This is a genomic window from Marinobacter sp. es.042 (assembly GCF_900188315.1).
GTDB lineage: Bacteria > Pseudomonadota > Gammaproteobacteria > Pseudomonadales > Oleiphilaceae > Marinobacter.
Genome location: NZ_LT897781.1, coordinates 506,342 through 1,429,087, shown reverse-complemented (window position 1 = coordinate 1,429,087; position 922,746 = coordinate 506,342). Strand labels below are relative to the sequence as shown.

Annotated in this window: 834 protein-coding genes, 18 tRNA genes, 1 other RNA gene, 2 pseudogenes and 2 riboswitches (2 of these 857 only partly in view); of the genes and pseudogenes, 354 read left to right on the top strand and 501 right to left on the bottom strand. The window is 56.3% G+C overall.

Going from position 1 to position 922,746, the window contains the following annotated elements; translation table 11 throughout:
* The 7 genes from lpdA to rluB form a co-directional block, all read left to right on the top strand.
* Nucleotides 1-58, top strand: partial view of a dihydrolipoyl dehydrogenase gene (gene lpdA, locus CFB02_RS06760; RefSeq protein WP_008174390.1) — the 3' portion only. It extends 1,385 nt beyond the left edge of the window; the window shows 58 of its 1,443 coding nt (coding positions 1,386-1,443); its start codon lies off the left edge, out of view; it ends in the stop codon at nucleotides 56-58.
* 36 nt (nucleotides 59-94) lie between these two features.
* Nucleotides 95-1,261 (top strand): ADP-forming succinate--CoA ligase subunit beta, encoded by a 1,167-nt coding sequence (gene sucC, locus CFB02_RS06755; protein WP_008174392.1) that lies wholly within the window; start codon nucleotides 95-97, stop codon nucleotides 1,259-1,261.
* The gene (sucD, locus tag CFB02_RS06750; protein ID WP_008174394.1) at nucleotides 1,261-2,133 is read left to right on the top strand and encodes a succinate--CoA ligase subunit alpha; all 873 of its coding nucleotides are present in this window, start codon (nucleotides 1,261-1,263) and stop codon (nucleotides 2,131-2,133) included. Before sucC ends, sucD begins: the two co-directional genes overlap by 1 nt.
* 120 nt (nucleotides 2,134-2,253) lie before the next feature.
* Nucleotides 2,254-3,468, top strand: a complete 1,215-nt coding sequence (locus CFB02_RS06745) for a tryptophan--tRNA ligase (protein WP_088557412.1) — start codon at nucleotides 2,254-2,256, stop codon at nucleotides 3,466-3,468.
* Nucleotides 3,469-3,527: 59 nt separating this feature from the next.
* Nucleotides 3,528-4,361 carry a segregation and condensation protein A gene (locus tag CFB02_RS06740; protein WP_088557411.1) on the top strand — a complete coding sequence of 278 codons (834 nt, stop codon included), beginning with the start codon at nucleotides 3,528-3,530 and terminating at the stop codon, nucleotides 4,359-4,361.
* Nucleotides 4,362-4,403: 42 nt separating this feature from the next.
* Complete coding sequence (scpB, locus tag CFB02_RS06735) at nucleotides 4,404-5,042, top strand: SMC-Scp complex subunit ScpB (RefSeq protein ID WP_008174401.1); 639 nt, start codon at nucleotides 4,404-4,406, stop codon at nucleotides 5,040-5,042.
* A 39-nt stretch (nucleotides 5,043-5,081) separates the two neighbouring features.
* Nucleotides 5,082-6,065 (top strand): 23S rRNA pseudouridine(2605) synthase RluB, encoded by a 984-nt coding sequence (gene rluB, locus CFB02_RS06730; protein ID WP_088557410.1) that lies wholly within the window; start codon nucleotides 5,082-5,084, stop codon nucleotides 6,063-6,065.
* Nucleotides 6,066-6,068: 3 nt separating this feature from the next.
* Here rluB and CFB02_RS06725 read toward each other — a convergent pair whose 3' ends face one another.
* Complete coding sequence (locus tag CFB02_RS06725; protein WP_088557409.1) at nucleotides 6,069-6,995, bottom strand: GGDEF domain-containing protein; 927 nt, start codon at nucleotides 6,993-6,995, stop codon at nucleotides 6,069-6,071.
* Nucleotides 6,996-7,279: 284 nt separating this feature from the next.
* Here CFB02_RS06725 and CFB02_RS06720 point away from each other — a divergent pair, with 284 nt between their 5' ends.
* The 5 genes from CFB02_RS06720 (at nucleotide 7,280) to CFB02_RS06700 (ending at nucleotide 17,600) form a co-directional block, all read left to right on the top strand.
* Nucleotides 7,280-7,963, top strand: a complete 684-nt coding sequence (locus CFB02_RS06720; protein WP_088557408.1) for a GntR family transcriptional regulator — start codon at nucleotides 7,280-7,282, stop codon at nucleotides 7,961-7,963.
* Between the two features lies 1 nt (nucleotide 7,964).
* Nucleotides 7,965-11,459: a chromosome segregation protein SMC gene (smc, locus tag CFB02_RS06715; protein ID WP_088557407.1), complete on the top strand. Its 3,495-nt coding sequence runs from the start codon at nucleotides 7,965-7,967 to the stop codon at nucleotides 11,457-11,459.
* A 122-nt stretch (nucleotides 11,460-11,581) separates the two neighbouring features.
* Nucleotides 11,582-12,595 (top strand): cell division protein ZipA, encoded by a 1,014-nt coding sequence (zipA, locus tag CFB02_RS06710; protein ID WP_088557406.1) that lies wholly within the window; start codon nucleotides 11,582-11,584, stop codon nucleotides 12,593-12,595.
* A 73-nt stretch (nucleotides 12,596-12,668) separates the two neighbouring features.
* The gene (ligA, locus tag CFB02_RS06705; protein ID WP_088557405.1) at nucleotides 12,669-14,705 is read left to right on the top strand and encodes an NAD-dependent DNA ligase LigA; all 2,037 of its coding nucleotides are present in this window, start codon (nucleotides 12,669-12,671) and stop codon (nucleotides 14,703-14,705) included.
* Between the two features lie 144 nt (nucleotides 14,706-14,849).
* Nucleotides 14,850-17,600 carry a hypothetical protein gene (locus CFB02_RS06700; protein ID WP_088557404.1) on the top strand — a complete coding sequence of 917 codons (2,751 nt, stop codon included), beginning with the start codon at nucleotides 14,850-14,852 and terminating at the stop codon, nucleotides 17,598-17,600.
* Nucleotides 17,601-17,612: 12 nt separating this feature from the next.
* On the opposite strand, the gene CFB02_RS06695 is transcribed toward CFB02_RS06700, so the two are convergent.
* From CFB02_RS06695 to CFB02_RS06685, 3 genes are all read right to left on the bottom strand, one after another.
* On the bottom strand, nucleotides 17,613-18,245 hold the full coding sequence (locus CFB02_RS06695; RefSeq protein ID WP_088557403.1) for a CBS domain-containing protein: 633 nt from the start codon (nucleotides 18,243-18,245) through the stop codon (nucleotides 17,613-17,615).
* Nucleotides 18,246-18,318: 73 nt separating this feature from the next.
* Entirely contained in the window at nucleotides 18,319-20,217 is a 1,899-nt protein-coding gene (gene mnmC, locus CFB02_RS06690; protein WP_088557402.1) for a bifunctional tRNA (5-methylaminomethyl-2-thiouridine)(34)-methyltransferase MnmD/FAD-dependent 5-carboxymethylaminomethyl-2-thiouridine(34) oxidoreductase MnmC, read from the bottom strand.
* A gap of 4 nt (nucleotides 20,218-20,221) precedes the next feature.
* Nucleotides 20,222-20,833, bottom strand: a complete 612-nt coding sequence (locus CFB02_RS06685; protein ID WP_413772092.1) for a peptidylprolyl isomerase — start codon at nucleotides 20,831-20,833, stop codon at nucleotides 20,222-20,224.
* 227 nt (nucleotides 20,834-21,060) lie between these two features.
* On the opposite strand from CFB02_RS06685, the gene CFB02_RS06680 reads away from it, so the two are divergent.
* Nucleotides 21,061-21,810, top strand: coding sequence for a pilus assembly protein PilB (locus CFB02_RS06680; RefSeq protein WP_088557400.1), 750 nt, complete (start codon nucleotides 21,061-21,063; stop codon nucleotides 21,808-21,810).
* Between the two features lie 38 nt (nucleotides 21,811-21,848).
* On the opposite strand, the gene CFB02_RS06675 is transcribed toward CFB02_RS06680, so the two are convergent.
* From CFB02_RS06675 to flgA, 3 genes are all read right to left on the bottom strand, one after another.
* Nucleotides 21,849-22,319: a flagella synthesis protein FlgN gene (locus tag CFB02_RS06675; protein WP_088557399.1), complete on the bottom strand. Its 471-nt coding sequence runs from the start codon at nucleotides 22,317-22,319 to the stop codon at nucleotides 21,849-21,851.
* 7 nt (nucleotides 22,320-22,326) lie between these two features.
* Nucleotides 22,327-22,653 (bottom strand): flagellar biosynthesis anti-sigma factor FlgM, encoded by a 327-nt coding sequence (gene flgM / locus CFB02_RS06670; protein WP_008174429.1) that lies wholly within the window; start codon nucleotides 22,651-22,653, stop codon nucleotides 22,327-22,329.
* A gap of 173 nt (nucleotides 22,654-22,826) precedes the next feature.
* Complete coding sequence (gene flgA / locus CFB02_RS06665; protein ID WP_088557398.1) at nucleotides 22,827-23,528, bottom strand: flagellar basal body P-ring formation chaperone FlgA; 702 nt, start codon at nucleotides 23,526-23,528, stop codon at nucleotides 22,827-22,829.
* Nucleotides 23,529-23,716: 188 nt separating this feature from the next.
* On the opposite strand from flgA, the gene CFB02_RS06660 reads away from it, so the two are divergent.
* From CFB02_RS06660 to CFB02_RS06635, 6 genes are all read left to right on the top strand, one after another.
* Nucleotides 23,717-24,646: a chemotaxis protein CheV gene (locus CFB02_RS06660; RefSeq protein WP_088557397.1), complete on the top strand. Its 930-nt coding sequence runs from the start codon at nucleotides 23,717-23,719 to the stop codon at nucleotides 24,644-24,646.
* A gap of 37 nt (nucleotides 24,647-24,683) precedes the next feature.
* Nucleotides 24,684-25,511: a CheR family methyltransferase gene (locus tag CFB02_RS06655; protein ID WP_088557396.1), complete on the top strand. Its 828-nt coding sequence runs from the start codon at nucleotides 24,684-24,686 to the stop codon at nucleotides 25,509-25,511.
* A gap of 3 nt (nucleotides 25,512-25,514) precedes the next feature.
* Nucleotides 25,515-26,711, top strand: a complete 1,197-nt coding sequence (locus CFB02_RS06650; RefSeq protein ID WP_088557395.1) for an MFS transporter — start codon at nucleotides 25,515-25,517, stop codon at nucleotides 26,709-26,711.
* The gene (locus tag CFB02_RS06645) at nucleotides 26,711-27,328 is read left to right on the top strand and encodes a flavin reductase family protein (RefSeq protein ID WP_088557394.1); all 618 of its coding nucleotides are present in this window, start codon (nucleotides 26,711-26,713) and stop codon (nucleotides 27,326-27,328) included. The genes CFB02_RS06650 and CFB02_RS06645 overlap by 1 nt, the downstream gene beginning before the upstream one ends.
* 20 nt (nucleotides 27,329-27,348) lie before the next feature.
* The gene (locus CFB02_RS06640) at nucleotides 27,349-28,248 is read left to right on the top strand and encodes a LysR family transcriptional regulator (RefSeq protein ID WP_088557393.1); all 900 of its coding nucleotides are present in this window, start codon (nucleotides 27,349-27,351) and stop codon (nucleotides 28,246-28,248) included.
* Between the two features lie 110 nt (nucleotides 28,249-28,358).
* Nucleotides 28,359-28,724 (top strand): hypothetical protein, encoded by a 366-nt coding sequence (locus CFB02_RS06635; RefSeq protein ID WP_014576948.1) that lies wholly within the window; start codon nucleotides 28,359-28,361, stop codon nucleotides 28,722-28,724.
* A 28-nt stretch (nucleotides 28,725-28,752) separates the two neighbouring features.
* On the opposite strand, the gene CFB02_RS06630 is transcribed toward CFB02_RS06635, so the two are convergent.
* Together CFB02_RS06630 and CFB02_RS06625 are read right to left on the bottom strand one after the other, a co-directional pair.
* A complete protein-coding gene (locus tag CFB02_RS06630) occupies nucleotides 28,753-29,412 on the bottom strand; it encodes a cupin domain-containing protein (protein WP_088557392.1) in 660 nt (219 codons plus the stop codon).
* Between the two features lie 66 nt (nucleotides 29,413-29,478).
* Nucleotides 29,479-30,009, bottom strand: coding sequence for an isochorismatase family protein (locus tag CFB02_RS06625; RefSeq protein WP_088557391.1), 531 nt, complete (start codon nucleotides 30,007-30,009; stop codon nucleotides 29,479-29,481).
* A gap of 205 nt (nucleotides 30,010-30,214) precedes the next feature.
* Here CFB02_RS06625 and CFB02_RS06620 point away from each other — a divergent pair.
* Nucleotides 30,215-30,305, top strand: a tRNA-Ser gene (locus tag CFB02_RS06620).
* Nucleotides 30,306-30,527: 222 nt separating this feature from the next.
* Nucleotides 30,528-31,958, top strand: coding sequence for a peroxidase family protein (locus CFB02_RS06615; protein WP_197694036.1), 1,431 nt, complete (start codon nucleotides 30,528-30,530; stop codon nucleotides 31,956-31,958).
* A gap of 89 nt (nucleotides 31,959-32,047) precedes the next feature.
* On the opposite strand, the gene CFB02_RS06610 is transcribed toward CFB02_RS06615, so the two are convergent.
* Together CFB02_RS06610 and CFB02_RS06605 are read right to left on the bottom strand one after the other, a co-directional pair.
* Nucleotides 32,048-32,650, bottom strand: a complete 603-nt coding sequence (locus CFB02_RS06610; RefSeq protein ID WP_088559187.1) for a DUF938 domain-containing protein — start codon at nucleotides 32,648-32,650, stop codon at nucleotides 32,048-32,050.
* A 26-nt stretch (nucleotides 32,651-32,676) separates the two neighbouring features.
* Nucleotides 32,677-32,952: an acylphosphatase gene (locus CFB02_RS06605; RefSeq protein ID WP_088557390.1), complete on the bottom strand. Its 276-nt coding sequence runs from the start codon at nucleotides 32,950-32,952 to the stop codon at nucleotides 32,677-32,679.
* 85 nt (nucleotides 32,953-33,037) lie between these two features.
* Between CFB02_RS06605 and CFB02_RS06600 the strand changes: the two genes are divergently transcribed.
* Nucleotides 33,038-33,811 (top strand): fructosamine kinase family protein, encoded by a 774-nt coding sequence (locus CFB02_RS06600; protein ID WP_088557389.1) that lies wholly within the window; start codon nucleotides 33,038-33,040, stop codon nucleotides 33,809-33,811.
* On the opposite strand, the gene CFB02_RS06595 is transcribed toward CFB02_RS06600, so the two are convergent.
* From CFB02_RS06595 to CFB02_RS06585, 3 genes are all read right to left on the bottom strand, one after another.
* Nucleotides 33,808-34,755, bottom strand: a complete 948-nt coding sequence (locus CFB02_RS06595) for an AEC family transporter (protein ID WP_088557388.1) — start codon at nucleotides 34,753-34,755, stop codon at nucleotides 33,808-33,810. The genes CFB02_RS06600 and CFB02_RS06595 overlap by 4 nt on opposite strands.
* 154 nt (nucleotides 34,756-34,909) lie before the next feature.
* On the bottom strand, nucleotides 34,910-37,243 hold the full coding sequence (locus CFB02_RS06590; protein WP_088557387.1) for a xanthine dehydrogenase family protein molybdopterin-binding subunit: 2,334 nt from the start codon (nucleotides 37,241-37,243) through the stop codon (nucleotides 34,910-34,912).
* Nucleotides 37,240-37,701, bottom strand: coding sequence for a (2Fe-2S)-binding protein (locus CFB02_RS06585; RefSeq protein WP_088557386.1), 462 nt, complete (start codon nucleotides 37,699-37,701; stop codon nucleotides 37,240-37,242). The genes CFB02_RS06590 and CFB02_RS06585 overlap by 4 nt, the downstream gene beginning before the upstream one ends.
* A 161-nt stretch (nucleotides 37,702-37,862) precedes the next feature.
* On the opposite strand from CFB02_RS06585, the gene CFB02_RS06580 reads away from it, so the two are divergent.
* Entirely contained in the window at nucleotides 37,863-38,267 is a 405-nt protein-coding gene (locus CFB02_RS06580; protein ID WP_088557385.1) for a DUF1330 domain-containing protein, read from the top strand.
* 11 nt (nucleotides 38,268-38,278) lie between these two features.
* Here the strand turns inward: CFB02_RS06580 and CFB02_RS06575 are convergent, their stop codons facing one another.
* Nucleotides 38,279-38,608, bottom strand: coding sequence for a branched-chain amino acid transporter permease (locus tag CFB02_RS06575; protein WP_088557384.1), 330 nt, complete (start codon nucleotides 38,606-38,608; stop codon nucleotides 38,279-38,281).
* Nucleotides 38,601-39,305: an AzlC family ABC transporter permease gene (locus CFB02_RS06570; protein ID WP_088557383.1), complete on the bottom strand. Its 705-nt coding sequence runs from the start codon at nucleotides 39,303-39,305 to the stop codon at nucleotides 38,601-38,603. Before CFB02_RS06570 ends, CFB02_RS06575 begins: the two co-directional genes overlap by 8 nt.
* A 147-nt stretch (nucleotides 39,306-39,452) precedes the next feature.
* Here CFB02_RS06570 and CFB02_RS06565 point away from each other — a divergent pair, with 147 nt between their 5' ends.
* From CFB02_RS06565 to pgsA, 4 genes are all read left to right on the top strand, one after another.
* Nucleotides 39,453-39,704 carry a hypothetical protein gene (locus CFB02_RS06565; protein ID WP_088557382.1) on the top strand — a complete coding sequence of 84 codons (252 nt, stop codon included), beginning with the start codon at nucleotides 39,453-39,455 and terminating at the stop codon, nucleotides 39,702-39,704.
* 99 nt (nucleotides 39,705-39,803) lie between these two features.
* The gene (gene uvrY / locus CFB02_RS06560) at nucleotides 39,804-40,466 is read left to right on the top strand and encodes a UvrY/SirA/GacA family response regulator transcription factor (RefSeq protein ID WP_088557381.1); all 663 of its coding nucleotides are present in this window, start codon (nucleotides 39,804-39,806) and stop codon (nucleotides 40,464-40,466) included.
* Entirely contained in the window at nucleotides 40,450-42,312 is a 1,863-nt protein-coding gene (gene uvrC / locus CFB02_RS06555; RefSeq protein WP_088557380.1) for an excinuclease ABC subunit UvrC, read from the top strand. The genes uvrY and uvrC overlap by 17 nt, the downstream gene beginning before the upstream one ends.
* 7 nt (nucleotides 42,313-42,319) lie before the next feature.
* Nucleotides 42,320-42,898 (top strand): CDP-diacylglycerol--glycerol-3-phosphate 3-phosphatidyltransferase, encoded by a 579-nt coding sequence (pgsA, locus tag CFB02_RS06550; protein ID WP_088557379.1) that lies wholly within the window; start codon nucleotides 42,320-42,322, stop codon nucleotides 42,896-42,898.
* Here the strand turns inward: pgsA and CFB02_RS06545 are convergent.
* From CFB02_RS06545 to thiB, 7 genes are read right to left on the bottom strand one after another with little or no spacing between them, the layout of a single operon-like run.
* A complete protein-coding gene (locus CFB02_RS06545) occupies nucleotides 42,831-43,460 on the bottom strand; it encodes an ABC-type transport auxiliary lipoprotein family protein (RefSeq protein ID WP_157677795.1) in 630 nt (209 codons plus the stop codon). The two genes, pgsA and CFB02_RS06545, sit on opposite strands and share 68 nt — an antisense overlap.
* Nucleotides 43,461-43,480: 20 nt before the next feature.
* Nucleotides 43,481-44,419: an MlaD family protein gene (locus tag CFB02_RS06540; RefSeq protein WP_088557377.1), complete on the bottom strand. Its 939-nt coding sequence runs from the start codon at nucleotides 44,417-44,419 to the stop codon at nucleotides 43,481-43,483.
* Nucleotides 44,420-44,421: 2 nt separating this feature from the next.
* The gene (locus CFB02_RS06535; RefSeq protein WP_172835807.1) at nucleotides 44,422-45,246 is read right to left on the bottom strand and encodes an ABC transporter ATP-binding protein; all 825 of its coding nucleotides are present in this window, start codon (nucleotides 45,244-45,246) and stop codon (nucleotides 44,422-44,424) included.
* An 11-nt stretch (nucleotides 45,247-45,257) separates the two neighbouring features.
* Nucleotides 45,258-46,421, bottom strand: coding sequence for an ABC transporter permease (locus CFB02_RS06530; protein ID WP_088557375.1), 1,164 nt, complete (start codon nucleotides 46,419-46,421; stop codon nucleotides 45,258-45,260).
* 53 nt (nucleotides 46,422-46,474) lie between these two features.
* Nucleotides 46,475-47,089: an ATP-binding cassette domain-containing protein gene (locus CFB02_RS06525; protein WP_088557374.1), complete on the bottom strand. Its 615-nt coding sequence runs from the start codon at nucleotides 47,087-47,089 to the stop codon at nucleotides 46,475-46,477.
* Nucleotides 47,082-48,761 (bottom strand): thiamine/thiamine pyrophosphate ABC transporter permease, encoded by a 1,680-nt coding sequence (gene thiP / locus CFB02_RS06520; protein WP_088557373.1) that lies wholly within the window; start codon nucleotides 48,759-48,761, stop codon nucleotides 47,082-47,084. The genes CFB02_RS06525 and thiP overlap by 8 nt, the downstream gene beginning before the upstream one ends.
* Nucleotides 48,761-49,765, bottom strand: a complete 1,005-nt coding sequence (gene thiB, locus CFB02_RS06515) for a thiamine ABC transporter substrate binding subunit (protein ID WP_088557372.1) — start codon at nucleotides 49,763-49,765, stop codon at nucleotides 48,761-48,763. Before thiB ends, thiP begins: the two co-directional genes overlap by 1 nt.
* 47 nt (nucleotides 49,766-49,812) lie before the next feature.
* A riboswitch (TPP riboswitch) is annotated at nucleotides 49,813-49,914 on the bottom strand.
* Between the two features lie 134 nt (nucleotides 49,915-50,048).
* Between thiB and CFB02_RS06510 the strand changes: the two genes are divergently transcribed.
* From CFB02_RS06510 to CFB02_RS06465, 10 genes are all read left to right on the top strand, one after another.
* Nucleotides 50,049-50,124: transfer RNA gene (locus tag CFB02_RS06510), tRNA-Gly, on the top strand.
* A gap of 60 nt (nucleotides 50,125-50,184) precedes the next feature.
* A tRNA-Cys gene (locus CFB02_RS06505) sits at nucleotides 50,185-50,258 on the top strand.
* Between the two features lie 242 nt (nucleotides 50,259-50,500).
* Nucleotides 50,501-52,774, top strand: a complete 2,274-nt coding sequence (locus tag CFB02_RS06500) for a putative bifunctional diguanylate cyclase/phosphodiesterase (RefSeq protein ID WP_088557371.1) — start codon at nucleotides 50,501-50,503, stop codon at nucleotides 52,772-52,774.
* Nucleotides 52,775-52,970: 196 nt separating this feature from the next.
* A complete protein-coding gene (locus tag CFB02_RS06495; protein ID WP_088557370.1) occupies nucleotides 52,971-54,686 on the top strand; it encodes an NAD(P)H-dependent oxidoreductase subunit E in 1,716 nt (571 codons plus the stop codon).
* A gap of 10 nt (nucleotides 54,687-54,696) precedes the next feature.
* Complete coding sequence (fdhF, locus tag CFB02_RS06490) at nucleotides 54,697-57,567, top strand: formate dehydrogenase subunit alpha (protein ID WP_088557369.1); 2,871 nt, start codon at nucleotides 54,697-54,699, stop codon at nucleotides 57,565-57,567.
* A 125-nt stretch (nucleotides 57,568-57,692) separates the two neighbouring features.
* A complete protein-coding gene (locus CFB02_RS06485; protein ID WP_088557368.1) occupies nucleotides 57,693-58,817 on the top strand; it encodes a metallophosphoesterase family protein in 1,125 nt (374 codons plus the stop codon).
* Nucleotides 58,814-61,462, top strand: coding sequence for an AAA family ATPase (locus CFB02_RS06480; RefSeq protein WP_088557367.1), 2,649 nt, complete (start codon nucleotides 58,814-58,816; stop codon nucleotides 61,460-61,462). The genes CFB02_RS06485 and CFB02_RS06480 overlap by 4 nt, the downstream gene beginning before the upstream one ends.
* Nucleotides 61,463-61,774: 312 nt before the next feature.
* Nucleotides 61,775-64,903, top strand: a complete 3,129-nt coding sequence (locus tag CFB02_RS06475) for a DEAD/DEAH box helicase (protein WP_088557366.1) — start codon at nucleotides 61,775-61,777, stop codon at nucleotides 64,901-64,903.
* On the top strand, nucleotides 64,870-66,582 hold the full coding sequence (locus CFB02_RS06470; RefSeq protein ID WP_227519345.1) for a class I SAM-dependent methyltransferase: 1,713 nt from the start codon (nucleotides 64,870-64,872) through the stop codon (nucleotides 66,580-66,582). The genes CFB02_RS06475 and CFB02_RS06470 overlap by 34 nt, the downstream gene beginning before the upstream one ends.
* A 46-nt stretch (nucleotides 66,583-66,628) precedes the next feature.
* Nucleotides 66,629-67,768: a flavin monoamine oxidase family protein gene (locus tag CFB02_RS06465; RefSeq protein WP_088557364.1), complete on the top strand. Its 1,140-nt coding sequence runs from the start codon at nucleotides 66,629-66,631 to the stop codon at nucleotides 67,766-67,768.
* On the opposite strand, the gene CFB02_RS06460 is transcribed toward CFB02_RS06465, so the two are convergent.
* Complete coding sequence (locus CFB02_RS06460; protein ID WP_088557363.1) at nucleotides 67,752-68,309, bottom strand: prepilin-type N-terminal cleavage/methylation domain-containing protein; 558 nt, start codon at nucleotides 68,307-68,309, stop codon at nucleotides 67,752-67,754. The genes CFB02_RS06465 and CFB02_RS06460 overlap by 17 nt on opposite strands.
* 245 nt (nucleotides 68,310-68,554) lie before the next feature.
* Here CFB02_RS06460 and CFB02_RS06455 point away from each other — a divergent pair, with 245 nt between their 5' ends.
* On the top strand, nucleotides 68,555-69,199 hold the full coding sequence (locus CFB02_RS06455) for an SOUL family heme-binding protein (RefSeq protein WP_227519344.1): 645 nt from the start codon (nucleotides 68,555-68,557) through the stop codon (nucleotides 69,197-69,199).
* Between the two features lie 53 nt (nucleotides 69,200-69,252).
* Nucleotides 69,253-70,581: an NADH:flavin oxidoreductase/NADH oxidase family protein gene (locus CFB02_RS06450; RefSeq protein ID WP_088557362.1), complete on the top strand. Its 1,329-nt coding sequence runs from the start codon at nucleotides 69,253-69,255 to the stop codon at nucleotides 70,579-70,581.
* Here the strand turns inward: CFB02_RS06450 and CFB02_RS06445 are convergent.
* From CFB02_RS06445 to CFB02_RS06430, 4 genes are all read right to left on the bottom strand, one after another.
* On the bottom strand, nucleotides 70,568-71,386 hold the full coding sequence (locus CFB02_RS06445; RefSeq protein ID WP_088557361.1) for an SDR family NAD(P)-dependent oxidoreductase: 819 nt from the start codon (nucleotides 71,384-71,386) through the stop codon (nucleotides 70,568-70,570). The genes CFB02_RS06450 and CFB02_RS06445 overlap by 14 nt on opposite strands.
* Nucleotides 71,383-71,979 (bottom strand): CIA30 family protein, encoded by a 597-nt coding sequence (locus CFB02_RS06440; protein WP_227519343.1) that lies wholly within the window; start codon nucleotides 71,977-71,979, stop codon nucleotides 71,383-71,385. Before CFB02_RS06440 ends, CFB02_RS06445 begins: the two co-directional genes overlap by 4 nt.
* Nucleotides 71,980-72,253: 274 nt before the next feature.
* Entirely contained in the window at nucleotides 72,254-72,637 is a 384-nt protein-coding gene (locus CFB02_RS06435) for a PAS domain-containing protein (RefSeq protein WP_088557359.1), read from the bottom strand.
* Nucleotides 72,638-72,750: 113 nt separating this feature from the next.
* Entirely contained in the window at nucleotides 72,751-72,969 is a 219-nt protein-coding gene (locus tag CFB02_RS06430; RefSeq protein WP_088557358.1) for a hypothetical protein, read from the bottom strand.
* Between the two features lie 88 nt (nucleotides 72,970-73,057).
* Between CFB02_RS06430 and CFB02_RS06425 the strand changes: the two genes are divergently transcribed.
* Genes CFB02_RS06425 through CFB02_RS06410 form a run of 4 tightly spaced genes read left to right on the top strand, consistent with a single transcriptional unit; the run spans nucleotide 73,058 to nucleotide 78,727 of the window.
* Nucleotides 73,058-73,840 (top strand): hypothetical protein, encoded by a 783-nt coding sequence (locus tag CFB02_RS06425; protein WP_088557357.1) that lies wholly within the window; start codon nucleotides 73,058-73,060, stop codon nucleotides 73,838-73,840.
* Complete coding sequence (locus CFB02_RS06420; protein ID WP_088557356.1) at nucleotides 73,833-76,772, top strand: hypothetical protein; 2,940 nt, start codon at nucleotides 73,833-73,835, stop codon at nucleotides 76,770-76,772. The genes CFB02_RS06425 and CFB02_RS06420 overlap by 8 nt, the downstream gene beginning before the upstream one ends.
* Nucleotides 76,765-78,165 carry a hypothetical protein gene (locus CFB02_RS06415; RefSeq protein ID WP_088557355.1) on the top strand — a complete coding sequence of 467 codons (1,401 nt, stop codon included), beginning with the start codon at nucleotides 76,765-76,767 and terminating at the stop codon, nucleotides 78,163-78,165. The genes CFB02_RS06420 and CFB02_RS06415 overlap by 8 nt, the downstream gene beginning before the upstream one ends.
* Nucleotides 78,158-78,727: a condensin complex protein MksE gene (locus CFB02_RS06410; protein WP_088557354.1), complete on the top strand. Its 570-nt coding sequence runs from the start codon at nucleotides 78,158-78,160 to the stop codon at nucleotides 78,725-78,727. The genes CFB02_RS06415 and CFB02_RS06410 overlap by 8 nt, the downstream gene beginning before the upstream one ends.
* 13 nt (nucleotides 78,728-78,740) lie before the next feature.
* On the opposite strand, the gene CFB02_RS06405 is transcribed toward CFB02_RS06410, so the two are convergent.
* Nucleotides 78,741-80,213, bottom strand: coding sequence for a DUF3336 domain-containing protein (locus tag CFB02_RS06405; RefSeq protein WP_088557353.1), 1,473 nt, complete (start codon nucleotides 80,211-80,213; stop codon nucleotides 78,741-78,743).
* Between the two features lie 105 nt (nucleotides 80,214-80,318).
* A riboswitch (glycine riboswitch) is annotated at nucleotides 80,319-80,411 on the top strand.
* A 163-nt stretch (nucleotides 80,412-80,574) separates the two neighbouring features.
* On the opposite strand from CFB02_RS06405, the gene CFB02_RS06400 reads away from it, so the two are divergent.
* Nucleotides 80,575-81,792 carry a D-amino acid dehydrogenase gene (locus CFB02_RS06400; protein WP_088557352.1) on the top strand — a complete coding sequence of 406 codons (1,218 nt, stop codon included), beginning with the start codon at nucleotides 80,575-80,577 and terminating at the stop codon, nucleotides 81,790-81,792.
* Between the two features lie 27 nt (nucleotides 81,793-81,819).
* Nucleotides 81,820-82,512 carry a cytochrome b/b6 domain-containing protein gene (locus CFB02_RS06395; RefSeq protein WP_088557351.1) on the top strand — a complete coding sequence of 231 codons (693 nt, stop codon included), beginning with the start codon at nucleotides 81,820-81,822 and terminating at the stop codon, nucleotides 82,510-82,512.
* Nucleotides 82,513-82,524: 12 nt separating this feature from the next.
* Here the strand turns inward: CFB02_RS06395 and CFB02_RS06390 are convergent, their stop codons facing one another.
* From CFB02_RS06390 to CFB02_RS06365, 6 genes are all read right to left on the bottom strand, one after another.
* Complete coding sequence (locus CFB02_RS06390) at nucleotides 82,525-82,989, bottom strand: c-type cytochrome (protein WP_088557350.1); 465 nt, start codon at nucleotides 82,987-82,989, stop codon at nucleotides 82,525-82,527.
* A 109-nt stretch (nucleotides 82,990-83,098) separates the two neighbouring features.
* Nucleotides 83,099-84,658, bottom strand: coding sequence for an FGGY-family carbohydrate kinase (locus tag CFB02_RS06385; protein ID WP_088557349.1), 1,560 nt, complete (start codon nucleotides 84,656-84,658; stop codon nucleotides 83,099-83,101).
* A complete protein-coding gene (locus tag CFB02_RS06380; protein WP_088559185.1) occupies nucleotides 84,648-86,246 on the bottom strand; it encodes a glycerol-3-phosphate dehydrogenase/oxidase in 1,599 nt (532 codons plus the stop codon). The genes CFB02_RS06385 and CFB02_RS06380 overlap by 11 nt, the downstream gene beginning before the upstream one ends.
* 26 nt (nucleotides 86,247-86,272) lie before the next feature.
* Nucleotides 86,273-87,877: an FAD-binding oxidoreductase gene (locus tag CFB02_RS06375; protein ID WP_088557348.1), complete on the bottom strand. Its 1,605-nt coding sequence runs from the start codon at nucleotides 87,875-87,877 to the stop codon at nucleotides 86,273-86,275.
* A 123-nt stretch (nucleotides 87,878-88,000) separates the two neighbouring features.
* Entirely contained in the window at nucleotides 88,001-88,663 is a 663-nt protein-coding gene (locus tag CFB02_RS06370) for a transglutaminase-like cysteine peptidase (RefSeq protein WP_088557347.1), read from the bottom strand.
* A gap of 8 nt (nucleotides 88,664-88,671) precedes the next feature.
* The gene (locus tag CFB02_RS06365) at nucleotides 88,672-89,322 is read right to left on the bottom strand and encodes a type II secretion system protein N (protein ID WP_088557346.1); all 651 of its coding nucleotides are present in this window, start codon (nucleotides 89,320-89,322) and stop codon (nucleotides 88,672-88,674) included.
* Nucleotides 89,323-89,488: 166 nt separating this feature from the next.
* Between CFB02_RS06365 and gspE the strand changes: the two genes are divergently transcribed.
* From gspE to gorA, 11 genes are all read left to right on the top strand, one after another.
* Complete coding sequence (gspE, locus tag CFB02_RS06360; RefSeq protein ID WP_088557345.1) at nucleotides 89,489-90,997, top strand: type II secretion system ATPase GspE; 1,509 nt, start codon at nucleotides 89,489-89,491, stop codon at nucleotides 90,995-90,997.
* Between the two features lie 3 nt (nucleotides 90,998-91,000).
* Nucleotides 91,001-92,212 (top strand): type II secretion system inner membrane protein GspF, encoded by a 1,212-nt coding sequence (gspF, locus tag CFB02_RS06355; protein WP_014576990.1) that lies wholly within the window; start codon nucleotides 91,001-91,003, stop codon nucleotides 92,210-92,212.
* A 68-nt stretch (nucleotides 92,213-92,280) separates the two neighbouring features.
* Nucleotides 92,281-92,733: a type II secretion system major pseudopilin GspG gene (gspG, locus tag CFB02_RS06350; RefSeq protein WP_088557344.1), complete on the top strand. Its 453-nt coding sequence runs from the start codon at nucleotides 92,281-92,283 to the stop codon at nucleotides 92,731-92,733.
* A gap of 6 nt (nucleotides 92,734-92,739) precedes the next feature.
* Entirely contained in the window at nucleotides 92,740-93,270 is a 531-nt protein-coding gene (gene gspH, locus CFB02_RS06345) for a type II secretion system minor pseudopilin GspH (RefSeq protein WP_088557343.1), read from the top strand.
* The gene (gspI, locus tag CFB02_RS06340) at nucleotides 93,267-93,641 is read left to right on the top strand and encodes a type II secretion system minor pseudopilin GspI (RefSeq protein WP_088557342.1); all 375 of its coding nucleotides are present in this window, start codon (nucleotides 93,267-93,269) and stop codon (nucleotides 93,639-93,641) included. The genes gspH and gspI overlap by 4 nt, the downstream gene beginning before the upstream one ends.
* Nucleotides 93,638-94,417: a type II secretion system minor pseudopilin GspJ gene (gspJ, locus tag CFB02_RS06335; RefSeq protein WP_088557341.1), complete on the top strand. Its 780-nt coding sequence runs from the start codon at nucleotides 93,638-93,640 to the stop codon at nucleotides 94,415-94,417. Before gspI ends, gspJ begins: the two co-directional genes overlap by 4 nt.
* 6 nt (nucleotides 94,418-94,423) lie before the next feature.
* Nucleotides 94,424-95,428, top strand: coding sequence for a type II secretion system minor pseudopilin GspK (gspK, locus tag CFB02_RS06330; protein WP_088557340.1), 1,005 nt, complete (start codon nucleotides 94,424-94,426; stop codon nucleotides 95,426-95,428).
* 2 nt (nucleotides 95,429-95,430) lie between these two features.
* The gene (gspL, locus tag CFB02_RS06325) at nucleotides 95,431-96,735 is read left to right on the top strand and encodes a type II secretion system protein GspL (RefSeq protein WP_088557339.1); all 1,305 of its coding nucleotides are present in this window, start codon (nucleotides 95,431-95,433) and stop codon (nucleotides 96,733-96,735) included.
* A 3-nt stretch (nucleotides 96,736-96,738) separates the two neighbouring features.
* The gene (gene gspM / locus CFB02_RS06320) at nucleotides 96,739-97,269 is read left to right on the top strand and encodes a type II secretion system protein GspM (RefSeq protein WP_088557338.1); all 531 of its coding nucleotides are present in this window, start codon (nucleotides 96,739-96,741) and stop codon (nucleotides 97,267-97,269) included.
* Between the two features lie 58 nt (nucleotides 97,270-97,327).
* Nucleotides 97,328-97,999: a GNAT family N-acetyltransferase gene (locus tag CFB02_RS06315; RefSeq protein ID WP_088557337.1), complete on the top strand. Its 672-nt coding sequence runs from the start codon at nucleotides 97,328-97,330 to the stop codon at nucleotides 97,997-97,999.
* 26 nt (nucleotides 98,000-98,025) lie between these two features.
* Nucleotides 98,026-99,387 (top strand): glutathione-disulfide reductase, encoded by a 1,362-nt coding sequence (gene gorA / locus CFB02_RS06310; RefSeq protein WP_088557336.1) that lies wholly within the window; start codon nucleotides 98,026-98,028, stop codon nucleotides 99,385-99,387.
* Between the two features lie 38 nt (nucleotides 99,388-99,425).
* On the opposite strand, the gene CFB02_RS06305 is transcribed toward gorA, so the two are convergent.
* The 3 genes from CFB02_RS06305 to CFB02_RS06295 all read right to left on the bottom strand — a co-directional run bounded on the left by CFB02_RS06305 (nucleotide 99,426) and on the right by CFB02_RS06295 (nucleotide 104,519).
* Nucleotides 99,426-101,369, bottom strand: a complete 1,944-nt coding sequence (locus CFB02_RS06305) for an ATP-binding protein (protein ID WP_088557335.1) — start codon at nucleotides 101,367-101,369, stop codon at nucleotides 99,426-99,428.
* On the bottom strand, nucleotides 101,362-102,114 hold the full coding sequence (locus CFB02_RS06300) for a hypothetical protein (RefSeq protein ID WP_227519342.1): 753 nt from the start codon (nucleotides 102,112-102,114) through the stop codon (nucleotides 101,362-101,364). The genes CFB02_RS06305 and CFB02_RS06300 overlap by 8 nt, the downstream gene beginning before the upstream one ends.
* 254 nt (nucleotides 102,115-102,368) lie before the next feature.
* Nucleotides 102,369-104,519 (bottom strand): TonB-dependent receptor plug domain-containing protein, encoded by a 2,151-nt coding sequence (locus tag CFB02_RS06295; RefSeq protein ID WP_088557334.1) that lies wholly within the window; start codon nucleotides 104,517-104,519, stop codon nucleotides 102,369-102,371.
* Between the two features lie 130 nt (nucleotides 104,520-104,649).
* On the opposite strand from CFB02_RS06295, the gene CFB02_RS06290 reads away from it, so the two are divergent.
* Nucleotides 104,650-105,294 carry a molecular chaperone DnaJ gene (locus tag CFB02_RS06290; RefSeq protein ID WP_088557333.1) on the top strand — a complete coding sequence of 215 codons (645 nt, stop codon included), beginning with the start codon at nucleotides 104,650-104,652 and terminating at the stop codon, nucleotides 105,292-105,294.
* Between the two features lie 14 nt (nucleotides 105,295-105,308).
* Here CFB02_RS06290 and CFB02_RS06285 read toward each other — a convergent pair whose 3' ends face one another.
* The 4 genes from CFB02_RS06285 to CFB02_RS06270 form a co-directional block, all read right to left on the bottom strand.
* Nucleotides 105,309-106,304 carry a bile acid:sodium symporter family protein gene (locus CFB02_RS06285; RefSeq protein ID WP_088557332.1) on the bottom strand — a complete coding sequence of 332 codons (996 nt, stop codon included), beginning with the start codon at nucleotides 106,302-106,304 and terminating at the stop codon, nucleotides 105,309-105,311.
* Nucleotides 106,305-106,307: 3 nt separating this feature from the next.
* Nucleotides 106,308-106,985, bottom strand: a complete 678-nt coding sequence (locus CFB02_RS06280; RefSeq protein ID WP_088557331.1) for a FadR/GntR family transcriptional regulator — start codon at nucleotides 106,983-106,985, stop codon at nucleotides 106,308-106,310.
* Nucleotides 106,986-107,066: 81 nt separating this feature from the next.
* Nucleotides 107,067-108,563 (bottom strand): flavin-containing monooxygenase, encoded by a 1,497-nt coding sequence (locus CFB02_RS06275; RefSeq protein ID WP_088559183.1) that lies wholly within the window; start codon nucleotides 108,561-108,563, stop codon nucleotides 107,067-107,069.
* 84 nt (nucleotides 108,564-108,647) lie between these two features.
* On the bottom strand, nucleotides 108,648-109,559 hold the full coding sequence (locus CFB02_RS06270) for a LysR family transcriptional regulator (RefSeq protein WP_014577006.1): 912 nt from the start codon (nucleotides 109,557-109,559) through the stop codon (nucleotides 108,648-108,650).
* 100 nt (nucleotides 109,560-109,659) lie between these two features.
* On the opposite strand from CFB02_RS06270, the gene CFB02_RS06265 reads away from it, so the two are divergent.
* Nucleotides 109,660-111,279, top strand: coding sequence for an NADH-quinone oxidoreductase subunit L (locus CFB02_RS06265; protein ID WP_088557330.1), 1,620 nt, complete (start codon nucleotides 109,660-109,662; stop codon nucleotides 111,277-111,279).
* Entirely contained in the window at nucleotides 111,276-113,732 is a 2,457-nt protein-coding gene (locus CFB02_RS06260; RefSeq protein ID WP_088557329.1) for a YbcC family protein, read from the top strand. Before CFB02_RS06265 ends, CFB02_RS06260 begins: the two co-directional genes overlap by 4 nt.
* 30 nt (nucleotides 113,733-113,762) lie before the next feature.
* Here CFB02_RS06260 and CFB02_RS06255 read toward each other — a convergent pair whose 3' ends face one another.
* Nucleotides 113,763-114,035: a YebG family protein gene (locus tag CFB02_RS06255; RefSeq protein WP_008171158.1), complete on the bottom strand. Its 273-nt coding sequence runs from the start codon at nucleotides 114,033-114,035 to the stop codon at nucleotides 113,763-113,765.
* Between the two features lie 148 nt (nucleotides 114,036-114,183).
* Nucleotides 114,184-115,152 carry a beta-ketoacyl-ACP synthase III gene (locus tag CFB02_RS06250; RefSeq protein ID WP_062784387.1) on the bottom strand — a complete coding sequence of 323 codons (969 nt, stop codon included), beginning with the start codon at nucleotides 115,150-115,152 and terminating at the stop codon, nucleotides 114,184-114,186.
* Between the two features lie 167 nt (nucleotides 115,153-115,319).
* Here CFB02_RS06250 and CFB02_RS06245 point away from each other — a divergent pair, with 167 nt between their 5' ends.
* From CFB02_RS06245 to CFB02_RS18085, 3 genes are all read left to right on the top strand, one after another.
* Nucleotides 115,320-115,571 (top strand): YdcH family protein, encoded by a 252-nt coding sequence (locus CFB02_RS06245; RefSeq protein ID WP_088557328.1) that lies wholly within the window; start codon nucleotides 115,320-115,322, stop codon nucleotides 115,569-115,571.
* Between the two features lie 170 nt (nucleotides 115,572-115,741).
* Complete coding sequence (locus tag CFB02_RS18180; RefSeq protein WP_008171150.1) at nucleotides 115,742-115,894, top strand: hypothetical protein; 153 nt, start codon at nucleotides 115,742-115,744, stop codon at nucleotides 115,892-115,894.
* Nucleotides 115,895-116,128: 234 nt separating this feature from the next.
* Nucleotides 116,129-116,380, top strand: coding sequence for a hypothetical protein (locus tag CFB02_RS18085; protein WP_157677794.1), 252 nt, complete (start codon nucleotides 116,129-116,131; stop codon nucleotides 116,378-116,380).
* Between the two features lie 73 nt (nucleotides 116,381-116,453).
* Here CFB02_RS18085 and CFB02_RS06235 read toward each other — a convergent pair whose 3' ends face one another.
* The 5 genes from CFB02_RS06235 to CFB02_RS06215 all read right to left on the bottom strand — a co-directional run bounded on the left by CFB02_RS06235 (nucleotide 116,454) and on the right by CFB02_RS06215 (nucleotide 124,184).
* Nucleotides 116,454-118,316 carry a methyl-accepting chemotaxis protein gene (locus tag CFB02_RS06235; RefSeq protein WP_227519341.1) on the bottom strand — a complete coding sequence of 621 codons (1,863 nt, stop codon included), beginning with the start codon at nucleotides 118,314-118,316 and terminating at the stop codon, nucleotides 116,454-116,456.
* 213 nt (nucleotides 118,317-118,529) lie between these two features.
* The gene (locus tag CFB02_RS06230) at nucleotides 118,530-120,374 is read right to left on the bottom strand and encodes a protein kinase domain-containing protein (protein ID WP_088557326.1); all 1,845 of its coding nucleotides are present in this window, start codon (nucleotides 120,372-120,374) and stop codon (nucleotides 118,530-118,532) included.
* A 9-nt stretch (nucleotides 120,375-120,383) separates the two neighbouring features.
* Nucleotides 120,384-121,994, bottom strand: a complete 1,611-nt coding sequence (locus CFB02_RS06225) for a dihydrolipoyllysine-residue acetyltransferase (protein ID WP_088557325.1) — start codon at nucleotides 121,992-121,994, stop codon at nucleotides 120,384-120,386.
* Nucleotides 121,995-122,020: 26 nt separating this feature from the next.
* Nucleotides 122,021-122,998, bottom strand: coding sequence for an alpha-ketoacid dehydrogenase subunit beta (locus tag CFB02_RS06220; protein ID WP_088557324.1), 978 nt, complete (start codon nucleotides 122,996-122,998; stop codon nucleotides 122,021-122,023).
* A gap of 1 nt (nucleotide 122,999) precedes the next feature.
* The gene (locus CFB02_RS06215; protein ID WP_088557323.1) at nucleotides 123,000-124,184 is read right to left on the bottom strand and encodes a thiamine pyrophosphate-dependent dehydrogenase E1 component subunit alpha; all 1,185 of its coding nucleotides are present in this window, start codon (nucleotides 124,182-124,184) and stop codon (nucleotides 123,000-123,002) included.
* 277 nt (nucleotides 124,185-124,461) lie between these two features.
* Between CFB02_RS06215 and CFB02_RS06210 the strand changes: the two genes are divergently transcribed.
* Entirely contained in the window at nucleotides 124,462-125,931 is a 1,470-nt protein-coding gene (locus tag CFB02_RS06210; RefSeq protein ID WP_088557322.1) for a malate:quinone oxidoreductase, read from the top strand.
* 29 nt (nucleotides 125,932-125,960) lie between these two features.
* The gene (locus CFB02_RS06205; RefSeq protein ID WP_088557321.1) at nucleotides 125,961-127,691 is read left to right on the top strand and encodes an isocitrate/isopropylmalate family dehydrogenase; all 1,731 of its coding nucleotides are present in this window, start codon (nucleotides 125,961-125,963) and stop codon (nucleotides 127,689-127,691) included.
* A 34-nt stretch (nucleotides 127,692-127,725) separates the two neighbouring features.
* Here CFB02_RS06205 and CFB02_RS06200 read toward each other — a convergent pair whose 3' ends face one another.
* Nucleotides 127,726-128,100 (bottom strand): hypothetical protein, encoded by a 375-nt coding sequence (locus CFB02_RS06200; protein ID WP_088557320.1) that lies wholly within the window; start codon nucleotides 128,098-128,100, stop codon nucleotides 127,726-127,728.
* A 200-nt stretch (nucleotides 128,101-128,300) separates the two neighbouring features.
* Between CFB02_RS06200 and CFB02_RS06195 the strand changes: the two genes are divergently transcribed.
* Both CFB02_RS06195 and CFB02_RS06190 read left to right on the top strand, forming a co-directional pair.
* Nucleotides 128,301-128,738 carry a PAS domain-containing protein gene (locus tag CFB02_RS06195; protein ID WP_088557319.1) on the top strand — a complete coding sequence of 146 codons (438 nt, stop codon included), beginning with the start codon at nucleotides 128,301-128,303 and terminating at the stop codon, nucleotides 128,736-128,738.
* 85 nt (nucleotides 128,739-128,823) lie between these two features.
* Complete coding sequence (locus tag CFB02_RS06190) at nucleotides 128,824-129,393, top strand: pyridoxamine 5'-phosphate oxidase family protein (RefSeq protein WP_088557318.1); 570 nt, start codon at nucleotides 128,824-128,826, stop codon at nucleotides 129,391-129,393.
* A gap of 5 nt (nucleotides 129,394-129,398) precedes the next feature.
* On the opposite strand, the gene CFB02_RS06185 is transcribed toward CFB02_RS06190, so the two are convergent.
* Nucleotides 129,399-129,893 carry a MarR family winged helix-turn-helix transcriptional regulator gene (locus CFB02_RS06185; RefSeq protein WP_227499729.1) on the bottom strand — a complete coding sequence of 165 codons (495 nt, stop codon included), beginning with the start codon at nucleotides 129,891-129,893 and terminating at the stop codon, nucleotides 129,399-129,401.
* Nucleotides 129,894-130,041: 148 nt separating this feature from the next.
* Here CFB02_RS06185 and CFB02_RS06180 point away from each other — a divergent pair, with 148 nt between their 5' ends.
* Nucleotides 130,042-131,022, top strand: a complete 981-nt coding sequence (locus CFB02_RS06180; RefSeq protein WP_014577023.1) for a LysR family transcriptional regulator — start codon at nucleotides 130,042-130,044, stop codon at nucleotides 131,020-131,022.
* Between the two features lie 77 nt (nucleotides 131,023-131,099).
* Complete coding sequence (locus CFB02_RS18175; protein ID WP_172835806.1) at nucleotides 131,100-131,270, top strand: hypothetical protein; 171 nt, start codon at nucleotides 131,100-131,102, stop codon at nucleotides 131,268-131,270.
* A gap of 68 nt (nucleotides 131,271-131,338) precedes the next feature.
* Here the strand turns inward: CFB02_RS18175 and CFB02_RS06175 are convergent, their stop codons facing one another.
* Nucleotides 131,339-132,208, bottom strand: coding sequence for an AraC family transcriptional regulator (locus tag CFB02_RS06175; RefSeq protein ID WP_088557317.1), 870 nt, complete (start codon nucleotides 132,206-132,208; stop codon nucleotides 131,339-131,341).
* 109 nt (nucleotides 132,209-132,317) lie between these two features.
* On the opposite strand from CFB02_RS06175, the gene CFB02_RS06170 reads away from it, so the two are divergent.
* The 8 genes from CFB02_RS06170 to ccoG (CFB02_RS06135) all read left to right on the top strand — a co-directional run bounded on the left by CFB02_RS06170 (nucleotide 132,318) and on the right by ccoG (CFB02_RS06135) (nucleotide 138,720).
* Nucleotides 132,318-132,788: a YHS domain-containing (seleno)protein gene (locus CFB02_RS06170; RefSeq protein WP_088557316.1), complete on the top strand. Its 471-nt coding sequence runs from the start codon at nucleotides 132,318-132,320 to the stop codon at nucleotides 132,786-132,788.
* An 84-nt stretch (nucleotides 132,789-132,872) separates the two neighbouring features.
* Nucleotides 132,873-133,157: a DUF2282 domain-containing protein gene (locus CFB02_RS06165; RefSeq protein ID WP_014421587.1), complete on the top strand. Its 285-nt coding sequence runs from the start codon at nucleotides 132,873-132,875 to the stop codon at nucleotides 133,155-133,157.
* A gap of 5 nt (nucleotides 133,158-133,162) precedes the next feature.
* Nucleotides 133,163-134,074, top strand: coding sequence for a DUF692 domain-containing protein (locus CFB02_RS06160; protein WP_088557315.1), 912 nt, complete (start codon nucleotides 133,163-133,165; stop codon nucleotides 134,072-134,074).
* Nucleotides 134,061-134,810, top strand: a complete 750-nt coding sequence (locus CFB02_RS06155) for a DNA-binding domain-containing protein (protein WP_088557314.1) — start codon at nucleotides 134,061-134,063, stop codon at nucleotides 134,808-134,810. The genes CFB02_RS06160 and CFB02_RS06155 overlap by 14 nt, the downstream gene beginning before the upstream one ends.
* 12 nt (nucleotides 134,811-134,822) lie before the next feature.
* Nucleotides 134,823-135,278, top strand: a complete 456-nt coding sequence (locus CFB02_RS06150) for a DoxX family protein (RefSeq protein ID WP_088557313.1) — start codon at nucleotides 134,823-134,825, stop codon at nucleotides 135,276-135,278.
* Nucleotides 135,279-135,386: 108 nt separating this feature from the next.
* Nucleotides 135,387-135,725 carry a thioredoxin family protein gene (locus tag CFB02_RS06145; RefSeq protein WP_227519340.1) on the top strand — a complete coding sequence of 113 codons (339 nt, stop codon included), beginning with the start codon at nucleotides 135,387-135,389 and terminating at the stop codon, nucleotides 135,723-135,725.
* A gap of 84 nt (nucleotides 135,726-135,809) precedes the next feature.
* On the top strand, nucleotides 135,810-137,210 hold the full coding sequence (locus CFB02_RS06140) for a PLP-dependent aminotransferase family protein (protein WP_088557312.1): 1,401 nt from the start codon (nucleotides 135,810-135,812) through the stop codon (nucleotides 137,208-137,210).
* 115 nt (nucleotides 137,211-137,325) lie between these two features.
* The gene (ccoG, locus tag CFB02_RS06135; RefSeq protein WP_088557311.1) at nucleotides 137,326-138,720 is read left to right on the top strand and encodes a cytochrome c oxidase accessory protein CcoG; all 1,395 of its coding nucleotides are present in this window, start codon (nucleotides 137,326-137,328) and stop codon (nucleotides 138,718-138,720) included.
* Between the two features lie 66 nt (nucleotides 138,721-138,786).
* On the opposite strand, the gene dsbG is transcribed toward ccoG (CFB02_RS06135), so the two are convergent.
* From dsbG to CFB02_RS06120, 3 genes are all read right to left on the bottom strand, one after another.
* Nucleotides 138,787-139,554, bottom strand: a complete 768-nt coding sequence (gene dsbG / locus CFB02_RS06130) for a thiol:disulfide interchange protein DsbG (protein ID WP_088557310.1) — start codon at nucleotides 139,552-139,554, stop codon at nucleotides 138,787-138,789.
* A gap of 232 nt (nucleotides 139,555-139,786) precedes the next feature.
* On the bottom strand, nucleotides 139,787-140,257 hold the full coding sequence (locus CFB02_RS06125) for a DUF1348 family protein (RefSeq protein ID WP_088557309.1): 471 nt from the start codon (nucleotides 140,255-140,257) through the stop codon (nucleotides 139,787-139,789).
* 46 nt (nucleotides 140,258-140,303) lie between these two features.
* Complete coding sequence (locus CFB02_RS06120) at nucleotides 140,304-140,900, bottom strand: RNA polymerase sigma factor (protein ID WP_049784467.1); 597 nt, start codon at nucleotides 140,898-140,900, stop codon at nucleotides 140,304-140,306.
* A 189-nt stretch (nucleotides 140,901-141,089) separates the two neighbouring features.
* Between CFB02_RS06120 and CFB02_RS06115 the strand changes: the two genes are divergently transcribed.
* Nucleotides 141,090-141,659: a TetR/AcrR family transcriptional regulator gene (locus CFB02_RS06115; RefSeq protein WP_088557308.1), complete on the top strand. Its 570-nt coding sequence runs from the start codon at nucleotides 141,090-141,092 to the stop codon at nucleotides 141,657-141,659.
* 26 nt (nucleotides 141,660-141,685) lie between these two features.
* On the opposite strand, the gene nrtS is transcribed toward CFB02_RS06115, so the two are convergent.
* Together nrtS and CFB02_RS06105 are read right to left on the bottom strand one after the other, a co-directional pair.
* The gene (gene nrtS / locus CFB02_RS06110; RefSeq protein ID WP_088557307.1) at nucleotides 141,686-141,931 is read right to left on the bottom strand and encodes a nitrate/nitrite transporter NrtS; all 246 of its coding nucleotides are present in this window, start codon (nucleotides 141,929-141,931) and stop codon (nucleotides 141,686-141,688) included.
* Nucleotides 141,918-143,339 (bottom strand): dihydrolipoyl dehydrogenase, encoded by a 1,422-nt coding sequence (locus tag CFB02_RS06105; RefSeq protein ID WP_088557306.1) that lies wholly within the window; start codon nucleotides 143,337-143,339, stop codon nucleotides 141,918-141,920. The genes nrtS and CFB02_RS06105 overlap by 14 nt, the downstream gene beginning before the upstream one ends.
* A 237-nt stretch (nucleotides 143,340-143,576) precedes the next feature.
* Between CFB02_RS06105 and CFB02_RS06100 the strand changes: the two genes are divergently transcribed.
* Nucleotides 143,577-144,407: an alpha/beta fold hydrolase gene (locus CFB02_RS06100; RefSeq protein ID WP_088557305.1), complete on the top strand. Its 831-nt coding sequence runs from the start codon at nucleotides 143,577-143,579 to the stop codon at nucleotides 144,405-144,407.
* 58 nt (nucleotides 144,408-144,465) lie between these two features.
* Here the strand turns inward: CFB02_RS06100 and CFB02_RS06095 are convergent, their stop codons facing one another.
* Complete coding sequence (locus tag CFB02_RS06095) at nucleotides 144,466-144,717, bottom strand: hypothetical protein (protein ID WP_088557304.1); 252 nt, start codon at nucleotides 144,715-144,717, stop codon at nucleotides 144,466-144,468.
* A 292-nt stretch (nucleotides 144,718-145,009) separates the two neighbouring features.
* Here CFB02_RS06095 and CFB02_RS06090 point away from each other — a divergent pair, with 292 nt between their 5' ends.
* From CFB02_RS06090 to CFB02_RS06075, 4 genes are all read left to right on the top strand, one after another.
* A complete protein-coding gene (locus CFB02_RS06090; RefSeq protein WP_227519339.1) occupies nucleotides 145,010-146,035 on the top strand; it encodes a lipid A deacylase LpxR family protein in 1,026 nt (341 codons plus the stop codon).
* Between the two features lie 117 nt (nucleotides 146,036-146,152).
* Complete coding sequence (gene trxA, locus CFB02_RS06085) at nucleotides 146,153-146,476, top strand: thioredoxin (RefSeq protein WP_014577047.1); 324 nt, start codon at nucleotides 146,153-146,155, stop codon at nucleotides 146,474-146,476.
* 103 nt (nucleotides 146,477-146,579) lie between these two features.
* A complete protein-coding gene (locus CFB02_RS06080; protein WP_088557303.1) occupies nucleotides 146,580-147,533 on the top strand; it encodes a LysR family transcriptional regulator in 954 nt (317 codons plus the stop codon).
* 191 nt (nucleotides 147,534-147,724) lie between these two features.
* Nucleotides 147,725-148,483, top strand: a complete 759-nt coding sequence (locus CFB02_RS06075; RefSeq protein ID WP_088557302.1) for a hypothetical protein — start codon at nucleotides 147,725-147,727, stop codon at nucleotides 148,481-148,483.
* Between the two features lie 110 nt (nucleotides 148,484-148,593).
* Here the strand turns inward: CFB02_RS06075 and CFB02_RS18170 are convergent, their stop codons facing one another.
* Nucleotides 148,594-148,737, bottom strand: coding sequence for a hypothetical protein (locus tag CFB02_RS18170; RefSeq protein ID WP_167450406.1), 144 nt, complete (start codon nucleotides 148,735-148,737; stop codon nucleotides 148,594-148,596).
* 366 nt (nucleotides 148,738-149,103) lie between these two features.
* On the opposite strand from CFB02_RS18170, the gene CFB02_RS06070 reads away from it, so the two are divergent.
* Nucleotides 149,104-149,514 carry an ACT domain-containing protein gene (locus tag CFB02_RS06070; protein WP_014577053.1) on the top strand — a complete coding sequence of 137 codons (411 nt, stop codon included), beginning with the start codon at nucleotides 149,104-149,106 and terminating at the stop codon, nucleotides 149,512-149,514.
* 471 nt (nucleotides 149,515-149,985) lie between these two features.
* Here CFB02_RS06070 and CFB02_RS06065 read toward each other — a convergent pair whose 3' ends face one another.
* Nucleotides 149,986-150,579 (bottom strand): Spy/CpxP family protein refolding chaperone, encoded by a 594-nt coding sequence (locus CFB02_RS06065; protein WP_088557301.1) that lies wholly within the window; start codon nucleotides 150,577-150,579, stop codon nucleotides 149,986-149,988.
* Nucleotides 150,580-150,738: 159 nt separating this feature from the next.
* On the opposite strand from CFB02_RS06065, the gene CFB02_RS06060 reads away from it, so the two are divergent.
* The 4 genes from CFB02_RS06060 to CFB02_RS06045 all read left to right on the top strand — a co-directional run bounded on the left by CFB02_RS06060 (nucleotide 150,739) and on the right by CFB02_RS06045 (nucleotide 153,618).
* Nucleotides 150,739-151,740 (top strand): AraC family transcriptional regulator, encoded by a 1,002-nt coding sequence (locus CFB02_RS06060; protein WP_088557300.1) that lies wholly within the window; start codon nucleotides 150,739-150,741, stop codon nucleotides 151,738-151,740.
* A 111-nt stretch (nucleotides 151,741-151,851) separates the two neighbouring features.
* Nucleotides 151,852-152,694, top strand: a complete 843-nt coding sequence (locus CFB02_RS06055) for an NAD(P)H-binding protein (protein ID WP_088557299.1) — start codon at nucleotides 151,852-151,854, stop codon at nucleotides 152,692-152,694.
* Between the two features lie 98 nt (nucleotides 152,695-152,792).
* Nucleotides 152,793-153,209, top strand: coding sequence for a hypothetical protein (locus tag CFB02_RS06050; protein ID WP_088557298.1), 417 nt, complete (start codon nucleotides 152,793-152,795; stop codon nucleotides 153,207-153,209).
* 106 nt (nucleotides 153,210-153,315) lie between these two features.
* The gene (locus CFB02_RS06045; RefSeq protein WP_227519338.1) at nucleotides 153,316-153,618 is read left to right on the top strand and encodes a hypothetical protein; all 303 of its coding nucleotides are present in this window, start codon (nucleotides 153,316-153,318) and stop codon (nucleotides 153,616-153,618) included.
* Nucleotides 153,619-153,659: 41 nt separating this feature from the next.
* Here the strand turns inward: CFB02_RS06045 and CFB02_RS06040 are convergent, their stop codons facing one another.
* Nucleotides 153,660-153,974, bottom strand: coding sequence for a hypothetical protein (locus CFB02_RS06040; RefSeq protein WP_197694035.1), 315 nt, complete (start codon nucleotides 153,972-153,974; stop codon nucleotides 153,660-153,662).
* A 19-nt stretch (nucleotides 153,975-153,993) separates the two neighbouring features.
* Here CFB02_RS06040 and CFB02_RS06035 point away from each other — a divergent pair, with 19 nt between their 5' ends.
* Nucleotides 153,994-155,808 carry a diguanylate cyclase gene (locus CFB02_RS06035; RefSeq protein ID WP_172835805.1) on the top strand — a complete coding sequence of 605 codons (1,815 nt, stop codon included), beginning with the start codon at nucleotides 153,994-153,996 and terminating at the stop codon, nucleotides 155,806-155,808.
* Nucleotides 155,809-156,055: 247 nt separating this feature from the next.
* On the opposite strand, the gene CFB02_RS06030 is transcribed toward CFB02_RS06035, so the two are convergent.
* From CFB02_RS06030 to CFB02_RS06020, 3 genes are read right to left on the bottom strand one after another with little or no spacing between them, the layout of a single operon-like run.
* Entirely contained in the window at nucleotides 156,056-156,685 is a 630-nt protein-coding gene (locus CFB02_RS06030) for an ATP-dependent zinc protease (protein ID WP_088557296.1), read from the bottom strand.
* The gene (locus tag CFB02_RS06025; RefSeq protein WP_088557295.1) at nucleotides 156,682-157,257 is read right to left on the bottom strand and encodes an ACP phosphodiesterase; all 576 of its coding nucleotides are present in this window, start codon (nucleotides 157,255-157,257) and stop codon (nucleotides 156,682-156,684) included. Before CFB02_RS06025 ends, CFB02_RS06030 begins: the two co-directional genes overlap by 4 nt.
* A gap of 23 nt (nucleotides 157,258-157,280) precedes the next feature.
* On the bottom strand, nucleotides 157,281-157,823 hold the full coding sequence (locus CFB02_RS06020) for a porin family protein (RefSeq protein ID WP_088557294.1): 543 nt from the start codon (nucleotides 157,821-157,823) through the stop codon (nucleotides 157,281-157,283).
* 250 nt (nucleotides 157,824-158,073) lie between these two features.
* On the opposite strand from CFB02_RS06020, the gene CFB02_RS06015 reads away from it, so the two are divergent.
* The gene (locus CFB02_RS06015) at nucleotides 158,074-159,486 is read left to right on the top strand and encodes a TrkH family potassium uptake protein (protein ID WP_172835858.1); all 1,413 of its coding nucleotides are present in this window, start codon (nucleotides 158,074-158,076) and stop codon (nucleotides 159,484-159,486) included.
* 3 nt (nucleotides 159,487-159,489) lie between these two features.
* Here the strand turns inward: CFB02_RS06015 and glgP (CFB02_RS06010) are convergent, their stop codons facing one another.
* The 6 genes from glgP (CFB02_RS06010) to glgC form a co-directional block, all read right to left on the bottom strand.
* Nucleotides 159,490-162,024 (bottom strand): alpha-glucan family phosphorylase, encoded by a 2,535-nt coding sequence (glgP, locus tag CFB02_RS06010; RefSeq protein ID WP_088557292.1) that lies wholly within the window; start codon nucleotides 162,022-162,024, stop codon nucleotides 159,490-159,492.
* A gap of 30 nt (nucleotides 162,025-162,054) precedes the next feature.
* Nucleotides 162,055-162,825: an SDR family NAD(P)-dependent oxidoreductase gene (locus CFB02_RS06005; protein WP_088557291.1), complete on the bottom strand. Its 771-nt coding sequence runs from the start codon at nucleotides 162,823-162,825 to the stop codon at nucleotides 162,055-162,057.
* A 27-nt stretch (nucleotides 162,826-162,852) separates the two neighbouring features.
* Nucleotides 162,853-163,209, bottom strand: a complete 357-nt coding sequence (locus tag CFB02_RS06000; protein WP_088557290.1) for a PilZ domain-containing protein — start codon at nucleotides 163,207-163,209, stop codon at nucleotides 162,853-162,855.
* Between the two features lie 100 nt (nucleotides 163,210-163,309).
* Complete coding sequence (gene malQ / locus CFB02_RS05995; protein WP_088557289.1) at nucleotides 163,310-164,803, bottom strand: 4-alpha-glucanotransferase; 1,494 nt, start codon at nucleotides 164,801-164,803, stop codon at nucleotides 163,310-163,312.
* Nucleotides 164,800-166,527, bottom strand: a complete 1,728-nt coding sequence (locus CFB02_RS05990; protein WP_088557288.1) for a glycoside hydrolase family 57 protein — start codon at nucleotides 166,525-166,527, stop codon at nucleotides 164,800-164,802. Before CFB02_RS05990 ends, malQ begins: the two co-directional genes overlap by 4 nt.
* The gene (gene glgC, locus CFB02_RS05985; protein WP_088557287.1) at nucleotides 166,517-167,782 is read right to left on the bottom strand and encodes a glucose-1-phosphate adenylyltransferase; all 1,266 of its coding nucleotides are present in this window, start codon (nucleotides 167,780-167,782) and stop codon (nucleotides 166,517-166,519) included. The genes CFB02_RS05990 and glgC overlap by 11 nt, the downstream gene beginning before the upstream one ends.
* Nucleotides 167,783-167,985: 203 nt before the next feature.
* Here glgC and glgB point away from each other — a divergent pair, with 203 nt between their 5' ends.
* Genes glgB through glgP (CFB02_RS05970) form a run of 3 tightly spaced genes read left to right on the top strand, consistent with a single transcriptional unit; the run spans nucleotide 167,986 to nucleotide 173,917 of the window.
* Nucleotides 167,986-169,872 carry a 1,4-alpha-glucan branching protein GlgB gene (gene glgB / locus CFB02_RS05980; RefSeq protein WP_088557286.1) on the top strand — a complete coding sequence of 629 codons (1,887 nt, stop codon included), beginning with the start codon at nucleotides 167,986-167,988 and terminating at the stop codon, nucleotides 169,870-169,872.
* Nucleotides 169,869-171,332: a glycogen synthase GlgA gene (glgA, locus tag CFB02_RS05975; protein WP_088557285.1), complete on the top strand. Its 1,464-nt coding sequence runs from the start codon at nucleotides 169,869-169,871 to the stop codon at nucleotides 171,330-171,332. Before glgB ends, glgA begins: the two co-directional genes overlap by 4 nt.
* A 32-nt stretch (nucleotides 171,333-171,364) precedes the next feature.
* Nucleotides 171,365-173,917: an alpha-glucan family phosphorylase gene (glgP, locus tag CFB02_RS05970; RefSeq protein WP_172835804.1), complete on the top strand. Its 2,553-nt coding sequence runs from the start codon at nucleotides 171,365-171,367 to the stop codon at nucleotides 173,915-173,917.
* Nucleotides 173,918-173,936: 19 nt separating this feature from the next.
* Here the strand turns inward: glgP (CFB02_RS05970) and CFB02_RS05965 are convergent, their stop codons facing one another.
* Both CFB02_RS05965 and CFB02_RS05960 read right to left on the bottom strand, forming a co-directional pair.
* The gene (locus CFB02_RS05965; RefSeq protein ID WP_088557283.1) at nucleotides 173,937-174,596 is read right to left on the bottom strand and encodes an alpha/beta hydrolase; all 660 of its coding nucleotides are present in this window, start codon (nucleotides 174,594-174,596) and stop codon (nucleotides 173,937-173,939) included.
* A gap of 33 nt (nucleotides 174,597-174,629) precedes the next feature.
* Nucleotides 174,630-175,826 carry a lysophospholipid acyltransferase family protein gene (locus CFB02_RS05960; RefSeq protein WP_088557282.1) on the bottom strand — a complete coding sequence of 399 codons (1,197 nt, stop codon included), beginning with the start codon at nucleotides 175,824-175,826 and terminating at the stop codon, nucleotides 174,630-174,632.
* Nucleotides 175,827-176,043: 217 nt separating this feature from the next.
* Between CFB02_RS05960 and recQ the strand changes: the two genes are divergently transcribed.
* Nucleotides 176,044-177,912: a DNA helicase RecQ gene (recQ, locus tag CFB02_RS05955; RefSeq protein WP_088557281.1), complete on the top strand. Its 1,869-nt coding sequence runs from the start codon at nucleotides 176,044-176,046 to the stop codon at nucleotides 177,910-177,912.
* A 5-nt stretch (nucleotides 177,913-177,917) separates the two neighbouring features.
* On the opposite strand, the gene CFB02_RS05950 is transcribed toward recQ, so the two are convergent.
* A complete protein-coding gene (locus CFB02_RS05950) occupies nucleotides 177,918-178,472 on the bottom strand; it encodes a YiiD C-terminal domain-containing protein (protein WP_041645218.1) in 555 nt (184 codons plus the stop codon).
* A 186-nt stretch (nucleotides 178,473-178,658) separates the two neighbouring features.
* Here CFB02_RS05950 and CFB02_RS05945 point away from each other — a divergent pair, with 186 nt between their 5' ends.
* Nucleotides 178,659-179,612, top strand: a complete 954-nt coding sequence (locus CFB02_RS05945) for a hypothetical protein (RefSeq protein WP_088557280.1) — start codon at nucleotides 178,659-178,661, stop codon at nucleotides 179,610-179,612.
* A 14-nt stretch (nucleotides 179,613-179,626) separates the two neighbouring features.
* Here the strand turns inward: CFB02_RS05945 and CFB02_RS05940 are convergent, their stop codons facing one another.
* Nucleotides 179,627-181,513, bottom strand: a complete 1,887-nt coding sequence (locus CFB02_RS05940; RefSeq protein WP_088557279.1) for a methyl-accepting chemotaxis protein — start codon at nucleotides 181,511-181,513, stop codon at nucleotides 179,627-179,629.
* A gap of 148 nt (nucleotides 181,514-181,661) precedes the next feature.
* Here CFB02_RS05940 and CFB02_RS05935 point away from each other — a divergent pair, with 148 nt between their 5' ends.
* From CFB02_RS05935 to selD, 4 genes are all read left to right on the top strand, one after another.
* A complete protein-coding gene (locus CFB02_RS05935) occupies nucleotides 181,662-183,182 on the top strand; it encodes a carbon-nitrogen hydrolase family protein (protein ID WP_008171577.1) in 1,521 nt (506 codons plus the stop codon).
* Between the two features lie 172 nt (nucleotides 183,183-183,354).
* Nucleotides 183,355-183,753, top strand: a complete 399-nt coding sequence (locus tag CFB02_RS05930; protein ID WP_008171578.1) for a hypothetical protein — start codon at nucleotides 183,355-183,357, stop codon at nucleotides 183,751-183,753.
* Nucleotides 183,754-183,793: 40 nt separating this feature from the next.
* On the top strand, nucleotides 183,794-184,462 hold the full coding sequence (locus CFB02_RS05925) for a helix-hairpin-helix domain-containing protein (RefSeq protein ID WP_088557278.1): 669 nt from the start codon (nucleotides 183,794-183,796) through the stop codon (nucleotides 184,460-184,462).
* Nucleotides 184,462-186,738 (top strand): selenide, water dikinase SelD, encoded by a 2,277-nt coding sequence (gene selD, locus CFB02_RS05920; protein ID WP_088557277.1) that lies wholly within the window; start codon nucleotides 184,462-184,464, stop codon nucleotides 186,736-186,738. The genes CFB02_RS05925 and selD overlap by 1 nt, the downstream gene beginning before the upstream one ends.
* Here selD and senB read toward each other — a convergent pair.
* Nucleotides 186,735-187,721, bottom strand: a complete 987-nt coding sequence (senB, locus tag CFB02_RS05915) for a selenoneine biosynthesis selenosugar synthase SenB (RefSeq protein WP_088557276.1) — start codon at nucleotides 187,719-187,721, stop codon at nucleotides 186,735-186,737. The genes selD and senB overlap by 4 nt on opposite strands.
* 171 nt (nucleotides 187,722-187,892) lie before the next feature.
* On the opposite strand from senB, the gene CFB02_RS05910 reads away from it, so the two are divergent.
* The 4 genes from CFB02_RS05910 (at nucleotide 187,893) to CFB02_RS05895 (ending at nucleotide 191,630) form a co-directional block, all read left to right on the top strand.
* Nucleotides 187,893-188,759, top strand: a complete 867-nt coding sequence (locus tag CFB02_RS05910; protein WP_088557275.1) for a putative selenate ABC transporter substrate-binding protein — start codon at nucleotides 187,893-187,895, stop codon at nucleotides 188,757-188,759.
* A complete protein-coding gene (locus CFB02_RS05905) occupies nucleotides 188,759-189,409 on the top strand; it encodes an ATP-binding cassette domain-containing protein (protein ID WP_088557274.1) in 651 nt (216 codons plus the stop codon). The genes CFB02_RS05910 and CFB02_RS05905 overlap by 1 nt, the downstream gene beginning before the upstream one ends.
* Before the next feature lie 13 nt (nucleotides 189,410-189,422).
* Nucleotides 189,423-190,889, top strand: coding sequence for a PhnE/PtxC family ABC transporter permease (locus CFB02_RS05900; RefSeq protein ID WP_088557273.1), 1,467 nt, complete (start codon nucleotides 189,423-189,425; stop codon nucleotides 190,887-190,889).
* Nucleotides 190,890-191,024: 135 nt separating this feature from the next.
* On the top strand, nucleotides 191,025-191,630 hold the full coding sequence (locus CFB02_RS05895) for a hypothetical protein (protein WP_088557272.1): 606 nt from the start codon (nucleotides 191,025-191,027) through the stop codon (nucleotides 191,628-191,630).
* Here the strand turns inward: CFB02_RS05895 and CFB02_RS05890 are convergent.
* Together CFB02_RS05890 and CFB02_RS05885 are read right to left on the bottom strand one after the other, a co-directional pair.
* Nucleotides 191,623-191,934: a hypothetical protein gene (locus tag CFB02_RS05890; RefSeq protein ID WP_088557271.1), complete on the bottom strand. Its 312-nt coding sequence runs from the start codon at nucleotides 191,932-191,934 to the stop codon at nucleotides 191,623-191,625. The genes CFB02_RS05895 and CFB02_RS05890 overlap by 8 nt on opposite strands.
* Nucleotides 191,935-192,023: 89 nt before the next feature.
* Nucleotides 192,024-192,485: a hypothetical protein gene (locus CFB02_RS05885; protein WP_227519335.1), complete on the bottom strand. Its 462-nt coding sequence runs from the start codon at nucleotides 192,483-192,485 to the stop codon at nucleotides 192,024-192,026.
* Nucleotides 192,486-192,617: 132 nt separating this feature from the next.
* Between CFB02_RS05885 and CFB02_RS05880 the strand changes: the two genes are divergently transcribed.
* From CFB02_RS05880 to CFB02_RS05870, 3 genes are read left to right on the top strand one after another with little or no spacing between them, the layout of a single operon-like run.
* Complete coding sequence (locus CFB02_RS05880) at nucleotides 192,618-193,538, top strand: ABC transporter ATP-binding protein (protein WP_008171591.1); 921 nt, start codon at nucleotides 192,618-192,620, stop codon at nucleotides 193,536-193,538.
* A 26-nt stretch (nucleotides 193,539-193,564) separates the two neighbouring features.
* Nucleotides 193,565-194,326, top strand: coding sequence for an ABC transporter permease (locus CFB02_RS05875; protein ID WP_008171593.1), 762 nt, complete (start codon nucleotides 193,565-193,567; stop codon nucleotides 194,324-194,326).
* Nucleotides 194,323-194,841, top strand: a complete 519-nt coding sequence (locus CFB02_RS05870) for a DUF192 domain-containing protein (RefSeq protein ID WP_227519334.1) — start codon at nucleotides 194,323-194,325, stop codon at nucleotides 194,839-194,841. The genes CFB02_RS05875 and CFB02_RS05870 overlap by 4 nt, the downstream gene beginning before the upstream one ends.
* Nucleotides 194,842-194,866: 25 nt before the next feature.
* Here the strand turns inward: CFB02_RS05870 and CFB02_RS05865 are convergent, their stop codons facing one another.
* Nucleotides 194,867-195,658, bottom strand: coding sequence for an enoyl-CoA hydratase (locus CFB02_RS05865; protein ID WP_088557269.1), 792 nt, complete (start codon nucleotides 195,656-195,658; stop codon nucleotides 194,867-194,869).
* Nucleotides 195,659-195,847: 189 nt separating this feature from the next.
* On the opposite strand from CFB02_RS05865, the gene CFB02_RS05860 reads away from it, so the two are divergent.
* Together CFB02_RS05860 and CFB02_RS05855 are read left to right on the top strand one after the other, a co-directional pair.
* The gene (locus CFB02_RS05860) at nucleotides 195,848-196,726 is read left to right on the top strand and encodes a DMT family transporter (protein ID WP_088557268.1); all 879 of its coding nucleotides are present in this window, start codon (nucleotides 195,848-195,850) and stop codon (nucleotides 196,724-196,726) included.
* Nucleotides 196,727-196,779: 53 nt separating this feature from the next.
* Nucleotides 196,780-197,583, top strand: a complete 804-nt coding sequence (locus CFB02_RS05855) for an enoyl-CoA hydratase-related protein (protein WP_088557267.1) — start codon at nucleotides 196,780-196,782, stop codon at nucleotides 197,581-197,583.
* Between the two features lie 38 nt (nucleotides 197,584-197,621).
* On the opposite strand, the gene CFB02_RS05850 is transcribed toward CFB02_RS05855, so the two are convergent.
* Nucleotides 197,622-197,984 (bottom strand): hypothetical protein, encoded by a 363-nt coding sequence (locus CFB02_RS05850; RefSeq protein ID WP_088557266.1) that lies wholly within the window; start codon nucleotides 197,982-197,984, stop codon nucleotides 197,622-197,624.
* A gap of 338 nt (nucleotides 197,985-198,322) precedes the next feature.
* Here CFB02_RS05850 and CFB02_RS05845 point away from each other — a divergent pair, with 338 nt between their 5' ends.
* A complete protein-coding gene (locus CFB02_RS05845; protein WP_088557265.1) occupies nucleotides 198,323-198,898 on the top strand; it encodes a PEP-CTERM sorting domain-containing protein in 576 nt (191 codons plus the stop codon).
* Nucleotides 198,899-199,023: 125 nt separating this feature from the next.
* On the opposite strand, the gene CFB02_RS05840 is transcribed toward CFB02_RS05845, so the two are convergent.
* Nucleotides 199,024-199,110 (bottom strand) — tRNA-Leu (locus CFB02_RS05840).
* A gap of 75 nt (nucleotides 199,111-199,185) precedes the next feature.
* The gene (locus tag CFB02_RS05835; protein WP_088557264.1) at nucleotides 199,186-199,827 is read right to left on the bottom strand and encodes a class I SAM-dependent methyltransferase; all 642 of its coding nucleotides are present in this window, start codon (nucleotides 199,825-199,827) and stop codon (nucleotides 199,186-199,188) included.
* 183 nt (nucleotides 199,828-200,010) lie between these two features.
* Between CFB02_RS05835 and CFB02_RS05830 the strand changes: the two genes are divergently transcribed.
* From CFB02_RS05830 to cydC, 4 genes are read left to right on the top strand one after another with little or no spacing between them, the layout of a single operon-like run.
* Nucleotides 200,011-201,441: a cytochrome ubiquinol oxidase subunit I gene (locus tag CFB02_RS05830; RefSeq protein WP_088557263.1), complete on the top strand. Its 1,431-nt coding sequence runs from the start codon at nucleotides 200,011-200,013 to the stop codon at nucleotides 201,439-201,441.
* 2 nt (nucleotides 201,442-201,443) lie between these two features.
* On the top strand, nucleotides 201,444-202,445 hold the full coding sequence (gene cydB / locus CFB02_RS05825) for a cytochrome d ubiquinol oxidase subunit II (RefSeq protein WP_088556576.1): 1,002 nt from the start codon (nucleotides 201,444-201,446) through the stop codon (nucleotides 202,443-202,445).
* A complete protein-coding gene (gene cydD, locus CFB02_RS05820; protein WP_088557262.1) occupies nucleotides 202,446-204,158 on the top strand; it encodes a thiol reductant ABC exporter subunit CydD in 1,713 nt (570 codons plus the stop codon). It abuts the gene before it with no gap.
* Complete coding sequence (cydC, locus tag CFB02_RS05815) at nucleotides 204,151-205,767, top strand: thiol reductant ABC exporter subunit CydC (RefSeq protein WP_088557261.1); 1,617 nt, start codon at nucleotides 204,151-204,153, stop codon at nucleotides 205,765-205,767. The genes cydD and cydC overlap by 8 nt, the downstream gene beginning before the upstream one ends.
* Here the strand turns inward: cydC and CFB02_RS05810 are convergent.
* Both CFB02_RS05810 and CFB02_RS05805 read right to left on the bottom strand, forming a co-directional pair.
* A complete protein-coding gene (locus tag CFB02_RS05810) occupies nucleotides 205,764-207,005 on the bottom strand; it encodes a saccharopine dehydrogenase family protein (RefSeq protein WP_088557260.1) in 1,242 nt (413 codons plus the stop codon). The two genes, cydC and CFB02_RS05810, sit on opposite strands and share 4 nt — an antisense overlap.
* 57 nt (nucleotides 207,006-207,062) lie before the next feature.
* Nucleotides 207,063-207,479 carry a hypothetical protein gene (locus CFB02_RS05805; protein WP_088557259.1) on the bottom strand — a complete coding sequence of 139 codons (417 nt, stop codon included), beginning with the start codon at nucleotides 207,477-207,479 and terminating at the stop codon, nucleotides 207,063-207,065.
* A 207-nt stretch (nucleotides 207,480-207,686) separates the two neighbouring features.
* Here CFB02_RS05805 and CFB02_RS05800 point away from each other — a divergent pair, with 207 nt between their 5' ends.
* Nucleotides 207,687-208,016: a hypothetical protein gene (locus CFB02_RS05800; RefSeq protein ID WP_041645222.1), complete on the top strand. Its 330-nt coding sequence runs from the start codon at nucleotides 207,687-207,689 to the stop codon at nucleotides 208,014-208,016.
* A gap of 28 nt (nucleotides 208,017-208,044) precedes the next feature.
* Nucleotides 208,045-208,518, top strand: a complete 474-nt coding sequence (locus tag CFB02_RS05795) for a hypothetical protein (RefSeq protein ID WP_088557258.1) — start codon at nucleotides 208,045-208,047, stop codon at nucleotides 208,516-208,518.
* Nucleotides 208,519-208,528: 10 nt separating this feature from the next.
* Here CFB02_RS05795 and CFB02_RS05790 read toward each other — a convergent pair whose 3' ends face one another.
* From CFB02_RS05790 to CFB02_RS05780, 3 genes are all read right to left on the bottom strand, one after another.
* Entirely contained in the window at nucleotides 208,529-209,368 is an 840-nt protein-coding gene (locus CFB02_RS05790) for a putative RNA methyltransferase (RefSeq protein WP_088557257.1), read from the bottom strand.
* A gap of 110 nt (nucleotides 209,369-209,478) precedes the next feature.
* Nucleotides 209,479-210,420 carry an electron transfer flavoprotein subunit alpha/FixB family protein gene (locus CFB02_RS05785; protein ID WP_088557256.1) on the bottom strand — a complete coding sequence of 314 codons (942 nt, stop codon included), beginning with the start codon at nucleotides 210,418-210,420 and terminating at the stop codon, nucleotides 209,479-209,481.
* Complete coding sequence (locus tag CFB02_RS05780) at nucleotides 210,421-211,170, bottom strand: electron transfer flavoprotein subunit beta/FixA family protein (protein WP_008171627.1); 750 nt, start codon at nucleotides 211,168-211,170, stop codon at nucleotides 210,421-210,423.
* Nucleotides 211,171-211,588: 418 nt separating this feature from the next.
* Between CFB02_RS05780 and CFB02_RS05775 the strand changes: the two genes are divergently transcribed.
* On the top strand, nucleotides 211,589-213,241 hold the full coding sequence (locus tag CFB02_RS05775; RefSeq protein ID WP_088559178.1) for an electron transfer flavoprotein-ubiquinone oxidoreductase: 1,653 nt from the start codon (nucleotides 211,589-211,591) through the stop codon (nucleotides 213,239-213,241).
* 151 nt (nucleotides 213,242-213,392) lie between these two features.
* On the opposite strand, the gene CFB02_RS05770 is transcribed toward CFB02_RS05775, so the two are convergent.
* The 7 genes from CFB02_RS05770 to CFB02_RS05740 all read right to left on the bottom strand — a co-directional run bounded on the left by CFB02_RS05770 (nucleotide 213,393) and on the right by CFB02_RS05740 (nucleotide 218,920).
* The gene (locus CFB02_RS05770) at nucleotides 213,393-213,854 is read right to left on the bottom strand and encodes an FKBP-type peptidyl-prolyl cis-trans isomerase (protein WP_088557255.1); all 462 of its coding nucleotides are present in this window, start codon (nucleotides 213,852-213,854) and stop codon (nucleotides 213,393-213,395) included.
* 198 nt (nucleotides 213,855-214,052) lie between these two features.
* The gene (locus CFB02_RS05765) at nucleotides 214,053-214,619 is read right to left on the bottom strand and encodes a DUF1285 domain-containing protein (protein ID WP_088557254.1); all 567 of its coding nucleotides are present in this window, start codon (nucleotides 214,617-214,619) and stop codon (nucleotides 214,053-214,055) included.
* A gap of 24 nt (nucleotides 214,620-214,643) precedes the next feature.
* Nucleotides 214,644-215,540, bottom strand: a complete 897-nt coding sequence (locus CFB02_RS05760) for a radical SAM protein (RefSeq protein WP_088557253.1) — start codon at nucleotides 215,538-215,540, stop codon at nucleotides 214,644-214,646.
* Between the two features lie 45 nt (nucleotides 215,541-215,585).
* The gene (locus CFB02_RS05755; RefSeq protein ID WP_053115346.1) at nucleotides 215,586-216,035 is read right to left on the bottom strand and encodes a SixA phosphatase family protein; all 450 of its coding nucleotides are present in this window, start codon (nucleotides 216,033-216,035) and stop codon (nucleotides 215,586-215,588) included.
* Nucleotides 216,036-216,077: 42 nt separating this feature from the next.
* Entirely contained in the window at nucleotides 216,078-217,145 is a 1,068-nt protein-coding gene (locus tag CFB02_RS05750) for an NAD(P)H-dependent glycerol-3-phosphate dehydrogenase (RefSeq protein WP_088557252.1), read from the bottom strand.
* Nucleotides 217,146-217,205: 60 nt separating this feature from the next.
* Nucleotides 217,206-217,697, bottom strand: a complete 492-nt coding sequence (locus CFB02_RS05745; protein ID WP_088557251.1) for an STAS domain-containing protein — start codon at nucleotides 217,695-217,697, stop codon at nucleotides 217,206-217,208.
* Between the two features lie 14 nt (nucleotides 217,698-217,711).
* Entirely contained in the window at nucleotides 217,712-218,920 is a 1,209-nt protein-coding gene (locus CFB02_RS05740) for a PP2C family protein-serine/threonine phosphatase (protein WP_088557250.1), read from the bottom strand.
* A gap of 114 nt (nucleotides 218,921-219,034) precedes the next feature.
* Between CFB02_RS05740 and CFB02_RS05735 the strand changes: the two genes are divergently transcribed.
* Nucleotides 219,035-220,519, top strand: coding sequence for an HD domain-containing protein (locus CFB02_RS05735; protein ID WP_088557249.1), 1,485 nt, complete (start codon nucleotides 219,035-219,037; stop codon nucleotides 220,517-220,519).
* On the opposite strand, the gene CFB02_RS05730 is transcribed toward CFB02_RS05735, so the two are convergent.
* A complete protein-coding gene (locus CFB02_RS05730) occupies nucleotides 220,509-221,537 on the bottom strand; it encodes an NAD(P)/FAD-dependent oxidoreductase (RefSeq protein ID WP_088557248.1) in 1,029 nt (342 codons plus the stop codon). The genes CFB02_RS05735 and CFB02_RS05730 overlap by 11 nt on opposite strands.
* Before the next feature lie 116 nt (nucleotides 221,538-221,653).
* On the opposite strand from CFB02_RS05730, the gene CFB02_RS05725 reads away from it, so the two are divergent.
* The 10 genes from CFB02_RS05725 to CFB02_RS05680 all read left to right on the top strand — a co-directional run bounded on the left by CFB02_RS05725 (nucleotide 221,654) and on the right by CFB02_RS05680 (nucleotide 230,079).
* A complete protein-coding gene (locus tag CFB02_RS05725) occupies nucleotides 221,654-222,610 on the top strand; it encodes an acyl-CoA desaturase (protein WP_088557247.1) in 957 nt (318 codons plus the stop codon).
* The gene (locus CFB02_RS05720; RefSeq protein ID WP_088557246.1) at nucleotides 222,607-223,074 is read left to right on the top strand and encodes a nuclear transport factor 2 family protein; all 468 of its coding nucleotides are present in this window, start codon (nucleotides 222,607-222,609) and stop codon (nucleotides 223,072-223,074) included. The genes CFB02_RS05725 and CFB02_RS05720 overlap by 4 nt, the downstream gene beginning before the upstream one ends.
* Entirely contained in the window at nucleotides 223,071-223,871 is an 801-nt protein-coding gene (locus CFB02_RS05715; protein ID WP_088557245.1) for an SDR family NAD(P)-dependent oxidoreductase, read from the top strand. Before CFB02_RS05720 ends, CFB02_RS05715 begins: the two co-directional genes overlap by 4 nt.
* Nucleotides 223,868-225,133: an NAD(P)/FAD-dependent oxidoreductase gene (locus tag CFB02_RS05710; RefSeq protein WP_088557244.1), complete on the top strand. Its 1,266-nt coding sequence runs from the start codon at nucleotides 223,868-223,870 to the stop codon at nucleotides 225,131-225,133. Before CFB02_RS05715 ends, CFB02_RS05710 begins: the two co-directional genes overlap by 4 nt.
* 2 nt (nucleotides 225,134-225,135) lie before the next feature.
* Nucleotides 225,136-226,020, top strand: a complete 885-nt coding sequence (locus CFB02_RS05705) for a DUF1365 domain-containing protein (protein ID WP_088557243.1) — start codon at nucleotides 225,136-225,138, stop codon at nucleotides 226,018-226,020.
* Nucleotides 226,008-227,282, top strand: a complete 1,275-nt coding sequence (locus CFB02_RS05700; protein WP_088557242.1) for an SAM-dependent methyltransferase — start codon at nucleotides 226,008-226,010, stop codon at nucleotides 227,280-227,282. Before CFB02_RS05705 ends, CFB02_RS05700 begins: the two co-directional genes overlap by 13 nt.
* On the top strand, nucleotides 227,279-227,800 hold the full coding sequence (locus CFB02_RS05695) for a DUF2878 domain-containing protein (protein WP_088557241.1): 522 nt from the start codon (nucleotides 227,279-227,281) through the stop codon (nucleotides 227,798-227,800). Before CFB02_RS05700 ends, CFB02_RS05695 begins: the two co-directional genes overlap by 4 nt.
* Nucleotides 227,797-228,537, top strand: coding sequence for a hypothetical protein (locus CFB02_RS05690; RefSeq protein WP_088557240.1), 741 nt, complete (start codon nucleotides 227,797-227,799; stop codon nucleotides 228,535-228,537). The genes CFB02_RS05695 and CFB02_RS05690 overlap by 4 nt, the downstream gene beginning before the upstream one ends.
* A gap of 81 nt (nucleotides 228,538-228,618) precedes the next feature.
* Complete coding sequence (xthA, locus tag CFB02_RS05685; RefSeq protein WP_088557239.1) at nucleotides 228,619-229,431, top strand: exodeoxyribonuclease III; 813 nt, start codon at nucleotides 228,619-228,621, stop codon at nucleotides 229,429-229,431.
* 18 nt (nucleotides 229,432-229,449) lie between these two features.
* Nucleotides 229,450-230,079 (top strand): TetR/AcrR family transcriptional regulator, encoded by a 630-nt coding sequence (locus tag CFB02_RS05680; RefSeq protein WP_088557238.1) that lies wholly within the window; start codon nucleotides 229,450-229,452, stop codon nucleotides 230,077-230,079.
* Nucleotides 230,080-230,088: 9 nt separating this feature from the next.
* Here CFB02_RS05680 and CFB02_RS05675 read toward each other — a convergent pair whose 3' ends face one another.
* The gene (locus tag CFB02_RS05675) at nucleotides 230,089-230,505 is read right to left on the bottom strand and encodes a phasin family protein (protein ID WP_088557237.1); all 417 of its coding nucleotides are present in this window, start codon (nucleotides 230,503-230,505) and stop codon (nucleotides 230,089-230,091) included.
* A 346-nt stretch (nucleotides 230,506-230,851) separates the two neighbouring features.
* On the opposite strand from CFB02_RS05675, the gene CFB02_RS05670 reads away from it, so the two are divergent.
* The 5 genes from CFB02_RS05670 (at nucleotide 230,852) to CFB02_RS05645 (ending at nucleotide 235,184) form a co-directional block, all read left to right on the top strand.
* On the top strand, nucleotides 230,852-231,289 hold the full coding sequence (locus CFB02_RS05670; protein WP_088557236.1) for a YeeE/YedE family protein: 438 nt from the start codon (nucleotides 230,852-230,854) through the stop codon (nucleotides 231,287-231,289).
* Between the two features lie 4 nt (nucleotides 231,290-231,293).
* Complete coding sequence (locus tag CFB02_RS05665) at nucleotides 231,294-231,719, top strand: YeeE/YedE family protein (protein ID WP_088557235.1); 426 nt, start codon at nucleotides 231,294-231,296, stop codon at nucleotides 231,717-231,719.
* Nucleotides 231,720-231,816: 97 nt separating this feature from the next.
* The gene (locus CFB02_RS05660) at nucleotides 231,817-232,248 is read left to right on the top strand and encodes a TIGR01244 family sulfur transferase (RefSeq protein WP_088557234.1); all 432 of its coding nucleotides are present in this window, start codon (nucleotides 231,817-231,819) and stop codon (nucleotides 232,246-232,248) included.
* Nucleotides 232,249-232,285: 37 nt separating this feature from the next.
* Nucleotides 232,286-233,395, top strand: a complete 1,110-nt coding sequence (hemH, locus tag CFB02_RS05655) for a ferrochelatase (RefSeq protein ID WP_088557233.1) — start codon at nucleotides 232,286-232,288, stop codon at nucleotides 233,393-233,395.
* Nucleotides 233,396-233,876: 481 nt separating this feature from the next.
* The gene (locus CFB02_RS05645; RefSeq protein WP_088557231.1) at nucleotides 233,877-235,184 is read left to right on the top strand and encodes an ATP-grasp domain-containing protein; all 1,308 of its coding nucleotides are present in this window, start codon (nucleotides 233,877-233,879) and stop codon (nucleotides 235,182-235,184) included.
* 9 nt (nucleotides 235,185-235,193) lie between these two features.
* On the opposite strand, the gene CFB02_RS05640 is transcribed toward CFB02_RS05645, so the two are convergent.
* Nucleotides 235,194-236,324, bottom strand: a complete 1,131-nt coding sequence (locus tag CFB02_RS05640) for a histone deacetylase (protein ID WP_088557230.1) — start codon at nucleotides 236,322-236,324, stop codon at nucleotides 235,194-235,196.
* A 213-nt stretch (nucleotides 236,325-236,537) separates the two neighbouring features.
* Nucleotides 236,538-236,628, bottom strand: a tRNA-Ser gene (locus CFB02_RS05635).
* 210 nt (nucleotides 236,629-236,838) lie between these two features.
* Between CFB02_RS05635 and CFB02_RS05630 the strand changes: the two genes are divergently transcribed.
* The 5 genes from CFB02_RS05630 to CFB02_RS05610 all read left to right on the top strand — a co-directional run bounded on the left by CFB02_RS05630 (nucleotide 236,839) and on the right by CFB02_RS05610 (nucleotide 239,018).
* Nucleotides 236,839-237,537, top strand: coding sequence for a Bax inhibitor-1/YccA family protein (locus CFB02_RS05630; RefSeq protein ID WP_014577154.1), 699 nt, complete (start codon nucleotides 236,839-236,841; stop codon nucleotides 237,535-237,537).
* Between the two features lie 103 nt (nucleotides 237,538-237,640).
* A complete protein-coding gene (tusD, locus tag CFB02_RS05625) occupies nucleotides 237,641-238,045 on the top strand; it encodes a sulfurtransferase complex subunit TusD (protein WP_088557229.1) in 405 nt (134 codons plus the stop codon).
* 2 nt (nucleotides 238,046-238,047) lie between these two features.
* Complete coding sequence (locus CFB02_RS05620; RefSeq protein ID WP_088557228.1) at nucleotides 238,048-238,398, top strand: DsrE family protein; 351 nt, start codon at nucleotides 238,048-238,050, stop codon at nucleotides 238,396-238,398.
* A 5-nt stretch (nucleotides 238,399-238,403) separates the two neighbouring features.
* Nucleotides 238,404-238,688 (top strand): sulfurtransferase complex subunit TusB, encoded by a 285-nt coding sequence (tusB, locus tag CFB02_RS05615; RefSeq protein WP_088557227.1) that lies wholly within the window; start codon nucleotides 238,404-238,406, stop codon nucleotides 238,686-238,688.
* Between the two features lie 3 nt (nucleotides 238,689-238,691).
* Nucleotides 238,692-239,018, top strand: a complete 327-nt coding sequence (locus CFB02_RS05610) for a TusE/DsrC/DsvC family sulfur relay protein (RefSeq protein WP_088557226.1) — start codon at nucleotides 238,692-238,694, stop codon at nucleotides 239,016-239,018.
* On the opposite strand, the gene CFB02_RS05605 is transcribed toward CFB02_RS05610, so the two are convergent.
* The 3 genes from CFB02_RS05605 to nfuA form a co-directional block, all read right to left on the bottom strand.
* Nucleotides 239,005-239,373 (bottom strand): hypothetical protein, encoded by a 369-nt coding sequence (locus CFB02_RS05605; protein ID WP_088557225.1) that lies wholly within the window; start codon nucleotides 239,371-239,373, stop codon nucleotides 239,005-239,007. The two genes, CFB02_RS05610 and CFB02_RS05605, sit on opposite strands and share 14 nt — an antisense overlap.
* Nucleotides 239,374-239,414: 41 nt before the next feature.
* Nucleotides 239,415-240,614, bottom strand: a complete 1,200-nt coding sequence (locus tag CFB02_RS05600) for a hypothetical protein (RefSeq protein ID WP_197694034.1) — start codon at nucleotides 240,612-240,614, stop codon at nucleotides 239,415-239,417.
* A gap of 220 nt (nucleotides 240,615-240,834) precedes the next feature.
* Complete coding sequence (gene nfuA, locus CFB02_RS05595) at nucleotides 240,835-241,422, bottom strand: Fe-S biogenesis protein NfuA (protein WP_008171684.1); 588 nt, start codon at nucleotides 241,420-241,422, stop codon at nucleotides 240,835-240,837.
* A gap of 232 nt (nucleotides 241,423-241,654) precedes the next feature.
* On the opposite strand from nfuA, the gene metH reads away from it, so the two are divergent.
* The 4 genes from metH (at nucleotide 241,655) to CFB02_RS05575 (ending at nucleotide 248,135) form a co-directional block, all read left to right on the top strand.
* Complete coding sequence (metH, locus tag CFB02_RS05590) at nucleotides 241,655-245,353, top strand: methionine synthase (RefSeq protein ID WP_088557224.1); 3,699 nt, start codon at nucleotides 241,655-241,657, stop codon at nucleotides 245,351-245,353.
* A 33-nt stretch (nucleotides 245,354-245,386) separates the two neighbouring features.
* Nucleotides 245,387-245,623 (top strand): DUF2970 domain-containing protein, encoded by a 237-nt coding sequence (locus CFB02_RS05585; protein WP_088557223.1) that lies wholly within the window; start codon nucleotides 245,387-245,389, stop codon nucleotides 245,621-245,623.
* Between the two features lie 360 nt (nucleotides 245,624-245,983).
* Complete coding sequence (locus tag CFB02_RS05580; protein WP_088557222.1) at nucleotides 245,984-247,636, top strand: nitrite/sulfite reductase; 1,653 nt, start codon at nucleotides 245,984-245,986, stop codon at nucleotides 247,634-247,636.
* The gene (locus tag CFB02_RS05575) at nucleotides 247,629-248,135 is read left to right on the top strand and encodes a DUF934 domain-containing protein (protein WP_088557221.1); all 507 of its coding nucleotides are present in this window, start codon (nucleotides 247,629-247,631) and stop codon (nucleotides 248,133-248,135) included. The genes CFB02_RS05580 and CFB02_RS05575 overlap by 8 nt, the downstream gene beginning before the upstream one ends.
* Before the next feature lie 44 nt (nucleotides 248,136-248,179).
* Here the strand turns inward: CFB02_RS05575 and CFB02_RS05570 are convergent, their stop codons facing one another.
* Nucleotides 248,180-249,208 carry a YhdH/YhfP family quinone oxidoreductase gene (locus CFB02_RS05570; protein WP_088557220.1) on the bottom strand — a complete coding sequence of 343 codons (1,029 nt, stop codon included), beginning with the start codon at nucleotides 249,206-249,208 and terminating at the stop codon, nucleotides 248,180-248,182.
* 23 nt (nucleotides 249,209-249,231) lie between these two features.
* Nucleotides 249,232-250,293, bottom strand: a complete 1,062-nt coding sequence (gene sohB / locus CFB02_RS05565) for a protease SohB (RefSeq protein ID WP_088557219.1) — start codon at nucleotides 250,291-250,293, stop codon at nucleotides 249,232-249,234.
* Between the two features lie 231 nt (nucleotides 250,294-250,524).
* Between sohB and CFB02_RS05560 the strand changes: the two genes are divergently transcribed.
* Entirely contained in the window at nucleotides 250,525-250,839 is a 315-nt protein-coding gene (locus CFB02_RS05560) for an SCP2 sterol-binding domain-containing protein (protein WP_088557218.1), read from the top strand.
* 63 nt (nucleotides 250,840-250,902) lie between these two features.
* On the opposite strand, the gene CFB02_RS05555 is transcribed toward CFB02_RS05560, so the two are convergent.
* The 5 genes from CFB02_RS05555 to CFB02_RS05535 all read right to left on the bottom strand — a co-directional run bounded on the left by CFB02_RS05555 (nucleotide 250,903) and on the right by CFB02_RS05535 (nucleotide 255,495).
* Complete coding sequence (locus CFB02_RS05555) at nucleotides 250,903-251,550, bottom strand: multidrug transporter (RefSeq protein WP_088557217.1); 648 nt, start codon at nucleotides 251,548-251,550, stop codon at nucleotides 250,903-250,905.
* A 4-nt stretch (nucleotides 251,551-251,554) separates the two neighbouring features.
* Nucleotides 251,555-253,261 carry a chemotaxis protein gene (locus tag CFB02_RS05550; protein WP_088557216.1) on the bottom strand — a complete coding sequence of 569 codons (1,707 nt, stop codon included), beginning with the start codon at nucleotides 253,259-253,261 and terminating at the stop codon, nucleotides 251,555-251,557.
* Between the two features lie 218 nt (nucleotides 253,262-253,479).
* Nucleotides 253,480-254,190, bottom strand: coding sequence for a DNA polymerase III subunit epsilon (gene dnaQ, locus CFB02_RS05545; protein ID WP_008171703.1), 711 nt, complete (start codon nucleotides 254,188-254,190; stop codon nucleotides 253,480-253,482).
* A gap of 38 nt (nucleotides 254,191-254,228) precedes the next feature.
* The gene (rnhA, locus tag CFB02_RS05540; RefSeq protein WP_088557215.1) at nucleotides 254,229-254,672 is read right to left on the bottom strand and encodes a ribonuclease HI; all 444 of its coding nucleotides are present in this window, start codon (nucleotides 254,670-254,672) and stop codon (nucleotides 254,229-254,231) included.
* Nucleotides 254,673-254,700: 28 nt separating this feature from the next.
* Nucleotides 254,701-255,495: a class I SAM-dependent methyltransferase gene (locus CFB02_RS05535; RefSeq protein WP_088559176.1), complete on the bottom strand. Its 795-nt coding sequence runs from the start codon at nucleotides 255,493-255,495 to the stop codon at nucleotides 254,701-254,703.
* Nucleotides 255,496-255,591: 96 nt separating this feature from the next.
* Here CFB02_RS05535 and gloB point away from each other — a divergent pair, with 96 nt between their 5' ends.
* From gloB to CFB02_RS05500, 7 genes are all read left to right on the top strand, one after another.
* On the top strand, nucleotides 255,592-256,386 hold the full coding sequence (gloB, locus tag CFB02_RS05530) for a hydroxyacylglutathione hydrolase (protein ID WP_088557214.1): 795 nt from the start codon (nucleotides 255,592-255,594) through the stop codon (nucleotides 256,384-256,386).
* 168 nt (nucleotides 256,387-256,554) lie between these two features.
* Entirely contained in the window at nucleotides 256,555-258,255 is a 1,701-nt protein-coding gene (locus tag CFB02_RS05525) for a LysM peptidoglycan-binding domain-containing protein (RefSeq protein ID WP_088557213.1), read from the top strand.
* A gap of 12 nt (nucleotides 258,256-258,267) precedes the next feature.
* Nucleotides 258,268-260,091: an extracellular solute-binding protein gene (locus CFB02_RS05520; protein WP_088557212.1), complete on the top strand. Its 1,824-nt coding sequence runs from the start codon at nucleotides 258,268-258,270 to the stop codon at nucleotides 260,089-260,091.
* Nucleotides 260,092-260,106: 15 nt separating this feature from the next.
* Nucleotides 260,107-261,192, top strand: a complete 1,086-nt coding sequence (locus tag CFB02_RS05515; RefSeq protein WP_088557211.1) for a microcin C ABC transporter permease YejB — start codon at nucleotides 260,107-260,109, stop codon at nucleotides 261,190-261,192.
* Entirely contained in the window at nucleotides 261,189-262,217 is a 1,029-nt protein-coding gene (locus tag CFB02_RS05510; RefSeq protein ID WP_088557210.1) for an ABC transporter permease, read from the top strand. Before CFB02_RS05515 ends, CFB02_RS05510 begins: the two co-directional genes overlap by 4 nt.
* Before the next feature lies 1 nt (nucleotide 262,218).
* The gene (locus tag CFB02_RS05505) at nucleotides 262,219-263,823 is read left to right on the top strand and encodes an ABC transporter ATP-binding protein (RefSeq protein WP_088557209.1); all 1,605 of its coding nucleotides are present in this window, start codon (nucleotides 262,219-262,221) and stop codon (nucleotides 263,821-263,823) included.
* A gap of 65 nt (nucleotides 263,824-263,888) precedes the next feature.
* A complete protein-coding gene (locus tag CFB02_RS05500; protein ID WP_008171720.1) occupies nucleotides 263,889-264,674 on the top strand; it encodes an enoyl-ACP reductase in 786 nt (261 codons plus the stop codon).
* A gap of 71 nt (nucleotides 264,675-264,745) precedes the next feature.
* On the opposite strand, the gene CFB02_RS05495 is transcribed toward CFB02_RS05500, so the two are convergent.
* Nucleotides 264,746-265,150: a PilZ domain-containing protein gene (locus CFB02_RS05495; protein ID WP_088557208.1), complete on the bottom strand. Its 405-nt coding sequence runs from the start codon at nucleotides 265,148-265,150 to the stop codon at nucleotides 264,746-264,748.
* Between the two features lie 25 nt (nucleotides 265,151-265,175).
* Nucleotides 265,176-266,999: a DUF1631 family protein gene (locus CFB02_RS05490; protein ID WP_088557207.1), complete on the bottom strand. Its 1,824-nt coding sequence runs from the start codon at nucleotides 266,997-266,999 to the stop codon at nucleotides 265,176-265,178.
* Between the two features lie 174 nt (nucleotides 267,000-267,173).
* Here CFB02_RS05490 and CFB02_RS05485 point away from each other — a divergent pair, with 174 nt between their 5' ends.
* The gene (locus CFB02_RS05485; RefSeq protein ID WP_088557206.1) at nucleotides 267,174-268,250 is read left to right on the top strand and encodes a 3-deoxy-7-phosphoheptulonate synthase; all 1,077 of its coding nucleotides are present in this window, start codon (nucleotides 267,174-267,176) and stop codon (nucleotides 268,248-268,250) included.
* 27 nt (nucleotides 268,251-268,277) lie between these two features.
* Here the strand turns inward: CFB02_RS05485 and cobA are convergent.
* The 20 genes and pseudogenes from cobA to leuC form a co-directional block, all read right to left on the bottom strand.
* Nucleotides 268,278-269,219: pseudogene (cobA, locus tag CFB02_RS05480) on the bottom strand (uroporphyrinogen-III C-methyltransferase); the annotation flags it as partial.
* Nucleotides 269,132-270,406: a serine--tRNA ligase gene (gene serS, locus CFB02_RS05475; RefSeq protein WP_088557204.1), complete on the bottom strand. Its 1,275-nt coding sequence runs from the start codon at nucleotides 270,404-270,406 to the stop codon at nucleotides 269,132-269,134. The gene serS and the pseudogene cobA, both read right to left, overlap by 88 nt.
* Before the next feature lie 87 nt (nucleotides 270,407-270,493).
* Nucleotides 270,494-271,831 carry a replication-associated recombination protein A gene (locus tag CFB02_RS05470; protein WP_088557203.1) on the bottom strand — a complete coding sequence of 446 codons (1,338 nt, stop codon included), beginning with the start codon at nucleotides 271,829-271,831 and terminating at the stop codon, nucleotides 270,494-270,496.
* The gene (gene lolA / locus CFB02_RS05465; protein WP_088557202.1) at nucleotides 271,831-272,478 is read right to left on the bottom strand and encodes an outer membrane lipoprotein chaperone LolA; all 648 of its coding nucleotides are present in this window, start codon (nucleotides 272,476-272,478) and stop codon (nucleotides 271,831-271,833) included. The genes CFB02_RS05470 and lolA overlap by 1 nt, the downstream gene beginning before the upstream one ends.
* Before the next feature lie 12 nt (nucleotides 272,479-272,490).
* A complete protein-coding gene (locus CFB02_RS18445; protein ID WP_088557201.1) occupies nucleotides 272,491-275,073 on the bottom strand; it encodes a DNA translocase FtsK in 2,583 nt (860 codons plus the stop codon).
* Between the two features lie 6 nt (nucleotides 275,074-275,079).
* The gene (locus CFB02_RS05455; RefSeq protein WP_088557200.1) at nucleotides 275,080-276,321 is read right to left on the bottom strand and encodes an O-succinylhomoserine sulfhydrylase; all 1,242 of its coding nucleotides are present in this window, start codon (nucleotides 276,319-276,321) and stop codon (nucleotides 275,080-275,082) included.
* 26 nt (nucleotides 276,322-276,347) lie between these two features.
* Nucleotides 276,348-277,874 carry an amidophosphoribosyltransferase gene (gene purF, locus CFB02_RS05450; protein WP_088557199.1) on the bottom strand — a complete coding sequence of 509 codons (1,527 nt, stop codon included), beginning with the start codon at nucleotides 277,872-277,874 and terminating at the stop codon, nucleotides 276,348-276,350.
* 34 nt (nucleotides 277,875-277,908) lie between these two features.
* Nucleotides 277,909-278,478, bottom strand: a complete 570-nt coding sequence (locus CFB02_RS05445) for a CvpA family protein (protein WP_088557198.1) — start codon at nucleotides 278,476-278,478, stop codon at nucleotides 277,909-277,911.
* Between the two features lie 91 nt (nucleotides 278,479-278,569).
* Complete coding sequence (locus CFB02_RS05440) at nucleotides 278,570-279,241, bottom strand: SPOR domain-containing protein (protein WP_088557197.1); 672 nt, start codon at nucleotides 279,239-279,241, stop codon at nucleotides 278,570-278,572.
* Between the two features lie 123 nt (nucleotides 279,242-279,364).
* Complete coding sequence (gene folC, locus CFB02_RS05435) at nucleotides 279,365-280,687, bottom strand: bifunctional tetrahydrofolate synthase/dihydrofolate synthase (RefSeq protein WP_088557196.1); 1,323 nt, start codon at nucleotides 280,685-280,687, stop codon at nucleotides 279,365-279,367.
* A complete protein-coding gene (gene accD / locus CFB02_RS05430) occupies nucleotides 280,671-281,597 on the bottom strand; it encodes an acetyl-CoA carboxylase, carboxyltransferase subunit beta (RefSeq protein ID WP_088557195.1) in 927 nt (308 codons plus the stop codon). The genes folC and accD overlap by 17 nt, the downstream gene beginning before the upstream one ends.
* A 46-nt stretch (nucleotides 281,598-281,643) precedes the next feature.
* Complete coding sequence (gene trpA / locus CFB02_RS05425; RefSeq protein WP_088557194.1) at nucleotides 281,644-282,456, bottom strand: tryptophan synthase subunit alpha; 813 nt, start codon at nucleotides 282,454-282,456, stop codon at nucleotides 281,644-281,646.
* A 19-nt stretch (nucleotides 282,457-282,475) separates the two neighbouring features.
* Nucleotides 282,476-283,684: a tryptophan synthase subunit beta gene (gene trpB / locus CFB02_RS05420; RefSeq protein ID WP_373274847.1), complete on the bottom strand. Its 1,209-nt coding sequence runs from the start codon at nucleotides 283,682-283,684 to the stop codon at nucleotides 282,476-282,478.
* Entirely contained in the window at nucleotides 283,677-284,306 is a 630-nt protein-coding gene (locus tag CFB02_RS05415) for a phosphoribosylanthranilate isomerase (protein ID WP_088557193.1), read from the bottom strand. Before CFB02_RS05415 ends, trpB begins: the two co-directional genes overlap by 8 nt.
* Entirely contained in the window at nucleotides 284,303-285,211 is a 909-nt protein-coding gene (truA, locus tag CFB02_RS05410; RefSeq protein ID WP_088557192.1) for a tRNA pseudouridine(38-40) synthase TruA, read from the bottom strand. Before truA ends, CFB02_RS05415 begins: the two co-directional genes overlap by 4 nt.
* A 107-nt stretch (nucleotides 285,212-285,318) precedes the next feature.
* Nucleotides 285,319-288,576 carry a FimV/HubP family polar landmark protein gene (locus CFB02_RS05405; protein ID WP_088557191.1) on the bottom strand — a complete coding sequence of 1,086 codons (3,258 nt, stop codon included), beginning with the start codon at nucleotides 288,574-288,576 and terminating at the stop codon, nucleotides 285,319-285,321.
* 314 nt (nucleotides 288,577-288,890) lie between these two features.
* On the bottom strand, nucleotides 288,891-290,006 hold the full coding sequence (gene asd, locus CFB02_RS05400) for an aspartate-semialdehyde dehydrogenase (protein WP_088557190.1): 1,116 nt from the start codon (nucleotides 290,004-290,006) through the stop codon (nucleotides 288,891-288,893).
* A 131-nt stretch (nucleotides 290,007-290,137) separates the two neighbouring features.
* Nucleotides 290,138-291,211, bottom strand: a complete 1,074-nt coding sequence (gene leuB, locus CFB02_RS05395) for a 3-isopropylmalate dehydrogenase (RefSeq protein ID WP_088557189.1) — start codon at nucleotides 291,209-291,211, stop codon at nucleotides 290,138-290,140.
* Nucleotides 291,212-291,270: 59 nt separating this feature from the next.
* Nucleotides 291,271-291,918, bottom strand: coding sequence for a 3-isopropylmalate dehydratase small subunit (gene leuD, locus CFB02_RS05390; RefSeq protein ID WP_088557188.1), 648 nt, complete (start codon nucleotides 291,916-291,918; stop codon nucleotides 291,271-291,273).
* 16 nt (nucleotides 291,919-291,934) lie between these two features.
* Nucleotides 291,935-293,353, bottom strand: coding sequence for a 3-isopropylmalate dehydratase large subunit (gene leuC / locus CFB02_RS05385; protein ID WP_088557187.1), 1,419 nt, complete (start codon nucleotides 293,351-293,353; stop codon nucleotides 291,935-291,937).
* Nucleotides 293,354-293,689: 336 nt separating this feature from the next.
* On the opposite strand from leuC, the gene CFB02_RS05380 reads away from it, so the two are divergent.
* A complete protein-coding gene (locus tag CFB02_RS05380; protein WP_088557186.1) occupies nucleotides 293,690-294,562 on the top strand; it encodes a LysR family transcriptional regulator in 873 nt (290 codons plus the stop codon).
* Nucleotides 294,563-294,565: 3 nt separating this feature from the next.
* On the opposite strand, the gene CFB02_RS05375 is transcribed toward CFB02_RS05380, so the two are convergent.
* The 10 genes from CFB02_RS05375 to CFB02_RS05330 form a co-directional block, all read right to left on the bottom strand.
* Nucleotides 294,566-295,750 carry an MFS transporter gene (locus CFB02_RS05375; protein WP_227519330.1) on the bottom strand — a complete coding sequence of 395 codons (1,185 nt, stop codon included), beginning with the start codon at nucleotides 295,748-295,750 and terminating at the stop codon, nucleotides 294,566-294,568.
* A gap of 18 nt (nucleotides 295,751-295,768) precedes the next feature.
* Nucleotides 295,769-296,863, bottom strand: a complete 1,095-nt coding sequence (gene aroC, locus CFB02_RS05370) for a chorismate synthase (protein WP_088557185.1) — start codon at nucleotides 296,861-296,863, stop codon at nucleotides 295,769-295,771.
* Nucleotides 296,864-296,900: 37 nt separating this feature from the next.
* Entirely contained in the window at nucleotides 296,901-297,803 is a 903-nt protein-coding gene (gene prmB, locus CFB02_RS05365) for a 50S ribosomal protein L3 N(5)-glutamine methyltransferase (protein ID WP_088557184.1), read from the bottom strand.
* A gap of 88 nt (nucleotides 297,804-297,891) precedes the next feature.
* On the bottom strand, nucleotides 297,892-299,106 hold the full coding sequence (locus tag CFB02_RS05360; protein ID WP_088559174.1) for a patatin-like phospholipase family protein: 1,215 nt from the start codon (nucleotides 299,104-299,106) through the stop codon (nucleotides 297,892-297,894).
* Between the two features lie 5 nt (nucleotides 299,107-299,111).
* Nucleotides 299,112-300,026: a DUF4892 domain-containing protein gene (locus CFB02_RS05355; RefSeq protein ID WP_088557183.1), complete on the bottom strand. Its 915-nt coding sequence runs from the start codon at nucleotides 300,024-300,026 to the stop codon at nucleotides 299,112-299,114.
* A complete protein-coding gene (locus CFB02_RS05350; protein ID WP_088557182.1) occupies nucleotides 300,019-300,969 on the bottom strand; it encodes an alpha/beta fold hydrolase in 951 nt (316 codons plus the stop codon). The genes CFB02_RS05355 and CFB02_RS05350 overlap by 8 nt, the downstream gene beginning before the upstream one ends.
* A gap of 13 nt (nucleotides 300,970-300,982) precedes the next feature.
* The gene (locus CFB02_RS05345) at nucleotides 300,983-301,333 is read right to left on the bottom strand and encodes a PilZ domain-containing protein (protein WP_008171779.1); all 351 of its coding nucleotides are present in this window, start codon (nucleotides 301,331-301,333) and stop codon (nucleotides 300,983-300,985) included.
* A 115-nt stretch (nucleotides 301,334-301,448) separates the two neighbouring features.
* Entirely contained in the window at nucleotides 301,449-302,480 is a 1,032-nt protein-coding gene (locus tag CFB02_RS05340; protein WP_088557181.1) for a DNA polymerase III subunit delta', read from the bottom strand.
* On the bottom strand, nucleotides 302,473-304,539 hold the full coding sequence (locus tag CFB02_RS05335) for a DUF3488 and DUF4129 domain-containing transglutaminase family protein (RefSeq protein WP_264753958.1): 2,067 nt from the start codon (nucleotides 304,537-304,539) through the stop codon (nucleotides 302,473-302,475). Before CFB02_RS05335 ends, CFB02_RS05340 begins: the two co-directional genes overlap by 8 nt.
* Nucleotides 304,540-304,544: 5 nt before the next feature.
* Entirely contained in the window at nucleotides 304,545-305,579 is a 1,035-nt protein-coding gene (locus CFB02_RS05330; RefSeq protein ID WP_088557179.1) for a DUF58 domain-containing protein, read from the bottom strand.
* Nucleotides 305,580-305,767: 188 nt separating this feature from the next.
* Between CFB02_RS05330 and CFB02_RS05325 the strand changes: the two genes are divergently transcribed.
* Complete coding sequence (locus tag CFB02_RS05325; protein WP_088557178.1) at nucleotides 305,768-306,385, top strand: hypothetical protein; 618 nt, start codon at nucleotides 305,768-305,770, stop codon at nucleotides 306,383-306,385.
* A 133-nt stretch (nucleotides 306,386-306,518) separates the two neighbouring features.
* On the opposite strand, the gene CFB02_RS05320 is transcribed toward CFB02_RS05325, so the two are convergent.
* A complete protein-coding gene (locus CFB02_RS05320; RefSeq protein ID WP_088557177.1) occupies nucleotides 306,519-307,337 on the bottom strand; it encodes a DUF6160 family protein in 819 nt (272 codons plus the stop codon).
* A 159-nt stretch (nucleotides 307,338-307,496) separates the two neighbouring features.
* Complete coding sequence (locus CFB02_RS05315) at nucleotides 307,497-308,060, bottom strand: hypothetical protein (RefSeq protein WP_227519328.1); 564 nt, start codon at nucleotides 308,058-308,060, stop codon at nucleotides 307,497-307,499.
* A 238-nt stretch (nucleotides 308,061-308,298) separates the two neighbouring features.
* On the opposite strand from CFB02_RS05315, the gene pabB reads away from it, so the two are divergent.
* A complete protein-coding gene (gene pabB / locus CFB02_RS05310) occupies nucleotides 308,299-309,639 on the top strand; it encodes an aminodeoxychorismate synthase component I (RefSeq protein ID WP_172835857.1) in 1,341 nt (446 codons plus the stop codon).
* A 65-nt stretch (nucleotides 309,640-309,704) separates the two neighbouring features.
* On the opposite strand, the gene thrH is transcribed toward pabB, so the two are convergent.
* Complete coding sequence (gene thrH / locus CFB02_RS05305) at nucleotides 309,705-310,319, bottom strand: bifunctional phosphoserine phosphatase/homoserine phosphotransferase ThrH (protein WP_088557175.1); 615 nt, start codon at nucleotides 310,317-310,319, stop codon at nucleotides 309,705-309,707.
* Between the two features lie 232 nt (nucleotides 310,320-310,551).
* On the opposite strand from thrH, the gene CFB02_RS05300 reads away from it, so the two are divergent.
* Nucleotides 310,552-311,274 (top strand): phosphoadenylyl-sulfate reductase, encoded by a 723-nt coding sequence (locus tag CFB02_RS05300; RefSeq protein WP_088557174.1) that lies wholly within the window; start codon nucleotides 310,552-310,554, stop codon nucleotides 311,272-311,274.
* A gap of 27 nt (nucleotides 311,275-311,301) precedes the next feature.
* Here CFB02_RS05300 and cysB read toward each other — a convergent pair whose 3' ends face one another.
* Nucleotides 311,302-312,279 (bottom strand): HTH-type transcriptional regulator CysB, encoded by a 978-nt coding sequence (gene cysB, locus CFB02_RS05295; protein ID WP_088557173.1) that lies wholly within the window; start codon nucleotides 312,277-312,279, stop codon nucleotides 311,302-311,304.
* A 246-nt stretch (nucleotides 312,280-312,525) separates the two neighbouring features.
* Here cysB and CFB02_RS05290 point away from each other — a divergent pair, with 246 nt between their 5' ends.
* Nucleotides 312,526-315,246 (top strand): LuxR C-terminal-related transcriptional regulator, encoded by a 2,721-nt coding sequence (locus CFB02_RS05290; protein WP_088557172.1) that lies wholly within the window; start codon nucleotides 312,526-312,528, stop codon nucleotides 315,244-315,246.
* Nucleotides 315,247-315,511: 265 nt separating this feature from the next.
* Here CFB02_RS05290 and dinG read toward each other — a convergent pair whose 3' ends face one another.
* From dinG to CFB02_RS05265, 5 genes are read right to left on the bottom strand one after another with little or no spacing between them, the layout of a single operon-like run.
* On the bottom strand, nucleotides 315,512-317,716 hold the full coding sequence (gene dinG / locus CFB02_RS05285) for an ATP-dependent DNA helicase DinG (protein ID WP_088557171.1): 2,205 nt from the start codon (nucleotides 317,714-317,716) through the stop codon (nucleotides 315,512-315,514).
* Nucleotides 317,716-318,441: a general secretion pathway protein GspB gene (locus tag CFB02_RS05280; RefSeq protein WP_088557170.1), complete on the bottom strand. Its 726-nt coding sequence runs from the start codon at nucleotides 318,439-318,441 to the stop codon at nucleotides 317,716-317,718. Before CFB02_RS05280 ends, dinG begins: the two co-directional genes overlap by 1 nt.
* A 2-nt stretch (nucleotides 318,442-318,443) precedes the next feature.
* Nucleotides 318,444-320,132 (bottom strand): ExeA family protein, encoded by a 1,689-nt coding sequence (locus tag CFB02_RS05275; protein WP_088557169.1) that lies wholly within the window; start codon nucleotides 320,130-320,132, stop codon nucleotides 318,444-318,446.
* Nucleotide 320,133: 1 nt separating this feature from the next.
* On the bottom strand, nucleotides 320,134-321,621 hold the full coding sequence (locus CFB02_RS05270) for a DUF3336 domain-containing protein (protein WP_088557168.1): 1,488 nt from the start codon (nucleotides 321,619-321,621) through the stop codon (nucleotides 320,134-320,136).
* 29 nt (nucleotides 321,622-321,650) lie between these two features.
* On the bottom strand, nucleotides 321,651-322,442 hold the full coding sequence (locus CFB02_RS05265) for a VacJ family lipoprotein (protein WP_227519327.1): 792 nt from the start codon (nucleotides 322,440-322,442) through the stop codon (nucleotides 321,651-321,653).
* A gap of 86 nt (nucleotides 322,443-322,528) precedes the next feature.
* Between CFB02_RS05265 and CFB02_RS05260 the strand changes: the two genes are divergently transcribed.
* Complete coding sequence (locus CFB02_RS05260) at nucleotides 322,529-322,936, top strand: acyl-CoA thioesterase (RefSeq protein WP_041645241.1); 408 nt, start codon at nucleotides 322,529-322,531, stop codon at nucleotides 322,934-322,936.
* Between the two features lie 12 nt (nucleotides 322,937-322,948).
* On the opposite strand, the gene CFB02_RS05255 is transcribed toward CFB02_RS05260, so the two are convergent.
* The 3 genes from CFB02_RS05255 to CFB02_RS05245 form a co-directional block, all read right to left on the bottom strand.
* Entirely contained in the window at nucleotides 322,949-324,070 is a 1,122-nt protein-coding gene (locus tag CFB02_RS05255) for a beta-ketoacyl-ACP synthase III (RefSeq protein ID WP_088557166.1), read from the bottom strand.
* A 150-nt stretch (nucleotides 324,071-324,220) separates the two neighbouring features.
* Nucleotides 324,221-328,156, bottom strand: a complete 3,936-nt coding sequence (hrpA, locus tag CFB02_RS05250) for an ATP-dependent RNA helicase HrpA (RefSeq protein WP_172835803.1) — start codon at nucleotides 328,154-328,156, stop codon at nucleotides 324,221-324,223.
* Between the two features lie 123 nt (nucleotides 328,157-328,279).
* Nucleotides 328,280-329,956: a long-chain fatty acid--CoA ligase gene (locus tag CFB02_RS05245; protein ID WP_088557165.1), complete on the bottom strand. Its 1,677-nt coding sequence runs from the start codon at nucleotides 329,954-329,956 to the stop codon at nucleotides 328,280-328,282.
* A gap of 200 nt (nucleotides 329,957-330,156) precedes the next feature.
* Between CFB02_RS05245 and CFB02_RS05240 the strand changes: the two genes are divergently transcribed.
* On the top strand, nucleotides 330,157-330,642 hold the full coding sequence (locus CFB02_RS05240; protein ID WP_014577221.1) for a MaoC/PaaZ C-terminal domain-containing protein: 486 nt from the start codon (nucleotides 330,157-330,159) through the stop codon (nucleotides 330,640-330,642).
* 47 nt (nucleotides 330,643-330,689) lie between these two features.
* Here CFB02_RS05240 and CFB02_RS05235 read toward each other — a convergent pair whose 3' ends face one another.
* From CFB02_RS05235 to CFB02_RS05130, 22 genes and pseudogenes are all read right to left on the bottom strand, one after another.
* Nucleotides 330,690-331,679, bottom strand: coding sequence for an AgmX/PglI C-terminal domain-containing protein (locus tag CFB02_RS05235; RefSeq protein WP_227519326.1), 990 nt, complete (start codon nucleotides 331,677-331,679; stop codon nucleotides 330,690-330,692).
* Nucleotides 331,672-332,160, bottom strand: coding sequence for an ExbD/TolR family protein (locus CFB02_RS05230; protein ID WP_088557163.1), 489 nt, complete (start codon nucleotides 332,158-332,160; stop codon nucleotides 331,672-331,674). Before CFB02_RS05230 ends, CFB02_RS05235 begins: the two co-directional genes overlap by 8 nt.
* Nucleotides 332,157-332,687 (bottom strand): ExbD/TolR family protein, encoded by a 531-nt coding sequence (locus CFB02_RS05225; RefSeq protein ID WP_088557162.1) that lies wholly within the window; start codon nucleotides 332,685-332,687, stop codon nucleotides 332,157-332,159. Before CFB02_RS05225 ends, CFB02_RS05230 begins: the two co-directional genes overlap by 4 nt.
* Nucleotides 332,684-333,310: a MotA/TolQ/ExbB proton channel family protein gene (locus CFB02_RS05220; RefSeq protein WP_088557161.1), complete on the bottom strand. Its 627-nt coding sequence runs from the start codon at nucleotides 333,308-333,310 to the stop codon at nucleotides 332,684-332,686. Before CFB02_RS05220 ends, CFB02_RS05225 begins: the two co-directional genes overlap by 4 nt.
* Nucleotides 333,311-333,323: 13 nt before the next feature.
* Nucleotides 333,324-333,671, bottom strand: coding sequence for a hypothetical protein (locus CFB02_RS05215; protein ID WP_088557160.1), 348 nt, complete (start codon nucleotides 333,669-333,671; stop codon nucleotides 333,324-333,326).
* Nucleotides 333,672-334,154, bottom strand: coding sequence for a hypothetical protein (locus tag CFB02_RS05210; RefSeq protein ID WP_088557159.1), 483 nt, complete (start codon nucleotides 334,152-334,154; stop codon nucleotides 333,672-333,674).
* Nucleotides 334,144-336,951, bottom strand: coding sequence for a tetratricopeptide repeat protein (locus CFB02_RS05205; RefSeq protein ID WP_172835802.1), 2,808 nt, complete (start codon nucleotides 336,949-336,951; stop codon nucleotides 334,144-334,146). The genes CFB02_RS05210 and CFB02_RS05205 overlap by 11 nt, the downstream gene beginning before the upstream one ends.
* Nucleotides 336,948-338,354 (bottom strand): tetratricopeptide repeat protein, encoded by a 1,407-nt coding sequence (locus CFB02_RS05200; RefSeq protein WP_088557158.1) that lies wholly within the window; start codon nucleotides 338,352-338,354, stop codon nucleotides 336,948-336,950. Before CFB02_RS05200 ends, CFB02_RS05205 begins: the two co-directional genes overlap by 4 nt.
* Nucleotides 338,355-338,360: 6 nt before the next feature.
* A complete protein-coding gene (locus tag CFB02_RS05195) occupies nucleotides 338,361-338,909 on the bottom strand; it encodes a hypothetical protein (protein WP_227519325.1) in 549 nt (182 codons plus the stop codon).
* A 436-nt stretch (nucleotides 338,910-339,345) separates the two neighbouring features.
* Nucleotides 339,346-339,438: pseudogene (locus CFB02_RS18525) on the bottom strand (PEP-CTERM sorting domain-containing protein); the annotation flags it as partial.
* Between the two features lie 657 nt (nucleotides 339,439-340,095).
* Nucleotides 340,096-341,274, bottom strand: coding sequence for a vWA domain-containing protein (locus tag CFB02_RS05185; protein ID WP_088557156.1), 1,179 nt, complete (start codon nucleotides 341,272-341,274; stop codon nucleotides 340,096-340,098).
* 34 nt (nucleotides 341,275-341,308) lie between these two features.
* Entirely contained in the window at nucleotides 341,309-342,151 is an 843-nt protein-coding gene (locus tag CFB02_RS05180) for an AAA family ATPase (protein WP_088557155.1), read from the bottom strand.
* 17 nt (nucleotides 342,152-342,168) lie between these two features.
* The gene (locus CFB02_RS05175) at nucleotides 342,169-344,280 is read right to left on the bottom strand and encodes a VWA domain-containing protein (RefSeq protein ID WP_227519372.1); all 2,112 of its coding nucleotides are present in this window, start codon (nucleotides 344,278-344,280) and stop codon (nucleotides 342,169-342,171) included.
* Between the two features lie 42 nt (nucleotides 344,281-344,322).
* The gene (locus CFB02_RS05170) at nucleotides 344,323-344,667 is read right to left on the bottom strand and encodes a hypothetical protein (protein ID WP_088557153.1); all 345 of its coding nucleotides are present in this window, start codon (nucleotides 344,665-344,667) and stop codon (nucleotides 344,323-344,325) included.
* The gene (locus CFB02_RS05165) at nucleotides 344,667-345,113 is read right to left on the bottom strand and encodes a YcgN family cysteine cluster protein (protein WP_088557152.1); all 447 of its coding nucleotides are present in this window, start codon (nucleotides 345,111-345,113) and stop codon (nucleotides 344,667-344,669) included. The genes CFB02_RS05170 and CFB02_RS05165 overlap by 1 nt, the downstream gene beginning before the upstream one ends.
* On the bottom strand, nucleotides 345,110-345,403 hold the full coding sequence (locus CFB02_RS05160) for a YcgL domain-containing protein (protein WP_088557151.1): 294 nt from the start codon (nucleotides 345,401-345,403) through the stop codon (nucleotides 345,110-345,112). The genes CFB02_RS05165 and CFB02_RS05160 overlap by 4 nt, the downstream gene beginning before the upstream one ends.
* Nucleotides 345,400-346,557 (bottom strand): ribonuclease D, encoded by a 1,158-nt coding sequence (locus CFB02_RS05155; protein ID WP_088557150.1) that lies wholly within the window; start codon nucleotides 346,555-346,557, stop codon nucleotides 345,400-345,402. The genes CFB02_RS05160 and CFB02_RS05155 overlap by 4 nt, the downstream gene beginning before the upstream one ends.
* Nucleotides 346,558-346,588: 31 nt before the next feature.
* Entirely contained in the window at nucleotides 346,589-347,191 is a 603-nt protein-coding gene (gene recR, locus CFB02_RS05150; RefSeq protein ID WP_088557149.1) for a recombination mediator RecR, read from the bottom strand.
* Between the two features lie 31 nt (nucleotides 347,192-347,222).
* Complete coding sequence (locus CFB02_RS05145; RefSeq protein WP_088557148.1) at nucleotides 347,223-347,546, bottom strand: YbaB/EbfC family nucleoid-associated protein; 324 nt, start codon at nucleotides 347,544-347,546, stop codon at nucleotides 347,223-347,225.
* Between the two features lie 3 nt (nucleotides 347,547-347,549).
* Complete coding sequence (gene dnaX, locus CFB02_RS05140) at nucleotides 347,550-349,412, bottom strand: DNA polymerase III subunit gamma/tau (RefSeq protein ID WP_088557147.1); 1,863 nt, start codon at nucleotides 349,410-349,412, stop codon at nucleotides 347,550-347,552.
* Between the two features lie 164 nt (nucleotides 349,413-349,576).
* Nucleotides 349,577-349,673: signal recognition particle sRNA small type (ffs, locus tag CFB02_RS05135), an RNA gene on the bottom strand.
* A 101-nt stretch (nucleotides 349,674-349,774) separates the two neighbouring features.
* Nucleotides 349,775-350,530 carry a 2OG-Fe(II) oxygenase gene (locus CFB02_RS05130; RefSeq protein ID WP_088557146.1) on the bottom strand — a complete coding sequence of 252 codons (756 nt, stop codon included), beginning with the start codon at nucleotides 350,528-350,530 and terminating at the stop codon, nucleotides 349,775-349,777.
* A gap of 118 nt (nucleotides 350,531-350,648) precedes the next feature.
* Between CFB02_RS05130 and CFB02_RS05125 the strand changes: the two genes are divergently transcribed.
* The 8 genes from CFB02_RS05125 (at nucleotide 350,649) to xrtA (ending at nucleotide 362,116) form a co-directional block, all read left to right on the top strand.
* The gene (locus tag CFB02_RS05125) at nucleotides 350,649-351,572 is read left to right on the top strand and encodes a D-hexose-6-phosphate mutarotase (protein WP_088557145.1); all 924 of its coding nucleotides are present in this window, start codon (nucleotides 350,649-350,651) and stop codon (nucleotides 351,570-351,572) included.
* Complete coding sequence (locus tag CFB02_RS05120) at nucleotides 351,569-352,384, top strand: lysophospholipid acyltransferase family protein (protein ID WP_008171856.1); 816 nt, start codon at nucleotides 351,569-351,571, stop codon at nucleotides 352,382-352,384. Before CFB02_RS05125 ends, CFB02_RS05120 begins: the two co-directional genes overlap by 4 nt.
* Nucleotides 352,384-353,331: an SDR family oxidoreductase gene (locus CFB02_RS05115; RefSeq protein ID WP_014577243.1), complete on the top strand. Its 948-nt coding sequence runs from the start codon at nucleotides 352,384-352,386 to the stop codon at nucleotides 353,329-353,331. The genes CFB02_RS05120 and CFB02_RS05115 overlap by 1 nt, the downstream gene beginning before the upstream one ends.
* A 167-nt stretch (nucleotides 353,332-353,498) precedes the next feature.
* Nucleotides 353,499-354,122 (top strand): DUF642 domain-containing protein, encoded by a 624-nt coding sequence (locus CFB02_RS05110; protein WP_088557144.1) that lies wholly within the window; start codon nucleotides 353,499-353,501, stop codon nucleotides 354,120-354,122.
* 124 nt (nucleotides 354,123-354,246) lie between these two features.
* A complete protein-coding gene (gene prsK, locus CFB02_RS05105; RefSeq protein WP_088557143.1) occupies nucleotides 354,247-356,382 on the top strand; it encodes an XrtA/PEP-CTERM system histidine kinase PrsK in 2,136 nt (711 codons plus the stop codon).
* A 104-nt stretch (nucleotides 356,383-356,486) separates the two neighbouring features.
* Nucleotides 356,487-357,860: a PEP-CTERM-box response regulator transcription factor gene (gene prsR, locus CFB02_RS05100; RefSeq protein ID WP_088557142.1), complete on the top strand. Its 1,374-nt coding sequence runs from the start codon at nucleotides 356,487-356,489 to the stop codon at nucleotides 357,858-357,860.
* 46 nt (nucleotides 357,861-357,906) lie between these two features.
* On the top strand, nucleotides 357,907-360,603 hold the full coding sequence (locus CFB02_RS05095; RefSeq protein ID WP_088557141.1) for a tetratricopeptide repeat protein: 2,697 nt from the start codon (nucleotides 357,907-357,909) through the stop codon (nucleotides 360,601-360,603).
* A 10-nt stretch (nucleotides 360,604-360,613) separates the two neighbouring features.
* Nucleotides 360,614-362,116 (top strand): exosortase A, encoded by a 1,503-nt coding sequence (xrtA, locus tag CFB02_RS05090; RefSeq protein ID WP_172835801.1) that lies wholly within the window; start codon nucleotides 360,614-360,616, stop codon nucleotides 362,114-362,116.
* Nucleotides 362,117-362,121: 5 nt separating this feature from the next.
* On the opposite strand, the gene CFB02_RS05085 is transcribed toward xrtA, so the two are convergent.
* From CFB02_RS05085 to CFB02_RS05070, 4 genes are all read right to left on the bottom strand, one after another.
* On the bottom strand, nucleotides 362,122-363,012 hold the full coding sequence (locus tag CFB02_RS05085; protein WP_088557139.1) for a formyl transferase: 891 nt from the start codon (nucleotides 363,010-363,012) through the stop codon (nucleotides 362,122-362,124).
* Nucleotides 363,013-363,030: 18 nt separating this feature from the next.
* Nucleotides 363,031-363,924, bottom strand: coding sequence for a GNAT family N-acetyltransferase (locus CFB02_RS05080; RefSeq protein ID WP_157677792.1), 894 nt, complete (start codon nucleotides 363,922-363,924; stop codon nucleotides 363,031-363,033).
* Nucleotides 363,925-364,192: 268 nt separating this feature from the next.
* A complete protein-coding gene (locus CFB02_RS05075) occupies nucleotides 364,193-365,047 on the bottom strand; it encodes a cupin-like domain-containing protein (RefSeq protein ID WP_088557137.1) in 855 nt (284 codons plus the stop codon).
* A 164-nt stretch (nucleotides 365,048-365,211) separates the two neighbouring features.
* The gene (locus CFB02_RS05070) at nucleotides 365,212-365,841 is read right to left on the bottom strand and encodes a GNAT family N-acetyltransferase (protein ID WP_157677791.1); all 630 of its coding nucleotides are present in this window, start codon (nucleotides 365,839-365,841) and stop codon (nucleotides 365,212-365,214) included.
* Between the two features lie 574 nt (nucleotides 365,842-366,415).
* On the opposite strand from CFB02_RS05070, the gene CFB02_RS05065 reads away from it, so the two are divergent.
* The 9 genes from CFB02_RS05065 to CFB02_RS05025 all read left to right on the top strand — a co-directional run bounded on the left by CFB02_RS05065 (nucleotide 366,416) and on the right by CFB02_RS05025 (nucleotide 387,650).
* Nucleotides 366,416-372,946, top strand: a complete 6,531-nt coding sequence (locus CFB02_RS05065) for a type I polyketide synthase (RefSeq protein WP_088557135.1) — start codon at nucleotides 366,416-366,418, stop codon at nucleotides 372,944-372,946.
* Between the two features lie 3 nt (nucleotides 372,947-372,949).
* On the top strand, nucleotides 372,950-379,402 hold the full coding sequence (locus tag CFB02_RS05060; protein WP_088557134.1) for a non-ribosomal peptide synthetase: 6,453 nt from the start codon (nucleotides 372,950-372,952) through the stop codon (nucleotides 379,400-379,402).
* An 80-nt stretch (nucleotides 379,403-379,482) separates the two neighbouring features.
* Nucleotides 379,483-380,271, top strand: coding sequence for an alpha/beta fold hydrolase (locus tag CFB02_RS05055; protein WP_088557133.1), 789 nt, complete (start codon nucleotides 379,483-379,485; stop codon nucleotides 380,269-380,271).
* 13 nt (nucleotides 380,272-380,284) lie between these two features.
* A complete protein-coding gene (locus CFB02_RS05050) occupies nucleotides 380,285-381,172 on the top strand; it encodes a serine aminopeptidase domain-containing protein (protein WP_088557132.1) in 888 nt (295 codons plus the stop codon).
* 5 nt (nucleotides 381,173-381,177) lie between these two features.
* Nucleotides 381,178-382,329, top strand: coding sequence for an acyltransferase family protein (locus CFB02_RS05045; protein WP_088557131.1), 1,152 nt, complete (start codon nucleotides 381,178-381,180; stop codon nucleotides 382,327-382,329).
* A 55-nt stretch (nucleotides 382,330-382,384) separates the two neighbouring features.
* Entirely contained in the window at nucleotides 382,385-383,251 is an 867-nt protein-coding gene (locus tag CFB02_RS05040; RefSeq protein WP_088557130.1) for a cupin-like domain-containing protein, read from the top strand.
* A gap of 144 nt (nucleotides 383,252-383,395) precedes the next feature.
* Nucleotides 383,396-384,064, top strand: coding sequence for a 4'-phosphopantetheinyl transferase family protein (locus CFB02_RS05035; protein WP_157677790.1), 669 nt, complete (start codon nucleotides 383,396-383,398; stop codon nucleotides 384,062-384,064).
* Between the two features lie 596 nt (nucleotides 384,065-384,660).
* The gene (locus CFB02_RS05030; RefSeq protein WP_088557128.1) at nucleotides 384,661-385,818 is read left to right on the top strand and encodes a glycosyltransferase family 4 protein; all 1,158 of its coding nucleotides are present in this window, start codon (nucleotides 384,661-384,663) and stop codon (nucleotides 385,816-385,818) included.
* Nucleotides 385,815-387,650: an ABC transporter ATP-binding protein gene (locus CFB02_RS05025; protein WP_088557127.1), complete on the top strand. Its 1,836-nt coding sequence runs from the start codon at nucleotides 385,815-385,817 to the stop codon at nucleotides 387,648-387,650. Before CFB02_RS05030 ends, CFB02_RS05025 begins: the two co-directional genes overlap by 4 nt.
* A gap of 246 nt (nucleotides 387,651-387,896) precedes the next feature.
* Here CFB02_RS05025 and CFB02_RS05020 read toward each other — a convergent pair whose 3' ends face one another.
* Complete coding sequence (locus tag CFB02_RS05020) at nucleotides 387,897-389,054, bottom strand: DegT/DnrJ/EryC1/StrS family aminotransferase (protein ID WP_088557126.1); 1,158 nt, start codon at nucleotides 389,052-389,054, stop codon at nucleotides 387,897-387,899.
* Between the two features lie 18 nt (nucleotides 389,055-389,072).
* On the bottom strand, nucleotides 389,073-390,209 hold the full coding sequence (locus CFB02_RS05015) for a glycosyltransferase family 2 protein (RefSeq protein WP_088557125.1): 1,137 nt from the start codon (nucleotides 390,207-390,209) through the stop codon (nucleotides 389,073-389,075).
* Between the two features lie 127 nt (nucleotides 390,210-390,336).
* Between CFB02_RS05015 and CFB02_RS05010 the strand changes: the two genes are divergently transcribed.
* Nucleotides 390,337-391,368 carry a polysaccharide deacetylase family protein gene (locus CFB02_RS05010; protein WP_227519322.1) on the top strand — a complete coding sequence of 344 codons (1,032 nt, stop codon included), beginning with the start codon at nucleotides 390,337-390,339 and terminating at the stop codon, nucleotides 391,366-391,368.
* On the top strand, nucleotides 391,365-392,480 hold the full coding sequence (locus tag CFB02_RS05005) for a glycosyltransferase (protein WP_088557124.1): 1,116 nt from the start codon (nucleotides 391,365-391,367) through the stop codon (nucleotides 392,478-392,480). Before CFB02_RS05010 ends, CFB02_RS05005 begins: the two co-directional genes overlap by 4 nt.
* A 376-nt stretch (nucleotides 392,481-392,856) precedes the next feature.
* Here CFB02_RS05005 and CFB02_RS05000 read toward each other — a convergent pair whose 3' ends face one another.
* The 7 genes from CFB02_RS05000 to CFB02_RS04970 form a co-directional block, all read right to left on the bottom strand.
* Nucleotides 392,857-393,684: a heparin lyase I family protein gene (locus tag CFB02_RS05000; RefSeq protein WP_157677789.1), complete on the bottom strand. Its 828-nt coding sequence runs from the start codon at nucleotides 393,682-393,684 to the stop codon at nucleotides 392,857-392,859.
* A gap of 292 nt (nucleotides 393,685-393,976) precedes the next feature.
* Nucleotides 393,977-394,948: a glycosyltransferase gene (locus CFB02_RS04995; RefSeq protein WP_157677788.1), complete on the bottom strand. Its 972-nt coding sequence runs from the start codon at nucleotides 394,946-394,948 to the stop codon at nucleotides 393,977-393,979.
* An 86-nt stretch (nucleotides 394,949-395,034) separates the two neighbouring features.
* Nucleotides 395,035-396,321: a phenylacetate--CoA ligase family protein gene (locus CFB02_RS04990; protein WP_088557121.1), complete on the bottom strand. Its 1,287-nt coding sequence runs from the start codon at nucleotides 396,319-396,321 to the stop codon at nucleotides 395,035-395,037.
* 216 nt (nucleotides 396,322-396,537) lie between these two features.
* Nucleotides 396,538-397,548 carry a CapA family protein gene (locus tag CFB02_RS04985; protein ID WP_088557120.1) on the bottom strand — a complete coding sequence of 337 codons (1,011 nt, stop codon included), beginning with the start codon at nucleotides 397,546-397,548 and terminating at the stop codon, nucleotides 396,538-396,540.
* An 81-nt stretch (nucleotides 397,549-397,629) separates the two neighbouring features.
* Nucleotides 397,630-398,910, bottom strand: a complete 1,281-nt coding sequence (locus CFB02_RS04980; protein WP_088557119.1) for an O-antigen ligase family protein — start codon at nucleotides 398,908-398,910, stop codon at nucleotides 397,630-397,632.
* Between the two features lie 3 nt (nucleotides 398,911-398,913).
* Nucleotides 398,914-399,465 (bottom strand): hypothetical protein, encoded by a 552-nt coding sequence (locus tag CFB02_RS04975; RefSeq protein WP_088557118.1) that lies wholly within the window; start codon nucleotides 399,463-399,465, stop codon nucleotides 398,914-398,916.
* Entirely contained in the window at nucleotides 399,462-400,556 is a 1,095-nt protein-coding gene (locus CFB02_RS04970) for a glycosyltransferase family 4 protein (RefSeq protein WP_088557117.1), read from the bottom strand. Before CFB02_RS04970 ends, CFB02_RS04975 begins: the two co-directional genes overlap by 4 nt.
* Nucleotides 400,557-400,690: 134 nt before the next feature.
* Between CFB02_RS04970 and CFB02_RS04965 the strand changes: the two genes are divergently transcribed.
* The gene (locus CFB02_RS04965) at nucleotides 400,691-401,869 is read left to right on the top strand and encodes an ATP-grasp domain-containing protein (protein ID WP_088557116.1); all 1,179 of its coding nucleotides are present in this window, start codon (nucleotides 400,691-400,693) and stop codon (nucleotides 401,867-401,869) included.
* A gap of 56 nt (nucleotides 401,870-401,925) precedes the next feature.
* Complete coding sequence (locus tag CFB02_RS04960) at nucleotides 401,926-402,945, top strand: polysaccharide deacetylase family protein (protein ID WP_157677787.1); 1,020 nt, start codon at nucleotides 401,926-401,928, stop codon at nucleotides 402,943-402,945.
* Nucleotides 402,946-402,998: 53 nt separating this feature from the next.
* On the opposite strand, the gene CFB02_RS04955 is transcribed toward CFB02_RS04960, so the two are convergent.
* The 9 genes from CFB02_RS04955 to CFB02_RS18305 all read right to left on the bottom strand — a co-directional run bounded on the left by CFB02_RS04955 (nucleotide 402,999) and on the right by CFB02_RS18305 (nucleotide 413,035).
* On the bottom strand, nucleotides 402,999-403,985 hold the full coding sequence (locus tag CFB02_RS04955; RefSeq protein WP_088557114.1) for a GNAT family N-acetyltransferase: 987 nt from the start codon (nucleotides 403,983-403,985) through the stop codon (nucleotides 402,999-403,001).
* On the bottom strand, nucleotides 403,985-405,298 hold the full coding sequence (locus tag CFB02_RS04950) for a FemAB family XrtA/PEP-CTERM system-associated protein (RefSeq protein ID WP_088557113.1): 1,314 nt from the start codon (nucleotides 405,296-405,298) through the stop codon (nucleotides 403,985-403,987). The genes CFB02_RS04955 and CFB02_RS04950 overlap by 1 nt, the downstream gene beginning before the upstream one ends.
* Before the next feature lie 46 nt (nucleotides 405,299-405,344).
* Nucleotides 405,345-406,232, bottom strand: a complete 888-nt coding sequence (locus tag CFB02_RS04945) for an XrtA system polysaccharide deacetylase (protein WP_088559168.1) — start codon at nucleotides 406,230-406,232, stop codon at nucleotides 405,345-405,347.
* A 22-nt stretch (nucleotides 406,233-406,254) separates the two neighbouring features.
* A complete protein-coding gene (locus tag CFB02_RS04940) occupies nucleotides 406,255-407,601 on the bottom strand; it encodes an outer membrane beta-barrel protein (RefSeq protein ID WP_227519320.1) in 1,347 nt (448 codons plus the stop codon).
* Nucleotides 407,534-408,466: a polysaccharide biosynthesis protein gene (locus CFB02_RS04935; RefSeq protein ID WP_088557112.1), complete on the bottom strand. Its 933-nt coding sequence runs from the start codon at nucleotides 408,464-408,466 to the stop codon at nucleotides 407,534-407,536. Before CFB02_RS04935 ends, CFB02_RS04940 begins: the two co-directional genes overlap by 68 nt.
* Nucleotides 408,466-409,992, bottom strand: a complete 1,527-nt coding sequence (locus CFB02_RS04930) for an XrtA system polysaccharide chain length determinant (protein ID WP_088557111.1) — start codon at nucleotides 409,990-409,992, stop codon at nucleotides 408,466-408,468. Before CFB02_RS04930 ends, CFB02_RS04935 begins: the two co-directional genes overlap by 1 nt.
* 51 nt (nucleotides 409,993-410,043) lie before the next feature.
* Nucleotides 410,044-410,688, bottom strand: a complete 645-nt coding sequence (locus tag CFB02_RS04925; protein WP_088557110.1) for an XrtA/PEP-CTERM system exopolysaccharide export protein — start codon at nucleotides 410,686-410,688, stop codon at nucleotides 410,044-410,046.
* A gap of 60 nt (nucleotides 410,689-410,748) precedes the next feature.
* A complete protein-coding gene (locus tag CFB02_RS04920; RefSeq protein ID WP_088557109.1) occupies nucleotides 410,749-412,161 on the bottom strand; it encodes a TIGR03013 family XrtA/PEP-CTERM system glycosyltransferase in 1,413 nt (470 codons plus the stop codon).
* Nucleotides 412,162-412,351: 190 nt separating this feature from the next.
* Nucleotides 412,352-413,035 carry a PEP-CTERM sorting domain-containing protein gene (locus tag CFB02_RS18305; protein WP_088557108.1) on the bottom strand — a complete coding sequence of 228 codons (684 nt, stop codon included), beginning with the start codon at nucleotides 413,033-413,035 and terminating at the stop codon, nucleotides 412,352-412,354.
* A 379-nt stretch (nucleotides 413,036-413,414) separates the two neighbouring features.
* Between CFB02_RS18305 and CFB02_RS04910 the strand changes: the two genes are divergently transcribed.
* Nucleotides 413,415-415,394: a PA14 domain-containing protein gene (locus CFB02_RS04910; protein WP_088557107.1), complete on the top strand. Its 1,980-nt coding sequence runs from the start codon at nucleotides 413,415-413,417 to the stop codon at nucleotides 415,392-415,394.
* A gap of 1 nt (nucleotide 415,395) precedes the next feature.
* Here the strand turns inward: CFB02_RS04910 and prpD are convergent, their stop codons facing one another.
* The 8 genes from prpD to CFB02_RS04870 form a co-directional block, all read right to left on the bottom strand.
* Nucleotides 415,396-416,880 (bottom strand): 2-methylcitrate dehydratase, encoded by a 1,485-nt coding sequence (gene prpD / locus CFB02_RS04905; protein ID WP_088557106.1) that lies wholly within the window; start codon nucleotides 416,878-416,880, stop codon nucleotides 415,396-415,398.
* A gap of 138 nt (nucleotides 416,881-417,018) precedes the next feature.
* Nucleotides 417,019-417,669, bottom strand: a complete 651-nt coding sequence (locus CFB02_RS04900) for a PEP-CTERM sorting domain-containing protein (protein ID WP_088557105.1) — start codon at nucleotides 417,667-417,669, stop codon at nucleotides 417,019-417,021.
* 187 nt (nucleotides 417,670-417,856) lie between these two features.
* Nucleotides 417,857-419,035 carry a 2-methylaconitate cis-trans isomerase PrpF gene (gene prpF / locus CFB02_RS04895; RefSeq protein ID WP_088557104.1) on the bottom strand — a complete coding sequence of 393 codons (1,179 nt, stop codon included), beginning with the start codon at nucleotides 419,033-419,035 and terminating at the stop codon, nucleotides 417,857-417,859.
* Between the two features lie 111 nt (nucleotides 419,036-419,146).
* Nucleotides 419,147-421,744 carry a Fe/S-dependent 2-methylisocitrate dehydratase AcnD gene (gene acnD / locus CFB02_RS04890; protein WP_088557103.1) on the bottom strand — a complete coding sequence of 866 codons (2,598 nt, stop codon included), beginning with the start codon at nucleotides 421,742-421,744 and terminating at the stop codon, nucleotides 419,147-419,149.
* A 70-nt stretch (nucleotides 421,745-421,814) separates the two neighbouring features.
* On the bottom strand, nucleotides 421,815-422,945 hold the full coding sequence (gene prpC / locus CFB02_RS04885; protein ID WP_088557102.1) for a 2-methylcitrate synthase: 1,131 nt from the start codon (nucleotides 422,943-422,945) through the stop codon (nucleotides 421,815-421,817).
* Nucleotides 422,946-423,079: 134 nt separating this feature from the next.
* Complete coding sequence (gene prpB / locus CFB02_RS04880) at nucleotides 423,080-423,967, bottom strand: methylisocitrate lyase (protein WP_088557101.1); 888 nt, start codon at nucleotides 423,965-423,967, stop codon at nucleotides 423,080-423,082.
* Between the two features lie 75 nt (nucleotides 423,968-424,042).
* Nucleotides 424,043-424,723, bottom strand: a complete 681-nt coding sequence (locus CFB02_RS04875; RefSeq protein ID WP_088557100.1) for a GntR family transcriptional regulator — start codon at nucleotides 424,721-424,723, stop codon at nucleotides 424,043-424,045.
* Between the two features lie 111 nt (nucleotides 424,724-424,834).
* Nucleotides 424,835-426,421 (bottom strand): glucan biosynthesis protein, encoded by a 1,587-nt coding sequence (locus CFB02_RS04870; protein ID WP_172835799.1) that lies wholly within the window; start codon nucleotides 426,419-426,421, stop codon nucleotides 424,835-424,837.
* Between the two features lie 383 nt (nucleotides 426,422-426,804).
* On the opposite strand from CFB02_RS04870, the gene galU reads away from it, so the two are divergent.
* Nucleotides 426,805-427,641 (top strand): UTP--glucose-1-phosphate uridylyltransferase GalU, encoded by an 837-nt coding sequence (galU, locus tag CFB02_RS04865; RefSeq protein WP_088557099.1) that lies wholly within the window; start codon nucleotides 426,805-426,807, stop codon nucleotides 427,639-427,641.
* A 16-nt stretch (nucleotides 427,642-427,657) separates the two neighbouring features.
* Here galU and CFB02_RS04860 read toward each other — a convergent pair whose 3' ends face one another.
* A complete protein-coding gene (locus tag CFB02_RS04860) occupies nucleotides 427,658-427,894 on the bottom strand; it encodes a hypothetical protein (protein ID WP_088557098.1) in 237 nt (78 codons plus the stop codon).
* Between the two features lie 141 nt (nucleotides 427,895-428,035).
* Here CFB02_RS04860 and CFB02_RS04855 point away from each other — a divergent pair, with 141 nt between their 5' ends.
* The gene (locus tag CFB02_RS04855) at nucleotides 428,036-428,908 is read left to right on the top strand and encodes a RibD family protein (protein WP_088557097.1); all 873 of its coding nucleotides are present in this window, start codon (nucleotides 428,036-428,038) and stop codon (nucleotides 428,906-428,908) included.
* Here CFB02_RS04855 and CFB02_RS04850 read toward each other — a convergent pair.
* The 4 genes from CFB02_RS04850 to CFB02_RS04835 are packed head-to-tail and all read right to left on the bottom strand — an operon-like array spanning nucleotide 428,892 to nucleotide 433,175.
* Nucleotides 428,892-429,815: a lysylphosphatidylglycerol synthase transmembrane domain-containing protein gene (locus tag CFB02_RS04850; RefSeq protein WP_088557096.1), complete on the bottom strand. Its 924-nt coding sequence runs from the start codon at nucleotides 429,813-429,815 to the stop codon at nucleotides 428,892-428,894. The genes CFB02_RS04855 and CFB02_RS04850 overlap by 17 nt on opposite strands.
* The gene (locus CFB02_RS04845; protein WP_088557095.1) at nucleotides 429,812-431,752 is read right to left on the bottom strand and encodes a glycosyltransferase; all 1,941 of its coding nucleotides are present in this window, start codon (nucleotides 431,750-431,752) and stop codon (nucleotides 429,812-429,814) included. Before CFB02_RS04845 ends, CFB02_RS04850 begins: the two co-directional genes overlap by 4 nt.
* Entirely contained in the window at nucleotides 431,739-432,137 is a 399-nt protein-coding gene (locus CFB02_RS04840; RefSeq protein ID WP_088557094.1) for a 6-pyruvoyl trahydropterin synthase family protein, read from the bottom strand. Before CFB02_RS04840 ends, CFB02_RS04845 begins: the two co-directional genes overlap by 14 nt.
* 30 nt (nucleotides 432,138-432,167) lie before the next feature.
* Nucleotides 432,168-433,175 (bottom strand): zinc-dependent alcohol dehydrogenase, encoded by a 1,008-nt coding sequence (locus CFB02_RS04835; RefSeq protein WP_088557093.1) that lies wholly within the window; start codon nucleotides 433,173-433,175, stop codon nucleotides 432,168-432,170.
* A gap of 177 nt (nucleotides 433,176-433,352) precedes the next feature.
* Between CFB02_RS04835 and CFB02_RS04830 the strand changes: the two genes are divergently transcribed.
* The 10 genes from CFB02_RS04830 (at nucleotide 433,353) to CFB02_RS04790 (ending at nucleotide 441,113) form a co-directional block, all read left to right on the top strand.
* Nucleotides 433,353-434,087, top strand: coding sequence for a CDP-alcohol phosphatidyltransferase family protein (locus CFB02_RS04830; protein ID WP_088557092.1), 735 nt, complete (start codon nucleotides 433,353-433,355; stop codon nucleotides 434,085-434,087).
* On the top strand, nucleotides 434,074-434,691 hold the full coding sequence (locus CFB02_RS04825; protein ID WP_053112157.1) for a YceI family protein: 618 nt from the start codon (nucleotides 434,074-434,076) through the stop codon (nucleotides 434,689-434,691). Before CFB02_RS04830 ends, CFB02_RS04825 begins: the two co-directional genes overlap by 14 nt.
* Before the next feature lie 132 nt (nucleotides 434,692-434,823).
* On the top strand, nucleotides 434,824-435,894 hold the full coding sequence (locus tag CFB02_RS04820; protein ID WP_157677786.1) for a hypothetical protein: 1,071 nt from the start codon (nucleotides 434,824-434,826) through the stop codon (nucleotides 435,892-435,894).
* A gap of 102 nt (nucleotides 435,895-435,996) precedes the next feature.
* A complete protein-coding gene (locus tag CFB02_RS04815) occupies nucleotides 435,997-437,085 on the top strand; it encodes a hypothetical protein (RefSeq protein ID WP_088557091.1) in 1,089 nt (362 codons plus the stop codon).
* Between the two features lie 148 nt (nucleotides 437,086-437,233).
* Nucleotides 437,234-438,184, top strand: a complete 951-nt coding sequence (locus tag CFB02_RS04810; protein WP_088557090.1) for a DMT family transporter — start codon at nucleotides 437,234-437,236, stop codon at nucleotides 438,182-438,184.
* Between the two features lie 55 nt (nucleotides 438,185-438,239).
* Nucleotides 438,240-438,316: transfer RNA gene (locus CFB02_RS04805), tRNA-Val, on the top strand.
* Between the two features lie 155 nt (nucleotides 438,317-438,471).
* On the top strand, nucleotides 438,472-439,149 hold the full coding sequence (locus CFB02_RS04800) for a response regulator transcription factor (RefSeq protein WP_088557089.1): 678 nt from the start codon (nucleotides 438,472-438,474) through the stop codon (nucleotides 439,147-439,149).
* Nucleotides 439,146-440,486: a sensor histidine kinase gene (locus tag CFB02_RS04795; protein ID WP_088557088.1), complete on the top strand. Its 1,341-nt coding sequence runs from the start codon at nucleotides 439,146-439,148 to the stop codon at nucleotides 440,484-440,486. The genes CFB02_RS04800 and CFB02_RS04795 overlap by 4 nt, the downstream gene beginning before the upstream one ends.
* 91 nt (nucleotides 440,487-440,577) lie before the next feature.
* The gene (locus CFB02_RS18075) at nucleotides 440,578-440,715 is read left to right on the top strand and encodes a hypothetical protein (protein WP_157677785.1); all 138 of its coding nucleotides are present in this window, start codon (nucleotides 440,578-440,580) and stop codon (nucleotides 440,713-440,715) included.
* Nucleotides 440,716-440,777: 62 nt separating this feature from the next.
* On the top strand, nucleotides 440,778-441,113 hold the full coding sequence (locus CFB02_RS04790) for a hypothetical protein (RefSeq protein ID WP_088557087.1): 336 nt from the start codon (nucleotides 440,778-440,780) through the stop codon (nucleotides 441,111-441,113).
* Between the two features lie 65 nt (nucleotides 441,114-441,178).
* On the opposite strand, the gene CFB02_RS04785 is transcribed toward CFB02_RS04790, so the two are convergent.
* The 6 genes from CFB02_RS04785 to dapA all read right to left on the bottom strand — a co-directional run bounded on the left by CFB02_RS04785 (nucleotide 441,179) and on the right by dapA (nucleotide 446,355).
* Nucleotides 441,179-441,724: a lipocalin family protein gene (locus CFB02_RS04785; protein WP_088557086.1), complete on the bottom strand. Its 546-nt coding sequence runs from the start codon at nucleotides 441,722-441,724 to the stop codon at nucleotides 441,179-441,181.
* 61 nt (nucleotides 441,725-441,785) lie between these two features.
* Nucleotides 441,786-442,793 carry an NAD-dependent epimerase gene (locus CFB02_RS04780; RefSeq protein ID WP_088557085.1) on the bottom strand — a complete coding sequence of 336 codons (1,008 nt, stop codon included), beginning with the start codon at nucleotides 442,791-442,793 and terminating at the stop codon, nucleotides 441,786-441,788.
* Nucleotides 442,794-442,821: 28 nt separating this feature from the next.
* The gene (locus tag CFB02_RS04775; protein WP_088557084.1) at nucleotides 442,822-443,553 is read right to left on the bottom strand and encodes a TIGR04219 family outer membrane beta-barrel protein; all 732 of its coding nucleotides are present in this window, start codon (nucleotides 443,551-443,553) and stop codon (nucleotides 442,822-442,824) included.
* A gap of 32 nt (nucleotides 443,554-443,585) precedes the next feature.
* Entirely contained in the window at nucleotides 443,586-444,299 is a 714-nt protein-coding gene (gene purC / locus CFB02_RS04770) for a phosphoribosylaminoimidazolesuccinocarboxamide synthase (RefSeq protein WP_088557083.1), read from the bottom strand.
* Nucleotides 444,300-444,343: 44 nt separating this feature from the next.
* Nucleotides 444,344-445,441 carry an outer membrane protein assembly factor BamC gene (gene bamC / locus CFB02_RS04765; RefSeq protein ID WP_088557082.1) on the bottom strand — a complete coding sequence of 366 codons (1,098 nt, stop codon included), beginning with the start codon at nucleotides 445,439-445,441 and terminating at the stop codon, nucleotides 444,344-444,346.
* 35 nt (nucleotides 445,442-445,476) lie between these two features.
* A complete protein-coding gene (gene dapA / locus CFB02_RS04760; protein ID WP_088557081.1) occupies nucleotides 445,477-446,355 on the bottom strand; it encodes a 4-hydroxy-tetrahydrodipicolinate synthase in 879 nt (292 codons plus the stop codon).
* Between the two features lie 74 nt (nucleotides 446,356-446,429).
* On the opposite strand from dapA, the gene CFB02_RS04755 reads away from it, so the two are divergent.
* A complete protein-coding gene (locus CFB02_RS04755) occupies nucleotides 446,430-446,897 on the top strand; it encodes a peroxiredoxin (RefSeq protein ID WP_088557080.1) in 468 nt (155 codons plus the stop codon).
* A gap of 7 nt (nucleotides 446,898-446,904) precedes the next feature.
* On the opposite strand, the gene CFB02_RS04750 is transcribed toward CFB02_RS04755, so the two are convergent.
* Both CFB02_RS04750 and CFB02_RS04745 read right to left on the bottom strand, forming a co-directional pair.
* The gene (locus tag CFB02_RS04750) at nucleotides 446,905-447,984 is read right to left on the bottom strand and encodes an AI-2E family transporter (protein WP_088557079.1); all 1,080 of its coding nucleotides are present in this window, start codon (nucleotides 447,982-447,984) and stop codon (nucleotides 446,905-446,907) included.
* Nucleotides 447,985-448,000: 16 nt separating this feature from the next.
* Nucleotides 448,001-448,228 carry a sulfurtransferase TusA family protein gene (locus CFB02_RS04745; RefSeq protein WP_088557078.1) on the bottom strand — a complete coding sequence of 76 codons (228 nt, stop codon included), beginning with the start codon at nucleotides 448,226-448,228 and terminating at the stop codon, nucleotides 448,001-448,003.
* 241 nt (nucleotides 448,229-448,469) lie between these two features.
* On the opposite strand from CFB02_RS04745, the gene CFB02_RS04740 reads away from it, so the two are divergent.
* Complete coding sequence (locus tag CFB02_RS04740) at nucleotides 448,470-449,864, top strand: M48 family metalloprotease (protein ID WP_264753976.1); 1,395 nt, start codon at nucleotides 448,470-448,472, stop codon at nucleotides 449,862-449,864.
* On the opposite strand, the gene nadA is transcribed toward CFB02_RS04740, so the two are convergent.
* The 15 genes from nadA to aspS all read right to left on the bottom strand — a co-directional run bounded on the left by nadA (nucleotide 449,865) and on the right by aspS (nucleotide 461,551).
* Complete coding sequence (nadA, locus tag CFB02_RS04735; RefSeq protein WP_088557077.1) at nucleotides 449,865-450,926, bottom strand: quinolinate synthase NadA; 1,062 nt, start codon at nucleotides 450,924-450,926, stop codon at nucleotides 449,865-449,867. It lies immediately after the preceding gene.
* A gap of 191 nt (nucleotides 450,927-451,117) precedes the next feature.
* Nucleotides 451,118-451,193: transfer RNA gene (locus tag CFB02_RS04730), tRNA-Lys, on the bottom strand.
* A gap of 68 nt (nucleotides 451,194-451,261) precedes the next feature.
* A tRNA-Lys gene (locus CFB02_RS04725) sits at nucleotides 451,262-451,337 on the bottom strand.
* A gap of 85 nt (nucleotides 451,338-451,422) precedes the next feature.
* Nucleotides 451,423-452,169, bottom strand: coding sequence for a tol-pal system protein YbgF (gene ybgF, locus CFB02_RS04720; protein ID WP_088557076.1), 747 nt, complete (start codon nucleotides 452,167-452,169; stop codon nucleotides 451,423-451,425).
* 16 nt (nucleotides 452,170-452,185) lie between these two features.
* Nucleotides 452,186-452,758 carry a peptidoglycan-associated lipoprotein Pal gene (pal, locus tag CFB02_RS04715; RefSeq protein ID WP_088557075.1) on the bottom strand — a complete coding sequence of 191 codons (573 nt, stop codon included), beginning with the start codon at nucleotides 452,756-452,758 and terminating at the stop codon, nucleotides 452,186-452,188.
* 67 nt (nucleotides 452,759-452,825) lie between these two features.
* Nucleotides 452,826-454,139: a Tol-Pal system beta propeller repeat protein TolB gene (gene tolB / locus CFB02_RS04710; RefSeq protein ID WP_088557074.1), complete on the bottom strand. Its 1,314-nt coding sequence runs from the start codon at nucleotides 454,137-454,139 to the stop codon at nucleotides 452,826-452,828.
* 16 nt (nucleotides 454,140-454,155) lie between these two features.
* Complete coding sequence (gene tolA, locus CFB02_RS04705) at nucleotides 454,156-455,136, bottom strand: cell envelope integrity protein TolA (RefSeq protein WP_088559164.1); 981 nt, start codon at nucleotides 455,134-455,136, stop codon at nucleotides 454,156-454,158.
* A 79-nt stretch (nucleotides 455,137-455,215) separates the two neighbouring features.
* Complete coding sequence (tolR, locus tag CFB02_RS04700; protein ID WP_088557073.1) at nucleotides 455,216-455,662, bottom strand: protein TolR; 447 nt, start codon at nucleotides 455,660-455,662, stop codon at nucleotides 455,216-455,218.
* A gap of 46 nt (nucleotides 455,663-455,708) precedes the next feature.
* A complete protein-coding gene (tolQ, locus tag CFB02_RS04695; RefSeq protein ID WP_088557072.1) occupies nucleotides 455,709-456,398 on the bottom strand; it encodes a protein TolQ in 690 nt (229 codons plus the stop codon).
* Between the two features lie 3 nt (nucleotides 456,399-456,401).
* Nucleotides 456,402-456,863: a YbgC/FadM family acyl-CoA thioesterase gene (locus CFB02_RS04690; RefSeq protein WP_088557071.1), complete on the bottom strand. Its 462-nt coding sequence runs from the start codon at nucleotides 456,861-456,863 to the stop codon at nucleotides 456,402-456,404.
* Nucleotides 456,856-457,887, bottom strand: a complete 1,032-nt coding sequence (ruvB, locus tag CFB02_RS04685; protein WP_008169131.1) for a Holliday junction branch migration DNA helicase RuvB — start codon at nucleotides 457,885-457,887, stop codon at nucleotides 456,856-456,858. The genes CFB02_RS04690 and ruvB overlap by 8 nt, the downstream gene beginning before the upstream one ends.
* Nucleotides 457,888-458,019: 132 nt before the next feature.
* Nucleotides 458,020-458,649 (bottom strand): Holliday junction branch migration protein RuvA, encoded by a 630-nt coding sequence (gene ruvA, locus CFB02_RS04680; protein ID WP_088557070.1) that lies wholly within the window; start codon nucleotides 458,647-458,649, stop codon nucleotides 458,020-458,022.
* 30 nt (nucleotides 458,650-458,679) lie between these two features.
* Nucleotides 458,680-459,207, bottom strand: a complete 528-nt coding sequence (gene ruvC, locus CFB02_RS04675; RefSeq protein ID WP_014577393.1) for a crossover junction endodeoxyribonuclease RuvC — start codon at nucleotides 459,205-459,207, stop codon at nucleotides 458,680-458,682.
* Nucleotides 459,208-459,225: 18 nt separating this feature from the next.
* Nucleotides 459,226-459,717: a YebC/PmpR family DNA-binding transcriptional regulator gene (locus CFB02_RS04670; protein ID WP_088557069.1), complete on the bottom strand. Its 492-nt coding sequence runs from the start codon at nucleotides 459,715-459,717 to the stop codon at nucleotides 459,226-459,228.
* 25 nt (nucleotides 459,718-459,742) lie between these two features.
* Nucleotides 459,743-461,551 (bottom strand): aspartate--tRNA ligase, encoded by a 1,809-nt coding sequence (gene aspS / locus CFB02_RS04665; RefSeq protein WP_088557068.1) that lies wholly within the window; start codon nucleotides 461,549-461,551, stop codon nucleotides 459,743-459,745.
* A gap of 333 nt (nucleotides 461,552-461,884) precedes the next feature.
* Here aspS and fabR point away from each other — a divergent pair, with 333 nt between their 5' ends.
* Nucleotides 461,885-462,502, top strand: a complete 618-nt coding sequence (fabR, locus tag CFB02_RS04660; protein WP_088557067.1) for an HTH-type transcriptional repressor FabR — start codon at nucleotides 461,885-461,887, stop codon at nucleotides 462,500-462,502.
* 13 nt (nucleotides 462,503-462,515) lie between these two features.
* On the opposite strand, the gene CFB02_RS04655 is transcribed toward fabR, so the two are convergent.
* The 6 genes from CFB02_RS04655 to guaB all read right to left on the bottom strand — a co-directional run bounded on the left by CFB02_RS04655 (nucleotide 462,516) and on the right by guaB (nucleotide 468,980).
* Nucleotides 462,516-462,950 carry an HIT domain-containing protein gene (locus tag CFB02_RS04655; protein WP_088557066.1) on the bottom strand — a complete coding sequence of 145 codons (435 nt, stop codon included), beginning with the start codon at nucleotides 462,948-462,950 and terminating at the stop codon, nucleotides 462,516-462,518.
* 23 nt (nucleotides 462,951-462,973) lie between these two features.
* Nucleotides 462,974-464,317: a UDP-glucose dehydrogenase family protein gene (locus tag CFB02_RS04650; RefSeq protein ID WP_088557065.1), complete on the bottom strand. Its 1,344-nt coding sequence runs from the start codon at nucleotides 464,315-464,317 to the stop codon at nucleotides 462,974-462,976.
* Nucleotides 464,318-464,347: 30 nt separating this feature from the next.
* Nucleotides 464,348-465,343, bottom strand: a complete 996-nt coding sequence (galE, locus tag CFB02_RS04645; protein ID WP_088557064.1) for a UDP-glucose 4-epimerase GalE — start codon at nucleotides 465,341-465,343, stop codon at nucleotides 464,348-464,350.
* Between the two features lie 9 nt (nucleotides 465,344-465,352).
* Nucleotides 465,353-465,856: a tRNA adenosine(34) deaminase TadA gene (gene tadA / locus CFB02_RS04640; RefSeq protein ID WP_088557063.1), complete on the bottom strand. Its 504-nt coding sequence runs from the start codon at nucleotides 465,854-465,856 to the stop codon at nucleotides 465,353-465,355.
* Nucleotides 465,857-465,876: 20 nt separating this feature from the next.
* Entirely contained in the window at nucleotides 465,877-467,454 is a 1,578-nt protein-coding gene (gene guaA / locus CFB02_RS04635) for a glutamine-hydrolyzing GMP synthase (RefSeq protein WP_008169149.1), read from the bottom strand.
* 62 nt (nucleotides 467,455-467,516) lie between these two features.
* On the bottom strand, nucleotides 467,517-468,980 hold the full coding sequence (gene guaB, locus CFB02_RS04630) for an IMP dehydrogenase (protein ID WP_008169151.1): 1,464 nt from the start codon (nucleotides 468,978-468,980) through the stop codon (nucleotides 467,517-467,519).
* Between the two features lie 192 nt (nucleotides 468,981-469,172).
* Between guaB and xseA the strand changes: the two genes are divergently transcribed.
* From xseA to CFB02_RS04615, 3 genes are all read left to right on the top strand, one after another.
* Nucleotides 469,173-470,561: an exodeoxyribonuclease VII large subunit gene (gene xseA, locus CFB02_RS04625; RefSeq protein ID WP_088557062.1), complete on the top strand. Its 1,389-nt coding sequence runs from the start codon at nucleotides 469,173-469,175 to the stop codon at nucleotides 470,559-470,561.
* A gap of 103 nt (nucleotides 470,562-470,664) precedes the next feature.
* A complete protein-coding gene (locus CFB02_RS04620) occupies nucleotides 470,665-472,539 on the top strand; it encodes a propionyl-CoA synthetase (protein WP_088557061.1) in 1,875 nt (624 codons plus the stop codon).
* A 316-nt stretch (nucleotides 472,540-472,855) separates the two neighbouring features.
* Nucleotides 472,856-473,065, top strand: a complete 210-nt coding sequence (locus CFB02_RS04615; RefSeq protein WP_008169155.1) for a cold-shock protein — start codon at nucleotides 472,856-472,858, stop codon at nucleotides 473,063-473,065.
* Nucleotides 473,066-473,157: 92 nt separating this feature from the next.
* Here the strand turns inward: CFB02_RS04615 and leuA are convergent, their stop codons facing one another.
* Nucleotides 473,158-474,852, bottom strand: coding sequence for a 2-isopropylmalate synthase (gene leuA, locus CFB02_RS04610; RefSeq protein WP_088557060.1), 1,695 nt, complete (start codon nucleotides 474,850-474,852; stop codon nucleotides 473,158-473,160).
* Between the two features lie 145 nt (nucleotides 474,853-474,997).
* Here leuA and CFB02_RS04605 point away from each other — a divergent pair, with 145 nt between their 5' ends.
* Entirely contained in the window at nucleotides 474,998-475,495 is a 498-nt protein-coding gene (locus tag CFB02_RS04605) for an Lrp/AsnC family transcriptional regulator (RefSeq protein ID WP_088557059.1), read from the top strand.
* 1 nt (nucleotide 475,496) lies between these two features.
* Here the strand turns inward: CFB02_RS04605 and CFB02_RS04600 are convergent, their stop codons facing one another.
* Complete coding sequence (locus CFB02_RS04600) at nucleotides 475,497-476,111, bottom strand: TetR/AcrR family transcriptional regulator (RefSeq protein WP_088559163.1); 615 nt, start codon at nucleotides 476,109-476,111, stop codon at nucleotides 475,497-475,499.
* Between the two features lie 127 nt (nucleotides 476,112-476,238).
* On the opposite strand from CFB02_RS04600, the gene CFB02_RS04595 reads away from it, so the two are divergent.
* Nucleotides 476,239-477,972: a proline--tRNA ligase gene (locus CFB02_RS04595; RefSeq protein WP_088557058.1), complete on the top strand. Its 1,734-nt coding sequence runs from the start codon at nucleotides 476,239-476,241 to the stop codon at nucleotides 477,970-477,972.
* A gap of 55 nt (nucleotides 477,973-478,027) precedes the next feature.
* On the opposite strand, the gene murB is transcribed toward CFB02_RS04595, so the two are convergent.
* The 9 genes from murB to CFB02_RS04550 form a co-directional block, all read right to left on the bottom strand.
* A complete protein-coding gene (gene murB / locus CFB02_RS04590) occupies nucleotides 478,028-479,074 on the bottom strand; it encodes a UDP-N-acetylmuramate dehydrogenase (protein ID WP_088557057.1) in 1,047 nt (348 codons plus the stop codon).
* Complete coding sequence (locus CFB02_RS04585) at nucleotides 479,071-479,550, bottom strand: low molecular weight protein-tyrosine-phosphatase (protein ID WP_088557056.1); 480 nt, start codon at nucleotides 479,548-479,550, stop codon at nucleotides 479,071-479,073. The genes murB and CFB02_RS04585 overlap by 4 nt, the downstream gene beginning before the upstream one ends.
* Nucleotides 479,543-480,337, bottom strand: a complete 795-nt coding sequence (gene kdsB, locus CFB02_RS04580; RefSeq protein ID WP_088557055.1) for a 3-deoxy-manno-octulosonate cytidylyltransferase — start codon at nucleotides 480,335-480,337, stop codon at nucleotides 479,543-479,545. The genes CFB02_RS04585 and kdsB overlap by 8 nt, the downstream gene beginning before the upstream one ends.
* A 26-nt stretch (nucleotides 480,338-480,363) precedes the next feature.
* The gene (locus CFB02_RS04575) at nucleotides 480,364-480,552 is read right to left on the bottom strand and encodes a Trm112 family protein (RefSeq protein WP_008169170.1); all 189 of its coding nucleotides are present in this window, start codon (nucleotides 480,550-480,552) and stop codon (nucleotides 480,364-480,366) included.
* A gap of 19 nt (nucleotides 480,553-480,571) precedes the next feature.
* Nucleotides 480,572-481,618 (bottom strand): tetraacyldisaccharide 4'-kinase, encoded by a 1,047-nt coding sequence (gene lpxK, locus CFB02_RS04570; RefSeq protein ID WP_088557054.1) that lies wholly within the window; start codon nucleotides 481,616-481,618, stop codon nucleotides 480,572-480,574.
* Complete coding sequence (gene msbA, locus CFB02_RS04565; protein WP_088557053.1) at nucleotides 481,615-483,393, bottom strand: lipid A export permease/ATP-binding protein MsbA; 1,779 nt, start codon at nucleotides 483,391-483,393, stop codon at nucleotides 481,615-481,617. Before msbA ends, lpxK begins: the two co-directional genes overlap by 4 nt.
* On the bottom strand, nucleotides 483,390-483,815 hold the full coding sequence (locus CFB02_RS04560) for an ExbD/TolR family protein (RefSeq protein WP_064230166.1): 426 nt from the start codon (nucleotides 483,813-483,815) through the stop codon (nucleotides 483,390-483,392). Before CFB02_RS04560 ends, msbA begins: the two co-directional genes overlap by 4 nt.
* 5 nt (nucleotides 483,816-483,820) lie before the next feature.
* Complete coding sequence (locus tag CFB02_RS04555; RefSeq protein WP_008169179.1) at nucleotides 483,821-484,447, bottom strand: MotA/TolQ/ExbB proton channel family protein; 627 nt, start codon at nucleotides 484,445-484,447, stop codon at nucleotides 483,821-483,823.
* Nucleotides 484,448-484,519: 72 nt separating this feature from the next.
* Nucleotides 484,520-486,928: a DNA internalization-related competence protein ComEC/Rec2 gene (locus CFB02_RS04550; protein WP_088559162.1), complete on the bottom strand. Its 2,409-nt coding sequence runs from the start codon at nucleotides 486,926-486,928 to the stop codon at nucleotides 484,520-484,522.
* Between the two features lie 105 nt (nucleotides 486,929-487,033).
* Between CFB02_RS04550 and CFB02_RS04545 the strand changes: the two genes are divergently transcribed.
* Nucleotides 487,034-487,579, top strand: coding sequence for a DUF2062 domain-containing protein (locus tag CFB02_RS04545; protein WP_008169186.1), 546 nt, complete (start codon nucleotides 487,034-487,036; stop codon nucleotides 487,577-487,579).
* Here CFB02_RS04545 and CFB02_RS04540 read toward each other — a convergent pair.
* Complete coding sequence (locus CFB02_RS04540) at nucleotides 487,567-488,256, bottom strand: ABC transporter ATP-binding protein (protein WP_014577413.1); 690 nt, start codon at nucleotides 488,254-488,256, stop codon at nucleotides 487,567-487,569. The two genes, CFB02_RS04545 and CFB02_RS04540, sit on opposite strands and share 13 nt — an antisense overlap.
* Before the next feature lie 13 nt (nucleotides 488,257-488,269).
* Entirely contained in the window at nucleotides 488,270-489,511 is a 1,242-nt protein-coding gene (locus CFB02_RS04535) for a lipoprotein-releasing ABC transporter permease subunit (protein ID WP_088557052.1), read from the bottom strand.
* Nucleotides 489,512-489,634: 123 nt separating this feature from the next.
* Between CFB02_RS04535 and CFB02_RS04530 the strand changes: the two genes are divergently transcribed.
* The 9 genes from CFB02_RS04530 to infA all read left to right on the top strand — a co-directional run bounded on the left by CFB02_RS04530 (nucleotide 489,635) and on the right by infA (nucleotide 496,639).
* A complete protein-coding gene (locus CFB02_RS04530) occupies nucleotides 489,635-490,222 on the top strand; it encodes a PilZ domain-containing protein (protein WP_088557051.1) in 588 nt (195 codons plus the stop codon).
* A 95-nt stretch (nucleotides 490,223-490,317) separates the two neighbouring features.
* A complete protein-coding gene (locus tag CFB02_RS04525) occupies nucleotides 490,318-490,620 on the top strand; it encodes a hypothetical protein (protein WP_088557050.1) in 303 nt (100 codons plus the stop codon).
* 101 nt (nucleotides 490,621-490,721) lie between these two features.
* Complete coding sequence (locus CFB02_RS04520) at nucleotides 490,722-491,771, top strand: agmatine/peptidylarginine deiminase (RefSeq protein ID WP_227519316.1); 1,050 nt, start codon at nucleotides 490,722-490,724, stop codon at nucleotides 491,769-491,771.
* Nucleotides 491,771-492,694, top strand: coding sequence for a carbon-nitrogen hydrolase (locus CFB02_RS04515; RefSeq protein ID WP_088557048.1), 924 nt, complete (start codon nucleotides 491,771-491,773; stop codon nucleotides 492,692-492,694). The genes CFB02_RS04520 and CFB02_RS04515 overlap by 1 nt, the downstream gene beginning before the upstream one ends.
* Before the next feature lie 7 nt (nucleotides 492,695-492,701).
* On the top strand, nucleotides 492,702-493,613 hold the full coding sequence (locus CFB02_RS04510) for an AAA family ATPase (RefSeq protein ID WP_014577419.1): 912 nt from the start codon (nucleotides 492,702-492,704) through the stop codon (nucleotides 493,611-493,613).
* 142 nt (nucleotides 493,614-493,755) lie between these two features.
* On the top strand, nucleotides 493,756-494,709 hold the full coding sequence (gene trxB, locus CFB02_RS04505) for a thioredoxin-disulfide reductase (RefSeq protein WP_088557047.1): 954 nt from the start codon (nucleotides 493,756-493,758) through the stop codon (nucleotides 494,707-494,709).
* Nucleotides 494,710-494,912: 203 nt separating this feature from the next.
* Nucleotides 494,913-495,626: a leucyl/phenylalanyl-tRNA--protein transferase gene (aat, locus tag CFB02_RS04500; protein ID WP_088557046.1), complete on the top strand. Its 714-nt coding sequence runs from the start codon at nucleotides 494,913-494,915 to the stop codon at nucleotides 495,624-495,626.
* A complete protein-coding gene (locus CFB02_RS04495; RefSeq protein WP_088557045.1) occupies nucleotides 495,627-496,340 on the top strand; it encodes an arginyltransferase in 714 nt (237 codons plus the stop codon).
* Between the two features lie 80 nt (nucleotides 496,341-496,420).
* Nucleotides 496,421-496,639 carry a translation initiation factor IF-1 gene (infA, locus tag CFB02_RS04490; protein WP_008169200.1) on the top strand — a complete coding sequence of 73 codons (219 nt, stop codon included), beginning with the start codon at nucleotides 496,421-496,423 and terminating at the stop codon, nucleotides 496,637-496,639.
* A 105-nt stretch (nucleotides 496,640-496,744) separates the two neighbouring features.
* Here the strand turns inward: infA and clpA are convergent, their stop codons facing one another.
* Both clpA and clpS read right to left on the bottom strand, forming a co-directional pair.
* On the bottom strand, nucleotides 496,745-499,015 hold the full coding sequence (clpA, locus tag CFB02_RS04485; RefSeq protein ID WP_088557044.1) for an ATP-dependent Clp protease ATP-binding subunit ClpA: 2,271 nt from the start codon (nucleotides 499,013-499,015) through the stop codon (nucleotides 496,745-496,747).
* Nucleotides 499,016-499,033: 18 nt separating this feature from the next.
* On the bottom strand, nucleotides 499,034-499,393 hold the full coding sequence (gene clpS / locus CFB02_RS04480; protein ID WP_008169202.1) for an ATP-dependent Clp protease adapter ClpS: 360 nt from the start codon (nucleotides 499,391-499,393) through the stop codon (nucleotides 499,034-499,036).
* Nucleotides 499,394-499,699: 306 nt separating this feature from the next.
* On the opposite strand from clpS, the gene CFB02_RS18475 reads away from it, so the two are divergent.
* The 8 genes from CFB02_RS18475 (at nucleotide 499,700) to CFB02_RS18440 (ending at nucleotide 506,749) form a co-directional block, all read left to right on the top strand.
* A complete protein-coding gene (locus CFB02_RS18475) occupies nucleotides 499,700-500,011 on the top strand; it encodes a cold shock domain-containing protein (protein ID WP_088557043.1) in 312 nt (103 codons plus the stop codon).
* Between the two features lie 184 nt (nucleotides 500,012-500,195).
* Nucleotides 500,196-500,828 carry a pseudouridine synthase gene (locus tag CFB02_RS04470; RefSeq protein ID WP_088557042.1) on the top strand — a complete coding sequence of 211 codons (633 nt, stop codon included), beginning with the start codon at nucleotides 500,196-500,198 and terminating at the stop codon, nucleotides 500,826-500,828.
* Nucleotides 500,825-501,289 (top strand): NUDIX hydrolase, encoded by a 465-nt coding sequence (locus tag CFB02_RS04465; RefSeq protein ID WP_088557041.1) that lies wholly within the window; start codon nucleotides 500,825-500,827, stop codon nucleotides 501,287-501,289. Before CFB02_RS04470 ends, CFB02_RS04465 begins: the two co-directional genes overlap by 4 nt.
* A gap of 36 nt (nucleotides 501,290-501,325) precedes the next feature.
* Complete coding sequence (gene mnmA, locus CFB02_RS04460; protein ID WP_088557040.1) at nucleotides 501,326-502,513, top strand: tRNA 2-thiouridine(34) synthase MnmA; 1,188 nt, start codon at nucleotides 501,326-501,328, stop codon at nucleotides 502,511-502,513.
* Nucleotides 502,510-503,154, top strand: a complete 645-nt coding sequence (hflD, locus tag CFB02_RS04455; RefSeq protein WP_088557039.1) for a high frequency lysogenization protein HflD — start codon at nucleotides 502,510-502,512, stop codon at nucleotides 503,152-503,154. The genes mnmA and hflD overlap by 4 nt, the downstream gene beginning before the upstream one ends.
* An 87-nt stretch (nucleotides 503,155-503,241) precedes the next feature.
* Nucleotides 503,242-504,609 (top strand): adenylosuccinate lyase, encoded by a 1,368-nt coding sequence (gene purB, locus CFB02_RS04450; RefSeq protein ID WP_088557038.1) that lies wholly within the window; start codon nucleotides 503,242-503,244, stop codon nucleotides 504,607-504,609.
* Between the two features lie 17 nt (nucleotides 504,610-504,626).
* The gene (locus CFB02_RS04445; RefSeq protein ID WP_088557037.1) at nucleotides 504,627-505,778 is read left to right on the top strand and encodes a cupin domain-containing protein; all 1,152 of its coding nucleotides are present in this window, start codon (nucleotides 504,627-504,629) and stop codon (nucleotides 505,776-505,778) included.
* 5 nt (nucleotides 505,779-505,783) lie between these two features.
* Nucleotides 505,784-506,749 (top strand): GNAT family N-acetyltransferase, encoded by a 966-nt coding sequence (locus CFB02_RS18440; RefSeq protein ID WP_062782559.1) that lies wholly within the window; start codon nucleotides 505,784-505,786, stop codon nucleotides 506,747-506,749.
* Here the strand turns inward: CFB02_RS18440 and CFB02_RS04435 are convergent.
* On the bottom strand, nucleotides 506,738-507,748 hold the full coding sequence (locus tag CFB02_RS04435; protein ID WP_088557036.1) for a LysR family transcriptional regulator: 1,011 nt from the start codon (nucleotides 507,746-507,748) through the stop codon (nucleotides 506,738-506,740). The genes CFB02_RS18440 and CFB02_RS04435 overlap by 12 nt on opposite strands.
* 235 nt (nucleotides 507,749-507,983) lie before the next feature.
* Between CFB02_RS04435 and CFB02_RS04430 the strand changes: the two genes are divergently transcribed.
* Nucleotides 507,984-508,751 (top strand): hypothetical protein, encoded by a 768-nt coding sequence (locus tag CFB02_RS04430; RefSeq protein WP_088557035.1) that lies wholly within the window; start codon nucleotides 507,984-507,986, stop codon nucleotides 508,749-508,751.
* Nucleotides 508,752-508,804: 53 nt separating this feature from the next.
* The gene (locus CFB02_RS04425; protein ID WP_088557034.1) at nucleotides 508,805-511,132 is read left to right on the top strand and encodes an ATP-binding protein; all 2,328 of its coding nucleotides are present in this window, start codon (nucleotides 508,805-508,807) and stop codon (nucleotides 511,130-511,132) included.
* A gap of 9 nt (nucleotides 511,133-511,141) precedes the next feature.
* Here the strand turns inward: CFB02_RS04425 and CFB02_RS04420 are convergent, their stop codons facing one another.
* Nucleotides 511,142-511,633, bottom strand: coding sequence for a glutathione peroxidase (locus tag CFB02_RS04420; RefSeq protein ID WP_088557033.1), 492 nt, complete (start codon nucleotides 511,631-511,633; stop codon nucleotides 511,142-511,144).
* 252 nt (nucleotides 511,634-511,885) lie between these two features.
* Between CFB02_RS04420 and CFB02_RS04415 the strand changes: the two genes are divergently transcribed.
* The 3 genes from CFB02_RS04415 to htpX all read left to right on the top strand — a co-directional run bounded on the left by CFB02_RS04415 (nucleotide 511,886) and on the right by htpX (nucleotide 514,559).
* On the top strand, nucleotides 511,886-513,100 hold the full coding sequence (locus CFB02_RS04415; RefSeq protein ID WP_014577437.1) for a pyridoxal phosphate-dependent aminotransferase: 1,215 nt from the start codon (nucleotides 511,886-511,888) through the stop codon (nucleotides 513,098-513,100).
* Nucleotides 513,101-513,111: 11 nt separating this feature from the next.
* Nucleotides 513,112-513,582, top strand: a complete 471-nt coding sequence (locus CFB02_RS04410) for a hypothetical protein (protein WP_088557032.1) — start codon at nucleotides 513,112-513,114, stop codon at nucleotides 513,580-513,582.
* A 95-nt stretch (nucleotides 513,583-513,677) separates the two neighbouring features.
* Entirely contained in the window at nucleotides 513,678-514,559 is an 882-nt protein-coding gene (gene htpX, locus CFB02_RS04405; RefSeq protein ID WP_088557031.1) for a protease HtpX, read from the top strand.
* A 50-nt stretch (nucleotides 514,560-514,609) separates the two neighbouring features.
* Here the strand turns inward: htpX and pdxB are convergent, their stop codons facing one another.
* Genes pdxB through CFB02_RS04390 form a run of 3 tightly spaced genes read right to left on the bottom strand, consistent with a single transcriptional unit; the run spans nucleotide 514,610 to nucleotide 517,623 of the window.
* Nucleotides 514,610-515,761 carry a 4-phosphoerythronate dehydrogenase PdxB gene (gene pdxB, locus CFB02_RS04400; RefSeq protein WP_088557030.1) on the bottom strand — a complete coding sequence of 384 codons (1,152 nt, stop codon included), beginning with the start codon at nucleotides 515,759-515,761 and terminating at the stop codon, nucleotides 514,610-514,612.
* 17 nt (nucleotides 515,762-515,778) lie between these two features.
* Nucleotides 515,779-517,062, bottom strand: a complete 1,284-nt coding sequence (locus CFB02_RS04395; RefSeq protein WP_088557029.1) for a DEAD/DEAH box helicase — start codon at nucleotides 517,060-517,062, stop codon at nucleotides 515,779-515,781.
* 6 nt (nucleotides 517,063-517,068) lie between these two features.
* Nucleotides 517,069-517,623, bottom strand: coding sequence for an elongation factor P hydroxylase (locus tag CFB02_RS04390; protein ID WP_088557028.1), 555 nt, complete (start codon nucleotides 517,621-517,623; stop codon nucleotides 517,069-517,071).
* 187 nt (nucleotides 517,624-517,810) lie between these two features.
* Between CFB02_RS04390 and dsbD the strand changes: the two genes are divergently transcribed.
* Entirely contained in the window at nucleotides 517,811-519,706 is a 1,896-nt protein-coding gene (dsbD, locus tag CFB02_RS04385; protein ID WP_088557027.1) for a protein-disulfide reductase DsbD, read from the top strand.
* A 12-nt stretch (nucleotides 519,707-519,718) separates the two neighbouring features.
* On the opposite strand, the gene tusA is transcribed toward dsbD, so the two are convergent.
* Nucleotides 519,719-519,958 (bottom strand): sulfurtransferase TusA, encoded by a 240-nt coding sequence (gene tusA, locus CFB02_RS04380; RefSeq protein ID WP_088557026.1) that lies wholly within the window; start codon nucleotides 519,956-519,958, stop codon nucleotides 519,719-519,721.
* An 86-nt stretch (nucleotides 519,959-520,044) separates the two neighbouring features.
* Here tusA and CFB02_RS04375 point away from each other — a divergent pair, with 86 nt between their 5' ends.
* Nucleotides 520,045-520,335, top strand: coding sequence for an antibiotic biosynthesis monooxygenase family protein (locus CFB02_RS04375; protein WP_088557025.1), 291 nt, complete (start codon nucleotides 520,045-520,047; stop codon nucleotides 520,333-520,335).
* Here CFB02_RS04375 and rlmM read toward each other — a convergent pair.
* Nucleotides 520,332-521,408 (bottom strand): 23S rRNA (cytidine(2498)-2'-O)-methyltransferase RlmM, encoded by a 1,077-nt coding sequence (rlmM, locus tag CFB02_RS04370; RefSeq protein WP_088557024.1) that lies wholly within the window; start codon nucleotides 521,406-521,408, stop codon nucleotides 520,332-520,334. The genes CFB02_RS04375 and rlmM overlap by 4 nt on opposite strands.
* Before the next feature lie 112 nt (nucleotides 521,409-521,520).
* Between rlmM and CFB02_RS04365 the strand changes: the two genes are divergently transcribed.
* Nucleotides 521,521-523,362 (top strand): diguanylate cyclase, encoded by a 1,842-nt coding sequence (locus CFB02_RS04365; protein ID WP_088557023.1) that lies wholly within the window; start codon nucleotides 521,521-521,523, stop codon nucleotides 523,360-523,362.
* A gap of 9 nt (nucleotides 523,363-523,371) precedes the next feature.
* Here CFB02_RS04365 and CFB02_RS04360 read toward each other — a convergent pair whose 3' ends face one another.
* A complete protein-coding gene (locus CFB02_RS04360; RefSeq protein WP_088559161.1) occupies nucleotides 523,372-524,013 on the bottom strand; it encodes an alpha/beta family hydrolase in 642 nt (213 codons plus the stop codon).
* Between the two features lie 220 nt (nucleotides 524,014-524,233).
* Here CFB02_RS04360 and ccoN point away from each other — a divergent pair, with 220 nt between their 5' ends.
* The 9 genes from ccoN to CFB02_RS04315 all read left to right on the top strand — a co-directional run bounded on the left by ccoN (nucleotide 524,234) and on the right by CFB02_RS04315 (nucleotide 532,908).
* Nucleotides 524,234-525,664 (top strand): cytochrome-c oxidase, cbb3-type subunit I, encoded by a 1,431-nt coding sequence (ccoN, locus tag CFB02_RS04355; RefSeq protein WP_088557022.1) that lies wholly within the window; start codon nucleotides 524,234-524,236, stop codon nucleotides 525,662-525,664.
* A 15-nt stretch (nucleotides 525,665-525,679) separates the two neighbouring features.
* Entirely contained in the window at nucleotides 525,680-526,288 is a 609-nt protein-coding gene (gene ccoO, locus CFB02_RS04350; protein ID WP_088557021.1) for a cytochrome-c oxidase, cbb3-type subunit II, read from the top strand.
* Nucleotides 526,289-526,292: 4 nt separating this feature from the next.
* Nucleotides 526,293-526,478 (top strand): cbb3-type cytochrome oxidase subunit 3, encoded by a 186-nt coding sequence (locus CFB02_RS04345; protein WP_088557020.1) that lies wholly within the window; start codon nucleotides 526,293-526,295, stop codon nucleotides 526,476-526,478.
* Entirely contained in the window at nucleotides 526,475-527,365 is an 891-nt protein-coding gene (gene ccoP, locus CFB02_RS04340) for a cytochrome-c oxidase, cbb3-type subunit III (RefSeq protein ID WP_088557019.1), read from the top strand. Before CFB02_RS04345 ends, ccoP begins: the two co-directional genes overlap by 4 nt.
* Nucleotides 527,366-527,494: 129 nt before the next feature.
* The gene (ccoG, locus tag CFB02_RS04335) at nucleotides 527,495-528,925 is read left to right on the top strand and encodes a cytochrome c oxidase accessory protein CcoG (RefSeq protein ID WP_088557018.1); all 1,431 of its coding nucleotides are present in this window, start codon (nucleotides 527,495-527,497) and stop codon (nucleotides 528,923-528,925) included.
* Nucleotides 528,926-528,971: 46 nt separating this feature from the next.
* Nucleotides 528,972-529,487 (top strand): FixH family protein, encoded by a 516-nt coding sequence (locus CFB02_RS04330; RefSeq protein ID WP_088557017.1) that lies wholly within the window; start codon nucleotides 528,972-528,974, stop codon nucleotides 529,485-529,487.
* Nucleotides 529,484-531,931: a heavy metal translocating P-type ATPase gene (locus CFB02_RS04325; RefSeq protein ID WP_088557016.1), complete on the top strand. Its 2,448-nt coding sequence runs from the start codon at nucleotides 529,484-529,486 to the stop codon at nucleotides 531,929-531,931. The genes CFB02_RS04330 and CFB02_RS04325 overlap by 4 nt, the downstream gene beginning before the upstream one ends.
* Nucleotides 531,932-531,967: 36 nt before the next feature.
* Complete coding sequence (gene ccoS / locus CFB02_RS04320) at nucleotides 531,968-532,228, top strand: cbb3-type cytochrome oxidase assembly protein CcoS (RefSeq protein ID WP_088557015.1); 261 nt, start codon at nucleotides 531,968-531,970, stop codon at nucleotides 532,226-532,228.
* The gene (locus tag CFB02_RS04315; protein ID WP_088557014.1) at nucleotides 532,225-532,908 is read left to right on the top strand and encodes a sulfite exporter TauE/SafE family protein; all 684 of its coding nucleotides are present in this window, start codon (nucleotides 532,225-532,227) and stop codon (nucleotides 532,906-532,908) included. The genes ccoS and CFB02_RS04315 overlap by 4 nt, the downstream gene beginning before the upstream one ends.
* A gap of 4 nt (nucleotides 532,909-532,912) precedes the next feature.
* Here CFB02_RS04315 and ttcA read toward each other — a convergent pair whose 3' ends face one another.
* Nucleotides 532,913-533,827 carry a tRNA 2-thiocytidine(32) synthetase TtcA gene (gene ttcA, locus CFB02_RS04310; protein WP_088557013.1) on the bottom strand — a complete coding sequence of 305 codons (915 nt, stop codon included), beginning with the start codon at nucleotides 533,825-533,827 and terminating at the stop codon, nucleotides 532,913-532,915.
* 72 nt (nucleotides 533,828-533,899) lie between these two features.
* On the opposite strand from ttcA, the gene CFB02_RS04305 reads away from it, so the two are divergent.
* The 3 genes from CFB02_RS04305 to CFB02_RS04295 are packed head-to-tail and all read left to right on the top strand — an operon-like array spanning nucleotide 533,900 to nucleotide 536,315.
* On the top strand, nucleotides 533,900-534,544 hold the full coding sequence (locus CFB02_RS04305) for a TetR/AcrR family transcriptional regulator (RefSeq protein WP_088557012.1): 645 nt from the start codon (nucleotides 533,900-533,902) through the stop codon (nucleotides 534,542-534,544).
* A gap of 28 nt (nucleotides 534,545-534,572) precedes the next feature.
* Nucleotides 534,573-535,238, top strand: coding sequence for a DNA-J related domain-containing protein (locus CFB02_RS04300; RefSeq protein WP_172835853.1), 666 nt, complete (start codon nucleotides 534,573-534,575; stop codon nucleotides 535,236-535,238).
* A 45-nt stretch (nucleotides 535,239-535,283) separates the two neighbouring features.
* Entirely contained in the window at nucleotides 535,284-536,315 is a 1,032-nt protein-coding gene (locus CFB02_RS04295) for a polysaccharide deacetylase family protein (protein ID WP_088557010.1), read from the top strand.
* Between the two features lie 4 nt (nucleotides 536,316-536,319).
* Here the strand turns inward: CFB02_RS04295 and CFB02_RS04290 are convergent, their stop codons facing one another.
* From CFB02_RS04290 to CFB02_RS04240, 11 genes are all read right to left on the bottom strand, one after another.
* Nucleotides 536,320-537,375: a MalM family protein gene (locus CFB02_RS04290; protein ID WP_088557009.1), complete on the bottom strand. Its 1,056-nt coding sequence runs from the start codon at nucleotides 537,373-537,375 to the stop codon at nucleotides 536,320-536,322.
* A gap of 36 nt (nucleotides 537,376-537,411) precedes the next feature.
* A complete protein-coding gene (locus CFB02_RS04285; protein WP_088557008.1) occupies nucleotides 537,412-539,037 on the bottom strand; it encodes an OmpP1/FadL family transporter in 1,626 nt (541 codons plus the stop codon).
* A gap of 38 nt (nucleotides 539,038-539,075) precedes the next feature.
* Entirely contained in the window at nucleotides 539,076-540,086 is a 1,011-nt protein-coding gene (locus CFB02_RS04280; protein WP_088557007.1) for a flagellar protein FilC, read from the bottom strand.
* 55 nt (nucleotides 540,087-540,141) lie between these two features.
* Entirely contained in the window at nucleotides 540,142-540,942 is an 801-nt protein-coding gene (locus CFB02_RS04275; protein WP_088557006.1) for a C39 family peptidase, read from the bottom strand.
* Nucleotides 540,943-541,148: 206 nt separating this feature from the next.
* Complete coding sequence (locus CFB02_RS04270) at nucleotides 541,149-542,615, bottom strand: SLC13 family permease (protein ID WP_088559160.1); 1,467 nt, start codon at nucleotides 542,613-542,615, stop codon at nucleotides 541,149-541,151.
* Between the two features lie 50 nt (nucleotides 542,616-542,665).
* Nucleotides 542,666-543,271 carry a DUF2238 domain-containing protein gene (locus tag CFB02_RS04265; RefSeq protein WP_088557005.1) on the bottom strand — a complete coding sequence of 202 codons (606 nt, stop codon included), beginning with the start codon at nucleotides 543,269-543,271 and terminating at the stop codon, nucleotides 542,666-542,668.
* Nucleotides 543,272-543,291: 20 nt separating this feature from the next.
* Nucleotides 543,292-545,040: an N-acyl-D-amino-acid deacylase family protein gene (locus CFB02_RS04260; RefSeq protein ID WP_088557004.1), complete on the bottom strand. Its 1,749-nt coding sequence runs from the start codon at nucleotides 545,038-545,040 to the stop codon at nucleotides 543,292-543,294.
* 98 nt (nucleotides 545,041-545,138) lie between these two features.
* Nucleotides 545,139-546,344, bottom strand: a complete 1,206-nt coding sequence (locus CFB02_RS04255; protein ID WP_088557003.1) for an efflux RND transporter periplasmic adaptor subunit — start codon at nucleotides 546,342-546,344, stop codon at nucleotides 545,139-545,141.
* Between the two features lie 32 nt (nucleotides 546,345-546,376).
* The gene (locus CFB02_RS04250; RefSeq protein WP_088557002.1) at nucleotides 546,377-548,758 is read right to left on the bottom strand and encodes an ABC transporter permease; all 2,382 of its coding nucleotides are present in this window, start codon (nucleotides 548,756-548,758) and stop codon (nucleotides 546,377-546,379) included.
* Nucleotides 548,759-548,779: 21 nt separating this feature from the next.
* Nucleotides 548,780-549,511 (bottom strand): ABC transporter ATP-binding protein, encoded by a 732-nt coding sequence (locus CFB02_RS04245; RefSeq protein WP_088557001.1) that lies wholly within the window; start codon nucleotides 549,509-549,511, stop codon nucleotides 548,780-548,782.
* An 8-nt stretch (nucleotides 549,512-549,519) separates the two neighbouring features.
* Entirely contained in the window at nucleotides 549,520-549,840 is a 321-nt protein-coding gene (locus CFB02_RS04240) for a TraR/DksA family transcriptional regulator (protein WP_008174687.1), read from the bottom strand.
* 143 nt (nucleotides 549,841-549,983) lie between these two features.
* Between CFB02_RS04240 and CFB02_RS04235 the strand changes: the two genes are divergently transcribed.
* The 3 genes from CFB02_RS04235 (at nucleotide 549,984) to CFB02_RS04225 (ending at nucleotide 553,592) form a co-directional block, all read left to right on the top strand.
* On the top strand, nucleotides 549,984-550,316 hold the full coding sequence (locus CFB02_RS04235; RefSeq protein WP_008174685.1) for a phasin family protein: 333 nt from the start codon (nucleotides 549,984-549,986) through the stop codon (nucleotides 550,314-550,316).
* A gap of 9 nt (nucleotides 550,317-550,325) precedes the next feature.
* On the top strand, nucleotides 550,326-552,128 hold the full coding sequence (locus CFB02_RS04230; protein ID WP_088557000.1) for a PHA/PHB synthase family protein: 1,803 nt from the start codon (nucleotides 550,326-550,328) through the stop codon (nucleotides 552,126-552,128).
* A 99-nt stretch (nucleotides 552,129-552,227) separates the two neighbouring features.
* Nucleotides 552,228-553,592 (top strand): sodium:solute symporter family transporter, encoded by a 1,365-nt coding sequence (locus CFB02_RS04225; protein ID WP_008174680.1) that lies wholly within the window; start codon nucleotides 552,228-552,230, stop codon nucleotides 553,590-553,592.
* A 24-nt stretch (nucleotides 553,593-553,616) separates the two neighbouring features.
* On the opposite strand, the gene CFB02_RS04220 is transcribed toward CFB02_RS04225, so the two are convergent.
* The 15 genes from CFB02_RS04220 to CFB02_RS04150 form a co-directional block, all read right to left on the bottom strand.
* On the bottom strand, nucleotides 553,617-554,618 hold the full coding sequence (locus CFB02_RS04220; RefSeq protein WP_088556999.1) for an AgmX/PglI C-terminal domain-containing protein: 1,002 nt from the start codon (nucleotides 554,616-554,618) through the stop codon (nucleotides 553,617-553,619).
* A gap of 2 nt (nucleotides 554,619-554,620) precedes the next feature.
* Nucleotides 554,621-555,121, bottom strand: a complete 501-nt coding sequence (locus tag CFB02_RS04215; RefSeq protein ID WP_008174676.1) for an ExbD/TolR family protein — start codon at nucleotides 555,119-555,121, stop codon at nucleotides 554,621-554,623.
* Nucleotides 555,118-555,630, bottom strand: a complete 513-nt coding sequence (locus CFB02_RS04210; protein WP_088556998.1) for an ExbD/TolR family protein — start codon at nucleotides 555,628-555,630, stop codon at nucleotides 555,118-555,120. The genes CFB02_RS04215 and CFB02_RS04210 overlap by 4 nt, the downstream gene beginning before the upstream one ends.
* A gap of 25 nt (nucleotides 555,631-555,655) precedes the next feature.
* The gene (locus CFB02_RS04205) at nucleotides 555,656-556,363 is read right to left on the bottom strand and encodes a MotA/TolQ/ExbB proton channel family protein (RefSeq protein WP_088556997.1); all 708 of its coding nucleotides are present in this window, start codon (nucleotides 556,361-556,363) and stop codon (nucleotides 555,656-555,658) included.
* Between the two features lie 139 nt (nucleotides 556,364-556,502).
* On the bottom strand, nucleotides 556,503-556,808 hold the full coding sequence (locus tag CFB02_RS04200) for a hypothetical protein (RefSeq protein WP_088556996.1): 306 nt from the start codon (nucleotides 556,806-556,808) through the stop codon (nucleotides 556,503-556,505).
* Nucleotides 556,809-556,823: 15 nt separating this feature from the next.
* Nucleotides 556,824-557,393 (bottom strand): tetratricopeptide repeat protein, encoded by a 570-nt coding sequence (locus CFB02_RS04195; protein ID WP_088556995.1) that lies wholly within the window; start codon nucleotides 557,391-557,393, stop codon nucleotides 556,824-556,826.
* Nucleotides 557,380-560,265 carry a tetratricopeptide repeat protein gene (locus CFB02_RS04190; protein WP_088559159.1) on the bottom strand — a complete coding sequence of 962 codons (2,886 nt, stop codon included), beginning with the start codon at nucleotides 560,263-560,265 and terminating at the stop codon, nucleotides 557,380-557,382. The genes CFB02_RS04195 and CFB02_RS04190 overlap by 14 nt, the downstream gene beginning before the upstream one ends.
* On the bottom strand, nucleotides 560,258-562,201 hold the full coding sequence (locus CFB02_RS04185; protein WP_227519315.1) for a hypothetical protein: 1,944 nt from the start codon (nucleotides 562,199-562,201) through the stop codon (nucleotides 560,258-560,260). Before CFB02_RS04185 ends, CFB02_RS04190 begins: the two co-directional genes overlap by 8 nt.
* Nucleotides 562,202-562,209: 8 nt before the next feature.
* Nucleotides 562,210-562,761 carry an AraC family transcriptional regulator gene (locus CFB02_RS04180; protein ID WP_088556993.1) on the bottom strand — a complete coding sequence of 184 codons (552 nt, stop codon included), beginning with the start codon at nucleotides 562,759-562,761 and terminating at the stop codon, nucleotides 562,210-562,212.
* A gap of 19 nt (nucleotides 562,762-562,780) precedes the next feature.
* Complete coding sequence (locus tag CFB02_RS04175; protein WP_172835852.1) at nucleotides 562,781-563,884, bottom strand: DUF3570 domain-containing protein; 1,104 nt, start codon at nucleotides 563,882-563,884, stop codon at nucleotides 562,781-562,783.
* Between the two features lie 43 nt (nucleotides 563,885-563,927).
* On the bottom strand, nucleotides 563,928-564,041 hold the full coding sequence (locus tag CFB02_RS18435) for a DUF4266 domain-containing protein (RefSeq protein WP_264753975.1): 114 nt from the start codon (nucleotides 564,039-564,041) through the stop codon (nucleotides 563,928-563,930).
* Between the two features lie 141 nt (nucleotides 564,042-564,182).
* Complete coding sequence (locus CFB02_RS04165) at nucleotides 564,183-564,686, bottom strand: TlpA family protein disulfide reductase (RefSeq protein WP_088556992.1); 504 nt, start codon at nucleotides 564,684-564,686, stop codon at nucleotides 564,183-564,185.
* Nucleotides 564,687-564,697: 11 nt separating this feature from the next.
* Nucleotides 564,698-565,342, bottom strand: coding sequence for an outer membrane beta-barrel domain-containing protein (locus CFB02_RS04160; protein WP_088556991.1), 645 nt, complete (start codon nucleotides 565,340-565,342; stop codon nucleotides 564,698-564,700).
* Nucleotides 565,312-566,064 (bottom strand): SH3 domain-containing protein, encoded by a 753-nt coding sequence (locus CFB02_RS04155; RefSeq protein WP_088556990.1) that lies wholly within the window; start codon nucleotides 566,062-566,064, stop codon nucleotides 565,312-565,314. Before CFB02_RS04155 ends, CFB02_RS04160 begins: the two co-directional genes overlap by 31 nt.
* 22 nt (nucleotides 566,065-566,086) lie before the next feature.
* Complete coding sequence (locus CFB02_RS04150; protein WP_088556989.1) at nucleotides 566,087-568,786, bottom strand: PD40 domain-containing protein; 2,700 nt, start codon at nucleotides 568,784-568,786, stop codon at nucleotides 566,087-566,089.
* Between the two features lie 170 nt (nucleotides 568,787-568,956).
* Between CFB02_RS04150 and CFB02_RS04145 the strand changes: the two genes are divergently transcribed.
* From CFB02_RS04145 to CFB02_RS04135, 3 genes are read left to right on the top strand one after another with little or no spacing between them, the layout of a single operon-like run.
* On the top strand, nucleotides 568,957-570,192 hold the full coding sequence (locus CFB02_RS04145; RefSeq protein ID WP_088556988.1) for a hypothetical protein: 1,236 nt from the start codon (nucleotides 568,957-568,959) through the stop codon (nucleotides 570,190-570,192).
* 31 nt (nucleotides 570,193-570,223) lie between these two features.
* On the top strand, nucleotides 570,224-572,689 hold the full coding sequence (locus CFB02_RS04140) for a LamG domain-containing protein (protein ID WP_172835797.1): 2,466 nt from the start codon (nucleotides 570,224-570,226) through the stop codon (nucleotides 572,687-572,689).
* A gap of 12 nt (nucleotides 572,690-572,701) precedes the next feature.
* On the top strand, nucleotides 572,702-574,261 hold the full coding sequence (locus tag CFB02_RS04135; protein WP_014577490.1) for a hypothetical protein: 1,560 nt from the start codon (nucleotides 572,702-572,704) through the stop codon (nucleotides 574,259-574,261).
* A 21-nt stretch (nucleotides 574,262-574,282) separates the two neighbouring features.
* Here CFB02_RS04135 and CFB02_RS04130 read toward each other — a convergent pair whose 3' ends face one another.
* Complete coding sequence (locus CFB02_RS04130) at nucleotides 574,283-575,176, bottom strand: FAD:protein FMN transferase (RefSeq protein WP_227519311.1); 894 nt, start codon at nucleotides 575,174-575,176, stop codon at nucleotides 574,283-574,285.
* A 401-nt stretch (nucleotides 575,177-575,577) separates the two neighbouring features.
* Between CFB02_RS04130 and CFB02_RS04125 the strand changes: the two genes are divergently transcribed.
* From CFB02_RS04125 to glpD, 3 genes are all read left to right on the top strand, one after another.
* Nucleotides 575,578-576,828, top strand: coding sequence for a substrate-binding protein (locus tag CFB02_RS04125; protein WP_088556986.1), 1,251 nt, complete (start codon nucleotides 575,578-575,580; stop codon nucleotides 576,826-576,828).
* 108 nt (nucleotides 576,829-576,936) lie between these two features.
* Nucleotides 576,937-577,698, top strand: coding sequence for a DeoR/GlpR family transcriptional regulator (locus CFB02_RS04120; RefSeq protein ID WP_088556985.1), 762 nt, complete (start codon nucleotides 576,937-576,939; stop codon nucleotides 577,696-577,698).
* Between the two features lie 94 nt (nucleotides 577,699-577,792).
* Complete coding sequence (gene glpD, locus CFB02_RS04115) at nucleotides 577,793-579,295, top strand: glycerol-3-phosphate dehydrogenase (protein WP_088556984.1); 1,503 nt, start codon at nucleotides 577,793-577,795, stop codon at nucleotides 579,293-579,295.
* Here glpD and CFB02_RS04110 read toward each other — a convergent pair whose 3' ends face one another.
* The gene (locus CFB02_RS04110; RefSeq protein ID WP_088556983.1) at nucleotides 579,296-579,919 is read right to left on the bottom strand and encodes a uracil-DNA glycosylase family protein; all 624 of its coding nucleotides are present in this window, start codon (nucleotides 579,917-579,919) and stop codon (nucleotides 579,296-579,298) included.
* Between the two features lie 92 nt (nucleotides 579,920-580,011).
* Here CFB02_RS04110 and CFB02_RS04105 point away from each other — a divergent pair, with 92 nt between their 5' ends.
* Nucleotides 580,012-580,752, top strand: coding sequence for a nitroreductase family protein (locus tag CFB02_RS04105; RefSeq protein ID WP_088556982.1), 741 nt, complete (start codon nucleotides 580,012-580,014; stop codon nucleotides 580,750-580,752).
* A gap of 21 nt (nucleotides 580,753-580,773) precedes the next feature.
* Here CFB02_RS04105 and CFB02_RS04100 read toward each other — a convergent pair whose 3' ends face one another.
* Together CFB02_RS04100 and edd are read right to left on the bottom strand one after the other, a co-directional pair.
* Nucleotides 580,774-581,739 carry a glucokinase gene (locus CFB02_RS04100; protein WP_088556981.1) on the bottom strand — a complete coding sequence of 322 codons (966 nt, stop codon included), beginning with the start codon at nucleotides 581,737-581,739 and terminating at the stop codon, nucleotides 580,774-580,776.
* The gene (edd, locus tag CFB02_RS04095) at nucleotides 581,736-583,556 is read right to left on the bottom strand and encodes a phosphogluconate dehydratase (protein ID WP_088556980.1); all 1,821 of its coding nucleotides are present in this window, start codon (nucleotides 583,554-583,556) and stop codon (nucleotides 581,736-581,738) included. The genes CFB02_RS04100 and edd overlap by 4 nt, the downstream gene beginning before the upstream one ends.
* A gap of 169 nt (nucleotides 583,557-583,725) precedes the next feature.
* On the opposite strand from edd, the gene gap reads away from it, so the two are divergent.
* Together gap and pyk are read left to right on the top strand one after the other, a co-directional pair.
* Nucleotides 583,726-584,730, top strand: a complete 1,005-nt coding sequence (gene gap, locus CFB02_RS04090) for a type I glyceraldehyde-3-phosphate dehydrogenase (RefSeq protein ID WP_088556979.1) — start codon at nucleotides 583,726-583,728, stop codon at nucleotides 584,728-584,730.
* Between the two features lie 68 nt (nucleotides 584,731-584,798).
* Complete coding sequence (pyk, locus tag CFB02_RS04085; protein WP_088556978.1) at nucleotides 584,799-586,247, top strand: pyruvate kinase; 1,449 nt, start codon at nucleotides 584,799-584,801, stop codon at nucleotides 586,245-586,247.
* A 413-nt stretch (nucleotides 586,248-586,660) separates the two neighbouring features.
* Here pyk and CFB02_RS04080 read toward each other — a convergent pair whose 3' ends face one another.
* The 3 genes from CFB02_RS04080 to zwf are packed head-to-tail and all read right to left on the bottom strand — an operon-like array spanning nucleotide 586,661 to nucleotide 589,519.
* Nucleotides 586,661-587,320: a bifunctional 4-hydroxy-2-oxoglutarate aldolase/2-dehydro-3-deoxy-phosphogluconate aldolase gene (locus tag CFB02_RS04080; RefSeq protein ID WP_172835796.1), complete on the bottom strand. Its 660-nt coding sequence runs from the start codon at nucleotides 587,318-587,320 to the stop codon at nucleotides 586,661-586,663.
* Between the two features lie 17 nt (nucleotides 587,321-587,337).
* On the bottom strand, nucleotides 587,338-588,051 hold the full coding sequence (gene pgl, locus CFB02_RS04075; protein WP_088559155.1) for a 6-phosphogluconolactonase: 714 nt from the start codon (nucleotides 588,049-588,051) through the stop codon (nucleotides 587,338-587,340).
* On the bottom strand, nucleotides 588,044-589,519 hold the full coding sequence (gene zwf / locus CFB02_RS04070) for a glucose-6-phosphate dehydrogenase (protein ID WP_088556977.1): 1,476 nt from the start codon (nucleotides 589,517-589,519) through the stop codon (nucleotides 588,044-588,046). The genes pgl and zwf overlap by 8 nt, the downstream gene beginning before the upstream one ends.
* A 211-nt stretch (nucleotides 589,520-589,730) precedes the next feature.
* Between zwf and CFB02_RS04065 the strand changes: the two genes are divergently transcribed.
* On the top strand, nucleotides 589,731-590,603 hold the full coding sequence (locus CFB02_RS04065; protein WP_008174607.1) for a MurR/RpiR family transcriptional regulator: 873 nt from the start codon (nucleotides 589,731-589,733) through the stop codon (nucleotides 590,601-590,603).
* Between the two features lie 112 nt (nucleotides 590,604-590,715).
* Here the strand turns inward: CFB02_RS04065 and CFB02_RS04060 are convergent, their stop codons facing one another.
* From CFB02_RS04060 to CFB02_RS04015, 10 genes are all read right to left on the bottom strand, one after another.
* Nucleotides 590,716-592,560 (bottom strand): SurA N-terminal domain-containing protein, encoded by a 1,845-nt coding sequence (locus tag CFB02_RS04060; protein WP_088556976.1) that lies wholly within the window; start codon nucleotides 592,558-592,560, stop codon nucleotides 590,716-590,718.
* 156 nt (nucleotides 592,561-592,716) lie between these two features.
* Nucleotides 592,717-592,989 (bottom strand): HU family DNA-binding protein, encoded by a 273-nt coding sequence (locus CFB02_RS04055; protein ID WP_008174603.1) that lies wholly within the window; start codon nucleotides 592,987-592,989, stop codon nucleotides 592,717-592,719.
* A 238-nt stretch (nucleotides 592,990-593,227) separates the two neighbouring features.
* Complete coding sequence (lon, locus tag CFB02_RS04050; RefSeq protein WP_088556975.1) at nucleotides 593,228-595,645, bottom strand: endopeptidase La; 2,418 nt, start codon at nucleotides 595,643-595,645, stop codon at nucleotides 593,228-593,230.
* Nucleotides 595,646-595,807: 162 nt separating this feature from the next.
* Nucleotides 595,808-597,091 carry an ATP-dependent Clp protease ATP-binding subunit ClpX gene (gene clpX, locus CFB02_RS04045; RefSeq protein WP_008174598.1) on the bottom strand — a complete coding sequence of 428 codons (1,284 nt, stop codon included), beginning with the start codon at nucleotides 597,089-597,091 and terminating at the stop codon, nucleotides 595,808-595,810.
* Nucleotides 597,092-597,167: 76 nt separating this feature from the next.
* Complete coding sequence (clpP, locus tag CFB02_RS04040; protein ID WP_039882061.1) at nucleotides 597,168-597,803, bottom strand: ATP-dependent Clp endopeptidase proteolytic subunit ClpP; 636 nt, start codon at nucleotides 597,801-597,803, stop codon at nucleotides 597,168-597,170.
* 174 nt (nucleotides 597,804-597,977) lie between these two features.
* Nucleotides 597,978-599,282: a trigger factor gene (gene tig / locus CFB02_RS04035; RefSeq protein ID WP_088556974.1), complete on the bottom strand. Its 1,305-nt coding sequence runs from the start codon at nucleotides 599,280-599,282 to the stop codon at nucleotides 597,978-597,980.
* A gap of 309 nt (nucleotides 599,283-599,591) precedes the next feature.
* Nucleotides 599,592-599,676: transfer RNA gene (locus CFB02_RS04030), tRNA-Leu, on the bottom strand.
* Between the two features lie 138 nt (nucleotides 599,677-599,814).
* Nucleotides 599,815-599,890, bottom strand: a tRNA-His gene (locus tag CFB02_RS04025).
* Between the two features lie 86 nt (nucleotides 599,891-599,976).
* A tRNA-Arg gene (locus CFB02_RS04020) sits at nucleotides 599,977-600,053 on the bottom strand.
* Between the two features lie 33 nt (nucleotides 600,054-600,086).
* Nucleotides 600,087-600,163 (bottom strand) — tRNA-Pro (locus tag CFB02_RS04015).
* Nucleotides 600,164-600,397: 234 nt separating this feature from the next.
* On the opposite strand from CFB02_RS04015, the gene folD reads away from it, so the two are divergent.
* Nucleotides 600,398-601,255 carry a bifunctional methylenetetrahydrofolate dehydrogenase/methenyltetrahydrofolate cyclohydrolase FolD gene (folD, locus tag CFB02_RS04010; protein WP_088556973.1) on the top strand — a complete coding sequence of 286 codons (858 nt, stop codon included), beginning with the start codon at nucleotides 600,398-600,400 and terminating at the stop codon, nucleotides 601,253-601,255.
* Nucleotides 601,256-601,338: 83 nt separating this feature from the next.
* On the opposite strand, the gene CFB02_RS04005 is transcribed toward folD, so the two are convergent.
* The 3 genes from CFB02_RS04005 to CFB02_RS03995 all read right to left on the bottom strand — a co-directional run bounded on the left by CFB02_RS04005 (nucleotide 601,339) and on the right by CFB02_RS03995 (nucleotide 606,733).
* Entirely contained in the window at nucleotides 601,339-603,519 is a 2,181-nt protein-coding gene (locus CFB02_RS04005) for a malate synthase G (RefSeq protein ID WP_088556972.1), read from the bottom strand.
* Nucleotides 603,520-603,668: 149 nt separating this feature from the next.
* On the bottom strand, nucleotides 603,669-605,057 hold the full coding sequence (gene cysS / locus CFB02_RS04000) for a cysteine--tRNA ligase (protein WP_088556971.1): 1,389 nt from the start codon (nucleotides 605,055-605,057) through the stop codon (nucleotides 603,669-603,671).
* Nucleotides 605,054-606,733 (bottom strand): glutamine--tRNA ligase/YqeY domain fusion protein, encoded by a 1,680-nt coding sequence (locus CFB02_RS03995; protein ID WP_088556970.1) that lies wholly within the window; start codon nucleotides 606,731-606,733, stop codon nucleotides 605,054-605,056. The genes cysS and CFB02_RS03995 overlap by 4 nt, the downstream gene beginning before the upstream one ends.
* A gap of 138 nt (nucleotides 606,734-606,871) precedes the next feature.
* Here CFB02_RS03995 and CFB02_RS03990 point away from each other — a divergent pair, with 138 nt between their 5' ends.
* Together CFB02_RS03990 and CFB02_RS03985 are read left to right on the top strand one after the other, a co-directional pair.
* The gene (locus tag CFB02_RS03990) at nucleotides 606,872-607,372 is read left to right on the top strand and encodes a peptidylprolyl isomerase (RefSeq protein WP_088556969.1); all 501 of its coding nucleotides are present in this window, start codon (nucleotides 606,872-606,874) and stop codon (nucleotides 607,370-607,372) included.
* The gene (locus tag CFB02_RS03985; protein WP_088556968.1) at nucleotides 607,369-608,094 is read left to right on the top strand and encodes a UDP-2,3-diacylglucosamine diphosphatase; all 726 of its coding nucleotides are present in this window, start codon (nucleotides 607,369-607,371) and stop codon (nucleotides 608,092-608,094) included. Before CFB02_RS03990 ends, CFB02_RS03985 begins: the two co-directional genes overlap by 4 nt.
* A 39-nt stretch (nucleotides 608,095-608,133) precedes the next feature.
* Here CFB02_RS03985 and CFB02_RS03980 read toward each other — a convergent pair whose 3' ends face one another.
* From CFB02_RS03980 to CFB02_RS03945, 8 genes are all read right to left on the bottom strand, one after another.
* Nucleotides 608,134-608,904, bottom strand: a complete 771-nt coding sequence (locus tag CFB02_RS03980; protein ID WP_172835851.1) for an amino acid ABC transporter ATP-binding protein — start codon at nucleotides 608,902-608,904, stop codon at nucleotides 608,134-608,136.
* 38 nt (nucleotides 608,905-608,942) lie between these two features.
* Complete coding sequence (locus CFB02_RS03975) at nucleotides 608,943-610,028, bottom strand: amino acid ABC transporter permease (RefSeq protein ID WP_088556967.1); 1,086 nt, start codon at nucleotides 610,026-610,028, stop codon at nucleotides 608,943-608,945.
* On the bottom strand, nucleotides 610,028-611,215 hold the full coding sequence (locus CFB02_RS03970; RefSeq protein WP_088556966.1) for an amino acid ABC transporter permease: 1,188 nt from the start codon (nucleotides 611,213-611,215) through the stop codon (nucleotides 610,028-610,030). The genes CFB02_RS03975 and CFB02_RS03970 overlap by 1 nt, the downstream gene beginning before the upstream one ends.
* 90 nt (nucleotides 611,216-611,305) lie before the next feature.
* Nucleotides 611,306-612,331 (bottom strand): amino acid ABC transporter substrate-binding protein, encoded by a 1,026-nt coding sequence (locus CFB02_RS03965; RefSeq protein ID WP_008175006.1) that lies wholly within the window; start codon nucleotides 612,329-612,331, stop codon nucleotides 611,306-611,308.
* A gap of 261 nt (nucleotides 612,332-612,592) precedes the next feature.
* Nucleotides 612,593-613,480, bottom strand: a complete 888-nt coding sequence (locus tag CFB02_RS03960; protein ID WP_088556965.1) for a hypothetical protein — start codon at nucleotides 613,478-613,480, stop codon at nucleotides 612,593-612,595.
* 33 nt (nucleotides 613,481-613,513) lie between these two features.
* Nucleotides 613,514-613,906: an acyl-CoA thioesterase gene (locus CFB02_RS03955; protein WP_088556964.1), complete on the bottom strand. Its 393-nt coding sequence runs from the start codon at nucleotides 613,904-613,906 to the stop codon at nucleotides 613,514-613,516.
* Between the two features lie 68 nt (nucleotides 613,907-613,974).
* A complete protein-coding gene (locus CFB02_RS03950) occupies nucleotides 613,975-615,555 on the bottom strand; it encodes a PQQ-dependent sugar dehydrogenase (protein WP_088556963.1) in 1,581 nt (526 codons plus the stop codon).
* 114 nt (nucleotides 615,556-615,669) lie between these two features.
* Nucleotides 615,670-616,440, bottom strand: a complete 771-nt coding sequence (locus CFB02_RS03945; RefSeq protein WP_008174999.1) for a ferredoxin--NADP reductase — start codon at nucleotides 616,438-616,440, stop codon at nucleotides 615,670-615,672.
* A gap of 145 nt (nucleotides 616,441-616,585) precedes the next feature.
* Between CFB02_RS03945 and CFB02_RS03940 the strand changes: the two genes are divergently transcribed.
* Entirely contained in the window at nucleotides 616,586-617,470 is an 885-nt protein-coding gene (locus CFB02_RS03940; protein WP_088556962.1) for a LysR family transcriptional regulator, read from the top strand.
* On the opposite strand, the gene CFB02_RS03935 is transcribed toward CFB02_RS03940, so the two are convergent.
* On the bottom strand, nucleotides 617,462-618,070 hold the full coding sequence (locus tag CFB02_RS03935; protein ID WP_088556961.1) for a tRNA-(ms[2]io[6]A)-hydroxylase: 609 nt from the start codon (nucleotides 618,068-618,070) through the stop codon (nucleotides 617,462-617,464). The two genes, CFB02_RS03940 and CFB02_RS03935, sit on opposite strands and share 9 nt — an antisense overlap.
* A gap of 256 nt (nucleotides 618,071-618,326) precedes the next feature.
* Between CFB02_RS03935 and CFB02_RS03930 the strand changes: the two genes are divergently transcribed.
* Nucleotides 618,327-620,921 carry a bifunctional aconitate hydratase 2/2-methylisocitrate dehydratase gene (locus CFB02_RS03930; protein WP_088559154.1) on the top strand — a complete coding sequence of 865 codons (2,595 nt, stop codon included), beginning with the start codon at nucleotides 618,327-618,329 and terminating at the stop codon, nucleotides 620,919-620,921.
* Nucleotides 620,922-621,013: 92 nt separating this feature from the next.
* Here CFB02_RS03930 and CFB02_RS03925 read toward each other — a convergent pair whose 3' ends face one another.
* The 13 genes from CFB02_RS03925 to CFB02_RS03865 all read right to left on the bottom strand — a co-directional run bounded on the left by CFB02_RS03925 (nucleotide 621,014) and on the right by CFB02_RS03865 (nucleotide 632,536).
* Entirely contained in the window at nucleotides 621,014-621,760 is a 747-nt protein-coding gene (locus CFB02_RS03925) for a sulfite exporter TauE/SafE family protein (protein ID WP_088556960.1), read from the bottom strand.
* Nucleotides 621,761-621,889: 129 nt separating this feature from the next.
* On the bottom strand, nucleotides 621,890-623,380 hold the full coding sequence (gene putP, locus CFB02_RS03920; RefSeq protein ID WP_088556959.1) for a sodium/proline symporter PutP: 1,491 nt from the start codon (nucleotides 623,378-623,380) through the stop codon (nucleotides 621,890-621,892).
* Between the two features lie 303 nt (nucleotides 623,381-623,683).
* Nucleotides 623,684-624,463, bottom strand: coding sequence for an AraC family transcriptional regulator (locus CFB02_RS03915; protein ID WP_088556958.1), 780 nt, complete (start codon nucleotides 624,461-624,463; stop codon nucleotides 623,684-623,686).
* 109 nt (nucleotides 624,464-624,572) lie between these two features.
* Nucleotides 624,573-625,205 (bottom strand): dTMP kinase, encoded by a 633-nt coding sequence (tmk, locus tag CFB02_RS03910; protein WP_088556957.1) that lies wholly within the window; start codon nucleotides 625,203-625,205, stop codon nucleotides 624,573-624,575.
* The gene (gene mltG, locus CFB02_RS03905) at nucleotides 625,202-626,266 is read right to left on the bottom strand and encodes an endolytic transglycosylase MltG (RefSeq protein WP_088556956.1); all 1,065 of its coding nucleotides are present in this window, start codon (nucleotides 626,264-626,266) and stop codon (nucleotides 625,202-625,204) included. Before mltG ends, tmk begins: the two co-directional genes overlap by 4 nt.
* A 5-nt stretch (nucleotides 626,267-626,271) precedes the next feature.
* Complete coding sequence (gene pabC / locus CFB02_RS03900; protein WP_088556955.1) at nucleotides 626,272-627,090, bottom strand: aminodeoxychorismate lyase; 819 nt, start codon at nucleotides 627,088-627,090, stop codon at nucleotides 626,272-626,274.
* Nucleotides 627,091-627,098: 8 nt separating this feature from the next.
* Nucleotides 627,099-628,346, bottom strand: coding sequence for a beta-ketoacyl-ACP synthase II (gene fabF / locus CFB02_RS03895; protein WP_088556954.1), 1,248 nt, complete (start codon nucleotides 628,344-628,346; stop codon nucleotides 627,099-627,101).
* A gap of 130 nt (nucleotides 628,347-628,476) precedes the next feature.
* A complete protein-coding gene (gene acpP, locus CFB02_RS03890) occupies nucleotides 628,477-628,710 on the bottom strand; it encodes an acyl carrier protein (RefSeq protein ID WP_008174976.1) in 234 nt (77 codons plus the stop codon).
* Nucleotides 628,711-628,843: 133 nt separating this feature from the next.
* A complete protein-coding gene (gene fabG / locus CFB02_RS03885; protein ID WP_008174974.1) occupies nucleotides 628,844-629,587 on the bottom strand; it encodes a 3-oxoacyl-ACP reductase FabG in 744 nt (247 codons plus the stop codon).
* An 18-nt stretch (nucleotides 629,588-629,605) separates the two neighbouring features.
* Nucleotides 629,606-630,544, bottom strand: a complete 939-nt coding sequence (fabD, locus tag CFB02_RS03880) for an ACP S-malonyltransferase (RefSeq protein WP_088556953.1) — start codon at nucleotides 630,542-630,544, stop codon at nucleotides 629,606-629,608.
* Between the two features lie 112 nt (nucleotides 630,545-630,656).
* Complete coding sequence (gene plsX / locus CFB02_RS03875; protein ID WP_088556952.1) at nucleotides 630,657-631,688, bottom strand: phosphate acyltransferase PlsX; 1,032 nt, start codon at nucleotides 631,686-631,688, stop codon at nucleotides 630,657-630,659.
* A 13-nt stretch (nucleotides 631,689-631,701) separates the two neighbouring features.
* Nucleotides 631,702-631,881 carry a 50S ribosomal protein L32 gene (gene rpmF, locus CFB02_RS03870; protein ID WP_008174968.1) on the bottom strand — a complete coding sequence of 60 codons (180 nt, stop codon included), beginning with the start codon at nucleotides 631,879-631,881 and terminating at the stop codon, nucleotides 631,702-631,704.
* Between the two features lie 100 nt (nucleotides 631,882-631,981).
* Nucleotides 631,982-632,536: a YceD family protein gene (locus CFB02_RS03865; RefSeq protein WP_008174965.1), complete on the bottom strand. Its 555-nt coding sequence runs from the start codon at nucleotides 632,534-632,536 to the stop codon at nucleotides 631,982-631,984.
* Between the two features lie 138 nt (nucleotides 632,537-632,674).
* Here CFB02_RS03865 and CFB02_RS03860 point away from each other — a divergent pair, with 138 nt between their 5' ends.
* Nucleotides 632,675-633,283 carry a Maf family protein gene (locus CFB02_RS03860; protein WP_088556951.1) on the top strand — a complete coding sequence of 203 codons (609 nt, stop codon included), beginning with the start codon at nucleotides 632,675-632,677 and terminating at the stop codon, nucleotides 633,281-633,283.
* Between the two features lie 4 nt (nucleotides 633,284-633,287).
* On the opposite strand, the gene CFB02_RS03855 is transcribed toward CFB02_RS03860, so the two are convergent.
* From CFB02_RS03855 to rluC, 3 genes are read right to left on the bottom strand one after another with little or no spacing between them, the layout of a single operon-like run.
* A complete protein-coding gene (locus tag CFB02_RS03855; protein ID WP_014577547.1) occupies nucleotides 633,288-634,331 on the bottom strand; it encodes a S49 family peptidase in 1,044 nt (347 codons plus the stop codon).
* Between the two features lie 39 nt (nucleotides 634,332-634,370).
* On the bottom strand, nucleotides 634,371-635,018 hold the full coding sequence (locus tag CFB02_RS03850; protein WP_088556950.1) for an HAD family hydrolase: 648 nt from the start codon (nucleotides 635,016-635,018) through the stop codon (nucleotides 634,371-634,373).
* Nucleotides 635,015-636,073: a 23S rRNA pseudouridine(955/2504/2580) synthase RluC gene (gene rluC / locus CFB02_RS03845; protein WP_088556949.1), complete on the bottom strand. Its 1,059-nt coding sequence runs from the start codon at nucleotides 636,071-636,073 to the stop codon at nucleotides 635,015-635,017. The genes CFB02_RS03850 and rluC overlap by 4 nt, the downstream gene beginning before the upstream one ends.
* 595 nt (nucleotides 636,074-636,668) lie before the next feature.
* Here rluC and rne point away from each other — a divergent pair.
* The gene (gene rne / locus CFB02_RS03840; protein ID WP_088556948.1) at nucleotides 636,669-639,908 is read left to right on the top strand and encodes a ribonuclease E; all 3,240 of its coding nucleotides are present in this window, start codon (nucleotides 636,669-636,671) and stop codon (nucleotides 639,906-639,908) included.
* Nucleotides 639,909-639,911: 3 nt separating this feature from the next.
* Entirely contained in the window at nucleotides 639,912-640,454 is a 543-nt protein-coding gene (locus CFB02_RS03835) for a YecA family protein (protein ID WP_088556947.1), read from the top strand.
* Here the strand turns inward: CFB02_RS03835 and CFB02_RS03830 are convergent.
* On the bottom strand, nucleotides 640,451-641,329 hold the full coding sequence (locus CFB02_RS03830; RefSeq protein ID WP_088556946.1) for a PHP domain-containing protein: 879 nt from the start codon (nucleotides 641,327-641,329) through the stop codon (nucleotides 640,451-640,453). The genes CFB02_RS03835 and CFB02_RS03830 overlap by 4 nt on opposite strands.
* Before the next feature lie 131 nt (nucleotides 641,330-641,460).
* On the opposite strand from CFB02_RS03830, the gene CFB02_RS03825 reads away from it, so the two are divergent.
* The 3 genes from CFB02_RS03825 (at nucleotide 641,461) to CFB02_RS03815 (ending at nucleotide 642,852) form a co-directional block, all read left to right on the top strand.
* A complete protein-coding gene (locus CFB02_RS03825; protein ID WP_088556945.1) occupies nucleotides 641,461-641,760 on the top strand; it encodes a YciI family protein in 300 nt (99 codons plus the stop codon).
* Between the two features lie 125 nt (nucleotides 641,761-641,885).
* Nucleotides 641,886-642,557 carry a TIGR04211 family SH3 domain-containing protein gene (locus CFB02_RS03820; protein ID WP_088556944.1) on the top strand — a complete coding sequence of 224 codons (672 nt, stop codon included), beginning with the start codon at nucleotides 641,886-641,888 and terminating at the stop codon, nucleotides 642,555-642,557.
* Between the two features lie 4 nt (nucleotides 642,558-642,561).
* On the top strand, nucleotides 642,562-642,852 hold the full coding sequence (locus tag CFB02_RS03815) for a PilZ domain-containing protein (protein WP_008174945.1): 291 nt from the start codon (nucleotides 642,562-642,564) through the stop codon (nucleotides 642,850-642,852).
* Nucleotides 642,853-642,903: 51 nt separating this feature from the next.
* Here CFB02_RS03815 and rraA read toward each other — a convergent pair whose 3' ends face one another.
* Nucleotides 642,904-643,383 (bottom strand): ribonuclease E activity regulator RraA, encoded by a 480-nt coding sequence (gene rraA, locus CFB02_RS03810; protein WP_008174943.1) that lies wholly within the window; start codon nucleotides 643,381-643,383, stop codon nucleotides 642,904-642,906.
* 30 nt (nucleotides 643,384-643,413) lie between these two features.
* On the bottom strand, nucleotides 643,414-645,750 hold the full coding sequence (gene ppsA / locus CFB02_RS03805; RefSeq protein WP_413772102.1) for a phosphoenolpyruvate synthase: 2,337 nt from the start codon (nucleotides 645,748-645,750) through the stop codon (nucleotides 643,414-643,416).
* 205 nt (nucleotides 645,751-645,955) lie between these two features.
* Here ppsA and CFB02_RS03800 point away from each other — a divergent pair, with 205 nt between their 5' ends.
* Complete coding sequence (locus CFB02_RS03800; RefSeq protein ID WP_008174940.1) at nucleotides 645,956-646,771, top strand: pyruvate, water dikinase regulatory protein; 816 nt, start codon at nucleotides 645,956-645,958, stop codon at nucleotides 646,769-646,771.
* A gap of 101 nt (nucleotides 646,772-646,872) precedes the next feature.
* Here CFB02_RS03800 and CFB02_RS03795 read toward each other — a convergent pair whose 3' ends face one another.
* Nucleotides 646,873-649,797, bottom strand: coding sequence for an insulinase family protein (locus CFB02_RS03795; protein ID WP_088556942.1), 2,925 nt, complete (start codon nucleotides 649,795-649,797; stop codon nucleotides 646,873-646,875).
* A gap of 99 nt (nucleotides 649,798-649,896) precedes the next feature.
* Between CFB02_RS03795 and CFB02_RS03790 the strand changes: the two genes are divergently transcribed.
* From CFB02_RS03790 to CFB02_RS03780, 3 genes are all read left to right on the top strand, one after another.
* Nucleotides 649,897-650,358: a hypothetical protein gene (locus CFB02_RS03790; RefSeq protein WP_008175027.1), complete on the top strand. Its 462-nt coding sequence runs from the start codon at nucleotides 649,897-649,899 to the stop codon at nucleotides 650,356-650,358.
* Between the two features lie 115 nt (nucleotides 650,359-650,473).
* On the top strand, nucleotides 650,474-651,787 hold the full coding sequence (locus tag CFB02_RS03785) for an MORN repeat-containing protein (protein ID WP_088556941.1): 1,314 nt from the start codon (nucleotides 650,474-650,476) through the stop codon (nucleotides 651,785-651,787).
* A 52-nt stretch (nucleotides 651,788-651,839) separates the two neighbouring features.
* Nucleotides 651,840-652,934 carry a response regulator gene (locus CFB02_RS03780; protein WP_088556940.1) on the top strand — a complete coding sequence of 365 codons (1,095 nt, stop codon included), beginning with the start codon at nucleotides 651,840-651,842 and terminating at the stop codon, nucleotides 652,932-652,934.
* Here the strand turns inward: CFB02_RS03780 and CFB02_RS03775 are convergent.
* Nucleotides 652,894-653,598, bottom strand: a complete 705-nt coding sequence (locus CFB02_RS03775; protein WP_088556939.1) for an NTP transferase domain-containing protein — start codon at nucleotides 653,596-653,598, stop codon at nucleotides 652,894-652,896. The genes CFB02_RS03780 and CFB02_RS03775 overlap by 41 nt on opposite strands.
* 73 nt (nucleotides 653,599-653,671) lie before the next feature.
* Here CFB02_RS03775 and CFB02_RS03770 point away from each other — a divergent pair, with 73 nt between their 5' ends.
* Nucleotides 653,672-654,523, top strand: coding sequence for a 6-carboxytetrahydropterin synthase (locus CFB02_RS03770; RefSeq protein ID WP_062782374.1), 852 nt, complete (start codon nucleotides 653,672-653,674; stop codon nucleotides 654,521-654,523).
* Between the two features lie 156 nt (nucleotides 654,524-654,679).
* On the opposite strand, the gene CFB02_RS03765 is transcribed toward CFB02_RS03770, so the two are convergent.
* The 3 genes from CFB02_RS03765 to gltX form a co-directional block, all read right to left on the bottom strand.
* Nucleotides 654,680-654,755, bottom strand: a tRNA-Glu gene (locus CFB02_RS03765).
* Between the two features lie 7 nt (nucleotides 654,756-654,762).
* Nucleotides 654,763-654,838 (bottom strand) — tRNA-Ala (locus CFB02_RS03760).
* A gap of 113 nt (nucleotides 654,839-654,951) precedes the next feature.
* Nucleotides 654,952-656,436, bottom strand: coding sequence for a glutamate--tRNA ligase (gene gltX, locus CFB02_RS03755; RefSeq protein WP_088556938.1), 1,485 nt, complete (start codon nucleotides 656,434-656,436; stop codon nucleotides 654,952-654,954).
* Nucleotides 656,437-656,623: 187 nt separating this feature from the next.
* On the opposite strand from gltX, the gene CFB02_RS03750 reads away from it, so the two are divergent.
* Complete coding sequence (locus CFB02_RS03750; protein ID WP_088556937.1) at nucleotides 656,624-657,622, top strand: zinc ABC transporter substrate-binding protein; 999 nt, start codon at nucleotides 656,624-656,626, stop codon at nucleotides 657,620-657,622.
* Here CFB02_RS03750 and CFB02_RS03745 read toward each other — a convergent pair.
* On the bottom strand, nucleotides 657,599-658,513 hold the full coding sequence (locus tag CFB02_RS03745; RefSeq protein ID WP_088559153.1) for an AEC family transporter: 915 nt from the start codon (nucleotides 658,511-658,513) through the stop codon (nucleotides 657,599-657,601). The two genes, CFB02_RS03750 and CFB02_RS03745, sit on opposite strands and share 24 nt — an antisense overlap.
* Nucleotides 658,514-658,564: 51 nt before the next feature.
* Here CFB02_RS03745 and CFB02_RS03740 point away from each other — a divergent pair, with 51 nt between their 5' ends.
* The 6 genes from CFB02_RS03740 (at nucleotide 658,565) to CFB02_RS03715 (ending at nucleotide 663,730) form a co-directional block, all read left to right on the top strand.
* The gene (locus CFB02_RS03740; RefSeq protein ID WP_227519308.1) at nucleotides 658,565-659,056 is read left to right on the top strand and encodes a BLUF domain-containing protein; all 492 of its coding nucleotides are present in this window, start codon (nucleotides 658,565-658,567) and stop codon (nucleotides 659,054-659,056) included.
* A gap of 122 nt (nucleotides 659,057-659,178) precedes the next feature.
* A complete protein-coding gene (gene dusA / locus CFB02_RS03735) occupies nucleotides 659,179-660,213 on the top strand; it encodes a tRNA dihydrouridine(20/20a) synthase DusA (RefSeq protein ID WP_088556935.1) in 1,035 nt (344 codons plus the stop codon).
* Nucleotides 660,214-660,340: 127 nt separating this feature from the next.
* Entirely contained in the window at nucleotides 660,341-661,306 is a 966-nt protein-coding gene (gene tal / locus CFB02_RS03730; RefSeq protein ID WP_088556934.1) for a transaldolase, read from the top strand.
* Nucleotides 661,307-661,350: 44 nt separating this feature from the next.
* Nucleotides 661,351-661,800 carry a TerB family tellurite resistance protein gene (locus CFB02_RS03725; RefSeq protein WP_008175048.1) on the top strand — a complete coding sequence of 150 codons (450 nt, stop codon included), beginning with the start codon at nucleotides 661,351-661,353 and terminating at the stop codon, nucleotides 661,798-661,800.
* A gap of 11 nt (nucleotides 661,801-661,811) precedes the next feature.
* Nucleotides 661,812-662,939, top strand: coding sequence for a 3-deoxy-7-phosphoheptulonate synthase (locus CFB02_RS03720; protein ID WP_088556933.1), 1,128 nt, complete (start codon nucleotides 661,812-661,814; stop codon nucleotides 662,937-662,939).
* The gene (locus tag CFB02_RS03715) at nucleotides 662,936-663,730 is read left to right on the top strand and encodes a glycerophosphodiester phosphodiesterase (protein ID WP_088556932.1); all 795 of its coding nucleotides are present in this window, start codon (nucleotides 662,936-662,938) and stop codon (nucleotides 663,728-663,730) included. Before CFB02_RS03720 ends, CFB02_RS03715 begins: the two co-directional genes overlap by 4 nt.
* Before the next feature lie 57 nt (nucleotides 663,731-663,787).
* On the opposite strand, the gene sthA is transcribed toward CFB02_RS03715, so the two are convergent.
* From sthA to CFB02_RS03665, 10 genes are all read right to left on the bottom strand, one after another.
* The gene (gene sthA, locus CFB02_RS03710) at nucleotides 663,788-665,179 is read right to left on the bottom strand and encodes a Si-specific NAD(P)(+) transhydrogenase (RefSeq protein WP_088556931.1); all 1,392 of its coding nucleotides are present in this window, start codon (nucleotides 665,177-665,179) and stop codon (nucleotides 663,788-663,790) included.
* A gap of 58 nt (nucleotides 665,180-665,237) precedes the next feature.
* Nucleotides 665,238-665,486, bottom strand: a complete 249-nt coding sequence (nqrM, locus tag CFB02_RS03705) for a (Na+)-NQR maturation NqrM (protein ID WP_008175057.1) — start codon at nucleotides 665,484-665,486, stop codon at nucleotides 665,238-665,240.
* 12 nt (nucleotides 665,487-665,498) lie between these two features.
* Complete coding sequence (locus CFB02_RS03700; protein WP_088556930.1) at nucleotides 665,499-666,548, bottom strand: FAD:protein FMN transferase; 1,050 nt, start codon at nucleotides 666,546-666,548, stop codon at nucleotides 665,499-665,501.
* Between the two features lie 9 nt (nucleotides 666,549-666,557).
* Nucleotides 666,558-667,784 (bottom strand): NADH:ubiquinone reductase (Na(+)-transporting) subunit F, encoded by a 1,227-nt coding sequence (gene nqrF / locus CFB02_RS03695; protein ID WP_014577567.1) that lies wholly within the window; start codon nucleotides 667,782-667,784, stop codon nucleotides 666,558-666,560.
* A gap of 37 nt (nucleotides 667,785-667,821) precedes the next feature.
* On the bottom strand, nucleotides 667,822-668,430 hold the full coding sequence (gene nqrE, locus CFB02_RS03690; protein WP_088556929.1) for an NADH:ubiquinone reductase (Na(+)-transporting) subunit E: 609 nt from the start codon (nucleotides 668,428-668,430) through the stop codon (nucleotides 667,822-667,824).
* Nucleotides 668,430-669,095: an NADH:ubiquinone reductase (Na(+)-transporting) subunit D gene (locus tag CFB02_RS03685; RefSeq protein WP_088556928.1), complete on the bottom strand. Its 666-nt coding sequence runs from the start codon at nucleotides 669,093-669,095 to the stop codon at nucleotides 668,430-668,432. The genes nqrE and CFB02_RS03685 overlap by 1 nt, the downstream gene beginning before the upstream one ends.
* Nucleotides 669,096-669,097: 2 nt before the next feature.
* Nucleotides 669,098-669,901: a Na(+)-translocating NADH-quinone reductase subunit C gene (locus CFB02_RS03680; protein ID WP_088556927.1), complete on the bottom strand. Its 804-nt coding sequence runs from the start codon at nucleotides 669,899-669,901 to the stop codon at nucleotides 669,098-669,100.
* Nucleotides 669,894-671,102 (bottom strand): NADH:ubiquinone reductase (Na(+)-transporting) subunit B, encoded by a 1,209-nt coding sequence (locus tag CFB02_RS03675; RefSeq protein WP_088556926.1) that lies wholly within the window; start codon nucleotides 671,100-671,102, stop codon nucleotides 669,894-669,896. The genes CFB02_RS03680 and CFB02_RS03675 overlap by 8 nt, the downstream gene beginning before the upstream one ends.
* Before the next feature lie 4 nt (nucleotides 671,103-671,106).
* The gene (locus tag CFB02_RS03670; protein WP_088556925.1) at nucleotides 671,107-672,453 is read right to left on the bottom strand and encodes a Na(+)-translocating NADH-quinone reductase subunit A; all 1,347 of its coding nucleotides are present in this window, start codon (nucleotides 672,451-672,453) and stop codon (nucleotides 671,107-671,109) included.
* A gap of 270 nt (nucleotides 672,454-672,723) precedes the next feature.
* Complete coding sequence (locus tag CFB02_RS03665; RefSeq protein WP_088556924.1) at nucleotides 672,724-674,193, bottom strand: glyceraldehyde-3-phosphate dehydrogenase; 1,470 nt, start codon at nucleotides 674,191-674,193, stop codon at nucleotides 672,724-672,726.
* A gap of 221 nt (nucleotides 674,194-674,414) precedes the next feature.
* On the opposite strand from CFB02_RS03665, the gene mfd reads away from it, so the two are divergent.
* Both mfd and CFB02_RS03655 read left to right on the top strand, forming a co-directional pair.
* Entirely contained in the window at nucleotides 674,415-677,948 is a 3,534-nt protein-coding gene (gene mfd, locus CFB02_RS03660; protein WP_088556923.1) for a transcription-repair coupling factor, read from the top strand.
* A gap of 29 nt (nucleotides 677,949-677,977) precedes the next feature.
* Nucleotides 677,978-678,805 (top strand): CsiV family protein, encoded by an 828-nt coding sequence (locus CFB02_RS03655; RefSeq protein ID WP_088556922.1) that lies wholly within the window; start codon nucleotides 677,978-677,980, stop codon nucleotides 678,803-678,805.
* Here CFB02_RS03655 and CFB02_RS03650 read toward each other — a convergent pair.
* The 5 genes from CFB02_RS03650 to CFB02_RS03630 are packed head-to-tail and all read right to left on the bottom strand — an operon-like array spanning nucleotide 678,780 to nucleotide 683,003.
* Nucleotides 678,780-679,568 carry an S-methyl-5'-thioinosine phosphorylase gene (locus tag CFB02_RS03650; protein WP_088556921.1) on the bottom strand — a complete coding sequence of 263 codons (789 nt, stop codon included), beginning with the start codon at nucleotides 679,566-679,568 and terminating at the stop codon, nucleotides 678,780-678,782. The two genes, CFB02_RS03655 and CFB02_RS03650, sit on opposite strands and share 26 nt — an antisense overlap.
* Complete coding sequence (locus tag CFB02_RS03645) at nucleotides 679,565-680,788, bottom strand: mechanosensitive ion channel family protein (RefSeq protein WP_088556920.1); 1,224 nt, start codon at nucleotides 680,786-680,788, stop codon at nucleotides 679,565-679,567. The genes CFB02_RS03650 and CFB02_RS03645 overlap by 4 nt, the downstream gene beginning before the upstream one ends.
* A 24-nt stretch (nucleotides 680,789-680,812) precedes the next feature.
* Nucleotides 680,813-681,307 (bottom strand): L,D-transpeptidase, encoded by a 495-nt coding sequence (locus CFB02_RS03640; RefSeq protein ID WP_014577579.1) that lies wholly within the window; start codon nucleotides 681,305-681,307, stop codon nucleotides 680,813-680,815.
* 55 nt (nucleotides 681,308-681,362) lie between these two features.
* Entirely contained in the window at nucleotides 681,363-682,040 is a 678-nt protein-coding gene (locus CFB02_RS03635; protein WP_008173132.1) for a TetR/AcrR family transcriptional regulator, read from the bottom strand.
* 60 nt (nucleotides 682,041-682,100) lie between these two features.
* Nucleotides 682,101-683,003, bottom strand: coding sequence for a hypothetical protein (locus tag CFB02_RS03630; RefSeq protein WP_088556919.1), 903 nt, complete (start codon nucleotides 683,001-683,003; stop codon nucleotides 682,101-682,103).
* 174 nt (nucleotides 683,004-683,177) lie between these two features.
* On the opposite strand from CFB02_RS03630, the gene CFB02_RS03625 reads away from it, so the two are divergent.
* The gene (locus tag CFB02_RS03625) at nucleotides 683,178-683,798 is read left to right on the top strand and encodes a riboflavin synthase subunit alpha (RefSeq protein WP_088556918.1); all 621 of its coding nucleotides are present in this window, start codon (nucleotides 683,178-683,180) and stop codon (nucleotides 683,796-683,798) included.
* Between the two features lie 13 nt (nucleotides 683,799-683,811).
* Here CFB02_RS03625 and CFB02_RS03620 read toward each other — a convergent pair whose 3' ends face one another.
* The 5 genes from CFB02_RS03620 to CFB02_RS03605 all read right to left on the bottom strand — a co-directional run bounded on the left by CFB02_RS03620 (nucleotide 683,812) and on the right by CFB02_RS03605 (nucleotide 692,226).
* Nucleotides 683,812-684,960, bottom strand: coding sequence for a class I SAM-dependent methyltransferase (locus CFB02_RS03620; RefSeq protein ID WP_088559152.1), 1,149 nt, complete (start codon nucleotides 684,958-684,960; stop codon nucleotides 683,812-683,814).
* A 165-nt stretch (nucleotides 684,961-685,125) separates the two neighbouring features.
* Nucleotides 685,126-686,172: a class I SAM-dependent methyltransferase gene (locus CFB02_RS03615; RefSeq protein WP_088556917.1), complete on the bottom strand. Its 1,047-nt coding sequence runs from the start codon at nucleotides 686,170-686,172 to the stop codon at nucleotides 685,126-685,128.
* Between the two features lie 124 nt (nucleotides 686,173-686,296).
* A complete protein-coding gene (locus CFB02_RS18165) occupies nucleotides 686,297-686,470 on the bottom strand; it encodes a hypothetical protein (RefSeq protein WP_172835795.1) in 174 nt (57 codons plus the stop codon).
* Between the two features lie 120 nt (nucleotides 686,471-686,590).
* Nucleotides 686,591-687,274, bottom strand: coding sequence for a carbonate dehydratase (gene can, locus CFB02_RS03610; RefSeq protein ID WP_008173125.1), 684 nt, complete (start codon nucleotides 687,272-687,274; stop codon nucleotides 686,591-686,593).
* A 65-nt stretch (nucleotides 687,275-687,339) separates the two neighbouring features.
* Entirely contained in the window at nucleotides 687,340-692,226 is a 4,887-nt protein-coding gene (locus tag CFB02_RS03605; RefSeq protein ID WP_088556916.1) for an NAD-glutamate dehydrogenase, read from the bottom strand.
* A 163-nt stretch (nucleotides 692,227-692,389) separates the two neighbouring features.
* Here CFB02_RS03605 and CFB02_RS03600 point away from each other — a divergent pair, with 163 nt between their 5' ends.
* Genes CFB02_RS03600 through CFB02_RS03575 form a run of 6 tightly spaced genes read left to right on the top strand, consistent with a single transcriptional unit; the run spans nucleotide 692,390 to nucleotide 699,354 of the window.
* Nucleotides 692,390-693,352: an AAA family ATPase gene (locus CFB02_RS03600; RefSeq protein WP_088556915.1), complete on the top strand. Its 963-nt coding sequence runs from the start codon at nucleotides 692,390-692,392 to the stop codon at nucleotides 693,350-693,352.
* Between the two features lie 37 nt (nucleotides 693,353-693,389).
* Entirely contained in the window at nucleotides 693,390-694,331 is a 942-nt protein-coding gene (locus CFB02_RS03595; protein WP_088556914.1) for a DUF58 domain-containing protein, read from the top strand.
* Nucleotides 694,328-694,798 (top strand): DUF4381 domain-containing protein, encoded by a 471-nt coding sequence (locus tag CFB02_RS03590; RefSeq protein ID WP_088556913.1) that lies wholly within the window; start codon nucleotides 694,328-694,330, stop codon nucleotides 694,796-694,798. The genes CFB02_RS03595 and CFB02_RS03590 overlap by 4 nt, the downstream gene beginning before the upstream one ends.
* Nucleotides 694,792-695,820, top strand: a complete 1,029-nt coding sequence (locus tag CFB02_RS03585; RefSeq protein ID WP_088556912.1) for a vWA domain-containing protein — start codon at nucleotides 694,792-694,794, stop codon at nucleotides 695,818-695,820. The genes CFB02_RS03590 and CFB02_RS03585 overlap by 7 nt, the downstream gene beginning before the upstream one ends.
* Complete coding sequence (locus CFB02_RS03580) at nucleotides 695,810-697,624, top strand: VWA domain-containing protein (RefSeq protein WP_088556911.1); 1,815 nt, start codon at nucleotides 695,810-695,812, stop codon at nucleotides 697,622-697,624. The genes CFB02_RS03585 and CFB02_RS03580 overlap by 11 nt, the downstream gene beginning before the upstream one ends.
* Nucleotides 697,618-699,354 (top strand): BatD family protein, encoded by a 1,737-nt coding sequence (locus CFB02_RS03575; RefSeq protein ID WP_088556910.1) that lies wholly within the window; start codon nucleotides 697,618-697,620, stop codon nucleotides 699,352-699,354. The genes CFB02_RS03580 and CFB02_RS03575 overlap by 7 nt, the downstream gene beginning before the upstream one ends.
* A gap of 3 nt (nucleotides 699,355-699,357) precedes the next feature.
* Here CFB02_RS03575 and ccmI read toward each other — a convergent pair whose 3' ends face one another.
* The 9 genes from ccmI to ccmA all read right to left on the bottom strand — a co-directional run bounded on the left by ccmI (nucleotide 699,358) and on the right by ccmA (nucleotide 706,600).
* Nucleotides 699,358-700,626: a c-type cytochrome biogenesis protein CcmI gene (gene ccmI / locus CFB02_RS03570; RefSeq protein ID WP_088556909.1), complete on the bottom strand. Its 1,269-nt coding sequence runs from the start codon at nucleotides 700,624-700,626 to the stop codon at nucleotides 699,358-699,360.
* Between the two features lie 68 nt (nucleotides 700,627-700,694).
* Nucleotides 700,695-701,168 (bottom strand): cytochrome c-type biogenesis protein, encoded by a 474-nt coding sequence (locus CFB02_RS03565; protein WP_088556908.1) that lies wholly within the window; start codon nucleotides 701,166-701,168, stop codon nucleotides 700,695-700,697.
* A complete protein-coding gene (locus CFB02_RS03560) occupies nucleotides 701,168-701,704 on the bottom strand; it encodes a DsbE family thiol:disulfide interchange protein (protein WP_088556907.1) in 537 nt (178 codons plus the stop codon). The genes CFB02_RS03565 and CFB02_RS03560 overlap by 1 nt, the downstream gene beginning before the upstream one ends.
* A complete protein-coding gene (locus tag CFB02_RS03555) occupies nucleotides 701,701-703,707 on the bottom strand; it encodes a heme lyase CcmF/NrfE family subunit (RefSeq protein WP_088556906.1) in 2,007 nt (668 codons plus the stop codon). Before CFB02_RS03555 ends, CFB02_RS03560 begins: the two co-directional genes overlap by 4 nt.
* Before the next feature lie 36 nt (nucleotides 703,708-703,743).
* Nucleotides 703,744-704,214, bottom strand: coding sequence for a cytochrome c maturation protein CcmE (gene ccmE / locus CFB02_RS03550; protein WP_088556905.1), 471 nt, complete (start codon nucleotides 704,212-704,214; stop codon nucleotides 703,744-703,746).
* A 14-nt stretch (nucleotides 704,215-704,228) separates the two neighbouring features.
* Entirely contained in the window at nucleotides 704,229-704,468 is a 240-nt protein-coding gene (ccmD, locus tag CFB02_RS03545) for a heme exporter protein CcmD (protein WP_088556904.1), read from the bottom strand.
* Between the two features lie 3 nt (nucleotides 704,469-704,471).
* Nucleotides 704,472-705,215, bottom strand: a complete 744-nt coding sequence (gene ccmC, locus CFB02_RS03540; protein WP_088556903.1) for a heme ABC transporter permease CcmC — start codon at nucleotides 705,213-705,215, stop codon at nucleotides 704,472-704,474.
* A 31-nt stretch (nucleotides 705,216-705,246) separates the two neighbouring features.
* Nucleotides 705,247-705,972: a heme exporter protein CcmB gene (ccmB, locus tag CFB02_RS03535; RefSeq protein WP_088556902.1), complete on the bottom strand. Its 726-nt coding sequence runs from the start codon at nucleotides 705,970-705,972 to the stop codon at nucleotides 705,247-705,249.
* Nucleotides 705,962-706,600, bottom strand: a complete 639-nt coding sequence (ccmA, locus tag CFB02_RS03530) for a cytochrome c biogenesis heme-transporting ATPase CcmA (RefSeq protein ID WP_088556901.1) — start codon at nucleotides 706,598-706,600, stop codon at nucleotides 705,962-705,964. Before ccmA ends, ccmB begins: the two co-directional genes overlap by 11 nt.
* A 156-nt stretch (nucleotides 706,601-706,756) precedes the next feature.
* Here ccmA and CFB02_RS03525 point away from each other — a divergent pair, with 156 nt between their 5' ends.
* Nucleotides 706,757-708,115 (top strand): flagellar hook-length control protein FliK, encoded by a 1,359-nt coding sequence (locus CFB02_RS03525; protein ID WP_088559151.1) that lies wholly within the window; start codon nucleotides 706,757-706,759, stop codon nucleotides 708,113-708,115.
* Entirely contained in the window at nucleotides 708,112-708,426 is a 315-nt protein-coding gene (locus tag CFB02_RS03520) for an EscU/YscU/HrcU family type III secretion system export apparatus switch protein (protein WP_088556900.1), read from the top strand. Before CFB02_RS03525 ends, CFB02_RS03520 begins: the two co-directional genes overlap by 4 nt.
* Here CFB02_RS03520 and CFB02_RS03515 read toward each other — a convergent pair.
* The 16 genes from CFB02_RS03515 to flhA form a co-directional block, all read right to left on the bottom strand.
* Nucleotides 708,412-709,515: an ATP-binding protein gene (locus CFB02_RS03515; RefSeq protein ID WP_088556899.1), complete on the bottom strand. Its 1,104-nt coding sequence runs from the start codon at nucleotides 709,513-709,515 to the stop codon at nucleotides 708,412-708,414. The genes CFB02_RS03520 and CFB02_RS03515 overlap by 15 nt on opposite strands.
* A complete protein-coding gene (locus CFB02_RS03510) occupies nucleotides 709,512-711,794 on the bottom strand; it encodes an ATPase, T2SS/T4P/T4SS family (RefSeq protein WP_088556898.1) in 2,283 nt (760 codons plus the stop codon). The genes CFB02_RS03515 and CFB02_RS03510 overlap by 4 nt, the downstream gene beginning before the upstream one ends.
* Before the next feature lie 26 nt (nucleotides 711,795-711,820).
* Complete coding sequence (locus tag CFB02_RS03505) at nucleotides 711,821-712,213, bottom strand: DUF2802 domain-containing protein (RefSeq protein ID WP_088556897.1); 393 nt, start codon at nucleotides 712,211-712,213, stop codon at nucleotides 711,821-711,823.
* 67 nt (nucleotides 712,214-712,280) lie between these two features.
* Complete coding sequence (locus tag CFB02_RS03500; RefSeq protein WP_008173094.1) at nucleotides 712,281-712,769, bottom strand: chemotaxis protein CheW; 489 nt, start codon at nucleotides 712,767-712,769, stop codon at nucleotides 712,281-712,283.
* 134 nt (nucleotides 712,770-712,903) lie between these two features.
* Nucleotides 712,904-713,713: a chemotaxis protein CheW gene (locus CFB02_RS03495; RefSeq protein ID WP_088556896.1), complete on the bottom strand. Its 810-nt coding sequence runs from the start codon at nucleotides 713,711-713,713 to the stop codon at nucleotides 712,904-712,906.
* Nucleotides 713,706-714,503 (bottom strand): ParA family protein, encoded by a 798-nt coding sequence (locus CFB02_RS03490; RefSeq protein ID WP_062782691.1) that lies wholly within the window; start codon nucleotides 714,501-714,503, stop codon nucleotides 713,706-713,708. Before CFB02_RS03490 ends, CFB02_RS03495 begins: the two co-directional genes overlap by 8 nt.
* Nucleotides 714,504-714,697: 194 nt before the next feature.
* On the bottom strand, nucleotides 714,698-715,480 hold the full coding sequence (motD, locus tag CFB02_RS03485) for a flagellar motor protein MotD (RefSeq protein WP_088556895.1): 783 nt from the start codon (nucleotides 715,478-715,480) through the stop codon (nucleotides 714,698-714,700).
* Between the two features lie 18 nt (nucleotides 715,481-715,498).
* Nucleotides 715,499-716,239: a flagellar motor protein gene (locus tag CFB02_RS03480; protein WP_008173090.1), complete on the bottom strand. Its 741-nt coding sequence runs from the start codon at nucleotides 716,237-716,239 to the stop codon at nucleotides 715,499-715,501.
* A complete protein-coding gene (cheB, locus tag CFB02_RS03475; protein ID WP_088556894.1) occupies nucleotides 716,239-717,402 on the bottom strand; it encodes a protein-glutamate methylesterase/protein-glutamine glutaminase in 1,164 nt (387 codons plus the stop codon). The genes CFB02_RS03480 and cheB overlap by 1 nt, the downstream gene beginning before the upstream one ends.
* 65 nt (nucleotides 717,403-717,467) lie before the next feature.
* Nucleotides 717,468-719,600 carry a chemotaxis protein CheA gene (locus tag CFB02_RS03470; protein WP_088556893.1) on the bottom strand — a complete coding sequence of 711 codons (2,133 nt, stop codon included), beginning with the start codon at nucleotides 719,598-719,600 and terminating at the stop codon, nucleotides 717,468-717,470.
* 16 nt (nucleotides 719,601-719,616) lie between these two features.
* Nucleotides 719,617-720,402, bottom strand: a complete 786-nt coding sequence (locus CFB02_RS03465; RefSeq protein WP_088559150.1) for a protein phosphatase CheZ — start codon at nucleotides 720,400-720,402, stop codon at nucleotides 719,617-719,619.
* 20 nt (nucleotides 720,403-720,422) lie between these two features.
* Nucleotides 720,423-720,806, bottom strand: a complete 384-nt coding sequence (gene cheY, locus CFB02_RS03460; protein WP_008173086.1) for a chemotaxis response regulator CheY — start codon at nucleotides 720,804-720,806, stop codon at nucleotides 720,423-720,425.
* A gap of 162 nt (nucleotides 720,807-720,968) precedes the next feature.
* Nucleotides 720,969-721,712, bottom strand: a complete 744-nt coding sequence (locus tag CFB02_RS03455) for an RNA polymerase sigma factor FliA (RefSeq protein WP_088556892.1) — start codon at nucleotides 721,710-721,712, stop codon at nucleotides 720,969-720,971.
* A 33-nt stretch (nucleotides 721,713-721,745) separates the two neighbouring features.
* Entirely contained in the window at nucleotides 721,746-722,558 is an 813-nt protein-coding gene (locus CFB02_RS03450) for a MinD/ParA family protein (RefSeq protein ID WP_088559149.1), read from the bottom strand.
* A 68-nt stretch (nucleotides 722,559-722,626) separates the two neighbouring features.
* On the bottom strand, nucleotides 722,627-723,934 hold the full coding sequence (flhF, locus tag CFB02_RS03445) for a flagellar biosynthesis protein FlhF (RefSeq protein WP_088556891.1): 1,308 nt from the start codon (nucleotides 723,932-723,934) through the stop codon (nucleotides 722,627-722,629).
* Between the two features lie 60 nt (nucleotides 723,935-723,994).
* Nucleotides 723,995-726,175 carry a flagellar biosynthesis protein FlhA gene (flhA, locus tag CFB02_RS03440; protein ID WP_088556890.1) on the bottom strand — a complete coding sequence of 727 codons (2,181 nt, stop codon included), beginning with the start codon at nucleotides 726,173-726,175 and terminating at the stop codon, nucleotides 723,995-723,997.
* A gap of 218 nt (nucleotides 726,176-726,393) precedes the next feature.
* On the opposite strand from flhA, the gene upp reads away from it, so the two are divergent.
* The 3 genes from upp to CFB02_RS03425 are packed head-to-tail and all read left to right on the top strand — an operon-like array spanning nucleotide 726,394 to nucleotide 729,126.
* Nucleotides 726,394-727,032 (top strand): uracil phosphoribosyltransferase, encoded by a 639-nt coding sequence (upp, locus tag CFB02_RS03435; protein ID WP_008173081.1) that lies wholly within the window; start codon nucleotides 726,394-726,396, stop codon nucleotides 727,030-727,032.
* Nucleotides 727,033-727,034: 2 nt separating this feature from the next.
* Nucleotides 727,035-728,291 (top strand): uracil-xanthine permease family protein, encoded by a 1,257-nt coding sequence (locus CFB02_RS03430; RefSeq protein ID WP_088556889.1) that lies wholly within the window; start codon nucleotides 727,035-727,037, stop codon nucleotides 728,289-728,291.
* Nucleotides 728,272-729,126 (top strand): class I SAM-dependent methyltransferase, encoded by an 855-nt coding sequence (locus CFB02_RS03425; protein WP_088556888.1) that lies wholly within the window; start codon nucleotides 728,272-728,274, stop codon nucleotides 729,124-729,126. The genes CFB02_RS03430 and CFB02_RS03425 overlap by 20 nt, the downstream gene beginning before the upstream one ends.
* A 407-nt stretch (nucleotides 729,127-729,533) precedes the next feature.
* Here CFB02_RS03425 and flhB read toward each other — a convergent pair whose 3' ends face one another.
* The 23 genes from flhB to CFB02_RS03310 all read right to left on the bottom strand — a co-directional run bounded on the left by flhB (nucleotide 729,534) and on the right by CFB02_RS03310 (nucleotide 751,328).
* Nucleotides 729,534-730,670 carry a flagellar biosynthesis protein FlhB gene (flhB, locus tag CFB02_RS03420; protein WP_088556887.1) on the bottom strand — a complete coding sequence of 379 codons (1,137 nt, stop codon included), beginning with the start codon at nucleotides 730,668-730,670 and terminating at the stop codon, nucleotides 729,534-729,536.
* Between the two features lie 6 nt (nucleotides 730,671-730,676).
* On the bottom strand, nucleotides 730,677-731,462 hold the full coding sequence (gene fliR / locus CFB02_RS03415; protein WP_088556886.1) for a flagellar biosynthetic protein FliR: 786 nt from the start codon (nucleotides 731,460-731,462) through the stop codon (nucleotides 730,677-730,679).
* A gap of 3 nt (nucleotides 731,463-731,465) precedes the next feature.
* On the bottom strand, nucleotides 731,466-731,735 hold the full coding sequence (gene fliQ / locus CFB02_RS03410; protein WP_088556885.1) for a flagellar biosynthesis protein FliQ: 270 nt from the start codon (nucleotides 731,733-731,735) through the stop codon (nucleotides 731,466-731,468).
* An 8-nt stretch (nucleotides 731,736-731,743) separates the two neighbouring features.
* Complete coding sequence (fliP, locus tag CFB02_RS03405; protein WP_014577624.1) at nucleotides 731,744-732,520, bottom strand: flagellar type III secretion system pore protein FliP; 777 nt, start codon at nucleotides 732,518-732,520, stop codon at nucleotides 731,744-731,746.
* A 4-nt stretch (nucleotides 732,521-732,524) separates the two neighbouring features.
* Nucleotides 732,525-732,974 (bottom strand): flagellar biosynthetic protein FliO, encoded by a 450-nt coding sequence (gene fliO, locus CFB02_RS03400; RefSeq protein WP_088556884.1) that lies wholly within the window; start codon nucleotides 732,972-732,974, stop codon nucleotides 732,525-732,527.
* A 1-nt stretch (nucleotide 732,975) separates the two neighbouring features.
* Nucleotides 732,976-733,467, bottom strand: a complete 492-nt coding sequence (gene fliN, locus CFB02_RS03395; protein WP_088556883.1) for a flagellar motor switch protein FliN — start codon at nucleotides 733,465-733,467, stop codon at nucleotides 732,976-732,978.
* Complete coding sequence (gene fliM, locus CFB02_RS03390) at nucleotides 733,460-734,458, bottom strand: flagellar motor switch protein FliM (RefSeq protein ID WP_088556882.1); 999 nt, start codon at nucleotides 734,456-734,458, stop codon at nucleotides 733,460-733,462. The genes fliN and fliM overlap by 8 nt, the downstream gene beginning before the upstream one ends.
* 36 nt (nucleotides 734,459-734,494) lie before the next feature.
* Nucleotides 734,495-735,004, bottom strand: a complete 510-nt coding sequence (gene fliL, locus CFB02_RS03385; protein WP_088556881.1) for a flagellar basal body-associated protein FliL — start codon at nucleotides 735,002-735,004, stop codon at nucleotides 734,495-734,497.
* 165 nt (nucleotides 735,005-735,169) lie between these two features.
* Nucleotides 735,170-736,360, bottom strand: a complete 1,191-nt coding sequence (locus CFB02_RS03380; RefSeq protein WP_088556880.1) for a flagellar hook-length control protein FliK — start codon at nucleotides 736,358-736,360, stop codon at nucleotides 735,170-735,172.
* 153 nt (nucleotides 736,361-736,513) lie between these two features.
* Nucleotides 736,514-736,861 (bottom strand): Hpt domain-containing protein, encoded by a 348-nt coding sequence (locus CFB02_RS03375; protein WP_088556879.1) that lies wholly within the window; start codon nucleotides 736,859-736,861, stop codon nucleotides 736,514-736,516.
* The gene (locus CFB02_RS03370; protein WP_088556878.1) at nucleotides 736,854-738,611 is read right to left on the bottom strand and encodes a PP2C family protein-serine/threonine phosphatase; all 1,758 of its coding nucleotides are present in this window, start codon (nucleotides 738,609-738,611) and stop codon (nucleotides 736,854-736,856) included. Before CFB02_RS03370 ends, CFB02_RS03375 begins: the two co-directional genes overlap by 8 nt.
* Before the next feature lie 24 nt (nucleotides 738,612-738,635).
* Nucleotides 738,636-738,941 (bottom strand): STAS domain-containing protein, encoded by a 306-nt coding sequence (locus CFB02_RS03365; RefSeq protein ID WP_053112487.1) that lies wholly within the window; start codon nucleotides 738,939-738,941, stop codon nucleotides 738,636-738,638.
* Between the two features lie 122 nt (nucleotides 738,942-739,063).
* Entirely contained in the window at nucleotides 739,064-739,507 is a 444-nt protein-coding gene (gene fliJ / locus CFB02_RS03360) for a flagellar export protein FliJ (RefSeq protein ID WP_014577633.1), read from the bottom strand.
* On the bottom strand, nucleotides 739,507-740,901 hold the full coding sequence (gene fliI, locus CFB02_RS03355) for a flagellar protein export ATPase FliI (RefSeq protein ID WP_088556877.1): 1,395 nt from the start codon (nucleotides 740,899-740,901) through the stop codon (nucleotides 739,507-739,509). Before fliI ends, fliJ begins: the two co-directional genes overlap by 1 nt.
* Entirely contained in the window at nucleotides 740,882-741,775 is an 894-nt protein-coding gene (locus CFB02_RS03350; RefSeq protein ID WP_088556876.1) for a flagellar assembly protein FliH, read from the bottom strand. Before CFB02_RS03350 ends, fliI begins: the two co-directional genes overlap by 20 nt.
* On the bottom strand, nucleotides 741,775-742,818 hold the full coding sequence (fliG, locus tag CFB02_RS03345; RefSeq protein WP_088556875.1) for a flagellar motor switch protein FliG: 1,044 nt from the start codon (nucleotides 742,816-742,818) through the stop codon (nucleotides 741,775-741,777). The genes CFB02_RS03350 and fliG overlap by 1 nt, the downstream gene beginning before the upstream one ends.
* Complete coding sequence (fliF, locus tag CFB02_RS03340) at nucleotides 742,811-744,520, bottom strand: flagellar basal-body MS-ring/collar protein FliF (protein ID WP_088556874.1); 1,710 nt, start codon at nucleotides 744,518-744,520, stop codon at nucleotides 742,811-742,813. The genes fliG and fliF overlap by 8 nt, the downstream gene beginning before the upstream one ends.
* 15 nt (nucleotides 744,521-744,535) lie before the next feature.
* Nucleotides 744,536-744,904, bottom strand: coding sequence for a flagellar hook-basal body complex protein FliE (gene fliE, locus CFB02_RS03335; RefSeq protein ID WP_088556873.1), 369 nt, complete (start codon nucleotides 744,902-744,904; stop codon nucleotides 744,536-744,538).
* Between the two features lie 251 nt (nucleotides 744,905-745,155).
* Nucleotides 745,156-746,619 (bottom strand): sigma-54-dependent transcriptional regulator, encoded by a 1,464-nt coding sequence (locus CFB02_RS03330; protein WP_088556872.1) that lies wholly within the window; start codon nucleotides 746,617-746,619, stop codon nucleotides 745,156-745,158.
* 12 nt (nucleotides 746,620-746,631) lie between these two features.
* The gene (locus CFB02_RS03325; RefSeq protein WP_088556871.1) at nucleotides 746,632-747,870 is read right to left on the bottom strand and encodes a sensor histidine kinase; all 1,239 of its coding nucleotides are present in this window, start codon (nucleotides 747,868-747,870) and stop codon (nucleotides 746,632-746,634) included.
* A gap of 230 nt (nucleotides 747,871-748,100) precedes the next feature.
* Nucleotides 748,101-749,552: a sigma-54 dependent transcriptional regulator gene (locus CFB02_RS03320; RefSeq protein WP_088556870.1), complete on the bottom strand. Its 1,452-nt coding sequence runs from the start codon at nucleotides 749,550-749,552 to the stop codon at nucleotides 748,101-748,103.
* Between the two features lie 70 nt (nucleotides 749,553-749,622).
* Complete coding sequence (locus CFB02_RS03315) at nucleotides 749,623-749,952, bottom strand: SOS cell division inhibitor (protein WP_088556869.1); 330 nt, start codon at nucleotides 749,950-749,952, stop codon at nucleotides 749,623-749,625.
* Between the two features lie 17 nt (nucleotides 749,953-749,969).
* Nucleotides 749,970-751,328, bottom strand: a complete 1,359-nt coding sequence (locus CFB02_RS03310) for a DUF1329 domain-containing protein (protein WP_088556868.1) — start codon at nucleotides 751,326-751,328, stop codon at nucleotides 749,970-749,972.
* 224 nt (nucleotides 751,329-751,552) lie between these two features.
* On the opposite strand from CFB02_RS03310, the gene CFB02_RS03305 reads away from it, so the two are divergent.
* Complete coding sequence (locus CFB02_RS03305; protein ID WP_088556867.1) at nucleotides 751,553-752,065, top strand: DUF6586 family protein; 513 nt, start codon at nucleotides 751,553-751,555, stop codon at nucleotides 752,063-752,065.
* Nucleotides 752,066-752,116: 51 nt separating this feature from the next.
* The gene (locus CFB02_RS03300) at nucleotides 752,117-752,377 is read left to right on the top strand and encodes a hypothetical protein (RefSeq protein WP_008177453.1); all 261 of its coding nucleotides are present in this window, start codon (nucleotides 752,117-752,119) and stop codon (nucleotides 752,375-752,377) included.
* 4 nt (nucleotides 752,378-752,381) lie between these two features.
* Here CFB02_RS03300 and CFB02_RS03295 read toward each other — a convergent pair whose 3' ends face one another.
* Both CFB02_RS03295 and lexA read right to left on the bottom strand, forming a co-directional pair.
* Nucleotides 752,382-752,873, bottom strand: a complete 492-nt coding sequence (locus tag CFB02_RS03295) for a cell division inhibitor SulA (RefSeq protein ID WP_008177450.1) — start codon at nucleotides 752,871-752,873, stop codon at nucleotides 752,382-752,384.
* Nucleotides 752,874-752,915: 42 nt separating this feature from the next.
* A complete protein-coding gene (lexA, locus tag CFB02_RS03290) occupies nucleotides 752,916-753,527 on the bottom strand; it encodes a transcriptional repressor LexA (protein ID WP_008177448.1) in 612 nt (203 codons plus the stop codon).
* Between the two features lie 215 nt (nucleotides 753,528-753,742).
* On the opposite strand from lexA, the gene CFB02_RS03285 reads away from it, so the two are divergent.
* The 3 genes from CFB02_RS03285 to CFB02_RS03275 are packed head-to-tail and all read left to right on the top strand — an operon-like array spanning nucleotide 753,743 to nucleotide 756,207.
* Nucleotides 753,743-754,744: an amidoligase family protein gene (locus CFB02_RS03285; protein WP_088556866.1), complete on the top strand. Its 1,002-nt coding sequence runs from the start codon at nucleotides 753,743-753,745 to the stop codon at nucleotides 754,742-754,744.
* The gene (locus tag CFB02_RS03280; protein WP_088556865.1) at nucleotides 754,737-755,471 is read left to right on the top strand and encodes a gamma-glutamyl-gamma-aminobutyrate hydrolase family protein; all 735 of its coding nucleotides are present in this window, start codon (nucleotides 754,737-754,739) and stop codon (nucleotides 755,469-755,471) included. Before CFB02_RS03285 ends, CFB02_RS03280 begins: the two co-directional genes overlap by 8 nt.
* Before the next feature lie 31 nt (nucleotides 755,472-755,502).
* On the top strand, nucleotides 755,503-756,207 hold the full coding sequence (locus CFB02_RS03275; RefSeq protein WP_088556864.1) for an SIMPL domain-containing protein: 705 nt from the start codon (nucleotides 755,503-755,505) through the stop codon (nucleotides 756,205-756,207).
* Nucleotides 756,208-756,209: 2 nt separating this feature from the next.
* Here CFB02_RS03275 and CFB02_RS03270 read toward each other — a convergent pair whose 3' ends face one another.
* The gene (locus tag CFB02_RS03270) at nucleotides 756,210-759,893 is read right to left on the bottom strand and encodes a translocation/assembly module TamB domain-containing protein (RefSeq protein ID WP_088556863.1); all 3,684 of its coding nucleotides are present in this window, start codon (nucleotides 759,891-759,893) and stop codon (nucleotides 756,210-756,212) included.
* Nucleotides 759,894-759,967: 74 nt separating this feature from the next.
* Nucleotides 759,968-761,617, bottom strand: a complete 1,650-nt coding sequence (locus CFB02_RS03265; RefSeq protein WP_088559148.1) for an autotransporter assembly complex protein TamA — start codon at nucleotides 761,615-761,617, stop codon at nucleotides 759,968-759,970.
* A gap of 291 nt (nucleotides 761,618-761,908) precedes the next feature.
* Between CFB02_RS03265 and CFB02_RS03260 the strand changes: the two genes are divergently transcribed.
* Nucleotides 761,909-762,916, top strand: a complete 1,008-nt coding sequence (locus tag CFB02_RS03260; RefSeq protein ID WP_088556862.1) for a hypothetical protein — start codon at nucleotides 761,909-761,911, stop codon at nucleotides 762,914-762,916.
* Between the two features lie 43 nt (nucleotides 762,917-762,959).
* On the top strand, nucleotides 762,960-764,447 hold the full coding sequence (locus CFB02_RS03255) for an amidase family protein (protein WP_088556861.1): 1,488 nt from the start codon (nucleotides 762,960-762,962) through the stop codon (nucleotides 764,445-764,447).
* Between the two features lie 53 nt (nucleotides 764,448-764,500).
* Here CFB02_RS03255 and CFB02_RS03250 read toward each other — a convergent pair.
* Together CFB02_RS03250 and CFB02_RS03245 are read right to left on the bottom strand one after the other, a co-directional pair.
* Nucleotides 764,501-764,577: transfer RNA gene (locus CFB02_RS03250), tRNA-Met, on the bottom strand.
* Between the two features lie 99 nt (nucleotides 764,578-764,676).
* Nucleotides 764,677-766,014 (bottom strand): acetyl-CoA C-acetyltransferase, encoded by a 1,338-nt coding sequence (locus CFB02_RS03245; RefSeq protein ID WP_088559147.1) that lies wholly within the window; start codon nucleotides 766,012-766,014, stop codon nucleotides 764,677-764,679.
* Nucleotides 766,015-766,336: 322 nt separating this feature from the next.
* Between CFB02_RS03245 and CFB02_RS03240 the strand changes: the two genes are divergently transcribed.
* Nucleotides 766,337-767,743 carry a 3-oxoacyl-ACP reductase gene (locus CFB02_RS03240; protein WP_088556860.1) on the top strand — a complete coding sequence of 469 codons (1,407 nt, stop codon included), beginning with the start codon at nucleotides 766,337-766,339 and terminating at the stop codon, nucleotides 767,741-767,743.
* 41 nt (nucleotides 767,744-767,784) lie between these two features.
* Here the strand turns inward: CFB02_RS03240 and CFB02_RS03235 are convergent.
* From CFB02_RS03235 to CFB02_RS03210, 6 genes are all read right to left on the bottom strand, one after another.
* Nucleotides 767,785-767,860, bottom strand: a tRNA-Val gene (locus CFB02_RS03235).
* Nucleotides 767,861-767,878: 18 nt separating this feature from the next.
* Nucleotides 767,879-767,955, bottom strand: a tRNA-Asp gene (locus tag CFB02_RS03230).
* A 67-nt stretch (nucleotides 767,956-768,022) separates the two neighbouring features.
* Nucleotides 768,023-768,098 (bottom strand) — tRNA-Val (locus tag CFB02_RS03225).
* A gap of 161 nt (nucleotides 768,099-768,259) precedes the next feature.
* On the bottom strand, nucleotides 768,260-768,517 hold the full coding sequence (locus tag CFB02_RS03220; RefSeq protein ID WP_041645336.1) for a hypothetical protein: 258 nt from the start codon (nucleotides 768,515-768,517) through the stop codon (nucleotides 768,260-768,262).
* Between the two features lie 50 nt (nucleotides 768,518-768,567).
* Complete coding sequence (locus tag CFB02_RS03215) at nucleotides 768,568-769,440, bottom strand: DUF2846 domain-containing protein (protein ID WP_088556858.1); 873 nt, start codon at nucleotides 769,438-769,440, stop codon at nucleotides 768,568-768,570.
* A 140-nt stretch (nucleotides 769,441-769,580) separates the two neighbouring features.
* Entirely contained in the window at nucleotides 769,581-770,561 is a 981-nt protein-coding gene (locus tag CFB02_RS03210; protein WP_088556857.1) for a hypothetical protein, read from the bottom strand.
* 297 nt (nucleotides 770,562-770,858) lie between these two features.
* Here CFB02_RS03210 and purE point away from each other — a divergent pair, with 297 nt between their 5' ends.
* The 6 genes from purE (at nucleotide 770,859) to CFB02_RS03180 (ending at nucleotide 778,105) form a co-directional block, all read left to right on the top strand.
* Nucleotides 770,859-771,350, top strand: a complete 492-nt coding sequence (purE, locus tag CFB02_RS03205; protein WP_008171382.1) for a 5-(carboxyamino)imidazole ribonucleotide mutase — start codon at nucleotides 770,859-770,861, stop codon at nucleotides 771,348-771,350.
* A gap of 17 nt (nucleotides 771,351-771,367) precedes the next feature.
* Nucleotides 771,368-772,486, top strand: a complete 1,119-nt coding sequence (locus CFB02_RS03200) for a 5-(carboxyamino)imidazole ribonucleotide synthase (protein WP_088556856.1) — start codon at nucleotides 771,368-771,370, stop codon at nucleotides 772,484-772,486.
* A 71-nt stretch (nucleotides 772,487-772,557) separates the two neighbouring features.
* Nucleotides 772,558-773,136, top strand: coding sequence for a superoxide dismutase [Fe] (gene sodB / locus CFB02_RS03195; protein WP_088556855.1), 579 nt, complete (start codon nucleotides 772,558-772,560; stop codon nucleotides 773,134-773,136).
* Between the two features lie 284 nt (nucleotides 773,137-773,420).
* Nucleotides 773,421-775,481: a putative bifunctional diguanylate cyclase/phosphodiesterase gene (locus tag CFB02_RS03190; RefSeq protein ID WP_088556854.1), complete on the top strand. Its 2,061-nt coding sequence runs from the start codon at nucleotides 773,421-773,423 to the stop codon at nucleotides 775,479-775,481.
* A gap of 27 nt (nucleotides 775,482-775,508) precedes the next feature.
* A complete protein-coding gene (locus tag CFB02_RS03185) occupies nucleotides 775,509-776,096 on the top strand; it encodes a LemA family protein (protein ID WP_014577658.1) in 588 nt (195 codons plus the stop codon).
* Nucleotides 776,097-776,107: 11 nt separating this feature from the next.
* Complete coding sequence (locus CFB02_RS03180; protein WP_088556853.1) at nucleotides 776,108-778,105, top strand: M48 family metallopeptidase; 1,998 nt, start codon at nucleotides 776,108-776,110, stop codon at nucleotides 778,103-778,105.
* Nucleotides 778,106-778,109: 4 nt separating this feature from the next.
* Here the strand turns inward: CFB02_RS03180 and gspD are convergent, their stop codons facing one another.
* The 6 genes from gspD to CFB02_RS03150 form a co-directional block, all read right to left on the bottom strand.
* Complete coding sequence (gene gspD / locus CFB02_RS03175; RefSeq protein WP_088559146.1) at nucleotides 778,110-780,059, bottom strand: type II secretion system secretin GspD; 1,950 nt, start codon at nucleotides 780,057-780,059, stop codon at nucleotides 778,110-778,112.
* A 32-nt stretch (nucleotides 780,060-780,091) separates the two neighbouring features.
* Nucleotides 780,092-780,943, bottom strand: a complete 852-nt coding sequence (locus tag CFB02_RS03170) for a type II secretion system protein N (protein ID WP_088556852.1) — start codon at nucleotides 780,941-780,943, stop codon at nucleotides 780,092-780,094.
* Between the two features lies 1 nt (nucleotide 780,944).
* Nucleotides 780,945-781,736: a type II secretion system protein N gene (gspN, locus tag CFB02_RS03165; protein ID WP_088556851.1), complete on the bottom strand. Its 792-nt coding sequence runs from the start codon at nucleotides 781,734-781,736 to the stop codon at nucleotides 780,945-780,947.
* Nucleotides 781,737-781,869: 133 nt separating this feature from the next.
* Nucleotides 781,870-783,522: a chaperonin GroEL gene (gene groL / locus CFB02_RS03160; protein ID WP_088556850.1), complete on the bottom strand. Its 1,653-nt coding sequence runs from the start codon at nucleotides 783,520-783,522 to the stop codon at nucleotides 781,870-781,872.
* A 78-nt stretch (nucleotides 783,523-783,600) separates the two neighbouring features.
* Nucleotides 783,601-783,888 (bottom strand): co-chaperone GroES, encoded by a 288-nt coding sequence (gene groES / locus CFB02_RS03155; RefSeq protein ID WP_088556849.1) that lies wholly within the window; start codon nucleotides 783,886-783,888, stop codon nucleotides 783,601-783,603.
* A gap of 194 nt (nucleotides 783,889-784,082) precedes the next feature.
* Nucleotides 784,083-784,631 carry an FxsA family protein gene (locus tag CFB02_RS03150; RefSeq protein WP_088556848.1) on the bottom strand — a complete coding sequence of 183 codons (549 nt, stop codon included), beginning with the start codon at nucleotides 784,629-784,631 and terminating at the stop codon, nucleotides 784,083-784,085.
* A 167-nt stretch (nucleotides 784,632-784,798) separates the two neighbouring features.
* Here CFB02_RS03150 and CFB02_RS03145 point away from each other — a divergent pair, with 167 nt between their 5' ends.
* From CFB02_RS03145 to CFB02_RS03135, 3 genes are all read left to right on the top strand, one after another.
* Nucleotides 784,799-785,560 carry an SDR family oxidoreductase gene (locus tag CFB02_RS03145; RefSeq protein ID WP_088556847.1) on the top strand — a complete coding sequence of 254 codons (762 nt, stop codon included), beginning with the start codon at nucleotides 784,799-784,801 and terminating at the stop codon, nucleotides 785,558-785,560.
* Nucleotides 785,561-785,682: 122 nt separating this feature from the next.
* Nucleotides 785,683-785,925 carry a helix-turn-helix transcriptional regulator gene (locus CFB02_RS03140; protein ID WP_088556846.1) on the top strand — a complete coding sequence of 81 codons (243 nt, stop codon included), beginning with the start codon at nucleotides 785,683-785,685 and terminating at the stop codon, nucleotides 785,923-785,925.
* Entirely contained in the window at nucleotides 785,915-787,099 is a 1,185-nt protein-coding gene (locus CFB02_RS03135) for a type II toxin-antitoxin system HipA family toxin (protein ID WP_088556845.1), read from the top strand. The genes CFB02_RS03140 and CFB02_RS03135 overlap by 11 nt, the downstream gene beginning before the upstream one ends.
* Here the strand turns inward: CFB02_RS03135 and CFB02_RS03130 are convergent.
* Genes CFB02_RS03130 through CFB02_RS03120 form a run of 3 tightly spaced genes read right to left on the bottom strand, consistent with a single transcriptional unit; the run spans nucleotide 787,056 to nucleotide 789,262 of the window.
* Nucleotides 787,056-787,364 (bottom strand): MGMT family protein, encoded by a 309-nt coding sequence (locus CFB02_RS03130; RefSeq protein ID WP_088556844.1) that lies wholly within the window; start codon nucleotides 787,362-787,364, stop codon nucleotides 787,056-787,058. The genes CFB02_RS03135 and CFB02_RS03130 overlap by 44 nt on opposite strands.
* Nucleotides 787,364-788,737, bottom strand: coding sequence for an AmpG family muropeptide MFS transporter (locus CFB02_RS03125; RefSeq protein ID WP_413772101.1), 1,374 nt, complete (start codon nucleotides 788,735-788,737; stop codon nucleotides 787,364-787,366). The genes CFB02_RS03130 and CFB02_RS03125 overlap by 1 nt, the downstream gene beginning before the upstream one ends.
* A 42-nt stretch (nucleotides 788,738-788,779) precedes the next feature.
* A complete protein-coding gene (locus tag CFB02_RS03120) occupies nucleotides 788,780-789,262 on the bottom strand; it encodes a YajQ family cyclic di-GMP-binding protein (RefSeq protein WP_088556842.1) in 483 nt (160 codons plus the stop codon).
* A gap of 170 nt (nucleotides 789,263-789,432) precedes the next feature.
* Between CFB02_RS03120 and CFB02_RS03115 the strand changes: the two genes are divergently transcribed.
* Both CFB02_RS03115 and CFB02_RS03110 read left to right on the top strand, forming a co-directional pair.
* Complete coding sequence (locus CFB02_RS03115; RefSeq protein WP_088556841.1) at nucleotides 789,433-790,404, top strand: response regulator; 972 nt, start codon at nucleotides 789,433-789,435, stop codon at nucleotides 790,402-790,404.
* A 364-nt stretch (nucleotides 790,405-790,768) separates the two neighbouring features.
* Nucleotides 790,769-791,794, top strand: a complete 1,026-nt coding sequence (locus CFB02_RS03110) for an AraC family transcriptional regulator (RefSeq protein ID WP_088556840.1) — start codon at nucleotides 790,769-790,771, stop codon at nucleotides 791,792-791,794.
* Here the strand turns inward: CFB02_RS03110 and CFB02_RS03105 are convergent.
* The 6 genes from CFB02_RS03105 to CFB02_RS18430 all read right to left on the bottom strand — a co-directional run bounded on the left by CFB02_RS03105 (nucleotide 791,791) and on the right by CFB02_RS18430 (nucleotide 800,191).
* Entirely contained in the window at nucleotides 791,791-793,002 is a 1,212-nt protein-coding gene (locus tag CFB02_RS03105; RefSeq protein WP_088556839.1) for an argininosuccinate synthase, read from the bottom strand. The genes CFB02_RS03110 and CFB02_RS03105 overlap by 4 nt on opposite strands.
* 169 nt (nucleotides 793,003-793,171) lie before the next feature.
* The gene (gene fliS, locus CFB02_RS03100) at nucleotides 793,172-793,570 is read right to left on the bottom strand and encodes a flagellar export chaperone FliS (RefSeq protein ID WP_088556838.1); all 399 of its coding nucleotides are present in this window, start codon (nucleotides 793,568-793,570) and stop codon (nucleotides 793,172-793,174) included.
* 36 nt (nucleotides 793,571-793,606) lie between these two features.
* Nucleotides 793,607-795,595 (bottom strand): flagellar filament capping protein FliD, encoded by a 1,989-nt coding sequence (gene fliD / locus CFB02_RS03095; protein ID WP_088556837.1) that lies wholly within the window; start codon nucleotides 795,593-795,595, stop codon nucleotides 793,607-793,609.
* Between the two features lie 291 nt (nucleotides 795,596-795,886).
* Entirely contained in the window at nucleotides 795,887-797,731 is a 1,845-nt protein-coding gene (locus CFB02_RS03090) for a flagellin (RefSeq protein WP_088556836.1), read from the bottom strand.
* Between the two features lie 110 nt (nucleotides 797,732-797,841).
* Nucleotides 797,842-798,276, bottom strand: a complete 435-nt coding sequence (locus CFB02_RS03085) for a flagellar protein FlaG (protein ID WP_088556835.1) — start codon at nucleotides 798,274-798,276, stop codon at nucleotides 797,842-797,844.
* 70 nt (nucleotides 798,277-798,346) lie between these two features.
* The gene (locus tag CFB02_RS18430) at nucleotides 798,347-800,191 is read right to left on the bottom strand and encodes a flagellin (RefSeq protein ID WP_088556834.1); all 1,845 of its coding nucleotides are present in this window, start codon (nucleotides 800,189-800,191) and stop codon (nucleotides 798,347-798,349) included.
* Nucleotides 800,192-800,578: 387 nt separating this feature from the next.
* Here CFB02_RS18430 and CFB02_RS18425 point away from each other — a divergent pair, with 387 nt between their 5' ends.
* Together CFB02_RS18425 and CFB02_RS03070 are read left to right on the top strand one after the other, a co-directional pair.
* Nucleotides 800,579-802,405, top strand: a complete 1,827-nt coding sequence (locus tag CFB02_RS18425; protein ID WP_088556833.1) for a flagellin — start codon at nucleotides 800,579-800,581, stop codon at nucleotides 802,403-802,405.
* Between the two features lie 193 nt (nucleotides 802,406-802,598).
* On the top strand, nucleotides 802,599-804,599 hold the full coding sequence (locus CFB02_RS03070; protein ID WP_088556832.1) for a hypothetical protein: 2,001 nt from the start codon (nucleotides 802,599-802,601) through the stop codon (nucleotides 804,597-804,599).
* Nucleotides 804,600-804,694: 95 nt separating this feature from the next.
* On the opposite strand, the gene CFB02_RS03065 is transcribed toward CFB02_RS03070, so the two are convergent.
* The 5 genes from CFB02_RS03065 to CFB02_RS03045 all read right to left on the bottom strand — a co-directional run bounded on the left by CFB02_RS03065 (nucleotide 804,695) and on the right by CFB02_RS03045 (nucleotide 808,100).
* Nucleotides 804,695-805,018, bottom strand: coding sequence for a nucleotidyltransferase family protein (locus CFB02_RS03065; RefSeq protein WP_088556831.1), 324 nt, complete (start codon nucleotides 805,016-805,018; stop codon nucleotides 804,695-804,697).
* Nucleotides 805,019-805,153: 135 nt separating this feature from the next.
* Nucleotides 805,154-806,599 (bottom strand): exodeoxyribonuclease I, encoded by a 1,446-nt coding sequence (gene sbcB, locus CFB02_RS03060; protein ID WP_088556830.1) that lies wholly within the window; start codon nucleotides 806,597-806,599, stop codon nucleotides 805,154-805,156.
* 92 nt (nucleotides 806,600-806,691) lie between these two features.
* A complete protein-coding gene (locus tag CFB02_RS03055; protein WP_088556829.1) occupies nucleotides 806,692-806,934 on the bottom strand; it encodes a DUF2442 domain-containing protein in 243 nt (80 codons plus the stop codon).
* Nucleotides 806,915-807,145, bottom strand: a complete 231-nt coding sequence (locus tag CFB02_RS03050; protein WP_088556828.1) for a DUF4160 domain-containing protein — start codon at nucleotides 807,143-807,145, stop codon at nucleotides 806,915-806,917. The genes CFB02_RS03055 and CFB02_RS03050 overlap by 20 nt, the downstream gene beginning before the upstream one ends.
* Nucleotides 807,146-807,206: 61 nt before the next feature.
* The gene (locus CFB02_RS03045) at nucleotides 807,207-808,100 is read right to left on the bottom strand and encodes a hypothetical protein (RefSeq protein WP_088556827.1); all 894 of its coding nucleotides are present in this window, start codon (nucleotides 808,098-808,100) and stop codon (nucleotides 807,207-807,209) included.
* 267 nt (nucleotides 808,101-808,367) lie between these two features.
* Between CFB02_RS03045 and CFB02_RS03040 the strand changes: the two genes are divergently transcribed.
* The 5 genes from CFB02_RS03040 (at nucleotide 808,368) to CFB02_RS03020 (ending at nucleotide 811,839) form a co-directional block, all read left to right on the top strand.
* Entirely contained in the window at nucleotides 808,368-809,396 is a 1,029-nt protein-coding gene (locus tag CFB02_RS03040) for a response regulator (protein ID WP_088556826.1), read from the top strand.
* Between the two features lie 3 nt (nucleotides 809,397-809,399).
* Nucleotides 809,400-810,353: a GGDEF domain-containing protein gene (locus CFB02_RS03035; RefSeq protein ID WP_088556825.1), complete on the top strand. Its 954-nt coding sequence runs from the start codon at nucleotides 809,400-809,402 to the stop codon at nucleotides 810,351-810,353.
* A 149-nt stretch (nucleotides 810,354-810,502) separates the two neighbouring features.
* Complete coding sequence (locus CFB02_RS03030) at nucleotides 810,503-811,156, top strand: transposase (RefSeq protein WP_088556824.1); 654 nt, start codon at nucleotides 810,503-810,505, stop codon at nucleotides 811,154-811,156.
* A 154-nt stretch (nucleotides 811,157-811,310) separates the two neighbouring features.
* Nucleotides 811,311-811,559, top strand: coding sequence for a type II toxin-antitoxin system Phd/YefM family antitoxin (locus CFB02_RS03025; protein WP_088556823.1), 249 nt, complete (start codon nucleotides 811,311-811,313; stop codon nucleotides 811,557-811,559).
* On the top strand, nucleotides 811,549-811,839 hold the full coding sequence (locus CFB02_RS03020) for a type II toxin-antitoxin system RelE family toxin (RefSeq protein ID WP_088556822.1): 291 nt from the start codon (nucleotides 811,549-811,551) through the stop codon (nucleotides 811,837-811,839). Before CFB02_RS03025 ends, CFB02_RS03020 begins: the two co-directional genes overlap by 11 nt.
* 194 nt (nucleotides 811,840-812,033) lie before the next feature.
* Here the strand turns inward: CFB02_RS03020 and CFB02_RS03015 are convergent, their stop codons facing one another.
* The 32 genes from CFB02_RS03015 to CFB02_RS18470 all read right to left on the bottom strand — a co-directional run bounded on the left by CFB02_RS03015 (nucleotide 812,034) and on the right by CFB02_RS18470 (nucleotide 843,779).
* Nucleotides 812,034-812,402: a histone-like nucleoid-structuring protein, MvaT/MvaU family gene (locus CFB02_RS03015; RefSeq protein WP_088556821.1), complete on the bottom strand. Its 369-nt coding sequence runs from the start codon at nucleotides 812,400-812,402 to the stop codon at nucleotides 812,034-812,036.
* A 177-nt stretch (nucleotides 812,403-812,579) separates the two neighbouring features.
* A complete protein-coding gene (tviB, locus tag CFB02_RS03010; RefSeq protein WP_088556820.1) occupies nucleotides 812,580-813,842 on the bottom strand; it encodes a Vi polysaccharide biosynthesis UDP-N-acetylglucosamine C-6 dehydrogenase TviB in 1,263 nt (420 codons plus the stop codon).
* A 43-nt stretch (nucleotides 813,843-813,885) separates the two neighbouring features.
* Entirely contained in the window at nucleotides 813,886-815,331 is a 1,446-nt protein-coding gene (locus CFB02_RS03005; RefSeq protein ID WP_088556819.1) for an MBL fold metallo-hydrolase RNA specificity domain-containing protein, read from the bottom strand.
* Between the two features lie 78 nt (nucleotides 815,332-815,409).
* Nucleotides 815,410-817,353 (bottom strand): polysaccharide biosynthesis protein, encoded by a 1,944-nt coding sequence (locus CFB02_RS03000; RefSeq protein ID WP_088556818.1) that lies wholly within the window; start codon nucleotides 817,351-817,353, stop codon nucleotides 815,410-815,412.
* 59 nt (nucleotides 817,354-817,412) lie between these two features.
* On the bottom strand, nucleotides 817,413-818,579 hold the full coding sequence (locus CFB02_RS02995; protein WP_088556817.1) for a nucleotide sugar dehydrogenase: 1,167 nt from the start codon (nucleotides 818,577-818,579) through the stop codon (nucleotides 817,413-817,415).
* Nucleotides 818,580-818,597: 18 nt separating this feature from the next.
* Complete coding sequence (locus CFB02_RS02990) at nucleotides 818,598-819,773, bottom strand: DegT/DnrJ/EryC1/StrS family aminotransferase (protein ID WP_088556816.1); 1,176 nt, start codon at nucleotides 819,771-819,773, stop codon at nucleotides 818,598-818,600.
* An 18-nt stretch (nucleotides 819,774-819,791) separates the two neighbouring features.
* Complete coding sequence (locus CFB02_RS02985; protein WP_319823079.1) at nucleotides 819,792-820,397, bottom strand: acetyltransferase; 606 nt, start codon at nucleotides 820,395-820,397, stop codon at nucleotides 819,792-819,794.
* A 14-nt stretch (nucleotides 820,398-820,411) separates the two neighbouring features.
* Complete coding sequence (locus CFB02_RS02980) at nucleotides 820,412-821,008, bottom strand: sugar transferase (RefSeq protein WP_088556814.1); 597 nt, start codon at nucleotides 821,006-821,008, stop codon at nucleotides 820,412-820,414.
* On the bottom strand, nucleotides 820,989-822,212 hold the full coding sequence (locus CFB02_RS02975; protein WP_088556813.1) for a glycosyltransferase family 4 protein: 1,224 nt from the start codon (nucleotides 822,210-822,212) through the stop codon (nucleotides 820,989-820,991). Before CFB02_RS02975 ends, CFB02_RS02980 begins: the two co-directional genes overlap by 20 nt.
* Before the next feature lie 15 nt (nucleotides 822,213-822,227).
* Complete coding sequence (locus CFB02_RS02970) at nucleotides 822,228-822,989, bottom strand: phytanoyl-CoA dioxygenase family protein (RefSeq protein ID WP_157677784.1); 762 nt, start codon at nucleotides 822,987-822,989, stop codon at nucleotides 822,228-822,230.
* Between the two features lie 4 nt (nucleotides 822,990-822,993).
* Complete coding sequence (locus CFB02_RS02965) at nucleotides 822,994-824,346, bottom strand: hypothetical protein (RefSeq protein WP_088556811.1); 1,353 nt, start codon at nucleotides 824,344-824,346, stop codon at nucleotides 822,994-822,996.
* Between the two features lie 11 nt (nucleotides 824,347-824,357).
* Nucleotides 824,358-825,101: a glycosyltransferase gene (locus CFB02_RS02960; RefSeq protein ID WP_157677783.1), complete on the bottom strand. Its 744-nt coding sequence runs from the start codon at nucleotides 825,099-825,101 to the stop codon at nucleotides 824,358-824,360.
* 364 nt (nucleotides 825,102-825,465) lie between these two features.
* Entirely contained in the window at nucleotides 825,466-826,584 is a 1,119-nt protein-coding gene (locus CFB02_RS02955; protein ID WP_088556809.1) for a hypothetical protein, read from the bottom strand.
* A 20-nt stretch (nucleotides 826,585-826,604) separates the two neighbouring features.
* On the bottom strand, nucleotides 826,605-827,807 hold the full coding sequence (locus CFB02_RS02950) for an O-antigen ligase family protein (protein ID WP_088556808.1): 1,203 nt from the start codon (nucleotides 827,805-827,807) through the stop codon (nucleotides 826,605-826,607).
* 13 nt (nucleotides 827,808-827,820) lie between these two features.
* Nucleotides 827,821-828,879, bottom strand: coding sequence for a pseudaminic acid synthase (gene pseI, locus CFB02_RS02945; RefSeq protein WP_088556807.1), 1,059 nt, complete (start codon nucleotides 828,877-828,879; stop codon nucleotides 827,821-827,823).
* Nucleotides 828,880-828,882: 3 nt separating this feature from the next.
* Complete coding sequence (gene pseH, locus CFB02_RS02940) at nucleotides 828,883-829,371, bottom strand: UDP-4-amino-4,6-dideoxy-N-acetyl-beta-L-altrosamine N-acetyltransferase (protein WP_088556806.1); 489 nt, start codon at nucleotides 829,369-829,371, stop codon at nucleotides 828,883-828,885.
* A gap of 20 nt (nucleotides 829,372-829,391) precedes the next feature.
* On the bottom strand, nucleotides 829,392-830,501 hold the full coding sequence (pseG, locus tag CFB02_RS02935; RefSeq protein ID WP_088559145.1) for a UDP-2,4-diacetamido-2,4,6-trideoxy-beta-L-altropyranose hydrolase: 1,110 nt from the start codon (nucleotides 830,499-830,501) through the stop codon (nucleotides 829,392-829,394).
* The gene (locus CFB02_RS02930; protein ID WP_197694033.1) at nucleotides 830,492-831,292 is read right to left on the bottom strand and encodes an SDR family NAD(P)-dependent oxidoreductase; all 801 of its coding nucleotides are present in this window, start codon (nucleotides 831,290-831,292) and stop codon (nucleotides 830,492-830,494) included. Before CFB02_RS02930 ends, pseG begins: the two co-directional genes overlap by 10 nt.
* Entirely contained in the window at nucleotides 831,285-832,916 is a 1,632-nt protein-coding gene (locus CFB02_RS02925) for an aldo/keto reductase (RefSeq protein WP_088556805.1), read from the bottom strand. The genes CFB02_RS02930 and CFB02_RS02925 overlap by 8 nt, the downstream gene beginning before the upstream one ends.
* A complete protein-coding gene (pseC, locus tag CFB02_RS02920; RefSeq protein ID WP_088556804.1) occupies nucleotides 832,913-834,070 on the bottom strand; it encodes a UDP-4-amino-4,6-dideoxy-N-acetyl-beta-L-altrosamine transaminase in 1,158 nt (385 codons plus the stop codon). The genes CFB02_RS02925 and pseC overlap by 4 nt, the downstream gene beginning before the upstream one ends.
* Before the next feature lie 2 nt (nucleotides 834,071-834,072).
* A complete protein-coding gene (pseB, locus tag CFB02_RS02915) occupies nucleotides 834,073-835,071 on the bottom strand; it encodes a UDP-N-acetylglucosamine 4,6-dehydratase (inverting) (protein ID WP_088556803.1) in 999 nt (332 codons plus the stop codon).
* A gap of 3 nt (nucleotides 835,072-835,074) precedes the next feature.
* Nucleotides 835,075-836,031, bottom strand: a complete 957-nt coding sequence (locus tag CFB02_RS02910) for a Wzz/FepE/Etk N-terminal domain-containing protein (protein WP_088556802.1) — start codon at nucleotides 836,029-836,031, stop codon at nucleotides 835,075-835,077.
* The gene (locus CFB02_RS18160; RefSeq protein ID WP_172835784.1) at nucleotides 836,031-836,225 is read right to left on the bottom strand and encodes a hypothetical protein; all 195 of its coding nucleotides are present in this window, start codon (nucleotides 836,223-836,225) and stop codon (nucleotides 836,031-836,033) included. The genes CFB02_RS02910 and CFB02_RS18160 overlap by 1 nt, the downstream gene beginning before the upstream one ends.
* On the bottom strand, nucleotides 836,222-836,635 hold the full coding sequence (locus tag CFB02_RS18155; protein WP_172835783.1) for a capsule biosynthesis GfcC family protein: 414 nt from the start codon (nucleotides 836,633-836,635) through the stop codon (nucleotides 836,222-836,224). The genes CFB02_RS18160 and CFB02_RS18155 overlap by 4 nt, the downstream gene beginning before the upstream one ends.
* Nucleotides 836,636-836,691: 56 nt before the next feature.
* A complete protein-coding gene (locus tag CFB02_RS18255) occupies nucleotides 836,692-837,417 on the bottom strand; it encodes an SLBB domain-containing protein (RefSeq protein WP_227519302.1) in 726 nt (241 codons plus the stop codon).
* 385 nt (nucleotides 837,418-837,802) lie between these two features.
* A complete protein-coding gene (locus CFB02_RS02900) occupies nucleotides 837,803-838,561 on the bottom strand; it encodes a Wzz/FepE/Etk N-terminal domain-containing protein (RefSeq protein ID WP_088556801.1) in 759 nt (252 codons plus the stop codon).
* Nucleotides 838,562-838,568: 7 nt separating this feature from the next.
* Nucleotides 838,569-839,048, bottom strand: a complete 480-nt coding sequence (rfaH, locus tag CFB02_RS02895; protein WP_088556800.1) for a transcription/translation regulatory transformer protein RfaH — start codon at nucleotides 839,046-839,048, stop codon at nucleotides 838,569-838,571.
* Complete coding sequence (gene cysQ, locus CFB02_RS02890) at nucleotides 839,045-839,821, bottom strand: 3'(2'),5'-bisphosphate nucleotidase CysQ (RefSeq protein ID WP_088556799.1); 777 nt, start codon at nucleotides 839,819-839,821, stop codon at nucleotides 839,045-839,047. The genes rfaH and cysQ overlap by 4 nt, the downstream gene beginning before the upstream one ends.
* A gap of 1 nt (nucleotide 839,822) precedes the next feature.
* Nucleotides 839,823-841,184 carry an MBL fold metallo-hydrolase gene (locus CFB02_RS02885; RefSeq protein ID WP_088556798.1) on the bottom strand — a complete coding sequence of 454 codons (1,362 nt, stop codon included), beginning with the start codon at nucleotides 841,182-841,184 and terminating at the stop codon, nucleotides 839,823-839,825.
* A 119-nt stretch (nucleotides 841,185-841,303) separates the two neighbouring features.
* Nucleotides 841,304-841,747, bottom strand: coding sequence for a pilin (locus CFB02_RS02880; protein ID WP_088556797.1), 444 nt, complete (start codon nucleotides 841,745-841,747; stop codon nucleotides 841,304-841,306).
* Nucleotides 841,748-841,820: 73 nt separating this feature from the next.
* Complete coding sequence (locus tag CFB02_RS02875) at nucleotides 841,821-843,317, bottom strand: O-antigen ligase family protein (RefSeq protein WP_088556796.1); 1,497 nt, start codon at nucleotides 843,315-843,317, stop codon at nucleotides 841,821-841,823.
* A 99-nt stretch (nucleotides 843,318-843,416) separates the two neighbouring features.
* The gene (locus tag CFB02_RS18470; RefSeq protein WP_157677824.1) at nucleotides 843,417-843,779 is read right to left on the bottom strand and encodes a type IV pilin protein; all 363 of its coding nucleotides are present in this window, start codon (nucleotides 843,777-843,779) and stop codon (nucleotides 843,417-843,419) included.
* A 401-nt stretch (nucleotides 843,780-844,180) separates the two neighbouring features.
* On the opposite strand from CFB02_RS18470, the gene pilB reads away from it, so the two are divergent.
* The 12 genes from pilB to CFB02_RS02810 all read left to right on the top strand — a co-directional run bounded on the left by pilB (nucleotide 844,181) and on the right by CFB02_RS02810 (nucleotide 858,231).
* Complete coding sequence (gene pilB / locus CFB02_RS02865; RefSeq protein WP_088556795.1) at nucleotides 844,181-845,899, top strand: type IV-A pilus assembly ATPase PilB; 1,719 nt, start codon at nucleotides 844,181-844,183, stop codon at nucleotides 845,897-845,899.
* Nucleotides 845,900-845,901: 2 nt separating this feature from the next.
* On the top strand, nucleotides 845,902-847,122 hold the full coding sequence (locus CFB02_RS02860) for a type II secretion system F family protein (protein WP_088556794.1): 1,221 nt from the start codon (nucleotides 845,902-845,904) through the stop codon (nucleotides 847,120-847,122).
* Between the two features lie 84 nt (nucleotides 847,123-847,206).
* The gene (locus CFB02_RS02855) at nucleotides 847,207-848,082 is read left to right on the top strand and encodes a prepilin peptidase (protein WP_088556793.1); all 876 of its coding nucleotides are present in this window, start codon (nucleotides 847,207-847,209) and stop codon (nucleotides 848,080-848,082) included.
* Nucleotides 848,079-848,738 (top strand): dephospho-CoA kinase, encoded by a 660-nt coding sequence (coaE, locus tag CFB02_RS02850; RefSeq protein ID WP_227519301.1) that lies wholly within the window; start codon nucleotides 848,079-848,081, stop codon nucleotides 848,736-848,738. The genes CFB02_RS02855 and coaE overlap by 4 nt, the downstream gene beginning before the upstream one ends.
* Entirely contained in the window at nucleotides 848,731-849,825 is a 1,095-nt protein-coding gene (locus CFB02_RS02845; RefSeq protein WP_088559142.1) for a hypothetical protein, read from the top strand. Before coaE ends, CFB02_RS02845 begins: the two co-directional genes overlap by 8 nt.
* Nucleotides 849,826-849,918: 93 nt before the next feature.
* Entirely contained in the window at nucleotides 849,919-850,662 is a 744-nt protein-coding gene (gene tsaA / locus CFB02_RS02840; RefSeq protein ID WP_088556792.1) for a tRNA (N6-threonylcarbamoyladenosine(37)-N6)-methyltransferase TrmO, read from the top strand.
* Between the two features lie 43 nt (nucleotides 850,663-850,705).
* Nucleotides 850,706-853,057, top strand: a complete 2,352-nt coding sequence (locus CFB02_RS02835; protein ID WP_088556791.1) for a response regulator — start codon at nucleotides 850,706-850,708, stop codon at nucleotides 853,055-853,057.
* A gap of 62 nt (nucleotides 853,058-853,119) precedes the next feature.
* Nucleotides 853,120-853,308 (top strand): DNA gyrase inhibitor YacG, encoded by a 189-nt coding sequence (gene yacG / locus CFB02_RS02830; RefSeq protein ID WP_088556790.1) that lies wholly within the window; start codon nucleotides 853,120-853,122, stop codon nucleotides 853,306-853,308.
* A 112-nt stretch (nucleotides 853,309-853,420) separates the two neighbouring features.
* Nucleotides 853,421-853,978, top strand: coding sequence for a YfaZ family outer membrane protein (locus CFB02_RS02825; RefSeq protein WP_088556789.1), 558 nt, complete (start codon nucleotides 853,421-853,423; stop codon nucleotides 853,976-853,978).
* A 141-nt stretch (nucleotides 853,979-854,119) separates the two neighbouring features.
* On the top strand, nucleotides 854,120-856,291 hold the full coding sequence (locus tag CFB02_RS02820; protein ID WP_088556788.1) for a hypothetical protein: 2,172 nt from the start codon (nucleotides 854,120-854,122) through the stop codon (nucleotides 856,289-856,291).
* Between the two features lie 89 nt (nucleotides 856,292-856,380).
* Nucleotides 856,381-857,316 (top strand): glucosaminidase domain-containing protein, encoded by a 936-nt coding sequence (locus CFB02_RS02815; RefSeq protein WP_088556787.1) that lies wholly within the window; start codon nucleotides 856,381-856,383, stop codon nucleotides 857,314-857,316.
* A gap of 12 nt (nucleotides 857,317-857,328) precedes the next feature.
* Entirely contained in the window at nucleotides 857,329-858,231 is a 903-nt protein-coding gene (locus CFB02_RS02810; protein WP_088556786.1) for an acyltransferase, read from the top strand.
* Nucleotides 858,232-858,253: 22 nt separating this feature from the next.
* On the opposite strand, the gene CFB02_RS02805 is transcribed toward CFB02_RS02810, so the two are convergent.
* From CFB02_RS02805 to zapE, 5 genes are all read right to left on the bottom strand, one after another.
* A complete protein-coding gene (locus CFB02_RS02805; RefSeq protein WP_088556785.1) occupies nucleotides 858,254-860,944 on the bottom strand; it encodes a LuxR C-terminal-related transcriptional regulator in 2,691 nt (896 codons plus the stop codon).
* Between the two features lie 225 nt (nucleotides 860,945-861,169).
* The gene (locus tag CFB02_RS02800) at nucleotides 861,170-862,531 is read right to left on the bottom strand and encodes a DUF1329 domain-containing protein (RefSeq protein WP_088556784.1); all 1,362 of its coding nucleotides are present in this window, start codon (nucleotides 862,529-862,531) and stop codon (nucleotides 861,170-861,172) included.
* Between the two features lie 34 nt (nucleotides 862,532-862,565).
* A complete protein-coding gene (locus tag CFB02_RS02795; RefSeq protein WP_088556783.1) occupies nucleotides 862,566-864,458 on the bottom strand; it encodes a DUF1302 domain-containing protein in 1,893 nt (630 codons plus the stop codon).
* A 628-nt stretch (nucleotides 864,459-865,086) separates the two neighbouring features.
* Entirely contained in the window at nucleotides 865,087-866,271 is a 1,185-nt protein-coding gene (locus tag CFB02_RS02790) for a thiolase family protein (RefSeq protein ID WP_088556782.1), read from the bottom strand.
* 93 nt (nucleotides 866,272-866,364) lie between these two features.
* Nucleotides 866,365-867,462: a cell division protein ZapE gene (zapE, locus tag CFB02_RS02785; protein WP_172835849.1), complete on the bottom strand. Its 1,098-nt coding sequence runs from the start codon at nucleotides 867,460-867,462 to the stop codon at nucleotides 866,365-866,367.
* Between the two features lie 231 nt (nucleotides 867,463-867,693).
* Here zapE and CFB02_RS02780 point away from each other — a divergent pair, with 231 nt between their 5' ends.
* Nucleotides 867,694-868,134, top strand: coding sequence for a YhcB family protein (locus CFB02_RS02780; RefSeq protein WP_008170195.1), 441 nt, complete (start codon nucleotides 867,694-867,696; stop codon nucleotides 868,132-868,134).
* Between the two features lie 251 nt (nucleotides 868,135-868,385).
* Here CFB02_RS02780 and CFB02_RS02775 read toward each other — a convergent pair whose 3' ends face one another.
* The 11 genes from CFB02_RS02775 to CFB02_RS02725 form a co-directional block, all read right to left on the bottom strand.
* Nucleotides 868,386-869,129, bottom strand: a complete 744-nt coding sequence (locus CFB02_RS02775; RefSeq protein WP_088556780.1) for a Nif3-like dinuclear metal center hexameric protein — start codon at nucleotides 869,127-869,129, stop codon at nucleotides 868,386-868,388.
* A 163-nt stretch (nucleotides 869,130-869,292) separates the two neighbouring features.
* Nucleotides 869,293-870,345 (bottom strand): histidinol-phosphate transaminase, encoded by a 1,053-nt coding sequence (gene hisC, locus CFB02_RS02770; RefSeq protein WP_088556779.1) that lies wholly within the window; start codon nucleotides 870,343-870,345, stop codon nucleotides 869,293-869,295.
* A gap of 235 nt (nucleotides 870,346-870,580) precedes the next feature.
* Nucleotides 870,581-871,885, bottom strand: coding sequence for a histidinol dehydrogenase (gene hisD / locus CFB02_RS02765; RefSeq protein ID WP_088556778.1), 1,305 nt, complete (start codon nucleotides 871,883-871,885; stop codon nucleotides 870,581-870,583).
* Between the two features lie 80 nt (nucleotides 871,886-871,965).
* Nucleotides 871,966-872,607 (bottom strand): ATP phosphoribosyltransferase, encoded by a 642-nt coding sequence (gene hisG / locus CFB02_RS02760; RefSeq protein ID WP_088556777.1) that lies wholly within the window; start codon nucleotides 872,605-872,607, stop codon nucleotides 871,966-871,968.
* Nucleotides 872,608-872,647: 40 nt separating this feature from the next.
* Nucleotides 872,648-873,910 carry a UDP-N-acetylglucosamine 1-carboxyvinyltransferase gene (murA, locus tag CFB02_RS02755; protein ID WP_014577731.1) on the bottom strand — a complete coding sequence of 421 codons (1,263 nt, stop codon included), beginning with the start codon at nucleotides 873,908-873,910 and terminating at the stop codon, nucleotides 872,648-872,650.
* Nucleotides 873,911-873,938: 28 nt separating this feature from the next.
* On the bottom strand, nucleotides 873,939-874,181 hold the full coding sequence (locus tag CFB02_RS02750) for a BolA family protein (protein ID WP_008170179.1): 243 nt from the start codon (nucleotides 874,179-874,181) through the stop codon (nucleotides 873,939-873,941).
* 104 nt (nucleotides 874,182-874,285) lie between these two features.
* A complete protein-coding gene (locus CFB02_RS02745) occupies nucleotides 874,286-874,618 on the bottom strand; it encodes a lipid asymmetry maintenance protein MlaB (RefSeq protein WP_088556776.1) in 333 nt (110 codons plus the stop codon).
* The gene (locus tag CFB02_RS02740; protein WP_088556775.1) at nucleotides 874,615-875,268 is read right to left on the bottom strand and encodes a phospholipid-binding protein MlaC; all 654 of its coding nucleotides are present in this window, start codon (nucleotides 875,266-875,268) and stop codon (nucleotides 874,615-874,617) included. The genes CFB02_RS02745 and CFB02_RS02740 overlap by 4 nt, the downstream gene beginning before the upstream one ends.
* A 32-nt stretch (nucleotides 875,269-875,300) precedes the next feature.
* The gene (mlaD, locus tag CFB02_RS02735) at nucleotides 875,301-875,750 is read right to left on the bottom strand and encodes an outer membrane lipid asymmetry maintenance protein MlaD (RefSeq protein ID WP_088556774.1); all 450 of its coding nucleotides are present in this window, start codon (nucleotides 875,748-875,750) and stop codon (nucleotides 875,301-875,303) included.
* A 34-nt stretch (nucleotides 875,751-875,784) separates the two neighbouring features.
* Entirely contained in the window at nucleotides 875,785-876,567 is a 783-nt protein-coding gene (gene mlaE / locus CFB02_RS02730; RefSeq protein ID WP_088556773.1) for a lipid asymmetry maintenance ABC transporter permease subunit MlaE, read from the bottom strand.
* Nucleotides 876,564-877,376 carry an ABC transporter ATP-binding protein gene (locus CFB02_RS02725; RefSeq protein ID WP_088556772.1) on the bottom strand — a complete coding sequence of 271 codons (813 nt, stop codon included), beginning with the start codon at nucleotides 877,374-877,376 and terminating at the stop codon, nucleotides 876,564-876,566. Before CFB02_RS02725 ends, mlaE begins: the two co-directional genes overlap by 4 nt.
* Nucleotides 877,377-877,564: 188 nt before the next feature.
* Here CFB02_RS02725 and CFB02_RS02720 point away from each other — a divergent pair, with 188 nt between their 5' ends.
* The 12 genes from CFB02_RS02720 (at nucleotide 877,565) to yjgA (ending at nucleotide 886,747) form a co-directional block, all read left to right on the top strand.
* Nucleotides 877,565-878,545, top strand: coding sequence for a KpsF/GutQ family sugar-phosphate isomerase (locus CFB02_RS02720; RefSeq protein ID WP_088556771.1), 981 nt, complete (start codon nucleotides 877,565-877,567; stop codon nucleotides 878,543-878,545).
* A gap of 23 nt (nucleotides 878,546-878,568) precedes the next feature.
* Nucleotides 878,569-879,117: a KdsC family phosphatase gene (locus CFB02_RS02715; RefSeq protein WP_227519300.1), complete on the top strand. Its 549-nt coding sequence runs from the start codon at nucleotides 878,569-878,571 to the stop codon at nucleotides 879,115-879,117.
* Complete coding sequence (gene lptC / locus CFB02_RS02710) at nucleotides 879,114-879,698, top strand: LPS export ABC transporter periplasmic protein LptC (protein WP_088556769.1); 585 nt, start codon at nucleotides 879,114-879,116, stop codon at nucleotides 879,696-879,698. Before CFB02_RS02715 ends, lptC begins: the two co-directional genes overlap by 4 nt.
* Nucleotides 879,682-880,248, top strand: a complete 567-nt coding sequence (gene lptA, locus CFB02_RS02705) for a lipopolysaccharide transport periplasmic protein LptA (protein WP_088556768.1) — start codon at nucleotides 879,682-879,684, stop codon at nucleotides 880,246-880,248. Before lptC ends, lptA begins: the two co-directional genes overlap by 17 nt.
* The gene (gene lptB, locus CFB02_RS02700; RefSeq protein WP_014577739.1) at nucleotides 880,226-880,951 is read left to right on the top strand and encodes an LPS export ABC transporter ATP-binding protein; all 726 of its coding nucleotides are present in this window, start codon (nucleotides 880,226-880,228) and stop codon (nucleotides 880,949-880,951) included. Before lptA ends, lptB begins: the two co-directional genes overlap by 23 nt.
* Nucleotides 880,952-881,102: 151 nt before the next feature.
* Entirely contained in the window at nucleotides 881,103-882,629 is a 1,527-nt protein-coding gene (locus CFB02_RS02695; RefSeq protein WP_172835794.1) for an RNA polymerase factor sigma-54, read from the top strand.
* Between the two features lie 100 nt (nucleotides 882,630-882,729).
* Nucleotides 882,730-883,038 carry a ribosome hibernation promoting factor gene (hpf, locus tag CFB02_RS02690; protein ID WP_014577741.1) on the top strand — a complete coding sequence of 103 codons (309 nt, stop codon included), beginning with the start codon at nucleotides 882,730-882,732 and terminating at the stop codon, nucleotides 883,036-883,038.
* A gap of 87 nt (nucleotides 883,039-883,125) precedes the next feature.
* Complete coding sequence (gene ptsN / locus CFB02_RS02685) at nucleotides 883,126-883,596, top strand: PTS IIA-like nitrogen regulatory protein PtsN (RefSeq protein WP_014577742.1); 471 nt, start codon at nucleotides 883,126-883,128, stop codon at nucleotides 883,594-883,596.
* Between the two features lie 28 nt (nucleotides 883,597-883,624).
* Nucleotides 883,625-884,509 (top strand): RNase adapter RapZ, encoded by an 885-nt coding sequence (gene rapZ, locus CFB02_RS02680; RefSeq protein WP_088556767.1) that lies wholly within the window; start codon nucleotides 883,625-883,627, stop codon nucleotides 884,507-884,509.
* A gap of 7 nt (nucleotides 884,510-884,516) precedes the next feature.
* The gene (locus CFB02_RS02675) at nucleotides 884,517-884,786 is read left to right on the top strand and encodes an HPr family phosphocarrier protein (RefSeq protein ID WP_008170151.1); all 270 of its coding nucleotides are present in this window, start codon (nucleotides 884,517-884,519) and stop codon (nucleotides 884,784-884,786) included.
* 9 nt (nucleotides 884,787-884,795) lie between these two features.
* Nucleotides 884,796-886,157, top strand: coding sequence for a magnesium transporter (gene mgtE / locus CFB02_RS02670; RefSeq protein WP_088556766.1), 1,362 nt, complete (start codon nucleotides 884,796-884,798; stop codon nucleotides 886,155-886,157).
* Between the two features lie 62 nt (nucleotides 886,158-886,219).
* Entirely contained in the window at nucleotides 886,220-886,747 is a 528-nt protein-coding gene (gene yjgA / locus CFB02_RS02665; protein WP_088556765.1) for a ribosome biogenesis factor YjgA, read from the top strand.
* A 69-nt stretch (nucleotides 886,748-886,816) separates the two neighbouring features.
* On the opposite strand, the gene CFB02_RS02660 is transcribed toward yjgA, so the two are convergent.
* The 7 genes from CFB02_RS02660 to CFB02_RS02630 are packed head-to-tail and all read right to left on the bottom strand — an operon-like array spanning nucleotide 886,817 to nucleotide 896,017.
* Nucleotides 886,817-887,662: a carbon-nitrogen hydrolase family protein gene (locus CFB02_RS02660; RefSeq protein ID WP_088556764.1), complete on the bottom strand. Its 846-nt coding sequence runs from the start codon at nucleotides 887,660-887,662 to the stop codon at nucleotides 886,817-886,819.
* Between the two features lie 30 nt (nucleotides 887,663-887,692).
* Nucleotides 887,693-891,448: a YhdP family protein gene (locus CFB02_RS02655; protein WP_088556763.1), complete on the bottom strand. Its 3,756-nt coding sequence runs from the start codon at nucleotides 891,446-891,448 to the stop codon at nucleotides 887,693-887,695.
* A 40-nt stretch (nucleotides 891,449-891,488) separates the two neighbouring features.
* Nucleotides 891,489-892,970, bottom strand: a complete 1,482-nt coding sequence (rng, locus tag CFB02_RS02650) for a ribonuclease G (protein ID WP_014577748.1) — start codon at nucleotides 892,968-892,970, stop codon at nucleotides 891,489-891,491.
* A complete protein-coding gene (locus CFB02_RS02645) occupies nucleotides 892,967-893,572 on the bottom strand; it encodes a Maf family protein (protein ID WP_088556762.1) in 606 nt (201 codons plus the stop codon). The genes rng and CFB02_RS02645 overlap by 4 nt, the downstream gene beginning before the upstream one ends.
* A 2-nt stretch (nucleotides 893,573-893,574) precedes the next feature.
* Complete coding sequence (mreD, locus tag CFB02_RS02640) at nucleotides 893,575-894,051, bottom strand: rod shape-determining protein MreD (RefSeq protein ID WP_088556761.1); 477 nt, start codon at nucleotides 894,049-894,051, stop codon at nucleotides 893,575-893,577.
* Nucleotides 894,051-894,947 (bottom strand): rod shape-determining protein MreC, encoded by an 897-nt coding sequence (mreC, locus tag CFB02_RS02635; protein ID WP_088556760.1) that lies wholly within the window; start codon nucleotides 894,945-894,947, stop codon nucleotides 894,051-894,053. Before mreC ends, mreD begins: the two co-directional genes overlap by 1 nt.
* A 29-nt stretch (nucleotides 894,948-894,976) precedes the next feature.
* On the bottom strand, nucleotides 894,977-896,017 hold the full coding sequence (locus CFB02_RS02630) for a rod shape-determining protein (protein ID WP_008170134.1): 1,041 nt from the start codon (nucleotides 896,015-896,017) through the stop codon (nucleotides 894,977-894,979).
* Between the two features lie 372 nt (nucleotides 896,018-896,389).
* Between CFB02_RS02630 and gatC the strand changes: the two genes are divergently transcribed.
* From gatC to gatB, 3 genes are read left to right on the top strand one after another with little or no spacing between them, the layout of a single operon-like run.
* Nucleotides 896,390-896,677, top strand: coding sequence for an Asp-tRNA(Asn)/Glu-tRNA(Gln) amidotransferase subunit GatC (gene gatC, locus CFB02_RS02625; protein ID WP_014577753.1), 288 nt, complete (start codon nucleotides 896,390-896,392; stop codon nucleotides 896,675-896,677).
* A gap of 11 nt (nucleotides 896,678-896,688) precedes the next feature.
* Nucleotides 896,689-898,146 carry an Asp-tRNA(Asn)/Glu-tRNA(Gln) amidotransferase subunit GatA gene (gene gatA / locus CFB02_RS02620; RefSeq protein WP_088556759.1) on the top strand — a complete coding sequence of 486 codons (1,458 nt, stop codon included), beginning with the start codon at nucleotides 896,689-896,691 and terminating at the stop codon, nucleotides 898,144-898,146.
* 21 nt (nucleotides 898,147-898,167) lie between these two features.
* The gene (gatB, locus tag CFB02_RS02615) at nucleotides 898,168-899,619 is read left to right on the top strand and encodes an Asp-tRNA(Asn)/Glu-tRNA(Gln) amidotransferase subunit GatB (RefSeq protein ID WP_088556758.1); all 1,452 of its coding nucleotides are present in this window, start codon (nucleotides 898,168-898,170) and stop codon (nucleotides 899,617-899,619) included.
* A 437-nt stretch (nucleotides 899,620-900,056) separates the two neighbouring features.
* Here the strand turns inward: gatB and rimO are convergent, their stop codons facing one another.
* Nucleotides 900,057-901,403, bottom strand: coding sequence for a 30S ribosomal protein S12 methylthiotransferase RimO (gene rimO / locus CFB02_RS02610; protein WP_088556757.1), 1,347 nt, complete (start codon nucleotides 901,401-901,403; stop codon nucleotides 900,057-900,059).
* A 315-nt stretch (nucleotides 901,404-901,718) separates the two neighbouring features.
* On the opposite strand from rimO, the gene CFB02_RS02605 reads away from it, so the two are divergent.
* From CFB02_RS02605 to CFB02_RS02590, 4 genes are all read left to right on the top strand, one after another.
* Nucleotides 901,719-902,129 carry a PilZ domain-containing protein gene (locus CFB02_RS02605; RefSeq protein ID WP_008170127.1) on the top strand — a complete coding sequence of 137 codons (411 nt, stop codon included), beginning with the start codon at nucleotides 901,719-901,721 and terminating at the stop codon, nucleotides 902,127-902,129.
* A 160-nt stretch (nucleotides 902,130-902,289) separates the two neighbouring features.
* Nucleotides 902,290-903,198 (top strand): sulfate adenylyltransferase subunit CysD, encoded by a 909-nt coding sequence (gene cysD / locus CFB02_RS02600; RefSeq protein WP_088556756.1) that lies wholly within the window; start codon nucleotides 902,290-902,292, stop codon nucleotides 903,196-903,198.
* Between the two features lies 1 nt (nucleotide 903,199).
* A complete protein-coding gene (gene cysN, locus CFB02_RS02595) occupies nucleotides 903,200-904,858 on the top strand; it encodes a sulfate adenylyltransferase subunit CysN (protein WP_088556755.1) in 1,659 nt (552 codons plus the stop codon).
* Nucleotides 904,859-905,271: 413 nt separating this feature from the next.
* Nucleotides 905,272-906,288, top strand: a complete 1,017-nt coding sequence (locus tag CFB02_RS02590) for a nucleoid-associated protein (protein WP_088556754.1) — start codon at nucleotides 905,272-905,274, stop codon at nucleotides 906,286-906,288.
* A 160-nt stretch (nucleotides 906,289-906,448) separates the two neighbouring features.
* Here CFB02_RS02590 and trmH read toward each other — a convergent pair whose 3' ends face one another.
* A complete protein-coding gene (gene trmH / locus CFB02_RS02585) occupies nucleotides 906,449-907,186 on the bottom strand; it encodes a tRNA (guanosine(18)-2'-O)-methyltransferase TrmH (RefSeq protein ID WP_088556753.1) in 738 nt (245 codons plus the stop codon).
* 208 nt (nucleotides 907,187-907,394) lie between these two features.
* Between trmH and miaB the strand changes: the two genes are divergently transcribed.
* From miaB to lnt, 5 genes are all read left to right on the top strand, one after another.
* Complete coding sequence (miaB, locus tag CFB02_RS02580; protein WP_088556752.1) at nucleotides 907,395-908,741, top strand: tRNA (N6-isopentenyl adenosine(37)-C2)-methylthiotransferase MiaB; 1,347 nt, start codon at nucleotides 907,395-907,397, stop codon at nucleotides 908,739-908,741.
* Between the two features lie 483 nt (nucleotides 908,742-909,224).
* Nucleotides 909,225-910,208, top strand: a complete 984-nt coding sequence (locus tag CFB02_RS02575) for a PhoH family protein (protein WP_008170111.1) — start codon at nucleotides 909,225-909,227, stop codon at nucleotides 910,206-910,208.
* On the top strand, nucleotides 910,205-910,678 hold the full coding sequence (ybeY, locus tag CFB02_RS02570; protein ID WP_088556751.1) for an rRNA maturation RNase YbeY: 474 nt from the start codon (nucleotides 910,205-910,207) through the stop codon (nucleotides 910,676-910,678). The genes CFB02_RS02575 and ybeY overlap by 4 nt, the downstream gene beginning before the upstream one ends.
* Nucleotides 910,675-911,520, top strand: a complete 846-nt coding sequence (locus CFB02_RS02565; RefSeq protein WP_088556750.1) for an HlyC/CorC family transporter — start codon at nucleotides 910,675-910,677, stop codon at nucleotides 911,518-911,520. The genes ybeY and CFB02_RS02565 overlap by 4 nt, the downstream gene beginning before the upstream one ends.
* Nucleotides 911,510-913,072, top strand: coding sequence for an apolipoprotein N-acyltransferase (lnt, locus tag CFB02_RS02560; protein ID WP_088556749.1), 1,563 nt, complete (start codon nucleotides 911,510-911,512; stop codon nucleotides 913,070-913,072). Before CFB02_RS02565 ends, lnt begins: the two co-directional genes overlap by 11 nt.
* On the opposite strand, the gene CFB02_RS02555 is transcribed toward lnt, so the two are convergent.
* Nucleotides 913,041-913,589: a zinc ribbon-containing protein gene (locus CFB02_RS02555; protein ID WP_088556748.1), complete on the bottom strand. Its 549-nt coding sequence runs from the start codon at nucleotides 913,587-913,589 to the stop codon at nucleotides 913,041-913,043. The genes lnt and CFB02_RS02555 overlap by 32 nt on opposite strands.
* Nucleotides 913,590-914,038: 449 nt before the next feature.
* Between CFB02_RS02555 and leuS the strand changes: the two genes are divergently transcribed.
* From leuS to CFB02_RS02530, 5 genes are all read left to right on the top strand, one after another.
* Nucleotides 914,039-916,624 carry a leucine--tRNA ligase gene (gene leuS, locus CFB02_RS02550; protein WP_088559139.1) on the top strand — a complete coding sequence of 862 codons (2,586 nt, stop codon included), beginning with the start codon at nucleotides 914,039-914,041 and terminating at the stop codon, nucleotides 916,622-916,624.
* A gap of 40 nt (nucleotides 916,625-916,664) precedes the next feature.
* Nucleotides 916,665-917,213 carry an LPS assembly lipoprotein LptE gene (gene lptE, locus CFB02_RS02545; RefSeq protein WP_227519299.1) on the top strand — a complete coding sequence of 183 codons (549 nt, stop codon included), beginning with the start codon at nucleotides 916,665-916,667 and terminating at the stop codon, nucleotides 917,211-917,213.
* A complete protein-coding gene (gene holA, locus CFB02_RS02540; protein WP_008170102.1) occupies nucleotides 917,210-918,217 on the top strand; it encodes a DNA polymerase III subunit delta in 1,008 nt (335 codons plus the stop codon). The genes lptE and holA overlap by 4 nt, the downstream gene beginning before the upstream one ends.
* A 111-nt stretch (nucleotides 918,218-918,328) precedes the next feature.
* A complete protein-coding gene (locus CFB02_RS02535) occupies nucleotides 918,329-918,592 on the top strand; it encodes a hypothetical protein (protein WP_053112693.1) in 264 nt (87 codons plus the stop codon).
* A 187-nt stretch (nucleotides 918,593-918,779) separates the two neighbouring features.
* Complete coding sequence (locus tag CFB02_RS02530; RefSeq protein WP_088556746.1) at nucleotides 918,780-919,415, top strand: endonuclease; 636 nt, start codon at nucleotides 918,780-918,782, stop codon at nucleotides 919,413-919,415.
* Nucleotides 919,416-919,504: 89 nt separating this feature from the next.
* On the opposite strand, the gene CFB02_RS02525 is transcribed toward CFB02_RS02530, so the two are convergent.
* Entirely contained in the window at nucleotides 919,505-921,295 is a 1,791-nt protein-coding gene (locus tag CFB02_RS02525; RefSeq protein ID WP_088556745.1) for an acyl-CoA dehydrogenase C-terminal domain-containing protein, read from the bottom strand.
* 211 nt (nucleotides 921,296-921,506) lie between these two features.
* Nucleotides 921,507-922,746, bottom strand: the 3' portion of a protein-coding gene (locus CFB02_RS02520; protein WP_088559138.1) for an acyl-CoA dehydrogenase C-terminal domain-containing protein. Its footprint extends 560 nt past the window's final position; 1,240 of the gene's 1,800 nt are visible here — the last part of the coding sequence; its start codon lies off the right edge, out of view — the gene reads right to left on this strand; the stop codon is at nucleotides 921,507-921,509.

The following is a 922,746-nucleotide window of genomic DNA, read 5'->3' as shown; positions in this document are numbered from 1 at the left end:
AGCTCTGGCCGTCGGTGGTGGCGCGATCCACATCGCCAACCGCCGCAAGAAGAAGTAACGCAAACCAGGAATTTTTTAATTCGGGACATTGACTATGAATTTGCATGAATATCAGGGCAAACAGCTTTTCGCTGAATATGGCCTGCCAGTATCCAAGGGCATTGCCTGTGATACTCCGAAGGAAGCTGTAGACGCAGCTGGTGAAATCGGCGGTGATGCATGGGTTGTGAAAGCCCAGGTTCACGCAGGTGGCCGTGGTAAGGCTGGCGGCGTAAAGCTGGTCAAGAGCAAAGAAGAGATCCGTGAGTTTGCCGAGAAGTGGCTGGGCCAGAACCTGGTAACCTACCAGACAGATGAAAACGGCCAGCCGGTGAGCAAGATCCTGGTTGAATCCCTCACCGACATCGACCAGGAGCTCTACCTGGGCGCGGTTGTTGACCGTGGCACTCGCCGCATCGTGTTCATGGCCTCCACCGAAGGTGGTGTTGAGATCGAGAAGGTTGCCGAAGAAACGCCCGAGAAGATCCTGAAAGCCGAAATCGACCCGCTGGTTGGCGCTCAGCCGTACCAGGGCCGCGAGCTTGCGTTCAAGCTGGGCCTGGAAGGCAAGCAGATCGGCCAGTTCACCAAGATCTTCGTTGGTCTGGCCAAGCTGTTCGAAGAGTGCGATCTGGCACTGGTAGAGATCAACCCGCTGGTTATTACCCCCGCTGGTGATCTGCACTGCCTGGACGCCAAAGTCGGCGTCGACGGCAACGCACTGTACCGTCAGAAGAAGATCCACGAGATGCACGATCCCTCCCAGGAAGATTCCCGGGAAGCGGAAGCGGCCAAGTGGGAGCTCAACTACGTAGCCCTGGAAGGCAACATCGGCTGCATGGTCAACGGTGCCGGCCTGGCCATGGGTACCATGGACATCATCAAGCTGTCCGGCGGCCAGCCTGCCAACTTCCTGGACGTTGGCGGCGGTGCAACCAAGGAGCGTGTTTCCGAGGCATTCAAGATCATCCTGTCTGACTCCAATGTGAAGGCGGTTCTGGTCAACATTTTCGGTGGTATCGTTCGCTGCGACATGATTGCAGAGGGCATCATAGGTGCCGTGAAGGAAGTCGGCGTCAAGGTTCCTGTTGTGGTTCGCCTTGAAGGCAACAACGCGGAGAAGGGTACTCAGGTACTCGCCGAGAGCGGTCTGAACATCATTGCCGCTACCAGTCTGTCGAATGCGGCAGAGCAAGTTGTTAAAGCCGCAGGGGGTAAATAATGAGCATCCTGATTAACAAAGACACCAAGGTTATCTGTCAGGGCTTTACCGGCGCACAGGGCACCTTCCACTCAGAGCAGGCGATTGCCTACGGCACCAAGATGGTTGGTGGCGTCAGCCCCGGCAAGGGCGGTACCGAGCATCTGGGTCTGCCGGTGTTCAACACCGTGCGTGACGCCGTTGAAGCAACCGGCGCTGAAGCGACCGTTATCTACGTGCCTGCGCCGTTCTGTAAGGACGCCATCATCGAAGCGGCGGATGCCGGCATTCAGCTGATCGTATGTATCACTGAAGGTATCCCGACTATCGATATGCTGTACGCCAAAGAATACGTGGATCGCAAAGGCGTTCGCATGATTGGTCCGAACTGCCCGGGTGTTATCACTCCGGACGAGTGCAAGATCGGCATCATGCCTGGCCACATCCACAAGAAGGGCAAGGTTGGCATCGTGTCCCGTTCAGGCACCCTGACTTACGAAGCGGTCAAGCAGACAACCGACTTCGGCTACGGTCAGTCCACCTGTATCGGTATCGGTGGTGACCCGATCCCGGGCTCCAACTTCATCGACATTCTGGCCCTGCTCGAGAAAGATCCCGAGACAGAAGCCATTGTGATGATTGGCGAGATCGGCGGTACCGCCGAGGAAGAAGCTGCGGCCTACATCAAGCAGAACGTCTCCAAGCCGGTGGTTTCCTACATCGCCGGTGTTACTGCGCCTCCGGGCAAGCGTATGGGCCATGCGGGCGCCATCATCTCCGGTGGCAAGGGTACTGCGGACGATAAGTTTGCTGCCCTGGAAGACGCTGGTGTTCGCACCGTACGCAGTCTGGCCGAGATCGGTCAGGCCCTGAAGGAAGTCACTGGCTGGTAAGCTGGCCTTCTTTCAGTAAAAACCCCCGTTTCTGCCCTGCAGAGCGGGGGTTTTTTATTTATAATGCCGGGTCGCCTGAACTATGATGGCGGTTCCAACACCAAATAAGGAGTTCGTGCTTTGAGTTCTGTAGATTCCCAGCAAAGGGTTTTGTCCGGCATGCGTCCGACCGGCAAGCTTCACCTTGGCCACTACCACGGTGTGCTGAAAAACTGGGTTAAACTCCAGCATGAATTCGAATGCTTTTTCTTTGTGGCGGACTGGCACGCGCTCACCACCAACTACGATGACCCCTCCGGCATTGAACAAAGCGTCTGGGATATGGTCATTGATTGGCTGGCGGCCGGCGTGAACCCGGGCTCGTCCACGATGTTTATCCAGTCGCAGGTGCCCGAGCACGCCGAACTGCATCTCCTGCTCTCGATGATCACGCCCCTCGGGTGGCTGGAACGCGTGCCGACGTTCAAGGATCAGCAGGAGAAGCTGCGGGAGAAGGATCTGGCGACCTACGGGTTCCTCGGTTACCCGCTGCTTCAGAGTGCAGATATTCTGGTTTACCGGGCAGGAAAAGTGCCTGTTGGTGCGGATCAGGTTTCCCATGTCGAAATCACCCGGGAAATCGCGCGCCGGTTCAACCACATCTATGGTCGCGAGCCAGGGTTTGAAGACCAGGCCGAAGGTGCCATCGTGAAGATGGGCAAGAAAAACGCCAAGCTCTATCGCAATCTCAAGAGGCGTTACCAGGAAGAGGGCGATATGGACGCCCTGGAAACGGCCCGTGCTCTGCTGAAAGAGCAACAGAATATCTCCCTGGGCGATCGTGAGCGTCTTTACGGTTACATTGAAGGCGGCGGCAAGGTGATTTTGCCGGAGCCCCAACCGCTGCTGACGCCGGAATCCAAGTTGCCAGGGCTGGATGGGCAGAAAATGTCCAAGTCCTACGACAACTATATCGGTCTCCGGGAAGAGCCGGACAGCGTTGCCCAGAAGGTTCGCACCATGCAGACCGATCCCCAGCGGGTCCGTCGAACCGACCCGGGAGAACCCGAGAAGTGCCCGGTGTGGGGAATGCACAAGATCTATTCCGATGCTGACACTCAGGAGTGGGTGCAGACCGGTTGTCGCAGTGCGGGCATTGGTTGCCTGGATTGCAAGAAGCCGTTGATTGACGCGATTGTCGAGGAGCAGCGTCCGCTCCACGAACGCGCGAGGGAGTATGAGGGCAATCCGGATCTGGTTCATTCCATTCTCCAGGAAGGTCGCGAGCACGCCCGCGATGCCGCCCGCGACACCCTGGAGGAAGTCCGGGCCGCCATGGGGCTTCATTACCGCTGAATCCGCAGGCGTCGGTGCCGCCTGCATACAGCCAGTGCGCCGACCCGGAGTGAAAGGTTATGACTGAAGAATCCACCGATCAGGCCTCCCCCGAAGCCCAGGACGCTGCACCGGAGCAGTCGCCCCTGGCGCGGGTGTCCGGCAAGCCGGTGGTGGATCTCCCCAAGGACCTGTACATCCCGCCGGACGCCCTTGCCGTCTTCCTTGAGGCGTTCGAAGGGCCGCTGGATCTTCTGCTGTATCTCATCCGTCGCCAGAACATGAACATTCTGGACATCGACGTCAGCGAAATTACCCGGCAATACATGGATTATATCGGTGCCGTGGAGGCCATGCGGTTCGAGCTGGCTGCGGAATACCTGGTGATGGCCGCCACATTGGCGGAGATCAAATCGAGGATGCTGTTGCCTCGACAGGAAAGCGACGATGAGGAAGAGGTTGATCCCCGGGCCGAACTGATTCGCCGGCTTCAGCAATACGAGCGGTTCAAGCAGGCTGCTGAGGACATTGATGAATTACCGCGCCTGGAGCGCGATACCTTTGCCGCCTCCGCCGCGCTGCCGAAGATGCCCTCCAGTCAGCCCCATCCGGATGTAGACTTGCGGGAAATGCTGTTGGCTCTGCAAGGCGTTCTTCAGCGGGCAGACCTGTTTACCAGTCACCATGTTGAACGGGAAAGGCTTTCGACCCGGGAGCGCATGTCCGCAATCCTGTCGGTGCTTCAGGATGATCATTTTGTGACATTCGAAAGCCTGTTTACGATTGAAGAGGGTCGGCTCGGCGTCGTGGTGACCTTCCTGGCCACACTTGAGCTGGTCAAAGAGCAGCTGATCGAGGTTGTCCAGGCCGAGGTCCTGGGCCCGATTCATGTTCGAGCCAGGGCAGCCAGCTAGGGCCTCCCAACGTTCAAAGCACGGAAATACGGATCAGACACCATGAACGAAGAACACCTGCTGAGAATACAGGCGATTGCCGAAGCGGCTCTGCTGGCTGCGGGCAAACCCTTGTCTCTCGACCAGCTCCGGGACCTGTTCAGTGAAGAGGAGCGCCCCGCACGCCAGGTGATGGAGCATGTCATGGTACTTCTGGAAGCGGCTTGCGAAGGGCGCGGTTTTGAATTGAAGAAGGTTGCCAGCGGCTACCGTATTCAGGTACGCGAAGAATTCGCCCCCTGGGTAGGGCGTTTGTTTGAGGAAAAGCCCCAGCGCTATTCCCGGGCGTTGCTTGAAACCCTGGCATTGATCGCCTATCGGCAGCCCATCACCCGGGGTGAAATCGAGGATATTCGGGGTGTTACGGTAAGCAGCAATATCATTCGCACCCTGCTTGAGCGAGAGTGGGTTCGCGTCGTTGGGCATCGGGATGTTCCCGGCCGTCCGGCCATGTATGCGACTACGAAACAGTTTCTGGACTACTTTAACCTCACGGGCCTGGATCAGATGCCGCCCCTGAATGAAGTCCGCGATCTAGAAGAGATCGGCCGGGAAATTGAAAAGAACATGCAGGCGGAGATCGAGTTTGAATCAACGACTGCCGAGAACGACGACGAATCTTCGAGCCAGACACTTCACTGACGCCATTCGGGTGTCAGTCAGATACTAAGGATTGATTTCATGGCGGCAGAACGCCCCAACAAACCAGCCAGACCAGCCAAGGACAACGCGAGCCAGGGTGGGCCAGAGCGTATTCAGAAATTGCTCGCCCGCGCGGGCATCGGTTCGCGCCGGGAAATTGAAGGCTGTATGGAAGCCGGCCGCCTGCTGGTCAACGGGCAACCTGTGGCGCCTGGGCAAAAAGCGACGGTTGAGGATCGCTTCGAACTCGACGGCAAGCGATTGGAAGTGTCCGGTGCGGCGGAAGTGATGCGCCGGGTACTGATCTATAACAAGCCGGAAGGTGAGGTTACCACTCGAAAGGATCCTGAGGGGCGGCCGACGGTGTTTGATCGTTTGCCACGTCTGAAGGAGCACCGGTGGATTTCCATTGGACGGCTGGATATTAATACCACGGGTCTGGTGCTTTTCACCACAGATGGAGAGTTGGCGAATCGCCTGATGCACCCGTCCAACCAGATTGATCGGGAATACGCGGTGCGGATCTTCGGGGAAGTCGATGACGCGATGATCGAACGCCTGCGTCAGGGCGTTCTCCTGGAAGATGGCATGGCCAAGTTCACCGATATCTCTCCGGCCGGCGGTAGCGGTATAAATCGGTGGTTCCATGTGACCTTGCTGGAAGGGCGCAATCGGGAAGTGCGTCGTCTTTGGGAATCCCAGGGTGTTCGCGTCAGTCGGCTGAAACGCGTGCGCTACGGGCCGATCTTCCTGCCGAGCAGGCTGACCGTGGGAAAATGGGAAGAGCTGGATCAGCGGGCAGTAGACACCCTGAGTCGCACGGTGGGTCTCGAAGCAGTTGAGATTCCGCAGAAAACGCCAAATGAGAAAGCGGCCCACGACCGCCAGAGGCGGAAAAGCCCTGGTCGCTCCGGCAAGAAAACCCCTGGCAACAAGTGGGCTGTCAGCGACACCAAGCCCGCCAAACCGGCCGGGCGTGCTCCCAGGCCAGAGAGAGCCCGAAGCAAGACGCCCCGGGGCTGATCGTTACGAAATGGTGGCAAACACCCGGGTGCAGTTACGGCCCTGGTGTTTGGCACGATAGAGTGCCTCGTCCGCCCTTGCCAGCCAGGCCTGGGGCGCCTCCTTGGGCAGAAAGGTGGCAACGCCACAACTCGTTGTGACCTTCAGTTCCTTCTCTCCGCCATCAACCCGGATAGCGGCGATCGCTTCGCGAACTCGCTCTGCTACATCCCTTGCATCATGCTCCGAGGTATGCGGGAGCAGGATAGCAAACTCCTCGCCGCCAAAGCGGTAGACAGAATCGGATGTGCGGATTGCCTTCTCGATTTCGGATGCTGCCATTTGCAGGAGATGGTCGCCAACCACATGGCCGTGAGTGTCGTTGACCGTCTTGAAGTGATCCAGATCGCAGAGGACGAGCGAGTAGGGCTCGCCGTGGCGCTCCGATAACAGGCTGGAGCGCTGCAGAGCGTCGTCCAGGGCGCGTTTGTTGGGTATGCCGGTCAAGGAATCTGTCAGGGATGCCTGTTCAATGGCCACGTACTGACAGGCGTTGCGAATCGGGCAGATCGCCGCACTCAGAACCATCTCGACGCCTTCCAGCTCCTGTTCCGAGAACCTCTGCCGACGTTGAAGTACCAGAGTCCCATAATTGACACCTTCAAGGCTCAGCCGGTACTCGCAGCGGTGTGGCCCCCCCATGCCTGTGGCATAGACGAAATCCTGTTTACCGATCCGGTGCCGGTAGTTGAGCGCACTGAAAGGAACAATGGCGACCAGCTCTTCGGCCAGGATCGCCAGCTGCTGTTCCAGCGACAGGGTGGTGGACAGCCGGCGTGTTAGCCTGGTGAGTACATCCGGCGTGTTGTTCCAGTCCTGATGTGCCTGACGCAGCGCAGCCAGTTTCTGGGGCTGGGAAGGAGACTGATGGATCGACGGTATGTTTTTCACTACGGTTCACTCTGTCGCAGAAGTTTACAGTGCTTTGCGTCTGCAAAGCAGAAACCGTGCCCAGTCATAAAAAACGAACAAAAACAGCGAGTAACGAGGCTAAAATCACTTGGTTTCTGATTTTTCGGCTGTCGTTTCTAATTTGCCGTCAAAAAACCGGCAGTGATTTGCCGCGATGTTCCTGAGCTGTGCAAAATGTCAGACAAGGGGTGGGGCTATAGATTCCCTGTGGTAAACTTCTGCGTTTGAAATCGTGCCGTCTTCAGGAATGAGTGACCAACTTTATGAGGTTTCAGGCCCCGGAAAGTCTGTCTGAACAAATTGCCCAGCATCTGGGGCAGCGAATCATCACGCGAGATCTCAAGCCCGGCGAACGCATTCAGGAATTGAAGGTGTCGGGAGAACTGAATGTCAGCCGTGGTTCCGTTCGGGAAGCCCTGCTCATTCTGGAACGCCGCCATCTGATCGAGATTTTCCCCCGGCGGGGTGCCGTGGTCTCCAGCCTGACGCCAGAAAGCGTTAACAGCCTTTACGACATTTATATCGACCTCCTCTGCATGCTGGGGCGCAAGGTACTTGAGCGCTGGTCCGGCAGGGAGCTTGGCGGTGTCATGGGCCAGGTCCGTGAATTGCAGGCAGTCATTGATGCCCTGAACGCCACCAGCGCCGACGCCGCCGAGCAGGTTATTGATGCGGGTTTCGGGGTTATGCGTTACGCCTACGGCCTGGTCGAGAACCCGTTTCTGGAAGAAACCCTCGAGAATTTCCGACCGGCCATCAGCCGCACCTATTTCGTGGCGCTGGAGCACTTCCGGGAAGAAGTCGGTGAAACTGCCACCTTCTTTCGGCAGCTGGCGGACGCCGCCGTCAACGACGACACTGAGCGGCTGCAAGCCGTTATCCAGGCCTTTGGGGAGCACCAGCGGCAGCAGGTGTTGACGATCCTCCGGCAGGAAGCGAGCGCCTGATATGCGGCTGAAGTCCATCAAACTGTCCGGCTTCAAATCGTTCGTAGATCCCACCACGGTTCCGTTCCCCTCCAACATGACGGCCGTGGTCGGCCCCAATGGGTGCGGCAAGTCCAACATCATCGATGCGGTGCGTTGGGTCATGGGGGAGAGCTCCGCCAAGTACCTGCGCGGCGAATCCATGACAGACGTTATCTTCAACGGTTCCAGTGCAAGAAAGCCTGTGGGACAGGCCTCCATCGAACTGGTGTTTGATAACAGCGATGGTTCCGCGCCTGGTGAATTCGTGAAATTCAACGAAATCTCCGTTCGCCGCCGCGTTTCCCGGGAAGGGCAGTCCGAGTATTTCCTGAATAGCTCCAAGTGCCGGCGTCGCGACATTACCGACCTGTTCCTCGGCACCGGTCTCGGCCCGCGGAGCTATGCCATTATCGAACAGGGCATGATTTCCCGGCTGATTGAGGCAAAACCGGAAGAGCTTCGAATCTATATTGAAGAAGCGGCCGGCATTTCAAAATACAAGGAGCGGCGCCGGGAAACGGAGAACCGTATCCGTCGGACCCAGGAAAACCTGGAGCGTCTGACCGATTTGAGGGAAGAGCTGGGCCGCCAACTGCAACACCTGGAGCGTCAGGCAGCCGCAGCCGAAAAGTACAAGGCCTACAAGCAGGAAGAGCGCCAGAAAAAAGCCGAACTGACTGTGCTTCGCTGGCAATCCCTCGACAATGACTTGCAAGCCTGGCGAGGCAAGATCCGGGATACCGAGCTCGAGCTCGAGAAATACCTCACCGAGCGAGTCAGCCTGGAGACCTCCCTGGAATCCCTGCGCGACAATCACCAGGAACGGACCGAGCATTTCAACCGGGCACAGGCACGCTACTACGAAGCCGGGGCCGATATCGCCCGCATTGAGCAGAGCCTCGAACACCAGCGTGAACGCAGCCGGCAAATGGCGGCGGAGCTGGACCAGGCCATGGCGAACCAGAGAGAACTGGCCCGCGAGCTGGAGCAGGATGAGGACAAGCTTGCGGGAATCCAGGAAGAACTCGACATGATCGAGCCGGAGCAGGAAGCGCTGGCAATACGCTCCGAGGAGTCTGGTGAGAAGTTGCAGCAGGCCGAAGACGCCATGAGCGACTGGCAGCACCAGTGGGAAGACTTCAGTGCCCGTTCGTCGGATGCGCGGCGTCAGGCAGAGCTGGCCCAGTCCAGAATCCGCTCGCTTGAGGATGCCATTGAGCAACTGCTGGCCCGCCAGCGTAAGCTTCAGGACGAACAGGAATTGCTGGAAGGTCAGATGGACCGCGCCGAGCTTGAAGAACTGCTGGAACAGCAGGAAACCCTGGAGCTGAAGCGCGAAGAGGCGGCCGAACGGATTGCATCCGTTCAGGACGAGCTCTACGAAGCCCGGCAGCAACAGCGTGATGCCGAGCAGGCGCTCTCTGAAGAACGCCAACGGGTCCAGAGCCTTCGTGCGTCCCTGGAGTCCCAGCAATCCCTTCTGGATGAGCAGATGGGGGCCGGGGATGATGTTCTGCAATCCTGGCTGTCACAGAACGCCCTCAGCGATATGCCCCGGGTGGCCAGTCAGCTTCAGATTACCGATGGCTGGGAGTTTGCTGTCGAACAGGTTATCGGGCGTTTTACCCAGGGCCTCTGCCTTCCCGATATTGGTCAGCTCTCATCCGCCATGAAAGAAGCGCCAAAGGGATTGGCGCTGGTGGAGGCAGAAGCCACAGACGGCAGTGAGCGTTCCGGGTTGGCGGCGAAGGTATCCGGCGTGCCGGGAATTGCCTCGCTGCTTCGCGGCATCGATACCGTAGAAACCGTCTCCGACGCCATGGGTATGCGATCGGGGCTTCGGGACGGTCAAAGCCTGATGACACCCCAGGGAGTCTGGATATCCCGGGAGTGGGTCCTGATGCCGGACTCTGACGCCGGCCAGGTCGGGGTGATTGAGCGGCAGAAGAAAGTGACCGAACTGACGGCGCAACTGGCCGAGGCGGAGGAGGCGCTGCAGGCGGCTACCGAACGTCTGGAAGAGCTTCAGGAGCGGGCAGAACGCTCGGAAGCAGCCCGGGATGAGGCCCAGACCCGTCTTAGCGAAGCAGACCGTGAACTGAGCGCCTTGGCGTCCAGGGTCAGCGGCCTGCGAGCACGTGCCGAGCAGATTGATGCCCGCCTGCAGCGAATCCGGGATGATATCCAGGACGTGTCCGAAAACCTCGAGGGCCAGAAAGAGAGTCTTCAGGATGCCCGGGAAGACTGGCAACTGGCGCTGGCTTCCACCGAAGACAGCGATGAAGAGAAAGAGCGGTTGCTGGAGCAGCGCGATACCTTGCGCGAAAGCCTGGACCGGCTTCGCCAGGAGGCCCGGCACGACCGTGACCACGCGCATCAGCTGCAGCTTCAGCTGCAGACCCTGCACAGTCAACGTGACGGCCTAAGGCAGACGATTGATCGGATGCAGTTGCAGAAAGAGCGTATCGACGAGCGCCTGGAGATTCTGAGGGAGTCCCGGGAAAGCGCCGAAGAGCCCATCGAAGACCTGCAGATGCAGCTCGAAGGGCTGCTGGACCGGCGATTGGCGGAAGAGGAAAAGCTGGGCGCTGCTCGCGACGCGCTGGAAGAGATTGATCGGGAAGTGCGGGAAAAGGAACAGGGCAGAAGCGGAACCGATCATCGCATTCAGGAAGTCCGGTCCCGACTCGAAAAACTGAAAATGGAGTCCCAGGCCCTGGAAATCCGTTCCGGGAACCATGTCGATCAGCTCAAGGAGCTGGACGTAAAGCTTCAGGATATCCTCGCCCAGTTGTCCGAGGGTGCGAATGAAAAAGACTGGGCAGACGAACTGGAGCGAATCGGCAACCGAATTCAGCGCCTGGGCGCGATTAACCTGGCGGCCATCGAGGAATATCAGGTTCAGAGTGAGCGCAAGACCTACCTGGATTCCCAGCATGAAGACCTGATGGAAGCCCTGGAAACACTGGACAACGCCATACGGAAAATAGACCGGGAAACCCGGCAGCGTTTCAAGGAAACCTTTGACCAGGTGAACGGTGGTCTGCAGGCTCTGTTTCCCAAAGTGTTCGGGGGCGGGAACGCCTACCTGGAGCTTACCGGTGAAGATCTTCTGGAAACCGGCGTTGCAATCATGGCGCGGCCGCCGGGCAAGAAGAACAGCACCATTCACCTGCTGTCAGGCGGCGAAAAGGCCCTCACGGCAATCGCACTGGTGTTTTCGATTTTCCAGCTCAACCCGGCACCCTTCTGTATGCTGGACGAGGTGGATGCGCCGCTGGATGATGCCAACGTGGGTCGCTATGCCAACATGGTCAAGGAAATGTCCAAGCAGGTTCAGTTCATCTACATTACCCACAACAAGATTGCCATGGAGATGGCGGATCAGTTGATGGGCGTAACCATGCATGAACCGGGGTGTTCGCGCCTGGTGTCGGTCGATGTCGACGAGGCAGCGGCTCTCGCAGAGGCTTGAGGCTGTTCAGAATTCAGGCGACCATGACAATAACGCCATCTGGCCCGGGTGTGCGTTGTATTCATTACGGGCTTTTCTTAGAGTAGCAACGTTACGGGATCTGCAAACAGGACAGCAGCACTATGTCACTTAGGGAATGGTTAATTGCCATCGGTACCCTGGTTATTATCGGCATTGTCATTGATGGCGTGCGCCGCATGCGGCGTGCCCGGAAGGAATCCATGGCAATCTCATCGGGCATGGGCGCCGATGAGCTCGAGGATTCGCCACTCGATGACGAGTACAACCCGGAGTTGCCGAACGGCGGCGCACGAACCATCTCCCGCGACACACTTGAAGAGCGTGGCTATGTAAAGCGTGAAAAGCCCAGCCGATTTGGTTCTCCGAAACCCAAACCGACCCGCCCGGTAACAGCTGCTGCCAGGGAAGAGCATCGGGAGTCACCAGAACCGGATCTGCATCCGGGGCCGGAAAGCGAACCGGCTGCCGGGTATCATGATGAACCTGTTGAGTCGGATCCCGATTTCGGGTTGTCCAGTCATGAGCCTGAAGAAAGCGAGCTCGAATCAGGTTGGGGGGCCATCGAAGATGAGGTGGAAGCAGTCCCGCCTACGGTGACAACCGAAGTAGAGGAAGATACGGCACGGCGTGAACCTTCCCGAGCGGTCAGTGGTCAGCCGCTGGCAGGTGCGAATCGCCCTGAGGCCCGGGAAGTGATTGTGATCAATGTTCTTGCCAAGAGCGGTGAAGATTTCAAGGGGGTTGCCCTGAAGAAGTTGTTCGAAGCCTGTGGTCTAGAGCATGGTGACATGGACATTTATCATCGACACGAGGAGTCCGATACCACCAGCCCGGTCCAGTTCAGTGTTGCCAATGCCGTGGAACCCGGCACGTTCAAGCCGGGCGATATGCCGACCCTGGCCACGCCCGGTATCAGTTTTTTCATGAGTATGCCCGGGCCCACCAATGCGCTGCAGGCGTTTGACTTCATGCTTGAGACAGCCCAGGCCGTGGTTCGTAACCTTGGTGGCGAGCTGAAGGATGAGCGCCGGAGTGTGATGACCCCTCAAACAATCGAGCACTGCCGTCAGAGGATTCGGGAGTTCGAGCGCAAGCAACGTTCCCAGCGAGTCTGAAACCAGGCGGTAAAAGACGGCCAGATGCCCGGTTTGTTCCGGGCATTTTTTTGAGAGACGAGAGTGCCAGTCCATGAGCAAAGCCACGCCCGACATCATTCAGCATGTTGAAGAACTCCGTTCGGCGATTGATGACCATAACTACCGCTATTACGTGCTGGATGACCCGCGTGTTCCAGATGCGGAATACGACCGGCTGTTCCGGGAATTGCAGGCCCTGGAAACCGATTATCCGGAGTTGGCTTCGGACACGTCGCCCACGCGGCGGGTTGGCAGCGCCGCGGAAACCAGCTTTGAGGAGGTAGTGCACAGGCTGCCCATGCTGTCGCTGGACAATGCTTTCAGCGAGGACGAACTTCGTGACTTTGACCGGCGGGTAAAAGATCGGCTCGGTATCACTGAGGACGTGGAGTATGTCTGTGAACCGAAGCTGGACGGGCTGGCGGTGAGCCTGCACTACGAGAATGGCGCCCTGACTACCGCCGCCACCCGGGGGGATGGCTATTCCGGGGAGGACATAACCGCCAATATCCGAACCATTCCCTCGGTGCCGCTCAAGCTCCGTGGCGACGACGTGCCCGATCTGGTGGAGGTCCGCGGCGAAGTCTACATGCCAAAGGACGGTTTCGAGCAGCTTAATCGGCGCCTGGCGGAGCGTGGCGAGAAGACCTTCGTTAATCCACGTAATGCGGCGGCCGGCAGCCTCCGGCAGAAAAAGTCGACGGTAACGGCCAGGCGCCCTCTCGAAATGTGTGCCTACAGCGTTGCGGTAACCGACGAAAGCCTCTTGCCGGATACCCAGTGGGAGGGGCTCAAGAGAGTCCAGAGCTGGGGTTTCCGTATTAATCCCGAGATGAGCAAGGCCAGGGGCGCGGAGGAATGCCTCGAAGCCTACAGCGAGCTGATGGGCAAACGGGACGGTCTCCCCTACGAAATCGACGGTATCGTCTTCAAGGTGAACCGGCTTGATCAGCAAAAGGCCCTTGGTTTTGTATCCCGGGCCCCTCGTTGGGCGATTGCCCAGAAGTTTCCGGCTCAGGAGGAACTCACGGTTATCGAGGACGTGGAATTCCAGGTCGGTCGTACTGGCGCGGTTACCCCGGTTGCCAGGTTAAAACCCGTGTTTGTGGGCGGTGTGACGGTAAGCAACGCCACCCTCCATAACATGGACGAAATTCGCCGCCTGGATGTCCATATCGGCGATACCGTTTTCATTCGCCGCGCCGGTGATGTGATACCACAGGTCGTCAAAGTGGTGGCCGAAAAACGCCCCTCAGGCGCCCGGGAAGTAGAATTGCCCCGACAGTGCCCGGTGTGTGATTCGGATGTTATCCAGATCGAAGGCGAAGCCGTTGCCCGCTGCTCCGGCGGCCTGTTCTGCCCCGCGCAGCGAAAGGAAGCCATTCGCCACTACGCCTCCCGCAAAGCCCTCGATATTGAAGGCCTGGGAGACAAGTGGATAGACATCATGGTGGATCAGGGCATGGTGGAAACCGTTGCCGATCTGTATCGCCTGACTACCGACGACCTGGTGAAGCTTGAGCGAATGGGAGAAAAGTCGGCGGCCAATCTGGTGGCTGCCATTGATCGGGCCAGAAACCCCGTGCTCTGGCGGTTCCTGTATGCCCTTGGTATCCGGGAGGTGGGGGAGGCCACCGCTAAAGCCCTGGCGGGCCACTTCGGAACTCTGGAGGCCATTGCTGCAGCGGATGAAGAGAGCCTTCAGACGGTTCCGGATGTCGGGCCGATCGTTGCGGGCCATATCCGTAGCTTTTTCGAGCAGACCCACAATCGCGAAACCCTGGATGCCCTGCGTGAAGCGGGTGTGACGTGGCAGGAAGAGGAAGTCCGTGAGGGAGAGAAGCCTCTGAAAGGCCAGACCTGGGTGCTGACCGGTACGCTTGCCGGAATGACACGGGACGAAGCCAAAGAGAAGCTGGAATCCCTCGGAGCCAAGGTGGCCGGCAGCGTTTCCAAAAAGACGGCCTGCGTTGTAGCTGGCGAGGCCGCCGGTTCCAAGTTGGCCAAGGCTGAACAGTTAGAGGTACCTGTTCTTGATGAAGCCGGGCTGGTGGCGTTGCTGGAAGAGCACGGCCTGGGCGCGGGCTAACCGAATCTGAGAACTCGCGCAGATCCCCTGTGTATCAAATTGGCTACCATGGCGTTGTTCTGTAACGGTGTGTAAACCGCCCGGTGTTCATGTTTCATCCGGGCGGTCGCTGCCATAACAACAACGATTGAAACGGATTTTTTCATGGGCGCCGATTTTCACTCCCGCATTCATCCTGTTCGCCAACTTGCCGTTCTGGCCCTGCTTTCACTGGGGCTTGCTGCGTGCAAGACGGAAAAGGATCCCGACCAGCCCACAATCCTTGGCGTACCCCCGGTGTTCGCCTATCTCGGTGTTGAATACTTCTACAACTTCGGGGCCTACGGTGGCGAAGATATCCTTGACTATTCCCTGACCAATGCGCCGTCCTGGCTGGCGCTCGAGGACACCAGTAACAAGGCCCGTCAGGGCATCATTATGCGCGGTGTCCCCGGTCTCACCGGCGGTAGTCGAGGAGAAGCGGATTTGGGCAAGACCGAAGGCATCAATCTGGTAACAACCGACGGCCGCATGGCCGGCGCCCAGCCGTTCGATATTGATGTGAAATACAATGTCATGTCTCTGGATGCAGAGCCGTTTACGGAAGGTGAAAGCCCGGAAATCCCTGCCAGTAACCGTGAACAATGTACCTTGCCCAATCTTGAAACCGAGGGTGAGCACAGCGTTACCATCAATCTCTACAGCGATGACGGCTCCGTATCCGGTACCAGGGAGCTGACACTTCCGACGCGCCGCGTCTTCGTCAAGGTTACCCTGGATCAACCGTCGGTAACCCGGGTAGCGGTAGCCTTTGAGCTTTTGTCTGACTATGACGCATCCAGCTGCGACGTCGGATTCTCGCCTCCACACCAGAACTGCGATCACAGTGCCTCCAATGCGGGGGATGCCATCCTCGGCACGGACATTGTCGGGTTGGGCAGCAACAGTTCATTGCCTCGCGATGAGACGGGGGAAAGCGAGCTGGACTATATCGACTATGAGCTTGATGAACAGGGCTTCTATACGCGCGGCGTGATCACACTTGAGCCGGGTATTACCGAGTGCTATCTGCCATTGGAGGTGGTCGAGGACAGTTTTGCCGAGCCCGTCGAATCCCTTCGCCTGGCCCTGACAGAGGTGCGATCCGGTCTGGCCGGTCTTGGCAGCGGTAACGGTGGTGTCGTTACCAATTTGTCCATTCAGGACAACGAGCCGGTTCTGTCGCTGGAAACTGTAAACGGTGGCGGCAGGGATACGCTGAACGTGGGTGCTGTGCGCGAATACGTCGCGAGACTCTCAGGAGACAGAGACCGGGATATTTTTGCGAAGCTCAGCCACACCGAAGACTCCACCGCACGTCTTGACTCCGAGTTCGTTATCGAGCGACTGGAAGACGGAAACTGGGTTGAGAATGACGAACTGATTTTTTCTGAAGGGACCGATGAAGTGCCTTTCCGGATTCGGGTACCGGAGGCCGGCTATACCAACCCGGCCTTCAGCGACCGGTTTATCCTGCTGGGCCTCAACGAGAACTTCCAGACCGGTCGCGAGGATTATGCCAGGGCGGAGGCTGAAAACCTGATCCGGGTCAGCCTCAACGAGCTGACGTCTCCGCTCGCTCTGAACCCTGGCGACGGCTTTATGGCCACAGACATCTCGATGGGCCATGACGGCAGGCTGTTCGTTGCCGGCTACGACACCCAGGATAACGACAGGGTGCTGGTGCGGATTTTTGACCAACGAGGCAACCAGTTGCAGCAGGTTGACATATCCTCTGCGAGTGACAGCCTGATCGCACCGGATCCGGTCATTAACGTGGTGCAGCGGAAGGTGACCCAGGGTGGGACCAAGGTGGACCGGTTCGAATTTGTCGTTGCCTACAGCACTGATCAGTCGGTGGCGGGAACGTCCGGTCTGGGCGGTCTGGATTCAGTGACATCGCTTTACTGGTTTGATTCCGCCACCAACGGTGGCGAATACGTTCCCACCTGGACCATCCGGACCGGAACGGGTGCTGATGATCAGGTCCGCTGGGCCGGAATCAACCGGGACACCGGCTATGTCATCCTGGCCGGGGAAACGGAAGGTGTGTTTGATCAGCAGCAGGGATCTGGCGGCAGGGACAGCTTCCTGCAGCGAATCGATACCGAACTGGACGGCAATACACAGCAGCCTGCGGTTGCCTGGACCCGTCAGGCCGGCTCAGCAGCCGATGACCGCGTTGCCGGCGGCAGCACAGAATCTGTGAACCCCGGGTTGTTCGGTTCGGCCGCGGGATCTGTGGAAGGCGCTTCAGTCATCGGCGGCATTGATGCCTTCTTCTTTAACGCCTCCAGTGCCACCAGCGAACTTGATGTCAAACAGGTTGGCACCACTGGCGATGAACCGGTTTCCAACGGACTGTATACCGGCAGCACGCTCTGGCTGATTGGTGCCAGCGATGGATCCTATTCTGTACTGGAGCAGGACGAGGACGAGCCCGTTCTGGAAAGGGAGGCACTTTCCAGTGCCGCCGGGTTCCTGCTGGGATATTCAGCCGCTGGGAGTATCAGTCGGGCCTTCACTCTGAATGACGGAGACGACCAGTCCAGTGAGGCATTTCATGGGTTGGCTGCTTTCGATGACGACATAGTTGTGGCTGGTACCACCAACGGCGACTTCGCCAGCGGCGGTGTGGTGTCCGGAATGGAGCAGGGCATCGCTGCCCGGGTATCGCTGGTTCCAGAACCGGAGACGGAAGATGAAGAATCGGAATTCAGAAACAACTGGCGCTACCAGCTTGCGTCCGATGACTCTGCAATACTGGACCTCGAAAACTACCGGGATGACGAAGTACCGGCATTAACCCGAGTCGGCAACAACTGGTATGTGCTTCTCTTCAGTCCAGAGGGAGAACTGTTGACGCCTCTGAATTAGATGCCGTTGGGACTACACCGTTCCCTGATGGCGGCCGGCGCTGGCGTAAAGTCGCAGGTAGTCCGTGCTGGTAACAATTGCGGAGGCGGCGCCTTTTGCATCTACCACCAGGGCTGCGTTGAGCTGGTGGGCCAGCATGAGCCTGGCGAGCTGGTGGGCATCGGTTTCGGGTGAGGCTGTCAGGAACGCGGGCAACTCGATGTGAACCAGGCTCTGGCTCATGGCATCGGCTTCATTCTCGTGAAGCCAGCCCAGGAGCCAACGCAAATCGACAAGGCCGGCAACGTTGTTTTCCGACATGATCACAAGGTGATGCACCTGGTGCTCGTCCATGACGGTTAAAGCCTCAGAAATGGTTGCAGACGCCGGAACGGAATACAGGGTTTGCGACGAGATGCTGGATACCGGCAGATACGGGCGGTCTTCCCGGCGCTCGCCAGCGGCCGCCGCGCCGTATTCCTCCAGTGCTTTGTAGCGACCGGCATTGGCTGCCTGCTGGAACTCGGCGTCCGTTGCCTCACTTCGGCCAGGATTGATCTTCTGGGTTTCTGCCAGCTCTGTAACATCACCCACGGGCCTTGCCCGGAATGTTTCCGGTAGCCGCGTTCCGACCGGGCGGCCGGGTTCGCTGACGTAAATGGACATGGGTTCTCTCCCTGACTATGTCACCCTTTCAGTCGTTATCGGCAGTCTGACCGGAAACTTCAGCTGGAGTTTATTACGAAACCATCATATCTGCCTGGAATAGGCGTCTGGTTTCAACGCGTGTGGCCAGGTTCGCGGGAAGGCAAAGAGGTTGTCCGGTAAGCAAGTCGGCCAGATATTCGGCCAGGAGCGGTGCGTAGGTCAGTCCTTTGCTGCCAAGGCCAGTAAGCAGGTAAAGGCTATCGAGATAGCCGCTCTCGCCGTCGAAAACGGCTCCGGCCACCGGCTGGTAGTCATGGGTGGTGCATCGGAAGGCAACCCTGCCATTCAGTTCCTCGCCGCGAAGCGCATCGCGTTCATTGGAAAACACCGCAGGCAGCATCGAGCCGAGTTCGTCGACGTTCTCGTTATGACTTTCCACGGTGGGCGATGGGTTGTTGTCGCGTAGATCGAAGGTTGCGCCGGTTACGGCAAACTCGCCCAGCGCAGGGTTGAGATACCGTTTCCCACAGATAACGGCCGTTGGGCCTCTGAGAGCTGCGGTTGGCAGGTGGCTAACCTGGCCACGAATGGCTTTCAGCCGGAAACGACCCTTTGTCGGGATAAGCTCCGGGCTGAGGTGGCCCGAGCAGATGACTACCCGGTCGGCGGTGATCGATCTCCTGTCGCCCGTCGAAATGTTCCATGTTCCGTCCGAAACCCGAAGATTGTGTACCTCGCTATGGAACAGCGTGGATATCAAAGGGTGGTTCGCCAATTCCTTGCAAAGGTTAGCGGGTTCGAGCCAGCCACTGCCGGGGAACCAGAGCCCGCCGGATTCCGTGGGTACGCCTGTCAGGGCGCTGGCCTGTTCCCGGGTCACCGGGTAAAAGACACTCCGGGGATAGTCGTTCCTTTGGAGAAACCTCCGCTGCCGGTCCGCTTCCTGGGGGTTGTGGGCCAGCTGTAGCAGGCCGGTCGGATGCCAGTGCTGGTCGCGCCAGTTGTGGTAGAAACGCTGCGCGAACGTGAGGGATGTGAGCGCCAGCTCGGTCTGGTCGTTGAACTCTACGCCCAGCTTTACATAGAGGGCGCCCTGGGCGTTGCCGGAGGCTGCTGCACCCGGGCCATGGGCGTCGATCAGTGTTACCGGGTAGCCCCGGTCTGCCAGGTTTCTTGCCAGTGCGCAGCCGGCAATGCCTGCGCCGATGATTGCGATCGATTCCTGTTGTTCGGTGGGAGCCGTTTTGATGGGTACCGGGTTCTCCGAGACAAGAACGCCTTTCAGCATATCCCGTTTGCGACCGTATCCGGCGGTTTTTTCCATCCGGAATCCGGCCTCCATCAAAGCCCGACGAATCCGGCCAACGGAAGTAAAGGTCGCCAGAGTTGTGCCCGGCCTGCTGTGTGCACGGATCTTGTTGATGATGTTTTCCAGCCACATATCGGGGTTGCGGGACGGAGCGAACCCGTCCAGAAACCAGGCGTCGGCCTGAAAATCCAGGGATTGCCAGGCGTCGGTAATGTCGCCGAAAAACAGCGTCAGTCGAACCTGCCCCCCGGCCAGAACCAGCCTGTGTACCCCGCGCACCAGAGGCGGGTAATGCAGAAGCAGTTCGTCGGCCAGCGCAGTCAGTTCGGGCCACTGCGCCAGGGCCCGGGCCAGGTCCTTCTGGGTCAGGGGGAAACGTTCGACGGAAACGAAGTGCAGTGTCGCCGAATGGGCCGGAGCGCGGCGCTGCCAGGCTTGCCAGGCAGCGAGAAAGTTCAGGCCGGTTCCAAAGCCGTTTTCGGCAATAACGAAATCGCCGCCCTCGGGAATCTGTGCGAAACGGTCGGGCAACTGGTTGTGTTGCAGGAAAACGTAGCGTGTTTCCTCGAGACCATTGTCACGGCTGAAGTAGACATCGCCGAACCGGATGGACTCCGGGACACCGTCGTGCCAAGCCAGTTCAGCGGGCTCTATTCCGGGCGGCAGGGGAGCACGGTCCACGGTGTCAGCCTTCGGGGTCGACCACGGTGACGGTTTCGATGATCACAGGTTCAACCGGCACGTCGGCCATCCCCTGTTTGCGGGTGGTCTGTTTGCGGGCAATGGCATCGACAACGCCCATCCCCTCGGTCACCTTGCCAAAAACCGCGTAGCCCGGGCCGCGAACTCCGGCGTTCAGGAACCCGTTGTCGGAAAGGTTGATAAAGAACTGGGACGTGGCGGAATCAGGCGCACTGGTGCGAGCCATCGCAATGGTTCCACGAAGGTTGGGCAGTGTCTCTTTCGCTTCGTTGCGGATAGGGGCGCGAGTCGACTTGCGGGAGAGATCCCGGGTGAAACCGCCGCCCTGGATCATGAACCCGGGTATGACACGGTGGAAGATGGTGCCGTCGAAAAAACCGTCTTCGGCGTACTGCAGGAAATTGTCGACCGTTTCGGGCGCAACATCCGGGCGAAGCTGAAGCTCGATAGCGCCTTCACTGGTCACCATGCGGACCTTTGGAAGTGGATCACTGGCCGGCTGCTCATTGGTTTGCGCCTGCACCGCGGCAGTCGGCATGAGCAGGGTGAGTGCCATAAGCAATACGGGTGTCACAGTTTTCAGGGGTTTTACCATGTTTGTCATTTGCAGCCGTTCTCCGTGTTATTAGCCGGTGTGTTTCCTGCGACAATTCGGCGAATTCTGTTATCAGGTGCCAGATCTTACCAGATGGAGATGGTAAAACGGGTACTGCATCCACACACATAGTTGTGTGATCGGCTAACCTTCCCGATATCGGAAGTCATGGATCACACTGGCCGGGCCGGGTTGTACGGTTTTCACTGTTTAAAAGGAGACACTGGGTGAGAATCCGTCAGGGATTTGAAGAGAAATCACGCCTCGGGCGATTGCTTATCAATCGTGGGTATCTGTCAGAGGGGCAGGTTAACGAAGGCCTCAGACTTCAGCGTGAAACCGGACAGCGCCTGGGTGAGGTATTCATCCAGGCGGGCTGGATCAGCGACAAGGAGCTCCACCGTGTCCTCAAGCACCAGTCCCGCTATCGCAACGCTGCCGCCCTGGTAACAGCGGTTACTCTGCCGTTCCAGCCCCTGGTAACCTTTGCGGCCAGCAACTCGGCCGAGGCGTCCCAGGCAACGCTGGAAGCCGGAGAACTTTATGAGAAAAGCAATTTTGCCCCCATGAGCGAAGCCGAGCTGGCGGCCATTTCCGGTCAGGGCGATCCGACCCTGCTGCAGCGCATCGGTATTGTCAGCAATATGGCGGAGAACCCTGCAGGAAATGGGGAGCAAGGCACCGAGGCATCCGCAGATGTTATTGAAGGTCTCAAGCTTTCCGCCAATATCTTCGTGCCGGTTCTGAACTTCCTGGATTCAGATCTCAGCATTTCCGGTGTGCACTATCGTGAAGGGGAGCCACGTTATCGGGTAAGAGAAGATGGCGCCCTGATGCTGGCGTTCCCTGAGCGCATCGAGGAAATCCGGATGGACAATATAAGGGTTACGGGAGGCCAGGGAGCTTCAATGGGCAACGTGAGCATTCACGACATCCGGTTTCATCCCGACTCCCGGATGACCATCTACACTCGATGACGTGGAAAGCATGGCTCTACAGAGCCATGCGTCCGGGCTCAGGCGCTGGCGAGCACCGTGCTGCTTGAAACCGAAGTCTGCTGACCCTGTGCACCGTACAGCTTTTGCTGGCCGGTGGCGCCGCGGAAAATATCGGTGAGCCTCGACAAACGCTTTTGCAAGTGGCTGATTACGCGACCATTGGTCTGGTTCAGCGTCTGACAGGTTCGCAATTTCTGGTCCGCTTCCTGCCAGAGTTCGAAGAGATCCGAAAAGCCGGCGCTGCGGATAAAGCGGGAAGGCTCGCCACTTTCGGGGCGATATCCCATCTGTACCAGCGTTCGGATTTTCTGTTTGGCGCGTTCGCGGACTGCTCCGAGGAGATCGTTCTTCTCCCTGGTCAGGGCGTCCAGCTGGCGGAGGTCAGAATTTGCAAGGCAGGTCTTTTCCTTGCCGAGAACGTCAGCCAGTGTTTCAAGCTGGCTGATATCCTGGGAAAGAAGGGTCTTCAAATCATCAATTGCGGCCATGGTCTACTCACCCGAAAATGCTTTCATCCATCTCAAGCATTTTCTGGGCCAGCTTCTCGGCGTCAATCTTGTACGTGCCATTTTCAAGGGCGGAACGGATCTGCTCGATGCGGTCGTCATCCATTTCCGGATAATCGCCCAGCTTTTGTTCGAGCTGCTTCAGGTTCTTGGCCTGATTGCTCAGGCTGACGTTCTCACCACGGGCCCCCTGGGCCTGTGTCTTTGCCTGTTCGTTGGATGCCGGCTGGGTATTCTGTGCGCCGGAGCTTTTGTCGGCCGTGGTTCTCTGGGTGTTGACCTGGCCGGGGCCAATTCCATTTAAGTCAACTGACATATCTGTACCTGCTTGCCTGTCGCGCCACGAATGCAGCGCTTACTCGAGTTTATGTCTTCTTAACGGCGGCGCCGCGAAAACCTTTAGTACTTTTAGCACTTTTTTTCATCTGCTTTTACGACCGGTTTTGCGGCATTCACTTGCCGCTCCGGCAAGCCTCTGCCGCACACGGCTCACATCGGAATCTCCACGTGGCCCGGCGCGACAACGCTGGCTCTTATCGTGCGCGATGAGCGCAGGTTCTCAACCAGAACCTGTTCGCCAACGCTGGCGCTTGCCAGGGCTTTGCCCCGGGAACGTACTGAAAATCCGCCGGTTTTGGCGGTGATGATAACATGATCGCCCCGTTCGACCGCATTCGGGGCCGAAAGCATGTCTGGTGTAACGAGCGATCCCGCATTCACTGCGCGCCGCACTTCCATGCCAATCGCCTGTTTCGAGTCCGTAATTACCCCACGTCTGGACGAATTGATTTCAACAGACTGCTTTGCAAGCAGCCCTTCGGTTATTCGCTCTCCACGCGTGAGTGGCCTCGCTGCCACCAGGGCTGGCCCATGGATAGAGACTGAAGCGGTAACAAACATTCGCCATGGACGGGTTCCTTCGCAGGCTACCTGCAACGACGGGCTGGTGCTTTTCCATGGATCACCGCTGAACTCTACATTCAAAGGCTTTTCGCACTCGGCGAGAGCAAGGCGGCTGTCGATGGAACCGGGTTCGAAGGAAACGGTGTAGCCATGTTCGGCCTGTTCAGACGCAAAGCTGTCCAGAAACGCCAGGGTTGCTTTCTGAATCTGTTCGGCCGTCGTTCCCGCCAGGAGCGGTGTGGTCAGTCCAGACATTAGCAGTAGTAGGGCGAAATTCGTGATGCGCATACGTATCAGTTTGTCCTATGCTGTCAACAACAGGGCAGAAAAGCCCGAATCAGGCTAAGGATTCGGCAAAAGTGGCCGTTAAATGAGTTGGCCCACCCCTGATATGACGGGTTTCCGTCGATCAGGCTATTATTCACTGAACAGCAAGATATATGCCGTTGTAATTCCGGCAAGCCAGGAGAATCGAAATGGCAGGGGTTTTGGACAGTGTTAACCAGCGCACTCAGATGGTCGGAAAGAACCGCCTCGAGCTGCTTCTTTTCCGTCTCAGGGGGCGTCAGATCTACGGGATCAACGTGTTCAAGGTGAAAGAGGTTCTGCAGTGTCCGAAGCTGTTCTCCCTGCCCAACAGCCGTCCGGTCGTTCGAGGCGTAGCCCATAGCCGGGGAGAGACTATTCCCATTATCGATCTGAGCATGGCGATTGGCCTGCCCGGTATACCCCAGGAAGCGCTTTCCACCAGCTTCGTCATTATCACTGAATACAATCGCAAAACGCAGGGTTTCCTGGTGAGCGGCGTCGAGCGAATCATGAACATGAATTGGGAAGAAATCCTGCCTCCACCCAAAGGGGCCGGCAAGGATGTCTATCTTACCGCTGTCACGAAAATTGATGATAAGCTTATTGAAATCATTGACGTAGAGAAGATTCTCTCAGAAGTTTCTCCGCTTGGGGAGGACGTAACTGAAGCCGTTCTGAGCAAGAGCGCGGACCGGGTGCCGGGGCATCTGCCCGTGCTGGTGGTCGATGATTCGTCCGTGGCCCGGCGCCAGATACAGCGGTGTCTCACCGCAATTGGCATGGAAGTGGTGCTGAAAAACGACGGCAAGCAGGCTATTGAACATCTGAAGGAAATCACTGCGGACGGTTCCCGGGCCAAGGATCACTTCTCGCTGATCATCTCGGACGTGGAGATGCCCGAAATGGATGGGTACACGCTCGTCACCAAGGTGAAAGAGGACCCGGCGCTTTCGGATATATTTGTTATGCTTCACACCTCACTCAGCGGTGTGTTCAACCAGGCCATGGTAAAGAAGGTCGGGGCCGACGACTTTATGGCAAAGTTCAGTCCGGACGAGCTGGCAGAGCGGGTGATGGAAATCATCGACCAGGGTTGATGGAGCCGCTCAAAGATTCACTCAGAACAGAGACCCAATGAAAGCGGAAATCACGCCACAGGAATATGAAGCCTTCAAATCGTTCCTGCAGGACGCCTGTGGGATTTTACTGGGCGATAATAAACAGTATCTGGTCAAAAGCCGGTTGCGCAGGATTCTTGAAGAGAACAGCCTGAATACCCTGGGTGAACTGCTCGAGCGCCTTAAGCGTTCTGGGCGGGGCGGTCTGAAAGAGACTGTCATCGATGCGATGACAACCAATGAAACCTTGTGGTTCCGTGACAATCACCCTTTCCGGATTCTTCAGGAGAAACTGCTTCCCGAATTCGCAGAGCGCAACTCGATGCAGCCTCTGCGTATCTGGTCTGCGGCCTGCTCAACCGGCCAGGAGCCGTATTCGATTGCCATGATCGTCGAGGAGTTTCGCCGGGCTAGGCCCGGGAAGCTCCGGGATGTAAAGATCACCGCCACGGATATCTCCAAAAGCGTTCTTGATGTGGCTCGCAAGGGCGAGTATGAAATGCTTGCCATTGGGCGGGGGCTCTCGCCAGAGCGCCAGAAACAGTTTTTCACGCCGTCCCTGAACGGTGGCTGGCAGATCAAACCCCAGATCAAGAGCATGGTGGAGTTCAAGGAGTTGAACCTGCTTGAGCGTTATATGCTGGGCAAGTTCGACATTGTGATGTGCCGGAACGTTCTGATCTATTTTTCGGCGGACTTGAAAAAGGACATTCTCACCCGGATGCACGCCACCCTGAACCCGGGCGGCTACCTGGTTCTGGGTGCCTCGGAATCGCTCAACGGCTTGCCCCACCTCTACGAGATGGTGCAGTGCCACCCCGGAATCATCTACAGGAAAAAATAATCCATGCCCCTCAATGTCTGGGTCCTGGTTGCCGCTCAGGCGCTGGCCATGTGCACAGCGCCTTTTATTGTTTTTATAGGCAGCATTCAGGGCAGAATGCTTGCCCCGGCGCCCGAGTACGCAACACTTCCCGTCGGGCTAGTGGTCGTGGGCACCGTTCTGGCTATCAAACCGGCAACCTGGTTAATGGAGCGCATCGGGCGCAAGCGCGTGATGCTGCTGGGTGCCATTATGGGCATTGTGGCCGGTCTTATTGGAGGCCTGGCGTCCTGGACCGGTCTGTTTTCCCTTCTTTGTCTTGCGGCCGTGGTCGGTGGTACGGGGCTTGCGGTGGTTCACCAATATCGGTTTGCGGCCATGGAATCCGTTGCGCCGGGTATGGCGGGTTCTGCTGCAGCTCGCGTGTTGCTGGGTGGTCTGGTGGCAGCCTGGCTCGGGCCGGAAGTTGCGGGTCTGGGCAGCGGCGCGGCGGAGCAATACCCGTTTCTGGTCAGCTGGATTGCGCTGGCGGCCGTCCAGGGTGCGGCTTTGCTGATCCTTTCTATCGGTTACCGGGCAGGGGCTGAGCGCGTCCAGGAATCCCGGCCGGGAGGAGGCCGCCCCCTACGGGAGATTATGGCGAACCCTTTAATCTGGGCTGCCATGAGTGCCGCGGCCATTGGCTATGCGGTGATGAGTTTCATCATGACGGCGACGCCGCTGAGCATGACGGAAATGGCCGGCCATGACCTCGACGATGCCAAGCGGGTGATCCAGCTCCACATAATGGCCATGTATCTTCCGTCGCTGATCAGCGGTTGGCTGACACGCGTAGTAGGCATTCCCTTGATGATGGCAGCGGGCCTGCTGGCCTATCTGGGCTGTATTGTCCTTGCCGCGAGTGGTGTCAGCTTCCACCACTATCTGTCAGCGCTATTGTTGCTCGGCGTTGGCTGGAATTTCCTGTTCGTTGGTGGCACAACGCTGCTACCCCGGGGGTATCGGGATGCCGAACGCTTCCGCGTCCAGGGCCTGAACGACATAATGGTTTTTGGCTCCCAGGCGACCGCGGCGCTGTCTGCCGGCGCAATTCTGAGCTGGCTGGGCTGGGGCGGTCTGGTCATGGTTGCCGTACCTTTCCTGATACTTCATGGGTTATTGATGACTTTGTGGCTGTTGCGCGAACGAACGCCCGAAGCTGCAGTTAACGGGAGAGAGTGATGCTTATAGATTTCGAGGGTATGGATCCGAAAGATGCCTACCACATCCTCACTCAGACAGTGATTCCGAGGCCAGTTGCCTGGGTGCTGAGTGAAAATCCGGATGGGGACTACAATCTGGCGCCATTCTCGTTTTTTACGCCGATCACCAGCAATCCCCCGTTGCTGATGATTTCCGTTGGTAAAAAACCGGCGGAGGGCGTTTCGAAAGACACCCGGGTAAACATTGAAGCGAGAAAGAATTTTGTCGTTCATATCGCTCACCGGGATCTCGCCGCGGCGGTCACAGAATCCTCGCGAACCTTGCCCCATGGCGAATCCGAACTGAAAAATCTTGATCTGGAGCTGGTGGATTTCGAAGGCTCGAGTCTGCCTCGGCTCAAGGACTGCCACGTGGCTTTTGCCTGCGAGCTCTACGACATCAAGGAAATCGGTGCCGGGCCCCAGTCACTGGTATTCGGAAAAGTCACCCGGGTATGGGTATCTGATGATGCAGCCCGTTATGATGACAAGAATCGCCTGACCTTCAATGGCGCTGCGATTGATCCGATCGGCCGTCTCGGGGGAAGTGAATACGTCACCTTCGGTGAAATCCTCAAAATTCCGCGGCCATCCTGAATCGGGGGCAGGGCAAAGGAATGGAACAGCTTAACCTCCGCCATCTCTACTATTTCTGGGTGATCAGCCGGGAAGGTTCGATCGCCCGAGCCAGTGAAGTCCTGGAACTGGCGCCGCAGACCCTCAGTGGCCAGCTTGCCACGTTTGAAGCCTCAGTAGGTGGACGCCTGTTCTCCCGGGAGAGGCGCAAGCTGATCCTGACGGACTTCGGCCGGCTGATCCTCGGCTACGCCGACGACATATTCGCCCTGACCGGTGAGCTAGCCGAAACCCTGCGACTGGATCCTTCCGAGCGCCCGCTGACCCTTAGAGCCGGCGTCTCGGCGTCCATTCACAAACTGATTGCCTACTACCTGCTGCAGCCGGCGATGGCGGGCGAGCGGTCTATCCAGCTTGAATGCCAGACCGGGCGCACCGAAGATCTCGTGCTCAGCCTGAAACGCAAGGAGCTGGATCTGGTTCTGACCGACCGGGTGCCACGGTTGCAGGAGGACGGCAATCTCACGGTACACCCTCTGGCGGGATCCAGCATGAGCCTGTTCGCCGCACCAGAGTTGGCAAGAAAGCTCAAAAAGGGGTTTCCCGAATCCCTGAATGGCCAACCGTTGCTGGCCAACGCCACGGATGCACCCTATTTCGAGCGACTGATGAACTGGTTTTCCTTGAATGGGGTTCGAATGAAACTTGTCGCCCGGGTAGATGACAGCGCACTGATCAAGGTATTTGGCAGCCAGGGCTATGGCGTGTTCGCTGCGCCAACCTCAATCCGCGAGGAGGTCTGCCGCCAGTATGAGGTAGAGCAGATTGCCTCAATTGAAGACGTCATGGATGAATTGTTCGCCATTACCCGTGGCCGAAAAACCGCCCATGAGGGCGTCCGTGCCATTGTCGCTGCCCACACGGGTGATCGTGACGCCTGATTGCATCGAAAATATCGATCTTAAAAGCTTACAAAAGCTTATTTTGTCGAACTCTGTTCCTGTCCATTATAGAGTTGTGAAAGGCAGCAACCCGAAGAGGAGCAGTAGCTATGAAGACCATCCACAAATTCCGTCTGGAACCGGGCAAAGAGCCGACCACGCTCACGCTCAAAGAGGGTTACAGGGTGGTGCGCAGCGAATACATCGTGCCCCATAAGGCCGTCTACCTCTGGGTGGAGCAGCCCCTGAACGTAACCACACCAACCCTTGAGCGGCAGTTCCGAGTCGCTTATTCGGGCGAACCAGTGCCTGACAGCTTCGAATACCTCGATACCGCACTGGATCCATTTGGCCCTGAGGCGTACCACGTGTTTGCAATACCTGCCGGTGAAGAAGAGCTCTTCAATACGGCATCTGACGGTGCAAGCAACGACGCGTTCAGCAGGCAGAACTGGCAACACACAGCGATCTCTTGACCACTTCAGGGCCCTTCGGGGCCCTTTTTTATGGCGTCTCGATCGGCAGGTGGCCGGTTTTTACCCAGATGATTGTTTCCTTGTCCACGAACGGGTGATGCTGGCTCAAGTGGGGGCTCCGAATCCAGGTGCCCGCCGGGTAGCGACCATGTTCATCGCAAAACTCTCCGGACAGCACGAATATCTCCTCGCCGCCGAAGTGCCGATGGGGCTGGAAAACCTCGTTGGCCGGCCACTTCACCAGGGCCACATGCTCGTGCTCGAATTCGTGCAGCGGCATTACCTCAAGCCCGCCTATACCGGGCAGCCACGGCGCAGTGCGCGTATCGATGCGTACAGTTGATCCATCGCGTTCGTCGAACTGATGCAGCTTGACCAGCAGCGTGCAGCCTTCCTTGCTGAAAGGGGCGTGTCCAGTGCCTGGCGGGTTCCGTAGATAAGTGCCGGCCGGGTAGTCGCCGGTCTCGTCGGAAAACACCCCATCCAGAACGAGGATTTCTTCGCCCAGGGGGTGCTCATGCCGGTTGAAGGAGGCGCCAGGCTCGTACCGGACCACACTGGTCGCATGACCACGCTCCGCTTCCTCGCGGGCAAGAGGCTTTCTCAAAACACCACCGGCAGGGCTGGGCACCCAATCCTGCTCTTCGGTGCGGATGATGACTTTCTTGAAAAAGTCCATGTTGAGCATTGCGAACCTCAAAACCACCTGAAAATGAAGTGACTAATTACGTGGGCGCCAGCCTTCCGGATGCCTCTATTTGATCAGGGCCTGAATGTTCCGGAACTGCGGATGTTTGCAATGACGCATCCATTCAAACGCCACCATTTCAAGCGTTACAATCCTGGCGCCGCTCTCGTTCAGGCGGTCCAGAGCGACGTCCCGGTCAAACTCGTTGCGTGAGCCGGTAGCATCGGCCACCACCCATACCTTGTAACCGGCATCCAGCAGGCTAAGGGCGGTCTGCATCATACACACATGGGTCTCGCAGCCACCGATTACAATGTGCTGCCGGCCCTCCGGCAACTGGTCAACGAGCCCATCGGGGCAGGCATCAAAATGGTTCTTGGCCAGGGTCTGGTTGCAGAGCTCCCGGACCGCTTCAACATTGTGTCCCAGCTTGTCCGGCAACTGCTCGGTGCCCAGCACAGGAACCTCCATGAGCCCGGCAATGGTGGCCAGTACGATGCAGCGGTCCACCACCTCGTCGCCATGGCTAATGGCCGGCATCAGCTTTTCCTGGACATCGATGAGCAACAACGTCGATTGCTCGGCTTTCATCAGCATGGATAGTCTCTCCCCACAAACTGGATGATTATACTCGGCGTTGTACTAACGATAGTCCTGAATCTGCTCAACCGGTAAAGAGAAAACCCGTCTCGCCCGAATTTTTTTGACGATTTCCCCCGGGGGAGTTGCCAAGCGCCCGTAAAACCATTAAAGTTTGCGCCCTCAAATGAGCGACGACGTTGCTGATTTGAAACAGTTTATTGGAGAGGTGGCCGAGTGGCTGAAGGCGCACGCCTGGAAAGTGTGTAAACGTTAATAGCGTTTCGAGGGTTCGAATCCCTCTCTCTCCGCCAATACAAAACCCCAGCAGAAATGCTGGGGTTTTTTATTGCCCGATATACCTCCACGCTATTCCAGAAAACTCCCCCGTTTTAGTTCTTGATGCTAACCATTTTAAGAGCTACCGTTTCGTTGTCAGATACCTTGAATTACCGATTGGTCAATGTGCAAAGGACAGCAATTGGGGCTAGTAGGGTGTCTCCAGGCCTTATCTGATGATTATCGAGGGAGAGACAATGAGCCACTACCATGGTATGCAAGATCTTAGCGGGCTGCCCGAGCATTGCAGGGTAGATTACCAGCCTTCCAGGGAAGACCGTTTTGGATGGATGTTTCCTCATCTGGCGCATTCCTACGTTTCACCAACCGTTCTTCAGAACATTGGCAAGGCCGGTGGCCCGATGGACAATGGCGGAACCAGCGACCGGACGTCATCGGTGGCTGTCGGAATGGTGATTTTTGGGCAGTTTATTGATCACGATATAACGCTCGATACCAGTTCCAGCTTCGCTTCAGTGAATCACCCCAATGAAATTCCCAATGTGCGAACACCGACCCTGGATCTTGACTCGATCTACGGCAACGGTCCCGAAGCACAGCCATACCTATACAACCAAACGCCTCCGTTCAGAAACGCAAAATTGCTCACGGGTGCCGATGAAGCCGGCGCTGATGACCGGCGTAAAAACGACCTGTTAAGGGTTCCAACTGGAAGCGCCATTATTGGCGACCCCCGGAACGATGAGAACCGAATCATCAGCCAGATGCAGTTGGGCTTCATCAAGTTTCACAACGCCATCTGCGACAAGCTCCGTGCCGAGGCCGCTGCTGATGATCGTGACCTGAAGAACGATGAGCTTTTTGAAGAAGCCCATCGCGAGGTTATCTGGCACTATCAATGGGTGGTTGTGAATGATTTTCTCGTTTCCATGTGCGGTCAGGCGGTCGTGGATGATGTGTTGAGCCAGGGGCGCCGGTTCTATAAATGCAGCGTGCCGTTCATTCCAATCGAGTTTGCAGTTGCCGCCTATCGCTTTGGCCACTCTATGGTGCCCATGAAGATACAGGTACAGAAGGGGGATACGGCGTTCGAATTCTTTGGACAGATTCTCGGCCGCGGGTTTTCCCCGGTGGGCGACACCCGGGCTGTCGTTGATTGGCACGAGCTGTTTTTTACGGCTGAAAATCGCGTTGTTCAGAGAGCTGAAAAGCTCGACACGTTAATGGCAGGCGATCTTCTGGAGCTTCCTTTCGTGCCTGATGGCGGTGAAAAATCCCTGGCGACAAGGAATCTTCTCAGGGGTAACAGCTTCAGGCTTCCCGGGGGTGACACGATCGCTCGGGAAATGGGTCGGGCGGACGCTGAAATCAACGCCGTCATGGCCAGGATCAACGCCATATCGAACGGCGAAGTAACGTCTGGAGCACCCCTCTGGCTATACATATTGGCCGAGGCAGAGGTTGTTGGCAGGGAATCCTCACCCGGCAACTTCGAGCCGGGCGAAGGGCTCGGCCCAGTCGGCGCCAGGATCGTTGCTGAGGTCCTGATTGGACTCCTGGAGCTTGACCCGGAAAGCTACCTGGGCTCGAATCGTAACTGGATGCCCTCCAGTGCCTACGATACCGTTGGGAAGATACTGTCTTCTGTCAATTCTGACCTGCTGTAGCCGGCATCCGTAAGGAAAACTGGTCCGTCGCTGCGCCCTGGAAATGAATGGGACCGGTGGCGGACCAGTTATGCAATTGCGCTCTGGTATCAAGTTCGCCGCCAAACCAACAACCGATTATTAGCCGGCATCCCGAAATCATTTTCAAGCTTCAGACCAGTTGCTTCACCCAGAGCCTCGAGATCCTCCATATCCCGAATTCCCATATGCGGCGCCTGTGTTCTAAGCGACAGGTCGAACCGTACATTGTTTTCACTGGTGTGCCGACCGCCATAGCTGAAAGGCCCATAGAGGCAGAAGATTGCGCCCCTGGGTAGGGCCTCCGCGAGGCCGCGAAACATTGCCTGCACTTCTTCCCAGGCCATGATATGCGCCGTATTGGCGGAGAACGCGCCGTCGATGGCGGGCAGGCTGGACCAATCTCCGTTCAATACCTCCAGGGCAATGGGCGGGTTGATATTTGTAAGATGGGCATCGTCTATCCACGCCCGGGAAAGCTGGGCGTTCTGAGGGTGATCGGTGGGCTGCCAAACCACGTGGGGTAGGTGAGCGGCAAAGTGAACGGCGTGCTGGCCCGTGCCCGTGCCGATTTCCAGAATGGTGCCCGGCTGTTTGAAAAGCTCGACAATTTTTTCCAGAATCGGCGCTTTGTTATTCTCGCAGGCTTGAGAAAACGGCTTGTCTTTTTGCATGCTCCAACCTTTCGCAAGAGGGGTGTTCATCGAATGCTGAAATCCTTGAACTCGCTGGTTGGCGACTCCGGCGCAATATCCACCGCATCCACACGCGCATCCGGTGGGCCTTCGGCGCACCAGATTCTGAGTTCGTTCAGGCGTTCCTCCGGGCCTTCGGCCACAATCTCAACTCGTCCATCGGGCAGATTGCGAGCGAACCCCGTCAAGCCCAGGGAAGAGGCCTTCTGTTCCGTGGAGGCGCGATAGTAGACCCCCTGTACGCGGCCGGATATCAGAAGTTGCCAGCGTTTGGTATCCATGGTTTGCTCCCGCTCGTTCTGTCGTGTCAGGCTTTATTTCAATCTACCGGTTCGGGCACGACGACTTCAAGGAGAGAGAACGCTGATGGCCTCTACCCACCTGAAACACAATGCGACTGGTTATGCCGATGCCCTGGTTTGCGAGGCAGAGGGATTGGAACGCCTTGCCAGGGCGCTTGATGAGGCCGGGGTGACTGACGTCGGTGTACCGCACGTTTATCGGGTGAACGAAACGGAACTCGAAATCACCGCCATCCGGTCTTCCGGTGGCTCAGATCGGGCGCGGGAGGTGCTGGGTGAAGGGCTGGCCAGAATGCATGCCCTGCGTCAGGGGGCGTACGGCTGGGGCAGGGACAATTACATTGGCCTGGCACCGCAACCCAATCGCTGGTGCGACAACTGGGGTGAGTTTTTTGTCCACGACCGCCTTGGCTACCAGGTCTCACGTATTCGTGACGCCAGCCAGAGGACTCGCTTCGAACAGATATTGGACCAGCACGGGGGCTTGCTGGCTGACTGGCTTAACGCCCACTGTGAGCACCCGAGCCTGCTCCATGGTGATCTCTGGAATGGTAACGTGCTCTATGGTACTGACAGCCCCTGGCTGATTGACCCGGCCGTCTACTGCGGTGATCGTGAAGCGGATATCGCCATGACACAGATGTTTGGTGGTTTCGACGAAGCATTCTACCGGGCCTACGACTCGTGTTACCCACGAACACCGGTTTATGGCATCAAGCGTGAGGTCTACAACCTCTACCATTACCTGAACCACTACAACCTGTTTGGAGTTGGTTACCTGGAGGGTTGCCAGGCTGGTTTTGCCGCGATTGAAGCAATAGGCCGGGGCAGGGCCTAGATCAGGCCGGTACTGCGAAGCACGAAGACTCCCAGAGTGACAGTAATGCTTGCCAGAAGGGTCGTCAGGGCGATGATATTGGCCGCCAACCGGTCATTACCGCCCAGCGCCTTCACCATCACGAAACTGGCGGCCGCCGTCGGGCTGGCGAAGAACAGGAACATCAGGCCCAGCTCGGAACCCCGAAAACCGACCAGCCACGCTGCAGCCGTGCAGAGCGCCGGCAATATCACCATCTTGAACAGGCTGGAACCCAAGGCCGTTTTGCTGTCACTCCGGATGGCGCTCAGGGATACGGTTGCGCCGATGCAAAGCAGCGCCAGGGGCAGCGTGAGTGAGGCAAAGTAATCGCCGCTGGTCATGACCCAGCCCGGCAGTGAGATATCCAGGGCGGCGAAGGGAATCGCCACGAAGACTGCCAGGATGAGCGGGTTGCGGATGATGTCGTGGAAGATCTTCGTCCAGTCCGTTGTTTGCCCCGGTTGGTAGGCCACCAGCACGATCACCGAAAGTATGTTGTAGGAGATGATCACCAGGCCAAGCAGGATGCCACCTGCCGACAGGCCGAAGTCGCCGTAGAGATTGGCGGCAAGCGCCAGGCCTACGATTCCGCAGTTACCCCGAAACGCGCCCTGCACGTAAACGCCACGATCCTCCCGAACCACACGCCAGCGGGCCCAGAGCCAGGTGATGGCGAAACTCCCCAGAGTCGCGACCAGGTAGAAGACCAGAAGGCCAGGATTGAACGCGGTATCCAGATCGGCCCGGATGATGCTCAAAAATACCAAGGTCGGCAGGGTGGCCCTGAACACCAGCGCCGAAGCAGTATTCACAAACGCATTGTCGATCCAGCCGATCCGGCGAAGTCCCAGGCCGATAAACACCATGGCAAACACGGGCAGCGTGGTTTCCATGGTTTGCAGGAACAGATCGATCAGGGTCATCAAGGGTGGCCGTCGGGTAGAGGAGAATGACTGGGTTCACCTGAATTATAAGCGGGGAGAAAGCTAGGATGCTATGGGAATACCACGAAGGTATGGGGCGGAAAGGGGGGGTGGCGTTAAAAAAAAACAGGGCCCCGAGGGGCCCTGATCACTTTCAGGCTTTCAGTTGGTCGCCAACGGGCAACCGCCGGATGCGTTTGCCGGTTGCGGCATAGATCGCATTGCACAGCGCGGGCGCTACCGGGGGCAGGCCAGGTTCACCAACGCCCCCCATGGCTTCGCCCGGATTGTCCACCAGATGAACCCTCAGTGTCGCTGGGGCATCCGGCATGCGCGGGATTAGGTACTTGTCGAAGTTACCCTGCTGCGCCACGCCGTCTTCGAACGTCACCTCGCTTTGCAGCGCGATGCCAATGCCCATCACTATGGCGCCTTCCAGCTGGGAGCGAATCCGCTCCGGGTTGGCCTGCGGGCCGCAGTCGAAGGCAATGTCTGCCCGGTGGATGATGAGTTCACCCTGATCATCCACTTCCACATCAAAGACAATCGCGGTGTACGACACAAAGCTATGGTGGAAGGCAAGGCCCAACCCCCGATTCTTGCCGGTGGATTTACCCCAGTCCGCCTCTCTGGTTACCCGCTCGATTACATTGCGCATGCGCCCGATGTCGATAGGGTAGAGATCCGGGTCTTCGCCATAATTCCAGCCATCGCCCACCGTGAGATTGTGGATCTTCCGGTCCGGGCCGAGCAGGTCCAGCACGTAATCGCGATGGTCCTTGCCGGCGGCTACAGCCATCTCATGGGCAAAGCTCTGGATCGCCCAGGCATGGGGCAGGTTGTAGACCGCGCGGAACCAGCCGATTCGAACATTGGCGGGCGCAGGCGGGTTTTCCAGCCTCAGGGCCGGCACCGAGAACGGCATGGTGTTGAAGCCCATGCCCAGCTCAAACTCGCCCTTGTGTTTCGGATCGGGCGCGAACAGCGAGCCGATACTGGGTGACAGGGTCCGGTGAAGCCAGCCGGTAGCCTGCCCGTTGTTGTCCAGCCCCGCCTCGAGATAATCTACAGACACGGCGTGGAAGTAGGCGTGGTGAATATCGTCTTCCCGTGACCACTGCAACCGGACCGGTCGACCGTTGAAAGCCTCGGCGATACTGGCCGCTTCAATAGCAAAATCCGGTTTGGACTTGCGACCGAAGCCACCGCCAAGCAGGGTAACGTGAACGGTCACGTTCTCCGCATCCAGACCCAGTCGTCCGGCCACGGTATCGCGGGTCGCCTGCGGATTCTGCACCGGCGCCCACACTTCGGCCTTGCCGTCTTTAATGCGTACGGTCGCCACCGGGGGCTCCATGGGGGCCTGGGCCATGTGGGGCATGTAGTAGGTGGCAGAGACACGCTTTTCGGCGTTTTCCAGAGCTGTGTCCAGATCGCCATGCTGACGGACGACCTTGCCGGGTTCCTGCGCCGCTTTCTCAAGGGATTCCCTGTAGGCGACCGACGTATAGCTTGCGTTGTCGCCGGCAGTCTCAAGATTCCAGTCGATCTTGAGAGCCTTGCGCCCTTCCATGGCGGCCCAGGTATTCGACGCCACCACGGCAATCCCGCCCAGGGGGCTAAAGCCCGCCGGCTGGCCGGTACCCTCGACCGCCAGAACTTTCTGGACGCCGGGCACCTTGAGGGCTTCGGTATCGTCGAAATCGTTAACGGTCGCCCCGTAAACCGGAGGACGCGCGATCACGGCGTAAAGCAGATCCTCAAAGGGAACATCCGCGCCATACACCGCCTTACCGGTGACAATATCCTCACCGTCGATGGCTTTCGGGTAAGCGGACTTCAGCTCACCGTTAATGAGGCCGGTTTCCTTGCCGACAAATCGCAGCTCGTCGTCACGCTTGAGTACCAGTGCATTGCGCCCGGGAACGTCGAGCTCCCGTGCCCTGGCCGCGAGTTCCCCAAAGCCGAGTTCCTTGCCGGAAGGCGTGTGAATGATGGTATGTACGCCAGCCTGCACTTCACTAACCGGCACGCCCCACTCATTGGCGGCCGCCTGCTCCAGCATTTGCCTGGCCGCCGCTGCGGCTCGGCGCATGGGCTGGTACCAGTGGCGCATGCTGCGGGAACCGTCGGTGTTCTGGTTGCCGTATTTGTCGTGATCGCCTTCGGCCTGCTCGACCCTTACCTGGTCCCAGTCTGCGCCGAGCTCGTCGGCACCGACCATCACCAGGCTGGTCCGGATGCCCTGACCCATTTCGGAGCGGTTGTTCACAATGGTAACCAGGCCATCAGCATCGATATGGATGAACACGTTCGGGTCGTCCACCCAACCGCCGGGCATGGCTCCGGCACCGAATTGAGCCTTTTCATTGCCAGCCAGGGCCACATCCCAACGGGCCGCAAGCACCAGGGCAGAGCCACCCGCCAGCCCCATCAGGAAGCGCCGACGGCTCACATTGGCTATCATCAAGTTGTCATCGGCGCTCATGCTTCACCCTCCTTGCCGGAAGCCCGTTCGATCGCCGCCAGAATGCGGTTGTAGGTGCCACAGCGGCAGAGATTCCCTGCCATGGCATCCACAATCTCCCCGGTCTCGGGGTTCGGTGTTCTTTTTAGCAGCGCTGTGGCGTTCATGATCTGGCCGCCCTGGCAGTATCCACACTGGGCCACCCCGAGATCGAGCCAGGCCTGCTGGACCTTGCTTCCAACGGGGTCGTCGGCCATGGCTTCAATGGTGGTGATCTCGCCACTGGCCGCAGAGACCGGTGTCACGCACGAGCGGACTGCTGTCCCGTTGAGGTGAACTGTGCAGGCGCCGCACTGAGCCATCCCGCATCCGAACTTGGTTCCTTTGAGGCCGACAACGTCGCGGATTACCCAAAGCAGGGGCATGTTGTCGGGAACGTCAAGCTCGTAGCGCTCGCCGTTGATCGTGAGGGTAGCCATATCATCCTCTCGGTTATGAGTTTTGCGTCTCCTTCACTGTAGCCGTACGAACAGTCAGAGTAAAAAGAACAATCTGGATGAAAGGTAATAAAATCGCTTGCGTGTGCATATTGGAGCTGGGCTATAGTTAGGCCCGGAACCACGAGAAGAAGAGGATATGGATGGACGCCGTTAATCCCACCCCCGAACAGCTGCAAAAAGTCCTTGCGGATACCCCGAAAGACCAGCCCATAGTGATGCTGAACCTTCTGCGCTTCCGCGATCGGGCCAATTACAAAGAAGAGGCGCCGGAGCGAACTGGCCGTGAAGCCTATACGGTGTATATGGAGGAGGCGGCTGCCTGCGTAAAATCGGTCGGCGCAGAAGTCATCTGGTCCGGCCGCAGCGTTGGTTCGCTGATTGCGCCCCCGGATGAATCCTGGGATCAGGTGCTGCTGGTTCGCTACCCGTCAATCGACGCCTTCATGGCCATGATCGAAAGCCCGGATTACAAAGGCGTGGTCAAACACCGCACCGCCGCCTTGCAGGACTCCCGGCTGGTCGCCAACCTCGAAAACAGGATGTAATCGAAGCCGGATCACATCCCGGCTTGCTGAATGGCCATGTAGCTGAGTGTGCCCGCGGCAATGGAGAGCAGGGCATTACGGCGCCACAGGTGAATGATGACCACCAGGGCACCCGGCAGCAGGGCGTCAAACCCCATCCAGGAGCCAGACCAGTCCGCCGAGCGCTGTAGGAACACCGTTGCCAGCAAAGCCATAACTGCCGCCGGAAGGTAGCGCCCGAGATGGCGCACCAGCGGGTGTTCTGTATGCCGTTCGAAAAACAGGAACGGAATTACCCGCGTGGCAAAGGTTGCGATGGCTGCTACCGCGATGAACGCTGCCAGATAGCCGGACTCACCCATGGCTGCTCTCCTTGCGCAGTGCTTGCCTACGATGCCTCCGGTATTCGAATAATAGAACGGCTGTGACCAGGGCGATGGCGCCGATCAACTGGTGTGCCGGCGGCAAAATCAGCATGGCGACGCCCGCGGCGGATGCTCCGAGCCAGATCGGGAAGCCTTCTCCCAGGGCCTTGAATTGTTCCAGAGTCAAAACAATAAACAGGGCCACCAGAGCGAACTCAATGCCGGTGCTGTCAAAGGCGACATTGTCACCAAGCAATGCACCGATTGCGCACCCCGCCACCCAGTAACACTGGTTGAAGCCGGTAATTCGGAAATCCACCTCCTGTTCATGAGCCCGGTCAGGTCCACGTGGGCGACTGGTAAGCAGGGAATAGGTTTCGTCCGTCAAACCGAATATCAGGTAGAGCTTACGCCAACCGGCGCCCTTGAACTGGCCAAGCAGCGAAAGCCCGTAGAACAGATGGCGGGCGTTCAGAACAAACATCGCGATGAATACTTCCAGCAGGCCAGCGTTAACGGTCAGAAGGCTCACGGCCAGTATCTGGCCGGCTCCAGCGTAAATCACGATTCCCATCAACGGCGCTGCCCACCAGGCATAGTCGAGCTGGGTTGCGAACAGCACACCAAAGGCCATGCCCAGCGGCAGATAGCCGAACAGAATGGGCAACGTAAGCCTGAAAACGGACTGGTTCATTAGCATCCAAACGGTCAGAAAGCGGCGATCATAGAGAATTCGTCAGGCTTTTTGAAGCCAGCCGGAGAAGCCTGTCTGGTTTTCAACGGCTCGTTACCTTCATTCCCTGCGTGTTTATCCGTACCATGGGAATTTACAGGAGATAGCATGACTGACAGCGCCGAAAATCAGGCAGAGCAAGACCCCAGACAGGAAAAATTTGTCGTCGACACCGAGTTGTTGACCGAAGATCAGCTTCAGGGCCTGGTTGAAGAGTACTGTACCCGGTACCACGGACTGAACGACACCGAAAACCCCATGGGCGAGCAGAGCAGGGTAATGTCTGCAGTGCGCCGGGGCGATCTGGTGGTCTGGTTCGATCCCGTGGAAAACACCGCCGGGCTGGGTGTGCCGGCTTAAGCGTCAGGTGTGTCACGGTATTTGTGTTTGCACCTACCCGGGGCCGGAACTAAACGTTACAATCGCGCTGTTTTCCGAAAGCCGTGTGCGAGGTGAATTTTGATCAGGGTACTGGTTGTAGATGACCACGAGTTGGTGAGGTCCGGTATTACCCGGATGCTGGCTGACAACCCCGACATTGACGTCATCGGGCAGGCGCCATCCGGAGAGGATTCCATCGATTTCGTCCGCCAGGAGCGGCCGGACATCGTACTCATGGACATCCGTATGCCGGGCATCGGGGGCCTCGAGGCAACCCGACGTATACTTCGCATTGATGATTCTATTCGGGTAATCGTGGTTACCGCCTGTGCGGACGACCCCTATCCGACCCGTGTTATGCAAAGTGGTGCCACCGCCTATATCACCAAGGGTGCGGATATCAAAGAGATGGTACGCGCCATTCGTATGGCCCATTCAGGCCAGCGCTACATCAGCCCGGAAATTGCCCAGAAAATGGCCCTGAAGCAGCTCGGCGGTGGTGACCGTGACGAGGACGGCGAGCTCACACTGTTCGACCGGCTTTCCGAGCGGGAAATGCAGATTGCCATGATGGTAGTGGACTGTCAGAAAGTGCAGGACATTTCGGACAAGCTCTGCCTGAGTCCAAAGACCGTGAACAGCTACCGTTACCGGATTTTCGAGAAACTGGAAATCTCCAGTGATGTTGAATTGGCTCTGATGGCAGTGCGGCTCGGGTTGCTTGATGCCGACAAGGTCTGACCCTGAGAGCAACACCATCGGGGAGTTTGACAGCAAGAGCTTCCTGAAACAGCTTACCGAGCGGCCCGGCGTCTACAGAATGTATGACGAGGCTGGTTCGGTGTTGTACGTGGGTAAGGCCCGCAACCTGAAAAAGCGGGTTGGTAGCTACTTCCGAAAGACTGGCCTTGCGCCGAAAACCGAAGCCCTGGTCAGCAAGATCGCCTCTATCGAGGTGACTATCACCGGCAGTGAAACCGAGGCACTGCTGCTCGAACAGAACCTGATCAAATCGTTACGGCCGCCCTATAACATCCTGCTCCGTGACGATAAGTCCTATCCCTATATCTATCTGTCTTCCCACAGTGATTACCCCTCGCTGACGTTTCGTCGTGGCCGCACCAAAAAAGGTGGCGGTACCTGGTTTGGTCCGTTTCCGAGCTCCGGCGCAGTCAAGGAAAGTCTTAATGTATTGCAGAAGATATTCCGTATAAGAAACTGTAGTGAAAGCTTTTTCAGGAACCGAACAAGGCCTTGCCTGCAGTATCAGATTAACCGTTGCACAGCACCTTGTGTTGAATACATTACGCCCGAGGAGTATCAGCAGGACATCCGCCACGCCAGCATGTTTCTGGAGGGCAAGAACCCTGCGATCCTCCACGATTTGATGAATGCCATGGAAGCCGCTTCCAAGAACCTGGAGTTCGAGAAAGCGGCGGCCTATCGCGACCAGATCAACTACTTGCGCCATGTTCAGGAGCAGCAGTCGGTAGACGGCGAGGGTGGCGATGCGGATGTAATCGCCATTGCCCAGGATGCGGGTGTCGTCTGCATCGTGGTGATCATTGTGCGCGGTGGCCGGGTGCTGGGTACCAAGGACTACTTCCCGCGGTACTCCATTGAACAGACCGAAGGTGAACTGCTCAGCGCCTTCCTTGGCCAGTACTATTTCGGCGGCAATACGCGACGGGAGATACCACGGGATATCCTGGTGCCGGTTGACGTGGAAGGTCAGGAACTGTTGGCCGAGGCACTCACCGAGTCGGCGAACCGGGAAACCCGGATTCGCGGCAATGTTCGGGGTGAACGACGTCGCTGGCTTGAACTGGCCATGACCAACGCCCGCCAGACATTGCTCACACACCTTGCCAGCAAGGAAACGGTGTACCGGCGGTTACTGGCCCTGCGCGACCTGCTGGAGCTGGCTGAGACCCCGTCGCGCATGGAGTGTTTCGACATCAGCCACAGCCACGGGGAAAATACCGTCGCATCCTGTGTGGTTTTCGATGAGAATGGCCCCCTGAAGAGCGATTACAGGCTGTACAATATCGAAGGCGTTACCGCCGGCGATGATTACGCTGCCATGCGACAGGTGCTTTCCCGTCGCTATAAGCGGATGGTGGCCGGGGAGGGTAAGCGCCCGGATCTGGTGTTCATCGACGGTGGTAAGGGGCAGTTGAACATTGCCCGGGAAGTCTTTGAAGAGCTTGAGATTTCCGATATTCCGCTGATTGGTGTTGCCAAGGGTGTGACCCGTCGGGCGGGTATGGAGCAGCTGATTGACGCCATGACCGGCGATGTGTTCCGGGTGCCCGCGGATTCGCCCGCGTTGCACCTGATACAGCACATTCGGGACGAGTCCCACCGCTTTGCGATTACCGGGCATCGGGCCCGCAGGGACAAAAAGCGGCGGCAGTCTACACTGGAAGGCATCGAGGGCGTGGGGCCGAAGAAGCGTCGCGACCTGATTCGTTACTTTGGCGGAATACAGGAACTCCGCAAGGCCGGAGTCGATGAGATGACAAAGGTGCAGGGCATCAGCAAGTCACTGGCCGAAACCATATACGCAGCATTGCACGACGAGTAAGGACAGCATGAATTTACCAAACATCCTCACCCTCTCCCGCATCATCATGATTCCGGTGTTTGTGGTGATTTTTTACCTGCCGGTGGGGTGGAGCTACCTCGTAAGTGCGGCCATTTTCGGTTTGGCGGCAGCCACGGACTGGCTCGACGGTTACCTGGCCCGCAAACTCGACCAGAGCACGCCCTTTGGCGCCTTTCTCGACCCGGTGGCAGACAAACTCATGGTGGCCGTTGCGCTGGCTGTGCTGATCGAGGAACACTCGGCGATTCTGCTGACGATTCCGGCCACTGTTATCATTGGTCGTGAAATAGTCATTTCCGCCCTGCGGGAATGGATGGCGGAAATTGGCAGCCGCAACAGTGTGGCGGTTTCCTATATTGGCAAGATCAAGACCACGGCGCAGATGTGCGCGATAGTCGGCCTTCTGGCATTTCCTCCCGGCGTGCTCTGGGCCAATGTCGCTTTGGTGCTACTCTATATCGCCGCGACTCTCACGCTTTGGTCCATGGGCCTCTACCTCAAGGCTGCCTGGGCTGATCTGTTCCCGGAGAAGGCCTCAGGTCAGACGGATAGTCACACCACCTAGCCCAGTTAATCACCCTGGCAGCCAGCTTGCTGCCAGCGGTTCCGAAGGCCTCAACAATCTGGTCAACCGATGTGCCTGAGGCCGGCTCCACAATCCGGACGGTGCGAGTGCACAGTCTGGCCCTCGAACGGTCGTGAACCACCTGCAAATGAAGTTCAATGACCACCTGCGGTCCGGATTCCGGGGTTTCCGCGTGAAACGCCGATAGTTCGGTGACCAGGGTTAACTCAGCCTGCGCCGAATTGGTATCCGTAATCACGTTCTTGTAGGCGTTACTCTTCCGAAGGCTGCTGACCAGTGTATCCCTGACCACCACTGGCCCGGTGTCCCTCCAACGGGTCCCCTCGTAGGCCCGGAACTCGTGAGGTGTAGGCTTGGCCAGAATCCGCGATCCGTTAAAAGGCTCAGAGGCATAGGGAGTGTCTACGCGAAGCGATGCCATGATTGGTCGCTCGGCCTCCGGGACCGCCTGGGCCACAGCCAGGTCCATAATCCTGGGTGGTTCCGGGTTTGGAAACACCGTGCAGCCACTGGCAAAGGCAGCACCGAGGAGAAGTGTCACATTTCTGATTGACCTCAATGTCACTGTGCCATCTCCTTCATGGTTTCATTGCCGAACAGAGTGCCCGTGGGATCCTGCTCCAGGCGGTGAGTAAACTGATTCAGGCTGCGCAGGGTGGCCCTCAGTTCCCTCAGCGCGGGTGCCAACTCTCCCATACCCTGGAGCCCGGCATCCATTGCCCCCTGATTGTTGCGGGTCAGCTCATCAATCCGCGTTATGGTGGTGGTCATCACAGCGAGGGCTCTGTCCATGGATTCCAGAACCCGTTGGCCATCGGTTTGCAGCAGTTCGTTGGCATTATCGGAAACTCTGGACACCTTGATAGCGGCTTCCTCTGCGCGAACAGCGGCGGCATCGAATTGGTCGAGTAGCGCGATCAGCTGGTCGCGCCGGGCGACGAGTGCATCCGTGGCTTCGCGCGTGTTCTGCAGGATGGCCGACGCGTTCTGGATGTTGTCACCGGATAACAGCTCTGTAGCGCTGGTAAGTAGCTGGTCCGCCTTGGCCAGGAGTTGTTCGCCGTTGGCAAGCAGGCTATTGAATGCCGAGGGCTCGGCAACAATGACCGACGGGTTATCACGATCGCCCTTCAACGCTGGCTGGTCCGGACTTCCACCGCTGAACTGAACGTTCATGCTGCCGGTGATGTTCGCGAGCACCAGGCCTGCTTTGGTGTTCTCGCGAATGGGAACCGACTGATCAACTCGAACCAGCACCCGAACATGGCCGGGATTGTCCGGGTCCAGACTCAGCTCCACCACATCACCAATCTGAACGCCGCTATAGAGCACAGGATTGCCTTCGGACAGGCCACCCACGGCGTGGTCGAACAGGATTTCGTAGTAGCCCCATTCCCGATCGGCGGAAGATTTCGCCAGCCAAAGGGAAAAGATCAGCGCTGCCGCAAAGGCCAGGATGGTAAACAGGCCAATGATCAGGTGGTGGGCCCTTGGCTCCATGGTTACTGCTCCTGATTCCGTGTGTTCGAATGATCCCTGAATGCGTAGCTGGCTGCCCGGCCACGGGGGCCGTTAAAGTAGTCCTGAATCCATTCGTCCTCCGTGGCGGCAACTGCCTCCAGCGTATCAGCAACCAGAACCTTGCGCTGTGACAGTACCGCAACCCGGTCACAGGTTGAGTAAAGGGTGTCCAGATCATGGGTCACCAGAAACACGGTGAGTCCCAGGGCATCCCGAAGCGTCACCAGCAGTCTGTCGAAGGCGGCAGCGCCAATCGGGTCCAGACCGGCTGTGGGTTCATCCAGAAACAGGATCTCCGGATCAAGAGCCAGGGCCCGCGCCAGGCTTGCCCGCTTTACCATGCCGCCGGAAAGCTCAGACGGATAGCGTACCGCCGCATCAGGGGGTAAGCCGGCCAGAGCCAGCTTCATACGAGCCAGCTCCTCCGCTTCGGGCCGCTTCAGGCCGGCGTGTTCTATCAACGGAACGGCGATATTCTCCTGCAGGTTCAGCGAAGTAAACAGGGCGCCACCCTGGAACAAAACACCGAAGCGTTGCTCTACGCGGGAACGTGCCCGTGCCGAAAGCTGGATAAGATCCTCACCAAACACCCGAATATGTCCCGAGGCGGGCGTGTTCAGCCCGACGATACTGCGCAAAAGTACCGTTTTGCCGGTTCCTGACCCGCCAACCACGCCCAGTATTTCGCCCTGGAGAAGATCCAGGTCGAGGTTCTCATGCACAACGTGCTCGCCAAACCGGTTGCAAAGATCCCGTACGGAAATTACCGGCTCGTTTCTTGTTTCAGGGTTCGGGGATGCTGACATAACCGCCATGATTACCAGCCCATTTCCATAAAGAATAGTGCAGCAATGGAATCGAGCAGAATTACCATAAAGATGGACTGAACCACGCTGGAGGTGGTGTGCTCGCCCACTGACTGTGCACTGCCGGCCACCTTGAATCCCTCGAGACAGCCAATCACGGCAATCAGGAACGCAAAGATAGGTGCCTTCACGATGCCTACTACGAAATGCTGCAGAGCAATGTCCCGCTGAACTATGGCCATGAACTGGGTAGGGGAGATGTCCAGCACCAGGGCGCAGACCATGGCGCCCCCAAACATGCCCGAGATCATGCCCACAAAGGTGAGAATGGGCAGGCTCACCATCATTGCCATTACCCTTGGGAGGACAAGCAATTCAATGGGATTCAGGCCCAGGGTGCGTATGGCATCAAGCTCTTCGTTGACCTTCATGGCGCCAATTTGGGCGGTAAAGGCGCTGGCAGTCCGACCCGCCAAAAGGATCGCGGCCAAAAGCACGCCAAATTCCCGCAGGAACGAGAATGCCACCAGGTTGACCGTATAAATGGTCGCGCCAAAATCATCCAGAACCGTTGCCCCCAGAAACGCCACCACAGCGCCCACCAGGAATGTGAGCAATGCCACGATGGGCAGGGCATTCAGGCCCGTATCATGAACGGCCGCGACGAAGGGTGTCATGCGCCAGCGCCAGGGCCTGGGAAGGTTCCAGGCCAGGGTGCCGAGTGTCTGGCCGATAAATCCGGTTAACACCCACAGCAGAAGAGCAATTGATTCCACTTTTTGGCCGGTGTTGCCAAGAGATCGGCGTATTAACGAACCCTTGGGTCTGTCGGGTTTTGCCACGCGCGTCAGGGAATCGGCAACCGCCATAAGCAGAGCAGCCTTTTCCCTGGAGAGGCTGTCATCACTGGCCACATGATGTTTCAGGGTATCGGGCCCCAGGAAGGAGCCGATCAGCGACGCGCCTGCTGTATCAATCTTCTGCAGACCTGTTAGGTCCAGGTTTTCGGGTGCACGGGCATCGCCAGCGAGTGCAGCCAATTGTTGCTTCAGGGAATAAAAGCCCGCAAGTGTCCAATCACCCTGAATGGTCAGGCGGCCCGAATGGAATCGGACCCTGCCGGTTGGCGAACCGGCCTGCTCAGATGCCTGGGACTGGGAAGGGGGTGATGCCATCTGCAGATGCGTCCGGGACTCGGGAAGTTATTGAATATCAAGCTAACGACAGCTTAGAGATTCAGCTGCTTATCCGCCAGTATCTTTCTGTCTTCCGCGTCATGGCTGGCAAGTATCAGCACTTTGCCTTTCGCCTTGTGGTTCTTCAGTAACTCACGTAGTTGGTCTCGTGCCTCGGCGTCCAGCCCGGTGAGAGGTTCATCGAGCAGAAGGATGGGCTGATCTCGAAGAAGCGCGCGCAGCAAGGCGACTCGCTGACGCTGACCGCCGGAGAGATCGCCCGGCATCCGCCTTTCGAAGCCCGCCAGGCCAACGCTGGCAAGTCCCAGGGCGATTGCCCTTTTCTGATCCGCGCTGAGCTTTAATCCGGGGTGGATGCCCAGGCCGATATTGGTTTGAACATCCAGGTGCTCGAACAGATTATGTTCCTGAAACAGACTGGTGACGGGGCGATCCCAGGGGGGCCGGTCTTTCAGACAGTCACCGTTCCATTGAACAGAGCCGGATTCAGGCGTCAGAAACCCTGCCAGAAGGTTCAGAAGCGTGGATTTTCCAGAACCGCTCGGACCTTGAATGGCAATGCATTCGCACGGGTGAACCTGGAACGAGAAATGCCAGGTGACATCCGTGTCGGGGTAGCGGAAGGTCAGATCCTTTACCTCAAGCATGAGGGGCCTCCGCGAGGGTCGCGATGGTACTTTCCGAACGTTTACGGTGTCCGCGCTCGTGGCTGGCAAGATTAAAGGCGGCAAACACCAATAACAACATCGTAATCAGCCATAGGGCAGTGCCGGCCGCCAATTCCATACGGTAACTGCCAAGTTGCTGGTATAGCAGTACCGGGAGGGTAGGCTGGCCCGGCGTTCCGAACAAGGCGATGACGCCGAAATCCCCGAGAGAGAGTGCGGTTCCGTAGGCCATTGCCAGGGCCATCGGGCGCTTCAGTCGCGGCCAGTGCAACCAGCGCCAGCGATACCAGCCAAGCAATCCCAACTGGTCTGCCTGGCGCACGGTGTTCTCATCCAGAGCGGTCAGAGGGCCCTTCAGTAACTGCGTTACAAAGGGCAGGGCCATCAGCCCGTTTATCAGCGCCACCAGTGCCAACCCCTCGGAGGATTGCCCGAGGGCCGGGCGAAGCAGCAGAAACAGCCCCGTCCCCAGAACAATGGGTGGCACCATCAGGGGCAACGCTGACGCTATGGAGGAAATTTTGGAAAAGGTTTTGCTTCGGCTGGCAAGCGTCAGAATCATGAGGCCGGACAACACAGAAAAGGCACCGGCAGGCAGGGCAATGGCAAAACTGCGCAGCGTGGCACTCGCCAGCTCGAGTAGCGGATTGCCAGCTTCGAGGGCGACAGTGGCCAACCCAGGCAGGCCGCGAAGCAGGATCGCGGCCAGTGGTAGCATTAGAAACAGGGAAAAAGTGAACAGTAAAACTCTGTCCCTGAACCGGGTCGCACCCCGGCAATCGGGACGGCGGATCATTTCCGGGAACCTTCGATTTGGTGCGAAATCATGCGTCACGCCTCGTCGCACGACGAGTAACCAAAGTGCCCCACAGATTGCCAATTGCACCATGGCGAGCAGGGCGGCACGGCCAAAATCGAACTCGAAACGGAGGGATTGGTATATGGCCACTTCAAGTGTGGTGGATGCCGGCCCACCTCCGAGCGTCATAACGATGGCGAAGCTGGTAAAACACAGGGTAAATACAAGGGCACAGAGTGCCGGTAACACGCTTCGTACCGCGGGCCAATCCAGCGTTCGCCATAGCCACCAACCCCTGAGACCCAGTTGGCTGGCCACGCGCCGGCGAGGCGACGGCACCGATTCCAGCGCCTGAAGCAGAATGCGGCCGGCCAGCGGCGCATTAAAAAAGACGTGTGCGAGCAAGATCCCGTTGAGCCCGTAAAGATTCCAGCTAGCGGACGTCCAGTCGCCCACCAGAGTGGTCAGCCAGCCCTGTCGGCCATAAATGCCAATCAGACCCGATACGGCCACGATGGTTGGCAATACCAGGCTCAGTTCCATGATACGCAACAGCAGGCTGCGGCCCGGAAACCGAGGTTGCCTGACCAGAGCAAGCGCGATTGCCAGTCCCAGGCCCAGGCTTATGACTGTCGAAAGCGCGGCCTGCCAGACTGTGAATCGAATAACATTTGCCAGGTAGCGGTTTTCCCAAAGCTCGGACACCGCCGGCAAGGGTGCACGCCATACCAGCGCCGCCAGACCGGCCAGGGTCAGTGCCAGCAGAACAAACGCGATCATCAGGCCTGGTAGAACCTGCCAGGCCGGGCGACTGAGTGGCGCCGGGAAGGAGCCCGATAAGGATCGTTGCATCACGGAATCATGGCGTTGAGCCATTCATCGAGCCAGGTTTTGCGTTGCTCGGCCACCTCGGCCGGATCAATAAACAGGGTTGCCTCTGGCTGAATCAATCGATCAAACACCTCAGGCAACTCATCGCCGAGATCAATAGCCGGGTACATCACATTCTTGAGCGGAATATGGCGTTGGAAGCCCGGCGTCAGGATAAATTGAAGGAACTCCCGCGCGAGCGCTTTCTGATCAGAGGGTTCCACCAGCGCAGCCACTTCCACCTGCAGATAATGCCCTTCCTTGAATTGTGCCGCCTGATACCGGTCGGTCTTATCGATGGCCATGTGATAGGCGGGCGAAGTCGAGTAGGAGAGAATCATTGGTGCCTCACCGTTCATAAACAGCGAAAAGTAGCCGTCACTCCAGCTCTTGGTGGTCGTCAGGATGTTGTCGCTCAGCGCCTGCCATTTCTCGCCGGCCTGGTCGCCGTAGACCGCTTTCATCCAGAGCAACAGGCCGAGACCCGGGGTGCTTGTGCGCGGGTCCTGGATAATGATCTGGAGGTCGTCCGGCGAACCGACCAGCTCTTCCAAACTTTCCGGTGGGTTGGGCAGCTGTTCGGTATCGTAGACGAAGGCAAAGTAGCCCCAGTCATATGGAACGAAAAGCGAGTCGTCCCAGTCCACCGGTAGATCGAGCGCATCAAGCCCGATTTTATGTGGGGTAAGCAAACCGGTCTGGCGCGCCGTCTCCATGGTGCCTGTATCCAGCCCAAGAACAACGTCCGCCCCGGTAGAACTGCCTTCCAGACGGAGCCTCTGAAGTATGTCACCTCCGCTTTCCAGCACCACATAGTCGAGAGTGCAGTCACACTGTTGCTCGAATGCCGCCTTAATGCCCGGACCAGGACCCCATTCGGCCGCGAAGGATGGGTGCGTGTATACGGTGAGAGTCTCGTTGGCCTGAGCATTCGCCAGGATGGGCAGGGCAACGCCCGCCAGCAGGAAAGGGATAAGCTTTGGCATGGTTCGAATCCTTGTTTCGGTCGGGGAACCATGCCGCGGCGTCACCTGAACGGTGAGCACTCAATCCCTTCGCCGGTACGAGCCGGATCAGGTTCCGCGGGTATGGTCTCAGCCCCTGATGAATAAACCGGGCACCCCGTTGAGTTATGTGCATTATACCGACCCGAACATTATTTAACCAACAAATCCCTATAAAACATAAACTTGAAAAAAAGTATTGACGGCAGAACCGGAATCCGTAGAATACCCAGCCGTTGACGAGGCAATGCCCCGGAAACAAAGAGCGGGAATAGCTCAGTTGGTAGAGCACAACCTTGCCAAGGTTGGGGTCGCGAGTTCGAATCTCGTTTCCCGCTCCAATTTCAAGTCTCTCATTGCCCACCTGAGAGCACAAAGATCCGATCCCTTCGATCTTTTCCGGCGCGGTGGCAGAGTGGTTATGCAGCGGACTGCAACTCCGTGTACGCCGGTTCGATTCCGACCCGCGCCTCCATTATTTCCCCCAGATTTTCAGTCAGTTGAAGATTCAAAGCCAAGTCCGGTGTCTTTCTGCGACCACGATTTGTGGCTTGCTGGCTTGAGCGGAACAATTTCCAGATAGAGTTCGAAATCTCTGGCCGACTCCCAGGCATTGGAGTGGCGTGTGGCATGCCCCGAACCCTCGATGCTGGCTATAAAATGCAATAATATTTATGCTCAAGATAACATCGCAGGTCACAACACAAAGGTCCTTGCATGGACGAGAGCGAATTGGACGAATCCCAGAGGTTGGCCATATACCAGATCCAGCGAAAGGTTTTGGAGAAAGCCATTCGTGGAGACGGCCTGGTCTCCAGCATGGAATTGCTTTGCCGCGAGATAGAACAAACTCTGAAGGAGGATCGCGCCCTTTGCTCCATTTTGTTACTCGATGGTCAACGACTCAAACACTGCGCCGCCCCCAGCTTGCCGGAGGCCTACTGCGAGGCTATCGATGGAGTAACCATAGGTGAAGGGGTGGGCTCCTGCGGCACAGCGCTCTTTCGTCGAGAGCAGGTGGTGGTAACCGATATCGCTACCGATCCGCTTTGGCAGGATTTTAGGGATCTGGCCATGTCAAACGGACTGGGCGCCTGCTGGTCAAATCCTATCATTGCTTCCGACGGTACGGTTCTCGCCAGTTTTGCCATTTACTACCCCGGCCAGCGCTCCCCCTCTCGATTGCATTTGTATTTAATCGAGGCTTTTTCGGCCCTCGCGCTGCTTGTCATTGATCATTACAGGCTGGCTGAACAACAGGCCCGACTTACTGCAGCTTTGGGAAAGATAAACGCCAGGCTGAGTGCTGTCATGCAGGTAATCCCGGATGTGGCGATCATGCTCGATCAGTCAGGTCACTACATTGGTTTTTGCGGTGACAACTTCGAGCTGATGACACCACCAGAGACACTGTGGGGCCAGTCAATAGAAAACCTGTTTGAGCCAGAACTCGCAGAACAGGTGATGAAGGTAGCGCGCGACACACTTACGACCGGGGAGATGCAGATCTTCGAGTACGAAGTTGTGACTGAAGGTGAGCGCCGGGTCTTCGAGGGCAGAACCGCGGTCGTCGATGATTTCTATACCGATGGTCGTGATGACTCCTATGTCCTGTGGATGGCCCGTGAAGTCACGACCCGTAAGTGCGCCGAAGAGAACGCCGCTCGTTTGGCGTTGTTCGATGCGCTTACCGGCTTGCCCAATCGCCGCCATGCTGAGGAACGGCTGCAGAATCTACTGGAAGAGGTGAATCGCGGCCACGCCAGCGGCGCAGTGATGTTTCTCGATCTTAATGATTTTAAACGTATCAACGACAGCCTCGGGCACCAACAGGGTGACTTGCTGCTTCAGCAGGTTGCACGGCGGCTTGATGATCAGACGCGCCGTTCGGAAATGGTCGCGCGTCTGGGTGGCGATGAATTCATTGTGTTGTTGAGGGAGCCTTTAACCGGCAAGGATGAACTTTCCGAATCCGCTGCAGCAGTAGCGCGCAGAATACTCGATTGCTTCAATGCGCCCCTGAAAAGTCAGGGCCATGCCTACAGCGTCAGCGTCAGCGTTGGGGTAGCCCTCGCCGACAAGCCCGGTTTGAAAACAGAAGACCTGCTACGTAACGCAGACGCAGCAATGTATGAGGCCAAGCGTCTCGGTGGCAATCGCTTCGCGTTTTTTGAAGAATCGCTGCAACGGGAGGCTGACCGGCGTCTGGATCTGGAGCGTCGGATGGTCCACGCCATTCGGAACATGCATTTTGTGACCTACTTCCAGCCTCAGTTGACACCGGACGGGGCCATCTTCGGCGCAGAGGCGTTGATGCGCTGGTTTGATCCGGAAGAAGGTGCCATTCCCCCGGATGCGTTTATTCCGGTGGCGGAACGGGCAGGATTGATCTATCAGCTTCAGGATATCGTGTTCGAGCAGAGCTGTCAGATGCTCGCAGAATTGCGCAATAAAGATCGATTGCCGCCAGTCTTCCGGCTTGCCATCAATATCAGCCCGCTCCAGCTCCAAAACTACAAGCTCACCGAACGTCTCGATAGTTTCCTGGCAAGGTATGACCTGACTGCAGACCGCTTTACCCTCGAAATTACCGAAAATCTCTTGATGGGCCAGCAACAGGAAACCTATCAGCAGATGCAGGCCTTGCGGCAGCGGGGATTTAGGTTCGCAATTGATGATTTTGGCACCGGCTATTCGTCACTGGCGTATTTGCATCGTCTGGACGTGGACCAGTTGAAAATCGACAAAAGCTTTATCCGCGAACTGGGAGAAACAGCCGCCGGAGAAGCCATCGTGGATTCCGTGGCTGCACTATCCAAAAGCCTCAACTTAGAAGTTATTGCCGAGGGTGTGGAAACTGAGCTCCAGGCTCGCATACTTCACGAAAAGTCTTTGACTGGTCTGCAGGGATACCTGTACGCGCAACCCATGAGCAGCGCCGATTTGATTGGATACCTGGCCTCGTCACCACGAAAGCCTGCCTCAGCATAATAACCACTGAGAGGCCAAGCGGTTAAGCCAGCCGGATCAGGTCCGCTTCCTTTCGTCAGCGGCGCCAGACCGTTTTGGTTTTCCCATCAAATTGCGATCGTCTGGTGGTACCCACCCTGATATGCTTCAATGACTTGCAAACTGCCTTACTAGCCTGAAACGCTGTCTGACTAGCCTCGGTGCGTGGTCGTAAATAATGAAAACAGACGAACAGAAGGTCAAACGCAGGCGTTCCGGCCTTCGCGGCCGGCAGCTGGAACCCGCTGTGCTGGCGGGTCTTCGGGAACTGATCGGTGACGAACGCGTTGATTCGTCATTGCGCCACCGCGATCGACTGATCGAGCACCTGCATTTGATTCAGGATGCTGACGGCTACCTCTCCATGCCCCGTCTCCGGGCCCTTGCGTCTTTCATGAACCTGCCCATGGCCGCCATTTACGAAACGGCCACGTTCTACGCCCACTTCGACATTGTTCACGACGAACAAACGCCGCCACCGGCAATAACCCTGAGGGTCTGCGATTCGCTTTCCTGCCAACTGGCGGGTGCAAGCGCACTGCACGCGGCACTGGCTGATGGGACTGACCCGAGCCAGGTGCGTGTGGTTCACGCGCCTTGCATGGGCCGCTGCGATACGGCGCCCGTGGTGGCCGTGGGGCACCATCATGTGGGCAACGCAACTTCCGAAACCGTTGGCGCCGCCGTTGAGCAACAGCAGGTACAACCCGACGAGATTCATTGGCAAAATCTGGCGGATTATCGCTCCGCGGGTGGCTACCAGTTACTGAAGGATTGCCGCGAGGGCCGGGTTACCGTTGATTCCCTTGCGGAAGAGCTGGAGCACGCCGGCTTGCGGGGCCTCGGCGGCGCCGGATTCCCCACCTATCGCAAATGGCAGGCCGTGCGAGCCGAACCCGGGCCACGTTACGCGGTGATTAACGCGGATGAGGGAGAGCCTGGCACGTTCAAGGATCGCTATTACCTCGAACGTGAACCCCACGGATTCCTGGAGGGCGCCCTGGTCAGTGCCTGGGCGGTTGAGGCGGAGGCTCTCTACATCTACCTTCGGGACGAGTATCCCGGCCTCCTTGTTGTGCTCAAAGACGCCGTTGCCGAATTGGAAACTGCTGGCATCGTAGAGCCGGGCTTTGTGATCCTGCGCCGTGGTGCCGGTGCCTATATCTGCGGCGAAGAATCCGCCCTGATCGAGTCTCTGGAGGGCAAACCCGGCAAGCCCCGCCACCGCCCGCCTTTCGTTGCCCAGAAAGGCCTGTTTGGTCAGCCCACCCTGGTCAACAATGTCGAGACGGTTTACTGGATCCCCCGCATTCACGCCCAGGGCGCCGAGTGGTATGCGAGCCAGGGGCGGCATGGCCGTAAGGGGCTTCGCAGCTTTTCGGTCTCCGGCCGGGTGGCCCGCCCCGGCGTTCATGTGGCGCCTGCGGGCATCACGCTTAATGAGCTCATTGAGGAATACTGCGGCGGCATGGCAGAAGGCCATCGCCTCCTGGCTTATCTGCCCGGCGGCGCTTCCGGCGGCATACTGCCGGCCAGCAAAGCCGATATTCCGCTGGATTTCGACACCCTGCAGGAACACGGCTGCTTCATCGGTTCGGCCGCTGTGATTGTTCTGTCGGATCAGGACGATCTGCAAGCCGCGGCCGCCAACCTTTTGGGCTTCTTTGCGGACGAATCCTGCGGGCAGTGCACGCCCTGCCGTGTGGGTACAGAAAAAATGCTGACGTTGCTGGAGCAGGATACCTGGGATGAACAGACGCTTCAGCAACTGGCCGCCGTGATGGCCGATGCGTCCATCTGTGGCCTTGGCCAGGCCGCCCCCAATCCGGTGCTGAGCCTGCTGCGGGATTTCCGCAGCGAACTGGCCAGCCAAAACCTGATCGCCAAAGGGTAGGGAAGCCGTCATGAGTAACACCAGCACAAGTTTTACCCTCACCCTCGACGACGTGGAGGTTCAGGCCTACCCCGGCGAAACCCTCTGGCAGGTCGCCAAGCGAGCCGGAGAAACCATCCCGCACCTGTGCTTCAAAGACGCGCCGGGCTACCGTGCCGATGGCAACTGCCGGGCCTGCATGGTGGAAGTGGAAGGCGAGCGGGTACTCGCCGCAAGCTGCATTCGGGAAGCTGCGCCCGGCATGGTCGTGCGAAGCGCTGGTTCTTCACGGGTTCAGACGGCCCGTAAGGGCGTTCTGGAATTACTGCTGGCCGACCAGCCTGAGCGGGAGAGCAGCCCTGATCGGTCCAGCCACCTGTGGGACACGGCGGACCAGCTGGCCATCGATGCCGCTGCCGTGCGCCAGCGCCTGCCGGCACGTTCAGACCGGGACGGGCCCACGGTGCATCATGTTGAACCCCGTTCCGATTCACTGCCTCACGCGGGCGGCCACGACACCACCCATTCAGCCATGAACGTCAACCTGGACGCCTGCATCACCTGCGGCCTGTGCGAGCGTGCCTGCCGGGAAGTGCAGGGCAATGACGTGATCGGTCTGGCACACCGTGGCGCCGAATCCAAAGTGATCTTCGACTTCGACGACCCCATGGGCGACAGCACCTGCGTTGCCTGTGGCGAATGCGTGCAGGCCTGCCCGACGGGCGCGCTCATGCCCGCCACCCTGATTGATGCCCAGGGCCGCGGAGACTCCGCCACCGCCGACCGCACTGTGGACTCCGTTTGCCCCTATTGCGGCGTGGGCTGCCAACTGACCTATCACGTGAAAGAAGAGCCTGCCAGCGCCCAATCAGGAGCAGGCGAGCAGCGAGGGCGTGTTCTCTTTGTGGAGGGTAAAGATGGCCCCTCCAACCAGGGCCGACTTTGTGTGAAAGGCCGCTTCGGCTTCGATTATCCCTCGCACCCGGCACGGCTCACCCGGCCATTGATTCGCCGGGAGGGCGCGCCCAAAGGTTTCGACCCTGACTTTGACCCGGCCAATCCGTTAACGCATTTTCGCGAGGCAAGCTGGGAAGAAGCACTGGAATTTGCCGCCACCGGGCTGACGGAACTCAAAGGCCAACACGGCCCCAGCGCACTCGCCGGCTTCGGCAGCGCCAAGTGCTCCAACGAAGAAGCCTGGCTGTTCCAGAAGCTGGTTCGCACCGGTTTCGGCTCCAACCACGTGGACCACTGCACGCGGCTCTGCCACGCCAGTTCTGTGGCGGCGCTGATGGAATGCCTGGGCTCGGGCGCGGTAACGGCTTCGTTCATGCAGGCGCTTCAGTCGGATGTGGTGATCCTCACCGGCTGCAACCCGGCCGTGAACCATCCGGTCGCCGCCACCTACTTCAAACAGGCAGCCCGCAACGGCACCAAACTGATCATCATTGATCCCCGGGGCCAGTCACTGGACGCCTATGCTTGGCGCAGCGTGCGTTTCTCGCCCGGTGGCGACGTGTCGCTGTTCAACGCCATGCTCAATGTGATCATCAGCGAGGGGCTTTTCGACAAGAACTACATCGATACCCATACCGAAGGCTTCGAGGCGCTGGCGGCAAGTATCGAGGGCATGACACCGGAAGTGATGAGCCCCGTATGCGGCGTCGACCCCGACACGATTCGGGAAGTGGCCCGTGCCTACGCGCAGGCCGAAAACGCGATGATCTTCTGGGGCATGGGTATTTCCCAGCATGTGCACGGTACCGACAACGCCCGCTGCCTGATTTCCCTCGCGCTGACGTGCGGCCATACCGGCCGGCCCGGCACCGGTCTGCACCCCCTGCGGGGGCAGAACAACGTGCAGGGCGCCTCCGATGCCGGCTTGATCCCCATGGTACTGCCAGACTACCAGCCCGTTGGGGATGCACAGTTGCGGGCCGCCTTCGAAGAACTCTGGAACACCGAACTGGACCCGGAGCCGGGGCTGACCGTGGTGGAGATCATGGACGCCATCAGGGCGGGCACCATCAAGGGCATGTACATCCTCGGTGAAAACCCTGCGATGTCCGATCCGGATCTCACCCACGCACGGGCCGCGCTGGGCGCCCTGGAGCACCTCGTGGTTCAGGATCTGTTCGTCACCGAGACGGCCCAGTTCGCCGACGTTATCCTGCCGGCGGCTGCCTGGTCGGAAAAATCCGGCACGGTCACCAACACCAACCGGCAGGTGCAAATGGGCCGGGCTGCGCTCGCGCCCCCGGGTGAAGCAAAGGCGGACTGGTGGATTATCCAGGAAATCGCACGGCGTTTCGGGTTGGCCTGGAACTATAGCGGCCCCGAGCAGGTGTTTGCCGAGATGAAGCAGGGTATGCACTCACTGGATCATATCTCCTGGTCCCGGTTGGAGCAGGAAGGGTCTGTGACCTACCCGTGCCAGGCGGACGACGCGCCGGGCGATGATGTCGTCTTCGCCGATGCGTTTCCCAGGGCCGGGGGGAAAGCCAAGTTCTCTCCGGCCAGCCCGCTGCCACCCGACGAGCCGGTGGATGAGGCCTATCCCACGGTGCTGACCACCGGGCGTTTGCTAGAGCACTGGCACACGGGCGCCATGACCCGCAGAAGCCGGGTACTGGACGAGCGCGAACCCGAGGCAGCGGCGTTCCTGGCGCCCTCAGAGCTCGAGCGCCTGGGCGTGGCCTCGGGAGAGGACATCCACATCGCCACCCGGAGGGGCAGTATTACTCTTACGGCGTGGGCTGATCAAACCATGCCCGAAGGCATGGTGTTCGTGCCTTTCGCGTTTGTGGAAGCGGCGGCCAACCTGCTCACCAATCCGGCTCTGGACCCGTTCGGGAAGATTCCGGAATTCAAGTACGCCGCCTGCCGGCTGACCCCGGCCTAGTGCCGGGCTAGTGCTGGGATAGCCAAGCTTGTTCAGAACGACGCGCATTACCGCCTCGCGTCTGTAAAGTATTATTGGTTGGTCTAGAATGGCGCCAAAATTCCCCGAATTCTCAGGTAGATAAAATGCCAAAGTTTTTGCACACGGCAGACTGGCAGATGGGCCGGGCGTTTACCCGTTTTGAAACCGAAGACGGTGCAGCCCTGGTCGAGGCCCGGTTTGAGGCCATCGAAACGCTCGCACAGCTGGCCAATGAACATCAGTGCGATGCCGTTCTTGTGGCCGGTGATGTGTTTGATGCCCAGACGGTGTCCGATCGCACGATCCGGCGGGTCTTCAATGCCACAAAGGCGTTCGCTGGCCCCTGGGTCATGCTGCCCGGCAACCACGACGCCGCACTGGCAGAGAGCGTATGGACGCGAGCCCAGCGCCTGGGTGCAGTACCTGAGAACGTACAACTGGCGCTGCAGCCTGGCGTTATCAATCTGGAGCAGCAGAGCCTCAGCATCCTATGCGCACCGCTGACCCAGCGGCATACCTACGGTGATCTGACCGAGCCGTTCGGCGGCTACGAGTCACCGGAAGGCTTCCTCCGAATCGGCCTGGCTCACGGGAGCGTCCAGGGCCTGCTGCCGGACGAGATTGATTCCACCAACCCCATCGCGCCAAACCGTGCCGAGGCCAGCCGGCTTGATTACCTCGCCCTGGGCGACTGGCACGGCACCAAACAGATCGATGAGCGCACCTGGTACAGCGGCACCCCCGAGCCGGAACGCTTTCGGAATAACGAAGCCGGCAACGCCCTGATCGTTGAAGTGCCCGAGGCAGGGGCAACGCCGACGGTAACCCGAGTACCCACCGGTCGGTATCAATGGCACCAGTGGCGGGAAACCCTGGCGGTGCAGTCCGATCTGGACCAACTGCTGGAGCGGTTGAACGCCTTGCCCGAATCCGCCGTTGTTGATCTGCGGCTTGAGGGTTCGATAACCCTCGCCGGGGAAGAAACGCTACTGAAAGCGCTCTCGGTGGCCGAAGCCCGATTCCGCAGCCTGCGATGCGAACGGAGTGGACTTCAGCTCGCGCCGACCGATGAGGACATCGCAGCCCTGAAGGCGGACGGCTACGTGGGCGAAGTCGTCGAGAGCCTGCGCGAGCGTCAACAAGAGGGCGCGCAGGATGACGCCGCGCGGGACGCGCTGGCCATTCTGGCAGGACTGCTCAGAGAGCGGGAACAGGAGGCCAGCCAATGAAACTGCAGAGAATGCGCATTGAGCAGCTCCGCCAGTTCCGCAAACCCTTTGTTCTGGACAACCTGCAACCCGGCCTCAACCTGATTCACGGCCCCAATGAGTCCGGAAAAAGCACCTTGGTGCGATCAATCCGGGCGGCCTTTTTCGAGCGCTATCGCTCAACCGCCGTGGACGACCTGCGCCCCTGGGGCGACTCCGCCGCGGCGCCCACCATTGAACTGGATTTCGAGCACGACAACCGCACCTGGCATCTCACCAAGAGCTTCCTGCAGCGTAAACGCTGTGACCTGAAAGTCGGCAACGAAACCTACAGTGAAGACGACGCGGAAGAAAAGCTGGCCGAATTGCTGGGCTACCAGTACCCGAAGCGCGGCGCCAGCAAAGCCGAACACTGGGGCATACCGGGATTGCTGTGGGTGGAGCAGGGCACCGGGCAGGACATCGAGCAGGCCATAGAGCATGCCGGGGATCATTTGAAGTCCGCCCTGAACTCCATGGTGGGCGAAGTGGCCAGCTCCGGCGGCGATGACCTCATCGAGACCGTCCGCAGCCAGCGGGACACCCTGCTGACCGGCACCGGTAAACCCCGGGGCGACTATCAAAAACTGGAAAAAGACCGCGCGCAGTATGAACTTGAAATCGAAGAACTGAAGGAGCGGGTGCATAAATACCAGGAACAGGTCGACCGACTTGGCAAACTCGCTCAGGACTATGATCAGGCGGAGGCCGAGCGCCCCTGGGAAGAGGCCCAGCGCCAGCTGGAGGAAGCCCGCACGCGCTACCAGCAAGTAGAGCGCCTGGAGCAGCAGCAAAACCAGGAAAAAGCCACGCTTGCCCAGCTGCAGCAAAACCACCGACTGCTGCAGCAGAACAAAGAACATCTTGAAGGGCTGAGTCGTCAGCTTGAGGGCCGAAAAGCCGAACTGGACCGTGCGGAGCGAGACCTCGCCACTGCACAAGCGCAAACCCCGATGATTGCAGGCCGTTTGCAAGAAGCCAGAACCGCCTACGAGCAGGCCGAAAAGCAACGCAAGCTTGCCGGCTTGCTGCAAACCCGAGAACGCCTTGAGCAGGATGTCCGACGGCTTGAGCAGCACAAACAGGTGCTGACCCAGAACCTTGCCAAAGCCAAGGACTACCACCAGCAGCTGGAGCAGGCCCGGCAGCAGGCCAGAGACAACCGCATAGATTCCGCCGCGGTCAAAAACCTGAAAACGACCGCGAACCAGCTGAACGAAGAAACCATCCGTTCACGAACCATCGCCACCCGATTGAACTGGAAGCTGGAAGCCAGCGCGTCATTAACGCTAAACAACGAGCTGCTGACCGGACGAGGCGAGCAGCAGCTTCTGGAAGAATCCACCCTGGTTATCCCCGGCGTGGGTACCCTGGGCATAACGCCCGGTGGCGAAGAACTGGCCAGCACCCGCAGGAAACTCAAAGCCCTCGAAGACAGCTTTGCAGAACAGCGGAAGACCCTGGGTGTGACATCGGTGGAACAGGCAGAGGACCGCCTCTCAGTCTTTGAAAGTGCCGGAAGAACCCTGAAGCATGCCGAAGATTTGCTGAAGTCCGTGGCACCGGCGGGCATTGAGCAACTTGTCTCTGAACATAGCGAGGCGGAAAGCGAACTGGAGAAAGCCAGAAGCCAGTTGCAGGCCACGCCAGAGCCGGACCAGAAAGAGAACGTACCCGCCCTGGAAGAAGCCGAGGCTGCTTTCGTTCAGGCCGGCACTGCGCTGGATAAGGCCGAATCCGATGAGCGTGAGCACCAGGCAACGCTGTCGGCACTGAAACAGGCCCGGGACAACGCCAAAACCGAATGGCAGCGGTTGGCGGATGAGGAAAAGAGCCCGGAACGGCAGCAGCAACTTAGCCAGATAACCACCGATCTGGCGAACATCGAAAAACAACAGACCGAACTGCAAGCCAGCCTCGAACGCCGCGAACGGGAAATCCGCGAAGCCCGCCCGGACTTTCTCAAACAGGACATCGAACGCTACCAGAGCGCAGCCAATCACCTGCGCCAGACCCAGGAAAACCGCGGGCGTGAGCTCAGGGATATCAAAGTCAGGCTGGAAGCCTGGGGTGCGGAAGGGCTGGAAGAGCAGCTCAACGAGAAAGAGGCGGAGCTCGACCAATGCAACCGCCGCTATCAGGAATTGCACCGCCGTGCCCAGGCGCTGGATCTGCTGCTGACCCTCCTCACGGAAAAACGCCAGGCCCTCACACGCCGCCTGCAGGCACCGCTTCAAAAGCACCTCAACCACTACCTATCGGTGCTTTTCCCCGAAGCCTCCCTGGAAGTCGACGAACAACTGCGGCCCGGCACCTTCAGCCGAGGCAGCGAACTGGGACAGATCACCGAACTGAGCTTTGGCGCCAGGGAACAGATGGGCCTGATCAGCCGCCTGGCCTATGCCGATCTGCTGCGGGAAGCCGGCAAGCCGACGCTGGTGATACTGGACGACACCCTGGTGCACAGTGACAGCGACCGCCTCGAAGACATGAAACGCATCCTGTTTGATGCTGCCAGCCGGCATCAGATATTGCTGTTTACCTGCCACCCAGGGAACTGGAACGACCTTGGTGTACCACCTATTGACCTCCAGAGCTTGAAGGTTCATGCAGTTGCACAGGCATGAGTAGCGACGCCAAGCAGTGCTTTGCAAATTACGGACGGCTGACCGGCAAGCTGGATATTCGGTTGTGGCTGTCCGGTGCGTCCACATTGTGCAAGCGCTCGATCTATCTGGTGTCATGTAAGGCTACACCGTAATCGATAGCAATGGCTCAATGGTCAGAAAAAACCTGTCGTGATGATCGCGGATCTCATGGAAATCCGACACGTTAGGGGTTAGCGTCATTCTGCCGGATTTAGTTAGATTGCGAGATATAAGGAATGCCGGTGGCCACAGCGCCGCTATTCTGGAAGTCATCAATGTGGGACGTACACGATGCAGCAGACCGGAATCTACGAGCAGCTTATTACCCGGCTCGTAGAAAACAGATTGGACCGGAAACAGTTTTACGTAGGTGAGCGCCAGCTTAGCAGTGTGGAAGCATCTGTATGGTTGTCACGATTCCTGACTAACATTCTGGAGTTCGCTATTGGGTCGGTGCCTTCGGGCGACAACCGACTTCAGGAGCAAATCGAGTTATCGAATCAGTTGCTGCTGTGGCTCAAGGGGCAGGTGCAGGATGATGGGTTCCTGGATGAGAACCTGCTCGATAGCCAAGGAAAGATCCTCACCGCCCTTTATGAGCTGAAAAACCCAGTTGCTGCGAACCTGAAGCAGTATGTTGAAGACATTTTCCCGCTCACAGGACTCACACAGAGTGAGTTATTTTCAGGCAGTAATGCTGGCTTGTCACTGGAGTCAGAGCTAAAGCGCGAGATTTTGTCAGCGGACCGGATTTACTGGTTGGTGTCGTTCATCAAATGGGCCGGAATTCGGATATTCCGGAAAGAACTGGAAGCCTTCACAGCGAGTGGCCGAGAGCTGAAAATCATCACCACCTCTTACATGGGGGCAACGGATGCCAAAGCCGTTGAGTATCTGGCTAGCCTGCCGAACACCGAAGTGAAGTTGAGCTACAACACCGAGCGTGAAAGGTTGCACGCCAAGAGCTATTTGTTCCTCCGGAACACGGGTTTTCACACCGGTTACATCGGTTCATCAAACCTATCTCGATCGGCGCTGACCAATGGCCTTGAGTGGAATCTTAAGATCACCGCTCAGGAAATCCCTCACATCATCAACAAATCGCTCAGCACCTTTGAAACCTATTGGGCTTCGGAAGACTTTGAATGGTTCGATGGCCGGGCTGAGAGTACCGAAAAGCTCAACCGCGCACTAAAACAACAAAAAGGGTTGGACGCTCACGGCTCCTCCCACTATTTCGAAATTACGCCGTTTCCGCATCAGAAAGACATTCTAGAGCAACTCTCTGTTGAGCGGGACGTGCACCAGCGTTTGCGAAACCTCGTGGTGGCCGCCACTGGCACTGGCAAGACCCTGATCTCGGCGTTTGATTTTCGGCGCTTTCTGAAAGCAAAACCAAACGCCCACTTTCTGTTTGTGGCGCACCGGGAGGAAATTCTGCGCCAAGCCCGGGAAGCTTACCGTGGCGTGCTGCGTAATAATGCTTTCGGTGAACTCTGGGTAGGCGGCCAGTTGCCGGAACACTACCGGCAGTTGTTCGTTTCGATTCAGACTCTGAATAACCAGCTGGATCAGCTAAAGCTCACTGAAGGCTATTACGACTATATCGTAATCGACGAAGTGCACCACATCGCCGCATCGAGTTATCGGGCGGTATTGGAACACTTCTCGCCCGAAATACTGCTGGGACTAACAGCGACTCCGGAGCGACACGATGGCGGCGATATTCTCAGCGACTTTGGTGGCGTGATTGCCGCCGAACTCCGGTTACCGGAGGCGATCAACCGCCGCCACCTTTGCCCCTTCCAATACTTTGGAATAGATGATGACACCGACCTGCGCACCATTCCTTGGAGTCGTGGGCGTTACGATATTGCTCAGTTGACGAATTTGTATACGCACAACCAGAATCGCGTAAAAAAGATTCTGCGCAGCTTGCGGGAAATCGTCACCGATATAGCCAGCATGAAAGCTCTCGCTTTCTGTGTGAGCCGTGAACACGCGACCTTCATGGTGGAGCAGCTCCTGTTGCACGGCATCAAGGCCGATGTGCTCACCAGTGACAACAGCCACGAACGCCAACAAAAGCAGCAAGCCATTCGCTCCGGGCAAATCAACGTGCTGTGTGTGGTCGACATATTCAACGAAGGCGTCGATATTCCGGAAGTCGACACCCTGTTATTCCTGCGCCCAACCGAAAGCCTGACCATCTTCCTTCAGCAACTGGGTCGGGGTTTACGCCTTGCTGACGACAAAGATTGCTGCACAGTCTTGGACTTTGTTGGTAATTCTCGGCCTGAATATGATTTCGCCAATAAATTCCGGGCACTGGTGGGTAAGTCAGAACGCTCAATTTCGGAAGAACTGAAGCAGGGCTTTCCCCATGCACCACTGGGTTGCCGAATTGAGCTCACCAAGAAAACCCAGGAGATGGTGCTGAGCAACATCCGGCAAGCCACGCTGACCATGAAGCGGCTGGTGTCTCTTGTTCGGCAGTTCCCACAGCATTCCACTCAGCCACTCACGCTGAAGAACTTCATAACCCATCACCCCCACATCGACCTGAACGAACTCTACAAACGGGGCAGTTGGGCCGAGTTGGTGAGCAAGGCAAAAGACGAAGACAGAGCCGATGACTCGTTTAAACTGGCGAAGAAGGCCATCCACAATCGGATTTTGATCTGCGACGATCACCAGTACCTGCTGTTTCTTAAGAAGCTATGCCAGGCAGGGTTTAGGTGTGACGACCCGAAAGGTCGCCAGGCACTCATGTGCCATTACGACTTCTGGCAGAAAGCAGGGCCAGAGCTGGAATTTGATTCGCTGACACAAGGCTTGGCAGGACTCAGCAAGCTGGGGCTGGAACAGGAGCTGGTGGACGTGCTCGACTGGAAATTGGCGAAAACCAAACACGAGCAGCCGGCGATGCCGGAGTTGCGGGAAGTCCCGCTACGATTGCACGCCCGCTATTCCCGAGAGCAGATTCTGGTTGGCTTTGGTGCGATGACGTTCGAGCATCAGCCACCATCGAGGGAAGGTGTATATGTCATTCAGGATCAAAATATTGAGCTGCTGTTTGTCACCTTGGACAAAAACGAAAAGCAGTTCTCCCCAACCACTATGTACCACGACTACGCCATCAATGAGCAGTTATTCCACTGGCAGTCGCAAAACAGTTCCCGGCCTGACCGTGGTAAAGGGAAGGACTATATTCAACACCAAGCCATCAACAAGCGGTTGTTCTTGTTTGTAAGAGAGCAGGCGAAAGACGAATATGGTCGCACGATGGGGTTTGTGAATTATGGTGAGGTGGATTACGTGTCTCACACCGGTTCCCAGCCGATGAGTATTACCTGGAAACTCCGAACGCCGATGCCGAACTTTATGTGGCAGCAGGCAGCGAAGCTGGCGGCGGCATGAGTTACGGTCCCTACAACAAAAACGCCCAAAACTTCTTTACCCAATACCAGTCCCTGACCTTCGAACAGGTTCATCAAGACTGGCTCTCCTTCCTTGGCGATAAATCAGGCCTTGCTCTGGATGTCGGCGCAGGCAGCGGTCGCGATTCCAGCGCTCTTGCAGCACGGGGCTGGGACGTTGTCGCGGTAGAGCCTGCGGCGGGCCTACGCGACTTGGGGCAGGCCGCCACTCACAATCAGAGCATTCACTGGTTAGACGATCAATTGCCCGATCTAGGTAAGATCCGGAAGCTGAGCTATCGCTTCGATCTTATTCTTGTTTCCGCTGTCTGGATGCATATCCCGCCCTCCGATCGTGAACGTGCTTTTCGCATCCTGACTGAGCTTCTGGCACCCGGTGGAATGCTGGTAATTACGCTTCGGCATGGGCCCGGTGATGGCGAGCGCGTTTTCTACGATGTCAGTAGGGAAGAGCTGGAGGGTTTTGCTAAACGCCGCGCCCTGATCCCGCTTTCGTTGCCTGTTGGGCGTCGGAAGGATGAACTCCAGAGGGATGAAGTGTCCTGGGAGACTCTGGTTTTTCGGTTGGCAGACGATGGCACAGGCGCATTGCCGACTGTCCGTCACATCATCGTAAATGATAATAAGTCCTCGACTTACAAGTTGGGTCTACTGCGAACTCTAGTCCGGATTGCTGACGGTGCCCCCGGTCTGGCGCTCAAGCGTAATGATGACTGGGTGGATATTCCGCTTGGGGCGGTCGGACTGTTCTGGATTATGCTTTATCACCCTCTGGTTCTCCGGCATCAGCTTAGGCAGGCGCCAGGTACTCGAGGCTATGGCTTTGCCACCGAGGATTTCTTCAAGCTGCAGAGATTCACACCTCTAGATTTCAGAGTGGGTAAGTCGCTGTCGGCGGATGTTGCCCAGGTGGTGCTCCGCGCTATCCGGGATGCTTGCTCGACTATTCTTAAGAATCCTGCCCATTTTACGACTTGGCCCGGCAGTAACCGCCCGGTCTTCGAGGGCGGTGCGGTCAGGATGACCATCAAGAAGGCGCCCGTGCGTTTGGATAAAGCAACGCTTTCCAGATTCGGTACCTTCCGTGTTCCCTCATTTCTCTGGGATGCATTCAGTCGCTATGCATGCTGGATCGAGCCAGCGATTGTTAATGAATGGATTGATTTGATGGGTAGCTGGGATCTGCGTTACCGCATTGATGACTATCATCGTGGTTTGCAGTGGGTTGAAGGTCGGCGCGATACGTCACCTGTCCGCCAGCTCATTAACCAGCAGCTTGAGACTGGTCGTGTCGAGTGCGTGTGGACGGCCCAAAACCTCAAAGCTAAGCAGTTTGACGTCGACCACTGTTTTCCATGGTCCCGATGGAACAACAACGATCTCTGGAATCTGATGCCATCGACTCATACGGCGAATGCTTCGAAGTCCGAAAAGCTGCCCGGGGACCTGCTGCTCAAGGAAGCGCATCCTCGAGTGGTTAACTGGTGGGAGCAAGCCATCGTGGGCACTCCTCGTGAAAAGCAGTTCTTCTCAGAGGCTGAGGCCTCGCTGCCATTGCTGGGGCATGAGCGAACCCTGGAAGGTGTGTTTGAGGGGATGCTTCAGCAGCGATTGAGGCTTAAGACAAATCTTCAGCTGGCTGAATGGTTAGGCGTTTAGAACCGTATATCACCGAGACAACACGATCATCACGGGAAGTTCATTCATGCAAAACGTGCGCATCGCCATTGTTGGCGCCGGCCTGGCGGGTTTATACGCGGCTTATTCACTAGAGAAGAAGGGCATCAAAGACTATGTCATTCTCGAGGCGAGGGAGATTCCTGGTGGACGGATTGCTTCTACGATTCCCTCTGCTGGAAAACCGGATGTGCCAGGTGTCGAGGGCTTCGATCTCGGACCCGCGTGGTTCTGGCCGGCATTCCAGACTGATATGGGGAGGCTGGTAGACGAGCTCGAACTGGATACCTTCCAGCAATTTGAAATCGGCGATACGCTCCTTGAGCGTTCAGCTAATCAGGCTCCACAGAGAACACGTGGGTATGTCAATTCTCCGCCCTCTATGCGAATTGCCGGCGGCATGTATTCGTTGATTGATGCGTTATACGGGCGGATTGATTCAGCGCGGGTGGTGACGGGCCAGGCGGTTCGTCACCTACGCATGTCAGAATCACATATCGAGCTAGTTAGTGAAAATTCGAGCGGAGAAATCTTTAGCCACTTCGCAGAACATGTGCTGTTGGCCATGCCGCCCCGGTTAGTTGAGTCTCAGCTTACGTTTTCGCCCGGCTTGCCGAACGAGCTTGCAAGGCAGTGGCGAGAGACAGATACCTGGATGGCTCCCCATGCAAAATACATTGCGGTGTTCGATCGGCCTTTCTGGCGAGATCAAGGGTTATCCGGGGAGGCTCGAAGTGCCGTTGGGCCAATGGTTGAGATCCATGATGCCTCTACTGCGGATGGGAAGGCGGCTGTGTTTGGTTTCCTGGGTGTGCCTGCTGACGTACGCTCCCGTGTCTCTGATAAAGAGCTTATGACTGCTTGCCGCGAACAGTTTGTAAGGCTCTTTGGTGCGCAGGCGGCAACTCCAGAGGCGGAATTCGTAAAAGACTGGGCTAAAGAGGCTTACACCGCGACGGCTGCGGATCAAAGGGCGTCTGGCGATCACCCTGTGCCTGCCTTGTCACCGAGCTCAGGCGTTTGGGGTCAACGAGTAACCGGAATCGGAAGTGAATGGTCGCGTGAGTTTACGGGATATCTCGCCGGCGCTATTGATGCAACGAATCGCGGCTTGGCCTCGGTGTTGAAGCCGCAATCCGATACGGCCTCGTTTAACAATCAGACGTAACGTAACTTATCGTGGGCGATACGCCTGCAGACGAAGCGGTATCGTATCGGAGGTAGCAGTTCGTATTTTCTATGGCGTTTCGATTTACCTTTCCTCCCGGTGAACCTTGTACTTCAGCTGTTGCAATCACAACATAAGACGCAGGAGGTGCATCCGTCCCCCAGGCTAGGTCATCAGTGACGCCACCTTGCAAACTGTTCAGGAGGTTGTTTGGATCACTGAAACCGCTGGGGGCGCGACTGGCGGATGGGTAGCCATACTGAATTTCGATATCGTCAAAGCCGTCGCCATCAAGATCAATTGTGGCGCTTGGTTCGTTCTGAAGGCCGAGAACTCTGGCTTTGGTGTTCACTATATTGGCCGCCGCCAATATGGCGCCACCAACGCCCTCCAGTGCGGCAATGTTCGCCGAAGATTGCAGGTTGGCAAATCGCGGTAGTGCAAAAGCTGCCAACACCCCGAGGAGAACAATCACAACGACTAGCTCGATTAATGTGAAGCCATTCTCCTGCGATCGACGATTTCTTAAGTCCATGACCATTTAACTTTTGCGGCAGTTGTGAGCGCCGGAATCTATCACGATAGAGCAAAGTCTGCGAGCGGCTGAATAGTCCACGCTTTTACCCAGTTTTTATAGGGGATCAAAAATAGAGCTTGAGCTGTAACTGCCGAATTCTGTTAAGTAGTTTTTCTTCACAATCCTATTATAGGATTAAACAGGAACACATTTGCCCACGTTAGCGTACAGATAGACTATCCCGGAAAAGCAGATTACTGGAGTGGCTTATGAACCTACCTGCTGAGGCGTTTTCGCGGAAGGCAGCGTTACTCATCGCACTGTGTTCAATGTTTATATCGGCACCCACCATGGCGACAGAAGAAGCGGAATACAAAGTACTCCTGAAGGAAGACAATCTGGAAGTGCGTCAGTATGAGCCGCAGATTGTTGCAGAGACGGTCGTCGATACCGAATTTGAAGACGCGGGCAGTGAAGCGTTTGGCCGCTTGTTTAAATACATTTCCGGCAATAACCAATCCCAGCAGGAAATCGCCATGACCGCGCCCGTTGGCCAAGTGGCTGAGGGTCAGGAAATCGATATGACGGCCCCGGTAGGTCAGACCCGCGTTGATGGTAAGTGGGTAGTGAGTTTCATGATGCCCAGTTCGTTTACGATGGACAGCATACCGAAACCCAATGACGAGCGGATCGCTTTACGTTCTGTGCCGGAACAGACCATGGCGGCCATTCGATACTCCGGGTTTTGGAATGAATCAGGCTACCAGAAGAACAAGTCCAGGCTGGAAAAGTGGATTAATGAAAAGGGGTACATCGCGACTGGAGCGCCGGTATGGGCGCGTTATAACGCGCCCTTCATGCCCTGGTTTCTGAGACGGAACGAAGTGTTGATTCCCGTCGAACAGGCGCAATGAGAACTTGGATCAAAACTTAAAAATCAACGAACTCAAACCATCAGGATGATGCCATGCCCGAATCACCGCTTGCCCAACCCCTGAAGCTCCCCTGCGGAGCCGTCCTGCCGAACCGACTTGCCAAGGCTGCCATGACCGAAGGGCTGGCAGACGATCAGCTCCACACCACGCACCGCCATGAAACTCTTTACGGTTGCTGGTCCGATGGCGGGGCGGGGCTGCTGATTACCGGCAACGTGATGATTGATCACCGGGTGCTGGAGCGGCCGGGTAACGTGGCGATTGATCCCGCGCCGGCTGAAGGTGAGCCGGAGGGTATGGCGCAGCTGCGAGCCTGGGCCGCAGCGGGAACCCGCAACGGCAACCATTTGTGGATGCAGATTTCCCATGCCGGTCGCCAGTCGCCGCGTTACGTCACCACACGCCCAATGGGGCCGTCGGCGGTCCAGCTATCGCTGATGGGCAACTACGCCCGTCCACGGGCACTCACAGAGCCGGAGATCCTCGATTTTATCCAGCGCTTTGCCAATGTTGCCCGGGTTGCCAAAGAGGCGGGCTTCACCGGCGTTCAGGTGCACGGGGCACATGGGTATCTGTTGTCGTCTTTTCTGTCTCCGGTCACCAATCAGCGCACCGATCGCTGGGGTGGGTCGCTGGAGAATCGCGCCCGTTTCCTGCTGGAGGTGGTGCGGGCGACTCGCGCCGCTGTGGGGCCGGAGTTTCCGGTGGCGGTAAAGCTGAATTCCGACGATTTCCGAAAGGGCGGGTTTACGCTCGATGAGTCTGTGAAGGTGGTGCGTTGGCTCAATGAGGAGGGTATTGATCTGCTGGAGGTGTCTGGCGGCACCTACGAGCAGCCACGGCTGCTTGGGTACAGTGGTGATGCCGACACGGCAAGCGATGGGCCGGCCATGCGGGAAAGCACTCGCAAGCGGGAGGCTTACTTCCTGGATTACGCCCAGACGATTCGCGAGGTGTGCGATTGCCCGCTGATGGTCACTGGTGGCTTCCGTACACGCGCGTTTATGGAAGAGGCAGTCGCCAATGGCGAAACCGACGTGATTGGCCTTGGCCGGCCGCTCTGCACGGATCCCGATACGCCCAGGGATCTGCTTGAAGGGCGCATTGATAAGACGGTTTGCCATGAAGACCACATCAAGCTTGCTCAACGAGGGTTTTTCTCACCGGCGAGTCCGCTGATGCCCCTTAAAGTCATTAACGTGTTGGGCGGCCAGGCGTGGTACTACCAGCAGATTTTCCGGCTGGCGGATGATGGTAAGTCTGATCCGGACCTGGGCATTTTCAAGGCCATTGGGGCTTACTTGAAGGATGAAATGGGCCAGGCCCGGCGGGTGAAAAAGGCCCGCTCTAGCGCAAGATGATTCTCTGAATCGACCGGGGAATAAACCGGGTGATAAATTCGGCAGCGTAGGTCTGGGGTGTCACCAGGTATCGAGGTTTGGGTCGTGTCGCCTCTGCAGCCCTGTAGATCTTTTGGGCAACATCCGACGCACTGGCTGTAAACGGCTTGATCGTGGCGCCTGGCGCGAGCGCTGCTTCCATGGCTTCGTACTTTTCCCGGTGCACTGCGCTCGCTCGCCCAAGCACGGGCTGCAACGCGGTCAGGGCATGCTCTCTGAACCGGGTTTTCACGGGCCCCGGGAGAACCAGCGAGACGCTTTCCAGGCTGGTGCTGCCCTGTTCATCAAACCAGAAGCTTTCATGGGCCGTGTTCATCGCGGATTTGGCGGCACAATAAGCGCCTTTCATTTTCTGGGGCGCGATGGAGAGAACGGAGCTAACCGCGATGACCCGCAAGGGTACCCCGAGTTGTTCGCAAAGCCTAAGGCAAACAGAGGCCAGTTTGATGGGGCCGAATACGTGGGTGCTGAATTGCTTGCTCCACATGGATTCGGACAGGTCGCGAAGCGCGCCGAATTGCCCGTAGCCGGAGTTGTTGACCAGGATTACCCGCTCGGCTGCTGCAATCTCCGTGTCCAAAGCGCCGGCAAGCCCTTCAATCTGCTCAAAAGACTCAAGATCCAGCGACAGCTCCATATGGGCGGAGTCGACGCCGGTTGGCTCTCGGGAGAGGGCGACAACCCGGTAGCCTTCGCGAGCAAAGAGGGCACAGGTCCCATGGCCAATGCCGGCGCTAGCACCGGTTACGAGGGCGAGTCTGGTCACCGGATCAACCTCCAGTCCTGCATCTGCAGTTGAAATTCACCAACCTGTCGCCCGGAAACGAAAAGGCTCACTGAAGCCAGGTACGAAAGATTCAGGGCTGCCTCATCGGTCAATGTTTTGCCGCGCCAGGTAGGGATGAATTCACTGAACGGCAGGCGTATGCGGCTCCAGTTTTCTGTATCCGGGGTGAATGCATGCTGGTAAACAATGCTTCGCCGGTTGGTGCTGTTGCGAAGGCCGATCTTGTAGGTCTTTCCGTCGCCTTTTGCCAGCAATTCGATTCCTGTGAAATCGGTAGCATCGACGGGTTTCGGCAGGTCCGCTTTGACAGAGGCAAAGCCGCCGCCGTTATCCAACCGCACGGTGCCATGGAAGAGGCCGACTCCTTCCTCAGAGGCGACCAGTTCGCCGTCAGATTGTCCGCCCATTACCTGATCGCCAAGCGAGCTCCAGGTTACCTGACTTGCCTCGGGGCCGAATGACACAAGTACCGGTCGTGCGTTTTGCGTTTCAGAAAAGGTGTTATTTGTCATAAAGATACCTAGAGTAAATAAAATTATATTAAAGATTATTCCAGGCAGTTGTCTGCTCATAGTTTAGTCACCTGACCTCAACGAGTGGCTAGCTGGAAGACCATCGACGAAGATTCATGACAGCAAGCATGAGAATGGTGTTATTTTCTACAACGTAAAGAAAGCCGTAGGGATATCGTTTGACGAGTCAGCGACGAACACGTTTTAGACGCATCACTCAATCCCGCGTCCGCTGCGGGGTGAAAGGAATAATCCGTTATTTTTGGAGCCTGCTTCGAATTTTTCTGAAAACCTGGCACTCGGGCTCGGACGGTGAACGAGTGGTTTATGAGCCCTAACCGATCGCTCTCTGAACGGCCACATAATGCGTGACTTCGTCGCCATCCATCACCGGTGCGATTTTCCATTCAATGACAAAAGAGGAGCCGTCCTTGCGGTAATTAATGGTGTCGCCGTGAAAGGTCCGTTTATTTTTCAGATCATCAGCCAACCGCTCCTTGACTCCGCTCTCGGTTCTCGGTCCCTGAAGCAATCCTGGTGTTTTTCCGATTACTTCATCTGCAGAATAGCCGGTTAGATTGCTGAAGGCCTGGTTTACATAGATGATCACAGAGTTTGTATGATCAGAAGTCGCTTTGGTCACCATGATCGATTCAAAAGCCAAGTCGGCGACGGTTTGAAACAGCGGAGATTGAAGAATGTCCTCAGAATTGTCCATATATATTCTTCCCCGTAAACAATGGTTTTGTTGTGTGACTTACCACTAGTTTACGAACCGCATTTGTCACTGTATCAGTTCGGGAGCAAACCAACCCTGATCTATTCGTTTCGTCAGACTGGCGGCCCATCACGCGATCTAGTATGGCCGTGCTCAGTGGATGGCGGCGGCCATGAAAACACCAAGATCATGGCTGCCACTGCCGCGCCAATACTGAGCCATTTCTGATCGATTTTCGTGCTGATAGCCAGCGGCAGCGCACCTAAACCCGTTGTCAGCGCGGTGATTAATGCCGCAATAAAAACCGTGATCAGGGTGACTTCCAGAACCATTCGGACACGCTTACTGATGTGTTTGGGTTACACTCTCGGCTGTTCACATTAATGAAAAAAACAGCGCCAGAGTTAAAGCGGTAAGCCCTTGAACGACTACCTCGACAAAATCCTCCGTGGCCAGCCTATCAACTATGAAGCCTTCCTGAAGAAACTTCCGGATTCGTTTCGGCGCCGGCATAGGGAATTGTTTGCGGCGGAAAAGGTAAAACCCAATCGTTGGCTTGTCACGATTCTGGATGAGAGCGCTTTCGCTGAGCTTCAGGGTGTTTCGCAAGCACCGGTAAGCCGGGTAGACGCCGCGAAAAAGGGTAACTCCCATCGTCATGGTACTGAGGTTAGTTTTCTTCTCGTTTACCATCAGTGGTTGGCGTCCAGCCGGCCGGACGTAGTTGTAATAAGAACGGGATCGGTGGATATCGGTTTCCAGCGGGCCCGTTCGGTGCTGGTAGTGGAGAACGAGAGGAATTTCTTCCAGTATGCGCAGATGCTCGACTTCGCCAGTGAAACATTGGGCAAGCGCTTGGCATTTTCGGAGTGCGACGTGCTATTGGGTGGTGGCAACCGGGTAACTTGGGGCGCAATTCTTGACTGGTTGAAAGGCTACGAAGAAGTATTCTGCGCATTCGATTATGATGCGGGTGGTCTGCAAATGTTCTCGACGGTTGCAGCCTCTCTTGGTGACAAAGCCACCTTTGTTCAGCCTCGCGACTGGCAACCATGGTTTGGCCGGTTCCGCAAACTACCGGACACCACCGAACGGTTCACGCGGGCGATTTCCTTGGCGGAGGGCCATGGCTTTATGGCCCTCGCACAGGCCTTCCGGGCAACCGGCAAATTCATGGAACAGGAGATGATTCTGGATGAGTGACTCCCAGGGGAGCCCAGGCAATTTCAATTTTGGTATTCGCCGTCTGGTGTTGGTGGATTCCGCCGGCTTCTGTTACGTGGAAATTCCGGTGGATAACCATGGCCTGATCCTGGGCCCGGGGAACCTGGGTAAATCCAGCCTCTTAAACAGTCTGCGGCTGTTTCTGCTGCCAGAAAACAACTTCAAGAACAGCCGCAAGAAGTTCGCGTTCCGCAATGCCAGCGCTGGTAGCTTTTACACCAACGAGGAAAGCTACCAGCATTACTTTCCCAGCCAGTTCAGTTTCCTGATCATGGAAGCCGAGAACCCGGCCGGGGTGCATTGCCAGATCCTGTATCGGGACAGCGCCAGCCAGCTCAGCTATGGCCGTGCTTTTGTGCCGGTGGCCTACGATCAGCTGCGGCCACTGTTCTGGGATGGAAATGATGAAGACGGCATAGGCCAGGCCGTGCCGGAGCTGTCGTTCAGCCGTTTGTCCGAGGCATTGAAAAAGCGCTCCAAAGAAACCCGGCTGGTGAATGACTCGGCCAAACTCAAACAGATGCTGTATAGCAGCGAGCTGATGAACGCCGATGCGGTTCGCTATTCCCTGCTGCCCCTGGGTGAGTCCGACGAGCGCCGGGTGCAGTCGCTGCGCACCTTGATCCTGCTGCTGTTTGAGATGAAGGCAGACGATCAGGCCATGTCCAATGCGGTGGCCAGCATTATCGAGGCAGACAAGAAGTTCGCCGACGATGCCTTCGATTTCAACATCGACGACTTTCTCAATCGCCACGACCAGTTGAAGCAGCAGCAAACCCAGCTCACGAGAATCGAGAAAGAGCGTTCACGGTTTGAAAAGCTCCAGAAGGATTATCAGGCCTACCAAACGCTGCTTCGCAGCCAGCATGATTTTGCCGCGTTTCGCGATGGTGTGAGCCATGCCCTGCAGGATATTGGCGCAAGGCGCAAAGCCGCGGTGGAGGCGTTCAACGAGCAGAACGAGACGCTGCGCCATGTGCTGCAGGCTCTGAAAAAGCTGGAGCAGGACGCCAGCGGCCTGAAGGGCGAGATCCGTTCCGCCGATCGGCGTATCAAGCAGGCCGAGCAGAATCAGAAAGACGGCGATCTGTTGGTTTCCCAATACGGCGAGATGACTCTGCAGGAAATCGAGGAGATCCAGAAAGAGGAACTCGAGAGCAAGAAAGGGCACCTGGCCGCCCTGAAAAGTGCCGCCCAGGCCGAGATCCGTCTGGAGCAGATCCAGAAAAAGAAGCAGGAGCTTGAGCGCAAGCTGGAATCCCTGAAGGAACGGGAAAGCAAACAACATTGGCAGCTTCAGAATCAGCTGGACGAGGCCACCGCCGGACCGCTGCGGTCCGTGGACCCCCGATTGGTGATGGCGAGCCCGGGCCAGGACCTGGACGCCGACAGCAAGGCGGCCATCGAGGCATTCGCCCGGCTGTTTGTGCCTACTGATAAAGGCTTTGACTGGTTCGATGCCGAATATCAGGCCCAGCCAGCGCGGCAGACTGACTTTGCAGAGCAGCGGCGGCATATCGAAGGTGAGCTTCATGGGCTGGAAAAGGAGCGGGCCGAGCTGGCGGACACTGCCAATCAGGAACATGATCGGCCACGGTTGATTGAGCGCACCGAGAAAGAAATCCGTGCCATCGAGAAAGATCTGGAAACGCTGCAGCGTTTCCCGGCCGCCGCGACCACTCTTCGGGACGCTACCGAGGAAAAGCAGGCGGCGGAGGAGCAGCTGGCCAAGCTGGAAGAGCAGGCCCGGCTGGAGCAGGAAAAGCAGGATGCAGTGCAGCAGAAGGCCGCCAAAGCCAGGGCCGAAAAAGAGCGTATTGAGGAGCGGGAGCGTGAGCTGGCAGGCCTCAGCCGGAGCGTTGGCACGGTAGAGCACCGGTTCCCGCATCTGAAAGCGGTGGAAGCAGAACAGCCGTTGGACATCGAACAGGAGTCTGTGGCTGCGTTTGACGATCTGCAAACCCAGCTGGACGACCTGGAGGAGCGCCGTCGCAGTATCCTCGACCACCTTCGCCAGTTCGTGTATCTCGGCATCCACGAAGATACCGAAGGCGAACTGCAGAAAGACAGCCCCGCGTCATCGGCTATCCGGGAAACGTTCAAAGGCCTCTCAGATCTGTTTGCCGGCATGGCGGAGCGTTGGAATGTGCTTGAGCAGCAGGTGGGTATCCACAATGAAACCGTGGCCAGCTACCGGCAGGCCCTGAAATCCAACCACGAGCACATTGCCCGTTTCGAGGCGCAACTGAACCGTGAGCTGGAAGGCGTGCGCATCAACGATCTGGTGGAAATCCGCGTGGATATTCATACCGATCCGAAATTCCGCAATCTGGTGGAAGAAGCGAACAACATCGACCCCTATGGCAACCAGCTGCAGTCGGACGCGTTCTATGACCGTTTGCGGGTGTTCGTGGCGGACTTTTTCGGGGAGGGCGGCAGCAAGCGCCTGACCATGGACAAGGTGATCACCGGAATTTCCTACAGAACCCGGAAGGAAAACGCCACAAGCCTCGACAAGAAGGGGCAGTCCACCTCCACTACGGCACTGATCAATCTGGAACTGGTGTACCGGCTGCTGAAACGGGTGTTGTACCCGGGCGTTCAGCTGTCTTTCCCCATGGTGCTGGATGAGCTGGCCAGCGTGGACATCAGCCAGATGCCCTCGCTGCTGGAGCGGTTACGCAATCAGGGCTTCAACCTGTTCTCTGCCGCCACTCATAGCGCCAGCGCGGAAGTGATTTACCTGATCGGCCGGCACCTGGAAGTAGGGCAGATGCGCACCGCGAAGCCTTACAGCCCGCAGCGCACCCTGGTGTTCTGGGGTGGGGCCGAGGGCTTCACCAACGGCGAGGCCATGAGCCACTGGGCTGACCAGACCCAGGCTAGCCTGATGGAGCCGGTGGATGAGTAAACGCTTCAGCACCCTGGATACCACCCGGCTGCTGTTCGAGCACCCGAAGATCTTGTTCCGGATGATTGAACGGATGGATCGGAACGAAGCCCGGTATATCCGTGAGAGCGATCTGGTAGCCGAGGTGATGGACTACACCCGCACCCTTGGCAACGCTGACCGGGATCGGGTGCGTCTGGCACTGAATACCGACAATCTGTTCCGCAGCGGCCTGGTGATCGACATCATCAAGGCCGAAGGTGAGCGGCGCCTGGTGTTTCAGGATGCCCTGATCAACCTGATGCGCGCCTGCAACGCCTCGCTGTACCAGGAACTGACGGATGCTCGCCTTCGTGGCCATCTTGTAACCCTTAGGGACGTGCGCAATCGGCTCGAGACCAGCACTTTCAGCGACGCGGACCCGGACTACACCGAACTGAGGGATGATCTGAACGAGCGGGTGAGCCAGCTCATCGGTTTGCTTCGGCAGAATGTCCTGCGCATGCAGACCATCAGCGCGCAGCTTGCGGATCTCTCCGGCGACGCCAGCCGGGCGCCCGAGAAATTCCTGGAGTTCCGCCAGAACCTGTTTGAGCAGATCGTTACCCTGTACGAGCGCCACATCAAGCCGACCCTGGTGTTTCTGAACCCGGATACACGGCTGCCGGATGGCAGCAACCTGTTCGAAACCCTGGAAGCGATGGTGCGGTTGCTGGAAAATCACAGCGATCACAGCCTGGCAGACCAGTTGTTCCGTTCCTCCATCAGCTTGAACGCCCTGTACAAACCCATTCAGGCGGTGGCCCAGGAGGTGGAGCACTTCCTGCGCAAGACGCGCCAGGGCATGGTCCAGTACAACGCCATGGAGCATTTCTACGGTAAGCTGCAGGAGCTCAAGGGGGAAACCGAGACTCTCAGCCTTAAACGAAAGTGGCTGGAGGGTGGAGACTTTGCCCGCAGCACCGGTTTTCTGATCGGCCTTCGGGCCCAGCAACGCCCGAAACATTACGCCTTCGGTGAATCGTCCAGCTACTACCAGCTGTTGTTCAGCGAATTGGACCTGCGCCTGAACGACCTCCGCCGCAAGGCTGAAGTGCCGGTTCTTCAGCAAGTGGATGGCAGTGGTCGCCATACCCGGATTGATGTCCAGCGCATCAACCAGCTCTATCAGTGGCTGGAGACTCTGGAGCTGCGGCCAACAACCGATCTGGTACGTGAGCTTCACGGGCGCCTGGACGGCTTCATCCCGGGCTATCGCTTCCCGGACCTGCTGGCGGCGTTGAACCGGCTGGTAAACTCGCCGCCCGAGGGCTTGCAGGTGGTGACTACCAATCGCTTCCGAATCCTCGATCAGTCATCCGACAGTGAACAGTTTGTCTACCGAAAGCGTCGCCTGGAGCAACAGAATGTCTGAATTTGAAGAAATCCTCCCGGCCCACAGCGCTGCCATCTACCGGGAATTCCAGGCCGGCCGGGTGATTGTGCGTGATGTGTGGGACAGCAACCGCTCAGAGCTGCGTGCCAATCCGCTCTACAACCTGCTGTATAACCATTTGTCCCATTTCCGGACCTTCTATGAGCACCTGGGTAGCGAGCTGGTGTTCAACGAAACCGGCGCGTTTTTCTTCCTTAAGGAAAGCAGTGACGAGGAGAATGAAGAGCACGACGAGAACGCCTTCCGCGTGCAGGTGATCCTGCTGCTGATCGGGCGCTATTTCGCACGCAGCGGTCGGGATCTTGAATACCTTGGCCGGCCCGATGCCGGGTTGAATGAGCAAGACCTTTCGGCCTTGGCCAGCGATGAGGAATATCAGGAGATCCTGCGGGCTGCGCGATTTGAGAAAGGCCTTCCGGAAGCCCTGGATTACCTCGATAAACGTCATCTCCTGTTCCGTGCCGGTGCAGGGCGCTGTTTCCTGAGTTCCGCCGGGCTGTATTTCCTGCAGGAGTTGGTTCGGGAGTTTGAACAGGGTTAGAGGCCAAGTGCACTCAGGCCTTTGACGTTTCTTCGCCTTCTTTCTCAAGATCAGACTCTAACTGCCTGATGCACCTGTCAAATGCCCGACTGATCCTGGTCTGATCCTTGATCATGGCCAGCCGTGGCCATGTAGCTTGTTCACCGAGATTGATATACATCTCGAGATCTTCCGGGCTCGGGTTGGAGAGGACCTTTCGGTAAAGGGAGGCCTTGGGCGGGAAGTGGATATTAATGTCCCCGAGGTATTGCTGACTGGTCATGGCGTAGGCCTGCTCGATGAGTGGCCGGATGATGCCGGGGTGCGGGCTTTGCTTGGTCAGTTTCAGCGCTGTGGCGATCTGGCCCTGGGCGAGGGAGACTGCCGCACGTTTGGCCCAGGCCGTTACGCCGCTCTGGTCGTGATGGCTGATGAATGGCACCACGTGGGGGTTGGCCTGGCTTACGATGGTTTTGTTCACGTTGTGCAGGCGTGCCATGCGCATCAGAGGCAGGTCGCCATGAACGCTGCCGTCAATCCAGCTTTCGGTGGGCATGTAGGGAACACTGGTATCCCGACGACCGTTTGATTCCCGGGCCTGAAGAACCACAGGCGGAAATATGCCCGGTACGGCGCAGGAGGCCATCACAGCCGAATCCACCAGTACAGCCGGCGAGGACAGCCAGTTGAGCAGCCGTGGTTTCTGTTGGGTGCGGGTGGGGGAGACGGAGATATTCAGTGTTCGGCCACTGTGCTCATACGCTTCCTTGAAACTGACGCTGCCCAGATTGTGCTGGAGATGCTCCTGAAGTTGGCGCGGATCCATGGCATGGCCAGCCCTCAAGCCTTCCGTGACTCCGAGCCAGCGGAAGGCATTCAGGTGAATCCGTTCCGGATGGTTAAAGAACTCTGCCAGTTCCTTGTCGTCCCGTGTGCAGATGGCACCCGCCACGATGGCACCCATGCTGGAGCCGGCCATGACATCCGGCAGCAGATCCTGGCGCCAGAGCGCTCGGGTAACGCCTATGTGGTAAATACCAAAGGCCGCACCACCGCTGAGCATCAGGGCCGGCCGGCCATAGACCCGCTCGGCGTCCTGAAACAGTTTCAGTTTTCGGGCGGTTGTCACCTCCGGAATAGGGTGCTCGCATATGAATTCCATGGACGTCTCGACGGCATCCAGGAATTCACCCACCAACCGGTTGGTGCCGCTGCGCGCCACCGTGTACAGGTCGGGATTGGATAATTCGCCCAGGTGGCGGTAGAGACTCTCCTGAAGGATCCGGATCAGTCGCCGTGTGTCGCCATTCTGCCGGCAATGGTCCATGAGGCCCATGTGCTTGCGCATCAGGCTTTCATGCAGCATTCCGGTCTCTTCCTGCTCGCGCCAGGCCAGTAGCCCGTCCATGTCATCGAGGGCGGTAGCGACCTCGCACCACTGCGCGTAGTCGTGCGCCTGTTCCAGTTGCTGCTGGAGCTGTTTGCGGGTCTTCGAGGCGTGTTTCATGCTTTTTACCTTAACCCATACGGCCCGAGCTGTGCAGAGGCTGGTTTCCTGGCTCCGGGATATTTGCTATGTTTAGGCCCGTGGGTTGGGTTTTATTACCAATCAGACATGTCTGCGGGAGAGACTGAATCCCTTGCGATCAGCGCCGAAGGAGCAACTGCCCCGGAAACTCTCAGGCAAAAGGACCGCTGACATGAATACTTTCCGAAGAGCTGTCGACAATCGCGTCAGTCGGCACACCGAAGGAGCAAGCGAACGTTTTCGTTAAAACGGCTCGTGAATCTCTCAGGTCCCGTGACGGAAGGGGTGCTTCCTGCCATTTCGAGCAGGGAGGAAACCCTTGGCGCTCACGGAGATTGGAATGAAGCGAATCGCAGTAATTGGCGGTGGTATCACTGGTATTACCACGGCCTACACCCTTGCCAAGCGCGGGCTTGACGTTACGGTTTACGAGAAGCATCGCTATGCGGCGATGGAAACCTCCTTCGCCAACGGTGGACAGCTCTCCGCTTCCAACGCAGAGGTCTGGAACAACTGGCAGACCGTGATGAAGGGCATCAAGTGGATGTCCCGCCGGGATGCGCCACTGCTGGTCAACCCGAAGCCCTCCTGGCACAAGCTGAGCTGGTTCGCCGAGTTCATTGCTGCCATTCCCCAGTATGAAAAAAACACCACGGAAACTGCTCGCCTGGCGATTGCTGCCCGTGACCACCTGTTTGCCTGGGCGCAGGAAGAAGGCATTGATTTCGATCTGAAGAAGCAGGGCATCCTGCACATCTACCGGGACAAGGCCGGATTTGACCACGCTGAAAAGGTATCGCGCCTGCTGGCGGCTGGTGGCCTTGAGCGCCGTTCGGTTACCCCGGAGGAAATGAAATCCATCGAGCCGACCCTGGCCGGCAACTATTACGGTGGTTTTTTCACAGAGAGTGACTCCACCGGTGATATTCACAAGTTCACCAACGGTCTGGCGGATGCCATCCAGCGCCTTGGTGTGAAAACCTGCTACGGCCACACCGTCACTGAGCTGAGTGCCGACGAGCGTAATGCCTGGGTGACCTCCCATGATGGCACCGAGCAAACCCGGGATACCTTCGATGGCGTGGTGATCTGCGCCGGCGTTGGCAGTCGCGGGCTTGCGAAAAAGCTGGGTGACCGGGTGAATATCTATCCGGTGAAAGGCTACTCCATTACCGTGGAGCTGGACGACGAGGCCTCGCAAAAGGCGGCACCGACCGTGAGTTTGCTCGACGATGCCACCAAGATCGTCACCAGTCGCCTGGGCGATGGCCGTTTCCGGGTTGCCGGTACCGCCGAGTTCAGCGGTTATAACCGCGATATCAAGGACGACCGCATCCGCCCTCTCACCCGTTGGGTTGAGCAGTGCTTCCCCGGTGTCTGTACTCGCAAGGTAGTGCCCTGGGCCGGCTTGCGGCCAATGCTGCCGAACATGATGCCAAGGGTTGGTCCAGGTCGCCTGCCGACCGTGTTCTACAACACCGGTCACGGTCACCTGGGCTGGACGCTCTCTGCGATTACCGCCGAGTTGGTGGCAGAAGAAGTATCTCGCAAGTCGTAATCGTGTGATTGATTTCCGGGAGACACCATGACGAGCATCCGCCTGTGGGACCTGCCTTTGAGAGCATTTCACTGGCTGCTCGTCTTGGCTGTCTGCGGTTCTCTGATTTCGATCAAGCTCGGTGGAGACTGGATGGTCTGGCACGAGCGGTTCGGGCTGGCAACGGTCGGGCTGCTCGGTTTTCGTCTGATTTGGGGATTTATTGGATCGACCTACGCCAGGTTCTCGGTTTTTTTACCCAGTCCGGGATCCCTGAAATCCTACATTCAGGGCAGATGGCAGTGTTTAGGGCACAATCCTTTGGGCGCGCTGTCTGTTCTGGCTATGATCGGTCTGTTTGGATTTCAGGCGGTTACGGGGTTATTTGCGAATGATGAGATTTCTTTCAATGGACCGCTCTATCCCCTGATTTCGTCGGATCTGAGCGATACGCTCAGCGGCTGGCATAGACAGTCTGAATGGTTCCTTTATGGCTTGGTTGCTCTGCACATCGGGGCAGTGTTGTTCTACACGTTTGTGCGAAAGAATAATCTGATCAAGCCGATGGTAACGGGGAAAGTGTCAACAAGTGACCATCGTGGCAGAAGCGCGGTAGGTGGGGGTATTGGATCCTTCGTTCTTGCGCTCTGCCTCAGTGCTGTTTTAGTTGCGCTTGCCAGCGGCGAGTTGATTCCCCCGCCGCCGGCACCTGAGCCTGCACCTCAGGATCTTGGCTGGTAATCGCTGGCTGGATCAGTCTGCGCGGAAATTATCATGGCAGGCCTTGCAGCTCTTGCCGACTGCCGCAAACTGCTGGGCGATGGCTGCCTTGTCACCGCTGGCCGCAACTTCCTGCAGTTTGTTCGCTTCACGAACAAAGTTGCCGCCGACCTCCCTTGCTTTTTCGGGCTGCTCAAAGAATTCGGGTTTCAAACGGGTGTCCTCGGCCTTGTCCATCGCCGAGTCGGGGCTATACAGGGCGCCAAGGCCGGAGTTTGCTGCCGCAGCGATGGCGTTGGCTGCCGCCATGATTTGTTGCGGATTGAACTCCACTTCCTCGTCTACTGCCTGTGCCTTGATCTTGCCCATATTCCAGGACATGAACTGGTACGCCGCCTGCCGAGCCTCAATCTGATCTTCCACGTCCATCTGAGCGACGCTGGTGCCGGCAAATGCCAGGCCGACTATTGCGGTGGCCAGAATTCCTGTCTTTTTCATTTGTCATCCCTCATCGTTTTCGGTTGATCAACCTAGTTGAAAATAACATAACCTAATGACCTTTAAATATAGCCATTGGTTGGGTTGATGTGCGAAAAATGCTGGCCTCTCAGGAGGGATACCCCGTGATATTCCTGATCTTTTGGTACAGAGGCTGCAATTGAGGATACATTTTGAGGTAAACCTCGGAATACAGTCGTTGGTAAAGAGCCTGGGTTTCTTCGTTAGGATGAAAAACGTCGCCAACCCGGGTCATGTTTGCCACGGCCGTGTCGAAATCTGGATGCAGGCCCAGCCCGACAGCCGCATCAATAGCGGCGCCCAAGCCGGAGGTCTCATAGGTGTGAGGCCTTTCGGCGGGGAGGCCGAACACATCAGCGGTCAACTGCATGGCCACATCACTCTGGGAGCCGCCTCCGGCCACCCTGAGTTTTTTGATCTTCACGCCGCTTCGCTTTTCGATTTTTTCTTTTCCTTCGCGCAATGCGTAGGCAAGACCTTCGAGGATGGCGCGATAAATATGCGAACGGGTGTGAACGTCCCCGAATCCGATGATCGAGCCTTTCGCTTCGGGCCCGGGCTGGCGCACGCCGGGTGACCAGTAGGGCTGCAGCATCAGGCCCATGGAGCCCGGTGGGACCGCACGAACAAGTTCATCGAACAGCGCTTCCGGCTCGATACCTCTCTCCTGCGCCAGTTTCTGTTCCCGCAACCCGAATTCGCGTTTGAACCAGCTGACCATCCAGAAGCCGCGGTAAATCATCACTTCCGTTGAGTACCGGCCGGGCACGGCGGAGGGATACGGCGGCATTAGCCGGATCGGTTCGACGTAACGCTGGCTGGTCGTGTTGATGGTGGCAGTGGTGCCATAGCTCATACAGCCGATATCGGGTGTCAGCCCGCCAGAGCCGAGAATCTCGCAGGCCTTGTCGGAAGCAGCGGCGATCACGGGCAGGCTTTTGGCCAGGCCCAGGTGCTTGCAGGCTTCGTCGGTCAAATGGCCCAGTGTTTCGCCGGGTGCAACCAGCTCAGGCAGCATGGAGGGCTCGATCGGCATCGTCTGCCATTTGAAATCCCGCCGGCTGGCCCAGCGATGCTTTTTATAGTCGAAAGGCAGGTATCCCACTTGGCTGCCGGTCGAGTCCCGGAATTCCCCGGTGAGTCGGTAGTTGAGATAGCCAGACAGCAACAGGAAATACCGGGTTTTCGACCAGATCTCGGGTTCATTCTGGGCGATCCAGTTGGCCTGGGTTTTTTCCCGGAAACGGTTGATGGTGTCTTCCAGGCGGGCAACTTTGAAGAGCCATCCCCAGGGCCCTTTGACGGACCCTTCGACCCTTGCATGTCGCTGGTCGAGCCAGATGATTGCCGGGCGTAGAGGCTGGCCGTTTTCATCCAGATTTATGACGGTGCCGCGCTGGGTGGTCACGGTAACGCCGGCAACCTGATCCGGTGTCGCGTCTGTAGAGTTCCAGAGCAATTGGCAGGCTTCCCCGAGCTGCTCCCAGAAGTAGTCCGGGTGCTGCTCGGCCCAGCCGGGCTCTCTCGAAAAATAGGGCTCGATTTCCTGCTTGCCTTTGCCCACCAGATTGCCACGGGTATCGAACAGCAGCGCCCGGACGCTCTGGGTGCCATTGTCGATGGCCAGGATGAGCGGCTCAGCTGGCATCGGAGGCCTCCTGGGGTGGCAGCGAATAGGCGTTGTGATAGATCGACAGGTAGCGGGCCTGTTCCTCCTCCCAACGCTGGTCAGCCCAGCCAAGCAGGGGCTGGCAGTGGTTACGAATCTGCGGGAGAAGGGCTTCGCCCGCATTCGGTAGTACCATGCCTAACCGCGTTCGTCGCAGAAGCAGGTCATCCAGATGTTGCACATCCTCTCTCCGGCACGCCCAGCAAAGCTCCGCCCAGAGCAGGTCGGAAGCCCGATCCGGAGTGACAGGCTCCAGTGGGCCCGAAGCAAGCAGTTGATCAAGCTCGGGGCCATAGAACCCCTGCAGTCGCTGCCAGCACTGGTGGCTAATGGCGGCTGGCCTTGAGGAGTGTTCTGTGCCCTGAAACACCGGTTTGGATGCGGGCCGCAGAACCTTGCTGGCGTCTTCTCCAAGCCCCTTGGTGAGCGCCTCACGGGCGATGACCCGGAAGGTGGTGAGCTTGCCGCCGGCAATGCTGACCAGCCCCCGATCCACCCGAAGTGCGTGTTCCCGGTTTTCCTTGGATGGTGCCTTGCCCGTGCCATCGGTTACCACCGGCCTTACACCGGCCCAGCTTGAAAGGATGTCGCCTCGGGTAATGGTGCTTCCCGGAAACAATCGTGAGGCGATCTCAAGCAGGTAGGCGGTCTCGGATTCAGAAATCACCGGCTCCTGATCCAGGTTGCCCTCATGGTCGATGTCGGTGGTGCCGAGGACTGTAGTGCCCAGCCATGGGAAGGCAAACACCGGGCGGCCATCTTCCGGATGAAACAGGGAAACCGAACAGGACACCGGCAGACTGCACCAGGGCAGCACGAGATGGCTGCCACGCAGGGGCCGGATGTGCATGGTGTCTTCAGAGGTCTTGCTGGACTGCAGCCGATCTGCCCAGGCACCGGTGGCATTGATGACCAGGGGCGCGAAGACCTCAATGGGCGTATCGTTTTCCTCTGCCTGAATCAGCAAGCCGGATACATCGCCGTTGCTGCGCTTTATTGCATCGGCTCGTGTGTAATTCAGGCACATGGCGCCGTCCCGCCGGGCTTCGGCAATCAGGCGCAGGACCAGGCGCGAGTCGTCGGTGACTGCGTCGGTAAAACCGCTGGCGCCGGCGAGTTTTTCGCCCGTCAGGCCCGGCACCCAGAGCATGGATTCGGCCGGGGTCAGAAAGTGGCGGCTCCGGTTGCGGGCAATAAAGTCGTAAACCCGAAGCAGTGTCTGGAACAGGCGCGGTCCGGGGAACTGGCCTTTGAAGTGCGGCATGATGAAGCGCAGGGGCTCAATTAACCCCGGTGCTTCCGCCATTAACCGTTCCCGCTCGCGTACTGCGTCTCGGGTAAGACCGTAATGCCCGCTGCCCAGGTACCGGAGGCCACCATGCACCATCTTTGAGGACCGGCTGGAGGTACCCCAGGAAAAGTCCTTCTGTTCTACCAGAAGCGTGCGCAGGCCGCTGCCTGCTGCTTCCCGGGCCACGCCAGCGCCGGTAATTCCGCCGCCGACCACCACCACATCAAATTCGTTGGTCCCTGAACGCAGCGCATTGAGGATTTCAGTCCGGGTCATATTGGGGCTCCCATTCGGCGTTGCGCTCATTTCATCAGTGTTTCCGGGTTCAGGATCGCGTCCGGGTCAAAGGTGCTGCACAGGGAGCGTATCGCCAACATGCCCAGTTCGCCTTTTTCCACCGGAAGATAAGGCGCGTGATCCTTGCCGACACCGTGTTGATGGCTGATGGTGCCGCGGTTGTTCACGATCAGTTCAGAGGTGCTGGTTTTGAGCGTTTGCCAGCGCGCGAGTGTTTCCTCGTAGCTGTCGCCCACCCGGAACACGTAGGTGGTGTAGATGCTGCAGCCCTGGCTGTAGAAGTGGGAGAGGTGGGTGAAGACATGGGTGTTCTCGTTCTGGTCTTTCAGCCCGTCACGCAGGCTGGTCTCGATCAGACCCAGCAGATTGTCGACGTTGTCCCAGTCAGTGGCCGTTTCCAGAGTGTCGACGGCATAGCCCATCTGCCAGAGGGCCTCTCTCAGATAGGGCATGGTAAAACGCTTGGCCGCCCATTTGTCGCCGAGCCGCGTGCCGGTATAGACGCCGTTTTGGGCCTTGCAGATGCTTCGGGCCTCTTTCAGGGCGTTTCGGGTCTGCAGTCGGGAGCCGGTGATCCCGAAGGTCATCATGCATTTGCCCTCACCAGCGCCCCTCAGCGAAAGGAAACGATCGAGCATGCCGATAAGCCGGGGGTGGCCGGCCAGCGCGAGCTGGGTCTCGGTCTCTACGGCATTGCTGAGCCTGAGCATGGATAACTGGGTTCGGTTCTGCACCAGCAGGCGGCTGGCCGTGCGGGCGCTCTCCCAATCCGGAAAAAAGACCACATGAAAGCTTTCGTGGTCGGGCAGCGGAGTAACCCGCACCTTCACCTCGGTAATCAGCCCAATGCGGCCTTCCGAGCCCAGAATCATTTCCCGGATGTCCGGACCTGCGCTGGAGGCCGGTATGGTGGGCAGGTTAAGAGTGCCTTGCAGCGTTTCGACCCGGCCCCCGGCAAAGAGTTGTTCAATGCGGCCATAGCGCAGGGATTGCTGGCCACTGGATCGGGAGGCCACCCAGCCGCCGACGGTAGAAAGCTCGAAAGACTGGGGAAAATGCCCCAGTGTGTAGCCACGGGCCCGGAGTTGGGACTCAACGAGTGGCCCGGGCGTTCCCGCACCAAACGTCGCAATTTGGCTGTCCGTGTCCAGGTCGATCAGGCGATTCATCCGGCTCATGTCCACAGTCAGCACTGGCTGGCCTTTATCCACCGGATTTATGTGCCCGGCCACACTGGTGCCGCCACCGTAGGGAATCAGGTGAATGTGTTGCTCCGCGGCCCAGGAGAGCAGGGTTTGCACCTCTTCGCTGGTGGTGGGGTAGGCCACGCCATCCGGGAACACACCAAACTCGCCGCTGCGCATGGCAAGCCAGTCCGCAAGACTCTGGCCGCGGGCATGCCGCACGCGTGCTTCCGGGCCTGTATCGATCAGTGATTCCAGCTCTGCCGGCCGGGTAAGGCGGGTTTCCGGTACTTTGGCGCAAACAGAATCCAGGGTCGCGTCCGCCAGAGGACGGCCACTGCCGATGCGTGATGCCAGAAAGTCCTGGCCTTGTTCCGGCATTGCCAGATTGAATCCCTCGTCGCCCCAGCCGTTCCAGCGTCGCATGTGTTTTATTCTCCAGATTAAAAACGAATGTGGCGCATTTTATCGGCTCTGCGTCATTCGACGCTGTCGCTTGGCGCCAGGGTTCCTGTCATTTGCCGCCAGCGGCTGGCTTTGGCAACCCGCTCAGGGTCGGAGCGATTCCGTCAGGCGGCTGTTGAGGTCCTGCCACCGTGAGAGCTTGCCCGCCTCGCCGATCCGGGTGCGCGCTCCGCCGGATTGGTTCAGCCAGAGGCCTTCACCGTTGAAGCTGTAAACGGGCTCAAGATCAGTACGTTGTGACGCAGGTTTAATGTCATTTATCAGGTTGTCCAGAATCAACGGATCGGCGTCTGGCTCCGGGTACCACGCCAGCACCATGTGGGCCTGGTTCAGTTCCAGCGCTTTGACATAGACGATTCGGAGCTGGTCATCGGGCACGCCCATGGACTTGAGGGTCAGGTATTTGGCAATCGAGAAATCCTCACAGTCACCACCGTTGGTGGTCAGCAGTTCTACCGGGGTTGCCCAGTAGTCTTCTTCGCCCCAGTGGCGGATATCGCTGACAAACGCGACTCGATTGAAGAAGGAGTTCACCAGCCGGAGCTGCCGGTCGATGGGGGCGTTTGCGGCCAGAGAATGCAGGCGCTGCCAGTTTTCCAGGCGCTGGTGGGCTTCGGTTCCGAATTCTTCCTGAACATAGTTCATCAGACGGGAGCCCAGCTCGAAGGCACTCACAAGAGAGACCACGAGCAATAACGCAGGCAGAAGAGTGGAACGGCGGCGTATCTGAAGGGCGGCCGTTTCCATAGCGCGCCTCAGTTATTGTTCCGTAGGCGTTCCCTGAGCTGCTCAAGGCGCCGGCGGATTTCCTCCCGGCGCTGCTCATCGCTGTTGGCGGAAGCGGGCGCTCTCGAGGGTGAGGGGGATGCAGTCTGCTGGACGGCGGGCGAAGGCTCTGCCTGCTGGTCGGCCGTGAAGGATATGCCGCTGCGGTCTTCGGATTCCGGGAAGTAGAGGTTTTCGAGTTTGCCGGAACGTTCAATGATCACCCGGTTTGGATGCACCGAGCGCAGTGTGGCATTGCCGGGCAGTTCGTCACCAACCAGGTAGGCTTCGGTTTTACTCTTGTCATCTTCGATCAGCGCGCTGCCCGGAAAATCACCATCTGCGGCCAGTACGCCCCGAAGGAATAGTCGGAGGTTGGTTTCAGGGAGATTCTCGGTATTCATTTCTACCGGCGCGCTTTCGCCGGATGCAGCTCCGAACAAATCCAGGGAGGAAAGGTCCACGCTAGGTGGCTCACGGCCGGCGGCCGGGTCGGAGACCAGTGGCTGCACGTTATCGTACTGTCCCTGCTGGCCTTCCATTTGCCAGAAACGGTAACCCTGCCAGGCTGTCAGGGCGACCATGGCCGCCCCTGCTACGAGCGCGAGAATCAGGGGAAGCCGTTCATTGTTTAGGAGCATTGATCATCCTGAATGCAAGTTTGTGGGCCGGGAAAAAGCTCACAGGTTATCAGACTGCAACGTTTTATTGGGAGTATAGTGTATAGAGTTATTCAGCGGGTCCATATCCTGTGGTAGCCTTTCTGAATTAGTTGAATCGAAAAGGGTTTCACGAACGAGGACGACCTTGACCACAGACACTGAACTTCAGCCGCAGGATGCTCCGCTGGGCCGTCTTCCGTTTACGTTTGCCAAGCGCAACGGAGTAATCCTGACCCGCTCGGATGCGGGCGAGCCGGTTATTCTGGTTCGGCCCGGTGCGTCCCATTCTGCGCTGGCGGAAGCGAACCGTATCAGTGGCGGTCGTGCCCGTTTTGCCACCATCGATCCGGACCGGTTCGATCAGGCCCTTAACTCTGCGTATCAGAACGATTCCGCTGAAGCCATGCAGATGGTGGAGGGGATCGGCGACGACATGGATCTGGCTTCCCTGGCGGATTCGGTGCCGGAAACTGAGGATTTGCTGGAGCAGGAAGACGATGCTCCGATCATCCGGCTGATCAATGCCATTCTCACTGAAGCGGTGAAAACCAGCGCCTCGGACGTTCATATTGAAACCTATGAAAAGCGCCTTGTGGTTCGCTTCCGGGTGGATGGCGTGTTGCGGGAAGTTGTGGAGCCCAAGCGCGCACTGGCTCCGCTTCTGGTGTCCCGGATCAAGGTTATGGCAAAGCTGGATATTGCCGAGAAACGGGTGCCCCAGGATGGCCGTATAGCGCTGAGGGTAGCTGGAAGGGAAGTGGATATTCGTGTGTCGACCATGCCGTCTTCAAGCGGCGAACGCGTGGTTCTGCGTTTGCTCGACAAACAAGCAGGTGCCATACGGCTGGAATCCCTGGGCATGGCGGGGCAGGACCTGAAGGTTCTGCGCAAGCTGATTTACCGGCCTTACGGCATTTTGCTGGTCACCGGCCCGACGGGTTCCGGTAAGTCCACCACACTCTATGCCTCGCTCCAGGAAATTAACGACCGTAGCCGCAACATCCTGACTGTTGAGGACCCCATCGAGTATAACCTGCCGGGTATCGGCCAGACCCAGGTGAATACCAAGGTAGATATGACCTTTGCCCGAGGCCTTCGGGCCATTCTGCGTCAGGATCCCGACGTGGTGATGATTGGTGAGATCCGGGACCTGGAAACGGCGGAGATTGCGGTACAGGCGAGTCTGACCGGTCACCTGGTACTTTCTACACTGCACACCAACACTGCCGTTGGCGCCATCACCCGGCTTATGGACATGGGAATTGAGCCCTTCCTGATTTCATCAAGTCTGGTGGGCATTGTTGCCCAACGGCTGGTTAGGGTTCTGTGCAAGGAATGTCGGGAGCCGTATACACCCACGGAAGAGCACTGCGACTTTCTGCAGCAGTATCCCGCTAACCCGCCGACCATTTACCGGGCAACCGGCTGTAGCCATTGCAACCAGCTCGGTTACCGTGGACGTATTGGTATCTATGAGGTGGTGGAGATCTCCGAGGAAATCAGTTCTCTGATCCACAAACGTGCCGGGGAGCTGGACCTGGAAAAGGTGGCTCGCCAGCATGGGCCCAGTATTCACGCAGACGGCGTGCAGAAAATCCTGGATGGTGTGACCACGGTGGAAGAAGTACTCCGCGTTACGCACCGGGGTCAGTAAACCATGCCAGCATACGAATACAAGGCGCTCGATTCCCGAGGCAAGCAAAAACAAGGTGTCGTGGAAGCCGATGCGCCGAGAGCCGTTCGCCAGCAACTTCGGGAGCGAGGCCTCACCCCGCTGGCCGTCGAGCCGGCCGCCGAGAAACAGACCAGAAGCAATCCCCTGAGCAGCCGGGGTTCGCTGGCTGCGGCCGATCTGGCACTGGTTACCCGCCAGCTGGCAACTCTGATCCAGTCCGGCATTCCCATCGAGCAGGCGCTCTCGGCTGCCGCTCAGCAGTCACCGAAACCCAGAATACGCAGCATGCTGATCGCCATACGAGCGAAAGTCATGGAAGGGTACACCCTGGCGGATAGCCTCGGTGAGTTTCCCCGGGCATTCCCGAGGCTGTACCGGTCTACCGTTGCTGCCGGTGAGCACGCGGGCCATCTCGATCTGGTTCTGAACCGGCTCGCGGATTACACCGAAAACCGTCAGGAGGCTCGCCAGAAAATTCAGCTGGCGGCCATCTACCCCATCATTCTCAGTATTGTTGCCATTGCCATCGTCGTGTTCCTGCTGACCTACGTGGTGCCGGATATCATCGATGTGTTTCTGAAGCAGGGGCAGGAGCTGCCAACGCTGACCATGGCCATGCTTGCGGTGTCGGAATTTCTGGCGGATTACGGTGTCTATCTATTTATACTGCTGGTCGCCGCATTGATGGTGTTCCGTTTTTTCCTGACCAAGCCCGGGTTTAGACTGCGGTTTCACAAACGTCTGTTACACCTCCCCTTGTTTTCAGGGATGGTTCGTGGCGTTAACACTGCCCGATATGCCAGCACCCTCAGCATACTGACGACCAGTGGCGTGCCGCTGGTAGAGGCAATGCGCATTGCCGGTGAGGTGTTATCCAACGATTTTCTGCGGCAGGAACTGCGGGATGCAGCCAGAAAGGTCAGCGAAGGCGGCTCATTGCACCGTTCCCTTGATCAGACCGGGTATTTTCCGCCGATGATGCTGCACATGATCGCCAGCGGGGAGGCCAGTGGTGAGCTGGACAGCATGCTGGAGCGAACCGCGCGCATGCAGGAAAACACCCTTCAATCAAAGATCGCTGCGATTGTGGGGCTGTTCGAGCCGATGATGCTACTGGTAATGGGCGTGGTGGTGCTGATCATCGTGCTGGCCATCATGCTGCCGATACTGAACATGAGTAATCTCGTGGGGTGAAACCCGCGCCGGAGCGTCAGTCGACGAGCCCGGACCAAAAGCAATCCATGCCAATAACGAGTGAGACAATGACGACCAAGAACCTCAATTCACATAACCGTAACCGCGGCTTTACCCTGATTGAAATCATGGTGGTGATGGTGATCCTGGGCCTGCTGGTGGCCATCGTGGCTCCAAACATCATGGGTCGGAGTGACCAGGCCAAGGTCACCGTGGCGGAAACCCAGTTGAGCAACATTGCCAATGCGCTGGACCTTTATCGCCTGGACAACAGCCATTATCCCTCCACCCAGCAGGGTCTTGAGGCGCTGGTCTCCATGCCAAGTGGCAGCCCGGAGCCCAAGAACTGGAACTCCGACGGTTACCTGAAGAGCGTGCCGGAGGATCCCTGGGGTTCTGAATACCAGTACGTAAGCCCGGGTACCGAAGGCCCCTATGATCTGTATTCCTATGGCTCTGACGGCCAGGAAGGTGGCGACGGCGACGCTGCGGATATCAGCGTCTGGAACACCGAGGGCTAAATCACTGTGCAGGTCAGATCCCGACAGACCGGTTTCACCCTGATTGAAATACTGGTGGTCCTGGTGGTTGTGGGTCTGCTAGCTTCTCTTGCCGTGTTTACCATGGGGGGAAGCTCCCAGCAGCGCGAACTGGAAAATGAGGTCCGGGAACTGTACCTGCTTATGCAGACAGCCTCGGAGCAGGCGGTTCTCAATAACCTGGAGCTGGGCCTGAAGCTGGAGGAAGGCGGCTACCAGTTCGTGGCTTATCAGGATCAGACCGGCGACTGGAAGGCCTCCGGTGAGCGTATGTTCCGGGCCCGGAGCCTGCCGGAGTGGCTGACGGTAACCGAGTTCATCGAAAGCGACGCGCCCAGGCTGGCGTCATCCGAAGATACCCTGTTACCGGACGTCGTTTTTTTCTCCAGTGGCGAGACAACGCCGTTCGAGCTTGAATTCACCATTGGCAACGGGTCAGACACCATGCACGTTCTGGCTTCGGATGGTGTGTCGCCCATGGAATGGCGCAAACCGGGCGATGAGGGGAGCAGCGGGTGAGGGCGCACAAAGGGTTTACCCTGATCGAAGTACTCATAGCCTTGCTTGTGTTCGGCCTGATTGCAACGGCTGCGGCCGAAGTCGGAAGCCAGTACATTTCCAGTTACGAACGGGTTCGGGACAAAACCCTGGCGAGCTGGTTGGCAGATAACCGAATTAACGAAATTCGGCTCCAGGAAAACATCCCGGGTATCTCCGAGAACTCCAAGGATACCGATTTCGGGCCGTATCGTTGGCGGGTGACCACCGCGATTCTTGCAACCGCCGAGGCGAAGATGCGTCGTGTGGAGGTCACGGTTGCCCGTTATCGCGAGGAAGGCGCGGCGCCGGATCCGATTCATACCCTGTCGGCGTTCGTGGGGGCACAATGACGTTCCCGTCCGCACGAAGCTGCCATCCGCAACAACGTGGTTTCACCCTGCTGGAGGTTTTGATTGCGGTTACCATCACTGCCGTTATCGGGCTTGGCGTTTGGCAGGTTATCAACGGGGTGGTCAATTCCCGCGATCGGGTGAACGAACTGGCGGAACAGTTCGACGGTTTGCAACGGTCCATGCTCCTGCTTGAGCGCGATATCATGCAGGTGGTGAACCGGCCAGCAAGGGACATTTACGGGGATTTCCAACCAGCGCTCTCCAGCCGTGAGGACGACTTTTCCCTGTTGCTGACCCGTCAGGGGTGGCGGAACCCCCTGGGTATTCGCCGCAGTGGCCTGCAGCGTGTCGGTTGGGAATATACTGGCAGCGAACTGCGGCGCCGGTACTGGCCCATGGTGGATCAGGGCCAGGAAGATGACAGCCGCGATGTGCTGCTGCTGGAAGGCGTAAAGCGCCTGGAAATAAGGTTTCTGGATGCCAACCGGAGCTGGCAACTGCAATGGCCAACCGATGAGGTGATGGCCGGACTGACCCCGGGTAGCCGCCCGGATATTCCACTGCCGCTGGGCATGGAAGTGACCCTGGAACATGAACGTTTTGGAACGCTGGTGCGGACCTTTGCATTACCGGATTTTGATCCGGCCATTGCCCAGGGTGCAGTAAACCAGGCCAACCAGGCGGCCAGCGAAGCGGAAGAAGAAAGCGCAGAAGAAGAGGCTACCGGAGAACAGACCGGAGAGAATAGCGGTACAACGGGGCAGGGAGGCTAGTTAGCGATGGGCCAGACCCCAAGGTTGCCGGACCGTCAGCGCGGCGTTGCTTTGATCATGGTGCTGCTGGCCATGGCTCTGGTGGTCATGCTTGCTTCGGGGATGACCCAGCAGCAGAGTTTGCGAGTGTTCAAGGCGGGACATTATCTGGCTCAACAGCAGGGCCAGAGTATCGCACTTGGCGCCGAGGCGTTCGCCCGCCAGATCCTGCGCAGGGATTTCGACGAGGACAAGGAAGAGAACCTGATGGTTGATAGCCTTGACGAGTTCTGGGCCGCCAATGCAGCCGTTCTGCCGCTGGATGACAATGGTGTGGCTGAGGTCCAGATTGATGACCTCGGAGGTCGCCTTAATCTGAACGACCTGGTCGGCGCCAATGGCCAGGTGGACCCCATCGTCAGAGATCGTTTCGTCCAGTTGTTTGCTGCACTGGGGATTACTGCAGTTTCTGTAGATTCGCTGGTGGATTGGATCGACCCCAACGACCAGACCGTCACGGCCTACGGCGCCGAGGACGGCCAGTATCTGATGGCTGAGCAGGGTTACCGGGCTGCCAACCAGCCGTTCGCCACGGTGACCGAATTGCGCCTGATCGAAGGCATGACCGAAGAGATTTATCGGGCCCTGAGGCCCCATGTAGCGGCACTTCCTGTCAATGGTGCGGGGATCAACGTGAACACTGCGACGGCCATGGTGATCCGCTCTCTCCATGAAGAGCTGACGGACGCCCAGGCGGCGTCTATTCTTGAGAAGCGGGAAGAGGAACGGTTCGAGAATCTCCAGGACTTTCTGGCTTTACCTGAGTTCGCCGGGCTCGGGCTCAAGTCGGTTGGACTGGGGTTGCAGACACGGTTTTTTGAAGTTGCCTCGCGGATTACCTACGATAACCGTGTCGTGAATATGGTCAGTACCGTGTTCCGGACTCCGGAAGGCGAAGTCCAGACGGTTAACAGGGATATCGGGCAGAAAAACCGAATTACCAAAGAGCCTTTCACAATTTCAGAAGGATAATCATGTCTTATCGCCTTTACGTCCGCCCAATACCGCCGTTCGCGGACGCTGACCAGGACCCCGATGCCCAGATGTTCAACTGGGTCCTGCACGATGCCAGTGGCGATGCGCAGGCTCGCGGCGTAGGCGACAGTCGGGAAACCATCGAGCATACCCTCGGCCAGAATGCGCTGGATAATGTTCTGTTGATCGGCCTTATCCCCGGCGAAGAAGCGATTTTTTGTCTGGCTGATATTCCCGCAAAGCAGAGCCGGTTTATCAATCAGGCGTTGCCCTACGCTGTCGAGGAGCAGATTGCCCAGGACATTGATTCTGTTCATCTGGCGCTGGGTGCCCATACCGATGACGGCTACCGCGTCGCGGCCATTGATCGCGAACGGATGGGGCAGTGGGTGAATCTGTTCAGCGGCTGGGAGCATGCTCGGCTGGAAGCCATTTTTCCGGATGCCTCATTGTTGCCGCGCACCGAAGGCGGCTGGTCGGTCTGCCTGGATGGCGAAACGGCAATGATGGTGAGCGAACGCGGCGAGTGGCTGAGTATGCAGTCTGCGAACCTGGGAATGTTTGCTCACACCCTGGCTGCCCCGTCTGCGGAGGAAGTGGTGGCTGAAATTCCGGTCATGCTTTATGGCACCGCTGATGAATTTAATCTCCAGCAATCGGCCATCTCGGAGTTGAACGGTTCTGGTCGGCTTGCGGTTCGCCAGGAAGGTCTTGAACTCATGCCTCTGGAACTGCTGGCCTACGCCCATCACCATCATCTGTGCGAACCGGTAAACCTGTGCCAGGGCATGTTCTCGTCCAAATCGGGCAAGGCGAGTCCGCTCAAACCATGGAAGCCCCTCATTGCAGTTGCGGCCGTCTGGTTCGTGGTTCAGGTGGCGGTGAATGCCGGAATGGGATTCTACTATCAGAATCAGGCAGAAAAACTGCGAAACGAGGCCATGGCAATCTACCGCGATGCGTTTCCGAATGACCGGCGTACCCATGCCGGCAACGTCCGGCGCGTGATCGAAGGCCAGTTGCGGGTTGCCGGCTCCAGTGGGCCGGAGGTGGACTTTATCACCCTGATGAAATACACCGGACAACAGTATTCCCGTTTGCCGGGCAGCCAGGGAGTTAATTTCAATTCAGTGAATTACAGCCGCTCACGGGGTGAGCTGGTCGTAGACGTAAGAGCCGATAGCTATGACCGTTTGAGCGCTCTGCGCAACGGCCTTGCGAACCAGGGGCTGGAGGCGCAGATTGGTTCGGTGGTGAACGAAGCGAGCGGCGCCCGCGGCCGCCTGACGGTCTCAGGAGGTTAAGGTATGCTTTCCCGAATCAAGGATCAGCCGGCGGTCGGCAAACTCATTGCACAGTATGATCAATTGCCCCGTCGTGACCAGCAGGCTTTGGTGGTGCTGGCCATCGCCGTTTTTCTTGGCCTTCTGTATTTTGCCGTCTGGCGTCCGGCTGCCGGGTTTTACGACCAGTCGGAAGCTGCCAGAGATAACGCCGGCGAGCTGCTGGCCTGGATGCAGGCAAACCAACGGACGATTCAGCGTCTTGGCAATACAGGCGGTGCCAGCACCACGGCGTCGGCGGACAAACCTGCGGATGGCCGTGCCCTGATGGCTCTGGTGACCCGTTCCGCCGGGGAGGCGGGCCTGTCACTTCAGCGCTTTGAGCCCAGCGGTGAAGACGCCATCCGGGTCTGGCTTGAGAATGCACCTTTTGCAGAGGTTGCCGCTTGGTTAGAGCGATTGAATGGTAACCATGGTGTCGTCATTGACCAGGCGGCCATGGACAGGGCCAGTGAGCCAGGGCGGGTTTCCGTTCGTCTCACACTGGCGATCTGATTCTGAAAAAACCAGATTCCGGGCCTTTTGCCCGGAACTGATGCAGGAGAGGGAAGCGATGAGTAACGGCAGCGACAACAAGAACAAATCCGAGCCAGCCATTGTTCGTCTGGACGAAACGGCGCGGAATGAAGCCAGATCCATTCTGTTTCACGCCTACCGGAACGAGCCGACGTTCCAGTACCTGTTCGATCACCGGCGCCCCGGTTACGATCAGAGGGTGCGGGCGACCATAAGGGAACTGATAGACCTTTATTTTGAGCTTGATCAGGATGCCATTGGTGTGATGGTTGACGACACGCTTGTGGCCGTTGCGTTCATCGGGGATCCCGAATTAAGGATGAACCTGGCTGATCAGATCAGCTGGCGGATTCGTATGGTGCTGACGACGGGGTTTGCCTCTACGCGTCGGTATCTGGACTACCACGAGAAAATTCGCGACATGTTGCCACAACCAGTGGCGCATCAGTTGCCCATGATGGGGGTTAATCCCAAATACCAGAATCGCGGCTACGGCCGTTTGCTGCTGAACACCGTTGAAAAACTCTGTGCCGAGAACCCGCGTGGCAGCGGGTTGGTGCTCGATACGGGTAACAACCGTTATCTGCCGTTTTATGAATCCGAGGGTTTCCGGAGCCTTGGCAAGATTCAGCTCGGCGACTTCGAAGATCACGTGTTGTTCAGGGAAGTGCATCCGGAAACCAAAACGGCCACCTCCGGCCAAACCTGATTTTTAAATGTGTAACGGGAGAAGCTGTGTCTGACCAGCAGGATTTTGATCTGATCGTTATCGGAGCCGGCTCCGGCGGCGTTCGCCTCGCGCGGATGTCTGCCCAGCGGGGCGCCAGGGTGGCTGTGGTTGAATCCAGGTATCTTGGCGGAACCTGCGTTAACGTTGGCTGCGTGCCCAAGAAACTGTTTGTGTACGGCGCTCACGTTCACGATGAGCTGGAAGATGCAGCCGGCTACGGTTGGCAGGTTCCACTCGACGATGTCAGTTTCGACTGGCCGAAGCTGGTTGCGAACAAGAATGCCGAGATCGAGCGTCTGAATGGCATTTATGGCCGGTTGCTGGAAAACGCCGGTGTGACCATCATCGAAGGAACGGCGTCATTGTCAGACGCCAATACCGTGGTCGTCGGGGAGACGTCCTATCGGGCCAAACACATCACGATTGCCACCGGCAGCTGGCCGGTTATACCGGATGTGCCCGGCAAGGAATGCATTCTTACGTCCAACGAGATGTTTTACCTGCCGCAGTTGCCGAAGCAGGCCGTGGTCTGGGGCGGTGGCTATATCGCTGTGGAGTTTGCCGGCATCCTGGCTGGGTTGGGTGTTGATACAACCTTGCTGTATCGCGGTGATCTGTTCCTGCGCGGGTTTGATGGCGACATCCGACGGTTTACCGAACAGGAAATGCGGAAAAAAGGCGTAAACCTGCAGTTCGGAGTGACCATTGAATCGGTTGAGGCCGAAAATGCCCACTACCGGGTTCAACTTAACAATGGCGAAACCCTGGAGACTGGCCTGGTGATGGCGGCAACCGGTCGTCGTGCCCTGGTTGACGGTTTAGGTCTGACTGATCTTGGCGTTCAGCTCAGCGCCTCGGGGCATGTTGTCGTGGATGATCACTTCCAGACTGCCGTGCCCTCAATTACTGCGCTGGGTGATGTGATTGGAACTCCTCAGCTTACGCCGGTTGCCCTGGCACAGGGCATGGTGCTATCCAGACGTTTGTTCGGCGATGGCAAAGGCGAAATGGACTATTCGGCCATTCCAACGGCCGTCTTCTGCCAGCCAAACATCGGGACGGTTGGGCTGACCGAGGAAGAAGCACGGGAAGCGGGGCATCGACTGCGTATTTACCGCTCAGAGTTCCGCCCGATGAAATACACCCTCAGTGGTCGTGACGAACGGAGCTTGATGAAGCTGGTGGTAGACGACGAGACTGATCGGGTATTGGGTGCCCACATGGTGGGTCCGGACGCTGGTGAGATTACCCAGGGGCTGGCGGTTGCCATCAAGGCTGGTGCGACCAAGGCCCAGTTTGATTCTACCCTGGGCATTCATCCGACATCTGCCGAGGAGTTTGTCACCATGCGCGAGCCGGTGGCGTGATTCAGTGCCGGCGTCCGGTTCTGGGCGCCGGAACCTTTCTAGAGCTTGATCCAGCGGCTGAGCACTTCCCGCAGCATTTCCTTGCGAACAGGCTTGGCCAGATAGTCGTTCATGCCACAGTCGAGACAACTCTTTTCCGTGCCGGGCAGAACGTCCGCCGTTAGTGCAATGATCGGCGTCCCTATCTGGCCGTTGCTCTGTTCCCATTCCCGGATATAGCGGGTGGCTTCGTATCCGTCCATCACGGGCATCTGACAGTCCATCAGTATGATGTCGTAGCCCGTATGATTAGTGGTCACCCTGTCCAGTGCTTCCTTGCCGTTGTTGGCGGAATCGGTATGGAAACCTAATCGCCTGAGCATAGCCGTGGCAACGCGCTGGTTTACCGGATTATCTTCCACCACCAGGGCGTGGCTGGTGCCATTAATCGTCTCCCTTGGCGGTGTACCGGAGGGCTCGGGCTCTCTGGGTCGATCCGCCAGCTCGAAGGGCAGCTCAAACCGGAACGAGGAACCCTTCCCTAGATCCGTTTCTACCTGAATGTGTCCGCCCATGAGTTCAACCAGCCGCTGAACCAGGGACAGGCCAAGCCCGGTGCCCCCGTATAGCCGGCTGTTTCCGCCGTCGACCTGTTCGAACGAGTTGAAAATGTCCTGAAGGCGCTCGGTCGGAATGCCGGATCCAGAGTCGCTGATCGAGCAATTCAGAATGATGCAGTTGTCTTCCAGAGCGAAAAAGCCCGCCTGGATATTGATAAAGCCATCGCCAGTAAACTTGATGGCGTTGTCAGCCAGCCCCGCCAGAATTTGCCGCAAACGCGCGGGGTCACCGATGACAACGGGGTTGTCCGGCCAGTCGCCGAAGAACTTGAGATTGAGGGCAAGGCCCTGTTGCTCGGCGAGGTGTCGGTAGGTGGCGGTGCAGTTGGAAATCAATTCCCGAAGGTTAAACTCCTGGCTGTCGAGCTTCAGGGTACCGCTGTCCATCTTCGAGTAATCGAGGATGTCCCCGATGACGGTCAACAGATCCTCGGTGGACTGCCGGGCAGTGTTGAGGTACTCGCGCTGGCGTTGGGTAAGTGGTTCTTCCTGGATCAGATCGACCATCCCAAGCACCCCGTTCAGGGGCGTGCGCAACTCATGGCTCATGGTGGCCAGAAATTCGGATTTCGCCTGATTTGCCATCTCGGCCTTTTCCCGGGCACCTTCGGACGCGGCGAGGGTCTGGTCCCGTGCTGTTTTCAGACCGGCCAGATGATGAGCCAGTTGGTTAAGTCGCTCTTCAATGGCAACGATCTCCTTCGAACTCTGGTGAGTATTCAGGGTACGCTCCTGGTAGTCACCATCGGTGAGTTGACCGATTCGCCCGGCGAGGTCCCGTATCGGTGCCAGAATGGCTCCGAGGAAATGATTGATGATCAGAATGCTGAACAGCAGCAGGGCCACGCCAACGGCGATCGATGTCCAAAGAATATCCTGCCGCCGTTCCGCAAGAACATCCTGGCTCACGCCAACCTGAACAGTGCCAACCCGCAGAGAACCGGAACCGAAGCCATAGTCCGGCTCAAACCACTCCGCAGTGCGCTCCGAACCAAATTCCAGGGGCTGCTGGAGAATCTCGGCTTCATAGATCTGGTAGTGCTCGGATATCTCATCCGGGTTGATCGGTTCGTGGGAGACGAAGCCAAGTTGGTCTCCCATAACGTCGGAGGCCCGGATCCAGTCGGCTTTACTGCGACGCAGCGACTGGGACAGGATCTGGTCCAGTGCCAGAGTGTTGCCAGAGACAACGGCGTATTCCAGGGCAGGGGCGAGGCTGTCGGCAAGCATCTGGCTGCTGTCGGACAGATCCCGGCGCGCATCCTCAAGGCGCACAGACGTGAAGAACACCATCAGCACGATAAACATGAGGATGGCTGGCAGAGCTCCGAGGAGCAGTAGCTTTCGGGACATGGGGTGCTGTCGCCTGTGGCTGTTATTCATCAGACGCCTCCCCATTCGTTAACTGTCGATCCACCCGTCTGGCAATATCCTCACGGCTCGGCAAGGGAATGTTCAGAGAGCGCGCAACCTGGGCATTGACTTCGACCCGAAAGTCTTCCGGATACGAGGGTTCCGGATATGCACCGGTTTCGAAAAAGGTCGATAAAAAGTTGCCTGCCATCCCAACCATTTCAGGGAACTGGGCATAACTGGAGGCCAGGGAGCCTGCTTTAACATAAGCCTGCGTGGGGCCGATGACGATCTTATTACGGCGATAGGCGGTCAGCAGAATATGTTTGATGGTTCGGGGGTTGTAAATGGCGCTGTCGGGCGCTGCAAGCAAGAAATCACCGTAACCAAGGGCCCGGACAAGCGTCGGAATCAGCTCATCGTTGCTGTCGACCAGAAAGATCTTCGCCGACATGCCGTAGGCCGGCAGTTCATCGATCAGGGGCTCGTACAGTTCAACGGAATCCGCGGTTGCCAGCAGGGCAATCTTGTTGGCCTGGGGCAAAATGGCCTTTCCCGTCAGAGCCTGGCGGATCAGCGGCACGTCGTATAACACCGCCGAGATCTGGCCCGGCGATCGCTCGGCAAAGGCGGAAATAAAGGATCGGTCGACCAGCATTGCCAGGATCGCTGCAGACCGGTTGGCTTGACGTGCCCGGGAGAAAGCGGCTGGGCCGACCGTAATGATCGGGCTGTTCTCCAGAGTGGCCAACTGGTCGTCGGAGACCTCGGTCAAGGAGGTCGCTGGCCCCAGCTGACTTCTCAGGAGCTGAGTCAGATGTTGATCTAAAGGTGCGTTGCCTGAGCCGACAAAATAAACGACCCTCGCCGGTGCCTCCTGGGCATTGGCAACCATGGCGGAAACAAAGAGATATAGAATCCACATGACCTTGATCAAAAGGCCCGGAGTTCCGTTTCTATACCGGTTTCGGTGAATCGTGCCTGTCCTTCGCTCCATACCGTCCAGGGCTCGCGCTTTCCTTGTTAACTTCAGAAACGAATACCAGCCTCAACAAAAAACTGGTTCTGATCTTCAATCCGGTTATCCGGGCTGATCCATGGCTTGGGATTCAGATAATGCTGCATCGTAAGTGCCAGCATATAACTGTAATCAGCTCTGTCGACCCGGCGGGCCAGACGGAAATCGGCTCGCTCGAACCGGGATTCCCTCACTTCGTTGGTCCAGTACATGGCCGCGGAGGTCATGAAACCCATAGGCAGATCCTGAATCCAGGCGAAGCTGCCGGAGTCTCGAGCTGATAGCCGTGCCAACAGATCCACAGCACGCTCCTGCTTGTTTACCGGCAGTGCCGCCGGGTCGCCGGTGTAACGACCTTCCTGCTCAAGGTAGGCGTAGGTGGCGCGAAGTTTGGTCCCGGAAAACTCCAACGAGGTTTCCAGTTCTACGCCTTCTTGCTCCAGATCGACATTGTTGGCGATATACCACTCTTCTTCGTTGATGACACCGCTGATCATGTCGCGGAAATCGTCGTTGAAGTAGCGGACTTCCACCGAGAGCAATGCTCTTTCCAGATGGAACTGGCCAAAATAACTGATCTCCCGGGAGGTGACCCATTCCTCCTCCAGCTTTTGGCCGTAGGTGGACGTTGTCTGGTCTAGAATATCGGTAACTTCAACTCTCTGACCTTCCAGAGCTTCAAACGGGGCCTGCACATTTCTCGGCGTATAGCCCCAGTCGGGATTCTGTTCAAAGGCGTCCGGTGTGCGCACCGCCCGGGAAAAGACAAACCGCAGGGCGTGGTTGTTGTTCAGGATGAAATTTGCGGCGGCCCTGGGCGAGAAATAATCTTCATCGGTGGTGGTGGTTTGTTCCCAATTGCCGCCCGCGTTGAAGGTCAGCCAGCGAAAGGGAGAGTACTCGGCATTGGCGAATACCCGGGATTGGTAGTTGTCTCCTTTTCCGTTGAAGTAGGTTTCGGAAGTGAAAGAGTCCTTTCTATAGCCCACGCCGGAGACCAGCTTCAATTCATCGCTGAAAATGATGGTGTCCTGAAGTTCGATTTCCTGCCGGGTTTCCTCGAGGTCTTGATTCAAATCAGCGATGAACGGACCCTGGTCCTCGGGAAAGGGTGGAATACTTGGGGGCAAAAGATCATTGAAATCCTCTGCTGGGAATGAAACCGTCCACCGCTGCCGTTGCCTCTGGTTCTGGTAGCTCGCCTGAATATGATAGAAGTGATCAGGCGAAAAGGCTCCGTCGAACCGGACATGGAGATAATAGTCGTCCATGATGATGTCCGGGTTGGTGATCGCTCCCAGCCTGCCGGACTTCTCGGAGTCCTCTTCATTTACGCCATCCAGCACGCCGGCGCGAACGTCGATGGAATGCTGACGATCAATCCGGAACACGCTGTCGAAATTGAAGTTGTTGACGTCGTGGCCATCGTGGAAGGGGATTACCTCGCGGCCATCAAGCTGGTTATCGAAGCCGTTGGATTTGCGCTTTTCGTAAGACAACCGCCAACTTTTGTTGGCATCGGTATCGCCCACTGACGTGAAAGTTCGTAGATGTCCCCGCGAGCCGACTGAAGTGTAGGCCTCCACGCCGGCGGTATCCTGAGGCGATCGGGTGATGATGTTGATGCTGCCGAGGAACGCGTTGATGCCGTAGGCCGCGGAGTTGGGGCCTCGACTCACTTCAATTCTCTCGATATTTTCCAGGGCCACCGGCATGCCAAGCCAGTCGACATCCGCCAGGTTGATCCGGTAAGCCGTCCTTCCGTCGATCTGAACCTGCAGTCGGCGCTGTTCGTACTGGGACGTACCGTGATAGGTTGCCACCGGATTGGTGCTTCCCCAATGACCAACAACCATCCCCGGTACCAGCCGGAGCGCCTCTACCAGGTTCATAACACCGAGATCCCGGATCATGTCGCCGGTAATGATGGTAGTTGTGCCGGGAACCCGAAGCTTGGACTGGCGCAGTCGTGTTGTGGTAAGTACTTCGGGAATTTCGCCGTGTTCGCCCTCCAGGGCAAGCAAGCCGGGTATGAAATCGGGGCTTTCAGTCTGTGCGTGTGCCATTGCAGGCAACAGCGCAGTGATAGCAAGGCTGAGGCCAAGGCAGGTTACGATAGGGCGACGGTTACTCATTCCTGCCATTTTTATCGATTGATGCATGGTTGACGTTCTATAATCTGCCGAGAAATGGAGTAAAGCGGTTTTATTATGTTTGGGTCCTATCGTAAGGGACTACAGACGGTTTGTCTCTCTGAAATGTAATGAATCTAGGCCCGGGAGTTGCAGCTTTATGAATTGTTGGGAAATCCTTGGAATTGAGCCGACCGGCGATCGTCGGAAGATCCAGGATGCGTATGAGCAACAGCTCAAGTTTGCTTCGGAAGACGAGGCGAAGAGTCTGGAAGCGGCTTTCCGCGAGGCAGTCGGGGACAATCCGGGCCCGTTAAAGCAGGCTTCTGACACGGTTCAGACTGAACCGCATCGCGAGGTGCAGGGCGAGGAGCCTGATCGTCCGCTGGATGCCAACGAGGGCCAGGTCGTTCGTGAAGTGGTCATCCAGATCAAGGCCTTGCTCAATGACTCCTCGAGAAGTAAGGACCCGGGCATCTGGAAAGCCATTCTGGACGAGCCGCCCGCAGATCAGCCGCGGTTGCGACGCGAGATTGGTCGCCAGTTGGAGCCCCAGATACGTCCGATGGCGGAAAACGGCACCTTTCCGGCGCCGGTGGCCCAGTTTCTCGGTGAGTGGTTTGGCTGGTTCACTATGGAACAGGCGCCTGAGGCGGCCGACGATCGAAATTACCCGGAACCCGACACGGCTGAGGATCAGGGCGAACAGCCACCGCAAATGGTCAATTTCTGGCCGGCGGTGATTGGCTGGATTGTCGGGCTGGCGATTCTCGCCACACTCTTTGGCGGAATGGGGAGCGGTTGAGTCCTCCGCCCGGATCAACCCGCTTTCTCTGCATTCGCCCTTTCAATTTTTTCCCGGTACTTCTGGGCCAGGAAGGCTCCAACGATAACCTGTATCTGGTTGTAGCACATGATTGGCAACACGATCATGCCGAAGCCCGGGTGTCCTGAGAACAGGACCTTGGCCATGGGCAGTCCAGACGCCAGGCTCTTTTTGGAACCGCAGAACACCACCGCGGCTTCATCCTCCAGGCTGAACCCGAATCGCCGTACCAGGAACCTTGCGAACACCATAAATAGCAGCAGCAAGCCCAGGCAGAGCGCAATGGCGAAAAGGATGGCCTGCAGGGGCAGATTCTCCCAGAGTCCGCTCTCTACCGAATGTGAGAAAGCGGAGTAGACGATCAGCCAGATCACGCATTGATCGTATCGGGCCATCAGTGTTTCGTTTCTGCCAAGAAACCCGCCGAGCCATGGTCGGAGCACATGCCCAACCGCAAAAGGCAGCAGCAGTTGCAGAATTATGTCTTTCAGGGCTTCCGCTACAGAGAAATCGCCACCGCCGGACGTGCTTACCAACAGCAACAGCAGGAATGGCGTCAGCATCATGCCAAAGACATTGGAGGCAGCTGCGCTGCAGATTGCCGCCGGAACATTGCCGCGCGCCATTGCGGTATAGGCGATGGAGGAGGACACCGCCGACGGCAGGACGCCCAGGTAAAGAAACCCCAGACCAAGATCCTTCGGCATCCAGGATGGTGCGATATTGCTGAGGCCGTTAATCGGCAGCACCGCCAGCGGAAAAAATACGAATGTGAGCGAAGTGATCAGAATGTGCAGTCGCCAGTGGGTGGCACCGGCAATAATCTGCTCCCGGGACAGCGCTGCGCCATGGAAAAAGAAGAGCAGGGCGACTGCGACCGTTCCGGCAGTGGCCAGTGCCTCGCCTGCCTGGCCAGTTGCAGGCAGGAACGTGGCTAATACGATGGCGCCCAGGAGCAGCAGGGTAAAAGTGTCGATCCGGAACTTCATGAATCAGGACTCCCGACGCTTCAAGGCCTGGAGACTGGGTTTCAAAAGCGCCCGGGCCAGGGATTCTGCCTTGCCCTCATCCTGACGCCGGACCGCCGCGAGCAGGAGTTCATGATCTTCCTGGGAGGGTTCCGGCAGGTCTGCGTCGGTTTCGGTCTGCTCAATGGTCTGGCTGACAGCGTGGGAAAAGTAGTCGTAGAGCTCGATCAGCGCTGAGTTATGAGAAGCGGCGACCAGGGCATGATGGAAGGCTTCGTCGTGCCGGATGCGAGCCTGCAGGTCATCTCCCGCTTTGGCGCGAGTATCGAGGGCTGTGGTCATGTGCCGAAGATCCTGGTCTGTCCGCCTGTGCGCTGCCAGCTTGGCGGCCTCCGTTTCCAGCATGATCCTGACCTCCAGCTGCTCCGCCAGCTGAGTGCGCGCAATTCTCCGCAGGGTCTCACCGGCATCCCGTGTCGCTCGTACGTATGTGCCATCCCCCTGGCGGGTTTCCAGCATCCCCACGTGCACCAACACCCGAACCGCCTCACGAACGGTGTTGCGGCTTACTCCGAGGGATTCGGAAAGTTCTGATTCGACGGGCAGGCGATCGCCAACCGACCAGTCACCTTTTTCGATGGCGTTTCTGAGACTCTCGATAGCGGTCTCGACCAGCGAGCCTTTGCGAATACGTTTCAGCATGGTGTATATCATCCTTCCAACCGATAACCCAATCATCCTATGAATATGACCGAGGTTCAAGGGCAAAAGGCTTTCACCCGATTACCCCGTGGTCTGGCCGGGGTAAAGAAACTGGTAATCAGCGGTGTCTACCCGGCGGGTGGCGAACCGGTAAGTGAAGGTGAATCCCGGCCAGTTGATGGTATTCCGTCCATGCTCATCGAGGTACCAGGAGGTGCAGCCGGAGCTCCAGACCGTGTCTTCCAGGCCCTGTTGAACCACATGGGTGAAACGGTCCTGCCGGTCTTGTCGGACGTCCATGGCGGAGTGCGGGTACTTCTCGAGGGCCTCCAGACATTCCAGAACGTAGCGAAACTGGGACTCAAGCATGTACAGGATCGAGTTATGGGCCAGGTTGGTGTTGGGCCCATAGAGCATGAACATGTTGGGAAAGCCGCTGACGGTGATGCCTTTGAACGCGACAGCGCCGTTCTGCCAGGCCTCGTTCAGGGTCTTTCCGCCCCGGCCTGTTATCCGGATGGGTGACAGGAACTCCGAGGCCCGGAAACCAGTGCCGCAGATAATGGCGTCGACCTCATGGTGGTGTCCCTCGTGCGTAACAACGCCGGACTCGTCAATGTGGTCAATAGGGTCGGTTATCAGGTTCACATTCGGCCGGTTGATGGCCGGATACCAGTCGTTGGAAATCAGAATCCGCTTGCAGCCGATCTTGTAGTCCGGAATGATCTTTTTCAGCTTGGCGGGATCTGTGACCTGTTTTCTGGCCTCCCGCTTTGCCATGTTCGCGTAATACTCGAGAAGGCCACTGAATTTGGTGAAGGCGAGGGCGCGGCTCTCGTTTTTCCAGTAAATAAGGTAGCGATAGAGGCGATCCCAGGCCGGCACCTTCTGGAACAGTGTCTGCTCCCAGCGCTTGAAGGGCCGATCCGGCTTGGGCAGGACCCAGGCCGCCGAGCGCTGAAACAGGTCGAGCCGTTTCACCTTCGATGCGATCTCCGGAACAAACTGAATAGCACTGGCGCCAGTTCCAATGACCGCCACCCGTTTATCGGACAGGTCGTAATCATGATCCCAACGGGCTGAATGGAACATCTTGCCCTGGAAACGGTCCAGTCCCTTGAGGTTTGGCCAGGCAGGTTGATTGAGCTGTCCGGTGGCGGTGATGAGTACATCGGCGGTCAGCTGCTCACCGTTTGCGAGTGTCACCGACCATTGATTTGTTTGGTCGTCAAACGCGGCGTCCTGCACCTCGGAGTTAAACCGGATGTGACTGCCCAGGCGATATTTCTGAACGCAGTGCTCCATATAACCGAGGATTTCGGGCTGCAATCCGAATTTCCGCGACCAGTCGTGCTTGGGTTCGAAGGAATACGAGTAAAAGTGGGATTGCACATCACAGGCGGCACCGGGGTAGGTGTTATCACGCCAGGTACCTCCGACCCGGTCGGCTTTTTCCAGCAGGGTCAGGTTATTGAACCCGGCCAGTTTTAGTTTGATGGCCATGCCCAGACCTCCAAAACCGCTACCGATAATCAGAATGGACGGGTGTTCTCGCAGGCTGGCTTGGCTCATGATCATATGTCCGGCGTTATTATTGTGGTCTTTCTGCTTCAGTATACGGATGTAAGTCAGCCTTATGGATGACATTTTTCGCCACTCGGGCTAGTCAGAATGACCAATCGGCGTCCGGGTCAGGTAATTGTCCTGAGTCTGGGATAGCAGTTCCCTGAGTGCCGGCGTCTCGAACTGGCGCCGGATACTGATGGCATAGAACTCTTCGAAAACGCCTGGCAGGGCGCCGTAGTCTGCAAGGGTTCCGCTCTTCATTTCGTCGCGCACGACCACCGGAGGCATGATGGCGAAATGACCGGTATCCCGGGTGAGAAGTCGCATCATCGCCATGTCATCCACCTCGGCGGCGATGTTGGGACGCAGCCTGTGATACTCGCACAACTGGTCGAAGGCCTGGCGTATGTTGTTGTCCGGGCCCGGCACAATCAGGCTTCGGCCACGCAATACGTCGACGAAATCGCCCTGAACGTCTATTCCCCGCGGCCCGATGATGCTGACTGGCTGTTTGGCAATCAGCCGTGACCGCCAGGGATTCTGTTCATCTCCCTGTACCGCCTGGTTTGCGAGGATCAGGTCCAGTCGATGCGCCGAGAGCCGTCTTAGCAGCTCATCCATGTGGCTACTTTGCAGGCTCAACTCAAGGTCTTCCCGGTTTAGCAGCGGCTGCAGGAAGCCTTCCTGGAAGTTACGGGAGAGGGTGGCCACCGCCCCGATCCGGAGTATCTCGCGGTTTGGTTGAGCGCCGGAGGCAAATAATGCCGTCAGTTCCTCACCCTGGCGGAAGATCTCCTCGGCGTAGGAGAATGCCATTCTCCCGGCTTCAGACAGCTTGAGACGCCGCCCCTCGCGAATGAAGAGGTCGTGTCCCAGGCTGTCTTCCAGCTTGCGTATCTGACCCGACAGCGCCGACTGGGAAATATGCAGCGAGTCCGCTGCCCGCGTCAGGTGGCCTGTTCGGGCGACCTTCCAGAAGTAGTAAAGGTGATGGTAATTCAGTTTCATGTAATTTCGTTCTCTAAAAACGAATGATCTGATAATTATAAACCATTTTTTATATGTGACGAAGATCGGCAAAGTACTTGCAATCAGGAGGTTTGCAGGTATGAATCCAATCGCCGAATTTTCATTGCTCTCGATCCTCGCACTCTGGCTGCTGCTGCCGGTCGCTCTCTTCCTGCTTGCCGGGTTGACTGGCTGGCTGAAGAATCCGCTGAACGTGAACTACTGTTGGCGACTTGCCGGATGGGCGCTATTGGCTTCCATGGCCGTTTCGGTCGTGATGGGAATCCTCCTCCTGATTCAGCCCTATACAGGAGACGACAGCAATCGTCTGGCCACCCTGGGTGGGCGATTCGGCCTGTATCCAGACGGGATAGCGGTCTGGATGGCCACGATGGTGGCGTTTATTGGCTGGGTCATTCTTCGGTTTGCAGACAACTACCTCAGCCAGGATCCTGGCCGTGACCGTTTTCTTCCCTGGTTTCTGGTGACAGTTGCCTCTGTTCTGGTACTGGTGTTGACCAACCATCTGCTGATTCTGGCAGGCGCCTGGATTGGTGTCAGTCTGGCCCTGCATCATTTGCTCACCCTCTATCAGGACCGACCCCAGGCGCGAATGGCGGCGGTGCAGAAGTTCATCGTCAGCCGGGTAGGGGATGCTCTGGTGGTCTCTGGTGTGGTGGCGCTCTACCTGCATTACGGTACGTTTTACCTGCCAGACATGATCCAGAATGAGGGCGCCCGAGCCGGTGGCTCAACAGCGCTGACAATTGCATCGGTGGTTCTGGCTCTGGCGGCGGTTCTCAAGTGCGCCCAGATTCCCTTTCACGGATGGCTCATTCGCGTTATGGAGGCTCCCACGCCCGTGTCGGCGCTGCTCCATGCCGGGGTTATCAATCTTGGCGGTTTCCTCTGGCTCCGTTTATTCCCGGTGTTCGACGGCTTTACGGCCGGCCACATGATTCTGCTCGTGATCGGCGGCATGACGGCGGTCGTTGCGGTTCTCACCATGATGACCCAGTACTCGGTCAAACATGCTCTTGCCTGGTCAACCTGTGCGCAGATGGGCTTTATGCTGTTTGAAATTGGGATGGGGGCCTACACACTGGCACTGCTGCATCTACTGGCCCATTCGCTGTACAAGGCGCATTCGTTCCTGGCTTCCGGTCGCACGGTGGCGGTATCGGCAGCAACGCGTTTTCCCGAATCTCCCTCTGCCAACCGGCTTTCCTGGGCCGGGCTTACCGGCCTGTTGGCGGCGGCGATCCTGGTTCAGTTCCCGTGGATCGTGGAAAACAATCCGGTTTTCGGAGCATTGCTGGTGCTGGCGGTATCGGCGGCCGCCATGGGCATCCCAGCCGGAGCAACCAAAGCGGTGAAGCTGAAGCTTGCAGGACTGGCAGTGCTCCTGGTTCCGCTGTACTCATTGTTGCACCTTCTCATCGGCCCGGCCGTTCCCGAGCAGGAAGGGTTTGCCATCCCCGGCATTGCTCTGGGAACGGGCGCCACTCTGGTTACGCTGCTCGCCGTGTGCTCTTTGATGATTGTATTCGGTGCTCGCTTCCCGGCCACCCGTGCTCTGAGCGTTCATTTTCGTCAGGGGCTTTACCTGGAACTGCCCTTTGATCGGTTGACCCGCTTCCTGGCGGCGGAGGCTTTGAAGGTGCCGGCCATGTTCCGCAGGGTTCCGCATCATCCGTTCAGACTGGAGGAGAGATCATGAGCGATGTAAGCGCCCCGTTACCGGAACTGCAGTGGCTGAGCGATGACTGGCGTAAACCGGTTAAACAGGCCTGCGACCTGATCGCTCCTGTCTGGCCGCTTGATCAGTGGATAGCGGTGAATCCGTTCTGGGGGCTGAGACATTTTCCGGCCCCGCGGGTTGATCAGGTGCTCAACGAGCGCGCGGGTTTCAGTATGCTTATGCCGACCGAGTTTTACCGGGAAGCCTGGGAAGGTGGACGGATTCGGGAAGACGATCTGAGGGCAAGTATTGCGGAGCGCGGCGATGAGCGGAATACCGCCTGGTACCTTGATTGGCTGGGTCGAAAGGGGGCCATAACTGCGCCACTGCGCGGTTCCATTCTGGATACCTTTACGGTTGCGAATGCCCACGAGGAGGCCGGTGTTCTTACTGAAACCGTTTGCGACCAGGTTTCTCGCGTTTGCGGCGCCTTTTTCGATCAGCGCCAGAGCCGATGGTCCGTTTCGGGCAACCAGGCCAATGGGGGGTTGTTCGGTTTTTGGCTTGAATCAGTCAGGCAGGATCTGGCGCTTGATTTTACGACCGGGTTGAAAGGGGGCCGTGCGTTCTTCAAGACGGTTTCGGACGACAGGGATCAGGCAGTACAGGAGGCGCTGAGTCGGATCGGCGCTCGTGGAGATGAGTTGGAAGCGCTGTGCCATAGCCTGTTGTTGAGAGTGAACGGCTGGGCCTCCTGGTGCCGCGGAGAAGACTGGCGGGCAGGCCTTGAGGGGCGCTCATCCGATCGTTGTGAGGATATTCTGGCGATCATGTTGGTCTGGGAGTCCGCAGGGGTAGCCTTCGCTTCGCCGGCACAAAAAGCCGAGTGGCAGAGGCAGAGAGCCGGCGCGAGTCGCAGGGGCGACTACGATGACCGCAGCAGGCTGTGGGTGTGGCAGCGTGCCTTCGAGATTGGTTACCAGCGCACCTTGTGGCAGTCACTTGAATCTGCGCCGATAAAGCAGGCGTTGCCAGACTTCGGGCGTGGCATTCCCGCAGCCCAGGCCGTTTTTTGTATCGATGTTCGCTCTGAAGTGATGCGACGCCACCTTGAACAAGCGTATCCCGACGTGCAGACGCTCGGATTCGCCGGTTTTTTCGGAATGCCAATCGATCATCAGCAACACGGACCGCTTGCCCCGGCCCGCCGACTGCCGGGCCTTTTGCCCGCGTCTTTCCGGTTGATTGATACCAAAGGCAGCCTGCGGGAGGATCTGGCAGTGAATCGCTCTCTCGATCAGAGAGAGATCGCTCGTGAATCGGTCAGAAAGGCGAAATACACCAGCTTGTCGACGTTCACACTGGTCGAGACGACCGGTTTGGCCTGGGCCTGGAAACTGGTGAAAGACACTTTGAAAACGGGCCACAAAACCCGCCCTGACCAAAGTGTAGAGGGTCGCCTGGTACATAGCCACGGAGGCGACCCGCTCTCTGATGCCGAGAGGGTTGCGCTGGCGGCCAATATGCTCCGGGGGATGTCGCTGACCAGTGGTTTCGCGCCTTTGCTGGTACTGGTTGGCCATGGCAGTCATACCGATAACAACCCGAACCAGGCTGGTCTCGACTGCGGCGCGTGTGGCGGCCAGAGCGGCGGCGTGAACGCCCGGCTTGCAGCAAGCCTGGTCAATGATCCACAGGTCAGGGCGGGGCTTGCCGACGAAGGTATCAGAATTCCGGACTTCACCTGGGCGGTCGCTGCCGAGCACTGCACAGCGACGGACAAGGTAACGATTGCTGATCGCCATCTTATCCCGGATTCGCACATGCAGCACCTGGCAGATCTGGAAGCCGGATTCGAAACAGCCGGCATCCGGGCTCGAAAAGAGCGGGCAACGCCGCTGAAATTGAACGGGTTGGACGACGATAACCTCAAGCAGGCCATGGAAACCCGGACCCGGGACTGGTCAGAGGTTCGTCCGGAGTGGGGGCTGGCCAATAACGCGGCAATCATCTTCGCGAAACGGAGCAAGACCCGCGGCTGCAACCTCTCCGGCCGCGTATTCCTGCACGATTACGATCCGACTCTGGACGAAGATGGCGGTCTTCTGGAGGCTTTGCTGGCGGCACCGATGATCGTCGCCAACTGGATCAACCTTCAGTACTTTGCTTCGGTAACGGTTCCCGAAGTGTATGGCTCGGGTAACAAGCTCCTGCACTCCGTGGTTGGCGGGAATGTCGGCGTTGTCGAAGGTAATAACCCACGGTTGAGAATTGGCCTGCCGCTGCAGTCCGTTCACGATGGCACTCATTGGCGCCATGAACCGGTTCGTCTTACTGTTCTGATTGATGCGCCGGAAGATCGGATTGAATCTGTGTTACGTCGCCAGCCAGATGTGGCGGCTCTGGTGGAGAATCAGTGGGTCAGTCTGCATCGGATGTCTGGCCAGGGCGTAGCGCATTACGACAATGGCAGCTGGGTAGGCGTGGCATGAGAGGAGGGCGGCCGCGCCGCCCCTGTTATGCTATTCCTGTTCTGCGTTCAGCAGCTCGGGCTTCTTGAGAGCTTTCTGGAACAGGTCTTTGTCCTCCGCTATGGCCATGGCACAGCGTTCGGCCAGATCATCGCCAAGGCCTTCAACCTTGCGCCCAAGGAATACCTGAATTTCCTCCGCCAGTTCGAGCACTTTGTCCCGGGCGTCGGCTTCGGCTTTTGAAGTGAACAGCATCGTCTCAGGATTTTTCAGTGCCATATCCAGGCCGTCCCTATCAGAAAAGTAGACTGCTTGTACTGCCATGGTTATTCCTCGCAGTGAGCGTTATTGGTACTGTATAAAAATACAGTCTATCTGACAGGATGCGGTAAACACAATGAAAAAACGGGCTTCAACAAAAGCTGAAGCCCGTCTCTGGTTCAGAACGAGTGGTGATCCGAAAGATGGCCGATCAGTAACGGAGCAGTGCAGAGCCCCAGGTGAATCCGCCACCAAAAGCCTCAAGGAGAAGCACCTCGTTGCGTTTGATCCGCCCATCTCGCACAGCCACATCAAGGGCGAGGGGGATAGATGCAGCGGACGTGTTGCCGTGCTCATTAACCGTTACGACAACCTGATCCATGGACATGTTCAGTTTCTTTGCCGTGGCCGAGATGATTCTCAGGTTGGCCTGGTGCGGAACAAGCCAGTCGATCTCGGATTTCTGCATCTGGTTGGCTGCCAGGGTTTCGTCAACGATCTTGCCCAAGGTGTTGACCGCCACCTTGAACACTTCGTTGCCTTTCATTTCCACAAATGCTCGCCCGGCCTTGACCTGGTCGTAGCCATCGGCAATACCGCAGGGAACGTGCAGCAAATCGGCATATTGGCCATCGGCATGGATATGGGTGGAAAGGATGCCGGTTTCTTCGTCGGCCTCCAGGATCACCGCGCCGGCACCATCGCCGAACAAGACACACGTACCACGGTCTTCCCAGTTAATGATGCGGGAGAACACCTCGGCGCCGATAACCAGGGCCTTCTTGCTGCTTCCGGTCTTGATGAACTTTTCTGCCGTTGCCAGGGCGTAAACAAATCCACTGCAGACAGCCTGAATATCGAAGGCAGGGCATCCATGGATGCCCAGGCGTGCCTGGAGGAGGCATGCAGAGCTTGGGAAGATCTTGTCCGGAGTGGAGGTGGCAAACACGATCAGATCAATATCTTCTGCCTTGATTCCAGCGGCTTCAATGGCGTTTTTCGCGGCCTGTTCCGCCAGATCCACCGTGGTCTGGCCTTCAACGGCAATATGACGTCTTTCGATTCCCGTGCGCTCGCGAATCCACTGGTCGGTGGTGTCGACCATTTTTTCGAGGTCTTTGTTGGTAACAATGTTTTCAGGCAGGTAGGAACCGGTGCCGGTAATTCGTGCAAAGGTCATTCGCAAGTGTCCCGAGGCGTAACTGGATAACGTACTACCATGCTATACCCATGCAACGTCGTGCGTAATTAGCGATTTGTCAAAGACGCCCAGAAACTGGCACGCTCGTCTATGCTGAAAGTGATCAGCCTTGATCAACACTCTGCAAAGAAGAGGAGAGCAATACGATGGGCATTTCCAGCCATGAGCTTCACGTAGAATTCCCGCAGTACCGAGAACTGATTCAGGAACTCAAGAACAATGATCTGAAGTTCAAGGAAAAGCTTCAGGAGTACACGCATCTCGATCACGAAATTGAAGGGCTGGAAAAGAGGGATTCTCCCATCGGTGATGACAAACTCCACCGCATGAAGCAGAAACGTGCACAGCTGAAAGATGACCTTTACCAAGTGTTACTTTCAAACGCCAAGGCGTCATAAAACTGCAATCAAAAGTATACAATTCTGACATCCGATAATGCTTGGAGCCCCTGTTTATAGGGGTTTCCAAGTATTCAGAAAGCTCCTCGTCAAGCTTAGAATAGGACCCTAATTAAACAAGGTCTCTATTTTCAGAGACCAGTATTCTGGGTTGACCAAGGAGTAATGAAATGAAAAGAGCTGCTTCGCTTTACAAAGGCTGGCGGATGAAGCGCAACTTTATCCATCTGGTGATGACTATGGATCGTCGGTTGCTGAACGATGTGGGATTTTCCCCTGAACTGGTTGAACAGAAACTGAGCACTCCGTTCTGGAAATTCTGATCCTTGTGACTGATCGACTCTGCTTTCGGTAACCTTCTGAACTGGTTGAAAAATAATCAGCGCAGAAGGTTACAGACTGTCACAATAATGAAATATCCTATTGTTCTTAAAGCCTTTTTATCTCGAAAAAATCTAAGAAAATTGATCTGAATCTGTATTCTCTTCTAGCGGATCGTCCTATAGTTACGCTTCCTCCAGAACCAGACCGGTTCACCCTGAAAGGAGAGCGTGACGATGATCCAGGAATTCCTTCAAAGCAATTTGCCCTTAGACTCCTCCGTAAGCCTCAAGCGTTCAGATACCGAGCCTGCTAAAGACATTGCCAATGCCCGCAGCGAAGCCTTTGAGATTGTCTCAGACTCCGGTGAAACCGTAGGCTTTGTGAAGGCCTGGGAAGATGACCCGAGCTTCCGCGGATACGTCCACTTCGATTCCGACGGCAACGTGATTGATTGGAAAGTCTTTAACGACCGGTTGCACAGTTAACGGGCTACCAGCCAACCACAATGCGATGCAAGTCCCCCGGCGTGGTCTGATACCAAGTGATCGGGGGGCAATGTTAATCGTCCGTCCGGAAACGTCTGACCAGCGTGTTAAGTTCATCGGCCATGCTCGCCAGAGAGCGGCTTGACTGATTCACCTGGGAGATGTCTCCGGCCAGTTCCTCGATTGCGCCACTGCTTATCTCCACGTTCTGGGTCATCTCTGCGGCGGTCGCTCTCTGCTGCTCGGTCGCACTCGCAATCTGGGTGGTCATTTCAACGATACTGTTCACCGCCGCGAGAATGTCCGTCAAAGCCTCGCCCGATTTGCTTGCTTCTTCGCTGGCCTCTTCGGCCATCTGCTTGGCCTTGCTCATGTCCACTACTGCGCCGGCCGCGCCACTCTGGAGCTGGGACACAATCCGCTCGATATCGACGGTTGACTCCTGAACGCGCTTGGCCAGTCCTCGAACTTCATCGGCAACCACGGCAAATCCCCGACCGGCGTCACCGGCTCGAGCCGCCTCAATGGCGGCATTGAGCGCAAGGAGATTCGTTTGCTCAGCAATGCTCTGGATGACAGCCAGCACATTACCGATTTCGGCCGATTCGTTCTCCAGTTGTTGGATCCGGGTAGACCCCTTCTCAACCTGATTGGCCAGGTTCGCAACCGCCCGAATGGCAGAGCCAACGGTTTCCTGTCCGGAATCCGCAAGTGATGAGGCCTTGCGGGCCGATTCGTCAGTTTCGCTGGTGTTCGAGGCGATCTCTTCGGAGGTGGAGACCATTTCCTGCATGGCGGCAGACACCTGCGTGATCTGGTCGCGCTGTTGCTCTGAGTTCGCGGTCGTGCGCTCTGTGATGCCTGAAAGTGATTCGGACTCGCCGGTCAGTTGGCGTGATGCCGTTACAATTCGGGAAATGGTTTCCTCAAGCGTTCGCAGGAAGGTGTTGACTGCGTCGATGAAGTCACCGATCTCATCGGGACGGCCCGGAGTAAGTCGGGTGGAAAGATTGCCGTTGTTATTGGCGATGTCATCGAGGTAACCGAGAATTTCAGTCTTGGCGCGTTTCACGCTGTTGCCCATCAAACGGCTCATCACAATGGCAACAATCAATCCGAGTACTGCAGAGACCAGGAAAGCTGCCAGGGTAAATGTCAAAGCAAGCTCCGTTTCTGCGGTTGCCTCATCGGCCTCTTTGTCCAGGGAGGCAAATATACTTTCTTCAAGTTCCCTGGCCATGCTCGCAATTTCCGGTCCCAGAACGTCCAGCTTTTGGGATTTAACGCCAACGAGAGTGCTCTTTTGCTCAAGGATGTTCTGAACAGCTGCCCGATAGGCTTCCAGCTCTTCAACGACCGTATTCAGGTAAACCTGAACAAATTCCGGACCATTATCGGCATCAATCAGTTCCAGCGCGTCAGACAGGTCCTCAATGGCCCAACCGAGGGCCTTTTGAGAATCCTCGTCGCCGTTTGCCAGATACCGCTCGGCAGTCATCCGCATGATCAACGCATCGTTGAGGAGCTGCTCCAGACCAGCTCTCAGTTCACTGTCTGGCTCACGGTTGGCCACGCCATTTAGAGCAAGTCTGAGGGCCTTTGTGGCGTTGGGTCCGTGTAGATCCAGCTTTTCAGAGATAATGCTGAGTACCTGACGTTTTGCCGGAACCAGTTCGTTCTTGAAGGCATCAATATACCGATTGGTTGTCTTTTCAATTCGATCAACCAGCTTGGCTCGCTCGGGCTCCTGAATGTTGTCCTGCGCCTTTGCCATCACAGACCTGAAATCCGCCTCCATTTCGCCGAAGCGCTCCAAGGCTGTCTCATTGCCCGTGGAAAAGTAATCGAACACCCGAAGGCGCATGCGGTAAACACTGATGACGGACTCAGTGCCAATGGCGGTGTCTGGCGCAAGATCCCGAGCAACCGTATTCATTCGACCGTCCAATTGCTGGAACCCTGATACGCTGAAAAACGTAACCGCTGCAAAAAGAATGAGAATAAAAACGGGTGCAATCAATAGCTTGCCGGGAACACCTAATTTTCGTTCTACGGATTCGAGAAAAGAGGAAGCCAAAGCGTTGCCCTTCTATTAATTGGTTTTAATAGTTAACGGCACGGTTTCTAAAAACTGAAGCTGTGTTTTGCCTCAGGTAGAGGCATGCTCAGTCCTTGGATTACGCGGGTAGTAGCGTTCGGGAAGTCGCTCGATGTGGGGAAAGAACCGGGTGTCCTTGTAAGGCATCTTCATAAAGCCTGATACACCGAGGCCAGTTATCTGCTCGACTGCCGAGAGAATTTCATCCAGCAACCGGCTGAACTCCGATTCTTGCTCAGGATCCAGTAGCCGATAGTGGCTATGGATTTTGAGATGGCGGGGCAGGGCTTCGAAGATGATCATGCCGGTATGGTGAATATTGTTCAGTGCTTCCAGCGAACGGATGATGGTCTCAGGAAGAACGAGAAATTCCTCCGGATCCGGCCCGTCTTCAAAGTAGGAGTGAACGCGACTTTCGTCCTCCACCTCTGGTGCGGCGCTGACCTCGTAATGCAGTTTCATGTCCGGCGACACCAGAAACGGCTGGTCGGGTTCTTCGCGATCAACGTGCAGGGTATTGCGGGCGTTAAACAGACAGCTTTTGAAAATCCCCTTGCGATAAATGGCCTGGGCCAGGTAGACCATATTGTTGACGGCCTGCACAAACGCCGACTTCAAGGCCGGATCGTGCAGATTCAGGGAAGTGTCGATGTAGATGCCATCGGTTTCCCAGCGTACGGCCAGGCCACCTTCCACCGGGTAGCGCCCGAGCCGGCTGACGGCGGCCAGAAACGCCTTTTCGGTTTCGCCCATGCCCTGCATGAAGTTCTTGTAGTAGCGGTCCAGCTGTACGTCATTGACGTCGTTGAGGGTTTCCGGTGCGCCTTCCTCCCTGAGAAAGGATTTACGCGAGCTGTAAACCACGGTGTCAATTTCCTGGTCAGAGGCACGTACCCACACGGGTACCTGGGCCGCGACCGGCCTTTCCGGCAGATCGATCATCACCGTGCGGGCCATACGCGGCATCTCTGTCAGGTAGTAATCGCCGGCCTTGCGGCGAGTGTCTGGATCAGGGGATAGCATGCCATCCAGCATGCGCGCGAATTCCATGGGCAGGCCCAGTGAGGTGGCCGGGATGGCCCGATGGCCAAAGCGGCAGGATTGGGCTGACGCCAGGGCATAGAGCGTGCCGGCTGCGCCCTGTTCGTCAAAACGGGGAGAAGACAGCCCGCCGTTGAGCTGTTCCTCGCCAATAAAATAGACATCGCCGAGCCGAGCGTTGGTTTGCTGGAGGTTATCGGACATCAGCTCCATCACGTTGGCGGTGATGAACTGCTGGTTGGCGTCCAGCTGGGCAAACACGGAGGAGCCCCAGTCAATCAGGGCAATGTTTTCGGTGTTGGCGTCGAAGACGAGATTGGAAGGTTTGATATCGCCATGAACGATTGGCCTGCCGGCGGGACCATTTTCACGGCGAAGGTTTCGCAGGATGTCGGCCAGCTGGTCCGCGATGCGCATGATGAGCCGTGGTTTCAGACGACCATCACGCAGGGAAACCTCTTCCAGATTTAATCCGGCAGCACGCTCCATCACCAGAATCGGCTGGTTATTGGCTCTCTGGTAGGAAATCAGCCGTGGCACCCTGGGGTGGCGGACCTGCTCCAGAATGTAGGCTTCATCTTCAAGCCGGTCCTGAAGATGCCGGGGCAGGTTGATACGGGTGAATTTGAAGACGTGTTCCGGGCCCCCGGCTGCGGTGCCGGGCAGTCGGCCTGAGAATACAAAGCCGTACGCACCCTTGCCAATCAACTCAATGTCCTGGTAGCCGAGTTGGCGGAGCTGGGCAGCGCAGAGCGCCACCCAGTCTTTGAGCTTTTTGGCATCATCATGGCTGAGCAGGTAGATCGACTGCTCTTCGGGGATGTAGAACTGCTGCAGTTGCGTCTTCTGCGCCATGATGAAACGTCAGCCCATATGCAGGAGCATGGTTTGGGGCGATTCCAGGTAGCCCTTCCAGCGGTTGCAGAACCGGGCGATGGTGCCGCCGTCGATAATGCGATGATCGCCGGCCCAGCTCACCGTCATGATAGCGCGTTCCACCACTTGGCCGTTGGCGTCAAACCGGGGCAGTTTCTGGGTGCGCCCCAGGGCAACAATGGCCACTTCCGGCGCGTTGATAATGGGTGCGGTGTAAGTTCCGCCCAATGCGCCAATGTTGGAGATCGTAATGGTGCCGCCCTTGAGGTCTTCCTGGCTGGCGCGGCCAGATCGGGCCGCCTCGGTCAGGCGCGCAACCTCGTCGGCAATGCCCAACAACGAGAGGCTTTCCACGCCTTTGATGTTCGGCACCGTCAGGCCGGCTTTGCCATCCACCGCCATACCGATATTGCACTGGGGCAGGTAGTGAATCTCCGTGACGTCATCGTTGAGCTGGCTGTTGAGTACCGGGAATTCCTGAACCGCCAGGGCCATGGCCTTCATGAAGAAGGGCATGAGCGTCAGCCTTGAGCCCCGCGCTTCTGCCTCCGGTTTCAGTTGTTCCCGAAGCTTGAGCAGATCGGTGACATCAATATCCTCGCTGTAGATAAAGTGAGGAATGGTGGTGGCCGATTTGACCATGCTTTTCGCCATTGCAGCTTTTATCCCGCGGATGGGTTCGACTCGCGCTTCCTGTTCGGCGGCAGGCGCCCTGCGGGCACTGCTGGTGGTGGCCGTTTGCGCATCGTCGGCGGGAGCCTGTTTTTGGGCCTGGACGTGGGTCTGTTTCGGGCCTTCCTCGATATGAGCCAGTACATCGGCTTTCAGCACACGACCATCTTTGCCGGATCCCTTAATATCCGAGAGGTTGAGTTCATGCTCTCGAACCAGGCGGCGAACGGCAGGGCTGGCCGGAATACGCTGTCGGCTGGCCGCAGCGACAGGCGAGGCTGTCGCGGTTGAGAGTTGGGCCGCGGGCTCCGGTTTGGTTCTAGCTTCCTCCGACTCTTCCCGATCCCGGGGAATGAACGCAAACAGCGGGGCATGAACCTTGGCCATGGCCTGCTGTTGATGGTAAAGCTTGGTCACGCGCCCGGCTTTGGGTGCGGTAATCTCGACCATGGCCTTGTCGGTCATAACGTCCACAACAGGCTGGTCTTCCTCGATTTCGTCACCTTCGGCCACACGCCATTCCACCACTTCGCACTCAACGATACCTTCGCCGATATCCGGCAGGATAAAGTCTTCGGTGGCGTTATCGTCCGATTTGGCGCCGGAGGCCGGCTGTTTTTCCGCCTCGGGAGCCGGCTTTGCTTCGGCAGGTCCCGGAGAACTGGCCGCTGACGCCTGGCCACTGCTTTCGCTTTCATCCACCAGCTCGAACAGCGGGGCATGGACTTTGGCGATGTCGCCCTCCTTGTAGTAGAGGCGTGTCACGCGGCCTTTGTAGGGTGCAGGAATCTCCACCAGGGCCTTGTCGGTCATTACCTCGGCGACTGGTTGATCTTCTTCAATCACATCGCCTTCAATAACCAGCCATTTGACCAGTTCACATTCCACGATACCTTCGCCGATATCGGGCAGTATAAAATCACTCATAGTCACTCTCCTGTCCTGATATCAGCCTAGAATTCAACGCTCGCCCTGATGGCCTCATAGACCTTCAGGTGGTTGGGCAGGTGCTCTTTTTCCAGCACCAGCGGGAAGGGGGTGTCCATCCCGGTTACCCGTGCGATCGGAGACTCCAGATACAGGAAACAGCGCTCCTGAATCGTGGCGGCGATTTCACCGGCGAATCCGCCGGTCAGGGGAGCTTCGTGGGTGACCACCAGCCGTCCGGTCTTGAACACGGAGTTGGCCACGGTTTCCACATCCCAGGGCAGAATGGTCCTGAGGTCGATGACCTCACAGGAGATGCCATCTTTCTCGGCCCGTTCCACCGCCTGGTCGATCACTTCCATCTGGGCGCCCCAGCCCAGAATCGTCACGTCCGTGCCTTCCTTGGTGACTTCGGCTTCGCCCAGGGGCAGGCGATAGTCTTCATCCGGCACCTCACCCACCGAGGCCCGGTACAGGCGCTTGGGCTCAAAGAGCAGGGTCGGGTTGGGATCGTGGATAGCGGCAAGCAGCAGCCCTTTGGCCTGATGCGGGTTGCGCGGTACAACGATTTTCAGGCCCGGGGTATGGGCAAAGTAGGCTTCCGGTGATTGGGAGTGGTAAAGGCCGCCGGCAATGCCGCCGCCGTAGGGGGCGCGAATAGTCAGGCCGCCCACGTTGAACAGGTTCCCTGAGCGATAGCGGAACTTCGCGGATTCGTTCACGATCTGATCGAAGGCCGGGAAAATGTAGTCGGCAAACTGGATCTCTGCCACCGGCACCGAACCCTGTGCGGCCAGGCCGTTGGCAAACCCGATGATGCCTTGCTCTACCAGAGGCGTGTTAAAGCAACGGGCCTTGCCGTATTTCTGTTGCAGGTTACTGGTTGCACGGAAAACGCCGCCAAACACGCCCACATCCTCACCGAAGCACAGAACCCGCTCGTCCTCTGCCATCGCAATGTCGAGGGCATTGTTGATGGCCTGGAGCATATTCATCTTCGACATCTCAAGCTCCTCCCTTGGCGTGTTCGGCACTCTTCGGGTATTCGTCCGGGTGACGGCCGATGTGCGCTTTCAATTTTTCGAACTGCTCAGCCAGGGCAGGTGGCACTTTGTCGTAGACGTCGCTTACCAGGGATTCGAGCGGCGGTGGTGGACGCTTCTGGGCACGTTTCATCGTTTCCAGTACTTCGCGGCGCATGTTTTCCTGCAGCTGCTTTTCGTCGTCCTCACTCCACCATTTCTTGCTTTCCAGCCAGAGGCGCATACGCAGGATAGGATCTTTCTCGCGCCAAACGGCCTCTTCATCCTTGCTGCGATAGCCGGAGGGGTCGTCCGAGGAGGAGTGGGCGGCCAGGCGATAGCTCATGGCCTCGATCAATACCGGACGGTTGTGTTCCACGGCCAGTTTGCGGGCTTCCTGAGTGGCCTGATACATGGCAAGAATGTCGTTCCCATCCACCCGGATCACGTCCATCTTGTAACCGTAAGCCCGGGGTGCAACGCCGTCGGCAGCAAACTGTTCGGCGGCCGGCGTGGAAATGGCGTACCCGTTGTTGCGGCACAGGAAGATCACCGGCACCCGATGAACCGCAGCCATGTTCAGGGCAGCGTGAAAGTCGCCTTCCGAGGCAGCGCCTTCACCAAAATAGGTAATGGTGCAGAGACCTTCGCCCCGGAGTTTCTGACCATAGGCATAGCCCGCGGCCTGGGGAATCTGGGTAGCCAGCGGCGAGGAAATGGTCATGTAGTTCAGCTTCTTCGAGCCATAGTGGACCGGCATCTGGCGGCCCTTGCCGTAGTCCATCTCGTTGCCGAACAACTGGTTCATGAATTCATCAATGGTAAAGCCGCGGTAGGCCAGGGCACCTTGCTCCCGGTACTGCGCCATGATCATGTCGCCATCATCCAGTGCTGCCGCACTGCCGATCACTGCAGCTTCTTCACCGGTGCACTGCATGTAAAAGCTCAACCTGCCCTGCCGTTGGGCAGCAAGCATTCGCTCGTCAAGAATTCGGGTAGTGACCATGGCCCGGTATATACGGAGGGCCTTGTCTTTGTCGAGATCAGGAGCTTTGGCGCTCTTGTAGAGCTTGCCGTCCTGTTTCAGGAGCTTGAAGGTGGGAATCCGGAACTCCGCACCGTCGGTAAACACTGGGGAATACACAACTTTGGACTTTGTTGTTGTCATAATCCTCTTCCTGGGGTAGTGGCCTGAGGAACAAACACTCCTTGTGGGAGTGTAGTTAATGTCATTGTAGACAGCCTGGCGAAATCTGGTGTGATTCCGGCCAGCTCATGTTTACCTTAACGTAAACTGCGAAACAGGGGTAGACCCCTCTGTTCAGAATTTTCCTTTGTTAAAGAACGCTCGGCACGCGTTTTCCGTGTCTGCAGAAGCGTGCTACCGTCAATACACATACTTTTCCAACCTTGTTCAGACATTCGACTCACGCGGGTAGGTTTTAATGAACGTAATTATCATTGGCGCAGGGATCATGGGCACAACTTTCGCGACTCTAGCGAAAGAACTGGCACCGGAACTGGATATCACCATTCTCGAAAGACTGGATGGCCCCGGGGCAGGCAATTCCTGGGTGTTCAATAACGCCGGAACCGGGCACGAGGCGAACTGTGAGCTGAACTATACGCCGGTGGACGAAGAGGTTATTTCTGTCGAAAAGGCGGTGAAGATTCACGCTCAGTTCAATGTGGCCAAGCAGTTCTGGGCGTACCTGATCCAGAAAGGGGCCATCAAAGACCCCAAATCGTTTATCAACCAGACCAAGCACTGCACCATCGTCTCCGAGCCGTCTATTCAGGAACTGAAGCTCCGGTTCAATGAGATGTCGTCCCACCATTTCTTCGAACAGATGCGTTACTCCGAGGATTTCGACGAGATCAAGAGCTGGATTCCATACACCATGGAGGAGCGGCCCAGACACGAGAAAATGGCGGCGACTGTTATCGAGACGGGCACGGACGTCAACTTTGGCGCCCTCACAGAGCAAATGGCCAAGCATGCTGTTGACGATCTTGGGGTGAAAATTGAATACGGGACGAACGTCAAGCGAGTGCATCGCAGCCCCGCCGGAAGCTGGCTTGTGGAAACTCAGAGCAGGGGCGTTGATCGCCGCTATAAGGCCGACGTTCTTTTCGTCGGTGCCGGCGGCGGTGCCTTCCCGATCCTTAAAAAGAGCCACTTGCCTTTCGCGCGCCGCTTCACCGGTTTTCCCGTGGGCGGACGGTTCCTGCAGGCCGAGATCACCGCCGAACAGGCCGAGCAGTACAGAGCGAAAACTTACGGAAAGGCGAAAGTGGGTGCGCCTCCGATGTCCGTTCCCCATCTGGACCTCCGGGTTTCGGATGGAAGGTATTATCTTCTGTTTGGTCCTTTTGCATCGTTTAAACCGGTGCTGGAGAGGGGCCGGGGGTTCCTGGACTACCTCCGATCCATGCGCCTCCACGATATCCCGAGCTTGTTGAATGTCGCCATTGAGCACTTCCCGTTGGTCAAATATCTGGTTTCAGAGACCTTCAAGGGTGAAAAGAGCATGTTCGAGGAGCTGGACAGTTTCGCACCGGGCATGAGCAAGAAGTTCAACTGGAAAGCAGTTGAGGCCGGGCAGCGGGTTCAGATCATCCGCGACGGAGATCTGCAAATGGGCACAGAGATCCTCGTCTCGAAAGACAAGACCTACGGCACGCTCCTGGGTGCATCGCCTGGTGCGTCGGTATCGCCGGAAGTCATGCTACGTTGCCTTGAACAGCTTTTGCCGTCTATTTTTACCAGTGAGGAAGCCGGCAAAAAGAAAAAAGAGATATTCCCCGAGGACAATCTGGATTTCCTGGCGAAAAATCCCGAGCGTTACCGGGAGATCCGGGATGCCGTCAATGAACGGCTAGGGATCAAGCAGTCGGCATCGCAGCAGGACTGACCAGGCCAACAAACAGCAGGGAGATTTTCATGGACAGTAGAATCAGTGTGACCTCGCCCCTTGTAATCCTTCACGGCGACGAGATGGCTCAGGTTGCGTTTGAACACATTCTCAAGAAGTTTGTGAGCTCACGGCTTGATATTCAGCTTGAAGAAATCGATCTGTCTGCGGAAAACCGGCTGCTTACCAATGGCCAGGTGGTTATTGATGCCATTGATTCGCTCCAACGCCACGGAGTGGGTGTAAAGAACGCCGGCATGACGGTAAACCGCCAGCAGTTGGAGGACTTGCTCAGGAAACACCCGGATGTGGACAACCTGCACCCGCTGGCGACCAAGTCCCCCAATGGAGCGATCCGCAAGGGCATCAGTGGCAATATTACCCGCGAGGACATCCAGTTCCGCAACCTCAACATCCGCCGCCCCCAGTGGGTCGGGCGTGACATTGAGGTGGATACCATGGAATTCGGCGGCATCAAGGACAGCTTTAACCAGCTTTCCCTTGCAACCGGCGTGGTCAAGCTGATGTTTGTGGGCAGCAGCGGCGACCCGGTAGAGCTTCATCGGCGAGAGATTCGCAAAGGCGATCCGTGGCTGCTTGCGACGAATGACATCGAGGATGTGAAAGCCTGGGCGCATCGCTTTTTCCAACGTGCAATCGCAGAAAAACGAGACGTATACCTCGGCCTCAAGGATACGGTGATCCCCGGCTACGATGGAGCTATGCGCTCGGTGATCGAGGACATCTATCACAGTGACTACAAGAAGCAGATTGAAGACCTGGGGCTGAATTACTACTACGAGCTGATTGATGCCCAGGCAGCCCGTATTGTTTCCAATCCGCCGGAGCGTGCGCTCTGGGGTGTGCCGGATAACACCACCGGGCGCAAACTGCTCAAGCTGGTGAACCAACTCAAGGAATTCGGCATTCCAGGCCGCGGGGCCCATGTGTCCATCTCACGGATGAGCGCTGGCGGCGGCGACCAGTATGGTAGCTTTAACATGGCGGCCAAGGAGGATGGCCTTCTCAAGGTGATCGTCGACGGTGACGAGAAGCATGCCCGCCGGGTCCGGAAAGGCGACCCAATGTTGCTTATGTCCAATGACCGTGAAGCCATCAAAGACTGGGTTCTGCAAGTCTTTCGGGATGCCTCGCGCAAGGACAAAGAGGTGTATTTCGGTCTCAAGCGCGAGTACATGGAGTACGACGAAGTCTACAGCGAGGTCATTACCGAAGTGCGCAGGGAACTGGCCAGCGAGCATACACCGCCGCCCTCGTTCATGATCATGCGGCCGTCCAGCCAGCTTAAAAAGATGATCACGGATCCACCGAGAAATGCGCTTTATCCCTCCCAGAACCTCGACGGGGATATCTTCTCGGACATTTCCGCCGCTCTCGGGGGAAGCCTGGCGACGGCCAGTTCAATCATCGAGAGCAAGGACGGCACCATGCTGTTCGAGGCGCCCCATGGCACCGCCCATGATCTTTACCTGAAGTATCTCGAGAGCGACGGTAAGGTAGCTCATTTCAACCCGTCGGCGCTGATTTTTGCGCTGGGCAACGCCCTGGAAACCCTGGGTGAGCGAGAGGGCAACGAGCCTTTGAGCCAATACGCCGTTCAATTGAAAGCGGCATTAACCGACACGGTGGACAGCGGCATCGTTACTGCCGATCTGAAAGGAAAAACCGTTGATCCAGAGTCTGAACAAGTGGTGGATATGATTGGCTTTCTGGAGGCGGTGGAAAAGGCGCTCCAGTGATCCGTTAAACCAAGGGAGCGCCGGATCGAGGATCTTATTTAACGGTATTGCCCTGAATCAGCATGCCGTTGCCCTTGATGACGCCATCCTGGCGCAAAACCATGGACGGCCCATCGATGCTGACCGCGTAGCACGTGGGCTCCTGGCCATAGGCAAAACACATTTCGCCCTGCCTGGTTGTCCACTCGCCTTTGTAGTCCACACCATGAATGGTCCCGTCAGGTGCATAGTATTCGTTAAAGCCGGAGTTCGGCTCAAGCATGCTGCCCTGGTATGAATGATCGCTGACCGCTTGGGCAATTTCTTCAGCGCTAAGTGTTTCGGATGCGCTGACCACATTTACGCCTGGTAGCCCAGCTGCCGCAAATGCGATGGATACTGTAATGGCATATCTTGCGCTGCGATTCATAGTGATGTCCTTGTTGTCTTCAGAATAAGAAATGCGAGTTAAAGCGTACGTGCAGTGCACTCGTAGGGATCTGTTTCCTGGGTGTGGTGCTTCTTGATCTGATCCGGCCGAGGGCGGCAACGTAAGGTTGTGGGTTGCAGCAGCAATTACTTTGCTCCCCTGTGACGATGAATAGACCTTGGAGACAGGAGCCTTCCTCAATGGCCTTTTACAACCGAAAGAATCTGGAATTACAGGAAGCGCTCGCAAAGCTTGAAGCAGCCAAAAGCCGCGTTCAGGAGCTGGAATCGGATTTTCAGGCTGTCGAGAAAGCCATGGCGGTTCTCGTTATGACGCAGGATGGCATTATCGAGCGGGCGAACCACGGGTTGTTGGACTTGCTCGGCTATCAGGCAGAGTCCTTGATCGGTGAGCACCATCGGGTTCTTTGCACCAGCGACTACGCGAAAAGCGAAGACTACATCCGGTTCTGGCGTGAGTTGGTTACCGGTAATGTTAAAAAGGGACGCTTTCCAGCTGTCCACGCTGACGGACACGAAGTCTGGTTAGAGGCCAGCTATTCGCCGGTGAAGGGAGAGCAGGGCGTGGCTACGCGAGTCATTGCTCTGGTTAACTCGGCACAGACTGCCGAAAAATAATGGCGGTGTGCCGTAACATCTGGGCCGGTCGGGTTACTGATAGCGAATAGGAACGCCAACGTAGCAGAATCCGCAGGAGCCCAAGATGGCGCACAAATTTGCAGAAATAGCGTTTACCAGAACCGTAAAACAGGTTCAGGAGGAAATGGGCAGTCGCTCCGGTTATGCATCCATTGAGACCGGGCCTGACCGTAATAACGTTCTGAGGGATCGCGAACGCGGTTTTATTGAGGCCCGTGACAGTTTTTACATCGCCAGTGTCGGCGAAACCGGCTGGCCCTACATCCAGCATCGGGGCGGGCCTACCGGCTTTCTGAAGGTGATTGATCAGTCGACAATCGGCTTTGCCGATTACTCTGGCAATCGCCAATACATCACCACAGGCAATGTACTCACCAATGATCGCGTCTCGCTTTTCCTGATGGATTATCCGAACAGGAAGAGACTCAAACTGCTCGGACGAATGACGCTGGTTGGCCCCGAACAGCCGGGGATTCTGGAGCAACTGAGCGACAGCGATTACAAAGCACTGGTTGAAAGGGGCGTGATCATCCGTGTTGAAGCGTTCGACTGGAACTGTCCGCAGCACATAACCCCGCGATACACGCAGTCAGAAGTTGAAGCGTTGATTGACTCAATGGCCAACGATGGCTGAGCGCTTCAGAGGGTCGACTGCAGTTTGACGCTATAGCGCCTTAACTTGCCGACAGTCTCTGACCAGTCATCGGCCCCTACCATCTCCGTGAATTCATTGTGCGCGTCTTCCCACCTTGCGAGAGCCTGTTGGTAGATGTCCTCGCCCTCTTGCGTCAGAGAGAGACCCAGGGAACGTTTTTGCCCCGTCGGCCGAGACTCGAGGAGCCCCTTGGCAATCAGCTTTTCGACCGTTCTCTGGAGTGAAGTTCTCTCCATCCCCAGGAGTTCCGCAAGTTCGTTTATAGAGTTGGGCGGAGAAAGCTTGATTGCGTTGAGTATGGAGAACTGCGTGATTCGAAGCCCTGTTTCCGCCAGGTGATGGTTGTAATGACGGGTCACCAGGCGTGAGAAAACGCGGGAGTAGAGGGCGGCGCAGGTTCTGGCAACATCCAGCGGCGTTGTTTCTTGTGATGAGTGGTCGACCATTATGGCAATCCGATAAATGAAGTGTATATGCATGATGGTAGGTTTCATCCCCCGAATAGTCCAGCGAGCCACCGGACAAGACCGAGTGAATTAAGACATCTGTTCCGTAACAGATTGGTGTTGCGAACGTCTGTGCAATAGGCGTCAGTTTTCTCAGTCTCCCAATGACAAGCGAGGCATTATGAAAAACCAGGAACTCAACCTACTGCACGTATTCAGCGCGATTATGACGGAAGGTTCCATCACCAGAGCGGCGGATCGTCTCGGCATGACCCAGCCCGCCGTTTCAAATGTGGTCTCAAGAATGCGAACGGCCTGGAAAGATCCTCTCTTTGTAAAACGGGGGCGGCAGGTGGAGCCAACCTCCTATGCCCAGAGTCTCTGGGACCAGATCCGCAATCCCTTGCACGAGCTCTCCAACGCGGTAAATTCCACGCGCTTTACGCCAAGCGAGTCGCGTCGGACGTTCCGGGTTGCTGTCACCGACCTTATTCTTGAGATGGTCTGGCAGCCGCTGGTTTCCGAGTTACAAGAGGCGGCTCCGGGCATTGACTTGCATGCGGTTCCTTTCTCGCCGGCTACCGCAGCAAACCATCTGCGCGAGGCCAGCGTGGACTTTGTGATCGGTTTTTTCGAGCAGCATGATCACAGCCTCAGAAGCCTATGGCTCTTCGATACCGGCTACGTTCTTGCTATGAGGAGCGGGCACGAGCTGAGCGGACGGCCCGTCGATCTCGAGTCTTTTCTTTCAGCACAGCACCTTCTTGCAACCATGTCCGGAGAGGCTCACGGTGTTGTAGACGACACTCTGCACAGGCGAGGACTGGAGCGGAGAGTGGCAGTTACCGTCAACCATTTCTCCGCAGTGCCGAATTTGCTCAGGAATTCCGATCTGGTAGCCACGATTCCGGAGGTCATCACCGGAGACTGTGAGTTTTGTGCTGGTATTTCGCTCACAAGCCTACCGATTGACGTGGAGCCAACGAGTCTGTATCTGGCGTGGCACACCCGCCATGACCGGGATCCCGGAATCATCTGGATCCGGAGTGTTATCGAGCGTGTGGCGAAGGCGTGCTGGGCAAAAGCAATGGCCGCCCGGGAGCTTGATTGTGGGCCGCTGACCGTCATTGAGCCCGGTCTGTACAATCGGCCCAGTAACTAGAACGCCTGTCCATTTGTTGGGCAGCTCCAGTGGTTAGTATTTCTCTCGTAGACATCAACCACTGGAGAAAACTCATTATGAAAAACGTCACTTCCAAAGCACTGCTACTTGTTTCTATTGCCCTGATCTCGGCGTCTGCAAGCGCCTCTCTTGCCGATCGAAAATCAGATGTTGATGATCACGGTGAGGCCGTAAGCAGCCCTTACTCAGGCCAGAAAGTCATTCGTGGTCAGATCGTTTTGAAATAGCAAACAGTCACAAAAAAGGGGGCAAGGATTCGTAATCCTTGCCCCCTTTTTCGTTGCGGCTTCAGTATCTAGGCAACGTGCGCTTTTTCGGCAACGCTGGCGCTTACTGCCTCCGCTGCTGTCGTGTTCAATTTTTTCCATTCCCTGGGTGTCATCCCGGTGTTTTTCTTGAAGGCCCTGGAAAATCCCGATGCATCCTCGTAGCCCACTTCAAAGCAGATGATGGACATGGGTTTGTCTTTGAGAATCAGCTTCTTCGCAGCAGCTATCCGGGTGTTCTGGACGTACTCGCCGGGTGCCAATCCGAGGATGCTCTTGAAATGCTGAATGAAGGTTGATCGGGACATGGTTGCAACCTCTGCCAGCCTGTCCACGGACAGATCGCCATTCAGGTTTGAGTCGATGCAGCTTAGTACCTTACTTAGTTGCCTATCCGCCAATGCCGACAACAAACCTTTCGGCGTTTCTCCATCCGAGACGACATGCCGAAGCACATTGACAAATATCACCTCAACCAGTCGATTCATGACGGCATCTCGCCCTTCCTGCGCCGCTTCGGCCTCCGCGAACAGCACATCCACGAAGGACCCAAGCCCCTGAACCGAAGATAGAGGCAGCACCACGGAGTCGGGCAGGGCGTCCAGGACAGGGTTCCGTGAACCTGTCTGGAACTTGATTGAAGCGCAAATCATCTCCGCGCCCTCACGATTGGCACCAAAGAGCTGATGCGGTTGGGAGCGAACCGAAAAAATCATGGTCGGTTCTGACAGCGTGAGCTTCTCCCGGTTCGCTTCAATAATGTCGAGTACTCCGGATCGAAGCACGTGGATGTAGCCGGTTCCTTCTTCTTCAAAGGACGCCAGCCCGCAGAGCTGGCCCCGGAAGAAAACGCCGGCGTTCACATTAAGTTGGTCGAGGATGTAAGAAAGCCTGTCCATAAGCACTCCAGATAATTGGCATAGAAGTTTGAACGATCGTACTCATTCAGTACCGCTCGAAGCTTTATTGTTTCAAACGTAGTCATCATTCATTCAAAGGAGATACCCAATGACTCGTTTCAACAAACTTCGTGCCTTCGTTGCTGTTGCTGCCTTGAGCGCTGCCTCTGGTGCTTTTGCTGCCGATATCGACATGAACGCCGACGCCAATGATGTTGCCATCAGCGGTTACGACCCGGTGGCCTACTTCTCTGATTCAGAGGCTACCAAAGGTTCTGCCGAATACACCGCTACCTACAAGAACGCGATCTACCATTTCTCCAGCGCAGAGAATCGTGATCTGTTTCGTGCCGACCCCAGTGCTTATGCGCCCCAGTACGGTGGCTACTGTGCGTTCGGCGTAACCATGGAGAAGAAGTTCGACGTTGATCCTCAAGCCTGGCGGATTGTCGACAACAAGCTTTACCTCAACCTGAACAAAGACGTGCAAACGCGTTGGCTCACGGATGTACCTGGCTTCATCGCCAATGCCAACGATATCTGGCCCGAGATCAAGACTGTGGAAGCAGCCGAGCTGTAATCCTCTGCCAATGATATGAGCACGTCCCGGGGTCCTTGGCGTTTTCGGTCGAGGACCCTGAAACAAACTGTGAAGGTGATCGATATGAACCAGAAACTTCTTTTCAGTGCGGCACTGGCCGCGGCATTGGCCGGCGCCATGTCTGCTCCCCTGGCTCACGCAGGTGGCAAAGAAAAGTGTTACGGCATTTCGCCTGTAGGTGGTAACGATTGTGCGAACCTTGCCGGTACCCACTCCTGTGCAGGGCAGTCCAAAGTCGCCAACGACCCGGGTGAGTACAAGATTGTCGAGAAGGGCACCTGTGAAGATCTGGGTGGCTTTGACAAGGAAACGGCCCTGAAAATCATTGCTGAGAAAAGCAAAGGTTAAGTGGCATGGGTAATCGTCAGGACAACGTCCCAGCCAAGCCCGAACTCGCGAGCAGCACTGTTGGGGTAGGGTTACGACCAGACCATTATCAGGACGTTCTCGAGCACGCCCCTTCGGTAGATTTTCTTGAGGTGCACTCGGAGAATTTCTTCGCGGAGGCAGGAATCGCTGTCGATGTGTTGAAGGAGGTTTCGGCAAGTACGCCAATCAGCCTTCATGGTACTTCGGCAGGTCTGGGCTCCGTTGAGGCGATTCCTGACGATTACCTCAAGCGACTCAAACGTCTTGTCGACCGGGTTGACCCGATATTGGTGTCAGACCACCTGTGTTTTACCTGGGCAAGGATCGGTGGGCGGCTCTTTCATGGTGGTGATCTCCTGCCGATTCCCTACACCGAAGACAGTCTCAGGCACGCGGCGAACAACATTGACCGAATACAACAGGCGCTGGGCCGCCAGATCGCGGTGGAGAACGTCTGTGCGTACATCGAGTTTGACCACAATGACTTCGACGAGGCCGCTTTTCTTAATGAAATCGTTGCCCGCACGGGCTGCGGTTTAATCCTTGATATCAATAACGTGATGGTGAACGCCCGTAATGCGCGAGTAGGCGATCCGGCGGACTTTGTTGACGATTATGTTGCCTCCCTCGATCACTCCGCCATTGCGGAAATTCATCTTGCGGGCTCAACGCCCGTGGATCGGGAAGAACTGCTGATCGATGACCATGCCTGCCCGGTACCCGAGGCTGGGTGGCACGCCTATGGGCGTGTGCTCCGAAAGATCGGCCCGCGGCCCACGTTGATTGAGTGGGACAACAACCTTCCATCATGGCGCGAGCTTCAGGGTGAAGCCATCAAGGCCAGGAAAGCACAACGCCGTGTATTGAGCAGGGAGCGAAGCCATGAACTTGTCTGATTATCAGAGCCAGTTTCTGGCGTTCCTGTTCGGCGATATTAACAAGCCGGGGCTGCCCAATTCAGACGTGTATCGATTTGGAGTAGAGGCGAAAGCGGTTCGAGCCCTTGAGCACAGCTATCCGACGGTAAAGGCACTACTAGGACCGTCTGCTTTCGAGGAACTGGCCCTGGATTATTTCAGAGTGATCCGGAAACAGAGCGGCGATTGGAGTGATTTGGGCTGGGGATTTCCGAGCTGGATCATCTCGCATCGGATTTCAGACCGGCTTCCCTATCTCTCAGATGTGGCGCGACTCGACAACTATGTGGGCCGGGTCGAGCGCAGCCAATATCAAGACGTGGACTTCCAGAGCTTTTCTGCGATTGGCGAAGATCTTTCGACCTGTCGGCTCATTCTCAATAGCGGGCTTGAGTTTTTCAGGTCCGTTTATCCGATCGTCAGCATATGGGAAGCACACAAAAGCCACACCCCGCAGGACACACTCAGCTTTGCCCAGGCAAAAAGAATGATCGCCAAAGGCCGGGGCCAGAACGTGCTGGTCTATCGATCGGGTTGGCGAGGGATGGCGGAAGCCATTTCTGAAAAGGATATTGCGCTGCTGGAGCGGTTGAGAAAACAGACAAGTATCGCCGAAGCCTTCGGTGAAGGTGTTCTGGATAAAACGAATTTTACCGGTTGGCTGCAAGACATGATCTCAAAAAGGGTCATCGTCGGCGCCAGAACCATTCATTGAGAGGAAAATGATATGAAAACGTTAGCGTACAGTTTTTATGGATTAAACGATTCGGTCCAGCGAATTGTCGGCGGCATGCTACCTGTTGCACTTCTTCTTGGACGTCTCTACGTGGCATGGGTCTTCTTCAAAGCCGGCCTGACAAAGATTGATGATTGGGGAACAACACTGTTTCTGTTTGAAGAAGAGTACAGCGTTCCGCTGTTGAGCCCCGAGATCGCAGCTTTCCTCGCAACGTTCGGAGAACTGGTTTTTCCGGTTCTTCTGGTGATTGGCCTGTTCTCGCTTGTGTCCTCGCTGGGGCTTTTTGTCATCAACATTGTTGCAGTTATCAGCCTTGAAATGATCGCGCCCGCAGCCGAACTGTATCACGTGGTCTGGGGCCTGATTCTGATGGCATTGGCCATGTGTGGCCCAGGCCTGTTATCGCTGGACAAACTGGTTGGAAACCGTTTGATGAGAGCCTGAGCCGGTCCTGTTTACCCCTTGGCGTATTCGGTTTTCACCCTCGCATCGACATTGTTCGCCGAATACGCCCTTTTTATTCCTGAAGAACTTTCCCGGAGGAAATTCGTTGTGCCGATTGTAAATCTGAATACGTTTGACGAGCTGGGCGATCTGGCAAATCGACATGAGTGGTTGTTGCTGGATTTCTGGGCTCCCTGGTGTGCACCGTGCAAAGTGATGAACCCGGTTATGGAACAGTTCAGCGAATTTAACCAAGACACAGCGGTGATCAAGGTTGATGTGGATCAGAAGCATGACATCGCAGCAAAGTTCGGCGTGCGAGCCATCCCAACGCTGGTTTTGCTCAGGCGTGATCAGTTCATGGGTCAGGAAACCGGGTCCAAATCTCTGAAGGATCTGGCCAGCTGGATCGACGGGCTGAAGCAAAAGGTATCCCAACTGGCGTGAATTGTTGGCGTTTTTGAGAGTAAACTCAGTTTGCCGGGCCCGCGCCCGGCTTTTTTGTGAGAAGGCGGGGAGACAGATCAAACCATGGCAAAGCCATTGCCGAGATACCAGAAACTTGAGGTAACCCTGCGAGACCAGATTGAAACGGGTCGATGGCGAGCTGGCGAGCGGCTCCCCTCAATAAGATCACTCTGCCAGGACTATGATCTTTCCAAGATTACTGTGCAGCATGCGCTGCAGCGGCTGGAAGCGCTCGGGCTCATAGAGGCTCGGGAACGCAGCGGTTTTTTTGTTGTACCTCCCCAGAACAAATTCGAGGTTCCCGGGCAAGCACCGACGCCGGACGAGCCAAAACCTGTGTCGGTAAGCCAGGTATTCCAGGACATAATGACCCGCAGCGCGGCCTTTGATCTGCTGCCGGCTTGTAACCGGGATGAGCCGCCACCGGGGATCATTCAACTCAACCGGTCGATCGGTCGGGCTCTGAGGCGGCAGTCCACAAGATTTCAGTACTATGACGAGCCAGCCGGGGATCAGGAATTGCGTAATCAGATCGCTCTGAGAGCCGCCCGAAGAGGTTGGATTGCGCAAGCGGATGACTTCTGTATCACGTCGGGTTGCCAGCAATCGTTGTTCCTCGCGCTGATGGCTGTTTGCAAAAGTGGCGATGTGGTCGCGGTGGAAACTCCCGGGTTTTATGGCGTGCTCCAGCTACTTGAACAGCTTCAATTACGGGTGATCGAGATACCTGCATCGCCGGAAAGTGGCATGAATGTGAGCGCGCTTGAGGATGTACTGAAGGTCTGGGATGTTAAAGCTTGTGTGGTGTCGCCAGCGTTTGCTACGCCTACCGGTTCTGTCATGCCGACTGAAGCGCGGAGAGGGTTACTGGCGCTGGCAGAGCGCCATGACGTCGCCATCATCGAGGATGACATTTACGCTGAATCTGGCTGGTTGAATGTGCCCGATACACTGAAAGCCATCGACACCTCTGCCCGGGTTATCCACTGCAGTTCCTTTTCAAAAGTTCTATCCCGCGATCTCCGTCTTGGATGGGTTTCAGGTGGAAGATGGCATGACGAAATCGTCAAACTGAAACTGACCTCCCAGTTGGCGAGTAGCCGATTCCTCCAGGAAGGCGTGGCAGGTTTCATCGCTGAGGGCGGTTATGCGTCGTTTTTGCGCCGCCACCGGCAGGACTTGTGGCGGCGACGGGATCAGTTGCTTGAGCTTCTCAGTGGCTGGAACGTCTCTCTTCGGGTAACAACCCCCCATGGTGGTCTGGCTCTCTGGGTAGAGCTTCAGGAAGACGTCGACACACTGAGGCTCTACGGCAGGGCGCTGCGGGAGGGGATTGTTATTACGCCGGGAAATCTCTTCTCTGTATCCGGAAAGTTCTCCAACTGCCTTAGAATCAGCTTTGCTCACCCCTGGAACGCCGCCCGTGTTTCCGCCTTGAAGAGACTCCCTGAATTAATGATCTGAACTTCCACCAACTGTCCCTATAAAAATTTAAAAAAGTGGTCCTGCCCCCATTCATCGCGACCGACTATCCTCCTGCCTTCCGTTTCTGATCGACCATGGCATAGGTGCGAAGCAAATGAGTCGCCTGATCTCTGTTAAACAGATTGAATCTCCTGCTCCGGCCCCCGGGGCCACCCAAAAAATCCAGCCCCGAAGCTTCTCCGGCGTTTATCGCCGACTCCGGATCGCGGGGGGACTGGTACTTTTCGCACTGTATTTCGGTGTCGCGTGGCTGAATTGGGGCGGAAGGCAGGCTGTGCTCTGGGATCTCGCGGAGAAGAAATTCCATATTTTCTCTGCGACGTTTTGGCCGGAAGACCTGGTGTTGCTTGCCGCGATTCTCCTGATCTGTGCCTTCGGCCTGTTTTTTTTGACGGTTCTGGCGGGTCGAGTGTGGTGTGGATACGCCTGCCCGCAAAGTGTCTGGACATGGGTTTTCCTGTGGGCAGAGCGATTGGCAGAGGGGGATCGGAACAGGCGGCTCAAACTCGATGCCGCACCTCTCACCGCCAATAAAGTTGCTCGCCGGGGAATGAAACATGGTCTTTGGTTGCTGATTGGACTGGTTACGGCCATCACCTTTGTGGGGTATTTCACGCCTATTCGGGGCCTGGTCGCTGACCTTATTGCCATGGAAGCTTCGGTCTGGGCGGTCTTCTGGATCTTCTTTTTTACCAGCGCCACATACCTGAATGCGGGATGGCTGAGGGAGAAAGTCTGTTTCCATATGTGCCCCTACGGCCGCTTTCAGTCATCCATGGTAGATGCCGATTCCCTGGTTATTTCCTACGATGCCGCGCGGGGGGAACCGCGAGGTTCACGTAAAAAAGACGATGTACAAGTCTCTCAAGAGCTTGGAGATTGCATCGATTGCCAGATGTGTGTGCAGGTATGCCCGACCGGTATCGATATCCGCGATGGCTTGCAAATGGAATGTATCGGATGTGCGGCGTGTATCGACGCCTGCGACTCGATCATGGACAAGATGGGATACGCCCGTGGACTGGTACGTTACGCCAGCGAGCGCGACCTGAAGGGAGGGAAAACGAACCTTCTGAGGCCACGACTGGTGGGGTATTTTGTGTTCCTCTCCTTGATGATTGGACTTTTTTCCTGGGGCGTGGCGTCCAGACCACTGGTAACCCTCGACGTCGAGAGAGATCGCGGAATGTATCGCTATACAGGCGGGGGCAACATTGAAAACAGCTATTTGCTCAAGCTTACCAATAAAGACAGCAGCCCGAGGTACCTGGTGATCGAGGTTGGCGGTTTTGAAGAATTTTCAACCACAGGTCCCGGAGGTATCGTCGTTGGAGCAGGTGAGAGGGTTGAAATCCCATTCTCTGTCGCTGTTCCATCCTCTTCCCTTGATTCCGGGGCCAACGACGTTGTTTTTGAGGTCAGTACGCTGAATCAAGAAGGGGCAGTGATAACCGGCACCACCACCTTTCTTGGCCCCCCCAAACACTGATGGGATCGGTTTTTGGGATGAACAAAGGGACGGCCGCGAATCTCCTCGAGCCGTCCCCTTGGCGGCCTAGGGATTCAAGATGCGATTCAGTTCACTCTCTGGAGGCAGACCAAGGCGCATCTTCACATTACCGGTGGAATCTTTGTAATAAATTCCGGGAGTGGCACTAACGCCGAGGTTGGACATCAAGCGGTTATTCGCTTCCACCTGGGCTTTGCCTCGCTCCGAGGCTGCATGTACCGGCACGATGCCTCCACTTCGGAAGGTCTCAAAGTTCTTGATGTACGCGCCGTGAGGTCTGTTCGAGCCAAGGATTGTTGAGGCTTTCGCAACACTGTCGCTGGCAAGCACTCCGACCACAATATGCCTGATTTGAACTTTGCCCTCGTTAATCCAAGGCAAGGCGGCTGTCCGGAACCTGTGACAATAAGGGCAGTTTGGGTCTACGAAGGCGTAAACCACGGTTTCTGCGTTCGGGTCACCGTCCTGAATCCAGTGGCTGTTTTCGAGCTCTGCCCAGGCCTGTTGATTTTTCGCATCATGGAAAATCTCTTGGACTCTGGGAGCAGAGAGATTCAAACCTTTCTTATCGATCAGCGTTCCAACAAATGCATGCTCTCCGTCTTGGGTAACGTAGAGAGTGACCGGAGAACCGTTCGAATCGAGAATATACCCGGTCATACCGTCAATGGCCTCGAAGGAAGAGACCACCTTCAGTCCGCGATCCGTTACCTGTTTGATAATCGGAGCATGACTCCCGGAGCCATGAGCTGTTGCCGAGAAGAGAAAGGCCGCACTGATCACTGCCCCCAGCCCAGAGATCTTTTTGTCCATGACGTTTACCCTTTTTCAGAGGTGGATCAAGTCGTTGAGGGCTCTAATCTAGTGCTTTTCAAAGGCGGGGAGGCGGCGAATCGTGCTGAAAACTCGGCAGGATGTCTGAGAAGCAAACTCGGGGAAAAAGCGATGGGAAGATTGCGAAAATTAAGGCGGCGCCCGTGGCACTGGGCCGCCGGAATGGGGGATATGGCGCAGAATTCCCGGAGGGAATTCTGCGCCGTAAACATCAAAGCCCCAAGTCACTGAGGCCAGGATGGTCATCCGGTCTACGACCGAGTGGCCAATGGAAAAGCCTGTCTGACTCTTTGATGGGACTGTCGTTGATGCATGCGAAACGGCGCTGCATCAGGCCGTCGGCATCGAATTCCCAGTTTTCGTTTCCGTAGGACCGGAACCAGTTTCCACTGTCGTCGTGCCACTCGTAGGCATATCTCACGGCAATGCGGTTGTCAGTGTAAGCCCACAGCTCCTTGATCAGGCGGTAATCCAGCTCACGATTCCATTTACGGGTGAGGAACTCCTCGACCTGTTTGCGGCCATTGGCGAACTCGGCCCGGTTGCGCCAGCGTGTGTCCTCTGTGTAGGCGAGGGCGACCTTCGCAGGGTCACGGCTGTTCCAGCCATCTTCTGCAAGGCGGACTTTTTCAATGGCACTTTCCCGTGTGAAGGGAGGTAGTGGTGGACGTTGGGTACTCATAAGGTTTCTCCAGTTGTGGCAAAACACAGTAACAAGGCCGCCTTGATCAGAGCAGGGCGGCCAACTCGTTTCGTGCACGGTGCAGAATGACCCGCAGGTTTCCGTGAGAAATCTCCAGCACTTCAGACACCTGCGAACCTGTCATGGGGCTCATGCCCTTCAGCAGAATCGCGTTAGCGTGGTCCCGATTCATCTTCTTCAATTCAACGCGAATGCGTTCCTGAACCTTTGCAGTCTGGGTAGCCAGCTCCGGTTCGCTCAGATGCCCGGCGGTGCCACTAAATTGGTTGTCCTGAGAGCTATCGGATAACAGGGCGAGGCTGGGCGTTGCGGGAAACTCTTTCCGATTTTCCCGATACGTGTTGAAGGCTTTATTGGTGACAATACGGCACAGCCAGGTCTTGAGTGACGAACGGCCCTCGAAAGACCCAATGGCTCCAATGGCCGCCATCCAGGCCTCCTGAGCGATATCTTCGGCAACGGCTGCAGAGGTATATTTGGCCGCAACCCTCAGCATTACCGGATGATATCTCCGGTAAGCTTCCGCAAAGGCTTTCGGGTGTCCGGCCTGCAAGCCATCAATCAGATCAGCTTCAAGCCCAAACACGGGCGCCTGCCGGGTAGTTTTGATTTGTATGTCCATCGTGCTCTTCTCCGTGCCGTGTTCGCTGGTGGTTCGCTAATGAAACCGACAACAACACCAGTCAAAAAACACCCTGTTCATAACGGCGCGTGGCATTTCTTGAAGTAGACAAGTCGGTCTATTTTTAATTCTAGACAGATCTGTCTAATTTGGTCAAGATATATTCAATGAAAAAACGGAGGTCCGCAGATGGGACGAAGACAGGTTTTAATTGATACGGCATTGCGACTGTTCTATGAACATGGGATCCACGCTATCGGTATAAACCAGGTGCTCCAGGAGTCGGGTGTAGCAAAGCAAACGCTCTACAATCATTTCGAGAGCAAGGACAGCCTGGTAGAGGCTGCTGTCGCGCATCGCGACAAACTGTTTTTCCAATGGTTGGAGTCGCGAATGAGCGATCAGCCCGCGGGAAGAGAGGCTCTTATGGAGATGTTTGATGCGGTGCATGATTGGTTTAACAATCGCGTACCGACACTACATCGTTTCTATGGGTGCTTCTTTATCAATACCTGTGGTGAGTACAGCGATCCCGAGCACCCGGTACACAAACGATGTGCGGCTCACAAGACCAGGATTTTTGAACTCTTGAAGCAGCACACCCTGGAAATCTGCAGTTTAGAAGCCGATGCAGAAGAGTTGGCTAATGCGCTGTTTTTGTTGAAAGAGGGCGCCATTGTAAAAGCGCATGTTGAAGGCGATCTGGACGCAGCACTAAAGGCTAAGGGGGTTGCCTCAAGAATGATATCGCCGCACTGAGACACAGTGCGGCGATATTCGAGTGGTTAACGATACCTTGAAACGGGCACATTCAGTCCGGAGGATCTCTGGCAATCCCGTGCGCTGGACAGTTTACCGAGCATGAAAACGCAGAATGGGACGCAGTAGGTCAAGACTGCCGGCAGCCATTGAATTTTCTGATATCCGAACAGCGCATCATGTTGGTTGATCAGCAACAGAATCGAACCTACTACAAGGGCAACCTTTGCCGCCTGTTTGTGGTAACGCCGGAACAGTTCAAGCAACTGCATGGGATGCCTCCTCACGTTCTATATTTTTCAACTGTTCTGCCGCATTCCGGAAGGCGGTGCGAACACCTTCTTCAATAACCGGGTGATAGAAAGGCATCCCGAGTACCTCGTTTACCGTTAGAGACTGTTGCACGGCCCAGGCCAGAAGGTGACCAATATGCTCCGCAGCCGGTCCAAACATTTCTGCGCCAAGCAGAATGCCGCTGTGCTTGTCTGCGTAGACCTTGAGCATGCCCTGGTTTTTGGCCATTACGCGGCTTCTTCCCTGGTTGTGAAAGCTGACCGCCCCAGTGATGAAGGTGTGTGGCGCCAATTCGTGCGCTCGCTTGCCTATGCTGGCAACCTGGGGGTCGGAAAAGACGACGCCCAACCCGGCGCGTCGATGGCCGCGTTCCACATTGGGAAAGGTTCCCGCGTTGCTGCCCGCGATACGCCCCTCATCTGAAGCCTCATGTAACAGGGGCAACTCATTGTTGGCGTCACCTGCAATGAATATGTGCGGTGCACTGGTTTGCATGGTGTACCGATCAGAGTCTGGAACGCCGCGGGCGTCCAGGGCGATGCCGGTATTCTCGAGGCCGAGTTTGTCAGTGTTGGGAATGCGACCGGTTGCGGCCAGTACATAATCAACCACTACCGTGTGAACGATGCCTCCGGATGTGCGATAGGTCACCTGCACGCCGTTCAGGGTTTCCTTTGCTGTGAGGACTTCCGCGTGAAGGACGAGATCAAATTCGGACTGGAAAGTATCCGCAGCAATTTTCCGGATTTCGGAGTCGGCAATTCCACCGACCGATTCGTTGCGCGACAGCATCGTAACGTTGACGTTGAGTCGGCTTAGGGCCTGCCCCAATTCCAGACCGATAACACCGGCCCCGACAACAAGTACGGATGTCGGAAGATGTTCCAGTTCGAATACATCGTCGTTGACGAGCAGGCGGTTACCCGCGCCCTCCAGTACTTCAGGAATAAACGGTCTGGAACCTGTTGCAATAACAATCCGGTCGGCAGTGATTTCAAGACCGTTATCAATTTGCAAACGATGGGTATCCACGAACCGTGCGTAACCACGCACCTTATGGCTATCGTCAAACTCGTCGACATCTTCAACAACAAACCCGACGAACCGGTCGCGTTCTCTTCTAACGCGTTCCATGACCGCAGCACCGTCGGTTTCAACCGTCGGGACATTAAGCCCGAAAATCCCCGCATGCCTGGCGCCATGGGAGGCTTCTGCGGCGGCAATCAGAAGCTTACTGGGCATGCAGCCGACACGCGCGCAAGTGGTGCCATAGTGACTCCCCTCAATCAGCGCGATGCTGTCGGTATGTTTGCGAGCTTCGCGATAGGCACCCATACCGGCTGTGCCTGTGCCAATAATGGCAACATCAACTTTGCGTTTGAGCATTTTTGCTCTCCTGTATGTTGTGAGGATCCTGTTCGTGAATGTGAGTGCCATTCTCCGCAGTTTGACCAAGGGGAAGGCGGCAGGAAGGTTGGAAAAATTATCCATCTGTCTGAACTCGGCGCTTGAGGCGATTGCGTGTACAAGAAATGAACAACTAACGCTTGCATCGTATTTGAAGATGTATATACACTTTATAAAGATGAAGAACCGGTGTTCAACTAATTTAGGAAGACGGAAATGAACCTTTCTCTGAATATGTTTCAGGCTGCGTTCGGTGTTTACAGCCGATTGCTGCCATCCAGCGCGGCATCAAAAGCTGTCGGATTGATGACCAGTCCCCGAATCAAGGTCGAAAGGCGCGCCTCATCCCGTGAATTGTTTGAGAGGGTGGTGCCACTCAATAACGATGGCTTGCTGTCAATTTATGGGAGTGGGCCAAAGAAAGTTCTGGTCCTTCATGGGTGGTCGGGTTGGATCGGTCAATTCAGGGATCTGATCCGTGAGATTGATCCGGATGAATGCACCGTTTATGCGGTTCATCCGGCCGGCCATGGCGATTCAACGGCCACCAAATCTCATCCCGGACGGTTTATTGAGGCCGTTCTGGACGCCCATGAATACGTGGGGAGTTCTTTTGATGTTGCGATCGGGCATTCACTGGGCGCTGCGGCCCTTGTCTACGCCCAATCCGCCAGGGGGTGCTTCGACCGTCTGGTACTGGTTTCAGGCCCGGCAACGATAGAGGGCGTGCTCAGTCGATTCGCCCGGTTTGTAAATCTTGGCGAGCGCAGTGAGCGTCTATTTGTTCGCGACATGGAAGAAACGGTAGGACTGAGTGTTGATCGATTGGATCTGATTGCGCTTGCGCCTGGAATCGAGGTACCCGTTTTGCTCATCCATGATGATTCTGATTCGGAAGTTCCGGTTACTGAATCCGTTGCACTGAACGAGGCGTTTCCAAGGAGCCGTTTAACCCATACAACGGGGTATGGCCATAGCCGGCTGTTGCGGAATCCGGAAGTCGTTCGAGAGATCGTCGAATTTACACATTCACCGTTCCGACCATAACCCGAGACTGAAAAAAGCACCGTCCATGGTGCCAGGACGCAAATGAGACATCTGAGACTCAACCGTGGCTTTCGGGCTGCACCTGGCCACGGATAACGATCTGACCGCTGTACGGAGCAGGTTTGGCCGCATGGTTGTCGGCGTCGCGATCCTGAATCTCACCGCGAATCACGATTTGGCCGCTGTAGGGAGCGGGCTGAGCCTGCTCGGAGCGAGGTTCGTCTGATTTGCGGTCTGCGAGGGTCGCATGAGCGGGCAGGGCAGCCACGGTAATGAGGGAAGCCAGGGTAACCAGTGCAAATTTACGCATTTTCAATTCTCCACAGTTTGAGTTGATTTAGCTGACTCCGATACCGGAACCGGTCGGATATCAGATGAGCAAATTGTGGGACTGAACAATGTGGAGGAATAATTCTGAAACGGTATGGCAAACATCATTGCCAGTGATGGGGGTTGATGACGACTGCCCAAAAACCGCACGTATTACTACTTATCTATCAACCGAGGTGATGTTTTAAATATCAACGCTTGATTAGTTCTGAGGGCCAGGAGTTCGAAAAATAGCAGCCATCTTTTCTACCGACACAATTTCGGAGTTGGCTATGATTTTTCGATTTTTGACCGTTTCTCTTATGGGCGTTGTTTTGGCTTCGTCAGCGCTGGCAGAGTCGGCGGATTCGGCGCTTGCGCTCTCCACGGACAACGACCTGTTCGCCCCAACGCAAACGGATCGGGATTACACCGCCGGTGTAGCGATTACCTATTCCTCCAATTCCGAGGATTTCATTGGGAATCCGGTGTCCAGGGTGAGCCAGGGGCTGGACAGTTTTGTGTTGCCCTATCTGGGCCAAGAGGAGGGGAGCCCGCAGAGCGCCGCGATTGAGCTGGGGGTTTATGGCTTCACCCCTGAGGAAATCAAGGAATCCGCGATTGATCGTAGCGATCGGCCCTACAGCAGTCTGGTCTACCTGTCCTCAAGCCAGAGTTACCAGGCTCTCGGCGTCGATTCGGGCTGGACGACATCCATGACCGTGGGTGTTCTGGGACTCGATGTATTCAAATCCGGCCAGAACGCGGTCCACAAGGTGGTAGGTAGCGACCGCGCGAACGGTTGGGACCATCAGATCTCGAATGGTGGTGAGCCGACTTTCCGGTACTCGGCGGCGTATCACCAGTACCTGGATGCCAGCCAGTCGGATCAAAAGTTCAAAGTGACCTATTTCGGATCGGTCGGATACCTGACCGAGTTTGGAGCAGCATTGGTATTCCGTGATGGCCTGATTTCCTCCCCGGACAACCGATTTAACCCCGAGCTGATGGCCTACGGTGAGCGTGCGCCCGGAGTTTCTGCACCAGGCGGACGTGAGAATTATTTCTGGGGCGGGGTGTCGGTGAAAGCCCGGGCTTACAACGCCTTTCTACAAGGCCAGTTTCGCGAATCGGACCATGAACTGGATGCCAATGATCTGAACATCCTGCTGGCTGAAGTATGGGCTGGTTATACCCACAGTTTCCTGGCGGGCACCGAGCTCAGTTATGTGTTGCGTGTTCAGAGTTCCGAAATCAAATCCGGGACGGGAAATCGCACGCTGGCCTGGGGCGGGTTGGTATTCAGCAAACGGCTTTGAAGTACGGACCGACACTCATCATTAGGGGAAATAGAACTTATACCGTCCAGTAATTGGTTTTTCCGAGCAGCTGGCTGCAGGGTGTGAACCAATCTATTTGTAAAAGGAGTGGAACTTATGAGCAACATGATCGAAGTAACCGATATAAATTTTGAACAGGCCGTTGTACAGAGTGATCGCCCTGTGCTGGTCGATTTCTGGGCACCCTGGTGTGGTCCCTGTAAAACAGTAGCTCCCATGTTGGAGGCAATCGCTGATGAGTTTGGCGATGAGCTGACCATCGCCAAAGTGAACGTCGACGACAGTCCCGATGTGACTGCGAAAATGCGTATCAGGGGCATCCCAACCCTGGCGCTGTTTCAGGATGGCGGCGTAATTGCCCAGAAAACCGGTGCCGGCAGTCTGAGTGAACTGAGAACGTTCGTGAAAGGAAACTTGTGAACCTTTTCAGCGGCCTCCCCATCGGGAGGCTTCTTCATACTGCAATTGCGGTTCGGGTTCTTCCGGGCCAGACTTGTCAGGGTCCATCCTTCAGGAACGTTGAATGAAAACGCAAGAACTTCAGCTGTTGTACATTTTTGATGCGATCATGACCGAACGCTCCGTGACCCGAGCAGCTGATCGACTTTCCATGACTCAGCCTGCCGTCTCCAATGCGATTTCCCGAATGCGCCAGATCTGGAACGACCCACTGTTTGTGCGAAAGGGTCGTAACATCGAGCCAACGTCTTACGCGCTCAGTCTGTGGGATCAGGTGGGGGATCACATGTACGCATTGACGAATGCGGTGAGTGCCACGCAGTTTGATCCGGCAACCTCAAAGCGGAAATTCCGCATAGCGGTCACGGATGTGACTGTTGAAATGATCTGGCGACAGCTGATTGAACTTCTTGAGGACCAGGCGCCGGGCGTTGATATCCACGCCGTCCCCTACACGCCGGAGGGCACGTACGAAGATTTGCGCGAGGCGCATGTTGATCTCGCGGTTGGCATGCTTACCCAGCACGATCACAGTTTGCGAAGTACGTGGTTGTTTGAAGGCGGGTATGTCTTGGCGATGCGCGCCGACCACCCGCTGGCTGGCAGGCAGATCACGATGGATGAATTTCTCGAGGCCCGGCACCTGCTCGTGACAATGTCGGGGGATGCGCACGGATTCGTGGACAGCTACCTTGATCAGAAGGGCCAGAGCCGACGCATTGCGGCGACGGTAAACCATTTTTCGATTGTTCCCCAGGTCCTCAGGGATTCAAACCTGATCGCCGCGGTCCCCGAGTTGATAAGCCAGGATTGTGGCTTCGTGGATGGGCTATGGATGGGGCAGTTGCCTTTCGAAGTGGATCCAACCAGCCTGTATCTCATCTGGCACACACGCCACGACCGTGATCCCGGAATCGTGTGGTTGCGGAACCACGTGGAACGGCTCCTTCGCGAGCGCTGGCACGACATTATGACCAACTCGCCCTGTGGGCGGTCTGAAGTTAAAGCCATCGCCTGAACCAACTAAACATTCACTCATCATTTTCCGTGATGACAAAGATACGGCAACGGAATTATTCAGCCTCCCGAAAACTCCCAATAATCCTCGGCAGATGTCGCGAATTGCGGCATTGGCAAGCGCTCGGTTGAACCACGATTGATCCGGCCAGCTTGCCCAATAATCTGCATTTTTTGGAGTTGGGAGGGAGAATGAACGGCCAAACGAACTGCTCGTCGATGGGCTCCAGCTGGAAGCCTGCTGCAATCACCGATACCGCTGACCAGAAATGGTACAAGCCAATCATCTCTTTAAACGCTGACCAGAGTGGCAACAGGGACGTGTACAAAGCTTTCCGATTCTCCCGGGGCCTTCTCGGGGCATACTTCCGGTTCCTTGCATCCCATGAGTACAGGATGCTGAGGAAAGTCGAGCACCTGGATTTCACCCCCGATCAGATCAGGCGCCCATCAGACGCCGCGCCCACCATCCATTATCGTCTGATCGAGGGAAGGCCGGTAAAGGAGATTGCGGCAGGCAATGGTGTACCGGACAACTTCTTCTCACAGCTTTTCACGGATGTGAAAACCCTGCACCAGCATGGCGTGGCCCACATGGACCTTGGCAATTCCGGAAACATTCTGGTTTCGGGGCGTGGCGACCCTGCAATCATCGATTTCGGCTCAGCCATTCCCCTGAGTTGGCTCCCAACACCCCTTCAGGGCTGGGCTTGTCGCAAGGATATCCTTGGAGTTCTGAAGCTCTGGCATCGTTTCGATAGTGAATCCATGCCTTTGTTTCTTGTGCATTACTACCAGAGCAATTATCGCAAAAACATATACACGCCCAGGCGCTTTCTGAAGGCGCTGAGGCGTTGGGTTACGGGAGGCGCTGACAAAGAAGGCCTGTCCGGATTGACGACCGTGATCAGTGTGTTCTTCGGTCTCCTGGTACTGGTTTCTTTCACCTAGAGAGCGGCATTCGCCGCTCCATTTTATGCCTTCCCGCTAACGAAAATTGGTGAGCGAACCACGCAAAAAAAGGGCGGTCACTTTGACCGCCCTTTTTCGTTGTAGTCAGCTTAGTTGCTGATACCAAGCTCGACTGTTTCGATCGCTGGATTGTTTCCACGTTCGATATCTTCCTGGCTTACACCTTCAGCCTGTGCGAAAGCAGAGAAAGCGATTACAGAGAAAACGAGAAAGAACTTGTTGATTGCGTTCATGTGATATTCCACCTTTTAAGAGAATTAAGTTAGACAGCATCGCCGTATTGGCTTGATGGTTATTCTCTTGGTTTCCCGTCCTCAGAAAAAATTGCTTTGCGGTATACATCACATCAGGTCAGGTGATGGGTTAACTTCAACTTCAATAACTTCTCTGATCGCGCCCCGACCACCTGAGGCTAAATTTCGTACCGACAAAGTCCGGGCCTTTGTTTCCTGGATCAGTAGGGCAGTGCGTTCAGGATGAATTCTTGTGCAGAAATATTGCGGCCACGATAAGGAGAAAACGATTATTTTGCTTTGTAAGGCCGCAGAAAATGCTAAGTTCTTGTTATGCCCACGACCTTCCAATAAAGGATAGTAGAGATGATGCGAACTGAGTTTCTTCAGGAATTGATCAAGCAGCTCTCGCCAAAACTGGATTCGACAACTTATGTCTACTGCACAGTACCCAAGGCCAGGTATGGCGAACTGGAACACCTTAACCCGATTGTCAGCATTGCCGAACTGGAAGGCCTGACGCTGGTAATTCCTCTTGAGCAGGCCAAAGCCGAGGGCCTGGACTACTACAGAATCTTCCGGCGCATCACTCTGGAAGGGCATTCAAGCCTGGAGGCCCTGGGGCTCACATCGGTGGTAACAAGCCTGTTGGCAGAGAGAGGCATCACCACCAATGTGATAGCCGGGTTCTACCATGACCACATGTTCGTGCCCAGTGACCGCACTGAGGAGGCCATGAAGGCGCTGAAGGAGCTGGCTAATAACCCGAACGGCTAATCGGACATCCGGCTGTCCTTTTAACAGCCGGTTTCTCTACAGCCTGGAAATGGGTTACCAATCCGTCAATCAATTGTCGGTTGGTTTTGCCGGCGCTTGAGTCCGAACGGCTGCGAATCGGAGGGCAACGGCCAGGGTAAAAAATGCCGCCAAGCCGCCGAAGAGAGTAATTACAGGAACAATGTTCATAGGATTAAAACCTCCAGTAGGACTAATTGCGGCCTGTCGTCAGTTGTCAGCGTTCCGGGCCTGAAAATCAGCGATGTCTGACCCCGACATTTGCACGACAGGTTATGTGCAAGCTCACTATTAGTCTACGAGGAAGAGGCTGTGATGGGCGTAGGCAGAAACCATTATTACGGGTATGCAAATACACTTAGACGAGCGCCAAACCGCGGAAAGATCCGTTTCTTGCCAGCCGCTCGTCCAAGTTGCACACTCAAGGATTCGTTTCTGTAAACCGACGTTGATTCAATTCAACATCAGCCAATCGCCGGAGCGCATAAGCTGATTTCTTTGCTCGGTGTTCAGTACATCCCGAATGTCCTGCTGGGCTTCAACCTGCAATTCGGTGATCTCCTTGATGACGTCGAAGACCTTTTGTTGTTGATCATTAATATCGCCAGCATCGAGTTCCTCTGCGGTATAAAGCTCTTTCAGCTTGAGTGATTCCTCATACCTTTCAACTTTCAGCTCTTGAAGCTCTGACCTCAGTTCTTTCTGAATCTTCGCAATCTCTTCAAGCTGTTCTTCATCGAGGCCCAGGTCCATTGCAGGTCCGCCAGCCACGGCACCATAGCCGGGCATATTGTGATGCATCCCACCTTGTCCACTCATGCCATGGTGCTTCGGGTATGCCCCGTTGCCATGGTGGCCTTGATAGCCGTCTTCGTGGTGGTAATGGTGTTGCATTCCCGGCGTTTTGCCCCCATCGGTCTGGCCGGCTTCAGGGCCAGATGCTGTCGGCGCCGAAGCTTCGTGCGCATGCGCCATAAAACCGGTGGTAGAAAGGCCCAGACAGAGCGCCAAAGACAGCCAGTTACGCGAACTTTTTGCGATGTTCATTTTGTTTTCCTCGCTTTGAAGAAAGTGTGGAAGCTGCGTTCCATGTTTTGAATCTAGTGTATACGTGCTTGTTGCAGGATTGGCTGATGAGCGGAACGCTCTGGACCACCAGGAAAATGAAGTTGCACAACTAAACGAATATGGATTATCTATGTTGGTATGTCTCAGATAACGTCATTGTATGTCTATAAAGTTGCCGGTCAGGCAAGCCCGGGGGTAGAAACGCGCGACTTGATACGGGAACTTGGCCTTCTGGTAGACGGCCCCATCGATCCAACGCAGATGGTGTCTTCAGCGGCGTATTACGGCTTTTTTGCCGAACTGGTTGATCGCGATCCCGATGGCGTTGTCCTGCCATTGAGGATCGGCGCTGCCATGCGAAGCGACGAGTACGGTGCTTTTGGTCTGGCGTGGAAATCCGCACCAACTTTGCGAGGCTCTTTCACCAGGGCAGAGCGTTACGGGCATGTACTGGGTAGCGCGGAAACCTATTCACTCGAAAAGACGGAAGAGGGCTTTCTCTTCAACCTTGAAAAAGCAGGCGATGGTTCTCGGGGCATGCTGCTCTCCAATGAGGCCAGCATGTCGGCGGTAACGACCATCAGCGAAGAAGTAAGCGCCTCACGCTTCGTACCGATGGCCATCTATTTCAAGCATGCGCCGCTAGGCAATACCAGCGTGTATGAGTCGTATTTTGGCTGTCCCGTTCATTTTGAGTCGGGTCGCGATGCGATGCTTGTGAGTTACGAAAGCATCGATACACCCAACAAGCTGGGCGACGAATCCATCGCCCGGTTTTTTGACCAGCATCTTGAGCTGCAACTGAATTCCCTAAAAGGCGAGACTGAACTGCAGCAACAAGTCAGGCGTGCTGTCGCCAACGTGCTGAGTGAGGGTGTACCGAAGCTGTCACGAATCGCCTCCGAGTTGAAGATGGGCGCCCGGACATTGCAGAGAAGATTGTCGGAGCAGGGCTATTCATTTCAAACCATTGTCGACATGGCGCAGAAAGATCTCGCACAGCGACTTCTGCGCGAGACAGACTACAGTCTTGCCGAAGTCGCCTTCCTGACGGGGTTTGCGGAACAAAGTGGGTTCACACGGGCCTTCAAGCGTTGGGCGGGACAGACGCCACGATCCTATCGACTTCGAACTCGCTGAAGCGGGGTTCAAGGTTGTCGCCAGCTGCACAAACTCTGGCACCCTGGGGCAATAACAAACAACACTGTTCCTCGAAAATTGACTTGCACTTACGAAAAAAGGAGCAAGTCAATGAAACCATCCAATCAGTCACATCAAACAATTCTTGTCGTAGGCGGTACCGGAAAAACCGGGAAACGCGTCGTTGAACAGCTTAAAAGCATTGGTCATGAGGTTCGAGTTGGGTCCCGCTCAGCAATCCCGTCTTTTGATTGGGCCAACGAGAAAAGCTGGGACGCCTGCCTCACTGGCGTAACCTCAGCCTACATCACTTACTCACCAGACCTGGCAATGCCTGGCGCAACTGACGCTATCCAGGCGTTCGCTAGCCTGGCCAGACGCCGCGGAGTGAAGCGACTTGTGCTGTTATCAGGGCGTGGCGAAGCCGAGGCACAAGCCTGCGAAGACATTGTTCAGGAATCTGGCCTCGAATGGACGGTCGTCCGCGCAAGCTGGTTTAACCAGAACTTCTCTGAGGGCGCATTCATCGACATGGTGTTGAATGGCGCCATCACTCTGCCAGCAGGCGATCAGGTCGAGCCCTTCGTTGATGTCGATGACATCGCAGACGTGGCTGTTGCGGCCCTGACTCAGGACAACCACAGCGGGCGCATCTATGAAGTGACGGGGCCAAGACTCATGACCTTTGCAGACGTGGCCAACGATCTTTCCCGAGCGACCGGTCGCGAGATTTCATTCATCGACGTGCCTCACAAGAGCTTTATTACAGAGATGGAGAACTCCGGGGCGCCTGAGGATGTGGTCTGGATGCTGGACTATCTCTTCGCAACGGTTCTTGACGGCCGCAACGCCCATTTGACCGATGGCGTACAACAGGCACTTGGCCGGCCACCGAAAGACTTTGCAACCTTTGCAGAGGAAGTGGCAAACACGGGTATCTGGGAAGAACGATAAACGAGTCTGGCCCCCGAAATGAACCAGGTTTGGCAGGCGCTTGCAGCAGTTGTCAAACCTGACCCTTTCCCACTTTCAACTCACAGGGAACATGAAGAATGCTGGATAAGATACTGTTAACAATATCAATCGCACTTTACGCCATTGCTGTTCCGTATTTGGAAATTAACGACACCCACGTGTTCAACCCGGACTGGGTAGCCCATGCGAGATTGCACGAAGTGTGGCAACTGATTACCAACTCTTCTCTCGGTGCGATTGCCCTGTGGCTTACCTGGATGTCTGCCGATGGAAAGGGCAAAGCAAGTGTTCTTGCGCTGGTGGTCACCGGTGGTTTCCTTGCAGCCTATGCCCTACAGGGGCTATACGGCGGATCAATGGTGCATCCGAATGGTACGGAAAAGACTGTATCAGGCATCAATGTCGGCGTGATTGGATTCGGTTGGGTATTTGCGAGTTCCGTTTTCACACTCGTGAGAGCAGGGCGCCTTTCTGTCATGCAGCAGGAAAGTTAAATGGCACCAACAGATCAGGAAGTGCTCCAGGGGACTTCTCTGTAACAATAAGACTGCCCTGATAGTCAAAGGAGTGACTATCGTTGATTAGGTTCGGGAGGGCGCCATGACCGCTTTAACTCAGGTATCGCAGGGCAATTATGGACCGACAGAGGGAATGAAGGAGCTTTTGCGGCGGTGGTTTTATCTGAAGTTCGTTCAGAAAAAGAGCACCGTAGAGTTGATGGCGACAGCCTCCGACCTTCGAAATAAAAGCGCGTTGAGCATCGTGGCGCTGCTGGACGTTGACGAGCAAATGATCTCGCAAGTGGTCGGCAAGAAAAGGCTCATCTTTGTTCAGAACTGCCACGCTTACCTGAAGGGCTCGGTCAATCCTACAGGGTTGGATGGCGACCTTTTACGCGACTGATGTCTGAAACCGCGTTGAGCTTTTAGCTGCTGGGTAAACAGTTAGGCAGGCTGGGTTTCAAAAGCAAAGGCACTCAATACCTGTTCAAGCTTTTCAACCAGATCGCTATTCGTCAGCTCGCCGCGATCGACATCAAAGTTATCGAAAAAGCTTGGAACGCTGAGGCTGCCAACGACCTTGCCATTGAAAAAGGGAGCAGCGGCCTCAGCAAGCTTCAACACGGTATTTCCGCCACCCGGCCCCGGAGACGTGGCGAGCATCACGATCGGCTTGTCAAAACCGGAGGATTGATCTGTCTGTATAGGCGAAGAGCCGCTATAATTCCCGCGTCGTGATCGCTTGATCTGGCAGTTCAATTCTCAGGGAGATGCGCGTTTGCTGCCGGGTGATTGGCGTTTGGTAAGTCAATGTTTTGCCCTCATATGGCTGTTTTTGGCGGCGGCCTCCGGTTGGAGCTCGGAACGTCTGCTTGTGCTGGATGAGCACGAGGCGCAGCCGTTGGACCGCTTTGTTTCGCTGTTACGTGACCCTGGCGGTGAGCTGACGTTGGAACAAGTGCGCAGTGGAACCGACCACTTCAGGCCAGCAGTGCCGGGCGATCTCCACCAGGGCTACACCCCCGATGTTTACTGGATGCGGATTGAAGTGGAATCCCACTCAAGCACGCGGTTGGACCGAATGCTTGAGTTTACCTACGCCTATCTGGATGACATTAGCCTCTATCGTGTAAATGCGAAAGGTACGGTGGAGCGGATGCGCTCAGGGCGCACCTTGGCGCCAGCAGATCGCGTTGTGGCTCATCGCAAGCCAATTTTTCCGCTTTCGTTTGAGCCTGGGGATCGGGCGACGCTGTACCTGCGGGTAGCCACCCACGCCAGCATGACCCTCAACGCACGGCTGGCGCCAACCTTCGAGTTCTACGAAGACAGTGACTTGGAATATATCTGGCTTGCTCTCTACTTCGGCATGTTGGTGGCCTTGGGTGCATATAATTTCCTGCTGTTTCTTGGTACCGGTCAACGCTCCTTTCTGCTGTATTCGTTGTTTGTGTTTAGCTTTGGTGTTGCCGCCTCCAGCATGAACGGCTTGGGCCCTCTGTTCATGTGGCCAGGATTGGTAGGGGAGTGGGGCAACCGCATTCTGCCGACCGGATATACCCTGGCGGCTACCTTGGCGGTTATGTTTGCCCGCAGTTTTCTGAATATGCGAAGCATTGCGCCGCGCTGGGACCAGGCGCTATCGGTCATAGCGATATGTTGGTGGTGCGCGACTATGTTGACGTTACTGGTGTCAGTGCAGAATGCCCTCAAGATAATGTCGGCGATGGGTATTCTGACGACTGTGTTTTTGATCACCAGTGGGATCGCGGGTGTACGCTATCGCATTCCGGCAGCCCGGATATACCTGACGGCCTGGTTGCTCCTTCTAGTGGGCGCCGCGTTGCTGTCGGTTCGCAATTTGGGCTGGATACCGTCCAATTTTTTCACCGTTTACGGCCTGCAGATCGGTTCCGCCATTGAGATGATTTTGTTGTCCTTTGGTCTGGCAGCCCGATTTAACGAGCTCAAGCGCCAAAAAGAAGAGGTTCAGCGTCAGTTGTTGCTATCCCTGAAGCAACAGGAGCGTGAACTGGAGCGCCGGGTTGTTCAGCGTACTTCAGAGCTGGAGGATGCTAAGGCCGAACTGGAACGCCGTGTAGTGGAAGACCCACTCACAGGGCTCTACAACCGCTATGGCCTGATGATTCATCTCGAAAAATTCACACAACGGTCGCAGCGGCGAAATGAGCTTTTGGCCGTAATCCTGATCGATCTGGACGGCTTTAAAGCGGTGAACGACCAGTACGGCCATGAAGCGGGTGATGTATTGCTTCAAACAATCGCCGGTCGCCTGCGGCAGGAGGCACGGGACAGTGACTGCGTGGCAAGGATGGGAGGCGATGAATTTGTGGTGGTCACTGAAAACGTCACCTCAAAAGCCAGCGCGCTTGAAATCGGCGAGCGGCTACGCGAAGCCATCACGCAGCCAGTGACTCTGCCTTCCGGAGAAATAGTATCGATTGGTGCCAGCGTGGGGATCTGTACCGGTCGAGGTGGGGAGCAAACAGGTAGTGACTTGATCCGGGGAGCGGATCAGGCCATGTATCGGGTCAAACGAGAGCACAAGAACGATGTTTGCCTGTTTAATTAGCGTGTTGAACACGGGTGAGCGATCAGCAAAGGTAATATGTTCCGCAACCACATGTCATAGGCTGGACGACGAAACGAACCCAAAACCCCATACCGTACTGCGCATAATGTATATTATGTTAAATGGGGTGTAGAAGTACAGAGTGAGAAACTTATAAAAATGCTCGCCCTCCAATACGCAACTCGCCTGTCCGGCTTTCGGGTTTTCAATAAAACTGAGCTGGGATGAGTAATCCCAGCCCCCGCGTTCAGGAATCGCTGTCGGTTTCCTCTACCACATTCTCGGCATGCCTTTTTGCAAGCTCTTCCAACATAATGTATTCACACGCTTTTTCAGCCATAAACGAGTCTGCGGAATCGATAAGAATATTATCATCGCGCATGAATCTGCGGCCCAGCAGCGCCGGATAGGAAAACTTGCCGCGATCTGTCAGTGAAAACTGCGTGGTATGGGTGGTTCCGGCAATGCAGAAGTCCATCATGACAACATAGCGCTTCTGGGATGGCGCACCTTTTCGTTTGATCAGGACAGTTCGCTCAACCGGCCGTTCGAACTCCAGAATGACGTCGTCATGGTCCAGTTCGCCCTCGGTCGGCTGGTCCTCGTGGTCACCCAGTGGGATCTGGAAACTGACCCACTCCTCGCCGTCCCGCTCAAAGCCCTCGATGTTTACCGCGTGCAAAGACGACGTTTTGGCCCCTGTATCGAGTCGCGCCTTCAGCCTCAGGTTGGTATCTGTCATGACTACCCATTCAACGTAGCCAAGGGTTTCCGGTGGTCGCTGCTGTTTATTGTTGCCATCGGCCTCCGCGGAAACCGCCATCGCTGATGGGAAAACCAATGCCACAGCCAACAACACCCTGATAACAAACCTCATTCAATACCTCCTGCAAATTTCTGTAAATCCGTGAAAAATGATAAAAATTTATGCTCCAGTTCGTTCTGGTTTGCGCGGATTTCCGTGATCATGCCGGCGAAATCATTTCTGAACCGTATGCGCCCTGCAACGCGGTCCAGTGCCTTTCCGATGTTCTCAAGGTCCTGGTAGGCCCCGAACCAGTCGTTCCACACCATCATTCGGGTAACTCTGGCCATTTTGTCCGGCATTAGATGCTCTTTCTGCTGCAACTCGTTGTATATACCGCGAATAAACGCCTCTTGCTCAATTTCACTGAACCGGTCCCAGTGTTTGAGAAGAAAATGGTCATAGAGAATATCGAGCGCAACGCCGGCAAATCGACGACGTTGACGGGAGAAGACCTGTTTGCTGGCAAGTACGTCGGGGTGCTGGTCGGTGAAGCTGTCGACCGCCCGATGGTGGCGGACGCCCTGCTTCACCGGGTCCGGCAGCGTCGAGAGATCGACGCCCCGGGTAAAGTCACCGAGGATGCTCCCCACCCGAGCTTCAGGTGAGTCCGGCGCGAGAAATACATGAGCCAGATGGTTCAAACAGTCTCCCCGGTGGCCTGGTTTCAGAAGTTGAATTGAATACCGACGCCCAGACCATCAACTTCGGCATTACTGTCTTCATAATAACGCATGTATTCAAGGTTACCGGACAGGTTCGGCGCAAATTCCATATTCATGCCGATGCCGTAGGACACGTCCGTTTCATCCTCGGTGGCTGAGCCCAGAAACGAAGAAGCTTCGATTTCGACCCGGGTGAAGCCGAGGATAGCGTACGGGGTAATGGGTGATTCGTTGGCCAGATTGAACGTGGCGTAGCCGCCGAAGAAGTTATCCAGTGAATAATCTACCCCGCCGATGCGGTCATCATCCACGCCAAAACCGCCTCGCGCTTCGATGCCCAGATACGGCGTCGCCATCACGCCAACTTTGGCAGACAGCGTGCCTACGTCGGCATCCGCGTTACCGCTCTCAAGGTTCATGAAAGTGTAGTTCAGGCCTGTGTAGAGCCCGCCAACGCCAGACTTGTACATATCCTGGGCGGATGCGGCTCCTGCAGCAGCCATACCGGTGGCAAAGATAACGGCAATTGAACGTACGTGTTTCATTTTTTATCTCCTTAACCGAATTGTTCGGTGTACATCGCTGAACTTGCACCAGACTGACGCGTTTTGCCATCAGAAAGATCCGCATTTACGCATTATTTACACCGATTTAATTCGCCGGTAATTTCAGCATCCGCGCGGTGTTACCTTGCGGAAGGCCGACCCCACAGGTATTCTGACGCCGTCTCCCGGTATCAGCTGGCTCGAGCATCCATTGAGAAATCTCTACCCCGTCATTTTCATTGTCAGCGTCATGTTCGTGCTTTTGAGCATTTTCATGACATTACCTGTCATCCTGCTTGCGGGCTCTGAAGCGCCGAACGCCATGGCGTTTGCGGAATCAGCCGCTATTGCCTGTGGTCTTGGTCTCCTGGGCATGGCCGCTACGTACCGCAAACCGCGGGATCTGAAGCCCCGGTACATGTTTGTCCTCACGGTATCGTCCTGGTTCATTATCGCGTTGTTTTCTGCTCTACCGTTCTACCTGAGTGACGTTGGTATTTCTGCGGCGGATTCATTCTTTGAGGGTACTTCAGGAATTACAACGACCGGTGCGACTGTATTGAGTGGCCTGGATGATATGGATCGGGATCTGTTGATCTGGCGCTCAATCCTGCAATGGATTGGAGGTATCGGGATTATCGGTATGTTCGTTGCTGTGCTGCCTTTTCTTCGAGTGGGCGGCATGCGGCTGTTCGCCACGGAGTCCTCAGAATGGACAGACAAAGCCCTGCCCAGGATGAAAACCCTCAGTCGGGGGCTTTTGCTGGTTTACGTCGGGTTTTCGATCATCGCTGTTACGACCTATTGGCTTTCCGGCATGACGCTGTTCGATGCCTTTAACCATGGCCTTACCAGCATTGCCACTGGCGGATTCTCTACGTCGGATCTGTCCATGGGCAAGTTCAATGATTTGATCCTCATGCAAGCCACCCTTTTCATGATCATCGGCAGCCTGCCGTTCTTTCTGTTTGTCCGGGAGCTTCACGGCCAGCACGGTGTTTTGTTCCGGGACCAGCAGGTCCGTTTGTTTCTGGCGATCCTGTTTTTTGTGCCTCTGTTACTGACGCTCTACCGCTGGATGGTATCTCCCGTTCCGTTTGATCCCATTCACAACTACGCGGCCACTCTGTTTAATGTGACGTCCGTGGTAACCACCACTGGTTATGCCTCCGAGGACTATTCGGCGTGGGGCCCTCTGGCGTTCGTGCTGTTCTTCTTCCTGATGTTCGTGGGCGGTTGTTCCGGTTCCACCGCTGGTGGTATGAAGATTTTCCGGTTCCAGCTGTCGTTGATTGTTCTGCGCGAGCAGTTGATGCGTTTGCTGCACCCCCGCGCCGTGTTCACCCGGAATTACAATGGTCGCGCCGTGAGCGATGAGATTATCTCCTCGATGATCGCTTATACGTTTATTTTTCTGCTTTGCCTGTTGCTGATCACCGTTGCTCTGGCTGCGATGCAGCTGGATTTCGTGACAGCGCTTTCAGGCGCCCTCACCTCCCTGACCAATGTCGGCCCAGGCCTTGGCGACATCATCGGCCCTGCCGGGAACTTCGGGCCGCTGCCTGATGCCGCAAAATGGGTGCTTTCGGTGGGTATGCTGATGGGTCGTCTGGAAATCCTGAGCGTTGTGATCGTTCTTTCGCCAGCGTTCTGGCGCAGCTGAGGCCTACCTGAGCCAGAGTATGGCGGGGTTCTCCAGTGGAAGGTTCAGGCGCTCATCCCGCACTCGCAGGCGCGGCGTGTAGTGTCCTTCGGGGCGTGAAGGCACTGAGCATTCATAAAGATAAGTATGAGGGGAACCACCCAGCGGATGTTTCATCTGCATGGCTGTAATGGTTCTTGGGCCATGATCGGAATGCTCTGCCACAAGCTCTACTGCAATCCGCTGCTCGTCAATTCCATCGAGATAGACTTCCACGGTGAAAGTCTGGCTACCCGAATCTTCGCTTGTATTGAAGCTGTTGAAACGCAACCGGGACCAGTGCCTGGAGATTTCTCTGTATTCACCAAGTAGCTCCCGTGCAGTCTCGGAGCTGCGCCAGCTTCCCATTTCTGCCATGGGTAGATAGAACTGTTCGACGTATTCCCGCACCATCCGGTTGGCGGAATAGGCCGCCGTCAGTTGATCCATGCTTGCGCGCATACGCCCGACCCAGTTCCGGGGAATACCTTCGCTGTCGACGTCATAGAACCCGGGAATCACCTCGCTCTCCAGCAGATCGAAGAGCTGGTGCATGTCTGAGAGATCGTGGTCGTGATTGTTTGACCCGCTCAGCTCGTCAAACGTGGCGCCGGGTCGAATAGCCCAACCCACATCCGGGTTCCAGGCCTCCGCCCACCATCCATCGTACTGTGAGAGGTTCAGTCCCCCGTTCACGAGTACCTTCATGCCACTGGTGCCGCAGGCTTCCCACGGATGTCTCGGACAGTTGAGCCACACATCCACGCCCTGGATGAGCTGGTTGGCCACGCCCAGATCGTAGTCTTCAATAAACACCACCTTGCCCTCGACATCCGGTCGCCGGGAGAAGGCTTTCCACCGCCGGATGATGTCTTTCCCCGGGAGGTCGTAGGGGTGGGCCTTGCCCGCAAGCACAATCTGAATCGGCCGATCGCGGCTGCCAAGCAGTTTGAGCAGGCGCTCCTGATCCTTGAGCAGGAGATCTGGTCGCTTGTATTCCGTAAACCGGCGGGCAAAGCCCAACGTGAGGGTTTCATGGTCCAACAAGAGGCCACACGCGGCTTCATGGTTGTTTCCGGGGTTCTGTTCGCAATGCTGGCTTGCAAGCCTTCGCCGGAGGTAGGTAATCAGCCTTGCGCGCTCCAGGCGCCTCATTTCCCATAATTCTTCGTCGGCGATGTCTGTCATCGGGCAGGTGCTCTGGAGAGGCCTGCGCCAGCGATCTTTGCCACAGGCCCGGGTCCAGATGGCGTCGGATTCCGGAGAATCCCAGCTCGGCGTGTGGATCCCATTGGTCACATAGTCAGCCGGAATGTCTTCGGCTGGCCAGCGCGCGAAGAAGGGTTGGAAAATGGTCTGGGTGACCTTCTGGTGAATGCGGCTGACACCGTTGAACCGACCACTCATATTGAGGGCCAGCAAGGCCATATTGAGTTTAAGGTCAGTCGACTGATTGTCTGGGTTGGAGGGTTGGCTTCCCAATGCCAGCAATTGATCGACATTCAGGTCGCGGTCCTCGAGCCAGGGTGTCAGATACAGTCGCAATAGCGATCGGGAGAAATGATCAAAGCCGGACGCCACCGATGTGTGCGTGGTAAACAGATTGGTCGCCCTGGTTGCGGTTCGAGCCGTCTGGAAATCACTTTCATGGTCATCCTGCCAGCTGAAAGCCCTCTCTATCAGAGCCAGGGCGCAGTGGCCCTCATTCAGATGGCAGAGTGACGGCGATTTCCCCAGTTGTTCCAGCAGGCGCCAGCCACCGATGCCCAATACCATTTCCTGTTGCAGGCGCTTTTCCGGGTCACCGGTATAGAGTTCGCTGGTGATACCCCGGTCGCCCGGTTCGTTTCGGGGGTCGTTGCTATCGAGCAGCAACAGCTCGCAGCGGCCCACCTGGGCCTTCCAGGCCCGAAGGCGCACGTGTCGTCCCGGGAAAGGCACAATCACCCTCACCCACTGGTCGTCAGCGTCCCGCAGGGGCGAGACGGGCAGCATGGTGGGGTCGTTGTAAGGATAGAATTCCAGCTGTTCGCCATCGGTGCTGATGGCCTGGCGAAAGTAGCCCTGCTGGTACAGCAGACCCACCGCCATGACTGGTGCACCCAGATCGCTGGACGCCTTCAGAAAATCGCCGGCCAGGACGCCCAGACCACCGCTGTATAGCGGCAGCGATTCGCTCAGACCATATTCCATGCAGAAATAGGCAACACCCTCGCCCAGATCGCCAGGGCAATCGGTCGAATACCAGGTGTCAGCCTCTGTAAAAGCCTGGTGAGCGTGAATCTGCTCACGGTAGCGCTGCTGAAAGTCGGGGTCCGCGGCCAGCTCTTCCAGCCGCTCCCCGGACACGCTGTTCAACACCAGCCACGCGTTCCGGGTGGTGTCCCAGATGTCCGAATCAAGAGCGCGCCAGAGCTCATCGGTACCGTGATGCCAGGTCCACCGAAGGTCCAGCGCCAACTGGAACAATCCGTTCAGGGATTCCGGCAAGGACCGCGGGGTATAGGCTGCCAGGGTCAAATTTGAACTCCGCTCAGGTTGGTCGGGACATCATCGAGCGGTATAACCGCCATCAATCACCAGTTCACTGCCGGTCACAAACTTGGATTCGTCGGAGGCGAGATAGACAGCGCCCCAGGCGATATCATCCGGCTCGCCCATGTGGCCGACAGGATGCATTGCCGCTGTGGCCTTTTTAGCTTCCTCCGGGTCCTGCCCGGTCGTTTTGAGGTGCGCCTCAACCAGCGGGGTCCATATAAACCCGGGGTGAATGGAATTGCAGCGAATGTTTTCAGTGGCATACAACAGGGCGTCGGTTTTAGACATCAAACGCACGGCGCCCTTGGAGGCATGATAAGGTGGAATATCCGGCGCACTCACCAGCCCATAAATGGATGACAGGTTGATAATGCTGCCAACGCCCGCTTTTTTCATATGGGGTATGGCGTGCTTGGTGCAGAAAAACACGCCCTTGACGTTCACATCCTGAACATGATCCCACTCTTCTTCCGTGAGTTCATGGGTCGGCTTGTTCGGCCCGGCAATGCCGGCGTTGTTCACCAGTACAGTCGGGCTACCGAAGGTATTGGCAACGGCGCCCAGAACCTGTTTGACCTCTTGTTCCTTGCTTACGTCACAGTGCCAGTAACCCGCCTTCAGACCGCGGCCTTCAAGTTGTTTAGCCAGGGCCTGTCCCTCTGAATCCTGGCAGTCGAGAATGGCGACAGCAGCGCCCTCTTCTGCCATTCGGAGCGCTGTTCCGGCTCCGATGCCAACGGAGCCTCCAGTGATCACGGCCACTTTACCTTTAAGTCGTTCCATGAACAGATTTCCTCCCTACGGCATTCTCTATGCTTGTTTCCTGCGGACAGAAAAGTTGACGGGCATCTGGTGGTTTTTCAGCCAGTTGATCAGTGAAGAGATTGTGAAACTGTCGTTCTCGACGCCTTCAAAATCGACACCAAGGCCGCGGTCTGATTTCCGCACCACATGGGCCTTCAGGCGACGGAACCGCTTTTCCTGGGTATCAGGAAAATGGAACTCCAGCTCCACCGTCTGGTTTAACTGAACGTCAGTGTAGTCCGTAGCAATGAACAGACCGCGTTTGGAGGCATCGCGGATCTGCCCGGTCGCAACCGGCATCCCGCGCTTGTATACCAACAGTCCAAGCTTTCCCTGTACGCGTTTACTGAGTCTGTGTTCCATGTTCCCTCCTCGTGACTCATCAAGAACGCCAATTGTTGATACTGCTTGTGTGTTATACCGAAGGTTGGGTCACGCCTCTTTGACGCTGATCAAAAAATGCTCAGCCCGGAGGAAGGCGCCCATGTCTTTTTACCGCTTCAGCGATAGTTTTCGACAAGTCTTTCTCGGGAAAATTCCAGTCCAGTTGCCATGTCCAGTTACTCGTAATGGTGCCCGGCGTATTGAACCTTGCCTCGGTTCCAAGACCGAGGAAATCCTGCATCGGCACCACGGCCAATGAGCAGACCGAACGGAACGCCGCTTCAATTACCGGCCATGGCATCCCCTCACCACTGGTTGCAAGATAATCATTTACATAGTGCCGGGTGCGATCATCCAGGCTGCGGTACCACCCCAGTGTTGTATCGTTATCGTGAGTGCCGGTGTAGACAAGATCCCGGGGCTGGTGATTGTGAAGCAGATGCGGATTGTTTGGGCTGCCGTCGAAGCCAAACTGCATCACAGTCATCCCTGGCAGCCGGAAGCGATGCCGAAGTTCCTCCACATCATCGCTGATGATGCCGAGGTTTTCGGCCACCAGGGGTAAATCCGGGAACCGGTCGAAGCAGGCCTGCAGAAAATGGTCAGAGGGGCCGGGAACCCAATAGCCATTTCGTGGTTGAGGAGCCTCAGCCGGGATCTCCCAATAGGCCTGAAGCCCCCGAAAATGGTCTATCCGGATCAGATCGAACAGATGGCGCTGGCTTTCGAGCCGTTCAAGCCACCACTGGTAGCCATCTTCTGCCATGACCTGCCAGTTGTAGATTGGATTACCCCAGTGCTGCCCCTCCTCGGAAAAATAGTCCGGCGGCACACCGGCCACCACAGTGGATTCGCCCCGGGCGTCCAGTTTGAAAAACTGTCGGTTGGCCCAGACATCGGCGCTGTCTTGAGCGACAAAAATGGGGATATCACCGAACAGCAAAACATCGCGGCTTCGCGCATAGTCCCTGAGTGCCTGCCACTGGTGGTTGAAGAGGAACTGCTCAAATCTGATCCGAGCCAGTCTGGCCTGGTTCTCGTCGACAAAGGCCTGCAAGGAAGCCGGCTCCCGATCCCTCAAGTGCTCTGGCCATTGGAGCCAGCCTGGCGACTCCTGAACCTCCCGGATTGCGCAAAACAGACAGAAATCATCCAGCCAGTAATCATTCCTTGCCCGGAAAGCTTCAAATCCGGCCAGATCAAGGCCCTTCCGGCCTGTGGCATGGCCCTCGTAAAACCGTTGGGCGGCGATAGCCAGCAGCTGCTGGCGGGATTCGGCGATGGGCTGGGCCAGTTCAGCGTCGGCCAGCAGTCCAGTCTGCAGCAGTTCAGCGAGATCAATGAAATCCTGGTTGCCCGCGTGGGCACTCAGGGATTGGTACGGTGAAAGATCCTGATGTGTTGGTCCAATAGGCAGTGTCTGCCAGACGGTAATGCCACTGTCGGCCAGAAAATCGACGAACCGGCGGGCGCCGGCGCCCAGAACACCGAGGCTTCCGGGCAGGCAGGTCGGGTGAAGCAGTACACCGGCCCGTCGAGCACTGAACAGATCCTTGTCGTTCGCTGAAGTCATGCAGGAGTATCCGCCTCATGGCCCGGACGCATGGTGCCGCCGCGAGCTGGTTCCCCGCTGCCCTGGCTGAGCTTCTGGAACACAGATGGCGGCGCCGGGTAGCCGATCATTTCATAGAGGTTGACGAGGTGGCGGCGATACAGATGTTCAAAGTCGCTCACGATCTGGGCCGGGTTATAGTCACCAAACCACCAGAACCAGTCGGACCCTTCGCAGATGGCCAGTTGCTGCATGGCGGCTGCTTTCTGCTCCGAATTTAGGCTGCCGTTGTCCATCACCCGGTCGAAGTGGGTTTTGGCTTCACAGAGCAGATCCCAGGCCCGGTTCTTGTCCGGGTCACCGATCCAGGTGGAGAACGTACCGTAAATCCAGCTGCCGGCCACAAGATGCGGCAAATGAACCGGTGCGGCTACCGGGTTCGCCAACAGATCGGCATATGTGGTCAATTTGAGCCGGGGGTGGTTCGCCAGTACCCGATAGAGCTCGTCGAGGAAGTGAAAACCGTTCTCGGGGTAATACTCCCAGGCATTTTCGCCATCCATGATCACGGAAATCACTGGCTTGGTCTTACCCTTGGCCTGCCCCGCAATGTTTTCCATGTGATGCACCAGGTCGCCAACGGCATCCCTGGCGTGCCAGTCTGCGTAAGTAAAACCGATCAGATCCGACAGACCGTCGTCACGGAAGAAGACGGCGGTATCCGATTCGCCGAACGTATAGGGCTGGTGAATCCCGGCATCGGGCAAATCCGGGTTGTCCTGCCGGGCCAGATTGAGGCTGTTGTGCACCACAGAATCACCGCTGGCAGTCCATCGGAATTGATGTTGATCCAGCAGGGCCAGTGTGGCCTGGCTGAGACCACCCTCGGAAGCCCAGCAGCCGGAGGGATCAACACCGAAGAAGCGCTGAAAAACGGCCCTGGCCTGCTGGAGTTGCCATGCGGCGCGCGCTTCACCCTCCGGGTAATGGCTGTGGGCTGGCAAAGCGATATCCGGCATGGCCTCGCGGGCAGCACCCAGGTCGATCAACAGAGGGAGCATGGCATGGGTATAGGGGCTGACAGATAGCTCAACCTGCCCTTTTTGCGCAAGATGCCGGTACCTTGGGCCGATGCCGGATAACACATCAAAAATCACGTCGAGAAGAGCCTTCCTGTCATCCATCGAAAAATTGTGGCCTTTCTCCTGAAGGCTCTGGATGCAATGGCTGCTTCTGCGGATGGTTTCGCCCATCCAGCCAAGGTGGTACCAAACCAGCAAGTCGGAAAGAAACCGGCTTGAGATGTATCTCTGCAGCTCGGGCTTTTCGCGGTAAACCTCTGCAAGCTCCGCCAATTGCGCGTAGGCCGGATACCGGTTGATGATCCGTTCCCGGTTGGCCCGCAGCGATTTTTCGATCAATCCCAGAAACGCAGGCGTGCCGGTTTCCGGTAACTGTTCTGCAACCAGCGCTGCGAGCAAAGGATCGCCGATCTCGCCGGCGCCATGGCGCCATTTTTCAATCTGGATCAGGTAGGTTTCGATCTGCTCAAGCAGAACCGGGGCAAAATTGACTACCGCCCTGGCGTCCGGATTTGCTTCCAGATGCGCCGCCATGTCGCTGTAATCCTTGATGGTATGAAGGTACACCCAGGGAAACAGGAACTGATCGGTGCGCATATCCTGATAAGACGGCTGGTGCATGTGCCAGCAGAGTACAACCGGTGTTTTGGTGTCAGAGACCATGGGGATAATCCTGCCCGAGCATCTCGGGCGTGATCAGCACAATACCTTTGGGCGATACATGAAACCGCTTCCGGTCATCGGCCTCGTCGAATCCTATCCTCATCCCTTCGGGGATGCGGCAGCCACGATCAATCAAGGCATTGCGGATGTGGCAGTGACGGCCAATCTCGACATCCGGGTAGATAACCGAATCCGAGATTTCACTATAGGAATGAATCTTAACTTGCGAAAATAACAGGGAATGCTTCACCAGAGCGCCGGATACAATACAGCCGCCGGCTACCATTGAGTCCACAGCCATGCCCCGTCGATTGTCATCATCGAAAACAAACTTGGCCGGCGGCAGCTGTTCCTGATAGGTCCATATCGGCCAGTGCGAATCGTAGAGATTGAGCTCCGGGCTGATTCCGATCAGCTCCAGGTTTGCCTGCCAGAGTGCGTCAACGGTGCCCACATCGCGCCAATAGGCCGGCTTGTTCTCAACCGGATTACGGAACGGGAAGGCGACCACCCGCAGACGCTTGATCACGGAGGGAATGATGTCCTTGCCGAAATCGTGAGACGATTCGCCATCCATCTGCTGGTCGCGCATGAGTTCGTCGAAGAGCACCTGGGTGCTGAACACATAGATGCCCATGGATGCCAGCGCCTTTCCGGGCTGGCCCGGCATTGGCTTGGGCTGTTCTGGCTTCTCGACGAACTCGGTGACCCTCAACTCGTCATCTACCGACATTACCCCGAATGCTGAGGCTTCATCGAGAGGTACTTCGATACAGCCAACGGTTATATCGGCATCATTCTCCACGTGATGGGCCAGCATGGTGCCGTAGTCCATCTTGTACACGTGATCACCCGCAAGAATCAGCACATACTCCGGCCGGTGGCTGCGAATGATGTCTAGGTTCTGAAGCACAGCGTCTGCCGTGCCCTCATACCAGGAGGTTTCGATACGCTGCTGTGCCGGCAAAAGCTCCACGAATTCATCCAGTTCTCCACGGAGGAACCCCCAGCCTCGCTGGATATGGCGGATCAGAGAATGGGATTTGTACTGGGTGATCACACCAACCTGGCCGATGCCAGAGTTGATGCAGTTCGAGAGTGGAAAATCGATAATCCGGAATTTACCGCCAAAGGGCACCGCCGGCTTGGCACGCCATTTGGTGAGGTCGTGGAGCCTGGAGCCCCGCCCTCCGGCAAGTACCAATGCGAGAGTCTGGCGAGTGAGACGACTGACGAAACGCTGGGCCGTATGCATAGATGCTTCCCTGAATAAAACCTTCCCTGTGACCGGTCGTTTAACCGAAAGGGTTTGCCACGTTTTTGACGCCTTGAACTATATTAGAACACTAGCACGGAATTATGGCGCAAACTTGTTTTGGGTCATTTTTCAAACAGGCCCTTTCGCGTCCAATGAACGGACGCTCACAGCGCTTCATCTGGTCAGGAACAGCACGGTCTATGGACAGTCCAACGCTCAGCGAATTCGACCTCCACCTCTTTGCCGAGGGTCGCCACTGGCACATTTACAACGTGCTCGGTGCCCATGTCTGCAGGAACCGAGGTGTGGAAGGTGTCCGGTTTGCAGTCTGGGCGCCCCACGCCAGCGCAGTCAGTGTTGCCGGAGACTTTAACGAGTGGAACGCGGGCACCCATCCCATGTCTTTGCATGAAGGCACTGGGGTCTGGTCCTGCTTTATCCCGGGCATCGGTAACGGCGCTCTCTATAAATTCGCCATCACGACGGACAAAGGCCAGCAGATCCTGAAAACCGATCCCTACGGACAGGCTTTCGAGCTAAGGCCCTCCACAGCTGCTGTAGTAACCGAGCGCGGCCACTTTGGCTGGCGCGATGGCGACTGGCTGGCCCGGCGGAGTCGCTGGAACTGGCAGGATTCGCCCATTTCCATCTATGAGGTTCATGCGGCCTCCTGGCGCCACCATGGTTCGGGTCGATGGCTGACCTATCGGGAACTGGCGGACCAACTCATTCCCTATGTGCTCGAACTTGGCTTCACCCACATTGAACTGTTGCCGGTCACCGAACACCCCCTGGATGAATCCTGGGGATACCAGACCACGGGCTACTACGCGCCCACCAGTCGGTTCGGTACGCCGGACGATCTTCGTTATCTGGTGGACCAATGCCACCGGCACAACATCGGCGTGATTCTGGACTGGGTACCGGGACATTTCCCGACCGATGAACATGCCCTTGCCAGCTTTGATGGCAGCGCGCTATACGAGCATGAAGATCCCCGCAAAGGGCGTCATCAGGACTGGGGCACGCTCATCTACAACTATGGCCGGCATGAGGTGCGGAACTTCCTGATCGGCAGCGCGTTGTTCTGGCTGGACGCCTTTCATATCGACGGGCTCAGGGTGGATGCGGTGGCTTCCATGCTTTACCTCAACTACTCCCGCAAGGAAGGCGAGTGGGAACCCAACGTGCATGGAGGCCATGAAAACCTCGAAGCCATTGAGTTCCTGCGGGAATTGAACCAGGTCTGCCAGAGCCGCTTCCCCGGAACGCTGGTCTGTGCGGAAGAATCGACCTCCTGGCCACGTGTAACCCGGCCACCGGAAATTGGCGGACTCGGGTTCAACCTGAAATGGAACATGGGCTGGATGCACGACACCCTGGACTATCTGGCGCAGGATCCGGTGTATCGTCAGTATCATCACGACAAGCTGACCTTTGGGCTGCTCTACGCGTTCTCGGAGAATTTCCTGCTGCCGCTTTCCCACGACGAAGTGGTCCATGGCAAAGGTAGCCTGATCAACAAAATGACCGGCGACGAATGGCAACAAAGGGCTACCTTGAGGGTGCTTTTTACCTACATGTTCAGTTATCCGGGCGCCAAGCTTCTTTTCATGGGTGGTGAATTCGGGCAGCGACGGGAGTGGAGTGAATCCCGGGAACTGGACTGGTCGCTGCTGGCCTACCCGGAGCATCAGGGTATTAAACAGCTGGTTCAGGACCTGAACGGTATCTACCGGCGGGAGGTCTCATTACATGGCGCCTGCTTCACGCCGGATGGTTTCGAGTGGATCGACTGCCATGATTCCCCCCAGTCAGTGATCAGTTTCCTGCGCACCGCCAAGGGCGAAACCTCGGTGATTGTTGTTAATTTCACACCCTTGCCCAGACACCACTATCGGATCGGCCTGCCTGAAGGTGGCAACTGGCGGGAAATTTTTAATTCCGATTCAGAGTATTACGGTGGGAGTAATCTGGGAAATCCCTACCCCATGCCTGCGGATGCCCAGCCCTGGATGAACCGTGAGTGGTCCGTGGAGCTGACCCTGCCACCACTGGGCGCGATCATTCTGAGGCCGGCTTTATGATCCGGGTGCTGTTTGCAACCAGTGAGGTTTATCCATTGATGAAAACCGGCGGTCTTGCCGACGTTTCAGCAAGTTTGCCGGAAGCGCTCTGCCGCCTGGAATACGACGTACAGATACTTCTTCCGGGCTACCCCGATGCCCTGAAAGCGGCAAGAAAGGCGGGCTCCCGAAGGAAGGCACGGTTTCAGCTGGGGCAATACAGTGTGAGCCTCTGGCAGACCCGACTGCCCGGCACCGCTGTCACGCTATGGCTAGTGGACTGTCCGCCCTTGTTTGATCGCCCCGGTAACCCCTACAAGAACGAGGAAGGCAAAGACTGGTGGGACAATGCCCATCGCTTTGAGCTGTTCGGAAAGGTCGGCGCCATGGTCGCCATGGGAGAGGCTGGCCTGTCCTGGAGACCGGATCTGGTGCACTGCAACGACTGGCAAACCGGGCTGATACCGGTATTTCTCGAGGCCTACCACGACAGGCCCGGCACTGTGTTTACCATCCATAACCTCGCCTACCAGGGACTCTTCTCCCACGAGACTTTCCGTGCCCTGGGTCTGCCTGATTCGCTCTGGAACCTCGAGCAGCTTGAATTCTACGGGCAGCTTTCGTTTATCAAGGGCGGCCTGGTTTTCAGTGACCGAATCACCACCGTCAGCCCGACCTATGCGCTCGAGATCCAGACCCCGGAATTCGGTAATGGACTTGATGGTTTGCTCCGACACCGCCAGGACGCGCTCACCGGCATTCTCAACGGCATCGATAACCGGGTCTGGAATCCCGAGGAAGACCCTGAACTGTCCTTCCACTATGGCCGGGATCACTTGAAGAACAAGACGCAGTGCCAGGCCGGCCTGCAGCAAGAGCTCGGGCTGGAGGTAAACGGCGGTCCACTACTGGGCTTCATCGGGCGACTGGTTGAACAGAAAGGCGTGGATTGGCTGGTTTCGGTGATGCCGCACTTGCTGGAACAGGGTTGCCAGTTTGTCGTTCTTGGCTCCGGTGAAGCCAGTTACGAGCAGCCCCTGAAACGCCTTGCCCGGCAATGGCCGGGGCAAATGTCTCTCACGTTGGGCTACAACGAGGGGCTCTCCCATCGCATCACGGCAGGCTGTGACCTGTTCCTGATGCCATCGAGATTCGAGCCCTGTGGGCTCAACCAGATGTACAGCCTCAGGTACGGAACAATTCCGGTGGTGCACGGTGTTGGCGGGCTAGCAGACACGGTCCAGGACCCTCAGGAGGTTGGCATCGACAAGGCCACCGGATTCGTTTTTACCGGCGCCAATGCCGATTCGTTACTGGCTGCCGTAAACCGCGCGCTACAGTTTTTTGAAAAACGTAAGCAATGGCGGCGGTTGCAGGACAACGGCATGGCGATCGACTATTCCTGGAAGCAGCGGGCTCGCACCTATGGCGATCTGTATCAACGCATTCTCAAAGAACGTGACCAACAACAGCTGGATTAGTGCGAGCGCTTGCCCGCCTGGAAGCAACCAACATGCATAAAGCAACGGAATTCCGACTTGAAGCTCATCCCCTGCTTCCCGAACCCCTGGAGCGATTGGAAGAGCTTGCCAATGACCTGTTCTACAGCTGGGACCATGGGGTTCGAAGCCTGTTTGTCCGTATTGACCTACCGCTATGGCAGAAAGTCGAGCACAACCCAAAGCTTTTCTTGCGGCGGGTTGCCCAGGATCGACTCGATGAAGCGTCTGAAGACCGGGCGTTTCTGTCCGAGTATCGTCGGGTCCTGAGTAGCTACGATGCCTATCTGGAGGCTGGCCCCGGCCCGGAAGTGACGGAGAAGCTCGATCCGGAACAGGCCCTGGTGGCTTACTTCTGTGCCGAATTCGGCTTCCACGAAAGTTTTCCGATCTATTCCGGCGGCCTGGGCATCCTTGCCGGGGATCATTGCAAGGCCGCCAGTGACCTGGCCCTGCCCTTTGTCGCTGTGGGTCTGTTGTATCGGCAGGGTTACTTTATCCAGAGTATTGACGCCCATGGCCAGCAGATTGCGCGCTACCAGTCCCATTCCAGCGATGAATTGCCTATTACACCGGTCGAGATAGACGGCAAGGTGCTCAAGGTCTCTGTGCCCTTCCCCGGGCGTGATGTTGTGGCGCGGGTGTGGGAAGCCCGAGTTGGCCATATCCGCTTATACCTGCTGGACAGCAATACCGAAGAAAACGGCCCGGAAGACCGGGATCTGACGCTCCAGCTATACGGTGGCGACGAGTCCACGCGGATCAGCCAGGAAATGCTGCTTGGCATTGGCGGAACCCGGGTTGTGGAGGCGCTGAACCTCAAGCCGACCGTCTGGCATATCAACGAGGGCCATGCCGCATTCCAGATTCTGGAACGCTGCAGGCAGACCATGGTCGCCGGGTTGAGTTTCGGGGCCGCGCTTGAAGCCGTTGCCGGCGCAACGTTGTTCACAACGCACACACCGGTACCAGCCGGCCACGACATTTTTCCCCGCTCCCTGGTTCACCATGCCCTGGGCCGCTACCTCGAGGAATCTGCACTGGATTTTGATCAGGTGTTTGCCCTGGGCTCGAAAGACGGTGAAGACAGGTTCAATATGACCAGCCTGGGCCTGCGCGGCTCTCGTTTCCACAACGGAGTGAGCCGGATTCACGGCGGTGTCGCTTCGTTGATGGAGGGCGATATCTGGCCCCAGGTGCCGCCGGCAGAAAACCCCATTGGATACATTACCAACGGTGTGCACGTACCGACGTTTCTGGCGCCGGAATGGTCCAGCTTGTTTGATATACAGGCGCCCACCTGGAAAAGTGAGCTGAGGAACCCCGAATTCTGGAAATTTATCGACCAGATCCCGGACTATCACTACTGGAGCGTTCACAAGGCCCTGAAACAGCAAATGGGCGAATACATTGTCCAGCGGCTCAAGCGCCAGCATAAACGCAACGGCACCGGCCATTCCGTCACTGACAGGATGACCCGGCAGCTTGTTTCCTTGGAAAAAGACACTCTGGTTATCGGGTTTGCAAGGCGGTTCGCCACCTACAAGCGCGCGACGCTGATCTTCTCGGACCTTGAACGCCTCGAAAGCATACTGACCGATCCGGACCGCCCGGTGGTGCTGGTATTTGCCGGCAAGGCCCATCCCAAGGACAAACCCGGCCAGCAACTGATCAAGGTAATCCACGACCTTTCCATGCACCCCTCGTTGATGGGGCATCTGATTCTGCTGGAGGACTATGACCAGGCCATGGCCCGCCGGCTGCTCAGCGGCGTCGATATATGGCTGAACACACCGGAATACCCGAAAGAAGCCAGTGGCACCTCCGGCGAGAAAGCAGCCCTCAATGGCGCTCTTAATCTCAGCGTGCTCGACGGCTGGTGGGGCGAAGGCTATGACGGCAACAATGGCTGGGGCATCCCTCCCAGGGATATCGGACTGGACCCTGAATTCCGGAATGAGGAAGAGGCCCGGGACCTGATCGATCTGCTCGAATTCGAAGTGGTTCCCCTCTACTACGAGCGCGCCTCCCAGGGCTTTTCGAAAGGCTGGGTCCAGCGATCCAAGGCTTCGATGAAGTCGATCACACCAAGGTTTAACGCCCGGCGTATGGTGATGGATTACGTCAATAATTATTACCAGCCGGCGTCAACCCAGGGTGCTTTGCTGATGGCCGACAGCGGCCAGGTTGCCAGAGGGCTCGCAGACTGGAAGGCAAGGGTCAGGCATGCCTGGCCGGGTGTGGAATTAAACGTGGTTGGCTGCGTCGAAGCTGCCTGCCCCCATGATGGCGGCGTAGAACTCAGAGTCGAGGCAAGGCTCAATGGCCTGTCAGCGGAGGATGTACGGGTGGAGTGCCTGGTCAGCCCAGAATGCACCGGCACCCATAACAGCCCGGGCCCAGACAGTTTCTTGCTGGATAAGGCAAGTGAAGCGGAGGGGCTAACCGTGTTCTCCACCCGCGTGCAACCACCCTATCCCGGCTTGCAGACTCTTAGGCTCAGGATGTACCCCTATCACGAATCACTGACGCATCCGCTGGAGATGGGCGCCATGCTCTGGGTCTGACCCAGGGCATGGCGGTGCCTTAAAGCAGGTGTCGGCGAATGAATCGGCCGATGTCCTGTATTTCCTCGAGGCACACACTGTGTTCCATGGGGAACGTCTGGTACGAAGGGTCGTAGCCCATTTCCTTCAGGGTTTCGACACTGCGCACGCCCAGGGACTCCGGCACCATCGGATCGAAGGTGCCGTGATACACACTGATTGGCACATCGGCATTGGCCTCTGAACGTTGAACCGTGTTCGCGGTGGCGAAGTAGGTTGAAAGCGCCAGGACACCGCCAAACCGTTCGGGGTAGCTGAGCCCCAGTTCATAGGCAACGGCGCCTCCCTGGGAGAATCCGGCGATGATAATACGCTCCGGCGGGATGCCTTTTTCTTTTTGCTGCTCGACCAGTTTGGCGACCGCATCGGCAGACGCCCGCAACTGTTCGGTATCCACCACACGATCGATGTCCATGGCCTTGATGTCGTACCAGGCGGGCATGGACATGCCACCGTTGATGGTGACAGGCAGATTGGGCGCATGGGGAAAGATGAAGCGTACCGCTGTATCTTCCGGCAGGCCCAGTTCCGGCACTACGGGCTCGAAGTCGTGGCCGCTGGCACCAAGGCCATGAAGCCAGATGACGGCTGCGGTCGGGTTTGCTCCGGTTTCAATCTCAATGTACTGAAGATCCTGCACGGTTTACCTCTCGTCTGAAAATTGTGTGCCGGCTTATTCGGAATGACCGGATTTTTCGGCATTGGCCTCGAGTGCGGTGACCACTGGATTGGCATACATATCCAGAAGATAGGGCCGGATGGCCGGGTCGCAGGCTTCCAGTCTCCGCTCCATCTCGGCTTCAGCAGCTTCCATTTCCGCCGGTGACAAGGTTTCGGCAGTGACCACTGAATCGCTGACGGTATCCGGCGTATCGTGGGCCTGGGGATGAAGACCACGCTGCTGATAAGCCACCAGGTTTGAGGCATGCAGGTGATAGTTCGCATGCATCTCCCGGTCTATGCGGCATGCCAGATCTTTCGCATTATCCGGTGAATCATGAATGGGCGCGCCAAAGTGAACATGCACATGACCTTTGAAACCGGTCAGTCCCTTCATGATCTGTTCGGTGTCCTCGCCCTCACGCTTCACGTATTTTCCGGTTCTGGCACGGGTTTCCAGTTCCTGAGCCTTGTCAGCATCGCAGGGATCGTATTCGTAGGCGATGGAAACAGGAACGATGTGCAACCGGTTCATGGCTTCGCCAAAACTGAGCCCGCTCTTTTTGCGGCTCATGTAAAACATTTTGATGATGGCCGGATCGGTAAAATCAAGGCCGTCCTTCGCCCGGCCCTCACGTTGGGCGATCCATATGCTGTGATTGGTATCGATGCTGTGGTTGATAAAGCCGGAGAGAGTAATGTAGGCATCACGCATCTCGCGGGGACTTGTCATGCTGCGTCGCACCACAAAGCTCTTGTTCAGTCGCATCATTTCAGCGAACACCCGGTTGGCAAGCAGGTTGTCGCCAATGGCAATCCGGGTGGTATGGAAACCATTCTGGAACAGCTGGTAGTTCACCACCATGGGATCGAAAACAATGTCCCGATGGTTCGAAATAAACAGATAGGCGCCGCGCTTGTCGAGGTTCTCCAGCCCGCTGGTCGTTACTCGCGTGGTTGTGCTCTCAACCAGCTCACCTACGTAGCTGGAAAGCCCGGCCTGGAGATCATCGACTCGTGTGTAGTGACCAAAATGGCTGTTTAACCAGCGACGGGTAAACACACGCAACATGGCCGGCGCCCAGCGGGCGAGAGTCGGTGACTTGAAGCGACCGACCATATCCAGAAATTCCTGATCGTTGACCAGGCGGTTGATAGCAGCGCCGGTTTCTTCGTCCGAATAGGGACGGATGGCATCAAATTCCTGCATGGAAGCCCTGTTATTATCAGTGTCTGTCACAGTATGGCGTGAAACGGTGGTTCAAAAACGCGGTATTGTAGCGTTTCTTAGATGAGTTTGCCTCCACCCGGCACGCGGGTTTGCTGGCCAATCCTCAGGGTTAATCTGGTATCATTCGCCACTGCGCCGAACCCGGCACTCCACCCGAATCAATACAGCGGCTCCAGGCCAAGCAACCGGTTATTCTATGTATCTTGATCAGGATTTCGAACAGCTTTCCACCGAGCGCCCAACTACCTCGGGCCGTGATCCGGAACAGGTGCTGCACGAAGTCTTTGGTTATGAATCCTTCCGTCCGCTTCAGGGTGACATCATCCGGGAAGTATCGGAAGGCCGTGATGCACTTGTGCTCATGCCGACGGGCGGCGGTAAATCCCTTTGCTACCAGGTGCCGGCGCTGGTTCGCTCGGGCACTGCGATCGTAATTTCACCTCTGATTGCCCTGATGCAGGACCAGGTTGCGGCATTGAAAGAGCTGGGGGTCCGAGCTGCGTTCCTGAATTCAACCATGGATTTCGAGCAGGCCCGGGCGACCGAATACGCGCTCATGACCGGTGAGCTTGACCTTCTGTACTGCGCCCCCGAACGACTGATACAGCCGCGCACCATCGAATTGCTTCATGACGCCTCCATCTCGCTGTTCGCTATCGACGAGGCCCATTGTGTGTCCCAATGGGGTCACGATTTCCGATCCGATTATCTTCAGCTCAGCATGCTGGCAGAACAGTTTCCCGGCGTACCCCGCATCGCGTTGACCGCAACCGCGGATGAGCGAACCCGAAAGGAGATTGCGGAACGACTGTCACTGACGGAGGCAAGACACTTCGTCAGTGGCTTCGATCGCCCTAACATTCAGTACCGTATAGCGCCAAAAATAAACGCGAACAAACAGTTACTGGATTTTATTAAAGCAGAACATGAGGGCGATTGCGGCATCGTTTACTGCCTGTCCCGTAACAAGGTCGACGCCACCGCGAAAACCCTGGCCCAGAAAGGCTATACCGCTCTGCCCTATCATGCAGGCCTGTCCTCGGAACAGCGTGCCCATCACCAGGAGCGGTTCCTGCGTGAAGACGGGGTGATTATTGTTGCCACCATCGCCTTCGGCATGGGTATCGATAAACCGGACGTGCGCTTTGTCGCCCATCTGGATCTGCCTAAGAGCCTTGAAGCCTACTATCAGGAAACCGGTCGGGCCGGGCGTGACGGCAAGCCATCTACGGCCTGGATGGTTTATGGCCTGCAGGATGTCATCAAACTGCGCCAAATGCTGGAAAGCTCACAGGGTAACGATCATTTCAAGCGCGTGGAACGGCAGAAGCTGGATGCCATGCTGGGGCTCTGTGAGGTCACCAGTTGCCGGCGTCAGGTGCTGCTGCGTTATTTCGGGGACGAGCTTGAACAACCCTGCGGTAATTGCGACACCTGCCTGAATCCACCGGACACCTGGGACGGAACCGTCGCCGTCCAGAAAGCCCTTTCCTGCGTTTTCCGCACGGGCCAGCGTTTTGGTGTTACCTATCTGATTGATGTTCTGCGAGGCTCGGAAAACGAGCGGATTCTCCAATCCGGGCACCACCAGGTGTCAACCTACGGCATTGGAACGGAACTGAGCGCCAACGAGTGGAAATCGGTCTACCGGCAACTGGTGGCGAATGGTTACCTCCGCGCAGATCCGGAGGGCTATGGTGCGCTCCAGTTGACCGAGCAGTGTCGGCCACTGCTGAAAGGACGGCAGACCATTGAGCTGCGCAAGGATCCGGAAATCAAGAAGGCAACCGGCCGGGCAAACGGCGGCCGGTCGGGTTCGCCGGTTTCAGAACAGATTACCGACAAGGCCGGCTGGGAGGCGCTTCGAGCCTGCCGCAAGGAGTTGGCTGACAAACAGGGCGTGCCGCCCTACGTCATTTTCCACGACACTACCCTGTTTGGAATGCTGGAACGCAAACCGCGCACCCTGGATGAGCTGGCGGAAGTCAGCGGCGTGGGCGCCGCCAAGCTTGAGAAATACGGCGAGATTTTCCTGCAAACCATCGCTGGCCTCGAACAGGCCTGAATTGTTCAGGCCTCCGCTTTAAACCCTTTCTTCCGCACGCGGTAATGGGCGATGGAGGTCGCTACATGGTTGCCCTCTTCGTCCACCAGTTTGCCTTCCAGGGAAAATTTCGCCCGCCCGGTCTCGTCAGCATCGGCAAGAATGGCTGCCACGGTTTCGGGATCCAGGGTGAATTCTACAGTGACATCGCTGTTGGCTGGTTGAAGAAACTGCAGCGTCATTTCCTTGAGAATCGGCGTGTACGAAGGCCCCAGATCAAATAGAGTCAGCACGCCACCGGGAATTTCGGCTACCAGGAAGTACGCGCCCGCATAAAGGCTGCCGAAGTGGTTTTTGTTGCCTTTCAAGCGGATTTTCGCTCTTACATATCCTGGCCTGACCTCCTCTACGCTGAAATTGTTCCTTGGTGCAAAAGGAATCGACAGACCGATGATCTTGTTCACCGCTGCATACCCGCCCGTTTTCTTCAGCCAGGCAAGAGGGCTGGCCAATGTGGCCTTGGGGTCGGTACTTGCCACCCATTGACCGGTCGCTCCGATGAGATTATCGATAATTGCCATGACCAAGCTCCGAAATTGATTGGGAACTGATGATTACAACGGACTTCAGTGCTCGCAAGAAGGTTTTACAATTTTTTTGGATGTTGTCCGATTTATTTTTGAGTTTCTGTTCTAAAGTGAGGATGCGTGCCTGAATCATGACCGCTTGTTAGCCGGTTTTTCCAGTAGTAAGAAAGGATCTCTGATTTGGAATATTCTCTGCCCGCTTCCCTAGTCTTCCACCGGTTCCGAAAACTGGTTCTTTGCCTGATGCCATTGGCTTTCTGCCTTGCGGCAGGACCACTCTCAGCCACAACGTCATCGACCACTGCGTCGCAGGCAGCCGTGCGCGGTTACGTACTCTGGTACCGGAATTACGACAGCCCTGCCATCCGGGCCCTGGTGGAGCTTGCTCTGAAGAAGACGCCAGAGTACGGGGAATTTCAGATCATCAGAAGTGAAGAGCTGAGCCAGGGCCGCGTACTGAGGGAACTGACAGACGGCCAATCACGATTAGTTGACATCGCCAATGTTGCTACCTCCGCAGAACGGGAGAAATCCCTGACCGCCATACCGTTTCCGGTCGATGGCGGGTTGCTCGGTTTTCGGGTTTGCGTGGTCATGCCGGAATCCCTGCCACGGTTTGCGGGAATCAAGACTCTGGATGACTTGAGAGACAGTCAGATTCGGATTGGCCAGGGCGCCCACTGGCCAGACACACCGGTGCTTGAAGCCAACGGTATTCCGGTAGTCACTCATTCCCGATACGAAATACTGTTCGGAATGTTGCGTAATGAACGCTTCGAGTGTTTTGCCAGGGGCGTAAGCGAAGTGCTTTACGACCTGGAATTGGAGCAGGATCCTAATCTGGTAATTGAGCCTGATCTGTTGATCGCCTACCCGATGCCGTCCTATCTCTTTGTCGGTCCCGAAGACCAGGAAACCGCCCATCGCCTTCAGCTGGGAATTGAGCGCGCCATCCACGATGGCAGCTTCAATGATTTCCTCAGGCACTACTACGCCCGCGCTGTGAAAGAGCTTGATCTCGACGAGCGTACGGTCATTACCCTCGAAAACCCGTACCTGAGCGAAGAATCCCGTTACGTTGGGCGCAAAACCTTCGAGAACCTGCGCCGTCGGCTTGAAGTCCTAAGCCGCTAACAGGCGCCCTGCGCTTACACCCGGAACCTCGACACGTTCTGGTTCAGTGCGGTGCCGATGCGCTCAATTTGCCCGCTGTAAACATCGTTTTCGGTGGCCGCGGCGGCCGCTTCCTGGCCCTGATCCGCAATCCGGGTAATCGACGAGTTCAACTCCTCGGTAACCGACGTCTGTTCTTCGGATGCTGTGGCAATCTGTGACGTCATCTGGCTGATGGACGTGATTGCCTCGGCAATCCGGTTGAGGGCATCCATGGCGTCCTGCGCTTTTTCCATACTGACATTGGATACGGCAGTTGAGGCATTCATGACATCGACCGCATCATTGGCGCCCTTCTGCAGACGCTCAATCATGTCGTTGATTTCCTCGGTGCTGGACTGGGTGCGCTGGGCAAGGTTACGTACCTCGTCTGCCACAACTGCGAAGCCCCGCCCTGCTTCACCGGCCCGAGCCGCTTCAATCGCGGCATTCAATGCCAGCAGGTTGGTTTGCTCTGCAATACCCTGAATCACCTCAAGCACTGTTGTGATTGACGTAACGTCCTTGCCAAGGGTGTGTATGACCTCTGCGGCCGCATTAATCTCCTTCGAGAGCTTCTGCACCGCGTCCCGGGAGGCAGCGACGGTCTCCAGCGAAGCCCGGCTGTCTGCATCTGCGGTGTTGGCGGCGTCTGCGGTTTGCTGTGCGTTCTGGGCGATCTCGCCGGCAGCGGCCGACATCTCGTTGATCGCGGTCGCCACCATATCGATCTCGGCCTGCTGGCTCTCCACGCTCGAACGACTGGTACTGGCGGTATCTCTCAGCGAGCTGACATTTTCTCCGAGTTCGGCGCTACCCTTCTGGACATCCCGGACGACCGTCTGGATGTTCTCGACAAACTGGTTAAAGCTCCGGGCCAACTCACCGAACTCATCTCTTGCACTGTCGTCCAGGCGCTGGGTCAGGTCGGCATCACCACTGCCAATGTCCGCCATGGCCTTGTTCAAACGGCGAACCGGCGCCATCAGAACCTTGATGCCCAGATGCAGGATCACCAGAGAAACGATCAGGCCGATCACGGCCATGATCAATCCAGTCATTCTGGCGCTCTGGACCGGTGCGTTGATCTTGTCCGCGTTTACAAAGGTCCCCAGGTACCACTTCACGCCGCGCGCTTCACTGATCGGATGGAAACTGGCCTCCCAGTTGCCATCATCATTGCTGTATTCGTGAGCGTCCCCGCCAAGATCCGGCTTGCCGCCAATGAGCTCACTGATGTTCTTGCCGACAAGGCTTTGCCGTGGGTGGAACAGTATGGTGCCACGCTCATTGATCAAAGCAGCGTAACCGGTGTCCGCGAGTGTGACTGTGCTCAGGGTTTTTGCTATCGCGCCCAGGCCGATATCAGCACCGGCCACGCCCTCGTATTCACCGCGCTTCACGGGCGCAAGTGTGGAGATGATCATGTCGTTGGTGCTGGCATCCTGATACGGCTCGGTAAACGAGGCGCTGCCGAGGCTCATGGCCTTCTTGTACCAGGGTCGCTGGCGGGGATCGTAATCCGCTGGCAGCGTGGCATTCGCCTCCGGCGATTTCATCAGCATGTAGCCGTCGGTACGCCCCACATAGACATCCCGGAACCCGCCGCCGGTAGTAATAGCCTGAAGAATAACCCGTGCCTCTTCGTCGTTCTCGGCATTCTCCAGGGCTTTGGCCGTGGCTTCAGTCATCACCAGCCGGGTATTGAGCCACTCTGCGATGCTCGACGTGCTCTGCTGCACGGTGTCGTCAATCAGCGCGTTAACATAGGTTTCTGTGGTGTTTTGTAGCCGTAAATCGCCAGAGAGCGTAAAAGCCCCCATAACCAACAGCAACAGAATACCGAAAGCAGTCAGGAGCTTTTGCCCGAATGTCAGCTGCACGGTCGAATCCTCAGCAATAAAATTGATATTCGTTAATGTGTGTTTCGGCCCATGGTGCGAAGTCTTTAGCGGCTTCTGTTAAACTTTCTAATTATTGACGCAGACGCTGAGATTGTCCTCATTCCATAACGAACGGGAGCCGAACTGAATGGCCCATGAAGAACTGCACCTCAACCTCCGGAACCTGAGGCTTGATGACTACGATCAGCTTCAGAAGCTTATGGATCGGGTATACGACGACATCGGAGGCTCCTGGCCGAAGGACACCATCAAGGCATTGGTGGAGCAGTTCCCCGACGGCCAGATCTGCATTGAGGAAAGCGGCCAGCTTATTGCGGTTGCGCTGACGGTCTGCGTTAAGTACGAGCGTTTCAGCAACCCGCACACCTACGACGATCTGATCCTCCGTAACGAGAAGATCTGGCACAACGCCAATGGTGACTCCCTCTATGGGCTGGATGTCTTTATCCACCCCGACTACCGCGGCTACCGCCTGGGTCGTCGACTCTACGAAGCGCGAAAAGAACTCTGCCGCTCCATGAACCTGCGTGCCATCCTGGCGGGCGGGCGCATACCGAGCTACTTCAAATACGCCGAACAGTATTCACCCGAGGAGTACATTCAACGGGTCGATCGCAAGGAAATCTACGATCCGATTCTGAGCTTCCAGCTCTCGAACGATTTCCAGGTTACGCGGTTGATGCACAAATACCTGCCCGAGGATGAGAAATCCCAGGGCTACGCGACGTTGCTGGAATGGCGGAACATTCTCTACACCCCTCCTTCCCCGGTTCTGAGCGTCAAGAAAACTCAGATAAGGCTGGGCGCAGTGCAGTGGCAGATGCGGGAATTCACTTCGGTTGAAGAGGTGCTCGAGCAGGTTGAGTATTTTGTGGACGCCTTGTCTGATTACAAAAGTGACTTCGCCATCTTCCCCGAGTTTTTCAACGCGCCGCTGATGGGACTGACCGATCAGATGGACCAGACCCGGGCCATCCGTTTCCTCGCCGGATTTACCCAGCAGTTCCGGGAAGAGATGTCTGAAATGGCGGTGAGCTACAACATCAACATTATCACCGGTTCCATGCCACTGATCGAAAACGATCGGGTGTATAACGTGTCCTATCTCTGCCACCGGGACGGTCGTGTTGATGAGCAACGCAAGATTCACATCACGCCCCACGAACGCCGCGACTGGGTGATCGAGGGCGGCAACCAGTTTGAGGTCTTCGAGACCGATGCTGGCCGGGTCGCCATCATGATCTGCTATGACATCGAATTCCCTGAACTGGGCCGTATTGCTGCCAGCCAGGAGGTTGATATCATCATGGTGCCGTTCTGGACCGACACCAAAAACGGCTACCTCAGGGTTCGTCAGTGCGCCCAGGCCCGCGCAATCGAAAACGAATGCTATGTGGTCGTCACTGGTAGCGTTGGCAACCTGCCGAAAGTCGAGAACCTGGACGTCCAGTACGCCCAGTCTGCCGTATTCTCACCCTCGGATTTTGCCTTCCCGCACGATGCAGTTATGGCCGAAACCACGCCGAATACGGAGATGATCATGTTCTCCGATATGGACCTGGAAAAGCTGAAACTGGTGCGTAACGAGGGGTCTGTCACTAACCTGAAAGATCGTCGCGTTGATATGTATGAATTGAAGACCAAGTAAACTGGCCCGATCAGCCAGGTGAATTTGTTAAATAACTGCGTTAGCGGTCGATCGTATGGCACTGATGGCGTTGCAAAACTAGAATTCAGTGTCTATTGTTTAACCAATATCCAGCCTGTCTCCCAATGAGACAGGTTGCTGTGGATACGGAAATCACCAGAGAACCCGATTCATGAACGAAGCATTGCCGGACCTTGTCGCACGATTCCGAGTCAGACAGGGCCTTTTTCGGAAGGAACTTGTCGAAGCCGCCCTTTATGAGCTGGACGGCTACGGTTGTGTTATGAAAACCGACAAAGTGTTCAACCCCGGTGATACCGTGGTGCTGGATCTCGTGATGGACATGCCGTTCGACAAGATCCGCGCAGAAGGACTCGCCGGGCTGGTGACCGAACGCAGAAAACACTGCAGCAATTTCTTCTATTCAATCGATTTTGTAGAGCTCGATTCCAACGGCAGCTCGTCGCTGGCGGAAAAGCTCCGCAGAATCCGGGAAGTGCTATCCAAGAAACAGTCGCTCAAATCACGTCGTTCCCCAGGCTCCATGTCCGGTTTCCGGCAGATGGCCTGATATTGATTTTCGTTGAAACCTGCCCGTAAGGAGACATTCCATGGCGAAGAAAGCCAAACAGAACGTTGATAAAATCGTGAAAAAGGTCAACAAGGAGTTCGAAAAGACTTCTTCCCAGATCGAAGGCCTGGTGAACGATGCGCTGAAGCAGTTCGACAGCTTGCAGAACCAGGTTCAGGAGCCTGTTCGCAAGCTGCTGAAGGAAATCGACGAGCTTCGCGACCGCGAGATGAAGCGTTTCCACGAAGAGTTTGAGCGTCGCCTGGAAGAGTTCCATGAACTGCAGAGCAGCATTCTTGAGCGGCTTGGGGTGGCTTCCAAGGAAGCGGGTGAAGAGGTCAAGAAGCTCACAGATGAAGTGAGTAAAGAGGCCAGCACGGCAGCCAAGAAATCAGCGCCGAAGAAAACCGCCAAAACAGCTTCCAAAGCCAAAGGCTCAACCAGCAAGCCTGCGGCGAAAAAGCCGGCTGCCAAGAAGCCTGCAGCCAAGAAAGCACCAGCGGCCAAGGCTGCAAAGCCGGTCGACAAGAGTGACCTGACGCTGGTTAAAGGTATCGGTCCGGCCACCGCCAAGAAGATGAAGGACGCTGGCATTACCTCCATCGACCAGATCGCCAATCCGTCTGCCGAAGACCAGGAAAAGCTGAAGGCCTTCTCAAACGTCAAGGGATACAGCCAATTCAGCGCTGAAGCCAAGAAAATCGGCTGATGCGAACGCCTGACCAGCCTGTTTTACGGGACATTGTCCTGATTGGCGGCGGGCACAGCCACGTCGGGGTACTCAGGCGGTTCGCCATGAACCCTGTCCCCGGCGTGCGCTTGACCGTGATCTGCCGCGACACCCACACCCCCTATTCCGGCATGCTGCCTGGCTACGTGGCCGGCCACTATAGCTACGACGACGTCCACATCGATCTGAGCCGCCTGGCGGAATACGCTGGTGCGCGTTTTTACAGGGCCGAAGCCATGGGCATCGACCGGAATCGGAAGCGGGTTATCTGCCGCGGTCGCCCGGATGTGCCCTACGACATACTGTCGATCAATATTGGCTCGTCTCCGCGGGTCAATGAAGTGGAAGGCGCTTCCGATCACGCGGTTCCGGTGAAGCCAATCACCGGCTTCAACAACCGCTGGCTTGCACTGCTCTCTCGTATCGAGAATCACGACGGGCCGCTGGCGGTTGCGGTGGTTGGCGCCGGTGCCGGTGGCGTTGAGCTGACTCTCGCCATGCAGTTTCGCCTGAAGAATGAACTGAAACAGCGTGGTAAAGATCCAGGGCAGCTGCATTTCCACCTCTTTGACGCCGCCGATGAAATTCTGCCAACCCACAATCCCAAGGTGCGTGAGGTTTTCCGAAAAACCCTGTCGAACCGTGGCGTGATGGTCCATCTGGGATCGCCAGTCAGCAAGGTTCAGGAAGGGTTATTGATTACCGAATCCGGCGAAACCCTGCAAACGGACGAAGTGCTTTGGGTAACCCGGGCTGGTGGCCCGGAATGGCTCAAGGACACAGGCCTGGCGCTCGATGATGGCCTGTTCCTGAGAGTACGCGATACCCTGCAAGTGGAGAACGACGACAGCGTTTTTGCGGCCGGCGACATCGCCAACGTAATAAACCACCCCCGAGAAAAAGCGGGGGTATTTGCGGTAAGACAGGGACCTCCCCTCGCCGACAACCTCAAGCGGCTTGCAACTGGCAAGGACCCGAAGGATTTTCATCCTCAGAAGAATTGGTTAGCGCTAATCAGCACCGGGGACAAATACGCTGTGGCCTCCCGGGGAGATCTGCAGTTCGACGGCGCCTGGGTCTGGCGCTGGAAAGACTGGATCGATCGCCGCTTCATGAAGAAGTTCAATGATCTGCCTCCAATGGAGGAAGAATCCAAACTTCCGGATACGGCCGCCGCGCAGAATGCCGAGGAAGCCTCCCAGGCCATTTCGGCGGTTGCCATGCGTTGTGGTGGTTGTGGCGCCAAGGTGGGCAGCACGGTTCTTTCGCGAGCCCTCGGAGAGCTGAAACCCATCGAGCGGGACGATATCCTGATCGGCCTTCACGCCCCGGACGACGCCGCCGTTTTGACAGTACCACCCGGCAAAGCCGTAGTTCATACCGTGGATTTCTTCCGTGCGTTCATTGACGACCCTTACATCTTCGGCAAGGTGGCGGCCAATCATAGTCTGGGTGACGTCTTTGCCATGGGCGCCGAAGCCCAGAGTGCCACGGCCGTTGCCACGGTGCCTTACGGCATTGAATCCAAGGTTGAGGATGTCGTCTATCAGATGATGTCTGGTGCTGTTGAAGTGCTGAACGAGGCAGGATGCGCGCTTGTTGGCGGGCACACCGGCGAGGGCAAGGAACTGGCCCTGGGCTTTGCAGTCAACGGCCTGATCGACCCGGAAGAAGTCATGAGCAAAGGTGGCCTGAAAGCGGGCGATGCCCTGATTCTCACCAAGCCCATAGGCACAGGCACCTTGTTTGCCGCACACGCGAAGCTGGCTGCCAAAGGTCGGTGGATCGACTCTGCACTCGCCTCCATGGTCCAGTCCAACAAAGCGGCGGCTGACTGCCTCAGGAAATTTGGATCAAAAGCCTGTACCGACGTTACCGGCTTCGGTCTCCTCGGGCATCTGGTTGAAATGACCAAACCCTCGGGTGTGGATGCCGAGCTGGATCTCTCTGCCATCCCGATCCTTCCCGGCGCGGAGGAAACAGCAGCAGCAGGGATTCTCAGTTCGCTGCAACCCGCTAACATTCGGTTGCGCCGCGGTATCCGGGATCAGGAAAAGTGGGTAAATCATGCCCGCTATCCCCTGACTTTTGACCCTCAAACAGCGGGTGGCCTGCTGGCAAGCGTTGCGGCGGATAAGGCGGAAGAATGTGTACGGGAACTCAAAGCCCTGGGTTACCCACACGCTGCTATCATTGGGCGAATTAAAGCCCAGGATGAGACCGGCCCGATCGAGCCCATTTCCCTGAGGGATTAACGCCTCTGTGAGCAGTGCTGCATCGCAAGGTGCAGCGCCTGCTCCAGGGACGCCCGCTCCTTCTCTGGTATAAAACGTCCGGCGAGCTTGCCCACCTGTTTTTTCAGCGTAGCGAGAAAACGCGGATCGGTCTCTGAGCGGCACAGTAGTTCGGCCAGTGCCTGTTCGTCTCCCACGGGGAAATATCCGGCATAGTCCCGCCCCAACAAACCGACATTTCCCGGGATATCGGATGCCAGTACCGGTAAGCCAGCCCGGCAGGCCTCCGATACCACGTTTGCGCCACCCTCCATCACCGAGCTGATCACCATTACCTGGCTGTTTGTCATCAACTGCCGAGTGCTGGTTTTATCCAGCTCCCCAAGCCAGTGGAAGCGCGGGTTTTCAGTCATTTCCCGTTCCGCTTTGTGGCGCCACTCGTCCTTGAGGGCCTTGCCGGCGCAAAAAACCTGGATCTTCGATTCCTCCGGCAGCAATCGGGCAGCATAAGCCGCCCGGAGAGCGTCCTTTTCGTCCCGAAGATGGCCAATGACACAAACGCCGAAACTCCCCTTCTTGAGATCCGCTTGCGGCGCCGGAAGGGCTTCCGGCCCTTCGGCAGATTGGTATAGCGTGACCAGCTTGCTGGCGAAACCGGGGGGCATGTCGTGAGCTACCAGATCGTGCAAACCAACAAGTGCATCGGCTACGGACATGGAATATCGGGTATCATCCGGGTACTCGTACTGGTGGTGATAGAGATCCGTGCCGGTGAGCGCGACGATGAGGGGCTTTCCAGGCCAGGTTTCACGGAATTGTCGTATGGCGTAGACACTCCGCCAGGCATGCAGGGCTATAAATGCATCGCAGGGCTCACCGTGGTATTCAGTAACCACCTCGACCGAGTGCCCGGCAGTTTCCAACAAGGACTTCCATCGCTCCGCGGTTGCCCGGTTTCCTGCTTTCGAATCCGGCTGTGCCGGCGTGATCGTTATGAGGTGCATTGTCTTTGATTAAACCCAGCTTGCTGTAAAATGAAGTGTCAGGCCCTGAGCCAATTAAACCCGCAAACCGTAGGGCTGTTCAGAGTTAACCTAAATCAAGGTATCCTTCTGAAGCAGGAGTCGCTCGCTTCAACTCTTCACTGTAAATATCCATTCCAAAAAGGAAAAACCATGACCCACAATCTTATACGGAAATTGCTGATTATTGGTCTCTGTTCGCTATTTGCAGCCACCGCCTCCGCTCAAACGTTCATTTTCACGGCAATACCGGACGAGGATGAAACCAAACTCGTCGAGCGCTTTCGCGGCATTGCGGACTACCTTTCCGAGGAACTGGATGCCGATGTGAAGTACATCCCCGTGAAATCCTATGCCGCTGCCGTTTCCGCATTCCGGAATAATCAGGTGCAGTTGGCGTGGTTCGGCGGCCTTTCGGGCGTTCAGGCGAGATCACTGGTACCCGGCTCGCAGGCAATCGCACAAGGCACTGAGGATCAGGCCTTCTATGTCTATTTTATTGCTCACGAGAGCACCGGCCTGGATCGTCAGGATGGCCTGCCAGAAGAAGTACGTGGTAAGACCTTTACCTTCGGATCAAAGGGCTCAACGTCTGGACGATTGATTCCCGAGTACCACATTCGCGAAACATTTGGCGAGGCACCTGAGGATGTCTTTTCTCGGGTCGGCTACAGTGGCAACCACACTCGCACCCTCCGACTGGTTGAGTCCGGTACCTACGAAGTGGGCGCAATGAACTTCGCGGTCTGGGAAAAAGAACTGGAAGACGGAAACATTGATACCGACGCCGTGAAGGTCATCTGGAAAACACCCGGGTTCCCGAACTACCAATGGAGTATCCGTGGCGACGTGGATGAAAACTACGGCGAAGGCTTTACTGACCGCGTTCGTGAGGCACTGCTCTCGCTTGATGATCCGGAGTTGCTTGAAAGCTTCCCGCGTTCTGATTTTATTCCCGCCTCAAACGACGATTATGAGCCTATTCGCAAAGTAGCGAAAGAAATCGGAATCATTGATTGATGGCAGGCTTTGATCTCTCAGGCCTGACGGCCTCTTTTGGAGGTGAGCGGGTAATCGGGCCCCTCACCCTCAAGGTAAAGGAAGGAGATCAGGTCGCTCTGGTCGGTAAGAGTGGTGCAGGCAAGTCTACTCTTATCCGGCTTATTCACCAGCGAGTGGATGGCCAGTCGTCTCTTGTCCCTCAGGAGCTTGGTCTGGTGAACGCCCTTCCGGTGTTTCACAACGTTTTTATGGGCCAACTCGATAAGCATGCCACCTGGTACAACACTGTTACCCTTGTGCGGCCCTTCAAGCAGGATAGAAAACAGGTTCTGGAGCTTCTGGACGCTTTAAGAATGTCTGAGAAACTCTGGATTCCCACAGCTTCGCTCTCTGGCGGACAGCGCCAACGGGTAGCCATTGCAAGAGCCCTTTATCGCAACGCCCCGGTCTTATTGGCAGATGAGCCCATCTCGGCTCTGGACGGGCCCATGGCGCATCACGTTATGCAATTGCTCCGGGATCGCTTCAAAACCAGTGTTATCGCTCTTCACGATGTCGAAATGGCGATGAAGTACTGTAACCGCATTGTTGGCATACAGAACGGGCAGGTTGCCCTTGATGCGCCTACTGACCAATTGGCGGCCGCAGACATCATGTCGCTGTATTAGGGTCTGTCGCAAGATGCTCTCCTACCCAACGGTTCGCACCAGCCTGATCTTTCTTGCTATTGCACTCGTGGGTCTCCTGTTTGCCGATATTGCGATCACCGCGAACAATCCCTGGCGGGATCTCGGCAACTTTTTTCTGGGTGTACTCACTCCGAACTTTTTCAGCAGCGAGGGCCTTCTTACCGCCTTGTTGCGAACGGTGGCCTTCGCCTTTGTTGGGGTGACCGTTGGCGGAGTTTGCGGATTTTTTTTGGCTCTGGTGTACCGATTCCTCCCGGTGCGGGTGTTTTGCGCGTTCATCAGGGCGATTCATGAGCTTTTCTGGGCTCTTATTTTTTTGCAGTTTTTCGGTTTCCATCCCCTGACGGGCGTGTTGGCGATCGCGATACCCTATTCCGGCATCTTCGCCAAGGTTTACTCCGAGATTCTCGAGGAAGCTGACCCGGAACCAGGCAGGCTCTTGCCACCGGGCACAGGAACCATCGCCGCGTTTCTGTATACCAGAATTCCTGATTGCTGGGTCCAGTTGAGAACCTACACCGCCTATCGCCTGGAGTGCGGGCTGCGTTCGAGTGCCATACTCGGATTTGTTGGCCTGCCAACTCTGGGGTTTTATCTGGAAACCTCTTTTTCCCAGGGGATGTACTCCGACGCCGGCGCAATGTTAATCCTCTTTTACGTGCTCATTGCAACGATTCCCCTTTGGGTAAGACCCAAGTTGTTACCCGTGTATATCGTGGGGGCTCCGTTTTTCCTTGGCGATGGCCTGCCCATCGTCTGGGGTAATGTTGAGCGGTTTTTCACCGAGGATATTGTCCCCAGCCCACTCAGGGATGGAGAGGGCCTCGCGGGCCTTTTACCGTGGCTAAATGAACTGATGGTCGAGCAGGCATTGCCTGGCATATGGAATACTGTGATTCTCACTCAGATTGCGCTGGTGGCCACGGGTATCCTCACGCTGCTAGCGTTCCCTTTGATCTCAAATCACTTTGGCGGCCCGATACGTCGAACCTCCGGCCATATTTTTCTGGTGATTGCCCGATCAACCCCGGAATACATCCTGGCCTACATACTTCTGCAACTCTGGGGACCTTCCATGCTCCCTGCGGTGGTTGCATTGGCCCTTCACAATGGCGGCATCATAGGCCACCTGATTGGCCGGCAAACCAACACGATCCGTTTGAGATCCGATGCCCCCACAGGCTTTAATCGCTATAGCTGGGAACTCGTGCCCCGGATCTACCGATCATTTCTGGCATTTCTGTTCTATCGCTGGGAAATCATCATGAGAGAAACCGCCATCCTTGGTATTCTCGGCATCTACACCCTTGGCTTCTACGTTGATAGCGCTATACAGAGTATTCGGTTCGACCAGGCAATGGTTCTGATCCTGATAACGGCCATGCTTAACATTGGCGTAGACATTCTTGGCCGCTATATTCGCCGCAAACTGGCCTTGCAGACCATGCCCACCTGCTAACCCGCACTGCGATCCCCATCACAGTTCCGTCATTTCGGCCAACGCTAAACCGGTAATTGAGGACCGGTCGGCGGCATTGTTCAGATACACTCCGTTACACTCTGGTCACTTATAGCAACATTCAGAGTTCTGGTGATGATGGTTAACGGGTTGATTCTCTTCACACAGGTCGGGCTGCTGGCGCTGCTTGTCCTGCTGGCTGTTCGGGTTATCTCGCTGGTGCGTTCAGAACCCATCGCAGTCGGTCGCCAGGAAATCTGGCCAGAAACGAAGGACACGGTGCCTAACGACCTGCCCTCAAACAGTTTCGAATGGCCGGTTGCCAGCAGAAAGCCGGTTACTGAGGCAGGTCCGGACCGGGCTGAGCTCATCTCCCGATTGCACATTCTGGCTGGCCTCCAGGAACGGGATTGCCGTGTAAAGGGTCTGGAGTTATCGACCGCACCCGAGACGGTCAAAGCCTATGCCACGGCTTGGCTGTACGGTGCCGGGTGCGCCCTGAGCGACAAAGGCGGTCGGCATTCCGAGGCAGTGGCCGGGATTGTTGCCCAGACCATCAATCGAAAAACGGGGATTCGTCAACCGGAGGCGATGCAGGCGATCAGCACATTAACAGACAGTGCGGTTTATCTGGCTTGCTTCCGGGCGGGTCTGGAAGGTGCGGAGTTCTGGCGATACAACCATTTCGTACCGCCCACGTCGAGTCTTTACGACGCCATTACTGCCAACGCGTTTATTTAGCAGCCTGTCTGTTTGCGGTTTCAAGTGCCCAGTCGGTACCCAGGGGAACGGGTTCTGCATGATCCTGCTCGTCCACTCGGGTTCCGGTTATTTCAGGCCGGCTGAAGCCGCCATCATCCGTATTGGCCATGCTATCTACATCCACGGAACGAACCACATAGGTTACGCCGCCGGCCAGCACTTTCGCACGATGAGTCAGGCCGAAAACAAACCGGCAGTAATCCAGCTTCAGCTGAATCAGATCCTGTTCGGCTTTGCGGATTTTTCTGAGCAGAACCTTCTGAACGCTATCTCCGTAATCCATCACGTTGTCCCTGCAAATGGCGATGAGATGATTTTACACAATCCCGTACCGTTGTCAGCCGACCAGATGCCGGTTCAGCTGTCCCTGTGCTATTCGGCCTGGAAAACCAGCTTAACCGGGATGTTTTCGATGGGTTCCTGGCCCTGTTGCAGATCAATGCGCCAGGTCATTGTGCCATCCACGGTGCAAAACGGGGCTGTGAAACGGGCGGAGTACTGGTTTTCCGCCTGTTTGCCGAGTGGCACAGGGTACTCGCCCATGTACATGGACTCGCCCCGGAGAACAGCCAAAAAGCGTTCCGGACGCTCCGGCGTGGCAACGGTAAGCTGGTATTCGGTGCCTTGAGCGCCCAAGCCCACGGTGTTGAGGGCTACCTGCCAATCTCCTGCCCCGTTCGACCATTGGCATGGACCGCTTTCCAGCAGATCACACGGAACGGTCTGGCTTTCTCCGCTGGACGTTTCGTCAGTGTCTCCGAGCAGGCGCCAACCGAACACACCGGCAACAACCACGGCCAGAATCAATCCTGTAACAGCAATAGCGCGTAACATAACCGCCTCCCGAACAAACCCGGCCGGCATTATGGGGTTTTCTCCGGCCGAGGCAAAGGTTTCTAAACTGGCGCTACTCATGAGAAAATACTGCGCCTTCAATTCGACCCATTCTGACCACAGGACACGCCCGTGCAGCCGGATATTTCCGTTAAGCACCTGAGCAAGGTATATGGCGACGGTTTTCAGGCCCTGAAAGACATTAACCTGGACATCCGCCGTGGCGAGATCTTCGCCCTCCTCGGCCCCAATGGCGCCGGCAAGACCACGCTCATCAGTATCATCTGCGGTATCGTCAATGCCTCCTCCGGACAGGTAACGGCCGCCGGTTACGACATTGTCAAAGATTACCGCAAGGCCCGCGAGACCATCGGCCTGGTGCCTCAGGAACTCAACACCGATTCATTCGAGACTGTCTGGAATGCCGTTTCCTTCAGTCGTGGGCTATTCGGCAAGGCGCCGAAACCTGCGCACATCGAGAAAGTCCTGAAAGATCTTTCTCTCTGGGACAAGCGCAACAACCGGATCATGTCTCTCTCCGGTGGCATGAAGCGCCGCCTGATGATTGCCAAGGCGCTCTCCCATGAGCCCCAGATACTGTTCCTGGATGAGCCCACGGCCGGCGTCGACGTTGAGCTGCGCCGGGACATGTGGGAAATGGTGCGCAAACTTCGGGAACATGGCGTGACCATCATCCTCACCACCCACTACATCGAAGAAGCCGAGGAAATGGCGGATCGCATCGGTGTCATTCGCGGTGGCGAGATCATTCTGGTCGAGGACAAGGCCCAGTTGATGACCAAGCTGGGCAAGAAAGAGTTGCGACTGCAGCTGCAGCACAAACTGGACAAGGTGCCCGGTGAACTTACTTTGGAGCCGATAGAGCTGTCAGAGGATGGTTACGAGCTGATATACACCTTCGATTCCCAGCGAGAGCAGGCAGGGGTAACCCGCTTGCTCCGCACGCTTGGCGATCTCGGTATCGAATACCGAGACCTTCAAACCCGGGAAAGCTCCCTTGAAGAGATTTTTGTCGGCCTGGTGCACGAATAAAACTGCTGGCTATTCTGGAGAAATGCATGAACCTGTACGGTATCCGCGCAATCTACAATTTTGAAATGGCCCGCATGAAGCGCACTGTGATGCAAAGTGTGCTCTCGCCGGTTATCTCCACCTGCCTGTATTTCGTGGTGTTCGGCTCAGCCATCGGCTCGCGGATGGGCGACATCGACAACATCGCCTACGGCGCTTACATCATCCCCGGCCTGGTGATGCTGTCGCTGCTGATGCAGAGCATTTCCAACGCCTCCTTCGGGATCTACATGCCCAAGTTCTCGGGCACGATATATGAAGTGCTCTCTGCACCGGTCTCCTATGTGGAAGTGGTGCTGGGCTATGTCGGTGCTGCTGCTACCAAGTCCATCATCCTTGGGCTTATCATCCTGGCGACCGCCAAGTTCTTCGTGGACTACGACGTACTGCACCCCTTCTGGATGCTCTCCTTCCTGGTGCTTACCTCGGTGACCTTCAGCCTGTTCGGTTTCATTATCGGCATCTGGGCCGACGGATTCGAAAAACTCCAGATCGTGCCGATGATGATTGTCACACCGCTGGTTTTCCTTGGCGGTACCTTCTATTCAATCGACATGCTGCCAGAGGTCTGGCAGACGGTGAGCCTGTTCAATCCGGTGGTTTACCTGATCAGCGGTTTCCGTTGGGCGTTTTACGGCGTGTCTGACGTTCATATTGCCATCAGTGTGGGGATGACCCTCGTGTTCCTCACGGCCTGCATGGTCGGCATCTGGTGGATTTTCAAGACCGGCTACCGGTTGCGCTCGTGACCTTCGCGTCAAGCCCTGTTCGGGGGGCTGGAATCTGGGCCCTCCTTGCAGCCAGCCTATTGCTCTACGGCTGTTCCTCAGGCATTGCAGCGCCTCAGGACGGCCTGCCGGTTGTCGAGGCCTGCTTTGTGTCTGCGTCGGGCGTGGTGCCAGTGACACTGGAGGTTGCCAGCACTTCCGAGCAACGCCAGAAAGGACTGATGGGCCGTACATCCATAGCAGCCGATGCCGGAATGCTGTTTAAATACCGCGAGCTGAGATCAGCCAGCCACGGGTTCTGGATGTACAAGACCCTGATTCCCCTCGACATCGCCTACCTGAACGAGGATGGCGAGATTGGCAGCATTCGCAAGATGGTGCCCTGCCCCTTGGCCAGCGGCTCCGGTTGCCCCACCTACCCGGCCGGTGTGCCATTCATCGAGGCCGTGGAGATGAACGCCGGCTTTTTCCTGGAACATGGAATCGGAACGGGCGACCGGCTTGCCATCGGAAACGTCAATTGCCCGGCAAACTAGGCCGGGCAATGTCTCAGCAACCGGTTCAGCTGTCCTGCCACTCTGGCTTACGCTTCTCCAGAAATGCGCAGATACCTTCCTGGGCATCGTTCGCCATCATGTTGTCTGCCATCACCTTTGAGGTGTACTCATAAGCGTCCTCCAGCGGCATTTCCAGTTGCCGGTAGAAGGCTTCCTTACCAATCTTCAGAGTATGGCCGGACTTGTCGGCAATGGTACGCGCCAGCTTGTAAACCATTTCGTCAAGGTGCTGCTCATCAACAATCTGATTGACCAGTCCGATGCGCTCGGCCTTCACGGCACCAATCATCTCACCGGTCAGCAGCATTTCCATGGCGTGCTTGCGTGACACATTCCGGGACAGCGCCACCATCGGCGTGGAACAGAACAGCCCGATATTCACGCCAGGCGTCGCAAACCGGGCGGTATCGGCCGCCACGGCCAGGTCGCAGCTGGCCACCAGCTGGCAGCCGGCGGCGGTCGCAACACCTGCAACCCGCGCAATCACTGGCCTGGGCAGGTTCACGATCTGCTGCATCACCTTGCTGCACTGGTTAAACAGCGCCAGCTGGAATTCATGGCTATCAAACTGCTCACGCACTTCCCGGAGGTCATGTCCGGCACAAAACACGTTGCCATGCGCCGCAAGGACGACAACCCGCGTTTCCGAATCGGAGGCGATGATCTCCAACTCCTCAGACAACGCCTCAAGCATGGCCATGGAAAGGCTGTTTTTCTTCTCCGGCTGGTTCAGTGTAAGCGTGGTAATGCCATTTTCGCTGTACTTGTGCACCAGTTCTTGTGTTTGTTCAGTCATGTGGACACTCCATTTGAATCGTTGCTGCACCGGGCATTCTGGAAACTTACCCAGAGTATTGCTGACTGCGTCTATACTGTCGAAGCGACTTTTGTAGGATGCTCAGTTTTCAAAGAGCATCCAGCCGCTGCCGGAACAGGACAACCCATAAATTAACCGAACCACCACACCGGAACAGGCGAAGCCACGTTGCAGACTACGAGAATCAAAGGACTGACCATCTCAGCTCTGGGCGTGCTGTTTATCGTGCCCGATGCGTTGCTGGTGAAAATCACCTCTGTGGATCCTGTGGTCTTTCTGTTCTGGCGCGGCCTGTTACTGGCGATCAGTTTTTTTGTGATCAGCTGGGCGCGATACCGTTCCCGGCTGGTGCCTGAAATTCGAAAATGCGGCCGTAAAGGCCTGTTCTGTGCCGGTGCCTTTGCCATCAGTACACTCGGGTTTGTGGTCGGCATGAAGAACACAGCTGCGGGCAATGTGCTGGTCATCCTGAACACCGCGCCGGTCATCGCGGCCGTGATTGCCTGGGCGGTCTGGAAAGAGACGTTGCCTCTTCGCACCTGGGTGGTCATTCTGGTGTGCGTCACCGGCGCCACCTTCATGGCCGTGGGCGAATTCGGCAAGGGCGACCCACTGGGCCTGCTGATGGCCGTGGTTGCCGCCACTGCCCTGGCCTCCAACCTCAACGTAGCGCGCTCCAAACCCGATAGCGATATGAGCGTGATGCTCATGTTCGGCGCGCTGGTGCTGGCAGGTGTGGCGGCATTGCTTGGGGGTGCGCAGATGCCCTCGGCCCGTGATTTCTTCTTTATTGCCCTGCTCTGCCTGGTGTTCCTGCCCACCGCGTGCATCCTGATCCAGATTGGCCCCCGCTATATTCCGGCGGCGGAAGTCAGCCTGATGCTGCTTCTGGAAACCGTGTTCGGGTCTTTCCTTGTTTGGCTCTTCCTCGGCGAAGTACCGCCAAAGCTCAGCCTGGTAGGCGGTGTTATTGTATTCTCCGCCCTTGCGGTGCACGGCTGGACGGAAGTAAGCCGGTACCGAAAAGCGCGGGTGGCAGTTGATTAACCCGGTTCCCGCGCGCGAAGATACGCGCTGATCAAAAACAAGGAACCGCAACAATGACCACCGTACCCAAGCTCACCGATGCCCTGTTAACCCTCGAAAACCGCGTCGCCACGCTTACTCTGAACCGTCACGACCTGCGCAATGCGCTGACCGGCTCAAACCTGATCGACGACATCGTGACCACCGCGGAATGGGTGAACCAGTGCGAAGACGTGTCGGTACTGGTGATCACCGGCGCGGGCTCTGCGTTCAGCGCCGGCGGCAACATCCGGGACATGGCCAACCGCGGTGGCGATTTTGCCGGTGACGTGGCCGAATGCGCCGACCGTTACCGTAAAGGCATCCAGCGCATTCCCCTGGCCCTGCAGAATGTGGAGGTGCCCATTATCGCCGCGGTCAACGGTCCCGCCATCGGCGCCGGCTTCGATTTAGCCAACATGGCGGATATCCGCATTGCCTCGGAAAGCGCAAAGTTCGGCGAAACCTTTCTTAACCTCGGAATCATACCGGGTGATGGTGGCGCCTGGTTCATGCAGCGCCTGATCGGTTACCAGCGCGCCTTCGAGCTAACGCTCACCGGGCGGGTAATAGATGCTACCGAGGCAAAGGAGCTGGGCATTGTTCTGGAGGTGGTGCCAGCGGACGAACTGATGAACGCCGCTAATGCCATGGCAAGCCGCATGGCCAGCCAGCCACCGAAAGCCACTCGCCTCACCAAACGCCTGATGAAAATGGCACCGAGGATGGAGCTGAAGGATTTTCTGGATGTGTGCGCCAATTTCCAGGGCATGTGCCACAACGAGCCGGAGCACCTGGAAGCGGTTAACAAAATGCTTGAAGCAATGTCGAAAAAATAGTGGCAGGGGCCAAATGGCCGCCTATCCAACAGACGGGGCTATTGCCCCGTAAAAACCTTGAGGTCGAGCTCTTTCTCCACCTGCCTTGCAATCGTCTCGTCAGAAAGACTGAAAGCCACATGGAACCCCTTTTCGGTCTCGATACCACCATCATTGATGATGGAAACCACCTGCGCAGGATCTGTCAGTTCACTGACATCTTCGACCAGCGCTATCTGATCATCGTCCGAAAGCAGACTGTTTGCCGCTTCAATCGCCGACGAGGCACCCTGGCCGGGTGATGCCGTACACACAATCATTCTGGCCTGCCCCACTGGCGTTACTATCAGCCTCTTGGCTTTCTCGATGGGATCGTTCACATAATCTGCGATTTGCTTACCGATAGCTTCAACTTCGGCCATGGCGTTCCGTCTCCTCGTGCGGAAAACATTGAGTTAAAGCTTACGGCAGGCGTAAGAGCTTCGATCACTTGCTTTCAGACCTGGAGAATCAGGTCAATTGACTGGTTCTCTGTCATTGCTTTATTGGGACCAAAATCCCCACAAACTGAGGGAGTGTCGGAATTCTTTACGTATTTGAGATGGCGCTTTGCTCTAAATGAAAAAGGTTTTTCCATCTATATGTTTTCCATAGTTATTTTCTTGTCGGCGTAATAAATGCTTGGTTAAGGCGCCACTGAAGCGTAATTCGCTTCCGTCTGGCAAAAGGAATAATTCACCGGAGAACTAAGGGAAAGCATATGAAGACACTGAGCCTAATAGCAGCAACAGCTGTACTCAGCTTTACATCCGCCATTGCACACGCAATTCCTTTCATGTCCAGCCTCGGGGACGAATGCGTTGGATGTACTCTTTCTGGGCAAACAGTCGGAACCTATGTCGATCCTACCGGCACAGCTCTTGATGGGGCAGACTGGATACAGGATCAGGCTAGCTGGTGGGTCGATAACGCGGGTTACAGGATTTGGGAGGAAGACCTCAACAAAACTGGCACAGACGCGATCATCCACTCATTGTTTGTCTCCTACGATGACGATCTGATAATCAAAAGCAAAGGCCAAACGATCTTTGACTCTGAAGACTACAACATCAGCTCTCCGTGGACGAAGGTTATCGACGTCGTAGATCTGTTGGGCGGGTCCCCTCTTATTGCAGGCGATGGGAGACTCAACTTTTATGTAACCAATAGTGAAAACTACGCGACAGGCGTTATCTGGAAAGGTGAGGCAAAGAGTGTTCCTGAACCCGGCACCCTTGCTCTGTTGGGACTTGGACTCTCAGGTCTCGTCGTGGCGCGTCGAAAAAAAATGCAATGATCGCCATTTGGTGTCAGTGAGGCCAGCCCCCGGGTTGGCTTTTCTCGTTTAAGAACCTCGGAAACGATAACTATCTGAGACTGGAAGAGCACTGATTACCGGCGCGCTTCGGAAGGTTACAAAGGTGGTGCTCCGGGCCGGAATCGAACCGGCACGACCTAACGGTCGAGAGATTTTAAGTCTCTTGTGTCTACCAATTTCACCACCGGAGCATTCGGGGAAGGTTTTGACGGGCAGAATTGTATAAGTCTGCGTGGGGTAACGCAATTCGGATTCTGCCCGCACTATCAGGCTGCCGGGCTGGTCTCTAGCGGGTTGATCGCCCTGCCCTTATAAATGTATCCCGCGATTTTCGGTGCCTTGGGGATGTAAAGGTTTTCCAGTTCCTGAATTTCAAAGCCGGCGTGACGGATCAGGTCTGCGATGTGTCGGTTCAGGTGGCAGCCGCCGGCCAGCTTTTTCCAGCCCGGGGTGATGCGGTTTTGCCATTTTCTCGTGTCATCGTGGGGCGATTCGCCGTGTTCCAGGAACAGGAGTTCACCGCCGGGTTTGAGGACTCGGCGCATCTGTTGAAGAGCGGCGTTCCAGTCGGGGATCGTGCACAGCGTGAAGGTCAGCAGAACGGTGTCCACGGAGTTGTCGTCCAGAGGGATTTTCTCCCCGGGCAGATCCAGCCATTCTACCTTTATTGGAGTTTTGGCAAGGTTTGGCAGGGCCTTTCTACGCATGCCTTCTGAGGGCTCCAGGCCGTACACCATATCGACGTTGTGGGCGTTGTAGAATTCCATGTTGATGGCGGAGCCCATGCCCACCTCCAGGACGACACCTTTGGCATGGGGAACCACCTGGCTACGAAGTTTCATCACCTGGCCCATTGAGCAAGCCCGGTCTATGATGTGAGGCAGTATTCTGTCTTCGTAAAAGCTCATCGGCATCACCATAATTGTTTTAAATCAAGGGTGCGACAATCGGCCCTATCGAAAGTGCTACTTTATTTAGTAGCATAGTAACCATCTGCCGGTAATAACAATATAACAATCAGAGCTAAGGCAGCGGCTGAACGGGTTCGCTGGGCCCGTTTGTTATGATGTGATCGTTACCGGAGGGTTCCCATGGAACTTGATCCCCTAATTCTATCGCGAATCCAGTTCGCGTTCGTGGTGTCATTTCACGCCATTTTTCCGGTGTTTACCATCGGCCTCGCTTCTTACATTGCGGTACTCGAGGGCCTGGCCTTCAAAACAGGTAATCCGTCATGGGTGAAGCTCTCTGCCTTCTGGACCAAGGTGTTTGCCGTGGTGTTCGGCATGGGGGTGGTCTCGGGCATCGTGATGTCGTTCCAGTTCGGAACCAACTGGAGTAACTTCGCCCAGGCTTCCGCCAACTTCTTGGGCCCTGTTCTCAGTTACGAGGTGGTGACCGCGTTCTTCCTGGAAGCGGCGTTCCTCGGGGTGCTCCTGTTTGGTCGCGACAAGGTGCCCGCTGGTGTTCACCTGTTTGCCGCTATCATGGTTGCCACCGGCACCTTTATTTCGTCGTTCTGGATTCTCTCGGCCAACAGCTGGATGCAGACTCCGGCCGGCACCGAACTTCGCGACGGCGTGTTCTACGTCACTTCCTGGAGCGAGGCGCTCTTCAATCCCTCTTTCCCCTACCGCTTCGCCCACATGGCACTGGCCTCCTTCCTGACCGGTGGCTTTGTGGTGGCCGGTGTAAGCGCCTGGTACCTGCTGCGCGGCCGCGAGGTTGAGGCGAACAAGAAAGCGTTGTCCATGTGTCTTTGGCTGTTGCTGTTCATTGCCCCTGCACAGGCAGTCCTGGGGGATTTCCATGGCCTGAACACTCTGGAGCACCAGCCGACCAAAGTAGCGGCCATGGAAGGTAACTGGGAAACCTCCCGCAATGTGCCGTTGCTGCTGTTTGCCATTCCCGATCAGGAAAACCAGCGTAACCTGTTCGAGATTGGCATTCCGAGTCTTGCCAGTTTCATCCTCACCCACGAATGGGACGGTGAAGTACCGGGCGTAAGCGCGGTGCCGGTTGAAGAGCAGCCACCCGTCGTAATCGTGTTTTGGTCGTTCCGCATCATGGTGGGCATTGGCTTGCTGATGATCGCCTTCGCGCTTACTGGACTGGTTCTGCGTGCCGGCGGTAGATACTGGCGCACCAACTGGTTCCTGCAGGGCATGCGCTTTATGAGCATTGCGCCTTTCTTTGCTGTGCTGACCGGCTGGTTTGTGACCGAGGTAGGTCGGGCGCCCTGGCTGGTGTATGGCCAGATGACCCAGGCCGAGGCCCTGACCCCGTCACTGACCGGTGGTATGGCTCTGTTCACACTTATCGGCTATGTCGTGGTGTACGCCCTGGTGTTCTCTGCCGGCGTGTATTACCTGATGCGCGTGCTTTATGTCGGTCTCGAAGACCAGGATGAAGACGAGCACGAGGCCGAACGGCCGAAACGTCCGTTCTCTGCCGCACACGTGCCTTTTGAGATTGATGAAGACCAGCATCACGGTAAACCGGCCAGCCAGGGAGGTCACTGATTATGGAACTGTTTGATCTGCCTCTTATCTGGGCATTCATTATTGGCTTCGGCATCATCATGTATGTGTTGATGGACGGCTTCGATCTGGGCGTCGGAATTCTCTTTCCTTTCGCCCCGAATGAGGAAGCCCGGGACACCATGATGAACTCGGTGGCACCGGTGTGGGACGGTAACGAAACCTGGTTGGTGCTCGGTGGTGCCGGCCTTCTTGCTGCCTTCCCGATGGTGTATTCCATCTTCCTGCCGGCGCTGTACATTGGTGTGTTCCTGCTGCTGGCCGGGCTGATCTTCCGGGGCGTGGCGTTCGAGTTCCGGTTCAAGGCCCGCACCTCGCGTTATCTGTGGAACTGGGCGTTTGCAGGCGGTTCTACCGTCGCCTCTTTCGCTCAGGGCGCTGTGGTTGGCGCCTATATCCAGGGTTTTGAGACCGCAAACGGGGTTTACGTGGGCGGTGCACTGGATTGGCTCACGCCGTTCACGGTACTGACGGGCCTGGGCATGCTGGCTGGCTATGCCCTGCTCGGCTCCACCTGGCTGATCATGAAGACCGAGGGTTATCTGCAGCAGTGGGCCTACAAGATCACCGTGCCTCTGCTGCTGGCGGTGCTGGTTGTCTTTGGCATCATTGGAGTCTGGACACCGTTCGTGGACGAAATGGTCCGTGAGCGCTGGTTCTCTAACCTGAGCATTATCTGGATTCTGCCGGTTCTTACACTGCTGTGCGCTATCCAGATTTATCGTTCAGTGCGTGATCGCCGGGACGGCATGCCGTTCGTCGCCACCATGGGGCTGTTCATAACCACCTACCTTGGCCTGGTGGTCAGCCGCTGGCCGTATGTGGTTCCGCCGGAATACACCCTCTGGGACGCCGCGTCTGCCTACGAATCCCAGCTGTTCCTGCTGTTGGGCCTGCTGTTCGTAATCCCGATCGTGTTGGCCTATACCGCGTGGACCTACTGGGTCTTCCGGGGCAAGGTCCGAGCCGGCGAGGGATACCACTGAATGGTGGAGCCACTGGCCAATGATGGCGGGGGAGACTCCTCCGCCACTGACCAGAAAGCCGTCAAAGGCTGGCTCGCGCAGCTTGCCCTCGGCAATCGCCTCTGGATCCGCAGTACTGTTGCTGCGGGCACAGTGGCCGGCATAGCCACCATCATCCAGATGGTGTTGTTGGCCCGGATCATTCATCTGGGCGTGATTGACGAGGTCCCGATTGCGGACCTCACCCCCCTCTTCCTCGCGCTGATTCTCGCACTGGTGGTTCGGGCCCTTGGCCAGGGCTTTCAGACGCGTTTTGCAGCCCGTTGCAGCGAACAGGTGCGGCGGGATGCCAGGCGTCAGCTCCACAAACACTGGCAGGCTACCGGCCCGGTAGAGCTGGGCCAATCCTCGGCAGGCACCCTTGCCCGGGAATGGATTGACCACGTGGAAGCACTGCACGGTTATTTCGCCCGTTTTCTGCCGCAAATGACGCTGTCGATGATCGTGCCGCTGCTGATCCTCGTTCTCGTGTTCTGGCTGGACTGGCTGGCAGGTATTTTCCTGCTGTTGTCTGCACCGCTGATTCCGCTGTTCATGGCGCTGGTGGGCATGGGCGCGGAAAAGCTAAACCAGCAGCACTTCGAGACCATCAGCCGGCTCTCCGGACAGTTTCTGGACAAGGTGCGCGGCCTAACCACCCTGCAGTTGTTTGGCCAGACGACGGGTGCTGCAGAACTCATTCGCAAACGGTCCGATCACTATCGGCGCGTTACCATGAAAACGCTGCGGATTGCGTTTCTGTCGTCGGCGGTCCTGGAGTTCTTTGCTTCAGTGGCCATTGCCGTTATCGCCATTTACATCGGTTTTGGTTTGCTGGGCTACATCACCTATGGCCCGTCCGAAGATCTCACGCTATTTTCCGGGCTTCTGATTCTGTTGCTGGCCCCGGAGTTCTTCCAGCCCTTACGGACGCTGTCACAGCATTATCACGATCGCGCAGCGGCCATGGGCGCGGGCACAGAAATTCTTGAACGGCTTGGTTCGCCAGCGCACTTCGACACGTCTACGGATAGCAACCCGGTGGCGGGCGTGGATGATCGCATCGAGTTGCGGTCCGTCAGTAAACGCTTTCGGTCGGATCAGCCCGTTATTCAGGATCTCTCGCTGACGATTCAAAAAGGCGAAGTGATTGCCCTGACCGGGCCCTCGGGCGGCGGCAAGTCAACCCTGCTGCATCTGCTGGCGGGTTTTATGGCACCGGATACCGGTGAGCTCCACCTGTTTGGCGAATCAGCGGGAAGTTTCCGGTTCGGTTGGCTGGGGCAGAAAGGCTTCCTGGTTCAGGGTACCTGGGCCGATAACCTCAGGCTGACTACGCCGGACGCCTCCGATATTGCCATTGAAACCGCCCTGCGCAACGTCGGCCTTGGATCCCTGCTGGATAGCCGCCAACAGGGTATCTACAGCCCGATATCCGAGGAGGGTCAGGGACTCTCCGGCGGCCAGGCACGGCGGCTGAGCCTGGCACGTATTTTCCTGGCGGATTATGACCTGATTCTGCTGGATGAACCTACCGCGGGCCTCGACAGCGACAGTGAGGTGTTTGTGCTGGAGGCTCTGCACAAACTGGCGGTAGCCGGCAAAACCCTGATCTTCTCCACCCATCACCAGGCCTTGCTGACACTGGCAAACCGGGTTCTGCTGGTCTCCGGCGGGGAGGTTCGCGATGCGTGAGCTGAAACCGTGGCTGGAGCTGATCTTAAATCGGCCCGGACGCTTGGTGGTAGGTGGTTTTCTGATTCTCGCCACCCTGCTCTCCGGCATTGCGCTGTTGGCCGTGTCTGGCTGGTTCCTTACCAAAACGGCGCTGGTGGGATTGCTCCTGGCTGCCGGAGTGGCGGCCACCATCAACCTTTACGTACCCGGTGGCGCTATCCGGTTTTTCGCCGTTTCGCGAACGGTGTTCCGGTATCTGGAACGGGTGTATAACCACGATACGGTTCTGAGACTGCTTACAGATATCCGCGTGAACCTGTTCTCTCGGCTGTCCCGCGCCACGCGCGTACGCCGGGGAGAGCTGAGTGGCGCCCAGTGGCTCTCGCGCCTGACCAGCGATGTCGATGCCCTTGATACCCTGTACCTTCGTTTGATCGCACCTACGGCTCTGGCTGGCCTGGTAACCGTCCTGGTGTTGGTGCTGGCAGCCATTCTATTTGATGTTGGAACCGCTGTACTGGTGGCACTGCTGCTTGTGATTGCTCTGGCGGTCGCGACAGTTGGTGTTTACCTCAGAACCTGGCAACTCGCGGCCCGGCAAAGCGACCGGCAGGAAGAATTGCGAACGGCGGTCATCGAACATATTGAAGGTTTCTCGGAACTTACTGCTGCCGGTCGCACTGGCAAACATGCTGCCTGGCTTATGCGCCAGGCCCATCAGGTAACCTCAGAGCAGGCAAAAACGGACACCCGTGTGGGCTGGCATCTGGCCGGAACCCATCTGCTGGTAAACCTCTCCGCAGTCCTGGCGCTCTGGGCGGGCTTTGCCTTGTTCCAGGCGGGCACGCTATCCGGGCCTGTGCTGGTTTTACTGCCCATCGCTCTTCTCGGGCTGGCTGAGGTCTATGCCATGCTGCCTGATGCCTTTGGCAAGCTTGGAGCAACCATCGCTTCCGCGGCGCGTCTGAACCGCGATTGCCGCGAAGAGGAACGGCAGGCTATAAACGAAAAGCAAGAATTGCCGCCGAAAACTGCCCTTCTTGCAGACAACATTGCGGTGAAGCACGCCGGTTACGCGCCGCTGTTCACGCGCTTCAATCTTGAGATTGAGGATGGCAAACGCATCGGTATTCTGGGCCACTCCGGCAGCGGAAAATCTTCACTCGCCGATGTGCTAGCCGGTCTTTTGCCGGTTGCTCAGGGAAGCCTGGCGCGGAGGGATTGCGTTTACCTGACCCAGAAAACCGTGTTGTTTGAAGACACGTTGCGGGCCAACCTGTTACTGGGATCTCCGGAGGCTTCGGATACGGAACTCTGGAGCATGCTGGAGCAGATGGAACTGGCTGAGCGCTTCGCTACCGAACCGGATCAACTCGATACCTGGCTGGGCAGCGCCGGAAGCAGGCTTTCAGGCGGCGAGGCACGAAGAGTGGCGCTGGCGCGGGTGTTACTGAATCCAGCTCCCCTGGTCATATTGGATGAGCCTTTCACTGGCCTGGATGCCGAGACCCGGTCGAGGATAGCAAAACGGATGGAATCGCTTCTGGAAGGGAAAACCGTGGTCAGTCTTGCACACGGGTCGGCTGCCCTTCCGGGCGCCGACCGTGTGATCTACCTGAGTGGTTAGCGGGTTTCGAGAACCTCAAACGTCAATCCCGCCTTGCTGGTAAGCCTGTCCATCAGCTTGCCATCCAGCAGAGAAGACGGTGTCCAGAATCCGCCTGGCCGATCCGCCGGAATATCGAACGCCAGGCACATGCCCGCTTCGCCCAACATCTTGCCCGTGGAACCGTAGCCCGGATCCTGATCCCCGGTCACTTTGGTGATGATGGTCTTGCCGTCCGCGGTGCGACCAACAAAGCGCAGATCATAAAACCCGGCTTTCTGGGCTTCAGGGCTTGGGCCCTCGCCCGGCTGAGGGACAAACTTCTCCACCAGCCAGCGAGTCGGTTTGATGGCCGAGGCGGTAAAGAACGCCGCCAGGCCGCCGGTGATCGCATAAGCAGCCAGCCGGCCCTTGGTGCCACGACCGGTCATCATGGCTTCATCGTAGGTAAATTCCTTGCCGTACCGCGCGTTCTGCATGGCATTGGAGCGATGAACCACCCGTGTATTGATGGCGCCCATCACGAAGGGAGCAAGCCAGGCGTTGAACGTCTTATCAAACTCGGCGCCCTTGAGGCTGGGCTGCCGGGTCTTGGAGCGATGTTCTGGCGGGCAGATGGAAAACGGGTTGGCCAGCTCCTTGCGCAGCTTCGGATCCGCCGCCGCTTCCTTCGCCACATTCATCATGGAGGCTACCGTACCGCCCGAGAACTCGCCCTTGGCGGTCTTGACCCGCATGCGGACATCCTGGCAAGGCATTCCGAAAGTCTGCTCCGCCTGATTCTGCAGGAACCAGACGCCCATGTCAGAGGGAATCGAGTCGAAACCGCAACAGTGAACAATGCGCGCTCCGGAGGTTTTCGCCTCCGCCTCGTAACGCTCCACCATCTTGCGAATCCATTGAACTTCGCCGGTGAGATCGCAGTAGTCCGTGCCAGTCTGTACGCAAGCCTTGACCAGCGGCTCGCCGTAAAGCGCATAGGGGCCAACCGTGGATATAATCACGCGGGTCTGCTCACACATGGACTTGAGGGCTGCGTCGTCGGCGGCATCGGCAAGAATCACCGGCAGATCCCCAGCTTTGTCGCCAAGGCTGCTCTTCAGCGTGTTGAGCTTGCTCTCGGAGCGTCCGGCAATCGCCCATTTTACCGATTGGCCTACACCGTAGGTCTCGAGCAAGTAACGGGTAAGAATCTGGCCGACGAAGCTGGTGGCACCGAACACCACCAGATCATGGGCTGTTTCTGCGGATTTGGTCATTGCTCTTCCTTAGTAAACAGTGATGACAACAGAAATTGATAACGAATCAACGGTATTTCAGCGGAGCCCGGCAACCGCTTTCTCGCCCATCAGACGCATGAATACGGCAACACCCAGGCCCCAGAAACCGTTAAGGAGCAAGCCGCCCACCCAGGTCTGAGCTGAGACATCTAGCCCTTTCAGGGGGAATACCACCAGCATGGCGACTGCCGTGGGACCTACAGCCCCTACAATGACATGCCCCAGCCAGAACTTCATCCCTGCCAGGCGCCCAAGGATCAGCCACAACAACATCCCCCAAAGGCCACCAAAGAAGGCCAGTGACACAACTTGGGGCACACCCAGCGGCGGCACCGGTGACAGGTTGAAGGGCGCTGCGGGCACGATGCCCCCGAGCCAGAAAAGTGCGAACAGGCCCTGATGAAACACCAGGGTTGCGAGAAAACCACTTGCAAACGCCTTGAACCAAACCATGAACAATCCTCTGTTGGTATGAATAGTCGGCCTTAACCCGTTGATTCTGCGTAGCTCATTGAACAACTGCAACCAATGTTAACAGTTTTGAGCGCTCGTTCTACTTTCCCGGCAGCACCGGTAAATCCGTCTTCACGGCCAATCGTTTGTCATACTGCTTGGGGCACACTGGCAGGCACAGCAAGAAACGATTTCCGGAGGTTCGAATTGATCACCTTTTTAACAGTCTTGAGCATCCTGCTTGTCCTGTTCAGCGGCTTTGTCTGCTGGCAGGTTCTTGAACAGCGCAAAGTGATCGCCCGAATGATGGAGAACGACGACATCGCAGATTCCGAGCAGGAACCGGAGCTGGTTATTACGCTTCGGGTGCTGGATCCGATTGCACTGGCCAAGAGGGAGTCACGCTCTGCCCGAGTGCTTGCCGACAAACTCCCCGTGATGGTTCGCAAAATGGTGTACCAGGAAGTGATGAAAGAACTTGAGGAAGAGATGACAGAGCGCGAAATCGACGTGGATATGCAGATTGAGTATCGATGATCGCAATGTGTGACTGGAGGGCCCCATCATGAACCTGGCCGCAATCGTATTGTTGCTGCTATTGGCCTTTGGCGGATTCTGCATCGCCTACTGGCAGCTGCTGCTCTGTCGACGGGAAGCACGGATTCTCAATTCCCATCGTGTGTCAGCGCACAGTGCCATCCAGAAAAGCAGAATGGATCTTCTTGAGGTCCGGAACCGGGCGCGGTTGCTGGAAGACTCGGTTTCGGGTGGCGCGAGCGCCGTAGAAAAGCTGCACAAGGCAATCTCGAACACGACTTTCGGGCTGATTGATCTGTTCTCGAAGGATGAGGAGTTCCGACAGACTGCCCGTAAAGCCCGGGCCACCCATGACCAGAAGAGCCAACAGATCTACAAAACCGTGCGCACGACCAACAAGGCCCTGCACATCCTCGCCGATACCCTGATCATCGGGAAAGCAGAAAAGCGGCTCGCTTCCCGCAAGCGCGGCAAGGCTCAGGGTTCCGACGACGGTCAATGAAATTTGGGGGTTAGCGCCTTTCCAGGCGTTTCAGACCCACGTCGACTGTCACCACCAGTGATTTGAGCGAAGCAGCCTTCTCAAGGCCCTCCGAGTTGGCCCGATAAAGATGGGGTGTCATGGCCAGGAGATCGGCGATGCTGTCCTCGTCCGGAAGACTCAGCGGGAACCTTAGCACGGTCGAATCCAGGGTCCGGAAGCCCTCGGGATTTACCATCTCAGTGTCTGCGGGTGGTTTCAGTTCGGGGTAAATGATTTCACGCAGTTCCCGAAGGTGGTCTGCACCGGCATCCACCTGTATCACCTTCCCGCCGGGCTTCAGCACCCTAGCGAATTCGCTGTAAACCGGAAAACCGAACAGGCAAAGCACGAGATCCACGGATTCCGGCATTATTGGCAGGTTGGCATTGCTGCCAACCACCCACCGGGTCTGTTTGTCCTGTTTGGCCGCGGCCAGAACCGCCCACTTGGAGATGTCGACGCCGATCATGGAGATATCTCTGGCGCCAGCCAAGCTCGCGAGGTGTCTAAGGTAATAACCTTCGCCAGAGCCTGCGTCCAGAATCGATCCAGTGCCCTCGCTCGGAAGCCACTGCAATACCTGATTGCTCACAGCCTCGGCGATCTTTGTGTAGAACCCTGCATTCAGAAACCGTTGTCTGGCTGCGACCATTTCCTTGCTATCACCCGGGTCCAGGGAACGTTTCTTTTGAACGGGTAACAGATGCACGTAGCCCTGCCGGGCAACGTCGAAGCTGTGTCCGTTCTCGCAACGCCAGGTCTTTTCGCTGGGCGCCAGTGGGCAGCCGTCCAGTGGGCAGGCTAAGGCATCAAACGGCATTGTGGTCATGGCTTGTATATCCGGTTCAACCGTGGGGGTCAGATATCATGGCAGGTATTCTGGCTTCACCCAAAAGAAAAAGGCACCCGAAGGTGCCTTTTCTCAAGCTTGGCAGAAAGTTACAGAACTTTCTTCAGATCTTCTTCAAGCTGCGGAACGGCTTCGAACAGGTCCGCTACCAGACCATAATCAGCAACCTGGAAGATCGGCGCTTCTTCATCCTTGTTGATCGCAACGATCACCTTGGAATCGGACATACCGGCCAGATGCTGGATGGCACCGGAAATACCCACAGCGATGTACAGCTGCGGAGCAACAATCTTACCGGTCTGGCCGACCTGCATGTCGTTCGGCACGAAACCGGCATCGACAGCCGCACGGGATGCGCCAACCGCAGCACCCATCAGATCGGCTACCTGCTCCAGCATCTTGAAGTTGTCGCCGTTCTGCATGCCGCGACCACCGGAAACAACGATACCGGCGCTTGCCAGCTCAGGACGGTCAGACTTGGCCAGCTCTTCGCTGACGAACTGGGACAGGCCAGCGTCTTTCACGACGTCCAACTGCTCGACAGAAGCGGAGCCACCTTCAGCGGCAACCGGATCGAAAGCGGTCGGACGAACAGTAACGACTTTGATGCTGTCACTGGATTTTACAGTGGCAATGGCGTTACCGGCGTAGATCGGGCGAACGAAGGTGTCTTCGGACTCCACACGCATGATGTCGGATACCTGCGCAACATCCAGCAGTGCGGCAACACGCGGCATGAAATCTTTACCCACGGTACCAGCGGCGGCCAGGATGTGGCTGTAGCCTTTGCCCAGTTCGGCAACCAGCTCACCCAGGTTTTCGCCCAGGAAGTGACCATAAGCGGCGTTGTCGGCAACCAATACCTTGTTCACGCCTTCGGCCTTGGCAGCTGCTTCAGCAACGGCACCACAGTTTTCACCGGCAACCAGTACGTCGATGTCTCCGCCGATGGCCTTGGCAGCCGCTACAACATTCAGGGTAGCCTGTTTCAGGCTGCTGTTGTCATGTTCAGCAATTACAAGGATGCTCATTTAGATCACCTTCGCTTCGTTCTTCAGTTTATCGACCAGCTCGGCAACGTCGGCCACTTTCACACCCGCCTGACGGGAAGCAGGCGCTTCAACCTTCAGGGTGGAAAGGCGCGGAGCGATGTCGACACCCAGATCGGCCGGGCTCATGTTGTCCAGCGGCTTCTTCTTCGCCTTCATGATGTTCGGCAGAGAAGCGTAGCGCGGCTCGTTCAGACGCAGGTCGGTAGTGACAACCGCAGGCAGGTTCAGAGCAACGGTCATCAGACCACCGTCTACCTCGCGGGTTACGTTAACCTTGTCGCCCTCAACAACCACTTCGGAAGCGAAAGTGCCCTGACCCATGCCGGTCAGTGCGGCCAGCATCTGGCCGGTCTGGTTGTTATCGGAATCGATGGACTGCTTGCCAAGAATGACCAGCTTCGGCTCTTCTTTCTCAACAACAGCCTTGAGCAGCTTGGCCGCTTCGAGAGACTGAACCTCCTCGTCCGTTTCGACGTGGATACCACGGTCAGCACCCAGCGCCAGCGCAGTACGAATCTGCTCCTGGGAGGCTTTCGGGCCAATGGATACCACCACGATTTCACTGGCAACACCCTTCTCTTTCAGGCGAACGGCTTCTTCAACCGCGATTTCGCAGAACGGGTTCATTGCCATCTTGACGTTGGCGAGGTCAACACCGGTGTTGTCCGGCTTAACGCGCACCTTTACGTTGTAGTCGATTACTCGTTTTACAGCGACCAGAACCTTCATAGATTCCTCGTTCTTCTACGATGGGTTTATGACTTGCAGTCCTCACGCAGAGCCTGCCGAAATTCAATGCGCACTAATGATGGAGCCAACACTCGGCAGAATCAATAGCCTCAAACGACGCGCCAGGACTGAACTTTCAGCCAATTCCCCGGTATTGACCGGGGACGGCAATGAGACGATACTAGATTTCGACTCAAAACACACCATGTTTCAGTGTGCTCTTACAATGCCAAAGGACAGGGCGAATTTCAAACAAACGTTTGTTTGATTCTTCAAATACGGTATCCTTTTGGTTATGCAAGTCGGGACAAACGGCTTGGGGCAGTCGTCTATAGGCACTTTTACCGGTATGATGGCGGCCCAGAATAATTGGCCTGCGGGCACATAATATCCATTAAAGATGTTTGAGGAGACCAACGTGGAACGCGAATCGATGGAATTTGATGTTCTGATCGTCGGCGGCGGCCCGGCGGGCCTGTCGGCAGCGTGCCGTGTCATGCAACTGGCACAGGAAGCTGGCGAGGAACTCACCGTATGCGTTGTAGAGAAAGGTTCTGAGATCGGCGCCCACATTCTGGCCGGCACTGTATTCGAGCCCACTGCCCTCAACGAACTCTTCCCGGACTGGAAAGAGAAAGGCGCCCCGCTCAACACGCCGGTTACCCGGGACGACATTTTCCTGCTGAAGAACGAGGAAAGCGCCACCAAGATCCCGAATGCGTTTGTGCCCAAGAACATGCACAACCATGGCAACTACATTATCAGCCTGGGCAACCTGTGCCGCTGGCTCGCCGAACAGGCCGAACAGCTTGGCGTTGAGGTGTATCCCGGCTTTGCCGCGTCCGAAACCATCATTGAAGACGGTCAGGTAAAAGGCATCATTACCGGCGATATGGGCGTGGCCCGCGACGGTTCCGAAAAAGACGGCTACATGCCGGGCATGGAACTGCGCGCGAAATACACTATGTTCACCGAGGGCTGCCGTGGTCACCTGGGCAAGCGCCTGATCAACGAGTTCAAGCTCGATGAAGGCAAAGACCCGCAGCACTACGGTATCGGTATCAAGGAACTGTGGGATATTGATCCGGCCAAACACGAGCCGGGCCTGGTAGTTCATACCACCGGCTGGCCTCTGAAAGAAACCGGATCCACCGGTGGTTCTTTCCTGTATCACCTTGAGAATGGCCAGGTATATGTAGGCCTGATCACCGATCTGTCCTACAGCAACCCGCATCTGAGCCCGTTTGAGGAATTTCAGCGCCTGAAGCTGCACCCGGAGATCAAGAAACACCTGGAAGGCGGTAAGCGCGTATCCTACGGCGCCCGTGCAATCACCAAAGGTGGCTACAACGCTCTGCCCAAGATGAGCTTCCCGGGTGGTCTGCTGCTGGGCTGTGATGCAGGCACACTGAACGGCTCCAAGATCAAGGGCTCCCATACTGCCATGAAGTCCGGCATGCTGGGCGCCGAAGCGGTTTTCGAAGCACTCAAGGATGGCAAGAGCGGCGAGGAAATCAGCAGTTTCCAGAAGAAGTTTGAGGACAGCTGGCTGTTCAAGGAGCTATACGCAGAGCGTAACTTCGGCCCGGCGATGCACAAGTTCGGCAATGTAGTGGGTGGCGCCATCGCCTACTTCGAGCAGAACATCCTGCGCGGCAGCCTGCCGATTACCTTCCACGATACCACTCCGGATTATGCCACCATGAAGCCGGCAGCCGAGTGCAAGAAGGTGACCTATCCCAAGCCGGATAACACCCTGACCTTCGATCGTCTGTCCTCGGTGTTTATTTCAAACACCAACCACGAGGAAGATCAGCCGGTTCACCTTAAACTGACCGATCCGGACCTTCCGATCCGCGACAACCTGCCTAAATACGATGAGCCTGCGCAGCGCTACTGCCCGGCTGGTGTTTATGAAGTTGTCGAGAAAGACGATGGCAGCGGCAAGCGCTTCCAGATCAACGCCCAGAACTGTGTGCACTGCAAGACCTGCGACATCAAGGATCCTGCCCAGAACATTAACTGGGTAACTCCGGAAGGGGGCGGCGGCCCGAATTATCCGAACATGTAAGTTCGGATTCCGGTGATAAAACGGCCCCGCGCGGGCCGTTTTTTTGTGAACCTGGGGTCAGATGAATGCTTTCATCTGACCCCTTTTTCATTCTGTAGACATAAAAAAACGGCTCCCGAGGGAGCCGTTTTTCTTTGCGCTTCAGAAAAGCTTAATGAGCGTGGCCGTGCTCTTGCTCTTCGTCAGTCGCGTCGCGAGCTTCCACTACTTCTACGTCGAAGTGCAGAGTCTGGCCAGCGAGCGGATGGTTGGCATCGATGGTGACAGTTTCGTCGCCAACTTCTACCACACGAACGACCTGGGGGCCGCCTGGGGTCTGCGCCTGGAACTGCATGCCCGGCTCGATGGTATCGACGCCTTCAAATGCAGAACGCGGAACCGGCTGGATCAGCTCTTCGTTAACTTCGCCGTAGCCTTCACCAGGTTCTACAGACACCTTAACCTGATCGCCTGCGTTCTTTTCGTTCAGTGCACTTTCCAGTCCACCGATAATGTTCTGCGCACCTTCCAGATAAGACAGAGGCTCACGACCTTCTACACGGGAGGAGTCAAGCTGCTCTCCCTGATCGTTGGTGAGCGTGTAATGGATGGTGACAACACGAGGTTGGGCCATGTGATCTCCTTGCGTGTCGCAATGACTGTTTAATTGATTTAGGCAATCGAAAGTGATCGTGAACAGCCAGACTGCACAGAGGGACTAACGACCACCGGGCCTCGTTAGAGAGCCAGGCTCATAACAAGTATGAAAACACAGTTTAACAACTGAGCTAATGCGTTTTCTACCGTAATTCTGGGGCCGCGGTACCGGTTTTCAACCACCCTGCCCGATTTTGTAGAAAATTCCGTGGCTGAATACCCCAAGAACCGGGTGTCCGTCTTCATTCCGTTCCACGACATGATCCGCCAGGTCATAATAGGCTGCGGTGACCAGTCGCGCTTCGACCCCATGGCGAATCTTTACCACGGGTCTTGGCTCATCTGAGCCCGGATAGGTGGTCACTTCCAGTGGATGGTCCTGGCCGATTTCGAGGGTTTCGCCGACATTGGTGGTCAGGGAGATGACCTGTCGGTCGCTCTCCCCAGTCGCGGTCAGGGAATGGGCGAGCAACGGCGCGTCCTCGACTTGGATGCGCCACTTTTCAACCGGCGTCACCAGGTAGTATTCGCCGTCGCTTTCCCGGCGGAGAATCGTGGAAAACAGACGTACAATCGCTTCTCGAGCCAGCGGCTTGCCTTTGAAGATCCACTGACCATCTCGACTGATGCGAAGATCCATATCCCCGGAAAGCTCGGGGTCCCACTGATCAATGGGAGGGTTCCCGGCCTTCTTCACGGTTTTCTCCACCTGCTTTGCAAGATTATCTGGATTCATGCTCATAACGGTGGCTCCCGGCTCTCTGAATTACAACCCGCGCATCCACTCCGCGCGCAAAGGTGCTGCACCGGGATTGGTAATGGCGAGATCTACCTGGTCCAGCATTTTCTGCTTGTCACGGCCCAGCGTGCCTTTCAGCACGAGGTAATTTGAAGCGTGATCACTGCGGAAGATGGTCTTATCCAGCTCAAGATGCTCCAGGAACAGGCGTATCTCTTCAAAGAGCCCCTTTTGAGACAGTGGCACGAAATCGTCTCCAAAGCCCGCCCGGAAACGTTCTTCTCCCTGTGGGAAACTGACCACGAGGGTGGAAAGATAATCCGGCTGGGTCTCGTTACAGAGCGTTGCGGTATTGATCGCGTGCTGGCGCGAAAGGTTTTCTCCGCCCAGCCCGTTCAGCACCATGACAGAGCTCGTCAGACCCGCTTCACGGATTTTCAGCAGTGCCGAGCGGGTGGATTCCCAGGTTTCGCCCTTGTTGACCCGGCGCAGGATTTCATCATCACCGGATTCCATACCGACATAGAGAATTTCCAGGCCTGCATCCTTCAGTTGAGCCAGTTCTTCCACGGTCTTTTTGGCGAGGTTGCGGGGAAGACAGTAGCTGGAAACCCGCTGAAGATCCGGAAAAGCCTCCCTGAGCTGATCCAGAATTTCCAACAGGCGACGGGTCGGCAATACCATGGCATCCCCATCTGCCAGGAAAACCCGGCGCACACCACCCAGGCTGCGAGCCGCATTGCGGATGTCCTGGAGCACATCGTCAGGCTTGCGGGCCCGGAATTTCTTTTGCGGCTGCGTATACATCTCGCAAAACGTGCACTTATTCCAGGAGCAGCCGTTGGTGACCGGCAAGATCAGTGACTTGGCTTCACTGGGAGGCCGGAAGACCGGCTCTACGTAGTCGATTGGAAAGCTGTACATAGTCGGGCTCGGGTTTGAGGATTCAGAAATGACTTACTGGGGATATCAGGGCAGAAACTGGGCTTTCAAGTCAGCGCACCCGGGGCCGACTACCGGCATATCCAGCATGACGGCCTGGGAGGTCATGAACGGAATGCCCCGGCGATGTGCGTCAACCAGAAGCGTCGCAAGCCCTCCCACCAGGGGCATGTGGGAAACGATCAACAAGGGCGATTCGTGGTGTTCAATCAATGCATCAAGGCAGGCTGCCGGGTCGTCGTCCGGAGTGATAAACATCTTTTCTTCAACGGGACAGTTGAGAATTTCGGAGACGATCGCCGCCGTTTGTCTGGCCCGCACATAGGGGCTGCTCCAGACCAGCTTCGGTCGCCAGGGCGACTCCGCGATGCGAGCGGCAACCTCAGCCACGCCGAGCCGACCGGCCTCTGTCAGTTCACGTTCCTGATCCAGCGTATGCCAGCCAGCTTCCCCATGGCGCATGATGAGCAGTTGCAAGGGCTCTCTCCTTTCCGGCCTGGTCCCGGTTCAGCGGGCCTGTTACTGGCTGATGGTCCGCGGCAGTATAAATTCTACGTCGGAATTCTGGACCGACATCATAAGGCTATTGATGACCGCCTTGATGGAAGCGTTGTCGTAAAGGATCTCGTAAAGCCCACGAACCAGTGGCATATAGATCCCGATGGCCTCGGCTTTCTGCTTGACGAGCTTCAGGGTATAGATGCCCTCGGCCACCTGCCCGAGTTCCGCCACGGCATCGTCCAGTTTTTGGCCCAGGCCAACGGCATAGCCCACTCGAAAGTTCCGGCTCTTGGATGAGGTGCAGGTCACGATCAGGTCACCGACACCCGCCAGCCCCATGAATGTCATTGGGTTGGCGCCGAGGCTGACGGCAAACCGGCTCATCTCTGCAAGACCGCGGGTAATCAGCATGGCCTTGGCGTTCTCACCCATTTCCAGGGCGGAGGCAAGACCTGCGACAATCGCATAGATGTTCTTCAGTGCTCCGGCGAGTTCCACACCATACACATCCACGTTCGCGTAGACGCGAAAATACTCGCACCCCAGGAGGTCCTGAACCGAGCGGCGTACATCCGGATCCTTGGCGGCAATAACAGTGGCGGTCAGATCCCGGTTTACGATTTCACCAGCCAGGTTGGGGCCACTGAGCACGCCAGTACGACAGCGCGGAATCTCTTCCTGCAGAATCTCGCTCATCAGTTTGAAGCCGTGCTCTTCAATCCCCTTGGTGAGGCTGATGACAATTTGTTCGTCGCGGAATTTGTCGCTGTTCTCGCGGATAACGGCCCGAAAGGCTTTGCTCGGAATGGCAACAAAGACGATCTCGGCCTTGCTGACAGCGTCCGCCAGGTCTGTGGTGGGCTGAATGTCACCGGTCAGCTCAATGCCTGGCATGTAGCGGCTATTGATTCGGGTGCTGCGGATCTCTTCGGCCTGCGCTTTGCCACGCATCCAGAAATGAACACGGTGACCGTTTTCACCCAGCACCTTGGCCATGGCAGTACCAAAACTGCCACCGCCCAGAACCGCCACATCGTGTACCGGCACGGCTGCCTCAGTGTTCCGGGGCGTCGATTGTTCAGACATAGTTCTTCCGTTCTGTCAGATCAGGTGTGATACCGGCAAAGTCGCACCAGGGCGGCGCAGTTAGCCGGGCTCTTCACATTCCAGAGCGCGCACCAGATTCTTGAATTCTTCCCTGTTTCGGCTGTTCAGGCCCATCAGCACTCTATGGGCATCGAGAACCTTGTCTCGAACCTGTTGTTCGCTGGCCCTGAGTACGGGAATCTCTTCAAGCTCTTCAATTCGGGACGCGGGTTCTCGCACAATGATAAAGATCTTGTCGAAACCCATGGAAGTGATAATGCGGGTAATATCAGGATTGGTCGAAATAAGTGTGGGCAGGAAGTTGCTCTGTTTCTGGGCCGCCATGGCGATCTTGGCAAGCAGGCCGAGCGTTGTGCTGTCGATAATCTCGGTCTCGGTCAGGTCGATCACCACGGTCTTGAACTCCGGGTCCTGGGTGATGGACTCAACCAGATTGTCCAGCGTCGAACACAGGTTCAGCCGGATTTCCCCAATAAACTTCAGGACGTAGATGCCCTGTTTTTCAGCTTGCAGGATCTTGTAACCAGCCATGTTTCACACTGCCACTAATTCGACGGGGTGTTATCTGATCCGTTCATGGTATCAGTTACCGATACGATAGCGATATCGTCCGGCAGCTCTGTGATCTGTTCCAGATGCAGAGCCTCGCTCAGAGAGGCGATAGTGTGACGACCTCCCGATACGAGTTCAAGTAGTGTCCGCTCCTTTTCATCCAGTCCCTTTTCCCGGATAACTTCCAGAATTCCATCCGAAAACAGGGTCAGATGAAACGGTTTGTTCAGGGGAACCTCGTACACTTCCCATTCCGGCGTCTCGAACAGCCCTACCGGAAGCCCGCTCCCCTCAAGAAACGCTGCCTCCCCGCCCTCTAAAGACAGGATGGGCATCGGGAAATGGGCGCCCACTGCATAATTCAACTTACGTTCGCTCAGGGAAATAATGCCAACGAACACGGTTACGTGTTTACCGAGGCCGGTGTCCAGCAACTCGGAATTGATGCGTTCCAGGAATCGGTCCGGGTACAGGATATCTTCACTGGACCCCCGGCGAAGGTTTCGCTGCAAGCGGTTGGTCAGGTTCTTCAGCAGTACGGTTACGAACGCGGAACTGGCGCCATGGCCGGAGACATCAGCGATGTACACCAGAACCTTGTCGTCGGAAATACGAAAGTAATCCAGAAAATCACCGCTCAGGTAAAGCGATGGCTTGATCATGTGGTCCACGTGCAGGCCACTCATCACCTGTTCGTGCTCCGGAAGCATCCTTAACTGGACCTTTCGGCCGGCGCGTTGGTCTGCCCGCAGCTCGGCGATGCCGTCCCGCAAGTCACGATTTGCCTCTTCAAGCTCCTGCCGGTAAAGCTGATTCAGCCGGTTGACCCGGACCCGGTCGAACAATTTCCCGATAACATCGTCCAGTGCGCCCTTGTCATCGTTACAAGGCTTGAGGACAAAATCCGCCGCCCCGGCCCTGAGAGCGCTGACCACATCGGCGCTGGACTCGCTGGACGAACAGGCGACGATCGGCGTGAATGTTTCGGCTTCCTCCAGGCGGTTGGCGAGATCCCGGATGGACTCCGGAGGCAGGTCTGCAAAGATGACATCGGGAATGTTATCGTCAAAAAGCGCCTTGGCGCTGGCGAGATCCCGGTAGCCGGTCACGTAGAACCCCCTCGCTTCAAGGTAACGGGCGAGATCCGTGCGGGCCTTTTCATCGGCGTCTAATATAAGTATGCGCTCGGTGCGCGAGGTCATGGCGACTGCCCTAAACTACCAGCGATAAACGATAAATTGGCTTGATTAAGCCTATTCTGGCACGCCCCTGTGATATAACAAGGCCAAGTTCATGAAATCGGAGGATTCCATCTGATGCGACGTGCCGTAAACGATCTACTCGGAGCCTATGACAAGCTGATCATGGATCCGGTTCACGGAGGCATTCCGCTTTACCGGCACGAGATCCAGGTGATTGACCACCCGCTGTTCCAGCGACTGCGAAACATCTGCCAGAACGACATACTGAGCCTGGTCTTTCCCGGCGCAACCCATTCCCGATTTCTACACAGTATTGGTGTGATGCATGTGGGCACCCGCATGTTCCGCTCGATGATCGACGCCTACCTCAGGGAGCGACAGCTCAGCGAGCAAACCGACCTGAGCCTGAGCCAGCTCGACGCCATCGACTATCTGGCCAAAACCATCCGGCTGGGCTGCCTGCTGCATGACAGCGGGCATTCAAGCTTTTCCCATCAGTTCACCCAGGCCCGGCGTATTCGGGAACTGATGTCCCGTCCCGGCCGCTTCCGGGATCTGTGGCGCGGCGTGGATTATTCCACCTATCATCCGGAGGAGCCCGATGAACTGGAACACGAGCATTATTCGGTGCGTGTTGCCCACGATGTGCTCATGGCGGTGGATCTGGAAAGTGCCGGGCTTTTCGCCCGGGACGTTATCGGCATTATGGAAACGACGGACGTAAAACCCAGTGAGACGTTCTGTCGTCATGCCCGCACATTCTGGGCGTTTATTGCGGGAGAGGATGCCGCGGCGGGATCACCGCTCAGCGAAAACATACCCGGGCTGGTGATGGATCTGCTGTCGTCGATTGTATCAGGGGAAATCGACGCTGACCGGGCCGATTACATGCTGCGGGATGGCTTCCACTCGTCGGTAACCATCGGCGGTTTCAATCTGGACCACCTTTTGAGCAACCTGCGTTTTGGATGGGATGTGTCCGAACCCTGGCTGGGGCTGGCCATAACCCAGAAAGGACTGGGGGCGCTCGAAGACTTTGTCTACAGTCGCCACCAGATGTACCGCAAGGTCTACGCCCACAAGACCGCGCTGGGCTTTGACTGGCTACTTCGGGAAGCGATCAACGAAGTGCTCGATGACCCGGAGAACTTTGAATGGGTGGATACCTGCCTGAGCGACATGGCCTACTTTGCAGAACTGACCGACAATTTCTTCTGGGAGGCGTTCCGGAAAGTGGCCCGCAAGCACCCGAAGAGTTTCTCGTTCTGCATTGTAAACCGGGTGAAACTGAACCACCTTGATACCCGGGAAGACCTCTCAGCCAGGGGGATCGAACGCCATAGCGCCTGGTTGGCCGAAGAGCTTTCTCTCAGCCCTGCCCAGGTAGTGACCTGTTCGATGCGGGCGCGCTTCTCGAACATCCAGGACAACTTCAACGGCATCAAGGTGCTCGTGCGCGAACCTATCCACCGCACCCGGTCGCTGAAGAAGATCACCGACGTCAGCGCCTTCTTCAGCAAGTTCAGTGACGGCACCATCACGCATTTCTATACCCGACCCGATGTGACCACCGGTAACCAGGAGTCCCTCACTGAGTAGTGGGAGCGGTCGTCAGTTCGGCAACCAGTCCGCAGGCACTGTCGAAGGCGCCCTCTACCCGGCCGCCACTGAGCCAGTCGCCGGCGAGCCCGATCTTGTAATCCGGAAACCATAGATGGCCAGGGTGTTCTCCGCCTTCAGAGCGCGCATAGAGCCAGCGATGGGTAACCACTTCGTCCGGACCGGTATCGAAGCCGGTCGTTTCACGAAACGCAGCCAACAGTTTTTCGGCCACTTCCTCGGCTGGTGTACCCACATGGTCTTCGGTCCAGGCCGGGCTGGCGTGCAAAACCCACCACTGACCCTCGTCGTCTCGACCGGGCTTGCTGGAGTTGTTGGCCACCCAGAACAGCGCCGGGTGCTTGCAGCGCATGCCTTCGTGATGCGGCCAGGGCGATACCGGGAAGTGGGCGGCAACGGCCCAGCATGGCAGAACCCGGCTCACCGGATCGTCCAGGTGGGAGGCCAGAGCGTCGAGGCCGCTGTCCGCCAGCAAATCCCGAGCCTGTGCCGGAGGCGCGGTAACGATGACTGCATCAAAATCGCCCAGGTGCGAGCCGGAGGTCGAAAAGAGTGACCAGGACTGGTCGTTTTGGGCCAATCTGGCAACCCGTGTCTCGGTAACAATGTGAGCATGCCCTGACAGGGCCCGGGTAATCGCTGTCATGCGCGGAATACCGACGTAACGGGTCTCCTGCGGAAAGGATTCCCATTTATCAGCATTCGTCTGGAAACCAAACCGTCCTTCCCACGGTCCGAAGCTTTCAGGGCCTGCAAATTTACGGAGAAACGGCAGGAAATCCGGATTCCGGGAGGTGAAGTACTGCGCGCCCATATCCGCTGATCCGCCGGTTACCCGCTTCGCAGCAAGCCTGCCACCCGGCCCACGGCTTTTTTCGAAGACCGTGACGTCATGGCCCAGACCGCGCAGCTGGATAGCGGCGGTCAGCCCGGAGAGGCCTGAACCGACAATGGCAATACGGCGTATAAGTGACGAATCAAAGGTTTGATTAAACATGGTTTATTGTGCATCCAATTACAGTAGTAAGATCGTACTACTCTCCATGAAACACTAGCGGCAACAAGGCTGAGTGTGCGATCAAGATTCCATTAAAGAGAAAGGGCAATCAGGGTATGACCCGAATGCAGCATTGGCTTACAAACATTTTGAGGTGGTTCGATTCCGAAGCAGGTTCGGATCACCTAGACACCACGTCCCGATCATTCAATTTTTTGCGGGTTATTCCGTTCATTGCGCTCCATCTGGCCTGCCTCCTGGCGTTTTACACCGGCGTAAGCGCATTCGCCATCGGATTCGCGATTGCTTTCTTCCTCGTGCGGATGTTTGCGATTACCGGATTCTACCATCGTTATTTTGCCCACAAGACGTTCAAGACCAGCCGACCTGCCCAGTTTGTATTCGCGGTGCTCGGTGCCAGTGCGGCCCAACGCGGCCCGCTCTGGTGGGCTGCCCACCACCGGCATCATCATCAGCACTCCGATGATGTTCAGGACCTGCACTCGCCCCATCAGGGCGGATTCTGGTGGTCCCACATGGGGTGGTTTACCTGTGACGCCGGCTTTGCGACCGACGAACGTCGGATTCGGGACTGGCTGAAATTCCCGGAACTCAGGCTGATTAACCGGTTTGATGCCCTGGTGCCTGCTCTCGCCGCCGTTGGTATTTACGGGCTAGGAGAGGCGTTGGCCGCGTGGGCTCCGGGGTTGGGGACCAACGGCCTGCAGATGCTTGTCTGGGGATTCTTCATTTCAACCGTCGTGCTGTTTCACGCCACGGTATCCATCAACTCTCTGTCCCATGTCTGGGGCAAGCGCCGATTTGAAACCTCGGACGACAGCCGGAACAACTTCTGGCTGGCCCTGCTTACCCTGGGCGAAGGATGGCACAACAATCACCACCGCTGGCCGCAATCTGTTCGCCAGGGATTCCGGTGGTATGAAATTGACATCACCTGGTATGGGCTATGGCTGATGTCGAAGCTTGGCATCATCTGGGAGCTCAACCCGATACCCAAGCACATTCAGGAAGAAACACGCGAACTGGATAAAATGAGGAGGAGCAGGCAATGACAACCGCCTCAAAGATCGAAGTAGGTACGCGTAATTCCGCGGTGCCGGCAACGCTTGATAACTTTAGAGCGCTGTTCAACGAACTCGACAAGGGTAATCTGAATAAGCTCTCCCGGGTTTACAGTGAAGATATTCGCTTCCAGGACCCGCTGAGCAGCGTAACGGGGCTGGATGAGTTGACCCACTATTTCGCCGGGGCCTATGCGAATGTCATTTCCTGTCGCTTTGAATTCGGTGAAGCCGTTGTTCACGGTGAGTTTGCCGCCTTGCCCTGGGTTATGCACCTTCGTCACAAGCGCCTTCGCAAGGGCCGTGAAGTTCAGGTGCAGGGCATTAGCCACCTCGAAATCCGTAACGGGATGGTGTGCTACCACCGTGATTACTTTGACGCCGGGGAAATGCTCTACGAAAACCTGCCGGTGATTGGCAGGGCCATTCGCTGGATCAAGGATCAGGCAGGATGAGTGATCGACTTCAGGAAACCTCGAATATCTGGATTACCGGCGCCAGCTCGGGCATTGGCGAATCGGTCACCCGCGCGCTGGCACGCGGTGGTCACCGGCTTGTGATTACCGGCCGCCGCCAGGGGGCTCTTGAAGAACTGGCTTCCGCAGCGCCAGACCGGATTATACCGGCAGCGGCAGACACCACCAGTAAAGAAGACCTCCAGGCCATCGCGGGTACGCTGGAAAACCACGGCGACCTGAATATGGTGATTCTGAACGCCGGGACCTGTGAATATCTGGAGATAGCGCACTACAACAGCGACGTTATCGAAAAGAACATTCACACCAATGTGATTGGCACGGCGCGATGTCTCGATATTGCTCTGCCTGCCCTCAGGCGCAGCCGCGCCAAAGGCCAGCCGGCGACCCTCGTGATCGTCAGCTCTTCCGCCTGGTGGTTCCCCTTTGGCCGGGCTGAAGGCTACGGCGCTTCCAAGGCCGCCCTGACCTATTTTGCCCATGCACTCCGGGCAGACCTTGACGCCGAAGGGATCGACGTAGTGGTGGTTTCCCCCGGATTCGTCAAGACACCATTGACCGATCGGAACGATTTTCCAATGCCCTTTCTGGTTTCTGCAGAGGATGCGGCGGAGCGCATTGTCAATGGTCTGGCGCGTGGCAAGAACGAGATTGCATTCCCCAAGCGCTTCACCTGGATGTTGAAAGCGCTGGGCGCCCTGCCCCGGCCCTTGATCGACCGTATGTCGGCCTCCATGGCCCGTAAAAGCAACACCGAACAGGAAAATAATGGATGAGTAGTGAGCGTCAGCGAATTGCTGTCATTGGGGCCGGCGTTTCCGGCCTCACGGCTGCCTGGCTTTTGGCCGAGAAACACGAAGTTCAGGTTTTTGAAGCGGGCGACTATGCCGGCGGTCACACCAACACCGAACAGGTCGAAGCCGGTGGCCGGACCTGGCCGGTGAATACCGGCTTCATCGTTTTCAACGACTGGACCTACCCGAATTTCATCAAACTGATGGAGCGGCTGGGAGTTCCGTCGGAAGTCAGCGACATGAGCTTCAGCGTAGACTGCAGCAGCACCGGCCTGCAGTACAACGGCACCAGCCTGAATACCCTGTTTGCCCAGCGAAAGAATCTGTTAAACCTGCCGTTCTTAAAAATGGTGAGGGAGATTCTGCGCTTTAACAAGGAAACCCGTGCAGACCTTGAAGCCGGCAATATCAACAATGAAGAAACACTAGGGGAATACCTGAATCGGAATGGGTACTCCCGCTATTTCAGGAATTACTACATTGTTCCGATGGGCGCGGCGATCTGGTCAGCACCGGAAATCGTGCTGGAACAGTTTCCAATCCGGTTCTTCCTGCAGTTTTTCAACAATCACGGCATGCTGTCTGTGGATGACCGCCCAACCTGGCGGGTGATTTCCGGAGGGTCTGCCCAATACGTGAAGAAAATGATGGAACGGCTGGGTGATGGCATGCACCTGAACAGCCCTGTCGACAGGGTTGTCCGCCATGAGGACGGTGTAACCGTGACTGTCAGGGGCGAGGAACACCACTTTGACCAGGTGATTTTTGGCTGCCACAGCGACCAGGCCCTTGCCATGCTCGCTGACGCGACCGACAAGGAACGGGACATACTCGATGCCATGGCCTATCAGAACAACGATGTGGTGCTCCATACAGACAGCAGCGTGTTGCCGGACAATCGCCGGGCCTGGGCTGCCTGGAACTACTTTATTCCGACCCACAGTACTGAGCCGGTTTCTGTCACCTACAACATGAACATACTGCAGAACTTCCATGATGCCCCGGATACCTTCTGTGTGACCCTCAATCGCAGCCGAGATATCGATCCCGAAAAGGTGATCAAGCGCTTCGAATACGCCCATCCGGTATTCACACTGGACGCGGTGGCAGCCCAGGAACGCTACGACGAAATCGGTAATCAGAATCGAACCCATTTCTGTGGTGCATACTGGTTCAACGGATTCCATGAAGATGGCGTTCGCAGCGCGTTGCGGGTAACCGAAGCGTTCGGGGTGGAGCTTTGACCGTGAATAGCCAATGGCTGGAGGGTACTGTCCGGCACAGGCGGAAGTACCCGGTGCAACACGAATTCAGCTACAGCACCGGCATGCTGGCCCTGGACACCGACGAGTGGAACCAGGTTTCCGGTATCAGCCCGTTATTTTCCCTGGAACGTTTCAACTGGATGTCTCTGAAGCGCAGGGACTACTTCCGTCCGGAGACAGGCGACCTGTCCGGGGCTGTGCGTGACCACGTGGAACGGGCCACCGGCTGGCGCCCGGACGGCGAAGTCGAGCTGATTACCCATCCGCGCTACTTTGGTTACGTGTTCAATCCGGTCAGCTTCTATTTCTGCTACCGCGCCGGGGAATGCCCGGCGGATGGCGTGGTTCCAAAGGTCATCGTTGCCCAGATTACCAACACCCCGTGGCATGACCGTCATGCCTATTGTCTGGAGACGACCGGAGCAGAGCCGAACCAGGCGGACTGGCGCACCGAACAATTTGGTTTCAGCAAACGCTTTCATGTGTCGCCTTTCAACGGCATGAACCAGCACTACGAGTGGACGTTCAGTTTCCGGGGCCCTGATCTGAGAATTCACATGAATGTTCTGGAAGAGGGTCGCAAGCATTTTGATGCCACTCTGGTAGTCCAACGTACCCCTCTCACTCGTAAAGATGTGCATAGAAGTCTTCGAAAGTTTCCGCTCGAGGCATTCAAGGTTGTGGCAGGTATTTACTGGCACGCCCTGCGCCTCAAGCTCAAGGGGGCACCTTTCTACACCCACCCCGATAAGCTTTCCGAGGACGATACCGCCTACCGCCGTGGGCACGATGATTCCGGGCTGGATATCACCAGCTCGGAGACCAATGACAAGATTCGTGGAAGGGTAAGTTCATGGAGAACCTGAATACTTCGGTTGAAAACACCAAATCCGAATCGGGCAGCCTGCCGGCTATCAGCCGTTTCGCGCGTGCCCTGGTGATTCAACAGCTCCGTTTGCTGGGCGAGGGCAAACTGACGGTTCGGGAATCCGGATTCGAGGATCTGGTATTCGGCGATGGCGACAGCCAATACCAGCCGGCAGAGCTGATTATCCACGATCACAGCACCTGGCGGGACCTGTTGACTGGCGGAAGCGTCGGCGCGGCGGAAGCGTATGTCGCCGGTGATTGGTCAACTCCCGATCTGGTTGCCCTGCTCCGGTTCTTTACCCGCAACGTCGACCGCATGAACGAGTTTGAAGACCGGTTCAGTTGGGTTACCAAGCCTGCCCTCAAAGGTCTGCACTGGCTGAACCGGAACACCAAAGAAGGCTCCCGTAAGAACATCAGCGCCCACTACGATCTTGGCAATGACCTGTTCGAGACATTCCTCGATCCAACCATGATGTACTCCTCGGCTATCTATCCCAGCGCCGAATCGAGCCTTGAAGAAGCGGCTGTGCACAAACTGGACACCATCTGCCGGAAGCTGGACCTCCAGCCCGGGGACAAGGTGATTGAAATCGGCACCGGCTGGGGCGGCTTTGCGATCCATGCCGCCAAACACTATGGCTGTCATGTCACCACGACGACCATTTCCAGAGAGCAGCTGGATCTGGCGAAAGAACGGGTCCAGAAAGAGGGGCTGGAGGACCAGATTACCCTACTGTTTGACGATTACCGGGACCTCGCGGGGCAATTCGACAAACTTGTTTCCATCGAGATGATTGAAGCCGTTGGCCCTCAGTTTCTCGATAGCTATTTCTCCCAGATTAACGCCCTGTTGAAGCCCGACGGGCTGGCCCTGGTTCAGGCCATTAACATGCCAGAGCAGCGGTACCAGAGAGCTCTGAAAAACGTGGATTTCATCCAGCGATTTATCTTTCCGGGAAGCTTTATTCCCTCTTTCGGAGCCATCCTCGAATCGGTTCGAAAAGAAAGCAAGCTGGTACTCACCCATGCCGAGGATACCGGCTTCCACTATGCCAGGACCCTTCACGACTGGTGCGACCGGTTCATGGCCCAGCGGGACAAGCTTGAGTCGATGGGTTACGACGAGGCTTTCCGGCGCCTGTGGCACTTTTACTTTGCCTACTGTGAAGCGGGCTTCAGCGAGCGGGCCATTGGCGTTGCGCAGTTGGTGTTCGCCAAGCCCGGCAACAAACGCGAGAACATCTTGAGCGTATGATCGCCTCCGAAACCGCCCGTAACGTTCTTAATTTCCTGCTGTTCCAGGCAGGCTGGTTTGCCTGCGTGTTTTATCCCGGGCTGATCGGCGCCGGGATAGTGGTGATATTTCTGGTGCTGCATCTTGTCCTGGTTAGCCAGAACCGGATGACCGAGCTTCAGTTTATCGGCCTGGGAACCGTCGTCGGCTCAATTCTGGACGGCATCTGGTTCCGGACCGGTATTCTGGATGACGGTTCCGGCCAGGTGATGCTCACTCCCCCGTGGCTTGTGGCCATCTGGGCCATCTTCATGACGACCCTGAGCCATTCCCTCGACTGGATCAGCAAGAAGGCCTGGCTGCCCTTCGTTCTTGCGCCCTTTGCCGGCCCCTTCGCCTACTGGTCGGCCAGCCAGCTCGGCGCAGTGCAGCTGCCTGAACTGTTGCCGTCACTGATTGCACTCGGGTTTGGCTGGCTCGTTGTTTTCCCGCTGCTGCTGTTCGCCCGTAAAAAGCTTTACCCGGAGCTGGTTCGATGAAACACGCTGCCTGGTCAGTTTACGTGGCGCTGTTGGCCGCCGCATGGCCGGCCGCGGCCGCAGATTTCAGTTTTATCGGTACCGCAAGCACCGGAAACGGCAACGTGATCTACGAAGAGCGCCACTCCGTTGATGGTACCTGTGAGGAAGGCGTGTTTCGGCCCAGGCAACACAAGGTGACCTACTTCAAACCGGACGCGGACGAGTCGTTCGCCCGCAAAGACCTTGAATACGAGGCTTCAGTACTGCGTCCGTCCGTAGACTTCGTTCAGCCGACATTCAGTGAAGAAATGCAGATCACCTACCCTGCACCCGACATTTTGGTGATCGACTGGCAGACGCCAGGCGGCGATTCAGAGCAATTCGAGGTGACATACCCGGACACTACCGTTGTGGATGCCGGGTTCGATAACTTCGTACGCCAGAATTGGCAGCGTGTTGTGGCCGGTGAGCCGGTTGAATTCCGATTTCTTGGGCCTACCCGGGGCGAGCATTACGGTTTCGTTCTGGAACGCGCCGAGAACGACCAGGTGAATGCTGACCATGTGGTACAGATACGCCCTACCGGCATGGTACTGCGTTTCCTGGTTGACCCCATTGTACTGGGTTACAGCAACTCGGGTGCCCTTTCCGATTATCTGGGCCTCACCAATATCCGGAAAAACCAGGATGAAAACTACACCGCCCATATCCGCTATAAAGTGAATACCACCCCGGATTGTGAACTGACCCCCTGAAACTGTCGCCCCTGCCAAGGCAGACCCCGGGGGTCAGTATGGTAAACTCCGACGGGAATCAACGCCGGAGAGTATTTTGAAATGATGTTCGTTTCTTTCAACGTCAACAGTATCCGCACCCGCCTGCACCAGCTGAAAGCCGTAATAGACGCCCTCGCACCGGATTTTATCGGTCTCCAGGAAACCAAGGTTCAGGACGACGACTTTCCGGTAGAAGCGATCCGGGACCTTGGCTACCACGTGCATTTCCACGGGCAAAAAACCCACTATGGCGTTGCCCTGCTCTCAAAAGCGGAGCCGGAGGAAGTTATCAAAGGCTACCCTTGGGATGGCGAGGATTCCCAGCGCAGGCTGATTACCGGCCATTTCACCGTCAATGGTGAAAAGCTGACGGTGATCAACGGCTATTTTCCGCAGGGCGAAAGCCGTGACCATCCGGTGAAGTTTCCTGCCAAGGAGAAGTTCTACGCGGATCTGATGCGTTACCTGGACGAGCTCAAGAAAGCGGGCGGCCACGTGGTGGTCATGGGGGATATGAACATCTCTCCAACCGACAAAGACATTGGTATCGGCGCCGACAACGCCAAACGCTGGCTACGAACCGGCAAATGCTCTTTCCTCCCGGAGGAACGGGAATGGCTGGGCCAGGTTGAATCTCGTGGTTATACCGATGTGTTCCGGCACCTTCACCCCGATGAGGCGGACACCTTCAGCTGGTTTGACTACCGCAGCAAGGGTTTCGAGCGAGACCCCAAGCGTGGTCTGCGGATTGATCTGATCATGGTCAGTGAGAGCCTGCTGCCCAAAGCCCGGAAAGCGGGTGTTTCCTACGACATTCGAGCCATGGAAAGGCCGTCCGACCACTGTCCGGTCTGGGCGAGCTTCGAGCTCTAGGGGCTGGCCCGGCGCGATATGAAAAAAATCAAAACCCGCGACCGCATCCTCCAGACAAGCCTGGCGCTGTTTAACACCGTCGGCGAGCCCAATGTCACCACCCTGCTGATCTCTGATGAGATGGATATCAGCCCGGGTAACCTCTACTACCACTTCAAGAGCAAAGGTGACATTGTCGAGGAAATCTTCGACCAGTACGAACACGACATGGTCGACTTGTTGGCGGTTCCGGAAGACGCCAACATCAGCCTCGACCAGCAGGGGTTCTTTCTGCATCTGCTGTTCGAGACCGTAGCCCGCTACCGGTTTCTCTACCAGGATCTGGTAAACGTGTTGTCCCGGTACGATCAGCTGCAGGTACGATTCAAGCGCATCCAGAAAAAGAAAAGACTGGCTTTCAAGACGATTTGCGAGAGCTTTCGGCGCCAGGGCATTATGGCGATTGAGCAGGAAGAGCTTGATTCTCTTTGTGAGCAGTTGACGCTAACCGCCTGTTATTGGAGCGCTTTCGATACGCTCTCTCACCTGGATGACCGGGAGGCAGTGGATCCGGGACGGGGTGTTTACCAGATGATGCACCTGGTGCTGCCCTACCTTGCGCCGGCCGACCGGGAGGAAGCCCGGCTGATGAGCCGGGACTATCTCTGAGCCGTACCGTTATTCTTCGTCGTCGTCACCGGCGCGTTTCCGCAGGCGGGCAAGTTCTGATTCGAGGGCTTCAATACGCCGCTCCATGGATTCGATTTCTTCACGGCGATGTATACCCAGACGTCTCAGGGCACCAGACACCCGTTCATCAAACATGTGCTCAAGCCGGTCCCAGGTACCAGTGGCTCGCTCCCGAACCCCTTCAACCCGATCCTCCACGGACTTGATCTGCTTTTCGACGACGCCACGGGTTTTGTTCTCGAGCTGCTCACCTTCCTGCACGAGACGCTCGAAGAAACGGCCAGTATCTTCCTCGGCTTTGGTATAGGCGCCCAACCCGGCCAGCCAGATCTGGCGGGCTGAACCCTTGATTTTTGCCGCCAGTTGCGGATCATTCTCCGGCTTATTGTCGTTCTCGTCAGACATGTACAACCTCGGGAGTGCGGATGGCTCTTTCTGACCGCCATTGTATTACAGCTTGGCCCAGATTTCAGTCGGCCTGGAACCCGCTCAGTGAAAGGCGGCAGTATAAAGACGCATCCGATATGAAAAAATGTTTTCAAACGAAAGTGAGTCTCGCTTGAAGTGTTCAAAATATAGTCAATACTTCCCAATACCGGCGTCCCTGCTGATGCCGGTTTGTCTGGAAGTCTTTCATGGATACTACTCGCACGCCTCTGCCCGGCATCCTTTGCCGGGCTTTTTTTTGGTATTATTGCCCCAAGATATATGCTTATTCCAAAATGACAGACTTTAAAATTCGGAGTATCAAATGATTGAAATTGCGTGGAGTAACTTCACCCCCTGGTCAGCGCTGGCGGGTGGCATTCTGGTGGGCATAGCTGCTGCCAGCTTTCTGCTTCTTAACGGGCGGATTGCAGGCATCAGTGGAATTCTTGGCGGGCTTCTTTCACCGGCAAAAGGCGATATTGCCTGGCGCGTGGCCTTCCTTGCCGGACTGATTGGTGCACCGGCAGTCTGGGTACTGGCAACCGAACTGCCCCCTATTGAAATCGAGGCCGGCTATCCCGCGCTCATTATTGCGGGCCTGTTGGTGGGGATCGGCACCCGATACGGTTCAGGCTGTACCAGCGGACACGGCGTTTGCGGTTTGTCCCGCCTATCGCTGCGCTCGCTGGCGGCCACGATGAGCTTCATGGCTGCCGGATTTGTCACCGTGTACGTGATTCGTCACTTGATGGGGGTATGATGCCATGAAATTTTCTCTTGCTTCCCTGTTTGCTGGCCTTGTCTTCGGAATGGGGCTTATCGTTTCCGGCATGGCCAATCCTGAAAAGGTGCTCGGCTTCCTTGATATAGCAGGCCTTTGGGATCCTTCACTGGCGTTTGTGATGGGCGGCGCCATCATGGTGGGTGTGCTCGCGTTTGCCGTTGCCCGCAAGCGCACCCTTTCCTTCCTCGGGTTCCACATGAAAATGCCCACCAGTGCCCATATCGATAAACGATTGGTACTCGGCGGTCTTATGTTCGGTGTTGGCTGGGGTATCGCCGGCTTCTGCCCCGGACCGGGACTGGTCGCGCTCGGTGCCGGTGAAACCAAGGCGGCGGTGTTCGTTGCGGCCATGGTTGCGGGCATGGGCATTTTCGAAGTCATTGAGCGCAACCGTGCGAAAGTGTAAGTATTTTCTGTAAATTTACCCGCCGCCATTCTGACACAGCCCGGGGGCTGTGCGATCATGGCGGCAGCTCCACTACCCGATTCGGAGAACGACATCCATGGATATCAGAAAGATCGACGACAATATTTCGGTAGCCCCGCAGATTTCCATCGAAGACGTGGCAGAAGCCGCGAAGCTGGGCTTCAAGACGCTCGTGGCAAATCGCCCTGACCACGAAGAGCCGGGCCAGCCTGCCATGGCGGATATCGAAGCCGCCGCAAGGGAACAGGGCCTTGAGTGGGTATACATGCCGGTGGAGTCGGGAAACATCACTGACGACGACGTAAACCGCTTCGCGCCGATGATCCGGGACGCCGAAAAACCCGTACTGGCATTCTGTCGCTCCGGGACCCGCTGCACCGTGCTCTGGGCACTGAGCGCGGCCAGAAGCACATCAGCCGATGAGATCTTTACCAAAGCACGCAACGCCGGTTACGACATTTCCGGCCTTGCACCAAGAATGGCGCAGCAGGCCGCCTACAAACGCTGACACTGCCACCGCCTAACCAACGTTCAGGATCTACCGCATGCAATACAAAGGTTCAGAGAATTTCAGCCACAACCAATCTGACCGATTGGGGGTGCTGGTTACCAACCTGGGGACCCCGGATGCACCGACAACCTCGGCCCTCCGTCGCTACCTGGCTGAATTTCTCTCGGACCCCCGGGTGGTCGAGTTGCCGCGGCCTCTCTGGTGGCTGATCCTTCACGGTGTGATACTGAGAATTCGCCCCAAACGAAGCGCAGAGGCCTACTCCAGTGTCTGGCAGCCGGAAGGCTCTCCCCTGCTGCTACACACTGCAAAGCAGGCTGAGGGCATCCGAGAGGCACTCAAGCGCAAGTACGGCCCTAACGTTGTCGTCGGCTTTGCGATGCGCTACGGCAATCCCTCAATTTCCCGGGTTCTTGATGAAATGCAGGAACAGGGCGTACGGAAACTGCTGGTTCTGCCACTATACCCCCAATACTCCGCGTCGACCTCGGCCTCCACCTTCGATGCCGTTGCCAAGGATTTCTCGAAACGGCGCTGGCTGCCGGATTTCCGTTTCATCTCTCACTACCCGGATTATCCTCCATACATTGAAGCCATGGCGCGCCATATCGAGGCGCACTGGGCCAACCATGGACGCAACCAGAAGCTGGTTTTTTCCTACCATGGCGTTCCGCTCAAGTACCTGACCAAGGGCGACCCTTATCACTGCGAGTGCCACAAAACCTCTCGCCTGCTGGCTGAGCGACTGGGCCTGAGCAAAGAGGACTACATGACCACGTTCCAATCCCGCTTTGGCAAGGAAGAGTGGCTCAAGCCCTACACGGATGAAACCCTGAAGTCCCTGCCAGGCAAAGGCGTCAAATCCATCGACGTATTCTGCCCCGGCTTTTCATCCGATTGCCTGGAAACCATTGAGGAAATCGACGAAGAAAACCGTGAGTACTTCATGGAGGCCGGCGGTGAAGGATTCAGCTACATCACGGCGCTGAACGCAACGCCCGGGCACATCGAAGCGCTGGTGAAACTGATCGAAGAGAATCTGGAAGGCTGGCAGATGCCAAAGAACGAGCCAGAGGCTCTGGCAGCGCGCCAGCAGAGAGCGGACGAACAGAAAAAACTCATTTATCCAGGTCGGGACCTCTGATCTGGCTTTGATCGAACACCGGGGCGGATTCAATTGCCCCGGTTTTCCCCCTTATCTTCTCCGCCTGAAAGCTCAGGCACCGCCTGGCAAAAAGCACATTCCTCCGTATCCACAGCGGCTCCACCGGCTTCCACATATCGGACTTTGTGGCTGGCCTTGCCCCGATTGGCAGATACAGAAAACATTCGGTCCCGACGTTCTAATGAACTGTTTTGTGAGTCTGTCATAGCGAACCCTCATGATATCGACACTCTGATGATGAGCGTAATCAGGCATTAAACCAAGTAGGGAAAACCACCGGGCAAATACACTGGGATCGGGCACGGATATCTTGTCACCAGACCGGTTAAATCCTATGTTGAATGATAGAGTTCACCGATTTAGTGAATCACCCAATGAGAACCGCCCCGCCTAACGGTTCTGATCATCTGGTGCATTTGCTTTGGCGTGGTTCTGCGCTGACCGGCAAGGAGAAGCTAGCATGTCAATAACGTCAGAAACTCAATCATCCAAAGATGTATCAGGCTGGCTCGACCCGACCATGGACTCGGTACGCGGGACTGAAACGCCCAAGGATCCGAACAAAGGCTACATTGCCCTGCTTGGTTGGAGCTTGAATGCGGTCAAGGCCGCGCAGAAGTTCGACCGTCGCTATATTGTGGTCGCTCCCGACTGGGCTGCGGATTTCTGCACCGCAAACAAGATACCTTTCATTCCATGGGATTTTACCCGCCTGAATGACCGGTCCATGGAGATTGCAGAAAGGCTAAAAGCGGAAGGCGTTGATGTAGCGCTGCCTCTGTTCGAGGAAACCGTCGAGTGGTCAGGGGCGATCAACTCAGTCTTGTTTAACGAACCTCATATGTACGGCCAGTCTATTCTGTTTCGTGACAAAGCCCTGATGAAGCGCCGCGCACAACTCGGCGGTATTCGCGTCGGGATCTTCGAGGAGGCGTATGAAAAAGACGACATTGTTCGCTTCATGAGGCGCGTAAATCAGACACTCTTGCACCTTGAGGGTGACCCGGACGACCCGATTCACGTCAAGGCCTTCGACAAAGCCGGTTGTCTCGGCCATCGAATGATTCGCAAGATAGAAGACATTGACGCCATTCCGCCGGAAGAGTATCCCCTGTTGATGGAGAGTCACCTGAGTGGCTGGGAATTTGCGGTCGAGGCCTGGATTCACGACGGGAAAATCAAGTTCCTTAATATTTCCGAATACGTCACGCTGGGTTATTCGGTGTTCGTCCCCGCTACCAATGAGCTCGAGAGCTGGCGCAGCGCGATCACCAAGCAGATCGAACTCCTGATCAAAACCTTCGACATCAAATTCGGGTTTATCCATCCCGAGTACTTCGTTACGGCTGACGGCGAAATGTATTTTGGGGAAGTTGCGTATCGTCCGCCGGGGTTCAAGGCTTTTGAGCTTATTGAGAGAGCTTATGGATTTAGTGCGTACCAGGCTTCTATGCTGGTGTTTGATCCTAAAACCACTCAAGAGGAGGTAGATAGCTTCTTCCCCCGCGAGGTAGTTGATGCGAAGGGCTACGCAGGATGCTTCGGCGTTTATCCAAGACGTCGTGTAATCAGCAGACTGGAAATGCCCAAGGAAACGGTTGAACACCCCTACTTCGAGTCTCACGAATTGATCGCGCCTAAAGAAGAGATAGTTCCTGAACGGTTAGCCTATGGGACTCATTGGGGCCTGATCTTCTTCTTCGGTGACGACCCCATCAAGATGCGAGACCTCCTGAAAGCCCAGGAAGATCTGGACTTCTACGTATAGAGGCGCTGTTCAGTGCGTCTGGTTCTTTAGCGCGGCGATAGAGCTTGCATGGTACGCCGCTGCATAGGACGCGGCCGCGCAACCGGGGTCGTTTGCCAGGACATTGAATGTATTCACCGGTTTTCCCGTCAGCGCCTGGCTGACAGCGTACGCGCTGTCAGCCAAAGCCTTGGCACTGTAGCCGCCTTCCAGCATCAGTACCAGCCGCCCCTCACAAAGTTCGTCGGCCAGGTTGCTCATGCGCTGGGTGACGGCGGCATACCCGGTTTCATTCATGTTGCAAACCATGTCGAGGTAATGGCAATCGAAACCCGTGGATACCAGCAGAATATCGGGCCGGAATGCACATGCTGCCGGCCTCACCACCTGCTCGAACACCTTCAGTAACGCGGCGTTGCCAAAACCCATGGGCAGTGGGACGTTGAGATGGTAACCGAAGCCCGGGCCAGCTCCGGTTTCATTCAACAGGCCGCTGCCCGGGTAGAACGGTGCCGCGCAGTGGCTATCGACCACCAGCACGCCTGGTTCGTCATAGAAGATGGCCTGGGTACCGTTGCCGTGATGCATGTCCAGGTCCCAGATCATGACTCGTTCATAGCCGAGGGCTTTGCGAGCATGCGCCGCGGCGACCGCCAGGTTGTTATAAAGGCAAAAGCCACGGGCACGATCTGCCGGAGCGTGGTGCCCGGGCGGACGCACAATACAGAACGCTCGCTCGGCTTGACCGGCGGCGATCGCTTCGATCGCGCTGATTCCGGAGCCGGCCGCCAGGCGAGCCGCCATCACGCTTCCCGGAGATACTGCGGTCGTGTCTTGAGACAGCCAGCCGGATTGCCCATCCAGCGACTCAATATGGGCCACATAGGCTGCATCATGTACCCGCTCGAGTTGAGGGGCGCTGGCCGGGGACGGCAGCATCCAGCGCACGCCGTCGATGGGCTCGAGAAGCAGCCGATCGACGATCGCTGTCAGGCGTTCCGGTCGCTCGGGATGGCTATAGGTGTCAAGGTTGGCATTGGGATACTGCTGCTTAATCATCGCCTTGACGGCGTCAGTCCATTCGGGACGGTCAGGATCCCAGCCGTGGGGATTGTGACCGAGCATACGGAAGTCGTAATAGAGCAATAAGGTCGCGGTCATAGCTGTCACCACAAGACATCATGTTTTGACCCACCTATCTCGCCCGCGTGGATGATGCTCAAATAAGCACGTACCACTACGGAGCCAAAATAAAACGCGCAGATCGTAACGGAGTCTAGTGCAGAAATCAGTGAACATGGAACCTGGGTGGCTCAGAGCACGAGTGCAGGAAAGTGTTTGGAAGGAGATATGAATTGCTGAGGTTATGGAAAATGGCGGTGGGCCAGGGATTCGAACCCCGGGAAGGCTATTAACCTTCGGCGGTTTTCAAGACCGCTGCATTAAGCCACTCTGCCAGCCCACCGGTTTTCCATTTGCCGTCATTGCGACAGCGGTGAGCATGATACCGGAATTGCCTGTGCTGTCAACGCTCTGCATAAAACCCGCCGCATTTTTCAACATTAACGGTTTTTAATGGAATCCGGAAGACGGTTTCCTGTCGTAAATGATTGAAAGTTGCGTATCTGACACTATTATGGGAACCAGTATCCAGTCGTTATAAACGGAGATGACAATGGAAGACAGACGATTCGGCGTTCAGAACTCTCAGGGAGCCTATTCGACTCCCCAGACGGAGCGCGCGACCACAGGCATCAGCGATGATGCGATGAAGGTGTTGCGCAACACCTATATGCTGCTTGGCATGACACTCGCCTTTTCGGCGCTGACAGCATTCCTGAACATGAACGGAACCCACCCGGGCTTCCTGATCACCATCGTGGGATACATTGGGCTGCTGTTCGCAACCTATAAGTTGAAAAACAGCCCCTGGGGCATCGTGACTACCTTCGCCCTGACCGGGTTCATGGGTTATACCCTGGGTCCGATCATTGGCGCCTTCGTAGCTGCCGGCGCTTCCTCGATTGTCGCCCAGGCGCTGACACTGACCGCAGTTGCGTTTGTTGGTCTGTCTGCCACGGCCATCATCACCAAGAAAGACTTCAGCTTCATGTCCAGCTTCCTGACCGCTGGCGCGTTTGTGCTGATCGGCGCCATGCTGCTGGCCTTCCTGATGGAGAGTTCTGTTCTGCATCTGGCAGTGTCCGCCGGCTTCACGATCTTTGCCTCGATCATGATCCTGTTCGAGACCAGCCAGATCATCAAGGGTGGTGAGCGTAACTACGTGATCGCCACGGTTGGTCTGTATGTATCCATCTACAACCTGTTCGTCAGCCTGCTGCACCTGCTGTCTGCGTTCAGTGGCGAAGATTGATACCAGGCTGAATCAGCCGCTTCGAAACCCCGGCAGTTGCCGGGGTTTTTGCTTTCGGTAAACTGAAAGTCATTGTCTTGCAGACTTATAACGAACAGGAACCATGTCCGAAACCTTTACCCTGGTAATTACCGGCGCGCCCTACTCGTCTCAGGCGCCCCAGACTGCTCTCGGCTTTGCGAAGGCAGCGGTAGATGCTGGCCATCACATTGACCGGGTGTTCCTCTACGGTGACGGGGTCCATCTGGCCTCCGCGCTCTGCGCGCCGCCGTCTGACGAAACCCACTGGCCAGACGAATGGTCGCGGTTTCTGACTCAGCACAGTATTCCCGGCGTGGCATGCATTGCCTCCGCGCTGCGTCGTGGCCTGGTCAACGAAACCGAACAGAAACGCTACGAATTGCCTTCGGCCAATCTTCGGGCCCCGTTTGAAATCGCTGGTCTCGGAGAATGGGTCGAAGGACGAATCAAATCCACGCGCACGCTTTATTTCCACGCTGGAGACTGACCATGAGCACACTGATCATGATTGACCAGCCACCCTATGGCGCGTGGACCGGACGGGAAGCGCTGGATATGGCGTTTTCGCTGGCAGCCTTCGACCAGCCGGCATCCCTGCTGTTCACCGGGCCTGGCGTTAACTGGCTGAGACAGGCTCAGCACGCCGGAGGCATTGAACAGAAGTCTGTGGAGAAGAATCTCGCTGCAGCACCGATATTCGGCATTGACGCGATCCTGGCTGATCGGGCTGCCTGCATTGCCTACGGCCTCGATGAGCATTCGCTGATTGAAGGCGTCACCCTGGTAGATGCTGATGCCGATCTCCTCACTGACTATGACCACACCGCATTTGCAGGTTAGCTCAGATGACCGACATCCAGACATTGCACATATTGAACAAATCCCCCGATCATCCCCGGGCCGCGAGGTGCGTTGAAATGATGTCTGCGGAAGACGGCCTTCTTCTGACCGGCAACGGCGTGCTGTTGCTGGCACGCGGGAACCTTCTGCCGGGCGCCAGCAAGGTCTTTGCGCTCACTCCGGACGTCGAGGCGCGCGGACTGGGAGATCTGAGCGGCAACGTCAGTTCTGTGGACTTTGGGGGGATGGTCACGCTTTCATTGCAGGCACAACGGGTAATCAGTTGGTAAACCATGGTCAGTAATGCAATGCCTCAACGAAACAACGAAGGCTTTCTTGAAGACGCCCAGGCGTGGACCGAAAGTGTCGCGACGGCCATCGCTGCCGAGGACGACGTGGATCTCACAGAAAAACACTGGGAAATCATAAAGTTTCTTCGGTCTTTTTATAAAGAGCATGAAATGTCGCCACCCTCTAATCGCCTGTTTGTGAAGGCGGTCAAAGAAGCGCTCGGCGAGGATAAGGGGAACAGCATCTACCTGATGCAGCTGTTTCCCAGCACCCCTGCAAAGACCGCCTGCAGGATTGCGGGGCTGCCAAGGCCAACTAACTGTCTTTAGAGTCCTTTGAGGCGGCGCCGTCCTTCTGCCTGTTGCGTTCCAGGTCGGCTGCACTGCCAAGGAAGCTACTCAGGCCGTTCTCAAACAGGCCAGAGCCAAATTTCAGGAACTGGCGGGTCGATTCTTTAACGGTGCCGTCAAGGGCGCTTTCTGGCAGTTCCCGGATGGTATCTGCCACACCGTTTTTTACACCGCGAGTCACCGCCGGTTCGATTTCCCGGCCGGCCTCAATCAGTTCCGCCACCCTGGCATCGAGGTATGGACGCACCACGAAACGCCAGAACCCCCAGAGAGTGACAAGCACGGCGCCAACGGTTGCAAGAATCTGGATTGTCAGTGTTAGCCAAAAAGGCATGGCTTTCCTCCTTGTACTCCCGATAACGGGATTCACTCCGGCTAGAAATTCAGATAGCTCAGGGAAACGAACTGAAGCAGTCCTGCGAGGGCACCAAAGATGCCGCCCACAATCATCAACTGGACCTCTTCTTCCCGGAACGCGGGGCGCAGGATGTCCTGGAATTCATCGGGTTTCAGCGCTTTCATCTGGCCGGACAGTACTTCGGCCACCACGGGTGCCCGCTCCCGGTTAAAAGCCGGGTCACTGAACACGTCACGCGTAGCCAGTACCGCCTTCTGGTTCATGGCTTTCTTGAGCTCGGTGTAACCCGTCATACCAACGGTGACCTGCGCCGTCAGCTTCATGATGACAGAGTTGTCCAGTAAGGGGCGAAGATGTTTCTGGATGATTGCACGGGTTCTGTCACCGTGGCTGCCGTTGATCATGGCGTCGGCAACCTTCTCTACAGTAATCAGCTCCTCCGCGACAAGCCTGGCCCAGACATCGCTTATTTCCGGCTGCCGGCGTAGAAAAAGCCCCTGTATTTTCCAGAACAGGATTCGTCGGGGCCTGAGCGGCGCGAAAATCAGGTTGATGGCAATCCAGTTGGTCACGAAACCGACCACGAAGCCGCCCAGCGGCAGCAGCCAGGGCTCCGGATAGCGGGTCCATAACGGCACAAGGACAGCACCAAGAATGCCGCCGATAACCGCACCACGGTTGATCACAGACTGAAGCTCCACCGCTCCGGCTTGCTGGAAAATCCGGTTCATCATGTCCGGATGTTTTTCGAGTTCGCGGCTGAGCAGAGCCTTGAGGTCGACCAACTCGTCCAGATCGTCACCAAAGTCCTCCACCAGCTCCTCTACCCTGGAGGGCAGTTGCTCACGGGCCCACTGATAAATCCGGTTTCTGACAAATAACGGAAGGTTGTCCCACAGGACCGGCTGGATTTCGTACATAACCTCATCGATGTACTCATCCATCCGCGGGGTCACCTGGGAAATCACCTGCTCAACGATGCGTTGCGGTTCAAGCTTCTGGTAGACAGCGTTGAGGTCGCCGAACTGCTGAAGCGTCCTGTCGATGCAGATATGCGCCATCTTTTCCGCTTTGCGAGGAATAACGCCCTGCCACCCGATCAGTCCCACCCCGATGAACTGCACCGGATAGAAGGACATCTGGATGGCCAGCCAGTTGGTCAGCCAACCAACAACGGCCGCCATAAGAGGCACTGACAGAAGCGCAACGTCGAACAAGTTTGACCCCGGTAGAAGAGTGTAATCCGTTCTAAGGCGGTGATAATGCCCTTAACGGACAGACAGGATAGTACCTGTCTGCAGTTGCTGTGTATGCGACAAATGATGAAGTAATTGAAATGTCACAACATTGGCCGAGCAGCCATGGCGAAGGCGGTAATGCGGCAGGCAGGAAGAGATACCGCGCCCCGGAGGGCGCGGCAAACCGAGCAGGAAGGACTTACTGGTAGTAGGCGTTCTCGGTGTAGGAGTGGTCGGTCACATCACGCACGGCAGTGATTTCCGGAACCCGCTCTTTCAAGGTTGATTCCACGCCCTGCTTCAGGGTCAGGCTGACTGCCGAGCAACCCTGGCAACCACCACCGAAACGCAGTACGGCCACGGATTCGTCGACGATCTCCACAAGGGACACCTCGCCGCCATGGGCGGCCAGATTCGGATTGATCTCGGAAGCGAGGATGTAGTTCACCCGATCCGGCAGAGGTGCGTCGTCATCGATCTTGGGCACTTTTGCGTTTGGTGCCTTGATGGTGAGCTGCCCACCCATCTGGTCCTTGGAGTAATCCACATAGGCCTCTTCGAGGAAAGGCACGGAATTGTGGTCCAGATACAGGATGAACTTGTCCAGATCTACCTGCTCGTCCGTCGGTACTACTTCGTTAGGCGGGCAGTAGGCCAGACAGGTTTCGGCGTTTTTGGTGCCGGGCTGCGTCACGAAGATACGCACGCCCATGCCTTCCACGTCCTGTTTTTCGATAAGTTGTGCAAGATAATCCCGAGCGGGATCTGTCACAGTAACCTGAGCCATGTTTTCAACCCGTTTGAAAGTTTGGATTCATTTTAAGGGAGTTCGCGGGAACATGAAAGACCAAGTAAAATAGTCGGGCTTTACGAAGGTAATGAATTTCCCGTATTGGCAGGTATTTGCAGTAGGCAATTGATAATCGTCATTCGTACTAAGACGGGCTCGGGCAATTTTGCTATGATCCCGCGCCATTGAATTTAATACCGCGTTTTTAACGACATCCGGAAGTAAACCTATGACCGATCGCACCACCCGTCTCGACCAGCTCCACAAGGCCCTGCAGGAACGCATTGTGATTCTTGATGGCGGCATGGGCACCATGATCCAGAATCTCAAACTGGACGAGAAGGCGTTCCGTGGCGATCGGTTTGCCGACTACGAGCGGGAAGTTCAGGGCAATAATGACCTGCTGAACCTGACCCAGCCCGCCCTGCTCCGCAACATCCACGCAGACTACCTGGACGCCGGCGCGGACATTATTGAGACCAACACCTTTAACTCCACCCAGCTTTCCCAGGCGGACTATGGGTTGGAAGCGATTGCCCGGGAACTGAACGTGGCCGCAGCGGAACTGGCCCGGCAGATCGCGGATGAGTACACCGCGAAAAACCCGGAAAAGCCGCGATTTGTCGCCGGTGCCGTCGGGCCCACATCGCGGACGGCCTCCATCTCACCGGATGTCAATAATCCTGGCTACCGCAATGTCGATTTCCAGACCCTGGTCGACAACTACTACGAAGCGGTAGGAGGCCTGGTCGAAGGTGGCTGTGACCTGATCCTGATTGAAACCATTTTCGATACGCTGAACGCCAAGGCGGCGATCTATGCCACTCAGCAGTATTTTGAGGACAGCGGCATCACCCTGCCGATCATGATTTCCGGCACCATTACCGATGCCTCCGGGCGAACCCTTTCCGGTCAGACCACCGAGGCTTTCTGGAATTCCGTGGCCCACGCCAAACCCATATCCGTTGGCCTGAACTGCGCACTGGGGGCCGACGCCCTGCGCCCTTATGTGGAAGAGCTGTCTGCAAAGGCGGAAACCTATGTCAGCGCCCACCCGAATGCCGGCCTTCCCAACGAGTTTGGTGAATACGATCAGACGCCCGAGGAAATGGCAGAGATCATCGAAGGCTTCGCCCGAGACGGTTTCCTGAACATCATCGGTGGCTGCTGTGGGTCCCGGCCGGATCACATCGAAGCCATCGCTCAGGCGGTGTCCAAGTACCCGCCCCGGAAGATTCCCGAGCGCCCGAAAGCATTGCGTCTGTCTGGCCTTGAGCCGTTCACAGGCGACGACAATGTTCTGTTTATTAACGTGGGTGAGCGGACCAACGTCACGGGCTCCAAGCGTTTCCTGCGTCTGATCAAGGAAGAGCAATACGAAGAGGCCCTCAGCGTCGCCCGTGATCAGGTGGAAAACGGTGCCCAGATCATCGACATCAACATGGATGAGGGCATGCTGGAGTCGAAAGAGGTGATGGTCACCTTCCTGAACCTCGTCGCCTCCGAGCCGGATATCTCCCGGGTGCCGATCATGATCGACTCCTCCAAGTGGGATGTGATCGAAGCAGGATTGCGCTGCATCCAGGGCAAGGCGGTGGTGAATTCCATCAGCCTCAAGGAGGGCGAAGAGGAGTTCGTCAAGCGCGCCAGAGACTGCATGCGCTATGGCGCCGCCGTGGTGGTAATGGCCTTTGACGAACAGGGCCAGGCAGACACATACGAGCGCAAGACCGAGATCTGCAAGCGCTCTTACGACGTGTTGACCGGCATCGGCTTCAACCCGGCGGATATCATTTTTGATCCGAACATCTTTGCCATTGCCACAGGCATCGAGGAACACAACAACTACGCGGTGGATTTCATCAACGCCACCCGCTGGATTCGGGAAAACCTGCCCCACGCCTCCATTTCCGGCGGTGTGAGCAACGTGTCCTTCTCGTTCCGCGGCAATGATGTGGTTCGTGAAGCCATCCACTCGGTGTTCCTCTACCACGCCACCAAGGCGGGGATGAACATGGGCATCGTGAACCCCGGCCAACTGGTGATCTACGACGAAATCGACCCGGAGCTCAAAGAGCTGGTGGAAGATGTTGTCCTGAACCGCCGTGATGATTCCACCGACCGGCTCCTTGAGATCGCCGAACGCTACAAAGGCAAAGGCGGCAAAACCCAGGAGGAAGACCTGGCCTGGCGTGAATGGCCGGTGGAGAAGCGCCTGGAACATGCATTGGTCAAAGGCATAACCACCTATATCGTGGACGATACCGAAGCCTGCCGCCAGAGAGCCACACATCCCATTGAGGTCATTGAGGGCCCATTGATGGATGGCATGAACGTGGTCGGAGACCTCTTCGGCGATGGCAAGATGTTCCTGCCCCAGGTGGTCAAAAGCGCCCGCGTTATGAAACAGGCGGTTGCACACCTGATTCCCTACATCGAAGCGGAGAAAACGGAAGATCAGAAAGCCAAGGGCAAGATCCTCATGGCCACGGTAAAGGGCGATGTCCATGATATCGGCAAGAACATCGTGGGTGTGGTCCTGCAATGCAACAACTATGAGGTGATTGACCTGGGTGTAATGGTGCCCTGCGACAAGATCCTCGCTGCTGCAAAAGAACACGATGTCGATCTTATTGGTCTGAGCGGTCTGATTACACCGTCTCTGGACGAAATGGTCCACGTGGCTCGCGAGATGCAACGACTCGATTTCAACATTCCGCTGATGATCGGTGGCGCAACAACTTCCAAGGCGCATACCGCGGTAAAAATCGAGCCCCAGTACAAGAACGACATCGCGCTGTACGTGTCGGACGCATCCCGCTGCGTGAACGTCGCATCCCAGCTTCTGAGCAAGAATGCGAAGCCCGAGTTTGTGGAAGCCGCCCGTACGGAATATGACGAAATCCGCGAACGCCGCAAGAACCGGGGTGACCGCACCAAGCTGGTTTCCCTGAAGGAAGCTCGTGATCGCGCCCCCGACATCTCCTTCGAAGGCTACCAGCCTCCAAAGCCGGCTTTCACCGGCATCCGGGTGTTCGAGGAATATGACCTCAACGAGCTGGCGGACTACATCGACTGGACGCCGTTCTTCATGTCCTGGGATATTTCTGGCAAGTACCCGGCCATTTTTGATGACCCGAAGCGTGGCGAGGCTGCCCGACACCTCTTTGACGATGCCCAGAAGATTCTGCGCCGGATGATTGATGAAAAACGGGTCTCTGCCCGTGGCGTCATCGGTTTCTGGCCAGCCAACCGCCGTGGTGACGATGTTGTGCTTTACACGGACGAATCCTGCACCGAGGAGCTGACTACCCTGCACCACCTTCGTCAGCAGGATGAAAAGGCACCGGGCAAACCCATGATGGCGCTATCGGATTTTGTAGCGCCTGAAGGCTCCGGCACCGTGGACTACGTGGGCGGTTTCGCGGTCACCACCGGCATTGGAGCAGAAGAATTCTCGGTAGAGTTCAAAGATGCCAACGACGACTATAACGCGATTATGGTGAAGGCGTTGGCCGACCGCCTGGCAGAAGCTTTCGCCGAGCGGATGCACGAGCGGGTTCGCCAGGAGTTCTGGGGCTATGCCGCTGATGAAAAGCTGGCCAACGATGACCTGATAAAGGAAAGGTACCGCGGAATACGTCCGGCACCCGGCTACCCGGCGTGCCCGGACCACACGGAGAAGGCAACACTGTTCAGTTTGCTTGAGGCCACTGATACCGCGGGCATCGAGCTGACCGAGCACTTTGCCATGTTCCCGACCGCTGCCGTCTCCGGCTGGTACTTTGCGCATCCGGAATCCAAGTATTTTGCGGTAGGGAAAATTGGCGCTGACCAGGTTGAGGACTATGCTGAACGCAAAGGCATTTCCAAGGCCGAGGCAGAACGCTGGCTTGCGCCAAGCCTGGCGTACGATCCGGCAGAGTAAGCTTCGGGTGAAGCACAGATCAGGGGCGGATGTATGACAGAATCTACAGAAGCGGAAAAACGGGAAGAAAAAAAGCCGCGTGGACCTGGCGTCTTGAAAGTCATGCAAAGCATACTCGCCGGCGCGTTCGGAGTTCAGTCCGACAAGCGCCGGGAGGAGGACTTTTCAAGCCATAGCCCCTGGCCTTACATCATCGCCGGCATTCTGTTCACAGCCAGCTTTGTTGTGGGCCTGATCGTTATTGTAAATCTGGTCCTGGCGAGCCAGTAGACTACTGGCCAGCTACCCAGACCACCGCGAAAGCCACGGCAAGAACCACCAGCAGCACGGCAGCAACGGCATCGGCCTGACTGTCAGAACGTGCGGTCTTTTTCATGTCTGTTCCTCTTTCCGAGTTTTTGTCCCGTGTTTTTCTTGTTATCACGGCAGCAGCGCACACTGCTAACGTCATCTTCCAAGTTAAGCAGTTAATTGATATTCGTCCAGTCCCTTGTTCCTTCTGCTTATCGCCTGAGTCGATAAACATATTTTGAAATAATCATTTTAAGAATAAAAACCCGCTGTTATCCTTCCCGTCAGATATAAGGCCGTCGGCCTGGATATGTCGCTTTCAAGCAGGATCCTCCCACTATGTACGTATACGATGAACACGATCGGCAAATGGCTGCCGAGAGGGTTGCCCAGTTCCGTGACCAGACGGAAAGAGCGCTGGCCGGAGAATTGGCTGAAGACGAGTTTCTTCCCCTTCGCCTGCAGAACGGCCTGTACGTTCAGCGTCTCGCCCCCATGCTCAGGATCTGTGTTCCTTACGGCATGATGCGCTCGGACCAGCTTCGCCGGCTTGCCCGAATCACGCGGGACTACGACAAAGGCTATGCGCACTTCACCACCCGCCAGAATGTGCAGCTTAATTGGCCGGCGCTGGAAGACGTTCCAGACATTCTTGCGGAACTCGCTGAAGTGGAAATGCACGCCAACCAGACCAGCGGCAACTGCATTCGTAACACCACCACAGACCAGTTCTCCGGTGCTCAGTCTGACGAGATTGCAGATCCGCGGCCCTATTGCGAAATTATTCGCCAGTGGTCCACGTTCCATCCGGAATTCGCCTTCCTGCCGCGGAAATTCAAGGTTGCCGTGAACGCTTCCGAACAAACCGATCGAGCCGCCATCCAGGTGCACGACATCGGCCTTCAGATGGTACGCAACGAGACCGGCGATCTCGGTTTCCGGGTACACGTGGGCGGTGGTCTCGGCCGTACGCCCATGGTCGGGCCGGTTATTCGCGATTTCCTGCCGGAACTGGATCTGTTGACCTACCTGGAAGCCGTGCTTCGCGTCTATAACCGGTACGGTCGGCGCGACAACAAGTTCAAGGCCCGGATCAAGATTCTGGTGAAGGCTCTGACCCCTGAAGGCTTTGCTGAAAAGGTGGAAGCAGAGTGGCAGCATATCAAGGAATCCCCGACCCGGCTGACGCCCGAGGCGATTCAACGCATCCAGGCTTACTTTACCGAACCGGATTACGCGGAAATCGACAATGCCACGGGCCTGCTGGCCAGCCAGCGGTTTGAGAACCGGGGCTTTGACCAGTGGCTGACCCACAACGTGGACACCCACAAGAAGGCAGGCTATGCCATCGTCTCCCTGACAATGAAAAAAACCGGCACTCCTCCAGGCGATGTCAGTGACAAGCAGCTCGAACAGATTGCCGATCTGGCAGACGAGTTCAGCTTCGGAGAAATCCGGGTCACTCATCAACAGAACGTAGTGCTGGCCGATGTGCGCCAGGATCGGCTGTTCGAACTGTGGCAGGCGATTACACCCATGGGTTTCGGTACCGCGAACCTGAACACCCTGACTGATGTTATCTGCTGTCCCGGTGGTGATTACTGCGCCCTGGCCAATGCCAAGTCTATCCCGGTGGCCGAGGCCATCCAGCGGCAGTTCGATGATCTTGATTATCTGTACGACCTGGGCAATATCGATCTGAACATTTCCGGCTGCATGAATGCCTGCGGTCACCACCACGTCGGCAACATTGGTGTTCTCGGCGTCGACAAGAAAGGCCAGGAGTTCTATCAGATCAGTCTGGGCGGGTCGTCCCATCATGATGCCTCAATCGGCAAAATTCTGGGGCCTTCCTTTGCACGGGATGAGATGCCCAAGGTGATTTCAAAGATCATTGATGTCTACGTAGACAAGCGCACGGAAGAGGAAACCTTTCTCGACACCTATCGCCGCGTAGGAATTGATCCATTCAAGGAGCGGGTTTATGCCTAACGTTATTTCTTTGGATGGCAGCATCCGCCAGGACAATTGGGTAGTGGTGCCCCGCCCCGCCGAGGGCGAATCGATGGATATTCCGGCCGACCAGCCGGCGTTAATCCCTGCGGATCTCTGGCTGGCAGGCTATGAGCATTTTACCGGACGACAGGAAATTGGCGTGTGGTTCAACAGCCACGACGAGCCCGAAATTCTGGACGGTCGGGTGAACGAATTGCCGGTGATCGCTGTGAATTTTCCGAAGTTCAGTGACGGGCGCGGTTACAGCATTGGCCGGCTACTGCGTGAGCGTTTCGGCTACAAGAACGAGCTTCGGGCCATCGGAGACGTACTGCTGGATCAGCTGCAGTTCATGAAACGCTGCGGATTCGATGCTTATGTCCTTCGGGCCGATAAGGACATCAACAAGGCTGCGCGGTGCCTGAACTTCTTCAGTCAGGGCTACCAGGCCGCGACCGATACGGAGATCCCGCTGTTCCGGCGTCGGGCCTCCTAGTCATCAAGCTTTAGAGTACGAAGAGAGGGGCTTTTCCCTCTCTTCTATTCCAGCTTCTCGGTTGGAGTCGCTTCTGATTTAGAGTGATCCAGGACAATCTTGCCGGCTGATTCACCTTTCAAGAACGCCTTCAGCGCCCCATCGAGCTCACCGCGACCGATATCCCGGGCAGACGCCTCGGTCTTCGGACACGCCCACTCCCCGGCGAATTTTTTCCATACCGATTCTTTCTCTGGCAGGGGAATCTCTACCGAATCGACACCCAGCAGATTCACGCCTCGCAGGATAAACGGCAGCACGGTGGTCTGAAGGCCCGGACCGGCTACGAGACCACAACAGGACACTGAGCCACCAGGCTTGATCTGCTTGAGCAGTTCGGCCAATGGGCCACCACCCACCGTATCGACAGCGTTCGCAAATGCCGGTTTAACGAGGGGTTTCTTTTCTTCGGCCAGGGTTTCACGACCCACAACTTCTTTAGCCCCGAGAGCTTTGAGATCGTCTGCATGGTCGGCCTTGCCGCTTATGGCAACGACGTCGAACCCAAGTCTGGCAAGCAGTTCCACCGCAACGGAGCCAACGGCACCGGAGGCTCCTGAAACAGCGACTTTGCCCTGCTCCGGCTTGGCGCCCATAGTCAGAAGCTTCTGAACACAGAGACCGGCGGTGAGGCCGGCGGTGCCATAGATCATAGCGGTACGAGCGTTCCATCCTTCCGGCATGGGAACACACCAGGCGGCAGGTACGCGGATGTATTCGCCAAAACCACCGTCCGTATTCATGCCCAGGTCGTACCCGGTCACGATAACCGGACTGCCGTTCGAGGGTTTGCCAGTGGCGGAATCGACGACCTCCCCTGCTGCGTCAATACCCGGGGTATGGGGAAAAGAACGGGTAACGCCCTTATTGCCGGAAGCTGACAGTGCATCCTTGTAGTTGAGCGAAGAATGGCTTACCCGTATCAGGACGTCACCATCAGGAAGGTCGGCAGTACTCAGTGATTTCTCGGCACCGACATACTCGCCGTCCTGCTCTTCAACGCGCCAGGCCTTGAATTCGGAATTGGTTGTCATCATTCGTCTCCGCGTTCAGTGGTCTACTGGAACTTCTGGTTGCGGAAGGCGCCCAGGACTTTCCAGACAGTGTGTTCAAGCGCCGAACTAGTGGCCAATCCGAGTTTTTCCGGAAGGGTCCGTTTGCGCTGGTATGCCACTGAGACTACGTCTGCCCGGTCGCAGGCTTCAATGAGATATTCGTCGGAGGTCTGGATCTCATCGATCAGTTTCACTTCGAGCGCTCGCTTGCCGAACCAGATATCTCCATTGGCAACGGCTGCAATGTCCAGGTCCGGCCGGCGTTCGCTGACATACTCCTTGAAAAGACCGTGAGTGTCTTCAAGATCTTCCAGAAATTTCTGTCGTCCTTTATCGGTGTTTTCACCAAAGATAGTCATGGTGCGCTTGTGCTCTCCAGCGGTGAGCACTTCGAAGTCCACGTCGTTCTTCTTGAGGAAACGATGGAAATTCGGAAGCTGGGCAACCACACCGATCGAGCCCAGGATGGCAAAAGGCGAAGCAACGATCCTGTCTGCGACGCAGGCCATCATGTAGCCTCCACTAGCCGCCACCTTGTCAACGCAGGCGGTGAGGCGCAGACCCTTGCTGCGAATCCGGTCCAGCTGGGCGGCCGCAAGGCCATAGGAATGAACCAGCCCACCACCGCTCTCGAGGCGGATAACCACTTCGTCTTTTTCCGGATCGGCAATACTCAGCACCGCTGTAATTGCCCTGCGAAGCGGATCTGTGTCGCTGGCTTTGATATCGCCGTCGAAATCCAGAACATAGACGCGACCACGACTGTCATCCTGCTCATCGGTATTCTTCGCGGCCTTGGCCGCTTTCTTCTCCGCCTTCTGAGCCTTTTTCCGGGCCTTCTCGAACACCTTTCGTTGGTGATCAGACATCAGCCGGGACTGAATCGTTTCACGCAGCTTTTCGTATTTCTCGTTGAGTTTCCGGATCTTGAGTTCTCCCTCGCCCTCATGATCACCCCGATCCTTCTGGGCCGCGGACATGATGACAGAGATCACTACCAGGGCCGCCACCACGAAAGTAACAATCTTGGCCAAAAACAAACCGTATTCTGTCAGGAACTCCAAAGTGCTTCTCCAACTCAGTGTGCGGGAACAAGAGTGTAACTTACCGAATTTATGGTGATAAGGAGAGCAAAAAAATTAAAACAAGCGTTCGATCGATCTTGACAGGGCCGACCACTCACCATAAAGTCGGATTGCGAGGTCGGCTCTACCCGGGCACCCGATCAGGCTCGTGCAGCCAGGGACATCAAGCCGTCGTGATCATGACTAGACAACCATCAAAAGGGTAAAACAATGTCTGTAGCTCAGGTATTTGAACAACTCGAACAGAATTTCAACGCAGACGCAGCTCAAGGCCTGGACCTGGTATTCCAGTTCGACATCGAGGACGACAAGACCTACCACCTCGTCATCAATGACGGCACCTGCAAAAAGCACGAAGGCGCCCATGACGATCCTTCTGTCACCCTGATCATGAACTCCGAAACCCTGCAGGGCATCGTTTCTGGCGAGACCGACGGCATGCAGGCATTCATGGCAGGTCAACTGCGCGCCGAAGGCGATATGATGCTGGCAACCAAGTTGGGCGAACTGTTCAAGATGGGCTGATTGCTCCCGTCAAGCACAAAAAAAGCCTGCGTCTAGACGCAGGCTTTTTTTATGCCCGGAAATCTATTGATTCCAGAACTGCACGGCTTCCCTCGCCTGCTCGTTTACCGGAACAGCAACCAGGCCCGAAGAGGAAAGCTTTACCTCGAAAACAGCCCCATCCCGCATTGGCATGAACGTCATGCTTCCGTCCACGGCCTCTGCAAACGGCAAGTTGAATTGACGGTCCCACTGCCAGAGATCAGGCCAGATACCTTCAGCCAGCCCTATGGCTGTCCTCGGGGCCGACCGCTCCTGCTCAAGCGACGTGTAACGCCCGCTCAATTGCTCAAGCCGGTAACCGGGAGCGATATCAAGCCAACGGAAGGGTCCGGTAAAACGGAGAATCCTGGCGTCAATCTGCCATTGATCGCCCTGCAGCGTTCTCACCACGGACAACCCATCCTGACTCTGGAGGGAAACCTGCCAGATCTGTTCGGCCTGTCTCTGGGTGGAGATGCTTGCCGCGGTCTGCAAGCCTACCAGCGACTGATAGCTGGTCAGATTTACCGCAATAACGAGGACATATAAACCGGCCAGAATGACACCGAAAACCGCCGTTCCTTTAATCCAGGTGAGCAACCATCGAGGGTGCCTGAAAAACAGCAGGCCCGCTATCACCATCACAGCGCCGGCAGCGGCCAGTACAATGATAGCGAGCGTGTGAGACATGGAACTACAAACCTACATCGTCCAGCGACGATTCAGCCAGTTTCAGTAGGTCTACGTTTCGGTCTTCGCTTTTGCCAATACTCTCGATGTAGTACTCCAGCGAAGTCAGAGCGTCCGCCAGCGCCTCGAGCACCTGGGCGGCCGGCGCTTCCTTCGCATCCAGCAAGCGCTCCTGAATTGAAGCCGCAACCCGCTCCAGAACGCCGGCGGCTCCGCGATCATTCACCATTTGCAGGCCACCCCAGATGCTGTGCAGGGTTGCAGGCAGATTGGCAAGATGCAATTTGTCGTAGTCGGATTCAATAAAAGCGGTGATTGCTCGCTTTGCCAGGGTCAATGCCCCACGGGCTTCATCAGCCACGACATAGAGCGCCTCACGGAGGTAGATAGACTCCTCCCGCTTGCGTTCACCACCGGCCAACGCGTCGGTTTCGGAGGTGATGCCACGGGTCACGATCTGCATGACGGCGTCTTCGATCCCCAGAACCGAGTCGGCGAGTCGATAAAGTTCATCATCACCGGGCAAGCGAGATTCTGCTTCCCAACCCCGAAGCTTGCTCGCCTCTTCTCTTGAAACGCCCGCCAGCTTGTTCAGGTCAAGCATCACCAGCGTGTTGGCCAGTCGTTCAAGGGCATCGGCAATGGAAGACAGCTCCGCCAGATCCGGCTCGATACCGCGCTCAATGATGTCCAGTTTGTCCTTCAACTGGTTCAGTTCATCCTGCAGGGCTTCTGACAGAGATTTAAGGACATCACTGCCAGGACCGTACAATCTGCGCGCATGGGCTTCCAGCATGGAATCCGGAAAATCCGCCGGCGCGAGATGGTAGGCCGACAGCACCTGTGTTACTTCAGGGTTAGCGGAGCCACTGCGATAAAGCAGATAGACCAGATCCCGAACAAGCGAATCCGGCGCGTCTTTACCCGTGGCAACCTTGCCCACGTATACCACTTCCCGGGCGTATTTCTCGATCCGCATGAACATGCGCTTTCGGGCCTTGTTAAAGACCATGGCACGATCAAGCATGGTGTCCGCAACGATGCCGACAAGGCACCACATCTGCCCCATAGGTGCGCCCTGGCAAAGACGGGCAAGCCCTCTCGAAGCGCGGCCAATCAATTTCTTGTTTACCACATCGTTCCGGTCGCGAAGAATTCCCAAAAGCGCAACCTGGAAGGTCAGGCGCATGCGACGCGCCATGACTTCGTAATCCGCCTCATTTCCCTCAAACGGCTGCAATGACAAACCGGCACAAAAATCCGGCCTCTCTTTGACATCGACATCAAAAAAACAGGATTCGGGATAGGGTTTTTCCCGGCGGGCCTCTCGGAGGTCATTGATCACGGGAAGCAACAACTCGGGATGGTCTTCCCGCTGCTGATGATAGTACTCGACATAGCGCCGAAGAATGAACAGAGCGCTATTGAGGGTAGTAAGAAGGATGTTTTTGTCGTCATTAGCGCCAACGGGAACGTCGTTGGCCATAGTTACTGCTTCCTGGCACAGCAGGGTTCCGCCCCGCAGCTCCACCAGAATGAAAATACCCCGTAACTGGTTGATGAAATCAACACAGTTCTGGAGATCCTCACCCCTTTCGCGGTTTTCCTGAAAGCGTTCAAGGCTGGATTCTGCCTGCTTGATGGTCTGCTCTATTTCACTTTTGACCAGATCAAAAGACTGCGATTTCGTCGCGAGAGACGACTGAACCATAAACGCTTCCCGTTAATGTTGCGGAGACTACCGCATCCTCTTTGGTGGTCACTGGTCCGGCTATAACGTACCAGGCCTTTTTGTTCTGGGCCGACTAACCCCTTTTCCGGCCAAAGCCAGTTCGCAAAAAACTGGCGAACTTATCATTACTTATAACATAAAACTCAAGTACCTCAAGAAAGGCGGAATGTAACATTTGGTACAGCCCGACCCAGTTCTCATTCCGGGCTCTGGAGTTTACCCCACACGGTTTCGCCCGCTTGTTTTTCGAGCAACGACATGAACTCTTCGTGAGCTTCGGCCTCTGAACTGGAAGCACGAACCACCGACAAAGGCGCTCTGTCAGCAGGTAGCCTTCGAATCCCGCCGTTACCGCCGCCGTTCTCGGATCCGGCATCCAGTGACAGCGCGGTCTGGCCACCGGTAAGCAGGAGGTAAACATCGGCCAGGATCTCCGCATCGAGCAATGCGCCGTGGAGGTCACGATTGCTGTTGTCCACACCGTAGCGTTTGCAAAGCGCATCCAGGTTGTTCTTCTGCCCCGGGTGGCGGGCCCTTGCGATGGCGAGGGAGTCAACGATTCCGCAGTGGTCCGCGGTTTTCCGTACCGGCTTGAGGCGAGCAAATTCCGAGTCCATGAAGCCGACGTCGAACGCAGCGTTATGGATAACCAGCTCGGCGCCCTTGATGAACTCGAAAAACTCATCGGCGATTTCCGCGAAACGGGGTTTGTCGGCAAGGAACTCGTTGGTGATGCCGTGAACGGTGATCGCCTCCGCCTCTACCTCCCGGTCCGGGTTGATATAGACATGGTAGTTGCGGCCGGTGAGCTGGCGCTCCATCAATTCAACACAACCGATCTCGATGATCCGGTGACCCTCTGCCGGGTCGATGCCCGTGGTTTCTGTATCCAGTACGATCTGTCTCATTGCCTGTACCTGGTTATCTGTATTTATGCGCTCTGAATCTATGCGCCGGAAAGCTCATCGACGCCGCGATTGGCCAGTTCATCCGCCAGCTCATTGTCAGGAACACCAGAGTGCCCCTTTACCCAGTGCCAGTTAACCTCGTGCCGGGCCACTTCGACATCCAGCTCGCGCCAGAGATCTTCGTTCTTCACGGGCTTTTTCGCGGAGGTCTTCCAGCCGTTTCGCTTCCAGCCTGCCATCCATTCCGTAATGCCTTTACGCACGTACTGCGAATCCGTAAACAGCTCCACCTCGCACGGGCGCTTCAGGGCCTCCAGACCACGGATGGCTGCCATTAACTCCATGCGGTTGTTCGTGGTATTCGTCTCCCCGCCGTGCAGGGTCTTTCGATTGTCGCCATAGCGCAAAACCACGCCCCAGCCGCCGGGCCCGGGGTTGCCTTTGCAGGCGCCATCCGTATAGAGGGTTACCTTGCCGGCCATTCAGCCTCCTGGTTTGATTTTCGGTGATTCACTTCGGTCTGTTAATCGGCGAGCCACTGCGGCTGCAACCTCGGGAGGCGCCAACGGTACCGGTGCCCGGCAGAGCAATCACCTTGCTTTGGCGCCAGACGGGGCGCCTTGGCAACCGGGCGTGGACGCGTTTTTTGGCAAGGATACAGTAATAGGCGCCGACTGGCAGGAGTCGATTTCCGGACAAACGGTTGTCAATCCGGCTTGTCGGCTTGCGACCACTGCGCTGCAGTGGTGTTCTGAAAAACCGGGTAATCGAGGCTTCGACATTAAAGCCCAGCAGGTGCAGCCAGTCTTCCATGCGTCCGCGCAAGAGGAAGCGACCGCCCCACGGGCCCTCGCTACTCCTGGAGATCAGTTTGCGCGCGCCCCAGAGGCTCAGAGGATTAAAACCAAACAGGGCCATCGTGCCCTCTCCCCGGAGCACGCGCGCCGCTTCGCGAATCACCTGGTGAGGGTAAGGAGAAAAATCGGCCGTGTGATGCAGCACGACAAGATCCATCGAGTCACCGGGAAAGGCCAGCTCGTCGGCATCGCAGATAGCGACCCCGTCCGGTATGTGGGGATACCATCTTGGCGCTGTCATGATCTTCTGGGAGAAATCCGTGCCGGTAGCCAATGGCAACCGATGGCTTATCCCCACCTGCAACTGCCTGGCGCCTGTCAAACGCTGTAGCTCGGCGTCGACAAAGCGTCTCTGGTCGGCCAACAGTGCCCGACCAAGCGGGGTCTGGAACCAGCGCTCGAAACTCTCATGTCTGGCGGAATAATCAACTGCCTCGGATTCACTCACCAATGCGCCACTCCCGGAAGCCCTTTCCCATGGTTGGGGCCTTGTATTTAATGCTCTATCATATCAGTCACATTCGATAAGCACATGTGGGGCCCTATGCTGACCATTTCCGCCATACCCGCCTTCAGTGACAACTATATCTGGTGCCTTTCCGAAACCGCCAGCAACAAGGCGCTGATCGTGGACCCGGGCCAGGCACAACCGGTTCTGGACCATCTGGCCGAGAACGGACTGACCCTGGAAGCCATTCTGGTGACCCACCATCATCCGGACCATGTCGGCGGTGTCAAAGACCTGATTTCCCGTTTTCCGGATTGCAGAGTAACGGGCCCGGCGGATTCGCCCTTCAAAGGCAGTACCAACCTGGTTCATCCCGGTGACGAGGTGATCTGGGAAGATATCACCTTCCAGGTCCTGGGCGTTCCGGGCCACACTCTCGATCATATTGCCTACTTCACCGACGTCGAGGTAAATGGTCGGCCGGTTCTCTTCTGTGGCGATACCCTTTTTGTCTGTGGATGCGGACGTCTGTTCGAGGGCTCCCCGGAGCAGATGCGTCAGTCTCTTCAGACCCTCCGGGCGCTTCCCGGCAAGACCGCCGTGTACTGCGCCCATGAGTACACACTCGCGAACCTGCGCTTTGCCCGCAGCTGGTTGCCGGAAGACGAAGGTCTCCGGGCGTTCGAGCAGGAATGTCAGGCCGCCCGCGATGCAGGAGAACCGACGGTTCCTTCAATCCTCGAGAACGAGAAACGGCTCAATCCGTTTCTGCGATGGGATGATCCGGCGGTAGTGGACTCGGCCCGGGCCTATTGCGCAAGCCGCGGCCTGCCCGCCGATTCCGAGAATGCCATTTTTGCGGCCATCCGCCACGGCAAGGATAATTTCTGACGCCTGGCGATACGCACTTAACAAATCCTCTCAGAGCCGTAACGAGAGGTTTCTTGACCCCTTTTTAATCGGTCCCATAGAATCGTTTCAAAATTGTGACCGTAAATTGTTCAATATGCCGGAGTTTCAGATGCTGAATCCGGCCTCAACCTGAACCCGGATGCTGTTATGTCGGCCAGACGATTGTCGTTTTTGTTTTTCGCCGGAGCCCTTGCAAGTGGCTGCACCAGTCTGATCAGCCAGGGAGAGCAAAGCCCGCTGAACACGCAGGAAGTTACGGTCGCCGCGGGCGATGAAGGGCTCAAGAAAGCTGTCGAGACCGGAGAGAACGGCAACGCTACCCGGAACGAACCTCTGGATGAAGCCATTGCGCCGGAATTGAAGCTCGCCGCAAGAGATGCCCGTGAGAAACTCGACAACCCGGTTCAGAAAGCTCCTGAACAAGGGGTGGCTGAGCAGGATCTTTGGGTGAGGCTCCGTTCCGGATTCGTGATGGACCATAACATTGACAACCAGCGAGTAAGAGATCAGCTCAACTGGTATGCCCGTCATCCTGGCTACATTGATCGGGTGGTGGAGCGTGGCAGCCGCTACCTCTATCATATCGTTAACGAGATAGAAGCGCGCGGGCTTCCAGCAGAGTATGCCCTGCTACCCATTGTAGAAAGCGCGTTTGATCCATTCGCCTATTCCCATGGACGCGCAGCGGGCCTCTGGCAGTTCATTCCTTCCACCGGCAAGTACTTTGGACTTACCCAGAGCTGGTGGCACGATGAACGCCGGGACGTGATAGCCGCTACTGACGCGGCCCTGACCTACCTTGACCGTCTCGCCAACCGTTTCGATGGTGACTACACTCTCGCGCTGGCAGCCTACAACGCCGGTGGCGGCACGGTCTCAAGTGCCATGCGACGCAATCGCAACAGCAACAAACCAACGGACTTCTGGTCGTTGCAGCTGCCACGGGAAACCCGGCATTACGTGCCCAAACTGATCGCACTGGCAAAGATTTTTGATAATCCAGAGGCCTATGGCATTGAGTTGCCGTCGCTGAAAGACAAACCCTATTTCGAGATCGTTGAAACCGGTTCCCAGTTGGACCTGGCCCAGGCAGCCGAGCTTGCCGGGGTGGATGTCGATGAAATCTACCTTCTCAACCCTTCATTCAACCGCTGGGCAACCTCGCCAGACGGTCCTCACCGGCTCCTGGTCCCTGTTCAGAATGCTGAAACCTTCCGTACCGCCCTGGCGGAGATCCCCTCTGAGCAGCGGGTTTCCTGGCGCAACTATAAGGTTGAATCCGGCGACAGCCTGAATTCGATCTCGCGAAAATTCTCAACGACACCGTCGGTACTCCAGCAGGTCAACAACCTAAACAGCGATCTGATACGTGTCGGCCAACGCCTGATGATTCCTTCCGCCTCCAAGGGCAGTGACGCCTATGCCCTCAGCGCCTCCCAGCGGCTTGAGCGCAAACAGGAGCGGAAGCGGGACGGTAACAAGGTTCGTTACACGGTTCGCAAAGGTGATACCTTCTGGGACATTGCCCGCGAGCATCGGGTCTCCGTGCGTGAAGTCGCTGCCTGGAACGGCATGGCGCCCGGCGATCCGCTGATACCCGGCAAGGAACTGGTCATCTGGTCCAAAACCAGTCAGCCGACGGTTGTGGCAGCCAGCAGTGGACGTGGCAAGGCAATGGTCCGGAAAGTGGGCTACCGGGTACGCAAAGGCGACTCTCTGGCCCGGATCGCCAGCAGGTTTTCCGTGAATGTAAGGGACATCGCAAACTGGAACGATCTGAATACCGCCCGTTATCTGCAACCCGGACAAAGTCTGGTACTCTACGTTGATATCCGAAACAGTCCCTGACGTGCGAGACTTATGACAAGAACACGGAAAGCCTCATCCCTTACGTCGTTTTTTTCAGCCCTGGCGTTGGTTGCCACACCGCTTATTTCTCCGTTTTCCGTCGCCGAAGAGGCAATACCAGCACATGGTATTGCCATGCACGGCGAAACCAAATACCCCCCCGGATTCAGCCATTTCGATTACGTGAATCCGGACGCACCGAAAGGCGGCACGCTGAAAATGGCGGTTGTTGCCAACGGCTTCGACTCTTTCAATCCTTTTGATATCCGGGGTATTGCCGCTGCAGGCATCAGCAACTATTTGTATGACACACTCCTTGAGTCGTCGGACGATGAGCCCTTTTCGGCGTATGGCCTGATTGCCGAGTCCCTGGAGACACCCGAAGACCGGAGCTATGTGGTTTTCAATATCCGTGAACAGGCGCGGTTTCACGATGGCGAAGCCATTACCGCCGAAGACGTGAAATTCTCCTTCGACACGCTTACTACCCAGGGGCACCCCTTCTTCCGGAACTACTACGCTGACGTCAGCACAGTCACCATAGAAGGCCCTCAGCGGGTACGTTTTGACTTCAAGGAAACCAGTAATCGGGAGCTGCCGCTGATCCTTGGCCAGATGCCCATTTTGCCCCAACATTACTGGGCCGATCGCGAATTTGGCAAGAATGGCCTCAATCCGCCCCTGGGCAGTGGTCCCTACCGGATTGGTGACTACGAAGCAGGCCGGTCGATTACCTACGAACGCGTTGACGATTACTGGGCACAGGATATTGGCGTCCGGAATGGCCGTTTCAATTTCGATCAGATCACCTACGACTACTACACCGATGACACCGTGGCGCTGGAGGCCTTCAAGGCCGGCAGCTTCGATTTCCGATTGGAGTCTTCTGCCAAGAACTGGGCCACAGCCTACACCGGGGAGCGGTTCGAAAACGGCACCATCACCAAGGAAGCCATCGAGCATCACCGGCCTTCAGGCATGCAGGGTTTTGCCTTCAACACCCGCAGGAAGGTATTTTCTGACCCGCTGGTTCGTGAAGCGCTGGCCTATGGTTTCGACTTCCAGTGGGCCAACAAGAACCTCTTCTTTGACCAGTACACCCGCACCGACAGTTACTTTGAAAACAGCGATCTCGCTTCCTCGAGTCTCCCGACCGGCCGTGAACTGGAAATACTCGAACCTTACCGGGATCAGTTGCCCGATGATGTGTTTACCGAGGCGTATCAGCCACCCACCACCGAAGGACAGCAGGGCCTGCGCGAGAACCTAAGAACAGCTCTGGGTTTGCTCAAGTCCGCCGGGTATGTCATCCGCGATGGCAAGATGGTAAACGGCGAAACCGGCGAACCACTGGCGTTCGAGATCCTTCTGTTCCAGAAGAGCTTTGAGCGGGTGGTTCTGCCTTTCAAGAACAACCTCGGCCGTCTCGGTATCGATGTGACCGTACGTTTGGTGGACAGCAACCAGTACATCCAGCGCCTGCGGGAATTCGATTTCGACATGATCACCCAGGTGTTCGGCCAATCGGATTCGCCGGGCAATGAACAGCGGGAATACTGGCATTCATCCACCGTGGATGCCAAAGGCTCACGGAACTACATGGGCGTGAGCGACCCGGTGATCGACGAGCTTGTAAACATGGTCATTCAGGCGCCAAACCGTGAGGAACTGGTTTACCGGGTTCGCGCCCTGGACCGGGTTCTGCTGCACCATTATTATGTGATCCCTCACTGGCACCTGAGAAGCGACCGTGTCGCCTACTGGAACCATCTGCAACGTCCAGCCGAGACGCCGAAAAACGGCATTGATCTGGACAACTGGTGGGCGAAGCCCTGAGGAAAACGCCGCCAAATGGGCATCTACATACTCAGGCGTCTGGCGCTGATCATCCCCACGCTGATCGGAATCATGCTGCTCAACTTTGTCATTGTGCAGGCGGCCCCCGGTGGTCCCGTTGAGCAGCTGATCGCGGAGATGGAAGGCCACGGCGGCAGCGCCCTGGCCCGGGCTTCCGGTGGTGGTACCGGTGGCGAGGTAGCCGACTCTTCCGGCGACACGCGTGGTTCCCGCGGCATACCCGATGAGCTTCTGAAAGAAATCGAAGTCATGTATGGCTTCGACAAGCCCGCTCACGAACGCTTCTTCAAGATGCTTGGCGATTACGCCACCTTCAACTTCGGTGACTCCTTCTTCCGGGAAAAAAGCGTCATCGACCTGATACTTGATAAAATGCCCGTTTCCATCTCCCTGGGGCTGTGGTCGACGCTGATCATCTATTTTATTTCCATCCCATTGGGCATCCGGAAAGCCGTTACAGACGGCTCCAGGTTCGATGTCTGGACCAGTTCGGCCATTGTGGTGGGCTATGCCATTCCGGGCTTTCTCTTCGCGATACTGCTCATCGTGCTGTTTGCCGGGGGCAGTTATTTCGACTGGTTTCCGCTTCGGGGCCTGACCTCTTCGAATTTCGACGAGCTGACCTGGTACCAGCAAATCGGGGATTACTTCTGGCACCTGGCGTTGCCCGTCACCGCAAATGTGATCGGCGGTTTTGCCACCCTGACCCTGCTTACCAAGAATTCCTTCCTGGATGAGATCGGAAAGCAGTACGTGGTAACCGCCCGCGCCAAGGGTCTGGACCAGAAAGAAGTGCTGTATGGCCACGTATTCCGCAATGCCATGCTGATCGTGATTGCCAGCCTGCCAGGCGTCCTTGTCGCTCTGTTCTTTACGGGCTCCCTGCTGATTGAAGTGATCTTTTCCCTCGACGGGCTCGGGCTGCTCGGTTTCGAGGCGGCCCTGAACCGCGACTATCCCGTGATCTTCGGCACCCTGTACATATTCACCCTGATGGGCCTGATCCTGAAGCTGATCAGCGACATTACCTATGTCCTGGTCGATCCGCGGATCGATTTTGAAAGCCGGGAGGGTGCGTGAATTTCCGGTCTCTCACTCCGATCCAACAGCGGCGCCTGCGGAACTTCCGGAAAAACCGCCGGGGTTTCTGGTCTTTGTGGATCTTTCTCGCCCTGTTCGGCCTGTCACTGGTCGCCGAGCTGATTGCCAACGACTCGCCGCTGGTCGTGTCCTACAAAGGCGACCTCTACTTCCCGGTGGTCCAATCCGTGCCGGAAGAAACCTTTGGAGGCTTCCTTCCCACGGAAGCCGATTATCGCGATCCCTTTATCGCCGATGAGATAAGCGCCAACGGATGGATGGTCTGGCCACCGATCCGGTTCAGCTACAACACCATCAATTACGATCTCGAGGTTCCGTCACCGGCGCCGCCGAGTGCAGAGAACTGGCTGGGAACCGACGATCAGGGGCGGGATGTTGCAGCCCGGGTGATCTATGGCTTCCGCATTTCGGTTCTGTTCGGCCTTACCCTGACCATCGCCAGTTGCATTGTCGGCGTAGTGGTCGGCGCCATACAGGGCTTTTACGGCGGCAAGATTGATCTGCTGGGCCAGCGCTTTATCGAGGTCTGGTCCGGCCTGCCGGTACTGTATCTGCTGATCATTCTCTCCAGCATTGTGCAGCCAAACTTCTGGTGGCTGCTGGGCATCATGCTGCTGTTCAGCTGGATGGGGCTGGTGGATGTGGTCCGTGCGGAATTCCTTCGGGCCCGTAATTTCGAATACGTCAAAGCTGCCCGTGCACTGGGTCTGGACAACCGCAAAATCATGTTCCGGCACATACTCCCCAATGCCATGGTAGCCACGCTGACCTTCCTCCCGTTCATTCTGACGGGGGCAATTACCGGCCTGACCTCCCTGGATTTCCTTGGCTTTGGTCTGCCCTCGGGTTCGCCCTCGTTGGGTGAACTGATCGCCCAGGGCAAGGCCAACCTGCATGCGCCCTGGCTGGGCATATCCGCCTTCGTATCGTTGTCGCTGATGCTCACCTTGCTGGTGTTCGTGGGTGAGGCCGTACGCGATGCCTTCGATCCGAGGAAGAGCTGATATGAGCCAGTTACTTCAGATTTCCGATCTTTCCATCTGTTTTGATCACGGACCTCCAGCCGTCGAATCCCTGTCACTGGCAATCCGTCAAGGCGAGACCCTCGCACTGGTGGGCGAAAGCGGCTCCGGCAAATCCATTTCGGCACTGTCGATTCTGCGCCTCCTGGATGCGCGGCACGCCAGCTACCCCAGCGGGCAGATCCGGTACCGCGATGAAGATCTTCTGGCCGCCACCGAGAAGCGCATGCGCCAGATCCGCGGCCGGGAAATTGGGATGATATTCCAGGAGCCCATGACATCCCTGAACCCGCTGCATACCGTGGAAAAGCAGATTGGCGAAACCCTGGAACTGCACAAGGGAATGCGCGGGCCACAGGCAAAACAGCGCTGTCTGGAACTGCTACAACTCGTAGGAATACAGAACCCGGAAAGCAAGCTTGGCGCCTATCCCCACCAGTTGTCGGGAGGGCAAAAGCAGCGAGTGATGATCGCCATGGCCCTGGCCAATGAACCTGATCTCCTTATTGCGGACGAACCCACGACGGCACTGGATGTAACCGTCCAGAAACAGGTTCTCGAATTGCTCAGGGACCTTCAGCAGAAACTGGGTATGGCCATTCTTCTGATTACCCATGACCTGACCATCGTTCGCCGGTACGCCGACCGTGTGGCCGTCATGGAACATGGCAAACTCGTGGAAGAGGCCGATACCGATGCCCTGTTTGCCAGCCCACAACACCCCTATACACGAAAGCTTCTGGATGCCGAGCCCCCGGAAGCGCCCCTACCCCTTGATAAGCGCGCAGAACCGTTGCTGGCTGTTGAACGACTGGACGTGCGTTTCCCGATACGCAAGAGCCTTCTGGGCAAGGTGAAGGAATCCTTCCACGCTGTGCAGGGCGCCGATTTCCAGCTCAATCGGGGCGAAACGCTCGGAATCGTCGGGGAAAGTGGCAGCGGCAAGACCACCATCGGCCATGCACTGCTGAAGCTCATCTCCAGTACCGGGAGCATCCGCCTCGGGGGCGAGGAGCTGGCGTTTCTTAACCAGAGGGATTTCAGGCCCTGGCGAAGGCGCGTGCAGATTGTCTTTCAGGATCCGTTTGGCAGCCTGAGTCCCAGAATGTCCATTGCCGAGATTGTCCGCGAAGGTCTGGAGATACACGACGCGGACAACGCTGCCGAACACGACAGCAAAGTGATTCGCGCGCTGACCGACGTTGGCCTTGATCCGGAGGCGCGGCATCGATACCCACATGAATTCTCTGGCGGCCAGCGCCAACGCATTGCCATAGCCCGGGCTCTGGTGCTGCAGCCCGACCTGATCATTCTGGACGAACCCACATCAGCCCTGGACCGCACCGTGCAGAAGCAGGTCATTGAACTGTTGAGGGCTATCCAGACCCGTTATGGTCTAAGCTATATCTTTATCAGCCATGACCTGGCCGTGGTGCGCGCCCTGAGCCATAAGCTGCTGGTGCTGCAGCATGGCCGGATCGTGGAATATGGGGACGCGGCCAGGATTTTCGATGCACCGCAGGCGGAGTACACCCGTGAACTGCTGAACGCCGCATTCTTTTACCAGAAACCAACTACGACTATTTGAGCGTTACCCCGACCAGAGCACTCAGGGATAATGCTCGCAAATCAGGAACACAGGGAGAACGACCCATGGGAATCCTCAGTGGCAAGAAAGCACTGATCGTTGGCGTAGCCAGCAAACTGTCCATTGCTTACGGTATCGCCGAGGCCTTCGCCCGCGAGGGTGCTGAACTGGCGTTTACCTACCAGAATGAAAAACTTCAGCCTCGGGTTGAGAAATTCGCCGAACAGTGGGGCAGCAAGCTGACTTTCCCCTGCGATGTCGCAAGTGACGAAGAAATTGAAAACGTCTTCAAAGAGCTGGGCAAGCACTGGGACAACATCGACATTATTGTTCATGCTGTCGGCTATGCGCCTGGACACGAGCTCGACGGCAACTACGTCGACGTAACCACCCGTGACGGCTTCCGAATTGCCCACGATATTAGCTCCTACAGCTTTGTGGCGCTGGCCAAGGGTGCCCGTGGCATGATGCATGAAGGCAGCTCGCTGATTACCCTGAGCTACCTCGGCGCCGAGAAGGTTCTGCAGAACTACAATGTGATGGGCCTGGCCAAGGCTTCCCTGGAAGCCAATGTTCGCTACATGGCCGCCAGCCTGGGCCGGGACGGCATTCGGGTGAATGGCATTTCCGCGGGCCCGATCAAGACCCTGGCCGCCTCTGGCATCAAGAGCTTCCGCAAGATGCTGGCCGAAAACGCCAGGCGTGCACCGCTGCGGCGAAACGTCACCATCGACGAAGTGGGTAATGCTGCCGCATTCCTCGGCTCTGATATGTCCTCCGGTATTACCGGCGAGATCATGTACGTGGACGGCGGCTTCAACATTACCGGAATGGGTGAACTGGAAGAGTAAGTCTCACCTTCCCCGAAAGTAAAAGAGCCGGCGCTGTGCCGGCTCTTTTCGTTGGATTGCGCGGACAAGAGTCAATCCTGGGCCATTGCCGAGGCCACGGCCTCCACCCACTCGACGTATGCGGTTTCGTCAGACTCGATGATTCTCGCCCCCACCAGAAAGCTCGACTCGTTGGGCCGACACCAGACCACTTCGACCATCAGACCGAAAGGTTGGGCGTGGTTACCAAGAAATACGCTCGCCGGCAACAGGGCCCCCAGGGAAAGGGGTTCTTCAGCTGTTAGGCAAAGACCACTGGCGGAAATATCACGAATACCGCAGACAAGGTCACGCTCCTCGGCTCCGGTTTCTTCAGGCAAGCCGGACTCAAGCTCGAGTATTGCCCTGGCTCGCGCCGTAAGACGGTAATCGGCCCGATTGTCCTGATCAACGGGCGGTTCATTCCGGGTTCCAAAGCTATAGTCATTGTCTGCCATTGTTGTTTTTCCTGCTTCGGCAATATCAGTTGCGGCCAACGCGAATCCGCCCGACTACCCTGCTAAGAGTATCGTCGAATTCCGCGGAGGTTCCCAGAACCCGTATCCGACCTTCAACAATTCCTTCAACAAGGGCGTCCTCGAGAAACTCGCGCCGGTTCAGGCCAAGACGGTCCACAAACACGAGCTTTCTCGACGCATTGATGCGTACGGCCAGTTTCAGACGGACAGGTTCATCAGACGTTTCATCGGGTTCAACGACAATCCAGCCACCAAGCTTGATGGCATCCACCTGTTTCTCGGCCAGCAGCGTTCTTTCCTTCCGGATCCGTTCCTTTTCAGCCTGTTCATCGGCGAGTCGTTGCTCTTCATCGGCTTGCCGCTGACGCTCAAACTCGGCTTCACGCTCCGCTTCCTCGGCTCTGCGCCGTTCTTCCGCGACTTCTTTTTCCCGCCTCAATTCCTCGGCGCGCAGCCTGGCAGCTTCCGCCGCCTGCTCCCTCTGCCGACGCTGCTTCTCGCAGACACGGGCAAGCAGTTCCACCGTTTCTGCCAACACCGTTCCGAACGGCGTGAGCTGAGGCAATGGCCGGATCTGCTCCTGCTCAAGGGCCCTCTGAAACTCGCCCCAGGTCTGCAGCCCCAGTTTCACGCCGGCGCCGTTGGTCCAGAGGATTTCTGCCGACTCCGGTAAGAACGCATAGAAGTAACGGCGCTGCTCCCCGACACCCTCGCCCTCGACAAACCATTGCCCCTCATACGGTTCAAAAGCCCCTGCCGCGGGCACTTCGAAGTTGAGCCAATTGCTATCCCAGTGGAAGCTCCCCGCCGCCGGCAGAGCCTCCACAAGATCCGGTGCCTCCCCTCTCAGCCTGGAAACCATGGCGGATTCGATCCCAGACAGGGACTCCGCAGGCAGTGATTCATTAAAAACCCGTTTCCAGACATCAAGGATGCGATCACCGATCTGTTCGCCCACGTGATAGAGCCGGTTACGGTCCTTGTCGGAAAGCGACGGATCACCAATCCAGACCAGCCATTCCAGCAACTTGCTGCCATGTCGCAGATTCTCTCCCTCGAGACCGGAATCCCAGATCGACTGCTTCAGCAGACCCTGCCAGTGATCAAGGATAAAGCGGACAATCGGAAGCGGGAGCTTGCGGCCCTGGAGAGCCCGACCAACCAATGCGCGGGAAGACTGCTCTGCCTTGCGCTGCTTTGCAGCGCCCTGCTCGGTTTCCAGCAGCCGTTGGCGGAGCTTTGCAACCTGGGCACTCCTCTTCCCGGCGTCTTCCTGCCAGCGATGACAAAATTCGTTCACCGGCTCCGTCTTGCCGGATTCAAAACTTGCGGAAACGGCGATAACCAGCGAATCCAGCTGATCCATCAGCACTTTGGCGGAACGGCCTCCGGAATCACTCCAGCCGCGCCACTCCTGAAGGCTGTCCAACCACTCCAGAAGGACCTTGCTGAAAGCTTTCTTCCCTTCGAGATTCATGCGCCAGGCAAGATAGAAACGCAGCCTTGCTACCCGGCGGGCGAGGCTCGGGTGCAGGCCGCTTGTCTTCAGGAACACGTCCATTATGCGGTCAGCCACATAGGCGGCGTTCACTTGCCGGGCTGACCACTCCAGATGAACGGAGCGGATAACGTGGGTAACCCGCTCGTCACGCTGTTCTGACCAGCAGGAAACCAGAAGTGGGCGCCAGTCGCTAACGGCGTCTGGTTCGAGCTTGCCAGCCGGGTATGGAAGATCAGGAACACGAATGCCGGCCAGGACATCGTCAATCTTGCCTGAAACCGCTGCAACGGAAGGCACATCCTTCGGTCTCTGCCTGTTTTGCGACATCCGTTCCCCGTACTTAAGAAGCGTTGAAAAGGCCCTGTAAATAACGCAGTATAACCAACTCGCCGGGGTTGACCGCAACCGAGCACCGGCGCTATTCGCGTTAATCTGCAACCCTGTTGGCATATTCTATAGTTCACAGGGCTGCAACGATCAGAATCGGGGAAGCAGAACAAAATGTCGGGCAACAAACTAGAGAATCTGAATGTGGCGAACCAGGAAGCACTGATAACTCCTGAAGCGCTGAAGAAGGAGATGCCGCTCTCCGACAAGGCCGCAGAAACCGTCTCAAAGGGCCGCCAGGCGATCTATGACATCATGGATGGCAAGGACCACCGGCTATTCGTCGTGGTGGGCCCCTGCTCCATTCACGATGTTGAAGCTGCGAGAGATTACGCCGCGCGCCTGAAGAAGCTTGCCGATGAAGTCAGCGATACGCTGCTGATCGTTATGCGTGTCTATTTCGAGAAGCCTCGCACAACCGTTGGCTGGAAAGGTCTCATCAACGATCCGCATCTGAACGATACTTTTGACATTGAGCAGGGCCTTCACATCGGTCGTCGTCTGCTGCTGGACATCAACGAGCTTGGCCTGCCCGCAGCCACCGAAGCGCTTGATCCGATCTCCCCGCAATACCTGCAGGACACCATTGCCTGGTCCGCCATCGGCGCCCGTACCACCGAGTCACAGACTCACCGCGAGATGAGCAGCGGCCTGTCCATGGCGATCGGTTTCAAGAACGGCACCGACGGCAGCCTGGACGTTGCGGTGAACGCCATGAAGTCCGTGTCTCACCCGCACAGTTTCCTGGGTATCGACCAGCAAGGGCAGGTGGCGATTATCCGTACCAAGGGCAATAACTACGGCCACGTTGTTCTCCGCGGTGGCGGTGGCAAACCCAACTACGATTCGGTGAGCGTCGCCCTGTGCGAACAGGCGCTGGATAAAGCAGGCCTGCGCAAGTCGATGATGATTGACTGCAGCCATGCCAACTCCAGCAAGGATCCGGCCATTCAGCCGCTGGTCATGCAGGATGTCACCCACCAGATCCTGGAAGGTAACACCTCGATCCAGAGCCTGATGGTGGAAAGCAACATCAATTGGGGTAACCAGTCGATCCCCGAGAACCTGGCAGATCTGAAGTACGGTGTCTCTGTAACAGACGCCTGCATTGACTGGCCGACCACGGAAAAGGCGATTCGGGATATGCGCGACAAGCTGAAAGACGTACTGCCCAAGCGCAAGATCGGCTGATTGTAGCCCGATACCAAACGGGGAGCCTCAGCTCCCCGTTTTTATTACCCCACCTATCCAGTCCAGCCTCTCCCTGAGCGCCACCACGTGGCCGATGATGACCAGCGTCGGCGGCTGAACAGCTTCAGCGTCTACCCTTTCGACAATATTGCAGAGGTTGCCTGTGACCACACGCTGATCCCTTGTGGTTCCCTTGGAAACCAGCGCAACGGGCATATCGTGAGACATGCCATGCGCAACCAGTTGCCGGCAGATGATCGGCAAACCGACGAGCCCCATGTAGAACACCAGGGTCTGATTGTTCTGAACAAAGTCTCGCCAGGGAAGATCGCAGGTATCGTTCTTGAGATGGCCGGTCACGAACCGGACTGACTGGGCATAATCCCGATGGGTGAGCGGGATTCCGGCGTAGGCCGAGCAGCCGGAAGCTGCGGTTATACCCGGCACCACCTGAAAGCGTACGCCGGCGTCGGCCAGAGTTTCAATTTCTTCGCCCCCGCGACCGAAGATAAACGGGTCTCCGCCCTTGAGACGGACAACCTTCCGACCCTGCCTGGCCAGATCCACCAATCGTTGATTGATCTGGTCCTGAGGCAAGGTGTGGTTGGCCCGCTGCTTGCCAACATGAATCATCTCGGCAGTGTCTGGAATCATGGCCAGTATTTCCGGCGACACCAGGCGATCGTAAAGCACGACTTCGGCTGCCGTAATCAGCCTCCAGGCTTTGAGTGTCAGCAGTTCAGGGTCGCCCGGCCCGGCCCCGACGAGGGCCACTTCGCCCGCAGATGTGTTCGGGTTCGAGGTCACCGGGTTTACCCTGTACCTTACCGGTGCAGGAGTTGCATCAACGCCCTTCCCTGGCGCACTTTGTTGCTGATCACTCATTGGATTATGTCGACGCCTCCCATGTACGGCCTGAGAACCTCCGGAACCACAATGCTGCCGTCTGCCTGCTGGTAATTCTCCATAACCGCAATCAGTGCACGTCCAACCGCAAGACCTGAGCCGTTCAGCGTATGCACGGGTTCCGGCTTGCCGGTTTCCGGGTTACGCCAACGGGCGTGCATGCGGCGTGCCTGGAAATCGCGGGTGTTGGAGCAGGATGAAATTTCGCGGAACTTGTCCTGTCCCGGCAACCAGACTTCCAGATCGTAGGTCTTGGCCGCCGAAAAGCCCATGTCGCCACCACACAGTACAACGACGCGATAAGGCAGCTCCAGCAGTTGCAGAACCTTTTCTGCGTGCCCGGTGAGAGCCTCCAGGGCGGCGTCAGAATCGGCGGGGCGAACGACATGCACGAGTTCAACCTTATCGAACTGATGCTGACGGATCATGCCGCGGGTATCTCGGCCGTAGGAGCCGGCCTCACTGCGGAAGCACGGTGTATGACAGACCATCTGCAGCGGCAACTCTGCGGCATCGAGGATGGAGTCTGAGACCAGATTGGTGGCAGGCACTTCCGCGGTTGGAATCAGGTAAAGCGGGTGTTCGCCCTCGGTTTTGAACAGATCTTCCTCAAACTTGGGCAACTGGCCCGTGCCATAGAGGCTATCAGCATTCACGAGGTAAGGTACGTAAGTCTCGAGGTAGCCATGTTCGCGGGTGTGCAGATCCAGCATGAACTGGGCCAGAGCCCTGTGCAGCCGTGCGACCGGCCCTCGCATAACAGCAAACCGCGAGTGGGCCAGGCGGGTCGCGGTCTCGAAGTCCAGGCCTTTCAGACCCTCCCCAAGGGCAACGTGATCTTTGGGCTCGAAATCAAAGGTCTTGGGCGTGCCCCAGGTTCGAATCTCGACGTTGTCGTCTTCGCTCTCACCAGCAGGCACATCTTCGTCCGGAAGGTTCGGGATTCCGGCCAGGAACCCGTTGAGCTCCTCCTGCAGCGAACGGAGCTCGTCTTCAGCTTCGGATCTCTTTTTCTTCAGATCTTCCACCTCATCCAGCAGCGGCTGGATGTCCTCACCGGCTGCCTTGGCTTTCCCGATTGATTTGGACCGTTTGTTCTGCTCGCTCTGCAGGTTTTCCGTGCTTACCTGAAGGGCGCGGCGGCGTTCCTCAAGCTGCTCGAAGGTGGCGGTATCGAATTCGAAATTCTTGATGGTCAGCCGACGGGCGATCTCTTCTGTCTGGGTGCGGACACGTTTGGGATCGAGCATGATTATCCTGAATCTTCCGGTTAGCGATGTTTTCGATGACTGGCCATTATACCTGCACTGGCGCTCGTGGCTACCGCAGCAAGAGGCTCAGGTATAGCGTTTGCGGGGGCTTTCAGAGTTGCGGGAATCCAGGCGCTGGCGTTTCTCCGCCAGCTTGATCTCCAGCCCACGATTCACGGGCTCGTAGTATCGGCGCTGGTGGATCGCCTCGGGCAGATAGGACTCGCCGGCGGCGAAGGCCTCCGGTTCGTCGTGTGCGTACCGATAGGTATCTCCGTGGCCCATGCTCTTCATCAGCTTGGTGGGCGCATTGCGCAGGTGGACCGGGACTTCGTAGTCCGGATCCTGCCGGATGTCCGCCATGCACCTGTTGAAGGCGTTGTAAACCGCATTGCTCTTGGGCGCCATGGCCAGGTAGGTCACTGCCTGGGCCAGTGCCAGCTCCCCTTCCGGAGATCCCAAGCGCTCCTGAGCGTCCCAGGCTTCCATGCTGAGTTGCAGAGCACGGGGGTCGGCGTTACCAATGTCTTCGCTGGCAATTCGCACGAGACGCCGGGCGACATAGAGAGGATCACAGCCACCATCCAGCATCCGGCACAGCCAATACAGCGAGCCATCCGGATCTGATCCGCGAACAGATTTATGCAACGCTGAGATCTGGTCGTAGAATACGTCACCGCCCTTGTCGAACCGGCGGAGGCTGGTCTGCATGACCTGCTCAAGCTGATCCGCCGTTACCCGATCCGTGCCGGCCTCATCCGGCTCCGCCAGGTCAGCCGCCACTTCCAGGACATTGAGAGCACGGCGGGCGTCGCCACCAGAGGCTGCCGCCATCAGGGTCAGCACGTCTTCATCAACTCGCAGGCGTCCACCAAAACCCTCATCAACTGTCAGCGCACGGCGTAGCAACTGAAGGATGTCCTCTTCCTCAAGGTTCTTGAGCACGTAGACACGTGTTCTGGAAAGCAACGCACTGTTCAGCTCAAAAGAGGGATTCTCAGTGGTCGCACCAACGAAGATGAATGTACCGTCTTCAATGTGGGGGAGAAACGCATCCTGCTGGCTTTTGTTGAAGCGGTGAACTTCATCCACGAACAACAGTGTGTCGCGACCCTGTGACTGCTTGCGATTACGAGCCCGCTCAACAACGGCCCGAATCTCTTTCACACCGCTCAGTACGGCCGAAACCGTCTCGAAACTGAGATCGCTGACATTGGCCAGTAGTTGGGCGAAGGTGGTTTTGCCGACTCCAGGAGGGCCCCAGAGTATCATTGAGTGAAGCTGGCCCTGCTCAACGGCGCGCCTCAGCGGTTTTCCGGGCCCTACCAGATGGGCCTGGCCCACATAGTCATCCAGGCTTGCCGGCCGCATTCTCGCGGCCAGCGGCCGGAAGCCAGAGGATTCCGTGAACAGGCTGTCCTGCATCAGGCCCCGTCCCGGATAATATCCACACCCTCCGGATAGTCGAGGGTAAATGCGCCGGCCTCAACGGGCTCGTTCAGCCTGATCCGGTCAAAACTCAGTACGCTGAGCTGTGCCAGGGAATCCTGCATGCGCATCTCCTGGAGCTCACCCTTGAAGAACGTCAGCCTGAGCGACGTAAAGAGGGAGTCCGGGCTGCGTGGCTCCAGGGTAAATTCACGGGTGTTGTCGCCAATCTGGCGACCGGAAACACTGTAGGTTTCCTCCAGATTATTCACCTCACCGCTTAACAGGAGCGCGGGTGTGGACTGCACACGATCGTCGAGATTGTGAATGGTAACCTGCTCCAGGTCCGGATCGTAAACTTCCACCGTTTCGCCATTACTGACAATAAACTGTGACAGGGGCGCACTGGTCTCCCAGTAAAACAGCCCTGGGCGCTTGGCCTTCAGGGAGCCACGGGTTTCCTGCACCTTGTTACCATTCTCGTTGACCACGATCTGGATGAAATCCGCCTGATAGGATTCGTAACCCTTCAGCAGCGAGGCCAACTCATCTGCACTCGCGTCTTCTTCACTGGCAGTTGCAGGGCTGGCAATAAACGCCGCCATAATCAGTGTTGCCAGGCATTTCAGAAAAGACTGTAGCATTACTCGTTACTCCTAATCTCTGGGTGGCGGCGGTGCCAGAACTTCTCGGGCCCCGTTATGGCCTGCGGCGCTTACTACGCCGGATGCTTCCATGGCATCAACCAGGTTGGCCGCCCGGTTGTACCCGATCTTGAATTTTCGCTGTACCGATGAAATCGAAACGCGGCGACCTTCGGTAACGAAGGCAACGGCCTCGTCATAAAGAGCATCCCCTTCACTATCCCCGCCTCCTTCCGAGAGATTGGGAACGCCCGGCAGGCTCTCGCCTTCGGCGCCATTGAGAACATCGTCAACGTATACGGGCTCACCCCGAGCTTTCCATGCACTCACCACGCGATGGACTTCATCGTCATCCACAAAAGCCCCATGCACCCGAACCGGCAGGCCAGAGCCTGGTGGCAGGTAGAGCATGTCACCATGCCCCAGGAGCTGCTCGGCGCCGCCCTGATCCAGCACCGTGCGCGAATCGATCTTGGACGAGACCTGGAACGACATCCGGGTGGGAATGTTGGCCTTGATCAGACCGGTGATCACATCCACCGACGGCCTCTGGGTCGCAAGGATCAGGTGGATACCGGCCGCCCGCGCCTTCTGGGCAATCCGGGCAATGAGTTCCTCAACCTTCTTGCCGACGATCATCATCATGTCGGCAAATTCATCAATAACAACCACGATGAAGGGAAGCGTGTCCAGCTCGGGGCGCTCCTGCTCGTCGTTGGCCAGGTACTCGTCCGGCTTCCAGAACGGATCAAGAAGTGGCTCGCCGGCGGCCATCGCATCTTTGACCTTGCGGTTATAGCCTGCGAGGTTTCGAACCCCGAGACTCGCCATCAACTTGTACCGGCGCTCCATTTCAGCGACACACCAACGTAGTGCGTTGGCCGCCTCCTTCATATCGGTGACCACCGGCGCCAGCAGGTGCGGAATGCCGTCGTAGATGCTGAGCTCCAGCATCTTGGGGTCCACCATGATGAAGCGGACCTCCTCCGGCCCCGCCTTCAGCAGCATACTGAGCAGCATGGCATTGACGCCGACGGATTTACCGGAACCGGTGGTGCCCGCCACCAGCAGGTGCGGCATTTTGGAGAGATTGGCAACCATCGGGTTACCGCCAATGTCGTTACCCAGTGCCAGGGTCAGCGGTGAGCTGGAATCCTGGAACACCCGCGCGCCAAGCACTTCACTGAGCCGGACCATTTCCCGTTCTTCGTTGGGAATCTCGATACCGACCACAGACTTGCCGGGAATCACCTCGACCACCCGAACACTCAGTACGGCCAGTGAACGGGCCAGATCCTTTGCCAGGTTGGAAATCTTGCTGACTTTCACACCTGGGGCCGGCTTGATCTCGAATCGGGTAATAACGGGACCGGGGTTGACCTCAACCACTTCCACGGACACCCCGAAATCCCCCAGCTTTTCTTCAAGCAGGCGGGACATATGCTCCAGGGATTCTTCGGAGTAGCCTCTCTCTTTGTGTTCCTCGGGCGGGTCCAGCAGAGAGATCGGCGGAATCGGGCTTTCAATGTCTTCCAGCAGCGATGGCTGTTTATTGCCCTTGTCTTTCGACTGGGCAGGCTGCTCATCTTTCTTGAAGGGCGAAATCTTCAGCGACCGTCCGGCGGGCTGAGGAGATGGCTCGGGTTTGGCGGGTTTTCCATTAGCACCAGGAGCCTCATCCCGTGAACTGAAGCTTTCGAGCCTCGCAGGTTCCGGGTCAACTTCGGCAGAAAGACCATCCAATGCCGGCTCTTTTCGACCGGTTTCTTGCTTCGACGCGGGCTTCGGGGCTTTTACCTTCTTCGGCCCAAAGCCTGGAATCCGTTGCCACCAGCGTGGTTTGTCGGCATCTGCTTTCTGCCGTTTGCTGTCCATGGCCGGCACACGGTCCTTTACCACCGGTGGCTCAGCTCTGGGTTCTGGTTTGGGCTCTGGTTTTTCCGATTTCGGCTTGCCTTTAAACAGGCTCTTGATGGCAAGGCCCGTTCTGAGCGTCAAACCGCCCACCTGATCCATCAGCCAGAACCAGGAAAGCCCGGTGGTAACCGTTAACGCGAACAGGAAAATGGCAATCAGCAGCAGGGTTGTTGCCGGCAGGTTGAAAAACCGCACCATGGCGTCGGCAACAGCCGTTCCAAGGACACCGCCCGAGGACGCCCCCAGACCAAACACGGAATACAGCGACAACAGACTGGTTGCCGAGAGAAGAATCAGCAAAAAACCACCGAAGCGCATCATGAACAGCGGCCAATGCAGATCCAGAGAATCGTTACGCCGACGGATGAGCATCAACGCGTATCCCGCAATCATGACCGGGAACAGATAGGCAACGTGGCCGAAGAAATCCATGAACAGGCTGGCGAGCCAGGCACCGGTTCGGCCCGCATAATTCTGAACGCTGGTGTCATGACCAATACTGGCCCAGCCCGGATCTGACGGGCTAAAGGTAACCAGTGCCATGGAAAGGTAAATGCAAAGGGCAATAAGCGCGATGACGGCGCCTTCTCGAGCGCCCTGGGCGGCCAGCCGGCGAAAGCGCTGCTGCTTCTCTGTCAGTTCCTGTGGTGCTTTCTTCGCTTTTGCAGATTCGGCCATGAATGCTCAGACGTTATCGGTGCTTTCGTTCCGAAGCGCCTGAAAGCCGCGTTCAAGATCGGTTTTCAGGTCTTCTACGGCTTCGATCCCCACGGAAATCCGTACCAGATTCTCCGTGATCCCGGCCCGCGCCTTATCCTCCGGGGATAGTCGCCCGTGAGTGGTTGTGGCCGGGTGGGTGATCGTGGTCTTGACGTCACCGAGGTTTGCGGTGATGGAGATCATCCGGGTGCCATCGATGAAGCGCCATGCCTCCTCCCGCGCACCCTTGAGCTGGAACGACAGCACACCACCAAACCCGGTCTGCTGCTTTTTCGCCAGCTCATGTTGCGGATGACTCTGGAGCCCGGCGTAGAAAACACGTTCGACTGCCGGCTGTTGCTCCAGCCACAAGGCCAACTCTAACGCATTGTCACAGTGGGCGCGCATACGAATTGGTAAGGTTTCCAGGCCTTTCTGAAACACCCAGGCGTTGAAGGGGCTCATGGTGGGCCCGGCGGAACGCAGGAAGCCATAGATCTCTTCCATCATCTTCTCGGATCCGACCACGACGCCGCCCACGCAGCGACCCTGACCATCCAGATATTTGGTCGCCGAGTGAATCACGATGTCTGCGCCCTGCTCCAATGGACGCTGGAGCACCGGTGTGCAAAAGCAGTTATCGACCACGAACAGGGCATCGCTGTCTCGTGCTAGCTGCCCCAGGACCTCCATATCCGCCACTTCGCAGAGCGGATTGGAGGGCGTTTCAATAAACAGCATCCGGGTTTCGGGACGGATCGACGCCTGCCACTCTTCCATATCCGTCAGACTGACAAACGTGGTTTCCACCCCGAAACGTGCCATGTATTTCTGGAACAACACGTTGGTGGTGCCAAACACACCCCTGGAACAGATCACATGATCGCCGCTCTTGAGCAGCGCCATGCAGGTGCTCAGGATCGCAGACATACCGGATGCGGTGGCGACCGCACGCTCACCGCCTTCCATGGCCGCGATCCGGCCTTCAAACGCCTGGACCGTAGGGTTGGTAAACCGGGAGTAAATGTTTCCGGGCTCTTCGCCGCCAAATCGCGCCGCCGCCTGCGCCGCGCTGCCATAAACGAAGCTGGACGTGGGGAATATCGCGTCGCTGTGCTCAAGCTGCCCGGTGCGGATCTGCCCTGCCCTCACGGCCAGGGTGTCCACGGACATCCCGTCCAGGTCGGACTCCGGGATCCAGACAGTTTCTTCGCGGCGAAAAGTCATCTACATCTCCTGCCTGAAAGCGGCGTTCAGTCTTCGTCGTTATGCAAGTCGATAATGCCATTGTCCCCGTCAGCACCACCGGCACTCTCGGATCGCTTTTCGTCATTGCGCAAGCCGTCAATGCGGCTTAAATATGCTTCATCGACATCACCGGTTACATAATCGCCAGTGAATACAGAGCACTCCCACCCCTCAATGTCGTCGTTCACTTCACTGACGCAGGTTATAAGGTCCTCCAGATCCTGATAGAGCAGCCAGTCGGCACCGATCAGTTCCCGGATTTGCTCTACGGTGCGCCCGTGGGCAATGAGCTCACTGGCGGAGGGCATGTCGATACCATACACGTTCGGGTAGCGAACAGGAGGCGCCGCAGACGCAAAATAGACCTTACGGGCACCGGCATCCCGAGCCATCTGGACGATTTCCTTGCAGGTGGTTCCGCGAACGATGGAATCATCCACCAGCATCACGTTTTTGCCACGAAACTCCAGATCGATCGGGTTAAGCTTCTGTCGGACCGATTTCTTGCGCATTTTCTGGCCCGGCATGATAAATGTCCGGCCGATGTAGCGGTTTTTGATAAAGCCTTCCCGGAATTTCACACCCAGGCGATGCGCCATCTGCATGGCTGACGTCCGGCTGGTGTCCGGAATTGGCATGACAACGTCGATATCGTGATCCGGCGTCTCGCGGAGAACTTTCTCCGCCAGTGTTTCGCCCATGCGCAGCCGAGCCTTGTAAACGGACACCTTATCTATGATGGAGTCAGGCCGTGCGAAATACACGTGTTCGAAAATGCAAGGGTACAGATGCGGCTGCTCGGCGCACTGGCGGGTATACAGGGTACCGTCAGTTTCGATATAGACCGCCTCGCCCGGGGCAATATCGCGCACGAGGCTGTAACCCGCTGCGTTCAGGGCAACACTTTCAGAGGCAATCATGTATTCCTTGCGGCCATTCTCGTCAGTGCGTTCGCCGTAGCAGGCAGGCCGGATACCATTCGGGTCCCGGAAGCCAACAATGCCATAGCCGGTAATCATGGCAATGACGGCGTAGGCACCCCGGCAGCGCTTATGAACCGCGCTCACCGCAGAAAAGATCTCATCCTTGGTCGGGTCCAGCTTGCCAAGCTTCTGCAATTCATGGGCGAACACGTTCAACAGCACTTCCGAGTCGGAGTTCGTGTTGATGTGGCGCAGATCGGTCCGGAACAGGTCCTTGCTGAGATCATCAGCATTGGTCAGGTTGCCGTTGTGAGCGAGGGTAATGCCATACGGGCTGTTTACATAGAACGGCTGGGCTTCGGCAGAGCTGGAACTGCCGGCAGTCGGATAGCGCACGTGGCCTATACCCACGTTGCCCACCAGACGACGCATATGACGGGTATGGAAAACATCCCGTACCAGGCCATTGTCTTTGCGGAGGAAAAACCGTTCATCCTGAAATGTCACAATGCCCGCCGCGTCCTGGCCCCGGTGCTGAAGTACGGTCAGCGCATCATAGAGCGACTGATTGACGTTGGAAGTACTGACGATGCCGACAATGCCACACATGGATAAGTGTATCTCCGAGTGTTAAAACTGAATGTTAGCGGGACACGGACGCGGGTTCCACGCCTTCCTGCTCTGTAACGGAATCCGGTTCCGGCGCGCTTTCGGGCGCAGGCCCAAGAAAGCGCGCAAATTCATCGCCCAGGGTCCGTCTGGACCAGTCTTCCACCACCGCCAGGCGATCAATAATGATCGAGGTGCGCCACCAGGTATCCTGGGCCAGCGGTGTGTAACGGGTAAATGCAATCGCAACGATCACCACCACCACGCCCCGCAAAAGGCCAAACCCCATCCCAAGCACCCGATCGGTGGCCGACAAGCCGGTGGCCCGAATCAGATGACCGATCATGTTGTTGATGATGGCACCGACGATGAGCGTTCCGAAGAAAAGTATGGCAAAAGCAGCAATAAGCCGGACAAGCGGCGTTTCAACCGTGCTCTCCAGCAGGGACTGCATCTGGGGGTGGAAGGTTCTGGCCAGGATGAACGCGCCCACCCAGGTCACCAGCGAGAGGGCTTCCCGTACAAAGCCCCGTTTCAGACTGATGAGGGTGGAAACTGTAATCAGGGCGATAATGACCCAGTCAATCCAGATCAGCGCTTCCATTGAAAACCCGGTGGAGAAAAGGAAGCGCGAATTCTATCAGGAAACCCCGGTTCGCCAAACCGCAAGACACACATAAACCGGACCCCGGGCGTTATTTTTCGCCGGAGGTCACCAGACTGTTAAGACCAAAGGCATCGTCCAGAGCCCTTTTGGCGGATTCGGCCTCGGTTTTTGACGCAAAGGGCCCGCTGAAGACCCTTGTCAGCGTTGTGTCGCCGCGGACAACCTCCTGAAGATGAGAGCCATAGCCCTGCTCCCGGACCTGATCCCTCAGGCGTCGGGCGTTGTCGGCATTGCCAAAGCTGCCCAACTGCACCACCCAGGCGCCATCCAGCGACCGCTCATACTCTGCAGCTTCTGTGGCAGCGCTCTCCGAGGTTTGTTCAGATGTCTGAGCCGGCTCATTGGCGGATTCCTGAGCGTTGTCGCTCTCGGGCTGGCCAGCATCGGACGAATCGGTTACGTCCTGCACCTCATCCTGGCCAGGCGCCTCTTCCAGGATACGATAACCCGGGGAATCCTCTGCTTCTTGCGCGCTTGAGGGTGCTGCCAGGCCACTATCGCTGGACTCAAGACCGTAAGACGGCGCCGGCGCCAATTCCGATTCGGGCGCTTCCACTTCAGGGAAAGGCGGCTCTTCCGGAATCTTGATGGTTGTGGACGTGCGCTCGGAATGAGGCTCATCAAAAAGCATGGGAACAAAGATAACCGCCAGGGAAACAAGTACCAGCGCCCCGATTATTCTCTGTTTCAGTCCATCCACGTTGCTAGGCTCCCAACTGTTATGACTGCGCCCCGACGGGCACCCATGCGCAGATACTAACTGGCCGGCAACCGGAACTCAAAGTGTCAGGCCCGGCCATGGACAAAGTTTAAGGCGGCCTGCCTAGCTTCCGGCTGCCTTGCCAGCGAGCAGAATCTCGCGTCCTTCAGCGACCGTGAAGAAAGAACCGAACACAATCACAAGATCGTTCGGGTCAGCCTCGGCCAATGCTGAAACCAACGCCTCCCGCACGGATTCGAAAGCCGGCGCCTGGATCCCCGAATCGGCCAGTCTTGCTTGCAGGTCTTGATCGGAAAGGCCTCTTGGTACTTTGAGACCGGCCAGATACCAGGCATCGACCACATCAACCATGGCTCTGCCCACACCTGCCACGTCCTTGTCAGCCAGGGCGCCATAAACTCCATGCACCCGCCTGCCCGGGGATTTTAGCTGACTCAACTGACCAGACAACCAACCGGCAGCATGGGGGTTATGACCAACATCCAGAAAGATATCCGGTGCGGAACCAACACGCTCGAAACGCCCGGGCACACTCAGACCTGAAAGCACCTGCTCAATGACTGATACCGGCAGGTTCGGTTCAAGCTCCCGTATGGCCACCACTGCGGCTGCCACGCTTTTGATCGGCAGTGGAACGGCCGGCAGACGAATCGCCTGGCTTTTGTGGCGAAGCACTACCGCCGGAGCATCATCGCCTGCTTGCTGCTCGCTCACCAGCTCATAATCACGCCCCAGCAAAGCCAGTTCTACTTTCTGCGCAGTGGCCTGCTGAAGCACCGAACGTGGCGGATCAGAATCGGCGTAGACCGAGGGGATGCCCGGTCTCAGAACCCCGGCCTTTTCAAACCCGATGACTTCGCGGTTGTCACCAAGGAACGCAACATGGTCGATGTCCACCGATGTCAGGATGGCAAAATCCGCATCCAGGACATTGACAGCATCCAGCCGCCCACCCAGGCCAACTTCCAGCACCCAGTCATCAAGGCCCGCATCGGCAAAGGCCACGAAAGCGGCAAGAGTTCCGAATTCAAAATAGGTAAGAGAGACGTTGCCACGTGCTTTTTCGACGGCTTCGAACGCCCTGACAAGCGCATCGTCGGAGATATCCTCACCATTAAGACGCACACGTTCGTTATAGCGTTGTAGATGGGGCGAGGTATACGCGCCGGTCCGGCGGCCAGCCGCGCGCAACAGGGACTCCACAGTGGCAACCGCGCTGCCTTTGCCGTTAGTGCCAGCCACAGTGATGATCCGGGCGGACGGCTTTCGCCGGAACAGCCGCCGCAGAACCACGAGGACCCGGTCAAGGCCGAGATCAATCTCTGTAGGGTGTATCGCTTCCAGGTAGGTAAGCCACTGATCGACAGTGGCACCAGGCCCCGGCGATGCCGAGGGCTGGTCTGCAGGGCTACTCGGCAGGGGCATCGGTTTCGGGCTTCTCCGAGACTTCAAACTCAATCGGGTCTTCGGTTCCCGGGCGCTCCTGGCCGGTAAACTTGGCGAGCACGTGAGCAATGCGTTCGCGCATCTGGTGGCGATGGAGAATCATATCAATCGCGCCATGCTCAAGCAGGAACTCACTGCGCTGGAAACCTTCCGGCAGTTTTTCACGAACCGTCTGTTCGATAACCCGGGGGCCGGCGAAGCCGATCAATGCGTTTGGCTCTGCAATGTTGAGATCCCCCAGCATGGCCAGACTGGCGGAAACGCCACCGAAGACAGGGTCCGTCATCACCGAGATATAGGGAATACCCTCAACTTTCATCCTCTCAAGCACAGCGGCTGTCTTCGACATCTGCATCAACGACAGGATCGCTTCCTGCATGCGGGCGCCGCCGCTGGCTGAGAAGCAGACCAACGGGATACGCTCCTTGAGAGCAACATTTGCGGCCTGGACAAACTTCTCCCCGACCACTTGCCCCATAGAGCCACCAAGGAATCCAAATTCGAACGCGCAGGCAACTAAAGGAACCCCGAGCGTCGTGCCTTTCATCGCTACGAGAGCATCCTTTTCCCCAGTAGCTTTCTGCGCCTGGGACAACCGATCTTTGTACCGCTTACTATCCTTGAACTTCAATCGATCCCAAGGCTCAAGCTCAGCGGCAATTTCTTCACGACCCTCTGGATCAAGAAAAATTTCGAGGCGCCGGCGCGCAGTGACTCTCAAATGATGGTTACATTTCGGGCACACATCCAGGTTCTTCTCAAGTTCCGGCTTGTAGAGAAACGCGCCGCACTTGGGACACTTCTTCCACAGCCCCTCGGGTACGCCGGTTCTCTGCTTCGACTCCGAGCGTATCTTGCTCGGCATAATCTTGTCCAGCCAGTTACTCATGGTCTCATCCTGTCCTTTGACGCCTGTTTGCCCTCCTCCCCTTCATTCAGGAGGCGAGACTGTCCAGTGCTTCACGCATCGGGTGGAGCAGATCCGTCAATGCCCGCTTGAGCTGGTCGGTATCTGCCTGATTTCTGGCTATTGTATCGACCAGGACGCTGCCAACAATTACACCATCGGATACCCGACCGACCGCCGCGGCAGTTTCCGCATCACGAATACCGAAACCAACACCCACCGGGAGGGCTGTCAGTTCGTGAATATGATTGACCTTGGCAGCCACCTCTTCCACGTTGATCGTGGCCGATCCCGTCACACCCTTGATAGAAACATAGTACACATAACCGGAGGAGTGCTCACTGATTGCCCGGATCCGGTCATCGGTCGTCGTTGGTGACAGCAGGAAGATGGCGTCGAGATTTCGCTGGGTAAACAACGGAGCAACCTCGTCGGCCTCCTCCGGTGGCAAGTCAACGGTCAGAATGCCGTCGACGCCAGCATCCTTGGCCGCATCTGCAAAACGCACGTAGCCCATGGCTTCCATCGGGTTCAGGTAGCCCATCAAAACCACCGGAGTTGCGTCGTCTGACTTTCGGAACTCCTTGACCATGGCAATCACCTGCCTCAGCGAGGTACCGTGCACCAGGGCCCGCTCACAGGCAAGCTGGATTACCGGGCCATCTGCCATGGGGTCAGAGAACGGCACCCCCAGCTCGATAATATCTGCCCCCGCCTCAACCAACGTGTGCATCAGATCTACCGTGACATCGGGATGCGGGTCACCGGCGGTAATGTAGGGAATAAGTGCCTTCCGGCCTTGTCCTTTCAGGGCCTTGAGGACCCCTTCAATTCGGCTCATGCCTGCTCCTGTTAATTCTTCAGATCTCGATGCCTTCAAGCTTGGCAACCGTGTTAATGTCCTTGTCGCCACGCCCGGAAACGTTAATGACAACGGTCTGGTCTTTGTCCATGGTCGCCGCCAGTTTGATGGCATAAGCGACAGCGTGAGCCGTTTCCAGCGCGGGCATAATGCCCTCGACGCGGGTCAATTTCCGGAACCCTTCCATCGCTTCGTCATCGGTAACGGACACATAATTGGCACGGCCAATGTCCTTCAACCAGCTGTGCTCTGGACCCACCCCTGGGTAGTCCAGGCCGGCACTCACCGAATGCGTACCTGCGATCTGGCCATTTTCGTCCTCCATCAGGTAGGTGCGGTTACCGTGAAGCACGCCCGGACGACCGGCACAGAGTGGTGCCGCGTGTTTGCCGGTATCAATGCCCAGGCCGCCAGCCTCGACACCGTAAAGCTGTACCGATTCGTCAGAAAGGAACGGATAGAACATGCCAATGGCGTTGGAACCACCACCCACACACGCAACCAGGGCATCCGGCAATTTGCCGGTTTTCTCCAGCGCCTGACGACGGGTTTCCCGACCGATTACCGACTGGAAATCCCGGACCAGCAGCGGATATGGATGCGGCCCCGCAACGGTACCAATGATATAGAAGGTGTCGTCCACGTGAGCCACCCAGTCACGCATCGCATCGTTCATGGCATCCTTGAGGGTTTTGGTGCCACCCTGAACGGCATGTACCGTCGCGCCCAGAAGCTTCATCCGGAACACGTTCAGAGACTGTCGCTGGACATCCTCCGCGCCCATGAACACATGGCATTCAAGACCGAGACGAGCGCAAACAGTCGCAGTGGCAACGCCATGCTGACCCGCACCGGTTTCGGCAATGATCCGCTTTTTACCGAGGAAACTGGCAAGCAGCGCCTGGCCGATCGTGTTGTTCACCTTATGGGCACCGGTGTGACAAAGATCTTCACGCTTGAGCCAGATCTGGGCGCCGCCGGTTTCACGGCTGAGACGCTCGGCGAAATACAGGGGGGTTGGCCGGCCAACATAATCTGCCAGTTCCTTGTCGAAACGCGCCTGGAATTCCGGATCCTTTTTCAGGCGGGCGTATTCTTTCTCGAGCGTCATCAGGGAATCCATCAGAGTCTCGGAAACAAATCGCCCACCAAAGGCCCCGAAGTGACCCCGCGCGTCCGGCAGTGCGCTCAGCATTTCTTCAGTCAGTTTTACAGACACGGTGAACCTCTTTAATGAAATGAGAAATTTTCTGGATATCCTTGATGCCTTTGCCCTGCTCAACACCGCCACTGACATCTACAGCCCAGGGTTTCACCTGTTTCACAGCGGCAAATACGTTATCAGATGACAAACCCCCGGCCAATATGATCGGAAGCGGCCGGTAGTCAGGGATCAGATCCCAGTTAAACGATTTTCCTGTGCCTCCATACCGGTCTGGATCCCAGGCGTCGACCAGCAGGCCGGAAGCATTGTGAAACTCCTCGAAGGCAGCTTCAATCTGCCCCGCCTCTCGGACCCTGATGGCCTTGATCCAGCGTCGACCAAAACTGGCACAGAAATCCGCCGATTCGTCGCCATGAAACTGCAGCAAATCCAGTGGCACCCGCTCGAGAACCGCCTCGACTTCCTGCCTGGATGGATTAACAAATAATCCGACCACCGACATGAACGCCGGAACACGCTTTGCCAACTCGGCGGCCTGATCCAATGACACTGACCGGGGACTCGGCTCATAAAAAACCAGACCCAGGGCGTCGGCGCCGAATTGAACAGCCCCGTCGATATCCTCGGGGCGGGTAAGGCCGCAAATTTTGACCCTTGCGCTCATTGGCTCGGAACCCGCTGTTTGACATGGATGTGTGTTGGGGTGAACGGACTGTTTTCTTCCCGAGTGAACCAGGGCCGCAGAAAGCCCGGGCCGCACTCGACAGCGGGAATCCCGAATTCGTCCGGGTACCCCACATCGACCAGATACAGACCATGGGGAGGCGCCGTTACACCTGCAGCTGTCCGATCTCTGGCGACCAGTATCTCATGAATCCACTCCGGTCGCTGCTTTCCCGAACCAACCGCCATCAGGGCACCGGCGATATTCCGGACCATGTGGTGCAAAAACGCGTTGGCCTGCACGTCTATTACGACAAAATCCCGCTTCCGGGTTACCGAAATACGTTCCAGAAACCGAATCGGTGTTCGAGACTGGCACCCCGCCGCGCGGAAAGAGGAAAAGTCATGTTCTCCCGCCAATGCCTGGGCGGCCATGTGCATGCGATCTGCGTCCAGTGGGCGGAAGGTCCAGCTTACCTGGCCCCGCTGTATACCCGGACGCACTGGATGGTTATAAATGATGTACCGGTAACGCCGATAGGTCGCGGAAAATCGAGCGTGGAAATCATCGACTCCGTTTCCAGCCCAGTGCACGGAAATGTCATCGGGCAGCGCCGTGTTTATACCCATAACCCAGGAGCGCAGGTTACGGACAGACGGCGTGTCAAAATGAGCGATTTGATAGCTGGCGTGCACGCCGGCATCGGTACGGCCCGCACACACCAGATCAACTGGATGGTTCGCAACCTTTGCCACCGCGGCCGTCAGTTCCGCTTCTACCGATCGTACACCGGATTTCTGGAGCTGCCAGCCATGAAACCCACGCCCATCATATTCGAAGGCAAGGGCGACGCGGCCCGCGCCTACGGCGTTATCGGTGGTGAGCTGCTGAGTCTCGAGAAACAAGTGCGAATCCGAAGAGAGTGGTTCTATAAAAACAAAGCGCCGACCTTGTTGCCGGGAAGATACCCGGCGGCCGGCGCTTGCTACCTGTCAGAACCGATTATAACGGATCAGGACAGATTTTTAAGGAGGTCTTGCGCCTCTGCTTTCTGGTCTTCGTTTCCTTCAAGTGAGACTTCTTCCAGGATGTCGCGAGCTCCGTCGGCATCACCCATCTCGATGTAGGCCCGCGCGAGATCCAGTTTGGTCGCGGCCTCATCGGTACCGGCCAGGAAGTCGAAATCGTCCTCGTCACCGAGTTCGCTTTCCTCAATGTCCGCAGCCTGCGATTTGCGCGACTCATCGGAAACCTCATCAGACGCAACCGGGAGATCAAGATCGCTCTCAGGTGTCTCCGAGTCTTCGAGCTCATCGGTTACACCCAGTTGCTCGAGATCCTCGGCATCTTCAACCGTCTGTTCAGGATCAGCTTCCTCTGCATCGCCCTCACCGAGTGTGTCCTCAAGACCAAGCTCTTCATCGAGTGACGCCTCTTCGCTCTCCTCGGGGTTGGCTGAATCGGCAGAATCGGAAAACTCTTCCATCAGGGCCAGGTCCTCATCGGAGACGTCCAGTTCCAGGTCATCCAGCGAAGATTCTTCCATCTCACTGCCACCAAGCTCGTCTTCTTCACCGGCTACCTTGTCAAGTTCCGCATCGAGCTCATCCAGGAATGACTCGTCTAGCGAATCAATATCGGATTCGCCGTCAGTATCAGTTCCCTGCTCAGAGCCTTCCTCGGAGGTGGTTTCCGGCTTTCCTGCTGGCAGCTCATCCGCCAGGCCTCCTTCGTCCAGGTCGCCCTCTTCCAGATCAAGGCTCAGGTCGTCATCAGAATCGTCGAGCCCCTGCTCTGTGCCGGATGGCTTGTCAGAGTCCGCTTCAAATTCCGAAGACAGATCCCAGTCTGTGGACTCTTCAAGCTCGGAGGTATCTTCGATCGCAGGCTTTTCTTCGTCCGATTCCAGCTCCAGGCCCGACAGATCGTATTCGATCATGTCGTCCCGGCTTTCCTCTTTGTCCTCTTCAGACACACTCTGCTTGCTGGACTTCGAAGCCTCGGATTCATCAAGATCATCAAGTTCGAAATCGGAGAAATCGGTCTCTGAAAGATCTGAATCGAAGTCACCAAACTCGTTCTCGGCCGGCTCTTCTTTCTCGGAATCAAACTGATCGGCAAGAAGTTCATCAGATTCCGGCTTGTCCTGCTTCTCGGTGGACTCATCACCGGTTTCCTCAGAATCATAGGACGTGGCAAACGAGTCGGAACGTAACTGAGACTCAAGGTCATCGATGCTGGGCATCGACTCCGCCTCTTCCAGCCGTGCGCGCAGCTCGTTCGCGGTGGTCAGCGCTTCTTCATCGTCCAGAGCCTCGACCTCTCCGAATTGTTTTTCGAAAGAATCGCGATCCTGGATATCGGCGTAGACACCCAGCAGCTTCAGGCGCAGATCGGTGCGACTGGGCTCACGTGAAATTGCGGTTTCCAGAGCTTGAGCAGCCCGATCATGCTGGCCATAGGCAATGTAAGAGTCAGCCTCGGCCAGGGCGTCGCCCGCCGCCGATTGCTGATCCTCTTCATCCAGGCTCAGATCGAAGGAATCCGTTTCTTCCTCGGTTTCATTGTTCAGCTGTTCGTAAAACGCCTTTTCCCGGTTTGCATTGCGGCGGGCAAGCAGCAGGAGAAGCAACAGAAGAACGATCAGGCCGCCCCCAAGGGCAATCTGATACATCGGATTACCGGTTATGGCATCAATAACGTTGCCGGGGAAACCTTTATCGGCAGCCGGAGCCTGTTGCGCAGGCTTGGGCGCAGGCTCTGCAGACTGCTCTGTTTGTGTCGGGGCTGGCTCCGCCGCTGCAGTCTCTTCAACCGCATCATCGGTAGCCGCAAGCGCCGGCTCATCCGCTCCAGACATTTCCGCCTGTTCTGATGCGTCACCGGCATCGGCACCCATCTGATCATCGGTTGCCTGATCGGAACCGGCCATTTCGTCAGTTTCATCGACCATAGCCTCGGACTCGGCCATGTCGCCTGATTCACCCGCAGCTTCGGGATCCTCTGCTTCGCCGGCCATCATGTCCGAATCGACGGGTGCCGTATCGCCTTCAACGGCTTCATCAATGGCGGCAGATGCCTCTGCTCCGTCATCGGCAGCAGGACTTTCAACGGGTGCGGTCTGCTCTGCCGTTTCATCACCGGCAGTCTGCTGCATTTCAGCAAGCTGGGTATTCTTGAGCTCAAGCAGGCGCTGCAGAGTCTGAACCTGATCCTGCAGATCCTCGACGCGACTATTCAGCTCATCGTTCTCCCGGCGAGCGCTTTCGAGTTCCTCCATCGCAACTGCTGTACCGGCATCAACGCCCCCCGGCAGTTCGCTGTCACCGCCGGCGGAGCCACTTTCGCTGGCGTCACTGCCGGCGTCCTCGGAGACCACGAGTTTCAGCTCATCACCCCCGGCGCCAGCCTGCTGCTGGGGCGCGGACGCTGCCTGCTGCTCGGCAGTTGCATCCACTGTGCGCTGGGGAGTCTGGAATTCCTGATTCTGCTGGGCAACCACGCGAGTAGCTTCAGCGCGAGTGCGGCTCTGGATCTGATCCAGAGACGGGACGCGCAGCACTTCACCGCGCTTCAGACGATTGATGTTATTGCCAATGAATGCATTCGGGTTCAGGTCCTGGATTGCCAGCATGACCTGCTGCATAGAGACACTGTTGTCTGGACGCACCTGAGACGCGATGGTCCACAACGTGTCTGAAGCCCCAGTGGGCCCGAATGTATCAGCCTGATATCCGGAACCCTGCGACCGCTCAGCCTGAGCCTGGCGACGAACTGATTCGGCACTGCGAGTGGTTGTCGGCTGGCTGATTGCCTGGGACATGGAGACTGTTGGAGTGCTGACCTGTTCCTGCACGCCAGACTCTTCCGCGTATACAGGTGGGTCCACCAGAACGGCGTATTCCCGCATTAACCGGCCGTTTGGCCAGGTCAACTCAAGCAGGAAGTTGAGGTACGGTTCCCTCAATGGTTCACGGGAGGAGACATTGACAATGAGACTGCCATCATTGCCGGTGACCACCTGGAACCTGAGCTTGCTGAGAAACTGGTTGCGATCCAGCCCCACCCGCTCATATGCCTGCTCCGAGGCAATATTGACGAACACGTCCGCTGGATTGACACCACTGCTCTGGCGCAAACCGATCTCTGCGTCCAGTGGCTCGTTCAGATAGGACTGAAGTTCTATTTCACCCAGCCCCAGGGCCTGTGCGACGCCGGATCCGAGCCCTCCCGCCAGAGCCAGGGCAACCGCAAGCTTGCGTACCTTCATGCTTTTTCCTTTCCAGTCTCCGTTATTCGTTACTGCTCTTTTTCAAACAGAATCGGACGAGGTTGGATGACTTTCGTCTTGATAATTCTCGTTATTATGAGTTCTTTTTAATTTTCAGTCCGGCAAGTATTGTTGATAAAACCTCTTTTATCAATCAATCAGCCGCAATCCTTGTACCATTTTTTTATCAATCACGCGGAACTGCCTAGCGCTCCTGAAAATAACAGGGGCGGAGGCTGAAATCAGCCTCCGCCCCCTCACCGGTTTATCGAAACCGGACACAGTTGGCATTTATTGCCTCTGTGTAACAATTTTTAACGCTCCTGAAGAATCCGGAGCATACGACGTAGCGGCTCAGCGGCACCCCACAGGAGCTGATCACCCACAGTAAACGCGGAAATGTATTCCGGCCCCATGGTCAGCTTGCGGATACGGCCGATCGGCACGCTCAAGGTACCGGTCACCTTCGCTGGAGTCAGTTCTTCAATGGTCGCATCGCGGTCATTGGGAATCACTTTCACCCAGTCATTCGCTTTCGCAAGGATCGACTCGATTTCAGAAACCGGGAGATCCTTCTTCAGCTTGATAGTCAGCGCCTGACTGTGGGAGCGCATGGCGCCAATCCGCACACAGATGCCGTCGATGGGAATCGGGTTATCGGAGCGCCCGAGAATCTTGTTGGTCTCGACTCCCGCCTTCCACTCTTCCTTGCTCATGCCGTTGTCGAGCTGCTTGTCGATGAACGGGATAAGACTGCCGGCCAAGGGCACCTGGAAGTGCTCGGTCGGGAAGCCGTCCGAACGCATGGTTTCGGTTACCTTGCGGTCAATCTCCAGAATCGCGGAGGACGGATCGCCCAGCTCAGACTTGACGCTTTTGTTAAGCTCGCCCATCTGGTTCAACAGCTCGCGCATGTTCTGAGCGCCAGAACCGGAAGCCGCCTGATAAGTCATGGGCGACACCCACTCGATCAGATCCTGTTCAAGCAGGCCACCCAGAGCCAGCATCATCAGGCTCACGGTGCAGTTACCACCGATGTAGTCCTTGACGCCTTTCTCAAGCGCGGCATCAATCACGTTTCGGTTCACCGGATCCAGAACAATCACGGAGTGGTCGACCATCCGCAGCGTGGAGGCTGCGTCAATCCAGTAACCTTCCCAGCCCGCGTCGCGGAGCTTCTGATAAACCGCGCCGGTGTAGTCGCCACCCTGACAGGTCACGATGACATCCATGGTTTTAAGAATCTCGACGTCAAACGCGTCCTGCAGAGGAGGAACGTCGTCTTTTCCCACGTCCGGCGCAGGCTTGCCAGCCTGAGATGTGGTGAAAAACACCGGTTCGATATCGGCGAAATCGTTTTCTTCACGCATGCGTTGCATGAGGACCGAGCCCACCATGCCACGCCAACCTACAAGTCCAACTCGCTTCATGTGCGATCTTCAGACCTCGTTTTATGCCCGCCCCATGCCTTTATCGCTGGCAGGGACAGGATGGGTGATCCCGCGGCAACTGCATCGCGTTGCCGTCGGGTCTCAAATACGCCTGTCAGGGCCTGGCCTCTTCACAGCGCAGCCAGAACCGCCTCCCCCATTTCCCGGGTGGACACTTTCCTTGCGCCCTCAGACATGATGTCCGCTGTTCGCAGACCCTGATCCAGGACTTTGCTGACCGCCGCTTCTATGGCTTCAGCAGCTTTTTCCTCATTCAGACTGTACCGCAGCATCATGGCAGCACTGAGGATGGTGGCCAGCGGATTGGCAATGCCCTGCCCGGCAATATCCGGCGCAGACCCGTGGCAAGGCTCATACATGCCCTGCTTTTCGGAGTTCAGCGACGCCGAAGGCAACATGCCAATCGAGCCGGTGAGCATAGCCGCTTCGTCCGAAAGAATATCACCAAACATGTTGCCAGTCACAATCACGTCAAACTGCTTGGGTGCACGGACCAGCTGCATAGCGGCATTGTCCACATACATATGGGACAGCTCCACGTCCGGATATTCCCGGCGCAGATCGTTCATAATTTCCCGCCACAGAACAGTCACTTCCAGCACGTTGGCCTTGTCCACGGAGCACAGTTTCTTGCCCCGCTGCTGCGCAGCCTCGAAAGCCACCCGCCCGATACGACGAATTTCCGATTCTGTATAGGCGTAGGTGTTGTAACCCTGGCGCTCTCCGCTCTCCAGTTCGCGCACACCGCGCGGCTGACCAAAATAGATGCCGCCAGTCAGTTCACGGACAATCATGATATCCAGGCCGGAAACAACTTCCGGCTTCAGCGAAGAGGCAGAGGCCAGTTGCGGATACAGAATTGCCGGGCGCAGGTTGGCGAACAGCTCCAGGTTAGAGCGCAACCCCAGCAGCCCCTTCTCCGGGCGCTTGGCCATGGGCAGACTGTCCCACTGAGGACCGCCAACCGCACCCAGAAGGATCGCGTCTGCTCTGGTGGCCTTTTCGAGGGTTTCATCCGGCAGCGGTGTGTCGGTTTCATCAATCGCCGCACCGCCGACGAGGCCGGACTCGAAACTCAGGCCGAGATTGAACTGATCATTGATCTTGTTCAGCACTTTTTCCGCTTCAGCGACAATTTCCGGGCCGATACCGTCGCCGGGAAGCATCAGGATAGTTCTGGGCATGTTTTTTCCTTGTTCCATTCCTTTAGGTCGAATTAGAGCCAGCGTAATCGGACTGCCTATTACCCCCCGGCACCAAACAGCCAGGGCGCAGTTTTACGGCGGCTATCTTCGTAAGACCGGATCAGCTCAGCATCTTCGAGCGTCACGCCAATATCATCGAGGCCGTTCAGCAGGCAATGACGACGGAAATCATCCACCTCAAAGGTAAAGGTTTCGCCGGATGGGGTAGTTACAGTCCTGGCTTCCAGGTCGACTGCCAACTGATAGCCTTCATTCTGCTCCACTTCTTGGAATAAACGATCGACGATTTCCTCCGCAAGAACAATGGGTAACAGCCCATTCTTAAAGCAGTTATTGTAAAAAATATCGGCAAAACTCGGAGCAACAATCACCCGGAAGCCGAAATCCTCCAGAGCCCAGGGCGCGTGCTCCCGGCTTGAACCACAGCCAAAGTTACGTCGCGCCAACAATACACTGGCGTTCTTGTACCGGTCCTGATTCAGGACAAAATCCGGATTAATCGGACGGGTGGAACAATCCTGATCCGGTTTGCCTTCATCCATATACCGCAACTCATCAAACAGGTTCGGGCCGAAGCCCGTGCGCTTGATGGACTTCAGAAACTGCTTGGGAATAATCATGTCCGTATCCACGTTGGAACGGTCCATGGGGGCGACAACGCCCTGGTGTTGCTTCAATGCGCGCATGGTTCTCTCCTGTGGATCAGTTCATCAGCTCACGGACATCAACGAAATGACCGGTTACTGCGGCAGCCGCCGCCATGGCCGGGCTCACCAGATGGGTACGCCCGCCAAAGCCCTGACGGCCCTCGAAGTTCCGGTTCGACGTGGAAGCACAATGCTCCCCCTGCCCCAGCTTGTCGGCGTTCATGGCGAGACACATCGAGCAGCCCGGGTCGCGCCACTCAAGACCGGCTTCGATAAAGATCTTGTCCAGACCTTCCTGCTCCGCCTGGATTTTCACCAGACCGGAACCGGGAACCACCATGGCCTGCTTCAGAATCGGCGACACCTTCCGCCCTTTCACCACGGCCGCGGCCTCGCGCAGGTCCTCAATGCGGCTGTTGGTACAGGAGCCAATGAACACACGATCCAGCTTGATATCGGTAATCGCCATATTGGGCTGCAAACCCATGTACTTGAGAGCGCGAACGATGCCTTCACGCTTGATCGGATCGGCTTCCTGTTCCGGATCGGGCACCTTGCCATCGATTCCGGCCACCATTTCAGGCGACGTACCCCAGCTCACCTGCGGCTGGATTTCCGAGCCTTCGAGCTCAACAACCTTGTCGAAGAATGCATCGCTGTCGCTATGCAAGGTGCGCCAGTATTCAACCGCAGCGTCCCACTCCTCGCCCTTGGGGCCAAACGGGCGATTGCGAACGTATTCGATGGTGGTGTCATCAACCGCCACCATACCAACCCGCGCACCGGCTTCGATGGACATGTTGCAGATGGTCATCCGCCCTTCCATGCTCAGGCCCTGGATGGCGTCGCCGCCAAACTCAATGGCGTGCCCGGTACCACCGGCAGTCCCGATTTTGCCAATGATCGCCAGTACAACATCCTTGCCGGTAACGCCCGGACCCAGCTTGCCATTGACCTTCACCAGCATGTTTTTCATTTTCTGCTGCACCAGGCATTGGGTAGCCAGCACATGCTCAACTTCACTGGTGCCAATACCATGAGCCAGGCAACCGAAGGCACCGTGGGTGGATGTATGGGAATCCCCACAAACAATACTCATACCCGGTAAAGTCGCGCCCTGCTCGGGGCCGATAACGTGCACGATACCTTGGCGCTGATCCTTGATCTTGAACTCAAGAATTCCGAACTCGTCGCAGTTCTTGTCCAGTGTTTCCACCTGGATCCGGGAAACCGGATCAACAATACCTTCGACACCACGATCACGATCCGTAGTAGGCACGTTGTGGTCCGGCGTCGCAATGTTGGCATCAATCCGCCACGGCTTCCGCCCCGCCAGACGCAGGCCCTCAAATGCCTGGGGTGATGTCACTTCGTGCAGTAACTGACGATCGATATAAATCAACGCGGAGCCGTCGTCGCGCTGTTTGACGAGATGATCGTCCCACAATTTGTCGTATAAGGTTTTGCCCGCCATGGTTCTCTCTCACTTTCTGGGGGTTTTTGGTTCTGACGTTTGATGCCGCTATCTTACCGCTTTGGGCTGGATAACCTCAATTCATGTTTTTTATCTTTGGCATCCGTTTTGGTTATACTTCGGTGAAGGTCGCATGTAGCAGGCTGCCTCCCACATACTCCCCAAACTCTGCGATTTTCGACAAACTTCGGGGAGCGAGTTGGAACAGCGTTTTCAAAACCGTAGAGGGCCAGGGATGGCCCGATTCGAGCCCACATGGACGTGCTTGTTGGCGTGTTTTGAAAACGCTGTTCCAACTCGGGACCTTCGCTCAGATTGAAAATCAGGAACGAAAGCATGGATTCAAACGCATTAAAAGCTTTTCTGACCATTGTCGATCAGGGCTCCTTCTCAGAAGCCGCAGAAATCCTGCACCTGACGCAGCCGGCCATCTCGAAGCGCCTGGCCGCCCTGGAAAACCAGCTTGGCACCAGCCTGATCGATCGTAGCCACCGCCAGATTCGGCTGACCGATGCCGGCAGTCGTTTGCTTCCCCATGCACGTCGGATCCTTGATGAAATTCACAATGCCCGGGTGGCGTTATCGCCGGACTCTGGACAGGTCGAGGGCGAGCTGCAAATTATCGCCAGCCATCACATCGGTCTGCATCATTTGCCGAATTGGCTACGACGGTTCAAACGGGAATACCCTCAGGTGTCCATCAACCTGCAGTTCATGGAGTCCGATGCAGCCTACGAGCAAATGCGGAAACGGAATGCGGAGCTGGCATTCGTAACGCTGAGTGACAGCATGGAACCGAGCTTTCATGTGTTTGCCCAATGGCCGGACCGGATGGTGTTTGTGGCGGGCGCCGAGCATCCCTTGGCGTCACTTAAAAACCCGAGGCTTACGGACCTTGCAAACCACCCGGCACTTTTGCCGGACACTAGCACCGCAACCTATCGGGTGGTGAGTCGGTTGTTTCTGGAGGCGAATCTGCACCTGAATCCGCAAATGCCAACCAACTACCTGGAAACCATCAAGATGATGACCAGTGTGGGCCTGGGCTGGAGTGTGCTGCCCCTGCGCATGATTGACGACAGCCTTACGGTACTGGATGTGGGCAAGCCGGTTTCTCGTGTCCTCGGGGGGATCGGTTTATCCGGGCGGCAGCTCAGCAACGCGGCCAAAGCGTTACTCACCATCGTGCAGGAAGAAGAAAGCGCCTGAGGTTTAACCCTCGCCATGGGCTGGCGGCGGCCGAAGGCCTCGCCAGGTGATCACGATTGCGACGGCCATGGCGGCCGCACCACCCCAGAAAGCCGCCGAGGTACTGAACCCATCCACGAGGAAGCCCGACAACCAGGCCCCAAGCGCACCGCCAGCACCGAATGTGAGGCCGCTGTAGAGGGCCTGCCCCTGCCCGTGATGGTGCTTGCCAAAAAAGCCCTGGATGTATTGGACAGAGATAGCGTGCAGCGCGCCGTAAGAAGCCGCATGAAGCAGCTGGGCGAACAGCAGGACGAGGACAACATCCGTCAGCTCTGCGATCAGTACCCATCGAATCATGGTGAGCGTAAGCGCACCAATCGCAATCTGACGAACCGTGAAATTGCGCGTTAACCGGTGCATCACCAAAAACAGTGCGATCTCCGCAAACACGCCCAGCGACCACAGCAAACCAATCGACAGCTTGCCGTACCCGTGCTGCTCCAGATGGATACTGAAGAACGTGTAGTAAGCTCCGTGCGAAACCTGCAGAAGGAAATTCATCAGAAAAAACGTTACCACCGCCGGGTGCGTGACGATGGCCTTTAAACTGCCTTTCGGAGCCGGCGGCTTTCGCTCACCCCGCTCCGCAGGCACCAGAAATGCGGATACGGCAATGCCCGCAAACACCGGAAGCAACAACCACGGGAGATTCTGAATCGGCACCAGTTCCAGCAAACCGCCGACCAGCGCAACCGCCCCGATGAACCCCACCGAGCCCCAGAGCCGAACCCGCCCGTATTTCTCTTTCTGCTCGCCCAGGGTTCGAAGCGTAATCACCTCATACAACGGCAAGATCGCATTCCAGAAAAACGTGAACGCCAGCATGACCAGCAGCAGGCCATAGAACCCCGGTTCCATGAACACACCGGCAAAAAACAGCGAACCGGTAATGGCACCGAACCGCACCAAACGCACCCGCTGGCCGGTTTTGTCCCCTAACCAGCCCCAGACGCTGGGAGCAACGATTTTGGTGAGCTGAATGGTCGCCATGAGCGTGGCGATCTGGAGGTAGGAAAAACCCTGGCCTTCAAGGTAAAGGGACCAATACGGCAGGAGGCCACCAAGGAGGGCGAAGAACCAGAAGTAGAGGTTAGAGAGGCGCCAGTAGATAGAAATACCCCGCAAGTCCCGCCAAAGCAGCTTCAACAAGCCTGATAGACAACGTCAGAGCTGCCCAATCACCGGCGTAGAAACAGAAACATCCGCATTCTGCCCACGATGCCGCAGGTAATGATCCATCAACACAATGGCCATCATCGCCTCCGCAATCGGCGTCGCCCGGATGCCGACACATGGATCGTGACGGCCGGTGGTAATCACCTCACAGGGATCGCCGTTCACATCAATACTGCGACCCGATAAGCGCAAACTTGACGTCGGCTTAAGCGCAATACTGGCGACAATCGGCTGGCCGGATGAAATGCCACCCAGCACACCACCGGCATTATTCGAAAGGAACCCTTCCGGCGTCATCTCGTCACGATGCTCGGTGCCCTTCTGGTCGATGCAGTCGAAACCGGCGCCAATCTCGATGCCCTTCACCGCATTGATGCTCATCAGTGCATGGGCAAGGTCCGCATCCAGGCGGTCAAAGATCGGCTCGCCCAGGCCGGGCGGTACCCCGTCGGCAACCACATTAATCCGGGCACCGATGGAATCCCCCTCCTTGCGCAGGGCATCCATATAAGCCTCCATCTCGGGAACCTTGTCCGCATCCGGGCAGAAGAACGGGTTCTGGTGAACCTGATCCCAATCGAGTTTCTCGGCCTTGATGGGCCCCAGTTGCGACAGATAGCCGCGAATCCGGATACCCAGGCGCTGTTCCAGGAATTTTCTCGCAACAGCACCGGCAGCAACCCGCATGGCGGTCTCACGGGCAGACGAACGACCACCGCCACGATAGTCGCGAACACCATACTTGTGCATGTAGGTGTAGTCAGCGTGAGCCGGCCGAAACTGTTCGGAGATCTTTGAGTAATCCTTGGACCGCTGATCGGTGTTTTCAATCAGCAGGCCAATCGGCGTTCCGGTGGTCTTACCCTCGAAAACGCCTGACAGGATTCTCACCTCGTCGGCTTCACGACGCTGGGTCGTGTGCCGGGATGTGCCTGGCTTACGACGATCCAGGTCCCGCTGCATGTCCGCTTCCGAAAGCTCAAGTCCCGGAGGGCAGCCATCAATGATGCACCCCAGCGCAGGCCCGTGGCTCTCGCCGAATGAGGTAACCGTAAACAGTTTTCCGAAAGAGTTTCCCGACATAATTCAGTATCTTGTTCAGCTTTTATGAGAATTCAGTTTAACTGGAAGCCTGCCACTGACACAGGTCCGGCTCGGTGATCAGAAAGACGCCATTGCCCCCATTCTCGAACTCCAGCCAGGTCAGTGGCAGATCCGGATACGCCTCATCCATTGCAACCCAGCTGTTACCGACTTCCACGACCAGTAGTCCGCCAGGAGTAAGATGTTCAGCAGCCTTGGCAATGATTCTGTGAGCGATATCGAGCCCGTCTTTGCCGGCGGCAAGGCCCAGCTCAGGTTCGTGGCGGTACTCATCCGGCATGCTGGAGAGATCGTCTGCATCCACATAGGGCGGGTTGCTCACGATCACATCGTAGCGGCCTTCAATATTGTCAAAGACATCGGATTGTACGGTACGGACCCGCTCGCGGACTCCATGCAGGTCGATGTTGGATTCAGCCACTTCAAGCGCATCCGGAGAAATGTCCGATAGATCGACTTCCGCCTCGCCGAAAACAGATGCCGCACCAATGCCTATGCACCCGCTCCCGGTGCAAAGATCAAGGATGCGTTCCACCGGCTTGTCTCCGAGCCACGGCTGAAAGCCATTCTCGATCAGTTCACCAATGGGGGAGCGCGGCACCAACACCCGCTCGTCAACATGAAAGGGCATGCCCATAAACCAGGCTTCACCGAGCAGATACGCCAGAGGTACGCGTTCATCCACGCGCCGGGCGATTCTTTCCAGTACCAGCTCCCGCTCTTCCCGCGTTAGACGGGCATCCAGGAAAAGAGTGTTGTTTTCAAGGGGAAGGTGCAGGCTACGCATAACCAGCTGAACGGCTTCATCCCAGACATTGTCCGTGCCATGGCCGAAAAACAGCGGCGAAGCAGCAAACCGAGAGGAGGCGTAGCGGAGGTAATCCCGAACGCTGTGAAGGTCGTCAATAGGGCTGGTCACTAACGTACATCCTGTGCAAGAGCGTGTTAGCGCGGGATTATACGCTGTTTACCCGCTCGACTGCAGCCCGCTCCCGCCAACAAATTACTCAGATAGCCAGAGGCCCGGAGCTGTTCCGGCTTTCTTCAAACCGATCCAGCGCAGCAGCCATCCGTTCACGGCCCAGCTGAATTAATTCCGGTGCCTTGTGATAATCGTAGCTCCGACAGGCATTCTTCGGAATATTAACCAGCAAATCCGGCGGATAGCCCGCAATCTTGTACTGCACAAGCGCACTCTGCATGGTCTCGATGGTAAGGTTCATCACATCGAATTTGCCGATCCCGAGCTTGTCCCAGTCAATGGTTTCGTGTTCTTCCTGGCTCTTCTTGTCAGCCGGCTTCTTCTCCGTCTGCTTTTGATGCTCTTTCTTGTGCACTGCCCGGCCGATCTTTTCTTCCGGGCTGTCACCGTTGTCCGGCTTCCGGGCAGTCAGGGATTTCAGGGCGTCCCAGTCAAACCAGCGCGAGGCCTTCTCACGGATGGTATCCACCCACTCGTCCATATCCGGGTTTTCGGCTTCGCCCGCAGAAAACGCAGCGTCCGGAATCCGTCGGCGGCGGTCATCCTCGCCACTGAGATTGACCGCAACAATAATGTCAGCGTGGGAGGAAATGGTCGGGATGATCGGCAAAGGATTGAGCAAGGCACCGTCCACGAGGACTCTGCCATTGAGAACGAGAGGTGTGACAACACTTGGAATCGCCACCGAAGCGCGGATAGCCTGGTCCAGGGGCCCCTCCTGAAACCAGATTTCCTTGTGGGCGAGCAGATCGGTGGCCACGGCGGTAAAGGCAATGGGCAGATTTTCGATCCGGGTGTCTCCCAGCATTTCCCTTACAACCGAAAAAATCTTCTCGCCACGAATAGCGCCCACGGAATTGAACGTTACATCCAGGAGCTTGAGGACATCGAACTGGCCCAAACCGGTAACCCAGTCCTTGTAGTCCTGCATCTTGCCCGCTCCGAACATGCCGCCAATCAGGGCCCCCATTGAACAGCCGGAGATAGCAACGATGTCGTAGCCACGCTCCACCAAAACTTCGATGGCGCCGATGTGGGCATACCCTCTGGCACCGCCACTTCCAAGCGTCAGCGCCACGGTCTTGCCTGGTTTGCTCCGGTCTTTCCCTTTTTCCGGGTTTGCCGGAGCACGGGTAGCGGAAACATCCGAGCTGCTCAGGACCTTCGAAAGGTTGTCCTGCGGATCTTTCTCTGAGGGCTTGTCCTTTGGATCCTTATCGTCATCCTTTGATGCGCCCATAATCATTACCTCGAGATCACTACCACTTCCACTCGGTTACCTTGCCTATCCGGATCACTGAAGACACCTGCCGGCCCCACAACAATTGTCTCCTGTTGAGCTCTTGAGACACCCGTTTTGGACAGGACCTCGGATAACGATTCGGTAGCCAGACGAGCACGCTCCATCGCATCACTGAAGGACTCATCTGTCTCCAATACAGAATAGCCCACCAGTACAACCACCGTTCCCTCTTCACGGGCCAGATCATTCACCCGCCTACGATCCGTTGCCTGCCAGTCGAACCGGTAGGTTACACCGCCTTGCCAGGGAACAATAATCGGCCCCTCAACGCGGTTGGCCATGGTGCCAAAGCCGGGAATGGTCGCGCCGGATTCGACCCGCAGGTGCTCCACCCACACATACTCCCGAAGGTTGCCGCGCGTCACCGTGTAAACGAGGGTCAGCCAACGGGCGCCGTCCTCGGCAACGGTGCCCGCCACCAGATAATCCTGGGTTGCATCGCGACCATAGAGAACGGCCTGATTAAAGATCTGGTTCGCCCACACGTTGCTTCTTCCACAACGGATACTGGAGCACTCGAACAGAATCTCGGCGTTTCTCTCGCGCAACAGACCCAGGTAGTGGTCCCGCGCTTCCTCACGACTTGAGTCTCTAGCAATCCGGTACAGGCGCCCTTCCCCAGTCACGGGCAAGCGGGCCAGGGTTTCGGAGCGAATCTCGTTATTGACTTCCCGCAAGGGGCTGAACAATACCAGGTGTCCCGATGACTGAATCGAAACCGTATCTTCAAGCGTCGACTGTTGATAGGCCTCGGGCATATCCTCCGGAGCAGACTGCACACCGGAAGACAGTGCCAATAATCCGAGGATCGGAACCAAGAAACGTGTGAACAGTAAATTCAGCAAGCGATTACTCATTTTCCAGGAATTGTCTGATGGCTGTTGCAGCCGGCCCGGTCTCGCCATCCAGATGGCAATGGTGACCTCCCGGCACGTTTACGATCTGGAGGTTGGCGATAGCGTCAGCGCGTTTATCCAGATCCTTTCTGTACGAAAGAAGTCCTGCATCGGCTCTGACAAAAAGCACACGGGTTTCAATAGCAGATAACGAAGCCAGCACCTGCTCTTCGGTCATCATCAATGGAGACGGGTGCCGTAACCTCGGGTCAGTCTGCCAGACGTAGCCCTCCCCCTCGGGTTTCATGTTGCGCGGAGTTAGTGTCAGCGCGGCCTCGGGGCTGAGCGGGCTAAGCCCGCCCTCCCTAGCCTTGGCGGCCGTGGCGATATCCGGATACACAACCTGGCGGCCAGAGCCGGCAATGCGTTTTTTCACGGCTTTTCGGAGCTGAGGAATGGTTTCCTTAACCGGACGGCTCAATGCGCCCAGGCTGTCGATCATCACCAGGTTTCGAATTCGCTCCGGAAAGGCGGCCGCGTAGAGCGCTCCGACAATCCCCCCAAGCGAGTGCCCGACCAGGTTGATCCTGCCATCCGGTGTTTCCTGAAAATAACGTTCGACCAGTTCGGCCAGATCCGCCACATAGTCCATCAAGAGGTAACTCTGCCCCTCTGGGCGGTGCCCGGAGTGGCCATGCCCGGCAAAGTCCAGCGCGTAGACGGGCCCGAGTCGCGCCAGCTCTGGTGCGAGCTTCGCAAAGGTGAGGCTGTTATCGAGCCAGCCATGCAGCATTATGATCGGTGTATTATCGTGGGCATCAGTAGCGGCCGGCCAGCTAAGACCGGCCAAGGTGATGTGACGGAGTTTCCAATCGGACTCGCGGAACGACCGGGCGGGGTTTTCAATGCTCCCGTCCTTCACCTGGTTCCCGGGGGTGTCCGTGGGAAACGACATGTCGCTCATCCAGGCTCCGCCTTCACATTGTATGGGTGGGGCGATCTGAGCTCAGCGAGCCTGCCAGATAGGATTCAATCTTGGTTCGGGCGGTTTCATCATCACCATTGAACTGGACACCGATACCCGCCGCACGATTGCCCTGGGCACCTTTGGGCGTTATCCAGATTACCTTGCCGGCGACCGGAATTTTTTCAGGCTCGTCCATCAAATTTAGAAGCAGGAAGACTTCGTCGCCCAGCTGATACTGTTTCTGGGTCGGGATGAACAGACCACCCTGGCGGATATACGGCATGTATGCCGCGTAGAGCACTGCTTTATCCTTGATTGTCAGGGTGAGTATGCCACTGCGCGCACCAAAACCTGGCCCCATAACTGACACCTTTCTCTTAGATCGTTTTGAACGGTTACCGGGATCTGAAAATCCCTTTCATTCCGGAATCATAGCAGTTGTTGCCCCCAAAGACGCAATTCTGCCGGGATATCCGTTAGACCGCTGGGCGTTTCACCGGCATCAGCTTTTGCCAGGCGATCAGAAGACGACTGGCCTCCAGCTCGGGGCTGGCATTGTAGACACCCGCTGCGCGTGATTCCTTTACCATATCGAGCAACTCATGGACCCGCCAGCCGGGCGTCGTTTTGGCCAGAAATCCGAGCATATCGGCGGCATCGGCGTCCCGGGCACTGCCCCCCGCTATCAAACGTGCCAAATCAGCCGCCCAGGTTTCGAACAACCAAAGCGTATCCTCCAGGCCCATGGACTTGAACGCCTTGGCGGCCTCACCGACCGGAATCCTGGACTTCATGAAATCCTTGAAGCGGTCGAGGGCCGTGTCCCGCAAACCGATGAAATCACCTGTTGCATAGTCCAGTGCCAACCTGGGTGCATTACCCGCCAGCATCAAAGCTTTGGCCAGAACCTCTGCAGAGGGTTGTGCATCTTCGGGAAGATTCTTTACCCGACTGGCGAGCCAGTGGTTGGCTTCGCTGTTACCGGGCACCGGGACCGTCAATGTCTGGCATCGGGACCGGATGGTAGGCAACACCGGACGACCGCTCTCCTGCAACAGAATCAAGGTCATGTCGGGCAGCGGCTCTTCAAGGGTCTTGAGCAACGCGTTCGCCGCATTGATGTTCAACTGATCCGCCCGGTCAATAATCGCCACTTTATGGTGGGCCACCTGCGGAGACGCCACCGCAAACGACGAAAGAGCCCTGACCTGATCCACCTTGACCATACGGGACTTTTCCGGCGCATAAATCCGGATATCCGGGTGGCTGGCGGCGGCCAGAAGTTCACATTGTTTACAGCGGCCACAGGCAACTGGCTGGCCCGCTTCCCGGCCCAATGGCTGATCGCACAGCAGCAGCCCGCCGACAGCCTCTGCCCAGGCCCGCTTACCCACACCACACTCACCAACAAGTATAAGAGCGTGTGGGAGTCGGTCTTCTGCGACCCGGCTCTGAACCGTTTGCCAGGCACGGTGCAGCCAGGGCATGTCTTGGGCAATATCAGTCACTGGATTTTCCTGTGCGGGTTCCGGATCTGCGCAGCTGGCGCTTCATGGTTGCAAGCAAGCGGCGCATTCGCTTCAACTGCTCAACGCCCTCGTCGTCTTTACCAGCGCTATAGTAATGGCTGTTCACCATCCGGGCAAAAAGCCTGGCAGAATCCCCTGCCGCCGGTTCAGCTTTTGCCAGTCTTGATGCCAGAACCGACGGCGTTTCACCGTGACGGACAGGCACGCCTGCACTCGCGCACAAACGGTGCCACGTGTCCACCACCCTCCGGAACGCGTCTCGCCGTTCTCCACGGCGCATCTGAAATGCGGAAATGAGTCCGGCGATTAGCAATCCGGCACCAACGATGCCCGCCGTCATGTATCCCAATTCGCGCATGCCGAAACCACCCGGCAGCCTGGACATCAGATCCATCTGGCTCTGGCCCTGATAGCCGACGACCCAGCGCTGCCACTGGTAGTTGATGCGATCCAGCTGAAGACTCGCCCATTGCACCAGGGCAACATCCGCATAACGCTGGGGCGAGGCCCAGTTGCTTTCCAGGAAGGATCCCTCCGCTGCCATCGCCTCTCTCAGGCCCAATTCAATTCGGTCCGGCGCAATGGCGGCCGTCGGATCGATCCTCACCCATCCGCTGCCGTCAATGTACGCCTCAACCCAGGCATGGGCATCGTACTGCCGCACAATCAGATAATCGCCTCCCGCCCCGTTTTCTCCGCCCTGATAGCCGACGACAACGCGCGAGGGAATACCGGCAGCGCGCAACACGAAGGTGGTTGCGCCCGCATAGTGGGCGCAAAAACCGCGCTTTTCGTCGAAAAGCAGGGAATCGATGCCGTCTTCAGGCATGGCAGGAGGTCTGAGCGTGTAAAAGTACTCCTGTTCTCGGAAACGCTGCAACAGGGTACGAACGACCTGCTCGTCGCCCATCGTGCGGCGAAGTTCCCGCGCAAATTCTCGCGCTCTGGGATTGCCTTCCTGCGGCAACTGCAGGTAGCGGCGCAGTTCCGCAGCGTTTTGTGTCTCGGCAACAGAAGCTTCGCTCTCCAGTGCCAGCCTGTAACGCACGGGGCTGTCAGCCGGCCGCCGGAAACGGAAGAGATCCGCGCTGTCTTCGAACACGTTATCCGATACCGCTCGGGAACTTTCCAGGGCAAATGCCCAGCGCTGATCCGTCGGTTCCAATAACACGTCATACTGGTTTGGCTCAAGCTCTCCTATGCCACCATCAACCGCTACGCGGCCCAGCGCCCGAAATGGTTCTTGTTGACCCTGGCGCCAGGTTTCTCCATCCAGATAGTCGAGAATAAGCCCTCGCCAGTATCTGTCCCTGTAGGCGGGCATCTCGCCGCCAAAGGTTACCCGGAACGCCCTCTCACTGCTCTGGGCAAGGTTGGAAATATCCCCTGGCCTCATGGTGTCGCTGATTCCGGTACGAGCCTGTCCGGACACCAGCGGCACACTCCACAGCGGCGACATCCGGGGGAAAAACACGAATAACAGAACGACAATCGGCAGCGTCTTGAGGAACATTCCACCCAGCCTGCGCCAGCCTGAAGTCATGCCACCGGGCAGTTCCGGTGCGTTCAGTACCTGCAACCCAACCAACAGCAGCGCTATGCCGGTGAAGTTCACCAATGCCCAAAGAATCTCCTGGTGGAACAGGAAATTCACCGAGGCCAGATAGACAAGAATGAAGAAAAGAACGTAGAAGTCCCTGACCGAACGGGTCTCCAGCCACTTGAGACCTACCGCCAGCACGAAAAACGAAGCTGCGGTATCTACTGTGAACCGCCCCTGTACTGTTGCTACATAGACGCCGATCAGCACCAGCATAATGCCCGTGCGTAACAGGCGGCCAGGAAGCCTTACCCTTCCGTATTGCGCCAACCAGCGCCAGGCGGCCAACACCGCACAGGCTGCAATCAGCCAAAGCGGTAACCGGTCCCACTGGGGCGACAACAGCAACGCAAAACTGGCAATCAGCCAGAGCAGGGCCCTCGATGGCAGATTGGTCGCTGTCGCTTCTTCCGATTGGGTGCCTCTGAGGCGGTCCAGGAGACTCAAGCCTGCCCCTCCCTTGCATACCGCGGTGAGTTTCCTATCGGCTGCCTGCGCGTTCCATGGGGCTCGGCCATGGCATCCCGGGGCCGTTCCTCACCCCAGGTTGCCAATGCTCGCAGGCACCGCATTGCGTGCGCTGGCCCCGAATCAGGCTCAATGTTTTGCCCGGGGAGATTCAACCCGAAGCGCACACCGCTTTTGCCCCGTTCGTTAACCAGAAACGCCAGGTAACTCAACCGCAACTCATGGTCTGCGCCGGGGTAGGCGTTGAAATCCAGCCAGTAGGGACTGCCCTGCTCACCCTCCCAGTCTGCGACCACCATTTGCCCGGTTCGTGCGAACCGTTTCCAGAGTACCCGCTGGCTGAGATCACCTTCCCGCCAGGGTCGGATATCCGCATGATCATTGCCTTCAACGGATCGTGCTTCTGCTGAATCTTCACCATCCTCTACCGTGCTGAACGCCTCAGGTGCTGGAACCGGCCTTGGAAATACCAGACCGGCGGATACCGGCCGAACCCACGACCAGGCCTTGAGGAGGCCGAACGGAAAACGCGTTTCAATCCGTACACGATCGGGCCGCAAATACCCCCGATGAGCGGAATGAACCGGAAGCGTGACATCCTGGGACCGGCCCGAATGGACGTGGACCGGGGCGAGGCCGGACTCTTCGCAGGACAGCAGGATGGCAATGGCGTCATCCCGCCCTGCCTTCAAGCGGAGTCGGAACGGAATATCATCACCTGCAAAGCCCTCTCCTGGCTGAACCAGCGTGAGCTCCAGACCGGACAGATTTCGATGGGTCTGATGCATCGCGCCAACAAAGACCGCCCCAAGCAAAAAGGTACTCAAATAAATCAGGCTATTCTGATAATTGATGGCGGTGAGAAGCATGATGACGAGCAACAGCCCGAACACGAGCCCCGCACCGGTAGGCAGGATGAATATGTTCTTCTGACTGAAGCTCTGGACATCGGACCGCGGAATCCGTCGGTTAATCCAGCGACGAAAGCGATTTCTGAACGGATTTTTCATAGTAAAATTGAGGCCCTGCGATGCCCAAAAAGTTCATGGTATTCGACCACGATTTTGCATTGATTAGTAACAGTACCGAAAAATCAAAGATTCTGATCACAATCCCGGATCATCTGCCTTGAATTCCTGTCTGACAAACCGAATACTCGCCCAAGGGAGCGTATTTTTTAAACAAAAGAGGCCAGATTATGAAACGCCGACATTTGCTCACCACCGCCATCAGCGGCCTGGTTGTTGCTTTACCTGCCTTCGGTGGCGTTCAGACCATGACCTCGGACGAGATGGTGGAAACCTATGTGAAAGATTCCGCCGTAATCGTTGTACCTAAAGAACGGAAGAAATCAGAAGCCGACCGCCAACGTATCCTGCGCTCCCTCACCATATCGCCCGGCGAACCGGTATTGACCGAAGCTCAAGAGGAAGCTTACCGGGAAGCCTTGCAACGATACGTTGATGAGGGCAAGACCGATGCTCTGGAAAACGCAGAGGATGAATTCCTCCGGCGCGCCCTGCTGCTGCCCCAGGAAGAAATTGCCCGGGCACAGCCGCCAGCGGAGTTTACCCCAACGATTCCACCAATCATCTTCGGGCAGCAGGCACAGATTCCGGAAGAGCCTTTTACGCAAACCTTTCTTAATGATCAACTGGGGATAGGGTTTGACGGGCAGAACCTGAATTTCAGAATCGGCAATCCGCCGGGCATTGATCAGATACAGGTTCCGCAGGCTATTAATGAAGGGCCGATCACCTTGACGCCACGACCTGGTGGAGGATTTGATCTTTCTATAGCGGTGCCGGATCAGTAGCGGAAAGTAAATTGATTCGTTTTGCAAACGGCAGCCAGAGTTGGCTGCCGTTTTTTTGGTTCAAGTTTTCTGCTGGCCAATAAAAAACGCCCCGCAGTGCGGGGCGTTTCACTAACGTCCGTTTCAGGTCAACTTACTGGTGACCATAAACACGCATAGTGGTGTTGGTAACGGCGAGGTTGTCCATACGGAATGAACCGATAGACTCACCGCCGATCTCAACAGCGCCGACACCGATGTCAGCTACGAACTGTGGAACGGTGATTTCGAGGGCATCGCCACCAGTTCTAACGGAAGTGCCTTTGCCAACGGTGATTTGTGCGCTAGCGAACATGCTCGCTGCGTCAATGGCACCGCCATTTTCGTAGTAGGTGGCACCATACACAGTGAGATCACGAACATTGACGCCGAGGAAGTCCACATCCATATCCATATCAGTCACGTTGAAACCAACGTTCATGATCAGATTGTCAGTAGCGGTATCCACACGAATATTCAGCAGCCCCAGGTTGCCCTCAATGCCGATGTTGCTCGCCAAAAGAGTGCTGTCGCCGCTACCATCTGTTGCGTGCAGGGATGCCGAACCTACACCGACAGCGAAGTCGATTGGAGCGCCGGAGATGCTGTGTACATCAATGTAAGCGTCGCCATCATCCTCAACATCGATATCCACATAGAGGTCGTCAAGCCGACCATCGACACCAGTCACATTTCCGCTAGCATCACGCTCAACGGAACCGCCACCAATGAAGATGTCGTTTACTGAGAGGTAACCTTCGTCGGTGTAGCGGAACTCACCGATGCTTACTTCAGTTTCCAGTTCGATGGTTACACCAGCCTGACCGGTCACGTTGCCCATTGCACTGTCATCCAGTGCCTTAAGGTCAGCGCTAGCTGCAAACGGAGCTGCAGCAACGGCAGTTGCCAGTGCGAGTTTCTTCAGGCCTTTCATAACGTTCTCCTTTACGGAACAAATTGTTTTTATTTCCATGCATGCAGACTGTTTGGTTTACTTTTGTATCTGCACGGCTACAGAGTACGTCAGAGGTAACAAAATGTTCCGTGAACACTTTCACACTAACCAATAATTAGATTGTCCGACACTCGCTAATTATTCCGCAGCTTCTTCATCAACCTTGATGTTGAAAATCTGCTTCTTCATATCCACGACAACTTGGTCACCAAAACGTGCTTTACCGTCCTTGATTGTGAACGGCACGAGCTGCGCCAGCGTCGGCCCAAAAATATGCTCCATTTCAACGACAAGAACCTTCTCGGCGTTAGCCTCTTTATTCGGATTGTCAGCCGTGTAGAAAATGGCTGTTGCACCAATCTTTCCTTTCTTCACCAGGGCGATTAGAGAACGACGCAGCACTTCAAAAGCGACATCGGCAGGCATCTCTTCGGCTTGCTTGATACGGATCGCCTTGGTCTGGTCGCCGGTATCTGTAACCACAGCGAACGGCTTTACGCCACCGGACACTACAATTCGGTCTGAGAGGTTCTCGACACCTTTTTGATACATTCGCTCGAACTGTTTCTGCACCATCTGTTTGACCTCATCCTCGGTGGCACCTCCACTCTGCGCATGGGAAAGCCCCGCAAGCAGTGTGACTAGAGTAACGAAGGAAAACACCGTCGTTATCCGGATGAACATCGAAGTCGTTTTCGTCATGTTTTTTCTCCATCTTTCTTGCTCTACTTCACTGCGAATTCTCAGCGGTAGGGTTCTATTTGTTTTTGTATTAAGAATGAGCCAGCAACTCAGTTAGAATATCGTTCGGCTTTCCCGCCGAGTGATCAACTGAAGCGATTTTTCATTAGATCAGTGGCCAGACGAACCCCACAACGCCCGTTTTGTGTGCTGTTTATCATTTCTCGAAGAATCCGGAGGGACCTTGAACCCGGCAACCATGCTTGAACTCAACCAGGAGCGCTACCATCGCCTGCTAAGCCATGCCTGCCGGAAAGCAGATTTCGCCTATATCGGGAGTGTCGGTAACGGCGCGGCCCGGGGAGTTTTCAGCGGATTTTCTGCCAGAGCTGTTGCCACCGAAGTACTCCAACACCCTGTGCCTGAAGATTTCTGCTCCGATCAGCTTGCCCAGAACATGGAAAGCCTCGTCCGCCAGTTCCAGATCGAACAGGAACCCAATCCGGAATGCCTGTCCGGAGGGTGGATTGGATTCCTGGGCTATGAGCTCGGGTATGTCAGGGAAAACCGTCTCAGAGAGCTCTGCTCATCTCTGGATGTTCCCCTGATGTCTGCAGGATTCTATCTTTGGACTGCCAGTCATAATCGCAAGACAGATCAATATTGGCTTTGGATTCATCCGGATTGCCCTGATGGGACGCGGGATTTACTGGACCAGTGGCTGGCCACGGACGTACCCACCGCCTCCACTGGATGGTCTATGGTTTGCGGATTTCAGCCCAGGCAAACACCGGTTGCCTTCAGGACGAGCGTAGAAAGGGTTCGCCAATACATCGAAGCCGGCGATTGTTATCAGGCGAATCTGTCCCAGGAATTCTCAGGCCGTTTCGCAGGGGATCCCTGGCGAGCATTCCAGGCGCTTTCGGATGCTAACCCTACGCCCTACAGCGGTTTCATCCGAACAGGCGAAGCATCGATTATCTCGGTCTCCCCCGAACGTTTTCTCGAGATACACGATCGCACCGTAACCACCAGCCCCATCAAGGGCACCAGGCCGAGAGGCAGAACGCCGGAAACCGATCTGGCCTATGCCTCTGAACTGGAAGGCTCCGAAAAGGACCTCGCCGAAAACCTGATGATCGTCGATCTTCTCCGCAATGATCTTGGCCTGAACGCGAAACCCGGTAGCGTGAAAGTCGACAAACTTTTTGCTCTTGAGTCCTACAAGAACGTTCATCACCTCGTCAGCCACATTCGCGCGGAACTTGCCGACGGTGTTACGCCCATGAAGGCTCTGTTTGACGCATTCCCGGGCGGTTCCATTACGGGTGCGCCCAAGATCCGAGCAATGGAAATCATCCGGGAGCTTGAGCCCCACTGGCGTGGCCCCTACTGCGGCTCGATTTTCTATCGCGGACTGGATGGCACGCTCGACAGCAATATTGCGATTCGAACCATGCTGTGTGACGGCCAGGGCACTATTCGGTGCTGGGGTGGTGGCGGTATTGTTGCGGATTCGGATCCCGAGGCTGAATATCAGGAGACGCTCGCAAAAGTCGGGTCTTTAATGCGGTTTCTGGAAGAATTGGTGATTGAGTGAACTGAATTTAGGTAAACGTGGGGTCAGAAGAAAGCGTTCTTCTGACCCCGTTTTCAGTTTTCCATTCAGGCGTTGTGAACAGCACTGGCCTTGAGAAACTCCTGCCTGAGATCCTCGAAGTTATGCACTGCAGGGAACTGCGGGAACTCGTCGATTACGTTCTGCGGAGCGTGGAAAAGAATACCGGCTTCGGCCTGCCCCAGCATGGTGGTGTCGTTGTATGAATCACCGGCAGCAATCACGCGGTAATTCAGCAATTGGAATGCCCTCACGGACTGTCGCTTGGGATCGCGCTGGCGCAGCAGGTAGTTCGTGATCTGGCCGTCGTCTGCAACTTCCAGCTTGTGACAAAGCAGTGCCGGATAACCCAGCTTCTTCATCAGGGGCATCGCGAATTCGTAGAAGGTGTCGGACAGTATCACAACCTGAAAACGCTCGCGCAGCCAATCCAGAAACTCCCGGGCGCCGGGCAGCGGGTCCAGCTCGCCAATCACTTCCTGGATTTGCGGAAGGCCATAGCCGTGCTGGTCCAGCAGCTTGAGGCGCTGCTTCATCAGCACGTCATAATCCGGAATATCGCGGGTGGTCGCCTTGAGCTCTTCAATGCCGGTCTTTTCGGCGAACGCGATCCAGATCTCCGGGATCAATACTCCTTCAAGGTCAAGGCATGCCAGTTCCACAACGATCTCCTGCTTTGATGGGTAAGAGGCCAGGACGGTCAATCCGCCTGCCTAGATTCGGAGCGTATGATAAGAAAAACCGGGCAGGATTGCATCGTGGAAGTGTAATCCCACGCTTTTAAACGCGGAATAACCATATAGATCGTCATTCCTTCAGGGTATGAGGCATTTAATGGTAGCCTTTTCGGTCAGTTAGATACCCTTGCACACCCATAGAAGGCAATGCCGGGCCATGACCGATATTCAAACCCTGCGGGAAGAGCTCGAAGGCCAGAGCCCCCGTTCGATTCTCAAAGCCGCGCTGCAACAATACGATAACATCGCCATCTCTTTCAGTGGCGCAGAAGATGTCGTGTTGATTGAAATGGCGCACAAGCTGACCGACAACCTGAAGGTTTTCACTCTGGATACAGGCCGTCTGCATCCGGAAACCTACGATTTTGTAGAGCGGGTTCGCAAGCATTACGGCATTGAGATCGAAGTTCTGTTTCCGGATGCTCAAGAAGTTCAGGGTCTGGTGAACAAAAAGGGCCTTTTCAGCTTCTATGAAGATGGGCACGGTGAGTGTTGCGGCATTCGCAAGGTCAATCCCCTGCGCCGCAAGCTGGCTAACGTGGACGCATGGATTACCGGGCAACGGAAAGATCAGAGCCCCGGAACACGCAACGACGTTCCGCTGGTCCAGAAAGACACCGCCTTCTCAAGTAATGAGAAAACACTGGTAAAGTTCAACCCACTCGCAAACTGGACATCAAAAGAGGTGTGGGATTACATCCGTATGTCAGAGGCGCCCTACAACAAACTGCATGAGAAAGGCTTTGTCAGCATCGGCTGCCAGCCCTGCACCCGCCCTGTCCTGCCCGGTCAACATGAGCGTGAAGGCCGCTGGTGGTGGGAAGAAGCTACCCAGAAAGAATGCGGCCTCCATGCCGGCAACCTGATCGCCCGGGAATAACCCGGGCGGCTCTTGCCCGCTCACCTCTTAGTGAGTGGGCAGCTCGACATCCTTGAACAATCCCTCGATTTCAGACCGGCTGCCCTGGTGGGAAACAGCCTCGTCCACCTTTTCTTTGGTGAGATGGGGCGCGAAACGGTGAATGAAGTCATACATATAGCCCCGCAGGAAAGTCCCCTTTCGGAACCCGAGTCGTGTGACGCTGGGACGGAAAAGCTTGCGAGCGTCGAGCGCAACCAGGTCGGTGTCCGTTTTTGGATCGAATGCCATGCTCGCGACAATTCCGACACCGAGCCCCAACCTGACGTAGGTCTTGATCACGTCTGCGTCCGCTGCAGTAAATACCACTTTCGGTGTCAGTCCCTGGGACTGGAACGCCTCATCCAGTTTCGAGCGCCCCGTAAAGCCGAACACGTAAGTCACGAGCGGGTATTCTGCCAGCTCCGGTAGTGTCAGTTCCGGCAGTTTCGCCAGTGGATGATCCTTCGGCACGATGACGCTCCGGTTCCATTTGTAGCACGGCATCATGATCAGGTCGTTAAACAGCTCCATGCCCTCGGTAGCAATGGCAAAATCGACCGCCCCGCTGGCTGCCATTTCGGAGATCTGCATTGGCGTGCCCTGATGCATATGCAGGGAGACGTCGGGGTACTCTTCTATAAAACCACTGATAATCGGTGGCAGTGCATAACGGGCCTGGGTATGCGTGGTGGCGATGCTGAGATCACCTTTTCGCTGGTTACTGAATTCCTGGGCAATCTTTTTGATGCCCTCAACCCGCCGCAGGATTTCGCCGGCCTCGCGAATAATGATCTCGCCGCCCGGTGTGATTCTGGTGAGATGCTTGCCGCTGCGGGCAAATACTTCAAGCCCCAGCTCGTCCTCCAGCAGGCGTATCTGTTTGGAGATACCCGGCTGGGACGTGAACAGACTCTGGGCGGTTGCTGAGACATTCAGGTCGTGATGCGCAACTTCCCAGATATAGCGCAACTGTTGTAGTTTCATTGAATCTGCTGCTCCCTGGAGATCGAAGGACCTTGTTGAAGAATACGCATAAAAATACAGATTTTCATTCTTTTTTAATATAGGCAACTGCTTTTACACAGTTTAGACCAAAATCGCATTTGCGCAGCCCCTGGTAAAACCCTGAGGCTATGAAAAGCCCCTCCAACCCTTGACTTGGCCAATACAAAGGACACAATCCGTAAAGCCCTGTCTGGGCACATCAAAATTCCAGTTCTCAGGGAACCCATGCTGCTCACCACAAAGTTTCTTCGGCCAACGTCAGACTCGCGCGCAGTTAAACGTGAGCGGCTGAGTGCCTTGCTTGAGTCCCGGGCTCCGAAAAGACTGAATCTCGTGATTGCTCCGGCCGGTTTTGGCAAGACCACGCTGGTTGCGCAATGGTGTTCAAGGGTTTCCTCCCCCACCGCCTGGCTCTCTCTGGATGAACACGATGATGAGCCTCGGCGATTCTGGCAGTACCTGATAGGTGCTTTTGAGCAAGCCGGCCTGACCGGCGCGTCCGATTTGCGCAAACAATTAGCCCACCAGTCAGATGACACGTTTACCGAAGCCATTACCGGCCTGATCAACACGCTGGCTCGTGATGACAGCCCGTGGTCGCTGGTGCTGGACGATTTCCACTTTATTGGCAACCCGGCCATCCACAGGCAGTTCGCCTATTTCATTGATTATGTTCCGCCGGGCGTTCTGATAACCCTGGCGTCCAGAACCGAACCGCCACTGCCCCTGGCCCGCTGGCGCGTCCGTCGGTGGATCCAGGACATTCACCCCGGCCTGCTGGCCTTTTCTGAAGACGAATGCCGCCAGTTCTTTCAAGACACCATGGGCCTTGATATCGCCGACGAGGATGTCCACGCGATCTACCGCAAAACCGAAGGCTGGGTCGCTGCCATGCAGCTGTCCGCATTATCCGGAAAGGACGCCAGCACCAGTGGAAACCAGTTAAATCTGGATGAGCGCCACATCAGCGATTATGTGCTGAGCGAAGTACTTGAGCAGCAACCCCGGGAGCTTTCGGAATTTCTGCTTGAAACGGCCTGTTGCCCCCGGCTGTGTGCATCCCTCTGTGATTCGATCCGTGGGTCCGACAACAGTCAGGAGCTGCTTGAAAAACTTCTCAGCCAGAATCTGTTCCTGATCCCGCTGGATACCCGGAACGAGTGGTTCCGCTATCACGACCTGTTTCGGGATGCGTTGCAACTCAGGATAAGTCACTCAGATCCCGACTCGGCCGCGCGACTCTGGCACCGCACCGTGGACTGGTTATTGGCCCATGGCCACGTGCAGGAAGCCATTGCCCAGATCGTCCGACAGGAGGACTGGTCCCGGCTTGCCCGGGTGCTCGCAGAACACGGCAACAACCTGATCCATGGCGGTTATCACCTCCCCGTACTGGACTGGATTGATGCCTTGCCACAGGATCTTGTCATCGACAATCCGCAACTCCAGATGCTCCGGATCTGGGGGCTGTTCTTTGCCAACCGCATCGATAGTCTGGAGCCGCTGCTGTCCGGCCTGGAGGATCTTCTGGACCGGCAGGTGGCGGACTCCCATCCGGATGCCGAAGGGGCCCTCGGGCTGCAAAGTGAGATCTCACTGATGCGCTCCTATCTGGCTCGCACCCGGAGTGACGACAAGAGCGCCGCAGATCTCACAAGACAGGTGCTCAGGGAGATTGATCACACTCGTATTCCGTTAAAGTCGGTGACCTATTACGGCCTGGGGCTGGATTACTACGGCAAGGGTGAACTCACCGAAGCCGAAGACGCGCTCCAGTCGGCAGTCCGTTACGGACAGGTCGAACATAAACCCAGTACGGTCCTTTCCAGTGGCGGCCTGCTGGCGTGGATTCAGTACAATCGCGGCGATATCGATCTGGCTTTGGAAACCTGCACCGAGATAAGGCAATGGGTGGACAAACACTATGCGGACCCAACCCAGCCAAGACTCATTTCATGCTGGCAGAACAGTACACTCTGTGAGATTCATCGCGAACGAAATCACCCCCAGCTAGCAGCCACGCACCTGAAACCGTTGCTCGAACATGTTGAGCGGGGCACCGAACCGGGCCAGCACGTGATCATTCAGTACGTGCGTGGTCACCTGGCTTTCAGCGAAGGCCGGCTGCAGGACGCGATTGACGCGCTCGAAGACGCATCCCAGATCGCCCGCAAGCGACGAGAGCAAATCGTGTTCGAGCCACCCGCAAGCACTGCCCTTCTGGCACGCTGCTACCTGGCTTCAGGCCATCCGGAAAAAGCCCGGGCCTGCCTGGATTTCCGAGCCGATGCCGCGTTCACCAATCCGCTTCACCTTGAACAAAGCCGTATTAGCGAGGCGCGAGTGCTGGTGGCACTGGATCAGCCCGAGCGGGCCCAGGAGATACTCAGCGCTCTTTTGCAACCGGCTGAACGCAACGCCCACAACCGACACCTTGTGGAAATTCTGTTGGTCTATGGCGAGGCCCTGGCAAAGCAGGAACGGACCGATGAATCGGAGCAAATGCTGACCCGTGCGATAAAACTGGCCGGCGAGGCCGGCTTCATGCGGCTTTTTGCGGAGGAAAGCCCGGATCTGCGTGCCCTGCTCCTTGGTTTGCCAGCGCTGGATGAACCGGGAAGCAGGAACGCGAGCGTCAGGAAAATGCTTCTCGATCAACGCCGGTCTGGCGAGGGCCATTCTGAAACAAAAGCCAGTGCCATTTCTGGTGAGCGTGGCCGTACGACACGCAACGCCGAAACACTGCCTGAACCTCTCAGCCAGCGAGAACTTGAAGTGCTTGCGCTGATCCATGCGGGCCATGCCAACAAGGAAATTGCCGCAAAGATGGCCGTTGCCCCGGCTACGGTGAAGGCCCACATTCGCAACCTTTATGGAAAGCTCGGCGTGGGCCGCAGAACCGAGGCTCTGGCCAGGGGCCGGGAACTGGGGTTGCTGCAAGGCTGATTTCGAGCCCCCAGAAGCGTGACGCGCATCACACTTTGCACCCACAATTTAAGCCCGCTACGCCCTTTGGACGATCCGGCTACGCCCTCTAATCCCCTATTATATTTTCAACGGTGAGGGCAACCTCACCAGGAATTCTGAAACTTCAGGCCTTCAGATTTCTTGTTCCGCGTTGTTTCGACGCCCGGGTTCGAAAGAACCCCTTGATGAGAGCCAACCCGAAAGGGCTGGCTCTTTTTTTATGGCTGAACGGTTCTGGTGGGATTCAGTGTTCGATGATCCGGCGGAAGGGTGGCAATGCATCCAGCAACAGCTGACCATACCGGCGGGCAATAATGCGGCGATCCAGGATGGTCACTCTTCCAGTGTCCTGCTCGGTCCGCAGCAGCCTACCAACCGCCTGGACGAGTTTGATGGATGCGTCCGGAACGGTGATTTCCATAAACGGATTGCCGCCTCGCTGCGTCACCCACTCGGCCAGGCTCGCCTCAATGGGATCATCCGGCACCGAAAATGGCAAACGGGTAATCACGACGTGGTGCAGGTACTTGCCTGGAAGGTCGATACCCTCTGCAAAACTGGCAACGCCGAACAGGACACTCGGCCGGCCTTCATCCACCCTGCTGCAATGCTGCCTCAGCACTTCGCCCTTGGCCATATCGTCCTGGGTGATGATCAGGTCCGGGTAATCCGGGGCCAACGCGTCTCGCACTTGCTGCATTTGACGACGGGACGTAAACAACACCAGAGTCGCCTTCTCGCCTGCCCAGAGGTCCGGTAGTCGTTTTACAAGCTCATCGGCGAAGCCGTCATCCGTGGGCATGGCAGACATTGCAGGCACCTCCACCGTTGCCATTTCGCCGTAACGGAAAGAGCTGGGAACCACGAGGAAGCGGCTGCCCTGGGGCAATCCAGCCCGCGCGTTCAGGCGATCGAATCGACCAAGTGCGGTCAGGGTGGCACTTGTGAGCACGGCGCCATAAGCGCGAGACCAAAGTCTGGAGTACAACAGGTTGTCTGCCAGTACCGGTGAACTGTAAAGGGTGATGTCCTCGGCGTGGTCCCAGCGCTGGCGTACTGCCCATCGGGCTGGGGGCGGGCTTTTCTGCGTTTTCGGCCTGGCTTCAGGCTCCTCACCTGTCTCGCTGTTAGTTTCAGCTTCCAAGGGGGGGCTGGCATTGCCCGGGTCGCACCAGGCTGTCCAGAGCCGCAACTGGTCCTCTGCCCGGGCGTGAAAGGAGCCTATCACCGGATACCAGGCTTCGGCGGTTTCCCGGTCGATCTCATGCTCCTTGCGCTCATCAAAGGCGCCCTGCAACTCGTCCGCCAGAACGCCCAGTTGCCGGACCATGTTAGCGGTAGCAATCCGGCTTTCGGCTGCAAGCTCGGCCATCGCCTCCGGCAACTCGCCTTCCGGATAACGCCACTGCGCCGTCCGGCGCTCTTCGTTGAACTCCCAGCCGGTATTCTGCTCGGCTTCTTCGTAAACCCGGTTGAGGACCAGGTCTACCTCTCTCGACGCAGAACTGATGCGATCCAGGGACTTGGCCGCCTGGGTGCCGGCTGCCAGGTAAGGCTGCATTTTCACAAGCGCCTGGGAAAGCTGCTTCAGCCATTGCCGGGTAGCATTGAGTGGCAGCGACGCGGCAAAGTGATTCAGGGCCTTGTCCGGAAGGTGATGAGCCTCGTCGAAAATATAGAGGGCGTTCTCCGGCTCCGGCAGAATGGCACCGCCGCCCAGGGCAAGGTCGGCCAGAACCAGGTCATGGTTAGCCACCACGATATCGGCATCATCAAGGTCTTTACGGGCATCAAAAAAAGCGCAACTGTCGAAATAGCTGCAGTGGCGGTTGGTGCACTGCCGGTGGTCCGTGGTTACCTGTCGCCAGACGTCGTCCGGTATCTGTTCCGGCCAGTGGTCACGGTCACCGTCCCACTCGCGGGAGCCATAACTGGCGAGCATTTCCTCGAAAAAGGCCCGGGTGCCCGGTTCTTCATTTTTCGGCCCATCCAAAAGGAACAGGGGCATGGTGTCGCTGTCGGTATTGCCTTCATCGTGCAGTCGGGCTTCCAACCGTGACATGCAGAGGTAGCGCCCCCGCCCTTTGGCCAGAGTCCAGTTGAAATCCATCTTGCTGTGCTTTTTCAGGTCCGGGAGATCTTTAAGCACAATCTGGTCCTGAAGGGCCACGGTTGCGGTGGAGATAACCAGGGTTTTGCCGAGGGCCTTGGCCACCGGGATGGCGGCGATCAGATAGGCCAGGGTTTTGCCTGTCCCAGTCCCGGCTTCGACCACACAGGCGGAGGCCGGGGACGTTCGCTGGCCATCGTTCTCGGTGATTTCGCCCATGTATCTGGCGATTTCCGCAATCATCAGGCGCTGCCCATAGCGCGCCCGAATATCCTTGCCTGCCAGCACATCCCGATATCCCTGCTGGATCGATTGCTTGATCTCGTCGGTCAGCGCCATCAGCGAGGGCTCACCCAGTCCCGAACAACGCCAACCCGAAAACGCCGGCCGTCACGACTCAGAACCACCCCTTCTTCTGTTATGTCGTCTACCCGCAGGCCATCGAAGACGTCGCCCACTCGCAGGTAGGTGTTGTTAATCATGACCCGGCGCGATGCAGGGGATGACGAGTAGATATGGCTGTTAAAGGTCAAATCGGGAACGCTCTTCTGAAATGAGAGCGGCAACTCTACCAGATGTGGCACTCTGCCTGCCTGCTCGGGCTGCACCATTGGTGCAGCAGTTTCGGAATTTGCGGATGAGGGAACGATAACGGTCGCTCGCTCCCGGCTTTGTGATGGGGAAGGTTCCGAAGCGATCGGCGCTGGAGTCGCCTCGCCCGTATCGGGCTCAGGGATGGTCCCCGTTTGTGCAACGGGATCTTCCAATGTCGGTGCTGGCTCTGTCGCAGGCGCCACCGCATCAGGTTCAGGAGCTGTCGTTCTGGCCGAGGCCGCAGATGTCTCGGATTGCGACTCGGAAACCCAGGGCAACGGCGCTCCCGGCCAGAATACAAAGGCCAGGACGCCGGCGTTTAGCAGCAGTGCCACCGACACCCAGATAGCTGGTGACACCCGCTTTTTCTTCGGCCGGTGAATCAGCTGCACTTGCTGGCCAAGGTCCGGAACGCGCCCCTGGCGCCGCTCCGTCTCCGATTTTCGCAATGCGTCAAGAATGTAAGACATGATTATTCTCGACCTTCAGACTTCAATGGCGTCAAACGGGGGATGGATGCCTCAAGATCGTTGTTGATCTGGATGATGGTCATGGCTCCGGCAATGCCGTCCACAGTCAGCCCTCGCAACGACTGATACCACCGAACCTGCTCTTCGGTACCCATGCGTTTGACACGGTCGCTCTCGGCAAGGGAACTACTGTGCAGATCCGCCAGATCCATCATCCTGGCGCCAATCCAGAGCTGTTCACCGCCGCCATTTCTGTACAAACCGTCCCCTGTAAGGTATTCCGGCAAGCGCCACAATACCCGATATTCTCCAAACCAGTATCGCTCGATGCTGGCAAAGGAAACGGTCTGACTGCCCGACGATGAGGCCACCTCTGCTTCATCGCCGTTCAGGTAGCGGAGGACAATGAATCCCGTATTGCCTGCCTCGTCCTGGAGCTGAAGCATTGCCGGGCGGTTGAGAAACTCCAGGCTTCGGCGGCTACCCTGACGACTCAGGCATCCAAGACCCTCCTCGTTGGCCCAGTCGCAGGCAACGGGCGCTTCCGAAGGTTCATATTCGCGCCCCCAGATCCCGAAAAGTACCTGGAAAGCCTCCACGGAATCCAGAAGCTGGCCCGGCACGGCAAGTTCAACGGGTGCTGACGGCTCTCCGGACCCGGTTTCCTGAATCTCTTGCAATGGTTGCTGTTCCTCCTCGTCGACTCGCTCAACAGCCCCCTGCAAAGGTTCTGCTGGGGAGGGATCGGTGAGAAACGCTCCGCCGGGTGACCAACGCTCAAAAAGCCAGGCGGTGCCGATGATGGCCACCAGAATCGACGCCACAACGATAAGGTACTGGGATCTGTCTGGTGACTGGCGCGCTCGTGAGGGCGTGGGGCCGAGGGATTGTCCACGTACTTCTTTTGCCGCCTGGCGGATATGCTCGGGCGTGATCTCATGCTCACCCTCGGCATAGGCGCCCAACAACGCGCGGTCACTGATCAGGTTGATCAGGCGGGGTATGCCCTGGCTCTCGCGATAGAGGCGATTCACCGCCCGCTGCGAAAAGATGTCACCCCGCATGCCTGCAACACTGAGGCGGTATTTCAGGTAGGCCGCCAGCTCTTCCCGACCAATCGCGTCCAGGTGATAACGTGCTGTAACCCGCTGATTCAGCTGCCTCAGTTCCGGAAGTGCCAGCATTTCCTGAAGTTCAGGCTGGCCAAGCAAGACAATCTGCAGCAGCTTCTTCTCTGCCGTCTCGAGATTGGTCAACAGCCTTAACTGTTCCAGCACCTCGGCCGAAAGGTTCTGGGCCTCATCAATCATCAGAACCTTGTGTCGCCCGGCTGCATGGGCCTTGAGCAAATCCCGGTTAATCAGATCAACCAGTTCCTTGATGGTGGCGCTGATATCGTGGGGGATTTCCAGCTCATCGCAGATGGAGGACAGTAACTCCCGCGCAGAAAGCCTCGGGTTAAGGATCAGCGCGATATCCACATGATCGGGAACATTCTCGATAAAACACCGGGAAACCGTTGTTTTTCCGGTTCCCACCTCACCAGTGATCACGATGAAACCGCCCTGCCCCTGGACTCCGTACATCAGGTGCGCCAAGGCCTCCTTATGGCGGTCGCTGAGATACAGGTAACGAGGGTCGGGAGCAATGGAAAACGGCGGTTCGCGAAAGCCGAAAAAATCGTAATACATATCAGGACGTACCGGAATCCGCGTTGCTGATCAGCCTGAGCTCGGCCGTGCGCCGGTTCTGTTGCTTCAGCCTTCGCACGCAGCGCTCCAGGGTTTTCGATATACGGGCGTGGGAGCGGATCATGGAGATCTTCGGCCAGGTTGCCCGCTCGCCAGCCAGAATCATCTGCCGCACGTAGGCAGGATCCGGATTCGCCAGCATCCTGCTGTAATCCCTGAAGGAGTAGGACGGAGCTATGGTCACGTCTCCCGAGTAACGCTGGGCCATAATGGTGTACAACTGACCGGACATCTGCCGTAGAAGTTCGGGCCTTACCCGTTTTCGCAGGTAATCGAACACGCCCTGGCCATGAAACTGGATCTCGGATTTCAACAGATGCATGGGCAGATTTCCGAGGGACAGTTTTTCATCCCGCCCCCACTGGTTCAGGAAAGGGACTACGTGGGGGTTGGTCTGGCTCACAATGGTGTAATTAACATCGTACAGGTGCATCAAACGCTCGATCGGAAGATCACTGACGACCGAGCCATCCACAAACTTCAGGCGGGGCATATACGGTAGCGTATTACCCTGAATGTCTTTTTTCATCAGGGTAACTGGCGGGAAAATACCGGGAACCGCCGCGCTGGCCAACACCGCGCTCCACACCATCAAATAGGGCGAAGTGTATCCGCAAAGCAATCGGGCCTTCTGGTGCGCCTGCACCGGGGACACGCTTACGTTGATTGAACGTCCGGTACGCTGATACGCTTCCTCGAAGGTGTACTCACCGACATTGCCCCGCAGACAGTTCCGAAGCTCCTCCTGATCCATGAGCCCGTCGCCACGCACCGCGCTGAGAAGACCTCGCCATTTCCAGGCCTTCAGGTTGTGGTTCTCCGGAATAAGCATTTCCGGAATTTCGGCATCCGTATGCACACCAAGAATGCCTGCGATGATGGCCCCGATACTCGAGCCGGCAATAACCTGCGGCAGAAGCCCCTTTTCCCAGAGCGCCTTGATCACGCCGAAATGGAACACACCAAGGGTGGCGCCGCCACTGAGCAAAAGTGCCGGGCGACCGTAACTTGTGAGGGTGTCGCGGAAGAACTGGAGCTTATCTGAAACTGGAAAACCCGGAACCGGTTGATCACAAAGATAGTCCAGCGCTTCACAGATCTGCGTGATGTACTCCTCGATCAAATGCTTGGTGCCGACGCGCGATCGGGTATAAAGCGCGGGATTGCCCATATTGCCCAGGTCATGGTGCAAGCCTTCACGGAGGGCGCGTTTGAGGCGTTCCACGTCATTCTGCTGGCGATACTGCTTGAGGTTGCTCAGCCGGTCGTAGATGACTTCATAATGATAAAGGTCGGAGGCAAAATCCTCTTTCCACTCGGCGTTGCCCTCCAAAAAGTCCAGTTCCAGGGCTGCTGCTTTCCACACCTCGTAGTTGGGCGCGTCGGCGAGCATTTTCCGGAACTTGGCTATTCTTGGGTCCTTGAGCACCGTTGATCTCCTTTCAATCCGGCTGACGCTTAGAAATCATCAAGCATCAAGTCCTCATTATCATCGCTGGCAAACGGATCGTTAACCACCTTCCCGTCATTAATCAGGAATTCGCGACGTTGCAGAAAGGCATTCCGCACAAACACGTAGCTGTCGCCAGAGATGAAACTTTCTGCGGGAATCAGATCCGCCCGGCGGTCGACTATTTGCAGAGCCCTGGCGTAGTAAACTTCAGGACTTTCCACTTCATCCCACGCGGAAGGCAACGCGAAGCCGTCGGTCACAAACCCGGTAAAATGCCGCGGTGTGGAAGGGCCAAGGAAAGGCAGCATCAGATAAGGCCCTGAACCCGCCCCCCAGTATCCCAGAGTCTGGGCAAAATCCTCAGGCCGTTCCGGCAGGTCAAAAGCGGTTGCCACATCGAACAAACCACCCAGTCCAAAGGTGGTGTTGTAGGTGAAGCGTCCCACGGCTACCACCGCAGACTCCCCTTTCAGCTGAAGGACACTGTTGGTGAAGTTCCTCAGTTCTGTCAGATTATTGAAAAAATTGGTAACGCCGCGGTCGACAATTTGCGGCGTAAAGGTCCGATAAGCCTGTGCTACCGGTTTCAGGAACCAGCGGTCGATGGTCTCGTTGAAGGTGTACACCTTGCGGTTCCAGTTCTCCCAGGGATCTGCAGGATCAACCGGAACAGATCCCTCTGGAGCGGGTTCCTGCATGTTCTGGGCGATAGCCTGGCCCGCTGGCAGAAGTGCAGACAGGGACAACAACATGGCCAGGGTAAAAAGCCGGCGCCGGATAAAAAAGTAGTTCATCATCTGCTCTTGGGTTGTTTAATTCGTTTCAATTCGTCGAAAATACCGGCGCTACTTTTTATTATTAAACCGTTGTTCCGGAGAAACCGATGTCAGTACCGGGAAATCTTGTAAACACAATCACCATGCCCCTCCGGTGGGGAGACATGGATGCATACGGCCACGCCAATAATACAGTCTACTTCCGATTCTTTGAGGAAGCGCGCATTGTGTGGCTGGCTTCACTGGAGCTGGGCGGGCCTGACGAGCCGACCGGCCCCGTCATTATAAAGACCAGCGCTACCTTTCTAAAGGAATTGAACCACCCGGCAACGGTTGAGGTGAAAACATACGCTGACAAGGCAGGTAACACCAGTCTCGACACCTACCATTTGCTGACAGATGTCGACACCGGCGCCGTCTATGCGGAAGGCTATGCAAAAATCGTCTGGTTCGACCGAAAGACGCGCTCATCGGCTCCACTGCCAGACACCCTCAGGGCACTGGCAACGTCTTGACCCAGCTCACTCCTATCGGCGGCGAACCACCACGCTGCCGATGGAATAGCCTGCCCCGAACGAACAGATTACCCCCAGGTCACCACTGACAAGGTCATCCTTGTTCTTGTGGAAGGCGATGATCGAACCGGCAGAGCTGGTGTTGGCGTACTCATCCAGGATGACCGGGGCCTCTTCTTCGGTGGCATCCCGACCCAGTACCTTTCGCGCTATCAGCTGGTTCATGTTCAGGTTGGCCTGGTGCAGCCACATGCGACGGAGATCATCCGGGGCCAGAGAAAGGCTCTGCAGCTGTTTCTGGATTGTCTCGGCAACCAGTGGCGACACCTCTTTGAATACCTTGCGGCCTTGTTGAACGAAGAGTTTGTCCGGTTTTCCGACACCGGAATCGTCGGCGCGGTTCAGAAACCCGAAATTGTTCCGGATGTTATTCGAGAATTTGGTTTTCAGGCTGGTACCGAGGATCTCGAAGCCCTGGCCTTCGCGTGTATCTTCTTCTCGCTCAACCAGAATAGCCGTACAGGCGTCGCCGAAAATAAAGTGACTGTCCCGATCGCGGAAGTTCAGGTGCCCCGAACAGATCTCCGGGCTGACCACCAGAACGGCACGGGCACTGCCATTCTCGACAGAGTTTACGGCGGCCTGGAGACCGAACGTAGCGGAGCTGCAGGCTACATTCATGTCATAGGCAAACCCGTCGATACCCAACGCCTCCTGGACCTCGATAGAAACGGCTGGGTAGGCTCGCTGCAGATTAGAGCAGGCAACAATCACCGCATCAACATCCTCAGCCGACTTGCCCGCTTGTTCCAGCGCCTCACGGCAGGCCGTCACAGCCATATCGCATTGAACCGAGGGCTCTTCGTTGCTGCGATCCGGGATGTAGGGTTTCATGCGATGCGGATCGAGAATGCCATCCTTGTCGATGACATGGCGACGTTTGATGCCCGACGCTTTTTCAATGAACGAAGAGGAAGAAGGCTGCAGTGGCGTTACATCGCCGCTGGCGATGGCGTCTGCGTTCTCGGCGTTGAACAGTTCAACATACTGGTTAAAGGCTTCGACCAGTTCGTCATTACTAATGGTTGCTGGCGGTGTGTAGAGACCGGTCCCGCTAATAACGGCTTTAATCACGCTAACCCCACGTCATGATTGTGAAAACAGGACACCAGACATCCCGTTTTGTTAATTCGTTGACCTACTGTCGGAAATACTAACACAGTATCGGGCTTTTGCCCGTCGGGTATCAGTCATGGGCACCGGATTGGTGCGCTCGTTACTCCCTCAGACCTTCGTTTTCTCCCACTGCCGGTCCAATCGTTTTACGGACACAGTCATCACCGTGCCCAGTTGCTGTGCAAAAAACGACACCCGGAATTCTTCCAGCATCCAGCGGTATAACACCAGCTCGGGGTCTCGAACGCCCTGCCGCTGCTGTTCGTCCCGCTTGACAGCATACCGGGACCAGAGCGGCTCAATGGTGTGGAGAAATTCCCGTTCCCGGCCCATTTCCCGGGGCATCTTCTCGAGCCGAACCAGAGCCGCCTCAAAATAGCGCCCGAATTCCGCCAGCCACTCAGGCGGCGTCTCAACCAGGAATCCCGGATACACCAGGTTCTGCAGCTGAAACTTGAGATCTGCCATGCTGTTGGCCATGGCCAGATTGATCTTACCTTTTAACTGTTTCGCCACTTTCTGGTAACCGGACATGGCCTGATACAGCCGTTCGTCTGCCTGCTCCAGTGCAGGAATGAAATCCCCTCGGTGAGCATCAAACACCTTGTCGAAGCCCTCTGCTGTCCTCGGAATTTCGTCCGCAAGAAAGTGCTGCATGGCGGTCGCCAACAGCAGATCATCCAACAACACTTTCGACTGACCCACCGGAGCAAACATCAGCGCAGACTGTTTAAACCGGGGGAGCTTGCGCTCCAGATCATCAAGAGTTCGGCCAAACCGGTTAATGATCAAGCGGGCGATAGCCTTCCGAGTCGTATCTTCAGCGGTCAGCCGATCAAGACAACGGATCTGGCGTACCTGGTTACCCAGGTCCTCAAGGGCGGGATACACAGTAACCTGCATACCGCCTTTTTCTGTCTGTACCTGTTCAGGCAATGCGCCGAACTGCCATTCCGTGTACTCGCCACTCGGTTCCGTTGCCGCATCATCCTGAGTTGCCGAGGCCAGTGCCTGCTCGGCCTGACCCTCAAGTTGGTGCTGAAGCTCTGTCGTTTCCCGGCTCTCTGCAATGGCGCGACCGCCGTCACCCATAACGCGAAGGTTCATCCGCAAGTGCTTTGGCAATTCGCTATCGGTCCAGGCATCAGGATCAATCTGCACGCCGGTCATACGCCGCAACTGCTCGCCAAGCTGAAGCGTCAGCGGTTCGTTGGAAGGCTGAAGATTTTCGAGAGCGGCATCCACGAAATCCGGCACCGGCACGAAATTCCGGCGCAAGGCCTTGGGCAGGGATTTCACCAGGGCAATGCACTTTTCCCTCAACAGTCCCGGAACCAGCCATTCCAGGCGACGGGACGGTATCTGCTTGAGCGCCATCAAGGGCACCTGAAGCGTCACGCCGTCCTTTTCACTGGTGGGTTCGAACTCATAGCTCAGCGGGTAACGAACACCCTCCCACTCCAGATAGTCCGGGTACAGGTCAGCGGCCTGGGCATCAACCGGGCGCTGAAGAATATCGGATTCAGTCAGCTCGAGTTGTTTCAACTGCTCCGCCGGTAGCCCTTTCCACCAGGTCTCGAAGTGCCGGCCACTGATGATGTCGGCGGGCAGGCGTTCATCATAGAAGGCCACCAGCACTTCATCGTCAACGAGCAGGTCACGCCGCCGGGTCTTCTTCTCCAGATTATCAACCGTGTCGAGCATTTCCCTGTTACGGGCGATAAAAGGCGCCTTTGATCGGTAATCCCCCTCCACCAGGGCTCGCCGGATAAACAGATTTCGGCATTCCGCCGGATCCACTTTGGCGTACGGAATGCGGCGCTTGGCTACGATATCGAGGCCGTACAGCGTCACCTTTTCATAGCCCATCACCTGGGCCCGCTTCTGCTCCCAGTGGGGCTCAAAGTAGTGGTGCTTGACGATATGTCCGGCGAGGGGCTCAATCCACTCCGGTTGAATGGAGGCCACCACCCGGGCAAACACCCGACTGGTTTCCACGATCTCGGTGGCCACAATCCACTTTGGGCCACTCTTGGCGACCTTTGAGCCTGGAAAAATTAGCACTTTGCGGTTTCGCGTCGCCAGGTATTCCTTCTTCTCCACTTTCACCGCTACCTGGCCCAGAAGACCGGCCAGTATAGCCTTATGCAGAGCCTCGTAACTGGCGGCATCCTTGTTGACCATCAATTTTTGTTCGCGGCAGATCAAGGTGAGTTGGCGATGGATATCCCGCCATTCCCGCATCCGCATCCAACTCAGGAAACTCTTCTGGCAGACCTTCTTGAGCTGATTCTGGGACAATTCCTGACGCTGTTCTTCGTAGAAGTTCCAAACATTCAGTAGCGTCAGAAAATCGGATTCTTTGTCATTGAAAGGCGCGTGGGCCTGATCCGCAGCCTGCTGCTTGTCCTGGGGGCGCTCCCGGGGGTCCTGAATACTCAGCCCGGCAATGATCACCAGCGTTTCCGAAAGACTCCCCAGCTCGGCGGCGGTAACCAGCATCCTGGCCAGGCGCGGGTCCAAAGGCAGCCGTGCCATGGTTCGACCAAGGCGGGTGACGCGGCGCTTGTCGTCTACCGCGCCCAACTCTTCAAGGAGCTTATAGCCGTCGTTTACCTGGCGCTTATCCGGCGCCTCAAGAAATGGGAACTGGCGAATCTCCCCCAAACCTGAAGTGGCCATCTGCAGAATGACGGACGCCAGGTTGGTTCGCAGGATTTCCGGATCGGTGTATTCCGGTCGGTTGATGAAATCGGTTTCGTCGTATAGCCGAAAGCAGATGCCCGGTGCCACACGACCGCAACGGCCAGCCCTCTGGTTGGCACTCGCCTGGGAAATGGGTTCCACCGGCAGGCGCTGGATCTTCGAGCGCACGCTGTAACGACTGATCCTGGCAACACCGGTATCGATCACGTATCGAATACCCGGCACCGTCAGCGAGGTCTCCGCCACGTTGGTGGATAACACGATCCGTCGCCCCTTGTGGGACTGGAAAACCCGATTCTGCTCGGCGTTGCTCAATCGGGAGTACAGCGGAAGCACTTCGGTATGGCGCAGGTCGACATGGCGAAGAACCTTGCTGAGGTTGCGGATCTCGCGCTCGCCGGGCAGAAAAACCAGAATATCTCCCGGCGGCTGTTTCTGGCTACGCTCGTGCTGTTCGATTTCATCAAGGGCACCCAGCACGCCATCCGTCCAACCCTGATCCCGGTCGTCTTCATCTCCGGTCAGTGGCCGATAGCGCACGTCCACCGGATAGGTTCGGCCGCTCACCTCGATCACGGGCGCCTTGTCGAAGAACTCGCTGAAGCGCTCAACCTCAATGGTGGCCGACGTGACGATGACCTTCAGATCCGGGCGTTTGGGCAAAAGCTGGCGCAGGTAGCCCAGCAGAAAATCGATGTTGAGACTGCGCTCGTGGGCTTCATCGATGATGATCGTATCGTACCGGTCCAGAAACCGGTCGTGCTGAACCTCCGCCAGCAGGATGCCGTCGGTCATCACCTTTACACGGGATTGCTCGGAGGTGTTATCGGTAAAACGAACCTGATACCCGATCTGCTGACCGGTCTGCTCCCCGATCTCCTCGGCAATGCGGGCAGCCACACTGCGGGCGGCAATCCGGCGGGGCTGGGTATGACCGATCAGGCCACGAATACCACGGCCACTGTCCATGCAGATTTTGGGTATCTGGGTGGTTTTGCCAGAACCGGTTTCACCCGCAATGATCACCACCTGATGGTTTTCGATGGCCTCACGGATATCACCCACACGCTCGGAGACCGGAAGGCCCTCGGGGAAGCTGGCCGGCTTGTGCAGGGCATGGCGCTGCTGAACCTTTTCAAGCCCGCGCTCCAGCCAGTTGCCCATTTTCTCCAGGTCTTTCTGGCCCGGCTTTCCCTTCGTTCGGGCAACCGTTTTCACAATGCGGGCGGCTTCCTGCTGATTGCAGGCGTCCAGCTGCTCCATCATCGCTTTAACGGCGGCTTCGCCATCGGGCTTGGGTTTCGGTGTGCTCGGAGTATCGGAACGGGTGTCTGTCATTGAATTGCCGGAATAGCGCTCACTCGGATTCGATTGGGCGACAGTCTATCGGGAAAGTCGGTTTCTTAAAAACGGAAAAACCCCGCCGAAGCAGGGTTTTCCTTGATCAACTGCCAGAAAGGCTTACTTGTTGTTCGCCTCGTCCCGCAGTTCACGGCGCAGGATCTTGCCGACATTGGTCTTGGGCAGCTCGTCCCGGAACTCAAACTTCTTGGGAACCTTGTAGGCGGTGAGCCGCTCGCGACAAAACTCCTTGAGCTCGTTTTCCGTCACGCCTTCAGCCGTCGGCACCAGGTAAACCTTGACCGCCTCACCGCTCTTGGCATCGGGCACGCCAACTGCGGCGCACTCGACAACTTTCGGATGGCTGCTGACCACATCTTCGATCTCATTCGGGAACACGTTAAAGCCAGAGACAATGATCATGTCTTTCTTGCGATCAACAATGCGGATATAGCCGTCTTCCTGAATCAGGGCGATATCGCCGGTACGCAGGTAGCCGTCGTCGGTGAAAGATTTCTGGGTGTCCTCAGGGCGCTGCCAGTAACCGCGCATAACCTGCGGTCCTTTTACGCAGAGTTCGCCCGGCTCGCCCAGGGGCGTCTCATTGCCTTCTTCATCGAGGGTTATGACCTGGGTGGACGGAATCGGCAGGCCGATGGTGCCGATCTGAATGGCGCTATGGGGGTTAAAGGTCACAACCGGGGAGGTTTCGGTCATACCGAAGCCCTCACAGATCTCGCATCCGGTGACCCGCTCCCACATCTTGGCGGTGTCGCTTGTCAGTGCCATGCCGCCCGAGGACGTCAGCTTCAGGCTGCTGAAGTCCAGATCCTGGAAGTCTTCGTTATTGCAAAGCGCAACAAAGAGAGTGTTCAGGCCCAGGAACGCGGTAAACTTGTGGTTCTTCAGCTCTTTCACAAAGCCCGGGATATCACGCGGGTTCGGAATCAGCACGTTGTGCGCGCCGGCCTCGAGCATGATGCCGCAGTTCAGGGTAAAGGAATAAATGTGGTAGAGCGGCAGCGGCGCGATAACAACCTCCTGACCTTCAACCACCATGTCTTCCATCATAGGACGGGTCTGCAGCAGATTGGCTACCAGGTTGCCGTGAGTCAGCATCGCGCCTTTCGCCACACCGGTCGTTCCGCCGGTGTACTGAAGCACGGCAATGTCGTCCTGCTTGCACTCTACCGGGGTGAATTTTTCACGGGCGCCGGCACTCAGAACAGCAGGCAGCTTGTGGGCCTGGGGCAGATTGAACGGCGGCACCATCTTTTTGACATGCTTGACCACGGCATTCATCAGCGTGCGCTTGATTGGCGAGTGCATATCCGCGATTTCGGTAACAATCACGTGCTCAATGCCAGTGTGCGGCAACACCTTCTCGGCGTTCTCGGCCATGTTCGCCAGCACCACCAGCGCCTTGGCTCCGGAATCGTTGAACTGATGTTCCATTTCCCGCGTGGTATAAAGCGGGTTGGTATTAACTACAATCAGGCCAGCTCGCATTGCGCCAAACACAACGACCGGGTACTGGCTGACGTTAGGCATCTGCACCGCGATGCGGTCGCCAGGTTTCAGGTCTGTCTTGTTTTGCAGCCAGGCTGCAAAGTTGCGGCTCTGGGTGTCGAGGTCACGGTAAGTGAGAGTTGCACCAACAGCACTGAAAGCTGGACGGTCGGCAAATTTTTTGACCGACTGTTCGAACACATCCACCATGCTTTTGTACTTGTTCAGGTCCACCTCGCGGGGTACGCCGGCGGGGTATTTATCCTGATAGAACTGCTCAAAATCCATCACCATCTCCTGTTTGGCGCTTTTGATTGTAATGATTTACCGATGTCAGGTTGCTCAAAAAATCAACCCTACAAAAGTATCAGCCTCAAAAAAGTGGGGAGAGAATAGCAGTTTTGTAACCGATGAGGTAGTTTTCGGAACTCTTACCCGAACAACAACCAGAACACCTGTACTCAAATGACAACAGTGCGGAGCACGCGATGAGCGATACCCTTGATACCCTGGAAAATATCACCTACGACGAGCTGAACGAAGGCGATACCGCGACCTTCACACGCACCCTTACCGAGGACGAACTGGTGCTGTTTGCAGCGGTCTCCGGCGATGTAAACCCGGTACACCTGGACTCTGAATTTGCCGCAGGCTCCATGTTCAAGGAACGCATCGCCCACGGTATGTGGAGCGGCTCGCTGATTTCGGCGGCCCTGGCAACAGTGATGCCAGGCCCTGGGACCATTTACCTGGAGCAGAGTCTTTCGTTCAAGCGGCCGGTTAAACTGGACGACACCCTGACCGTTCATCTCAAAGTCCTTCGCAAGGAGCCGAAAGGCCGGGTTGTGGTGGAGTGCGACGTGCGCAATCAGAACGAACAGAAGGTGGTCATCGGGGAAGCGAAGGTGATCGCCCCGACGGAAAAGGTGTCTCTGCACAAACCGCGACTGCCGAAAATCGCCATCGAACACTGAGAACTCGAAATCGGGCAGCCATTTTTATGGCCGCCCGATCGCACGCTTCACCCGGGCAGAAAATCAATCGGGAACCTGACCTTGCGGGGCTCAACATTGTCGGCCCCGAAATTGAAGAGCCGTACCCGCATGGCAATCCGTTGCTCCAGGGTGGCATGCCCAAGCTCCGAGCTGACTACCTCGCAGGCGGAAACCGAGCCATCCGGCTCTATGACCAGCTCCAGCAGAACCTTGCCTTCCAGGGTCGGGTCCTGGCGGAGTTCCCTCCGATACATGGAATAGAGTGCCGTTTTCTGGGCATCGAAGACTTTCCGAATATTGCTCATTGCCCGCTCACCAGCGGACGAGGCTGTCTCGGCAGGTTTAGCAGCCACTTGCCTGGTTTCTTCAACGGGGGCCGCAACTGTTTTGACCTCGTGCTCAGCCACAGCGACGGTTGTTTCAGGAGCAACCGTATCGTCAACACCGCCACTGCCAGCGAGGACTTCCGTCGATTCCTCACTCACCCGGGTTCGATCCGGGACGCTGGCCTCCGTGTTGACCGAAAATTTTCGAGCCGGCGCTGGTTCGGGGGACCTGAGTGACGCCAGCTTGTCCTTCATCGACAGCAGCCCCGATCTGGACGCTTTCTCCCTCGCCTGCTCGATGGTCTGCGTTGCCTTCGGCTTTGGCTCCGAAGCTACCTGAGGTTTTACTTCTGGTTCCGGAGCGGGTTCAACCTCGGCCACTTCCGGCTCCGGCTTTTCAGGCTTTTCGGGCTGCACTTCCGTCTCGGGCTCGGGTTCCGCCTCGGGCTTCACCGGCTCCGGTGTCACCACCGGTTGCGGCTTCTCCACCAGGCGAGCCAGCCTTGGGGGAATCGTCTCGGCTTCGCTGCGCTCGATCTCCGGCACATCCTGAATGGGAATTAGCAACGCAGGCGGCAAAAACAGCGCCATTACCAACAAGACGATACCCGTAAATCGTCGACTCTCGCCCAGATCACGACTCCATGGCAGCCCTGAATCGCCCATTCGAGACCATCCACTGTCAGCCATTTCGGACCTCCCGTTCCACAGCAAGCCGCACCTGCCGGTATTGCTCATCAACACAGGTCTGCATGACCTTGCGAAGCAATCGGTAATCGGTGTCGCGACCCGCCATGATGGTTACGTCAAGCCCCTCCTCGGGAATTTCAGACCAGCGACTGCGACGCCAGGAAAGCTCTTCCGAAAGCCCAGCGATATAGGTATCACCAATCTCGATACCCTCCAGTCTTGCAACTTCGCTGCCCTGGACGAGAATGGCATTGCCCGTTATCTGGACTGTCAGGCTCTCTACGGCCTCCTGTTGCGCCGTGGACTTTGGCAGTGGCACGTCCGCGGTGTTCTGCATCACTTTCACATCCGACGAATTCACCATCAGGAAGAAAACCAGGATCGTGAAGATGTCCATCAGGGACACCAGGTTCAGGCCCCCAGGCTTCTTCATACGGCCGTAATGTCGACGAATTCTTTTGGCCTTACGCGAGGTCTTCATGCGCCCTCCCCGGATTCAAGCCTGGCATTCGCCGCAAGCTTTCTGTCTGGCGGCGCATCCATCAGTGAGATATCAGGAAACAGCTCTCCCTCAACCACGCTGGCCGCAATCACAGCCGGATAAGAACGGACAGTATCCATGGCCGTGATCAGTGTCTGGTAATCGATGTCTGGCCCGACTTCCAGAACCACATCGGTCTTCTCGGGAACCCGGTTTTTTATCTGCCGAAGTACCTCATGCAGGCCTTCGAAGTCTTGAACTGCCTCCTCTGTCGGCAACACACGGATCAAGCCGCGATCACTGTCGGCGATTTCAATACCCTCAGGAATCAAAGTAACCACGAGACGGAACTCTTCGGGCGCAGGCGCTTCTCCAGCGTCCATACCGGGAAAATTCAGCTCGATCATTCGAACTTGACTGAACACCATGCCAAGCAACAGGACTGGTACCAGCACAATCATCAGATTGAGAAAGGCGGTAATATCCAGCTCCGGCGATACGCCTAACCTGCGATGACGGCGTCTCATGCTTCAGACACAATGTTCAGCAACTTGACGCCGGCCATTTCAAAGCTGTCGACAATCTCATTGGTTCGGGTCTGTAGTACCGCATGAAACATGAGCAACGGAATGGCCGACATCAGGCCGAAAGCCGTGGTATTCATGGCCACGGAAATACTTTCGGACAACAGACTGGCCTTCTGGGAAGGATCTGCCGCCGCCACCGCAGTAAACGCAGCAATCAGACCAATAATGGTTCCCAGCAGGCCGAGCAACGTGGCGATGTTGGCCAGGGTTGCCAGATATTGGGTACGCTTTTCCAGGCGCGGCAGCACTTCCATCAAGCCTTCTTCCATGGCGTACTCAATATCCTCCCTACGGCTGTTGCTAAGCAGACGGCCGATGCCTGCCCCCATGATTGAGGCAATCGCACTGTCTGAGTTTGTGGCTGCTTTCATGGCCCGCTGGTAGTCCCGCTTCCTCAGCAGCGGCAGGATGCCCCGCTCAAAGGCAATCCGGTTTCGCCGCCGTACCGCAGAGAGATAGAAGAACCGCTCCAGAGTAATCGCCAACCCCAATGCCAGGACAATGGCGATGGGGTACATGAAGGGCCCACCTTCCTGGAAAAAACGTACGATCGTGTCCAGCATGATTGTTCTCCGGTTATTGCTCAGCCAGGCCTGAGTCTCCAACAGGGCTCAGGATGAGTGGGTTAAGGTTTTCACGAAACAGACGGTGACGCTCGAGGACGACTGGATCCACCGGCCGGACCAGTTCCGGCGCCTCGTCGTTCAGGTCCGCCCTTGATCGTTTTGGCAGGCTTGGGGCTTGCCAGGGCAGTATGTAGAGTACCCGCGGCTCGTCTTCGCCGAGGCTGGCGGATATACCCTCAACAGCCAGCCGGTTCGCTTCTTCCTGATCCGCCTGCGCCGGGTTGAGGAGCATTAACTGGAGGCCAACCAGCGCCAGTAAGCGTAAGACGACTTTGGCAGTTTTGCGGATATCAGCCATTTATTGCAGCCTCCGTTCCAGATCTGCTATCCAGCCAGCCACCTGCTGGTCTTCTTTATCCGTCAGCTGCCGGTAGCGGTTGTAATGCTCAAGGGCAGTCTGAAGATCCAGCAAATAGAGCTCGGCAATCACCGCCAGATTAAAATGCAGCTCGGCCACATCCGGCGAATGGCTGATGCCCAGTTCCAGTAGCCTGGCCGCTTCGGCGAATCGGTACTGGTCCTTTAGAACGAGCGCCAGGTTGTTGACTGTCACCGCCCTGGTCGGATCCAGCTCCACGGCTTTTTGCCATGCATCCACAGCCGCGCCTTTGCGACCTTCTTCGAAGGCCACCCGCCCCTCCTGTTCATAACTTGCTGCCAGTTCCGGATCCTTTCCGATGGGCTTCTCCGGCTGCCGGACTTCCTGCCCGGCGCAGCCGACGAGCAACACCAGAAGCGCCGCCAGTGGCAGGCCCGTTTTCCCCGTTGAATTACACGCCATCCCTGATCTCCATATTCCAGCCAAGCCACTTAACACTCCGCTCGTAACGTCCCGGGTGCAGCTCCGCAAGAATACCAAGGCTGCGTCCTATCCAGGGGTCATACACCTCGGCCGTAATCCGGCGATGGTTCTCCGTATGCAGTTGAATGGCTTTGTCTTCGAATGGGAAAGCTTCTTCCTCCAGTAACATCTGATACTGCAACGCCTCCAGTTCATTCAAATCCGCCGGAACCGTGGATGCCATCAGGTCTTTGGCCAGACCACGATAGAGTTCGGCCCGTCGGAACAGCGATTCAGACAGAACTCGCTCGCCGCCCAGGGCTTCGGCATCCAGGAATCTCTGTCGAGCCGATTCCAGCGCCTTTTGCTTGCGCGCCAGAGAATGTTCCAGCGGCTGGCTCAGTCTGATGCCGGTAAACACTGCAGCCGCACGGGCACCGAGCACCAGTGACGACCGGGAGGCCCACTCAAGGGTGTCGGCGGTGTGCCAGGTGCTGTCCAGCTCTGACTGGACCAGTACTTCCCTCCAGGCATCGGGATTGTCGCCGGTTTCTATCAGGCGATGCCGGAATGTCTGGAGCTGTTCATGTTCGGCCCCGCTCGCTGCCTTCGGAGCCGTTGCAAGGTAATCCCTGTAAAGGGCATTTCGTTCCGCTACATTCCCGGCTTGATTCAACAATTCCGCAGCCCGCAACTTCAGGTTCCATGGGTTAGCGTGATTGTCGGCGGCCTGCAATAATTCTGACGCCGCGCGGGTGGGTTCATCAGACTGAATCCAGGCATGTACCAGCTTTTCACTGATCCCGGCAGTCAGCTCGTGCTGGGGAAAATCGGCGCGAAAACTCTGCAGGTCGCCGACGGCAGCGCTCCAGTCTGATGCTTTGAGTAAGGTGTTGGCCGCGTCGTAGCGCGCACGGATGGCAACGTCCGAACCTGGTAGCACCGAATCAACCCGTCGGAAGTGCCCAACGGCCTCTCCGAGCCTGCCACTGGATACCGCGAGCTCTGCCTGCCGATAGACGGTCGTTGCCAGTTGCTTCCGAATGGCTGAGACCTGCTCTTCGGTCACGTTTGCGAGCCGTTCACTTTCGGCAAGATTCAGCGCCCGGCCCCAGGCACGCTCCGCCAGACCATAGTCGCCCTCTTCCTGGCGTATCCGGGCCATAACCTGCCATGCCGCGTATCGCTCTGCCGGAGACGCCGTGGGCGCAGTCAATACTCGCGAACCATAATCCAACGCCAGCTGATGATCGCCGGCGGCCAGCCACCGGGCGGCGAGATCTGCCATCAGGCCGGGAATTCGGCTATCCCCTGCGAAACGTCCACTAAAGCGGTTGGCCTCCCTGGAAAGATCCTTCAGTTCGGGTTGAAAGGCAGGCACAGTGGTCGGCCGGTCAAGACTGTTTCTCAACAGAGCAACAGCGGCCCAGGCAGCATCGGCAGCCTCGCTGTAACCGGGCGACTCATAGGCTGCTCTGCGAAAATTCGTCAACGCTTTCGGAAAATCCCTCGCCTGCAGCCAGGCATCACCAGCAAGGCGAAGCATTTCACCGCTCTGATCAATCCTCGGAGCCAGATCTGCGTAATAAACCGCTGCCTCAGCAAAAGCGGATTCAGCCTTCGCCACCCGGCCCTGTTCCACCAATCGTGTGGCCAGGTCATAGTGGTAATCGGCCAACCGTTTGCTGTAACTCAGCCATTTATTCTTCTGTTCACCAGTCAGAGCCGCGTAAGCGGAATCCTGGCTGTAGCTGGCGACGAAGTGCGCACGGGCATTGCGAACCTGCTCCGGATCACCAGCCGCTTGCCACACATCCACTATCTGTAACCGGAAGGCAGGCACAGCACGGTGACTGGGCGAATAGTCAATAAAGGCCTGATTGGCAGCAACACTTGCGATGGTCTCGCCCTTCACCGCGTAGTAATCGGCCAGCCGATCGAACAGGAGATGTTCCCAGTGGTGGGACCGGCTCCCATCCAGCCAGGCAATAAGGGTTTCCGTACCGCTGTTTCGGGCAGCCATCAGGGCAAGCACTCGAAACGTGTCATCGATGGTATCAACGCTCGAATCGCTGACTGACCCCAGGCTCTGTGCGCTCGGCAGGAACTCATCCAGAACTCTGATAAAGGTTGCTGCGGCCCTGCTCCACGCAGACGGCCCTTGTTTGAACTGGCTCCAACCAAGCATGTATCTGGCCTTGATGCCCAGCTCTCCACCAGCGTCTGAATTAACCAGGTGCAGATAGCCGGCTTCCGCTTCTGTGTAGTGTCCGGCTGCGAAGGCGGATTCAGCCAATCGGAACCTGGCCTCTGGCACAAGAGGGGATTTCGGATATAACCCGACCAGCTGTTTCAACCTCTGGATTGAAGCATCCTGCTGCCCCGTCAGAGCATGGGCCTTGGCCATCTGGTACAGCAGCTCGTCAAGCCTCCCGCCATAGGAACCTCGCTCGAGAATAGACTCATAGCTTCTGATGGCCTCGCGGTAGACCTGTTCTTCTTCAGACGCCGACAAGCCAACGTCTGATCCTGACCGATCCCTGATGTTGCTCAGCCGGTTGAGGGCATCGATCCGAACCTCAGGCTCGTCCGATGTCCTGAACAGGCGATGGTAGCGCCGGGCCACTTCCGAAGGCGAGATCGCCGGCATAGGCCTGCTTTCAAAAGTAAGAAACACCGGTCGCATGTCCCCGATCGTCTCTCCGTCCCGCCCAAGCTCTACGCGAAAGGCTTCCTGGGCTGCAGCCGGCATCACCAACAGCAAGCAGATGCACAAGCCCGCGACTGGTTTCATCATGGCTGCGTCTCCTCCAGGCTTTGGAGGGCGAGATATTCGTAAAGATGCGCAATTTGCTGTTCGGTTTTGTCCAGCGCAAAGGCCATCTGCTGATCTCTGGCTTCGACATACTCAAGTGCCAATTTGTCCAGCGCCGACTCGCACCTTTCAAGCAACTGACGAACAGCCGATAGCAGCACCTCGTTTCGCCTTTCCAGCGTCAGGGCTTCACGACGCAATCGATCCAGCGTTTCCGGCTGCCGGGATCCCCTAGCTTGGACCTGTTCCAGTCTGGCCTGTGTGTCGGCCAGTGTTTTCTGAAGGGAGCGAATACGGGCTTGCTGGTCGGGATCGGCTTGGTTGGCCAAACTCTCTAGGCTGGCACTCAGATCCTTGCCCCGCGCGGAGAGATCCATGTTGCTTTGATCGGCGAACGGGTTCTGCATGCCGGCGAGCTTGTCTTCAAGCGCTCCCCCGAACACCTGCAGATCATGACCGTGACGATCCAGTTTTGCCGCCATGGTGCGAAGAGCCACGACACGCCCCGCCGCCCTCTGCGCCTCCGGCCCCTCCATGAAGCCCAAAAGATAGGCCATTCTCGGTTGAGTCAAGGTGCGGCTGTCGGCAAGAAACCAGTCAACCCCGGTTTCCCTGGCATCTTCCACCAGGGTTTTGTAGGCGCCCTGTTCGCGAATCTTGCCGGCAAGTTTACGAAGCGTGACCCGTTCACTCTCGAACGCAGCGTTGGCCGCAAGGTAGGCTTCTCCAGCCTGCCCGAGATAGCCGGAGAGATCGTAGCCGCGCCCCATCCCTATCCATGCGTCGGCAACTCCCGGGTAGGCCAAAGGATATTTCCTGGCTCGATGCCAGCTCTGCATAGCGGCCCTGTGATTGCCTTTTTCTGTCAGCGCCAAGCCTTGCAGGTAAAGGGCCCGCGGCGTGTTGAAACTGTCGAGATCGACCTTCTCCAGAAAGCCGATCGCTTTATCGAATTCGCCATGCTGGTAGGCAAGGTAGCCCGCACGTACCAACAGATTATTCTCCAGATGCTGGCTACGCTCTGAATCGGCGTCACCCTCAGACATGGCTAACGCAACTCGCAGAGCAACCAGCGCTCTGGCCGGGTTAAGGTCGGATTTAGCGTAATCACTGGCAAGATTGAGGTATCCCAGAGCCGCCCAGTAGCCCTCTTTCATGCTGGCCAGGATGCGCCCGGCTTCATCAGTGCGGCCGTCGGCTCGCGCCTTCTCGGCATCTTCATAGAGCGCTTGCTGTCGTCCGTCCCCAAGATCCACGCCGACTTCTCCCGCCTGCCGGAATTGCTTGAGACCAGAAAGGACATCATCCGGCATTACCGGCGTGGCCGCCCCGGAAAAGCCGGGCAAAGTCAAAGGCAACACAAACAGGAGGACCCGGAGCATCATGGCGCCCTACTCCCACTCCAGGAAAGAAACCCGAGGTTCGTAATCGGGCGCCCGGGCTTCCAGACTCATCTGCAAACGGAGTACGCCGGGGCGCTTTCTGAACCTATGGGTGGATTCCCGCCGCACGAAATCATCATCGGCAGAGCGAGCGGTAATCACCGTTTTCAACTCATGCTCGCCGTTTTCCAGGTTCCCGGTGAACAACTGCTGGATTCCGCCGCGTTCAAGCGATGTCCGCTCTCTACGGGAATACAGGTGGGAAGCGACAGGCTGGCCATTCACGAAGAGCTCGACGGAATCAAGATCGAGGGCATCCCGGCTTTGAAGTGTCAGGAAAACTGCCAATCTGGTATTGGCTGGATGCAGGACCTTCTGTTCAAGGGCGAAGACGCGTTCGGAATGACTGCCGACCTCGGCACTCAAGCGTTCGAGTTCCTCGTCAAGCCCGTCGGCGGCTGCAGCCGAGGCAGCCAGCAATGACAGAACCACCGCACCGAAGCCAACTAACCTTTTGTGTGCTATCCGGCGCCTTTGTGATTTTTGTGTGCCGAACATAAGCCTCCTGCCCTGTAGCGTCTGTAACTAATGCAAACTTCTGTAACAGATCGGCAGAAAGCGTAACACTTGGTAACCGACAAGAACGGTATCCAGATCACCAATTGGAAAACGCATGGCGGAGAATAAAACAAGCTGGAGAGTGTCGAGTTATTTGACAGGGCCGTAGAGGGTATCGTTACGGGAACAGGATTCTGCAGATAAGTTGAATCTCAAACGACTGTTTTGTCGGCATTTAATTCAACTGGCCCTGTATTTGCTCTACGAAAAGCGGCGGGAGTGCCTTCGGGCAACCCCGCTTGATATGCCGAGCTTTGCCGATGCCCTCAACCGCATCGGCTTTTTTTTACGTCAAACGCCAAACCCAGCATTTCAGATTCTGAACAGTCATAAAAAAACCTCCAGCGAACCGGAGGTTTTCAAGACGAACCTTAAGTCACGCGCGTCGGCGAGCAACCCCCAAACCAAGCAATCCCAGGCCAATCAAGGCAAGGGTTCCCGGCTCCGGCACAGCGGCTACATTCGCCTTCAGCTCAGAAGTCTTCCAGTAGAAATCGTTCGTCCATCCAGACAGGGCGGTGACAGTAACTTCCAGCAAACCTGTGGTATTCAGGCTGCCAACACCACCCGCGCCAACAGTCAGCCAGCGGAAGTCATAGCCAAACAAGTGAGTGCCGTCTACCTCGTATACACCGCTTACGCCATCACCAGAAACTTTCGCCCAGTCACTCCACCAGTCTCCAGCGAACACGCCGTCAGAGAAGCCGAGTTTTAATTCAGCAGAAATAACGGAATAATCTGCAGGTACCCCACTATCAGTCAGGTCATGGGTAATCGTTTTGGATTCACCATTCTTCAGATAGACACCGGGGTTGTTTTGGTCGGTAATAATCAACGCTGACGCAGAGGAAGCCATTCCCAATGCCAGGGCTGCAGCAAAGATTTTCGCCAGTATTTTCATTGCGCGCACTCTCCATAGTTTCATATTGAATTTTGCTATTCCTAGCAATTTAAACGCAGCACAAAAAATACCAAAAACTGAGTTTCCCGCGAAAACAAGCACCTGAAAGAACATCGACCCTCTTCAATTTAAATAGTGTAAAAAGGATCGACGTTGCGAGGGAACCTTCGCCGACCGAAGTCCTCTATGACTTCAGAACACTCTTTCGCAGGTGCAGGAATCTGATCACTTGCTCAGCTGTTTCATGGCCGACTCAAGGCCCTCGACGGTCAGCGGATACATGTGGTCGTTGACGAGCTGCTTGGTCATGCCCAACGAACCTCCGCTACCCCAGTAACTTTCCGGAAGCGGGTTGATCCAGACAACCTTGCGAAAGTGCTCATTGATACGTTGAAACCAGGTAGCGCCCGCTTCCTCATTCCAGTGCTCAATTGAACCACCGGGATGGGAAATCTCGTAAGGCGCCATGGTCGCATCGCCGACAAAGATCACTTTGTAGTCGGGCGTGTACTTGTGAAGAATGTCCCAGGTGCTGGTGGTTTCATTCATACGGCGAATATTGTTTTTCCAGACACTTTCATAAACGAAATTGTGGAAATAGAAATATTCCATGTGCTTGAATTCGAGCCGTGCGGCCGAAAACAGCTCCTCACAGACACGAACGTGGGGATCCATGGAGCCGCCCACATCGAAGAAGATCAGCACTTTCACAGCGTTATGCCGTTCGGGCACCATCTTCAGATCCAGATAACCGGCGTTGCGGGCCGTGGAACGAATCGTGTCGTCCATATCCAGCTGGTCTGCCGCACCCTGGCGGGCGAACTTACGTAACCGACGCAGCGCCACCTTGATGTTCCGTATGCCCAGGGTCACGCTGTCGTCCAGATCCTTGAACTCGCGTTTTTCCCAGACTTTAACGGCCCTGCCGTGGCGGCCATTCTTCTGGCCAATACGGAAGCCTTCGGGGTTATAGCCGTTCGCCCCGAATGGTGAAGTGCCGCCGGTTCCGATCCATTTGTTGCCACCGGCGTGGCGCTCTTCCTGCTCTTCCATTCGCTTCTTGAAGGTCTCGATAAGCTCCTCAAGACCTCCCAGAGAATCAATCTTAGCCTTCTCTTCCTCAGACAGGTGCTTCTCGAACTCGGCCCTCAACCAGTCGTCCGGAATCAGGGCTTCCAGCAGGTCGTCGAGGTTCTCGATACCTTCAAAGTAAGCCTGAAAGGCACGGTCAAACTTGTCGAAGTGGCGCTCGTCCTTAACCAGGCAGAGGCGAGCGAGGTAGTAGAACTCTTCCATATCCGCAAAGGCGAGCCTTTTCTGCAGGGCTTCCAGAAGATCCAGGAATTCCCTCAGACTGGCAGGCACCCTCGCGCGCCGAACTTCAAGAAAAAAATCAATCAACATAAAACGTGACTCTTGCCAGTGTTCTTGCCGAGAATCAGCTGCGACGACGGGCCATGAACGCGAGCTTCTGCAACAGGTGAACATCCTGCTCGTTCTTCACCAGAGCACCATAAAGAGGCGGCAGCGCCGAACTGGAATCCTTTTCCTGCAACATTTTTGCAGACAGCTCATCAGCCATCAGCAGCTTCAGCCAATCAATCAGCTCCGAGGTGGACGGTTTCTTCTTCAGGCCAGGTACCTTGCGCACATCGAAGAAAACTTCCAGGGCATCACGAACGATTTCCTGCTGAAGGCCCGGGAAATGCACGTCCACGATATTCTGCATGGTGTCATGGTCGGGGAAACTGATGTAGTGGAAGAAGCACCGGCGCAGGAAGGCATCCGGCAGTTCTTTTTCGTTGTTACTGGTGATCACCACGATCGGGCGTTTCTTTGCCTTAACCAACTTCTGAGTCTCATAGACAAAGAACTCCATCCGGTCGAGTTCCAGCAAAAGGTCGTTGGGGAATTCGATATCCGCTTTGTCGATTTCATCAATCAGTAACACAACCTGCTCGTCAGCCTCAAAGGCCTCCCAGAGCTTGCCCTTTACGATGTAGTTGCTGATGTCCTTGACCTTTTCATCACCCAACTGGGAGTCCCGCAGACGGGAAACCGCATCGTACTCGTACAGCCCCTGCTGAGCCTTGGTGGTGGACTTGATGTGCCAGGGAATCAGCCTCATCCCAAGGGCGGCGGCCATTTCCTCGGCCAGCAGGGTTTTCCCGGTGCCCGGCTCGCCCTTGATCAACAGCGGGCGCTGAAGCGCAATCGCTGCGTTGACGGCCATTTGCAGGTCATCGGTGGCTACGTACTTCTCGGTACCGGTAAACTTCATGGTCTGGTTCCTGTTGGTTACTTTTTCTGGTATTTCTGATCAGGTTTTTTCTTCGAATCGTCTTCGGGCAATCCGGACTCGTCCTGATCATAATCGGGTAAATCGTCGAATTCGGACAGATCGAAATCTTCAAGCCCGAACTCCTCCTCATCATCACCTTCCGGCCCATCAGCGTCGGAAGGATCGGCAACATCCTCCAGCTCCGGAATATCCTCATCCAACTCGGGAGGCTCGTCCTCCACCGGGGTATCCGCTACCGGGATTTCCTCTTCCAGTTCGTCGGTCGGCTCAACTTCTGGTTCCGTAAGCGCTGCATCTTCCGACTTCAGAGCGGCCTCATGTTCATCAATGACGGCCTCCAGCTCAGACATATCGTCTTCAAATGCCTCCTCGGTTACCTCAGGGATTTCCTCGGCTTCGACATCCTCTTCCGGCTCTGAGACTGCCTCCGGCTCGGGTTCTGGTTCGGGCTCGTCCTGCAGATCCTCAAGTGTTTCCCGCTCTGCTGCTGCTTTCTCTTGCGCCTGCTGATCCTGTTTACGCTTACGGATGGCAAACCAGACCAGGCCGCCAAGAATGAGCAGCCCGCCGCCGGCTGCGCCGACCATCCACAAAGGCACGGCAAAAGCAGGTTCCGCTGCTTCCGGCTCCTCAGGGGCCGATTCAGGCTCCTGGACCGCTGGCGCCTCTGGCTCCTCCACCTCGCTTACGTCGATGGGTGATGTAATCGCCGGTTCCGGCCCGGATTGCTCCGGCTCAGACACCGGCGGCACCGGTTCAGACTGCTCAGGAGCGAGTGCCGGTTCTGTCACCTCCGGCTCCGGCGATTCAGCCGGCTGATCAACGGGCTTAGCCCCTTCAGGCATCGTAAACCCGACGGTGGCGCTGAACTTGCGGCTGAAGGTCTGGCCATCGGCCACCACATCAAAACTGTAGAGGCCCGCGGCTGGCAAACGACTGACCGTATCCCGGTAGGTGCCGTCTTCCGGCGGCAGCTCTCCCGACAATACCTTGGTTCCACTTCTGCCATCCTCGGAGGTGATACTGAGGCTGACCTCAATCACACCCAGAAAATCGGGATTAGTGATTTTCTCCCCTTCTTCGAAAAAGCCGACCCGGAGCTTGAGGGGCTCCTGCAATGTGAATGAAGGAGGTAGAGGATTGACCACCATTCTCAGATCGCTAACGACCGTAACCCGGCTGCCCTCTCCGAGCTCGCCATCAATGCGCCACTGTCCTGCCAACGGCTCATCGACCGTAATAAGGTCGTAACCGGCTTCCCTGGCCCAGCGGACGTTGTCGGGAAACTCCGAAAGATTAACGACCTGATCGTCCGGGCGCACGAGGGCAAGCTCCCGGGTGGCAGAGGTTTCAGACTCGCCCCAGAAAATCAGGGCAGTAAACTCACGAACGCCCTCGTCCACGGTAAAGCCATTGCCCTCAATGGGAATCTGCTCCTGTGGAACCGCGGTATTCAATGCCTGAAGAAACGCCAGGTTCAGCGCATCTGCTGTATCCGCCACCTGGAAACGACCGCCGGAGTCTGTCGCCAACGCTTTCAGAAAGTCGGTATCGGCGGCCTCAGAGAGAGCCACGGGATGAAAGGTAGCACCCCTTTCGATGAGATCAGCGACAATCGTATCCAGAATACGAGCTTCCTCTGCGGTATTCTTTGCAGGATCGTCGGAGATATCGACCTTGCCGTCGGTCAGCAGTATGAAGTGGGTCCGGCTCAGATCGCCGTCCGTGAAATAATCATCGCTGGCTGTCTCGATAGCCGCGCCAAGGTTTGTTCGGAGTGCGACCGAGTTAATCTGAGCCGAGCGCTCAATGGCCATTTCCCGCCATGCGTTGGTCACCTCACGGTGCGGCACCAGCATGTTGACATACTGCCCGAAGGTCCAGACACCCGCCGAGGCCCCCTCTGGCAAAAGCCGGGCCAGCAAACGCACGGCGGGCTGACGCAGGTTTTCCGGATCGGTGTCTTTCATGGAGCCCGAGATGTCGACTATGATCCGGACGTCAGACTGCTCCGGCAATTGAACATCGTCGCTCTCCTGGGCATTCAGCCCGACTGGCAGACTGAGCACGAAACAAAGTGCAACCAGCCCAAACCATCTCGATGTCATCTCTCTCAAGGCATCCATCCTTATCTTTTTTTCTTTTTCGCGCTATTTACGAACAAGACGATAGCGAACCAGATCCAACACCCAGACCAGCAGCATGACCAAGCCGGCGAGCCCCAGGTTAAACAGGGCCCGACCTGAAGCGTCGGCGTCGCCAAGAATCATTTCATAGCCGCCGAACAGCCAGGCCGGAATCCACCAACTGGCCAGATCAGGTGATTCAACCGGCGTGAGCAGCAAAGCCACCAGGGCGGCGAGAATCAGGGTCCGCACTCCATAAAAAGGTAGAAAACGGATCAGGCTCTTCATCATGTAAAAGAACACGACAAAGGCTATAGCGTAAGCGGCCCAGAAAATCCCGTAGGCCATTTGTGCATCGGTATCAATCATTACAGGATCCAGTGAATGATATGTTCTTCCCAGTCTTCTTCCGGCACGCGGTCTTCTGAAATCACCTTGTGACGGATCGAAACGCCGGCCTCGTGCACCGAATCCGGATCCCCGCTTCGCAAGGGATGCCAATCGGCCAGCGGCCGGTCTTCAGCCAGGGTCCGGTAGGCGCAGGTGTACGGCAACCAATGGTAGTCGTTGACGGTACCGGGTGTCAGTACCGTGCAGCCCGGCACCTTCTTAAGCCGCTCTTCGTAAACGGTGCACTGGCAGGTTTCTTCGTCCATATAACGACACACCAGATCGGTGTGGTAGACCTCTCCGGTATCTTCATCTTCCAGTTTATTCAGGCAACATTTTCCGCAACCGTCGCAAAGAGACTCCCATTCCTCAGGCGTCATCTCATGCAGGCGCTTGCGTTGCCAGAACGGCACCTGGGCAATCATGGATTGCGCTGATCCAGTTTGCGCTTGAAGTCCACCACGTAACCTTCCTGCTCTTCCGGCATTTGCAGAAAAAAGTCCTTCTCGCCAATGGCGTCCAGAACCTGCTTTCCGGTAGTTCTCGCAAGCTTGCGGTCGGGTGTCAGAACCAGATCCATGGAATGAACCGGCTGACCGAAAATGCCCCGGAGGCTCTCGGGAAGCTCCTCCCACTTCTGTCCGCGCCGAACAAAAAGGTAGGTGTCATTCTTTTTGCTGCTCCGGAAAACAGAGACAAATTCCCGCTCTTTCATGACTTCAACAATTCCTCGATATCAGCGCGAACCGGAGCAAGAATCTGCGCCCGCCAGCCCTGGAAAAAATCGTGTTGCGCCAGGTTCGGTTGCTGTACAACCTTTTCCAAACGCTTTCTCGGTGCCAGCAACTCCATTGGAATATCAGCATGTTCGGCCGCATTCCTGAAAAGACGCTTTAACTGTTTAAAGAATCCCTGCTGATCCCGAGACAACGGTGGCGCAATCCTCTCAAGGGACGAATTATCCGCGGTCGATCCCCGGCTAACAAGTTCAATCAGGCTATCGCCGTACCGACGAACTGCGCCGGATGGTACTCCCTGAATGTTGGAAAGTTCCTTCAGAGACGCTGGCAGTCTTTCCGCGATCGCAATCAACAGTGCATCCGCCAGCACACGGTTCCTTGGCCGGTCCCGACGCTGGCATTCCAGCTCACGCCAGCGGACCAGTTCCTTGAGAACACCCTGTTGCTGAGCCGAGAGGGTCCATCCGGCCCGCAGTTTCAGGTAATGGTTATCGGGATCCTCCTGCCCTGCCAGTTCATTGGCAAAGCGCGCCGATTCCTCAACCAGAGCCGCTTCCAGACCGCGATCGCGAAGTAATGAACTGACCCACTGATACATCGGCTCCAGAAAACGGATATCGTCAATCGCGTAGCGTTGCTGAGCATCGCTCAGCGGTCTCGCCAGCCAGTCAGAGCGAGTGGCGGACTTATCCAGAGTCTCACCGAACAGGGTTTCCACCAGCCTCGCGTAACCCAGGGAGAACCCTGCGCCGGCCATCGCGGCCCCGATTTGAAGATCAATGACACCGGCAGGTTGAAGATTCAGCCACTGGCGAAACAGTTCCAGATCTTCGCTCATGGCGTAAAGAAGCTTTGGAGTATCCGGGTCCGCCAGGACTTCCCGGAATCGTCTGGACTGCTCGGCAACGGAAGGGTCCACCAGGCAAAACTCGCCGTCGAGGCCCAACTGAACCAACCCCGGAATCGGGTAAAAGGTGTTTACCCGCTCAAATTCGGTGTCCAGCGCCAGAGGCTTGCCCGGTGCCCGATCCAGCCATTTGTCCAGTGCTTGCGGTTCCCGGATCCAGTCAATACTGGTCGGAGCCGGGGGAACGTCAACTGCCATAGCGGCCTGGGCGGAAATATCCATAAACGTGCCTGGTAGGTTTATTCGGTCAGATTCAATCGGACAGTGGTTTGCGACCGCGGAATGCGTGAGTCAGGGTAAAGCCATCGACGTAACCGAGCTCTCCACCCACCGGTATGCCATGGGCCAGACGGGTTATCAGGATGCCCTGGCCATCAAGGCGATCGGCGATGTAGTGAGCCGTAGCCTCACCCTCCACGGTCGGGTTGGTCGCCAGAATCAGCTCAATCACGCCTTCGTCGCGGATCCGCTTCAGCAGACGCTCAATGCCGATTTCCTCCGGTCCAACGCCATCAATCGGTGAGAGATGCCCCATCAGGACGAAATAGCCGCCGCGATAGTCACCCGCCTGCTCAATGGCCAGAAGATCTGAAGGGCTTTCCACTACGCACAGGGTACCCGTGCGCCGCTGGGGATTTTCACAGATCCCGCAGATCTCGGTATCGGCAAAGTTCTGGCAGCTTTCACACCGCCGGACGCCGCTCATGGCCTGGCTCAGCGCCTCGGAAAGTCGGGTGCCGCCGGAACGACCACGCTCCAGCAGATGGAAAGCCATGCGCTGGGCCGTTTTCTGGCCGACTCCGGGAAGACAACGAAGGGATTCTACAAGCTCATCAACCAGCGGGCTGAACGCCATGAAAGGTCCTCGAACGGCTGCGGGATGGAATTCAGAACGGCATCTTGAAACCGGGCGGCAAGCCCATGCCGGACATCATACCGGACATTTTCTCTTTCTGGTTTTCCTCGACGCGCCGCACGGCATCGTTCACCGCAGCAGCCAGAAGGTCTTCCAGAATATCTTTTTCCTCAGTCATCAGGGAGGAGTCTATGTCCACTTTACGAACGTCGTGACGACCGTTCATGGTGACTTTGACCAGGCCGGCTCCGGCTTCGCCAATCACTTCTGCCTTGGCGATTTCTTCCTGGGCCTTCTGCATCTCTTCCTGCATTTTCTGGGCTTTTTTCATCATGTCGCCCATATTATTCATCATAGCTTATCTCCTGCTTGTCTCAGCCGGCCGGATACTGTCTTCCACTACCCGCGCCTCGAATCGTTCAACAATAGACTTTACGACGGGATCCTTGCGAATGGACGCCTCGGCGGCTTCCTGGCGCGCCTTTCTCTGGCGTTCCTCATAAGCCGCAGGGGTGTCTGGCCCGGGATTGCCCTGCTCTGTGCGTAACTGAATGGAGTCGCCAAAGCGGTTTCTCAAGGCAGCCAGAATCTTTTCCTCGTGCCTGCTGTTCAACAGCCGGGCGTGCCCCTCATCAATGGCCAGGGTAATCACATCGCCATCGCGGGACATGGCGCCGTGACTGGCAAGATTACCGGGCATGCCCACAATGCCAAGACTTCGAAAATCCCGGTGCCACACGAATTCGCCCTCAGGCTCGGGCGCCTGCTCAACTGCTGGTTCCATCGCTGGATCGGGCTCCACAAATGCGGGTTCCGGAGCCGGGGCCGGCTGTTCAACTGGCTCCGCGGCAACTACAGGTGCTGGCTCTTCGGTAACTGGAGCTTCGTCGCTTAAAGGATAGCTTTCCTCATACTCTCCAGCCGCCTCGGCCTGTGCATCCAGACTGGCCAGCCAGGACGCATCCTCATCCGCAACGGGCGGAGCGGCCGGGATCTCGGGTTCAGGCTCAGGTGTGGATTCGGGTTCCGGCTGTTTTTGCTCTACCTGTGGGGTCGGCGCCGGGTCGGGCTCATCCCGTGGCTCGGAGGCATCAGACTGACCACCGGAGCTTATGGCCGGCGGCTCTCGACGGTCAGCACCTGGGCGGAAGGCAAGCATCCGGAGCAGGGTCATTTCGAACCCCATCCGGGCATCCGGCGTGATGGTAAGGTCTTTCCTCCCGATCAGCGCAGACTGGTAAAAAAGCTGGGCATCCTCGGCACTCAGCTTGCGAGCCAGAGCCTGAACCTGCTCGGCATCACCCAGGGCGTTATCGGCACTGCCCGGAACCACCTGTTCCATGGTCACCCGGTGAAAGAGCGATAGCAGATCGGCGAGGATCACACTGTAATCCGGTGCAAAGTCCGAAATCCGGCTGATTTCCGCCAGCAAGGCCGGGCCGTCGCCTTCAACGAGTGCATTCACAATGCGCTCAATATCCCGCTGATCAATGGTCCCCAGCATATTACTGACATCACTGGCGGACAGCTTCTGGTTGCCAAAGGCGATGGCCTGATCGGTCAGGCTCAGGGCATCGCGCATACTGCCGTCCGCAGCCCGGGCCAGGAGCCACAGGGCCGGTTCCTCAAATGGAATTTCCTCGGCACCCAGTACATGACGCAGGTGGCCTGCGATGTGCTCCGGCGTCATGCGTTTGAGATTAAACTGCAGGCACCGGGAGAGCACTGTGACCGGCAGTTTCTGGGGATCGGTCGTTGCCAGCAGGAACTTGACGTGTTCCGGCGGTTCTTCAAGGGTCTTCAGGAAAGCGTTGAACGATTGGTTCGTCAGCATGTGCACCTCGTCAATGAGGTACACCTTGTAGCGGCCACGCGTGGGCGCATACTGGACGTTATCCGTCAGCTCACGCATATCATCAACGCCGGTCCGGGACGCGGCGTCAATTTCAATCAGATCCACAAATCGGCCTTCCTGAATCTCCTGGCAGCTCGAGCATTCACCACAGGGGTTCGGGGTTACGCCGGTTTCGCAGTTGAGGCAGCGTGCAAGCAGACGCCCAATAGTGGTCTTGCCTACCCCACGGGTCCCCGTGAACAGATAAGCATGATGAAGACGCTGGCTTTCCAGGGCGTGAATTAACGCCTGGAGCACGTGTTCCTGACCCACCATATCCTCGAAAGTGCGTGGGCGCCATTTACGGGCAAGTACCTGGTAGCTCATGTTCCGCCAACTGCAGTGAAAAACGGGTTTAACCTTAGCACGGACAAAGATCTATAAGAAGCAGACTTGATCCCGGAAGCGCACGCACAAGTGCCGCACATAAGTTCATGGCTATCAAGGATAATCAGAAGAAAAAACAGGAGAGGAGAAAATACTGGGGGTGACTCCATCAGCGACACCCCGGCACACAATTCCACCGCTGCGGCTGCTCCCTTCCGGGCCTGACCGGGTTCACGGTTTCATGTTGCGGAGGCACCAATGGAGCCACCATAACGGCGTTTCAGGACAATTCCCTGAAAGCGGCGCGCATATTAGCAAAAGGGTTTGCACACTACAATGACAAATCAGCACGCCCGTCAGCATCATCCTTGTAAAGGCAGCGGCACTTCATCCTGGCGGAACCAGCAGGCCAGACTGTAGCGAGTGCGGTTTGCCGGTAACACCTCGTGAGGAATTTCCTCGCTCATGAACAAGGCCATTCGTCCTGCCTCGGGCAACACGGTTCCGCACACTTCCTGATCATTGTCTCGGTTGAAAACCTGAAGGGCGCCACCGTCGGCTGCCTGCCAATCTTCATTCAGATAAAGCACCAGACTCACCACCCGGGATGCCCTGCCCTTAAAGCTGTCCAGATGCTGTTTATAGAAATCACCTGAATGGTAGGTAGCATAATGAGTCTCGAATCGCTTCAGCCCCAGAAACAGCCTTTGATTCAGACCCTGTCGAATGGACTCGAAAAACTCGAACAGCGCGGCCTGAGGAGCTGTAATGCCTTGCAGCCAGGCAATCTTGTCGCGCCGCACCGACCGGTCTCGCACCAGATCACTCCCGCGCCCGATGCCGGCTTTTTTCATGGCATCGGTACGATCCAGAATCTGCACTTCCTGTTTCAGCGCCGCCAACAAGTTGGCGCCCAGCCGCGCCCTCACATCCAGCGACATCCAGCCGTGCTCGCTCAGCCCCAAAGCCAGTTCATCCAGCCAGTCCTCAGACACCGGCGCCTGTTGGTCCGGCGAGAGATGCATCGGCTGCACATCACTGCCCGCCACCGCATCCTGGGCGCTGTGCAAAGGTGTGATAAGGGGATCATTGATCGGAATGATTACCGGCGTTTCCATCGGCAGACCTCGTACTGAATTTGAACGTATTTTAGGCGCAATTCTCGCCGCAGCGGCAGTTTTAATTTACTCTCTGTGTAGGGAAATACACTTAACCGGTTTCACTCAGTAGCTAACCATGTCAGAAAGCAGTAACAGGCCACCGCTCTCACTTTCGCCGGGCCAGTGGTCCTTCACGCGCTGGAAAACGATCGGGCAACTGGAAGCTCTTGAGGTCCACCATCCTTTGTTCCAGGCCACCGTGTTTATTCAGGGCGCTCATCTGGCAAGCTTCAAACCTCAGAACGAATCTGACTGGCTCTGGATGAGCGCAGCGGCCCGGTACGAACCCGGTCGAGCCATCCGCGGTGGCATTCCCGTGTGCTGGCCCTGGTTTGGCGACCCGGCCCGCAACGCGCCGGAAGTGCGGAAACGCATCCAGACCGACCAAGCCCACGGGTTTGCCCGTACCGCGCTCTGGAAACTGGAGGATGTCCGGGAGAACGCCCACGAGGTAGAGATCAGCCTGTCCCTGGATGCCAATGAAGATTTCAGTGATGTCTGGGCCGGCCATGCGCTCGCCCTGCTCACCTTCAGTTTCTCCATCCGCGGATGCCAACTGGCTTTGACAACCACGAACCTGGGTAACGATCCGCTGGCCTTTACCCAGGCGCTCCATACTTATTTGCCGACCAGCGACATAACCCGCACTCGAGTGCTGGGCCTCGGAAACAGCCAGTACATCGACACCCTGGATAACTGGGAATACCACAACCAGGAAGGCCCTGTGTATTTCGACGGCGAAACCGACCGCATCTACGAGAGCGGCGAACCCCTTACGGTTGTGACACCCCGAATTGGCCGCAAGCTCTCAGCCGTAGGCAGTGACTCAACGGTGGTCTGGAACCCCGGCCCAGCCAAGGCGGCCAAGCTATCGGATTTTCCCGAGTCGGCCTGGCAGTCCATGCTGTGCGTCGAAACCGCCAATGCAGCCAGCGATTATCGGGTGCTTAATAACGGGCAAAGCCACACATTAGGCGTATTCATTGGAAGGAAATCATGAGCCTGGCATCGTTTCTGAAATCCCGACTCGTTCCCGCGGAACTGGATCAACATATCAACCGCATCCGCAAACCCATCGGGAGCCTGGGCTACGACCCATGGGGCTATAACAACGAAGCCATGAAGTACGGGCTTTCGCTCACCAAACAGATTTACGAAAAGTACTTCCGGGTACAAGCGCACGGGGTGGAAAACATTCCCGCCGAGGGACCGGTGCTCATTATTGCCAATCACAGCGGCCAGCTTCCTATCGACGGCCTGCTGATTGGCTATGCCCTTGCCTCCCGGGAAAAAGATGCCCGCATTCCAAGGGCCATGATTGAACGCTTTTTTCCAACCGTGCCCTGGCTGGGCAATTTACTGAATGAAGTTGGCGCCGTACTTGGAGACCCGGTCAACTGCGCCAAGATGCTCGCGAATAACGAAGCCGTGATTGTTTTCCCCGAAGGCATTCGAGGTTCGGGCAAGCTATACCACGACCGCTACCAGCTCAAACGGTTTGGCAACGGATTCATGCACCTGGCCATGAAATACAAGGCGCCGATCGTGCCCGTTGGCGTGGTGGGTTGCGAGGAAACCATCCCGGCCATCGCCAACATAAAGCCCCTGGCAAAAGCCCTGGGCATTCCCTACGCCCCGGTGGCCATGCCCGTGGTTCTGCCGGCAAAGGTACACCTGAACTTCGGAGCCCCGATGTACTTCGACGACCTGGAAATTCCCGAAGAAAAGGTCACCGAACGCGTAGAGAAGGTCAAGGCGGAAATCAGCCGGTTGATCGACAAGGGACTGAGCGAAAGGAAAAGGCTTTTCTGATGAGCGAACAACGCAGACCGCACATTCTGATCACCGGTGCCGCCGGCGCCCTCGCCCAGAAAGTTATCGAACAGCTCCGAGATACCTGCGACCTGGTCGCCGTGGATTTCCGCGAACAGGTCTACCTGGGCGACGATATCCCCAGCTACTGCATCGATTTCAACAAGAGGGTGTTCGAGGATCTGTTCCGGCGCTATGAGTTTGATGGCGTGATCCACATGGGCCGGATTATGTCCAGCCAGCTCACCCGCATGCGGCGCTACAACGCCAACGTGCTCGGCACCCAGAAGCTTCTGGACCTGAGCCACAAGTACGGCATCAAACGAGTGGTCGTGCTTTCAACGTTCCATGTCTACGGAGCGGTGGCCTACAACCCAGCGCTTATCGACGAAGCGGCACCGCTCAAGAGCGCCGGGCTCAGCGCCGACCTGATTGACTCCGTGGAACTGGAGAACCTGGCCAACATCTATTTGTGGCGCTACCCGGAACTGAACATCACTATTCTGCGACCCTGCAATATCGTCGGGCCGGGCGTGCGCAACACCATCAGCACCCTGCTGGGCAGCGAACGGGCTCCGGTGCTGGCGGGCTTTTCACCCATGATGCAGTTTATCCATATCGATGACATGGCCGACGCCATTGTGCTGGCGTATAAAAAACCGACACGTGGCGTATTCAACGTCGCGCCGCAGGACTGGGTGGCCTACCAGCACGCACTAAAGCTCTGTGGCTGCAAGCGAATCCAGGTGCCTTCCATTCCGCCGATGGTTCCGAAGATGATACTCGGCACCTTGAAACTGAAGAGCTTTCCGTCCTATCTGATGGCGTTCTTCAAGTATCCGGTGGTGATTGATGGGCGGGCGTTCGTTAATGAGTTCGGATTTGAGCCGAAGCGGCCACTGAAGGAGATTTTCCGGTTTTATCGGGAGAATAAGAGACCGGTTTAGCAGTTCCGAACAGCTCATCGCGCCGGCCTGTCGATTGTGTCATGTTTCTTTACACCCAAAATCAGCGACCCCAAAAAATCAATTATTAAACAGACAGTTGAAAACATGGAATGCTCCATGCATGTCATCTTCCCGACATTACATTACAAGTTTAGGAAGGGAAGACCATGTTTAAAATTAAGAGTTTGGGAGCTGCGATTGGCCTCGCCACGCTGATACTTTCTCCCGTAGCGTCGGCCAACCTTCTGACGAACGGAAGTTTCGAGGATTCGCCCAAGTTGACACAGGCAGGCGGAGGCTGGGGTTTCTTCGATCCGAACCTGGTGCCTGGCTGGGATAGCGACGACAATAATATTGAAATCTGGCAATCTGGCTTCAATCGTGTCCAAGCCGCCGATGGGAACCAATTTGCAGAGCTTAATGCTCATCCTGAGACAGGCATCGCGTTTACTCTGTTCCAGGATATCGTTACTACGATCGGCGAGAGCTACGACCTGAGCTTTGCCTACAGGGCCAGGAGCGGTCAGGAGTCCTTCAGCGTCTCTGCAGCCGATCTTGATGAGCAGGTTCTCAACAGCAACACTGGCGAGTGGACAATCTACTCTGGCATGTTCACGGCAACAGATGAGCTGACCCGGTTGATGTTCACCTCTGTTGATCCAGAAACTGAAACTCTTGGTAATTTCATCGACAATGTATCCGTCGTTGCCAAGGTACCAGAGCCTGGAACACTGGCTCTGCTCGGCCTTGGTTTGGCCGGATTGGGTCTTTCCCGCAGACGCCGAAGCTGATCACTCAGGCTTCAACAAAAAGGCCAGCGGTCAAATGCCGCTGGCCTTTCCATGTCGGGCTTACATAGACTTATAAACACAGCTATTCTCTGCTGACGGTTTTCTCATTTCGAGGCTATAGCAGATGTTCAGTAACATGGACGTACTCAGCTACTCACTGGCTGCGATTACGTTCGGACTACTTGGCGTATTAATAGCAACGCGGTATCTACGACGCGGAGTAGATCGTGCACTTGCGCTGGCAGCCGCTGTGACGTCCGTTTGGGCACTGACCCTCGTCAGTCAGAGTGTCTGGGGGCACCCCGGGTTCAACCTTCGCTACCTTGTCGAACTCGTTCGGGACGCAAGCTGGATCTATCTGCTTTTCGTTCTTCTCAAAGATGGTCTCAGGGAAAAACAGCTCACCGGCAATCTGAAAAAAATACTCGGCGCATGTGCCGGTACCCTCCTGTTCGTCTTGCTGGGCATTGGGCTCATAGAGCATACAACCGACCTTGATATAGCCACCGGGAAAGTAAAGCTGTTAGGGCAGATCGGATTATCTTTGATCGGGCTGTCCCTGGTCGAGCAAATCTGGCGTAACTCACCCAGCTTCGGTCGCTCCAGTATCAAGTATATCTGCATCGGCATCGCAACTATTTTTAGTTTCGATTTTTTTATGTACGCCGATGCCCTGCTTTTCGGGCATATTGCAGACTCTTTCTGGAACGCCCGCGGATTCGTCAATGCTTTGTTGACGCCGTTGTTCGCTGTCAACGTTATTAACACGCGAAAACAGCCGGTTGACTTTCAACTATCCCGCTCGGCTGTCTTTTATGCCGGAACGCTCGTATTCGCTGGTGGCTACCTGCTATTTCTGGCATTGGGCGGCTACTATGTTCGTGCGCTGGGCGGGGAATGGGGCAATGCCCTCCAGGTCCTGTTTTTCACCATTTCGCTCGTTTTCCTAGTGACGCTCCTCCTCTCCCGGCGCATCCGCTCCAAGCTTATGGTTCTGATTAGCCAGAATTTCTTTGATTATAAATACGATTACCGGGAAGAATGGCTAAAAATAACGCAGGAACTGGCTGACCTCAGCGACGATCCTCCGCTCCCTCAAAGGGTAATCCGGATCCTGGCAGGATTGGTTGAAAGTAATGCCGGCGCGATCTGGCTGGTCGGTGAAAAGGATGCTTACATCCTCAAGGCTGCGGTGAATCTGTCAACGCCCAAGTACACCATGATCGACAGCAATTCAGAGCTGGTCAGATTCTTCCGTGAGCGCGAATGGATCGTTGACCTCCATGAGTACCACGCTGACCCTGTCAGCTACGATTTGCTGGAAATTCCGGACGCCATCACTAAAACACCCGATGGCTGGCTGATCATTCCTCTATATCTCGGCAATGAACTTTATGGTTTGGCGCTTTTGGGCAACCCCTATGCCCGCGTCGAGCTGAACTGGGAAAACTTTGACCTGATCAAGGTCGTCGCCCGGCAGACCTGCAACCTCCTGGCGCAGGCTGATGCGCAGAACCGTTTGTCGCGTGCTATGCAATTCGAAGCTGTTAGCAAAGCCTCTGCGTTTCTCGTTCACGACCTGAAGACGGTCATCGCCCAGCTGTCTCTTTTGGTAAAGAACGCACCCAAACATCGCAATAATCCGGAATTCATCGATGACATGATAAACACCACCGATCATGCGGTGCGTAAAATGTCGAACCTTGTTGACCACATCCGCAAGCCCTCCAGTGAAGACGACGCCATACTGGGGCCGATCAATCTTACCCAACTGGTCAAGGAACTGGTCATACATCACCAGCACAGAGCGCCCGCACCTCATCTGGAGGGGTCTCCGCCCGACGCCATGATCAAGGCCGATGTGGAACAGCTACGCAGCGTTTTAGGCCATCTTATCCAGAATGCACAGGACGCAACGCCGCCAGACGGGGAGATCGTGCTGACGCTGAAAATCGCAAAAGGAAATGTCGCACTCTTTATTCAGGATACCGGCTGCGGAATGACCGAGGAATTTATCAGCGCCCAGCTGTTCAAGCCATTCGAGAGCACAAAAGGCCTTACAGGAATGGGCATTGGCGCTTATCAGGCCAGGGAATATATCCAGAGACTGGCAGGCAGTATCGATGTGACAAGCGAGCCCGGAATCGGCTCCTGTTTTTCAGTCAGAATACCGCTGGCAAGTGATAATCTCGCGGTAATCGCCAATCAACCTTTGACGCCGGTTACCGAGGCGGACGCACCTCAAGAAAATGCCAATTAACCGTCGCGAGGGGCAATCTTCCAAAAGCACCATTGCAAAGTGCCAATGTTCAGTTAAGAATCACGGTTAGGAACCATATCTATAAAAAAGGATTTACTGCTGTCGTGACTAGAAGACTCTTGATTGTAGAGGACGACCCGGGCCTGCAGAGCCAGATGCGCTGGTGTTTCAGTGACGACCTTGAGGTGTCCGTTGCGTCTGACCGCGAGCAGGCGCTGACAGCGCTCAGAAGAGTTGAGCCCGACGTCATCACACTGGACCTTGGGCTGCCGCCCGATCCCGGCGGTGCATCTGAAGGGTTCAGCCTGCTTGAGGAAATTCTCCGCCTTTCCCCAATGACCAAAGTAATTGTGGTAACCGGTCGCGAAGACAAGGAAAACGCGGTCAAGGCCATTGGCATGGGGGCATCAGATTTCTACCAGAAGCCGCTTGATGCCGACATTTTAACATTCGTTGTAAATCGGGCTTTCCGACTGGCGGAACTGGAAAGGGAAAACCTTGAGCTGAGCCGCCGAGGAAACGGCACGAGCGTCAGAGGAATAGTCGCCGCGAGCCCTCAGATGCTGGCCGTCTGCCGCACCCTGGAAAAGGTCGCACCAACAGATGTCACCACGCTTATCACGGGCGAAACTGGGACTGGTAAAGAACTGCTTGCACGAGGAATTCACGAACTCAGTCAGCGGGCATGCAAGCCTTTCGCTGCCATCAACTGCGCAGCGATTCCGGAGAATTTGCTGGAAAGCGAACTCTTTGGTTTCGAGAAAGGCTCCTTCACCGGAGCTACCCAGGCCAAGAAAGGAAAAATCGAAAGTGCCAATGGCGGAACACTCTTCCTTGATGAGATCGGGGACATGCCGATGGCACTACAGGCCAAATTGTTGCGTTTTCTGCAAGAGCGGGTTGTTGACAGGGTCGGTTCGGTCGAGCCAGTACCCGTAGACGTCCGGGTTGTTTGCGCTACACACAGGAACGTGAAAGATCTGATCGATAATGGGTCATTTCGGGAAGACCTCTATTATCGAATCAGCGAAATTACCCTGGACGTGCCCGCCGTTCGCAATCGCGAAGGCGATGCTCTGGTTATAGCTCAATCACTACTGAAGACTTTGGGCAAACAGATGGACCGACCCAATCTTGCTTTTTCTGAAGATGCCATCGGTGCAATCACAAGCTACCCCTGGCCCGGCAACGTCAGAGAAATGATCAACAAAGTAAAACGCGCCACGATCATGGCCGAAGGGAAGCGCATAACGGCAAGCGATCTGGAACTCCCTGGAGAAACAGCCAGCGAAAGCGAGCACCTGAATCTCAGGCATGTCAGGGAGAAGGCAGAGCGCCAGGCAATCGTGCAGGCACTAAGAACCTGTAGCTTCAATATGGCCAGGGCTTCCCGGCTCCTGGGCATCACTCGCCCCACTCTTTACAACCTGACCGATAAATACAACATAGAAACGTCTGCCGAACACTCAAGTCTTTGAGGTAGAACACAGGAACTCTCTGGATTTTATAAAAAAGGAATAGACCATGAAGTCCACTTCGTTTGTAGGTGCCACCATCCTCTCCGTTGCCCTCGTCTTCGGTTTGGCTGGTTGCAGCGAAGAGAATGAGATGAGTCAGGAAGACATCCAGTATCTGAGCCATATTGATCAATCCCGGTTTTTCCAACGCCAGGGCGAGCTCAAAGCCAGCACTCTGGAGGCACGAAGTGCGATCGAGCTCAAACCGCAAGAAACCGAGCCTTATTTCCTTATCCTCGATAATCTCCTTCAAGCTGGAGATGCCTTCAATGCGGAACGCCAACTAGACCAGGTCATGGATAAGCTCGGATCAGGCGACGTGGATGCAAAGGTCAAGAACCGGGCCCTGCTGATCCGCGCGGAAGCAAATTTGCTGCAGGGTGAATTTGAAGACGCACTCTCCGCAATGAGTGAGTTCTCAAGTTCTGATCGGCCAATGGAAACGAAAGCCGCGCTGCTCAGGGGCAAGACGCATCTTGCTGCCAACCAACTTGATGCAGCAGAAAGGGCTTTCAGTAACGCACAGAACATTGACCCCACGGATGTTGAATCCCTGGTTGGCCTGTCAAAAACTGCGTTCGCCAAAGGCGATGTTGCCAAAGCCCAATCCCTGATTGGCGAAGCCGAAAACCTCGATGCGGAAAACACCGAACTGTGGCTTTGGAAAGCACAGCTGGCCGACACCAATGAAGAATGGCAGAAGGCGGAAGACGCCTACATTCGCGCTCTCGAGGACATTGGCCAATACGATGTAATGACCCAGCGCAAATACGCCACGATATCCTCCCTCATCCGTGTTCTACGAGCTCAAGGCAAGCAATCGGAAGCGTATGTGTACGAGGAGATCCTGGCCAAGTCTGGTCCGGGCACAATCAAGAGCAATCTGATTGCCGCCCAGGACGCCCTTGACCAAGGCGATCTCGACGAGGCCTCCCGATATCTGGAAGAGGTACTCAACCAGGCACCGAACCATGAGCAAACAGCGCTTATGCTTGGCCTGGTGCGATTCAGGCAAGGTCGCGTCGATGAGGCAGAAGCCCTGTTGACACCAATCGCAGAAGCCGGAAGGTCGGAAACCGCCAGCAAACTCCTTGCCGCAACCAGACTCCAGCAGCGAAATCCCGCAGGTGCGCAGGAGATTCTGGACAAGCTGGAGAACAGGGACTCCGACCCCAACACCCTGGCAATGGTGGCTATCGCAGCGCTTACAAACGGTGATTTCGAGTCCGGAGAGGAGCTGATGGAACAGGCTCTGGCCGGCAATCCCGAGAATCACGATCTCAGATTACGTTACGCTGCCTATCTGGTTCAGCGAGGGCAATATCAAAAAGCGATAAAACAAGCCAGCTATCTGCGCGAGAATGCTCCCCAGATTGAGCAGGCAAGAAGCATCATCATTCAGTCACAAGTCCAGTCGGGGCAGCTGGACGCTGCCATAGAGACGGCAGATCTCTGGGTAGCGGAGCTCCCGGAAAGTGGTGCCGCACTAATCACCCGAGGCAATCTTGCTGCACAAGAGCAAAATCTCCAGGCCGCGCGCGATTACTTTTCCCGAGCAAAATCTGTGGAACCCGAATCCCCTGCAGCTTCTATAGCCTTGGGAAAACTCGCAGCAGAACAGGATCAACTCAAGCAAGCCCGGGAGCATTTCCGGGAGGCCGTACGCATTTCCCCCGACAATCGTCTGGCGCTCCAGGGCCTGGCAGCGAGCCAACCTCGTGAGGAAACAGACCAATTCATGCGCGAGATTCTCGAGAGCCAGCCCGAGGCAACGGGACCTCGTCTATTACTTCTCGAGTCAGCTCTGAGAAATGGTGATCAGAAAGAAGCAGACGAATTGACTGCGGCGCTGCTGGAACGAAAAGAACAGAATACGCCATCACCGGCTTCCTCTCTTGTAGCAAGCATCTACAACAACATTCCCATGGCATTGCGGTCAGCAGGACAATCTGAAAGAGCCTCCGAGATTCTGGAGCGAGCTCGCGTTCTGTTTCCTGCCAATGAAGATATTGCACTTCAGGCCGCCAGAGAGGCTTTTTCAGAAGCCAGAGACAACGACGCCCGAAAGATTCTTCAGGAGGTAAAGCAGCAGCACCCTGATTCCGCCAAACCCTATGCGACGGAGGCCGCCTACTTCGAGAATCAGGAGAACTATCAGCAAGCAGTTGAACTTTATCGACTGGCACTGGAGAAGGAATCCTCGCCGGAATTGGCAAATAGCTATGCCCGAAATCTACAGAATGCCGGGCAGCCAGCAGAGGCACTCACATTTCTGCAATCTGCCACTGAGAGTTATGCCGGAAATGACCAGCTGCTATTCACCAAAGCTCTTATCCAGCAGAGTCAGGGGGACGACAGCGCCGCCCGGACGAGCTATGAAAAACTGCTTGAGTCGAACCCCGAAAATGTCGTTGTTCTGAACAACCTTGCCTGGATCTATCATGAGGATGGAGATAGCAGAGCCATCGAGCTTGCCCGCCGTGCCTATGAGCTAAACCCAGACAATGGCGCCATCGCCGATACCTACGGTTGGATTCAACTCAAATCCGGTAACACCAGCGAGAGTATTCCGCTGTTGGAAAAAGCGCACAAACTTGAGCCGGAATCTGAGGAGATCGCCCTGCACCTCGCAGAAGCTTACCGAGCCGCTGGAAAGAATGCGGATGCGAAGAGAGTGCTCGAAAAGTTCGGTGACCAGGGATAAAAATTCGGGTATGAACTACGCTTCGAGCTTTTACCGACAGCACCTTTGGCTACTGTCGATACCGCTTTTTGCAGTCGGTTTGTGGGCTGAGTGGAGGGACTTCTTCTACCTCTGGTCCGATTCCATTATCTACACACACGGCTTCCTGGTTCTCGCCGGCTCCTGTTACCTCCTGTTCCTCAGGAGGAAGACCCTTGCCAACCTAAAGATCAGCGGGTCGCCACTGGGTCTTTTTTTCCTGGCTGGCGCAAGCATTGTCTTAATGCTCTCACAGGCTGCTGACATCCGTGTATTCCGATTGTTACTCGTCCCCGTCATGATTGTGTTCTGGGGCTGGTCAGTCTGGGGAAAGGGCTTCCTCAGGACTGCTGGCGGCCCAATTATGCTACTGATTTTTGCGGTACCCATATGGGATGATCTATCACCGATCCTTCAGCACATAACAGTTTTCTTTAACAATCTGCTTCTGCAAGGAGTTGGCATACAAGCCAAGATTCAGGAGTTTTACATTATCCTGGATGTAGGAACATTTCTGGTAGAGGACGGTTGCAGTGGTGTTCGCTACCTCATGGTTGCCCTGTTCCTGGGTGCCTTTTATGGCCAACTGTATTACCAAAAATATGTCTCGACCTTTTTTCTTGTTGTTATCGCTGGCGCTCTATCGATGCTCTCCAACTGGGTTCGGGTATTCGGCATCATTGCAGCCGGCCATTACACAGAGATGGAGACGTCACTAGTCGAAGATCATGAGCTTTTTGGGTGGGTTGTTTTTCTGATCTTTACATTGGTTCCCTTGTTCTTCATTTCCGGGCGAATCGAGCCTCACGCAAACAGCAATAGCCCACAAGCATCGACATATACTTCGACAGATCAGCCGAAACGCCCCTCCCTCTTCTGGCCGACCATTGCATCAGTCTTACTGATTTGGCCGGCCATCTTGCCGCTGGCCCTGCAAGCAGAAACCGAAAGGGTTGCCCAAGAGTGGAACCCCTCTCTGTTCCGGGCAGTACCCGGCTGGAGTGGTCCTCTGCAACACGCTAATATCTGGACTCCGAAATACACCAGGCCCGACATCAACCTCGGCGGTGTCTACGTAAACCCAGAGCTTCAGCAAGTCCAGCTGCAGATCATCGGATATCGCATCCAAACCCAAAACAAGGAATTGATTTTCTATGGCAATTCCCTATTCAACCGCAAAGAATGGCAATTAGTATCAGAGCAGAAAAGGCTATTGGAAAACGGCTACCTGCAAAATCTTTCAACGGTGAACGAGACTATTATTCAGCGTCGTGAGAACAACGAACAGGTCATCATCTGGTCCTGGTATGAGGTTGGGGATACGCTTACAGATTCTCGGATGGAAGCAAAGCTAACGGGAGCTCTTAACAAAATTAAAGGCGACAGTAGAGGTGCCCTCTGGGCGCTGGCGGGCAGATGTAACAGCGAACAAATTGCCGACTGCGACGACCAAAGAGGTGCATTTACGGCATTTCTTGAGCAGGCCGATCGATAGCTCAGTCAGACGGTGGACTGGTTCAAAAGGCTAAAATCATTTATGAGGGTTTCCCTTACTCTCTCATCCCGGCGTTGCTGGTCTGAGAGGTACTGCTCTATAACCCCGCCTTCGATCCCGCGCCATGTCGCCCGCTTTGCCTTTACATCAAAATCCTTGTAGAGATACAGGCGCCCTTTTCTTTCCAGACGTACTGAATTGCAGTTCCCTTGCTCTATGTCCTGGATCGCACGGATCATCATTTTTACACCAAGCCTCACCACCTTTTCATAGAGCCGGTTAGGATTATCACCCTGCTCAATGACCGGGCGACCCTGATAAACGACGTCACCATCATCCACACCCTCTGCAACGAAGTGAACAGTTGCACCAATGCATTCCGGCTCCCCGTTGTGCACCGCCCAGTCTGTGGTATATAAACCTCGATAAAATTGAGAGAGACCGCCATGTAAATTCAGGACGCCGTGCGTCGGCACCTGAAGCAGGTCTCGTTTTAGTAATGAAGCGCCACAAACGGCGATAACATCTGGTTCTCTATCCCGAATCCAGCTCACGTACTCCGGGCTATTAATCGCGTTGACTCCACTGGTATGCAGAATCTCAATGCCTTCGAAAGTTTCGAGCGCGAGCCCCTCCTGCCCGAAATCCAATGAATTGGAAGGGTCATTGTAGGGCTGATACGGTTCTATAAGTTTCCTGTCCAGTACCTCAAAGACCTTCTTGAAAAAAAGCCCTGGCCTTGAAATATATTTGCGAGCCCTGCTAACCAGCGGTGAGCTATCCCTCTTTGGTGTCTGGTTTTCGACCACAATTCCCACGACAGTAAGAGACTTCGCCAGCTGATTCGCAAAAAAAATATCGGACTTGTCACCACTGACGATAACCAGTGTTCGCATTCGCTTTTTCTCCATGCTTCAAACAGCCTTTGCAGTCTTTCCCTGTTTCCGAATGGACTTTTTCACCAGCGGTATCAGACGGTACTCCAGAAAGTACAAACATCTTAATCGGAGACTGCCTCCAAAACATTCGACATTGCAGTATTCCTCATATTCGGACGTCCAATTACTCAGATACCAGTAATCATCCGCACAGGTGTAATACTGCTTGGCTGCACCCGAATCGAAAAGATATTTAAGAGCCGAATACTCCAGAAGGGAGCCAGGAGAAAAGGCTTTATACGAATCGTCGTAATCGGCCCGAATTGGATAAACAATACCGTCGTATCGCAGATGAAGCTCGAACGCTATTGCTCGATCGCCATCACGAGCAATCCATGCGCTCACCACGCCCTCTTTCCCCAATAACTCAATCAGATTCAGGAGAAAAACTCGGCTACCGTGATGAGACTTCAAATCATTGCCAATTGATGCCTTCCAGCTCTTTGCTGAAACATCAATCAGTTCCTCAACAATCGCCTGATCAGGCGCACTAATCTGCTCCAGAGTAATCGAAAACCCCGGTTGCTTCCGAAACCGGTTCATTTTGTGTCTCAGGCTTTTCTTTAGCGCACGAGGCCGCGTATTGAAAAACGTCTCCCATGGCTGATCAATTTCTATGACCGGCGTTTTCAGGCTGGGCTTCAGCCCTATGCGGCGAGCGCCGAACGTATTTCTCGATTCAGGCCCATCAATGAGAAATTGGAGGAGAGCGCCATTCCGGTGGAGTTTGAAAAACTGTCCAAGTTCGTGGTCGCCTAGACTGGTAAGCCTACGATAAGCCTGCCCTCGTTCTTCGCCGACCAGGTCGGGATGAACGATAACGTCCGAAAATGGCGTGTGCCCGTTAACCGCGAGTTTGAGAACTGTCACTGGTATACCCCGGTATCGTTCCCGAACCCGGCATAGAGGAGCAAAACCTACCAGAGCACCCTCCAGATAGGCGCACCTGAACTCCATTTGCATGTTTAGGGAAAAGGCTCGACACCAGGCGAGCAACCATTCATGAGTCAACGGCAGAGGAATGCTGTCCAGACTGGACAGGAGGCTATCCCATTGTGGTTTTATCTGGTTGAACTCGTCCTCAGTCCTCAGAACTCTTAATTCCACAATGATAGAGATTCCCGATCATTTACAGGTGTCAGGCTGCAGACAACTTGTGCTTAATCTTGCGAAGTTTGTCCAGGACATCGATTGCGCGGCGTTTTAGCCAAAAATCGAGCAAGGGCTGATGCAACCAATCACGAACACTGTTCTGAAGCCAGAAGTAGTTCACCGATACATTCCGTCCCTCGGCCTCAATAAAATGCCACGTGCCTGCGGGAATAAAAAGCGCCTGCCCTTCTTCCAGCCAGCCCGTAATTCCATGCGCCTGGCCGAGTTTTGGAAAGCGTTTCACATCCGGGTTCTGACAGTCTATTTTGCTGTCAACGACACGGTTTTCGAGCAATGCCCTGATACTGAATGGGCTGTATGGATACATACAGTCGCTCTGATCGGGCGGGAAAAGTACGAATCGTTTTCGGCCCTCCAACATCATGAGCAGACTATGGGTCTCATCGTAATGCAAGAGGGATTTATTCTTGCCAGGCCCAATATACAAGTTGGAGACCCGGAAGGCAGACTCAGGAATGAACGACGGCAAGGTAACAGAAAGGCCAGCTGGCAAATCGTCAGAAACCCCTTGCCCCCGAAGGGGTTCCAGAGCATAGCCGTTACCCGTGGTATTCATTACCTCATCAAAATCCTCCATGGGAATACGCTCGAACCCGAGATAATGATAAATACCATCCTCGGACTGTCTTTGGATGCGTATGGATTTCAGAGAACTCTTGAAATAGCTGTAGTTCAAGCCTTCGGTAAACGGCAAAGCTTCCCTTACTCCGCTCAGTAAAAGGGGCTGACGACGCCGAATAAAACGGATCAGTCCATCTTTATCTGTGGGAAACGGGATCGTTTCAATCTGGTCCGGCCCGGCCAGGTCAAATAAACTCATCGTGGCATTCCTTTTCTACGATTATTGGCATAGCTGCCAACTCCCCTCCCGCGAGAACTCGTATCCTATGCGTGATCCTTTCAACACGATATGCCATGGCCAATGAAGCTGCAAGCACTACTCATTGCAGGTCTCAACAGGTTTCTGACCTGCGTAAAAATAAATCAGGCTTGATTCATCTGAGCAGTTAGAACGTCGAAGCGGGGCTGGGCTTTCTTCAACTCTCCAGCCTCCACCACAGCGCTAAAAATAACGTAGCCGAATATTCGAATACTAAAATAGCTAAACATTGGCCGAAATCCTGCCTTCCTGAGGGCTGTTCTGGAAGCGTCGTTTTTGCTGTCTACGGCGACTAACGCTGTGGTGCCGCTAACGTGGGCGGCCAAAATAGCTTTAAGCAAGCTCTGGAAGTGCCCGTGTCCACGGAAGGCAGGAGCTGTGGCGCAGTCCCAGACATAAATAGCCTGATCCGGGACCGTTAACTCAATGTTGTGGAGCACACCAACACGCGCCCCGCCCCCGGCCACCCAGCCATAGGATACAGGCGTGTTATCAATCACCAGTTCGTAGAGTTCGTTGCCCTGTTCAACCCTCTTCTCGAAGGCCGATTGAGAGAGAGGGAAGCCGGCCCTTACCCCGCCAACCTTGCTGACTGGCGGTGCCAACTTGCCATCGCAAGATTCCCCTTTCCGCGCTCCACAAACAGCCTGAGCCATCAGAATTCCGGACTTCGCCTCAATAGTACGGCGTGACAAACGCACCAGTGGTTTCAATAAGCGCTTCAAGTTTTCCAATTAATGGCCTCCACTCCCTGAAACCCGATTCAATTTGCTTTTCCAAGCCTTCGAAAGACTGCTATATTTTTAATAGCGAATGGAAGCAAAAGAAGAAAATCCGACGGCTTTAATACCTTAAGGTTATCAAAAAACCGCCTCACAGTTTCGTTGAGGTTCATAGGTATCAGTATAGAACAGGATGTTTTGTCATGACCGAAAGCATTAGCGCGCAAACCCTCCCCCCACTTTTAATTGAAGTTTCTCAGAAATGCCGCGATAACGCCGCCATAAAATACCTCAGTAGTCATACTTCGAAGAAACCACACATTCAGGAATATTCAGATGGTTCAGGCCACTTATCCTGTCTGGGCCTAAGTAAGTCTGACCGGCGGATGTCGTGTCAGGTCCTAATCCGAATTTATGGCGATCGATTTTGGATGCTCCCGTGGATTAGCGCGGTGTTCTCTGCGATGCTATGCTCACTTACACAATGTAACAAACGAGCAGCGAACTTCCTGGGCTGACACTGCCCCATAAACGAGACAGTCAGCCAAGATGTACTTATGGACAACGGCATAAGGAAGGCAGTGTGATGAATGTTAATGAGTATCCCTCCCACGCATCCAGCTTCCTGCAAGAGTTTGAACATACAGTCCTGACATTTCCTGACAGTGCAGCCCTTTGGTCAGGCGGCAAAACAACCCGTTATGAAACGTTGAACAACAACGCATTTCTTATACAGCAGCATATTGCCAACTCAGGCATTGGGCAGGATGCACCTATCGCCATCCATACCCAGGATAGAGCACTCGCGATTACCGCCATGATCGCCATTCTCCGCCACGGTTGCGCTTACCTGCCTCTGGACCCTGTGTATCCCAAGGAGCGGCTCAACTACATGGTCAGCCATGCCGAAGTCGCAATGACCATTACCGACAATAACGATTTTCGGTCCCCGGTCGGGATTCATCTGGATTTACGCGAGATTTCATTTGACCAGACGCCGAAAGAGCGCCCAGAACCTTTCCCGATAACACAAGATAGCAATGCCTACGTAATCTATACCTCTGGCTCGACCGGAAAACCAAAGGGTGTCCTGATGAACCACGGCACCCTGGATAACCTGATCAACTGGCAAAATAACCAGTATCCGCAAAACACGCGCTATCGGACTCTTCAATTTTCTGCCTTGAGTTTCGATGTGTCGTTTCAGGAGATCTTTTCCACCTTGACCCAGGGTGGAACTCTTTATCTGATCGACAATGAACTTAAACAAGATTTTCACAGACTGCTCGACTTTATTAATGAGCAACAGATAGAACGGATTTTCCTGCCTTATATTGCGCTGCTTCAACTGGTGATGTGGGCCAATAAACTGAACCTCTATCCCACTTCACTTAAGGACATTATTACCGCGGGAGAGCAACTTGTTATTAGCGAGGAGCTACGCACTGCCTTCAACGCCATGAAGGGCGCTAAGCTTAGCAATCAATACGGTCCATGTGAGACCCATGTAGTCAGTGAATATAGGCTGGGCGGGCCTGCCGATCACTGGCCCAAGCTACCCCCAATTGGCAAGCCTATTGACCACGCGGAGTTACTGATACTAGACGAACAGCAACAACCGGTTGCTGCCGGCGAAGTTGGTGAACTCTATATTGCCGGCCCGGTATTGGCGCATGGCTACATCAACAACCCGGATCAAACTCTGCAACGCTTCGTTAACTTATCGGGTACCGAGGAGAGCAAAAGGGCCTACCGCACCGGCGATCTCGTAAGCCAGAACGGGGAAGGAGAACTCCTATACCTTGGCCGTATCGACGATCAGACGAAAATTAACGGCTATCGTGTCGAACTCAGCGAAGTGGAAGCGACACTACTCGACACAGGACTGGTCAAAGAAGCAGCCGTTGCAGTAGAAGAGGTCCGCGGGCAAAAAAGGCTCGTGGCCTTTATAACCTCGAAATCAGGCGCCGCCGAACCAGATGCAGACTTGAGACGGAGCCTGGCAAAGTCAATTCCAGGCTACATGATTCCCAGTCGATTCCACTGGCTTGAGGAACTCCAAAAGACTCCCTCTGGAAAAATAGACCGGAAATCTATGGTCGAGAAGCTTGAGCAGCCCGCGGCCGAGACGCCTATTAACAAGGAAGTTCTTTCACGAAGGGTGTTGGAACTGATCAGGACAGAACTCAATCACCCTGACCTGTCGGAAGAGGATAACCTTCAAGACCAGGGTATGGATTCGCTAACGGCCAACCGAATCGCCGCCGCGCTCTATGAGCACGAGGGCCTTACTGTCCCAGTCTACTCACTGTTTCAATACCGGAGTTTGGGTCAATTTCTTGACTATGTTGTAACACGCCAGGCTGTTGCGACCTCCGCCCGGACCGATGGCTCAACACCCGCCAGGAACGCAAACTCCTCAAGAGATGTAGCCATTATTGGGATGTCTGTTCGAGTTCCCGGAGCAGACACGCTAGATAGTTTTTGGCAGAACCTGAAGGAAGGTAAGGAAACTATTACCTTTTTCTCACCAACCAGCAACGACGGCACCGTCAACGCGCGCGGCATTTTGGACGACCCCCTTGGATTTGATGAGCGGTTTTTTGGCATCAACCCTATTGAAGCGCAGTTTATAGATCCCCAGCAGCGGTTGTTACTGGAACTTGCCTGGCACGCACTGGAAAACGCCGGGTATGACCCAGAACAGTTTGCCGGACGAATTGGAGTCTATTGCGGCGTCGGCAACAATACCTATTACCTCAACAACGTGCTTAAAAACGAGGAAAAGCTGGAAGACTTTGGCGCCCTGCAGGCTATGGTCGCTAATGAAAAAGACTATGCCGCCACGCGCTTGGCCCACAAACTCAACCTTGTCGGGCCCGCTCTGAGCATCCACTCCGCGTGTTCCACCTCTCTCGTAGCGGTCGCCGAGGCAGCAGAAGCCATTCGCCAAGGACGCTGTGACATCGCTATTGCAGGGGGCGCCTCACTGACATTCCCGCAACAGCAGCCCCACACCCACCAGGAAGGCAGCATTTATACCCGGGACGGACATACCCGACCTTTTGACAAGGACAGTTCCGGAACCGTATTCAGTGATGGTGGCGGGATGATCGTTTTGAAGCGATTGGACGACGCCCAGAAAGATCAAGACTGCGTTTATGCGTCTATCACTGGCCTGGCTGTCAATAACGATGGTGCCGAGAAAGGCAGTTTTTCGGGCCCGAGCGTACAGGGACAGCAGTCCGTTATCCTCTCTGCCATTAGTGATGCCCGGCTCGATGTCGAAAGAATCCGCTATATCGAGGCCCACGGAACCGCAACCCCGATTGGTGATCCGATTGAGGTATCGGCGTTAAGTGCCGCTTTTGCAACGCAAACCAGCAAAAAGCAGTTCTGTAAACTGGGGTCGGTGAAAAGCAATTTCGGTCATCTTACAGCGGCTGCAGGTGTGGTCGGCCTGGTTAAGTGCGCACTAGCTATTGACCGCGGTGAAATCCCCCAATCCATCAATTTTGAGTCACCTAACCCAGAACTGAAACTGGAGCAAACTCCCTTTGTTATCGCGAATAGCACCAGTGGCTGGCCGGAACCGAAGGAAGAACGCATTGCTGGCGTCAGTTCCTTTGGCATTGGCGGTACTAATGCTCATATCCTGCTCAAAGGCACCAGAACGTTAACGCTGCCCGACAAGAAACTGACCCCTGATTGGGTACCACTCTGCTTCAGCGCTCATTCCGGACAAGCTCTTTCTGCTGTATTAGCATCATATCGGTCACTGCTCGAGGTGGAGGGTAATGAAGGCAAACTGGCGGACATTGCCTGCCTCCTGATTCGAAATCGTCGGCAATTCCGTTATCGGAAGGCGCTGCCACACCATTTTAGCGCCCATGAGTTCTCCTCAATGATCGAGGACGCAGAGGATACGGATGCGGCCTTCACTGCCCCATCCGTCGTGTATGCGTTCCCCGGCCAGGGCAGCCAGGTTGCCGGCATGTGTAAATCTCTATATGCCGCCATCCCCGCATTTCGTGAGTCATTTGATGCCTGTGCCGACATTTTGCAGGGAAGCCATTCGCTGGATATCAAGTCGCTGATATTCACTTCCGATGACCCGTTAAAAGACACCCAGAAAACACAAATCAGTCTGTTTTGCGTGGGATACGCACTGGCCTCTGCCTTGGAAAGCTTGGACGTCAGAGCCAAGGCGGCTATCGGCCATAGCATTGGGGAACTGGTTGCCGCCACCATAGCCGGTGTGTTCGACCTGCCAACCGCCATCCGGGTAGTCATCACCCGAGGTGAGGTCATGAAGGCACAACCATCCGGGGCTATGCTGGCGGTACGTGCAAGCATAGAAGAACTTAACTCATTGCTAACCAGTGACGTCGTGGTTGCGGCGGAAAACACGGCAGACTCCTGCACTCTCTCGGGCAGCCACGACAGCATCGCGGCCGTTAGCCAGATACTGGAACAGAACGCTATCCGGTTTCGCTCGCTCAATACCTCACATGCTTTTCATTCACCGTCCATGGATGCCGCCAGTGATGCCTTTGCGCGGGCACTGAAGGATGTCGTGCCAAATCCGCCACAGATACCGTTTATCTCCTGCGTCACCGGAGATTGGATAACGGATGAACAGGCAACCGATATTCAGTACTGGGCTAGTCAGATTCGGCAACCGGTTCAGTTCCGCAAGGGTGTAGAAACCATCGGTGCACTGAAAAACCTGATCCTGCTGGAGTGCGGGCCACAAGGCACGGTATCCGGGATGGCTCTGCAGACTCTGGCCGAAAAGCCCGATCTTGCTCTGATACCGCTTGTGCCAGAGGCCGGGCAGCCTGAAAAGGATGTCCAGTCTTTCAGTCGCGGACTTGGCCAAGCCTGGGCCAGCGGCCTGACCATTAGCTGGCCCTGCGGCACCCCAGACCCAGCATTAAGGGCCAAGCTACCCGGGTATCCATTCCAGCACCGCACACACGTTATTGAGCCTGGAGTCTCGACAGCCCCGACGCCCCCCACAACACCAAACTTGGCTAGGCCAGAAAACATGAAAGAAGTCACCTTAGAAAAATTGCGCGCACTATTCACAGACATCTCGGGCATCGACTTATCTGCGGCCGACGGCGATGCCACATTTTTCGAACTCGGTCTCGATTCGCTGCTACTCACACAGTCGACGTTGAAACTGAAGAAAAAGTTCAAGGTCAGCATAACCTTCAAGCAGCTGCTTAACGACCATGGCAATCTCAATAAACTCGCGGACTACCTAATCAAAGAAGGTGCCACAGGGGAAGATACGGCTCCGGCTCCGGCGTCAACTCCAGCATCCGCTCCGACTGCGTCCGTGGCGCCCATTACGGCAGGCACGCCCTCACCAGCAGCAACATCAACATCAACATCAACATCAACCAATGACATTCAGTCGCTGTTCCAACAACAACTGCAAATCATGCAGGGACAGTTGGCAGTGCTTTCTTCATTGCCAGGCCAATCCATATCCGGCCCTGCCGGCCAGACTCCTGCCTCGCCACCCGCAAAAACCTCCCCAGCCGGGCATAGCACGGAGAATGCCACCCTAAAACCCTTCGGTGCTGGCACGCGCATCAATGTAAAGCGCAGCAACGAGATGACAACCACACAGCGCGAGAATTTCGAGAAACTCGCAAAGCGTTACAACACGCGATTTGGTAAATCCAAGCAGTTTGCTCAGGAGAACCGAAAACATTTAGCGGACCCGCGAGTAGTATCCGGCTTTCGCAATGCCATCAAAGAAGTCATCTACCCGATCGTTGTGGAACGCTCAGAGGGGCCATACCTCTGGGACATCGACGGCGGTAAAATGATTGACGTGACCTGCGGTTTTGGCAGTAATTTCTTCGGTAACTCTGCCCCCTTTATTAAGGAAGCCATTGCCCGCCAGTTGGATATCGGTTACGAGATCGGCCCGCAACACCCCTTGATAGCGGATGCAGCGCGACTGTTTTGTCAGGTAACCGGTAATGAACGGGTGGCCTTCTGTAATACCGGCTCTGAAGCTGTTCTGGGGGCAATGCGGCTGGCCCGAACGGTAACCGCCAAGGAAAAAATCGTCATCTTCGAAAACGATTACCATGGCATCCACGACGACGTGATTGTTACGCGGGGCAGCAAGGGTTATGCCGTTCCTGCAGCGGCAGGCATCCCTGATGCCGCTGTAGAGAACATGATCGTTCTGGATTACGGCACCGACGCCTCCCTGGAATATATTCGCGAACATGCTGAGGAAATCGCAGCCATATTGGTTGAGCCCGTTCAGAGTCGTAATCCGGGCCTACAACCTGTCGCCTTTCTAAGAGAAGCGCGCAAGCTCTGTTCAGATCAGCAAATTGCTCTGATATTCGACGAAGTCATTACCGGGTTCCGCATTCACCAAAGAGGGGCTCAGGGGTATTACGATATTCATGCTGATATCTGCACTTATGGCAAAATCGTAGGGGGCGGGCTCCCCATCGGCGCCATTTCCGGCAAGGCCCGTTTCATGGATGCCCTGGACGGCGGCCAATGGCAATTCGGAGATGATTCCACGCCGGAAGTCGGTGTTACCTATTTCGCAGGGACGTTTGTTCGCCACCCTCTGACATTGGCCGCAGCAGTTGCCGTCTTACAGCACCTACAGGACGAGCCGCACCTTCAGAATCAGCTGAATCAGCGTGCTGAACAGATGGTCACTGAAATCAACCGATACGCCCAACTGGTTGGAGCCCCACTGAAGATCGAGAATTGCGGGTCCATGTGCAAGATCAAAATTCCACAGGATATCGCCTTTGAAGAACTCATCTACATCATCCTGCGTGAAAAAGGCATTCATGTCTGGGACGCCCGCCCGATGTTTATAACCACCAGCCACGGTGACGAAGACATCAACACAATTGTCAAGACATTCAAAGAAGCAATGGATGAAATGATTACCATGGGATTCTTTCCTACAACTCAGGTTACCCATACCGCTTCAGGCATTCCGGGACAGAAACCACCGGTCGAGGGTGCCCGCCTTGGGCGAGACGAATCTGGAAAGTCCGCCTGGTTTGTCCCTTCAAAGGACAACAAAAACCATTTTGAGAAATGGACAGGTTGACCCATGAATACTGCTGTACTGTCTAATGTTGACCGTCACGATCCCTTCGAGTTCGGCGAACTGGAAGGTGCTATTGAGACTACCGAATCGCAACGAGAGGTCTGGCTGGCCGCTCAGTTCGGTGACGAAGCCAGTGCTTCGTTTAATGAGTCGGTGTTTTTGAGACTTAAGGGCCGGGTCAATCAGCCGGCCCTTAAAAAAGCTCTCGAGGCGCTGTGGCAGCGCCACCAAGCCATTCGAGGGTGTTTTAGTGATGATGGCAAGGAAATGGTTATCTACTATGATCGACCCGCCCCTGTCACACATCACGACATTTCAACACTGACGCCTAAAAACCAAGAGGAACAGCTGACTTTGCTCGCGCAAAGGGCTGTCTCCGTCCCTTTTGACCTGGCCAACGGTCCACTCGCCCAATTCGACATAATTCGGTTCACCGAAGACGACACCAGGGTGCTTTTGACATTGCACCACTCGGTTTGTGATGGGTGGTCGCTATACATCCTGGCCAGTGAACTGGGTGAATTGTACTCGCGTGAGTGCGAGCCTTCATTATCAGCGGGACTCGAACCCGCGCCCAGCTTCATTGATTACGCAGAATGGGAACGCAGTGACGAAACCCGTTCATTACGGGAGCAGAGCATAGATTACTGGACAAGGCGGTTCGCTGACGGCATCCCAACGCTAGATTTACCGTTCGACAGGCCACGACTATTGAGTCGCAGTTTCTCGGCCTTTCGCCTGGACAAAGATTTGCCTTTAAGCCTCCTTGCTGAACTTAAAGCCCTTTCCGCAAAGAACAATAGCACCATTACCACAACACTGATGGCTGCATTTGCGGGCTACATTCACCGCATTTCCGGCTGTGAGGATATCGTCCTCGGTATTCCCTTCGCCGGTCAAATGGCCAAGGAAGAACATAATCTCGTCGGACACTGCGTCAACATCATTCCGCTACATATCAAAGTGTCAGGAGAGGACTCCTTCAGGGCCCTGCTGCATAGAACACAACAGTGCATGCTGGATGCCTTCGAGCACCAATATCTAACCTATGGCACTTTGTTGCAGACACTTGGCGTATCTCGTGACCCATCCAAGCCACCATTGGTCTCGATCCTGTTCAACGTAGACCTTACCAATGAATCTGATTTTCAATTTACCGGATTGGATGCGAGCTTCGAGTCCAACCCGAGAGTATCCGAGAATTTCGATCTTAACCTGAACATCACCATCTCTAGTCAATCGGCAGTGATGGAATGCACACACAACCTTCACCTTTGGAATACAGAAACGATTGACCGTAGACTGGACGAGTTGTTGTTGCTGCTACGAGGCGTCAGTACCAAGCCGGAATCAGAACTAGGTCAACTAAACATTTTACGAAGCGCTGATCTGGCCCTCTACCAGGCGCAGTGGGAATCCGTCTGCCGCCCCTATGACCTAACAAGAAAAAGCCTTCATGGGCTGATCGAAGTAGCGGTAGATCAATTTCCCGATCGGTGCGCACTGATCTATGAAGGAAAAGAGCTGAGCTATAGGGAGCTGGACGAACAGGCTAACAGCCTGGCGCACTGGTTGAATGCACAGGGAGTAAAGGCTGAAACCATAGTACCTATTCTAATGGACCGGTCCCTGACAATGCTGGTGGCAATCAACGGGGTTCTGAAAGCCGGCGGCGCATACCTGCCATTGGATCCTGACCACCCGCACGATCGGTTGGCTTTCATTATTGACGAGGTGAAAGCTAAATTTGTCCTGACCCAGACGGCTCTGAAAGATCGGGTACCGGGGAACGTCGAAGCCGTAGCCATTGACAGCAATGCTTTCGATTTGAGCCAGTTCAGTAAAACGCGGCCCAATCTGCCCTGCTCACCAGATCAGCTTGCATATGTAATGTATACCTCGGGCTCTACTGGGAAACCCAAAGGAGTCATGTTGGAGCACCAATCCATATGCAACCACATGCTATGGATGAAAGAAACGTTTCCGCTTGATCAAGCCGATTCCGTCGTGCTGAAAACTCCCTATACTTTTGATGTCTCCCTTTGCGAACTCTTCTTGCCATTGATGACCGGAAGCCGACTTGTCATCGCCCGGCCGGGTGGACATAAAGACCCGCTTTATCTGGCCGAGCTCATTCAGCAACACCAGATCACGCAAATCCATTTTGTTCCGTCCCTGGCCTACCTCTTCCTTGATGTTTGCCACCAAGAAGATTGCCCCAGCATCCGGCGCTTTCTCCTGACCGGTGAAGCAGTAAGTACCGAGCTGGAAGCCCGATTCACGAATGCATTTCCCGACGCCGAATGCTGGAACCTCTATGGCCCGACCGAGGCAGCCGTTCATGCCAGCAGTTGGCTTTGCGGTCAGGAGCAAGTCGACTTTACTGTTCCCATCGGCAAGGCGCTGCCCAATACAAGGCTTTACGTTGTGGATAGCCAAGGCAATCTGCTCTCCCCAGGACTTGCAGGCGAGCTGCTGATCGGCGGGGTTCAGGTCGCCCGAGGCTATATTGCTCGCCCAGAGCTAACGGCTGAACGATTTGTTGAAGACCCCTTTTCAAGCGAATCGTTTAAAGCCTACCACACTGGGGACCTAGTCAAGATGCGCACGGATGGTGTGCTCGAATACATCGGCAGGAACGATTTCCAGGTCAAGCTCAGGGGGCTCCGTATTGAGCTGGGGGAAATTGAATCCATCATCCTGCGCTACCCGGGCATTACCCAGTGTGCTGTCTTGGCCAGGGAAGACCGGGTGAATGACCAGCGTCTCGTTGCCTATATTGTTGCTGGTTTCGAATTGGAAGGAGAGTTACTGGCGCTGAAAGCACATATCGGCCAAAACCTGCCTGACTACATGCTGCCACAGCATTTTCTTCAATTACCGGCCCTGCCACTGACTTCAAGCGGCAAGGTAGACCGGAAAGCCCTTCCTGCGCCGGATCTAACAATCTCATCCGGTGCAGACCATGTGGAGCCAGAATCTCCCCTGGAGTCGGAGCTTTCTGATCTTTGGTGCAACATCCTCGGTCTGCCAAGCATAAGCACTCATGCCAACTTTTTTGATCTGGGGGGGCATTCACTTCTCGGAACCCAGATGTTGGCCCGCATAAAGAGCCAATACGGTATCGTACTGGGGCTGGGAAAGCTCTTTGAAGCACCGACTATTCATGCGATGGCTCGCTTGATTGAGCAAGAACTCCAACATGGCCAACGCACACATCGTATTCAAGCCAGACCGAAGGACTCGGTGGTCCACGCCACGCCGCAGCAGCAGGTATGGTTCCTTTATGAAAAGATTGTTCCCGAGTCATTTGCCTTCAATTTACCTGCGGTTTTCCGCTTCCAAGGCTCTCTGGACATTTCTGCATTGGAACAGGCCATAAACACTGTATTACAACGACACGAAATCCTGCGCGCCCAGTTCAGAAATATCGACGGTCAGGTGCAGATCCTCGTTGATGATTCACAGTCGATCCAATTGACCCCAAAACCGATATCAGAATTCGGTATTTCTGACATAGCCTCTCTTGAGAGAGCTCTAATGACCGAAGTTTCAACAAGCTTCAACATCGAGTCAGGCCCGTTATTCAAAGCGAAATTAATTCAAGTGTCTGAACAAGATCATGTCCTGTTCCTACTGATCCATCACTTGGTGTTCGATGGCTGGTCATTTGACCTGCTGCTAAAGGAAATGTGTGCCCTATACAATGCCTACACCAAAGGTTTGGAGAACCCCCTAGCCGACCTGCCCGTGCAGTTTCAAGATTTCGCAATCTGGCAACAGGAGTGGCTGCAAAGCGAGGCGTTGGAGGCACAACTGAACTACTGGAAACAGAAGTTAGCCGGGGATTTACCAATCCTGAGTTTGCCTCTTGATTTTGACCGGCCTCATGTTCAGCCGCACCGCTCCAAAGGGATCAAGTTTGAAATCGATGAGGCAACCACAAAAACGCTTGAAACCCTGGCGGTACGTCATCAAACCACTCTCTTTCTGGTGCTGATGTCATTGTACGTCTTGATGCTACACCGCTTTAGTCGACAATCAGACCTGATCATCAATGTGCCTGTCTACGCGCGAAACGAGGATGAGTTAAGTGGCCTGGTCGGACCGTTCATAAACTTACTGGTATGCCGCTTCCGGATCTCGCAAGATCAATCGTTTGACGAACTCGTTCAACACGTCAAAGAAACAGTACTCACTGCAATCGACCACCAGGATGTACCCTTTGAAACACTTGTACGAACCATCAACCCACCGCGCGATTCAGCAAGGAATCCCATAGCCCAGACGCTCTTCAACTATCAGGACGTCAGAAACCGGCAAGATCAGATGGAGGGTATTCAAAGATCCCAGATAAACCTCGATCGGACTGGAGTAGAAACGGACCTCGACGTCTGGTTCAAGCGACAACGGGAGGGCATTGAGGCAGGCTTTGAATATCCCATTGAGCTATTCCGGCAGGCCACGATCGAAGGATTCGTAGAGAGCTTTAAGGATAGTATCAAGGTGCTTTCAGAGGAACAGGACGAGATTAACCTCCAGCGGCTGGTTTGCGCCAGCGAGGACGAGAAAAGCAGGATATCTGACTGGAACAACACCGCGCGCGAATGGGCTTTTGGTGAGGGATTCTTGTCAGCTTTTGAGCAACAAGTTACAGCGCACCCCGATAAAGTAAGCTGCCGCTCAGGGGAGAACGCCTTCAGTTTCCAAGAACTTGACCAGCGGTCTAACCAGTTGGCGAGATTCTTCGCCTCAAGAGGGGTTCAGCAGGGTGACGTAGTGGCCCTTCTGCTGGAACGCAATGTCGATATGCCAGCCGCTATCATAGCAATCTGGAAATTAGGGGCCGCTTATGTGCCGCTGGATGCGAGTTATCCCGACGAACGTATCCGGTTGATCCTGGAAGTAGCACAAGCCCGTTTACTCGTAACTTGTTCCAACCTGGTTACGACGAACCTCGTACAGGATACGAAAACCCTGTTATTGGATGCCGAAACTCAGGCGAGTCACGAATATGATGAAAGCCCCGTCACGTTCGCATTACAGAGCGAACAACTGGCCTATGTCATATTCACTTCTGGCTCCACCGGCGTTCCCAAGGGCGTTGAAATCAGTCATGGCGCACTACACAACTTTCTTATGGCAGTTGCTGAGAAGCCCGGCCTTGGTGAGAAAGACCAATTACTGGCCATCACCACCCTGGCCTTCGACATCTCACTGCTGGAACTATTTCTGCCGCTCAGTGTGGGCGCGACAGTGGTCATCGCGACGACAAACCAGAGTAGTGACCCTTATCAGCTCAAGTCGTTGATTGAGCAGCATGGGATTACGACCCTGCAGGCGACGCCGGCCACCTGGCGGTTATTGATGAACGTGGACCTTACAATCCAGGAGCCCCTGAAGGGGCTTATAGGGGGCGAGAAATTGCCGGCCGATCTTGCCAATCTACTGGTCCAGAGAGGCGTCGAACTCTGGAATATGTACGGCCCGACCGAAGCCACCGTCTGGACCAGCTGTTACCGCATCCCTCCCGGCAGGGGTGAAGGGGCATTGCCGCGCATACTGATTGGTAGGCCTCTTGCCAATACACAGTTGCATGTCTTGGATGAACAGGGCAACACAATGCCGCTGGGTGTTTATGGCGAACTATGCATTAGTGGGGCCGGTCTGGCCAATGGTTACCGAGGCAACCCGGAGCAGACCGCCGAGCGGTTCATACGGTTTTCCAATGGCCAGCACCTCTACCGCACGGGTGATTTAGCGCGCTGGACATGGGACGGCCAAATTGAGTTCGGCGACCGTATCGATAACCAGGTCAAGGTTCGCGGGTACCGCATCGAGCTGGAAGAAATTGAGATCAAGCTTCGGGTACACCCAGCCATCGCAGACGCAGCCGTGGTTGTACAAACTTTTGAGGCAGATGACCAGCGACTCATCGCTCATATTGTCTATTCAAGGGACGAGAAGCCGACAAGCAGCGAGTTACGCAAGCACCTCAGACACTCCCTGCCTGACTATATGATGCCCCAATTATTCACGGCCCACGATCATTTGCCGTTGCTGCCCTCAGGTAAGGTCAATCGAAAGCTTTTGATGCAGACCAAGAGCGGCCCTGCCACCAAAAAAGCTGAGAATCGGGAACCAACGAAAACGGAAGGGCAATTGATCTCAATCTGGAAAACAGTACTCCAAATTGACGAAATAGCATTGGATGATCAGTTTCTGGAGGTCGGCGGCCATTCCCTGCTCGCTCTTAAGGTCATCGTGGATATTGAGCATATGACCGGCGCTAAACTGATGCCCCAGGATCTTTGGGTGAACACCCTCGAGCAACTGGCCAAGCTGGTAGAGCAAAAGCTTCCGGCATCGAACACCGAAGAGCCCAGGGCCGAGTCAAATACAAAACCTAAAAAACACAGAAAGAATGTCTTCAGAAGGCTGTTTGGACCCGAGTGATGACATCACTAAAGTTCAGGGGCAGAAAAAAACAAAGGCCCGTATCGGTCAGGCAGAACGGTAGTATCTAGGAGTGACTATTGGAAGCGTTTTACTTTGGTCCGTCTGAAAGTTATCTGTTCGGGTTGTTTCACCCCCGATGCAACGCAAATCGAAATGAGGCTATCGTTCTATGCAACCCATTCGGCCAGGAATACCTGAGAGCTCATAAATCAATGCGGCGGCTCGCACTAAACCTGGCAAATCTTGGATACCCGGTGCTACGGTTCGATTACCGCGGTACTGGAGATTCAGCAGGAGACCTTAACGGAGTCACCGCCGACAACTGGGTAGAAGATGTCGGTCACGCTATTCAGGAAGTCATGGATATGGCCGTCGTACCCAAAGTCACTCTGGTGGGTCTGCGCTTGGGTGCCTTGGTTGCAGCCAAGGCGGCAAGCCAACATAAACAGGTTTCCCGGCTCGTCTTCTGGGACCCAATAACGGATGGGGCAGAATACGTTGCAAGCATCAGATCCGACATCCTCCTGGCCCAAAGTCAGGGTAGCCGATCTCGTATTCTGGAGGCCGATGGCTCCCTGCACTTCAACGGTTTTGCGATGCCGCCCGCCTTTCAGGAAACCCTTTCAGACTGGCGCCTAAATGAAATCATTCCCTCAATACCTGGCTCCATCGCACAGATTGTTTCCCACGAGTCAGCTTCTTTTGCAGCGCTGAAGGAGCAGTTATCCCAACAAGAAGACTTCTACTACAAGCTGGCGCCGGCTCCTCACGACTGGAATTACGTGGATCATGTTGGCGGTATCCTCTGGCCCAAGCCCGTTATAGACGCCATTGAGCACTATTTCAGCAAACCGATGCTACGGTAAACAAGGAGCAAGCATGCGCGAACAGGCTGTAATGATCGGTGACCACCTGCCTTTGGTTGGTGTGCTCTCTGAGCCCGATCCGGCTCAGAGAGCACACCCAGGAACCGCAGTTATCCTGCTGAACTCCGGCGTAATCCATCGCGTAGGTTCGTGCCGCCTATCGGTTACGTTAGCTCGAGCGCTTTCCACCAAGGCAGGTGTTTCAACCTTTCGATTCGATTTTTCCGGAATCGGCGACAGCGAAGCACGTCGCGGTAACTTGACTGCTGCCCAAGCAGCGGTCGAAGAAGTACAGGAAGTCATGGACTATCTTGGTCAAACGAAACAGTTTGAGCGCTTTATTCTGTATGGACTGTGTTCCGGAGCCTTCGCTTCTTACCGGACAGCACTCAGTGATCAAAGGGTAATTGGCACCGTACAACTCGACGGATACTGTTACATGACATGGAAGAGTTACGTCCTGCACTATGGTCCGAAACTGCTATCCCTCTCCCGCTGGGCCAATTTTGTATTGCGAAAGCTGGGACTAAGAAAAGTAAAAAAGGGAGTTGAGGTTTCCGGTATTGATGAACGTTTTCTGGAAGTGCCAAACTTTGCGAACTACCCCCCTCGGGACGAAGTCAAACAAGGCCTTCAGACACTGAATCGCCGAGGGCTGGACATGCTCTATGTTTTCTTTGGCAATGATTATTATGTCTACGAGAAGCAATTTGAGGACTGTTTCAAACCCGTCACCTTCGGCGACAACCTGACCGTGCTCCACAAACCCTATGCGACTCACATCCTCTCAGAACCCGAGGACAGAAATGCCGTCGTCGAGTCCATCACAAATTGGGTTAAGGATCTGATGAGGCAACCTCCAGATCCCATAACTAAACAGGATGAGGTCGCCCACAGATAAAGTCTATGCATGCACGCAAACCGGAATTAACCGCGCTTACTTCCCTTCGAGGTATTGCCGCCATCTTCGTGGTGTGGCATCACTTTATGTTTGTCGCCATGCCTGATGTTGCAGCGATTACTCCTACTCGCCTGTTTGAAAAGTCGTACCTATGGGTTGACCTATTTTTTATGCTCAGCGGCTTTGTGCTGGCCTACATTTATCATGACACCTTCCGGATTAGAATAACTGGCCCGCAATATCGCGATTTCATTCAATCCCGGTTCGCCCGCATTTATCCTTTGCACCTGTTCATGCTTCTGCTCTTCGTTGGCTTTGAAGGCCTGCAATGGTTTCTCAGCTATTTCGATGCATCGGGAATGGAGAACCTCGCTGCCCCATTTACCGGCAAACAAAGCGTTGAAACCTTGGTCACGAACCTGCTATTGGTACAGACTCTTCACTGGGCCACCTATTGGAATGAACCGGCCTGGTCTATCAGTGCCGAGTGGATTATGTATTTTTTCCTACCATTTCTGTTGCAGCCATTGCTTCGCCTTCAGAAGCAAACATATTTCTTCGTCGCTGCTCTGGCCCTCATACCCCTTGTCGCCATTGAGTCGTATTTTGGTGACCTTGGGCTTTATTATGCTGGTTGGCCAATGCTCGTAAGGTGCCTCTGTGAGGCCACTCTGGGCATCATAGCCTTCCGCTTGTATCAGATGGGCAGCATCGCGCGCCTTGCATCCTCAAAACATCTGTTGCCTGTTTTCATACTAAACCTCGTTATACTGGCCGTCCCGGGCCCAGGCGTGATTTCAGTTGTTAGCTTTTTCTGGTTAGTACTGTGTGCATCTCGTTTACCGAAAGAAAGCCACCACGTATTTAACCATCCCCTGCTTCTCTATTTCGGAAAGATTTCATACTCAATTTATCTTGTACACTGGCTGCTAATAGACCTTTTAAAAGAAGGGACACAATTCTTTACTGGCACGCCAGCCCATCAGGACCTCCCCCTATTCGCTCAATTCGCCGTAATAACAATGATGCTCGTCGTGGTTATAGGACTATCAGCTATGACTTATCGATTCGTAGAAGAGCCAATGCGCAAATTGTTGAAGCCCCGGGTCCTACGACCGTCCCTGGGAGATCAGACAATTTCTCGTATAAAAGGCTGAACTCCGGTCGCGATAAATGCCATCATAGTTAACATACAGCAAGGAGAAAAAAGCTATGGCCGGTGTCTTTTTGGACCAACTTGATGAGCAGGAACTGGATGTCTCGCCGTTTAAACTGCAACATACCCTTCTGGACAACGAAGCACTGACCCTGGACTCCTTGAAGGAAACGCTCCTGCGTCTGCCGAAGGAGCAGGTTTTCTATAAAAACTCTAGACTGAGTACACAGGATAATTTTGAGGCCGCTTTCAAGAAAAACGACACAGACTTATCTCTGGAGAGCACGCTAAGAGACCTCAAACAATCGAATTCGCTGATAATGGTCAATTCGCCAGAAGTCGACCCTGTCTTTCAACCGATTTACCAGAGAATCATGGAAAGCATTGAAGAGCTGGTTGCCAAGCGTGACCCCAAAAGAAGGATTTTCATGCCAACCTTGTACTTATTCATTGCCTCTCCAAATAGCATCACGCCGTTTCATATCGATCGATACTCCACCTTTCTGTTCCAGTTCAGGGGTTCCAAAAAAGTTTTTGTGGCAGAACCGTGGGACACTAGAGTAGTTTCAGACGCGAGCCGAGAGGCCTACATGTCTTATGCTAGTACTGACTTACAATGGAGTAATGAAAAGGAACGTCTGTTCACCTGTTTTGATTTCCGGCCAGGAGAGGCACTGCACATCCCATTTGTCTCGGGGCACCACGTCAAGAACGGCCCTGACGATATTTCGATCTCTATGTCAGTGATATTCAATACACGCAACTCGATGATGCTAAGAAGAGCTCTGAACTTTAATCACCGTGCCAGAAAACTGATGAGTCCCTTCAATATTGCGCCTCATCCAGTTGGTCGGTCTGAAGTTCGAGATTCATTCAAATCCGGTTTATGGCGCTCTTGGTTAAAGATGAGAGCAACAATTTGACAGATATTCTGATCGCAGTAGGCACTGCAACCAATCGCTTAGAGTTTTCCATCAAGACCGATGATGATTTTTGATTCTTTAAATCCACTTTGCTGCAAAATCATGTTATTGGTCCAAAAACTGACATCATCAGCCAGACGTCACATGACAAAAAGTCCGCAACCTCATGAGTATTTAACTTCTCGGATGCCGAACAACGTTATTATCCGGACGACTACAGAATGTCGTAGGGCTCCCTCTATATTTCTGATTGAAGAAGCTTATATTTCAAACGCCATCGAAAAGCGGAAATCTGAATTCCGAACCGGTCGCTACCTTGCAAGACAGGCTTTGATGGAATTGGGAATATCGTCGTGCCCTATTCCGCCTGGCAAAAATCGCGAACCGCTCTGGCCGAATGGCACTTCAGGTAGTATCAGCCACTGTGACTCATTAATCGTTGCAGTTGCGGCTTCTAACCTACATTACCGAAGCATCGGCGTTGATGTAGAGCTAAATAAACCGTTACCAATCGACGTAGCCGAGCTGATCCTATCCTCAGAAGAAGCCGAAAATAACCACTGCGTTAATGGTGTTAAACATTTAGAAACTCTCATATTTAGTGCCAAGGAAAGTGTTTTTAAATGCATTTTCCCAATGGCAGGTGTATATTTCGATTTTCACGAGGTAGCCCTACAGTTTGATCAACTCGATCGTTTTTTTACAGCTTTACTGCCGTTGCGAATTGCAGAAAAAGTTGGATTTCGCGAAGTTATTGGTCAGTACACTATAGATAATTCACACATCTTTACGTTGACCCATATCAAGGTCTGAATTAAGAGCGAGGAGTGCGATTCCCCCTAATCTCAAATTGAGGAGAAGTTACAAAACAACAGGACCTACTTCCCAGCCCCCGTGCATTGACCAGGTCAATAGTTCCACTCGGTAGAACAGTTTTTTCATCGTCCCGGTAAGCATGAAGCCAGCCCCCAGCGCTTGCTGATCTGCACAACGAAACAGGATTATCTCTGCAATTCAAGGAGCCTTCCCGCACACCGAGCCCATTCCTAAAGCGAGGAAGAGGGTTCGCAGTCTCATCCGCCCCGTTCTCGTGCCGCCTTGGAACATGCGTTCTGACCTGCCCCATTTCATTGTCTTGTCGCAGGATCACACGTGAGTACAGCCAGGTTAAACAGTAAAACCTTACTGAAAAAGCGTTGTAAGGATGCTTTTGAAACCGTCAAGAATACGCTGTAACCACCTGAAAAATTTTTGTATCTTTACCGATGGCCTTATACTGTTCTCGACGCGAGTACCGGCGCCGTAATCAGGATGTCTGCCCAGCTCTTGCATCCAAGCACGTCTGAGCCTCGTGATAATTTGTCGACGCAAGATCGCCACGCTTCAAGGAATGGAACAGGTGTAGCTTTATGTCAGTATCAATCCTAATTATGTTCCACTGTAAACAGAATACTGGATATGCAATCGGTACGTTGGAGAAGGTTTTTGAAGAAGCCGCCTCAAAGGCAGGCTTTTCCGCAGAAAACATATACGTTTCCTTCAAAGAGGTCTTCTCGCCCTCTGAAAATGTCTTAAAAATTGATTACCACTCTTCTGAAGACATCAAAACGCTTCGTCAACTTATCAACGAGAAAAATGTCGAAACTATCTTGGCTTTCGATTTACCACAACCATCAGAAATCGTACGAGTAGCCCGGGCGGCAAAGGTATCAAAAATTTTGGCATACTGGGGGGCCAGCATGAGCTCCATCAACGGCGGGCTCAAACTATTTCTCAAACGTTGCCAGTGGCTGCTACAGGCCAATATTTCACCAGATTTATTCATCTTCGAGTCCCGTGCAATGCAGCGTACAGCGACACACGGGCGAGGGATACCTAAAAGCCGAACCACCGTTATTCCTTTGGGTGTGGACACATCTGTTTATGTTCCCACATCTGAGGACGGCTACACTCATAGCATTTTTGATATTCCCCGCACGCGCAAAATAGTAATTTATTCGGGCCATATGGAAGAACGAAAGGGTGTCCGAGTCCTTATCAGCGCGATGCTTGAATTAGAGCGGAGGCAGCAATTGGAAGATATCCATCTTTTAATCTGCGGCGATGAAGGAGATCAAAGCCAAATTTATGAGGCAATGCTTCAATCGTCGAAGGCAAAAGATCACGTAACTTTCGGCGGCTACAGGTCCGACATGCCGCAACTGATGCGATCTGCCTATTTAGGAACAATCGCCTCAACTGGCTGGGATTCGTTTACCATGTCGAGTATAGAGATGATGGCATCAGGACTTCCCCTCGTCGTCTCGAACTTACAGGGCCTGGCCGAGACCATCGAAGACGAAGTTTGTGGTTATTATATTCAGCCCGGAGACTATGAGACGCTGGCGAGTATATGGACAAATTATGTGAATAATGCAGATTTACGCAATCGACACTCAAGGGCGGCTAGGTCAAGGGTCGAAGAATTATTCTCAGTTAACACTCAGATTAACCAGATCGCCGATCTCATCTCCCCAAACGTGAGCGTAGACAATAGTATTGTAAAGCCAATTCAGGAGCGTACATGACTTTACTTCGGTCACTCCTCTCACTGATTGGAAAAGAAAATCAGATTAAACTCGCGTTACTTCAGATACTGTTCCTGATCTCAGCTTTTCTACAGGTAGCTGGAATTGCATCAATTGCACCTTTTATCACACTGATCAATGATCTTACCTCTATAGAAACCAACACAATTTTGTCATTCCTTCACTCCTCTTACGATTTCGACTCAACAAAGCAGTTTGTAGTGGCATACGCCGGCTTTGTTGTTATTCTTTTAGTCATCGGTAATGTTATTTCTTCTTATGCACTTTGGAGACTATTCAAAACATCTATGTCTGTGGGGGCCGATATCCAAAGGACCGTGTACCAAAGCTATCTAGACAACGATTTCACTTTTTTTGCCATGAACAACAGTAGTCATCTGATATCTACGGTAACTCAAGAAATCCCGAGAATGGTGTATATGGTCATACAGCCGATCTTGACGATGATATCCCAGATTTTTATCGCCACTCTCATCATTTCGGCACTACTGTTGGTCGACATAGAAATAGCTCTTATCGCAACGCTGATAGTCTGCGCTTCGTACTTTTTAATCTTTCGTATCGTTCGCTCTCAAGTCGTTCAGAAAGGTAAAACTATTACTCTTCTTAACAGCAAAAAACTTAGATATCTGAATGAAAGTATTGCCGGGATAAAAGAAGTAAAGTTGAAAGGAAACGAATCTTACTATAAGAAAAAAGTCGATGAGATAACAAGAGCAGGACTTTCAGCACTGGCGTATATTGAGCTCGCTGGCGACCTACCGAAGTTCGTTGTAGAAACTGTCGTTTTCAGTGCGATTCTGGGGCTTTCTATTTATATAGTTCTGATTTCGGGCACCGCTGGCGATGCTCTAAGCATTATTAGTTTATATGCCATCGCTGGTTATAAATTGCTTCCTGCTGCCCAACAGATCTATAAGTCTTTTTCCGCGATCAGAGCTAACGCTTCAGTGGTGTCTGAGATTCATGATGAAATTAGAAGAAGTAAAACCTTCAATAATCAATTAAAGGACCCTGGAACAGAAGTTATTCCAGAGTCTGATATAGAGTTCAGGGATGTTGGATTTTCTTATCCTGGCGGCAAGTCCCCTGCCTTGCAAAACTGCTCTTTCGTTATTGAGCGCAATGCGATTACAGCATTTGTAGGACCTTCCGGCGCTGGCAAAAGTACGGCAGTGGATATTTTGCTTGGATTACTGGTTCCAGATCATGGTGAAGTGAAGATAGGCACCAAGACTCTTGAAAAACGCAACATCAGGTCCTGGCGACAAAAGATCGGTTATGTTGCGCAAGATATATTCATTCTCGACGCCTCGTTCAGAGAGAATATTGCATTTGGCGTGCCGCCAGAAGAAATAGACGATGACCAAGTAATTCGAGCGGCTAAACTTGCTGATATATACGATTTTATATTTGAGTGCGAAGGTCAGCTTGAATTTAATCTGGGCGAGAGAGGCGCACGCCTGAGTGGAGGGCAAAAGCAGAGGATTGGTATTGCGCGTGCGCTATATGAAAACCCCTCTATCTTGATTTTTGACGAGGCAACAAGTGCACTCGACAATGTCACCGAGCGAAACATAATGAGAGACATAGTCAACTTGGCGAAATCTCATACTGTTGTAATGATCGCGCACAGGCTAACAACGGTGGAACAGGCACAAAACATTCTTGTATTCAACGGAGGGAAAGTAGAGGCAGGTGGTAGCTATGATGAGTTGGCACACAAATCTCAGACCTTCAGGCGCTTGATTGATGCCAATACAGCGGATGAACCCATAGAAGACGGCAGTGGACAATGTAAAACGCCGTAAGTTTGTAATTTTAGATGCCCATTCAGCAGGACGCGATTGGATTCTTTTCGATGGTTGCGTCCTTGGACGAGACGGATCGGGATGCACTTAATGTTCAAGCGCGCTTGAGTTCGACCATCGTATCAAGAGTCTATGGAGTCCTGCGCAACCTAATTTTTAACTCCAACTTTACATTCTGCCCTTTGATAGTTTGCTTTTATAGGTTTTTCTTTGTTCGAAGATCGAAACCTGGTTGCCTGTGGCGAATCAATTTTGGGAAATTGATGAGAGAATTTCATCGATCAAATCGATATGGTGTTGCTTGACGTCCTCATGTGTCGGCAAAGTCAGCAATCTTTCCGAGATATCTTTGGCGACCGGATAATGACCTCTTGGTAAAAACTCTCCCACACCTTCAATCTCTGCAATGGGGCGTTCATAAAATTTGCTAGCACCGATGCCGCGTGAATTCAGCATTTGGATCGCTCTATTCCTTGTTTCTCTGTCAGGAGCAAGAAGAGGATATCGGAGCATAACCTGACTATCCGCAGCCCCATCAGCTTTGTGGAGGTTCCGAGAGAGCATTACCCAACCTTTTGTTTCTAACGCGGACAACTGCTGGTCGTACTTCAAATGAATGCGCGGGCGCAACCGAAAATCCTGGATACCCTTCAATAAAAGACTGACAGGGACCTTGAGCCGAACGATTTTCTCGATTCTATTGAATCTCGTCTCTCCAATTCGCAGTTGTGGCAGGCGCTCCAGTAGGTCATATGAAATACGGCCTAGAAGTAGATTGAATACCACCCTCCGGATATGCCACACAGCATCCACTTTTAATAACTTCAAAGGGTAACTTCCAAGAGTCGCGTTCGCGTCCTCTGCAATGGCCCTCCGCACCAACAAAGCGCCACCGCCCATAAGGTTGATAGGCTTTCCCCGACCAAAGCTAAGCACTATACAATCTGCCAAGGAATGCTTCCTTGCAGGTGGAAAACACTGCGCAGAGTCCTCAATGAGGAACAACCTATTTTCGCAGCAAATATGGGCGAGTAGCTCGAGTCGTTCCGTGATTCCAAGGAACCCAACGCCTACCACTGCAACCGTGGACGACGAAATCGCTTGCCGAATACCATCTTCATTCATGAAAGAAGAATTTGGCTCCAGGTCGACCAGAACCGGCTTGGCACCCTGTGCAACAATTGCTGCAATCAGATCGGGACAACCGTAAGCAGGTACAACCACTTCTGGTTTGAGGATTCGAGGTTTCCGCCTGATCGCAATTTTAATAGCAGCAGAAAGCGCCTCTGTACCGGACCCCATAAAATAGGTCCGATATGGAAGTTCCCATGGTGGAACCGAACCTCCTTCTTTTTTTAGAGGTAAAGGTACGTGACTTCCCACCGGCCGGAGTTTACCTATCATAAACGGGCATTTCCTCGACTAACGCTTAGAAGGCGTCCAAACCGTCATCCTTCTGCCCATGAGGAAATTAACGGTAGCATGAGCAATCGCGAGGTTCACTTGAACAAAGAAATAAGGAATTTTTATCAGCGTTCTCTCGCGCATCGCCGGTAAAAAGTGCCCTGCCAGCACACATCCATAGAATAACAACTGAACCAACAGTGCCAACGCATAAACCCCACCTTTGGACGCTACTGCAAAAGAGATGCAAAACAATAGAAGCTGGAACCACGGGACCGCCCAACGCATCAGCTTATGCCCAAATACCTGGAACGCAAAACGGCCAAACTTGAAGGGGTTGAGCACCTCCGGGTGGCGGCTAATCGCAGTCAGCCCCCGGATGATCGTACGAACCTTACGCTGATATTCCTTTGATGCGTCAGCTACATCCTGATAGTAGCCGAGCACATCAGGCGCCGTTACTGCGACCAGCCCTTTACGGGCACTGTTCAGGGCCGTGTTAAAGTCACTGGGAGAGTGGATATCCCAGTCCTCTTCACACACCTCACGCCGGGCCGCAAAGAATGAACCGCTCAATCCAACAAGACCGGCACGTGCCGACTCAAGGCCTCTGAGCCACATTTCATATCGGACGTATGCGCCCTCACCTACAACAGAGCCATCACGGCTGATGAAGCGATCCTCGCTGGAAACAGCGCCCACTGTGGGGTCATTGAAATAAGCCACCATCCGGCCAATCGCATCTTCGGGTATAGAGGTAGCAACATCCGAGAAGATCAGAATTTCACCTGTCGCGGCACGAATCGCCTGCAGTTGGGCATGCTCTTTACCCTTCCGCTCCTCAGCGCGAGCCAACTTAACGCCACGCTTTGCGTACTCCCCGACGATTTGGTCGGTTTCATCGCTGGAGGCATCCGATGCAATGATAATTTCCAGGCCTGGGTAATTCAGAGCAAGACAGTTTTCGATCTTATCCCGGATTCGATGGGCTTCGTTATGGGCTGTAACGATCAGCGAAACGGCAAACGGAGCGTTTGGTTGGCCGTCTTTTTGGCCCGATTTCGGACGACAGGGCATAAACCGAAGGATAAAAGGATAAATAAAGTAACTGAACAGCGCTCCAAATGCCGCAAGCCAGAATAAAATAACCAGCATCGCTCCCATTCCCTGTGAACCCTTGTGGATGACATCTCTGCACACTACTGGCAGAATCTCTTTGGCGATAAACTATACATGGACGAACAAGCCAAAACCATTGGCGAAGCCGACGGAGGCCTTCGGTGTGGCATTCATTAGATCATTCTTGAAGTCTGGCGCTCTGACGCTGCTGGCGGCCTATGGTTGGCTGCGTATCCGCTTTTCAAACCAGCCCACGCTTCTTATCCTTACCTACCACAGAATCCTTCCCTCCGATGCGCCCGAGCGCGCCGCAGAGCAGCCAGGAATGCTAACCACGCCCGAAGCGCTGGAGGAGCATATCCGGTTTGCCCGAAAGCTCGGGGCGGAACTAATTCATCTGAACGAATGGCTGGAACGCAACGAAAAGGGAGAGAAGCTGCCCCACCTGTCTGTCGCGTTCACTTTTGATGATGGCTGGCGAGATAACTATCAGTACGCCTACCCAAAACTTAAAGCACAAAATGCACCGGCTACCATTTTCCTGGTTACCAGAATGATCGGCACCGACAAAACCTTTTGGCCAGAACAGGTGCTCAGCCTGGTAACCACGAAAGCCATTCCGGATAACGCCCCGGCCTTTGAATGGCTGCGACCTTACCTGCCCACCAAATCGGATCCCGGAGGGAACCATCGGCTTTCCCTTCTGGAGGCCGACGAGGTCGTTGCCCAGTTAAAGTCGCTGGAAGACGCCACGATCATCGATTCGCTTGAAAAGGTATACGAATCGCATCCGGAACTCGCCCCCACGCCAACCGCCAGATCCATTCTTAACAGTTCCGAACTGACCGAAATGTCCCAAGACGGCCTTGTGATGTTCGGTGCGCACACCAGGCACCACTTCCGTCTTAACCGCCTCAAGGATGAGAAGACACTCAAAGAGGAAATCGTGGACTGTCTTGACGACCTCAGGCGCCTTGGCAAGTCCGCGATACCGGTGTTCTGTTATCCCAATGGGAACATAACGGGCAAGGGGCAAAACCTGGTTTCAAGTACCTATAAGGCCGCCTGCACCACCAAGACCGGCTGGAACCATACAGGCTGCAACCCTTACGATCTTCGCCGCTTTAACCTTCACGACGGTAATAGCCACAGCAAACGGGCCTTGCTGGCCACAATCGGGCGCGGTCTTCTATGATGCAAAATGACGCCACACGGGTTGTAACCCATGTTGTATCCGGCGATCTATGGGCAGGGGCGGAAGTTCAGGTATACAACCTTTGCGAGGCGCTTCTGACCAGCAATCAGGTTTTACCGACAGCGGTTGTATTCAACGATGGCATCCTGCACGAGAAACTGCAGAAACTGGGTATTCCCGTCACCCTCGCGGATGAAACGCGCCTTGGCCCCATAGCCATCGCCCGCGCCATCGCCGCTCACTGCCGCGAACACCGAACTGGAATCGTGCATACCCACGGATTCAAAGAAAATGTGCTTGGTATTCTCGGCAAAGAACTTGCCGGCGTGCCGGCATCGGTCCGAACCGTGCATGGCAACCCGGAAACGGCATTTACACTTAAACGACCGCACAAATGGCTGATTCAGAAACTGGACGTGATGCTGGGGCGGCTTCGCCAGCAGGCTATTATTGCGGTGTCGACGCAACTGGAAGAAAGGCTGGAGAAGCTATTCCCGGGCAAGGTCCATAAAATCTTCAACTTTATCGATGTTGACAACATAAGGCGCCAGTGGAAAAGACGCGCTGAAACCAACGCAGAAAGGCCTCGTATTGGTATTGTCGGGCGGTTGGTCCCTGTGAAACGGATAGACATCTTTCTTAAAACCATAGCGCTACTTAACCAACAAGGGCTTGAGTGCGAGGGCGTTGTCATCGGCGGCGGCCCTATGGAGGCCGAACTGAAACAACTCGCCAACGAACTAGGCATAGCCGACAAAATCGCGTTCATGGGCTTTGTTAGCCCACCGGCCGCCGAAATGACGAAGCTTGATGTACTGCTGATGCCCTCCGATCATGAAGGACTGCCCATGACTCTTCTGGAAGCGCTGGCACTTGAGGTCCCTGTCGTATCACACGATGTAGGGGGCATCCCTGAAGTACTAGGCAATGGGGGGTGCGGATGGTTGGTTAAGGACCACTCTCCGGAAGGTTACACCAGAGCGTTAAAGCAGGTTTTTACAGAAGTCACGGACCGCGAACAAAAAAGCGTTAGTGGCTTAATGCAGGTCCGAAGCATTTTCGGAGTTGGAGCCAATTCCCGAAAGTACGCCGAGGTTTACAACAATATTTAATTATCTTTCAGATTAGCTATTGGAAGGGCCTAACCGGACAAATTAGACATCCTAGGTTACGACAATGACTTAAATAAGTTCGGTTCGCCACGACATATAATTGAATCGTAGGAGTAACCGCTGTTAACAGTCAGGCGCCCAGAAGAGAAGACGAAATTAAACTATAAACGCGAGAACAGGGCTAAGCCATCACCGTGGGGGGAGCACGCAGAATTTAGATACAATCGTGGGAGAGAATTAAAGTACAAAAAGTACAATTCCCAGACTATAAAACTCGGCTGAGGCCCAGACGAGTTTTATAATCTGATCGGGCAAATTTTCCAGAGCAAAGACCCGCTCTACTAATATTCCGAAGCGCGAAGCAACGTTTAGCTCATCATTCAACATTAATCTGAGGTGGACTCGGGGGAAACTGAACGGCCCCCTGACCGTTTTCCAAATCGTCCGCTGAGGTAGCGAATACGACACCATCAATATTAATCCGAGTTGCCTCGTCAAATCCGGAATTTGACCAGCCCATCAGATATCCGTAACGGTAGGCATGCGCCTCTCCACTGTAAAAGTTATTAACTGTTTGGAGCTCATTGATAATCAGATTGTTGTTCTTCCAGACCCGAATAGACCCAGGCGAGGCAGACGATTTGGCTGCAACCAAATGAACACGAATTTTCATCCACTTACCACGATCTGAGGCGCCGATAAACGAGCCTACACCCTCTCCTTTTGGCCCAATTCCATCACCGCCACGATTCCAATCCACGATTAGCCGAGAATCGCCTGACGAACCAGCCCAAACAGACAAACCGACCTTTTCCACATCATCATAGCTCGTGCCCCATACCCTCAATATCTTATTATTATCTGGCCCCGGTGCGTCTCTATGAAAATAATTTGCAGGAATGAACAAATAATATTGTAGCCATACCTCAGGGTAAAGCTTTCCCAAATCGAATCTAAGTTCAGAAAAAGCGTCCCCGCTGGCGTCGCTGCTTCCTTCAAATAAAAATTGCGCCACACCGGCATTGACAACACTCGGCGCATCCACAACATTCACAGAACGTTGACTGTCCCACCCAGCACCCGACATAGATTTGCTAAAATCAAACCCAGTGAAGTCATCTTCGAAGATGATCTCGCCATGGGCAGAAGACACACCGACAAGGAAAGACAGATAAAACGCAAATAGACAACGGAGTAGACGCACTGACCCTAAAACCATATCCTAACCCTCAGTAAAAAAAGAAGCTTCGCCTCCCATCGAAACTCTCGAAGCTGCTCGCAAACACGCACTAGAGAGAATTATTCACCTGTCGCGACGTCAGGTCAAACTACAAATTGTCCCTAAAATTTTCTAAACATTACCTTTTGTTATTAAAGCTTTAAGCCCTTGAAAAAGAACCCATTCGGGAAAAGGAAAATCGGGAAAATCAGATGCGTACGCCACACAGAAAGCATGGAATACATTCAAGCCAACCATCTCGCCTCATCCTCTGGTGTCACCCTTTTTCAAAATAAAGAAAACGAACCCCAAGCAACCTTGCCAATCCCGAGAGCACACCCAACGACCTACCTAATAAATATAAGAAATCGACGGCGAATATAGGCAAAAGCCTCGAAGCCTTCACAACCTTCTTACCGCTCCTTCCTATTCTTTTAGCTGAAAGTGCCAATGTAGAAAGTAAAATCAGCGAACTCCCAAAACCAAAGCAGTAAGGGCCCCAAAAAATTGCGAAGAAAATGAAGAAGAAGCCTACGATAAAAACAAGGGTTACAAGAAACACCTTATCAAATAAAGACTTTGGAAAATTACGAATATAATCAAGTGAGTGCCAAATCTGCCTTCGCAAAAACTCAACTACCGTCGCTGGATAACCTAGATGAATAACACTCAAAGCAGGATCGATTTCCACGACGTAGCCCTGCCTTCGCAATCTGTTGGTCAGTTCACTATCTTCACCGGACACCAAACGCTCATCGAATCCACCAGCGTCATCGAATATCTCTTTAGGAATAACTATACACCCACCAACTAAAGTGGTCTGCTCCACCGTTTCTGAATTATCGTTTAACACCCAATTTTTTTCCAACCACGACGGATTTTCTCTTAATAAATACTGCCCACCATAAACATTATTTTTACTTTTCGAAATTCTCCCAACAGCTCTAGAAATCCAACCTTCATCAATCACGCAGTCTGCATCTAAGAAAACCAAATTTTCGCCGACCGCTTTTTTCGCCCCGTAATTTCTCACGCCACCGACATTAGAGGCCTCATCCACCCACAACGAAACCTCATATCTATTAACGATAGCTACCGTATCGTCTACAGAACCGTTATCGACTACAATTACTTCATAAAAATGACGTTCAATGTCGTTTTGAAAAATGGAGTCCAAACACGAGCCAATATATCTTTGTTCGTTGAATACAGGTATAATTATAGATAGAAACGGTCGAGCACTAATCAAATTAAGCTCCTGTAAAAATATGTTAAAATAACGAGAAAATAAAAATCCGTTAATTTTTTAGTTACTGATACGATCAAAGGATAAATTTAAAAATCCGATTCAAAATATTGTCTTTTCTTAAGTTCAAGGCCGAATTTTTCTACAAACTCTATTTCGAATTCCACATCAGAACCAAAATAGCGATCTAACTGTTCCTGAACAAGGCCTACTGTTTTCGCTGATCGTAGACCCTCGATCAAAACGACAACCTTCCCAACTTCTCGTTGAACTACCTTGTAGTTTATCAAAACGCTATTCTCAAGAGCAATATTTTTGAAAACGTAATAAAATGTGAGGCCTGGGTATTTTCTTTTAAATCCAACTACGTTTTTTCCTTTTCTCCCTTTAACATCTTTTAAAAGCGGATGCGAACGTCCGCACAAACAATAATCATCACTGAAGGATATTATATCACCAAGATTATATCGAATTATAGGAAAGGAATGTGAGGCAAGATTAGTTACAAGCGCTTCGCCCGCGGAGTTTTGCTCAAGAATAACTGTTTCGACATTTATATGCAGTCCACCGTATGGGCACTCAAAGGCTATCAATCCTGCTTCTGCCGCACCATACTCACTTGTAACTCTTCGACCAAAAGCCTTGATGCTCTCCGCATGGTGAATATCCAAGATTATTTCAGAGGTGCCTTTTACCAGCTTCAAATTCGGTATATCAATGCCCCTTTCATTAATTAATCTCGCTACTTCATAAACCATCGAAGAGTAACCATTCAAAAATTGCGCACTGCAAAGCCTTCTTGCGAAACCGTCAATTTCTTTTTCGGAATAATCAAAAATTCTGAAACGATTTTGGAGGATATCTAAAAACTTAACCTTTAGATGTTGCCTCCGTGATATATTATAACCCCATAAATAACCATTTCTATCCCAAGGTTTCACCTCATACCAGTCATAAGCTCGCATCATTGCGGCTCTGTTTTGCGAATCCCAACTTTCTGCCCTATTGAAACTAAGTGACTGTCCCGATGTACCTGAGGTTTCAGCCAACCTGACCTTTTCAGAAATATTCTGGGAATGAATCGAGGCGTTATTTTCTATAAGACACAGTTTATCAATCTCGGGAATGCAGGCCAGGTCTTTTATCCCAGTATATTTATCTGGCCTAAATCCAATTTTTTGAAATAACTGTTTATAAAATGGTGAATTTTCACTCGCAAAGGAAAGAAACATGCGCGCTTTTTCATTCTGAAAGTCTTGAAGCTGCTTTCTATTCAGCCATTCAGTTTCTTTTAGGGCATCATAAAGTCCGAACAGAGATGGGTTCCGTGCTTTTGCCCCTAACTCAAATAGTTGTTTTGCGAGACGCTTGTGCATTTTCTACCTTCAGTAAATGAATTAATCCTATCTCGGAAAATAAGACGACAGATTAATAAGGTTTACGTTTTCTCCTCGACCACAACGCCTTAGCCGTCCATGACAGCTAGAAAACCTTTGTCAACCGGACAACGTTAATTACCTCGGAGCTTATTTATTAAAAATGCCCAACCTTGCAAAGCACATAAACCCTTTCCGCTAGGCCCGCGTTTGTACTCAATGTTTTGGGACTGTTGTGAATCGATTGATCAGCTTTCTAAATATAAATTTTATTTTCAATTTAATTTTACCTTTATGAATATTCCTGAAAAAATACCCAATTTTGCGAATAGCCTGATAATCCATCTTTGTACCCAAGTCATACAGCATCACTGAATCAGCGACCTCCTGAGCAACTCCCGTCAATTTTGGTACAGCACCATATCGCGTAATCTCGATAGGCCAAATCTTCGCCTCCAAGTTAGCGTCATCTATCACGACCTCTAAAATTCCTGTCTTTAAAAGACGCGAATCCCAGCAAAGATCAAATACAAAATTTCCAAGAGAGGGCGCGACAATTGAATTCCCTTGCCTCCATACCTCATAAAATAGATGTGGGTGGCTTCCAATAATTCCGGTAACACCGGCTTCTACAAGTTCATCTATCAAAGCGCGCTGATAACTCATTGGATGAGTAGATTCCTCAAGTCCCCAATGCAACATTACGAACAAATAATCAACTTTTTTAATTGATCCTTTTATCCGTTCGATGAAATCTCTATCGAGTCTTTGATAGCTTTTTTGGTCCTTATCAGTGTTGTCTGGCACATCAGAGGCTGCAAAAAAACCTATAGTTTTTTCTTGAATCCGGATGATCTGCAGATCCTGACCAGCTAAGCCAATCGGAAGTATCTCTGATTGTCTCAAAACTTCTACTGTCTCCTCAAATCCTTCACGACCGTGTTGGACAGTATGATTATTAGCAACTTGGAACACATTAAATCCACTATTTCTTAAGTATTCCGCCTGCTTAGGATCGCCTCTTAGCACCATTCGCTCAGGATCATTAGGGTCTAGCTGACTATTAGTTAGTGACGCCTCGAGATTGCCAGCAACCACATCGGCATCATACAAAACCTGTCGTAAGTCCTCGAAGATATCCACTGTTTCGAGGGTAGTTTTGGGACCATGCCCAAATGTTAAATAATATTCACCCAAATTGACATCGCCTACGAACAAAAGCCTCATACGGCACCTCGAAGTTTTTAATTTCAACAGACTTTTTGACTCAACAGCAATATATAACAAAGACTGGACGAAAGCTCAGCGCTAATCGAAGGATTTTATAGCCAAATTGTGTCTCCTGCCTACAGTCGGTACTAACTCTTTATAGACACGATTTTTAATGATGGTCAAAGCCAACAATAAATAAATATATGGATAGAAGGCGATGGACATAAAGCTGGCTCCTATAAAATAGGTCAGGACGCCACCATTTAAAGAAACTCTAAGGCTCTCTAAAAAAATAAGATCAGACGTTTTCTCTGTTTTATTTTTCATAATCGAGAAATTTGAAAACACGGAGAAGTGGAACCACAGATATAATAATAGAGCTGGAATTCCTAGCGTTGAGGCAATCTGGATGAGAGAGTTGTGTGAAACTTCTTTTCTGTTTGAAAGATAGCTTCCATCGTTTTCTCTGTAATAGATGTAATAATGCTCAGGAAATGCATTTAGTCCCACTCCTAGTAATGGGTGCTCCATCGCCATGTCGATCCCTGCCGACCAATAATTTAAGCGGCTCGTAGAAGTCGTATCCGAGCCCGCAGTTTCAAAGCGCTGCTTCTGTTCCTGTGGGAAAATAGCCCAAACCACTGAACAAAAGACCACCAGATACACAATGCTTTTTAAGCCTAATTTTTTATATGCCAACAATAAATACACAAGCCCGATGACAAGTGCTAGCTGCCCCCCCCGGGAGCTTGCACCGAGCACCGTCATAATTGCAGTTATCGGTAACAGCCAGTAAAGCTTCGTTTTAGGGCTCATTTGCAGGATTAATGGTATTGACATTACCGCACACATTGCCATTAGTAGACTAAATTCTCCACTGTTCTGGAAAAACCCAGCAGGTCCCTGAATGCCCCATTCGGTAAAACCGAAACCACGTGCCGCCCAAACACGAGCTCCGAAGAAAGACATCTTAAAAATACACAAGAAGAAAACAATTAGTAGCAATTTGAGCTGATTAACGTTTTTTACGCAATTCGACAGAAACAATACTTCAAGTGCAAAGATGAAGGGTGTAGTTATATCGCGGGAGGAAATTTCGGGGTAAAGCGAATTTTTTGCCGAAAGCCAGGCTAGAGCAGCAAACAAAAATACTAAAAAATGAGTGCCAGTAAATTTTAGTCTGTTTCTCGCGATCATAGCGAGAAATCCACCCAAAATCGTTATCTGTAGCCAAGGTATAACATCAAGACCGGAAATGATCACCTGCGGGCGCAGATAATAAAGTATGATAAAGCTTAGTCCGAGATAAAAGATCAAATCTTGACCTTTTAACGCTTCGCGAAATGCGTTTAGATCATCTTTGACCGTCGAAAACACAGTTTACCTCTCTAGGCATTTCGCCAGTTCAACTGTGTGGTAAACAATATCCTCGACAGTCTTTTCCATGTATCGATCATTAGCGGAATATGGGTCATTAATTCGCGCCTGTTGCCTTTCCCCAAAGGAGCCCAGCAAAACGCAAACATTTTTTATTCCACGCTTTCTTAACTCTCGGATTTGACGAATTTCCATACAAACGAACAGATCAAAGGGAAGCACTTCGTAGTCTTCCAAGCGAGTAGTTCGATGCTTGGAGAGATCAACAGAGGCCTTACTGGACGCGTACTTCACCACTCTGGAGTTGGCCGGCTTTCCTGTAGAAGTTTTGAGCCCCACTGACGTAGACTCTACATTGGAATGCTTTTTGAACACCACCTCTGCCAGCGCACTTCTGCAGATATTGCCCTGGCAAACAAATACTACTTTTCTTATTTCTTGAACTGAAGGTAATCTATGTTGGTATGCACCGACCCGAGTAAGAAGCCCATCCCAATGGTACTGGATAAGCCCTCTTCTACTGCCGTATTTATCTTTGATTAAGTCTTCAATCATGGCCTATCCCGCAACTCATAAAGCTGGAAATAACGAGCGAACATTACGCTCAAACTATAGTTTTCTCGCACGTACTTACGGCCACGAGCCAACAATTCGTTAAGCTGTTCAGTACCGAGTAACACGTTTTTACTTTCGGCCAATGCTTCTGGAGTATCCTCCTTCGCAAGAAAGACCAAGTCCTCGGGCACGAGTTTTTCAATCCCATTTCGCGTTGAAATCACCGGTTTGCCCGCAGATAATGCTTGAGTTAAAGCCAACGGGTGACCCTCAGTGGTTGATGTCATCAAAAATATATCAATAGCGTCCATAAATTCCGGAACATTGTCGATAAACCCCAAGAACTCCACGCTGCTCTCCAAACCGCTATCGATACAATACTGTTTTAGCTCTTCTGCCTCGGGTTTGCTATCGTCACCCGCAATACGAAGCACTGCATTTAGGCCTTCACGTTGCAGTAAAGTGATAAAGTCGACCGCTAAGCGGTAGTTTTTGGCTGGGCGAATATTTCCCAGGCAACCAAAAACAACGTTCTCGTTCCCTTTGTCCAATGATTTTATTGGAAGAGTCTCGAGCGCCCTTACATCAATACCATTGGGAATGACCGTAGCATTAAGGCGGGACCAACCATTGGTCGTTCGGTTTATGGATTGCTTGAGGTCATCAGTGACTGAAACGACATGTCTGGAACCAGCTCGAATAATGGCCATTTTTGCGTTTCGAAAACGTTCTTTGTCTGAAATATCAACATGGCCATGGAAAACCGAAACTACAGGAATATTCAGGAACATCCCGACTAAGGATGTGTAGACATTGGAGCCCAGCAAGTGGGATTGGATGTGAGTGACCCTGTAACGCCTTACCAACGATATAAGAGCCAAGAGGAAGCGCAAATTCATGCTGCCCTTACTTTCCCTTACCTCATAAGGAATTCCACGCCTTTTTAGCTGATCTTCTACCCACCCAGGGCCCCGAATTAAAGCGATACTTCCATAGCCCCGGCGCATGCACTCTTCGGCTAAATCCAAAAAAACAGTTTCCGCACCACCTGGGCCGGTGGTATCAATTACATGTAGTACGGTAGGTTCCATATTGCTCCTGATCACTCCGTTGATCCTATAGGCTTCGGGCCACTGACATAGTACCCCAGCACTCTTCACCAGGCTAGTTCTGGCGTACCCTAGAGTCTGCTAGACTACTCCCACAATCATAGGAGATTTCTCGAATGGAAGTCGGCGCTCCAAGAGTACTCGTTCTTGATGCGAATCAACGTAGTGCACTAGCAGTTACACGCTCTCTGGGTAGGTCTGGACAATTTTCTGTCTACACGGCGGATTCAATACAAATAGCTCTGGCAGGTGCCTCCCGATTCAGCAAGCATTATTTCCGTTACCCCGATCCAATTCACTACCCGCGAGAATTCGTTAGTTGGTTACGCAACATCGTCTCAGAGTACGCTTTCGAGCTGGTCATGCCCACCACAGAGATAACCAGCCAACTTATACTTTACTGCCAATCAGAGCTGCCAGAGGCCAATCTTCCGTTCGCCTCTTATGACCGCGTTATGAAGCTCGCGGACAAGATCTCCCTTGTCAAACTTGCCAAGTCAAACGGTGTCACCGTTCCTCAAAGCTCTGCGTTTCAGAGTTCGGAAGAGGTAAGACCGGAGGATCTACGCTTTCCAGTCGTAATCAAACCTGCACTGTCTCGAATCTACAAGAAAGGTCATTGGTTGCATACCCAGGTCCGAGTCGTACAGAGTTTAGTGGAATGGCAAGAAGCTCTGGAGGACATGCCCTATCTCCAAGATAACCCGTTCATGCTGCAGGAATTTATTCCCGGGCACGGCGGTGGAGTATTTTGCTTATATGATAAAGGTCGCCCCGTCCAATTCTTCGCCCATCAGCGTTTGCGAGAGAAACCACCGGAGGGCGGAGTGAGTGTACTGAGCCGAAGCGTGCCAGTGGACAAGGAGTTAAAACAAGCCGCGGAGAAATTGCTAAGCGAAGTGCAATGGCACGGCGTTGCAATGGTTGAGTTTCGGATTTCCAACGACGGCACTGCCTACCTGATGGAAATCAACACGCGTTTTTGGGGCTCGCTTCAACTGGCCATTGACGCCGGTATCGATTTTCCCCTAATGCTTGCGAATCTCCACCTGGGGCGACCGATAGAACAAACGCTTAATTACCGCTATGATCAAAGATTAAGGTGGCTTCTGGGCGATTTAGACAGCCTTTATCTGTTTCTCAAGAGGCCTCATTCCTGGCAACGTAAGCTTCTACAGGTTTGCAGGTTTCTTTCGGTGAAGATAAGACACCAGAAGCATGAAGTTAACCGACTGGGCGACTTGAAGCCTGCATGGATCGAATTAAAACAATATATCCAGGCGCTAAAAAAATAAAAACCAATTGATTTCCGGATCTGCAAAGCGCGCGTTCTATGGAAGGAGTACGGAGCATGACATTTGCCAGAGCAGCGATCAATACGCTGACCAGCTCTCCCGTCTGCTGTCTTATGCAGCCGCTCAGGAAGAGGGTTGTACCGATATTTTTATTGCACCGATTCACGGATCACCACCGAACCATCCATGGCCATACTCAGGAGCATCTGGAAGCAGCGCTAACCTACCTCCGTTCTCACGGGTACACGGTGGTTTCGGTACGACAAGTGGTGGAAGCAATAATTAATCGAACGCCATTACCGCCCCGCTCCGTGGCGTTTACACTTGATGATGGGTTTTGCGATCAGGCCAGGATGCTGCCGGTTTTTGAGAGCTTTCAAGCGCCTGTCACTCTGTTTTTAGCAACGGATATGCTTGAGAAGCGCCATTGGTCCTGGGATTACAAGCTCGAGTACATTTTCAGAAATACATCGGTCCACAGTTTGGAACTTGATTTGGGAACCGGCCTTTCTATGGTGAATTTTTCAGACCCCAATGACAGACGAATTCTCATCAGGAACTTGAAAAAGATTCACAAACAAATACCCAATGATCAGGCAGAGTCAGCTGTAGCTGAATTTTCCAGACGACTTGAGGTTGAGATTCCTGAAAAAGCTCCAGAGGAATATGAGCCTATGTCATGGAAGCTCGCTCGAAGTCTCGAATCAGACTTTGTCGAGTTCGGACCTCACTCGAAAAGACATGTTATTTTATCTCGAGTGACCGAACAGGAAGCAGAGAACGAAATACTTGGAAGCTGGGAAGCTGTATCGAAAAACCTCACGAATCCTCTCCCCGTTTTCTGTTATCCCAGTGGCCGTGAGGGCATCGACTTCGGGGCCAGAGAGCAGCAAATAGTTGCGAGAGCCGGTTTTAGTGCTGCCCTATCTGCCGACGCGGGATATGTGGATCTGGCCAATCCGTCAAACAACAACTTGTTTTCTTTGAAGCGATTCAGTTTTCCCAACGATATTACTTACTTTAAACAGTATTGTAGTTGGTTGGAGTACGCGAAAGAGCGCATAGCGGTGGTTTAAAACACAATACCCTAAAAAGAAAAAACGGGCGGACAAAAGACGTTTAATCCGCTTTATATTCCTTTAATACTGTAGAGGGTTTTAAGTAAAGTGCTTCTCACGATCATTAAAGAAATCAGGCTCATCGACTCAGTCGCAATACGTTTTTTATAATTTTCGTTCTTACCTGACCCGGCCAAAAAATCAAAAAACTGAACACCTTCATTCAGAAATGCTTGTTCGATAGCGTAGCCCAGATGTAACGTCCCCAGCGCAAGCTTATTATGAAAGCTCTGCTCAAACCCGCTCTGGAGATTATAAACGCAACCGTTATACTTCACGTTATAAAGTGCTGAGATAGGTTCATCAAAGCACTTCATAATTAAAAGCTGGGGTTCCCCACCCTCCAACTTTATTCTGCGTAAAAAAAGCGAGTTGAATTTTAATGCATTACGGGTGTAAACCGGTTTCCCCCAACGCTTTAGGTGGAATCGGTTCAATATTTCAAAAAATTTTGTTGGCTCATTGCATTTATCAGCGTAATTTTCATGGACGATCTCGCCGAGAGACTCGAGAACTTTACGTCGATTAAAAAGCCGCAGTCTTGTATTCGACCCTAAGCCTCTCAGGTAGTTTTCAAACCCTCCCTCCGTTCTTATCGCCCACGCTGAGTCTTTGTTTACCGTTCGTACCAACCATTTGTTTTTGATAGCAATTTTCTTTAATATCGCGACATCGCTAGAATCCAGTGGCAAATCATTGAAGACCGCCTCAGACCAATCCAAGGAGAAAAGCGTTTTTTCAAGGGCTTTCTGGGCTTGATCTGCGCTCTCGCCAAGAACCGAAAAACGATTATATTCGGTCCTCGTGCTTCGTATTTTCCGATAGCTGCTACCTACAAACTCTAGAGATTTAATCGGGATCAAGCCCTTGATTTTGTATTCTGTAGAGTAGATGCCAGAAATGCCCTGCCCCCATGGGCGTCGCAATTCCAAACTATGCTCCGCACCCCAAGTATCCCACCAAGCACTTTGCCACGCCTGTGTCTGAAACAGACTCATTAGGGCAAGACCTTCACAATGCGCGGCCCGATGAGATTGGCCAGCCAGACAGGCATCCGTTGCCACACAGCAATCATTACCCGGAATTTTGGATTTTTGGGACTGAGTTTCGGCAGGGCTTTGCCCTCTGGCAGCAGGTAATCCCAATACAGCTTGACGGGTTCTGCACCCCATTGCTGCTTGAAACGATAAGTCCCGGCATCTTCGCTACAACGGCCAAAATCGAACACCCTGAATCCCTGCTGGACGGCAAACTCCAGTATCTTCCAATACATAATCATATTGATGCTGGTGTGATTGTAGTTGCGCAGTGTTGATGCCCAGGGGATCTCCATTCTGCCCCGATAACCGGTTAAAAAGGCGCAGCCTACGGCTTTTCCTTGAATCTTGACCACTGCAAGCCAGGCTTCACCTTTCAGGGTTTCCAACAGATTTCGAAAAAAGTCTTTACCATACACTGGTGTCCCAAGGTCACGCATGTTCACAGAAAAAACCCGATAGAATTCGTCGAGTAGCTCCTCCCCGCCGATAGCAAACTCGGTCATTTCACGTTCACCACGGCGAATCTGAGCCCGTAGTTTCGGCTGGAAACTGTCCCATAAGTCGGCTGCTTCGGAAGGCAATGACAACCAGAAAGTCACTTTATCGGTGCGCTGAGGGAGGCCCAGTGTATTGTCCTGACAGAACCTCAGTTCAACGTGCCCGGCCTGCAACTCTTGGCGCCATTGCTCAGCTTTTGTAAGGAGCTCGTCTGCAATTTCGCGATTGTCTGCCAGCACACCGCCATAATTGAAATAGGGCGTTGAAACGAGAAAGTTGCCGAACAGTCGACTTTTCAGTTGGACGAGAGGTAAAACTCCAACAATGCTGCCGTCGCGCGCCCAAGCACAGAGGAATCGGGTTTCGTGGCCGTAGGTCTTCTCAATAAATGAAGAAACACGAGGTCTGTGCCAGATGGACGCACCAGGGTTCCCGGCTACATAGGCTTCAGCAGCGTCCAGGTTCTGAGCGCAAACTGGTTCAACAGTTACTGGTTGGGATAGCGCCTGTTTTGCGATGGCGTGTGGAATGGAAACGGGCTCTGGAACCCACTTCTTCCGGGCCACTCCCTGGTTAAGCTGCTTTTTGACCAGCTTTTGGAGCTGTTTGATCTCCCCGGCAACACGTTGTACTTCGTTAACCAGTTCTTCGGTATTCTCGCCGTTTTTGCGCGCCTCACCCACCAGCCTGCCTAATCGGCCTTTGGTCGCCTTGAGCTCTTCCAGCCTGGCCTTGGAGGCCTCCAGGTTGGCAATAGGCAACTCCGTTCCCATCAAACTATCCTTAGAAAGCTCTCAAACAGTAGCTACTGGCACATTCTCAGACAGCAACAGCTTTGGTGGAAATATCCATCTCGGACAAGACATCAGAGACGGAGCCAAACCGGAAATCTGTAAGCAGGCGCTCAAGCCTCCCCATACATTTATCCAGGTTGTTGTAATGCCGAAAGCGAGAGAATGCTTTGACTTTCAGTCTTGGTTGTCCTGTATCAATTTCCCAGGGGTGGAGGTAAAAGATAAAGGGCTGCCCTGCTCTGTTGATTCTGCCCAGCCCCCAGTGGCTCAGCCAGTAGGGGAACAAGCGGAAATAACCACCGCCTGCAACAGGCAGCCGATACTTACCGATGGGGCAGGTAGACAGAGGAAACTCGGTAAGGGTCCGGCCGTTAGGGGCTTTGAGAAGATAAGGCTCGTGCGGGGTGCCAGGCATGCCGTAGCGATCGTGATGAACCGGAAAAATGGAAGAGTCCCAGGTAAACCCTTCATCACACAGAATATCCAACGCCCAGCGGGATTGTGCAGTAATGGAATAGCTCGCAGCCCTGTAACCCGTGATAGGCGCACCAGTAATGTCTTCCAGAATACGTTTGGACTTGCGCGTTTCTTCACGAAACACTTCAGGGCTTTGTGTATAGACCAGTTGGTGGCTATAACCGTGACTGGCGATCTCGTGACCTGCTTTCTGAATCTTCCTCACAAGCTCCGGTGAGCGCTCCGCCACCCAGCCCAGGGTGAAGAAAGTTGCTCTTACGTTGCGATCTTCAAACAACTGCAGCAACCGTTCAGTATTGGCTTCAACTCGATATTCCATGGAGGGCCAATCATCACGATCAACGGCTTCAGCGAGCGCGGCGACCTGAAAATAGTCCTCTACATCAATAGTCAGGGCGTTTTGTCTCACTTCCTTGGTACTCCGGGTATGGAACATCAATATTTAAGAATGCAGTGGCTCAGAAGAAACGGTAATCCAGTCCTATCAATATCCAGTTCTCTTCATATTCGCTTGTAGGTGCATCACTTGTTCTGGTGGTATGGCCAATCCTGCCCGTGATACCGAGATCCCGAGTTAGTTCATAAGTCAGCGCAGCGTCCAGGCTCGCGGTTTCCTGATCAACGTTGTCCACGTCAAACGTTTCGTATTGGTATCTGAGTGTTGAATTAAAGGTCAACAATGGGATGACCGGACGGCGATAACCGATTGAAAGACCGAGTCCATCTTCAGTTTCGTTTGCTCTAATGTAATCAGCACGATTGGCAAATACGCTTATTTCAAGTTGCGATGCGTCCTTGAACCGTCTTCTTACACCAGTATCAATGGCCGTTACTTCGACTTCGCTGAGTTCTCGCAGGTCAAAAACAAATTCACCAAATCGAATATCGAAATCAGAGGTTTGGTCTGTAAACTCTCGACTTGCGTTCAAATAAAAGAGGGTAACTGGATTAATGTCACGCTCCAGCTCAATGTTACCTACCCATCCGTCGCTGGATTGGCTACTCCCTCCGAAATCACTCTCTATTTGGCTAACCCCAAGGCTTCCAGCAATACGTGTTGTCGACCAGGTTTTCGAAAAGATCACGCTGGCCACATCGGTGTCAATTTCAGCACCGGTATCAAACTCTGCCTGATTAGTTGAAAGGGAGATCCCCGCAGAAAGCGATTGGCTGAACAGGTGATTCCAAGCTGCAGATGCAACGTATCTTTCGCTATCTGCCTCTTCCGGTTCGCTAAACTCGGTGTTTTCGTATTTGGCCGATAGCTGGAGTTGGTCGATCTGGGTAAATGACAGAGTGTAAGAAGGCCCTGTTCTGAATACGTTTTTCCGTGTTGTATTGTCTGGTGTATCTGTGCCTCCGGAGTCCAGAGCAACATCTCGTAGGTTGTCAGATAACTCCCAACTAAATCCACGCCCTAAGTCGCAACCCCCCTGGAAGTCCAGGGAGGTATAGGTCTCCGGATCGAAGGTTTTTTCATGCCAAATTCCATAGCCAAGATCTGCAAGAGTCTCGGATGAGCAACGGCCTGGATCGCTTAGGTGCGATACCCTCAGGTTTGCCCGAGTTTCAATATCGGTTATTTCGTTGCTTGATGACTGCGCAGTGTTGTCACTGAGTTTGTTTATTAACCCGCCTGATAGAGTAAGTGGTGCAGCTGATGCAGAATTAGCCAGCAGATCAAAGCATAAGAATCCTACAATGAGCAGGGAAAGGCGCTTTCCTGGCAAGCAAAAACTAGCCATTAATAACAGCTCCAACGAACTTTTCAGAATTGAAGGCACCCGCAGCGTTTTCAATGCCATCTGCGGTCATTCCTGCATGAGGAATCACGAGCATGGCAAAATCGCAGAGTTCGGTTAGTATCCTCGCATCCGGGGACTCAGTTATTGGTGCAGTATCTAAAACGACAAAGCGATCCGGATACCGGCGACGAACAGCTTGAAGAAACTGTTTCATGCGAAACGATGTGAAAAATTCGCTAGGCGTTTCTCTCCGGCTGCCGGCCGGTATCAGCCTTAGCCTAGGTATTCCAGTGGGATAAAGAATGCGTCCAATGTCGTAATTCGCATCGTCAAGAAAGTCTGTTAGGCCAGAGTCAGGCATTATATCCAGCATGGAATGCAGCGCCGGCTCCCGGAGGTTGCAATCTATGATCAATGCAGTTTTGGCCTCATCGAATGCAAATGCGGCGGCCAAGTTCATTGCAACAAAGGACGAGCCTGCGCCCTCGCAGGCTCCACTAACTACCAAAGTAAAATTGTTGCCTCCGGATTTTTCAAGCAGCTTGGTGCGGAGGTTTCGAAAATGATTGACGAGTTTGCGGTTCGGAGATTCCGGATAAACTATTCTTCTCTCTTCAAGGTCATCTGATGTCAGGCGACGAGGCTCTTGCATTCGAGCTATCTGCTTGCTGATGACATACCTATCTACGCTTCCTGCTCCGAGCTCAAGAGAACTTGGCACAAGCATTCTTGAATCATCCCACTCCGTAATCCGGCCCTCGCCGCGGGTAACCATTTCTGACTGGCTACTTTCTGTTTGCGAACCTGACTTAGAAGCGGTATCACCTTCTTTGCCCAGCTTTTCTGATTTCCACTTTTCAAAATCTGAAAGTACGCCGCTATCTGTTTTCCCATTTCTGTCATTATCTGCTTTGGAATCAGTCATTAGATAACTCCAAATATTGCAGCGAGGGCGACGGCTACATAGGCAGCTGCTACAAGGATTGCCATTACAATAACCGCTCTAGTGACTCTTCTGTCACGGCGTTTTTCAAACGGTGTCCGAACATCTGGCAAATGCTCCAGAATAGGAATATCCAGTATATCTTCTAGTTGCTCGCGGGAACGAATGCGAGGATCAATCTGTAACAAGCCGGCCAATGCACCAAAAGGTGCAACGGCACCGAGAAACAGCCCGGAAATTGCAAACATTGAGAAATTCGGCCCCGTGGGACTTGTTGGAAATTGCGCGGCCTCATTAATTTTATAACTCAGCCCCTGACCTTCAATGTCCAGTCGCATTGACACCCGTGCTTTTTCCCGGCGCTGAAGAAGATCATTATAAATTTCCTTATTTACTTCCATGTCCCGTGTAAGCTCTGAATATTGCGCCTTATTCTCCTGAATGCGCTCCATACGACGTTTTTGCTCCACGATAAGACGCTCAATAGATCGAATCCTTGTCTCCACCGTTTGAGCATCCGTGTTCGTCTTGACCAGTTCAGACCGGACATCTTGGTATACCGGATTTGGGGCACTCTCTGCTCCGGAGGAGCCATTCGTCGGCTCTTGGTCTTCCTGCGACTGTGCACGCTGTTTTTCCAACTCCTGAATCTGTTCGCGGAGGATCACAATATCGGGATACGTATCATGGTACCGAAGTCTGAGCGAATCCAACTGCTCTTTCATTGAGTCAATACGTTGCTTGTAAGCATCTACTGTAAGACCTTGCCTTATCGTCGGGCTGATTGCACTTAGCTCTCTTTGTAGCGAATTCGCCCGAGTCTCCAATTCCTCCTTGTCCAGTTGAGCCAACTCAAGCCTACTTTGTAGATTCGATAGACGAGAGTTAGCGTCAGCTTCAGTTCCGTCCACATTTTCGGACAGGAACTGTTTCAACTTTGATTCGACCTCGGCTATTTGCGCTTCGTAATTTTTAACTTGTTTATCAATGAAGTCATAAGCTGACCGGCTTTCATCTCGTTTACGCCTGGCATTCTCCTCAATAAATGCCTGACCCAACTTTTGCGCTATCCTGAAAGTTTTTAGTGGTGAGGAAGATGAGTAGCCGATACTGAAGTAATTGTCGCCTCTCTGGCCAACTTTCATGCTTTTCCTCAACCCCTCGATCCTTTCTTCCAAAGCCTCCGGCGCAACAGTCTTGCCCTCATCCTCGAAAACATCCGGATCTAGAGCGATACCCTCTAAAACAAATCGAGATGCAAGCAACTCTCGTGCAGCTGAGATCTCCTCACTGACCTCCGTCGCTACTGCTCGACCGTCCATCAATGGCTGGATGATGTTTCTATCATCAATAAATATAATAACTTCGGATTGGTATTTATAAGGCCATAAAAAGCCGGCTGCCAAAACGCCAAAACTGACTAACGAAAACATGAGAAAGGCCAGCCATTTGTGAGCGCGCACCTCTCTGATGATTTCTTTCGGCAACTGGTTTATAGGAAGAGCCATGTGGGATATCCGTTGTTCAAAAACGAAATTGCAACTTGAGCAAAGACTGCTTTAGAGACTTCTCTCGGGTATCGTGAGAATGTCTCCAGGCCTCAACCTGTAGTTTGTTGATACATCCCCTCGGGAGAGGATCTCGTCCAAACGCACAGGAATAGCGACAACCTCATCACCAAGAACCCGATAGAGCACCGAATTATTCGCATCTGCAAACGGGGTTACACCACCGGAAGTGAGCACCATATCAAGTACTGTCATACCAGCCCGATGGGGCACCGACGTTGGTTGCTGAACAGCGCCTGTAACACGGACACGCTCTGTGAATTCGTGACTACCCATGCTGGTAACGACGATACTGACCTGAGGTTCCCTAATGTAAGCTGACAGGCTGTTCTCAATATCGTTCGCAAGTGTTTCGGGGGTACGCCCGGATGCCTGAACATCGCCAACCAGTGGCACCGATATTTTGCCATCAGGCCGCACGGGCACAGAGATGCTTAGATCCTCGTTACGCCAGACCGAAACCCGAACAACGTCTGTTGCCCCTAGCACGTATTCATCAACGGAATCCGTTGTATCAACCGCCAGAGCTCGCTCTATCTGCTCGGGTGTCGAGACTGTTGGCCCGGCACAACCCGAACCGAACGTCAGAATTGCAAGACACGCGACTAATCCAGGGATTGAGTATTTAATTGACATTGTAATTACTCTCCAAAGTTCCTTATGGGTTTCCATTTAGCAGCTCAAGCAGGCTCAGAGCTATCTGGATCCCTTCTTGAACAATACCACTTCCACTGTCTGAATTATAATCAACAAATCGAGCAACATACTTTGATTCTTGATGTAATAAAGGTCGTAACGAAGCTTCTCTCGGGTGTCTTCCTCATTGTCGGCGTAGGCGAAACACAACTGGGCCCAGCCCGTTAAACCAGGCTTCACCCTGTGGCGCTCGTCATAGAAAGGAATTTTCTCCGAAAGTTGCTTAACAAAAACAGGGCGTTCGGGGCGGGGCCCGACAAAGGCCATGGTGCCATTCAATACATTGAATATCTGCGGCAACTCATCAACGCGTATTTTACGAATGATTTCACCAACTTTGGTTACCCTTGCATCATTCTGGCTGGCCCAGACAGCTCCATGCTTTTCAGCATCGGTAATCATTGAGCGGAACTTGTAAACTTTAAAGCCCTTTCCATTCAACCCCACACGTTCCTGGCTATATAAGACGGGGGCTTTGAGGCCGTCCTCAATCTTGATAGCAATAACCGTTAGCAGCATCAGCGGCAAGCCCGCAACTAACAGCACGGAAGAAGCCAGGATATCTAAAGACCGTTTGCCAAATCCGGACACCGACGAAAGATTGAAGCCGTCAGAAAATACCAGCCATCCCCGTGTCACCATTTCCAAAGCCACTTTTCTCGACTCTCTCTCATAGAAAGTAGCGCCGTCCACTATTCGGACCCCTTCCATTTTGCACTCCAGGAGATCTTCCATTGGAAGACCTTTGCGCCTGTCATCAACGGCAACAACTATCTCCTGAACGGGATTCTTCAATACGTATTGATGCAGGGAAGCGGGCAAGCGCAGCAGATGTTCTTCAGGAATCTCAACAGGCTCGCCTGGCAGCGGGACAAACCCCTGGAGAATAAAACCTTTCCGGTTAAAGGGAGTTGTCAGGTCTTCGTGAATCTGCCGAGCCCTGTGTCCAGCACCGAGCACGAGTACTTTTCTTTTAAATGCGTCCTTCCCCGCCAGAGCAAAAAACATCCAGCGGCAAACGCCCAGAAGAAAGAAACCGAAGACAGAAGCAGAAGTCAGTAAATCTGTGAAGCCCAAATACCAGAGCCAGTCGTTCGATAGAATGTAAATAAATGCAGAGGCGGGAACGCCGATGATGAGGGCGAAAATAGTCCTCAGCATCATTCCGGACATGCCCTCATCCAAACGGGATTGATGCACGCCCAGCGAGATCATGATCAAAAGGTTTACCAGCCCGAAAACAAGCGCCGAGGGCAGGAGAAAGAGGTAGCTCTCTAGAAAGAACGAGACTTCACCAAAGTGGCGAAAAAAAGCAGCCAGAGAGAAGCTTGAGACCAGTACAATTAGGTCGATGAGGCCCAGAATAACAAAGGGAACATGGATGTAGTGCCTGAACAATCTGACGTGGGCCACGCCAACTCCTTTTGCTGTCCAATGTAAACGCTTCTGCGCATCCGATGCGGCAGATAATACACTGGACAGAGTTTACTGCATTTTAATGATACTGCAATCAACCGTGAGACTCTTCGGTGCCCGCCTAAGGCCCCCTTAAGCAAAAAGACCCCGCCTAAAGCTTCAACGAGGTCTTTGATGCTTAAGGGCTTCAGGCTGATCTGCGACGACGAGCCATGCCCAAACCCAATACGCCGAGGCCCAACAGTGCGAGCGTTCCGGGCTCGGGCACTGCCTGAACATCGGAAATGCCAACAATCAAGTCGTTGTAGTCAAAATCACCATTAATAAGATCTTCAAATCCTAATATCAGTGAGCTGCCATAAAACGCGGTGTTCCCGCTGCCAGTGACGTCGAAGATCCGGGTCATATCTACTCCACCATTCATACTGGCATCGGAGTAGAAGGTAGTGTCTCCACGCTGCAGATAGAAACCGAACGTAGATCCAATTTTGGCCGATGCATCGCCGACCTTTGCAGTACCTGCCTCAAGGTCGAACTCGACCTGCAATCCTCCGGAGCTGTCTGCACCGGAAAACACCTGGAGCATCTGGCTGGTATCGTTAATATCGTAGATGCCAAAATTATTTGCCGCGGAAAATCCGGCAAACTCAAAAAGCAGGAAAGCGCCTGCCGAATCGTTTGTTCCATCAACGTCGTTAAGGGTGGCAAACGAAGCGCCCGTGTCGTAGAAGGCCCCATCTTTTTCGGTAGCTTTAAAAACATCGGCACCCGAATCGGTTTTCAGGTCAAAAACACTCACAGGTGTGGCATGCGCGAAGGAAATACTGGCTGAAAACAAGCCGACTGCTAGCAACTTCGAAATCAATTTCATTGAACTGCTCCTTTTACACCTACTTCTTTTGAATATGCTGACTATGTTCAAGCAGGTCGCGTGCCAAGAAATAAAAACATTATGAATCAGCTAGTTAAAAAATTCTAATTGCAGATTTGTAAATTTTACTGACAGTTTTTCGGATTTCGTGAGTGAATCGATACACCTTGCAATCCGACTCGCCTGATGTTTAACACGAGACAGGTGTTTTCACGGTTTCCAGTGTAAAGGTATACCACCGTCTTGGTTTGACTAGCGTTGATTCCATTCTAAGCGTCTCCTTCACATTCCAAAATGTTCCTTCGTTCAAGTGGCGAGATGGTTCTCTCGAAACAATACTTTCGGTATCCAGCGAATAACGCTTTCAGGGAGAGTCAAAATGCTTCGCCATAAACTGTCACTGGCGTGTTCCGTTGCGCTGATCACAGGATGCCAGAGCTGGCCTCCTCAAGACCCGAACAGACTCCCGCCTACTGCTGCACTCCCCTCTACGAGTACTCTGGGAGAGGTTCAGGTCTTTTTATGGGACAACCTATCTGGCACCAGCGTCCAAGCGCTTACGTCTTATGAAGCATTTCCTGATAGCCCCGATGTGACTCAGATGCTCGGCGAGCTCAGGGGGCCAACAGGGAGGGGAGATAATTACGGAAGCTTTGTGCGGGGGTACATTATCGCCCCTGAGACAGGTCTCTATCGATTCTTTGTAAGCGGCGATGACCAGACCGAATTTTGGCTAAGCCCATCATCCGATCCTTCCAAGAAAAGCAAAGTGGCCGAGGTGACCGGCTGGACGAATGTTTTGGAATACTCCAAATACAGCTCTCAGAGCTCGGGCTCGATAGAACTTAATGTTGGAAAAAGATATTACTTTGAGATCATTCATAAAGAAGGTGGAGGCGGCGACCATTTTAGCGTTGCCTGGGAAGGCCCAAGCTTTAGCCGCGAAATTATTGCTGGACAGAACATTGCCAGCTACGCAGGAGAGACTTCTTCCGCCGATGAGGGAGCCGGTTCTGAGGCGAGTTTCAGGCTTGGGTACTCTGTCGGTTTCCTTGATGGATCGGAAGGCCTGGCTTTCAATCCAGAATACCCTCCGCTTGATGGCGATCAGGACGGCATATACGACAACTGGGAAACAGTGCATGGCTTAAACCCCGAAGATCCAGATGACGCAAATTCCGATCCTGACAACGATCTACTGGTTGCAGCAGACGAATTTTTACTGGGTACAATGGAAAATAATCCCGACTCCGATGGCGACGGCATCCCGGATGGAGCCGAGTACGCCTCTTCATTAGACCCCCTGAATCCATCCGATGCTCAAGAAGATCTGGATGATGATGGGGTCAGCAACCTTGATGAATTCATTGCAGAAACCGACCTGAACGATGCTCAATCCTTCCCTGCTGAAACCGTCCAGCTGAACTATACGCGAGGCTTTGTAGGTCAGTATTTTGAGGGAAGGAACTTCGATAATTTCCTACTGGCTCGACAGGACCAGGCCATTCAGTATTCAGCTGGTACAGGTTCATTTGTAGATAGACAATCGAACGATAATTTCAGCGCCAGATGGTACGGTCAATTTGTAGCACCCCACTCGAGCAGCAGCAGAAACTACACTTTCAGAATTCGGGTTGATGATGGCGCAAGGCTTTATATTGACGGCGAGCAGCAAATTTCGGCTTGGCTAGACCAAGGCGCAACTACCTACACAAAAACCTTACCGCTACAACCGCAGCAAAATGTCGACTTATTAATGGAATACTACGAGCGTGGTGGGTTGGCCGTTGCCGAGCTCTCGATTAGTGACGATTCAACGGGCAGCAACCTTATAATAAGCAATGTTGTCAGGTCTCCAGATCTAAGTATGCCAGCAACCACGGATTCTGACAGTGATGGGATACCCGATACTTGGGAACTTAGGAATGGCCTCTCACCCTGGAGCAACGATGCTTCCGATATCAATAACAACGGAGGAGTGACCAACCTGGGAGCATTTCAGACTTCCGTGAGTCCCTGGACCCTGGAGCCTCAGGCTTCCCCAGAAAGCCCCACTGTCGACGATGGCGAAACAAGTGTTTCTCCGCCCCCCACAACCTCTAAAGCGACACTGACCTGGACGGCTCCATTGACTCGAGTAGATGGCAGTTCCATACCATTGAGCGAAATCGACAGTTACGAGATAGCTTATGGAACGTCCCCCACAAATCTTGATAACTCCATGATGGTCGACGGAGCTGAGACGAGCACAGAGATAACCGGACTGGCCGCTGGTATCTGGTACTTCTCAATCAGAGTTATAGATACCAACGGCCTGGCCAGTGAGTATTCCGATGTGGCCAGTAAGCAGGTTCAGTAATTCAAATAACGAACAGATCCATGAATTGCTGAACCGGGGTGCTCTCCAATGTTTTTTGGTCATTACATAGCTTCAGGATAGCGTCACGTCTTTGCGCGGGGAAACGTGTTGATAAGTTAGTACTGTATTTTTCCCGTAGCAACGGAATGCCTTCCTCACGACGCCGTCGATGACCGATGGGGTACTCCACAGCTACGTTTTCGCTGCTGGAGCCATCCTTGAAGAAAACTTGAATAGCATTGGCAATCGAACGTTTTTCGGGCTCGAGGTATTCCCTCGTATAGCGCTCATCCTCAACCACCTCCATTTTGTTCCGAAGCCTATCAATAATCGGATTCGCCTCGTGGAAGTCGTCCTCATAATGCTCGGCTTGCAGACTTCCGAAGATGAGTGGCACAGCAGTCATGTACTGCAGGCAGTGATCCCTGTCTGCGGCGTTCGCGAGTTTGCCAACTTTTGAAATAATCCGGATGGCTGATTCATGGGTGGTGATTACAATTTTATCGATGTCATCAAGGCGGTTTTTTACTTCCGGATGAAGGGTCACTGCCGCCTCCGCAGCCGTTTGTGCATGAAACTCAGCCGGGAAGGAAATCTTGAACAGTATGTTCTCCATCACATAGGAGCCGAATTCCTGTGGGATTGAAAGCGCTCGTTCCCCTTCAGGTTTAATTTTCTGATCCTTGTTGGTTTTGCTAAACAGAACATCGTAAAAGCCCCACTGAGGCGCTGTCAGAACACCGGGTATCCCCATTTCGCCTCGCATCGCAATGTCAGCCAGCCTGACAGCCCTTGACGTTGCGTCCCCAGCTGCCCACGATTTTCGTGATCCTGCGTTGGGCGCGTGGCGATATGTTCGCAGGGCCTGTCCATCGACCCAGGCGTGAGACAGTGCGGAAAGCATCTGCTCCCGGTTTGCCCCCATCAACTTCGCTGACACCGCTGTTGATGCCACCTTAACCAGAAGAACATGATCAAGCCCAACGCGGTTAAAAGAATTCTCAAGCGCAAGAACGCCCTGTATCTCATGGGCCATAATCATCGATTCCAACACCACGCGCATGGTGAGGGGCTCTTTGCCTTCTGATACACGCTTCTGGGATAGATGATCCGCCACAGCCAATATGGCTCCCAGGTTGTCTGATGGATGCCCCCACTCTGCCGCCAGCCAGGTGTCGTTGTAATCCAGCCAGCGGATGATGCAACCGATGTCCCAGGCAGCTTTCACCGGGTCCAGCCGGTATGAGGTGCCGGGCACACGGGCCCCTTGAGGTACAGTTGTGCCTTCGACTATGGGACCGAGGTGTTTGGTGCATTCAGGAAACCGAAGCGCAAGCAAACCGCAGCCGAGGGTGTCCATCAGGCAGTAGCGGGCGGTCTTCCAGGCTTCTTCGCTGGTTACTTCGTAGGCCAGTACATAATCCGCGATTTCCTGCAGGACTTCATCGTACTCAGGGCGTTCATTGAGATCGAATGTTGCTGACATGGCAGCGGCTCCTTCGATTTTGGTGTCTGCTCAATTAAGCCTAGCCCACCGGGCAACAAGGCCCAAAGATCAAAGGAGATAAATTGAAGGGTGGTGCCGGATACCAAATGGCTTCGATACCCGGCACTATTTCTCAGATCAGGCTTGACGCTTTCTTCTGCTCAAACCGAGGCCTGCGAGGCCCAAGCCAAGCAGCGCAAGGGTTCCAGGCTCGGGAACGCTTGCAAACGCATGGTTGTCGGTCTCAAATGCTTTGCCTGTGCTGATCAACTCAATGGTGTCGAAAAGCTCTGAACCGAAGAAGAAGTTCACATAGCGGTTATCGTTCAGGTTAACCTGATTGCCCTCAACCAGAATGTCGGGATCGACGGCCTGAAGTTGCGACCCGGTAACAAGCCAGTTGTCACCAGACACCGAGTTAGAGAACTTGATCGAGTTATAGTTGTCGATTGAACCCCAGAACAAGCCGAAATAGTTGTATGAACCGCCTGGATCCAGAGTCGCCGACACACCGTTGGTGTAAGGCTCGGGCACGGTCAGATACTCATTGTCGGGTCCCAGATTGAAAGGCGCCGCATACTGGCCGCTCTGGCTTCCTGTGACAACATCGTAGCTTCCTGTGCAGCCTCCTGCGTAACTACAGCCACTGCTGAAATCGATTTCGGTGGCGCCTGCAACACTACTGTTGTATACGCCGCCGGCTTCAACAGTAATCAGAAGGGCATTGGCGCTGCCACTGGCCAATAAACCGGCCGCTGCAGCTGCGGTGAGGAGTTTTCCATACTTCATAGCGTGACCCTATTAGTCCTGTTTGTCAGGATTCATTCCTGCTTATCAGAGTTCTCGCGAGAGAACCGGGGTAAACAATGCGCAAATCGCGCGCCATGAACGACGGATAACACTGAAAACAGCAGCTTATTGACTACACATGTTCATTGGCAAAACACGATGTAAATAAAGCTGACATTGGAGAAGCTTAAAAGCTGTCCCCAGGCACCCTCACCCAACCTTCCATCAAAACCCGCGCACTGCGGCTCATAATGGCTTTGGTTGCGGTCCACTGACCATTCACTTCCTTCGCTTCTGCCCCTACACGCAAAGTGCCTGATGGGTGACCAAAGGTCACATGGGTTCTGTCGCCACCGCCTGCCGCAAGGTTTACGAGGGTTCCGGGAACGGCGGATGCCGTAGCAATGGCGACAGCTGCCGTACCCATCATGGCGTGGTGGAGCTTGCCCATGGACAGAGCTCGGACCAGGACATCCACATCCCCTGCCCCGATGTTCTTGCCGCTTGAAGAAACGTAATCCGAAGGCTTCGCCACGAAGGCCACTTTCGGGGTGTGCTGTCGATTCGCGGCTTCTTCAATGTTCTTGATCAGCCCCATTTTTACCGCGCCGTAGGCCCGGATGGTTTCGAACATCGCCAGGGCTTTGGGATCGGAGTTAATGTCGTCCTGCAGCTCCGTGCCTTTGTACCCGATGTCTTCAGCGTTCACGAAGATGGTCGGGATACCGGCATTGATCATAGTGGCTTTCAGGGTTCCGACACCGGGCACTTCCAGGTCGTCTACCAGGTTGCCGGTCGGGAACATGGAACCTTCGCCGTCGGCCGGGTCCATGAATTCCACCTGCACTTCCGCGGCCGGGAAGGTCACGCCGTCGAGCTCGAAATCGCCGGTTTCCTGCACTTCACCGTTGGTGATGGGCACGTGGGCAACGATTGTTTTGTTGATGTTGGCCTGCCAGATGCGCACGGTGCAGGTGCCATTTTCCGGAATACGGTCTTTGGCAACGAAGCCACTATTGATGGCGAAAGCGCCTACGGCTGCCGTGAGGTTGCCGCAGTTGCCACTCCAGTCCACAAAGGGCTTGTCGATGGAGACCTGGCCGAACAGGTAGTCGACGTCGTGATCCGGCTGGGTGGGTTCTGCCAGGATCACAGTCTTGCTGGTGCTGGAGGTAGCGCCGCCCATGCCGTCGATTTGCTTCTGGTAGGGGTCGGGGCTGCCGATCACTCGCAGCAGGAGTTTGTCCCGGGCTTCGCCCGGGCTCTGGCAGGCTTCCGGCAAATCCTTCAGCCGGAAGAAAACGCCTTTTGAGGTTCCACCACGCATGTAGGTGGCGGGGATTTTGATCTGGGGAGCGTGGGGCATGGTTTTACTCTCTGTATCCGTGAAGATGGGGTCAGAAGAAGGCTTTCTTCTGACCCCTTGTTTGGCGTTGGTGAAGTTGGGGTCAGAAGAACTTTTCTTCTGACCCCATTTTCACGCCGCCCCTTCGGACTGCAGGAAATCCTCGGCAAACCGCTGCAACACTCCACCGGCGCTGTAGATAGACACTTCTTCAGCGGTATCCAGGCGGCAGATTACCGGAATGCGCTCCGTGCTGCCGTTCTTCCGATGGATGACCAGCGTGAGCTCGGCGCGGGGCGCCGGGGTGCCTTCCACATCGTAGGTTTCGGTGCCGTCGATGCCGAGAGTCTTGCGGGTTGTGCCTTCCTCGAACTGCAGGGGCATAACCCCCATACCGATCAGGTTGGTGCGGTGAATCCGCTCGAAGCCCTCGGCCACGATGGCTTCTACACCTGCCAGTGCGACGCCCTTGGCGGCCCAGTCACGGGAGGAGCCCTGCCCGTAATCAGCACCGGCGATGATGATCAGTGGCTGCTTGCGCTCCATGTAGGTTTCGATGGCTTCCCACATGCGGACAACCTTGCCTTCCGGCTCGATGCGGGCGAGGGAACCCTGCTTCACGTTGCCGTTTTCATCCCGAACCATTTCGTTGAACAGTTTGGGGTTGGCAAACGTAGCGCGCTGTGCTGTCAGGTGATCACCACGGTGGGTTGCGTAGGAGTTAAAGTCTTCCTCCGGCACGCCCATCTTGTGCAGGTACTCACCAGCGGCACTGTTCATCATGATCGCGTTTGAGGGCGACAGGTGGTCGGTGGTGATGTTGTCCGGCAACACAGCCAGCGGGCGCATGCCCTTGAGCGTTTTCTCACCTACCATGCCACCTTCCCAATACGGCGGGCGACGGATGTAGGTGCTCTGGGGACGCCACTCATACAGCGGGTTGGTGTTCGCCTGGGCATCCCGAGTAATGTCGAACATCGGGATGTAAGTGCTGCGGAACTGTTCCGGCTTCACGCTGGATTTCACGATGGCATCGATTTCCGCATCGTCCGGCCAAATGTCCTTCAGGGTGACGGGGTTGCCGTCTTGATCGTAGCCCAGGGCATCTTTCTCGATATCGAAACGGATGGTACCCGCAATCGCATAGGCAACCACCAGCGGTGGCGACGCGAGGAACGCCTGCTTGGCGTATGGGTGAATCCGGCCGTCGAAGTTCCGGTTACCGGAAAGCACGGCGGTGGAAAACAGATCGCGATCCATGATTTCCTGCGCGATCTTCGGATCCAGGGCACCGCTCATGCCGTTACAGGTGGTGCAGGCAAAAGCCACCACGCCGAAGCCGAGTTGTTCCAGCTCAGGCAGGAGTTTGGCCTCTTCCAGGTACATCTTGACGGTTTTGGAGCCCGGCGCCAGGGAAGTTTTCACCCAGGGCTTCCGGGTCAGGCCCAGCTTGTTGGCGTTGCGGGCAATCAGGCCTGCAGCCACCATGTTGCGGGGGTTACTGGTATTCGTGCAGCTGGTGATGGCGGCGATGATGCAGGCGCCATCCGGCATTTTGCCCTCTTCCTGTTCCCATTCACCGGCAATGCCACGCGCTGCCAGCTCGGAGGTGGGCAGGTGCGCATGAGGGTTGGAGGGGCCAGCCAGTGTGCGAGTGACTTTGGACAGGTCAAACTTCAGCACGCGCTCGTATTCCGCGTTTTTCATGCTGTCTGCCCAGAGACCGGTTTCCTTGGCGAATTTCTCGACCAGGGCCACCTGATCGTCCTCACGGCCGGTCAGCTTCAGGTAGTCGATGGTCTGACCGTCGATGTAGAACATCGCTGCGGTGGCACCATACTCCGGAGTCATGTTGGAGATGGTGGCGCGGTCGCCCACGCTCAGGCTGTCTGCGCCTTCGCCATAGAACTCCAGGTAAGCGCCTACCACTTTCTCCTTGCGCAGGAACTCGGTGATGGCCAGGACCATGTCGGTACTGGTGATACCCGGCTGCAGCTTGCCAGTCAGTTCAACGCCCACGATATCCGGCAGGCGCATCATGGAGGCACGCCCCAACATAACGCTCTCGGCTTCCAGGCCACCAACGCCGACAGAGATGACACCCAGAGCATCAACCATCGGGGTGTGGCTGTCAGTGCCGACACAGGTATCCGGGAAAGCTACACCGTCACGGTTCTGAACCACCGGAGACATCTTTTCCAGGTTAATCTGGTGCATGATGCCGTTGCCGGGAGGGATCACGTCTACGTTTTTGAACGCGGTCTTGGTCCAGTTGATGAAGTGGAAACGGTCATCGTTTCGACGGTCTTCAATCTCACGGTTCTTCTCGAACGCGTCCTTCTCGAAACCCGCGTGCTCAACGGCCAGCGAGTGATCCACGATCAGCTGTGTGGGCACTACCGGGTTCACCTTGGCGGGGTCACCGCCCTTCTCGGCAATGGCGTCACGCAAACCTGCCAGATCCACTAGAGCAGTCTGGCCGAGAATATCGTGGCATACCACGCGTGCGGGATACCAGGGGAAATCCAGGTCGCGCTTGCGTTCGATCAGCTGTTTCAGGGAATCCGTCAGCACCTCGGGATCGCACCGGCGAACCAGTTGCTCAGCCAGGATCTTGGAGGTGTACGGGAGCTTGTCGTACGCGCCGGCCTGGATGTCTTCCACGGCCTGGCGAGTATCGAAATAGTCCAGGTCGGTGCCTGGTAGGGGTTTGCGGTATTCAGTATTCATGGTCAGCAACTCGGTAATGTGAAGATGGGGTCTGACCCTGCAGGGTCAGACCCCTTTTTCATCCTGAGGGTTACGGCCGCTCGTCGATTGGCACCCAATTGGCATCCGCCGGGCCGGTGTAATCGGCGCTTGGGCGAATGATGCGGTTGTTCTCACGCTGCTCTTTCACGTGGGCGGTCCAGCCGGATACCCGGGACATCACGAAGATCGGTGTAAACAGTTCGGTTGGAATGCCCATGAAGTGGTAGGCGGATGCATGGAAGAAGTCCGCGTTACAGAACAGCTTCTTCTCGCGCCACATAACCGCTTCACAGCGCTCGGATACCGGATACAGCACGGTATCGCCCACTTCTTCAGCCAGCTTCTTGGACCACTGTTTGATGATGGCGTTCCGCGGGTCGGACTCTTTATAGATCGCGTGACCGAAGCCCATGATCTTTTCTTTCCGCTCGAGCATGCCCATCAGGCCTTCTTCCGCCTCTTCCGGGGTCTTGAACTTCTGGATCAGCGCCATGGCGGCCTCGTTGGCACCGCCGTGCAGAGGACCGCGCAGTGAACCGATCGCACCGGTCACACAGCTGTGAATGTCAGACAAGGTGGACGCACAGACTCGGGCAGTGAACGTGGAGGCGTTGAATTCGTGCTCTGCGTACAGGATCAGAGAGACGTTCATCACGCGCTCGTGCAGCTCGCTGGGCTTCTTGCCGTGAAGCAGCTCCAGGAAATGGCCGCCGATGGAATCCACGTCGCTCTCGGTTTCGATCCGGACGCCTTCGTGGGCGAAGCGGTACCAGTAAGTGATGATGGACGGGAACACCGCCAGCATGCGGTCGATCTTGTCGTCCTGCTCGCTGAAATCTTCTTCGGTTTCCAGGTTGCCCAGCATGGAGCAGCCGGTACGCATCACATCCATCGGGTGCGCGTCTTTGGGGATCTGCTCAAGCACGGTTTTCAGGGCAGCCGGCAGGCCACGCAGGCTCTGGAGTTTTTTGGTATAGGTATCCAGCTCCTGCCGATTTGGCAGTTTGCCCCGAAGCAGAAGGTAAGCGATTTCTTCAAACTGGGCCTTCTCAGCCAGATCTGCGATGTCATAGCCGCGGTATGTCAGGCCGGCGCCGCTTTTGCCGACGGTGCACAGGGCGGTTTCACCAGCTACCTGGCCACGGAGGCCTGCACCGCTTAGTTGTTTTGCTTCAGCCATTGTTGTCTCCCATCTTATTGGAGCCTGAAGGCGGGGTCGGAAGAACGCTTTCTTCTGACCCCAGTTTCAGCTCATTCTCAGTCTTGTGAAGGCGGGGTCAGAAGAAGGCGTTCTTCTGACCCCAGGTTCCGTTGTTAGCCTTTGCTCTGCTGGAACAGTTGGTCCAGCTTCTGCTCGAAATCGTGGTAGTTCAGGAAATCGTATAGCTCCATCCGAGTCTGCATCAGGTCAACCACGTCTTTCTGGTCGCCCTTCTCCAGGATGTTCTGGTAGACAGTCAGGGCGGCCTTGTTCATGGCGCGGAAGGCGCTGAGCGGATACAGAACCATGTCGGCGCCGGCTTCGGCCAGTTCCTTGCGGTTGTATAGCGGTGTGGCACCAAATTCGGTGATGTTGGCCAGGATGGGCACGTCCAGGGCTTCCGAAAAGGCTTTGTAGTGCTCGAGCTCCGTGACCGCTTCGGCAAAGATGCCGTCGGCGCCGGCTTCGATGCAGGCCTTGGCGCGCTCGATAGCGGCTTCGAGGCCCTCTTTTTGGAACGCGTCGGTACGGGCCATGATAAAGAAGTCTTTGTCTTCACGGGCATCCACGGCGGCCTTGATGCGGTCGACCATTTCTTCCTGGGAGACAATTTCCTTGTTCGGGCGGTGACCACAGCGCTTCTGGGCAACCTGGTCTTCAATGTGGACAGCGGCTGCTCCGGCACGCTCCATCTCGCGGATGGTACGGCCAATGTTGAAGGCGCCACCCCAGCCGGTGTCGATGTCCACCAGCAGCGGTACGTCGGTAGCTGCGGTAATACGGCGAACGTCTTCAACCACATCGTTCATGGAGGTCATGCCCAGATCCGGCAGACCATAGGAAGCGTTAGCGACGCCGCCGCCGGAAAGATAAATGGCCTGGTGGCCGACTTTCTCGGCCATCATGGCGGCGTAGGCGTTGATGGTGCCGACAATCTGCAGGGGCTGATTATCTTTGAGCGCCTTGCGGAAGCGGGCGCCGGGGCTGAGTTTGTTGGACATGGTGTTGGCCTCTCTTGGTTATTCGTAAATTTGTGCGTGAAATGGGGGTCTGACCCCCGGGGTCAGACCCCTTGTTCAAATTGTGAGCTCGCCTTCCTCGATCTTTTTCTCGATGTTCTGTCTTGCTGCGTTGATATGGCGTTTCATCAGAAATTCGGCGAGTTCGCCATCGCGCTGAGCGATGGCCTCGACGATACGACGGTGTTCACCGAGCGCACGCTGGGGGCGCCCGGTGGAGGTGCTAAGACGATATCGGTACATCCGTACCATGTAATAAAGATCACCCAGCAGCATCTGGGCAAGTTTGGTATTGCGGCTTCCGGTGGCGATTCTGTGGTGGAAGTCGTAATCCCCTTCGGCCTGGTAATAGGCCTGGCCCTGGGCTTCGTCGATCATGCGTTCGTGGGTGTCGAGGGTGGCCTGAAGGTCGGCAATTTCCTGGTCGGTCATGCGCTCGGCGGCCTGTCGAGCGGCCAGCCCCTCCATGACTTCGCGTATGCGGTAGAGCTCCATTAACTCGGAGGCGCTGACTGAAACCACCTTGACGCCGGCGTGGGGACGGCGCACCAGAAGGCCGCGGGATTCAAGACGACCCAGCGCTTCCCGGAGCGGGCCGCGCGTGAGGTTAAAGCGGGAACAAAGCTCCAGTTCGCCAATCTTCTCGCCGGGCGCCAGTTCCCCTTTGACGATTGCCGTTTGCAGACAATCAAACGCCTCATCGGCGCGGGTGTAGGTGGTAGACAGTAACTCAGCCATAGGTTGTCAACAAAACCGGGTTGATTTTGAGCAAAGCTACGCCTGAGCGGTCATATTGTCAACAATATTGGCCAAATTGAGTGCGTGATTGTTTACAATAGATGTAATCAATCAATAGATCTGGCGTTCGGCAACCGGTGGCGGTGTGTATTGATATAGCCAGGTCTCCGTCAGCGTCTCGCCGCCCAGCCTGAGGTACAGGCGGATATTGATTGGTGCAATGGAGTCATCCGGCACAAGGTCAAACATGGCCCGGTAGCCGTCGATTGCAGACAATGGTCTTGCGGAAGTGATTTCAACCTCTCCGCGGCTCACGGTTATGACCGGCTCTACCTCAGCATCCTTGGCGAGCATTTCAAGCGCGCCGCCGGCGAAATCAACGGCAAAGCGCCAAGAGAAATAGGTGCGCTTCTGGCCCACGACACCGCCCAGCCCGGTCCTGGTTGCCTGCACCGTGGCTAATTCATAAGGTTGCAACGGAGCGTGCTCGCCCCAGTGCAGGCGGTAGCTGTAGAGGTATTCCCGGCCTGGCAACAGAGGTTCCTGCGGGTGCCAGAAGGCGACGATGTTGTCGAAGGTCTCATCCACGGTAGGGATTTCCACCAGATCAACACTGCCCCGCCCCCAGTCTCCCCGGGGCTCCACCCAAAGGCTGGGCCGGCGATCGTAAAACACGCCATCATCCTGGTAGTGGTCGAAATTCCTGTCGCGCTGCAACAGGCCGAAGCCGACGGGGTTGTTATCCTGGAAACTGTTGAACCGGAGATTGACGGGATTCACCAACGGCCGCCACAACCACTCGCCGTTGCCGTTGCGTATGGCCAGGCCGTCGGAATCGTGTATTTCCGGCCGCCAGTCGTAGCCCATCCGATCGTCATTTTCACCCACCTGGTACATGCTGGTGAGCGGCGCAATCCCTGCCCTCGTGATTTCCGTTCTGGGGTAAAGCGCTACATCCACGTCCATGACCATGTTGCGCCCGGGGTCCAGCACGAATGCGTAGGCGCCGGTGGTGCTGGGAGAATCCAGCAGAGCCCACACCCTAAGTAGCTGGCTGCCCGGGGCCGGTTTCTCCAGCCAGAACTCGGAAAACCTGGGAAACTCTTCTTTGCGGTCCATGCCGGTATCAATGGCCAGCCCTCTGGCCGACAGGCCGTACTGCATCTCTGCGCCCACCGCCCGAAAATAGCTGGCGCCCAGGAAGGCGGCGAGATCCAGGGCAAAGTTTTTATGGTAGTGGATCCGAAAACCGGCGTAGCCCAGGTCTTCTGGCAAATCGCCCAGGGGCTGATCGCCGTTGTACCGGAACAGATCCTGTTGATAGGCCAACTCAGCCGCCTCGCCATCGATGACTTCATGGATTCTGACGGGTTGCTGGAAGTACAGGCCAAGATGGAAGAGCTGGATCTGGAAAGCAGTATCGTCGTCGCGCCAGAGCGCGCGGTCGGGCCTGAAGGCGATAGCCTGGTAGTCGTCCCAGGAAATGGATTTCAGGGATTGGGGCAATTCATCTTTATGGGAGACATACGCCTCAGCTGCCAGTGCCCGGGCCCGACCTTTGAGCCAGGCGTAGCTGAAGGCACGGGGACTGCTGCCAGCTACTGGTTTAAGGCCGGCACCTTTCACAAGGGGCGACAGTGGTAACACGCCGGCACTTACCAGTGCTACCAGCCCCTTGATCAGCGTTCGTCTGTCCATTGTTCTCGCCCCTCCTATACCGGGCTATAGATTGCCATAGAGAAGATCACGTGGACTATGTACGAACAATAAAAGGTAGAGAGCCTATTCGGATAAGGAACCCACGCTCCCGGAAGCGCACCAAATGAGTGCAAGCAATCAATGAAGATCCCACTGAGAGACCTCTGATCAGAGAAATTTTTGGTGATGGTAAACCTGAATAACCCTCCTCTAAAGCGCCATAGCTCTTTGCTAAAACTTACAATTTCCAACACCGCCCTGCATTTGTCGTTACAACTTGGGTAAACTCGGCACACTTTGTGATAGAACAATTGTTGATAGGCTTACGCAGATGCGTGAAGCAGCCCACAGGGCGTGAAACCGACCATCAAAGGACGAACGATATGATCAAAAAATGCCTGTTTCCCGTCGCCGGCTACGGCACCCGCTTTCTTCCGGCCACCAAGGCGATGCCCAAGGAGATCCTGCCGGTAGTGAACAAACCCCTGGTTCAGTACGGCGTTGAGGAAGCCTCCGAAGCAGGTATTCACGAATTCGGCTTCGTAACCGGTCGGGGCAAGCGGGCTATCGAGGATCATTTCGACATCAGCTACGAGCTCGAACAACAGATTGCGGGCTCTGGCAAGGAAGAGCTGCTGACCTCCATCCGCGAGCTGATCGACCACAACAGTTTTGCCTTCACTCGGCAGAATGAAATGAAGGGCCTCGGCCACGCCATACTGACCGGTCGCAACCTGGTGGGTGACAACCCGTTTGCGGTCGTGCTGGCGGATGACTTCTGCATTGGCCCCGATGGTGAAGATGGCGTCCTGGCGCAGATGGTGAAGCTCTACAACCAGTTCCGATGCTCTATTGTTGCCATTGAAGAAGTGCCGGCTGATGAAACCCACAAGTACGGGGTGATCGCCGGTGAATCCATGAAAGATGGCCTCTACCGGATCACAGACATGGTAGAAAAGCCGGCTCCGGAAGATGCGCCCAGTAATCTCGCCATTATTGGCCGCTATATTCTTACGCCAGATATTTTCGACATCATCGAGCGGACACCAGCGGGCAAGAACGGTGAAGTCCAGATCACCGATGCCCTTCTTGAGCAGGCGAAAAACGGTTGCGTGCTGGCTTATCAGTTCAAAGGGCGCCGGTTCGATTGCGGCAGCATTGATGGCTTTGTGGAAGCCACCAACTACGTTTACGAGAATATCTACAAGAAAGGCAAGTAAGACACGCGGGGCGGGATCAGTTGCCCAGGATTTGCAGAATCATTCGCCGGTTTTCCGCACTTGTTCTGCGGAACCGGCGAAGAAGCTCGGCTTCTTCCGTGGTCAACTGAACCTTATCAAGGACTTGTTCCAGCTCATCCAGCGACTCAAGAAGTTCGTCGCTCTTATCCAGGGCAATACCGGGCAGCTCAAGTTGCCCATGGTCCTCAGGCTTTTCTGGCTCCCAGTGCTGAATGGGTTGCGCATGCTGCATGGCCACTTACCTCGTCATCCAAGCCGGGATACTCGTCCCGATAATGCCCTGCGAAGTGAATCAATCTGGAAATGTAACGTACCTATAGCTTTGCACACAATCTGCCTATACTGAAGATGGCAACAACCAAACAGGGTATTTATGGCGGCAAGAACTCTGGATATCGACTCGGCGTGGGAGTTGGTGCTTAGCGCAGTTAACCGCAGCAATGTGACATTGCCATTGCCGGGAACCGACAAAGAAGCGGTAAAACTCAACGGCCACGGGGCCTGGCACCTGATGCAACCGGCCACGCGAGAAGCGAAGGATCTGCTCTCGGTATTCCTGCCCCTTTGCCGGCCCGTGCCAGACGATGGCGGCTCAAAAGTCATTGGTCAGCTGGGCCAAAGCCTGGATGGACGCATTGCCACGGTTACCGGTCGCTCCCGTTTCATCAATGGCGACGATGGGATTACCCATCTGCACCGGATCCGCGCAGTGTCGGATGCAGTTGTTGTCGGGGCGGGAACCGCCGCTACCGACAATCCCCGTTTGACCGTTCGCCGCACGAGTGGCCGCAACCCTGTGCGCGTGGTCATTGACCGCCACCATCGCGTACCGGACAGCCATCACCTGTTCACCGATGGCGAAGCCCCGACCCTGAGGTTGGTGGCAGGTACTTACGAGAAAGCAAAGAATCCATCGATCGGTTCCGGGGTTACCGAAATTCCCTGTCTCGGGGATGCCGAATCCGAAGATGCCGTCGATCCGAAATTAATCCTTGAGGTTCTCGCAGACCTTGGGCTGAAAAAAGTCTTTGTGGAAGGGGGCGGTGTTACCGTTTCATGCTTCCTGAACGCTGGCTTGCTGGATCGCCTGCACGTGATGGTCGCGCCCATGATCATCGGCAGCGGCAGGCCAGCCTTTTCGCTTCCCGAGATCGATTTTCTGGATGATGCCTTGCGGCCCCACGCCCAGCTTATAAACCTCGGCAGCGATATGCTGTTCGACCTCGATTTTACCCGTGATACGTAGGTCGAAAAAAAGCAGCCCCTGGCAAACTGGACACCAGTACCAACGCCCCGTACCCAACGCTCAATGCCACGCCCTGCTCCGCAGGCAATCCCGCCATCGGCCACAGCAAAGCTGCCGCGCCCTCGCGGATGCCCCAACCGGCAACGGTCAGCGGTACCACCATGCTCAACAGCAGGATACTGCCCAGACTGACAATGATGGCCGCCGACTCTGTGCTTTCGATATAGCCTGCGCCCCAGGCCAGGCAGAGAAACACCCCAAGATAGCTCGCCAGCACCAATAAAGATGAACCGATCTGAACCGGCAACACCGTTCGGTTTAGCAAAGACTGATAGAGATCCCGCCTGAGCCGCTGAAGATAAGCCGCCAGCCCGGTTTTCAGGGCCAACCAGAGTGCAACAAACACCGCAATAACGCCGACGACCAGCCAGAACCCGCCATTCCATTGACCAGCCGTTACCCGTCCGGTACCGAGCAGCCAGCTGACCGATATGACAACCACCAGCGCCAACACCAGTTGGCCTGAAAGTCGCTCGATGGCCACCCCGTGCACCGCGGAGAGGCGCTCTCCGGCGCCGCTGCCATGTCGCCAGGCCCGGTTTACGTCGCCGAGCACGCCTCCCGGCAACACCTGGTTCAGAAACGTCGCCAGATAGTACTCTCGCACCGCTACTCCATAGGCCAGGGGCAGCCCGAGCCGTTCGACGGTGTAACGCCATCGCCAGGCAGACAACGCCACCTGAAAGACCGTAAGCGCCAGTGCGGGAACCAGGACATAAGGAGAAAAGCGGGCAAGCTCCTGCCAGAGCTCACCTGCATCGATAGAACGGATCACGAATCCAATAACGAGAACCGTCAATAACCAACGGGCCGCCAGCTTCACCTGCCTTTGACGCAGTTCGGTCAAGGCAATGCCTCAGGTGGCAACGCCAGCAGATCCAGATGTCTCACAACAATCGTCAGATCCCCTTCGGATAACTGGTGATTGCGTGTCTCCAGCCAGCGTGACAATCGGTCCGCCTCGTGAGGTGACTGCTCAATGGCCGCATCGATCCAGCCCTGCATCAGCATTTTGGCCAAGGCGTGATCCGCGCCACTCAGTATCCAGGGGGATTCCGCCAGTTCAACCCGGTAACCTTCGGCAACCATCAGGTCTTGCAACGCAGTGCTGGCCTCTGGCCCGAGCGCGGCACCGATTCCCTTGTCGCCGTGCTGGTGCCGATTCACAAGGGTCTTAACCAAGTCATCATCAGGGTGCTCGGGAGACAGCTCAAAGTGCCCGGCGTAGCTCAGCACAATGAGCATCGCGGACTTCCTTCCCGCGGCTGCGAGGGCTAACGCGTCCAGCCATGGCTCGGAAACCAGATCAATCAGTGCCGACGCTGTTATAAGGTCCGCCTCACGGGGCAGTTGTTGCTCCATGTTTTCCGACGTCAGCTGAGCCGTGCGGGTTTCAAACGGCACATCCAGGCGGTCCACACGCTGCCTGGCCTCCCGCAATAACGCAGAATCCTGATCCAGTGCCAGCCAGGTTTGCGGCACCTGCAGCGCAGGCACCAGGAAAAGCGCGTTTGAGCCGCGACCGGTTCCAATGTCGACAATTTGCATCGGGTAGTGGCTCTCGGGCGACAAGCCATCATAACGATTCAGCAACCATTGATTGAGCTGATCGGTCAGCCCTTGTGAGCGAGCCCGGTGATCCGCTGCTTCCCGGGCTGCCAGCCATGTGCTTTCGAATTCCGAATGCTGGTGTAGATGCGTGGAAAGACCACTGAAGTAGTGCAGTGCATCTGAGACATCTTTGCCGGTATCCGCCCATGAGCGGATTCGGCGGGATTCCCTCGCGGCGAGCTTCCGGGCGTGCTCAAGCTGTTCCGGGTGTTCCAGCCAGTTCCTTAGCCGCGCCTCAAGGGCCCTGACATCGCCCGCACAATACTGAACCACACCAGGCCTGGCGGACGTGTTGGCAAGGGCGCCACCGTCGGAGGAAATAACGGGTAGCCCTTCCGCCAACGCCTCATCAATCACCATGCCATAGCCCTCGTACAGGGAGGGCAGTACAAAGAGATCCGCCTTGCGGTAGAACTCGGCCAGCCCGTCTTCTTCGACTTCCCCTGCCAGCGCAATCCTGTCTTCAAGGCCCGCTTCTGCAATCGCCCGGCGAACCCGCTGGCTGTATTCCGGATCACGACTGTCAGACCCTGCCAACGTGCATTGCCACGACACGTCCTTCAGGTTTTCCAGCGCCTCCACCAATTGATGCTGGGCCTTTCGGGGTGACAGATGAGCAACGCACAGAATGTGCGGGGTACCGGTTTGCGACGACTCACCAAAGCCTCTCGGGGTTGCGGCTCGGGTGACGCCCGGCTCGGCAACCCTGATTATCTCAGCGGGCACCTCGTAATCGGCCAGCCGGGCGGCGGTGTGTTGGCTGGTGGTGATTACCCCGTTTACAAATCCGAGCGCACGCGTTTCTGATTCAAAAAACCACTGTCTATTGGCTTCGCTGATACCTGTTTCGTCAGCCAGGGGGTGGTGTACGAGGGCAATCAGATTCAGGCGCCGGGAATGCTTTTCGACGACTTCCGGCAGGCCACCCATGGCAAGGCCATCGAGTACCACAGAGGCCCCATCAGGCAGGCTCGCGAGCTTCTGATCCATCCCATTACGGGCAACCCTGTCCGGGCGTGGAAACTGCCCGGGCAACCCATTGACCCGGGCTTTGCAACCGGCGTCGCTCATAGCCTCCACCAGGTTGCGGACATACCGGTAGCCGCCCGTGTTCTGTTCCGGATCACCCGGAACGAAAAACTCCAGGAAGCCCGGTTTGTCAGATTCCGGCATGGTAGCTCGCCCAGGCAATGTGGGATTCCGAGAGAGTGACTTTCAGGCTGACAATCCCTTCTCCTGTCTCGCCAAGACGGCCACCGTGAATGGCTGCCGCCATGCGATCAAAAACCAGTTTGGCCATGAATTCGGTGGTGGTATTCCGGCCACGCAGTTCTGGCAGCTCGTCCAGGTTCTGCATGTTGAATTCGGAAAGAATGCTTTTGAGAAGTTCGGAAGCCAGGCCTATGTCGACGACCAGGTCGTCCTTATCCAGTTGGTTACGTTCAAAGGTCACGTCGACCACATAGGTGGCACCATGAACCTTCTGGGCAGGACCAAAGATCTCTCCGTTAAAGCTGTGGGCAATCATCATATGGTCCCGGACCGTCAAACCAAACATACTCTCTCCTTAGCAGGCAATTTTGGGTTCTCAGTAAACAACGCGATGGCACAGAGTGTCCCGGCCATCAATCAGAATTCGCGCCATGGATTTTGGCAGGTCGTCGAACCGGCACTCGCCGGTAATCAGCGCATCCAGTGCATCGTTCTGGAGCAGTTCCAATGCGAGCGCCAGGCGTTTGCGATAGTCCCACCGTGGGACTCGAGATGGCACAATCTGGCCCACCTGGCTGGACTTTAGCGTCAGACGCCGCGGATGGAATGCGGCCCCCAACGGTGCAGATACCAGTTGATCCCCGTACCAGCTCATTTCCACAATGGTCGACTCCTGCCCTGCCAGTCCCAGGGCGGTCTCCAGGCCCGAGGGGTGGCCACTGGCATGGATGACAAGGTCGTGATCATCAGGGGCCGACTCACTACTGAAGGTCAAACCGAGCTGTTCGGCAACGGCCTGTCTCTCTGGATTCGTATCAATCGCGGTGACACGGGCTCCCGGGATACGACTCGCCAGCCAGGCGACGAGCAAGCCAACAACACCGAGACCAACCACGGCAATGCGGTCACCGACTGCTGGCGCTCCATCCCAGAGGCCGTTTACAGCGGTTTCCATGTTGGCGGCAAGTATTGCTCGCTCGGCGGGCAGGTCTTTGGGCAAAAGCGTCAACGCCGACGCCGGCACCCGGTAGCAATTCTGGTGAGGGTAAAGGCAGAACACCGTTTGGCCGACTAACTCGGCAGGCCCTTCCACTACTTTGCCGACGCTGGCGTAGCCGTACTTTACCGGCCAGGGAAAATCACCCTCCTGAAACGGCGCCCGCATGGCTGCGTATTCGCTCTTTGGTACCCGGCCATGGAAAACCAGTGATTCCGTGCCCCGGCTGATACCCGAATACAGCGCCTGCACCGTGACCAATTCTTCTTTATTTTTCTCAACGGACGTCGCCAGTGGCGTTTCCAGAATCTCGCCCTTCCCGGCGCCGGTTACCCACCAGGCTCGGGCCATCGATTCGGTGTTCGGTTCATCAGGGTCGCGATGCAAATGGAGCTCCTTTTTGGCAGTCTTCGCAAACGTATTGGTCGTCGCCCTTCCAGGGCTGAACCTTCAGGTCTGAACGCGGTCTATGCTCGTAAGCATGTTCAGTTATCTCAACTATAGTCAGTGTACAGCGCATCCGGGGTATTTGATGCCTGCAAACCTATACGCTGGAGTTCATTGATGGATTCTAACGGCCATTCAGCGTCGCAAAGGATGCCACTTTCCCTGGATCTCGTCTGGGGCTCGGGGCTTGTCGTCCTGTTCTGTGCAGTCACCGGCTGGTTAACCCAGCCCCCCGTCCTTTTCTACTTGCTGTCAGCGGTGCTTTACCTGGCGCTTTGTGCCCTGATCATCCGGTTCTGGCCCGAGGCCCTGGATTTCGGGTGGGCAAACCGGGCGACGCTGCTCAGAGGCAGTCTGGTGATAGTTTTAGTGGCGCTGGCCCCCTTTGCCGACCACCTTACCGATAGTCTCTGGCTCTATGGCTGGATGGCATTGCTGGCGCTGATTCTGGATGGCGTAGACGGCAAAGTCGCAAGGGCCACCGGCTCCCAGAGCGAATTTGGCGCTCGCTTCGACATGGAACTGGATGCTCTGTTTATTCTCGGTCTCAGCGTGGCTGTGCTGGCGCTCGGCAAGGCCGGTCCCTGGGTTCTGGCCCTTGGCCTTATTCGGTATGCCTTCGTTATTGCCAGTCATTTCCTCGATTGGCTGAATGCCCCGCTGCCGGAGAGTTTCAGACGCAAGACGGTTTGCGTTTGGCAGATCGTTACCCTGCTGGTGGCCGTGTTGCCGCCGGTCAATGCGCTATTCGCCAGTATCACGCTTGCCACTGCTCTCGCACTACTTGTGTGGTCGTTTTTCCTGGATATTCACTGGCTTTATCAGAGGAGACATCACCATGATGTTCATTAACCGGAAGACCCTTACCCGTTCTGCCATCGCCCTCCCTGCTGCACTCGCACTGAGCCCGGCAGCCATGGCCGAGCCAACAGATTTTGTCGTCGACGACGAGCACTTTTCAATGTTCTTCGAGATCATGCATATCGGCTACGCCCCGGTGATGGGGATGTTCCGCGAAGTCGAGGGACAATTTGTTTACGATGAGGAAGCCAGGGAGCTGAAATCCGGTCAACTGGTGTTCCAGAGCGACAGCGTGTTCACAAATCATAAGAAACGTGACGACCACGTTCGCAATGCGGATTTTCTCGATGCCGACGAGTACCCAGAGATCATCTTCACTGTTACCGATTTCGAAACCACGGGGGAAAACACGGGCAAGGTAACCGGCGATCTGGAGTTACTCGGCCAGAAACGGCCCGTGGTGCTGGATGTGACCCTCAACAAGGCAGACGTCTACCCCTTTGGCCATGAGGAATACACACTGGGCATCAGCGCCTCCACCACTCTGAAACGCAGTGAATGGGGCATGACCTACGGCCTTGATGGCGCGATGGTCGGTGATGAAGTGAAATTGCATTTTGGCTTCGAGGCCATTCGGGAATCCGGCATGTTCTGATCACCGGCTACTCGGAATGTGAACCGCCGCACAACACGGACACGTTCTGTTACACAAACAGTACGGATTTTTGGGGTGCGGCGGAAATCCCGTTATCTTTAGAGCTACAACAATAATCAAGGGAACCGCCTCATGCCGGGCAAGGTCGCTCTTCTTCTTACACTGGTAACTGCTGGCGTGGTTGGCACTGGGTATCTGCTCTCCGCTGACAACCACACAGATTTCAGCTGGTTTGCGAAGGTGGCCGACTCGGCCAAGACGGCGCCTGTCCAAAGCGCAGGTCTGGCAGAGCAGTCTTTTACCGTTCCCTCGGCTGAGCCGGAACCACCCTCGGATAATGCCCTCGGGTTCATGCTGGCCAGCGTTGCGGATCAATACGCTCAAACTGCCCGATACCCTCCATGGTCTGTACCTCTCTCCCCGGAGCAGGCGAACGCCTACCGTGGCAATCACTACGAGCCGGTCAGTCTGCCCCTTGAAGGTGACGGGCAGTTCACCGTAACGCTGGAGAAATACCGGTTTACTGCAGGGGAACAAATTCTTGTTGCAGCGGCTATCCGGGGCTCTCAGGTGGTCGGTCGCCCGCTGTCTGCAACGCTGGAGAAGCCGGAAAGCCGGGATGCCATCGCCGGCACCACATTGGAGGAGGCGGGTGCCCCGGGTTACTTCGAGGGCGTTCTGTCCGCCGACGAATCACCGGGTGAATATCGGCTGATCGTCGAGGCCCGGCTTGATGGCAAACCAGTCCGCCATGTCTCAACACTGGCCATTGAACCTTACCTGGGCGAATTCGAGGGGCTTGGCGATGCCCGTATCCAGGATAACAATCTGATAATTCCCGTTCGTTTCTCGCCGGAAGACTCCGGCTATTACGCGCTTTCGGCGCAGCTGTTCATTGGCCAACGCCCGGTTGCTCAATTGCAGATGGAGAAAAGGCTGGACAGCACCTCGAACACGATCAATCTGAAGGCACACGGCACCGTATTGGCCAATCAGACGGTGGAAAGCCAGCTACAGCTGAAAAACCTGCAGATTCGGCAGCTTCCCGCCCGGCCAGGCGACCGGACTAATTACGCTTTCGGCCCCGACGAGGGCTACGCTTTCACACCGCCGGATCTCGGCAGTCTAACCGATACACCGGCGGTAAATCCCGAATCAGAACAGCGCGCGGCTCTGCTGCGGCAGCTTGCCGACAAGTTCTGATGGCAGGGCGCAGGCTCTGCACCGGCTAACGCCGGGCTGTCCCGCTACAAGTGGCGGATAAACGTCTTGTGACAACAATAAAGCAGCAAAGACGGAGCAACTATGAAAACAACAAAGATCGGAAATGCCTGTAAGGCCGCCTTGGCGGTCGCTATCACCGGCAGCTTGTTTGCCGGCACCGCCCAGGCACAACTGGCCGGGCACAACGTGATCCTGGTTCACGGATTCCAGCAACAAGACCTGGCCAACCCTCCTGCCAATCTGCAGGAGGTGAAGAACGCCGGCGAGGACTATTGGCGCACTTTCTGGCTCTCCCGAGCCGAAGCCCGTATCGACTGGGGCAGTGACGGGCGCGTTGAAGGTGGTATTGCCCAGCAAGCCTACGAACAGATGCGTCAGATCAGTCAGCAAGGTCTGTGCAATGACTTTTGCATCGTTGTTTCTCACTCTACCGGGGATCTCGTTACCCGGTATCTGCTGGAAAACCAGGCACGCTGGCTTCAATCGGAGGGCCTTCAGCCGTTGAAAATCCTGGCAACCCTGGATTACTCCGGCGCCGGCGGCGGCACTGAACTGGCCAACCTGGCACTCAGCCTTGCCTACAACGACAGCTGGTACAACTGGCCCCTCCGGGCAGCAGTAGAAGCCTTCACCGGCATTGAGCCGGAACCCGGCAAGCTGGGCGTGGTAAACGACCTGCAAACCAACGCAGCCCGTAACCTGGCGGTGAGCCCCAATGGAATCCCAAGGCTGCGTTTCGTGGCTGGTGGTTCGTCCTATGGCGGCATCACCAAACCGTTCATCGCCGGCACGGACGATGGCGTGGTACCCACCCATTCGGCCTGTGGTGCCACCTCCGCCGCCGGGATCGATTCCTGCTCTTCCAGCATCAGCCTGGCGGGCAAGGTAACGAGCCAGGATGGCCCGGCCGCTCTTTACTTCAACCACTATCCGGTACTGATGAACGAGGGCGTCACCCACAGCGGCGTGCTCGGCTCCGAGACGGGCAATATCTCCGTTCCAGTGGTCAACAACACCACTCTCGGCGGTTTGCAGGTGGATTTCGCCAGCCGCACCTACAATAAGCGCGCCTGGTGGCAATGGTGGGGTTCCGGTGACCGGTACATTGAAGTGCCCGGCTCAGATCAAACGGATATGTCGAACCTGGTTTACAACACTCTCAACAACTGACCAGTTACCAGGCAAGCAGAAGACGGGGTCAGAAGAAAATTTCTTCTGACCCCAATTTCATCCCACCCATCTTTCCTTTTTAGTTCGCAAACTATACATTGGTTCGCTTTCGCCGTTCGATTCAACCACTGCCGCCAAGCGATATCCGATGTCTGACACCCATAAATCCGATCTTCTACTGGTTGTTGTCACCCTGTTTGCAGCCATCAGTTGGATGTTTTCCAAGGAAGCGGTACTGCTGATGCCGCCTCTGATGTTCATGGCGGCCAGATTTTTGATTGCCGGCACCGTACTCGCCTTTTTTGCCCGTCGCTCGCTGATGAAACTGAGCGTCGATCAGCTTCGCCGAAGTGTGGGTGTCGGGCTGGTGTTCGGCACGGCCATGACCTGCTGGGTGATGGGACTGGTCCATATAACCAGCCTGGGCGAGGGAGCCTTCCTGACTAGCCTGGGTGTCGTGATTGTGCCCATTATTGCCCGATTGGTGTTCAAGGAAGCCCAACCGCCGAGCACATGGCTGGCTATTCCCATTGCTGTTGCCGGGCTGGCGCTGCTTTCCCTTGAAAACGGATTTCGCCCTGAAGCAGGCCAGATTTTCTTTGTCATGGCAGCGACAATTTTCGCCCTGTATTTCAACCTCAATACCCGGGCGGCCAACCAGAGAACCGTGATAAACCGGCTGGGCAAAACGGTGGAAAAGCACCGCGTACCCGCCCTGCCCCTGACCGCCATTGCGCTGCTGACGGTCGGCCTGCTCACCCTGGTTGAATCCATGATTATGGAGCCCTGGCGGCCTACCCTGAATAACCTCTCACCAATCCTGGTCTGGTGGGTGGTGGCCAGTGCCGTGATTGGCACGGCCGGTCGTTTCCTGCTTCAGACGTTCGCCCAGAGCCTGTCTGCGAACAGCCATGGCGTGGTGATTCTGGTACTCGAGCCTGTGTGGGTCGCTCTGTTCGCGGCAGGATGGTTTGGCGAGTCTATGACCGGCATTCAACTGGCCGGCTGTGGCCTCATCTTTGCCGCCCTGATCGTCAACCGCTGGGCTGTGCTAAGCAAAGCCATCAAGGAAAAACTCCGCAAGCGGAAAACCGCATAAAAGTGGTTGACCAGCATCGGCTGAATCAGTATATTTCGTCCCCGTTGCAGGACACAGGACCATAGCTCAGTTGGTTAGAGCGCTACCTTGACATGGTAGAGGTCCCCAGTTCGAATCTGGGTGGTCCTACCACTCCTGCGAAGAAAGTCAGTTACTTACATCCCCTGTAAGAACTGGCTTTTTTTGTGTCTGAATCACAGACTTTCCTTTTATTCACCTGCAGCTTGAAAAAATCACGGTATTCCGGCCTGATAGCTTTACCTACAAAGGAAGGTTGGAACACGACTGTGCGTATCCTACTGGTGGAGGACCACCCGCCTCTCGCCGAAGCCGTCAAAGATGCCCTTTGCCGGGCAGGATTTTCCGTCGACCACGCAGGATCCGCAAGGCAGGCAATAGCCTTTGCCCGGCAGGCACCCTATGCCCTGATTCTCCTGGATCTGGGATTGCCGGATAACGACGGTTTGTCGGTTTTGCCCGCATTGAGAAACGCGGGGGCAACGCCCGTCATCATCCTGACCGCCCGGGATCAGCTAGATGACCGCCTCACCGGCCTTGATGGCGGCGCCGATGATTACATTGTGAAGCCCGTTGAAATGCCCGAGCTTGTGGCACGATGCCGTGCCGTATTACGCAGACCCGGTGAGCGCTCTGATGCCCTGCTGTCTTTCGGGCCCATAAATATGGCCACAGTCTCTCGCTCAGTAACTGTTGACAACAAGCCGGTGATACTCGGTCGACGCGAGCTCGGTGTACTTGAGCAGCTATTGCGCTCTGCTGGCCGGGTGTCACAGCGCCAGGTACTCGAAGATACCATTTATGCATTCGACGACGAAGTGACACCCAATGCGCTCGAAGCTGCCGTCTCCCGGTTGAGGCGGGCGCTCGCGTCTGCCGGGAGCGAGACGTCCATCGTGACAGTGCGCGGTGTTGGCTGGATGCTGGTCAAAAAGGATCGCGAATGAGCGAGCATCCGGTGCCATTGGCAAATATCCTGACTCGCCGGCTCGCCTGGATCGCCGTTGCGGTGCTGGTTGTTAATGCGGTGGCGGTCGGGATCTATTATGGCTCGGACAGGCAGGCTCTTGAAGGCGAAGTGATCGAACGTATCATGGAGCAGCTTGAGGCTGACCTTGGCACCGGCGTTGGACGCATCGATGACCAGACGAGGGCGCTTTTTAAAGGAAACCCTGCGGGCTATGGTTTCGCCGTTATCCGACTGGATAATCGGGTTCTGGATTCCGAAAACAGAGAGCTGATCCCTCCCGAGGCTTTTGATACCGGCACGTTCGCCCAGGACTGGCTGACCAGACAGGAAACCGCACAAGGCAGTTTACTTATTGCCTCCCATAAAGCCCGGGCAGGCGACGAGAATCTTCGGCTTGTATTCGTGATGGCTGACGATCCCGCCGGGCTCTTGAGACAGGCTCTGGTGGAAGAGTTCGTCACCCACATCTGGCTACCGATTCTGCCAACGGCTTTGATTCTGATAGCGGTGAACGCACTGATGATCCGCCGTGGGATCAGCCCCGTTGTTGACGCCGCACGCTGGGCCCGCAGTATAAAACCCGGCTCCCCGGCACCACCGCTGGAGGATCATTCATTCCCCCGGGAAATCGTCGATCTTGTAACCGCAACCCACCGTTCCCTGGAACGCCTGAATGAAGCCCTGGCGTCAGAAAAGCGTCGGACGGCGGAAGCAGCACATGCCCTGAGAACACCCGTTTCGGTTCTGTTCGCCCGGCTGGATGGGCTGCCCGCCGGGGCCGGACGCGACCGGCTAAAAGCCGATCTGACCCACTTGTCGCGAACCGTCAATCAGTTATTGGCCTGCGCCAGAGCCGATGAACTAACCGTGCCGCTTAGCTGCCGAGCCAGCCTGAAAGACATCGCCAGCAAAGCGACCGCAGCACTGGCGCCTTTCGCGTATGAGAAAGGCGTTACCCTATCACTCTCCACTCCGCCCCAACCTGTGATTGCCCAGGCTGATCCCGAGGCCGTTGAACTGGCACTCACCAACCTTATCGAAAACGCCATTCTCCATGGCGGACGCGGCGAGGTGGAGATTGCCGTCAACACCGACTCCACCATCACCGTTTGTGATCAGGGACCGGGACTGTCGTCGAATGCGATGGCCAGGATGTTTGAACTGTTCTGGCGTGGAGAAGGCGCTGCCCCTGGCGGTGCAGGTCTTGGTCTGGCCATTGTTGCCCGGCTCCAGCGGGCCCAGGGCGGCGCAATCAACGCGGTAAACAGCGAGAACGGCGGTGCCCGGTTCACTCTCTCCTATACCTCTGCCTGAATATTCGCTTCCCGTCAGATTGCCGTCAGTTTTGGGCGGTAATCTTGTTTTCAGACACAAACAGAGTGTCTGTCAGCAAAAGGAGCATTCTATGAAAGACGTCAGAAAACTGAATCTCAAGCAGACCGGCGACTGGTTGGCCGAGGAGATCGAAATCTGTGTCACCAAAAAGTGGCTGGTTATCAGTGGTATGGTTTTTCTTGTGTTGTTAATCCTGGCGTTCGACTGATCCGCGTTCCTGCTAGATCAAGCGAGAATAGTTATCCGGTTAGAAAGCATAGAGGTGATCACATGAAAGTGTTTGCATTTGCAGTGATAGTGGCCCTGGTTTCTGTTTCCTCCGCCAATGCGGGCTCTTTGACACCGCTGGCTGACCTGAAACGTGGTTCCATGGTCTCTGTTGAGGGTGTAGTCGAAAGAATTCTCGATGAAGATGAGTTCCGGCTGGCTGATGATACCGGTTCGGTAAGGGTTTACGTGGGCCCCAACTGGGTACCCGTTAACGCGGGAGAACGCGTACGCGTCCAGGGCTTCGTTGATGACGGGATCGGCCCCCGGGAGATCTATGCCCGAATGCTGACGCGGGAAGACGGCACCAACGTGGAGTTCTCACACAGGTACGATTGAGCAATGGTTAGCGACCGCTCAGGAACAACCTGCTCCTAAATCACAATGCCCGCGCAAGCGGGCATTCAATTTTCTGGCCTGCTTTTATCCTGCGCCACAAGAATCAACTCTTCCAGATCAAAGCCCTCTGCCCTGGCCCGATCCTTGAACACGTCGATTGCCTCCTCGCTGACTTCCGGGCTGCGTGAGAGAAACCACAGATAATCACGGTTGTAGCCGGTTACATAAGCGTAGGAGTATTCTTCCTTGTCGAGCTCGAAGACTACGTAAGACGCATAAAAAGGCCCGAAGAAAGACACCTTCAGGTGGCCCGTGCTTTCATCCTCCACAAACACTGCTCGGCCGTCCGCCTCCTCCCATTTTCCTTTTTCGACGTTATAACCTCGGTTGATTACCTCGATGCTGCCGTCGTCGTTACGGTTGTATTCGGCGCGCACATTGCTCAGGCCTCGCTCAAAGGAATGGTCCAGGCGGGCGATTTCATACCAGGTACCCAGGTAACGCTCACTATTAAAACCGGTGACGGGCTCAATGTCCTCAGGAAGGCTGGTGCAGCCGGCGAGCCCGATCAGCCCGGCTACCAGAAACCATCTTCTTAAAACGGCCATCATCGATAACGCTCCATTTCCAAGTTCCAGATACCAGAAGGGCCAGCAGTTGCTGGCCCTTGATTCATACGTTGTAGAAGTCCCGATACCAGTCCACAAACCTGGCAATCCCCTCTTCTACGGGAGTAGCCGGCTTGTAGCCTACATCGTCAATCAAAGCATCGACATTGGCGTAGGTGGCCGGCACGTCGCCCGGCTGCAACGGAAGCAGGTTCTTTTCGGCCTTCTTGCCCACCCGCTCCTCGATAATTTCGATAAAGCGGGACAGTTCCACCGGATTGTTGCTGCCAATGTTGTACAACCGGTAAGGCGCTTTGCTGGTGCCCGGGTCCGGCGTTTCACCACTCCATGAACCGTTAGGCTCAGCAACATGGTCGAGGGTCCGGATCACGCCTTCCACGATATCATCAATGTAGGTGAAATCCCGACGATGGTGGCCGTGATTGAAGACGTCGATCGGCTCTCCGGCGAGGATCTTCTTGGTGAAGATAAACAGCGCCATGTCCGGCCGGCCCCAGGGACCGTAGACGGTGAAGAACCGAAGGCCCGTGGTTGGCAGGTTATACAGGTGACTGTAGGTGTGGGCCATGAGCTCATTAGCCTTCTTGGAGGCCGCGTAGAGACTCAGGGGATGATCCACGTTGTCGTGCACGGAGAACGGCATGGCTTCATTGGCGCCATAAACCGAACTGCTGGAGGCATACACAAGGTGCTTTACCTTGTTGTGCCGGCAACCTTCAAGGATGTTCATGAAGCCAACGAGGTTGGCGTCGACGTAGGCGTGGGGGTTCTCGATGGAATACCGCACTCCCGCCTGAGCCGCCAGATGCACCACCCGCTCCGGTTTGTGCTCGGCGAAAAGCGCTTCCATGGCGGCCCTGTCAGCCACATCCTGACGGACTTCGGTAAAACCTGCCTTGTCGGTCAGGCGTTTCAGCCTGGCTTCCTTCAAGTTCACATCGTAGTAGTCGTTGACGTTATCAACGCCAATGACCTCATCGCCCCGGTCAAGCAGCCGATGCGCCAGGTGTGAACCAATAAAACCGGCTGTACCGGTAACAAGAATCTTCACGTTTCTCTCCTCGGAACGAATGCCGGCCTCAGAAGGACACGCCAGCACTCACAAACGGCCCGCCAACCTCGACATCCAGACGGTCATTTCCGTCTTCATAATCAATGGACATTTGACGGTAGCCGGCACGGAACTGGATAAGCGAGATCTCGTACTGGCCGTAGGCATTGAAATCGTGCAGCGAGTCGCCGTCGAAGCTGATGAAATTGCCTTCCGCGCCCACGGATACGCCAGTCAGTGGCAGGTCGAAACGCGCTGCCAGATAGCCCATCGGGATAACGGCGTCGACCGAGGTTTGGCTCGCTGGAACGCCGATAGGTTGCTCTCTGACAATTAGCTCGCCGGAAAAATCGCGAGCGGTCAGACCAAGATCCAGGTTTATCCAGTTATCAAGCACTTCGTAATACAGTGTCAGGTCCAACTGTTCCAGATCCAGATCTGACTGCACTTCACCGGTAACGCCGTCGAAGCCAGCAAGACCTACATTGCCCCGCCCACTCTGTTCAACCAGGGTGTAGTTCAACCGGATGTTGGGCAGCAGCGGCACCGGATGCTCAAGGTATAGGGAGGCATTGGCGTTGGTATCGCTGTCGAGATTCAGATCGTTCTCGACATCCACAACGTCGCTATTGGTGGCGGCCTGGCCGGACAGATCGGAGTCCCAGTAACTTACGCTGGCTCCGAGACCAACCACATCTGCCTGTGACACAGGCGCCACCAGAAACAGTGAACCACCTACAGCAAGCATCAGTTTACGCATGACACACCTTTTGAATTTGTTGTCAGTTTCAGTCAGTCGAACTGGATTCCCAGACGGCGCCCGACTTCTTCGTACGTTTCGATCACTTCGCCTAGCCCCTGGCGGAAACGATCCTTATCCATTTTCTTGCGGGTTTCCTTGTCCCAGATCCGGCAACCGTCCGGACTGAATTCGTCACCCAGAACGATCTTGCCATCGCAGCGACCAAACTCCAGCTTGTAGTCCACAAGCAGCATGCCGGCCTCATCAAACAGGGCCTTGAGCACGTCGTTAACCTGGTAGGTCAACGATTTCATCTGCTCCAGCTCATCCGCTGCGGCCCAGCCAAAGCTGACGGCCAGGGATTCGTTGACCATCGGATCGTGCAGTGCGTCGTTCTTGAGAAACAGTTCGTAGGTGGGCGGATTCAATTCCTGCCCCTCCGCCACGCCAAGACGGCGGCATAGACTGCCGGCGGAAACATTGCGAACCACGCATTCAACCGGAATCATGTCCAGCTTCTTGACGAGAGATTCGGTGGACGACAGCAACCCTTCAAAATGAGTCGGCACACCCGCCGCTTCCAGCTTCTCCATGATGAACGCATTGAACTTGTTGTTCACCATGCCCTTGCGATTGAGCTGTTCCTTTTTCTCACCATCGAAGGCGGATGTGTCGTCGCGGAATACCAACACGAAACGTTCGGGGTTGTCGGTACGGTAGACGGATTTTGCCTTGCCGGCGTAGAGTTCTTCGCGTTTTTCCATTGGGGTCTCCGAAGAGCGGCCGCCTACAGCGGCCTCTTTCTGAATCAGTATAGGTAATCGAACAGTTGCTCGAGCAGATCCGGCGTCGTCCGGCTGCCAGTGTAACCCGGAACGTCCTCGGCAGAGATGACAATGGCGTCGCTCTGCTGGCTGAGGCTGACTGTGTGGGTATGCTGGGGTGCGTCCTTGTCGCTGAACCAGCTGAACCAGCCCGGATCCCGCTCGTCTTCGGTGCGGAAATCGACATGGAACCAGCCTTCACTGCGGTTCAGATCGACAACAGGAATGCCGGAATCCGTAAGCGCCCGGCTTACTTCCGCCCAGGAACGACCATAATCAAGCTCCATGCGGATCGCGACGGCTTCGTCGTTTTCAGAGATCAGGCGAACCAGCGGATCGCTGACCATTCCGGATGCCGCCCGGGAAAAGGACTTGGTTTCTTCACGCGCCCTGAGAAAGTCACCCAGATCGGACAGTAGGCGTCTCTGCAATTCCAGAGCCTGCTCGGAGGGATCAGAAACGCCAGTCCAGGGGATCAGCTCATCCGGCTGATCTTCAACATCAAGCCGGCGTACCTGCACCTCTGTGGTCTTGCGTCGCACACCGGGAGCCATCCGAACTTGAAGAACGACTTTCTGTTCGCCGGCAGATGGGTTATCCGACAGCTCAACAAGGTTTCGGGCACGCTTGCTGAAATTGGCAAGTTCGGTCTGCAGGATGCCCAGCTGGGGACTGTCGAACCCGACGCCTAGACCCCGCTCGGACAGGTAGCTGTTTACCGCAGGCCAGATTCTGCCTGGCACGTCGTTGACGAGCAGCCAGAGCCGACCATCCAGCTCTTCGATAACGTAGTTTTCATCAAGAATGTCCGATGTCATGTCCGGCGGACGCGGAATATCGGACGGATACATTTTGCTGGCATCGGCCGGCTGAACATCACGGATGGGCATGGTCTGGCTGAAACGGGAATCGTCGGCGGTCTCCGGCAATTCCAATGGTTTTCCTTCCGTGGCATTCACATAGCGTTCGGAGCGGTCTTCAACCAGACTGCAGCCCGAGGCTGCTGCCAGAAGCAACAGCCCGGATGCGACAACAACGGGCTTAAAATTCAGGGTATTACCGGTTCCTTTTAGAACCTGCATCAGGTTACTCCGGGGCTGTGATGATTTAAACAAACTCAGAGTACACCTGAGGCCTTGAGGGCATCTTCCACTTCGCCATGGAACTTTTCGCTGAGCACGGTCAGCGGCAGGCGGATGCCTTCCCCAATCATCCCCATACGATGGAGCGCCCACTTCACCGGGATAGGATTCGCTTCGAGGAACAGCTTCCGGTTGAGGGGCATTAGCAGTTCGTTCAGACGCTCGGTTTCTTCACGATTTCCGGCAACAGCCGCTTCGCACAGCTGGGACATTGCCTTCGGGGCAACGTTCGCGGTGACGGACACGTTGCCCTTGGCGCCGGCCAGCATCAGTTCCGCTGCGGTGGCGTCATCACCTGAGTAGACAGCCAGACGGCCGTCCAACGCTTCGATCAGTTCGGCACCCCGGGGGATGTTACCGGTGGCGTCTTTGATGCCCACGATATTCGGAATATCGGCGAGCCGGAGCACGGTCTCGTTCAGCATGTCGCACGCTGTCCTGCCGGGCACGTTGTACAGCATCTGGTTCATGCCGGGGACGGCTTCGGCAATCGCCTTGAAGTGCTGATACAGGCCTTCCTGGGTAGGCTTGTTGTAGTAAGGAACAACGAGCAGGCAGGCATCTGCGCCAAGCTTATGGGCCTCGGCCGTCAGTTCAATGGCCTCACGGGTGCTGTTGCCGCCGGTGCCCGCAATAACCGGGATGCGACCATTCACGCGTTTGATGATGTGGCCAATGGTCTGACAATGCTCTTCCGGGTCGAGCGTTGCGGATTCGCCGGTGGTGCCCACGGCAACGATGCCGTGCGTGCCGTTTTCGATATGAAAGTCTACCAGCTTGTCCAGATCCTCCCAGTGGATGTCACCGTTTGGATGCATGGGTGTGACCAGTGCGACAAGGCTACCCGTAATCATAAAAGCTCCGTCCGAATAAAACCGATATGGTAATGTTGGGCACGAACTGACACAAGGGAATTAAAGGAGATGTCATGCCATCCGTTGAGTTAAACAAACCCGTTCCGGATTTTGAAGCGGCAGCGACCGGAGACCAGACCATCCGACTGGACGATCTGAAGGGTCAGAATGTTGTTATTTATTTCTATCCGAAGGACAACACCCCCGGCTGCACCACTGAAGGCCAGGACTTCCGCGACCGTATGAAACAGTTTGAAGAGCTGGATACGGTTATTTTCGGGGTATCCAGGGACGGCCTGAAAGCCCATGAGAATTTCCGGGCCAAGCATGAGTTTCCCTTTCACCTGATTTCAGACAAGGACGAGGCCCTGTGCTCCCTCTTCGACGTGATCAAGCTGAAAAAGCTTTACGGGAAGGAGTACATGGGCGTTGACCGCAGCACCTTCCTGATCGACAAGGATGGCGTGCTGCGGGCTGAATGGCGCGGTGTAAAAGTGAAAGGCCACGCCGACGAGGTTCTAGAGGCAGCCAAGGCGCTTTAAGCGCCTGTCAGGCGTCTCCGGGTTCCGCCGGCGGCGCCGACTCCTTCACCGGCCAGGCAGCAAACACCGCCTTGAGCATGGTAGCCAGTGGAATTGCGAAGAAAACACCCCACAAGCCCCAGATTCCCCCGAAGAACAGCACCGCGACGATAATCGCAACCGGGTGCAGGTTGTTAACCTCCGAGAACAGAATGGGCACCAGAACATTGCCGTCAAGCCCCTGAATGACACCATAGATGACCATCACCCAGATGAACTGACTGCTCCAGCCGAAAGCGAACAGGGCAATCACCGCAACAGGGATCGTAACGACGGCAGCGCCAATGTAGGGAATCACCACACTCAGCCCCACCAACAGTGAGAGCAGCGCAGCGTAAGGCATGCCCAGCAGCTTGAAGGCAATGTAGGTGGCGCCTCCTACAATCAGGATCTCGACGGCTTTGCCGCGCACGTAGTTGGCGCACTGGAGGTTCACCTCGTGCCAGATCTGCAGCATCATCGGGCGCTGGGGTGGCAGAAGCCTGGCAATGGAGTTGAGCAGCACCGCCCGGTCCTTCAGGAAGAAGAACACCAGAATAGGTACAAGTACCATGTAGATCAGGAGCGCCACGAGGTCCGGGATGCTGGATAGGGAGAATGACACCAGCCATTGGGTCATGTGCCCTACTTCGGTACTCACCTGGCTGTAAACGGTGCTGACAGCCTCCCCGGAGATCAGGTGGGGATATTGTTGCGGCAGCAGCTCAAGATAGGATTGCAGCTCGCGGATGATTCGCGGTGCCTCGCCGGCCAGGTTGCTCAGCTGCGTCCAGATCAGCGGAAGCAGGCCAAACAGGAAGCCGACCAGTACGCCGAGAAAAACCAGGAATACGCCAATGATCGAAACCGTCTCCGGCACGCCTAGCTTGTTGAGCTTGGTGACCAGGCCCTGCAGAATAAAGGCGACAATCAGCGAGGCGATGGCTGGTGCTAGCATTGCACCGAACCAGATAACAAAGATGGTTCCTGTTACCAGTATCAGGAACAGGATGACCGCTTCTTCATCCGAAAAATATTTGTGCGCGAGACCGCGTAATGTCCTGATCATTTACAGCTCCGAAACCTTAACCGCCGCACTTTATCACAAACCGGAACTGCCCGGCGGTTTCAGAACTGCTCATCAACTTGTGATCAGACATCTGCAGAAACGCCGGAATATCCCGGGCGGAACCTGCGTCTGTGGCGATCACCTCGAGTTCTTCACCGGGCGCCATGCTGTTGAGCTCAAGTTTTGTTTTCAGCAGCGGCATCGGGCAGCGCAACCCGGAGGCATCAAGCGTTCGATCAACCATACTAGCGATACACCATCACAAATTATAAGCGGATTTAACAAGCAGGCATTATGCCGACAGTGATAATGTATTGCATCACAATCCTCTTTAACCAGTGGATCAGAACTTTTTATCGTAAAACGCTGTCAAAGCGGCGATTCAGAACACAGGCACCCGGCTCTACATGATTGCTATCCGACCCAGATTTCAAACGCTACCTGCACTGGCCATCGCAGCTCTGCTCGCTCTGTTGCCTGTTTCAATGCAGGGTCACGCCCAGGAGAGCAGGCTGCCAAGCATTGGCGGTGCCGGTGGAGGCCTGATCGCGGGCCAGCAGGAGTCAGATATCGGCCAGCAGGTTATGGTATCTATCCGACGGTCTGCGCCGCGAATCAGCGATCCCCTGGTTTTTGACTATTTGAGTGCCATTACCTATCGCCTTGTTCCATCGGCTCCACTCCAGGACCGGAACCTGACCCTGGCACTGATTGACAGTCCTGCTATCAACGCATTTGCGGTGCCCGGCGGCATTGTGGGCGTCAACGGTGGCCTGTTCCTGAATGCTGCAACCGAGCAACAGTTTGCTTCTGTTCTGGCCCACGAGCTTGCGCATCTTAGCCAGCGGCATTTTGCACGGCGCATGGCGCAGCAGGAAACCAGCGCTCCGCTCACACTCGCCGGTATGATTGCCGGCATTGTTCTGTCGGCGGTCACTCAGTCTGATATCGGTTTTGCCGCCATTGCCGGAACCCAGGCCCTGGCGGCCCAGAACATGCTCGCCTACAGCCGCTCCCATGAACAGGAAGCCGACCGGGTCGGGCTGGACATTCTGGCCAGCGCCGGGATGGACCCTCGTGGCATGCCGGAAATGTTTGAAATCATGATGCGCCAGAACCGCATGCAGGGAAATCGACTGCCAGAGTATCTGTCTACGCACCCGTTAACCCAGAGCCGCGTGGCCGACACCCGGAATCGTGCCGAACAGTATCCAGACGAAAACATCCGGGACGGGCAGGAATACCATCTGATGCGCAGCCGGCTGCAGGTGCATTACGCGCCCTCGCCCGACGTAGCCGTCGAAACCTTTGAAGCCTACCTCGATCGGCCGGATGCCCAGAAAAACGATGCCATCCGGTATGGCTTGTCCGTGGCCTACCTCGAGAGCCGGCAATACGAGAAGGCTGCGGATATACTGAACGATCTGCTGGCCGGGAATCCGGGCCGAATCACCTTCCAGGTAACCCTCGCAGAGGTCAGGCTTGCACAAGATCGTGTGGACGAGGCTCGATCCATTCTGAAAGACGCTCTCGCGAGAAATCCGGGGAACTATCCAATCACCCACACCCTCGCCCTCACGGAAATAGCCGATGGTAATGGCGCCGCTGCGGCGGAGTACCTGAAACAGCTGACCCGTAAACTACCGGGACAGGAGCATCTCTGGCTGAAACTGGCCGAGGCGGAGGGCATGGCAAGGAATATTGTAGGCGTGCATCGTGCCCGGGCGGAATACGATGTTCTGATGGGCGATCTGGAGTCTGCCCAGCGTCAGCTAAGGCAGGCGCAGGAGAAGTTGCCGGCCGGCGCGCCACAAAGGCAGATTGTGACCGAGCGGCTGGCAGAAATCACCAGCCGCCTGCACGCCCGGGCTAACAGTTGATCAGGCGTTGCCAGCAGCCTTGAGATTCATGTTAGCGGTAAAATCCAACATGCGCTGCAGAGGCTGCAGTGCTTTCTCTCTCAGCTCCGGGTCCACGAACACTTCCTGATCGCCCCGCTCCAGTTCCTGTAGCAGATTCTGAAGGCCGTTCATTGCCATCCAGGGGCAATGGGCGCAGCTACGGCAGGTAGCCCCATTGCCTGCAGTGGGCGCTTCAATCAGCGTTTTGTTCGGAGCCAGTTGCTGCATCTTGTAGAAAATGCCGTTGTCAGTGGCAACGATGAACTTTTCGTTGGGCATGGTCTGGACAGCATGAATCAGCTGCGAGGTTGAACCCACAACATCCGCCATCTCAACCACGGCATCGGGCGATTCCGGGTGGACCAGTACCGCCGCGTCCGGATAAAGGGCCTTCAGATCTTCCAGCCCGCGGGATTTGAATTCCTCATGAACGATGCAGGAACCATCCCAGAGCAACATATCAGCACCCGTGGTTTTCTGGACGTAGTGTCCCAGGTGCTTGTCCGGCGCCCAGAGGATTTTTTCGCCGCGGGTGTCCAGATCTTCAACAATTGCCTGGGCACAGCTTGAGGTAACCACCCAGTCTGCCCTCGCTTTCACTGCAGCGGATGTATTGGCATAAACCACCACCGTGCGATCCGGGTGCTGGTCGCAAAACTCGGCGAACTCATCCGCAGGACAGCCAACATCCAGAGAGCAGGTTGCTTCAAGCGTTGGCATCAGAACACGCTTTTCCGGATTCAGGATCTTGGCAGTTTCGCCCATGAACCTCACGCCGGCAACCACGATGGTGGAGGCCGGGTGTTGGTTGCCAAACCGAGCCATCTCGAGAGAATCCGCAACACAGCCACCGGTTTCCTCAGCAAGACGCTGGATATCGGGATCGGTGTAATAGTGGGCCACAAGCACCGCATCCTGCTTCTTCAGAGCCGATTTTATACGAGCCTCCAGCTCGGACTTTTCGTCCGCGCTGAGCGGCTTGGGCTCGGCAGCATGCGCGAGGTGCTCTTGAACAAGGATACGGTCTTCAGCGTATGTCATTACTGCGTCTCTGTATTGCGTGAACCCTGGCATTATAACATTCATGCCCGAGGCTTAATGTTTCTGAAACAGTGCTATCACAAAGTTGTGTTTACTTTGCCTGTTACCTGTTTACCTAGGTAAGAACGTATACGCAAAAAAAAAGAGCCCGGAGGCTCTTTTTTCACAAAAACCCGCAGGTTTCTGTTATTTGGTGGGTCGTGAAGGATTCGAACCTTCGACCAATTGGTTAAAAGCCAACTGCTCTACCAACTGAGCTAACGACCCGCAACTGGTGACCGAAGCCTTGACCTCAATCAATACCGAATGACTCAGCCCACCCGGTATTTCGTGTTTGGTGGGTCGTGAAGGATTCGAACCTTCGACCAATTGGTTAAAAGCCAACTGCTCTACCAACTGAGCTAACGACCCAAACGAGGCGCATATAGTAATGATTTTTGGCCGTTGATCAACCCCTTTTTCTCAGGTTTCTCAACATTTTTGCCGCGCCAGACAATCAGCCGTTCTGGGACTCCAGAAACTTCCGTGCGAGGTCAGCAGCACTGCTGGACGGGTAATCATCAATCACAGTTTGCATGCTGCGCCGGGCCTGTTCCTTTTCGCCCAGGCGATCATGAGTTACGCCCAGCTTATAGACCGCATCCGGAGCCTTGCGATGGTCGGCAAAACGGGTAGCGACAATCGTGAACGCCTGTTTTGCCTGTTCGAGCTGCGGCTTGACCAGGTAAACCTCGCCGAGCCAGTAATAGGCGTTGACCGTCAGATCCCCTTCCGGATATTCATCGATAAATTCGTATATCCGGCTGATGGCCTCATCGTATTTTTTCTGATTACGAATCAGGTCCTGGATCTGCTCGTAGGCCTTTCGCTCTTCCGCATCGGGCTGTCGATATTCCCTGGTCTCCCGGGCCTGGCCCGAGGCAGCAGAGCCAACACCATCGTTGGCCTCGGGAGCCGGCTGAGATGCCACCTTTTCCGAGAGGTCCAGAATACGCTGGTCCAGATCGATATAACGGTCGCGCCCTTGCTGCTGCAGGCGGTTAATCAGGTGCCTCTGCTCCTCCACTTCGCCCTGGAGCCGCCTGACTTCACCCTGAAGCTGCTGGATCATGTAGAACAGTTCCGCCGTCGCCTGGTTGCTGTTGACGTTGCGCTGACTGTCCTGGGCTGATTGCGCCAGAGTGACTCCCGCCTGCCCGAGGGCAAGCGGGAGCACCACTGTCGCCATGAGGATTTTTCTCATGGTCGTTCCTGTGTGATTACTCAAATACGAGTTCTACACGACGATTCTGGGCCCAGGCGCTCTCGCTGGAACCCATCACGGCCGGCTTCTCTTCGCCATAGCTTACGGTCTCGAGCTGGCCACGTGAAGCACCGTTTACGATCAGGAAACGCTGAACGGCGTTAGCACGACGCTCACCAAGGGCCAGGTTGTATTCCTTGGTACCACGCTCGTCGGCGTGACCCTCAATGCGCACGTTCTGACCCGGGTTGTTGGCGAGGAAACGGGCATGGGCCACCAGGACATCGCGGGCTTCCTGCTTGATTTCAGCGGTATCGAAATCAAAGTAGAAGGTGGTGATTTCACGCAGTGCCTGTTGTTCGGCCTGCTGGCGAGCTTCCATACGCTCCTCTTCGGTCATGGCTGAAGAAGAAACACCGCCCTGGTCGTCACCACCGTAAACGGTAGATCCACCTTCCTGGTCTACAGCAGCCACATCGGAACCATACTCGCCGCCGCCTTCTGAGGTACCACCGGTAGAGCTACAGCCAGCTACCAGACCGACGGACAACAACAGTGCGAACGCTTTTGATTGAGCTGAAAAATTCATGTTTTCTTCCTTTCAGTTGAGTGACGTTATTGCTTGAACAATGGCCAACACCGGAAAGCTCCGGGAGTCAGCGAACCAAAGGTCCCCAGGCGGGCTCACGGACATCGCCTTCGGATGCCGGCAAGCTATACGCTGCTCCACCATCCGCCGAAATAACTGTGAGCACGTTGCTGCCATTCTGCCGGGTAGCGTAGATCAGCATCCGGCCGTTAGGCGCAACACTGGGAGACTCATCAGACCCGGTGCGGGTAAGGATCGTTTCCTCCCCGGTTTTCAGTTCGGTACGGGCAATGTGAAATGCCCGATCGCGCTGGTGAACGTAATACACATAGTTACCGTCATTGTCCGGCCGCGGCCGGGCGTTGTAACGGCTGCCGAAGGTGATACGACGAGGCTCCGCACCCGGTGTATCCATGTGGTAAATCTGCGGACCTCCGGACCGGTCCGACGTAAAGAAAATACCCTTGCCAAGGGCGTCATAGCTCGGCTCGGTATCAATAGCCCAGTGGTTGGTAAGCTTGGTCAATTGCCGGGTATCCAGGTTCATCCGATAGATCTCGGCGTTGCCGTCTTTCGAGAGGGTCATCAACAACGATCGGCCATCGTCGGACCAGGCCGGCGCCGAGTTGAGCCCAGGAAAATCTGCTACTTTGGTGCGATTGCCGGTTGCAAGCTCGTGAACAAAAATCACCGGCTTCCCGGTTTCGAACGACACATAGGCCAGCTTTTCCCCGTCTGGCGACCATGCCGGTGACAGGATGGGTTCCTGGCTTTCGAGCCGGATTCTGGCGCGCTTGCCGTCCACGTCACTGACCTGCAGACGGTAACGGGGTTTGCCATTGGCGGTATCAAGCGTGATGTAGGCAAGCTTGGTTGAGAAGGCACCCGGCACACCCGTGATGGCCTCATATACCTTGTCGCTGATGTGGTGAGCGAGCGAGCGCATATTGGAGGCAGGCGCCGCCGCAGTTTCACCGAGAATCCGCTCCTCGCGGTTTACATCGAACAACTCATACCGGGCCTGAACTCGGTCACCACTCCGGCTGAGCGCCCCCACCAGGACATAGCGCTGGCCTAGCAGGCGCCAGTCCCGGAAATACACTTCCTCCCGCCTGGATGGCAGGCTCAACATCTTCTCTGGGGGAAGAGTCCGGAATTCGCCCGTCATGGTCAAATCCGCCTGGACGATGCTGCTGACCTTGTCTCCAGCGGGCATCTGTCCAGACTCGGCGAAAGGCACCACTGCAACGGGGATGGCCGAATCCGCGCCTTCAGTAATCCGGATCAACAGCTCCGCCCGGGCTGCCGAAACCGCGAAAAAGATCAGGGCCGTGGCGGCAAGAAGCGTTCTGGACGGTTTGTGCCAAATCCGATGTGTCATGGTGTTATCCGCATCCTTATCTCAACCGGCGAGGGTTGAATTCAATCGTAAACTGTCTGAAATACCGTTCAAAGGTATCCCGATCATTGGGTATCGGGTAACGACTCAGGGAGCGCACCGCCCCGAGAGCGGAGTTGTCGAACGCGGTATTCCCGCTGCTACTGACCAACCGCACCCCGGCAAGCTCACCTGTCGGTAACAGGGTAATCTGGAGCCGCGCTGTCATCTCTTCAGTAGCCGAACTGGGCGGATACCACGCCTGGCTCAAGCGCTCACGGATCAGAGCCTGGTACTTCTCACTATCCGACAACATCCGGGCTTCCCGCGCTTTCGCAGCGGCCGCCTCTCTCTGGCGACGGGCTTCCTCTTCCCGGGCCCTCTGAGCCGCCTCGGCCTTGGCCTCAAGCTGCTGCTCCTGGAGTTTGCGCTCTGCCTCAAGCCGCTTGCGCTCAGCCTCCTGACGAGCCAGTTCCTCCTGGCGCTTGCGCTCGGCCTCTTCCCGCTTCCGCTGCTCTTCCTGGCGCCGTTTCTCTTCTTCGGCTTTTCGTTTTGCCTCGTCCTGACGGCGCTTTTCTTCCTCAGCTTTCTGCCTGGCCCGCTCCTTGGCTTCTGCCTCCGCCTTCTGACGGGCAGCCTCCGCTTCGCGGGCTTTCCGGGCTTCGCGTTCTTTCGCCTCGGCTTCCTGACGCTCCTGCTCTTTCTGCTGTTGGAGCCGTTTTTGTTCTTCCTGCCGCTTCTGCTCTGCAATGCGACGGGCTTCTTCCTCTTGCCTTTGTCGTTCAGCTTCTTCCTTGCGACGCTGCTCTTCGGCCCGGCGTTCTTCGTCCCGCTTTTGCTGATCGACCGGCTCTACCACGGGGCTCGGTTCCGGCTCCTGCTGGGTAATCAGCCGGGCCGATATGCTCCTGGGCGTGGGTTCCTGAACAGGGCTAGTCCAGGACCAGCCCGCAAGCGCGATGCCCAGAATCAACAAGTGCAGCGTGACCGAGAGCGCCACCGGTGATTTCCACGGAGGCACGCCAGTTGTGGTTACTTCGCGCTGGTGATCTCTCACAACAATCCTGCCCGCACCACTGTCAATTGTCGTCCTGAGGTGATTCGGTGATCAGGCCGATACTGCTCGCCCCGGCACCCTGCAATTCCGCCATTAATCTGACAACGGTGCCGTATGGAACGTTTTCATCGCCGCGAACCAGAACCTCACTGGAGGCCCGCTGCGAGAGGATCTTGGAGACCTGGGCCCGCAAGTCAGACAGTGTCATGGGATCACTGCCTTCGTCTCCAATCTCGACGTAGTACGCTCCGTTTGCATCAACCGAAACAATGATGGACTCAACATCCTTGTCAGACTGAATAGGATCGGAAGTGGTCTGGGGCAGATCAACCTTCACCCCTTGCGTCAGCATCGGGGCGGTCACCATGAAGATGATCAGCAACACCAGCATTACGTCAATGTACGGAACCACATTGATTTCCGACATTGGCTTGCGCCGGTTTTCCGGCATCATTCCCATGCCCTTCATAAAGCAGTGCTCCCAAGCTGATCCCTGCCCATGAATTCAGCCACCATCATGCGGCACCCTTTTCGCTCTGGTGTACGCGACGATGAAGAATGCTGGAAAACTCATCGGCAAAGGTTTCATAGTTTTTCAGCAGCGCATCAGACATGGCCGAGAAACGGTTGTAAGCGATAACCGCTGGAATGGCGGCGAACAGACCCATGGCGGTGGCAATCAGGGCCTCGGAAATGCCCGGCGCCACAGTCGCCAGCGTTGCCTGCTGTACCTGAGCAAGGCCGCGGAAAGAATTCATAATGCCCCATACTGTGCCAAACAGACCGATGTACGGACTGGTAGAGCCGACAGTCGCCAGAAACGGCAGGCTGGCTTCCAGGCGCTCGTGCTCCCGGGAAAAGGCCACCCGCATTGCACGCTGGGTACCTTCCATGACGGCATCGGCATCCCGGCTTTGCTGGCGCAACCGGGAAAACTCCTTGAAACCGGCCCGGAACAGGGATTCCATGCCGGAAAACGGTGTTGGATCCGCGTTCACCTCCCGGTACAACTGCCCCAGATCCATGCCGGACCAGAAACGCTCCTCGAACGCCAATTGCGCCCTCTTGGCCTTCCGGAATACCTGAAAACGCTGGAAAATCAGGGCCCAGGACATGATTGACGCCAGGGCCAGCAAAAGCATGACCAGCTGAACCAAGACACCGGCATTGGCAATGAGGTACCAGACTGAAAGTTCTGAATCCACTTCTTACTCCTGGCTCGTTATGTTTATCGTTTCGGTGGGCTGGACATTCCTGGCCAGCAATTCCTGCATATTCGTCGGTAACCGGCGGGGACGACCGGAATCAAGCGCTACGCAGGCGACCCGCACATCACTGTCACTCAGCAACTTTCGGTCTTGGGCCCGCATCACACGCTGACGGAAATCCATCCAGACTCTACCAAAAGCCACCGGTTCCGCAGTAACCAGCAGTTCGTCATCAAGCTTGGCCGGCACCGCATAATGAATGGTCAGCCGTTGCACCACATAACTGATATTGTCTGCCAGACCCGCCCTTAGTCCAACGCCGCAACTGCGCACCCATTCGGTTCGGGCCCGCTCCATGTAATGGAGATATTTGGCATGAAATACGATGCCACCAGCGTCGGTGTCCTCGATATAGACCCGAATCGGCAGTTCAAACCTTCCCTCTGGCGCCTGTTCAACCAAAAAGATCGTCCTCCCTGCCAGACTTCGGCGGAATCACGCCGAAATGCTGATAGGCGTTGGAGGTCACCATCCGCCCTCTGGGAGTCCGGACCATATAACCCTGCTGGATCAGGAAGGGCTCAAGCACATCCTCAATGGTGCCGCGCTCTTCACTGATCGCGGCAGCAAGGCTCTCGACCCCCACCGGGCCACCGTCGAATTTCTCGATCATGGCCAGCAGCAGGCGCCGATCCATGTGATCGAAACCCTGGTTATCGACTTTCAGCATGTTCAGTGCCTGATCGGCGATGTCAGAGGTGATACGACCATCTGAGCGGACTTCCGCAAAATCGCGGACACGACGCAACAGACGATTGGCGATACGCGGGGTACCCCGGGACCGGCGGGCAATTTCGAACGCGCCTGCCTCATCGACGGCTACCGAAGACAATCGCGCGGAGCGCAGAATGATACTGGTGAGATCTTCTGTGTTATAAAACTCAAGCCGCTGCACGATGCCGAAGCGGTCGCGCAGCGGCGAAGTCAGCAAGCCTGCACGGGTGGTCGCCCCGACGAGGGTGAACGGCGGCAGGTCCAGTTTGATGGAGCGGGCGGCCGGGCCCTCGCCGATCATGATGTCGAGCTGGTAATCTTCCATCGCCGGATACAGCACTTCTTCCACTGCCGCGCTGAGACGGTGGATCTCGTCAATGAAGAGAACGTCACCTTCTTCGAGATTAGTCAGCATGGCGGCCAGGTCGCCGGCTTTTTCAAGCACAGGACCAGACGTTGTCTTGATGGATACGCCCATCTCATTGGCGATGATATTGGCAAGGGTTGTTTTGCCCAGACCGGGCGGGCCAAAGATCAGAACGTGGTCCAGCGCTTCCTGACGACCCCGGGCCGCGGATATGAAAATATCCATCTGCTCACGGACCGTGGGCTGGCCAACATACTCGGCCAGCAGGGTCGGGCGAATGGCCCTGTCCTGTACTTCCTCATATTCACCGGCCCGGGCCGAGATCAACCGGTCGGATTCGATCATGGCATCACCCATAGTGTGGGAATCAACATCGTGCCTCACGTTTGCCCGCTATTCCAGCGCAGCCCCAATTGTACAAAGGGGTTAGCAGGTGTCACGTTACGCTCTCTACAGGTTCGCGACAGGTTCTGACGATCAGGCCGGAATCATGTTTCGCAGGGCCAGACGGATGAGCGTCTCGCTACTCATTCCCTCCTCGGCCACTTTGCTGATGGCCTTGGCAGCCTCCTGGGGCTTGTAACCCAGAGCGACCAGTGCGGCTTCCGCCTCTTCAGTGGCCGCCGGCCCGCGAGCGGGGCCCTGTCCGCCCGGCTGCCCCACGCCTGTCGTCTCGAGCGACGTTGGCACAAATTGCCCTTCAAGTTGCCCTATCCGGTCCGCCATTTCAATAAGAAGCCGTTCTGCTGTCTTCTTGCCAACGCCGGGCAGCTTGACCAGTGAGGCGGAGTCACGGTTCTCAACGCAGCGAATGAACTGCTGGGCGTCCAATCCGGAAAGAATGCCAACGGCGAGTTTCGGGCCAACCCCATTGACCTTGATCAGCAGGCGGAAGAGGTCCCGGTCCAGGCTGGAAGCAAAGCCGTAGAGGCTCTGGGCGTCTTCTCGGACGGCAAAATGGATATGCAGGGTGACTTCATCGCCGGTCTCCGGCAGATGAAAGAAGGTGGTATAGGGGATGTCGACTTCATAGCCCAAGCCCGCGCACTCAACCAGCGCTTGGCCCGGAGCCTTTTCAACCAGAATACCTCGGATACGACCAATCAAACTAAATCTCCTGTCGCTCTTGGGAGCGGTTTATTGTTGTCGCACGCGACCGCTTCGGACTTTTCCCGCGCCACTGGCCACCCGCAGAATACTCTGGCTCATGTGGGCGTGGCACATGGCAATGGCGAGCGCATCGGCCGCATCCGCCTGGGGTTTGCGTGAGAGCGAGAGCAACACCTGAACCATGTGCTGCACCTGAGACTTGTCAGCACCACCCTTGCCCACCACCGCCTGTTTTACCTGCCTCGCAGAGTATTCATGAACCGCCAAGCCACTGTTGGCGGCACTGACGATGGCCGCGCCGCGGGCCTGACCGAGTTTTAGAGCAGAATCGGGATTGCGGGCCATGAACACCTGCTCAATGGCAAATTCTTCTGGCCGATATTCTCCGATCAGGGTGGCAAGGCTCTGGAAAATGGTCTGGAGGCGTTCCGCCATAGGTTTCTCGCCCACCCGGATACAGCCACTGTCGATGTACTCGATGTGTCGACCATCGGCCCGAATGACACCGTAACCGGTAATTCGTGACCCCGGATCAACGCCCAGAATTATCGCCACATCAATACCCCTGACTGGTCAAAGCGATTCCATGATATCGCCGGAGATATCCGCGTTGTGGTAGACATTCTGAACATCGTCCAGATCTTCGAGCATATCAATGAGCTTCAGGATGGTTTCTGCGCCGTCCCGATCCAGCTCAACCCGCGTGGATGGAACCATGGTTACTTCGGCATTGTCCGGCACCAGCCCGGCATTGACCAGAGATTCCTCTACGTCCAGAAACTGCTCGGGTGTGGTTACGATTTCCCAGGAACCGTCTTCCTGGGCCGCAAGGTCTTCGGCACCGGCGCCGCGCTCGACCGCTCGCTCGATGGTGTCTTTTTTCATATTGGCGGTGAGCGCCTTGTCGATGACGGCGCGCAGGCGGGGATTATCATCGGGATTCCCCCCGCCCTGGCGCGCGGCCAAGGTCAGCTCACGAATGATTTTGGTGAAGATCTTGCCCCGCCTGGCATCCTGTGCCGCCTTGCGGTGCTTGATGTTGGCCCACTTACTGTGACCCGCCATGCAGCTCCTCCCTTAAATCACTGACTTACTCGTTGCCCTCACCGGCTTCCGCCTTGTTGCCTTCAACCGGCTTTGACGGCTTGCGCAGACGGATATGCAACTCACGCAGCTGTTTCTCATCCACTTCGCCCGGCGCCTGGGTCATCAGACAGGTGGCACTCTGGGTTTTCGGGAATGCGATAACGTCACGGATGGACGAAGCGCCGGTCATCAGCATGACCAGGCGGTCCAGGCCGAATGCCAGACCACCATGGGGCGGGCAACCAAACTTCAGGGCATCCAGCAGGAAGCCGAACTTGGCGCGGGCTTCCTCTTCACCGATACCCAGGATACGGAACACCGCTTCCTGCATTTTCTCATCGTGAATACGGATGGAACCTCCGCCCAATTCAGTGCCGTTCAACACCATATCGTAGGCGCGGGACAACGCGTTGGCGGGGTCTGCGGCCAGATCTTCCGGACTACAGGACGGCGCGGTGAACGGGTGGTGAATCGCGGTCAGGCCGCCGTCCGGAGTTTCCTCGAACATCGGGAAATCGACAACCCAGAGCGGCGCCCACTCGGAAGTCAGCATGTCGAGATCGTGACCGATCTTGATCCGCAGTGCGCCGAGGGCTTCATTGACCACGTTGGTCTTATCCGCGCCGAAGAACACGATGTCGCCGTCTTCGGCACCCACACGCTCCATGATGGCCAGAGCGACGTCATCGCCCAGGAACTTGATGATTGGGGACTGCAGACCTTCAACGCCCTTGGACAGATCATTGACCTTGATATAGGCAAGACCTTTGGCACCGTAGATACCAACGAACTTGGTGTAGTCGTCAATCTGCTTGCGCGTCAGCTCGCCGCCTTTCGGCACACGCAGAGCCGCCACACGACCTTTCGGATCCTTGGCGGGACCGGCGAAGACCTTGAAGTCCACGCCTTCAACCAGATCATTTACATCCAGCAGCTCAAGCGGGATACGCAGATCCGGCTTGTCGCTGCCGTAACGTTGCATTGCCTCGGCATACGGCATTTGCGGGAAGGACGGCAGTTGAACATCCAGCACGTCGTTGAACAGCGCCCGGATCATGTCCTCGTTCAGCTTCATCAGGGTCTCTTCATCAATGAAAGAGGCCTCGATGTCTACCTGAGTGAACTCCGGCTGACGATCTGCACGCAGGTCTTCATCCCGGAAACACTTGGCGATCTGGTAGTAACGATCAACACCAGACACCATCAGCAGCTGCTTGAACAGCTGGGGAGACTGCGGAAGCGCGAAGAAAGAGCCTTCGTGGGTACGGCTCGGCACCAGGTAATCCCGCGCACCTTCCGGCGTGGCACGGGTCAGGATGGGAGTTTCCACATCCATGAAGCCGTTGCTGTCGAGGTAGTTACGGATATAACTGGTTACCCGGGAACGGAAACGCAGGCGGTTGATCATTTCCGGCCGACGCAGGTCCACAAACCGGTAGCGCAGGCGCACGTCCTCGCCCACGTCGACATGCTCATCCAGCGGGAACGGCGGCGTTGCGGCGGCGTTCAGGATGCTCAGTTCCTTACCCAGAAGCTCAACCTGCCCGGTCGGCATGTTGTTGTTCTCTGTGCCGGCAGGACGGCGACGCACCCGACCGGTTACCTTGATCACGAACTCGCTACGGACTTTTTCCGCAAGCGCAAAGCTCTCAGGGGTATCAGGATCAACAACCACCTGAGACATACCATCCCGATCCCGCAGATCCAGGAAGATAACCCCACCGTGGTCACGACGGCGGTGGACCCATCCGCAAAGTGTGACTTCCTGATCAATGTGGGATTCGTTAATCCCACCGCAATAATGACTGCGCATACCGGTTCCCGTTACGTTTAATGTGTTCGTTTATCACAGATGTCTGGGCAAGCTGGTGGCGATGGCTTTCCGAAACCGTGCGGAGCCATGGATGGCGGAGCCGAGCGTACATGGATGTATTCACAGCGTGTTTCGGAAAGCCATCGCCACCAGCTTGCTTGCAGCATGTCTGGATCGCAAAAATTAACTCGCGACCTTACTCGAAAAGCCGCCCATTATAAACACAATGGCGGTGAAAATCAGGCGTGCGAGCACGCAAATCAAGCGGTCGGATGACTGCAGGTTGGCAGCCGGCTAGAATGCTTCTTTTTTACCAGCAGATGGAGTCTGAACTTGGCCACCAGAGCGGAGCAAAAACAGAAAACCCGGCGGGCACTGATGGATGCGGCGCTCTCGCAATTGAGTGCGGACCGGGGCTTTGGCAGCCTGAGTTTACGAGAAGTTGCCCGGGAGGCGGGCATCGCCCCCACGTCTTTCTACCGGCACTTTGCCGAGCTTGATGAACTGGGCCTGGCTCTGGTAGACGAAGGCGGCGTTGCGCTAAGGCAGCTGATGCGTCAGGCCCGCAAGCGGATTGCGCGTGATGGTGGCAGCGCCATTTCCACTTCTGTAGAAACCTTCATGGAGTACCTGGGCAACAATGCCAACCTGTTCCGGCTGATGCTTCGGGAAAGAACCGGGGTCTCCAAGCCTTTTCGGACAGCCGTAAAAGCCGAGATTGACCACTTTGTGACCGAGCTGGCGGATGACCTTCGGCGGATTGCGGAAGAACAGAACAAGCCGCTCTCAGAGGCCAGGCTGGTGGCCGAATCAATGGTGACGCTGGTTTTCAATCAGGGGGCCGAAGCGCTGGATGCATCCGCTTCTGAACGTGAAGAGCTGAAGGCCAAGCTGAAAACCGAGCTCAGAATGATCCTGGTCGGCTCCCAGACTCTGGCGAAACGCAACTGACCTCACTTTCGAACTAGACACCGGCCTCAAGCTCAGCAAGAACCGGGGCCAGTCTTGAGCGAACCTGCGCCAGTTCCTCATCGGAATAAGCAACCGGCGCCTGCTTGCCCCACACAGGGCCCGGCCAGGCCGGGTCGCCCTCAAAACGAACGATATGATGAAGATGAAGCTGGGGCACCATGTTGCCAAGGGCTGCGACGTTCATCTTGTGGCCGCCGAAGACATCCATCATGGCTTCGCTGAGCGCGGAGGACTCGCGGACCAGCTGGTGCTGCTGATCCGCCGACAACTGGTAGATCTCACGGATGCCGGTGACCGCCGGCACCAACAGCACCCACGGCCAGGTGCTGTCATTCATCAGTCGGATTTCACAAAGCGATGAATGCCCCAAGCCAACCGTATCGGCCTCCAATCGCTCATGTAACCGGAAAACCATCGGCTCACTCATGATCCCCTCCCGTTATCCGTACATCACTCCGAGTGGAACTGGGTGCGGCCACGGCCAATGGCGTAGTAAATGAGGCCGTAGCGATCCAGCATTTCCGGCTCGTAGAGATTGCGGCCATCAAAGACCACAGGTTCACGAATGGTCGCAGCAATGGATTCGAAGTCTGGCGACCGGAACTCTTTCCACTCGGTGCAGATAGCGAGAACATCTGCCCCTTTAAGCGCTTGCTCTTTCGTGCCACACAGGGTCAGGCCATCCTGATCACCGTAGATTCGCTGGGTTTCCTCCATGGCCTCCGGGTCGAAAGCCTGCACTCTGGCGCCGGCTTTCCAGAGATTTTCCATCAATGTGCGGGAAGAAGCTTCGCGCATATCGTCGGTATTCGGCTTGAACGCCAGCCCCCAAAGCGCAACGACCTTGCCATTGAGATCACCACCAAAATAGTGGCTGATCTTGTCGAACAGCACGTGTTTCTGGGCGTAGTTGACCGATTCAACCGCATTGAGCAGGCGGGCTTCATAACCGCAGTCACTGGCAGTTCGGGCCAGGGCCTGAACGTCTTTGGGGAAGCAAGAACCGCCGTAACCGCAACCAGGGTAGATGAAGTGATAACCAATCCGCGGGTCGGAACCAATGCCTCGGCGCACGGCTTCGATATCAGCGCCCAGTCGCTCTGCCAGATTGGCGATTTCGTTCATAAAGCTGATCTTGGTGGCCAGCATGGAGTTGGCCGCGTACTTGGTGAGCTCGGCAGACCGCAGGTCCATAAAGATCATACGGTCGTGACTGCGGTTGAACGGGTAATAGACCTCTCTCAGAAGCTCAGCCGCGCGCTCGCTATCGGTCCCGACAACAATGCGATCAGGCTTCATGAAATCGTTGATAGCCGCCCCTTCCTTGAGAAACTCGGGGTTGGACACCACATCAAAATCCAGCTCAAGGCCACGTCGGTCCAGCTGGGCGCGAACTGCAGCCCGGACCTTGTCGCCGGTACCCACCGGTACCGTGGACTTGTCGACCACCACCTTGTAGTCCTCCATGTGTTCACCAATGGAACGGGCTACGGCAGTAACATACTGGAGGTCGGCAGAGCCGTCTTCATCCGGGGGGGTGCCCACGGCAATAAACTGGAGTGTGCCGTGACGAACGGCCTCCGCACTATCTGTGGTGAACGAAAGGCGGCCCGCCTCAACGGTGTGCTTTACGATATTTTCAAGGCCTGGCTCATAGATGGGAATCTGGCCATTCTTGAGCTTTTCAATTTTGCCCTGGTCCACGTCCATACACAAAACGTTGTGACCTACATCCGCCAGGCATGCGCCAGTAACCAGACCGACATAGCCGGTCCCAAAAATCGTAATTTTCATCCGTTAAATCCCGATACAAATACAGAAAAGTTATGGGGCGTCGTCAGCTTTTTTCTTCTGCCAGATCGCTTCCCAAGCCAGAGCTGTGCCGACAATGGTATCCAGATTGTCGTAGTCCGGCTGCCAGCCCAGGAGTTGGCGGATAAGTGTGTTGTCCGCCATTAACGCTGCCGGGTCGCCGGCGCGGCGGCCGGTTTCCATGACCGGAAAATCAACGCCGGATTGCGCCTTGACCACATCAATCACTTCCCGGACCGTGAAGCCGCGACCATAACCGCAGTTCATGACCTTCGAATGACCACCTTCGGCCATGTAGTCCAGCGCCATTACGTGGGCCTTGGCCAGGTCCTCCACGTGGATGTAGTCGCGAATGCAGGTGCCGTCCCGGGTATCGTAATCGGTGCCGAAGACACTCATGCCTTCCCGCTGCCCTGTCACGCACTCGCAGGCCACCTTGATCAGATGCGTGGCTTCAGGTGTGGCCTGCCCCAGCAGCCCTTCCGGATTCGCGCCTGCCACATTGAAGTAACGGAGAATCACATAATTGAGGCTGGAGGCTGCGGCCAGATCCATGATCATCCGCTCGCTCATCATCTTGGACGCGCCGTAGGGGTTGATCGGGGCCAGCGGCAGACCCTCGGTGAGCACTGTCTGCTCGGGCATACCATAGACGGCCGCGGTGGAGGAAAACACCATGTACGGCACTTCGTGCTTTTCGACCGCTTTCAGGAGGTTCAGGGTATTGCGGGTATTGTTGCTGTAGTACTTCAGGGGGTTGGCGACAGACTCCGGCACCACAATATTGGCCGCGAAATGCAGAACCGCCTCAAATCGGTGACGGGAGAGCAGATCTTCGATTGCCGCTTCGTCGGCCAGATCCCCGACCACCAGTTCGCCGGCGGTGACCGCCCAGCGGTAGCCAGTGGAAAGGTTATCGAAAACAACGATATCGTGACCGGCCTGGCCCAGCTGACGGACCACGTGACTGCCAATATATCCGGCTCCGCCGGTAACGAGGACTTTCATAGGCGAAAACTACTCCTTCCCTGAATTCTGTTTGCGCAGACGCCGGATCTCTGCCCGTCGCCAACTGAAAAACTCACTGATCACCTGGCTGCACTGATCGGACAACACGCCGCCAACGGCGGTCACGTCCCAGTTCAGATGGGGCTCTTCGAGTGTCCGGCGTGCAGACTCTATTGCACCGGCCTTGGGCTCACGCGCCCCATAGACAAGCCGACTGATTCTGCCGTGGACGATAGCACCAACGCACATGGTACAGGGCTCCAGAGTAACGTAAAGCGTGGCATCCGGCAGCCGATAATTGCCCACCCGGGCGGCGGCATCGCGCAGCGCCCTGATTTCGGCATGGGCCGTGGGATCGCAACCGGAAATCGGCGCGTTAAAACCCGCGCCAATTTCCTTGCCGTCCAGAACCACCACGGCACCAACAGGCACCTCGCCCTTTGCTGCAGCCTCACCAGCCAGCTGGAGCGCGCGATTCATCCAGCGCTCGTCTTCCGGCGTCGCCTCAGACATCGGACCGGCTCACCCGTCGATTATTCCCACTCGATGGTTGCCGGCGGCTTGGACGAAACATCGTAGGTCACCCGGGATACACCGGTGATCTCATTGATGATCCGGTTGGAAACGGTCTCAAGGAGATCGTAAGGCAGATGCGCCCAGCGGGCGGTCATGAAATCGATGGTTTCAACAGCACGAAGAGCCACCACGTATTCGTAGCGGCGGGCGTCACCCACCACGCCAACCGACTTGACCGGCAGGAATACTGCAAAGGCCTGGCTCGTCTTGTGGTAGAAATCCGCACGGTGGAGTTCTTCCAGGAAAATGGCGTCGGCGCGGCGCAGGATATCGGCATATTCCTTTTTAACTTCACCGAGAATACGCACGCCCAGACCCGGCCCCGGGAACGGGTGGCGGTATACCATGTCGTAGGGCAAACCAAGCTCAAGGCCGATCCGGCGCACTTCGTCTTTGAACAGCTCCCGCAGCGGCTCGACCAGCTTCATTTTCATGGTTTCCGGCAGGCCGCCCACATTGTGGTGAGACTTGATAACGTGCGCCTTGCCGGTCTTGGACGCAGCAGACTCGATCACGTCCGGATAGATCGTGCCCTGTGCCAGCCAGTTCACGTCCTTGATATTCGCGGCCTCGTCGTCGAACACGTCGATAAAGGTATTGCCGATGATCTTGCGTTTCTGCTCTGGATCATTGACCCCTTTGAGCTTCGACAGGAACAGGTCTTCGGCATCAACCCGAATCACTTTGACGCCCATGTTGCTGGCGAACATGTCCATCACCTGATCACCTTCATGAAGACGCAGGAGACCGTTGTCCACAAACACACAGGTCAGCTGATCACCGATTGCGCGGTGCAGCAGTGCTGCCGTCACCGAGGAATCGACGCCACCGGACAAACCAAGCAATACCTTGTCGTTGCCCACCTGCTCGCGAATTTGCTGAACCGCATCATCGACGATCTTGGCGGGCGTCCAGAGGGCTTCGCATTTGCAGATAGTCAGGATGAAATGCTCTAGAATCCGCTTGCCCTGCAGGGTGTGGGTTACTTCGGGGTGGAACTGGACGCCGTACAGGTTCCGGCTGAGATCCTGCATCGCGGAAATTGGCGCGCTCTCGGTGGAGGCCAGCAGCTCGAAGCCTTCAGGCATCGCCACCACCTTGTCACCGTGGCTCATCCACACGTCCAGCAGCGACTCACCAGCCGGCGTCAGATGATCCGTGATATCCGCCAGCAGCGGACCCTTGGCGCGAACCTTCACCTGGGCATAACCGAACTCGCGCTTCTCGGAACTGGCAACGCGGCCTCCGAGCTGCTCCGCCATAGTCTGCATGCCGTAGCAGATGCCGAGAATCGGGATACCGCGGTCAAACAGCCCTTCCGGCGCCCGGGGACCGCCCAGCTGAGTTACCGACTCCGGACCGCCCGCAAGAATAATCCCCTTCGGATTGAACTCATTAAGCTCGTCATCGGTGATATCGAACGCTTTGATCTCACAGTAAACGCCGATCTCGCGAACGCGGCGGGCAATCAGCTGGGTGTACTGGGAACCGAAATCGAGAATCAGGATGCGGTGGTCGTGGATGTTCTGGGCCATGGAGTCCTCGGGGCTGAATAAACAACGCGGCCCTCTGGGGGCCGCGTCTGGTAGGGCAATGGTTAACCGATACGGTAGTTGGGCGATTCTTTGGTGATGGTCACATCGTGCACATGGCTCTCACGCATACCCGCGTTGGTGATGCGCACGAATTCAGGCTTGGTGCGCATTTCTTCCATGGTGGCGCTACCGGTGTAGCCCATGGCAGCCCGCAGGCCACCAACCAGCTGGTGAACGATGTTACGCATCGGACCTTTGCAGGCAACGCGGCCTTCGATGCCTTCAGGAACCAGTTTCTCGATACCCTTACTGGCGTCCTGGAAGTAACGATCGCTGGAGCCCTGCCCCATGGCGCCGATGGAACCCATGCCACGATAGGCCTTGTAACTGCGGCCCTGGAACAGCTCCACTTCGCCAGGTGCCTCATCGGTACCTGCCAACAGGCTACCGATCATGACGCTGTGGGCGCCTGCGGCGATGGCTTTGGCGATATCACCGGAGAAACGGATACCGCCATCAGCGATTACCGGGACTCCGTGCTCTTTCAGCGCTGCTGCCACGTTGGAAACCGCAGAAATCTGGGGCACACCAATACCCGCCACAATACGGGTGGTGCAGATGGAACCGGGGCCAATGCCTACCTTTACTGCATCCGCGCCGGCTTCCGCCAGGGCGAGCGCCGCGTGTGACGTGGCGATGTTGCCGCCAATCACCTGCACATCGGGGAAATTCTTCTTGATGAAGCGCACGCGTTCCATCACGCCACGGGAATGACCGTGAGCGGTATCCACCACGATCACGTCGACCCCGGCTTCGGCCAGTGCGGTAATACGGGCTTCGGTGTCGCCACCGGTGCTCACGGCCGCGCCAACTCTCAAACGACCCTGATCGTCTTTACACGCCAGCGGGTAATCTTTCGCCTTCTGGATATCCTTGACCGTAATCAGGCCGCGCAGCTCGAAGTTATCGTTAACGACCAGAACCTTCTCGATCCGATGGCGATGCAGCAGTTCTTTCACTTCCTCGAGACAGGCGCCTTCCTTGACCGTAACCAGCTTTTCCTTGGGCGTCATGATATCCCGAACCAGCGTGTCCATCCGGCTTTCAAACCGGATGTCGCGGCCAGTGACGATACCGATCAGGTCGTGGCCGTCCACCACCGGAAGACCGGAGATACTGTTCGCCATGGTGATATCTACCAGTTCGCGAACCGTTGTCTCGGGCGAAACGGTAATCGGATCCTTTACCACACCACTCTCGAACTTCTTGACCTTGCGGACGGCTGCCGCCTGTTGCTCAACGGTCATGTTCTTGTGCATGATGCCGATACCGCCTTCCTGAGCCATGGCGATGGCCAATTCTGCCTCGGTAACGGTATCCATGGCGGAAGACAGAAGAGGAATGTTGAGGGTGATACCCTTGGTCAGCTGGGTTTGCAGGCTAACCTCGTGGGGCAGCACTTCTGAATATCCGGGAACCAGCAGAACGTCATCAAATGTGAGGGCTTCTTCGGCAATTCGCAGCATTGGGATCCGCCTTTTGATCGTGCTAAGTTGGGAATTTCCGTGCCGTACCCGCGGCGGTACGACAAAGCAAAATCCTTAATCGATCTATTATAATGGGGCTCTCGAAGACAGTAAACCGGCCCTTTTTTAAGGTTCGATTGCATCTTTTTGAAATTTCGCTATTTTTACCCTCCCTCTTTTCGGCTATTGCGTATGTATAACGACGGATCAGGACCGGCGACGCCGCATCTTCAGGACACCCGCCCCCGGGCACTCAGCGTCAGCGAGCTCAACCACCAGGCCAGACATCTTCTGGAGTCGAGCTTTATGCAGGTATGGGTGGAAGGTGAACTCTCCGGATTTTCTCGCCCATCGTCCGGCCACTGGTATTTTTCCCTGAAAGACCGGAAATGCCAGGTGCGATGCGCCATGTTCCGGGGCATGAACCAGCGCATCCGCACACCACCAAAAGAAGGCGATCAGGTCCGGATCCGCGGCAAGGTCACTCTCTACGAGAACCGCGGCGACTTCCAGATTATCGTTGAACACGTTGAGCCTGCGGGGCTCGGCGCCCTCCAACAGGCCTTCGAGGAGCTCAAGCGGAAATTGCTGACCGAAGGACTGTTTGAACAGGCCCGCAAGAAACCGCTGCCCTCACTGCCCAGGCACATCGGTGTCGTCACCTCACCCACCGGCGCCGCGATCCGCGACATACTCACCGTTCTCGCACGGCGGTGCCCTGCTATACCCGTAACGCTCTACCCTACTGCCGTTCAGGGCAAGGCGGCGACCGCTGACATCGTACGAGCTATCGAAGCCGCACAGAACCACGGCGTTGCCGATGTCCTGATTATCGGCCGTGGCGGCGGCTCCCTGGAGGATCTCTGGTGCTTCAATGAAGAAGCGGTCGCCCGCGCGATTGCCGCTTGCCGGATCCCCACGGTCAGCGCGGTTGGTCACGAGGTGGATGTAACCATTGCCGATTTCGTGGCTGATCTTCGGGCTCCGACGCCCTCGGCGGCCGCCGAAAAGATTTCGCCAGACCAGTCAGACTGGCTCAAGCAGCTAAGAGACCGGGAATTTCGGCTATCCAACGCCATGGGCCTGGCCCTGAAGCGTCTGGGCACCCAGCTCGGACATCTGAGCGCCCGGTTGCGCGACCCAAGAAGGGAGCTTCTGGAGAAGGCCCAGCGAATGGATGAGCTCGAAATGCGCCTCCAGAAAGCTATTCGACAGCGCCTGGCAACCGTTGGCGTGCGCAATGATCATCTGCGCCAGAGACTGGTCATGCAGTCGCCGCACCGCCAGCTCTCGGATAGTCAGGACGCGCTGCGGCGCGTGAGCGAGCGATTGGTTTCGGTAATGCAGCAGGACCTGAAACAGCGTCGCGACAACCTGGAACATGCGGCGCAGACTCTGAATGTGGTCAGTCCCCTTGCGACGCTTGGACGGGGTTATTCCATCGTGCGCGACAACAACGGAAACATTCTTCGGGATGCCTCAAACGTTACTCCCGGCGACACCATCTCAGCCCGCGTTGCACGGGGTGAAATGACGGCGAAGGTGACTTCGGTCAAATCTGCAGAAGAAACTGGCCCCTAGACCCCCAAGACTAAGCCAATGGTCTACTAGTCCATGATTTCAAACGGCCTAAAGTTGTCAGGAAACGCATTAAAACAACAACAGGCACGATGAGGTGGAATGTATGGACTACCACTCAGAGTTCCGGCGGTCGATAGACAAACCGGACGAATTCTGGCGTGAACAGGCGGAAAAAATTGACTGGATCGAGCCGCCGAAAACCATCTGGCAGCCAACCGACAATGGGCACGGGCAGTGGTTCCCCGACGGCACCCTGAACACTTGCGATGTGGCACTAGATGCCAACATCCGTGCAGGGCGTGGCGACCAGAAAGCCCTGATCTACGATTCTCCGGTTACCGATACCCAGCGCTCCTACACCTATAACGAACTGACCGATGAAGTGGCCCGGTTCGCTGGAGCCCTCAAAGACCGCGGCATCACCAAGGGCGACCGGGTCATCATCTACATGCCGATGATTCCGGAAGCCGTTATTGGAATGCTCGGCTGCGCGCGAATTGGCGCCATTCATTCTGTGGTCTTTGGCGGCTTTGCAGCCCATGAGCTTGCGGTTCGCATCGATGACGCCAAACCGAAAGCTGTGATTACCGCTTCCTGTGGCATCGAAGTCACCCGTTTGATCGAGTACAAGCCTTTGGTCGACAAGGCCATTGATCAGGCCAGCCACAAACCGGAAACCTGCATCGTTTACCAGCGCCAACAGGCAAAGGCCGAACTTCAGGCTGGCCGTGACCACGACTGGAACGAATTGATGAGAACGGCCGAACCGGCCGACCCGGTGCCCGTCAAATCAACAGACCCGCTCTATATTCTTTACACGTCGGGTACCACCGGTAAACCCAAAGGTGTGGTGCGCGACAACGGTGGTCATGCGGTTGCGCTGAACTACAGCATGAAGCTGGTCTACGACGCCAAACCCGGCGATGTATACTGGGCCGCCTCTGACGTTGGCTGGGTCGTTGGCCATAGCTACATCGTCTACGCGCCATTGTTTGCGGGTTGCACCACCATCATGTACGAGGGCAAGCCGGTGAAAACACCGGATGCCGGAGCCTTCTGGCGAGTGGTTCAGGATCACAAAGTGAACATGCTGTTCACTGCCCCGACCGCATTCCGGGCCGTCCGTAAGGAAGACCCGGAAGCAGACCAGCTTTCACGCTACGACATCAGCTCACTGAAAAGACTGTTCCTGGCCGGCGAGCGACTCGATCCCGCCACCTATGAGTGGTTGAAAGAGCACACTGGCCTGCCGGTTCTCGACCACTGGTGGCAGACCGAAACCGGTTGGGCCATTTGCTGTAATCCGGTGGGAATCGAGTTAATGGCGACCAAACCAGGGTCGGCAACCGTTCCCTCCCCCGGCTACAACGTGCAGGTAGTGGACATGAACGGCAGCCAGATGCCCGCCGGCGAGCAGGGTCAGATTGCTGTAAAACTGCCACTGCCACCCGGCTGCATGATGACAGTCTGGGGTGACGATGAGCGTTTCCGCAAAACCTACCTGGAACCGATATCGGGATTCTACAGCTCCGGCGACGGCGGCTTCATTGACGATGACGGGTACGTGTTCGTCATGGGCCGTACCGATGACGTTATCAATGTCGCTGGCCACCGGCTTTCCACCGGTGAGATGGAGGAAGTCGTCGCTTCCCACCCGGCCATAGCCGAGTGCTGCGTCGTTGGTGCGCACGATGATATGAAGGGGCAGATCCCCATAGGGCTGGTTCTGATCAAGGACGGCGCAACCATCGACCATGACGAACTCGAAGACGAGCTGGTGGAGATGGTTCGAGACAAGATTGGTGCCATCGCCTGTTTCCGCCGCGCCCTGGTGGTTGATCGCCTGCCCAAGACCCGTTCCGGCAAGATCCTCAGACGGGTCATCCGCCAGATCGCCGATGGCGAGGAATACTCGGTGCCCAGCACCATTGATGACCCTGCCATCCTGGAGGAAATCAGCGAGCAGTTCCGCCGCTGACAGAGCCCCCGTGAATGCTGCCCGCCCCGCCCGAACCGGGGGCGGGCAATTTTTACCCAATCAAATCCCAACCTGTTGTTTTTGCCGGCAATAAAACCTTCACGAAAGCTGCAAAAATTTCGTTGACGCCCCCCAAAGTCGGTCTATACTGAAATTGCTGTGAAAATACAGCGGTATTTGGTGAATGCGTTTCAACGTCCTGCCGAAGTGCTCTTCGTTGCCCCTTCCTCAGTACTCTCTGGATTTCTCAGCAACGATTCCATGTGGAATTTTGAAGGTCCCGTGAGGGCAAATTACAGAAAGACAGGAAAGATCAATGTCCGATACTAAAACCGGCCACGTTAAGTGGTTTAACGAGTCCAAAGGCTTTGGCTTCATTGCTCAGGACGGTGGCAGCGACGTGTTTGTTCACTACAGCGCAATCAATGCAAGCGGTTTCCGCACCCTGACCGAAGGCCAGCAGGTGCAGTTCACCGTAACACAGGGCCCGAAAGGCCCGCAGGCGGAAAACGTTACCCCGGTCTAAGGGTATACGCTCCGTCCTTTGCCCCTCACGGGCATCGGAAAACCAACAAGCCGGCATTCGTGCCGGCTTGTGTCGTCAGGACGGCCGGTTTTTCAGGCACCCGCCGTTTCAGGTTCCGCTTCCTTCTCAGGCATTTCGATACCTACTGCCTGGGCCACTGCCGAAAACAAGGCCTGCAAGGTGGCAGATGTCGTGTCTTCGGCCAGTGCCGCAGCGCTGCAATGCATACCGCTCGCGGTCAAGCGAATACAGGCCAGTGCGTTGGCATTGGTGCCCTCACCCAGCGCAAACTCGTCGTAAGCCTCGACAGCAATGGAGATACCAAAGCGCTTCTCCAGCGCCTCCGATACGGCCTCCACGGCGCCCAGCCCATGGCCATCCAGACGAACCGGCGACCCATCGCGACCCACCGACACCTCGGCATGCACGCCCTCTTCGTCCCGATGCAGGTCGTAGGAGCGCAGCGCCCAATCGGCGTGCACTTTCAGATAGCGATCCTCGAACAGGCGATGAATGGTCAGTGAATCAATCTCGCCGCCGTTGGTTTCCGCTTCTCTCTGGACCACCTTGCTGAACTCGATCTGCAACCAGCGTGGCAGGCTGATGTTGTAATCCCGCTCCAGTACATAGGCGACACCGCCCTTGCCCGACTGACTGTTGATGCGAACCACTTCCTCATAGCGGCGACCAACATCGAACGGGTCGATGGGCAGATACGCGACATTCCAGGTTTCGCCATCCTTGCGGCGCGCCAGACACTTGCGAATGGCATCCTGATGGCTGCCTGAGAAGGCGGTAAAGACCAGTTCGCCGGCGTAGGGATGGCGTGGATGAGTGGAAATCTCCGTACAGGCCTCGACCACTTCGGTGATCTCTGCCATGCCCGACAGATCCAGGGTGGGATCAATGCCCTGGGAGTAGAGGTTCATGGCCATGGTCACCAGATCCATGTTGCCGGTGCGCTCACCGTTGCCCATCAATGTGCCCTCGACCCGATCGGCCCCTGCCATTACCGCCAGTTCGGCGGCGGCCACGGCACAGCCGCGATCATTGTGGGTATGCACGCTGATGCCGATGTGTTCACGGCGCTGGATGTTGTCGCAGATCCACTCGATCTGGTCCGCAAACACGTTGGGTGTCGCCATTTCAACGGTGGCAGGCAGGTTGATGATCATCGGCTGACCCTCTTCCGGACGCCAGACCTCGCTCACGGCATCAATCACTTCCGCGGCGAAATCCAGCTCGGTACCGGTAAAGCTCTCCGGTGAATACTGGAACGTCCACTCTGTCTCCGGGTGGCGCGCGGCGATGTCGCGAACCAGTTTGGCACCATTGACGGCAATGTCCCTGATACCGTCACGATCCAGACCAAACACCTGCTCCCGCTGAACCGTGGAAGTGGAATTGTAGACATGCACGATTGCCTTTCGGGCGCCGGCCAATGCTTCATAGGTACGCTCGATCAGCTCAGGACGGGCCTGGGTCAGCACCTGTATCTTCACGTCCTCGGGGATGCGATTTTCTTCAATCAGTTTGCGGCAGAAGTCGAAATCCGGCTGGCTGGCAGCGGGAAAGCCAATCTCGATTTCCTTGAACCCCAACTTCACCAGCAATTCGAACATCCGCGTTTTCTGGGCAACAGACATGGGCTTCACCAGTGCCTGATTACCATCCCGAAGATCTACGGCACACCAGGTTGGCGCCTTCTCGATGACCTTGTCCGGCCAGCGACGATCGGTTTTGGCAACAGGTTTGAACGCAACGTATTTGCGATGATCGAAAGCCATGCGTGTAATTCCTTGCGGTTTCGGGAATGGATTCTTCAATGTGTACAGGTTAACGCGATAAAGCTGGAATTTGATTGCGAACTTGTACGGGATTGCGTAATTTACAATCTATAAATTGCTCGTTAACCATAAATCGTGGAATTTTATGGCCGATAATCAAAAAACCCTCGCCAAAATTGACAAGATGGACCGCCGAATCCTCGAACAGATCCAGCAGGATGGCTCCCTGACCAACCAGGAACTGGCAGAGAAAGTCGGGCTATCCCCTTCGCCCTGTCTCCGTCGTGTGCGGGCACTGGAGGATGCCGGTATCATCGTCAAAACCGTGACCATTCTTGACCACAAGAAACTTGGCCTTTCTCTGACGGCGATCATCCTGATTGGCATGGATCGGCATACGCCCGAGCGTTTCGCGGCGTTTGAAGAGCAGGTTGCAGAGTACCCGGAGGTGCAGGAGTGCTATCTGATTACCGGCCAGGACGCCGATTACATGCTCAAGGTGGTGGTACCGGACATGGACCATTACCACCATTTCCTGCTGAACCGCATTACCCGCATTCAGGGCGTCAGCGGCGTGCACTCCAGCTTCGTACTCCGGCGAGTGATCGACAGTACTGCCCTGCCATTGGGGTACCTTTCCTGACTCAGGCGACAAGCTCGCGGACGTAAGCCCTTGCCATACATTTAAGCTCTTCCACCAGCTGTCGACCCTGGGCGTCGGGAAGAGTTACCGCCAGCCGCAGGACAGTGCCGGCAGACCTTGGTAGCAAAAGGCTTGCGGTCCATCGCCGATCATCAGGAATCCGGGGACACTCCTCTTTGAGTTTCTGGTCCAGATCGCGGGCGTTGGTGTACAGCTCTCTCAGATCCAGCTCCCTCAGCTCAGGCATTGCCTCTACACCACTCCAGATCGCCGAGTAGGCGGGCTCGTGGCGATAGAACTCATAAAACTGATCGATGAGAACGTCTACCGCATCGCTGAGGTTCAGTTCCTGCAACCGTTCCCGCAGAGCCCGCTCCATCTTCTCCACGTGCTGTTCGGCAATGGCATGGACGATGGCCGCCTTGTTGGGAAAGTAGCGGTAGAGAGAAGCCAGCGACATGCCCGATTGTCGGGCAATGGCTGACATGCTCGCAGCATCGACACCGGTCTCATGAAAAATGGCGGCGGCATGGCGAAGGATGGTGTTGACGCGCTCCCGGCTGCGGGCCTGAACCGGCCGGCGCCGCGGGGCGACATCAATAGATTCGTCGGTCATCATCTGTACCTTGTGCAACAGGCTCCGTACAATAATGGCCACTTTACGACAAATAAAGGCTCCGGCGGGCCAACCGCCGCCTGTCCATTAGTCTAACACTTCAGATTTATTACAAACGGAAGACACGATGCGAGCAAGCCGCTACCTGATTGCCACCCAGAAAGAGACCCCCGCCGACGCCGAGATCATCAGTCATCAGTTGATGTTGCGTGCCGGCATGATTCGCAAACTGGCCGCCGGGTTATACACCTGGTTGCCAATGGGCCTGCGTACCCTGCGCAAGGTCGAGCGAATCGTTCGCGAAGAAATGGACAAGAGTGGCGCTCAGGAAGTGTTGATGCCTGCGGTCCAGCCGGCCGAACTCTGGGAGGAATCCGGACGCTGGACCCAGTACGGCGGCGAACTGCTACGAATGAAAGACCGTCATGGCCGTGACTTCTGTTTCGGACCGACCCACGAAGAGGTCATTACCGACCTGATCCGGAATGAGATCAGCAGCTACAAGGAGTTGCCAGCCAACTTCTACCAGATCCAGACCAAATTCCGGGACGAGCGTCGCCCCCGGTTTGGCGTGATGCGCGCCCGGGAATTCCTGATGAAGGACGCTTATTCCTTCCATCTGAACGCCGAATCCCTGAACGAAACCTACGAGTTGATGCACCGCACCTACTGCGCCATTTTCGACCGTTTCGGCCTGGATTACCGTGCGGTACAGGCAGACTCCGGGGCCATTGGTGGCAGCGCATCCCACGAATTCCACGTGCTTGCATCTTCAGGTGAAGATGACATCGTGTTCAGCACCGGGAGCGATTACGCGGCCAACATCGAGAAAGCAGAAGCAGTAGCCCCGAGCGGCACCCGCCCTGCCCCGGCCGAGGAAATCAAGGAAGTCGCCACACCGGATGAGAAAACCATCGACGCAGTATCACAGCTGCTGGGCATTGACGCCACCCGCACAGTCAAAACCCTGCTGGTCAAGGCGGAAGCCGACGAGGACGGCAACGCCGGGCTGGTTGCACTGGTTCTGCGCGGCGATCATACCCTGAACGAGATCAAGGCCGAAAACCTGGCCGGCGTTGCCGAGCCTCTGACAATGGCCACCGATGAGGAAATCGAACAGGCTGTCGGCTGCAAGCCCGGATCTATCGGACCGGTAAACCTCAACGTGCCCGTCATTGTGGACCGCAGTGCCGCGCATCTGGCGGACTTTGTCTGCGGCGCCAACCGGGAAGGCTTCCACCTTACCGGCGTAAACTGGGAGAGAGACGCTGCGCTTGAACGGGTGGAAGACCTGCGCAACGTGGTTGAGGGCGACCCCAGCCCGGATGGCAAGGGCACTCTGGAGATCCGGCGCGGCATTGAAGTGGGCCACATCTTCAAACTTGGCAACAAGTACAGCACAGCCATGAACGCCACGGTTCTCGATGAGAACGGCAAAACCGTGATTATGGACATGGGCTGTTACGGCCTGGGTGTTTCCCGGGTTGTTGCCGCAGCCATTGAACAGAACCACGATGAGAACGGCATCATCTGGCCCGATGCCATAGCGCCTTTCCAGGTAGCCATTGTCACCCTGAACGCCCACAAGTCACCGACCGTTGCCGAGGCCGGCGAAAAGCTTTACGAACAGCTGCGCCAGGCCGGTTACGATGTGCTTCTGGACGACCGCAAAGAGCGCCCGGGCGTGAAGTTTGCCGATATGGAATTGATTGGTATCCCGCATCGGTTCGTGGTTTCCGAGCGTGGTCTGGCAGCCGGAACTCTGGAGTATAAAGGCAGAAAGGATGCGGAAAAACGGGATGTACCGGTGGCTGAAGCGCTGCCATTCCTGGTCAACGCATCGCCCCGAAAAGGGCTCTGATCGCTGTCCGCATGCGCGGACAAGCCTCTGACGGCACGTGCATAAAGCAGTGCCGTCAGGAATTTTCTCTTTCCGAACCACCCACAATCCCTGGCTCCATTTCCAGGGTGACACCGAACCGGTCAACCACTGACTGACGAACTTCTCTGGCAAGCTCCAGTATGTCGGCACCTGTGCCGCCCGAGTGGTTAATCAGAACCAGCGCCTGTCGGTTATGCACGCCCACCCGGGCATTCCGGAAGCCTTTCCAGCCACTCTGATCGATCAGCCAGGCTGCTGCCAGTTTGACCCCCTGCTCCTGAGGATAAGCCACAATATCCGGGTGCCGCTCGCTGAGTGCCTCGAATGTTTCTCCGTCAACCACCGGGTTCTTGAAGAAACTTCCGGCGTTCGGAATCATATCCGGGTCCGGCAACTTTCGTCGGCGAATGGCCATTATGGCCTCTGCCACATGCAAAGGGTCGAGGGCGGTTTCCGCCGTATCACCGAGGTACTCCCGGAGATCCCGATATCCGAGCACCAGAGCACGTGAGCGGGACAGGCCCAAACGGATTTCGGTGATCACATAGCGACCCGGCGTCTGTTTGAACAGGCTATCGCGGTAGGAAAAACGGCACTGAGCGTTAGTGAGAACAACCAATTCACCCGAATTGCGATCCAGTGCGGTAACGGATTCCAGGCAATCGCCGAGCTCGACACCATAGGCACCAATATTCTGGACGGGCGCCGCGCCGGCCGTGCCCGGGATAAGCGCCAGATTCTCGATACCGCGATAACCGGCCCGGGCAGCATACAGAACCGCCTCATGCCAGTTTTCACCCGCACCAAGCACCAGGGTCGCCCTGTGGTCCTCAATGTGCTCCCAACGGCGGCCACGAATCGCCAGACGCACCACCAGCCCCGCGAAGTCACCCACGAACACCAGGTTACTGCCGCCCCCCAGAATCAGGACTTCCTGATCCTCCGATGAGGCCCAGTCCAGAGACCTCACCAGCTCATCTGCGGTGTAAACTTCGACATAAAAACGGGCTTTGGCCGGCACGTGCAGGGTATTCAGCGCCTCCAGCTCTATGTTTTCCCGAATTTCCGGCTGCTGACTCAAGCCAGGCGCCCCCGGATGTCCGCCAGCAGGCCCTCGCCGGCTTCCTGGATCAGATCAAGCACGGTTTCAAAACCTGCGTCACCACCGTAATAGGGATCTGGCACCTCCTGATGGGCCGACTGACCGAATTCCAGAAAAAGGGCTGGCCGGGTGCCGCCATTCTGATGCCATACGTTCTTGATGTCTGCCAGGTTCTGGCGATCCATCACCAGCACGTAGTCAAAGGTGTCCAGATCCTCCGGACTGAACTGGCGGGCCCGCAACCCACTGATGTCGATACCCCGGCGCCGGGCAGCCTCCTGGGCGCGGGCGTCAGGACTCTTGCCAATGTGCCAGTCACCGGTGCCGCAGGAATCGATGTGGACCCGCTCTGCAAGGCCCGCCTGCTCTACCAGTAAGCGAAACACACCTTCAGCACTGGGCGATCGACAGATGTTGCCCAGGCACACGAAAAGAACGTTTACCGGTTCAGTCATTCTCGCTATTCCTCTTCTCCAGCCAGCCTCGGACCCTCTGCAAATCGGCGTCGGTATCAACGCCGCCCGGCGGGTTGACCGCGGCCACATCCACGTGAATACGGGCACCGTTATATAGCGCCCTCAACTGTTCCAGAGATTCGGTTACCTCGGTTGGAGCAGGCGCCCAGCTGACAAACTCGGCCAGGACGGAAGCGCGGTAACCATAGATGCCGATATGCCGGAAATATCCGACATTATCCGGCAAGGCGGTGTCCAGCCCCGTCAGGGGTGTGCCCTCCCGCCACTGATCCCTGGCCCACGGGATCGGCGCACGGCTGAAATAATGGGCGATCCCCCTGTGATCGAACACCACCTTGACCACATTGGGATTGAACACGTGCTCCGGATCATGGATCCGTTCACACAGTGTGGCAATGGCGGCTTCCGGATAAAACTCCAGATTGTCGGCCACCTGGTTGATCAGTTCGGGCGGAATCAGGGGCTCGTCACCCTGCACATTAACGACCCGATGATCTGGCCCGAAACCCAGCACCCGTGCCACCTCCTCAAGGCGGTCTGTGCCACTGGCGTGATTGGGTGATGTCATGACCACTTCTGCACCAAAGCCTTCGCAGGCGGTCCGGATCCGATCATCGTCCGTGGCGACAACGACTCTGTCTGCCCGGCTTTCCGCGGCACGCTCACAGACATGCTGGATCATCGGCTTGCCGGCAATGTCTGCCAGAGGCTTGCCCGGAAGGCGGCTGGACGCATAGCGGGCCGGAATCACAACGGTAAAAGACATGCGGTAACTACCTGGCTGACTTGGATTTAGCGCTTGTGCAGACGCTCATCAGTAGAGAGCGTACGGGCTTCGGTGGCCAACATAACGGGAATCCCCTCGCGGATCGGGAACGCCATGGCGTCCTGGTAACAGACCAGCTCCGTTCTGTCCTCGTTGAGTTTCAGATCGCCCTTACACACCGGACAGGCCAACAGCGCCAACAGTTTTTTATCCATGTTGCTTACTCGCTTTATATCAGGAAGTTAACGGCTCGGAGCATTGGCGAACCCGGGCCAGAAACGCGTCCCGGAACGTTCCTGGCAATCTGGCCTCAACGTTGAGGCTCCAGGCATTATCGGGTGCAAATTCCCGGCATTTCACCGCGTCTTTTGCCGTCATGACTATCAACTCATCGGTATCACTGGTCAGATCCTCAGGACGGAAACGATGGTGATCCGGAAAGGCCGCCTCTGAAACATCGGCGCCAAGGTTTCTGAGTGTATCGAAAAACCGGGCCGGGTTTCCGATCCCGGCCACAGCCCTCACGGCCTTGCCCCTGAGATCGCCAACGGCTATCGACTCCCCTGTTTTCAGGTGAACAAGGGTTGCAGGCTCAAGAACCATGGAAAATATCGCAGGGTGGTCAACACCAACGAAGCTTTCCATAGCCTGCTCTGAAAGCTCTTTGTCATTTACGATAACAAAGTCCACAGAAGCCAGTCGTGAAACCGGCTCCCGAAGCGGGCCGACGGGGATCAAGGCGCCGTTACCGATGCCCCGTTGTCCATCAAATACCGACAACTCCAGGTCTCTGGGCAACTTGTAGTGTTGAAGGCCATCGTCACAAATCAGCACATCACCCAGGTTTTTCTCAAGGGCGTAATCGGCGCCCCGTCGGCGGCGCGGATCAACAACAACCGGGCACCCGGTGCTCAGCGCCAGCATGACAGGCTCATCACCGGCTTCCTCAGGACTGGTCTGCGCCGCAACTTCCAGCGGGTACTGGCCAGCATCACCACCATAACCCCTGCTGAGAATAACCGGCCGCCAGCCATCGGATGCCAGTGCGGCAACCAGCCAGGCGGTGAGCGGCGACTTGCCGGTTCCACCGGCAGTGATGTTGCCAACCACAATGACCGGAACCGGGAGCGACGCATCCCTTGCATCCCAGGCAGCCCGGCGGCGGGCTTCCGCGATGCTCCGGTACAGCCATGACAGCGGTGCGAGAAAAGCCAAAGGGCGCTTCCTTCCATACCAGAGACGCTCAACCAGCGAACTCATGACAGATTGCAACGTGCTCATGCCTGCTCGCTGAACTGCATCTGGTGCAGCTGAGCGTAAGCGCCGCCAGCGGCAAGGAGTTCGTCATGTCGACCGGATTCGGCGATCCGGCCGTTGTCCATCACCAGAATTCGGTCTGCTTTCTCGATGGTGGAAAGACGATGCGCAATGACCAGCGTGGTGCGGCCCTGCATAACCGTTTCCAGCGCTTCCTGGATGTGACGTTCAGATTCCGTATCCAGCGCCGATGTGGCTTCATCAAGGATCAGAATCGGGGCGTTCTTGAGCAGCGCCCGGGCGATGGCGAGCCGCTGTCGCTGCCCACCGGAAAGCATGACTCCATTGTCACCGATCATGGTGTCCAGGCCTTCGGGCATACGATCAATAAATTCCAGCGCATGAGCCTTGGCGGCAGCCTCGCGGATTTCTTCGCGCGTGCAGTTCCGGAGAGAGCCATAGGCTATGTTGGCCGCGATACTGTCGTTAAAAAGCACTACATTCTGGTTCACGAGTGCAATCTGGGACCGAAGCCCTTTCAGGGAAAACTCCTTTAGCGAATGTCCATCGATACGAATGTCACCGCCGGTGTATTCATAGAATCTTGGAATGAGACTCACCAGGGTGGACTTTCCGCTCCCTGAACGACCGACAAGTGCCACACTCTGACCGGCAGGAATGCTAAAGGAGATACCTTCCAGAACATTATCGAGCTGATCCCGGTACCGAAAGGCCACCTCATCAAACTCGATGTCGCCCTCAACGCGATCCGGCGAATACGTACCCGGATCCTGTTCCGGCGATTCGTCGATTGTTTCGAACACATCGTAAGCGGCTGCAACGCCCTTCTGGATCTTGGCGTGAACAGAGGTAACCTGACGGATGGGCTTGGCCATGGTCGTCGCTGCCGTAATGAACGCTACCAGCTGACCCGTGGTCATCTCACCGCGAATTTCAGGCGCCAGCATCATCCAGACCAATCCGGCAATGGCGATGGCCACCAGTACCTGAATCACCGGAACACTGATGGCCTGAGTGGATGCCATCTTCAAACTTTGCTTGAGGTTTCTATTGTTAACCTCTTGAAAACGATCACGTTCATAATCCTCACCACCAAAGGTGCGAACAACGCGATAGCCGGTAATCGATTCAGAGGCAACATGGGTTATATCGCCCATCGAGCCCTGGATCCGCTGACTGATCTTGCGGAAGCGTTTGCTGGCATAGCTTACAACCGCGGCAATGAGCGGCCCTACCGCCAGGAAAATCAGCGTGAGCTTCCAGTTGGTATAGAACATGTAACCCAGCAGACCGACGATGGTCAGACCTTCGCGGAGCGTGATGGTCACCGCGTTGGTCGTCGCCTCCGCCACCTGCTCGACGTTAAAGGTAAGCTTGGACACCAGCCGTCCCGCCGCGTTGTCATCGAAATAGCGGGAAGGCAGTGTCATCAGTCGATCAAACACATCGTTACGAAGCGCATTGATGACCTGACGCCCGACATAGCTGATGAAGTACTGGCTCAGGAAGGTGCCCAGCCCACGGAATGCGAAGACGCCAACGATAACCAGCGTCAACATCAGACGATTCTGCTCGGTCGGATTCTCGATCGCCGCAATGACGTATTCCATGGCTGCCGCCATACCAGTCGATGCAGCGGCATAGATAATGTTGCCGAGTACTGCAAGGGAGAAGGCCAGCAGGAACGGCTTTACATAAGCGAGAAGGCGCTTGTAGGTATCCCAACTGCCCGCCGGCAGGCCGGCCGCAGGGTCTGGTATAGGCTCGGACACCTTCACTGGTTCTCAGCCTCCCGCTCGGTAGTAATGCTGAGCTTGGCAAATCCGAGACGGCCGGCAACGTCCATGGCACGCACCACAAATTCATGGGGTGTGCGGGCGTCAGCGGTAATGATGAACGGAAGCGAGTTATTGCCTTCAGCCAGTTCACGGACACCCCGCTCAAGGGTCTCCCGCCGATTATTGACCAATGTGCGGTCGTTCAGGATGTACTGCCCCTCGGCATTGATCACCACGTCGATCTGCTGCACTTCGGATGCCGGCGCAGGCTCGCCACTGGCCTCAGGCAATTCAACCTGCAGATGGCTCTCGCGGGTAAAGGTCGTGGAAACCATAAAGAAAATCAGCAGCAGAAACACCACGTCGATCAGTGGCGTCAGGTCTACCCCGACTTCCTGGCTCCTCTGGCGCTTGAACTTCACGGCGTTCAGGCTCCTTCCACGTCGATTTCGCGGTCTCCGTGCACTACCTCAACCAGCTTGATCGCTTCCTGCTCCATACCGACGACCAGCTCATCCACTCTGCGGATAAAATAACGGTGGCAGATAAGTGCCGGGATGGCGACGCTCAGGCCCGCAGCCGTTGTGATCAGCGCTTCAGAAATACCACCGGCAAGGTTGCCGGCGTTGCCGACCCCGGCCAGCTGGATCTCGGCGAATACCTTGATCATGCCAATGACAGTACCAAGCAGCCCCAGCAGAGGGGTGATCGTCGCGACGGTGCCCAGCGGATTGAGGAAACGCTCCAGATCATGGATGACCTGGCTTGCCTCGTGCTCGATGCTCTCTTTCATGATTTCGCGGCCATGCTTGGCGTTAAGCAGGCCACCGGCAAGAATCCGGCCCAGGGGCGATGACCCCTGCAGGGCTTTCAGTTTCCGGCCATTGAGTTCTTTCTTCTTGATCCAGCGCCATAACTCATTGATGGTCTGGGGGGGCGCGACCCTGGAGGCGCGAAGGGTCCAGAAACGCTCCAGAATGATGGCCAGCGCCAGAATGGAGCAGGCAACAATTGGCACCATCAGAATGCCACCGGCTTTCAACAGCTCGAACACGCTTGGTCTCCCTGATTGTTTGCAAGCCGCGCTACTTTAGCATAGCTACCCGTGGAGGCCACACCTGCAATGTCACGGTATTTTACATTGGTCACGGGCAAGCCCCGGACCACCGATCCAGAATGACGAGCCATGCCGCATTTCCTTTATTACCAGCTTTTTATCAACAACGGTCATCTCGACACTGCCTGAACATGCTGTGTTCAGCGGCACCGCTCCGACCCCGGCGTAACGTGCGGTTACCGTTGGGTGGGGATGACCGTACCGGTGGCGATAGCCAGCGGTATAGATGACCCGATCTGGCTTCAGCACGCGCACCCAGGGCTCGGAAGATGAGGTTTTGCTCCCGTGGTGGGGCGCAACGAGCACGCGAGTTGAAGGAACCTGAACGTCCTCTCGGGCAGCCATATTAGCCAGATACTCTGTCTCCATGGGTTCGGTAATATCTCCTGGCAAGAGCCACTCAGTTCCGGAGTCAGGGTGGTAGATACGCAACACACAGGAAGCGTCGTTGCCCTCTTGAGCGCCCTCACCCTGCCAGAACTCGAGGACCAATCCACCCAGCCTTTCTTCAGCGTGTTTGCACGCTTGCACAGGCAGTTCGCCAACCTGCTGTTTGACCTCCGCAGGCTCGCCAGCAATCACACGGCCGATCCTGAGGTTCCGCGAGAGCTCCGCGATGCCACCGGCATGATCGCTGTCGGCGTGGCTGATCAAGAGAGTGTCAATACGCTTGATTCCTTCAGCCGCCAGATTGGGCAAAAGCGTGGATTCGACGGCCGAAAACACGCCCGGCACGGCGGGACCGGTATCGTAGACAAGAACCTCGCGCCCGTGCCGGACCAGAACCGAAAGACCCTGCCCAACATCCCATACCCTTACAACTGGCGCTGCCTCGTACGAATTCCTTTCGGAAGAAGGGGCCGGATACACCAGCCACAACACCGCAGAAAGGACCGCCACAAGGCGGAACATGGCGAACGGCAAAAACAATACCGCGACGCTCAGCAACGCCCAGCCAACAAGCTCCGGTACACCAGCCGGGATGTCCGTCGCCTGCCACTGCGCCAGCCACATGAGCAATTGCCACAGAACACCGAGCGTTAGATCGAATATTGGCAGTAACAGCTGGACGGTGCCTGGAACTACGGCGGCAAGCAACCCACCCGCGACAAGCACTGGCATAACCACAAGGGATACCCAGGGAATGGCGACCAGGTTGGCCAACAGCCCGACCAGTGGCTGATCCTGCCCCAGTATTTCGAGGATTGGCCATAATCCGCCAAAGACTGCAAGCTGGGCCAGGACGAGTCCTCTCAGCCACCCGGTTCCAGCCAGCCGCGCCGAGAATACAGTGATCAGCGTGCCAACCGCAGCGAACGAAAGCCAGAACCCCTGATCCAGGGGCGCAAAGGGATCCAGCACAAGAACGGCAGCCAACGCGGCCAGAAAAGCGTGCCAGACCGGGGCCTGACGACTCATCAAAACCAGCCAGCCACCGGCCACAACCATCACCAGAGCTCTCCGGGTCGGAACGGTAAATCCTGCCGCCAGGGCATAAACCAGACAACAAAGAATAACGGCCACGAAGGTCAACCAACGCCTCGAGCTATCGCTGACTATCTGTGCCGGAACAGTCAGCAACAGTCGCCGGCACAGAAACCCTGCCCCCAGGGCAATCAGACCCAGGTGCAGGCCTGATATGGCAACCAGGTGAATGGTGCCGGTCGCCTTGAGCACATCCCAGTGCTTCTGTTCCATATGGCCGCGATGCCCTATGAGCAACGAAGAAACCAGCGGAAAATGACGGGCACCGCCAAATTGCTCGATAGTCCATTGGTGAAGCAAACGATGCAGCTTCCGGTACTGGCAATGGACGAAACACCCGACGTCCCGGTCAACCTCCACGCTACGAATGCTGCCCGTGGCCCGGTAACCTTTGCGAAACAGCCAGTCCTCGTAGCGAAAGCCGGCGGGGTTGAGGGTGCCGTGGGGGCGCTTGAGCACAACCTCCAGCCGCAAACGGTGACCCGGGAGCCGCTCCATTCCGTGACCGTACCAGGACAACCTGAGCAGGGCCGGCATCCTTGCTTCCTCTCCGGTCGGGATGGGAAGGTTGTGCCACTCGGTGACACAGAAACTGAAACGTAAACTGTTGAAGCTACCGGGCGAAGGAATGTCACACACGTATCCGGAGACAGAGAGACGCTCGCGTTCCAGGCTTGCCGGCAGAACCGTTGAAAGCCGGTCACTGGCATGCCACGAGGCCCAGGAGAGTCCGACGACGAGGCCAAGCGCAGATACGAATGCGGAGCTGGCAAAGGTCGGGGAAACGCAGATCCGGCCGAAGGCCAACAGTGGTATCACGGCTATCAACCACGCGGGAGGTGGCAGTATCGACAACCAATACAGTAAGATAACGCCACAAGAGAAGGCGATAACGCCCAGCGCTGCGGAACCGGAGTCGCCAAAAGGGCGCACCGGTCTGTTGATACTTCCGGACAATCCTTGTCCTCCTGTATGTCACAAACACCGGCAACATCCGATGAGCCGGTCTACTAACTCCGTCTAAAGGCAGAACTTCCAATGCCAAAGAAGTTCATGAAACGCTATCTGCCCTCTCCAGAGAAGGTGCAAGCGATGCAGTCGCTAAGCTTTCTGGGCGATATCCTTCATGAACCGAACCTTTGGCACATCAACCGTCACAGTGTTGCGCGGGCCTTTCTCGTCGGCATCTGGTTCTGCTTTATTCCCATGCCCTTCCAGATGCTCGCGGCGGCCTTTTTTGCCATCTGGTTCAATGCCAACCTGCCGCTATCAGTCGTCCTGGTATGGATCAGCAACCCTGTAACCATGCCGCCGATGTTCTATTTCAACTACAAGATTGGCGCCTGGGCTCTGGATCGGCCTGTGCTCAGTTTTGATTTCGAGCTCTCGTGGTCCTGGATCAGCGAGCGGCTGCTGGATATCGGCATTCCCCTCTATCTCGGGTCTCTGGTGGTCGCAACGGTTTCCGCTTGCGTAGCCTACCTGATCATCCAGTATCTGTGGCGCCGGAAAATTCGCTCTGACTGGCAGGTGCGACGCACCGCACGCCTCAGACGCCGTCGTGAGGCTGATCAGGCTTCCTGAATCAGACGACCCTGCTCAAGCCGCATAACACGCCCCAGGCTTCTGGCCATTTTCATGTCATGGGTAACCATGACAAAGGCAATACCCAGTTGATCCCTCAATGACTCGATCAGGGCCTGCACCCCTTCTCCGGTATGTTCATCCAGGTTGCCCGTCGGTTCGTCCATCAGAACACAGTCCGGTTCGTTGACCAGTGCGCGGGCAATGGCCACCCGCTGGCGTTCGCCACCGGACAGCTCGCCGGGTTTGTGATCCAGCCTTTCGGCAAGCCCGACCCGCTGCAGCAGGCTGGCTGCCTTGTCCCTCGACCTGGATACCGCCATACCACCCAACGCACAAGGCATCATAACGTTTTCCAGAGCGGTGAACTCCGGCAACAGGTGATGGAACTGATAGACAAACCCAAGATGGGCATTCCGGAACCGGGCGCGCCGTCCCTCGGAAAGCCGGTGAATATCTTCGCCACAAATGGAAATCTGGCCGGAAGATGGCTTGTCGAGCCCGCCCAACAAATTGAGCAACGTGGTTTTGCCGGCACCGCTACTGCCCACAATGGCAACGGTCTCCCCCTGTGCAACTTCGAGCGAGATATCCGAAAAAATGGTGAGCTTGCCGAGACCCTCGTTATAGGTCCGGGTCACCTGACGGCAGTCTATTACCAGGGCAGAGTGTGCCATTGCGGATTGTTCCTTACTCATAACGAAGCGCCTCCGCCGGATCCACTCTGGAAGCCCGCCAGGCCGGGTAAATGGTTGCCAACAGACTCATGGCGAGGCCGGCGCCACTGATGATAAAAACGTCCTGCCATTGCAGCTGGGAAGGCAGATAGCTAATGAAGTAAACGTCCGCGCTCAGGAACTGGTGGCCAAGCGCTCCCTCCAGCCAGGAAATAAAGGCACTGATGTTGAGCGCTCCGAAAACGCCCAGCGCCGTGCCAACAATGGTTCCGAAGATACCGATGACCGCCCCCTGAACAATAAAGATCCGCATGATGCGGCCCGGCGTTGCCCCCATGGTCCTGAGGATGGCGATGTCACCGGTTTTATCGGTAACCACCATCACCAGCGTGGACACGATATTAAAAGCAGCGACAGCTACGATAAACATCAGCAGCAGGCCGATCATGGTTTTCTCCATGCGGATGGCCTGGAACAGGTTGCCGTGGGTGCGGGTCCAGTCAGATACGTAATACCGGCCGCCCAGGGACTCTGCAGCCTGCTGCGACACCCTGGGAGCGGCAAAAAGGTCATCCACCAGCAGGCGAATACCCTCGGCTTTGCCCCCGGTCCGCATGAGCCTGGCGGCATCATCCATGTGAATCAGGGTGTAATTGCCATCCAGTTCTGCCCCGACACTGAAGATACCCTTGACCGTGAACCGTTTGAGCCTGGGCAGGACCCCAGCCGGCGTAACCGAGGCTTCCGGCAGGACCACGGTTACCTTGTCACCGATCTGAAGACGCAGGCTGGCCGCCATCAACCGACCGATGATGATGCCGAATTCGCCAGAAACCAGATCGTTGAGACTGCCTTCGACCATGTGGTTTTCGATGATGGAGACCGTGCGCTCCTCCTCCGGGAGAATGCCGTTAAGCACGACCCCGCGAACATTTCCGCCGCCGGTAACCATGCCCTGCCCCTGTATGAAAGGCGCAGCAGCCAACACGCGGGGGTGCTGCTGCACCTTCGCGTCGATTGATTGCCAGTCGTCAAGCGGCCCGGCTCCCTGAATGGTAGCGTGGGGCACCATCCCGAGAATTCGCTGCTTGAGCTCCCGATCGAATCCGTTCATGACCGAAAGCACGATGATCAGAACCGCAACCCCCAGCATCAGTCCGATCATGGAGGTCAGGGAAATAAAGGAAATGAAGTGATTGCGGCGTTTGGCGGCCGTGTAACGCAAGCCAATATAGAGTGATAAGGGTCTGAACATTGAGAGGTGCCTGTTGCTACCTTCCGGTCTGTCGTGGTCTGGTTTTCCCGGGTACCTTCCAGCACGACGGGAAACTGCTAAACTGTTCTGTACCAAATAAAAATTCAGCCTTCCGGAGCCGCGATGCAGTCATCCGACATCCCCAACGAACCGGTGGACTATTCACCCGAACGGCGGGACTTTTTCCGCATTGAAGACCGGATCGGCCTGGAGATCCGCAAGCTGGCGCCTGGCACCGCAATGGAAGAAGATGCCTTCGACGGCGACCACCTTGAGAGCCTGAAAGCTGAATTCAGGCGGCTGGATCAGGACGTTAAATCCCAGCTTGCCAGCCTTGCCGAAAAAGACCGGCTGCTTACCGGACTGATCAAATCCCTGAACGGCAAGCTGGACACGCTTGCGCGCATTATGGCCTTTGAGCAAAATCCGTTGCAACCTGAGGACTGGCAGGAAGTAACCCTGAGCGAGGGTGGGCTGTCGTTCTCGAGCAGCACCCCTGCCTGGCAGCCGGGAGACCGGCTCGCTGTTCGAATGACCCTCCCACCCGAACTTTTCCAGCCCCGCGCAGTTGCCCGAGTTATCGAGGTACACCCCGATTCGTCAGGCGGATCAAGGGTCCACACCGAATTCGCCCGGATTGAGGACAGCGATCGCCAGCAAATCGCACGACATGTGATGCGGTGGCAGATTCGACAGCGTCAAAAGGAGTAGACTGAGGAAAAACGAGTGACTTTTGCTAATCTTTTTCGGATATTACGCTTTATCCATGTCCTCCCGAGGACATCAGTTTTCATGGAGACCCATCAATGAGAAAACAAACTACCCTGTGCGGCGCACTGGCAGTGACTGCCACGCTGGCCCTTTTCCCGATGATGTCCGCGGTAGCTGAAGAAGTCCGCGTGCCAGTCGGCACCCAGGCCGATCGAGCCGAGGCCAGCTTCCCCGGCTCTGGCATGAGCCAGTCATCAGTGCGCGCTTCCTGGGGTGCACCCGTGGAAATTGAAGGTCCCGTAGGCCAGCCACCGATCACCCAATGGCACTATCAGGGCTTTATCGTGTATTTCGAAGGCGACCGGGTTATCCACACCGTTCTCAAGCCGAATCGCTGAAGGCCCGAGGGGCCTTTCCAGGCTGGAAATTCCCTTCCCATGTCCTGACGTTCAACCAATCGTTGGTTAGAATGGCGTCTTTTATGATTCAAGGTGACGTAGTGACAACCAAACGAGTGTTGCCCGCAGAGTGGGCGCCCCAGAGTGCCGTCATGCTGACCTGGCCCCATCCGGGAACCGACTGGGCAGGCTTGATCGACGAGGTTGAACCGGTGTTCCTCGACATCGCGAAAGCCGTACTCCCACACGAACACCTTGTCATCAGTTGCGAACACGTTGTCCGCCTGCAGGAGCTCGAACGGGACCTCAATCGCTACGCCGCCGACAACGGGTTTCCGGGCCGCGTGAGATCGGTTCCGGCACCGGCGAATGACACCTGGGCCCGCGACCATGGACCAATCACCGTTCTCACCGATGAAGGGCCGACACTGCTGGATTTCAGGTTCAACGCCTGGGGCGGCAAGTTCCCCTGGGAAAAGGACGATGCGTTAAATAATCACCTTTTCAATGCTGGCGTCTTCGGCACAACCAGGATGCAGCAGGTCGGTTTTGTGCTGGAAGGGGGTTCATTTGAATCCGATGGTCAGGGCACCCTGCTGACCACATCCGAGTGCCTGCTGACGCCAACCCGAAACCCGGCCATGGATCGCACGGCGATTGAACAGCTGCTTTCCGAGGTGCTGGGAATCCGGCGGATTTTCTGGCTCAACCACGGCTATCTTGCCGGGGATGACACCGACAGCCACATAGATACCCTCGCCCGATTTTGCGCCCCGGATCACATCTGCTACGTGACTTGCCCAGATGTGGCGGATGAACACTACAGCGCGTTGGCAGCCATGGAGGAGGAACTTCAGGAGTTCCGCCAGGCCGACGGCGCCCCCTACAAGCTGACGCCTCTGCCCTGGCCCGAGGCCATTCATGATGAGGACGGTGAACGTCTTCCGGCCACCTACGCCAACTTCCTGATCATCAATGAGGCGGTTTTGCTTCCCGTGTACGGCGTTGATCAGGATCAGGACGCCATTGCTGTCATGAAAGAGATCTTTCCGACACGAGAAATAGTGCCGATCAATTGCCGACCATTGATTCGTCAGCATGGCAGCCTTCATTGTGTGACTATGCAAATTCCCGCCGGAGTAGTCAGTTGATGAGCAGTGAGTTGCGCAAAAGCCAAATCAATGTTGCCGCCATCCAGCAGGCCTGCAGCAGCGACAAGGCCGCCAGCCTCGCCACTACCGAGAAACTGGTCCGTGAGGCCGTAGCCAGTGGCGCCAACCTGGTGGTCCTCCAGGAACTTCACGCCACCTTATATTTTTGCCAGACCGAGGAAACGTCTGTTTTCGAGCTGGCAGAGCCGATTCCCGGTCCTACCAGCAAGCGCCTGTCTGACCTGGCCCGGGAACTGGGTGTTGTGCTGGTTGGATCCATTTTCGAACGTCGTATGAACGGCGTGTACCACAACACGGCGGTTGTATTTGAGAAAGACGGCTCCCTGGCAGGGCTTTACCGAAAAATGCACATTCCGGACGACCCGGGTTTCTATGAAAAATTCTACTTCACGCCCGGTGACGCCCAGTTCAACGATGGCCGCAGCGGTTTCACGCCTATCGATACGTCTGCCGGCAGGCTCGGCGTGCTGGTGTGCTGGGACCAGTGGTACCCCGAGGCCGCAAGGCTTATGGCCCTGGCTGGCGCCGAGATCCTGATCTACCCCACTGCGATCGGCTGGGATGTAACGGATAACCCCGATGAACAGGCGCGTCAACTGGACGCCTGGGTCACCGTGCAAAGGGGCCATGCCGTTGCCAACAACCTGCCGGTGGTGGCTCCGAACCGGGTAGGTACTGAACCCGACCCCTCCGGGCACAGCGACGGCATCCGTTTCTGGGGCAACAGTTTTATCTGTGGCCCGCAGGGTGAGTTGCTGGCCCGGGGCGATGACAGCTCCGAATGCATCCTTGCCGTCACCCTGGATCGCAACCGCAGTGAATCGGTTCGCCGTATCTGGCCGTATTTGAGAGATCGCCGAATAGACGCCTACGGCGACATCCTCAAACGCGTAAGAGACTGAGCCCCGAATGAAAAAACTGGTCGATACCGTAGTCAGTGAACTGAACCAGATACTCCTGGGCAAAGACCAACAGGTACGCCTTGCCCTCTGCGGGCTGCTGGCCCGCGGGCACCTGCTGATCGAAGATATCCCCGGCATGGGCAAAACCACCCTTTCCCATGCCCTGGCCAAGGTGATGGGGCTGACTTACCAGCGCATCCAGTTCACCAACGACCTGCTTCCGGCGGATGTACTGGGTTACTCCATGTACGACAAACAGGCCGGCAGCCTGGTATTCCATCCCGGCCCGATTTTTGCCCAGGTGGTGTTGGCTGATGAAATCAACCGGGCATCACCGCGAACACAGAGCGCTCTGCTCGAAGCCATGGAAGAACGACAAGTGTCCATCGAGGGCGAGACCCGGCCCCTGCCACATCCGTTCTTCGTGATTGCCACCCAGAATCCCATCGAGCAGGGCGGCACCTACCCCCTGCCCGAGTCCCAGCTGGACCGGTTCCTCATGCGCCTTCGCCTCGGCTATCCGGACCCACGGGCCGAGCGGGAGCTCCTGGAGGGCGAAGACCGTCGTGCCATGACCGAAAAGCTGCCGACCCTGCTCTCCCAGGCCGACCTGAAAACCCTGCAGGAAGGCGTTACCCGGATAACCGCCAGCCCGGCTCTTCTGGATTACGTGCAACGATTACTGGAACAGAGCCGGAGAATGCCCGGCCTTCTTTACGGGCTCTCGCCCCGGGCGGGATTGGGACTGGTGCGGGCCGCCAAGGCCTGGGCCCTGATGGAGGGGCGTCATCACGTGTTGCCTGACGACATCCAGGCCGTGTTCCCTGCAGTGGCAGCCCACCGTCTCGAACAGGGCGAGTCCGGCAAAAGCGCGGAAAGGGTTCGTCAACTGTTGGCAACGGTTTCTGTGCTTGAGTAAATAGCAAGGTTTTATAAGCGGAATTGGCCAAAACGAATGGCAGACCGCGCCTTTCATGTTAGCCTTTGCTCCTTTCCCCGAAGCGTCTGGCCCTGAAACCGGGGCCCGGCAACGTACGGCTTTTTCAGTGAGAGAATTCCCAATGAGCGACACCAAACATTCCCGACTGATCATCCTCGGTTCCGGCCCCGCAGGTTACACCGCTGCCGTTTACGCAGCGCGTGCCAACCTGAACCCGACCCTGATTACCGGTATTGAAGTCGGCGGCCAGCTCACCACCACCACCGACGTCGACAACTGGCCCGGCGACAATGACGGCGTTCAGGGCCCGGAGCTCATGCAGCGCATGCTCAAGCACGCCGAACGCTTCGAAACCAGCATCGTCTACGACACCATCAACGAAGCCGACCTTCATAACCGCCCATTCCGCCTCAAGGGCGACGGCGGCGAATACACCTGCGACGCCCTGATCATTGCGACCGGCGCCTCCGCCATGTATCTCGGCCTCGAGTCTGAAGAGAAATTCAAAGGCCAGGGCGTCTCCGCCTGCGCCACCTGCGACGGTTTCTTCTACAAGAAGCAGAAAGTTGCCGTTATTGGCGGCGGTAACACCGCGGTCGAAGAGGCTCTGTACCTCTCCAACATTGCCGACGAAGTGACCCTGGTGCACCGCCGAGACAGCCTGCGTGCCGAGAAGATCCTCCAGGACAAACTGTTTGAAAAAGCCGAAAACGGCAACGTCAAGATTGTCTGGGACCACACCCTCGACGAAGTCCTGGGCGACGGCACCGGCGTCACCGGTATGCGCATCAAAAGCACCAAAGACGACTCCACCCAGGAAATGGACCTGGCCGGCGTATTCATCGCCATCGGCCACAAACCCAACACCGACCTGTTCCAGGGCCAGTTGGACATGGAGAACGGCTACATCAGCATCCGCTCCGGCCTCGAAGGCATGGCCACCCAGAGCAGCATTCCCGGCGTATTCGCCGCCGGCGACGTAGCCGACCACGTCTACCGCCAGGCCGTCACCTCCGCCGGCTTCGGTTGCATGGCCGCCCTTGATGCGGAAAAGTTTCTGGATCAGCAGGATTGATCTAGTCTTTTAGAAGACCAAACGGAAATTGATCGAGGCCGGGAGGGCCAGCCTTCTAAAACTGTGCGGAGCCAGGGATGGCGGAGCCAAGCGTACATGGACGTATCCATAGCGTGTTTTAGAAGGCTGGCCCTCCCGGCCGCGACTCCCAGGCCCGTTAGTATTCAGATCAACGCGAATTAGGCAGTAAAAACCGGAGAAGGATGACCTCACTACCCTGGCTAGACCCGGACCAACTCTGGTTCCCCCCCGCCAACGAAGCCCTGGACGACCCGGACGGCCTTCTTGCCCTCGGCGGCGACCTTTCCACCGAGCGACTCATACTGGCCTACCGGAACGGCATCTTCCCCTGGTACAGCGACGACCAGCCCATTTTGTGGTGGTCGCCGAATCCACGGTGTGTCCTTTTTCCGAACGAAATCCACGTTTCACGGAGCCTGCGCCGAACCCTGAACCAAGAGCGCTTCCAGGTAACCGCCGACAGACACTTCGGACGAATCATCCGCCTGTGCGCCTCAACCCGTGCCGAAGGTACCTGGATTACCGAAGAAATGATTGCCAGCTACTCAGAGCTGCATCGCATGGGCGTCGCCCACTCCATCGAAATCTGGAACCGGCGTGGTGAATTGGCCGGTGGCATGTATGGACTGGCCATTGGCCGGTGTTTCTTCGGTGAATCCATGTTTTCTCTGGAAACCAACGCGTCCAAAGTTCTCATGGTTCACCTGGCGCACCAGTTACAGCTCTGGGGCTACCGGATCATGGATTGCCAGGTAGAGAGCCGGCACCTGCTTACCATGGGCGCACGGACTATTCCACGGGAAGAGTTTTTATCTATACTCAGGATGAGCATCGATCAGAAACCGGATCAGACCGACTGGAACTTCCGATGGCGTTGGCCCGGGCCGGAGGAGTGAATGAGCAATCTCAGAACCCTGGTGTTCTTCGCGACACCACCGCACGATTGCAGCTACCTGCCAGACCGCGAGGCCACGACCATGTTTGTGGATCCGCGGGCTCATATCGACAAAAAGCTTTACAGCCAACTCACGGCTCTCGGCTTTCGCCGCAGCGGATCCCACTACTACCGCCCTCACTGTGAGCAGTGCAATGCCTGCATACCGGTACGGTTGAAGGTTGATGATTTCAAGCCGGACAGAAGCCAGCGGCGGGTTCTCCGGAAAAACAAGGATTTGCAGTGCGCCATGGTGCCCGCCACCTTCGCGGAAAGGTATTACCAGCTCTACGCCAATTACATCGAACAAAGGCACAAGGACGGCGATATGTACCCGCCGACCCGGGAACAGTTCACCTCGTTTCTGGTAGAAGGCGCAACCGATTCCTGGTTTCTGGAAATCCACCAGGGCGAACGGCTGGTAGGACTGGCAGCAGTCGATCTTCTCGACGATGGCCTTTCGGCAATCTATACAGTTTTCGACGCTGATCTGGAGGACCGCAGCCTGGGCACCTTCGCAATCCTTTGGCAAATTGAGGAAGCCCGCCGCAGGGGGCTTCCCCACCTGTACCTCGGTTACTGGATCAAGCAGTGCCGAAAAATGAATTACAAAACACGCTTCCGACCCATCGAAGCACTGAGAGACGGGCACTGGCGTGAACTGGACGCAGGCTAACTTTGCCAAACGCCGATAAATCAGGCAGAATTGCGCAATTTAGAATCACCAGAAGCATATTCAAACGAGGTTTCTACTGAATGCCGAAATCAGATGCCATTGAAATGGAAGGCGTTATTATCGATACCCTTCCAAACACCATGTTCCGCGTTGAGCTGAGCAACGGTCATGTTGTTACAGCCCATATCTCCGGAAAGATGCGCAAGAACTACATCCGCATCCTGACAGGTGACAAGGTCAAGGTTGAGCTGACTCCCTACGACCTGAGCAAGGGCCGGATCGTATATCGCGCCCGTTGATGCTCCCATGACATCTGAAAGCCCCTTCGGGGGCTTTTTTCGTCAGGGCACAAAAAAACCGCTGCCGGTTGCCCGGGCAGCGGTTTTTCTTTAATCGAGCCTCTCTCAGATCGCCTCTGCAGGCTCGTCCTCGTACTCGAATACCAGCTCGTCATCGCGCAGGTGGATGAAGACATCCCCGCCTTTCTCTGAAAGGCGCCCGAACAGGATCTGCTCGGCCAGCGGCCGCTTGATCTTGTCCTGGATCAGGCGGGACATGGGGCGGGCCCCCATGGTGACGTCGTAGCCCTTTTCAGCCAACCAGGCCTTCGCCTCGTCATCCACATGCAGAACCACATGCTTCTCGTCCAGCTGCGCCTGCAGCTCGGTGAGGAACTTGTCCACCACGTGGGTGATGGTGTCAATCTGCAGGTCGCCGAACTGGATGATACCGTCAAGGCGATTGCGGAATTCCGGCGTGAAGGTCTTGCTGATAATTTCCATGCCGTCGGTGCTGTGATCCTGCTCGCTGAAGCCAATAGAGCGACGAGCCATGCTCTCGGCACCGGCATTGGTGGTCATTACCAGAATCACGTGGCGGAAATCTGCCTTGCGGCCGTTGTTATCCGTCAGCGTGCCGTGATCCATGACCTGCAGCAGGAGGTTGAACACTTCCGGATGGGCCTTCTCGATCTCGTCCAGCAGCAGGACACAGTGCGGATGCTTGTTCACCGACTCGGTCAACAGGCCGCCCTGATCGTAACCAACGTAGCCGGGAGGCGCACCGATCAGCCGTGATACGGTATGCCGCTCCATATACTCCGACATATCAAAGCGTACCAGTTCGATACCCAGAACCTTGGCCAACTGCTTGGTAACCTCGGTTTTACCGACACCGGTCGGCCCTGCGAACAGGAAGGCACCCTCTGGCTTCTCGGGGGCCTTGAGTCCGGCGCGAGCCAGCTTGATAGCAGTGGACAGCGATTCGATGGCCGGATCCTGACCAAAGACCGTCATCTTCAGATCCCGCTCCAGGTTCCGCAGCAGATCCTTGTCGCTGGTAGACACGTTCTTCGGCGGGATACGGGCAATATTTGCAACCACATCCTCGATCTCGGTGACATCAACGGTCTTCTTGCGCTTGCCTTCCGGCTGCAGCCTCTGGCGCGCGCCCGCCTCGTCAATGACGTCAATCGCCTTGTCCGGCAGGTGACGATCGGTGATGTAACGGTCGGACAACTCTGCAGCCACCCGAAGCGCCTTGTCGGTGTATTTGAGATCGTGGTGCTTTTCGAAATTCGGCTTGAGGCCCTTCAGGATCTGATAGGTGTCCTCAACACTGGGCTCGTTCACATCGATTTTCTGGAAACGGCGCGCCAGGGCGCTGTCTTTCTCGAAAATACCCCGGAACTCCTGAAACGTTGTTGAGCCAATGCACCGGATTTCACCCGAACTGAGCATGGGCTTCAACAGATTCGACGCATCCATCACGCCGCCGGAGGCAGAGCCCGCTCCGATGATGGTGTGGATCTCATCGATGAACAGGATCGCGTGGTTTTCTTTCTTGAGTTCGGCAAGCAGCCCTTTCAGACGCTTTTCGAAATCGCCGCGGTATTTGGTTCCGGCCAGCAGGGCACCCAGATCCAGCGAGTAGACCACCGCATCGGAGATAATATCGGGGACCTGTCCGTCGACGATACGCTTGGCGAGCCCCTCCGCGATGGCGGTTTTGCCAACCCCGGCCTCACCGACCAGCAGCGGATTGTTCTTCCGGCGGCGTACAAGGATCTGCACCACCCGCTCGACTTCGTGTTCACGGCCGATCAGCGGATCAATGCGGCCCTGACGGGCCTGCTCGTTCAGGTTAGTGGCGTAGCTTTCGAGGGGCTTGGATTGTCCGCCTTCCTCGCCAGCCTCCTCGTGTGGCGCCTGGTCGTGACTTTCCTGATCTTCTGCGCCCTGAACCCTGGAAATGCCGTGGGAAACAAAGTTGACCACATCAATGCGGGCAATGCTCTGTTTCTTGAGCACATACACCGCCTGGCTTTCCTGTTCACTGAAGATGGCCACCAGCACATTGGCGCCGGTTACCTCTTTCTTGCCCGAGGACTGCACATGGAACACAGCCCTTTGCAGGACACGCTGGAACCCCAGTGTTGGCTGGGTCTCGCGCTCGCTGTCGCTGCTCGGAATCAAAGGTGTGGTGGAGTCCACGAATTCGACAAGCTCTTCCTGAAGCCGCTTGAGGTCTGCACCACAGGCTTTCAGAACGCCCACTGCCGATTCATTATCCAGTAGGGCCAGCAACAAATGCTCCACGGTCATGAACTCATGACGCTTGTCCCGGGCATTCTTGAAGGCCGTATTCAGCGTAATTTCTAGATCTTTGCTCAGCATGGGCCACCCCAACGTCTATCAGTCCGCACGTTCAATCTCGCAAAGGAGCGGATGCTCGCATTCCGAAGAATACTGGTTCACCTGTGCCGCCTTTGTTTCCGCGATGTCCCGGGTATATACCCCGCATACAGCTTTTCCCTGTGTATGGACGAGCAGCATCACCTGCGTCGCCTTTTCCTCATTCATTCCGAAGAACTTCATCAACACATCGACCACAAAATCCATGGGCGTGTAATCATCGTTCAGAAGCACAACCCTGTATCGCGCCGGGCGCTTGAGAGCGGGCTTCTCGGGAGCAACGCTGAGGTCATCCTGTCGCCCCGGTTGTTCGTCCTCCCCCTGATTGAATACTAGTAGAGAATTTTCGATAGTCCGCATCATTCCTTACCGGTTTATCGGTGCCCTTGTTAAATGTGGATGTCCGCCCCGGGGTTTTCAAGCGGGGCATGAGATATTTATCAATACGAACATGATACCGCTTCCAGACTGCGTTCAACCACACATTCCAGGCATAGAAACTATTGACTCACCGCGATGATTGGCCGAAAGTTAAGTTGCAATGTAAAATAATGTAAATCCATGCAAGGTTTGTGTAACAGGATTCGGACCGAATGTGCGACGGCGCCGATAGGCACACAGATAACTAACAAGAATAGAGACAGCAAAAGAACAGGGGAGTTCATCATGCCAAGAGGCAAGGTCAAGTGGTTCAACAATGCCAAAGGGTACGGATTCATCATCGAAGATGGCTGCAGTGACGACCTGTTTGCGCACTTCTCTTCGGTGCAAATGGACGGCTACAAGACCTTAAAAGCCGGCCAGGCCGTAACCTTCGACAAAAAGCCCAGCGACAAGGGCATTCACGCAGTCAACATCGTTCCTGACGAGTTGACTGCCAGCAAGGCGCAAACTGACGCCAGCAGCGACTCTGCCAGACAATCAGGCCAGCAGGAATCAGGCAGGGACGGTTATCCGCCCCGTGCAGTCAACGCCTGATCTGTCCTGGTAACGTAAAATCACACCCACCGGTCGTCTACTGGTGGGGGTGTTTTTTTGTCCTTCAGAAAACGTCGGGGACAAGGTCACCATGGGCGTTGGCGCCCGCCCTACTTTGCCAGCCTTCCTGTTTGCAGTACGCTGCACTGCTCAAAAACAGCGGATATCCGGGAAAGACCTGCGCATGGCCGAACTCGTGCTTTTCAATAAACCCTTTCACGTTCTGAGCCAATTTACCGACGATGGCGGTTCCGGAAGTAAACCACCTCGCGCTACCCTCGCAGATTACGTGCGCATCCCGGGCATTTATCCGGCCGGACGCCTGGATTACGATTCCGAGGGCCTGCTCCTTCTGACCGCGGAAGGCTCCCTCCAACACCGCATAGCATCACCATCACTGAAGATGCCAAAGACCTACTGGGTGCAGGTAGAAGGAAACATTTCTGAAAAAGCACTGAGACATCTGGCTACCGGTGTCCAGCTCAAGGATGGTCTGACCCGGCCGGCAAAAGCCGCCAGAATGGCTGCCCCGGCGGTCTGGCCAAGAGTGCCACCGGTGCGACATCGAGATACCATTCCGACGAGCTGGATTGAACTGACTATAACCGAGGGCAAGAACCGGCAGGTACGTCGAATGACTGCTGCTGTCGGGTTTCCGACACTTCGCCTGATCCGGTACCGGATTGGTGACTGGACCCTTGACGGCCTCGAATCCGGGACCCATCGAACGATAAGCGTCAATCTACCCGCTCCACTAAAACCAACTCGCCGCGGCAACGTCGCTGGCGCCCGAACCAGGAGAAACCGGAAATCATGACCTGGACACCCCATGCTACCGTGGCCGTTATAGTCGAGGATGAAGCCGGCCGTTACCTGATGGTTGAAGAGGTCAGCGGCGGCAAGGTTGTTTTCAACCAGCCGGCTGGCCATATCGAAGAAGATGAAGCCATTCTGGATGCCGTTCGACGGGAAACCCTCGAAGAGACGGGCTGGAACATAGAGCCCATACACTTCCTTGGCATTTACACCTACAAGGCTCCGGCCAACGGCGTCACCTACTATCGTTTCTGCTACGCCGCGCGGGCTGGCGACCGGGTTACTGAACAGCTGGACGATGGCATCATCGCCGCCCACTGGCTCACCCTGGATGAAATCCGCGCGCTGGGGGACAAACTGCGCAGTCCGCTGGTCATCCAGTGCATAGAAGATTACCGAAACGGCCGGCAATACCCGCTGGACGTAGTGGTGGACGCGCAGACGGCACCCTCGGAAAGATGATAAACTCGCGGTTTTTTAGCCGGTAACGAAGCTGTCATGACCAACGCACCCGAAGCCTCCTCTCCAAACAGCAACGCCAGCAGGCGCGTGATCGTCGGCATGTCCGGCGGCGTGGATTCTTCAGTGGCCGCCTGGCTTCTGAAAGATCAGGGCTACCTGGTTGAAGGCCTGTTCATGAAAAATTGGGACGAGGATGACGGCACAGAATACTGTACGGCCATGACAGATCTGGCCGACGCCCAGGCCGTAGCCGATGCCATCGGCATCAAACTGCACACCGCCAGTTTTGCGGCCGAGTACTGGGACCGGGTTTTTGAGCACTTCCTCTCTGAATATCAGGCCGGACGAACACCCAATCCGGATATTCTTTGTAACAAAGAAGTGAAATTCCGGGCTTTTCTGGACTATGCCATCACCCTTGGTGCCGACTATATCGCAACGGGCCACTACGCCCGGCAGCGGCCGATTGCTGGTTCAACGGGCAAGGCCCAACTCCTGAAGGGACTGGATCCGAACAAGGACCAGAGCTATTTCCTGCATGCCGTCTCCGGCGACCGCATTGCGCGGACCCTTTTCCCGGTCGGCGAGCTGGAAAAACCGGAAGTCCGCCGTATTGCCGAGCAGCAGGGTTTCGTTACCCATGATAAAAAAGACTCCACCGGTATCTGCTTTATCGGCGAACGCAAGTTCAAAGACTTCCTGAAGCAATACCTTCCGGCCCAGCCCGGCGACATTGAAACACCGGATGGCCAGAAAATTGGCCGGCACCAGGGCCTTATGTATCACACCATCGGCCAGAGACAGGGCCTGGGCATTGGCGGTCTCAGTGAATTCGGGGACGAGCCCTGGTATGTGGCAGAGAAAGACCTCAGACGCAATGTGCTTGTTGCGGTTCAGGGCAAACACCATCCCCTGCTCTTTTCTCGTGGCCTCGTATCCGGCCCGATCGACTGGGTTGCCGGAGAGGCACCTTCTGGACGTTTCCGCTGCAAGGCCAAAACCCGTTATCGCCAGCCGGATCAGGATTGCCAGGTTCTGTTGATCGACGGCGGTGTCCGCGTCGATTTTGACGACGCCCAGCGCGCTGTCACGCCCGGGCAGTCCGTGGTTTTCTACGACGGCGAGGTGTGCCTTGGTGGCGGCGTTATTGAGCAGACCTGGCGTGACGACGAACCACTTCCGGATCGTCTGACCGGCACACGTTCCGAGGAACAAACCGCATGAGCCGCTCACTCAAGGATCAGACCCTGGCGTTGGCCGGGGTATTCCAGGCCGCCAACCTGGTCCAGCAGATTGCCCACAATGGCCAGTGCAACGAGGCCAGCCTGGAAACATCTATCCGTTCCCTGTTTGCCACCAACCCCGAGAACACACTGGACGTCTACGGAGGCGAGCTTCGCGATATCCGCGAAGGCCTCGTCACCCTGTCCTCGGTGCTCAGCCAGCAGTCACGGCAGCAGGACATCGAAGTTCTGCGCTACGCCCTCAACCTGATCCAGCTCGAATCCAAACTGAATCGCCGCTCTGACATGCTGGACGTGATTGGCAGTCGCATTGACCAGGCCAGGCACACCGCCAGCCACTTTGGGTACACACACCCGAACCTGATCAGCAATCTGGCTTCCGTCTACGCCGATACCATCAGCACCTTTCGCCAGCGTATCCAGGTGAGCGGAAACCCCTCTGTGCTCCAGCGCGAGGAGAATGCCGCGAAAGTGCGGGCACTGCTGCTGGCGGGTATCCGTTCCGCCGTGCTCTGGCGCCAGACCGGCGGCCGACGCTGGCAACTGATCTTTGCCCGCAAGAAAGTGATCGGGCTTGCCGGCGAGCTGGCTGAAGAAGCCAATCGCTCCCTCTACCACTGACGGCGCTGATTCAGAGCCGGCGGTGGTGTATGATATTCACCCCTATTTTCTTTTGATCCGATTCTTTGATGACTTGAGAGGTTTTCGATGGAACTCACCGCCCTGACCGCCATTTCCCCGGTCGATGGACGCTATGGCAACAAGGTCAGCGTCTTCCGTGAAATTTTCAGTGAGTACGGCCTGATCAGGAACCGGGTGACCGTCGAGATCCGCTGGCTTCAGAAACTGGCCGCTCACCCCGGCGTGGCCGAGGTTCCCACGTTTTCCGCCGACGCCAACGGCTTCCTGGACCGTCTGGTGAGCGAATTCAGCCTGGAAGACGCAGAGCGTATCAAAGACATCGAACGCACCACCAATCACGATGTGAAAGCGGTGGAGTACTTCATCAAGGAAAAGATCGCCGGCGTTCCTGAGCTTCACGCTGTCACGGAATTTGTTCACTTCGCCTGCACTTCCGAAGACATCAATAACCTCTCCCATGCGCTGATGCTGCGGGAAGGCCTGGACCACGGCATGCTGCCAGCCATGGACCGCGTTGTCGACAAGTTGGCGCAGCTTTCTCATGACCACGCCGAACAGCCGATGCTGTCGCGCACTCACGGCCAGACGGCCTCGCCCACGACCGTGGGCAAAGAGCTGGCGAACGTCGTTCACCGTCTGCGTCGCCAGGTAAAACAGATCCGGGAAACCGAGCTGTTGGGCAAGATCAACGGTGCCGTGGGTAATTACAACGCCCATCTCTCCGCCTATCCGGAAATCGACTGGGCCCAGAACGCACGAGAGTTCATCGAGAGCCTCGGACTCGACTGGAACCCTTACACCACCCAGATCGAACCGCACGATTACATTGCCGAGCTGTATGACTCCGTCGCTCGCTTTAACACCATCCTGATCGACCTGGACCGTGACATCTGGGGCTATATTTCCCTCGGCTACTTCAAGCAGAAAACAGTGGAAGGCGAAGTAGGCTCTTCGACCATGCCCCACAAGGTCAATCCCATCGATTTCGAGAACTCCGAGGGCAACCTTGGCATCGCCAATGCGCTGTTCAGCCACCTCTCTGCCAAACTGCCGATATCACGCTGGCAGCGGGATCTGACCGACTCCACCGTACTGCGTAACCTGGGTGTTGGCTTTGCGCACAGTTTGATTGCCTACGAAGCCACCCTCAAAGGCTTGGGCAAACTGGAAATCAATCCGGCCCGACTGGATGAAGATCTGGACCATGCCTGGGAAGTGCTTGCCGAACCGATCCAAACGGTGATGCGCCGTTACAATATCGAAAAGCCCTATGAAAAACTCAAGGCATTGACCCGTGGCAAGGCAATGACGCCGGAAGTGATCAAGAATTTCGTTGAGAGCCTCGACATTCCGGAGCAGGCCAAGGCCGAACTGATGGCTTTGACGCCGGGCCGTTACATCGGTAACGCAGTCGATCAGGCACAAAACATCTGAAACAGGGAGTAACACCCATGGACATGCTTGGCGGACTCACACCCTCTGAATTTCTGCGGGACTATTGGCAGAAAAAGCCGCTGGTTATCCGTCAGGCGTTTCCCGATTTCCAGTGCCCGGTCAGCGCTGATGAACTGGCCGGCCTGGCCTGTGAGGAGGGCGTGGAGTCCCGGATTGTGATCGAAAATGACGATGGCAAGCCCTGGCAACTCCACAACGGCCCCTTTTCGCCGGACCGGTTCAGCAGCCTGCCCGAACAGGACTGGACGCTCCTGGTGCAGGGGCTGGACCACTGGGTGCCCGATATTGCAGATTTGCTGGAACACTTCCGCTTCATCCCAAATTGGCGGCTGGATGACATCATGGCCAGTTTTGCCCCGAAAGGCGGCAGCGTTGGCCCCCATTATGACCAATATGATGTATTCCTCCTCCAGGCCCAGGGCCACCGCCGGTGGACGTTTGGAGGCCATTGCGATCATACCTCCCCCCGCGTGGAGGGCACTCCGCTGCGCATTCTGAGCAGCTGGGATGGCGAAGAAACCGTTACTCTGGCACCCGGTGACATGCTTTATTTGCCGCCGGGTATTGGCCACCATGGAGTGGCCGAGGATGACTGTATCACGCTGTCGGTGGGCTTCCGTGCACCCACCATGGATGACATTCTGACTGGATTTACCGATTTCCTCTGCAGCCAGTCTGACGCCTCAGATCACCTGAACGATCCGGATCTGAAAATACAGGACAATCCGGGCACGATTCAGCCGGACGTGGTTGACCGCCTCGAGACCGTTATCCGGGAAAAGCTTGAGGACCGCCGGCAACTGGCACTCTGGTTTGGCCAGTTCTCAACGGCGCCCAAGAGCATGGATATAGTCGTGCCGGCGGAGGAGCCAGCGTCCACCGGAGACGTCGCCGAAGCAATACACGCGGGCGAGCAGCTGCGATGGAACGAAGGCTCCCGTTTCGCCTACTACGAGTTTGCCAGCGAAACCGCCCTGTTTGTGGACGGCGAGCAGTTCCTGCTTAAGGGCGATGCCCAGCCGTTTGCTCCGCTTCTGTGCTCGGGGGCCCGCGTCGATATGGCGACCCTCGCCCGGCTCTCCGAAGACGAAGCATTGCTTGGACTTCTGACCACGCTCTACAATCAAGGCTCGGTTTACTTCGAATAGGCGTTATGAGCATCCGGTTTCGCAAATACAGCTGGCAACTGGCCCCGGCATCCATCCGGGATATCCGCCAGCAGGTGTTTATTGAGGAACAGAAAGTTCCGCCGGAGCTGGAGTGGGATGAAACCGACGAAATTGCCGATCACTATCTGGCAGTGCTGCCAGACAATACCCCGGCAGGCGTGGCACGACTGTTTTCAACCCTTGAAGAGACCGGCCACATCGGTCGCATGGCGATCCTGCCCCAGTACCGCGGACAGGGTATCGGGGAAGCATTGCTCAGGCACCTGATCGCAGAATCGGCTGACCGTTTTGCCGAGCTCAGGTTGTCTGCCCAGGAGCACGCCATTCCTTTTTATCAGCGGTCAGGCTTCCATGTCTGTTCGGGCGTTTACGACGACGCCGGCATTCCCCACTTTGACATGCGTAGCCTGGCACCGGGACTCGCCGCCGAGGGCCTTGGCTCCCGGGACCGGCCGATGATTCTGGGCAGCGACACAGACTCCTGGCTGTTCGATACCGAGGCCAGGCTACTGGGATTGATGGATTCGGTGGTTGGCCAGGCCGGCCAGCGCATCTGGCTGTATGACCGCCTGCTCGAACACGATCTTTATGACCGGCATCGTTTCCGGGAGCTGATCTCCGCCCTGGCCCGTCGGCACCGGCTCAGCGAAGTCAGGCTGCTGATCCACGACGACAAGCCGCTGGTGAAACGTCGACATACACTGGTCGAACTGATGCGCCGGCTGCCGAGCCGCATGGAACTTCGACTTGTCAACGAGGACTACCCGGTTGAGGACCAGCCCTTCATTATTGCGGACCGTGAAGGCGTGGTGTACCGACATGATTTCTACAAGCCAGAGGGTTTCGCCAAGTTCTCGGACGGTGGCCGCGTAAAGCTCTTGTCGGAAAACTTCCAGCGCATGTGGGATGCGGCCCGCCCTTCCCTGGAGCTTCGGGAATTACCGCTCTGAGTGATAGGCCTGGGGCGCGTCCGGCGCCTCGAACCTCGCCCCGAACGGAGCAAACTCGGTATCCACCTCCGTAGCCACCTCAGCAATCAGTTTGCGCAGCCATTGATGGTCCGCGTTGTGCTGCAACAGAGGGCTCCAGGCCATTTTCAGCTCGAACGGTGGAATCTCGAACGGAGGCACCTTGACCACAAGATTCGGGTTGTCTTTCTGCAGCCAGGCTGCCCGGGATGGCAGCGTGGCAATCAGGTCATGCTGCTCAGCGAGCAGCATCGCAACCTGATAGTGACGGGTGAATACGGAAATCTGACGCTTGCGCCCCATTCTAGACAGCGCCTCATCAACCCAGCCCAGCCGCTGGACATCCTTCGGGTTTACACCAACACCAACACCAAATCCGGTCTTGCTGACCCAGATGTGACTGGCATCCAGATAGGTATCCAGCGTGAACGGCTCCCTTAGCACAGGATTACGGGCGTTCATCAGACAGGCAAAATACTCGGTCCAGAGCGTCTTCTGATGGAAAGACTGGGGGATCTTGTCGAACCGGTTAATCGCCATATCCAACCGCCCCTGCTCGACATCCAGGAAGCTGACGTCACTGGGCGTGAGCACGTCCAGGGTTACATGGGGCGCTTCCTGGCGGATCCGCCTCAGAACCCGGGGCATCAGGCAGGATTCGGCATAATCACTGGCCATGATCCGGAACACACGCTGGCTTTCAAGAGCCGAAAACGGGGTCTTATCTTGCACGGCCTGTTCAATATCCGACAGGATTCCCCGCACAAGCGGTTGTAATTCACGCGCGCGCTCTGTGGCCGTCATACCCTCACTGGTTCGCACCAGGAGCGGATCACTGAACAGATCCCGCAACCGCTTCAAACCATTGCTCATGGCAGGCTGGGTAATACCCAGGTGGTTCGCTGCCTTGGTAACATTCCGCTCACGCAGCAGCACGTCCAGGTAAACAAGCAGGTTCAGATCAACACGGGAAATATCCACAAAAACTCCGGAACGCCAGAACAACAGGAAGAGCGAGGCTCATTCACGAGAGCAATATACATGATAGCAAGGATTCACGTAATCAATCAGCAACACGAACTTTCACATTTGAAAACGGATCTGGAGCGGTATTTCTGCTAGTCTTTCGGATACTTGCTGAATAATATCGGTGTTTTGAGGCCGGTTTGTACACCCGCCATCATTTGATCCTGAAGCCGGAGTCGTTACTGACAAAATGGATACCACTACGATCGTCCTTCTGCTGGCGGCCATCGTTACCGTCTCGATTGTCATTATTGTGCTCAGCCAGATGCGGGAGCGCGCCCGGATTGAACGGGCGCGCAAGATTACCGCTCAGGAAGACGCCTATAACAGGGCCAATCGCCTGCTGACCGAAATTCCTGGCCAATACCTGACAGCGGATCTGAAACTGCTCCTGATTCAACGCATGGAAGAAGCTTGCGCGGAGTTGGCCGGCCTGAAGTCGAACCTGCCGGTCAAGGAATGGCAGAAGTCCGCTGCAGAACTGAAAACACAGATCGTTGAAAAGCGCGACACCACCACGCCAGTCAAGATTGATTCCGCGGAAAAGTCCAATTGCGTCAAGGAATTGCTTCAGAATCTGTTCAAGATGATTGAAGCCATGCACAAGAGCGGGCGGATTAACTCGGCCACAGCCAAGAAAAACCTCAAGTATGTGCTCTTCCTGGTCCACAAGACCCACGCGGATCTGCATGTGTTTCAGGCCCGGGACTATGTTCGCCAGAACCAGATCCGGAAGGCCATTCATGCCTATCACCTGGCCAGTACCGAAATGGGCAAATCCCGCGACAATCCACTTGCCATGAAAGCAGTGAAGAGCTTCCGGACGCGCATTCAGGAACTTGAGGCCATGGGTGCAGAGGGTAAGGAAAGCCCGCAGGGAGAGTCCAAACTGGACCGTGAGTGGGATACTTTTCTCCACGACGATGAGTGGAAGAAAAAGGCCGATTACGACGACTGAAGGTACCGAACGGGTCGCTGTGAAAGGCCCGTCAACAGGGACAGTGCAAACCCGTGAGCAACGGCTTCAAACAACGGCTTTCCTATAGACTGACTCGAGACACGGTCCTCGTTGCCATGGCCCTCGGCCTGGTGCTGAATGTGGTCCAGATTACCCTGGACTACTTCAGCGCGAAGGATTCCATGGAAAAGGAAATCCATGCGCTGATCGATATCAGCAACAGCCCGGCCTCCCAGATTGCCTACAACATCGACGTCCGTCTGGCGGAAGAATTGCTCGACGGCCTGCTTCGCCATCCCGCGACCATTGATGCCCGGATTACCGATAATGACGACGAGACCATGGCAGCATCCAGCAAGAGCAGCCCGGTCTCGCCCTATCGCTGGGTCAGCGATCTGCTGTTCGGGCCGGATCGCGTATTTCGACAGGAGCTCCGGGTTCCGCAGCTTGAGGATCTGCCACTTGGGCATCTGATCGTCACCATTGACACCTATCACTATGGGGCGCTCTTCCTCCAACGAGCCGGTTACACGCTGATCAGCGGGCTACTGAAAAGCCTGATCCTGTCTGCAGCGCTCCTTGCCATTTTCTATTTTGTGCTGACCCGTCCCATGCTCAATGTGATCAGCGCACTGAGCCAGGTGCGGGCTACCTCTCCGGAAAAAGTCAGGCTTCCGATCCCGGCAAACCATCGGGAAGACGAGATCGGGACCATGGTTGGTATCATCAACCAGCACCTGGAAACCATCGATTCGAGCCTTGCACAACTCCGGCACGCCGAGAGTGCCATGAAAAACTACTCCACCCAGCTTGAGCAGGAGGTGGCGGACCGGACCCGGGAGATCTCCGAAAAGAACGATGCTTTGCAGCGTGGTAATCGCGCCCTGGTCAAAGCCAAGGAAGATGCAGTTCGCCGGGCACGGGCAAGGGCCAATTTCCTGGCCAGCATGAGCCATGAGATCCGGACTCCGCTCAATGGCGTTCTCGGGATGCTCGGCCTGGCACTCGAGAGCGAGCTGGATTCTGCCCAGCGCAACAGGATAGAAATCGCCCTCAACGCCGGTGAAAGCCTGCTCGGGCTGCTTAACGACATACTGGATATCTCGAAAGTGGAGGCCGGCAAACTCAGTCTGGAAAACATCCCCTTCAGTGTCCGACACCTGATCGAAGAGTGCGCGACACTCCATGCCCAACAGGCGCGGCGCAAGCGTATTCACCTGGTCACCGAAATCGATCCGGATCTGCCTGAGAACTTCCTGGGAGATCCGACACGGGTACGCCAGGTGCTCAACAACCTCTTGAGCAATGCCATCAAATTCACGGACAAAGGCAGCGTAAAACTAAAGGCGGCCTGCTCCGGGGGTAGCCTGAGAATCGATGTGGTAGACACCGGGATCGGTATGTCTACCGAGGGCCTGCACCGGATTTTCTCACCCTTCTCCCAGGCTGATGCAGAGACCACGCGGCTTTATGGGGGCACCGGTCTCGGCCTGACGCTTTGCCGTCAACTTGTCGAACGCATGCATGGCCAGATTCTGGTGGACTCCCGGGAGGGCAGCGGCACACACTTCACCGTTACCCTGCCCCTGCCGGTTCATGAAGCCAGCGAAGATCATGATCTGCCCCGCGTGGATTCCCGGCTCAAGGACATTGGCATAGCGATGGCAATACCACCGGACAACCCACACCGGTCTGCGATCGAAGCCCAACTTCGCAAATGGGACATCCCGATACGCGGCGCAAGCAGACACCCGGATGGAATTCTACTTGCACTTGCCAACGCCGGAGACGAAGAAACCCTGGTATTCGCCGACAACTGGCAAGGCGCCGGCGTCGTGCTGGTGGACTCTTCCGGCACCCTGCCTCCTGCCCTGGGGCAGCAACAGCTGCTCTCGTTGCCAATGCGACGGGATGAATTGCTACGTTGCCTGCTTCTGGCCGCGGGGCTGCTGAACAGCGACGAACAACCTGCTAACGCCGTGGAAGACCATGAGCAAACCGGCACGGCGGCTTCCCTGAAAATCCTTCTGGTGGAGGACAATCAGGTCAACCAGATGGTGGCCGTCAGCCTGCTCAAGAAACTCGGCCATCGCACAGATCATGCAGAGAACGGTCTCAAGGCCATACAGGCACTGGAACACAACCACTATGACCTGGTGCTGATGGATTGCCAGATGCCGGTTATGGACGGCTACGAAGCAACACAGAGGATTCGGCAAAACCCGGAATGGAAAGACCTGCCTATCATTGCTGTTACCGCCAATGTGATGCAGGGCGACCGCGAGGATTGCCTCGCCTCTGGCATGAACGACTACATTACCAAGCCGTACAAGCGCGAAGAGCTCCGGACAGTCATCGACCGCTGGCGCCCCGCGATTTGACGGCGGCCTTCAGGCCGGTAAGAGTTTCTCGATGTCGGCCCGAATATCTTCCGGCTTGGTTGTAGGCGGATAGCGACGTACCACCTTGCCATCGGGAGCCACCAGGAACTTGGTGAAGTTCCACTTGACCTTTTCCGACCCCATCAGTCCCTTGGCTTCATGCTTGAGAAAACGAAACAGTGGGTGGGCGCCATCACCGTTGACTTCGATCTTGGAAAACATGGGGAAGTCGACCCCGTAGTTAAGACTGCAGAACTGGCTAATTGCATCCTCGTCACCCGGGTCCTGATTAAGGAACTGGTTGCAGGGAAAGCCCAGAACCTCAAACCCCTTACTCCCCAATTCGTTGTGCAGGGACTGCAGACCTTCGAATTGCGGTGTGAAACCACATTTACTCGCGGTATTCACGATCAGGAGCACCTTGCCCCGGTACTCTGCCATGCTTTGTTCATTACCCTTGATATCCCTTACCGTAAAATCGTAGACCGTCTCGCCTGCCATTGAGCTCTCCCTTCGATGTTTGTGTTCGTCGTAACTCCATTGTTCACAACACAGACCAAAAAACCATGGCAATGCAGGCTCTACGGCGATCATTTTTAAAAACCGGTTCAGGTTTGTGTGCTAAATCTGCCTTAACACGACACAATTCATCATAATTCCCCTGTTGCCGCCGGGCCTCGCTCCGCTAGAATAAAGGCCTCTCGTATTGGCAGGTGCCATTTTTCGATCTCAAAAGAAGGACGTCCGGGTCTTATGCAGAACTACTACAAATCCGCCAAGCTGGATAACGTGTGTTATGAAATCCGTGGCGTGGTTCTGCGGGAAGCACGCCGGCTAGAGGAAGAGGGTCACCGGGTACTCAAGCTTAATATTGGCAACCCTGCAGCGTTCGAACTGGATGTCCCGGAAGAAATCCAGCAGGACGTCATCTACAACATGCACCAGGCTCAGGGCTATGTGGAGTCGAAGGGGTTGTTCTCCGCCCGCAAGGCGGTCATGCACTACTGCCAGCAGCGGGGTATCGACAAGGTCGATATTGACGATATTTTCCTGGGCAACGGCGTCAGCGAGTTGATCGTTATGACGATGCAGGCCATGTTGAATACCGGCGACGAAGTCCTGATCCCCGCCCCCGACTACCCCTTGTGGACCGCAGCCGTCACACTTTCCAGCGGCAAGCCCGTGCACTATCGCTGCGACGAACAGCAGGACTGGTTTCCGGATATTGACGATATCCGCAAGAAGATCACCCGGCGGACCCGTGCCATTGTTCTGATCAACCCCAACAACCCGACCGGGGCAGTGTATTCAAAAGAGCTTCTGGAGCAGGTCATCGAACTGGCCCGCAAGCACAACCTGATCATTCTGTCGGACGAGATCTACGACAAGATCCTCTATGACGGTACCCAGCACATCTCTACCGCCTCACTGGCCGACGACGTGCTGTTCTTTACCTATAACGGCCTGTCCAAGAATTACCGTGCAGCGGGTTACCGCTCGGGCTGGATGATCGTCAGTGGCGCAAAACACCGGGCGAAAGATCTGATCGAAGGCATCGACATGCTCTCGAATATGCGCCTGTGTGCCAACGTTCCGGCCCAACTGGCCATTCAGACAGCCCTGGGAGGCTACCAGTCCATCAACGATCTGGTGGCGCCAGGCGGGCGGCTCTACGAGCAACGGGAAACCGCCTGGCGTATGCTTAACGACATTCCGGGCGTGAGCTGCGTCAAACCCCAGGGTGCGCTGTACCTGTTTCCGAAACTGGATCCCAAGCACTTCCCTATCGTGAACGACGAGAAACTGGTTCTGGACCTGCTGTTGCAGGAGAAAATCCTTCTGGTGCAGGGGTCGGCCTTCAATATCGATGACAGGCAGCACCTGAGAGTCGTGTTCCTGCCCAGGGAAGATACCCTCGAGGATGCCATGGGCCGGCTCGGCAATTTCCTTGGCCAATACCAGCAATAACGGGGAAAACCATGGCGGATATTCACGTCGAGGAATTCTACAAGGATGCGGCCATTGCCCTGGTGCAACTGTATGGTGCCTTTCCCAGGCGCATCAACCTGTTTGTCGAGGACATTGCCGGCCCGGATGAGCCGGACGAATTTGGCCTGCACAGCAAGCGACACATGGCCTGTTTCGGCGCCCTGCTCTGGCTCGCAGAGGAAGGTCTGCTCCGGTACGTCGACACCATCCGCCAGGAAGCTCTGGACCAGGCGGTTCTGACCAGAGACGCCTTTATCCGCCTGAGCGCGCCGGCGCCAGAGACTCTGACCAGCGAGTTCGGAATCCCCGAGGAAACGGCTGCCGGTAATCTGCCCCCTTCCGTTCAGGAGGATCTTTCCACTCACATCCACCTGATTCGCAAGGCGCTGCGCGGGGGGAACTCCGCCCGAATCAGCCAGATCATGCAGGCAACCTTTTTTGCCGACCGCGGCAATTATTAAATCACCGTAAGCTCGTTGATTGATTGAACCGCGACCGCATATAACGGTCTGAATAGCGGCTTTATTTTCTTTGACGAACTGATCAGGGCACCAACATGCGTATTCTGCTGTTTCTGGCAACCAACCTTGCTGTCATTCTTGTCGCGAGCTTTACACTGCGACTGTTGGGCGTGGATAGCTACCTCGCCCAGAATGGTATTCAGTATGGCTCTTTGCTGGCTTTCGCGGCGGTCTTCGGATTTGCCGGCGCCATTGTGTCTCTACTGATATCCAAACGAATGGCCAAGTGGAGCACCAAGGCACGGGTTATTGAGTCCCCGAGAACACCTGCCGAGCGCTGGCTGGTGGATACCGTAGCCGAGTTGGCGAAGAACGCCGGTATCGGGATGCCGGAGGTGGCCATTTTCCCGGCGTCCCAATCCAACGCCTTCGCAACGGGCTGGAACAAAAACGATGCGCTGGTCGCCGTCAGCGAGGGCCTTTTGCATCGCTTCAACAAGGACGAAATCCGGGCAGTTCTGGGCCACGAAATCGGTCACGTGGCCAATGGCGACATGGTGACCCTGGCTCTGATTCAGGGTGTAGTGAACACGTTCGTGATCTTCGCCTCCCGGGTCATCGGTTCGTTTGTTGACCGGGTGATATTCAAGAACGAAAGTGGGCATGGCCTTGGGTTTTTCGCCGTCAGCATCGTTGCCGAGATTGTCCTGGGCATTCTGGCCAGCACGATCGTGTTCTGGTTCTCCCGCCGGCGGGAATTCCGGGCCGACATCGCTGGCGCCCAACTGGCGGGGCGCACAGCCATGATCAGCGCGCTGGCAAGACTGAAACAGGAAAGTGAAGTGCCGGATCAGATGCCGGACTCCCTTCAGGCATTCGGCATCAATCGCGGAGCCCGGGGCGGCCTGAGTGCCCTGTTTATGACGCATCCGCCCCTGGAAGATCGGATACAGGCATTGCAGCACGCCAAGCTGTAACAAAAACGGGGCCCTGGGGCCCCGTTTCTTGTTGTACAGGTATGACTCGTTCAGATTTTCAACTTGAACCCAATGGCCCGGAAACTGTCCTGCAGCGATTTGCTGGTGCCCTTGAGCTGAATCTTGAGACTGGAACACTCCCGACGTACCGGGTAATCACGACGGAGCCTGTCAAAGGCCGCACCTCGCTCTTCAACGGATCCGGTCATGGCATTCCGCAATCGGGCATCATCGGGACGAGGGTCATAGCAAGCCCTCAGCGCAATGCGGATGGCATCTTCTTCGTCGGCCGAGCTGGTAAAGGAAATCTTGCTGAGCGCCGGCTCCGGTAAAAACTGGCCGGCTTTTTTACGAACCGGCAAGCCCAGAAACTGGCTAAGCGCCTGGTAGATCATTTCCGTCCCCTGAACCTTGCCTTCGAGGCTGTATCCGGCGATGTGCGGTGTCGCCAGCCAGACCCGGTCAACCAGTTCGGGATGAATCCTCGGCTCCTGCTCCCATACATCCAGCGCCACGGTCGGCGCGTTGCCCTGGTCAAGCCGGGCCAGCAATGCTGACGAGTCGATGACTTCTCCGCGACCAGCATTGATAAGGAGCTGATTTGCGCCCAGAGCCTCAAGCTCGGGATGACCAATCATATGCAGCGTGGGATGGTCCCCTTCTCGCGTCAAAGGTGTGTGCAGGGACACCACATCACACTTCATGGCCTCTTCCAGCGACACAAACTCTTGGTCGTCCTCTTCCCGATCCGCCCTGGGCGGATCACAGAGGCGCACATCAAATCCAAGGCGCTCTAGTTTGTGGGCCAATTCACCACCGACATTGCCGACCCCCACAATACCAACACTGAGCTGGGACCAGTCAGCAAGGCCACGCCGCTCCGCATGCAGCGAGAGCACAGACAACACGTACTCGGCAACACTGTTGGCGTTGCAGCCCGGCGCCGCCGAGAAGCAAATATCCGCGCCCTCGAGCCAATCGAGATCGACATGGTCGGTACCGATTGTGGTTGTGCCAACAAACCGAACCCGACTGCCCTCCAGGAGCTCACGATTTACCCTGGTTACGGAACGAACCAGCACGATATCGGCATCCCGGACATCCTCGTTCGACATGGAACGGCCGGATACCCGGCGAATTTCGCCGATATCGCCGAAAAAGGAATCCAGTAAGGGAATGTTTTCGTCTGCTACGATCAACATGGTGATATTCGGCCCTGTCAGTTCCTGCGCTGACGCTGATTGCGCCCAGCCTGACCACGTCCACCGCCACCCTGCGGGCGACGACCGCGCTTGCGGGTAATTGGCGGATTGTCCATCGGCGCCATGAGCGCCTCATCGGGCACGGCAGTCTTCAGCTTCTGGCTGATGTAGGTTTCGATGGCGGGAAGCGCGAACGAGTCATCCTCACCTGCAAAACTGATAGAAACCCCGTGTTTGCCAGCCCTGCCTGTGCGGCCAATCCGGTGCACATAATCTTCGGCATTATCAGGCAGATTGTAGTTGAAAACGTGGGTGACGCCGTTGACGTGAATACCACGGCCAGCCACATCGGTGGCCACCAGGACCTGGATGCTGCCTTTTTTGAACTGGTCCAGGGTTTTGAGGCGCTTGTTCTGGGCTATTTCGCCTGACATCAGGGCAACTTTGACGCCCTGGTTCCTCAGATCTTCTTCCAGGTCGCGGCACTGATCCCGGCGGTTGGCAAATACCAGCGCCTTTTCCACTTCCGGCCGCTTCAGGAAATTGACGAGCACCGGCAGCTTTTCATCGTCGCCCACCAGGTAGACGGTCTGTTCAACCCGCTCCGCCGTTTTCTGCTCCGGCTCAATTTCGACAAACTCCGCGTTGCTCGTCCACATGGAGGCGAGGTTCAGCACGTCCTGGTTGAACGTGGCACTGAACAGCAGAGTCTGGCGCTCCTCTTTGGGTGTGCATTTGCGGATAATGCGCTTCACATCGGGAATGAAGCCCATGTCCAGCATGCGATCAGCCTCATCAAGGATCAGGATGTCGAGCTGGTCCAGAAACACGTCCTGGGATCCGAGAAAATCGATCAGACGGCCCGGGGTAGCAACCAGGATGTCGACGATCTCATTCTGCAACTGATCGCGCTGCTTGTCATAGTTCATGCCACCGACAACGGTTACTACGTTGTGACCGGTATGCTGGCACAGTTGCTCAGCATCTTTCGCGATCTGCATCGCCAGTTCCCGGGTTGGCGCCAGGGCCAGAACCCTCGGCTCGGAGGCAAAACGGTCCTTTTCGGGAATCGGGGTTTCCAGCAAACTCTGGATCGCCGTAATCAGAAACGCAGCAGTTTTGCCGGTGCCGGTCTGCGCCTGACCAATCAGATCTTCGCAGGCCAGTGTCCAGGGCAGTGTTTCGGCCTGAATGGGTGTGCAGTATTCAAAACCAATGGCCGTAATGGCATCCAGCAAACGTTTGTCGAGGTTCAGATCGCTGAATCTCAGATCGCCGGTGTGTTTTGGGTCAGATGTCATAAAGTCTCAGTTTTCCTGGGAATGTCCTGATTCAGAATATAGCGGAGCGATACGTCGGGCATCTTCATGCCAGCGTTCTTCTAGGATTTCTCCGGTACCGTAAAATGTGGCCAGCGAGTCAAAAAATCTCTGGGCCCGGGGCGGCAACCCCTGTTCCAGATACTCACCTGCCTGGTCTCTGACTCTGTGCCGAAACCGCTCTTCATCGGCGGCGCCAACGCCGGAGAGGTTGTCCACGCTGATGTGGAAACGGGACCCTGCGGCCACCGAAAACAACCACTCAATGGCCTGGGGCTTGACCTCAACCTGCTCGAACGCCTGTTGCTGCTGCAGTGTCCGGCCATCCGGACAGTACCAGTAACCATAGTCATGAAGTGTGCGCCGGTGCTCACCAGCAATACACCAGTGGCTTATTTCATGCAAAGCACTGGCATAATAGCCATGAGCGAAAACGACCTGTGCGAGACCTTCCGGATCGCTGGCAGGCACGTATTCAGGTTCATCACTGCCTTTGACCAGAACTGTCCGGTATGCTTCCCGGAAAAGGTCATTAAACAGCATGATAAGATCATTTGGACTGTGATTCATTGGGTGGCTATTGTGCGACTTTACCGCCCCCAATACCAGAGGGAACTTTGACAGTCACGTCGTGTCCATGGCTGGCGTGCGCCGGCGCCGATTGCGGTGTAACAGTCGCAATTGAAAAGACTCTGAACAGAGAGACACCAACCGGGAAATCTTACAATCAATGATGGCTTTTGCTGCAGTAACGACGATAAAACGCCAATGGGCAAATCCACTGGGCCTGATTCTTGCGCTCGCCCTGGTGTGTTTGACTTCCCCCTCCGCCTGGGCACTCGGTGGCAATGGAGGCTCGCTTTTCGGTGGCCAGGGTAGCGACTTTCTGCCCGTCGACGAAGCGCTGCCCTTCAGTTTCTCGACCGACGCTGACACCGTGGTTCTCTCCTGGAATATCACGCCCGGCCACTACCTGTATCGCGACCGGATCAGCATCACCGCTACAAATCCCGAGGTAAGCCTGGGCGAGCCCGCTTTCTCGGCGCCAGGCACGGTGACCGAGGACGAGTTCTTCGGCAAAACCACCGTTTTCTTTGATCCCGTTGACGCCCGCGTGCCTGTCACGCTGCCTGCTGGCCTTCGGGAAGCCGAACTCCAGGTAACCTACCAGGGCTGCGCCAAAGCAGGCTTGTGTTACCCGCCCCAGACCCGGGATGTACTCTTCTACCAGGGTAGCGGCGGATCCGGCTCGCAGACCGCCGCAACAGCTGGTTTTGCGTCAGGCGACAGTGTTCCCGTCGACACGGAAACCGCCACCGGCCTCGCGGGCTTTCTGGCCCAGCAATCCACCCTGGTGATTGCCGGTGTATTTTTGCTCCTCGGGTTGGGACTCACCTTCACCCCCTGTGTGCTGCCCATGGTCCCGATTATTTCCTCGCTGGTTTCCGGCAGAAACACCCGGACAACCGGCCATGCCCTGCTCCTGTCCGGCAGCTATGTACTGGGCATGGCACTCACATACGCTGCGGCCGGCGTGCTGACTGGCCTGCTGGGGGCCAGCTTCAATCTTCAGGCACAATTGCAGTCACCCTGGGTTCTGGGCGTCTTTGCTCTGATGTTTGTCGTTTTCGCAATGTCGATGTTCGATCTGTTCGAAATCCAGCTGCCTCGCTTTATTCGCGAACCACTCAACGATGCCAGTCACCGGCTCACGGGGAGTCGGGTATTCAGTATTTTCGGTATCGGCGCCCTGTCAGCACTAATCGTATCGCCCTGCGTATCTGCGCCACTCGCCGGCAGTCTGCTTTACATCTCGACGACCCAGGACGCCGTAATCGGTGGGGTTGCCCTGTTTGCACTTGGACTTGGAATGGGCATTCCGCTGATTCTGGTGGCGGTGGGTGGCCGGAAACTCCTGCCAACAACCGGCCACTGGATGACCGCCGTGAAGCACTTCTATGGTGTGATGTTGCTGGCCGTAGCCATCTGGCTGGTAGAGCGCCTTGTGCCGGGGTGGCTGGCACTGACCCTGTGGGGCCTCCTGGTCGCCATCACCGGCGTTCAACTGGGTGCCTTTGACGCTGCCAAGGCGGGCTGGGAGCGCACTCGTAAAGGTCTGGGCCTGGTCTTATTCGCCTATGGTCTGGCGTTGCTGGCAGGCGCCGTTGGTGGCGCCAATGACCCATTAAAACCTCTGGCTCCATTCACTATCGCCTCGGCATCATCAGGAGGCATTGGGACCGCTGGCATTCAGCACGCTGATTTCGTGCGGGTCGAACGGCCAGCGGATATTCAGTCGATGCTAGAACAGGCTCGTGAGCAGGGCCGCCCCGTGCTGCTCGATTTCTACGCCGACTGGTGCATCTCCTGCAAGGTGATGGAACGCAATGTTTTCAGTAAACCGGATGTAATCCAGGCGCTCAGCCCCTTCACCCTGCTTCAGATCGACATGACGGACAACACCCCCGAGCAGCAGGCCATGCTGGACGAACTGGGCCTGTTCGGGCCTCCAGCCATACTATTTTATGGCAGCAACGGGGAAGAACTTGCCCAACGAAGAGTGCTGGGCGAAATGGATCGGGAGGAATTCCTCGGTCACCTGCAGACGCTGCAGCCAGAAGTCTGACTGGCAAAATCGCTATTGCCCCCGGCGTATCAGGTAGATAAACAGATCGTCCTTTTCCAGCTGTTTCACCAGTTCATGGCCGAGAAACTGGCAGAACCTCGGTATGTCCCGGGTGGTAGAGGGGTCGGTCGCCACAACCCGCAACACGCCACCAGGTTGGACATCGTTGATCCGATTGTGAAGCATCATGACCGGTTCCGGGCAGAAAAGGCCACGGGCGTCCAGCTCAAGGTCGTAGTCGGTTTCGATCACACGTCGTCTCCTGTCAATGAACCTGATTTTTCGTAAAAACCTGCTAAATTATTGTTTATAACAGTTAAACCACTTGGAGGTTTCTTATGATCCGGGTTCTGATCGAACGCCATATTGCCGAAACCCTTGAAACAGCCTACGAAGAACGGTCTCGCAAGATTCTGCAGCAGGCTGTCAGTGCCCCCGGCTTCATTTCTGGCGAAACCCTGCTCGACAGCCACGACACCAATCACCGGATAACACTGGCGAACTGGCGCTCCGAAGCAGATTGGGATCGATGGTTTCACTCCGATGAGCGCCGTGAGCTCATGCTGGAGCTTATCCCCATGATGGACGAAGAAGAGCACATTACAGTGCTGGAGCAAAGCGCCTTTTAACCCGTCCGCTCGATGAAACAGGTTATTTCTTCCCTGTCATGGTAAAGGTGGCGGGCTTTAAGACGAAAACCGATACCCGCCTCTTTAAGGCCAGCAACGATAATGTCCCGGCAAATCAGCCACTCGTCATAGCGCTTTTTCATAGGCAACTTCAGATTGAAAACCGTGTAACGGCAAAGACCTTCACCTAGCCAGGTCACAGCCAGTTTTGCCGTTTTCCGGGGCTGATCCACGATGTCGCAGACCATCCAGTCGATGCCGCGCCTGGGCCGCCAACCATAGCCATCCGCCTCCACATGCACCACCTGCCCAGAGGCCATCAATTCGGGGTTCATTGGGCCGTTGTCCACTGCGGTTACCATCATCCCCTGACGCACAAGCTGCCAGGTCCATCCGCCCGGAGCGGCCCCAAGATCCGCGGCCTTCTTGCCACCACCAAGGTAGTCCAGCTCCAGTTCCGGAGGCAGAAAGACCTTCCAGGCCTCTTCGAGCTTGAGGGCAGAACGACTGGGCGCTGATGCCGGCAGCCGCAGGCGCGGGATGCCACCAACGTAACGTGCCCGGTTATCCGCCAGACTGAAACCGACAACCGCCGACGTAAAATCGGGGAGAAAAACCTCCAGGCGCGCCGGCGCAGGAGCATTCTGGTCAGCCTTCAGGAGGCCGGCTCCTCGCAAACCGCGGGAGAGCGGAGACACCCACTTTCGGGCAAAGTTTCCAAGGTCTCCATCCGCGTTGTTTTCCGGTAACCGGACTTCCAGCCGCGCACAACCCGGAAAACCGCGCCCAAGTCCACGGATTCCCTCGATAACGGCACCGACCCTGTCAGTCTCTGGCAGGCTGAATTGCCCGAGAACGACAATCCAGTCACGGACGAAGACCAGCTCCTCGAGAGGTAGACGAGCCATAACATCATCTGCAGTTTCCGGAGCTGCCGGGTAGAAGCGCACCAGACCCTGGTCTTTCAGGGGCTCGAAATACCCGAAAATTCCTCGCTCCGAGGCCGAATCGGTCATTTCACGGCCGGCTTCGGTTTCAAAGCCTGGCCGGCAAAACACAAGAATCTGTTCCATGCATTTCCTGAATCAGGGTCGGAGACCAACCCGTAAAAGTTGAAACTGTTTAACAGCTTAGATTGTCTTCTCTGGCTACACTTCCCGCTCTGATAACCGCGGGAAGCCATGAATGTCGTCCGTTTTGCGTTTGATTGCCATTCTCTGCCTTTTGCTGGCCCCTGCCCTGGCGCTGCCAGACACGGGTTCGGTGGCGTCAGACTGCCCTGTGCTCGAGGCCACCGATACTGCTGCCCGCGCTTCCCTGATGCAATACGTTTGCTATTACAGTGCGCCGCCGGGCGCGCCCGGACATGAAGCAAGGAATCCGGACCAGCTCCCCCAAAATATCAATTGGACCCCTGCAAACGGCCGGGACCTGGTATTCAGCCACACCAAATCCGTTTACTGGGTGCATCTGCACGTCAGAAACTCCGGCGCTGAGCGGGCCGCCTGGTACCTGAAACTCAACTACCCCCTGCTGGACGAGGTCACATTCTGGCAGGCGGGTAATGATACTACAGAGACACTGGTTACCGGAGATCAGCGGCCTTTCGTGTCCAGGGCGGTAGACTACCGGTACTTTCTGCTTCCGGTCACACTGGATGGCGGTGAAACCCGGTCCCTGACGATCCGGATCCACAGCAATGGCGCTCTGAACGTGCCGCTCAGCTTTGAAACCCCGGCGGAAGTCATTGCCCGCAGTAATCATCTGACACTGACCCACGGGCTATTCTACGGCGCGCTCCTGGTCTTTGCGGTCTTCAACCTGCTGCTGTTTTTCAGCTCCGGGACCGGCTATTACTTCTACAACGCGTTTTACCTGGCAGCACTCGGACTCTTTCTGTTCGCCATGGGCGGCTTCGCGAACCAGTACTTCTGGCCAGACAACCCGGGCTTTGCCAATACATCCATTCCCCTGTCTTTGTCCCTTTGCGCCCTGGCCATGATCCTTTTCGGCCGGTCCTTCCTGGAAGTAGACCGCGGAACCATCTCGGAAACGGTCCTCAAGGGGCAGGCCTGGTTCTGCATTGGCTTCCTGGCACTGACACTGATACTGCCCTACAACAAAACCATTCTGCTCAATACCGTTCTTGCACTGACGGTTATTTCAAGCCTGTTCATCATCGCAGCAGTTCGTTGGAAACAGGGGTATCAGCCGGCCATGTGGTATCTGCTGGCCTGGCTGATCATGCTCGTTGGTGGTCTGATCTATGCCCTGGCGGCTTTTGGCTATCTGCATGACTTCCTTGCACGTGAAGCGCTGATGCAATTCGCAGTGGGAGGGCAGGTGATCCTGCTGAACTATGCGATGGTGCAAAGATGGCGCCTGCTGAACCAGAAGCTTCTGGACGTGGAACATAATGCGAGGACAGAACTGGAATTCAAAGTGCATGAACGCACCGCGCAACTGCGGAACACCATGCGGGAACTGGAAAAGGCCAACCGGAAGCTATCGACTCTGAGCCTGAATGACGCCCTGACCGGCCTTTACAATCGAAGGCACCTCAACAACATATTCCCGGAATTGTGCGCCGAAGCGCGGCGAACGTCCCAGCCACTGACCCTGGCGCTGGTCGATGCCGACCATTTCAAGAACATTAACGACACCTGGGGCCATGGCTTTGGGGACAGCTGCCTTCAGTTCATCGCCGAAATGCTGACCCGGCACGTGAAACGCCCCCGGGATGTCGCCATCCGATTCGGTGGTGAGGAGTTTGCGTTACTGCTACCCGGAACCGATGCAAATGGAGCTTTGAATGTCTGTTCTGCACTGCTGCAAGACATCGCCAGGACGCCACTACTCTCCCCCGACGGCAACAAAGTGAGAATAACCCTCAGCGCAGGGATCGCATCACTCGACTCCGGCGAGACCCAGAACCAACTGTTCGAACGAGCCGATGAGGCCCTGTACCGTGCAAAAAGCAATGGCCGCAACCGCGCTGAGCTCTCTGAGGCTATCGGGGTGCAGTAGCGATGAGGTTCAAAGCCGCTCGTCCACAAAGATCCGTGTTTCCCGGGCAGCCGCCACAATCAGCTCCGCTTGGGTCTGTGGCTGGCTTTTCAGCGGCTGGAAATCGTGATTACCTCCTTCCAACCAGTGCAACCGGATTCCCTCCAATTCCTGCTCATGGCCAGCCATCTCGGACGGTTTCCCGAATGGATCCCTTGTCCCCTGAAGCACCAGCATAGGGCAGCTCACATCCTGGAAGTGCGCGGTACGCCAGCGGTCGGGTTTCCCGGGCGGATGGAAGGGATAACCAAAGCAGACGACACCATCAATACCTTTTCGACGGCTGGCCAGGATGCTGGCCATGCGTCCACCCATGGATTTGCCACCCACCAGTACCCTGCAGCCAGCTCCGCAATCTGATCGCACCTGGTCAACAACCCGTATAAAGCAGTCCAGCAACACGGGCTCTCTGTCGGGCGGCCGCTTCTTGCCATCCAGACGCCTTTTCTGCATATACGGGAACTCAAAACGGACCGTCGCAATGCCCTCAAGCTCCAGCGCTGCCGAAAGCTCCTCCATGAACGAAGAGTCAGCCGGCGCGCCCGCGCCATGAGCAAGAATCAATACGACTTCCGAGTGACTCACATAGCCTTTGGTCTTAATCAACTCCACAAAATTCACCTCATCCAGTTAAGCGACTATCATTGCATTCAGGCAACACATGTTCCCTACGCTGAAACAACTCCAATAACGGCACTGAAAAGGAAGCCATGTTGCTGATTTCGGCGCATTTGACGGATGTCGGGACTTGACCTGAGTCATTGCAAACAGCTAACCGTTTCTCCATACTTGCGCCCGCATATTTCCCCACTTTAAACCCATTGGTAAGGCTATGAGCACAGTAAATGCAAACCTGACATACAACTACAAGGTGGTAAGGCAGTTCACCATCATGACAGTGGTATGGGGTATTGTAGGTATGTCCCTGGGTGTGCTGATCGCAGCGCAGCTGGTCTGGCCATCCCTCAACCTCGACCTGCCCTTCACCCACTTCGGCCGCCTCCGGCCGCTGCATACCAACGCCGTCATATTTGGCTTTGGTGGAAGTGCCCTCTTCGCTACCTCCTATTACGTTGTGCAACGTACTTGCCAGGCCCGTCTGATTTCCGACGGTCTCGCAGCGTTCACTTTCTGGGGCTGGCAAGCGATCATTGTGTCGGCAGCCATCACACTGCCTCTTGGCCTTACCTCTACGAAGGAGTACGCAGAGCTTGAATGGCCTATCGATATTGCGATTGCCATTGTCTGGGTAACTTATGCTCTGGTCTTCTTTGGCACCATTACCAAACGCAGTACGCCGCATATTTACGTGGCTAACTGGTTTTATGGTGCCTTTATCATTACCGTTGCGGCTCTGCACATCGGCAACAACATGGCGCTGCCGGTCAGCGCCTTCAAGTCATACTCAGCTTACGCCGGTGTCACCGACGCCATGATGCAGTGGTGGTATGGCCACAACGCAGTTGGCTTCTTCCTCACCGCTGGCTTCCTTGGCATGATGTACTACTTCGTTCCCAAGCAAGCGAACCGCCCGGTTTACTCCTACCGACTGTCGATCGTCCACTTCTGGGCCCTGATCGCCACGTACGTTTGGGCCGGTGGCCACCACCTGCACTATTCTGCGCTGCCAGACTGGGCACAGACCGCGGGTATGGTAATGTCTTTGATTCTGCTTGCACCCTCCTGGGGCGGTATGATTAACGGCATGATGACCTTGTCCGGTGCTTGGCACAAACTGCGCACCGACCCGATTCTGCGCTTCCTGGTGGTTTCCCTGTCGTTCTACGGCATGTCCACTTTCGAAGGCCCGATGATGGCCATCAAGACTGTTAACGCGCTTTCCCACAACACCGACTGGACCATCGGCCATGTTCACTCCGGTGCTCTTGGTTGGGTCGCCATGATCAGTATCGGTGCAATTTATCACCTGGTTCCCAAGCTTTGGGGTGTTCAGGCGATGTATAGTACCGCTCTGATTAATGTTCATTTCTGGCTTTCCACTGTTGGTGTAGTGCTTTATATCGTCGCAATGTGGGTGAACGGCATCATGCAAGGCCTGATGTGGCGCGCTGTCAACGAAGACGGCACCCTGACATACAGCTTTGTTGAAGCCCTCGAGGCCTCCTATCCTGGTTACTTTGTTCGCTTCATCGGCGGAGCCATTTTCGTAAGCGGTATGCTCCTTATGGCTTATAACGTGTACATGACCGTTCGCCAGAAAGATGCGATTGCGCAGGACAACGCGGCAGCACAGCCGGCGTAACGGGAGAGAATCAGAATGAAACATGAAATTGTCGAAAAGAACCTTGGTCTGATGATCGTGCTGATCATCCTGACCATCAGTGGCGGCTTTCTGGCTGAAATAGTGCCCTTGTTCTTCCAGAAGAGCGTCAATGAGCCTATCGAGGGTCTAGAACCCCTCACAGCTGTCCAGCTCGAGGGCCGGGACATCTACATCCGTGAAGGCTGCCACGTTTGCCATACCCAGCAGATCCGCCCGTTCCGTGCGGAGACCGAGCGGTATGGCCATTACTCCGTTGCGGGCGAATTCGTCTATGACCGCCCGTTCCTGTGGGGTTCCAAGCGCACCGGTCCGGACCTTGCCCGTGTGGGCGGTCGCTACTCGGACGCCTGGCAACGCCAGCATCTCTATGATCCGCGCAGCGTGGTACCGGAATCCAATATGCCGGCATTCCCGTGGTTGTTCGAAAACAAGGTAGACCATACAAAGACTGCCGCGAAGATGGAGACACTGCAAACCCTTGGCGTGCCTTATACCGATGAGCAGATCGCAGATGCATCCGCTCAAGTTGAGGGCAAATTTGAAATCGAGGCTCTGGTCGCTTACCTGCAACAGTTGGGCACAGTGATTTCAGAAAGACGGTGAATTAATGGATATCAATGAGTTACGCGGAGTTCACACACTTCTGGTGATGGCAGCCTTCTTCGGCATCGTGTGGTGGGCATATAGTGCCCACCGCAAGAAAGCCAACGAGGAGGCCGCGCACTTGCCCTTCGACGATGACGACGTGGAAAAGCGTACGCTCGAACAGGAAAAAGCGGAGAAAAAACAATGAGTACCTTCTGGAGCATCTGGATCAGCGTGATCACGCTGGGTACTGTGTTTGGCTGCTGGTGGCTGCTTTGGGCGACCCGCAAAAGCCAGACGAGCGATACTGAAACTGACCGTACCATGGGTCATTCCTTCGATGGCATTGAGGAATATGACAACCCACTGCCCAAGTGGTGGTTCTACCTGTTCATCGCAACATGCGTATTCTCTCTGGGATACCTTGCGCTCTACCCTGGCCTCGGCAATTTCAAGGGCTTGCTGGGCTGGACGTCGACCGGCCAATGGGAAGCCGAGGTTGCAGAGGCTGAGGAAAAGTATGGGCCTATTTACGCTCAGTTCGGCCAGACTCCCGTACCCGAGTTGGCCGAAAACAGCGATGCGATGAAGATTGGGCAGCGACTGTTTGCCAACAACTGTGCGGTATGTCATGGCTCTGCAGCTCGCGGGCAAGTGGGCTTCCCCAACCTGACAGATGACGACTGGCTTTATGGTGGAACTCCCGAGGCCATTCTGAGTACGCTGCACAACGGTCGTATGGGCGCCATGCCCGCAATGGGAACAATGCCAAATATGACCAGCGAACAAGTTGACCAAGTGGTTAACTTCGTTCTCAGTTACAGTGGACGGGAAAAGGATGCCGAAGCAGCCAAAGCCGGAGAGCAGGTGTTTGCTCAGGCTTGCGTTGCTTGCCACGGCGCAGACGGCAAGGGCAATCACGCCATTGGCGCCCCGAACCTGACAGACAATATCTGGCTCTATGGTTCTAACTATGAGTGGATCAAGGAAACTGTCGTGAACGGTCGTCAGAATATGATGCCCGCTCAGGATCGCCTGCTTTCGGACGATCAAATTCAGATTCTGGCGGCTTACGTTTACAGCCTCTCGAACTGAGTCGGCCGGCCGGGGCTCGCCCCCGGCTCGGTCTTTTCAACCCTGTGCCTGCCCTTGCGGGCACAGGCTTGAAAAGATCAGCAGCCACAAGGACTGTTGCCCCGCATTACCATTTCCCTGGAGGTAACGATGAGCAGTGAGATTCCGGTCAAACAGGTTGACCCATCCTCTGACCCCTCCGACAACAACAATAAATCCGGAACCGTCGATCTATACGCAAGTCGTAAGAAAATTTACGTCAAGGAAGTCTCAGGCTTTTTCCAGCGCATCCGGAACGTCAGCCTGACGTTGCTGATGGGTATGTACTTTGTCTTTGTCTGGTTTACCCTGGACGGACAACCGTTGATCCATTTTGACCTTCCTGCCCGTGAGTTCCATTTATACGGCGCAACGTTCTATCCAAAAGATTTCATCCTTCTCTCGGGAATGCTGATAATCTGCGCCTTCGGACTGTTTTTCATTACCACCCTCTTCGGCCGGGTCTGGTGCGGCTATACCTGCCCCCAGACCGTCTGGACCTTCATCTTTATGTGGGTTGAAGAACGGATCGAGGGGAGTCGAAACAAGCGCATGAAGCTGGACAAGGCCCCGCGATCCACGGAAAAGGTGGTCAAAAAGTCGGCCAAGCATGTGGTGTGGCTGCTGATCGCGTTGGCCACTGGCCTGACTTTCGTCGGCTATTTTTATCCTATTCGCGAATTGATTACGGATCTATTCACCCTCCAGGCCAATGGCTGGGCCTACTTCTGGGTTGCCTTTTTCACCGTAGCGACCTACCTGAATGCCGGCTGGATGCGTGAGCAGGTTTGTCTCTACATGTGCCCTTATGCCCGCTTCCAGTCGGTCATGTTCGATCCGAATACCCGTGTGGTCTCCTATGATCCCAACCGCGGCGAGCCCCGGGGCGGACGAAAAAAAGGTCTGGATCCTGCGGAAGCCGGCCTAGGTGACTGTATCGATTGCGGTCAGTGCGTGCAGGTCTGTCCAACCGGAATTGATATCAGAGACGGTCTACAGTACGAGTGTATTGGCTGTGCCCTCTGCATTGATGCCTGTGATGAGATCATGGACAAAATGAATTACCCCAGGGGCCTGATCCGCTACACCACAGAAAATGAGCTGGAGGGCAAAACCTCGAAGCTCCTACGGCCCAGAACCTTTGGTTACGGCGCCGTGCTGTCGTTGATGATTGCTGGAATTATATTCACAATTGCCACTCGTGTACCTGCCCAGATGGATGCTCTGCGTGATCGCGGCGCGCTGTTCAGCTTCAATGGTGAGGGTCGTATCGAGAACTCCTACACTCTCAAAATCGCCAACATGACAGAGGTTCCTCAAACCTTCTCCCTGTCGGTAAGCGGGCTGGAGGGAATTCGTATCCTGACTGACAACTCGGTAATCGTAGAGAGTGGCGAGAACCGTTCTCTGCCGACTGTTGTCGATGTGCCGCCGGAATCCATTACCGAATCCAATAACGACATTGTGTTCAGGGCTCAATCAGAGTCAGATTCTTCACTGAGCCTGGAAACCGAAAGTCGATTCGTCGGTCCAACGCGCTGATCACCGATCGCGTGCGCATCCGAACGTTTAAACGAGATAGAGATATATGACTACTGAAACTCCCGTTGCACCCTGGTATCGCCAGCCCTGGTTCTGGTTCCTCCTGATTTTCCCGGGTGCGTCCATCATTTATTGCGCCGTTGCGATTACCATCGCTATCAGCACAGAAAACTCAATGGTGACAGACGACTGGTCCAAGGAAGGCCGTGGGATCAACATGTCCATTGCGAGGGACCAGAAGGCCGCGGACCTTGGCATGGAAGCGCAGATTGAATTTCAGAACCGAAACGTCACGGTCAACCTGAATACCGTGGAAGGTCCGGCGGACTTCCCGTATCTGATTCTCAACCTGTTCCATCCAACGCTCTCGGACAAAGACCGCACTGTCCAGTTCCAGCAGATCGCACCAGGCCGGTTTGCCGGAAAACTTCACAGCGACATCGACGGTCGCTGGTACTATGACCTCAGGGGTCCGGCCAATGAGTGGCGCCTTAAAGGTGAAACCTGGTTACCTTCTGAAAGCGGCATTACCATAAAGGCCGGGGAGTCTGCCCAAGGTTGACGCACCTGGATTGCTTCCACTGCGGTGAGCCGGCTGACGGTGAGCCGCCCATTACTCTCGAGCTTGATGGCACAACCCACCACTTCTGCTGCCAGGGCTGCAAAGCGGTTTGCCAGACGATTCACAGCGAGGGTCTGACCGGTTTTTACGATTTCCGGACTGCGCCGGCAGTTACGCCAAAGCAAGTGACCAAAGCTGAAGTAAACCGCCTGAGGGAACTGGACCACCCCCTGGTTCAGGAGTCCTTTGTAGCGCCCGTCAAAGGCGCACAGGAAGCCCAGTTGCTGATTGGCGGCATCACCTGCGCTGCCTGTATCTGGCTGCTTGAAAATCACATGAAGCAGCAAACTGGTGTTGTATCTTTTTCAGTGAATCACACCACACAGCGTGCCCGCCTGGTCTGGTCCCAGGATCAGGCGCCGCTGAGCGACCTTCTGATTGCCATCCATGAGCTTGGCTATACGGCTCGCCCCTACCAGGCAGACGAGGCAGAACAGGCCCTTAAGGCGGAACACCGTTCCATGCTGATCAGGGTCGCCATCGCGGGCATAGGCTCTTTCCAGAGCATGATGCTGGCGTTTCCACTCTATTTCGAACTGGTCAGCGAGCTTTCGCCGGAGTTCGTCAGCTTCTTCCGCTGGTTCAGCCTTCTGGTGGCTACTCCCGTGGTTCTCTACAGCGCCGCCCCCTTTTTCCGGAACGCTCGCCGTGACATCCAGAGCCGGCACCTGACTATGGATGTGCCGGTTGCCATTGCAATCGGACTGGCCTACCTCGCCAGTGCCTGGGTAACGATAGTTGGCGGGGACGAAGTCTACTTCGAGTCCGTGTGCATGTTTACATTCTTCCTGCTGCTGGGTCGTTATATTGAAGTGCAGGCCCGCTACCGTGCCGGCCTGACCGGAAACGCCCTTGCGGGGTTCCAGCCGACCGTTGCCACACTGGTGAGCGGTGACGATACGGACATGGTCCCGGCGCATCAGATTCGCCCGGGAGATATCGTTCGGGTTCGACCCGGTGAAACTCTGCCAGTGGATGGAGAAATCGTGCGGGGCGAGTCCACCCTGAACGAGGCGGCGTTGACGGGAGAGTATCTACCCGAAACCCGTTACCCCGGGGATACGGTTCATGCCGGCAGTGTGAACGGAGAGAATCCGCTCGATGTCAGGGTAGTCAAAGCCGGTGCCCAGACTCGGCTTTCAGGCATTCTGCGAGTACTGGACAGGGTACAGTCGGAAAAACCCCGCGTGGCAATGATGGCGGACCGGATGGCCGGCAAATTCGTCGGGCGGGTGCTGATTCTGGCACCGGTCGTCTGGATCGGCTGGTGGCTGGCCGGTGCCGACAATGCCTTCGACATCACGCTCTCCGTTCTGGTGGTCACTTGCCCCTGTGCGCTATCCCTGGCCACCCCGACAGCAATCACGTCGGCCACTGTCAGGCTTAGACGCCTTGGCTTCCTCCCGACGCGGGGGCATACCCTGGAATCAATGAACACGATTGATACAGTGGTCTTCGATAAAACCGGAACACTGACCCGGGGCGAGCTCAGCCTGACCGGCACCACCATCGTTGGCAGCATGGATGAGCAAACCTGCCTCAAGCTTGCGGCGGGCCTCGAGAAGTACTCTGAGCACCCTATCGCCAGAGTGTTCCACCGGCGAACCACTGCTTCGGTCGAATATGTGGAAAACCATGTTGGCGGCGGGCTTTCAGGCCGATTGGGGGACCTGCAACTTTTCATTGGCCACAAGGGGTTTGTCGAACAACATACCACTGAGCCAGCGCCACATGCCGACCAGCATCAGGGCATGGAAATCTGGCTTGCCTCTGACAGCGAATGGCTCGCCTGTTTCAGACTCGACGACCAGCCTCGTGAAGATGCCCGGGCAGCCGTCAAAGCCCTGCAGGATTCGGGCATCCGTACGCTGCTCCTCAGTGGCGACCGTTCTGGCCATGTTAACCAGGTAGCAGGGATGCTGGGAATTGACGAGGCCATTGGGCAAGCCTCGCCAGAAGATAAACTGGCCGTACTTGAAAAGCTGCAAGCCGAAGGCCGGCACATCATGATGGTGGGTGACGGTTTGAACGATCTGCCTTCTATGGCTGGCGCTGGAATTTCTGTGGCCATGGGCACAGCTGCCGATCTGACCCAGCTGAAAGCCGATGCGGTTCTGATGAATGGTCAATTACTGCAATTGGTTGAAGCCCTTAAAACCAGTCGCCAGACCCGGCGTATCATCCGCCAGAATCTATGGTGGGCGCTCATATACAATGTGCTGGCGCTCCCGCTGGCTGCGGCCGGCATGGTTCCACCCTGGCTGGCGGCCATTGGTATGTCTCTAAGTTCTCTGGTGGTCGTTCTGAACGCCCTGCGGCTCGGCAAGTCGCCGAACCGGAAGAGTCAGCACAATCCCGCGGTTGGCGCACCGGCGTTGTCCTGATACCGTAACCAAATACTTTTTTTGCGAGGTTACACCGTGCAAATCGTCATGTTTTTGGTCCCGCTGATGCTCATGCTTGTTGCGCTTGGCATTGTGCTGTTTGCATGGTCGGTCAAGAACGGTCAGTACGATGATCTAGAAGGCCCGGCACATAGGATACTGTACGACGACGACAAGGACATGATTCCGGACGACGCTCGCACCGACAAACCGGCCTCAGAGCAACAAACCTCTGAGCAAGTAGCCGAAGTCAGCCAAGCCGCTAATCCGGATGAGGATAAGTCCCAAAAAGGATGAATCCGGAACTCTACCTCAGTTACCCGAGCGCCTTCCTGATTGGACTGCTGGGCAGTACACACTGCCTTGGCATGTGCGGCGGCATCAGCGCTTCCCTCTCAATGGCACTGCCTGTAGGCCGGGGTTTCCGGCTACGACAGACGGTCATGCTGCTGGCATTCAACTTTGGGCGCATCGGTAGCTATGTGCTGATCGCCACACTGGTCGCGCTGGCCAGTACCACGGCGGCCAGTCATTGGAGCACGGCCGGTCTTGTGCTTCGCAGCCTGGCCGGGGTTTTGCTGATCTTCATGGGATTATCCATGGGGCAATGGTGGCAGGGTATTCGTTACGTCGAACGGGTCGGCGCTCCAGTCTGGGCTCGTCTCTCTCCCCTGACCCGTCGCTTCCTGCCGGTAAATCACGGGGGACAGGCGCTTGCCCTCGGAGCACTCTGGGGCTGGCTGCCCTGCGGGCTGGTTTACAGCACTCTCGGATGGGCAGCGCTACAACCGACGGTGGGCTCGGCCGCACTAACCATGTTGTTTTTCGGGCTTGGTACCCTTCCTTCCATGCTCGCAACAGGTTTTGCGGCCAACTGGATCCGAGGCTTGCAAAGCCACCAGTTGTTCCGGAAGGTCACCGGTGGGCTGCTTATCCTCTTCGGGCTATGGACCCTGCCTTTCCTGCATCCGTTCTAGCTACCTAGATATTCAACACGTCCAGGCGCCCGAAGTCAGTAGTGGCCTCAGGTTCGGCAGTGTGAACGGCCGGGCGTTTACCGCCGAGGCGCTTTCCTTCCCGAAAATCGTAGAGGTTGGTATCAGCCAGGTGCGACGGCTCCACATTGCAAATGGCCCGGAACATGGTCTCCAACCGGCCGGGGTGTTGCTTGTCCCAGCTCTGGAACATGTCCTTGATAACCTGGCGCTGCAAATTCTCCTGCGAACCACACAGGTTGCAGGGAATGATGGGGAACTCTCTCAGACCGGCGTAGCGGGCGATATCCTTTTCGCGGCTGTAAGCCAGCGGCCGGATGACCGTATTGCGGCCATCATCACTGTGCAGAACTGGCGGCATTGACTTCAGTTTGCCGCCATAGAACATGTTCAGGAACAGGGTTTCCAGCAGATCGTCCCTATGGTGACCGAGCGCAATCTTGGTTACTCCGTGCTCTTCGGCGAAATTATAGAGAATTCCGCGACGTAGCCGGCTACACAGACCGCAGGTAGTCTTCCCTTCGGGGACTTTTTCCTTAACAATACTGTAAGTGTCCTTTTCGATGATGTGGTACTCGATACCCATGGAGGACAGGTATTCGGGCAACACCTCTTCCGGGAAACCGGGCTGTTTCTGATCAAGGTTGACGGCAATCAGCTCGAACGAGACAGGCGCGCTCTTCTGCAGGTAAAGCAGGATATCGAGCATGGCGTAAGAGTCTTTTCCGCCGCTGAGGCAGCACATGACTTTGTCACCGGCCTCAATCATCGAAAAATCGGCAATCGCCTGCCCGACTTCGCGGCGCAGACGTTTCTGCAGCTTGTTCAACTCCAGCTTCTGGCGGCGCTCCCGCTCTGAGTTGAGGGATTGTTCGGCACTGGCGATCATTGCTTCGGACATACCAACTACGTTCACAGGTCAAATGGACGTAGGATTATACGCGTCACATGGATTCAGGGACAGGATACCAACATGGATACGTTGCAATCGAGTGAAGAAGCCGCTGGTAAACGGGAACAGAACCGCATCCGGAACCGGAGGGCTATCCTTCTCGCGGCGAGGGAATGTTTTCGCGAGCGGGGATATGAAAAGTCGACCATCCGCGACATCGTCCGCCGCACCGGTCTTGCCGCCGGTACCTTCTACAATTATTTCTCCAGCAAGCAGGACATCTTCGCCGCCCTGCTCACTGACTTCCTGACCAACCTGAATAACAACCTCACGCGCCATCGGCGCGCTGCGGACACCACAGAAGATTTTATCCACTACGCTTACATGGCTTTATTCACTGCGACCGCCCGGGACCCACTGGTTTACGAGCTCGCGCACCGAAATGATCGAGCGCTACGGGAGCTGTTCGGTTCGGATATTATCGGTCTGACCATGCTGTCCCTGGAAGACGATGTTCGCGAGGCGATGGCGCGGGGACTGCTTCCGCGGATCGATCATGAATACCTGTGTGCCGCTTTCTTCGGCGTCGCCTATGAGACCAGCCTGACGCTTGCCAGGCGGGCCCACAGGAACCCGGATTCAGCGGAAGCTGAAGCGTTGACGGCAACCCGATTCTCGACCGCCCTGTTCATGGGCGGGCTTCCGCGGCTGGCTGCACTTCCCTGATGGCCGGGAGTACCCTACCATGGACTTCATGACCGAAAGCCAAGCCCCGATCAAAACGCCTTACCCTGGAGCGGTGAACGAAGATGACTGCCTGGAGCAGCAGATTCAACACCTGCTGGTGGCTGTTGAGCATGAAATCCGGTCAACACCGGCAGGCATGAATGAGTTGTCGCTGATCAAGGCGCTCCAGGGGCAACCGTGGGACTTGCTTGGAGACGTTGTTTTCAGCGAACCCGAAAAACTCTACCCGGTTCATTTTCTGCTGTTCCACGTACTCTACCGTCTTCGGGACCAGTTGTCCGAGGCCGGCGAAAGCCTCCAGATATCGCCTCTCAATATACGCATCGAAAAGCAGAGTGTTGTCAGTGGCGAGGGCGTTCCGGATAGTGTCGACACGCTTCGTCAATTCTATCTGGATCTCTCCCAATACCGTCTGCCGAAGGAAGCGATCCAACGGATGATGAATGATTTCTGGGCCGGTGCGCCCGGGCAGGCACCGGCACAGGCCGAAACACGGGAGGCAGCGGAAATACTGGGCTTCCAGGCTGTCCCTTCTGATTTCCCGACCGTCAAGAAGCGTTTCCGCCGGGCGGTTATGAACGCCCACCCGGATCGCGGAGGCAAGACCGAAACCATTCAGGATCTGAATCAGGCCTTTGCCATACTCAAAGCACACTTCCGTCACAACATCTGACCGGCCGGTTTGATCGCGCCGGAGCGAAGAAACACAGGAGACGATATGCCGCTTAAAGCATTCCTGAAAATTACCCTGGCTGTCGCAGTTATGTCGACCGCAACATCGGCCCGGGCAGACCTCGTTGTCCTGCAGTATCATCATGTCAGTGATTCAACGCCGCCCGCGACCAGCACGTCTGTATCCCTGTTCGAGGGCCAGCTGGACATGATCTCGGATCTGGAGCTGGACGTTGTGGATCTACAGGAAGGCACCGAAACAACGCTGGCCGGTACCGATGAACAAGGTAATCGCATCGCCATTACCTTCGATGACGCCTACGACTCCGTCTACCACGCGGCGGCACCGCTGCTGGCCGAAAAGGCCTACCCCTACACGATTTTTGTAAATACAGAAGCCGTTGGCCGAACCGGCTACATGACCTGGGATCAGATTCGGGAGTTGGCCGAACGTCCGGGCGTAACGATTGCCAACCACAGCGCTGACCATGGGCATCTTGCCCGTAAACCGAATGAAAGTCAGAGTGACTGGCAAGCCAGGGTTACCAGCAGTCTTGACTCAGCCCAGGAGACCCTCTCAAGGGAATTGAAGGCGCCTGCACCCATGTTTGCGTACCCTTATGGCGAGTTTGACGAAGCACTGGAGCGCAAAGTGGCTGAGCGAGGCTGGTACGGTTTTGGCCAGCAATCCGGCGCCATCGGCCAACAAACCGAGAAAACCCGATTGCCGCGTTTTCCAATGGCGAACGCCTACGGCCAGTTGGGAAGCCTTGAGAACAAACTTCACAGCAAAGCCTTCCCTGTTGATACCGGCAAGCTGCCGGACGGGGTGATTTCGGAGAATCCGCCGACCCTGGTTTTCCCGCTGGTTGAACCCATTGATGCCAACAGGTTGACCTGCTTTGCCTCCGGCCAGGGACGTATCGACTTTGACGTGACTGATGGCAATGTGGCGGTAGAGGCCCCTAAAGCCTTCAATAGCCGGAGATTCCGTTACAACTGCACCCACCCTGCAAGCGATGGCAGCTACTACTGGCTGTCGCAACAATGGCTGGATCTAAGCAAGCCGGAGGACTGAAACCTCATTCCTCCACCTGCATCAGGCCGATTTCACCGTGCCTGATGTGGGGGATTTTGCGGGGGCCGGCGCGGGTCTCGATAACAGTCTGACCGTTCAGGTCTTCATCTCGTGTAAACAGGACCAGCCAACGCTCGTCCTGGCCCGGGAAAGCGGGCACCCATGCTTCCAGGTAACCGCGCCGATGCCAGTTCTCCGGGGTAAAATCCATCAACAGGTCTGTTACCAGTCTCAACGGTGCCATCGACTCATCGAGAAACACCAGCGAGGGCACGAACACGCCGTCTTTGGCATAGGAGCGCAGGCGGATGACCAGACTGCGATGCGTGCCCGCGTCCGGGAGTTCAATCAGTTGATAGGGGCTGGTGCCGGTGAGAAACGGATGGGTTGCTGAGTCGTCAGAGAGGGAAATGCCGAATTCCCTTCCCGATTGCCAGCTTTGCCGATCAGTGACGTCCATGGATTCACAACAGCTCGCTGAAAACCGGGCAAAAAAGTCATCGGTTTTAGCTTCAATACCCAGTATCGCGAAGGCGTCCGGATCATAACCCTCTACGGGAGCTGCGCCCGCTACACCGGGGCCTGTCTGGTAAACGCTGGCCTCAGTGATCTGAACAGGCGGTTCAATCAGCCCTTTCTCAAGGTCAGAGCGGGTATCCGGTCGGTAATAACTAACGCGAACATTGCCCTCGGCGTCGCGCCAGGTGAAATAGGGCTGCCGCTCTCCCGGCCGAACGTAACCGTCTTTTGCAAGTGCTCCGGCATCCGGATAGTTTTCAAGCGTGTACTCGGTTTCTTCTTTCAGCCCTGTCTCGGGGCTCGCGTCACTCTCTGAGCGGGCCGGTCCCTCAGCGAACGCTTGATCACGGGGTGCCTCAGCATGGTCACCCGTCCCCCTGGTTGAAGTCTCAACGATCGGCGAATATCGAACCCTGCCCTGCTCGTCTACCCAGGTAAAATAGCCTTCCCGTTCCGTGATCGTGGAGCCCCCTATCTGGCAGCCTCCGAGCAAGGCGGCCAGGAAAAGGCAGGAAGCGGTTTTCAATGGCGAAGCGTTCATCACTGCAAATGACTACCTTCAGGTTAATGGCTCCACTCAAAACCGGGTCCGGAAACTCAAGCCAGCCATAACAACCCGAAGCGATGTCTTGATATCGAGCCCCGCATACGGGTTATAAATAATGTTGGTGATGTTGTCGCAGTTTACGTTACAGCTGGTGTCCGCGGGAATCGACTCTACCGAGTGCAGGTAGCTGAGATTCATGTCAATTTGAGTGTCCTTGTCCCACTGGTACCCCATACCGATGCTGTACAGATTTGCCCCACCGAACGGCGCCATTACCTGTCGCTGATCATCCGGGATAACGGAATCCCGGATTTCCACACCTGCACGCAGGTCCAGACGGGAAGACGCATGAAACTCCATGCCAAACGCCCAGTTCCACTGGCTCTTGAAACCCAGCGGCAACCTCAGGGTATTCGACGTGGCATTGTCAGGTGACAGGATCCGGGCCGCATTGAGGAACTCCAGGTTGCGGTCGAACCGGAAAACGAAGGCATCCCACTGTTCGTAATCGGTCCAGCCGATGTCAGCGTTGAGGGTCAGCTTTGGATGCACATCAACGCTGATGCCGGTCTGGAAATGCTGGGGGTAAACCAGATCCATACTGACATTGCCGGATTCCTTGGGCGCACCGGAAGGCAGACTCAGGATTGCCGAGGTGATAGCACCCAGCACGGATCCGTTGACGCTCTGCCAGAAGCCTGACCAGTCGTCGGTGTACTGAATCTCGAAGGTGCCCTTCATGTTCATTTCGGCTTCTGAGGTGTAGCTTGCGCCCCAGCTGAACCAGTCCGTCGGCTCCCACATGACACCCAGCGCATAGGTGGGGGACAGGGTTTCCTGAACGTTGATACTCAGAGCACCGATATCATCCCAGGGGCCGACGTTACCGCCGCAAAGCGCCAGCCAGGGCTGGAGGGGCTCGTCGCCGCTTTCACAGTTGAAGGCGTCCTGAAGCACTTCCGCGACACCCAACAGCAGGTTGGGCGCGCGCATGTATTGGTCTGCTGCGATACCCATATGGGACAGGTGAATACCCACACCCACGGACCAATCGTCGTTGATCTCGTAACCAACCGTGGGTGAAAGATAAGTCGTACGTTGCAGCGCCGTGGCCTGAGGCTGGTAACGGCCAGGGTCGTCCTTGTCGCGATAAAAGCCGGCCGCCAGCGGCAGGTAGAACGCATTGCCAAAGGTCAGTTTCGAGCCCGGCGGGTTGATACTGATCCCCGCCGAAGGGGCCAGGGCCGGCCCTGGAGGCGCGCGAAGAATACCGTATCCGGGCAAATACAGGGCCACGTTGTTGGTGTGGCTGTGAGTATTGGCAACAGGGTCCCGTTGCTTTCCGGTCAGCGGATCCGTTTCGAGGCCGTCGATACCAAAAATTTCATACCCTTCCGGCGCTGTGAAGTCCGCGTCAATGTCGAGATAGACGCTCATCAAGTTCACTTCCAGCTGGCGCCCGTCCAGTTTGGTCAGGCCCGCAGGGTTGTAGTGAATCGCCATGATCCCTGGCGGATCGGCAGTCACGGCATTGCCGAGCGCCAGCGCCTTGGGGTGAATGGTCAGGTTCTGCGCCAGCTGGGCCTGGGCACCACACGATAGGGTCGTGGCAATCAGCGCCGCGAGAATCTGACGGTTGTGGATTTTCTGTCCCATGAAGTTCTTCCCTTCCCGTAGATCGTCAACAACACCAATCACTCTTTGAGACCGGAGAAGTTAATGGGCAGGGAGACCCCGAGAGAAAAGTCCGGGGCGTCCTCGGTCAGGCCAATCCCGAGACTGGTATTCACGATGGTGGTGTCGCTGACCCGCGTCCCCAGGGACATGCTCAGGAAACCCGTCATCTGGTCCTGGGCAAAAGCCGGGTCGCCAACCGAGAAGTTCAGAATAGTTTCATCGCTATAGCTGAGCTGGGCGGAGATGCTTAATGAAATATCGTAGGACAGAGAGTAGGCGAAGCCCGCGGAACCGGACAACCCAAAACCAGGGTCCACTTCTGTCAGCAACCGAGCCCCACGAACCTGCTGCAAGTTTTCGGCCGGTAGGTTATAGGTGGCACTGACCGAACCAAACACCACCACAGGGTCAAGGACTTTGGAAAAACTCGCGCCACCACCGACCGAATAGTAGCCACTTCCGGTGGACAGCTGCTCACCGATATCGATCTCATAGGGGCTGACGCCGGTCTTGGTGGACAGGGTTCCGAACAGTGTTGTCGACATCTTACCGGGCACATAGGCAAACGGCTGCCAGCGCGCCGTGAACGAAATGTCGCCGAAATCGTAAATATTGAGCTCGTCCTGCGTGTCATATTTAACCACCAGCGGAATTCGGGTTCCCACTGTCAGGTTATCGAGCAGACCATAATCGTAGGAAAAAGAGTTCGTAAAACTGTGGGTTGCTGACGGCACCACGTCCAGGTTTCTCACCGATCCACCGGTAATTTCCAGGTCCAGCCGCTGGTCCGCGGTGTAGGAATAATCGAACGAGTAATTCAGGGAATGAGAGCCCTTTTTCTGCAACGAATAGTTCTTCTCGGCAGCCTGGAACACTTCCTCCAGTTGTTGCGACGCATCTTCGTCGCCCTCTTGTTTGGCCAGGGCTTCCCGCGCCTGATCCACACTCCCTTCCTGCGCCAGGGCCATGCCCGGAAGCAGACCTGCCGTGGAAACAAGGATAAAACCTCGCAGAAACCAACGATTCATCCTGACTCCCTTATTTTATTTGTAGTGTTCCTGACCCCGGGGATTGCCCGGTGAATTAGTTCCGACGGTAGTGCAACTGCTTTCGGGTGTTTTCCACACTGCCGTCGGGATTGTTTTTCTGGCGTTCGAGCAGATTCTGGATCCGCCGCTGGGTGGACTCGTGAAACGCCGGTATCCTTTCCAGCGCCAGAAGGGTCATTGTCTGGTCATCCACAAAGCGAAGGTCTTCTTCCTTCAGCTCGAGATTGTCCAGTGGCTTATCGCTGCCCGGGAAGACGATGAAGAGCACATTGTCGTCCCACTTTTCCTCGAACTGAGCCAGCGTGAAGGAGATATTCCCTACCGAGGGGTCTGCCAGATAGGCACGTCCGTCGCGAATCGTCCTCAACACCACGAAGTGTTTGAAACCCGCGTGATGGATGGGCACGATCGCCGGGTGATCAAGATCCTTGAGGTCATCAATTGTCGCCCGGAAGCCGCCTGAGGGATAACCGAGCGCTGTCACCAGTCGCTTCATATCCAGCATGGAAAAGGCGCGACGTTCCACGATACGTTCGCTCTCGCCGTAATGAAGCAGCCCCTCCATGACCTGACGTTCCGACAGGGTCCGACCCAGGTAGAAATTCAGCACGGTGGTCAGCGCTGCACTTCCGCAGCTGTAGTCATAGGCCTGACGAACGATGGTGCGGAACTTCTGCTCCACCAGTGGCTCGATCCTGACATCCGATCGCAACTTTATCGGGCTAGAATCCACGTCCTGCTCAATAACAATCTGACCCTTCTCAAAAGGCTCCACCACGGTGGCTTCCTGCACCATGGTGAATGTAAGAATGGATCCAGCGAGCACCAGCAGCATGTCAGACGAAGTCCCTGTTTTTATTGGCCCCGTTATTCATCGGGTTACATGTTGTTACGGTAAGATACCGAAAAGCCTGCGCCCTTAAAGATAACTGTGCCTCAAATCTGTCGCTGCAGGAGGGGCCTTACGGAGGGGAATTGAGAACTGCTTCAAGACATCGGGAGGAATAAGGCGGCAGGCCCGGTTGCCGGGCCTGATGAAGGTCAAAGGGTAAAGACCACTCCGAGTAGCAGATAGCTCAGGACAGTCACCACCACAATGCCGAGCAGGTTCAGGGCGAACCCGGCTCTGATCATGTCGCCGATCTGCATGTGGCCACTGGAGAACACGATGGCATTGGGCGGGGTAGCCACCGGCATCATGAAGGCACAACTGGCGGCAATTGCAGCCGGTACTGTCAGTAGCAACGGCGACACCCCCTGACTAAGGGCCAGCGCCCCCAGCAACGGCAGAAACGCCGCCGCAGTCGCTGTATTGCTGGTAACTTCGGTCAGGAAAATGATCACGCCAACCACCAGCAGGATCATGACGAGCATCGGCAGGGCGCCGGCCACTCCGAGACTTTGGGCGATCCACTCCGCAAGGCCCGAACTGCTGATCACGCCGGCCATGGCCAGCCCCCCGCCAAACAGGAGCAGTACGCCCCAGGGAATACCCTTTGCAGTTTCCCAGTCCAGCAGAAATTCACGGTTGCGGGTATTCACCGGGATCAAGAACATGGCGATGGCCGCAGCAATGGCAATGCCGGTGTCGCTTAGCCAGGGCATCAAGCTGTCGGATAACAGGGGCCTGAAGATCCAGGCACTTGCAGTGATCAGGAACACCAGCGCCACAAGCTTTTCGCCCTTTCCGAGCGAGCCCAAAGCCTCAAGTTCTTGCCGAATAGCCTTGCCACCGTCGCCAGACTTGCCAAGACCGAAGTCCCGGCGGGTCAGCCACCACCACGCCAGAACCAGCATTACGCTCGTTACCGGAACGCCAAGAAGCATCCATTGGGCAAAGCCCACGGAGACCCCCTGGTTTTCGCTCAGGTAGGCGGCCAGCAGGGCATTTGGCGGTGTGCCAATGAGTGTGGCAATGCCACCGATACTGGCAGAATAGGCAATAGCCAGCAGCAGGGCCGTGGCATAACGCCGAACGCCCTCAGGGTTATCGTTGGCATCCATCATGGCTACCACCGACAGACCAATCGGCAGCATCATAATGGCGGTTGCCGTATTGCTGACCCACATGCTCAGAAAGGCCGTGGCCAGCATGAATCCGGCAATCTGGCGTCGGGGCTTGCTACCCACAGCCTTCAGCGTCATCAGGGCGATTCGCCGGTGCAGGTTCCACCTCTGCATCGCAAGCCCGAGGGTAAATCCCCCCAGGAACAGGAAAATGATTGGATTGGCATAGGGCTCGGTGGCTTCACCAACTGTTCCAAGCCCAAGCGCGGGAACCAGCACGATCGGTAACAGGGCAGTGGCGGGGATCGGAATGGCCTCGGTGGACCACCAGATCGCCATGAGCAGCATCAATCCGAGGGCGGACCATGCTTGCCCAGACATGGTTTCAGGAGGTGGAAGGAGAATAGTCGCCAGAAGAAACGCGGCTCCGAGGATGAGCCCGATCACCTGGCTGCGGGGCATTCCCTCCGGTTGGTTGTCAGCATTGAGTTCTTCCGACATACAGTCCTGTTCCATTAATCAGACATTCCACTCCAGCTCGCGGCACAGCGTCATAGCTCCTGAAGCTGGCGATCATGAAAACGCCCGAGCAGGATAAGGGCCAGGATGGCCCCGGACAACGCCCAGGCCATATCCGACTGAGTGTCCCAGACGTAACCCTGGGTGCCCAGAAATGCCTCGGCGGCTTCGTCGCTGAGCAAGGCCACCCACCATTCGATCAACTCGTAAAAGGCGCTCACCGCAAGGCAGAAGCAGACAATAAAAAATGCAGCCCAGCGGCGACTGGAGAACACCTCGAAACGAATGACCACTTCCCTGGCGACCATTGCGGGGATAAAGCCCTGCGCCAGATGGCCAAGCTTGTCGTAGTTGTTACGCTCCCAGTCAAACCATTCCCGAAACCAGTCGAACAAAGGTACCTCCGCATAGGTATAGTGCCCGCCAACCATCAAAATGATGGCATGCACCAGAATCAACACATAAACCAGCGGCGTGAGTGGATAACGGAAGAAACACCAGACAACCGCTGCGAAACCAACGGCGGCAGGCAGCACTTCCAGAACCCACGTGGCCCGATCCGTGGGCCCGATGGCAGACCAGACAAATACAGCAAGAAAGACCACCACCCAGACTGCGGGCGCAAATCGCTGGCTCATAAGTTTCCTTTTGTTCGTGGTTATCCAGACGCCCCGGCGCGCAGGAAGTGTCCGTATCCAGATTCCCTGCCCAACGCAGGTTGCACCTCACCATTCGTTACCGCAGGCCGGCCATTGATCAGCACCTCTCTGACACAACCAGGGACACGGTTAACCATTCTTTCCAGTCCGAAGTTTTCCATCTCGCCCCATTCAACCTGCTCCAGATCCTGATCAAGGCCACGGGGATCAAGTACCGTTATATCGGCCCGGTCCCCTACCCTGATATGACCTGCATTAACGCCAAGCCAATCTGCCTGTTCGCCGGTCAATCGGTGCACGGCACGTTCGAGGGACATGATCGGCTCGCCCTCGTCGTGGCTTTCATTAACGAGCTTCAGAAACCGAAGCGGCAAGTTGTAGAAGGCCATATTCCGGATGTGGGCGCCGGCATCTGAGAAGGTGATCAGCGCGCCGGGATTGGTCACCATTTTTCGGAGCCTATCCTTTCTGTGATTCCCCACCGTGGTAAACCAGCGCAGCGAACGTCCATGGGCCACCACCATGTCGAGGAAGAAATCGACAACATGGATGCCGCGGTCTGCCGCCAGTTCAGCGAAGTTTCGCCCGACGACACTCTTGTCCGGGCAATCGAGAATGACAGCATCACCGAAATCCCGCTGCCAAACGCGCGGAGAGAGCTTCTCCTTATAGAATTTCCGGAATTTCCGGCGGTACTGTTCGTCCTTGAGGAGATCGTTGCGCTCAAGCTGATCCCGAATATCCAGGGCCATTTCACCAGCACCGAATTCTTCGAAAAGCACGATATCCATGCCATCGGCATAGACCGTGAACGGTGTCGGGAGCAGCTGCCAGCGAAAATTACCACCAAAGCTGTTGGCCAGCCATCCGACCAGACTGGCCATGGGTTTGACCGTGGGGTTTCCCTTGAGGTCGATCATCGCAATGAGGGTTGTTTTCAGGGGCTTTCTCAACCAGCCCAGGGTCTCTTTCAGGTACTGTGTTACCTGCAACGGATTGGCCGCATTCGGTGCGCCCTGGTGCACCCGCCCGTAACGGCGCAACAGTGCATTCAGACGGCTCACCTCCCGCCAGCGGGCGTAGGTGCTTGGCAGGCTCTTGGACCACTCCCGATCACCGTCCACCTTGTCCCATTTCAGGCACATGGTGGAAAGACCGAGGAATCCTTCCTGCAGCGCCTCCTCCAGCAGAGCCTCCATTTTTTGCTGTTCTTCGGGAGTCGGCGTCACGTTCCTGTCGGTGGCGCGATGAAGACCCATCACGGCGGCTCTCAGATCACTGTGGCCGAGAAAGCTGATGACATTGGGCCCCAGTGGATGCTGGTCCATGAACGCCACCCACTCTTTTGGTGTCTGCCAGGACTTGTGCTGCTTCAGAATGGGCAGCACTTTTTCCCTCGGGACCGTTTCCACCCGGGTAAAAATATCCGAGGCGTCCTCCGGATCGGAACAGACCATGCTCAGGGAACAACTGCCGATCAGCACCGTGGTGACACCGTGACGCACGGATTCAGACAGAGACGGCGCTACCAACAACTCGGCATCGTAATGGGTATGGGTATCGAGAAATCCCGGCGTCACCCAGCAACCACTGGCGTCAATCGTGCGCGTCGCAAGGCCGGGTTCGGGCGGCTGGTCAAGGACTCCGGCAACCCGGCCATCTTTGACTCCAACATGGGCGATGCGTGAGGGGCCGCCGGTACCGTCAAAGTAGCGGCCGCCGACAATAAGCGTATCGAACTGGTTCACCGTGCCAGTCTCCTTTTTGTTTTTATGTGCCGTCAGTCTAGCCAGCCAAACGTGATATGTCCTCTCATTTTAGCCCGCGGACCGTGCAATGCAGGCCATTAACGAAGACGGATACGGCTGCCGTCTTCAAGCTGACGATCCGGGTGTCGGACGACGTTGTCTGCCTCACTCAATCCTTCCTGGATTACTGTATGAAACCCGTTTGTGCGACCGACCGACACGTCTGTCAGAACCGCAATGTCATCGACAACGCGGAATACCTGGTGCTGCCCATCACTGACAAAGATGGCGGATTCCGGAACCTGAAGGACATTGTCGGAACGCCAGAGCAGAAACTCGGCGTCTACCCGATAGCCGTCCCCCAGGCTTTGCCAGGCATCCGGAGGGCTGACGATGTCCGCAACGACTTGCACGCGCCTCTCTTCCACGCCAAGGGCCGACACGTCTTCGAATCCAACGGGCTCAACCCGCCGGACAACGGCATCGAGGGTGCCTCCGCCCCAGCCATTGAGTCGCGCCACAATACCCGGCCTGAGGTTCACGGCATCAAAGCTCAACACATCAACGACCACCTCAAGCGCCCCGGGATCGCCGAGTTCCAGAATGGATTCACCGGCCTGAACGACGCCCTCGCTTTTTCGGACAATGCCGAGGACTGAGCCATTCACCGGAGATCTTACCGGCACACGTTCAACCGCGCCGTCGCCATTAGCCCGAGCAGCAGACACTTCAAGTCGGGTTCTGGCCGCTGCCAGTTCATGGGCCATCACTTCCTCGTCAAAGCGGGCGGAACGCAGAATGGCCCGGGTTCTGGCCGCAGCGGCCCGGGCCTGCTGCAAACGCTCGTCGGAAACAAAATGGTCATCACTCAGCGCCTGCAGACGAGCCAGTTCCCGCTCCGCCAGATCTGCATCGGCCTCAGCGGCTGCGACTTTTTGACGGGTGGAATTGAGCGCTGAACGGGCCGACTGTACCTTGGCCTCTGCTTCTGCCCGGCTGCGGGCATCGAGGGTGCTGGCAGGCATGGGGTCCACCTCCGTCAGCAGCTCTCCCGGAATCACCGGATCCCCCACTTCCAGCAATACCCTGTGCAGATAGCCGGCAACCGGTGATGAAACCACGTATCGGTCACGCACCCGCGTTTTGCCCTCCTCCTTGATAGTGATTTCCATGGGGCCACGGGTTGCCGGCGCCAGATCCACCCAGACCGGATCGGGTCGGATCGTGACCACAACTGCAACACTGGCGAGCATTACAAACACGCCCCAGAATAACCATTTTCCGGCAAACCCTTTTTTCGCCATAACCTCAGCTCACTCCCTGGTTGCTTCCAAATCTATTCCCGTGTTTTCAACACCGCCACCAGATCCAGCGCTTTCAGGCGCCACCAGGCAATCACCCCGGAAGCGATTGCCGATACCACCACGACCAACGCGGACATGCCAAGTGTCTGGCTGGTGATCGTCAAGGGCACCCGGTACAGTTCGGTTTGCATGGCAGTAACAATCATGAGTGCCAGACCCTGGCCAATCAGCCAACCAAGGGGAATGCCCAGAAACAGCAAGAGCGCAACCTCTCCCAACAATATATGCGCAACTTCATTCTGGGTGTATCCCAGCACTCTCAGGCTCGCCAACTCCCGACCTTTTTCCGCCAGTGAAATCCGGATCGTGTTGTAGACCACTCCAAAAGCGATGATTCCGCCCATCAGGCTGTTAAAAAAGGTGAACGTCAGGAAGGTTCTCGCCAGGGTGTCGTAGAAGCTGTCGAGCATGGCCTGCCGGATGCTCAGGCCAAGCACTCCCGGGGTTTCGCGAAGACTGTTATAAACTTCCGAAGCCTTGTCCGGATCCAGGTTGATCAGGGCCTGATTGATCAGGGGCCCGTCCCCCAGTGCCCGGTTAAGGGCATCCAGATCCATGTAGGCACCAACCCCGAGAAACTCGCTGGTGATACCGGCGACAGGAACCATAACCGTTCGGCGGTCGCCCTCCAGGAGCTCCAGCTGCAGAACATCCCCTGGACCGACACCCAGTTCATCGGCCAGAAAATCGGTCAACAACAACCCCTCCCTGGGGAGCGGAACCGGCTGTAGGTCACTGTCGATGACAAATTGCAGGCGCGCCTCGGAGGGTATTCCGGTGACTGCGCTTCGCCACTCCCGATGGCCGGAAACAAGACGTGCCGGGACCGAGCGTCGCCCCTCCACGTAACGTATCCCGGCTTGCCGCTGCAAGCCGAACAACGCCGCGCTGTTCACCGGATCAATAAAGGTCGCGGACAGATCCTGTTGCTGAACCCGTGCAAACTGCGTGTGAACCATCAGGGACACCGAATCGAACTGGAAGTTGCCCACCATCACGATGGCAGTGGCCATGGCGACCCCAGTCATCGATAACAGGGTCCGGACCGGACGACGGGAGAGCTGGCGCACGATCATTCGGGAGGGCTGGGCGAAACGGATTCCCGAGAGGAGCTTTTCCACTATGGTCACCCGGTATCTGGCGGGCCCCTCAGGCCTCATAACTTCAGCGGGCGGCAGTGCCGCTGCCTGACTGATGGCTCGCCAGGCACCGAGCCAGGCGACCACAATTGTCATCAACCCCAGCAGCCCAACCCATGCAGGGTCAATGCGAAACAACAGCCCCGGAAAGCGGTAATAATCCATGTACAGTTCGCCGAGAGAGCGTCCAAGCCATAGGCCGAGGCCAAGCCCCGCCAGCAAACCGATGACGGCGATCACGATGACCAGTTTGCTGTAATGCCAGGCGATCTGACGGTTGCTATAGCCGAAGGCCTTGAGTACCGCGACGATATCCCGCTGGGTGCTGATCAGACGGCCAATCACCACATTCAACAAAAACATGGCGACACTCATGAAAATGAGGGGGAAAACCGTCGCCATGGTTTTCAGCTGATTGAGCTCGTCACTCAGAAAACGGTGGGAAAACTGGTCGTCCCGGCCAAAAGCCCCCGTTGCCCCATATCGGGCCAGCAACCGATCCAGAGCATCAATGACGGATGCAGCAGAATGGCCAGGTTTGAGCGTCACCGCCAGGCTGTTGAAAGCGCCCCGCATATCCATGGCGGATTCCAGGGACTCTCTGTTCATCCAGAGAACACCATACCGCTGATAGTCCGGCAGCATACCGCCCGGAGGAATGACGTAGATGAATTCCGGTGACTCAACAATGCCGGTTACCGTAAGAGCCTGCCGGCGGCCGTTGATAATGGCTTCAAACTGATCTCCCAGAACCAACTCATGCGCTTCGGCAAAGCTTCCGATAACTGCGATCTCCTGGCTTCGACCAGCAACCGGGAGCCGTCCCTGGCGAATAAAAAGGCGGTTGACGTCAGGCTGACCTTCCGGCGGAACAGACACCAGGCGAGCCGACACCGGATCCGGGAACCCGGGTATTTGCAGTTTCGCAGCGCCTTCGACCCTCCCCTCGTACCTGGCGATACCAGGCAGCGCAGCGATGTCCTTGAGAGTATGACGTGGGGCCCGTTTAACCGGCGCAAAGACCTCGGCAAATTCGTGTTGTTCGTAATACTGGGCTCTGGTTGCCAACAGCGATGAATAGTTCACGAGAGACATCACGCACACGCCCACGCCTCCGGCAATAACCAGTGCGATGGCCAGTACCTGACCGCGCATCTGCCAGAGTTCCCGCCGTAACTTTACGTTCAGAACCGTGTTCAATCCCTTCGGGGACATGGCTGTTACTCTTCAGTACCGTTACCAGGACAATGTGCGGGGATCCTGGCGACGTTCATTAAGACGCTCACCGCTGATGTTGCCGTCCGAGAGCGTTATCACGCGATCCGCCATGCCGGCGATGGAAGCATTGTGGGTAATGATAACGGTAGTCGTGCCGGTCTCCCGGTTGGCTTTGTCCAGTGCCTCGAGCACCAATACGCCGGTGGCGGAATCGAGGGCGCCGGTTGGCTCGTCGCACAGGAGTACATCCGGTCGTTTGGCAATAGCCCGGGCAATGGCAACGCGCTGCTGTTCGCCACCGGAAAGCTGGGCCGGAAAATGGTCAATGCGGCTCTTGAGCCCAACCAGTTCAAGTGCCTCTTCCGGCGTCATTGGATTTGTCGCTATCTCGGTCACTGCCGCCACATTTTCCCTGGCGGTGAGGCTGGGAATGAGATTATAGAACTGGAACACGAAACCCACGTGTTCACGGCGATAACGGGTGAGTTCGCGGTCGCCGGCAGCACTGAGATCAAAATCCCGATACCGGACCTCGCCGGTCGATGGCACATCCAGCCCGCCAAGAATGTTAAGGAGTGTGGATTTGCCAGAACCGGAAGCGCCCAGCATGACGACCAGTTCGCCGCCATAGAGATCCAGATCTACGCCACGGAGGGCATGAACCTGAACCTCACCCTGATCATAGGTTTTCGTCAGGCCCCGGGTCTGGAATACGGCCGAGCCGGTCGTGGATGCCTGCAGTGGCTCCATGGTGTCACTCAGTCTTCGGCACAGTCCACGCAAACCGTGGTATAGGGCAGAACCTGCAAGCGGCGTGGGTCAATGGCCTCGCCGCAGGATTCGCATTCGTCGCCCACACCGTTATCAATCCGAGCCAGTGCATGTTCAATCTGAGCGAGTTCGGAACGGGTTTCGGTTTCCAGCGAATCGACCACTTCGTCGTTCTGGGTCTGGGTAGCCTGCTCCTCGAAATCCTTGTCTAACGCGCCCCCTTCCCGATGCTGATGCGCCTCATAACGGGAAAGTCTGGCCGTCAGGTCGGCTCTCAGTGTTTCAAGTTCTGATTTCCGGTTGGTCATATGGCGTCTCCTGCCTTGCCGGGAAAACATGTTCCTACAGTAAAGCATAAGCCGAACCCGGGATTGATGCTTGTCAAAATTGCGTCACGCAGGATGGGGCAGAATAGAATTCCATCAAATCCATACGCAAAGGAGTTGTGACCATGAACACCGAGCTTTTCGAAAAAGCAACCCGTCTGAACGAGACCCTTTTCGAGCAATTTGGCAAGGCCGCAGAAATGCAGATGAACGCCTTCCGACGTTATGCCGATGTCACCATGGAGCAGGCTAAAAAGGTGTCTGAGGTCCGTGATCTGGAGAGCCTGAAAAGCCTGACTGGCGACCAGGCGGAAACCCTGAAATCACTGAGCGAGCAGTTCACCGCAGACTGGAAAGCCTGGCAGGACTACTTCAACGAAAGCAGGGAGCAGATTCAGAAGGTGTTCGAGAAAGCACCCGAGGCATCGGCCAAACCCGGCCCGAAAACCGCCAAATAAGGGATAGTTATGTTCGGTCTGGATACGCTCGGGAAAGCCGTAGGTCAGCTCGTCAACGGCTTCGAAACCAACGTCCGCCAGGGACAGCAGCAACTGGAGAAAGCATTGGGAGATACTGGCGTCCTGGATGCGGCAACGCTCTCCACGATAACGGAAATGTCCGATGCCTACCGCACAATGGCCGAGGACCTGCTCCTGCACCCGCTCCGGTTTGCAGGCGCGGAACTGGATCTGGCCCGCAAACATGCCGCGCTGGGGTACTACACCCTTGCACGGCTCGTGGGCAAGGACAAGAAGCCCGTTGTCGAACCAGAGGCCGACGACCGACGCTTCCAGGCCGAGGAGTGGCACAAGCATCTGCCTTTTGATGTCCTCCACCAAGCCTATCTGATCAACTCACAGGCCTTTCTGAACTGGGCGGCCAGCATGGAAGGGATTCCCCCGGCAGGACGGGACCAGATGCTGTTCTACGCCCGGCATCTGACCAGCGCACTGTCACCCTCGAATTTCCCGGCCACGAATCCGGAAGTGCTCAGGATTACCTGGGAACGCAAAGGGATGAACCTGATCGACGGTGGACGGCAGCTGATCGAAGACCTGCGCCAGAATCCGTCCCTGTTCAATGTTGGCATGACTGATCGCTCTGCCTTTGAGGTGGGACGTAACCTGGCAACCACCCCGGGCAAGGTGGTGTTCCAGAACGAACTGATGCAGTTGATCCAGTACTCGCCGACAACTGAAACCGTCAGCAAACGCCCATTGCTGATTGTTCCGCCATGGATCAACAAGTATTACATCCTGGACCTCACGGCCAGGAACTCCTTTATCCAGTGGTTGGTCAACCAGGGACAGACTGTTTTTATTATTTCCTGGCGAAATCCCGGGCCCTCCCTGCGGGACAAAGGCTGGGAAGACTACATGGAACTGGGGCCACTGGCTGCCATGGATGCGGTTACCGAAGCCACCGGCGAAGATCAGATGAATCTGATCGGCTATTGCATCGGTGGCACCCTGCTGGGCTCAACATTGGCCTGGCTCAAGAAAAAAGGCCGTAATCCGGTGGCCAGTGCTACCTACCTGACGACACTTCTGGACTTCTCGGACCCTGGCGGAATCGGTGTCTTCATCAACGATCACTCGATCCGGGGTATTGAGAAAATGCTGGAGCGCAAAGGCTACCTGGACGGTCGCGCTATGGCGTTCACGTTTAACCTGTTGAGAGAAAACGAGCTGTTCTGGTCGTTCTGGACCAATAACTACCTTAAAGGCCAGAAGCCCGCGGCTTTTGACCTGCTGTACTGGAACACCGATGGCACCAACCTGCCAGCGCGAATGCACAGTTATTATCTGCGCCAGATGTACCTGAATAATCGTCTGGTACAGCCAGACTCCCTGAGCCTGCTCGGCGAGTCCATCAATCTGTCCGAAATCGATGTACCCTCTTTTTTCCTGTCCGCCAGACAGGATCACATCGCTAAATGGAAAACCACCTACAAAGGGGCGCTGGCCCACGGCGGTGATGTCCGCTTTGTGCTCTCCGGCTCCGGCCATATCGCTGGCGTGATCAACCCGCCCTACAAGGAAAAGTACGGCTACTGGACCAATGACACCCTGGTGCCGGATGCAGACGCCTGGTTCGAGAAGTCCGAACACCATCCGGGATCCTGGTGGCCCCACTGGCTCGAGTGGATTGCCCGTTTCTCAGACGGCGACGTGCCGGCTCGCATCCCCGGCGAAGGGAAACTTCCTGCGATTGAGGACGCACCCGGCAGCTACGTCAAAGTCAAAGCTGCGGAGGCCTTGAAGCAGTAGACCTCTGCTTGGCCCGCATTCCTGCGGGCCAACGTATCTCGCCCCGCTTCCGCCGTTGTGGCACTATGGCCCGCTTGATGAACGGCGGAGAACCTCCCGATGTTTTATACCACCCTCGCGGCGATCGTGGTCGCCATGATCCTGTTTGCCTGGCTCGGACTGAGAGCCCGTCTCGCCGACGGCGGACTGGATGACTATGTAACGGCAAGAAACAGTCAGGGAGCCAGGGCCCTCGGACTGTCTTTCCTCGCTTCCGGCATGGGCGGCTGGATTCTGTTTGCCCCGCCTGAGGTTGGCGCACTGGTCGGCCCTCTGGCTCTGGCTGGCTATGCCCTGGGCGCCGCCTTGCCGTTTATCGTGTTCGCCTTCTGTGGCCCCGCTATTCGCCGCTTCCTTCCGGAGGGACGCAGCATCGGCGAATTCGCCAACGCTTGTTATGGCAATGGCGTACGCCGCTACGTTTCGACGATCTCGGTGCTCTACATGCTTTGCTTTCTGACCGCGGAGCTTACTGCCATTGGTGCCATAACGTCGCTGCTTTCCGGTATTGATGGCGGCATTGTGGTCATTGGCGTTGCCATAACCACGCTGGTATACACCGCTGTTGGTGGTCTCAGGGCCAGCATCGTTACCGACCAATGGCAGGCACTGTTACTGATCGGCTTGCTGGCTATCGTCAGTTTTGTTGCCGTAGGCAAGCTTCCGGACGCAGCACCTGCAGCGCTACCGGATATCCCCGCGTCGGCGGCCCTGAGCGTGGCGCTGACCCTGGTGATTGCTGTCACCGCCGCCAACCTGTTCCACCAGGGATACTGGCAGCGTTTATGGTCGGCTCGCGATACGGACGCCCTGAGCCGCGGAGCGTTGCTGGGCGGGGTGGTTACCATCGCCGTTGTCGCTGTGGTTGGCGGGCTGGGAATACTGGCGGCCATGAGCGGCGCCGACCTTGGCAGCCCGCCGATTCCGTTTTTTGCCTTGCTCGCGGATGCCCCGGCCTGGCTCGCTTTACCGGCTCTGATCCTGGCCATCACACTCGTGGCATCCTCGGTGGATACCCTGCAGAACGCACTTGCGTCGCTGGCGGTTACCGAAAAACAGGGGTTGTCCATTGTCAGTGCCCGATGGTTTACCGTGCTGCTGATGATTCCTGTGGTTCTGGTGGCACTTCAGGGGATTTCCGTGCTGCGGCTATTTTTGATCGCAGACCTGCTTTGCGCCACGGCGGTTCTGCCTGTACTGATGGGGCTCTGGGGAAAAATGACCACGAGGGCGGCGATCCTGGGCTGTCTGGCGGGACTTTTCGGCGCGATTCTGCCCGGATGGATTACCGGTGGCAGCCTGATGGCCGGATTGGAAGCTGCCAGCTTCCCCGGCAGCATTCCCACCCTGATGCCTTTCGTTGGTGCCCTGGTAGGCTCCGGACTGGTCAGTGTCGTGATCGCGACCACAACCCGGAAACGCTGAGCGGCTTCCTTGCTGTCCAGCGCCCTAGCTGGACAGCAATTCGATCGGATAACGGATCTTGGTTTGATCAACGCCCGGTCGGGCCCCGAAATCCACCAACCTCAGACGATTGCAGATCTTGCTCTCCAGCGCCGGCTCATTGAGTGTAGATTCCACCACCGAACAACTCGATACTGCACCGCTCGGCTCAATGACCAACTCCGGGGTAATACTTCCCTGCAGCGACGGTTTGCGCCGAAGCTCCCGGTTGTAGATGCTGTAGATCGCGGATTTGTTGGCATCCATGGTCCGGCGCAACTCTTCCTTGCTCCGGGTTCTGGCCGCAGTTTCCTGCTGTTCCTTGCGTGCCGCCTCTTTCACCGCAGCAACTCTCTCTGCTTCGGCAACTTCCGCGCGCTGGCGTTCGGCCAGGGCGACCTGACCGGCCTCCCGATTGAGCGCTTCCTCGTTTACCCCACTGCTCTTCGCGCTCGCGGTCGCGCGCGAGGCCAAAGTATCACCGGTTTTGCGGGCAATAGGTTCTGCTGTATTGGCAACCGGACCATCGAGCTTGACCGACTCCGCCAGCGAACTGAGTTTCTTCAGTTCGTTCCCCATGGCCAGAATACCGGTATTCTTTGCCTTCTCCCGCGCCTTGGCGACCTCTTCAGGCTTGGGTTCTGACTTGGGCTCCGGTTTTTCGGCTACCTGAGGCTCCGGCTCGGGTTCCGGCATCACCGGTTCAGGAACCGGCTCCGGCTTGGGCTCTGGTTTGGCCTGTTCCACCGGCTTTTCCTCAGGCTTCGGCGGTTCGGGCTCCGGCTCGGGCATCACCGGTTTTGGGGGCTCCTTTTTCTCGATGATCAGCTTGGCCAGCTGAGGCGGCAGAGCTTCCTGTTCCTGCCTGTCACGTTCTGGCAGCTCTACCCAGCTGACATAACCTGCAATTGCAAGGAACAATGGCATCACAAAAACAGCGGCGGCCAACAACCGCTTACGTTCACCACGCTCCTGATTCCAGGGCAATCCGTACCGATAATCCATCATGGTCAGGCTCCCTGTTCCGCACGCTGATTAACCGCCAGGGAAATACTGGCGTAACCGGCGTCCACACAGGTGGACATGATTTTTTTCAGCAGCTCGTAGGGCAGTTCGCGGTCTGCAAGAATGGTAATGGGTCGACCCGCATCCGGGGCAGGTGCCGACGAGCGACTGGCCTGATAGTCCAGTTCCTGCTTCAGGGCAGGCTCCACCTGTCCGTCAAACGTCTGGAAGGCGTCGCGTTTCACTACCAGCCGACCGTTCACCAGGATATCCCGGTCTGTGACGGTCAGGGCCAAGACATCACCGGGGGGTTGCTGAGCGGTGGAATCCGGCAGTTTGATAGTGTTGTTCTGGTTCAATACCTGTACGTCGGAGGAGGAGTTCACCATCAGGAAGAACACCAGGATGGTGAAGATATCCATCAACGAGACCAGGTTCATCTTTCCCTGGCTTTTATTGCGCCGGTAATGGCGTTTCTGGCGGCGGGCCTTGGCAGATTCTTTCATGAACTCACCTCCGCGGATCCCGAAGGCTGTGCGGGCGCATCGCCGAGAGAGATCTCGGGGAACAGCTCCGCTTCAACCACACTACCAGCCACAACCGCCTCGTATGAGCGCACCGTGTCCATCACCGAGACCAGAGACTGATAGGACGTCTGCCGGGACGGCATAATAATCACATCCTTCTTGTCGGGCACACGGCTCTTGATTTCCTTCATGACATCCTTGAGCAGAACGAAATCATACTCGCCCTCGCGCTGGGGGATGTTCTTGATTACGCCGCCCTGGTTATCCGCAACGACCAGGCGATCCTCATAGATCACCACCTGGATCTGCAGCTCTTCCGCCTGCTCGGCCGACAGGCTCTCACCGGTCGGGAAGTTGAGTTCCAGAACGCTGGTGTGGGCGAACACCATATTCAGCAGCAGTACCGGCACCAGCACAATCATGAGATTCATGAAGGGCGTGATGTCGAGATCGGCCTCACTTTGTAGGCGACGATGTTTCCGTCTCATGGCCTGACATCCTTCTGGCTGGTTATCAGGCCGGGCTACCGGCCGGAGTCGCTACCTGTGCCGGCGCAGCGGCATTCTGTCCCTGCGGTTGAGCGGCGGTCTTACTACCGGAACCATCGCTGAGGAGGTTCAGGACCTTGATGCCCGCCATCTCAAAGCTATCGACGATCTCATTGGTCTTGGTCTGCAGCAGTGAGTGGATCAGCAGCATTGGGATAGCAGACATAAGGCCGAAGGCGGTGGTGTTCATGGCAACCGAGATACTCTGGGACAGAAGACTCGCCTTCTGGGCCGGATCCGCTGCAGCTACCGCCGTAAACGCTGCAATCAACCCGATAATGGTACCCAGCAGACCAAGCAGCGTGGCAATGTTGGCCAGCGTTGCCAGATACTGGGTGCGCTTTTCCAGCCGCGGCATCACATCCAGCAACCCCTCCTCCATCGCGTATTCGATCTCTTCACGACCCTGGCGGCGAGCCAGGCGCTGGAGGCCGAAGCCGATCATGGTCGACATGGCACTACCGGATTCCTGGGTGTAGTTCAGGGCGCCCTTCAGGTCACGCTTGGCGATCATCTGATGCAGGCGGTTGAAGTCCCGACGGTTGGTCAGTTTCTGGGCGGAAAGGTAAATGTAACGTTCAATGGCAACAATGAGTCCGACAATCAGCACAACGGCAATCGGAAACATAAAAAAGCCACCTTCCTGGAAGAAGCGAACGGCGGTATCGATCATTTTCTGGGCACTCCATGGTCCGGTTTTCAGATCAGTCTAAGCGCGTCACTGCCCTGCAAGGGTAAGTTCGCGAAAGTCTGTGTGAGGGTTTGTTTAATCTTGCGCAGGAACACACTCATGACGTGACAGGCATCACACTCTACTGCCCTGTGCTGGCCTGGGTCTGTTTGATAAACGCTTCGTGGTACTTGATAAAACGCTGGAACTCATAGCGTTCCAATGGCCGGAGACCCTGATCAACCATCAGGCGTTCTTCTGGCGCACGCAACTCGTCCACTTCCGGTGGCTGCCAGGGCACCAGGTACATCACCGTGGGCACTTCCTGATCGCCACGGATTCTTGTGCCCTCAATGGTAACCACACCCGGGGCGTCCTGGGCGAAGACCATCGGCGCCGTGGGCAACGGCGTGGAAACTGCCAGAGCGATTAGCGCAAGACGTTTCATATCACATAGTCCACATCAGATTCTGTTTTTGGCATCGAAGATCCAGTCTTCCAGTCTGGGGTGCGGCTCACTGGCCGCGGACTGATAACGCTCATAAAGGTCAACCGCCTCGGCAGGTTTGCCGAGGTAGATATCAAGCAGGAAGGCCAGATTAAGGATCCCAGGTGCGTAATTCGGATCAGCAGACAGTGCCGCGCGATAATACCGTTCTGCTTCGTCGAATTCTCCGGCGTTCCGGGCAATTACTCCCAGATGATTCAGCGCCTGGACATGTTCAGGATTCACCGCCAGCGCGCGTTCAAACCAACCTTTCGCGGTCTCGGTATCCTCTTGCTGGAACGCAATAATACCAAGGTTGGCCATGGGGCCGGCTTTTCCGGGGTAGTCGCTCGCCAGTTGCTCGAATCGGGTTTTGGCCTCGACAAGGTTTCCCTCCTCCATGGCACTCACTGCCTTGGCGAATGACGCTTCCAGTGCAGCTTGCTCAACTTCTGCCTCAGACTCCGGCGGCGCCGGCGCCGTCACACACCCCGAAAGCGAAAACATCACGAAAAGACAGAGTCCGCAGGCCTTAATCGAGCTCATAGACAACCCCCTGGGTAACTTCTTCTTTCCGATAACGTCCGGGCAACAGGGCTTTCAAGGCCTCGTAACTGCGCTTGACCCATTCATCGAAAATGCCCTCCCGGGCCCGCCGGATATTCTGCTCGTGGATATCGATGGCGTTGTCCTCAAACGGGTAGGCCTGCTCTTCCAGGAGAAGCTCGTACTGAGCCAGTTCAAGCTCGCTCAATCCGGTGGGCCGCTCCGAGTCCATGAGATCGGCACCGAGGCGTGCATAGATGTGGGCGATCTGGTAACCGGCCTCGGTTGCAAATGATGAAAGGCCATAGCTGGCCGTCTTCTTGTAGGCGTTGACCGCTCGTTCAAGCGCATCGGTCTTCGCTGTCATGCTTTGATTGAGTGGCAGAGTCAGCCTGATGCCGTCATACCGGGCAAGGGCGTCGCGGGCGAGGATTGCAGAGGCTGACGCCGCAAGGTACCGCATGCGATCGTCCGTGGCGTCCGGGTCCCGGTCCACCGTTTCCATCTGCTTTCGCAACCAGTAATCCCTGCTTTCGGCATCCCCGTCTTCCTGATAGAGCTCAGCCAGCCGATTGGCCGCTTCCATGTAGACGTCCGTCGGCTCGGGGTGGCTGTTGGCGTAATTTCGCCAGGTATCAATCGCCTTCTCCCGGTTACCGGCCTGATCGTACAGTTCTGCTGCAATCAACAGGTTTTCCCTTCGCTCTTCCGGCGTCTTGGCAAGGGAGACCATTTGCTGGAGTTCGTCGGCGGCTCGCTCCCACTGCTCCGTTTCACGGTAGGCCAACGCCAGTTTTGCAGGGACTGTGTCAATCAGCTCGTGATTGGGGAAAGACCGCCTGAAACTGGTCAGCACACCGATGGCCTGCTCCCAGAGATTGGCAGTGATAAGAAGTGAGGCAGCATCGTATTCGGCGTTTGCCCGCAGAGCGGATTCTGGAACGGCCGTGCCGACTCGCAGGAATTCGCTCACCGCAGCCTCCACATTTCCGGCATCAGCTAACTGCTCCGCCTGTCGATAGACCGCGGCTGCCAGATTTTCACGAACGCCGCTTCTGCGTTCATCGTCTTCGGCCATTGTTGCCAGGGCGTCACGATAAGCCTGTTCCGCCTCGGCGTATCGGGCCAGTTCGGAGAGGCTGTGCCCGGATAACAGCAAAGCTTCCGTCGTCAATTCATCCGGAGGCGTGGGCTGCCAGGTAACAAGTCGGGCCGCCATATTGACGGTCTCTTCCCAGTTGTTCAGGTCAAATTCACGCTGCAGCGCAATGTAATACACCGCCGGCGCCCGGGCGTCGCCGGGAAACGCATTTGCGAACCGCAGCCGGTTCAGTTGTTGCAGCTCCTGATAGGCCATCCGCTCCGATACCGGTTCACTCTCCCAGGTTTGCGAGTACTCCCGGAATGCCAGCACCGAGGCATACCCGGCTTCAGCTGCCCGATCGGCTACTGTGTCTTCCGGATAGTCATAGGCCACGCGTTCGAAAGCTGCGATTGCTGCCGGCCAGTCTTCCAGCTCCAGGTATGTCTCACCCAGAAGGAACAGCCGCTCCGGTGTACGGGGGTGGTCCGGGAAGGTAGCCGCAAATTCGGCGTAATAACTGGCGGCCTTGCGGTAATGATCGTCCGCCTGCTGATCATCCTCCGCCTCCCCTGCCAGCAGGTACTGGCGGTCCGCCAGTTCCGGCAACAGTTGTTCCAGTTGTTGCTCGATAAAGCCAATCGCATCGGGGCCCGCTGACTGCCAGTAATCGCTGTAAATTCCGTAAAGGCTGACAAAGGCGGCCTTTCGTTCAGGGATCGTACGGGTGAAACCGGCCAGCTCAAGGGTATCAATGATCCGGATGTGGTAGCGCGGCGCCCAGGGACTCTCCGGATGGTCTTCTATGTAGGCCTCGAAGACATCGATGGCATCACTGTATTGCTCTCTCTCAAGCAAGAGCTCGCTGTAGCGGTCGTAGACCAGTATTTCGTAGGGGCGACCACCCGTTTGGCGGAAAAGCGCCTGGAGGGTTTCCGCTCCGTCAAGGTACGACAGGGACAACCCTACCACCCTGAACAGATCTTCGATCAGTGTCTGGCTCCGCTGATCCACGTCCGCCACCGGCCTGCCCTCGGGCATGACAAGATCAAGCACTTCTACGTAACTGAAGAGCGCTTCCTGGTATTGCGCCTGCTTGAACAGACTCCAGCCCTTCATGTAATGCGCGTTCACCAGGAACGATGGATCGGCCATGCGTTCCTGGCTCGCGAGGGTAACCTCGTCGAAGGCCTGTTCCGCTTCCCCGTATCGGCCATCGATAAACAACAGGTCGCCGCGGCGGAATTGAGCCTCAACCCAGTATTCTGAATCCGGGTAGCGGCGGACCAGAGTATTCAGGGCATCAAGCTGCTGCGGCGTCGCGCCTCGAAGCTCCCAGGCTCTGGCAAGCTGATAATAGATCTGGTCATTGCCCTCACGCTCTGGATATTCCGACAGAAGACGCTGGTAGGCATCAATGGCTCCGGACAGTTCATCGACAGCCGAATCCGCCATTTTCCGCTCCGCACGCTGGAACTCCAGATCGGCCAACCGATGCCTGATGGTAACCTGCTTGCGGGGATCCTCTACGAGTGGCAAAAGCGCCTTGTAACTGTCCATCACCGTTTCAATGGAAACATCTTCTGCGGGGCCGCTGCCGGCCTCTGCATCGGCACTTTCCTGCCGAGTTTCGATCGCCGGAAGCGCAGCCAGAGTGCCCTCACGGACTCGCGGCATTTCTTCGCCACCGGCAGGCATCATCGACTGCAACATCTGGCAGCCACTCGCCATGACAAAGGCCCCAACCATGAGAAGGCCTTTAACAGTCCTGCCGGCCATCCGATTATTCATCACCGGCACCTGCATTTTGCGATGCGCGGAACAACTGGTCCGCTAGTCTCGCCTGGGCGTGGCGAGAGGCCAGCAGGTATCCATTAAGCTCCTGTTGCTGGGCAGCGAGCATCCGATCAACCTGCGCCAGGAGTGTTTGCCGGGCACTGCCTAATGCCTCGGAAACCTCTGTTCCAAGAGTCGCGAGTTCCCGTTCGCTGGCAGCGATCCGCCGAGCCAGTTCCGCATGGCGGGCATCATCGGCCATCAGGCTTTCAACCCGTTGCCGCTGGGCCTGAAAGCTCTGCATCTCGCGATCCAGTTGCATGAGCTGTTTTTGCGCCGCCCAGCGATTGATTCCATAGTCATCCGCAATCCACCAGTCGAAGTAGGCACGCATCCGCCGATACGTCGCACGCTGCCTGGCGGTCGTCGCGTCGTCAGGCAAATCCGCCAGAGTTTCCTCAACCTCAGCGAGCTTGTCTCTGAGCGCTTTTTGTTGCGAGGTCATGAAGAATCCCGCATCTTCGTCTGCCAGCGCCGAGTAAATTCTGTCCGTGAAGTCCTCGTGCAATTGCCGCCACTGGTCTGCCTGTTGGGTTTCGAGTGCCCGACGGGTCTCGGCAATACGAATCTGCCGTTGCTGCTCACGGGTCTCCAGCATGATCCGGAACGATTCGAACCTGGACTGCCGCTCGGCGATAAAGGACTGCATTCGGTAGAGTTCGTTCAATTCGGCAAGCGCCTGCTGGAACGTCTCCGAAGCCAGCACTTCCGCCATACCAGAATCGAGGGGCTGCACGCGCAGCCGGCCATAGGAATCTGTAAGAATCCCGTCGCTGTCACGGCTGAACTCAAGCTGGGCCATCAGATTTTCTTCATTCAGCCGATCCCGGATATTGTCGAGCTCCCTGATACGGGCCTCGTAATGGTCGGCTGCCTTTTTAAACGCAGGCAATGCACGCTGTGGAGCATTCATCTGCTCAAGAACATAGGCGCGGGCAAAGGGAACCTGCTGGCGCCAGGGCAAAAACAGTTCACGGTTCGCGAGAGTATCGAGGGCGTCGAGAGCCCTCTCCGGCCTGCCCTGGCCCGCCGCGGCAACGGCGTAGTCAAAGAGAGCCTGGTCGGCGAACACGCCGGTCAGTGGCATGGCTCCCAGGACCTCCAGAGCTGCCTCAAACTGGTTGTCACGCAGATACAGGCCCGCAAGCGAGAGGCGAGCGCGGCCCAGCAGGCCCTCCCGTTCGGCATCTGGCTCGACGGAGTCAATGGACTCGTCGAGGATGGCGATGAGCTTTTTCAGTTCCTGTTCGGCGGCAGCTCCGTCTCCCGCATCGAGAGCGGAGACCGCGGAATTGTACCGGAGGTAAAGGAACCAGATGTCCGTTTCGTCCAGCTGGTCCCGAAGCGAAGCCAGTTCGGGTTCATCATCAGGGCGGGCAGACATCATGACCAGCCGGGAGCGCAGATAAATCCATTCGCGGAAAAGATCGTGGTCGGCCTCGGCCAGTATCTCGCCATCGACACGATCAAGGTTCTCACTTGCGAGCGCCTGGTTCCCCTCGAGGTAGAACACCTTACCGAGATAGAACCAGGCCTGGTTACGAACATCGGGCGACAGATTGCTGCCGGCGCCATCGGCCCCGAGTAGCTGTGTAAACAACCTGCTCGCCTCTCGGGTCATCCCCCAGGACAGCATGAGCCCGCCCTCGACGAGAGCCGGATGATCTCCGTGTCCTTGGATGCCGCCCCGTTCGCGCGCCACGGCCAGCTGGGTCAGAGCCTCAAAGGCGTTACCCTGATGGTATTCGTACAACGCCCAACCATAACGAAGGTCCTTCGCCCGCTCGGGTTGCGCCTCGTCGGCATGGACCGGGGTCATCATCAGCCACAGTAGGGCACCCGCGTAAATGAACGGGCGTCGACCTGAAGGCTGGCTTGCTTTCAATCCCACGACGCGGCTTACTCCCACTCCACAATGGATACGGAGGGTTGGTAGTTGGAGGAGCGATCTTCAACACGGATTTCCAGAGCGGCTGTTCCGGTGCCCTTCTCAAACTCCAGGGAGGCCGCCTGCTTGTATGGCCGCTGATCCGGGCCGATTCCCTCAACAAACGCCGTCATCTCATGGACGCCGGTTTTCAGGTTGCCGACGTATAGCCGCTGCATGCCGCCGCGCTCAAGGGCAGTCACCTGTCGCTCCGTATACAGGTGGGAAGCAACAATCTCGTCGTCGACTTTCAGTTTGACCGCATCCAGCTTCAGAAACTTCCCGGCATCAACGCTGAGAAACACGGCAACCTGGGTATTGGCTGGAAAAAGCAGATCTTCCTCAAGGATAAACAGGTCACGATTGAGGCGTATCACTTTCTTCTTGAGCGCCTCCACCTGCTCGGCGACGGCTGTATCATCTTTCTCCGCCCCGGGATTGGTCTGGGCAAATGCGGGGGCTATCAGGGCGAGGGTCAATGCCGCTAAAAGCACCGGAAATCGGGAGTTCAAGCAAGTGGCCATGGTCGTTCTTCCTGCATGCTCAGTATTCAAGAATCAACGACGCCCGGGTTACGTAGGCATCGAAGGAATAAAGGGGTTCTTCGCCGGGGAGAAAGTCACCGGCTGCGGTGACATCCCGGAAGTTGTCATATTCAAAATTCAGCCAGTCAACCAGTAGGCTGAACTGCAGGCGATCGATGCCGGGAAGCGACGTCTGCTTCCATTCGTAGACCGCGCCCACCGCCAGGGTTGTCCCGGAAAGGGAGCTGAGTTCCTTGTCACGGGCCAGGTGTGTCTGGGAGTTCTCGAATGGGAAAAGATCGCTGTAAAAGTCCGCCTCGCTCTGGCTGTAGTAACGAATGGAACCCTCAAGGGTCCAGTGCTGGTTCAATCCGTGTACGTATCCCAGTTCGACCGTGTGGGCGTTGATGCCCCAGGTATCTGAAAAATAACGGTATTCACCGCGAATTGAGGCGCGATACGGCAGATAGTAAAGCGCTCGCAAGGCCACGGAGGTACTTGTTCGGGTTTCCGGATAACGCTCCGGTTGATACAGGAACGCTGTGGAATCGTTCGGGTCGATGTAGCGGTTCTGTCGGTACGGGTTCTGCAGGAAGCCCTCATCCGTAACCACCTCAAGATCCAGGCCTACCAGGCTGTTGCGGGTGACGACCTGGCTCAGTCCGAGCTGATAGTTCCGACGATCAGCTTCCTCGCTGAAGGAATCGTTGCCAACCCGGCCCACTTCATCCCAGCCGCTGGCATAGCCCATGGTTACTGTGGACATGCCCCCGAAAAACTCCTGGCTGAGCGAGAAGTAAACGGTGTTGGCTTCGTAATCGTTTTCCGTACTGTTGGTAAAGCCGAGACTCAGAATGGACTTATCGTGCAGGTAATCAACACCAAAGGTGTACTCGTTGCGTTCCTCCTCATAGGGGCTCGCCGTGGCCAGAACGTCCACGGATGCAGCCGAAACGGAGTCAACATAGTACTGGCCGGAGAACGAAACCGAAGAGCCAATACCCTTGCGCACCAGAACTGAGGGGCCATCGATGACCATGCCACCACCGTCATAGCGGTGATAGAGAACATCCACGTTATCCACTGGCAAGGTCGCCGCAATCGCCTGTTGCCCGGCCAACATCAGCACGAACAGAGCGCAGACGGAGCGTAATAACCTTTTGCCGTCAGTTACAGCCACAGCCACCCCCAGAACCGCCTTCTGCTCCCCGCGCAGACTCCCGGGATTGATAGACGTGATGCATGTAGGAATCCGCTTTGCCATGACGGCTGAGACTCATGACCGGATCCGCCAGATTATCCCGTTCATAGGGTTTTACCCACGGCTTGATTGAGCTGCATCCAGAGATCGTGAAGGTCGCGACCAAAAGAGCAGAGGCAGTGAAGATCGACAAATTACGCATAAACGTTCCGTCCGAAAATTATTCGCGCACCAGCTCGCGAATCTGCTGTTCGTACTCGTCTTCGTAACCCGGCTGATAGCCGTAGTGGAGATACCGGGCATTACCATCGCGATCAATCATCACGGTGGTTGGCATGGCCTGCACTTCATAAAGCTCGCTCACCGAACTCTCCGGATCGTAGAGAATCGGGTAATTCACGGGCACCTTGTCCAGGAAGCGATGAGCCTCTTCCCGATTTTCATCCACATTGACCGCCAGAATCGTGAAGCCGAGATCCTTGTACTGGCTGTAGAGCTCATCCATCAGCGGCATTTCCTGGCGGCAGGGGCCACACCATGACGCCCAGAAGTTCAGCATCACCACTTCACCACGATGATCCTCCAGCCTCAGGTTTTCGCCGGAACGGCTTTCCAGGGTGAAATCCGGAGCTGGCACATTGATGGCCTCGGCGCCCGCCATAGGGCTAAGACAGGCCAGGACGCCCGCTACTGCAAATGACCTTATGGATGCTTTCATAACCATTGCTCCTGTAATCAGAAAAAGACCGACAGGCCAGTGCTGACCTCTGTGTTCATGGAGGTTTTCTCGGCCCCAAGAACATCTATTCGGTAGTAGTGCTGTCTTACGCCAATCTGAACTGCAACGCTGTCCGTCAACAGAACCTGATAGCCCGCGCCGGCATTCAGGGTAAACCGGGTGTCACCCGCAAAATCGGTAGCGCCAGCACCTGCAATAAGATAGAAATTGGTGTTGAACGCGTAGTTCTCGGTGAGGAAGGCCTCGCCTGGAAGCACGTTGTAACCCAGGTTGATGTTGTAATAGCTGTAATCCCGCTCGCTGTCGGTAAGCACCTCCACGTTACCGGCCAGCTTCTCGAAACTGGTTTCTCCACCCTCAGCGAAGCCGACTCCGGCCTCGAAAAAGAAGGACTCGCTGAGGTGGTAGGTGAGCTTGCCGCCATACAGCAGCGACGACTCGAAGTCCTCGATATTGAGCACGCCCACAAAAGCGCCGATTTCAAAGTTCTCGGTGTCAATCAGCGCCTCGGTGACCGGCACCGGGGTCACATCCGGCTCGATCAGCGGCCGATCGTCCTGGGCCTGGGTTGCCGTGGCTATGAATAGCCCTGCCCCGAAACACAGCGTTTTCAGAAAAAGATGCTTAGTCCGATTTTCCATTCTGTCGCTTCTTCGTTGGTGGACCGGGTAGTGAACACTTTGTAGTCCTTCACTTCGGCACGGATGAAATATCGATCGGTGATGTAGGCGCGGATGCCAAGCCCTGCATGGCCAATGCTGTTATCCCGTTCTTCGGGCTGAGCCAGAGTGGCCTTGGGATCAACCCAGATATGCCCGACCCCCAGGGTAAAAAAGGGTGATACCCGCCAGTCAGGAAATGGCTGATGCACCAGATTCGCATTAACCATTCTTATTTCCGAGGCGCTGCCCAGAATCTGAGAAGCCCAAAGCTCGGCGGACAGGTTTCTGGTCATCCAGAAGCCGCCGTAGCCTGCCGTGACAGCGGCACCATCGAACTCCCCCATCATCAATCCGGCTTCCACACGGCGGCTTCCAAAGGCTTCAAAATCCGGCACCTGAAGAGCCACTCGATTACCGGTGCCATCGATGGTCTGGGCGATATCGGCAACGGCGACCCAACCTTCCCGGCCCCGGGAGTCCGTTACTTTGATCCAGCTGGTCTTGCGCTGAAGAATGGTTAGCCATTCCCCTTTTTCGCTGGTATGGAAAACCGGGTAGCCAGTTGCCGGGCCGGTTCGCCAGGACACATAGGGCTCCGTCACCTGCACTTGCGCCACGTCTTCTTCAGCCTGGCCCCACAGCCAGCCAGCCCAGCTCTGAGCCGGCAAAAACAATAGAAACATGAGAATGGCAATGGGCATGGTGCGAGTTTCAGTCCTTGGATCAGTCTTCCGGAGCGTCGAACGGATTGTTGAAATACTGGCCACCAATATCCAGCCATTCTGCGATCAGTCGTAGTTCGGCGGGCGTGAGGAAATCTCTGTGAGTTCCCCCCTCGACGAATACATCAAAGAACTCACTGGCACGGGCGCCGTTGACAGACATTGAGGCCTGAACCGGAACCGTCACCATGATCGGCTGCACATTTCCTTCGGCATCCAGGATCGGGTTGCCTTCTTCGTCTTCCAGCACTTCCCCGGAGTCCACCAGCACATCCACCAGGGCACCATTCACCAGTTCCTGCTCGTTATCCGGGAACAGCAGTTCCCGGTAGGCGTTGAAGTGCAGCGGTTCGGCCGGTGACGGACCATCGCCGAGGTCCAGTTGTCCAGCAGGCACTTGCTGAGCGTCTTGTGCATCGGTGTTGGTATGACAACCTGTGCAAGTGGTATCGAGTACATCCATGGTTTCCGGATCGAGTATCTCGCGGTTTAAGCTCCACAGCGGATGAATATGCTGCTCGTAGTTGATCACGATCCGGCAATTCGGCGCCCAGTCGGTGGCGCAAACACCAGATATCGGCGGCGGTGTCTGCAGATCGGCATAGGCGTAGGCAAAGCTGTCAGGCTTGGGATCCACGGCATCTCCAGACCATTCATCGGCATAGATCACATCCGGCGTCGGCCGGCGAATCTCGTTGATGCGGGCAAACACCTGAGCCATGGTTTCACCCATGTCGGCAAACAGAGCCGGGTCGGTATTCGGGAACGGAAGGCTCGTGGTTGCGGCCCCACCCCACACGGACGTTGGACCGGCATCCGGTCTGCCATGGGGTGTCGGACTGTTCGGGTTGTGGCACCCTGAACATTCGAGGGTCTCGCCGGGGCGCACCGTGAGCCAGTTCTGGTGCCGGTTGCCCATAGCGCCACCAACACGCTGGCCTTTCTCATCGAGAATACTGATGGCAAAAGCAACATTGGCGGGCACCGCCACCTTCACTGAACCATCAGGCTCTATCGGCACGTAGCCCAGTATCTCGCGCATTAGCTGAGCCCGGCTGCGGCCAAAGGCGCTGTTGTCGAAATCCCGGACGTTCTCATCGGGGATGGCCACGGGCTTTTCCAGTCGAAGGAATCTGGCCGGGCGATTTTCCGGCGGCGTTTGCAGCGGATCAGCCATTGCAGCAATACCAGTCGGCGTGGTGTCCACTCCATCGATATCATAGACGCTTCGAATGTGCAGGACGCCGTAGCCGGCATCGCCGAGGGCCCCCTCATCACCCGTGAACTGGGATTCCGGGATGAACCCTTCCAGAGGCCGCTCCTTCATCAGGACCGCCTCATCAAACTGAACGTCCTCTACCGGCGGGACCACCGGCCGCTGGGTTTCGCTGTTGATATCCAGAAGCCACAAACCGTAGACGGGCTCTGCGGGTTGATAGTCTTCGGATTGCAGGCGATCTTCCGTGCAGTTCACAATCCGGTCGGTCGCTGTTTCACGCAGCCGGCAAGGTGTCCAACTGACCAGGTAGCGGTTGGTACCATCAAGCAGCGGTGAAACCGATGCATAACTGCCTTTCAGCGACAGTTGGCCATCCAGGCCCACGCCGGGCACAAGCGAGCGCTGGCCCGAACCTTCGGTACCATCGAGACGAAGATTGGCCTCAACAAATTGGTCAACATCGACTTCCGCCAACACAGACGCGTAATCATCTGTTTCAAACGGCCTCAGCTGCACGAGCAGATTGCCGCTGTCTGATTGGCGTGGCTGCAGGTACTGTATGTCGTTCGCTTCTGGAACCGAATCGTGGGAGTGACGACCGAAAAGATAACTCAGGCCAGTGCCGTCAGGGTTGACGCGGTAGAGGTTTACACCGTTGTTCCGGGTTTGGCCGGCATTATCCCAGCGGCTGAACACAATGGTGCCATCATCCGCCACCATGGGGTCGAGGTCGTGGCTCTGATTGAAGGTGATCTGTTCAATGTTCTGACCATCGTCGTCCATCACATGCAGAACAAACCCGGGGCTATCACCCTCCTCGTCCAGACCGGAATACTGGGGTTTGCCTTCATCAAGCAGCACCGCCTTGGAAATCCGCTGACGGGTTGACGAGAAAACGATTCTGCCATCAGGCAGATAGGCTGGCGCAACGTCCTGCCCGGCCCGGGCGGTAACGTCCGAATCGATGATCCGGCGCAGGATGTCGGTACTAACGTCGTATTCCCAGATATTCCAGGTTGGCTGATCCTCGTCGTCTGCGTCCTCGATTTCCGGCGCACGCATGGCAAACAGCAGTCTGGAGCCGTCGTGGGAAACGTGGAGATCTTTCACGTCGTAACGTAACTGACCATTGTCATCAAGGAATTGCGGCCCCGCGAATGCTCTGGAGGCAACATCTCGCGTCTCGGCGTCCGCAGTGGCACTGGCCTTCAGAAACAGCCGCGCTCCGGGGCGGAAAGCGCTCGGGTCGGCCAGGTTGTCCTCGACCAGGGCCCCGGTGTTTTCGTCAAAAAGCAGAGCCCGTTCGACATAAGCCACAGGGTTCTCGACGACAACCGGATCCGCCTGCTGACTGTCGCTGCTCGAAAGACAGCCAGACAGAGCTGCAAGCGAGCAGAGTGCGATAGCCAGGCGAGCACTGCGAGAGATGTTTAGAGTGGACGACCTAATTTCCAACGTGAGAAACCCTGTTTCGGATGACATTCCATGACATAAATTAAGTCGGTTCCGCTGGCAGGCTCCAAGGGTTTTACGTAACGCAATGTAATAACGTGGCCTACGGCTCAAAACGAAGGATATAGCAAGCCGTAAACTTTTAACAATTGTCAAAAAGCATTAATGTGCACATGCTATCGATCACCGAGGGAAAGGACATGACCGTCCGGAACAGGATCAGAAGCCTGCTTTGCAAGGCTTGCAGTACCGCAGTTCTCGTCGCATTGGTGTCTGGACAGGCCAGCCTTGTTCAGGCTGGCCCCAGGGAGCAGGCCAAAAGAATTCACGATCGGGTCGCCGGCGTGCCACCCTCTGACGTCGTCCTTGACGATATGGCGAGCGACATAGAGTCCGGCAGAGCGATTGATGCCGCGTTCACGGCCATGCAAGACAGCGCTTTCTACGACGTCACCCTGAAGAATTTTGCAGCCCCCTGGACCAACGAGGCGATGTCAAAGTTCGTGCCCCTCAATGATTACATTGCCACGGTGATTGGCCTGGTGCGGGACGGGGAAGACTTCCGAAAAGTTCTGTATGACGATGTTCTTTACATCGGGAATGCATCCCTGAACCTGCCAAACTACTCCACCAGCAACAACAACCACTACGAATCTCTCGAGAACAGTGGAGCCAGCCTTAAGGACAACCTGGAGCGGGTAAACCAGTCGACCTACACGGGCCTTCCTCCCTCGGCCACCGCCGGCGTCATTACATCAAGAGCTTCCGCCCGGGCTTTCTTCAGTGCCGGCACCAACCGGGCGATGTTCCGCTTCACACTGATCAATCACATGTGCAACGACCTGGAGCAGGTTGCGGACGTTACCTTGCCCACGGACCGCATTCGCCAGGATGTTTCCCGCAGCCCGGGTGGTGACAGCCGGGTATTCCTGAACAACTGCGTTGGCTGCCACACCGGCATGGACCCCATGACCCAGGCGTTTGCCTACTACGACTACGAGTATGACGCCAACACCGACCCCGATGGAGAACTGGGCAGGCTGGTCTACAACGCCATTGGCGAAACAGATCCAGAAACCGGATCCAGGGTTCAGGCCAAGTACCACATCAACTCTGCAACCTTCGAGCAGGGCTATGTCACACCTGACGACAGCTGGGATAACTACTGGCGCCAGGGCGCCAATCGCCGACTGGGATGGGATCCCTCACTCCCGGGTTCCGGCAGCGGTGCCAAGAGCCTGGGTATGGAATTCGCGAATTCCGAGGCCTTCGCAGAGTGCCAGGTCAAGAAGGTGTTCGAGAATGTCTGCCTGCGACCTCCCTCCAACAGCGCAGACCGTTCGCAAGTAAGCAGTATGGTTGCCAGCTTCGCAAGTCAGGGTTACGACCTGAAGCAGGTATTCGCAGAATCCGCCGTGTACTGCATGGGGGAGTGAGGACGCTATGAAAACATTTAAAGGAATTTCCATGAGCTCCCTCAAATCGGTCCTTGCCATCACTGCCCTGGCCCTTCTGCTTTCTGCCTGCGGCGGCGAATCCACGGAACAACTGCCGAATACCACCCAGAATTCCGGCGCGGTTACTTACAACGGGCCTGCCCCCTCGACCGATGACGTGGCCAACTTCAAACGCACCGTGTGGGACAACCTGGTCACCCAGGATAAATGTGGCGCGTGCCACGGCTCCAACGGCCAGGCACCGACATTCGTCAATGAGCAGGACGTGAACCTTGCTTATGCCCAGGCGAACTCTATTGTAAACCTGTCTGACCCATCCCAGTCCACAATGGTGACCAAGGTAGCCGGTGGCCACAATTGCTGGCTCCAAAGCACGTCAGCCTGTGTGGACATTCTCACCACCTATATTTCCAACTGGGCAGGCGGGTCAGAAGGCTCTGCCAAAACCGTGGAACTTCGCGCTCCAGCGCTCAAAGAACCGGGTGCCACGGTTGCCCTTCCAACCGACACTGGCCTGTTTTCCACCACGGTATACCCCGAACTCAGACAGTATTGCAGCGACTGCCATGCTGATGGTGGGCAAACCCCTTACATTGCCAGCGCCGATGTCACTACTGCCTACGATCAGGCGAAAAGCCGTATTGATCCTATGAATCCGGGCGCATCCCGACTGGTTGAACGTCTGCGCTACGACTTCCACAACTGTTGGGACGACGACTGCGAAGCCTCAGCCGATTTGATGGAACTGAAGATTCTTGAAATGGTCCAGGATCTGAGCGCCCAACCCGTGGACCCGGCAATCGTTGCCAGCAAGGCACTCAACCTGCAGGCAGACGGCCTGCTCGCAAACTCCGGCGGCCGGTTTGAAGACAACGTGATTGCCCTGTACGAATTCAAGTTTGGTGAAGGCCAGACTGCCTTTGATACCAGCGGCGTATCGCCAGCGCTGGATCTGACCCTTAGCGGAAACGTTGACTGGGTTGGCGGCTGGGGCATCGACCTTGGCCCGGCGGGCGAAAACGAGCAGGGTTTCATGATCCCCGCGGGCAAGGCCCAGGGCAGCACCACCGCCAGCCGGAAGCTGCACACCCTGCTGACCGCCTCCGGCGAATACAGCATCGAGGCCTGGGTCGCCCCGGGCAACATTACCCAGGAAGATGCCCGGATCGTGACCTACTCCGGCTCATCCACCACCCGCAACGTCACCCTGAGCCAGTCGCTCCAGCGTTACGAGGTACTGCATCGCAGCACCACCAGTGACGAAAATACGCCTTTCGCAACCCAGGACGCCGACATGCTCCTGCAGGCAACCCTCCAGCACGTGGTGGTTAACTACACGCCGGCGACCGGTCGCCAGATCTTCGTGAATGGCGTTCCAACCGGCGATGTTGATCCGGACGACGGCGGACTGCTGACCGAATGGGACGACAGTTTTGCCCTGGTCCTTGGCAACGAGACCGATGGCAACTCGCCCTGGCAGGGCGCGATCCGGATGGTCGCCATCCATAATCGGGCGCTGACACCGGAACAGGTCCAGGCCAACTTTGAGGTGGGCGTTGGCCAGAAGTTCTATCTTCTGTTCGGGGTCTCTCACCTGATCGACCTGCCCGAGAGTTTCATCGTGTTCGAAGTCAGCCAGTTCGACAGCTACGCGTACAGATTCACCAGTCCCTTCTTCATCAGCCTTGATGACTCCGTCGAGCCATCAAATATTCCGCTGCGTGGCATGCGACTGGGCATTAACGGCAAGGAGGCAACGGTTGGACAGGCCTGGGCCAATCTGGACGTTACCCTCGACAGTGGCAGCTATGAACCGGGTACCGGGCAACCTCTCTCCTCCCTGGGCACCATCATCGCTCTTGAGAATGGGCCCGGAAACGATGAGTTCTTCCTGACGTTCGACCAACTGGGCGGAAACAACTTTGCCCGATCCGAACCCTCGCTGCCGCCGCAGCCGGAACCCGCTGACCTGCCACCGTCATCGGAGATCGGCTTGAAGACTTTTGACGAGATAAACGAGTCCATGTCGAGGATGACCGGTGTTCCCACAACCAATCAGGCTGTATTCAACACATACACCACCGTGAAGCAGCAATTGCCTACGGTAGAGACTATTCAGGGTTTCCTGTCCTCTCATCAGATGGCCGTTACCCAGATGGCCATCCAGTACTGCGATGCCCTGGTCTCAAATGCGCAGCTTCGGGACCAGATGTTCCCAGGGTTCGATTTCTCCGCCCCGGCCAGCACCGCCTTCGACCACGGTGGCAAGAGCCTGGTTACCGGGCCATTGCTGTCGCGCTTTGTGGGCAGCAACCTGGCATCACAGCCTGGTGACAGCGCAATCGAAACGGAGCTAAGCGAGCTCATGGATAGACTGACCAGCTGTGATACAGGGTGTGAGCCTGACCGCACAGAAACAGTCGTGAAAGCAAGCTGTGCCGCCGTGCTTGGCAGCGCCACCACCCTGGTTCAGTAGAGGAAGCCGATCATGTTTATACGCAAATCCCGTAAAAAGCCTTTGGCCAACGGCAGCCCACTGCTCCACGACGATCACGGCAAGCCACGGACCCGCCGCGAATTTATCGCACAGGGCCTGATGGCAGGCTCAGCGACGGTGTTCGGTGCTTCCCTGTTCAGCCTGTTCGGTAATCCGAGAACAGCATCCGCGGCGCTCTCTTCAGACCTGGAAACGCTGAAAGCAAGCTGTGGCATCGCGGTTCAGGGCGCCGGCAAGATTCCGTTTATCTGCTTTGACCTGGCAGGAGGCGCCAACATTGCCGGCTCTAACGTGCTGATGGGCAAATCCGGTGGGCAAATGGATTTCCTGAGCACCGCGGGCTACAACAAACTCGGGTTACCAGGTGACATGCTGCCGAACGACCCGGCGTTCGTGAACACTGAGCTGGGCCTGGCGTTCCATTCGGACAGTGGTTTCCTGCGCGGCATTCTCCAGAGCACGAGTGCCGGCACCCGAGCAGGAATCGACGGCGCCATTATTGCGGCCCGCTCGGAAAACGACACCGGAAACAACCCCCACAACCCGATGTACGGCATCCATCACGCGGGTGCCGACGGCTCCCTGCTCTCCCTCATAGGGTCCCAGAGTTCGGAATCCGGCGGTAACTCGCTGGCACCGATGAACCTGATCAATCCGGAGGTTCGCCCCACCAAGATTGACCGGCCATCAGACGTTACCGGCCTGGTAGATGTAGGCGACCTGATTGGCATTCTGGATCAATCAGACGCGGTCGCCGTGATGGAATCCATTCAGCGCATCAGCGACGCCAAGATGAATCAGGTCAACACCGGCATCTCTACAGACGACGTCGTCAAGGATCTGGTTCGTTGCGGCTACATCAAGAGTGCAGACCTGGCAGACCGCTTCGGCAATCCGGCAGAACTGGATCCAGAGCTGGACCTCGAAATCGTGGGCCCTACCGGCATCTTCACCCGCGATGAGTTCAATAATAACCGTGAGTTCCGCAAAACTGCGTCTGTCATGAAGCTGGTGCTGAACGGCTACGCTGGCGCCGGCACGATCACCATGGGCGGCTACGACTACCATACGGGTGAGCGCGGAACCGGCGAGCGTCGTGATGAACAGGCCGGTCGGTGTATGGGCGCCTGTCTGGAATACGCCGCCCGGGTAGGAATGCCATTGATGCTCTATGTGTTCAGTGACGGCTCGGTGTCGAGCAACGGCCGAATCGACGATTCCATGGACGGTCGTGGCAAGGGCGAATGGACCGGCGATAACCAGCAGACGGCCGCCTCGTTCTTCCTGGTTTACAACCCGGCGGGCCGCCCCGCTCCGATTCGCAGGCAGATCGGCTTCATGCGCTCTGATGCGTCGGTGGAAACGGCCTCCAGTCCTGCGGCCAACAACGTCAACCAGTTGGTTCAGACCGTGCTGCTCAACTACATGGCATTGCACGGGGAGCAGGGTGACTTCGGTACCCGTTTCAACGGCCACGGGCTGGGCAATGGTACCTCCCAGGACAGCCTGATTGCGTTCTCGAATGTCGTGAACGGCACTATCGGAAATTGACGGAAACTGCTCGTTCCGCCCCTAGTCTGATTGGGGCGGAACGAGGCCTTCTGAAACGTGCATCATGCGCTGATCATCGATAACCACAGCATCGATACCCTTCAAACGCTCAATCATCTCCAGTCCCTTTTTGGGCCCGAGCACGAAAACCGCCGTGGAGAGGCCGTCGGTTGTCAACGCATCCTCGCCGATAATGGTCACGCTTTGGACACCCTGGACCGATTTGCCGGTCTCAGGCGACAGGATGTGATGAACCCTTTCTCCCGCCTCATCCACGAAGAACCGCTCGTAGTCGCCGGAGGTGGACACGGCCACATCCTCGAGCGGCAAAACCACCGCGTTGCGCCCTTCTGAACGGGGGTCCCGAATGCCCACGTACCAGGGCCGGCCCCGCTTGTCCCCTAACAGTCGCATGTCGCCGCCAGCACTCAGCCGGGCATGGCGAATGCCAAAACTGACCAGACGCTCGATTCCCAGATCCACTGCATACCCTTTGGCGATGCCACCGAGGTCTACCAGAATCCCTGCCTGCCGGTATTCGACCGTCTGATCATCCTCATCAAGAATCACATCCCGAAAATTCACCCGCGGCAAGCCGGATCGGAGCTCCTCGTCCGTGGGCTTTTTGCCGGCCCTGAAGTCATACAGGTAACCCACTGAGCCAAAGGTGATATCGAAGGCGCCCTGGCTGAGTAGAGAAACCTCCCGTGCTTTTTCAATCACCTCGAACAACCCGTCACTGACTTCTACTGGCCCGTCGGGTGCATTGCGGTTGAGCCTGGAGACCTCGGACTCTTCCCGATACCGACTCATCTGTTCATCAACCTGATGAAAAACCGCCAGCACCTCTTTGCCAACCCGGTTCGCCAGCTCGTCATCTTCCGCCCAGAACTCCAGTTCGATAGGCGTTGTCATTGCAGTATCCGAAAACCGATACCACTCGGCGCTGGCCGACATCGGGACAAAGACAAGCCCCATTGCCGCCACAAGAGACGAGAGAGTCGATCCAAGTCCGAATTTCCTGCGCTTTATAGTTACCAAGACCCACACAACTCCATTGGCTGCCGCGAAGCCCACACCGGGCAATTCCGGAAAGTATATCCATTTCTTCGGCGGCAGCCGAACCGATTCATGGGAACAACATAGGCCAGACAAGATGCAGATCACTAACCTACAATTTGTTACCCAAAATTCCACTTTTGTCCCATTGTTGGCTTCATAATCAGCAGAGACACTAGCGTTGCTTAACAAATAATCAAAACAATGATTGGCAGCCCTTTTCCCCATTGGCGCTGCAATTCCGGAGGCCAACCTGAATGAACGTCAGAAAAGTACTCTTTTCTGCTTGTCTGCTGTTGCTGGCGAGCACCACTGTGTATGCCGAAACCCTTAAAATCGGCCTGAATTATCCCCAAACCGGTCGTTACAAGGATCAGGGTCTGCAACAACGTCTGGGCGCCTTTCTGGCGGTTGATGAAATCAATAAAGCCGGTGGCGTGATGGGGCGTCAGCTGGAGCTGGTAATCAGAAATACCCGCGGTGACCCTGCACAAGGTGCAAAGAACACCGCAGAACTCATCGACCGTGAAGGCGTCCAGATGGTGTTCGGCGGTGTGTCCAGCGCCGTTGCCATTGCCTCAGGCAAAGCTGCTCGAGATCGCAACCGGATCTACTTCGGCACGCTGACCTACTCGAACGCCACCACCGGCGCCGAAGGGCATTCATACATGTTCCGTGAGCCCTACAACGCCTGGATGACCGCAAAGGCGCTCAGTCAGTATCTGACCACCAATCATGCGGAAGACGATTACTTCTACATTACCGCCGACTACACCTGGGGCTGGTCTGTGGAGGAGTCTGTTCGCAAGTTCTCGGGAACCGAAGACACTGACCGCCACCAGGGCGTGAAAACGCCTTTCCCCCGGGCACTGATTACCGATTTCAGGGAGGCGCTGGAGCAGGCAGAGGCCAGTAACGCCAAGGTTCTGATGATGGTCCTGTTCGGCGACGACATGGTGAGAGCATTGAATGTTGCCTACGAAATGGGCCTTACCAAGAAAATGCAGATTGTTGTGCCTAACCTGACCCTGGGAATGGCTCGGCAGGTAGGCCCCACCATTATGGAGGGCGTTATCGGTGGCTCCCCCTGGGTATGGAACGTACCCTACGAGCTGAACTATCCGAGAGGAAAAGAGTTTGTTGAGGCCTTCTCAGCTCGGTATGAAATGCGGCCGTCTACCGCTGCGGCCTCAGCTTACAGCATCGTCTATCAATACAAGGATGCAGTGGAACGTACCGGAACCACCAATACCGCCAGCCTCATCAGGGCCCTGGAGGGACACAGATACACGTTCCTGAAGGATGAGCAGTACTGGCGCGAATTCGATCACCAGAATGTCCAGACGGTGTATGTGGTGAAAGTAAAACCACGCGACACCATCATTGCTGATGAATACAGTTCCGATTATTTCAGCATCATTGATTCCATGCCCGGTGATCAGGCCGCACAAACCCGGGAAGAATGGGAAGAGCGACGCCGGGAGGCTGGCAAGCCTCTGACCCTCTGACAGGAATCCATCCCCGAGAAGCCCCGCCCAAATTGGCGGGGCTTTTTTTTGAACTTTCCGGCGCGTTGCGTAAACTTTCGTTTTCGAACATAACAATGAGGCCCCAGGATGGCGCAGAAGCATCGTCTCGAGCAGATCATGGACTTGATACAAAAATCCGGATTCGTAACGACAGAGCAGCTGGTCGAAAAGTTTGGCGTTACGCCACAGACCATCAGGCGGGACCTCAATGAGCTGGCCGGGACAAATCGACTGCGCAGGCATCACGGTGGCGCAGGGGTGGATTCAAGCACGGTTAATACCGCTTACCAACACCGTAAAATCATGAATCTGGAAGCCAAGGAACGGATAGCACGAGCCCTGGTTGAGCACATACCTGATAAATCTTCAATGTTCATCAATATTGGCACAACTACCGAAACCATCGCCAAAGCACTATTGCAAAAGCGAGGTCTCAGCATAGTCACCAATAACCTTCACGTCGCCTCTATCCTCTCAGCGAAGGAAGACTTTCATATCATCATTGCAGGCGGCGAGGTACGCAACCGCGATGGCGGCATCGTCGGTGAAGCCGCTGTAGACTTCATTAACCAGTTCAAGATGGATTACGGAATCATCGGCATCAGCGGCATTCACCATGACGGCTCCCTGCTGGATTTCGATTACCGTGAAGTCCGGGTTGCGCAATCGATCATTGCCAACTCTACTGAAGTGCTGCTGGCCGCAGACCACTCCAAGTTTGGCCGCAGTGCCATGGTGCGTCTGGGGAGTATTGGCCAGGCACACCACCTTTTTACCGATGCTCCGCCGCCAGAGAAGATCCGCAAGCTGCTTGAAACGAATAGCGTAGAGTTTCACATTGCTGACTGATATATTCGTTTTTCTTCGTTACTTTCCTTTACGAACAAAACGCCATTCCCCATAATCAACGGATTAAATCAACGCGCGTTCAGGGATTGGAAAAGTGGCACACGATCAGGATGTCTACGACGTACTTGTAGTTGGAGGCGGGGTGAATGGTTCTGGCATTGCCCTGGATGCGGCCGGGCGAGGCCTGAAAGTGATGCTCTGTGAAATGGATGATCTCGCCTCTGCCACCTCTTCCAGCAGCAGCAAACTGATTCACGGCGGCCTTCGCTATCTCGAACACTACGAATTCCGCCTGGTTCGGGAGGCCCTTGCAGAGCGAGAAGCGCTGTTGCGAAACGCTCCCCACATCATGTGGCCGATGCGGTTCAGGCTTCCGCATCGCTCGCATCTCAGGCCAGCCTGGATGATTCGTACCGGTTTATTTTTGTACGACCATCTTGCCAAACGGGAAATTCTACCTGGCTCCCGATCAATTTCTTTTGGGAAGGATTCGCCTCTCAAACCCGATATTACCAAGGGTTTCGAATACTCTGACGGCTGGGTAGACGACGCGAGACTGGTCGTGCTGACTGCAAAAAAAGCAGCACAGAAAGGTGCAAAGATCCTGACGCGAACAAAATGCATCAAAGCAGAGCGGGGGCCGGATCAATGGAACGCCACGCTGAAGGACATGCTTTCCGGAGCCGAGACAACGGTGTCTGCAAAAGTCATTATCAATGCCACTGGACCATGGGTGAGTCGCCTGTTTGGCGAGAGTCTCAGCATGAAGGCGCCGAAACAGATCCGGATGGTTAAAGGCAGTCACATTGTCGTTCCCCGCCTGAATCAGGGCACGGAAGCCTACATCCTGCAAAATGAGGACGAAAGAATTGTCTTTGTAATCCCTTACGAGGACAACTTTTCGCTGATAGGCACCACGGATGTTGAGTACGAAGGCGACCCGAGGGCCGCCAGCATATCCCCGGAGGAGACCCATTACCTTCTGGATATTGTGAACGCCTACTTCAGGCGGCAACTGGACACTCAGGATGTTGTCTGGTCCTATTCCGGTGTGCGACCACTCATGGACGACGAAGGAGAACCTGCCCAGAAGGCTTCACGGGACTATTCTTTTGAGGTCAGCGAGGGCGCTGACCATGCCCCTCTGATTTCAGTTTTCGGCGGCAAGATCACTACCTTCCGAAAGCTTGCGGAAGCAGTTACGAACAGGCTCTGTGACTATTTCCCCGAGGCGGGCCAGGAGTGGACTCGAAGTGCCGTTTTGCCCGGTGGCGACTTCGAGAATCAGGATGAACTGGCAGAAAAGATGAAAATACGGTTCCCATGGCTCCCGGAAACGGCAATTTCCCGCTATGTGCGAACCTATGGAACGAGCGCCTTCGACTTTCTTCAGGGTTGTCACTCCCTGGCAGATCTTGGAACCGCTTTCACTCCAACTCTTTTCCAGAGTGAAGTGGATTATCTGGTTGCCAGTGAATGGGCCATTACCTCAGAGGACGTTCTTTGGAGACGAACCAAGCAGGGCCTCTACATCTCAGATGCGAAGAGGGAACTTCTGCAAGGCTACCTTGATGAGGCAGCACTGACCCGCCACTGATCACTCATATGATGCAGAGAGACCATCTGTATTCAGAGTTTTATTGACCAGTGATTGCACCTGAGGAACTAACTCAGCCTCAAACCAGGAATTCTTTCGCAGCCAGCCATTGTTCCTGGGGCTGGGATGCGGCAGGGGCACCACATCTGGCCAGTAATCCCGCCATCGCCTGACGTTTTCCGTGACGGACTTTCCGGTACCGGCCAGATGCCAGGCATGCGCATACTGCCCAATAACCAGCGTGAGCCCAATCTGCGGCAGACGATCCAGCAGCAGGTTCCGCCAGGCTGGCGCGCACTCCGGACGCGGCGGAAGATCCCCGGACTTGCCAGTACCCGGATAGCAAAACCCCATTGGCAGGATTGCCAGCTTCTGCTCGTCATAGAAGGTATCCCGGGTAACCCCCATCCATTGTCGAAGCCGATCACCACTCGGATCGTTGAAGGGCAATCCGGTTTCATGCACGCGCCGGCCCGGAGCCTGCCCGACTACGAGAATTCTGGCGCTTTCAGATATCTGTATGACAGGCCTTGGTCCATAGGGCAAAACATCTGCACAGATGGTGCATGCACGCACACGTCGAACCAGGTCATCGAAGGGAAGCCGGGAAAAGTCCTCTGTCATGAGCGTTCCGTTATCAGGGTGATTGCATATACCGTCATTTCCCGTAACGATAGAGGCACAATCACGACACAACAAGTCTCGAAGGAAACATCATGAATGCGAAAGCAGGCTCTCTCCCGCTGCCGGAAATCGATATCGAAGAGTTCCGGAAAGTTGTTCGCACGCGCCGCTCCATCAGACGCTTCACCGATGAGCCGATTCCTGAGGCAGTGCTTGAAGATTGCCTGGAACTGGCAACCCTGGCTCCGAATTCCAGTAACCTTCAGCCCTGGGAGTTTTTCGTTGTCCGCACTCCGGAGCTGAAGGCAAAACTCGCCCACGCCTGTCTTGGCCAGAATGCAGCGAAAACCGCCGCTGCCCTGATCGTAGTGGTTGCCCGACCGGATAGCTGGCGGGCTCATGCACGGCAAGCTCTTGAGGACTGGCCAGAAGAGAAACTGCCGCCCATCGTTGAAAAATACTACCGCAAAGTCGCCCCCATTCATTACAACCAGGGGCCGCTTGGTATTCTGGGTTTAGCGAAAAAAGCGGCAGGCCTTGCGGTGGGAATTACCCGACCTGTGCCCCGGGGGCCCTACTCCAATTGCGAGATGAAAATCTGGGCTACCAAATCCACAGCCCTGGCCGCCCAGAACCTGATGCTTGCGCTCCGCGCCCACGGGTATGATTCCTGCCCCATGGAGGGTTTTGACGAGCATCGAGTGAAGAAGCTGATTAATCTGCCCGGAAAAGGACTGGTAACCATGGTACTGGCAGCAGGCCGACGGGCAGAAAACGGCGTCTATAATCGCCAGTACCGTTTTGATCAGCGGCAGCTGGTGCACTACCTCTAATCCAGCAACGGCAATCCGGCGTCAGACCTCCGGATTGCCCAGTGCCTCGGCAGCTCCCAGCAGGCCTGTGTGGGGCTCGGTGACTACATAGACAGGTGTAAACTCCAGCAGCGGGCGCATTCTTCCTTTATCCTCAAAGCCATTACGGAACGGGCTTTCGAGAAAGAACTCGAGGAAGCGCGGCAGGATTCCGCCACACAGGAAGACACCACCTGTGCTACCCAGGGTCAGAACGCCATTGCCGGCTACCCGACCGAGAATTTCACAGAAATGGCTGAGCGTGTGGCGGGCCAGGCTGTCGGTGTTTTCTACCGCAGCCGCGGTGATTTTCTCCGGCGCATCCAGTGATGCGACCTTACCCTGAATTTCCGCGTGGGCCTGATACAGGTTCAACAGGCCCTGACCGCACAGAATCCTTTCCACGGAAACCCGGCCAAACCGGGCCTTGAGAATTCGCAGCACAGTCATTTCAGTATCGTCCGTGGGCGCGAAATCCACGTGGCCACCCTCGGTCATCAACGGCACCCAGCCATGCTCGATGGGTACCAGCCCTGAAACACCGAGCCCGGTTCCAGGCCCCATCACCAGCCTGGGGCGCCGGCTGTCACCGGGGCCGCCGCAAACATGCACCAGATGGTCGTTCGCAACGTGAGGAACGCCGAGGGCCATGGCGGTAAAATCATTGATCACCTTGAACCTGGACCAGCCAAACTGTGCGCGGACTTCTTCGGTATCAAAAAGCCAGTGGTTGTTGGTCATCCGAACCTGGGTCCCGCGAACCGGTGAGGCAACAGCCAGACAGGCCCCATCGACCTCCGAAACCCCAACCCTAGCCAGATAATCCCGCACTGCGTCATCGAGGTTCGCGTATTCCCCGCAGGGCAAAATCTCGATGGCGCGAGGCTGCAGGGTTCCCTGCTCTACCAGGGCAAAACGCGCATTGGTGCCACCAATATCACCGACCAGTGAATAGTGTGTTGCAGTCATGCCTCATGATTCCAGAAAAAGCTGGCCCCTTCCTCGGGATTGCTGGCAGCGCGTCGCATCCAGCCGAACAACTCCCGACCGTAACCGTGATGATACCCGGTCAGGTCCGCTTTTTCAGATTCCCGGCCGGCGAACTCCTGATCATCCACGCGGATGGCAAGAACACCACTCTCGGCATCCAGACAAACCATGTCGCCATTCTTGACTTTGGCCAGCGGGCCACCGTCCAGCGCCTCCGGGTAGACATGGATCGCCGCAGGTATCTTGCCCGACGCACCGGACATACGGCCATCCGTCACCAGACCAACCTTGAATCCGCGATCCTGCAACACGCCAAGGTAGGGGGTAAGCTTGTGCAGCTCTGGCATACCATTGCTCTTGGGACCCTGGAAACGCACGATCACAATACAATCCCTGTCCAGATCCCCTGCCTCAAAGGCTGCCTTGAGTTCGTTCTGGTCGTTGAAAACAACGGCCGGCGCTTCAACTTTACGGTGCTCCGGGGCAACGGCAGAGACCTTGATAACGCCCCGACCGAGGTTGCCATCAAGCACCCTCAGCCCACCATCGGGTGCAAACGGCTCGGCAACCGGGCTGAGCACATCCGGGCGAAGGCTTTTTTCCGGCGCGGGCTTCCACACCAGTTGCTCATCCGACAACTCCGGCATCTCGGTATAGCGCTCAAGGCCATAGCCAACCACTGTGTTCACATCGTTATGCAGGTATCCGCCGCTCAGCAGCTCCCTGATCAGGAACGGCGTTCCGCCAGCCTCGTGGAAAGCATTCACGTCTTCCTGCCCGTTAGGGTAGATCCGGGTCATGGACGGAACCACGGAGGAAAGCTCGGCGTAGTCGTTCCAGTCAATGATGATCCCCGCCGCCCGGGCAATCGCTATCCAGTGAATGGTGTGATTGGTGGAACCGCCAGTAACCAGCAGCGCCACCAGAGCATTGACGATGCTCTTTTCATCCACCATATCGCCCAGACCCAGCTCGCCACCGTGAGGCTTGGACAGTTTGATCACCTGCTCGGTCGCCGCCCGGGTAAGCTCATCACGGAGCGACGTATTGGGGTTCACAAACGCCGACCCCGGCATATGCAGGCCCATGACTTCCACCAACAGCTGGTTGCTGTTGGCGGTGCCGTAAAACGTACAGGTGCCGGGGCTGTGATAGGATTTGCTCTCGGCCTCCAGCAATTCTTCCTTGCCAACCTTGCCCTCGGCGTAAAGCTGGCGAATCCGCTGCTTTTCCTTGTTCGGGAGCCCTGAAGGCATCGGCCCTGCGGGGACCAGAATGGTAGGGAGATAGCCGAAGCTCAGCGAGCCGATCAGAAGGCCAGGCACAATCTTGTCGCAGATCCCCAGAAGCAGCGTGGCATCGAACATGTTGTGACTGAGGGCCACGGCCGTACTCATGGCAATGGTGTCCCGGGAGAACAGACTCAGCTCCATACCCGGCTGGCCCTGGGTTACGCCGTCACACATGGCCGGCGTACCCCCGGCCACCTGAGCCACCGACCCCATTCCACGGGCCGCCTCCCGAATAATATCCGGGAACTTTTCGTAGGGTTGGTGGGCCGAAAGCATATCGTTATAGGCCGTTACCATGGCCACGTTGGCCTTGTTCATGAATTTCAGGGTGTCTTTGTCGCCCTGATTACAGGCCGCGAAACCGTGGGCCAGATTGCCGCAGGACAGAGAGCTCCGGTGTGGAGACTGGGCTTTGAGGGCATTCATGCGGTTCAGGTAATCCTGCCGCGTTGGGCGACTGCGCTCGATGATTCTCTGGGTAACCTTATCTACGGTCGGGTGCATGGTGGGCTCCATTGCGTAATTTATTAAAGTGGTCGTTTTTAGACGTAATTTTACTTCCTTTTTTTGGCATTTCCACCGTTGGATCGTTCATTTCTTCTTTTTTTGTTGTTATATTTACTACATTACTTAGGTGCAACGAACAAAAAACGACCACCCAAGGAGTCAGACAATGACGATCCGTATCGCAATCAACGGTTTTGGCCGCATCGGTCGCAATGTTCTCAGAGCATTGTATGAAAATAACTACCGGAGCCAGCTACAGGTTGTTGCCATTAACGACCTTGGCGACGCCGAAACCAACGCCCATTTGCTCAAGTATGACAGTGTTCATGGTCGATTTGAGGCCGATGTCAGCCACGATTCAGAATCACTGACCGTGAACGGCGACCGCATTGCCATCACAGCACTGCGCAACCCCGAAGAACTGCCCTGGAAAGATCACCGTGTCGATGTTGTTTTCGAGTGCACCGGGCTTTTCACCAAACGGGACAAGGCGGCAGCTCACCTGAAAGCCGGCGCGCGCAAGGTTATCATCTCTGCACCCAGCCCCGATGCGGATGCCATGATTGTCTACGGCGTGAATCACGAAACCCTGACCACCAACCACGAGATTATCTCCAACGCGTCTTGCACCACCAACTGCCTTGCACCGGTTGTTGAAGCTTTGCACAAGGCCATCGGCATCGAGAGTGGCCTGATGACCACCATCCACTCCTACACCAACGATCAGAAACTGAGCGACGTGTACCACTCTGATCTTTACCGCGCTCGCTCTGCCACTCAATCGATGATTCCAACGAAGACCGGCGCCGCCGCCGCCATTGGCAAGGTTATTCCGGAACTTGAGGGAAAGCTTGATGGCCTCGCAGTTCGCGTCCCCACTATCAACGTATCATTGGTGGACTTTGGCTTCATCGCCAGCCGCGAAACGACCGTTGACGAAGTAAACGAGGCGATAAAAACAGCGGCCGAGAAAAACCCGGTTCTTGGTTATAATATCGAGAAACTGGTCAGCGTGGACTTCAATCACAACGCACTTTCCAGCATCTATGACGCGAACCACACCCGGGTTCTGGGCCGTCACGTAAAAGTCATGGCCTGGTACGACAATGAATGGGGATTTTCGAACCGAATGCTGGATAATGCCCTCGCCTTGATCAAGGCCGGCCAGTAAATCTGGCCGTTTCGGTTGATTCCGCTACTCTTTTCGAGACCATTTTGAAGAACCAAAGGACACCAACCATGCTCAGGCGTACCAAGATTGTCGCCACCCTCGGCCCGGCCACCGACTCACCGGAATCCCTCGCGGCCATTATCGCCGCCGGTGTGGATGTCACCCGACTCAACTTTTCCCACGGCAGCGCCGAAGAGCATATCGGCCGAGCCCGCCGTGTTCGCGAAGCAGCAGCGGCACAGGGCCGGTTTGTCGCGTTGCTGGCCGATTTGCAGGGCCCCAAGTTGCGCATCGCACGGTTCTCGGAGAACAAGGTCACCCTCAAGGCAGGCCAGACGTTTATTCTGGACGCTGCCATGGACAAGGAGGCGGGTACCGAGGAAAAGGTCGGCATCGACTACGAGCAACTGATCGAAGATGTGAAACCGGGAGACATTCTGGTTCTGGACGATGGCCGCATTGAGATGGAAGTGCAGTCGGTCAGCGACCACAGCATCACTTCCACCGTACTTATCGGAGGCCCGCTATCGAATAACAAGGGCCTGAACAAGCGCGGCGGCGGCCTGTCCGCCGATGCACTGACGGAGAAAGACAAACAGGACATCGTGACGGCCGCCAAGCTGGGGGCGGATTACGTGGCGGTTTCGTTTGTGCGCACAGCCGAGGATATGCACATTGCCCGGCGCCTGTTGAAAGAGGCTGGCTCCGACGCAGGCCTGGTCGCAAAAATTGAGCGCGCGGAACTGGCCGATGATGTGGAAGCCCTGGACGCAGTAATCGAAGCATCCGATGCGGTCATGGTTGCCCGTGGCGACCTGGCCGTTGAAATCGGCGACGCCCAGCTGGTGGGCGTTCAGAAACACATCATCTCCCGCGCCCGCGTTCTCAACCGCGCGGTGATCACGGCCACGCAGATGATGGAGTCGATGATCACCAGCCCGATGCCAACGCGAGCCGAAGTCTCAGACGTTGCCAACGCGGTGATGGACTATACCGATGCAGTGATGCTGTCTGCGGAAACGGCTGTGGGCGATTATCCCAAGGAAGCAGTCGAAGCCATGGTGCGTATCTGCCTGGGCGCAGAGAAGCATCCGTCGATGCATCAGTCCAAACACCGGATTCACGAGAGCATGGAGGAAGTTGATGAAGCTATCGCTCTTTCCGCCATGTACGCAGCGAACCACCTTGAGGGTGTCTCGGCCATTATCTGCATGACGGAGACGGGTGCCACGCCGAGGTTGATGTCTCGCATCAAATCCAGCCTGCCGATCTTTGCGTTTTCACGGCATCACTCCACCCAGCATCGGGTCGTTATGTTCCGTGGCGTTCAGACGGTGCCTTTCGATTCTGCCAAGATACCCAATGAGCAGACCAATGCCCTGGCGGTGTCGGAGCTGGTGAATCGTGGCGAGGTCAAGGATGGTGATCTGGTGGTGATTACCAAGGGTGATTATGTGAATGCCCAGGGTGGGACCAATACCATGAAGATTGTTCGGGTTGGCTCTGACATTCGCTGATTCTCTTTTCTTTCTCCAGCCCTCTGTCGCTTGGCGCTTGACCTTGTAGCCTGAGATTTTGTGCCGGCGGCAGTGGGGTTCCCCTTTCCAAAAACCGCTACGAGCACATCCATGTGCGCTTGTCTGTGGCCATCCTTGGCCACAGACATTTTTGGAAAGGGGAACCCCACTCCCTCCTTCAGAATGTTGCAGTTATCTCGGCGTGACAGTTTCTCGAGTATCGCGAAATTACGACGAATTCTCGCGTTATCGGAAATTATGCCAAGCCCTTTGGGGCGGGGCTTCCGGGAATGTCGCTGGCCATGGATGGCCAGCGCCAAGCGCACATGGATGTGCTCGTAGCGTTTCCCGGAAGCCCCGCCCCAAAGGGCGAAAACTCTCAAGAAGCAGGCTACATAGGCAATTAACCACGGTCAGAGGTCAGCAAGACTCCCCCGAGCAATCTCGGTGATCTGTTCCCAGTCTTTGGCCGCCACCACATCTGCAGGAGTCAACCAGGTGCCACCAACGGCCTGGACGTTGCCGAGGGCTAGGTAATCGGCCGCGGTGTTGCGGCGGATGCCGCCGGTGGGGCAAAAAGTAACGTCCGGAAATGGGCCGCTGAAGGCTTTGAGAGCTGGAATACCGCCGGCGACTTCGGCGGGGAAGAATTTGAATTCGCGGTAGCCGAGGTTATAGCCAATCATCATTTCCGAGATGGTGGCAATGCCCGGCAACAGCGGGGCTTCGGAGGTTAGGCCGAATTCCAGGATGGCTTCGGTTACTCCCGGGGTGATTACGAACTGGGCGCCAGCGGCCTCTACCTGGCGGTACTGGGCAATGCTGGTGACGGTCCCCGCGCCTACCCAGGCGTCCGGAATGGCTTTGCGGACTTCTTCGATTGCTTTTAGGCCGTGTTCAGTGCGCAGGGTAATTTCGAGGACGTTGATGCCGCCATCAACGAGAGCCTGACAAAGGGGCACGGCGGCGTCGAGGTCCTGAATGGCGATGACCGGCACCAGGGGTGAGGATTGCAGAACTGCCCTGACGCGCTCGCGATGGTAATCGGAAAGTTGGCTCACGGTTTTCTCCATAACAAATGTCGGGCGTTTCAGGGACTCCAGAACACCTGGAGGCCTGGTTTCAGAAAAGCTCTGATGGGCATCTCGAGCACCTTGTCCGGTTCAGACATAGCCCGGTCCAGCGTCTGCAGTTTGTCCTCGCCCTTCAGATGCAACGCGGTGAATCGGGCATCCCTCAGGGGTGGCCAGGTCAAGGTGATGCGTTTCTGCGGCTGCGACGCGGGCGTGGCCGCCGCAACGATTTCCGGGCATTCAGGATTCATCGCACTTTCCAATTCGGGTGCGTCGGGAAACAGTGAGGCGGTATGGCCGTCTTTGCCCATACCAAGAATAAGCACGTCGATGGGCATGGCCAGGTCCGACAGCTCGGCCTTCACTCGCTCAAGCCCCTCTGAGGGTGTCGCACCAGGCTGTTTGAGCGACCGGAATCGGGCCGAGGCCGCCTTGTTCTGAAGCAGGTTCTCCCGAACCAGGCGGGTATTGCTGGCGTCGTCGCTCTCTTCCACCCAACGCTCATCCGCCAGCAGAACGTCTACCCTGCCCCAGTCCAGATCCTTGCCGGACAGCGCTCTGAAAAATGGCAGCGGCGTGGAACCGCCGGATACCACCAGGCTCGCCCTGGGCGCTTCTCTCAGGCGGGCCGCCAGAAATCCGGCGACGGCATCGGCAAGATCCAGGGCCACGCCATCAGCCGTTTCACCTGAGCGGTCGCTGACACCCTCGGGCAAACGCAGATCAGACATCTTCATACCAGCTCCTCCCATCCCGGGTAATCATGGCAATGGAAGCGACGGGGCCCCAGGTTCCCGCCGCGTAACGTTTTGGCGGCTCGCCACCATCCTTCCAGTTCCGAATAACCTGATCTACCCAGCGCCAGGCATACTCCACTTCGTCTCGGCGCACAAACAGGTACTGGTTACCCTTCATTACCTCCCACAACAAACGCTCGTAGGCATCGGGAATCCGATCGGTAACAAAGGTCTCAGAGAAGGTGAGCTCTAGAGGGCCTTGACGAAGTCGCATGCCCTTATCCAGGCCCTGGTCCTTGGTGAGGATTTTCAGAGCCATGCCTTCGTCAGGCTGCAGACGGATAATCAGCTTGTTGTTGGCCAGGTGCTTCTGGTCCGGGTCAAAAATGTAATGGGGCGCAGGCTTGAAGTGGATGATGATCTGGGACAGCTTTTCGGGGAGACGTTTGCCGGTGCGAATGTAAAACGGCACACCCGACCAGCGCCAGTTATCGATCTCTGCTTTCAGGGCAACGAAGGTTTCAGTGGCGCTGCCCTTGTTTGCCCCCTCTTCTTCCAGGTAGCCGGGCACCGGTCTGCCGTTACTGGTGCCGGCGGTGTACTGGCCCCGCACCACGTAACTGTCCATCATGTCAGGCGTGATGCGCTTCAAGGCCTTGAGAACCTTGACCTTCTCATCCCGGATACTGTCGGCAGACAGGTCCGAGGGCGGGTCCATGGCAATCAGGCACAGCAGCTGCAACAGGTGGTTCTGGATCATATCGCGAATCTGGCCAGCCTTGTCGAAATACCCCCACCGCCCCTCAATGCCAACGCTCTCGGCCACCGTGATCTCCACGTGGGAAATGTGGTTCTGGTCCCACTGGGAGGCGAACAGGTTGTTGGCAAAACGCAGAGCGATCAGGTTCTGGACCGTTTCCTTACCCAGGTAATGATCAATCCGGAACAGCTGGTTCTCGTTATAGACCTCGCCAAGCTCATCGTTGATCACCTTCGACGACTCCAGGTCGTGACCGATCGGCTTCTCGACCACCACCCGCGTCTTCTCGGTGCAGCAACTGGCGGACCGCAGGTTTCGGGCTATGACGCCATACATGGACGGCGGGGTGGCCATATAAACAATAAGCTCATTATTGACGTCATCACGCCACTCGTTGAGCACACCAAAAGCGTCGGGTTCGTTAAAATCCAGAATCTGGTAATCGACCCGCTTCAGAAAGGATTTGGCCAGTCCAGCATCGAACTCTTCCGGCTTTACGTGCTGCTTCAGCTTGTCAAACAACTGCTGGCGCACGGTCTCGGTATCAGCATCTGAGCGGGCAATCGCCAGGACCCGGCTTCCATCCGGCAAGAGGTTCGCGCGCTCCAGCTGGTAAAGCGCCGGAAACAGTTTTCGCTGGGCAAGGTCACCCAAGGCTCCGAATAACATCAGGTCACAACGGGTATTGATCTTGTTGACCATTGGTTCCTTCTCTCTGGTGGGCAGTCCGTCGCAAAAACTCGACGACAGAACCTAATGTAGTAATTTTAGCCAAATAATGACATCCGGAAATCATTTTTCCAAGAAACAATTGCGTTTCGTGATACTTTTACTACCCCAAAGCCGGTAAAAAAGGGGTATAATCACCGCGTTTTCAAGACAACGACCGCCCATGATTCAGGGAGTACCATTGATGGCCGCGAACCAGGCGCACCGTGACGACAATCTGCTTGAGGACATCCAGTCCAGGCTGGAGACCCTTAACAAATCCGAGCGGAAAGTGGCCGAGGCCATTCTCCGTGACCCAAGCGCGGCCACCCGTTACAGCATAGCTGCCCTGGCCAGAGCCGCCGACGTCAGCGAACCCACCGTTAACCGTTTCTGCCGGGGTTTCTCGGCCACAGGCTTCCCGGATTTCAAGATTCGCCTCGCCCAGAGCATCGCCACCGGCACCCCCTATATCGGCCAGAACGTGGAGCCCGACGACACCGTTGCCGAATTCGCCGACAAGATCATGCTCAGTACCATTGCCAGCCTGGATAAGGCTCGGCAGGCGCTCGACCCGAAAGCCCTTGCAACGGCCATCGATTACCTGATCCAGGCCAAACAGATCAATTTCTTTGGCATGGGCGGATCTGCCGCTGTGGCTATGGATGCCCAGCACAAGTTCTTCCGCTTCAATATCCCGGTCATGTCCTATGACGACGCCCTGATGCAGCGCATGGTGGCGGCCGGCGCCAACGTGGGCGATGTTATCGTGCTCATTTCCTACACGGGCCGCACCCGGGAAACCGTGGATATCGCGCAACTGGCGCGGGCCAACGGTGCTACGGTGATCGGTATCACCAACCCCGATTCCCCCCTGGCGGAAAGCTGCACGGTGGTGCTGGGCGTCACCGCTCCGGAGGACACCGAGGTCTATATGCCAATGTCCTCTCGCATCATTCATCTGAGCGTTATCGACATTCTGGCAACCGGCGTAACCCTCAAACGCGGCGCGGATTTCCTCGGGCACCTCAAGAAGATTAAGGAAAGCCTCAAGCCTACCCGCTTCCCGCCGACCTGAGCCTCAGCGTCACAATAGAATGGATCAGCAGATATAAAAAAGCCCGGGCATTCGCACCGGGCTTTTCGTTGATCGAGGGGCGCCATTCGGCGCCTTTTTCATGAGGCGTATATCAGGGTCTCTCGACCTCCGCACGGTTTCGAAGGAACTGCTGGTACGCCGCGTATTCCCTCTGGCCTTCAAGAGATGCCAGGAATTCCCGAAGCTGGTTCAGTTCGGTACCACCCTCCGAGACCTGCCCGTCCGTGACCTCGTCCAGCGCGATCACCGCGGCAGAATTAGCCATCACAGACTTGCCAAACCGGGCGCCATCCGCTGGGCGCGGCAAAGAAAACACCTGCTGGAGAATGGCGGGACCTGCCTCGGAGGCGTTCCGTGCCAGCCCTTCATAGCTGGACCACTCACCAATACCCTCGGGGCTCTCACCTGACTCAAGCTCAGCGATAATCGCGTCAGCCCTTTCAGAAAGAGCTTCCCGCGTCTTGCGCTGCTCCAGCGTCGTCCGGATCTGATCGCGAACCTGATCCAGCGGCAGTTGCTCGGCTTCATAATACTTATTCACCCGGGCGACGACAGACACGTTGTCGCCCACATCGATCAACTCGGTGTTGTAACCCGCGTTCAGGACATCTTCGGAAAACAACTGTCGTACCAGACCGGCGTGGTCAAACGGCGCCTGACCACCGTCACGGGTAACGCCGTTGGCCTCCCGTACCTCAAGCCCGAGTTCTTCGGCAGGGCCGACCAGATCATCGGCGGCATACGCGGAGTCGGCAAGCTCTGCCCGGACTTCAGCAAACTGCTCACGAGCCTTTTCACGGGCCAGCTCACGACGGAGCTGCTCTTCCATTTCATCCAGAGACGGCACCTCTGACTCCCTGACATCCTCCAGGCGAATAAGATGAACCCCGAACGATGTCCGAACCGGCTCGGAAACTTCGCCTTCCTCAAGGGCAAACAGGGCTTCCTCGAAGGGCTCGGCGTAAATGCCACGACCGGCATAGCCCAGGTCGCCGCCGTCTTCGGCCGAAACGGTATCAATGGAATACTCCCGCGCCAGGTCAGCAAATGACTCCCCGGCCGCCAGGCGCTCCTGGATCGTTGCCATGGTTTCGTCCGCGTCACTGCCCTCTTCGATCAGGATGTGGGACGCCCGACGCTCTTCACTGGCCAGATCGGCCGCCTGCTGCTCGTAGTAGGCCTGAAGCTCCGCATCGTCAACTTCAATACTCTCAGCAAGGGCACCCAGCGAAAGCGTGATGTAGGCAGCGTCTACACGCTCCGACTGTTGAAACGCACTCGAGTTTTCTTCATAAAAGGCTTCAACGTCAGCATCAGAAACCGATACCGTGTCCGCCACTGAGCTGGCAGGAATATCCAGCACCCGGAAACTGCGTGTCTGGTTCTGAATCTGGAGCAGCTGTTCGGCATTCTCATCCGCCACCAGGCCACTCTGAATGATCCCCGCACGGATCTGGTTCACCACATATTGCTTGCGCATGGCTTCGCGAAACTCGCCCACGCCCATGCCCATATTCCGGACTGTAGCCACAAAGCGGTCGCGATTGAACTGGCCATCCACCTGGAACTGCGGCATCTGGGTAATCAACGAATCGATATCAGCATCATTGAGTTCCAGTCCCTGAGCGTTGGCATCCTGGATCAGGACCTGCTCCTGGATCAGGGAATCCAGAACGTCTGTGCGAATCTGGTCCTCGTCAAGCATTGAGGGATCCGGGTTTTCCATTCTGGATAGCCGGCGCTGACTCTCCATCTGGACCACGCGGAGAAACTCCCGCTCGGTAATATCCTCGCCGTTGACGGTTGCCACCTCAGGCTCGCCGGAGAAGCCGCCGACAATGGCGTCCATCCCCCAGATGGATAGCGACACAATAAGAAGACCAATGATGACCTTGGCGATCGTGCCCTGGGCATTGTTCCGAATATCTTGAAGCATGTTTCTCCCGGATCCCTGTTCAAGGTAGTGCAGTTTTATTCGTTTCAGCGCGCGGCGAAGGGCGGACCTAACGTAAAAAGGCGCACCCTGTGTAGAATGCGCCTTGAATTCTTCTTGGGTGGCTTCCTGCGACAGAAGCCACCGGAGAAAGAACCGTTACTTAACGGCGTCTTTCAGGGCCTTGCCTGCTTTGAACCCAGGCACTTTGGAGGCCGGAATCTTGATCTCGGCACCAGTCTGCGGGTTACGACCGGTACGAGCAGCACGCTCTTTTACGGAGAAGGTACCAAAACCGATCAGAGTTACCTGATCGCCTTTTTTCAGGGCACCGGTGATTGAGTTGGTCATTGCGTCCAGAGCACGGCCAGCGGCGGCTTTGGAGATATCTGCGGACTCTGCAATTGCATCGATAAGTTCGGACTTGTTCACACTAAACCCCTTCGATTTCAGGTTGAAGATGTTATAGGTTGGTTTGTTTTTTCTAGGTCGTTCTCGACTATCGCATAAGCGGTCGGAGAATTCCATTCTTCACTTTTCTTATTCCTTTCGGCTTTATACCGGCATTCGGAATAGGGACTGACTGCGCGGGAGCCCTTGGTATTGGCTGCTTCACGGCGAAACAGTTATACCAATGGGCTCTCAGGCATGTCAACAACTCATCAAGGCTTTAATGTGTATTTATGCGCTCTGACGCGTCGCCTTCTTCGTCACGCGGCTTACCAGAACCCGTTTCCGGAGATGAACCTTCAGCCCTGGGCTCGGGTGGATAGGCCAGTGCAATATCCAGCACTTCGTCAATCCACTTCACCGGACGAATCTCCAGCGACTCCTTGATGTTCTCAGGTATCTCCTTGAGATCCCTCACATTCTCGTCTGGAATGATCACCGTCTTGATACCACCACGATGCGCTGCCAGAAGCTTTTCTTTCAACCCACCGATGGCAAGAACACGCCCACGCAGAGTGATTTCACCGGTCATTGCAACGTCGGCGCGAACCGGAATCTTGGTCAGTGAAGAAACCAGCGCTGTGCACATACCGATACCGGCACTGGGACCATCTTTCGGTGTCGCACCCTCCGGTACGTGCACGTGCAGATCGTGCTTCTCGTGGAAATCATCAGCAATTCCAAGACCAGGTGCCCGGCTACGTACCACGGTCAAGGCCGTCTGGATGGACTCCTGCATGACATCACCCAGGGAACCCGTCTTCACGACCCGGCCCTTGCCAGGCGTGAGGGCGCACTCAATATGCAGCAGTTCGCCACCCACCTGGGTCCAAGCCAGACCGGTCACCTGACCAATCTCGTTCTTTTCCTCGGCGAGGCCGTACTTGAATTTCTTGACCCCCGAGTAATCTTCGAGCATGTCCTGCGTGAGAGTGACTGAGACCTTCTCTCCGCTCTCCACATGGTCGCGAACCACCTTGCGGCAGATCTTGGCAATCTCGCGCTCCAGGCCACGTACACCGGCTTCACGGGTGTAATAGCGGATCAGGTCGCGAAGGGTGTCCTCTGGCAACTTGAGCTCGTCCTTGCGCAGGCCGTTGGCCTTGATCTGCTTCGGCAACAGATACCGCAGCGCAATATTGACCTTCTCGTCCTCCGTGTAACCCGGGATACGGATGATTTCCATCCGGTCCAGCAGGGCGGGAGGAATGTCCATGGAGTTAGAGGTACACACGAACATCACATCGGAGAGATCGTAATCCACTTCCAGATAGTGATCGTTGAACGTGTGATTCTGTTCCGGGTCCAGAACCTCCAGCAGCGCCGAGGCCGGATCACCACGATGATCCATGCCCATCTTGTCGATTTCATCGAACAGGAACAGCGGATTCTTCACGCCCACCTTGGACAGCTTCTGAAGAAGCTTACCGGGCAACGCACCAATGTAGGTTTTCCGGTGGCCGCGGATTTCAGCTTCATCACGCACGCCGCCGAGGGCCATCCGGGTGTACTTCCGGTTGGTCGCACGGGCAATGGACTGACCGAGCGAGGTCTTGCCCACCCCGGGAGGACCAACCAGGCAGAGCACAGGACCCTTGACCTTCTTCACACGGCTCTGAACCGCAAGGTATTCCAGAATGCGCTTTTTGACTTCATCGAGGCCGTAGTGGTCCCGATCGAGAATTTCACGGGCTTTTTCGATGTCGTGGCGGACACGGCTGCGCTTCTTCCAGGGAATCGCCAGCATCCAGTCAATATAGCCACGGACAACGGTCGCTTCCGCAGACATCGGAGACATCATCTTCAGCTTATTCAGCTCCGTTTCAGTCTTTTTGCGGGCCTCTTCCGGCAATCCGGCTTCTTCCAGCTTCTGCTCAAGCTCCTCGAAGTCGTTGTTGCCTTCGCCCAGGTTACCCATCTCTTTCTGGATAGCCTTCATCTGTTCGTTCAGGTAGTACTCGCACTGGCTGCGCTCCATCTGCTTTTTCACGCGGCCACGGATGCGCTTCTCAACCTCAATCAGGTCGATTTCGCCATCCAGCTTGCCGAGCAGCAAGTCCACCCGTTTGCGAATATCCAGCGCTTCCAGCAGTTCCTGCTTTTCCGGAATACGCATTTCCAGGTGAGCAGCCATGGTGTCGGCCAGGCGTTCAAGCTCCTCAATACCGGTGAGAGCATTGGAGACCTCGGAAGGGACCTTTTTGGAGAGTTTCACGTACTTCTCGAACTCGTCCATCAGGGTCTTTATCAGGACCTCCTGCTCGCGCTCGGGCAGCCCTTCTTCATCCATCAGGACAGCGCCACCGGACAGGTACTCACCCTCGGAGATACCGCTGATGGTCGCTCGGGCGTTGCCCTCTACCAACACCTTGACGGTGCCATCGGGCAGGCGAAGCATTTGCAGGACCGTGGCCAGCGTGCCCATATCGAACACATCCTTCGGACCCGGCTCATCAGTAGAGGCGTCTTTCTGGGCTACCAGGAGGATTTCCTTACTTCCTTCCATCGCGGCTTCCAGAGCCTGAATGGATTTTTCTCGGCCCACGAACAGTGGGACCACCATGTGCGGAAACACCACTACGTCACGCAGCGGAAGCAGCGGGTACTCTTGCACGGCATCTTCGGGTATACGGGTCATTGGGAATCCTCTGACGGTATTTACTTCAGCATATCACCCTTCATTGGGGCGCCCGCAAAAATTGCAATCTTTTTACCAAACGAAACAGGGCGGGAATATCGCGATACAAAAACGCGAAAAGGGGCGTTGCCGCCCCTTCTCATTTCAACCGCTGACCTAGACTCAATCCTCGGGCACAGCCTTGGCGTGATCACTGCTGGCGTAGATCTTGAAGGGCTCGGAGTCCCCGCTGATCACGCTCTCATCGATCACCACTTTGGTCACGTCATGCTCAGAGGGAATCTGGTACATGGTGTCCAGAAGCGTCGCTTCCATAATGGAGCGCAGACCACGGGCGCCTGTCTTTCTCTCCATGGCCTTGCGGGCAACAGCCCGAAGCGCATCTTCACGAAAATCAAGCTCGACCCCTTCCATATCAAACAGTTTCTGGTACTGCTTGGTCAGGGAGTTCTTGGGCTCGGTCAGAATCTGTACCAGCGCTTCTTCATCAAGTTCGTTGAGAGTTGCCACTACCGGCAAACGACCAACAAACTCCGGAATCAGGCCGTACTTCACCAGGTCCTCAGTCTCCACGTCCTTGATGACGTCGCCGGTGTTCTTGGCATCGTCCTGACTGGCAACCGAAGCAGAGAAACCGATGCTGTTCTTCTCGGTACGCTCGCGAATCACCTTGTCCAATCCGGCAAAGGCGCCACCGCAGATAAACAGCATATTGCCGGTATCAACCTGCAGAAATTCCTGCTGCGGATGCTTGCGACCACCCTGCGGCGGTACCGATGCAACGGTACCCTCGATCAGCTTCAACAGCGCCTGCTGAACACCCTCACCGGAAACATCCCGGGTAATGGAAGGGTTGTCAGACTTCCGGGAAATCTTGTCGATCTCGTCAATGTAGACTATGCCGCGCTGGGCCTTGTCGACATCGTAATCGCATTTCTGCAGAAGCTTCTGGATGATGTTCTCGACATCCTCACCAACGTAGCCGGCTTCAGTCAGCGTGGTGGCGTCGGCGATCGTAAAGGGCACGTTCAGCATCCGAGCCAGAGTCTCGGCCAGCAGAGTCTTACCACTACCGGTCGGACCGATCAGCAAAATGTTACTCTTGCCAAGCTCGACATCACCCTTACCTTCGCCATAACGCAGACGCTTGTAGTGGTTGTAGACCGCCACCGACAAGACTACCTTAGCCCGATCCTGACCAATCACGTATTCATCAAGGGTATTGCGGATCTCGGCCGGTGTAGGAAGGCGATCGCTCGGCTCTTCCTGTGCATTCTCCTGGATTTCCTCCCGGATAATGTCATTGCACAGGTCAACACACTCGTCGCAGATGAACACCGAGGGCCCTGCAATGAGCTTTCGGACTTCATGCTGGCTCTTTCCACAAAACGAGCAGTAGAGCAACTTGCCGTTATCGTCGCCCCTGCCGTTTCTTTCATCTGCCATTGAAATACCTCTGATCTCGTTTTGCCGGCGTCACTGCCTAATACGCCGGCCAAGTATGATGCGATTACTTCCAGTATTATTTATTCGGTACGCGCTTATCAAGTATTGAATCGATCAGCCCATACTCTTTCGCCTGAGCCGGATCCATGAAGTTGTCACGGTCCGTATCCTTGGCGATAGTCTCCAGATCCTGACCGGTGTGATGGGCCAGGATCGAATTCAGGGTATGCCGAATCTTCAGGATTTCACGGGTGTGAATTTCGATATCCGTTGCCTGACCCTGATAGCCACCCAGCGGCTGGTGAATCATCACTCGGGAGTTCGGCAGACACGCCCGCTTACCCGCGGCACCACCCGCCAAAAGGAAGGCACCCATGCTGGCCGCCTGGCCAACGCAAAGGGTGGCGACATCCGGCTTGATAAACTGCATGGTGTCGTAGATTGACATACCTGCAGTTACAGAGCCGCCAGGGCTGTTGATATAGAGGTGAATATCCTTGTCCGGGTTTTCAGACTCGAGGAACAGGAGCTGGGCCACAATCAGATTCGCCATGTGGTCCTCAACCGGACCCACCATGAAGATCACCCGCTCCTTGAGCAGACGGGAATAAATGTCGAACGACCGCTCGCCGCGAGCTGTCTGCTCGATAACAATCGGTACCAGTCCGGAATTGGTAACCATTGCGGGACCATCAATTGGTTTCTGCGTCATGATGCGCCTGAACTCCTTATGGACAATGGGTCGTGGACTCGCGCCACGGCAGTTTCAAAAAAGTTGCACCCCATACTTTGCCAGCAGCGGCCCCAGATGAAAACAGCCGGGCATGCCGGCTGTTCTCGGGGGTCGGCCTTCGGGACCGGCTTTCTACTCCGATCCCGGGCAAAATCAGCGCTGGGGCTGACCGGCCTGAACGGCCTCTTCATATTTGACTTTCTTTTCTTTGACCTGGGCCTGCTCCAGCACGTGGTCAACAACCGCATCTTCCAGGACTGAAGACTCGATCTGAGACTTCTGCTCCGGGTTGCTGTTGAAGTGTGCAACCACTTCTTCTGGCTGTTCATACGTAGACGCGATCTCCTGGATCTTTTCGTCTACCTTGGCCGGGTCGGCTTTCAGGTCGTTTTTCTTGACCACTTCCTGGAACAGCAGGCCAGTCTTCACGCGGCGCTCAGCCTGCTCCTGGAAAATCTCCTTGGGCAGCTGCTGCGGATCAATCTGGCCGCCGAAACGCTGGACGGCGTCCTGACGGAGACGATCAATCTCCTGATCAACCAGAGCAGCCGGAATATCCAGCTCAGTGGTTTCCAGCAGTCCGTCAACAACGTCGTTCTTGACCTTGTTGGAAACCGCTTGCTTGAGCTCGCGCTCCATGTTCTTTTTGACTTCTTCGCGGAAAGTCGCTTCGTCTTCGGCATCGATACCGAACTTCTTGAAGAATTCGGTGTCGAGTTCCGGCAACTGCGGCTCCTCAACCTTGTGAATCTTGATCTCGAACTTGGCCGGCTTACCTGCCAGATCTTCGTTGTGGTAATCCTCCGGGAAGGTAACCTCGATTTCCATGTCTTCGCCGGCCTTACCACCAACGATGGCCTTCTCAAAGCCCGGAATCATCTGGCCGGAGCCTAGAGTCAGACGATGGCCTTCAGCGGCTCCGCCTTCGAATTCCTCACCGTCGATAAAACCTTTGAAGTCAATGGTCAACACGTCCTTGTTCTTGGACTTGCGCTTGACTTCTTTCATGGTGGCCTGCTGACGACGCAGGTTGTCGATCATGCTATCGACATCTTTGTCGGTGATCTCGGAAGTCAGCTTCTCGACTGAAACCTTGCTGAGATCGCCTAGCTCGATTTCCGGCAGCACTTCGAAGATGGCCACGAATTCCAGGTCTTTGCCCTCTTCCATGGTCTTTGGCTCGAACTTCGGCCAACCTGCCGGATTGATATCCTGTTCCTGCAGTGCCTTGATGTAGTTGTCGCGCATAACCTCGCCAACGATTTCCTGGCGGACGCTGTCACCGAAACGACGCTTAACGACGCTCATGGGCACCTTACCCGGACGGAAACCGTTCAGGCGCACGGTACGCGCGGTTTCCTGCAGGCGTTTCTGGACCGCCTGGTCGATTTCCTGGGCGGGCACACCAATCGTCATGCGACGCTCGATGTTGGAGGTCGTTTCAACAGACACTTGCATGGAAGATCCTCAAATTACAGGTTCAGTATGTGAATGAATTTAAAACAAAAGTCCGTTTCCGGGCGAACTCCCGCAAAAGGACCGAAAATTAAAAGGCGGTAGTTTATCACGGTTTGCCCCACCGAGAGAATCACCAGCTACAGACGGCTTCGGTGGATTCCGATCACGCCACTTTATCGTCCGAAAAAGATGGGGACTAAAACCCAAAAAGAAAGGGGCAGAGGCCCTCAATACCCCCAAGGCATGCTTTCGGACCATTCTATTAGCCACAAAAAAACCCTCTCAGCGATACTGAGAGGGTTTTCGTATTGGTACCTCGGGAGGGACTTGAACCCCCACGCCTTGCGGCAACAGGACCTAAACCTATCGTGTCTACCAATTCCACCACCGAGGCTTTTAACCGAAATTTTAAACGTGTCGCTGGACAGACTCAACATCCAGCTTTACCAACTCCCATGCTTGTTCACGAAGTGTCGCAGACTGACGCCGCTCTAAAATTCAATAGAGTCGCGAATCAAAGCAAAGGGGAAAGTGGGGTGGACGAAGGGGATCGAACCCTCGACCGCAGGAGTCACAATCCTGAGCTCTACCAACTGAGCTACGTCCACCACATCAGGATATGCCTTTCAGCATTTGCACAACTTCAACTTTGCTGGTTACGGTCGCTCCGGCGCGGACCAAGCCAACCACTTGATGGCGCGCCCGGCAGGACTCGAACCTGCGACCACCCGCTTAGAAGGCGGGTGCTCTATCCAGCTGAGCTACGGGCGCTTGACCGTTCGCCCACCTGAACATTCAGAATTTTGGTCGGGGTAGAGAGATTCGAACTCCCGACATCCTGCTCCCAAAGCAGGCGCGCTACCAGACTGCGCTATACCCCGTCTGAACTGAACAACAAGTGCCTCAGCAAAGTTGGCGCGCATATTACCGGCGCCGGAGGGTCCCGTCAACACGTATTTCCAAATTCCCTGAAACAACAGTCTCTTCAGTGACAAAGCGCCCAGGCAAAAGTTCCGGCGCGCCCCGCCCAGACAACCGTCCAATTGGAGTTCCGCCGGAAGCATGAGACAATGCCAACCCTTCAATTTACCGATGCCCAACCGACAAGACGAGACATGACCGCCAAACTGATCAACGGAAAAGAGATTGCCGCCGAAGTAAGACAGCAAGTCGCCGCAGGGGTGGAAGCAAGAACCCAACAGGGGCTCAGAGCTCCTGGACTGGCTGTAGTCCTGGTCGGCAACGATCCCGCATCCCACGTGTACGTGGGCAATAAACGGAAGGCGTGCGACCAGGCGGGAATCCTCTCACTCTCATACGATCTGCCGGAAGACACTTCCCAGGAAGCGCTGGAAACACTGATTGATGAGCTGAACGAGAACCCCGCCGTGGACGGGATCCTGGTGCAACTCCCCCTGCCCTCGCATCTCGATGCAGATCCGATTCTGGTAAAAATCCGGCCAGATAAAGACGTTGATGGCTTCCATCCATACAACATCGGCCGCCTGATGCAGCGCAAACCCACTCTGCGCCCCTGTACGCCGGCGGGCATTATCACCCTGCTCGACAGCATAGACACCCCCTACAAGGGCCAGCACGCCGTCATCGTTGGCGCCTCCAACATTGTCGGCCGCCCCATGAGCATGGAGCTGCTATTGAAAGGTGCCACGACAACCGTGTGTCACCGATTCACGCCGGATCTGGAGAAGTTTGTTCGTGAGGCTGACATCCTGGTCGCAGCCGTCGGCAAGCCAGGCCTGATCAAGGGCGATTGGGTAAAACCGGGTGCAACCGTGATTGATGTGGGCATCAACCGGATGGACGACGGGAAACTGTATGGCGACGTTGATTTCGCAGCCGCCTCGGAGCGCGCGGCCTACATAACGCCGGTTCCCGGCGGCGTAGGGCCGATGACCATCGCCACCCTGCTGCAAAACACCCTCTATGCGGCTGATGTCTTGCACAGGGACTGAGCCCGGAGTCAGGGTTCAGGCTCTGCTTGATCCGACGTGCCACAAAAAACCCCGCCGAAGCGGGGTTTTTTATTTCGCAGCTCTTACTGCCCGTATTTGGCTTTCGCCTTCAGACGGTATGCATGCAGTAGCGGCTCGGTGTAGCCATTAGGCTGCTCGCGGCCCTTGAGAACCAGATCCAGCGCTGCCTGGAAGGCGACACTGTCATCGAAGTTCCCGGCCATCGGGCGGTAAGCTGAATCACCGGCGTTCTGCTTGTCGACCACCGCTGCCATACGCTTCATGGTCTCCATGATCTGATCTTCAGAGCAGATACCATGGTGCAGCCAGTTGGCCAGCAACTGGGAGGCGATACGGAGAGTCGCACGGTCTTCCATCAGGCCGACATCGTTGATGTCCGGTACCTTGGAGCAGCCAACGCCCTGGTCAATCCAGCGCACAACGTAACCGAGGATACCCTGGGCGTTGTTGTCCAGCTCCTGCTGGATGTCTTCGGCGCTCAAAGAGGCAGGATCATCCATCACCGGTACTGTCAGGATATCTTCCAGCGCAGCACGGGTGCGGCTTTCCAGCTGCTTCTGGACGTCAGCCACGCTCACCTGATGATAGTGAGTGGCATGTAGTGTAGCCGCCGTGGGAGACGGAACCCACGCGGTGTTCGCACCGGCCTTCGGATGACCGATTTTCGCCTCCAGCATGCCGGCCATCAGATCCGGCATGGCCCACATGCCCTTACCAATCTGGGCAACGCCACGGAAACCGGTTTCCAGGCCGATGTCCACGTTCCACTGCTCGTAGGCATTGATCCAGGTCGCCTGTTTCATCGCACCTTTGCGAATGAACGGCCCCAGTTCCATGGAGGTGTGAATCTCGTCACCGGTGCGATCCAGGAAGCCGGTATTGATGAACACGGCGCGCTCTTTCGCGGCGTGGATACAGGCTTTCAAGTTAACTGTGGTGCGACGCTCCTCGTCCATGATGCCGACTTTCAGGCTGAAGCGGGGCAGGCCCAGCGCATCTTCGACACGGCCGAAGAACTCGTTGGTGAATGCCACCTCTTCCGGCCCGTGCATCTTAGGCTTCACGATATACATGGAGCCTTTGGTGCTGTTCTGGAACTTGCCGTTACCCTTCATGTCGTGAATGGCGATCAGCGAGGTGATCAGACCATCCATCAGGCCTTCCGGCACTTCGTTACCGTCTTTCAGCAGGATGGCCGGGTTGGTCATCAGGTGGCCGACGTTACGGATAAACATCAGGCTGCGGCCTTTCAGGCTCAGCTCGCTGCCATCTGCCGCGGTGTAGGTGCGATCCGCATTCATCTTGCGGGTCAACTGCTCGCCACCTTTCTCGAAGGTTTCCTGCAGATCGCCCTTCATCAGGCCCAGCCAGTTGCGGTACGCAAGTGCCTTGTCGTCGGCGTCTACGGCAGCTACCGAGTCTTCGCAATCCATGATGGTGGTCAGCGCAGACTCCATCAGCACGTCTTTGACGTGGGCACCGTCGTCTTTGCCAATCGGGTGGCTGGCGTCAATCTGGATCTCGAAGTGCATGCCGTTCTTGACCAGCAGCACGCCGGTGGGCGCCTCAGCAGCACCGGTGTGGCCAACAAACCCGGATTCATCTTTCAGACCGGTGGTCTCACCATTCTGCAGTTTGACAACCAGCTTGCCACCTTCAACCACATACTTGGCAGCATCTTTGTGACTTCCAGAGGCCAGCGGAGCTGAGCTGTCGAGCAGGTTGCGGGCCCATTCGATAACTTTGGCGCCGCGCACCGGGTTATAGCCACGGCCTTTTTCCGCGCCGTCCTCCTCGGAAATCGCGTCAGTGCCGTAAAGGGCATCGTACAGGCTACCCCAGCGCGCGTTCGCCGCGTTGAGAGCAAAGCGGGCATTCATGATCGGAACCACCAGCTGCGGGCCCGCCATGGTTGCCACTTCCGGATCGACATTGGAGGTGGAGATCTTGAATTCGGAAGGCTCGTCAACGAGGTAACCGATGTCTTTCAGGAAAGACTTGTACTCGGCCATGTCCAGCTTCTGGCCCTTGTGATCGCGGTTCCAGCTGTCCATTTTTTCCTGGATCGCATCACGCTTGGCCAGCAACTCACGGTTGCGTGGGGCCAGCTCGTTCACGATCTTGTCAAATTCTGCCCAGAATTTATCGGCATCGATTCCGGTGCCCGGGATCGCTTCGTTGTTCACGAAATCATACAGATTCTTTGCGACCTGAATGCCGCCGACTTGTACGCGTTCTGTCATCGTTGTCTGCCTCAGTGGGTTACGTTTCCCGACTCCCCCTTCATCTTGAGGGGGCATTCTAATTTGAGCGCCGCATTGTAAGGGAAAATCCTTACAAGATCATTCCTGCACGCGCAAAACTGGTCTGACCAACCAGCATCTCCGGAAATTCAGGCTTTACGCCAGGTCGTCCCCTCTCGGGAATCGTCCAGAATAATACCTTTCTCGAGGAGCTCGTCGCGGATCCGGTCGGCCTCGGCAAAATTCTTTGCCTTGCGGGCATCAGCCCTGGCCTGGATCAGCGCTTCAATGTCTTCGGCGCTGAGCTCACCACCCGTGTCTGCCTGGAAGAACGCCTCGGGGTCCTGCTGCAGCAGACCCAGAACACCACCAAGCCTTACCAGAATTGCCGCACTTTGCTTGGCATCGTCTTCACGACCATCGCGACGATGCTGATTGATCTCGTTGGCAACGGCATGCAGGACAGCAATGGCACCCGCGGTGTTGAAGTCGTCGTCCATCGCCTCGGCAAACCGCTCGTCGTGCTCGGATTCCGGCACATCGGCGGCCTTGGCGGGCACGATGCCTCTCAGTGCATGGTACAAACGGGTCAGAGTGCGGCCGGCCTCGGCCAGATTTTCCTCGGAATAGTCCACCTGGCTACGGTAGTGGCTGGAAACCAGGAAGTAACGGACCACTTCTGCCGGGTACTTCTCCATGATCTCGCGGATGGTAAAGAAGTTACCCAGGGACTTGGACATCTTTTCTTTGTTCACCCGGATGGCACCCGCGTGCATCCAGGTGTTCACAAAGGTGTGGCCAGTGGCACATTCTGACTGGGCGATCTCGTTCTCATGATGCGGGAACAACAGATCCGGACCACCGCCGTGAATATCGAATGTGTCGCCGAGGCAGCAGGTTGACATGGCCGAACACTCGATATGCCAGCCGGGACGACCATCACCCCAGGGCGAAGGCCAGCTGACCTCGCCTGCCTTTGCCGCTTTCCATAACGCGAAATCCGCCGGGCTTCGCTTGGCTTCCTGAACATCCACCCGCGCGCCCGCCAGAAGATCCTCCAGCTTTTTCTTGCTGAGCTTGCCGTAGTCATCGAAGGAATCAACCGCAAAGTAGACGTCACCATTGTCCGCTGCGTAGGCGTGGCCGCCGGCAATCAGCTTGTGGATCATCGCGATAATTTCGTCGATATACGCGGTAGCTCGGGGCTCTTCATCCGGTGACAGCACGCCGAGACGTGCTTCGTCTTCGTGCATGGCTTTGATCATCCGGTCCGTGAGCTCGTCGTAGGGCTCACCGTTTTCATCCGCACGGCGCAGGATCTTGTCGTCAATATCGGTGATATTGCGAACATAGTTCACGTCGTAACCGCGATGACGCAGGTAACGGGTAATCACATCAAAGGCTACCAACACCCGGGCATGCCCCAGGTGGCAGTAGTCGTAGACTGTCATACCGCAGACATACATCCGGACCTTGCCAGGCTCAATGGGCCGAAACTCTTCCTTCTTTTGGGTCAGCGTGTTGTAGATGCGGATCACTTGCCCCCCTTGCCCCAGGAATCCCTGAGCGTAACAGTGCGGTTGAATACCGGCCGACCAGCAGCCTCGGTATGGGCCTGATCACAGAAGAAGTAGCCTTCCCGCTCGAACTGGTATGGGAGATCCATACGGGGCGCGATAAGGCTCTTTTCGACGCGCGCACCTTTGAGAACCACCAGCGATTCCGGATTCAGGTGATCCATCAGATCGCCTTCCTTGTCACTGTCCGGCGACTCGTGGTTAAACAGGCGGTCATACAGATTGATGTCTGCCTCTACACTGTCACTCGCCGAAACCCAGTGAATCACGCCGTTCGGTTTGTAGCCCTCGGGATTGACGCCGAGGGTGTTGGGATCGTACTCACACTTGAGCTCGACAATCTGGCCACTGTCGTCACGAATCACTTCCCGGCAGGTCATCACATAGCCGCCACGGAGGCGTACTGCCTGGTCCGGGGCCAGCCGCTTCCATTTACGCGGCGGCTCCATTTCGAAATCTTCCCGGTCGATATACAGAGTCTGGGTCCAGGGGACTTCCCGCTCGCCCATATCCGGATTTTGCGGGTGCACTGGCAAGGTGAGCGTTTCGCTTTGATCCGCCGGGTAATTGGTCAGCGTGACTTTCAACGGGCGCATCACACACATGGCTCTCGGGGCCCGGGTGTTGAGGTCTTCGCGAATGGCGTGCTCAAGCATACCCACATCCACAGTGCCGCCGGCCTTGTTCACCCCGATCATGTCGCAGAAGGTGCGGATGGACTCCGGCGTGAAGCCACGCCGGCGCATACCGGAAATGGTTGGCATACGCGGATCGTTCCAGCCATCAACTACATTCCCATCCACCAGACGCTTGAGCTTCCGCTTGGAGGTGATGGTGTAGTTCAGATTCAGCCGGGCAAACTCGATCTGACGCGGATGGCAGGGGCCGGAAATGTTATCCAGCACCCAGTCATACAAAGGCCGGTGATCCTCGAACTCCAGTGTGCAGAGGGAATGGGTGATTCCCTCCATGGCGTCTGAAATCGGATGCGTAAAGTCGTACATCGGGTAAATGCACCACTTGTTGCCAGTCTGATGGTGTTCGGCGTAACGGATCCGATAAAGGATCGGATCCCGCATGTTGATGTTCGGAGAGGCCATATCGATCTTGGCTCGCAGCACCAGCTCGCCGTTCTGGTACTTGCCGTCCCGCATATCACGGAACAGTTGCAGACTTTCTTCCACCGGCCGATCCCGGTAAGGGCTGTTTCTGCCCGGCTCTTTGAGGCTACCGCGATACTCGGCCATTTCATCTGCCGTCAGGGCGCAGACGTAAGCCTTGTCCCGGGTGATCAGCTCCTCGGCGAATTCATAGAGGGCATCGAAGTAATCCGATGCGTACCGCACGTCGCCAGCCCACTCGTAACCGAGCCATTCCACATCCTGCTTGATGGCGTCGATGTATTCCTGGCTTTCCTTTTCCGGGTTGGTGTCGTCAAACCGCAGGTTACAGTCGCCGGAAAAGGTCTCGGCGATGCCAAAGTTCAGGCAGATCGATTTGGCATGACCGATATGCAGGTAGCCGTTGGGCTCCGGCGGGAATCGGGTGACCACCTTGCCGGTATGCTCTCCGCTGGCGATGGCGTCTTCGATCAGGCTCTGGATAAAGTTGTGGGCTTTCTTCGACTCGGCGCTCATACAATCTCTGTTAAAAGGGGAGTGAATCTTAAACCGCGTATTATACTCACAAATCCTTGCCGGACTCATGCATAGCGGGAAACTCTTGAGTACAATGGGCCCGTTAACGTACCTAACCTTTCTGAACAGGAAAACCTGATGATTCTGCTGAAAACCAACTACGGTGACATCAAGCTGGAACTGGACTACGACAAGGCACCGGAAACCGCCAAAAACTTTGAACAGTACGTTCGCGACGGCTTTTACGATGGCCTGATCTTTCACCGTGTGATCAGCAATTTCATGATTCAGGGCGGCGGCTTCGAGCCGGGCATGACCCCACGTAAAACCCGCGATTCGATTCAGAACGAAGCCGATAACGGACTGAGCAACATGCAGGGAACCATTGCCATGGCACGCACCATGGACCCGCACTCTGCCACAGCCCAGTTCTTTATTAACGTTGAGAATAACGGCTTCCTGGACCACACCGCCAAAAACGCGGAAGGCTGGGGCTACTGCGTGTTCGGCAAAGTGGCCGACGGCATGGACACGGTCAACGCGATACGAGCAGTGCGCACCACCTTGCGTGCAGGCCACCAGGATGTGCCTGCCGATGACGTGGTTATCGAAAAAGCCGAGGTTCTGGAGGACGCGTGACCACGCTGTTTATTTCAGATCTTCACCTCGAGGAATCCCGCCCGGATATTACTGAGGCATTTCTGGGCTTTCTCGACGGAAAAGCCAGTGGTGTTGATCAGCTGTATATTCTCGGTGATTTCTTTGAGGCGTGGATAGGAGATGACGAACGCACGCCACTCCAGGAGCAGATTGCGGCTGCCCTTCGAAAACTGCGGGACAGCGGCACCAGCATTTTCCTGATGCACGGCAACCGGGACTTTCTGATCGGCCAGGACTTCTGCGACCGGGCCGGCGCAACGCTGCTGGACGATCCGACGGTGATTGATCTGTACGGTACCCCTACCCTGCTGATGCATGGCGACAGCCTTTGCACCGCCGATGTGGAATACCAAAAGTTTCGGGCCAACATGCGTAACCCGCAGTGGCAGCAGATGATACTCCAGCGCCCCCTGGAAGACCGCCAGCAAATGGCCCGCCAGCTACGGGAAATCAGCATGGCGAAAAACCAGGGCAAGGAAGAGTTCATCATGGACGTAACGCCCGAGGAAGTGGCCAAGGACTTGGAAAGGCACGGTGTCCAGCGAATGATCCATGGCCACACCCATCGCCCCGCGGTGCATGAACTGACGGCCAACGGGTCGCCGGCAAAGCGTATTGTACTGGGAGACTGGGACAAGAACGTGTGGTGGCTTGAGGCAGAGCCAGGCAAGGAGCCCGAGCTGATCAAGGAGCCGTTGTAAAAAAAGCCGGGCATTTGCCCGGCTTTTTTAGCTTTGGTTTCAGTGCGCGAGTATCTGCTGGAGGAACTTCTGAGTTCTGGCTTCCTGTGGGTTGGTAAAGAACTCGTGGGGAGGCGCCTGCTCCACAATCTCGCCACCGTCCATGAAAATCACACGGTCCGCCACCGTCTTGGCAAAACCCATCTCATGGGTTACACAGAGCATGGTCATACCGCTTCCCGCCAATTCAATCATTACGTCCAGGACTTCCTTGATCATCTCCGGATCCAGGGCCGAGGTTGGCTCGTCGAACAACATGATCTTGGGCTTCATGCACAGAGCCCTGGCAATCGCCACACGCTGTTGCTGGCCGCCCGAAAGCTGCCCCGGGAATTTGTTAGCCTGATCCGGGATCTTGACCCGCTCAAGGTACTCCATCGCTGATGCCTCCGCTTCCTTTCGGGGCGTTTTCCGCACCCAGATCGGCGACAGGCAGCAGTTTTCCAGGACGGTCAGGTGCGGAAAAAGGTTGAAGTGCTGAAACACCATGCCCACTTCCCGCCGAACCGTATCAATATGGCGGACATCATCGGTCAGCTCGATACCATCAACAATGATTTTGCCCTGCTGATGCTCCTCCAGCCGGTTGATGCAACGGATGAAGGTGGATTTTCCCGAGCCGGATGGCCCACAGATGACAATTCTCTCGCCCTGATCAACGGTCAGGTTGAGATCCTTGAGGACATGGAAGTCCCCGTACCATTTGTGCATGCCCTCAACCCGGATAATCCCCGGTTTTTTTCCCGACTGGTCCTTCGGCGGGGTCTGCATTTCTGAGGTTTGTGTTTGGTCTGTCATAGGATTACCCGTCAGGTCTTATGACCAGTGTCTAGTTTTCGTTCAAGGTTCTGGCTGTATCTGGAGATGCCGAAGCAGAAGACCCAGAAACAGAACGCCACAAATACATAGCCCTCGATGGCAACGTTCTGCCAGGCCGGGTCGGTAACCGTGGACTGGACTGTGCCGAGGATATCGAAGAGGCCGATAATCAACACCAGCGTGGTGTCCTTGAACAGGGAAATGAAGGTGTTCACGATACCCGGAATAACCATCTTCAGAGCCTGCGGCAGGATGACCAGCCCCGTCTTGCGCCAGTATCCCAATCCCAGAGCATCAGCCGCTTCGTATTGACCTCGAGGAATCGCCTGCAGGCCACCGCGAATGACTTCCGCCATGTAAGCAGATTGCCAGAGGGTTATGCCGATCAGTGCCCGGGCCAGTTTTTCGAAGTTGACACCTTCAGGAAGAAACAGGGGCAGCATCACCGAAGCCATGAACAGAACCGTGATCAACGGAACCGCCCGCCATACCTCGATAAAGACCACACAGATCCCGCGGATGATCGGCATCTCGGAGCGACGACCCAGCGCCAGCAATATGCCAATGGGCAAGGACGCAATAATCCCGATGTAAGCAAGGATCAGGGTCAGCATCAGGCCGCCCCATTTCGAGCTCTGCACTTCTTCCAGGCCGAAACTGCCTCCGGGAATCAGGAAGTAGCCAACAATGGGCAAGCCAAAGATACCGAACAGCCCCAGCCACTTGCGGCCGGGGAAACGCTCGATGAACTGGGGTACAAAGGAAACCGCCAGCAGCAGGAACATCACGTCGACCCGCCACTGCAGTTCATCCGGGTAGAATCCGTAGATAAAGAAATTCAGACGCTGGCTGATAAACAGCCAGCAGGCACCCGCTCCCGTACAGGCGCTCGGATCACTGCCAACAAAGTTGGCGTCAAGGAAAAACCAGTTGAGCAAAGGCCCTACACTGGTCACCAGCAGATAGGCCACACCCAGCGTCAATACCGTGTTGAACCAGCCGGAGAACAGGTTCTCCCGCATCCACTTGACCGGACGGAGCGCCTTCTTGGGTGCTTTCATGGTTGACTCGGTCATCATCGCTCCTTAATGGCCACAGCCCGGTTGTAAATATTCATGAACAGCGAGATCAGCAGACTGATGGTCAAATATACCGCCATGGTAATGGCGACAACCTCGACGGCCTGCCCCGTCTGATTCAGCGTGGTGCCCATAAAGACCGCCACGAGGTCCGGATAACCAATGGCCGTTGCCAGGGAGGAGTTCTTTACCAGATTGAGATACTGACTGGTGAGCGGCGGAATGATGACCCGCATGGCCTGCGGTATCACGACCAATCTGAGGGTAAGACCATTGGGCAGTCCCAAAGCCTTGGAGGCCTCGGTTTGTCCCTTGCTGACCGACAGAATACCGGAGCGGACAATTTCAGCGATGAAGCTGGCGGTGTACAACGACAGTGCAATCCACAGGGCTGCCAACTCCGGAATGATGGTAATTCCACCGCCAAAGTTGAACCCCCTGAGCGCTGGCAAATCCCACTCAAGAGGCCGACCGGCCACGAGATAAGAGATTATCGGTACCAGCACCAGAATAGCCACGCCGACCTTGAAGGTCGGGAAGATCTGTCCGGTCGCCAACTGGCGTTTTTTCGCCCATACCCGAATCCCAACGACAGCAGCGATGGCAAGCAGAATACCGCCCCAGACAATCCCGAAACCCTCCTGGGTCACTGGATCTGGCAGGTAAAGGCCCCGGTTGTTCAGGAACAGCGCGCCGCCGACATCGACACTCTGGCGTGGTGACGGAAGATTGCTGAGTACGGCGAAGTACCAGAAGAAAATCTGCAGAAGCAGCGGAATGTTGCGAATCACCTCGATGTAAACCAGCGCCATTTTGGCCACAAGCCAGTTACTCGAGAGTCGCGCAACACCAACGATGAAACCGAGAATGGTGGCGGCAACGACACCCATCGCGGAAACAAGCAATGTATTGGTTAAACCGACCCAGAAGGTTCGGCCATAAGACATGGTTGCATCATAAGGCACCAGATTCATGATGATGCCGAACCCGGCGGTTTCACCGAGAAAACCGAAACCGGTGCTGATGCCACGGCTTTCCATGTTGGAAAGCGTGTTATCGACGAGAATCCATCCGCCCCAGAACACGAGGGCAATGGCTATCGCCTGAAAGAAGAGTGAGCGGACCCGGGGGTCGTACCAGGGCTTGGGCCCTGCAGGTCGGGTATCGATTGTTTGTTTTTTCATGGATTGTCCTGAAGAGCTTCCCTGTGGTTTACAGCATCAGAGATGACGGCGAAGCCTCCCACAGGAGACTTCGCCGTATGCCTTCAGGTCTTAACGGACCGGCGGCGCATACATGATACCGCCTTCAGTCCAGAGCGCGTTGATTCCGCGATCCAGTCCCAGCGGGGTGTCAGGACCTACGTTGCGGTCATACATTTCACCGTAGTTGCCAACCAGTTTCACGGCCTGATAACCGAAGTCATCCGGCAGTCCAAGCTTGGCACCCATGTCGCCATCGGTACCCAGCAGGCGCTGGATATTCGGGTTATCGGACTTCAGCATGTCGTCGGCATTGGCGCTGGTAACGCCCAGCTCTTCGGCGTTGATCTGCACGGAGAGCACCCACTTGACGATGTTGAACCACTGATCGTCACCCTGGCGAACAACCGGGCCGAGGGGCTCCTTGGAAATGGTGTTCGGCAGGATCTTAGCTGAACTCGGATCGGACAGCTTCGAGCGGAGTGCGGCCAGCTGCGAACGGTCGGAGGTCAGAACGTCGCAACGACCCGCGGCAAAGCCCTGAACGGTTTGCTCGGAGGTGTCGAACACGATCGGCTTGAATTCCATGCCCTTGGCACGGAAGTAATCCGACAGGTTCAGCTCGGTGGTTGTACCGGCCTGGATACAGATGGTGGCGCCGTCCAGTTGGGTGGCATCGTCCACACCGATACCCTTGTTGATCAGGAAGCCCTGACCATCATAGTAATTCACGCCGGCAAAGTTCAGGCCCAGAGACGCATCGCGGGTCAGTGTCCAGGTGGTGTTACGGGAGAGCATGTCGATTTCACCGGACTGCAGGGCGGTGAAACGCTCCTTTGCAGTCAGTGGAGTAAACTCAACCGCGTTTGCGTCACCGAAGATGGCCGCAGCGACCGCGCGGCAGGTATCCACGTCGATACCGGTCCAGTTACCTTTTTCATCAGGCTGCGAGAAGCCAGGCAAACCGCTGGTCACGCCACACTGTAGGTGACCCTTCTCCTTGACGTTCTCCAGAGTGGTGGCTGCCATGGCACCAGTAGCCGAGAACGTACCTACGGCCAGAGCAATCCCCAGGGCAATCGATTTCGTCTTTCTCATTGTCTTTTCTCCGAACATCAGTTGGTTTTATCGCGACGAGTGTTATCAGCAATTTGCAAGCCACTCGGCGTAAGCCGATGATTTATATTATTTTTATCAATCACCGGTGCGTTTCAGGCGAATCTGGAACGAAGTAATACCATTTCATGCACCAATTCGGCGCTTTCGCTCCAACCCCATGCGCCAAAAAAAGGCAGACCAAGGGCCGCGCCTATTAAAAGTAGAACAAGGTTCGGGAAATGAACTAGTTTTTATGCAAAATTATTTCGAAATTTTGAAGACGGGGGGCTCTGCGTAGGTCTCGAGGCGCTTCCGCCACCCCGGCAGCCAGCGCTCCCGCTCGATGGGATTCTCCGCGTTTTCTGCCCGGCGCGTCAGAACGGTGTCGGCTGCTTCCCTGAATTTCACGAGGGCGCTCTGATCCGGTGAACCAGACATTTCCAAAAGCACCTGCAGCAGACCCCAGCCCTGGCCCTCATAGCGCTCCGTGGCCGAAAGCCCCTCGCCCTTGAAATTCACATAGTCGATGATGGCGTAAACGCCACCGGGTGTCTGGCTCAAAGACTCCAGCCTTCCTGCGACCTCTGACTTTTGATCATCCGGGGCTGCCTCAATCATCTTTCCAAGCGATTGCCTGGCGCGACGGAATATGAATTCGGCCTGGATGCCCTGGGTACCCGCCAGAAACTCTCGCAGCTCTGCTACTCGTGGTGAATCGTCTACAGCCAGAAAGTCTGCTTTTTCGCGCCAGGGAGCGTCAAAAGGCTCGAGCGCTCGCAACCATTCGGGAATATTGACCTGACGTTGTTCCATGTATTCCATCAGGGCAGGAAAACTTTCCACGAATCGCCCGTCAACGCCCTCCGGATACCAGATGAAGTGACCGATACCCAATGACGGAAACGCCTCGCCATCGTTCCAGTGGACCAGACACCGGAAACGCCCTGCGCACTCGTTCCGGAAAATCTGTTGGCCTACCCAGTCCAGTTGGGCGGAAGTCAGTGCCAGGGAGACCTCGACATCCGGGCCCGTGGGTGAAATAAGTTGCGGGCTTTCTGATCCGGCTGCCTTGTCCTCATCGATGGAATCACAGCCAGTAAGTGCGAAAACACCCATCAGAGAAAACAGTACAAAGAATTTTCCAAACACCGGTGCCTCCGGGGGAGTCAGAATTGTGCGCGATCACTCTACCGCATGTTCGGTCAGCCTGGCTTTTATGTCCCCCGGGATCGGCAGCGCTTTCTCGGTTTCATAGTCGAAATGGATCAGCACAGCAACGCCCCGGGCAATCTGCTTGTCGCCCTGCCAGGCTTCCTGAATCACATGAAACGAGGAATTGCCGATCTTACCGATGCCTGTTTTGATCTTGACCGGAATATGCCAGTAACTCTGTGCCATCAGATCAATCTCCAGTCGTGCAATGATCAGCGGCCAGGTCTCGGCTTCAAGGGTCGGGTGAAAAATACGGAAAACCGGCGTCCTGGCCTGTTCGAACCAGACCGGCAGAGTGGTATTGCTGATATGCCCGAGGGCATCGGTATCGCTGAAACGTGGTTCCAGTTCCAGATGAAACATAGCGGCTTCCCTCTTTCTGAAAACCGCCTACTATACACCGGCCGGGCCCAAAGACCCCAGAGCCGAGACTAAGGCAGGATACGCAGAATCCGTCCATCCGCACTGTCAGTGAGCAGATACACCGCTCCATCAGGCCCGGTAGCCACGTCCCGGATCCGTTCGCCCATTGCTTCGAACAAACTCTCGACGTCGCTTGCTTCGCCAGCTTCCAATGTGACGCGGTGAACGCTTTTATCGGCAAGGGCGCCGACCAGGAGGTTTCCCTGCCAGTCCGGAAACAGCTCACCCCGATAGCGGGTCATGCCTGAGGGGGCAATTGAAGGGGTCCAGTGCAACAACGGTTGCTCCATACCTTCCCGCTCAACAAAGGGCGTGATTATCGCGCCGGTGTAATCGATGCCGTGCGTGATCACGGGCCAGCCATAGTTGTGTCCCGGCTCGATAATATTGATCTCATCACCGCCGCGGGGGCCGTGTTCATGGGCAATCAGGACGTTTTCGACGGAATCAAACACCAGCCCCTGAACGTTCCGGTGCCCGTAACTGTATATTTCCGGCAGAGCGCCTTCCCTGCCAACGAAGGGGTTGTCGGCGGGAACACTGCCATCCGGGTTCAGCCTCACGATCTTGCCCAGATGACTGGACAGGTTCTGCGCCTGCTCCCGATAGTCAAATCCGTCTCCCAGCGTCACGATCAGCGTATCATCCGGAAGCCAGGCCATTCGGCCACCGTAGTGGGCGCTGCCTTCCTTGGCCGGCTTGGCACGGAATATCTCGACAACCTCCGTCAAGGCCTCCGCCTGCAACTGACCACGGGCCACGCACAGGTGATTCGCAGAGGCCGTCCCGCAAGCGTAGGCGAGAAAGACCAGTTGGTTATTCTCAAAGTCCGGCGACAACAGAACATCGAACAGACCTGCCTGAGCATCATTGAAAACCGGCGGAACTCCGGTAATCGGCGCCTGGCCGAGCTCCCACTCCTCTGAAATCATCCGCAACCGCCCTGCCCGCTCCGTCACAAGAGCGCCACCGCCGGGAAGAAACGCCAGGGACCAGGGATGCTCCAGCCCGGAAGTCAACGTCTCGACGGTGTAGTCGCTCAAGGACTGGGCCTGTGTCGGACCTGGCAGCGCCCCGAGGCCAGCCGCCAGGCATAAGGCCAGCAGGGTGCCCGATGCGTGGCTACTGAGCCCGGTGGCGGGCCTGGCAGTAAGTCTGGCGAACAGGGCTCCGGCAAATGCCGCGGTTAACAGCATGGCAAGCAAACCTCCCCCGGTTCGGGTCGCCGCAATCAGGGTTGGCATGGGAGCCAGGGCATTGACCAACACTAGTGCAACCCACAGCCCGGATGCCCCGGCCAGGGCGAACAGTGGCACCCGAAGCCCGCGCCCCACGAAACGGGAAACGACCGCCGCGGCGCCCTGGGAAACAAGGAAACTGACTCCAAAGAGGAGCAGGTAGAACGGCGCAAAAGAGACCAGATCATGCCCGGTGGCAGAAATGCGGGCATCAAGCCCAACCGCCACCCCCATAGCCTGAAGGGCCCAGAGGTTTAGCTGGGTCTGAACCACGGTGCCAAGAATTACCCCGACCGCCAATGCCACCAGAAAGCTGATGACGTTTCTCTTCGTTAACTGCCGTCCTGCCATTGCTCCGCCTCCAAAGCCCTTTGCCGTTTATACGACCCATTCTGTCAGATACAAACACAAAAAAGCCGGAGCATCACGCTCCGGCTTTTTTCGGGGCGGATTCAGCCCGCGAGCTCACTGCTCCACGAACGCCCGCTCAATCACATAATGGCCCATATCGCCGCCACGGGCCTCCTTGAAGCCCATGTTGTTCAGGATGGCGCAGGTGTCCTTGAGCATGCTTGGGCTGCCGCAGATCATGAACCGGTCATTCTCCGGGTCAAAATCCGGCAGGTCGAGATCACGGGTGATTTTGCCGGTCTCCATGGCATCGGTCAGCCTCCCCTGGTTGCGAAAGTCTTCCCGCGTCACAGTCGGATAGTAAACCAACTTGCCCTGGACCATTTCGCCGAAGTATTCGTTCTCCGGCAGCTCCTCGATCTCCTTCTGATAAGCCAGCTCGGAGACGTAACGCACGCCATGGGTCAGAATAACCTTATCGAACGCCTCGTAAACTTCCGGATCCTTGATGATGCTCATGAAGGGCGCCAAACCGGTGCCGGTACTGATCAGCCACAGATTCTTTCCGGGCAGAAGGTTGTCCAGAATCAGCGTACCTGTCGGCTTTCGGCTCACCAGAATTTCGTCACCCACCTGGATTTTCTGAAGGCGGGATGTCAGTGGGCCGTCCTGGACCTTGATCGAGAAGAACTCAAGCTCTTCCTCGTAATTGGCACTGGCGATACTGTAAGCGCGCATCAAAGGCTTACCCTCGGTCTCCAGGCCGATCATGACAAAGTGCCCGTTCTTGAAACGGAAGCCCGGATCCCGGCTTGTGGTAAAGCTGAACAGGGTATCGTTCCAGTGATGGACGCTGGTAACTTTCTCTTTAATCAGGTTGCTCATGTAAACCTCTTGCCTGTTCGTTACGCTTTCTTACGGCGAATGATTCAATTTTGGATTGCGATAAGTCTAACCCGACACTAACCTATCGGGAAAATGGGATATTCTCATAACCTTATTCGAGTGGGCCGATTAAGAGCGAAAAGTTATGAAGTACAGTTTTCGACAGCTGGAAGTTTTCCTGGCAGCCGCCCATTTCCAGAACATTACCCGTGCTGCCGAATCGCTGGCCATGTCGCAATCGGCAGCCAGCAGTGCGCTGAAAGAACTGGAAAACCAGTTCGACATCCAGCTGTTCGACCGCGTTGGCAAACGGCTCCAGTTAAACGAGCTGGGGCGGCTTTACCGCCCCAAGGTGGAGGCCGTCCTCGCCCAGGCCAATGAGCTGGAACAGGCCTTCAGCAAACACACGGAGGTGGGCGCCCTGAAAGTCGGTGCTACCCTAACTATCGGGAATTATTTGGCCGTGGGCGTCATGGCCCAATACATGAATACCCCTACCCATCCCAGAGTCTCCCTCGAAGTCGCCAATACCAGCACCATTGCAAGACGAGTGAGGGACTTCGAGCTGGATATTGGTTTGATTGAGGGGGAATTGCAGTCTTCAGAACTGGATGTATTGCCCTGGCGGGGAGATGAGCTGGTGGTGTTCTGTTCACCCAGCCATCCACTGGCCCAAAAAACATCACTGACGGATGAAGACCTGCGCACCGCCACCTGGATCATGCGTGAGCAGGGGTCAGGAACCCGCCAGAGTTTTGAGCGGGGCATGCACGGTCTGTTGCCGGATCTGAATGTGTTGCTGGAACTGGAACACACCGAGGCCATAAAACGGGCAGTGGAAGCCGACCTGGGCATTGGCTGCCTTTCGGAAGTGGTGCTGGCCGACGCGTTCAAGCGCGGAAGTCTGGTGCCACTGAAGGTACCGGAACACCGTCAGTTTGATCGGCAGTTCTATTTCATACTGCACAAGCAGAAATACCGTAGCGCCGGAATTGATGCCTGGATAGAGCTTTGTCGGCAGTTACGCTGAGATGGGCCCGCTGTGAAAGCGAAACTCCTGATCCGGATCTTCTATCAACGCCCGCTCAAGGGCCAGAAAATCCTCCACACGGGTCGCGATCGGTCCACCAGCGGCCTGCTCGGCAAGAGTCAAGTAGTCCTGGTAATGCCGGGCTTCGGACTTCAGCAAACTGGTGTAGAAATCCGCCAGCTTCTCATCCAGGAACGGAGCGAGCGCGGCAAACCGTTCACAGGAGCGCGCTTCGATAATGGCGCCCACGATCAACACATCCACCAGCCGGCCGGGATCTTCTGACCGGACTTCCTGTCTTAAGCCTGCCGCGTATCGGGCTGGGGTAAGATGGCAGTAGTCCACGCCGCGCTTTTTCATAATCGCGAGCACCTGCTCGAAATGCCGGAGCTCCTCACGGGCCAGCCTGGACATCTTGTTAAGCAGATCGGTGTTGTCAAGGTACCGGTACATCAGGCTGAGCGCGGTGGAGGCGGCCTTCTTTTCGCAATGGGCGTGATCGATCAGCATCAGGTCCTGGTTCGCCAGGGCATTGTCGATCCATTGCTGTGGGGTCCGGCACGGCAGGAAGTTGTGAATCTCTTGCAGGGCATCGTTCATGGTTGAATACAGTTGTTGATTTGCGGCCGGCGATTATAGCGCACTTAACAGATTCCTCCGACCTCTGTCCAACTTAACTTTATAAGGGGTTTCCTATAGAATGCAGCGCCAGATAAAGGAGTCTCTGAATAAACCCTGAAACCCCATCGGTGATTTGAGGCATTATTCAGAGGCTCCTACGGCCTTTCCGCCAAAACCTCCCGCCAAGGCATGAAGCCAACGGCGCGGGACATTCCAACTGATGAGGGTCCATATCGTGTTAGAAGCCTATCGTGAACACGTTGCCGAACGTGAAGCCCTGGGTATTCCTCCCAAGCCCCTGAACGCCGAGCAGACTGCTGCTCTGGTCGATCTGCTGAAAAACCCGCCGGCCGGCGAGGAAGACACCCTGGTGTATCTCCTGGAAAACCGCGTACCGCCGGGTGTCGACGAAGCCGCCTACGTAAAGGCTGCGTTCCTGACTGCTATCGTAAAAGGTGAAGCCTCCTCTCCGCTGCTGGACAAGCCGACAGCAGTCAAGCTGCTGGGCATGATGCAGGGTGGCTATAACATTGCGACTCTGGTTGATCTTCTGGACGACTCCGAGCTGGCCGAGCTGGCCGGTGAGCAGCTGAAGCGCACCCTGCTGATGTTCGACGCCTTTAACGACGTGAAGGAAAAGATGGACGCTGGCAATCCGGTTGCCAAGGCAGTTATCGAATCCTGGGCCAACGGCGAGTGGTTCACCAACAAGAAGAAGGTACCAGAGAGCACCAAGATGGTGGTGTTCAAGGTCACTGGCGAAACCAATACCGACGACCTGTCACCGGCTCCGGATGCCTGGTCCCGTCCGGACATCCCGCTGCATGCCCGCGCCGCCTACAAAATGGAACGCGACGGCCTGAAGCCGGAAGAGCCGGGCGTAACCGGCCCCATGAGCCAGATCGACGAGATCAAGTCCAAAGGCCTGCCTGTTGCCTTCGTGGGTGATGTTGTCGGTACCGGTTCCTCCCGTAAGTCGGCCACCAACTCCGTTCTGTGGTTCTTCGGTGACGACATTCCGGGCGTGCCGAACAAACGTGCCGGCGGTGTCTGCATCGGTAACAAGGTTGCTCCTATCTTCTTCAACACCATGGAAGATGCCGGTGCCCTGGTGTTCGAAGCCCCCGTCGACGACATGAACATGGGCGATGTTATCGAGATCCGCCCGTATGACGGCAAGATCCTGAACGAGGCCGGCGAGACTATCTCCGAGTTCAAGTTCAAGTCTGACGTGATCCTGGACGAAGTTCAGGCCGGCGGCCGTATCCCGCTGATCATCGGCCGTGGCCTGACTGCCAAGGCCCGCACAGCACTGGGCATGGGCGCGACCGACCTGTTCCGCCTGCCAAAAGATCCCGAAGCCGGCACCAAAGGCTTCACCCTGGCCCAGAAGATGGTTGGCAAGGCCTGTGGCCTGGAAGAAGGCCAAGGCGTTCGTCCGAACACCTACTGCGAGCCGCACATGACCACCGTGGGCTCCCAGGACACAACAGGTCCGATGACCCGGGACGAACTCAAAGACCTGGCGTGTCTGGGCTTCCAGGCTGATCTGGTTATGCAGTCTTTCTGCCACACCGCTGCCTACCCGAAGCCGGTTGACGTGGAAATGCAGCACACCATGCCGGACTTTATCCGTACCCGCGGCGGTGTTTCACTGCGTCCGGGCGACGGCATCATCCACTCCTGGCTGAACCGCATGCTGCTGCCGGACACCGTGGGCACCGGTGGTGACTCCCACACCCGTTTCCCGATGGGCATCTCCTTCCCGGCTGGTTCCGGCCTGGTGGCGTTTGCGGCGGCGACCGGCGTTATGCCTCTGGATATGCCGGAATCTGTTCTGGTTCGGTTCAAGGGCGAAATGCAGCCCGGCATCACCCTGCGCGATCTGGTACACGCCATCCCGCTGTACGGCATCAAGCAAGGCATGCTGACCGTTGAGAAGAAAGGCAAGATCAACGAATTCTCCGGCCGCATTCTGGAAATTGAAGGCCTTGAGCACCTGACCGTTGAGCAGGCGTTCGAGTTGTCCGACGCTTCCGCCGAGCGTTCCGCAGCGGGTTGTACCATCAACCTGTCTGAAGACTCCGTGGCCGAGTACCTGCGCTCCAACATCACCATGTTACGCTGGATGATTGCCGAGGGTTACGGCGATCCGCGTACCCTGGAGCGTCGTGCCCAGCAGATGGAAGAGTGGCTGGCTGATCCGAAGCTCATGCGTGCCGATAAAGATGCCGAGTATTCACACGTCATCGAGATCGATCTGGCTGACATCAAAGAGCCGATCGTATGCTGCCCGAATGATCCGGACGATGCCAAGTTCCTGTCCGAAGTGGCTGGCGACAAAGTTGACGAAGTATTCATTGGCTCCTGCATGACCAACATCGGTCACTTCCGCGCCGCCGGCAAACTGCTTGAGCAGCACAAAGGCCCGCTGAGCACGCGTCTGTGGATGTCGCCGCCGACCAAGATGGATCAGGCGCAGCTGATGGAAGAAGGTTACTTCAACACCTACGGCACCGCCGGTGTTCGCACCGAGATGCCGGGCTGCTCCCTGTGCATGGGTAACCAGGCACGGGTAGCTCCGAAGTCGACGGTTCTGTCCACTTCCACCCGTAACTTCCCGAACCGCCTCGGCGATGGTGCCAACGTGTACCTGACGTCTGCGGAACTGGCGGCTGTGGGTGCGGTTCTGGGCAAACTCCCCTCCCCTGCGGAGTACATGGAGTACGCGAAGGACCTGAACAGCATGTCGAAAGAGATCTACAAGTATCTCAACTTCGACCAGATGGAGAATTACACCAAGAAGGCCGCTGAGGCGAACGTTGCCTGAGCACTGACCTTCAAGGTTTAGCTCCACAGAAACGCCAGCCCCCGGGCTGGCGTTTTTTTATGCCTGATTACCCACCCGGGATGCCCCTACAATCAGTAGATAATCAGCCTAACCAGAATCGCAGCCACCATGACAAGGGTTATCCCCTTGATCCAGCGTGCGCCACGTTTGCTCATATTGACCCGGGTAGCAATGAAAGCGCCAGTAACGTTGCCCAGTGCCAGGGTCAGGCCCACACCCCAGCGCACCTGATCGTTGAGGGCAAACACCACCAGTGCAGCAAAGGTAAACGGCAACACGATCGAGACCTTGAGCACGTTCACCTGGCGCAAGTCGATCTTGAGCATGTGGTAAAGCACCACAAGGAAAAGCACACCGACACCAACCTGGATGAATCCGCCGTACATGCCAACAACAAACATCGCCAGGTAGACAGCCGGGCCAAGGCGCTCGGGCGTCAATGGACGGGTATTGAGAACCGGCTGTGGCAACAACATGAACGCAGAGGCGCCGATCATGGCCGACACCAGGACCCATTCGAACACGGTGTCGGAGACCCAGGTAGCGACCCAGGCACCCACCAGAGAGCCCAGAACCGCCGGAATCGCCAGGTGCAGACTGACAACAAGGTTGCCATGCCCCATGCGGTAGAAGCTGCCTACGGCAGTGATACTCTGCAGGGTTATCGCCACCCGGTTCGTGCCGTTGGCGACCTGGGGCGGCAGACCCAGAAACATCAACAAGGGCAGGGTCAGCATGGAACCGCCGGCAGAGAGAACGTTAATAAACCCGGCAATGCCCCCGATCGACAGTAAAGCCACGATTTCCAGAACAGTCACTCAGTGCGCTCCATCGGAGACTGGAGGGTTCGAAAGGAGGAAGCCCCCGACCCGGGATCATTATGACCAAAAAAAGGACTCCCGGAGGAGTCCTTTTCGTTTCTTTCGACGCGTTGTAAGCGTTCTTCTTTACCGCTCGATGTGCTGGTACTCACCCGCATCGGCAGTGGCACTGCTCACCACCAGTATCGCGATCATGGAGGCAATGAAGCCCGGAATGATCTCGTAAACACCGGGACCACCCATGAACTCGCCGTTCCATCCCAGTGAGATCCAGATCATAACGGTGGCAGCACCGACAACCATACCGGCGATGGCGCCAGCACCGTTAGTGCGCGGCCACATCAGTGAAAGGATGATCAGCGGGCCAAATGCGGCACCGAAGCCAGCCCACGCGTTAGCCACCAGAGCCAGAACCTGAGAGTTAGGATCGGATGCGATAACGGCAGCGACCAGGCCAACGAGGACAACGCACACACGGCCAACATTCACGCATTCCTTGTCGCTTGCTTCCTTACGCAGGAACAGGCGATAGAAGTCCTCTGTCAGCGAAGAAGACGACACCAGCAACTGACTGGAGATGGTACTCATCACCGCCGCCAGCAGGGCCGCGTACAGGAAGCCAGTAATCAGCGGATGGAACAGCATGTCTGACAGGATAATAAAGATGGTTTCCGGATCCTGTACGTCCATGCCATTTCGGATGGCGTACGCGCGACCGAACACACCCAGTGAAATCGCGCCGATCAGGGAAATCAGCATCCAGCTCATACCGATGTTCCGGGCAACCGGTACATCTTTCAGGGTGCGGATGGCCATGAAACGCACAATGATGTGGGGCTGACCAAAGTAACCCAGGCCCCAGGTAACCGCAGAGAGCCAGCCGATGAAGGTCAGCCCTTCCGTCCAGGACAGCAAGGTGGGATCGACCTCATTCAGTGTTTGCGACGCCTGGGCAAAACCCCCGCCGCCTTCACCAAAGAGTACGACCGCCGGCATGATGACCAGCGCCAGCATCATGATACAGCCCTGAACAAAATCGGTCAGACTCACCGCCAGGAAACCGCCCACCACGGTGTATGCCAGAACCACACCGAGGGTGATCACAATACCTACGGCGTAATCGCTCAAACCACCAAAGTTGAAAATGCCGGAAAACGCGCTTTCGAACAGCTTGCCACCGGCGACGAGGCCGGATGCCGTATAAACCGCGAAGAAGATCACGATGACGATGGCCGACACCGTACGCAGGGACAGGGCCTGTGTCGGAAAGCGGTTCGCCAGGAAAGACGGGATAGTAATCGCATTGCCATAGTGAACCGTCTGTTCACGAAGACGCGGGGCGACCAGTGTCCAGTTGAAGAATGCCCCCACGAGCAGACCAATACCGATCCAGGCCGATCCCAAACCCGACGCAAACAGCGCCCCGGGCAGACCCAGGAGCAACCAGCCACTCATGTCAGAAGCACCAGCGGAAAGCGCTGCCACCTTTGGACTCAGGGCGCGACCGCCCAACATATAGTCCTCAGAGGAAGACGTCGCTCTGCGCATTGCGAAAACGCCAATGGCAATCATGAGCGCGAAATATAAAAAGAGACTTATCCAAACACCAATAGCCATAGGGGCTCCTCCGGTTTAATGAGTCGGACCAGGTCCGCTCGCAAAGCACATGGCTGGCCTGACGCCAACTCGCTGCACTATTCTTCTTTTCTTTCCAAGTTCCATCTCGATTGAAGCAGGAATTTTCCTTGTAACAACTTCCTGAACCTGAGCACACAAAGAAGGATTGCGACTCGCGCCCCGCACGCATGCATGAGACCGGGGCTCAGTCGCTATAACTTAGTATTAGTACGGATTCCGGGCTTACGAAATCCTACGATTCTTTTGCACAATCCTACGGGACTGGGAAACCGGCATGCCAAATCAGGCCACTCGGTCACCAACCTGCAGTCGTGAGGGCGTAGTCCCTTTGTATTTACGCAGTGCATTTGTCAGTGCACTTTGAGATGAGAAACCGGTTCGGTAACTGATTTCAGACACCGTAAGGGTCGTTGTAGAAAGGAGGGTAGCGGCCTGATCGAGGCGTGTCTGTAACAGGAACTGGTGGGGCGTTATGCCTGCCAACTCTCTGAACACCTCATGGAAACGGCTAACACTCAGGCAAGCCTCTCCTGCCATATCTTCGACGGTGATCTTTTTGTGGAGATTTTTGAGAATGTAACGACGGACTGCCTCAGGGCTGATGGCATTCCGGTTTGAGGAGAACGAACGGCCTTCGGTAATACGATCGGCCATGCAGTACAGAATGCTCGAAGCAAGGTGTTGCTGAAGCGTAATATGATCCGGTGCCCGGTCGAACTCGCCGGCGGCAAACTGAACCAGCCCGTGCAAACGACTGTCCATTTGGAGGGTCCGCGGCTTTTCAAAAACCCGCATCATGCGCTCGTAATCGGCGTGTGCTGGCGAGTTGACGGCTGGAGTGAGCGGATCAAGATTGATGACAAGAACATGATTCTTGTCGTTACCGCGATAATCGTGGCGGGCTTCCGTGGGCACCAGACAAGCTCTCCAGGTGTCCAGTTGAGCCCCGGCTCCGTCGACGCTCAACTCGGCTTCGCCACGCACCCCAATGACAATCTGGTGGTGTTCATGCCGGTGCTGGTGCGCGGCCATGGGAAGCTTCAGAAGTTTCGCGTTAACCATTAAAACTGCCAGCGTTTAACTGAGAATGTTCCTCAATTAAAGCAGAACATTACAGAAAGTGCACGAATGGAACTGAAACTCGAGGGAAAACTCACAGTTTTCAGTCAGCCTATGAACGGCTTAGCCAGTGATTCAACAATCCCGAAACCTGCACGGAAACCTCGGCCAGCGGGCGTGCAGCGTCAATCACGTGATACCTGGAGGGCTGGGCCATGGCGCGAGCGAGATAGGTCTCCCTGATTCGCTGAAAGAATTCCAGATCCTCCTGTTCAAAACGATCGAGGTCGCCCCTCTTTCGGGCTCTGGCCATCCCGGTGTCCACCGGGGCATCAAGGACAATCACATGGTCTGGGCGGATATCACCCTGAACCAGTGTTTCAAGAAGCGCAATTCGCTCCTCTGGAACACCACGCCCCCCGCCCTGATAGGCAAAGGTCGCATCGGTGAAACGGTCGCATAAGACCCACTGGCCCTGCTCAAGCGCTGGCAGGATTCGGGTATGCAGATGCTGGGCCCTGGCGGCAAACATCAGCAGCAACTCTGTGATTTCGTTGACCGGTTCATTCCTGGGCGCCAGCAAAAGCTCGCGAACAGCCTCAGCCATGGGCGTGCCGCCCGGCTCACGGGTGACGATATAATCGACGCCCAGTCCAGCGAGCGTGTCGGCTGCATTCGCCAGCTGGGTCGATTTGCCGACCCCTTCCGTGCCTTCGAAGGTTATGAACTGCCCTCGCACTGTCATCCGGCATCCTTATCAGAATCAGTGTTTTTTGGCGCCGGTGAAGAGCGGTAGTCTTCACGCCTGTTCAACTGATACTCACGTACGGCTTTCTGATGCTCTGCGAGCGTGCGCGAGAATTTGTGGGTGCCATCCCCCCGGGCAACGAAGTACAGGGCGTCACCGTCATCCGGGTGCAGGGTCGCATGAATGGCCTCACGACCCGGAAGCGCAATGGGCGTGGGTGGCAGGCCGTCGATCCTGTACGTGTTGTAAGGTGTGTAGGTACGCAGATCCTTCCGACCGATACGTCCCTGATAACTGTCGCCCATGCCGTAAATGACCGTGGGGTCGGTCTGCAGTCGCATTCCCTTTTGCAGGCGACGGACAAACACGCCAGCAACCTGCTCCCGCTCATGAGGCGCGCCGGTTTCTCGCTCCACAATTGATGCCATGATCAGGGCTTCATACGGATTATCGTAGGGCAGCCCCTCTTCCCGAGCCGCCCATTCCTCCGCCAGTACTGTCTCCATCCGGCTGAAGGCCCGCTTCAACAAATCCAGATCGGTCTCGCTACTGGTAAAGGCGTAGGTATCGGGGAAGAATCGACCTTCAGGATGCTCGCCTTCTGCACCAACAGCCGCCATTATCTGCTCACTGGTCCACTCGTCGGTGACCTTTTCCAGCCGCTCCGCACGAGCGAGGGCCGCTCGCATATCCTTGAAGGTCCAGCCTTCTATAAACTGGACGTACCAGTGTTTGGTGTCTCCCGACACCATGACACCGATCATGTCTCTGGGGCTCATGCCATCGAGAAACTCGTACTGACCGGCCTTGATCCGCGTCTGCTCGGGCTCCAGCCGACCATATAATCTCAGCCAGAGCCGGTCTGAAACCAACCCCTCAGCTTCGAGTCGACCAACGACTTCAATAAATGAACTGCCCTGGGGAACGTCAAACAGTAGCGGTTCTTCAAGCACCACCGGCTTTTTCAAGCCTTGTAGCCCCTGCCAGACCCACAGCCCGGACCCCGCAGACGCGAGGACAGCAACACAAACGCACGCAAGCAATAACTTCTTGAGCAAACGATTTATTCCAGTGTTTCGAGAGGATTGAAGATTGTCGCAAGTCCGCTATCCACAGGCAAATCATGGCCGGCAATAGTGAGAACCGGAACAATGCCCAGAACGCTGTTCAGGAGAAACATTCCCTGACAATCGGGACCCAGTACATCGGGCACAGTGACGGGGCGCTCTGTTACCGGCTCGCCTCTCTGCCTCAGACGCTCCAGCAGCCACTGCCTCAGAACACCGGCAACCGCCAGACTCGACGCCGGCGGCGTCACCCATCCATCAGACTGCCGCAGCAGGATGTTGGTACGAGTACCTTCGACCAGGTTTCCCTCACGATCGGCCATGATGACCTCGAACAGCGATGGCTTGAGCTCGGCGGCCGCCAGGACCTGCTCCATCCGGTTCAGCGACTTGACCCCGGCCAATAACGGATTAACCGCCAGAGTTACCTTGGAGAAATCAACGGCGACACCATCAGGGTCCGGTGTCGGCGGCAAAGCCGATGCCGAAACCACCAAATTGGGCTCCATCCCTGGATCAGGGCGATACCCTCGACCGCCACTGCCGCGGGTCAGGATCAGCTTCAGAACCCAGCCGTCGCCCTCGAAGCGATCCGCAAAACGCTCCCCCGCCTCAACGCAAACGCTGGCAAGCTCTTTGCGCGACACCTCGATACCCAATCGGCCGGCGTCGCGCGCCATTCGCTCCAGGTGGCGGGATAGAAGAACCCCCTTCTGACCGGACATCCGAATGGTTTCGAACAGCCCGTCTCCATAGGCCAGACCCCGGTCATTGGCGGGCAAGCCACCGTCGTCAGCCCAGAAAAGACGAAACACGGCGAGGGTCAGCCTTCGTAGCGACGGAAAATCAGGGTGCCGTTGGTACCACCGAACCCGAAGGAGTTGGATAGGGCTACCCGCACATCCGCCTTACGGCTCGTGTGTGCCACTAGGTCCAGATCGCAACCCTCATCCGGATTGTCGAGATTGATGGTGGGCGGCAGGACACCATCCCGAATCGCCAGAACCGAGAAAATCGCTTCCACAGCACCGGCAGCTCCAAGCAGGTGACCTGTCATGGACTTGGTGCTGCTCATGGCCAGCTTTTCGGCATGCGCGCCGAACACCCGACGAACTGCAGCCACTTCGGCCACGTCACCAACCTGGGTGGAGGTGCCGTGGGCGTTGATGTAGTCGATTTCTTCCAGATCAAGGCCGGCATCACGAACTGCGTTCGCCATGGATCGGGCGGCGCCCTCGCCATCTTCGGGCGGCGCTGTAATGTGGTGGGCATCGTCGCTCATACCAAAACCAACAACTTCGCCATATATGGTGGCGCCCCGCTCCTTCGCATGTTCAAGCTCTTCAAGCACAACGACACCGGCGCCATCGCTGAGCACAAAGCCGTCCCGGTCTTTATCCCAGGGGCGGCTGGCCTTTTCCGGTTCATCGTTACGAGTGGACAGAGCCCGCGCAGCCGAAAACGCAGCCATACCGGTACGCGTCGTCGCCATTTCCGAGCCACCTGCCAGCATGACATCGGCGTCGCCATAGGCAATCGTGCGGGCCGCGTAACCAATGTTGTGGGTGCCGGTAGTGCAGGCTGTCACGATCGCAATGTTGGGGCCACGGTATCCGAAACGGATCGCGGCATTGCCGGAGATCATGTTGATGACAGAAGCAGGCACGAAAAACGGGGAAACCTTTCGGGGCCCCGACTTGTCCATGGTCAGGACGCTCTTCTCTATGTACTCAAGGCCGCCAATCCCGGAGCCGATAGCAATACCCACTCGCTCCCGATCAAGCTTCTCAAACGACTCCAGGCCACTGCTGTCAACAGCCTGCTGCGCAGCAATCAGGCCATAATGGATAAAGGCATCAAGCTTTCTGGCATCCTTCGGGGACAGGTAGGATTCCATGTCCAGATCCCGGATGGCCCCACCAATTCTGGTGTTGTAGGCAGACGCGTCAAAGCGGTCGATCATACCAATCCCGCTGCGCCCGGCCCGAATCGCTTCCCAGGACGACTCCACGCTATTGCCGACTGGAGACAGCATGCCCATACCTGTGATGACAACTCGCCGTTTAGTCATAACCTGTTGCACCTGATCTTGTCCGAATGAATCTGAACGCCGATTGAACCTGATTTTCGGCCAATAAAAAAGCCGTCCCTCGCTATTTCACAAGGACGGCTTTTGGCCTGGCTTTCTTAAATGCAGAGTATCAGGTATGCGCGACGATGTAGTCGATCGCGTCCTGAACACTTGTCAGCTTCTCGGCTTCCTCGTCAGGAATCTCGGTTTCAAACTCCTCTTCAAGTGCCATAACCAGCTCAACGGTGTCCAGTGAGTCAGCGCCAAGATCCTCTACAAAAGAAGATGAGTTCTGAACTTCGGACTCTTTCACGCCCAACTGTTCACAAACGATCTTCTTCACGCGCTCTTCAACTGTACTCATAATGTCCTCACTTTGTGTGTCAACCAAGCAACTCTAATGCTGCCAGTTTAGTTTAAACCCTACCTGCAAACAAGCAGGGATTCTGATAAACATGTTGTGCGACAAGGGGTTGCGCACAGACCCCGAAAGGGGCTTATCCCATGTACATTCCGCCGTTCACGTTGATGGTTTCACCCGTCACGTATCCGGCTGCATCTGATGCCAGGAAGGCAACCACGGCTGCCACTTCTTCCGGCTCACCCAGACGACCCGCGGGTATGATTTCCAGCATAGCCCCGCGCTGCTTGTCGTCCAGTTTTTTTGTCATATCCGTGTCAATAAATCCGGGAGCCACACAATTTGCAGTGATACCGCGGTTCGACATTTCCTTGGCCAGGCTTCGGGTAAAACCTTCAACCCCGGCCTTGGCGGCGCAGTAATTGCCCTGCCCCGCATTGCCCATACCGGCAACCACGGAGCTGATATTGATAATCCGGCCCCATTTGGCCTTGGCCATGCCACGAAGCACCGCCTTGCTGGTCCGATAGACGCTGGACAGATTGGTTTCCAGAACCGAGGCCCAGTCATCATCTTTCAACCGCATCAGGAGGTTATCACGGGTAATGCCGGCATTGTTGACCAGAATCAGGGGCGCCCCTGATTTTTCGGTCAACTCCTTCAAACCGGCTTCAATGCTGGCAGGGTCTGCAACGTTCATGACCATGCCGTAACCCTTGTAACCGGCCGACTGGAGATCGTTGGTGATGGATTCTGCACCGGCTTCACTGGTAGCTGTTCCGACAACTTCGGCACCCTGCGCGGCCAGCGCACGGGCAATGGCCTGACCAATACCGCGGGTAGCACCGGTGACCAGTGCGGTTTTACCTTCCAGAGACATGAATAACTCCCTTTCGTTTCAAGACTGACCGAAAGCGTCCAGCGCCTTCGCCAGCGAGTCCGGGTCTTCGATACTATGAACAGCCAGAGCCCGGTCGATACGTTTGGCAAGCCCCGCCAACACTTTGCCGGTGCCACACTCGACTGCAACTTCAACACCATTGGCAACAAGCGTTCGAACTGAATCTGTCCAGAGCACCGGTGAATAAAGCTGCTTGAGCAAATTGGCCTTCAGTGTAGCGGATTCAGTCTCTGCAGCGGCGTTAACATTCTGTATAACCGGGATGACAGCATCATTAAAACGCACGTCTTCCAGCGCTTTTGCCAATTCCTCTGCGGCGCCTTTCATAAGCGCGCAATGGGATGGCACGCTTACAGGCAATGGCATGGCCTTCTTCGCGCCTTTCTCCTTGCACGCTTCAATAGCCCGCTCAACTGCTGCTGCCGAGCCAGCGATCACCACCTGACCAGGGGCATTGAAGTTTACCGCAGATACCACATCGCCCTGTGCCGCATCCTGGCAGGCTGCCACAACGGCATCATCCTCAAGACCAAGGATGGCTGCCATCTTCCCTTCTCCAGCCGGCACAGCGTCCTGCATGAGCTCACCGCGCAGGCGAACCAGTTTGACCGCTTCAACAAAATCGAGGCTCTCTGCCGCCACCAGGGCGCTGTACTCTCCCAGACTGTGACCGGCGAGAAAATCGGGAGAACCACCGCCGGCAACAAACCACTGCCGCCAGAGGGCAATACTGGCCGTCAGGAGCGCAGGCTGCGTCACCATGGTTTTATTCAATTCCTCCGCCGGTCCCTTCTGGCAGAGATCCCAGAGGTCATAGCCGAGAACATTGGAGGCTTCGGAAAAGGTTCTGTCGATGATGGGCCAAGCTTCAGCGGCAGCCGAAAGCATGCCCACCGATTGCGACCCTTGTCCTGGAAAAATAAAGGCTGATTTCATAAGCGGGATCTTATCGTCATTGGGTGGTTACGTGAGATTAGCCAATAGTACAAGTTAGGCCAATTATCCGCGAATGCGTGGCCAAACCGGGACAGACTTTAGTCTCAGGCACTCAAAGCATGAGATCGTCGAGACGCTCGTTGATACGGCGGGGTACTTCCAGCTCAACTTCCCGAACGGCCTGTCGAATGGCCGACAACATGGCCCGCTCGTTGGCGTTGCCATGACTTTTGATCACCACGCCCTGGAGACCGAGCAAACTGGCACCGTTGTGTCGGGAAGGATCCATCAATTGCAGAAGCCGACCAATAATCGGACGAGCCAGCAGGCCGACCAGTCGGCCGTAGAGATTTCGTGTGAAGGCCTGCTCCATCAGCTCTATGAGGAGACCGGCAACACCCTCGCCGGTTTTCAGGGCTATATTGCCGACAAAGCCATCACAGACGACCACATCGGCGACGTCCCGGAACAGATCGCTACCTTCCACATAACCGATGTAGTTGATGGTATCGCACTGGGCCAGCATATGAGACGCCAGCCGGACCTGTTCATTGCCCTTTATCTCTTCCTCACCGACGTTCAGAAGAGCGACCCTTGGTTCCGCCTGGCTGCAGATCGCAGAGGCCATCAGGGACCCCATCAGGGCATACTGATAGAGATTCTCGGCGGTTGAGTCGACATTGGCGCCGAGATCAAGGACGTGACAGCGCCCCCTGAGCGAGGGAATCAGTTTGGCAATAGCCGGGCGCTCGATACCCGGATACATGCGGATAATAGTGCGCCCGAACGCCATTAATGCACCGGTGTTACCGGCACTGACACAGCCTTGGGCTTCGCCATCGCGAACAAGACTCAGGGCGATGGCCATGGAAGAGTTTTTCTTGTGGCGGAGAGCGTGGGAGGGGCGCTCGTTCATCCGAACAACGTCTGCCGCCTCGACAATGCGAATTCGGGCGTGCCCCTCACGCACTAAAGCCTCAAGCTCGCTCCGGATTCCCACCAGAACGATGCTCAAGGCTTCGTTTTCACGCACCGCCCGCAGCGATGCGGCAACCACGACGGCAGCGCCGCGGTCGCCACTCATTGCATCAATCGTGATGGTGACCGGCTTCACCGTTCTGCCATCCGATTCGGGACGGTGCATAGCGGCAACGAGATTACTCGTCGCGTGCTTCGATTACCTGCTTGCCGCGGTAGAAGCCGTCCGGAGACACGTGGTGACGACGATGAACTTCACCAGTAGTCGCATCGGTGCTCAGAGCAGCGGCGCTCAGGGCGTCGTGTGAACGGCGCATGCCACGCTTGGAACGGGTCTTACGGTTTTGCTGTACAGCCATGATTATGCTCCTGACCTGTTAACGTAAACTTGTATTGCTGAATAAGTAACGTCTGTTCGTTAAATGTGCGCCGGTCTCCCGAGGGACGACCCACGCCCGGTTAATGCTTTGTCTTCTTGAGATCCGCCAGGACACTGAACGGATTCTCACCCGACTTTCTCACCGGCTCTGCCCCGGAGCTGTCAGGCTCGTAGGCTTCCAGATCTTCCCGGGCAGGACACTGGTCCCGTTCGTGAAGCGGAAACGGCGGCAAAACCAGCAACAGCTCGTCTTCCACCATCGACCAGAGGTCCGCCGTAAAATCATCGGTCAAAAACGGCTCGAGCTCTTTCGGCAGCTGTTGCGCCTGCTCGTCACTGGTAACAAGACCCAGCTTGAACTCGGAGACCAGAGTCACGCTCATGGCGCCCATGCACCGCTGACACTCCAGATCAACCGGGGCCGCCAGCTCGCCCGAAACAACGCGACGACGCTCACCATCCATAAAAAAAGACAGTTTGACCCGGCACGCAGCACCTTCCGAAAACCCGAGAACGGATTCCCGAAAACGGCCAAGCCCGCTGATGGGAATCACTCCCTCCAGTGTGCTGTTATGTTCCGCTAACCGGTAAGGATCAACAGATTTGGGCAACTCGGCGTTGGACGCGTTTGACATAGGCGCGCAATTTTAGGGGCGCAGCCGGCCGCTGTCAAAGACTTCGTTGCTTTTTCACGGGGGTTCCAGTGCAGATAGGTGTAATTTACGATAATCGCACAACAGATGCACCGGCCAGGTACTTAAAGGACTCAATCAATGCCCCCAAAACCGCTTTTACTGGCGTCTTCATCACCGTACCGGAGAGCGCTCCTGGAGCGGCTTGGCTTGCCGTTCACCTGCGCAAGCCCGGATATCGACGAATCACCCAATGAAGGCGAGGCCGGCGAGGCCCTGGCAACACGTCTGGCCGAGAGCAAGGCCCGCGAATTGGCGGACCGGTTCCCCGGCCACTGGATCATCGGCTCGGACCAGGTCGCCTGCCTGCCCGACGGCTCGGTACTGAGCAAGCCCGGCAACCACGAAATGGCGACAGAGCAGTTACGCCAGAGCAGTGGTCACAGGGTACTGTTTCTTACAGGCCTGGCGCTGCTCGACTCCGATTCCGGCAAAATCGACAGCCTTTGCGAGCCGTTTAACGTCAGGTTCCGGGAACTGGCTGATGAGGAGATAGAAGCCTACCTACTGCGGGAGAAACCTTACGACTGCGCCGGCAGCTTCAAGATGGAAGGCCTCGGCATTACTCTGTTCGAGGCCCTTGAGGGCCGGGACCCGAACAGCCTGGTGGGCCTTCCTCTTATTGCCCTGAACGATCTGCTGAGGCAATGGGGCCGGAATCCCCTGCTGGAAAACCGGCCTGCCTCATAAGGCATTACCGAAGCTCGAGCCGGGACTCGACCAGTTGACTGGCAAAACCCTCGCCAAAGGCGACGCCAAGCTGATCAACAATATCCTGGAACGGCGATTTGCGACGGCTGTAGTCCACCAGTTCCTCCTGACCTATGATCTGCCTGGCAACGTGTGATGCGCTGCCGAGCCCATCAGCCAGGCCAAGCTCAACGGCCTGCTCGCCACTCCAGACCAGCCCGCTGAACAGACGCTCATCATCCGCCAGGCGATCACCACGCCCTTGCTTGACCGCTTCGATAAACTGCTGGTGGGTGTTTTCCAGGACACTCTGCCAGAAAGTGACTTCCTCTTCCTGCTCCGGCGAAAACGGATCAAGGAACGCCTTGTTCTCACCGGCCGTGTAGAGACGGCGATCCACGCCGATCTTCTCCATAACCTCGGTAAAGCCGAAACCACCGGCCACCACCCCAATCGAGCCGACAAGGCTGGCCCGGTTGGCGTAGATTTCATCCGCGGCCGCAGCAATGTAATAGGCCCCGGAAGCGCCGATATCCGAGATCACGGCGTAGACCTTTTTCTCGGGGTATTCCTCCCGCAGGCGCTTGATCTCATCGTAGACATACCCGGACTGCACCGGGCTGCCACCCGGGCTGTTGATGCGAAGAATCACGGCTACCGAGTTTGGCTCTTCGAAGGCTGTTCGCAGAGAACCTACAATATTGTCTGCACTGGCCAGCTCGTCGGCAGCGATCGGACCGTTTATTTCTACCAGAGCCGTGTGCTTGCCGGTTACACCCTCCAGCGAATCGCCCAGGGGAAACTTGATCAAAAACAGCAAGGCAATCAGGTAACCAAACGTCAGGAACTTGAAAAAGATACCCCAGCGCCGGCTCTTGCGCTGCTCAGACTGCAGCGACATGACGAGTTTTTCGATGAGCTTCCAGTCACGTCCGGACTCGGGCGGAAGCTTCGGTGACTTGCGCCCGAAAAACGGCTTACTTTCTTTTTCAGGCTCCACCGGTTTGTCACCCCAATCGGCAGACTTGTCAGATTCCCAGTCACTCATGTGCGCATCCTGTCAGCAACGTCAATGAATTCGGTCTGTTCACAGCCCCAGCACCCGCCGGAGGTCTGGCACGGATTCAACAATGGCATGGGGCGAATATTCACCCAACACATCCCGCTTGTGCACACCCCACTCAACGCCGATGGAGGGCATGCCGATACGCCGGGCCATATCAAGGTCGTATCGGGTATCGCCAACCATCACCGCCTCTTCGGGCTCAATGCGATAGAAACGAAGAATCTCCTCAAGCATGGCGGGGTCGGGCTTGGAGCGTGTCTCATCGGCACAACGGGTGATCTCGAAGTGGTCGCCTAGACCGCTGGAAGCCAGCGCAAAGTCCAGCCCGCGCCGACTCTTGCCGGTTGCCACGGAACAACTGCGACCGGATCCTCGCAGATCCGCGACCACATCGGCCATACCGTCAAACACGTTTTGCGGCGTTGTCACCTTGCTGAAGAAATAGCGCCCGTATCCGTCGCGAATCCTGTTCATTTCTTCCCGACTGATACCGGGATAAAGCTTCTCCAACGCCTCGACCATGCCAAGCCCGATAATATCCCGGTACGCCTCACGCTCCAGGGCCGGAAAGCCCAGCTCGGTTGCCGCCTGATGCAGGCTGTCAGCAATATGCTCAACCGAGTCCACCAGGGTCCCGTCCCAGTCAAAAATTACTACTCTGACGTTCATTGATCGTTTCCTTTAAGACGCCCGGAAAGTTTCCTGAGCACGTCATTGAATGCATCGTCGTAAGGCGCCTCAAGGCGCATAGCCTCACCCGAGACCGGCAAGGTAAACTCCAGGGCCCGCGCATGCAGCATCAGCCGTTGCCCGCCAATGGACCGGAACGCCTTGAGGCTGACATCATCCATATACTTGTCGTCACCCGCAATCGGATGACCAGCCCAGGCGCTGTGCACGCGGATCTGGTGCGTACGACCGGTAATTGGCGACGCCTCGACAAGGCTGTAGCCCGCGTAATGCTCGAGGCAGCGGAATGTCGTCAGCGAGGCCTTGCCGGCAGCGTCAACCTTCACCCGACGCTCGCCATTGGGCATCTCGTAGCGCAGCAGAGGCACATCCACCCGGTCGACGCTGGCCGGCCAGTCGCCGGAGACCAGCGCATGGTAATGCTTGCGGATTCGTTTCTGCCGCAGCTCATCCTGAAGATACCTAAGCGCCGAACGCTTCTTGGCCACCATAATCAGTCCGGACGTATCCCGATCCAGACGGTGAACGAGCTCCAGAAACTTTGCCGTCGGGCGAGCGGAACGAAGCACCTCGATCAACCCGAAACTCAGGCCGCTGCCGCCGTGTACGGCGATACCGGACGGTTTGTTGACCACCAGCATCTGCTCGTTCTCGAAAACAACCGCGGATTCCATCACGCCCTGCACCCGGGTGCCGGGCGCCACCTGATCCGGCTTTTCCTTTCGGGTGATCGGTGGAATACGCACCTGATCACCAGTTCTCACCCGGGAATCCGGCTTGACCCGTCCTTTATTAACCCGAACCTCGCCCTTGCGGATGACACGATAAATAATGCTCTTGGGCACACCGCGAAGCTGGGCAAGAAGGAAGTTATCCACCCTCTGACCATCGTTGTCTTCGTCCACGGTAACCCACTGGACGCCCTGACGGACTTCTCCACGAACAGCCTGACTCTCAATGCCGGCCCTGCTGGTTTTTTTTGCCCTCTCAGGCCGCGGTTGGGCTGGCTTTCTGCTCGCAGACTTTCGAGACATGAAGTTCCTTGGCTACTGGAGTGACTGCAGGATTGAACGGCTGCATGAATACTGTTATATTCCTGCGTGCTTTGCCGTTTGTCTACGGCCTGACCAACTCAAGTCAGAAGCCGGAGCGGCAGAAGTATACCGACACTATTCGAGAGTTTGAACGCCGTGCACCCAATCACTACCGGGAACGGCGCGAGAAATACTCCCGGAGGACCAGGACAGATCTTCGAAAGGCTGCATCCTGTACCCGGGAGAGAGAAAAACCGCGCGGAAAACCGCGGGCGACATCGCGAAGAATCACTGCCACCCAGGGCCGGGCCGTCCAGCATACGAATACGACGTGAGACCCAGGCACCTGAGTGAACCTGAAAACGGATGACATGCGTCAACAGACACGAACCTTACACGACCTCTCCCTGCCCACAGGCAGCCGGATCGTCGGCGTTGGTCTCAGACCGAAAGGATCAAACCCCAGAAGGGTCTGATTCGTCTGGCCGCCGGTCCGCCCTTGATGTAACAGGGCCCGCGGCACGCACATCCTGTTTCGCTGATGCGATCCCCTCCGGTTTTCTGTCAAATTAAACGACAGGAACTCTTTCTTTCCATGAAAAGAATGCTTATCAATGCAACTCATCCCGAAGAGTTGCGCGTCGCCCTGGTTGACGGCCAGCGTCTATTCGACCTTGATATCGAATCCAGCTCCCGCGAGCAGAAGAAAGCCAATATCTACAAGGGCCGCATTACCCGGGTCGAGCCCAGTCTCGAGGCCGCGTTTGTGGATTTCGGCGCCGAGCGCCACGGCTTTCTGCCTTTGAAGGAAATTTCCAAGGAATACTTTAAGAAGTCGCCCGGCCAGATCGAAGGCAAAATCAACATCAAGGACGTTGTTTCCGAAGGCCAGGAAGTGATTGTGCAGGTCGACAAGGAAGAGCGTGGCAACAAGGGCGCAGCCCTGACCACGTTTATCTCCCTGGCAGGTCGCTATCTGGTACTCATGCCCAACAACCCCCGTGCTGGCGGCATCTCCCGTCGCATTGAGGGCGATGAGCGGGCGCAGCTCAAAGAAGCGATGAACGATGTTCAGGTGCCGAAATCCATGGGCATCATCGTTCGTACCGCCGGCATCGGCCGTACCACTGAAGAACTTCAGTGGGATCTGGACTACCTGGTGCAATTCTGGGAGGCCATCACTCAGGCCGCCGGCGAGCGCAAGGCCCCCTTCCTGATTCACCAGGAAAGCAACGTTATAATCCGTGCGGTTCGTGACTACCTTCGCCAGGACATCGGCGAGGTTCTCATTGACGCCAATGGCGTCTATGAGGACGTCCTGAATTTCGTTCGTGCGGTCATGCCCACCTTCGAAAACAAGATCAAGCTGTACAAGGATGAAATCCCCCTGTTCAGCCGCTATCAGATCGAAGGCCAGATCGAAACCGCCTTCCAGCGGGAAGTGAAACTGCCCTCCGGCGGCTCCATCGTGATTGACCCGACCGAGGCCCTGGTTTCCATCGACATCAACTCTTCCCGCGCCACAAAAGGCCAGGATATCGAGGAAACCGCGCTCCAGACCAACCTGGAAGCGGCAGAGGAAATCGCCCGCCAGCTGCGCCTGCGTGACATGGGCGGACTGATTGTCATCGACTTTATCGACATGACGCCAGCCAAGCACCAGCGGGAAGTTGAACAGAAGATGCGTGAGGCCCTGGAAATCGACCGGGCCCGGGTTCAGGTGGGCAAGATCTCCCGCTTCGGCCTGCTGGAAATGTCCCGTCAGCGCCTGCGGCCGTCCCTGGGAGAGACTCGCAGCGAAGTGTGCCCCCGATGTGAAGGTCAGGGCACCATTCGCGGCATCGAGTCCCTCGCCCTGAGCATCATGCGCCTGATCTACGAGGAATCGTCAAAGGACAAGACCGGCGAAGTACGAGCCGTTGTGCCGGTTTCCGTCGCCACTTTCCTGCTCAACGAAAAGCGCAAGCAGCTGGCCGACATTGAAGCCCGCCAGGAAGTTAGCGTTGTCGTGGTGCCGGTTCCGCATATGGAGACACCGCATTTCGAGATCATCCGGATGCGTCAGGATGAAACAACGCCCGAGCACATTTCCAGCCATCAGGTGGCACAGGAGTACAGCGAGCGTGAAGAAGAAATCTTCGAGGCGCCGACCCCTGAGAAGCCGGTACGCGAACAGGCTGCGGTAAAAGCGATCCGGCCGAGCGCACCCGCACCCGCGCCCGCGCCTGCCCCGGCCGCACCGAAGGCTGATGAAACCACTGAGCAGGAAGAAGGCCTCTTCCGCCGGCTCGGACGCAAGATCGCTGGTTTCTTCAGTGGCGAGGAAGAACAGAAAGTCGAGAATCGCGAGCAGAGCCAGAGCCAACGCGAAGATCGTCGCAACCAGGGCCGTCAGGACCGTCGCAAATCCCGGGTAGCCCGTGGCGATGACCAGCGTGCAGGTGGCGCCCGCAGTGGCAACGAACGTCGCCAGGGCGGCCAGCAGGGCCGTGGTGACGACAACCGTGGACGCGGCCGCAACCGCAGCGACGACCAGAACCGTGGCAACCAGAATCGCCAGGCACCCGAAAACAAAGGCCAGGATAATCGCGGAGGCGACAACAAGAGCGCCGATAACAAAGGCTCTGAAAATCGCCGTGACAACCGTCGCGACAACCAGGGCCGCAGCCGCAACAGGCCCCAGCGGGACCCGAAGGATAATCGCGAGCAGAAGGACCAGAAGGATCAGGGCCCGCAGGATAATGCAGCCAAGCCCGGTCCAGCGGACAAGACCGGTTCAGAAGAGAAACGCAGAAAGCCACGTCGCCAGCGCAACCGCGACGGCTCTCCGTCTGAAGCACCCGCGTCCTCTCCGGCTGATCGAAAAGCCGCGCGTAGCGAGAAGCATCAGAAGGACACGCAGCCGGAAAACGGTCGTGACGATGCCAAACCCGAAGTGAAAGCCGAGCAGGTAAAGGAAACCGTCAACAAAGCGCCTGACAAGCCCGAAACCAGGGCCGAGACTGCGCCGACGGCCAGCGAAGCACCGAAACCGGAAGCTGCTCAGAAAGAGCCGGCAAAAGAGCAGAAGCCCGAAAAGGCATCGGCAGACAAAGCGCCGTCTGAGAGCAAGCCGGAAGCTAAACCAGTAGTGGAAACAAAACCCGCTGCAGACAGCTCGGTTGAAAAGCAGGAAGCTGTTCAAGCGAAACCTGAAAAAGCCGAGCCCGCCAGGGCTGAACAAAGCTCCGAACCCCTTGAGAAGCCTGAGGGAAACAGCGGAAACGTTACCGAGCAGGCTCAAGGCGCAGCCAAAGACAAAGAGCCTGCCAAAACCACCGAGGCCACTGGTGAGCCAAAGCCGGTGACTGAGCAGGCTCCCGAGAAAAAAGAGGCAGCTCCGAGGCCAAAGCCGGAGTCCAGGGCCACGGCCGACGGTGAACAAGCGCCGCGGGCGAAGAAGCAGCCGGCAAAGCCCAAGGAAGCGCCAGCCGCCAAGGTAGAACCGGAGGAGGCACCACAACCCGAGAAGGCCGAAAAGCCAGCGGAGGAAAAGGTAGCATCAGAGCGTAAGGCTCCCGAGGCTCAACCGGAGCCAAAGCAGCCGGAAGTAGCGCAGGCCAGCCCCGAGAAGGCCGAGCCCAAGAAAGCCGAGCCCGAAAAAGTTGAGCCCAAAACCGCAGAGCCAGTGAAGGAAGAGACGCCTTCCGCTCCTGAGGCAACGGCCAAGGAAAAGCCTTCCGATGCACCGGCAGTCGACGTTCCTGTAACACCGGGCCGCGCTTACAATGATCCAAGAGAAGTCCGCAAGCGCCAGAAGGCCGCGGAAGAGGCCAAAAAGGCCGGGAGTAACTAACTGATGCTATCGAACTCCGACATAGAAGCGCTGGAAGACATCCTCTTTGCCGAGCCCTGGGGCGATGAAGCCCTGGATTTCTTCGGTTTCCATGGGGTGGTCTGCGCCAGCGTCGTCGGCCCGGCTGAACTGAGCCCGGAAGAAATCTTCCGCCTCGCCACGGGCACCGATCAGGTGCCCGACACCGGGATTCCCGAGGTGTTCGGGCGCTGCTCGACCCAGCTGGCCAATGACATGGCCCATTCCCTGGACATGGGGCAGTCTCTTGAACTGCCGGAGCCAGAGGATGGCGACCCCATGAACGCATTGGAAAACTGGTGCGCCGGGTTCGTGGACACCTTTCTGGAACACGAAGAAGAATGGCTCGAAGCAGCTAGCGAAGAAGAAGCAGCGGACCTGATGGTGCCCATGCTGACACTCTCAGGACTGTTTGATGACGAGGACTTCCAAAAGGTTCGCAACAGTGACAAGCTATCCCGCCAGATGGCCGACGCCATCCCGGACTCACTGACGGATCTGTACCTGCTGTTCCACGCGCCGGATTAAACCGGCGCCGCACCCGGAACAGGTTGTCTGAACGAATGCCAGACCGGCTCAAGCCCGTCTGGCATTTTCATGATGCGGCCAAGCTCACACCAGGGAGCACCAGGGAAGTGAAAATCACTGCCTTGGGATGCCAGCAATTTCTCTTTCCGGCAAAGCTCTGCAAGAAATCCCAGATCACCACTGGATTGACCTGAAGTAGACACCTCAATTGCCTGCCCCCCTGCCCTTCGGAAATCCGCGGTCAGCTCCCTGAGCTTGGTTGCCGTGAGCTGGTATTTTCGGGGATGGGCAAGAACCGCAACGCCACCTGCCTCGGTGATCCAGCGCACGACTTCTGGAAGCTCCGGCCAGAAAGCTTTTACATCACCGGGCTTACCGTTACCCAGATATCGCTTGAATGCCTGGGCAGCATTGCGAACAACGCCAGCCTCTGTCAGAACCTGTGCAAAATGGGGCCGTCCAGGCACGTCGCCACCGGCAGCCTCGGAGGCCTTATCGAGAAGGCCATCAACACCAAGCTTGCCCAGGCGTTCCGCGATCATGCGAGCACGAGCCCAACGATTCTCGTTCTGCTGCTCCAGCGCCTGCCTGAAACCGGCCTGCCCAGGATCAAAATCCAGGCCGACGATGTGGATGGTCCGACTTTTCCAGAGACAGGAAAGCTCAACCCCGGAAATCAGGATGATACCCTGCGCCTGCGCAGCCGCCTTGGCTTCGGCAAGGCCAGCGATCGTGTCGTGGTCAGTAAGGGCCAGGTGGGTAACGCCCCGACCGGCAGCGCGCTCGACCAGTGCCGCCGGTGATAGCGCGCCATCGGAAGCCGTGCTGTGGCAATGCAGATCAATGCACAAATGCGGGTCTTGCGGTATAGTCACAAAATATCCTGAATCTTCAGATAACTGGCGGCTTGCCAGGGTTTAACAGTGTACCAGCCAACCCTTGCACGACACGACCGCTGATTGTCTGATCAACTATTCTGTCTTTGAAAACCAGTTCGGAGAGCTGAATGTACTACGCCATTATCAGTGAAGATGTTGAAAACAGCCTGCCGTTGCGCCAGTCCGCACGTCCGGCTCACATCGACCGACTTCAGGCCCTGAAAGCCGAGGGCCGATTGCTTGTCGCTGGCCCTCATCCGGCGCTGGATACTCCAGAGCCCGGAGATGCCGGCTTTACCGGTAGCCTGGTAATCGCGGAATTTGACTCTCTGGAAGCGGCCCAGGCCTGGGCGGATGCCGACCCTTATGTGGATGCAGGCGTTTACGAAAAGGTTGTGGTAAAGCCTTTCAAAGCCGTCCTCCCGTGAGCGGGGCCTTGGGGCCCATGAGTTTATTGTAATGATGGCACGCTTGCACGGCGGGGCATCTGTGACAAAATTGCGCTTTTAATCAGACTCAGATTTCAACCGCAGAATTTCAGGGAACGTAACCAGTGACGCTTTTTCGTCTAGCAATCAGTGTGTTGTTCGCAGTGTCCTCCATTGCTGTTGCCCAGGCCAAGACTGTCTGGGTTGACGACCAGTTGTACCTGCCAGTGAGGTCAGGCGCAGGTTCCCAGTTCCGCATCATTGAAAACGCGGTTCCCAGTGGCACGCCGCTGGAAGTCATCGAGGCCTCCGATTCCGGATACACTCTCGTTCGCACCCCCAAGGGCACCGAGGGCTGGGTTTCCAGCCAATACCTGAGCGAGACACCCATTGCTGCCGATCGCCTGCGTTCGGCCAACCGTCAGCTGGAAGAGACGCGCGCTGAACTCGCCCAGGTAAAAGAGCAGCTGTCTAACGTCGTCACTGAGCGCAACTCGCTAGAAACCTCCGAAGCCTCGCTTTCTGATCGTTCGCAGGAGCTCCAGGAAGAGCTTCAGCGGATCAAGAGTATCGCCGCCGATTCCATCAATCTGGAACGTCGAAATCGCGAGCTGCGGGAAGAGAACCAGAAGATTCGCAACGACCTCGAAGTGCTCACGGCTGAAAACGAACGTCTGGAAGCCAGCAAGGAATACGATTTCATGTTGCTGGGAGCGGGCCTCGTTCTCGGCGGCGTTTTGCTGGCACTGATCATTCCAATGCTCAAACCAACAAGAAAAACCGACAACTGGGCCTGATGCCATGAAGGATTATTCGGAGAAACGCGATTTCCACCGTATGCAGGTGAACTCGGAGATTGAGATCAGCGACAGCCAGGGCAACCGCTTCAAGGGGATCTGCCGCGATCTGAGCGCGACCGGCATGCAACTCTATGTTGAGCAGGCCGTGAACGTTGGCGAGGAACTTCACACGGTTCTTCACTCCAGCAGCGATCAGTTCCCGCCGCTTGAGACTGTCTGCGAAGTCATTCGCTGCGAACCGGAAGGAGACGGATTCCTTTTGGGAACGAACATCAGCGAAGTCACTCGCTGAACGAAAAACGGCGGCCATTGGCCGCCGTTTTTGTCTCTGCCTGAAAAAGCCTCAGACCAGAGGCTTCTCGGAGACGATGATGCCGTTGTTGTCGGCATAGACATAGTGCCCGGGATGGAAGGTAACGCCGTGGAAGGTGACCGGCACATTCAGGTCGCCCAGTCCACGCTTTTCACTCTTTCTCGGATGGGTCCCAAGGGCCTGCACACCCAGGGCGGTGTTGCCAATCTCATCCACGTCGCGCACGCAACCATAGATGATCAGGCCCGCCCAGCCGTTGCTCGCAGCCTTCTCCGCGAGCATGTCGCCCAATAGCGCATGGCGCTTTGAAGCGCCACCATCCACGACCATCACACGACCGTTCCCGGGCTGGCCAACCTGCTCTTTCACCACGGAGTTATCTTCAAAACACTTCACGGTTACAATCTCGCCGCCAAATGCCTTGTTGCCACCGTAGTTATTGAAGCCGGGTTCTACAACCAGCACTTCCGGAAATTCGTCGCACAGATCCGGGGTAATAATCGTCGTCACGTTGTCGCTCTCCTTATCCTGGAAATGAACTCAGTCGATTTTTTCGTCGGCCAGGAAGAACCAGGTGTCCAGCACAGAATCCGGGTTCAGTGACACGGTATCAATGCCCTGGTCCATCAGCCACTTGGCCAGATCCGGATGATCCGATGGCCCCTGACCGCAGATACCGATGTACTTGCCGGCTTTCTTGCAGGCCTGAATGGCGCTGGCCAGCAGCGCCTTCACGGCGTCGTTACGCTCATCGAACAGATGGGCAATGATGCCGGAATCCCTGTCCAGGCCGAGGGTTAGCTGGGTCAGGTCGTTGGAACCTATGGAGAAGCCGTCGAAGTGTTCAAGGAACTGATCCGCCAGCAAGGCATTAGCCGGAAGCTCGCACATCATGATCACCCGTAGGCCGTTGTCACCGCGCTTAAGCCCATTTTCCGCCAGCAGGTTCACCACCTGCTCAGCCTCACCGACAGTCCGTACAAACGGCACCATGACCTCCACGTTGGTCAGGCCCATCTCGTTACGCACCTTTTTCAGAGCGCGGCACTCGAGCTCGAAACAGTCCCGGAATGTGTCGGAGATATAGCGGGAGGCGCCCCGGAAGCCAAGCATCGGGTTCTCTTCGTCCGGCTCGTACAAGGTGCCACCGATCAGGTTGGCGTACTCGTTGGACTTGAAGTCCGACAGCCGCACAATCACCTTCTTGGGCGCGAACGCCGCTGCCAGCGTAGAGATGCCCTCCACCAGCTTGTCGACATAGAAATCCACCGGGGAGCTGTAGCCGGAGATACGCTTTTCGACGGTCTGCTTGATATCCCGGGGCAACCCGTCAAAGTTCAGCAGGGCCTTGGGGTGCACGCCAATCATCCGGTTAATGATGAACTCGAGGCGGGCCAGGCCAACGCCTTCGTTGGGCAGCGACTGGAAATCAAAGGCCCGGTCGGGGTTGCCGACGTTCATCATGATCTTGAACGGGATGTTCGGCATGGAGTCCACGGTATTTTCCCGCAGCTCGAAATCCAGGGAGCCCTCGTAGATCATGCCGGTATCGCCCTCGGCGCAGGAGACGGTCACTTCCTGTGCGTCGGTCAGCAATTCCGTGGCATCGCCGCATCCAACCACGGCCGGAATGCCCAGCTCGCGGGCAATGATGGCCGCGTGGCACGTACGACCACCGCGGTCGGTAACAATGGCAGAAGCCCGCTTCATCACCGGTTCCCAATCCGGGTCGGTCATGTCGGTAACCAGCACATCGCCGGCCTGCACCCGGTCCATTTCCTTGATGCTGGTGATGATCTTCACCGGGCCACTGCCAATCTTGTGGCCGATGCTCCGGCCTTCCACCAGCACCTTGCCGGTTTCTTTAAGCAGGTAGCGCTCCATCACATTGGCGGACGCACGGCTTTTCACCGTTTCAGGGCGCGCCTGAACGATGTAGATCTTGCCGTCGTCGCCGTCCTTCGCCCATTCGATGTCCATCGGGCGCTGGTAATGTTTCTCGATAATCATCGCCTGGCGTGCCAGGTCTTCCACTTCGGCGTCGGTGATGCAGAAGCGGTTGCGGTCTTCCTGCTCCACCTTCACTGTTTCAACGAATTCACCTTCACCGGGCTTGGTGTGGTAGACCATCTTGATGGCCTTGCTGCCCAGATTGCGACGCAGAACGGCCGGCCGGCCGGCTTCCAGTGTCGGTTTGTGTACGTAGAATTCATCGGGGTTCACTGCACCCTGAACCACGGTCTCGCCCAAGCCATAGGAGGCGGTTACAAACACCACATCACGGAAGCCGGATTCTGTGTCCAGGGTGAACATAACGCCACTGGCCGCCGTCTCACTGCGCACCATTTTCTGGATACCAGCTGAGAGCGCGACCATCTTGTGGTCAAACCCGTGGTGGACGCGGTAGGAAATAGCGCGATCATTGAACAGCGACGCAAACACTTCCTTGACCGAGGTGCGCACCTGTTGCAGCCCCACCACGTTCAGGAAGGTTTCCTGCTGGCCTGCAAAGGAGGCGTCCGGGAGATCTTCCGCCGTTGCAGAGGAACGTACCGCAACCGCCATGTGTTCGTTGCCATCCTGCAGGGTGGCGAACGATTCCTTCAGGGCGTTTTCCAGAACATCCGGAAATGGCGTTTCAATGATCCATTGACGAATCTGGGCACCAACCCGGGCCAGTTCGTTAACATCGTTGATGTCCAGGACATCCAGAGCGTTGTCGATCCGCTCTTTCAGTCCGTCAGTAGCGAGGAATTCGCGATAGGCGTGCGCTGTTGTGGCAAAGCCACCTGGAACGGTAACACCTGCGTTGGCGAGATTACTGATCATTTCGCCGAGTGAGGCGTTCTTGCCGCCTACCCGATCGACGTCGGACATTCCCAGGTGATCAAACCAGATAATGTAATCTTCCAAAGCATGTCTCCCTTGAGTCTGTGAAGCTAAGAGCAAAATCGGGCCAGCGGTAAAAGTAGGCAATATCCACTGCGGAGTCTCGAACTTGGCGTGTATGATACTGTAACCTGCGGAAATTACCTAGGCCACCAAGCCAGGAATCAAGAACCAAGGAACCGGACAATACAGCATGAAACGCACTGCTTTTTTCATTTCTGATGGCACCGGCCTGACAGCCGAGGCTCTCGGGCACAGCCTTCTGGCCCAGTTCGAAAAAATCGAGTTTGAACGGGTCACTGTTCCTTATATAGCGGACGAAGAAAAAGCCCGGGAAATGGTCAAACGGATCAACAAGGCGGCCGAAACAGACGGCGCTCGGCCGCTGGTGTTCGACACCATTGTAAACAGCGATATCCGGGAAATCATCGCCACCGCCGAGGGTTTCATGGTGGACATCTTCGGTACGTTTCTCAGCCCCCTGGAACAGGAACTCCAGTCTTCCTCTTCTTATACCGTCGGTAAATCCCATGCCATCAACAATGAAGGCAGCTATGAACGCCGGATCAATGCCGTCAATTTCGCGCTGGATAATGACGATGGCGCACGCACCCGGCATTACGACGAAGCAGACCTGATCCTCGTTGGCGCCTCCCGAAGCGGGAAAACCCCCACCTGTCTCTATCTGGCACTGCAATATGGCGTGAAAGCGGCGAACTATCCGATTACCGAAGAAGACCTGGCAGACCAGCAGATCCCGAAAGCCCTGAAACCTTATAAAGAGAAAATTTTCGGGCTGACTATCGAGCCGGAGCGGCTGGCAACCATCCGCAACGAACGCAAGCCGAACTCTCGCTACTCATCCATCAAACAGTGCATGCACGAGATCGAGGAAATCGAGTTGATGTATCGGCGTGAACGGATTCCGTACCTGAATACCACCGCCTATTCGGTTGAGGAGATCTCCACCCGAATCATGGTGACAACCGGTCTGAAGCGGCAACGCTAGGGGTACAGACGGCCGGAGGGCGTCCTCGGGGCAGAATAAGAAATGGGTCAGACCAGGAAGAGGCCAGATGAACACTTCATCTGGCCTCTATTATTTTGGCTTTACAGTTCCTGAATGTTCAGGCCAAGCTTCTCCGCCCTGACCCGGTTTTCCGGACTGGTTACCACGGCCGTACTGGCTTTCTCCGGCACCAGCCAGGTTTTGGCCACACGCTTCAGGTCATCCAGGGTGACGGACAGCACGCGCTCCCGGAACCTGGCGCGCTGCTCCGGGCTTCGCCCAAATAGCTTGTTGTGAAAAGCATGGCGAGCAGCGCCCGCGGGCGATCTGGGCCTGTCGAGTTGACCAATTACACCAAGAATCGACTCTTCAAGCTCCTGGTAGTCGTGGTCATGGTCCTGAAGCCACGCAAGGGCCGCGTCGAAATCGTCCAGCGTTTCCTCCAGGCGCGGATCACGGTAGGAGAAGAACCGGAACGTGCCGTTTACGCTGTCCTGCCCGGCGCCGCCACCGTAAGCGCCACCCTTCTCCCGAATGGCGCGGTGCAGGTAACCGTTACGCAAGAAACCACCCAGCACGGTCAGTGCCGCCGCATCGGGATGATCCACAGCGACAGTGCTGTAGGCCTTGGAACAGAAGTTAACCTGGGTAGAGGTCAGCCACGCCTCACGGGTGGTGTAATTGACCGGTTCCATTTTCCAGCCTGCAATGCCCGCTCCGGAGGCATCACGCCAGCAGGATTTCAGATCATCAACCATAGCCGGGAGCTGATCCTCTTCCCCAATCACCAGGAACTCCCGACCCTGCTTGCCGATCTTCTCGTGCAATGCAGAAAGCTTGTCACAGAGCGCCGTCAATTCCTCTGGATCTTTCAGAGCCTGATCGAGCTGCTTGGTGCCGCGAATACCGGCAAGACCACCCAGCCGGAAAGAAAGCCAGGCACCCGGACTCATACCCTGTGAAGCCGCGCCCATGGCCAGGGCATGGCCACTGCCGGTTACGGCCTGCTCGCGACGGGCCCGGATCTGCGCAATGATCTCCCGGATTCGCTCTTTCTCATCGAAGCGGGCACTGGTGTAGACATCCCTTAGAAGACGGGTCAATTCACTGCGGTTACGGGCCAGTGCCTTGCCGTTGAAGATGATGTAACCGGACAGCGCCTGAACGTCATCAATCCGGCCTTTGGCGCTGAACGCTGCGCCGATACCACCAGACTCTGCAGAGATACGATCCTGCATTTGCAGGTAGTCCAGATCACCACAACCCACTTCGGAAATCAGCGTGGTGTAGTAAGGCACCAGAAGCAGCTCCTCCTCAGTCAGCGCCGGCACCGGGACAACAATCTGCTCGTAAACCAGACCATTGGTACCACGGGCATAAACGGTTGCCGAAATGTCGCCGTCATAACGCGCTTCCGGCTCTGGCATCTGCAGAGGCACGTCAGACAGATCCACCTTTGGCAGAATGGAATCATCGTCCTTCTGCATCTGGCGTTCTTCGAGCGCCCTGGCCCGGTCAACAATCATCCGGACCTCGTCATCGGTAAGCTCGGCCTTGCGACGGGCCAGCGCTTCACGGATGGCTTCCTGCCGGCGGGACTCGAGCTTTTCATCCGGCCGCAGGGTCAGGGTGACCCGGTGCGGGTTCTCAAGAAGCTTACGGCGGATCAGGTCCGGCACGTACTGCGGATCCTGGATCTTTTCCCGGAGCGTTGCCAGCACCGGCTCCAGATCCAGCAGTTCGACGGGGTCACCACCGTGCACCATGGGTGCGATGGCGCTCATGATCAGTTGCAAGCCATAAGGGAACTGGTCGCCTGCGATTTCACGCTGGTGCAGTTCGAGCTGATGCAGAATGGCTTCCAGACGGTCCTGGCTGACGCCCTCCTCCACGACCTTTAGCAGCGTGGACTCGAGCAGGGCTTCCAGATCCTTGTGCTTGTCCGGCTCGCTGCCTTCGATGCCGCAAACAAAGGTCATTTCACGGTTGGAGTCTTCCAGACCACACATGGGCGAAGGTGCATGGCCGAGATCCGTGGTTTCCAGGGCTCGCATCAGTGGTGAGGCACTGTTTTCCAGCAGCACTGCAGAGAGCAGTTGCCCCTCCAGATTCTCCTGCAAATCAAAACTGTGGCCCAGCAACCAGCCCACAACGATGTGAGTCTTGTTGTCGGTTCCCTCGCCTTCGTTGACCGCATAGCCCTGCTCTACCCTGACCGGGGCGAACATGCGCTTCTCGTCGCGAACCGGAAGATCGATGTCCAGCCGGTCGAACCGTTTCAGCGCCAGCTCTTCGAACTTCTCATGATGCTCATGAGCCGGAATATCGCCGTAGGTGGCAAATATCGCGTTGCTGGGGTGATAGTGGTGGCGGTAGAACTGCAGCAGGTCGTCGTAGCTCAGATCCACGATGTGATCGGGCTCGCCACCGCTGTTGTAGTGATAGGTCGTGGTCGGGAACAGGTGGCTGCTGAGGTTCTGCCACAGCTGGGACGTGGGCGAACTCATGGCGCCTTTCATCTCGTTGTAGACAACGCCCCGATAAACCAGGTCAGTGGACGGATCTTCCGGTTTATCGAACTCAAGGCGATGACCCTCCTGCGCAAAATCCAGCGGATCGAGCTTTGAGAAAAATACACAATCCAGGTAAACCGACAGCAGATTGTCGAAATCCTTCCGGTTCATGCTGGCGAAGGGATAGGCCGTCCAGTCGCTGCTGGTAAAAGCGTTCATGAATGTGTTCAGTGACCGCCGAATCATCATGAAGAACGGATCACGAACCGGGAAACGCTCGCTGCCACACAATGCCGTGTGTTCCAGAATGTGCGCCACCCCGGTGGAATCCATCGGGAAGGTACGCAGGGCAACGAAAAACACGTTTTCGTCGTTGTCGGCTGCCAGATGCAGATGGCGGGCGCCAGTCTTCTTGTGGCGATACTCCTCGACCTCGAGGTTGAGTGTATCGATCCGGTGACTGCGAAGTTTCTCAAAGGCCGGATGAGTTGCGTTGTCGATCACTGCAGCCATTCAAACTATCCTGTCTTTAAACAATTGGAGAATTGTAGGGTAACACGTAGTATCGCTTATCATGCATCACTCCAGAAGCCATAGGGTACCGCGCCGTACATGACAACACCTGCACCTCAATCAAAGGCCGTTGAGGCCCCGGAAGTAGCCGCCTACTGGGCAGAACGTCGGCGGTACCTCGAGCGGATCCGGAAAGTACCGGAAGTCAGACAGCGCTTCTGGCGGGAAGTTGCCCTTTATCTGCTCCGCAGATTGCTCTGGTCATTCGGATTCTTCCCGATCTTCATCGCCTTCTGGGTGCCACTGGTGATGGCCAGCTTCAACCCGGTTGCGATGGCATCGGATCTGATTCCGGTGTTACAGAATTTCGTCGACTCGAACCCGGAGGTACAGGCAACGACCATAAGCACCCTGGCCATCGCCTGGGCCTCCATCGGGTTTTTCTTTCTCGTCTTCGATTTCGTGCTAACCCCTTTCAAATCGCCTTATCAATACGAAGCCGACGTGTACATGAGATCATGGGAGCAGCTCAACCATGATCAGCTTCCGGATAAAGTGTGATTTGGCCTGCATTCTCGGTAACTCTCCGTCACTTTCTGTTACATAGCGTTGCACTCACTGGGTAAGATGAACCGGTAAACAGAATTCCAAGAATGCAGGATCAAGAGGTTCCGTCATGGTCGATTTCAGACCGCTTCTGTTCGTCAATGCCCTGGCGCTCATGCTGCTGGTAACCGCCGGGTTCGCCTCGGTTCGGGACGACCTGCAGATGGCAGAAGCCTTCGAACCACCCTCGACGGATCAAGCTGTTGCCTCTATTACTACCGAGCCCGAGCCGGCCCCTGAGCCTGCTCCGGAGGCATCCGCCAGAACCGAACAGGCTGCCCGGGATTCACGCCCACCCGTGGTGGAAGCTACTCCGTTTACCGTGCCATCCATGCCGGAGAACCCGGAGGTTCTGGCGGTAGCTGAACCACTATCGGTAATGGCAACGAGAACAGACACCGCCCCTGCAAATCCGCAACAACCGGAAAAACAACAGGAACCCCAGCCACCGACGCAGGCGCTGCTGGTGCTACGCTCAAACGTTATCGGCGATCAGGTCACCATCAACGGCAAGGAATATGGCGCGACCCGCCTGGATCTTGAGCTGGATCCGGGCCGCTACGAGGTCACCATCACCAAGTCAGGTTTCAAACCCTGGAACCGCTCCATTGCCCTGGACGCCGGCAATGAGGTGACTCTGGTGGGCGAACTGGAGGCTCTGACCACGGTGAATTTCCGTGACGGGACCTGGATCGGTGGCGTGAAGACCGGCGATGGCAGCTACCAGGACAACGATGGACTGCGCTACGAGGGGCATTTCGTGGATGGTGAATTCCACGGCCAGGGCACCGCGTGGTATCCCGACGGCGGCCGTTACGAGGGAGGCTGGTCTGCAGGCAACCGCGAGGGCGACGGTGAATGGCGCAGTGCCGACGGCTCGCGCTACTCCGGCGAATTCCGGGACAACCAGTTTAACGGCAAAGGCACGCTGACACTGGCAAACGGCGACATACTGACCGGCCACTGGAAGGACGGACAGCTTAATGGCCACGGTTCCCTGACCACCGCGGATGGCATGCTCTACGTCGGCGGCTTCCGGAACGACGAATTTCATGGCACCGGCACACTAACCTACCCCGACGGTCGCCATTACGAAGGCGAATTTTCCAACGGCGCCTTCCATGGCACCGGGGCAGAGGTCTTCGCCAGCGGCAAGAAATACGAGGGCGAATACATTGAAGGAAAGTTCCACGGTAAGGGCTTGCTGAAGAACCCCAACGGCAGCTCGATCGAAGCTACATTCCGTCATGGTGAGCCTTACGGACAGGTACGCCTGACCACAGCGGCAGGGGAAATTTTCACTGCCCGAACCACTGAACCCGGTGTCTGTTATCGGGACAAGAGCTACCGGGCCACAGAGTGCCCGAAACTGGAAGGCTGGTAATCATAACGGCCCGATAACAAACGCGTTTGCAGTAAACGATTGAGGTAGTGACATGGCGATCAAAAACGCTCTGCTGGTAGATGACTCCAAGGTGGCCCGATTTGCCCTGAGCAAACTGCTGGAAAGTCGCGATATGGAAGTCAATATGGCTGGCTCGGCCGAGGAGGCCCTCGATTTCCTGAACAGCCAGGGGCGTCCGGATGTCATCTTCATGGACCATCTGATGCCGGGCATGAACGGCGTAGAGGCTACCAAAGCCATCAAGGGCAACCCGGAGACCGCCGGCATCCCCATCATCATGTGCACATCCAAAAAATCGTCATCATTCATGGAGGAGGCCAGGAACTTCGGTGTTTACAACATCCTGACCAAACCGCCGCAAACCGAGGGCCTCAAAGAAGTTCTGGACCAGCTGGCCAGTGATGTCACAGGCGGAAACTTGCCGGAGCCACCGCTGCAATCTGAGCCGGCTGCCGCGGAAGAGGACGAACTGCTGAACGTACCTGCAGATGCGTCGGTGGAACTGTCGCCCAAGACGGGCGATTCAGCCAGCCGGAGCAACCCGCAAGCCAATGTGGTGCCCTTGACCAGCGAACTGATTGAGCAGATCGCCCGTTCCGCAGTCAAAACTCACATCAACAACCGTCTTCACGAATTACTCAGCTCCCTCTTTGACGAGCAGTTCGATCACCTGAAGCGGGCTCTGGATGAATCCCGCAGCAAACAGGACGCGGTGATTGAGGAACGCCTGAACGCCGTCACCGAAATGGTCGACGAACGGACCCGAAATCTGCGGGACGAAGTTGCCGCGGAGGTCAACCTGAACCTTGGCAGCGAACTTGCCGTGCTCAAGAAGGAGCTGAAAAAGAATTCCGGCTTCACGAGCGAGCATATGGCCGAGCTGAAAGATCACATCACGAGTGTGCAGACGATTGATACCGAGTTCTGGCAAACCCTTCAGTCCGAGGCTATTCAGCAAGCCCACGAGATCTCGAGGGAAACCGCTGAAGACATAGCCCAGCGCACAATCGATCTTTTTGTTGCGCAGCAGCGCTCGGCATCGTCCCGGGTCTACACCATTGGTCTTGCAATAAGTCTCGGCATCTTCAGCGTCGGGATTGCCTGGCTGTCTGGCCTGTTCGGTTGAGCAGGGTCCTGATCCTCTGCCAGTCTGCCGGGGTGTCGACATCATCGTGGACCCCCGGAATATCTACCCGGGTTGCACGCACCTCTGCAAGCAGTCGCCCGGCGCCCCTATCCCCCTCCAGATCCAACACCAGCGGCCAGAGCCATCTGGGCAAATAGGCGGGCACACCCGGCCGGCCACCGTAATCTGCAGCGATGGGCTGTTCCGGTACACAGCGGGCCGCCTTGCCAAAGGCCTCGAGGGCGTTCAGATCCAGTAACGGCTGGTCCGCCACCAGAACAAACACGCCTTTTACGGCTGGCCCCAGGCTGCGAAGCCCCGCTGACAGAGATGCCGAGATGCCCTCCTGCCAATCCGGTGCCCGCAACCAGGAAGAAGGTTGCCTCCGACAACGAAAGCGTATGAGCGGGTACCAGGCCCCACACACCACTCGAACTTCCGGGCTGAGGATTCGGCCCTGCGCAATGGCGGCGTCCAACAATGTGCGGTTACGGCAGTCCGTGTCCGTCCCGTCACCGGACGCCAGCGGCAGGAGGGCTTTCGGCCGACCGAGGCGGCTCGAGGCACCGGCCGCCAGTATCAGTACCGGAAATTGCTGATAAATGTGCGAGTCGAGGTTTAAAATGATGAGTCCGATAGCAAAAAGAAATGAAGCAGTGGCCAACCGCCAGACTGCTGTATTCGGTGATTTTTGCTAGAATTCGGCCATCAATCAACCATACCCGCCTGGAAATTTGATGAACCATCTGTTTGTAGACAACCTGACCGTTATCGATTTTGCCTACCTGGACCCGACCCGTGGGCTGGTGGGTGAAAGCTGGATTGCGGATGTGGTGCTTGGCGGGGAGCTGGACGAACAGGGCATGGTGTTCGACTTCAGTAACGTAAAACGCACCATCAAGCGGGTGATCGATGAGCGTGTTGACCATCGCCTGGTGATTCCCCGCGGCTACCAGGGGCTGTCCTGGAGTGAGGAGCAGCCAGACACTTTTACCTGGGCACTCACGGACGGCAGCCAGATCATTCACCGCTCACCGGACGAGGCCATTGTCTGGTTGTCCGCCGATAGGGTTGTGCCCTCGGCCGTGGCCTCTTTGCTGGAACAGGAAATAAAGGCCGTGCTTCCGGCCAACGTGATTTCCGTGGAGATCAATCTCCGGGAAGAGGAGATCGATGGTGCCTACTACCACTATGTCCACGGCCTCAAGAAACACCTGGGCAACTGCCAGCGTATCGCCCACGGCCATCGATCACCGATTCGTATCGACCGGAACGGCCACCGCGATTACGATCTGGAGCGCCGCTGGGCCAAGCTCTGGCGGGATATCTACGTGGGCTCCGAGGAGGATGTGGTGCGTCGCCATGTGGGCGAAGACGGCGTTCGCTATGTGACCTTCGAATACGAGGCCAACCAGGGAGAGTTTGCACTGACCCTGCCAGAGGAGCGCGTGTACATGCTGGATACCGACACCACGGTGGAGCTGATTGCCGCTCACATGGCCGACAAGCTCAAGGTGGAGTTCGCGACAGACACCATCCGGGTGAAGGCTTATGAAGGTGTTGGGAAGGGCGCCATTGCCGAGCGCTGATTGAGATCGTGAATGCGGGGTCAGATGAAAATGGGGTCAGAAGAACTTTTCTTCTGACCCCATTTTCATCTGACCCCTTGCTTTACAGGCACAAAAAAACCGCCAGAAGGCGGTTTTTTTGATGGCTTTCCGGTGGACTAAACCGTCAAGCCGTATTGGCGTCCCCTAGGGGGTTCGAACCCCTGTTGCCGCCGTGAAAGGGCGGAGTCCTAGGCCACTAGACGAAGGGGACTAGAAATTGGTGGAGCCAGGCGGGATCGAACCGCCGACCTCAACACTGCCAGTGTTGCGCTCTCCCAGCTGAGCTATGGCCCCTCAACGGCTGCGTATATTAAGGATCCGCCCTATGGGCGTCAACCTCTGAAACATACTTTTTTTCAGTTTTCTGAACATCCCTGTTCAAGCCGTTTATTAATTCACCAAAGCGGTTAATGAATACCCAGAGCCGCGTATTCCTTTTCCACCTTCTTGGTTTCCTTCTTGGAGAATCCACCCATCACTTCCAGGGCATGCCGAAGCCTTGAACGGGTCATGTCCGGGCCCAGCAGCGCCATGGAATCCATGACAGACCAGGAATTCGGGGTGCCAGCAACCGCCACAAAAATGGAGAACATGAAGTCACCCATCTTCAGGTCCGTGGCTTTGGCCAACGCCTTGATATCCGCGAAGATGGTCTCCTTGCTCCAGTGTCGCTGCGCTTCAAGCTTCCAGAGCGTGAACTGAAGAACCCGCTTGATCTGGGCTTCCTCCAGTTTGTTATGGGCAAAGTCTTCCGGCTTCAGGTTGAGCATGCCGGAGAACATGAACTGGGCCATGGGCGCTACATCCGAAAACACCTCTGCCCTGCCCTTGATGTGGGGCACCAGAGCACGCAGGGCATCCTCATTGAACCACCACTGGCGCATGCGCTCCATGAACTGCTCTTCAGTCAGCTCTTCGCGCAGCCACTGGCCGTTCAGCCAGCGGAGCTTCTCCACGTCAAACACCGGGCCACCAAGGGAAACTCTCTGGATGTCGAAGTTCTCGATCATCTCATCCAGGGTGAACTTTTCCCGCTCATCCGGCATGGACCAGCCCATGCGCCCCAGGTAGTTGGTGACGGCCTCCGGCAGAAAGCCCATGCGCTCATAGAAATTGATGCTGGTCGGGTTCTTGCGTTTGGACAGCTTGCTCTTGTCCGGGTTGCGCAGCAGCGGAAGGTGACACAGCACCGGCATATCCCAGCCAAAATACTGATACAGCAGCTTGTGCTTGGGCGCCGAGTTGATCCACTCCTCACCGCGCAGAACGTGGGTGATTTCCATCAGGTGATCATCAACCACATTCGCCAGGTGATAAGTGGGCATGCCATCGGACTTGAGCAGAATCTGGCAGTCCACCTGAGCCCAGTCGATCTCAATGGTGCCCCGAAGCATGTCGTCGATCTCGCAGACGCCCTCATCGGGCACTTTCATACGAATCACGTATGGTTCACCTGCATCGAGGCGGCGCTTCACTTCGTCCTCGGGCAGCTCCAGATCGCCCTTGATACCCGGGTTCAGACCCTGGGCCTTACGTTCTTCACGAATGGCTTCCAGCTCATCCGGTGTGCGGAAGCAATAAAAAGCGTGGCCGGCCGTCACCAGATCCTCGGCATACTGCCGGTACGAGTGCTTGCGCTCGGACTGGCGATAGGCGCCGTGAGGACCACCCAAGTCGGGGCCTTCATCCCAGTTCAGACCGAGCCAACGCAGCGCCTTGAGAATGTCCTGTTCGGATTCTGCGGTACTGCGGGCCTGGTCGGTGTCTTCGATACGCAGGATAAACTGGCCGCCGTGCTGACGGGCAAAGCACAGGTTGAACAGGGCCACGTAGGCGGTACCAACGTGAGGGTCTCCAGTGGGTGACGGAGCAATTCGGGTACGTACAGTCATGAAACCTTCCTGAAAAATCGGTGGCCGTTTGATAAAGCCGGCATTATACCGGCCAACGGCAGGTTTCGCATGATCAGGAGGTTAACGAGCACACCAGAAATATTAAGTAAGAAGTTTCTTTTGCCGGCCCCGTCCGAGTTTGTTATATTATAACATTACACATTAGCATCGCAGGATCTCATTTATCATGCGCGTTACCGGAAAAGCACTTTCTATTGCACTCGGAGCCGGCACCCTTTTGTTTCACAGCGCCCTGCAGGCCGAGACCCGTATTGTTACTTCCATCAAACCGGTTGAGCTGATCGTCAGTGCGATCGCCACGGAAGACATGCAGACAACGAGCCTCGTCCCGCCCGGCTCCAGCCCCCACAACTACACCATGAAACCATCCCAGCGGCGGGCGCTGGAAAACGCCGACGTGATTTTCTGGGTCGGGCCCGACATGGAAACCTTCCTAAATCGCCTTCTGGCCGGGCAGGAATTCAGCGGTCGAACGGTCGCGCTCATGGATGCCGAGCACGAACCCGGGGAAGTTACCCACGATGAACACGCCCACGACGACCACGTGGAAGATCACCATGGCCATGCTCACGAAGAGGAGGCCAAGGAGGAAGAACACCACAACAAGGGGCACGGACACGGCCATGATCACGGAGACGGCGAAGACCCGCACATCTGGCTGGATCCCGAATTGGCCATCGAAATGGCCGGGACGATCCGCGATGCTCTCTCAGCACTGGAAGGTGTTGACGCTGGCGCGTTAAACGAGAATTTCGAGCAGTTTAAGGTCAGCGTTCGAGAAACCGATGCCAATATTCGGGACCGCCTTGCACCGGCGCACGAAATCAGCCTGTTCGCCTATCACGACGCCTTTACCCGATTTGCCGAACACTATGAACTGAAACTCGAGGGCGTTCTGACACTGAACCCGGAGCTGTCGCCAGGGGCACGGCATATCGCGGAAGTGCAGGAAAAACTGCGCAACGCCAACCACCCCTGCCTGCTGACCGAACCGCAGTTCAACCGGCAGTGGTGGCGCACGATCACCGAGAGCCTGGACGTAACCTTCAGCACCTGGGACCCTCTGGCCACTGACATCGCGGCAACGCCAGAGGGTTACAACAACTTCCAGCACAGCATTGTCGACGCCGTGCTCAAGTGCCTACCAGAGAATACTGAGCATTAACGGTATGGTGACGATGGCCAGCAAGGTCTGGCCACTGATGATGCCCGCCATCAGGGGGGCATCGCCACCAAGCTGCCGGGCCAGAATATAGGCAGAGGTGGCCGTGGGAAGCGCCGACAACAGCACGGCCACCTGAACCATCATTCCCTCAAGACCCAGCAACAAGGCCAGCCCCGCAGTCAGCATCGGAAATCCAACCAACTTCAGCGCCGATGAAACAATAAACGGCAGTGAAGCGCCTCTGAGGGCCTTGAGCTGAAGCCCGGCACCAACTGTCATCAGCCCCATCGGCAACGCCAGATTACTCAGAGGCTCGAGAATGCCGCCGATCAGCGGATGAAATCCGATTTCGAAGAAACTCCAGACCACGCCAATCACCGAGCCCACTATGAGAGGATTGGTCACAATCGCCTTGAACACTGGCACCAACCTCACCGGCCCTTCCGTGGCCACCAGCGAAAACATCAGTATGCACAGCAGATTCAGCAACGGCACCATGATGGCAACCGCAATCGCCGTGAGGGACAGGCCCTGATCGCCGAGGAGCATGCCGCCAGCCGCCAGGCCCACGTAGGAATTGAACCGGATAGCCCCCTGGTAAACCGAAGAAAAAACCGGGCCGGGCCAGCGCCAGAACCACTGGGCAATCGCCAGGATCAGCGTCATCGCGATCAGCATGGCGCCGATGAGCAGTGCAATGTCACCATAAGCGGAAGCCGGCAACCTGGCCTGCCCCAGCTTGAAGACCAACATGGCCGGAAACAGCACGTAGTAGGTAAACCGCTCCGCCTGGGGCCAGAAATCGCCACCCGGAAAGTCAATGCGGCGGAACACATGCCCCAGCATGATCAGCACAAATACCGGCAGCAGAGCCTGCACCATCAGGGGCATACGTTCAAACTCCAGGGCAAGGTTGTTAACTTGGGTTTTATGGGAGTAAAGTTGAAGAAGCAGCAAATCATATCAGAAGGAGTGCTTCTCCTTCAGGGAGGTTTTTTCGCTATGGACGCATCAAAGCCGAGACTTTGCAGGCTTATCTATTTCAGCAACGTTTCTTCGCATCTGCAGGAATCCGATTTAGACGACATCCTCGAAGAATCCATCAAAAGAAACGAGCGGGACGGGATCACCGGCCTGCTGGCTTATGATCAATTCAATTTCATGCAGGTTTTGGAGGGTGAGGAAGAGGCTGTTAACAAACTTTATCTTGGCATCACCGCCGATCCCCGCCACCAAGATGTTCGGCTTATCCAGTACGAGCAAATCGATGATCGCCAGTTTGACGATTGGGCTATGGCTTTGGCGAAGCTTCCCGAGGTTCCCGGCAATTACATCAACAGACTCTATGGTGGATTCAAGCCCCAGCTGTTCTCCAATCGAGACGCACTCATCTACTTCAATTTTCTCCGCAACTATCTGAAACGCGCAGCCTGAAGCCCGCTATAGATTTCGCCAAAGCCTTACGGAAATCGGAAACCAATGCCTGTTAAACTACGACCCTCGTTTTCAACGTAGTACTTTAGGTAACCCGTTTTTCGTCGACAACAGGTATCGCAATGTCTGGAATACCATCTGAGGACACCGTGCTGCACAACTCCGGTCCTTCCCGCCGCTTCTGCGTGGCCCCGATGATGGACTGGACCACCAGCCACTACCGCTACCTGGCGCGCCAGCTTAGCCGGCATACCCTGCTCTACACTGAGATGGTCACCACCGGCGCGCTGATACATGGCGACACCGCGCGCTTTCTGCGCCACGATGAGGCCGAGTACCCACTGGCCCTTCAGCTGGGTGGCAGCGATGCCGGCGAACTTGCCCACTGCGCCAGGCTGGCGCAGCAATACGGCTTCGATGAGGTTAACCTGAACGTTGGTTGCCCCAGCGATCGTGTTCAGAACAACATGATCGGTGCCTGCCTGATGGGCCATCCGGACAAGGTGGCAAAGGGCGTGCGCGCCATGATTGAAGCAACCGACCTGCCAGTCACCGTGAAGCATCGAATCGGTATTGATGGACGGGAGTCCTGGGACGATCTCTGCGAATTCGTGGAAAAAGTGTCCGAAGCTGGCTGCCGGACCTTTATCGTGCACGCCCGGATCGCGATTCTTGAAGGCCTGAGCCCCAAGGAAAACCGGGAAGTCCCTCCGCTTAAATACGACTGGGTCTACCGGCTGAAAGCGAAATACCCGCACCTGGAAATCATCATCAACGGCGGCATCAAGACCTTCGATGAGTGCCACGAGCATCTCCGGCATACCGACGGCGTGATGCTGGGTCGGGAGGCGTACCACAATCCCTGGCTGCTGGCGGGGGTTGATCCGGAGTTTTTCGGGCAGGCGGCGCCGGTAGATACCCGGCATCAGGCACTTCGGGCCATGCTTCCGTTCATAGGGAGCGAACTTGAGCGCGGCGTATTCCTGACCCACATGTCCAGGCACCTTCTCGGCCTGTTCCACGGTCAACCTGGCGGTCGGCAGTTCCGTCGCTATATCAGCGAGAACGCCCATAAATCCGGCGCTGGCCTGGAGGTGATCGAAGCCGCTCTGGAAAAGGTTCATGAACCGGCGGCGCCGGAGATTGCCGAAGCTTAATCGCAAGCAATTGCCACCATACCTTTTGTTGTCTTGTTCCTGTCAGAGCGGCCCGTTATTGTAGGCATATAGCCAGCTCCCGGGATTCGGGCGCACCAATAACAGATCAACCGGGACGACAGGACGAATGACCAGCAAGCTCAACCAACTGAAGACCATGACCACGGTGGTAGCGGATACCGGCGATATCGAAGCCATTGCGAAGTGGCGGCCAGAAGATGCCACCACCAATCCATCCCTGCTGCTTAAAGCTGCCGCTTCCGACGCTTACCGGCCGATGCTGGACAAGGCTGTGGCAGAAGCCCGGCGGCATGGCGGCTCAGACGCCGAGCAGCTGACCATGGCCACTGATATGCTGGCCGTACTCGCCGGCCGAGAAATCCTGAACCTGATTCCCGGCGTGGTTTCGACGGAGGTGGATGCCCGTTTGTCCTTTGATACCGCCGGTACGCTCGAGCGCGCCCGCCGCCTGGTTGAGCTATACGACAAGCAGGGCGTCGACACCAGTCGCGTACTGATCAAGATTGCATCTACCTGGGAAGGTATCCGGGCCGCCGAGCAACTGGAGAAAGAAGGCATTCACTGCAACCTGACGTTGCTGTTTTCTTTCATTCAGGCCGCCGCCTGTGCCCAGGCCGGTGCGTTCCTGATCTCGCCCTTTGTTGGTCGAATTCTGGACTGGCACCTGGCAAGCACTGGCCGGGACAGCTACCCGGCTGCAGAGGATCCGGGGGTGCTTTCGGTATCCCGCATCTACAATTACTACAAGGCCAACGGCTTTAAAACGGTGGTGATGGGTGCCAGTTTCCGGAACACCGGCGAAATTGAAATGCTGGCTGGCTGTGACCGCCTGACCATTAGCCCTACCCTGCTACAGGAGTTGCAGGACGACCTGGGTGATCTGCCGCGTCGACTGATCGCCGACACCGCCAGCTCACCGGATCAGTTTGGCACCATCGACGAAAAACTGTTCCGCTGGGAATCCAACGAGGACGCTATGGCTACCGAGAAGCTGGCCGATGGTATCCGCCGGTTCACAGCCGACCAGATTGAACTGGAAAACCGGGTCCGGCAGCTGGCCAGGGCAGCCTGACGCCACGTCTCAAAAACCATATACAGTAGTAGGACTGTCCGATCATGATCGAGCGCCTGAAAAAACTGTTTGCGGCACCGGAAGCTGAACGCGAGAAACCCGATAATCATCAGCTCGCCGTGGCGGCCACGGCATTGATGGTTCAGCTTTCCCGTGTCGACCAGGATGAAGACGAGCGCGAACTGCAGGCCATTGTTGATGGCGCAGTAAAAGCACACCAGGTAACCCAGGCTGAAGCCGAGGAAATTCTGGAAGACGCCCTCAGCCACGCAGACGATGCCACGTCGCTCTATGAATTTACCGGCCAGATCAACGAGTACCTGGACCAGGAAGGAAAACAGGCCCTGCTCGAAAGTATCTGGCGCGTGGCCTTTGCGGATGGCCGCATCGACAAGTACGAAGAACACCTTATCCGCCGCATGGCAGACCTGCTGCATCTCAATCATCGGGAGTTCATGCAGGCGCGGCACCGGGCGCAAGACGCCGGTTCTTAAAAGGAGACAGTATGCTAGCGATTCTTCACCCGAATACCGCTCTGGACAGCGAAGAATACCGACAGACCATGCACTACCTCGAGAATCTGCCGAACGTATCGGTTCGGGTTCATGAGGTTCAGGGCGCCACCCAGAGGCTGACCGAAATCTATCTTCTCGGGGACACAAAGCCCCTGAACAAGGAAGAAATCGAAGCCCTGCCTGCGGTCGAGCGGGCCATACGCATTTCGGACGACTACCGCATTCTCGGACGCCACCGGGATGATCGCCGCCAAAGCGGCTTCACCTACAACGGTGTCGAATTCAGTCAGTCCAATCTGAACATTTTTGCCGGGCTGTGCGCGGTTGATGTACCCGAACACGTCGACATGATGATGCAGGCCCTGGAAGACCATGGGGAAGTCTGCACACGAATGGGTGCCTACAAGCCGCGTACCAACCCCTATTCATTCCAGGGCCACGGCAAGGGCTGCCTCCCCTGGGTGTTTGAAAAGGCGGGGAAACACGGTATCAAGGTGATCGCCATGGAGATCACTCATGAAAGCCACATTGAGGAAATCGACAACTGCCTCGAAAAGCTCGGCCGTCCCACCGGTGTAATGCTGCAGGTGGGCACCCGCAATACCCAGAACTTCGAGCTGCTCAAGGCCATTGGCCGCCAGAGTACCTATCCGGTACTGCTCAAACGCGGGTTCGGAATTACCCTGAATGAATCCCTCAACGCTGCCGAGTATCTGGCCAGCGAAGGCAACGCTAATGTCATCTTCTGCCTGAGGGGCATGAAAACCGAGGCCGGCCAGCCCCATCGGAACATGGTGGATTTCGCCCATGTGCCGGCGGTCAAGCGCCTCACCCGTATGCCAGTCTGTGTGGATCCTTCCCATTCGGTGGGCAGCCGCGAGCAGTCTCCGGACGGCATCCTTGATGTCATGCACGCGACCGCCCAGGGCGTCGTCGCCGGTGCCAACATGGTGCTCGTAGATTTCCACCCCAAGCCGGAAAGAGCTCTGGTGGACGGCCCCCAGGCCCTACTGATGAACGAGCTGCCGGCGTACCTCGAAGACATACGCCTTTGCCATGACACCTGGAAAAAGCGCCAGGCCATTTACCAACGCCTGAAGGATGATGCAGCGGAATGATTGTCTACGGACACAGAGGCGCCAAGGGAGAAGCTCCCGAAAACACCCTTCCGGGATTTATGCATGCCTACCGGCACGGTATCCGGCATTTCGAACTGGATCTCGTATTGTCAAAGGACGGCAAGCCGGTACTGGTGCACGACCTTTCGGTAGACCGTACCACCAGCCAGAAAGGCAGCATCAGCCAGTACACCGCTGCCGAACTGGCGGCCATGGACGCCCGGCGCAACACCAGCTCCTGGCCCACTTCCACCGGTATTCCGACACTCGAAGACCTGCTGGATCAGTTCGACGACATCGAGCATTTGCAGCTGGAAGTCAAAAAAGACACTCGCCAGCGGCTTAATATCCTGTGTAACCGGCTGACCGAGGTCATTCAGCGCCGGAACCTTTATCAGACTGCTGCCATCACCTCTTCAGACATCTGGTTTCTGAAACAGATACGGCGGCGCAACAGGAACATCCGTCTTGGCCTGGTAGCCGAACGAAAATTTCCACGCCCCCTCAGTATGGCAAGCCGTTTGGGCTGCGAGTATCTCTGCATAAACTGGAAGTTGTGTTCGAAAGCTCTGGTGGAGCAGGGACATCGACGTGGCATGCACGTGTCCACTTGGACTGTGAACCGCATCCACGACATGCTGCAACTGGAAGAGATGGGCGTGGACAGCATCATTACTGACTACCCCACAAGTACCCGTATCTTTTTCGACAACAGGGCGAGGTCTGCCCTGTCCTTGCCCCAGAGCCGGGAATCAACCTCACTCAACAGTGAAGCAGTGTCTACTGGCTGAAATCGCGGGCTCGGGGTCAGATGAAAACGTTCATCTGACCCCGTTTTCGTAAATGGCTCAGAAGATCCGGTTCAGGCCGTTCAGTGCCGCGACCCGGTATGCCTCAGCCATGGTCGGATAGTTGAACGTGGTGTTGATGAAGTAGTTCAGAGAGTTAGCCTCCCCTTCCTGATTCATGATCGCCTGGCCGATGTGGACGATTTCTGCTGCCTGGTCACCGAAACAGTGGATGCCCAGAATCTGGCGGGTCTCCCGGTGGAACAGGATTTTCAGCATACCTACTGCCTCTCCAGTGATCTGTGCGCGTGCCAGATCCTTGAAGAACGCCTGTCCAACCTCGTAGGGCACCTTGGCTTCTGTCAGTTCGCGCTCGGTTTTACCAACGGAACTGATTTCCGGAATGGTGTAGATCCCGGTCGGCACATCCGACACAAAGCGGAAGTATGCGTCATCCACAATATCCGAGGATGCAGAACGGCCCTGGTCATAAGCGGCGCTTGCCAGACTCGGCCAGCCGATCACGTCGCCCGCCGCATAGATGTTGTCCACCTCGGTGCGGTAGTGCTCGTCAACGGCCAGTTGGCCGCGGCCATTGGGTTCCAGACCGATATTTTCGAGGCCCAGCTTCTCGGTGTTCCCGCTGCGACCATTGCACCACAGGAATGCATCCGCACGGATTTTCTTGCCCGATTGCAGCGACAGCACCACACCGTGGTCGTCGCCCACAACCGACTCGTACTGCTCGTTGTGACGAACCAGAACGCCATTATTCCGCAGGTGGTAACTCAGGGCGTCGGAGATCTCGTCATCCAGGAAGGACAACAGCCGGCTACCCGGGTTGATCAGGTCGACTTTTACACCCAGGCCCGCAAAGATCGAGGCATACTCTGACCCGATGACGCCAGCGCCATAAATAACCAGTGTGCGAGGCGTGTGAGACAGATTCAGAATGGTGTCGGAGTTGTAGATACGGTGATGACGGAAGTCCACATCGGGTGGCAGATAGGGCCTGGAACCGGTGGCGATGATCGCCTGCTTGAAGTGCAGCGTCTCGGAGGACTTGCTGCCCCGGACTTCTATGCGGTTCTGGTCGACAAAAAAGGCCCGGCCGTTTATCAGATCCACGCGATTGCGAGAGTAGAACTGCGTCCGGAGCTTGACCTGCTTACCGATGACTTTCTGGGCATTCTGAAGCACGCGCGGGAAAGAGAACCAGCGAGGCTCACCGATATCCCGGAACATCTGGTTGGTGTTAAAGGTAATGATCTGTTTGACGGAGTGGCGCAGCGCCTTGGAAGGAATGGTGCCCCAGTGGGTGCAGTTCCCGCCAACGGTAGGCTTGTCTTCGATGATCGCGACACGTTTGCCGTGTTTCGTCGCATTCATCGCCGCGCCTTCGCCGGACGGACCGGCGCCGATAACGACGACGTCGTAATGATGTTCTGCCATGCGCGCAGTGACTCCTTAGCTACGTCGTGAAAAGATGGTTGTAATTGTCAAAAACAGATCAGTGCTTGCTGGCCTTGCTGGCGTCGTAAGCCAGAGCCTCGGGCTCTTTACCCTCGTTGGCCAACCGCTCGTTTTCTTCTTCGCACTTCTGGGTATTACCACCGCAGATATCACAGGACTGGCTGATACCGAGCGCGCCAATCCCGCCGCAGGTTCCGCTGATGGGCTTGCGCCCCAGGATCACGCCAATAGACATGGCTGCAACCAGCAAAACCACGATGAAAAGAACCAAAAGAAAGGTACCCATGTTGCCCTCCCCTTATTGAGTCACGTAGGACGAAAAAGCCGGCGTCTGGTGCGTCTCGAAGCCTTCATCCGTCCTGACAATAAAATAGGCCGGGATATTTTCCCTTACCGCGAGCTCATTTGCCCGCTCGTAGCCCATCACATTAAAACCGGTTGCCAGAGCATCTGCCGTCATACAATCGTCCGCGATAACGGTTACCGATGCCAGCTTGTGAGCAATTGGCTCACCCGTTTCGGGGTCTATTGTATGGGAATACCGACGCCCTTCCGATTCGTAATAATTACGATAATCACCCGATGTTGCCATAGCGCGTGATTCCAGCGCCACCACGCGGTTTACCGCGCGCCCCTCGGCCATCGGCTGCTCTATGGCCAGTCGCCAGGTGCTGCCATCAGGTTTACGGCCATTGACGCTAACCTCTCCGCCAATCTCCACCAGGTACGCCTCGACGCCTTCGCTCTCAAGAAAACGGGCAACCGCATCTACACCGTATCCCTTGGCGATAGCCGACAGATCCACATATTGCGGTGGTGTCGCACGCACGCCGGGCGGATCGACCCGCAGCTCGAGCTTCTCGAAGCCAGTGGCGGCCAGAGCCCTGGAGAGAGATTCTTCTGAGGGAATCTGCTCCGGGCGCGCCTGGGGCCCGAACCCCCAAAGATTTACCACCGGGCCGATGGTCACATCAAAGGCACCATCGGTCATCGTTGAGATCTCTTCAGCCTTCTGAAGAACACGGAGCAAGCCCGCTGACACCGGAACCCATTCGGATTGATCGGATCGTTGATTGAAACGGGACAGTTCCGAATCCTCTCGCCAGGTCGACATTGACGCATCAACCCCTTCAAGCACCTCATCAATACCGCTGGCCAGAGTTTCAAGCCTCTCCTGATCCTCGGTCAATACGACATTGATGTGGTAGCTGGTGCCGAAGACAGGTCCGGAGATTTCCCAGATCTTTTCCTCTGGCTCAAACGAACAACCCGCCAGAACGGCAAAGGCCAGCGCTGTAAAAGCGCTGGCCAGGGCCACCCTGGCGGGTCGTACCATGCTGAATGTCATCAGAACTGCTTAGCCTCCAAAGTCATCCAGCATGATGTTTTCATCCTCTACACCCAGATCTTTCAGCATCTTGATGCAGGACGCGTTCATGATTGGGGGCCCACACATGTAGTACTCACAGTCTTCCGGAGCCGGATGGTCCTTCAGATAGTTCTCGTACAACACGTTGTGGATAAACCCTGTGGGGCCTTCCCAGTTATCTTCTGGCAGTGCATCGGAAAGAGCTACGTGCCACTCGAAGTTGTCGTTCTCTTCCTGCAGCCCGTCGAAATCTTCCACGTAGAACATCTCGCGAACACTGCGTGCACCATACCAGAAGCTGATCTTGCGCTTGGAATTAAGACGCTTGAGCTGATCGAAGATATGGGAACGCATCGGAGCCATACCGGCACCACCACCGATGAAAACCATTTCAGCATCAGTCTTCTTGGCGAAGAACTCACCGAACGGTCCCATCACGGTCACCTTGTCTCCCGGCTTCAGGTTGAACACATAGCTCGACATGATGCCCGGGTTGTGGTCCGTGCCCGGAGGCGGCGTAGCGATACGAATGTTGAACTTGAGAACACCCTTTTCTTCCGGGTAGTTCGCCATGGAATAGGCCCGGATGGTCTCTTCCTTGTTGACCGCCTTGTAGCGCCAGATGTTGTGCTTGTCCCAGTCCTCGTGGAACTCTTCCTCGATGTCGAAATCCTTGAAGTCGATTTCGTAGGGAGGGCACTCAAGCTGAACATAGCCGCCGGCCCGGAAGTCTACTTCCTCACCTTCAGGCAGCTTGAGTACGAGTTCTTTGATGAAGGTAGCCACGTTATGGTTGGAGACAACCTCACATTCCCACTTCTTCACGCCGAAGAATTCCTCCGGCACTTCCACCTTCATATCCTGCTTTACAGGAACCTGACAGGACAGGCGCCAACCTTCTTTCTCTTCGCGGTTGGTGAAGTGGGTCTTTTCCGTTGGCAGCATGGCACCGCCGCCTTCCAGAACCTTGCACTTGCACTGGGCGCAGGTACCGCCACCACCACAGGCAGATGACAGGAAAATACCACTGTTCGCCAGAGTACCGAGCAGCTTGCCGCCGGCTTCGGTCTTCAGAGTGTGTTCTGGATCATCGTTGATCTCAATGGTCACATCACCGGTGCTTACCAGCCTGGACCGGGCCGCAAGAATCACTGCGACCAGGGCCAGAACGATAACGGTGAACATGACCACGCCGAGAATAATTTCTGTATTCATGGTCTCGCCTTTTCGTTAAACCGAATCACCGGGTGAATTACAGTGAGATACCGGAGAAGGACATGAAGCCCAGGGACATCAGACCAACGGTAATGAAGGTGATACCCAGGCCACGCAGGCCCTCCGGAACGTCACTGTATTTCAGTTTCTCGCGAATACCCGCCAGGGCAATGATAGCCAGGGCCCAGCCGATGCCGGCGCCAAAGCCATACACCACACTCTCGCCAAAGGTGTAGTCACGCTCCACCATGAACAGCGAGGCACCAAGGATGGCGCAGTTCACCGTAATCAGTGGCAGGAATACACCCAGAGCGGCATAGAGCGCCGGTATGTACTTGTCCAGAACCATTTCCATGATCTGGACGATCGCCGCGATTACACCGATATACGTAATCAGACCGAGAAAGCTCAGGTCTACGTTAGGCAGACCTGCCCAGCCGAGAGCGCCCTCGCGCAGGACGCTGTTGTACAGAAAGTTGTTTACCGGAACGGTAACCGTCAGCACAACCACAACAGCAATGCCGAGACCTGTTGCGGCCTCAATCTTCTTGGAAATGGCCAAAAAGGTACACATTCCCAGGAAGAAGGCCAGAGCCATGTTTTCAACGAAAATCGCCTTAAGAATCAGGCTGATATAATGTTCCATCAGAAGGCCTCCTTGGCAACATGACGAGACATCTTGTAATCCGGCTCTTCAACCTGTTCCGGTTTCCAGGTCCGCAGACCCCAGATCGCCAGACCAATGATAAAGAATGCGCTGGGAGGCAGCAGCATCATACCGTTCGGGATGTACCAGCCACCTTCGTTGACGACCGGCATCAGAGTAACCCCGAACAGGGAACCCGCCCCCAGAAGCTCACGGAAGAAAGCGACAAAAATAAGGCACACTGAATACCCAAGACCGTTACCAATGCCGTCCAGGAAGCTCAACCAGGGGCCATTCTTCATGGCGAAACCTTCCGCGCGCCCCATTACGATACAGTTGGTAATAATCAGACCAACAAACACCGACAGCTGCTTGGAAATCTCGTAGGCATAAGCCTTGAGTACCTGATCAACCACGATTACCAGTGAGGCGATGATGGTCATCTGGACGATGATCCGGATACTGCCCGGAATCTGGGTACGTACCAGTGACACCGCAAGGTTGGAAAATGCGGTAACGGCAATAACCGCTGCACACATAACAAGAGTAACGTTCATGCTGGTGGTTACCGCCAGCGCTGAACAGATGCCCAGGATCTGCAGGGCAATCGGGTTGTTGCTGAAGATCGGTTCGAAGAGAACCTGTTTGGCTGATGCATCTGCCATGATCAGACCTCCCCTTCACGAAGTTTTTGCAGGAACGGCGCGTATCCGCGGTCGCCCATCCAGTAGTTGACCAGTTGCTCAACGCCGCGGCTTGTCAGCGTAGCACCGGACAGAGCATCAACCTTGTGTTCCTTGTCCTTTGCATCGGCGCCAACACCGCCCTTCACCAGTCGCACCTGGGGCTCGGAACGGTCTTCGCGATAGACCTCCTTGCCAACCCACTGGCGCTTCCAACGCGGGTTGTCCACTTCACCACCGAGCCCCGGAGTTTCTGCATGCGCATAGAAACCCAGACCTTCGATCGTGTTCAGGTCCCCTTCAAGAGAAATAAAGCCGTAAAGCGTGGACCAGAGCCCGTAGCCGTGGATCGGAAGAACCACGCGACTGATCTGGCCGTTCTCGCTCATGGTGTAAACCTTGGCAACATTCGGGCGGCGCTTGATGCCGGCCTTGTCTTCCGAAGACGGAATGTTGGTGGACATCTGCGGATCAGAAGCAGCTTTGTACATATCGTACTTCATGGGATCCTGGACACCCACGTCGGACGGCTCGACAAACTCACCCGTATCGAGATCGACAAGGCGAACATCAAAACGCGCGAACGCTTCTTCAATCTGCTCGGCGCTGGAGCCAGACTCCAGCATACCGGCCGAGGAAAGAATATTGGTCTTGATGTCCAGGTTCTGGTTCTGAATCTGCGCAGGACGGAGCAGAACGGCTGCCGTGGAGACCACAACAGAGAAAGCAATACTCAGTACCAGCGCAACAACCAGAGTGCGGGAGACAGTTTCTTTAGCTTTAGCCACGAGCGAGCCTCCGTTTGATATTGGCCTGAACCACGTAATGATCCATCAGCGGCGCGAACAGGTTAGCGAACAGAATGGCCAGCATAATGCCCTCAGGGAAGGCCGGGTTAATGACACGAATAAGGATTGTCATAACACCCACCAGAATGCCAAAGCACCAGCGGCCTGTGTTGGTCATCGCTGCGGAAACCGGATCGGTTGCCATGAACATCATGCCAAAGGCAAAACCGCCCATAACCAGATGCCAATGCGCCGGAATCGCGAACATCGGGTTGGTTTCAGACCCGATAACGTTCAGCAACAGGGACATCCCGATCATACCAATCAGAACACCGCCTACGATCCGGTAGCTGGCAATTTTCATGGCCAAAAGGATCAAACCACCAATCAGCACAGCAAGGGTTGAGGTTTCCCCCATCGAACCCTGGATGGTGCCCATGAATGCGCTCATCCAGCCAATCTGCGTTTCCAGAGCTTCCAGGCCGCCGCTTGCCGCCCAGCTCAACGCCGTGGCGCCACTGAACCCGTCAACAGCCGTCCATACTGTGTCACCGGAAATCTGCGCCGGATAGGCAAAGTACAGGAACGCACGACCAGTCAAAGCCGGATTCAGGAAGTTCTTACCAGTGCCGCCGAACACTTCCTTACCGACCACAACGCCAAAGGTAATGCCCAGAGCCACCTGCCAGAGCGGAATGGTAGGAGGACAGATCAGGGCAAACAGCACCGAGGTGACGAAGAAGCCTTCGTTGACTTCGTGACGACGCACAGTAGCGAACAGCACTTCCCAAAAACCGCCAACGATAAAAGTGACGGCGTAAATGGGGATAAAATAGGCCATTCCGTAGATGAAATTATCCAGTACGCCGGCACCCGCCCCCGTCGACGCAAGAGCAGTGATGAAAGCGGTGCGCAAACCGCCATCACCCACCATCGCATCGGGCGTGGCTGCCAGATAGCTGTTGGCCTGGAAACCGATGTTCCACATACCGAAGAACATGGCCGGGAAGGTGCACATCCACACCGTGATCATGATGCGCTTCAGGTCTACCCCGTCGCGAACGTGAGCAGTAGTGGAGGTCACCTTACCTGGCGTATAGAAAATGGTGTCTACTGCCTCGTACAACGCGTACCAGCGCTCGTACTTGCCACCCTTCTCAAAGTGATGCTCGATTCCATCGAGAAACTGTCTGATAGCCATCGTATTAGCCCTCGATCTCGATTCGGGTCAGGTTCTCTCGGAGAATCGGACCATATTCATATTTGCCCGGGCACACGAACGTGCACAGCGCCAGATCTTCTTCATCCAGCTCAAGCGCTCCGAGCTTCTGTGCCATCTCTGTGTCACCGACAATCAGCGAACGCAGCAGCTGCGTCGGAAGAATGTCCAGAGGCATAATTCGCTCATAAACACCCGCCGGCACCATCGCGCGCTCACTACCATTTGTGGTTGTCGTGAAGTTAAACAACTTGCCAGACATCAACTTTGAAACGTAAATATTCAAAGTTGAGAACCGATTCGGTCCCGGTGACAACCAACCCATGAACTCACGCTTGTTGCCCTCTTCAAGAACGGATACCTGATTGGCAAAGCGGCCGAGGTAGGCGCAGGGGCCATCGCCGCGGCGACCACCGAACACAGAACCCGAAATCGGCCGGATCTCACAATCTGTGGCAACTTCGCCCTCGAGAAGTTCCTCGAGGCTGGCACCCAGACGGGTACGAACCAGGCGAGGCTTCAGGGCCTTGGGACCACCAATCGCGACAATACGCTCCACCGGTACTTCTCCGGATTCGAACAGTTTGGCGATGTCGATGACGTCCTGATAATTGATGCTCCAGACCATCTTGCTACCGGATACCGGATCCAGATGATGGATGTGGGTACCAACGTTTCCTGCCGGATGCTTGCCATCAAACTGGTGCACCTCAACAGCGTCGGATTTGGGTACCGCCACGTTGGATCCGGGCCTGCCGGTAACAAACACTTTGCCCGTGGTCAGCTTGGTGAGAAGCGTGAGGCCTTTTTCAAACGCCTGGCTGTTCTCGCCAATGATCACCGTCGGGTCCGCTGCCAGCGGGTTAGTGTCCATAACCGACACGAAAATGGAGTGAGGGGCGGAGTCGATCTCGGGAACCTTGCTGTAGGGGCGCGTTTTGAGCGCCGTCCACAAACCGGATTCCACAAGGTTATCAACCACCTGCTGGCGTTCCAGGCCGGCAAGGTCAGCTTCGCTGTAGCGGGCAAACGTCTCAGCCTCATCGCCATCGATTTCGATAACGATCGACTGGAATACCCTACGCTCACCACGGTTAATCTCTTTCACCACGCCGGCGGCGGGTGAAGTATAACGAACGCCTTCGGTCTTCTTGTCCGTGAACAGCAGCGTACCGCGCTTGACACGGTCTCCCTCTTTCACAGCCATCGTCGGCTTCATGCCGATGTAGTCAAAACCGATCAACGCCACGTGGCGAACGGGTTTGCCGTCTGTAATGGTCTGTTCTGGAGCGCCGCTGATGGGAAGATCCAGGCCTTTTTTGATCTTGATCATTAGCCTCATCCAATCATCAGAAACTTTTCAATGGATTCGTAACGCCAGACACCTGCGGCCCAGAAAAAACCATGAGAAACGTAGTGCCAGACGTACCCAAAATCGCGCCAATTATAGAGATTAAGGAATCCTATTTCCACCAGAAACCGGAACGGGTTAAATGCTGACAGCCAATCGAGCCAGCCAACTGGCCATAAAAGCAAAAACCCCGGCAACGGTTGCTGCCGGGGTTTTTGATGACCTTTAACTCACCAATCAGGTGCGTTCCGCTCAGTCTCTCGCACGTTTGGGGAAGATCGGGTAATTTACGCCTGCCATCTGGTTAACAACTCGCACCACCTGCGCGCTGTAGCCGAACTCGTTGTCGTACCAGACATACAGAATCAGGCGTTTGCCACTGGCGATGGTTGCCTGGGCGTCAACGATGCCAGCGTGGCGAGAACCGACAAAGTCGGTAGAGACAACTTCCGGCGAATTGACGAAATCAATCTGCTTCTGCAGCTCTGAATGCAGCGCCATGTCGCGCAGATAGTCGTTTACCCCTTCCACATCAACGTCTTTCTTGAGGTTGAGATTCAGGATCGCCATGGAAACATTCGGCGTCGGTACGCGAATGGCATTACCGGTCAGCTTGCCCTTGAGCACCGGCAGCGCCTTGGCAACGGCTTTGGCTGCGCCTGTCTCGGTAATTACCATGTTCAGGGCGGCACTCCGTCCGCGACGGCTACCCTTGTGGTAGTTGTCGATCAGGTTCTGGTCGTTGGTGTACGAGTGAACGGTCTCAACATGGCCGTCTTCGATGCCGTACTCGTCTTCAATTGCCTTGAGCACCGGTGTGATGGCATTGGTGGTACAGGACGCGGCCGACAGAATCTTGTCGTCGTCGGTGATCCAGTCGTTATTGATGCCATAAACAATGTTCTTGATATCACCCTTGCCCGGAGCGGTCAGGATAACGCGGCTGACACCCTTCGATTTGAGGTGCAGGCCAAGACCCGCCTCGTCACGCCACTTACCGGTGTTGTCGATCACGATGGCGTTGTTGATGCCGTACTCGGTGTAGTCCACTTTGTCCGGACCATCGGAGTAGATGACCTTGATGTAGTTGCCGTTGGCGATCAGGGCCGATTCTTTTTCATCAACCGTGATGGTGCCATCGAACGGGCCATGCACAGAGTCACGGCGCAGCAGGCTGGCACGCTTCTCTAGATCGTTTTCCGCTCCACCCTGGCGAACGACAATGGCACGCAGGCGCAGATTATTACCGCCGCCCGCTTTCTCAATCAGAATGCGCGCCAGCAGGCGACCGATACGGCCGAAACCGTACAGAACAACGTCTTTGGTGTCGTTATGGGCGTCTTCCTCGGACTGCGCGGCGTACTGCCCAACAACAGGACCAATTTCGCGCTTCAGGAATTCGGTAAGATCACCGCCCTCGTCCTTGAATTTGACCGCCAGCTTGCCGATATCCACGTGGGCCCGGCCAAGGTCCAGATTGTCCATGGCCTGCAGGATCGGCAGGGTGTCATGAACAGAGAGCTCGCTGTCTTCAACCTGGCGCACAAAACGATGGGCGCGGATGATGTCGATAACCGACTGGTTGATGATGGCGCGGCCGTAAACAGAAGTAACCACATTGTTTTTGCGGTAGAGGCGGCCGATCAGCGGAATCATGGCTTCCGCGGTGGATTCTCTTTCTGTCCAGTTGGACAGGTGCTGATTGATCTGTTCGTGACTCACGCTTGGACCTCTGCAATTGGCACTTGGAAATTGGGGCGCACATTATCCAATTTAATCCGGCCGACCGCAAATACGGCGGGCCATGACCTTCGTATAGGACGCGCTTGTCAATTACGCAAATGCCGACCGAGGCGCCGGCGCCATGACAGTGAGGGGCGCGAGCGTTAGAATACGCGCCTCACCGCCTCCCGGACATCCACAGCAGGAGAACCTGACCGCCCATGAGCCAAGGTGCCAGCACACGCCCGTCACCCCTCCCCTTGATTGCCCCCGAATTTCCGTCTCGGCCGGCCGATCACCGAACATGGGGTCAACTGCACGGCAGCAGTGAGGCACTGGCCATCTGCGAAAGTGCGCGCGCGCACAAGGGTCTGACCCTTGTCATTACCCGCAGCACCGCCGATGCCATCCGGCTTGAGCAGGCCATGCGTTTCTTCCTGGGGCTCCCCCCGGAAGAAGACGGCCCGGCGGTCAGCGATGACGGGCTGGAACTGCTGTCGCTGCCCGACTGGGAAACCCTGCCCTACGATCTGTTTTCGCCCCACCAGGATATTATTTCCCGGCGAATCCGGACCCTGCACCGCCTGCCCGCAACCAGCCATGGGGTTCTGGTGGTTCCCGCACGCACGCTGATGCACAGGCTGCCGCCGGTAAACTACCTCCAGGGCAACACCCTGCTTCTGGAAGTGGGACAGTCCCTGGATATCGAGAGCTGGCGAATGCAGCTTGAGGCGGCAGGCTACCGGCATGCCGAGAACGTCTACGAGCACGGCGAATACGCGGTCCGAGGCGCCATACTGGACATTTTCCCCATGGGCGCCAGCCAGCCCTATCGGATTGACCTGTTCGATGATGAGATCGAAACGCTCCGGACTTTCGACCCCGAGACTCAGCGCTCAATCGACCGGATCGAACGCATCGAACTGCTACCCGCCTTTGAATTCCCCTGGCACAAAGAGGCGCGCTCCGGATTCCGCAGCCGCTGGTTCGAGCAGTTCCCGGATGCCGACAAAGACACCCCCATCTATCAGGACGTTACTCACGGCATCACCCCGCCGGGGATTGAGTACTACCTGCCGCTGTTCTTCGACGAGACGGCAACCCTGTTTGACTATCTGCCCGGCGCCACCCACGTTTTTACTGCGGACGGACTGAACGATGCGGTCAGCCACTTTGACAGTGAAACCCGCAACCGGTACGAGGATCGTCGTCACGATCGCCTGCGGCCGATTCTGCCGCCCACGCGCCTCTTTTTACAGCAGGAAGAGCTGTTCGGACAGCTGAAGGCCTTCCCGAGGGTAACCGTCTCCGCGGAGCCAAAGGATGGCGCGGGATCGGTTAACTGCCCCACGACCACCTTGCCGGATATCGCCATGGACGGTCGGGCTGCAGACCCTGCCGGTCGCCTCAAGCGTTTTCTGGGAGAGTTCGACGGCCACGTGCTTATATGCGCCGAATCGTCCGGTCGGCGTGAGGCGCTGATGGAGAATCTTGGCGAACAGGGTGTTGAATTGAAAACCCTGTCGGGCTGGCAGGCTTTTCTCGACGATAAGGAAAGCCCCGTGGCCATTACCATTGCCCCGATGGAGCAAGGCCTGGTGCTGCCCCAGCATTCCGTTGCCCTGATCACCGAGACAGCCCTGTTCGGCGAGCGGGTACTGCAGCGGCGGCGCCGTGAGAAGCCTACGGAAACCGACGATGCCGGCTTCCGGGATCTGTCGGAATTGCGGATTGGTGCGCCGGTGGTTCATATCGACCACGGTGTTGGCCGTTACCTGGGTCTGGAAACCATCACGGTAGAGGGCGAAGCGAGCGAATTCCTGATGCTTGAGTACGCCGGGGGCTCAAAACTGTACGTGCCGGTCTCCAGCCTGCACCTGATTTCCCGCTATGCCGGCAATGACACCGAACACGCGCCGCTGCACAAACTCGGGACGGACCGCTGGAGCACAGCCAAACAGAAAGCCCTTGAGAAGATCCGGGATACCGCCGCCGAGCTGCTGGATGTGTACGCCCGCCGGGAGGCGCGCAAAGGCTTTAGCTTCGAGGATCCCAAGGAAGCCTATCGCGCCTTTGCTGCCGGCTTTCCGTTCGAGGAGACGCCCGACCAGCAGGTTGCTATCCAGTCGGTGTTCGAGGACATGACCAGCGAGCAGCCCATGGATCGCCTGGTGTGTGGCGATGTCGGCTTCGGGAAAACCGAGGTTGCCATGCGCGCGGCGTTCCTGGCTACATGGTCGGGCAAACAGGTGGCGGTTCTGGTCCCCACTACCCTGCTCGCCCAGCAGCATTATGAATCCTTCCGGGACCGTTTCTCGGATACCCCTGTGCAGGTCGAGCTGCTCAGCCGGTTCCGCACGGCTGGCCAGACCAGCAAGGCGCTGGAGGCGGTGGAGAACGGCAGGGCCGACATCGTCATCGGCACCCACAAACTGCTGCAGGGCGACATCAAGTTCAAGAATCTTGGCCTGGTTATCATCGACGAAGAGCATCGCTTTGGCGTTCAGCAGAAGGAGAGACTAAAAGCACTGCGGGCAGAAGTGGACATGCTCAACCTGACCGCTACCCCGATTCCGCGGACACTGAATATGGCCATGGGGCATCTGCGGGATCTCTCGATTATCGCCACCCCTCCGGCCCGGCGGCTCTCGGTGAAAACCTTTGTGCGCCAGAAAGACAACGCCATGGTCAAGGAAGCCATACTGCGGGAAATTCTCCGGGGCGGTCAGGTCTACTTCCTCCACAACGATGTGGCCACCATCGAGAAGACGGCAGAGGATCTGCGTTCGCTGATTCCGGAAGCGAGGGTGGGCGTCGCCCACGGGCAGATGAGAGAGCGTGATCTGGAAAAGATCATGTCCGACTTCTACCACAAACGCTTCAACGTGCTGGTGTGCACAACCATCATTGAGACCGGCATCGACGTTCCCAGCGCCAACACCATTATTATCGAGCGGGCAGACAAGTTCGGCCTGGCGCAATTGCATCAGCTTCGGGGCCGGGTCGGCCGTTCGCACCACCAGGCCTATGCCTACCTGCTCACGCCACCACCGAAATCCATCACGGCGGACGCCAAAAAGCGTCTGGATGCGATTTCGGAGGCGCAGGACCTGGGCGCCGGCTTCATGCTGGCCACTCATGACCTGGAAATCCGCGGTGCCGGGGAGTTATTGGGGGAAGAACAGAGCGGGCAGATCGAAAGCATCGGCTTTACCCTTTACATGCAGCTGCTGGACGAGGCCGTCAAGGCCATTCGCGAGGGCAGAACCCCGAACGCCGACCTGCCCCTTAGCCACGGCACCGAAATGAACCTGAGAATCCCGGCCCTGATCCCAGAGGATTATCTGCCGGATGTCCATAACCGCCTGATGCTCTACAAACGGATTGCCAGCGTGGACAGCCCGGAAGCATTAAAAGAACTTCAGGTTGAAATGATCGACCGCTTTGGATTATTGCCGGATCCGGCCAAAAACCTGATCCGCCAGACCGAGCTTCGATTGCGTGCAGACGCCCTGGGCATCGTGAAAGTCGATGCCGGCAAGGAATGGGCGCGGCTCGAGTTTGGCAGCTCGACACCGGTGGATCCCCTGGTTCTGGTTAAAAAAGTGCAATCCGCACCCGACCAGTACCGGCTCGAAGGTGCCAACAGCTTCCGTTTTCGGCTGAAGGATGCCACAACCGGTGGTAAACTCGACGGCATTTCCCGGATGCTTGGCGAGCTGGAGCCCGCAAAAAATGACGCGTCCGGCTCATGAACGGCCGACCAACAAGTGGAGTACGACCCTTGCAAATTGATGGAATTCGCTGGTGCCGATACCCGACCCGGGCCATCCTGGCAGCTCTGCTTCTGAGCTTTTCTATAACAGGTGCCGCACAGCAGCCTGACCGGGCAACCTTGCCTCTTGAGCCCGGCACGCCGGTTCCGGATGACTACTACCGGGCGGAGTTTGTCATTCTTGAGCGGATTGTAGAGCCGGAAGCTGTGAACGAACGGATGTCTGATCGCTCGGTAGAGCTGCCCCTTGAGACCGAAGAGGTGCTCTGGTCATCGCTGGAGGATGGCACCACGGAAACCACACTGGAATTGGCGCCCCAAAAGGATCTCCATCTTGCCAATGCCGCGGCCAGACTGGAGCGCAGTGGCCGTTACCGTGTGCTTGTGGCTGCCGGTTGGTACGAGGCGTTTCCACCGGATTACGAGGGGACACCCTTGCGGGTTGAAGCGGGTGACTGGCTGAACGAGGCTCGCACCCGGGAGGTTGAGGGACACATCACCATCGACCGGCAACGCTATTTGCACGTCAATGTGCATCTGAACCACTGGAAACTGGCGGAAGAGCCATCGGAGCTGCCTATGGACGCTGCGACCGAGCTCTCTGAAGAAACACCCCCCGCCCCGGTCACATCTGACGCCAGTGACTCCGCCCCAATGTCAGCAGCAACCGGAGAAGCAGCCGGTCAGCAACTACCGGTTCTGGCTGAACCCGCGCCCCTGGAATTGTTGACCTGGATTCGGGAAACCCGCCGGATGCGTAGTGAGGAAATCCACTTTCTCGATTCCCCCACGATCGGCGTGCTGGTGTTTTTCAAGAAGATTGAGGCAACGGAGTAAGCACCCCAAGGCCAGCCATCGAGACTTCGAGGATCCGTTTGACCCCGGACATTCCCTGCTCGATGGCCGCCTCAATTTCTTCCATGGTGATGATATGGTCGGACTTTCCAGCCGCCCAGTTCACCACCAGGCCGAGACAGACGTAACGCATTCCAAGTTCCGCCGCCAGCGCAGCTTCCGGCATACCGGTCATTCCTACCAGGTCGCAGCCGTCCCGCTCCATCCGGATGATTTCAGCCGCGGTTTCCAGCCTCGGGCCCTGGATTGCGCCGTACACTCCGAAACCGGAAAACGGCACGTTTTCTGCGTCGGCGGCATCAATCAGGATCTGCCGCGCGCTCTCGTCGTAGGGCCAGGTGAAATCAATGTGGGTCACCGAGTCCAGACTGCCCTCGAAAAAGGTGCTGGCACGCCCCCATGTGTAGTCAATAATCTGGTCGGGAATAACCACATGGGCAGGTCCCATATCTGCATGAATACCGCCCACGGCGTTGACACCAACGACCGTCCGCACACCGGCATCGTAAAGGGCCTTGAGGTTCGCCCGATAATTCACCTGATGGGGGGGAATACGGTGCGGGTTACCATGGCGCGACAGGAACATCACCGGCTGATCACCCAATCGCCCCTCTACCAGGGGCGCGGAAGGCATGCCCCAGGGCGTTCCGGCTTTATTCTCGCCGGTGATTTCCAGGCCGGACAATGTGGTCAGGCCTGTACCCCCGATAATCCCGACAGGGTACATTTTCTCCGGTGACGTCATGCTGACTCTCCTGAATCTTCTTCATCTCCGGTGGTCTGGCGATTCTGCGATTTCTGCGCACTCTTCTCGGAGGAGGCTTCCGCACTCTGATCTGCCGACTCGTCGGATTGCGATCCAGACAGCCGAACCCCCTCGGGCAAGTGCAGAGTCCGGGTCGGGAAGGCGACCTCAGCTCCGTAGCCTTCAATAATATCGCTGATCTTCAGCAGCACATCCTGTTTCACCTCGTGGAAAGGAACCCACTGGGTTGTCTTGGTGAAGCAATACACCATGATGTCCAGTGACGAGGCATTGAAGGCCAGGAAATTCACAATCAGGGTCTGATCGCTATCGATCTCCTCATGCTGCTGGAGCATGGCTCTGATATCGCCCACGATCGTTGCCATCTGCCCGACATCGGCATAGCGGATGCCAATGGTCTCGTAGATCCGACGATTGCTCATGCGCGAGGGGTTCTCGACAGCAATGGTGGTAAACGCGGCATTCGGCACATAAAGCGGACGCTTGTCGAAGGTACGGATGGTCGTCAGACGCCAGCCGATATGCTCAACCGTACCTTCAATGTTCCGATCGGGCGAGCGCACCCAGTCCCCGACCTTGAAGGGTCGATCCAGGTGAATGATAAAACCGCCAAAAAAATTCGCCAGCAGGTCCTTGGCGGCAAAGCCGACTGCAATACCCCCAACGCCACCGAATGCCAGAACCCCGGAGATGCTGTAACCAAGTGATTGCATGGCAATCAGCACTGCCGTAATGATAACCACCGCGCGAGACAACTTGCTCACCGCGTTGACGGTGGTGTAATCCATAGGTTCCTTCATCTTAAGTGGCGAAACCAGAATCCCCTCGGTTTCCTTGATCAATCGCAGAACTGACCATACTAGAACAAATATGAAACCGATCTGCAGCACAGACTCGTTGGCCTTGAAGATCTCCGCTTCGGAGTATTTATGAGCCACTTCCGCAGCCCAATAGACACCCTGAAGCCAGACAAAGGCGACCACCGGCTTGCGGACGGCATGCAGTAACGCGTCATCGAACAGGTTTTTGGTCTGGCTGAATTTGCGCTCGATAGCAACGATGATGTGGCTGGCAATGTAGGCGACCGTGGCCGTTCCAAAAACCAGCGCAAAGACAACAATTCCAACGCGCCAGGCTTCAGACAGCAGCCCGAAATTCTCGATCCAGCCATTCACCATGGCCATAACATCCCCGATCATCGGATTCCTCTGGTCTAGACAGTTTTATCGAATGGAAACGGCCGTTCCCGGCCTGACGCGATCAAACAGATCAATAATGTCTGCATTGCGCATCCGCACGCAGCCATGGGACAACGGCACGCCCATGGGCTCGCTGTCCGGTGTGCCGTGAATGTATATGAAGCGGCGGAAAGTATCGACACCCGGGCCCCTGTTTTTGCCCCACTCGCGACCGCATAGCCAGAGAATCCGGCTCAGTATCCAGTCGCGTTCGGGATGAAGCCGGGCGAGATCCACGCTGTAGGTTTCGCCGGTGGGGCGCCGGGCGCGGAATACCGTCCCAACAGGAAGACCGGCGCCAATACTGGCCCGGACATAGTGCTCACCACGCGGAGTGCAGCCACTGCCATCGCTCTCTCCCGGCCCGTTCAGGCCGGTTGAAACCGGATAGGAGGCAACAATCTCTCCGCCTTCGCTTTTCAGCTGCAGGCGCTGGAGGGTCAGGTCAATATCGATTCGAACAGATGCGGGGTGCGTCAAAACCGGCCAGGCTCCCTTGGAGGTTCAGAGGGAAGCCTAACCGAGAGAGAGGAATTCAGGCAACCGAGACCTTGCTGCCAGCTGGCGGGATCAGCATGGCGTCTTCGGCCTGCATGCCGGCTGCCAGGAAAGGCACCAGGCGGGCAGCAATTTCCTGGACAGTGGTTTCCACGCCCAGCTTGTTCTGAAGAATATCGCGAAGCGCATCGCTGCTGGACATGGTGAACGCCGTTGCCCCCAGCATGAACTGGATACGCCAGTAGCGATCCACCGAGGAAAGCTGAGGCGTCGCTTCCTTGAGCAGGCGCATGAACCGGCTGAAGGGCTCGCTGTACTCTTGCTCAAGGAACTTGCGCAGATGGCCCTGTGACTGGGTATAGGCAAGCCCAAGCAGGCGCATGAAGATCGAGATACCCTTTTCGTTACGCTGGGGCATACGCACCGCACTCTCGGTAAGTGCCCAGAGGGTCTGATTCAGGGTTGGCGGTTTGCCGCTGCACCGCTCTTCCAGCTCATCAAACGCGTTTTCCAGTGTGGCAGAAAACGGTGTCAGAAAGCGCGCGAATACCGCATGAATCAGTGCGTTCTTTGAACCAAAGTGGTAATTGACAGCGGCCAGATTTACTTTAGCCTTACTGGTAATCATTCGGAGCGAGGTTTCCGAAAAACCCCGGTCGGCGAACAGCTCTTCGGCTGCATCAAGAATCCGGTCAACGGTATCAGACTGCGCCATTTTGTTATCAATGCCTCTAGCAAACGTCTGTTTGAAACATACGTTTGAAGCGCATCTGTGTCAAGTTCTCGGCTCAGGCTCTGCGGCGACGTCTTCCCACCCCTGATCAATCGCTTCCTGATTACCCTCGAAAAAGGCTTTCTGAACGCGGCTGTACGCCTTCTCTGCCTCCAGCAGGTAAATCAGGTAAAGGCGGACGTGCTCCCGGCGAGTCAACTGGCGCGCCAGGACCCTGTTCTCCGACAACCGCAACAGGTGGCCAAAACGCCTGTTCTTCAGTGCAGGGTTAAAATCCGACATCCTGGCACATTGCCAGATAAGGCCATCGGCCCCCTCCAGATGGGCAACGTGCTGCCTTGCCTCACGGAGCATCCGCTGCCGGGTCATAAGCAGATCAAGATAGGAAGGTTTTGTTGTGTAGATTCGGCGCACCGCCGGAATCCCGAGCAGCAGGATGATCACGAACGCACCGAAGCCGCCGCCTGCAATCCAGGCTGGCACAAACCCGGTCAGCCCACTCAGAAAGATGGCTGCCGCAATCAAGGCACTGAATAACCAGAGGTCCCGCCCCCGACGCGCCTCGGCCATCGTAAAGTTGTCCGGCCAACCGTTCATCGCCAGCAGCTCAAAGTCCATCAGCAGCACCCGGTCGCATTGACGAAGCATCAGACGGAGTTTGCGTTGCCGGGATTCCGCCAGAATCCTCTCGGGTTTGCTGCTACCAGCGTCCCGATGCTGATCTTCGCTTGGGGCTTCTTCGGACCCGGTTGCGGTATCCGGCGCCTGATCAACGGGCCGCGTTTCCGCGCCTTTTGCGGCGTCCGCACCAGCAACCGGCGCAAAAGGCTGACTTCCCGCCTCCACGGGCGCCGGCACAGGATCAGCCGCCCGACCAGGGCGAAGCACGGGGGCCTGCGCCGGACTGTTTGCCCGGGTGGCAGCCTTACTCTGATTTTCAGCCATGGCAGATCGTCCGCATTCAGGGGTTATGAAAGGTATCGACCATGATGCAGGATACTTGAATGCTTACCCCTGCATCCCGACATCAGTCGGGCCTTGGCATCAGTCAGCCCGCTCGCTATCCTTGGCGCACCTGCCAGAGAGGCGCCCCATACCACATTGAATGAGGTCAGGCTTATGTTCACAGGCATTGTCCAGGGCATTGCAACCATCGAAGACGTCACTGCAGAGCCCGGGCTCAGCACTTTTGCCATCCGCCTTCCCGCAGAAAAGGCAGATGGCGTTTCCATCGGCGCCTCGGTGGCAATCAACGGGACCTGCCTGACCGTCACACGCCAGGAAGACAGCGTGCTTTATTTCGATGCCATGCAGGAAACCCTGAGACTTACCACGCTGGGGGAGCTGACAACCGGGGACCAGGTGAATTTCGAGCGCGCCGCCCGGATTGGGGATGAAATTGGTGGCCACCTGCTTTCTGGCCACATACATACGGCGGCCAGCATTGTCGAAATACGGCGTACGGAAAACAACGTCACACTATGGTTTGAGGTGCCCGAGGAATGGGCCCGCTACATCTTTCCCAAAGGCTACATCGCCATCAATGGCGCCAGCCTGACTATTGGCGAGGTACGGGGCAACCGGTTCAACATCCATCTGATCCCGGAGACCCTGCGGGCCACAACCTTTGGGTCCTGTGAAGAGGGCCAGCGGGTGAATATTGAAATAGACAGTCAGACCCAGACCATCGTGGACACCCTGGCCCGGCTCGGGTATGACCGCCCGGCGCCAACATTGTAATCTGCCAGGTTGTTCAGCGATTGCCAGCCCGAAACACCACGAACTTGGGGCTGGCGCCCAGTTGCTGCACTGACGAAAAGTACCGGCGCAGGCTCCGGTGATAGCCAAGGTGGCGATTGCCTACCAGGAGCAGGCGACCGCCCGGCCTCAGGTATTGCGACGCCTGTTGGAATAACCGAAGTGCGATGTGATCACCGACCACACCACCCTCGTGGAAAGGCGGATTCAGTAGTATCAGATCAAAGGCTCCCAGATCGGAATCAATACCGTCGCGATGGGAGAAAGCGGTTCTGGCACCCGGAAAGGCTTTTTCAACGTTACGACGGGCACTGAGCACGGCCTGGCTTGAAACATCGCTGAATACCAACTGCAGATCCCGTCGCTCCGACAGCGCCGCCAGGCCCAGTGCGCCGTTGCCGCAGGCCAGATCAAGCACCGAATCGCCAGCCCTGGCCGTCGACACCTCGTTGGCCACATGTGGCAACATCAGGCGGGTTCCGATATCCAGCTTTTCCCGGGCGAACACCGCCGGCAATGCCGCTATGTCGACATCACCTTTTCGGTCACCCAATCGGTAGCCTTTCCAGGTCGCTGACCAATCCTCCAGATTCGCTATGCCCCTGGTACAACGAATCACCCTCGCTTTTTTTCGCGCCGGCAGCACCTGCTCTGTCCGTACAGCTTCGGCGAACACATCAACACTTCTCGCCGGTAGATGCTTGATCATGCCGCCTGCCAGCAACACGCCCGAATCCGCCATCACGCGATTGAGCCAGCGCAGCAACCAGGCCAGATAATCGGCCTGGCGGGGTATTCTCAATACCACCAGGTCAAACAGGCCCTCGGGCGCATTAATCCAGCTGAAAACAGATTCAGGCGGCGTGACTTCCGGGTTCAAAGAAGCATTATGTGCCAGGGAAACGGGCAACACAGCACTGTCGGCCACCACGGTCGGCGAAAGCGCTGACAGCCCCAGTGAAAGAGCCCCGAACTGATCATCCACCACCAGAACCCGGGGCTCATTCAGGGTTGCCGCCGCGCCAATGGCTTCCTCGAGCAGAAGCTCGTCCGCCGCATCCCATGCCCTCAGCGTCGGATCACCAGTGCCCGGCCGGGCAAGAATCAGTGAGCCTCCGGAGAAATCGAGTTCGGCGGTAGTCATTTCGGGCATGCTGGGGGCCTTTTGTCACAAAAGCGCCATTCTAGGCTGTTTATTCTAGAAATTAACCCTAACGTGGAAGGTGTTCACGCTGAACATCCCTTTTCCGGTTGGCTCCGTTGTCCTGGACGCGAACCTCTTGCCCCTCACCCCAGGGGCTTTTTTCGTTCAGGAACGTCGAAAAGCGCGATAAACGGTAAAACGCTGATTCTCCCGCAATCGTTCAACCGGGCCGATACAGCGCTTCATCAATGGCTCGTAGGGCAAAAAACTGTTCGCCACCAGGCGCACCTCACCACCCGGCGCCAGATGGCGCACTACCTCCCGAAGAAAACGCTCAGTCATCGACAGGTCTGTTCTAACACCAGAGTGAAAGGGTGGATTACTGAGAATAACAGGCCATGAACCCTCAATGCCCGGAAGGCCGTCCGAAGCCATGATCCGCCCGGAAACGCCGTTGCGCTCATAGGTGGCCCGTGCACAGATAACGGCCTGGGACTGAACATCAATCCCGTCGATCGTTAGCCAGGGAAGGTCCTGCCGCTCTTGCCAGCGATGGAGCCAGGCACCGAGGACACCCGCACCACAGGCAAAATCCAGAACCGGGCCAGACCGCAGAGGCGCCCCGTCCAGCGTTTCCATCAACAAGCGAGTACCGTCATCCAGCTCACCAAGACTGAAAATACCCGGCAATCCGGCAATGTCCAGATGAACCGACTGGCAGTCAATCCCGGTCCAGGTCATCCACTCCCGGAGCGAGAATTCTGGAAGAGGTTCGATATTCTCCGCACACCAGACCTGGCAATGCCGGGCGCTATCGGTCTTATTGGCCTGCGGCGCCACGGCCTTGAGCTGTTTCACGGCCCCGGCAATGCCTTCTTTCTTCTCACCTACCAGCAACAGTCGAGCGCTGGGTGCTGCCAGCCCGCGCGCCAGGGCAAGACGCAGGTCAAGCTCCGCCCGGGCCTTGGGAAGAAAAACCACAAGTGTGTCAAAGGTACCGGCAGCCAGAGCAGGATCGTCGTAGCCAAAACAGATCTGCCAGCCGTCTCGCCCGCCGAGTGAGGCACAGACACCGGCATGCTCACTCATTGCCATACCGCCAGCGGGCAAATCCGTCAGCAGCTCACCAGCGGATACGCCCAAAAGGGCCAGCCTCCCCTGCAAAAGGTGGCGGTTTCGCAATAGAACTTCATGGGAATTGGGCAATGACATTGATGGGCTTATCCCGAGTGGGTAATTCAAAGACGAGATATGCTAACCGGAATGAGCCCTCGCGTCTCCCTTGAAAGACGGAGACCGGGGGGCCTTCAGAGAGGAAATACCATGGAATCTTCAATCACTTGTAACGGGCAACCGTTCCAACCCTCAGGGCGTCCTCCGGTGACATACCCCAGTCCTCAGCCTGACCGGCATCAGACGATTTCCGTCCCCGACCCCGTGACTCCGTGCTGACCGTGGCGTCTTTCCTCTGGTTCAGAACTGTCAGGGCTTTTTGCATCAATTCTTTCATGGTCACACTCCTCGCTTATTGCAGGATCTACTCTAGCAAAGCAGGAGGTGACCAACTGTGATGACGCCGAGGGTCAGGAAGTGACGCCCTTCACGAATTTTTGACGCAATTTTACATTCTTCACTGCATAATTTTCTGGCGCCCAGAGCGTACCGGCCTCTGAACCAGCTCATCGATGCTGTTCTGCCGCACCCGCTCACGGTCTTCCTCGCAGGCTACCGACAACCCCATATCCCGCAGAACCCCATCCGAGACATCGTAGACAAAGCCATGAACCGTGAGCGGCTGACCCCGCCGCCAGGCTTCCTGAACAATGCTGTTCTGGCAAACATGCCCCACCTGCTCAACCACGTTGAGTTCGCACAGGCGGTCGACCCGATCCTGGACGCCCGGCAGGGCATCGAGTACTTGCTGATGCCGGTCACGGACATCCTGAACGTGTCGAAGCCAGTTGCTGATCAGTCCAAACCCTTCATTGAGCAATGCCGCCCTGACGCCGCCACAGCCATAGTGGCCAACTACCAGGACATGTTTGACCTTCAATACTTCGATGGCGAACTGAAGCACCGACAGGCAGTTAAAATCCGTGTGGACAACCACGTTGGCCACGTTCCGGTGAACAAAAAGCTCCCCCGGCAGAAGATCGACGATCTGGTTGGCGGGCACGCGGCTGTCTGCGCAACCAATCCACAGGTATTCCGGTGCCTGCTGATTCGACAGGCGGGTAAAAAACTGCGGATCCTGGGCCTTGATACCATCTGCCCAGGCCCGGTTTTTTTCCAGAAGATGGTCAAGCTGACCCATTATCCCACTCCGTTTGATGATTCCCGTCCGGCGATTGAACGGGAATACGCATCCCAAAGCAATACTCAGTTGGTCTGCACCTCCACCTCTGCATGGGGCTGATGCATGGTGCTCTGGGCCAGATCCAGCAACTCTCGCAGAGCCACCGAGAACATGGCGTACTCCGGCTCCCGCACACCCTTGAGCTCGGAAAGCATGGATTTCCAGCGGTCGATCATCTGCTGATGGCGAGACAGCCACGCCTCAACGCAGGCCGGCACGTCTTCCGGCTTGTCTGCCAGCTTCAAGACACCGGTGGTTAGCGCCCGCTGCTGCCAGTCGAGATCTTCCCGGAAACTTTCCCTGGCCAGGGCCTGCCAGTGTGAGCCGGGCTGCAGCGATGCAATGGCGCTCGCGAACCAGTTCAGATCAAGGCGGTCGCCCAGCTCATAGTAAAGATTGGCCACCGTCTTCAGTGGCATGCCAGAAGCTTCGTGGGCCTCGATGATACCCAGAGACGAGTACAGGTGGCCGGTACCCGAAACCACGGACGCCAGCTCTGAGGGCAGCCCGGCATCCACCAGAGCCTGATGCCGTTTCTCCCAGGTGGTTTTCGCCTGATCACCAAGATACTCCGGCAGCCCCGCTGTAATCGCCCAGACGCTGTCGGCGAAGCGCTCCATGTGGTGCTGAATGCTCAGCTCCGCCCGACGGTTGCGTAACAGCCAGCGCACAGAACGGCGCATCAGGCGCATCAGATCCTGCATCAGCTCCATCTGTAGCTGGGCTGAGACATGGAAATCCAGGGCTTCAACCCTGTCCCACCAGTTATCAATGCGGAACACGTCACGGGCGATAATCCAGGCCAGAGCAATAGAGGCCGCATCGGCACCCGTAGACTGGTTCAAACGCTCCACAAAGGTAATCCCCATGTGGTTGACCATGTCGTTGGCAATCTGCGTCGCGATGATTTCACGCCGCAGTTGATGCTCTCCCAGCTCCTTAGAGAATTTCTGGGTCAGATCCCTGGGAAACACCTTGTACATTTCACCGGCCAGCAGGGGATCGTCAGGCAGGGTGCTGTCGATCAGGGTCTGCTTCAGGTCGCCCTTCACATAGGAAATGAGAACCGACAGTTCCGGCCGAGTCAGCCCTTTCTTGTCCAGCTTGCGCTCGGACAGGGTCTCGTCATCGGGCAGAAACTCCAGGGCACGGTTGAGCTTGCCCTCACTCTCAAAGGTATTCATCAGCCGGCGATACTCTTCCAGCCGGGTCGCCGCATCCTCGCTGGCAATACTGATGGCCTGGGTCTGCCGGTAGTTGTTCTTGAGCACCAACTCCGCGACGTCATCGGTCATCTCCTCAAGCATGATGTTGCGCTGCTTGTTGGTGAGATCACCCATGGCAACGGCCCGATTGAGCAGGATCTTCATGTTGACCTCGTGGTCAGAACAATCCACACCGCCGGAGTTGTCGATAAAGTCCGTGTTCAGGCGTCCGCCCTTGAGCGCAAATTCAATGCGACCGAGCTGGGTAAGCCCAAGGTTGCCGCCCTCACCGACCACCTTGCAGCGAAGATCCGAACCGTTGATCCGCAGACCGTCGTTGGCCTTGTCGCCCACATCACTGTGGGATTCACTGGCGGCTTTCACATAGGTGCCAATGCCACCGACCCAGAGTAAGTCAACCTGGGCTTTGAGGATGTGCGAGATCAGCATGTTTGGTGGCACCCGATCCGATTTGATACCCAGCAGTTTCTTCATTTCCGGGCTGACCGGGATAGATTTCGAATTCCGGCTGAAAACCCCGCCTCCCTTGGAAATCAGCTTGCTGTCGTAATCGGTCCAGGCGGATCGCGGAAGTCCGAACAGACGCATACGTTCCTTGTAGCTCCTCTCCGGATCCGGTGAAGGGTCGACAAAGATATGCACGTGGTTGAAAGCAGCGACCAGCTTGGTCTTCTCTGAGCACAACATGCCATTGCCGAAGACATCACCACCCATGTCGCCAATGCCGATGGCGGTGAACTCATCCAGCCCAGGGTTGATGCCCATTTCCCGGAAATGCCGCTCAACAGAGACCCAGGCACCCCGGGCCGTGATGCCCATTTTCTTGTGGTCGTAACCATTACTTCCGCCGGAGGCGAAGGCATCGCCCATCCAGAAACCGTATTCCGCGGCCAGACCATTGGCGATGTCCGAGAAGGTTGCCGTACCCTTGTCAGCCGCCACAACCAGGTAATGGTCGTCGTCGTCATGACGGATCACCCGTTCCGGCGGCGCAATGCCGGCATCCACCAGATTGTCGGTGATATCCAGCAACCCCCGGATAAAGGTCTTATAGGCTTCGATGCCCTCGGCCTGGAAAGCCTCCCTGTCCGACGGATCCGGCAGGCGCTTGGCCACAAAGCCACCTTTGGCGCCGACCGGCACGATAACCGCATTCTTGACCTGCTGAGCCTTGACCAGCCCCAGAATCTCGGTGCGGTAATCCTCAAACCGGTCTGACCAGCGCAAGCCGCCGCGGGCGACCTTGCCACCCCGCAGGTGTACGCCTTCGACGCGCGGCGAGTACACGAAAATCTCGAACATCGGCATGGGCAATGGCATGTCCGGAATCCGGGATGGATCAAACTTCACGCTGATGTAGGGCTTGGGACCACCGGACTCGCCATGCTGGTAGTAGTTGGTACGCAGGGTCGCCTGGATCAATTCCAGGTAGAGCCGAAGCACCCGGTCCTCACTGAGGTTCTCCACATTTTCGAGGCCGGCATTGAATTCGATTTCCAGTTTCTGCTGGGCCGCCTGGCTCTTCCCGGGGCTCTGGTAACGCTCCGGATTGAAACGTATTTCGAAAAATTCCAGCAGCAGGCGGGTCAGCTCAACGTGGTTCACCAGCGTGTTGGAGATAAAGGTCTGACTGTTGGAAAAGCGTATCTGGCGCATATACCGGGCGTAGGTCCGCAACAGCGCGATTTCCCGCCAGCTCATGTAGGAAGAGAGCAGCATCCGGTTGAAGGCGTCGTTTTCCGCTTCTCCGTACCACACCCGGCGGAACAGCTCCTCAAAGATCGGACGGATACGATGAATATCGACAACAGTCCCCTGGTGAGCCTGGAGCGTGAAGTCGTGAATCCAGACCGTTTTGTTGTGCCGGTCGATGACCTCGAAGGGGTGTTCGCCGATAACCCTGAAGCCGAGGTTGTCGAAGATCGGCATCACATCGGAAAGCGGCAACGGTTCGTCCGGGTAGAAAAGCTTGAAATGCAGCGTACTCTCGTCTTCTTCCAGAGCCCGGTAGAAGCTCATGGCAAGGTCATGATTGTTCGCCGATGACGCGATATGCTCCAGGTCGATCGCCGCTCGCCTGGGCGAGAACATATCGGTGTAGCTGGCCGGAAAACCGCCCGCCCACAAGCGATAGAGCTCATTGCCCTGCTCTTCGCCCCAGGCCTCACTCAGGGCTTCAGACAACCCATCACGCCAGGACTGGGCAAGCTCGATAACCTTCTCCCGGATCTCCGCCGTTGGCAGTTGGCGGTTCTCGACCTGGGGTACCCGGATGGTGAACTGGACCCGCGCAAGGACCGATTCGGAAAAGTGGGTGACAAACTCGACGTCTTCCGCTCCCAACCGGTCAACCAGCACCTGCTCGACTTTCAGCCGTAGTTCGGTGTTGTAGATGTCCCTCGGAAAGAACGCCAGGCAGGTAACGAACTGGCCATAAACGTCTTCCCGCAGGAACAATTCGATCCGGCGACGCTCCTGAATGTATAGGATACTTTTGGCCACCTTGAGCAGTTCGTCCTGCTCGATCTGGAACAGTTCGTCCCGGGGATACACTGTCAGGATCTGCTCGAGTTCTTTACCGGCGTAGTCGTCACGCAGAAAACCGGACCGTTTCATCACGCTCTGGAACTTACGGCGCAGCAGGGGAATCTCGTCCGGCCGCTCGTTATAGACGCGGGCGGTGTAAAGGCCCAGGAACCGCCGCTCACCGACCACCTCGCCTTTGCTGTTGAATTTCTTGACTGCGATGTAGTCCGGGTAGGCGGGCCGGTGCACCCGTGAGCGCTGGGCCGATTTGGCGAAGATGAAAATATCATCGCTTCGGGTCATCTCGTGACGCGTGCGCTGTGGCAGTTCGTTCAGGCGAACCCGGTCCGGGCGCTCATTATTGACCCGGAGGATGCCCAGTTCGGAATTCTCTACCCGACGCACCACCATGCCACTCTTGTCCTTGGCAAAGTCGTACTCGTCGTAGCCAAGGAACGTAAAATGGTCCCGGGCGAGCCATTCCAGAAACGCCCTGGCCTCTTCTTTCTGCTCCTCGTTAATGCCCGCCGTCGTGTTGTCCAGCTCACCAAGAATCTCGTTCACTTTCTCGGTAACTACCGGGAAGTCGCTGACAGCGATCCGCACCTCGTGAAGCACGTTCTGCAGGGTATCTTCCAGATCACGGAGATCCTCGGGATTACTGTGCCGATCAATCTCGAGGACAATGAAGGCCTCATAGGCCGATTCGGAAGCTTTCTTTTTCGTGGTATAAAGTTTCTTGAGCTTGCCATCCTTGTCTCGCTCCACCTGCAGGATCGAATGCTGAATGGAATGAGTACCGATTTCGCGCTGGTTAATAGCAATGCGCAGGGAATCGATCAAAAACGGAATATTCGGGTGCAGGATAAAAACAACGGTATGGGTCGATTGCCAACCGTCACTCTCGAGGTCCGGATTGAAAACAGCAACCGGGGTTTCTTCGGCAGAACGCTTCTGCAAAAACTGCCAGGCTGCCAGAACGGCGCCGTAAGTGTCCGCAAATCGTCGACTGACCAGCTCTTCGAGAGGAATGTGGGCGTAGTGCTGCTTGGCAAATTCGCTGATTTTCTTGGCTTCGGTTTTAGAAATCTTTTTTGCGAAAGCGTCAGCCAACTGTTCGAAGAATTGATCCTTGCTGGCCACTGTCAGCGCATTCATGGTCGACCTCAGTTAGTGTGAAATAAACGTAATCGGCGTATCGTCACATAAGCATAGTCAAACCCTTGATTTTTGCCGGCCAGACGCCAAAACTTCGGCAACTACCTACGCACGATACGGGTTTCTCCGGAAAACCCTCAGATACAGAGAGCAGTCATTTCCAATGTCGCTACAGCATACGTTCGGTGAGTTACGGGAACAGTTAGCCAAACGGATAATCGGGCAGGAAAAACTGGTGGATCGTCTGCTGATCGCGCTTCTTGCCGACGGCCACCTGCTTGTAGAAGGCGCCCCGGGGCTGGCAAAAACCACGGCAATCAAGGCGCTTGCCGACCATCTGGAAGGCGACTTTCACAGAATCCAGTTTACGCCAGACCTGCTGCCCTCAGACGTCACCGGCAGTGAAATCTACCGCCCGGAAACCGGGCAGTTCGAATTCCAGCGCGGCCCCATCTTCCACAACCTGGTGCTTGCGGACGAAATCAACCGTGCGCCTGCCAAGGTTCAGTCTGCCCTTCTCGAGGCCATGGGTGAACGCCAGATCAGCGTCGGGATGCGCACGTTTCCGCTGGACCGGCTGTTCCTGGTGATGGCCACCCAGAATCCCATCGAGCAGGAAGGCACCTACCCCCTGCCCGAAGCCCAGCTGGACCGCTTCCTGATGCATGTGGTTATCCACTACCCGTCGGCGGAAGCGGAGAAGGCCATCCTGCAACTGGCCCGTAACGATTATCGTCACGGCCTTCCGAGAACGGACCTTCGCCTGACGCCAGACCAGGTGTTTGATGCCCGCGCGGAAGTCGCGAACATCTACATGGCGGAACCCGTCGAGCAATATTTGTTGGCCCTGGTGCTGGCAACCCGCGACCCGGCGGCACTGAACCCGGAACTGGCCCGCTGGACAGCCTTCGGCGCCAGCCCCCGTGGCACCATCGCCCTGGACCGCTGTGCCCGGGCGCTGGCCTGGCTAGATGGCCGGGATTACGTAACACCCGACGATGTCCGAGCCATGGCCTTCGATGTGCTACGACACCGCATCCTCCTCACGTTCGAAGCAGAAGCCGAGGGCATGACCGCTGACACGGTTATCGAACGGCTGATCGAACGTGTTCCGGTGAGCGCCTGAAGCCATCGACGGAAGCAATACACGGGAGCCGTCAGGCATGGGCAACACCGAAGCAATAACGCACATCGGCCTACCGGACCTGATCCGCCTGCAGGCAGACGCACGGGCACTGAAACTTCCCTCTGCCCGTCCGGTGCGGACGCGTCAGGCCGGCTTGCAGCGCTCGCCGCAACGAGGCCGGGGCATGGCGTTTGCCGAGGTACGGTTGTACCAGCCCGGGGACGACATCCGTAGCATCGACTGGCGGGTAACGGCGCGGCGTCAGGAGCCCCATACCAAGCTTTATGAGGAGGAACGGGAACGGCCCGTTCTTCTTCTTTGCGATCTCGGCCCAAGCCTGTTTTTTTCCAGTACCGGCGCCTTCAAGCAGGTTCGTTGCGCACAGATCGCCTCCATACTGGCCTGGCTGGCACTCTGGTCAGGCGATCAGGTAGGTGGCATTGTCTTCAACGGCGAGACCCTGAGAGTGCTTCGCCCGGCGCGGCGGAAGAAATCAGTGCTGCGACTGCTGGATACTCTCGATGAACTGCAAAGAAGGGATAATCGAGGGCCGGAACAAAACGAGCCGTCCGGCCAGAGCCGCCTGGACATGGCACTGACCGAGGCTCGCAGGGTGGCCCATACCGGTAGCCGGATTTTCGTGATCAGCGATTTCCTGGATATCTCACAGGAGACGGGCACCCTGCTCGGCGCGCTCGCCCGCCATAACGGCGTCAGCGCCCTGAGGATCGTGGATCCATTGGAAAAAGAGCTGCCGAAAAGCGGACGCTTTGCGATAGCCGGCCCGGACGGACCGGTGTGGTTCGATGCCGGAAACCCCCGGTTCCAGAGGGCCTGGCACGAGAAAGTCACCAACCATGAACACCGGCTGGCAGAGTGTTTCCGTACCTCCGGCGTTACCATGGCAGAAGTGTCCACGGCGAATGACCCCGCAGCGACCCTCAAATTGCTGCTGGGACCCGGAGGCCGCATAGGATGAACCCGCAGGATCCACTCAGCCAGCTTCGGGACATTCACCTGCCTGAAACAGGGGGCCTCTGGCCTCCGGCGCCAGGTTGGTGGGTATTGGCCATTTTGCTCATTGCTGTGCTTGCTGCCCTGGTCTGGCTGTTTATCCGGCGGAGACAAAGAAACCGGTGGTTCCGCTCCGCTCGGGCCGAACTCGCCAGACTGGAACGATCAGCAGCCACTACCCCCGCGTGGTTCACACAACTGAACACCCTGCTGAAGCAGGCCGCCCGCGAGCGCTACCCGGAACAGCACCCGGAAGCGCTGACCGGCGATGCCTGGGTGGAATTCCTGTTAAAGACCGCCCCGAAGGACCGGGTTGCCTCCAGACCGGTTGCCGAAGCGCTGGTTCACAGTGCCTGGCGACCTCAGGTTTCAACCAAGCCGGCCGACGCCCTGGCGTTCGCCCGATTGTGGCTGGGAAGTCAGAAATGCTGAATCTCGCCTGGCCCTGGGCACTGGTTCTGGTGCTCTTGCCCCTGATTCTCAAATGGCGCAAGCCCGGAGCGCAATCGGTCGACGCGCCCGTGTTGCCGGTTGGCCACTGGCTGTCGGACCTGCCCGGTGTCAGTCGTCGTGGCAATGCCGTACCGCTCTGGCAGCAACTGTTGCTGTTCCTGATGTGGACGCTTCTGGTGGTTGCTCTGGCACGGCCGCAGCATGTGGGCGAGCAGGTTCAGATGCCCGTTTCCGGCCGGGATCTCATGCTGGTCGTCGACATCTCCCCCAGCATGGATGAGCAGGATATGGTCCTTCAGGGCCGGAGCATTAATCGATTGCAGGCGGTCAAGCGCGTGCTTGATGACTTTATCTCCCGCCGCCAGGGTGACCGGCTCGGCCTGATCCTGTTCGGCACCGAGCCCTACGTACAGGCTCCGCTCACCTTCGATCTGGAGACGGTCAGAACCCTGATGCGTGAGGCCGGCCTTGGCATGGCCGGGCGCGCCACGGCCATTGGCGACGCCGTGGGCCTGGCAACCAAACGCCTGAGAAACCGGCCCCAGGACCAGCGCGTTGTGGTCCTCCTGACTGATGGCGCCAATACAGCGGGTGAAATCACCCCAGATAAAGCTACCGAAATCGCCGCGGCCGCCAGCATTCGCCTGTACACCATTGGCATTGGCGCCGAGTCCATGGTGCAGCGTGGCCTGCTGGGTTCGCGCCGGGTCAACCCATCCCGGGATCTGGACGAAAACCTGCTAACCCGCATGGCCCAGCAGACCGGCGGGGAGTATTTCCGGGCGCGCAGCCTGCCCGAGCTGGAGCTTATCTACGAGAGCATTGATCAACTGGAACCGATCGAGCTTGAGGGCAAGTTCTATCGGCCGGTAACCGAGCTCTATGTCTGGCCTGCCGGGCTCGCGATCATTCTGTGGCTGGCGCTGTTCCTCGTCCGCCACGGGCGGGAACTTGTTGCTGAAGCCCGCCGGAGCAAGGAGGAGGAAGCGCATGTGGGCTGACTTCCATTTCCTGCGCCCCCTCTGGCTGCTGTTAATCCTGCTGATACCGATACTGTATCTTGCATTCCGGCAACTCCGCATGGGCGACAGCGGATGGTCCCGGCTTATTCCGGCCCGCCTGCTCTCGCCCCTGATTCGTCACAACGGCAGCGCGGACCAATCAAACAAGTCACCTCTGGTTCCGGCATCTTTGGCCCTGATCATTCTGTCCCTGGCCCTGGCCGGGCCGGCCTGGAGGGAGGCGCCGACACCGCTGAAACAACCCGGCGACAGCCTCGTGATCGCACTGGACCTTTCACTGTCCATGCTGGCAACGGACGTGGAACCTGATCGACTGACCCGGGCCAAACGGAAAATCCGGGATATTCTCGAGCTTCGGGAAGGCAGCCTGACCGGCCTGCTCGTCTTTTCCGGCGATGCCCACGTAGTGACACCGCTGACCGATGATGCCCGTACGATTGAGGGCATGCTCAACGTGCTGGACCCAGTGATCATGCCGGCGACAGGCAACCGGGCAGATCTCGCCGTTGCCCGCGCAAAGGCATTGCTGGAACAAGGCGCACCGGGCGAAGGTCGCATCCTGTTAATCACGGACAGCATCAACGACGACTACGAAGGTACCATCCGGGACACGCTTTCCGGCACCGGATACGCGCTCAATACCCTGGTCGTCGGCACTGAGAACGGAGGCCCCATTCCCCTCGCCCGGCGCGGTTTCATACGGGAGAACGGCGACATTGTCATCAGTCGTGCTGAACCCGAAGCGTTGGCGGCACTCGCCCGCAGCAGCGGCGGCCAGAGCCATGAGCTGACCCTGGACGACACCGATATTGAAGCGCTCGACCTGAGCCCGCGGGACAGTGACGACTGGCAGGATTCCGAGGACGGCCTGACGGTCAATCGCTGGCAGGATGACGGCTACTGGTTGCTCTGGCTCGCGCTGCCGCTGGTTTTGATAGGTTGGCGTCGGGGGGCTCTCAGTGCGCTTGCTTTGACCCTGCTGCCGGTCTGGCCGCAGCCGGCAGCCGCCATAAGCTGGGAAGAGCTCTGGCAGAGGGAGGATCAGCGAGCTCCCGCCTTGATTCAGGACAACCCGGAATCAGCCGCCCGCCAGCTTGAAGACCCGGAATGGCGGGGCTCCGCCCTCTATCGTTCCGGCAAGTTCGACAGCGCCGCCGAAGCGTTTGGACGCAAACAGGGCCCCCGTGCCAGTTACAACCGGGGCAATGCCCTGGCCCGTGCCGGAAAACTGGAAGAGGCCCTGGCTGCCTATGATGCGGCGCTGGACACAGCGCCCGACATGGACGACGCCCTTCACAACCGGAAAATTGTCGAGGAACTTCTGAATCAAAAACAGCAGAACCAGAACGGCAACCAGGATAACAACCAACAGGATTCCCGGGACTCCCAGGGCGACGGCAGTAATCAGCAACAAAACCGTCAGGACCAGAACGGAAACAGTGAAAGCGAGAATCCCGGCAGTCAGCGGAACAGTCAGCAGCAGAACCCGGAAAACAACGAGTCTTCTTCCGACACGGAGAATCAGCAAGGCAGCCAGACGGCTGAACAGAATCAACAGCAGGCGGGCGAACGCGGAGATCCCGAGCAGGCTTCCGGGGAGCAGGAAACCTCGTCCGGCCAGTCCCCGGCACCCGCCCCTATCTCCGAAACGCCGCTGACCCAGAGCCAGGAGCAGTGGCTCAGGCGGGTCCCTGACAATCCGGGCGGATTATTACAGCGCAAATTTCTGCAGCAGTATCAACAACGCCAGACTCCATCCGATGAGGGCGATACACCATGGTAAAACGGCTGATGATTCCCGCCGTCTGTCTGTTTCTTCTGACGGCACTCTGGCTGCCGGCCCAGGCACAACCCCATACACAGGCCCGGCAACTGGCAGTCGAGCCGGACCGGACCCGGCTGTATGAGGGTGAGGTTCTGACCCTGACCGTAAAAGGCAGCATGGAGATCGACATCAATCTTGGCAACCTGTTCGACTTCGACATGTCGAGCCTGCCCAAGCCTGATATCGAGAAAGTGGAACCCGATTTTGACATCCTGGCCCAGAACCAGCAGTACAGTATCCGCACCGTAAACAGTCAGATGGTGGGTGAAATCACCTGGACCTACCAGCTGGCACCGAAAACCACCGGCGAACTGACCATTCCTGCACTCACCTTCAAGGATGCTGTTTCGGAGCCGGTTACCGTGGAAGTCGTCGACGGCTCGCCGCCGGACCAGGCCGCGCCTGGACGGGACAGTTTTATCGAGCTGTCCACCGACAAGGATGAAGTCTATGTGCAGGAGCAACTGATCCTGACAGTGCGGCTTTTCTTCAGGGGCAACCTGATTCGCGGCGAGCTGTCTGAGCCGACCCACCCCCACGTGATTATCGAATCCCTGGGCAGGCAGCAGGAATTTTCACGCTATCGCGATGGTGTGCGATACCGCGTGGTGGAGCGGCGTTACGCGATCTTCCCCCAACGACCCGGAACCTTGAAGCTGCCCCCCGTAAACTTCGAGGGACAGGCCAGAGATGCCTCTGGCAGCCTCCGTTTTCTGAGGGACAGTGAGGAGCTTTTCGAGGTGCCGGTCAAGGATGTCCCGGCCCAATTCAGTGGCGATACCTGGCTGCCGGCAACAGGCTTGTCGCTTGAGGAGTCCGGGCTTCCTCCGTCACTGGAAGTCGCGACCGGCGAAAACATTACCCGAGAGATCAGGCTGACGGCGGCGGGCTTGCCCGGGGAGGCGCTGCCACCCTTACCCGATACGGTCCCGGACGGACTTAGAAGTTACCCGGAAGAGCCAGAGAGGCAGACCGAAACAACGCCGGCAGGCCTGACCTCTTCGCTGAAGCAATCCGTGGCTCTGGTACCGGTTGAGGCGGGACAGATGACGTTGCCAGCCATTCGCATTTCCTGGTGGGATACCGAAGCGGATCGGGAGCGCGTTGCCGTCATCCCGGAGAAAACCCTGACGGTGACGGACCCGAATGCCGTCGCCGCCGGAGCGCCGCAACCCGTGAATGTAGAACCGGCCCCTGAACCGGACACGATCAGCCCGGAATCATCGACTGACCTGACAGAACCAGAGGCCGGGCTGTGGCAGTGGCTCACTCTGGCGTTCGGAATACTTTGGGCCGGAACCTTGATGGCGTGGTGGTGGTCGCGAAAAGGCGCCAAGAACGCCCCCGACTTTACTCAGCACAATGACGATGAAGATGGCGCCTTCGAGCATCTGATCACAGCCGTGAGAAGCGGTTCAGCCCGGACACCGGAGCTGCTGGTGGCATGGGCCAATCGCCACAGACCCGGCGAACACTTCCGTTCCGCGTCTGACGTTGTGCACCACTTCCGGGACGAGACCATGGCAACAGAGCTCGGGAAGCTCCAGGCCCGGTTTTTTGCGCCAGACCATGGCAACGAAAACTGGGATGGACGGCCACTGGCCCGGACTCTTGAGGCCATTCGGAAGCGAAAACAGACGCGGGCAAACGCCGATCTGCCTCCGCTTTATCCCGAGGGCCTCTCCTGAGGATCAGTCAATCAGTTGCTGATCGATCACAACCGCTACCGGCGCTTCCTGGCTCTCGTTAACGGCTACAGGAACGTCGGTGCTGCCCTGCCAGTCTCCTGCCTGGGCGGCCACATTGCCGGAACGACTGAGACGGGCTGTCACAACAACCTCGTCAGCACTGGAAATGGTAGCCTGGGGTGACATGGCGTACCGGTCGTCCAGCCGGATCTCCACCGGCAACTGGTCCGCCGTCAGTCGCGCTACTGCCAGAGGCGGACCCTGCTGGGCATTGGGCTGGCGTGCAAACAGGAACAGTGTGGTATCTGCCGGCACTTGATCCCGGAAGCCCTCGGCAAGGCTTACACGAACGGTAACCCCCGCGCCGTCGATCTCGGGTTCGGCCATCCGCGCGGGTGGTTCCTCACCCAGACGCGTATAGGCTTCACGAATCCCTTCCTGTATCGAGGCGATCTGTGGGTGGTCTGGTGCGACGGTTTCGATCCGCTCCCAATACTCAATCGCTTCCTGGTAGTTCTGCTGGCTGAAGGCATTGATGCCCAGCAATCCAAGGGCATTGACTTCATCCGGGTTCAGCGCACGGGCCTGCTCAATGGCTGCGGTAACCTCTTCCGTCATGGCACCCTGACTACCGAAGAACAGCGCCTGGGCAGAGAGACCATAAGCGACGGCTTCGGCCCGGTCATCGTCACTGACATTGTTCGCCAGTTGCCGGAAGGCCCAGGCTGCATCGTCATAGCGCTCCAGGCGCATGTAGGTGCGGCCCAGCATGGCCCAGCCATCAGGGTTATCAGGGCTGGCTTCCAGCCGCTCTCGAAGCTGGCCTGAAAGCTCAGTCATCTGGGCCTGTCGCGATCCGTCGGTGCCCCCCATTTCCTGCATGGTAATGAATTGCTCAACGCGGTCCATCGCACCCCAACGCTCATACAGGTACACGGTTGCCGCAGGTATCAGAAGAATCGATACCAGCGACACGGCCATGGCGCTCCTGCGCCCACTGATCACAGGTCTCACCTGTTCCTGCTCCGGCACATCGTCCAGCATGCTGCCAGCGAGCTCTTCCTTGAGTTGATGATAATTCTCATCGTCCAGAATACCGGCCTCGTATTCGCTATCAAGCTCCCTCATCCGGGAGCGATAGGCCATCAGATTCTGGTTTTTCAGGTCCGTTTGCGTCCTTACACCAAGCCTATGAAAAAAGACCGGGTATAGCACAAACAAGAGGGCAAGAATGATCAGTACCGTTGCGGCAATCCAGAAAGTGTCAGTCATGGAGTTTCAGTCACAGGTTCAGAATTTAGAATGAGGTAGCGGCTCGAAAATTCATGGCGAAACCAGCGTCAGGACGATCTATCCTGGTCTGCCAGCATCTTGTCGACCCGAGCTTTTTCCTCGGCACTCAGTGCCGGACTATCGGGCCCCGCCCTCCGGGATCGAATGACGACAGCGGCCACCACAAGAAGCCCACCGAAAACCGCAATGGCAGGTGTCGCCCAGAGCAGAAATGTCCGGCTGTCGAATTCGGGCTTGTAGCGGACGAACTCACCGAACCGGCCAACCAGGGAATCAACAATCTCCTCGTTACTGGCACCGTCGTTCATCATCCGATAGACGACGTCCCTCATGTCCTTGGAGATCGGCGCATTGGAATCGGCAATGTTCTGGTTCTGACATTTCGGGCAGCGTAGTTCTTCGATCAGGTTCTGGTATCGCTGCTCCTCCGCCCTATCGGAAAACTCATAGACATCAACAACGTCGGCCATCGCGAGGGCCGGTAGAAGCAGAGCCAATACCAAACAGACGATCCGGACCATTAGCCATTCCCTCGAACGTCGTTAATGACCGGCAGGAGCGTCTGCTCCCAGACTGTCTCGTTCACCACACCCACGTGGCGATAGCGGACCACGCCAGTGGCATCAATTACGAAGGTTTCCGGCGCCCCGTAAACCCCCAGATCAAACCCGAGCGTGCCGCGGGGGTCATAGATGGTTTTCCGGTAGGGGTCACCCAAACGGTCGAGCCAAACCAGAGCATCCTCCCGGTTGTCCTTGTAATTGAGACCAATGATGTTGACGCCTTTCTCCTCGGCCAGCCACATCAGGTCGTCGTGCTCATCCTTGCAGGCAGGGCACCAGGTTCCCCAGACATTCAGCAGGGAAACCTGGCCCCGAAACAGGCTCTGATTGAGCATGGCATCCGGGTTGTGCAGATCCCTGAGGCTGAACTCGGGAACCGGTTTGCCGACCAGAGCCGATTCAAGCTTGGTCGGATCCTTGCCAATACCCGCGAAAAGCACGATGCCGACAACAATGGCGATCAGAAGCGGGAGGAAGAGCAGGAAGCGCTTCATGAGGTTGCTCCTGCAGAGGTCGCAGAGCCAGGCTCTGGCACATCAGTGCCGGTTTCCGCCTTCTGGTAGGCCCGCTCCCGGATCCGGTACCGGCGATCGGCAATGGCCAGGAAGCCACCGACGGCCATGAACAGGGGCCCGAGCCACAGCCAGCGAACCAAAGGCTTGTATTGCAGACGGATGGCCCAGGCCTCATCGGTAATCCTTTCCCCGATCGCGACGAAGATATCCCGAGACAACCCGGCGTCAATATCAGCTTCGGTCATAACGCTCATGCCCACCGTATATTGCCGTTTCTCCGGATGCAGAACGGCAACCCGCTCGCCATCCAGTGACACATCAAAGGTTCCATACTGCGCGGTAAAGTTCGGCCCCTGGCGCTGGCCGATACCTCTGAACGCCACCTGGTAATCGCCAACAGAAGCCACATCACCGGGCACCATGCGGACATCCCGCTCAATGCCGTAGTTCGAAACCACGGTTGCCCCTACCATGGTGATTGCCAGCCCCAGGTGCCCTAGAACCATGCCGTAATAGCTGCGGGACTGACGCTTGAGACCGTGGAGGCGCCCTTTCCGGGAGGAAGACTTGTCCCACAGATCCCAGAAAGTCGCCACGGTGACCCATGCAGAGGCAAAAACTCCTAGGAACGCCCAGGTGGTGAAGCCCCCGTAGCCCACAAGGACAGCAGCCGTTACGAGGGTACTGATAGCAAGAGGCCAAAGGAGTTTACGGCCCAGCCAGCCACCGTCTGTTTTCTTCCAGCGGGAGAATATCCCGGCGCCAAGCAAAAGACCTGTGGCAACGGCGAGAGGACTGAACGTCAGGTTGAAGAACGGCTCTCCGATCGACAGCATTCCCAGCTCAAGGTAATCAAGAACAAGGGGGTAGAGGGTTCCTACGGCCACCAGAATCGTGGCGGAAACCAGCAGCACGTTATTAAGAAGCAGGAATACCTCACGGGATAACGAGCCATAGCGCGACCGGACGTGAACCACGGGTGCCCGGAACGCATAGAGCGCGAGGCTTGCAATAACCGTTACTGCCAGCAAGCCGAGCAGGAAGGTGCCCCGCTCAGGGTCCGCCGCAAAAGAATGCACGGAGGTGAGTACGCCGGAACGCACCAGGAAAGCGCCCAGCAAACTCAGGGAAAAGGTAACAATGGCAAGCAATACGGTCCAGCTCTTGAACACGCCCCGCTTTTCGGTGACCGCCAGAGAGTGCATGAGTGCAGTACCGGAAAGCCACGGCAGCAACGATGCGTTTTCGACCGGATCCCAGAACCACCAGCCGCCCCAGCCAAGCTCGTAATACGCCCACCAACTGCCAAGAGCAATCCCCAGGGAGAGAAATGCCCATGCAACGGTTGTCCAGGGACGTGACCACCTGGCCCATGCCGCGTCTAACCGGCCGTTAATCAACGCGGCAATGGCGAAGGCGAAGGCAACAGCAAAGCCGACGTACCCCATGTACAGCATCGGCGGATGCACAATCAGGCCGAAATCCTGAAGCAGCGGGTTCAAATCCGCCCCATCCGCCGGAACATTCGGCAGGGTACGGTCAAACGGGTTGGAGGTAATAACAATAAACAACAGGAAACCGACGCAGACCATCCCCAGCACCGAGAGCACCTGGGCTGTCATGACCTCCGGAAGACGACGGCTGAAGATCGCCACCGCCAGCGTCCATCCCGCAAGCATCAGGATCCAGAGCAGCAATGAGCCTTCGTGGCCGCCCCAGACCGCGCTGAATTTGTAGTACCAGGGCAGCAGGCTGTTGCTGTTGTTGGCAACGTAGGCCACGGAGAAATCGTCAACCATGAAAGCATGCGTCAGTACGGCGAAAGCGATGCCAACGAACACAAACATGCCCGATGTCAGCGGCCGGGAAAAGGCCATCAAGTTGTCTCTCCCGGCAAGGGAGCCCACGAGGGGCACCACCGAAAGCAACACGGCAAGCAAGAGCGCAAGTATCAGTGCAATTTGTCCGAACTCAGGATACATCGAAGCCCTCCAGAACCAGGCTGTCAGTTCTTGTGTTTAATAGGAAACGGTTTCCGTACTTTCGCCGGCCTTATTTTGACCCTTCGAAGCCTTTTCCAGGGCCGCAGCGACTTCCGGTGGCATGTAGTTCTCATCATGCTTGGCTAGAACCTGATCGGCGACCAGTCGTCCATTACCATCCAACCGGCCCATGGCGACGACCCCCTGCCCTTCGGCAAACAGATCGGGGAGGATTCCGACATATTCGATGGGCACAGACGCGTTGAAATCCGTCACCCGGAACTCGACCTTCAAGCTATCCGGGTCGCGTTTGACCGAGCCCTCCTCGACCATTCCGCCGGCCCGGATTCTGACATCCACAGGCGCTTCACCCGCAGAAATCTGGCTGGGGTCATAGAACAGATTGATGTTCTGGCGCAGCGCATAGGTGCTCAGACCCACCGCGATGCCCAGCCCCACTAGCAGGAACAGGACAATTGTCAGTCGCTTTTTTCGGATTGGATGCATCAGCTATCTGCCTTTCAGTCTTGGGAAACCCTGACGCGGGTGAAGGATGCTGCCGAAGCCGATGCAGCCTGGGGGCCCTGCGGGCCTTCCTGCAACTCATAACCGCGACGGCAGGCCTCAACGGCCGCTTTGCGACGGCGCAGGGACCCGACCATCAGGCCAATCATCAGCAGGAAAAACGCAGCGTAACAGGCCCACACATAGGGTCCGTGGCCTTCCATCACCATAAATGCCGAAAAGGAATCAAACGCCATACTTCAGCCCCTCCCGGCCAACACGTAATCTTTTACCCAGCGCGTTCTCTGTTCGCGTAACAGAATCTCTGTCTGCATACGCAGACAGGCGAGCCAGCCAAACAGCAGATAAAGCCCCAGCACAGACAGGAGCAACGGCACCCACATTTCTGCCGGCATGGACGGCTTCTCCGTCAGTTTGAACGTCGACGGCTGGTGTAGCGTATTCCACCATTCAACGGAGTACTGGATAATCGGTATATTTACCACCCCGACCAGCACAAGCACCGCTACCGCCCGTGCCGCAGATTTTTCATCGTTGATCGCCCTGTCCAGGGCAATTACGCCGCCGTACAGGAACAGCAGGATCAGCATTGACGTCAGACGGGCGTCCCAGACCCACCAGGTTCCCCAGGTGGGCTTGCCCCAGACAGCGCCGGTAAACAGTGAAAGAAAGGTCAGAATCAGCCCCACGGGCGCGACCGCTTTGACGAATAAGTCGGCCAGCTTCATGCGCCAGACCAGGGTAACGACAGCCGCCACCGCCATCATCACGTAGACCGACTGGGCGAGGAAGGCCGTAGGCACGTGAATAAAAATAATCCGGTAGCTATTACCCTGAAGGTAATCTTTCGGCGCAAAAGCCAGCCCCCAGACAATCCCTGCCATCAACAGCAGGATGCCACCTGCCAGGAGCCAGGGCATCAGCCGGGCTGCAATCCCGAAAAACCATTTGGGAGAACCCAGCTTGTGAAAAAATTGCCACATCAGATGGTTACCGTCCTACCGTTACCTTGTTTTACCCGTTAGACAGGCTGATACGCAGCGCCGCTGCTGATGCAAAGGGTGCCAGGGTCAGTGCCAGCACCAGAAACGCCCCCATCAGGGCCAGATAGGCTCCCACGGGAGCGCCCTCTGCGGCCGAGGCCACCGTACCTGTTCCGAAAATCAGGACGGGAATGTACAGCGGAATGATCAACAGAGACAAGAGCACCCCGGCAGACCTTAATCCTAGCGTCAGTGCCGCGCCGATTGATCCGATCAGGCTCAGCACCGGTGTACCGATCAGCAGCGTTAGACACAAAACCCCGATGGAGTTCCCGTCAAGATGAACCATTACTCCCAAAACCGGCGTTAGTACCACCAGCGGCAAGCCTGTTAACACCCAGTGAGCCGCCGTTTTTGCCAATACCAGCAGAAACAGGGGCTGGGGCTGAAGCACCAGTTGCTCGAGCGTGCCGTCGTCAAAATCATGGCGAAACAGATGGTCCAGTGATAACAAAACCGCCAGCAACGCCGCTACCCAGAGGATACCGGCTCCGGCCTCCTGAAGGAATGACACTTCCGGGCTAACCCCGAGGGGAAAAAGGGTTACGACCATGACAAAGAACAGGAGCGGATTGAGCAGATCCTGCCGCTGCCGGAAGGCCACCTTCATATCCCGGGCGAACACAGCCTGCATCGCCGCCAGCGCTCCGACGGCATCCCGCTGCAAACTCAGCGCCGGCCGGCAATCAGCAGTCATTGATCGCACCTCCACCCAGAACAATACGCTTCATACCGGGTAAATTGAGGTCATGGTGGGTCGTCACGACCACCGCACCTCCCTCCCGGGATCGCTGTTGAAGCAGTTCTTCAATCGCACTGACGCCGCCCGAATCAATCGCCGTGAAGACTTCATCCAGCAGCCAGAGCGGCTCATCGGCGATCAACAGACGCGCAAGGGCCACCCGTCTTTGCTGACCTGCAGAGAGATTCCGGCAGGGGACATCCTGAAATCCGGTCAACCCGGTACCGTCAAGCGCCTCGCGCAGAACCGGATCCGGCAGCGGCCGACGACCTGCCGTCAGTGCCCGGAGATTTTCCAGGGGCGTCAGCAACGGTTTGATGCCCGGCCGGTGGCCAAGGTACAGGGTATTGCGGAGGAATTCTTCCCGCTGGGCAGACCTGGGTGTGCCGCACCAGAGCAAATTGCCGGACCAGGCATCATTCAGACCGGCCAGCATCCGTAGAAGAGTGGTCTTGCCGGAGCCGTTCGGACCCTCGACACGGGTGACCGTACCGGGCAGTATGGAGAACGACAGGTCACGGAACAGGATACGTTCATCCCGTTCGCACTGCAGATCGACAGCCTGTAATAACGGCTCAGACATCAGGGCCCCGTAACCAGGACGATGCGTGTGAAGACGGCATCGGGTGCATTCGTGACAGCGGCGGCCATGAACATTGTTCGCTCGTGGCCTGCCGGCGCGCAGTATTATAACGAAAGCGCCGGCGGATTACTCTTGTCCAACATCAAATCAGTGACGATGAAACTACCCAGCGGACAGCAGCCACCGACACCCCCTGCCCAGCCTGCAACGCAGACTTCCCGGCCCGCGGTCACCAGCGAAGCGGCCCGCGAGCCCGTGGCCGCATCAGCCCGGCAGCTGCTCGACCAGATGCAACTGGCCAACAGGGGAACCACCCTGGCCCGGGTCGCGGAGATCATCAACCGCCAGGGTGGCAACACCGCGGATCTGTTGCTGGACATCCGGGGCAAATCCCTTCTTGTGCAGTCCGCTGTCGGCAAGACCGAGCTGGCGACCGGTGACTGGGTAAAAGTAATGCGTGCCGGCAATGAACTGCAGCTGATGGGCAAACTGGCGCCTGCGCCCGAGGCCGGGATCGCCCGGGCCCTGGCCCAACGTCTTCCGTGGCAGCAGACTCTGGACGGCGGCCTGGCCAGGCTACTGGGCACACTGACACAGGGCCTTAGGCAGGAACCGCTACCAGGGCAACTGCCATCATCACGAAGTCCTCAACCGCTTCCGGAAGCCGCCAGGCAGGCCATTGAACAATTGGTGTCGAGACTGCCCACGGGAAACAGCCTGACCCCCGGCTCGGGCGGCCAGGGCGCAACACCTCAGCAGGTCCGCCAATGGCTGTCGGAAAGCGGCCTGTTCGCCGAGTCACGCCTGGCCCAGACACCGTCGGCCCAGCTACCGGATCTCAAGCTGGCGCTGGGCAGGGTGATCACCGCATTGCTTGCCCAACAGGGTAGCACTCCGGAACAGTTCAACCGGCTGACGCCGATTTCAACGCCGGAGCTGATGCAGGCGCCACTGCAATTTCCCCAACCCCTGGCAACACCCCAGCCCTCGGGCAGTGGTGACGCGCCCACCGTTGGGCAAATGCTTCGCCTGCTGGCCGGGATGCTCAACCGGATCACCGTCAATCAATTACACAGTCAGGTACTCACCGCCAGGGGGGGCGGCGAAGCTCCGGGCCCGGCGCCCGCGTCGACCCTGGTGCTTGATCTGCCGTGGCTGACACCACAAAACGAACCGAGACTGGCACAGGTCCGGATCGAACAGTACCCCGAGAACAGCGAGTCAGAAACCAGGTCCACGAAAACCACCACGGCTGAATGGCGGCTGTCACTGACCATGGATCTGGATGAGGCAGGCCCCCTGCACTTTGATGTTTCCCTCCGCCAGCAGGCGGTCAGTGCAAGGGTCTGGGCCGAAAAGCAGTCAACCCTGCGCCAGGTGAACCAGGAGCTTCCCGCCTTGCGGCAGAGCCTGAGCGATCTGGGCCTGGAAGTCACTGACCTGGACTGCCGCCGCGGCACGCCCCAGAGCAGCGTAACCCGACTCGAACACAGACTGGTGGATACCCGGGCATGACCTCAGAGACAGAGCATCACAGCAGAGCCGCCGTTGCGCTCAAGTACGATGGCGAGAAAGCGCCAACCATCAGCGCCACCGGCACCCATGAGCTGGCGGAAGAGATCATCCGCATCGCCCGGGAGCACAATGTTCCCCTTTATGAAAATGCCGAGCTGGCCAGCATTCTGGCGCGCCTGTCACTGAACGAAGAAATTCCCGAGTCGCTGTACCGGGTGATTGCGGAAATCCTGGCATTTGCCTTCCATATTCGCGGGCTAACCCCGGACGATCGCAAACCCGGCGCGTCGGATGATTCAGTGAATCAGTGATCGGAGCGCCCAGGCCTGCTGCCAGTTATCACCACGCCTGGGCGCCACGGTGGTTTCAAAGTAATGACGCAGCCGGCGCCGGTCCTCGGGCTGGTCCTTGAGGGCTGAACCGATGATGTGGTGCATTAGCTGCTCCACCGTGATACTGCCCCCGCCGTAATACCAGGCGTTCAGGCTGGCCGCGTGAGCCACCGAAACCGCTTCCGCCGTCGACAGCGCCGAACCGGCGAGTCGGTCGGTACTGCGTCCATCAAGGGTCTGACCATTGCGCAGCTCGTGGAACATGGTCACCAGTACCTCGATGACCGATTCTTCAAGTGCCACCTCAATCCCGGCCCGACTGTTGGCCCTACCAACCTCCCGGAGAACCACATCCATCTCATCGGCCAGATTGCGGATCGGGCGGATTTCCTCGAAGTCCATGCGCCGCTTCAGGGCGGCGCTCATCCGGTGCACTCCCTCATCGATACTGTTGGACGTGGCGATGACGTTAAAGCCCTCTCGCGCAAGCACCACCCCGTCGTCTCCCGCCAGCTCGGGAATCACCACAACCCTGTCGGACAGAACCGAGAGCAGCGCATCCTGCAGCGCCTGTGGACAGCGGGCGATCTCTTCAAACCGCACCATTCGACCCTCCATCATGCCCCGCAGCAACGGGCTCGGAACCAGCGCTTTCAAACACGGCCCCTCGGTATGCAAGATCGCCTCGTTCCAGCTGTACAGCAGTTGCCCTACGTCGCTCACCGCCCCTCCCTGCAAGGTCAGGGTAGAGCCACCCGAAATGGCGGCAGCCAGCAATTCCGACAACCAGGATTTGGCCGTTCCCGGCTCGCCAACCAGCAGGCACCCGCGACTGGTGCACAGGGAAATGATGATCCGGACCACCATGGCACGCTCCGCCACGAACTTCCGCTCAATGCCGAGTTTCTCATCCCCCATCACGAACTTTTCCACCGCTCGCGGGGACATTTGCCAGCCGGGTGGCACCGGGCCATGGTCCATCTCTCTCAGCTTGTCCAGCTCGGCGGCATAGACCACTTCTGCCGGTTCCCGCTGGGCTGCCTTTGTAACCGATTGCTTGTTGCTCATTCCTGACTCCTGCGGCCGCCGCGAACTTCCGGTGCCATGCGCTCTCTCGGGAGAATACGGGGCAGTTCGGACAGCGGAATTATGCCTTCAATAACATGGTCCAGAGCACTGTCCCGCATGGTCACCAGTCCGGCATCGAGAGCGCGCCAGCGAAGCTCACCGATGGGCGGTTGGCTGGAAATGGCATTCCGGATGTCCGAATCAACTTCCATATACTCGACGATCGCCACTCGCCCCTGGGTGCCGCGGCCGTTGCATTTGTCACAACCGGCGCCCTGAAAACACCGGAAATCCGCGGGCGGGCCGTCGGGAAACACCTCGGACACAATCACCGGGTCCGGCTCTGCAGGCTGGCAACAATGCTTGCAGATGCGCTTGGCCAGCCGCTGGGCGATGACAGCCAGCAGCTCACCGGCAATGGAATTCGGGTGGATACCCAGATCATACAAGCGCTGCAGTGAATCCACCGCGTCGTTGCAGTGCAGCGTGGACAGAACCACGTGGCCGGTCTGGGAGGCCCGTATCGCCTCCAGAGCGGTTTCCTGGTCACGGATCTCGCCCACCAGAATGACATCCGGATCTTCCCGGACAAACGCCCTCATGGCATCGGCGAAACCAAAGCCAATTTCTGATCTGACCCGGGTTTGTTGAATGTTGTCGATGGAGTACTCGATGGGGTCTTCCACCGTGATAACTTTCCGGCGGCCGTCATCGGCAAGGGTCTGCAGCCCCGCATACAGCGTGGTGGACTTGCCTGACCCGGTCGGACCGACCACCAGCACCAGTCCCGCCGGGTTATCCAGCAAGCGCTGATAACGGGCACCGATCATGGATGACATGCCAAGTTCGGCAATGGTCATGGCGCGGCCGGTCTGCGGCAGCAGACGTATAACGGCATGTTCGCCATGGAGCGAAGGCTGGGTCTGTATCCGCAGATCGTAGGCCATATCGCCGAGCTGCAGCCGGGACCGCCCACCCTGGGGCAGCCGGTGCTCGGCGATGTTCAGCTCTGCCCGCAGCTTGATGACGTTAATCACCCCTTTCATCTCCCGGGCCGACAGCTGGTACTGGGGCAGATCATGAAGATCGCCATCCACCCGAAGGCGAATACGAATCCGGTCACCGTACTGTTCTATATGGATGTCGCTGGCTTTTTCACTTACAGCGTCCATCAGAATGGCTTCGTAAACAGACACCAGATAGGGGCTGACGTGCTTGTTTTTCGGATCCTTGCCCAGAAGCTGGACCTTGCTGCCAGTCGGGTCCGCCGCCTGGTTCGGGGTTGGTTCCTGATCCGCCGCAAAGCGGCGCCCTTTGGCAGTCAGATCAAGAGCTGACCAGAGCCGGCGAAAGTCCGTCGGTGTAACCAGAAGACAGTCAACCACCTGGTTAGGACTCAACCGCTCGAGCTGATCAGTGCGCGCATCGGGATCGTCGGTCACAACCGTGATCCTGCCATCTTCCTCGGCGATGGGTATCAGTCGTGAGAGATCCAGAAACGTTCGGGAAAATCGCCGGAACAGCGCCGGATGGAGATCCGGCAGAAGCTCGTCCGCGTCGGTGAAGGTCATGCCCCGCTGACGGGCAAGAGAACGGTAGAGATCAATCTCTTCAAGATTCAGTTTCCGCCGGAGCACCTCCAGCAGCCGGCAATTCTGCTTCGCTGCCTCCGCCTTTGCTTCGGCCAGGACCGCTTCGTCCACGACGCCCTGATCAATGAGGATCTGCTCGACGTTACGGTTGAAGTCGACCCAGCCCAGGGTGCGCACACGCTTGAGCTTGGCACCCTGTTTTTCGAACATGGCCAGGCTCGGGACGGGTCCCGCTCGCCCTTCAAGACACACCAGGTGCCCCCCCTCACGAACCAGGTGCGCCAGTGCAGTCTGGTCCCTGATAAACGAGGTACACAACACGAGATCACAGAGTGGATCAGGCTCCGGCGCCTCTTCCGCACGGGCAACAACGACATCCACATTGTGCATACCCAGACGGACAAACCGCTCTCTGGCAGCCTCGGCGACAATGGCATTCCGCTCCACGCACAGGACCCGATGGGCGAGCCCGGACAGCACAGCGGCAAAATAGCCTGAGCCACCGCCCACATGCATCACAATCTGATCCGGTTCTATTTCCGGGAGCAGGGAAAGAATGTGGCCGACAGTTTCTTCGCGGGGAATGGAGTGGCCGGTTATCGAGGCAACCAGGTCGGAACCGGAAACAAAATCATGGCGGGATACAGATCGAAGGGCCTCAAGGGCCCTCGGATAGACTCTCTTCATTCAACAACGTCCGTAACGGCTTGGTATCAGGCCGCCTGACGTTTTCTGAGTGCTGACACCAGCTCGGCCTCGGGACGGGAAATTCCGCACGTGTTCATAAGATCGTCGATATCGGCGCCGAGATCAACCAGCCGAGAGGCTTCATCGTATGAGATTCGCAGCGGATCGTTCTGACGCATTTCGTCGAGCGTGGTCCTCAGCTCGTGCAACTGACGCTCACAGCTAACCAACCGCTGCCCTACCCCCATGCTGCCACTGGTAGTGGCATGCAGTTCCCGGCCGAGGATATCACAGCGCTCTTTCAGCGTTGCTCTGAGGCTACGTACCTGACGCCCGAGAACGAGGCCCTGAACGAAAACCAGAGACAGGGCGGCAACAGTCAGCGCCCAGGGAAGGTATGAAGGAATTTCTGCAAACATGACGGATGTCTCCCGTTAATTGCCACGGAAGGCATCCATCGTGAGGCCTGTAGCGGGTTGCCCCGGATCACAGTGCCGCGATTTCAGCCCACTCGTGGTCTGACAGCATCTTGTCGAACTCAACCAGAATGATTAGCTCGCCATCCTTATTGCACACGCCCTGGATAAATTTGGCACTTTCCTCGTTACCCACGTTCGGTGCAGTTTCAATTTCGCTGGCTTTCAGGTACACCACCTCGGCGACGGAATCCACCAGAATGCCCATTACCTGGTTGGCAGATTCCATAACCACAATCCGGGTGGCATCGGTTACTTCGGCATCGGCCAGGCCAAAGCGCCGGCGGGTGTCGATAACGGTAACAACGTTACCCCGAAGGTTGATGATGCCGAGCACATAATCCGGGGCCCCCGGAACCGGAGCAATCTCCGTGTATCTCAGCACTTCCTGAATCTGCATGACGTTCAGACCGTAGGTCTCATCATCCAGCCGGAAGGTAACGTACTGCAGTACCTGATCGTCCTGGGCCTGATTGGTTTGTCCGCTCGGGGATGCCATAGCGATGTTTCTCCTCTTGGGCTGCCCGGCGGGCAACCTGATCGTCAAAAAAATATCATCAGTGCCCAATACTATAGTTAAGGGCACAAACCGTGCCAGCACGGCTCGGTTTCATTCAGTAACCATTGTTTGCGTCAGCTCAGATCCAGATGGTGCTCTCTTTCCGCCCTCACCAGCAAGTCTGCCATGGTGCGCACATCAATGAGCGCACACATGTGGTCAATCACCGTGCCGGCCAGCCAGGGCCGCTTGCTGCGGGCTGTGCGCCAACGCACTTCGTCCGGCCGGAGGGTGAAGGACTGGGCAACGTCATCACAGGCCAGCCCCCAGTCGCTGTTATCCAGCCGGATCACGAACCGGTAGTTGGCCCGGGCATCGGGCGGCACCCGCCCTGCCATGATCCATTCGGCGGTATCCACCACCCTCAGATTCTGATCCCGGTCCGGGCGGATTCCCATGTACCAGCGTGGACTTCCCGGGATGGGCCGGATTTCTTCTTCAATGCGGTGAATGGCACCGAGCAGAATCAGGGGAACCGCCAGCTGCAGACCGGCCACCGTGAAAATGAGGCATTCAAAGGGCTGTTCTGACCACTCCGGGCGGGACGGCGGCGCGGCCGGCTCGGGCGCAGGCTGAGCTTCTATCCTTGGCTTCGGCACCGGCGCTTCCGGCGCCTGTCTCACCACTGGTCGGTCTGGTGCCGCAGGCGTTTCCCGCACCCGTTTGGGTGGCTCAGGTCTTGCCGTCGGTTTTTCGACGGTTGGCACAGATGCCGGTTTCGTGCGGGCTTCCACCCGCGGTTCCGGAGGTGCAGGTTTCACCGGTTCTGGCGCTTCGATTTCCTCCCGAAGCGCCGTATCAGTGGCCGTGTGCAGCAGTTCGTCAAGATAACTGGCAATGGCAGTTTCCGGATCCGCCAGCCGTGTCAATTTATCGTCAGCCATGCTGACGCTCCTTCACCCTGCCCACCCGGGCCATGAGATCATCCAGCAGATGGCTGTAGGCGCGGACACCATGGGTTTCGGCATCCAGCGCGGACGGTGTTATTCCGCCCTGGCTGGCATCCCGGAACTTGGTGTCCACCGGAATCGCAAACTGCCAGAGGGACTCGCGGTAGGTCTTCCGCAACAGGTTCAGGCTTTTCACCGATGCCTGTGTCCGCCGGTCATACAAGGTGGGCACAATGGTGTAAGAGAGTTCGTTTTTCTGGGAGCGCATGATCATCTTCAGGGTATGGAGCATGCGCTCCAGGCCCTTGATGGCCAGAAATTCGGTTTGCACGGGAATGATCAGATGCTGGGCTGCCGCAAGGGCGTTAACCATCAGAACCCCCAGAGAGGGGGTATTGTCCAACAGGACATAATCAAAGTCGTCCCAAAGCTGAGTCAGGGCCCGGGAAATGATCAGCCCCATGCCTTCCACGCCGATCATTCGTCGCTCAAGGGTAGCCAGGGCTGCACTCGCCGGCAAAAGGGACAGGCCCTTGCAGCCGGTCTCCGTAATCAGTTGGGCAGGTAGCCCTTCCGGAACCTTGCCCTGGTGCTGGAACAGGTCGAAAACACTGTGCGCGATTGTATCCGGATCGTACCCGAACCAGCTGGTGAGCGAGCCATGCGGGTCCAGATCCACAACGAGAACACGCTTGCCGCGTTCGGCAAGCAAGCCGCCCAGTGCGACCACACTCGTGGTTTTACCGACACCACCTTTTTGATTGGCTACTGCCCAGATTCGCACGCTTTGATTCTCCAGAGAATACATCGGTGTGGCCGGCAATTAACCGTTGCCACAATTCCGTTTATCGGCCATTCCCCGGGCAACTTGAACCAGTCCTCGGAAAATCCGGCAAGCTGTTGCCGGCGCCTTATTGTTAACGGGGAGTAATACAGGAACCATGCCAATGGCTCTATACGCATCTGCCGACGACCGGGTCAGCGCATGGCACCGCGAATACTGGCGTCTCGGGAGATCAGCAATACCACCCGGCGGTTTCTGCGGCGCCCTTCTTCGGTGTCATTCCGGGCAACCGGCTGATACTGGCCATAGCCAACAGCCGCCAGACGTTCCGGCTCGATGCCCTCCATCATCAGCATCCGGACCATGGCCGCCGCCCGGGCGCCTGACAATTCCCAGTTTGACGGAAAACGGGAAGTACTGATCGGCTGATTATCGGTGAAGCCTTCCACTTTGACGGCGTTGTCCCGGTTGTTCAGAACGGTGGCGATTTTCTCGACCACCTCGAACGCATCGTAATGGGGCTCGGCATCGCCGCTGCCAAACAACAGGCTGTTGGGCAGATTCAGCTCCAGCCATTGGTCGCTGGTCTCAAGCGACACCACGCCCTGGTTGATCAGCTCATCAAACTCCATGGAAAGCTGGTCAGCCATGGCTCGCAGCGCTTCAGTCCGCGCCTGCGCGTCCATCTCCGGATTTCGGGGCGCTTCGGTCACGGCCGGCGGGATTACGTTCTCGGCAGGCGCATTCAGCGATCTCTGGGGCTGGTCGCCAATCTCGATTGGCTGGAAGGAGCGCTGGGGTGCATTGAACACACCGGTCAGGGTTTCAGAAAGGACTTTATATTTGCCTTCGTTAACGGACGATACCGAGTACATCACGACAAAAAAGGCGAACAGCAAGGTGATGAAATCCGCGTAGGAAATCAGCCACCGCTCCTTGTTGTGCAGATCATCCTGGGGTGGCCTACGGCGCCGCATAAGTTGGCCTGCGCATGCTTACTGCAGGAAGCCCCGCAGCCGCAATTCGATGGATTTCGGGTTTTCACCCTCGGCGATGGCAATCAGGCCATCGATCATCATGTCCTCATAGCGGGTGCGCTCCCGCACGATACCGCGCATCTTGTTGGCGACCGGGAAGAACAGGAGGTTGGCCAGCGCCACACCGTAGATGGTGGCTACAAAGGCGGTTGCGATCCCACTACCCAGGGACTGGGGATCCTCCAGGTTGGTCATTACCTGGATCAGGCCCATGACAGCCCCGATAATGCCAATGGTTGGCGAGTAACCACCCATGGCCTCGAACACCTTGGCCGACTCCAGATCCCTCTGCTCACGGGATTCCAGGTCAACTTCCATGATGCCCCTGATGGTCTCGGTTTCGGCACCGTCGACCAGCAACTGCAAACCTTTGCGGGCAAAGGGCTCCGGCTCACGCTCGGCAAGACCTTCAAGGCCCAGCAAGCCCTGCTTGCGGGCTTTGACGCTCCAGTCAATGACTTTTCCGATGCCGTCTTCAAGGTTGATAAACGGCGGGAAAAAGACCCAGCGCACCTGAGTGAAAGCCCGCTTCAGCATGGGCCACGAGGTCTGCAGGATAGTCGCTGCCAGAGTGCCACCGATGACGATGATGGCCGCCGGCCCATTAAACAGTGAGCCAACCGCTCCGCCTTCCAGCAGGTTACCGCCAAGAATTGCGGCAAAGGCCAGAATGACCCCGAGCAGGCTCAGGATATCCATCAGCAGACACCTTCAGCGAGGCGTGGCCCGATCTCGTCCAGGGACAATACGTCATCCGTCAGCCCTGCCTTGGCAACGGCCATCGGCATGCCGTAGATCACAGACGATTTTTCATCCTGGGACCATATATCGGAACCGCTCTGCTTCATCATCCGACAGCCTTCTTTGCCGTCCGAGCCCATGCCGGTAAGAATGACGCCCAGCGTCTTGCCCGGAAAGCTGCGGGCAAGAGAACCGAAGGTAACGTCCACGCAGGGTTTGTAATTGAGCCGCTCGTCCCCGGGCAAAATACGGATCCTGGCCTGTCCGCCCCGATTCTCGACCATCATCTGTTTGCCGCCGGGCGCCAGCAAAGCCAGGCCGGGCCGCAACACATCACCATCCTCAGCCTGCCGGACTTCAATCCGGCAGAGCTTGTTAAGGCGTTCGGCGAAGGCCGGCGTAAAACTCGCCGGCATATGCTGCACCAGAACAATCGGAGCCGGGAAGGTCGCGGGCAACACGGTCAGTACCCGCTGCAGGGCAACCGGGCCGCCGGTTGAAGTACCGATGCCAACCAAGGCGTAATGCTTGGCCGGCCCACGGCGGCCATGGCGCCTGGGGGCCTCGGTTTCGCCCGGAGAACCTGCCGGCGCTGCCGGAGCCCGGGTATAAGGACGCTGACGCGGTGCTGGTTCCGGACGCGGGCGCCCTGCAGGCTCCGGCGCCCGGGAGGCGGGAGCTGAAGGTTCCGCGCGGGAAGGCGCAGGAGAACGGTTGCCGGGACGACTGCGGGCTACATCCAGAATCCGCTCAATCAGGATTTTCTGAAGCTGACTGTTGTCCCGGGCAATTTCTTCGAAATTCTTGGGCAGAAAATCAACGGCGCCGGCCTCGAGCGCATCCAGTGTGACCCGGGCGCCCTCATAGGTGAGCGATGAGAACATGAGCACCGGTATCGGATGTTTGCGCATGATTTCGCGCACGGCAGAGATGCCATCCATCACGGGCATCTCATAATCCATGGTAATCACGTCGGGACGCAGTTTCTCGGCCAGCTCAACGCCTTCCCGACCATTGGTCGCAGCACCTACCACTTTGATCTGGCCGGAGCTGGTCAGGATTTCCGTCAGCCGTTTGCGAAAAAACCCTGAATCGTCAACGACCAGGACAGAAACTGTCATCCACTTCTCCTACCCAATCCATCGTTCTTCGGCCTTCTCTGGCAAAAAGCGCCGGAAGGCCCGGCTCAACCGTAATGTTGCAACAGGCTTGGCACATCAATAATCAGTGCAATCCGGCCATCACCGGTAATGGTGGCACCGGCCATGCCTGGCGTACCCTGGAGCGCTCGTCCGAGGGGCTTGATAACCACTTCTTCCTGACCAACCAGCTGGTCGACCACGAACCCGACCTGCTTGGTACCCATGGCCACAATGACAACATGGGCGTTATCGGGCACCTCCTGGCCAGCGCCGGCACGAACCAGCCAGCGCTTGATGTGGAATAGCGGGAACACTTTATCCCGAACCACAATGCATTCGCGCCCATCGACGATGTTGGTCTTGGTCAGGTCCAGATGGAAAATCTCGACCACGTTAACCAGCGGCAACGCAAAGGATTGATCGCCCAGCATGATCATCAGGGTGGGCATGATGGCGAGCGTCAGCGGAACCTTGATGACAATGCGAGAGCCCTTGCCCAGTTCCGATTCGATGCTCAACTGGCCATTGAGCTGGCCAATCTTGGTCTTGACCACATCCATGCCGACGCCACGACCGGACACATCCGAAATCTGCTCCTTGGTGGAAAATCCGGCGGCAAAAATAAGGTTGTAACACTCCGAATTGGTCAGCCGGTCCGCGGCGTCCTGGTCGTAGATACCCTTTTCGACCGCTTTACGGCGCAGGACCTCCGGATCCATGCCCGCACCGTCATCCTCGATAAACAGCAGAATATGGTCTCCCTCCTGCTCGGCAGAGAGGGTAACCGTGCCCTGTCGGGGCTTTCCGGCCTTCTCGCGGACGTCCGGAGCCTCAATCCCGTGGTCCACCGAATTCCGCACCAGGTGAACCAGCGGATCTGACAGTGCTTCAACCAGGTTCTTGTCGAGATCGGTTTCCTCGCCATGCATCACCAGGTTCACCTCTTTCTTGAGGTTTCTGGCGAGATCGCGCACAACGCGGGGGAACCTACCGAACACCTTTTTGATCGGCTGCATTCGGGTCTGCATGACGGCGGACTGAAGATCAGTCGTAACCACATCCAGGTTGGATACCGCCTTGTGCATGTGTTCGTCTTCACTTTCGGCACCCAGACGCTGCAAGCGGTTACGCACCAGCACCAGCTCACCTACCATATTCATGATGTCGTCGAGCCGCTTGGTGTCGACACGAACCGTCGTTTCAGCCACCGGGGCATTGTCGCGAGCAGGCATCGCCGGTGCGGCAGCGCCTTTGGCTTCCGGCTTCTCGGCCGGCTTCGACTTTTCGGGCTTTGACGTGTTTGCTGTCGGCGATGCAGGCTGTTTCGGCGCTGAGGGCTGTTTTGGAGCTGGAGGCTCTTTCGGAGCTGAAGGCTCTCCGCCCGCGGTCGGGCTTCCGCCCTTGCCGTGAAGATCGTCCAGCAATTTCTCGAATTCGTCGTCGGTGATCAGGTCATCGCTGCCACCAGATCCGGCCTTGGCAGCCGGACTGTCTTCTTCGCTGACGGCCTCTTCCTCGCAGGTTGGCGCACCAGCAAACTGACCTTTTCCGTGCAGTTGGTCCAGTAGCGCCTCGAATTCGTCGTCGGTTATTTCGTCGTCTCCAGAACTTTCCTGGTCACCGCCGGCCGACCCGGCGCTTGAAGCCTGGGGAGCGTCCCCCGATTTCTCATCCTGCAATGCGTCCAGAAGCTGTTCGAACTCGTCGTCGGTGATGTCGCCACCGTCTTCTGCCGGTTCGCTCTCTTCCTGCTCCGGTTGAACGGCAGCGGCAGGCTCCCCCTCGCCTTCAGGCTGCGCCAGGGCGTCCAGACGGGCAATCAGTTCGTCCGGCGCCGGTGTCAGCTCCTCATGATTGCGGACTTGCTCAAACATGGCATTGACGTGGTCGAGTGCTTCGAGAACCACGTCCATCAGTTCAGAGTCCACCTTGCGCTTGTGGTTACGCAGGATGTCGAAGACGTTTTCGGCGGAATGGCAGCAGTTCACCAGCGCTTCAAGCTGAAGAAAGCCGGCACCGCCTTTCACGGTATGAAAACCACGGAAGATGGCGTTGAGCAGATCACTGTCGTCAGGATGTCGCTCAAGATCCACCAACTGCTCTGACAGCTTTTCGAGGATCTCGCCGGCTTCTACCAGGAAGTCCTGCAAAATCTCTTCATCAGCATCAAACGCCATGCGTTACCCTCATTATTCAGAAACCGAGACTGGACAACAGGTCGTCTACGTCGTCCTGCCCCGAAACTACATCTTCACGCTCATCGGCCTTGATCTGGGGCCCGACGCCCTTCTCTGCAGACTCTTCTTTTTCTTCAATCTGGTGCACCGTGCCCGTGAGCTGGTCCACATGACTAGCCATCACCACCAGACTGAGCATCTGCTCCTCAACCTCTTTCACAAGGGCGGTGACCTTCTGAATGACCTGACCTGTCAGATCCTGATAGTCCTGAGCCAGCAGGATTTCCGACAGGTTGCTGTACATGGTGTCGGCATCGGTTGCCATGCTGACAAAAAAGCGATCAATCCGGCCGTACAGCTCGCGAAACTCGGCCGGCTGCATTTCCCGGCGACGCAGTCGCTGCCACTCATCACGCAACGCGGCGGCCTCGTCTCTCAGGGCATTGGCCACCGGCATGGTTTCCTCAACCAGGTCCATCGTCCGGTTGGCTGCTTCGCCGGTCATCTGCACCACATACTCGAGGCGATCAGAGGCATCTGTCATTTTCGACAGTGCTTCCTGCTGTTCTGCGTTTCGGGGATCAATCTGGAAGTTCCGGATTGCTTCGTGAAGGCTCCGCGTCAGCCGCCCTACCTCACGGTACAGACTCTGATCCCTGACCTCGCTGAGTTCATTGATCAGGGTCATGGCCTTGGCATAATCACCGGCGTTAACAACTTCAGCCAGTTCGGTTGCCTGACGCTGGAGCTTCTCAGTCACCTCCGGCTCAAGGCCCCGATGGTTCTTTTCGCTATCGCTCATGGGAGCCATCCGACCTCTGGTTACTGGATTCTTTCAAAGATTTTCTCAATCTTTTCCTTGAGCACCGCAGCGGTAAACGGCTTGACCACATAACCGTTTACGCCTGCCTGGGCAGCGGCAACGATCTGGTCGCGCTTGGCCTCAGCAGTTACCATCAATACCGGCAGGGTTTTCAGATTCTCGTCCGCCCGAACGGCCTTGAGAAGGTCGAAGCCTGACATGCCCGGCATGTTCCAGTCGGTCACCAGAAAATCGTATTTGCCGCTTTTGAGCATTGGCAGCGCTGTGTTGCCGTCGTCAGCTTCATCGGTGTTGGTGAAGCCAAGATCACGCAGCAGGTTCTTGATGATCCGTCGCATTGTGGAGAAGTCGTCCACAATGAGGATTTTCATGTTTTTGTCCAATGGGACCTCCAGTTAGTAACACCCGGAATTCGTTTGACCTTTGCGTTCAAAGTCTAGCAGGCCGCTGTTTTAACCGCTTATTGTCGGACCTTTGCTTCGGTTGTAAAGCATCGGTTACCAAAAACTACAGACTACCTCGTTGCCGACACAGACTGAACGCCGTCAGCTGTCCGATTCCTGACGCCAATCCGAGAGCCGTCCCCGAAGGCGCAGGGCTGCCTGGCTGTGAATCTGGCTTACCCTGCTCTCACTGACGCCCAGCACCGCGCCAATCTCCTTGAGGTTCAGTTCTTCCTGGTAGTAAAGGCTCAACACCAGCTTTTCCCGCTCCGGAAGGTCCTCAATCGCCTCAGCGAGGCTCCGCCGGAAGGCATCGGAGGACAATCCCTCAAGGGGATTATCCTGCGTCTCTGTCTGTTCTATCGGCAGCTCTCCGGATTCATTGAGCTCGTCGAGGCTAAAAAGTCGACCGCTGTTGGAATCGGAAAGGTAGGAGTGGTATTCGGGCAGCCCCATCCCCAGCTCTTCGGCCACTTCCTGGTCGTGGGCTTCGCGGCCAAGTCGATCTTCAACGGCTTTGATGGCCTGGGAAATGCGACGGGCGTTTCGATGAACAGAACGTGGCACCCAGTCACCCTTGCGGATTTCGTCCACCATGGCGCCGCGAATACGGATACCGGCGTAAGTCTCGAAGGTAGCACCTTTGGTGGAGCTGTAACGCTGGGCGGCCTCGAGCAGACCGATCATGCCGGCCTGCATCAGGTCTTCAAGCTGGACGGACGCCGGCAGGCGAGCCATGAGGTGAAGGGCAATTTTCTTGACCAGCGGCGCGTGCTGCTCAATGAGCTGAGCCGGCTTCTGCGCACTTGACTGGTTATAGATTCCGAGGTTTTTCGCCAATATCATGTATCCGGTTTTTTTTGTTTGACTGGATCCGATTCAGACTTCGACGAGCCGCTCCACAAAAAATTCCAGATGCCCGCGGGGAGAGGACGGCAACGGCCAGCTATCTACCTTGTCCGCCAGCGCCTTGATGGCCAGCGAAGCTTTCGCCCTGGGATAGGCGTCCAGCACCGCACGCTGCCGCTGAACCGCTTTCTTCACGGCCTCATCGTAGGGGACTATTCCTACGTATTGTAGTGCCACATCCAGGAAGCGCTCGGTGACCCGTGTCAGTTTTTCGAACAGATGCCGGCCTTCCTGTTCATTCCGGACCTGGTTGGCAAGAATACGGAACCGATTGGTGCCGTACTCGCGGTTCATAAGTTTAATCAAAGCGTAACAGTCAGTAATGGACGTGGGCTCGTCACACACTACCAGCAAAAGCTCCTGGGAGGCCCTGAGAAAACTGACCACAGATTCGGAGATACCGGCAGCGGTATCCACTATCAAAACATCGATCTGATCACCCAGTTCGCTGAACGCATTAATCAGCCCGGCATGTTCCATGGGGCTGAGCTGGGTCATTCGTTGGGTACCGGAAGAGGCGGGGACAATCTTGATGCCACCGGGACCATTCACCAGAACGTCCTTCAGATCACAATCGCCGGCCAGAACATCCTGGAGGTTACGATTGGCAGTGATGCCCAGCAAGACGTCGATATTGGCGAGCCCCAGATCGGCGTCGAGCAGTACCACTCTCCGGCCTTTCTGCGCCAGGGCAATTCCGAGGTTCACCGACACGTTACTCTTGCCGACACCACCCTTTCCGCCGGAAACTGCAATCACCTGTACCGGATGTGCTCTGCTCATACTGTTTTTGGTCTCTCGCCACGTTTCGCCGGCTTTGTCTCCGACGCCTGCTGTCAATCTGTCCGGTCTCAGGCGTGCTCTTTCAGGCCCTCTGCGACCGCTTGCTGTTGCTGGAGTGTTTTCAGCCGATCCACGGCCAACCGCACCAGCGGAACGGCTTCTGCGTGGTGCAGGTCTTCAGGAATCTTCTGGCCGTCTGTGTAATAGGCTACCGGCAGACCGGTTTCCATCACAAACCCGAGAGACTCGCCCAGCGTCAGGGCCTCGTCGATTTTGGTCATCACACAGCCCGCAAGATTTGCCATCTTATAGCAATGCCACACGGATTTCATGATGCGAGGCTGACTGGTTGCCGAGACCACCAGATGGGTTTTGATATTGTGATGGCTGCGAGCCAGTTCGGCCAGCTGTTCCTGATAGCCTTTGTCGGCACTGGTCAGTCCGGCGGTATCAATCAGCACCAGATGACGGTCTGACAGCTCATCCAGAATATCGTCCAGACTGTGGCTTTCATCCACGACCCGCACCGGCACATTCAGGATCCGACCGAACACGAATAACTGCTCGTGCGCCGCCACCCGATAGCGGTCCGTGGTAACCAGGGCCACGGAATCGGAGCCATGCTTGAGCACGTAGCGAGCGGCGAGTTTTCCGATGGTGGTGGTTTTCCCGGACCCTGTCGGACCCACCAACGCGTAGGCGCCGCCCTCATCCAGCCACTCCATGCGGGAGGTCCGGACCCCGGTACACAGCATTTTCAGGGACTGCTTCCAACCGTCTTCCAGGCGCCCCGACTTGTGACGACGGGAAATTGACCCCGCCAGATCGCTGCCGAGGCCGAACTCCTGCAAGCGCTCGGCAAGCCTCTGCTGCACGGCGGTGGTCGCAGAAACCTCCGGCTCCGTTTGCGGCCGACGGCCCTGCATCATGTCTTTGAGCGAGCTGATCTCGGCCCGCATCTGCGCCAGCTCATCGGAATAGGCTTCCCTCGGCGCCTGTGGCAGAGGTGCAATATCACCAAAACCACCACTCACCTCTTGCTGAATGGCAGCGAACGAACCGGCGTAGCTCGCGCCCTGCGATGCCCGCTTTTCCCGGACTTCACGGATGCGGTCCCGGGACCGGCTCAGCTCGTCTTCAAGACGCCTGTGCTGGTCGGCCTGCATCTCGGCCAAGCGGGACCCGTTGGCGGCGTCTTCTGCCTGGTTGCCCAGTCGCTGGCGCGCCATATTCTCGTCATAATCCAACGCCGTCACAATTTCGACACCGCCGTCGACCCGACGATTGGAAAGGATCACGGCGTCCGGCCCCATCTGTTCACTGACCTGCTTGAGCGCCTCGGCCATGGTCTGAGCAAAAAACCGCTTTACTTTCATGATGCCTCTTCCTCCACCGGCAACGCCGTGCCGGCGCTGTCCGCTCTGTCATCCGCGCCGTTACTGGCCAACGGACGCCACGATCGTAATCTGTTTGTTATCCGGAATTTCCTGGTACGAGAGCACATGCAGGCGCTCTACCCCGTAGCTGGCGAACTTCGCCAGCACCGGCCTCAGGGGCCCGGACACCAGCAGAATGGCCGGCTTGCCGAGCATCTCCTGACGCTGGACGCTCTCCTGAAGCGAGCGCTGGAGCTTTTCAACCATATTCGGCTCCAGGACCAGGCCAATATCTTCCTGTCCGCCGGATTGTTGACTCTGCTGAACAGACTTTAGCAATAACTGTTCCAGATCCGGATCCAGGGTGATCACCGGTATCTCCGATTCGTTGCCGCAGATACTCTGGACAATCATCCGACGCAGGGACTGCCGGGCAACGGTGGTCAACAGCTTCGGATCCTGACTCTTCGGGTGCACGTTCACGATGGCCTCGGCAATGGACCGCATGTCCCGGATCGGCACTTCCTCTTTCAGGAGGTTCTGCAGCACTTTCAGCAGCAAGCTGATGGATACGGTGGTGGGCACCAGTTCCTCGGCCAACTTCGGAGAAATCTTTTCAAGCTGATCCAGCCATTTCTGGACTTCCTCGTGGCCCAGCAGCTCGTGGGCGTGTTTCTGCAGCACCTGGTTAAGGTGGGTCGCGACCACCGTACTGGCATCGACCACGGTATAGCCGAGCGTCTGGGCCTGGTCTTTCTTGTCTGGCTCAATCCAGCTGGCATCCAGACCAAACGCCGGATCCTTGCCTTCAATGCCCTCTATCTTTCCGAATACCTGACCGGGGTCGATGGCCAGCTCGCGGTCCGGATGGATTTCGGCCTCGGCAATGGTCACGCCCATCAGGGTAATGCGATAGACGTTAGGCATCAGATCGAGGTTGTCTCGAATGTGGACCGAGGGCATCAGGAAGCCGAGATCCTGGGACAACTTTTTACGAACGCCCTTGATACGACTGAGCAACTGGCCACCTTGTGACTTGTCCACCAGCGGGATCAACCGATAACCCACTTCCAGACCGACAATATCGACAGTGGACACATCGTCCCAGCCCAGCTCCTTGGTCTCTCCAGGGGCCGGTAGCTGACGACCCTGATCGCCGCCAGCATCACCGCCTGGTGGCAGATCACGCCCCGCCGGCCGCGGAGTCGCCCCGCCAGCGCCCCGCGCCGGGAATGCGCCATCTTCTTCGACGGTCTGTCTCTGGTGCTTCCAGATATACCAGGCAGCGCCGGCGGCCAGTGCACCCAGACCCAGGAAGGCCACGTGGGGCATGCCGGGAATCAGACCGAGAATGATCAGGATAGCGGCGGCAATGGACAGCGCCTTGGGCGCGCTGAACATTTGCTGGAGGATCTGGCCTCCCATGTCCTGGCTGGAGGTAACCCGCGTTACCATGATTGCAGCAGACGTGGATAGCAGCAGCGAGGGAATCTGTGCCACCAGGCCGTCGCCAATGGTCAGCAGCGCATAGCGCTCCATGGCCAGCCCGAAATCCAGACCGTGCTGCAGCATACCAATGGCAATACCGCCAATGATGTTGATGGCAAGAATCAGCAGGCCAGCAATGGCGTCGCCTTTCACAAACTTGGACGCGCCGTCCATGGAGCCGTAGAAATCCGCTTCCTGGGCAATCTCGGCACGACGATGCTTGGCCTCATCCTGATTGATCAGGCCGGCGTTCAGATCCGCATCGATCGCCATCTGCTTGCCGGGCATTGCATCCAGTGTGAAACGGGCGCTTACCTCGGAGACCCGGCCGGCACCTTTGGTCACGACCAGGAAGTTGATGATCATGAGAATCGCGAACACCACCAGACCTACGGCGTAGTTGCCGCCGATCAGAACGGCGCCGAAGGATTCGATCACTTTACCGGCGGCGTCACCACCTTCGTGGCCGTTCAGCAGAACAATCCGGGTAGACGCCACGTTCAAGGCGAGACGCAGAAGTGTGGCTACCAGCAGGACCGTGGGAAAAGATGCAAACTCCATCGGCCGCAAGGCGTAGACACACACCAGCAGAATGACAATCGATAGGGTGATGTTGAAAGTAAAGAACACGTCCAGGAGGAACGCCGGCATGGGCAGAATCATCATGCCCAGCAAGCCCATCAGCATGATGGGTATGCCCAGGTTGCCCCGCGTCAGGGTTTTGACGTTATTGAGGACTAAAGCTCTGTCCATGCCGGATACTTCTCCGATTGGCCGTGCCTGCAGGCGTTTTGAAGGTCGAAAATCTGACACCGGAGCGTCGTTTGGAAGGGTTATCGCAAGATCCGTACCACCCCTTAGGGGATTTCCGTTAAGCAGCCATTTGCGGCCTGACTCGCCTTGCCAGATGCGGTATCCTTGCGCCATTTGATCGCGACGCCAAAATTCCAACCAGACACACAGGTGACCCCATGCCAATCCACGAGGTAAAACACCCTCTGATCCGCCACAAGCTCGGCATCATGCGCCGTGCGGATATCAGCACCAAGAATTTCCGGGAGCTGGCACAGGAAGTCGGTGCACTCCTGACCTACGAGGCCACCAAAGACTTCAATCTGCAGGAAAAGACCATCGAAGGCTGGGCAGGGCCGGTTAACGTGGAACAGATTCACGGCAAGAAAGTCACCATCGTGCCGATCCTGCGGGCCGGCCTTGGCATGCTTGACGGTGTCCTCAGCCTGATTCCGGTGGCCCGGGTCAGTGTTGTCGGCCAGATCCGCAATGAGGAAACCCTCGAGGCCAGCACCTACCTTGAAAAGCTGGTGGGCGAACTGGACCAGCGCATGGCCATGATTGTCGATCCGATGCTCGCCACCGGTGGCTCAATGATCTCCACCATTGACCTGCTCAAGAAGGCTGGCAGCACCGAGATCCGGGCCCTGGTTCTGGTTGCCGCGCCTGAAGGCGTTGAAAAGGTTCTGGAAAAACATCCGGACGTGTCTATTTACACTGCCTCCGTTGATGAGCGCCTCAACGACAAAGGCTACATCCTTCCGGGTCTCGGCGATGCCGGTGACAAAATCTTCGGCACCAAGCAAAAGGACGTTTAAGAATGCAGGACCATACCAACGACCCGGTCTGGAAACAGGCTATTGCAGGCTCCCAGATGCTGCTGGTGGCGTTCGGCGCGCTGGTTCTGATGCCACTGATTACCGGGCTGGATCCCAACGTGGCCCTGTTCACCGCCGGCCTGGGCACCCTGATCTTTCACGTGGTGACCGGCGGTCAGATCCCGATTTTCCTCGCGTCGTCCTTCGCCTTTATTGCCCCCGTGATTGCCTCCAAAGGCAAGTTCGGCATGGAAGAGACGCTCGGCGGCCTGATGGCGGCGGGTATTCTCTATATTTTCCTCAGTGGACTGGTGCGGCTGCGAGGCACCGGTTTTGTCCGCCGCCTGTTGCCGCCGGTGGTCATCGGCCCCGTGATCATGACTATCGGTCTCGGCCTGGCGCCGGTTGCCGTTCACATGGCCTCCGGCCGCACCGGTGATGGCGCGAACCAGCTGATTCCCTACGACACTGCCATCTGGATCGCCATGATCTCGCTGGCCGTAACCATCATCATGTCGGTCTGGTCGAAAGGCATTTTCCGGCTGATTCCGATCATGTTCGGTGTTATCACCGGCTACATCCTCTCCGCGTTTGCCGGGATCGTGGATACCACGCCAATCCGGGACGCCGCCTGGTTTGCGGTTCCCAACTTTGTGGCGCCGGAATTCAGCTGGGGCGCCGTGCTGTTCATGATCCCCGTCGCCATTGCGCCGGCCATTGAACACATCGGTGACGTGCTGGCCATCGGCAACGTAACCCGCAAGAACTACCTGGAAAAGCCGGGCCTGCACCGCACCTTGCTGGGTGACGGCCTGGCCACCAGCGCCGCCTCCATGCTCGGTGGACCGCCCAACACCACCTACTCGGAAGTCACCGGCGCGGTTATGCTCACCAAGAACTTCAACCCCAAGGTCATGTGGTGGGCTGCCTGCATCGCCATTGTTCTGGCTTTCGTGGGCAAGTTCGGCGCAGCACTGCAGACGATCCCGGTACCCGTCATGGGCGGCATCCTCTGCCTGCTGTTCGGTTCCATTGCCGTCGTTGGCCTGAACACACTGATCCGCCACCAGGTAGATCTGTCACAGTCTCGCAACCTGGTTATCGTGGGTGTCACCCTGGTGTTCGGTATCGGCGGCATGGTGCTCGGGCACCTGGAGGGCATCGCGTTGTGCGCGGTGGCTGCCATCATCCTGAACCTGATACTCCCCGGCAGCCGCGAGGCATGGGGTAAAGCCGTCTATGAGCAGAAAGCCGACTGACAGCTCTGGCATCAGCTTCACTGCCCTGTATACCGGTGCCGTCTGGCACCGGTACGGGCTCTCTGACGACACCCTCGTTACGGAAAAGGGCCGCTGGATCTATCGCCTGATGACCCCCTTCGAAGCCGCCAGTCAGGCCGCCATCGGCGGAAACATCCGCACCTTCCTGCTGCAACGACATCTGATTATCGACCACCTGATTGATCAGGCCATCCGCGACAAGGGCATTACACAAGTGCTGGAAATCGCCTGCGGCATGTCGCCAAGAGGCATTCGGTTACGCCAGAAACACCCCCTACTCCATGTGGTCGAAGCCGACCTGCCCGACATGGCGGCTCGCAAAGCACTGCGCCTGATGGCCACGGGCCGACTCGGCGACCACCACCAGGTCACGCCGATCGATATCCTCGCGGACTACGGCGAGTATCAACTGGAAAAAGTGATCGACCGGGTATTTGAGAATTCCGAACCGGTGATCATTATCACCGAAGGCCTGACCAGCTACTTCTCACTGCCGACCATCAGCGAGTTCTGGCACCGCCTAGCCGCTGCCATGGCCAAACGCCCGGGCTCCATTTACCTCTCCGAGAGCTACTACCAACCCCGCCAGCCGTTGCTGAACACCACCCTCAAAGCCCTCGGTGGCGTCCTCGGGGCCGTAACCCGCAGCGAGGTATCTTTCCACTTCCAGACCGACGAAGAGGCACGGGAACACTTCCTGTCCTGTGGGTTTGCCTCCGCCACGGTGCACGATCCGCGATCCTGGTATGGGATTCTGCCAATTCCCGAAAGCCGCGGGGAACCGATGGTTCGGGTTATCGAGGCTGGTTGCTGATCTTGCCTTCGAGTCCTGCCCTAGCCTGCTGTTTCGGGGGAAGAGGTTTGTGGGTCTGCTTCCCAAAAAACGCTACGAGCACATCCATGTGCGCTTGGCTGTGGCCATCCATGGCCACAGACATTTTTGGGAAGCAGACCCACAAACCTCGCACACCTGACGGGAATCCGCCAAAACCACTAAGGTTGGATTAGGCGAAGCTATAATCCGACCTACGATTCTGACTTTCAATGCGATATCGAATGGCTCAGAAGCGGTTTGTCGGGTGGGCCTCCCAAAAATGTCGGCGGCCAGGGATGGCCGACGTCAAGCGCACATGGATGTGCTCGTAGCGGTTTTTGGGAGGCCCACCCGACAAGCCGCCAGCACCAGTACTCGCAGGCTACCAAAAGAAACCCAGCTCCAAACTAGACGTCCCGCCGCAAATCCGACGGAATCGGGAACTCTGGCATACCGGGCTTGGGCCCGCGCCCCTTGCGGAACTGTCGAAGCTGGAACACATAGGCGAGCACCTGGGCAATGGCCATATACAGGCCATCGGGAATCTCCTCGCCGATGTCGGTGTTGTGGTACACCGCCCGGGTCAGCGGCGGTGTTCTCAGGATCTCGACTTTGTTCTCACGGGCAATTTCCATGATCTTGAAGGCTACCTCATCGGCGCCCTTGGCCACCACAATCGGCGCGGCCATCGCCTTTTGATCGTATTTCAGGGCAACGGCGTAATGGGTCGGGTTGGTGATCACCACATCTGCGGTAGGCACATCCTGCATCATGCGGCGCTGGGCCATTTCACGCTGGAGTTGGCGGATCTTGCCTTTGACCTCGGGTTTGCCCTCGGTGTCCTTGTATTCGTCTTTCACCTCCTGCTTGGTCATGCGCAGTTTTTTCTGGTGATCGTAGATCTGGAAAGGTACGTCGATGGCCGCGATGATGATGGTGGCGCAGGAAAGCAGGAAGAAGCTCCAGGCGATGGTCCAGAGTACATGTTCCATGGCGGGCACCACCGGCTCCTCGGCAATGGCAAGCAGGTCTTCCGTGCGCAGATCGAGGATCAGGATGGCCAAGGCCATCACCAGACCGACCTTGGCAATGGCCTTGACCAGCTCGATGAGGGAGCGCATTGAGAACATGCGCCCGAGGCCCTTGATGGGGTCCATGCGATTGAGTTTCGGGGCCACGGCTTTGCCGCTGATCAGCAAGCCGCCGATGCCGATGGAGCCGAAGATAGCGGCGATCAGCAATAATACCAAAATGGGAGAGAGAGCCCAGGCGGCCTCCTTGGAGGATTCGATGAGCTGCACACTCATGTGGCGCATGTCGAAGATGGCGGAGCGTTCGATAACGAAGCTATCGCGCATGATCGCCTCCAGCGAGGCTCCGAGGCTGGCGCCAAACATCAGCATGCCGCCGGCCCCTGCCAGCAGGACGGCCATGGTAGCCAGCTCCTTTGAGCGCGCAGTCTGGCCATCCTCTTTGGCTTTTTCGAGCCTTCGCGGCGTGGCCTCTTCTGTTTTTTCCTGACTGTTGTCGTCTTCTTCGGCCATAACTCTCTACGGCTGCCCCTGCAATCCCCGCATGAAATCAAACGTCTCCCGGGCGTACTGATCGAAGTGCGGCAGAAAATTGGCGTGCAGCACCCATATGGCAAACAATCCAAAAATCAGGCCAATCGGGAAACCCAACGCAAAGATGTTCATCTGGGGAGCGGCGCGCGTCATGACGCCAAAGGAGATATTGACGATCAGCACGGCAGTAACCGCCGGCAACGCCAGGAGCATGGCGGAGGCGAACATCCAGCTGATTCTGTGGGCCAATTCCCAGACGCCGGTCTGGCCGAGGCCTTCCATGCCGATGGGCAATGTCCGGAAGCTCTCGATAAAGACTTCAAAGGCAACCAGGTGGCCGTTCATAGCCAGAAAAAGCAGCGTGATCGTGATCGTGTAAATCTGGGACAGCACCGGAACATTGACACCGTTAGAGGGGTCAACCATGGAAGCAAAGCCAAGCCCCATCTGCATGGCGATCATCTGGCCGGCAATCACGAACAACTGCCAGAGTGCGGTCAGCGCAAAGCCCATGCCGACGCCAATAAGGATCTGCTGCAGAGTGATCACCACAGCATCGGCGCTTAGAGCTTCAACCTGTGGCACAGGTGGGATTATGGGAGCAATGAGGATGGTCATCAGCAGAGCCAGCCCAAGGCGGACCCTTGCGGGTACCAGCTGGGTACCGAAAATGGGGATCACCATCAGGAAGCTGGCCAGGCGGAACAGCGGCCATAGGTGCTGACCGACCCATTGGCCGATCACATCCGCGCTGATCTCCGCCGGTATCATCCGTCAGCCGATCAGGTAGGGTATGTTGCCGAACAACCGGTTGGCATGATCCAGCAACTGCGTGAGCATCCAGGGACCCCAGACGATGATGACGATCAGCGTAACCAGCAGGCGTGGCAGGAAGCTCAGGGTCTGTTCGTTGATCTGGGTTGCCGCCTGGAAGGTACTGACAACCAGGCCAATCACCAGACCGGGGCCAATGATCAACGAGGACAACAATACGATCATCCACAGAGCTTCGCGCAGGATGTCGATAACGGTTTCCGGAGTCATGATGCCTCCTATATTCCGTAACTGGCGGCGAGTGTGCCCATGATCAGGGCCCAGCCATCCACCAGAACAAACAGCATGATCTTGAACGGCAGAGAGATGATGATTGGTGACAGCATCATCATACCCATGGCCATGAGAACACTGGCCACCACCATGTCGATAATCAGGAACGGGATGAACAGGATAAACCCGATCTGGAACGCGGTCTTGAGTTCACTGGTCACGAATGCCGGCATCAGGATCCAGAAAGACACGTCCTGCGGCGTCTCGTACTGTGTATCGGAGATTCGCATGAACAATGCCAGATCGCTCTCGCGGGTCTGTTCCAGCATGAATTTACGGAACGGCTGGCTGGCCAGCTCGACCGCCTCCAGGGAGGTTACTTCCTCCTGCATGTAGGGTTGCAGCGCCACCCGGTTGGCCTCCTCCAGCACCGGTTTCATGATGAAGATGCTGAGAAACAGGGCCAGGCCAAGAAGAATCTGGTTCGACGGTGTGGATTGCAGGCCAATCGCCTGGCGCAGGATCGCAAACACAACGATGATGCGGGTAAAAGACGTCATCATCATCAGCATGGCCGGCAGGAACGTTAGCGCTGTCATCAGCGCCAGGATCTGCAGGGTTACCGAGTATTCCTGAGCGCCCTCGCCTTCTCCGGGCGTCACAGTGAAAGCCGGTATACCGGGGATGCCGGAAGGCTCCTGAGCCAGCGCCAGTGGCGCCCAGACAAAGCCCGCCAAGACAATCAGGGATGGAAGCAGTCGCTTGATGGTTGCCGCAAGCATGGGGCTAGTCGTTCCTTGTCGGGGAAGTCCAGGATTTGCCGATCATGCCCTGCAGACGCCGGGCAAAATCACTGGAGCCAGCGCTGCCAGCCTCGACAACCGGCTCGTCAAACACGTGCAGGGTCCGGATCGCCGATGGGGTAACACCCACCAGGATCTGCTGGCCGCCCACCTCGATCAGGGCGATACGCTCGCGAGCACCAATGGCCATCACCGACACCACCTTGATAGCGTTGTTGTTCATGCCGGTCATGCCATTCATACGGCGGATAATCCAGGCGCAGCCATAGATCACGGCAATCACTGCCACCAGCCCCAACCCCAGGCTGACAATGGTGCCAACGGTATCCGGGGCACGCACGGGTGAATCAGCCGCAGCCGTCTTTGCCGTCTCCTGGGCGACGACCGGATGGATCACAATCAGCGTCAGTGCCGCAATCAGTCTGGACCACATGTTACTTCTGCAACCGCTTGATACGTTCGCCCGGGCTGATCACATCGGTGAGACGGATGCCGAACTTTTCATTCACCATGACCACCTCGCCATGGGCGATCAGGGTACCGTTTACCAGCACGTCCAGGGGTTCACCCGCCAGGCGGTCAAGTTCGATAACGGAGCCCTGGTTCAGTTGCAACAGGTTCCGTATCGGAATCTCAGTGTTACCCACCTCCATTGATATGGTGACCGGAATATCAAGAATGACGTCGATATCCGGAGCCGGACCACCACCCTTGGCGGGCTCGCTTCCGTTATCAAATTCCTCCATGGGCGCTGCCTGAACATCGTCCTCGGCTTCACCGGTTTCGCCGGCCTCTGCCATCGCAGCGGCCCACTCGTCCTCGCGTTCGCCCTCATCTCCGGACTCTTCCATGGCGGCTTCCCACTCGGCAGCCAGCTTTTCGTCCTCGCTGAGTTCCTGCTCGTCTTTCTTGTCGTCGTCAGCCATTGTTTCCCACCTTGAATTGTTTCTTCACCTTGGGCCTTGATGCCCGCTCATGAATCCGCAGTGCCAGTTTCCCGTCCCGAGTCCCCAGAGTTGCCTTGTAAACGGGGATGCCGTTGGCGGTGACCGTCAAATGCTCGGGCACCTCCACCGGGATAATGTCGCCAGCCTTCAGCTTGGCAATGTCCCGCAATGAGATTCGACGGCGACAGACCGTCGTGTTGATCGGAACATTGACCTCTTTGATGTCTTCCTGAAGCGCGTTCACCCAGCGCTCATCAACATCGTCAATATCACTCTGAACGCCGGCATCGAGCACATCGCGGATGGGTTCGATCATGGAATACGGCAAGGCAAAGTGCAGTTCACCGCCGCCACCGTCGAGTTCAATGTGGAAGGTGCTGACCACAACCACTTCACTGGGACTGACGATGTTGGCCATGGCCGGGTTCACTTCCGAGCTCAGGTACTCGAAGTCCACCTTGAGTACCGCGTGCCAGGCTTCCTTCATATCGTGGAACACCTGGTCCAGCACCATCTGGACGATCCGGGTCTCGGTCGGGGTAAATTCGCGGCCCTCGATCTTGGCGTGACGGCCCTCACCACCAAAGAAATTGTCCACCAGCTTGAACACCAGCTTGGCATCCAGCACGAACAGGGAGGTGCCACGAAGCGGGCGAACCTTGCACAGGTTAAGACTGGTGGGCACGTAGAGGGTATGAATATACTCTCCGAACTTCATGATCTGGACGCCTCCGGTGGAGACATCGGCGTTGCGACGCATCAGGTTGAACAGGCTGATCCGGGTGTAACGGGCAAAGCGCTCGTTGATCATCTCCAGGGTCGGCATCCGGCCCCGAACGATGCGGTCCTGACTGGCAAGGTCGTAGTTCTTTATGCCGGTATCGTCAGTCTCTTCATAGGTATCAATGTCACCGTCATCCACCCCGTGGAGGAGGGCATCGATTTCATCCTGTGACAACAAGTCCTGCATACGTAGTCCTGCCCGTGAAGTACCTTGGCCCGTGCGCTATTGCACGACAAAATTTCTGAATAACACCCGTTTGATGGCGGGCTCGCCTTCCTGCTCCAGCACCTGATTCACCGTGGTCAGCATCCGCTCGGCCAGGCCACTGCGGCCCTCGGGCGTCTGCAGCTCGTTGAAGTTACTGCTACCAAGGACTGTCACCAGCTGGCTTCGAATCAGAGGCATGTGCAGCTTGGAAGCTTCAAGCGCCTGTGGATCGGTGGACTCCAGCGCCAGATAAGCCTGGGCGTAGCGTTGGCGACCCTCAGCCTGAACCGTGGTAACGATGGCTTTTTCCATCTGGTAGTAGCTGCTGGGAATAAAGGTTTCCTCTGCAACCTCGGTTGCGTCACCCTCTTCCTCCCCCATGCCCGGAAGACCGCCGCCCAGGAACCACAGGGTACCCACCACAGACAGCACAATGGCCAGGATCACCACCACAACCAGCATGATGATCAGTTTCAGTTTTCCCTTCTTGGCAGGAGCCGCTTCAGATTCGTTATTTTCAGCCATAATGTTCGCTTTGCCAGAAATCCGTCACGGGGAGCAATTTTCCGCGACTTTTCAGGATTGGATGCAAAGGGCGGGCCAGAACACCCAACCTTCCCGTTCAGAACAGCAGTTTAGCGTTGCCGGGAAGGATGGGCAAAGGAGATTGGAAGAGAATATCGAAGGGTATCAGGCGAAGATGTCTACTTCGCCTTTCCAGCTCAGATCAAGGCTGCCGGAGCTGATGCCCTCATCGTCCTGATCGCCAGCGACCAGCGATGCCGACCCGCCACCGGAGCCATCATCATTTCCGGTGCCCTGCTCGCCGGTCTGCTGGCGAGGCGAATCGGAAACATCGAAGCCTGCCAACGACAGACCCTGCTCACCCAGCATATCCCTGAGCCGGTGGGAATGCAGTTCAAGCTGGTCACGGACCACGGGATTGGCCGAATGGACCGTAATATTCGCCTGCTCGTTCTGCACCCGGACCTTGACCTCCATGGGTCCCATGTCCGGCGGTGTCAGGTGGATTTCGGCAACCGACATGTTGCGGGCAGTTAGCCAGCTGAGTTTGCCCACCAGTTTGTCGCCCCACTCTGCATGGCCTACCGGCACATCAATGGACGTAGCATAACCTCGCAAAGGTGCGGTGTTCTCAGCCGTCAGTTTCGCTGCCCCATTGGCATTATTGGCCGCTTGCTGGGACACCAGATCCATGGCGGACTGGAAGCGGCCAGAATTGATCAACGAGCCGGAATCCGAATTGCGGCCCGAGTCGGTGAGCACTGAGGCCTTCATGACATCTGTCAGTGTCGCTTCGCCGGAGACACCGCCGGATGCGGACTGAGCTTTCTGACCCGAGCCCCCTGTGAGAAGGCCACTGAACAATCCGGCAACGGGATTCGTTTGGCCCGAACCACCGGTGGCAGCGTTGACGCCGGCTCCCGGCATTGTAGCTGACATGGCGGACTCACCGGCACCTCCGACTTTTGGATTCAGCCAGGACTGCAACTCGACAAAGGTAAGGGGAAGCGCCGTCAGCTCTGATTTGCCATCACCGGCAACAGCGGCCTCGCCCGCGTCCCGTGATTCAGCATCCGTGGCAACGTCGGCTTTTTCGCCACCCTTTGGATCAGCGTTCGCGTTTGCTTCCGTTTTCGTCTCTGAAGAAGTGTCCCGGGCCGCCCGGGATTCATCGGCAGATCTGGCCTCGGCGTTCCGATCCGCCTTCTGGCGATCGAGCCGCTTTTGCTCAGCCTGGGAGACAGAGTCAAAATCGCTTTTCCTGTCAGCCGGATCCCGGCTGGTTCCGGATTTTGACGGGCCGGGATCTTGCTGCGTCCCGGGCGCGGGGGTTTGGGGAAGAACCATCTGGGCCATGGCAACCTCTTGCCGCTTTTATCGCATTGTCGCCCTCACCTTGCCGGACTCGGCCGGTGCATGGGCGGTTAATCCACTCAATGCGAAGGACAAAGCAATTGTGATGCCAGCACACACCTGCTTCGCCTGACAAACGGCCTGAATCGACCTGATTCACCCTACCATCAAGCCATCCAAGCCTGCGATTACCTGTTCGAATTCCCGGGCGATGTCATCCACTAATCCCGAGGCATCGTCCAGCCGGGACTCCTTTCCTGCTATTTCCGCCTTCAGGCAGAGAGCGCCAAGCCGTGGGGCGCCAATATTGATACAACTGCCCTTGAAGCTGTGGGCCGTCTTGGCAAAGGCGTCACTGTCATCAGCCCCCAGGGCTTCTTGCAATCCCCGAATCCTGTCGCGGGAATCTGCAACATAGGTCTGTATCAGCACCTCGAATTCGTCCTCCATGACGTCTCGAAGCTCAGCCAGTGCCTCCTCGTCCAGGTGTGGTTTATCAGTCATCTCGATTCTCCGCTGTACGGGCGAACTGCCAATCATAGACAATTTCAACATGATTGCCCTGTTCATGAAACCTGATGGTCTCCGCCAGACGTTTCAACAGCAACAGGCCCCGCCCTGCATAGCGCCCGCTCTTCGTTGGGGAATTACCGGGGGCCACGTCGGGATGATTGTGAAAATCAAACCCCTGGCCGCTGTCCTCACAGATAACACGAAGCCGACCTCCCTCCGGTTTCAGGGAATGGTGAAGTGTGAACCGGATGTAGTGACCCTCCACGTTGGCCAGGCGCCGATTGCGCTCCGCGTAGTAGCGGCCAAAGCCCTCCGGTGTGTGTTTCCATTCTGACGGGAGTTCCAGAACACCGTGCTCCAGCGCGTTGTTGTAAAGTTCCGCCAGCAGGGTATAGATTTCACCGCTCTTCCGTCGAAGACCCGGCACCTCCATGCAGATATGAAGCAACAGAGGCAGAGGACTGAACTCTCCGAGGGTCCTTTCCCGGATTTCATAGCTGCAGCGCCACTCCGCCGGCCCGGCAAGAGCAGACGGTGCGGCACGATCTGGCAGGGCAGCCAGCCCCGCCTCGTCCATCATTTCCAGACAGCAGAGCGTCAGGTCATCGCCATCCTCAAAGTTTCCGGTGAACCGGTGAACCGCGGACATCATGGCATCGAACGGATGGTCGCCACCTTCCAGCCGGTCAAGCGTGCCGGTGACGCCCTGCTCACCGAATACGTTGCCGGCGCTGTCGGCAGATTCCAGAAAGCCGTCGGTCATCATCAGCACCCTGTCACCAGGGGCGGCACCAACCCTCTCGAAATCGGCATTGAACTGATCCGGCGCAAGGATACCGAGGGGAAGATGCCGCGATGGCAGTGCCAGGAGCTCTCCGGTGGTCCGGATCAGCCAGCCATCCGGCAGACCGCCGTTCCAGATCTGCAGCTGATTAAGTTTGAAATCCGCCTCGATCATGGCGCCACAGCAGAACATGCCCGTGGGCAGAATCCGTTTGAGTTTCTGGTTGATCTCGCGCAACACGTCCTGGCCGTTAAAACCCTTATTGGCCATGCCGTAGAAGATCTCGGCTACAGGCATGGCGCCGATGGCAGCCGGCAGACCATGGCCGGTGAAATCCCCCATGAAGATCAGCATCCCGCCCGCCGGCCGCGGCGAGGCAAACAGCACATCACCATTGAAAATGGACTGGGGCGAAGCGTGATAACGAATATTGGAGGCATCCAGGCAGCCGGAATGAGCCACGTTATCGAAGACCCGCTTGGCGATTTCCTGCTCTTCGGTAAGTTGTCGGTTGCGCTCACGAATGAGATCCCGCTGATCCGAGAGGGTCCGGTGCATCAATCGCATTCGGTTGAAGGCCTTGATCTTGGCTTCAATGATGATCCGGTTATAGGGCTTTCCCAGGAAGTCATCGCCGCCAGCCTCCAGGCATCGGGCCAGGGCACCGGCTTCAGAGAGGGAGGTCAGGAAAATCAGGGGGACCAGCCGTTCGCCAGCCAGGAGCTTGATCTGACGGGCCGCTTCCATGCCATCCATGACCGGCATCAGGGCATCCAGCAGCACCAGATCCGGCGCCTCCCGCTGGAAAACAGAGACCGCGTCCAGCCCGTTTGCCACATCAAGGACTTCGTGCCCCAGCCGCTTCAGCAGTGTTTTGAGGATCAGGCGATCGCTGTCTGAATCGTCAGCGATCAGTATTCTCAGGGGACGGCTATGTTCTGCAACGGAATCATCCATGAGTACTCCGGCAGTCCGCGAGCGTCAGCGGATATTGAAAAGTTGCTCGAAATTGGAGATTGAAAGGATACGACGGACATCGTTATTGCAGTTTTCGATGACGATTCCGGCACTGTCACCTCCAGCATAATCACGGAGCAACAACAGCATTCCCAGCGCCGAGCTATCCAGGTAGGTGGTGTCAGACAGGTCCACAATGTAATTCCGGATGTGCGGATCACCGTGCTCGTAGGCATCACGGAACGCCTGATGGGTGCTGAAGTCGAAACGCCCCTCTATCCTGATAACAAGAGTCTGACCGTCATCATCGCGACGCGTCTGGATCGGCATTCCAAAACCTCCCGGGCTATCAAGAGCAGCATTTGACCGGCGAGTTCTACCAGCCCTACATCCGTTAAGGATAGCTGAGTGGTCTGATTTTGCATCTGTATTTGCTTGATGCGGAGCAAGATTCAGCGACGACGTTGGTTGAAGGCCCGCCCCGCGGCCTCATCCGAAAGCTTCTGTTCCCGGAGATCCTGCTCCCTCTGCTCCTGCTGGCGGCAGGTTTCTATGTATTTTTCCATGCCACGCCGGCGCTCCCAGGCGTGCTGCCATTCCTTTTTGCGCGCCTCGAAGACCTTTTCCGCCTGCTCCAGCTGCGTCTGCTGCTGCCGGATTACCTGATCCAGTTGCGCAATAAAGGCCTGCCACGCCTGGAGCCTGGACACCTGCACAACCCCCTGCTGGCTGTTGCGAATCTGATCCCGGTACTCCTGCTGGTAGCGATTCAGGTTCTGGACTTGTTCGCGCTGCTGCTCCGCCAGCTTCCGGGCCTCGCCCATTCGCTCCAGGGCTTCCTGCTCCTTGCGCTCCTCCAGGGAAAGAACCACTTCCAGGCGCCGCGAGCGTAGCATCAGGCATCACCTCCGCCGCCGGCTGCCAGATTCGGCACGGCCGACTTGCGCCGATCGGGGGAGCGACGCTCTGGCACCACCGCCAGCAACTGATCAACACTTTCCTTCAATGGTGCACTCTCATTCAGGCCCTGCTGCAGGAACTGGCGCATATTGCCGATGTGAGTGATGGCAAAATCGGTCTCGGGATCGGAACCCTTCACGTAAGCGCCGACAGAGATCAGATCCCGGGCCTGCTGGTACCGTGAATAAACCTGCTTGAATCGCTGGGCCCTGGAAAAATGTTCGGTCTCGGTTACCTGCGGCATCACCCGGCTGATCGACGCTTCCACATCAATGGCGGGGTAGTGTCCCTCTTCGGCAAGCCGGCGGGAGAGTACGATGTGGCCATCCAGAATCGCCCGGGCAGCGTCTGCAATCGGATCCTGCTGGTCATCGCCTTCGGTTAGTACGGTGTAGAACGCCGTGATAGAACCACCTCCGGGGCGACCATTGCCGGTTCTCTCCACCAATTGGGGCAGTTTGGCAAATACTGAGGGCGGGTAGCCTTTGGTCGCCGGCGGCTCACCCACGGCCAGGGCAATCTCCCGCTGGGCCTGGGCGTAACGGGTCAGCGAATCCATCAACAGGAGCACGCGTTTGCCCTGATCCCGGTAATACTCGGCAATCCGGGTGGTCAGCATGGCGGCGCGCAACCGCATCAGTGGCGAATCGTCCGCGGGTGCGGCCACCACCACCGAGCGGGAAAGGCCCTCTTCGCCCAGGATGTCTTCGATAAACTCCTTTACCTCGCGGCCACGCTCACCAATCAGGCCGACCACGGTGATGTCGGCATCGGTAAAGCGGGTCATCATGCCCAGCAACATACTCTTGCCCACGCCACTGCCGGCAAACAGACCCAGGCGCTGCCCCTGGCCGACGGTCATCAACGCATTGATCGCCCGAATACCCACATCCATCGACTGCCGCACCGGGGCGCGGTTCAGCGGGTTGATAATATCGCCGGTGAGCGCGACGCGAGCTTCGGCCTGCAAGGGACCTTTACCGTCCAGGGGCTCGCCACTGCCATCGACCACCCGGCCAAGCAACTGGGGGCCGACCGGCACCCGGCTTGCGGCAGACAGAGGCACAACTCTAGCACCGGGCTTGAGCCCCTCGATTGCTGTCAGGGGCATCAGATACACCCGGTCGTCCTCAAAGCCCACCACTTCCGCCTCAACATTACCGGTGTTCTGGCCGAAGATGACACAGCGGTCACCGACCACCATGGGGCAGCCGACACATTCGAGGGTGAGGCCCACCATGCGGGTCAGTCGGCCGGAAAGTTCAGGCTCGGGCTCGTTTCCCAGGAAACCCTGAAAGCGATTGAGGCGATCAGCGAGGCTCGAGGTCATCACCGTCACCTGTATTTTGCGCCGGCTTCGGATCGTCTGAGGAATCCCCGGTTTCCGGGGAATCCAGCACGTCCCGATGGAAACCGGTCAGGTCTTCCATCATGGAGTCCAGTTCCTCGGTTTCTCCGCCCTCACTGTCGCTCATCTGCTGATCCAGCATGCTCTGCACGGCCCGCTGGAAACGTTTCTCAACCGTGAAATCCACCAGGCTATGGCGGGTTTCCACCTTACAGCCACCGGGCAGGATACTGGCGTCTTCAATGACGGAAGCGGACGCATCGAGGCGCGCGGTCACCTCGCGAACCATTTCACAGTCTTCCGGGTTTATATGGATGCGGATGTTTTCCGCGGTGGAGGGTAGCGCCTCCATGGCGCGGCGAACCACGTGACGGATCTGGGAGGAGTCGATGGTCAGTTCACGATAGACCACCGCCCGGGCCAGAACCGTGGTCAGATTGACCAGAGAGGTTTCAAGTTCGTCCTCGTGGCGCCTGATGGGCAGCAGCAGCTCACCGAGCAGATGTTCGAGACGGTCAAGCTTGGTGTCGATTTCCTTGCGCGTATCGTCGTAGCCCTGGCTTTTGCCTTGCTCCCTGCCCTCTGCCAGGCCGGTTTCCAGCCCATCCTGACGGCCTTCCTCCTTGCCGGCCTTCAGGCCATCCTGGTAACCCTGTTCCCGACCCTCGTTATAGCCGTCTTCCCGGGCCGCCTCGCGAATCTCGTCAATGTCGGCGGCGGTCAGGGGTTTGACCTCGCGCTCCTCTTCCCGCGCTACTTCATTGCCGCGGGCATCCAGCAGAGGCAGCTCCCACCGTTCATAGGCGGTCAGCTGTTCCTTGGGAATGCGATTAACATCACGGGTGGAATCTTTCATCACATCATTTCTTCGCCGGCACCGCCGAGGGAGATTTCACCGGCCTCGGCCATACGGCGTGCAATGGTGATAATGTCTTTCTGGGCGGATTCAACTTCGCTGACCTTGACCGGCCCCTTGGCCTCAAGATCATCCTGCAGCAATTCCGCAGCGCGTTTGGACATGTTCTTGAAGATCTTGTTCTGAACCTCCTCGTCGGCGCCCTTGAGGGCCACCACCAGCACTTCCGAGGACACTTCCCGCAACAGCGCCTGGATTCCACGGTCGTCCACTTCCTTGAGGTTGTCGAACACGAACATGAGGTCTTCAATGGTGCTGGCAAGGTCCGGATCCATATCCTTTATGGAATCCATCAGATTGCCTTCGATGCTCCGATCCATGAAGTTCATGATGTCCGCTGCCCGCTTGACCCCGCCAATGCGGCTGGTTTGGGAGGCGGCGCCACCCGAGAACTGCTTCTCCAGGATATCGTTGAGTTCCTGCAAAGCCTGGGGCTGGATACTCTCCAGTGACGCAACACGCATCATCACATCAAGGCGGACCTTATCATCCAGGGTGCCAAGAATTTCAGCGGCCTGATCCGGATCCAGGTAGGAAATAACAATGGCCTGGATTTGCGGGTGTTCGTAGCGAATGATGTCGCCAACGGCCCGGGGCTCCATCCACTTGAGGGTATCGAGGCCGGTGGTATTGCCGCCAATCAGGATGCGATCGATCAGGCTGGATGCCTTGTCGTCGCCGAGCGCCTGGGTGAGCATCGTCCGGATGTACTCGTCATTGCCTACGCCAAGCCCGGTCTGGCCGCCTACGGCATCAACAAACTGGTTCATCACGTAGGTCACTTCGTCCTTGCTGACATCCTTCATCTGGGCCATGGCCACGCCCACACGCTGGACCTCTTTGGGGCCCATGTGCTTGAGGATTTCTGCGGCATCCGCTTCGCCCAGTGACATGAGCAGAATCGCAGCCTGCTCCACACGCGGAATTTTCCGCTGCGGCTTTGACGGCTCACCGCCACCCTGTTGATTGGCTTGCTCAGTCATCGACGTTCACCCACTGGCGCATTACCTGTGCGACCCGCGCCGGGTCTTCGGCAATCAGCCCTTTCAATGCGTTCAGCTGCCTATCATAACCGTCTGTGGCACCCGGCAAAAGCAGATCATCCTGGGCGGACATGGCCTTGCGGAGCTCATCTCCGCCCTCGATGTCATCAAGGCCCCCGTAACCACCGCCACTGCCGGAGCCGGAATCCAGGCCGCGTTCCCGCTGGCCACCGCCGGACAGGCTCTTAAGCGTTGGGCGCAGCAGCCCCAGCACGAGCACCAGAATCACCAGGCCTGCGAGCACTTGCTTCATCAGATCCCAGAACCAGGGCTGTTCCCAGAAGGCCGGAGCCTCGAATTCAACGGATTCTTCCTGCGCAAATGCGGTATTCATCACCGTAACACTGTCACCCCGGGCGGCTGAATAGCCCACGGCGTCCCGAACCAGCATGCTCAGGCGCTGCAACTCCTGCTCCGGCCAGGGCTCGTAGCTGACTTCGCCCGTTTGTGGATCCACTACTTTCATGTCGTCCACCGCCAGAGCCACGGTCACCCGCTTGACTCTGCCCAGCTCCTGACGTCGGTAGCTGACAGTACGATCCATTTCATAATTCCGCGTGGATTCACTTCGCACATTGACCGGAGCTGGCGCCGCCTGCTCACCATCACCGCCGGCAGCCTGCTCGGGCACCGTAGCATTAGCCGGCGGCTGGTTGGTCAGCGCACCGGGAATGCCGCCCTGTGCGCCGGTAGTGCGCCGTTCGGTCAGCTCACGCTCACTGCGCACCGCCTGCTGTTCGGGGTTGAACAATTCCTCTGCCTGCTCCACCGAGGAGAAATCGAGATCCGCCGACACTTCGGCACGATAGCGACCATCACCCACAATGGGGCCGATGAGAGAGGCAACCCGACGTGTCAGACGCTCCTCGACTTTGGAGGTGTATTCATATTGGTCCGCCATCTGATCCGCACCGCTCTGACTTTGCTTGCCCGTCAACAGATTGCCGTTTTGATCGACAACGGTAACGTGTTCCTTGCTCATCATGGGAACACTGCCGGCAACCAGATTCACAATAGCGTTGATCTGTTCCTGTTCCGGCCGGCGACCAGCGAAAACTTCAAGAAACACCGAGGCAGAGGGATCGCGGGCATCGCGAACAAAGACAGAGCGCTCCGGGATAGCCAGGTGCACACGGGCATTCCGAACGCCACGCATGCTGGCAACGGTGCGGGCAAGCTCACCCTCAAGCCCGCGCCGATATGAGATGGTTTCCATGAACTGGGACGTGCCGAGACCACGTTCCTGGTCCAGCAGTTCGTAGCCCATGGTTTGACGATCGGTGACACCTTCGGCTGCCAGCTTCAAACGGGCGTTGTAGACCTGATCCGAGGGAACCAGTAACGCGCCGGTGCGCGGATCCATCTTGTAGTCGATACCGTTGCTTTCGAGGATGGTGGTCACATCCTGGGGATTGTAGGATGAAAGATCACCCACCACCGGCTGATAGTTCGGCTCCTGAGCCCAGAGCACGACCGCCAGCCCCAACGCCACGCTGGCAGCAAGCCCCACCATCAGGCCTATCTGGCGCAGCAGGTTGAGCCGGTTGAACCCCATGAACAGGTCGCTACGGCTCTCTGGCGCGTCTCCCTCCCGGGCTGTGGGCATGTTGGAGGCATTGGTTTCTGCAGGTACGCTGGCCATGACTCTGCTCCGTTATCAGATCGGCATGTTCATAATGTCTTCGTAGGCCCGAACCACCCGGTTACGTACCTGGGTCAGCGCTTCGAAGGAGACAGAGGATTTCTGGGCGGCAATCATCACACGGGTGATGTCTACGTTCGGATCGCCCATGTCGTATGCGGTTCGCAGATCCCCCGCCGTTTTCTGGGCGTCACTCACGTTGTTCACCGCGTTGCTCAGCATGTCATTGAAGCTGGGCGTCTCCTGGGTTTCCTGAACCTGGCGAGGGCCGTCTATGCGGCCACGAACCGATTGATCCTGTTCGACCCGCTGGTTCTGCATCATCTGTGAACGCAGGGACCGGATATCGGACAAAACACTGTTGATGTCGGCACGCTGAACCATAACTCTCTCCTGGCTCCGCCCTCCCAGGGACGGAATTGCTCTTGGGATGATCTTAGCTCCGATCAAGCAATTGGCAGGCCAAGTAGATTTTAGGTATTTATATCAGTAGTTTATGAACCCAAGGACGGAGTGGTCGAAGTGCCATGACGGACTTTTGACGATGGGCAAGCCGCGCCCACCGGCATGGGGAATCGAAGATAAAAAAACGGCACCCCGAGGGGTGCCAATGAAGGAGTTCGTCTTGCAGGGGGTCAGACCAAGGCCATCTCGGCGTCCAGATCGATTCCGGCGTCGCGCATCTGGGCCAGCTTGTACCTGAGCGTCCGGGGGCTGATCCCCAATTGCTCTGCGGCCCTGTTGCGACGCCCACGCTCTTTCCGGAGTGTCTGAATAATAATACGGAATTCCTGCTGCCTCAGATCATCGCCCAGGGAAACCGCCCCTTCCGGTTCGCCGTTCTGTTCATCACAGGACTGCTCGAGGGACGAAACACTCTGGCCTGAGAAGCCAGGATCGCCCGCCATGCTCGAAGTGGTGTCAGCATGGGAAACCGACTCCACGCTGCGAAGGTCCGGTCGCCCGGTAATGCCCAACTCCAGGCACAGATCCCCAGAATGAATCACATTGCCCTGATGTAGCACCAGAGCTCGCTGGATGGCATTATCCAGCTCGCGGACATTCCCCGGCCATTGGTGATGCATGAGCGCGCTCCTGGCATCCTGGGCGAAGGTAATCCCGGTCAGCTTCATTTTGCGGCAATGCTTTTTAAGCAGCGAAGTAGCCAGTGGCATGATATCCAGCGGCCGCTCCCGGAGCGGCTGCCAGTGCATCGGGAACACTGTCAGACGGTAATAAAGGTCTTCCCGGAACTTGCCTTCGCGAACGTAATCCGCCAGATCCCGGTTGGTGGTCGCTACAACACGGACATCCAGGCTGATGGTCTTGCGGCCACCAACCCGCTCCACTTCCCGCTCCTGCAATACCCGCAAGAGCTTGGACTGAAGCCCCAGATCCATCTCCGAAATCTCGTCCAGCAGAATGGTGCCGCCGTTGGCCTGCTCGAATTTGCCGGGCGAGGAGGCGACGGCACCGGTAAAGGCACCTTTCTCGTGACCGAACAGGATAGCCTCCAGCATGTTTTCCGGTATTGCAGCACAGTTGATCGCCACGAATGGCTGCTCTGACCGCGGGGACTGCTGGTGAATGAACCGGGCAAGGACTTCCTTGCCGGTTCCGCTTTCCCCCGAGATCATGACGGTGGAATCGCTTCCAGCCACTTTGGTCGCCAGCTGGAACATCCGCTTGCTGATCGGGTCTTCTGCCACCGGCTCATCACTGGCTTTCTCACGCCCGCCGCCAACAACCTTGCTGACGGCATCCACCAGGAAACGCGGTTCGAATGGCTTCACCAGATAATCGATAGCGCCAGCCTGCATTGCGGATACCGCGTCGCTGATCTGACCATAGGCCGTGATAAGCATCATTGGCAGCCCCGGATACAGCCGCTGGACCTCAGCCAGCAACTGATGTCCTGACAGACCCGGCATGTTGACATCGCTGACCACCATATCCACCGGAGACTCTGCCAGTCGCTCAAGCGCTTCGCTGGCATTCGACGCTTCCCGCACCCGAAACCTTGCAAGTTCAAGGGTCGTTACCAGCGCTTCCCGCAGGTCATGGTCGTCCTCAACAATCAGAATCTGGGCCTTAGCCATGGTTGCCTCCGATCAGTTTCTGTTACGTAATTGCGGCAAACGCAAGGTGGCTACAGCACCGCCCTGCTCCGGCGATTCAATGGAAAACCGCCCCTGATGCGCCTTGATGACGGCTTGCACTACCGCAAGTCCGAGCCCCGTACCATGGGACTTGGTTGTGTAAAAAGCTTCGGTCAACCGGGCTGCGTCTGAGGACTCAAAACCAGGGCCGTTGTCCACAACCCGGATGACCAGTTCCCCGGTTTCCTCGGTTACCCGAACCGCCACATGGCGAGCGCCGGCCTCCAGGCTGTTATTCACCAGATTGGTACAGGCGCCAACAAGAGCATCCCGATTACACATCAGCCGGCAGTCGCTGGAGATTTTGTTCTCGAGATTCACTGTGGCGCCTGGAGCCGGCTTGAGCCCCTCGACTGCCGATGCCAGTGCCGAAACCAGCTTGCCGGCAGATAACTCCTCGGCCAGCCGGGTTTCGCCCCGGGCGAAGATCAGCATGTCCCGCACCTGCTGCTCGAGGTGGGTCAGGCGCGACATCAGACGGGAAGCACAGCGCTGCCGCATTTCTTCGTCGAGATCTTCCTGACCAAGGTGACCGCCATAGAGGATAGCGGCAGACAGGGGGGTACGAATTTGGTGAGCAAGGGATGCGACCATCTTGCCCATGGCAGACAGACGCTGGGCGTGAGCCAGCTGCGCCTGGAGATGCCGGGTTTCGGTGAGGTCTGTCAGCAGAATCAACTGACCGGGCTGGTTTTCCATGGTCCGGATCTCGATGCTGACCCTGCGGCCATCCTTCAGAGACACTTCGTGACCATCGTCCCGCCGGGGCGCAAAACAGCGATGAATAACATCAACCCAGCGGGCACCGTCGAGGGGCTCCCCCAGAAGCGCAATGGCTGCCGGGTTGGTCTGCGTTACCACGCCCTGGCTATCCAGAACAACAACGCCGGCAGGCAGTGCGTTCAGCAAAGTAGACAGACGATCAGCCAGCTGCTCTTTTTCTTCAAGCTCCTGCTGGCGCTGAAGCGATTCCTGGGTCAGCTCGCCGGAAAGCTGGTTGACCCGGGATTCGAGGGTCCGGTAGGAGTCAGTGATCTGCCGCGACATCCGGTTGAACAATTCCAGGGCGGTATCCACCGCCTCATCGTCCTGCTCCGGAAACAGGGCGGTAACCTTGTCATTGACGTCCGCCGCAGCGTTGGTCTTTGTGCCGCCCGCGCCGGACTGAAGAACAAATTGTGCCTGACTCATAACCTGACTCCCCGATCGGCCCTTCGATTCGGACCAAAAAGTTCGGATTCTTCGTTTACAGGTCCTTAAGCCAGCACCGTGCCAACTTGATTTTTTCTATATATTTCATGAGGAAAGAGAATTCAGAAAGAGAGGGATGCCAATTTTACGTCGGTCAGAAACGGGAACGGCGCCTCAGGTTACGAACCTTTGACGCCGCTTCAGTAGCTTTAGAATCCGGACGATCCGGCTCAGGACTCCTCGGATTCCTCTTCCCTCAGCCCGTACTTGCGAACCTTCTCTACCAGAGTAGTGCGTCGGATCCGCAGCTTCTCGGCAGCCCTGGCCACAACACCGCCGGCCTCGTCGAGCGCCTGCTGGATTAACTGCTTTTCGAGGTTGGAGAGGTAATCCTTCAGGTCAATACCGTTCACCGGCAGCAATGCCGGGGCATCCAGGCCCACCAGGCCAGGAATACCGGCAGGCATCCCGGTGTCCTCCACCGGGCGATTCTCATCATAGTCGTCAACGTAGCGGAACTTCTTGGGCAGCTCCTGCACGCCGATTACACCGTAGGGATGCATGATCGACAGGCGCTCAACAAGATTCGCCAGTTCACGCACATTGCCGGGCCAGTCGTGCCGGCACAGGCTCATGATAGCCGCTGAATTCATCCGCAGCGATCCACGCTTCTCTTTTTCCATCCGGGAAATGAGTTCGTTGATCAGAAGGGGAATGTCTTCCACCCGGTCACGCAGGGCCGGCATCTCGATGGGGAACACATTCAGGCGATAATAGAGGTCTTCCCTGAAATCCCCGGACTCAATCATGTCTTCCAGGTGCTTATGTGTGGCGGCGATTACCCGCACATCTGCAGACTGGGTGCGATTGCTTCCCACCCGCTCGAACGTTCGCTCCTGCAGAACCCGGAGAATCTTGACCTGCATGTTGAGCGGCATGTCTCCGATCTCATCGAGAAACAGAGTGCCCCCCTCGGCCAACTCGAAGCGCCCTACCCGGGCCGTGATGGCACCGGTAAAGGCCCCTTTTTCATGGCCGAACAGCTCGCTTTCCAGCAGCTCCGCCGGAATAGCGCCACAGTTCACCGGAACAAACGGTTTATCCCGTCGGGAAGAATGGTAATGCAGGTTGCGGGCGACCACCTCCTTGCCGGTACCGGACTCACCGGTAATAAGAACGCTGACGTCCTTATCCGCCACCTGCTCCATCAGCTGGCGCACCTGCTGGACTTTTCGGCTGGTTCCTACAAGGCTCCGGAAGAGCTGCAAGCCGCGCTGCTGGCCACGCTCCCGGGAGCGACTAAACTGATCCCGATAGATCTGGGCTCGGTAGAGCGAATCAACGAACTTGGTGTAATTGAGCGGCCATTCCATGCGAGCAATGATGCGACCGCTGATCTCATCAGACAGCCCCTTGAGCTCAGGGTGACCAACAACCAGAAACGGAACGCCCTGAACGGCATCACAGACAGCGGTGATCGCCTCGGTGGCTCCTGCATCCTCGCCATTCACCACCGCGACGGCGATATCTGAAAGGCTTTCCTCATCACCGCTGCTCAAAAGTGCCCTGGCTTCATCGCCGGCAAGGACCTGCTCCTCGCCAATAAACTCAAGAATGGTGACTATGTCCCGCAATCTTGAATCATCCTCGCTCAGCACGAGCACTTTGTTAATTTTAGACATTCAACCGAATCTCTTTGGGGATTTGTGCGGTATTTAAGACTGTAAGACCCCCAGAGTCAATTTTATGACGCTATTTTGGTCGATTCGAAGAAACGTTCTGGTAGGCCTTCGCCGCACTCCGGTTCCTGTTTACACCCTTCAGGCCATCTTCCGCCTCCTTGCGGGCCATTCGGGCCGATTCATCGGCGGCGTCAATAAACTGCTGTAGTTCCTGCAAGCGGAGCCTCACCGGCTCCGCATCAACCTCTCCCGCTTCCAGGGCAGCCATCAGCGGCTCGACTGCCGGCTTCACCTGCTCGTTCAGCCCGGCCATCGCTTCCCAGTCCTTTTCTGCCAAGGCGCGACCGAAATCCGCCATCAGTCGATCCAGGTGGTCCAGGTGGGCTTGCGGGTCTGCCATGTCAGTCTCCTTGCAAATCAGCGGCGGGCGGCTCGGCGGGCGGCAGAGGCAGTAAATTCGTTGCCGCGAAACCCCGGGGCGAAATCATACGCCGGGAACCCATTATCCAGCCCGTCAACGTAATAACGCTCCGCCTTCAGGTCGTAAGTCATTTCCATGGTAGTCCAGAATACCGGCTCACTGTAATAGCTGATGTTGTGCGCTTCCGACACGCGCCACAGATTTCCGTCGGCATCGTATTCCTCAGACGCCAGGATCTGCCAGCTGTCTTCATCCACGTAAAACACCCGGCGATCATAGATGTGGCTGATACCGGTACGGCGTTTCGCTTCAACTACCCAAACCCGATGCAGTTCGTAGCGGGTAAGCTGCTGATTGATATGGCCCGGACGAATCACATCGTCGGCTTCGATTTCCGGCCCGTGAAGCTTGTAGGCATTGTAAGGCACGAACAGCTCTCGCTTGCCTTTCAGTTCCCAGTCGTATTGGTTAGGCGCGCCGTTATACATGTCTTTCTGGTCGACGGACCGCAGCGAGGATGAATTCGGTAGATCGGTTTCGTAGGCCAGGTTGGGCGACCGGCGAAGACGACGCGAACCGGAATCGTACCGCCACGCGAGACGGGGCGACCGCACCTGGTCAAGCGTTTCATGCACCAGAGTGATGGTGCCTGCCAGTGAGGACGGCGAGATAGTGTCCGTCTTCAGGTAAAAAATCTTGTTATCGATTTCCGCCAGCTCCGCGCCCCTCTGGCTGTATGCGAAGAAGTAGTCGTAATCATTGACCACCGGGTTGTAGGAGCCATCCCTCTGGGGCGTTGCGGAGGCACTACGCAGGGAAATTTCTTCGCCCCGATAGCGCAGGATATGGTTCCAGATAACCTCCAAACCATTTTTTGGAATCGGGAAGGGACTGGTCATGATGGTGTCGCGAACGCCGTTGCCGTTGTCCAACAACTGCGCTGTCAGCGCGTTCTCACGAAATTTGTCGTAGACGTGCTCGGGAAACGCGGCAGTCCGTCGGGTCTGGTAAACCGGCATGAAGAAGTCAGGCCCATACTTCTCCAGCATGGCAACGTGACCGTCTGAAAGCTTGTCCCTGTATAGCTCCAGGTTGTTGGAGGTAATAACGAAAAGAGCCTCATCTTCGGGAAACGGGTTAGTTTCCACTTGCCCCTCACGCCAGCCGTCCGGCGGCGTGGCCAAACCTCCGGTCCATTCGGGTATGCTGCCTGAGCGGTTGCCCGCCTTTTCGGCTCCGACCGGGGTCAGTTCAGCACCCAGCCGCTGAGCCTCAGCGGCCGTGACCTTGGACAGGACCTGTCCGGAAAACCCGAGAAAAACCAGTGCGACACCTGCAACGAGTTGGCTTCGCATCCCTTACACCTCCAGAAATTCATGCTGTTGGGTAGCCGCCACGAGCAGAACTCGCACAGCCGGGCGCCTTTTTGCCAAATTCAAACGGTCGTTTCAAGTGAATGTTTGTGTTTTATTGTGAAACCTGGCCGCACAGAGAATGGGAGAAATTTGATAGCGAAAATGATATAGTGACAAATTAATTTTTCGGGGTTACACCCGCGCTGGGGGATTGAAGGTATTCCATGGCCTCGCAATGGCACTCACTGGTTTCTCAAAAGCTCTTTCTCGCCCGCACGCTGCTTCAGCCACTCGACCGACCCACAGACGAGGCTCAAGACCAACGTCCCAACGAGGCGGAACAGGCGCTGCGCCGAGAAGCCGCTATCCAGGGAGCGATTGAGCTGCTTCTGCGGTCTCGAAAACTGTTGGTGGTCATGATTGCGAGGCTATACCAGAGAAAATCAGAGGAACCTTCAACCCTCGATGAGCTGGTCGCTCTTATCGGGCCAGGACCGAGTGAAGTTGGGCGCCTGAAGGAGCTGGAACAGCGATCCGGAAGTTGGTGGAACCATCTTGAGCAACTCGAGCGCGCCCAAAGCAGACCCCCGGCGACCAAAAAAACCGTGAGCGAGGAAAACATCATTGCGGTATCGGCCGATTCCGGCCCGGATCGATCGTCGGCTGCTTTGATGAAAACGCTGACCGCCGTCAAACATTTTGCCGACGATCTGGAAGAACAGCACAGCGAGTGGTAAGCCACTCTCAGCTCCGGTTATTCAAATCGTATTAACTTGAAGGTTTACTGAATGTCACCATCGTTTTTTGAAATCGTGCAATTGACCAATGGCGATTACGCCCTGCGCCGCATTGATGATGACAGTGCGCCACTGGTAAAAATCTCTTTTTCGGAAGAAGCCCGGGAAATGATGGAAGACCGGGATATGTCGGTTGCCAAAGCAATGATTGCAGCTGGCATTGAGGCTGTAGGCAATGTTGCCCACGATATCGACTGGGAAGATGACGAACTGGACGCCTCAGACGCCCAGCCCTCCTACACTCTGCATTGATCGGTTAACGCTGCCTGAGAACGACGCCGTGGCTATTACCCTCGGCCGAGGCTCTTTGCAGGGATTCGAAGGCAGTTCGCCCCAGTTTACGGGTCCACATGACCACCGCGTGACAGGTGCCGGCACTGAGGGCTCGCTCTGCCAGGTCCTGGGCAGGATAGTCCGGTGTTGAACGCAGCACCAGCAATTCGCCGGCGACAATCCCGTGCATTTTTTGCCACTTGCTAACCAGCGCCTGGGGCGGGTCGATCCAGGCAAGCCAGCGCTTCTCCTGATTCAGCTGGGTCAGCATTGGCAACAGCAGCTGGAAATTTTCTACCTGGCCTTCCGGCAGAATGATCTCCGTCACATTGCCACAGACTTTGGGTTCGGTGGTTTCCGGAGCGCGTCGGGCGCGAATGACGGAACGTCGCTCGCGGGCGGCGGTTGCCGACACTGAACAGGACAGAGCATTGGGGTTGTAGGCCAGATTCTGATTAAAGCTCATTTGTTCCATAATTCACCCGTTATTCAAACTATCTGAGGCTATCCGAACCGCTCAGTGCAGGTCAGAGCGGCGGATAACACCAACACCCAGACCCTCGATGAACAGCTCCTGTTCGGTAAGGTCCACTTCGATCGGTGCGAATTCTTCGTTTTCGGCAATCAGGTAGACCTTCGAGCCTTCCTTGCGGAAACGCTTTACCGTAACCTCATCGCCAACCCGCGCAACAACCACCTGGCCGTTGTGAACATCCTGGGTACTGTGAACTGCCAGCAGGTCGCCATCGAGAATACCGATGTCTTTCATGCTCATGCCCCGGACCCGCAGAAGATAATCTGCAGACGGCGAAAAGAATTCCGGCTGCAATGTGCAGTGGTCCTCGATGTGCTCCTGAGCAAGGATCGGACTACCGGCAGCGACCTGACCAATGACCGGGAGGCCCAGGTCCTCTTCCGCCTCAGGCAGACGGATGCCGCGGCTGGCTCCCGGCACCATCTCGATGGCACCTTTCCTTGCCAATGCCCGAAGGTGTTCTTCCGCGGCGTTGGCCGAACGGAAGCCCAGTTCTGCCGCGATTTCAGCACGAGTTGGCGGATAGCCGGTCTCGTCGACGTATCGGCGAATAATATCCAGTACCTGGGACTGCCTTGCTGTCAGCTTCATCAAGCTACTCCGCTATATCGGGATCGGGCCGCTGCAAACATCAACCTCTCGTAAGAGCGGCTCCGGCGGCCCTGTTTTTTTATACAGTAAACTGACTATATACAGTGTTTTATCCAGTGTAAAGTCGGCTCCCGGATTTTCTTGCAACCGCTTAATAATGAGGATCAACAGCGGTGTGATATGGTTAGGGTACTATTCCTCACGAACCAGGGAGCACCATGACTCAAGTCAGTGCCTGCAGGATGCCTGACATCCTAGAGACGAACGAAGGGAAGGAACGGCGGGTTGGCGTCGAGATCGAACTGTCAGGTCTGGGCTACGATGAGCTGGTTGCATTGGCGGCGAAGATGCTGGAGGGCACACCTGAGCTCAAGTCACGCTATGTGACAACCTTGCAGACAGCTCTTGGCGACTTCACGGTTGAGCTTGATTCCGATCCGATCAAGGATCTTGATCTGGCGGATGAGCGCCTCCCCGAGTCCATTCGTGAACTCGGTGGACAGGCGATGGATGTGATCGACGCCGCGGCCGAACGCGTGGTACCCCTCGAGATCATAAGCCCACCCCTGAAGTTTTCCAGCGTCGAGGTGATTGAAACGCTCGTCGACAAACTCAGGAACGCCGGTGCACTGGGTAGCCGGGACGCCATCTATTTTGCGTTTGGCCTGCAGCTTAATCCCGAGTTGCCCGACCTCAGCCCCGAGACCCTGGTTCGTTACTTCCAGGCGTTCGCGGCCCTATATGAATGGCTCAAGCATCGGCATCAACTGGACGTCAGCCGCAAATTTACTACGTACATCGAACCCTGGCATGGCCGCTACACCGAGCTCCTGATGGAGGATAACTATCATCCAAACCTCGGGGAGCTCATGGAGGATTACCTGGAGTTCAATCCTACCCGGAATCGCGCGCTTGACCTGCTTCCACTGTTTGCCCACCTGGACAAGGAACGGCTGGAACGCCACGTTCAGGACCCCAGGATAAAAAGCAGGCCAACCCTGCATTACCGGTTGCCGGATTGCGACATCGACAATCCCGGCTGGCATTTCTCAACCGTTTGGAACGACTGGGTCGTTCTGGAGCAACTGGCCAACAATCCCGAAGACCTGGCCGACATGCGGCAACTGTTCCGGGAGCGGCGCAAACTGAATCTTCACAACCTGACCCACAGCTGGCGGGAAACCACTGACGACTGGCTGGCCAAAAACGGGTATGTCTGAAGAGTCCAAAGAACAGGAACTTGAGGTTCCGGGCCTGACGATCGGCATCGGTGGTCCCGCTCGAAAAAGCCTTGCCCATCGCCTGATCAGCCTGGGTCTGCGCCTCCACGGTGCCCGGACCCACTATATTCGCCCCGGTTCACGGGTTGCCGTACCGATGCTTGATGGCCTGGTGCTGTCAGGCGGCACCCACGTCCATCCTGAACGTTATGGGCAGGAGCCACAGGTTACCGCCAACTATGACCGCAAGCGGGATAAAACCGATCAGTCACTGCTTGAGCAGGCTGAAGCCATTGGCATTCCCGTGCTCGGGATTTGCCGCGGCGCCCAGTTCATCAACGTTTTCCACGGCGGGTCCCTGTGCCAGAACGTGACACCGCTGAGGGTCAATACCCGGCATCGCCCACTGCTCTTGCCCCTGCAAACCGTGCGACTGGTAACGCACAGCCGGCTTGAGCAAGCCATGCGCTCCCCGGTGATCGGCGCCAACCGGATTCACAGCCAGGCCATCAAGCGCCTGGGCCGCAACCTGCGCGTGACCGCCGTGGACAATGATCTGTTTGTACAGGCTATTGAAAGCACCGGACGCCAATGGCTAACCGGCATCCAATGGCACCCGGAATACCTGCTCTACCATGGCGGACACCGACGCATCTTTGGCCAGTTCGTGGATGCTGCCCGCCGATACAAACTGGCGCGCCTGGAACCGGATTCCGACGACGCCTGATCCATCAACGGTTTCCAAAGGAGGCACTACCATGAACGGACGGAACCGAAAGCTCCGTTTAAACCTGAAGTCCGGTTTTATTCTCCCTCTCGCGCTCACCGTACCTGCTCTGACAATGGCAGGTGAAGTTACGCTCACTGGCGAGGGCAGTGTCCGATACGAGCCCGACAGCGCCAGACTCCAGTTCACAGCCAGTGCCGAGCACGAGCTTCCCCAGAAGGCCACCGAACGGGTAGCGGCCCTGATGGCGCAGTGGCGCGAGGGTATTACCGAGTACCAGGATCAGCTCAATGATTACTCAGACGCGTCGGTAAACCTTTACACCCGAACGTTGCCCACATCGGAAAGGGAGGAGCAGCCCCGCAAGCAGGCCGTCGCCTCCCAGACCGTCAGCTTCAGCATCAGCGATCTTACTCTGCTCAATCCCCTGCTCCAGCAGGCCCAGGCTGTGGGCCTGGATTACCACCTCGGCCCTCACCAGTTCTTCCACTCGGATGAGACCGGTATGGAACAGGAAGCACTGGCCAGAGCCATCGCAGACGCCCAGGCCCGCTGCCGATTCGTGGCCAGTCAGCTCGACCAAAGCTGTGGTGATGTGGTCACCATCAACATCAATGGCGGGCACCGCCCGGTACCAATGATGATGGCGGAGGCCAAATCCATGTCGGATACGGTCTCGAGCGTGGGTGAGCGGGAAATCCGGGCCTCAGTGAGCGCCACCTTCGAGCTGGACTGAACTCAGAAATCCCGGGTGTAGAAGATATCCAGGGAGGCCGCCAGCCCGCTGGCAGCCTCCAGATAGAAGTAGCGGCCCAGATCGTAGCGCAGAGCGACCGTCGTGATCGGCTCGAAGATGCCGACACCGTAGCGGACACTCAGCTCATCCGTCAGATACCCGCTCGCCACCACCGAGGTCTGATCGCCGGAACCCTCCGCTTCCAGGGTGAGCTGGCGAATACCGAACTCTTCGCCAATTTGCCCCGTCACCTTGTTGGCCTGGGTCAGTCCCAGGGACAGCGCCGCCCGGCTCATCTGGCCCTCATCACCCCGGCTCTGGGGCGCCCGGCCAAGAATGACATAGGAAAGCGCCTCCGTCTGAGGCATGTCGGGGTTGGAGAATACTTCCGTCTGGGGCGACTGCACAGGGCCGGTCAGACGAATACCGGCCACGACGGTATCCACGGTGCGGACGGCCTCGATGTCTAGATAGGGTTGGGTAAGGTTGCCCACGAACAACAGTCTTGCCCGCCTGAGCTTGAGCTCCTGACCATAGGCTTCATACTGGCCATTGACCAGTTGGAGCGTGCCACGGGTATCCATGTCATTGCCAATGCGAAGAGATCCCTCCAGATCACCGGTCACGCCGAAGGCGGCAAAAGTCACCTGATCTTCTCCAACAACCACGGTCACATCCATATTCAGCGATCGGACAACGGGCTCTTCCCGTTCCACGCCGACAATGACCTCATCCTCCGAGACCGACACGGCCTGGTCCGGCAAACCCTGTATCTCGATGTCGCCTCTTGGCACTCCGACCTGTCCGGATACCTCCAGGGCCCCCTCACTGAAAACGATGGTCAGATCCGGCTCCACCTCAAGCTGCGCATAAGGCTCCAGGTTGAATGGCACACGGCTGCCGGAAATCGTGATTTCCCCCCGGGGAGACTGTTGCCAGTCGATTTCCCCATCCACAATGGTCTGGCTTCGCGCATTGCTCCGGATCCTGCCACTGATCTCGGCCGAGTAACCGCCAAACTGAACGCTGGCGATCACCTCCTCGATCGGTACCGGCAAGCGGGGATCGGAAACCCGTCCATTCACCAGGTGCAGTTCGCCGGTCACCGCCGGCTTCATCAGCGGGCCGGAGAGCTGGCCCTGGCCGTTCACCCGACCGGCAACTTCGTCCAGCCCGGAAAGCAGTCCTGCAAGGGCAATATCCAGACCCTCGAGACTGAAGGAACCCTCAACGTTGCGGTCGTCCGAGTTCGGATCCAGGTTCATGTCCAGCGTGAAATCGCCAAGCTCCGGTCCGGAAAGACGGACTGCAAGGTCGGCCTGTTTCGGCTTCAGGGCGACCTCGCTTGTCACGGTATTGTAGGCGAGCGACTCCCACTCGCCGTCCACCAGCAACTGGAATTGTCCTTCACCGGCGTCCAGGAAAAGGCGTCCGTCCGGACCGTCGCCGGTGGTGGTGAAATCAACCTCTCCGTTGATCCAACCGTCCCAACGTAATGTCTCTGGCAGCAAGGGAGCGAGGGCCCCGGTTGGGAAGCGGTCGATACGATAGGCAATGCGGGGAACCGGAAGCAGTGTCTGGTCCTCGGCACAAACCGTACTCTCCTCCCAGCGCCAGCAATGATTGCCAAATGTGAGCTCACCATCGGTTTTGTATGCCAGGGTCGCCGGGGCCTGCAGCCGCCATTGTTGGGACTGTTCCGGAAGGTCAATCACGCCCCGGGACAGCTCTCCCTGCCAGGTTCTCCAGTCAGCGCCGGCCCCTCCTGCGAAACCCAGCTCAAGGTCAGCCTCGGCATGACGTGCTCCGATGCTCACGGTGTGCTTTCCCTGGGTGCCATTGGCTTCCAGAGTGAGCGTTTCAAGCTCTTGCCCGAACCCGTTGAGATTTTCCGCCTGCAAACGGCTGACAAGACGCATGCCGTCCTGCAGATCGGCCTCAAGACTGAGGGTTTCAATGGCGAGCTCATCCTGCCAGCCCAGGTTTTTGCCACTTGCACTCAGCTCGCCTTTCGGGCGCTCTGGTGTTCCCTCCGCCGTCAGAGTGGCTTGCAGATTCCCCGTCAGGCCAGGCAGGACAATTTCCGGCGCGGGCAGGTTCAGAGCCAGATCACCACGCAGAACGTCGCCCCAGGTACCGCTACCCTCAATACGGTTGTCACCCACCAACAACTGCAGGTCGGATAGTTCCCAACTGCCTGATGAGGTATCTAGCCGTCCCTGCAGAGACGCGGGATTGGAACGCCAGTCGCCCTCAAGATCCCATCCGGCATTCATGGCAGGTACCGGTCCATCCCCGAGTTGTCCCTCGGTCGTCACATCACCGCTGAGACTGGCTTCCAGTACAGGTACCCAATAACCGGGATTGAAGTCTTTCAGGCGCAAGGCCGCCTGCCAGGAAAGCGGCCCGGAAAAGTTCACCGAGCCGTTGCCGGTAAGAGACCCGGCGCCTGTGCTGACGGCCAGGTTGGTCAGTGTGGTCTGCTCGGCATCGCCATCCACCGTGGTGGTCAGTTCAGCGCTGCCCTGAGGACCCTCGACACCGGCCTGAAGCTCTGCATGGTAGTTCCCCTCACGCCAGGACACGGTGCCATCCAGGGAACGAAGGGTTACCACTGGCGGCTCAAAGCCCGGGATCAGCGTATACCAGGGAAATCCGCGCAAACGGATGTCGGCACTGGCTTCGAGGCCCTCGCTCCAGGAGACATTGCCATTGGCCACCACAGTGTCTTGCCCTGCACCATTCTCCCGGTCCGCGGCCAACTCGATCCGGATGCTCTCGGCCGCGCGAGTCGTCGCCAGGCCCTCCAGCGTCAGCCGTACCGGGCCTGTCGTGCCCGGAAGCGTAGCCTGCCCCCGGGTGCGAAAACCCTGCTGAAGGCTACCCCTGGCGTCCACAGACCAATCATTGAGCACAAGGGTCTCCGGCAGCGCCTGCGCTGCGCGGAACTGATCCGAGGTTAGCCTCAACTGTGCCGGCAGGGCCGGATCGAGCGGCTCGACTTCTCCCGAGAGTTCAGCATCCAGGTAGCCACGGCTGGATGCAGCGACCATCAGGTCCCGAACGCTGCCGGAGAGCCGGGCGTCGAGAAGCCACTCGTCTCCATAAGGCGGCGGGATGTCCGCTTTGACTTCCAGATTGACAGGCCAGTCCCGGCGGGTTTCTATCCGGCCAGCGGCGGACACCGTGTACTCACCCAGCTGATACCAGGCGCGCTTTATGTTCCAGGCGGCGCCCGACCCTCCGGCGTCCAGCTCAAACCGGTCCCAGACTTTGTTGCCGTTGAAGGTAAAAGGCCCGAGCCGGACGCCACTGATATTCAGCGCCAGCGGCAGGTCCACGCCCGGCAGTGTAATGGGGCTCCCGCCTTCGGCTTTGTCCGCCGGAGGCAATTGCGAGACTTCGAGCGTCTCTGCTTCCAGATTCTCTATACAGAGCTGTTTTCGGAACAGACAGGAAGGGGACCAGTCCACGAGTGGCAACTCAACGACCACTTCGACCCCGTAACCACGCCATTTCAGGTGGTCGGCTTGCCACCGACCAAACAGAGATCCCCGGTCATTTTCCACCTGAAGCCCTGGCACCTGTTCTATAACCCAGGCGGTTCCCGTCTCAGAGCGCAGGGCCAGCAAAACAGCGGCCACCACAAGGACAGGCACGAGAATCAATACCGCCAGCCCTAACAACAGCCAAAACCGGAGGCTGCGCGAGCGTGCCGATGGCTTGTGCGTCCTGTCGTCTGATGTTTCCGGCGTCCTCGTCACAGCTCAGGCCCCATGGAAAAGTGAATGCGCCAATCCCCGCCAAATTCACGATCCAACCCTTTGGCGATGTCCAGCCTCAATGGCCCGACCGGGCTGATCCAGCGTATGCCGACACCAGCGCCGGTCGCCAGCGGGTCGCTCGGATTGTTGATTGCATTGCCGTGGTCGACGAACATGGCGGCACGCCATTTGTCCGCAAACTGATACTGATACTCGGCACTGCCAACCATCAGGAAGCGTCCGCCCACCGGCACGCCGTTATCATTCTCTGGCGACAGGGTTTCATAGCCATACCCTCGCACACTCTGGTCACCGCCAGCGAAGAAACGCAGGGATGGAGGCACATCTTCAAACCGGTTGGTTGCCACAGCCCCCGCCTGCAGACGACCCAGAAACCGGTGCTTGTCCGCCAGCGTAAACAGCCCCTTGACCAGTGCGTTTACATGAAGGATATCCACATCGGACAGCGCCGCCCGATGCGAACCGGTGACATCGAACTGCAGGCGATAGCCCCGGGATGGGTCCAGTGGCGAGTCCGTGTGTATTTTCGAGTATCCCGCACCGGGCAGCAGGAGTGTGCTTGTGCCTTTCTCGTCATTGCCGATGTTAAAACGCTCACCTTCCCAACGCAGCGACAATATCTGCAGCCAGCCGTTATCCAGCTGATGCTGCCACTGCTGCCCCAGGCTCAGAAGTTCCGATTCCACATTCTCGATGTCCTCGCGCTGGTAACCGGCGCTCAGGCGGATCAGGTCGGTCATGGGCGGATCCAGGGGCAGCTCGTACCAGGTACTCAGGTTCTGCCTGGGTACCGAGAGTTCTGTCTCGGCGCCCCGCTTGTGCCCCATGGGATTGATCCAGTGTTCCCGCCAGTTTCCACGGAACCTGGGTCCGACATCGGTCGAAAATCCCACGCCCGCCGCCACGGAGCGGGCGTCGCGCCGGGTGAGATCAACGCGGACCGGAATCACCCCGTCCTCGGCACTACCCGGTGAGGCATCGATATCAACACTGCTGAAATAGCCGCTGTTGAGGAGGTCCCGGTTGAGCCTTGCTACTTCATCAGCATGGAAGGGTATTCCTGGCTCGAAAGAAACGAACTGTTCCAGTAGACCGATCTCGAACCAGTGCCCCTCTTCAAAGGTTACCTCTCCCAGTCGGTACCTTTCGCCGCTTTCATAGATAAGCGTGACCGCAGCGCTTCGGGTTGCCGGATCCACTTCCAGCGTGCGGGTAACAAATTTGCCGTCAAAATAGCCACGCCGCCGGGCACGGGTCTGGATGGTATCCCGCAGGCTGGCGTATTCCCCATGATTGAGAATGTCTCCTTCGGCCGGGTGCTCGGGGAGATCGGCAGTAAACCGTTCATCCGAAGCAGCCGGTCCTCTGATTTCCACAGTCCGGGACGTAACGCGCACCGGCTCTCCCGGTGTAATGGACAGAACAAGCGTTGCCGTTGTGTCGGAATCACCCTCTTCAATACGCCACTCAATCATCGGGCTGTAATACCCGAGCGCCCGCAATGCCTCCTCGGCCTGACCAACGGCCGTGGGGGCATAACGCCTGAGATTACTGGCACTGCGGCCTTCAACCTCCCCGATAAACGCCTGGGCATTTGATTTCAGATCCGGGTAGTCTCCCTCCATGTTCACGACGACCTGTTGCGCGCAAACCCACGACGGCAGCCAGCAGAACAACAAGATCAAAAGCCGGACCCGGCCCGAATTCACGACTTGGTAGATTGATAGCATCCGGCTATTTCAGTGTTGGTGGTAACAAGAAGGATTTCCGTTCAAGCGTGGGAGTTTAATGGCAGACGGTCAAGTTAATCCATGGTTGGCCTTTCGGACTGCCCTGAGCGGCTCAAGGGCGAGTCGTTTGTGGCGTTGAAATAAGCTAACCTGTCAGATACTTAGCAACAGACCGGACCCTGGCGAATGCTGAAGATAAATCGAGAAAACCTGAAATCCAGCCACCAGCTTGTCTGGTTCATCATTGATTTCCTGATGCTGGGCCTGCTGATCATCAACCTGGCGTTCATCATCTGGGACTCGATCTATAACTTTGTAGCCGTTCAGAATCTGCTGAAAGAGCATGCTCCGGCCATACAGTCGGCCTACCACCCCATCCATGAACGCTTCATCTTTTACGATCTGATCTTCGTCAGCATCTTCCTGACCGAGTTCTTCGTCCGCTGGGGTTACGCCATCAAGGCGAAAGTCTACGACCGCTGGTACTTCTACCCGTTTATTCACTGGTACGACCTGGTGGGCTGTATCCCGGTGGGAAGCCTGCGTTTCCTTCGTATCCTGCGGGTGATTTCCATCATCTATCGCCTGCACCAGTACAAAATCATTGATATCACGAATACCAGGATTTACCGCTTCGTGAACTTCTACTACGAAGCCTTTATGGAGGAGCTTTCAGACCGCATTGTGCTGAAAGTACTCAGCGGCGTGCAGCAGGAGATCAAACGGGGCTCTCCGCTGTTCGACAAGATCCAGGAGGACATCCTCTACCCCCGCAGGGACATGCTCTCCGACTGGATCTCCAAGCGGGTCGCAGAGGCAGCCCAGGAAGGCTACGTGCCCAATCGCGGGGCCCTCAGAAGCTATCTGGAAGACAGGGTGGACAATGCCCTGAAACAGAATCTGGAACTGTCACGGCTGAAGTACCTTCCTGTGGTGGGTCCAACGATCCAGGAAACCCTGGAAGAAGCCGTCGGCGACATCGTTGCCCACGTTATTCACCAGATTCTCGAAGACCTGGCATCTGCCTCCAACCACGCCTTCATCGAAGACATCGTGAACGTGTTCCTGCCGACACCCGGTGAAGTAAGGGCCGATGAAGCGCAGAACGAGGCGCTCATTAACCTGATCATTGAGATCATTGACGCCGTCAAGGGACAAGTGAGGGTAAAACACTGGCGAGCGGAACTTCCGTGACCGACTGATGAGCCTTCTAAAACCAACAACAATGAGACCATCCATGGATGCAACGCAATTGCCACTGCACTATCAGTCGGCCCATGACCTCTTGAAACAACTTGACGCCGGCACCCTGACCAGCGAGGCACTAACCACGGCCTTGTTGGAGAGAATCCGCGAGCATAATCCGACCATCAATGCCGTCGTGACCCTGGACGAGCAAAAGGCTCTCGCCAGCGCCCGGAGGGCTGATGAGGAACGTGCAGCCAGCTCGGCAAGGGGCCCCTTGCAAGGCCTGCCCCTTACCCTGAAAGACACCTTGGAAGTGGCGGGCATGACCTGTACCGCGGGTGCCCCTCCCCTGAAGGATCACAAACCCAACCGCCACGCCGATGTCGTGCAGCGGTTGGAAGACGCCGGAGCCATTATTCTGGGCAAGACCAATGTGCCCATCTACGCCACCGATCTCCAGAGCTACAACAAACTGTTCGGGGTAACCAACAACCCCCACAATCTGGCGCACACTCCCGGTGGCTCCTCAGGTGGTGCTGCGGCCGCCCTGGCTGCAGGCATGACACCCCTTGAAGTGGGCAGCGACCTGGCCGGCTCCATTCGCACACCCGCGCACTTTTGTGGCGTGTTCGGCCACAAACCAACCCGCTCGCTGGTGTCATTTCGGGGTCACATCCCGGGGCCACCTGGAACCCAGTCCCGACCGGATCTGGTCGAGGGCGGCCCGATGGCGCGCAGTGCCGGGGACCTGGAACTCCTGATGAGCGTCATTGCCGGCCCCCGGCCAGCTGAAGAGCGCAGCTGGTCCCTGGCAATGGCCCCCTCGGAATTAAACAGTCTCGATCAGGCCCGGGTCGGCCTATGGCTGGAAGATCCCTTGTGCCCGATAGAGCAGGAGCTGACCGAGGGTTATCAGAACCTGGGCAACGCATTGTCTGAACGGGGCGCACTGGTCACTGAGGCCCGCCATCCATTGCTGAGCCTCGAACACATTCTCCCCGCTTATTTCAATCTGCTGGGGGCCCTGCTAAGCACCTCGCTGAAGCCCTCCCAGCGCCGACAGATGAAATGGATTGCCCGGCTGGAACCCTGGCTCAAATTTCTGGGGCCGATGACGCCATTTATCGGTGAATACGGACGAGGTGTGAATCAGCCGGTCTACCAGTGGATGGCCTGGAGCGAAATGCGCGAGAAGATGCGGGCCGAGATCGAATCGTTATTTCAGGAAGTGGACGTTCTGCTGACGCCGGTGACACCCACCACCGCCATCCGGCATGACCACAGCCATCCGGTCTTCAAACGCCGGATTACCGTCGCCGGTCAGCCAAGGGCTTACATGGACCAGTTCTGCTGGATCGCCTTCGCCACCCTGCTGGGTCTACCCGCCACCTCCGTCCCCATCGGACGAACGAAAGAAGGCCTGCCATTCAATGTTCAGGTGATTGGTGCGCCGGGGATGGACCTGACCACAATCGGGTTTGCGGGACTACTGGAAGACGCCGGGCTGGCAGGATTTCTCAGGCCCGAGAGCCCCTGACAATCGTGAGAGTAGAAACGAAAAAAGCCGGCTCTAGGCCGGCTTTTTCATATTGGTAGCGGGGGCTGGATTCGAACCAACGACCTCCGGGTTATGAGCCCGACGAGCTACCAGACTGCTCTACCCCGCATCAAACTGGTTGTTTCTCAGGGAACCCCTGATCAACGTGGCGCGCATGATAAGGGGTGTGATCGATACTGTCAAAGGAAAGTTCCGGATTTCCGAAAACTCATCTCTCCAGAATCGCCGTAACCCCCTGTCCGCCCGCGGCACAGATAGAAATCAGGCCTCGACCGCTGCCCTTCTCCTCCAGCAACTTGGCCAGAGTCGCAACAATTCGGGCACCGGTGGCCGCAAAGGGGTGACCGGTTGCCAGGCTGCTGCCTTTTACATTGAGCTTGTCGCGGTCAATGCTGCCCAGAGGTTTGTCCAGGCCCAGGCGCTCCTTGCAGAAGGTCGGATCCTCCCAGGCCTTCAAGGTACTCAGGACCTGTGAAGCGAAAGCCTCATGAATTTCGTAAAAATCGAAATCCTGAAGGGTCAGTCCCGCTTTTTCCAGCATCCGGGGCACTGCATAGGCAGGTGCCATCAGCAGCCCCTCTTTCTTGTCCACAAAATCCACCGCCGCATTTTCAGAAAACGTCAGCCAGGCTTTCACCTCGTGATTGTTGGCCTTCGCCCACTCCTCACTGGCCAACAACACGCAAGAGGCGCCGTCCGTCAACGCGGTGCTGTTGGCCGCGGTCATGGTGCCGTTTTCCCGATCAAAAACCGGCTTGAGAGTAGCCAGCTTCTCCAGCGTGGTATCCGAACGCAGAATATTGTCCTTCTCCAGCCCCGCCATCGGCGTCAGCAAATCGTTAAAGAACCCCTCATCATAGGCCCTGGCCAGCTTCTGATGGCTCTCCCAGGCCAGCTTGTCCTGATCTTCCCGGGCAATATCCCACTCCTTCGCTGTCACCTGTGCATGCTCGCCCATCGACATTCCTGTCCGAGGCTCGCCATTCTGAGGCACCTCGGGCTTCAGATGTCCGGGCCGAAACCGCCCAAGAATTTTCAATCGATCCCCGGCGGTCTTGGCCCGGTTCAGATCCAGCAAAATCTCACGAAGCCCCTCACCCACACCAATCGGTGCATCCGACGTGGTGTCGGTTCCGCCGGCAATACCACATTCAATCTGACCCAGGGCAATCTTGTTGGCCACCAGAATCGCCGCCTCCAGCCCCGTGCCACAGGCCTGCTGGATGTCGTAAGCCGGCGTCTCCGGCGCCAGCCCACAACTCATGACCGCCTCCCTGGTCAGATTAAAGTCCCGCGAATGCTTGATAACCGCCCCGGCAGCCACCTCACCCAGCCGCTGGCCCTCCAGACCATAACGATCCACCAGACCTCGCAGCGCCGACGTCAGCAACTCCTGGTTACTGATCTTGCTGTAGACCGTATTCGACCGCGCGAACGGAATCCGGTTACCACCCAACACCGCAACGCGACGAATCGCCGAAGGGGCGGCGCTGGTCTTTTTCGAAGTAGCGGTTTTCTTACGTGAAGTTTTCGATGCTTCTGCCATGATCATTTCATCCGTTTTGAAGTAACCGTGATGTCAGGGGGAACATTGGGGGAAGGCTTCCCAGAACCGTGGAGCGCCAAGGATGGCGCGACCGAGCCCTACAGGGACGTATTCACGGGCGTGTTCTGGGAAGCCTTCCACCAATGTTCCCTGCACCCAGGTTGAGTTGTTAATGTCGACAGTTTAGCGACAACCGGAAACGCCTCATTGGCACCCCTGACAACACCCTACAGGCATTGAGTCAATCCAAAAACTATCCGATTCTTTACCCTGTAGGACGATTCGCATCCAGCAACCCGAATGCAAACACAAGGAAGCCCCCATGTCTGACCTCTATCTTAGAATAGTAAACACCCCGGTTGGCAAAACCGCCGCACAATCCTTGGGCCTGCCAGCGCCCGTGCCCCTGAAACGTCTCAAGCGTACCGATCAGCCGTTTATCGAGGGCGACGTACTTGTAGGCGCAGCCGGCGGAGGCAAAGCCATCGCGGCAATCGGAAGCACTCTCAGCGCCAGTGCAGCCACATTGCACCACGCCAGCGGGAATGAACGACTGAAAGACTCGTCCAAGGCCGGCAACAAAGCCCGACCCATGGACCTTAATTCGGAAATCGATCAAAAATTTTCCGCCCTGGTGTTTGACGCCACCGGGTTGAAAGGACCCGACGACCTCCGGGCCCTTTACGATTTTTTCCACCCCACCATCAAGAAACTCGGCGGCAACGCTCGGGTACTGGTCATTGGTCAAAACCCCACTACTTGCAGAAAGGCGCCCCAGGCCGCTGCCCAACAGGCCCTGGAAGGCTTTGTTCGCAGCATCGGCAAGGAAATCGGAAAGAAAGGTTCTACCGCAAACCTGCTATGGATGGCACCGGGGGCCGAGCAGCAACTGGAATCCAGTGTCCGGTTCTTTCTCTCCGCACGCTCTGCCTACGTGTCTGGCCAGGTGGTCAGAATCGGCAAAAGTGATTCGGCGCCTGCGACCAATCCTGTCGCTCCGCTGACAGGAAAAGTTGCCCTTGTTACCGGGGCCTCCCGCGGCATCGGCGCAGCTATTGCAGAAACCCTTGCAAGAGACGGCGCCACGGTTATCGGACTTGATATTCCGCCTGCCATGGAGGATCTGCAAAGAGTCACATCTGCCATCAACGGCAAGGCACTGGCTTGCGATATTACTGACGAAAAGGCGCCAAGGCTCATCGCCGACTTCATCGATGAACATTTTGGCGGAGTGGACCTGGTCATTCACAACGCAGGGATCACCCGGGACAAAACCCTTGGCAATATGCCCGAGCACTTCTGGGATATGACAATTGCCGTAAACCTGACCGCCGAGGAATTGATCGACGAAGAGTTGGCCAAGCGAGAACTGATGAAAGAGAACGGCCGCATCGTCTGCATCTCCTCCATCAGCGGCATTGCCGGGAATTTCGGGCAAACCAATTACTCAACTGCCAAGAGCGGCGTGATCGGCTACGTGGAAGCCATGGCCCGGCAACTGAAGAATGGCGTAACCATCAACGCCGTTGCCCCGGGTTTTATCGAAACCCAGATGACCGCAGCCATGCCGGTCACCATCCGCGAGGCCGGTCGCCGGATGAACAGCCTTTCCCAAGGCGGGCAACCCGTTGACGTGGCGGAAGCCATCGCCTGGTATTGCAGTCCTGCGTCCAGCGGAGTGAACGGCAACGTGGTGAGAGTCTGCGGCCAGTCGCTGATTGGCAAATAAAAAAAGGGCCGATCCTTTCGGATCGGCCCTTTTCGGAATTTTGGTGGGTGGTACTGGGATCGAACCAGTGACCCTCGCCTTGTAAGGGCGATGCTCTCCCAGCTGAGCTAACCACCCGGGGATACTGCGTAAAAATGGCGGAGCGGACGGGACTCGAACCCGCGACCCCCGGCGTGACAGGCCGGTATTCTAACCAACTGAACTACCGCTCCGCATCAATTCTGACCCTCGGGCCCGAACCTGAAACCGGATGGGGTGATCCGGTGATGCATTTGAAAGTGGTGGGTGGTACTGGGATCGAACCAGTGACCCTCGCCTTGTAAGGGCGATGCTCTCCCAGCTGAGCTAACCACCCACTTTCAAGCCTTCCAAAGGCGCCCACTTGCTTGGCAGCCGCGCTGTCTCAACCAAGTGAGAGGCGCATTTTAAGCATTTGGCTGGCGGTGTCAAATATTTTCCCGGAATTTTATAAAAAAACCTGCAAGCCATTCATAAGCGTACAGTTTTTGAGCAAACCTACTTTCTTGCAGCGGTCTTGCGCGTCGCTTTTTCAGCCCGCGGCACCGGCCGATCCTGTCCGGCCTTCTGCGCTTTTTCCTGGAGCGAAAGTTCGCTGACACGGCTGCGCCTGTCTTCGGGAACCGCTCGATTAGCGAGAGAGCAATTCAGATCGTCCAATCGTTTCTGAAGGTCACCCCAGCTATCCAACAACTGGGGAACGACATCATCCGCCAGTTTCTCGAATCTGAGTCTAAGAGAATCCTTGAGAGCCATTGTTTTTAAATTTTCCCGAGTCATTCACCTGCCATCAGTGTAGTCAGCACTCAGAAAATCCACCAGCCGCCCCCGTATTCTGCTTCTTCTCTGCGCTCCCGTTCCATCTCCAACTCCGCGTATTCCTGCTCCAGCTTCTTAATCTTGCGATCGGCTTCAAGAGGCACGGTTGGGCCACCGCCGAACGGCCAGAACCAGGACGTAGATTCGTACTTGCCCTCCTGCTTCAGGCGCTCGATCTCGAGCTCACGCTCCTCCTCGAGCAACACCAGTTGCCTCTCGTAATCCAGGTCTTCGTTCACTTCCACAATGGAGGTAGCCGCGTGGTTTGGCGCCAACAGATCACTGTTCAGAAAACGGGTGGAAACAATTTCCTCTGCCTGCATGGCATATTCCCGCGTCACCAGCTGGAGGTCGCCCTGAGTCAGCGGATGATCCGGATCCAGGTCCGGATGCCGTTGGCCCGGTTCCGAAAGCTCGTTATAACGCAGGTAATAGATCTGGCCTGGCTCAACGTCCAGCGTGGCATCGGCGATCAGGCTAAGACTGAAGGAGTTCATGCCCTCCAGACCAAGCAAAGGTCGGCGCATGGCAATGTGGCGCTCTCCGGGGCTTACCTCCAGCCAGGTGAAGCTGTCGTTACGGATGTTGAAATAGTGGGTGTCATCTATGTAGACACTGGGCGCTTCAATTTCATCAGCCGCCCATTGGGAGTGTGTCCTGTAGAAGTACAGCACCGCGTTGCGACGATCCCAGCTATCGTTGTCGATATGAACGAAGTCATGCCCGGAAACCGGATGCAGGAACGACCCGACGCTTTTGCCGATGGACTGATAAACCGTACAGCCCGGCAACGCCAGCAACAACCACATCGCTGCCAGAAGCCGGGGAACAAGAAAAACGGAAGGCACTCGGGTTTTCATTGTTGGTAACTCTTCATCCTGATTGCGAGTTGCCTGATCTTAACAACTGCACAAAAACAGAAATGAGAGCTACCGCAAGGGATGGCTACAAACCGTTACAAAACCCGAAATGCCGATTGCTGGACCACGCTACTGGCCAATTACTCCCCGCTGATCTGGCTCTGTAACTGATTCACCTCTTCAGACAGCCGAACCAGACGGGAGGTCAGTTGTGACCGCGAGGCATCGATAGACTCAACCGTGCGCTTGAGACTGGCCACCTCATTACGGAGCGCCTGAACTCGGCCATCATCGGCCAGCTCATCGGTCTCCCGCTCCAGGGCCGAGATCCGACCCTCCATGCCGCTGATTCCCAGCTTCTGCTCCTGCTCAAAACGCCGAATTCGGCTCTCGATCACCTGATCCACATCCGCCAGCTGCTGGCTCAATTTGGTCAACTGATCCGTTGCCTGCCGGTTGGCATCCTGCAGCGCTGCAATGGACGTCTCCGTTTGTTGTTTCAGGGCTGCAATATCGGCGGAAAGCGAGGACCGGACCTTTTCAACCGACGCCTCAAGCGAACCAATGGCCTGCTTGCCCTCCGCAAGGCCGGATTCCAGCGCGGCAATTCGTTCCTGCTGGTCATCCAGGCGCTTCTTGTTGCGTTCATTGGCAATGGCCCAGAGTTTCCGGATCTCACTGTCTGCTGTATCCAGACGCTTCGTGTGCGCCGCGATCTGCTCCTCCAGAGTAGCGCCCCGCTCCTGCAGGTTCTCCCCTGTTTCCGAAAGCTCCCCCTCAAAACGCGCCAGCGCCAGCTTGCTCTGCCGCGCCCAGTAATCCGCCTCCTCAAGCTGCCCTTCCAACGCCTGAACCCGCTGCTCCTGGGAGTACCAGCCAGCCCCGCCCGCAACGGCCAGCACAATCAACAACAGCCACAGCATTGCCGAGCTACCGCGACCATTGCCGCCGCCACTTCCGTTACCGCCCTTGCCACCTTTGGGAGGCTTCGTTGGTGTCGACGATTCGCCTTTCCCTCCGGACGCTGGCCTGGACTTTCTTTCCGCTGCCTTTTTCGGCTCCGCACTACCAATCGGTCGTTCAGCCCTCAACTCATCATCATCTGGACGGATGGGTTCCATTACAGCTCCTGACTATGGACGGTTAAAACAATAGGAATCGATAATACCTGTACTTAGGCGCAGGTAAAAATGACGCCTTGCCAATACATGCTCTTGCAAAGAGTCGGGGGGCAGGATGGAGGCTCTTTCCGGAAATGTCTGAAGCCAGGGATGGCTTCAGTCAAGCCCACATGGATGTGCTCGTAGCGTTTTCCGGAGAGAGCCTCCATCCTGCCCTACTCCGAAGCCATAAGTTTGCATGGTAAGTAGCCAAAACATACAATGGCCGGCTTTCCAATTATCACAGGACTGGTGCATATGCAGCCGCTTGTAGGACTCATTATGGGCTCCAAATCCGACTGGCCCACCATGGAACACGCCGCCACCATGCTCGAAAAACTCGGCGTGCCCTATGAAACCAAAGTCGTCTCGGCCCATCGCACACCGGATCTGCTTTTTGACTACGCCAAAACGGCCGCAGACCGCGGTTTGAAGGTCATTATTGCGGGCGCCGGCGGCGCAGCGCACCTGCCGGGCATGGTTGCCTCACAGACCGCCCTGCCGGTTCTCGGCGTTCCTGTTCAGTCAAAAACCCTGAATGGCCTGGATTCATTGCTCTCCATCGTCCAGATGCCAGGCGGCATCGCTGTTGGCACCCTCGCTATTGGTAAAGCCGGCGCAACCAACGCTGGCCTGCTGGCAGCACAGATTATCGGCACCTCGGACGACAGCGTACGCAAAGCGGTTGAGCAGTTCCGGGCCACACAGACCGAAACGATTCTGGACAATCCTGATCCTCGGGACCAGTAACAGGCAGGAGAACTCGAATGAGAATTGGTGTACTGGGCGCCGGCCAACTGGGAAGAATGCTGGCACTGGCCGGATACCCACTGGCCAAGACCTTTGTTTTCTATGACATGTCCGGCAGCCCCAGTGCCGGCCTTGGTGAAGTCATCATCGACCGCGAGGGCCAGTACCTGGATGATTTCCTCTCCAGGGTTGACCGTGTTACCTATGAGTTCGAACACCTGCCAGTAGACGTGGCCGAGAAAATTGCTGCTCATAAACCGGTTCACCCCTGCCCCCGGGCGTTGCAGGTGTGTCAGAACCGGGAAGCGGAAAAGACTCTGTTCGGCGAGCTGGGCATCCCCACGCCAGAATGGAAAATTGCCGATAGCGCCGCCTCGTTGAAAGCCGCGGCCGAAGAACTTGGCTGCCCGGTGGTAGCGAAGTCCAACACCGAAGGATACGACGGCAAAGGCCAGGCCGTACTCAAATCGCCTGAGGAAGCCGAGGCGGCCTGGGCCTCCATCGGCCACCCCCGCCTTATCGTGGAGAAGTTCGTCGACTTCCACCGGGAAGTGTCGATTATCGCCGTTCGCGCTGAAGACGGTGAGCTGGCGTTCTACCCGATGGCGGAGAACACCCACCACGAGGGGATACTGCGCTACTCCATCGCGCCTGCTCCGAAGCTCGAGAAGCACGTTCAGGAAGATGCGGAGCGGTACATCAAGGCACTACTGAACGAATTGGACTATGTCGGCGTATTAACGCTTGAGTTGTTCGAGACAACCGATGGCCTGGTCGCCAACGAGATGGCGCCCAGGGTTCACAACTCGGGGCACTGGACCATCGAAGGCGCGATGACCAGCCAGTTCGAGAACCACATTCGCGCGGTAAGCGGGCACCCTCTTGGCAATGTTGCTCCACGTGGTTTGAGCTGCATGATCAATATCATCGGAGAGCACGGCGACATCGAGCGGATCCTCGAACTGCCCTACGCCCATGTTCATCTTTATAACAAGGGTGAACGACCGGGTCGGAAGCTGGGCCACGTAAATGTTCTGGCTGACAGCTACGAAGAGCTTGTCTGGCGGGTGAAGAACTGCGCCCAGTTCCTGCCGGGCAGCCCAGAGTTTAAAAGTTCTTTGACACCAAAGGGTTGATCTGACTCAAATCGACCCTATATTGGGGTAACGAACATCAACATAAACAGAGAGACAGGGAGAACGACCTCATGGCATTTGAACTTCCCGCACTGCCCTACGAAAAGAGCGCACTGGAACCGCACATCTCTCAGGAAACGCTCGAGTACCATTACGGCAAGCACCACAACACCTACGTCACCAAGCTAAATGGCTTGATCGAAGGTACGGACAACGCCAACAAATCTCTGGAAGACATTATCAAGAGTGCCAGCGGCCCGCTGTTCAACAACGCCGCACAGGTCTGGAACCACACCTTCTACTGGCACTGCCTGAGCCCGAACGGCGGTGGTGAACCCACCGGTGCTGCCAAGGAAGCGATCGAGAAGGCGTTCGGTTCTTTCGAAGATTTCAAGAAAGAATTCAATGACAAAGCAGCCAACAACTTCGGTTCTGGCTGGACCTGGCTGGTGAAAAAAGCGGACGGCACCGTTGCCATCGCGAATACCAGCAATGCTGAAACGCCGTTGACCGGTGCCGACAAGCCGGTACTGACCGTCGACGTATGGGAGCACGCGTACTACATTGACTATCGCAACTCCCGCCCGAACTACCTGGAAGCTTTCTGGAACCTGGTGAACTGGGATTTCGTAAACGAAAACCTGGCCTGATCCCGGCCTCGCTTTCAGACACAGTCTAAAACGACTGTGATAAAGCGCCCGCCTCCGGCGGGCGTTTTTGTGTCTGCTATACCCAAGCAATTACAATTTGATACAACCACACTCTGAAATCTTTGGAAAAATCGCCGATACTCCATGAAGATATCGCGATCCTGAACCATACTTGGACACAACAATCAGGGTGAGCCCCCACGCGCATCACCCAAAGTGCGACACCTTTGCCCTGAACCTTGCAGATCAGCGGCTCTGCAAAAACCGGAACAAGACAGGCTTGAATGCAAAACTCCTTCGAGGTTGAACATCGCCTGGGCTATCGAATCTTACGGTGGATTCTTGCGGTGGCCCTTGTCAGTGGCGTCGTTGTCAGTGCCATACAGGTCATCCTGGACGCCCAACGTGTGTCCAGAGGGCTGGATAGCGATGCCAAGCAAACCATTGCGATGGTGAAAGACGCCGCCACCCAGTCAGTGTTCAGCATTGACGGAGAACTCGCGCAACAAGTCGTGGACGGCCTCTTTGCCAAGGAAGCCGTCTATATGGCCCGTATCGTCCACCCTGACGGCGACCCGCTGGGGGATCGCAGCCGTCCACTCCAGGAAACCGCTTTCCGCCCGGTCACCGATCCGATTTTCGACGCCGATCGGCTCTATCGGGAACCGCTTTTCCGCGAGGGTAATCCGGAAGACGTCTACGGATTTCTTGACGTTCACTACGACACCGCAGCAGCGGCCCGCACCTGGTTAGACAGGGCGGCTGTCACCTTCGCTTCCGGCATAGCCACAGCTCTCATTCTCGGAATGGTGTTGTTCTATGTATTCCATCTGCTCCTGACGCGCCCCCTCCTCAGAATTGTCAATTCCGTGAGGCAGGTGGATCCTGCGCACCCGGATGACCGCCTGGTCACCACGCCATCCGGCCACCAGAGCGACGAACTTGGCCTCTGGGTCAACGCAACGAACAACCTTCTGGTCGCCATTGGCGACAGCCAGAAACGCCATCGCGAGGCGGAGGACCGGGTGAGCCGTCTCTCACGTTACGACCAGCTCACTGGCCTGCCCAGCCGGGATACCTTCATGGAATTGCTGGTGCGGGATATTGAGGATGCCGCCAGGCGCAACGCCCAACTGTCGCTGATTGTCTGCGGCATCGACGATTTCAAGTCGGTGAACGAGCAGTGCGGTTTCCGGTCCGGGGACCTTATTCTGCAAACCGTTGCCGACCGCCTGACCAACAAACTCGACAATGCCCGCTTCACCATTGCACGCCTCGGCAGCGACCAGTTCGTGGTTGTCCAGAAAGGACTTAGAGACGGGTTCCAGGCTGCGGACACGGCCGAGCGAATCCTGGCCTGTGTCAATGAGCCCATGCTGGTCGAAGACCAGAACATCTCAATCAGCGCCACCCTCGGGGTTGCTCTTTACCCCTCCGACACCAGCCAGGCAGACCGACTGCTGCAGAGTGCCGAACAGACCATGACCCTGGCCAAGCAGAACGGCCACAACCACTTCCAGTTCTATGTCGCCAGCATTGACCAGGAAATCCGGGACCGGAAGCAACTGGAAAAGGATTTGTCCCAGGCTCTTGGTTATCACCAATTTCATCTGGTTTACCAGCCCCAGATTAATCTGGAGAGCAAACGGGTAATCGGGGCAGAGGCATTGTTGCGTTGGGAGCACCCGACTCGTGGCACGGTTCCCCCCGACTTCTTTATTCCGGTGGCCGAAGCAAACGGCTCTATCGTGGAAATTGGCCAGTGGGTTCTGGACCAGGCCTGCTGGCAGGCAGCTCGCTGGGCCTCGGACGGATCGCCGCTTCGTATTGCTGTTAATCTCTCGGCCGTTCAGCTGCGCCAGGAAAGTATTGTCGATGATATTCTCGATACCCTGCGACGACACAAGATACCGGCCGGTCGGCTGGAGCTGGAGGTAACAGAAACCAGCTTCATGACCAACCTGTCAGACGCCGTAGCCAAACTCCACAGGCTCAACAAAGCGGGAATAAGCATCGCGGTGGACGACTTCGGGACCGGCTATTCGTCCCTGACCTACCTCAAACAGATGCCGGTACAGCATCTGAAGATCGACAAACAGTTTATCCGCGATCTGCTGGTCAATGAGGAAGATACCCGAATCGCCAATACCATCATCGACCTTGGCAAGAGTCTGAATCTGTCAGTGGTCGCTGAAGGGGTGGAAACGGCAGAGCAGGAATATTACCTGAGCCAGCGTGGCTGCAAGCTCGCCCAGGGCTATTTCTTCAGCAAGCCATTGCCGCCGCGTGAATTTGAGACCTTCGTTAAAGGTTTTCACGAGCAGATCGTGGAAAATAACCTCTGAACCACTACCTCTACCTTAGGAGTTGCCATGGGAACCACTGTTATCGGCCTGATCGTTATCGCCGTCGTTGTTTTCTATCTGGTCTTTATCTACAACCGCCTGGTTTCCCTGCGCAACCAGTTCAAAAACGGGTTTGCCCAGATTGATGTTCAACTGCAGCGTCGGCACGACCTTATTCCTAATCTTGTGGAAGCGGCAAAAGCCTATCTGACCCACGAAAAAAGCACCCTCACCCAGGTGATGGAAGCCCGCAACAATGCGGTCAGCGCCCAAAAAGACGCCGCCAAGGATCCTGGCGACGGAACCAAGATCCAACGCCTGGGCAGCGCCGAAAACCTGCTCACCAAGGCCCTCGCAAATTTCTACGCCGTGGCCGAGAACTATCCGGAGCTGAAAGCCAACGAAACCATTCAGCAACTGATGGAAGAACTCTCCAGCACCGAGAACCGGGTCGCCTTTGCTCGCCAGGCCTATAACGACGGCGTCATGAGCTACAACATTTTCCGGGAGCAGTTCCCGAATAATGTTATCGCCGGCATGTTTGCGTTCAAGGAAACGTCGCAACTGGAACTGGAATCACCGGAAGCCCGTCAGGCACCGAAAGTGGCCTTCTGAGGCCCTGAGTCATGGCTCATCCCGGTTTCTTTCAGCGCCAGGCCCACGCCCGGCGCAACACCACTCTGCTGGTTTTTCTCTTCCTGACGGCGGTCGCGTTTATCACACTCGCCGTCTGCCTGGTGGGGTACTTTGTCACCCGGAGCGAATCGTCGGGCCTCGCCTTTCACCACTGGCTGCTCTCCAATCATGGCCTGCTGACCGCCGTTACGGTTGTTTCCCTGATTGTTCTGGGTTCCCTGCTCCGCTGGGTTGATCTGGCCGGAGGTGGCGACCGGGTCGCCAAAATGGTCGGTGCCAGGCCCATTGACCCCGATACCCGCGACAGTGACGAGCGCAAACTGCGCAACATCGTTGAGGAAATGGCCATTGCCAGTGGTGTCTCCGTGCCCGAACTCTATGTGATGGATCAGGAAACCGGCATCAACGCTTTTGTGGCCGGCTACACTCCCGGTGAGGCCGTTATGGTCGTCACCCACGGCGCTATTACCCAATTGTCGCGGGACGAACTCCAGGGGGTAGTCGCCCACGAATTCAGCCATATTTTCAACGGAGACATGCGGCTGAACGTTCGGCTCATTGCCCTGTTGGCCGGCATCCTGATGATCGGACAGATTGGAGGCTTTCTGCTGCGCGCATCTTTCTACCGCGGGCACCGGGTGGGTCGATCACGGGACGGTCGGGCCCAGGCGGCCATGGGCATCATTGGTCTGGCCCTTTTTGTGATTGGCTATGTCGGCGTTTTCTTTGGCCGGCTGATACAGGCAGCGGTCTCCAGGCAACGCGAAATGCTGGCAGACGCATCCTCCGTGCAATTTACCCGCAATCCCGAAGGCATTGCCGGAGCGCTGTTCAAGATCGGCATGAAGGGCGGTTACCTGGACACAACCAGCCACGCCAGCGACATGAATCACATGTGTTTTGGCGAAAGTGCGCGGATGAAGTTCACCTCTTTGCTGGCATCCCACCCGCCCATAGATGAGCGAATCAATGCCATACAGCCCGGCATGCTGGCCAGATTGCGAAGCCGGCTCAGGGACACCGAAACAGGCGCCGACCTCTATCGGGGAGGCTCTGCAGCACCAGAAGCAGGCGCGTCCGGGTTTACTGGCGCGGCAACCGACATACTCGGGCCAGTTACCGGCAGGAGTGGCAGAACCTCACCGCTTGCATCCAGCCCGGAAAAAACCATAAAGCCGGCCCGGAAATTTTCAGATCAGGTCGGCACTATCAACCGGCAAAGCGAAGATTTCGCCCTGCGTTTTCTGGAACGCCTTCCAGCCACTTTCCGAAACCTGCTGTACACCCGGGCCGGGGCCGCGCAGCTCTGCTATGCCATGCTGATCAGCGAGCTGCCGCGTCCACAGCAAACGGAACGGCTGAGCCTGCTGCCGGCACACCCGGTATTGGGCAGCCAGCCGGATCTACTCGAGAAACTGCTGCCAGCACTGAAAACCATCGGCGATGGCGTCCGTTTCCCTGCCCTGGAGCTGGCCATGCCTGCCCTTCGCAAATTGGACCCGGAAGAGCGGGAGTTGCTCATTACCAATGTCCAGAAACTGGTGGCGGCGGATAACCGGGTTACCCTGTTTGAACTCGCTCTGACAAGCTTCCTGTCACGCCACCTGGGCGACGAAGCAGCCAGAGTGGTACCGGTGCGCTATAAGAGCTACAAACCGGTCATGCCGGCCCTCCAGAGGCTCCTGAGCTTGATGGCAAGGGCTGGGTCTGAGTCCCAATCTGACGCCGAGACGCTCTATCGGGAGGCCATGGCCGGCTTCATGAATGCGAAGGATGGAGTGGAGCCGGTTCTGGAAAAAGTCACCATGCGCCAGCTACGGGAAGCGTTGACCGCGTTGAACGGTCTTTCACCGCTGCTGAAACCGGCAATCATCGATGCCTGTGGGCACTGCATTACCCGCGACGGCAAAGTGGAAACCCGGGAATATGAACTGATGCGGCTGGTGGCGGACCAGATGGATTGCCCGATGCCGCCACTGGCTGTCTGAGCGCTTACTGGACCCGGGTGCTACCGTCTTCAAACAGCGCGTCCACTGTCGGACGCTGCTCTTCGGTGGGAATACCCAGCTTCTCCCGGATGTTCAGATTGACGTCCCAAAGCTGATTGAACTTGTCGGAAGTAGCCGCAACGGCTTCTTCCTTGCCCAGCATGATTTTGGGACGCAGGAACACCAGCAGGTTGCGCTTCACCCGGCGCTCCGATTCGGAGGAGAACAGGCGACCAACGAACGGGATGTCACCCAGCAGGGGCACCTTGCTCTTGTTGACCTGGTAATCATCCCGGGTCAAACCGCCCAGCACGATGGTCTCGCCATCATCCGCCAGTACGGTGGTCTTGATTTCCCGCTTGTTGGTGACGATATCCGAGGCGTTCTCGATGCTGTCTGCCACGCTTTCTGTGGTCTGCTCCACCACCAGACGCACCAGGCCGTCGGCACTGATGGTCGGGGTAACCTTGAGGGTCAGACCGATATCACGACGCTCAATGGTGGTGAATGGGTTGGTGGTGCCATCGCCGGTAACGGTGGACTGGCCAGTACGGAAAGGCACGTTCTGACCCACGATAATCTCGGACTCCTGGTTATCCAGGGTAATGATGCTCGGCGTGGACAACAGGTTCGCTGCGGCGGACGTGGACAGTGCCTGCAGGAGAATGCCCCAGCTCACACCATTTTCGTTCCGTTGGCCGGCGCCGATGGTTATACCACCCGTTGCGGGGGTGATAGCGGATTCGGTCAGAATCGCGCTGAGCACCTCACCCAGGCTGCGACCCACGTTACCGAAGTTGGTACCGGCCACCGGCGTGGATTCTCCGGACTCGTCACCCACGGCAACCTGGACGCCCAGATCCTGGCCCAGTTCGTCACTGATCTCAACAATGGCCGCCTCAATCATCACCTGGGCACGACGCACATCCAGCGCCGCAACAATCTGTTCGGCTTCCTGCATCAGGGATGGCTCACCCCTTACCACCAGCGCGTTCAGCCCCTCGTCCGCAAACACGGCAAAACTGCTTTGCGGTTTGGCGGCACCGCCGCCCCCCGAACCGGTACCTTCTTTTACCAGCTCGCCCATCACACCTTTCAGGATCTCAGTCAGGTTTTTGGCGTCGGCGTGTTTCAGCCTCAGGACCTTGGTGGTGCCGCCGGTGGCAGAGGGCTGGTCCAGCTGTCGAATCAGGCCGCGCATCTTTTCGCGGAAGGTCTCATCGCCCCGCAGAATAAGGCGGTTGCTGCGCTCATCTGCTGTGACACTGTATTTTCTGGCGGCATTGTCGCCGCCAGCCCGGCCGAGTTCATCCGGGGCCAGTTCCTGCAGAAGGGTCACCATATCACCCACCCAGGCTTCCTGAAGCTGGATGACTTCTACTTCGTATTTGGACGGGCTATCCAGCTCCCGGACAATCTGTTCGATGCGCTGGATATTGGACGAGTGATCGCTGATGATCAGCGCGTTGGCGGCGGCCACCCCGGCCAGATGGCCGTATTTCGCCACCAGCGGACGCAGAATCGGCACCAGCTCCAGGGCGTTGGCGTTGTCGATCTGGATAACCCGCGTGATCAGCTGCTCGGAGGGGGTTTCGGGAAAGCGCTCCAGAATCTCCGCCGACTGTTTGGCATCAACCTGTTGCACCACCTTGATCACTTCTGCGCCCGGGATGGCGGTAAAACCGTGAACATTCAGAACCGCCAGGAACAGATCGTAAATTTCGTCCTTGTTCATGGGCGCGCTGGAGAGCACCGTTACCTTGCCCTTCACCCTGGGATCCACCACAAAACTGTACCCGGTAATGTCGGCGACCTGGGTCACGAAAGCCCGGATATCGGCATCTTTCAGGTTCAGCCGCCATGTCTCGGCTTCCTGCCCATGCGCCATGGACATAAAGGGAAGGAGAACAAGCAGGACAATGGCCCGCAAAACATTGATCTTGTGGTTATACATCTGGCGATTTCGTCCTGTTTCGATGAACCCGGTCAGCGCCACTGCTCGGGTATGGCATAACTGATGGTGAGGATGGATCCGTCACGCTCGATTTCTATCTCCAGCTGGGCCTGGCCGCGCCAGTTCTCAAGCAGGGCCTTATCCTGGCTGATCTCGCCCAGTCGCTGACCGTTGATGGCGGTTATCACATCACCGGCCTGCAGGTTGACGGCGTTCAGCATGGCATTGGAGCCGTCGTAAACATACCCGGACGTGCCACTGTCATCCACCGGGCTCAGCCCGAAAGGCGCCAGTGCGGCAATGCCCTGGCTGTCGATCTGTTCGCGGGCACTGGCCAGGAACTCATCCGGTCCTGATTCTGACGGCTCGGCGGCCACTTCTGCAACCAGTTCGGACGACTGTTCCTCGAAAGTCAGGGATTCGTATCGCCCACCCCGACGAATCAGAACACGCCCGGGTTCCACTTCCGCCAGCTCAGCATTGCCGGGTAGCATCTCCCCTACCCGGTAATATGCGGTTTCTCCATTGCTCCCAGCAACTATAGCACCGGAGTCCTCCGGGCGCTGTGCGACAAGTACCCCTTCCAGCCGGAGCCGAAGCCGGGTTTCCGGAGCCGAGCGGCGAACCGCTTCGGCCACCTCGACCGGTCGCTCAGACCGCCCGAAGAAATCGTAAACCGCCATGGACGTCGTCAAACGGCTACCGCCTGACAGACTGCCTGCACCGGCTGCGACCGGTGCCTCTGGCACCGGCCGGTCGTCCCAGGCGTATAACCAGGTCATCCGGGCGAGAGTATTTGCCAGATACACCACCAGCACCAACAGCAAAAGGTTGGCGAGGATCCGGGAAATCCGGCTCTGGGCCGGAATACTCAACAGCGCCATATTATCTTGCCCCCGGTACGAGAGGCTGGCGTACCCGGAATACGACATCACCGGGGCTGGCAGAGTCCGGCCAGGGCTGGCCGGCGAGATCCACCATACGCTTGTAGACACGCAGTTCCATCATTCCGTTCCAGAACACGGTGGCATCTGCTGCTGGCCCTTGGCCGCCCTGCTCGGACACTGTCAGCGCCACACCGCCCTGGGAGGTATCCATCGTCGCCTGCATGGGCGGAAACTCGGCCTGCCCACGCTGGCCACCCATTGGCCAGGTCACCAGGCCGCCATCCCAGCGCCCCAGGCCTTCCGCCCGCGTAATCCGGTTATCGGCCCAGGCCATATTCAAGCGGTCAATCATGACTTCGCCTTCAATCATGGCGCCGCCGCTCTGGCGGATCAGCTCTTCAAACTCGGCCACCGTGACCCGTCCGCTGGCATCAAGCTGGGCACTGGCCGGCCAACCCACCGTAACATCGCCATTGAGTGAGGATTGCGACGATTCCAGGGAAATTCGGGCTGGCCATTCCAGGCTGGTGACCGACGGCATATGAAGCTCCCAGTCGACACGCACCGGGAAACCGGCCACCACAACCCCGGCCTCACCATCCCAGAGTCTGCCGGCAACCTGCTGAACCTTTACCTGGGGCGGAAGAGATACATGGGCAGAGGCTTGCTGCCAGACCCATCCCGCAGGAACCAGAAAGACCAGTGACAGCAGATAAACCAGAGCGCCCAGCAGCAGGAGCAAAAATACCTTGCCGGGGCGGAGAAAGGATTTGGGTTCAGCGTCACTCATTCGGCGTTGCACAGATAATGGACCGGAAGCCGAGTCTAGCAAAGCCATGGGGCAAGTTCATGACAAAAAAACAAAAACCCCGCGTTGGCGTGAACCAACGCGGGGTTTTTCAGGGGCCGAGATCAGGCCGGCATTACATCATGCCGCCCATGCCTCCCATGCCGCCCATTCCACCCATGTCGGGCATACCGCCGCCGGCAGACTCGTCCTGCGGCTCATCCGCAACCATCGCCTCGGTGGTGATGATCAGGGAAGCCACAGAAGCGGCCGCCTGCAACGCGGAACGGGTGACCTTGGCAGGATCCAGGATACCCATTTCCAGCATATCGCCGTAGGCTTCGGTCGCGGCGTTGTAGCCGAAGGAACCTTCGCCGTCGCGAACCTTGGCAACCACAACAGAAGACTCACCGCCTGCGTTGTAAACGATCTGGCGCAGAGGAGCTTCCATGGCACGGCGCAGAATGTTCACACCGGCTTTCTGCTCATCGTTGATAGCATCTACCTTGTCCAGGGCCGCGATGGCGCGAATCAGGGTAACGCCGCCGCCCGGTACGATGCCCTCTTCAACCGCGGCGCGGGTGGAGTGCAGCGCGTCTTCAACGCGGGCTTTCTTCTCTTTCATTTCCACTTCGGAACCGGCGCCAACCTTGATAACGGCAACACCGCCAGCCAGCTTGGCAACACGCTCCTGCAGCTTTTCCTTGTCGTAGTCGGAAGAGCTGTCTTCGATCTGCTTGCGGATCTGCTCAACGCGAGCTTCGATGTCCGCCTGCGCACCAGCACCGCCGATGATGGTGGTGTTTTCCTTGGTGACATTCACACGCTTAGCTGTGCCAAGGTCATCCAGGGTGGTGTTCTCAAGAGTCAGGCCGACTTCTTCAGAGATTACGGTACCACCGGAAAGGATTGCGATGTCCTGCAGCATTTCCTTTCGACGATCACCAAAGCCAGGCGCCTTCACAGCGTTGACTTTCACGATGCCACGCATGTTGTTCACGACCAGAGTGGCAAGCGCTTCACCCTCGATGTCTTCGGCGATAATCTGCAGCGGCTTACCAGCCTTGGCTACAGCTTCCAGCACCGGCAGCAGCTCGCGGATGTTGGAGATCTTCTTGTCGACCAGCAGGATGTAAGGGTCTTCCAGCTCGGCAGACATGTTGTCCTGGTTGTTGATGAAGTACGGAGACAGGAAGCCGCGATCGAACTGCATACCTTCAACCACGTCCAGCTCGTCTTCCAGGCCGCGGCCTTCCTCAACGGTAATAACGCCTTCCTTGCCAACTTTTTCCATTGCATCGGCGATGATCTTACCGATCGTCTCGTCGCCGTTGGCAGAGATAGTGCCTACCTGAGCAATCATCTTGCTGTCGTCACAGGGCTTGGCCATATCACGGATTGCCTTCACGGCTTCCGTTGTGGCCTTGTCGATGCCGCGCTTCAGATCCATCGGGTTCATGCCGGCCGTAACCGCCTTCACGCCCTCGTTAACGATGGACTGGGCCAGAACGGTTGCGGTAGTGGTACCGTCACCGGCGGTGTCGTTGGCCTGGGAAGCCACTTCTTTCACCATCTGGGCGCCCATGTTCTCGAACTTGTCAGACAGTTCGATTTCCTTGGCTACGGAAACACCATCTTTGGTGATGGTCGGCGCGCCGAAGGACTTTTCCAGAACCACGTTACGGCCTTTCGGGCCGAGGGTCACTCTAACCGCGTCTGCCAGTACGTTGACGCCTGCGACCATGCGCTTACGTGCGCTATCACCGAATTTAACGTCTTTTGCTGCCATGTCTTCTATTCCTGTTCGTTAAACCGAAAACGTTGAATCAATCGGATTAATGAGAGTTCGTGCGATTCGCCTCAGCGATCACTCAAGCACGCCGTAGATGTCGCTCTCGCTCATGATGAGGAGCTCTTCGCCATCGATCTTGACGGTGTTACCGGCGTACTGGCCGAAGACCACGGTGTCACCCACCTTGACCGCCAGTGAGCGGGTTTCGCCGTTATCAAGGATGCGACCGTTACCAATGGCAATCACTTCGCCCTGGGACGGCTTCTCTTTGGCGTTACCCGGCAGCACGATGCCACCTGCAGTTTTCTCTTCTTCTTCCTTACGGCGCACGACAACACGATCGTGTAGCGGACGAATTTTCATTGCTCGGCTTCTCCAATAGTCAGATTAATGTGGCAATGACATTGTTGATGTAAGTCGGATCAGCTAAACCTGATCCGACAAATTGCCCGGCTGGATAACCAACTGTTTTCAGTGGAAATCAGCCCGCAGCGAACTTGTGGTTTCTATTTGGGGTAGCAGGTAGGGGTTTTCAACACCCCGGAGAGAAAATTTTTTCACTTTTTTTCGATCCGGTCCCGATCGGATTCGGTCTCGTCCTGATACTCGCCTTCGATAATGTCGCCATTGCTGTCACGGTCAAACGGGCGTTGCTGGCCGAACGGGTTCTCCCGGCCACCAAACGGATCCTGTCCAAACGGATTCGAGCCACCACCGGCACGAAAATAGAAACCGCTACTCCGGCTTTGACCAGCCACAACCATACGCTTCAGAGCCTGCGCTGCGAGCCAGTGGCGGGTACCCGGAATCAGGCAGAGGAATCCAACGGTATCGGTAATAAAACCCGGCGTCAGCAACAGGGCGCCGCCCACGGCCAGGATCAGCCCCTCGGCCACTTCTTTGGCAGGCAATTCACCACTGTTCAGACGCTGATTGGCCCGCAACAGCGTTGCCAGACCCTGCTGCCGAAGGAGCCAGGCACCGATAACAGCGGTCAGCAACACCAACCCGATGGTATTAAGCACGCCGATCATGCCGCCCACCTGGATCAGGACCGCCATTTCGGCGATCGGCATGATAATGAATAAAAACAGAAACACAGACATCAGGACCTCAGGGTCTGAGCAGGAATTTCAGAAGGTCTGGTATACTCGCAGCCCTTCCGTTTTTAACAAGAAGCCACACATGGCTCGACTCACCCACGCCGCAAGGCAAAGGGCGAAAGGACGCACGGCAACCGTAAACCACCTGATAACAGTAGTTAGGGCAAAACATGAAACTTCAAGATTCCGTGATTGCAATTACCGGCGGCGGCCAGGGCCTGGGCCGCGCCATGGGTGAATACCTTGCAGCGAAAGGCGCCAAAATCGCGCTCATCGACCTGATGCCAGAGAAGCTGGACGAAGCCGTCACCGGATGCGTGGCCGCGGGCTCCGAGGCCAGAGCCTACGTCTGCAACGTCGCCAAAGAAGAAGACGTTGAGAAAACCTTCGAAGCCATCATTAACGACTTCGGGCACCTTAATGGCCTGGTCAACAACGCCGGTATCCTTCGGGACGGGCTTATGGTCAAAGTGAAGGATGGCGAAGTTGAACGCCGCATGGAGCTGTCACAGTGGCAAGCGGTTATCGACGTCAACCTAACCGGCGTCTTCCTCTGCGGCCGCGAAGCAGCGACCCAAATGATCAAGAACGGTGACCAGGGGGCGATCATCAACATCGCCTCCATCTCCCGTGCCGGCAACATGGGCCAGAGCAACTACTCCGCCGCCAAAGCCGGTGTTTCCGCCCTGGTTCCCGTGTGGGCTAAAGAACTCGCCCGCTACGGCATCCGCTGCGCCGGCATCGCCCCGGGCTTCATCGAAACCGAAATGACCGCCTCCATGAAGCCGGAAGCCCTGGAAAAAATGACCGCCGGCATCCCGCTGAAGCGCATGGGCAAGCCAGAAGAGATTGCTTCGGCAGCTGCGTTTATTTTCGAGAACGACTATATGTCCGGGCGGATGCTTGAAGTGGATGGGGCTCTGAGGCTCTGATCCCTTAAATCCATCCTAGAAATGAAGCCAGCTCAGGGATGAGCCGGCAGATAGCCAAAATACTTTACACATCGAAAGATTAAGACAATAATGTAAATTATTTTCGCCAAAATGGGCCGGCAATGGATTTTCAGACCCTCGGACACGAAATCTCTGCTTTCCGCCAACAACAAGGCGTCTCCCAGCAAAAAATGGCAGACCACCTTGGCATCTCCCGCGCAACCATCAATGCCTTGGAAAACGGCCGTTCTGGCGACATCGGCATCCGCAAGGTTATGAAAATTCTCGACTACCTGGGCAAGGAGCTGGCCATCCGGGACAAATCTCCGTTCCCGACCCTGGAGGAGCTGCGTGATGAGCGATGAACTGGACGTTTATGTGAATCACAGGCCTGCCGGGAAACTGTTCCGCGAATCGGGCGAATACGTCTTCAGCTATTCCGAGAAAGCCAATCCCAACGCCTTCGTTTCGCTGACCATGCCGGTCCGCAAAAAAGATTATAGCCACCCTCAGCTACACCCGGTTTTCGAGATGCATCTGCCGGAGGGCTACCTGCTCTCGGTAATCAAAAAGCAGTTTGCCAAACTTACGGATACCGACGACTTTGGGCTTCTTCGACTGCTGGCGCCCAACATACGTGGCCGGGTCGAGTTCAACCCTGATGACCACTCCGGAGAGAACTCCTTAAGTCTCGACAAACTTCTACACTCTGATAACCCCGCCCTGTTCGAGGAACTGGTGTCACGGTTTGCGCTTCGCTCTGCTTTAAGTGGCGTACAGCCCAAAGTCCTGGCGACGCTTGAAAACAAGGCAACGCTCCAACTTGAAGACTACATTGTCAAAGCCTGGGGCCCTGATTATCCCGAACTGGCTCTCAACGAATACTGCTGCATGCTCGCCTGCCAGCACGCCGGAATTCCCGTTCCCGAATTCTATCTATCGGATGACGAATCCCTGTTCACAATGAAGCGGTTCGATTTGAATGACAGCGGCGAGGCACGGGGCTTTGAAGACATGTGTGTACTTCAGGCAAAACAGCGGGAAGAAAAGTACACCGGCAGCTACGAGCAAATTGCCAAAACCATCAAAACCTTTGTTAGCGCAGAGAACAAGAAAGCCTCCCTTGAGCAGTTTTTTAAAATGATGGTCCTGAATAATATCCTGCAAAATGGCGACGCCCACCTGAAGAACTTTGGCCTAGTCTACGAGAACATCGATTCCATCAGACTGGCGCCAGCTTACGATGTCGTATGCACAACCGCCTACATCAAGAAGGATATCTCGGCTCTCACCCTCATGGGCAGCAAGAAATGGTGGCCCAGAAAACATATGGAACGGTTTGGGATTCAGGTCTGTGACTTGAGTGCGGCCAAAGCCAGAGAGTTGTACGAGGAATGCCTGGGAGCCATTGAAAAGGTTCAGCTCTATGTTGCGGAACGGCTTTCACGGGAACCTGCCGGAGAGAAAGCGGAGCTGTTGGCGCACCTCCATACGCTCATTGCCAACGAAACCGCGACATCGAAACGCGCCCGTCGCTGACTTCGACACCTTCAGCTTCAAGCCGGCTTACCTGCTCCTGATATTTCTCAGACCCCACGGGAAAGGCAATCTGGCCGTTACTGCGGATCACCCGATACCAGGGCACGGCATGCCCGTCCGGCAACTTGCCCAAGGCCTTCCCGATGTACCTCGCCTGCCGGCCCAACCCTGCCATCTCTGCAACCTGGCCGTAACTGACTACCTTTCCCTCCGGCACGGCCAGTACGACTTGCCAGATTTTCTGGTCTTTGGTCAGTTCGGACATCAAGGGCTCTCTGCTTCGGCATCAGGCTTCGATTCATTGCGCGGCGCCAACGCATCCAGTCGATGGCCATTCCGGATCATGAAAACGGCCAACAGAATCGCAGGCACGCCCATTATGCCGGCCACCAGGAAGAATTCGGCGTAACCAAAGCCCGCCACGACAATGCCGGAGAACCCACCGAGAAACTTGCCAGGCAGAGTCATCAGGGAACTGAACAGGGCGTACTGCGTTGCCGTGAACGAGGCACTGGTCATGCTGGAAAGCCAGGCAATCAGGGCAACGTTGGCGATGCCGCCACTCAGATTATCAGCGCTGACGACGGCAGCCAGAGTGACAATGTTGGGAGGGTACTGGGCCAGCACCACAAACAGGAGGTTGGTGGCGGCGGTCATTATTGCCCCCAGAAGAAGAATGCGACGAACGCCGTAGCGAACCACCATAACCCCACCTATGAGCGAACCGGCAATGGTCATGAAGAAGCCGAAGATCTTCGTCACATCCGCTACCTGGGTTTTGCTGAAGCCCATGAAATCCAGGTAGAAGGGATTAGCCATCACACCCATGGCGATGTCCGAGATCCGGTAAACGGCCACCATGAGCAGAATAACCAGAGCCAGCTCCCTGTACCGGCGGAAGAAATCCAGGAATGGGCCGGCGACGGCGGCGTAAAACCAGCCAACCAGTCTCGCCAGCCGGGGATTCAGATGGGTACGCTTGGCGGCCTCCTGCTTGATCTTATGAGCAATGTCCTGGGCGGCGGCAAAGTGGTTCACGGTCGGTTCGCGAACAATCAAAACCGTCACCGCGCCGACGCCCACCAGGGCCGCCATGACCTCATAGGACACCTGCCAGGACCAGAATTCCGCCAGGTAAAGAGCACCGGCGCCGGCCACCAGAAGCGCCAGACGGTAGCCAAAGATGTACGTAGCAGCCAGGGCGGCCTGGAGGCGTTCCTCGGCAATCTCGATGCGGTAGGCATCAATCGCCACGTCCTGAGTAGCGGAAGAAAAGGCCACCAGCAAGCCACAAAGAGCCATCATTTCCGGCGCTGCCGTGGCATCCACGTGAGCCATCAGGTACAGCCCCGTGGCGATACCTGCCTGCGCAAAGATAATCCAGCTTCGCCGCTTGCCCAGCAGCCGGTCGAGCAGCGGCAGTTTCAGGCGGTCCACCACCGGTGCCCAGAACACCTTGATGGAATAGGTAATGCCAAGCCAGCTGAAGAACCCGATGGTGGCGGTTTCCACCCCGACATCCGCGAGACGGGCATTCAGCGTGGAAAACACCAGCAGGAACGGCAGCCCCGCCGAAAAGCCCAGGAATAGCAGGGCAATTACCTGCCAACGGGTATAGGTATGGAGCGTGTCCCGGATCAGGGTCAGGCGGGTGCCGGTTAAGATGGTGAAGCCTCCGGATCAGTCGCGGAAATTATTGAACTGCAGCGGGATATCCAGCTCAGCTTCCCTGAGCATGGCAATGGCTTCCTGAAGATCATCCCGCTTCTTGCCGGTCGCTCGCACCTTATCACCCTGAATACTGGCCTGGACCTTCATCTTCTGGTCCTTGATCATCTTCACGATCTTCTTGGCCATATCGGTTTCAATGCCTTGCTTCAGCAGCAGGTGCTGTTTAACCAGCTTGCCGGACTTGCTGTCGCCATCCTCGGCCAGCGCTCGCGCATCAATATTACGCTTGGCAAAGGCCATACGCAGCATGTCCAGCAGCTGCTCCAGCTGGAACTCCTGCTCGGCACTGATGGTAATGCCCTTGTCGTCCAGCTCAATGTCGGCTTCCACGTTCTTGAAGTCCCAGCGATTACCCAGCTCCCGCTTGGCCTGGTCGACCGCATTGGTGACTTCGTGCATATCGATTTCTGAAACAATGTCAAAAGAAGGCATGGTCGTTATTCTCCGTTAAGCTAAGCGGGTATACTGACAAATTGCTGAAAACGGGGTCAGATGAAAGCGTTCATCTGACCCCACCTTCGGCGCCCGATTGATTTGCAGGGAATCATACCAACCTGCAGCATACACCGCACCTGACAACGGACTGCTAAAAGTAGATAACAATGCCAAATCTGGACCTTCCCATCCTGGTAGTAGACGACGCGAAATTCAGCAGTATGGTGGTTGGCCGCACGCTGCGAAATGCCGGATATCGCGACGTACGCATCGTGAATAACGCACCGGAAGCCCTTCAGTTAATCGAACAGCGCCCGGTAAGCGTTCTTATTGCCGACTGGCTGATGCCCGAGATGGATGGCCTTGAGCTGACGGACCAGGTGCGACAACAGGACGAGCAAAACAATCACTACACTTACGTGATCCTGCTCACGGCACGGGAAAGCGTCGAGGCTCTTTCAGAAGCCTTCGACCGGGGCGTGGACGACTTCATCTACAAGTCCGACATGACCAAGCAACTGATCCCCCGCATATTTGCCGCAGACCGAATGGCCGACCGCCAGAACACCCTGCTCCGTGCCAACTCCCTGCTGATCGAGAACAACCGGGAACTGGAATCCACCAACATCATTGATCTGGAAACCGGTCTCTGCAACACCAAATACGGTCGCGAGCGGCTGACCAAGATGCTGCGCCACGCTGAATCCCGAGGCGGCTGTTCTGCCTACGTACTGTGTGGCATTCGCAACTGGCAGGAACTCAAGCGCAAACACCCGCCCACGGTGATGAGCGAACTGGCTATCGGCATTGCCCGCCGACTGAGCACCCTGATTCGCCCCATTGATGCCCTGTGCCGCGTTGGCGACAACCAGTTCGCCATCATTGCCTACTTCCCGAACAGCGATCACTGCACCACCACAGCGTTCAGGCGCGTGTTCGATGGCATCAACCACAAGGCCCTGAAAACCACGGCTGGCTATATTTCTTTGGAAGCCGGCATGGTGCTGTGCAAAGCTGACGCCCAGAACGGCACACCCTCGATCCAGGATATGGAACGGGCAGCGGTGCAGGGGCTGGTGGATGCCTATGATACCCGTCGGTTTACCGAGACTGCGCCGGAGATCGGAGCGACCGCGTAACGAACTCGGGGTCAGATGAAATTGGGGTCAGAAGAAAAGTTCTTCTGACCCCAATTTCATCTGACCCCACCTTCACAGTCCGTAACACTGATACACACTTCACAAACAGACAGGAAAGGCCGGACGATTTATTCTGCAATGGTGGATTTAAGCAGTATCCCCCATGGTGGAGGAGCCGAGAAGTACCTCCGCCGCCATATGGGGAATCGAATCCACCGGATTAACGAATTTTTCAGGCACTTTCGTTCTTTCCTTGTTTTTTGGGCCAGCTTTTTAGCTGGCCTTTTTATTTTCTGCTCCAGACGTTTCCGCACCAGTTCCGTTATACTCCGACTATAACGACTCCAAAAACAGTGCTGTAACCATGCAAACCCTCGGAACCGCCTCTGTCGCTGCCCTACGCCAATACGTTCGTGCTGCCGAATCCGCCGGCGTGGATATCAATCGCCTTTTCAACCAGGCCGAACTGGACCAGAACATCCTGGACACCGACGACGGCCGCATTAACGGCGAGCAGTTCCAGCACTTTATCCGTTTATTGTGCGAACAAACTGGCAACCCGATCCTTGGTCTGGAAACCGGCGACTTCGTTCAACCCGGCTCCTACAGCGTGCTTGGCTACATCACCATGAGCTGCGCCACCCTGGGCGAAGCCGTGGCACGCATTGCGCCGTTCGAAAAACTCGTCGGAGATATGGGAACCACCAGCCTCGCCATGAAAGGCGAAGACATCAAACTGACCTGGAACTGCAACTACACTGATCCCCTGGTGCGCCCCCAACTGGTCGACAACGTCTTTGCCTCCTGGGTGAACTACGCCCGCTGGCTTGCGGACAACCGGGAGGCATCACCCAGCTCGGTAAAACTCCGTCGGGCCTCTCCGGGCTCAGAGTTTGAAACGGCCTACCAGGAACGCTGGCACTGCATGGTCACTTTCTCAGCAGATGAAGACAGCATCACCCTCAAGAAAAGCCTGCTGGAAACCCGCCTGCGGCAACCGGACCCCCTCCTGCGCAAAACCCTGGAAGCCCATGCACTGAGCCAACTGGCCTCTCTGGATACCGACAGCGACCTGACTTCGAAGGTCCGCCACAGCATCCAGCAACAACTGATGCACGGCATTACCCGGCAAGACATGGTGGCCGAAGACCTGGGAATGACAAGCCGAACCCTGCAGAGAAAACTTGGCCAGGGAGGCGTGTCTTACCAGAAATTGCTGGATGAAGTGCGGCAAAAAATGGCCGAGGACTATCTACGCAACAGCGAGTTGGCCATTCCGGATATTGCGCTAAGGCTGGGATATAGCGAAACCACGTCGTTTCACAGGAAGTTCAAGGCGGTAACGGGGAAAACGCCCGGAGAGTTCCGGGCGTCCGTAGAGCAGACTTAAAGCTTGCGGCCTTTGCCAGCAGCAATCCGCAGACGCAGCGCATTCAGCTTGATGAAGCCTTCTGCATCCTTCTGATCGTATGCACCCTGATCTTCCTCAAAGGTCGCGATCTTCTCGTCGAACAGCGAATCCTCAGATTTACGGCCAACCACGTCCACATTGCCCTTGTAGAGCTTCAGACGAACTGTGCCGTTTACATAATTCTGGGTCTGATCGATCAGCGCCTGCAGAGCCTCGCGCTCCGGAGACCACCAGTAACCGTTGTAGATCACCTCGGCATAGCGCGGCATGATGCTGTCTTTCAGGTGCGCCACTTCGCGGTCCAGAGTAATGGACTCAATGGCACGGTGGGCACGCAGCATGATGGTACCGCCCGGGGTTTCGTAGCAGCCGCGGGACTTCATGCCCACGTAGCGGTTCTCGACGATATCCAGACGGCCAATGCCGTTGGCACCCGCCAGCTTGTTCAGGGTTTCTACAACCACGTGCGGCTTCATGTCCTGACCATCGATGGCAACAATGTCACCCTTCTTGTAGGTCAGCTCAACGTAGGTCGGCTCATCCGGCGCGGCTTCCGGAGACACGCTCCAGCGCCACATATCTTCCTCGGCTTCCGCCCAGGGATCTTCCAGGTTGATGCCTTCGTAGGAGATATGCAACAGGTTGGCGTCCATGGAGTACGGGCTCTTGCCCTTCTTCATTTCCACCGGGATGTTGCGCTCTTCGCAGTATTGCAGAAGCTTCTCGCGGGAATTCAGATCCCACTCACGCCAGGGTGCAATCACCTTTACACCCGGCTTCAGCGCGTAGGCACCCAGCTCGAAACGCACCTGGTCGTTACCCTTGCCGGTTGCACCGTGGGAAATGGCATCGGCGCCGGTTTCATTGGCGATATCGATCAGACGCTTGGCAATCAGAGGACGGGCAATGGACGTACCCAGAAGGTACTCACCCTCATAGATGGTGTTCGCGCGGAACATCGGGAACACGTAATCGCGCACAAACTCCTCGCGCAGGTCCTCGATGTAGATTTCTTTAACGCCTAACGCCTCGGCTTTCGCCCGCGCCGGCTCAACTTCCTCGCCCTGGCCGATGTCGGCGGTAAACGTTACCACCTCACAGTTGTAGGTATCCTGCAACCACCGAACGATAACGGAAGTATCCAGGCCACCGGAATAGGCCAGCACCACCTTTTTGATATCAGACATGCCCTTGCTCCAGACTGAACAGAATGGATGTGTTGAAAATAAGGGCCGTATTGTACGGGAGAGTGGGGGTAATGGCTATTGGGCGGGGGTATTAGGCGGCATAGGGCGAACAAGGAGTCAGATGAAAGCGTTCATCTGACTCCGATTTCACAGTGAGAAGTTCGCGGCCTCAAACAGCCTGCTGCTGCCCAACAGCTTCTTCGCGAATTCCATCCCAGCCTTCTTTAATCGAATGAAGGAGAGACAAAACCTCATCAAGTTTTGCAACGTCATTTTTCGCGCTGGCTTGAAGCAAAGTCCGCTCCATATAGTCATAGAGCGCTTCCAGCCTAGGCGCCAACTCGCCACCTTTTTCGAAATCCAGGAAACTGCGAAGACCACCAATTATATCAATAGCCTTCCCTATCAACTGCCCCTTACCAGCCGCATCTTTGGCTTGCATGCGAGCCTTGGCCATATTGATTCTCTCAATAGCACCGTTGTACAGGAGCTGAATCAACCGATGTGGATCTGCATCAATTGTGCTTGTTTGGTTGTTAACACGCTGGTATGCCTGCAAACCGTTCATATTCGACCTCTTGAGTTACTAACCGATCCTAACTGATCAGTTGTCACGGTTGTTTTGAGGAGCCAGCGCAGCAAGCTGCTGACTCACGAAATCCTGAGTGCTGTTGAGCTGCGAAATCAGAGAATCAGCTGCAGTAAACTGGCTCACCAACCTCTCCCGGTAGGCCGCTATGCGCTCTTCAAGCCGTGCCTGACTCGCCTGTATCTGCTCCAGATCCCGGTTAAGGCTCTCGGTCCGCGATTCAATCGCGCCATCGGCGCCCACAAAGCTCGAGACTAAATCGACCGTTCGCTCAGCAACGCCTTCAACAAACGTGATCGAGCCTCTACTTCCTATCTCATCACCAAGAATACGAACCTGCAGACCAGAAGCGCCGCCATTTCCGTTTCCAAGGAACAGAACCCGGCCATCCCCTTCTGCTATTCTTCCACCGATCGTCCCGGCAACATCGACGCCTGACGTGCTCGTTGCCGAATCGAGACCGAAAATCGCTGAGCTTTCTGCGGAGTCCAGAGAGACAGCCGAATCGCTTCCATAATCCGCAGACGTAAAACTCAGATTGCCGCTGCTGTCGAGCTCAACCTGCACTGAGGTACCAGCCGCATCAAGGGCATTGTTGCTGTTTAACTGGGACTGGATTTCATCAACCAGATCCTGAGCAGACGCATACGTCTGTTGCGTCAGTTGAATACTTACCGACGTCTCATCGTTCACCTTGAATGTCAGTTCATCGTTGGAATCGTCGATCACAATTCCATCTGCCAATGCACTCCCGGCAACCAACGTGCCCTGAGTAGCGGCCTGGGTGATGTTAATGTCGTATCTACCGGGCTCTGTATTTAGCCCGCTGCGTACAAACTCAACCTGGCTGTCAGTTGTCCGCCCTTGTTCCGCAAACAAGGCGGTCACGTCATCCGGGTTTGCCTTAAGCTGTTCTTCAAACCTGGCTCTATCAAATTCCAGACCACCTGTTTCGAAGTTGGTGGTTACTCCTACATCAGCCAAACTACGGACCGCCGAGTTTTCCAAGCCGGGAACAACGCGGGTAAGAACTTGGCGCAACTGGTTCTGAATTGAACGAACCGTGCTATCGCCCGTTAGGAGACTGCCAACGCCTGCCTCCGCATTGAAGCCGGCTAGGCTGTCGATTGTCGACTGAAGTGCGTTGAACTTGTCCACAAAACCCTGGACCCGATCCGCAACCGCCCCCAAATCCTGCTGCACCTTGATTACAGAAGAGCCGGTAGCCGTGAGATCAAATGTAAGGCCGTCGATGACATTTTCAAAACTGTTCGTGGCGCGAGTAATCTCAACACCGTTAATTTCCATCACCGCGTCGGTTGCTGCAATGGTTTCGCGAAGCCCTGAATCAGCATCCATTCCGGAATTAAAGGCAAACCGGGACAATCCCTGGTTATCGGTGCCAGTTCCAACACTATCGTCAGCGACCGACATACTGACAGCATTGGCGGTGCCAGTCTCATCGGCCGAAAGCACCAACTGAAAGCCGTCTCCGGTATCGATTACACCAGCGGAGACTCCAGCATCGGCATCATTGATGGCATTCGCCAACCCCTGGAGGGTGTCATTGCTGCTATCGATCGTAATGTTTGTCGTCTTGTCGCCCACATTCAAGGTCAGCCTGCCCTGACCGACGCTGGTTGCGTCACGATCGGCAAACACATCACGGGAAGCCAGGGCCTGAGCTCCAGCAAGACTGGTCACTTCTACACTATAAGTGCCTCGGCTAGCCTTGGTGCTGTCCACAGACACGGATATATCTTCATTCGAAGAACTTGCCGAAAACGCTTTTAGATTATCCGGGGCACTAAGCTGGCGCATTGGCAAGCGCAGTTCGGTAATTGCACTCCGAAGCTGGCCATAAGCTGAGATCAAAGACTGCGTTTGCTCTGTCTTTTGTGTCAACCTCTGTTCGGTGGGCGCACGCTCAGCTTGAACCAACTGATCAACCAGATCAGAGGTAAGGACCCCGGAACCAATACCCAACGATGATATGCTTGCCATTCCAATGCCTCCTCAAGGGGGCTAATCTCTTCATTGTTCAGTTTATCGGCAAAAAGCGGCAAAACTTTGCCTTTTTCTTCTGTCGATTTGTAACACAAAGTAACCAGTCTCGCGCTTTAAAAGCAAAAATGCAGACTGCTTCATCACCCTAAAAACGCAAGCACCGCCATATCCTTGAAGATATGGCGGCGCTGAACAGCCGCTGCCGTCATCAGAGGGAGAGCTGAAGCCCATCAGACGGCTACGTCAGCAATCAAACCTGAAGCAAGTTTGCTGCCAACCCACAGTTTATTACTGTAACAAAGACAAAACCTGCTGGGGACGGGCATTCGCCTGGGCCAGTACTGAGATACCAGCCTGCTGCAGCACCTGAGACTTCGACAGCTTCGCAGTTTCCGCTGCAAAGTCGGCGTCCAGGATTCGACTGTTGGAAGCACTCAGGTTCTCAACAGACGTGCTCAGATTAGCAATCGTGGACTCGAAACGGTTCTGGGCCGCACCGAGATCGGACCGGAACTGGTTTACCTGATCGATGGCAAAGTCTACGGCAACCAGAGCCTGATCAGAGCCTTCACGGGTGCTGATATCCAGACTATTGAGTGACGCTGTCGCATTTTCCGGATCGCCCGCAGTATCAATAGCCTGGTTTACTTCAGGCGTGCCATCCGCATCCAGATCGGTCGTAATCAAAGCAACGAAGTCTTCACCTTTGGCGGATGCCAGAACAATGTCATTGCCGTCAGAGCTCAGAAAAGCTGACACTCCAGTGTTTTTGGTCTCGCCGTTAATCTGCGCGACTACGTCCTGGAGACTGCTCGCAGTGACTTCGATAGACTCATCAGCACCAGAGATGTCCACCTGAAAATCAACAGTCTGGCCTGCGGCAAACTTATCGGCCAGCTCCAGCTCCTGCGCAGGTTCTAGCTGCCCAATACCAGAGCCGGTGGAGTTGCTAGCAATACGGGTACTGTCTTCTAGCTCCAGGTCAAACGTGAAGCCGCCACTGTTAGCCGTATCAACTATAGAAAAGGCATTAAAAAAAGGACTCGCACTGTAATCAACAGTAATGTTGGATTGATTGAACGGCGGAGATTGAATCACCGCCTCAATTGCGTCGGCTGCGTCCTGGCCACTCGTCACAGCAGTGAAATCGATGCTGACCTCGTCACTACCTACCGTGAGAGTGCCCGTCATGTTGCCGTCGTACACGAAGCTAGCTGGTTCGGAAATGGTGCTCGACCCGTTATTGGGAATGGTGCCCGATAACACATAGATGTTCCCGGAACTTCCGGTGGCATCCTGAACAGAAAAATCAGTGAGCGTTCCCGGAGTCGTTGTCGGGTTGCTGATCTTGAGTATTTCGCCTTCAACGGAAACCGTCGCTTCTTCAAAGCCAGCTTCATTTTGAATAGCGTTTTGTAAATCACCCGCAAAACTGGCGATCCTGTCGGCTCGCGTAGCTCCTCCAGAGTAGTCTGTCGTGGAACTCAGGCTTGTCGCGCCAAGGTCACCAGCAACCGTGATGTCTGTACTGAAGTCGAGACCTGAGACATCCAGTTCGGTAACGCCAGCCTGGCCAGGCCCGATCGAAGTAGAAGAAAGACCCTCAGTTTGCCGAATCGTTGCGCCGAGTTCACTACCCCGAGAATCAAGGCCAGCCACAGAGATGGTCTCACCCGCGTTTGCGCCAACCTGAAACGCTTGAGCGCCAAAGGTTCCATCAAGAACCTTCAAGCCATTAAAGGAGGTCTGGCTCGCAATACGATTGACTTCCGCAATTCGCTGATCAACCTCACTATTCAAGGCTTCGCGATCGGAAGGGCTGTTGGTGGCGTTGGAGGATTGAACGGCCAGCTCACGAATACGCTGCAGGTTGTTGGTGATTTCGTCCAATGCACCTTCAGCAGTCTGAGCCAGAGAGATGCCGTCGTTGGCATTTCGGGTAGCCACGTTCAGACCAGAAATCTGGGATTGGAAGCGGGTGGAAATCGCTAGACCAGCAGCATCGTCTTTGGCGGAGTTGATACGCAGACCGGATGACAAACGCTCAAGTGCCTGGTTCGACAGCTTCTGCGACTGCCCCAATTGATTCTGGGCGGACAGTGACGCAACGTTCGTATTGATTCCCAAAGCCATTGCGCGATCCCTATCAAAGCAAGGTGTTTGCAAATTTCACTGTCACGCGGTTTCCCGAGTGACAGTGGTGTTTCCTTGCGAAAGCTGAGCTTACAAAGACCGGCTGGCTTTCAGACTTTAATGTTGAACAGTGTCAGCGGCTCATCCTGCTGCAGATTTTCAGCCAACCTCACAGCAACTTCGTCAGGAATCTGGCGAATGACTTCCTGGGTCGACTGATCTACCACTTTGACGATAGTCTGTCCAAGATCGTTATCAACTTCGAATTGGAGATCCCGCTGAACATTCTGAACGAAATTGTTCAGCTGACTGACCGCATCATCCAGCTGATCCCTTTGAGCATCGGTCCGCGCTTCCAGCTTTTCAGCTTTCGCCGCGTTTTGACCCGCCTGGGTACTCTGGACTTTTTCGGTAGCGGAAATAGAAACGGAAGGGTCGGAGGCATTCCTGCCCTCGGCCTGAGATGACGATATTGCCCGAGCCGGTGCTTGTTCACTGGCGCGAACCAGCTTCAGATCCGGGCTGTTCAGGTTAACGTCATTCATAGCTTTACCTCGCTATCCTTAGACGGAGTAAAACCGGAACCCGAAGGTTCCGGTTGTTACCGCTTGCCCCTTACTGCAGGAGGGACAGAACCTGCTGCGGACGGGCGTTCGCCTGGGCCAGGACAGAGATACCGGCCTGCTGCAACACCTGGGCCTTGGACAGCTTCGCGGTTTCAGCCGCGAAGTCGGCATCCAGGATCCGGCTATTGGAAGCACTGAGGTTCTCAACAGAGGTGCTCAGGTTCGCAATGGTGGACTCGAAACGGTTCTGGACCGCACCGAGGTCTGACCGGAACTGGTTTACTTGGTCGATTGCGAAGTCTACTGCAACCAGAGCCTGGTCGGAGCCAGCACGGGTGCTGATATCAAGTTCGTTCACCGAAACGTTGGAGTTCGCATCGGTTGATGAATCGACAGTCAGGTCAACCTCGTTAGTGCCATCACCATCTACGTCTGTAGTGATAGACGCTGTGAAGTTCTCACCCTTTGCAGATGCGAAGACAATATCGTCACCGGAAGAACTCAGGAAAGCAGAGACACCGGTATCCTTGGTTGCGCCGTTGATCTGGGCCACAACGTCCTGCAGGTTGCTCGCGTCGGTAACTTCAATGGCTTCGCCTGCAACATTCAGGGAGAAGGAAGTTGTTTCACCAGCTTCGAAGCGGGAAGCTACTGTCTGCTCTTCGGCTGCGGCCAGAGCAGAAACGGAGCCGCCTGTAGACGCATTCGGCGTTCCGCCATCGCTAGCAGTGATATTTGCAATATCGTAGGTAACAGCTGAGTCGCTCTCTATTTGCACCACACTGCCATCGTCGACCGCACCCAAATCAGTGCCTGCCGTGAAACCAGCAGCAGTCAAGCCTGCTTGGACCGCTGAAGTGAGATCCGCGAGTGTATTGCCCGTGCCTGCTGCTAGAGAGAAGTTAACAGTTGTGGTGTTTGTAGAATCATCTGTGACCTCGAAGGAACCCGTAACCCCAGAGTCCAAATCCAAAGTGCTCGGATCGAACAGAGTAGCCTGGGTTGCTGTGCCTGAGCCATCAGTGGTGGAGACGTCAGACCCTGTGACACTTACCTGCGTACCAGACGCGTCAGAAATATCAATAGTTGCAGTAATGTCAGAGGTGCTGGCGTTGCTGAAAACGATCGAGTTGCCATCGTCCGAAGCGGCGACAGTCACATCTGGAAGGTTACCATTGCTGGTAATCTCGCCTTGAATCGCTGTAGCGAGTGCATCAGCATCAGCGTATGTCGCACCCGCAACATCAATGGTTTGGCCATCGATCGTGGAGGACACGGTGATATCGCCGCCAAAATCGAGACCAGAAACGTCCAAAGTGGTTTCGCCAGCATCACCCGCTCCCAGGGAGGTCGCAGCCAGGCCTGAAGTCTGAGAGATAGTCGCACCCAGCTGGCTTCCGCGTGAATCCAGACCAGCTACTGAGATCGTCTCACCAGCGTTCGCGCCTACCTGAAACGCCTGGGTGCCGAAAGTGCCATCGAGAACCTTAAGACCGTTGAATGAGGTCTGGCTCGCGATGCGGTTAACTTCTGCAATACGCTGATCGACTTCCTGGTTCAAAGCCTCACGGTCCGAATCACTGTTGGTGGCGTTAGCGGACTGAACCGCCAGTTCACGAATACGCTGCAGGTTGTTGGTGATTTCGTCCAGCGCGCCTTCAGCGGTCTGGGCCAGAGAGATACCATCGTTAGCGTTACGGGTCGCCACGTTCAGACCAGAAATCTGAGACTGGAACCGTGTGGAAATGGCAAGACCTGCTGCATCATCCTTGGCGGAGTTGATGCGCAGACCAGAGGACAGACGCTCCAGCGCCTGGTTGGAAAGGTTCTGAGACTGACCCAACTGATTCTGGGCTGAGAGCGATGCAACGTTAGTGTTGATACCGAGAGCCATTATGCTTCTCCTTCGACCGATGTCGTTATTTCATGGAAAAGGTCTGGCGCCCGTTTTTCAGTTTGGGAGCGCCGCCCTGTTACTCCACTTAACGGCGCCGAAACTCATTGCTTTAGAAAAAAAATCCACTGTTTTTGTTAACAAATGTAAAACCGGCAATTCAATGCCTTTGTCAGCGGCAGCTGTTTGGCACTAAACCGGAGGAGCCCAGCCGAACTCGATAGATTTTATGAACCAAAACAATAAGATAATGGAAAAATAATTATTTTGGCACGCGATTCGCTTAGCACCCTGCAAAACGGCAATTAAACGAATTTCGCCGGCAGTGGTTCCCCTCTTCGTGATCGGGCACCTCGCTTTCGGCGCCTCTGAGCAGGGAGAATTGATATGCCTCAGGTCATTAACACCAACATCGCTTCGCTGAACGCGCAAAGAAACCTTAATGCCTCGCAGGGCCAGGCAAATGTAGCTCTTGAGCGCTTGTCTTCCGGCCTGCGCATCAACTCTGCAAAAGACGATGCAGCCGGTCTTGCAATCTCTGAACGCTTCCAGTCACAGATCGCAGGCCTTAACCAGGCCCAGCGAAACGCCAACGACGGCATCTCTCTGGCTCAGACTGCCGAGGGGGCCATGGATGAAATTACCAACAACCTGCAACGTATCCGTGAGCTGGCGGTTCAGTCTGCCAACGCCACCAACAGTCCTTCGGATCGGCAGGCGCTGAACCAGGAGGTCCAGCAGCGCATTGAGGAAATCAACCGGATTGCCGCCCAAACATCTTTTAACGGACTGAAAGTTCTCGACGGCACCTTCGACACTCAAACTTTCCAGGTGGGCGCCAATACGGGCGAAACCATTGCAATTAGCGGTCTTGACTCTCGCGGCAGCCAGATTGGCTCGGTGCTGAAAGAAACCGCTGGATTATCGAGCGATGTCATTGGGCCGGGAGAAGCTGCAACAACTGATTTGAATGTGTCGACCCTGGATTTCACAACCGATCTCACAATCACGGGCACCATTGGTGGTGAGGATGTAAGCATCGGCGCTGCTTCCTACGCTGACGCCGATGCGCTCGCCACCGCGCTGCAAACCGAGATTCAGAACGGCGGCGGAGACCTCGCGGAAGTAACAGTCACAGTCGATGGCAACACCCTCACCATTACGAATCCAACGTCGACGGATTTTCCTGCAACCTCGTTTAGCATTTCAGATGCAAGCGGTGTGACAGGCAACACTGCTGACAACAGTGGCGGTGGGACCAACATTGCCGGTGCCGGTGGAACGGATACGATCGACGTATCGGGCCTGGACTTTACTAGCGGCGGTACGATCACCTTCGGCGGCGTTGATTATCCGATCACTGCAGGCTCCGACTTCGATGATGTCGCCACAGAACTGCAAGCTCAGCTTCAAGCAAATGAAGACCCTGATCTGACCGTCGCCAATGCCGGTGGGACGCTCACCATCACTAACGGAGGCGCTGCAACGCCGGCAGATGATGTCGATCCCGGGACGATTACAATTGAAGATGGAACGGGAACCCCCAATAGTTCCATTGGTGGAGCTCTAACCAGCATCGACGGCGCTGAAGATCTGACGCTGGGTCAATCATTCGCGAATGGCGACACCTACAACTTTGAGGTCGACATCAACGGAGATGTCTTTACTTTCGAAGGCATGGGATCATTGAGCGATATCGTTAGCCAGATCAATGCTCAAAGCACCCAAACAGGCATCCGCGCAAACCTGAACTCCGACAACGATGAGATTATTTTTTCATCACAATTCGGTGAGGCTTTCGACATTACGATCGACGCCGACATAGATGGCGATGGACTCTTTGGCGGTCTTGAAGATTACAACCAAGCGATTAATGCAACTATCGCAGACGACACCTATGCAGTGACTGGCGTCGACATCTCGAGCAGAGACGGTGCTGACTTGGCGATGATCTCAATAGATTACGCGATCGACACAATCAACGGTTTCCGAGCCGAGCTTGGTGCCGTTCAGAACCGATTCGAGTCTACCATTGCAAACCTGGCAACCACCTCCGAGAACCTCTCGGCCTCAAATAGCCGTATTCGTGATGCGGACTTCGCCGCAGAATCCGCCGAACTGGCCAGAACCCAGGTCCTGCAGCAGGCCGGCCTCTCTGTTCTGGCCCAGGCCAACGCAAGACCGCAGCAGGTTCTTCAGCTGCTGCAGGGTTAAACCTAAAGAGAAAACCCAAGAGGGCTCGGTGCAAACCGGGCCCTCTTTTTAAGGCAACAATACCCTTCCCCTTTAAGCTTTCCGCTACACAACCTGGCACACCTTTCGCAACACATCCCTCAAAGCACGGCAAACCGCCAAAAACTGCAGACCTTTGCCGCTCCCAACTGCGGCTGAATTCACGAGGTGTCCCATGCAAGCCAAGCATCAAGTCCAGGTTTCCCAATCCCAACAGGCCCAGGTTGCCCGCCTGCTTCTGCAGGCCAACCTTGCCTATGGGGAGTCCAACAGCAACGGCCTCAGCCATATCCAGCGGCTGAAGGCACGGCAGGAATGTCGGGGCTATCTGAACGAGGCGCTGGCTCTGGAACCAGCGAATGCCGTTGGGCTGGGGCTGCTTGGCCGTGTGGAGATGGACGACGGGCAGCTTGAGAAGGCACACGCCCTGTTCAACGCCAGCCTGGACCATCTGCCGGGCCAGGTTCAGCAGTATTGCAACCTGGGTTACTGGGCACTGAAAACCGAGCGACCGGCGCTTGCGGAGCAGTATTTCCTGCAGGCCCTGGACTGCGACCGGCAATCTGCCGCCGCTTTCTGCGGTGTTGCCCATTCCAAGCGGCTGCAGGGGCAGTTTGATGTGGCTTATTTGCATTATCGCAAGCTTTTGGAAACCGGCGCTGAATGGGATTCCGTTTACAGCGGGATGCTCACTTGCGCCCAACACCTGGAAGTGAGCAAAGCCGATTCCGCACTGGCCCACGATGCTATCGCCCTGCTTCAGAGGGATGGTTTGCCGCACCAGGAGTTGGGTCGGTTTGTCGGCGCGATTATTCATCAACAGTACGATCTGGATAACCCGGATGCACAGATTTTCCTGGATGCGGCCCGCGAAGATGAACTGCTGATCCTTGCCCTCCAGAAAACTCTGATGCCAAATCCGGCCGCGGAAGAACTGGTGACAATGCTTCGTCGGGCGATCATTGCCGAAATAGCACAAACCGTTGAACTTCGGGACGAGCTGCAGCGCCTGACACTGGCCATCGCTCAGTACGCCGACAGAACGGGCTATGTCCTCGCTGCGGAAGATGATGAAGAACGACTGGTCTCAGCCATCAACGACAGCATCCAGGCCCAGTTCGCCCTCGGTGAGGAACAGGACGGACTCATCGGCTCACTGATGATCACCGCGATGTATGGCGCTCTCTTCCATCAGCCCTTCGCGGTACAACTTGGCCAATGGAATCTCGTGGATTGGCCCCTGGCATTGCAACCAGTCCTGGCCGCCAGCTATTACGATCGGACCGAAGAGGAAGCCATCAAGCAGAATTTCGATGAGAAGGCCGAGGAGCTCTGTCTGGAGAAGACCGATGTTCCCCAGGCATGGCCATCCTGGTCCCGCTTGGCCTATCGTACCGAAAGCAGCCTGAAAACACTGATGGCCACTGAACTGGGGCTGGACACGGAAAATCTCCCGGCCACCCTTCGCATCATGGTATGTGGTGCGCAATCTGGCCAGCGGGCGATGGAACTGGCCGGCTACCTGGACGATGTGGAAGTGATCGCGGTGGATGAATCCCTGGCCAACATCGCCAAAGCCACACGCATGGCCAACGAGATGAGCATGGACAACATCGTGTTCTGGCCATGGTCCATCGCCCAGCGATTCGTGGCGGATGGCCATCAGGTTCACTGGATTGAAGTTGGTCGCCTGCCCTCACCGGCCATGAACACCCTTTCGCTTGCCGCCCTGGCTAACCAGGCCACTGGTTTTGGTGCAGTGGTCCACATGCACACTGCCATTGCGGAACAAACCACTGGTGACAAACAGATTCGCAAACTGGTCAGTGAGCACAAGCTACAACCCACGCGACAGACATTACGCCAACTCCGCCGAATGGTCCTTGCCAATCGCAGCGATGCCGCCTGGCAGGAACTGACCGCCGACGCCGATTTCTACAGCCTAGGGGGCTGCAGGGACAGATGGTTTCGGCCCCAGGACACAGCCCAGCTGAAAGAGCTGATGGCCATGGCGAGTAACGAGGTGGAGTGGAAGCTTGTGAAAGCGAGGGATGTTGATGGCCACAGCCTCGCTACCGCACCGGTTCAGAAGCAGATCCAGGCGGAAGCCCTGGGCAGTGAAGTGCAGAGTCTGATGGGGCAGAATCTGAGCGTCTATTTCCTGAAGCGGCGGTGAACCTGAATTTGGGGTCAGAAGAAAAGTTCTTCTGACCCCGTTTTCGACGCATTGCTACAGGATCAACTTTCGATTATCGATCAGTTCTCAGAGCCTCACGCTGCATATAATGAGTGCCGCTCTTCAAGTACAGAGGCTCTGAAATAGGGGTTGGTCAGGGACGACACTGTGACCAAATCCACTGGACGAGAAAACATCATTTCAAGATCTTCTTTCAGCCCGAAAAACGCCGCAGCCTTTTGAGTGGCGGTTAGAGCTGGATCAAAATCCACAAGAAAATCCAGATCACTGGTCTCATTGAAATGCCCTTTGGCAGCAGAGCCGAAAACACCGAACGACATTACCCGGTGCTTTTCACAAAGCCGCCGAATCTCGTCCTGTTTTTCTGTCAGCATATTCAGCGCATTTATTGAGGCCATGACGTACTCGGTCGCTTACGTTGATGTATTTGGAGTTTAAACCTTGCCCCCAAAACAATAAAGAAAACGGCGGTGAGCGCGAACCTCGGCTCAGGTGAACTTGGGGTCAGAAGAAAAGTTCTTCTGACCCCATTTTTAGATGTAGGGAATCAAAGACTCCCCATACAAATGCAGATCCTCGAGGATATGTCTGTTCTGCGGCGTCAGTTCCGGGTCTGCCGCCAGGCGCTGTAGTTCCTGGGCAAAAGCCTCCAGAGACCGCCAACCCTTCTTTGGGTGCATTAATCTCTGGCTGCGAAACTCCTCCCACCTTTCCATCTCTTCGCCCATCAGGCTACCCGGGTAATTCCGCGCCCGATAACGAAAGAGAAGCTCCTGCAGGCGATCATCTTCAAAGGTCACCTCCAGCTCGCCAAGCGTCTCAACCGGCTGTTCCAGCACCCAGTTCAGCTTCTCGCGGTCAGTTTTGCTGATAAAGCCACCTGCATAGAGCTGCTCATCCGGGTCTGTCAGATCGCTCTCATGGGGCTGGTCAAAAGCCTCGGCAATTCTGGCCGGCAAGTCCGGCGCCTTGCGCAGCATGGCCAGGTTGGCTCGCAGCGTGTCCCCGTCCAGGGCCAATTCTTCGAGGCGCTCCGGAGAAAGGGTGGATAGCATATTCGCCGGCGCCAGCACCGGGCACTTGTTCAATTGCACGCCTTTCAGAGGAAAGCGACTGACCCCCTCCCCCAATTCAGCCTGGGAAGTAAACACACGCTCACGAATCTGCTCAGCGCTGGCGGCGATCAGCTCGCTGGGGTCCTCGCGCAGATCGTAAACAATCACCAGGTTCTTGTTGGTTGGATGCTCGGCCACCGGAGCAACCAGTGCACAGCACCCACGGCTGGCCGGGTACTTGGCGGATATATGGAACACCGGCTTCATGGCAGCCGTATCCAGCATCGCCCGTGCCGAGTGTTTGTCCTTATTCTGCAGAACAAAATCAAAGAGCTTTGGCTGTTTCTCCTTGATCAGCTTGGCCACCGCAATGGTCGCCTCAACATCCGACATGGCATCGTGGGCCGCTTCGTGGGCGATGCCGTTGGCAACGGTCAGCTCCTCCAGTTTGAAACTGGGGCTGCCATCTTCCTTTCGGGGCCAGTTGATACCTTCGGGGCGCAGGGCATAGGTCAGGCGGACCATATCAATGATATCCCAGCGGGCATTGCCGTTCTGCCATTCTCGTGCGTAGGGATCGCGCAGGTTGCGGTAGAGGGTGTGCCGGGTCACTTCATCGTCAAAGCGCAGGCTGTTGTAGCCAACCACACAGGTGCCGGGCTGGCTGAAGGCTTCATTAATCTGGGCTATGAACTCAGCCTCGGGAAAGCCATCTTCCAGGGCCTTTTGCGGAGTGATCCCGGTAATCAGGCAGGCTTCGGGCGATGGCAGATAATCGTCCGCTGGCTTGCAGTAGATCACCAGGGGATCTTCGATGATGTTGAGATCCGCATCCGTCCGCACGCCGGCAAACTGGGAAGGCCTGTCGTGAACCGGATCTACGCCGAAGGTTTCGTAATCGTGCCAGTAAAACGAGCGGATCAAAACAGAAGCTCCTGCAGTCGCTAAATTGGGGTCAGATGAAATTGGGGTCAGATGAACGTTTCATCTGACCCCAATTTCAGAGGGCGGGAGAATCAGGCAGCAGTTTGCCGGGAGTCCACCGACAACATCGCCTCGATACTTAGGTGGTAGTCGATATCTTCCCATTCGATGCCCGTGGCATCGCAAATGAATCGGTACTTACGGAACTCCTCAATCGAGGCACGCTCCAGCTCTGGGTACCAGTGAATGGGCGTCGATATCACGCGACCATCCTCCAGCTCTACATGGAGATGGCGATCGTCTATATGAACGGATTTACCTTTGAAACCAGGCATTCCAACGCTCCAGAAACTCCGACCTATGGCTTTCAACAATTTCAAGGCACGCACGCAGCTCCTGCTGTTTCATAGAGCTGTGCACGACCTTGAGGTCACTTAGCTGAATTTTAGCCCATCGCTCGCCTTTAAGTACATGAACGTGGGCGGGCCAATGATCGTTGGCGTAAAAGAAGAACTTAAAACCATTCAGGTAAAGAAGGGTTGGCACCGATCACTCCCTGATCTCATCAGCCAAAACTCTTTATTCGGAATCTAACCGAGGGCCACTCTTAGAAGAGCTGCTTACCCATGTCATTGCGATGGGTCTGTAATCGCTCTACGCCTTGGGTGATCAATTGGTCCATATCTACCGTCATGCTGGTAGGCAAGTTGATGAACACACCCTGGCCAGCGTTGATCACGGTGGCACCATCCGGGCTTTGCCAACCAACATCCTCGCGCTGGAAACCGATAAAGAAATCGTTGGTAAATCCTGTGGTGCCGTCGGCGTTTTCACTACCCACAATCAGAGACTGAAGATTAGAAAGCGGAGCACAGTTTGTGGCAGAAACTGCATTGCAGTCCGCGGTGGCTGCTGCGGGGTCGACGATACCAATATGAGTGGCTCTTCGTTGAGTTGCCTGGGCGTTTTGATCCATCAACGCGGCGTCGTAAACCGTGTCGGAGCCATCAGCAAGCTTTAAACCGATGTTGCCACTGAAACTGCCGGTCAGCGAGGAAACCGACCCTCTCGCCTGCCCAAATCCCATCCTGAACCCGGCAAGCTCATCGTTAGCACCATTTGCCAGCTCGATGTAAGGCTTGAACGCCTCAAAATGAACGGTGTCGCCTTTGCTGTAGGTACGACCGTTATATTGAACGCCATCGTTGCGAGCAATATGCCCCAACGCCACGTGCTCAGCGGCAAAGTCCGCGCCTCCGTCGATTTCGCCGGCTTTCACATCGTCGATATTAACTCGGGTCTCAACATCCATCCCCAAAGTCATTCGGGTGAACTGATGACCGTCGACACCGCCATCAATGTTCTCAATCTGCATAAAAGCCTGCCCGGTCACCTCACCCATTGTTTCATCAGAAATGGGATTCAGCTCTGCCTGGACAACGGGCGCAATACCCAGGCAGAACAGGGTGACGGCAGCGTATCCATACGCCTGCTGTCTCATAGTGTTGTGTCTCTGAAGAACCATTATTATTTTATTTGCCGCAGACACACTATAACCAAGGCAGATCGGCCAATAGAGTGAGCAGATTCACAATCACCGTTTACAATTCAGTAATACTCAACCAACTTTGAATACAGTCACAAAACCTTTGGCTTAAAATACTTACAACGCCTTACCCATTGTTACGAATGCTGTAGCAAACGTGTACATAACAAATACTACTGGTATACTTTCGCAACTTATGACCAACCCTCTACGGCCCCATCAATGACCACCCGGATACTGATCTGCGACGATTCTGCCCTTGCCAGAAAGCAAATGGCCCGGGCGCTGCCTGAGGGATTGCGCGGAGACGTCAGTTTCGCAAAGGATGGTGTGGAAGCGCTGGAGAAATTGCGCGGGGAAAAGGCAGAGCTGCTGTTCCTGGATCTGAACATGCCAGAGATGGATGGCTACCAGGTGCTGGAGCAGGTTCGCAAGGAAGATTTACCGGTCATGACCATCGTCGTTTCCGGCGATATCCAGCCCGAAGCCCGGGACCGGGTCAAAAAGCTCGGCGCCCTCGACTTCATCAAAAAGCCAACAGAGACCTGCACCGTACTTGATCTGCTGGTGGAATACGGGGTGTACCGGCCTGGTGAACTCGAAGATTCGGCGCTGCAGGACACCAGCCTTAAGAGCACAGGCAGTGCCGCTCCGGAAATCTCCGTTTCCCTGAACGACTACCTGCAGGAAATTTCCAACGTCGCCATGGGCCGGTCCTCCGATCTACTGGCCCGGTTGTTACGTGTCTTCGTCAAACAGCCGATTCCCAAGGTCGCCTTCCTGGCCAACTCCGAACTGCACATGGCCATTTCCTCGGTCAGCGACAGCCACACCTATTCCGCCGTGTGCCAGGGGTTCACCGGTGCCGGCATCGCCGGAGAGGCTCTTTTGCTGTTCGCTGACGCCAGCTTCCGGGAAATGGCGGAAATGCTTCACTACGATACCCTTGAGGGTGAAGCGGTGAACGTAGAAGTGCTGATGGATATGTCCAGCATACTCTTCGGCGCCTTTCTCAAAGGCATTGGCGACCAGCTCGACCTGAAACTCGGCCTTGGCCACCCCACGGTGCTGGGGCAGCACCGCCCAATTACCGAATTGCTGGAACACCACAGCACCCATGAGGAACAGCTGCTGTGTATCGAAATTTGCTACGCCCTGGAAGACCGGGACATCGAATGCGACATGCTGATCCTTCTTACCGAGGATTCAGTGCCTTTTCTCGAAGATCGCCTGCAATATCTGGTGGACTGACTCATGGCCATAGAAGAATCTGAAGCCAACTCCTTTCACTGGCTGATGGACATGCTGGAATCCGTGGAAGTGGGGCTGGTAGTCCTGGACCTGGATTTCAAAGTCGAAGTCTGGAATGGATTCATGGAAAACCACAGCGGCATCACCGCGAGCAGAATCCAGGGTCAAGTATTGTTCGATGTATTCCCGGATATCCCCCAAGCCTGGCTGACCCGAAAAGTAGACGCCGTGGCCTTGCTTAACACCAAAGCCTTTACCTCCTGGGAGCAACGCCCCTACCTGTTCCAGTTCCGCAATACCCGGCCCATCACCGGCACCGAAGAGTACATGTTCCAGAATCTCACCATTAGCCCACTCACCGGCACCACGGGAGAAGTTAACAAAGTGTGCCTGATGGTGTACGACGTGACCGACATTGCCAGCAGCAAAATGGCCCTGGAACGAGCCAACGAACAGCTGGCCAAACTGAGCATGACAGACCGCCTGACCGGCCTGCTCAACCGGGGCACCTGGGAAAACCTGGTGGACGCCGAATTCGAACGCTTCCGCCGCTATGGCCACACCACCAGCCTGGTGATGTTTGATATTGACCACTTCAAGCCGGTGAATGACACCCATGGCCATCTGGCAGGGGACGAAGTGATCAAACACACCGCTAGTCTCACCCGCAATGCCATACGACAATCCGACAGTGCCGGCCGCTACGGGGGTGAGGAATTCGGCATCATATTGCCGGAAACCGACGCCGAAGGCGCACGCATCATCTGCGAACGGATACGAGAGAACATTGAGCAGAGCGTTGTCGAAACAAGCGTGGCACCGATCCGGTATACCATCAGCATTGGCATTGCCCAGTTAACGGACGAACCTGAAAACTATATGCAGTGGATGCAGAAAGCAGACGAGGCGTTGTACGCGGCAAAGGAAGGTGGTCGAAACCGGGTGGTGGTGGGTTAAGTTGGGGTCAGATGAAATTGGGGTCAGAAGAAAAGTTCTTCTGACCCCAATTTCATCTGACCCTAAGTTCGTGCGCTCCATCATGGAAGACGAGGCGTCACCACGATAGGGTTCCTGCTTAAACAAAACTGTCACAAGGACGTGATGCTATGCCCAGAACCATCAGATTCTGCCCTCCCGGCGTGCCCCAACACATCATCCAGAGGGGAAATAACCGTCAGCCCACCTTCAAAGGCCGCGTGGATTTTGCTTTTTACTGCCGTTTGATGGAGCAATATTCCAAAGAGCACGGTATCGCCCTTCATGGCTGGGCTCTAATGACAAACCACGTCCATTTGCTGGCAACGCCCTCAACAGAAAAAAGCTTGTCAGCCTTCATGCAGTCAATCGGTCGGCGCTACGTGCGCTACTTTAACCGTCGACATGACAGAACGGGCGGCCTTTGGGAAGGACGATTTCGATCCTGCCTTATCGATTCAGAAAACTACCTGCTGGGCTGCCAACGTTACATTGAGATGAACCCAGTCAGCGCAGGCATGGTCGCCAATCCTGAGGATTACTGGTGGTCGAGCTACCAGTGTCATGCCCTTGGCAAAACCAGCGACATGCACAGCCCTCACCCTCTTTACCGAGCCCTCGGCAAAGATGGGCAAGAACGCAGGAGAAGGTACATGCAACTCTTCGCCAGCCCCCTGCCAGATTACCTCAAAGACGAAATCCGCAAAGCCGCCAGAAGTGGCAAAACCTTGGGCTCGCCGAAGTTCAAAAGTGAACTCAAAGCAAAATACGGCATCGTTTACTGAGAGGCGGGCCAAAGTTGGGGTCAGAAGAACTTTTCTTCTGACCCCATTTTTAAGAACATTCCCGCTATATACGATCTATTAAAGGCCTTCTTGCTTGCATAGGAGCCCGCTCACCCTCAAAATATGACCTATTAATAGGTCTTTGGAGAGAGTTATGACTAATCAAATCTATTCTGAAGTGACCGCCAGCATTTCAGAGTTCAAGAAGAATCCGATGGCAGCCGTGGATTCGGGAGAGGGATTCCCGATCGTTGTTCTCAACCGGAACAAGCCGGCATTCTACTGCGTTCCTGCTGAAATTTACGAAGCCATGCTTGACCGACTTGACGACCAAGAGATGGTAGCAATTGTGAAAGAAAGACTTGTAGAGCCAAGTATTCGAGTCGATCTCAATGAGCTTTAAGTATTCGCTTGCGTTCAAACCATCAGCTCTAAAGGAATGGAAGAAGCTTGCTCCGGCAATTCGAGATCAGTTTAAGAAAAAGCTTACGAAACGCCTCGAAGAACCTCACGTTCCAGCTGATGCCCTATCGGGGCTGCAAGATTGCTACAAAATCAAATTAAAGAGTGTTGGATATCGCTTGGTCTACCAAGTTGAGAACGGTGAGGTTTTAGTGACGGTTGTGGCCGTGGGACGACGGGAACGCGGTGATGTGTACAGCAAGGCGACAGATCGAACGTAACGTAAATTGAGTTCAATGGGTTGATGCTGGAGTTTTAAGCATCCGGTGATGAGACGGCCATGAATCGCTTTGTGCGTAGCTGTCTCAGCGAGAATGTCATCCGGATTATGAAGGAGTGAAATCGGGGTCAGATGAAAATGGGGTCAGAAGAGTTTTTCTTCTGACCCCATTTTCATCTGACCCCAATCTGGCGGTTAGTCCTGCTGCCAGCTCTGCACAGCTTCCTTACCATGCTTCTGACGCCACTCATTCAACGTCTTGTGATTGCCACCACGTGTTTTAACCACTTCACCAGTATGCGGGTTCTTGTAAGTCTTCATCGGGCGCTTCGGGCGGCTGCCGGCGGTTGAATCAGTCTTGCCACCGGATACTGAGGGATCAATTGCGGAAAGAATCTGAAGAACATCCTTCGGTGACTTGTCATACTCCTTCATCAATGCACGAACTTTGTTTTCAAACTCCAGTTCGCCCTTCAGAGCCTGGTCTTTTTCAAGCTGTTCCAGCTCTGCAGCAAGCTTTTCCATAAGCTGTTTTTTCTGGTAATAGTCGTTAATCTTTGCCATGGAATTAAAACCTTATTCAAATAGGGGTTTTAAAAACTTAATTGGAGTTGACCAAAAGTCAACCGAGATAATAATCAAATAAATGTGATCTGGCAAAATTATTTATTTACGAGCCTTTAATAAAAAAGCCAGTCAAATTGACCGGCTTTTAAATCAAACTCTGTACATTTTTTATACTTACAGCCGAAGATCCGCTTCGCCCAATGGCAAAACACCCTTCAGGTCAAACAGAACGCCATTGTCTTTCAAATAAGCTCGCAGTTCTTTTGAAGATTTGGCCGCATATTCACGATGAGGCACTGCAAGAAACAGCGCATCATAATCTCCGGCTTTCGGGGAATTCACCAGGGCAATTCCATATTCATGTTCGGCTTCGGCATTATCTGCCCAGCAGTCCGTCACATCTACGGAGCAACCAAAATCTTCCAGTTCCCGAATAACATCTATTACCCGCGTGTTCCGTAAATCCGGGCAGTTCTCCTTGAAGGTAAGCCCCATTACCAAAACTTTTGAAGATGCCACAGTGTGCCCGGTTTTAATCATCGCCTTAACCAGCTCAGCTGCTGCATAGGGGCCCATATTGTCGTTTACCCGCCGGCCGGACAGAATAATTTCCGGATGGTAACCAATAGCCTGGGCTTTGTGGGTGAGGTAGTACGGGTCCACACCAATGCAGTGCCCACCCACCAGGCCGGGTTTAAAGGGCAGGAAATTCCATTTGGTTCCCGCTGCAGCAAGCACTTCATGGGTATCAATTTTCAGGCGAGAAAAAATCATCGAAAGCTCATTCATCAGCGCTATATTCAGATCACGCTGGGTGTTTTCGATAACCTTTGCCGCTTCGGCCACTTTGATAGAACTGGCTTTATGGGTGCCTGCGGTTATAACACTGGCATAAAGTGCATCCACTTCATCGGCAATTCCCGGAGTGGAACCAGAGGTTACTTTCATGATGCTGGTTACCCGATGCTCCTTATCACCCGGATTGATTCGCTCAGGACTGTAACCGGCAAAGAAATCGTTGTTAAACGCAAGGCCGGATACTTTCTCCAGTACCGGCACACAAACTTCTTCCGTAGCGCCGGGATAGACCGTGGATTCGTAAATCACAATATCGCCCTGCTTCAAAACCTTGCCTACGGTTTCGCTGGCTTTTACCAGAGGGGTTAAATCCGGAGTTTTGAATTCATCAATCGGGGTAGGCACCGTGACAATATAAATCTGGCAATCACGAATGCCTTCAAGATTATCGGTAAAAGACAAACCCGACGCCGCGGCCAATTCTTCCCGGGACACCTCACGGGTGAAATCAACGCCATCTTTCAGCTCGGCAATTCGTTTTTTATTGATATCGAAACCGACAATTTCCCGCTTTTCACCAAAGGCCGTGGCGAGAGGCAGCCCCACATAACCCAGACCAATAACTGCAATTTTCTTCATTTGAATTCCTTTCCCCAGAAGCAAAACCCGGCGTCGATCCGCCCTACTCAGATGGGATAATTATGTCTGTACCCGTCAGGGATTGAAAACACCTTTTCAACGCCAGTTTAGCGCCCGGATCACCGTGGACAATTCGAATCTCGCGGGGCGGTACAGGTATACCTGATACAAACGCCACAAGATCCGATTGCCCCGCATGGGCCGAATAGCCACCGACCTGATGAACACGGGCCCGGATATCGTAGCGCTCACCATCAAGCTCCACCCAACCACCGCGAGGCCCATAAGTGAGGATATCCCGCCCCGGCGTGCCCGCAGCCTGGTAGCCCACAAACAGGACATCGTTCCGCTTTTCCCCAAGCATTGCCTTCAGATAATTCACCACACGGCCACCGGCGCACATACCGGAGCCGGCCAGAACCACACAAGGGCGGTGGGAACGGGCAAGGTAATCCACAGCATTCAGGTGGTCTTCATGGGAGTTGATAACCGTGAGTTGCTCGAAAGAAAGCGGATGCCGGCCCTGGCGTACCAAGTCTGTGGCCTCAGCATCCCAGTAGGGCTTCAGGTCTCGATAGATTCGAGTGAATTCAGCCGCCAGCGGCGAATCCACAACAATTTCCAACGACTCCCAGGTGAAGGAGGGGTCTGACCCCGCGGGGTCAGACCCCATTTTCCCGCCCGAAGCTAGAGCGTCATCTCCAAACTCATGAATCAGACTTTCAATCTCATAAAGCAACTCCTGCGTACGCCCAATACTGAATGCCGGCACCAACACCGTACCGCCGTCTTCCAGCGAGTGTTCCAGAACCGCCTTCAACCGGTAACGCCGCGTTTCCCGGTCCTCGTGGTCTTTGTCTCCATAAGTACTCTCGATCACCAGCCGATCTGCTCGCTCTGGGGATTGGGGGGCGGGCAGCAACGGAGCATGGGGCGCGCCGAGGTCGCCACTGAACACAACCCGTTCTTCAGATTCGCCCGCACGTGCATCACACTCAACATAGGCCGAACCCAGTATATGCCCAGCCCTCTGCAGCCGAACCGACAGCCAGCAACCATCCTCATCAAACACCGGATGCCACTTGCCATAATGCACCGGCACCAGACGGGAACGGATCACTCCCAGAACACGATCAATCAGTTGCCGGTCGCGGGTGAAACCGATTTTCAGCGCATCCTCCAGTATCTCCGGCAGCATAATGGCTGAAGGCTCGGAACAAATAATGGGCCCATCGAAACCCGCAGCCAGCAAATAGGGAATGCGCCCCACGTGGTCGATATGCACGTGGGTGACCACCAGAGCCCGGATATGATCAATGGGAAAATCAATGGAGAGATCAGACGCGGAAGCACCGCGGCCCTCGTCCTGGCCCTGGAACAGGCCGCAGTCTATGAGGATGCCGCTCTTTTCGGCCGCGTGACCAACGGTAAGTTCGTGGCAAGAGCCGGTTACGCCAGAGGTGGCGCCATGGTGCAAAATATCGATCATGATCAACGTTCCCTGTTGTAAAACGAAAACGGGGGCAATCAAGCCCCCGACACTAAATCATTTACCAAAAATTATAGCCTAGGCCAACGGCAACCGACGGACCTTGTCCTCATTCCTGCCTTCGCCAAGCCGCTCCCGATTGCCGTTGCACCAAACCAGATCCGCTACATCCCCATTATGCGCAAATCCTGTAGGTGCCGTTTTGAGGATCTTAATAATCTCACCGCAGTCAAATTCATGACTTGCCCGCATCAACCGATTTAACGTCTGCTCCACGTCATACCAAGCCATCGAGACCTCCCTGGCCATCATGATCCGCGGGTGAGCGGTACCCTGCGGGTTATCACCAATCAATAACTCTTCATAGAGCTTTTCGCCCGGCCGCAAGCCAGAGAAGACTATTTCGATGTCGCCGTCTGGTCGCTCGTCTGTTTTCTCCACCAAACCCATCAGGTGGATCATCTTTCGGGCCAAGTCGGCAATCTTCACAGGCTCGCCCATATCCAGAACGAAAACTTCTCCCCCCTGCCCCATACTGCCAGCCTGAAGGACCAACTGGCTGGCCTCCGGAATGGTCATAAAGTAACGGATAATATCCGGGTGAGTAACGGTAACTGGCCCCCCATCGCGAATCTGATCGCGGAAAAGCGGGACTACCGAACCGGAGGAGCCCAGCACATTCCCAAATCGAACCATGGAGAAAATAGTGTCTGACTGCCGCTGAGCCAGTCCCTGAAGCACGAGCTCAGCGAGCCGTTTGCTGGCGCCCATCACATTGGTGGGGCGCACGGCTTTGTCGGTAGAAATCAGCACAAAGCGCTTCACTCCAGCCGCGATAGCCGCTTCCGCAACATTGAAGGTGCCGAACACATTATTCTGAACACCTTCAATAATATTGTGCTCGACCAAAGGCACATGCTTGTAAGCCGCGGCGTGGTATACCGCCTCTATGCCAAAACTCCTCATCGCAGTCTCACAGCGCCTACGATGAGTAACACTACCCAACAATGGGTGGATCTCCACCCCAAGCGCCTCAATTTGATTGATCGCCTGAAGCTCACGCTCAATGGCGTAGAGAGAGAATTCGGACTGTTCGAACAGCACCAGCTTGGAGGGGCGGTGCTGAATAATCTGGCGACAGAGCTCCGAACCTATGGAGCCCCCGGCGCCGGTTACCATCACCGCCCGGTCATACAGGCTCCTGGCCACCTGAGCGTTGTCAGGCTGGACCGGATCACGCCCTAACAGATCCTCAATCTCCAGATCCCGGATATCGTTGATACGCGCCTGGCCAGCCACTAACTCAGACATCGTAGGAACGGTCTGGACCGGAATGGCCAGAGGCTCAAGCTTCTTGAGCAAACGCTTCCGATCAATGCCGGAATTAGCGTCCAGCGCCAACAACAACCTTTTTATACGGTGCTCCTGCACCGCCCGCTCGATATGGCTGATGTCGTAAACCGGAATACCATTAACCAATGCCCGATGATTGCCCTTGCGCAGAGTAATAAAAGCGCAGGGCTTGTACTCCGTGCCTTGAGCCAAAGCATTTGCTAATTGAAGGCCGGTTTCGCCGGCACCCACGATGGCAACGAACTGCTTGTTTCGGTGCTTCGGGCGGTGCACCAGCATCCGAACTGTCATACGAGTGCCACTTACGAAGATAAAAGCCAAAGCCCCATATATTACTGGCACCGAACGCGGCACCAACACTTCTAGCCAGTAACCAAGGAGGATTAGAGTGATGGCAGAAATGCACACACCGGAAAATACGGTGATAAATGCCCGGTCACTCAGATACCGGATAACAGCACGGTATAATCCCAGCCTTATAAAAGCCGCAATGGTAATCACAACCGTTAATGCGGAAACAATCAAATGGTCCCGGCTTGGCACCCATAGATGCTGTTCCAGCCTCAGCGAAAACGCCGCATATAATGCAAAAAACAGCACCAATACATCCACTGAAACGGATATCAGCCTCTTATGGAGTCGTGACAGATTCAAAAATCGTTCAAACATCGCGTCCCTTCTTCAAAAACGTCGTTCCACGCATGAAAACTGTGCTCGATCACAACAGATCAGTCGCTGCCAAACAAATCACGGGTGTAGACCTTCTCCTCAATATCCCAAAGGTTTTCGCTACGCCGGTTTGCAAGTACTACATCAGATATGGATTTGAATTCAGCAAGATCACGGACGACCCGTGAGTGAAAGAACTCCTCGGCATCAAGCTCAGGTTCGTAGATCACCACCTCAATCCCTTTGGCTTTGATTCGCTTCATGATGCCCTGAATGGCAGAGGCGCGAAAATTATCAGACCCGGCTTTCATCACCAGGCGGTAAACCCCGACAACTTCGGGCTTTTTCCGGAGGAGATCGTCTGCAATAAAGTCCTTGCGTGTACGATTCGCATCTACAATCGCCTTTATCAAATTATTAGGCACATCCTCGTAATTGGCCAACAACTGTTTGGTATCTTTTGGGAGACAGTAGCCCCCATAGCCGAATGAGGGGTTGTTGTAATGGTTACCGATGCGAGGATCCAACCCCACGCCATCGATAATCTGGCGCGTATCCAGGCCGTGGGTTGCTGCGTAGGTGTCCAGTTCGTTGAAATAAGCCACACGCATGGCGAGGTAGGTATTGGAAAACAGCTTAATCGCCTCGGCTTCGGTACTGTCCGTGAACAAGACCGGCGCATCCTGCTTAGCCGCTCCCTGCCTGAGCAATCCAGCAAACACCTCGGCTCGCTCAGACCTCTCACCCACAACAATCCTGGAGGGATACAGGTTGTCGTGAAGCGCCTTTCCTTCCCGCAGAAACTCTGGTGAGAAAAGAATATTCGTTGTTGAAAAGCGCTCGCAGATGTTTTTTGTGTACCCAACAGGAACCGTGGACTTGATCACCATCACTGCATCCGGATTGATGTCCAGCACATCCTGAACAACGGTCTCAACCGTTTTAGTGTTGAAGTAGTTCGTTTCCGGGTCGTAGTCCGTTGGCGTGGCAATCACTACATAATCGGCACCGAGGTATGCCAACTCAAGATCCAGAGTCGCAGTGAAGTCAAGCTTTTTGTTAGTCAGAAATTCACCGACCTGAGGGTCGACTATAGGGCTTCTGCCGTTGTTAAGCAGCTCTACTTTTTCCTTATCAATATCTAGAGCGACCACTTTATTGTGCTGGGCAAGCAGCATTGCGTTGGATAAACCAACATAACCTGTACCAGCAATAGCTATTTTCACCAAATACTCCTTAGAGCCTTATGCCGATGAACGTTGCATTACTTCAGTCAAAACGCGGCATGTTTTTTCAATTTCGGATTGGGTCAGCGTAGGGTGAACCAAAAACATCAAGCTTGTTTCCCCTAGCTCACGTGCTATTGGCAATCTTTCATCCGGTCGCCATCCAGTTCCATCAAAAGCTTTTTCAAGATAGACCTCAGAGCAAGAGCCAGAAAAGCATGGCACTCCCATTGCTACTATCTGCTCCTGAATGCGATCTCTATCCCAATCCTCGGCTAGGTTTTCAGGATCCACAAACACATAGCACTTATAAGCCGCATGTTCGACATCGCCTGGCACCGCCGGTACGCGAAGTCCTTGGAGTTGGCTAGCGGTTTTCCAGATTGCTTGGGCGTTACGTTGGCGGGCCGCCGTCCAATCCGGCATGCACTTCAACTGAATGCGCCCGATAACGCCCTGCATTTCTGTCATCCGCCAGTTGGTGCCGAAGCTCTCATGCAGCCAACGGAAACCTGGCGGGTGTTGGCGTTCGTAAACCGCATCCCAGCTTTTCCCATGGTCTTTGTATGCCCACATGCGTTTCCACAATTCCCGATTATTGGTGGTCACCATGCCGCCTTCTCCGCCCGTGGTCATAATCTTATCTTGGCAAAATGACCAGGCGGCGACGTCTCCTAGTGAGCCCATGGGGCGACCTTTATATTTGGCACCATGAGCCTGTGCACAGTCCTCAATAATCGAAATACCATATTTGCATGCCAAATCGTTCAGGCCGTCCATGTCGCAAGGCCAACCTGCGAGATGAACCGCTATGATTGCTTTCGTTCTCGAAGTAATCAGCCCAGATACTGTTTCTGCGGTAACGTTTTGTGAATCCTTGCAGACGTCGGCGAATACAGGGCTTGCCCCCGCCGTGACAATACTGGAAACCGAGGCAATAAAGGTCCTTGACGTTACGATCACCTCATCGCCTTGACCAACTCCAATGGCCATCAAAGCCAGATCCAGAGCAACCGTTCCGTTCGCAAGCGCTATTGCATAATTGACACCAGCAAACTCTGCAAATTCTTCCTCGAATTTTCTGCATTCATCGCCAGTCCAGTAATTTACCTTATTGCTGAGGAGAACTTGAGAGACAGCAGAGGCCTCTTCTTTGGAGAAAGATGGCCAAGGAGAGAAGGGAGTATTGAGCATTTAACTACCTGGTAAACATTAGGAATGAATCTGCCGGGCTGGCACGCCTACGACAGTGGCTCCGGGTGGAACATCTTTGACAATAGCAGCCCCCATACCCAGAGTGGAGCCATCGCCCACGGTAACACCTTGCCGGACAGAGGAACCCGCACCAACCCATACGAACGCTCCTAGCTGCACACCTCCTGACAAGACAGCGTTAGGGCTAATGTGCGCAAACTCACCCACCGTGCAATCGTGCTCCACCACCGCGCCGGTATTCACAATTATTCCGTCAGCTAGCGTTGAGCAGGGGTTAACTACGGAATTGGCGAGAACTACTACTCCCAAACCAATTTCTGACAATGAACTCACCACTGCAGAAGGATGAACGATATTAACGAGACGAGCCCCTACAGCTTGCAGCTCTCTATGTTTGCGGGACCTTGTTTTATTGTCGCCTATAGCGACAACCACGCCCTCGTATTGCTCGACACTACACAATAACGCGTTGCTGTCACCGCACACCCGCCAAGGTCCATTGAATTTGTAAGCAGGCCATCGATCGTCAAAGAAAGACACGTCATCCCAACCGCTGACCTCCGCAGCATCGGCAACAACTTTTCCGTGGCCACTGGCACCCAAAACGGCCAGCCGTCTCAATTCCGGTTCCCCTTGAACGGAGTAATTGTAGCCTCTCCGTCAGCACTGATACCGTCACGGATTAATACTTTCCTCACGGTCAGAATCAAGATTTTTAGATCTAGTGCAATGGACCTGTTGTCCACGTACCAAACATCCAACTCAAATTTTTTCTCCCACGAGATGGCATTCCTGCCATTAACCTGAGCCCAACCTGTAATACCCGGACGGACTTCGTGCCGTCGAAATTGCCGATTGCTGTAAAGCGGCAAATATTCCATTAAAAGAGGCCTCGGGCCGACAAGGCTCATATCCCCCACCAAGACGTTGAATAAGCTGGGCAATTCATCGAGACTCGTAGATCTAAGCAACTGCCCAAAAGGGGACAACCGTTCGCTGTCAGCGAGAAGCTCTCCATTCTCATCTCGAGCGTCGGTCATTGTCCTGAATTTATAAAGTTTAAAAGGCTTAGCATTCCTTCCCGGACGTACTTGACAAAAGAAGATCGGACTACCCACAAAAAGCCGCACTAAAAGAGCCAATAACATGATTAGAGGCGATAGAATCAGTATCCCGAGAACCGAAACCACCAGATCAATTGCTCTTTTTTGCATACGCCCTCTCGAGCACTTGAATGAGCTCATTTGCCAGTGCATCACGAGAAAATTTGGTTTTTGCTAATTCACTGGCCGCCACTCTCGCAGCATTGAGCTTAGCGGTGTTTCGCACGAGATCTTGGAGAATACTCGCGCCCTCTTCTGGCGATTCAGACGGCATCTCAACTCCAGCACCAGATTGACTAAGAATTTCGCTCTGCCAACCACCATAATTTATGGCCACCGGTTTCCCGGCAGCCAAACCATCGAAAAATTTATTGGCACTATTATTTTCCATAGCCTTAACGGGAATAAATAATGACGTACATACTGTCGCTGCACTCAATAGTGCCACTATTTGAGACTTAGCCATGGGGCCTTCCATGAAAAAGTTGTTATCAAGGACGCCATACTCGGTTGCAAGACTCCTCACATTTCTTTCGTTTACACCACGCCCCACCACCAGAAAACAAAGGTCGCTCTTGTTGTTTTTGGCTGCCTTAGCTACTTTGACCAAGTATTCGACATCATTAATGTGCCCTATTGTTCCGGCGTAGACTACTAAGGGCCGCTCGTTAATCCACGGGCGTTCTTGCCTAAACTGCAGGCCCTCAACATCAGCGACATTGAACATATCAATATCGCAACTGTTGGGAATGCATTTCACCCTCTCTACGGGAATACCGGTAGCTACTACCCCATCGCACATTCCTGGCGAGAGGCCAATTATGTAGTCTGAATTTCGATACGCCCACCGCTCTAGTTTCTTTGCAGCCCAAATACTTAAGGGAAAGCGTAAGGCACCCATGGCAATTGGAAGTTCTGGCCAAAGATCTCTAACCTCGAACACCAATGGGACATTGAGGGCTTTGCTGGCACTCACCCCCGGTATTGCAATTGTCAGGGGGGTGCTGGTTGCGAAAACCACATCCCCACCAATTTTTTTTGCCCTTCTTCCCGCCATAGATGCGAATTTAAAGAAAGCTTTGAGCCTATCACGGTAAGACATGTTGTTGTTGTACGGCACTGGTAGCCAATGTACGTTTATTCCATTAATCACCTCGTGACGCCAGGCTTTTCCTGGCACAGTGCCGTCAGTCGAGGAAGTAACCATGTGCACTTCGTGCCCTCTGGCGACCATGCGCCTGGCCAATTCATATGACCGCGTGCCGCCTCCCATTTCAGGAGTCACGAAATACTGATGAAGGTACAAGATTTTCACAGAAAACTCGCAATACTAATTGAATGTAGACATACCAGCTTGAAGGTATTGTTCAAATTTCGACCGGGGAGGCTCTTTTGTCCAAAAATAGAACGTGATTGCATATCGAGTGCCGTGTTCAATCGGCTTACCCCGATGGACCCCGCGAGTATCAACGTACAGAGCGTCACCAGCAGATCCGGTAACTGTTCTGAGCTGATCTTCAAGATGAACAATTTCGCCAGGTTTAAACCGAGTAGCCCCTGAGCCAGATATACCAAAATCCTTCATCTTTGAGCGAGTCAGGTGTGAGCGGGACAAATACTGAAATGGGCCGTTGAGTTCCGACACGTTATCCAGATATACAATTACTTTAAACTGATGACTAAAAGCCGAGTCTCGGTGCCATCCACCTCCAGAGCCGATATTTCCCGGCACTGCATCTAGACGGGCAGCTAGCGCAAAATACGACACTATTTTTTTTCCCAAGTAGGCCTCGCCAACTCTCCTAAGCTTATCAACATCAAATAATCTCGAAAACGACTCTGAGACCAATTCGAACCCATAGATCCGCTTGTCGCTGTTTAAGTCATCAGTCCAAACCTTCACTCCCCCGTCAATAACGTAGCGGTCAATTTCATCGCGCAGTTGCAAACAATCTTCCTGATCTAGTATGGAACCGACCAACTGAACACCTTCTAGACGCAACTCTCGAAGTGCTTGCCTTTGTGCAGGAGAACGGAACGAGCGAATGAAAAGATCCATGTCGCTTACAATATCTTTAACAACCATTTTCATGGAACTAAATCTCATAGGCATAGTGCACCCCAAGGTCGTCTTGAAACTTCAGCCGGGAGGGAGGGATTTCTACAACCTGCTCCTCCAAAGTGACCGCGCCACGGGCAATACCTTCAATCAGGCGAGCAGCTGAGTATGAGGGAAGCGGGGAACGGCCTGATTTATGCCAGTTCAACGCTGCTAAAGCCTCAACTGAGGCTGATTCCGGTGTCCCTTCAGCCAACATTTCAGTCAAATCAGAAATACTCCCAACCACTGACAGAAGCCCTGCCCTCTTGAGGCCATAGTAATCACCTTCATACCACTCTTCCAAAGTAACTGCTTTTCTGCCAGCCATAATGCCGTCGACATGCACCCCGGACAGCCCAGCAAAAACGACTTTCACCTTCCGCAATTGGTCGATGATATCGCTTTCTGGGCGGCAATAATGAAGACCAAACTGGCCAGCAAGCGACTCCATCATCTGATGCCTTCGAAGGTCAGCCGGGTGTGGTCGAATGAAGATTGGACGGTCCGGACTTAGCTTCGCTAGCTCAGAAATGATCCTGTGAACAAATTTTTCGCTATCAATAGAGTTGAAGCACACCAAAACGCCATTCCCAACCTGGTCAGATACAGATACAAACCGCTCGTATCGAATCGCACCTATAACCGCGCATCTCGTGGAGGACTGGGGATCGTAACGATATTTTTGATATTGATGCACACCGTCAAACAGTGCGAAGTCAAAGATAAGATCGGGGGGGTGCTCGCCCGTCGGCGCGTGAGGAATAAAGACCGTCTTTATGCCAAGGTCTTTTGCGGCATAAATCGCGGACCGCGACCAAACAACGTGATCGTTGGAAATTACCAGGACTTTACAGCTCGATCTTTTCAATATTCCCGTCCAGATTCGCACTGACGAGAAAGCAAGCAGATAACGGTCAATACGACACCTCATGGTCCACCGAACATACCTATCATCACAAGCCAGGTAAGCTAACAGAAATTTCGGAAGATGAATAAGAGACGAAAGATAAAACCAAAGCTCTGGTATATGTTCGTCAAGCGAAGTATTACCATTATAACCAATCACAGAAGCTGAACCGAGAGAACGCCGCACCGGGTCAAGGGCCTTAAAATTGTTCCTGGACCCCACAACAAAAACAACATCCGATTTAATAGCCGGATATTGACGATACTTAAATGACCCGATCAATTTCGCAAACAGCCTTAAAATGCCTTCTAGAGCACTTGGAAGTTTGCTCTTAGAGGTTTTCTCCAATTGACGCCACTTGGTAGAAGCCAGATCGTAATTCAATTTCGACGTGGTTTCGAAATAGTTCTCAGAACTACGCTTCAGAAAATTTTTTTGCATATTGGTTATGATTAAAAGACTTTTCTGGACTTAATGGACTGGGCCAAATTAACTAGCAAGGAGCGCATCCGTAGGGCAAATTCGAAGAACCTTAACTTCGAAGGCTCCACCTCAATTCCACAGAGCTTCAAAAAACCACAAAACTCATTAATATCCGTTATATCAGCATTTCCCGTATATTTGGCCCGTGGAAACTGAGGCGAAGTGTGCCCAGGAAGAACCATGGACAAATCCTGCAAGAACAGCTCATCTATTTCAGTTTGGTCCATACCGTATTCCCGCAGAAGGCTTCTCAGCTGAATTAACGTACGAGAACGAATCTCAGCATACTCCGCTGCGTTTTTTTCACTATCCACACCGGATTCCAAAACAGATCTTATTTGCGTTTCTAAATCGGAACTGGTGGAAAACCGAATAGAATTATCTTTATTACAGATATCTGTGGCGCCACCAACAAAATCTGAGTGCAAAGCAAGGTGGCAACCGCATGCCAAAGCTTCACCGAGACTTCTTGACTCCCCCTCGCGCCGGCACATGTGTACATAAATTTTAGATTGATTGAGAATTCCGGCAATATCACTTCTGGAAAGCGCGTACCCGGATTCGGTGTGCTTGGCATCAAAGAAGTCTAAATTCGACTTATCACCCAAAGACTCTTGATATTGACGGATCTCTGCAGGTAAACGCGAGTCAAATTTTACCGGATCAGCGTTATCAGGGTAGCTCAAGACAAAAGCAAATTTTTTGTCAGGCATCGCTTTCACTAGCTCAAAAAACTCTCTGGCTCTTTTGTTTCTGGAGTTATTGCAAATATATACACAGTCGTATCTCTTCGAATCCTTTTGGTTCAGAGAGAACTCTGATGGAAGCACATCCCTGCTACAAATATTTCTAAAGCACGCGCCGTTTCTTCTTATCTCTCCGAGATTAGACGGGGAAGTAATCAAACAATCCAACCATTTTGGGCAGTAAAATTTTTGATGATACCAGCCTATATGAAGAATTATCTTAAAGTTATCGGAGAGAGTTTTGAAACAACTTAAATTCAAACGTTCCGCCAACTGCAAAAAGGGGAGCTCTCTGTGAGAGATTAACACTATCCCTTTCTTTCCCTCGCTGTCAGCGCGCTTTAGCAATTGAGCCACTTTTAGACCTCTTCAAGGGATTTAAAACAATGTAATATATCGGAAAGAAAAAGCAAGATATTGCCAACGGCCAAAAATCTTCGAAATATCTTCCCAAAATAAACGCAAGAACAGCTATGCTACCGTACGAGACAACCAAACGATACCTTTCCTTCCCTCTCAAGAACGTAGCATGTAGTCCATAAATCTCTCTAACAGAGTACAGGGAAACGACTGGAACAAGGTAAACCCAGTCTACATTAAGCACGAAATAGCCGTATACCAAAAAAGGAAGACCGATCATCGCTTGATATAAAACAAAAGATCCGATACTCCTTTCTGCCAATGCAGACAAGCCTCTTTCATTGAACAGAAAGAATCTACCGGCAAGAATACTAGCGATGCCGAAAAAGACCAAAGCATCCGCGTACATGATACTCTGAATTTCAGTAGAGCTGGAACCTCCAAAATACGTGCCCAGAGCAAGAATGGAGACGCGTAAAGGAAAAGACGAAAACAAAAGAACTGGCCCCCTCGCAACCTCCCTCCACGACGTCAGTAAAGCCAACTTTGACTCGAGGGAACTGGACTGCCATTTTTTCAACAAAATTAGCAGTATTAAAAAATTAATAATTATAACCGAAATAACTACATAAAATTCCCCTAAAAAAATATAACAGCCCATTGCCAAAACTATTACCAATGAACAGAGACAACAATAGAGGGTCGCAAAGGCATAAGACCGAAGAGATATAGAAACATTGACAAAAATGAAGAAGACGTTATAAGCAGAACTCATTGCTAAACCCAACGCAAGCTCGTTGGAGAAAAACATCGATAGTGCTGAAATTAAAACTTGCATTAATGCATTGAGTAAAATTACATCCTTCACTAGCCTTGTCTTCTTTTCATAGACCAGCAAACGTACCAAAGTAGAAAAACCGAACGAAAAAAGAAAACTAAAAAATACAAAAATTGCTTGAATGGAGATTGCGCTTTTCAGCTCTTCGGGATAAAAGTAGCGCACAATAAGAATCAATGCCGACCAAAGTCCACCCAGTGCAATATGTGCAACAAAAGCCAATACCTTTCTATCTAAAATCCGAAGATTCATGCGTGAACCTTTATTGACGTTCAAGCTTGAACATTGCGCAGCGACTGAACCTCAACCGTATCGATCTTATTCATGCTAATTGACCTGCCCTTACCGGAAGGATAGAGAAGCGAAAAAATTATCACTTCATAATAAGATAGATATGACCCGAACATTGATCCAAACGTTGAAAATAACAACAAGGAAATAAAAACTAAGAAAGGCACTTTCCTTGCAATTGCGATCATAATAAGCAAATAGGGAATTAATAGAAATATCCCCCCCTTACTCAAAATATAAAGAAAGGTATTGTGTGCATTTGCCTCTCCATTTACCTTCTCAAACGCTTGAGAAACTCCGACACCGCCAAAAACAAAATTGTGCAACCAAAAATCCCAGGCTTGGCGCCAAATATCAAGCCTACCTGTCAGAATCACAGAAAAATCTAGCTCTCCACTAAAAATTGAAGAAAATTCATTATTTTTCAAAAAGATGGTTTCTAAATAATTATAGAAGAGTATTAAAACCAAAACAGCCGAAGTAACAGCAAAAAATTTATGAATCAACCCACGAGCGTAAAATAAATAAAATACAATAATCGATAATGATAAAACGCCCGCTCTGGAGAAGGTGACCAAACTCCCAGCCATTAAAATAGCAAGAAGTGCGGTGCTTGGCTTTCCTCCTTTCCCAATAAAAGCGCAAAGCGCGAAGATTATTTTTGCAGATAGTTGGGTTGAGGAATAGCCAAGACCTAAAACCTTCTCACTGTAAAGGCCATAGATATCCGAAGAGTTCAGGGATTCACGACCCACAAGCTGGGCATCAAAGAAATAGGGAGTTCCAGATATATACTGGCCAACTGCCAAAATGGACTCAAAAGCACATAGAATAAGAAAAACGTAAAGCACATCTTTACTCAAAAGCCCAGACGACACTACCATTATAGTTAATAAAGTCACACCTAACACTGGGTTTGAGCCAACTAAACTATGATCACTTTTCCAGAAAACGTAAATTATTGACAGTATGACATAGGCAGATAATAACGTTACTAATTCAAAAGGTAGCCTTTTAATTTTCAGGCCAGCCGAATTGGCGTTTATTACTAAGGAAACGACAAGAAATATTGAGAGAAGTGCAACTTCAACAAAATAACTGGCAAAGAACAGCGTTGAGGCATACAGGATTAGCGCAGGGAAAAATGCCCTCGTTTGAGTGCCTAAACCAACCGAGAATTGCACTATTGAAGCTTCCTTATTTCCCGGAGATCATGGAATTTTGAACTGCAGTCATTTCCTTAACATCAACATTAACCTTTTTTCCAATCAGCGTTTCTTTAAATTTGGGAGCCATTCCGAATCCTGGTCTAACGCTTCGGATACAATCTTCTGTAATCGTTTCTCCCTTTTTCATACTTCTTACAAAATACAACGAGCGTCTAAATTGAGCATTCCCCTGCTCACTTGATTTCCGCCCATAATCAACCTCTCCGACAGCTCGCCACGCAACCTTACTATCCCGACACAACGCGGCAAGCTCAGTTGGTTCCAGGGAGAAGCTATCGTCTGGCCCGCCGCCTTTGCGATCAAGGGTGAAGTGTTTTTCAATGATCGATGCACCAAGCACTACACTCGCGATTGCTGTGGTATTATCTAAGGTGTGATCCGAAAGGCCAGTTACCAAACCGAATCGTTCGATCATGTCTCGAATAGTTTCAAGGTTATAATCCTCTGCAGGAGCAGGGTATCCGCTCACACAGTGCAAGATTGCCAACTCTTCACAGCCGCCATCTCGAGCTGCATTGATAGCCTCTTCAATCTCCTCTGCGTCGGCCATACCCGTAGAAATAATCATAGGCTTGCCGGTCGCCGCAACGTATCGAATCAAAGGCAAGTCTACGGCCTCAAAGGACGCAATTTTATAAGCGGGAGCATTGAGATCCTCAAGGAGATCGACAGCAGATGTGTCGAATGGAGAACTAAAAATCGGTATGCCGATCTTTCGAGCATGATCAAACAATGGTTTATGCCAATCCCAAGGCATATGTGCTTCTTCATATAGCTCGTAGAGCGTTCGACCATCCCAAAGACCGCCTTTAATCCTGAATTCCTCTGCATCGGAATCCAACGTGATGGTATCTGGACGGTAAGTTTGCAGCTTAACAGCATCCGCACCTGCCTTCGCCGCTTCTTCGACAATATTCAGCGCGGTTTCCAGTTTTCCGTTGTGGTTGGCTGAAAGCTCAGCGATGACGTACGGCGGCTGATGATGGGAAATTTCCCGGCCGGCGATTGTGAGCTTGGGTTCGTTCATTGTTCAATCCTTAGGCTGTGCTTGCCATTCGCGATTCAGAAGACCAAAACACACGACATCGTGAAATTGGTTGCCATCAAAATGCTGATCACGCAGACGACCTTCCTCGATAAATCCCAATCGCTTATGAAAGGCAATCGAACGCATATTAAAACCGAGCGCTTGCCCACATACCTTGTGCAGACCTAGCTGAGCGAACGCATAGTTGAGTGCACCTCGGCCCAAATCCTCGCCGCTACCTTTCGGAGCGTCCGGCGACAAGTAAAACCCCCAGTCCGCCACTTCCGAGCAACGTGAACGGGTTATATTAACGAAACCTTGCGCTTCCCCATTTTTCTCATAGATAAGAAGTTCTATGGCTGGGTTTGTACTTGCATTAATGAACCACTTGCGATGTTCTTCCAGGCAAATCTCATGAGTAGTGTACATGTAGCGTCGCACTTCTGAATGATTGCGCCACTGCAAGATCCGCTCAAGGTCTTTCTCGGTCATTGGTCGAAGAGTCTGATACGTCACTGATCTCTACTGCCTGCCACATTCATTGCTTGAACAACTCGGGACACGCCCAAGCCATCAGTGATGGCGGCGGCCGCCTTACTCATCCGCTCGAGCCGGCTGGGATCGGAAAGTGCCGCCCATAAGGAACGAAAGGCTTCGTGAAGCTGCTTCGTGTCATCAATCTTTATTGCAGCGCCAGATGCTTCCAAGGCTGCTGCACCGGCTACCTGATTCTGAGCAAGGACTACCAGCACAGCCGGAAGCCCCAAACAACACCGCTCCCAGGATGTGCTACCTGCGGCCCCAATAGAAAGATCCGCCCAGCACATTCGCTCCGCCATATTGGTCACGTTCACATTTACCGCTACTTCGAATCGGGAATGCACTGCTTTATATCTAACTTCCTCAAGCGCGGGTGCAGAGGAGCTCAACACAATGTCCAGCTTCGCTGAGGAAGGTAACGAAGAGGATTCTAGCGCGGACAATACCTGGCTTGTAACGTTGGTTTGATCCACCCCACCCAGCGAAATTAGAATCCGGCGGCATTGCATCGCTTGCCGTCGCTCTAGAAATTCACCCCGAAGCTCATGGAACTCTGAGCGCAGTAACGCATAGTGCGGCCCGATTAGACGCAGGGTTTGTGAAGGTACCAGCCCATTATAGTCCCTATGAAAACGTCCGAGGTTCTGATCAAGCAATACTGCGCAGTCGTGCTCACGATCCGCTAGGTCGTCAATCACCATAATCTGTTCAGAATGCTCAGCTATTTCACGCTCCCAACGAACATCTAGTGCGTAGTGATCTACAACCACCCAAGATGCCTTTCTCCCTGCAAGCAGCTCCTGCGTTTCTTTGCTATCTTTTTCCCAGGAAACTCCCAACCACTCCGAATATTGGCTATCTCCGGTTTCGCCCGATTCACTACAGAGACCAACGTGATTCTTCAGCATGCATAACTCGAACCCCTTTCTCTGGATCAGTTCCCCTAAATGCCCCTCGTGATCGCGACAAATAAAAAGACAATGATGCCCCAGACCTGCAAGCTCGTCAGCGAGGGTCAGGCAGCGCATGACGTGGCCGGTACCAATTTGGACTGACGCGTCAGCGCGAAACGCTACCAGCACGTCCATCCTCCATCTACGACCAGATTGGCTCCATTCACAAAGCTTGAAGCATCAGAAATCAAAAATGATAAGGGCCCCTGGAGCTCGTCGGCCTGCCCAATTCTTCCCATGGGAACTTTGCCTGCCAAGGTTTCCACAAACTTGGGATTGGAGGCCTGTACAGAAGAGGAAGGAAAGGGCCCAGGGGAAACTGCATTCACCCTGATCCCCTCAGCGCCGAACTCACAAGCGGCATAACGTGTCCACTGAATGAGTGCAGCTTTCGCAGAACCGTAAAATGGGGGATTAACCGCGTGTTTGCCGGGATATATCCGGTGGTCCGGGCTGACTATTCCGTACATTGACCCAATGTTCACAACTGAGGCCGCGCCCGTTTCACTTACCGCAGTTCGCAGGCTGGGCAAAGCTTCGCGAAGCAACCTGTTCGCAGAGACCAGCGCAATCTCGTAGCTGTTTCGAAACTCCGTATCAGAAGATGTTTCTATCGAGCCAGCTCCGCCTGCGTAGGCGTTGTTAACGAGGCCATGCAATGGCATATCACCGATTTCTTCAAACCATGCCTGAACAGCCGCTTCATTATTGATATCGAACACAGCCGGCTCCGCAACCAAATCCGCAGCTCGCAACTCTTCAACAAGTCTCGAAACGCTTGAACGATCCCGGCCATTGACGAAGGTTCGAGCTCCCAGCTCTGACAATCCTAGAACCATTGCTCGCCCGAGATACCCAGTTGCACCTGTTACTAAAACGTTCTTACCTTCGAGGGATAGCTTTCTCTGCATATCAGGCATTGGTTTTTTCCCATTTAGCAGGATCAAGCGTTTCTGCTGGGACAGAGGGGCGGTTTTCTACCATTTCTCTTAATAGATCGGCCGGCCACTTGTCTTTTTCAACAATCTTCAGGTTTTGAAGCAGTTGGCTCTTCGTGTCCAGACCAAGCACAACTCCATCCGCCCACTCTTGAGAGATGGCAAAACGCAGGCATAACTCCACCACATCGCCATCGCAGTGCTGATTGGCCCTTTGGTGGAGCCAGGCGATCACCTTATTCGGGCTCTTACACTTGGCCCTCTTCCACAAGCCAGTCTGGGCTGTCGTCAACAAACCCTGCAAGAGTGCGCTGCGAACATGCACAGTCAGGCTGCGTTGCCTGCGCACTTCAGCGATCCGGGCGATCACTGATTCCCAGCGGAAATCCAGTATGTTGAAAGGCATCTGAAGAACCGAAACCGCATCATACTCGAGGGCGCTCATGGCCTCTTCAGGGGACTGCACCGAAACACCCAGCTTTTCGATGAGCCCGCTATTCTTGAGCTGATCCAGGTTAGCCAAGACGCCGCCGTTCCAAGCGGTCAAGTGTGAGGCTCTGTGTAGCATCAAAACATCAAGCCTTGACACACCCAGGGAGGTACAGGATTCGAATACGCTTCGTTCCACGAATGCCGCCACTACCTCGGGCGAGGCGTCATCTGGGCAGTCATCCATTGGTGACAGCTTGGTCATTACGGTCGCTCTGGAGCACCAACCTCCCGCTAGCGCACTTTTCAGTACTTTCTCACTCTTCCCATAGGCTCGAGCAGTATCAAGAAACTGGACACCATTGCGGATAGCGGTTTGCACCAGATCTGTTACCACATCCTGATGGGGCCGGCCGGTCTTGTTGGCAATACCGTAGTTCAAACCGAACTGTGCGGTGCCCAGAACAAGCCTGCTGGCCGCTCTGTGCGTCACAATGTCACCAGACTCACTCTTCAGCTTATCCAGAAGAGTCCCAAGAGGTGTTTCTTCCGGCACAGCCAGACTCCCAAATAATTGAGCAACCCTCAGATAGTCGTCCAGGGTGTCAACGGTACACCGATAGTGAGACATGCCAAGCGTGCGATACTTCTCAAAGGTGGAGCGGCCATATTTTTCAATAATCCACGGCGTAACATGTTCCCGGTCGAACGGAGACTCGGACTCTTCCTTGGCCTCCCTGAGATAGCCAACCCTGGTAATCTCCGCGCTTACGCCATAAGGAAGCCCGGATTTTTCACCACCACAGCCAAGATACGGTAGGTTTCTGGACTGAAAATCTGCAAGCATCTCATCAATGAATTCGCCGTCCGGGAACACATTGTCACCAGTCAGACGAACAACCACATGCTCATCATCGAGCTCTTCTGTGGAATCGACAAAACGTTTGAGGGTATTCGTCAAATCACCCCTGTAGTAGGAAATATTCCATCTCGACAGCACGTCACATAATAAATCGTCCGAAGCCTCACGAGAGGTCAAAACCGTAACCGGGTGGCCAGTATTACCAGCACGCAGCGCTGCCAGAACGATAAGAGGGATCCCGCCTACCGGTAGCAGGATTTTTGCTGGGAGACGCGATGAGTTTGTTCGCGCCTGCAAACACAACCTGACTTTCATACCAGCGACAGCTTCAGTGCTTCAATGACCTGGTCTTGCTGCTCACAGGTCATTCCTTGAAACATCGGCAGACTGATAGCTTCCCGGTAATATGACATGGCTTGTGGAAAATCATCAGCCTGGAAGCCCATTTCCTGATAATAAGGTTGGATATGGACTGGAATATAGTGCAGGTTGACTCCTATGCCGCACTGACGAAGCGATTCGAATACTTCTCGGTGAGATGCACGGATATCGTCCAGCTTCAATCGGATCACATACAAATGCAAACCGGAGTAACTGTCAGGGCGCTGCCAGGGTGTGATTACTGGAAAATCCGCCAACATGTCGTCGTAGCGCTGAGCAAGCTCGTGCCTGCGAGCCACAAAATCGTCAAGCCGATCCATCTGGCTGACACCCATTGCGGCCTGTAGCTCGGTCATGCGGTAATTGAATCCCAACTCGATTTGCTGGTAATACCAAGGACCGTCAGGTTCCTGAGTCATCAGGCCGGAATCTCGGGTAATTCCATGACTCCGGAGAAGATTCATACGGCTTGCCAGGTCATCATCATTGGTAAGCGCCATACCACCTTCGGCGGTGGTAATGATCTTTACCGGATGGAAACTGAAAACCGTGATGTCGCCGTAACGGTTGGCCCCGATGAATTCACCCTTGTATTTGCCTCCGATTGCGTGCGACGCATCCTCAATAATCCTGAATCCATAACGTTTACTAAGCTGATGAATCTCAGACATCGCACAGGGTTGACCACAAAGGTGAACGGCAACCACGACCTTCGGAAGTCGGCCTTCTTCTTCCGCCTTCTCAAGTTTGCGAGCCAATGCCTGGGGACAAAGATTGTAGGTTTTCGGGTCTATATCAATGAAATCGACCTTTGCTCCACAATAAAGAGCGCAATTGGCAGATGCCACGAACGTAACGGGCGATGTCCACAGCCAGTCACCCGGCCCCAACCCCAGACTCAGACAAGCAATGTGTAAGGCCGAGGTTGCACTGTTCACGGCCAACGCATGCTTGGCACCTACATGTTCAGCTACCTTTGATTCAAACTCCGGCACCTTCGGGCCTTGAGTCAGAAAGTCCGACCGGAGCACGTCAAGCACAGAGTCAATGTCGGCCTGAGTGATATCTTGCTTGCCGTAGGGAATCATTTTCAGATCTTTCCAATTTCGTTGTTATGACGATCAATCCAAGCCTGAAGTTCTTCTTCAGTCATCCATTCCGAATTATTGTCGCTTGAATAGACAAAGCCTTCGGGCACTCTCTTACCGTCCTTGATTCGGCTTTCGCATGTTCCCCAATCGTTAATGTTGGGCAAAATTTTAAAATGCTCGGGGTATTCATACGTGAAGTAGGAATCCTCGGCACCGATCATCTGTTCATGCAGTTTTTCACCCGGGCGAATTCCAACCACTTCCTGCTTTGCATCCGGAGCAACCACTTGCGCGAGGTCCGTTACCTTCATGGACGGTATCTTTTTGACATAAATCTCGCCACCCACCATGTCTTCGAATGCATGCCAGACCAACTCTACGCCTTGTTCCAGACTGATCATAAAGCGTGTCATGCGCGGGTCGGTTATAGGCAACACGCCTTTTTCTTTGATAGACATGAAGAAGGGTATCACCGAGCCGCGAGACCCCATGACGTTACCGTATCGCACCACAGAAAATTTGGTCTCATGTCCACCAGAATACGAGTTGCCAGCCACAAAGAGCTTGTCTGAGGCCAACTTGGTGGCACCGTAGAGATTGATAGGACTGCTGGCTTTATCAGTTGAGAGCGCAACGACGCCTTTAACGCCTTTATCAATAGCGGCATCTATCAGATTCATTGCGCCGTGAATGTTTGTTTTTACACACTCAAAAGGGTTGTACTCAGCGGTAGGTACGATCTTCGTGGCAGCTGCATGCACAACATAGTCAACGCCATCAAGTGCCCGATACAGGCGATCCCTGTCTCGAACATCGCCTATAAAGAAACGTAGACGGTCATCTCCTTGAAACAGCTTAGCCATTTCCCACTGTTTCATTTCATCCCGAGAAAACACTATTATTTTTTTGGGATTGTATTTTTCCAGCGTCAAAGGGATGAATTTATGGCCAAAAGAGCCAGTACCGCCGGTTACGAGAATAGTAGAGTTTTCCAACATGAGTTATTCGCCAGATAGTTCCTGTTGATTACTGGTTGTCCTGCCTGTTTTAAGCACAACACGAAAAAAGATAATTATAGTTGCCAACATCAGCCCCAACATCCCTGCCAAAAGAACGATTAAACCTCGCTTTGGGCCCGCCTTTTCCTGCGGCGCCAGGGGAGGATCTATCACTTTGAATACATACTCGCGCTGAGCATTGGCTAACATGATCGTTCGGGTTTCTTGCTCGATAAGCTGGTAAAAGACCTGCTGCATTCCCGCTATACTGGTCTCTTCAAGCTTCTCTTCAAGGTAGGCTACGCTCGATTCAGCATCACTGATATCCTGCGCCCGCATATGCTCGCTTATGTCTTCTAGAAGCCATCTGAGCCAGGCTGCGGCTGCGTTTGGTGAAAGGCCCGTAAGTGCAACGGTAATCATCCCGTTGTCTTTGTTCTCGCTTATCGTAAGTTGCTCACGAAACGCTTTCACCAGGTCCCAGGTTGATGGCGCAAGACTTTCTCCATTCTCGTCCAGAAGCCATTCGTTTCTCTCTGCGCTGTATAGTGCTCTATCGTAGACCCATTCTCCACCACCTGTATTCCAGCTCTTAGCCGCCATTAAAGGCACTGCTATCTCGTGACGAGTAATGAAGTCCCCAAGAAATGCACGGGATAGCATAACTTCCTTGGCAATGGTTGTTTTATTGGCGTCGCCCCCTCCGAGGGTGACCCCCGCAAGGCTTGCCAGGCCGCTAAGCTGGCCGGAAATTCTCGATCCATCTTCATTCTGCGCCGGGGCCAGAAGCGCAGTGGCCTGATACTCGTTTGGAAGCTTGAGCGCGTAGATCGCTCCCCCAACGATGCAGCTCACGGAAATTATCAGAATTATCCATTTTCCTTCCCAAAAGGCTGAAAAAAGTTCTCGAAGATCCATCTCTTCGCTGGGAAGGTCTCGGTTGTGGAGCACCTGATTCATCACAAATTCCCTACTGCAGCTGCGCCCAACGCCATCTGGTAGACGATTTGACTTACGTTGCTCCACAGTTCGAGTTGATTCAGACGGTCCACATCGATCGGCATGATGATCGCGTCTCCCGGTTCCAGTTGCTGGCTGCGGCCACCAAACCAGCGGCTTTTCTCGGGCAGCATTACGGAACCGTCTGCCTTCACAACGTAGGCTCTGCTGTCATCCGCCTGCCGGGTTGGGCCGCCGGAGCGTTCCAGTAATCATCCACACTCAAACCGGCCTGATGCAAATGATTGGTAGGAAACTGTACTTCCCCGAATACCGAAACCGACTGCGGTGTGTTCGGAATGCTCAGGGTGTCGCCATCCTGAAGGCGAATGCTCTGATACCCTTCATCCTGCATAACGGCAGCAAGGTCGATCACCATGCGACCTACAGGATGGCTGTTCTGAACGTCTTCCAACAAGCCCTGAACCTGCTGCACCCGCTGGGCGTTCTGCCCACCGAAGGTGTCGCCCTGGAGCTGGACACCCAGAAGGTAACCTTGCAGGCGTTCTTCAGCCTCTTGCAGGCGCTGAGCCTCCAACCGGCGAAGCTTCTGACCGGTGAACACGGCTCCTTTCGGGAATGCGTTCTCAGTCAGCCCGCCCGCGCGGAGAATGACATCCCTCAGAGTCTCCCCTCCACCAAAGGTTTACTCTCCCGGGTAGCGTACCTCACCAGAAAGGGTGATTCGGTATTGTTTGTCAAATCTGGAGTGGGCTGAATCAGGATAGAATCACGGCTTTGAAGTGTTTGCCGCGTTTCGCCAGCCATTACATCCGCCAATGCAATCTGGCGGGTGGTCACTCTGCGGTCACCCTCCTCTGCAAGCTCCGATCTGGCCAGTTCCGCCGAAAACAGGGATGCTGAGTCTTTCAGGCCTCCAGCGAGAGCAATAACATCCGCGAGCCCGCCGTTCTCAGGGATGGGGTATTCGCCCGGATAGCGAACTTCACCGGAAATGGTGACAAACGAAGCAGGCTCAAGGGGCGTTGCCTGGATGCGAAGCTGCTTCAACAACCCTGGCAATAGTTTCTCCCGCTTTGCATCCCGCAGCTGCCGAAGCTCTTCGTCATCATCGCTTTCATGGGCGTACGCGGGCTTGAGTCCCAAGGCCCAGACTTCGCCCTGCCACTGGAGGTTGATCGCCGTGCCAGCTTTCGCAAGTGGATTCTGATCAAAACCGCGAACGCCAGGTATTTCGCTGCTGCCATAGAGGCTGTATTCGCCCCGAAAACCCTGCTGACCCTGCTGTTCCTTTTCGAAGCGCAGGTAGGCAGCAGCGGAGCCCACGGAAGCCTGGTCAGCGCTGACGCTGTCCTCCAGGCCACTGTAGACCGTACTCCACATCATTGGCCAAGTGCTGATAGTGCGATCCATATGGCCTCGGTCTGCCAGTTTCTGGGCCGCAAATCGCGCCCGCGAGTCTCCCGGCTCAAGCCAGGGGGCCGCGGGGAGGGAAACACTTGTCAGACACGCTACCGCCCCACCGACCAAGGCCCAGTGTTTTAAGGTCATAGGATAAAATTATCTGAAAAACGACAGGAAACAGGCAAAAGGAAGGGGACAACTGACTCCCAACTGTATCCTTGCCGGTAGATGAATGAACTGTTTCAGAAGCGTGACGATTCTACGGCAATGCATGTGACAAGCAAGTGACAAAAAGTCTGACACATTGGTTTTCAGAGGGATAGCAGGGTAAAGAATTGTTGAAGCTTTGAAGTTGCAAGTGAAACGTTTAATTATCGATCATCTGAGCTCTTACCAGGCTAGCGAACTCGGCGAAAAACGCGAAAAAGACTCCCGCGATCAGTCCCAGCATGCCAGACAACATAATGATCAGGCTGCGTGCAGGCCCGGCAGGCTCCAGAGCTTGCCGAGCTAGCGCCAGAGTCTCCGTAGCCTGAATGGACTTGAGCGTCGACTCCAGCGAGAGCCGCTTCTCGACGGCAGCTGCGATAGCGGCTCCTGCATCTTGCGTACCCCTTAGCATTTCAATGCTTGAGGAAAGCGACTCCATTTGCGCTTTCAGGCTCTGGCTGAGATTCGAGACTGCTAATGCCTGAGACTTTTCAAGCTGCGCAATCAGTGAAGAGTGAATCTCCTTGACGAATACGACCTCGGCCTGAGGAGCCTCAGAGACAATCCGGACAAAGCTTGTGTTCTCCGGATTCTCGAACTGCACCTCCATGGGCATTTGTTCTTCATACTCATCACTATAGGCAGCGCGATAATCAGGCAGCCAACGATTCTCCAGGGTTGCGATAACCAGGGCGGGCTTCTCAATAGTATTACCGGCACCCCGTTCAGCAAGCTTCACCAGACTGACAAACTCATACTTCTGAGGCATCACGAGTGCGTAAACGACCCCGGTAAGCAATGTCAGAAGAAACACTGCATAAAAGACCCGGCGGCGCCTTAAAAAGGTCGAGGCCAAGTCCACCAGACTGATTTCATCGTCGTATGGCGGTCGTGACTTTTCGTTATTTTCTGCCATTCAGCTCTTACCTTGTTATTCCAGAGACCGGCACTTTTATACTCTGCCGCTTCTGCATAAAGTTGATTAATACGATTGCCCGCTCTTCGCCGTCATATGCCTGAAATATTGCATGGATACCCTCAAATGGGCCTTCGCTAAGATAGACTGCCTGACCGGGTTTGATACCACCCTGCTCCGCCACGGAATCCGGGCTGACTTTAATATGCCTTATTACCTCATCGCAGATCGAGGTGGGCTTGTTCGCAAAACCAACGACTTTCAGAACACCTCGGGTTGAACGAAGCTTTGCCCACATCGGGTCGGATTGCTCCAGATTCACGAACAGATATCCGGGAAACAGTGGCTCAAGCTTCTTCACCCGTTTGCCAGCCCGAATCTTCTCGACTGTGATTTTTGGGAAGAAGCAGGTTATGCCCTGATTGTGCAGATGCTGCAGAGCCCTGTCACCTTGCGCAGGTTTATATTGAAGCGCGTACCATGTCATGCCTGTGTACTGTACCAGCCGCCAGCCGCGATAAAATACGGATTTAACACATCTTGCTTACCATATTTAAGCCGCTTCCCTTCCAGAGTTAGCACTTTGCCGCCAGCTGCCACCAGCACAGCTTGCGCTGCTCCTGTATCCCACTCACACGTCGGCCCCAATCGCGGATAAATGTCGGCGTGACCTTCTGCGATACGGCAGAACTTGAGCGAACTGCCGGCCTGCACGAGTTCATGCTCGCCGAGTTCATCGATAAACGCTCTGGTTTCCGCGTTTAAGTGATTCTTGCTAGCCACCACGCGCTTTACATCCTTGGGCTCCGCCACCCGAATTCGGTGAACTCTTCCGGTGCGGTCGCGCATGTGGGCGCCCTCACCGGCCACACCCCAGTACGCTTCTTTCAGAGCCGGAGCTATCACCACACCCATAACCGGCTCACCGTCCTCAACCATCGCGATGTTGACGGTGAACTCACCGGTACGCTGAGTGAAATCCTTGGTACCGTCGACAGGGTCCACCAGCCAGAACCGACGCCAGTGTTTACGCTCTTCCCAGGGAACTTCCTTGCCCTCCTCGGAAAGAATGGGAATGTCTCGACTTATTGTGCGCAAACCGCGGGTGATGATGTCATGGGCCGCAGTATCCGCAGCTGTAATGGGTGACTCGTCTGCCTTGTAGCTTACCTTGAAGTCTGACTGGTATATGTGCAGGACTCTCTCGCTAGCCTCGTCCGCCACTTTGATAACATCCGGCAGTATTGAGCTGTAGTGCATGTCAGATTTCCACCTCTTCAAACAACTCGGGTACTTCAGCATCCCAACCGAACGTTTCTGCGATGTGTTTTCTCATTGTATCACTGGCAACCATTTCGCCATGGGTGATGTAAACCTTCTGCGGCTTCAGACTGCCCTGCTCGAGCCAATTCAGAATTTCCTTGTAATCGCCATGAGCACTCATGGAATCCAGGCTGTAAATCTCTGCCTTTACCGGCCAGTATTCCCCATGGATCTTGACCTTGTCGGCTCCATTAACAAGAGCGTCCCCCCGGGTCCCCGGGGCCTGGAATCCGGCAAAGACAACACTGTTCCGGTAGTTCGGAAGCAGGCTCTTGAGATGATGGAGCACCCGCCCACCGGAGGCCATACCGCTGGCCGAAATGATAATACAGGGATAACGCACGGCATCCAGCTCAATCGACGCTTCGACAGTGCGGACAAATTCGGTTTTGTCATCAATCAGCTCACAGTCGGCACCGCTTAGCTTGTGCTCTTTATGATGTCTGCAGAAGATCTCAGTGGCTTTGATTGCCATAGGGCTGTTCAGGTACACAGGAAGCTTGGGAATTTTTCCCTCGCCCATTAACTTGTGCACGACATAGAGAAGCATCTGGGCCCGCCCCACGGCGAACGCCGGCATAAGCACAATACCCCCACGGCCGGCGGTTTTCGTGATGATATCTGCCAACTCTGCCTCGGGGTTCGATTCCCCATGCACGCGATTGCCATAGGTAGACTCACAAACCAGCACATCCGCATGGTTGATGGGCTCCGGTGGTCGCATGATGATGTCGTTCTGGCGACCCACATCACCACTGAAAACCACGCTTCGAGCAGAGCTACTGTGAGTAACGTGCACACAGGATGAGCCAAGAATGTGGCCGGCCGGAGTGAACTGCACTTCAAAACCCTTCACTGGTTCGAATGCCTCGTGATAGTGCAGCGACTCGAAGTGCTTTAATGCTTCCCAGGCATCTTTCTCGGTGAACAGGGGCTCGGGCTTTTCATGCTTCGAAAACTTCTTCCGAAAAGCATACTTGGCGTCCTCCTCCTGTAGGAAACCGGCATCAGGAAGTAGCACCCTGCAAAGCTCGTGCGTGGCCTTCGTGCAGTAGATCTTTCCCTTGAAGCCATTCTTGACCAGGGCTGGAAGGTAACCGGAGTGGTCTATATGTGCATGAGTGAGAACGACTGCATCAACAGAGGACGGATCGACTGGAAACCTCGCCCAGTTCCTACGGCGAAGGGTTTTCACCCCTTGATACATACCACAGTCCACCAGTAATCGATGGCGCTCGTCCGAGAGCAGATAGCGTGAGCCAGTGACCGTGCCGGCACCACCAAGGAAGCGCAGTTTCATAGCGGCGTAAATCCTTTTCCGTTTAACGATTCTCCCAGCTTAACTCAAAATAGGTTTCGAGCGGGATTCCCGGACCGAGAAGCACTTTCTAAAACAGCACGCTCAACTACATCAGCCAATTAATTTGCTGTGCAGTTTGGTGGTTCATAGCTTCCGTGCCAGTCGGAGGCAGCGGACCGATCGATCAGGCAGCTCCAAATGCCCTGCGCAGATCGTTCAAACCGGACAACGGTTCCTGCCAGAGAAGGGTGAGCACTGCCACCCATGGTCACTTGCAGGTGACCGGATCCGTCAGCATTTGACGCAGAAATCTGGGTGGCAAGACTGCCGTTGGTATATGGCGAAGGCTTGTATTTGAGGCTCGTGTTATCAATTGAATTGTTGTTGGCCAGATTCACCTCGTACGTAGTCCGATAAACGGAAAGTTCGCTAACAACCTGATTTACTTGCGTTCGCAACATATGCCCTTGGTACAAGGGCATCGAGACTGCAGCAAGCACACCGATGATGGCCACAACGATCATCAATTCGATAAGGGTAAAACCGCCAGACGTTCTGGACATAGCACTATCACTCGACATGGAAACTGAGGATAAAACGAGCAAAATTGAGGCCAAATGATAAAGCGATAGTCGTTCAATCTGGGGATGAACCAGAAGAGCCTTGAATCATCTGGCTGGGAGGCCTGGGAAACATACCATAATGCCAAAAACGGGGAGGCGTGCCGTAAGGTGCTGTTTCGAAGCGGTAATTTCGGTCTTCGAGCATGGCGTCGTAGTAAATCACCACTTCTCTGAGCCAGAGGCAGGCCACAAAACCGATCGCAATAAACGCCACGGTATAAAGAGCTTTATTTCCGCCGCTACCCTGAGAGGAAACAACCCAGCTCGGTGAGATCAACGCCCAAAAGACACACAGGACAAGAAAACCTATCAGCATCGAGCCCGGGGCGATAAACACTGAGGAAACACCAGCATGCAGAAGCGCAGCAGACACAGATGCTGTGAACGCCGCGAGGATCAAAACACTAGCTCCCTGCGTTTCATTACGTAGCTCCCGCCGCCGCTCCCAAAACAACCGGATAGCCTGAACAACCAAAGCTAGCAAGGCGCAAATCACCAACCAGCCATATTCAGCGGCCCACATCAGGTACATGTTGTGTGGGTGACCGAATTTCGATGACTTCAAGTACTCGTCAGTCAGAGTTTCATGGGTCAACCAAGACAGCGGGCCCATTCCAAGCGGGAAGTTTTCAAAGCTCATGCGCCACGCTTCTATGAACAAAGGCATTCTGCCCGCGGATCCCGCGTGGAGTGCACGAACAGTCAATTCATCAATCAAAATGGACGGAATCAGTACCGACAGAACCAGCCATGCAAACAGGCCATAACCGAGATAGCGCAAAAAAACTTTTACCCAGGGTAACGCCGGTCGTCCGACAAAAACGAGGACTATAAATAGACCAAAAATCAGCCCCAACATTGTGCCCCGTGAAGTGGAGAGAAATATAACCCACCACCAAATTGCTGCACCCAAGGCACAGAAAAATCGCCAAAGGCGTTGGTTTTGGAGAGGTCCAATTAGAACAGCAAGCGGCAACAACGGCATTAGCCACGTCGCAATATGACTCCAATAACGGATATTGACGAAACCCCAGGGAATAAACGCAGAGAGCTGGCTGACTTCATCGGAGAGTGCGAACAGGTAAACCATAATGGTTGTTGCGCCATATAACGCGACAGCGACTGCCGCGCAATAGACGAGAATGACTGCTAATTGGTGTTTTGTCCTGTCGCTACCAGCGAGGTTGCCCATCGCAACGAAGCCAAAGAAGAAGACTGCGTAGAGACCTGGCTCAACCCAGGCATAGAGGGATTCGCGAAAAGGAAAAGTCAACAGTAAAAAGCCTGAAGCAACAATCAGCGCTGGCCAGAGTTTATTCAGAGTTTCGATGCCGTATCGGCTAATGTAGAAGGCGCCGACCGCGGTGCAGGTAATTGTGAGGATACCAACCTGTAAAAACCTCTGGAATGCATAACTTCCAACTGGCTTAGGCAGTAAATCAGCAAACAATACGGATAGGAGCACCGTTAACGTCAGTAGAGAAACAAAAAAGGTCTGGGTTTTCGTCATTTCAGCTTGCCCAGAAAGATTAAGAATAGAAACAAAAAAGGCCTGGGGCTTTGAGCACCAGACCTTTTTCTATTACGTCAGGCTAGAACCTGATAATGATCAGCTGCTGGTGCAGGTACCAGAACCGTCACAAGTCAGAGTAGTGCTGGCAGAATCTGACGCTGTAGCAGTTGCCCAGTTAGCTGTCGGCACACCAGAACCATTGGTCGGTGCAGAACCCGATGCCGGGGCGGAAATTGAAGCGCAGGCACCTTGAACCGCAGTGGAGAGGTTGGACGGATCCTGTGAGTACTCAATCAGCCAGTTGTTTGTCTGGGCCTTCAGCTCGGCCAGGCAGGAGTCAACGCGGCTCTGCTCAACGTAGTCCTGATAAGCAGGAATAGCGATCGCTGCCAGGATACCGATGATGGCAACTACGATCATCAGTTCGATAAGAGTAAAACCGTTCTGACCTTTCTTCATTTGAATCTCTTTCATTTTTGCGACCTCTGGTTTGTCGTTTCGTGTTTTCAGCCCGGGGGCGGTGGTGCCTTCCCCCTTACCGCTTCGAGCTTGTTGTTGCCTCAGCATCCGGCGTGCCAAGTTCAGGAAAAACATAAATTCCATCGACAGGACAATGAGTTAACAGTTATTGGCAAGATTTCAGAGACGCCGAGCTCAACCAGAAAGAAGTCGCATGGCGTCGAACACTGACATTTTTTGTCACCTTGCATGCAGGAGCAGCCAACCTTTGCGATAACACGAACTATCAAGAAAGCGAAAGGATAAGACGAACATGCCTTTCCAAAGCCGGTCTGCACATCTAAACTCTGTAGTCATCAACTCGCGATTCAGCTACTTACAGACGATTTCTGCAGACATTTATGGCGAATAACAACCGGAATATAACGCTCACGGGCCTCGCTCGGCGATTTGTGGACGACAAGCTCCTGGATGAGGATACCGCCAAGGACGCCTTTGTTCAGGCATCACAGAACCGCATCCCGCTCATCACCTATCTCACCCAGAACCAGCTTGCCGACAGCTCCAAACTGGCTTTCTCAGCAGCCATGGAGTTCGGGATATCAGTACTGGATCTCGATGCCTTTTTGCCGGAGATGATGCCGGAGAAGGCGGTTGACGAAAAACTCATTCGAAAACACAACGCGTTGCCGCTGTATAAGAGGGGCAACCGTCTCTTTATAGCTGTGTCAGACCCGACCAACATACAGGCGCTCGACGAAATAAAGTTCAACACTGGCCTGAGCACTGACGCGGTTCTGGTGGACGACAGCAAACTCCGGGCCGCCATTGACAAATACCTGGAATCCCATGACACCACCATGGGGGACCTTGAGGATGCCGACCTGGAAGGCGTGGAAACGGAGGGTGGCGAGGCCGATGACGATGAGGGGGCAGTATCTGTCACCGAGATCGACGACGCGCCGATTGTAAAGTATGTCAACAAGATGCTTCTGGATGCGATTCGAGGCGGCGCATCTGACATCCATTTCGAGCCCTACGAGAAAATCTATCGGGTTCGTTACCGGACTGATGGCATTCTGAAGGAGGTATCAAGACCCTCCATCAAGCTTGCACCGAAAATTTCGGCGCGGGTCAAAATTATGGCTCAGCTCGATATTTCCGAACGGCGCGTCCCCCAGGATGGCCGCATCAAGATGAAGCTGTCCAAAACCAAGGCCATTGATTTCCGGGTAAATACGCTCCCCACACTTTGGGGCGAAAAAATCGTGCTTCGGATTCTGGATCCCAGCCAGGCGAAACTGGGTATTGATGTTCTCGGGTATGAAGAAGATCAGAAGAAGATGTACATGGATGCCCTCTCCCAGCCTCAGGGCATGATTCTGGTGACCGGGCCTACCGGTTCCGGTAAAACAGTTTCGCTGTACACAGGCCTGAACATCCTGAACACGGCGGGAATCAATATCTCCACAGCGGAAGACCCGGCAGAGATCAACCTGGAAGGGATTAACCAGGTGAACGTAAACACGAGGGTGGGACTGGGTTTTGCCGAAGCGCTGCGAGCGTTCCTGCGCCAGGATCCGGACGTCATCATGGTGGGCGAGATCCGGGATCTGGAGACTGCCAACATAGCCATCAAAGCGGCGCAGACCGGCCACCTCGTTCTGTCAACACTTCACACCAACAGTGCTGCGGAAACGCTTACCCGAATGATGAACATGGGTGTTCCCTCGTTCAACATTGCCACGTCAGTGAGCCTGATAATTGCGCAGCGGTTAGGCCGCCGGCTTTGCAGTGCCTGCAAACAAGCTGCAGACATCCCGAAGGACGTGCTTTTGGCGGAAGGGTTCACACAGGAACAAATTGATACAGGCTTCACGTTGTACCGCCCCAAGGGCTGTGATAAATGCAATGGAGGATATAAAGGCCGCGTTGGTATTTACGAGGTGGTCAAGATTACCGACGAGCTGGCTAACATGATTATGGAAGAGGCCAGTTCCATTAAAATTGCAAAGCAGGCTCAGGCAGAGGGCTTCCGCAACTTGCGCCAATCCGCCCTACTGAAGGTCATGGAGGGCGTGACCAGCCTTGAGGAAGCCAACCGCGTGACGAAGGATTAAGCATGGCAGAGAAAGCACAGAAGCTCGAATCGTTTATCTGGGAAGGCAAAGACCGGAGAGGCAACAAGTCCAAGGGTGAGCTGACCGGCGCCAACTTGGCTCTGGTGAAGGCGCAACTGCGTAAGCAGGGCATTATTCCGGATAAAGTAAAGAAAAAGCCCAAGCCGCTCTTCGGTGGCAGCAAAAAAATCACGCCATTCGACATCGCAATGCTAACACGGCAGTTGGCAACCATGATGAAAGCGGGTGTGCCGCTGGTCCAGAGCTTCGACATTGTTGCCGATGGTCTTGAAAACAAAGGTCTACAAGACCTTGTAATGACGGTCCGGAATGACATTTCTTCCGGTACAAGCTTTGCCGGCGCTCTTAGAAAGCATCCAAGGCACTTTGACGACTTGTACTGCAACCTGGTGGATTCGGGTGAAAAGGCCGGTGCGTTGGAAGCAATGCTCGATCGGATTGCCACATACCTCGAAAAAACCGAACTGCTGAAGAAGAAAGTCAAAAAGGCGATGACCTATCCGATTGCGGTTATTATCGTTGCGATGATCGTGACGGCGATCCTTCTGGTCAAGGTTGTGCCTCAGTTCGAGCAACTGTTCACCGGGTTCGGTGCTGATCTTCCCGTATTCACCCAGATGGTCGTAGAGCTCTCCGAGTGGCTGCAATCCTGGTGGTTTGTGGTGTTGCTCGCCATCATGGGCTCAATCTTCCTGTTTAAGGAATCCAAAAGACGATCGCGGAAGTTCTCCGACCTCATGGATAAGGTGGTTCTTAAACTGCCCGTGGTTGGCGAGATTCTGGATAAATCCGCAGTGGCGAAGTTTGGCCGGGTTTTATCCACAACCTTCGCGGCCGGTGTGCCTCTGGTGGACGCGCTCGATTCTGTGGCCGGTGCCACCGGCAACGCTGTTTACCGGGATGCCATTGATCGAATCAAGAATGACGTTGCCAGCGGTACACAACTGCAGGCTTCCATGCGCCAGCAGGATGTATTCCCGGTAATGGCAGTTCAGCTCACAGCCATCGGCGAAGAATCGGGTAACCTGGACGAAATGCTCGGTAAGGTCGCAGAGCATTACGAGGGCGTTGTTGATGATATGGTCGACAACCTTACTGCCCTGATGGAGCCTATGATAATGGCCGTTCTGGGCGTGTTGGTTGGTGGTTTGATCATTGCCATGTATCTTCCGATCTTCCAGATGGGTCAGGTTATCGGCTAAAAGCCGGCCGCCCGACCGCAAAGTGGAGCCAGAGGAAAGGTATCTTCTGGCTCCGAGTTCCCCCGCCTGATTCTCGGATAATTGATGATTACTCTGGACGCCTTTCTCGCCACGCCCTGGCTTCTTTTCCTTTCTGTCACCCTCGTTTCCCTCTGCATCGGCAGTTTCCTGAATGTTGTGATTCTACGACTGCCCAAAATGATGCATCAGGACTGGCGCTGCCAGTGCGAGGAATTCCTGGAGCTGCCTGAAACAAAGCGAAGGGATGAAGAGCGGATTACCCTGTCCAAACCGGCCTCCACCTGCCCTTCTTGCGGCCATGGCATTCGCGCCTGGGAGAACATCCCTGTAGTCAGCTGGCTGGTTCTTCGGGGCAAATGCGCATCCTGCAAGGCGCCTATCTCGCCACGCTATCCAATCATTGAGGCGGTAACGGCGATTTTCTCGGTGGTGACCATTGCAGTCATCGGACCGAACGAATCCGCCCTCTGGGCCTTGCTTTTGGTGTGGGCTCTGGTGGCCCTGACCGTGATTGATTTAGACACCCAGCTCCTACCAGACAGCATTACGCTGCCCCTGATGTGGCTGGGCCTCGTGTTGAATTATTTTGGCGTGCTGACGGACTTCAGCAGTGCCTTTTGGGGTGCGGTGGCAGGTTATCTCTCGTTGTGGTCTGTTTACTGGCTTTTCAAGCTGGTAACCGGCAAGGAGGGCATGGGCCACGGAGACTTCAAACTGCTTGCCGCACTCGGCGCCTGGCTGGGGTGGCAGTTGTTGCCAGCGGTGATTCTGCTTTCCTCGGTTGTAGGAGCCGCTGTCGGTATCGGCTTGATGGTGTTCAAGAAGCATGGTCGGGAAGTTCCGATTCCGTTTGGGCCTTATCTGGCTACGGCGGGGTTGATTTGTTTGTGGTTTGGGAGTGAGATTCAGGCGTTTTGGTTTGGGTTTCTTGGCATATGACGGAGAGATCACTTGAAGATGGGGTCAGAGCAAAATCGCGGGGCGATTTTGGTCAGACCCCGGTGGTTGGCCTGACTGGCGGGATTGGTTCCGGAAAATCGACTGTGGCTCGCTTGTTTGGTGAGCACGGCGTGCACTGGGTGGACGCCGATGATGTTGCCCGGGAAGTGGTTGAGCCGGGAACGCCTGCACTGGAACGGATTTCAGAGCATTTTGGGAAGAAAATCCTCACTTCTGAGGGTGCGTTGGATCGGGCGCAGCTTCGTGGGATTGTTTTTGAGAAGCCGGAAGAGCGGGTTTGGCTGGAGTCGCTGCTGCATCCGATGATCCGCGAGGAATTGATTCGGCAGTTGAACCCGGAAAACTACCAGCTTCCCTACGTGCTTCTGGTCTCCCCTCTCCTTCTCGAGACCGACCAGCACGAACTGGTTGACCGCATTATCGTGATCGACGTGCCCGAAGAAACCCAGATTGAGCGCACCATGGCCAGGGACACCAATTCCCGGGAGCAGGTTGAGCGGATCATTGCGGCTCAGGTGTCGCGCGAAGATCGGCTGGCGCGGGCGGATGAGGTGATTGATAATAACCGGCCTCTGGATGAAGTAACACGTCAGGTGCGGGAGCTGCATGAAAGGTTGCTGGTGGATTTTGGCTGACTGGTTTTCCCGCTATCGCATGACAGCCCTTGCGGCTGTTCTTTCTCTGACGGTCTCTTCTCCAAGCTACAGCATCGAGCCGGTGTTTGAGGTTCGGGAGCGGTCTGTGGCGGAGATTCTGTCTCCAGCTCAATTGCCGATCGGGTTCTATACCTTTGAGCCGGATGAATATTGGGCGGACCCACGGGATTCCTACTGGCTGAAGTTCAGTAACTGGGTGTTGCGGCAGGAACGCCTGCACGGGCAGAAGATCCAGTCTGTTGGCCAATGGGCAGACCGCACCTTGTCCGGCAGCGCCCAAAGCCTGCCCAACAATGAGAGCTATCTGCGAGTTGGCTTTGCGACGGAATCCGAATACGGCGATCCGGCACAGTTTGAGCCAGAGGCTCGGTTCCGGCTGGACATTCCCACCACCCGTCGGAAACTGCGCCTGGTGATCGAAAGCGAGAGCGAAGACCTGATTCCTCTCGGGGAGCGCCAGCGGGACCGGCAGCTCACGGAGCCCGAGCGTTCAGATACGGAAGCCACAGGTGCACTGCGTTACCTGACCCAGATTGGCGATGCCATCAATTTCTCCAACGATGTGGGTGTTCGCCTGCGGCTCCCTCCAGATGCCTTCTGGAGAGCAACGGCGGAGAAACGCTGGCGCCTGGACGACAAGTGGATCCTGAACGCCCAGCAGCGGTTCTATTATTTTCATCAGGACGGCTGGGGCGAGCGAACCTGGATTGGTGCCGGGCGGCCGGTTGGCAATGGCTGGTATTTCCGCTCGTCTTCGGAATTGGAGTGGGTACACAACGACAAGGAATTTGTGGCGGGTCAGATTTTCAGCACGCGCAAGCGCATGAATAACCGCTTGATTGTAACGCCAAGAATGGGCGTCCTCGGGGAAAGCAAACCTTCTTGGCGCACCACCTCCGCGTTCACCGATCTCACGTTTCGCTACCGACTGCACAGCAACTGGCTCTATGCGGAGCTGATTCCAGCGCTGGAATTCCCCCGGGAGGAGAGCTTTAAAGACCGTGCTTCTGTGGTTTTTAGGATAGAAATGTATTTCTCAGGAATTATTGAAGATGATCGCCTGTGAAGGAGGGGTCAGAAGAAAGCGTTCTTCTGACCCCGGGTTAAATGCTGAAAATGGGGTCAGATGAAGGCTTTCATCTGACCCCGGAGTTTATAGATGCCACGACATTTGTCTAAACCGCCTTCCGAGGCCCTCACTCTCACGCCTATCGCCATTACCCGATCATGCTTTCAGGACAAGTTCGGGGTGCCGCGCCAGCCGGGGCTGACCCGGCATGCCCGGGCCGAGCTGATTATCCAGCCACCGTTTGACCGCGAAGATGCCTTCCGTGGGCTGGAGACCGCCAGCCACCTTTGGCTGACCTTTCAGTTTCACGAGGCGGTGCGAGCAGACTGGCGGCCCGTGGTGCGCCCTCCCCGCCTGGGCGGCAATCGCAAGATGGGTGTGTTTGCCAGCCGCTCTCCGTTTCGCCCAAACAGCCTCGGCCTCTCGGTCGTTCGCAATGAGGGATTGGTGCGCAAAGATGGACAGCTCATTCTCCGCATCAGTGATCATGACCTCATCGAGGGCACACCGATACTGGATATCAAACCCTACCTGCCATTTGCCGATTCCGTTCCTGAAGCGACATTGGGCTGGGCAGACTCCCCGCCCACGGAAAGACTGGAAGTGGTTTTTCTGCCTGAGGCAGAGGCCCAGATCAGCGGGCTTCCACCAGAAGAGTATCCGGAACTGCGCCCGCTGATCGAGGATGTGGTGGCTTACGATCCCCGCCCGTCTTTTCGGCGCGGGCGGGAAGAGGAGCGGATCTACGGCGCACATTTATACGATCTGAACGTGCGCTTTCGATTCGTGAATGATCATTCACGGAAACGTGTCGAAGTGCTGACGGTCTGTTAAACTGCTTTTGGTGATTTTGTAGTCGACACAGGGAATATGTGCCTTGCCTTCAAAGCGGTTCTTCAAACGATTGGGAATACGACCACTGGCGGCAAGGTTGCTCGCCTACGTATTGCTGTTCAGCCTTTTTCTGTCTCTGGTGGCAACGGGCGTTCAGCTGATCGGAGAATTCGAGCGGCGCAAGAACGATCTGCTGAATGACCAGACACGGGCCGCCGAGTTGGTTTCCGGGAGCATGAGCAACAACATCTGGCTGATGAATTTCAGCGAGGTGGCCAATAGCCTGGATGATATGAAAGCAGTACCCGCTGTCCAGTACGGGCGGGTGGTGACCAGCACCGGCGAAACCTTCAGCACCGGCACTTACCCTGAGGGCCGGGTAATATCGCAGACCTTTCCACTGGTTTTCGACCGCTCTAACAACCGCAGTCCTGAAAACGTTGGCACGCTCACCGTCACCTCCTCCATAGACCAGATCTACAAAGACCTGCGTAACCGCGCGCTCCTGAACCTTTTGTTTCAATCCATTGTTGTCATGCTGGGCACCCTGGGCCTGCTGGTGATCGTTCGTTTAACGCTGTCCCGGCATCTGGAATCCATGGCCGATTACGCCGCGCGGCTGAACCTCGACGCGCTGGTAGACCCGCTGAAGCTCAAGCGCAAACCCCGAAAAACGCCAGATGAGCTCTCGGAGCTGGAGCAGGCCCTGAACAAGATGCGCCTGCAAATCCTTGAGGACACCCGCTCCCTGCGCCAGACCACGATCCAGTCCCAGGGTGAACGGGACGAGGCGGTTCGTGCCAATCACGCCAAGAACCAGTTCCTGGCCAATGTCAGCCATGAACTGCGCATTCCGCTGCAGTCCGTATTGGGTTACGCCAACCTGATGACCGACACGCCCCTGGATCAGGAGCAGCGGGAGTATGTTCAGACACTGCTGAGCGCCTCCGAGAGCCTCTCCGCCATCATCAATGACCTGCTGGACATCTCCAGCATGGAAGCCGGCAAGCTAGTATTGGAGGACATTCCCTTTGATCTTCGGGAAACCCTCAACGATCTGGTGCATATGCTGGGTTCCCGGGCCCGGGAGAAGGGCCTCGCACTGGAGCTTAGAATCGACGAGAACCTGCCCTGGGCCCTGAAGGGCGACCCGGTGCGCATCCGCCAGATCCTGCTGAATCTCACCTCTAACGCCATCAAGTTTACCGATTCCGGCCATGTGCTGATCAGTATTGAGGTGTTGGGTCGCCGGGACGACAAGGCTCGCCTTCGCATTGCCGTGGAAGACACCGGCGTGGGTATCAACCCGGAAGATGTTCCCCTGGTTTACGAGCCCTACGTGCAGCTTGGCCAACAGTTCCAGCGTCAACTGCCCGGTGCAGGACTTGGCCTCACCATCTGCCGCCAACTGGTGGGCCTGATGGACGGGTCCATGGATCTTGAAAGCCGCCCCGGTGAAGGCTCGACCTTCTGGATGGAACTCACCCTGCCCGTGGCCCCCGAGAACGCTGCCCGGGTTCGGCCGGATACCCGGATGGTGAAAAACCGCAGGATTCTGGTGGTGGATTCCTACGAGCTGTCCCGCAAGATAACCCTGGAAATGCTGTCCCGGCACGAAGTGCACATCGAAGCGGTGAAATCCGCCGGCGAGGCGCTGACGTCCCTGCGCACGGCGTTCGATGGCCAGCAGCCGTTCGACGCGATCATTCTGGATGGCTTTGTACCGGATATGGACAGCGACCTGCTATGCCGGCAGATCCGTAGCAACCCGCTCTGGTCGGATATGCGCCTGCTGATCCTGTCGTCCAACCCCCAACGGGGCGACGCCGAACATTTCCGCCAGGCCGGTGCCGATGCCTTCCTGAGCAAATCCCTTCGGGAATCTTGCCTGACGCCCATCCTTAACCAGTTGTTTGCCGATGCCGCCAAAGAAGAACGGCGCTTTCTGACCCGATTCTCGCTGCAGGCTACCACCGATACCGCCCGGCGCCGGGAGCTTCCCTGCGGCCGCATGAAGGTGTTGCTGGTGGAAGACAATCCTGTGAACCGCACCCTGACCCGTCGGCTGCTGGAGAAACTCGGTTGCGACGTGATGACCGCCAACGATGGCGAGGCTGCGGCCAGCCTATGGCAGTGGCACCCGTTCGATCTGGTGTTCATGGATTGCGTGATGCCCCGCGTGGACGGTTTCGAAGCCACCCGACGTCTCCGTGAGTGGGAGAAAACCCACAACCGCGCGCACATCCCTGTGGTCGCCCTGACCGCCAGTGCCATGGAAGAAGACGAGGAACGCTGCCGCCGATGCGGCATGGATTCGTTTGTTGCCAAGCCTGTCAATATTGAAATGCTACGGGCAGTGCTGGAACAATATTGTCAGGCGTCTGCTGCCTCCTGAGAACGGCTTACCGAAATACGGGCACAGACATCCAGACACGTTTCAGATACCCGAAGGCAACCATGAACGTTGAATGCCCAACCTGTAAAAAGTCCGTGGAATGGACCGAGTCCAACCCTTGGCGCCCTTTCTGTTCCGAGCGTTGCAAACTGATCGATCTGGGGGCCTGGGCCAACGAGGAATACCGGGTACCCGCAGAGAACGCATCACCGGAGGATCTGGACCAGGGCGGCGAGACCACCCGGCACTGATCTGCGAAAAATGAAAGTTAACGGGGACTTACTGGCATTTAAGTTGAGTGGTCCGGTGCGTCCCGTTAACATACCGCCAATTCTGCTAAAAACGTAACGAAGGTGCACAACTATGAAAGCGTCCCGGATTTCCCTGATGGTTCTCTCACTGGCTGCCGCGCCTGCCTTCGCAGGTGACGTGGATCTAAGCCTGACAAACGACTCGGTGAAGGGCCAGGTAAACTTCTTCGACACCAACAACGACATTCAGCTTGGCACCGGTTACACCTACCACGAAGGTGGCCGCGACATTCTCAACGTCGATTTCCATGCCCAGGGCCGCACGGCTATCGGTAACCTGCCGACGACCGCGGGCATTGGTATGCGCGGCATCTTCTGGGATCAGAGCCGTGCCGATGGTGGAGCGCTCGGTCTGGGCGGTTTCGCAACCGTCAACATCCCGAACGTGCCGGGCCTGTCGTTCACCGGCGGCCTGCATTACGCGCCCAGCATTCTCTCGTTCGGCGATTCCGATGACATGACCAGTCTGGAGCTTCGTGGCAGCTATCGTGTGATCCGCAACGCGGAGATTTTCGCCGGCTACCGTTACCTGAACACCGATATCGAGAACTCATCACGAGATGTCAATCTCGATGAGGGCGTTATGGCCGGCATGAAGATTTTCTTCTGATTCATGCCTCATCTGAAACGGGCCCGTTCTCTCGGGCCTGTTTCACTTTCCCTCCCTGACTCTTTCGTGCTTTTCCTCACGCTTTCCCGAGAATCCGACTGTTAGACTGTCTGCCTGTATTTTCTGCACGGATAGCCAGGCATGCGATTCACACTCGGTTTACTCCTCTCTTCGACTCTGGTGCTCACCGCGGGATGCGGAAGCGGCGAAGATGCCATTGCCGGCGCGGCCGCCCAGCCCAATGACTTCGCGGGAAACAAGAACCCGGTCGATGATTTCAGTTCCGGCAGTACCGGCGATTCCTCTAATACAGGCGGCCTGGCCAGCAATGAAGTCCGGGTAACCATGGAAGTACCGGGTGGTGTCACCAGCGACGGCGAGCCTACCCGCCGCAACCTGCGAATCGTGCCACCGGACAGGGTGAGTGTTTACTACACCAACCCGGCCTTGCAGAACCTGGGCGAGCCTCCCATTTCCAGCCGCACCGACAGCGAAGGTTTCACCATTATCGAATTCACAGAAGGCCTGCCCCTTGGACCGGATGTGATTATCGATGCCAGTTATGGCAACACCCGAATGCGAGCCCTCGCCGCCGATGCGGACCGGGATGTGAAGGTAAATCCTTTTTCCGAGTATCTGGTGCGTAACACGCTCAGCAGCTACACGGCCGGTGAGTTCCAGACCATTCTGGATTGCGTTGCCGATGAAGGCGGCGAGCTATGCCTGAACAAGTATGTGTGGTCGACCCTCGCCGATCAGGTGCACGACTTTGAAATTGAGATTCCTTCCAATGTTGGCCTCGGCAGTGCCCTGGATATTCTCGAAGATCGGGGCGACTTTGCCCGTTACGTGAGTGCCATGGCCGACTACGCAGTGCTCGATGAAACGTCCTCGGGAAAAATCAGCGCCAGTTCAGCGGACTACAATTCAGTATTTCTGGGCATCGAGTTGGGGCAGACCTTTCTCGAGTCTACCCTGAGCGGGTCCGGGCAATGGGGTGTTCGAACGGCCCAGGAAGAGGTGCTGACCGATGATAATGGCACCGGCTATGTTTATCCGGCTCTGACCCTGACCAGTTTTGATGCCTTCAACATCCGAGTGACCTCTCTGGCCAACGATATCCCATACGATCGCGAGGCTCTGATTCACCAGGAGGGTAACGACTTCTTCGTGCGGGGCTCTGAATACTGGGAACGGAATACCCACTCCTCCTCCCCTGGAGCAGCCACGCTGTTGGAAGACACTCGCCTGCTGGCAGGCCGGGCCCTATATCAGAGCATTACCGGCCGGGGCAGCTCGAAAATTATTGGCTGGACTCGCAATCCCTACTATCTGGACGCCTTCACTAGCGCGCCTGAGGAGGAAACCACGGGGGCCGACCGGGTGATCAGCGGCTATTTCACCGCTGGCAAAGCGATTGAGCTGGAAGCAGACGGCGACCAGTTGCGGCGGCTGGGCACTCTGGAGGATCAATATCTGTCGGCTCTTGAAGTCAACCTCCTGAGGAAGGAGGGATTCGACGCCGACAGTCTGAATGGCCGCGACTACAACATGCTGTATCTTGGAACCCGATTCAGCGATGCGACAACGCCTCTCACCATTGAAGCAGGCGTTGGCCAATGGCAGATTTCTGGCGGCACAGTTAACCAATCCCAGAGCTTTACGTCATTACAACGAGACAGTTCAGGCACTGTCTCGACGGACTCCACCGGTACCCGAACAGAATCCTGGACCCTGAGCAACCGAACCTCGCGGCTCAGCAAAGGGGATGTGGATATCGGCCGGCTGAACCTTGACATAACAACCGCTTCCGGTGATTTCCAGCGGCCCGATATCGGTGTTGGTGCCAGCACCCCGGATGGCACCCTGATGGCATTCAACCTGGACGATAGTCCCCTGGGCGACGGTATTCTGATTGCCGCGGAGCAAACCGCGAACAACGCACCGGCTACGGGACAGTTCAGGCTTCAGGGCGTGGCCCTGGCCCTGACATCGCAGACGAACAGCCTCCGACATTTTGACAATGCCCTGCTGACCATCGAATCCTCGAGCTCGGCAACACTCTCGCCGATTTCGCTGACCAGCACCCATTCCGTTGGTAACGAGACCGTGACAAAACCTGCGCTGGAGAGCCTGGCGGACATTGACCTGGCGTTCACCCAACTGGGCGACGGGAGGGTAGAGTTCACCGCCGGCAATCTTGTACTTGAGGGCTTTCACACCGCCAGTCAAGACCAGCTCTATTTGCGGTTCCGAACCACAGAGGGTGGTGAGGAACAGATCGGTTTGCTGGTTGCAACACGACTGCCCTGAGGGCAGTGGCATCCCACAAAAGCCAACTGGCAAACGCTCTCGTATAACCTGTTATAATCATTGCTATATCGATTGGAACGAGAGGTTTTATGTCTGCGGGTAAACGGGCCGTCATACTGATGTTCCCCCTGATTGCATTTGCGATCGGCGGTGGCTTTTATACGCCACAGGCCAGTATTGACCGGATCAACTCCGATAACACAGGCTCCGAACCCGCACTGTCTTCTCTGCCCCCGCTCCCAAGTTGGGCCAACGACGACCTGCCGGATTTTTCTCAGTATCAGGACACCACGGAGAAAAAGGCCGCGTTCTTCTCGTTTCTCTATCCACGGATTGTTCTGGCCAACTCACGGATTCTGATTGAGCGCGACTACCTGGATAGCCTCGCTGCGAAGGAGACATTGACCAGCAAGGAGTATGATTGGCTGGCCCAACAGTCCGAGCGACTAAGAGTGGATGCCGAGCCCGGCAGCGACGAGCAGTTTGCCCTGCTACGCAAGCGTCTCGATGTGATTCCTCCGTCTCTGATCCTGGCCCAGGCCGCCAATGAATCCGCTTGGGGCACCTCGCGGTTTGCGACCAAGGGCAACAACCTGTTCGGCCAGTGGTGTTTTTCCAAAGGCTGCGGCTTGGTTCCCCTCAGTCGGGCGGATGGGGCTAGCCATGAAGTGGCGAAGTTCTCTTCACCCTACCGGTCGGTTCGGGCCTATATCCAGAATCTGAATCGCCACCCCACCTACCAGCTATTGCGGGATGTTCGGCTAAAAGACCGTCGCAACAACGCCCCCCTGTCTGGTCTGGAGCTCGCCGAAGGCCTGCTTGGCTATTCCGAACGGGGCGAAGATTATATAGAAGAGATCCGGGCGATGATTCATTACAACAACCTGGAGTTCTACGACGACGATTTCCGCAGCGTGGTTAGAAACCTTGAACCCGGCAGCCTTGAACAGCTGGCTTCTACCGAAGCGGAAACCGGTTTGCTACCCCGCCAATCATCACTGAAAACCAACCCGGCTGAAGGTTAGAGACCCTACCCCATGCTTGATTTTCTCCCCGCGCCGCTGAAGGGGACTTTGGCGGCCCTGCTTATCCTGTGTAACACATTAGTGCTGTTTCCGGTTCTTCTGGCATTCGCCCTGCTCAAACTCGTGCTGCCGCTTACCCCCGTTCGTAAAGCCTGCACAGTGATTCTGAACAACATCGCGTGGGTCTGGATCGGCTTCAACAACCTGCTGATGGATCTGCTACACAAGGTCCACTGGGATGTGCGGGGGGTGGAGAGTCTCAGTCGGGAACACTGGTATTTCGTCACCTGCAATCACCAGAGTTGGGCCGATATCCCGGCCATTCAGTATGTGCTGAACAGCCGGATTCCCCTGCTGAAGTTCTTCCTGAAGAAACAGCTGATCTGGGTGCCGTTTCTGGGGGTTGCCTGGTGGGCGCTGGATTTTCCCTTTATGCACCGCCATACCAAGGAGCAGATCGCCAAACGCCCGGAGCTGAAGGGCAAGGATGTGGAGGCCACCCAGGCTGCCTGCGAGAAGTTCCGCTATACCCCGGTGACGATCTTCAACTTTATGGAAGGTACCCGGTTTACAGCCGAGAAGCATGATCGCCAGAACTCACCCTACAAGCACCTGTTGAAACCAAGAGCAGGCGGAACGGCTTTTGTACTGGGCGCGATGGGCGACATGATTCACACCATGCTGGATGTCACGATCGTTTATCCTGAAGGCAGGGCCGGCTTTTGGGATTACCTTTGCGGGCGAATCCGAAGGATTATTATTGACGTGCGGACGCGGGAAATTCCAGGCGAGTTTCTGGGAATGGATTACGAAAACAACCGGGAAACCCGGATTGCGTTCCAGCGCTGGGTGGGTGAGATTTGGGCTGAAAAGGATCAGCGAATTGAGGAGTTAAAGTCTGAACATGGGGTCTGACCCCGTGGGGTCAGACCCCTTTTCACAGCAAGCCTAACTCTCTGGCGCGCACAATAGCCTGGGTTCGGGATTTCACTTCCAACTTGGCATTGATTCGGCGCGCGTGGGTTTTTACCGTGTGCAGGGAAATATGCAGCTTGTCAGCTATTTCCTGGTTTGAAAGCCCTTTTGCAATCAGCTCGAGCACACCCTGCTCCCGCTCACTGATAGGTTCGGCCAGGGTGTCCAGAGTACCCGCGACCTCACGGAGCTCAAACACCTCACCCAACGCCTCTTTGAACGCACTTTCAGGAAGCTGACCAAAGCCCTTCGTCATTAACTCCTGCAACTCATTCCGAAGCTCCCGGAAAGGACTGATGAAGTGCTCTGCAGCAGCCTCATTGACGACGCTAGATAGCATCTTCAGGGCAACCACCGGTCCCTTTTCATCCAGAACGATCACAGCCTCAAGCAAGCGCATGTGTAGCTCCACGCCCCATGGAATGGCTCCCTCATAACGTTCACGAATACCTTGAAGGGTTTCCCGGGCCTTTATCAGGTCACCGCGGGCCAGGTCGACCCGAACCTGAAGGCAGTCCAGCAGGCCCGGCATCATGGGGAAAAGCTCCGGCACGCAGCCGGCTTCCCTGTAGGGAGCCAGCTTTCGAACCGCCTGATCGGCACTGTCGATCTGGTTCTGAGACAACCAGCAGTTGGCTTTCAAGGCCTCCAGGACGGGCACGAACAATGATTCGTCGACTTGCCAGGAATGCATGGTACGCTCGGCCCGGCCAATCCAGATAAACGCATCCTCGAGTCGACCCTGCGTCCGACACATCAAGACACGAATGGTCATCGCCAGCAGCAGACCAAGATCTCTCGTCTGTTCAGCATGGCGCCCGCAGGTGACCAACAGGCGGTCTGCTTCCGCTTCACGGCCCTGATGCCAGAGCACAAGCACCAGATTCAGTTGCAGGCGAGTTTCACCAATCCGGGCAGGACGCGAGAGTTCCTGCATCGCAGTATCGAGACCGGTGCGCAACAATTGCTCTGCATGTTTCAGGGCGCCTTTGCCCAGTTCAATCCGGGCATGGGCATAAACCGCCAATGCTTCCGAACCGGAATCGCCCGCCTCCCTTGCGAGTCTCGACGCGGCACGGTTCGCTTCCCGGGCCTCCGGGAATCGACCCTCTGCGCACAATGCACTGGAACGGACCATCTGCGTGACAAGCTGGCCCTGAGTGCTGAGTCCACCATCAGCCAGGGCCTGATCAGCCATTTCCAAAGCCGGCCCAACACTGCCCTCGCCCCGGAGGATAAAGGCTTTCAAGGCACAAATCCTTGCAGCCTGTTCCTGGCGGTCGGCCTCAGCCAGACCATCAATCAGCGCTCGCGCCTGGCGGAACTGGCCGCCAATTGCATGAACCCAGCTATAGACAATTCTGAGGCGTACGCTCCGTTCCAGGAGCTGGGTCGGCAAACTCTTGCGAAGGCGCAGGAGCGATGCCGTATCCTGACCCAACAGCAAAGCTTCTGATCCCTCAGAGGCGATCCGGATGACTTCCTCGGCATCTCCAGACAGTAGCGCGTATTTCAATGCTTCGGGGAACTGGTCGCGCACGCCAAACCAACGACTCGCCTGCAGCATCCGCTCCGAATACCCGGCCATTACGGGCGACTTCAGCCATTCCTGCAACAACGGATTTATCCGGAACCAGCGACCACGGCCCGGCATCGGCTTCAGGGGCAGCCCCCGCTCGGCAGCCTGAGAGGGAACAAAGCCAGCTTCAGGCAGGAGTGGCTCAAGGGCCAGGAACAGTTCATCGGAGCACAGTTCAAGCTCTGCAATTCCCCGCATGGACCGCATCTGCCCCGGGGTAAAATTGCCAAGCACCGACTCCTTCAAAAACCTCTCAACGCTTGCTGTTTCCTGAACGGGTTTGCGCTCGATATTCTGAGCAACCTCCCGGCGATAAAGCGCCAAAGGCGTCGCCCAACCCTCGGTCATATAGTAGAGATTATCGACAGCAACACTGGTGAGCTCGCTCTTCTCCGTGGCGGCCCGGAAAAACTCGAAGGTTTCCGAACGGGAAAACTCAAGCGTTTCAGACCCGATGCGGGTGAATCGGTTTTCCAGCTCGAGGCTATGTGTTTCGAAAGGCAGCGCCTTACGAGAGATAAGAACGATGGACGAACCACGCGGAAATTCCATCACCAGCTGTTGAAGCAGGTCCACTACGGCGGGATTGCTGAGATTCTGGAGGTTGTCCAGTACCAGGACCCGTGGCTGGCCGGAACCCTCACGCGCCAAAGCGACCTGCATCATCGAAAGGGTGTCAGAGAAGGTGGCGCCGCTCTGGATCCCCTGCTCCGGGGTTTCAGGTAGATCCAGGGCAATGGCAAGCAGGGTCAGGAAGCGGGATGGTGCATTATCCTGAGAGTTCAGCGTAATCCAGCGTACTTGATCGGTAGCCATTTCACCGCTGACGAAGGTGCTGACCACAGCGTGGGATTTACCGTAACCACACGGCGCCTCCAGAAAAAGAACACCTCTGGAAGTCAGTGCGTCGGAAATCCTGGTATCAAGCTTTGGCCGAACCATTGAATCGGAGGGAACCGGGGGAATATGAACCCGTTGTCTGAGCAGGTCCCTGATTAACTCGCCCCGTTGAAGACCACTGTTCGCTGACTGGAATTCGTCGTTGGCTGCACAGCCATCATTGAATGGTTTCACGCACTGCCCCGTTTAGCTCCGGCTCGCACTGCCTTGCACCGCCGGAAAAGTGGATCTTGCACTGACTTTTCAATGGCGACCGACATCGGGTACGCCTTTAGTATGATAAGAAGGTTAAACCAATTGAGGGGTGGGCTGCAAAATTTTGACGTGAAAGGGTTTTCCCAGGTGTAAAAAAAACGGCGGGCCGTAAGGCCCGCCGTTTTTCGGTCTTCTGCAGAACCCTTACCGGGTACCGGCGCGGCGCAGTGCGGCCGGCGTGTAATCCCTGGAGCGGCGATCAACTCCGAACTCATACGGATTTTCTTCTTCGTTGGTCAGACCAAGCGCGAGGTAGCGGCCAGAGAGCAGATCGTACAGAGTCTCGATGGCGTACCAGGGCACGTTCTGATCATAGAACTGCATGAAGTGGGCTTCAGCAACGCGCCAGAGTTCGCCACGACCGTCGTAGTGATCGATGACAGACGCCTGCCAGGAGTCCTCATCAATGTAGAAGTCACGCTGGGCATAGATATGACGCTGACCATCCTTCAGAGTTGCCCTTACGTGCCACACACGGTGTAACTCATAACGGGTGTAATCCTGATTAATGTGTCCAGCCTGAATGATCTGGTCGTAGCTCAGGCTGCGATCGGTCAGCTTGTAGGAGTTGTACGGAATGTACATTTCCTTCTTGCCAACCAGCTCCCAGTTGTAGCGATCCGGCGCTCCGTTGAACATGTCGAAGTTATCCGAGGTACGCATACCGTCAGACGCGGTACCCGGTCCGTCATACGCTACCTGCGGTGCCCGACGAACCCGACGCTGACCGGCGTTGTAAACCCACGCACGGCGAGGCTCGGCAACCTGATCGATGGTCTCGTGTACCAGCAGTACGTTACCGGCGAGACGTGCCGGAGCGGTAATGGCCTGCTTGAAGTAGAAGAGGACGTTGGCATCTTCATTCGGGTCGTAGTCCGCCAGGTATGCACGCCAGGTCAGCTCGTCCTGGAATTTCACAACGGAGAAATCACCACCCTCGGTGGGCGTCACCTGACCAACTGTGCGTTGAACAGACCCACCACGATACCGAGTGATGTGGTTCCAGATAACCTCGAGGCCGTTCTGGGGAATCGGGAACGGGGTGGCAGCCTGGTAGTTGCCCAGACCGTTACCGTCCTTGATCAGCTCGACCGTGGTGGCGTTTGCAACGGTCTGCTCCATGACCTCGTCAGGATAGGCAGCAGTACGATGGGTTTCGTACACCGGCATGAAGTAGTTATCGTAGCGCTCGATCATCGCAACCTGGCCCGGAGACAGATTGTCTTTGTACTGCTCGACGTTACTCTGGTCTATGGTGAACTTGGGCTGCTCATCCGCGAACGGATTCACGTAGATACCATCATTGTTGTAGCCGGGAGGGGGGGTTGTCAGACCACCCGTCCAGGCAGGAATGGCGCCACCGTTACCGGCTTTTTCTGCACCCATCGGTGTCAGCGAGTTACCCAGCTTTGCCGCTTCTTCAGCAGAAACCGCACCCCAGGCCTGGCCGGCAAACATGCTCGCTGCCAGGACGCCTGTGGCCAGTAGTTTCTTGTTAAGTTTCATTTAAATTCCCTCGTTCAACGAATTCTTTCCGGGTTCAGAATGAGTATGAAACGCTAGCACTCACGAAATCGCGGTCAGTCAACTCGTTATACGGCTTGCCGCCGAAAAAGTTTGTGTAACCGATGTTGCCGGTAATCTTGTTCTGGTACACCGCCTGCAGAGACAGACCGATAGCCTTGCTGCCTTCGTTGAAAGCACCGCCCGGCTGCGGGCTGTAACCCTGCACATCGTGGCTCCAGGCCAACTGCGGTGACAGATTCACACCAGCGATTGCGTTCGGGTAATCCCAAACCAGTCGGGTACGGTAACCCCAGGAGAAGTCAGTTGTGAAGCCTTCGTCGTTGCAGTAGTTGGTGTTGATGTTAGCACCACCGTCGGAGCAGATGTCGATAGGGCCGAACGGGAGAGTACCAATGCCAAAGGTCCCTGAACGACCGTAACGAGCTTCATCGTAATCAGGCAGGTCATGCACGTATGTCGCGCCAAACTCCGTGATCAACGACAGTCGGCTCGCACCCATCACCTGATCGAAGAATTTGATCAACGTGAATTGAGCCTGAGAGACGTTGAAGCGATCGTAACCCGCGACTGGCTTGCCTGCCAGGTTGGCACCCGGATTCTCTGCAAGACGCTGTGCTTCAAGCTTGCTGAGTGGATTTCCTGCTGGGTCACGCTGTTGCAGACCACCGAAGATCAGCTCAAACGCGTTCCACTGAAGTGGCACATTGTCTCGGAAGCTATACTCGGCGCCCAGTGACCATCCACCGGGAGTCGTGGTATTGATACTGATACCGTACAGATTGATGTTCTCCGGATACTCGATGAAGTAGCTCGGAAAACTGGCGAACGGCAAGCTCGGATCGTTCTGCTGTGTCGACGTCGGGCTGGCCGGGTTGTTCACCAGACCACTGACGTACGGCAGGCGGCTGTTATATTTGATGTAGTAGAAGCCTAGCTCGGAATCATTCAGCTCCGGCACATACCAACGCAAAGCCACCCCGAACTGGTCCTTGGAATCCGCTTCCTGATCGCCTATGCGGGGCGCAATAAAGCCTTGGGCAAACGCCTGGGAATCCGGGAGCTGACCAGCGAGAAGTACCGGACCGCAACCATCGGCTGCGAAATCGTTGGTAGAAAAGAAGGTTCCGCAGTCATCAGGGCGAATCGGTTCCCAATCTGCCTGCACAAACGTCTCGACGGTTACGTTCTCAGTGATACCGGCAGACATGTAGAACATCTCAACCGGGAGAAGCGCGTCTTTCAGTTCAGATCCCGGCGCCCGGAAGGCGGGCACATCCACCGGGTTGATGACGTTGATGCCGCCTGGAATAAAGGTGCTCTCACCCCAACTCACGACCTGCTTGCCGTAACGAAGGCTGACCGGGACATTGCCGAAATACCAATCGGAGAACACGTAGGCGTCAAGGATTTCACCACCGGAGGCGTTGGCTTTTGCTTCAGGGTTCAGCTCACGCTGCTGGCCGACAAAATCAACGGCACGGTTTTCGTCTTTCAGCTCGAAGTCATACCAGTAACGACCACGCAGAAGACCACCGACCCTTGTCAGGTAGGGGTTATCAACATAGTAGTTCAGGTAAAGTTCACTGTTGCCTTTGACGATCTTGGAGTAGGTATCGCCACTTTCGAAATTAAGGTTGCCGTCATCGTAGTTGTTGGTGGATGCGCCGATATTTGCAAGAGGCTGACCCGGAGTGTATTCGGGACCAAGATTACCCTGGCCAATCAGACGCTTGTCACGGTCCTCTACCCGCCAACCTACACCTGCGGACAGCGTGGTGTTGAACTGGGCTTCCACATCACCCACATAAAACGAATAGGCTGTCGCTTGGCCGGACATGCCGGCTGCAACTGCCACGGCCAGCGGTAATTTGGTCCAACGCTGCCATTGATGTGTTTTTCTTGTCATTGGAAGGCTACTCCATTGTTGTTCTGAGTCGCTGCTCTGATTATTGGTGTTCACGATGTATTGGAGGCTTCATGCACAGTGCTCGTGATGTTGGCACTATAGCTAACGCCTTCGGGCGCTTTGATCAGTCAAAAGTATGATTTTGCTATCATCCCTCTGCAAACGCCGTTTGCCGCCGGGTTTCGTCGCACAGAATCACTATAGACAACAAATTTAGATGCAACCACTTTGGTTTTGGTGGTTTTTTCTCATCAGTGGGATAACCGTGGCGTGGGAGCAAGCACTGCCATCGGGGGGCTCTTCCCGGGAACCGCTACGAGCACATCCATGTGCGCTTGACGCCGGCCATCCTTGGCCGTCGACATTCCCGGGAAGAGCCCCCCGACGGCAGCGCCCAGACCTAGTTCACAAGCCGTGAATTATCACTCCTCAAATCGGGACGAAAAGCGGGATTCTGCTGACAAAACTTTGAAAAGCATTCTCAAATGCTGGCGGCAAGGGGCTTTGGCCTTTCTGAAACTGTCGGCAGCAGGGATGCTGCCGTCAAGCCTACATGGACGTATTCACGGCGTGTTTCAGAAAGGCCAAAGCCCCTTGCCGGAACACCAGAGCAAAGAGCTATCGGAACTTACAGCATCTCGATAGCCATGGCAGTAGCCTCGCCACCACCGATGCAAAGAGCTGCAATGCCTTTCTTTTTGCCGTAACGCTGAAGGGCATACATGAGGGTGACCAGCAGGCGTGAGCCGGTGGAGCCGACGGGGTGACCCTGCGCGCAGGCGCCGCCGTGGATGTTGACTTTCTCGGGGTCGAGGCCGAGTTCGCGGATGGGCATCATGGCGACCATGGCGAAGGCTTCATTGATCTCGAAGAGATCGACGTCGTCTTTGCTCCAACCGGTTTTGCCAAACAGGGTTTCGATGGCGCCAACCGGGGCGCAGGTGAACTCGGACGGATGCTGGGACTGGGTGCTGTGGCCGACGATGCGGGCCAGCGGCTTGAGGCCGCGTTTTTCAGCCTCGGACTCGCGCATCAGGAGCAACGCAGAAGCGCCGTCTGAGATCGAAGATGCGTTGGCGGCTGTAACCGTGCCGTCTTTGGCGAAGGCCGGGCGGAGACTCGGGATCTTGTCGATGTTGGCGTTGTGGGGCTGCTCGTCGTCTTCGACGACGACGTCGCCTTTGCGGCTTTTCACGGTTACAGGAACGATTTCGTCTTTCAGCAGGCCATCTTCAATGGCCTTCTTGGCCCGCGAGAGAGAAGTGATGGCGTACTCGTCCATTTCTTCCCGGGTGTAGCCTTTCTTGTCAGCCATTTCCTGGGCAAAGGCACCCATCAGGCGGCCGGTTTCGGCATCTTCGAGGCCGTCCAGGAACATGTGATCCTGCGGCGCCTGGCCCGGCCCCATGCGGTAGCCGCTGCGAACACCCCGCAGGATGTAGGGAGCGTTGGACATGCTTTCCATACCACCGGCAACCATGATGTCGTTGCTGCCGGCTTTGATCAGATCGTGGGCGAACATGGCGGCTTTCATGCCGGAGCCGCAGAGTTTATTGATGGTGGTGGCGCCGGTGTGGTCCGGAAGACCGGCCTTACGCATGGCCTGGCGCGCCGGGCCCTGCTTGAGTCCGGCGGGCAGGACGTTGCCCATGATGACTTCCTGCACGTCTGCGGGCTGCAGACCGGCGCGTTTTACAGCCTCGGCGATGGTGATCGCTCCAAGATCGGTTGCGCTGACACTGGCCAGGCTACCCTGGAATCCACCCATGGGGGTGCGAACCCCGCTCACGATAACGACGTTGTCTGTGCTCATATTCCATCTCTCCTCAAGATGGGGTCAGATGAAATTGGGGTCAGAAGAAAAATTCTTCTGACCCCAATTTCATCTGACCCCGATTTCACAGTTTTATGGTTTATGCGGTGCTTCGAGGTATTCCCGGGACTGCATTTCCAGCAGTCGGGATTCAGTGCGCTCGAATTCGAAGCCGAGGCGGCCGCCGGTGTACAGCTCTGTGATAGGTGCCGCCGCCGAGATGATGACTTTGACGTTGCGGTCGTAAAATTCGTCAATCATGTTAATGAACCGGCGCGCCTGATCGTCCTTTTCTTTTCCCAGGACGGGCACGTTGCTGACGATGATGGCGTGGAACTGCCTGGCCATCTCGATGTAATCATTCTGGCTTCGGGGGCCGTCGCAGACGTCTTTGAAGTCGAACCAGACTACGTCGTCTGCGTGCGCCTGGGCCGGAATTTTACGGCCGTTGATCTCCATGGATTTGCTGTGTTTGCCGGCCTCAACCGCCAAAGCATCGAAACTTTTGCGCAGGCTGACATCCGCATCTTCATCGAGAGGCGAATGGAACAGCTCTGCCTGCTCGAGCCTCCGCAACCGGTAGTCTACGCCGCCATCAACGTTAACCACATCGGTGTGCTTTTTGACGAGCTCAATAGCGGGCAGGAACCGGGCGCGTTGGAGACCATCCTTGTAGAGACCATCCGGGACGATGTTGGAGGTACACACCAGGGTTACGCCGCGACTGAATAAACCGTCCATTAGTGTGGCGAGGATCATTGCGTCGCCAATGTCGGACACGAAAAACTCGTCGAAACAGATAACGCGAGTTTCATCGGCAAACTTCTTGGACACCAGCTCCAAAGGGTTTTTCTCGCCCTTGAGCGATTTGAGTTCGCTGTGGACTCGCTGCATGAAACGGTGGAAGTGAACCCGCATCTTGCGATCAAAAGGCAGCGACTCGTAGAAGGTGTCCATGAGGTAGGTTTTGCCGCGACCTACCCCACCCCAGAAATACAGGCCCTTGACCGGCTCTTCCTTGCCTTTTTTGAGCTTGCGGAAAAGTTTGGCTTTGGGCTTAGTGCGATCCCTTTCGGCTTCAACAAGTTTGTCGTACAGTGACTGAAGGCGCTTGACCGCATCTTCCTGGGCCGAGTCCTTCTGGAAATCCGGGCGTTCAAGATCCTTCTGGTAACGTTGCCAAGGGGTCATGGTCGCACTGGTTTCGGAGGACATCGCAGCTGTCATCAAGGCATTCCCGGAAGTTGATCGTAAATTTGGGCGCCATATTGTCTCGCATTTGGCGATTTTTCGCCACGTTGGCCGCCTGGGCAGCAATACGACGATTGGCGCAGGCCACAATCATGGGATGATGGAGCCTGGGGCGTTATACTCGTCGAACAGGGGCTTTGCTCACTTCTAGGTAAAAGGACGACACAGCATATGACAAACCTGATTCTGGCAGCGATTGCCGCATTGGTTGTTGGCATTGTCATCGGGGTATTTGTTGGCCGTTCCGGGCAGGGAACGTCGCTTCGGCAGCGCCGGGCGGAACAGCAGATTGAGGAACTGAGAAGCGAATATACCCGCTACCAGGCCCAGGTGAACGAGCATTTCATGGAGTCGGCCCATTTGCTGCGCCGCTTCAACGATGCCTACCGCGATGTGAACCAGCATATGGCACGCGGAGCCAACCGTCTTTGCAATGACGAAGACTGGATGGAGGAGTTGGCGCAGGAGACTTCGAAGAAGCGCCTGGAGGAGGTTCGCGAGGACGCTTCCGAGCCGCCACGGGACTATGCGCCCAAGACTGATCCCAAGGATTCAGGCACGCTTGCTGAGGACTTTGGGCTCAAGAAGGGTGATAAGGCTCAGCAGGCCTGATTTATTGAAGGCCCGACCTTACTCTGGAGCTCGGGCCATTTTAAGACTTCTAGTTTCGGTGAACGGGCGGGGCGGACACCCCTGTCCGGGAACCGCTACGAGCACATCCATGTGCGCTTGACGTCGGCCATCCTTGGCCGCCGACATTCCCGGACAGGGGTGTCCGCCCCGCCCAGTCAGATCCTGTGCAATTCGCCTCGAGAATGAATCACCGCTCAGATGAAGGTTTCAATCTCAGTCCGTACTAACCTTTAAACCGGGTTGTCACAGTCAATAAACTTGTGGGTTACCCCAAACTCCTTCACTAGCGCTTTTCCGAGAGCCTGAACGCCGTACCGCTCAGTAGCGTGATGCCCGGCAGCGTAGTAATGAATGCCGCACTCCCTTGCTGTATGCGTGGTCGGCTCGGAGATTTCACCGCTGATGTAGGCATCGAGGCCAGCGTCCAGAGCAGTGTTAATAAACCCCTGTGCAGCACCGGTACACCACCCTACCCGCTTGATCGCAGCCGGGCCGTCGCCAACCCAGAGCGGCTCGCGATGAAGCTGTCTGGCGATGTGAAGACTGAATTCATCTGGAGACATTGCCTCCTGAAGCTCGCCTTCCCAGACCAGACCGCCGAGCGGGCGCGGATTCTTGATATTGAGAACATCCGCCAGCTGACGGTTGTTGCCGTATTCGGGATGGTCATCCAACGGGAGGTGGTAGGCGACAAGATTGATGTCGTTGTCGAGAAGCTGTTTCAAGCGCTCACGCTTCATGCCCTGGATTCGTTGGTCCTCACCTTTCCAGAAGTAACCATGGTGGACCAGGATCATATCTGCGTTTGCTTCAATGGCGGCTTCGATGAGCGCTTTTGAGGCAGTTACGCCAGAAATGACAGTATTAATTTCGGACGTGCCTTCAACCTGCAGGCCATTCGGACAGTAATCCTGGAAATTCTCTGGCTGCAGCCATTCGCCGATTTTCTTAAGGATGTCGTTTCGATTCGCCATAAAGCTACGCTCCGACTATTTCATGGAAGCTAGATGAGCAGGGTAGGTGCCCCTCTCCGGGAATGTCGGCGGCCAGGGATGGCCGACGCCAAGCGCACATGGATGTGCTAGTAGCGGTTCCCGGAGAGGGGCGCCTACCCTGCTCTGCCCGCCAATACTCAGGCTAGAGTGATTCGAGCCCAGCAATCAAAGCATCGTTCTGCTCAACAGTGCCGATGGTGATGCGCAGGAACTCGCTGATTCGGGGCTTGTTGAAGTGCCGAACGATAATGCCCTGCTCACGAAGGCCTTTCGCCAAAACCTCACCCGGCTGCTCTTTGTGACGGGCAAAGATGAAGTTTGCCTTCGAGGGTAACACCTCAAAACCCAGCCCCTCGAGAGCAGCCGCTACGCGCTCCCGCTCGGAGATCACGCCATCGCAGCACTTCCGGAACCAGGCCTCATCCTCGTAGGCTGCTTTCGCACCGGCCAGGGCCAGGCGGTCCAGCGGGTAGCTGTTGAAGCTGTTCTTCACACGATTCAGGGCCTCGATCAGGTCCGGATGACCAACGGCAAAACCTACGCGCAATCCCGCCAGGGAACGCGCCTTGGAGAGCGTTTGGGAGACCAGCAGGTTCGGGTATTTGTCGACCAGGGTGATTGCCGACTCGCCGCCGAAATCAATGTAGGCCTCATCCACCACCACGACGCGGTCCGGGTTGGCCGCCAAGATCTCTTCGACATGCTGCAACCCGAGATACCGACCGGTTGGCGCGTTCGGATTCGGGAAAATCACGCCGCCGTTGGGTTGCTTGAAGTCCTCCGGGTTGATTTCAAAGCTTTCTGTCAGCGGGACTTTTTGGCTCTCAATGTTATAGAGGCCACAGTAAACCGGATAGAAGCTGTAGGTGATGTCCGGGAACAGGATCGGTTCGCCGTGCTGGAACAAACCGAAGAAGATGTGTGCCAGGACTTCGTCGGAGCCGTTGCCAAGGAAGATCTGTTCCGGCGTTATCTTGTGGTAAGCCGCAATGGTCTCGCGCAGGCTTTCGCCTTCTGGATCCGGGTAGAGGCGCAAGCCGTCGTTCAGTTCGGCCTGGATGGCTTCGATGACTTTTGGTGAGGGGCCGAAGGGGTTTTCGTTGGTGTTCAGCTTCACCAGGTTGGCCATTTTTGGCTGTTCGCCTGGGACGTATGGAACCAGGTCGTTTACCAGGGGGCTCCAGAATTTGCTCATTTTAAACTCCGAGCTAACGGTCTGGTGGTGGCCGCCTTTCCGGGAAACGCTACAAGCACCCGCAGGCGGGTCCGGCCAGCAATCGCAGATTGCTGTCGTGTGGCTATCGCATGAAGCTCCGCTTCATCATCGCTCTGCCACACCCATTTGCGCTTGTTTCGGGCCATCCATGGCCCTCTACATTCCCGAAAAGGCAGCCACCACCATCCCTGCATACATAGGGGGTAAAGTCGTCTTAATCTTTAATACGATATTCCGCCGACCGGGCGTGAGCGGTTAAGCCCTCGCCACGGGCCAGAACCGACGCCACCCGACCCATGCGGTCTGCACCGGCAGCGCTGAAGCCGATGATGGAGGACCGCTTCTGGAAGTCGTAGACGCCCAGAGGTGAGGAGAACCGTGCGGTGCCGCTGGTGGGCAGCACGTGGTTCGGACCGGCGCAATAGTCACCCAGGGCTTCGGCGGTGTAGCGGCCCATGAAGATGGCGCCGGCGTGGCGAATGTCATCGAGCATGGCCTCGGGGTCTTCAACCGACAGCTCCAGGTGTTCCGGGGCTATGCGGTTGGACACTTCGGCGGCTTGTTTCAGGTCGGCGACGTGGATCAATGCGGCGCGGTCGGTCATGGAGGTGCGGATGATGTCGGCACGTTCCATAGTGGGAAGCAGTTTGTTGATACTGGCTTCGACAGCGTCAAGGAATTCGGCATCCGGGCTGATCAGGATGGACTGGGCCTGTTCGTCGTGTTCTGCCTGGGAGAAGAGGTCCATGGCAATCCAGTCGGGATCGGTCTTTCCGTCACTGATCACGAGAATTTCCGAGGGGCCAGCGATCATATCGATGCCGACGACACCGAACACCTCACGCTTGGCGGTGGCAACGAAAATATTGCCGGGGCCGACGATTTTATCCACGGCCGGGATGGTTTCTGTACCAAAGGCCAGCGCGCCCACGGCCTGGGCACCACCAACGGTGAATACGCGGTCGACTCCGGCAATCGCTGCTGAGGCCAATACCATGTCGTTCACCACACCATCCGGCGTTGGAACGACCATCACCACTTCACTGACGCCGGCTACCTTTGCCGGAATAGCGTTCATGAGCACGGATGACGGGTAAGCAGCCTTGCCGCCGGGCACGTACAAGCCCGCCCGGTCCAATGGCGTTACCTTCTGGCCAAGCACGGTTCCGTCTTCGTCCTCATACTGCCAGGACTTCTGGTTCTGGCGTTCGTGGTAGTCACGAATTCGCTCAGCCGCTTTTTCAAGGGCAACCCGCTGGTCCTGGGGAATGGCGTCCAGAGCTTGCTGTAAGCGGCTTTGGTCCATTTCCAACTCGGCGACGGACCCAACCTTCAGGCGATCGAATTTCTCGGTAAATTCCAGAACCGCCTGGTCACCCCGGGTTTTCACCTCATGCAGGATATGGCGCACCGACTCGTTCACCTGATGATCAACGCTGTCGTCCCAGGCCAAAAGTTTGGCCAACGCATCATTAAAGTCACTTTGGGAAGCGTTCAATCGGGTGATCTTGGCGGTCATAACTCAAATCCTGCTCTAGGTTACCGGGGTCAGAAGAACGCTTTCTTCTGACCCCTACTTCACTGAAAACCGACTCACACTCAGAGCCGGCGTTTCTCAACAGCTGCCGACATTTTCTCAATTATGGGGTTAATACGCTCGTGTTTCATCTTCATGGAGGCACGATTGACAACCAGCCGGCTGCTGATGTGCTCAATCAGTTCCCGGGCTTCGAGGCCGTTCGCCTTCAGCGTGTTGCCGGTGTCGACAATGTCGACGATCTCGTCGGCCAGCCCGAGAATCGGAGCCAGCTCCATGGCGCCGTATAATTTGATGATGTCTGCCTGACGGCCCTGAGCCGAGTAATATCGGCGGGCCAGGTTCACGAATTTTGTTGCCACCTTGATACGACCGGATGGCGGAGTCTGATCTTTTGGGCCGGCGGTCATAAGGCGACACCGGGAAATGTTCAGATCCAGTGGCTCATACAGCCCTTCCCCACCATGCTCCATCAGCACGTCCTTGCCGGTCACACCAAGGTCCGCCCCGCCGTACTGAACATAAGTCGGCACGTCTGTGGCCCGGATAATCAGAATCCGAACATTGGGGTCCGTTGTCGGGAACACCAGTTTGCGCGACTTTTTGACGTCGTCGATCAGTTCGATTCCTGCTTCCGCCAGCAGCGGCAGGGTTTCTTCCAGGATTCGTCCCTTCGACAAGGCGATGGTTATGGAATCTGTCATGGATTCTTCCGGTTTCCCGTAGTGTCTGGATAGATGTCTTTCACGCTGGCAGGCGGCGGATGGTGGCACCCAGCAACTGCAGTTTCTCTTCAATACATTCGTACCCGCGGTCTATGTGATAGATGCGGTCTACGATGGTATCGCCGTCGGCCATGAGGCCGGCAATGACAAGGCTTGCCGAGGCCCTGAGGTCCGTGGCCATAACCGGCGCACCGGTGAGGTGGTCCACGCCCTTGATGATCGCGGCGTTGCCCTCAAGCGTGATATCCGCTCCCATGCGGATCAGTTCCTGAAGGTGCATGAACCGGTTCTCGAACACGGTTTCCACAATGGTACCGGTGCCCTCGGCCACGGCGTTCATTGCAGCGAACTGAGCCTGCATGTCGGTCGGGAAGGCCGGATATGGCGCTGTACGCAGGCTAACCGCTTTCGGGCGATTGCCTTTCATGTCCAGTTCAATCCAGTCCGGGCCGGTGTTGATGTGGGCGCCGGCCTCTTCAAGCTTGAGCACAACGGCTTCGAGCAGGTCTTCACGGGTATCCTTGAGCTTGACCCGGCCCCCGGTGGCCGCCGCAGCCACCAGGTACGTCCCGGTCTCAACCCGGTCTGGCAGTACGTTGTAATGGCAACCGTGCAGGCGCTCAACACCGTTGATTTCGATCGTGGCGGTACCGTGACCTTTGATGTCTGCGCCCATGGCGATCAGACACTCGGCGAGGTCAACAACCTCCGGCTCGCGGGCCGCGTTTTCCAGGATGGTTTTTCCGTCGGCCAGGGCAGCCGCCATCATAAGATTCTCGGTACCGGTTACGGTGACCGTATCCAGGAAGATGTGCGCGCCTTTCAGACGACCGTTGGTCTTCGCCTTGATGTAGCCATTCTCGACCTTGATGTCCGCGCCCATCATTTCCAGGCCATGGATGTGCAGGTTCACCGGGCGACTACCGATCGCACAACCGCCGGGCAGGGATACTTCTGCTTCGCCGAAGTGAGCGACCAGAGGACCCAGCACCAGAATGGAGGCCCGCATGGTTTTCACCAGCTCGTAAGGGGCATGGAAGTGTTTGATGGTGTTGGCATGGATTTCCACGCTCATTTTCTCATCAATGATCACTTCAACACCCATGCGACCCAGAAGCTCGATCATGGTGGTTACGTCGTGCAGGTGCGGTAGATTGCCGACGGTTACCGGCTCATCCGCCAGCAGAGTTGCTGCCAGGATCGGCAGTGCGGCGTTCTTGGCACCGGAAATCCGGATTTCACCATCCAGAGGCTTGCGACCTCTGATCAGAAGTTTATCCACAATAAATATCCTGTTTTGTCCGGGCCGTTCAGCCCTGGCGCTCAGCCCATTCGGCCGGAGTAAATGCTTTTGGATGAAGGGCGTGAATCGAGCCATCCATGATCTGCTGGAACAGCGCCTTGTTGATCAACTGCTGGCGCTTGATAGTCGGCAGGCCTTCGAATACGTCACCCACCACGACGACCAGGTAATGGGTACCATCAACCTGTACCTGAACTTCACAGCCGGGCAACGCTTCTTTGACCAGCTCGGTGACTTGGGCGGCATCCATAGAAAATCCTCGGGTGTTTTGAAATCAGGGGCGAGATTGTAACCAATTCCGGCGCTCGGGTCAGCTTTAGCATCCGGTCAACAAAGGGAGCGAGGCCGGAATAATCAGTGGGCGGGATGGACGGCTTCCGGACCAAACCCCTCAAGCTGATCATCAAGATTGCTCAGGGCTGCCAGCGAGGCCAGACGGCCGCTGACGCCACGAAACGAAAGGGCAACGCCCGCCTGATGCGCCAGACGCTGCCAGCAGAGCAGCATGGACAGAACAGCACTGTGGGCCGTCACCAGTCCATCGAGGTCGACAACCAGATCAGCAGAAGCCAAACGGATCAGCTTCTCACCCTGCTTTCTCAAGCCGACCACGGTTTCTGTGTCCACTTCACCGGTAACGACGAGCACGCCGTCCAGGAGCTGAACCACAGGCGAGCCGCTGGTCATGATTTGTCGACTTCCTGATCGAAGTTCAAACTTTCAACAGCGTCGCTCCAACCATCAATCACCGCCTGGATCTGGCCGCGATTTTCTTCCATTTCCTGACCAAATCGATCCCGGAAAGCCAGACCTATGTTGACGCCCTCAACAATGACGTTTTCCATCAGCCACTTGCCTTCTGCTGCCTTGTACATCGAATAGGTTACCGGGTAGCGATTACCGGAGGCACTAATCACTTCCATCTGCACAGAAGCTCGATCGTCACTCTGCGGGTTAATGGTTGCTTCCTTCACCTGGATTTCGAATTCCTCGGCATTAACCAGCGCCTGAGCATAACTGTCGAAAAGACTGCGCTTGAACTTGACCACAAAAGCATCCCGCTGCTCGGGCGTTGTCTGGCGAGCATAGCGACCCATCACCCTGGCAGCAATGCGGCGGAAGTCCACAAAATCGGTTAGAGCCTCATCCATGCTTTTATAAAAAGCCTCTGGATCCCGCTCGTAGAGTCCGCGCTCTTCGTTCAGCTTATCCACCAGCCGCTGGGTATTGGCGTCCACATACTTGCGAAGCTCCTCGGCCTCACTTGCCTGAGTCGGCGCGACCAGAGCCAGGGCCATGAAGAGGCCGATCAGAATGTGGTGTCTCAGTGCAAACATCAGGATCTCCTGTTTGATCTTCCCGGCCCGAGTCAACGGCCCGAGGCAAAGTTGCTAATCAGCCGCTCCAGGTTCATGGCCGACTGTGTCGAATAGAAGGTATCGCCCTCTTTCAGCGAATCCATCTCCGCGCCAATCGATATATCAATGTACTGCTCGCCGAGCAGGCCGGATGTACGTATAACTGCGGAACTGTCTGACGGGATATTGTCCACATCCGAATGAATCGACATCTCCACCCGCGCCTGGAAGGTTTCCGTGTTCAGGCTGATGGATTCGATGGTGCCAACCGTTACCCCGGCCATTGAGATCCGACCGCGGGGCGTGAGCCCGCCCGTATCGTTGAAATTGGCGTAAATGGTATAGGTGCTCTCAGCCGACTTCGGCGACAGCCCGCTAACCTGCAGCGCCAGGAAAAGCAGCGCTGCGCAGCCTGCGATCATGAACAGGCCAACTACGATTTCAGTGGTTCTCTGTGCCATTTCAGGCTCCGGTAATATCTCGTTGATCGATGTTTCAGAAATCGCCAAACATGACAGCGGTCAGCACAAAATCCAGCCCCAGCACCGCAAGCGATGAGTACACCACTGTCTTGGTGGTCGCCGAACTGATACCTGCTGATGTCGGCACACAATCATAGCCCTGGAAGACCGCAATCCAGGCGCAGACAAAGCCAAAAACAACGCTTTTGATGACGCCGTTCAGGACATCATCCACAAAATCCACCGACGACTGCATGTTGCCCCAGAACGAGCCTTCGAATACGCCCAGCCAGTCCACACCCACTAGCATACCGCCCCAGATGCCGACTACCGAGAAAATCACCGCCAGTACCGGCATGGCAATAAACCCGGCCCAGAGGCGAGGCGCAATGACACGTCGCAGCGGGTCCACACCCATCATTTCCATACTGGACAGCTGCTCAGTTGCTTTCATCAAGCCAATCTCTGCCGTCAGAGCCGAACCCGCGCGGCCCGCAAACAGCAATGCGGTCACAACCGGACCAAGCTCACGTACCAGGGTAAGCGCAATCATCTGGCCGATTGCCGCTTCCGAGCCGTAGTCGCTAAGAATAGTGTACCCCTGAAGCCCCAGCACCATGCCGATAAACAGGCCCGACACCACAATAATGACCAGAGAAAGCACGCCAACGGCGTAAAGCTGCTTCAGCAGAAGCGGGAAGCCGGTTGCCGGCCGGGGAACACCGCCCAAAACACCCGCCAGAAAGCGACCGGAACGGCCGAATGACGAGACGATATCCAGCCCGAGGCGCCCGAATGCCGCTATTCTGTCTATCAAGACGCACCTCCCGATAGGCCGAAATCCCTGGCAGCGCCTTCGGCCGGATAATGGAACGGCACCGGGCCATCCGGCTGCCCCTGCAGGAATTGCTGAACCTTCCCGGAAGGATGCGCTCGCAGCTCCTCCGGTGTGCCCTCACCGATTACCTTGCCATCAGAAATAATGCAGGCGTAATGGCATATGCTCAGGGATTCGGGTACATCGTGGGAGACCAGCACACTGGTAAGTCCCATGGAACTGTTCAGATCCCGTATCAGCTTGACCAGCACGCCCATGGCAATCGGATCTTGGCCGGCAAAGGGTTCGTCGTACATGATCAGTTCGGGATCCAGGGCAATACTACGGGCCAGTGCAACCCGGCGGGTCATCCCCCCGGACAATTCCGAAGGCATCAGCTGGCGGGCGCCGCGCAGGCCAACAGCTTCCAGCTTCATCAGAACAATGTCGCGGATCATGTCTTCCGGCAACTTTGTATGCACGCGGAGCGGAAAGGCAACGTTCTCGAAGACATTCAGGTCGGTAAACAGCGCCCCACTCTGAAAAAGCATGCCCATCCGTTCGCGAAGACTGTAAAGAGCCTTGCGTTTGAGCTTTGGCACCTCGTGGCCGTCCACCACGACGCTGCCGGAATCTGGCTTGAGCTGACCACCGATAAGACGCAGCAGCGTGGTTTTACCGGTTCCGCTGGGCCCCATAATGGCAGTAATTTTGCCGCGGGGAATATCCAGACTGACACCGTCGAAGATACGGCGCCCTGAACGGGAGAACACGACATCCTTGAGCGATATGTAAGCCGGTGAATCCATAGTCCCTACCTTTCAAAGAGGCGCTACATTATGCCATGGAGCGCCGGAGCTCAATCCAAAGAGCGCAAAATGTACTGATAGCAATGATCAGTTTGACTGAACTTCCTGTAACCGGGCATCGTTGCCGGGGGAAAATGGTATACTCTGCCCAACATTTTCAATGTCCCGATAGCCAGGCCCTTAGCCCGATGACCGAACAGACTGCCCACGATTTCCGATCTTCTGCCATCCGCGCCATTCGCATCGAGCGTGACGCCATTGATGCACTTGAAAGCCGGATCGACGACCAGTTCACCCGTGCCTGCGAAGTCATCATGAACTGCAAGGGCCGTGTTGTCGTGACCGGCATGGGAAAATCCGGCCACATAGGCAACAAGATAGCGGCCACCCTTGCCAGCACCGGTACACCGTCGTTTTTCGTGCACCCCGGAGAAGCAAGCCACGGCGACATGGGGATGATCACACCGCAGGACGTTGTCATCGCCATTTCCAACAGTGGCAACACCAGCGAAGTAGTCACGATTCTGCCCCTGATCAAACGTATGGGCGCCCCGTTGATCAGCATGACTGGCAATGCCGCGTCCACCCTGGCCCGGGAAGCCGTGGCCAACCTGGACGTCAGCGTCATGGTGGAAGCCTGCCCCCTGGGCCTGGCGCCCACCTCCTCAACAACGGCCACCCTGGTCATGGGGGATGCGCTGGCAGTGGCACTGCTTGAGGCCCGCGGCTTCAGTGCCGAGGATTTTGCGTTCTCCCACCCCGGAGGCAGCCTCGGCCGCCGGCTGCTGCTTCGGGTTTCCGACATCATGCATACAGGCGATCAGATTCCCGTTGTTAATGAGGGAACACCCCTGAGCGGCGCTCTCCTTGAAATCTCCCGCAAGGGTCTGGGTATGACCACCGTCGTAAACGGGGAAGGCACGCTTACAGGGATATTTACGGACGGTGACCTGCGCCGGACTCTGGACCGGTCGGTTGATATTCATCATACGCCCATCAATGAAGTGATGACGCGGAATGGTAAAACCATCCAGGCTGATCATCTGGCGGCGGAAGCGCTGAATATCATGGAGGAAATGAAGATCAATGCCCTGCCCGTGACGAACGATAGCGGTGCTCTGATCGGCGCCATCAACATGCACGACCTGCTGCGGGCCGGCGTCATCTGATGGGCCATGAGGAGTTTTTCAACATGAAGCATCAATGGCCTGAGCCACTGCTGGAAAAAGCCGCCAAAATCCGACTGATCGCACTGGATGTAGACGGCATCATGAGCGATGGCAAGCTTTACTTCAGCGCCAACGGTGATGAACTCAAGGCGTTCAACATTCTGGACGGCCTGGGACTCAAACAACTCATGGCAGCCGGCATTACTGTGGCTGTTATTACCGGTCGGAAGTCACCCCTGACCGAAAAGCGCATGCGGGATCTGGGCATCCCCCATCTCATGCAGGGGCGTGAGGACAAGAAAGTGGCCCTGCAGGAACTGGTCAGCACCATGGATCTCAGCCCTGATGCCATCGCCTATATGGGTGATGACCTGCCAGACCTGCCTGCGCTCCGGTTTGCCGGGCTCGGAATCACCGTGCCCAATGGTTACTGGCTGGTGCAGCAACATGCCGATTACTGCACCCGAACCCGGGGTGGCGAGGGCGCGGTTCGGGAAGCGTGCGACTTGCTGCTGACTGCCCATGGTAAGCTGGATGCTGCGCTTGCACCCTACCTGGAGCTCGAGGCGTGAGCTGGCTCCCGGACCGGCCCTGGCTGCGAACACTGGCGCTGGCTGGCACCGTGGTGGCCGCGGTCTTTTTGCTCTGGCAAAGCGATGAACCGCCGGTCATTGATGATGAGGCAGCCGCACTGCGGGGCGATGCCGAACCGGACGGCTTCGTGGTCAATGGCAATTACACGTCATTCGACGAGTCGGGCAAGCTGAAAATCCGGTTCTCCAGCCCCCGCATTGAACAGTTTGAAGAAGGTAACCTGGCCACCATGGAGTCTCCCCGTGCCGAACTGTATGGCGGCGACAATGTTCTGCCCTGGATTGTTGAAGCCGAGAATGGCAGTCTGCTCCAGAACCAGAACCTGGTCTATCTCACTGACAATGTACGGATTCAGCGCAGTATTGGTGAACGGAACGCCACTCTGACAACATCAACACTGACGCTGGATAATGACCGGGGCATGGTATATACCGACGCACCCGTAGAAATACGCGACGTTACCGGAGTTACCCGGGCCACGGGCATGAAAGCGTGGATTGACGAGCGGATTCTGGAACTGAACTCCCAGGTGGAAGGACGCTATGAAACCGGAAACTAACCGATACCGGAGCCTGCTGGCCGCCCTGCTGACAGTCGCAATGGCTGGCCCGGTGGCGGCTTTCGACCTTGATTCCGACATCCCGATCAAGGTTACCGCCGACAACGCCCGCCTGGACGATGGCCAGGGCATTGCCACTTACACCGGCGATGTGGAGCTTGAACAGGGCAACACCCGCCTGAACGCGGAGCGTGTGGTCCTGTACCGTACAGAAGACGGCCTGAGCCGCATCGAAGCTTCCGGAACCCCCGCAAGGTACAGGCAGCCGGCACGCGAAGGTGAAGGTGAAACCGACGCCCGCGCCCTGAATATTACCTGGTCTGCCACCGACAGCCAGCTGACCTTTGAACGGGAAGCGGTGATTGAGCAGAATGGCAACCTGTTCCGCGGCGACGTGATTCACTATGATACCGCTGGCCGCGTTGTAACCGCAGAAGGCGGCGCCGAGACCGGCGAAGGCACTGGCCGGGTAGAAATGGTGATCCAGCCGCGCAGCGCCGACAGACGCACTGACAAACAGGAAACCGATGGCAGTTCTGAGAGCCAGTAACCTGGCAAAGAGTTACAAGCAGAAAAAAGTGGTTATCGATGTATCCCTGGAAATCCGAAGCGGGGAAATTGTCGGACTGCTAGGCCCCAACGGCGCCGGGAAAACCACCTGTTTCTACATGATCGTGGGGCTGGTACCTGCCGATCACGGGCGGATCACCATCGACAGCCGGGATATTACGCCGCTGCCGATGCACGGTCGGGCCCGTCAGGGCATCGGCTACCTGCCACAGGAAGCCTCGGTTTTCCGCAAGCTGTCTGTGCGCGACAACATTATGGCGATCCTCGAGACGCGGCAAGGCCTGAGCAAGGCAGACCGGCAGAAAAAGCTCGAGGAGCTGCTGGAGGAATTCCACATCACCCATATCCGGGACAGCGTTGGTATGGCCCTGTCCGGTGGTGAGCGGCGACGGGTGGAAATTGCCCGGGCCCTGGCCATGGAGCCGGCTTTCATCCTGCTGGATGAGCCCTTCGCCGGTGTTGACCCTATATCCGTCAGCGACATCAAACACATTATCCGGCATCTGCGGGACAAAGGGATTGGCGTGCTGATCACCGACCATAACGTGCGCGAGACTCTCGATATCTGCGAGAACGCGTACATTGTTTCCGGCGGGCACATCATCGCCTCCGGCAATGCCGATGCGATCCTGGCAAATCAACAGGTCAAGGAAGTCTACCTCGGGGACGAATTCAGGCTGTGACAGTGAATGGCTCATTGTTTTGATGATCTGTTGCAAGTAAACTCGGCAAAGAACTTGCTAGGGTAAAGAAAAACCGCGGCAAGTAACCGGCATATAAAGATTTTTTCAAGACCTATGACACAAAGCGCTGATGAGTGACGGATCCTGAACCATGGTTATGAAAGCCTCCTTACAGTTAAAGCTGGGTCAGAGCCTGACCATGACACCCCAGCTGCAACAGGCGATCCGACTTCTCCAGCTCTCTACCCTCGACCTCCAACAGGAAATCCAGCAGGCATTGGAATCCAACCCCATGCTGGAGACATCCGAGGACGACGATCAGACCGACACGGCCACCGAGAGCGACGAGCGCGAGGCCAACGCGGCCGAGTCTGCTGCGGAGACCACGCCAGAACCGTCCAGCGACTGGGACGAATCCGAAAACGGTCCGGACTGGGCGTCGGAAAACGAGATTCCGGATAACATTCCGGACGACCTGCCGGTCGACACGGCCTGGGATGACATTTACCAGTCCGCCCCCGCCCCGGCAGCCCGCAACGACGACGAAAACGATCACGATTTCGAGACCCGCAACTCGCCCACCGAGACCCTTCAGGATCACCTGGAATGGCAGCTCAACCTGACTCCCCTGAGTGAGCGGGACCAGGCCATTGCCCACGCCCTGATGGACGCCGTGGACGAGCGGGGCTATCTCACCAGCCCTCTGGAAGAAATCCACGCCGGGCTGCTGGACGAGAACGAAGAAGACCCCCTTGAACTGGATGAAGTGGAAGCCGTCCTGCATCGCCTCCAGCACTTCGATCCCCCTGGCGTGTTTGCCCGGGATTTGCAGGAATGCCTGCTGATACAGCTTAACCAGCTGCCGCCGGACACACCCTGGCTAGCCCAGGCACGCCTGGTGATCACCCACTACATCAACCTGCTGGGCAACCGGGACTACGCCCAGCTGTTGCGTCGCAGCCGCCTGAAAGAAGATCAACTCAGGGAAGTCCTTGCGTTGATTACAGGCCTCAATCCGCGCCCGGGCGACGTGATTGATCGCGCCGAGCCCGACTACGTGATTCCGGACGTCATCGTTCGCAAACACAATGGCCGCTGGCGTGTTGAGCTGAATCCGGAAATTGCACCGCGCATCCGGGTGAATGCCAGCTATGCTTCACTTATAAGGCGCGCAGACAGCAGTGCAGACAACACCTACCTCCGCGATCAGTTGCAGGAGGCCAAGTGGTTTATCAAAAGCCTGCAGAGCCGCAATGAGACCCTGCTGAAAGTGGCGACCCGTATTGTCGAGCACCAGCAGGGTTTCCTGGATTACGGCGAGGAAGCAATGAAGCCGTTGATTCTCTCGGACATTGCCCAGGCGGTGGAAATGCATGAATCAACGATTTCACGGGTAACCACCCAGAAATACATGCATACCCCCCGGGGTATTTTCGAACTGAAATATTTCTTCTCCAGCCATGTCAGCACTGATGAGGGCGGAGAATGCTCTTCCACGGCCATACGCGCGATGATCAAGAAGCTGATTGCCGCCGAAACACCCAAAAAGCCGTTGAGCGACAGTAAAATTGCAGCCATGCTAGGGGAACAGGGTATCAAGGTTGCGCGACGCACCGTTGCCAAGTACCGGGAGGCCATGCACATTCCGCCGTCCAACGAACGCAAGCGGCTGGTCTGAATACCCCGGGACGGGACGCAACACCGTATTCGCCGGCGCACAATGCGCCAGCACCCAGACCGGCTCCCGGGAGCCGGCATGATGACAACAGGAGACGCCTATGCAACTCAACATTTCAGGCCATCACGTAGAACTGACTCCCGCACTGAAGGATTACGTTTCAGAGAAGTTCGAGAAGCTCGAGCGTCACTTTGACCACATCAGTAACTGCCAGGTGACCCTGGAAGTGGAAAAGGTGCGCCAGATTGCGGAAGCCACATTGCACGTGGTAGGTGGTGAGATTCACGCAAAGGCAGAAAACGAGGATATGTACGCGGCCATTGATGCCCTTATCGACAAGCTCGACCGTCAGATCCTCAAGCACAAGGAAAAGAATGTAGAACGGATGCACGGAAACGGCTCTCGCTAACGCGCTGTTTTCATGCACTTCATCTAATCGAGCTGCGACATGAGTAACGTGTCGCAGCCTTTTTTTTAACGGAAATGCAGTCGATCCATGAGCGACACATCCCTGACCATAGACAACATTCTTGCTCCGGAGCTCACCCTCTGCAGGGTAGCTGCGTCCAGCAAGAAACGGGCCCTGGAGTTTATTGCCGAGCAAATAAACCATCAGGACAACACGCTCAGCGAGACCCAGCTCTTCAACAACCTGATTTCCCGTGAGCGCCTGGGCAGCACCGGCATTGGCCAGGGAATTGCCATTCCCCACTGCCGCCTGGAAGGACTGGATCACGTGGTGGGTGTGCTGATGACGCTTGAAGAAAGCGTGGAGTTCGATGCTATCGACAATCAGCCAGTCGATCTGATCTTTGCCCTGATTGTGCCAAAAGAGGCGACGAGCGAGCACCTTGAGCTGCTGAGCCAACTGGCGGAGAAGTTCAACGAGCGGTCGTTCTGCGATCGCCTCCGGCAATGCGAGGACGCCAGCACGCTGTACCAGCGCATGACCGCCTCGGGCGGCTGATATTCACTGCAGTGGAGGTAAGGTGGTCATGAAGCTGATTATCGTCAGTGGCAGGTCCGGTTCGGGCAAGAGTACCGCACTTCATGTGCTGGAGGACCTCGGGTTTTATTGCATCGACAATCTTCCTATTGGCCTGCTCTTTCCACTCACACGGGAAGCCGCCAGCCAGACCAGGCCTGGTCGACTGGGCAAGATGGCCGTCAGTATCGATGCGCGGAACCTTTCCGGGGAGCTGGCCAATTTCGAGGAGATCTACCGGCGCCTCCAGGAAACCGGGGTTACCGTTGAAATCATCTTCCTGGACGCCGACGAGCAGTCGCTTCTGCAGCGTTTTCACGCCACCCGCAGAAAACATCCGTTGAGTGACGACAGGACTTCGCTCCGGGAAGCCATTACCAGCGAGAAGAAACTGCTGGAGCCCCTCTCCAAGCTTTCCGATCTTTACGTAAATACCACCGGCATGTCCATGTACGAGCTGCGGGACATGATCAAGCAGCGTGTGGTCGGTCGAAAAGATCAGGAACTGGCTCTCCTGTTTCAGTCATTCGGCTTCAAACACGGCGTGCCGCTGGATTCCGACTACGTTTTCGATGTCCGCTGCCTGCCCAACCCCTACTGGGATACCAGCCTCCGCAAGTATGTCGGTACTGATCAGCCGGTTATCGAGTTTCTGGAAAAAGAACCGGCAAGCCGGAAGATGATCGAGGACCTGAAATCATTTCTGGATACCTGGCTGCCCTCTTTTGCAGACAGCAACCGCAGCTACATGACCATTTCCATTGGATGTACCGGCGGCCAGCACCGGTCGGTGTATGTGTGCGAGCAGTTGGGCGAGTACTTCCGGCAACGGTACAGCAATGTGCAAGTGCGGCACACCGAGCTGCCACACCTGCAGACCCGGGAAGAGATCTGATCGAGCCATGATTCGCCGCCCCATTACCATTATCAACAAACTTGGCCTGCATGCGCGCGCCACTGCGAAGCTCGTCAACACGGCATCCGAATACGACAGCAGCGTGCGTATCAGTGGCAAAGGCCGGGATGTGGATGCGAAGAACATCATGCAGGTGATGATGCTGGCCGCCAGCAAAGGAACCGATGTGGAGCTCATTGCCGACGGACCGGACGAGGAACAGGCCATCGAAGCATTGGTGGAACTGATTAACGACTATTTCGGTGAGGGTGAGTAAACTAGAGCCATGACCGATATTCTGGAAAAAAGCCAGGCCCGCCAACGCCTTCGCTCCCTGAGCGAAGCGCTGGACAGTGGCGCACTGAAGCAGGTTGCCCGCATCCTGAACGGTGGCCTGAGCCCCAGTGATATTGCTCACCTGCTTGAATCCTCGCCGCCCCGACAGCGTGCCCTGCTGTGGAACCTGGTGGACAAAGACCTCGAAGGCGAGGTTCTCCAGTATCTCAGTGACGATATCCGAGGTTACTTCCTGAGCCAGCTTAATGCTCAGGAACTGGCGGATATCATTGAGGATTTCGAATCAGACGACCTGGCCGACCTGCTGCAGCAGCTGCCGGATACGGTCATCCGGGAAGTCCTGGAGACCATGGACGAGCAGGACCGCCAGCGGGTGGAGGAAGTTCTCTCCTATCCGGAGGACACCGCCGGCGGTCTGATGAACACCGACACCATTACGGTGCGCCCGGACATCAGCATAGACGTCGTACTTCGTTACCTTCGGCGGCACCGCAGCCTGCCACCCATGACGGATAGCCTGATCGTGGTGAGCCGGCGGGATGATTTCATTGGCATGCTGCCAATTACCAAAATGCTGGTCTCCAACCCCGCCTCCACCGTGCGGGAAGTCATGGATACCGACATCGAGCCTATTCCTGTAAGCCTTTCAGACACCAAGGTAGCGACACTGTTTGAACGCTACGACCTGATCTCGGCGCCGGTGGTGAATGAGGAAGGCCGACTACTAGGGCGCATAACAATCGATGACGTGGTTGACGTTATTCGGGAGGATGCGGATCACTCCCTGATGAGCATGGCGGGCCTGGATGAAGACGAGGACACCTTCGCACCGGTCTGGAAGACATCGCGCCGCCGTGCCATCTGGCTGGGGATCAACCTGATCACCGCCCTGATCGCATCGGGTGTGATCGGATTATTCGAGGAGACTATCGCCAAGGTCGTGGCCCTGGCGGTACTAATGCCCATCGTCGCAAGCATGGGCGGCATTGCGGGCAGCCAGACCCTCACCCTCGTCATCCGCGGCATGGCTGTGGGGCAGATCAGTGGTGCCAACGTCCGCTGGTTGCTGAACCGGGAGTTCCTCTCGGGCATCATGAACGGAATACTCTGGGCCGCCGTTGTTGCCGGTGCCGCCATGCTCTGGTTCCAGGATGTGATGATCGGCGCGATCATTGCTGCCGCTCTGGTGATCAATCTTGTCGCCGCTGCACTGGTTGGTACGGTTCTGCCACTGTTTCTCAAATCTCGCAATATTGACCCGGCCCTGGCAGGCAGCGTGATTCTCACGACTGTGACCGATGTGGTCGGGTTCATGGCCTTTCTTGGCCTCGCGACGATTTTCTACGCCTGATGGGCGAACACGGGGTCAGATGAAAGCGTTCATCTGACCCCAACTTTACGGCTACTGGATTTATGAAAGACCATCAAGACAACGACGCGCCGGAATACGACGGCCCGAGCAAATCCCAGCTGAAACGGGAAATGCACGCCCTACAGGATCTTGGCAAGAAAATGCTGGAACTGAGCAACGACCAGCTGGAAACACTGCCGATCAGCGAGACTCTTCGAGCTGCCATCGAAGAATCAAGGCGTATCCGCCAGAACGAGGCCAAACGACGGCACCTGCAGTACATCGGCAAAGTGATCCGCCAGGAGGACGATCCGGAGGCCCTGGCAAAAGCCATCGACGCCTTCGATGCCGGTAGTGAGGAACACACCCGCAGACATCACCTGGCGGAACGCTGGCGGGACCGGATGATTGCCGAAGGCGACTCTGTTGTTGGCGAATTCTTCAGCTACTGCCCCAGTGCCGATATGCAGCACCTGCGCAACCTTGCCCGCAACGCCCGCAAGGATGTGGAGAAGCAGAAGAACACCGGGCAGGCCCGAAAACTCTTCCGCTACCTTCGGGAATGCATCGACGACGCTGAAGCAATGTGAATTCGGGGTCAGATGAACTTGGGGTCAGAAGAACTTTTCTTCTGACCCCAAGTTCATCTGACCCCACCTTTAGCCTTTGAGCCGACGGTGTTCCCACACCGGCATCCGGGTGCGCAGGTTGACTACCTGATCGCCGTCCAGTTCGGCGGTGACCAGGCCCGGGCCTTCCCCCATTTCCGTCACGATCCGCCCCCAGGGATCACAGATCAGGCTGTGGCCATAGGTGCGACGGCGCTCGCTGTTCTGGCCACCCTGGCCAGGTGCCACTAACCATACCTGGTTCTCGATCGCGCGCGCCCGGATCAGGGGGTACCAGTGGGCATCACCGGTCTGCCAGGTGAAAGCGCTCGGGAGGCAAATCCAGTCCACCTCCTGCTCACGCAGCAGCCTGAACAGCTCTGGAAAGCGAAGATCGTAGCAGATCGCCAACCCCAGCTTGCCCGCGGGCGTATCCACGGTCACTATCTGTTCGCCGGGCTCGAAGGTGTCCGATTCACGGTATTGACCATGGGCATCTTCCACCATGGCATCAAACAGGTGAATCTTGTCGTAACGGGCAACCTCCTTACCCTGGTCATCAAAGACAATGCAGGTTGCCCTGACCCGATCCTCCAGATCTGAGCCGTCCGGTCGTTTGGCCACTGGCATCGATCCGCCAACGATCCAGAGCCTCAGTTTCCGGGCCTGTTCGGCCAGGAAGGTTCTTATGACAGGCTCGGCCCCCGCTTCCTGGCGACCACGATCAATCATCTGACTGGTGGCCAGAACCGCAAAATTCTCGGGCAGTACGGCGACCGAGGCGCCCTGCTCGGCAGCCCGGGCCAGCAGCTGTTCCGCTTCGCGCAGATTGGCGTCGATGTCATGACCGCTGACCATCTGGATGGCTGCGACCCGGTTGGAAACACGCTTGTTCATGACTGCCTCCGATATTGCCAAACAGAAAAGTTATTCGCCGGTGTCAAAAACCCGTTGCAGATTCACTTCCGGCTCGTCCCATGTGCCGGTCACACTGTAGGTTGCGCTTGTCAGCCTGCTCAAAGGATCGCCCAGAATCTTGTCCAGCACAAACAAGGCGCCGCCGATCGGCGCACCGGCACCCATGAGCAGCGCCGCCAATGGCAGATTCTGAGTCAGAGGCAACACAACCACAAGCCGCATATCCAGCTCCTCGCTGGCCATATTGGTCGTACCACTGAGTTTGAAGGCGCCGGATGGGCCCACTATCTGCAGTTCCGGATCCATGGTCAGCAAGCCATTGATTATCTGCGCCTTGCCCGAGATCGCGTCAAAAGCCACCCCCCGTTCATACAGGTCGGAAAAATCGAGCTTCAACCGGCGCCACAGGGTGTCAGAGTTCAGCAGATTGAACACCCGGAACAGTTGGGCCGTGTTGTTTCGCTCCAGGATCACACCCTCATCCAGCCTGAGACTGACCGAGCCACTGAGCTCCGGTATGGAAAGCTCATCCGGACGGCCGGGCCAGTCCAGATCCAGCTCTATATTGGTCCCCTCGTTGGTGACCGGCATTTCAGTGTCGAGGAGCTCGTTCAGATCCGCGAGCGCACCCCCGCTGATGGACCCTGTAAACCGGCTGGTTTCCCGGTCTCCGACGATGCTCCAGCTCATGTCGCCCAGCAGTGTCAGGGAATTCAGGCGCCCCTCGATGTCATTTACCTGCAACCGGAAGGGTTCAGGGCGGAGCTGGAAGGCCCACTGTCCCAAAGATTCGTCGTTCAGTTGCAGTTCCGCAATCGAAACGTCGATATCCGGCCAGTTTCCCATATCCAGCGCGCGGAACGCCTCAAGCTGCTCTTCCAAGGTCAATAACTCCGGCGAATCCTCAGGGGGTGTCTCACTGCGTACGAGCCGTAACACCTGAAAATCGGCCTTCACCGTGTCGCCATTTTGCGGAATTGTCAGTCGGCCTTCGGCGCGTTGCGAGCTGGTGGTCACCACCCACCGGTCACCAAGATCGAGGGCATTGATATCAATATCGTTCAACACCTGCGGGCCAATGTGCAGGCGGCCAAGACGCAAATCAAACCCGGTCTCTTTCCATAACAAATCGAACGTTGCGCGGTTTTCCCAGTCGCCCGTAATACCAAGACCACCGGCGGCCGAGGGATTGATGGTTGCCCGCAGCGGTGCTGCCTCATCCGCCGTTTTTGACAGTGGCTCTGGCCAGTCAACCGACAGCCCCTCAAGAGTGGACCGCACGCGGATGCCCGACGTTGAACCCGCCCCCACGTCCAGGTCCGCGGTATACGTAACATTGCCCTGTAAACCAAAACCCGAACTGGTCCCAAGTCCCGCCTGCTCAAACACCCCTGGCACCGGTAGCGTTCCCGACTGCCGGATGGTAAGGGCATTGCCCGCCCGGGATTTGCTGAAGGCAATGGTTACCGGTTCATCGAAGAATTCGGCAGTCAGAGGACCACCGGAGAAGCCGTTTTCGCTGTGGTAGGTCAGTTCACCCTGAACCGACCGCCAGGCTAACCCTGCCGAGGGGTAGGAGACGGAGCCTTCCTGAGCGGCAATCTTTGCCTCAACCACGGGGTGCTGCTCCGACCCCAATGGCAAGTCGATACCAAGATCCAGCTGATACTCACCACCATATTCAAGCTTCTGGGCCTCTGTGCCTGCCATACCACCCAGGGGGCTGTTTTCCATCCAGAACCCGACCGATTCGCCGGGCACCCGAGCCGAGGTATCCACCCTGATCCGTGTGCCTTGATCGGAGGGCACCACGCGAACCGTCCCGGGATCGAGATCCAGCCCCCCGGTCTGACCTGCTTCGAGTCGGACCAGCGTGTCGCCATTGTGAACCCTGACACTGCCCCGGGCACCCGTGACCTCCGGCCAGGCGTCATCGTAGCGGACAGATGCCTGATCGAATTCATAGATCATTGAGGTAACGAAGGAGCCCCGGGGCGCCCCAGAACCTATCTGGCCATGGCCAAAAAACGTCCCTGAGGTAATATCGGCCTCGAGAATGGCGGTCGTAAGCCAATCATACAACCCGGGGTTTACCGCCTTTGCCGGAACAAAATCTGCCAGCATGTCGGCGTTGCCGTTTTTCACCGACACTTTCAGCCCCAGATTGTCCTCTCCCTCTCGATCCATCCTGAGATCAAAAGCACCGTCCAGTTCGGTGGCCTCGCCGTAACGCATCCGGACGCCATCCGAAAACACACGGGTAATAGCGCCATCCAGCAGCCAGGCCACTTCGCCCTCAAGTACGGGGAATGACCAGGCGCCCCCGAAAAGCTGGGGAAAATCCAGAGAAACGGGCGACTCGCCGGCGGCAACCCGGACAAAGCCTCGTTGCCGGTCCAGAGCGATGTCTCCGTTTACAGAGGTGACGCCCGGCGCGCCGCCGTGGGCCCGGACACTGACGTCACGCAACCGACCGGAAAGCTGAAAGTCTTCCGGGAAGCCCTCGGGGAAGAAGATTCTCAACTGATCCAGAAAGCCACCGGGCCGATAGTCCTGGAGGGCCCGGAGTGCACGATCCGGCAATAACGGAAGCCGCGCAGCGAGGCGACGTGTGGGCGCAAGTGGAAGGGCGTCGGCAATGACGGACATGCCTCCCTCCGAGGGCGCCAGCCTCAGACTGAAAGGTGAAACCACATCGCCGTCCCAGGTCCACTGGAGCTGCTTCAGATGCCACTCGCCAAGGGCAAAGGCCCCGGATTCGACCACAGTCTCGTCGGTCATCACCGTATCGTGGCGACGCCAGCCAAATCGCGCGCGGATGTCTTCCAGTGGCGCCAGGGATTGAGAGCCAACACCCAACTGCAGATAGGGGGTCCGCACCGTACCGGTCACCTGTTGCAGCAAACCGTTGCGGAACGTAAGCCAGGCTTCACCGCCAAGATCGAAGCCTTCCACCCGGAGGGATCGCCACTGGTACTCGTCAACCAGTCCGTCGAACAGGCGGCCGGAATCGACGCCAAGGTACAACTGGCCGGTAAAGTCGCCCCGGAAAAAATGCTGGCCCACGAGGGCAAAAGTGGCCAGCTGCTGGGTGGTACCAGACTGCATGGCACGGCCGGATGCGTGGAACAATCCACGGCGGTAGTCGAGATCAAGCTGGGGGATATCCAGATGGCGAAGGTTGCCCTGGTTATCCCGGATACTAAGATTGACGCGGGTAATCTTGACGTAAGGATCAGAGAGCCAGTCACCGGCAAGCTCCAGCCACACCTGCAACTGATTGCTGACCGGTTCCGGTATTTCTGCGCCTCTCACCGCAACATCACCGCCGCGCTCCTGATTCACGGTCAGCTCCAGACCGTCTGCCTGGAAGTCCTCAAAAACAATCCTCAGACGCATCAGCGAGGCCAGTGCAGCAAAGCGGATATTCAGATGCTGGAGGTTGGCAACGACAATTCGGGTGTCAGGGTGAGTGACCTGAATGTCGCTGGCCGTAAAGGCGGGGTCTAGCCAGTACCACTGGGATGAAAGGCCACCGATGCTGACATCATGGCCCAGTCGGTCTGACAGCTCACGAGCCAGATCATCGCGAAAGCTGTCCACGTTCTGGGTCAGCTGGCGGCCAAGACCGGCGTATAGGGCCAGCAGCACCAGAAGTGTCAGCAGCATCCACCAGATCAGGCTGGCGAGCCGCGCCAAAAGCCGAACCGGAGGGCTCTCGGGCAGGTTCTCCGGAAGCGGCGGTTCGTGGTCAGCGGAGGACATTCAGACCCCTTAAACCGGTAACCGGCGCAGTTTCCCGGCATCAGAGCAGAACAACATCATACTGCTCCTGGCTGTAGAAGGGCTCCACCTGGAAGCGAATGGTCTTGCTGATGAAGGTTTCAAGATCGGCCACGTTATCGGATTCCTCATCCAGCAGGCGATCCACGACGCTCTGGGAGGCCATCACCAGATAGCTCTCAGCATCATAGGCTCGATTTACCCGGAGAATTTCCCTGAAAACCTCATAGCAAACGGTCTCGGTGGTTTTCAGAAAACCCCGTCCATCACAGATGGGGCAAGGTTCGCAGAGCACCTGACCAAGGCTCTCGGTGGTACGTTTGCGGGTCATTTCCACCAGACCCAACTCGGAGACGCCAGTGATCTTCGTCTTGGCGTGGTCCCGCTCCAGCATCTTCTCCAGCATCCGGTGGACCTGGCGCTGGTGCTCGGGGTCTTCCATGTCGATAAAATCGATGATGATAATGCCGCCCAGGTTTCGCAGACGCAGTTGACGACTGATGGCCCGAGCCGCTTCCAGGTTGGTCTTGAAGATGGTTTCTTCCAGATTCCGGTGCCCGACGAACGCCCCGGTATTGATATCAATCGTGGTCATGGCTTCGGTCTGGTCGATAATCACATAACCACCGGACTTGAGCTGGACCTTTCGGCTCAGGGCCTTCTGGATTTCGTCCTCGACCGAGTAAAGGTCGAAAATGGGACGCTCGCCCGGGTAGTACTCGACCTTGTCAGCAAATTCCGTAACGAACTCCTCGACAAACTCCATCACCCGCTGATGACTCTCGCGGCTGTCGATACGCACCTTTTCGGTCTGGGGCCGGATCAGGTCACGGATGGTTCGAATGAACAACGGCAGATCCTGATACACAACCGCCGGCGCCTGAACCCGGGCAATGCGCTCGTGTATGGACTGGCTTAACCGGTGCAGGTAAGCCATGTCGCCAATCAGATCCTCGGGTGACGCCGCTTCCGCGGCCGTCCGGATGATATAGCCGCCTTGAACATCCTGATCCTCGGCGGCAGCCTCCTCAACGAGGGTTTTCAGGCGGGCCCGCTCGGTGTCGTCCTCAATTCGCTGCGAAATACCAACGTGGCTGACGCCTGGCATAAACACCAGATACCGCGACGGAATTGAAAGCTGGGTGGTCAGGCGGGCTCCCTTGGTGCCGATCGGATCCTTGGTAACCTGGACGACCAGTGACTGCCCTTCGCGAAGCAGGCTTCGAATATCGGGAACGGTTTTCGGAGTATCGGCGGGCTCATCGCCATTGGACTGACTCGGAACCACATCGGACGCATGGATGAATGCAGCCCGTTCCAGACCAATATCGACGAACGCCGCTTCCATGCCCGGCAGAACGCGCACCACCTTGCCCTTGTAAATGTTGCCGACTATGCCTTTCCTGCTGGTGCGCTCTATGTAGGCTTCCTGCAGCATGCCGTTTTCAACCAGGGCCACCCTCGTTTCCACCGGGGTGACGTTGATCAGAATCTCTTCGCTCATAATGTTTGGCTCTCCAGACTGCGCGGCCAGTTTTTCCAGACCGGGTAACCGGCACCAGCCAGCAATGCGGCGGTTTCCTGCAGCGGCAGACCAACCACGGCACTGTAGCTACCCCGGAGCTCATTAACAAAAATACCACCAAGGCCCTGAATTCCATAACTCCCGGCCTTGTCCATGGGTTCGCCGCTGGCCACGTAGGCGTCGATCTCTGCGGTAGAAAGCTGCCTGAAACAAACCTCGGTGATGACCAGAACAGACTGGCATTGCCCTTCTGAGGCCAACGCCACGGCAGTCAAGACTTGATGGGTGGCGCCGGAGAGGCGGGCCAGTGTTTCCCGGGCTTCGGTGAAGTCTGACGGCTTACCGAGTATCTCGCCATCGAGCACCACGGAGGTATCCGACCCAAGTACCAGGCACTCCGGCGAGGACCCAGCCACAACCAGCGCCTTCTCCCGGGCCAAACGTTCCACATAGTGTTCCGGGATTTCATCGGGCTCCGGTGTTTCGTCGATGTCCGCCGGACGAACCGAAAAATTCAGGCCGATTTGCTGCAACAGCTCCGCCCGGCGCGGCGAAGCCGAGGCGAGAATGATTGATGGCATGGCTAACCCAGTTTGCGGTTAATGTTGTCCAGCAGGATACAGAATATCGGCCATACCAGGGCGCTGGTCAGGGCCGGCCAGAGGTAGCTGAAGCCAGCATCATCAGCCCCCAGCAATTGCTTTACGAAATGCACCAACATCTGATTGATGCCCAACAAAAGGAACACCATCAGGCACTGCTGGGGCATTGGATACATGCGCAAACGCTGGTGGATAGTGAGCACCAGGAAAGCAATCAAGGCCATCGCCATGGCGTTCACGCCAAGAGGCGTGGCTTCCAGCACATCCAGAAGCGAGCCCAGACACCAGGCCAGCAGGATGCCGAACTGGGCCGGAGCCCGGAATGTCCAGTAGAAAACCACCAGCCCCAACCACTCCGGGCGGAACTCGAACCAGCCCACAGGAAACAGCGAAATACTGAACACCAGGGCAACGATCACGGAAAGCAAAAAGACCGGATAGCTGATTACGGACAACATCAGTCCTGCCCTCCCTGGCTGGCATCTTCGGCGACGTTGGCAGCGGATGCGCCCTCACCCTCGTCGGTTTCGATCGGCGTGGCATTTTCCGGAGGGAATACTACCAGCACCAAACGGCTCTGGTTCAGTTGCGCCTTGGGTGTGGCTTCAATGGAGACAAAAGGTTCGCCCGGCTCCTTGGATATTCGACTGACCTCCGCAACCGGGTAGCCCCTCGGAAAACGGCCACCAAGACCGGAACTGACGAGCAGGTCGCCCTCGCGAATATCCGCCGTATCCGGCACATGAACGAGATCCAGGGTATCCGTATCGCCGGTACCCAGCAGGATGGCGCGCAAACCGTTACGCACAACCTCCACCGGAACGGCGTGGCTGCTGTCGGAGACGAGCAAGACACGGGAGGTAATCTGGCTGCTCTGCACCACCTGCCCCATCAGACCATGAGCGTCCAGAATGGCCTGGCCTGGCGACAAGCCATCACTGCGACCCTTATTGATAATGATCTCGTGGGAAAAGGGATCCGGGGAGACACCGACCACCTCGCCAACGATGACGCGGTCATCCAACACTTCTGATGAGTTCATCAGGCGGCGCAGCTCGTTATTCTCGGAAGCAAGAGCGGCGTATTTCAGGGCGCGACGCTCGAGGATCAGCAAACGGGCCCGGAGATCTTCATTCTCTTGCTGAAGATCCTGTTTATTTTCAAACAGACCGGCGAACCAGTCGGAAAATTCGTAGGGCGCATTCCCCAGCCAGTACACGGGTGCCAGACCGGTTGCAATGGTACTTCGCACCGTTGAGAGCTTGTCGAAACGCGCATCGGCAACCACCAGGGCTGCCGATACGAGAAGAACAATGAGGAGTCTGAAGCCGGGAACAGGCCCCTGGACAAAGATGGTTTTAATGGCGAGCCCTCCCCACAGGATTATCCCTCCTGGGAGAACATTCCGATGCCACCGCGATCAATCACTTCCAGCGCCTTGCCGCCACCACGGGCCACACAGGTCAGCGGGTCTTCAGCGATAATCACCGGCAGGCCGGTTTCCTCGCTGATCAGTTTGTCCAGCCCGCGCAGCAGTGCGCCACCACCGGTCAGAACAATACCTCGCTCGGCAATGTCGGACGCCAGTTCGGGCGGAGACTGTTCCAGAGCACTCTTGACGGTCTGAACGATCTGCGCCAGGGATTCCTGCAGCGCGTCGAGAATTTCTTCGCTGTTGAGGGTGAACGCCCGGGGCACACCCTCGGCGAGGTTGCGACCGCGCACATCGATCTCACGGATTTCGAGGCCTTCGTAAGCGCAACCGATTTCGTGCTTGATACGCTCGGCGGTAGAATCACCGATCAGGCTGCCGTAGTTGCGACGCACATAGGTAACGATGGCTTCGTCGAATTTGTCACCGCCCACCCGGACCGACTCCGCATAGACGATGCCGTTCAGGGAAATAATAGCAATCTCGGTGGTACCACCACCAATGTCGACAATCATGGAGCCGCTGGCTTCTTCCACCGGCAGACCGGCGCCAATGGCGGCGGCCATGGGCTCTTCGATCAGGAAGACTTCCCTGGCGCCGGCACCAAGTGCGGACTCGCGAATGGCCTTGCGTTCTACCTGGGTAGACTTGCTGGGCACGCACACCAGTACTCTCGGGCTCGGGGTAATGAAGCTGTTCTCATGCACCTTATGAATAAAGTGCTGGAGCATTTTTTCGGTTACCACAAAATCTGCAATCACGCCGTCTTTCATCGGGCGGATGGCGGTGATGTTGCCCGGGGTACGGCCGAGCATGCGCTTGGCTTCAGCGCCAACAGCGGCAACCATTTTCTGGGAGTTGTTGGTGCGAATGGCCACTACCGAGGGCTCGTTCAGCACGATTCCGCGCTCACGCACGTAGATCAGGGTGTTGGCGGTGCCCAGGTCGATGGACAGATCGCTGGAGAAGATGCCTCGGAGTCTTTTTATCAACATTCGTGTAGTTTCAACCTGAGAGTTGCAGTCGCAAAGAAAAGATGCGGCAACTTTAGCAGTGAGCACCCCTGCAGGCAAGGCGCTAACGGGCCTCAAGCCTTACGGTTCACACATTTACCTTATGGGCTGGGGCCTCCCGCCATTGTTCGAATCTGTTACCATGTCGCTTTAATTTTTTGGCTTGGGTGGAGGGCCGCCCGAAGATTGCCTTTCAAAACACGCTACGAGCACATCCATGTGCGCTTGTTTCGGGCCGTCCCTGGCCCTCAACAGTTTTGAAAGGCAATCTCCGAGCGACCCCACACCTCGGAAATGCCTTCAATCTCTAAAGATTTATTACCGACATTTCATTTATCTGGGAGGCAATGCGTGACCATTTCCCGTGAGGACATTGAGAAAGTCGCTGTACTCGCCCGCATTCGTGTGGATGACGAGCAGGTTTCGGCTCTGGAGAAGGATCTGGGCAATATTCTGGATCTGGTGGATCAACTGGCGGCCGCCGACACCGATTCGGTTGAGCCCATGGCCCATCCGTTGAATGCAGTCCAGCGCCTGCGCGCTGACGAGGTAACCGAGACCAATCAGCGGGAAGCGTTCCAGGCGATTGCTCCGGCAACCGAGAACGGGCTTTATCTGGTTCCCCGAGTGATCGAGTGAAAGGACACGTCATGCATAACAAATCCGTAGCAGAGCTTTCCCGGGACCTGGATCGCGGCCAGGCCTCCAGCGTGGAGTTGACCCAGGAGTTCCTCGACCGCATCAAGCGGGAAGATTCGAAGTACAACAGCTTTATCACCGTGACCGAAGAGCAGGCGCTGGCCGATGCCCGCGTGGCGGATGAGCAGCGGGCGGCAGGGAACGCGACCCCCTGGACAGGCGTTCCTTTCGCGCACAAGGACATTTTCTGCACCAACGGCGTTCGCACTACTTGCGGCTCCAAGATGCTGGAAAACTTTGTCCCCCCCTACGATGCGACTGTCACTGCGAATTTCCGCGAGGCAGGGGCCGTGTGTCTGGGCAAGACCAACATGGATGAGTTCGCCATGGGGTCGTCCAACGAGAACAGTTATTTTGGCGCAGTGACAAACCCTTGGGGCCTTAGTGAAGGTAATAAGCGGGTGCCGGGCGGTTCATCGGGCGGGTCGGCTGCGGCGGTTGCGGCTCGACTGATTCCGGCAGCTACCGCCACGGATACAGGTGGCTCAATCCGTCAGCCAGCGGCACTGTGTGGTGTTACTGGCCTGAAACCCACTTATGGCCGGGTGTCCCGGTACGGGATGATTGCCTTTGCGTCCAGTCTCGACCAGGGCGGTACCATGGCTCGCACAGCAGAAGACAATGCGCTGATGCTGAATGTGATGGCAGGTTTTGATCCGAAGGACTCGACGTCTATTGACCGCGAGGTGCCGGATTACACCGCGACGCTGAACGAACCGCTTAAAGGTATGAAGATCGGCCTGCCCAAGGAGTATTTCAGCGATCAGCTAAGCCCGGCGATGGAGCAGCAGGTTCGCAACGCAGTAAAGGAATACGAGAAACTAGGCGCCACGGTTAAAGAGGTGTCGCTGCCAAACGCGAAGCTCGCGATTGCTGCCTACTATGTAATTGCTCCAGCAGAGGCGTCCGCCAACCTGTCCCGTTTTGACGGGGTTCGCTATGGCTACCGCTGCGAGGATCCCAAGGATCTGATGGATCTTTACACCCGCTCCCGCGCGGAGGGTTTTGGCGAAGAGGTGAAACGTCGGATTCTCGTGGGCACCTACGCTCTCTCCGCCGGCTATTTCGATGCCTATTATCTCAAGGCCCAGAAGGTTCGGCGGCTGATTCAGCAGGATTTCATAAATGCCTTCAAGGAAGTGGATGTGCTGATGAGCCCCACCACACCCTCGCCGGCATTTATTCAGGGTGAAAAAACCAGCGATCCTGTGACCATGTACCTGGAAGACGTATTCACTATCGCCATCAACCTGGCGGGTGTTCCGGCCATGTCGGTACCGGCCGGTTTCGTGGACGGTCTCCCGGTGGGTCTTCAGATTATCGGGGATTATTTCTCCGAGGCCCGTTTGCTGAATGCCGCCCATCAATTCCAGCAGGTGACCGACTGGCACCAGCGTGAACCGCAATAAGCCCGGGACAGGAGAAAGATTATGCAGTGGGACATTGTGATCGGGCTGGAAATTCACGTTCAGCTCGCCACCAAGACCAAGATTTTTTCCGGCTCAAGCACCGCTTACGGCGCCGAGCCCAACACCCAAGCCAACGCCGTTGATCTGGCCATGCCCGGCACCCTGCCGGTGCCCAACGAGCAGGCTTTCCGCTATGCGGTCATGTTTGGCCTGGCGGTGAACGCCGAGATCGAGCGCCGGTCGGTTTTCGAGCGGAAGAACTACTTTTACCCGGATCTGCCCAAAGGCTACCAGACCACGCAGCTGGAACGCCCGATTGTCGGCCCGGGTTTCGTTGATATTGATCTGCCGAACGGTAAGACCAAGCGTGTTCGCATCCATCACGCACACCTGGAAGAAGATGCCGGTAAGTCCCTGCACGAGGATTTCCATGGCATGACCGGCGTTGACCTCAACCGAGCCGGCACCCCGCTCATCGAAGTGGTCACCGAGCCGGACATGAATAATGCGGAAGAAGCCGTTGCCTTTGCCAAGAAGCTGCACAGCATCGTGACGTCACTGGGCATCTGCGACGGCGATATGTCCCAAGGCTCCTTGCGTTTTGACGTGAATATTTCGCTGAAGCCGAAGGGCTCCGACACCCTGGGCACACGTACCGAGACCAAGAACCTGAACTCATTCAGGTTCATGGAGCAGGCTATCGCCCACGAAGTCGAGCGGCAGATGGACATTCTGGAAGACGGCGGCAAAATTGTGCAGGAAACCCGTCTGTACAACGGTGACCGCGACGAATCCCGTTCCATGCGCACCAAGGAAGAAGCCAACGACTACCGCTACTTCCCCTGCCCGGACCTGCTGCCGGTGGAAATCGATGATTCCTTTATTGAGGAAGCTCGCAACAGCCTTCCGGAACTGCCCGACGCTCGCAAAGCCCGCTTTATGGAGCAGTACGGTCTGAATGACTACGACGCCGGCCTGCTAAGCGGCGACTCGAAACTGGCCACTTTCTTTGAAGAAGCGGCCAGCCAGGGCAAAGACGCAAAGCTGGTCGCCAACTGGATCCAGGGCGAATTCTCTGCGCGCCTTAATGCAGAGGAGAAATCGGTTGCCGATTCGCCCATCAGCGGCGCTCAGCTGGGCGATATGGTGGTACGGATTGCAGACAATACGATCTCATCCGCCGGCGCAAAGAAGGTGTTCGAGGCGCTGTGGTCTGGTGAGAACGACAGCGTTGACGCCATCATCGATGCCAAGGGGCTGAAGCAGGTGTCGGACACCGGCGCCCTGGAAGCTATGGTAGATGAGGTTCTGGCGGGCATGCCGGATCAGGTGGCGCAGTACCAGAACGAGGAAGATCCGAAGAAGCGCAAGAAGATGCTTGGTGGCTTTATGGGGCCGCTGATGAAAGCTTCTAAAGGCCAGGGGAACCCGAAGCTTTTCAACGAGATTCTTGTTCGCAAGCTTGGGGGGTGACCCCTTTGGCTTGGGTCGTGGTTTCTGGCTTCGGCCCTAGCCTGGTTGGTTTGGGGTCAGCCGTGGCAGGTCACTTCTCCCGAAAAACGCTACGAGCACATCCATGTGCGCTTGGCTGTGGCCATCCATGGCCACAGACATTTTCGGGAGAAGTGACCTGCCACGGCTTGATACTGTTCAGAAAACGCCTGCACAAAAGAATCGTCGGTCGGATTAGCAAAGCGTAACCCGACCTGTTCCTCTCGTCTATCCGTCCTGATTGCTTGCTATCCCCGAGGGTTCTGAGGCTTTGGCGGGCGGCGCTTCCCAAAAATGTCGGCGGCCAAGGATGGCCGACGCCAAGCGCACATGGATGTGCTCGTAGCGGTTTTTGGGAAGCGCCGCCCGCCAAAGCCCTACACCAGACCATGAAGGCTAGGAGCCCAAGCCAGACGACATCAAAGAAGCCGAGCCCAAAGATCATGCTCATCAGCATGCTCAACAACGGCCTGAACGATTTCGCCTGGCACCAGGTCGGTTTCATCGTTGAGATAAACCATACCGTCGATCTCCGGCGCGTCTGCCTTGGAGCGACCAATGGCGCCTTCCTCGTCAACCTCGTCAATCAGCACGTCGATCGTCTGGCCGATTTTGGCCTGTAGGCGGGCTGCTGAAATCTCTGCCTGTTTTTCCATGAAACGGGCCAGGCGCTCTTCTTTGACTTCCTCGGGAACCGCACCTTCCAGTTCGTTGGCTTTGGCGCCTTCCACCGGGCTGTATTTGAACGCGCCAACGCGATCCAGTTGAGCCTCGTCGAGCCAGTCCAGCAGGTACTGGAAGTCTTCCTCGGTTTCACCGGGGAAGCCGACGATGAAGGTGGAGCGGATGGTGAGCTCGGGGCAGATCTCACGCCATTTGCGGATGCGCTCCAGGGTTTTGCTGTCGTGGGCCGGGCGCTTCATGGCCTTGAGCACTTTCGGGCTGGCGTGCTGGAAGGGGATATCCAGGTACGGCAGGATCTTGCCCTCGGCCATCAAGGGAATGATGTCGTCGACATGGGGATAGGGGTAAACGTAATGCAGGCGTACCCACACGCCCATTTCGCCAAGCGCTTCGCACAGTGACTGCATCTTGGTCTTGAGCGGCCGCCCTTGCCAGAAGCCGGTGCGGTATTTGGTGTCGACGCCGTAGGCGGAGGTATCCTGGGAAATGACCAACAGCTCTTTTACACCGGCATCCACCAGGCGCTGGGCTTCGTCCATTACATCGCCAATGGGCCGACTGACAAGATCACCGCGCATGGAGGGAATGATGCAGAAGGTGCAGCGATGGTTACAACCTTCGGAGATCTTGAGGTAGGCGTAGTGCCGCGGGGTCAGTTTGATTCCCTGCGGCGGAACCAGATCGGTGAACGGGTCGTGCTGTTTTTTCTGCGGAACGAACTGGTGTACCGCGCCGACCACTTCCTCATAGGCGTGGGGCCCGGAAACCGCCAGAACACCCGGGTGAGTATCGCGAATCTTGTCGGCCTCCACCCCCATACAACCGGTGACAATCACCTTGCCGTTTTCGCTGATAGCCTCACCGATCGCATCCAGCGACTCCTGTTTGGCGGCATCGATAAATCCGCAGGTGTTGACCACAACAATGTCGGCGTCGTTATAGGTCGGGACAACATCATAGCCGTCCAGCCTGAGCTGCGTGAGAATGCGCTCGGAGTCGACGAGAGCCTTGGGACAACCGAGGCTGATGAAACCGACTTTGCCGTTGCCGGACGAGGCGGGGGTCTGGGTGTTATCTGTCATAGAAGGCTTGGAATTCCCGGAGCTCAGCGCGAGCCCACAAATGAATGAAGGGCGATATTTTACACCAGCTCAGGGACCGCCTGCAGCAAAAGTCCGACGAGTATTGGAACCGATGGAAACTGACGGACGTCGAAATTTGTGACGGCTTGTTCAGAAAGATTTAACAAATCTGCCACTATAGGCGGCAGGCTTCTTGCTGATCACAAAGTAAACAACTACACTTTCATTCGCTTATCATGCGTTTAAGTGTTTTTCTGGAAGGGATTTATGGGAAAGGCAGCATCATTCGCAACCAGACACGCCAGAAGAGTCAACATGAAACCTGTCGCCGCCAAATTGAATTTGCGCAACCAACAGCGAGTGGACGTAGCCACCGACATTACTATTGAGAAATCGGACGGCTGCTGCCTGACCTGTTCGGTATCCAATCTCTCCCGCACGGGCGTCATGATTTCCTGTAATCAGGAAACGGTGAAACAACTCATTCCCGAGCAAAAAGCCCCGGCTCCAGGACACTGGATTGCCGTGAAGACCCGATTCTCCGTGCCGGTGGTTGCAACGCAACCGGTTTCCATTATTGCCGACGGCAACATCGTTCACATGCGACGCATCGCCAGGGACGAATTTCAGCTGGGCATCCAGTTCGCTGAGTTTGAAGGCAACGGCTTCGATTACGTCGACCGCTACGTTGCTAAACTGCTGGCCGACTCCCGCAATCCGGCCTGAGCTCGACCTGCCGACTGACGCACGACCAAGGCCAACCACTGCTATATTGTTATAACGCCAATGTCTAGTTGGCCGTCTTCTTATGCCCTTACCCCCTCTGGTATAGTTGCCGTATTCATTCGCAAAGCCAACACGGCCCGCACGGCGGCAACGGATTACCATGACCACATACAACCTCACGCACCTGAAACAGCTGGAAGCGGAAAGCATCCACATCATCCGGGAAGTGGCAGCCGAGTTCGACAATCCGGTAATGCTGTATTCCATCGGCAAGGACTCCGCGGTAATGCTTCACCTGGCCCTGAAGGCCTTTTACCCGGGTACGCCGCCCTTTCCGTTGATGCACATTGATACCACCTGGAAATTCCGGGACATGATCAAGTTCAGGGACAACGTCGCTGAGGAGTTCGGCCTCGACCTCATCGTGCACACCAACCAGGAAGGTGTGGATCAGGGAATCGGGCCGTTCACTCACGGCAGCGCGAAACATACCGATGTCATGAAGACCCAAGCCCTGAAACAGGCGCTCGACAAGTACAAGTTTGATGCAGCCTTCGGCGGTGCCCGTCGAGACGAGGAAAAATCCCGGGCCAAGGAACGCGTGTATTCGTTTCGGGATGAGTACCATCGCTGGGATCCCAAGAACCAGCGTCCCGAGTTGTGGAATATCTACAACGGCAAGATCAACAAGGGCGAGAGTATCCGGGTGTTTCCGCTGTCCAACTGGACGGAACTGGATATCTGGCAATACATCTACCTTGAGAACATCGACATCGTTCCGCTCTACTATGCCGCCGAACGCCCGGTCGTTGAGCGCGATGGCACCCTGATCATGGTGGACGACGACCGCATGCCATTGAAGGAAGGCGAGAAACCAATGATGAAATCGGTTCGCTTCCGGACCCTGGGCTGCTACCCGCTGACGGGCGCCATCGAATCCGAAGCCAACACGCTTCCGGACATTATCCAGGAAATGTTGCTGGCCAAGAGCTCCGAGCGCCAGGGCCGGGTAATCGACCACGATTCAGCCGGCTCCATGGAACAGAAAAAGCGGGAAGGGTATTTCTAAGATGTCACACCAGTCTGATCTGATTGCAGAAGATATTCAGGCCTACCTGAAGCAGCACGAAAACAAGGAACTCCTTCGCCTGCTCACCTGTGGCAGCGTGGATGACGGCAAGAGCACCCTGATCGGTCGCCTGCTCCACGACACCAAGATGATCTACGAAGATCACATGGCCAGCCTGAAAACCGACAGCGCCAAGATGGGAACGACGGGTGAGAAACTCGACCTTGCCCTCTTGGTCGACGGCCTGCAGGCCGAGCGCGAACAGGGCATCACAATCGATGTGGCCTACCGGTACTTCTCCACCGACAAGCGCAAGTTCATCATCGCTGACACTCCGGGCCATGAACAGTACACCCGTAACATGGCCACCGGCGCGTCTACCGCCCAGGTCGCGATCCTGATGATCGACGCCCGCCACGGTGTTCTCACCCAAACCCGGCGCCATTCTTACATCGCGTCTCTGCTGGGTATTCGGCACATTGTCGTAGCCGTGAACAAGATGGATCTGGTGGATTTCAGCGAAGAGCGCTTCAACGAAATCAAAGACGATTACCTGGCGTTTGCCGCTAAGCTCGGCCTGAAAGATATCCGTTTTGTGCCGCTGTCCGCCCTGGAAGGCGACAACGTGGTAAACAAAAGCGAGAACACGCCCTGGTTCACCGGCCAGCCCCTGATGGAGATTCTGGAAACCGTGGAAGTTGGCCGGGACAAGAACCTGGAGCATTTCCGCTTCCCGGTTCAGTACGTTACCCGCCCGAACCTCAATTTCCGGGGCTTCTGCGGCACCATCGCCTCCGGCGTGATCCGCCCGGGCGAACAAGTGATGGCCCTGCCCTCGCGCCGCACCAGCACGATCAAGGAAGTTGTCACCTTCGATGGCAATCTAGAAGAGGCCTATATCGACCAGGCGGTTACCCTCACCCTGACCGATGAAATCGACATCAGTCGCGGCGATATGCTGGTCAAAGTGGAAGATGAGCCCGAAGTGGGCAACCGCTTCAACGCCAATATCGTCTGGATGACCGACGCCCCCCTGGAAACCGGCCGGCTGTACGACATCAAGCTGGGACCGACCTTTACCTCTGGCACGGTGAAAAAGATCCACCACCAGACTGACGTAAACACCCTGGAACAGCAGGCCAACCCAAGCCAGCTCCAGCTGAACGAAATCGGCCTGTGCGAGCTGACCCTGAACCAGCCGATCGCCTTCGACGCCTACCAGCGCAACCACGCCACAGGCAGCTTCATCGTGATCGACCGGCTGTCCAACGTCACCATTGGTGCAGGCATGGTGGCCGGCCTGGCAGATTCCGGCGAATCGCTCGATCCGGTTTCAGTAGAAGAACGCGAGCGCCGACTGGCCCAGAAACCGGCCATCATTGCCTGTAATGGTCGCCAGGCGCCAGCGCTGGCCCTCGCCCTTGAGCGTGCGCTGTTCGACCAGGGCAAAACCGCCGTGGTGGTCACCGAAGAAAACGCCGGCGATGCCGACGAACGCCGCCGCGTGGCCCAGCTTCTGACTTCCCACGGCCTGGTTGCCATTGCCGTTAACCTGGGCACTGACATCGCCAACGCCGCAACAACCGCCGACAACGAGCAGGAGATTCCTGAGGCTGTTGGCAAACTTGTTCAGGAGTTGATTCGCAGCAAGCGGGTTTGATTCCTGACTTCTGAGTACACGAGAGATATCCCTGCTTCGGTGGCTGGCGCCGGGGTGGGGGTATCTTTTTCTTTGTGAAAAGCAACTCGCTTCGCTCAGACATCTTTTCCCTGCAGAAAAAGATACCCCCACCCCACCGCCGGCAAACTCTGGCGTTAATCCCCAGAGCAAAAGTACGGCAGAGCATGCATTCCTTTTTTGGCGGGCCACTGATTTGCCCGTGGACGTGGGGTAGGTGATTCTTTTTCTGTAGAAAAAAATGTCTGAGCGAAGCGAGTTGTTTTTTCGGAAGAAAAAGAATCACCTGCCCTGCGGCCCACCCCGGAACCCGCAGACCAGGAATGAATCCATCACCAATACATGGCAGAATCCCGCCTCTCTGAGTTAACCGAAACAACGAACAGGAGCCAAAAATGGCCATCAAACACCTCCGCACTGCCTTCGCCAGCCAGTACCAGCCGGGCCAGCCTGCCCGCCTTGTGACGGGTGAGGCCCTGCAGGAGCCCGGTGGCGATTACGAGGGCCTGCACAAGCAGATGAAGCGCCTGTTCAACAGCAAGCCCGGCAAGAAATACGGCCGCTTTTCCGAAGATCTGGGCGAGTGCCCGTTCAGCGCCTGGCTGAAAGACTACCTGGAAGACAAGCAAACCTTCGGCGCCATGACCGACCGCCTGTTCGGACAGTGGCAGGAGCTCCTGACCGGCAGTCAGGAAGAGTTCGATGGCCATCTGATGATCGTCCATGATGCCCTGGCGGACGCCGAGGTGGTTTACCTGTTTATCCTGGAAACCGACAGCGCCATGCGGTTCGATGGCAACCAGTCACTGGATGCGACCGACGTCCTGAGCCTTTCCCGTTTGAATCTGGCCGTTCGCATCGAGCTGGATGACTGGCGTGGTAACAACCCGGCCGAAAACTATCTGACACTGGTCCACGGGCGCGGGACCGGCGAGCCAGGAGAGCTGTTTATCCGTTTGTGCGGGTTTACCAATCAGGTGGATGTGGAAAAGGAAACCATGACCTTCCTGGATGCGGTGGAAGCTTTTGCCAAGTCCTCCGAGCCTGATAAAGCCGGCGAGGTTCGCACCAAGGCCTATGAGTTCTGTAAGGAGCAGCATGCCCTGGGCGAGCCGGTCGAAATCGAGGCATTGTCCGGCTACCTGGACGAGAGTGAGCCGCAACGCTTCAAGGAGTTTGCCTCAAAAACCGCTGAACTGCCGGAAAGCGGCGTGCTGCACCCGGACCACCGGAAAGTGAAAAAGCTGGTACGGATTGCAGGCTCGGGAGGCGGAATGAGCGTGTCCTTCTCCTCCGACCTGGTAAATCAGGCGGTTTACTATGACCGCGACAAAGACGCGTTGACCATTACCCGGCTTCCCAAGGCTTTGCGGGAGCAGCTTCAGCGGTATCTTGAGGCTCGCGAGGAGTGATGGGCTCTAGCTTTTGCTAAGTAGCCTGCTCGATTTGGGGGCTGGTCCAGAGGTGGGAGGCCTTTTCTTCTGGGAAAAGCAACTCGCTTCGCTCAGACATCTTTTCCCGACAGAAAAGACCTCCCACCCCCGGACCGATCTCACAGAAGAGTAATTTTTTTTATTGCTCATCTGCGGTGACTTTGGGTTCGTCATCCCACCGTGGGCGATTCGCCCTTAACTTTCTTACTTCCTGCATCCAGCCCACACCGTCGACCAACTCACCCGTTTCCGGGTCTATCGGCGGGTACGGCAAATTGCGGTCGTCGCAGTAGCGTTTGACGGTGGGCTGACACCAACAGAATAAAAGGCGGTTGTACTCGTCATCCGGCATCCGGCGCTGATCGAACATGCCGGCCAGCTTCCGCTGCCTCTGGGCTTCGGACAGGACAATCGCGCAGGCAGACGATACATTCAGCGACTCCACCATCCCCATCATTGGGATAACGATGTGCTCGTCAGCCTGAGCCGCGGCATCGACGCTGACGCCATCCACTTCGTTACCCAGGATTATCGTGCAAGGCAGGGTGTAATCCACATCCCGGAAATCGATAGCCCGGTCGGAGAGCTGCGCCGCATAGAGCTTGTGGCCCTGCACTTTCAGACTCTGGATCGCTTCTTCCATGCTCCGGTGGGTGTGGGTGGTGACCCAGTTGTAGCTGCCTCCGGCGGTTTTCCGGAAAGCCCGAAATCCTTCCTTGGGCCAGACCACGTGCATGTTGGCCAGGCCGAAAGCATCGCAGGAGCGAATGATGGCGGAGAGGTTCCGGGGTTTGTGAACCTGGTCGGTGAGGACGCTCAGATCCGGTTGCCGGGTGTTCAAGGTTTGTTTGATCCGGGAGAGGCGTTCGGGGGTCATTTTGGTGTTTGGGAATTAGGTTGAAGGATTTATCGTGAGGCTCGTCGAAACCATAAGCGCCAAATAGTACCACAACCGAACTAGCAACTAGCCGAGACAAAGGTGGTTGAAGTTTAAGCACCCCGTTATAATACGCAGTTCCTTTTTGCTGGCGCCCCGTTTCAAACACCAGTTCCCGGCGCAACATCCATCAGATTACGTGAGACCCATGGCCAAGAAGCTGTACATCAAAACCCACGGCTGTCAGATGAACGAGTATGACTCTGCCCGCATGGCAGACCTGCTCAAAACCGGTGAAACCGTCGAAATGACAGATTCACCCGATGACGCCGACATCCTGCTGCTGAACACCTGCTCCATTCGGGAAAAAGCCCAGGAGAAGGTGTTCCACCAGCTTGGCCGCTGGAAAAAGCTGAAAAGCAAAAAGCCGGAAATGATCATCGGTGTGGGTGGCTGTGTGGCTTCCCAGGAAGGCCAGGCGATCATTGACCGCGCACCCTACGTGGACATGGTCTTCGGCCCCCAGACCCTGCATCGCCTGCCGGACATGATTACGGAAGTGCGCGCCAAGGGTAACGGTGTTGGCGTGGTGGACGTCAGCTTCCCGGAAATCGAAAAATTCGACAACCTCCCCGAGCCCGGCGCAGACGGCCCTTCCGCGTTTGTTTCAATCATGGAAGGCTGCAGCAAGTACTGCACGTTCTGCGTGGTGCCCTACACCCGCGGGGAAGAAGTCAGCCGCCCGGCAGACGATGTGATCGCCGAAGTGGCCCACCTCGCCAGCCAGGGTGTTCGCGAGGTTAACCTGCTGGGCCAGAACGTGAATGCCTACCGTGGCGAAACCCACGACGGCGACACGATGGACCTGGCGGAACTGATCGAGCTGATCGCCACCATCGACGGCATTGATCGCATCCGTTACACCACGTCCCACCCGGTGGAATTCTCGGATGCTCTGATTGACGTGTACGAGCGGGTTCCGGAGCTGGTCAGCCACCTGCATCTGCCAGTTCAGAGCGGTTCCGACCGCATCCTGGCGGCCATGAAGCGCGGCCATACAGCACTGGAGTACAAATCCAAACTCCGCCGCCTGCGCAAGATCCGCCCGGATATCAGTTTCTCGTCGGACTTCATCATCGGCTTCCCGGGCGAAACCGAGAAGGACTTTGAAGACACCATGAAGCTGATCAACGACATCGGCTTCGACATGTCCTTCAGCTTCGTATACAGCGCCCGTCCGGGCACACCGGCGTCAGACCTGCCGGACGATACGCCATTGGATGTGAAGAAGCAGCGTCTGAGCATCCTGCAGGATCGCCTGAATCAGAATGTGATGGATATCAGTCGCAAGATGGTGGGTTCCACCCAGCGGATTCTGGTGACCGGTCTGTCCAAGAAGGACCCTGGCGAATACGCAGGGCGTACCGAGAACAACCGGATTGTGAATTTCCGGCATGAGAATCCGGAGGTTGTTGGGCACTTTATTGATGTCGATATTGTGGAGGCCTATCCCAATTCACTTCGCGGGGTGCCTGTTAACTCGGAGTTGTTTTAGGCCTGGTTTCGTATTCGTCTGAGGCTTGGTGTAGGGCGAGTGGTGGGGCTCCCCTCCCAAAAACCGCTACGAGCACATCCATGTGCGCTTGGCGTCGGCCATCCTTGGCCGCCGACATTTTTGGGAGGGGAGCCCCACCAATCTCCGTCAGCACCACAGCCGTCTGCCCGATGTGAGCTCCGCATTCGTAGATTGGATTAGACGAAGTCGTAATCCAACAATATGCCTGTAATGAAGAAAGCTGCCGGATTACACCTCCGGCTACCCCGATCTACTTGTTTTTTTACATTCGGGCCTGCACATAGAATGATCAGGGTAAGGGCCGGGAGGACTTTCCAAAAACGTGGAGCGCCAGGGATGGCGCGACCGAGCCCTACATGGACGTACTTGCGGGCGCTTTTTGGAAAGTCCTCCCGGCCCTTGCCCGTTAACTGAATATCGAAAATACGTACTCCCAGGGGAGTAAACGAAAACGGAGCACTTTTGAACGCCAACGATCACAGACAATTTGACCTGCACCCTGTGGACCAGCGTCGGCTGGCGACGCTTTGTGGCCAGTTTGATGAAAACCTGAAAATGATTGAAAAACGCCTGCACGTGAAAGTCGGCAGGCGCGGACATCATTTCCGAGTTGAGGGTGAGACTGAGCATGTGGCGGCGGCCGTTGAGGTTATCCGGCATCTTTATCGGGAAACCGAGGCCACCGATGACCTTCCTCCGGATACCGTGCATCTGTTTATCCGGGAAACCGGTTTTGAACGCCTGCCCGAAGACGTGCCCTACGATGGCGCTGTGACGGTCATCAAGACACCCAAGCTTCAGGCCAAGCCGCGGGGCGCGAATCAGCAGAAGTATGTGCACAATATCCGCACCCACGATATCAACTTCGGGATTGGGCCGGCGGGTACTGGCAAGACCTGGTTGGCGGTGGCCTGTGCCGTTGAAGCCCTGAAAGACGAGCAGGTGAAGCGGATTTTGCTGGTTCGGCCCGCGGTCGAGGCCGGCGAGAAGCTTGGTTTTCTTCCCGGCGACCTCGCACAAAAGGTCGACCCATACCTGCGCCCGCTGTACGACGCTCTCTATGAAATGCTTGGGTTTGACCAGGTTACCCGGCTGATTGAGAAAAGCGTGATCGAGATTGCGCCGCTGGCGTTCATGCGCGGCCGTACGCTGAACAACTCATTCATCATTCTGGATGAGAGCCAGAACACCACCCGGGAGCAGATGAAGATGTTTCTGACCCGGATCGGCTTTGGCTCCACGGCTGTGATTACCGGCGACACCACTCAGGTAGACCTGCCACGGGGTCAGAATTCGGGGCTTATTCACGCTGCCGGGGTTCTGAGCAAGGTATCGGGTATTGGGTTCACACGGTTCGAAGCAAAGGACGTTGTTCGGCACCCGCTGGTACAGCGGATTGTTGAAGCCTACGATTCCTTTGACGACGGGAGTGCAACTGGCCAGTGAATAAGCTGACTGTGGATTTTCAGCAGGTTTTTGAGGCGCCAGGGATACCTTCGGAGACGCAGGTTCAAAAATGGGCGCAACTTGCCTGGCAGGGCGAGGATCCGTCCGAGGTGACGGTCCGTATTGTCGGAACCGAAGAAAGCCAGGCCCTGAACCATCAGTACCGTGAGCGGGACTATCCAACCAACGTGTTGTCCTTCCCATTTGAGGCGCCAGCCGGTATAACGGTGCCATTGGCCGGAGATCTGGTGATTTGTGCACCGGTTGTCGAGAAAGAGGCCATGGAACAGGAAAAAACCCTGGTCGCCCACTGGGCGCACATGGTGGTTCACGGCATGTTGCATCTCCAGGGTTTTGATCATATTGAAGACGAAGATGCCGAGGTCATGGAAGCCCTCGAAGTCCGGCTGCTTGCGCAGCTCGGATTCGGCAATCCCTACGAAGCAGAGGAAACGGAACAAGACTCATGAGCGACGATCAGTCGAGTCGCAGCCAGGGCGGCAAGTCCTGGCTGGAACGTATATCCCAGGCCTTCTCCAGCGGGCCTGAGTCCGTTGAGGACGTGCTGGAAATCCTGCGGGACGCCGAGTCCCAGAACATCATCGATGTTGATGCCATGAGCATCATCGAAGGTGCCATGCAGGTGATCGACATGCGGGTGGATGAGATCATGATTCCCCGCTCCCAGATGGTCACCGTCAAGGCATCCCAGGAGCCCAAGGAGTTCCTGGGCGAAATCATGGATTCTGCACACAGCCGGTTCCCGGTCATCGGGGACAGCCAGGACGACGTGATTGGCGTTCTTCTGGCCAAGGATCTGCTTCCCCTGGCTCTGAACAACGACCTCAACTGGAATCGTATCCGGGAAATTCTGCGCCCGCCCACCTTCGTGCCCGAGAGCAAGCGCTTGAACCAGCTGCTCAAGGAGTTCAAGGAAAACCGTAACCACATGGCCATTGTGGTGGACGAATACGGTGGTACGGCCGGCCTGATCACCATTGAAGACGTGCTGGAACAGATTGTGGGCGAAATCGAAGACGAGCACGATTTTGATGAAGAAACCCACATCAAGGCCCGGGGCGATGGCAGCTATGCCGTAAAAGCGGTAACACCCATTGATGATTTTAATGAGTTCTTCGAGACCGAACTGGACGAAGAGGAATTCGACACCATCGGTGGAGTGGTTCTCAAGGAATTCGGACATCTGCCCAGACGGGGCGAATCGGTTGAATTCGGCGGTTTGCGCTTTACCATTGCCAACGCCGATAACCGCGTAATCCGTCTGCTGCAGGTAACCCGAAGTGATCCTTAACGCGACAAACACCAGAGCGCTGAAAACCCCGTTTTCCTCCAACGCTTGGCTGGGCGCGGCAACCCTTCTGGTTGCCGGCGCCCTGCAAACCCTGACCTTTTCACCGTTCCACCTCTGGTGGCTGGGGCCGGTTTCGGTCCTTCTTATTCTCCTTGTGACGATTCCGCTGGCTCCAGAAAAGCTCTTCCGGGCCGGTTGGCTTACTGGCCTGGGGCTGTTCGGCAGCGGCGCCAGCTGGGTCTACGTCAGTATCAGCGAACACGGTAATACCGCCATTCCGATTGCCGTCTTGTTGACGGTTCTTTTTGTCGCGGGGCTGGCGCTGTTCCACGGTCTGGCGTTCTGGTTCTGGGGCAAACTGGCCAAGGGCAGCCCGGCACGGCGCCTGATCCTGTTTCCGGCTATCTGGATTCTGGGCGACTGGCTCAGGGGCTGGCTGCTCACCGGCTTTCCCTGGCTGTATCTGGGCACGGCGCACACGGACGGCCCCCTGGCCGGACTGGCACCTCTGACCGGCGTGCATGGCATTACTTTCTGGATAACGGCCACAGGGGCCGCACTCTACGGGAGTTGGTGGCTCCTGAAACACGCCAAGCCAGTCGCTGCAGGCGTCACTCTTGCTGTGACCCTGATTCCCTGGTTAGTTGCGCCAGCCATGAATCGCCTCGACTGGACGGATCTTAGCGAAGACCCCACAACCTTTGCCGCCATGCAGGGCAATATTCCCCAGCAGATCAAATGGGATCCGGAATTCCTGAAGGACCAGATCGTCACCTACCTTGGGATGACCGAAGACCACTGGGACACAGACCTGATCCTCTGGCCCGAGACCGCCATTCCGATCCCCCAGGACCAGGCTGGCAAGATCATTGATCACATCAGTGAACAGCTGGGCGACAACAGTACGCTGATTACCGGAATACCCTGGTACGGCTTCAGCGACCGTATTGAAGATTTCACGTTCCACAACAGCATCATGGCCATCGGCAATGGCGAAGGGATCTACCACAAGCAGAAACTCGTGCCTTTCGGCGAGTACGTGCCACTGCAAAGCGTGCTGCGGGGCCTGATCGGTTTCTTCGACCTGCCCATGAGCGATTTCAGCCGGGGGCCGGCTTGGCAAGATCCGCTCGAGGCCAATGGTATCAATGTGATGCCATTCATTTGCTACGAGGTCGCCTACCCGGATTTTGTCGCCTTCAATGCCCGGGACGCGGGCCTGCTGCTCACGATCAGCAACGACGGCTGGTTCGGCGATTCCATTGGCCCGTTGCAGCACTTGCAGATCGCCAGAATGCGGGCACTGGAGACTGGCCGCTATATGCTCCGCGGCACCAACAATGGCGTGACCGCGATTATCAATAATCGGGGCGAGCTCACTGAAACCATTCCCCAGTTCGAGCGCGCCACCCTGACCGGCGAAGTGTTTACCGCCACGGGCAGCACGCCTTACATGCAGACTGGCTCGTGGCCTGTCCTGACCCTGGCGGTCATTCTGATCGTTTTTGTCCGGGAGCGGATCATTCCTCCTGTTTCGGCCAGCGGCTCGTAACCCGCTCGTAGTAGTGGGAGCCGCAGGCTTCACAGGGCTCCAGGTGGCTGGTGGCTGTCAGGCAGCGCATATGCCCGCAGTTCAGGCACTGGAACATGCCAGCAGTGGCCACCTCGCCTGAGATGTACTGGCCCACTTCCTTTTTTTCCAGTTTCTGTCTGAGTTCCAGGAAGTCGACGACGGTTTTATCAGCAACCGAGAACAAACTGTCCGCCAACTGGTGTTCCAGCAGCGCAATATCAAGCTGCAACCATTCGCTCAGGCCCTCACCAGTCTCCTCGACAAAATGCAGCAGGTGTTCAAGATCCCGCTGCAGATAAGCCCCCAGGAGGTTTGCCTCATCCCGGGTCATTTCCTCGAGTTCGTACTCGAACTCCACCGCTTTCTGGACCTCTTCTTCGAGGTTCTGGAGCGATGTTTCTTCCAGGTCATGGAGACGCGTTTTTACCCGCTCCAGCATACGGTCGTAAACTTCCAGTGCCTTGCCTGAGAGATGACTTCTTTCTGGTTGTGTCATGTTGACTCCTTGATACCGCAAATCTGGGTGCAAGAGCCGGACTACGCCCTCTCTTTCCGGGACACGCTGTGAATACATCCCTGTACGCTTGACTGCAGCATCCATGCTGCAGACAGTCCCGGAAAGAGAGGTCGAAGCCCGTCTCCCAAACCTTGGGAAAACACCTGCCGACTCCACTGCTTATGCCTGGGGCGCTGGCGGCGATGACTCCCCGGGACTGTGAGCAGCATGGATGCTGCGATCAAGCCTACACGGACGTATTCACGGCGTGTCCCGGGGAGTCATCGCCGCCAGCGCTACCCCCATATCAGCAAGTCTGGCACAAGAACAGAAAATTGGCAGACTACCTGTAAAGGCTAGTGTGCGTTAGAATGTCCGGCCCGCTCCGGACGTGATTTTTGATACAGGCTTTTATTTTTCCACACAAGGTAATTTCGGTAATGGCAGGAATGGACGAGCAATACAATCCCCGTGACGTAGAACAGAATGCCCGTGATTTCTGGGAAGAGAACAAGACCTTTATGGTCAAGGAAGAGCCGGGCAAGCCCAAGTACTACTGCCTGTCCATGTTCCCCTACCCCAGTGGCAAGCTGCACATGGGGCATGTCCGTAACTACACCATCGGCGATGTGATCTCCCGCTATCAGCGCATGCAGGGCAAGAACGTGATGCAGCCCATGGGCTGGGACGCATTCGGTCTGCCCGCCGAGAACGCCGCCATTGCCAACAAGACCGCGCCGGCCAAGTGGACCTACGCCAATATCGAATACATGAAGAACCAGCTCAAGCAGCTGGGTTTCGGATACGACTGGGATCGGGAGCTGGCGACCTGCAAGCCGGATTACTACCGTTGGGAGCAGTGGTTCTTCGCCCGCCTGTACGAAAAGGGCCTGGTGTACAAGAAGATGTCCACGGTGAACTGGGACCCGGTGGACCAGACGGTTCTGGCCAACGAGCAGGTAGTCGACGGCCGGGGCTGGCGTTCCGGGGCGCTGGTTGAGCAGAAGAAAATTCCCCAGTGGTTTATCCGCATTACCGATTACGCCGAAGAGCTGCTGAACGATCTGGATGAGCTGGAAGACTGGCCCGAGCAGGTCAAGACCATGCAGCGCAACTGGATCGGCAAGTCTGAAGGTACCGAGCTGACCTTCCCGCTGAAAGACCGGGACAGTGGCCTGACCGTTTACACCACCCGCCCCGACACCCTGATGGGTGTGAGCTACATGGCCGTGGCCGCAGAACATCCGCTGGCGAAAGAGGCGGCGGAGCGCCATCGGGACGTGGCTGAGTTTGTCGAGGAGTGCCGCAACAGCAAGACCGCGGAGGCCGAGCTGGCCACCATGGAAAAGCGCGGCATCGACACCGGTTTCAAGGCGATTCACCCGCTGACCCAGGAAGAGATCCCAATCTGGGTCGCCAACTTCGTGCTGACTGACTACGGCACCGGTGCCCTGATGGCGGTTCCGGGCCACGACGAGCGGGACCATGAGTTTGCCCGCAAATACAAGCTGCCCATCAAGCAGGTTATTGCCGCCCGCGATGGCCGCGAGATTGATGTGCAGGAAGAAGCGTTTACCGAAAAAGGCACGCTGGTGTCTTCTGGCAAATACAGCGGCCTGACCAGCGAGGAAGCCTTCGACGAGATTGCCTGCTACCTGGAAGAACAGAATATCGGCAAACGCACCGTCAACTACCGCCTGCGCGACTGGGGCGTATCCCGCCAGCGTTACTGGGGTGCACCGATCCCGATGATGACCCTGGAAGATGGCACAGAGATGCCGGTGCCCGATGACAAGCTGCCGGTACGTCTGCCGGAAGATGTGGAAATGGACGGTGTCCAGTCCCCCATCAAGGCCGACCCTGAGTGGTGCAAGACGGAGTTCAACGGCCAGCAGGCGACGCTGGAAACCGACACCTTTGATACGTTCATGGAGTCCTCCTGGTACTACGCGCGATTCTGCAGCCCCAATTACGACCAGGGCATGCTGGACCCGTCTGCGGCCAACTATTGGTTGCCCGTGGATCAGTACATTGGTGGCATTGAACACGCGATCCTGCACCTGCTCTACGCCCGCTTCTTCCACAAGCTCCTGCGGGATGTCGGGCTGGTAACCAGTTCAGAGCCATTCAACCGGCTGCTTTGCCAGGGCATGGTTCTGGCGGAGACCTATTACCGCGACGATGGCAAAGGCGGCAAGGTATGGATTTCGCCCGCCGACGTGACCGTTGAGCGTGACGAAAAGGGCCAGCCCGTTCGAGCAGTACACGGGGAAGATGGTGAGCCGGTGGTTTCCGGCGGCGTCACCAAGATGTCCAAGTCCAAGAACAACGGTATCGATCCGCAAGCTATTATTGATGAGCACGGCGCCGATACGGTTCGCCTGTTCATGATGTTTGCGGCCCCGCCAGAACAGTCCCTCGAGTGGTCGGACAGCGGTGTCGAAGGCGCACACAGGTTCCTCAAGCGGGTCTGGCGTCTGGTGAACGAACACGCCGCCGCTGGCCCGGCACCCGCTCTGGACGCGGCAAGCCTGAACGATGACCAGAAAAACCTGCGGCGCAAGACTCACGAAACCATTGCCAAAGTCAGTGACGACATCAGCCGTCGGCTGACCTTCAACACGGCCATTGCCGCGGTGATGGAGCTGCTTAACGAGGTCGGCAAACTGCAGTGTGACGAACCCCAGACCCGGGCGGTACGCCAGGAAGCGCTGGACACCGCAGTGCTTGTGCTGTCGCCGATCGTCCCCCACATCTGCCACACCCTCTGGCAGGCGCTCGGCCACCAGGAGCCCGTGGTTGATGCACCCTGGCCAAAAGCCGATGAAGCCGCCATGGTTCGCAGCCAGATCCAGGTGGTACTGCAGGTGAATGGCAAGGTGCGAGCCAAGGAAGATGTGCCTGCCGACATCAGTAAAGCGGACCTCGAAAAGCTGGCCCTGGATAACGAGAATGTCATGCGCTTTACCGAGGGAGCGACGGTGCGCAAGGTTATCGTGGTCCCCGGCAAACTGGTGAACGTGGTGGCCAACTGATATGTACCGGCACTCCGCTCTGAAATCGTCAGCACGCCTTATGCTGACCGCTGTAATGGCGGCGCTGCTTGGTGGTTGCGGATTCCAGTTGCGGGGTGCGCCACCGGTTTCTTCTGCCCTCGAGCCTCTTGCCGTGGATTGCTCCTCACAGGTGCCCGACACGCTGTGCCGTTCCTTGCGTGAACAATTGAACCTGGGCAATATCCGGGTGGCGCCAGTGGCAGAGGCCGACTACATTCTGCGGCTGAAGAATTTCGAGCGTGACCGTCGCGCAAGTGCCATTACCGCCCAGGCCGCAGCCGCGGAATACACGCTGCGTCACTCTGTCGATCTTGAAGTAATCAGCGCTGATCGGGTTCCCATAGTGGGCACGACACGCCTGACCACCAGCGAGAGTTACCGCTACGACGAAACCAACGTGCTGGCAAGACAGCGGGAAGAAGAGACCCTCCGCCAGCAAATGGACGATCGTCTTGCGCAGCAGGTGATATTCCGGCTGGCACCATTGACCCCGCAGCGAATCGACGCCATCCGGGCAGATTACCAGCGTGAACAGGAAGCCGACGCCCCAGCCACAGGCCAGCCATGAAGACCAATCCGGGCCAGTTATCCCAGCTGCTGAAAAAGGGCCTTTCGCCCGTCTATCTCATATCCGGGGACGAACCTCTTCTGGTTCAGGAATGTTGTGATCAGGTTCGCAAGGCCGCAAAAGACGCCGGTTTTCATGACCGCCTGACCTTTCACGCTGACCACCAACTGGACTGGAACGCCGTTGGCGAGGAATTCAGTGCCATGTCCCTGTTTGCGGAAAAACGGCGCATCGAGATTCACTTGCCAACCGGCAAGCTGGGCGACGGCCGCGCCGTACTGGAACGAGTCCTGGCCGACCCTCCCGATGATATCATCCTCGTGCTCATCAGTGCCCGTCTGGACGCGGCGGAAACCCGCCGCAAATGGTACAAGGAGCTTCAGGGAAAGGGCGTGCACGTACCGGTGTGGCCCGTCGATGCCGACAAGTTCCAGGGTTGGCTACAGCAGAGGGCCAGCAACCGCGGCCTCAGCCTGACCCGGGGGGCCCTGGCCATCATGAGCGAACGCCTTGAGGGCAATCTGCTCGCCGCCAGCCAGGAGCTCGACAGGCTGTCACTGCTCGCAAACGGCAATACCATTGATGAGGAAACCGTTGAACAGGCGGTCCAGGACAGTTCCCGATTCAATGGCTTTGAACTCGTGACCGAGCTGATCAGTGGCCGGGCGCCCCACGCCGGTAAGATGATCACTGTGCTTCAGCAAGAGGGAGAAAACCCACTCGGTTTGCTGTCGGTTCTCAGCCGTGATCTGAACCTGCTTCTCGAATTGAAGTCTGCAGCCGGCCAGTCGGAAAATCCTGCCGCATTCCTGAAAAAACGGGGCGTATTCCAGCCGCAACGTGCCCGAGCAATGGAACAGGCCGCTCGCCGGCTGAACCGGAACCAACTGAATGAGGCCATCACCCTGTGCAGCCAGATCGACCGCGCGGCGAAAGGCTTCGATTCCCTCTCCCCCTGGCACTATTTGCGGGATATGTCTGCCCTGCTCGCCGGCCGTTCCTGATCTGAATCAAACTCAGCCGTCGTTGTGCCCTGTTAGCCCTGCCAGCCCCTTGACAGTTTTTTACGATCGGGCGCATTGTAGGCACTCCAACAATCCAAGGAGGTGCTTGATATGAGTCTTCAAGAAGAACTCAAGAAGCTGTCGGAGAAAGTAAAGCAATACCGGGATGAGGCGCGCGTCCAGATGCATCTGGCCCGTGAAGACGTTAAAGACGAATGGGAGGATCTCGAGCAGGATTGGGATCGTTTCAGAAGCAAGATCGATGAAGTTCTACACGATGCCGACAACGCGTCCCAGGAAGCTCGTCAGACCGCATCAAAACTTGGCGAAGACCTGAAAACCGGTTACCAGAACATTCGCAACAAACTGAAGTAATACCGTTAACCCGTTAACATTACGCCACAAATTTCTAGCCTGGAGGCTCCGTGATTTGGAGCCTCTGTGCCATACTTCACAGTATCCGTGAACAAAGCGTCATAGTTTTGACCCGCTTGATCAGATCCTGACCAGTGAGGCCCGAATTGACAGGGTGCTTGAACACACTGCGAGGTATAAAAGGCGTATGAAACCATTCTTACTGATACCCACAGCACTTGGCCTATTGCTCACCACTACCCTCGTGATTGGCCAGAATACCCGCTTCAGTGATCCCAAAACCGTTGTTTCCGATCATTTCTGGGGTGACCTTTACGCCAGTGGCGGCAATTCCTTCTTCTGCAACATCGCCTTTACAAGCAAAGGATTCGTTCTGACGGACGGTTATGTCTATCCACTGGCCGATGTCCGCAGCGCACTCGACTGTGGCACCTCGCGTCAATGCGAACAGGATAACCGATACCGTCAGATCGCGTCCGACATGCACAACATGGTACCGGTGCGCAGCCGGACGGAGATGGGCCGGCGAAACGCTCGTTACGAGGACCTGGGCTCGTCAGTAAGCGAAGACGAATGCGGCATTCGCCAGAGCGCCCAGTTCTTTGAGCCCCCGGGGCGGGTCAAGGGAGATGTGGCGCGCACGGTGGCCTACATGGTGGACACCTATGATTTACCCTGGCTTGGCTCCGCAGCGGTGTTCAAGGGCTGGAACAGGCTGGATCCGCCGGATGATGGCGAGCTGACCCGTCATGGGCGCATTGTCGAAATCCAGGGTAATGCCAATCCCTTTATTACCAATCCGGAGAGAATGGAGCGACTTTGAGGGTCCGGGAAACCATGCTGACCAACAATAAACCATAAAAAAAAACAGGCCCGAGGGCCTGTTTTTTGTGCCTGCGTCTTGCTGGCTAATCAGAACTCTTCAGCCGTCAGCGCCATCATGGAGTCGCTACCGCTGCGAATACCTTCAGCCAGTGAAACGGTCTTGGGCAGCAGGCGGTCAAAGTAGAAGCGCGCTGTTTTCAGTTTACCGCTGTAGAATCCGGAGGTATCTGAATCCGCCTGGGGCGCAGCCGCTTTGACGATCCTCGCCCACATATAGCCCAGGGCGGTCAGGCCGAACAGATCGAGGTAGTCCACAGACGCTGCGCCAATGGCATTAGGGTTATCGCCAGCCTGCCTGATTACATGCTCGGTCACATCGTCGAGACGCTCGACCGCTGCAGCAAGCGGCTCAAGGAACGGGCGCAGATGTTCGTTACCACTGTTCTCCTCCAGGAAGTTTGCGACGTCCTGGGCAAACAGCTCGTAAAGCTTGCCCTGGGTGCCGACCACTTTCCGACCCATCAGATCCAGTGCCTGGATACCATTGGTTCCTTCGTAGATCTGGGTAATGCGGCAGTCACGAACCAGTTGCTCCTGACCCCACTCGCGGATGAAACCATGACCACCAAAGACCTGCTGACCCATGATGCAGGTATCGAGGCCGCGATCCGTGAGAAATGCCTTGGCCACCGGTGTCAGCAACGCCACCATACCTTCGGCGTGTTTGCGACGCTCATCATCCTCGGCGAACTTGGCGATATCGAGCCACTGGGCTACGTAGGTTGAGAAAGTACGACCGCCCTCCACATAACCTTTCATCGTGAGCAGCATGCGCCGGACATCCGGGTGCACGAGGATTGGATCTGCCGCCTTCTCAGGCTCCTGAGCACCGGTCGGTGCACGGCTCTGGATACGATCAAGGGCGTATTCCCGAGCGCTCTGCAGAGAGGCTTCGGCAGCGCCGATGCCCTGGATACCAACGCCCAGGCGTTCGTAGTTCATCATGGTGAACATCGCCGCCAGACCCTTGTTTTCTTCGCCGACCAGCCAGCCTTTGGCGCCATCGAAGTTCATTACGCAGGTCGCAGAACCCTTGATGCCCATTTTCTTCTCAAGGGAACCACAGCTGAAGCTGTTGCGCTCGCCAAGGGAACCATCGTCATTCACGAGGAACTTGGGTACCAGGAACATGGAAATGCCCTTGGGACCTTTCGGCGCATCCGGCAGTTTGGCCAGCACCAGGTGGATGATGTTCTCCGCCATGTCATGCTCGCCCCAGGTGATAAAGATCTTGGTACCTGTAACGTTGAAGGAGCCGTCATCATTCGGTTCCGCCTTGGTGCGAATGATCCCGAGGTCTGTGCCGGCGTGGGGCTCGGTCAGATCCATGGCGCCGGACCAGACACCGGAATACATGTTAGGCAGGTACTTTTCTTTCAGCTCATCACTGCCGTGGGCGTCCAGCGCGAGGCAGGCGCCGGCCGTAAGCATGGGGGCCAACCCGAATGCCATGTTGGCGCCCTGCATCATCTCCTCGAACTGCGCGACGAGGGTCTTGGGCATGCCCATGCCGCCAAAGTCCGGGTTGCCGCCAAGACCGTTCCAGCCGCCTTCAACGATGGTCTGGTACGCTTCCTTGAAGCCCTCCGGAGACGTCACCTCACCGTCGTTCCATTTGCAGCCCTGCTCATCACCTTCGCGATTCAGGGGCGCAAGTACACCACTGCTGATCTTGCCGGCTTCTTCAAGAATGGCGTCCGCCGTTTCCGGGTCCACATGCTCGGCAACCTTGGGCAGTGAGGCCCACAGTGCGGGGGCATCGAAAACCTCATTCAGAACAAAGCGCATGTCACGTAGGGGTGCCTGATAATCAGCCATCTAAAACTCTCCAAAAATTCTGTCAGTCTGTTCAGGTGGCAATAGGGCCTCAGTCTGGGCCAGTCACACCTGCTCGGGCTATGTGTCCGCTGAAGATTATTTTTATGGGCGCCTATTCTACCCTAAAAGCGGACCGCAACTCATGAAAAAAGCCCGCCTCCGGGGAGCGCGGGCTTTCTGTCCTCTGGAACCGTCCTTCGGTGCCCGCGCCTTAGATGGCGAAGGCTTCCTCCGGCATGTCCATCAGGCTGTCAGCGCCAGCCAGCATGCTTTCTGCGTGGCCCTTGGCCCGGGGCAGCATACGCTTGAAGTAGAAGCGCGCAGTCTGGATCTTGGCGTTGTAGAACATTTCCTCGGTAGTACCCTCAACCATCTTGTCCAGGGCAACCTTGGCCATACGGGCCCACAGGTAGGCAAACACTGCGTAACCGGAGTACATCAGGTAGTCTACAGAGGCCGCGCCCACTTCCTCACGGTTCTTCATGGCAGACATACCAATTTTGGTGGTCAGCTCGCCCCATTCCTTGTTCATCGCCGCCAGCGGCTCGATGAATTCCTTCAGCTGCTCGTCTTCCGCGTTTTCCTTGCAGAACAGATGCACTTGCTTGGTGAATCCTTTAAGGGATTCGCCCTGGGTCATCAGGACCTTGCGGCCCAACAGATCCAGCGCTTGAATACCGGTGGTGCCTTCGTAGATCATGCCGATACGGGCGTCACGCACGTTCTGCTCCATGCCCCACTCGGCAATAAAGCCGTGGCCACCAAATACCTGCATACCCAGATTCGCTGCCTCGTAACCGATTTCGGTAAGGAACGCCTTGGCGATCGGTGTCAGGAAGCCCAGCGCCTCATCGGCCGCCTTGCGCTCTTCTTCGGTCTTGCCGCTGTGAACAACGTCTGCCTGCTGCGCAGTCAGGTAAATCAGGGCACGGGCGCCTTCGGCAACCGCCTTCTGTGTCAGCAGCATCCGACGAACGTCCGGGTGAACAATGATCGGATCGGCAATACCTTCCGGATTCTTCGGACCGCTCAGTGAACGCATGGCCAGACGCTCTTTGGCGTAGGCAAGTGAACCCTGGAAGCCCAGCTCTGCGGCACCCAGACCCTGGATCGCAGTACCGATACGGGCCACGTTCATGAAGGTGAACATGCAATTCAGGCCTTTGTTCTCGGGCCCGATCAGCCAGCCCTTGGCACCGTCGAAGTTCATCACGCAAGTGGCGTTGCCGTGGATACCCATCTTGTGCTCGATGGAACCGCAGGAAACGGCGTTGCGCTCACCGGCCGAGCCATCTTCGTTCGGCAGGCACTTTGGCACGATGAACAGGGAGATGCCCTTGGTGCCTTCCGGAGCACCCGGCAGACGTGCCAGGACGATATGGACGATGTTTTCGGCCATGTCGTGCTCACCAGCAGAAATAAAGATCTTGGTGCCAGTGATAGCGTATGTG

Bases quoted from the DNA above. Each gene is read 5' to 3' on its own strand.
- sucC (WP_008174392.1), top strand. From the start codon at position 95: ATGAATTTGCATGAATATCAGGGCAAACAGCTTTTCGCTGAATATGGC.
- sucD (WP_008174394.1), top strand. From the start codon at position 1,261: ATGAGCATCCTGATTAACAAAGACACCAAGGTTATCTGTCAGGGCTTT.
- CFB02_RS06740 (WP_088557411.1), top strand. From the start codon at position 3,528: ATGACTGAAGAATCCACCGATCAGGCCTCCCCCGAAGCCCAGGACGCT.
- scpB (WP_008174401.1), top strand. From the start codon at position 4,404: ATGAACGAAGAACACCTGCTGAGAATACAGGCGATTGCCGAAGCGGCT.
- rluB (WP_088557410.1), top strand. From the start codon at position 5,082: ATGGCGGCAGAACGCCCCAACAAACCAGCCAGACCAGCCAAGGACAAC.
- CFB02_RS06720 (WP_088557408.1), top strand. From the start codon at position 7,280: ATGAGGTTTCAGGCCCCGGAAAGTCTGTCTGAACAAATTGCCCAGCAT.
- smc (WP_088557407.1), top strand. From the start codon at position 7,965: ATGCGGCTGAAGTCCATCAAACTGTCCGGCTTCAAATCGTTCGTAGAT.
- zipA (WP_088557406.1), top strand. From the start codon at position 11,582: ATGTCACTTAGGGAATGGTTAATTGCCATCGGTACCCTGGTTATTATC.
- ligA (WP_088557405.1), top strand. From the start codon at position 12,669: ATGAGCAAAGCCACGCCCGACATCATTCAGCATGTTGAAGAACTCCGT.
- CFB02_RS06700 (WP_088557404.1), top strand. From the start codon at position 14,850: ATGGGCGCCGATTTTCACTCCCGCATTCATCCTGTTCGCCAACTTGCC.
- CFB02_RS06695 (WP_088557403.1), bottom strand. From the start codon at position 18,245: ATGTCCATTTACGTCAGCGAACCCGGCCGCCCGGTCGGAACGCGGCTA.
- CFB02_RS06685 (WP_413772092.1), bottom strand. From the start codon at position 20,833: ATGGTAAAACCCCTGAAAACTGTGACACCCGTATTGCTTATGGCACTC.
- CFB02_RS06675 (WP_088557399.1), bottom strand. From the start codon at position 22,319: ATGGCCGCAATTGATGATTTGAAGACCCTTCTTTCCCAGGATATCAGC.
- flgM (WP_008174429.1), bottom strand. From the start codon at position 22,653: ATGTCAGTTGACTTAAATGGAATTGGCCCCGGCCAGGTCAACACCCAG.
- flgA (WP_088557398.1), bottom strand. From the start codon at position 23,528: ATGCGCATCACGAATTTCGCCCTACTACTGCTAATGTCTGGACTGACC.
- CFB02_RS06660 (WP_088557397.1), top strand. From the start codon at position 23,717: ATGGCAGGGGTTTTGGACAGTGTTAACCAGCGCACTCAGATGGTCGGA.
- CFB02_RS06655 (WP_088557396.1), top strand. From the start codon at position 24,684: ATGAAAGCGGAAATCACGCCACAGGAATATGAAGCCTTCAAATCGTTC.
- CFB02_RS06650 (WP_088557395.1), top strand. From the start codon at position 25,515: ATGCCCCTCAATGTCTGGGTCCTGGTTGCCGCTCAGGCGCTGGCCATG.
- CFB02_RS06645 (WP_088557394.1), top strand. From the start codon at position 26,711: ATGCTTATAGATTTCGAGGGTATGGATCCGAAAGATGCCTACCACATC.
- CFB02_RS06640 (WP_088557393.1), top strand. From the start codon at position 27,349: ATGGAACAGCTTAACCTCCGCCATCTCTACTATTTCTGGGTGATCAGC.
- CFB02_RS06635 (WP_014576948.1), top strand. From the start codon at position 28,359: ATGAAGACCATCCACAAATTCCGTCTGGAACCGGGCAAAGAGCCGACC.
- CFB02_RS06630 (WP_088557392.1), bottom strand. From the start codon at position 29,412: ATGCTCAACATGGACTTTTTCAAGAAAGTCATCATCCGCACCGAAGAG.
- CFB02_RS06625 (WP_088557391.1), bottom strand. From the start codon at position 30,009: ATGCTGATGAAAGCCGAGCAATCGACGTTGTTGCTCATCGATGTCCAG.
- CFB02_RS06615 (WP_197694036.1), top strand. From the start codon at position 30,528: ATGAGCCACTACCATGGTATGCAAGATCTTAGCGGGCTGCCCGAGCAT.
- CFB02_RS06610 (WP_088559187.1), bottom strand. From the start codon at position 32,650: ATGCAAAAAGACAAGCCGTTTTCTCAAGCCTGCGAGAATAACAAAGCG.
- CFB02_RS06605 (WP_088557390.1), bottom strand. From the start codon at position 32,952: ATGGATACCAAACGCTGGCAACTTCTGATATCCGGCCGCGTACAGGGG.
- CFB02_RS06600 (WP_088557389.1), top strand. From the start codon at position 33,038: ATGGCCTCTACCCACCTGAAACACAATGCGACTGGTTATGCCGATGCC.
- CFB02_RS06595 (WP_088557388.1), bottom strand. From the start codon at position 34,755: ATGACCCTGATCGATCTGTTCCTGCAAACCATGGAAACCACGCTGCCC.
- CFB02_RS06590 (WP_088557387.1), bottom strand. From the start codon at position 37,243: ATGAGCGCCGATGACAACTTGATGATAGCCAATGTGAGCCGTCGGCGC.
- CFB02_RS06585 (WP_088557386.1), bottom strand. From the start codon at position 37,701: ATGGCTACCCTCACGATCAACGGCGAGCGCTACGAGCTTGACGTTCCC.
- CFB02_RS06580 (WP_088557385.1), top strand. From the start codon at position 37,863: ATGGACGCCGTTAATCCCACCCCCGAACAGCTGCAAAAAGTCCTTGCG.
- CFB02_RS06575 (WP_088557384.1), bottom strand. From the start codon at position 38,608: ATGGGTGAGTCCGGCTATCTGGCAGCGTTCATCGCGGTAGCAGCCATC.
- CFB02_RS06570 (WP_088557383.1), bottom strand. From the start codon at position 39,305: ATGAACCAGTCCGTTTTCAGGCTTACGTTGCCCATTCTGTTCGGCTAT.
- CFB02_RS06565 (WP_088557382.1), top strand. From the start codon at position 39,453: ATGACTGACAGCGCCGAAAATCAGGCAGAGCAAGACCCCAGACAGGAA.
- uvrC (WP_088557380.1), top strand. From the start codon at position 40,450: ATGCCGACAAGGTCTGACCCTGAGAGCAACACCATCGGGGAGTTTGAC.
- pgsA (WP_088557379.1), top strand. From the start codon at position 42,320: ATGAATTTACCAAACATCCTCACCCTCTCCCGCATCATCATGATTCCG.
- CFB02_RS06540 (WP_088557377.1), bottom strand. From the start codon at position 44,419: ATGGAGCCAAGGGCCCACCACCTGATCATTGGCCTGTTTACCATCCTG.
- CFB02_RS06535 (WP_172835807.1), bottom strand. From the start codon at position 45,246: ATGTCAGCATCCCCGAACCCTGAAACAAGAAACGAGCCGGTAATTTCC.
- CFB02_RS06530 (WP_088557375.1), bottom strand. From the start codon at position 46,421: ATGGCATCACCCCCTTCCCAGTCCCAGGCATCTGAGCAGGCCGGTTCG.
- CFB02_RS06525 (WP_088557374.1), bottom strand. From the start codon at position 47,089: ATGCTTGAGGTAAAGGATCTGACCTTCCGCTACCCCGACACGGATGTC.
- thiP (WP_088557373.1), bottom strand. From the start codon at position 48,761: ATGCAACGATCCTTATCGGGCTCCTTCCCGGCGCCACTCAGTCGCCCG.
- thiB (WP_088557372.1), bottom strand. From the start codon at position 49,765: ATGCCAAAGCTTATCCCTTTCCTGCTGGCGGGCGTTGCCCTGCCCATC.
- CFB02_RS06500 (WP_088557371.1), top strand. From the start codon at position 50,501: ATGGACGAGAGCGAATTGGACGAATCCCAGAGGTTGGCCATATACCAG.
- CFB02_RS06495 (WP_088557370.1), top strand. From the start codon at position 52,971: ATGAAAACAGACGAACAGAAGGTCAAACGCAGGCGTTCCGGCCTTCGC.
- fdhF (WP_088557369.1), top strand. From the start codon at position 54,697: ATGAGTAACACCAGCACAAGTTTTACCCTCACCCTCGACGACGTGGAG.
- CFB02_RS06485 (WP_088557368.1), top strand. From the start codon at position 57,693: ATGCCAAAGTTTTTGCACACGGCAGACTGGCAGATGGGCCGGGCGTTT.
- CFB02_RS06480 (WP_088557367.1), top strand. From the start codon at position 58,814: ATGAAACTGCAGAGAATGCGCATTGAGCAGCTCCGCCAGTTCCGCAAA.
- CFB02_RS06475 (WP_088557366.1), top strand. From the start codon at position 61,775: ATGCAGCAGACCGGAATCTACGAGCAGCTTATTACCCGGCTCGTAGAA.
- CFB02_RS06465 (WP_088557364.1), top strand. From the start codon at position 66,629: ATGCAAAACGTGCGCATCGCCATTGTTGGCGCCGGCCTGGCGGGTTTA.
- CFB02_RS06460 (WP_088557363.1), bottom strand. From the start codon at position 68,309: ATGGTCATGGACTTAAGAAATCGTCGATCGCAGGAGAATGGCTTCACA.
- CFB02_RS06455 (WP_227519344.1), top strand. From the start codon at position 68,555: ATGAACCTACCTGCTGAGGCGTTTTCGCGGAAGGCAGCGTTACTCATC.
- CFB02_RS06450 (WP_088557362.1), top strand. From the start codon at position 69,253: ATGCCCGAATCACCGCTTGCCCAACCCCTGAAGCTCCCCTGCGGAGCC.
- CFB02_RS06440 (WP_227519343.1), bottom strand. From the start codon at position 71,979: ATGAGCAGACAACTGCCTGGAATAATCTTTAATATAATTTTATTTACT.
- CFB02_RS06435 (WP_088557359.1), bottom strand. From the start codon at position 72,637: ATGGACAATTCTGAGGACATTCTTCAATCTCCGCTGTTTCAAACCGTC.
- CFB02_RS06430 (WP_088557358.1), bottom strand. From the start codon at position 72,969: ATGGTTCTGGAAGTCACCCTGATCACGGTTTTTATTGCGGCATTAATC.
- CFB02_RS06420 (WP_088557356.1), top strand. From the start codon at position 73,833: ATGAGTGACTCCCAGGGGAGCCCAGGCAATTTCAATTTTGGTATTCGC.
- CFB02_RS06415 (WP_088557355.1), top strand. From the start codon at position 76,765: ATGAGTAAACGCTTCAGCACCCTGGATACCACCCGGCTGCTGTTCGAG.
- CFB02_RS06410 (WP_088557354.1), top strand. From the start codon at position 78,158: ATGTCTGAATTTGAAGAAATCCTCCCGGCCCACAGCGCTGCCATCTAC.
- CFB02_RS06405 (WP_088557353.1), bottom strand. From the start codon at position 80,213: ATGAAACACGCCTCGAAGACCCGCAAACAGCTCCAGCAGCAACTGGAA.
- CFB02_RS06400 (WP_088557352.1), top strand. From the start codon at position 80,575: ATGAAGCGAATCGCAGTAATTGGCGGTGGTATCACTGGTATTACCACG.
- CFB02_RS06395 (WP_088557351.1), top strand. From the start codon at position 81,820: ATGACGAGCATCCGCCTGTGGGACCTGCCTTTGAGAGCATTTCACTGG.
- CFB02_RS06390 (WP_088557350.1), bottom strand. From the start codon at position 82,989: ATGAAAAAGACAGGAATTCTGGCCACCGCAATAGTCGGCCTGGCATTT.
- CFB02_RS06385 (WP_088557349.1), bottom strand. From the start codon at position 84,658: ATGCCAGCTGAGCCGCTCATCCTGGCCATCGACAATGGCACCCAGAGC.
- CFB02_RS06380 (WP_088559185.1), bottom strand. From the start codon at position 86,246: ATGACCCGGACTGAAATCCTCAATGCGCTGCGTTCAGGGACCAACGAA.
- CFB02_RS06375 (WP_088557348.1), bottom strand. From the start codon at position 87,877: ATGCGACGCTGGAACGGCTGGGGCGACGAGGGATTCAATCTGGCAATG.
- CFB02_RS06370 (WP_088557347.1), bottom strand. From the start codon at position 88,663: ATGGAAACGGCCGCCCTTCAGATACGCCGCCGTTCCACTCTTCTGCCT.
- CFB02_RS06365 (WP_088557346.1), bottom strand. From the start codon at position 89,322: ATGCTCCTAAACAATGAACGGCTTCCCCTGATTCTCGCGCTCGTAGCA.
- gspF (WP_014576990.1), top strand. From the start codon at position 91,001: ATGCCAGCATACGAATACAAGGCGCTCGATTCCCGAGGCAAGCAAAAA.
- gspG (WP_088557344.1), top strand. From the start codon at position 92,281: ATGACGACCAAGAACCTCAATTCACATAACCGTAACCGCGGCTTTACC.
- gspJ (WP_088557341.1), top strand. From the start codon at position 93,638: ATGACGTTCCCGTCCGCACGAAGCTGCCATCCGCAACAACGTGGTTTC.
- gspK (WP_088557340.1), top strand. From the start codon at position 94,424: ATGGGCCAGACCCCAAGGTTGCCGGACCGTCAGCGCGGCGTTGCTTTG.
- gspL (WP_088557339.1), top strand. From the start codon at position 95,431: ATGTCTTATCGCCTTTACGTCCGCCCAATACCGCCGTTCGCGGACGCT.
- gspM (WP_088557338.1), top strand. From the start codon at position 96,739: ATGCTTTCCCGAATCAAGGATCAGCCGGCGGTCGGCAAACTCATTGCA.
- CFB02_RS06315 (WP_088557337.1), top strand. From the start codon at position 97,328: ATGAGTAACGGCAGCGACAACAAGAACAAATCCGAGCCAGCCATTGTT.
- CFB02_RS06305 (WP_088557335.1), bottom strand. From the start codon at position 101,369: ATGAATAACAGCCACAGGCGACAGCACCCCATGTCCCGAAAGCTACTG.
- CFB02_RS06295 (WP_088557334.1), bottom strand. From the start codon at position 104,519: ATGCATCAATCGATAAAAATGGCAGGAATGAGTAACCGTCGCCCTATC.
- CFB02_RS06290 (WP_088557333.1), top strand. From the start codon at position 104,650: ATGAATTGTTGGGAAATCCTTGGAATTGAGCCGACCGGCGATCGTCGG.
- CFB02_RS06285 (WP_088557332.1), bottom strand. From the start codon at position 106,304: ATGAAGTTCCGGATCGACACTTTTACCCTGCTGCTCCTGGGCGCCATC.
- CFB02_RS06280 (WP_088557331.1), bottom strand. From the start codon at position 106,985: ATGCTGAAACGTATTCGCAAAGGCTCGCTGGTCGAGACCGCTATCGAG.
- CFB02_RS06275 (WP_088559183.1), bottom strand. From the start codon at position 108,563: ATGATCATGAGCCAAGCCAGCCTGCGAGAACACCCGTCCATTCTGATT.
- CFB02_RS06270 (WP_014577006.1), bottom strand. From the start codon at position 109,559: ATGAAACTGAATTACCATCACCTTTACTACTTCTGGAAGGTCGCCCGA.
- CFB02_RS06265 (WP_088557330.1), top strand. From the start codon at position 109,660: ATGAATCCAATCGCCGAATTTTCATTGCTCTCGATCCTCGCACTCTGG.
- CFB02_RS06260 (WP_088557329.1), top strand. From the start codon at position 111,276: ATGAGCGATGTAAGCGCCCCGTTACCGGAACTGCAGTGGCTGAGCGAT.
- CFB02_RS06255 (WP_008171158.1), bottom strand. From the start codon at position 114,035: ATGGCAGTACAAGCAGTCTACTTTTCTGATAGGGACGGCCTGGATATG.
- CFB02_RS06250 (WP_062784387.1), bottom strand. From the start codon at position 115,152: ATGACCTTTGCACGAATTACCGGCACCGGTTCCTACCTGCCTGAAAAC.
- CFB02_RS06245 (WP_088557328.1), top strand. From the start codon at position 115,320: ATGGGCATTTCCAGCCATGAGCTTCACGTAGAATTCCCGCAGTACCGA.
- CFB02_RS18180 (WP_008171150.1), top strand. From the start codon at position 115,742: ATGAAAAGAGCTGCTTCGCTTTACAAAGGCTGGCGGATGAAGCGCAAC.
- CFB02_RS18085 (WP_157677794.1), top strand. From the start codon at position 116,129: ATGATCCAGGAATTCCTTCAAAGCAATTTGCCCTTAGACTCCTCCGTA.
- CFB02_RS06235 (WP_227519341.1), bottom strand. From the start codon at position 118,316: ATGAATACGGTTGCTCGGGATCTTGCGCCAGACACCGCCATTGGCACT.
- CFB02_RS06230 (WP_088557326.1), bottom strand. From the start codon at position 120,374: ATGGCGCAGAAGACGCAACTGCAGCAGTTCTACATCCCCGAAGAGCAG.
- CFB02_RS06225 (WP_088557325.1), bottom strand. From the start codon at position 121,994: ATGAGTGATTTTATACTGCCCGATATCGGCGAAGGTATCGTGGAATGT.
- CFB02_RS06220 (WP_088557324.1), bottom strand. From the start codon at position 122,998: ATGTCGAAGATGAATATGCTCCAGGCCATCAACAATGCCCTCGACATT.
- CFB02_RS06215 (WP_088557323.1), bottom strand. From the start codon at position 124,184: ATGACAACAACAAAGTCCAAAGTTGTGTATTCCCCAGTGTTTACCGAC.
- CFB02_RS06210 (WP_088557322.1), top strand. From the start codon at position 124,462: ATGAACGTAATTATCATTGGCGCAGGGATCATGGGCACAACTTTCGCG.
- CFB02_RS06205 (WP_088557321.1), top strand. From the start codon at position 125,961: ATGGACAGTAGAATCAGTGTGACCTCGCCCCTTGTAATCCTTCACGGC.
- CFB02_RS06200 (WP_088557320.1), bottom strand. From the start codon at position 128,100: ATGAATCGCAGCGCAAGATATGCCATTACAGTATCCATCGCATTTGCG.
- CFB02_RS06195 (WP_088557319.1), top strand. From the start codon at position 128,301: ATGGCCTTTTACAACCGAAAGAATCTGGAATTACAGGAAGCGCTCGCA.
- CFB02_RS06190 (WP_088557318.1), top strand. From the start codon at position 128,824: ATGGCGCACAAATTTGCAGAAATAGCGTTTACCAGAACCGTAAAACAG.
- CFB02_RS06185 (WP_227499729.1), bottom strand. From the start codon at position 129,893: ATGCATATACACTTCATTTATCGGATTGCCATAATGGTCGACCACTCA.
- CFB02_RS06180 (WP_014577023.1), top strand. From the start codon at position 130,042: ATGAAAAACCAGGAACTCAACCTACTGCACGTATTCAGCGCGATTATG.
- CFB02_RS18175 (WP_172835806.1), top strand. From the start codon at position 131,100: ATGAAAAACGTCACTTCCAAAGCACTGCTACTTGTTTCTATTGCCCTG.
- CFB02_RS06175 (WP_088557317.1), bottom strand. From the start codon at position 132,208: ATGGACAGGCTTTCTTACATCCTCGACCAACTTAATGTGAACGCCGGC.
- CFB02_RS06170 (WP_088557316.1), top strand. From the start codon at position 132,318: ATGACTCGTTTCAACAAACTTCGTGCCTTCGTTGCTGTTGCTGCCTTG.
- CFB02_RS06165 (WP_014421587.1), top strand. From the start codon at position 132,873: ATGAACCAGAAACTTCTTTTCAGTGCGGCACTGGCCGCGGCATTGGCC.
- CFB02_RS06160 (WP_088557315.1), top strand. From the start codon at position 133,163: ATGGGTAATCGTCAGGACAACGTCCCAGCCAAGCCCGAACTCGCGAGC.
- CFB02_RS06155 (WP_088557314.1), top strand. From the start codon at position 134,061: ATGAACTTGTCTGATTATCAGAGCCAGTTTCTGGCGTTCCTGTTCGGC.
- CFB02_RS06150 (WP_088557313.1), top strand. From the start codon at position 134,823: ATGAAAACGTTAGCGTACAGTTTTTATGGATTAAACGATTCGGTCCAG.
- CFB02_RS06140 (WP_088557312.1), top strand. From the start codon at position 135,810: ATGGCAAAGCCATTGCCGAGATACCAGAAACTTGAGGTAACCCTGCGA.
- ccoG (WP_088557311.1), top strand. From the start codon at position 137,326: ATGAGTCGCCTGATCTCTGTTAAACAGATTGAATCTCCTGCTCCGGCC.
- dsbG (WP_088557310.1), bottom strand. From the start codon at position 139,554: ATGGACAAAAAGATCTCTGGGCTGGGGGCAGTGATCAGTGCGGCCTTT.
- CFB02_RS06125 (WP_088557309.1), bottom strand. From the start codon at position 140,257: ATGAGTACCCAACGTCCACCACTACCTCCCTTCACACGGGAAAGTGCC.
- CFB02_RS06120 (WP_049784467.1), bottom strand. From the start codon at position 140,900: ATGGACATACAAATCAAAACTACCCGGCAGGCGCCCGTGTTTGGGCTT.
- CFB02_RS06115 (WP_088557308.1), top strand. From the start codon at position 141,090: ATGGGACGAAGACAGGTTTTAATTGATACGGCATTGCGACTGTTCTAT.
- nrtS (WP_088557307.1), bottom strand. From the start codon at position 141,931: ATGCAGTTGCTTGAACTGTTCCGGCGTTACCACAAACAGGCGGCAAAG.
- CFB02_RS06105 (WP_088557306.1), bottom strand. From the start codon at position 143,339: ATGCTCAAACGCAAAGTTGATGTTGCCATTATTGGCACAGGCACAGCC.
- CFB02_RS06100 (WP_088557305.1), top strand. From the start codon at position 143,577: ATGAACCTTTCTCTGAATATGTTTCAGGCTGCGTTCGGTGTTTACAGC.
- CFB02_RS06095 (WP_088557304.1), bottom strand. From the start codon at position 144,717: ATGCGTAAATTTGCACTGGTTACCCTGGCTTCCCTCATTACCGTGGCT.
- CFB02_RS06090 (WP_227519339.1), top strand. From the start codon at position 145,010: ATGATTTTTCGATTTTTGACCGTTTCTCTTATGGGCGTTGTTTTGGCT.
- trxA (WP_014577047.1), top strand. From the start codon at position 146,153: ATGAGCAACATGATCGAAGTAACCGATATAAATTTTGAACAGGCCGTT.
- CFB02_RS06080 (WP_088557303.1), top strand. From the start codon at position 146,580: ATGAAAACGCAAGAACTTCAGCTGTTGTACATTTTTGATGCGATCATG.
- CFB02_RS06075 (WP_088557302.1), top strand. From the start codon at position 147,725: ATGAACGGCCAAACGAACTGCTCGTCGATGGGCTCCAGCTGGAAGCCT.
- CFB02_RS18170 (WP_167450406.1), bottom strand. From the start codon at position 148,737: ATGAACGCAATCAACAAGTTCTTTCTCGTTTTCTCTGTAATCGCTTTC.
- CFB02_RS06070 (WP_014577053.1), top strand. From the start codon at position 149,104: ATGATGCGAACTGAGTTTCTTCAGGAATTGATCAAGCAGCTCTCGCCA.
- CFB02_RS06065 (WP_088557301.1), bottom strand. From the start codon at position 150,579: ATGAACATCGCAAAAAGTTCGCGTAACTGGCTGTCTTTGGCGCTCTGT.
- CFB02_RS06060 (WP_088557300.1), top strand. From the start codon at position 150,739: ATGTCTCAGATAACGTCATTGTATGTCTATAAAGTTGCCGGTCAGGCA.
- CFB02_RS06055 (WP_088557299.1), top strand. From the start codon at position 151,852: ATGAAACCATCCAATCAGTCACATCAAACAATTCTTGTCGTAGGCGGT.
- CFB02_RS06050 (WP_088557298.1), top strand. From the start codon at position 152,793: ATGCTGGATAAGATACTGTTAACAATATCAATCGCACTTTACGCCATT.
- CFB02_RS06045 (WP_227519338.1), top strand. From the start codon at position 153,316: ATGACCGCTTTAACTCAGGTATCGCAGGGCAATTATGGACCGACAGAG.
- CFB02_RS06030 (WP_088557296.1), bottom strand. From the start codon at position 156,685: ATGAGGTTTGTTATCAGGGTGTTGTTGGCTGTGGCATTGGTTTTCCCA.
- CFB02_RS06020 (WP_088557294.1), bottom strand. From the start codon at position 157,823: ATGAAACACGTACGTTCAATTGCCGTTATCTTTGCCACCGGTATGGCT.
- CFB02_RS06015 (WP_172835858.1), top strand. From the start codon at position 158,074: ATGTTCGTGCTTTTGAGCATTTTCATGACATTACCTGTCATCCTGCTT.
- CFB02_RS06005 (WP_088557291.1), bottom strand. From the start codon at position 162,825: ATGGAACGACTTAAAGGTAAAGTGGCCGTGATCACTGGAGGCTCCGTT.
- CFB02_RS06000 (WP_088557290.1), bottom strand. From the start codon at position 163,209: ATGGAACACAGACTCAGTAAACGCGTACAGGGAAAGCTTGGACTGTTG.
- malQ (WP_088557289.1), bottom strand. From the start codon at position 164,803: ATGACTTCAGCGAACGACAAGGATCTGTTCAGTGCTCGACGGGCCGGT.
- CFB02_RS05990 (WP_088557288.1), bottom strand. From the start codon at position 166,527: ATGGTCTCTGACACCAAAACACCGGTTGTACTCTGCTGGCACATGCAC.
- glgC (WP_088557287.1), bottom strand. From the start codon at position 167,782: ATGCATACGGCCCAGCGTTTCGTCAGTCGTCTCACTCGCCAGACTCTC.
- glgB (WP_088557286.1), top strand. From the start codon at position 167,986: ATGGACAGTCCAACGCTCAGCGAATTCGACCTCCACCTCTTTGCCGAG.
- glgA (WP_088557285.1), top strand. From the start codon at position 169,869: ATGATCCGGGTGCTGTTTGCAACCAGTGAGGTTTATCCATTGATGAAA.
- glgP (WP_172835804.1), top strand. From the start codon at position 171,365: ATGCATAAAGCAACGGAATTCCGACTTGAAGCTCATCCCCTGCTTCCC.
- CFB02_RS05960 (WP_088557282.1), bottom strand. From the start codon at position 175,826: ATGCAGGAATTTGATGCCATCCGTCCCTATTCGGACGAAGAAACCGGC.
- recQ (WP_088557281.1), top strand. From the start codon at position 176,044: ATGTATCTTGATCAGGATTTCGAACAGCTTTCCACCGAGCGCCCAACT.
- CFB02_RS05950 (WP_041645218.1), bottom strand. From the start codon at position 178,472: ATGGCAATTATCGATAATCTCATCGGAGCGACCGGTCAATGGGTGGCA.
- CFB02_RS05935 (WP_008171577.1), top strand. From the start codon at position 181,662: ATGGCCCATGAAGAACTGCACCTCAACCTCCGGAACCTGAGGCTTGAT.
- CFB02_RS05930 (WP_008171578.1), top strand. From the start codon at position 183,355: ATGAACGAAGCATTGCCGGACCTTGTCGCACGATTCCGAGTCAGACAG.
- CFB02_RS05925 (WP_088557278.1), top strand. From the start codon at position 183,794: ATGGCGAAGAAAGCCAAACAGAACGTTGATAAAATCGTGAAAAAGGTC.
- selD (WP_088557277.1), top strand. From the start codon at position 184,462: ATGCGAACGCCTGACCAGCCTGTTTTACGGGACATTGTCCTGATTGGC.
- senB (WP_088557276.1), bottom strand. From the start codon at position 187,721: ATGCACCTCATAACGATCACGCCGGCACAGCCGGATTCGAAAGCAGGA.
- CFB02_RS05910 (WP_088557275.1), top strand. From the start codon at position 187,893: ATGACCCACAATCTTATACGGAAATTGCTGATTATTGGTCTCTGTTCG.
- CFB02_RS05905 (WP_088557274.1), top strand. From the start codon at position 188,759: ATGGCAGGCTTTGATCTCTCAGGCCTGACGGCCTCTTTTGGAGGTGAG.
- CFB02_RS05900 (WP_088557273.1), top strand. From the start codon at position 189,423: ATGCTCTCCTACCCAACGGTTCGCACCAGCCTGATCTTTCTTGCTATT.
- CFB02_RS05895 (WP_088557272.1), top strand. From the start codon at position 191,025: ATGATGGTTAACGGGTTGATTCTCTTCACACAGGTCGGGCTGCTGGCG.
- CFB02_RS05890 (WP_088557271.1), bottom strand. From the start codon at position 191,934: ATGGATTACGGAGATAGCGTTCAGAAGGTTCTGCTCAGAAAAATCCGC.
- CFB02_RS05885 (WP_227519335.1), bottom strand. From the start codon at position 192,485: ATGTTACGCGCTATTGCTGTTACAGGATTGATTCTGGCCGTGGTTGTT.
- CFB02_RS05875 (WP_008171593.1), top strand. From the start codon at position 193,565: ATGAACCTGTACGGTATCCGCGCAATCTACAATTTTGAAATGGCCCGC.
- CFB02_RS05865 (WP_088557269.1), bottom strand. From the start codon at position 195,658: ATGACTGAACAAACACAAGAACTGGTGCACAAGTACAGCGAAAATGGC.
- CFB02_RS05855 (WP_088557267.1), top strand. From the start codon at position 196,780: ATGACCACCGTACCCAAGCTCACCGATGCCCTGTTAACCCTCGAAAAC.
- CFB02_RS05850 (WP_088557266.1), bottom strand. From the start codon at position 197,984: ATGGCCGAAGTTGAAGCTATCGGTAAGCAAATCGCAGATTATGTGAAC.
- CFB02_RS05845 (WP_088557265.1), top strand. From the start codon at position 198,323: ATGAAGACACTGAGCCTAATAGCAGCAACAGCTGTACTCAGCTTTACA.
- CFB02_RS05835 (WP_088557264.1), bottom strand. From the start codon at position 199,827: ATGAGCTTTTACGAAGACAGAATACTGCCTCACATCATAGACCGGGCT.
- CFB02_RS05830 (WP_088557263.1), top strand. From the start codon at position 200,011: ATGGAACTTGATCCCCTAATTCTATCGCGAATCCAGTTCGCGTTCGTG.
- cydB (WP_088556576.1), top strand. From the start codon at position 201,444: ATGGAACTGTTTGATCTGCCTCTTATCTGGGCATTCATTATTGGCTTC.
- cydD (WP_088557262.1), top strand. From the start codon at position 202,446: ATGGTGGAGCCACTGGCCAATGATGGCGGGGGAGACTCCTCCGCCACT.
- cydC (WP_088557261.1), top strand. From the start codon at position 204,151: ATGCGTGAGCTGAAACCGTGGCTGGAGCTGATCTTAAATCGGCCCGGA.
- CFB02_RS05810 (WP_088557260.1), bottom strand. From the start codon at position 207,005: ATGACCAAATCCGCAGAAACAGCCCATGATCTGGTGGTGTTCGGTGCC.
- CFB02_RS05805 (WP_088557259.1), bottom strand. From the start codon at position 207,479: ATGGTTTGGTTCAAGGCGTTTGCAAGTGGTTTTCTCGCAACCCTGGTG.
- CFB02_RS05795 (WP_088557258.1), top strand. From the start codon at position 208,045: ATGAACCTGGCCGCAATCGTATTGTTGCTGCTATTGGCCTTTGGCGGA.
- CFB02_RS05790 (WP_088557257.1), bottom strand. From the start codon at position 209,368: ATGACCACAATGCCGTTTGATGCCTTAGCCTGCCCACTGGACGGCTGC.
- CFB02_RS05785 (WP_088557256.1), bottom strand. From the start codon at position 210,420: ATGAGCATCCTTGTAATTGCTGAACATGACAACAGCAGCCTGAAACAG.
- CFB02_RS05780 (WP_008171627.1), bottom strand. From the start codon at position 211,170: ATGAAGGTTCTGGTCGCTGTAAAACGAGTAATCGACTACAACGTAAAG.
- CFB02_RS05770 (WP_088557255.1), bottom strand. From the start codon at position 213,854: ATGGCCCAACCTCGTGTTGTCACCATCCATTACACGCTCACCAACGAT.
- CFB02_RS05765 (WP_088557254.1), bottom strand. From the start codon at position 214,619: ATGAGCATGAATCCAGATAATCTTGCAAAGCAGGTGGAGAAAACCGTG.
- CFB02_RS05760 (WP_088557253.1), bottom strand. From the start codon at position 215,540: ATGTACAGCTTTCCAATCGACTACGTAGAGCCGGTCTTCCGGCCTCCC.
- CFB02_RS05750 (WP_088557252.1), bottom strand. From the start codon at position 217,145: ATGTCTGAACAATCGACGCCCCGGAACACTGAGGCAGCCGTGCCGGTA.
- CFB02_RS05745 (WP_088557251.1), bottom strand. From the start codon at position 217,697: ATGGCTGGTTACAAGATCCTGCAAGCTGAAAAACAGGGCATCTACGTC.
- CFB02_RS05740 (WP_088557250.1), bottom strand. From the start codon at position 218,920: ATGACCTCGCGCACCGAGCGCATACTTATATTAGACGCCGATGAAAAG.
- CFB02_RS05735 (WP_088557249.1), top strand. From the start codon at position 219,035: ATGCGACGTGCCGTAAACGATCTACTCGGAGCCTATGACAAGCTGATC.
- CFB02_RS05730 (WP_088557248.1), bottom strand. From the start codon at position 221,537: ATGTTTAATCAAACCTTTGATTCGTCACTTATACGCCGTATTGCCATT.
- CFB02_RS05725 (WP_088557247.1), top strand. From the start codon at position 221,654: ATGACCCGAATGCAGCATTGGCTTACAAACATTTTGAGGTGGTTCGAT.
- CFB02_RS05720 (WP_088557246.1), top strand. From the start codon at position 222,607: ATGACAACCGCCTCAAAGATCGAAGTAGGTACGCGTAATTCCGCGGTG.
- CFB02_RS05715 (WP_088557245.1), top strand. From the start codon at position 223,071: ATGAGTGATCGACTTCAGGAAACCTCGAATATCTGGATTACCGGCGCC.
- CFB02_RS05710 (WP_088557244.1), top strand. From the start codon at position 223,868: ATGAGTAGTGAGCGTCAGCGAATTGCTGTCATTGGGGCCGGCGTTTCC.
- CFB02_RS05700 (WP_088557242.1), top strand. From the start codon at position 226,008: ATGGAGAACCTGAATACTTCGGTTGAAAACACCAAATCCGAATCGGGC.
- CFB02_RS05695 (WP_088557241.1), top strand. From the start codon at position 227,279: ATGATCGCCTCCGAAACCGCCCGTAACGTTCTTAATTTCCTGCTGTTC.
- CFB02_RS05690 (WP_088557240.1), top strand. From the start codon at position 227,797: ATGAAACACGCTGCCTGGTCAGTTTACGTGGCGCTGTTGGCCGCCGCA.
- xthA (WP_088557239.1), top strand. From the start codon at position 228,619: ATGATGTTCGTTTCTTTCAACGTCAACAGTATCCGCACCCGCCTGCAC.
- CFB02_RS05680 (WP_088557238.1), top strand. From the start codon at position 229,450: ATGAAAAAAATCAAAACCCGCGACCGCATCCTCCAGACAAGCCTGGCG.
- CFB02_RS05675 (WP_088557237.1), bottom strand. From the start codon at position 230,505: ATGTCTGACGAGAACGACAATAAGCCGGAGAATGATCCGCAACTGGCG.
- CFB02_RS05670 (WP_088557236.1), top strand. From the start codon at position 230,852: ATGATTGAAATTGCGTGGAGTAACTTCACCCCCTGGTCAGCGCTGGCG.
- CFB02_RS05665 (WP_088557235.1), top strand. From the start codon at position 231,294: ATGAAATTTTCTCTTGCTTCCCTGTTTGCTGGCCTTGTCTTCGGAATG.
- CFB02_RS05660 (WP_088557234.1), top strand. From the start codon at position 231,817: ATGGATATCAGAAAGATCGACGACAATATTTCGGTAGCCCCGCAGATT.
- hemH (WP_088557233.1), top strand. From the start codon at position 232,286: ATGCAATACAAAGGTTCAGAGAATTTCAGCCACAACCAATCTGACCGA.
- CFB02_RS05645 (WP_088557231.1), top strand. From the start codon at position 233,877: ATGTCAATAACGTCAGAAACTCAATCATCCAAAGATGTATCAGGCTGG.
- CFB02_RS05640 (WP_088557230.1), bottom strand. From the start codon at position 236,324: ATGACCGCGACCTTATTGCTCTATTACGACTTCCGTATGCTCGGTCAC.
- CFB02_RS05630 (WP_014577154.1), top strand. From the start codon at position 236,839: ATGGAAGACAGACGATTCGGCGTTCAGAACTCTCAGGGAGCCTATTCG.
- tusD (WP_088557229.1), top strand. From the start codon at position 237,641: ATGTCCGAAACCTTTACCCTGGTAATTACCGGCGCGCCCTACTCGTCT.
- CFB02_RS05620 (WP_088557228.1), top strand. From the start codon at position 238,048: ATGAGCACACTGATCATGATTGACCAGCCACCCTATGGCGCGTGGACC.
- tusB (WP_088557227.1), top strand. From the start codon at position 238,404: ATGACCGACATCCAGACATTGCACATATTGAACAAATCCCCCGATCAT.
- CFB02_RS05610 (WP_088557226.1), top strand. From the start codon at position 238,692: ATGGTCAGTAATGCAATGCCTCAACGAAACAACGAAGGCTTTCTTGAA.
- CFB02_RS05605 (WP_088557225.1), bottom strand. From the start codon at position 239,373: ATGCCTTTTTGGCTAACACTGACAATCCAGATTCTTGCAACCGTTGGC.
- nfuA (WP_008171684.1), bottom strand. From the start codon at position 241,422: ATGGCTCAGGTTACTGTGACAGATCCCGCTCGGGATTATCTTGCACAA.
- metH (WP_088557224.1), top strand. From the start codon at position 241,655: ATGACCGATCGCACCACCCGTCTCGACCAGCTCCACAAGGCCCTGCAG.
- CFB02_RS05585 (WP_088557223.1), top strand. From the start codon at position 245,387: ATGACAGAATCTACAGAAGCGGAAAAACGGGAAGAAAAAAAGCCGCGT.
- CFB02_RS05580 (WP_088557222.1), top strand. From the start codon at position 245,984: ATGTACGTATACGATGAACACGATCGGCAAATGGCTGCCGAGAGGGTT.
- CFB02_RS05575 (WP_088557221.1), top strand. From the start codon at position 247,629: ATGCCTAACGTTATTTCTTTGGATGGCAGCATCCGCCAGGACAATTGG.
- CFB02_RS05570 (WP_088557220.1), bottom strand. From the start codon at position 249,208: ATGACAACCAATTCCGAATTCAAGGCCTGGCGCGTTGAAGAGCAGGAC.
- CFB02_RS05560 (WP_088557218.1), top strand. From the start codon at position 250,525: ATGTCTGTAGCTCAGGTATTTGAACAACTCGAACAGAATTTCAACGCA.
- CFB02_RS05555 (WP_088557217.1), bottom strand. From the start codon at position 251,550: ATGTCTCACACGCTCGCTATCATTGTACTGGCCGCTGCCGGCGCTGTG.
- CFB02_RS05550 (WP_088557216.1), bottom strand. From the start codon at position 253,261: ATGGTTCAGTCGTCTCTCGCGACGAAATCGCAGTCTTTTGATCTGGTC.
- dnaQ (WP_008171703.1), bottom strand. From the start codon at position 254,190: ATGAGACAGATCGTACTGGATACAGAAACCACGGGCATCGACCCGGCA.
- rnhA (WP_088557215.1), bottom strand. From the start codon at position 254,672: ATGGCCGGCAAGGTAACCCTCTATACGGATGGCGCCTGCAAAGGCAAC.
- gloB (WP_088557214.1), top strand. From the start codon at position 255,592: ATGCTGACCATTTCCGCCATACCCGCCTTCAGTGACAACTATATCTGG.
- CFB02_RS05525 (WP_088557213.1), top strand. From the start codon at position 256,555: ATGTCGGCCAGACGATTGTCGTTTTTGTTTTTCGCCGGAGCCCTTGCA.
- CFB02_RS05520 (WP_088557212.1), top strand. From the start codon at position 258,268: ATGACAAGAACACGGAAAGCCTCATCCCTTACGTCGTTTTTTTCAGCC.
- CFB02_RS05515 (WP_088557211.1), top strand. From the start codon at position 260,107: ATGGGCATCTACATACTCAGGCGTCTGGCGCTGATCATCCCCACGCTG.
- CFB02_RS05505 (WP_088557209.1), top strand. From the start codon at position 262,219: ATGAGCCAGTTACTTCAGATTTCCGATCTTTCCATCTGTTTTGATCAC.
- CFB02_RS05500 (WP_008171720.1), top strand. From the start codon at position 263,889: ATGGGAATCCTCAGTGGCAAGAAAGCACTGATCGTTGGCGTAGCCAGC.
- CFB02_RS05495 (WP_088557208.1), bottom strand. From the start codon at position 265,150: ATGGCAGACAATGACTATAGCTTTGGAACCCGGAATGAACCGCCCGTT.
- CFB02_RS05490 (WP_088557207.1), bottom strand. From the start codon at position 266,999: ATGTCGCAAAACAGGCAGAGACCGAAGGATGTGCCTTCCGTTGCAGCG.
- CFB02_RS05485 (WP_088557206.1), top strand. From the start codon at position 267,174: ATGTCGGGCAACAAACTAGAGAATCTGAATGTGGCGAACCAGGAAGCA.
- serS (WP_088557204.1), bottom strand. From the start codon at position 270,406: ATGCTCGATCCCAAACGTGTCCGCACCCAGACAGAAGAGATCGCCCGT.
- CFB02_RS05470 (WP_088557203.1), bottom strand. From the start codon at position 271,831: ATGCAGGACAGCCTGTTCACGGAATCCTCTGGCTTCCGGCCGCTGGCC.
- lolA (WP_088557202.1), bottom strand. From the start codon at position 272,478: ATGCTACAGTCTTTTCTGAAATGCCTGGCAACACTGATTATGGCGGCG.
- CFB02_RS18445 (WP_088557201.1), bottom strand. From the start codon at position 275,073: ATGGCCGAATCTGCAAAAGCGAAGAAAGCACCACAGGAACTGACAGAG.
- CFB02_RS05455 (WP_088557200.1), bottom strand. From the start codon at position 276,321: ATGACTTTTCGCCGCGAAGAAACTGTCTGGATCCCGGAGTCCGACCTG.
- purF (WP_088557199.1), bottom strand. From the start codon at position 277,874: ATGTGTGGCATTGTCGGCATCGTCAGTACTTCCAACGTCAATCAGTCG.
- CFB02_RS05445 (WP_088557198.1), bottom strand. From the start codon at position 278,478: ATGGAAGCGCTGATCTGGATTGACTGGGTCATTATCGCCCTGATTACA.
- folC (WP_088557196.1), bottom strand. From the start codon at position 280,687: ATGCCCCTGCCGAGTAGCCCTGCAGACCAGCCCTCGGCATCGCCGGGG.
- accD (WP_088557195.1), bottom strand. From the start codon at position 281,597: ATGAGTAACTGGCTGGACAAGATTATGCCGAGCAAGATACGCTCGGAG.
- trpA (WP_088557194.1), bottom strand. From the start codon at position 282,456: ATGAGCCGAATTGAAGGGGTCCTCAAGGCCCTGAAAGGACAAGGCCGG.
- CFB02_RS05415 (WP_088557193.1), bottom strand. From the start codon at position 284,306: ATGAGCGCAAGGGTCAAAATTTGCGGCCTTACCCGCCCCGAGGATATC.
- CFB02_RS05405 (WP_088557191.1), bottom strand. From the start codon at position 288,576: ATGAAGGTACGCAAGCTTGCGGTTGCCCTGGCTCTGGCGGGAGGGCTC.
- asd (WP_088557190.1), bottom strand. From the start codon at position 290,006: ATGAAGCGAGTTGGACTTGTAGGTTGGCGTGGCATGGTGGGCTCGGTC.
- leuB (WP_088557189.1), bottom strand. From the start codon at position 291,211: ATGCCCAGAACTATCCTGATGCTTCCCGGCGACGGTATCGGCCCGGAA.
- leuD (WP_088557188.1), bottom strand. From the start codon at position 291,918: ATGCGCGCATTGAAGCAACACCAGGGCGTTGTCGCCCCCATGGACCGT.
- leuC (WP_088557187.1), bottom strand. From the start codon at position 293,353: ATGGCGGGCAAAACCTTATACGACAAATTGTGGGACGATCATCTCGTC.
- CFB02_RS05380 (WP_088557186.1), top strand. From the start codon at position 293,690: ATGGATTCAAACGCATTAAAAGCTTTTCTGACCATTGTCGATCAGGGC.
- aroC (WP_088557185.1), bottom strand. From the start codon at position 296,863: ATGTCGGGAAACTCTTTCGGAAAACTGTTTACGGTTACCTCATTCGGC.
- CFB02_RS05360 (WP_088559174.1), bottom strand. From the start codon at position 299,106: ATGGGCGCATCAAAGGATGACGATAAGGATCCAAAGGACAAGCCCTCA.
- CFB02_RS05355 (WP_088557183.1), bottom strand. From the start codon at position 300,026: ATGAGTAATCGCTTGCTGAATTTACTGTTCACACGTTTCTTGGTTCCG.
- CFB02_RS05350 (WP_088557182.1), bottom strand. From the start codon at position 300,969: ATGAGCGACATGTCGTTTCCCACGGACACCCCCGGGAACCAGGTGAAG.
- CFB02_RS05345 (WP_008171779.1), bottom strand. From the start codon at position 301,333: ATGGGGCCAGGTTTTGGTGCGCGCAGTGGCATACTCACCCTGACAATC.
- CFB02_RS05330 (WP_088557179.1), bottom strand. From the start codon at position 305,579: ATGAAAAATCCGTTCAGAAATCGCTTTCGTCGCTGGATTAACCGACGG.
- CFB02_RS05325 (WP_088557178.1), top strand. From the start codon at position 305,768: ATGAAACGCCGACATTTGCTCACCACCGCCATCAGCGGCCTGGTTGTT.
- CFB02_RS05320 (WP_088557177.1), bottom strand. From the start codon at position 307,337: ATGAAAGGCCTGAAGAAACTCGCACTGGCAACTGCCGTTGCTGCAGCT.
- CFB02_RS05315 (WP_227519328.1), bottom strand. From the start codon at position 308,060: ATGACGAAAACGACTTCGATGTTCATCCGGATAACGACGGTGTTTTCC.
- pabB (WP_172835857.1), top strand. From the start codon at position 308,299: ATGCTTGAACTCAACCAGGAGCGCTACCATCGCCTGCTAAGCCATGCC.
- CFB02_RS05300 (WP_088557174.1), top strand. From the start codon at position 310,552: ATGACCGATATTCAAACCCTGCGGGAAGAGCTCGAAGGCCAGAGCCCC.
- cysB (WP_088557173.1), bottom strand. From the start codon at position 312,279: ATGAAACTACAACAGTTGCGCTATATCTGGGAAGTTGCGCATCACGAC.
- CFB02_RS05290 (WP_088557172.1), top strand. From the start codon at position 312,526: ATGCTGCTCACCACAAAGTTTCTTCGGCCAACGTCAGACTCGCGCGCA.
- dinG (WP_088557171.1), bottom strand. From the start codon at position 317,716: ATGGCGCTGACCGACGAGATCAAGCAATCGATCCAGCAGGGATATCGG.
- CFB02_RS05280 (WP_088557170.1), bottom strand. From the start codon at position 318,441: ATGTCTTACATTCTTGACGCATTGCGAAAATCGGAGACGGAGCGGCGC.
- CFB02_RS05275 (WP_088557169.1), bottom strand. From the start codon at position 320,132: ATGTATTACGATTTTTTCGGCTTTCGCGAACCGCCGTTTTCCATTGCT.
- CFB02_RS05265 (WP_227519327.1), bottom strand. From the start codon at position 322,442: ATGATGAACTACTTTTTTATCCGGCGCCGGCTTTTTACCCTGGCCATG.
- CFB02_RS05260 (WP_041645241.1), top strand. From the start codon at position 322,529: ATGTCAGTACCGGGAAATCTTGTAAACACAATCACCATGCCCCTCCGG.
- hrpA (WP_172835803.1), bottom strand. From the start codon at position 328,156: ATGACAGACACCCGTTCCGATACTCCGAGCACACCGAAACCCAAGCCC.
- CFB02_RS05245 (WP_088557165.1), bottom strand. From the start codon at position 329,956: ATGGATTTTGAGCAGTTCTATCAGGATAAATACCCCGCCGGCGTACCC.
- CFB02_RS05240 (WP_014577221.1), top strand. From the start codon at position 330,157: ATGAGCGATACCCTTGATACCCTGGAAAATATCACCTACGACGAGCTG.
- CFB02_RS05235 (WP_227519326.1), bottom strand. From the start codon at position 331,679: ATGGCTGACAGTGGATGGTCTCGAATGGGCGATTCAGGGCTGCCATGG.
- CFB02_RS05230 (WP_088557163.1), bottom strand. From the start codon at position 332,160: ATGAAGACCTCGCGTAAGGCCAAAAGAATTCGTCGACATTACGGCCGT.
- CFB02_RS05225 (WP_088557162.1), bottom strand. From the start codon at position 332,687: ATGAGACGCCGTCATCGCAGGTTAGGCGTATCGCCGGAGCTGGATATT.
- CFB02_RS05220 (WP_088557161.1), bottom strand. From the start codon at position 333,310: ATGCTGGACACGATCGTACGTTTTTTCCAGGAAGGTGGGCCCTTCATG.
- CFB02_RS05215 (WP_088557160.1), bottom strand. From the start codon at position 333,671: ATGGCTGATATCCGCAAAACTGCCAAAGTCGTCTTACGCTTACTGGCG.
- CFB02_RS05210 (WP_088557159.1), bottom strand. From the start codon at position 334,154: ATGGCGTGTAATTCAACGGGGAAAACGGGCCTGCCACTGGCGGCGCTT.
- CFB02_RS05205 (WP_172835802.1), bottom strand. From the start codon at position 336,951: ATGATGAAACCAGTCGCGGGCTTGTGCATCTGCTTGCTGTTGGTGATG.
- CFB02_RS05200 (WP_088557158.1), bottom strand. From the start codon at position 338,354: ATGATGCTCCGGGTCCTCCTGTTTGTGTTGCCTTTGACTTTGCCCGGC.
- CFB02_RS05195 (WP_227519325.1), bottom strand. From the start codon at position 338,909: ATGTTCGGCACACAAAAATCACAAAGGCGCCGGATAGCACACAAAAGG.
- CFB02_RS05185 (WP_088557156.1), bottom strand. From the start codon at position 341,274: ATGTTGATTGATTTTTTTCTTGAAGTTCGGCGCGCGAGGGTGCCTGCC.
- CFB02_RS05180 (WP_088557155.1), bottom strand. From the start codon at position 342,151: ATGAAGTTTACCGGTACCGAGAAGTACGTAGCCACCGATGACCTGCAA.
- CFB02_RS05175 (WP_227519372.1), bottom strand. From the start codon at position 344,280: ATGACATCGAGATGGTTTGGGCTGGTTGCACTTTGTTTCGTGCTCAGT.
- CFB02_RS05170 (WP_088557153.1), bottom strand. From the start codon at position 344,667: ATGATTGATACCGATGCACAAATGGCCTACGGGATTTTCTGGGCCGCT.
- CFB02_RS05165 (WP_088557152.1), bottom strand. From the start codon at position 345,113: ATGATTGCCCAGGTGCCGTTCTGGCAACGCAAGCGCCTGCATGAGATG.
- CFB02_RS05160 (WP_088557151.1), bottom strand. From the start codon at position 345,403: ATGAAAGAGCGGGAATTTGTCTCTGTTTTCCGGAGCAGCAAAAAGAAT.
- CFB02_RS05155 (WP_088557150.1), bottom strand. From the start codon at position 346,557: ATGGATATTTCCGCCCAGGCCGCTATGGCAGTTGACGTTCCCCCGGCT.
- recR (WP_088557149.1), bottom strand. From the start codon at position 347,191: ATGGCGTTCAGCCCGCTGGTTGATGAGCTTGTAGAATCCCTTCGTTGT.
- CFB02_RS05145 (WP_088557148.1), bottom strand. From the start codon at position 347,546: ATGATGAATAATATGGGCGACATGATGAAAAAAGCCCAGAAAATGCAG.
- dnaX (WP_088557147.1), bottom strand. From the start codon at position 349,412: ATGAGCTACCAGGTACTTGCCCGTAAATGGCGCCCACGCACTTTCGAG.
- CFB02_RS05130 (WP_088557146.1), bottom strand. From the start codon at position 350,530: ATGGAAACGCCGGTAATCATTCCGATCAATGATCCCCTTATCACACCT.
- CFB02_RS05125 (WP_088557145.1), top strand. From the start codon at position 350,649: ATGTCAGAAAGCAGTAACAGGCCACCGCTCTCACTTTCGCCGGGCCAG.
- CFB02_RS05120 (WP_008171856.1), top strand. From the start codon at position 351,569: ATGAGCCTGGCATCGTTTCTGAAATCCCGACTCGTTCCCGCGGAACTG.
- CFB02_RS05115 (WP_014577243.1), top strand. From the start codon at position 352,384: ATGAGCGAACAACGCAGACCGCACATTCTGATCACCGGTGCCGCCGGC.
- CFB02_RS05110 (WP_088557144.1), top strand. From the start codon at position 353,499: ATGTTTAAAATTAAGAGTTTGGGAGCTGCGATTGGCCTCGCCACGCTG.
- prsK (WP_088557143.1), top strand. From the start codon at position 354,247: ATGTTCAGTAACATGGACGTACTCAGCTACTCACTGGCTGCGATTACG.
- CFB02_RS05095 (WP_088557141.1), top strand. From the start codon at position 357,907: ATGAAGTCCACTTCGTTTGTAGGTGCCACCATCCTCTCCGTTGCCCTC.
- xrtA (WP_172835801.1), top strand. From the start codon at position 360,614: ATGAACTACGCTTCGAGCTTTTACCGACAGCACCTTTGGCTACTGTCG.
- CFB02_RS05085 (WP_088557139.1), bottom strand. From the start codon at position 363,012: ATGCGAACACTGGTTATCGTCAGTGGTGACAAGTCCGATATTTTTTTT.
- CFB02_RS05075 (WP_088557137.1), bottom strand. From the start codon at position 365,047: ATGAGTTTATTTGACCTGGCCGGGCCGGACCAGATTGAAACGATCCCG.
- CFB02_RS05065 (WP_088557135.1), top strand. From the start codon at position 366,416: ATGAATGTTAATGAGTATCCCTCCCACGCATCCAGCTTCCTGCAAGAG.
- CFB02_RS05060 (WP_088557134.1), top strand. From the start codon at position 372,950: ATGAATACTGCTGTACTGTCTAATGTTGACCGTCACGATCCCTTCGAG.
- CFB02_RS05050 (WP_088557132.1), top strand. From the start codon at position 380,285: ATGCGCGAACAGGCTGTAATGATCGGTGACCACCTGCCTTTGGTTGGT.
- CFB02_RS05045 (WP_088557131.1), top strand. From the start codon at position 381,178: ATGCATGCACGCAAACCGGAATTAACCGCGCTTACTTCCCTTCGAGGT.
- CFB02_RS05040 (WP_088557130.1), top strand. From the start codon at position 382,385: ATGGCCGGTGTCTTTTTGGACCAACTTGATGAGCAGGAACTGGATGTC.
- CFB02_RS05035 (WP_157677790.1), top strand. From the start codon at position 383,396: ATGACAAAAAGTCCGCAACCTCATGAGTATTTAACTTCTCGGATGCCG.
- CFB02_RS05030 (WP_088557128.1), top strand. From the start codon at position 384,661: ATGTCAGTATCAATCCTAATTATGTTCCACTGTAAACAGAATACTGGA.
- CFB02_RS05025 (WP_088557127.1), top strand. From the start codon at position 385,815: ATGACTTTACTTCGGTCACTCCTCTCACTGATTGGAAAAGAAAATCAG.
- CFB02_RS05020 (WP_088557126.1), bottom strand. From the start codon at position 389,054: ATGATAGGTAAACTCCGGCCGGTGGGAAGTCACGTACCTTTACCTCTA.
- CFB02_RS05015 (WP_088557125.1), bottom strand. From the start codon at position 390,209: ATGCTGGTTATTTTATTCTGGCTTGCGGCATTTGGAGCGCTGTTCAGT.
- CFB02_RS05005 (WP_088557124.1), top strand. From the start codon at position 391,365: ATGATGCAAAATGACGCCACACGGGTTGTAACCCATGTTGTATCCGGC.
- CFB02_RS04990 (WP_088557121.1), bottom strand. From the start codon at position 396,321: ATGCACAAGCGTCTCGCAAAACAACTATTTGAGTTAGGGGCAAAAGCA.
- CFB02_RS04985 (WP_088557120.1), bottom strand. From the start codon at position 397,548: ATGAGGCTTTTGTTCGTAGGCGATGTCAATTTGGGTGAATATTATTTA.
- CFB02_RS04975 (WP_088557118.1), bottom strand. From the start codon at position 399,465: ATGATTGAAGACTTAATCAAAGATAAATACGGCAGTAGAAGAGGGCTT.
- CFB02_RS04970 (WP_088557117.1), bottom strand. From the start codon at position 400,556: ATGGAACCTACCGTACTACATGTAATTGATACCACCGGCCCAGGTGGT.
- CFB02_RS04965 (WP_088557116.1), top strand. From the start codon at position 400,691: ATGGAAGTCGGCGCTCCAAGAGTACTCGTTCTTGATGCGAATCAACGT.
- CFB02_RS04960 (WP_157677787.1), top strand. From the start codon at position 401,926: ATGACATTTGCCAGAGCAGCGATCAATACGCTGACCAGCTCTCCCGTC.
- CFB02_RS04955 (WP_088557114.1), bottom strand. From the start codon at position 403,985: ATGAGTCTGTTTCAGACACAGGCGTGGCAAAGTGCTTGGTGGGATACT.
- CFB02_RS04950 (WP_088557113.1), bottom strand. From the start codon at position 405,298: ATGGGAACGGAGTTGCCTATTGCCAACCTGGAGGCCTCCAAGGCCAGG.
- CFB02_RS04945 (WP_088559168.1), bottom strand. From the start codon at position 406,232: ATGTTCCATACCCGGAGTACCAAGGAAGTGAGACAAAACGCCCTGACT.
- CFB02_RS04940 (WP_227519320.1), bottom strand. From the start codon at position 407,601: ATGGCATTGAAAACGCTGCGGGTGCCTTCAATTCTGAAAAGTTCGTTG.
- CFB02_RS04935 (WP_088557112.1), bottom strand. From the start codon at position 408,466: ATGACTGATTCCAAAGCAGATAATGACAGAAATGGGAAAACAGATAGC.
- CFB02_RS04930 (WP_088557111.1), bottom strand. From the start codon at position 409,992: ATGGCTCTTCCTATAAACCAGTTGCCGAAAGAAATCATCAGAGAGGTG.
- CFB02_RS04925 (WP_088557110.1), bottom strand. From the start codon at position 410,688: ATGTCAATTAAATACTCAATCCCTGGATTAGTCGCGTGTCTTGCAATT.
- CFB02_RS18305 (WP_088557108.1), bottom strand. From the start codon at position 413,035: ATGAAATTGATTTCGAAGTTGCTAGCAGTCGGCTTGTTTTCAGCCAGT.
- CFB02_RS04910 (WP_088557107.1), top strand. From the start codon at position 413,415: ATGCTTCGCCATAAACTGTCACTGGCGTGTTCCGTTGCGCTGATCACA.
- prpD (WP_088557106.1), bottom strand. From the start codon at position 416,880: ATGTCAGCAACATTCGATCTCAATGAACGCCCTGAGTACGATGAAGTC.
- CFB02_RS04900 (WP_088557105.1), bottom strand. From the start codon at position 417,669: ATGAAGTATGGAAAACTCCTCACCGCAGCTGCAGCGGCCGGTTTATTG.
- prpF (WP_088557104.1), bottom strand. From the start codon at position 419,035: ATGCCCCACGCTCCCCAGATCAAAATCCCCGCCACCTACATGCGTGGT.
- acnD (WP_088557103.1), bottom strand. From the start codon at position 421,744: ATGAATACTGAATACCGCAAACCCCTACCAGGCACCGACCTGGACTAT.
- prpC (WP_088557102.1), bottom strand. From the start codon at position 422,945: ATGGCTGAAGCAAAACAACTAAGCGGTGCAGGCCTCCGTGGCCAGGTA.
- prpB (WP_088557101.1), bottom strand. From the start codon at position 423,967: ATGTCCAACAAACTCAGCCCCGGCGCCCGCTTCCGCAAGGCGCTCAAA.
- CFB02_RS04875 (WP_088557100.1), bottom strand. From the start codon at position 424,723: ATGGCTGAGTTACTGTCTACCACCTACACCCGCGCCGATGAGGCGTTT.
- CFB02_RS04870 (WP_172835799.1), bottom strand. From the start codon at position 426,421: ATGGACAGACGAACGCTGATCAAGGGGCTGGTAGCACTGGTAAGTGCC.
- galU (WP_088557099.1), top strand. From the start codon at position 426,805: ATGATCAAAAAATGCCTGTTTCCCGTCGCCGGCTACGGCACCCGCTTT.
- CFB02_RS04860 (WP_088557098.1), bottom strand. From the start codon at position 427,894: ATGCAGCATGCGCAACCCATTCAGCACTGGGAGCCAGAAAAGCCTGAG.
- CFB02_RS04855 (WP_088557097.1), top strand. From the start codon at position 428,036: ATGGCGGCAAGAACTCTGGATATCGACTCGGCGTGGGAGTTGGTGCTT.
- CFB02_RS04845 (WP_088557095.1), bottom strand. From the start codon at position 431,752: ATGCCGGAATCTGACAAACCGGGCTTCCTGGAGTTTTTCGTTCCGGGT.
- CFB02_RS04840 (WP_088557094.1), bottom strand. From the start codon at position 432,137: ATGTTTGGTTTGACGGTCCGGGACCATATGATGATTGCCCACAGCTTT.
- CFB02_RS04830 (WP_088557092.1), top strand. From the start codon at position 433,353: ATGGATTCTAACGGCCATTCAGCGTCGCAAAGGATGCCACTTTCCCTG.
- CFB02_RS04825 (WP_053112157.1), top strand. From the start codon at position 434,074: ATGATGTTCATTAACCGGAAGACCCTTACCCGTTCTGCCATCGCCCTC.
- CFB02_RS04820 (WP_157677786.1), top strand. From the start codon at position 434,824: ATGCCGGGCAAGGTCGCTCTTCTTCTTACACTGGTAACTGCTGGCGTG.
- CFB02_RS04815 (WP_088557091.1), top strand. From the start codon at position 435,997: ATGAAAACAACAAAGATCGGAAATGCCTGTAAGGCCGCCTTGGCGGTC.
- CFB02_RS04810 (WP_088557090.1), top strand. From the start codon at position 437,234: ATGTCTGACACCCATAAATCCGATCTTCTACTGGTTGTTGTCACCCTG.
- CFB02_RS04795 (WP_088557088.1), top strand. From the start codon at position 439,146: ATGAGCGAGCATCCGGTGCCATTGGCAAATATCCTGACTCGCCGGCTC.
- CFB02_RS18075 (WP_157677785.1), top strand. From the start codon at position 440,578: ATGAAAGACGTCAGAAAACTGAATCTCAAGCAGACCGGCGACTGGTTG.
- CFB02_RS04790 (WP_088557087.1), top strand. From the start codon at position 440,778: ATGAAAGTGTTTGCATTTGCAGTGATAGTGGCCCTGGTTTCTGTTTCC.
- CFB02_RS04785 (WP_088557086.1), bottom strand. From the start codon at position 441,724: ATGATGGCCGTTTTAAGAAGATGGTTTCTGGTAGCCGGGCTGATCGGG.
- CFB02_RS04775 (WP_088557084.1), bottom strand. From the start codon at position 443,553: ATGCGTAAACTGATGCTTGCTGTAGGTGGTTCACTGTTTCTGGTGGCG.
- purC (WP_088557083.1), bottom strand. From the start codon at position 444,299: ATGGAAAAACGCGAAGAACTCTACGCCGGCAAGGCAAAATCCGTCTAC.
- bamC (WP_088557082.1), bottom strand. From the start codon at position 445,441: ATGCAGGTTCTAAAAGGAACCGGTAATACCCTGAATTTTAAGCCCGTT.
- dapA (WP_088557081.1), bottom strand. From the start codon at position 446,355: ATGATTACGGGTAGCCTTGTCGCACTGGTCACACCCATGCATCCAAAC.
- CFB02_RS04755 (WP_088557080.1), top strand. From the start codon at position 446,430: ATGCCATCCGTTGAGTTAAACAAACCCGTTCCGGATTTTGAAGCGGCA.
- CFB02_RS04750 (WP_088557079.1), bottom strand. From the start codon at position 447,984: ATGATCAGGACATTACGCGGTCTCGCGCACAAATATTTTTCGGATGAA.
- CFB02_RS04745 (WP_088557078.1), bottom strand. From the start codon at position 448,228: ATGGTTGATCGAACGCTTGATGCCTCCGGGTTGCGCTGCCCGATGCCG.
- CFB02_RS04740 (WP_264753976.1), top strand. From the start codon at position 448,470: ATGCAGGGTCACGCCCAGGAGAGCAGGCTGCCAAGCATTGGCGGTGCC.
- nadA (WP_088557077.1), bottom strand. From the start codon at position 450,926: ATGACATACGCTGAAGACCGTATCCTTGTTCAAGAGCACCTCGCGCAT.
- ybgF (WP_088557076.1), bottom strand. From the start codon at position 452,169: ATGAGAAAAATCCTCATGGCGACAGTGGTGCTCCCGCTTGCCCTCGGG.
- pal (WP_088557075.1), bottom strand. From the start codon at position 452,758: ATGAATTTTTCAGCTCAATCAAAAGCGTTCGCACTGTTGTTGTCCGTC.
- tolB (WP_088557074.1), bottom strand. From the start codon at position 454,139: ATGACACATCGGATTTGGCACAAACCGTCCAGAACGCTTCTTGCCGCC.
- tolR (WP_088557073.1), bottom strand. From the start codon at position 455,662: ATGAAGGGCATGGGAATGATGCCGGAAAACCGGCGCAAGCCAATGTCG.
- ruvB (WP_008169131.1), bottom strand. From the start codon at position 457,887: ATGATCGAATCCGACCGGTTGATCTCGGCCCGGGCCGGTGAATATGAG.
- CFB02_RS04670 (WP_088557069.1), bottom strand. From the start codon at position 459,717: ATGGCGGGTCACAGTAAGTGGGCCAACATCAAGCACCGCAAGGCGGCA.
- aspS (WP_088557068.1), bottom strand. From the start codon at position 461,551: ATGCGCAGTCATTATTGCGGTGGGATTAACGAATCCCACATTGATCAG.
- CFB02_RS04655 (WP_088557066.1), bottom strand. From the start codon at position 462,950: ATGAGTGAGCCGATGGTTTTCCGGTTACATGAGCGATTGGAGGCCGAT.
- CFB02_RS04650 (WP_088557065.1), bottom strand. From the start codon at position 464,317: ATGAAAATTACGATTTTTGGGACCGGCTATGTCGGTCTGGTTACTGGC.
- galE (WP_088557064.1), bottom strand. From the start codon at position 465,343: ATGAAAGTCCTCGTTACCGGCGGAGCCGGATATATTGGCAGTCACGTG.
- tadA (WP_088557063.1), bottom strand. From the start codon at position 465,856: ATGTCTGAGGCGACGCCGGAAGACGAGCGCTGGATGAATCGCGCGCTC.
- guaA (WP_008169149.1), bottom strand. From the start codon at position 467,454: ATGGCCCAGAACATCCACGACCACCGCATCCTGATTCTCGATTTCGGT.
- guaB (WP_008169151.1), bottom strand. From the start codon at position 468,980: ATGCTGCGAATTGCCGAAGAAGCCCTCACATTTGATGACGTTCTGCTG.
- xseA (WP_088557062.1), top strand. From the start codon at position 469,173: ATGTATAACGACGGATCAGGACCGGCGACGCCGCATCTTCAGGACACC.
- CFB02_RS04620 (WP_088557061.1), top strand. From the start codon at position 470,665: ATGGACTACCACTCAGAGTTCCGGCGGTCGATAGACAAACCGGACGAA.
- CFB02_RS04615 (WP_008169155.1), top strand. From the start codon at position 472,856: ATGTCCGATACTAAAACCGGCCACGTTAAGTGGTTTAACGAGTCCAAA.
- leuA (WP_088557060.1), bottom strand. From the start codon at position 474,852: ATGGCTTTCGATCATCGCAAATACGTTGCGTTCAAACCTGTTGCCAAA.
- CFB02_RS04605 (WP_088557059.1), top strand. From the start codon at position 474,998: ATGGCCGATAATCAAAAAACCCTCGCCAAAATTGACAAGATGGACCGC.
- CFB02_RS04600 (WP_088559163.1), bottom strand. From the start codon at position 476,111: ATGACCGACGAATCTATTGATGTCGCCCCGCGGCGCCGGCCGGTTCAG.
- CFB02_RS04595 (WP_088557058.1), top strand. From the start codon at position 476,239: ATGCGAGCAAGCCGCTACCTGATTGCCACCCAGAAAGAGACCCCCGCC.
- CFB02_RS04585 (WP_088557056.1), bottom strand. From the start codon at position 479,550: ATGACTGAACCGGTAAACGTTCTTTTCGTGTGCCTGGGCAACATCTGT.
- kdsB (WP_088557055.1), bottom strand. From the start codon at position 480,337: ATGTCTTTTACCGTTGTGATTCCGGCCCGCTATGCGTCCAGCCGCCTT.
- CFB02_RS04575 (WP_008169170.1), bottom strand. From the start codon at position 480,552: ATGGATAAAAAACTGTTGGCGCTGTTGGCCTGTCCGGTGTGTAAGGGC.
- lpxK (WP_088557054.1), bottom strand. From the start codon at position 481,618: ATGAGCACGTTGCAATCTGTCATGAGTTCGCTGGTTGAGCGTCTCTGG.
- CFB02_RS04545 (WP_008169186.1), top strand. From the start codon at position 487,034: ATGCCAAAGAAGTTCATGAAACGCTATCTGCCCTCTCCAGAGAAGGTG.
- CFB02_RS04540 (WP_014577413.1), bottom strand. From the start codon at position 488,256: ATGGCACACTCTGCCCTGGTAATAGACTGCCGTCAGGTGACCCGGACC.
- CFB02_RS04535 (WP_088557052.1), bottom strand. From the start codon at position 489,511: ATGTTCAGACCCTTATCACTCTATATTGGCTTGCGTTACACGGCCGCC.
- CFB02_RS04530 (WP_088557051.1), top strand. From the start codon at position 489,635: ATGCAGTCATCCGACATCCCCAACGAACCGGTGGACTATTCACCCGAA.
- CFB02_RS04525 (WP_088557050.1), top strand. From the start codon at position 490,318: ATGAGAAAACAAACTACCCTGTGCGGCGCACTGGCAGTGACTGCCACG.
- CFB02_RS04515 (WP_088557048.1), top strand. From the start codon at position 491,771: ATGAGCAGTGAGTTGCGCAAAAGCCAAATCAATGTTGCCGCCATCCAG.
- CFB02_RS04510 (WP_014577419.1), top strand. From the start codon at position 492,702: ATGAAAAAACTGGTCGATACCGTAGTCAGTGAACTGAACCAGATACTC.
- trxB (WP_088557047.1), top strand. From the start codon at position 493,756: ATGAGCGACACCAAACATTCCCGACTGATCATCCTCGGTTCCGGCCCC.
- aat (WP_088557046.1), top strand. From the start codon at position 494,913: ATGACCTCACTACCCTGGCTAGACCCGGACCAACTCTGGTTCCCCCCC.
- CFB02_RS04495 (WP_088557045.1), top strand. From the start codon at position 495,627: ATGAGCAATCTCAGAACCCTGGTGTTCTTCGCGACACCACCGCACGAT.
- infA (WP_008169200.1), top strand. From the start codon at position 496,421: ATGCCGAAATCAGATGCCATTGAAATGGAAGGCGTTATTATCGATACC.
- clpA (WP_088557044.1), bottom strand. From the start codon at position 499,015: ATGCTGAGCAAAGATCTAGAAATTACGCTGAATACGGCCTTCAAGAAT.
- clpS (WP_008169202.1), bottom strand. From the start codon at position 499,393: ATGCGGACTATCGAAAATTCTCTACTAGTATTCAATCAGGGGGAGGAC.
- CFB02_RS18475 (WP_088557043.1), top strand. From the start codon at position 499,700: ATGCCAAGAGGCAAGGTCAAGTGGTTCAACAATGCCAAAGGGTACGGA.
- CFB02_RS04470 (WP_088557042.1), top strand. From the start codon at position 500,196: ATGGCCGAACTCGTGCTTTTCAATAAACCCTTTCACGTTCTGAGCCAA.
- CFB02_RS04465 (WP_088557041.1), top strand. From the start codon at position 500,825: ATGACCTGGACACCCCATGCTACCGTGGCCGTTATAGTCGAGGATGAA.
- mnmA (WP_088557040.1), top strand. From the start codon at position 501,326: ATGACCAACGCACCCGAAGCCTCCTCTCCAAACAGCAACGCCAGCAGG.
- hflD (WP_088557039.1), top strand. From the start codon at position 502,510: ATGAGCCGCTCACTCAAGGATCAGACCCTGGCGTTGGCCGGGGTATTC.
- purB (WP_088557038.1), top strand. From the start codon at position 503,242: ATGGAACTCACCGCCCTGACCGCCATTTCCCCGGTCGATGGACGCTAT.
- CFB02_RS04445 (WP_088557037.1), top strand. From the start codon at position 504,627: ATGGACATGCTTGGCGGACTCACACCCTCTGAATTTCTGCGGGACTAT.
- CFB02_RS18440 (WP_062782559.1), top strand. From the start codon at position 505,784: ATGAGCATCCGGTTTCGCAAATACAGCTGGCAACTGGCCCCGGCATCC.
- CFB02_RS04430 (WP_088557035.1), top strand. From the start codon at position 507,984: ATGGATACCACTACGATCGTCCTTCTGCTGGCGGCCATCGTTACCGTC.
- CFB02_RS04420 (WP_088557033.1), bottom strand. From the start codon at position 511,633: ATGGCAGGCGAGACGGTCTACGATTTTACGGTAAGGGATATCAAGGGT.
- CFB02_RS04415 (WP_014577437.1), top strand. From the start codon at position 511,886: ATGCAGAACTACTACAAATCCGCCAAGCTGGATAACGTGTGTTATGAA.
- CFB02_RS04410 (WP_088557032.1), top strand. From the start codon at position 513,112: ATGGCGGATATTCACGTCGAGGAATTCTACAAGGATGCGGCCATTGCC.
- htpX (WP_088557031.1), top strand. From the start codon at position 513,678: ATGCGTATTCTGCTGTTTCTGGCAACCAACCTTGCTGTCATTCTTGTC.
- pdxB (WP_088557030.1), bottom strand. From the start codon at position 515,761: ATGTTGATCGTAGCAGACGAAAACATTCCCTTACTGGATTCCTTTTTC.
- CFB02_RS04395 (WP_088557029.1), bottom strand. From the start codon at position 517,062: ATGACATCTGACCCAAAACACACCGGCGATCTGAGATTCAGCGATCTG.
- CFB02_RS04390 (WP_088557028.1), bottom strand. From the start codon at position 517,623: ATGCTGTTTAATGACCTTTTCCGGGAAGCATACCGGACAGTTCTGGTC.
- dsbD (WP_088557027.1), top strand. From the start codon at position 517,811: ATGATGGCTTTTGCTGCAGTAACGACGATAAAACGCCAATGGGCAAAT.
- CFB02_RS04375 (WP_088557025.1), top strand. From the start codon at position 520,045: ATGATCCGGGTTCTGATCGAACGCCATATTGCCGAAACCCTTGAAACA.
- rlmM (WP_088557024.1), bottom strand. From the start codon at position 521,408: ATGGAACAGATTCTTGTGTTTTGCCGGCCAGGCTTTGAAACCGAAGCC.
- CFB02_RS04365 (WP_088557023.1), top strand. From the start codon at position 521,521: ATGTCGTCCGTTTTGCGTTTGATTGCCATTCTCTGCCTTTTGCTGGCC.
- ccoN (WP_088557022.1), top strand. From the start codon at position 524,234: ATGAGCACAGTAAATGCAAACCTGACATACAACTACAAGGTGGTAAGG.
- ccoO (WP_088557021.1), top strand. From the start codon at position 525,680: ATGAAACATGAAATTGTCGAAAAGAACCTTGGTCTGATGATCGTGCTG.
- CFB02_RS04345 (WP_088557020.1), top strand. From the start codon at position 526,293: ATGGATATCAATGAGTTACGCGGAGTTCACACACTTCTGGTGATGGCA.
- ccoP (WP_088557019.1), top strand. From the start codon at position 526,475: ATGAGTACCTTCTGGAGCATCTGGATCAGCGTGATCACGCTGGGTACT.
- ccoG (WP_088557018.1), top strand. From the start codon at position 527,495: ATGAGCAGTGAGATTCCGGTCAAACAGGTTGACCCATCCTCTGACCCC.
- CFB02_RS04330 (WP_088557017.1), top strand. From the start codon at position 528,972: ATGACTACTGAAACTCCCGTTGCACCCTGGTATCGCCAGCCCTGGTTC.
- CFB02_RS04315 (WP_088557014.1), top strand. From the start codon at position 532,225: ATGAATCCGGAACTCTACCTCAGTTACCCGAGCGCCTTCCTGATTGGA.
- ttcA (WP_088557013.1), bottom strand. From the start codon at position 533,827: ATGTCCGAAGCAATGATCGCCAGTGCCGAACAATCCCTCAACTCAGAG.
- CFB02_RS04305 (WP_088557012.1), top strand. From the start codon at position 533,900: ATGGATACGTTGCAATCGAGTGAAGAAGCCGCTGGTAAACGGGAACAG.
- CFB02_RS04300 (WP_172835853.1), top strand. From the start codon at position 534,573: ATGACCGAAAGCCAAGCCCCGATCAAAACGCCTTACCCTGGAGCGGTG.
- CFB02_RS04295 (WP_088557010.1), top strand. From the start codon at position 535,284: ATGCCGCTTAAAGCATTCCTGAAAATTACCCTGGCTGTCGCAGTTATG.
- CFB02_RS04290 (WP_088557009.1), bottom strand. From the start codon at position 537,375: ATGAACGCTTCGCCATTGAAAACCGCTTCCTGCCTTTTCCTGGCCGCC.
- CFB02_RS04285 (WP_088557008.1), bottom strand. From the start codon at position 539,037: ATGGGACAGAAAATCCACAACCGTCAGATTCTCGCGGCGCTGATTGCC.
- CFB02_RS04280 (WP_088557007.1), bottom strand. From the start codon at position 540,086: ATGAATCGTTGGTTTCTGCGAGGTTTTATCCTTGTTTCCACGGCAGGT.
- CFB02_RS04275 (WP_088557006.1), bottom strand. From the start codon at position 540,942: ATGCTGCTGGTGCTCGCTGGATCCATTCTTACATTCACCATGGTGCAG.
- CFB02_RS04270 (WP_088559160.1), bottom strand. From the start codon at position 542,615: ATGTCGGAAGAACTCAATGCTGACAACCAACCGGAGGGAATGCCCCGC.
- CFB02_RS04265 (WP_088557005.1), bottom strand. From the start codon at position 543,271: ATGAGCCAGCGATTTGCGCCCGCAGTCTGGGTGGTGGTCTTTCTTGCT.
- CFB02_RS04255 (WP_088557003.1), bottom strand. From the start codon at position 546,344: ATGGCGAAAAAAGGGTTTGCCGGAAAATGGTTATTCTGGGGCGTGTTT.
- CFB02_RS04250 (WP_088557002.1), bottom strand. From the start codon at position 548,758: ATGTCCCCGAAGGGATTGAACACGGTTCTGAACGTAAAGTTACGGCGG.
- CFB02_RS04245 (WP_088557001.1), bottom strand. From the start codon at position 549,511: ATGGAGCCACTGCAGGCATCCACGACCGGCTCGGCCGTATTCCAGACC.
- CFB02_RS04240 (WP_008174687.1), bottom strand. From the start codon at position 549,840: ATGACCAACCGGAAATCAGAACTTGAAACACTGAGAGCCGACCTGACG.
- CFB02_RS04235 (WP_008174685.1), top strand. From the start codon at position 549,984: ATGAACACCGAGCTTTTCGAAAAAGCAACCCGTCTGAACGAGACCCTT.
- CFB02_RS04230 (WP_088557000.1), top strand. From the start codon at position 550,326: ATGTTCGGTCTGGATACGCTCGGGAAAGCCGTAGGTCAGCTCGTCAAC.
- CFB02_RS04225 (WP_008174680.1), top strand. From the start codon at position 552,228: ATGTTTTATACCACCCTCGCGGCGATCGTGGTCGCCATGATCCTGTTT.
- CFB02_RS04220 (WP_088556999.1), bottom strand. From the start codon at position 554,618: ATGATGGATTATCGGTACGGATTGCCCTGGAATCAGGAGCGTGGTGAA.
- CFB02_RS04215 (WP_008174676.1), bottom strand. From the start codon at position 555,121: ATGAAAGAATCTGCCAAGGCCCGCCGCCAGAAACGCCATTACCGGCGC.
- CFB02_RS04210 (WP_088556998.1), bottom strand. From the start codon at position 555,630: ATGAGACGGAAACATCGTCGCCTACAAAGTGAGGCCGATCTCGACATC.
- CFB02_RS04205 (WP_088556997.1), bottom strand. From the start codon at position 556,363: ATGATCGATACCGCCGTTCGCTTCTTCCAGGAAGGTGGCTTTTTTATG.
- CFB02_RS04200 (WP_088556996.1), bottom strand. From the start codon at position 556,808: ATGAAACGTCTTGCGCTAATCGCTCTGGCAGTTTCCACGCCGTTGCCC.
- CFB02_RS04195 (WP_088556995.1), bottom strand. From the start codon at position 557,393: ATGAGCTCGATTAAGGCCTGCGGACTCTGTCTTTTCGTGATGTTTTCG.
- CFB02_RS04190 (WP_088559159.1), bottom strand. From the start codon at position 560,265: ATGAATAATCGGATGGCCGGCAGGACTGTTAAAGGCCTTCTCATGGTT.
- CFB02_RS04180 (WP_088556993.1), bottom strand. From the start codon at position 562,761: ATGGCCACTTGCTTGAACTCCCGATTTCCGGTGCTTTTAGCGGCATTG.
- CFB02_RS04175 (WP_172835852.1), bottom strand. From the start codon at position 563,884: ATGTTGGCCGGGCAACAGGCGATTGCGGCGACCTTGCCAGTGGATAAC.
- CFB02_RS18435 (WP_264753975.1), bottom strand. From the start codon at position 564,041: ATGAGTCTCAGCCGTCATGGCAAAGCGGATTCCTACATGCATCACGTC.
- CFB02_RS04165 (WP_088556992.1), bottom strand. From the start codon at position 564,686: ATGGTTATGAAAGCATCCATAAGGTCATTTGCAGTAGCGGGCGTCCTG.
- CFB02_RS04160 (WP_088556991.1), bottom strand. From the start codon at position 565,342: ATGGAAAATCGGACTAAGCATCTTTTTCTGAAAACGCTGTGTTTCGGG.
- CFB02_RS04155 (WP_088556990.1), bottom strand. From the start codon at position 566,064: ATGCCCATTGCCATTCTCATGTTTCTATTGTTTTTGCCGGCTCAGAGC.
- CFB02_RS04150 (WP_088556989.1), bottom strand. From the start codon at position 568,786: ATGTCATCCGAAACAGGGTTTCTCACGTTGGAAATTAGGTCGTCCACT.
- CFB02_RS04145 (WP_088556988.1), top strand. From the start codon at position 568,957: ATGACCGTCCGGAACAGGATCAGAAGCCTGCTTTGCAAGGCTTGCAGT.
- CFB02_RS04140 (WP_172835797.1), top strand. From the start codon at position 570,224: ATGAGCTCCCTCAAATCGGTCCTTGCCATCACTGCCCTGGCCCTTCTG.
- CFB02_RS04135 (WP_014577490.1), top strand. From the start codon at position 572,702: ATGTTTATACGCAAATCCCGTAAAAAGCCTTTGGCCAACGGCAGCCCA.
- CFB02_RS04130 (WP_227519311.1), bottom strand. From the start codon at position 575,176: ATGACAACGCCTATCGAACTGGAGTTCTGGGCGGAAGATGACGAGCTG.
- CFB02_RS04125 (WP_088556986.1), top strand. From the start codon at position 575,578: ATGAACGTCAGAAAAGTACTCTTTTCTGCTTGTCTGCTGTTGCTGGCG.
- CFB02_RS04120 (WP_088556985.1), top strand. From the start codon at position 576,937: ATGGCGCAGAAGCATCGTCTCGAGCAGATCATGGACTTGATACAAAAA.
- CFB02_RS04110 (WP_088556983.1), bottom strand. From the start codon at position 579,919: ATGACAGAGGACTTTTCCCGGCTTCCCTTCGATGACCTGGTTCGACGT.
- CFB02_RS04105 (WP_088556982.1), top strand. From the start codon at position 580,012: ATGAATGCGAAAGCAGGCTCTCTCCCGCTGCCGGAAATCGATATCGAA.
- CFB02_RS04100 (WP_088556981.1), bottom strand. From the start codon at position 581,739: ATGACTGCAACACACTATTCACTGGTCGGTGATATTGGTGGCACCAAT.
- edd (WP_088556980.1), bottom strand. From the start codon at position 583,556: ATGCACCCGACCGTAGATAAGGTTACCCAGAGAATCATCGAGCGCAGT.
- gap (WP_088556979.1), top strand. From the start codon at position 583,726: ATGACGATCCGTATCGCAATCAACGGTTTTGGCCGCATCGGTCGCAAT.
- pyk (WP_088556978.1), top strand. From the start codon at position 584,799: ATGCTCAGGCGTACCAAGATTGTCGCCACCCTCGGCCCGGCCACCGAC.
- CFB02_RS04080 (WP_172835796.1), bottom strand. From the start codon at position 587,320: ATGGAGAAAACCGTGAGCCAACTTTCCGATTACCATCGCGAGCGCGTC.
- pgl (WP_088559155.1), bottom strand. From the start codon at position 588,051: ATGTCTGATCTGCGTTTGCCCGAGGGTGTCAGCGACCGCTCAGGTGAA.
- zwf (WP_088556977.1), bottom strand. From the start codon at position 589,519: ATGGTCAACAAGATCAATACCCGTTGTGACCTGATGTTATTCGGAGCC.
- CFB02_RS04065 (WP_008174607.1), top strand. From the start codon at position 589,731: ATGGCCGCGAACCAGGCGCACCGTGACGACAATCTGCTTGAGGACATC.
- CFB02_RS04060 (WP_088556976.1), bottom strand. From the start codon at position 592,560: ATGCTTCAAGATATTCGGAACAATGCCCAGGGCACGATCGCCAAGGTC.
- lon (WP_088556975.1), bottom strand. From the start codon at position 595,645: ATGACCCGTATACCCGAAGATGCCGTGCAAGAGTACCCGCTGCTTCCG.
- clpX (WP_008174598.1), bottom strand. From the start codon at position 597,091: ATGGCAGATGAAAGAAACGGCAGGGGCGACGATAACGGCAAGTTGCTC.
- clpP (WP_039882061.1), bottom strand. From the start codon at position 597,803: ATGACGCAGAAACCAATTGATGGTCCCGCAATGGTTACCAATTCCGGA.
- tig (WP_088556974.1), bottom strand. From the start codon at position 599,282: ATGCAAGTGTCTGTTGAAACGACCTCCAACATCGAGCGTCGCATGACG.
- folD (WP_088556973.1), top strand. From the start codon at position 600,398: ATGACCGCCAAACTGATCAACGGAAAAGAGATTGCCGCCGAAGTAAGA.
- CFB02_RS04005 (WP_088556972.1), bottom strand. From the start codon at position 603,519: ATGACAGAACGCGTACAAGTCGGCGGCATTCAGGTCGCAAAGAATCTG.
- CFB02_RS03995 (WP_088556970.1), bottom strand. From the start codon at position 606,733: ATGAGCGCCGAGTCGAAGAAAGCCCACAACTTTATCCAGAGCCTGATC.
- CFB02_RS03990 (WP_088556969.1), top strand. From the start codon at position 606,872: ATGATTCTGCTGAAAACCAACTACGGTGACATCAAGCTGGAACTGGAC.
- CFB02_RS03980 (WP_172835851.1), bottom strand. From the start codon at position 608,904: ATGCAGACCCCGCCGAAGGACCAGTCGGGAAAAAAACCGGGGATTATC.
- CFB02_RS03975 (WP_088556967.1), bottom strand. From the start codon at position 610,028: ATGACCGAGTCAACCATGAAAGCACCCAAGAAGGCGCTCCGTCCGGTC.
- CFB02_RS03970 (WP_088556966.1), bottom strand. From the start codon at position 611,215: ATGAAAAAACAAACAATCGATACCCGACCTGCAGGGCCCAAGCCCTGG.
- CFB02_RS03965 (WP_008175006.1), bottom strand. From the start codon at position 612,331: ATGAGAAAGACGAAATCGATTGCCCTGGGGATTGCTCTGGCCGTAGGT.
- CFB02_RS03955 (WP_088556964.1), bottom strand. From the start codon at position 613,906: ATGTTTCATCTGGAACTGGAACCACGTTTCAGCGATACCGATGCCCTC.
- CFB02_RS03950 (WP_088556963.1), bottom strand. From the start codon at position 615,555: ATGGCAGGACGGCAGTTAACGAAGAGAAACGTCATCAGCTTTCTGGTG.
- CFB02_RS03945 (WP_008174999.1), bottom strand. From the start codon at position 616,440: ATGAGCAACCTGATTAAAGAGAAAGTTACCAGCGTCCATCACTGGAAC.
- CFB02_RS03940 (WP_088556962.1), top strand. From the start codon at position 616,586: ATGAAGTACAGTTTTCGACAGCTGGAAGTTTTCCTGGCAGCCGCCCAT.
- CFB02_RS03935 (WP_088556961.1), bottom strand. From the start codon at position 618,070: ATGAACGATGCCCTGCAAGAGATTCACAACTTCCTGCCGTGCCGGACC.
- putP (WP_088556959.1), bottom strand. From the start codon at position 623,380: ATGGCTATTGGTGTTTGGATAAGTCTCTTTTTATATTTCGCGCTCATG.
- CFB02_RS03915 (WP_088556958.1), bottom strand. From the start codon at position 624,463: ATGGTTAACGCGAAACTTCTGAAGCTTCCCATGGCCGCGCACCAGCAC.
- tmk (WP_088556957.1), bottom strand. From the start codon at position 625,205: ATGACAGTGCGAGGGCAGTTCATAACCTTCGAAGGCACGGAAGGGGTC.
- fabF (WP_088556954.1), bottom strand. From the start codon at position 628,346: ATGACTAAACGGCGAGTTGTCATCACAGGTATGGGCATGCTGTCTCCA.
- acpP (WP_008174976.1), bottom strand. From the start codon at position 628,710: ATGAGTACAGTTGAAGAGCGCGTGAAGAAGATCGTTTGTGAACAGTTG.
- fabG (WP_008174974.1), bottom strand. From the start codon at position 629,587: ATGTCTCTGGAAGGTAAAACCGCACTGGTCACCGGTGCTACCCGCGGT.
- fabD (WP_088556953.1), bottom strand. From the start codon at position 630,544: ATGAAATCAGCCTTTATTTTTCCAGGACAAGGGTCGCAATCGGTGGGC.
- plsX (WP_088556952.1), bottom strand. From the start codon at position 631,688: ATGCACCGTCCCGAATCGGATGGCAGAACGGTGAAGCCGGTCACCATC.
- rpmF (WP_008174968.1), bottom strand. From the start codon at position 631,881: ATGGCTGTACAGCAAAACCGTAAGACCCGTTCCAAGCGTGGCATGCGC.
- CFB02_RS03865 (WP_008174965.1), bottom strand. From the start codon at position 632,536: ATGTCAAACGCGTCCAACGCCGAGTTGCCCAAATCTGTTGATCCTTAC.
- CFB02_RS03860 (WP_088556951.1), top strand. From the start codon at position 632,675: ATGCCCCCAAAACCGCTTTTACTGGCGTCTTCATCACCGTACCGGAGA.
- CFB02_RS03855 (WP_014577547.1), bottom strand. From the start codon at position 634,331: ATGAGTGACTGGGAATCTGACAAGTCTGCCGATTGGGGTGACAAACCG.
- CFB02_RS03850 (WP_088556950.1), bottom strand. From the start codon at position 635,018: ATGAACGTCAGAGTAGTAATTTTTGACTGGGACGGGACCCTGGTGGAC.
- rluC (WP_088556949.1), bottom strand. From the start codon at position 636,073: ATGTCTCGAAAGTCTGCGAGCAGAAAGCCAGCCCAACCGCGGCCTGAG.
- rne (WP_088556948.1), top strand. From the start codon at position 636,669: ATGAAAAGAATGCTTATCAATGCAACTCATCCCGAAGAGTTGCGCGTC.
- CFB02_RS03835 (WP_088556947.1), top strand. From the start codon at position 639,912: ATGCTATCGAACTCCGACATAGAAGCGCTGGAAGACATCCTCTTTGCC.
- CFB02_RS03825 (WP_088556945.1), top strand. From the start codon at position 641,461: ATGTACTACGCCATTATCAGTGAAGATGTTGAAAACAGCCTGCCGTTG.
- CFB02_RS03815 (WP_008174945.1), top strand. From the start codon at position 642,562: ATGAAGGATTATTCGGAGAAACGCGATTTCCACCGTATGCAGGTGAAC.
- ppsA (WP_413772102.1), bottom strand. From the start codon at position 645,750: ATGTCCGACGTCGATCGGGTAGGCGGCAAGAACGCCTCACTCGGCGAA.
- CFB02_RS03800 (WP_008174940.1), top strand. From the start codon at position 645,956: ATGAAACGCACTGCTTTTTTCATTTCTGATGGCACCGGCCTGACAGCC.
- CFB02_RS03795 (WP_088556942.1), bottom strand. From the start codon at position 649,797: ATGGCTGCAGTGATCGACAACGCAACTCATCCGGCCTTTGAGAAACTT.
- CFB02_RS03790 (WP_008175027.1), top strand. From the start codon at position 649,897: ATGACAACACCTGCACCTCAATCAAAGGCCGTTGAGGCCCCGGAAGTA.
- CFB02_RS03785 (WP_088556941.1), top strand. From the start codon at position 650,474: ATGGTCGATTTCAGACCGCTTCTGTTCGTCAATGCCCTGGCGCTCATG.
- CFB02_RS03780 (WP_088556940.1), top strand. From the start codon at position 651,840: ATGGCGATCAAAAACGCTCTGCTGGTAGATGACTCCAAGGTGGCCCGA.
- CFB02_RS03770 (WP_062782374.1), top strand. From the start codon at position 653,672: ATGAACCATCTGTTTGTAGACAACCTGACCGTTATCGATTTTGCCTAC.
- gltX (WP_088556938.1), bottom strand. From the start codon at position 656,436: ATGACTGTACGTACCCGAATTGCTCCGTCACCCACTGGAGACCCTCAC.
- CFB02_RS03750 (WP_088556937.1), top strand. From the start codon at position 656,624: ATGCGCGTTACCGGAAAAGCACTTTCTATTGCACTCGGAGCCGGCACC.
- CFB02_RS03745 (WP_088559153.1), bottom strand. From the start codon at position 658,513: ATGCCCCTGATGGTGCAGGCTCTGCTGCCGGTATTTGTGCTGATCATG.
- dusA (WP_088556935.1), top strand. From the start codon at position 659,179: ATGTCTGGAATACCATCTGAGGACACCGTGCTGCACAACTCCGGTCCT.
- tal (WP_088556934.1), top strand. From the start codon at position 660,341: ATGACCAGCAAGCTCAACCAACTGAAGACCATGACCACGGTGGTAGCG.
- CFB02_RS03725 (WP_008175048.1), top strand. From the start codon at position 661,351: ATGATCGAGCGCCTGAAAAAACTGTTTGCGGCACCGGAAGCTGAACGC.
- CFB02_RS03720 (WP_088556933.1), top strand. From the start codon at position 661,812: ATGCTAGCGATTCTTCACCCGAATACCGCTCTGGACAGCGAAGAATAC.
- CFB02_RS03715 (WP_088556932.1), top strand. From the start codon at position 662,936: ATGATTGTCTACGGACACAGAGGCGCCAAGGGAGAAGCTCCCGAAAAC.
- sthA (WP_088556931.1), bottom strand. From the start codon at position 665,179: ATGGCAGAACATCATTACGACGTCGTCGTTATCGGCGCCGGTCCGTCC.
- nqrM (WP_008175057.1), bottom strand. From the start codon at position 665,486: ATGGGTACCTTTCTTTTGGTTCTTTTCATCGTGGTTTTGCTGGTTGCA.
- CFB02_RS03700 (WP_088556930.1), bottom strand. From the start codon at position 666,548: ATGACATTCAGCATGGTACGACCCGCCAGGGTGGCCCTGGCCAGCGCT.
- nqrF (WP_014577567.1), bottom strand. From the start codon at position 667,784: ATGAATACAGAAATTATTCTCGGCGTGGTCATGTTCACCGTTATCGTT.
- nqrE (WP_088556929.1), bottom strand. From the start codon at position 668,430: ATGGAACATTATATCAGCCTGATTCTTAAGGCGATTTTCGTTGAAAAC.
- CFB02_RS03685 (WP_088556928.1), bottom strand. From the start codon at position 669,095: ATGGCAGATGCATCAGCCAAACAGGTTCTCTTCGAACCGATCTTCAGC.
- CFB02_RS03675 (WP_088556926.1), bottom strand. From the start codon at position 671,102: ATGGCTATCAGACAGTTTCTCGATGGAATCGAGCATCACTTTGAGAAG.
- CFB02_RS03670 (WP_088556925.1), bottom strand. From the start codon at position 672,453: ATGATCAAGATCAAAAAAGGCCTGGATCTTCCCATCAGCGGCGCTCCA.
- mfd (WP_088556923.1), top strand. From the start codon at position 674,415: ATGAGCCAAGGTGCCAGCACACGCCCGTCACCCCTCCCCTTGATTGCC.
- CFB02_RS03650 (WP_088556921.1), bottom strand. From the start codon at position 679,568: ATGACGTCACCGGAGAAAATGTACCCTGTCGGGATTATCGGGGGTACA.
- CFB02_RS03645 (WP_088556920.1), bottom strand. From the start codon at position 680,788: ATGATCGGGGATGTTATGGCCATGGTGAATGGCTGGATCGAGAATTTC.
- CFB02_RS03635 (WP_008173132.1), bottom strand. From the start codon at position 682,040: ATGGCGCAGTCTGATACCGTTGACCGGATTCTTGATGCAGCCGAAGAG.
- CFB02_RS03630 (WP_088556919.1), bottom strand. From the start codon at position 683,003: ATGGCTGAAAATCAGAGTAAGGCTGCCACCCGGGCAAACAGTCCGGCG.
- CFB02_RS03625 (WP_088556918.1), top strand. From the start codon at position 683,178: ATGTTCACAGGCATTGTCCAGGGCATTGCAACCATCGAAGACGTCACT.
- CFB02_RS03620 (WP_088559152.1), bottom strand. From the start codon at position 684,960: ATGACTACCGCCGAACTCGATTTCTCCGGAGGCTCACTGATTCTTGCC.
- CFB02_RS03615 (WP_088556917.1), bottom strand. From the start codon at position 686,172: ATGTCATTGCCCAATTCCCATGAAGTTCTATTGCGAAACCGCCACCTT.
- CFB02_RS18165 (WP_172835795.1), bottom strand. From the start codon at position 686,470: ATGAAAGAATTGATGCAAAAAGCCCTGACAGTTCTGAACCAGAGGAAA.
- can (WP_008173125.1), bottom strand. From the start codon at position 687,274: ATGGGTCAGCTTGACCATCTTCTGGAAAAAAACCGGGCCTGGGCAGAT.
- CFB02_RS03605 (WP_088556916.1), bottom strand. From the start codon at position 692,226: ATGAATGCGCTGACAGTGGCCAGCAAGGATCAATTCTTCGAACAGTTG.
- CFB02_RS03600 (WP_088556915.1), top strand. From the start codon at position 692,390: ATGTCGCTACAGCATACGTTCGGTGAGTTACGGGAACAGTTAGCCAAA.
- CFB02_RS03595 (WP_088556914.1), top strand. From the start codon at position 693,390: ATGGGCAACACCGAAGCAATAACGCACATCGGCCTACCGGACCTGATC.
- CFB02_RS03590 (WP_088556913.1), top strand. From the start codon at position 694,328: ATGAACCCGCAGGATCCACTCAGCCAGCTTCGGGACATTCACCTGCCT.
- CFB02_RS03585 (WP_088556912.1), top strand. From the start codon at position 694,792: ATGCTGAATCTCGCCTGGCCCTGGGCACTGGTTCTGGTGCTCTTGCCC.
- CFB02_RS03580 (WP_088556911.1), top strand. From the start codon at position 695,810: ATGTGGGCTGACTTCCATTTCCTGCGCCCCCTCTGGCTGCTGTTAATC.
- CFB02_RS03575 (WP_088556910.1), top strand. From the start codon at position 697,618: ATGGTAAAACGGCTGATGATTCCCGCCGTCTGTCTGTTTCTTCTGACG.
- ccmI (WP_088556909.1), bottom strand. From the start codon at position 700,626: ATGACTGACACTTTCTGGATTGCCGCAACGGTACTGATCATTCTTGCC.
- CFB02_RS03565 (WP_088556908.1), bottom strand. From the start codon at position 701,168: ATGGTCCGGATCGTCTGTTTGGTATTGGCTCTGCTTCTACCGGCCCTC.
- CFB02_RS03560 (WP_088556907.1), bottom strand. From the start codon at position 701,704: ATGAAGCGCTTCCTGCTCTTCCTCCCGCTTCTGATCGCCATTGTTGTC.
- CFB02_RS03555 (WP_088556906.1), bottom strand. From the start codon at position 703,707: ATGTATCCTGAGTTCGGACAAATTGCACTGATACTTGCGCTCTTGCTT.
- ccmE (WP_088556905.1), bottom strand. From the start codon at position 704,214: ATGCATCCAATCCGAAAAAAGCGACTGACAATTGTCCTGTTCCTGCTA.
- ccmD (WP_088556904.1), bottom strand. From the start codon at position 704,468: ATGGCGTTTGATTCCTTTTCGGCATTTATGGTGATGGAAGGCCACGGA.
- ccmC (WP_088556903.1), bottom strand. From the start codon at position 705,215: ATGTGGCAATTTTTTCACAAGCTGGGTTCTCCCAAATGGTTTTTCGGG.
- ccmB (WP_088556902.1), bottom strand. From the start codon at position 705,972: ATGACTGCTGATTGCCGGCCGGCGCTGAGTTTGCAGCGGGATGCCGTC.
- ccmA (WP_088556901.1), bottom strand. From the start codon at position 706,600: ATGTCTGAGCCGTTATTACAGGCTGTCGATCTGCAGTGCGAACGGGAT.
- CFB02_RS03525 (WP_088559151.1), top strand. From the start codon at position 706,757: ATGAAACTACCCAGCGGACAGCAGCCACCGACACCCCCTGCCCAGCCT.
- CFB02_RS03520 (WP_088556900.1), top strand. From the start codon at position 708,112: ATGACCTCAGAGACAGAGCATCACAGCAGAGCCGCCGTTGCGCTCAAG.
- CFB02_RS03515 (WP_088556899.1), bottom strand. From the start codon at position 709,515: ATGAGCAACAAGCAATCGGTTACAAAGGCAGCCCAGCGGGAACCGGCA.
- CFB02_RS03510 (WP_088556898.1), bottom strand. From the start codon at position 711,794: ATGAAGAGAGTCTATCCGAGGGCCCTTGAGGCCCTTCGATCTGTATCC.
- CFB02_RS03505 (WP_088556897.1), bottom strand. From the start codon at position 712,213: ATGTTTGCAGAAATTCCTTCATACCTTCCCTGGGCGCTGACTGTTGCC.
- CFB02_RS03500 (WP_008173094.1), bottom strand. From the start codon at position 712,769: ATGGCATCCCCGAGCGGACAAACCAATCAGGCCCAGGACGATCAGGTA.
- CFB02_RS03495 (WP_088556896.1), bottom strand. From the start codon at position 713,713: ATGGCTGACGATAAATTGACACGGCTGGCGGATCCGGAAACTGCCATT.
- motD (WP_088556895.1), bottom strand. From the start codon at position 715,480: ATGCGGCGCCGTAGGCCACCCCAGGATGATCTGCACAACAAGGAGCGG.
- CFB02_RS03480 (WP_008173090.1), bottom strand. From the start codon at position 716,239: ATGGATATCCTGAGCCTGCTCGGGGTCATTCTGGCCTTTGCCGCAATT.
- cheB (WP_088556894.1), bottom strand. From the start codon at position 717,402: ATGACAGTTTCTGTCCTGGTCGTTGACGATTCAGGGTTTTTTCGCAAA.
- CFB02_RS03470 (WP_088556893.1), bottom strand. From the start codon at position 719,600: ATGGCGTTTGATGCTGATGAAGAGATTTTGCAGGACTTCCTGGTAGAA.
- CFB02_RS03465 (WP_088559150.1), bottom strand. From the start codon at position 720,402: ATGAGCGATAGCGAAAAGAACCATCGGGGCCTTGAGCCGGAGGTGACT.
- CFB02_RS03455 (WP_088556892.1), bottom strand. From the start codon at position 721,712: ATGATATTGGCGAAAAACCTCGGAATCTATAACCAGTCAAGTGCGCAG.
- CFB02_RS03450 (WP_088559149.1), bottom strand. From the start codon at position 722,558: ATGAGCAGAGCACATCCGGTACAGGTGATTGCAGTTTCCGGCGGAAAG.
- flhF (WP_088556891.1), bottom strand. From the start codon at position 723,934: ATGAAAGTAAAGCGGTTTTTTGCTCAGACCATGGCCGAGGCGCTCAAG.
- flhA (WP_088556890.1), bottom strand. From the start codon at position 726,175: ATGGACAGAGCTTTAGTCCTCAATAACGTCAAAACCCTGACGCGGGGC.
- upp (WP_008173081.1), top strand. From the start codon at position 726,394: ATGCCAATCCACGAGGTAAAACACCCTCTGATCCGCCACAAGCTCGGC.
- CFB02_RS03430 (WP_088556889.1), top strand. From the start codon at position 727,035: ATGCAGGACCATACCAACGACCCGGTCTGGAAACAGGCTATTGCAGGC.
- CFB02_RS03425 (WP_088556888.1), top strand. From the start codon at position 728,272: ATGAGCAGAAAGCCGACTGACAGCTCTGGCATCAGCTTCACTGCCCTG.
- flhB (WP_088556887.1), bottom strand. From the start codon at position 730,670: ATGGCCGAAGAAGACGACAACAGTCAGGAAAAAACAGAAGAGGCCACG.
- fliR (WP_088556886.1), bottom strand. From the start codon at position 731,462: ATGATACCGGCGGAGATCAGCGCGGATGTGATCGGCCAATGGGTCGGT.
- fliQ (WP_088556885.1), bottom strand. From the start codon at position 731,735: ATGACTCCGGAAACCGTTATCGACATCCTGCGCGAAGCTCTGTGGATG.
- fliP (WP_014577624.1), bottom strand. From the start codon at position 732,520: ATGCTTGCGGCAACCATCAAGCGACTGCTTCCATCCCTGATTGTCTTG.
- fliO (WP_088556884.1), bottom strand. From the start codon at position 732,974: ATGTGGTCCAGACTGATTGCGGCACTGACGCTGATTGTGATCCATCCG.
- fliN (WP_088556883.1), bottom strand. From the start codon at position 733,467: ATGGCTGACGACGACAAGAAAGACGAGCAGGAACTCAGCGAGGACGAA.
- fliM (WP_088556882.1), bottom strand. From the start codon at position 734,458: ATGCAGGACTTGTTGTCACAGGATGAAATCGATGCCCTCCTCCACGGG.
- fliL (WP_088556881.1), bottom strand. From the start codon at position 735,004: ATGGCTGAAAATAACGAATCTGAAGCGGCTCCTGCCAAGAAGGGAAAA.
- CFB02_RS03380 (WP_088556880.1), bottom strand. From the start codon at position 736,360: ATGGCCCAGATGGTTCTTCCCCAAACCCCCGCGCCCGGGACGCAGCAA.
- CFB02_RS03375 (WP_088556879.1), bottom strand. From the start codon at position 736,861: ATGACTGATAAACCACACCTGGACGAGGAGGCACTGGCTGAGCTTCGA.
- CFB02_RS03370 (WP_088556878.1), bottom strand. From the start codon at position 738,611: ATGGATGATTCCGTTGCAGAACATAGCCGTCCCCTGAGAATACTGATC.
- CFB02_RS03365 (WP_053112487.1), bottom strand. From the start codon at position 738,941: ATGCCGATCCAGACGCGTCGCGATGATGACGGTCAGACTCTTGTTATC.
- fliJ (WP_014577633.1), bottom strand. From the start codon at position 739,507: ATGCTACGCTCGCGGCGCCTGGAAGTGGTTCTTTCCCTGGAGGAGCGC.
- fliI (WP_088556877.1), bottom strand. From the start codon at position 740,901: ATGACCTCGAGCCTCGCTGATCGCCTCAATCGCTTTCAGGGTTTCCTG.
- CFB02_RS03350 (WP_088556876.1), bottom strand. From the start codon at position 741,775: ATGAAAGATTCCACCCGTGATGTTAATCGCATTCCCAAGGAACAGCTG.
- fliG (WP_088556875.1), bottom strand. From the start codon at position 742,818: ATGACTGAGCAAGCCAATCAACAGGGTGGCGGTGAGCCGTCAAAGCCG.
- fliF (WP_088556874.1), bottom strand. From the start codon at position 744,520: ATGGCCAGCGTACCTGCAGAAACCAATGCCTCCAACATGCCCACAGCC.
- fliE (WP_088556873.1), bottom strand. From the start codon at position 744,904: ATGGTTCAGCGTGCCGACATCAACAGTGTTTTGTCCGATATCCGGTCC.
- CFB02_RS03330 (WP_088556872.1), bottom strand. From the start codon at position 746,619: ATGGCTAAGGCCCAGATTCTGATTGTTGAGGACGACCATGACCTGCGG.
- CFB02_RS03325 (WP_088556871.1), bottom strand. From the start codon at position 747,870: ATGAGTCAGGCACAATTTGTTCTTCAGTCCGGCGCGGGCGGCACAAAG.
- CFB02_RS03320 (WP_088556870.1), bottom strand. From the start codon at position 749,552: ATGTCTAAAATTAACAAAGTGCTCGTGCTGAGCGAGGATGATTCAAGA.
- CFB02_RS03315 (WP_088556869.1), bottom strand. From the start codon at position 749,952: ATGGCAGACCCGCAAGCCCACCTGGACCACCTGGATCGACTGATGGCG.
- CFB02_RS03310 (WP_088556868.1), bottom strand. From the start codon at position 751,328: ATGCGAAGCCAACTCGTTGCAGGTGTCGCACTGGTTTTTCTCGGGTTT.
- CFB02_RS03305 (WP_088556867.1), top strand. From the start codon at position 751,553: ATGGCCTCGCAATGGCACTCACTGGTTTCTCAAAAGCTCTTTCTCGCC.
- CFB02_RS03300 (WP_008177453.1), top strand. From the start codon at position 752,117: ATGTCACCATCGTTTTTTGAAATCGTGCAATTGACCAATGGCGATTAC.
- CFB02_RS03295 (WP_008177450.1), bottom strand. From the start codon at position 752,873: ATGGAACAAATGAGCTTTAATCAGAATCTGGCCTACAACCCCAATGCT.
- CFB02_RS03285 (WP_088556866.1), top strand. From the start codon at position 753,743: ATGACTCAAGTCAGTGCCTGCAGGATGCCTGACATCCTAGAGACGAAC.
- CFB02_RS03280 (WP_088556865.1), top strand. From the start codon at position 754,737: ATGTCTGAAGAGTCCAAAGAACAGGAACTTGAGGTTCCGGGCCTGACG.
- CFB02_RS03275 (WP_088556864.1), top strand. From the start codon at position 755,503: ATGAACGGACGGAACCGAAAGCTCCGTTTAAACCTGAAGTCCGGTTTT.
- CFB02_RS03265 (WP_088559148.1), bottom strand. From the start codon at position 761,617: ATGGAGGGAGACTACCCGGATCTGAAATCAAATGCCCAGGCGTTTATC.
- CFB02_RS03260 (WP_088556862.1), top strand. From the start codon at position 761,909: ATGCTGAAGATAAATCGAGAAAACCTGAAATCCAGCCACCAGCTTGTC.
- CFB02_RS03255 (WP_088556861.1), top strand. From the start codon at position 762,960: ATGGATGCAACGCAATTGCCACTGCACTATCAGTCGGCCCATGACCTC.
- CFB02_RS03245 (WP_088559147.1), bottom strand. From the start codon at position 766,014: ATGGCAGAAGCATCGAAAACTTCACGTAAGAAAACCGCTACTTCGAAA.
- CFB02_RS03240 (WP_088556860.1), top strand. From the start codon at position 766,337: ATGTCTGACCTCTATCTTAGAATAGTAAACACCCCGGTTGGCAAAACC.
- CFB02_RS03220 (WP_041645336.1), bottom strand. From the start codon at position 768,517: ATGGCTCTCAAGGATTCTCTTAGACTCAGATTCGAGAAACTGGCGGAT.
- CFB02_RS03215 (WP_088556858.1), bottom strand. From the start codon at position 769,440: ATGAAAACCCGAGTGCCTTCCGTTTTTCTTGTTCCCCGGCTTCTGGCA.
- CFB02_RS03210 (WP_088556857.1), bottom strand. From the start codon at position 770,561: ATGGAACCCATCCGTCCAGATGATGATGAGTTGAGGGCTGAACGACCG.
- purE (WP_008171382.1), top strand. From the start codon at position 770,859: ATGCAGCCGCTTGTAGGACTCATTATGGGCTCCAAATCCGACTGGCCC.
- CFB02_RS03200 (WP_088556856.1), top strand. From the start codon at position 771,368: ATGAGAATTGGTGTACTGGGCGCCGGCCAACTGGGAAGAATGCTGGCA.
- sodB (WP_088556855.1), top strand. From the start codon at position 772,558: ATGGCATTTGAACTTCCCGCACTGCCCTACGAAAAGAGCGCACTGGAA.
- CFB02_RS03190 (WP_088556854.1), top strand. From the start codon at position 773,421: ATGCAAAACTCCTTCGAGGTTGAACATCGCCTGGGCTATCGAATCTTA.
- CFB02_RS03185 (WP_014577658.1), top strand. From the start codon at position 775,509: ATGGGAACCACTGTTATCGGCCTGATCGTTATCGCCGTCGTTGTTTTC.
- CFB02_RS03180 (WP_088556853.1), top strand. From the start codon at position 776,108: ATGGCTCATCCCGGTTTCTTTCAGCGCCAGGCCCACGCCCGGCGCAAC.
- gspD (WP_088559146.1), bottom strand. From the start codon at position 780,059: ATGTATAACCACAAGATCAATGTTTTGCGGGCCATTGTCCTGCTTGTT.
- CFB02_RS03170 (WP_088556852.1), bottom strand. From the start codon at position 780,943: ATGGCGCTGTTGAGTATTCCGGCCCAGAGCCGGATTTCCCGGATCCTC.
- gspN (WP_088556851.1), bottom strand. From the start codon at position 781,736: ATGAGTGACGCTGAACCCAAATCCTTTCTCCGCCCCGGCAAGGTATTT.
- groL (WP_088556850.1), bottom strand. From the start codon at position 783,522: ATGGCAGCAAAAGACGTTAAATTCGGTGATAGCGCACGTAAGCGCATG.
- groES (WP_088556849.1), bottom strand. From the start codon at position 783,888: ATGAAAATTCGTCCGCTACACGATCGTGTTGTCGTGCGCCGTAAGGAA.
- CFB02_RS03150 (WP_088556848.1), bottom strand. From the start codon at position 784,631: ATGTCTGTGTTTCTGTTTTTATTCATTATCATGCCGATCGCCGAAATG.
- CFB02_RS03145 (WP_088556847.1), top strand. From the start codon at position 784,799: ATGAAACTTCAAGATTCCGTGATTGCAATTACCGGCGGCGGCCAGGGC.
- CFB02_RS03140 (WP_088556846.1), top strand. From the start codon at position 785,683: ATGGATTTTCAGACCCTCGGACACGAAATCTCTGCTTTCCGCCAACAA.
- CFB02_RS03135 (WP_088556845.1), top strand. From the start codon at position 785,915: ATGAGCGATGAACTGGACGTTTATGTGAATCACAGGCCTGCCGGGAAA.
- CFB02_RS03130 (WP_088556844.1), bottom strand. From the start codon at position 787,364: ATGTCCGAACTGACCAAAGACCAGAAAATCTGGCAAGTCGTACTGGCC.
- CFB02_RS03120 (WP_088556842.1), bottom strand. From the start codon at position 789,262: ATGCCTTCTTTTGACATTGTTTCAGAAATCGATATGCACGAAGTCACC.
- CFB02_RS03115 (WP_088556841.1), top strand. From the start codon at position 789,433: ATGCCAAATCTGGACCTTCCCATCCTGGTAGTAGACGACGCGAAATTC.
- CFB02_RS03110 (WP_088556840.1), top strand. From the start codon at position 790,769: ATGCAAACCCTCGGAACCGCCTCTGTCGCTGCCCTACGCCAATACGTT.
- CFB02_RS03105 (WP_088556839.1), bottom strand. From the start codon at position 793,002: ATGTCTGATATCAAAAAGGTGGTGCTGGCCTATTCCGGTGGCCTGGAT.
- fliS (WP_088556838.1), bottom strand. From the start codon at position 793,570: ATGAACGGTTTGCAGGCATACCAGCGTGTTAACAACCAAACAAGCACA.
- fliD (WP_088556837.1), bottom strand. From the start codon at position 795,595: ATGGCAAGCATATCATCGTTGGGTATTGGTTCCGGGGTCCTTACCTCT.
- CFB02_RS03090 (WP_088556836.1), bottom strand. From the start codon at position 797,731: ATGGCTTTGGGAATCAATACGAACGTTGCGTCACTGTCCGCCCAGAAT.
- CFB02_RS03085 (WP_088556835.1), bottom strand. From the start codon at position 798,276: ATGAATGACGTTAACCTGAACAGCCCGGATCTGAAGCTGGTTCGCGCC.
- CFB02_RS18430 (WP_088556834.1), bottom strand. From the start codon at position 800,191: ATGGCTCTCGGTATCAACACTAACGTTGCATCGCTCTCAGCCCAGAAT.
- CFB02_RS18425 (WP_088556833.1), top strand. From the start codon at position 800,579: ATGCCTCAGGTCATTAACACCAACATCGCTTCGCTGAACGCGCAAAGA.
- CFB02_RS03070 (WP_088556832.1), top strand. From the start codon at position 802,599: ATGCAAGCCAAGCATCAAGTCCAGGTTTCCCAATCCCAACAGGCCCAG.
- CFB02_RS03065 (WP_088556831.1), bottom strand. From the start codon at position 805,018: ATGGCCTCAATAAATGCGCTGAATATGCTGACAGAAAAACAGGACGAG.
- CFB02_RS03055 (WP_088556829.1), bottom strand. From the start codon at position 806,934: ATGCCTGGTTTCAAAGGTAAATCCGTTCATATAGACGATCGCCATCTC.
- CFB02_RS03045 (WP_088556827.1), bottom strand. From the start codon at position 808,100: ATGAGACAGCAGGCGTATGGATACGCTGCCGTCACCCTGTTCTGCCTG.
- CFB02_RS03040 (WP_088556826.1), top strand. From the start codon at position 808,368: ATGACCACCCGGATACTGATCTGCGACGATTCTGCCCTTGCCAGAAAG.
- CFB02_RS03035 (WP_088556825.1), top strand. From the start codon at position 809,400: ATGGCCATAGAAGAATCTGAAGCCAACTCCTTTCACTGGCTGATGGAC.
- CFB02_RS03030 (WP_088556824.1), top strand. From the start codon at position 810,503: ATGCCCAGAACCATCAGATTCTGCCCTCCCGGCGTGCCCCAACACATC.
- CFB02_RS03025 (WP_088556823.1), top strand. From the start codon at position 811,311: ATGACTAATCAAATCTATTCTGAAGTGACCGCCAGCATTTCAGAGTTC.
- CFB02_RS03020 (WP_088556822.1), top strand. From the start codon at position 811,549: ATGAGCTTTAAGTATTCGCTTGCGTTCAAACCATCAGCTCTAAAGGAA.
- CFB02_RS03015 (WP_088556821.1), bottom strand. From the start codon at position 812,402: ATGGCAAAGATTAACGACTATTACCAGAAAAAACAGCTTATGGAAAAG.
- tviB (WP_088556820.1), bottom strand. From the start codon at position 813,842: ATGAAGAAAATTGCAGTTATTGGTCTGGGTTATGTGGGGCTGCCTCTC.
- CFB02_RS03005 (WP_088556819.1), bottom strand. From the start codon at position 815,331: ATGATCGATATTTTGCACCATGGCGCCACCTCTGGCGTAACCGGCTCT.
- CFB02_RS03000 (WP_088556818.1), bottom strand. From the start codon at position 817,353: ATGTTTGAACGATTTTTGAATCTGTCACGACTCCATAAGAGGCTGATA.
- CFB02_RS02990 (WP_088556816.1), bottom strand. From the start codon at position 819,773: ATGCTCAATACTCCCTTCTCTCCTTGGCCATCTTTCTCCAAAGAAGAG.
- CFB02_RS02980 (WP_088556814.1), bottom strand. From the start codon at position 821,008: ATGCAAAAAAGAGCAATTGATCTGGTGGTTTCGGTTCTCGGGATACTG.
- CFB02_RS02970 (WP_157677784.1), bottom strand. From the start codon at position 822,989: ATGAAAATGGTTGTTAAAGATATTGTAAGCGACATGGATCTTTTCATT.
- CFB02_RS02965 (WP_088556811.1), bottom strand. From the start codon at position 824,346: ATGCAAAAAAATTTTCTGAAGCGTAGTTCTGAGAACTATTTCGAAACC.
- CFB02_RS02960 (WP_157677783.1), bottom strand. From the start codon at position 825,101: ATGCCTGACAAAAAATTTGCTTTTGTCTTGAGCTACCCTGATAACGCT.
- CFB02_RS02955 (WP_088556809.1), bottom strand. From the start codon at position 826,584: ATGAATCTTCGGATTTTAGATAGAAAGGTATTGGCTTTTGTTGCACAT.
- pseI (WP_088556807.1), bottom strand. From the start codon at position 828,879: ATGAACGAACCCAAGCTCACAATCGCCGGCCGGGAAATTTCCCATCAT.
- pseH (WP_088556806.1), bottom strand. From the start codon at position 829,371: ATGACCGAGAAAGACCTTGAGCGGATCTTGCAGTGGCGCAATCATTCA.
- CFB02_RS02930 (WP_197694033.1), bottom strand. From the start codon at position 831,292: ATGCCTGATATGCAGAGAAAGCTATCCCTCGAAGGTAAGAACGTTTTA.
- CFB02_RS02925 (WP_088556805.1), bottom strand. From the start codon at position 832,916: ATGAAAGTCAGGTTGTGTTTGCAGGCGCGAACAAACTCATCGCGTCTC.
- pseC (WP_088556804.1), bottom strand. From the start codon at position 834,070: ATGATTCCCTACGGCAAGCAAGATATCACTCAGGCCGACATTGACTCT.
- pseB (WP_088556803.1), bottom strand. From the start codon at position 835,071: ATGTTGGAAAACTCTACTATTCTCGTAACCGGCGGTACTGGCTCTTTT.
- CFB02_RS02910 (WP_088556802.1), bottom strand. From the start codon at position 836,031: ATGAATCAGGTGCTCCACAACCGAGACCTTCCCAGCGAAGAGATGGAT.
- CFB02_RS18255 (WP_227519302.1), bottom strand. From the start codon at position 837,417: ATGATGTGGAGTACGGTCTACAGTGGCCTGGAGGACAGCGTCAGCGCT.
- CFB02_RS02900 (WP_088556801.1), bottom strand. From the start codon at position 838,561: ATGGCAGAAAATAACGAAAAGTCACGACCGCCATACGACGATGAAATC.
- rfaH (WP_088556800.1), bottom strand. From the start codon at position 839,048: ATGACATGGTACGCGCTTCAATATAAACCTGCGCAAGGTGACAGGGCT.
- cysQ (WP_088556799.1), bottom strand. From the start codon at position 839,821: ATGCACTACAGCTCAATACTGCCGGATGTTATCAAAGTGGCGGACGAG.
- CFB02_RS02885 (WP_088556798.1), bottom strand. From the start codon at position 841,184: ATGAAACTGCGCTTCCTTGGTGGTGCCGGCACGGTCACTGGCTCACGC.
- CFB02_RS02880 (WP_088556797.1), bottom strand. From the start codon at position 841,747: ATGTCCAGAACGTCTGGCGGTTTTACCCTTATCGAATTGATGATCGTT.
- CFB02_RS02875 (WP_088556796.1), bottom strand. From the start codon at position 843,317: ATGACGAAAACCCAGACCTTTTTTGTTTCTCTACTGACGTTAACGGTG.
- CFB02_RS18470 (WP_157677824.1), bottom strand. From the start codon at position 843,779: ATGAAGAAAGGTCAGAACGGTTTTACTCTTATCGAACTGATGATCGTA.
- pilB (WP_088556795.1), top strand. From the start codon at position 844,181: ATGGCGAATAACAACCGGAATATAACGCTCACGGGCCTCGCTCGGCGA.
- CFB02_RS02860 (WP_088556794.1), top strand. From the start codon at position 845,902: ATGGCAGAGAAAGCACAGAAGCTCGAATCGTTTATCTGGGAAGGCAAA.
- CFB02_RS02855 (WP_088556793.1), top strand. From the start codon at position 847,207: ATGATTACTCTGGACGCCTTTCTCGCCACGCCCTGGCTTCTTTTCCTT.
- coaE (WP_227519301.1), top strand. From the start codon at position 848,079: ATGACGGAGAGATCACTTGAAGATGGGGTCAGAGCAAAATCGCGGGGC.
- tsaA (WP_088556792.1), top strand. From the start codon at position 849,919: ATGCCACGACATTTGTCTAAACCGCCTTCCGAGGCCCTCACTCTCACG.
- yacG (WP_088556790.1), top strand. From the start codon at position 853,120: ATGAACGTTGAATGCCCAACCTGTAAAAAGTCCGTGGAATGGACCGAG.
- CFB02_RS02825 (WP_088556789.1), top strand. From the start codon at position 853,421: ATGAAAGCGTCCCGGATTTCCCTGATGGTTCTCTCACTGGCTGCCGCG.
- CFB02_RS02820 (WP_088556788.1), top strand. From the start codon at position 854,120: ATGCGATTCACACTCGGTTTACTCCTCTCTTCGACTCTGGTGCTCACC.
- CFB02_RS02815 (WP_088556787.1), top strand. From the start codon at position 856,381: ATGTCTGCGGGTAAACGGGCCGTCATACTGATGTTCCCCCTGATTGCA.
- CFB02_RS02810 (WP_088556786.1), top strand. From the start codon at position 857,329: ATGCTTGATTTTCTCCCCGCGCCGCTGAAGGGGACTTTGGCGGCCCTG.
- CFB02_RS02800 (WP_088556784.1), bottom strand. From the start codon at position 862,531: ATGAAACTTAACAAGAAACTACTGGCCACAGGCGTCCTGGCAGCGAGC.
- CFB02_RS02795 (WP_088556783.1), bottom strand. From the start codon at position 864,458: ATGACAAGAAAAACACATCAATGGCAGCGTTGGACCAAATTACCGCTG.
- CFB02_RS02790 (WP_088556782.1), bottom strand. From the start codon at position 866,271: ATGAGCACAGACAACGTCGTTATCGTGAGCGGGGTTCGCACCCCCATG.
- zapE (WP_172835849.1), bottom strand. From the start codon at position 867,462: ATGACCCCTTGGCAACGTTACCAGAAGGATCTTGAACGCCCGGATTTC.
- CFB02_RS02780 (WP_008170195.1), top strand. From the start codon at position 867,694: ATGACAAACCTGATTCTGGCAGCGATTGCCGCATTGGTTGTTGGCATT.
- CFB02_RS02775 (WP_088556780.1), bottom strand. From the start codon at position 869,129: ATGGCGAATCGAAACGACATCCTTAAGAAAATCGGCGAATGGCTGCAG.
- hisC (WP_088556779.1), bottom strand. From the start codon at position 870,345: ATGAGCAAATTCTGGAGCCCCCTGGTAAACGACCTGGTTCCATACGTC.
- hisD (WP_088556778.1), bottom strand. From the start codon at position 871,885: ATGACCGCCAAGATCACCCGATTGAACGCTTCCCAAAGTGACTTTAAT.
- hisG (WP_088556777.1), bottom strand. From the start codon at position 872,607: ATGACAGATTCCATAACCATCGCCTTGTCGAAGGGACGAATCCTGGAA.
- CFB02_RS02750 (WP_008170179.1), bottom strand. From the start codon at position 874,181: ATGGATGCCGCCCAAGTCACCGAGCTGGTCAAAGAAGCGTTGCCCGGC.
- CFB02_RS02745 (WP_088556776.1), bottom strand. From the start codon at position 874,618: ATGACCAGCGGCTCGCCTGTGGTTCAGCTCCTGGACGGCGTGCTCGTC.
- CFB02_RS02740 (WP_088556775.1), bottom strand. From the start codon at position 875,268: ATGTTTGCACTGAGACACCACATTCTGATCGGCCTCTTCATGGCCCTG.
- mlaD (WP_088556774.1), bottom strand. From the start codon at position 875,750: ATGGCACAGAGAACCACTGAAATCGTAGTTGGCCTGTTCATGATCGCA.
- CFB02_RS02725 (WP_088556772.1), bottom strand. From the start codon at position 877,376: ATGGATTCACCGGCTTACATATCGCTCAAGGATGTCGTGTTCTCCCGT.
- CFB02_RS02720 (WP_088556771.1), top strand. From the start codon at position 877,565: ATGACCGAACAGACTGCCCACGATTTCCGATCTTCTGCCATCCGCGCC.
- CFB02_RS02715 (WP_227519300.1), top strand. From the start codon at position 878,569: ATGAAGCATCAATGGCCTGAGCCACTGCTGGAAAAAGCCGCCAAAATC.
- lptA (WP_088556768.1), top strand. From the start codon at position 879,682: ATGAAACCGGAAACTAACCGATACCGGAGCCTGCTGGCCGCCCTGCTG.
- lptB (WP_014577739.1), top strand. From the start codon at position 880,226: ATGGCAGTTCTGAGAGCCAGTAACCTGGCAAAGAGTTACAAGCAGAAA.
- CFB02_RS02695 (WP_172835794.1), top strand. From the start codon at position 881,103: ATGGTTATGAAAGCCTCCTTACAGTTAAAGCTGGGTCAGAGCCTGACC.
- hpf (WP_014577741.1), top strand. From the start codon at position 882,730: ATGCAACTCAACATTTCAGGCCATCACGTAGAACTGACTCCCGCACTG.
- ptsN (WP_014577742.1), top strand. From the start codon at position 883,126: ATGAGCGACACATCCCTGACCATAGACAACATTCTTGCTCCGGAGCTC.
- rapZ (WP_088556767.1), top strand. From the start codon at position 883,625: ATGAAGCTGATTATCGTCAGTGGCAGGTCCGGTTCGGGCAAGAGTACC.
- CFB02_RS02675 (WP_008170151.1), top strand. From the start codon at position 884,517: ATGATTCGCCGCCCCATTACCATTATCAACAAACTTGGCCTGCATGCG.
- mgtE (WP_088556766.1), top strand. From the start codon at position 884,796: ATGACCGATATTCTGGAAAAAAGCCAGGCCCGCCAACGCCTTCGCTCC.
- yjgA (WP_088556765.1), top strand. From the start codon at position 886,220: ATGAAAGACCATCAAGACAACGACGCGCCGGAATACGACGGCCCGAGC.
- CFB02_RS02660 (WP_088556764.1), bottom strand. From the start codon at position 887,662: ATGAACAAGCGTGTTTCCAACCGGGTCGCAGCCATCCAGATGGTCAGC.
- CFB02_RS02655 (WP_088556763.1), bottom strand. From the start codon at position 891,448: ATGTCCTCCGCTGACCACGAACCGCCGCTTCCGGAGAACCTGCCCGAG.
- rng (WP_014577748.1), bottom strand. From the start codon at position 892,970: ATGAGCGAAGAGATTCTGATCAACGTCACCCCGGTGGAAACGAGGGTG.
- CFB02_RS02645 (WP_088556762.1), bottom strand. From the start codon at position 893,572: ATGCCATCAATCATTCTCGCCTCGGCTTCGCCGCGCCGGGCGGAGCTG.
- mreD (WP_088556761.1), bottom strand. From the start codon at position 894,051: ATGTTGTCCGTAATCAGCTATCCGGTCTTTTTGCTTTCCGTGATCGTT.
- gatA (WP_088556759.1), top strand. From the start codon at position 896,689: ATGCATAACAAATCCGTAGCAGAGCTTTCCCGGGACCTGGATCGCGGC.
- gatB (WP_088556758.1), top strand. From the start codon at position 898,168: ATGCAGTGGGACATTGTGATCGGGCTGGAAATTCACGTTCAGCTCGCC.
- rimO (WP_088556757.1), bottom strand. From the start codon at position 901,403: ATGACAGATAACACCCAGACCCCCGCCTCGTCCGGCAACGGCAAAGTC.
- CFB02_RS02605 (WP_008170127.1), top strand. From the start codon at position 901,719: ATGAAACCTGTCGCCGCCAAATTGAATTTGCGCAACCAACAGCGAGTG.
- cysD (WP_088556756.1), top strand. From the start codon at position 902,290: ATGACCACATACAACCTCACGCACCTGAAACAGCTGGAAGCGGAAAGC.
- cysN (WP_088556755.1), top strand. From the start codon at position 903,200: ATGTCACACCAGTCTGATCTGATTGCAGAAGATATTCAGGCCTACCTG.
- CFB02_RS02590 (WP_088556754.1), top strand. From the start codon at position 905,272: ATGGCCATCAAACACCTCCGCACTGCCTTCGCCAGCCAGTACCAGCCG.
- trmH (WP_088556753.1), bottom strand. From the start codon at position 907,186: ATGACCCCCGAACGCCTCTCCCGGATCAAACAAACCTTGAACACCCGG.
- miaB (WP_088556752.1), top strand. From the start codon at position 907,395: ATGGCCAAGAAGCTGTACATCAAAACCCACGGCTGTCAGATGAACGAG.
- CFB02_RS02565 (WP_088556750.1), top strand. From the start codon at position 910,675: ATGAGCGACGATCAGTCGAGTCGCAGCCAGGGCGGCAAGTCCTGGCTG.
- CFB02_RS02555 (WP_088556748.1), bottom strand. From the start codon at position 913,589: ATGACACAACCAGAAAGAAGTCATCTCTCAGGCAAGGCACTGGAAGTT.
- leuS (WP_088559139.1), top strand. From the start codon at position 914,039: ATGGACGAGCAATACAATCCCCGTGACGTAGAACAGAATGCCCGTGAT.
- lptE (WP_227519299.1), top strand. From the start codon at position 916,665: ATGCTGACCGCTGTAATGGCGGCGCTGCTTGGTGGTTGCGGATTCCAG.
- holA (WP_008170102.1), top strand. From the start codon at position 917,210: ATGAAGACCAATCCGGGCCAGTTATCCCAGCTGCTGAAAAAGGGCCTT.
- CFB02_RS02535 (WP_053112693.1), top strand. From the start codon at position 918,329: ATGAGTCTTCAAGAAGAACTCAAGAAGCTGTCGGAGAAAGTAAAGCAA.
- CFB02_RS02530 (WP_088556746.1), top strand. From the start codon at position 918,780: ATGAAACCATTCTTACTGATACCCACAGCACTTGGCCTATTGCTCACC.
- CFB02_RS02525 (WP_088556745.1), bottom strand. From the start codon at position 921,295: ATGGCTGATTATCAGGCACCCCTACGTGACATGCGCTTTGTTCTGAAT.